The sequence below is a fragment of the Streptomyces sp. NBC_00663 genome (assembly GCF_036226885.1).
Classification (GTDB): Bacteria; Actinomycetota; Actinomycetes; order Streptomycetales; family Streptomycetaceae; genus Streptomyces.
On the sequence record NZ_CP109027.1, the window covers coordinates 5,931,646 to 6,843,449 of the forward strand.

Genomic DNA, 911,804 nt, shown 5'->3' on the forward strand with positions numbered 1-911,804 from the left:
AGCACCGTGCGCCGCACCCGCTCCGACGGCGACGGCGAGACCGCCGAGCGCCGCACCCGCCCAGTCACCCGGGCCGAGCAGTTCGCCCTCGTCCCCGTCCTCGCCGCCAAGGTGATGCGGCGCCCCCAGTTCGTCCTGTACTGCGCGCTCGCCTGGGCCGTCGCCACCAGTGCCCCGGTCACCGCGGCCGAGCTCGCGGGCCTGCTCGGCGTCACGGAGCGTTCCGCGCGCCGCCTGGTCGACGAGCTGGAGGCCCTCGGCTGGGTCACCGTCCACCGCCGCGCCGGCGCCCACGGCCGGCACCTCTACGACGTCCACGACCTCCCCCTGCGCCTGGTCGACGAGCCCGAGCCGGGACCGGACACAGATGGCGGATCGGGTGCGTGCACAGATGGCGGATCCCTCGCGATCAAGGAAGACCCAAGACTGACTGACGAGAGAAGCACCGGGGCCGGTGGTTCTTCCGCCGTAGGCGAGGTGACCGTAAGTGGGTCCGCGCCTGTGGACAACTCGCCCTCACGCTCGGTCACTTCGGTCCCTGACACGTTCCTCGTCGCCGCCCGAACGGCTGTGCGCCCCGCTGAGCGTCCCCCGTACGACGGACCCGGTCTGAGCCTGAGCCCGCGCGTCTGGGCCGTCCTGGAGCCCGTCCACGATCTCCTGCACCGCATCAGACCGTTCGTGCTGCGCCGCATCGGACGCGAGATCGGCCGCCAGCTCGACGACGGGATCTGGGCCGAGGACATCCGCGACCAGCTCACCCGACTGCGCGTCTGGACCCCCGCCGAGGACCTCCGCGATCCCGGCCGCTGGCTCCTCGGCGCCGCCCTCCCCGCCCGCTCCCTGTGCGGACTGCCCGGCTGCTACTGGGGCTTCCAGCACCACACCGGCTTCCCCTGCAAGGCATGCGCCGAGGCCGCCGCCGCCCGGGCCCGGGACGCCCACCCACCGCATACCGCCTGGCACGAGTGCCGCGCCTGCCGCGCGCCCTCCCGCCAGCCACTCCCCGCAGACCTCTGCCGCACCTGCAGACCCGCCTGACCCGACCCGAAAGGAACCGATGCGATGCCAGCCCCCTACACCCCGTACGCGCGCCCCGCCCCACCCAACGGCCCCGGCACCTGCGACAGATGCGGCGCCCCCGTCATCTGGTGCCTGAACGCCAACCGCCGCACCCAGGCCGTCAACGCGGACAGACGCGACTACGGCAACCAGGCCGTGAGGCAGGACGCGGCGGGCCGCTGGCACACCCGCCAACTCACCAAGGACCGCCCCACGTTGGAGGGCGCCGAGGCCCTGCACTACCCCCACGCACCCACCTGCACCAACCCCGCCCCCCGCCCGTCCTCGACACCCGGCACTTCCCGCGGCCGCCGCGGCGTACCGCCCGTCAGGTGGCAGCGATGACACAGCCCGCCTCCCGCCCTCGCCCAGCAACAGGCGTGCCCCCGCACCGCGAGGTCATCGAGGCCGCCCTCGACCACTGGTGGATCACCACCGACCCCGTCCAGCCGTTCCACATCCCCGCCGTCGCCGAGCACGTCGAGACCTACCTCGCCGCCTCCGGCTACCGCATCACCCCCGACACCGGAAGGCCTCCCGTGCCCACCCTCCGCGCCATAGCCGTCGCCCTCGTCCTGGCCGTCATCTGCGCCGCGTCCGTCGTCTTCGCCGCCCTGCGCGGCGACTGGGAATGGGCCGGCATCGGCGCCCTCGGCACCGCCCTGCTCACCTACGAGGGCATCCGCGACATCAACGACCGCCGCCGAGGACGAGGCGCCCGATAGACAGCACCTCGCGCATGCGCGCCTGCGAACGCGCGCGCGGTAACCGCAGGCGCGCCCGCGCACGAAACGCCCTCGCCCGCCCGTACCCATGACCGGCCCCCACCGGCCCGAGAGGAAGCACCCTCCATGACCGCTTGCGCCGTCTGCCCGCGCACCGCACCCGACGGCGAGCGCCTGTGCCTGGTCCACGCGGCCGAGCTGCACGCCTGGCTTGCCGAGATCCCCCGCCAGGCCCTGCTCCTCGCGGACGAGTTCCTCGTTCCCGCGCGGTCCGGGCACCGGCCTGGGGGTGCTGGCCGTGCCGACGCCCCCGTTCCCGTCGACCTCCGGGTCCTGGCCCTCCTCGGTCCCGGTCGCTACGACTCCACCGGCCCCGACGACGACGGGCAGGCCCCCATCGCCGCCACCCTCGGCGCCTGGGCCGGACACATCGCCTACACCCACCCCGCCGCCCACCGCGACCCCCACGGCACCGCCTACACCGTCCCGTGCGAGCAGGCCTGGCCCGCGCGCGGCGAGACCATCACCGGCTGGTGCGCCTGGCTCACCGCCTACCTCCCGTACGCCCTCGGCCTCCCGCTCGCCGCCGAGCTGCACCGCGCCCTCGGCGACCTCGTCCACCACCTGAGGTGCCTCACCCACAGCACCCCCGCCCAGCACCACCGCGCCGCCCCCTGCCCCGCCTGTGACGTGTTCGCCCTGGTCCGTACCGACGGCCGCTGGCACATCCACTGCCTCGCCTGCGGCCACCAGCTCGACCCCGACGCCTACGACGAGCACGCCGCCCGGTACCTGGCCGCCCGCCAGTCCGAGCAGACCGGCACCACCCACCCACGAGAGGATCGACCCATGACCACCGACCGCATCCGCGTGCACGTCCTGCTCACTGTCGGCACCGAGGCCGAGATCGTTGCCACCGACGTCCCGCCCGCCGAGCGCGCTGACCCCGAGCGCTACCCCGTCGCCGAGATCAGCCACGCCACCGGCATCCCCGCCGCCCGCCTGGCCGGTGCCCGTCTGACGGCTGTGGTCGGCGACGACGCCCGCCTCACCGGCTGGCAGCGCGCCTAGCAGCCCCGCACGCCCCCGGGCCCCGTACCGGCCCGGGGGCATTCCTCCACCCAGAGTGTTGCAAAAGTAGATGTGAGTGTTGTAAAGTTAGACGTGTCGGAACGGGGGGTGAGAGCCCCGACCGGCACCAGTTGAAAACTCAAGAGAGGAAGTCACATGGCTGACCGTGACGACGAGATGATGCATGCACTCGTGCATGGGATCTCGCTGGTCTACTCGCTGCTCGTCGAGGCATGCCGGGCCCTGCCTGTGCCGGTGAACATGCCCGCCGACCCGTGGGTCTCCGTGGCGGAGGTCAGGCCCGCCGTCAAGCGACTGGCGGCACTGGCCGCCGACCAGCCGATGGGCGAGGATCAGGAGTGGCAGTTGCGCAGCGGCTGCATCCACCTCCTCGCGGCGATCGACCTGTACGCGCTCTGTGAGACCAGGTACGAGGAGACCCGCGCCGACGGAGTAGGGGCCAACCTCGCGACAGCAGAGATCGACCTCAAGGATCTGCTGATCTGGCTCTACGCCAACAAGTGATCCACCCCGCCCCCCGGCATCCAGCCGGGGGGCGCTTCCGTCTGCCCGGATGTTGCAATCATAGACGTGAGTGCTGTAAAGTTAGACATGTCGGGACGGGGGGTGAGAGCCCCGGAACCGACGCCAGTTGAAAATTCCAGAGAGGAGAAGTCGTGGCAGATCACGACGCAAGGGAGCGATTCCTCGCACTCGCCGAGGGCGTCGTCGGAGCGTACGCGTACATCGCATCGCTCCTGTCGGAGCTCCCCGTCCCCGTCATCATCCCGGACCTGGTCCTGATGGCCGACGAGGGCAGGGACCCGACAGACGCCCTGCTCGCACTCCACCGGGTGCGGGCGGTCGTCGAGGACGAGCCGATCTCGGAGAAGGACCGCCGATGCTTCGAGCACCTGATGCTCGACTGGATCACGGCCTACGAGATGCTCGCCCTCGCCAAGAGCGCGGGACTCGCCCCCTGGCGACTCGACGCAGTCGAGTTCGCACTCAACCGGGTCGTGACCTGGATTGAAGTGATCGAGAACGACGACGAGCAGGACGACGACGAGTCGTAACGCTCACCGCCCGCCCCGAGCAGCCAGCCCGGGGCGGGCTCTCCTCCCGGAACGCCCCGCCCTCTCACGCACAGCAGAAGGGGCCGACGCGATCCCCGGTCACCCGGGGGTGAGAGACGTCGGCCCCACCAGTTGAAGACTCCACAGAGGAGGCTCACCGCCATGGTAGACCCGCAGCGCCTCATCGCCCCCGAGATCGCCACCGCCTACGACGTGAGCCCGCACACCGTCCGCGCCAGCTGGTCCCAGCACCCCGACTGGCCCGCCCCCACCGGCAAGCGCGGCCGCTACAAGGAGTACGACGCCCAGGCCATCGCCGACTTCGTCCGCACGCACATCGAGCGCCAGGCCGTCACCCTCGAACCCCGCCGCCTCTACACCGCCCAGCAGCTCCAGGACGCCGGTGTCGGCATCACCGCCGGCACCATCCGCGCCGACCTCGCACGCGGCCGCTGGCCCGCCCCCGACGACACCAGCGACGGCGTCAACCGCTGGCACGGCTCCACTGTCACCAAGGCACTCCAGGGGCGGCGCGGCTACCGGCGCAGCCGCACCGACTGACAGGCCACGGCCCGCGTGCGCACCGCGCGGCCCGAGGCGATCCTGAAGGCATGCCGCACCGGCCCGTGACCGTACAGCCGCCCTCACCAACGGGCGGCCGCCGGGTACGCGTGGACGGCGAGATCCTCGGCCTCGCCCACAACGTCGCCGACGTCGCCGAGTTCCTGCGCCGCGCAGGGCTCGATATCGAGCCCGAGGACGTCACGGCATCGCCCTTGATCGACTGGCGCGGCGTCGGCCCGGAGCACTGGGGCCCGGAGACCGTGAGCTGAGCTGTGGCGGCCTCTCGGCGTTCCTGCTGGACAAAGATCCGTTTGTAGCGTGAACATGGTGCCAGCAGCACACGTGTGCCCATCGAACGCTCATCCGCAGCCCCGGACCACCTCCACCTGGCCCGGGGCTGCGGCACGTCCAGGAGGAGGTGCACGTGACCCCGGAGCTCTACACCGGCACCCAGGCCGCCGCCCTCGCTACCACCTGGCGGCGCATGCTCAGTGCCGACGCCGCCCGCGTCACCCGCCCCGCGATCTGCAACTGGGTCCGACGCGGCCACCTCAAGGTGGCAGGCCTCGACGAACACGAGCGCCCCCTCTACGCCCTCGCCGACATCGCCCAAGCCGAGAAGGCCACCCGCCCCCGCGCCCTGCGCCTCGTCGGCATCGGCGCCCAGTAACTCCCGCTGCCTGGTGAGGCGGACGGAGCCCCCGCAGGCGCCCCAACGCCCGCGGTGCGGGCCCGGCACCGGGCAGCGGGACTAGATCACAGAACAGCCACACGGCCATCACATCGAGCGCGCGCAACGCATCATGCCCCCACAGCCCACACCGTCCTTGGGGGGACACATGAGCCGGTACCGTGACGTCCAGACCGCCGTAAGAGTCGAGAAGCTCCGCATCTGGTTCGCCTGGCTCGCTGGCACCATCATCATCCTGATTGCCGTCCGAGCCGTCCGGAACATCGACGTCGTCAACACGGTCGTCGAGATCCTCGGGGTCATCGCCTTCGCCCTGCTCAGCATTACCGCCGTACGCATGATCAACGCCCTCAACCGCAGGGCGGCCGCAGAGCGCCGTGCGGTCCTCGGCGACGACATGTGACGCGGGAGGGCGCCCGTGGCTGGCAACCCCCGCACCGGGCGCCCCTACATCAGACTCACCCGCCAACAGCGCGCCCTCGGCCTGCCCTGCTGGATCTGTGGCCGGGAGATCGACTACACCCATACCGGCTACGCCGCCCAGCGGTCGAAGTGGGCGTTCACCCTTGACCACGCCATCCCCATCACGCGCGGCGGCGACCTCCTCGACCCCGCCAACGCCCGCTCAGCACACCGCAAGTGCAACAGCGCGCGCGGCAACCGCACCCACCAGCCGCAGCCCCGAGCGTCGAGGAGGTGGTGACCATGGCCGACCCCCGCGTTCGGCTGCACCTTCGCACCAAGCCGCGGCCGCCCCGCTGGTACGAGTACAGCCCAGCCGCCACCGGCCCGGAGTACTGGTTGCGCTATCTCCTCGGCGAGCCAAGGGACTTCGCGTACGCCGTCCCCCGCCGCATCGCCTGCCGCCTCCTCGGCCGCCACAACGCCACCTGCCGAGGGCGCGCCGACCACCCGAGGAGATGGTGACCATGAGCGGAGAGCAGAGCTTCGGCGACTGGCGGGCCGAGCAGCAACGCCGCGCCCAGGCCTACGCGTTCGGCTGGGCCGAGCGCGCGACCGCCGAGTACGAGACCGCCACCCGGCACGAGGACGACGCCCGCAGGCACAGTGACAGCGCCTACCTGCGGGACGCCGTCATCGAGGACCGCCGCCGTGCCCTGGCCCACGGTGTCCGGTCCACCGAGGCGCTCAAGCTCGCAGAGATGTGGGCCCGCGTCGCCCAGGCCCTCGCCGTGGGCGAGCCGCCCGTCACCGCCGAGCTGGAGGTCCGCGGATACCCGGAGCCGACCCGGAGGTGACACCGTGGTGCTGTACGTCATCACCGGCCCGCCAGCTGCAGGCAAGACCACGTGGATCAACGCGCACGCCAAGGCCGCTGACGTCGTCATCGACCTGGACCGCATCACCCTGGCCCTCACCGGCCCGGGCGCACCGCAGTGGTCGCAGGACCCCGTCCACGTACGCGTCGCCCAGCGCGCCCGGTTCGCCGCCATCGACGAGGCGCTCAAGCTACTCGACGAGGTCGACGTGTACCTGATCCACACCATGCCCGGTCCCAAGGCCCGGGCCAGGTACCGGCGCCTGGGTGCCAAGGTCGTCACCGTCGACCCGGGCGAAGACGTCGTGCGCGAGCGCGTCGCAGCGATGCGCTCACCGGCCATGGATGCCGTGGTCACCCGCTGGTACAGGGACCACCGCAAGGGCGGCTCGCGCCCCATCACCACCCAGTCGTCCCGTGCCTGGTGACAGCGGCTCGGCCGGCGCGCGCGGTCAGGCGCTCGCGCGGGCATCGATCGTGTCCGATTCGCCCTCTTGGCGGGCCCTGTTGGGGTGAGGGGGAGGGGGGCCGTGCCATCACGTGGATTGAGCGGCCGGGCGACCCAAAAGCCCTTGTCGGTCGGATCTCTCCCCGCGGCGCGGGCTAATCGGCCGGGCCTGGCTCCAGTGAATTAGCGATCCGAAATGGCCCGCTAGAGCATGCATCTGACGTCTTGTCAAGTTGTGTGGCATATGTCTATCTGGCGGGGGGTGGCTCTTGAGCGACGCCCCGAAGCGGCGGCTGCGCCGCGGCGCGATCGCCAACGCGACGACCGCTCAGCTCGCCGAGCTCGGCGTCGACCCCGCCTCGCACGCCCTCGCCGCCACCGCGTTGCGCCTGGCCGCCGAGGTCGACTCGGCCCCGGACCCCAAGGCCGCCGCGACCGCCGCGCGCGAGCTGCGGCAGGCCATGGCCGTGGTCGTCGCGGCCGCTCCCCCGAAGGAGCGCGGCGACCGGGTCGACGAGATCGCCGCGCGGCGTGAGGAGCGGCTCTCTCCTCCGGCCGCCAAGGGCACGCGATGATCGGCTGCCAGACGCCGCGCATCCTGTCCGTCCCGTGGCGGCGTCGTGTCGACACCCGGCGGTGGGACGGCGTCGAGGACCAGGAGGCGCTGGACTTCACCTCGCCCGCCGGGCAGGAGTGCATCGACCTCGCCGACGACTCCGGCCTGTACCTGGATCGGTGGCAGCAACTCGCCCTGCACCACTCCCTCGTGGAGGACGACGAGGGCCGGTGGGCGTCCCTGGACGTCGTCCTCAACGTCGCCAGGCAGAACGGCAAGGGCGGATTCCTCGAGGCCCGCCAGCTGGGCGAGGTCATCCTGTTCGGCGGGCAGCTGGTCATCCACACCGCCCACCAGTTCAACACCGCCCAAGAGTCGTTCCTTCGCCTGGACCGGGTGATCGAGGGCTCCTACGCCCTGTCCCGCCGCGTGAAGCGCGTACGCCGCAGCCACGGCGAGGAGGGCTTCGAGTTCTTCAACGGCGCCCGGATCCGCTTCCTGGCCCGCGGCGGGGACAGCGGCCGCGGGTTCTCCGGCGACCTGGTCCTGATGGACGAGGCCATGAAGCTGCGGGCGGCCCCGATCGGTGCCCTCATGCCGGTGCTCTCCGCGCGCCCCAACCCGCAACTGGTGTTCACCGGCTCGGCCGGCCTGGGAGACGAGAGCGAGCAGCTGGCACTGCTGCGGGCCCGGGCCATGGCCGAGGGGGCACCGGACCCGTCGCTGACGTACCTGGAGTACTCGATCGCGCCGCACGTGAAGGAGTGCCCGAAGGATCACGAGGACCGGATCGTGTGCGACGCCCACGACAACCGGGGCGACGAGGCGTCGTTCGCCCGGGCCAACCCGGCGCTCGGCATCCGCATCAGGACCGCGTACGTGCTGCGGGAGATGCGCGGCATGCGCGCGGACCTGTTCGACCGCGAGCGGCTCGGTGTGGGCGACTACCCCGAGGTCAGCGACGAGACCTGGCAGGTCATCCCCAAGGACAAGTGGGAGGCGCTCACGGACGCCTCCTCGAAGCCGGGGGACCCGGTGGCGTTCGCCATCGACACCAACCCCGAGCGCACCTGGACGGCCATCAGCGTGGCCGGCGCCTCTGGTGAGTCGGTGCACGTCGAGGTCGTCGAGCACCGGCCCGGTACGGACTGGGTCGTGGACTGGGTCGTCGAGCGGGACGAGCGGTGGAAGCCGTGCGCCTGGGTCATCGACGAGGGCGGCCCGGCCGGAACCCTCGTCGAGGCCCTGCGTAAGGCGCTGAAGCACGAGGACGACGACGACAAGGACGACCGCTCCGACCGAGTGGTGTGCCCGAAGGTGCGGCAACTGGCCCAGGCCTGCGGCCAGTTCTACGACCGGGTCACCGATACCGGGTCGATCGCGCACCTGGGACAGGCGCCGCTGGCGGCCGCCCTCGCGGGCGCGCAGAAGCGGGAGCTCGGCGATGCGTGGGCGTGGACCAGGAAGAGCGACGGCGTCGACGTGAGTCCGCTGGTGGCCGCGACCTACGCGGTGTGGGGGTGGGAGATGTTCCACGACGTCGAGCCCGAGGAGGTGGAGGCGTGGGGCTTCTACGGGTGAACGGCTGGTCGCGGCTGGCCCGGGTGCGGTTCGGCTACTGGGCGGGCTGTACGGGCCTGTCCGTGGGCGCAGCAGTGCAGTTCGGGGTGGGGCTGGGGCTCATGGTCGGCGGGGCGGTCACGGCGGGCAGCTTCCTGCTCCTGGTCGACGTCGAGGACGACGGCGAGAAGGAGGACGACGGTGGACGGTGAGCTGACCCTGCAGAAGGTCCCCGGCGGCATCAAGGTGATGCACGCGCCCCGGCTGACATGCATCTCGCTGGAGGCCCTCGCCGACGCCTGCAGCCACGCCCTGCGGGTGAACGGCGACCGGATCACGGTTGCGGACCAGGTCGTCTACCAGGTGACCGCGTGGCAGGCCTCGCCGCCCGGGCTGACGGTCGCACTGATCGAGGACCTGCGGCCCGAGGGGGAGCGTTGACGAGCCTGTGGCAGCACGAGCGGCGTACGGCCGCACGGGACGACGCGTCATGGATGGTCGACGGGAACGTCTACTACGGCACCGGGCGCCCCGTGGACGGCCGGGAACGGCCGCTCCCGATGGAGTTCGAGGCCAAGGTCCGCCACGCCTACAAGTCCAACGGCCCGGTGTTCGCCCTGATGATGGTGCGCCAACTCCTGTTCAGCGAAGCGCGGTTCCAGTTCCGGCAGATCCGCAACGGGCGCCCGGGCGAGCTGTTCGGCACCGGCGACCTGGCCCTGCTGGAGAGGCCGTGGCCCGGCGGCACGACCGGCAATCTCCTGTCGCGGATGATCCAGAACGGCGACCTGGAGGGCAACGGGTACGTCACGAACTACAACCCGGGCCGGTTGAAGATCCTGCGGCCGGACTGGGTCACGATCGTCACCGGCTCGGACGAGGAACCGGGCCTGCCCAGTGAGGCGATCGACTCGCAGCTGGTCGGCTACATGTACGACCCGCCCACTGGATCGGAGCCCTGGTTCCTGACGCCGGACCAGGTGGCGCACTTCGCGCCGATCCCGGACCCGGAGTTCCAGTTCCGCGGCATGTCCTGGGTGACCCCGGTGATCCGCGAGATCGTCGGGGACACCGCGGCGACCCGGCACAAGCTGAAGTTCTTCGAGAACGGGGCTACCCCGCAGGTGATCGTGTCGTTCGACTCGTCCGTGTCGATGGACAAGGTCAAGCGGTTCCAGACGCTGATGGACGCCGGGCACCGCGGCGTGGACACCGCCTACCGGACCCTGTACCTCGGCGGCGGCGCGGACGCCACGGTCGTTGGCAAGGACCTGCAGCAGATCGACTTCAAAGCCACGCAGGGCGCCGGCGAAACCCGCCTCGCGGCCGCGGCCGGTGTGCCCTCGGTCGTCGTCGGGTTCTCCGAGGGCCTGGCCGGTTCGTCGCTGAACGCGGGCAACTACTCCTCGTCCAGGCGCCGGTTGGCGGACGGCACGATGCGGCCGCTGTGGCGCGAGGCCGCCGGATCGCTCGCGCAGATCATCAACGTCCCTGCGGGCGCCGAGCTTTGGTACGACGACCGCGACATCGCCTGGCTGCGCGAGGATCGCCGCGACGCGGCCGAGATCCAGGGCCTGCAGTCCCGCACGATCCGCCAGCTTGTTGACGCCGGCTACGAGCCCAAGTCCGTTGTCCGCGCGGTGGAGGCCGAGGATTACAGCCTGCTCGAGCACACCGGCCTGTACTCCGTGCAGCTGCAGAAACCCGGCAGCGCCCAGGGCGCCCCGTCGACGACCCCGGAGGAGGAATGACCATGAACGAGGCGTTCCTGCGGTACTTCCCGCTGGAAGACATCCGCGTCCGCGCCGGCGGGGACGGCCGCACCGTCGAGGCGTACGCCGCGGTGTTCGACACCCCCGTCGAGATCCACGACCAGGACGGCGACTACGTCGAGCAGATCGACCGCCGCGCGTTCGACCGCACCCTGCAGAACCTCGCCCCCGCCGGGTCCCGGTCGACCTGGCGCGTCGGCGTCTTCTACAACCACGGCCGCACCCTGTGGGGCACGCCGTCCGAGCGCGGCAGCATGCCGATCGGCACCCCCGTGGAACTCAAAGCCGACACCCGGGGCCTGCTCACGGTCACCCGGTACAACAAGACCGAGCTGGCCGACGAGGTCCTGGAGAACATCCGCGAGGGCGCCATCACCGGCCAGTCCTTCACCGGCCGGTTCACACGCTCCGACCCGGGCCGCACGCCGCGCGGAGGCTACCGCGCCGACCGCGACGGCCGTCTGAAGACCGTGCGGCGCCAGGAGATCGCACTGAAGGAGTACGGGCCCACCCCGTTCCCCGCCTACCCGGACGCCGCGGTGATCGGCGTCCGCGCCGAGCAGGTCATGCCCCTGCTCGCCGAGCTGTCGCCCGACGAGCGCGACAAGCTCGCCCACATGCTTCGGACCGGCACTCCGCTGGACCCGCCCATCCCGGGCACTCCAGCCGACCCGTCGGCCGCCGGTGACCCCGACCCCGGGGCCACCGCCGAGGACCCGCCCGCACCAGGGCACTCCGCTCGGCAGAAGATCGCGTGGGCCACGGTCCGCGCCGAGATCAAGTCCAAGGCCAGGAGGGTCCCGTGACCACGACCAAGCGGAAGAAGAAGAGCGACAAGCTCAAGGAGTCCCTCGAAGCGATCCGCTCCGAGCTCCTGGAGCTCGAGGAAGTCGAGGAGCCGACCGAGGAGCAGGCCAGCCGCGCGGGTGAACTCCTCACCGAATTCGACACCGCGCAGGAGGCCTACAACGAGCAGATCGCGCACGAGCAGCGGGTAGAGGCCGTCCGCTCGGCAGCGCTCGTCCCCGGCGCCCAGGAGCGCCCCCCGGGCGAGGCCCCGCAGTTCATGCGCAGCCGCGGCAACCCCTATGAGGACCTCGACCGGGTGCGCGGCGCCAACCTGATGGACCGTGCCACCGTCGGTGATCTGCGGACCCGCGCCCTGTACGCGGTGGAGCTCGCCGCCGAACTGCTGACCGAGGACCAGCAGGAGCGCACCGAGAAGCTGGTGCGCGCCGACCGGCGCGGCCGGATCGCTCAGCACATCCTGCTGACCGGCTCGGACGACTACATGCGCGCGTTCGAGGCGCTGCTGGAGAACGCCGGCAACCCCGCGCTGCTGGAGGACGAGGAGGCGTACGCCTACAAACTCGCCGAGGCGCACCGCCGGGCGATGTCCCTGACTGATGCGGCCGGCGGTTTCCTGGTGCCGTTCACCCTCGACCCGACGATCATCCTGACCAACGCCGGGTCGGCGAACCCGTTCCGGCAGGTGGCCACCGTCAAGACGATCACCACGGACACGTGGAATGGCGTCTCGTCGGCTGGTGTGACCGCCGGGTGGCTCGCCGAGGCCAACCAGGTCGGCGACAACTCGCCCGCCTTCGCGCAGCCGTCGATCAAGCCGGAGAAGGCCGCGGCCTGGGTGCAGGGCTCTTTCGAGGTCCTGGCCGACTCCGGGTTCGGCGCTGAGGTCGGCCCGCTCCTGGCGGACGCCAAGGACCGGCTGGAGGCGGCCTCGTTCGCCACCGGGACCGGCGTCGGCCAGGCCAAGGGCGTCATCACCGCCGTCTCCGCGGTGGCTGGCTCGGTCGTGGCGTCGGCGACAGCCGACACCTACGCCGTGGCGGACGTCTACGCCGTCGAGCAGGCCCTGCCGCCGCGCTACCGGCTGACCGGCTCGCCGGTCTGGATGGCCAACAAGACGATCATCAACAAGACGCGGCAGTTCGACACCGCCGGCGGCTCCAGCTTCTGGGCCAACCTCGGCATGGGCCAGCCCGAGCAGCTGCTCGGCGCGCCGATCTACGAGGCGTCCGCGATGGACGGCGTCATCGACGCGGCGCAGAACAACTACATCCTGCTGCTCGGCGACTTCCGCAACTTCTACATCGTCGACCGGGTCGGAATGACCATGGTCTACGAGCCGCTCGTCAAGGGCGCCAACGGGCGTCCCACCGGCGAGGCCGGCTGGTTCGCCTACTGGCGCACCGGCTCCGACGTCGTCAACGCGGACGCCTTCCGTCTGCTCAACGCCTGATCGCAGGTGACACCGGCGCCCGCCCTCTTTGGGCGGGCGTCCGCTCCCGCGCACCCACGACCTTGGAGGAGAGCAGCATGTACCGCGCGAAGGAAACGTTCTGGGCGCCGGACAACCGGCGCATCGTCAAGGGCGACCTGGTCGCCCCGCATGACCCCGTTGTCGAGGGCCGAGAGGAACTGTTCGAGGCTGTCGTCATTCCGCAGGCCCTCACGCCCGCCCAGGCCGCCGCAGCCCAGCAGGAGACCGAGCAGACGACCGGCACTCCGGCGGCCGCCGACCCGGGCGACAGCGTCACCCAGGGGGTCACCAGCGACAGCAGCGACGGCGACGGGACCACGGCCCCGGCCGCCCCCGCCGACGGCGACAGCAGCGCGCAGCCGTCCACGCCCGCGGCGAAGAAGACGGCCGCGAAGAAGACGGCCGCGCCGCGGACGTCGGCGGGAGGGGATGCGAAGTGAAGCGCACCGTCTACAACCACGTCCGCGCCAAGGCCACCCTGGCGATCACCACCAGGACCGCGTCCGCCAACGGCAGCGCCGTCGACCGGACCCTGTCCGGCGCCTCGGGCACCAACGAGTGGTTCCAGTCGGCGACCCTCCTGGTGCACACCGGCACGATCACCGATGGCACGCACGCCATCACCCTGGAAGTGTCCAACGACAACGCCGCCTGGGCCGCCGCCGCGGCCGTAGATCTGCAGGGCTCCCTGCCCTCGATCGGCGCGGCCAACGACGACACCGTCTACGAGGTCGGCTACACCGGCACTGCCCGCTACCTGAGGGCGGTCACCACCGTCTCCGGCACCACTACGGGCGGCGTGTACGGCGCCACGATCCTGCTCGGCTTCCCCAACGTCACCCCCCTCTCGCGGACGTAAGGGGATGTTGTGGCGCTGCTGACCCTGGCCGATGCGAAGAAGCAGCTCAACCTCAAGACCGACGCGGACGACGACGAGCTGCAGGTGTATGTCGACGCGGTCACCGCGCCGATCGAGGAGTACATCGGCCCCGTCGAGCCGCGCGCGGTCGTCGAACGTCACGACGCGGAGGGCGGCCGCCGGGTCCTGGTGCTGCGCACCATGCCCGTGCTGTCGCTCACCTCGGTGCTGCCGGTCCTGTCCGGTGACGCGGCTTACCCGGTCGACGGTCTGACCCTGGACCCGGAGACAGGGGAGCTGCGGCGCCTGGACCGGGGGGTGTTCCGCGGCCTGCTCGACGTCACTGTGCAGGCCGGACGGGCCGAGATCTCCTCGACCATCAACCTCGCGGCGCGCATGTTCGTCCAGCACCTGTGGCGCACCCAACGCCCCAGTCGCAGCGGCGGATTGGCGGGCGGCGGTGACGACTACAGCGTCAGCGAGCCGATCGTCGGCTACGGCTACGCCGTCCCGAACCGCGTCCTCGAACTCCTCGCCCCGTACCGACTCCCCCCTGGAGTGGCATAGATGCCGTCCCGAGTCCCCGAAGTAATCGACGCCCTCGTGCAGTTGGCCCGAACCGAGCCAGCGTACGAGGCAGGTGAGGACGGCACCGGCGGTGTCGTCGTGGCCGACGGTCCGCAGGTCACCGAAGACGCCGCCCCGGACTGGCTGGTCATCGGGTTCGACGGCGACCCGAACGGTGACTTCGAGTCCGCCCAGACCATCGGCGGCTGGTCCGACCTCGGCGGCGGCCGCGAGGAAGAGTTCACGGTCACCGTCGCCGCGATCTCCAACCGCGGAGACGCCGACACCGTCGCCGCACGCGGGCGCGTGTACGAGATCGCCGCCCGGGTCGAGGCCTGGCTGATGGCCGATCCGAGCCTCGGACTGCCGGGGCTTGAGGCATTCGTGGGCGGGACGCGGCTGGTGCAGGACCAGACCGAAGACGGCGCGTCTGTCCGGCTGCTGCTGTCCGTGGCAGGCCGCGGATTCACAAGGAGGTAGATCATGGCCGCACTTCCGACGCAGGTCCCGCCGCTGGCCGGACTCGCCGTCGACTACGACCCGGCCACCGGAGGCGGGGACACCTGCCAGACCGGGGCCGGTGTCCTGCTGCTGGTGAAGAACGGCGACGCCGCATCGCACACGGTGACGCTCGTGACACCGGGCACCGTCAACGGGCTGGCCATCGCCGACCGGGCCGTGCCCGTCGCGGCCGGTACGACCCAGGCGATCCCCGTCACCAACGACTACCGCAACCCGTCCACCGGGCGGGCGAACATCACCTACGACGCCGTCACCTCGCTCGAGGTCGCCGTTCTGCGTGTGGGGGTGTGATGAGCGAGGTCACGATGACGCACCCCGAACTGCCCGACCAGCCGATCACCGTTGCCGAGGAATCGGTCCCCCATTACCAGGCCTCCGGGTGGGAGCTCGCCGAGCAGGCCCCGCCCACCACCACCCAGCCCAAGGCGCGGCGCCGGCGGCAGACAGGAGATGAGAGCTGATGCCAGCCACACCGATCAACGCCTCGGTGCGCTACTACCGGCGCGGCACGACCAAGGTCGTCTGGTGCCCGACGATCGCCAACAAGTCGGCGCCCACCCGAGCCGAGATCAACGCGGGCACCGAACTGTCCGGCGAGACGGGCGCGATGTCCGGCTGGCAGACCACCTCTGCCACGGTGCCCACCGCGGCCCTCGGCTCGCGGTTCACACCGACCGTCCCGGGTGAGATCACGGCAGCCGATTCGTCGCTGACGTTCTGGGCGTCCAAGAACGGCGACGACGTCCGCACCCTGCTGCAGCGCGAGGCGATCGGGTTCGTCATCTGGATGGACGAGGGCGACGTCAGCGGGCAGACCTGCGACGTCTACCCGGTCCAGGTCACCTCGCAGGCCAAGGTCCGCGAACTGGACCAAGCCGCGCAGATCATGGCCCAGTTCGCCATCACCAGCGAGCCGGCCGAGAACGTCACCATCCCGGCCTGACCATGAGGTCGGCACAGATCCTCGGCACCGGGCAGCTGATCGAACTGTCCCGCCGTCTGCGGGCGGCGGGCGGTCCGAAGCTCCGGGCCAACACCGCCCGCCGGGTGCGACGCGCGGCCGAGCCGCTGCACCGCGACCTGCAGCAGGCCATCCGGTCTCAGCCGCTGGTCTCGGAGGGCCGCAAGCCGGGCAAGCGCGGCGGCCCGTCGCCGACCACCAGGCCGTTCCGGGCGATGCTCGCGGGCGGCATCCGGATCAGCGTGCGATCCGGTGGTACCCCAGGCGCACGCGTGTGGATGGACTTCTCCCGGCTGGAGCCCGGCGCGCGCGGTGTGCCGAAGCAGATCGACGACGGCAGGCTCAGGCACCCCGTGTTCGGCAACAAGAGGCGGTGGGCGAACCAGTGGGCCCGCCCGTCGGGCTGGTGGACCAAGACCGTCCGCGACGGCACCCCGCGCATGCGGGCCGAGATCGAACGGGTCCTCGGCGACGTGCGCCGGGACCTCCAGTGAGAAGAGACAGCGCATGATCATCGAGTACGTGCACGACGACGACACCGTGGAACGGGTGTCGACCGGCGACCTGTCGGCGATCGAGGCCGCCACCGTCGAGGAGGCCATCGGCAACGTGCCGTGGCGGGTCATCGAGGACCGGCTACGCGTGGGGGACCCCACCTCGATGCGCGCTGTGCTGTGGGCATTTCGCCGACGCACCGAGCCGGAACTGAAGTTCGCCGACTTCGACGTGCCCGGCTGGCGGCACCGGCTCAGGGCGGGCATCGAGCGGGCCGAGATCGACGAGGCCCTGACCAACATCATGGCCGAGGCCCTCGCCAAGAGCGAGGACAGCACGATCGACCGACTGACGCCGCACCTGCGCAAGCTCGCCGACAACCGCGACGACGTCGACGCGGCGCTCGAAGACCTGGGAAAAGGCCACTTGGTGCGCCGCCGCCAGGCCTCCGCGGACTGATCGTCGAGTACCGGTGGCTGCTCGCGCACCACCTGCACATCCGTCCTTGGGAGATCGGCCTCCTGTCCGCCGACGAGCTTGAGGACGCGGTCGCCTGGATCAACCGGCACATCGCCTGAAGGGGGTGACGTGACCGGTGGCAGAGCGCTTGATGTTCACCCTGGCCGGCCGCGACGAGCTGTCCCGCGTCATGAACGGCACCGCCGACTCAGCCGACCGGCTGCGGCTGCGGCTGGCCGGCATCACCGCCGACGCGGACGGCAACCTCCGCGACTTGCAGGGCCGGTTCCTGACGCTGACCGATGCCCAGCGTCAGGTCGATGACCGGGCGGCCCAGGTACACAGCCGGTTCACCGCGCTGTCGGATGCGTCCGACAAGCTCGGCGAGGCGATCAAGGGCAGCCTGATCAGCCTGGCGCCGGCGGCGATTCCCGCGGCCGCCGGACTGGCCGCGTCCGCCGCCGCGGTGGCGGCCCAGTTCGGGTCGGTCGCCCTGGCGGCGGCCGCGTACAAGCTGGCGCTGGGCCCGCAGATCACCGCCATCGGTGACGCCATCTCGGCGCAGGACGCCTACGAGGAGGCCGTCCGCACCAGCGGCGCCACCTCCCAGCAGGCCATCGCCGCGCAGGCCAAGTACCAGCAGCAGCTGGACAAGATGCCGCAGGCGACGCGGGAAGCGGCGGTCGCGGTCGGCCTGCTCAAGGACAACTACCAGGAGTGGAGCGACAGTCTCTCCGGTGACGTGATGGCCCCCTTCACCAAGGGGATCGCCGTCGCCAACGCGCTGCTGCCCAAGACGACCGGCCTCGTCCAGGGCGCCTCGGGCCAGTTCGACCGGCTGATCACCCTGGTCGGCGGGGCGATCTCCACACCCGGGTTCGACGCCCTGACCGACAGGGTCACCGACTTCTCCGAACAGACCCTGCGCGAGGGCGTCGACAGCCTGACCGTCTTCCTGTCCAAGCTGCAGTCCGGGGAGTACGACAACAGCGAGCTGTCCAAGTGGATGAGCTGGGCCCAGGAACAAGGGCCGGTGGTGTGGGACACGCTGGAGAACGTCGGCGACGCGCTGCTGCATGTCCTCGAAGCGGGGGCGGACGTCGGCGTCGGCATGCTCGACGTCGTCAACACCCTGTCCGACATCGTGTCCGCGGTGCCGCCCGAGGGGATCGCGCTGCTGCTGCAGCTGGCCATCGCCATCAAGGCCGTGCGCCTGGCCTCGGCCGGGATGGACGCCGCCCGCGCCGCGATGGCCGCTATCGGCGTGCAGATCACCGCCACCGCCACCGCGGCCGCTGGTGCGACCACCGCCACCGGCGGGTTCACCGCAGCGCTCGGCGCTATGTCCAAGGGCGCCAAGCTCGCCCTGGCTGGCACCGGCCTGGGCCTGTTGCTCATCACCCTCGACTCGCTGTCGACGAGCAGCCAGAAACCCAAGCCGGACATCGACAAGCTGTCGACGTCGCTGATCGAGCTGGGCCGCTCGGGCAAGGTGTCCGGCGAGGCGCTGCGCGTGTACGGCTCGGACCTCGGCAGTCTGTCGGACGCGCTGGACACGATCTACAACCCGTCCGGGTTCGAGTCGTTCCTGCAGGGCTGGGCCGAATTCCTGGGCACGGACTCCACCGGCGTGAAGAACGCCAAGGAGGACATCGACGGCATCGACGAGGCGCTCGCTTCCCTGGTGTCGCAGGGCAAGGCGGACGAGGCCGCGGCCGCCCTGGACATGACCATCAAGAAGCTGGGGTTGTCCGGCGATGCCGCCGAGGAATTCAAGAGTCAGCTCGACGGCTACAAGGACTCGCTCGCAGGGCAGGCCCTCGAACAGCAGCTGGCGGCCGAGTCGATGGGGCTGTTCGGCGCTCAGGCCGCCGATGTACAGGCCGAGCTCGAGGCAGCGAAGGCCAGCACGGACGGGATGCGGCAGAGCATCCAGGCGCTCAACGAGGTCAACCGCGCTGGCATCGACGGCATGATCGGCTTCGAGGCCAGCATTGACGCCGCATCCAAGGCCGCGCAGGAGAACGCCGGCGTCCTGGACATGCAGAACGGCCAGCTCACCCTCAACACGGACAAGCAGCGGGCGGCGGCGCAGGCCCTGACCGACCTCGCTTCCAAGACGGACGGGGCGACGGCGGCCGCCCGCGACTCGGGCTCGTCGTGGGAAGAGGTCTCCGGCATCTACGAGCGCGGCCGCCAGCAGCTCATCAAGAACGCCCAGCAGATGGGCCTCAACGAGGAGCAGGCCAGGCAGCTGGCGGACGAGATCCTCAAGGCACCCGACAAGACGGCGTTCCTCAAGGGCGACATCGAGGACCTGAAGAAGAAGCTGGCCGACGCCAAGGAGCGGCTGAAGAACGCACCCTCGTCCAAGACGGCCGCGATCCGCGGGGACATCGCCGACCTGCAGCGGAAGATCGCCCTCGCCAAGGACGCCCTGAACAACCTCGACGGCTACTCGGCGACGACGTGGATCTATACCAACTACTCGACGCCGCACCACATGTCGAACGGTGGCCTGCTGCACCGGGCGTCCGGCGGCCCGATCATCCCGGGGTTCCCGGGCGGCGGGCAGATCATCGGCCCGGGTACGAGCAAGTCCGACTCGGTCCTGCTGTGGGGCAGCAACGGCGAGTTCGTGATGCAGGAAGAGGCCGTGCGCACGTACGGCCTGGGGTTCATGGAGGCCGTGAACCAAGGGAAGTTGCCCGTCGGCCGTGAGGCCAGGCCGGGCAAGGCGGCTGCATCGACCGCGTCGGCGTCCGCGCTGGCGGGCGGGGATCCCCGGGCGGTGACCTACAACGTGTACCCCCGGCAGTCAGTGATCAGCGTCGAGGACCTGCAGCTGCTTCAGCGGCAGGAGGAGGCGCGGCAGCGCGTAGGGAGGCCCCGCTAGATGCCCCTGATCACAGCACCGGTCACCACCCCGGAAGAGCCGACCCCGCCAATCGATGTACCGGAGATCGGCTTTGCGGTCATCACGTACATCGACCCGGCTGGTACCCGGTGGCCAATGACGGACCTGGCCGCCGACTGGTACACCCTGGCCGAGGGCGTCTCCGGACTGGGCGCGGCCTCGTACTCGCTGACAGCGGACGATCACCCGCGGGGCGGTGCGCGGCTGCGGCACGTCCAGCCGCAGCCGCGCACGATCGTGTGGCCGCTCCTGGTCAAGGGCGCCGACCACACCGCATTCACCTCGAACTGGCGGCAGTTGGCGACGGCGTTCACGCGGACGCTGCGCCGCAAGGCGGACGGCTCGTTCAGCCCGGGCACGCTGGAGGTGGCGCGGCCGGACGGCGGCGTACGCACGATCGCCGTCTACTACTCCGACGGCTACGACGGGCGCGGCCAGACCGCGACCGGTATCACGTGGGACTCGGCCGTCCTCACCCTGTGGTGCGAAGACCCGTACTGGGTGGACGCGGAACCGGTGGTGGTGCACCGGGAGACCGGGGCGGACGTCGACTTCCTCATCCCTTTCCCTTCGGTGTCCTCCTCCCAAGTGCTCGGCGCAACCACGGTCGCCAACCCCGGCGACGTCGACGTGTGGCCGGTGTGGACGATCACCGGACCGGCCACGCTCATCACGTTCACCCGGGACGACACCGGCGAATCGTTCGCCCTCGACATGACGGCGACCGCGCACGGGGCGCTGCTGGCGGGCGAGACCGTGACGGTGTCCACCGATCCTCCGCGTGTGCGCTCCGGCACCGGCGAGAACCTCGTCGCAGGGCTCAACTGGCCCGAGGCCGTTCTGTGGTCGCTGCCCCCGGGCCCCACCCCGGTCACCTTCCAACTCGACGGCGCCGCCCCCGGGAGCGCCGTCGACCTCGTCTTTCACCCGAGGTACGAGACCGCATGACCATCCAACTGCTGGTCACCGACCGCAACCTGAACGTCCTCGGCGACCCGCTCACCGGATGGACCAAGCTCAGCTGCGACCTGAACTTCAACGTCCCCGCTTCCGGCACGGTGACGCTGCCGGCGCGGCCGGAGACGATGCAGCTGCTGCAGTCCGGCAACCGGCTGATCGTGGTGAGGGACGGCGCCATCTGGTGCGCGGGCCCGTTCGAGGAACCGCAGAACTACAAGTGGGACCTGAGTGCGGACTCCGGCTACGGCACGGTCACCGCCGCCTACAGCGACGACCTCGCCCGGGTGGCCGGCTACCTCACCTACCCGGCCACCAACCTGGCGTTCGAGGACCAGCTCACCGCCGTCGACCAGGTCTACGGGATCGTCGACTTCAACGCCGAGGTGATCATCCGGCAACTGGTCAACGAGAACTGCGGGCCCGGCGCACTGGCCAACCGGCGCATCGAGCACCTGGTCCTCGACGCCGTCGCCGGCGTCGGCATCAACACCTCGATCCGCACCCGGTTCGAACCGCTGCTGGACGTCTGCCGCACCGTCGCCGCCACCGACGGCCTGGGCTTCAGAACCCGGCAGGTCGGCGACGAGATCCGCTTCGGGGTGTACGCGCCCGTCGACCGCACCGGCACGGCCCGATTCTCCGCAGGCCTCGGCAACCTCCGGTCGGTGGCCTTCACGCTGGGCGCGCCGCTAGCGACGAGCGAACTGGTCCAGGGCGGCAACGACCCGCACCAGGCAGCGACCCCGCCCAACACCCGCACCTACCGTGAGGTCACCTCGTCGGCAGCGGTGGCCGACTGGTACCGGGTCGAGAAGCTGATCGACGAGACCGGCACTGACAGGTGGGACGAGCTCGCCCAGGCCGGCATCGCCGCCCTGATCGAGGACCGCCCGCAGGCCTCCCTGGCAACGGTCACTGTCGACACCGCCGACCTCAAGGCGGGCCGCGACTACGGCTTGGGCGACCGCGTCACCGTCGTGCTGCCCACCGGTCTGCAGGTCGCCGACATCGTGCAGACCATCCGCCTGGAAGCCACCCCCGACAGCGGCGAACTGGTGACCTCTGTCATCGGCAACAGCGACAAGACCACCACCTCGGCCACAGTGCGCCTGATCCGCGCCCTGGCCCGCAGGCTCGGACGACTGGAAGCGAGGTAGGCGCCGTGGCCCAAGACAGCTGGCCGTCACCGGCACACAACGACAGGGCGGTCACGGACGCCGAGTTCGAGTGGATGGCACAGCGCTACTCCGACAGCGGCGTGTACGGAGACCCCCTCTACAACGAGGCCGTGGTATCCGCCGGGACAGGCCTGTCGGTCAACGTCCGCGGATTCGTCCACGCCAGTGTGCGCGGGCACGCCTGGTACTCCGGCAGCTCCACCTCTGCCCTCGAAGTCGCCGGCAACGTCAGCGGCTCGACGCGCATCGACCGGGTCGTGCTGAGGCTGGACCGCTCGACGTGGAACGTGCGCGCCGTGGTCAAGCCGGGCACCCCGGGGGCCGGGGCGCCCGCACTCACCCAGGACGCCGGCGACACCGGTGTGTATGAGATCCCCCTGGCCAGCGTGACGGTGCGCAACCTCGCCGTGTCGGTGACCGTGACCCGTAACGAGCTCTACGTCGGCTCCCGCATCCGGGCCTGCACCTCGACGACCCGCAACCCCAACCCCACACCGGGCGAGATGGCGTTCGAGCGGGACACCGGGCGCGTCCGCCTCTACACCGGCAGCGGCTGGACCAGCGTGTTCGACGACTCGGGCGTCATCGGGATCAACGCCGCCACGAGCGCCTGGACCAACGAGACCGAATGCGTGGTGGAGCGGCGCAACGGCTCCGTCCACCTGCGCCTGGGGAGTTTCACCCGGGCGGCCGGCACCCTCGCTGGCGACATCGATTCCCGCCTGCCAGCGATCATCCCGGCCGACTACCGGCACCCGACCCGGGACCAGTACGTGCCCGTCTACATCAGCGGCGCGCAGCCCGGCCGCATCACCGTCTACTCCAAGGCCAACGAGGACAAGGCCGGCCAGGTCTGGCTGACGAACAAACCCACGATCAGCAACGGCCAGAGCGTCCTCACCGCGGCCTCGATCAGTTGGGTGGTGGACTGACGATGGCACGCTACGAGTTCGGCGCGGGCATGGCGGACTATGTGGTGCAGCCGTCCGACGGACTGTGGGGCATCGCCCCCGGCGCAGTCGTGTCGTTCTATAGCGCGTCGACCGGCGGCACCCAGTACACCGACCTCCTCGACTCCGGCAGCAACCCGATCACTCAGGTGGTGGCCGACGAGCAGGGGTTCATCCCCAGGTTCCAAGGGCCGGATGGCGTGGTGGGCATGTGGGCCTCGGCGGGCGGCACGTCCCGCGCGTGGATCGAGGCCCACAACACCGGCACCACCTCGGCCGCCGCTGGCAGTGTGCGGGACTGGTTGAACGTCAAAGACTTCGGGGCGGTTGGCGACAACGTCACCGACTCCTGGGACGCGATCCAGGACGCGCTCAACACCGCGCCGATGGGCGGCATCGTCTATCTCCCCGCAGGCGCGTACCGGACCAGCCAGCCGCTGACGATCCCGCCCGCGGTCACCCTGATGGGAACGCACAGCAACCTGATGTCTGTGGTCGGCCTGGTCGACCCGCCCTGCTACATCAAGCCCCTCGCCAGCTTCGCGGGCGACGCGGTCATCAAGTTCCTGGACCAGGACCTCGGCGGCTACAGCACCATCAGCGCCGAGCACCGCATCATCAGCGTGATGATCGACGGCGACGATCTCGCGGTCACGGCCGACGGAATTCAGGCGAAGGGAAACATCCAGAACGTCCGCCTGGAGGACGTCACGATCCGGAAGGTGACCGGCAACGGCATCTACACCGGGCTCAACGCCGGGTTCTTCCCCTACTCGTGGCGCTGCCACCGCGTGATGATCGACAACTGCGGTGCGCACGGTGTCTCGGTGCAGGTGATGACGGACATCACCCTCGTCGACTGCCAGGCCATCGGCAACGCGGCCAACGGGTTCGAGATCAACAACGCGGCCAACTCGCAGATGATCGGATGCCGCGCCGAGTGGAACGGCAACAACGGGTACCACATCAGCGGCAACTGGGCCACGGGCACCGGCTCCGGCGGCATGCTGATCGGCGACTGCAGCACGGACCGCAACGGCTTCAACGGCATGCTGATCGACGCGACCGGCAACCCACCGATCCAGATCGACAACCTCCACACCCGGCGAGACGGCCGCAACGGGGGCGCGGGCGGCGGCGGGTACGCAGGCCTCAAGGTCGACGGCGCCACGCTGCCCGTCCTGGTCGGCATGGTCACCTGCTACCCGGGCGTCGACGACAACGGCACCCAGGCCAACAGCCCGCAGTACGGCGCCCGGTTCGAGGACTCGGCGTACGTCTCCGTCGCATCCGGGTTCCTCCACGCGAACTCTGCCGGATGGTCGGACGGCGGCGGCAACGCCGTCCTGCGCCGGGGCTTGAACATCGCCGAGCGCACGGGCAGTACGAACGCCCCCGTCAATCAGTTCGCCGCACCGTCCGGCTCGGGCGGCTACTTCGCCGCAGCGTCCGGCCAGTCCGACGGCGTATGGAACCTGTGGGCCGGTGCCGCCAACGCCCTGAATATCGGCACCCCGGGCGGCGGCATCGCCATCAAGGAGGGCGCCAACTCACGCATGGGGCTGGCCACCCTCGCAGCCGGAACGGTCACCGTGACCAACACCTCGGTCACCGCCAACACCCGCATCGTGGTGATCCGCCAGACCCTGGCCGGTACTCCCGGACATTTCTCCGTCACGAAGAGCCCCGGGGTCAGTTTCACGATCAACTCCAGCACCACGGAGACATCCACCGTCCTGTGGATTCTGTTCGAACCAGCGGCTTAGCCCGCGCTCCCCTGTCCACCCCGTGCCGAACGGCCCGGGGTTCTTTCATGCCCTGGAGGCCTCATGGACGCCACCAACGGACGGCACCCCGCCACTGTGCAGGCCTGCCGCGGCTTCTCCTACAAGCACCTGCCCGCCGAACTGCAGCCGGTGAGTCAGCCGTTCCACGACCTGGTCGTCACGCTCCTGCAGAAGCTGCCCGACGACCCCGAACTGACCGCCTGCCTGCGCAAGCTGCGCGAGGCCAAGGACTGCGCCGTTCTCCTGGCGGCCACCGAGGGGGTGCGCACCGATGGCTGACCCGATGAGCGGCGACGCGTTCCTGGACGCCCTCAAGGATGAGGGCCTGGTCGTGGTCGAGGTCGGCGACTGGCGCGACCACAACCGCAACCACAAGGGCCCCTGGGGGCCCGTGCACGGGGTGATGATCCACCACACCGTGACGTCCGGGTCGGCCCGTACGGTGGCCATCTGCCGCGACGGACGATCGGACCTGCCCGGGCCGCTGTGCCACGGCGTCATCACGAAGGACGGCCGCGTCCACCTCGTCGGCCACGGCCGCGCCAACCACGCCGGCCTGGGGGACCCCGACGTCCTGCGCGCGGTCATCGCCGAAACGTCCCTGCCCGTTGACAACGAGGCCACCACCGACGGCAACCGCCACTTCTACGGGTTCGAGTGCGAGAACCTCGGCGACGGCCAGGACCCGTGGCCCGAGGCTCAGCTGCTCGCCATCGAGAAGGTCGGGGCAGCGATCTGCCGTCACCACGGCTGGACGCCCGCCTCCGTGATCCGGCACCTCGACTGGCAGCCCGGCAAGGTCGACCCGCGCGGGATCGACTGGAAGGCCATGCACACCCGGATCGCCAAGCGGCTGGGTACGACCGCGCCGACGACGTCGACGCCGGCACCGTCGACCCCGAGCGTCAGCCTGGCGCGGCTGCGGAAGGCGGCGAAGAGCGACCCGGCCCGGTCGGACCAGAAGGTCTCGTACACGGGAGTGAAGACCGTCGAGGCCGCGCTCGTCGACCTCGGCTACCTCGCCAAGACATACGCGGACGGCCACTACGGCACGACCACGGTGGCCGCGTACGCGAGATGGCAGAAGTCGAAGGCTGGCGGCGGCTACCGCGACGATGATGCAGACGGCATCCCCGGCTCCGATTCCCTGCGCAGGCTCGGCCTGAGGGCCGGATTCAAGGTGGTGGACTGATGCCGAAGAACCTGTTCGTCTCCCTGCTGCGGACGGGCGTCCCGATCGTGGCGGGCCTGCTGCTGAGCTGGGCCGCGCGCATCGGCCTGCAGCTCGACGACACGACCGTCATCACGTACGTCACGGCCGCCATGACCTTCGGGTACTACGCCGCGTTCCGCGGCCTGGAGCTCCTCGCCGAGCGGCTCGCCTGGCGGCCCCTGCAGCTGGCCGCCGGGATCCTGCTGGGCTGGGCGCGGCCGCCGGCGTACGAGCGACCGCCGGTTCTTCCGCTGAAGTTCAAGCTCGACCTGGCCGCGATGAACCAGGACATCGCCGCGCTCAAGCGTGTGGTCCTCGGCGACGAGGACCGCAGATGACGCCGCCCGAGTCCCGCGATGTCGCACTCGAACTGTCCGAACTCAGGCGCACGATGGAGGTCGGGTTCGCCCAGCAGGCCGGGCAACTCGCTCTCCTGGTTCAACGCGGGGACCAGACCGATAAGAAGCTCGACGAGCACGAGACCCGCATCGACGCACTGGAGCGCGCGCGGTGGCCTCTTCCATCCGTGGCCGCTGTGACAGCACTGGCCGCGTTGGGACTGACCCTGTACGAAATCGCCGGACGCTGAACGACCAAGCCCCCTGCACCGCCCGTACGTGGGCGGTGCAGGGGGCTCTTTGCCGTACGCAGGATCAGCGACGGTCAGCCCCTCGCTGCTCCCTCGGGCCAAACGACGGATACAGCGAGCCCGGATTCACGGGCCTCGAGCACGGTGTCGGCGGTACCGCCACCCTTACCGCTGGGCGGCGTGCCATCCCACACAGCGACCAGCCGATCAGCCTGCCCGAGCAGCGTGCTGTTGGCGTCTGTGTACGCCGCGCGGTTCGCCGTTTCGTGATCGAGCACGATGACTTCGGTTGCCGCGTTCATGAGCCGGTCGAAGGTCTCCTCATGATCCGGCTTGACCATCTTCTGCCGGTAGTCCTTCGAGGGGAGCACCACTACCAGGCGCCCGCCCAACTCGAGGACTACCTCCGCAAACAGGGAGTCGGAGCCCTTGGCGATGCATGAGATCCCTGTCAGGCCATCGGCAAGGAACGGCTTGAGCGTCTCCCTCAGGGCGTCACGCACGAGGGGCACAGTGGCATTGGCCAGGTCCATGTGCCCAGTCACGGCAACGGCGGTCACGGCACTCCTTCAGCTCGACAGCAGCTCGCGGATTCTTGCCCGCGCCTCACTGACCGTACGGGATGCCGACCGTCCCACTGTGTACGGGTACAGCTGGCCGAGCTGCGTACGGACACGGCTGGACTGGGTGAGAGCCGCGGCGTCGACCGCTTTATGCGTCTGGTCAACCGCCCCTGTGAGATCTCCCATCAGGAAGTGGCACTCTGCCAAGCCGATCAAGTCGAGGGCGTGGCTGCGGCTGGCCTCGGAACCGCGGGTGACCAGTGCTTCCTGGATGCTGGCCGCAGCAGCCTCCGCATGTTTCTGTGGGTCGCCCCGGGCCATGTCGAGCAAGCGCCCACCGGTGACACCCGACAGCTCGGCGTCGTCGAAGTAGGTGATCCAGTACGGCTCTTCGTCTGTCCGTGCTTCAGCGAGGGATTCTCTGGCTTCCCCGGTCGCACGCGTGAAGGCCGCTGTGCGGCCCATGGCCGCGTACGCCCAGGCTTCGCGGGTGTGGAGCATGGCAGCCAGGCGAGGGCTGGCCGCCTTCAGTGCACCTTTCTGCGCAAGGTGCACGAGTTCCAGCGCGTCCTGAGGACGGTCTCGGTAGAGCATCTGCCGCGCCATGCCCGCCAGGACGTTGGCTCCGAACGCTGGGTCGCCGCCAGCGTGAGCCGCACGCAGCGCCAACAGGTAATAGTTCTGGGCCTGTTTGTGGAGGCCTGAGTCCCAGGCGATCGTTGCGGCCGTACCACCCAGGTAAGCCATGACGCGGAAGAGGCCTTGCTCGATGGCGGGTGCCTGGTGCTCTTCGAGGTGGCCGGCCACCTCGTTGAGCTGTCCCACGACGGCCTTTCGACGCAGCCCTCCGCCGAATCGGTGGTCCCAGGCTCGGAAGGCGCGCGCCGTCCCTTCGAGTTCACGGACCTCTCGCTGACCGATGCGGCCCCGATGACGCACGGGTTCCACGTCCGGCAGGGGCTGGAGCCAGCCTTCGAGGGAGTCGAGTAGGGCAGCGCCGGACACGGCGGCCCCGGCGAGGGCGCGCGTCGCCGTACGGCGGTCCATCACGAGGTCGCTCCTGGTCAGGTCCGCGGCCAGGTGCACGGTCGTTGAGGGGCGCCATGGGGCGTCGTCGGAAGACCGTGGGGGCGGCGGCGCGGGTGGGTCGGGTGCGGTGGGCTGTCTCTCCCAGGGTCGGTCGGCGAGGCCCACCATCTGGCCGGGGATGCGGAACCCATCGGCAATGCGGCAGATCACTTCGAAGCTGGTGACCTGCTGCTGCCCGCTGATGATCGTGGAGACCTTGCCGGGGGTGAGGTGGCAGGCCGACGCAATGCGGTTCTGCGACATGCCGCCCCACTTCTTGATGAGCGAGAAGGCCGCAGCGAAGTCGTGTTCTGCCAGTGCCCGTTTCACGTCCTCGCGTTCAAGGACCTCCGGGGCGAGCGGGCCGGGGGTGGTGGCGTCCATAGGGCCAACTTCCGGGGTGATCGTATGCGCTGCGTCGCGCCGTACCGAACCAAGAACGAGTGTATTACCGCCTCGGTAACCCCTGCTGGTCATCGTGTAGTTGCGCGCATCCGACGAGTCTTGATGCATGAACATCACAGACCCCGGCGACCGTGCGACCGGTCCCGGGGTTGGCCGACTACACAGGAAGCCGACGCGATGAAGCGTACGCACACCGAGGTCTCCGCCGGAACCCGCCTACTTCCCGACGGCGCAGGCCTCGTGCCGAGCCCCACGGTGGTTGTGGCCACCTCCGACCGGCAGCAGGCGACCGAGCAGTGGCTGCTGTCCACGCACCCGACGCCCGACGTGCCCCGTCAGGAGTGGACCGACCATGGCGTGGCGCTGCTGCCTCTGGGCACGCTCTTCTCGGCCGTACGGATTCCCGCCCACCTGGTGCTCGCCCTGACCGGCGGTGAGGAGATGCCCTCGCCGCGTCTCGACGTCTTCCTCGACGAGGCCCTCGGCGGAGGCCCGGTCATCTGTGACCCACAGGGCCGCCGCTTCTACGCGCTCGTGCCCGCCAGCATGCCGGCGAAATGGCATCGGGCCCTACAGGTCCTGAGCGCCATGGGCGTCGATCTCCTGGGACGCAACTCGTACCTCGGCGTGCCCAAGGTGGATGCGGTCGAGCTCAACCCCGTGGCCTGGAAGTCCTACTGGTCGGTGCCCATGCCCTCGATGGCCATGCTGTGCGAGCCGTACGCAGTCGTCCAACTGATCGCCGCTGGACAGGACCGTATTGAGGGCGACCCGCAGGCCTGAGTGGCTGCGCCGCGCCGGGCCGCAACCAGAACTCCCGTCCCGTCGAAGGTTGCAAAGTCCTTCGACGGGACGGGTTCCAAGACGTCGCCTTCCCCGACGGGACGGTGGCGAGCACGATGAAGTCACGACACAGGGAGAACACCTTGAGGGCAGATCTGATCTACCGAGTGGCCGTGGGCGGGGAAGGCGGCGGGGACGGCGGCGACGGGCTGCCGGGTGAGCCGTGGCCCGGCCCGACCGATCCTCCCTCCCCCGACGGTGGGCCGAAGGTCTTCGGCTGACATGACGTTCACCGGACTACAGGAGGGGCGGTCCGACCTGGGCCGCCACCTCCTCGAGCGCAAGGCCATGACCTCCGACTGGATCCCCGTGTTCGCGGCTGTGCCGCGCGCCGAGTTCCTGCCCGACGTGATGTGGCCGTACGACATGGACACCGGCACACACGTCACCGTGGACCGGCGCCGAGACCCGGACCTGTGGGCCAAGTACGCCGACGCCGACGTACCGATCGTGACCCAATGGGACGACGGCAAGAGCGATGGGCCTGGAGAGGTGCCGACGTCCTCGGCGTCCATGCCGTCGGTCGTGTTCCGCATGCTCCGGGACCTGGATGTGCAGAGCGGCGACCGCGTCCTGGAGGTCGGCACCGGCACCGGATGGAACGCGGCGCTGCTCGCCGAACGGCTCGGCCACGGCAACGTGACCAGCATGGAGATCGATCCCGTCGTAGCCGCGGCCGCGCGCGAACGGCTCATGCGATCCGGCCGGCCCGTCCTCGTGCTGGCCCGGGACGGGGCGGAAGGCGACGCGTCGGGAGCACCGTACGACCGGCTGATCGTCACTGCCGGGATCCGCAGCGTGCCGCCGGCCTGGCTCGCGCAGACCCGGCCCGGCGGCCGCATCGTGGCCCCGTGGGGCACCCACTACGGCAACGAGGACGCCATCGTGCGCCTGGACGTCGACGAGGACGGCGCGAGCGCTTCGGGCCGGTTCACCGGGCCGGTGGAGTTCATGAAGTTGCGCTCGCAGCGGCTGCCGTTCGTCGGACACACGGTCTACGTGCCGGACGGAGTGAGCGGGGCCGACCGTTCCACGACGGGCGTCACCGAGGAGCAGCTGCTCGGCGACGGGCGGTTCGCCGCCGCCTCCTTCGCTGTCGGCCTGCGCGTGCGGGACTGCCACCACCAGGCCGCCGCCGCGCGTGACGGTGCGCGGCCGGTGTGGTTCTACGGCCTGGCCGACAAGTCGTGGGCGTGTGTCATGTTCCGCGACGGCCAGGACGAGGCCTCGGTCTGGCAGTCCGGACCCCGCAGGCTGTGGGACGAGGTGGCCGCCGCCCTGGCCTGGTGGCGGGCAGCTGGTGAACCGGGTATCGAGCGGTTCGGCCTGACCGTGACCGCTGACAGTCAGCACGCATGGCTCGACCGTCCCTCGGAGGCCTGGCAGGTCTGAGAGGCAGAGCCCCAAGATCCCCGTTGCCGGCCTGCGGCCAGTGCGCCGTCAGCGGGACAAGCGCGGCCGCTCCCGGGGAGTTCCCCCTTCGGGGGCGGCCGCTCGCATTTTGTGGCTCAAACCGACTATGGGGACGGCGATGCCCGTGGCGGCGCGGGAGCTGGACGGGCTGTCGCTGTACGCCTTCGCGTTCTCGGGGTACTTCACGACCTCCCTCTTCGGGATGGTGCTGTCCGGGCAGTGGTCCGACCGGCGTGGTCCGCTCGGCCCGCTGACCACCGGCATCGCCTCCTTCGCGGCCGGGCTGATGCTCTCCGGGACCGCGGGGGCGATGTGGCTGTTCATCCTCGGGCGGGCGGTGCAGGGGTTCGGCGGCGGGCTGGTCATCGTCGCGCTGTACGTCGTCGTGGGACGGGCCTACCCGGAGCGGCTGCGGCCCGCGATCATGGCCGCCTTCGCCGCGGGCTGGGTCGTACCGTCGATCGTCGGGCCGCTCGCCGCGGGCGCGGTGACCGAGCATCTGGGATGGCGGTGGGTGTTCGTCGGGATCCCGGTGCTGGTCGTCTTCCCGCTGGCGCTCGCGCTGCCGCAGATACGACGGCGGGCCGGGGGACCGGTCGACGACTCCGCCCGTACCGTCTCCGTCGACCGGCGCCGTATCCGTCTCGCCCTCGGCATCTCGCTGGGCGCGGGCCTTCTTCAGTACGCCGCCCAGGATCTGCGGTGGCTCTCACTGGTCCCGGCCGTCGCGGGCGCCGCGCTGCTCGTGCCGGCCGTGCTCGGGCTGCTGCCCCGCGGCACCTACCGTGCCGCCCGCGGGCTGCCCTCCGTCGTGCTGCTGCGCGGTGTCGCGGCGGGCTCCTTCATCGCAGCGGAGTCCTTCGTGCCGCTGATGCTGGTCACCCAGCGGGGACTGTCGCCGACGCTCGCCGGGTTCTCGCTCGCGGCGGGCGGGGTGACGTGGGCGCTGGGGTCGTGGGTGCAGTCGCGGGCGCGGGTGGAGCGGTACCGGGAGCGGCTGATGACGGCCGGGATGGTGCTGGTGGCCGCGGCGATCGCCGCCGCGCCGAGCGTGCTGATCGACTCGGTGCCGGCCTGGACGGTCGCCGTCGCGTGGGCGTTCGGGTGCTTCGGCATGGGCCTGGTGATCTCCTCGACCAGCGTGCTCCTGCTGCACCTCTCCGCCCCCGAGGAGGCCGGCACCAACTCCGCGTCCCTCCAGATCTCCGACGCCCTGGCCAATGTCGTCCTGCTGGCGGCGGGCGGCGCCGCGTTCGCTGCGCTGGGCGGCGGCACGGTGAGCCACGCGGCGACGCAGGCGTCCGGCACCGGCTCCCATCCGGCCGCGTTCGCGGCGGTGTTCCTGCCGATGGCGGGGGTGGCGTTGGTGGGGGCGTGGGTGACGAGGCGGTTGCGGGAGCGGTGAAAGGTAATCCGGTCGAGGCGGGCTGATCAGGGGCGCTAGTTTTCCGGCATGGACGAGCTGACCCTTCACCTCCCGGCCGGCCTGCGGCAGGAGCTCGACGACCTCGCCGACGCCACCGGCCGCCGCCCGGAGGACATCGCGCTGGACGCCGTACTGCATCGGGTGGCCGAGGAGGCGTCACCGGTGCGGATGCGGGCCGGGGTGCTGGCCCTCGCCCACGCCGACCTGCTGCGAAGGCTCGGCGAATGACCAGGCACCTCACCGTCGCGGAAGTCGAGCAGATCGCCCGGATCGCCTTCGGCGGCCGGGCTCCGGAGGCCCGGGACCCCGGGCTGTTCGCCTCCGCCGTGCGTCGGCCGCGTGCCCGTATGTTCGGCACGCAGGCCTACGACGACCTGTACGAGCAGGCCGCCGCCCTCCTGCACGCCCTCGCCGCGAACCACCCGCTCGTCGACGGCAACAAGCGGACGGCCTGGCTCGCCGCCGCGGTCTTCCTCGGCGTCAACGGGGTCGATCTGACGGCCTGCGACCAGGACACCGTGTATGACCTGGTCATCGATGTGGCCTCCGGGGCGGAGAGCGACATCCCGGTGATCGCGGGACGGCTGCGGCAGCTGTGACCTCGGTCCCACCCACGGGCGACCCGGCCCCGTCCGGACGTTGACGGTGTCGGGGCGCCGGTAAGGTGACCCGGTCGTCATACGCACCGGACCCCCTACGGAGACCGTGACTACCACCGCCGCCTCCACCACGTCCCACCATCTGTCTCCCGCCTTCCCCGGCCGCGCCCCCTGGGGCACCGCCAGCAAGCTGCGTGCCTGGCAGCAGGGGGCGATGGAGAAGTACGTCCAGGAGCAGCCGCGCGACTTTCTCGCCGTCGCCACCCCCGGCGCCGGCAAGACCACCTTCGCGCTGACGCTCGCCTCCTGGCTGCTGCACCACCATGTCGTGCAGCAGGTGACCGTGGTCGCGCCGACCGAGCATCTGAAGAAGCAGTGGGCGGAAGCGGCCGCGCGGATAGGGATCAAGCTCGATCCCGAGTACAGCGCGGGCCCGCTCGGCAAGGACTACCACGGCGTCGCCGTGACGTACGCCGGTGTCGGTGTACGGCCGATGCTGCACCGCAACCGCGTCGAGCAGCGCAAGACCCTCGTGATCCTGGACGAGATCCATCACGCGGGTGACTCCAAGTCCTGGGGCGAGGCCTGCCTCGAGGCGTTCGAGCCCGCCACGCGCCGCCTCGCCCTCACCGGCACGCCCTTCCGCTCCGACACCAACCCGATCCCCTTCGTGACCTACGAGGAGGACAACGCGGGCATCCGGCGGTCGGCCGCCGACTACACCTACGGGTACGGCAACGCGCTCGCCGACCATGTCGTCCGCCCGGTGATCTTCCTGTCCTACAGCGGCAACATGCGCTGGCGCACCAAGGCGGGGGACGAGATCGCGGCCCGTCTGGGCGAGCCCATGACCAAGGACGCGATCAGCCAGGCCTGGCGTACGGCGCTCGATCCGCGCGGTGAGTGGATGCCGAGCGTGCTGCGCGCCGCCGACCAGCGGCTCACCGAGGTCAGGAAGGCCATCCCGGACGCGGGCGCGCTCGTCATCGCCTCCGACCAGGACTCCGCCCGCGCCTACGCCAAGCTGATCCGCGAGATCACGGGGAACAAGGCGACCCTCGTACTCTCCGACGAAGCCGCCGCGTCCAAGCGCATCGACGACTTCAGCGAGAGCAACGACCGCTGGATGGTCGCCGTACGCATGGTGTCGGAAGGCGTCGACGTCCCGCGGCTCGCCGTCGGCGTGTACGCCACCACCATCTCCACGCCCCTCTTCTTCGCCCAGGCCGTGGGCCGCTTCGTGCGTTCGCGGCGCCGCGGCGAGACCGCCTCCGTCTTCCTCCCGACCGTGCCCGACCTCCTCACCTTCGCCAACGAGATGGAGGTGGAACGGGACCACGCCCTCGACAAGCCGAAGAAGGAGGGCGAGGAGGACCCGTACGCCGAGTCCGAGAAGGAGATGGAGGAGGCGAACAAGGAGCAGGACGAGGACACCGGCGAGCAGGAGCAGTTCTCCTTCGAGGCGCTGGAGTCCGAGGCCGTCTTCGACCGGGTGCTGTACGACGGCGCCGAGTTCGGTATGCAGGCCCATCCGGGCAGCGAGGAGGAGCAGGACTACCTCGGGATCCCCGGGCTCCTCGAACCCGACCAGGTGCAGCTGCTGCTCCAGAAGCGGCAGGCCCGGCAGATCGCGCACAGCCGCAAGAAGCCGGACAGCGAGGCGGACCTCCTCGAACTGCCCGCCGAGCGGCGGCCCGTCGTCTCGCACAAGGAGATGATGGAGCTGCGCAAGCAGCTCAACACCATGGTCAGCGCGTACGTCCACCAGAGCGGCAAGCCGCACGGGGTCATCCACACCGAGCTGCGCCGGCTGTGCGGCGGCCCGCCGAGCGCGGAGGCCACCGCCGGGCAGCTGCGGCAGCGCATCGCCAAGGTGCAGGAGTGGGCCACCCGGATGCGCTGAGGCCGGGGGCGCGGGGCGTGTCAGTTGCTGTGCTCGCAGGATGTTGTGCGCCGTACGTATCAGGACAAACGGAGTAGTCCGTACCGGCCACTGCCCGGATTCTGGACGGAGCCTTCCGCTCAGCGAACCGGCTTCGCTAATGTCCCGCTACGCACACGCCCCGTGGCAGCGCCGCCGCGGAGCGCAGCCGTGAAGCGACGCGGCCCGGTACGCATGCCGGGCCGCCGGCCGATCGGCGGCCTCTGACGCGCGTCACCGACGGGACTCGATGACGCATCTTCGCGGCAGGGTCGCCGACCTCACCACTTGGAGGAGTGGGCGTCGTGACCGCGGAGACCTCTCAGACGCTCGACCGAGGACTACGGGTCCTCAAGCTGCTGGCCGATACGGACCACGGGCTGACCGTCACCGAGCTATCCAACAAACTGGGTGTAAACCGGACCGTCGTGTACCGGTTGCTCGCCACCCTCGAACAGCATGCTCTCGTACGGCGTGACCTGGGCGGACGTGCCCGGGTCGGCCTCGGGGTGCTGCGCCTCGGCCGCCAGGTGCATCCGCTGGTGCGCGAGGCCGCGTTGCCGGCCCTGCGTTCCCTCGCCGAGGACATAGGGGCCACGGCCCATCTCACGCTGGTGGACGGAGCGGAGGCGCTCGCCGTCGCCGTGGTCGAACCGACGTGGACCGACTATCACGTGGCCTATCGCGCCGGGTTCCGGCATCCCCTGGACCGGGGTGCCGCGGGCCGGGCGATCCTGTCCGCACGCACCCAGCCACCCGCTGAGCCCGGGTACACCCTCACCCACGGCGAACTGGAGGCGGGGGCCAGCGGCGCCGCCGCGCCCCTGCTCGGGGTCACGGGCGTGGAAGGCAGCGTGGGTGTGGTGATGCTGGCGGACGCGGTCCCCGAGCGGGTCGGGCCACGCGTGATGGACGCGGCACGGGAGGTGGCGGAGGCGTTGCGCTGAGCGGCCGGCCGGGGTGACCGGGGCGCGTATGAGGCGGCCGGGGCGATCGGGCCGCGTCCGCGATGAGCGGGATGGCCCTCGGCCACCCCGCTCACGGGATGGCGGTCGGTCAGCCTGTTCACGGGATGGCGGTCGGTCAGCCTGTTCAGGGGATGGCGGTCGGTCAGCCTGTTCAGGGGATGGCGGTCGGTCAGCCTGTTCAGGGGATGGCGGTCGGTCAGCCTGTTCAGGGGATGGCGGTCGGTCAGCCTGTTCAGGGGATGGCGGTCGGTCAGCCTGTTCAGGGGATGGCGGTCGGTCAGCCTGTTCACGGGATGGTCGTCGGTCAGCCTGCTCACAGGATGGCCCTCGGCCACCCCGCTCACCGGACGGCCGTCGGTCTGCCTGCTCACCGGATCGTCGTCGGTCACCTCGTGCCGCCACCGGCTCCTGGCCGGAAGTGGTCGTCACGTTAGATTGATCCCGTGCTCTCTCGCCTCACGCGCCCCCAGGCCGTCGCCGTCTGCGCCCTGCCCGTCGTGGCCCTGCTCGCCACGGCGGCCCTCGCGCCGCTGCCGCTCTCGCTGACGCAGCCGGGTATGACGGCGAACGTCCTCGGCGAGAACCAGGACACCCCGGTGATCACGATCGCGGGTGCCCAGACGCGTACGACGACCGGGCAGCTGCGGATGACGACCATCGAGGCGACCAACCCCGACGCGCGCGTCTCCCTCTCGGACGTGATCGACGCGTGGTTCGCCACGGACCGGGCGGTCATGCCGCGCGACTCGGTGTATCCGAGCGGGCAGTCCACGAAGGAGATCGAGCGGCACAACACCGAGCAGATGAAGGAGTCCCAGGACGCGGCGACCGAGGCCGCGCTGAACTACCTGGACCTCTCCGACAAGAACATCAAGGTCACGCTGAAACTGGCGGACGTCGGCGGCCCCAGCGCCGGGCTCCTCTTCTCCCTCGGCATCGTCGACAAGCTCAACGGCGACGGCAACGGCGGCGACCTCACCGGCGGCCGGGTGATCGCCGGTACCGGCACGATCGACGCCGACGGGACAGTGGGCGCGGTGGGCGGCGTCTCCCTGAAGACCCAGGCCGCGAAGCGCGACGGCGCCACGGTGTTCCTCGTCCCCAAGGACGAGTGCACCGACGCCAAGGCCGAACTCCCGAAGGGCCTACGCCTGATCCCGGTGACCACACTGAAGGGCGCGGTCACCTCGCTGGCGGCCTTGGAGTCGGGGAAGGGATCCGTCCCGAGCTGTTAGGCGAGGGTCCCTCCGAGGCTCCTCCGGCAGGGTCACCCCTCCTTCACGAAGCCCTCTGTCTTCATCCAGTCCAGGGCCACCTGGTGGGGGTCCTCTCCGTCCACGTCCACCTTGGCGTTCAGTTCCTGGGCCACCGTGTTGTTCAGCTTCTTCGTGACCGGGTCGAGGATCTTCTCGATCGCCGGCCACTTCTTCAGGGACTTGGAGTTGATCTCGGGGGCGGCGTTGTAGTTGGGGAAGAACTTCTTGTCGTCCTGCATGACCGTGAGGTTCATGGACCTGATGCGGCCGTCGGTCGTGAAGACCTCGCCGTAGGTGCAACTGCCCTTCTTCACCTGGGTGTAGATGATCCCGGTGTCCATCTGCGTGATGTTCTTCGCGGGGACGCTCATGCCGTACGCCTTCTCCATGCCCGGCAGTCCGTCCGCGCGGTTGGCGAACTCGCTCTCCACGCACAGCGTCACCGCACCGGGGTCGGACTTCGAGAGGGCGGCCACGTCCGACAGCGTCTTCGTGCCGTACTTCTTGAAGTTGGCCGCGTTCATCGCCAGCGCGTAGGTGTTGTTCAGCGCCGCGGGGGCCAGCCATGTCAGGCCGTTCTTCAGGTCGGCCTTGCGGACCGCCTCCCACTGCGCCCGCGGGTCGGCGATCGGTTCGCTGTTGCCCAGGTACGTGATCCAGGCGGTGCCCGTGTACTCGTACATCCCGTCCGCGTCACCGGACTTGACCGCCTCCCGGGCCCCGATGGACCCCTGGATCCCGGTGCGGTCCAGCACGTCCGCGCCCGCCGCCTCGAACGCGATCCCCATGATCGCGCCCAGGATCAGCTGTTCCGTGAACTCCTTCGAGGTGACCGTCAGGCTCGCGCCCTTCAGCGGCTGACCACCGCCGATCGAGCCCGGCTTCACGTCGTCGACCATGGGGGAGCCGCTGGTCAGGCCGCAGGCCGAGGCCAGCAGCAGCACCACCCCGGTGAAAGCAGCCGCGCGCTTCATCGCTCCACCTCCAACCCCCGTGGCCGCAGCACCAGTTCCGCCAGCGAAGCCAGCCAGTCCACCAGCAGCGCCAGCACCACCGTGAGGATCGAGCCCAGCATCAGCACCGGCATGCGCTGGTTGGTGATGCCGGTCGTGATCAGGACGCCGAGGCCGCCGCCCCCGCCGAACGTCGCCAGTGTCGCCGTACCGACGTTCAGGACCAGGGCGGTGCGCACGCCGGCCAGGATCAGCGGGACCGCGAGCGGCAACTCCACCCGCCTCAGCACGCCCAGGGAGGACATCCCGATTCCCCGCGCCGCCTCCAGCAGCGTCGGGTCGTTCGCCTTCAGGCCCGCGATGGTGTTCGACAGGACCGGGAGGACGGCGTAGATGATGATGCCGATCAGCGCCGCCTTCGTGCCCGTGCCCAGCCAGATGACCAGCAGGGCGAGAAGACCGATAGCCGGGGTCGCCTGGCCCATGTTGGCGATCGCCATCGCTACCGGGGCGGCCGGGCGGAACATCCGGCGGGTGAGCAGGATGCCCAGCGGGATCGCGATGATCAGCACGAAGAAGGTGGAGATCACCGTCAGCTTCACATGCTGCCAAAGGGCCTTGGACACCTGCCCGTTCGACAGCGCGTTCTCGGAGATCGAGTCCAGGTCCGCCTGCTGGAACCACAGCCAGGTCGCCAGCAGGACCGCCACCAGGACAGCGGGCAGGAAGGTCAGTTTCTGCCAGGTGATACGGCGGGGGGCCGTCGCCGCCGGCGGCGGTGCCTCCTGCTCCGCCTCGCCCTCGTCGCGGAAGGCGAGGCCCTTGACGTCGTGCTCACCGTCGGGCCGCTGCTGCACAGGGGAGCCGCTCACGCCTTCTTCTCCCCTCCGTCGCCTTCCTGTTCGGCGTGGGTCTGGGCGGCCCTGGCCTCCTCCAGCGCGTGCTGGTGCTCCATGGCCTCCAGCCGGTCCGCCTCCAGCAGTTCGTGCACGGAGTTCATCAGCGTCTCCATGTCGACCACACCCGTGTACTCACCGCGCCGCCCGGTCACCGCCACCCGCCCCGCGTTGTCCGTCAGCACGGCCTCCAGCGCGTCCCGCAGGGTCGCGTCGCGCGTCACCGTGTCGTGGACGAGCGTCCCGGCCCGCGCCAGCGAACCCTTCGCCCGCATCAGGTCGCCGCGGCGCAGCCACTTGTAGGGGCGGCCGCGTTTGTCGAGGAGCAGGATCTCGTTCGTACCGCTGCCGCGGAGCAGGTTGAAGATCTCCTGGAGCGGATCGTCCACGGTCACCGTCGGGTAGTCGGTGATCTCCACATCCCGTACCCGGGTCAGGTTCAGTCGTTTGAGTGCCGCCCCCGCGCCGACGAACCCGGAGACGAAGTCGTCCGCCGGGTTGGTGAGGATCGCCTCCGGGGTGTCGAACTGGGCGATGTGCGAGCGTTCGCGCAGCACGGCGATACGGTCGCCCAGTTTGATCGCCTCGTCGAAGTCGTGGGTGACGAACACGATCGTCTTGTGCAGCTCGTGCTGGAGCCTGATCAGCTCGTCCTGGAGATGGTCCCGGGTGATCGGGTCGACCGCGCCGAACGGCTCGTCCATCAGGAGGACCGGTGGATCGGCCGCCAACGCCCTGGCCACGCCCACTCGTTGTTGCTGGCCGCCGGAGAGCTGGCGTGGATAGCGGCCGTGGAACTCGCCGGGGTCCAGGCCGACCAGGTCGAGCAGCTCCTCCACCCGGTTCTTGATCCGGCCCTTGCCCCAGCCGATCATCTTCGGCACCAGCGCGATGTTCTGCGCGACCGTCATGTGCGGGAACAGTCCGGCCGACTGGATCGCGTAGCCGACCTTGCGGCGGAGCTTGACCGGGTCGATGTCGGTGACGTCCTCGCCGCCGATGCGGATCCGGCCGCCGGTCGGCTCGATCAGCCGGTTGATCATCTTGAGCGTCGTCGACTTACCGCAGCCGGACGGGCCGACGAAGATGACGATCTCGCCCGCCTTGATCTCCATGTTGACGTTGTCGACGGAGGGCTGCGGATTGCCGGGGTATCTCTTGGTCAGGTTCTCCAGCTCGATGGCGGCGCCGGAGGCGGTCGGCGTGGACGTGGACGACGTGGAGATGGTCGCCGTGGAGGCGGTCGACGTGGATGCGGACGTCTCAGACACGGATCCCCCTGGGAATGGTCAGCCGTCCGATCAGGACGTACGCGGCGTCGAACAACAGGGCCAGGACGATGATCCCGAGCGTGCCCGCGAGCACCTGGTTGAGCGCGTTCTTGCTGCCCAGGGAGGCGATCCCGCGGAAGATCTCGTTGCCGAGGCCGGGACCGGAGGCGTAGGCGGCGATGGCCGCGATGCCCATCAGCATCTGCGTGGAGACCCGGATGCCGGTCAGGATCGGCGGCCAGGCCAGCGGCAGCTCGACCCGCGCCAGCCGCATCAGCCGGGACATCCCGATGCCGGTCGCCGCGTCCACCAGCGCGGGGTCGACCCCGCGCAGCCCGACGATCGCGTTGCGCACGATCGGCAGCAGCCCGTACAGGGTCAGCGCGATCACCGTGGGCGGCACACCCAGACCGACGATCGGGATGAGCAGACCGATCATGGCGAGCGACGGGATGGTCAGAATGCTGGAGGTGGTGAGGGTCGCGAGGTTCCCGGCCCATTCGCTGCGATAGGTGACGACCCCGATCAGCACCCCGATCAGCGTCGCCACGACCATGCACTGGAAGACGGCGCTGGCGTGCTGGTAGGCGTCGGTGAGCAGCTGCTGATGGCGATTGCCGAGGTACTCCCAGAAGCTCACACGCCCTCACCCCATGGCCGCTAGTCCCTTTCCTGGTCCTCGGCCGCCTGTTCCACCAGCGGGATGATCCGCAGCGGAACCGGGTTCTCCATCACGATCGCCGTGGCGGCCCGGACGATCCCATCGAAACCGACAACCCGGTCGATCACCCGTTGAAGATCCGCGTTGGACCGGGCCACAAGGCGGCACAGCATGTCCCCGGACCCCGTGGTCGTGTGCAGCTCCAGCACCTCCGGTACGGTCGCCAAGTGGGCCCGTACGTCCGGGCCTTGGCCCTGCCGGATCTGTAGCGTGGCGAACGCGGTCACCGGGTAGCCGAGGGCCGCCGGGTCCACCTCGGGGCCGAATCCGCGGATGACGCCATTCGACTGAAGCCGGTCGAGCCGCGCCTGCACCGTGCCCCGGGCCACCCCCAGCCGCCGGGACATCTCCAGCACCCCGATCCGCGGCTCCCGTGCCAGCAGCACGATGATCCGTCCGTCCAGCCCGTCGATCCCCACGAGCGTCACCCTTCCCGGTGGCCATCCTGTACAGAGAACCCGCGCAAACGGGCCGAGTGCTGAGCATATTGCCCGCCCAAAACCAGAACTGTTGCGCATCTTGCCGAGCCGGAGAAGGCTGCGAGTATGACGCAGACCACACGCCGGACCCCCGACACCGCCCGGCAGGCAGACCCCTTCCCGGTCAAGGGAATGGACGCGGTCGTCTTCGCCGTGGGCAACGCCAAGCAGGCGGCGCACTACTACTCGACCGCCTTCGGCATGCGGCTCGTGGCCTACTCCGGACCGGAGAACGGCAGCCGTGAGACCGCGAGCTACGTCCTGGAGAACGGCTCCGCCCGCTTCGTGTTCACCTCCGTCATCAAGCCCGCCACCACCTGGGGCCACTTCCTCGCCCGGCATGTGGCCGAGCACGGCGACGGCGTCGTCGACCTCGCCATCGAGGTCCCGGACGCCCGCCGCGCGTACGCCTACGCGATCGAGCACGGCGCGACGAGCGTCACCGAGCCGTACGAGCTGAAGGACGAGCACGGCACCGTCGTCCTGGCCGCGATCGCCACGTACGGCGAGACCCGCCACACCCTCGTCGAGCGCACGGACTACGAAGGCCCCTATCTCCCCGGCTTCGTCCCCGCGTCCCCGATCGTCGAGCCGCCCGCCCACCGCACCTTCCAGGCCATCGACCACTGCGTCGGCAACGTCGAGCTCGGCCGGATGAACGAATGGGTCGGCTTCTACAACAAGGTCATGGGCTTCACGAACATGAAGGAGTTCGTCGGCGACGACATCGCCACCGAGTACAGCGCGCTGATGTCCAAGGTCGTCGCCGACGGCACCCTCAAGGTCAAGTTCCCGATCAACGAGCCCGCCGTCGCCAAGAAGAAGTCCCAGATCGACGAGTACCTGGAGTTCTACGGCGGCGCCGGCGTCCAGCACATCGCGCTCAACACGGGCGACATCGTCGAGACCGTACGGACCATGCGGGCGGCCGGAGTCCAGTTCCTCGACACCCCGGACTCCTACTACGACACCCTCGGCGAGTGGGTCGGCGACACCCGCGTCCCCCTCGGGACCCTGCGCGAACTGAAGATCCTCGCCGACCGCGACGAGGACGGCTATCTGCTGCAAATCTTCACCAAGCCGGTCCAGGACCGGCCGACCGTCTTCTTCGAGATCATCGAGCGGCACGGCTCGATGGGCTTCGGCAAGGGCAACTTCAAGGCCCTCTTCGAGGCGATCGAGCGCGAGCAGGCCCGTCGCGGCAACCTGTGAATGTGGCGTGAATCGACAAGCGCTTTCGCGGAACCTTGAAACCGGTGAACGGAAGTTGACACTCTCTGGTCCTGTGGGCGCCATCAGGGCGTCCGTGGGAGCCCGGGAGCACCACCGTGACCGACCGCATCGACCTCGACGTACCGGCGAAGCGCCGGCTGAAGGAGAAGGCCCTGCACGAGGGCACGGTCCTCCAGTCCTTCGCCTTCGACGAGGTGCACCAGCACCTGTACGTCCTCCAGGTCCGCCGCGGCGGCATCGGCGCCGGCAACCTCTGCCTCAACAAGCTCGACCACGAAGGCACGTTGCTCGGCCACATGAACCTCCAGGGCTTCGGGCACGGCGTCAGCATGGGCGTGCAGAACGCCGCCGACGGCAAGGTGTGGATATGGACCGAGGCCGAGGCGAAGGGCGGTTACGGCCAGGCCGTCACCCGCTTCCAGTTCGCCGCCGGAGCCACCCGGACCGTCGCGGACGTCAAGACCCGTAAGCCGATACCGGGTTCCACCAACAACCAGCCCACGGTCTGCATGGCCGGCGAGCGCATAGCCGTCCGCTACCGCCGCAAGGGCAAGCCGCGGTACCGCGTCTGGGACCTCGACGCCTTCGTGAACCGCAACTACGACGACCCCGTCGCGGACATCGCCCAGCCCGCCCCGCACCCCGACCCCAAGATCCCCTTCCAGGGGTACGCCCTGCACGGCGACCACCTCTACCAACTCGCCGGCACCGCCTACGACCCCGAGACCAACCCGCCCGCCAAGTCAGGCAACGTCTACCTCTCCTGCGTCGACCTCACCACCGGCGAACTGGTCCAGCGCATGCGCACCCAGGCCGGCCGCTCCCTCACCTTCCGGGAGCCGGAGGGCCTCGCCGTCCGCCACCGGACCGAGAAGGGCCTCTACCTGGGCCTCGCCTCGGGCGCGGCCGGTGCCCGCAGGTTCTCCCTGTACGCCAAGCCGCTGTCGTAGCCGGGCAACAGCCGCAGGGCGGCCGTAGGCTGGGCCCATGGCGAGGATCAACGACGTGGGCGGCACCCAGGGCTTCGGCGCGATCGACACCGCCGACGACAGCGAACCCTTCCACGCGGACTGGGAGGCCCGGGTCGTCGGCCTCTTCAACACCCTGCGCGCCCAAGGGGTCTTCAACACCAACGAGTTCCGGGACGCCATCGAGTCGATGCCGCCCGCCGCGTACCTGGCGGCCTCGTATTACGAACGCTGGTTCACCGCGATCGTCGCCCTGCTGGAGGCCAAGGGCGTCCTGGAACCGGGTGAGCTGGATGACTGACAGCGACCGCTTCCCGCCCGGCACCCACGTCCGCACCTTCCCCCACGACCCGCCGCACCACACCCGCCTGCCCCGCTACGCCCGCGGCAAGCACGGTGTGGTCGTCGAGGCAGAGGGGCCCGCGGAACTGGCCGACATCAGCGCACAGGGCGGCGGGGACGCGCCGGTCGAGCAGATCTACGCGGTCCGCTTCGCGGCCCGGGACCTGTGGGGCGAGGGCGACCATCACGTCGTACTGGACCTGTGGGAAAGCTACTTGGAGGCGTACGAAGTGGAGACAGCCCGTGACAGGTGAGCACGCCGACGCGACGACCGCCCGGCGGGTACGGCGGCTGGAGACCCTGCTGGAGGAGAAGGGCCTGATCACCGGCGAGCGGGTGGACGAGGCCATCGACGCCTTCCTCGCCTCCTCGTCCCCCGCCAACGGCGCCCGGGTGGTCGCCCGCGCCTGGACCGACGACGCCTTCAGGTCCCGGCTGCTGGCGGACGGCACGGCCGCGGTGCGGGAACTCGGGTACATGGACGGCTCGTACCAGCGCCTGCGCGTCGTGGCGAACACCGCGACGACCCACAACGTCGTCGTCTGCACCCTCTGCTCCTGCTATCCGCTCCGCCTCCTCGGCCCGTCCCCCAGCTGGTACAAGTCGGAGGCGTACCGCTCCCGCGTGGTGCGTGAACCCCGTGCCGTGCTACGGGAGTTCGGCCTGGAACTGCCCGACACCGTCGACATCACGGTGTGGGACTCCAGCGCCGAGACCCGCTACCTGGTCCTGCCACGCAGGCCGGAGGGGACCGAGGGGCTCGGGGAGGAGGAGCTGACGGCACTCGTCACCCGCAACGCGCTCATCGGCACGGCCGCGGTCTGAGCCCGCTCACTCCTTCTCCGCCTTCGCGTCCATCACCGGCACGTCCTCGGCCGGCGGCTCCGACCCGAGCGCCGTCAACGCCTCCCGGGCGACGGGCACATGGAGCGGGGAGAAGTACGGGTTGATGCGCAGCGCCTCCTGGAGATGCCGCCGCGCGGGAGCGAACTTCTCCAACTCCCGCTCGATCATGCCCCGGTGATAGGCGTACAGCGCACTGCGTACGCCACCCCCGTGCACCTTGTCCGTCGCCCGCACCGCGTATCGCAGGCCCTCCTCGTCCTGACCGGCCCGGTGCAGCGCCCACCCCAGCGCGTCGGCCACCGCGATGCCGGGCTGGCGCCGCCACTCCGTCCGCAACCGCCGTACCGCCGAGGCGGGATCACCGTGGTCGGCCTCGAACACGCCGAGCACCAACTCCTGGTCCGCCCCGCCCGCGGCGGCGCCACGCACCCGCGCCCGCAACAGGTCGTACTGCACCTGCGCCGCCTGCCGCAGCCCCAGCGACTCGTACAACTCGCCCAGCTCCAGGGCGTATTGCGGATCCGGCTGATGGGTGAGCGCCACCTGGTACGCGCTCAGCGCCTCCGAGGTCCGTCCCAGCGCGGCCAGCGCCCGCGCCTGCCCTGCCTGCGCGGTCCGCTGGTCCGGGTCGGTCCGCACCGCCTCCTGGAAGTTCCGCAGCGCGACCTCCCGGTCCCCGCGCTCCCAGGCCAGCTGCCCCAACCGCTCCAGATACGCCGCCCGCTCGGCCGGCGCCTGAGCGCCCGCCGCCGCGTCGGAGAGCTGCGCCATCGCGTCCTCGCGCCAGCCCCGGTCCCGGTAGACGCCCCCGGCCCACGCCAGCACGGCCGGCCCCGACCGCAGCTTCTGAAGCCGCTCCAGGGCCCGCCCGGCGGCCTTCCAGTCACCGAGGCCGGTACAGGCGTCGATCAGCAGCGGATACGTCGTCCAGCGCTTCGCGTCCATCTTCAGCGCGGCCTCGCCCCACGTCCGCGCCGCCCGGAAGTCCCGCCGCGCGTTCGCCAGCGCGGCCATCCCGTCGAGGGCGGCGGCGTTCTTCCCGACCCTCAGCGAGGTCCGCAGTGCCCGGTCGGCCTTCGGGTAGTACGCGGCCTCCGCCGTCCGCCGCCCCTGCTCCACGTACGCCGCCCCGAGCACCGCCCACGACGCGGCGTCCCGCGGGTTCTTCCGCAGATACGTCTCCCGCTCACCGATCAGCGCCGCGAGATCCGGCAACGCGGCCGGCACCCCCGCCGACACCGCCGTCAACGCCTGCGCACCCGGCGCCGGCGGTGCGGGCGCCCGGGTGGCGGGCGGCTGCCAGGGCAGCACCATCAGCGTCCCGCCGAGCACCAGACATCCGGTGAGGGCGGCGATCAGGGCCCGCCGGCCGGCGCGACCTTCGTGAGCGGCCTCGTCTTGGTTCTCCATGGCGATCACTGTGCGTCAATACGACGACCACACCCTCGTATGCGAAGGCCTGTGCGGACGGGGTTCACACCGATGGCCCCGGGTGCGACGCTGTGATCATGAGCCGTATCGAAGCGCCACGAGACGAAGTGACCGGGAACCTCGTCGACCGGCTCCTGGCCGGTCTGCCCGCCGAGGCCGTCCTGACCGACCCCGACGTCACGGCCTCCTACGCCAACGACATGGCCAGCTTCTGCCCGGCCGGCGCCCCCGCCGTCGTCGTCCTGCCGCGCACGGTGGAGCAGGTCCAGCACGTTCTGCGCACCGCCACGGAACTGCGCGTCCCGGTCGTCCCGCAGGGCGCCCGCACCGGCCTGTCCGGCGGCGCCAACGCCACCGACGACTGCATCGTGCTGTCCCTGACGAAGATGGACCGCATCCTGGAGATCAACCCGGTCGACCGCATCGCCGTCGTCGAACCGGGCGTCATCAACGCCACCCTCTCCCGAGCGGTCAACGAACACGGCCTCTACTACCCGCCGGACCCCTCCAGCTGGGAGATGTGCACCATCGGCGGCAACATCGGCACCGCCTCGGGCGGCCTGTGCTGCGTGAAGTACGGGGTGACCGCCGAGTACGTCCTCGGACTCGACGTCGTCCTCGCCGACGGCCGCCTGCTGTCCACCGGCAGGCGCACCGCCAAGGGCGTCGCCGGATACGACCTCACCCGCCTCTTCGTCGGCTCCGAGGGCTCGCTCGGCATCGTCGTCAAGGCGACCCTCGCGCTGCGGCCGCAGCCGCCCCAGCAGCTGGTCCTGGCCGCCGAGTTCGCGTCGGCCGCCGCGGCCTGCGACGCCGTGTGCCGGATCATGGAGGGCGGCCACGTCCCCTCCCTCCTCGAACTGATGGACCGCACGACCGTCAAGGCCGTCAACGCCATCGCCGATATGGGCCTGCCGGAGACCACCGAGGCCCTCCTCCTCGCCGCCTTCGACACCCCGGACCCCGCCGCCGACCTCGCCGCCGTCGGCGCCCTGTGCGAGGCCGCCGGCGCCACCCAGGTCGTCCCGGCCGACGACGCCGCCGAGTCCGAGCTGCTCCTGCACGCCCGGCGGCTCTCGCTGACCGCGCTGGAGGCGGTGCGGGGCGTGACGATGATCGACGACGTGTGCGTGCCCCGGTCGAGGCTCGGCGACCTGATCGAGGGCGTCGAGCGGATCGCCGACAAGCACCAGCTCACCATCGGCGTCGTCGCCCACGCCGGCGACGGCAACACCCACCCCACCGTCTGCTTCGACGCCGCCGACCCCGACGAGTCCCGGCGCGCCCGCGAGTCCTTCGACGAGATCATGGCCCTCGGCCTGGAACTCGGCGGCACGATCACCGGCGAGCACGGAGTCGGGGTGCTGAAGAAGGAGTGGCTGGCCCGCGAGATCGGCCCCGTCGGGGTGGAGCTCCAGCGGCAGATCAAGCAGGTCTTCGATCCGTTGGGCCTGCTGAACCCGGGCAAGCTGTTCTGACCGCGGATTCCCGGTCCTCACTGGGCGAGCAACTGGTCGAGCGCGTCATCGATCCCCAGCTGCTCGCCCTCGGTCCCCGGGGGCACCACCCGCAGCGTCCGCTCCAGCCAGGCCGACACCTGCGCGCTCGGCGCCTCAAGCAGCGCGTCTCCATCAGGTGAACTCAGCGCCATCAGAACGACGCTGCGCCCCTCCGACTTCGTCGGCCACACCCGCACGTCCCCGTGCCCGCACGGCCGGAACACCCCCTCCACCAGCAGGTCCCGGGAGAACGTCCAGTTCACCGGGTGCTCGGAGTTGATGTGGAAGGTGACGTGGACGGCGTAGGGGTCGTCGGTGCGGTAGCTCAGCCGGGCCGGGACCGGGATGCTGCGCTCCGGCGACAGGATGAGCTTGAGCTCCAGTTCGCGTTCCACCACGGTGTAGTGCATGTCGTTCGGTTCCTCTCCGCTCGTGCGCGCCCCTGTGGTGGGCCCGCAGGAGTGGAGAGCGGGGTGGGCCCGCGAGCATTACGCGGGTTCGGGAAACTTTTTTTCCGGACGTCTCGAACGTGTGGGTCCGGTGGGACTGGCGGTGGGGGGTTGCGCCGGTCTGATAGATGTGGAGCCCCCCATATTCACCCCCGAGCAGATACGGGACGACGGACATGAGTGCCCCAACCCCGGCCCCCGGTGACGACAGGCCCCGCGAGGGCTACTACCCGGACCCGTCCATCCCCGGCTACGTCCGCTTCTGGAACGGCGCCGCCTGGGTACCGGGCACGAGTCGCCCGGCCCCGTCGGACGGCGCACCGCCGGCGCCCCCGGGTACGTCCGCCGCGCTGCCGCCGGACCCGGGCACGGGTATGGGTACGGCCGCCGCGGTGCCGCCGGTGGAGGAGACGGGCCCGCACTTCTTCGACGAGGACCCGTCCCCGGCGGACGCCCAGCACGGCAGCCGTCCCGAGCCCGCGTCCGCGTGGGGCGCGGACCGGGGTCACCAGTCCGGGTTCGGCGGCGACCAGGACCGCCGCGTCTCCTGGGGAGCGGCGGCGGGCACCGACCCCCGCGTCCCCTCCGAGACCGCCGCCACCGACGGCACGGCCACGATCCCGCCCACCCAGGACGCCGCTGACGTCCCGTCGGGCAACACGTTCGTCTTCCGCAGGCCTACGACGGGGCAGCAGGGCGACGCGGGGGCGGGCGCGGGTGCGTCCGGTGGCCCGGCCTTCGGCCCGCCCGGCGCCGCCGGTTCCGGCTCGTCCGGCCTGGCTGTCGCCGGTGGCCCGGCCGGCTCCGCTCCTGGCCGCCCCGGCGCCGCAACTCCCGGCGTCCCCGCCCCCGGTGGCCCCGTGGGTGACGAGGGGACCATGACCTTCCGGGCCGTCGCCCCGCGCACGGCCCAGCAGGGCGGGGCGCAGGGAGGGGGCACGGGCGGCGCACACCCGGCCGGAGCGGCGCAGGGCGGCTTCGGCGCACCGGCCTCCGCGGGCACGGGCCCCTCCGGCACCGGCGGCCCCGCCTTCACCGGCCCCGGCACCCCCGCCTCCGGCGCCCCGGGCTCAGGTGGCCCCGGTTCAGCCGCCGCGGGCACCGGCGCCCCCGGTTTCGGTGCGGGCAAGGCCGCCGCCGAGCGAGCCGCAGCCGCGCAGGCGCAGGGGCAAGGACAGGCGCAGGCAGGAGCCCCCGGCCCTGCTTCCGCCGCCGCTCCCACCGCCGCCCCGACCGCCCTCTCCGGCCCCCAGCAGGCCACCCCGGCCGTCGCCCCCGCCACGCCCTCCGTCCCGCAGCAGCCCACCCCGGCCTCCGCCTCTGGCAGCTCCACCCCCCTGACGAGCGGTCCCGGTGGCGGGCAGCCCTCCTGGGCGCAGCAGGTGCACCGGCTCGCGGGCGCGTCCGGTGAGGACCAGCCCGTCGCGCCCTGGAAGCCGCCGGTCGACGACATCTTCCAGGCCGCCGCCCGGCGGCACGCCTCCGCCCGCCCCGCGGCCCTCGGCAAGCGGCTGGCGGCACGGCTGCTGGACACGGTCGTGGTGCTCGGCGTCACCGCCGCGGCGGCGGTACCGCTCGGCACCAAGGCGCTCGACCACGTCGACGAGAAGATCGACGCGGCCAAGCTCAGCGGCGAGACCGTCACCGTCTGGCTGCTGGACGGCACGACGTCCACCTGTCTCGGCGTCATCCTCGCCGTCCTCCTCCTCTTCGGTGTCCTCTACGAGGCGCTGCCCACCGCCAAGTGGGGCCGCACCCTCGGCAAGAAGCTGCTCGGTCTGGAGGTGCGGGACATCGAGGGCGGCGAGCCCCCGTCCTTCGGCGCGGCCCTGCGCCGCTGGCTGGTCTACAGCGTGCCCGGCCTGCTCGCGATCGGTGTCGTGGGCGTCGTATGGGGCCTGTTCGACAAGCCGTGGCGCCAGTGCTGGCACGACAAGGCCGCACACACGTTCGTAGCGGGGTAGCGGGACAGCCGGACACGGCGGAACGGAACGGTCGGCCGACTCCGTACTCCGGACGGCCGCTCGCCGGATGCGGAGCCGGGGGGTTCGCGGTCGACTCGGGCCATGAGCAGCGAACCGCCCCCCGGCTCCGGCCAGCAGCCGCCGGAAGACGACCCGTTCAGGAAGCAGCCCCCGCCGTCGGGCGACTCCGGTTCGCCGTACGGCAGTCAGCCCCCGCCGGACGCGGGAGGCCCGTACGGCGGCGGTGACCCCTATGGCGGCGGCTCCCCGTACGGCGGCGGTGACCCCTACGGCGGTGGCGGCTACGGCGCCGGCGGTTACCCCTCCGACCCACTGGCCGGCATGCCCCCGCTCGCCGACAGCGGCCGGCGCACGCTCGCCCGCATCATCGACCTCATCCTCGTCGGGATCGTCGTCGCCCTGCTCACCTGGGGTTTCGGGGTCAACGAGTACGACGTGGACGCCGACAAGGTCGAGTACGGCAAGTCCTTCGCGCAGTCGCTGGTCGCCGCCCTGCTCTACATCGGCTACGACACCTTCATGATCACCAAGTCGGGGCAGACGCTCGGCAAGAAGTGGCTGAAGATGCGGGTGGCGAACCTCGACAACGGCTCCACGCCCTCCGTGCAGACCGCGCTGGTGCGCTCCCTGGTGCTCTGGATCCCGTTCGCGTTCTGCTGCGCCTGCGTCTGGACCGCGATCTCGGGCGGCTGGAGCTTCTTCGACAAGCCCTACAAGCAGGGCCTGCACGACAAGGCGGCGAAGACGGTGGTGGTCAGCACCGGCTGACCAGCCACCGAACGCCGGTTCAGGTTCAGGCGGCCTTCTGGGAGCTCGTGGCCACGGCGGCCACGGGCTCCTCGGTCGTCACCGCGGGAGCGGCGGCGACCTCGGCGGGCCGCTGCAACGCGACCACCCGCGACTTGGGGATCGGCACCGTCATGGCGACGAGGAGCCCGAGCGCGAGTGCCGAGAAGGCGATCACGGCGATCCCGACCCCTGAACTCGTCTGTGACAGCAGCAGCATGGCGAGCGTCGAGAAGATCACGGTGAACGAGCCGTAGGCGAGCTGTGCGGCAGTCGGACGAGGCATGGCAATCGTGTCCTCGGAAGTGGGGGTCCACGGGGGTGTCGGCCTGGCTTTCCGCCGAATTTCGAACGTTCCGCCGGTCGACTCTATTCGCGTGCATGCCCGAGCGGAACGAACAGTAAGCGTGACCTAACCAACAGTACCGGTGCATGGGGGGCGCACGGATTCATACCGTCCACGAAGTGGACGCGGTCGAGCGCCGGTCGACCACCGTCCGAGGTGTTCGTAAAGCGGACGCCAACTCCGCATAGCGCACTTGTCTTGTTCAGGTCAAGGTCTGTCTTTTCTTCTGAACCTCTAGTCAAATGACGTCACTTGACTACACGCGTTGATCACGCGCGCGCGGACCATCCACGACCAGGACCCCTCCTGCCTCCGCGCGCCCGAACGCGGGGGAGGACCTCAAGTGACCAGTAGATCCTGGACGTTCAGAGCGGCGGCGACCACCGTCGCGCTGGCCGCCGCGACCGCGACGTTCTCCACGTTCGCCGTCGCCGAGGCCGGCACCGCCGCCCCTCAGTCGGCCGCCTCGAACCGGACCGACCCTCAGCCGGCGAAGACCACACAGGAGCACGACTTCGACGGCCCGCTCTCCAAGACCCAGGAGGCGCAGCGGGAAGAGGCGCTGAAGCAGGTCATATCCGGCGACGCCAAGGTGACGGAGCGCAACGGCTCGAAGGTCGTCGCGCTCAAGAGCCGCAAGGGCGACAGCAAGTACGTCGAGCTGGGCCGGGAGCGGACCGACAAGATCTTCACGATCCTCGTGGAGTTCGGCGACCAGGTCGACAGCCGCTACGGCGGCACGGCCGGCCCCGCCCACAACGAGATAGCCCAGCCCGACCGCGCCCAGGACAACTCCACGGCGTGGCAGGCGGACTACAACAAGGCCCACTTCGAGGACCTCTACTTCGGCGACGGCACCGCGTCGATGAAGACCTTCTACGAGAAGCAGTCCTCGGGCCGCTACTCGGTCGAGGGCGAGGTCACCGACTGGGTCAAGGTCCCCTACAACGAGGCCCGTTACGGCTCCAACTCCTGTGACACCTGTGCCTGGAACGCGGTCCAGGACGGCGTCACGGCCTGGGTCGCCCAGCAGCAGGCGGCGGGGCGCACCGACGCCGAGATCAAGGCGGACATCGCCGAGTTCGACCAGTGGGACCGCTACGACTTCGACGGCGACGGCGACTTCAACGAGTCCGACGGCTACATCGACCACTTCCAGATCGTGCACGCCGGTGAGGACGAGTCCGCGGGCGGCGGCGCCCAGGGCGAGGACGCCATCTGGGCGCACCGCTGGTACGCGTTCGGCACCGACGCGGGCGCCAGCGGCCCGTCCGGCAACCTGCTCGGCGGCACGCAGATCGGCGACACCGGCATCTGGGTCGGCGACTACACCATCCAGCCGGAGAACGGCGGACTCGGCGTCTTCGCCCACGAGTACGGCCACGACCTCGGTCTGCCGGACCACTACGACACCTCCGGCGGCGGTGAGAACTCCACCGGCTTCTGGACGCTGATGTCGTCCGGTTCCTGGCTCGGCACCGGCAAGGACACCATCGGTGACCTGCCCGGCGACATGACCGCCTGGGACAAGCTCCAACTGGGCTGGCTCGACTACGACGTGGCCAAGGCCGCGACGAAGTCCAAGCACAAGCTGGGCGTCGCCGAGTACAACACCAAGAACAAGCAGGGTCTGGTCGTCGAACTGCCCAAGAAGGCGGTCACCACCGAGCTCGTGACCCCGGCCCAGGGCGCCACGCAGTGGTGGAGCGGCAGCGGCAACAACCTCAACAACACGCTGTCCCGCTCCGTCGACCTCACCGGCAGGTCGGCGGCGACGCTGACCCTGGACGGCTGGTGGGACACCGAGGCCGACTACGACAACGTCTACGCCGAGGTCTCCACCGACGGCGGCACCAAGTGGACCCCGATCGACGGCACCGCGGACGGCGTGGCCCTGCCGCGTGACGCCAGCGGCCAGCCCGTGCTGACGGGTTCGTCGGAGACGTACAAGAAGCTGTCGTTCCCGCTGGACGCCTACGCCGGCCAGAAGATCGACGTGCGCTTCCGCTACTCGTCGGACGGCGGTGTGGCCGGCAAGGGCTTCGCGGCCGACCTGATCTCCGTGACCGCCGACGGCACCGCCCTGTTCGCGGACGACGCCGAGAGCGCGGACGCGGCCTGGACGGCGAAGGGCTTCTCCCGGGTGGGCGCGTCCTTCAGCAAGGACTACGCGCAGTACTACATCGCGGAGAACCGCCAGTACGTGTCGTACGACAGGACGTTGAAGGTCGGACCGTACAACTTCGGCTTCGCCACGACCCGTCCGAGCTGGGTCGAGCACTACCCGTACCAGAACGGCCTGTTGATCTGGAAGTGGGACACCTCCCAGGCGGACAACAACACCAGCGCCCACCCCGGCGCCGGTCTCGTCCTGCCGATCGACGCGCACCCGAAGGCCCTGAAGTGGTCCGACGGCACGGCGATGCGCAGCCGCATCCAGGCCTACGACTCGCCGTTCAGCCTGTACCGCACGGACGGCATCACGCTGCACAACGCGGACGTCGCGACGCGGATCCCGTCGTCGAAGGGCGTGCCGGTCTTCAACGACCACACCAGCACGTACTACGACGCGGCGACCCCGTTCGCGGGTGTCCAGGTCACTGACACCAATACCAAGATCAAGATCGTCAAGGAGGCCAAGAACGGCTCCACGATCTCCATCGAGGTCGGCCCCGCGGTGAAGTAGTTCGCATAACCGCAGGTCAGAAGGCTATCGGCGGCGACCCCCTGGCGGGTCGCCGCCGATCGTGTTTAGGTGCCACCTGATGGATTTCTTATTGACACCGGTGCACACGGGGGTGTGACTGCATGGCCGCAGGAGGTTTCTGCAAGCTGCCGACCGGCAGCGTGGTGGTGGCGCTGAACCTGCCCAGACCCGCCGCCGACGGCACGGACTGCGTCCGTGTCCTCGTCCACGCCCGCAACCGGGCGCGCGCCCTGACCAGGCTGCGCAACCTCGGGCTGCGGGCCGTCTACCTGCGCGGCAACGCGGCCCCGCCGTCCCCGGACGAGATCACCGCCGTACTCCACCACCCGGACGGGCTGATATGGCGTACGGCCCCTGACAACGCTGTCGTGGCGGCGGGCCCGGAGCTGGCTCAGGAGCTGTGGCACCCGATCAGGGCGCTGCTGAGGCGGCCGACGGCACCCGCCTGACGCGGGCCCTGAATCAGGCGCTGGGTCAGGCCCCGGCTCAGGCGACGACGGGCTTGCCGGAGAGCTCCACGCCCGCCGCGCGCAGCTCCTCCAGCGCGCGGTCGGTGGTCTCCGCCGCGACGCCCGCCGTCAGGTCGAGGAGCACCTGCGTACGGAAACCCTCACGCGCCGCGTCCAGCGCGGTGGCGCGCACGCAGTGGTCGGTGGCGATGCCGACCACGTCCACCTCGGTGACCTCCCGGGCGCGCAGCCAGTCGGCCAGCGGGACGCCGTTCTCGTCGGCGCCCTCGAAGCCGCTGTAGGCCGCCGCGTACGCCCCCTTGTCGAAGACGGCGTCGATGGCGCCGGAGGCGACGGCGGGGGCGAAGTTCGGGTGGAAGCCCACGCCCTCGGTGCCCGCGACGCAGTGCGCGGGCCAGGAGTGCCGGAAGTCGGGGTTGTCGGCGAAGTGGCCGCCGGGCGCGATGTGGTGGTCGCGGGTGGCCACCACATGCTGGTAGCCGGTGCCGCCCGCCTGTCCGATCAGCTCGGTGACGGCGGCGGCCACGTCGGCACCCCCGGCCACGGCGAGGCTGCCCCCCTCGCAGAAGTCGTTCTGTACGTCGACGACGATCAAGGCGCGGCGCATGGTGGGTGTCCTTCGATGGGGGTCCCCCAGCTGTTCGAGCCCGGGGGAGAGTGAACTTACGAGCCTAGAGACTTCGGCGGTCCGGCGATACGGCTTGTGACACGGCGGGCGGGCACACCGTTACTGGCTACCCGACCGCCCGTGCACGTACTCCGTCGGAAGGACGGGTTCTCCGCGCGAGAGCTGGGTCGCCGACAGCGGCAGCCCGTCCCGCGCCGCCGCGTGCCGGTCCCGTACGACGTCCAGCGGCTCCCGCGCCACCACGTCCCCGCCCTTGACCAGCTCCACCAGCAGCTGCCGGTCGGCGAGCTCCGCCGGGACGGCCCCGGTGCCGACGACCTCGGCCTCCGCGATCCCGTCCTCGTCGAGCCGCCGCGCGGCCCACTTGCGCCCGCCGATCGAGGTCTTCCCGCCGGACGACTTCTTCGCGACCGGCACCAGCGGCGCCTTGGGGTCGGCGGACTCGGCCCGCGCGACCAGCTTGTAGACCATCGAGCAGGTCGGGTGCCCGGACCCGGTGACCAGCTGGGTGCCGACGCCGTACGCGTCCACGGGCGCCGCCGCCAGCGAGGCGATGGCGTACTCGTCGAGGTCCGAGGTCACGATGATCTTCGTGTCCCGCGCGCCCAGCTCGTCCAGCTGCTGGCGCACCCGGTGCGCGACGAGCAGCAGGTCACCCGAGTCGATCCGCACGGCACCCAGCTCGGGCCCGGCCACCTCCACCGCCGCACGCACCGCGGTCGCCACGTCGTAGGTGTCGACCAGCAGCGTGGTGCCCCGGCCCAGCGAGTTCACCTGGGCCTGGAAGGCGTCCCGCTCGTGGTCGTGCAGCAGGGTGAAGGCGTGGGCGGAGGTGCCGACGGTCGGGATGTTGTAGCGGAAGCCGGCCGCGAGGTCCGAGGTGGAGGCGAAACCGCCGAGGTAGGCGGCGCGGGAGGCGGCGACGGCCGCGAGCTCATGGGTGCGGCGGGCGCCCATCTCGATCAGCGGGCGCTCCCCGGCGGCGGACGACATGCGCGAGGCCGCCGCCGCGATCGCGGAGTCGTGGTTGAGGATCGAGAGGATCACGGTCTCCAGGAGCACGCACTCGGCGAAGGACCCCTCCACCCGCATGATCGGCGAGCCCGGGAAGTAGACCTCGCCCTCCGGGTAGCCCCAGATGTCGCCCGAGAAGCGGTACGAGGCCAGCCATTCCAGGGTCGGCTCGTCGACGATGTCCCGCTCCCGCAGGAAGGCGAGGACGCCCGCGTCGAAGCGGAAGTTCTCGACGGCGTCCAGGACCCGCCCGGTGCCCGCGACGACGCCGTACCGGCGCCCGTCGGGCAGTCGCCGGGTGAAGACCTCGAAGACGCTCCGCCGCTCGGCGGTACCGGCCTTCAGGGCGGCCTGCAACATCGTGAGCTCGTACTGGTCCGTGAAGAGCGCCGTCGAGGGAACGTCCACCGGCAGCCCAAGGTCCGCTGTGTTCATGGCAAGGGATGCTACACCCCTTTACGTCAGTGTGACGATTTATGGAGTGCGTGGCAGCATGGGGCCTGTGACGTCACCCGCTCCCGTAGAGATCGAACGCACCGAGTCGGCGGAAGAGGTCTTCGCCGTCCCCGAGCCGGACGTCCCCTGGGTCACGATCGTCCACAACGACCCGGTCAACCTCATGAGCTACGTGACCTATGTCTTCCAGACGTACTTCGGGTACTCGAAGGACAAGGCCACCAAACTGATGCTCGACGTCCACCACAAGGGCCGGGCGGTCGTCTCCAGCGGAACCCGCGAGGAGATGGAGCGCGACGTGCAGGCCATGCACGGCTACGGACTGTGGGCCACCCTCCAGCAGGACCGGAAGTAGCGATCCCTCTGATGCCAGGCACCTTCGAACCGCTCCCCGGCGGCGGCGCGGCCGTCGCGCTCGACGACGTCGAGATCTCCATCATCCGGTCGCTGGCCGTCCAGCTCCTGGAGCTCATCGGCCCCGGGCCCGCCGAGGACGCCCCCGACGACCCGCTCGCCGAGCTCTTCGCGGACGGCCCGAGCGAGCCGCCCGCCGACCCGGTGCTCCGGCGGCTCTTCCCGGACGCCTACAGCGACCCCGAGGGCACGCCCGAGGCCAAGGAGGCGGAGGAGCAGCGCGCGTACTCCTCCGAGTTCCGCCGCTACACGGAGAACGACCTCAGGGCCGGCAAGCGCGACAACGCCCTCGCGGTGATCCGCACCCTGGACGCGCTGAGTCCGGTGGACGACGGCGGGGCGGTGCTGAAGCTGTCGGTCGAGGAGTCCCGGCAGTGGCTCAGCTCCCTCAACGACCTGCGCCTCGCGATCGGGTCCCGGCTGGAGATCACCGACGAGGAGGACACGGACCTCCTCTACCGGCTGCCGGACGAGGATCCGCGCAAGCCGATGGTGATGGCGTATCTGTGGCTGGGCGGGTTGCAGGAGACGCTCGTGTCGACGCTTCTGCCGTAGTTTGTGACGGTTTTGTGTTCGCTCAGCGGACGCTCAAATCCGGATAACGATCGCGTCACCCCGGCGGCCTTGTATGCCCGCCGGGGTGTTTTTTGTCCACTTCTCCCTGTGCTCTGCGCCACATCTCGCACGGGTGATCAATATGGCGGCCGTGATAAATCTTCACGACCGCCCGACGAACACCACCCGTATGTTCGGTCGGGTGCGCCACAGCGCCGACAACCGTCGGCCTGGCAGAAAGCTCCATTTCATCCGGGGGGATCGAGAACCGATCCGAGGCCGACGAGAGGCCCGGTTCGGCATGGAGAAAGGCGCACCACACTGATGACCTCCGCTCAGGTCGACAAGGGTCCGGAGAACACCTCCGGCACCCCCGAAGAGGGTTACGAGCGTGGCCTCGGCAGTCGCCAGGTCCAGATGATCGCCATCGGCGGCGCCATCGGCGTCGGACTGTTCCTCAACGCCGGGGCGAACATCGCCAAGGCGGGTCCGAGCCTCATCCTGATGTACGCCCTCGCCGGCGTGATCATCTTCTTCATCATGCGGGCCCTCGGCGAGCTGCTTCTCTACCGCCCGGTCTCCGGCTCCTTCGCCGAGTACTCCCGCGAGTTCCTGGGCCCGTTCTTCGGCTACTTCACCGGCTGGACCTACTGGCTGATGTGGGTCGTCACCGGCATGGCCGAGCTGACGGCCGCCGCGATCTACATCCACTACTGGTTCCCGGACATCCCGCAGTGGGTCACGGCCCTGGTCTTCCTGGTCGTGCTCTTCACGGCCAACCTGATCTCGGTGAAGCTCTTCGGCGAGATCGAGTTCTGGGCCTCCATGATCAAGGTCACCGCGCTCATCGGCATGATCGTGATCGGCCTCGGCGTCCTCACCTTCGGCTTCAGCAACGCCGGTGACACCGCGGCCGTCTCCAACCTGTGGGAGTTCGACGGCTTCTTCCCGCACGGCATCGGCTCGTCCCTGATGACCCTCCAGGGCGTCATGTTCGCCTACCTCGCCGTCGAGCTGGTCGGCGTCACGGCCGGTGAGTCGGAGAACCCCGAGAAGACGCTGCCCAAGGCGATCAACACCCTGCCCTGGCGCATCGCGCTCTTCTACGTCGGTGCCCTCACCGTCATCCTCTGCGTCGTGAAGTGGACCGAGTTCGCGCCGGGCGTCAGCCCGTTCGTCAAGGCCTTCGCGATGATCGGCATCCCCGCCGGCGCCGGCATCGTCAACTTCGTCGTCCTCACCGCGGCCCTGTCGTCCTGCAACTCCGGCATGTACTCCACCGGCCGCATGCTGCGGAACCTGGCCGACAGCGGCGAGGCCCCCGCGGTCTTCAGCAAGCTGTCCTCCACCAAGACCCCGGCACTCGGCATCACCGTCTCCGTGCTCTTCATGGGCATCGGCGTGGTCCTGAACTACGTCGTCCCCGAGAAGGCCTTCGGATACGTCACCTCGGTGGCGGTCGGCGCCGGCATCTGGACCTGGCTCATGATCCTCGTCAGCCACGTCCGCTATCGCCGCGCGGTCGAGGCGGGCCGGCTTCCCGCCTCCTCCTTCCCGGCGCCGGGCGGCTCAGTGGGCTCCTGGATCGCCATCGTGTTCCTGCTCTTCGTGACCGGCCTGATCGCCAAGGACTCCGAGTCCCGGATCAGCCTGTACGTGCTGGGCGTCTGGGCCGTCGCCCTCGGCATCGGCTGGGTGGTGCTCAAGAGCCGCAACCCGCAGATCGCGGAGCGGCGTGAGCCGGAGTTCGAGAAGGTCGGCTGACCACTCCCCAGGACGTCCAGCCCAGGGAGCTCTCGTGGAACCCCCTGTCGCTGCCGCTCAAGGCGTCCGGCATATGGGCCGTCCCGTACCACCTGTCGGTACGGGGCGGCCCCTCTGCTTATCCTGGCGACCATGCTGACCATCACCCAGGCCCTCGTCGACCAGATCGTCGCGCACGCGCGCAAGGACCACCCCGACGAGGCGTGCGGCGTCGTCGCGGGGCCCGCCGGGTCCGACCGGCCCGAGCGGTTCATCCCAATGCTCAACGCCGCCATGTCGCCCACGTTCTACGAGTTCGACTCCGGCGACCTGCTCAAGCTCTACCGCGAGATGGACGACCGCGACGAGGAGCCGGTGGTCATCTACCACTCCCACACCGCGACCGAGGCCTACCCCTCCCGCACCGACATCTCCTACGCCAACGAGCCCGGCGCCCACTACGTCCTCGTCTCGACGGCCGACACCGACGGACTCGGCGACTTCCAGTTCCGCTCCTACCGCATCGTCGACGGCGAGGTCACCGAGGAGGACGTGGAGATCGTCGAGGCATACTGATCACCGTACGCCCGACCAACTCGGCGGATCGGAGACGGTGTTGACGCGACGGCCGCATGGACAGCGCCCCACGATCGAGGACGTCGCACGCCGGTCGGGGGTGTCCCGGTCCACGGTCTCGCGGGTGATCAACGGCGAGCCCAAGGTGCGCGCCGAGGTCATCGAGGAGGTCCGCCGGGTCATCGCCGAACTCGGCTACGTCCCCAACCAGGCCGCCCGCCAGCTGGTCACCCACCGCACCGGCGCCGTCGCGGTCGTCGCGGACCAGCCGGACGGCCGGCTCTTCCTCGACCCGTTCTTCGACTGCCTGCTGCGCGGCATCCGCCGTGAACTCGCCCGGCACGGCGCCCAGGCCGTCCTGCTGTTCCTGGACGAACCCGACGACCTCGCCCGCGTGGCCGACTATCTCGGCGGCGGGCATGTCGACGGCGCCATCCTCTTCTCCCTGCACCCCGGGGGCCGCCTCCACGGCATGACCGACAGCCTCGACATCCCCGCCGTCTTCGGCGGCCGCCCCCTCCTGCACGACGGCGACACCGTGCGCGCCCACCCCTACGTCGACGGCGACAACCGCGGCGGCGCCCGCCAGGCCGTCCGGCACCTCGTCTCGCTCGGCCGCCGTCGCATCGCCACCGTCACCGGCCCCCACGACCAGGAACACTCCGCCGCCGAACGCCTCACCGGTTACCGCGACGTCCTCCCCGACGCCCCGCCCGAGCTGGTCGAACGCGCCGACTACACCCGGCAGGGCGGCGCCCGCGCCATGGCCGCGCTGCTCGACCGGTGCCCCGACCTGGACGCCGTGTTCGCCGCCTCCGACCTCATGGCCGCCGGCGCCCTGGACGCGCTGCGGGAGCACGGCCGCCGGGTGCCGGACGACGTGGCCGTCGTCGGCTTCGACGACCTGACCGAGATCGCCGAGGCCACCGAACCGCCCCTGACCACCGTCCACCAGGACGTCGCCGAGATGGGCCGCCTGCTGGCCCGGCTGCTGTTCGACCGGGCGACGGAGCCGGCCGCGGTCGTCGTACCCACCCAACTGACGGTGCGCGCGTCCGCCTGAACTGTGGCGTCTCACCCTCCGGCCGGATTCCGTCCACCATGTGGGATCACACTCCGGGACCCGGACCGGGAATCGATACGATGACCGCATGGTTTCCCACGACGTGAGCGAGAAGACGCCGGGCATGCTGCTCGTGGCGCGGCTGCACGTCGACCTGTGCAGGCTCGCCAGCGCCATCTGTTGACGCTGCTCCCTGCCGCCGTACGGCCGTGAGCCGCGGCGCCACTCACCTCCGCTGTACTGCGCTGCCGCGCGCCGCCCCACTCCAGACCGCATCCGACAGGAGCCCGCAACCATGGCCATCGAGGTCCGCATCCCGACCATCCTCCGCACGTACACCGACGGCCAGAAGGCCGTGGAGGGCGCCGGGGACACTCTCGCCGAGCTCTTCACCGACCTCGAGACCCGGCACACGGGCATCCACGCCCGCATCGTGGACGGCGGCGAGCTGCGCCGCTTCGTCAACGTCTACCTCAACGACGAGGACGTCCGCTTTCTCGACGGCATCAACACCAAGCTCACCGACGGCGACAACGTCACGATCCTGCCGGCCGTGGCCGGCGGCATGGCCTGATCCTCGATGCGTTACGACTCCCCGCTCGCCGCGGTCGGCAACACCCCCCTGGTGCGCCTGCCGCGGCTGTCGCCGTCCGCGGACGTCCGCATCTGGGCCAAGCTGGAGGACCGCAACCCCACCGGCTCGGTCAAGGACCGGCCCGCCCTGCACATGATCGAGCAGGCGGAGAAGGACGGCCGCCTCACGCCGGGCTGCACCATCCTGGAGCCGACGAGCGGCAACACCGGCATCTCGCTGGCCATGGCGGCGAAGCTCAAGGGCTACCGCATCGTCTGCGTCATGCCCGAGAACACCTCGCAGGAACGCCGTGACCTGCTCGGCATGTGGGGCGCCGAGATCATCTCCTCGCCGGCCGCGGGCGGCTCCAACACCGCCGTGCGCGTCGCCAAGGAGCTGTCCGCCGAGCACCCCGACTGGGTGATGCTCTACCAGTACGGCAACCCGGACAACGCGGGCGCCCACTACGCCACGACCGGCCCGGAGATCCTCACCGACCTCCCCTCGATCACCCACTTCGTGGCGGGTCTCGGCACCACCGGCACCCTGATGGGCGTCGGCCGCTACCTGCGTGAGCACAGGCCGGACGTGAAGATCGTCGCCGCCGAGCCGCGCTACGACGACCTGGTGTACGGCCTGCGCAACCTCGACGAGGGCTTCGTACCCGAGCTCTACGACGCCTCGGTCCTCACGACCCGCTTCTCGGTCGGCTCGGCCGACGCGGTCACCCGCACCCGCGAACTCCTCCAGCAGGAGGGCATCTTCGCGGGCGTCTCCACGGGCGCCGCGCTGCACGCCGCGATCGGCGTCGGCAACAAGGCGGTGAAGGCGGGGGAGTCCGCGGACATCGTCTTCGTGGTCGCCGACGGCGGCTGGAAGTACCTGTCGACGGGCGTGTACACGGCCGCGACCACGGAGGAAGCGATCGAGACGCTCCAGGGCCAGCTCTGGGCGTGAACCCTCGTCACGCTTCTTGAAGCCTTACGTCGCCAGGTGACGGACCTGGTCCCACAGGACCGGGTCCACCACCCCCACCCGACGCCGGAAGTCCCACACCGGCACCTCGCGCAGCTCGTCCGTCTCCAGGAAGCTCGCGCGACCGTGGGAGTCGCCCACCGAACCCGGCGGCAGCGGAATGACTCCGGCCCGCTCGTCGTGGTACTTGCTGGTGATCTTCGCGACGACCGCGCGCCGCCCGTGCACCGCCAGCACCAGACACGGCCGGTCCTTCGCCCCCGGCCCGTCCTCGTAGGGCACGATCGCCCACCAGATCTCCGCGGGCCGCGGCCGTGCGGCAGCCCCCCGCGTCCCGGGCCGCCCGGGCGGCCGCGTACGCCGCCCCGCCGGCCGGCGCCCCCGCCCCCACCCGTCGACGAGCGTGGCGACCAACGCGAGCAACACCACCGCCGCGAGCGCCAGCCACCAGGACGTGTCCATACGGACGACGTTACCGGCGCACGATCCCACCGCGCGCCTTCTTGTGAGCCTTACGCGCCCCTGGTCCAGCCGAACCGGTGACACCACAGGTGAGTTCGCCCACAACAGTCCTTGGCGGAGGAGCGACAGGGGGTTTTGCGCCTTACGCTCGACGGACCGCACGACCCCCGACGCACCCACTCTCTTCATCCCGCCAGCGGAGGTTTCTGCTTCATGAAGCTCACCGTCGTCGGCTGCTCGGGGTCGTTCCCGTCCGCGGAATCGGCCTGCTCGAGCTACCTCGTAGAGGCCGACGGCTTCCGGCTGCTTCTCGACATGGGCAACGGTGCCCTTGGCGAGTTGCAGCGCCACTGCGGTCTCTACGACCTCGACGCGATCTTCCTCAGCCATCTGCACGCCGACCACTGCATCGACATGTGCGCGTACTTCGTCGCGCGCTACTACCGCCACGACGGCGGCCGCTGTGCCCCCCTCCCGGTCTACGGCCCCGAGGGCACCGAACACCGCCTCACCACGGCCTACGCCGACACCCCCACTGCCTCCTCGATGAGCGAGGTCTTCGACTTCCACACGGTCAAGCCGTCCACCTTCGACGTCGGCCCCTTCACGGTCCACACCGAACGCGTGGCCCACCCGGTCGAGGCGTACGGCATCCGCGTGGAGCACGGCGGCAAGTCCCTCACCTACTCCGGTGACACGGGTGTCACTCCCGCCCTGGACGAACTCGCCCGCGACACGGACCTGTTCCTCTGCGAGGCCGCCTTCACCCACGGCAAGGAGGACATCCCCGACCTGCACCTCAACGGCCGCGAGGCGGGCGAGACCGCGACCCGGGCCGGGGCCCGGCGCCTGGTCCTCACCCACATCCCCCCGTGGACCGACCCGCAGGCCAACCTCGCCGACGCCCGCGCGGCGTTCGACGGTCCGGTGGAACTGGCGGCGCCGAGGGTGTCGTACGAGATCTGAGACGTACGTACGCGAAGGCCCCGGTACCTGTTCGGTACCGGGGCCTTGGTCATGCTGTACGGCGGTCGGGCCTCACGCCTTCGTGAGGTCCTCGACCTCCTCCTCGGGCTCGCGGCCCGGGGTGGGGAGGTTCCACCTGACGATGGCGAACCGGAAGACGACGTAGTAGATCGCCGCGAAGACCAGGCCGATCGGGATGATCAGCCAGGGCTTGGTCGCCAGGTTCCAGTTCAGGGCGTAGTCGATGAAGCCCGCGGAGAACGTGAAGCCGGCGTGGACGCCGAGGGCCCAGGTGATCGCCAGGGACAGAGCCGTGAGCACCGCGTGGATCACGTACAGGATCGGGGCGATGAACATGAACGAGAACTCGATCGGCTCGGTCACACCGGTCACGAAGGAGGTCAGCGCGAGCGAGATCATCATGCCCATCACGGCCTTGCGGCGCTCGGGGCGGGCGGTGTGCGCGATGGCGATCGCGGCGGCCGGCAGACCGAACATCATGATCGGGAAGAAGCCGGACATGAACTGACCGGCGGTGGGGTCACCGGCGAAGAAGCGGGTGAGGTCACCGTGCACGATCTCGCCGGCCGAGTCCTTGAAGTCGCCGATCTGGAACCAGGACACGGAGTTCACGAACTGGTGCATGCCGACCGGGATCAGCGCGCGGTTGATCAGACCGAACAGACCGGCACCCAGGGCGCCCAGACCGGTGATCCACTCACCGGCGTCGGAGATGACGTCACCGATCGGCTCCCAGACCAGACCGAAGAAGACACCCATGGCGGTGCCGACGAAGGCCATGATGATCGGGACGAGTCGGCGGCCGTTGAAGAAGCCGAGCCAGTCCACCAGCTTCTTGCGGTGGTAGCGCTGCCACAGCACCGCGGACAGCAGACCCATGACGATGCCGCCGAGGACACCCGGGTTGTTGTAGGTCGCGGCTATGTCCGCGCCCGCCTGCACCTTGGCCTCCGTCACCGGGAAGGCCTTCAGGACGTTGCTGTAGACCAGGAAGCCGACCAGGGCGGCCAGCGCGGTGGAGCCGTCGGCCTTCTTGGCGAAGCCGATCGCGACACCGATGCAGAACAGCATCGGCAGGTTGTCGAAGATCGCGCCACCGGCCGTGGCGAAGACCGCCGTCACCTTGTCGGGCAGGTTCAGCTTGTCCTGGACGTCGGTCTGGCCGAGCCGCAGCAGAATGCCCGCCGCCGGCAACACGGCGATCGGAAGCTGAAGGCTGCGGCCGACCTTCTGAAGGCCCTGGATCAGACCGGATCCCCGCCTCTTCGCGGGGGCCGCCGTATCGGTGGCGGTGCTCATACGTCCTCCATCGGGTGGTGGTCTACACCACTCAGTGGTGTAGACCTGTTGTAGCACGATGAAGGCGACGTAAGGAACCCACGATTCCGTGACGGGAACCGTGGGTTCTGTAACCGCGTTGAGAAGGGCCGTTCGGCCTCAGACCTTCGTCACGTCCTCGACCTCCTCCTCGGGTTCGCGCCCCGGAGTCTTCAAGTCGAACTTTGTGATCGCGAACCGGAAAATCGCGTAATAGACGGCCGCGAAACACAGGCCGATCGGGATGATCGCCCACGGCTTCGTCGCCAGATTCCAGTTGATGATGTAGTCGATCAGACCGGCGGAGAAGCTGAACCCGTCATGCACCCCGAGCCCCCACGTCACCGCCATCGACACACCCGTCAGCACCGCGTGCACCGCGTACAGCAACGGCGCGATGAACAGGAACGAGTACTCGATCGGCTCGGTGATACCGGTGACGAACGACGTCAACGCGACGGACAGCATCAGACCGCCGACCTCTTTGCGACGGTGCGGCTTCGCGCAGTGCGTGATGGCGAGCGCCGCGGCCGGCAGCGCGAACATCATGATCGGGAAGAACCCGGACGTGAACTGACCCGCGTTCGGGTCGCCCGCCAGGAACATGTTGATGTCACCGTGCACCTCGGTGCCGTCCGGCTTGGTGTACGTCCCGAACTGGAACCAGATGGGCACGTTCAGGAACTGGTGCAGCCCGATCACCAGCAACGCCCGGTTCGCCAGACCGAAGATGCCCGCACCCCACGCACCCGCGTCGCTCAGCCAGTCACTGAAGTTCTCCAGCCCGTCACCGATCGGCGGCCAGATCCACAGACACAGCGCCGCGAACGCGATCGCCACGAACGCCATGATGATCGGCACCAGCCGGCGCCCGTTGAAGAAGCCCAGCCAGTCCACGAGCTTCGTACGGTGATAGCGCGCCCAGAAGAACGCCGCCATCAGGCCCATGATGATGCCGCCGAACACTCCCGGGTTCTGGTAAGTGAAGGCGCTGACCGTCCCGTCCGCCGCCTGACACCCGGTGACGACCACCTTCGCGCCCGCCGCACAGTCCTCCGGGAACTGCCGCAGCACGTTGTAGTAGACAAGGAACCCGGCCACCGCCGCCAGCGCCGTCGACCCGTCCGACTTCTTCGCCATACCGATGGCCACGCCCACGCAGAACAGCATCGGCAGCCCCAGCGAACCGTCGAGCAGCGCGCCACCCGCACCCGCCATCACCTTGGAGACGTTCGTCCACCCCAGCCCGTCGTCCCCGAACACATCCGGCTGGCCGAGCCGGTTGAGGATGCCCGCGGCCGGCAGGACGGCGATGGGCAGCTGAAGACTGCGCCCCATCTTCTGCAACCCCTGGAACGCCGAGTGCCACCGTCGGCGCGTGGGAGGGGTCTCAGTGGTCTCGGAACTCATGAGTTGGCGACCGCCTGTCAGGTGGTGTAGACCAGTTACGGACGATTGGGTAGCTGTGACGTCATCTTTCGGTACGTTCGGCGCAATCGCTCGCGAAGTTGGGCCAACAGTGCGTGAGGAGACCGACATGGCCAGCAAGGCAGAGAAGATCGTCGCCGGGCTCGGGGGCATCGACAACATCGAAGAGGTCGAGGGCTGCATCACCCGCCTGCGCACCGAGGTCAAGGACCCCGCGCTCGTGGACGACGCCGCCCTGAAGGCCGCCGGCGCCCACGGCGTCGTCAAGATGGGCACCGCCGTCCAGGTCGTCATCGGCACGGACGCCGACCCGATCGCGGCGGACATCGAAGACATGATGTAAACACCGTCAAAGCGCTGCGGGGGCTCTTTCCCACCGGGGGAGGAGCCCCTTCCGTTCGTACGGCTAGGCTCATCGCCATGTCTCGAATCGACGGCCGCACCCCCGAACAGCTCCGCCCCGTCACCATCGAACGCGGCTGGAGCAAGCACGCCGAGGGCTCCGTCCTCGTCTCCTTCGGCGACACGAAGGTCTTCTGCACCGCCTCCGTGACCGAAGGCGTCCCCCGCTGGCGCAAAGGCAGCGGCGAGGGCTGGGTCACGGCCGAGTACTCCATGCTGCCCCGCGCCACCAACACCCGCGGCGACCGCGAATCCGTCCGCGGCAAGATCGGCGGCCGCACCCACGAGATCAGCCGCCTCATCGGCCGCTCGCTGCGCGCCGTCATCGACTACAAGGCACTCGGCGAGAACACGATCGTCCTCGACTGCGATGTGTTGCAGGCGGACGGTGGCACGCGTACGGCCGCGATCACGGGCGCGTACGTGGCCCTCGCCGACGCCATCTCCTGGGCCCAGGGCAAGAAGCTCATCAAGGCCGGCCGCCAGCCCCTGACCGGCACGGTCTCCGCGGTCTCGGTAGGCATCGTGGGCGGCGTGCCTTTGCTGGACCTCTGCTACGAGGAGGACGTCCGCGCCGAGACCGACATGAACGTCGTCTGCACCGGCGACGGCCGCTTCGTGGAGGTCCAGGGCACCGCGGAGGCCGAGCCCTTCGCGCGCGACGAGCTCAACTCCCTCCTGGACCTCGCGGTTTCGGGCTGCACGGAACTCGCTGTCCTCCAGCGCAAGGCCCTTGATACCGTCCTCGAAAAGTAAAGGACGCACCAAGGAAAGGCGGCCGACAGGGGCAACCCGGCCGCCCGAACTCGCGTCACTACCAGTACGGGCGTACGGCACACCGCTGTACGCCCGGCCAGTGCACGGGGGCCCTTGGGGCTGAGCAAGGGAGGGACCATCACCATGGCCGAGAGCCGACGCGGCCGTCGTCGACCACGTCTTGTCGTCATCGCCGCCGCAGTGGCGGCCGTAGGACTGACGGCAGGCCTGACCACCGGCTGCGACGCCGTCAACAAGGCACTGGACTGCGTCCAGACCGCCGACGCCATCGCCGACAGCGTCACCGACCTCCAGCAGGCCGTGGAGAACGCGTCCAACGACCCGACGCAGCTCGAGGAGTCCCTCGACTCCATCGACAAGAACCTCGACGAGATCGGCGACAAGACCGACAACACCGACGTCAACCAGGCGGTCGAGGACCTCGGCAAGGCCGTGGACAACGTCCGTACGTCGGTCGACAACGGCGACGCGACCCCCGACCTCAGCCCGATCACGGACGCGGCGGGCGAGTTGACGAAGGTCTGCACGCCGTAACGGGGTCGTCGGCCGACCGGGATACTGGGGGTCATGACCCGCCTGATCCTCGCCACCCGCAACGCCGGCAAAATCACCGAACTCCGCGCCATCCTCGCCGACGCAGGTCTGAGCCATGACCTGGTCGGCGCTGAGGCGTACCCGGAGGTACCGGACGTCAAAGAAACAGGAGTGACGTTCGCCGAGAACGCCCTGTTGAAGGCCCACGCCCTCGCCCAGGCCACCGGCCTCCCCGCGGTCGCCGACGACTCCGGCCTCTGCGTCGACGTCCTCAACGGCGCCCCCGGCATCTTCTCGGCCCGCTGGGCCGGCCGCCACGGCGACGACCAGGCCAACCTGGCCCTGCTCCTGGCCCAGCTGTCAGACATCGCCGACGAACACCGAGGCGCCCACTTCGCCTGCGCGGCGGCCCTGGCCCTGCCGGACGGCACGGAGCGCGTGGTCGAGGGCCAGCTGAGGGGCGTGCTCAGGCATTCTCCGGTGGGCACGAACGGCTTCGGCTACGACCCGATCCTCCAGCCGGACGGCGAGACGCGAACGTGCGCCGAACTGACCGCAGAGGAAAAGAACGCGATCAGCCACCGGGGGAAGGCGTTCAGGGGGCTGGTGCCGGTGGTGCGGGAGCTGTTGGGCTGAGACATGAGAGAGGGGCCGCCCGCTTCGGGCAGCCCCTCTGTGCACGTGCGGCCGGTGGGACTCGAACCCACACGGGTGTGAACCCACTGGGACCTAAACCCAGCATGACTGCCAAATTCCATCACGGCCGCTCAAAAACGGTCATCGTGCTCGACCGGCAGCGTTCAGTGTACGGGTAGAGCACGTTACGCGACGAGGGGAGCCCTTGCCTTCCGACGGCACCACGTCTCCGTCAACGCGTGACAGTTGGGGCAGAGATACCGCAGATTTTCACGGCGATTGTCGCGCCAGTCGCCGTTGATGTGACCGATCTGTAGCGTGATCGGCTGCCCGAGCCACTCGCCTTTGGTGTCGTTCACGTCCAATCTCAGGCCGCGCATCACGTCGGCGTAGCTCGTGGAGCGCGGTACCAGGTCGCGGAGCCTGTCATCAGGGATTCGTACACGTCGAGTGCTACTTCGCGCAGCGAGGACGATGAGGCGGCGGCGTCGGAGATGGCGGCGTCCGGGTACTTGCGCCAGGGGCTGCGTTTGACGAAGTGACTGGTGTCGAGTCCGCGCTTCGCCACCTTCTCCTGGATCACGCGCCGTTGAGCCGTTCCTCGCTGTACGCGTCGATCCGACAGTCACGCTTGAAACGTAAACCGCGAACCCGATAATCTGCCCGTCACCTGCGAAGCCTCCCGGCCACGGACCCCTTGTCCGCTCGGGAGGCTTTTTTCATGACCACAGCAGCAGACGAAACAGCCGACGCGGGCGGCATCTCCATCCGCCCCGTCACCCCCGCCGACCGCCCCACCCTCGACCGCCTCTGGCTTCTCTTCCGGCATGACCTGTCGGAGTTCGGGGGGCAACTGCCCAACCCTGACGGCACGTTCAGGACCGAACGGCTGGAGGCGGCCTTCTCGGGGGACGAGGACTGGGCCGCGTATTTGATCAGCCGCGCCGAGCATCCCGTCGGGTTCGCGTTCGTGCGGGGGCTCGATGGGCCCACCCGCGTGCTCAACAGCTTCTTCGTAGTGCGGGGCGTGAGGCGCAGTGGCGTCGGGATGCGGGCCGTGCGCGATGTCGTGGCGCGGCATCCGGGGGAGTGGACTGTCGCGTTTCAGGACGCCAATCCGGGGGCTGTGCGGTTCTGGCGCCGGGTCGGGGAGACCATCGCCCCCGGCGCCTGGGAAGAAGAGCGCAGGCCGGTGCCGGACCGGCCCGGCCTGGCTCCCGATGTCTGGGTCAGCTTCCGATACCCAGGTCCTTGATGATCTTCGCCACGTGGCCCGTCGCCCGGACGTTGTACAGCGCCCGTTCGACCTTGCCCTCCTCGTCCACCACGATCGTGGAGCGGATGACGCCCATGTAGGTCTTGCCGTAGTTCTTCTTCTCGCCGTACGCCGCGTACGCCTCGGTGACCGTCTTCTCCGGGTCCGCGAGGAGGGTGATCCTGAGGTTCTCCTTCTCGCGGAACTTGGCCAGCTTCTCCGGCTTGTCCGGGCTGATGCCGATGACGTCGTACCCGGCGCCGGCCAGCACCTCCAGGTTGTCGGTGAAGTCGCAGGCCTGCTTCGTGCAGCCGGGGGTGAGGGCCGCGGGGTAGAAGTAGACGATGACCTTGCGGCCCTTGTGGTCCGCCAGGGACACGTCGGTGCCGTCTGCGTCGGGGAGGGTGAAGGCGGGGGCTACGTCCCCGGGCTGGAGTCGCTCGCTCATCCGGCAAGCCTAACCGGGGGTCCTGACAGTGCGGTGGCCCGGCGAACTGACAGACTGTCCAGGACAGCCAGACGCAGAGGCACAGAACACAGCGGACTCCGGAGGACCCACCGTGGCGGACACGTCGGACACGAGAACCCCGGCGCAGATCGAGGCGGACATCAAGCGCCGCCGCGAGACGCTGGCCGAGACGCTCGACGAGATCGGGGTGCGGGTGCACCCGAAGACGATCGTCGGCGATGCCAAGGCCAAGGTGGTTTCGAACATCGATCACACGCTTGGGCGGGCCTACGTCGGCGTCAATCAGGCGCTGACCAACGCCAAGGCCCAGTTCGTCGACGAGGAGGGGGCTCCGCGGCTTGAGCGCATCGTTCCCGTCGCGCTCGTCGCCGTAGGGCTCGTGGGGCTTCTCGCCCTCGGCAGCACCCGGCGTCGTAAGGGCTGACCCGGGCACGTACGGATTCCCGTCAGGCAGGTAGGTTCTCAGCCGTGAGCGCCAAGAGAAACGAGCAGAGCGACCAGCACGACAAGCTGCCCATCCGGATGCTGCACGACCGGGTACTCGTGCGGCAGGACGCCGGTGAGGGTGAGCGGCGTTCCGGGGGCGGCATCCTGATCCCCGCCACGGCGGCCGTCGGGAGGCGGCTGGCCTGGGCCGATGTCGTCGCCGTCGGGCAGAACGTACGGACCGTCGAACCGGGGGACCGGGTTCTCTACGACCCCGAGGACCGCGCCGAGGTGGAGGTGCGCGGCATCGCCTATGTGCTGATGCGCGAGCGCGATCTGCATGCCGTGGCCGCGGACCGCTTCGAGGGCTCCGAGGACTCGACCGGGCTGTACCTCTGAATCAACGGTAGAAGGGGCTGGTGACCATCGTCACCAGCCCTTTTTGTCGTCCCTTTGCTAGCTTTGAAGAGTCAACCCGACGAGACGCGCCGTACCGGGTCCTACGACAAGACGACGCACCCCGTGCAAGAAGTCCGCGTCTCGGAGGTGCCTGTCATGGCCTGGGTTCTGCTGCTCGTCGCCGGTCTGCTCGAAGTCGGCTGGTCGATCGGGATGAAGTACACCGACGGTTTCACCCGGCTCGTGCCGAGTCTGTTCACCGGCGCCGGGATCGTCGCCAGCATGGTGCTGCTGTCGTACGCCGCCAAGACCCTTCCCATCGGTACCGCCTATGGGGTGTGGGTCGGGATCGGTGCGGCCGGGGCGGCGGTGCTCGGCATGGTGGTGCTGGGGGAGCCCGTCACCGCCGCCCGGATCTTCTTCGTGTGCTTGCTGCTGGTCGCCGTGGTGGGGCTGAAGGCAACCGGCGGTCACTAGCCCGTCTTGCCCGGTGGGCCCGCGGTGGTGCCGGTCGTCGCGCCCCCGTCCGTGGTCCCCCCGTCCGTCGTGTCTCCCGTCGTACCGCCGGTCGTGGTGGTGCCCCCGGTCGTGCCGCCGGTCGTCGTGTCACCGCCGGTGGTGGTCGTGCCCCCGTCCGTGCCCCCGTCCGTGGTGCCGCCGGTGGTCGTCGTCCCCCCGTCGGTCGTGCCGCCGGTGGTGGTGTCGCCGGTCGTGCCGCCGTCCGTCTGGCCCCGGGTGTCCTGGCCGCCGTCGGTCGTGCCGCCGTTGTCCTGGCCCGCCGTGTCGTCCGGGGTGTCGAGGGTCGGCTGCTCGGTCGGGGTCTGGACGACGTCGGCGCCCTCCTGGAGCTCCAGGTCGAAGTCGGTGGCGGGCTTGCCCTTGAGGGCGCGCTCGGTGAAGTCGGCCCAGATCTCCGCGGGCGCCCCGCCGCCGTTGACGCGCGGGAGGCCCATCGCGCCGTAGAGCGACTTGTGCGCGGCCGTGGTCGGGTCCTGGCCCATCACCGCGACGACCGTGGCGAGGTCGGGGGTGTAGCCGGCGAACCAGGCGGCCTGGTCCTCCTCGGCGGTGCCGGTCTTGCCGGCCGCCGGACGGCCCGCGGCCTGGGCGGCGGTGGCGGTGCCGTTCTCGACGACGCTCTGGAGGACGGAGGTGGTGGTGTCGGCGGCCTCGCGGGTCACGACCTGGGAGGTCTTGCGCTCCGGCAGGTCCACGACGTCCTTGCCGTCCCGGGTGATCGACTTGATCATCGTGTACGTGCCGTGCTTGCCGTGGTTGGCGAGGGTCGCGTACGCCTGCGCCATGTCGAGGACGCTGGCCCGGGCGACACCGAGGGCGATCGACGGGTAGGCGTTCAGCTCGGGGGTGCTGCCGGGCAGGCCCAGGTCGACCGCGGTCTGCTTGACCTTGTCGGGGCCGACGTCGACGGCCATCTGCGCGTACACCGAGTTCACCGACTTGTCGGTGGCGGTGCCCACGGTGATGTTGCCGTACGACACATCGTCCTCGTTGGCCGGGTCGTAGGCGCCACCGGTCCAGCCCTGCACGGGGCGCTTGTTGGTGCCGTCGTAGTAGGTGTTGGGCGTGATGGTCCGGCCGTCCTGGGTGGTCGACTCGTTCTCGACGGCCGAGGTGAACACGAACGGCTTGAAGGTGGAGCCGACCTGGAAGTCCTGGCGGGTGGCGTTGTTCGTGTACTGCTTGACGTAGTCGATGCCGCCGTACATCGCCACGACCTGTCCGGTCTTCGGGTCGACGGCCGCGCCGCCCGCCCGGACGTATGTGTCGACCTTGCGGTTCTTCTTGTCGAGCTTGTCCATCAGCTGCTTGTTGACGGCCTTGACGAAGTCGTCCTGCCTGCTCTTCTGGAGGGTCGTGGTGATGCGGTAGCCGCCGGCGTCGAGCTCGTCGGCGGTGAGGATCTTGTTCTCGGCCAGGTAGTCGTTGACGGCGTTGACGAGGTAGCCGCGCTGCCCGGACATGCCGGTGGAGACGGTGGCCTCCTTCGGCATCGGGAACTTCAGCCCGGTCCGTTCGGCCTGGTCGAGCCAGCCCTCCTTGACCATGCCGTCCAGGACGTAGTTCCAACGGGCCACGGCGGCCGACTTGTTCTCCGGGTGGGCGACGACGTCGTACTCGCTCGGCGCGTTGAGCAGGGCAGCGAGGTAGGCGCCCTCGGCGGCGGAGAGGTCGGTGGCGTCCTTGCCGTAGTAGGCCTGGGCGGCGGCCTGGATGCCGTACGAATTGCGGCCGAAGTAGCTGGTGTTGAGGTAGCCCTCGAGGATCTCGGCCTTGGACTTCTCGCGGTCCAGCTTGATCGAGATGAAGAACTCCTTCACCTTGCGGGTGACGGTCTGCTCCTGCGCCAGGTAGTAGTTCTTCACGTACTGCTGGGTGATCGTGGACCCGGACTGGGCGCCCTTGCCGGTGGCGGTGTTCCAGCCCGCGCGCACCATCGCCTTGGGGTCGATCGCCGACTCGGAGTAGAAGTCCCGGTCCTCGGCGGCCAGTACGGCGTGCTGGGCGGCCTTGGAGACCTGGGCGAGGCCGACGTTCTCGCGGTTGACCTCGCCGTCGCGGGCGAGCTGGCTGCCGTCGGCGTAGAGGTAGACGTTGGACTGCTTGGTGGCGAGGGCGTTGGCGGGCGGGATCTTGACCAGCGAGTAGCCGAGGAAGAACAGGCCGATGAGCAGCAGTATCCCGATGACGAAGGTGCCGAGGACCATGCGCCAGGTGGGGATCAGCCGCCGCCAGCCGGTGCGCTTGGGCCGCTTGGGCTTGCCCTTGCCGGTGTCCTTGCCCCCTTCGGGGTCTCGGGGCGCCCAGCCCTCGGTCGGCTGCTGCGGCTGCGGCTCGTCGCTCATGTCGTGCACGGACTCCTGTTGCGTGTCTCTTATGCGCTGGTTGTGCGTCCTACGCCGTCGTACGCACTTGTGCGCCCGTACGCCCTCGTACGCCTTCTGCGTCCCCAGATGAAGACTGTCGCACCACGCGTTCCGTTGCGGTTCGCGGCACGCTTCCGGGCCGAAAAAGGCGTGGCGTACGTCACCACCTGCGGACTAGGCTCCTGCGCTTCGGTGTCTGGCGCGGGCGAGGAGGGCTGTGGATGTGGATTCGGGGCGGTTGTACCTCGCCGTAGGTATGGGCGGATTCCGACGGTACGCGACGTATCGGGCGGCGACGGCGGCCGGGATCTTCACCAACACGGTCTTCGGGCTGATCCTCGTCTACACGTACACCGCCCTGTGGGACCAGCGTCCGCATCTGGGCGGGTACGACCTCGCGCAGGCCGTCACCTATGTGTGGGTCGGCCAGTCGCTGTTCAAGACGCTCGCCAACGGGGGTGGGGGTGTCGAGGGCGAGCTCATGGAGCGTATCCGTACCGGCGACATCGCGGTCGACCTGTACCGGCCGGCGGACCTCCAACTGTGGTGGCTGGCGGCCGACTTGGGCCGGGCGTCCTTCGAACTGCTGGCGCGCGGGGTGCCCCCCTTCGTGCTGGGCGCGCTGATGTTCGACCTGGCGCTGCCCACGGACGCGACGACCTGGCTGGCGTTCCTGGTCGCGGTCGTGCTGGCGATGCTGGTCAGCTTCGGCATCCGGTACCTGATAGCGCTGAGCGCGTTCTGGCTCCTCGACGGCACCGGGGTGGCGCAGATGGTGATGTTCGTCGGCTGGTTCTGCTCGGGGATGATCCTGCCGCTGAACGTGTTCCCGGGGCTGCTCGGCGAGGTCGTACGCGCTCTGCCGTGGTCGGCGCTGCTCCAGGCGCCCGCGGACGTGCTGCTGGGCCGGGCCGACCCGCTCGGGACGTATGCCTTCCAGGCGCTGTGGGCGGTGCTGCTGCTGGCGGCCGGGCGGCTGGTGCAGGGGATGGCGACGCAGCGGGTGGTGGTCCAGGGTGGCTGACCTCGTTCGTGGTCCTGCCGGGACCAACCGGGTGCTGGACGGGCTGCGCACCTACCGCATGATCTCGGCCATGTGGATCCGCTCCACGATGACCTACCGTGCCTCCTTCGCCATGACCACGCTCGGCAACTTCACGGCGACCGCGTTCGACTTCGTGGCGATCCTGCTGATGTTCTCCCGCGTCGACGCGCTCGGCGGCTACTCCCTGCCCGAGATCGCCTTCCTGTACGGCCTGTCCAGCGTGGCGTTCGGGCTGGCCGATCTCGGCCTCGGCTCGATGGAGCGGCTGGGGCGGCGGGTGCGCGACGGCACCCTGGACACGCTGCTGGTGCGGCCCGCGCCGGTGCTGGCGCAGATGGCCGCGGACCAGTTCGGGCTGCGCCGCCTGGGCCGGGTCACCCAGGGCACGATGGTGCTGGTCTACGCGCTGGCCACGGTCGACATCGACTGGACGCCGCTCAAGCTGCTGCTGATGCCGGTGATGCTCCTCAGCGGCGCCGGGATCTTCGCCGCGGTGTTCATCGCGGGCGCGGCCTTCCAGTTCGTGGCGAAGGACGCCTCCGAGGTGCAGAACGCCTTCACATACGGCGGTACGACGCTGCTCCAGTACCCGCCGACGGTGTTCGCGACGGACCTGGTGCGCGGGGTGACGTTCGTGCTGCCGCTGTCCTTCGTCAACTGGCTGCCGGCGACGTATGTGCTGGGGCGGCCGATCCCGCTCGGGCTGCCGCAGTGGGTGGCGTTCCTGTCGCCGCTGGTGGCGGCGGGATGCTGTGCGCTGGCCGGGCTGGCGTGGCGGGCGGGGCTCAGGTCGTATCAGAGTACGGGGAGTTGAGGGCGCATGACTGACGGTGTGGGTGCGGGTTTCATCGAGCTCGACGGGGTCGAGAAGGTCTTCGAGGTGCGCAAGAAGACCGGGTTCATGAAACGGGAGCGCAAGGAGGTGCGGGCCGTCGACTCGATCTCCTTCCGCGTGGCGCGCGGCGAGATGGTCGGCTACATCGGCCCGAACGGCGCCGGCAAGTCCACCACGATCAAGATGCTCACCGGCATCCTCGCCCCGAGCGGTGGCCGGCTGCGCGTGGCCGGTATCGACCCGTCCCGCGAACGTCAGCGCCTGGCCCACCGCATCGGCGTGGTCTTCGGACAGCGCACCACCCTGTGGTGGGACCTGCCGCTGATCGACTCCTACAAGCTGATGCACCGCATGTACCGCATCCCCGACGCCCGTTACCGCGAGAACCTCGACCGCCTCGTCGAACTCCTCGACCTGGCCGACCTGTTGGACGTGCCGGTACGCCAGCTCTCCCTGGGCCAGCGGATGCGCGGCGACATCGCGGCGGCCCTGCTGCACGACCCGGACGTCCTCTACCTCGACGAGCCGACCATCGGGCTCGACGTCATCTCCAAGGCCCGGGTACGGGAGTTCCTGCGCGAGGTGAACGCCGAGCGCGGCACCACGGTCCTGCTCACCACGCACGACCTCCAGGACATCGAGCAGCTCTGCTCCCGGGTGATGGTCATCGACCACGGCCGGCTGATGTACGACGGCCCGCTCGCCGGTCTGCACGAGGCCGGGGACAGCGAGCGGACGCTGGTGGTGGACCTGGAGCGGGAGCTGCCGCCGATCGAGGTCGCCGAGGCGCGCGTGGTGAAGGTGGAGGGGCCCCGGCAGTGGCTGGCGTTCCCGGCCGGGACGTCGGCGGCGCCGCTGGTGGCGCGGATCGCCGCGGAGTACCCGATGGTGGACCTGTCGGTACGGGAGCCGGACATCGAGGCGGTCATCGCGAAGATGTACGCGGAGAAAGCGGTCTCGTAGCCGTGGGGCGGGGTAGCTCGTAGGCTGATTCCATGACGGACGCCGTGCCATCCGAGGGGACGCCCTCCACACCTTCTGTCCCGGAACTCCGTGCCGGCGACGCCGACCGTGAGCGCGTCGCCGAGATCCTGCGGGACGCGCTCGCCGAAGGGCGCCTGGACATGGAGGAGTTCGAGGAGCGGCTGGAGGCGACGTACAAGGCGCGGACGTACGGCGAGCTGACGCCGATCACCCGTGACCTGCCGACCGCCCCCGGAGCTCCGGCCGTCAACATGGTGAAGGAGCCTCTGGCGACAGGGAGTTGGGCCGGGCGCGTCACCGGTGGCGAGGGTTCGTCGAGCTGGGCCGTCGCGATCATGTCCGGGTTCCAGCGCAAGGGCCGCTGGACCGTGCCGAAGCGCTTCAACTGCTTCGCCTTCTGGGGCGGCGGCGAGATCGATCTGCGCGAGGCGAGCTTCGCGGACCGCGAGGTCGAGATCAACTGCGTGGCGATCATGGGCGGGGTGAATGTGATCGTGCCGCCCGGTGTCGAGGTCGTCGTCCGCGGGATCGGCGTCATGGGCGGCTTCGACCACCGCGAGGAGGGCGTGCCGGGCGACCCGGGCGGCCCGCGGGTGATCGTGACCGGGTTCGCCTTCTGGGGCGGGGTCGGCGTCGAGCGGAAGCTGACCCGGGCGGAGCGGCAGGCGCTGAAGGAGGAGCGGCGCCGGCAGCGGCTGGACCGCAAGGAGTCGATGCGCGAGCTGGACGAATCGCTTCGCGACGACGTGCAGGGTGCGCACCACCGCCATCTGGACATGCACCACGACCGGATGCGCGACCGCCGCGACCGCCACCGTGACCGGCGAGAGCGCCATCGTGACCGGCACGACAGGCGTGACGGCCGGGACCGCGGCGACAGGTACGACGACTAGGGCACCAAGGGCACCAAGAGAGCCCCCGGCACCCAAGGCGCCGGGGGCTCCTACAGCCCCGCCAGAGCTGCCTACAGCTCCGCCGGAGCCGCCCCCTTCAGGTCCTCCAGGTCGAAGACCTCCGCCATCCGCGCGTACCCCTTGTCGCTCGGGTGGAGACGGTCCCCGGAGTCGTAGTCCGAGCGCAGCCGGCGCGGGTTGTACGGGTCGCGCAGCGCCTCGTCGAAGTCCACGACGGCGTCGTACACCTTGCCGTCCCGGATCGCGGCGTTGATCTGCTGCCGCACGCCCTCCCGGGCGTCGGTGTACCCGTGGTGGCCCTGGAAGGGCATGAGCGTGGCGCCGACGACCCTGATCCCGCGCGCGTGGGCCTGCCGGACCAGGGTGCGCAGCCCCTCCAGGACCTTCTCCGGGTCGGCGAGCCGGGGGTTGCGCAGGATGTCGTTGATGCCGAGGTCGATGACGACGACCTTGACGTTCGTCCGGGAGAGCACGTCACGGCCGAAGCGGCCGAGCCCGCTCTGGTTGTCGGCGGGGCGGCCGAGGCCGTTGGCGAGGACCTGGTTGCCGCTGATGCCCTCGTTGACGACGCTGTAGCGGGGCAGGTCGCGGCCGGCCTCGATCGCGGTGCGCAGCCGCTGCGAAAGGACGTCCGTCCAGCGGTGGTTGGCGCCCTCGGTGGACGTGATGCCGTCGGTGAGGGAGTCGCCGAGGACGACGACGGTGCCGTCGGACTCGTTGCTGAGCACGTCCAGCGCGGTGAGGTAGCGCCAGTACGGCGTCTCCTCCGCGTACCCCGTGCCGGTGGTGTCCTCGGTGAGGTCGCCGTCGGCGATGTACGAGATCTGCTGGGCGTGCGGGTGGTAGGTGACCGGCCCGGACGGTGTGGGCGAGTACGTGGTGACCAGGACGTCGCTGTCGTGCGTGAGGGTGATGCCGACCGCGTCGCTCATCACCTGGCCGCCTGCCGGGACGATCACGCTCGTGTTGCCGCCGAAGGTGAGCCGGCGCATGGTGCCGACGGCCGCGGCGGCGGTGTCGTCGGCCGCCGCGAGGGCGATCGACGCGTGGGTGATGGTCAGCGGCGACTGGCCGTAGAGATTGGACAGCGTGATACGGGCACTCGTACCGCCGACCGACGCGTGCACCACGTTGCGCACCGAGCGGCCCGCCATGCCCTCCGTCTCGGTGCCGGGTTCGGCACCGGCCGGGGAGGTGGACCAAGCGCCGACCCAGGTGCCGGTGGAGGCCGGGGCGGCGTTGCGCGGGGCGGGGGCCGCGGCGGCGCGGTGCCGCGGGCTCGTGGCGCTGCCGTCGTCGGCGGCGACGCCGACGTAGATGGCGCCGGACAGGGCTGCGATCAGGGCGATGATCGCCGAAAGCAGGGCATAACCACGTCTTCTGGTCATGCGGTGCGGGTCTCCTCGGGCGGATGGGAGCCCGAGGCTCCGATGTGATCACCACATGATGCGTCATGAGGTGAGGGGTGAAGGTACTGGACCCCCCATTGGGCCACCGGAGTTCGAGAGTGAGCTCCCCCCATCCGACAGACGCCGGGAACTCCTGTTCCGTTCCAGGAGTCGGTCAGGAAGGGACAATGTGTGCAGGGGATCACAACGGGCGGAGTGGACGGGACGTGATGGAACGCGCTAATCCGGATGAAACGGATGCCGCTGACGTGAAGCAGCATGCCCACCCGGCTGCTGCCGGTAACCGCGCCATGGGCACGTTCAGCGCGGCCGACGAGGAGAAGCAGCGCGGCGTACGCCGGATGAAGCTGACGGCGACCGGGCTGCTGCTGTTCGTCGCGCTCGTGTATGTCCTCGCCAAGTGGGCTTCGAACGCGGGCGCGGGCGCCTGGGCGGGCTATGTCGCCGCCGCCGCGGAGGCCGGCATGGTTGGTGCGATGGCGGACTGGTTCGCGGTGACGGCCCTGTTCCGCCACCCGCTCGGCCTGCCGATCCCGCACACCGCGATCATCCCCACCAAGAAGGACCAGCTCGGGGTGTCGCTGGGCGAGTTCGTCGGCGAAAACTTCCTCTCCGAGGACGTCGTACGCGGGCGACTGCGCGCCGTCGGCATCGGCAGCCGGCTCGGCGCCTGGCTCGCCGACCCCGAGCACGCCGACCGGGTCACGGCCGAGCTGTCGGCCGCGCTGCGCGGCGCCCTGACGGTCCTTCGGGACTCCGACGTCCAGGCGGTCGTCGGCGAGGCGATCACCCGGCGGGCCGACGCGCAGGAGATCGCGCCCGGCATCGGCAAGATGCTGGAGAAGATCGTCGCCGACGGCGGCCACCGCAGGGTCGTCGACCTGGTGGTGGCGCGGGCGCACGACTGGCTGGTTCTGCACGACGAACAGGTCATGGACGCCGTACAGGGCGGAGCGCCCGGCTGGACTCCGCGGTTCGTGGACAAGAAGGTCGGCGAACGCGTGTACAAGGAGCTGCTGCGCTTCGTGACGGAGATGCGGGACATGCCCTCGCATCCGGCGCGCGGCGCCCTGGACCGCTTCCTGAGCGACTTCGCCGCCGACCTCCAGTCCGACACGGACACCCGCGCGCGCGTGGAGCGGCTCAAGGGCGAGGTCCTCGGCCGGGGCGAGGTCCAGGACCTCATCGCCTCCGCCTGGACCGCCGTACGCTCCATGATCGTGTCGGCCGCCGAGGACGAGCGCAGTGAGCTACGGCTGCGGGTGCGGGCGTCGCTGCTGTCGCTCGGGGCGCGGATGGCGGTCGAGCCGCGGCTCCAGGCGAAGGTGGACGGCTGGGTCGAGGGCGCGGCGGTGTACGTCGTCACCACCTATCGGCACGAGATCACCTCCCTGATCACCGACACGGTCGCCGGCTGGGACGCCGAGCACACGACACGGAAGATCGAGGCGAACATCGGCCGGGACCTTCAGTTCATCCGGATCAACGGCACGGTGGTGGGTTCGTTGGTGGGGTTGCTGATCTACACGGTGTCGCGGGTGCTGGGGGCGTAATCCCTCCCTGTGCGGAATCCGTCGCGGGGCGTAAGCCGCCCTTGCGGGGGAACCCGTCGCCGGGTCTCGCTCGATGAGGAGCTCGATGGCGAGCTCGACGAGGAGGGAGCCCATGACCACCGCCGACCAGGCCGCGACCGGCCGCACCGTGACGACGAACATCCCCGCCCGCCTGGACCGTCTCCCCTGGTCCCGCTGGCACTGGACGATCGTCATCGGACTGGGCACCGTATGGATCCTCGACGGCCTGGAGGTGACGGTCGTCGGCAACATCGCCGGCCGCCTGTCCGAACCGGGCAGCGGCCTGCCGATCACCTCCGGCGAGGTGACGGGCCTGGCGGCGGCGCTGTACGTGGCGGGCGCGTGCACGGGAGCGCTGTTCTGGGGCCGCCTGACGGACAAATGGGGCCGCAAGAAGCTCTTCATGATCACGCTGGCGGTGTACCTGGCGGCCACCGCCCTGACGGCGGTCTCCTTCTCCACCTGGTGGTTCTTCGCGTTCCGCTTCCTGACCGGGTTCGGCATCGGCGGCGAGTACGCGGCGATCAACTCGGCGATCGACGAGCTGATCCCGGCGCAGTACCGGGGCCGCGTGGACCTGATGATCAACGGCAGCTTCTGGCTGGGAGCGGTCGGGGGGTCCCTGCTGTCGATCGTCGCGCTGGACACCTCGGTCCTGCCGAAGGACGTGGGCTGGCGGCTGACGTTCGCCCTGGGCGCGGTCCTGGCCCTGGTGATCCTGCTCGTACGACGACACGTCCCGGAGAGCCCACGGTGGCTGCTGATCCACGGCAGGGACGAGGAGGCGGAACGGATCGTCACGTCCATCGAGGAACGGGTGGCGGCGGAGAAGGGGACGAAGGGGGAGCGGCTGCCGGAGCCGGAGGGTGAGATCACCATCCACCAGCGGCGGAGCGTGAGCTTCCTGGAGATCGCCCGGACCGTGTTCTCCGACTACCGCAGGCGCGCGGTCCTCGGGTTCTCGCTCTTCATCGGCCAGGCGTTCCTCTACAACGCGATCACCTTCGGCTTCGGCGCGATCCTGACCAAGTTCTACGACGTCCCGACCGGCAGCACCGGCTACTACTTCGCGGTCATCGCGATCGGCAACTTCATGGGCCCCCTGCTGCTGGGGAAGCTGTTCGACACGGTGGGGCGACGGGTCATGATCTCGTCGACGTACCTGCTGTCGGGCCTGCTGCTCTTCGGCACGGCATGGCTCTTCGACCAGGGCTCCCTGAACGCCGCGACGCTGACGGCATGTTGGTGCGCCGTGCTCTTCTTCGCGTCGGCGGGCGCGTCCAGCGCCTATCTGACGGTCTCCGAGATCTTCCCGATGGAGACCCGGGCGATGTCCATCGCCTTCTTCTACGCCCTGGGCACGGCCGCGGGCGGCATCAGCGGCCCGATGCTGTTCGCCGACCTCACCGGCACGGGCAAGGTCGGCGACACGGTCCTGGCCTTCCAGATCGGGGCGACGCTGATGTGCCTGGCGGGACTGGTGGCGGCGGCACTGGCGGTACGGGCGGAACGAAGGTCCCTGGAGGACGTGGCCCGACCGCTCACGGCGGCGGGCCCAGGCACTTCTGCGCAGGCTGCGGGCGTTCGTGCCGCTTAGGGCGGCGGGTTCGCGTACTTCTCCGCAACCTGCGGGCAGTCGTGCCGCTGGGGCGGCACGGGTGGGCGCAGGCGGTGCCCCGTTGGCGCCGGGCCGCGTGACCTGCCCCCGGCCACCCTGACGCCGGGCGTCTACTCAGCGGCTTCGCGGCGACCCCGGTCCCGTCGGCGCAGCAGCAGCAACCCACCCGCGACGGCGGTCACCCCGGCGGCCGCACTCCAGCCGACCAGGTCATTGGACCCCGTGGCGGCGAGGTCACCGTCCGCGGAGGGTGAGGCGGAGGCGGCGGTCTGCGGGCGCGGGTCCGAGGCGGCACCTGATGCCGACGGAGAGGGCTCCGGCGAGGACTCAGTCGCTTTCTCCCGCGTGAACGCCAACGTCCCGAACCCCAACTGGTCGTACCCCCCACTGTTGGGCCCGTAGTCCCCGCCCCCACCCTCAGGCGCGGCCTTCGCGGCGATCCGCGTCAGATACGTCGCCGACACCCCCCGCCGCCTGGTGTAGTGGTTGGCGATCATCGCCCAGATGGGCCGCATCATGGCGGGGTCCACCCCGGCGGCCTCGCTGACGGTCTCCGCCCCCGACCACCCCGCCACGGCCCCCTTCCGCCGCGTGTTCGCGGTGAACGGCACCTCGCCACCCATGCTCCACTTCGCCACGTACTGCGCCCCCTTGAGGAACCGGCTGTCGTCATAGCCGTACAGATCGATCCCCTGGTTCCACGCCATCTCGCAGAACGTGCCCATCAGCCCCACCCCGAGCAGCGCGTGCCCCTGATCCCGCCCGGCCTCCAGCCACTCGGCGAGCCCGTCGTCGTACACCACGGGTATGGCGTTCTTGACCGCCCCGAGCCCGACCCCACCCTTGAAGTACTCGACCGCACGCCCGACTTGAGCCTTGTCGTCGCAGAAGATGCCGGTGGCCAGGACACAGGCCATGTTGGCGAGGTCCCAGTTGGTCCAGTAGTTGGAGTCGACGGCACCGTTGTGCCGGACGAGGAAGTCGTCGGCGAGCGTGCCGAAGACCTTGCTGAGCATCTCCTGGAAGCGACCGAGGTCGAAGTCCCCGTGCCCGCGGACGAGTTCGGCGGCGTTCGCGAACTGGTAGCCGTACAGCCCCGACGCGAGGAACCGGTCCGCGCTCCCGGCGAGCTGCGTGAGCTTCCCCGACCAGGCGTTGAGGATCGCGACGGCGGTGTCGGCGTGGGCGGTCTCGCCGCTGACGTGGTAGCGAAGGGCGTTCTGGTAGGCGGCGTGGATGTCGTTGTAGAGGACCGTGTAGTTCTGCGGGCTGCCCGCACCCCGGTAGATCGTCGCCTGCGGATTCGGCGTCCAGCCGGCCTGCGCATGCCGGTTGGCGGTCAGCTTGGCGTACCCGGCGGTGTAGGGCGCGGCGCCCGCCTTCACCTTCGCCCGCATCCGGGCCAGGTCGGCGGAGGTGTGCAGCAGACCGGGGTGGGCGTAGCCGGAGCCGGCGGCACGCGCGGCCGGGGGAGCGAGAAGGGCCGTACCCGTCACGACACCGGCGGCTCCGGTTGCCTTGAGCAGGGTGCGGCGGCTGAACGGCGAAATCGAAGTCACGGGTGTCATTCCTCGCGTGCCGGTGGCTGGGGACGGAGGGGAGACGCGAGGGTGGGAGCACGGATAACAGAAAGTCCCGGACGACAGTGAGGAGCTACTGCCATGACCGTCCGCCGGATCATGCCCGACTTTCAGGTCGAGTCGGAGGACGCGATGAAGGCGAGTTGCCGTTTCTACGGCCTCCTGGGCTTCCAGCAGGCCATGGACATGGGCTGGATCGTCACCCTCGCCTCCCCCGCCAACCCCACCGCCCAGATCAGCTTCTTCACCGAGGAGCGCACGGCACCCGTCGTCCCCGACCTGAGCGTCGAGGTCGAGGACGTGGACGCGGTGTACGCGCAGGTGGTGGCGTCGGGTGCGGAGGTCGTACGGGAGCTGCGGGACGAGGAGTGGGGCGTACGACGGTTCTTCGTACGGGACCCGAACGGCCGGGTGGTGAATGTGCTGACGCACCGAAGCTAGCTGTGCCGGGGCGTGGGCTCCCAGTCCGCGCGGTACTCGACATGCATCAGCGGCATCGACCGCTCCAACAGCCCCGACCCCGGATGCAGTTCGGCACACACGTGCCCGTCCCGGCCGGGCCCGGTGTCGGCGAGGTCGAAGAAGTCCGCGGCGGCGTCGGCGAAGGGCAGCGCACTGCCGCTGAGTACGAGGGTGTCGGCGGCGGTGGCGAGACGGATCCGGTCGCGGAACCCGGCGTGGTGGGCGCCGGGGACGGCCTGGTCGAGGGCCTGGTTGTTGGCCTGGTCGCGGGGGAGGGAGAAATCGGCCCGCCGGAACTCGACGGTGTGCGTCCTGCCGTTGTGCCGCCCCACCCGCCCCCGCACGTCCTTCCACCGGGACGCCGGGAACTGGAGGGAGTGGTGCAGCAGAAGCAGGTCACGGGCGCGATACGGCTCGGGAAGGGGAGTGTCGGCAGGGCGCTCATCGCGCTGCCGCAGCGGCAGATGGACGAGTGAGCGCGGCGATCGCGCGGCCAGCAGCCAGGCCGCGGCCAGCTCGGCGGCGGCACTCCGGTCCACCCACAGACTCAGCCAGTGCTCACTGTCGTAGCAGAGCGCGCGCCGCAGCCCGTCGACGCGCAGCACCCGGTACTCCTGCGCCCCGAGCCGCACCCGATGCTCGGTGACCCCGAGTCGCACCCCCGTTTCCCTCTCAGCTTCTTCTCAGCCCTGCCGGTCCGCCACCGCCCAGGACGCGAGTGCGACGGCCCCCGCCATCCCGAACACGGCGGGCCAGGCGCCCACCTTCTTGGCCAGCGGATGCGACCCGGCGAACGCGGCGACGTACGCGGCCGTCAGCGCCCCGGCCGCCTTCCCGCCGGCCTGCTGCCGCCACTGTGTCGCCGCGGCTGCCCCGGCCACGGCCAGCACGGCCCCGCCGAGCTGCCGCTTCCTGGTCCAACGGGCCACGCCGTACCCACCGACGAGCCCACTCGCCGCGACGACCGCGCTGGGGACCTTGGCCATGCCTGCCTCCTGGTGATTGTTTCCGCCCCCGAGGCTAACTCCGGCACCGTGAGGCGACCCGAACCTGAGTCGAGGCTTGTCAGGTTTCCTCCTTCGAGCTATATAAGAAGACGTAAGGGCATCGCACCCAGTTCCTGAGGAGAGGAGTGACCCGTGATGCTCATGCGTACCGACCCCTTCCGCGAATTCGACCGCCTCGCGCAGCAGGTCTTCGGCGCCACCCGTCCGGCCGCGATGCCGATGGACGCCTACCGTTCCGGGGACGACTTCGTCGTCCACTTCGACCTGCCCGGCATCGACCCCGAGACGATCGATCTGGACGTCGAACGCAACGTCCTGAACGTCCGCGCCGAGCGCCGTTCCCCCGCCCCCGAGGGCGCGGAGCCCATCGTCGCCGAACGCCCCACCGGCACCTTCACCCGCCAGCTCTTCCTCGGCGACACCCTCGACACGGAACGCATCGACGCCTCGTACGAGGCCGGCGTCCTGACCCTGCGCATCCCCGTGGCGGAGCAGGCCAAGCCGCGCCGCATCCAGATCACGGGCGGCAACGGCGGACGCAGGCAGCTGAGCAGTTGAGCGCGCCCGCCCGCACGGGCGCACGACCAGGACCAGGAGGAAACATCCGGTGGTGAAGAGAAGCTGGGCCGAACTGGTGGACGCGGTGCGGGAGTCGGGCCAGTACCCGACCCGCACCGAGGCGGAACGCGTCACCCGCGTCGTCCTGTCCGCCCTCGGCGGCCACGTCACCGGCGACGAACGCGTGGCCCTCGCCAGGGCGCTGCCCGAGCAGGCGGCACGCGTCGTCGCCGCCCAGATCCCGGCGACCCGCCCCCTGACGGCGGCGGAGTTCGTGGAATCGGTGGCGGCCCGTATCGAGGGCGCGACGACGGCGACGGCCCGCTGGGACGTCAGCTCGGTCCTGAGCACACTCCCGCGCTGGGCGGGCGACGCGCTGGTGGACCGCATCCTGTCCCAACTCCCGCAGGGATACGCGCTGTTGTTCGGCAGGGCGGAGCTGATGCCGACAGCGTGAGCGCCCCTACCGGGCTTCGCCCGCACGGTTTTCGTGCCGGGTGCGGGCACGCATCTCCGAGACGTACCCCGCGCCGATGACGCACCCGGCGCCGGCGAGGGCGAAGCCCACGAGGGCCGGGTTCAGATACCCCGGCACGTCCCCGTTGTCGTACCTCCCGCCGTCGCTCGTCTCGCACACGAACCCCAGCGGGAGGTACGACACCGAGTAGTCGACGATCTCGACGCCGCGCTGGTGCCGCTCCCACCAGCCCGCCGTACGACAGGACTGCGGCGGCGCCGAATCCGTACCGCCGTCCTCAGCAGTCATGAGGGCCCCGACGACGATCAACAGCCCCCACGCACAGAGCGCCGCGGCCACGGCACCGGCCAAGGCGCCGAGCCCCCGGAGAAGGGTCGGCAGCTCGGCCCGCCGTACCCCCCGCTCGGCGATCCGCCCGCCCCCGTACCCGGCGAGCGCGAAGGCGACGACCGCCGCGACGACGACGAACAGCAGATTCAGCAGTGCCATCACGCGCCCCTTGTTGTGATCGACTGACAGACAGCCGAGTCCAGCAGCGCCGTCCGTGTACGGCAGTGGCGGAGCCCACAGTTCCGGCAACAGGACGGCTACAGGGGGCGCCACATGAACCACGCGACGATGCAGGACGGCACGAGCATCACGTACCGGGACGAGCCGCCACCCTTGTCTCATTCTCCTGATCAACCCCGCACGATCCTGCTCCTGCACGGCCTCGCGGGACACCTGGGCGAGTGGGACGCCCTGACACCGGGCCTGCTGACCGCCGGCTTCCGTGTGGTGTCGTACGACGCACGCGGCCACGGCGCGAGCACCCGCCGCCCGCCTACGGTGAGCAGGGCGGCGCATGTCGCGGACGCGCGGACGTTGATCCAGGAGCTCGGGCTGAGCCGCGTGACAGTGCTCGGCCAGTCCATGGGCGGCAACACGGCGATGCTGCTGGCGTCGGCGCACCCGGAGCTGGTGGCGTCCCTGATCCTGGTGGAGGCGGGCCCGGGAGGCCCGAACCCGGCCGTCCCGACGCAGATAGCCGACTGGCTGGACAGCTGGCCGACGCCCTTCACATCCGTGGCGCAGGCGGAGACCTTCCTGGGCCACGAGGCATGGGCGAGGGGCCTGGAGGAGCGGCCGGACGGCTGGCACCCCCGCTTCGACCGGGACACGATGATCGCCACGATCACGGAGCTGACAGCGCGGGCGTACTGGCCGGAATGGGAGCGGCTGGCCTGCCCGACGCTGGTGGTGAGAGGCGGAAAGGGAGCGCTGTCGGCGGAGGAGGCGGCGGAGATGCTGAGACGCCGCGCGAGGGGGACCCGGGTGGTGGTGATCCGGGATGCGGGTCATGACGTCCACCTGGACCGCCCGGATGATCTGCTGGCGACCATCACGGGGCCGGACGCGCGACGGCCGACGCGATGACGCACGCGCCGGCCGTTCACGACTGGGGTACCGCGGTGGGGCAGCTGTCAGAGCTGGCCGGACTCGGCGATGGTGATCTTCGCCGAGGTCCTGCCGTTGCCCGAGCCGAGCGCCTCGATCTTCTTGACGAGCTTCATGCTGTCCTCGTCGGCGACCTCGCCGAACACCACGTGCTTGCCGTCCAGCCAGCCCGTCACGATCGTCGTGATGAAGAACTGCGAGCCGTTCGTGTTCGGCCCGGCGTTGGCCATCGAGAGCAGGCCCGGACGATCGTGCTTGAGCTTGAAGTTCTCGTCGGCGAACTTCTCCCCGTAGATGCTCTTGCCGCCGGTGCCGTTACCCGCGGTGAAGTCACCGCCCTGCAGCATGAACTCCGGGATGACCCGGTGGAAGGACGAACCGGCGTAGCCGAAGCCCTTCTCGCCGGTGGCGAGGGCACGGAAGTTCTCGGCCGTCTTCGGGACGACGTCGTCGAAGAGGTTGAAGTTGATACGGCCGGCGGGCTCGTCGTTGATGGTGATGTCGAAGTAGACCTTGGTTGTCATGGTTCTATCCTGCACCCTCGGCCTTGAGCTGCCGCAATCGTGGGGGTCGGGTGTAGCGGTTCCGTGTCGGGTGCCGCAGCTCACCCAAGTTGTTCCGCTCGTCACTCAGCGGGGACGCCGTCGTCAGGAGTGACCGCGACGATGGCCACGGTGGGAGGCGGCGGAGCTGGTGTGTACACGTACGCCACCGCGAGCCCTGGAACTCCGTCCCGGGGCTCGATCCGCGTCTTGCGGACTTCTGTGCCACCCGGGCGGGGCGGTCCGAGCAGGACTCCGAGCCTGGGTAGCTGTTCCAGCTCCTGTCGGAGTTGCTCCAGCGCTTGCTCGGCTCCGAGCGCTTTCGCTCGATCTGCCGCCCGCACTGTCACGGCCGCGATCACCCCGCTCACCGGTCTTGCTCTTCCTGCTTCAGGCGAGCCGCGAGGTCGATGCCCTCCTGCACGGCGATGTCGAAGTGGGGATCCTGGTAGAGGCGGATCCTGCCTCTGTAGTCGACAATCACCGCGGCGACAGCGTTGAGGTCGGTCTCGGATGACGCCTCCAGCGCACGCTGAAGATCCGCTTCGAACGACTCCCGGTCGCCCGGAAAGCCATGCCCGGATCGGAGAGCAGCCCGAATGTCACCGATGGTCTTCAACGGCAGTGCCGCGGGCCCGGGTGTCTCCTCGTACTGTGCGCTCACGATCGTCAGCTCCTTGCTGTCTGCGGTCCTAGGAGGAGTCTGCTACAGCGGAATGGAGGCCGCCGAGGAAACTCCCGGGCCATGCGCCAAAGATCAAGGCCTCGGGACATTGCGCAAGAAGGCGTGCCAGGCCGTACCACCGAGCGCGATGACGGGCCCGGCCGCGCACTTGGAGTCCCGCACGAGTACTTCGTCGACGGCCAACGCGCATTCGATGCACTCGCCTCCGGCGCCGTTGCTGTACGTCGACCTGAACCACACGGGGTGGTGTTTGCCCGCGTCACCTGCAATGCTCACGTTGCGTAGTCCTTCAACACGGTTTTGATCAGTTGGATGGAACGTTGAGGGCTCAGGGCCGCGGCTCGCAGGCCGTCGAAGGCCCTGGTGTACTCACGAACATGATGCTCGCCCTCCAAGTACACGGCATCGGTGATTCCGTCGCGGTACACCAGGTCCGGGTCTTCCTGGTCGGGAAAGCCGAGCATCGTGAAGGTCCCTGTAGCCGGATAGGTGCCGGCGTCGAACGGCAGAACCTGCAAGGTCACACTGGACAACTCGGCTGAATCCAGGATGCGTTCAAGCTGCTCCCGCATCAGAGCCCGATCGCCGATGACATTGCGCAGAGCGCCCTCGTTCACGATGAACCAGGCATCGGGGGCATCGGGCCCCGTCAGCATGGCCTGACGCTCCATGCGTACGCGTACGGCCTTGTCGATGTCCTCGGCCGACATGTGAGCACCCGTCGTGTGGAGCTCGCCGGTGTACGCCTCGGTCTGCATGAGGCCGGGGATCAACTCGCACTGGTACTGGCGGAGTGTGGAGGCTTCCTGCTCCAGACCGATGTAGATGTTGAACCACTCGGGGACACCGGAGCCGTGCACCTGCCACCAGCCGCGCGTCTTGGCCTCCCGGGCCAATGACTTGAGGAACTCGCGCAGTTCGTCGGTGGTGCCGTAGAAGCGGCACAGGGCATCGATGTCCGATGGTTGGACCCGGCCGCTACCCGTCTCCATGCGGTTGACCTTGGAGCCGCTCCAATCCAGGGCCTCGCCGACGTGTGCGCAGGTCAGCGCACTCTTCTCACGGAGCTTCTTGAGCTCGATCGAGAGACGGCGACGGCGTGCCGTGGGTGATCCGGCCATCTCAACCACCTTTCGAATAACGGGTGTTCAGTCTCGCGCCAAGGCGTCAGCCTGCCAATCACTCGGAAGTGGGAATCTCGTCCTGCACATTGCACGCCGGGATGGGCTCACGTCACTCTGGTCAACAGCGCGACTCAACGTGAGGATGCGTAACGCTCCGCTGATCAAAGGGGTCTTCGTGGCACAGGAAGCCTGCATGTCCCGGAAACCGTGGGACCTGGCCTTCACGGCCGAGCCCGAGGAGGTGGGTGCCTTGCGCCGCATCATGCGGCTCCATCTGGGGATCTGGGGACTGCACCACATCATCGACGAAGCCCAGCTCTGCATGAGCGAGTTGGTGTCCAACGTCATCACTCACGTCGGCGTCGGCACTCCGACCACACTCGCCGTCTCCATGAACGGCACCCACCTCCGCATCGAGATTCATGACCCCGACACGCGGGCCCTCCCCACCCTCGTGGGCGCAGACGCGGGCTCGGAAACCGGCCGTGGCATGGCCCTCGTCGACGCCGTCGCCGATCGCTGGGGCGTGGTGCTTCGCGCCGACCGAAAGGTGACCTGGTGCGAGTTGGCTACGCGGCTCACCTCGCCGAGCGGACACGTCGACGGAGCAGGCGTCACACGGGACGAGGAACTGCTGAGCCTGTACGCGGCGGTAAAGCAGCCTCGCGTTGCGAGTTCGAGCAGGTTTGGCAGGGCGGCGGCCGAAGAAGTGGTGATCGACGCCATCACGGACTTCCTTCATTGGCTCAAGGAGCACAGGTGAGATGTGGACGAAGTCCTGGACCGTGCGCAGGCACCCTTCGAGAGGGGGGCCTATGAGGCGAGCGGCGAAAGGAGCGGGGACTGAAAGCGGAGCCGCAGCCCCTGCCTTCAGTCCCGACCTCGGAAAAGGGCTCCTATCGACCCAATACGTCTATGAAAAAGCCCACATGGGGATCCTCGGGTGTGCCGACGAGCAGGGCGCGGTCCAGGAGGATGTTGTTGTGCTCGCAGCTCGTCTCCGGGAGCATCACACAGGCGTGGCAGGCCGCCAGGTTCGTCCCGCCGGTGCCGGAGGCCTCGGATTCGACGCAGAGCGGGTCCGAGGAACACCACTCGGCACGGCGAACGGCCGAACGGATCGTCCGGTCGAGAAGGTCCGGTTCCCCCTGGGCGACGAGCCCGCCGAGACTGCCCGCCGAGTCGCTCGTCGCGGTGTAGACGAGCACGCCTGCCATGTCGTCGGCCGCGTACAGACGCTCGCGCAGTGCGGCGGCCGGGTAGCCGGCCTCCAGACTCCATTCGTTGATCAGGACATGGGCCAACGTGTGCAGCAGCACCATGCGGGGGGTGGCGGGCGAAGGGGGAACCCGACCTGGATCCGTCGCGCGCTGCTCCAGGACCCGCTGGTGCGCCGACCGCATGCGCTCGACCCGGGCCGCCACGGACACCGCCTTCTCCCAGGCATCGAGGCGCTCCTCGTCCAGGCGGAGGAACACCCCTTCGCCGCGCACCTCCATCGCCGGGAGCCACAGTGGCGGCGTGTCCGAGAGCAGAACCTCGTGGAGTTCCGTTGCCGAGTCCGGGTCGGCGAGCCGCGTGAACGCCTTGAGGGCACGCACCTCGCGGAGCTTCTTCACCAGCATCGGTCCCGATACGCCGAGAGGACGGAGCACGCTCGGGTCGCCCAAGGGTGTCTCGCAGATGAACTGCTCCTCGCGGGAGCGCTCGCGCTCGTCGTTGCCCGCGCGGAGTCGCTCGTACTCCTTGTTGCGCAGCGCCCGGTATCGGTGGTCGAAGGTGGGCTCGTCCTCACCGCTCGGGTCCTCTTCCCGTTCCGCGTCCAAAAGTGCCATCACCTCGTCGGCCGGGACCGGACTCTCGTCGCCGAAGAGGAACTTGAGGGCGCCCGGGACGTCCTCGCTTTTGAGTTCACGAAGTCTGGGCCAGTGCTCGGCGAGCGGATCGGCCCGTCCGTCGCTCCACGGCGGGATGGAGAGCGCCGACTTCAGCACTGGCTGCCACACGGCCGAGGAACCGCGCTGGAGCGTGCGCGGCGTCATGGCGCAGACCTGGGCGGGGGCGGTTGTACCGAGCCACGGGCGGGTGCCGCGGCAACGCAGGCCCAGATCCTTGAGTGCGCTCTTGCGGAACGAACCTTCCATGGAGACCTCGGGCACCCCACAGGTGCAGGACACGAGGATCGAGCGGAGCGAGGAACTGCGGCCGGAGGTGCGCATCTTGAGCGTCCCCCCGCACTGCGCAGCCGTCGTGGCGCCGCCACCCGAGGTGCGATGGACCCAGTGCCAGTACGGGAAATCGTCCAAGTGCCCGGCTTCGCAGGCGACCACGAAACGGGAGGGGACGAGGTCGGCCTCGCACGTTCCACAGACGCTCCGGCCTGCTGGCGGATTGAAGTCGCGGTGCCGACGCAGGTCGTTGCATTCGGGGCAGGAATGCATGAGAGGAAAACGCCGCACCCGGATGCCGTCCCTGCTGGTGTCCTCGGACGCGGGAGGCAGCCGGAAGTGCTGGACACCGAGGAGGCGCGCGAGTCGCTGCTCGTGGATACGGGGCGACTCGTCGCAGCTCCAGTGTTCGTCGGCTCCGTCCAGGCCGGAGACGATGAAGGATTCCTGGTCGACGGCGACCAGCGAACCGACGCCGTATGTGGTGATCGCCTGAGCTCGACGAACCGCACCGCGCCGCGGCAGGTTACGGGCGGGTGCGGCGCTGTCCGTGCCGGTCCGGCGGCGTCGTGCGGGGGGCGGGGTCATCGGGTTGCCTCCATGAACAGAGCGGACTCGGCGTCGACGTCGCGCAGGCTCCAGAGGGTCGGCCATGCCTCGGCGTCCTCGGATTCATCGTCGTACGACTTCAGGAGCGAGGGGGTGCGACTACGCCTGACGGGTTCGAAGAGCAGGCCGCCGTGTGTGTCGGCCTCGTCGCGCCACCAGTCGACGAACTCGTCGAAGGCCCGGCCCACCGCGTCGACCTCCTCACGGGTGACGGCTTGGACGCGGTTCAGAAGGATGGGCCGCACCTCCTCGCTGAGGAGGTGCGCGTAGGACTCGATCCGACCCGCGGAGTCGTTGGCGCGAGCGGCCGGGACGAGGATGCGGGCCAGCGCGACGATCACCGCGTGGAGGCCACGCTCCCGGGCGCGGGCGGAGAAGGGAGTGACTGAGGTGGATTCGACCTCGCGATAGAGGGCGGAATGGAAGTGCAGGAAGTTCTCGTAGTGGGAGCGGTCGCGGGATCGGGTCGCGTTGAGCATGACGGCGACCAGCCCCGGGTGGGCGCGGCCGACGCGGCTGGTGGCCTGGATGTACTCGGCGGTGGTCTGCGGTTGGCCCATGACGGCCATCAGGCCGAGCCGGTCCACGTCGACACCGACGGCGATCATGTTGGTGGCGAGGAGGACGTCCACGGCGTCCTCGTCGGGCAGCTTCTTCTCGATGCCCTTGAGACGGGTGGGGATCTCGCTGGCGTCGATCCGGCTGGTCAGCTCCGAGGGGTTAGCCACCTTGCGGACGGGTACGCCTTCGCGTTCGGCGAGCACTTCCAGGTACGCCACCACGTCGTCGTGGACCTGGAGTTCGGCCGCGGACAGCAGCCGGAGGCTGTTGAAATAGCCGACGAGGCTCCAGTACGCGTCGCGCACCTCGTCCTCGGTCCGGGCCTGCTTGGCCCGGTGCAGCAGGGTGGCGTACGTACGGATCAGGAGGGTGGACTGACTGGTGCCGGGGGCCAGGAGCCCGACGTAGCGGCGGCTCGCCTTCTCCTCGCGCGGGGTCTCCACGGCGAACCAGGAGTCCCGGGAGTCCAGGCCGGCGGGCGGGAACTGGCGGACTTCACGGGCGAAGAGGCGCAGGCCCTGGTGGGCGGCGCGCCGGATGGTCGCCGTGGAGGCGATCACCTTGGGGCGGTCGGCGAGAGCGTCCACCGCCGTCTCGTACAGGCCGGTGAGGGTGCCCAAGGGGCCCGAGATCAGATGGAGTTCGTCCTGCACGATCAGCTCTGGGGGCGGGGTGGGGTCGCTCGGGTCGTCGCGGTTGAAGAGCGCGGCGGTGGCCGGACGCCAGGGCATCGAGGCGAACTTGTCGACGGTGGCGATCACCAGCGTGGGCCGGGCGTCGTACACGGCCTCGTCGATCAGATGGACCGGCAGGCCGTCGGCGAAGGCGCAATCGGTGCCGGGGCAGCGGACGTGCATGCGCTTGGCGTCCTCGTCCACCTCGTAGGCGCGGGCGTCGAGGCGGGTGCCGCACCAGGGGCAGGCATGGAGCTGGACGGGGTTCTCGGTGGCGAGGCGCTTGTCCAGATCGCCGCGGAGCTCGGCGAGCCTCCTCGCGGCCTCCACAAGGGTGTTGGGGGTCGCCGAGCGGCCCACCCACATGCCGATGGAGAACCCCTCGTGCCCCAATTCGGGCCTGGCACGTCGCATGTGCTCCATGGCGCAGATCAGGATCGCGGCCCGCTCGAACTGCTGGAGCGTGAGCAGCCGGAGCGTGTAGCGCATGAGCACGGTGACACCGCCACCGCTCTCCTTCCTGCGGATGCGGCGCAGGAACGAGGTGAGGGCGATCAGACCGAGGTACGCCTCCGTCTTGCCACCACCGGTGGGGAACCAGAGCAGGTCGGAGATGCCCCGGTCTTCGTGCTCGGGGTCGTCGATGCCGGCCAGGCAGAGCAGCACGAACGCGATCTGGAAGGGACGCCAGCGACCCGCGGTCGGGTCCGGACAGCCGATTCGACCACCCTTCACCCACGCGCTACGGGCGCGCTGGTCGGCCATCGCGTGGTTGGCCAGCCGGAACGCCCGCATCAGGTCGGGCTTTGCCGCGAGGAGTTCGATGCCCTCGCGGACACGGCCGAGCGCCTCGCGGCACGCCTCCACCTGGTTCCGTGCCGGCGTCTCGTGCGGGCCGCCGGTCAGCGCCTCGGCCTCGATCTCCTTGCGGTCGATCCAGCGTTCGTATCCCAGGGCGAGTTCCCGCAGAGCGGCCAGGACCTCGGCGTCGCCCCGCTCCGCCAGGCCGAGCATGGACAGCGCCGAGCTGTCGATCTCCGGGTTGGAGTCGGTGAGCAACACCTCCACCGTGGGCACGAACTCACTGCGCACCTCGGGGACGGCGGGGACGACGGTGTCGGTCACGCCGATCGGCGGCGGCGTCCAGTCCCACTCGGCGGCGCAGCCGTGGCCGACGGCGAAGGTGGGGGCATGGCGGTGCAGCAGACGGCTGGTCGCGACCTCGTCGTCATGGGAGGCAGCCGGGGCGGGACGTTCGACGAACGCGGTGGAGCCGTTGGCGGCGCGGACTGTGAGGCCACACTGGAACAGGGAGAAGGCGTCCTGGAGCTCCCGCTCGCCGACGCGATGGGTGTTCACCAGGGTGACCGTGACCGTGACCGTCCCGGTTGTCGGGTTGTGGCGCCTGACGTTGACACGCAGGGCGGCACCGCCCCCGAGCTCGACCCTCTTGTCGGGATCGGGAGTCGTCACGTCGACCGTGACGTCCGGAAGGGCCAACTGCTCGCGCCGCCAATGCTCCCGCTGGTCGGAGACGGTGCGGGCCTCGGCGCGGCGGGCCGGGATCGGCCTGCCGTCGGCGTCGGTGGGCCTGTAGACGGCGGCACATGCCGAGATCACGACCGCCTCGCTCTCGGCCGGGGCGACCGCGAAGGTGAGGCCCATCGACGAGGGTCGGCGGGATCCCGCGGCACCCAGCTCCTGAGCGGTGCCGGACTCCTCGATGTTGTCACGGGTCCGCTGCGGGGCGATGTCCAGACCGTCCTGCTCGTCGTCATCCGCGCGGAGCTGCTCCGCCGCCGCCGCGTTCGCCGCACGCGGATAGAGGACGCCGGTCAGGTAGCGGTCGATCGGCGCGTCCTGCGTCAGGACCTCCTCCCGGTCTTCCGGCGTGGCGTCCGGAGCGGGGCCGAGGAGCTCGCGGCGGAGTCCCACCAGGAGCTCCTCGTCCCGGACCCGGTAGTGCTCGGCGTGCCGGCCTGCTCCCTGCGTCATGCGCTCTGCTCCTCGTCGTTGTCAGCCCGTCGATACTTTCCGATGCCGCCGATGCGGGGGACGATCCATACACCTCGGTCGCCGAGGCCGGCGTTGACGCCGGAGGCGGCGCTGCCCGACGCGGTCTCGAGGACGTCGACGCGCAGCCCGTGCACCTCGTCGGGCCACCACGGGTCCCATGCCTGGTTCACCTGCTGCACCTGGAACAGCCCCTCACGGAAGTGCTCCGAGGCCTCGCCGATCTCCCGCCCGTCGTGCGTCAGGGCGTACGGCGGGCTCTGGGACTCACCCTTCGGCAGATCGTGGCGTTTGCGCAGCACGACTTCGTCGCCCGGGCGGACGTGTTCCAGGAGATACGCCTGGGTCGCCATCGCATCGGTCTCGTGCCCTGGCGGGTTGTCCCGGCAGACGTCCCCCGCTTCGGCGACGATCCCGAAACGGTCCCACCCCCGCCAACCACCGATGTACCGGCGGCCGTTCCTCCTGTGGCCCACCCTCTTGACGATCGGCAGCTCGGGGGGACTCGCGTGGTAGAGGTCCTGGCGGACGCGGGTCATCGCCACGTACAGGGCGCGAACCTCGGCGGGGAGGTCCAACTTCTCCTTGTACTGCTTGCGGAGCTCGGCGATGGTCGGCGGGGTCAGGACGATCACCCGGTCGAACTCAAGGCCCTTGGCCCGGTGCACGGTGGAGACGACGATCCGCCCGGTCTCGGGATCGGCCGCCTCGTCGGGGAACCTGCCGTCGGCGACCAGGCGGCGCAGCCGCTCCAGATCGAGCACACCGCGTCCGGTCGAACGGGTCGCCCGCCGCAGCACCGTCCACAGGGCGCTTGCGTTCGGCTCGAACGGCAGAGGGATCTTCGAGAGCAAGGAGCGGAACCGGTCCTCGGTGAGGCCGGTCGCCTCGGTGCGGCGCAACAGCTCGGCCACCCAGTACGGCACGGGCCGCTCTTCGAGGGGGCGCCGCAACTGGTGCTCGACACCTTGCTCGTGGAGCAGCCCGGAGACCACCAGTGCCTGCCGGTTGTCGCGGGAGAGGATCGCGCAGGTGTCGGTGAGGTTCCGCAAGCCGTCCAGAGCGAACGGGTCGGTGAGATCGCCCGCCCCGTTCGCCGGATCCAGGAGGAGGTCGCGAAGCTCCGTGTAGAGGGTGGCCGCCTCGCCCGCGTCGCCGACCCGCTGGAGCCGGGGACCGTGTGTGAGCGCGATCCGAGCCTCGGCGGTGGTGGCCCGGAAGTTCTCGGTGAGGTGCAGCTCCACCAGGTCGTCGGGATACGAGCAGCGCAGCCAGTCGAAGAACCGGCCGGTCTCGTCGGCGCGCTCCGCGGGGTCGTCGATCTGGAAGCCGTAGACGGACTGTGCCGCGTCGCCGACGACGGTGAAGCCGCAGCTGTCCTGGTACCGGTCAAGCAGGGCCTCGACCAGTTCCCGTCGCCTGCCCAGCAGGTCCTGGACCTCGTCGATCACGACGTGAGCGGGCGGCACGGCGTCGCCCGCCTCCAGGGCCCCCTTCTCGACTGCTCCGGCGGCCGCGGTGATCCGCTCGTCGAAGCCGGCCGCATCCCACTGGCCGTCCGGGTACGCCTGGATGAGCACCCCGTACGCCCAGGCGTCGAACGTCTGGGCCCGCACACGGCGGGCCCGCTCCCCGTGCCGCGCGATGCGCTCACGCAGCTCCCGGGCGGCGGCCCGGGAGAAGGTGAGCACGAGGATCTCTGCGGCCTCCAGCGCCTCGTCGGGGTCCTCGTGCCCGCACAGCGCGTCGAGTCGGCGCACCAACGTGTGCGTCTTTCCCGCCCCCGCCCCGGCGGTGACCAGGACACGCGCGTCCCAGGGCTGCTCGACCACCGCCCGCTGTTCCTCGGTGAGCGGAGGACTGTCGAGGTAGGCGTCGGTCACGTACGGCTCCAGAGGTGCTCGAACTGGGTGAAGGCGAGCTGGGTGTCGAAGTTGGCGATGTTGTCGCTGACGTTGAGGATCAGGCAGGTGTCCTTGCCGCCGTTTCGTGGCCCGCGCAACCCTCGACCGATCATCTGCTGGTACACGTTGGTGCTGTAGACCGGCCTGGCCACGACCACGGCACGAGTGGCCGGCGCGTCGAATCCCTGGGTGAGCACACCGTAGTTGGTGAGCACGCGAATGCGTCCGTTTCGGAACTTCTCGATGCGTGTACGGCGATCCTGTGGACTCGTCGTGGAGTCCACCGCGGCGGACGGGACACCGCTGTCGTTCAGCATGGCCGCCAGGTACTTGGCGTGGTCGACGGAGGTGGCGAACAACAACGTCGGCCAGTCACGCGGCAGTTCGGCCACCGAATCCACGATGCGGCGGCTGCGCGTGTGGTCGTCTGCGAGCCGCTGCTCGGCGGCGCGGGAGAGCATCGCCATACGGTCGGCGTGGGTCTTCTCCTCCTGTGTCAGCTCGATCCGGCCCCCCTCCAGGGTGCGGTGCTCGACCTGGGCGAGCATGCCCCAGTCCTGGAGGTCGCGGTACGGGTCGCCCGACGGGAAGACGCCCTGGTCGAGCCGCCTGTTGCCGAACCGGTTGACCAGACGGCGGGTCTCGTCCTCGTTGGTGTTGCGGAACGGGGTGGCGGTGAGGCCCAGCAGATGCCGACCGGTCTCGTACTGGGTGAGTCCCAACTGGCTCAGGATCTCGGTGTACCGCTTGGAGATCGCGGTGTGCGCCTCGTCCACGATCACCAGCGCGGCCCGCCGCAGCCAGGCGTACTGGTCGATGCCCAGGCACCGTTCCAGCTTGGCGTCGGTGGCGACCACCAGGTGGGGATGCTCGACGACGTCTCCGACCTCGTTGCTGCTCCAGAGCCTGCTGATGGCGAGGGGGCGCTCAGCGCCGACCTTGTTCCAGACGAACTTCCAGCTCTGCACCGCCTGTTCGCACAGTTCCTCGGTCTGCGCGATCCACAGCACCGGGCCCTTGAGATCACCGATCCGCTTGACCCAGCGGATCACGGCCTCGGCGGTGACCCGGGTCTTGCCCGCGCCGGTGGGCAGGGACAGCATGCCGCGTTGGGGAGCGAGCCGATCGAGCATGGTGGAGATGTTCCGGACCAGGTCCTCCTGGTAGCCATGGAGGCTCGGGAAGTCCCGCGGGCCCTCTACGGTCTCGACCGGCGGCGGGGACGGAGTCCTCGAACCGGCGAACGCAACGGGCAGCCTCAGGTCCGAGACGAAGGCGATCGCGGCCGAAGACCCCGTGTACGAGACAGGCGCGTTGGGGAAGCGGGCCTGGATGTCCCGGGCGTGCTGCTGGAGTACGCCGTCGCCGTGCGCGTTGAACGCCATCTGCGCGATCCGACGCCCCGACGGCTCCACACCGTCGGCCGTCTGCAACTCGGCTTCCATCAGTCCTTCGGGGAGCCCGGCCCGGAGAGCGTCGGCACCGATAAGCAACTCGACCTTGGCCACCACGTCCTCGGCCTCGCGCACCGCCTGCTGGGCCGCCCTCAGCGCGCTGTCGCGGGCCATGCGGTCCTGGTGCTCCAGCACGGCGCGGCAGCCGGCCGCGCCGAGCCCGAGGCCGAGCTCACGGTCGATCAGCCGCAGCATCGGCTCGGGCTCCAGAGGCACCCGGACCTTCACCGTGCCGTCCTGGCGCACAGCCTCCAGGGGGGAGGCGTGCGTGCCGTTGGGCGTGCGTGTGACCTCCTCCAGCTCGGTGCACCGCTGCACCGTGCTGTTCCGGTTGCCGCTGTTCAGACGCTGACGCAGGGCGGGGAACAGCTCGACCAGAGGTACGGGGTCGCCCTCCGGCACCTCACGGGTCTCCCGGCTGATCACGTCGGTGTAGCGGAGCATGCCCCACTTCTCGACCATCAGCTCGGCGTCGCCGGCGGTCGGCACGAGCAGCGCCGGGAGCTGTTCGGTGCGGAGCGCTCGGTACTCGGCGGCGCCGACGGCCAGGGTGATCTGGTCGTCGGGACGGGTGCCCCACGTGTCGCCGATCCGACAGCGGGTCAGGGAGTCCTCGGGGAAGTCTGCGCCGAAGCGCGTCAGCATCACGTAGGTGGCACCGACGAAGGAGTCGTCCTCGCTGCGGGAGACCTCGTCGAGGAGCGCGTCCCAGCGGCCGGCGGGAACCTCGTCGACGGTGGTCGGGAGCCGCAGCTTGCGGGCCTTCTCGGGCGAGAGGTCCGCGACGGGCAACACGTCGCGGTAGGAGGCGAGTTGGGGGCCGACTGCTTCCCGGAGCGGCTTGATCCCCTGGGACGTGGCGACCGTGCCGTACTTCCGCAGCATCCAGCGGATCGGCGACTCGACCGCCTGCCGGGTACTGGTCTGGGCCCCGACCTGGCGGGTCCAGTTGTCCACCACGGCCTCGTCCGGAAGTGCCTTCAGGAAGGCGGCGCGGGACTTCTCGGAGAGGGCGCGGAAGAGGTGCAGCGGGCCACCGATCGCGGCACCCTCGATCTTCATCCGGCTCAGCGAGGGACGGGGGGCACGACTGTCCAGAGTGCGGAGGTAGGAGGCGTGGACGGCTTCTCGGTACTCCTCGAACCAGGGTTCGTCAGAGCTGGGCCGCACGCCGGAGGCTGGCTGTTCCCGCAGACCGACCTGGGCGAAGAAGGGCGTGTCGTCGGAGTGGAACCGCATGTCGACGGCGACGCTCGGGTCGCGCTCAGCATCGACGACGGCACCCGGCAGCATGCAGTCCTCGACCGGCCGGAACCTGCCGTCGGCGGTCCGCACCCGCAGTGTGCAGCGCGGCGCAGGCACCCGTTCCAGGACCCTGTGCGCCAGCCTGCGGACACCGGCCTGACGGAACAGCTCCCAGAACCGCTCCCAGTCCGATTGGCTGTAGTGGTCGAAGCCCTGATCGAGAACGCTGTCGAACCGGCCCTCGACGTCGGCCTCCCGGATGCCCAGGACGTCGAGCGCGTGCGCCAGGGAGGGGTCGTGGGCGAGCGCGTCGACCACGTACACCAGGGACTCGCGCAGTCCGCCCTGGTCGGTGCGGCGGTACACCTTGCCGTGTACGGGGGCCACGAGGCCGTGTTCCTCGGTGAGGACGATGTGGGCCTTGCGAGCCTCCGCGACGAACGGGGAACGGATCTCGACCATGTCGGCGAGGATGCGGATCGCCGTCGCTGAGGCGTCGGCGGTGCCGCTTGCGACGAGGGCCTCCAACCAGTCGCGGACGTCCGCTCGTTCGTGCTTGGCCGCGCCGAGGATGTGCACGACCTTGCCGGAGCGCAGCGAATCCGCTTCGGCGCTCGGGTGTAGCCAGTCGGACGGGCGGTCCGGGCACTCGTGCCACCAACGGAGCCAACGAATCAGGGACTTCGACTCGGCCTTCGGGTCCTTGGGGCGCGGGTGCACCCGCAGCTCGGTCGGCGTGCGCAGCACGCCGTTCTGGTCGGGGAGTGAGGGATGGACAGCGGCGCGCTTCCAGATCTCGTCCGTCAGGAACTCGTCCGCCCAACTGATCGCCTCCTTGACGCGGCCGGGCAGCAGCGGGAGGTGGGCGGCCGGGTCCTCGACGGGTGCCAAGGCCGGGAGCGAGTCGACGACCAACTGCGCGGCGGCCCGGATCATCTCCTGGTTGAACGGGGAGGAGTCCAGGAGGTTCTGCCGGTCCTCGTTCGTCTTCCAGGCACCGTTGAGGATGCCGCTCAGCGACATCTCGTACTTGGTCGGGAAGAAGGACCAGAACTTGCCGCGACCGCGGGACCGGGAGCTGACATGGAGACCGCTCTCCGAGTCCTTCTCCAGGGCGGGGACGGCCCAGGCGAGGTCGAGGGAGAGCCGGTCGTGGAGTTCACCTGCGTCCGCTCGTGCGGCCGGGCCGGGCTCGTGGCTGGCCCTGAAGACCCGCCACCGTTCCGTGGCGACGGCCTTCCCGGTCCGTTCCTCGACCACGGTACGCACATCGCCGGCCTGTTTGGTGGTCAGAGTCCGACGGGCCACGGGCCGGGGCCGGCGGTCCTCCAGTACGACCTTGGCGACGTGCGGCGAGAAGAGCTGGAAGCCGACCGGGAACTCCTCGCGGGGCTCGCCGTGATCCTTGCCCCGACCACCGTGCATGTCCCGGCCCAGCCGGACGTCGGCCTTCGGGAGCAGAGGCAGACGGACCACGGTCGTCGCCCAGGCCAGCAACTCGTCGAGGACGGGGTCGGCCGCACACTCGGTCTCCACGTCGAGAGGGCGGGCCATCCGCAGGACGGGCGCGTCGAAGTCCGGGCCGTAGCGTGCCGTCACCCCGGGCACGGCCTTGATCTGCGCATACGACCAGGCACGGTCGAATCCGAAACTCCCGGTGCGGCTGAAGAATTCCGGGGCGTCGGTCACGACGAGGACGGATTTCACGCCCACCCCGAATCGCCCTATCTGGCCTCCGCGCTTCTTGGACATGCTCATCCGGAGAATTGTCTCGGCGCCTTCCGGGGTCACCGGAGTTCCTTCGTTCGCGCAGTACAGATGCGTTTCGGTGAGGACGGCGTGCACCCGGCCTCCTGGTTCGTCGGCGATCTCGTCGGCGGCGTTCTGGACGAGTTCGAAAAGCTGGCGGTCTCCGTATCCGCCCTGAGTGATGCGGCGCTCGCCATTTGCGTGCTCGGCCACGAGGCCGGGGTCCACGGCATATGTCTGCAGGACGCGGGAGGACTGTTCGAGAACGGTTTGGATCACCGGAGAGGACGAAGACGACACAGCTTCTGTGCTCCTGGGTATCAAAGGTCCGGACGAAAGCGTGATGGGGCGGGCCGACTGCCGGCTTCGCGCAAGCCGGCCCGTGTCGCGGGAGCGCCGATGCTCGGGCGTGCCCGGTCTTCGGTCAGGTCGTGGTCCTGGAGAACCCGAGAACCCCCTCCATCTCGACCTTGCTCCGTGCCGCCTGAACGGCCAACTCAAATGCGATCAAATCCCGTGATGAATGCAAGAAGTCGCAGTCCTGCCCATCCATGAATTGGTTCACCCCTGTCACTTCGTGTTTTTGGAATCGCGCAGGGGTGTATTCGGATATGGATACACGGCCCCCGTGGAGCAAATGACAAGGAGCGAATGATCGGTCGAAACCGGAAAGAGATTCTTTTCCCGATGGTCACGCTACCGGGTGATTTTCTGATGGCGCCAGTCGTGTCGCGGAAATATTTCTTTAGCGGCGCCCAGGGCTGATTTTGGACACACTTCCTCCTCGGCCGCCCGGTCCTCCCTTTCGGGTTTCACGAGCGAGACGGATTCGCCATCCTCAAGCTATCGGCGATAGCCCCGATGCTCAACCCTGAACTTCCGTTCGGGTGTGGGGAGTTGACCGCTCCACCCTTCGGGAAGATGGGTGAAGCGGGCCACATTAGGACCTTTTGGGCAAGTTGGGCATGAGCCTGTAGAGGTGCAGGGCTGCCGGTCCGATCAACTTTTGGTTGACGTGCGCGAGTGTGTCAAATTAGCCTCCTGGCAGCATGCGACGCGCATGCGACTCCTAGGGAAGAACGGGTGGCGCGTGGAGACAGGCGAGGAGTTCGGGCCTTGGTTGGCTCGACAGCTCAAGCTGTCAGGAAAGAACCAGGCCGAACTGGCCGAGGAGCTAGGACTCACGCGTGCCGCCGTCTCCGCGTGGATCACCGGAAGGTCGACCCCTCGCCCGACCGTCATGATCGACATCGCCAAGGCGCTCGGCACGGACCTCGGCACGGTGCACACCCGCACCACCGACACCCAGGCCGGCCTCCCGCTCACCTGGTACCACCGCGCCGGTTATCCCGACGGTGGCCGTGACCTGGGCAATGCCGCAGCCTTCGCCTTCGACGCGGACGTCCAGGTGCTCGCTCGCGAGACGTGCCAGAACAGCCTCGACGAACGGCTGACGGACAACGGGCGCCCGGTCCGCGTTCGCTACACGCTGCACGAGCTGACCGGCAAGGCCCTGGACGACTTCCGCGACGCGATCCTCTGGAACGAGCTCTTCCCGCACTACTCCGCCGTCTCCGAGACAGCCGCCAACCAGAAGGTCGGCCGGGTCGTGGACGCCGGGGTACGCGACATGTACGAGAAGGGTCGCCTGGTCCTGCTGCGGGTCGACGACTACAACGCCTCCGGGCTCACCGGTGACGACTACGCGGACGGAAAGTTCGCCGCCGTGGTCAGGCGCCAGCTGGAGAGTCTCAAGTCCGGGCGCGACGCGGGCGGTTCCTACGGCCTGGGCAAGGCGACACTGTGGGCCACCAGTGCCCTCGGGCTCGTACTCATCAACTCCACTTTGTCCCAGCCGCACGAGGGGCGCACAGAGCGCCGACTCATCGGCCGTCTCGAACTGCCGTGGCGAGAGGTCGACGGCAAGCCGTGGGCAGGGCCCGCCTGGTTCGGGCGCCCCGACCCCGACTCGCCCGGCGCGGACGTCGCCCGCTCCTGGTGGGCGGATGAGGAGACGGTGGCCCGTCTGCACCTGACACGGGAGAACGACGAACCCGGTACCTCCTTCCTCATCGTGGGCGCGCACGACGTGGCAAGCCTCGACGAGAAGTCGTCCGACATCGACGACGAGGCCCTCGACGCGGAGGAGGAGGGCACCCGGGACACGCGTGACATCCGCAGGATGCACCGGCGTCTGGTCAGGGCGCTGGGCCGGGACTTCTGGGCCGCGATGACCGGTGGAGGGGGCCAACTGCCCCGCCTGGAGGTCTTCGTGCGTGCCGTGCGCAACGACGGCGAGGTGGTCGTGGCCGAGGAGCAGGTGGATCCGTCCGTCGAGCAACCCTCTCGGAGCCGCGCCCTGCGGGCGTACTACGAGGGTGCCACCGTGGATCGGCTCACCGAGGCCGGACAGGTGGTGGCACGGAACGTTCCGTTGAAGCTGCCACTGCGCGGCGGCGCTGCGGGGACCCACGGAACGCACCAAGCGGTACTGCTGGTCACCGAAGCGGACAGCGACGCGGACACACCGAAGAACCAGGTGCACTCACTGCGCGGCAACCGCATGACCGTCAAGAAGGCCACGGTTCCGAACTTGCCGCCCGGGACCAACCCCTTCCAAGCTGTTCTCCTGGTGGGGGAGGCGGCCGGTCAGTCCGCCCCCTTCGCGGACGAGGCCGAGGAGTTCCTGCGGGCCGCGGAACCACCCGAGCACGACCGCTGGGGGCAGACCGAGGAGTTGACCCTGCGCTGGTCGCCCTCCGCGTACCGGCGGATCAACATGCTGACCACCGAGGTCAACGCCGCCGTCAAGGAACTCGTCGCACGGCGGAAGCCCGGCGCCCGCGAAGGAAGCGAGGCACTGCGCAAGGCTTTGACCGTGAAGCCACGGCCCAAGGCCAAGGCGCCCGCCGGACCGGTCGTCCCGGTGCTGGACGGCCTCGACGCGACGATCGGCGACAAGGGGGAGTGGCGGATCAGCGCCGAGGTGAGCATCCCGAAGGGCGACGAGATCGTCCCGATGGTTCCGGTCGCCCAGCTGGACGTCCGCTCCGGAGGCCGCCCGAAACTGGACTGGGCGGAACTCGTGGCCGTCGAGGGCTGCGAGGTGGAGAACGGGGTCCTGCGCTTCACCCCCGGTGCTCGGCGAGCGCGCTTCCAGGGATCCACCGACGTCACGAGCCACCCGGTCAGGACCGCCCTCACGCGTCTCGTCGTCGAACTCCGTGCCGGAAAAGGGGAGTGACGCGTGAAGATCTACCCGTACAAGCGACTCAACCGGCCGATCACGCTCCGGGTGACCTCGGTCTCCCTCCACCTTCCAGACGGCACCCGCGACCATCTGGAGACCACTGCGTACTCGACCCAACAGCAGGCCGTGGCGCTCGGCATCGCGGGTCACAGCGACTGGGTGAGTGCCACGATCGGCCTGTCCGCGACGCTGCCGCCCGGGGCGAACGCGTCGGACGCGGCCTGGTCCGACCTCTGCGTCCTCGCCGTACTGACGGACGGTGAAACCAACGTTCGTACCTCCGTGGCCCTCACGCGCGACGCGGACGGCGGTCTGGACTGGTCGGGCTCGCTGAGGGTGCTCCGCGACGACCACTTGGGGCGGGCCTCCCTCGCCGTGCATGCCGTCGGGACCGTCGACGGCGTGGCAGGACGGTCGATCGCCGAGACCGATCGGAGCTGGATCATCGACACGATGTCCGACGAGCCGGTACGTGGCCTGCAACTGGACGTCCAGAAAGCCTCGTTCAAGCAGAGCTCCCGGGAGCTGTTGCGTGCCTGCGCCGACGCTCCCTGGATCGTGGACGCCTCGGCCCGCGTCCCCACGGTGTTCGTGAATACGGACGTCGAAGGGGTCGTCGGCCTGCTGGACAGCAACGGCTCCGGTGTTGACAGCAGGGTGCGTGACCTCCTGGTCGCCCAGATGGCCACCGACGTCTGGACCGCGGTGTTCCACAGCGCCATCGGCGACCTGGAGGTGGAACCCGGCGGCGGCCCGGTCTTCCCGACCGACTGGCAGGGCGAGGTGTTGCGGGAGATGCTTCCGGACGTCGTCCCCGGCGTGCACGTCGAGGAGGCGCTGAGGCGGGTGCATCGCCGACGCACGGGGGAATCGGGCTGGGTGGAGCTCCAGACCCGCATCCACTACGCGGCCGTCCGCCGTACCGATGCCGGCAGGGCCCTCGCCTATGTCATCCGCGGTCTGGAAAAGACGAACCCGGGAGAGTGAGACGTGATCACCGCACCGAACCATGTGCCAGAGCGCCTAGCGCTGCTCCCCGCCTCAGCCGTCGATCCGTTTCTCACGGAGTCGCTGCTCAAAGGTGAGGAGGTGCACGGCGGCATCGATCTCGCCAAGGTCGTCGAGGCCCTTCCCGAGGACGACGCCAGGTGGTGGGTCGAACCGATCCGAAGCCTGGTGGAGGACGCGATGTTCGAGTTCCGCGCGGACCGGACCCGGGCGGACGCGTGGCTCGCGCCGAGGCTCCACGCCACTCTGCGTCTGACGCGACGAGAGGCGGCGGACAAGCGGTTGTGGAACCACCTGGCCATGGCGGTGGCGCCGGATTACGTCGCATGGCGTCATCTGTCGGAGCCGACCACGAGCAGGCCGGAACGGCGCATCGCGGCGGAGCGCTTCCGGGGCCCCGCGGACCGGCAGTGCTTCTCGCGCCTGTGGTGGGCGGCTGAGCTGTTCCGGAACGGTCAGGACTACGAGCCGGTCGAGGCCGCGTGCGGAAACCAAGACCTCATTCACACCGTTCTGCGGATGGAGCTGATCGACCACCGCCCCACCGCCCAGGCACTCGTCCGCCTCCTGAAGAGCGGGCAGGTCACTACGGGGCGGGAGATCTTCGGCCTCAGCGTCGCGATCAACGCGGCCGGTGCGACGCTCGTCTACGACGTCCTCGCACCGGACGAGCACAAGGACCCCACCCGTCTGCGGGACTGGATCGCCGAGGCCGGATCGGCACAGCCGGTCGGCCGCCACGAACTCCCGCAGGGCCCCGACGAGGAGCCGGTCCCCGAGGAGTCCGTGGCCAGGCTGACCGAGTACTTCACGGACCTCTTCGAGACCGCGCCGGTCCGGGGAAGGAAGAGCGTGGACTGACCGACGCCTACTTCGTCTTCTTCGTCTCCGAGGAACGGACCGGCGCCTGATCCTGGGGACGCGGGCACCTGGCGGTGCACTCGTACGCGTCCCCACAGCCATGGTTGCGCAGCTTGGCCCGCTGCTCCTCCGTGGTCGGCCGCCAGGGCTCGCCCATCACATCCGGGTCCGGCGCGGGCAGGCCGAGCGCCGCACTCAACAGGTGCGCGCCGAACAGGGGCGGTACGGCATTGCCCACCTGCTGGGCTCGGGCCGTACCCGACCAGGGATAGCCCGGCGGGAAGCTCTGCAGCATCCCCGCCTCATCCATGCTGAACCGCGGCCCCTCGTAGACGACGGTGCTCTCGTGGAAGTGCTCGAAGACCACGAAGCGGGAGATACGGCCGGTGACGGTGGTGGCAGGTTGCCGGTCAGTCCGCACCCCGCGCCGCCCGGGGATCCCGGAGCTGCCGTAGTTCGAGCGGACCAGGAAGGGAGTTCTCCGCCCGTGAGGGGCGAGTGTCTCACCCATCGACCTCCAGGGGAGGAGACCGTCCTCAGTCCGGGCCTCGGATTCCGGTACGGCCGCGTCGTAGAGCGTCGGTTGACGAGCCTCGGCCTGCCGGCGGTTCCATTCCTTCGGGTCGTAGGCACGGTGGGTGGCTTCAGGGAGCGAGGGTTGGCCGAGCCCTGCGCGCCGAGCGATCAGCACTGCGCGGGAACGCGTCTGCGGCACCCCGTAGGTCTCGGTGTTGAGGACATCCACGACGACCTCGTACTTGGTGCCGTCGGGAAGACCCGTCTCCTTCAGCACCTCGGCGTAATGCTCCCAGAGCGCCGCCACGGCAGGGACCTGTTCCAGGACGATGACGTCGTACGGCCGGTTCTCCCGGTTCGGACTCCTGGTGGCCTGGATCGCGTAGCGAAGTGGTTCGAGAACCATCGCTGTGCGTGGATCGCTGAGCTTCTCCAGATCCTTGTCGATCTGCTCTTCCGCCATCAGGCGCTTGATGTAGTCCTTGACCTCGCTAAGGGCCTTGCGGCCCGCGCCCTTGCCGGCCACGGAGTACGTCTGGCACGGAGGGCCGCCGGCCAGCACGTTGATCTCCGGCGGCAGCGACTCGAAGGCATCCCTGCGCACGGCGCTCACATCGGCGTGAAGGGTGTCCAGTCCGGCCGCGTAGCGCGTCAGACATGCGCTTTTGTCCCACTCGATGCCGAGGCTCGGGATGCCGAGCGCCCGTCCGGCGACGTCCAGCCCTCCGGGGCCCGCGAAAAGATCTAGAACGAAGGGCTCGTCTAGGACGGACTGGTGGGGCGCCGTGCTGGTCATGTGGCGGAAGTGTAGCCGGCTTCGAAGATCGTCGGAGCCGCGACCAGCGCCTCGGCGATCGCCCGCCCCAGCGCCTCCCCGACGGGCGGCGGCGTAGCGTGGCCGACCTGGCGGTACCGGGCGGTCTTGCGTCCGGAGATGTCCCACGATCCGGGGAATCCCTGTAACAGCGCCGCCTGCTCGATCGTGATCTTCACCATGTTGTCTCTGCCTAGTTCGGGATCCCACACGAAGTCGGGGCCGGGAATCCGGTCGCCCACCGTGTGCGCGTTCACGCCCATGGTCGCCCACTTCCGCTTTGCCCCGGTAGGTCCGAGATCGGCGCCGCCCCGGTTCTTCGACCCGCCGACCAGGGTCGGAGCCGGCTGATCGGCCTGGGCTGCCCAGCGGGCGGCGTCCCGCCAACCCCGAGAGGCCATGGACGGCCCCAGAACGGCACCCACTGTGCTCGGGTTCGACACCGTGGGCGCCGGCGGTCGGAACGACGTGGCCCACCGCCGCTCGATCGCCACCAGGACGCCCTGCTTGCGGTTCTGGGCCACCCCGAAATCGGCGGCGTTCACGACGAACCAGCTGAACTCGTAACCCAGGTGCGCCAGTTCGGCCCGCGCAAGATCACGGAACCCCTGGTACTCGTCCGCGTGAGCGAGCCCGGGAACGTTCTCGATGAGCACCGCCCGAGGCCTGATCGCATGGGCGAGATAGACCGTGGCCTCCAGCAGCCGCTCCTCCGCACCGGAGTCGGTGCGCTTGACGGTCGCACTCGACTTCACCCGCGGCGGACTGGCCGCCAGGAGATCCACGTCGTGGCTCACGGGGTGCTCGGCCGGGTCGAAGTCCATCAGGTCGGTGCGCAGGACGTTCCACCGCGGCCGGTTGGCCCGCAACGTGTCGACGGCGTCCGCGTCGTCGTCCAGCAGCAGACGCGGCTCGAACCCCGCCCGCTCCAGCCCCAGGGCCAGCCCACCCGCCCCGGAGCACACGTCCACGAAGGTCAGCGCACTCATTTCCTTCTCCCCCCGGCCTGTTTCGCCCGACGCTGCTCCACCGCCGCCGCCACGCGCACGGCCACGTCCTCGGGAGCCTCGTGCTCCCAGAATCGCAGCACCGTCCAGCCCTCCGCGGTCAGATGCTCGGTAGTCTCCCTGTCGCGTGCCATGTTCCGGTCCAGCTTCTCGCGCCACCACTCTGCGTTGGCCTTCGGATGCGTCGCGTGCTGCGGACATCCGTGCCAGAAGCACCCGTCGATCAGGACCGCCACCTTCACCCCAGGGAACGCCACATCGATCCGGCGCCGAGCCATGCCCGGCACCCGGTACTCCACGCGGTAGCGGAGGCCGGCCGCGTGGAGCAGGCGGCGTACCGCCAGCTCCGCCGCGGTGTTCTTGCTGAGCTGCCGGGACATGCGTGCGGAGACGCCGGGTGAAGAAGGTCTCAGATCGCTCAATTGCTGCGCCGCCTCAGGGACGTACGTCGTCTCGGTCGATGACGATCGCATCCTGCCGGCCCGAGTCGATCGCGCGGAAACGGACCAGCGGACTGCCCGGCCCCACCGCCGACTTCGGCGCCACGAAGGAGAAGGCCATGACGAGATCCCGCGGATCCACCGACCCGTCGGCGGTGAGTCGGAGCTCGGACTCCACCACCGGGTAGAGCACCAGCGCGCCCCGGCGGGGACGGACGTACTCCTCGACGGCCGCGCTGCCCGCCGTCGAGACGGCGCCCGCGATCCGCAGGGCCGCGGCGCGATGCTTCGGCTCGCTGATCGCGCCGAACAGCGGGGCCCGACGACGTGTCCGTCGGGCCGGGGTGAACGGCCCCTGCCCCAGGATGCGGGCCTCGCGTCGACCGGCGGCGGACTGGAGAGGCATGATCACGAACCAGTCGTCGATCGTCGCCGGCTGCTGTCCCGCCCGCAACAAGAACTCCAGGTGCGGGGAGAACTGACTCGGGACGGACCACCGCAGGTCGCACAGCACCTGTATCAGCGTCTCGTGGGAGATCGTCCCCACTCTTGCCTCGTACCCGGCCTCGCTCCCGACCGCCAGCCTGGCCGGGGCGGCTCCCAGCGCGGCAAGCACCGGCTCCCAGGCCTCCGTATTGTGGGCCAGCTCTGTCGGGAGCTCGGGGTAGGCCGTGGGCTCCACCCATGTTCCGGGTGACCGGACCTCCACCAGCTCCGCGTTGAACATCTTGTTCCGCGCCGACGGCTTCACCCACGACAGATGCTGCGCCACCAGCGGCGGGATCTGCGCGGGCGTCACCTGGGGCCGACCGCCCACCAGCGGCGCGTACCGAGCCAGCTCCTCGCGGAAGAGTTCCTCGTCGCGGCAGATGGCCCCGAAGGCCTCGTACAGGTCGACCGACCTGGCGTTGCGGCTGCGGCCAAGCGTCTCCTCGCGTCCTATGTACAGCCGTACGAGATCCCGGTATCCGGGCCGGAAGCCGAACCAACGGCCCATCTGCATCAGGGTGTCGGCCTGCCGGGTCGTGCGGCGGTAGTACGAGATCGTCAGGCCCTCGACCGTGAAGCCCCGGGAGAGCTTGGTGCCGCCGACGAGGATCTTCCACACGTGCGGGGTGCGATCGAAGTCGAGGCCGGGCTGGTCGTAGTCGCGCTCGTTGTCACCGTTGACGACGATGACCGGCGTGCCGCCCTTGGAGATGAGCTGGTGGGCGCGGGAGACGTACGGCTTGAGATCCGCGTACGTCTGCGGGGTGGGCAGGGCGTCGTCCGCGTAGGTGTGGAAGTCCTTCTCGAAGAGGGAGGCCAGGCGCGTGTGGCCCTCCGTCCCCTTGTAGGCCGCGTTGTGCCACATCGAGCTGATGCGGAGGGCCAGAGCGGCGTGCTCGGCCATCCTGACCGACTCGTGAACCAGCATGGTGTGGTGGCGGAACGGCCCCTCGGCGAGGCCGCGGTCGACTCGGTAGAGCTTCAGGGCGCCGGTGAGTACGAAGGCGTCCAGAGCCTCCTGGAGCCGGTCCCCGGTGGAGTCGTAGATGCCGCGGACATGGGTCGCCTCGGCCTGTCCCTGCCCGTTGTCGTCCAGGTCGTGGAAGTCCTGGACACCCATGTAACCGGCCGGCCGGGGGAGAGAGATGAGGAAGTCGCGGGGGAAGATGTCCTCTTCGTCACCAGGGTCGATGAAGACGTTGGCGAACGGTGTCGCCGTGTACCCCACGTACTGCGCCCGCGGCAGCAACCCCAGGAGCTGGGAGATCAGCCCATTGATCGCAGTGCGGTCGGTCTTGCCCGCCTCCCACTTTTTCGGATCCAGGGTGTTCACGGAAGCCTGGTCGGACTCGTCGTCGATGATCAGGGCGGGGAGTTCGCCGAGCAGGCCGTGGATCTGCTTGAGGTCCTTGACGAGCTTGGTGAGGACGGACTTGTTCTTCTTCACCACCAGGACGCGGGCCGCGGTGTGGTGGAGGTTTGCCGGGTCGTACAGCGGGCGCGTGGGCTCGCGCTTCTCGAACTCCAGCGCCCGGATGCCTTGGGCCAGGCTCTTGTAGTCCTTGTCCCGGGTGGTCAGGCGCTCGATGTCGAAGGCGCCCAGGGCGGAGGGACGGCCGCCGTGCCGCACGAAGTCGGGCCAGTCGGTGTCCTCGTCGCCGACATAGTCGATGCCCACGAGGGAGTCCAGGTCGGTGAGGTCGGCGCCGCGCAGGATGTTCTCCTGGCCGATCAGCTCCATGTCGAGGCGGCGCTGAGTCTGTGCGCGAAGGAGGTTCAGGGTGCCGCCGAGGACGATGACCAGGCGGTATCCGGCGTCGATGGCCTTGGCGGTGACTCCGGTGAAGTTCGCTGTCTTGCCCGACTGGACGTATCCCACGACCAGGCCCTTCGCCTGTCGGGCCGCGGACTGTTCGGGGTCGGTGAGGCGCTCGACGACCGCTCGGCTGGCCTCGTCGAGGCTGGCAATCGCGGCGTCGGGCCAACCCTTGGCGCGGAGCTTCCCCTCGTACGACGCCCAGTAGAAGGACCGGGCGGCCGTGCGCTCAGACGTGTACCAGGGGGCGAACTCACGGGTGATCACGGTGGGGCCGGGGAGCTTGGCCACGGGAACGGCGTTGTCCAGTGCCTTCCTCAGATCGCCGCCGAACCGCAGGCGGTCGTAGACGACCGATCGTCGTTCGTCGGTCCGGGCAGGGGTGCCGAGAGCCCACTGAGGGTCTTCCGCGAAGTCCCACGCGGTGAGATGGCGGCTCCAGAGGGCCGTCAGTGCGTCGTCCGCGCTGACCAGGCTCTCGTGGAAGCGCTCTTCACTGAGATCGGCGTCCGGATGGTCCTCGTCGGCGGCCAGCGCGGCCCAGCGTTCGAAATGCTTGGGGCCGTTGACCATGCCTGCGAGAGCGGAGGCATGGATGTCCAGGAGGACGTCGGCGGGTGTGTGGCTCATGCGCGGGCCTCAATCAGCGGTCAGTGGGGAGTCGGGGCGAGTGCCGTACGGTGTCAGGAGAACGTCTGCTTGCGCCGTGTGCGATGTGCTTCCGCGGAAGCAAGGAGGATGGTGTTCCAGTAGTCCACGCGGTCCTGGCGGCTTCGCTCCCAGCGTCCGAGCCCGAAACAGTCCTCAAGTAGCAGATAGAGCAGGGTCTTTGTGACCGGAGCGTCGTTCGCGCCGCCGCGTCTGCCGTCGTTGAAGTCCTCGCGGTAGTCCTTGTTGAGGACGACGGCGTTGCTCTCGCGGTCCAGGTCGAAGAACCGGTCGGCAGGCAGCGTTCCCCAGGTGAACGTAATGGGTTCCTCGCCCGGTTTCTCCGGCAGTTCTTCCTTGATGACCCGCTTGACCCTCGGGTCCACGCCCTTGCCCGGAGGGGTGACGGCTTTCCGGACGATCTCCGTGCGTCTGGAACCGTCCCGATAGGCAGCCTCGGCGTCACCGAGGTACTGGTGGAAGGTGTGTCCGGCGGCGTCCACGGCCTTGTCCACGCCGAGTGTGAAGGCTGGGGTGACCGTGACCTTCTCCTTCTTCACGTCGAGGCGGAGGACGCTGTTCTCGTCCGCGGGGAGATCCACGGCCACGCGGGCCAGTACGAGATGCCCCTCCGGGTTGCGCAGACCGTTCCAGCCGCCCGCCTGGACCAGGCGGTCGTTGCGGTAGAAGTAGAAGCCCTGACGCTCAGCGAGCGCACCGATCTGCCGGAAACCCGCCTGCTTCGACTTGGCGGGCCAGATGTGGGCGGTCAGGCGCATGTCCCCGATGCCCTCCACAGGCGCGGTGAACCGCCGCGGATACCCCTTCCTTCCGGGCACCTTGTACCCGAACGGATCCAGCGCCTCTACGGCGATGTGGTCCACCTCTTCGCCCAGCTCGTTCGCGCTGCTGCTCACGTCCCACACCGCGATGTCCAGTTGGAGACCGCGTTGCAGAAAGCGGTGGAGGTAGAGGCCGAGATGGGTTTCCAGGCGGGCGATCGCCTGCGACAGGTACTGGTCGCTCTGGCCGGGTGCCACGGTCTCGAAGGCACGCACCTGGTCCCACCGGACGACCGTGCCGTGCCACTCGATGACGCCGTCGTACCGGTCGACGAGATCCTGCGCGTAGCGCGGGTCGACGGTGTCACAGCGGAAACTGTCCTCGATTCCCTCCGCGGTGAGGCGGCGGCCCGCGGCGCGGCTGCGCTTCGTGCGGCTGACCACGGTCAGGGACGAGGCGTGGGAGAGCGATGCGGCCTTCAGACCGGTGCCGTACATGCCGAGGGCGTCGTCACCGTAGGTGCGGCGCCTTCCGACCGTCATCGCGTCGTCCAGGCCGGCCTCGTCCATTCCCTTGCCGTTGTCGATGACCAGCAGGGTGAGGATCCGCTCGGCGTCGCGGAGGAAATGCACGACGATCTTGTCTGCGCCCGCGTCGATCGAGTTGTCGATCAGGTCCGCCACGGCGACCTCGAAGCCGTAGCCCTGGTTGGTGAGTGCCCTGCCGTAGCCGGCGTCTGGCGGCAGATGCGTGCTGCCAGTGGTGGGGACGTCGTACTGCCAGACGGTGCCGGGCTCGTAGGGCATCGGTTCCTCAAACTGCACAGGTCAGGGCCACTCCGGAGACGTCGACCCTTCAGCTCGGACGGTAAATGTGACCGTACTGCAAAGGTGGGACATTGAAGGAGGTAGAACTTTGAAGTGGGTCGATAAGTCGTTTATGGGAACTGGACTTGCGTTCCGGTACTGCAGTTCCATCGGCCCATGGACATGTCCTCCCGCGAGATCCACCTGCCCCTCGATGAAGTCGTGGCAGTCCTCCAGGACCTGAACGAGTTCGTGGTTTCCCTAGATCGAATCGGTTCTCGTCAGGCATCCGGGACTGCCGACGAGCGCACCGTCGGGGAGTTTGTCGCCGACTGGGACGTCGCTCGGCGGCTGGCTCGTGCGCGGCGTGTCATCAGCGTTGCGCTGGACGAGCAGTTGAGTGAGGAGGACAACGCGGAGATCGATGCGCTGTGTGATCGGGGGCGGTTCTACGGGGAGGGTGGCGCCGGCGGTGTGGGCGTCGACCGTGTTGAACCGTGACGAGATGGGTGTTGGTGGCTTCGGCTGCTGTGTAGTTGCCGTTGGGGCCGCCCGCTTCTTTGTCAGTGTCGTGCTTCCGCGGCCCGCCTCAAGGGCGCTTCGCGTCGGCTGCGCCGATGGCCCTGCGGGCCACCCTTGACCCGGGCCGCTCCAGCACGGGGGAGAAGCGAGCGGGCGGCCCGGAAGGACGGGTGGCCGAGGTCTGTTGACGTCTGTCCTCGGCCTCAAGGTTCCCGGCGTAGGCGGGCGCGGGGGCGTCTCGCCTGCACGCCGGGTGGTTTGGCGGCTTGTGGGTTGTGGGTGGGCACGCCGGGTCAGGCTCAGTGGCTGCGGCTGCGGGTGGTGGACGTGGAAATTGCCTCGCTCTGGGGCCGGGGCGGGCTGAGACTCGTCTCATGTCTGACATGGGGGTGTTCCGGGATGCGGTCACTGCGTGGGTGGGGGGCCGCGGCGGCGGTGGTCCTGTGGCTGAGCTTGCTGAGCTGTTGCCCGTCCGGGTGGTCGTGCTGCTTGAGGGGCTGAGCGATGTCGCGGCCGTCAATGCGTTGGCGGAGCGGCGCGGCCGGGATCTGGAGGGTGAGGGGGTCTGTGTGATGTCCATGGGCGGGGCCATGAATGTCGGGCGCTTCGCTCGGCTTCTCGGGCCGTCCGGGCTGGGGGTTCGGCTTGTGGGGCTGTGTGATGAGCGGGAGCGGCCGTATTACGTTCGCGGCTTTGCGCAGGTCGGTGCGGCCGAGCGGGGCATCTTTGTCTGTGCGGCGGATCTTGAGGATGAGCTCATCCGGGCGCTCGGCGTGACGCGGGTGGGGGAGCTTGTGCGGGGCGAGGGGGAGTTGCGGGCATTGGAGATTTTTCTGCGGCAGCCGGCGCAGCAGGGGCGGGCTCCGGAGCAGCAGTTCCGGCGGTTTCTCGGGACGAAGAAGGGGCGCAAGATCCGGTACGGGCGGGTGCTCGTCGAGGCGCTCGACGATGATCGGGTTCCGGCTCCGCTCGACGGGCTGCTCGCCAGTCTCTGAGGGAGGATGACGGCCTGCCATGACCCACCAAGGCCTTCACCGTCGCCGAGGGTGACGGCCCCTGTCACGACCAAAGGCCGTCACCCTCGGCTGTATCCGGCTGCGCCGGGTCAGGCGTCCGCTACGCCGCCCCCGCCCCGTGGCAGGCGCCGTAGATCCGCTCCGACCCGCACCAGCACTCCGCCCCCCGCTGCGGTGGCCAAGCCACTGCCCGGCCCCGCGCCGCCAGTGTCGTCGCGTACTGGGGGAGCAGGGACCCGTCTGCCGGTGACGCTCCCTCCGACGCCGCGAACGCCTCGTACGACGGGACCGTGCCCGTGACGATGCCCAGGTTCGGGGTGCCGGAGGCGGCCAGTTCGCGCAGCGAGGCCTCTATCGTCGCGAGGTGTTCGTCGTGGGACGGGTACTCCTCCGACAGGGTCGGGTACGCGGTCAGCAGCTCCGTCAGTTCTGCCGTCGGCCAGTGCAGGACCGCCACCGGGAAGGGGCGGGACAGGGCCTCGCGGTAGGTGCCGAGTTCCGCGCGCAGGCGGGAGATCTCCGCCGCCAGTTCCGCCGGGTTGTCCGAGCCGAGGGACCAGACGCGCTTGGGGTCGTGGAGTTCGTCCAGGGGGACGGGGGACGTGTGGAGGGTGTCCGCCAGGACGTCCCAGTCGTCGTGGGGCGCGCCCAGCATCCTGCGGACCCGGTGGCGGCCGAAGAGCAAGGGGTGCGTGGAGTACGGGGGCTCCGGTACGTCTGTCAGGAGGAGGCTCGCTCCCTCCGTGAACGTCTCCTGGGCCTGCTCCAGCTCGTCGTGGGCTTCCAGGGACTCCGCGACGATCACCCAAGGGGCCGGGTCGCGCGGGGCTTCCGCGCGGACGCCGTCGATGATCGCCCTCGCCTCCGCCTCGTGGCCGTACTCCCAGAGGTTCGACGCCTTGAGGGCGCGTACCAGATGCGGGTTCTCCAGCTCGGCGGACGACGACAGCAGACTGTCGTAGAGCGTGGTTGCCGCGGGGCGGTCGCCGGACAGTTCGAGGTGGGCGGCGGCCTGCAGGAGCAGGGGCTCGGCGTCCTCGGGATACAGGCCGGCGGTTCGCTCCAGGCGTGCCGCTTCGGCGGTGTGGTCGACGTTCTCGGCAGGCGTGTCGGGGCGCATGAGGGACACCGTACTGCCGAGCGGTGAATGTGGAGAGATACGTGCAGGCCAGGGCCCATCCGGGAACCCTGGCCCACCCGGGACGGCCGCGGTTACAGCGTCACGCCGTCGATCTGGATCGTCTGCACCGCCTTCGCGGCGAAGGGGACGGCCACCGTCTTTCCGCTCAGGTACGTGTTGGAGTACGACGCGTACTTGTCGCCGCCCGTCGTCACCGTGTTCCAGCGGGGGACGAGGCCGTTGGTGCCGCCCGTCACCGTGGTGAAGTTGGAGAGGTTGAAGGTCAGGGTCTGGGCCGAGGTTGAGGTGTTGAGGGCCACGATCACCAGGCGCTTCGCCGTCGCGTCGTAGGCCGCCGTCGCGTAGCTCACCCCCGTGTCGAGGATCTTCATCCCCGGGCGGATGTGACGGCTGAAGTGGGCAAGGACGTAGTACTTCGTCTCGATCGCGCCGGCCTGGAGGGTGCTCGCGTCGTACTTGATCACACCCCAGCCCGCCGACGGGTCCATGACCTGCCAGTAGACCCACGCCGTCGGGTGCAGCCAGCGGAAGTCGTAGAGGAGGTTGAAGGCCATGGTGTAGCCGGTGCCGTCGCTGTCGCCGGTCTCCGAGTTCCACAGCTTTTTGCCGGCCGTCGTGACGACGTCGGTGTAGAGCAGGTCGCGGCGGCCGCTCGAGCCCTGGTAGCCGTGGACGTTGACCCGGTCGACGTACCCCTTGGTCGTGGAGCTGAAGGAGTTCCAGGTGGTGCGGGCCAGGTCGTAGCTCGTCTCGTCCGAGGACGAGATCTTCACGCCGGTCAGCCCGCGGCTGTTCAACTCGCTGCGCATGTACGGCAGTACGGCTGACTGGACCGTCGCGTCCATGTGGCAGCCCTCCTGCGTGCCGGTCGCCGTCCACCAGGACGACGAGGGCTCGTTGAAGGGGTCCACGGTCGCGAAGTTCACGCCCCAGTTGTTCTTGGCGTACAGGGCGACGGCGGCCAGGTGGGAGGCGTGCTGGCGGTAGTTCCAGGACTGGAGGTTGTTGCCGCCGTTCGAGGCGCCCGAGGGGTTGTGGTTCAGACACATCCACCACATCGGGGAGTTGGCGAAGAGCTCCGTGGTCGCGCCGCGGGCCACCGCCTTCGTCAGCATCGCGCGCTGGGTCGCGTCCGCGGTCCAGTCCCAGGCGGAGGACGTGGGGTCCTCGTTGTTCCAGTCCTGCCAGTAGCCCTCGATCTGCTTGAACGCGGGGATGTTGGCGGACGCCGTCATCGACGTTCCGCCCACCGTGTTCCAGCTGCACGCGCCCAGGTTGTAGCGGGCGATGTTCAGGCCGAGACCGGGGAGTGAGGTGCCGTTGTAGGTCGTCGACTTGGTGGTGAAGAACAGGTCGGCGAAGTCGTCCCTCGCGCCGAACACGTTCGCCCACCAGGCCAGTGAGGTGCCCCAGCCCTCCCAAGTGCCGTAGGAGGTGCCGGGGTTGACGGCGATCGTGGCGTCCGCCCGTGCGGTGCCGGTCGCCAGGGCGCTGCCGAGGAGGGTGCCTCCTGCGGCTGTCAGCAGCGTTCTGCGTCGGATCATGGCTGTCCTTCTCCGCCTCTCCGTGGGGCCGGCTCCTGCCCCTGAGCAGGGGTCGGCCTGAAGACGTAGTGGCTCGCTCGTCTCGCCCCCCGCGCGCCATCACGAAGCATCGGGGGTGACGCGCGGGGTTGTCGAGAGGTGGGACAGCGCTTTCTTTCTATCGGGCTTTCTATTTTTCCAATGGTTATGAGAAGGGGTAGAGGTACTCGGCCCCGCCCCTGGCCTCCGGCCTCAGTACCCGTACCGGTACTCCGGCAGCAGCGTCGCGATCCGTATCAGCACCGCCGTCAGCGCGCCCGCCCACAGCAGCACGCCCAGCCACAGTCCGAACATCGCCGTCTTGTAGCGTTCCGGCGTGTCCAGGGCCACCGTGTCGGGGGCGCCGGGGTTGTGGATGACGGCGACGACGTTGCCCTCGGCGAAGCGGCGGGAGCCGGCCGACACGGCGTGCTCGCGCTCCTCGCCCTTCTCGTCGGTCCAGCGGACGATCGGGTGCCGGTACGGGTCTGTCCCCGACCGCGTGGTCAGGTGCCCCTTCACCACTGCCTCGGTACGGCGGCCCATGCGGCGCAGCACGATCTCGGTGATCGCGATTTCGGCCTGGTACACCATGAGGGCGAGCCCGCCGAGGAACGGGATCGCGGCCAGGAACCAGAGTTTGCTCATGGCCAAGGAGCTTATGGGGCTGGTGACTTGTGCAAGCAGGGCTTATCGTGCGGGCCCGGTGCAGGTCAGGTGGGCGATCAGTCAGGTGGACGTATGCGGGTTCCCCTCGTACGGCACGACACCCGGCGTCGGCGTGCGCGGCGGCGGAGGGTGGTGTGGGTGGGGGGTGAACTCCTCGTCACCGTAGGGGTCGTGCTGCTGCTCCTCGTCGTCCATCAGCTGTGGTGGACCAACCGGGAGGCCCGGCGCGGTGCCGAGCGGAAGGTGGAGGCGCTGGAGCGGGAGTGGGCGGCCGAGCCGTCAACCGACCTTCCCAGCACTGCGCCGGAGCCCGAGACCTCGGATGAGCCGACGGCCCGCACCACCCGCCGACAGCCCACCACCCGCTCCACCCAACCCAGTTGGTCCCAGGCCTACGCCATCCTCACCATCCCCCGTCTCCACCTCCGTGTCCCCGTCGCCGAGGGCGTCGGTAAGCAGGAGGTGCTCAACAAGGGGTACGTCGGCCACTATCCCGGCACCCAACAGCCGGGCCAGGCCGGGAACTTCGCGCTCGCGGGGCACCGGAACACGCACGGGGAGCCGTTCCGGTACGTCAACCGGCTGGCCAAGGGGGACACCGTCCAGGTGGAGACCAGGTCGGCGCTCTACACGTACACCGTCGACAAGACCCTCGCCCAGACCTCCGCCCGCGACTCGGGCGTGCTGAACCGCGTCCCGCGCTCCACCGTCCGTCCCGCCTACGGCTATTCGACGCCCGGCTACTACCTCACCCTCACCACCTGCACCCCGGAGTACACGTCCCGGTACCGCCTGGTGGTGTGGGCCGAGCTGACCTCGACGCACCCCCGCTGACCAGGCCCCGCGCCTACGCCCGCTGCTCCCGCAGCACCCCCAGCAGCACCGCCGCCACCACCGCCAGCCCCGCCGACACCGCCATCGCGATGTCCGCGCCGTGCGCCAGGCCGCCGCCCGTCGACGTGGACACCGCGATCGTCAGCGCGACCCCGGCACACGACCCGACGTACCGGAACGTCTGCTGGGCGCCCGATCCCATCGCGGCCCGCGCCGCCGGTACCGATTCGACGGCCACCAGAGGCAGCGCCGCGTTCAGGAGGCCGCTGCCGACGCCGCCGAGGAGCAGGCCGGGCAGGAGGCGGGTCCAGGAGTGCGCGGACAGGGCGCCGAGCATGGTCAGCGCGCCGGCCGCGTGCAGGGCGAAGCCGAGGGCGAGTTGGAGGCGGGGCGGGACGCGGCCGGCGAGGCGGCGGGCCTGGAGGGCCACCGCGAAGGAGAGGCCGGACCAGAGCAGGAACAGCCAGGCCGTGTCCATCGCGGACAGGCCGAGGGTCTGCTGGAGCAGCGCCGGCAGGAAGCTGAAGAGGCCGATCACGGCCAGGCCGGTGAACAGGCCGGCCGTGGAGGAGGCGAGGAAGGCGGGGCGGCGCAGCAGGCCGAGGTCGATCATCGGGGTCGCCGTACGGCGTTCCACCAGGGCGAAGACGGCCACCAGTACGACCGCCGCGAGGAGCAGCAGGCCCACCGGGGCCCGTAGCCAGCCGTCCCGGCCCAGGGTCAGGGCCGCGATCAGGGCGATCAGGGCCAGCCCGAAGGCCAGGGCGCCGAGCACGTCAGGACGGCCGGGGCGCGGGGCCCGCGACTCGGTGAGCGTACGGCTGCCCAGGGCCGCCAGGAGCACGGTCGCGGCGCCCAACACCCCGTATGCCACCCGCCAGTCGGGCAGCGCACCCGCGACCAGCGGGCCGAGGGCTATGCCGCCGCTGACGAAGGCGCCCCAGACGCCGGTCGCGCGCAGCCGGCCGTGCGGGGTGGGGAAGGCCTGCACGAGCAGGCCCAGGCTGCTGGCGAGCAGACCCGCGCTGGCCGCGCCCTGGGCGATCCGGGCCAGCGTGAACTGCCAGGTCGTGGACGCGAACGCGCCGAGGATCGTGGTGAGGCCCAGGGCGAGGGTGCCGGCGGTGAAGATCCGGCGGCGGCCGTGGTCGTCGGCGAGGCTGCCGGCCACCAGGAGGAGGGCGGCGAGACCGAGCGGGGTGCCGTTGATGAGCCAGGCCTGTGCGGAGAGCGGGGTGTGCAGGGCGGCGGCGGTCTCGGGGAGCGTGACCATCGGCGCGGTGTACGTCATCAGCGCCACGGCGGTGGCGGCGCTGGTCAGGGCGAGGGTGCGGCCGGGGTGGGGGACTGTCACCGGGCCTGCGGAAGCGGTCTTCGCGGGGGACGTCGCGGGGGATGTCGCGGGGGAACCGGTTACGGTTCGTTCATTGAACCTAGCCATGTCCCGTACCCTAGCAGGGTCGGTTCGGTCACTGAACCAACCGCTCGCAAAGTGGCTAAGGTGGACGGCATGGCACTGGGCAAGGACTACGCGACGCAGGAATGCTCGATCGCCCGCGCGCTGGAGATCGTCGGCGAGCGCTGGACGCTGCTCGTCGTCCGCGACGCGCTCTACGGCGTACGGCGCTACAACGACTTCCTCGTCCACCTCGGCATCCCACGCGCCGTCCTGGCCGCCCGCCTCCACACGCTCACCGAGGAGGGCATCCTGGAGAAGCGCCGCTACCAGGAGTCGCCGCCACGAGACGAGTACGTCATCACCGACCGCGGCATCGGACTGTGGCCCACCCTCCGCTCGCTGGGCCGCTGGGGCCGCGAGCACCACGGCGACGTCCAGTTGCGCTGGTTCCGGCACGTGGACTGCGGCACCGAACTCGGGCCGTACGGCGAATGCGCCGCCTGCGGAACCGTCGTACCGGTCGAAGACGTTCTGATGGAGCCGGGACCCGGACTCGATCGGGACCCGGCGGATCCGGTCAGCCGCGCGCTGCTGAAGCCGAAGAGGCTCCTGCAACCGCTGGAGACCGGTCAGGTATAACCGAGGCAGTACATACACGCAGGCATTGGAGGGGGGCAGGGGTGAACCGCAGTCCGCGACCCGCGCCCGCCGTCGCGCTCCTCCTCCTGCTCCTCCAGCTCGCCGTCCTCGACGCGGGCAGCCTCTCCGCCACCGTCGCGCTCGCCGCGACCGCCGCGGCCGGCTCCGCCTTCGCCCTCTGCTCGCTCGCCGCCGCCCGCTGCGCTCCCGCCGTGCCGCCCACCCGGGTGCGTACGGCGATCAGGGACCGCGCCCGCCGTACGGCGTTCCTGCCCCAACGCGACCCCGACGCCAGGGGCCGCACCAGGCCCCGAGCCCCCGGACACGCCCTCCCGGCGACCACCGCGTAGGGCCCCGCACACCTGCCTGCCCTCGCGCGGGTCGTCATGCCGTTTCCGATCACTCCCGGAACGTTCCGGCATCGACGAGACCCCCGGAGGGCTCACCCATGTCCGTCTTCGCCACCCTGGTCGAGCAGCTCGCCGACCTCCTCCACCCGCTGCTCGGCGCATCCGCCGCGGCCGGCGCGATCGTCCTGTTCACCGCACTCGTACGACTCCTCGTCCACCCCCTGTCCCGGGCGGCGGCCCGCGGCCAGAAGGCCCGTACCGCACTCCAGCCGAAGCTCGCCGAGCTGCGGAAGAAGCACGCCAAGAACCCCGAGAAGCTCCAGAAGGCGGTGCTGGAGCTGCACGCCGAGGAAAAGGTCTCACCGCTGTCCGGCTGTCTGCCGAGCCTGCTCCAGATGCCGGCCTTCTTCCTCCTGTACCACCTGTTCTCCAACACCACGAACCCGCTGCTGACCCATGAACTGTTCGCCGCTCCCCTCGGGGGCCGCTGGGCCGACGCGCTCGGTGACGGCGGGATGTTCGGGGGAGCGGGGCTGGTGTACGCCGCCCTCTTCGCGCTCGTCGCGGTCGTCGCTGCGTTCAACTACCGGCGCACCAAGCGCACCATGCCGGTCCCGGTCACTGACGGGGAGACCGTGCCCGGCATGGGGGCGATGACCAAGGTCATGCCGTTCATGTCCTTCTTCACGCTGTTCACCGTGGCGGTGGTGCCGCTGGCGGCGGCGCTGTACGTCGTGACCAGCACGACCTGGAGCGCGGTGGAGCGGGCCTTCCTGTACCGCTGAGCTCCTCGGGGCCCCGGTCCAGTCCGTGAACCGGGTATTGCGGACTGGACGCCGACCTTGGAGGATCGACCAGTCCTCCGATGGCTGCACCCGTCGGAGGGCGCCCCGCGATCGAGGGAGATTGTGATCATGAAGCTGCTGCGAGTCGGTACGGCGGGAGCGGAGACGCCCGCGCTGCTCGACGGCGAGGGTGTCCTGCGGGACCTCTCCGGAGTCGTCCCCGACCTCGACGGAGCACTGCTCGCCGACGCCGACGCGCTGGGCCGGATCCGGGCCGCGGCCGAGGCGGGCACGCTGCCCGCGCTGGACCCGACCGGGCTGCGGATCGGACCCCCGCTCGCCCGCATCGGCAAGATCGTCTGCATCGGCCTGAACTACCACGACCACGCCCGAGAGACCGGCGCCCAGCCGCCCACCGAGCCGGTGATCTTCTTCAAGGCGGCCGACACCGTTGTGGGCCCGAACGACACGGTGCTCGTCCCCCGCGGATCGGTGCAGACCGACTGGGAGGTCGAGCTGGCCGTCGTCATCGGACGTACGGCCCGCTATGTCGAGTCGGCGGAGGCCGCGCTCGGGCATGTCGCCGGGTACGCGGTCGCGCACGACGTGTCCGAGCGGGAGTTCCAGCTGGAGCGCGGCGGGACGTGGGACAAGGGCAAGAACTGCGAGACGTTCAACCCGCTCGGGCCGTGGCTGGTGACGGCGGACGAGGTTCCTGACCCGCAGAACCTGTCGCTGAGGCTGTGGGTCAACGGGGAGCTGAAGCAGGACGGCACGACAGCCGAGCAGATCTTCCCGGTGGCGGAAGTGGTGCGGTACGTCAGCCAGTTCATGACGCTGTACCCCGGGGATGTCATCAACACGGGTACGCCCGCGGGGGTTGCGTTGGGGGCGCCTGACCCCAAGCCGTTCCTGCGGGCGGGGGATGTGGTGGAGCTGGAGATCGAGGGGCTCGGTCGGCAGCGGCAGGAGTTGAAGGACGCGTAGCGCTCCGCGAGGGAGCAGGGGAACTGCGGGCCGGATATGGCTGGTCGCGCAGTTCCCCACGCCCCTGGGGCGGCTACTTCTCCTTGCTCAGGAACTCCTCCAGCGCCTCCACCACGAACTTGTGGTCCTGGAGCTGCGGAAGACCGCTCACCGTCACCGATCCGATGACCCCTACGTCCTCCACCGTGATCGGGAACGAACCCCCGTGGGCCGCGTACTCGTCCGGGTCCAGGCGGGAGCTGTCCTCGAACGTCGTGCCCTTCGCACGGAAGCGGGCGCCGACCAGGTAGGAGGCGGAGCCGTAGCGTTCGACCACTCGGCGTTTGCGGTTGATCCAGGCGTCGTTGTCCGGGGACGAGCCCGGCAGGGCGGCGTGGAAGAGCTGTTGGCCGGCGCGGTGGATGTCGATCGCGACCGGCGCCTGGCGCTCACGGGCCAGGCCGACCAGCAGGGAGCCCAGCGCCCAGGCGTCGTCATGGGTGAACCGGCGGAAGACCAGACGGCGTTCCTGGGCCTCCAACTCCTCGATCGGCGGGGTCAGTTCCGGATGGAACTTCGGGGTCAGCTCGGTGTTGTGCGTCACAGCTTCACCACCACTCCGTCGTGGGCCGAACGGCGGGCCGCCTCCAGTACGTCGAGGGCGGCGGCCGCCTCAAGCGCGGTCACCGGGTGGGGACCGCCGTCGAGCAGGGCTTTCGCCACGGCGGCATAGTAAGCGGGGTAGTCCCCGGGGAGGGTCGGTTCGGCGCGTCCGCCGCCGGTCAGCGGGGATTCCCCGGAGCCGACGCGACCCCACAGCGACTCGGGCTCAAGGCCCCAGTCCTTCTCCGTCCCCGGCCGCCTGCCCTCCCGCAGGGCCGCCTCCTGGGGGTCGAGGCCGTACTTCACGTAACCCGCCTCGGAGCCCAGCACCCGGAAGCGCGGGCCGAGTTGGGCGGTGGTCGAGGAGACGTGGAGGTGGGAGCGGACGCCGTTCGCGTGCGTGAGGGCGATGAACGTGTCGTCGTCGACGGAGGCGCCGGCCCGCCGGATGACCGACTCGGCGTACACGGAGGTCACGGGGCCGAAGAGGACGAGCGCCTGGTCGACGACATGGCTGCCGAGGTCGTACAGCAGACCTCCGATCTCTGCCGGGTCGCCGGACTCCCGCCAGCCGCCCTTCGGCTGAGGCCGCCACCGCTCGAAGCGCGACTCGAAACGCCATACGTCGCCCAGGGCGCCCTCGGCGAGGAGCTTGCGGAGCGTCAGGAAGTCGTTGTCCCAACGGCGGTTCTGGAAGACGGAGAGCAGCAGGCCGCGCTCCTCGGCGAGGGCCGCCAGCTCGCGCGCCTCGGCCGCGGTGCCGGCGACGGGCTTGTCGACGACGACCGGGAGGCCGGCCTTCAGGGCGGTCGTGGCGAGCGCGACGTGCGTCTTGTTGGGGGACGCGATGACGATCAGGTCGAGGTCGGCGGCGCGGTCGAACAGCTCGTCGGGGGTCGCGGCGACGCGTACGTCCGGGAACTCGGCGCGGGCCTGCTCCTGGCGCTCGGGGTTCGAGGTGACCACCGTGTCGAGGGCGAGGCCCTCGGTGGCCGCGATCAGCGGGGCGTGGAAGACGGAGCCGGCGAGGCCGTATCCGATGAGGCCCACGCGGAGAGGAGTGCCGGGGTTGCCAGGAGTACCGGGGGTGCCAGGAGTCGTACGTGTCATGACTCCCACTTTCGCAACGCTGTTGCCAAAGTGCAAGCACAGGGGAGAATGGCGGTGTGAACAGGACGAACGTCGGCGCCAACCTTCCGGCTCTGCGCAGCCACAACACCGCACTGGTGCTGGACCTGCTGCGCACCGCCGGTGGCGACGGCATCAGCCGGCTCGAACTCGCCGAGCGCACCGGGTTGACCCCGCAGGCCGTCAGCAAGATCACCGGACGGTTGCGGGAGGAGGGCCTCGCGGCGGAGGCGGGGCGCCGCGCGTCGACCGGGGGCAAGCCGCGCACGGTGCTGCGGCTGGTGCCGGAGGCCGGGCATGCGATCGGCGTCCATCTGGACCGGGACGAGCTGCGGGTGGTGCTGGTCGATCTCGACGGGGCCGTGGTGGGGGAGCGCTGCGTGCCGATGAACCTGGGCGCGGGCGCGGAAGCGGTCGTGGAGGGGGTGGCCCGGGTGGTGGAGGGGCTGGTGGCGGAGGTGCCGACGGCCGGTCGGACGGTGACGGAAGTCCCGGCGGAGGGGTTGGTGGCGTCGTCGGTCGGGCGTGGGGTGGCTGGAGGGGCGGCGGCGGAGACATCGGGGGGCGGTCGTGGGGTGGCCGAGGGGGCGGCGGGAGAGCTGGTGGCGGGGGCGTCGGTAGTCGGTCGTGGGGCGATTGCAAGGGCGGCGGAGGGGCTGCCGGTGGGGGCGTCGGGAGGCGGGCGTGAGGTGGCCGAGGGGCTGGTGGCGGGGGTGCCGGCGGTCGGTCGTGGGGTGGTCGGAAGGGCGGCGGAGGGCGGGCGTGGGGCGGCCGCTGAGGCTGAGGCTGAGGCGTCCGTGAGTGAGGGGGGCGTGGCACGGGGGGCGAGGGCCGGGGTGCGGGTGCGGCCCGTGCTCGGGCTTGGTGTGGCGCTGCCCGGGCCTCTCGATCATGTGCGGGGTGTGCTGCACCGGGTCACGGGGTTTCCGGAGTGGGACGGGTTTCCGTTGCGGGACGCGCTCGCCGAGCGGCTCGGGCTGCCGGTCGTCGTGGACAAGGACACCAACGCCGCCGCGCTGGGGCTGGCGGTCGCGGACGTGGGTACCTCCTTCGCCTACCTGCACCTCGGGACCGGCCTCGGTGCCGGGCTGGTGATCGGCGGGGTGGTGCACCGGGGTGCCCGTACCGGTGCGGGTGAGTTCGGCCATCAGGTGGTCCAGCTGGACGGGCCGGTGTGCGGGTGCGGCGACCGGGGCTGTATCGAGGCGCTGTGTCTGGGCGCGGTAGGGCGCGGGGACCTGGCCGGGGCGGCACGGGTGCTCGGTGTCGGCGCCGCGAACCTGGTCGGGCTGCTGGACATCGACCTGGTGCTGCTGGGCGGCCGTACGGTCGCCTCGGCGCCGGAGGCGTTCGTGAGCGGGGTGCGGGCGGTGCTGGAGGAGCGGGCCCGGGGTGCGGAGGCAGTGCCGGTGAGGGTCGCCCCCGGCGGGGTGCGGGGGGTCGCGGAGGGCGCGGCCCAACTGCTGCTGGCGCCACTGTTCGGCCGAGCCGACGGCTGATCCGGCTGGCCTCGCTCTGCGGTCGAGCTGATGGCTGATCGGGTTGGCCTTGCTTGTAGGCGGGGCCGATTGGTTGACGCGGCTGGCCTCGCTCGTAGGCCGGGCGGATCGGTTGACCCGACCGGCCCCGCTCTTCGGCCGAGCCGACGGCTGACCGGGTTGGCCTCGCTCGTAGGCCGGGCCGATTGGTTGACCCGGCTGGCCCTGACACTTAGGCCGGGCCGATCCGTTGACCCGACCGGCCCCGACCCTTGGGCCAGGCCGACGGCTGACCCGGACGGCCTCGCTCTTCGGCCAGGCCGGCGGCTGACTCCGGCCTCCCCGGCGCCCGCCGATCGGGCGGGATTCTCCTCGTGCGCGGAGCGGCACCCCTCGTAAGCCACCCTCACCCGTCATGGTCATGTGTTTATGCGACTGTTCCCGCCCCTCGCCCTCCCGCTCGCCGCGACAGCCGCCCTTCTCACGCCCCCCGCCGTAGCACATGCCGCCCCGGTTCATGTTGCCCCGGCCCACGCCATCCCCGCTCAAGCCACCCTCGCTCAAGCCACCCCCGCGAAACCCACCCCCACCCACCCCACCCCCACCTGCGACGCCCCCGCCCCCCGTGCCTTCCCCCTCGCCACCCGGATCCACGGCGGTCCCGCCGCCTACGTGCCCGGGGGCGGGTACCGCACCTGGTATCTGGCCCTCACCAACACCACCACCCGCACCTGCACGGACATCCACCCGGTCGTCGTCCTCGTGGACCAGGAACATGCCCTCAAGGCCGCGCAGCCCCGGCTGGAGTTCTATGAGCGCGGCCGTCCGCGTCCCGTCCGTTTTGAGACCACCGACGAGGACGAACTCGTCGGCGCGTTCGGCGGGGCCGGCCTCACCGTGGGGCCCGGCAGGACCGTCACCGTCAAGGTGCGTCTCGCCCTCACCTCGGACGCCGTACCGAACCAGGTGACCGTCAACGCGGCCGTCGTCCAACGCCACAACGACGACGGCGACTGGGTCGGCCAGTCCAACGACTACCGGTTCGCCGTCGCCGACGACACCGAGACCGACACCGACAGCGACGCTGACACCGGCGTCGACACTGACACTGACGCCGGCAGCGGCACGGAGGCTGGGGTCGGCACCGGGACCGATGCCGAGGGCCGACCGGCGACCGGGGACGACCGGCTTCCGTACGTCGAGGAACTCGCCCGCACCGGGTTCGGCCCGGCCGGCCCCGCCGTCGCCGCGGCCGTCGCGCTCCTGTTCACCGGCGCCGCGCTGCTGGTGGCCCGCAGAAGACGCTGAGTGACGGGGCGGGTCAGACGAGGTCGACGAGGTCCGCGATCGAGTCGACCATCTTCGTCGGCCGGAACGGGAACCGGTCCATGTCCGCCTCGGTCGTCAGGCCCGTCAGCACGAGGAACGTCGTCATGCCCGCCTCCAGACCGGCCAGCACATCGGTGTCCATCCGGTCGCCGATCATGGCACTGGACTCGGAGTGCGCACCGATGGCGTTCAGCCCGGTGCGCATCATCAGCGGGTTCGGCTTGCCGACGAAGTAGGGCTCCTTGCCCGTCGCCTTGGTGATCAGCGCCGCCACCGAGCCCGTCGCGGGCAGCACGCCCTCGTGCGAGGGACCGGTGTTGTCCGGGTTGGTGGCGATGAAGCGCGCACCTGCGTTGATGAGCCGGATCGCCTTGGTGAGGGCCTCGAAGGAATACGTGCGCGTCTCGCCCAGGATCACGAAGTCGGGGTCGGAGTCGGTGAGGATGTAGCCCGCCTCGTGCAGGGCCGTGGTGAGACCGGCCTCGCCGATCACATAGGCCGTGCCGTTGGGCCGCTGGCTGTCGACGAACTTCGCGGTGGCCAGGGCCGAGGTCCAGATGTTCTCGATCGGCACCTCAAGGCCTATGCGGTTGAGGCGGGCGTGCAGATCGCGGGCCGTGTAGATGGAGTTGTTCGTCAGCACGAGGAACGGCTTGCCGGAGTCGCGCAGCTTCTTGATGAAGGCGTCCGCGCCGGGGATCGGCACGCCCTCGTGCATCAGGACGCCGTCCATGTCGGTCAGCCACGACTCGATGGGCTTGAGCTCTGTCATGGGCGCGGACTCCTACGCTCTCGATCTACTGGACGGCCATGGTATGCAACAGCCCCGCGAAACCCCTCCCCGACCGAATCCACCCCATTCGGAGCAGCGACAGCCCCCCTGAGGATGCGGGACCGCCGTGACGGGGGGAGTCTCCAGGTATCTGGAGGTTCACGATGGGCTCACTACGCCTCACTCTCTGTGCCGGACTCCTCGGCGTCGCCTTCCTCACCCCGGCGGCCTACGCGGCGGACGGGGGCGGTGTCGCGGTCACCCCGTCATCCCCCGCCCCCGGTACCGACGTGGCCCTGCGGGTGAGCGGCTGCGCGAGCAGCAGAACCGGTACGGCGGTCTCCGCGGCGTTCGTCGCCGAGGTGCGCCTCGCGGGCGCCGACGGCACCCTCGTCGGCGAGACCCGGGTCCGTACCGAGCTCAAGGCGGGCAGCTACGACGTCAAGATCAGCTGCGGGGACGTGTCCCGTAAGGGCGCCCTGACCGTCGTAGAGGAAGGCGCGCCGCCCTCGCCCATGGAGGAAGGCCTGCGGCCCTCGCCGTACGCGTCTCCCGTCGCCCCCGTCCACGCGGGCGGCGGCGGTACCGCGCAGCATCTCGCCTCCGCCACCGGACCCGGCACCGCGCACGCCGTGACCGGCCTGGTGCTGGCCGGGGTCGCGGCGGCGGCGGTGGCGCTGCGCAGGTCCCGGCGGGGCCGCGGAAGCGACTGACCGTCATGTCCGAGCAGACCGACTCCGCCGAGCACACCCGCACCTCCGGCCGGCTGCTGACCGGTGTCGCCTGGGCGCTGCTGCTCCTCGGGCTGTGGCTGTGGGGGCGCGAGGTCACCGACGTACGGCACGGGATATCCGCGCCGACCACCGGCGACGTGGCCGCGGTCGGCCGGCCGCCCGACGTGGAGCTGCCGCCCGCCGCGCACCCGCTCGCCGCCGCCAGGCCGCAGCGCGTCGACATCCCCGGGCTCGGGGTGCAGGCGCCCGTGGTAGCCCGCGGCCTCGACCAGGCCGGGGCGATCGATCCACCGCCCTACGACCAGGCGGGTGTCGTCGGCTGGTACGAGGGCGGGACGCGGCCCGGGGCGGCCGGGACCGCCCTGCTGGTGGGACACGTGGACACCGAGACCCGGCCCGCCGTCTTCTACAAGATCAGCACGATGAAGCCGGGCCAGACGGTCCGGGTGATCCGGGACGACGGCAGGGTCGCCGAGTTCACCGTGGACGATGTCCAGGTCTTCGCCCGTGACCACTTCGATGCCCGGCAGGCGTACGGCTCACGGCAGACGGGGCGCGCCGAACTCCGGCTGATCACCTGCGGCGGCACCTTCGACCGGGCCAGCCGCAGCTACACGGCGAACGTGATCGTCTCGGCCTACCTCACGGGCACCGGTCTGTAGGGCACCTGGCCCGGTCGACGGCCCGCTCCCCCCGAAGCCGCCGACCGGGCTGGTCCTCAACCGCGCGCGCACGGGCTGCGGGAGTAACCCGGCGTCCTACGCGGGAGGCTGCGTCAGCCATGGGTGGGTGGACGACAGGCCGGGGGCTGGGGCCTTCTGGGGAAGACTCTAGAACGGATGAGCGCCCCGGCCTAGAGGGAGATTGACGCCAAGTCAGATCCTGGCGGCGCTCTGTCATACGGCCAGGTCGTACGGGGTGCTACGCGCGCCCGTCGGGGGGCGGGCCGTCCGCCGCACGCAACGCGGCGTCGTCCACGGCCCGGTCGATGACGGCGCTTGCCACCTGGTCGAGGGGGAGACGGTGCCGGCGCGCGAACCGGCGCAGGGCCACGAAGGCGTCGTCGGCCCGCACACCCCAGCGCTCGGCGAGCATGCCCTTGGCCTGCTCGATCCGCACCCGGCTGGAGAGCGCCTCCTGCAACTGTGCGGACAGCGTGCGGTACCGCATGTACGCGCGGTGGTTCTGGAGTCCGACGGCGGCGGCGTCGGCGAGCGCCTGGGCCACCAGCACCTCCGACGCGAAGCCGGGCGTCCCGCCGGCGGCCGACGGGGCGGGCGGGGGCGGCCGGTCCGGCAGCGTCGGCACGAACACGTTGAGCGCGCCGAACAGCGTCTCGCGGCGGCGTAAGGGGACCGCGAAGGTCGCGACGATGTCATGGCGCAGCGCCCGCTCGGTGAACTCGGGCCAGCGGGCGGCCGCGTGGGCCACCCGGATGGAGACGGGCGGCACCGGCTCGCCGGACTCGTAGCTGTCCAGGCAGGGCCCGCCGGTGTGCTGCGACCGCAGCAGTTCCAGCGCCACCTCCCGCCGGCGGCTGCTCGCGGTGAAGGACACCGCCCGCCCGGCGTCGACCAGCATGATCCCGGCGGTCCGCGCGGCCAGCAGCTCCACACAGCGGTCGGACACACGTTGCAGATGGTCTCCGGCGTCGAAGCCGTCGGCGAGGGTGTCGGCCGCCTCCACCAGTGCCGCCGCCAGCCGCAGTTCCCGGGTGGTGTGGTGCATGTGCGCGCACTCCCTTCCCCTCCCGGCCCGCCCCCGTGTCAGCGCGCGCCTACCCCGACCATGGCGCTGTAACAGCTCCCCGACAAGCTCGGGCGATCTCGTGTGCCCCACGACACCTATGTCAGGATTGAGTCTTGGACCAGTGCACCCGAGGGGGAGCTGCATGTACGGCATGAGGGGGGCCGGAGCGAGGACGTCCGCGATGGTGCTGGGGGCGGCGCTGCTGATCGCGGGATGCTCCTCGTCCGGGGACAAGGACGATCCGGAGGACAGCTCCGGCGCCCGGATCACTCAACAGCCCAAGGGCACCGACCCGTTCTGGGTGAACCCGGCCGGCAACGCGGCCCAGCAGGTCGCCGCGTACGAGAAGGCGGGCAAGAAGACCGACGCCGAACAGATCCGCAAGATCGCCGAGCAGCCGACCGGCGAGTGGATCGGCCCGGAGAACCCCGAGCAGGAGGCCCGCGGCTTCACCGAGGCCGCCGAGAAGGCGGACCGCACGGCCCTGCTGGTCCTCTACAACATCCCGCACCGCGACTGCGGCCAGTACTCCCAGGGCGGCGCCGCCGACGGCAACGCCTACCGGAGCTGGATCGACGGCGTGGCGGCAGGCATCGGGGACCGCCCGGCGACGGTGATCCTGGAGCCGGACGCGGTCCTGCACCTGGTCGACGGCTGCACCCAGGACGAGTTCCACGAGGAGCGCTACGACCTGCTCGGCGGCGCCATCGACAAGCTCAAGTCCCTGAAGAACACCAAGGTCTACCTGGACGCGGGCAACGCGGGCTGGGGCCACCCGGACCAGATCTTCGAGCCGCTGAAGTGGGCGGGCGTGGAGCGCGCCGACGGCTTCTCGGTCAACGTCTCCAACTTCTACTCGACCTCCGACTCCATCGCCTACGGCAAGCAGCTCTCGGAGAAGGTCGGCGGCAAGCACTTCGTCATCGACACCAGCCGCAACGGCAAGGGCCCCTACACCGAGGGCAAGGCCGACGAACGCTGGTGCAACCCACCCGGCCGCGCCCTCGGCGAGACGCCGACCACCAAGACGGCGGACGCGCTCGTGGACGCGTACGTCTGGGTCAAGCGGCCGGGTGAGTCGGACGGCGAGTGCAAGGGCGGCCCGAAGGCGGGCGAGTGGTGGCCCGCCTACGCTCTCAAACTGGCGCAGGCGTCAGGAACCTAGGGGCGCGGGGAACTGCGCGACAAGCCACAGCGCTCCCGCACCCATAGGTCAACCTGCGGGAGCGCTACGGCACCTTGACCCACTGCGCCTTGCTCGGCGTCCCCTGATCGTCATCGACGAACAGCATGTACCACCCCGACTGCACCAGGTTCTTGTTCTTCGGCACCGTCACCGTGATCTTGTCCCCGGACACCTTGTAGTCCAGCGCGATGGAGCGCTGGTCGACGTCGGTGACATGGGTGGAGGCGCTCGGCCGGATCAGCCGCACCTTCTTTATCGTCGACGCGTGCTGGGACGTGAACGTCCCCGACCCGCCCCGCTCGATGGTCTGCGGACCGCCCGAGAGGGAGGGCCGCGAGTCCCGGTAGAGATACGGCGGCGTGTAGATCTCGATGCGCTGCTCGAACTCGCCCGGCTTGGTGTTGGCCTTGTCGCTGTAGAGCGAGTCCGAGCCGAAGAACATCACCCGGCCGTCGGGCAGCAGCAGCGACCCGGAGTGGTAGTTCCGGCCCACCAGCGGGTCCGCCACCTGCTCGAAGGTGTTGGTGTCCGAGTGGTAGAGCCGCGCCTGGAGGATGTTGGAGTCGCCGCGCCCGCGGTAGTCCTCCGAGCCGCCCGACACCAGCACGGTGTCGTCGGGCAGGATCGAGGAGCTCGGGTAGCGGGTGCCCTTCTCCAGCGTCGGACCGTCCACGAACTTCGGGTCGTCGGCCTTCAGGTCGATGATCCGGGTCTTGTTGCTGGACTGGTCGGACTCGCCGACCCCGCCACCGCCGACCACCATGAACTTCTCGTCCTGCGCGGGCGGCAGCAGTACCGTGCCGGAGGTCTCCATCAGCTTGGCGTCGCTGAGCCCGGTCAGCTTGCTGAACTTGTTGGTGTCGACGTCCCAGATGCCCGGGTCACGGCCGACGTTGTCCGGTCCGTAGCCCGCGTTGGACCCCGAGTAGAAGACCTTGCCGTTCTGCATGAGGAACAGCGCGGGGTAGGTCGGGAACTGCCGGTTCTTGTCGAGGTAGGTCCACTTCTTGGTCTTCGGGTCGAAGACCTCGTTCTTGCCCGGCACCAGCTGGCCGATGTCGTCGAGGCCGGAGACGCTGAGGATCTTGCCGTCGCTCAGGGTGGTGAGCGTCGGGTACCAGCGGGCCTCGTTCATCGGGTCGACCTTGATGTACCGCTCGGCGACCGGGTCGAACTCATAGGCGTCCCGGATGCCCTGGAAGTCCTTCTTGTCCAGGGCGAGCTTCTGGGCGATGCCGTAGGTGTTGCGCGCGTCGGTGCCGGACAGCCCCTGGATGCGGTAGTTGTCCTGGGTGCCGGTCGCGTACTTCTCGCCCTGCTTCTGCGCCTCCACGTACACCCGGTAGATACCGGGGGTGTTGCCGAGGAACTTGCCGGTCGCCTTGTCGAAGTTCTTCTTGGCGCGCGGCACGATCACCGAGTCCTTGGAGACGAACGTCATGCCGTTCTCCTTGCCGGTGAACTTCGTGCCGGCGGGCAGGGTGATCGGCTCGTCCGGATTCTCGTTGTGGACGATCATCAGGCCGCCGGCCTTGGTGACGTCACCCTTCAGCTTCTCGTACCGCTTGGTGCCGCCCGCGATCAGCAGATTGCCGTTGGCCAGCTGGGTGTGGCCGGTGCAGAACAGGTCGCTGGGGGTGGGCACCTTCTTGATGGTGCCCTTGACCGGGTCCCAGATGCGGGTGTCGAACTTCTTGGCGTCGAAGTTGTCCTGGTTGTTGCCGGAGCCCGCGACGAGCAGCACCTTGCCGGTGCGCAGCAGCGCCGCGTGGATGGTGTTCTGCCGGTACTCCTCGGGGAACTCGACGACTTCCCACTTGCCGTTCTCGGCTTTGTACTCCGGCTTGTTGATCTGGTACTGGTGGTATTTCTCGGTGCCGAAGCGGTAGAGCCACGGCCCGTTCATCCCGGCCAGTGCGAGTACCACCACCGTGCCGATCGCGAGGCGACGGGCACGGCGGCGTCCAGCCTGGTCGTTCATTCCTTACGTCCCCCAAGTCCACCCAGGGCAATTTGCATGGTCTGGTCGTTGCCTCCGCTGTCCGGCTGAGAGGCGGCCCAGGTGGGCTTCTGCGCCGGGGCGTGCGGAGTGGTCGGCAACGGCTGCGGCTGGTACTGCTGCTGGCCCGCCGGGACCGCCGGGTCCTGCGGCTGTGTCGCGGGCCGCTTCCTCTCCTGGCGCAGCATGTGCCGCCAGACGAAGATCGGGGTCGCGGTGATCAGCATGGCGAAGATGGCCCAGGTGATCATCGCGGGGTGCGAGTGGCCGTAGACGAAGCCGGCGGCGATCGAGGCGCCGAAGATGGCGATGAAGTACCAGTGGTAGCGGAAGGTCGCGAACCAGCGGTCGGGGCTGGCCGAGTCGCCCTTGGGGGTGACGACGAACTTGCTCTTGCGGCGCAGCGCGGAGTCGATCAGGGCCTTGGCGTACAGCGGCGCGGACAGCGCGGACATCACCATGCCGGCCACACCGCCGGAGCCCTCCGGCTCGTGCGGCGAGACGTTGTGGCGGCGGTTCCAGACGTAGAGGCCGATCTGGAGCGCGGAGGCGTTGCCGTAGAGCATCAGCCACACGGTCGGGTCGATGTTCACACCCGATGCGCCCAGGCCCAGGAAGAGCGCGCAACTGATGGCCGCGAGGATCCAGTTGAGGGCGGACATCGGGTAGAAGATGATCATCATCGTGTAGTTGAAGAGCTTGCCGGGCGGCAGCGAGTACCAGCCCTTCCAGTACTGCTTCAGGATCGTCTCGTACGTCCCGCGCGACCAGCGCATCTGCTGGGTGAAGAAGTCCGTCCAGGCGCTGGGGCCCTCACCGACGGCGAGCACGTCCGGCGTGTAGACCGAGCGCCACTTCCTCCCCGTCTGCGGGTTCTTGTGGCGGTGGATCTCGAAGCCGGTGGCCATGTCCTCGGTGATCGAGTCGTACAGGCCGCCGATCTGCTTGAGCGCCCTGATCCGTACGGCGTTCGACGTACCCACGAACATCGGGGCGCCGTAGTAGTTTCCGGCCCGCTGGATGAGGGCGTGGAAGAGGAACTGCTGGGACTCGGCGGCCTTGGTGACGAAGTTGTCGTAGTTGCCGTAGACCTGCGGGCCGATGACGAAGCCGACGTCCGGGTCGCGGAAGAAGCCGAGCATCCGCTCCAGGTAGTTGGGCAGCGGGACGTGGTCGGTGTCGACGGAGGCGAAGTAGTCGTAGTCGTCGCCGTGCGCGTCGAGCCAGGCGTTGTAATTGCCGTGCTTGGTCTTGGCGCGGTGCGGGCCCTTGGCCTGGTTCCACTGCGCGACGCCCTTGCGGGAGAAGTGGCGGACGCCGAGCCGGGCGCACACCTCCTTGACCTCGGGGTCGTCGCCCTCGTCGAGCAGCCAGACATGCATCAGACCCCGGTGGCGCAGCTTGACGGCCGCCTCCAGGGTCCTGGTCACCATCTCCAGCGGCTCCTTGCCGGGCACGAAGGAGGTCAGGAAGGCGACTCTGGTGCCGGTCTCGGGCACCACCGGGACCGGGTCGCGGGCGACCAGGGTGGCGTGCGCGTTCGACAGCACGTTCATGCAGCGGAAGAACTCGATCAGGCCGATCGAGACGAGCATGACGATGTCGAGGGCCGGCAGGAAGTCGAAGGCGGGGTAGTCGCGTTCGGTCCAGTGCTCGGGCTGGAGCAGCCAGAACAGCAGGACCAGCGAGAGCACCGGCGCGGCGGCCAGCATCAGGGCGACCCGTATGCGGTGCGGCTCCTGCGAGATCAGCGAGCGGTACTGCACCTTGTACGGCTTGGTCGGGTCCGGCTGGGTGAGGGGTCCGGCCAGCCGGCTGTAGTGCTCGTAGTCGTACTTCGGCAGGGTCTTCTTGATCCGGCGGAACGTGCCCGTCCGGGTCTGTGAAGCCACCCTGAGCTGGGTGGTCTGAGACGGGTCGAAGTTCTGCCGGGCGCCCGTCGGCGTCGACGTCATGAGTCATCCCCCCACACGCGAGTGTCGTCGCGTGCTGTGTCGGTTCCTTACGTCTGCTCGAGTCCCCCTCGACCTTCACAGACGTATCAGTGGTGGGCCGCAGTCACCACATTCTCCATACCGATAGACATGGAACTGCGACCTTCCGGTTGCATGATGCCCCCCTCGGCATCTCGTGATGGGCGGGACCCCTCATCCCGTCCGTATCGGCAACCGGCTCCTTGCCCCCCAACTGCCGCGTATCCGCAGCTTCTTGAAATCCAGGTTTCTACGGTGTCAGGCATGATCGCAAGATGCGAAACGCGGTGTTTACCGGTCATACGCGTTCATTGTGGCACCGGTGGGGAGAGTGTGGAGCTGTTGTGGGCAGTCCGATCGGGCGGGGGGAGGTCCCCGTACAAGCAGGAAGCCCCCCGTTCGCACGGGGGGCTTCCTGCTTGTCTGTGCGCCGCCAGGGACTCGAACCCCGGACCCGCTGATTAAGAGTCAGCTGCTCTAACCAACTGAGCTAGCGGCGCCTGCTGACCCCGAGAACTCTACCGGACGCCAAAGGGTGCTCCTGACCATCGCCGGGTGCTCCCACCTGGGGCGGAGCCGGGGCTGTACATCATTCGGACCGTCAACATGCGCGTCCGGACGACAGTTGAGAAACTGACGAATGTGCACAGTCGCGGACATTTCCAGCTGGAGTGTGAGGGGAATCGCATGGAGACTCCGGGATCCAAGGAACCGGTTTTCGAGGAGTTCGATCCCGCGAGCGACTGCGACTGCCCCGGATGCGTTCACTGGAGGCGCGTACTGCCCCATTCCCGTACCGGCCGCCACCCCGCGGCCCACCGAGCCGTCGTCCTCGCCGCGACGGCCGGCGCGGCCCTCGGCGTGACCCAGGCGGCCCCCGCCTTCGCCGCCCCGCACGCCCCCGACCGCCCGAACCTCCCCGGGGCAGACGAGCCCGACACCCCCCAGGGCGGCCAGGCCCCCCTGCACGGCCCGGGCGGCAAACCCGCCGGGATCAAGGCCCCGGCCACCACCCGCGCCGCGATCATCAAGCGGGCCAAGTCCTGGGTCGCCGCGCAGGTGCCGTACAGCATGTCGGAGTACTGGAGCGACGGTTACCGCCAGGACTGCTCCGGCTTCGTCTCCATGGCCTGGAGCCTGCCGGGCAACGAGTGGACCGGCAGCCTCGACCAGTACGGCGTACGGATCGCCAAGGACGATCTTCAGCCCGGCGACATCCTGCTCTTCCACAATCCGGCCGACCCCGAGAAGGGCTCGCACGTCGTCATCTTCGGCGGCTGGACCGACTACACGCACACCTACTACATCGCCTACGAGGAGACCCCGCCGCGCGCCCGCAAGCAGGCCACCCCGTACGCGTACTGGAGCAACTCCGCCCGCTACACCGCCTACCGCTACAAGGGCCTCGTGGCCGGCACCGCGGGCAGCGACAAGCCGGCCGAACCGCTCGCCACCCCGTTCCCCGGCGCCGCCTACTTCGGTCCCGGCGCCAACAACAAGTACGTCACCCAGCTCGGCCGCCTGCTCGTCGAGCGCGGCGCCGGGCGCTTCTACTCCTCGGGCCCGGGGCCGCGCTGGACGGACACCGACCGGCGCGCCACCCAGGCCTTCCAGCAGGCACAGGGCTGGACGGGCCGGGACGCCGACGGGCTGCCGGGGCCGCAGACCTGGACGCTGCTGGTGACCGGCAAGGGCAACGACATCCGGGCCGGGGCGGCCGGGCCGCCGGCGCCCTCCTCGTCCCACGGCGTTCCCGGTTACCCCGGGCGGGCCGTGTTCCGGCCCGGCGCCTCCAGCGAGTACGTCACCCAGCTCGGCAGGCAGCTGGTGAAGAAAGGGTTCGGCAAGTACTACACGACAGGTCCAGGACCCCGGTGGGGCGAGTCGGACCGCAGGGCCGTGGAGGCCTTCCAGCGCGCCCAGGGCTGGCGGGGCGGCGCGGCGGACGGCTATCCGGGGCCGGAGACCTGGCGGCGGCTGTTCAAGTGACCGAGTGACCATTCCCGCGACACCCATCCACTGTCATGACGTTTCTGGCGCGGAGGCTGGAGGCACGCATGAGCACCATCACCCCATCCACGGAAGAGCCCGAGGGACCCACCGAGACCACGACGGTCTCCCGGCCCGCCCGGCTGATCCAGAACGAGGCGACCACCGAGATCCCCGTTCATCTGCTGTTCCGCGACGACCCCGAGACCGGGGCCGTACCCCTCAGTCCCGCGGTCGTCGGGCGCCGCCAGGGCACGGGCGAGCAGCCCCGCTTCCGGCGCCCGGGCGGGCCCGCGCCGCGTCCCTCCCCGCAGGTCGACCCCGAGCTGGCCGAACGGCCCGCGCGGGTGCTGCCGGGCTCGGCGGGCGTGCTCGCCGGCGCCTGCGGGGCGGCGGGCTGCGTGGCGACCTCCTGGTGGGCGGGCGCGCTGCCGACCCTCGCGGTGGAGGCGCTCAGGCTGCCCGAGTACGCGGGCGCGGGACTCGGTCCGGTCCAGTGGGCGGCGTACGCGGGAGCGGGCGCCCTTGGCCTCTTCGGGTTCGGCGGGCTGGCCCGCGGGCGGACCGGGCGGGCCTGGGTGCTCGGGCTGTTCGGCCGCTACCGGGGCACCGTCCGGCGCACCGGCCTGATGTGGGTCAACCCGCTGCTGCTGCGCCGCCGGGTCGACGTACGGCTGCGGCACTGGCGCGGTGAGCCGTTGCCGGCCGCGGACGGCAACGGGGTCGCGCTGCGGGTGGTCGTGCTCGTGGTGTGGCGGGTGCGGGACACCGCGCGGGCCACGCTGGGCGTCGAGGACCACGAGGGCTATCTGCGCGAGTGCGTGGAGGCGGCGCTGGTCCGGGTCCCGGTGGAGCCGCCGGGCTCGGCACGGACGTCGGTGGACTCGGCGGCGGACGCGCTGACCCGGCTGGTCGCGGCGGACGCGGCGCCGGTCGGCCTGGAGGTGTTCTCGGTGCAGCCGGTACGGGTGGAGTACGCCCCGGAGGTCGCCGCCGCGATGCACCGCCGCCGGATCGCCGCGCTGGACGCCCAGCAACGGGCGACCGTGCTGACCTCGGTCGTGGACTCGGTGGAGGACACGGTGACCCGGCTGACCATGCGCGGCCTGGTGGAGCTGGACGACTACGAACGCAAGGCGCTGGTCAAGGACCTCACGGTGGCGTTCTGCGCGGGGCGCGGGGAGACGGGTCAGTGATTGGTCTGGACATGCTCAAGTAGCGGCAATAATCTGGGACTTGGTCTAGACCTGCACGGCTCACTGAACCTCCTCACTGAACTTCCCCCACGTTCTCCAGGGAGCGGCAGCATGCGCAAAAAGACCAAGTGGTACGCCGCCGTGCTCGGCCTGAGCACGGCGGGAGCCCTCGTGCTCTCCTCCGGCGGGGCCAGCGGCCACGGCTACACCGACCTTCCCGTCAGCCGGCAGAAGCTCTGCCAGAACGGCACCGTGCCGAACTGCGGCGACATCCAGTGGGAGCCGCAGAGCGTCGAGGGTCCCAAGGGCTTCCCCGGCTCCGGACCGGCCGACGGCACGATATGCAACGGCGGCGTCAGCCGCTTCAGCCAGCTCAGCTCGCCCACCACCCCGTCGGGCGGCGCCTGGCCGACGACCAGGGTGACGGGCGGTCAGAGCTACACGTTCCGCTGGCAGTTCACGGCCATGCACGCCACCACCGACTTCAAGTACTACGTCACCAAGGCGGGCTGGAACCAGAACCACAACCTGACCCGCTCCGACCTCAACCTCACCCCGTTCCTGACCGTCCCCTACAACGGCCAGCGCCCGCCGTCCACCCTCTCCCACAGCGGCACCCTGCCGTCCGGGCTGAGCGGCCACCACGTGATCCTCGCGGTGTGGACGGTCGCCGACACGGGCAACGCGTTCTACGCCTGCTCGGACGTCACGTTCTGATCCATCGCGTCGATCTTCGCTCGGGTAGGGTCCGCTGTCCGTGGACTCCTTCTTCAACATAGTGATGCCCTTGCTGATCGCCTTCCTGATCTGGGGCGGGTACGCGCTCGTACGCCGGACCAGGGAGCGGCGGGCCGCCTGGGAGAGCGGGCTGACCGCCACGGCGAGGGTGGTGCGCGCCTGGGCCACGACCCAGATGGTCAACAACGTGGCCCGGCGCGTGCAGTGGCACGAGTACGACTACACCACGGGCGACGGCGTCGCGGTCCGCTTCAAGGAGAGCGGCGGCCCCCGGGACCGGGAGGCCGGCGAGGAGGTCCTCGTCCACTACGCCCCCGCCGACCCCGAGAAGGCCACGGCGTCCGAACCCCAGCCCGGCAAGGACATGGCCGGCACCGTCTTCGGGCTGTTCTTCATCGGGGCGTCCGTCATCGTGCTCCTGTACGTATGGGCGACCCTCCCCGCAGTCTGAGCACGGGCCCGAACTCTGACGGGCCCGAACTCTGAGCATCGCTTGAGCTACTCCGCCCCTACCGGCGGGTACGTTCCCCACGCGACCAGCACTCAGACCTCGGGGGAACACCATGGACGTCTTCTTCTACCTCGTACCCGGCCTCATCCTGGCCCTGGTCCTGTTCGCCGCCTACCGCGTGCTGCGCCGCGCGGTGCAGATCCGGCGGGCCTGGAACAGCGGGCTGACGGCCGAGGCCCGCTGTCTGCGGATGTACACGACGACCCACGGCGGCAGCGGCGACACCTCGGTGCACAGCACGCTGCACCACGTCTTCGAGTTCACGTCCCGCGACGGCCGTACCGTCCGCTTCGAGGAGGAGGACGGTCCGGGGACGATCCTGGAGGGCGACTTCGTCACCGTGTACTACGCCGAGGGCGCCACCGTCGTCGCCACGGCCAAGGCCCCGCGCCGGACCGTGCTCGCGGCGTCCACGATCGGTGTCCTGGCCTTCCTCGGGGTGGTCGCGGGCTTCTGCGTCGCCTTCATGATCACGTTCACTCAGATGTCGGACGGGTTCGGCCTCGGCGACGACGTGGACGACACGACCAACGTCGTGGTCGTGGACGGCGTCACGATGACCCCGTGATGCCTCTCCACATCTGACGGACCATCAACTACCGTGCGCGGCCATGGAGTCCAAGGTGCGCACGGTCGCCGAGCTCGTCGCCGAAGGATGGGGGGACCACCGGCCCGGGCTGTGGTGCGAGGAGCGGACCCTCACGCACCACGACCTGGCGTCCGGCGCCGCGGCGCGCGCCGCACTGCTGGCCGACCTGCTCCCGCCCGGCGGCGGCAACATCGGCGTCCTCCTCGACAACACCCCTGAATACCCCCTGTGGTTGAGCGCTGCGGCCCTGGCCCGTACCGCCGTCGCGGGCGTCAACCCCACCCGCCGCGGCCCCGAACTGGCCCGGGACATCCTGCACACCGAGTGCCGCCTCCTGATCACCGAGCGGGCCTACGAACCGCTCCTCAAGGACCTCGAACTCCCCGGCGTGAGCTGGCTGTCGACCGACTCCGAGGAGTACGAGGCCCTGCTGGCCCCGTACGCGGACGCCCGCCCCGACCCCTCCCGGGCCACTCCGAGCGACCGCCTCCTCCTCTACTTCACCTCCGGTTCGACCGGCGCCCCGAAGGCGGCGATCTGCTCCCAGGGCCGGCTGGCCGCCGCGGGGCGTTCGCTCGCCGACCAGTTCGGGGTCCGCGCCGACGACGTGCACTACGTCTGCATGCCGATGTTCCACGGGAACGCGGTGATCGCCGACTGGGCGCCCGCGCTCGCGGCCGGGGCGGGGGTCGCGCTGCGGCGGCGGTTCTCGGCGTCCGGGTTCCTGGGGGACGTACGCCGGTACGGGGCGACGTACTTCACCTACGTGGGCCGGGCCATCCAGTACGTCCTGGCGACCGAGGAGCGCGAGGACGACCGGGACAACCCGCTCCGCACGGGCTTCGGTACGGAGGCGGGGGCGGTGGACGCGGCGGCCTTCGAGCGGCGGTTCGGGGTGCGGCTGGTGGAGGGGTACGGATCCTCGGAGGGCGGGGCGGCGGTGCAGTGGTCGCCGGGGACACCGGCCGGGGCGGTGGGGCGGGCGGGGCCCGGTCTGGTCGTACTCGATCCGGAGACGCGGTCCGAGTGCCCGGCGGCCGTGTTCGACACGGCGGGGCGGCTGCTCAACGGGGACGAGGCGATAGGGGAGCTGGTCAACCGGGCCCCGAACCCCTTCGAGGGGTACTGGCGCAATCCGGAGGCGGAGCGGGAGCGGCGCCGCGACGGCTGGTACTGGACGGGTGACCTGTTCTGCCGGGACACCGACGGTTTCCTCTACTTCGCCGGCCGCGCCGACGACCGCATCCGCGTCGACAGGGAGAACCTGGCCGCCGCGATGATCGAGAACATCCTCGCCCGGTACGAGGGGGCCGGCGCCGTCGCCGTGTACGCGGTGCCGGACCCGGTGACCGGGGACCAGGTGATGGCGGCGCTGGCGGGGAGCTTCGACCCGCTGTCCTTCGCCGAGTTCCTGCTCGCCCAGCCGGACCTCGGCACGAAGATGGCACCCCGGTTCGTACGGGTCATGGAGCGGATGCCGGTGACGGCCACGAACAAGATCCACCGAGCGCTGCTGCGACGGGAGGGCCTCCACTGTCCGGACCCGCTCTGGTGGCGCCCACCGGGCGAGACGACGTACCGCCCCATGACCCGAACCGACAGGGAAAACATCGAAGGGCCCCTCGCTCCCACGAGAGGCCCTTCTGAGGTGCGCCGCGAGGGACTCGAACCCCGGACCCGCTGATGCTGCGTCTTCCGGGGGGTGACCCCCGGACCCCCAGCCGACTGCGCGGCACTCGGCCGCCCTGGGTGTACGTCGAAGGGCCTCTCGCTCCCACGAGAGGCCCTTCTGAGGTGCGCCGCCAGGGACTCGAACCCCGGACCCGCTGATTAAGAGTCAGCTGCTCTAACCAACTGAGCTAGCGGCGCATGACCCTCGCCGACCTCGGGTTTTGCTTCCCGTGGCGGGCGACTGAGAAAATACTACCCGGTCCCGAGGGGTGCTTTTGACCACCCGTGGGTAGGGGAGTCAGATGGCCAGGCTGAGCAGGACGGGGGCCGCGTTGCGGTTGAGGGCGTCGGCCGCCTGACGGAGTCGGTGGGCGTGCTCGACCGGGAGCGAGAGGGCCAGGCAGCCCACCGAGGAGCCCGCGGTGATGGGGACGGCCGCGCAGACCGTGCCCACCGCGTACTCCTGGAGGTCGAGGTGGGGAACGGTGGGTGGCTGGGACTCCAAGCGGGACAGCAGGAGCTTGTCGCTGGTGATGGTCCGGGAGGTGAGGCGGGCCATCTTGTGGCGGGACAGGTGGTCACGCCGGCTGTTGTGGTCGAGCTGGCCCAGCAGGCTCTTGCCGATCGCCGTGGCGTGCGCCGAGTAGCGGAAGTCCACCCACTCGTTGACCACCGGCATCGACGGCCCGTCGGCGTACTGGGCGATCCTCACCTCGCCGTCGACGTACCGGCTCAGATAGACGGCGGCGCCCACCGAGTCGCGCAGTCGGTCCAGCGTGCGCTGGAGCGTCTCGCGCAGCGCCTGGTCACGGTCATGGGCGGAGCCGAGGCGGGTCAGGGCGTCGCCCGTGACATACGCGCCGTCGGCGACCTGCTCGACGTACCCCTCGCGGCGCAGCATACGAAGGAGGGTGGTCAGCCGCTCCGGTTCGATGCTGGTGTGCTTGGCGAGCTGGGCGTCGGTGATTCCGGTGGTGTGCCGCGCCACTGTCTCCAGGACGCGCAGCGCGTCCTGGGCCGAGTGGTACGGCGCGGTCGGCTCGTGCTTCAGCGCCACGGTGGTTCCCCCTGCGCTCGCTAAGTCGCTCTACAGTTGGGCCGTATTCCGGACAGCGATCCCTACCACGATAACGGGCAAGAGGCTTGAAGTGAGGGCCTGTTGACGAGATTCCATCCCTCTCAGCAGGGGCGCTGACCCGCTGGCATATGCCAACGTCATGACCCAGTGCCCCTACCTCCCGGATCCGTGCCGTCAGAGCACCGCGCTCAGGAATTCCCGTGTACGGTCCTGCTCCGGCTCGCTGAAGATCTTCTCCGGCGACCCGGCCTCGATGATCCGCCCCGAGTCGAACATCAGGACCTGGTCCGAGATGTCCCGGGCGAAATTCATCTCGTGGGTCACACAGAGCATCGTGATGTCGGTGCTGCGGGCGATGTCCCGGAGCACGTCCAGGACGCCCGCGACCAGCTCCGGGTCCAGCGCGGAGGTCACCTCGTCGAGCAGCAGCACCTTCGGCCGCATGGCCAGCGCCCGCGCGATCGCCACCCGCTGCTGCTGGCCGCCGGAGAGCTGGGAGGGACGGGCGTCGCACTTGTCCGCCAGACCCACCAGGTCGAGCAGCTCGCGGGCGCGGGCCTCCGCCTCGTCCTTCGACATGCCGAGCACGGTGACGGGCGCCTCGGTGATGTTCCTGAGCGCCGACATGTTCGGGAACAGGTTGAACTGCTGGAACACCATCCCGATCTGCTTGCGGACCTCACGGACCTGCTTCTCCGGCGCCGGGAACAGCCGCTGCCCGTCGACGGTGATGATCCCGTCGTCGGGCTTGGTCAGCGTCATCAGCAGCCGCAGGATCGTGGTCTTGCCCGACCCGGAAGGACCGATGAGGGTGACGTGCTTGCCGGCCTCGACGGAGAAGTCCAGGTGGTCCAGGACGGTGTTGTCCCCGAACCGCTTGGTGACCTGTTCCAGCCGGATCAGCTCACCGGTACTGCGCCGGTCGGTGGGGTTGTTCTCGGGCTGTATGTCAGTGGACAAGACGTCGCTCCAGGGCTCGCATGAGGAGGGAGGCCAGATAGGAGATGAGGATGAAGGCCACGCCGATCACGGTCAGGGGCTCGGTGAACTGGAAGTGCTCCTGGGAGAAGAGCCGCGCCTGGCCGAGCATGTCGAGGACGGTGATCGCCATCAGCAGCGGCGTGTCCTTGAGCATCGAGATGACGTAGTTGCCGAGCGCCGGCACGACCCGGCGGATCGCCTGCGGCAGGATCACCACCCGCCACGTCCTGGTCACCGGCAGGTTCAGCGCCGTCGCGGCCTCCCACTGGCCGACGGGCACCGCCTCGATACCGGCCCGGTAGACCTGCATGGTGTACGTCGAGTAGTGCAGGCCGATCGCGAAGACGCCGGTGGTCAGCGCCGAGAACGTCAGGCCCCACTCGGGCAGTACGTAGAAGAGGAAGAACAGCTGCACCAGCAGCGGGGTGTTGCGCACGAACTCGGTGACCGCGCCCACCGGCCAGGTCACCCAGCGGGTCGGCGCCCGCATCAGCAGCGCCCACACCAGGCCGAGCGCGAAGGAGATCACCGAGCCGAGGGCCAGCGCCTGCAAGGTGACCAGCAGGCCGTCCCAGAACTGCGGCATGAAGTCGCCGACCGCTCCCCAGTCCCACTTCATCCGAGAACACCTCCCGAGGACGAGGCACCGACGCCGGTCGTCTCGGCCCGCTTGAGCTCCTGCTGCGGGGAGATCCCGCGCGTCGGGGTCTTGCCGACCCCCGCCTTCAGCTTCTTCTCAAGACCGCGCATCACCCGGGTGAGGGCGAAGGCGATCACGAAGTAGATGACCAGCAGATACGTGTAGATCTCCGCGCTCTCCTGAAGCGCGAGCCGCACCAGGTTCCCGCTGAACGCCAGGTCGCCCATGCCGATGACCGACACCAGCGCGGTGCCCTTCAGCAGCTCGATGAGCAGGTTGGAGAACGGCGGGATCATCTCCGGCACCGCCTGCGGCAGCAGGATCAGCTTCAGTCGCTGCCAGGGCGTGAAGCTGAGCGCGATCCCGCCCTCCTTCTGCGCCGGGTCGACCGCGTTCAGTGCCCCGCGCACGATCTCCGAGCCGTAGGCGCCGTACGTCAGCCCCAGCGCCAGCGAGCCCGCCCACAGCGGCACCAGCTGCCAGCCGAAGGCGAGCGGCAGCACGAAGTACACCCAGAAGATCATGATGAGCGCGGAGGTCCCGCGGAACACCTCGGTGTAGAAGCCGGCGAGGAAGCGCACGACCCACAGCCGGTGGGTGCGCGCGATGCCGACCACGAAGGAGACGGCACCCGCCAGCAGCGCGCTGAGGAAGAGGAGCTGGACGGTGACCCACACGCCCTTGAGTACGAGTTCCCAGAGTCCTGAAGTCATCCGCCGCAGAGCTCCTTCGCCGTGAGGTCGGTCATCTCCGCCTCGGTGAAGCCGAAGGGCTTGAGGATCCGGAACAGCTCCCCGCTCTTCTTCAGCTTCCGCAGCTCCACGTTGAAGGCGTCCCGCAGCTTGGTCTCGGTCTGCCGGAAGGCGAACGCGCCGCCGTCCACATGCGGCTTGCCGTCCACGAGGGGCGCGAAGGCCTTGGTGGCCTCGGCCTTGGCGGACTTCTTCACCACCTCACGGGTGGTGAGCGCGGTACCGGCGAACACGTCGGCCCGGCCTGCCTCGACGGCATTCAGTCCGGCGACCTGGTCCGGGACGATCAGGATGTCGCTCTCCTTGTACCCCGCGTCCACGGCGTACTGGATCTCCGCGTACCCGGTCCCGGTGGCGAACTTGGCCTTCTTCTCGACGACGTCCTTGTAGTCGTGCAGCCCCTTGGGGTTGCCCTTGCGGACGATGAAGGAATCCAGCATCTGGTAGTCCGGGTCGGCGAAGATGACCTGCTCGCACCGCTCGGGGTTCACGTACATCCCCGCGGCGACGACATCGAACTGCTGGGAGTTCAGCCCGGGTATGAGCGAGCCGAACTCCGTCGGCACCGGCTGGACCCGGTCCACCCCGAGCCGCTTGAAGATCGCCTTGGCCAGCTCGGGCGCCTCGCCGGTCAGCTCGCCGTTCGTGTCGATGTAGCCGAACGGGATCTCACCGGCGATACCGAGCCGTACGACCCCCGCCGCCTTCATCCGTTCCAGCAGATCACCGCCGTCCGTCGTCGAGGCCGTGGCCACCCGTGAGCAGCCGGCGGCCCCCAGCGCACCGAGCGCCGCCACCCCCGCGAGCAGCGATCGGCGCGTGGTTCCGGTCTGTGATGTGTTTCTGTCGTTCCGAATCGGTGGAGCCATGGCGGCGCGGCTACCCGAGACCATGCGATGTATGCACCATGGATTGCATGGCCGACCGATACATAGAAGTCTCGCTGGTCAAGCGCGGTGTCACCTGCACCGCAAAGCTGCTGGACGACCGCGCGCCCCTCACCTGCGCGGCCGTCTGGGACGCCCTCCCGCTGGCCGGCGACGTCTACCACGCCAAATACGCCCGCAACGAGATCTACGCCCTCTTCCCGCCCTTCGCCGCCCACGAGCCACCCCTGGAGAACCCGACCGTCACCCCCATCCCCGGCGACCTCTGCTACTTCTCCTTCGCCGGGACCGAGCTGGGCACCAAGTCCTACGGCTACGACCGCGAGGTCCGCGCCGGCACGACCGTGGTCGACCTGGCCCTCTTCTACGAGCGCAACAACCTGCTCCTCAACGGTGACGTGGGCTGGGTGCCCGGCATCGTCTGGGGAGCGGTGGTCGAGGGGCTCGCGGAGATGGCCGAGGGATGCAACGACCTCTGGCGGTCGGGAGCGGCGGGGGAGACGCTCAGCTTCCGGAGGGCGTGACCCCGTCCAGTGCGTGCGCCGCCCGCAGCACCAGATCGTCCCGGTGCCGGGCGGCCACGAGCTGGAGCCCCACCGGCAGTCCGTCGCCGTCCACCCCCACCGGGACGGACGCGGCCGGCTGCTGGGTCATGTTGAAGGGGTAGGTGAACGGCGTCCACCCCGTCCACCGCCGGTACCCCGAGCCCTTCGGCACCTCGGCGCCCGCCTCGAACGCCGTGACCGGCAGAGTGGGCGTCACCAGCAGGTCGTACGACTCGTGGAAGCGGCCCATCCGGCGGCCGAGGTCCATACGGACATCGACGGCGGCGAGATAGTCCAGCGCGCTGTAGCGCGCCCCGAGCCCGCAGATCTCCCGCAGCCCGGGATCGAGCAACTCCCGCTGATGCGGCCCGAGATGCTGGGTCACCCGGGCCGCCCCGCTGAACCACAGGGTGTGGAAGGCGTCCACCGGGTCGGTGAAGTCGGGGTCGGCCTCCTCGACGTACGCCCCGAGCCCGGCCAGCCGCTCCACCGCCCGCCGCACCGCCGCCGCGACCCCCGGCTGGACCCGGACCTGTCCGCCGAGGGAGGGCGAGTAGGCGATCCGCAACCCGCGCACGCCCTCGGCCAGTACACCCGTGTACGACACGCCCGTCGGACCCAGTCCCGACCAGTCCCGGGCGTCCGGCGCCCCGATGACGTCCAGCATCAGCGCCGCGTCCGCCGCGTTCCGGGTCATCGGACCGACGTGCGCGAGGGTGCCGAACGCGCTCGCCGGATACAGCGGCACTCGCCCGTACGTCGGCTTCAGCGCGAAGATCCCGCAGAACGCAGCCGGGATACGAACGCTGCCGCCGCCGTCCGTGCCGAGCGCCAGGGGCCCCGCGCCGAGGGCCACGGCAGCCGCGGCGCCGCCGCTGGAGCCGCCCGCGGTGCGGGTGGGGTCGTGCGGATTGCGGGTCACCCCCGACAGCGGCGAGTCCGTGACGCCCTTCCAGCCGAACTCCGGGGTCGTGGTCTTGCCGAGGAACACGGCACCGTGCTCGCGCAGACGGGCGACGGACGGCGCGTCCTCGTCCCAACGGCCCTTCTCCGACAGGACCTTGGACCCCTTCAGTGTCGGCGACCCGCGCATCAGCAGGATGTCCTTCACCGTGACCGGCACCCCGTCCAGCAGACCGGCCGGCTCACCGCGCCGCCAGCGGTCCGCCGACTCCCGCGCCTGCGCGAGCGCCTCCTCGCCGGTCAGCCGCACGAACGCGTTGACCTCCGGCTGGATCTCCTCGGCCCGCTCCAGCGCCGCCCGGGTCACCTCGACGGGGCCGAACTCGCCCTTGCGATACCCCTCGACGAGCTCTACGGCGCCGAGTGCGGTGAGGTCCCTCATGCACACCCCCAGGTCAGTGTCCGGGTACGTACCCACGCTTCTTGTCGACCACGTTCAGCAGCGGCTTGCCCGCCTCCCACCGTTCGTACAACTCCAGGAACTGCGCCCCGAGTTCGTCCCGCCAGCCGACCGTGTCACCGCTCATGTGCGGGGACACGATCAGATCGGGCACCTGCCACAACGGGCTCTCGGGGCCCAGGGGTTCGTGCTCGAAGACATCCAGGGCCGCGCCCGCGATCCACCGCCGCCGCAGCGCCTCGGCGAGCGCGTCCTCGACGACCAGGCCGCCCCGCCCGATGTTGATGAACCGCGCCGAGGGCTGCATCACCCCGAACCGCCGGGCGTCGAACATGCCGTTCGTCTGCTCGGTCAGCGGTGCCGCCGCGATGATCCAGTCGGCACGGGCGAGCAGCCGGTCCAGGTCGTCGGGGCCGTGGACGCCGGTGCGCGGGGTGCGGCCGACGAGCGCGGTCGTCACCTCAAGTGCCTTGAGCGTGCGGGCGATCGTCCGCCCGATGGGCCCCGAGCCGACGATCACGGCCCGCGTCCCCGAGACCCGACGGGACTCCCGGTGCCGCCAGGTGCGTTCCCGCTGGAGGTCCAGTGTGCGCGGCAGATCCTTCGCCATCGCGAGGACGAGCGCGGCCACGTACTCGGCGATGGGCCGGTCGAAGATGCCGCGCGCGTTGGTCACCACCGTGTCGGAGGCGGCGAGTTCGGGGCACAGCAGATGATCCACGCCCGCGCTCGCCGTGTGCACCCAGCGCGGCCGTGGCCCCTCGCCGGGCCAGGCGTGCCGTACGGCGTGCGAGGTGAAGTCCCACACCAGCAGCACATCGGCGGACGGCAGCCGCTCGGCCAGTGTCGACGCGTCCGCGTGCTCGATGCGGACGCGGCCGGTGAGGCGGCCGAGGCGGGGGAGGGGATCGGCGTCCAGGACGAGGAGGGTGGGGGAGGTCATCCGAAGCCGTTCCTCCACAGGCGTCTGACATGCGCGGATTGACCACGCTCGCACCCGAACCTACCTTCGTCAACACGGGGGTGCGCACGGTCCGTTGTCCCCCTGTCTCTGACCGTGAGGCCGGTGCCTGCCATGGACGTCTCTTTTCTCGGTGGACCGCGCCCCCAGCGCGGTGTCGGGGTTGTCGCCCCCTTCGACTTCGCGCTGGACCGCGAGCTGTGGCGCTGGGTACCGGACGAGGTCTCGCTCCACCTCACCCGGACCCCGTACGTGCCCGTCGAGGTCAGCCTCGACCTGGCCCGCCTCGTCAGCGAGCACGAGACGCTGCACGACGCGGTGCGCACCCTGCACGCCGTCGCCCCCGAGGTCGTCGCCTACGCCTGCACCTCCGGCAGCTTCGTCGGCGGCGTCGCGGGCGAGCGCGCGATGTGCGAGGCGATGACGCGGGCGGGCGCGGTCCCGTCCGTCACCACGTCCGGGGCGCTCCTGGAGGCCCTGACCGAGCTGGGCGTACGCCGGGTGGCGCTGGTGACGCCGTACACCGTGTCGGTCACCCGCGCCCTGGAGGAGTACGTCGCGGAGGCGGGCGTCACCGTCACCGGCCGTGCCTTCATGGGCCTGACCAGGCACATCTGGAAGGTGCCGTACCGCCAGGTGGTCGCCATGGCGCACAAGGCGGCCCGGCGGGACACCGACGCCCTGTTCATCAGCTGCACGAACCTGCCGACGTACGACGTCATCCCGCAGCTGGAGGCGGAACTGCGTCTGCCGGTGCTGTCGGCCAACCAGGTGACGATGTGGGCGGCACTGCGCCGACTGGGTACCCGGGCCTTGGGGCCCTATCAGGCGCTGATCGATCCGGCGGCGCGCCAGAGCCCTCTGCGTCCCGTACTGCCCGACGAAGAACAGCAGCAGGAAGGCTGGACATGACCGCACTCGGACTCCTCTACCCGGGCCACTCCGGCGAGGACGACTTTCCACGCATCGAGCAGCTCCTGGGCAGCGACATCCGGGTCGACGTGGTGCACACCGACATCGGCGAGGACGCCCACCGCGAGGACGCCCTGCTGGAGATGGGCTCGCCCGAACGCCTCGCGGCCGGCGTCGAGGAACTGCGCATGGGCGGCGCCGAGTCCGTGGTGTGGGCCTGCACCAGCGGCAGCTTCGTCTACGGCTGGGAGGGCGCCCAGGACCAGGTGCGTGCCCTTGCTCGGGCGGCGGGCCTGCCGGCCTCCTCGACGTCCTTCGCCTTCGTGCACGCGGCCCAGGAGATCAAGGCCGGCCGGGTCGCGATCGGGGCGACCTACCCGGACGACGTGGCGGGCCTGTTCGCGGAGTTCCTGCGGGCCGGCGGTCTGGAGGTGACCGGGGTCAAGGGCGCCGGCATCATCACGGCCGCCGAGGTCGGCACCTGGGGCGAGGCGGAGGTCTTCGCCCTGGCGAGGCAGGCCGACACCCCGGACGCGGAAGCCCTGCTCCTCCCCGACACCGCCCTGCACACGGTCGCCCACATCCCCGCCCTGGAGAAGGAACTCGGCAAACCGGTCCTCACCGCCAACCAGGTCACCGTCTGGCAGGGCCTGCGCCTCACGGACCGCCGGGTGAACGCGCCACGGCTGGGGGCGCTGTTCACGAAGGAGCCGATTGTGCAGGTGTGACAGGCAGAAATGCCCTTCACCCACGGATGTGTGCATTCCGCCGCCGCGGTGACTGTGACAGCGCGACAATTGCCGCCTGCGCCGTCATCGGGGGATGCACATGTCGTCATTCACGCCGCCGCCCCATCCGTCACGCCCGCCGCGCCCGCCGCGGCCGCCCGGGGTGTCCCACAAATGGCAGACCTTCGCGGCACTGATCAGCGCGGGGGTCGGCGCCCTCACCTTCGCGGTCGGATTCATCGGCCTTCCGGCGGCGGGCGTCACGTCACCGGCAGCGGCCCGGGAAACGGCGACGGTGACGGCGACCGCGACGGCGACCGTCACCACCTCCGCCGGGCCCGCCGTGCAGACCGAGGGGCCGGACGGCGGTGGTGGCGGGGATGCGACACCGCCGGAGGTGCAGTGGGCGGGCCCGCTGCTTTCCCAACAGGTCGGCTTCGATCTCGACCTCGTGCCGCCCGCGCGGGGGGAATCCGATATCGACACCTACGGTTTCGACGGCCCGAAAGCAAAGCTGTACGGCAACAACTACGCACTCGTCCCCGAGGGTGAGGAACCGGATTTCGGTGAGTGCAAGTTGCTCGCCACGACCAAGCCCCAGTCGGCACCCGCGGTCGCCGACGGCCGGAGTGTCTGTCTGATCACCGACGGCGGGCGGGTGGCCCTGGCCACGGTGGATTCCGCAGATCCCGGCACCGGCATCGTGAACCTCACGGTCAAGGTGTGGGAAGAGGAGACCACCCCTTAGCCCCAGCCCCGGGAATAAAGCGGAGACTCCCTCCTGTTAGCACCGGACGGACACCGCACGGCCGGAAACAGGAGGCACACACCGTGACGTCAGACGAGACCCGGGGCACGGCACACGGCGCCGCCCCCGTCCCCCTCTCCGTACTGGACCTGGTCACGGTAGGCGCCGGGCACACCGCCACCGAGGCCCTGCGCACCAGCGTCGACCTCGCCAAGCTGGCGGAGTCGCGCGGGTTCCACCGGTACTGGGTCGCCGAGCACCACTCCATGCCCGGCGTGGCCTCCTCGTCCCCCGCCGTGATCCTGGCCCACCTCGCCGCCCACACCGACCGCATCCGCCTCGGCTCCGGCGGCGTCATGCTGCCCAACCACGCGCCGCTGGTCATCGCGGAGCAGTTCGGCACCCTGGAGGCCCTCGCCCCGAACCGCGTCGACCTTGGCCTCGGCCGCGCCCCCGGCACCGACGGCGCCACCGCGGCCGCCCTGCGCCGCAGCGAGCGGCTCAACGAGGGCGCCGACGACTTCCCCGAGCAACTCGCCGAGCTGACCCGGTTCCTGGACGACGACTTCCCCGACGGCCACCCCTACCGCCGTATCCACGCGGTCCCCGGCCCGATCCAGTCGACGTCCCCCGGCGGCGTCCAGTCCCCGCACCGCCCGCCGGTCTGGCTGCTGGGCTCCTCCGGCTTCAGCGCCCGCCTCGCCGCGACCCTCGGCCTGCCCTTCGCCTTCGCCCACCACTTCTCGGCGCAGAACACGATCCCGGCCCTGGACCTCTACCGCGAGTCCTTCCGCCCGAGCGAGATCCTCGCCGAGCCCTACGCCCTCATCGGCGTCTCCGCCCTCGCCACCGACGACGAGAAGGAGGCCCGCCGCCAGGTCCTGGCCGCGGCCCTCAACATGGTCCGGCTGCGCACCGGCCGCCCCGGTCTCGTCCCGAGCCCCGAGGAGGCCGAGGCGTACGACTTCAGCCCGATGGAGCGCGAGTTCATCACGTCCTGGAACGCCAACGTCGTCCACGGCACCGCCGACGAGGTCCGCGCCGGCCTCGACGACCTCCAGAAGCGCACCGGCGCCGACGAGTTGATGATCACGTCCCACGCCCACAGCGGAGCGCTGCGGCTGCGCAGTTACGAACTGATCGCCGACGCCTACGGGTTGCCGACCGCCTGACGGGCCATCAACTCGGAGATACGATCCGGCGACACCGGCCGTGAGTACAGCCACCCCTGGCCGGTGTCGCACCCGATCCGCCGCAGCCGGGAGGCCTGCGCGGAGGTCTCCACGCACTCCGCGGTCACCGTCAGCCCCAGCCGGTGGGCCAGCTGGATCATCGCCTCGACGACGACCTCGTCGGCCGGGTTGGGCGGGGCGCCCGTCCCCTCGTACTGGAAGCCCCGGACGAAGGACCCGTCCAGCTTCAGCACCGCGACCGGCAGTCGGCTGAGGTAGGCGAGGTTGGAGTAGCCGGTGCCGAAGTCGTCGATGGCGATGTGCACGCCCATGTCGCTGAGCGCCTGGAGCGCCTGGAGCGGACGGCCCGCCGAACCCATCACCGCGGACTCGGTGAGCTCCAGTTGCAGCAGCCCCGGGGCCAGGCCCGTCTCCGCGAGGATGTCCGCCACGTCCGCGACCAGGTCGGAGTCCCACACCTGACGGACCGCGACATTGACGCTGACGAAGATCGGCGGCTCTCCGGGATGGTCGAGCTGCCACTGCCGCGCCTGCCGGCAGGCGGTCGCCAGCACCCAGCGCCCCAGCGGCACGATCGAGCCGTCCTCCTCGGCCAGTGCGATGAACCGATTCGGCGTCAGCATGCCGAACTGCGGGTGGTTCCAGCGCACCAGCGCCTCCACGCCCCGCAGCCGCCCGTCCTCCATGCAGACCAGTGGCTGGTACTCGAGGGTGAACTCGCCGCGCTCGATGGCCGGCCGGAGGGTGGAGGCGAGGGCCTGCCGGGTCATCCGGTGGGCGTTGCGCTCCGGATCGAAGAGCGTCCAGCGGGACTTGCCGTCGGCCTTCGCCCAGTACAGCGTCGTGTCCGCCGCCTGCACGAGCGCGGTGGGCGTGGTGCCGGCCGCGTGCCGCTCGACGACGCCGATCGACGCGGAGACGGACAACCGGTGCCCGGCGATGTCGAAGGGGCTCTGCACCGCCTTCAGCACGGCCTCGGCGAGATCGGCGAGTTGGTCGGTGCCGGTGGAGTCTTCGACGAGCAGCGCGAACTCGTCGCCGCCCAGTCTGGCCACCAGCGGGGCGCTGCCCCGTGCGAAGCCCGCCTCGTCCGCGCAGCGCGTCAGCCGCTCCGCGACGGCGGCCAGCAGCCGGTCGCCGACCCGGTGGCCGAGGGTGTCGTTGACGGCCTTGAAGCCGTCGAGGTCCAGATAGCACAGCCCGATCCGGCCGGTACCGCCCTGCTCGTACGCCTCCGGCTCCAGCGCGGCCGACAGTCGCTCGAAGAACAGCGTGCGGTTGGGCAGCCGGGTCACCGGGTCGTGCATCTGCAAGTGCCGCAGCCGGGCCTGGAGTTCACGCTGGGAGCTGACGTCGGCGATCGACAGCAGCACGCCGGGCTCGCCGCTGCCGAGCGGCGCGACCATGACCTGCACCCACAGGGACTGGCCGTCGGGGTTCTTCATCCGCCGGGTGCAGCGCAGCCGGGCCTGCCGACCGCGCAGCACCTCCTGATAGGCGTGCCAGGTACGGGCGTCGGAGGCCAGGTCCACCAGATCGGCGGCGGTCCGTCCGACGAGCGCGTCGGGCGCGCAGCCGAGGAGGTCGCCGCAGGTGCCGTTGGCGCTGACGACCAGCCCCTCGCGGTCGACGACGGCCATGGCGAGCGGCGCGGCCACGAAGGCCGACCGGTACGCCTGGGAATCGGTACGAGAAGACGTGTTGTAGTCACTGTCTGTGACGGCCGCCCGGTCGAGGTCTGTCGCGGGCGCCGGCCCTTCGGAGGTTCCGCTCACCGTTCGCTCCCGCAGTGCACTCGATCTCTGTCCGTGCAGGAAAGTGTGCCGATCATAGAGGCTGGCCCCCACCCCTTCCAGCCACTGCCCAGTGTCCCGGAAACACGGGCTCTTCTGACAGATCGTTTCTGCCCGCACCTGGGCGGCTTGTTGGGCCGCCCGACCAGGTGTGACGTTCCGTGAGCGATTCGGGGTGTCGATTCTGACGCTTCTTCGGCTGACTCACTCTTCTGGTGCAGACAAACAGGGCGTAGTACGACAATCTCACACAGGCTGGGTGCGGTGTCCCGTGAACCGCATCCGGAGGTCCCCGTGCCGCGCCCCTTCCCGCGCCCCCGACTGCGCAGCACCGCGGCGGTGTTCACCACGATGTCGGCGCTGGTCGCGACCTCCCTCATCACCGGCCCCTCGGTCGCCGAGCCGTTCTCCGCGGAACCCTGCGCCCTCATCCGTACCCAGGCCCACCACTCCGAGGGCCTCGACACCTGGAACGCCGCCTACCCGCGGCCCACCCGCGCCCTCGACGCGGTGATGGTCTTCCTGTCCTTCCCGGACGCGACCCCGCGCACCACGCCCGACCAGCTCGTCGCCGACCACTTCCCCGCCACCAGCCGCTTCTTCGAGCAGGCCTCCTACGGCAGGTTCACGCTGCGCCCGCATCCGCTGCGGCACTGGATCCGGATGCCGCGGCCCTCCACGTCGTACGTCATAGAGCGTGACTGGAACGAGTCGTACCGCGCGGCCTATCTGCGCGACGCGCTGGCCGCCGCGGACGGGCAGGTGGACTTCTCGCGCTACGACGTCGTCTACTTCGTCGCCGACCCGGACGCGCCCGGCGTGGACTCGGACGCCACGAAGGTGGTCAACCTGGACACTCCGCTGCGGGCCGACGGCACGGACATCCGCCGGGTCGTCACCGTCTTCGAGCAGCATCCGCCGGACCGGCTGGTCCTCGCCCACGAGACCGGCCATGTCTTCGACCTCCCGGACCTCTATCACCGCCCCGCCGACGGCAAGGGCGACTGGGACACATACGTCGGCGACTGGGACCTGATGGGCAGCCAGTTCGGTCTGGCCCCTGATCTGTTCGGCTGGCACAAGTGGAAGCTGGGGTGGCTTGAGCCGCGGCAGGTGGCGTGCGTGCAGCGGCCGACGCGGCTGACACTGGAGCCGCTGGGCGCGGGACCGGGGACGCCGGTCGGGGGCCGCGCGGCCTTCGGCCTGGGACGCGGCACCAAACTGGCGGTGGTCCGCACCGGCCCCGACAGCGCCCTCGCCTTCGAGGCCCGCGGCCCGGCCGGCAACGACGCGGGGACCTGCAAGGAAGGGGTCCTGGTCTACCGGGTACGCGCCGGCGCCGCGTCCGGCGGCGGCCCGATCCAGGTCATCGACGCCCACCCCCACACGGAGGCCTGCTGGGAGGGCTCGGTCTACCCGCCTCTCGCAGACGCCCCGGTCGCCCTGGGCGAGAGCTTCACGGTGCCGGGAGACGACGTACGGGTGAAGGTGGAGGGCCGGACAGCCTCCGGGGCATGGACAGTGAAGATCACGCCGTAACAGGCGGTGGCACGCAAGAAGCCCCTCGCTTCCGCGAGGGGCTTCTTGTTTGTCTGTGCGCCGCCAGGGACTCGAACCCCGGACCCGCTGATGCTGTGTCCATCTGGGGGATAACCCCCAGACCCCCAGCCGCCCCTGTGGTGACGGGAAATGCGAAGGCCCCCCGCATCTGCGAGAGGCCTTCGTTGTCTGTGCGCCGCCAGGGACTCGAACCCCGGACCCGCTGATTAAGAGTCAGCTGCTCTAACCAACTGAGCTAGCGGCGCCTGCTGACGTCGTAGACCTTAGCATCCTGATCGGCGGGAGGAAAAATCGATATGCGCACCGCCGCGCGGGCCGCCCGTACGGCCGCCCAGAGCAGGATCTCGGGGCCCGGCAGCCAGGGGTGACGGGTGTCCGGGGCGACCAGCCAGCGGCTGTCGAACGGGGTCGGTGTCGCGCGTGTCGGCAGGGGTGCCGGGAGGGTCACCGCGTCGCCGTTGCCGTGGCACAGCAGCGGCGGGATCGCGCCCGTGCGCCCGCACTCCTCCCACTGCACCAGCGAGGGCAGCCGATGCGCGGTGCCCGGCGCGGCGAACAGGAGCATCCGGCCCCGGAACACCGCGACCGGCCCCGAGCCGGGCCCGTCGTCCCATAAGCGGTCGAGCATCCGGCGGCCGAAGATGCCGGGCGCGTTCACGACGTCGAACGCGGTGCCGCACGGCAGGACCACCGGGGCGTCCGGACGGTCCTCCCAGAGGGCGAGCGTGCTCCGCGGATACGTTCCTGCGGAGGCGAGCCAGGCGGCACCGTCCGCAGTGACCCCGCAGACGTCGGAACGGTCGGAGAACGGCTCGGTGCGTGTGTCGCTCATGCATCCAGATGTACTCGGCGTGAGCGTTCCGTTTCCGAGAGTTGCCGAAAACCGGGACGGGAGGGGGTGAGGAGGGGTATCTTGCCCGCCTGGCATATGCCAGGGGTGAATTGATGAGCCCCGGTGACTACGCCGGGTCGGCGAGCCCCTTCTCCGCCGCGCCCTCGGCCGTCCCACGCATCAGGTCCCGCCCGAACTCGACCATCTTCTTGGCATAGTCCTCGGTCCACTCGGCCCGCTCCGCGATGTCCGCCGGCGTCAGCCGGTCGAACCGCCGGGGGTCGGCCAGCTGGGCCGCCGCCATCGCCTGGAACTCCACGGCACGGTCCGTCGCGGCACGGAAGGCCTGCGTCAGCTCCGTCGCCCGGGCCAGCAGTGCCCTGGGGTCGTCGATGGACTCCAGGTCGAAGAAGTGCTCCGGGTCGGCGGCCGCCTGCGCGGGCTCGAAGAGCAGGGGCGCGGGGCGTAGCCGCGGTTCGTTCCGACGCGGCGTGGGCTCCGCCATGTCTTCTCCTCCTCGTACGTCGCTGATGCCACCTCCGTCGGGGAAGCGGACCACCGTCCATTGTCGCGCGACCGCGCAAGGGCCCCGTAAGGACGGGTGAATCCCCCAGGTCAGGGCTGCCAGACCACCCGGTGTTCGGCCAGATGTGCCAGCACCGCGTGGTTGGCCTCCCAGCCGTCCGGGAACTTCACCACCGTGCCCAGCTGCACCGGCTCTGTCGACGGGTAGTCGTCCAGGAGCTCGCCCACGCCCGCCCGGCAGACCACGATGCACGCGTGCCGGTGGCGGGAGGCGAGGACGCAGAGGCGGCCCGTCTCCAGGTGGAACGCCGTGGCGTCCGGGCGGCCCGACAGCGGGTGCAGGACGACCGTGACGTCGTACTCCCGGCCCTGGAGACGGTTCGCCGTGTCGACGGTGACGTCCGTGACGCCCAGGTCGGTGAGGGCCGCGCGGACCGCTGCCGCCTGGTCGCGGTGGGCCGTGCCGACGGCGATGCGGTCGGCGGTGAGGGGGGCGGGGTCGGGGGAGCGTTCTGAGGTGGCCGCGCCTCCCCGGTCCAGCAGGCGGCGGACCAGCGTCGCCACCGCCCGGACCGCCTCCGTGTCCGTGCGCGGGGTGTGCCGGGCGGGCAGCTCCAGCAGGCCCCAGCCGGACTCCGCCGCCTCGTCGATGACCCGGTCGGGGCCCGAGCCGTCCGAGGGGACCGCGAAGGACAGGGCGCGGTCGCCGTGGTCGGTGCCGCTGCGGAACTGGGTGTACGGGTAGAACGCCGCCGAGACCAGCGGGGCCGCGGACGCCGGGAGCCGCCAGGACACCGGGAGGCGGTGCTGGGGGAGGGTCGGGTTGTGGGCGAGGAGGGTCGTGACGGCTGATGCCGAGGGGTCGTACGACAGGCCCGCCCACTGCTCGCTGCCCACGATCGCGAACGGGTCCAGCTGGCCCGGGTCGCCCACGAACAGCGCCCGCTGGAACAGGCCCGCGACGGCGAGCAGGGAGTCCGAGCGCATTTGGTAGGCCTCGTCGACGATCGCGTGCTCCCACGGCTCGTCCACCTTGACGTGGGCCCACTTGGCGGCCGTGGAGATCGTGACCGGGAGACCGGCGAGGTCCGTCGCCTTCGCCGACTTCCGTACGTTCGCCAGCTCGTCCAGCGCCTTGTCGTACGCGTCGGCGTCACTGCTGTGCAGCCGGCCCACCGGCAGCTCTGGGTTCTTCTCGGCGAGCCGCAGGACCAGGTCGTCCACCTGCGCGTTGGTCTGCGCGACGACCATCAGCGGGCGCCCGGCGTCGGCCAGTTCGAGGGCCGCGCGGACGACCAGCGTGGACTTGCCGGCGCCGGGCGGGGAGTCGACGACCACACCGCGCGCGTCGCCGTGCAGGGTGTCGCGGAGGATCGCGTCGGTGGCCCGGCCGGCAGCCGCACCGGGGTCGAAGCGGCCGGAGAGGTCGGAGACGGTGGTCACAGGACGTCCTCCGTGGTCAGGGGATCGGCGGCCTCCTGGACGGCCTCACCGGGCGGCCCGCCGTGCGTCCAGGGCGTGTTCTCCGGGTCGGGGAGCTTCGCGCCGCCCCGCTGCTCGTGCTCGAAGAGGGTGAAGCAGAGCCGGTCGCCCTTCTCGGGGACCGACCCCGCCTCGGGCTCCTTGCCGCGGCCCATCTTGTCGAGGACGCGGAGCACGACCAGGGCGCCCTCGTCCTCGTAGCCCACGAACTCGGCCGACTGCGGCTTGCCGCCCAGCGAGCGGTAGACCTTCACGCGCTCCCCGAGATGCGGCCGGTCGTCCGTGCGCAGCGTCACGAGCGGGCGCGGGCTGGGACGCTTGCCCTCGCTGTACGTCATGACGACATCCGTGACCTCACCCGCGAACGCCTCCCCGGACAGCCGCCGTCCCGCCATCACCAGCGGGTCGTCGAGGGCCTCCTGCGCCTCCAGGCGGGCCTGCTCGCGCTCGCGCGTGGCGAGCTTGTTGGCGGCGGTCACCGCGTCGTCGCGGCGCGGCTGCGGGGGCTCGCCCGCGGTGATCCGGTCGCGGTGGGACGTGAACGACCAGCGGTCGCGGGTCCAGCGCTCCTCCACGCGCGCGCCCTCGGGCAGTTCCCGCAGGAGGTCCAGGCCGCGCCACACCGCGTCCCAGGTGGGACGGGTCCGGCTCTCGACGAGATCCCTGATCGCGCGCTCGGCGGCGGTCAGCTCACCGAGCCGGTCGTCCGCCTCCAGGCCGTCCTCGGCGGCGGCGAGCGCCGTACGCGCGCGGTTGTAGCGCTCGATGGCGGGGGCGAGCAGCTTGTTGTCGAACGCCGGGTCGGTGGCCGGGCCGGCCGGCGGATGCAGCAGCTGGCCCTTGGCGTCCCGGGCGAGCTCGGCGGCGAGGGCCGCCTCGGCGCCGGTCGCGCCCTCCGGGGGGTCGATCCAGGCCAGCAGTGCGCCCAGATGCTGGTCCTCCAGGGTGGACTGGCCGGTCGCCCAGTGCCGCGACAGCAGCTCCGTCGCGGCCAGCAGCAGGGAGGCGCCGGGGACGCGGGCCCGCTCCCCGAAGTGGGTCAGCCACCGGCCCAGCAACGGCACGCGCGGGGGCGCCGGGTGCGGGGCCTCCGGGTCCTGCTCGGCCGTACGGCGAAAGCGCATGGAGCGCCCGAGCAGCCGCACGAAGTCGACGCCCGCGCGGCTCGGCACGATCAGCTGCGGGGCGTCCGCGCACAGCTCGACCTCGACCTTGACCCGCTTGCCGGTCTCCGGGTCGGTCTCGCTGCGCTCGGCGGCCTCCACGGCCTCGGCGTACCCGTCGACGTACGGCAGGACCACGTCCGCCAGCTCCGCCAGGAACTGGAACCTGAGGTCACGGTCGCGCGGCTGCGGTACGACGAGCAGGCGCGGCGTGTCCCGGTCGGTGCCGACGAGCGCGCCGAGCGGGGCACCGGCCTCACCGGCGGTGGTGAGCGGGACGAGGACCAGGGGGCGGTCGGCCAGATGCCGGTGGCGGACGGTCGCGGCGGGCTGCGCGCGGCCGGTGCTGACGGCTTCCAGGCGGGCGAGGGTGGCGATCAGCGACATGCGGCGGCTCCCAGTGCCTCCGCGCGGAGGGCGGCAGCCTTGCGCAGGGCGGCGACGGTCGGATCGTCCGGGTCGCCGGCCTCCCCGCGGGCCGCCGCCAGAACGTCCGGGACGGTGGTCAGAGCGCCCAGCTCGGCCCGGACGGACCGGCCCAGGGACGTCACCGCGCCCGCCGCGCGGGAGCGGTCGCGGCAGTGGAAGGCCAGCTCGCACGCGGCCAGGCACTCCGGCGCATACGTCGCCGGGACCGACTCCACGGCGGCCGTCAGCTCCTCGGCGGGCCGGCCGGGGTCGAAGCAGGTGCCCTCCGGGAGCGTGTCGGCGATGTCCTGGACGCGGGTGAGGCGCGCCAGTTGGCGGCCGGTGACCGCGCGCTGCTTGCGGACGTCGACCGCGGAGGCGGTGGGCAGGTTGGAGAAGTCCTTGGGGCAGACGAGGAGGATGGTGTGGCGCACCTCGGGGGCGGCGGCGTCCTCGGTCGTGAGGCGGGCCGCGACCTCCTCCAGCGCCAGTACGTACACCGCCGCCTGCCGGGCCGCCGCGCCGACCTTCGCCGGGTCCGCCGAGCCGTCCAGCAGCGGGAAGGACTTGATCTCGACGACCGTCCAGCTGCCGTCCGGGTGCACCACCACCGCGTCCGGCTCCAGGAAGGCGGGGGAGCCCGCGACGTCCAGGGCGAGCATCGGGTGGTCGAGCAGGGTCCACTCGCCGCGCGCCTCGCCGGCCTCGCGCAGGGCCAGCGCGGTGCGGGCGGTACGGCCCTCGGGGCCGATCGCGGTGAGCTCGGGCACCCGCGCGTGGGCGGGAGGTTCGGCGGCGGGGTCCAGCTTCTCGTGCGCCAGCCGCAGCAGTTCGGCGCCGCCGTCGGCCTTGACCTTCGCCTCGAAGGCATTGCCCCGGGTCAGCGCGAACTGCGACTGGCCGAACGCCGAGGGGGAGCCCAGCGCGCTCGCCAGCGTCGCCTTGTTCACCCCGGCGCCGTCGAGGATCGCCCGCCGTCTGCAACCGGGGTTGGCGGCGAGGGCGGCCAGGGCGCGGGCATCCAGCGCCTTGGCCGGTACGTCGGGACCGCGCAGCTCAGCGAGCTGCTGCCGGAGCGCCGTCCCCCGCGTCCGTGGGAGAGGCACTCGGCTCGGTTCCCGCTCCGACCCGTGACTCGCGCTGCCGTGGAAATCGCTCACCCGCGGAAGTCTGGCATCCGCCACTGACAATTGAGGCCTGTGCGGCACCGGTGCCCGCCGTGACGGGCGTGAGGGCCGTCGCCACACGCCCCCTGACCCCCTCCGCGGTCCGCAGCACGAGCGGCGCCAGCAGCAGCCCGACGCCCATGACGGCGGCGCCCGCGACGGCGTCGAGGAAGTAGTGGTTGGCGGTGCCCATGACCACGATCGTGGTGATCAGCGGGTAGGCGACACCGGCGGCCTTGGTGATACGCGTCCCGCCGTAGCGCCACAGCATGACCCCGCACCACAGCGCCCAGCCCACATGCAGACTGGGCATGGCCGCGTACTGGTTCGTCATTCCGCCCATGCCACGCGGCGCGCTCGCCTCGCCGCCCCACCAGCCGTACGAGCTGTACTGGGCCATCGTGTCGACGAAGCCGTGGCCCTCGGAGAGGAGGCGGGGCGGACAGGTGGGCAGCAGGGTGAAGCCGATCAGCCCGATGAACGTGGACGTCATCAGCCAGGTGCGGGCGGCGCGGTAGCGCACGGCGTGCGAACGGAACAGCCAGATCAGGATCACCGGGGTGATCAGGTAGTGCAGCGACGCGTACCAGAAGTCGGCCGGTACGCCGAGCCAGGCCTCGCGGGTGAACAGCCGGTTGAGCGGGTGCTCCGCGTTGATACGGAGGAACTTCTCCACGCGCAGGATCGTCAGGCCGTGGTCGACGGCGCTGGTGACATCACCCCGGGCCAGGAGCCGCCCCGCCGAGTAGCAGGCGTACACCAGGAGGATCAGCGGAAGCTCGGTCCACCAGCGCAGCCGGGTACGCGGGGCCGTCTCGCTGCCCGGTGTCTCGGCGTGCGGCATCCGATCGCCTCCCCCTTCTCGTTGCGGCGTCCGGTTGCCCGGTCTTACCACTTTACGGTGTATGTGCTCGCCCCCGCGCAGGGGGCCCCGGCCCTCTAGGACGCAGAGATCGACCGACGGGTTGCCCTCGGACAGGGTGCGCGATGATGGGTGGGGCCCGCCCGGTTTTTTCTCGAAAGGTTCGTCACCTCATGGCACCGCGCATCCTGCTCGCCCGGCACGGACAGACCGAATGGTCACTGGTGGGCAAACATACGGGCCGGACGGACGTGCCGCTCCTGGAGGAGGGTCGGCGCGGCGCGAAACTCCTCGGCGAGCGCCTGCACCGGCCGCCGCTGGACGGCCTCCCCGGCGTCGAGGTGCGCACCAGCCCGCTGGCACGCGCGCGTGAGACCTGCGAACTCGCCGGGTTCGGCGAGCGCGCGACCGAGTGGGACGCGCTGATGGAATGGCACTACGGCGCGTACGAGGGCATGACCCCGAACGAGATCCAGGCCGTGAACCCCGGCTGGCTCATCTGGCGCGACGGCGTCCCCGAGGGTGAGACCCCCGCCGAGGTCACCGCCCGCGCGGACGAGGTGGTGACGTGGGCCCGCGAGGCGGACCGCGACGTCCTGATCTTCGCCCACGGCCACATGCTCCGCTCCATAGGCGCCCGCTGGCTCGGCCTCCCCCTCGACTTCGCGGCCCGCATCAGACTGAACCCGACGTCCCTGTCGGTCCTGGGCTGGGCGTACGGAGAACCGGCGATCGAGAGCTGGAACGACACGGGCCACCTGGCGGGGTAGCCCGCTCCCTACGCCGTACGCGGCAGAGAAGCGTGCCGCTCCAGGAACGTACCCACCCCGGCGGCCCGCCGATGAGGCAGCAGCACACGCGTGGTCCCCGCCAGCATCGACTGGATCCGCGACGACTGCACCTGCCCCAGCAGGTCCAGCACCCGCATCCCGGCGGCCGCGGCCTCGTCGGGGCGGCCCCCGCGCGCGAGGTCGTCCGCCAGCTCGGCCGTGTACAGCGCGATGTTCCGCGTGAAATGCGGGTCCTGGAGCTGCGCCGCCCGGTGCGCGTGCCGTGCCGCGCGCGGCCAGTCGCCCAGCGTCGACCAGCACTGCGCCTCAAGGCCCTCCAGCTCGGCCTCTCCGTAGAAGCTCATCCACTCGGGGTCGGCGTCCGAGGGGCCGCGGTCGAAGAGGGCCTGCGCCCGGGCCAGCGCCTGTTCGCAGCCGGTGCGGTCGGCGAGCCCCGCCCAGCCGCCCGCCTCCCGCAGCGCGAGCAGCGACATCAGCCGGGCGGACCCCAGCGGACGCCCGACCCGCTGCGCGGCCTGCGCGGCACGCACCGCCTCCCGCGGGCGCCCCGCGTCGCGCGCGAGGAACGCCGTGTTGCAGAAGGCGTGCGACTCCAGACCGGCGTCACCGGTCATACGGGCGGTCGCCAGCGCCTCCGCGTAGTGCGAGCGCGCGTCGTCGAACCGCCCCGAGTCGTGCGCCAGCCAGCCCACCGAGATGGCGAGTTCACCGGCGCCCGAGTGCAGCCGGTCGGCGGTGGTCTGCCGGGTCGCACCCGCGTCCAGCAGCGCGTAGGCGGCGCGCAGCGGGGTTGCCGCGCGCCGGTACAGGCCGTCCGCGCCGTGCCGGTCGTCCAGCAGCCGGATCCGTCGTACGGCTTCTTCCAGGGCGTCCGCGTCGGGGGCGCCCGCGCGCCGGACGCGGTGTTCCGCCGCCGCGGCGGCAGTGGGGGCGGCGAGCCCGATGGTGCCCAGTGAGGCGACGGCCACGGTGGCGCCCCCGCCGGTCATGAATGCGCGACGTAGCACGTCGCTCTCCTCGTAGTTGTCGTGCGTCTCGTACGGGTTCTGCGTGTCATACGGCTCGTGCGTCCCCCACGTCTCACCCGTCGCGCCACCCGCGGTGTACGCGGGTGTGGTGACGTGCGCCGGGGGCGCGTCCTCGGTGGGGCGCGCCCCGCGTCCGCGTACGGACGCCCGGGGCGCGAAGCCCAGGTCGGTGAGCGTGCGGCCGGGGAACAAGTGCAGGAACACCCGTTCGTACGCGTAGTTGGGGCAGCGGATCTCGCCCGCCTCGACCCGGCCCACATAGCGCGCGTCGCAGCTGACCCGCTCGCCGATCTCGCGCGCGGCCCGTCGGACCGCCGCGGCGAACTCGGCCGGGGAGCGCTGACCGCGCAACTCCCGGAACGCGAGGTTCGGCCGTGGTGGCCTGGGGGGCTGGGACGAGGTCACCTTTGACGTCGCCATGGCCGGGTCCTCTCGTGCGAACCGTCGAACCATGCCGGATCCATGATGAGTTGAGTGGTATGTCACTGTCGTCACCCTGGTTCCGGCGGGCAAGAACGTACCTGCTGTGTCGGACCCGCCACGCAGTGTTTGGCTACAAACCGGATATCTCATCCACGATCTGCCATGAACTGCCATCCTTTGCGGCTGACTTCCGCCGTAGCCGTTGACGCCGCCGTGCGTTGGACTCCATGGACCGGGAGCCGCCCGACTCCCGAGCCGCTCGTCCAAGGAGGGGTGCCGTGGTGGAGAGCGGGATGGAGACCAGCCGGAGCATCGAGATGTGTGCGCCGCTGACGGAGTTCAGCGAGCCGCCGGTCGCGGAGGTGGGCTGCGACCTCGTCACGGTGCCGACCCGGCAGGGACTGGAGGCGGTCGACATCCTGCGGCGGGGGGCCGGGGAGGCGGTGGGGCCCGTACTGCACGACGACGGGGGCGACACCCTCGGCTTCCTGGTCCCGCCGGGGACGGCCGCCGCGTGGGACGTCCCCGGCAGCACCTGTACGGAGACCGACGGACGGGGACTGCGGCTCAATCCCGAGCCGCCGGTGGCGGGCTCGGACTGGCTGCTGCCGCCCGGCGAGGCCGACCTGGCCACCGACCCGGCGGTGCTGCGGGCGGCACTGGGGGAGGCGGCCCGGCTGATCGAGGCGGCGGACGGCTGCCAGTGACGCCGGTGACGTCCGCCGGCCGGTGATCTACGGTGGCCGGGCTGGGCGAGCCTGACGGAGCGCGGCTTGCGACAATGGCCGAATGGCAAGGTCCCGTAGCTCCCGGCGTGCAGCCGCTTCCGTCGAAGCCGTCGTGGAACCCGTCGACGGCGGGCTCGCCGAGCTGATCCCCGACCGGGAACGCGCGCGGGCCTGGACGCTCCTCATCGACGGGGCACCGCAGTCGCATGTCGACCTCGACGACCCCGCCCACCTCTCCTTCGAGTACCAGCGCCGCCTCGGCCATGTCATCGACCTGGTCGCCCCGCCCGGCAAACCGGTGCACGCCGTGCATCTCGGTGGCGGCGCCCTCACCCTCGCCCGGTACACCGCCGCGACCCGGCCCCGCTCCACCCAGCAGGTCGTCGAGCGTGACGCGGCCCTCGTCCAACTGGTCCGCCGGGAGCTGCCGTTGGACCCGAACGCCCGCATCCGGGTGCGCTCCACCGACGCCCGTGAGGGGCTCGGCAAAGTGCTCGACGGCTGGGCGGACCTGGTCATCGCCGATGTGTTCAGCGGGGCGCGCACCCCGGCCCACCTGACCTCGACCGAGTTCCTGGACGAGGTCCGCAGGGCCCTCAAGCCGGGCGGCCTGTACGCCGCCAACCTCGCCGACGGCCCCCCGCTCGCCCATCTGCGCGGCCAGATCGCCACCGCCGCCGCCCGGTTCGAGCACCTCGCCCTGATCGCCGACCCGACGGTCCTGCGCTCCAAACGCTTCGGCAACGCCGTCCTCGTCGCCTCCGACACCCCGCTCCCGATCGCCGAACTGACCCGCAAGGCCGCCGGCGATCCCCACCCGGGACGGGTCGAACACGGCCGCGCGCTCCTGGACTTCACCGGCGGAGCGACCCCCGTCACGGACGCGTCGGCGGTCGCGTCGCCCGCGCCACCGCCGTCCGTGTTCCGCTAGCCGCCGCTGTTCAGACGCCGTTGTTCAGGCGCCGCTGTTCAGAAGTCCAACCCCCGTGACAGCAGCGGCAGATGGCGCTCGTACAGCTCCGCCAGGTCTTCCTCGCCGTCGGCCTCCACCCAGTGCCGCACGAGCGCCGTGAACACCGCGATGACGGCCGCCGCCGCACACTTGACCTCCAGATCGTCCGCGTCCCGGCCGGCGCGGTCCGCGATGACCCGGGCCATGGCGCGCTCGCTGCGCTCCTGTTCGGCGACGTTGCTGGCGCGGATCGCGGGGTCGTTGAAGGTGAGGCGGGCGCGGAGGAGGAGGGCTTCGCGGTCCTGGTGGAACACGGTGCCGAGCGGGCCCTTCAGGGAGGCGAGGATCGCGTCCACGATCGGCTCGTCGGCCGGGCGGGAGGCGACCGCGTCGGCGAGCGCGGGGTCGTACTCGTCCTGGAGGACCACGTCCTCCTTGGTCGGGAAGTACCGGAAGAACGTGCTGGACGAGATCTCCGCCGCCTCCGCGATCTGGTCGACCGTGGTCGCCTCGTACCCGTGTTCGGCGAAGAGGCGGTAGGCCTCGCGCCGGATGCGTTCCCGGGTCTGGCGCTTCTTGCGCTCGCGCAGGCCGAGGGGAGCGGCGGAGCTCTCGTGCGTCGTCATGCGACCGATTCTGCGTGCTCGGGGACGGAGCGGGCCACCGTGCGGGAGCACGTGCGCCGGCCCGGCAGGAAACGGGCGGCCAGGACGGCGGCCAGCAGGGCGATCACGCCGCAGGCCATGAGGACCAGGTCCACGCCGTGCACGAACGCCTGGTGAGCCTGGGCGGCGAGCTCCGGGTCGCCCAGCTGTGCCGCCACCGCGTCGGCGCCGGAGACCGAGTCGCGGGCCGCGTCCGCCGCCGCATCGGGCAGTCCGTCGGTGCCGAGCCGGGCCAGGTAGCCGTAGCCGAGCAGGCTCCCGAGGCCGGCGACGCCGAGGACCGAACCGAGCTGCTGCACGGTCTCCAGCAGGCTGGTGCCCGATCCGGTGTTGTTCTCGGGCAGCGCGCCCATCACCAGGCTGGTCGCGGGCACGACCGCGAGGCCGAAGCCGAGGCCGGTGAGGGAGAGCCACAGGGCGGTGAAGCCGTAGCCGTCGGCGGTGTCCGTGGTGGCGCCGAGCAGGGCGCCGGCGGAGAGCAGGGCCAGACCGAAGGGGATGACCCGGTGGGCGCCGAGCCGCGGGACGACCGACTCGCTCAGCGTGGCCGCGGCCATGAGTCCGCCGATCAGGGGCAGGACGCGGATGCCGGTGCCGAAGGAGTCGTTGCCGAGGACGGCCTCCAGGTACTGCGGTACGACGAACAGGATGCCCATCACCGCGAAGTTGACGAACACCGCGATGAGCGTGCCCCACAGGAAGCGGCGGTCGCCGAACAGCTTCAGGTCGACGATCGGCTGTGCGCTGCGGCGCTCGTGCCGGACGAACGCGGTCAGCAGGGCGGCCGCGGCGATGAGCGAGGCGAGGACGGAGGGGCTGGTCCAGCCGTCGCGGGGGATCAGGATCGTGCCGTAGACGAGCGCGATGATGGCGAGGCCGCCGAGGACGGTGCCGCGCATGTCGAACGGGGCGCCGTTGGTGCGCTTCTCGTCGCGCGGCAGCAGCCACAGCCCCGTGAGCAGGGCGAGGGCGGCGACGGGCAGGTTGAACAGGAACACCGAGCCCCACCAGAAGTGGTCCAGCAGCCAGCCGCCCACGACCGGGCCGACGGGCATGCCCAGCGCGGTGGCGGCGGTCCAGACGGCGACGGCCTTGGGCAGTTCCTCCTTGGCGAAGACGCGGGGCAGGATCGCCATGGACAGCGGCAGGATCGCCGCGGCGCCGAGGCCGAGGACGGACCGGGCGGCGATGACCTGGCCGGGGGAGTGCGCGAGTGCGCCGCCGAGCGAGGCGAACCCGAAGAGGGTGATGCCGGACAGCAGCAGACGCTTGTGGCCGTAGCGGTCGCCCAGCAGGCCGACCGGGAGCATCGCGACGGACAGGGCCAGCAGATAGCCGCCGCCGATCCACTGCAACTGTGAACTGTCGGCGTGGAGTTGGCCGGCCATGGTCGGCAGGGCGACGTTGATGACGGTCCCGTCGAGGCCGACGATCAGCACGCTCAGGGTGAGCGCGGCGAGGGTGAGCCAGCGGCGGGGGGACGGGCGCGGAGCGAGCGTGGTCATGGGGACCTCCCACTAGGAAGCAGCCTTAGTGAGAGGCTACCCCCAAATGGGAGTCGACTGTCAATATTTAGTTGGCCCTCAATTGCCATCGGCCTGTCACTTCGTGCCTGTCGCTCCTGGCGTGCCTGTCACTTCTAGTAGGTGTTCACCTCCACCCGCGGCGCGCTGTCGTGCCACGTGCAGAACACCGACACCCGGTCCGCCCCGGAGGCGAACTCCACCCGGATCCACGTCTCCGTCTTCCACACCTGCATCGACCAGCCCGCGGCCGGCGTCGCCGACACCAGCGTCGCGGTGGACGTGCCGAGCGAGAACACCGCCCGGCCGCCCTCGGTGTCGTAACTCTTGACCTCGCCGGAGACGGTGGGGGAGGGACTCGGGGACTTGGTCGGGGTCTTCGAAGGGGTCGGCGTGGCGGACGGCTTCCGTGACGCCGTGCTCCTCGACGGGGACGCGGACGGCCGGGCCGTCGACGACGCCAGCGGCTTCGACTGCTGGGCGGTCTGCTCCGCCACCGTGATGGGCAGGGCGCGCGGCGGGTCGTAGGCCGTGCCCGCCATGACCGTGTGCACACCCCACCACGACAGCGTGACCGCCGCGCCCGTGGCGAGCGACCAAGCCAGTACGTGTACGAGTCCTCTGCGCATCGCCGGTCATACTGCCTCACGAGCACCAGCAGCCGCACGCGTGGGGAGTTGTCCACAGGCCGGGATGCGGCTCGCCCGCATGGCGTACGGTGCGGCGCATGGCAAGTGTGCTCGTGGTCGAGGACGACCAGTTCGTACGCTCGGCGCTGATCCGGCAGCTGACCGACGCCGCCCACACGGTGCGGAGTGTCGGTACGGCGCTGGAGGCGCTGCGCGAGGTCGCCCATTTCCGTTTCGACGTCGTCATCCTCGACCTCGGTCTGCCCGACCTGGACGGGTCCGAGGCGCTGAAGATGCTGCGCGGGATCACCGACGTACCGGTGATCATCGCCACGGCGCGGGACGACGAGGCGGAGATCGTGCGACTGCTGAACGCGGGCGCGGACGACTATCTGACCAAGCCCTTCTCGGTGGAGCACCTCTCCGCCCGGATGGCCGCCGTCCTGCGGCGCTCCCGGGCCGTCGTCGGAGAGGCCGCCCCGGAGTCCGTGCTGCGCGTCGGCGGCCTGACCGTCGACCCGCTGCGCCGCCAGGCCGAGCTGGACGGCGTCCGTCTGGACCTCACCCGCCGCGAGTTCGACCTGCTCGCCTTCCTCGCCGGCCGCCCCGGCGTGGTCGTCCCCCGCAAGGAACTGCTCGCCGAGGTGTGGCAGCAGTCCTACGGCGACGACCAGACCATCGACGTCCATCTGTCGTGGCTGCGCCGGAAGTTGGGGGAGACCGCGGCCAGGCCCCGCTATCTGCACACCCTGCGGGGCGTCGGGGTGAAGCTGGAGCCACCCGGCGGGGGGCTGCCGCTGTGAGGTGGGCACTCGTCAAGGTCTGTCTGGCCGTCACCACCATGGTCGTGGTCGCCTTCGCGATCCCGCTCGGCCTCGTCATCAAGGAGATGGCCCGGGACCGCGCCTTCTCCAACGCCGAACGGGAAGCCGCCGCCGTCGCTCCCGCCCTGTCCATCACCACCGACCGGGACCAGCTGGAGCGGGTCGTCGCCTCCGCGGGCTCGGAGGACGGGATGGCCGTGCACATACCGGCGAGCGGTCAGGACAAGGCCGTCGACATCGGACGGCGGCGCGCCGCCGCCGACGACGTGGCGACCGTACGCAGGCTCGGCCGCGCCTCCACCACCGAGGTGCCGGGCGGCTTCACGCTGCTCCAGCCCGTCGCGCTGAGCTCCGGCGAGATCGCGGTCGTCGAGGTGTACGTCCCCGAGGCCGAGGTCAGCAATGGAGTGGCCACCGCGTGGGCGGTGCTCGCCGGGGTCGGCGTCGCGCTGATCGTCGGCTCGGTCGCGGTCGCCGACCGGCTGGGCGTACGGATGGTGCAGCCCGCGCAGAAACTGGTCGAGGGCGCGCACGAGCTGGGGGAGGGGAAGCTGGGCGCGCGGGTGCCCGAGGAAGGGCCCGACGAACTGCGGCTGGCCGCGGTCGCGTTCAACTCCATGGCCGACCAGGTCGTCCAGCTGCTGGCGAACGAAAGGGAGTTGGCGGCCGACCTGTCGCATCGGCTGCGCACACCGCTGACCGTGCTGCGGCTCAACGCCGCCTCGCTCGGGGACGGGCCCGCCGCCGAGCAGACCCGGGCCGCGGTCGCCCAGCTGGAGCGGGAGGTCGACACGATCATCCGGACCGCGCGGGAGGCCAAGCCGCAGACCGCGGCGGCCGGTCCGGGTGCCGGGTGCGACGCCGCCGAAGTGGTGCGGGAGCGGATGGCGTTCTGGTCGGCGCTCGCCGAGGACGAGGGGCGCAAGGTACGGGTGGCCGGGGTGGAGCGGCCGGTGCGCATACCCGTGGCCCGCGCCGATCTGGCCGCCGCGCTGGACGCCCTGCTCGGCAACGTGTTCCGGCACACCCCCGAGGGCACCGCCTTCGCGGTCGACGTGCACAACGGCGAGGACGCGGTGATCGTGCTGGTCTCCGACGCGGGGCCCGGCATCCGTGACCCCGAGGCCGCGATGGCCCGCGGGCGGGGCTCGGGCAGCGCGGGGTCGACCGGGCTCGGCCTGGACATCGTGCGCCGGCTCGCGGAGGAGACCGGCGGGGACGTACGGATCGGCTCGTCGGTGCTCGGCGGCACCGAGGTGCGGATCTGGATCCAGCTGGACGGGCGGGTTCCCGAGCGCCGGGGACACCGGGTGCGCAGACGTCGTACCCGCCGATTGGTCTCGACCTTTAACCGTCCCCGATCCCTTCCTTAAGCGCACCCTAAGATCGCCAACAGCCGTCCGGATCAGGCGCTTTGCCCGTTTCCGGCTCGCTAGCGTGCTGCCGCACCCCACCCCCGAACAACGAAGGCAGGCACGCCATGAGCACGCACCGGCGCAAGGTGAGCGGCAGAAACAAGGTGATCGCCGGGGCCGTCGCCGCGGCCGTGGTCGGCGGCGGCGCGATCCTGCTCACCGGCACCGCCCAGGCCGCCGGGATCGGCGCCGCGTACACGAAGACCAGTGACTGGTCGACGGGTTACACCGCCCAGTACGTCGTGACGAACAACAGCGGGGCGGCGGAGACGGACTGGAAGCTGGAGTTCGACCTGCCCTCGGGCACGAAGCTGAGCTCGCTGTGGAACGCCGAGTCGAGTGTGAGCGGACAGCACGTCAGCGTGACCTCGGCCAAGTGGGACACCGACGGCCTGGCCGCCGGCGAGTCCGTCACCGTCGGCTTCGTCGTCAACGGCACCGGCACCCCGACCGGCTGTCGCATCGACGGCACCACCTGCTCCACGGACGCCACCGCGACGCCGGAACCGACCGGTCGTCCGACGGAGACGGCGACGGCGACGCCCACGTCCACGCCGACCGCCACGGCGACCCCCACCGCCACTGCCAGCCCCTCGCAGAGCACCGGCACCGGCACGGGAACCACCACCAGCGCCGGCTTCGCCCCCTACGTCGACACCTCCCTCTACCCCGCCTTCGACCTGGTCGCGAGCGCCACCGCCACCGGCGTGAAGGACTACAACCTCGCCTTCGTCACCGACGGCGGCGGCTGCACCCCGAAGTGGGGCGGCGTCACCGACCTCGCGAGCGACGCGGTCGCCGCACAGATCGGCGCCCTGCGCGCCAAGGGCGGCGACGTCCGGGTCTCCTTCGGCGGCGCGGCGGGCAGCGAGCTGGCGACGACCTGCTCCTCGGCGGACGCGCTGGCGACGGCGTACGGCAAGGTCGTGGACGCCTACGACCTCACCAAGGTCGACTTCGACGTCGAGGGCGGCGCGCTGCCCAACACCACGGCGAACACCAACCGCGCCAAGGCGATAGCCAAGCTCCAGGCCCAGCACCCGGACCTGGACGTCTCCTTCACCCTGCCCGTCATGCCCGAGGGCCTGACCCAGGACGGCGTGAACCTCCTCGCCAACGCCAAGAGCAACGGCGTCGCCATCGACACCGTCAACATCATGGCCATGGACTACGGCGCCTCCTACAGCGGCGACATGGGCACCTACGCCGAGCAGGCCGCCACGGCCACGCAGGCCCAGGTCAAGAGCGTGCTCGGGCTGAGCGACAGCGCCGCCTGGAAGGCCGTGGCCGTGACTCCCATGATCGGCGTCAACGACGTCACCAGCGAGATCTTCAAGGTCGAGGACGCCACCCAGCTGGTGAACTTCGCCAAGTCCAAGGGCCTCGGCTGGATCTCCATGTGGTCCGCCACCCGCGACAAGCAGTGCTCCGGCGGCGCCAAGACCTACGCCGACGCCACATGCAGCTCGATCGTCCAGGACGAGCACGCCTTCTCGAAGGCGTTCGCGGCCTACAACTGACCATCCCCCCACGAGAAAAACGGGGCGCGGCATCCCCCTCGGATGCCGCGCCCCTCTCCCCGTTCCCCCATCTCCGGTGGTGGCTGGAGGGCCTCGCGGCGGCTAGATCTCCGCGACCGGCGGAAGCGTCCCCGTCCGTGCCGCCTGCCCGTACCACAGGGCGCTCGACTTCGGCGTACGGGCGAGGGTCGTGTAGTCGACGTACACCGCGCCGAACCGCTTCTCGTAGCCGTACGCCCACTCGAAGTTGTCCATCAGGGACCACAGGAAGTAACCGCGGACGTCCGCGCCCTCCGCTATGGCCCGGCGGACCGCGCGCAGATGGCCGTGGAGGTAGGCGATCCGCTCCGGGTCGTGGACCCGGCCGTCGGGGTCGGGCTTGTCGTCGTAGGCCGCGCCGTTCTCCGTCACGTACAACGGCAGACCCGGGGCCTCGCGCGTGTAGCGCATGATCAGGTCGTGCAGGCCGGTCGGGTCGATCGTCCAGCCCATCTCCGTGCGCTCGCCCGGCGTCTGGTGGAAGGCGACGTCGTCCGCGGCCGGCCACGGGGAGTGGTCGCTGGAGCCGTGGCCGTCCGCGCGCGGCGCGGCCAGGTCGGTGTCGGCGGCCGAGACCAGCGTCGGCGTGTAGTAGTTGAGGCCCAGCGCGTCCAACGGCTGGTTGATCAGCGCGAGGTCGCCGTCCTCGACGTAGGACCAGTCGGTGAGCAGCTCCGTCGCCGCGAACAGCGACTCCGGGTACGCCCCGTGCAGGATCGGACCGTGGAAGATCCCGTTGGCCAGATCGTCGATCTTGCGTACGGCGGCCAGGTCGGCGGGGTCCGGCGAAAGCGGCCTGACCACGGACGAGTTGAGGCTCACCGCGACCGAGTTACGGGCCGGCATCGCCGCCCGCAGGGCCGAGGCGCCGAGCCCGTGCGCCAGGTTGAGATGGTGCGCGGCCTTCAGGGAGGCCGCCGGGTCGGTGCGGCCGGGTGCGTGGACACCGGACGAGTAGCCCAGGAAGGCGCTGCACCACGGCTCGTTGAGGGTGATCCACTGCTCCACCCGGTCGCCGAGCGCCTCGCCGACGATCTGCGCGTACTCCGCGAACCGGTACGCCGTGTCCCGCTCCGGCCAGCCGCCCGCGTCCTCCAACTCCTGCGGCAGATCCCAGTGGTAGAGGGTGACGGCGGGCTTGATGCCCTTCGACAGGAGTTCGTCGACCAGCTTGCGGTAGAAGTCCAGGCCGCGCTGGACCGCCGGGCCGCGTCCGGTCGGCTGGACCCGGGACCAGGAGATCGAGAAGCGGTACGCGTTCAGCCCGATGTCCGCCATCATCGCCACGTCGTCGCGGTAGCGGTGGTAGTGGTCGACAGCGATGTCACCGTGCTCGCCGCCCGCGGTCTTACCGGGCGTATGGCTGAAGGTGTCCCAGATCGAGGGCGTACGGCCGTCCTCCCGCGCCGCCCCCTCGATCTGGTAGGCGGAGGTCGCGGCGCCCCACAGGAAGGCGGGAGGAAAGGTCACCGGGGTCGCCGGCGTGGCGGGTTCAGGCATGGAAGCGCTCCCATTGGAGGTCATGGAGACCGACGGGTAGATGGGGGGAAGGGGAGGGGCCGAGGCGGCGGTGACCCGGCCCCCGGGAAAGCGGGAGGTCAGCCCTTGACGGCGCCCTGCATGATGCCGCCGACGATCTGCTTGCCGAAGATCGCGAAGACCACCAGCAGCGGCAGCGTGCCGAGCAGCGCGCCCGCCATGATCAGGGACTGGTCGGGCGTGTAGCCGCGGCCGAGGCCCGCGACCGCGACCTGCACGGTCGGGCTGCCGTTCTGGGTGAGCACCAGGAACGGCCACAGGAAGTCGTTCCAGGTCTGCACGAACATCAGCATGCCGAGCACGGCCATCGCGGGGCGGGCGGCCGGGAACACCACGTGCCAGATGACCCGCCAGCTGTTCGCGCCGTCCACCCGGGCCGCCTCGATGATCTCGTCGGGTAGCGCCTGCAACAGGTACTGCCGCATGAAGAACACGCCGAAGGCGCTGACCAGCGAGGGCAGGATCACCGCTTGCAGTTGGTCGGACCAGTCGAGCTTGGCGACCATCATGTACAGCGGGATCACGCTCAGCTGCGGCGGCACCATCATCGTGCCGATCACGATCAGCATCAGGGCACCGCGGCCCTTGAACCGCAGCTTGGCGAAGGCGAACCCGGCGATCGTCGACAGGAAGACGATGGTCACGGCCGAAATGCCCGCCACGAACGTGGTGTTGATGAACGCCTCGCCCAGGTTGGCGTCGTTCCAGGCGATCTCCAGCTTGTCGAACAGGCCCCCGCCGAACCACATCGGCGGCGGGTTCTCGGCGAGCCGCTGGTTGTCGCGGGAGGCGGCGATCGCCGTCCACACCAGCGGGAACAGCGAACCGAGGGTGAACAGGATCAGGATCAGATACGCGATCGGACCGGCGTGCAGCGTGCCGCCCGCACGGGCCGACTTGGGGCGCCGGGGACGCTTCGCCTCGTCGGCCGGCGGTTTGGTGAGTGTCGTCGTCACGGCCGGTTCTCCTAACTACTGGCGCGCAGCCGGCGCGAGATGACGTAGTTGATGATTCCGACCACGATGAGGATCAGGAACATGGTCCAGGCGATCGCGGAGGCACGGCCCAGGTGCTGGTTGACCCAGCCCTGCTCGTACAGATACAGGCCGAGCGTCTGGAACTGGTGGGTGGAGCCGCCGGACGCACCCTTGTTCGCGTCGAACAGCAGCGGCTCACCGAAGAGCTGGGAGGCGCCGATGGTCGAGACGACCACGGTGAACAGGATCGTCGGCCGCAGCGACGGCAGCGTGACATGGAAGAACTGCTGCCAGCGGTTGGCCCCGTCGAGCGCCGCGGACTCGTACAGGTCCTGCGGGATCGCCTGCATCGCGGCCAGGTAGATCAGCGCGTTGTACCCCGTCCACCGCCAGACGACGATCGAGGAGACCGCGATCTGCGACGGCCACTTGTCGTTCTGCCAGTCGACCTTGCCGATGCCGACCTGGTCGAGAGCCCAGTTGATCATGCCGTAGTCACGGCCGAACAGCAGGACGAAGACGAGCGAGGCGGCGGCGATCGACGTCGCGTACGGGGCGAGCATCGCGACCCGGTAGAAGGTCGAGCCACGCAGCTTGTAGTTGAGGATGTGCGCGAGGCCCATCGCCATCAGCAGCTGCGGGATCGTCGAGATGATCCCGATGGTCAGCGTGTTCTTCGCCGCGTTCCAGAAGAAGTCGTCGTCGAAGATCCGCGTGTAGTTCCTGAAGCCCACCCAGTGCATGTCAGTGGGAGCGGTCAGCTCCACCTGGTGCAGCGAGGCCCACCCGGTGTAGATCAGCGGGAACAGGCCGAAGGCCAGGAACAGCAGGAAGAACGGCGAGACGAAGGCGTACGGGCTCCAGCGCATGTCCCGCTGCCAGCGGCGGGAAAGCCGGGCCCGGCGGCGCTCGTCGTCCGGAGGCCCTGCCGTCGGGCGGGCCGGGGCCGCGCCCCCCTTGACGGGGGACGCGGCGGCGGTGTCGTGCCCAGTGGTCATACGGGTCACTGGTCCAGGTTGTTGTCGATGGTCTTGGTGGCCGTCTCCCAGGCTTCCTTGGCGGACTTGCCCTGGGTCACGAGGATCACGCCGTTGTCGGTGAGACCCTGCTGGATGATCTGGTCCTTCGGACCGATCGACTGCACGGGGATGTTCTTGGCGGCCTCGGCGAAGATCGTGCCGATCGGCGCGTCACCGGTCATGTCGTTCTTGGCGTTCTTCACCGCGTCCGAGTCGTACGCGGCCGGGGTGCTCGGGAAGCTGCCCTGGACGGCGAAGAGCTTGGCCTGCTGCTCCGGGGCGGTCAGCCAGGCGGCGAGCTTGGCGGCCTCCTCGGTGTTCTTGCCGGACTTGGGCACGCTCAGGAAGGAACCGCCCCAGTTGCCGGACTTCGGCGCCTGGGCGACGTCCCACTTGCCCTTGGCGTCGGCCTTCGACTTGCCCTTGATGTAGCCGAGCATCCACGGCGGGCAGGACATCGCGGCGAACTTGCTGTTGGCGATCGTCGTGTCCCAGGCGGGCTGGAACTGCGTCTGGTTGCCGATCAGTCCGGCCTCGGCGGCCTTGGCGGTGAGGTCGAAGGCGGACTTCACGGCCGGGTTGGTCTTGTAGATGACCTTGCCGGAGGCGTCGTAGAAGCGCTCCTCCTCACTGCTGACGATGGCCTGCAACAGACCGCCGGGCGAGTCCAGGAAGGTCGTGCCCTTGGCCTTCTTCTGGTACTGCTTGCCGACGTCGACGAACTTGTCCCAGCTGCCCGCCCACAGCTTGCCGACCTCTTCGCGATCGGTCGGCAGACCGGCCGCCTTGAACAGGTCGGTGCGGTAGCAGATGGCCATCGGGCCGACGTCCGTGCCGAGCGCGACGGTCTGGCCGCCGGAGGTGGTGGCCTGCTTCCACTTCCAGCCCAGGTAGTCGCTCTCCTTGCCGTACTTCGACAGGTCGAGCAGCTTGGCGGACTGCGTCTGGACGATCTCGGCGATGTTGCCGACCTCGACCATCTGGATGTCCTGGAGACCACTGTTGGTCGTCAGGTGGTTCAGCAGCGCCGGGTAGTAGTTCTCGTTGCGCTCGACGACGGTCTGCTCGATGTGGATGTTCGGGTGGAGCTTCTCGTACTCCTTGTACAGGCCCGACTCCTTGAAGCCGGCGGTGCCGAAGAGGCCGAGGGTGATCGTGGTCTTGCCGCCGCCACCGCCCGACGACTCGTTGCTGTCGTCGTTGCCGTCGTCGGCACAGCCGGCCAGCAGCCCGGCGCCCAGCGACGCTACGGCCGCGAGGACGACCACCCTGCGACGGGCGGTTCGGGTACGTGCTCGCATTGAGTCCTCCTGTTGCCCTGACGTGCCGACCCCCCGGCCAACTGCATTGTTGGGCCCGTTAGTTTCTCGCGGCGGCTCGGGCGGGGAACGTGCGGGATGTGTATGTGTCAGGTACTGTGGGAGCGCTCCCACCAGTGATGAGTTGAAGAGTCGTCGGTCTCGGCGGGGGTGTCAAGGGCACGGACAGTGCGATATCGCTTCGAGATGTTTCCTCAGCTGAATCCATGCCTGGTCGATCGGTCGCACGAGGGAGGCTGGTCTGTTCGTATGCGATGTGTCCGGCACACGGTCGGCATCCTTGGTGTGAAGCGGGTCGAGGCGGCCGCGGGGGTGTCCGAGGTTGCCGTCGCGAACTGCGCGCACCGGACGCCGTCCGATGCACAAACAGTGCCGCGTGCAAGTCTGAACGCACAGGGCTCCGGCAAGCGGAATTCGAAGCGGAAGCGGAGGGCGAGTCCCGTCGTGCCGGGTGCGAGGCGTTCGCCGCGGGATCCCGGTCCGATCACGACTGTTAGATTCCAGGCCAACGTAGGTGAGAACGGCGGGAGGCGGAGCCACATGGCAAGCCACGGGGCGCGAGCTCGAAGCGGTGGCCGGCCCACCCTCGAAGAGGTGGCCGCACGCGCCGGCGTGGGGCGTGGCACGGTCTCCCGGGTCATCAACGGCTCGCCGCGGGTCAGTGACGCGACCAGGGCCGTGGTGGAAGCGGCGGTCGCGGAACTGGGGTACGTCCCGAACACGGCGGCCCGCGCCCTCGCGGCGAACCGTACGGACGCGATCGCGCTCGTCGTCCCCGAGCCGGAGACCCGGTTCTTCGCGGAGCCGTACTTCTCGGACATGCTGAAGGGTGTCGCGGCGGAACTGTCCGACACCGAGATGCAGTTGCTGCTGATCTTCGCGGGCAACGACAGGGAGCGCCGCCGGCTGGCCCAGTACCTGGCCGCCCACCGGGTCGACGGCGTACTGCTGGTCTCGGTCCACGCCGACGACCCGCTGCCCGACCTGCTGTCCCAGCTGGAGATCCCGGCGGTGATCAGCGGCCCGCGCTCGGCGCTGGAGACGCTGCCTTCGGTCGACTCGGACAACTACGGCGGCGCCCGCCAGGCCGTCGAGCACCTGCTGTCCCGTGGCCGCCGCGGCATCGCCCACATCACCGGCCGCCTGGACGTGTACGGTGCCCAGCGCCGCGTCGACGGCTACCGCGACGCCCTGCGGGACGCGGGCCTCGGCGCGGACGAGGCGCTGATCGAGGCGGGCGACTTCACGGAGGAGGGCGGCAGCCGGGCGATGACGGCGCTGCTGTCCCGCCGGCCCGACCTGGACGCGGTCTTCGCCGCCTCCGACGTCACCGCGGCCGGCGCCCGCCAGGCCCTCCGGGAGGCGGGCCGCCGTATCCCCGACGACGTGGCGCTGGTCGGCTACGACGACTCCGCCATAGCCCGTCACATGGAGCCGCCCCTCACCAGCGTCCGCCAGCCCATCGCCGAGATGGGCCGCCACATGATCAACCTCCTGCTGACCGAGATCGCGGACCGCAGACCGGCCGCGTCGAGGGAGCTGGAGCGACGCCAGGTGGAACTGGTGACGGAACTGGTGCCGCGGGCCTCGTCGTAGCGTGCGGGCGAGCGCGGCGAGTTCGACGCGGTGGCCGCGGCCCACGACGACGCCAAGCGCGTGCGTCGGGCAGTCTTCGAGTGATCACGTGTCCGGAGTCGCGCCCTCCTCAGCCGCCCAGCGACAACCGCCACACCGTCTCGCCCTCGTCGTCCGTCTCCTCCGTCGGGGACAGGCCCGCCGCTCGCGCCACCGCTGCCGAGGCGAGGTGGGTGGGGTGGATGTGGGCGGTGACCGTGCGGATGTAGTGGCGGACCAGCCAGGTGGTCAGGGCGCGGGCCGCTTCTGTGGCCAGGCCCTGGCCCTGCCAGGGGGTGCCGGTGATCCAGGCGATCTCCGCCGCGCGGCGGGCCGGGGTGACCGTCGCCTGGACCGTGCCGATCAGACAGTCGGCCGTGCGCAGGCGCAGCACCCAGTTGTGCCAGGAGACGGCCGGGTCGGGCGAGCCGGCCGTCAGACGTTCGTAGCGGGCGCGAAGGGCCTCCGGGGAGAGCGGTTCGCCGCCGATGTACGTGTGCAGGGCCGGGTCGGCCAGGACGCCCGACATCTCCGCCGCGTGCTCCACCGCCAGCGGGACGAGGTCCAGGCGGGCCGTGCGGATGGGCTCGGTCAGCACGGGGGCTCCTCTCTCAAGTGGGCGGATCCGTCAGGGCCTTGAGCGCGGGACGGAGCAGGGCGGCCACCCGGTCCGCGGGGACCTCGCGGAGGGCGGGGAGGCCCAGCAGCTGGTGGCCGATCGTGATGCCGACCAGGGTGGTGACGGCCAGTGCGGCGCGCAGTTCGGCGTCGTCCTCGGCGGCGGTCGGGAGGGTGGCGGCCAGGCCGTCGATCTGCCGCGTCATCGCCGTACGGGCGTGCTCCGCCGCCTCCGGGTCGGTGAGCATCGAGCGCAGGGTGGCCAGGGTGCCGTCGGGAAGCCCGCCGAGTTTGCCGCCGAGGGTGGTGAGCAGCTGGTCGACGATGCCGTCCGGGTCCCCGGCCGCCCCGATGTCCGGGGGTGCCGTGACCGCTTCCGTGAACAGGTCCCGCTTGCTGCCGAAGTGCTGCATCACCAGTGCCGGGTCCACCCCGGCCCCCGCCGCCACCGCACGGATCGTCGTCCGCTCGAAGCCCCGCTCGGCGAACAGCGCGCGGGCGCTCTCCAGGATCCGGGCCCGGCTGGCGAGGCGGCGCTCGGCGCGGGTCATGGCAGGTTCGCTCGCCCGTTCACTCACTCGTTCACTCTACAAGCGTTGACCGGTGCGGCGGACGATCGTAGAGTCAGTCACTCAACAGCTGTTGAGTGAAAGGGGTGGTCGGCATGAGCGGCCCTCGGGACGTGCTCGCTCGCTACTACCAGGCCATGCGCGACAAGTCGGCCGACGATCTCGCGGACCTCTACGCCGAGGACGCCGTGCACGAGTTTCCGTTCGCGAGCCCCGGCTTCCCGCCGCGGTTCCAGGGGAGGGAAGCGGTGCGGGCGGGGTATCGGGGGGCGTGGGGGCGCAGTCCCGTGCGAGTGGAGCGGATCGAGGTGGCGGCGGTCCATGACACCGGCGACCCGGAGGTGGTCGTCGCCGAGCACACCGTCGTGGCGTCCCTGCCCGGGCGGACGGGGACCGTCGACGTACCGGGGTTGCTGGTGCTGCGCGTCCGCGACGGCGAGCTGGTTCAAGTCCGCGACTACATGGACGGGTTCGGGGTGCGCAACGCAGTCGGCCGGTGACCTTGTTGCCAAGGTCACCGGCCGACTGTTCAGGGTGAGTGACGGGACTCGAACCCGCGGCATCCTGGACCACAACCAGGTGCTCTACCAGCTGAGCTACACCCACCATGACCGGCGAGGGATTTTGTGGTGTTCCCTACCGGCCGAGAAAAAGTGTACAGGGTCCGAAGGGGTGCTCGCGCACGGCTTTTACGGCGCCCCTCCAGAGGACCCTCACCCGCCTACTGAGCAGGCAGTACGTGCTTCGCCGCGATCGTGCGCGCGGTGTCCGAGTCGGGGCCGGGCTGCGGCACGAAGATGGCCTCCCGGTAGTAGCGCAGCTCCGCGATGGACTCGCGGATGTCGGCGAGGGCGCGGTGGTTGCCGTTCTTCTCGGGGCTGTTGAAGTAGGCCCGCGGGTACCAGCGGCGGGCCAGCTCCTTCACCGAGGAGACATCGACGATGCGGTAGTGGAGGTAGCCCTCCAGCGCCGTCATGTCCCGGGCCAGGAAACCGCGGTCGGTGCCCACCGAGTTGCCGCACAGGGGAGCCTTGCCGGCTTCCTTGACGTGCTCCCGGATATAGGCGAGGACCTGCTCCTCGGCCTCGGCGAGCGTGGTCCCGTCGGCCAGCTCGTCCAGCAGTCCGGACGCGGTGTGCATCTGACGCACCACCTCCGGCATCGTCTCCAGCGCCCGGGCCGGCGGGCGGATGACGATGTCCACTCCTTCGCCGAGTACGTTCAGCTCGGAGTCGGTGACGAGGGCGGCTACCTCGATGAGAGCGTCGTCGGACAGCGAGAGGCCGGTCATCTCGCAGTCGATCCACACCATGCGATCGTTCATGCGAACACCCTAAAGCTGGCGTCGCGGTTTGGGAGGACCGGTGGTGCAGCCAGTCTCCCGGCCGTGGCCATGGTCATGGGCACGGAACGGCTGAACGCCGGACGGGATGAGTGGATCATCCCGTCCGGCGTCATCGCCTCAGCGCCTCACGAGCCGCTGCGCTGCCCCGGCAGGCTCGCGGACAGCTGTGCCGCCGGACCCATCGCGCTCGCCGCCGCCGTACGGCGGGTCTGGAGCGGGACCGGACCGGCCTCCGGGTGGAGGAGCGGCGGCCCCGAGGGGCCCGTGGTGCCGTCGGTGTCGGCCGGCGGCCTGTCGCCCTGCGGACGCCGGGCCCGGTACGCGGCCCGGTACGCGGCGGGCGACGAGCCCAGCTGGCGGCGGAAGTGCCCGCGCAGCGCCACCGGCGACCGGAAGCCGCAGCGGCCCGCGACCTCGTCCACCGAGTAGTCCGATGTCTCCAGCAGACGCTGGGCCTGTAGCACCCGCTGGGTGATCAGCCACTGAAGCGGGGCCGATCCGGTCAGCGAGCGGAAGCGGCGGTCGAAGGTGCGTCGCGACATGTACGCCCTCGCCGCCAGCGTCTCCACGTCGAACTGTTCGTGGAGGTGCTCCAGCGCCCAGGCGACGACCTCGGCGAGCGGGTCGGCGCCGATCTCCTCGGGTAAAGACCTGTCGAGGTAGCGCTCCTGACCGCCCGAGCGGCGCGGGGGCACGACCAGACGCCGGGCCAGTGCGCCCGCCGCCTCGTTGCCGTGGTCCGTGCGCACGATGTGGAGGCAGAGGTCGATGCCGGCCGCCGTGCCGGCGGAGGTCAGCACGTCGCCGTCGTCCACGAAGAGTTCTCGCGGATCGACGTGCACCGACGGGTAGCGCTTGGCCAGCGTCGGCGCGTACATCCAGTGTGTGGTCGCGGGGCGGCCGTCCAGCAGGCCCGCCGCGGCGAGGACGAAGGCACCCGTGCACAGCCCGACGATGCGGGCGCCTTCCTCGTGCGCCCGGCGCAGTGCGTCGAGCGCTTCCTCGGGCGGTGGCGAGGTGATCGAACGCCAGGCCGGCACGACGACCGTGCCCGCCCGCGAGATCGCCTCCAGGCCATGTGGCGCGGTGAGTTCCAGGCCCCCTGTGGTCCGCAGCGGGCCTTCCTCGCCGCCGCACACCAGCAAGCGGTAGCGCGGTACGCCGGCGTCCTGGCGGTCGATTCCGAACACCGACAGCGGTATGGAACTCTCGAAGATGGGGCCGCCGCTGAACAGCAGCACCGCGACGATCTCCTTGCGGCGTCGCCCGGATAGCTTCCGGGCCGCGGCTTCCGGCGCGGCAGTGGAGTCGTGGCTCATACTGCTAAGCCCCCCTCGGTGGTCGCGGCTCCTCGGTTGTGTCGCTCCTGCACGTTTCCCCTCGGTCCTGCACGAGTCCCCCGCCGTAAGACGTCAAGATCGAATCTACTGTGTCCCGTGGTGCCGGGGTGACCGAGTTCGGCAACCGGCACATTGTCGACATGGCAACTTGGCGTGAAGCATTCGATCACGAAGCGTTGCACTCACGGGCCGTGCAGGGAAGTGCGCCTCGTCGTAGTGGCCAATCCACGAGGGGTGCGAAGGGGCCCCGGGACCCTTTCCGTGCAGGTCGAACGGGGGGTGGGGGGTGCTACGGGTAACGGATGTGCGGGGCCGAGAAGTTGGCTGAAAAGATACGGGTCCGTGCATGGAAACCGGTCACGCGACCGGTGAGTTTCCCCCAGTGTGGCGACCGCCCCGATGGGACCCGGATCCGGTCCTGTGACGACGGCCACGATGGGGTGCGTGTTCCTCGGCGAGCAAGCGCGCCGCGCCGCGCTCCGACTGCCGCAGCAGCACCCGGCAGACCGCCGTGACGGCGGCGAGGCCCAGCGCGGTGCCCGCGGCGCCGGCGAGCGAGGAGCCGTACCAGACAAGGACCACCGGCACGAGGACGCAACTGAAGGCCGCCCAGCGGACCACGTCCGTGGCGGAGTCGTCGGAGGGCGGTCGGTGTCCGGACATGGCGTGCTCCCTGGGGGTGGGTCGCGGGGTTCAACGCCTGTTCGGCGGGTCGGTCACTGCCCACAGGGCCCTTCGGGGGGCCAGGGGAAACCGAACCCTGTGCAAACCGCCTGTACAGCGCAGCAACCATTGCGTTACGGGCGCACCCTCGTGCATGCTCCCTGGAACCCCTCACCGACTGGGGGTACCTCCCGCTCGAGCGTCGAGAGTGGGGGAGAGCGGGATATGGGCGAAGGAGGCGTGCCGCCGTACCCTTGGGGGTATGGGGTTGGGAAGATGATTCCCGGACACAGCTCCGCCGCACACTGTCGTCCCTCCCAATAAGGATCACAACGCCGAGACAGCCATGGCCGGTCACGAATTCTTCGAACCCGCGGACCGCAAGCGGCCCGTCGCCGATCCCACGGCGGCCGAGCCCCTGGCGGCGGAAGAGCTACGCCATTCCTGCGACCCCGCCTTCAAGCACGGCGTCGTCGTGGGCTTCGACGGCTCCACCTCCAGCGAGCGCGCCCTCGCGTACGCCATCGGCATGGCCCACCGCTCCGGCTCGGCCCTGATCATCGTCCATGTCGCCAACCGGCTGCCCACCACCGTGTGGGCGGGCTGCGAGCCGCCGGTGTTCGTGGATGTGCCGGATCACCGCACCGAGGTCCTCGGTCTTGAGCTGGCCTGCGCGGACTATCTCGCCGAGGTGCCCTGGATCCTCGTCGAGCGCGGCGGCGACATCTGCCATGAACTCGAAGAGGTCGGGCGGGAGTACGAGGCGGACGCGATCGTCGTCGGCTCCACGCACGGCATCGTGGGCCGTATCTTCGGCTCCGTCGCGGGGCGGCTCGCCAAGCGCGCCAAGCGCCCCGTCGTTGTCATTCCGTAACTCGCCGTTCTCCCAGGTGAGATGCGAACCGGGAACGCCCCGTCCCCTTTGTGCAGCGCCCGAATCTACTGGCGCGTAGAGGTGTTTGTGCCCTTGTGAAGGGCATATATCGCACACACCGCACAACTGCACAGCATGAAGGGAGCCCGCCGTGGACAACGACGTCTCCGCGGGAGCAACCACCACCATCGTCGGCCGACTCGCCCTCGGGATCACCCTCCTGGCGTTCGGACTCGGCCACACCGACGTGATCGACGGCGTGACAGCCGCTGACGCCGTGTCAATCGCCCATTACGTGGGCGGCATTGCCCTCTTCGTCGCCGGGCTCATGGCCTTCCGTGACCGCGACACCGTCAACGGGACCGCGTTCGTGGCGCTGGGTGCGCTGTGGTTCACGTGGGCCGTCTCGGACGCCGGATCCGCCAACGCGGCCGGGCTGTTCTTCCTGCTCTTCGCCCTCGTGGCGCTGTCCCTCACGCTCGCCGGCGGGGACCAACTCGGGCAGGGCACCTACGGGTTGCTCTTCGTGTCCCTCGTGCTGATGGCCATCGCGGCCTTCGCCGACAACGACGGGCTCGCCAAGGTGGGCGGCTGGTTCGCCGTCGCGGCGGGGGCGGTGGCTTGGTATGCCGCGACTGCCGCGTTGGCTCACTGGCCGACGTCGCTGCGTGGACGTGCTGCCGGACGGGGCGTGACGGCCACCGGCTAACTGGCAGCCGATGTCGGGGTATTGGGCGGCCCCGGCGATATGAGAGCGGACCCCCCCGTGATGGGTGGCATCACGTGGGGGTCCGTTCCGTTTCGTTGGCCGCTGCGGGTGTGGGGGGTTGCTCGCGCAGTTCCCCGCGCCCCTAAAAGCCAAAAGCCAAAAGCCAAAAAGCCTTTACTCCACCGTCACCGACTTCGCGAGGTTCCTCGGCTTGTCGATGTCTCGGCCCAGGCTCAATGCCGTGTGGTAGGCGAGGAGTTGGAGGGGGATGCCCAGCAGGATGGGGTCGAGTTCGTCCTCGTTCTTCGGGACGACGATGGTGTGGTCGGCCTTCTCCTGGTGCTGGTGGGCGACCGCGAGGATCTTGCCGCTGCGGGCCTTGATCTCCTCCATCGCGGCGCGGTTCTTCTCCAGCAGGTCGTCGTCGGGAACGATCGCGACCGTGGGGAGGGCGGGCTCGATCAGGGCCAGCGGGCCGTGCTTGAGCTCCGAGGCCGGGTAGGCCTCGGCGTGGATGTAGGAGACCTCCTTGAGCTTCAGGGAGGCCTCACGGGCCACCGGGTAGCCCCGGACGCGGCCGATGAAGAGCATCGAGCGGGCGTCGGTGTACTGCTCGGCCAGCTTCTTGATCTCCTCCTCCTGGGCGAGGATCTCGGAGATCTGGGCGGGCAGCTTGCGCAGGCCCTCGATGATGCGCTTGCCGTCCCGGACCGAGAGGTCGCGGGTGCGGCCCAGATGCAGGGCGAGCAGCGCGAAGGCGACCGTGGTGTTGGTGAAGCACTTCGTGGAGACCACGCAGACCTCAGGGCCCGCGTGGACGTAGATGCCGCCGTCCGCCTCCCGGGCGATCGCGGAGCCCACCACGTTGACCACGCCCAGGACGCGGGCGCCCTTGCGCTTCAGCTCCTGGACGGCCGCGAGGACGTCGTAGGTCTCGCCGGACTGGGAGACCGCGATGTAGAGGGTGTCGGGGTCCACGACCGCGTTGCGGTAGCGGAACTCGGAGGCCGGCTCGGCGTCCGCGGGGATGCGGGCCAGCTCCTCGATCATCTGCGCGCCGATCATGCCGGCGTGGTACGAGGTGCCGCAGCCGAGGATCTTCACGCGGCGGATCTGGCGGGCCTCGCGGGCGTCCAGGTTCAGGCCGCCGAGGTGGACCGTGGAGAAGCGGTCGTCGATACGGCCGCGCAGGACGCGGTCGACGGCGTCCGCCTGCTCGTGGACCTCCTTGTGCATGTACGTGTCGTGGCCGCCCATGTCGTAGGAGGCGGCCTCCCACTCGACCGTGGTCGGCTCGGACGTCGTACGGGTGCCCTCGGTCGTGTACGTGCGGAAGTCGTCGGCCTTGAGGGTGGCCATCTCGCCGTCGTCCAACGTCACTATCTGCCGCGTGTGGGCGACCAGCGCCGCGATGTCCGAGGCGACGAACATCTCCTTCTCGCCGATGCCGAGGACGACCGGGGAGCCGTTTCGGGCGACCACGATGCGGTCCGGGAAGTCGGCGTGCAGGACGGCGATGCCGTAGGTGCCCTCGATGAGGCGGAGGGTCTCGCGGACCTTGTCCTCCAGCTTCTCCGCGGTGGAGCGGGAGATCAGGTGGACGAGGACCTCGGTGTCGGTCTCGGAGAGGAATTCGACGCCGTCGGCCTCCAGCTTGCGGCGCAGGTCGGAGGCGTTGTCGATGATGCCGTTGTGGACGACGGCGACCCTGCCCTCGGCGTCGAGATGCGGGTGGGCGTTCGCGTCGGAGGGGGCGCCGTGGGTGGCCCAGCGGGTGTGGGCGATGCCGGTCGTGCCCTTGAAGCGGGCCGGGACCTTGGCCTCCAGGTCACGGACGCGGCCCTTGGCCTTGACGGTCCTCAGCCCGGCCGTCTTCGGCGCGGTGATGGCGATGCCCGCCGAGTCGTAGCCCCGGTACTCCAGGCGCTGGAGGCCCTCCAGGAGGAGAGGGGCCACATCACGCTTGCCGATGTATCCGACGATTCCGCACATATATATACGTATTCCTAGCCGTAGACGATCCGGCGCAGCTGGCGGAGCGTGAGCTCCGGTGGGGCCACCGCCCGGTATTTCAGGTCCGCCTCGATCCGGTCGAAGATCTCCGCGTTCACCAGGCCCTGGGCCTGGAGCTCGCGGTGGCGGCGACGGACGTACACCTCGGTCGTCTCGTCGAAGTAGGCGAGCACGTCCTGGATCACCCGCAGCGCCTCGCCCCGCTGGAGGGGCGTGGTGCGGGTCAGGTGATCAACAAGGTCGTCGTGCACTCGGTAGATCCTGGGGTATCGGAGGCGGCCTCGCAAGAATCCTGCCCGATATCGGGCAGGGCTCGGTAGAAACTCTTAGAACAACATTGAATCTCTTATGAGGCCGTGTTCGTGACTTGGTCATCCTGCGTCTTGCGTCTCGTTGCCTGAGGGGACGAGTTTCGGTCGTCATGGACATTCCTCGCATGGGAGTACCGGAGCAGCTCGCCGAGCGCATGAGCATGGCCGAGCAGCACGAGTACCTGCGCGCCAGATTCTCCCGGCGCACGATGATCAGGGGCGGCGCGGTCACGCTGGGCGCCGTCACGGGCGGCGCGTTCGTGCCCGGCGCCACGGCCCAGGCCACGCCCATGGCCGCCCCGCGCACCGAGACCGTCGACGGGGCACTCGTCGCCCCCTTCGGCCGCCACCTCGCCTACGGCAACGACCCGCGCACCGAGATGACCGTCTCGTGGCAGGTTCCGGTCGCCGTGAAGAAGCCCTTCATCCGCATCGGCGCCCACCCCTGGGACCTCTCCCGCAAGATCGAGGCCGAGGTACGCACCCTCTACACCCCGGCGGGCGTCGGGACGAGCGCCGACCACAACCAGTACTACGTCCACGCCAAGCTGACCCACCTCAAGCCCGGCAGGACGTACTACTACGGCGTCGGCCACCAGGGCTTCGACCCCGCCGCCGCCCACCTGGTCGGCACCCTCGGCACCTTCACCACCGCCCCCGCCCACAAGAAGCCGTTCACCTTCACCGCCTTCGGCGACCAGGGCGTCAGCTACCACGGCCTCGCCAACGACAGCCTGATCCTCGGCCAGAACCCGGTCTTCCACCTGCACGCCGGCGACATCGCCTACGCCGACCCGGCCGGGCAGGGCAAGTCCGCCGACACCGGCTTCGACTCACGGGTGTGGGACCAGTTCCTCGCGCAGACCGAGTCGGTCGCCAAGTCTGTGCCGTGGATGGTGAGTTACGGCAACCACGACATGGAAGCCTGGTACTCGCCCAACGGCTACGGCGGCGAGGAGGCCCGCTTCACGCTCCCCGACAACGGGCCGGACAGGAAGAACCTCCCGGGCGTCTACTCCTTCGTCTACGGCAACACCGCGATCATCTCCCTCGACCCGAACGACGTGTCGTACGAGATCCCCGCCAACCTCGGCATCTCCGGCGGGACGCAGACCACGTGGTTCGAGGGGCAGTTGAGGAAGTTCCGGGCCCGGCCCGACATCGACTTCGTCATCGTCTTCTTCCACCACTGCGCCTACTGCACCTCCACCGCGCACGCCTCCGAGGGCGGGGTACGGCAGGAGTGGGTGCCGCTGTTCGAGAAGTACACGGTGGACCTGGTCATCAACGGCCACAACCACCAGTACGAGCGGACGGACGTCATCAAGGGCGACAAGGTCGTCAAGAAGCTGCCGATCGGGGAGACCGCGTACTCCGAGACCGAGGGCGTCGTCTACGTGACCGCCGGTGCGGCCGGACGCAGCCTGTACGCGTTCAGCGCGCCCGACTCCTACGAGGGGCACCTCAACGAGGTCGACTCCGTCGCCTCCTTCATCAACACCAAGGACGGGAAGGTGAACGAGACCGTCGCCTGGTCCCGGGTGCGGTACCTCAACTACTCGTTCCTGCGGGTGGACGTGGAACCGGCGCCGCGCGGGCACTACGCCAAGCTGAAGGTCTCCGGCATCGCCGAGACCGGCGACCGGATCGACCACTTCACGGTGGCGCGCAAGGCCAAGTAGGCGCCGTTTCCCGGGACTACATCCGTTTGAGGATCGCCTGCTTGGCCATTGTGAACTCCTCGTCCGTCAGCACACCCGTGCGGCGCAGCTCGCCGAGCTCGCGCAGCCGGCGCAGGAGGGCGTCGTGGCCGTCCTCGACGGGGGCGACCGGGAGGGAAGGCGCTTCCGGTCGTGTGTCCAGGGTCCTGTGTACGTCGACGACGGCCGTCCGGGCCGGGTGGGGGAGCCTGGCCTGGACGGCCGCCGCGATCAGGGCCATCAACGGGTCCTTCTTGAAGCCCCACAGCTCCACCGAGTTGGGGTCGTACTTCGGCGGCGCCTTGGTCGGCGCGTGCTTCACCGTGAAGCGCAGATGGCCGTTGTCCAGGCCCGCCGCCGGGTGCCACTCCACGGCGGCGAGATCGGTGAGGGGGAGGGTGCGGACGCCGGCGGCGGCCTTGGCGTCCTCCGTCTTCCAGTTCCACTCCAGGCGGACCCGGTCGCCGTCGAAGGACGCGGTGCCGTCGCCCGCGGAGAACGACAGCGGGACGGCGGGGCCGGGGAGCAGGTACTCGGTCACCGGGGTCACCGGCACCTGGTCGAGGAGGAGGGCCTCGCGGACCTCGTCCACGAAGTACTCGGCGACGCCGTAGCGGTCGGCCTCGACGATCAGCTGGTAGGGGTCGTTGGGTTCGGTGAGGCGGCCGCCGGTCGCGTGCAGCAGCGGGTCGGCGCCGTCGCGCAGCCGCAGCCTGAGCCGCCCGGCCCTGCGGCCTTGTTCGAAGGAGACCCCCGCCAACGCGCCCAGCGGGACGACGAGTTCACCCAGGGCCTTGCGGAACAGACTGACGTTCTTGTCGCGTCCCGGGGTCAGGCGCAGGGCGTCGCCGTCGAAGGCCCAGGTGCCGTCGCGCTGGATGATTTCCGCCATGGGGCAAGTCTGGCATTCGGGTCGCGGGTGCCGGTCAGTCGCCGAGTGCCTTCGTCAGGTTCGCGGTGGCCTTGAAGCTGATCGCCTCGCCGCTCCCGGCGGTCGCCAGCATGCGGACCTCGCCGGCGCGGATGCCGACGGCGATGTGCTGGTTGTCCTGGCACACGAGAGTGAAGGTGCCGTCCGCACGGGTCTTGAGGAGGAACGCCTGGTCCTCGGGGTAGGGGGCGTCGGCGCCCTGCTGGTAGGCGCAGGGGCGCAGTTGCATGGGGTCGCCGGTGACGCGGTCGCCCGCGATGTCGAGGCAGAACGTCGAGGAGACGTGCTCCAGGGCGTACGTGTTCTTGCCGGAGGGGACGACCTTCCACTGTTGGGTCGGGCCCTCCGTGCAGGCCGCCGCCTTCGGGGCGTTGTCGAAGGAGGTGCCGGCGTCGGCGGCGACGCAGCGTCCGGTGGCGGTGTTCTCCAGGGCGAGGGTGGCGATCGACGCGCCGGTGCTCGGGGAGGGAGCGGCGGACGTCGGCGCCGGGCCGGTGGCGGCAGGGGCGGTGGCGGCGTTCGCGGCCTGGGCGGTGGAGTCCTCGCCGCCGAGCAGCTTCAGGGCGGCCGTGGTGGCCACGGCGGTGACGACGACCGCGACGGCCACGGCGAGGACGGGGCGGCGTCCGCGGGGGGCCTCGGGTGCGGGAGGCACGGTCCGGGGCTCCGGGGCGGGTTCCCGGGGCGCCGGGGCCGCCGTCTCCGGCCGGGGCTGCTGTGCCGCCCGGTAGGCCGGGCCGCCCCACACCAGCACCTGGTCGACCAGCAGGGCGCGCAGTTCCTCAGCGGGGCCGGAGGTGAGCGTGTGCAGGACGGTGACGTCGTGGGTGCAGAACCGGCAGCCGTCCAGATGCTGGAGGAGGTCGTCGGGGGTCTCGCGGTGGGTGCCGCGGGCGATCGCGCCGAGCATGGTGCCGTAGTGCACACAGCGGGCGTCCGCCGTGCGTTCGGCGCGCAGCCGCAGGAACCCGTCGGCCAGCCGGGCGCGGGCCGTCTCCGCCATGGACTCGGCGAACTCCTCCGAGGAGCCGAGGACCTGGGCGGCGAACGCCGTCTCGCCCTGCTCGGCCCGGCACAGCCACAGCGCGGCGCGCTGCTGGTCGGCCAGGGTGGCGAAGGCGGCCAGGAGCAGCGAGGTGTGCTCCACCCGGCGCAGGGTGTCGACCGGCCCGAACGTGTCGGCCGCGCGCTGCGACCAGGACCGGAACCCCGGGCGCAGCAGCGCCGCCCGTTCGTCGCGGACCCAGGTGGCCGCGGTGCGGCGGACGGCGGTCAGCAGTTCCAGGCGGCCGGTGGGGCCTTGGCGGTGCGCGGCGTGACTGAGGACCTCGGCGGCGAGTTCGGCGGCGGTGTGCTGCTTGCCGCAGAACGCGCCCGCGTAGGCGCGTACCGCCGACACGTCCTCCCACGGCACACCCGGCGCCGGGGCGTGGGCGGTACCGGCTTGCTGTGCGGTGTGCTCGGACATCTTCGTCTCCCCCAAGGAGCCGTCACGGCAAGGTGTGGACCGTAGTGGTACGGCCTGTGAACGCGCTGTGCACTTCCGTACCGGGCCGGTTACCCGGCAGAGTGGTCTGCACCAATCCTGGGTGGACCATGAAGGGGGCGCAGGTGAGACGGAAGCGCAGAACGACTCCCCGTACGACCCGAGTTCTGGGTGCGTTGCTGCTCGTGGCGGTGGGCTCGCTCACTGTGGGTGCGGCGCCGGCGCCCGCCGGGGCCACACCGCTCGACCAGGTGATTCCGGCGCCCACGAAGGTGACGCCGGGCGGATCGCCGTACCGCATCACGACGAAGACCCGTATCGGTGTGGACGGCTCGCGGGAGGTGCGCCGGGTCGGCGAGTACCTCGCGGGGGTGCTCCGACCGTCCACCGGCTATCGGCTGCCGGTGCGTGCGGGGCACGGCGGGGACATTCAACTGCGGCTCGCCAAAGGCCCGTTCGGTGCCGAGGGGTACCGGCTCGACAGCGGGGCCAAGGGGGTCACCATCACCGCCGCGCGGCCCGCCGGACTCTTCCACGGGGTGCAGACCCTGCGGCAGCTGCTGCCGGCGAAGGTCGAGAAGGACACCGTGCAGTCCGGCCCGTGGCTGGTCGCGGGCGGCGCCGTCACCGACAGCCCGCGGTACGGCTGGCGCGGTGCCATGCTCGACGTGTCCCGGCACTTCTTCACCGTGGACCAAGTGAAGCGGTACATCGACCAGTTGGCGCTCTACAAGGTCAACAAGCTGCATCTGCATCTCAGCGACGACCAGGGCTGGCGCCTCGCGATCGACTCCTGGCCGCGCCTCACCACCCACGGCGGCTCCACACAGGTCGGCGGCGGCCCCGGCGGCTTCTACACCAAGGACGACTACCGGGAGATCGTCCGCTACGCCACCTCCCGCTATCTGGAGGTCGTCCCCGAGATCGACATGCCGGGGCACACCAACGCGGCGCTCGCCTCGTACGCCGACCTGAACTGTGACGGCGTGGCGCCACCGCTCTACACGGGCACCGACGTCGGCTTCAGCTCGCTGTGCGTCGGCAAGGACCGCACCTACGACTTCGTCGACGACGTGATCCGGGAGCTGGCCGCGCTCACGCCGGGGCGGTATCTCCACATCGGCGGGGACGAGGCGCACTCGACCAGCCATGAGGACTACGTCACGTTCATGGACCGGGTGCAGCCGATCGTCGCCAAGTACGGGAAGACCGTGATGGGTTGGCATCAGCTCACCGGGGCGACTCCGGCGAAGGGGGCCGTGGCGCAGTACTGGGGACTGGACGACACCAGCGCCGAGGAGAAGGCGCAGGTGGCCAAGGCCGCGCAGAACGGTACGGGGGTTGTTCTGTCGCCCGCCGACCGCGTCTACCTCGACATGAAGTACACCGCGGACACGCCGTTGGGGCAGGACTGGGCCGGGCTGGTGGAGGTGCGGCGGTCGTACGACTGGGATCCGGGCGACTATCTGCCGGGGGTGCCTGGTTCAGCTGTGCGGGGGGTCGAGGCGCCGTTGTGGACCGAGACGATCGTGACGTCCGCGGACCTCGAGTACATGGCGTTTCCGAGGCTGGCGGGGGTGGCCGAGCTGGGGTGGTCGTCGGCTGCGACGCATGACTGGGAGCGGTACAAGGTGCGGCTTGCTGCGCAGGCTGAGCGGTGGGAGGCGTTGGGGATCAGCTATTACCAGTCGCCTCAAGTGCCCTGGTGATTCGGTGCGGGCCGGTGGGGGGCTGGTCGCGCAGTTCCCCGCGCCCCTTTAGGGCGTTGCCGCCAAGATCACCTGAATAGCTGACGGATGCCCCGGGGGACCGTACCCCGGGGCACCCGCCTGTCCGTGGGTCAGAACCCGGCGATCGGGTTCTTCAGGTTGCCGACCAGTTGGAGTGCGCCCGCCGGGTCTGCCAGGTCCACCATCTGCTTGTTGTCGCGCAGTTGGAGGCGGTTGAGGCAGGACAGGGCGAACTCCGGGGCGAACATGTCGTACCGCTGGAACTTCTCGGCGAGTTCGGGGACCGAGGCCTGGTACTCGCGGGTGATGTCCGCGACCGTCCGCCAGAAGTCGTCCTCCTCCAGGATTCCCTCGGTGGCGAGGTTCGCGGCGAGGAAGCGGAAGAAGCAGTCGAAGACGTCCGTGAAGACGGAGAGGAGCTTCTTGTCCTCCGGCACGTCCACGCGGAGGCGTTCGACGGTCGGCGGGAGGACCGCGTCGACGTCCATGACGGCGATCTCCTCGGCGATGTCCTTGTAGATCGCGCGGGTCACCGCGCCATCCTTCAGGGCCAGGATCACGTTCTCGCCGTGCGGCATGTAGACCAGGTCGTAGGCGTAGAAGCTGTGGAGGAGCGGGGTGAAGTACGCCGTGAGGTAGCGGCGCAGCCACTCCACCGGTGTCAGGCCCGACTGCTCGATCAGGGCGCCCGCGAAGGAGTTGCCCTCGTGGTCGACGTGGACCAGGGACGCCATCGTCGCCAACGACTCCCCGTCCTGGAGGGAGGCGACCGGGCTCTCGCGCCACAGCGCGGCCAGCATCTTGCGGTACGGCGAGTAGCGGTCCGTCGCCGCCTCGTACTCCAGGTGGCGGTAGCCGACGGCCGCGCGCTCGCGGATGATCGACAGCCCGGTGGCCTTCAACACCGGGTCGTTGTCGATGAGTTGGGCCAGCCAGTCGTTGATGGCCGGGGTGGCCTCCATGTACGCCGCCGAAAGGCCGCGCATGAAGCCCATGTTGATGACGGACAGGGCCGTCTTCACATAGTGCTTCTCGGGGTGGGAGGAGTTGAAGAAGGTCCGGATCGACTGCTGGGCCAGATACTCGTCGTCGCCCTCGCCCAGGCAGACGAGGTGGCGGCGGGCGACCTCGGCGGCGAAGGTGACGCTGAGCTTGTTCCACCATTGCCAGGGGTGGACCGGGATGAGGAGGTAGTCGGCGGGGTCGAGGCCCTGGGCGGTGAGCGTGGCGTGGAAGCGGTCGACCGTCGCCTCGCCCAGCTCGTCGCGCACGAAGGTCTCGTACTCGATCCCGACACCCGCGGTGAAGGCCGCCCGCGAGCGGTGCGCGGCCAGCCAGACCAGGCGGACCGGGCTTGCCGTCTCGGGGGCGTACGACAGGTACTCGTGGATGCCGAAGCCGAGCCGGCCGTTGTTGGCGACGAAACAGGGGTGGCCCTCGGTCATGCCGGTCTCGATGGCCTGGAAGCCGCTGCCGACGAGCTCCGCCACCGGGATCTGCGGCTTGGTGAGCTTGTAGCAGGTGCCGGAGAGGGTGGAGGAGATCTCCTCCAGGTACACCGGCAGGATCTCGTCGCTCAGGCCCAGCGACTTCCTCAGCTCGATGAAGAAGTCCAGAGCGGCGAGGGGGCGGTCGACGCCGTCTCGGTGACGGGAGATCGAGTCGGCGTCGACCTGCCAGTGGTCGAGGGCGCGGCGGGTGGCGGTGAACCCGTAGCGGGTCAGACCGTCGTCGCTGCGGACCTCGAAGCGGCCGTCGGCGGTGGCCTCCGGCGTGATGAGCCGCTCGTGCGCGAACTCGGCGAGAGCCTTGCGGATGAGGAGGCGGTTGGCCTTCTCCCAGCGCTCGGGGGAGAGGTGGGCCACGGAGTCGGCGAGGGTCATGCGGGCACCTCCGTCGCTGCGAAGAACCGCTCGCGGGTGCAGAAGCTGAGCAGAGCCCTCTTCTCCGGCTTCTGGATCTCCCGCTCGGGCACGAATCCGACTGCCTCGTTGAGGGCGTGGACGGCCTTGTTGGAGACGTCCGGTTCGACGACGACCCGCTCGACGGCCGGGTCCTCGAAGAGTTGGGCCATGACGGCGGTGATGACGGACCGGGTGAAGCCGTGGACCGGGGTGTCGGTCGCGGGGGTGAGGAAATGCATGCCGACGTCACCCGGCAACGGCTCGTACAGGCCCACCAGTTCACGGTGGGCGGGGTCGTACTTCTCCATCAGGAAGACGGGGACGCCGTACTCGTCGAGACCCAGCAGCGCGTGGTGGTGCTCGTCGGCGGCTATCTCCATGTACGCCCGCTCGACGTCCTCCAGTTTCGCGTCCTGCATCATCCAGAACGCGGCCTTGGGGTGGGTGACCCAGCCGTGCAGCAGCTCGGCGTCCTTGAGCGGGTCGAGGGGGCGGAAGGCGAAGGTGCGGGGGGTGGTCATACGGAGAACTCCTGGAACGCGATCGTCTTCTCGACCGGGTAGTACTCGGTGCCGAGCAGCTCACGGATGATGTAGCTGTTGCGGTACGCACCCATGCCCAGGTCGGGCGAGGTGATGCTGTGGGTGTGCACGCCGGCGTTCTGGAGGAAGACGCCGCGGCCGGTGGTGTCGATCGAGTAGTTGCGGGCGACGTCGAAGTTGCCCTGCGAGTCGTAGCGCAGCCGGTCCTTGACGGGGGTCAGGAACTGGGGCTCGGCGTACTTGTATCCGGTGGCGAGGACCAGGCCCTGCGTCTGGAGGTCGTACTCCTTCTCCTGCTCCTCCTGGCGGAAGGAGAGGGTGTACGTGCCGTTCTCGTAACGCGCGCTGTTCAGCGCGGAGTTGGTGAGCAGCCGGGTGGGGACGGGCCCGCCGAGGTTCTTCTGGTAGAGCAGGTCGAAGATCTCGTTGATGAGATCGCCGTCGATGCCCTTGAACAGGCCCTTCTGCTGGGCCGTGAGCCGGTAGCGGGTGGCCTCGGGCAGCTCGCGGTAGTAGTCGATGTACTCCGGGGAGGTCATCTCCAGCGTGAGCTTGGTGTATTCGAGGGGGAAGAAGCGGGGGGAGCGAGTCACCCAGTTGAGGCGGTAGCCGTACACGTCGATCTCGGCGAGGAGGTCGTAGTAGATCTCGGCGGCGGACTGCCCGGAGCCGACGATCGTGATCGACTCCTTCTTCTGGAGCTCCGCCTTGTTCTGCATGTAGCGGGAGTTGTGGAAGAAGTCACCGCCGAGGCCGCGTACGGCCTCCGGGTAGTGGGGGGAGGTGCCGGTGCCGAGGACGAGATGACGGGCGCGGAAGACGTCACCCGCGGTCGTCGTGACGACGTACACGCCGTCCTCGTACGTCACTTCGGCGACCGTCGTGCTGAAGCGGACGCTGCTCAGCTTGTTCGCGGCCCAGCGGCAGTAGTCGTCGTACTCGACGCGCAGCGGGTAGAAGTTCTCCCGGATGTAGAACGAGTACAGTCGGCCCTTCTCCTTCAGGTAGTTCAGGAAGGAGTACGGCGAGGTCGGGTCGGCCAGCGTGACCAGGTCCGACATGAACGGCGTCTGGAGGTGGGCGCCTTCGAGGAACATGCCCGCGTGCCATTCGAAGTCGGGCTTCGACTCCAGGAAGACACCGTCGAGTTCGTCGATGGGCTCGGTGAGACAGGCGAGGCCGAGGTTGAACGGGCCGAGCCCGATGCCCACGAAGTCGTGGGTTTTGGTCGGGGTTTCAGGACGCGCGGTCAAGGGACTCTCCCAGGTACTGCTCGGCGTGGCCGGCGATCAGGTCGAGGACGGCGGCGATGTCTTCGGTCGTCGTCTCGGGGTTGAGCAGGGTGAACTTCAGGTAGTGGCGGCCCTGGACCTTGGTGCCCGCGACCACCGCGTCGCCGGAGGCGAACAGGGCCTTGCGGGCGTAGAGGTTGGCGCGGTCGATCTCGGCGGGATCGGTCACGGCTGCCGGGATGTAGCGGAAGACGAGGGTGGAGAGCGTCGGCTCGACCACGACGTCGTAGCGCGGGTCGGCGGCGAGGATCTGCCAGCCCTCGGCGGCCAGGTCGCAGACCTCGTCGAAGAGCTGCCCGATGCCGTCGGCGCCCATCGTCCGCAGCGTCACCCACAGCTTCAGGGCATCGAACCGGCGGGTGGTCTGAAGGGACTTGTCGACCTGGTTGGGGATGCGCTCCTGCACCATGCGCTTCGGGTTGAGGTACTCGGCGTGGTAGGTCGCGTGGCGGAGCGTGGCCGCGTCGCGGACCAGGACGGCGGACGAACTCACCGGCTGGAAGAAGGACTTGTGATAGTCGACGGTGACCGAGTCGGCGCGCTCGATGCCGTCGATCCGGCCGCGGTACTTCACCGAGGCGAGCAGTCCGCAGCCGTACGCGGCGTCGACATGCATCCAGGTGCCGTACTGCGAGCACAGCTCGGCGATCTCGGGCAGCGGGTCGATGGAGCCGAAGTCGGTGGTGCCGGCGGTGGCGACGACGGCCATCGGCACGAGACCGGCGGCCTTGCAGCGCTCCAGCTCATGGGCGAGCGCGACGGTCTGCATCCGCTTGTTCTGGTCGACGGGGATGGTGACCACGGAGTCGGGGGAGAGGCCGAGGAGTTTGGCGGACTTCTTGACGCTGAAGTGGCTGACCTCGGAGGCGAAGATGCGCAGTTTGGCCGTGGTGTCCGTCTTCGCTTCCTCGCGGGCGAGCAGCAGCGCCTGGAGGTTGGACTGGGTGCCGCCGGAGGTGAACACGCCGTCGGCGGCCGGGCCGAGGCCGATCCGGGCGGTCGTCCAGTCGATGAGCTTGCGCTCGATGAGGGTGCCGCCGGCCGACTGGTCCCAGGTGTCCAGGGAGGAGTTGACCGCGGACAGGATCGCCTCGCCGAGCACGGCCGGGATGACGACCGGGCAGTTGAGGTGGGCGAGATAGCGGGGGTGGTGGAAGTAGACCGCGTCGCGGAGGTAGACGTCCTCCAGCTCGTCGAGCACCGCGCCGGTGTCCAGCAGCGGCTTGTCGAGGTCGATCGCGTCGATGGTCGGGGCGAGGGCGTCGACGGTGACACCGGTGAACGGACGGTCGGTGGCGGCGAGTTTGGCTGCCACCCGCTCGATACCTTCGGTCACGGAGCGGCGGTACTGCTCCGCGGTCGTGTCATTGAGCAGGTGCGAGCGCATGGTGGGGGTCCTCCGGTGGGGAGCAGTCCGTGCGGGTCGGACGGGGGTGGGGACGCGATCTTCGCTTCACGTTCCCGTGGTCTTGAGCGTCGGTCTCGCTTACTTAGGTTAGCCTAACCTAAGTAACTTGGATCAAGCGCGGCATCAACCGTGACTACGGTCACTTCGACCGCAGTTGGCACTCCCGTTGGTTGCGTCGGGGACTACTCGGCGGCGCGGAGCTGTTCCTCGGTCATCCCTTGCCGCCAGTACCCGACGAAGGTGACGCTCCGGCGGTCGATACCGCGCTCGCCGACGAAGTGCCGGCGCAACTGCTTCACACAGCTCGACTCGCCCGCGATCCACACGTACGGGCGCTCGGCGGCCGGGAGTTGGGCCTCGCGGAGGGTGCCGAGGGCCATGGGGGACCCCTCGGCACCCTCCTGATCCCTGACGAACCAGGTGATCTCGGCGTCCGCCTCGGTCACCAGGTCCTGGATGTCGGCGGCGTGCTGCACCTCCAGCCACACCCGGGCACGGGTGCCGGCCGGCAGGGACTCGACGATCGAGGAGACGGCGGGTACGGCGGTCTCGTCGCCCCAGATGAGGGTGAGGTCGGTGCCCTGCGGCGGCCGGAACCGGATGGCACGGTTGTCGGCGATGGCGGGGCCGAGGAGGAGGACTCGGTCCCCGGCGGCGGCCCGCGCGGCCCAGCGGGAGGCGGGTCCGGCCGGCGTGGTGGCGCCGGGCTCCACGCCGTGCAGCACGAAGTCGATGTCGATCTCGGTGGTACGCCCAAGGGCGTCGCGCCGCAGCGCGCGGAGCGTGTACGACCGCATCACGGCCCGTACGTCATCAGGGAGTTCACGCCACGCCTGCCACCAGCCGTCGCCGAGCTCGATCGGAACACGGGGCTCGGTCCGCCCCTCGGCGGGGATGAAGAGCGACAGCGACTGGTCGCACCCGTCGGAGCAGAACTCCCGCAGCTCGTCCCCACCGAAGGTGACCCGGACGAGAGACGGCCCGAGCCGCAGCGTTCTTACGACCTGGAGAGAGAAGAAGCGGAACGGTGCGGCGACGGCGGTGGTCATGAGGGGTGCGCTCCTGAGTTGGCAGGGGGGCAAGGTTTTTTGCTTTTCAGGGGCGCGGGGAACTGCGCGACCAGCCACAACGGGCCCGCAGTCGCCCCGCAACATCAGCCCCGTTTTTTCAGCTGACCTTCTTCGCGTTCTCAAGCGCCTCGGCGAGCGTCTCAAGAAGCGGCGTGCACTTGTCGTACGACAGAATCGGCTCCGGCGAACGGGAGATGACCTGCCCCGCCTTCACCGCGGGCAGCTTCTTCCAGGTCGCCTCGGTGATGTCGGCCGGCTGAATGGTCGACGACCGGTCGTCCATCATGATGATGTCGGCCTTGTACTTGTCGACGTTCTCCCAGCTCAGCGACTCGTACCAGCCGCCACCCTCGGCCTTGGACTTCTCGGAGGGCTCGACGAAGTTCACGCCGAGGGCCTTGAAGTACTCCAGGTCGATGGAGAGGTTGGTGCCGGAGACGTAGAAGATGTCCTGGCTGGCGGAACCGGCCATCACCTTGATGTTCGGCTTCGCCTTCGCGGCGGCGCGCAGCCGGGTCGCGGCGGCCTCGAACTTCTTCTTGGCGTCGGTGACGGTGGCGGCGCTCATGTCGGCGCCGAGGGACTCGGCAAGCTCCCACATGCGCTGCAACGGCTCGGTGATCTGGCGGTCGTAGACGGAGATGCCGACGCTCGGGGCGAGCTTGGCGATCTTGTCCTTGGAGGCGGCGGGGACGTACCAGAGGGTGCCGGCGTCGTCGAACATCGTGGTGATGAGGACGTCCGGGGCGAGGGCGGCGTACTTCTCGACGTTGAACTGGTCCCAGACGTTGCCGAGGATCTCGACCTTGGAGATGTCCATGTCGCCGGCCTGGACGTCGGCCTTGCCGTCGGTGGTCTTGGTCGGGCCGAAGACGCCCTTCACGGAGATGCCGTAGTCGAAAAGCGCGGCGGCGACGCCGGTGAAGGCGACGATGTTCGCGGGGATCTTGTCGAGCTTGACCTCGGTGCCGCGGTCGTCCTTGAACGTCCAGGGACCGGACTTCTCCGCGGCGGCGGTCTCCTCGCCAGAGCCACCGCTTTTCGCGTCGTCGTCACCGCAGGCCGCGAGCACGGCACCGAGGCCGAGGGCGCCGCCCGCGGCGAGGATGCCGCGGCGGGTGAGGTGAGTGACTCTGGCGTTGGGCATGGTGAGGCTGCTTTCGAACGGGGCGAAGCGCCCGCCGGACAAGTTCGAACGTAGGTTAGCCTAACCTCAGATCTTGTCCAGGGGGCGGGGGCTACGACCGAACCTCGGCGACCACCGGTGAGCGAACCGGAGCCCCCGGGCCCGGTTATGGGCTCCGGGGGCTCCTGTGGCGTATCGGCCCGGGACTCAGCCGACCAACCCCAACTCCCGAGCGATCAGCATCCGCTGTACCTCACTCGTGCCCTCGCCGATCTCCAGGATCTTGGAGTCGCGCCACATGCGGGCCACCGGGTACTCGTTCATGAAGCCGTAGCCGCCGTGGACCTGTGTGGCGTCTCGGGCGTTGTCCACCGCGATCGTCGAGGAGTAGAGCTTGGCGAGGGCCGCCTCCTTCTTGAAGGGCTCGCCCGAGACCAGCCTCGATGCGGCGTCGCGCCAGGCGAGGCGGGCCGTGTGGGCCTTCATCTCCATGTCGGCGATCTTGAACTGGATGGCCTGGTTGGCGCCGATGGGCTTGCCGAAGGCGTGGCGTTCCTTGGCGTACTTGACCGACTCGTCCACACAGCCTTGCGCCAGGCCCGTGGCCAGGGCCGCGATCGCGATGCGGCCCTCGTCGAGAATCCTCAAGAACTGGGCGTAGCCTCGGCCCTCCTCGCCCAGGAGGTTCGCCGCCGGGACGCGGACGTCGACGAACGACAACTCCCGGGTGTCCGACGCGTTCCAGCCGACCTTCGAGTACGGCGCCGCCACCGTGAAGCCCGGCGTGCCCGACGGGACGATGATCGACGAGATCAGCGGCTTGCCGTCGGGCTTGCGGCCCGTCACCGCCGTCACCGTCACCAGGCCCGTGATGTCCGTGCCCGAGTTGGTGATGAAGCACTTCGTGCCGTTGATCACCCATTCGTTCGTGGCCGGGTCCAGCTTCGCCGTCGTGCGCGTCGCGCCCGCGTCGCTGCCGCCGTCCGGTTCCGTCAGGCCGAACGCGCCCAGGGTCTCGCCCGCGCAGAGGCGGGGCAGCCACTCCCGCTTCTGGGCCTCCGTGCCGTAGAGATGGAGGGGCATCGCGCCCAGGGAGACCCCGGCCTCCAGCGTGATCGCCACCGATGAGTCGACCCGCGCCAGTTCCTCCAGGGCGATGCCGAGCGCCAGGTAGTCGCCGCCCATGCCGCCGTACTCCTCGGGGAACGGCAGTCCGAACAGGCCCATGCGGCCCATCTCGCGGACGATGTCGTACGGGAACTCGTGGTGTTCGTAATAGTCGGCGATCTTGGGAGCGACTACGTCATGCGCGAACTCCTCCACCGTGCGGCGGAGTTCTTCGAGTTCGGGGGAGAGTCGGTGGTCCATCGCGGGTCACTGCTCCTTGTGGGACAGGGCTCGAACGGTGCGGGACGGGCTGGGTCGGCCCAGGTGGTCGGCCATCCAGGCGCTGGTGGCGACTAGACGGCCGAGGTCGACTCCGGTGTCGATGCCGAGGCCTTGCAGCATCCACACGAGGTCTTCGGTGGCGAGATTGCCGGTGGCGGACTTGGCGTACGGGCAGCCGCCGAGGCCGCCGGCGGAGGCGTCCACCGTGGTGACGCCGTGCACGAGGGCCGCGTAGGTGTTGGCGAGCGCCTGCCCGTACGTGTCGTGGAAGTGCACGCCGAGCACGGACGTGGAGACGCCCTCCTCGTTCAACGCCCGCAGCAGCGCCCGCACATGGCCCGGGGTCGCCACGCCGATCGTGTCGCCCAGGCTCAACTCGTCGCAGCCCATGTCGAGCAGCGCCCGGCAGACCCGGACGACCTGCGGGACCGGCACCGCGCCCTCCCACGGGTCGCCGAAGCACATGGAGAGGTAGCCGCGGACATGGAGGCCCGCCTCCTTCCCGCGCGCCACCGTCGGCTCGAACATGGCCAGCGCCTCGTCCATCGTGCGGTTGAGGTTGGCCTTCGCGAACGACTCGCTGGCGCTGGCGAAGACGGCGATCCGGGTCGCCCCCAGCGCCAGGGCGCGCTCCAGGCCGCGTTCGTTCGGGACCAGGACCGGGAGATCCGCCTCCACCTCGGCCAGCCGCGGGAACAGCTCCTCGGCGTCCGCCAGTTGGGGCACCCACTTGGGGTGGACGAAACTCGTCGCCTCGATCGTCGTCAGGCCCGCGCCGGCCAGGCGGTGGATGAACTCCGCCTTGACGTCCGTCGGGACGCTCGACTTCTCGTTCTGTAGACCGTCGCGCGCGCCGACCTCGTGGATACGGACGCGGGTCGGCAGGCCCGCCTCCGGTACGACCATGGGGAGTGTCATGTCTCGTCCTCCACGGGGGTGATGACGGCCAGCACCTGGTCCATCGCGACCGTCGCGCCCGGCTTGACGTCCAGTTCGGCGACCGTGCCCGCGTGCGGCGCGGAGATGACGTGCTCCATCTTCATCGCCTCCACCACCAACAGGCTCTGGCCCGCCGCCACTTCGTCCCCCACGGCGACCTTCACCACCGTCACCGTCCCCGGCATGGGCGCGGTCAGCGAGTCGGCGCCCGCGTGGGCCGCGCCGGACAGGGACGCGGCCACCGGGTCGTGGTCGCGTACGTGCCAGGCGTCGCCGTCGCGACCGAGCCAGTCGGCGGCCCGGTGGAAGGTGTGCCGGACACCGTCCAGCAGCACGCTCACCCGGTCGTCCGTGACGGTCGCCGCGCCGCGCGGGGTGTACTCCACCGGGTCCTGGACGCGCAGATGGAAGGCGACCGGCTTGGGGGTGCCGCCCAGGCGCCAGCCGCTCGGCACGGAGAACGGGTCCGTCCAGCCGTCGCCGTCTTTGCCGCGGGGCTTCAGGGTCTCCAGGCGTACGGCCGCCGCGGCCTCGTAGACCTCCTCCGGTACGTCCGTGGCGACCAGACCGTCCACCTCGCGCTCCACCAGCCCCGTGTCCAACTCGCCGGCCACCACCGCCGGATGGGCCAGGAGGCGGCGCAGGAAGCCCGCGTTGGTCTGCACGCCCAGCGTGACGGTGTCCGCGAGAGCCGCGCGGAGCTTGCGGATCGCCGTCGCGCGGTCGGGGCCGTACGCGATCACCTTGGACAGCATCGGGTCGTAGAGGCTGCCGACCTCCACGCCCTCGCTGAGCCCGGAGTCCGTGCGGACACCGTCGCCCTGCGGCTCGTGCAGCCTCACCACCGTGCCTCCGGAGGGGAGGAAGCCGCGCGCGGGGTCCTCGGCGCAGATGCGCGCCTCGACGGCGTGCCCGGTGAGCCGTACGTCGTCCTGCCCGAACGGCAGCGGTTCACCCGCCGCCACCCGCAGCTGCCACTCCACCAGGTCCAGGCCGGTGATGAGCTCGGTGACGGGGTGTTCCACCTGGAGACGGGTGTTCATCTCCATGAAGTAGTAGGAGGAGGGGTCGTTGCCGGGGACGATGAACTCCACCGTGCCCGCGCCCCGGTAGCCGCAGGAGCGGGCCGCCTGGACCGCCGCCTCGCCCATCGCCGCGCGCGTGGCCTCGTCCAGGAGGACCGACGGGGCCTCCTCGATGATCTTCTGGTGGCGGCGCTGGAGCGAGCACTCGCGCTCGCCCAGGTGGATGACGTTGCCGTGCCCGTCGGCCAGGACCTGGATCTCGATGTGCCGGGGGCGGTCGATCCACCGCTCGACCAGGAGCGTGTCGTCGCCGAAGGAGGCGCGGGCCTCGCGGCGGGCGGCGGCGATCTCGTCGTCCAGCAGCTCCAGATCCCGCACGAGCCGCATGCCCTTGCCGCCACCGCCGGCCGAGGGCTTCAGCAGGACCGGAGCGCCCAATTCCTGAGCGGCGGAGGCCAGTTCGGGGTCACGGCCGCCGGGCACCACCGGCACCCCCGCCGCGTCCACCGTCTCCTTGGCGCGGATCTTGTCGCCCATGAGGGAGATGGCCTCGGCGGGCGGGCCGATGAAGACCAGCCCGGCATCGGCGCACGCGCGGGCGAAGGCGGCGTTCTCGGCGAGGAAGCCGTAGCCGGGGTGGACGGCCTGGGCGCCCGTCGACAAAGCGGCCTCCAGCAGCCGCTCGACCGACAGATAGCTCTCGGCGGCCGGTGCCGGACCGAGCCGTACCGCCGTGTCGGCCTCCCGGACGTGCCGGGCGTCCGCGTCGGCGTCGGAGAAGACGGCGACGCTCCGGACGCCCAGCGCGCGCAGGGTCCGGATGACGCGGACGGCGATCTCGCCCCGGTTGGCCACGAGTACGGTGTCGAACATGGGTCCCCTCATCACATCCGGAAGACGCCGAACTGGGGGTCACCCAGGGGCGCGTTGGCGCAGGCGGTCAGGGCCAGGCCCAGGACCTGACGGGTCTCCAGGGGGTCGATGACCCCGTCGTCCCACAGGCGGGCCGTCGCGTAGTAGGCATTCCCCTGACGGTCGTACTGCGCACGGATCGGATCCTTGAAGGCATCCTCGTCCTCCGCGGCCCAGTTCTCGCCGCGGGCCTCCAACTGGTCCCGCTTGACGGTCGCGAGGACCGACGCGGCCTGTTCGCCGCCCATCACCGAGATCTTGGCGTTGGGCCACATCCACAGGAAGCGGGGGGAGTAGGCCCGGCCGCACATGGAGTAGTTGCCCGCGCCGTACGAGCCGCCGACCACCACCGTCAGTTTCGGCACGCGCGTGCAGGCGACGGCCGTGACCATCTTCGCGCCGTGCTTGGCGATGCCGCCCGCCTCGTACGAACGCCCCACCATGAACCCGGAGATGTTCTGTAGGAACACCAGCGGGATGCCGCGCTGGTCGCACAGCTCGATGAAGTGGGCGCCCTTCTGGGCGGACTCGGAGAAGAGGATGCCGTTGTTGGCGACGATGCCGACCGGGTGGCCGTGGATCCGGGCGAAGCCGGTGACCAGGGTCTGCCCGAACTCGGACTTGAACTCCGAGAAGCGCGAGCCGTCGACCACGCGCGCGATGACCTCGCGTACGTCATAGGGGGTGCGGGAGTCGACGGGGACGGCGCCGTAGAGCCCGTACGGGTCGATCTTGGGCTCGACGGCCGGCTCGACGGACCACGGCAGGGACCCGCGCGCGGGGAGCGTGGCGACGATGTTCCGCACGATCCTGAGGGCGTGGGCGTCGTCCTCGGCGAGATGGTCGGTGACGCCGGAGACCCGGGAGTGCACCTCGCCGCCGCCCAGCTCCTCGGCGGTGACGACCTCTCCGGTGGCGGCCTTCACCAGGGGCGGGCCGCCGAGGAAGATCGTGCCCTGGTTGCGGACGATCACGGCCTCGTCGCTCATCGCCGGCACATAGGCGCCGCCGGCCGTGCAGGAGCCGAGGACGGCGGCGATCTGGGGGATGCCGGCACCCGACATCCGGGCCTGGTTGTAGAAGATCCGCCCGAAGTGGTCGCGGTCGGGGAAGACCTCGTCCTGCATGGGCAGGAAGGCTCCGCCGGAGTCGACCAGATACAGACAGGGCAGACGGTTCTCCAGGGCGACTTCCTGGGCGCGCAGATGCTTCTTCACCGTCATCGGGTAGTACGTGCCGCCCTTGACGGTCGCGTCGTTGGCGACGATCACGCACTCACGCCCGCTGACCCGCCCGATCCCGGCGATCACACCGGCGGCCGGGGCCTGGCCTTCGTACAGCCCGTCGGCGGCGAGCGGGGCCAGCTCAAGGAAGGGCGAGCCCGGGTCGAGGAGGGTGTCCACGCGGTCGCGCGGCAGCAGCTTGCCGCGCGCGGTGTGCCGGGCACGCGCCTTCTCACCTCCGCCCAGGCGGGCGGCGGCCAGCTTGCCGCGCAGCTCCCCGACGAGTGCGAGGTGCGCCTCCTCGTTGGCCCGCCAGGCCTCCGACGCGGGTTCTGCCGCGCTCGTCAGCTCCGGTGCCTCGTGCATCCTGCGGTCCCCTCACCCAGTGGTCGACTGTTAATGAGCGTTAACCATTTCCTCCAGGTTAACGACCGCTAACCTCCCTGTCTAGAATTGCTTCCATGGCCACCAGAACCGACGCCCCCACCCGGCGCGAGCAGATCCTCAAGGAGGCCGCGCGCCTCTTCGCCGAGCGCGGCTTCCACGGCGTGGGCGTGGACGAGATAGGGGCCGCCGTCGGCATCAGCGGCCCCGGCCTCTACCGGCACTTCGCGGGCAAGGACGCGATGCTGGCGGAGCTGCTGGTGGGGATCAGTGAGCAACTGCTGCGGGGTGCGAGGCGGCGGCTGGCGGACGCGGACGGCTCCGCGGCGGCGGACGTCCTCGACTCCCTGATCGAGGGCCACATCGACTTCGCCCTGGACGATCGCCCCCTCATCACCCTCCACGACCGCGAGCTGGACCGCCTGCGCGACAGCGACCGCAAGCTGGTCCGCCAGCTCCAGCGGCAGTACGTCGAGCTGTGGGTGGAGGTCGTCCGCGAGGTCTACCCGGCGCTGACGGAGCCGACCGCGCGGTCCGCCGTGCACTCGGTCTTCGGCCTGCTGAACTCGACCCCGCATCTGGGACGGCCGGGCGCGCTCCCGGGGCGGGGTGTCACGGCGGAGCTGCTGCACCGGATGGCCCGGGGGGCGTTCGGGGCGGCGGGCGCGTGAGGCCCGTCGCGTGACGAGCGTTACGGGGGTGCGCCTCTGGCGCGTCTTCCTACCGGCCGGTACCTTTGTCTTCTGAGCAAGCGCTTAGACAAGCGATCCTGAGCCAGGTGGAGGTGGCGGCGGTGCGCCGTACGGTGTTCAACGAGGACCACGAGGCGTTCCGGGAGACCCTCCGGGCCTTCATCGAGGCCGAGGTCGTCCCCGTTTACGACGAGTGGTTCGCGGCCGGCCAGGCGCCGCGCGAGTTCTACTACAAGCTCGCCGAGCTGGGCCTCTTCGGCATCAACGTGCCGGAGGAGTTCGGCGGCGCCGGCATCGACTCGTACAAGTTCGAGGCCGTGATGTACGAGGAGACGGCCCGCGCGGGCGTCCACTTCGGCGGCTCCGGTGTGCATGTGCTGCTCGCCCTGCCGTACATCAAGATGCTCGCCACCGACGAGCAGAAGAAGCGCTACCTGCCGAAGTTCGTCTCCGCCGAGGAGATGTGGGCGCTGGCGATGACCGAGCCGGGCACCGGCTCCGACCTCGCGGGCATGAAGACCACCGCCAAGCTGAGCGAGGACGGCACGCACTACGTCCTCAACGGTGCCAAGACCTTCATCACCGGTGGCGTGCACGCCGACCGTGTGATCGTGGCCGCCCGTACCGCCGCCTCCACCGCCGAGGACCGCCGGCACGGCATCTCCCTCTTCGCCGTGGACACCAAGGCCGAGGGCTACTCGATCGGCCGCAAGCTCGACAAGCTGGGCCTGCGCACCTCCGACACCGCCGAGCTGGCGTTCGTCGACGTGAAGGTGCCCGTCGAGGACCTGCTCGGCGAGGAGAACAAGGGCTTCTACTACCTCGGCCACAACCTGGCGTCCGAGCGCTGGGGCATCGCCTTCGGCGCCTACGCCCAGGCCAAGGCCGCCGTCCGGTTCGCCCAGCAGTACGTCACGGACCGCACGGTCTTCGGCAAGCCCGTCGCCACCTTCCAGAACACCAAGTTCGAGCTGGCCGCGTGCAAGGCCGAGGTCGACGCCGCCGAGGCGGTCGCCGACCGCGCCACCGAGGCGCTGGACGCGGGCGAGCTGACCCCGGCCGAGGCGGCCTCCGCGAAGCTGTTCTGCACCGAGGTCGCGCACCGCGTGATCGACCGCTGCCTCCAGCTGCACGGCGGCTACGGCTTCATGAACGAGTACCCGATCGCCCGCCTGTACGCGGACAACCGCGTCAACCGGATCTACGGCGGCACGAACGAGATCATGAAGACGATCATCGCCAAGGACATGGGTCTGTAAGGACATGGGTCTGTAAGGTCCCCGCAATTACTGACCAGTAGAAATGACTGCATGAGTCAGGCACTTCAGGATCTCCTCGATCTGCTCGACCTGGAGCAGATCGAGGAGAACATCTTCCGCGGCCAGTCCCGGCCCGCCATCGTCCCGCGTGTCTTCGGCGGTCAGGTCGCGGCCCAGGCGCTCGTCGCCGCCGGGCGGACGGTCCCCGAGGACCGCCTCGCCCACTCCCTCCACGCGTACTTCCTGCGCCCCGGGGACCCGGGCGCGCCGATCGTCTACACGGTCGAGCGCATGAACGACGGCCGCTCCTTCACCGCCCGCCGGGTCGTCGCCGTCCAGCACGGCCAGCCGATCTTCGCGCTGTCGGCGTCCTTCCAGACGTACGAGGAAGGCTTCGACCACCAGGCCCCGATGCCGGCCGCCCCCGACCCCGCCACGCTCCCCACCTCGCACGAGCGGCTGCGCGGCTACGACCACATCGCCCCCGAGGTCATCGGGAAGTTCCTGGAGGCCCGCGAGGCGATCGACCTGCGCTACGTCGACGAGCCGCCGTACGGGAAGTTCGGCGAGCCGCGCGAGCCGCACTCGCAGGTCTGGTTCCGCACCAACGGCAAGCTCGCCGACGACCCCCTGCTGCATGTCGTCCTCGCCACCTACGTCTCCGACATGACCCTCCTCGACTCCATCCTGCTCGCGCACGGGCGCGGCGGCTGGGCGACCGGGGACGTCGTCGGCGCCTCCCTCGACCACGCCATGTGGTTCCACCGGCCCTTCCGCGCCGACGAATGGCTGCTGTACGACCAGGAGTCGCCGTCCGCGCACGGCGGCCGCGGGCTCGGCCAGGCGCGCATCTACACCCAGGACGGACAGCTCGCCATCTCGGTGATCCAGGAAGGCGTGGTCCGGGCTCCTCGCGCACGCTGAGATCACGTCGACTCCATCCTGCTTGCGCACGGGCGCGGCGGCTGGGCGACCGGGGACGTCGTCGGCGCCTCCCTCGACCACGCCATGTGGTTCCACCGGCCCTTCCGCGCCGACGAATGGCTGCTGTACGACCAGGAGTCGCCGTCCGCGCACGGCGGCCGCGGGCTCGGCCAGGCGCGCATCTACACCCAGGACGGACAGCTTGCCATCTCGGTGATCCAGGAAGGCGTGGTCCGGGCTCCTCGCGCACGCTGAGATCACGTCGGCAACACTGGGGGGCATGACGGCAGCGGAAGCGAAGGCGAAAGCGGCGGAAGCCGAACAGGGCGGCGGCGAGAGCACCTTCACGGTGCTCGTGGCCGCCGTCGCCAACCTCGGGATCGCCCTCGCCAAGGCGGTCGCCGGTGTGATCAGCGGCTCCAGCGCGATGCTCTCCGAGGCCGCGCACTCGGTCGCCGACACCGTCACCGAGGTCCTGCTGCTCACCGCCCTGAAGCGCAGCGAGAAACCCGCCGACGAGGAGCATCCCCTCGGCCACGGCCCCGAGCGCTACATCTGGGCCATGCTGGCCGCCGTCGCCACCTTCGTCGGCGGCGCGGTCTTCTCCCTGTACGACGGCATCCACACCCTCGTCGAGGGCGAGGACCTCGGCGACCCGCTCATCTCGTACATCGTCCTCGGCGTCGCCTTCCTCCTGGAGGGCTACTCGCTGCGGACGGGACTGAAGCAGGCCCGCGGGGAGGCGGCCCGCTTCCGGGCGCCGTTCAAGCTCTACCTCCGCCACACCCCGGACACCGCCGTGAAGGCCGTCGTCCTGGAGGACTCCGCCGCGCTGATCGGCCTCGCGCTCGCCGCGGGCGGACTGCTCGGCGGCCAGCTCACCGGTTCCGGTGTCTGGGACGGGGTCGCCTCGCTGCTCATCGGGCTGTTGCTGCTGTGCGTGGCGTGGGTGCTCGGGCGGTCCAACGCCGAGCTGCTGATCGGCCGTCCGCTGCCGCGGCCGATGCGGGAGCGGATCAGGGCCGAGCTGCTGGCGGTGGAGCACATCGAGGCCGTGCTGGAGCTGACGACCCTGGTCCAGGGGCCGCGCGAGGCGCTGGTCGCCGCCAAGGTCGACTTCCGGGACGTGTCGACGGCGGCCCAGATCGAGTGGGCCTGCGAACAGGCCGAGCTACGGCTGCGGGCCGCGTTCCCCGGCGTGAGCAGGGTCTACCTGGACCCGACGCCGGGGCATGCGCAGCAGCGCACGGAGGGGCTGAACCCCTGGCCGTAGCCGCCTACGGGACGAGGCCGGCCTCCGCCAGCAGATACGCCGTCATCGGGTCGTAGTGGCGCGGGCTGACGACATGGTCGTCGAGGGGGACCGTCACCTGGACGGTGCCCTCCGCCTCGCCGACGAAGAGGGCGGGGTCGTTGCAGTCGGCGTACCCGACGGAGTCCACGCCGTGCTGGGCGGCGTACCCCGCCCAGCCGTGGTCGGCGACGACGAGGTCGGGCAGCGGACGCCCCTCGCGCTCCATGCCCGTCAGGATGGCCTTCATCGGCTCGCCCGAGTGGGTGTGCCACAGCGAGGCGCCGTGCTCCAGCATCGCCACGTCCGCGAACTGCATGACGTACCCCTCCTCCGTCTGGAGCCCCTCCGGGATGACGACGATCTCGCAGCCGGCCGCCCGCAGCGCGGCGGCGGTGGAGTGGTGCACCTCCAGCAGACCGCCCGGGTGACCGGTGGCGAACAGCACCCGCTGCGCTCCCTCGGCGGCCTTCCGCAGCCGCGCCGCCATCCGCTCCAACCCGTCCACCGTCAGCTCGGGGTCGATGGTGTCCTGGCCGTACCGGTACTCGGGATCGTCGTTGACACCCACCCGCTCCGCCATCACCGCGAGCACGTCCTGCTCGTCGCTCCAGCGGTCGCCGAGCTCCAGGCCGAGCCAGTAGTGGCGGTTGCCGTTCGCGAGCTGACGGTAGTGGGAGAGGTTGTTCTCTCGGGGCGTCGCGACGTCGCCCGCGATGCGGGTTCGTACGAGGTGGTCGACGAGCTCGGCGCGGCTGGGAGTCCCGGGTATCGGCATGGGGTCCATTGTGAGGCAGCCCCCTGTGCGCGTGCGGGGTGTCCCGGACGCTGGGACGCGGGTCACTCACGCAGTGCGAACCACAACTCCATGCGTACGTCGGGGTCGTCGAGGTCGGTGTCGAGCAACCCCGCGCACTTGGCGACCCGCTGCCGCACGGTGTTGCGGTGCACGGCGAGTGCCACCGCCGTCCGGTCCCAACTGCCGTGCAGGGACAGCCAGGTGCGCAGGGTGTCCAGCAGGGCGGGGGAGCCGGCGAGGGGCGCGAGGAGGGCACGGGCGTGTGCCTCGGCCTCGTCGGCCGGGACGAGAGCGGCGAGGCCCGGCCGCCCGCCGTGCCGGACCAGGGCGGTACGGGTGGCGTGCGCGCGGGCCAGAGCGCGGGCGGCCTGGGTGTCGGCGAGGGCCCAGTCACGCGGCTCGACGGCGCCACTGACGCCGAGGGTCCAGCCGGCCTGAGGGGCGACCGGCTCCCGCCCGGCGGGCACGAGCACCCGTACGACGTCCTCGGCGAGGTCGACCAGCGGCGAGCCGAGCGCGGCGCCGAGCGCGGAGGCGGACACGGTGTCGGGAGCGGCCGTCTCCCGGGCCCGCGCCTCCGGGGCCGCGTGCACCACCACCCACCGCCCCGCGCCCAGCAGCACCGCCACCTCCTCCGGCCGGCCGCCCAGCAGCAGCCGTACCAGCGCCGAGGACCGGGCCGCTCCCGAGCCGCTCTGGTGCTCGCCGGTGAGGAGGGAGAGCAGGACGGCGGCGACGGAGGCGATGGTGTGGTCGCCGGGTTCGCGGGCGGGGGCGGCCACCCCGAGGACGAAGCCCCGACCGGCGCCGAGGGCGTAGGCGGCGAGATGAACGCCGGCGGCGGTGTGGGTGGCGGAGGTGGGGGTGCCGGGGCCGGAGGGGCGTACGACCTGGGCGAGCTCGGCCAGCGCGTCCCGGGCGGCGTCCGCCACGACGCGCCCCGCCGCCGCGATCTCCGTCCCCTCCGGCCCGTACAGCACCGCCCGCCCGGAGAGCCGCTGCGCCAGTTGCCGCAGCACCGACGGCACCGGATCCGGGCGGGACGCGGCGGCGGCGAGGCTCTGCTGGGCCTCGGTCACGCGCCGGAGTTCGGCGAGGCGGGCCTGGGCCATGAGCTGCCAGACCGCGCGGGCCACACCGGAGAAGGTGGTCTGGGGCGGGACCTCGATCAGGGGGAGTTCATAGGCGTCGCAGGCCGCCACCAGGGCGCGCGGCACGGTGTCGTGCACCGGCGCGAGACCGAAGCCCAGGGCCGCTCCGCCCGCCGCCACGATCCGGGAGACGTAGTCGTCGAAGTACGCCCCCGACCCGGCCGCCTCCGGCACATGCACGCCCGCGGTCAGCAGCAGCTCGCCGCCCAGCAGATACGGGTACGGGTCGGCCATCTCCGAGGTGTGCGCCCAGTGGATGACGGCGGCCGGGTCCACGGGGCCCGCGATCTGCCGCAGCGCGAGGTCCTCGCGGGCCAGCAGTGCGGCCAGCGGGACGGGTGGGGTGGGTGGGACGGCCGGGTCCGGCATGGTGTGCGTTTCCTTCAGTCGGAACGGCCTCGGTGGATGAAACGTACACTTCGCAGCCGCTTTCCGGCCACCTAATGTCGGTGCTCGTCACCCGCCGGCGAGACCCGAGCGAAGGAGGCCCCCATGGCCATCGACTACACAGTCATCGTCGTCTATCTGCTCGGCATGCTGGCCGTGGGCTGGTGGGGCATGCGCCGCGCCAAGTCCAAGAGCGAGTTCCTGGTCGCGGGCCGTCGCCTCGGCCCCGCGATGTACTCCGGCACGATGGCCGCCATCGTCCTCGGCGGCGCCTCCACCATCGGCGGCGTCGGCCTCGGCTACCAGTACGGCCTCTCCGGCGCCTGGATGGTCTTCACCATCGGCCTCGGGCTCCTCGCCCTCTCCGTCTTCTTCTCCGCCCGCATCGCCCGCCTGAAGGTCTACACCGTCTCCGAGATGCTGGATCTCCGGTACGGCGGCCGGGCCGGGGTCATCTCCGGCCTCGTCATGTGGGCGTACACCCTCATGCTCGCGGTGACGTCCACCATCGCCTACGCCACGATCTTCGACGTCCTCTTCGACATGAACCGGACCGTCGCGATCGTCCTCGGCGGCTCGATCGTCGTCGCGTACTCGACGCTCGGCGGCATGTGGTCCATCACCCTGACCGACATGGTGCAGTTCGTCGTCAAGACGATCGGCGTACTGCTCCTGCTCCTGCCCATCGCGGTCGTCAAGGCGGGCGGCTTCGGCGAGATGAAGGCGAAGCTGCCGACCTCGTACTTCGACCCGCTGGGCATCGGCGGCGAGACGATCTTCACGTACGTCCTGATCTATACGTTCGGCATGCTCATCGGACAGGACATCTGGCAGCGCGTCTTCACCGCCCGCAGCGACACGACGGCCAAGTGGGGCGGCACGGTCGCGGGCACCTACTGCCTCGTGTACGCCCTCGCCGGCGCCGTCATCGGCACGGCGGCCAAAGTCCTCTACCCGAACCTGGCCAACGCGGACGACGCCTTCGCGACGATCGTCAAGGACGAACTGCCGGTCGGCGTACGGGGCCTGGTGCTGGCCGCCGCGCTCGCCGCCGTGATGTCGACGTCCTCCGGTGCGCTGATTGCCTGCGCGACCGTGGCCAACAACGACATCTGGTCGCGGCTGCGCGGAAAGGTCACGGGCGGCGAGCGGGACGAGGTGGCGGGCAACCGCGCCTTCATCCTCATCATGGGCGTCGGCGTCATCGGCACGGCCATCGCCCTCAACAACGTCGTCGAGGCGCTGACGGTGGCGTACAACCTGCTCGTCGGCGGCCTCCTCGTGCCGATCCTCGGCGGCCTGCTGTGGAAGCGCGGCACGGTGTACGGCGCGCTCGCCTCCGTGATCGTCGGCGGCCTCGCGGTCGTCGGCCTGATGGCGGGCTACGGCATCCTCGCCAACGAGCCCGTCTACTACGGCCTGCTCTCGTCCCTCGCCGCCTATGTCGTCGTGTCCCTGGCGACCCCCGCGACCGACGAGGCCGTCCTCACCGCGTGGCGCGAGCGGCTGGCCGGCCGCGCCGCCCCCGAACTCGTGTCCGAACCGGTCCCGGCTCCCCAGTAGAGTCGGACAAGAAGTAGTACATATCACTCCATGCGCGATGAAGCGTAGGAAAGAAGGCATTACCTCATGAGCAGCAACGAGACGCCCCGCGGCCCCGTCGACTCCTCCCGCATCCCGCGGTACGCCGGCCCCGCGACCTTCGCCCGGCTGCCCCGCCTCGACGAGGTCGGCCGCGCCGACGTCGCCGTGGTGGGCGTGCCGTTCGACTCGGGCGTCTCGTACCGGCCGGGCGCCCGCTTCGGCGGCAACGCGATCCGCGAGGCGTCCCGGCTGCTGCGCCCGTACAACCCCGCGCAGGACGCGTCCCCCTTCGCCCTCGCCCAGGTCGCGGACGGAGGGGACATCGCGGTCAACCCGTTCAACATCAACGAGGCCGTGGAGACGATCGAGGCGGCGGCCGACGACCTACTGGGGACGGGGGCGCGGCTGATGACGCTCGGCGGCGACCACACCATCGCGCTGCCCCTGTTGCGGTCCGTCGCCAAGAAGCACGGCCCGGTGGCCCTGCTCCACTTCGACGCCCACCTCGACACCTGGGACACCTACTTCGGTGCCGAGTACACGCACGGCACCCCGTTCCGCCGCGCGGTCGAGGAGGGCATCCTCGACACCTCCGCCCTCTCCCACGTCGGCACGCGCGGCCCGCTGTACGGCAAGCAGGACCTCACCGACGACGAGAAGCTGGGCTTCGGCATCGTGACGTCGGCGGACGTCATGCGGCGAGGCGTGGACGAGATCGCCGACCAGCTGCGCGGGCGCATCGGCGACCGTCCCCTCTACATCTCCATCGACATCGACTGCCTCGACCCGGCCCACGCGCCCGGCACGGGCACGCCGGAGGCGGGCGGCATGACGTCGAGGGAGCTCCTGGAGATCCTCCGGGGGTTGGCTGGGTGTCACCTGGTCTCGGCGGACGTCGTCGAGGTGGCCCCCGCGTACGATCACGCGGAGATCACGTCGGTGGCCGCGTCCCACACGGCGTACGAACTGACCACGATCATGTCCCGCCAGATCGCCCAGGAGAAGGCAGCGAAGTGACCCACGACCACGACCTGGTGCTCCGCCCGACGGAGGCGCAGACCGCCGCCGCCCTGAACCCGCCCGCCGGCCGGAACGGCGGAGACCTGGTCGTGGAGACACTGGCCGCGCTCGGCACGACGACGGTCTTCGGGCTGCCGGGCCAGCACGCGCTCGGCATGTTCGACGCGCTGCGGCGCAGCGATCTGCGGTACGTGGGCCTGCGCGTGGAGAACAACGCCGGGTTCGCGGCGGACGCGTACGGCCGTATCACGGGCGAGGCGGCCCCGCTGCTGCTGTCGACGGGCCCGGGTGCGCTGACGTCGCTGGCCGCGCTCCAGGAGGCGGCGGCGGCCTCGGCCCCGGTGCTGGCGATCAGCAGCCAGATCCCGACGGCGGGCCTGGGGGGCGGCCGGCACGGCTACCTCCATGAACTCCCCGACCAGTCCGCTTCCTTCCGAGGCGTGGTGAAGTCGGTCCACACCGTGCGCACCCAGTCCCAGATCCCGTCCGCGATCGAGGCGGCCTGGAAGTCGGCGCTGACCGCCCCGCACGGCCCGGTGTGGGTGGAGATCCCGCAGGACGTGCTGCTGGCTCCGACCCTGATCCCCGTGGTGACGGGCGGCGACGCGTTCCCGGAAGAACTGCCCCCGCGCGTCGAACTGACGGCGGCGGCAGCGGACTTGCTGTCGAAGGCGGCCCGTCCGGCGATCATCGCGGGCGGGGGAGTCGTACGCTCGGACGCCTCGCGCAAGCTGCGTCAGCTGGCGGAGCTGCTCCAGGCCCCGGTCGTGACGACGCCGGGCGGCAAGGGGGCGTTCCCCTGGCGCCACCCCCTGTCCCTCCAGTCCTGGATCGAGGACCGGTACGTCACGGACTTCCTGGAGGACGCGGACGTACTGCTGGTGGTGGGTTCGGGACTGGGTGAACTGTCGTCGAACTACCACACGTTCAAGCCCCGCGGCCGGGTCATCCAGATCGAGGCCGACCTCGGCAAGCTGGAGTCGAACCACCCGGCGCTGGGCATTCACGCGGACGCGCGGTTGGCGTTGCAGGCGCTGCTGGAGACGGTGGAGGAGCGCGAGGACGTCCACGCGGCGGAACGGGTGGGAGAGGTGCTGGGCCGGGTGGCCGCCCGTATCGCCGCCCAGGAACTCACCCTGGAGCAGGACGTGTTGGCGTCGGTGCGCAAGGCACTCCCCGCCGACTCCCCGTCCTTCTGGGACATGACGATCCTCGCGTATTGGGCCTGGTCCGCCTTCGACGCCAAGGGCCCCAACCTCCTCCACTCCGCCCAGGGCGCCGGCGGCCTCGGCTACGGATTCCCGGCGGCGCTGGGCGCGGCGGTGGCCGACGGTTCGCGTCCGGTGCTGGCGGTGTCGGGGGACGGCGGTGCGCTGTATTCGATTGCCGAGCTCGCGACCGCTCGCCAGTACGACCTGAACGTGACGTGGCTGATCGTCGACGACGGCGGCTACGGCATCCTGCGCGAGTACATGACGGACGCGTTCGGCGAGGCCACGGCGACCGAACTGACCCGCCCGGACTATGTGGCGCTGGCGGAGTCCTTCGGGGTGCCGGGGGTGCGGACGACGCCGGAGGAGCTGGAGGCGGACCTGGCGAAGGCGTTGGGGGAGCCTGGGCCTTCGGTGGTGGTGCTTCCGGCGGTGCTGCGGATGTTCGCGCCTACGCATCTGGGCTGAGCGGGAAGCGGGATCTCCGCCCAGGTCGCTTTCCCGATGCCGTGCAGGCGGGGGCAGCAGCCCCAACGCGCGGCAAGGGCACTGATGATGGCCAGGCCGCGCCCCTGTTCGTCGTCGGCCTTGGCCCGCCGCCGCTCCGGGCGAGCGTTGTTGGCGTCAGCGACTTCCACGCGCAGGCGGCCGTCGTACTGGGCGACGCGTACGCCGATCTGGCGGCCGGTGGGGGTGCGGGCGTGCCGAATGGCGTTGCTCATGAGCTCGGACAGCAGGAGTTCCGCGGTGTCGGCGATGTCGTCGTCGATGTTCCAGTCGGTGAGCTGTGCACGCAGGAGTGCTCGCGCGCGACCTGCGCTGCGGGGGCCGTGGGATAACCGCCATTGCGTTTCCGGCATGGCGGGGGTTGCGGGCGGTGAGGGTGCGGTGTGGGCTGGCATGAAGACCTCCGAAGCGCTGGGTAACACTTCACATCTCTAGAGATGAAGTGAAGCGCTCGATTTCGACTCAGGCAATACATCTCTAGAGATGTGCCCGAAATTGCCCGGAGGGGGCGTCCTTCTGCTGCGGGCGAGTGACCTCTGGTGCCTAGGATGTCTAGAGATGATCGAAGGAGGGCTTGGATGAACAGCCGGGAGGCGGGGCGGCAGCCCAAGTACCAGCGCATCGCCGCGGAGTTGCGGGCGGCTGTCGAGGCCGGCGAGTACGGGCCGGGGGCGCGGCTCCCTGGCGAGAACGACCTCATGGCGAAGTACGAGGTGGCTCGTATGACGGCCCGGCAGGCGCTCGGCGTCCTCCAGGCCGAGGGCATCGTGGAGGCGCGCAAAGGTGCCGGGGTGTTCGTCCGGGACTTCAGGCCCATCCGGCGACGGGGCATCGAGCGCCTGGCGTCTGCCGGTTGGGGTGAGGGCCGTTCCATCTGGACGGCGGACTCCGAAGGGCGTGAGCTCGCGGTCGACTGCGTCGAGGTGGCCGAGGAAGATGTTCCGTCGGTGATCGCCGGAGTCCTGGAGCTGGAGGAAGGGTCCCGGGTCTGCGTCCGGCGCCGTCGCTACACCCTCGACGACAAGCCCGTACTGCTCGCCACCTCCTACCTCCCCGCCGACCTCGCCTCCGACACTCCGATCGCACAGCCTGACACCGGCCCCGGCGGCATCTACGCCCGGCTCGCCGAACTGGGCCGTGGTCCGGTCCGCTTCCGCGAGGAGATCCGTTCCCGTATGCCGAACACGGACGAGGCGGACCGACTGTCACTGCCGTCAGGGGTGCCGGTGATGCTCGTCGCGCGCACGGCTTACGACGCCGAGGGCGTCGCCGTCGAGGTGAACGAGATGGTGTTGGACTCTTCCGCGTACGTGCTGGAGTACGGCTTCGAGGCCTGAGGCCTCAGCGGATGTCCCATTCGTCGGTCGGCACGCAGTCATGCAGCGTGTAGGCCCAGTCCTGGAACGGCCCGACGAAGAACGCCCGGGTCAGGAGGATGTCGTCGGCGCGCTGCGCACGCGCCATGACTCCGAGTTCGTCCGAAACCGCGTCACCCTCTACGGAGAAGGTGCGCGTCAGGCCGAGGGATTCCGCGTAGTCGTGCAATTGATCCGCCAGAGTGGAGGGCGCTCGGCCGATCAATTGCACCTCGCCGATCGAGACCTGCGGACCGCAGAGGGCGTCCACGGCGACGCAGGCCAACTCGCCCGACTTTCTGTAGTACGCCGTTACAGCGGTGACGTACTGCGGTGCGTCGTCGGGCCGGAAGTGGGTCCGACGGGCCAGAGCGCCATGCGACCGGGACATCGGGCGGTCGGCGCCTGAGAAGCCCTGTGCCTTCATTGCACTGGCCGCTTCATCGTGACTCATGCCGTAGTGCAGCGGGCCCACGTGCTCGAAGGGGACGTATCCCCACTGCAACCGATCGGTTTCGTCTGTGACGGACCACATGCGCAAATTCCTCCTTCAGGGCAAGGAGAGGCTAAGCGATGTGTCCGAACGAGGTGACGGTGACCAGCGCCAGCAAGTCCCGGGCCTCGGCGCTAAGTTGTGCCCATGGCGACCCGAGGCCCCGGCAGAACCGCCCGATGGGCGAAGGCCCTTGCGGTGTTCGTGTTTCTTGTGCCGCTGCCCCTGGTGATCTGGTTCATGGCGTCGTACCCGGGGTCCTGACGCTCAGCGAGTAGAACCGCGTCGTCTGCACCGCGTTCTGGTTGTCGTCGCTGACGAGGAGGACCTTCCAGGCGCCCTTCGCGTGGCCCGTGACCGTCATGCCCTCGATGTTGTCGAGGAGCGGGTTCGGCTGGGGCTGCTTGGCGGTGGCGCCGAGGGTGGGGCAGGAGGCGATGTCCGCGAGGAGGGTCTTGCCGATCAGGCGTACGCCGTCCTGGCCGGTGAGGTTGTCCACCCCGCTGGTGTCCGTGGCGTGCCGCGGGTCGGCCAGGTAGAGGCGGACCGCGTTGCCGACGCCGGACGTGAAGCCGCGCTCCAGGACGAGGAGGCGGCCGTCGGGGAGGGACTGGACCTCGGGGACGCCGAGGCCGGGGTCGGGCTGGTAGGCGTACTGGTGGGAGAGGGTGAAGTTCGCGCCGGCGCGCCGCCAGGTCTGGAAGCGGACCGCGCCCGAGGTGTCACCGGACAGGGCGTACTCCATCGACGCCAGCAGGGACCGGCCCCCGCGGAACCAAGTCAGCCCCTCGAACGTGCCGTTGGAGACCGCCCGCCCCGCCGGTGCCACCCGCAGCGCGTCCGGCACCGGCAGGCGGTCGAGGATGTGGCCGTCCGCGCTGTACCGGCGTACGGACGGCTCCGTCTCCGACGTCACCAGCCGCGTGCCGTCCCCGTCGATGACCAGGCCCTCGGAGTCGAGGGCGGCGCCGCTCTCGTCGGCCAGTGCCACCGCACCCCGCGGGGCGAGGGTCCTCGGGTCCAGGGAGAACAGCGACGACCGGTCGGAGAGCGCCGCGAGCGAGCCGTCCCGGTCCACCGCCAGCGCGGAGAAGTTGCCGACGAAGGTCCCGTCGTACGACGTCTTGTCGAGCGCGTCCGAGAAGCGGTCGATGGACACGGACGGTGAACAGGCGTGGGCTGTCCGGGCGTTGGCCGGACCGGCGGCGGACAGACAGGTGGCCGCCGTCAGGGCCGCGGTCGTGGTCGCGAGTACGGTTCTCATGCGCATGGCCGTCACCGTAGGAGCAGTTGGTGACGGGCGGGAGACCCACAGGGGTCAACTGGCCGCCAGATCCTTGTGGATCACCTTCGCCACGCCCTGGATGGTCGTGATGCCGTAGTTCATGGTGCTGTTGCCGTGCGTGAGCACCGTGATCATGTAGTCGTGGCCGCCGCCCTTGAAGGTGCCGACGCTGTGGACGCGCCAGCCGTGCGTGGAGCGTTGCAGCCAGCCGTTCTTGACGTGCACGAGGACGCCGGACGGCGCGCCGTACGGAGTGCCCCAGCGCTGCGAGGAGATGACCTGGCCCATCAACTTCCGGATGTACGTACGGGAGTTGTCGCTCAGGACGGTGTTCGACGCGGTGATCAGCTTGAGCAGCTTCTGCTCGTCGGTGACGGTGATCTGGGTCAGGCCCCAGTAGCCGTCGGCGCCGGGCTTGGTCTGGGTCATGCCGGCCGCGGTGAGGAAGCCCTTGATCTTCGTCAGGCCCAACTGCTTCCACAGGGTGCTGGTGGCGGCGTTGTCCGACTTGGTGATCATGGCCTTGGCGAGGGTCGTCTCGCGGTCGGTGAGGTACCGGTCGTGCTTCTTCGCGTCCCACAGCAGCGTGGCGAGGACGGTGACCTTGACGACGCTCGCGGAGTCGTAGGCCGTCGAAGGGCGCAGTGTGCAGGTCGTCTTGGTGCTGCGGTCGTAGAGGCCGACGGCGATCGTGCCCTTACGGTTGGCGAGCGCCGAGGTGATGTCCCGCTTCAGCTTGTCGGCGAGGCCGGCCTTCGCGGACGTACAGCTGACGGTCGGTGTCGTGGCGGCGGTGGCGGGTGTGGCGGCGGCCACGCACGCGACGAGCGCGCCCCCTGCCACCCATCTGGCGCGTCTGGATATGCCGTGAGTCATGCCCTCTTGACTCACGGACGGGAGTGAAAGGTTGCATGCGTGTTCGAAGATGATGTGGCGCACTGGGACGGCACCACCCGCCCCGACTCGCTCAAGGACCACTACGTGACCGAGCGGCACCGCCTCGCCGACGCCGCCCGGGACGGTGACTGGGCCACCGTCTTCCGCGTCCTGGACGAGGTCCGCGCCAAGGTCAACGCCCACTGGGTCAACTGCACACGCCTCGGCGGCCCCAGCGGCTACACCCCCCTCCACCAGGCCGCCTGGCACGGCGCCCCCGCCGATGTCGTCCAGCGCCTCCTCGCCCTCGGCGCCTGGCGCACCCTGCGCACGAGCGACGGCAGCCGCGCGACCGACCTCGCCGACCGGCGCGGCCACCGCGACCTCGCCGTACTCCTGCGTCCGGAGATCAGGCATCCGCTGCCGTACGACGAACTCGGCGCCCTGCGCCGGAACCTGCACCGGCTGATCCGGCACCGGGCGCCGGAGAAGGACGGCACCGACCTGGCCACCGGGCAGGGGCTGCGGCTGCCGGAGGTCGAGGTGCTGACCGAACTCGTCCGTCCCGCCTGCTGGTTCCCCGTGCCGGGCATGTACGGGGGTTTCCTCGTCGAGCTGAGCGGGCGCGAGCTGAAGGTGGACAGCTGGATACGGGTCGTCGGCGGCTCGGAACGGACGGACCGGGTGACGGCGGACGGGGTGCACCTTCAGGAGGGCGGGCAGCTTTGAGGTGCGTCTGGCTGCTCTGAGGTGCGTCGGCTGCTTTGAGGCGCGTATTGGGGAGCCGTTACCTGCCCCTTGGTGAATTCACAGGCAGGGGCCAGGTACGGCACAGCGCACGCTCACCCCGGGCTCGCACCATGCTCGGGTGACATCTGCCACCGATCCACACCCCCACACCGAGTCCGAGGCCACGGCCGTCTCTCCCGACTGGCCGCCGCCGGCCCCACCCACGGAGATCCCGGACAAGGCCCCGCGCTGGTCGCTGCCCGTGCTGCTCGCGATCCTGGTCCTGGCGGGCGTCCTGTACGCCTGGAACCTGTCCGGGAGCGGCCTGAACAGCTTCTACAGTTCGGCGATCTACAGCGGCACGCAGAGCTGGAAGGCGTGGTTCTTCGGCTCGCTCGACGCGGGCAACTTCATCACCGTCGACAAGCCGCCGTTCGCGCTGATGATCATGGGCCTGTCGTGCCGGATCTTCGGCTTCGGCACCTGGCAGATGATGGCGCCCGAGGTCGCCGCCGCGCTCGGCACGATCTGGATCCTGCACGGCTCCGTGAAGCGGGTCTTCGGGCACGCGGCGGCCGCGATCGCCGCGCTGGTCCTCGCGCTCACCCCGATCACGGTCGCGATCAACCGCGACAACAACCCCGACACCATCCTGGTCCTGCTCATGGTCGGCGGCGCGGCCCTCGCGCTGCGCGCGGTGCGCACCGACAGACTCCTGCCGCTCATCGGCTCCGCGGTCCTGTTCGGGCTCGCCTTCAACACCAAGATGCTCCAGGGCTACATCGCCCTGCCCGCCGTCTTCGCCGTGTACGTGTACGCATCGAAGCTCGGCTGGAAGAAGAAGGCCGTCAACCTGGCCCTGGCCGCGGTCGCGCTGGCCGTCGCCAGCTTCTGGTGGGCCGCCGCCGTCTCCCTGGTCCCGGCCGACGACCGGCCGTACATCGGCGGTTCGACCGACGGCTCCGCCTGGGACCTGATCATGGGCTACAACGGCCTGGGCCGGGTCCTCGGCGGCGAGGGCAACGGCGGGGGCGGCGGAGGCGGCGGAGGCGGCACCTTCGCCGGCACCGCGGGCATCGGCCGGATGTTCAACGACGTCCTCGGCGGCCAGATCTCCTGGCTGATCCCCTTCGCCTTCCTCGCGCTCGTCGCCGGCCTGGTGCTCCGCGGGCGGGCCCCGCGCACCGACATGACGCGGGCCGCGCTCGTCCTGTGGGGCGGCTGGCTGGTGCTGCACTACCTGACCTTCGCGATGGCCGAGGGCACCATGCACCCGTACTACACGACCGCGCTCGCCCCCGGCATCGCGGCGCTGTGCGGTGGCGGCGGTGTGCTGCTGTGGCGCGCCTTCCGCGGCGGGGACGCCCGCTGGTCGTGGGTGCTGCCCGCGGGCCTGGTGGTCACCGGGGTCTGGGCGATCGTGCTGCTGCGCCGGGCCACCGGCTGGAACACCTGGCTGTGGCCGGCCGTCGGCGTGGTCATGGCGCTCGCCGTCATCGGCCTGTTCGTCTTCCGTACGGCGGGTTCCGGGACCAGGGCACGGCTGCTGGCCGTGTCCGTGGCCGCCGCGGTCGTGGCGGGCCTCGCCGGTCCCACGGCGTACGCCGCCTCGCCGGCCTTCGCCTCCGCCACCGGCGGCATGGGCGGCACCAACCCCACCGCGGGCCCCTCGACCGGCAACGGCATGGGCGGTCCCGGCGGCCGGGGCGGCTTCGGCGGCGACGGAGGTGGCCCCGGCGGTCAGCAGAACGGCACCCAGCAGGGCGGCCAGGCGGGCGGGGAGTTGCCCGGCGGCGGCAACGGCCAGATGCAGCCGGGCGGCGGCGACGGTGAGCTTCCGCAGGGCGGGGGCGCGCCGAGCGGCGGCACGAACGGGGAGTTCCCGGGCGGCGGTACGGCTCCCGGCGGCAACGGCGGTACGGGCGGCGCCCCCAGCGGCGGCTTCGGCGGCGGTGGCGGCATGGGCGGCAGCGTCGACAGCGAGCTGATCGCGTACCTGGAGAAGCACCAGGACGGCGCGAAGTGGCTGCTCGCGGTCTCCAACTCGCAGAGCGCCGGCCAGCTGATCCTGAGCACCCACCAGCCCGTCATCTCCATGTGGGGCTTCACCGGCTCCGACCAGGCGATGACCCTGGCCAAGCTCAAGGAGCTGGTGAAGAAGGGCGAGTTGCACTACATCCAGCTCGGCGGTGGTGGCATGGGTGGCAACAGCAGCCTCAACCAGGAGATCACCAGCTGGGTGCAGAAGAACGGCACGGCGGTGAAGGCGAGCGAGTACAGCTCCAGTTCGACGTCGGACTCCGGTTCATCGAGTTCTTCCGACTCATCGAGTTCCTCCGGTTCGTCCAGCTCCTCGATCTACCGCCTGGACGCTTCGGACGTCAGCTGACGATCCCGTCGATCCCGTAGGTTTCATCGATCCCGGCCCAACGGCCCCCGACCATCCGGTCGGGGGCCGTTTTGTCATGTCAACTCGCGTAGACAACGCCCGAATTGCCGTTTCAGGTCACCCAATGGACACGCGGATTCCATTTACACGGCTGCATGTCCATGCCACTCTCTCGCTTGCCGCCTCCATTCAACCCGCGTAGATGGGACCCCCGCTTATGCTGGCGACACGCATACGCCGCTGGAAGACGGTGGCTCTGACCACCGCCGCAGTCATGGCCGGCCTCACCGCTCCGGTGGTGACCGCGAGCCCGGCCGCCGCCACGACGACCGCGTACGACTCGACGTACTACAAGAACGCGATCGGCAAGACCGGCACGAGCCTGAAGTCGTCCCTGCACACGATCATCAGCAGCCAGTCGAAGATCTCGTACTCCGCGGTGTGGGACGCGCTCAAGGTCACCGACCAGGACCCGAACAACACCAGCAACGTGCTGCTGCTGTACAGCGGTGTCTCGCGCAGCAAGTCCCTCAACGGCGGTGACGTCGGCGACTGGAACCGCGAGCACACCTGGGCCAAGTCGCACGGCGACTTCGGCGAGGTCACCGGTCCGGGCACCGACCTGCACCATCTGCGCGCGTGCGACGTCCAGGTCAACAGCACCCGGGGCAACCTGGACTTCGACAACGGCGGCAGCGCGGTCACCAACGGCGGCGGCAGCACCGTCGACTCCGACTCCTTCGCGCCGCGCGCCGCGGACAGGGGCGACGTGGCCCGCATGATCCTCTACATGGCCGTGCGCTACGAGGGTGACGACGGCTTCGCCGACCTGGAGCCGAACGAGAAGGTCGGCAACGGCTCCAACCCGTACATGGGCAAGCTCGCCGTGCTCAAGGCCTGGAACGAGGCGGACCCGCCGAGCGCCTTCGAGGAGCGCCGCAACCAGGTCATCTACGACACCTACCAGCACAACCGCAACCCGTTCATCGACCACCCGGAGTGGGTCGAGGCGATCTGGTAGTCCACAGCCGCCGACAGGCAGCAGTACCGAACCCCCTGTGCCACGGCGCCGGGGGGTTCGGTCGCTCACGCACAGTGACCGCTCACGCACAGTGACCGGGCTCTCCGAAATATTGCGGCGGGATGAAATCCCGTCCCCTCCGTGTTGTGCCCTTCCGGCACACCAGCAGAGTGGAGGACGGGCACGTGAGACAGCGGGGATGGGCACGGCGGCTGGCCGGATACGCCTGGCGGTATCCGAAGGACGTCGTCCTGGCCCTGGGGTCCAGCCTCGCCGGCATGGCCGTCATGGCTCTCGTCCCGCTGATCACGAAGGTGATCATCGACGATGTCATCGGTGATCACAGCCGGGACATGGCCCCTTGGGCGGGACTTCTCATCGGCTCCGCCGTATTCGTCTACGTCCTCACCTACATCCGCCGCTACTACGGCGGCCGTCTCGCCCTCGACGTCCAGCACGACCTGCGGACCGAGATGTACGGGACGATCACGCGGCTGGACGGGCGGCGGCAGGACGAGCTGTCGACCGGGCAGGTGGTGGGGCGGGCCACCAGCGACCTCCAGCTGATCCAGGGTCTGCTCTTCATGCTGCCGATGACCATCGGCAACTTCGCCCTGTTCCTGATCTCGCTGGTCGTCATGGCCTGGCTGTCCATCCCGCTGACCCTCGTCGCCCTCGCGGTCGCGCCCGCCCTCGCCTGGATCGCGAAGCGTTCCCGCAGCAAGCTGCACCCGGCCACCTGGTACGCCCAGGCCCAGGCCGCCGCCGTCGCCGGTGTGGTCGACGGCGCGGTGGGCGGCGTACGCGTGGTCAAGGGGTTCGGGCAGGAGGAGCAGGAGACCGGGAAGCTCCGGGAGGTCGGGCGGCGGCTCTTCGCGGGGCGGCTGCGGACCATCCGGTTCAACTCCAAGTACACCCCGGCGCTACAGGCCGTACCGGCGCTCGGGCAGGTCGCCATGCTGGCGCTGGGCGGCTGGCTCGCCGTGCGCGGGCACATCACCCTCGGTACGTTCGTCGCCTTCTCCACCTACCTCGCCCAGCTCGTCGGGCCGGTGCGCATGCTCGCCATGGTCCTCACCGTGGCCCAGCAGGCACGGGCGGGTACGGAGAGGGTCCTGGAGCTGATCGACACCGAGCCGTCGATGAAGGACGGGCCCAAGGAGCTGCCCGCCGACGCCCCGGCCACCGTCGAGTTCGACGACGTGTCCTTCGGCTACGAGGACGGCCGCCCGGTTCTCGACGGCCTCTCCTTCGAGATCCGGCCCGGTGAGACCCTCGCCGTCGTCGGCTCCTCCGGCTCCGGCAAGTCCACCGTCTCCCTGCTCCTCCCGCGCTTCTACGACGTCACCCACGGCGCCGTCCTCGTCGGCGGCCACGACGTCCGTGAGCTGACCCTCGACTCGCTGCGGGCCGCCATCGGGCTCGTCCCCGAGGACTCCTTCCTCTTCTCGGACACCGTGCGCAACAACATCGCGTACGGCCGTCCCGAGGCGACCCAGGAGCAGATAGAGACCGCCGCGCGCGCCGCCCAGGCGGACCGTTTCATCAGTGAGCTGCCCGAGGGCTACGACACCAAGGTCGGCGAACACGGCCTCACCCTGTCCGGCGGCCAGCGCCAGCGCGTCGCGCTCGCCCGCGCCATCCTCACCGACCCCCGCCTCCTTGTCCTCGACGACGCCACCTCCGCCGTGGACGCCCGGGTCGAGCACGAGATCCACGAGGCGCTGAAGCAGGTCATGGAGGGCCGGACGACGCTGCTCATCGCGCACCGGCGCTCCACCCTCAACCTCGCCGACCGCATCGCCGTCCTCGACCAGGGCCGGCTCGCCGACATCGGCACCCACGCCGAGCTGGAGAAGCGGTCCGCCCTCTACCGGCGCCTGCTCACCGACCCCGACGAGCTCGGCGGCGTCTCACCCGGCCACGCCCAGCCCCTCGTCCCGGCCGAGGACACCTCCGTACGCGACGAACTGGACGCCGAGTTCGACGCCGAGCGCGGAGTCACCCCGCGGCTGTGGACCGGCGACCGGGAGCGGAAGGACGCCGCGCTCTCCGGCACCCCGGCCACGCCCGAGCTGCTCGCCCAGGTGGAGGCGCTGCCCCCGGCGACCGACACCCCGGACATCGACGAGGCGCGGGCGGTCACGCCCGAGGAGTCGTACGGCCTGCGCAGGCTGCTCGGCGGGTTCGGTGCCCCGCTGCTCATCAGCCTCGGGCTCGTCGCCGTGGACGCCGGCATGGGGCTGCTGCTGCCGATCCTGATCCGGCACGGCATCGACAGCGGTGTCGGCGAGATGGCCGTCGGGGCGGTCTGGGCGGCCTCGCTGCTCGGGCTGCTCACCGTCGCCGTGCAGTGGGCGGCGCAGGTCGGTGAGACGCGGATGACCGGGCGGACCGGTGAGCGGGTGCTGTACTCGCTGCGGCTCAAGATCTTCGCGCAGCTCCAGCGGCTCGGACTCGACTACTACGAGCGCGAGTTGACCGGCCGGATCATGACGCGCATGACCACGGACGTCGACGCGCTCTCGACCTTCCTCCAGACCGGGCTGGTCACCGCGTTCGTCTCCGTCGTCACCTTCTTCGGCATCATGGTCGCTCTGCTGGTGCTCGACGTACAGCTGGCCCTGGTCGTCTTCGTGACGCTGCCGCCGCTGATCGTCGCCACGTACTTCTTCCGCCGGGCGAGCGTGAAGGCGTACGAACTCGCCCGTGAGCGCGTGTCGGTGGTCAACGCCGACCTTCAGGAGTCCGTCGCCGGGCTCAGGATCGTGCAGGCCTTCCGGCGCGAGCGGGACGGCGGGGCGCGGTTCGCGGAGCGCAGCGACAGCTACCGGCAGGCCCGTATCCGGGGGCAGTGGCTGATCTCGGTCTACTTCCCGTTCGTGCAGCTGCTGTCGTCGGTCGCCGCCGCGGCCGTCCTCATCGCGGGCGCCGGGCGGATCGACGAAGCGACCCTCACCACCGGTGCGCTGGTGGCGTATCTGCTCTACATCGACCTGTTCTTCGCGCCCGTGCAGCAGCTCTCCCAGGTCTTCGACGGCTACCAGCAGGCCACCGTCTCCCTCGGCCGCATCCAGGAACTGCTCCAGGAGCCGACCTCGACGAAGGCGGCGAAGGAGCCGCTGGAGGTGCTGTCCCTGCGGGGCGAAGTCGCCTTCGAGGGCGTCCACTTCGCATACGGAGACGACGAGGAGGCCATCGGCGGGATCGACCTGCGCATCCCCGCCGGGCAGACCGTCGCGTTCGTCGGCGAGACCGGCGCCGGAAAGTCGACCGTGGTGAAGCTGGTGGCGCGGTTCTACGACCCGACCGGCGGCCGGGTCACGGTCGACGGCACGGATCTGCGGGCCCTCGACCTCACCTCGTACCGGCACCGGCTCGGTGTCGTCCCGCAGGAGGCGTACCTCTTCCAGGGCACCGTCCGCGACGCCATCGCCTACGGCCGCCCCGAGGCCACCGACGCCGAGGTGGAGGCGGCGGCCCGCGCGGTCGGCGCGCACGAGATGATCGCCACGCTCGACGGCGGCTACCTCCACGAGGTCGCCGAACGAGGCCGCAACCTCTCGGCCGGCCAGCGCCAGCTGATCGCGCTGGCCCGCGCGGAACTCGTCGACCCCGACATCCTGCTCCTCGACGAGGCGACGGCCGCCCTCGACCTGGCCACCGAGGCCCAGGTCAACCAGGCCACCGACCGCCTCGCGGGCCGCCGCACCACCCTCGTGGTCGCCCACCGTCTGACCACGGCGGCACGGGCGGACCGGGTGGTGGTCATGGACCACGGACGGGTCGCCGAGGACGGGACGCATGACGAGCTACTCGCCCGCGACGGCCTCTACGCCGCGTTGTGGCGCACGTTCGTGGGGGAGGACGCCCCGGTGGTCGCGTGATGGCCTGATCCCGTGACGGTCGTGCAACCATCCGACATACGTCGTGCGTCCGTACACCAGTACGCTCATCGCTGGGTACGGGAGGGACGACAGTGGACCGAGGGACTGGTGCGATACGGCGGCGGGCCGCGCTCGTGCTCGCCGCGCTGACCGCTTCCGGGCTGCTCGCGATCGCGGTGCCGGGCCAGGCGCAGGCCGCCTCGGCGGACTCCTGCGAGGGCCGGAAGATCCGCACGTTCACCTTCTCCACCGGCTCCGTCAAGCTCTACAAGGACGGCGGCTGGCTCTGCGCCATGACCTTCCCGAAGAGCGGCGGCGGCGCCAAGCGCACGATGATGGTCAGCATCCAGGCGCGCGGCTTCGGGGCCGTCGTCGACAAGGGGAAGTACACGCATCACGCCGGGCCGGTGAAGACGTACGCCGGTACCCGCAAGGTGTGGATCAAGGGCCAGGTGGGCCGGGGGGCCTACGAGTCCAGCAGCTGGAAGCGGTACTGACCGGCCGACTCCGGCGCGCGGCGCGCACCGGAGTCGGCCGCGGTGTCACGGACGCAGTGTGGGCTCGCGCTCCACGTCCCGTACGTCCAGCTTCTTGTCGAACGTCGCGAGCGGCTTCGCCTCGGCGACCGTGGTGGCCGACAGGCCGGCCCAGTCGAGGATGCGGGCCGTCGCGAAGGCCTTCTGGTCGGCGACCAGTCCGGCCACGTTCGCGCCGTGGTTCATGCCGGGGGCGGTGAGGACGTAGGAGTCCTTCGCGCCCTTGTCGACGCGGAACCGCTCGCCGCCCCACGGGTCGTTCTGGCCGTAGACGTAGAGCATGTGCCGGGCGTTGTGACGGATCCAGGTGTCGACGTCCCGCATCGCGTACGGCTGGAACTTCGTCGGGATCTCGCGCGGGACGAAGTTGCGCGGCGGCTGGTAGCCGTAGCGGATGTACTTCTTCTCGATGTACGGGAAGTGGATGGTGGGGGCGCCGAGTTGGGTGGCCGCCTGGTAGTAGTACGGCGTGTACGGCGTCAGGCCCTGGTCGGTGTAGAAGGAGAACCCGGAGACCGTGTCGATGGAGTTCCAGATCTGGTCGTCGGTCGCGGTCTTCGCGTCCGGCGGGATCAGCTCGTCGTCACCGCAGTTGGCCAGCAGGTTGTACTGCCAGAAGCCCCACACGTAGTCGAGGACGACCGCCTCGTACGCCCGGTCGAGGCCGCCGATGGTGTCGAAGGTGAAGCCCTCCGACTCGGCGTAGGCGGCGTACTTCCGCTCCAGCGGCTCCCGGCGCACCAGCGCCTCGCGCTGCACGGCGTTCAGCCGGTCGCGGCACTCCTTGGTGCCGACGGACGCGAAGAAGCGGTCGTAGGCCGAGTCCTCGTCGTTGACGACGTCGTTCGGGGCCACGTAGGCCACCACGCCGTCCATGTCCTTGGGGTAGAAGCGCTCGTAGTAGGTGGCGGTCATGCCGCCCTTCGAACCGCCGGTGGCGATCCAGTTCTTGGTGTAGACCGTCTTCAGCGCCTTGAAGATACGGTGCTGGTCGCTGGCCGCCTGCCAGATGTCCAGCTTGCTCCAGTCGGCCGGGTCGGGGCGGGACGGCGTGAAGAAGCGGTACTCCATGGAGACCTGGTTGCCGTCGACGATCTGGGTCGGTTCACGGCGGCTCGGTGTCGTCGAGACGTTGTAGCCGCCGGTGTAGAACACCGTCGGGCGGCTGACGTCCTTGTGCAGCACGGTGATCCGCTGCTGGAACGTGCCCTTGGACGGGTGCCGGTGGTCCACCGGCTGGGTGTAGTTGAGGACGAAGTAGCGGTAACCGGTGTAGGGCTTCTCCTCGATCAGGCTCATGCCGGGTATGGAAAGAAGCTGGTCCTTGATGTCGGTGCCGGCAGCCGGGGTCGCCGGCTCGGCGGCGGTGGCCGCCCCTGCCGTGCTCAACGTGCCTATGAGCACTGTGAGCGCCAGCAGCCATCTGAGCGCCTTGCGCATGCACCCTCCCCTGTGAGACAGATGTGCGAGCGGAAGCTATCGGAGCAACTCCCTTGCGCACCAGGGGAGATCGCGAAAAGTTAGAGCGGCCGGGCGCAGCCGACCGGTTCCCGGCCGCCGAGCTGGACGTAAAGAGCCGTGGACAGCGGGCACCCGCTCCGCTTGCCGACGGCCTTGGTCACCTTGAACTCCGGCTGCTTCGCGCCCTTCCCGTCACAGGCGGTCTCGCGGACCTGGCCGTCGCCGGAGCTGTAGACGCAGTCCCCGACGATGGTCCGCGGTCCGCCCCCGCCGCCCGGGTCGCCGGGGTGCGGGGCGGTGAGGTTGCGCATACAGGCGTAGCCCTGCGGGACCTCGCCGTCACCGTCCTCGTCGGCGGACCGGGCCTGTTCGCTGATGTGCAGCACGAAGTCGGTGGTCCCCGGGCACAGCGGACCGTCCTCGGTCGTGCCGTCGAAGCGCGCCACGACCCGCGCCGCCGCCCGTTCACCGGTGCAGGGCACCTCGGTGAAGCTGGTGGTGCCGAAGGAGCTGCACTCGTCGACGCCGAGGAACACCGTCCCGTACCCCGAAGGCCGGGTCGGCGTCACCTCGTCGCTGATGCGGCCGTCGCTCTCGGTGCCGTTGTCCGGCGTGCTCTGGCACCCGGTGAGCAGGGCCGCGAGCAGCGCAGCCAGCACTGCGCACACCGCCCCCACCGACCGTCTCTCGCGCATCGCATCCCCCCGGACACCCCGGACCAGCGTGACCCGCCGTGGCGGGCACACGCCAGACGTGCGGGGTGCTTTGCGCCCTTTGGCGGGCGTGCGCCGGGGGCGTGGCGTACGCGCACTACGCCGGATACGAGAGTCCGTACCCGATCGGATAGAGCACCTGCGCCGGATCGTCCGCCTTCTGCACCGGCACCGGCAGCTTCCCGCGCGGCGCCACCGCGCCCGCGATCACCCGCGCGGCGGCCCGCAGTTCGACGTCGGTCCAGGAGTACGACGCCACATAGGCCGGGACGCCGGGCAGTTGGGCCACGTCGTACGGATTGCGGATCGCGATCGCGACCACCGGCTTCCCGGTCGCCAGCAACTGCTCGACCAGCGTCTTCTGCGCGGCGCTCAGGTTGTACGTCCCCACGACGACCGCGTCCGCGTCCTGCGCCGCCGCGACCGCCTTGGCGAGGGTGGCGGCGGAGGGTGCCGTACCCGTCGACAGGGCCGTGGCGGTGAAGCCGAGCTCGGTGAACGCGGTCGCGAGGACCCCGGTGGGCGGCCCGGTGGTGCCGGACGGTGAGGCCGGATCGGCGCCGCACACCAGGAGCCTGCGGGGCGACAGCGGCAGCAGGCCGCCCTTGTTGACCAGCAGGGTCGTCGTCCGCTCGGCGATCCGGTCGGCCTCGGCGAGATGCGCCGGGACGCCCACGGTACGGGTGACACCCGCCTGGCTGACGTACGGCTCCTTGAACAGCCCCAGCTTCGCCTTCAGTCGCAGCACCCGCAGGATCGACTCGTCGAGCCGCGCCTCGGTCAGCTCCCCGCCCTGGACGGCCTTGAGCACGGCGTTCCAGGCGACGTCGAGGTTCGGCGGGTTGAGGAGCTGGTCCACCCCGGCCTTCAGCGCGAGCACGGGGACGCGGTCGTCGCCGTATTTCGTGCGTACGCCCTCCATGCCGAGGGAGTCGGTGACGATCACGCCGTCGTAGCCCAGCTCCTCGCGCAGGATCCCGTTGAGGATCGGGCGGGACAGGGTGGCGGGGTCGCCGGAGTCGTCGAGGGCCGGGACCATGAGGTGCGCGGTCATGATCGAGTCGATGCCGGCGGCGATCGCGGCCCGGAACGACGGTGCGTCCAGCCGCTCCCACTGCTCGCGGGTGTGGGTGATGACCGGGAAGCCGTAGTGGCTGTCGACGGCGGTGTCGCCGTGTCCGGGGAAGTGCTTGGCGGTGGCGGCGACCTGCCGGGAGTGCTGGTACCCGGCGACCTCGGCGGCGACGAGCCCGGCCACGGCGTGCGGGTCGGCGCCGAAGGAGCGGACGCCGATGACCGGGTTGGCGGGGTTGACGTTGACGTCGGCGACGGGGGAGTAGTTCTGCCGGATGCCGAGAGCCCTCAGCTCCCGTCCCGCGATACGGCCGAGGGACCGGGCGTCCTTCCGTGAGCCGCCCGCGCCGATCGCCATCGCGCCCGGGAAGAGCGTGGCGGGCTCGCCGACCCGGCAGACGATGCCGTGCTCCTGGTCGGTGGAGATGAGGACGGGCAGACCGCGCGGCTGGGTGAGGGACGCCTTCTGGATGCCGTTGGAGAGGTCGGCGATCTGGTGCGGGTCGCGGGTGTTGTGCGCCCAGGTGAAGTAAATGACGCCGCCCACACGGTACTTGGCGATCAGCTCGGCGGCCGTGCGGACGCCGATCTCCTTGAGGTTGGCGTCGATGTCGGCCTGGTCGGGGGCGGTGGCGGAGTGGCCGTAGACCCGCATCACGAAGAGCTGGCCGACCTTCTCCGGCAGTGTCATACGGGAGATGAGGGAGCGGAGCTTCTTGTCGTCCGCGTGGGCGGGGCCGGCCATGGCGAGGGTGGCGGCGACTCCCGCGGTGGCGGCCAGGACGGTACGTCTGGAGGGCACGTGCGCTCCTTCCGGAGGTGATCCGCTGAAGGAAACTTCCGAGGAGTCACCAATATCCGGGAAGTTTCTGCCAGTCAAGGGAGTGCACAGTAACCCGCGATGGGCTCGGGGCCCGGCAATGAGGGCCGTCATCGGCGCTGTTGGAGGGGGGCGCGCCGATGACGGCAGGCTGCCGGCCGCGGTACGGCGGAGAGGGTAGGTCAGCGTTCGCAGCCAGCAGCGAGGCCGACACCGCACCACGGTGACTCTCCGACAGCTCGCGGGTTGGACGAGCGGGGGTGGGGCGGGGTTCCCGGGTCGGGCCCGAATCCCGGAAGTTGGGGAGGCGGGGTTCAGCGGGGCGGGTGGGACGCCGTTGTGGTCCAGTGGCTTTGCAGGGTGCGTACGGTCTCCGTGATCGACGGGCGGCCCGCCGCGCCCGTGCGCCACAGGGCGTACAGCCGCCGTACCGGCGTCGGGTCGAGCTCCACCTCGACGACCCCGGCCGGCAGGGGGCCGCGGCCGAGGCGGGGGATGAGGCAGATGCCGAGCCCGGCGGCGACGAGCGCGACGAGGGTGGGGTTCTCGTCGGCCTGGTGGATGATCTCCGGCTCGTGCCCGGCGCCCCGCAGGGTGCGCACCAGCCAGTCGTGGCAGACCCGGCCCGGCGGCTGGCACACCCACCGCTCCCCGCCGAGGTCCTCGCGCCGCACCCGCTTCCGCTCGGCGAAGGAGTGCCCTTCCGGCACGAGCAGCGTGCACCGGTCCTCGCCGATCACCGCCTGCTCCACGCCGGGCGGCACCGGCAGCGGCGAGATGTCCCAGTCGTGCACGACGGCCAGGTCCAGCGCGCCCCGCGCGACCAGCCCGACCGACAGATGCGGGTCGATCTCTGAGAGCCGGACGTCGAGGGCGGGATGCCGGTGGGCGAGGTCGGCCAGCACGCCCGGCAGCAGCCCGCGGGCCGCCGACGCGAACGCGGCCACCGTCAGCCGTCCCGCGGGGGTGTGGCGGCGCTGCTCGATCCCGGTCTCGGCCCGCTCGACGATCGCCAGCAACTGCTCGGCGGTGTCGACGAGTTGCCGCGCCTCCGCGGTGAGCCGGACCCCGCGCCCCTCCCGTTCAAGGAGCACGGTCCTGGTCTCCCGCTCCAGCTTGGCGATCTGCTGGGACACGGCGGAGGGCGTGTAGCCGAGGGCGGCGGCGGCCGCGCCGACGGTGCCGTGCACGGAGACGGCGTGCAGGGCGCGGAGGCGCTGGAGATCGAGCATCCCGGGCTCCCTTTCGGAGGGGATTCATTAGCCGTGCTTCATCCAACCATGCAGCAATCATCGCTGGTGCTACATGGTCGATGCGGGTGATCCTCGACGCATGCGTCCCGCACACCTCGCCCTCGCCGTCCTCGTCGCCGCCGTCTGGGGCGTGAACTTCACCGTCATCGAGATCGGCCTCGACCACTTCCCGCCCCTCCTCTTCTCCGCCCTGCGCTTCCTGGCGGCGGCCCTGCCCGCGGTGTTCTTCGTGGGCCGGCCGAAGGTGGCGTGGAAGTGGATCGTGGCGGTGGGCCTGGTACTGGGGGTCGCGAAGTTCGGCCTGCTGTTCGTCGCGATGGACGCCGGGATGCCGGCCGGGCTGTCCTCCCTGGTGCTCCAGATCCAGGCGGTGTTCACGGCGGTGATCGCGTTCGCGGTACTGGGTGAACGCCCCTCGGGCATCAGGGCGTCGGGCATGGCGGTGGCCCTGGCCGGAATCGGCGTCGCCGCCCTCGACGAGGGCACCTCGGGCCCCCTCGGCGCCTTCGCCCTGTGCGTCGCGGCGGCGGCGTGCTGGGGCGCCTCCAACGTCCTCACCCGCAAGGCGGCACCCCCGGACGCGCTCAACTTCATGGTGTGGGTGAGCACGGTCCCGGTCCTCCCCCTCCTCGCCCTGTCCCTCCTGACAGAGGGCCCGACCCGGGACTACGACGCGCTCCGCGCCCTCGACTGGCAGGGCGCCGGCACGGTCGTCTACGTCGCCTGGGTCACCACCGTCTTCGGTTTCGGCGCCTGGGGCTGGCTGCTGCGCCGCCACCCGGCCTCCACGGTCGCCCCCTTCTCTCTGCTGGTCCCGGTCTTCGGAATGTCCTCGGCGGCCCTGTTCCTGGACGAGGGCGTGAGCGGCCTGCGCTGGTGCGCGGCGGCGCTGCTGGTGGGAGGGGTGGCGCTGGCGTCGGTGAACGTGCGGCGCCGTCCAGAGGTCCATCCGGTGGACGTCGTGGCGCCGCGGACGACCGGCGTCGGATCATGAGGGCATGCCCACGGTCGACATTCCCGGTTCCAAGTCCATCACCGCCCGCGCCCTGTTCCTGGCGGCGGCGGCCGACGGCGTCACGACGCTCACGCGACCGCTCCGCTCCGACGACACGGAGGGCTTCGCCGAGGGGCTGACCCGGCTCGGCTACCGCGTCGGCCGCACCCCGGACAGCTGGCAGGTGGACGGCCGCCCCGAGGGCCCCGCGATGGCGGAGGCCGACGTCTACTGCCGGGACGGCGCCACGACCGCCCGCTTCCTGCCGACGCTGGCCGCCGCGGGCCACGGCACCTACCGGTTCGACGCCTCCGAGCAGATGCGCCGCCGCCCCCTCCTGCCGCTCTCCCGCGCCCTGCGCGACCTGGGCGTGGACCTGCGGCACGAGGAGGCCGAGGGCCACCATCCGCTCACCGTGCGGGCGTCCGGTGTCGAGGGCGGCGAGGTGGTGCTGGACGCGGGCCAGTCGTCCCAGTACCTGACCGCGCTGCTCCTGCTGGGCCCGCTGACGCGGAAGGGCCTGCGGATCCGGGTGACGGACCTGGTCTCGGTCCCGTACGTGGAGATCACGATCGCGATGATGCGGGCGTTCGGGGTGGAGGTCGGCAGGGAGGGGAACGTCTTCGTGGTCCCGCCGGGCGGCTACCGGGCGACGACGTACGCCATCGAGCCCGACGCCTCCACGTCCAGCTACTTCTTCGCCGCGGCGGCGATCACGCCGGGCGCCGAGGTCACCGTCCCCGGCCTGGGGACGGGCGCGCTTCAGGGGGACCTGGGCTTCGTGGACGTATTGCGGCGCATGGGCGCCGACGTGTCGGTCACGCCCGGGGGCACGACGGTCCGCGGCACCGGCCGACTCCATGGCCTGACCGTCAACATGCGGGACATCTCGGACACCATGCCGACGCTCGCGGCCATCGCGCCGTTCGCCGACGGCCCGGTCCGGATCGAGGACGTGGCCAACACACGGGTGAAGGAGTGCGACCGCCTGGAGGCCTGCGCGCAGAACCTGCGGCGGCTGGGCGCGGAGGTGACGGTGGGCCCGGACCGGATCGAGATCCAGCCCGGATTCGGGATGCCGTCGAGCACGGAGATCACGTCGTACGCCGACCATCGCATCGTCATGTCCTTCGCCGTCACCGGCCTGCGGCTGCCCGGTATTTCGTTCGACGATCCCGGATGCGTCCGGAAGACTTTCCCCGGTTTCCACGAGGCGTTCGCCGCACTGCGAAGGGACATCGGGCAGTGAGTTTCAAGCTGGAGGGGCCGCTTCTGGAGGGCGAGCTGGTGCGCCTGGAGCCGCTGGGGCACCGGCACGCGGCCGGTCTCGCGGAGGCGGCCGAGGAGGACCGGGACACCTACGCGTTCACCTGGGTGCCGAGGGCCGACGAGGTCCCGGGGTACATCGACGCCCAGCTCGGCCGGGCGGCGGACGGCAAGCTCGCACCGTACGCGCAGATCTCGACGGCGACCGGACGCGTGGTCGGCACCACCTCCTACTGGGAGCCGCGCAGTTGGCTCTCGCCGGACCGCCTCGACGCCATCGAGATCGGCTTCAGCTGGCTGGCCCGCTCCGCGCAGGGCACGGGCGTGAACGCCGAGTCCAAGTACCTCCTCTTCCGGCACGCCTTCGAGGAGTGGGACGTCTCCCGCGTGGATCTGAAGACGGACGCCCGCAACAAGCGTTCCCGTGCGGCGATCGAGAGCGTCGGGGCCCGCTTCGAGGGCGTCCTGCGCAACTGGTCGCGCTCCTGGGCGCCGGGGGAGGACGGACGGCTGCGCGACTCGGCGATCTTCTCCGTCACGGCGGAGGAATGGCCGGAGGTCCGGCCGCGGCTGGCGGCGCGGGTGGGGCGGGCCGTGGCACGCCGGGCGGGCTGATCCCGGCCAACTCGTCGGCCGCGCACCGCAGTTCCTCGCGCACGGCGGCCAGCACCGGATCGTCCTCCGAGCCCGTCCGTACGGCCGCGAAGACGTTGCGGGACGGCGGCTCGCCCTCGGTCGGCACCACCGCCAGGCGGCGGCCGTCGTACAACGGCCGTACCAGGCGCGGGATCAGCGCCACCCCCGCCCCCGCCTCGACGAGCGCCGCCACCGCCGCCCAGTCGTTGACCGGGTGCCGGATGTCGGGGGTGAAACCGGCCGCCGCGCACACCGAACGCGCCACCGCCCCCACACAACTGCGCGGATGGCCCACGATCCAGGGGTCGGTGGCCAGCTCCCGCAGCGGCACCCGGCCGGAGCGCTCCGCCAGCCGGTGCCCGGACGGCACCACCAGGTCCATGACGTCGGTGAGCAGGTCGACCCGGCTGTAACGGCGGTCCGTGTGCGGGGGACCCGCCGCGAAGTCCACGGCCACCGCGATGTCCACCTGGCCGCCGTCCAGTGCGGTGAACAGGTCCGGCGGCTCGGCCTCGACGACGTCGACGCGTACGTCCGGCAACCGCGCGCCCAGCGCCCGCAGAGCCGCCGGAAGAAGGCCCAGGATGCCGCTGGAGAAGCAGCCGACCGTCACCGAGCCGCGCCCGCCCTCCCCGTACGCCGCCAAGTCGGCGCGAGCACGCTCCAGTTGGGCGGCGATCAGGTCGGCGTGCGCCAGCAGGACCCGGGCCTGGCCGGAGAGCCGTACGCCCCGGCCGTCCCGTTCGGTGAGCGGCGCGCCCACCTCCCGGGCCAGTGCGGCGATCTGCTGGGAGACCGCGGACGGGGTGAGATGGAGAGCTTCGGCGGTACGGGCGAGGCTGCCCCGGCGCTGGAGTTCACGCAGGACGGTCAGGCGGCGCAGGTCGACGGTGAAGGTCTCGCTTACCGGTTCCATCGAGAAAGATTAACTGGACCGAAGGGGAGGGGATCGGAAACGATCGGTGCCATGACCGCCTACCTCATCCTCCACGGCTGGCAGAACCACCGTCCCGCGGACCACTGGCAGCATCACCTCGCCGACCGCCTCACCGGCCTCGGCCACCAGGTGACCTACCCGCAGCTGCCCGACCCCGACGACCCCTCGCTGGAGGTGTGGCTGACCGAGCTGACCCGGTATCTGTCGGAGGGGCCGGACGTCGTGGTCGCGCACAGCGCCTCCGTCCTGCTGTGGCTGCACGCGGTGGCGCGGGGGACGGCCGGGGTGGGGGACGTGGAGCGGGTGCTGCTGGTGGCCCCGCCGGCTCGCCCGGTCCTCGCGGGCCTGCCCGAGGTCGCCGAATTCGTCGCCCCGCCCCTGGACTTCACGCTGCCGGGTCCGACGCTGCTGGTGGCGGGCGACGACGACCCGTACTGCCCGGGCGGCGCCCGGGCCGCCTACGGCGACCCTCTGGGCATTCCCACCCAACTCCTCCCCGGCGCCGCCCACTTGGACCTGGACGCCGGTTACGGTTCCTGGCCGGCCGTACTGGACTGGTGCCTGGATCCGGAGGCCGGGTTCACGGTCCGGTAGGCGCGGCGGACGCGGCAGCTCGGGGATCGTCGTCGGCGTCCGGGGCGCCGGTGCCGCGCAGTTCAGGCGTGCTGACGCCGACCGCGGTCACCGCCGCCACGCACATCAGCCCTCCGGCGATCAGCGCGGTCGCGCCCGAGGTCCAGCCCGCGACCAGGCCGCCCCGCAGGTTGCCCAGGTGGGGACCCGCCTGGCCGACGATCGTCTCGGCCGCCGTGACACGGCCGAGCAGGGCGTCGGGGGTGAGGGTCTGGACGATGGTCGTACGGGAGAGGACGGCGAGGGCGTCCGCCGCTCCGGCCAGGGCGAGCAGAACGAGGCCCACCCAGGCGCTGGTCGTCAGGCCGAAGAGGAAGAGGCCCGCACCCCAGCCGGCGGACGCGCACAGCATCACCGGGCCGGGGCGGGCCAGCCGGGTCACCGGGCCGGAGAAGGCGGTCGCGGTGACTCCGCCGACGGCCAGCGCGGACAGGAACAGGCCGAGGGTGCGGGGGTCGCCACCGAAGCGTTCCTCGTTGACCAGGGGGAACAGCGAGGTGGGCATCGCGAGCACACAGGCCGCGAGATCCGTGAGCAGGGCGCCGCGCACCACGCGGTGGCCGACCAGGAAGCCGAGTCCGTCCAGGACCCCGTGGACACCGGGGCGGGACTTGTCGCCCTCGGGCGGCAGCGCGGGCAGGCCGTAGGCGCCGTAGAAGGACATCGCGAAGCTCAGGGCGTCCAGGAGGTAGCAGACGCCGATGCCCCACCAGCCCAGTACGACACCGGCGACGGCCGGACCGACCAGCATCATCGCCTGGCCGGTGGCCTGCTGGAGGGCGAGACCGGCGGCCACCTGGTCCTTGGGCAGCAGCCGCGGTACGAACACCCCCGCGGCCGGGGCACCGAGCGCGCTGAAGGACGTCTGGAGCGCCACCAGGACGAGGACCACGGCCACCGGCGCGTGCCCGGCGAGGCCCTGCACGGCCAGCAGCAGCGAGCACACCGCGGAGCCGACGGTGCCCGTGAGGTACAGCCGGCGGCGGTCGACGCGGTCGGCCCAGGCGCCCGCGAACAGGCTGACGGCGACCATCGGCACCGCCTGCGCGATACCGACCGCGCCGCTCCAGAACGCGCTGTGGGTCATGTCCCAGACCTGGTACATGACGGTGACCATGGTCATGAAGCTGCCGAGCGTGGACACCGTGCGCCCGAACAGCAGCCGCCGGAAGGTGGGGGAGGTGCGCAGCGGCCGTACGTCGAGCAGCGCGTCGGACAGGCTCATGAGAGCGGGGGCGAGGTGGGCTGATGCACCCCGGGACGTTATCCGGCCGCCGCTGCCCCGGCCAGCGAATTACTCAGGCGCTGTCGTTCATGAGGCGGGCCAGATGCTCGCGCCCCCGGCCGAGCAGCCCCGGAAGCGGCGCGGCCCCCTCGTACCACCGCTTCTCGTACTCCCAGCACAGCCAGCCGTCCCAGCCGTGCCGGGAGAGGATCTCGACGCACTCGGCGAGCGGCAGGACGCCGGCGCCGAGCCGCAGCGGGGTGGTGTCCTCGGCCGAGGCGATGTCCTTTACCTGGACGTATCCGAGGTAAGGGGAGAGCGCCGCGTAGGTCTCGCCGGGCTGTTCGCCGCCGAGCCAGGTGTGCATGACGTCCCAGAGCGAGCCGACGTTGCGGTGGCCGACCAGGCCGAGGATGCGGATCGCGTCGGCGCCGGTGCGGTGCGAGTCGTGTGTCTCCAGCAGAATCCGTACGTCGACGTCGGCGGCGTACTCCGCGGCCGTGCCGAGCCGCCGGGCGGCGGTGGCGTCGGCCTCCGCGCGGGACTGCTCCGGGCTCGCGCCGGGGAAGACACGGACGTAGGGGGCGCCGAGGTCGCGGGCGAGGTCGAGGAGGGTGCGCATCTCGTCGATCACGGGCTCGTCGGCGCCGGGGGCGGCGACCCGCGCGTATCCGGCCAGCCCCAGGATCTGCACCCCGGCGGCCTTGAACTCGCTCACGACGTCGGCCCGTTGGCCGGCGTCGATGCCGGGATGCACCGCCTCCTCGGGATGCGCGCGCAGCTCGACCCCGTGATACCCGTGCGCGGTGGCCAGCCGCAGCACCTCGGGGACGGGGAGACCGGGGACACCGAGGGTGGAGAACGCGAGTTTCATGGTTCCGGACTCTACGCGTCACTCCTGCGTGCCGTGGAGGTCCAGTCGCCAGTCCTGGCCGACCAGATCCTTGCCGAAGGAGCGGTGCGGTTTCTCGGCGAGCAGCACGAAGCCGTGGCGCTGGTAGAGGTGGCGGGCGGAGCTGAGGATGTCGTTGGTCCACAGCACGAGGTCCCGGTAGCCGACCTCGCGGGCGAAGTCGACGACGGCCGTGACCAGCCGGTCCCCGATGCCGAGGCCGCGGGCGTCCGGCTCGACGAGCAGCAGCCGCAGCCGCGCCGTGCCGGGGGCCTCGTCGCGTACGCACATCACGCAGCCCACCGGCCGCCCGTCCAGGTCGGCGATCCACACCCGCTCCAGGTGCGGGTCGTGATCCTCCGCGAAGTCGGCGACGATCCGGGCCACCAGCCCTTCGTAGTCCGCGTTCCACCCGTACTCCGCGGTGTACAGCGCGGCGTTGCGCTGCACGATCCAGCCCAGGTCACCGGGTCCGGGCTCGCGCAGCAGCACGTCTTCCCGGCGGGGCGGCCGCCCTTCGGACAGCAGCGTGCGCACGGTCCGCAGGGCCTCCGCGAGCCGCGGCCGTTCGGCGGCGGGCACGGTGGCGAGCAGCGCGCCGACCGATTCGTCCGCCCGCTCGGCGAGCAGCGCGGCGGTCTCCCGGCCACGGGTGGTGAGCGTGACGCGCCGCCGCCGCGGGTCGCGGTGCGAGGCCGACCGCTCGATCAGGCCGTCGTCCTCGAACTTGTTGAGGATCCGGCTCAGATAGCCGGCGTCCAGCGAGAGCTCTCCCCGCAGATCGGCCGCGTCCGTGCGCGGCGAGTGCGCGAGTTCGTACAGCACACGGGACTCGGTGAGGGTGAACGGTGCGTAGAGGTGCCGGCTGTAGTCGAGGGCGCCGATGACGTTCGTGTAGAAGCGGTTGAAGGCACGGATGTCCTGGACGGTCATGGCGGTCGACCTCCGGGTGGCGGGCACGGATAGTTGACTCAGTCAGAGATACGGTACGGCCGCCACGACCTCCCGTCCAGATGCCGCCTCTCCGTGCGTGTGCCGTGAGCGAACCGGGGTTTGTGGGGGAGGCGGTGTTCCCAGGTTCGTAGGTATGACGACGACTGCGGCGTACGACGCCCACGCGGACTGGTACAACGACTACATGTCGCCCGACGCGGGCGGCGACTACATCCACCGGGTGCACGGCACGCTCGGTGAGCTTCTCGGCCCCGGCGCCGGCGTCTGTCTGGACGTCTGCTGCGGCACCGGCGCCCACGCCGCCGTGACGGCGGAGCTGGGCTGGACCCCGGTCGGTGTCGACCTCTCGCGCGGCCAGCTCCGGCATGCCGCCGCCCGGCTGCCCGTGGCGGTCGCCGACGCGACGGCGCTCCCGCTGGCCGACGCCTCCGTGCCGGCCGCGGTGTGCGTGCTGGCCAGCACGGACGTTCCCGACTACGCCGCCGTGGTCGGGGAGATCGCCCGGGTCCTCGCCCCCGGCGGACGGTTCGTGCACCTGGGTGTCCATCCCTGCTTTGTCGGCGCGTTCGCGGACCACGGCGAGCCGGGGCGGCTGGTCCTGGGGGCGGGGTACGCCGACCGTTCCCGCAAGGGTGGCGGCTGGAACCCCGCGGGCGTACGGGCCCGGGTCGGCGCCTGGCACATACCGCTGGCGGACCTGCTCAACGCCGCGCTCGCGGCCGGTCTGCGACTGGAGCGCACGGTCGAGGCGGGGCGCGAGGAGGTGCCGGAACTGTTCGGGTTCGTGGCGGTGAGGGCATCCCGGTGAGGGCATCCCACTGAAAGAAACGCTTGCGTTTCGCTAAGAGCCTCCGTAGCCTATCTGTACGAAACCGTTTCGTATTGATGTGTGGGTGACAGGGAGGTGGGCCGGATGACGGCGTCCCCGGTGCTGCTGGCAGTGGCTCTCTCCCTCGTCTCCGCGGTCTGCTACGCCACGGCCGCCGTCGTCCAGGAACGGACGGCCGCCGCCACCCCCGGCATGCGCGGTGCGCTGGCCCGGGGCGCCTGGTGGGGATCCGTGGCCCTCAACGCGGGCGGCGCGCTGCTCCACGTGGTCGCCCTGCGGTACGGCCCGCTGACCCTGGTCCAGCCGCTCGGCGCGCTCAGCCTGGTGCTGGCGGTGCCGCTCGGCTCGCTGGCCACCGGCCGCCGCACCTCCGGCACCCAGTGGCGAGGCGTCGCCTACACCCTCGTAGGCCTCGGCACTCTGCTCCTGGTCACGGCGACGGGCCGCGGGCCGCACGAGACGCTCGGTACGACCGAGGTCCTGGTCGTCGCGCCGGCCGCGGCCGGCCTCGTGGCGGCGCTCACCCGCCTGGCCGGGACCGGCCTCGCGTTCGCCGCGGCCTCCGGTATCGCCTCCGGCGTCGGCTCCACGCTGTCGCAGAAGCTGGCCGTGGGGCCGACGCTCTCCTGGGACACGGCACTGGTCGCGCTCCTGACGGTGGGCTTCGCCGTCGGCGGACTGCTGCTCTCCCAGCAGGCCTACCGCAGCGGCCTCGGCGGCCCGCTCGCCCTCCTCACCCTCGTCAACCCCCTCACCGCGTCCGCCATCGGCATCACGCTGCTGGGAGAGGGCTTCCGGTACGGCAGCACGGGCACGCTGCTCGCGCTCGCCGCCGGAACGGCGGCGGTCTACGGGGTGACCCTGCTGAGCCGCACCCAGGACGCGCCGATCACCCCCACCGCACCGGCCACACCGAGCCAGCCGCCGAGGGTCGTGGTAGCCGCCCCTCGCCCGGCCCTCCGCCGCCCCGCGACCGTCGAACTGACCGGCACCGCCCGGTCACTGTGAACGTGTGAAAGGCAGAACCCCACCATGACGATCCTTCAGCTGCGCCCCCGAACCGCCGTCGTCCGCCAGGCGGGCCTGGTCGACGTACCGGCGGTGGTCCGCCTGATCGCCCCACCGTCCGCGCCCGCGCTCCGGCCGGCGGAGTGCCTGGCCGCCGACTGGGACCAGGCGCAGCGTGCCATGCGGCTGCTGCTGGCCCATCACGCCCTGGAGGAGGGGCAGGTGTGGGTGGCGGAAGGCACGGACGGCGGACTGCTCGCGGCCGCGGTCTGGATGCCGCCGGACACGGGTACGGAGCCGCCCCACGCCCGCCTCGGCACCCTCCTCGCCCGCGAACTCACCGTCCGCCCGCCCCAGCACCCGATCCTCCCGGCGGCCCTGAAGCGGGCCGGCCCCGCCGAGCCGCACTGGACCGTGGTCACCGTCTGCGCGCCGGGCGACACGGAGGCCTGGGACCCCACCCTGGTCACCGACCTGCTGGCGCCCGGCCTGACGGAGGTGGACGCGGAGACCGCCACGGCGGTCGCCCTCACCCTCTCCGCCCGCCACACCGACCAACTCCGCCCCCTGGGCTTCCGCCACCCCCACCACGTCCCCCTGACCCCGGGCCTCGGCGTGTGGCTGACGACCCGCTACCCGGAACAACGCCTGGCAGCCTGAGCCGAGACGACGACGTCGACCCCGACAGCCCGCAACCGGCGTGCGAGCAGCTCCATCTCGGGCGGGGTTCCCGAGTACTCCCCGGCGAGTACCCGCTCCAGCGCTTCCTTGGCCTCCGCGATCCCGACCCCCGCCGACTCCCGCAACACCCGCAGAACGGCGAGGCGCCGGGGCGGCGTCGTGAAGTGCAGTACGGCGGCTCCGTGCTCGGCGAGCAGCGACTCCCGTACGCCGTCCGACAGCTCCCCACCGCACTCGGCGACCGCGAACCCACAGGAGCCGCAGGCGACTTCCACGTCCCACCGCAAGGCGTCACCGACGAGCACCTGAACACCAACCCAATCGGCGGGGGTGCGGCAGTCGGGGCAGGGGGTGGGACGGGTGAGGGACAGGAACATGGGGGCCTCGGTCCTGGTGGCGGAGGGGGGCGTCTTGACTCCGGTCGCCGAATGCGGGGCGGACGGCCACGGCTCGGCGCCGGGCCCCACTTCCGGCCCGTCCGGCGTTCGAGGACGACGCCCCTCCAGGGCCGAAGCGGGGGCCTGGGGACGGCAGCCCCCGGAGTCTCGGCCGGCATCTTGGCGTCGGCTCCCCGGAGTCTCGGCCGGCATCTTGGCGTCGGCTCCTCGGAGTCAGGCCGGCATCTTGGCGTCGGCTCCTCGGAGTCAGGCCGGCATCTTGGCGTCGGCTCCTCGGAGTCAGGCCGGCATCTTGGCGTCGGCTCCCCGGAGTCTCGGCTGGCATCTTGGCGTCGGCTCCCCGGAGTCTCGGCTGGCATCTTGGCGTCGGCTCCCCGGAGTCTCGGCTGGCATCTTGGCGTCGGCTCCCCGGAGTCTCGGCCGGCACTCTGGCGTCGGCTCCCCGGAGTCTCGGCCGGCATCTTGGCGTCGGCCCCCCTCGGAGTCAGGCCGGCACCTTGGCGTCGGCTCCCCGGAGTCTCGGCCGGCATCTTGGCGTCGGCCCCCCTCGGAGTCAGGCCGGCACCTTGGCGTCGGCTCCCCGGAGTCTCGGCCGGCATCTTGGCGTCGGCCCCCCTCGGAGTCAGGCCGGCACCTTGGCGTCGGCTCCCCGGAGTCTCGGCCGGCACCTTGACGCCGGCCCCCCTCGGAGTCAGGCCGGCCCCCTGACGCCGGTCACCCGATCACCGGCGGCACGATCAGTCCCGCGGTCCCCCGGAGGACCCCCGCACCATCAACTCCCCCCGGATCACCGCGATCCCCCCAGGCGGCGGTTCCTCCCGGCCCATCGCGATCCGGCCCGCACGAGCGCCCGCCTCGGCCAACGGCAACCGCACCGTCGTCAGCGCGGGCACCGCGTCGATGCTGAACGGCAGGTCGTCGAAGCCGGCGACGGAGACGTCGTCCGGGATGCGCAGCCCCGAGTCCCGCAGGGCCGCGCACGCGCCGAGCGCGACGGAGTCGTTCGCCGCCACCACCGCCGTGAGGGACGGATCCCGCCGCAGCAGTTCCAGCGTCGCCTCGTACCCGGACCGCCGGTCGTACCGCCCGTGCACGGTCCAGCGCGGATCCTCCTCGATCCCGGCCTCGGCGAGCGCGACCCGATGCCCCTCCAGCCGGTGCCGGGTGGTCGTCCGCTCCTCGGGGCCGGCGATGTATCCCAGTCGCCGATGACCGAGCCCGATCAGGTGCTCGGTCAGCTCCCGCCCGCCGCCACGGTTGTCGAAGGTCAGCGCGATCGCCGAGGTGTCCGGCACCGCGGGCCGCCCGCAGAGCACCACCCGCGTCCCGGCCTCGCCCAGCTTCCGCAGCTTCGCCGCGACGGCCGCCGCGTGCGGCGCGTCCTCGACGGCGCCACCCGTCAGCACGACCGCCGCCGCCCGCTGTCTCTGCAACAGGGTCAGATACGTCAGTTCACGCTCCGGCGAGCCACCCGTGTTGCAGGTCACCGCCAGCCGCTCACCGCCCGCGCGCCCGCCCGGCCCGCCGATCTCCGACTGGATCGCACTCGCCATGATCCCGAAGAAAGGGTCGGCGATGTCGTTGACCAGGATGCCGACGAGGTCGGACGTGGCCGCGGCCAGCGAGCTCGCCGGACCGTTCAGTACGTAGTCCAGCTCGTCCACGGCCCGCAGCACCCGCTCACGGGTCGACGCGGCCACCGGGTAGTTCCCGTTCAGCACGCGCGACACCGTCGCGGGCGAGACCTGTGCGCGCGCCGCCACGTCCGCCAGGGTCACCGTCATCTCGTCGTCCTCCGGTCGCGCATCTCAGTCGTACCTCGTTGTACACGCACAGGCGCGGGGCATTGGTTTCGTGCGGGCCACGCGGACCCGCAGGCCACCCACCCCGGCAGGCCGCGCAGACCCGCAGGCCACGCAGCCATCCAGACCTTAAGGCCCCCGCCCCTCGTTGTTCGCCCCCTCGAACAACTCAACCCCGTCACGGTCTTGTCCAGACCGCTGGTCAGAGGCTAGCTTCTTCATAGATAGAAAGCGCTTGCTGTATCGCTCACCAGTCGAGGCGTACGCGGCGCGCACAACCGCGTACGGAATGCGCAGCGAACGCTGCGTACGACGCCTACGAAGGGATCGATGTGACACGCAAGACGGTGCGTATCGCCATGAACGGTGTGACCGGGCGCATGGGCTACCGCCAGCACCTGGTCCGCTCCATCCTGGCCCTCCGTGAGCAGGGCGGCCTCGACCTCGGCGACGGCACCGTGCTGTGGCCGGAGCCGATCCTGGTCGGCCGCCGCGAGCACGCGCTGAAGGCGCTCGCCGAGAAGCACGGCCTGGAGCACTGGGCGACGGACGTGGACGAGGTCCTCGCCGACCCGACCGTGGACATCTACTTCGACGCCCAGGTCACCTCGGCCCGCGAGGAGGCGATCACCAAGGCGATCGCGGCGGGCAAGCACATCTACACCGAGAAGCCCACCGCCACCGGCCTCGACGGCGCCCTGGAACTCGCCCGCCTCGCGAACGCCGCCGGCATCAAGCACGGCGTCGTCCAGGACAAGCTCTTCCTCCCCGGCCTGCTCAAGCTCAAGCGCCTCATCGACGGCGGCTTCTTCGGCCGGATCCTCTCCATCCGCGGCGAGTTCGGCTACTGGGTCTTCGAGGGCGACTGGCAGCAGGCCCAGCGCCCGAGCTGGAACTACCGCTCCGAGGACGGCGGCGGCATCGTTGTCGACATGTTCCCGCACTGGGAGTACGTCCTGCACGAGCTCTTCGGCCGGGTGAAGTCCGTCCAGGCCCTCACCGCCACCCACATCCCGCAGCGCTGGGACGAGAACGACAAGCCCTACGACGCCACCGCCGACGACGCCGCGTACGGCATCTTCGAGCTCGACGGCGGCGCCATCGCCCAGATCAACTCCTCCTGGGCCGTCCGCGTCAACCGCGACGAGCTCGTCGAGTTCCAGGTCGACGGCACCGAGGGCTCCGCGGTCGCGGGCCTGCGCAACTGCCGCGCCCAGCACCGCAGCGCCACCCCCAAGCCGGTCTGGAACCCGGACATCCCCGCCACCGAGGTCTTCCGCGACCAGTGGCAGGAGGTCCCGGACAACGCCGAGTTCGACAACGGCTTCAAGGCTCAGTGGGAGCTGTTCCTCAAGCACGTCTACGCCGACGCCCCCTACCACTGGGACCTCCTCGCCGGCGCCCGCGGTGTCCAGCTGGCCGAGCTGGGCCTGAAGTCCTCGGCGGAGGGCCGCCGTCTCGACGTACCGGAGATCGCGCTGTGACGATCCAACTCCCTGACTTCAAAGGCGGTTTGAGGGCGTACGAGCCCCGCACCGAGCCGTTCGCGGTGAAGACGGGCACCCCCTTCACCTCCCGTACCGTCTTCTCGGCGGCGCATGTCGTCGCCGACCCGTTCGCGGACGTCTCGCCCGACTCACCGGCCGCCGTCGACTGGGACGCCACCCTCGCCTTCCGCCGCCACCTGTGGTCCCACGGGCTCGGCGTCGCCGAGGCGATGGACACCGCCCAGCGCGGCATGGGCCTGGACTGGGCGGGCGCGGCGGAGCTGATCCGCCGCAGCGCCGCCGAGGCCAAGGCGGTCGGCGGCCTCATCGCCTGTGGCGTCGGCACCGACCAGCTCACCGGCCCGGCGACCCTGGCCGAGGTCCGCGCGGCCTACGAGGAGCAGCTCGCCCTCGTGGAGGAGTCCGGCGCGCAGGCCATCCTGATGGCCTCCCGCGCCCTCGCCGCGGCGGCTTCCGGCCCCGAGGACTACCTGGAGATCTACGGCCACCTGCTCCGCCAGGCCACCGAGCCGGTCGTCCTGCACTGGCTCGGCCCGATGTTCGACCCGGCGCTGGAGGGCTACTGGGGCTCGTCCGACCTCGACGCGGCGACCGACACCTTCCTGGAGGTCATCGCGGCCCACCCGGACAAGGTCGACGGCATCAAGGTCTCGCTCCTGGAGGCCCAGCGCGAGATCGACATCCGCCGCCGTCTCCCTCAGGGCGTCCGCTGCTACACCGGCGACGACTTCAACTACCCCGAGCTGATCGCGGGCGACGAGCAGGGTTTCAGCCACGCCCTGCTCGGCATCTTCGACCCGCTCGGCCCGCTGGCGGCGGAGGCGGTCCGCGTCCTCGACACAGGTGACGTACTGGGCTTCCGGAGCCTGCTGGACCCCACGGTCGACCTGTCCCGCCACCTCTTCCAGACCCCGACCCGCTTCTACAAGACGGGCGTGGTGTTCCTGGCGTGGCTGGCCGGCCACCAGAGTCACTTCAGCATGGTCGGCGGCCTCCAGTCGGCCCGCTCCCTGCCGCACTTCGCCCGCGCCTACGAACTCGCCGACGGCCTGGGCCTGTTCCCGGACCCGAAGCTGGCGGAGGAGCGCATGAAGAACCTGCTCGCGATGTACGGAGTGACCCAGTGACCGGCGACCTCTCCCGCTTCTCCATCAACCAGATGACGGTCAAGCAGCTGTCACTGCCGGAACTGGCCGACGCCTGCGCCGAGTTGGGCATCACCAACCTCGGCCTGTGGCGGGAGCCGGTCCAGTCGTACGGTGTCGAGGCGACCGCCAAACTGGTCCGCGACGCGGGCCTGATGGTCACCACGCTCTGCCGCGGCGGCTTCTTCACGGCGATCGACCCGGACGAGCGGGCGGCGGCCCTGGCCGACAACCGCCGGGCGATCGACGAGGCGGCGACGCTCGGCACGGACACCCTGGTCCTGGTCTCCGGCGGGCTGCCCGCCGGCTCGAAGGACCTGCACGGTGCCCGGGAGCGGATCGCCGACGCGCTGGCCGAGCTGGGCCCGTACGCGGAGCAGCACGGCGTACGCCTCGCCATCGAGCCGCTGCACCCCATGTACGCGTCCGACCGCTGCGTGGTGTCGACCCTGGCCCAGGCCCTGGACATCGCCGAACGCTTCCCGGCCCACCAGGTCGGCGTCACGGTGGACACGTACCACATCTGGTGGGACGACAACGCGCCCGCGCAGATCGCCCGGGCGGGCGCGGCCGGCCGTATCCACACCTTCCAACTCGCCGACTGGACCACCCCGTTGCCAGAGGGCGTCCTCAACGGCCGCGGCCAGGTCGGCGACGGCGCGATCGACATGCGCGAGTGGCAGGGCTACGTCGAGGCGGCCGGCTACACCGGCGCCATCGAGGTGGAGCTGTTCAACGACGCACTGTGGGCACGGGACGGCCGGGAGGTGCTGGCGGAGACGGCGGCGCGGTTCGTGGAGCACACGGACTGACGGTCGCGGCTCGCCGGTGGCGTTCGCTCAGGAGGCCCTGGGCGTGGGTGGTTCCTTGCCCGCGCCCAGGGCCTCCGGTGTACCCGGGTCCGAGGTCCGCCCACCGGTGCCCGCCACGCTCGCCGTGCGGCCCGCGGGCGGGCTCGCGCGCCGCGTCACCACGAAGAACGACCCGAACTCCTCCCGTGCGAACCGGATCCGGTCCCGCAGCGCGTTGGACCCCAGATGCAGCAGGTTCACGACGAGGATGGCCGGGGCGATGACGGCGACGGCCTGGGGGAGGGAGGGTTCCAGGAGCAGGGCGAGGATGATCGCCGTGATGCCGTTCTGCTGGCTGAGGGACAGCGAGACCCGGTCGCGAGCCGGGAAGCCGAGCGTCACCACGGCCCCGACCAGCACCTGCGCCACGAACGTGGCGACCCCGAGGAGGGCACCCACCCGGAAGTCGGCGCCCTCGGCCAGCAGCATCCCCAGCAGGAACGTGGCCACCCACAACGCCACGTTCGTCGCCCGCCCCAGCCACCGTCCCAGCCAGGGACGGAAGAACAGCGCCGACACCGCCAGCCCCAGCATCAGGAACTTCCAGGTGGCCACGGTCAGCAGCGCCAACAGGGCGACGATCTGCACCGTCGCCCGCCACGGCCCGACCGGCTCGCCCCGCCGCGTCTTCGGCGGACGTACCGCGAGCCACACCAGCGCCGCCGCCACCAGCAGCACCGCGTTCCCGACCAGCGTCTCCGCGTACGTCGTCGCCCCCGAGGAGATGCTCCCGGCATCGCTGAGCACCATCGAGCCCAGGATCACCACGAGCACCGTCGTCACCGGATCGTCGAACGACGCCCACGCCGCCAGCAGTGACTTCGCCCGCGGCGACATGTCCCGGGACTCCAGCATCGCCGACACCGACAACGGATCGATCTGCGCCATCGCCACGGCAAGCACCAGATACTCCGGCTGCCCCCGGAACGCCAGCCACAACACCCCGGCGATGAACGCCGCCTTGACGACCACCCCGAAGGTGATGGCGACGACGATCCGGTACACATCACCCCGACTCTCGGGACGACCCACGCCACCGGCACTGCCGTAGAGACCGACGGCGAGCAGTCCGGCGGTGAGGTGGCCGTAGAACCCGTCCCCGGCCCGGGAATCCAAGGGCCAGAAGTGGCCGGCCAACAGGCCGGCGCCCGCGACGAGAAGAGGCAGTACAAGGGCGAGCAGGAGGGCGTGGGAGCCACCGGCCCGGCGCACTCCGGCGCCCCCGTCGGGTGACGGGGGTCCCTCCTCCTCAGCCATCCGTCAGCTCTCGCCCCAGCTGCCCGACCCGCTGGTCCGCCTCGGCCACCCGTGACTGATCGAGGGTGACTCCCACGAGGTACCGCTGGTCCGGCAAGGCGTGGTAGTACACGGCGCCCTGTTCGACATCGAGCACGATCTGAAGGACCTCTCCCTCCAGGATCGCGCTCAGCGACGCGTTCATCCGCCGGGCCACCCCGGGCAGCAGCAGGCCCATGCGGCCGTACTTGTCGCGGCGGCGCTGCGGGGTCGTGGCCAGGAAGTACCGCCTGAGCGCCGGGTGGCGGAACATGTCCGCGCTGTACACGTCTCCCGCGTAGTAGGTCACGTAGTGCAGCCCGTCCACGTCCAGAGCCGCCCGCAGCGGAGCGACGACCGCCCCGGGGGCGGTGTGGCTGACGCTGACGACGTCGCCGTCCTCCGGGGCCGGTTCGGCGGGCCGGGACCAGGAGGCGGGCCGCGCGGGGGTCTCCGACTTCTTGCTCAGATACGAACCGAAATCCAGCGGACTGTAATTGACCACCATCCGGAGGTCGTTGACACAGTCGGCGAAAAGTGCGTCGAGTTCGTCGAGCCGGTCCACCGCCGACGTGGCGCCATAAAGATGGAGGCCGGGTTCCACGAGGTAATAGAAAATCGCCCCAGAAGGGACCCGGAGCACCGTTCGAATGAGCGCGCCCGTGCGTAACTCGGCGAAATCCGGTTCGAGTTCTTCGAGAATGTAATAGAGGTGGCGCCCCGCCTGTTCATGGGAGCGGGACACCAGCGGTACGCCCTCGGCGTCCTCGCCCCCCGACACATCGGCGTCAAGGACGACCTTCGCCATGTCACCGTCGTAGAGGACCAGATGGGCCAGGCCCTCGATGCTGAGCAACTGGCGTAGACGGGTGGCCAGTTCGGTCATCTGAGGATTCTCACCGTCGGGATAACGCCCAGCGGCCTCGGCCGTGGCGCCCGAGGGTTCAGACACTCTGCACCTCCAGATCGGCTCCGGCCCTGCGGTACGGCTGGGCCAGCAGGGCCCTGGCGAGCGGGTGGCCCTCCGGGAAGTATTCGTCGACACGCCGGGCGAGGACTGGTACGAGTTCCTGGTGCGCCTCCGGCCGGGACGACAGGAGGTTGGCCATGGCCGTCAGGGTGACGGGGTGCCGGGCGCCCCAGGCGGACGGCTGCTGACATCCCTCGTAGATGTCCTCGTCCTCCGTGGCCCACTCGACATTGTTCCCTTCCCCCAACATCGTCAGACAGTTGTTCTGGTTCATTCGTGCGACCAGCGTGAAGCGATGGGCGCGGCCGAAGGTCTCCTTGAGCTGGCGCACCGCTTTGCGGGCGTGCTCGGCGGCTTCCGCGGCGGTCTCCTCACGGCCGAGCAGGTACAGGGCCAGGTTGTTGCGGCAGATGCCGGTGAAGGGGTGGTTGTCGCCGAACGTCCGCACGTACCGGTCGAGTTCCTCCCGGATGTACTCCGCCGCCTCGGCCGTCCGGCCCTTCGCCGTCAGGCCCTCGGCGTGCAGACCGGCGGCGACGGCCAGGTGGCAGGACATGGTGCTCGGGTGGTCGTCGCCCCACAGGCCGCGGAAGCCGACGTGGGCGTTCTGCAACAGGGGCTGTCCGTGCTGTACCCGGCCCATCCGGATCAGCGTCAGACCCAGGCTCGCCACCACGTTCAGGGTGTGCGGGGAGCGCTCGCCCTCGATGGCGTGGAGCTGGTTGCGCGCCTCCGTCAGATACTGCTCCGAGGCCTCCAGCTGGCCGGCCTCCCGGTAGAAGGTGCCCAGGTCGCCGTAGGCGATCCAGGTCCAGGGGTCGTCCTGGGGCATGACCTGACAGCGCTGGTCGTACGTCGACTGCTGCTGACGTACGGCCGCCTCCGCCGACTCCATGAAGTACTTGGACCAGGCGAGGTTGTGCGAGGCGGACAGCGTCGCGTTGTGCGCACCGCCGATGAGCCGGTTCAGACCGGAGAACGTCCGGCTGTCCTCCTCGAAGGCATCCCGGAACTCGCCGTCGGCCCGCAGATCGGCCGCGTAACCGCGGCTCGCCAGCAGCGTGTACAGATCGGGTCCCTGGCGGGGGCGCTGCTGCCGGCGTTGGGTGTGGACCGCGTGCCTGCTCAGCCGGAGCGAGTCACGGTACTGGCCGAGCATCCGGCAGGCCGCGGCGACCTGCGACTCCATGCGCAGCACCATCGTGTCGTCGGCGCCCCGGGCGGTCCGCCACCGGTCGAGGACAAGCTCGCCCAGTTCCCGGGCGTCCTGCCAACGGCCCGTCGTCCAGCGGTGGTAGACCTGGCTGACGAGCCAGCCGTGCACCTTCGGATCGTCGCTCTCCGGCGCCTTGGAGGGCAGGACGTGCCGGTCGAGCTCGGCGAAGACCACGCGGTACTCCGGTTCGTGCCGGTCCATGTCCTCGGGCACCATGTCGGCCAGCACCGCTAGGGCCTGGGTGCGTGCCTGTTCCCGCTCCTCGTCGGTCATCCAGCCCTGGACCAGGTCCTGCACGATCCGGTGCACCTTCAGCGTGCGGGACCGGTAGTCCAGCACACCGAGCACATGATCGTTGATGCGCTTGACCCGGCTCTGCAACACAAAGGTGTCGGTCAGCCCCGGTTCCAGGCCGTCGAGCACCGCAAGCATTCCCTTGGACAGGATGACGTTCAGTCCGACGCCGTCGGGCGAAAGGAAGGAGCACAGTTGCAGGATCCGCGCCGCGGCCGGTGAGCTCGCCGACAGGGCGTCGTAGGCCTGCCGGTGGATCCGGGTGAAGTCGCGGTACTCGGAGTCCGGCTCGTCCTCGGACCGTGGCAGTCCCCCCTCGTCGAGCCGGGCGATGTACGCGTCGATGGACTGCGGGAAGCGCTGTAGATCGGCCGCCGCGGTCTGCTCGACAAGGGCCAGGTGCCCGGTCCGTTCGGCCAGCCGGGCCAGTTCCTCGTCGCTTTCGCTCGGCAGCTTGCGGCAGAGCAGGGCCAGGCTCTCCTCGGGTGTGAAGACGTCCACCCGATGGGAGGTGAACCGGTCCGACCACCGGGAGTTGGTGGAGGTGATCAGCACATGTCCCATGCCGCCGCTCGGGATGAAGGGCTCGACGGCCGCTTCGTCCTCCGCGCCGTCGAGGACGAGCAGCCAGCGGGAGGCATGGCGGTGCTGCCGCAGATCGTCCAGCAAGGCCTCTAGATCCTCGCCCGAGCGGGTGCCGGGGTGGGCGCGGTTCAGGGCCCGGGCGAGGGCGGTGAAGGACTGCCGGACCAGCTCCGGGGTCGAGGCGGGGAGCCACCAGACCAGGTCGTACTGGGAGGCGAAGCGGTGCGCGTACGCCAGGGCGATCTGTCGTTTGCCGACGCCCTTCATGCCGTACAGCACCTGGGGGGCGGAGTAGGCGGCCGCGCCGAACTCGAACTTGGCGCGCAGCGCGTTCAGTTGCTCGTCGCGCCCGATGAACTCCGCGTTGGGCATGGGCAGGTTCCACACCGCCGGGGTCAGGCCGGGGAAGCGCGGCCCCGCCACGGGGGCGGGCTGCGGATCCTCTCCGGCGCGTCGGCCGAACTGGGCCAGCAGGGTACGCCGGGCCGTCTCCTCCGTCGGGGTCGCCAGGTCGGCCGTGCCCGGCCAGTCGAGGTACGTCGCGAGCCGGGCGGTACCCAGTCGCAGTCGGACGACCTGCTGCTCCCGGGGCTGGTTGCCGAGCAGCGCGTCGCTGTTGAGGCGCCTGACCGTCTCCTCGGCCGCCGTCCCCGCCAGATGCGGTGAGAGCAGGGCCAGCACATAGTCCGGGGTCGGCAGGGGCTGTGCGGGATCGACGTGGTTCTCCTGCCCCACGACCTTGATGCCCACCGGCCGCAGCTGCTCGGTGATCCAGTCGGCCCACAACCGGTCGTTCGGCGCGTGGACGATGGTGAGGGACTGCGGTTCAGTGGCCTGCGCGGTGGTGTGCCGCAGGGAGTCGAGCAGGCGGTGGTAGCGGAGCACGTCGGCGGGCGGGACGGGGCTGAATTCGCTCACGTCGCCGCCCGTGATGCGTGCGACGGCCTTGACGTATTCGGCGAGGACGGTGTGGGCCTGGCGGGGATCCTCCTCCATCACGGCGAGCTCTTCCCCGTAGGCGTAGAACGCCCGGTACGGCACCTGCACATGGCCCCAGTAGGTGGCGAGTTCGCTCTCGTCAGCGAGGTCCAGCTGAGGGTCGAGGGCCTGGCGGGCCTCCGCCAGGCAGCGCTCTAGTCTGATCTTCTCGGAGGTGTCGATGCGCATCGGCAGGACGTGGAGCCGGATGGGCCGGGGCGAGCGTCTGATGCGCTGGGCGATCTGGTGGGCCCCCTGAATGGCCTGCCGGTTCATGGCGAGAGTGATGACGACCGTGTCCGGCAGCATGAGGGTGCAGATGCCCGCCCCGTCGGAGAATCCGGTGCGGCTGTCAATGAGGATGTAGTCGTAGGAACTCTCGTGCATCCGGGCCCGCAGCGCCTCCAGGAACTCCTTGCCGTCGTCGCTGGCCTGGAACTTGCCCCAGTCGAACTCGTGCAGTCGGTTGGCGTAGTTGTCGTCCATGCGGCCGGGGCCGATGTAGTGGAGCTCGCCGCCTTTGGGAAACCGGTGGTCGAGCCTGACCCGGTAACGGTCGAAATTGGTGTGCTCGGCGTGCAGGGCCCGTAGGTCCTCCGGGATCTCCGCGCCGGTGGTGGCGGCGTCGGCGAACGCGGAGAACATGTCCAGCACTCCCGAGCCGTGGCTTAGGTCGGCCACGGGGAGATAGGCCCCGTAGTACAGGTGGAGGCCGGGCGCTTCCAGGTCCCAGTCCACGACCAGGACCGATTTCCCCTGACTCGCCATGATCCAGGCGGCGTTCGCCAGGGCCATGGTGCGCCCCGCCCCGCCTTTGAACGAATAGAACGAAATGATCTTTGCTGGCCGACCGGTCGTACCCATCCCCCGCCCCACGTGTTCATCCCCCGCCCAGCGACTCGCCAGGGGTTCTGCCCAGTAATGGGGGCCACGGCCCCGCTCCTCGCTTCAACCAGCCGACGCGCTCCCGCTGCCTGCGGATGCGGCGTTCGGCGGAGCTCTCCACGGACACGGCACCCGCGGGTACCGGCGGCGGCCCCGGGTCTTCCGGACCCGTGCCGGAGTCGGCCATCACGGCCGCCACGGCGAGCGTGAGCGACTCGGGCGAGCCCACCTCGTGGTGGGAGGCACCGAGCAGCCGAGCCGGGGTCATCGCCAGCGACTCCCGCAGCCGGGTGGCGCTCTGTCGGCTCTCCTCGTCCAGCCGGGGCAGCACCACGACGACCGCGGCGATGTTCGCCCGGGCACGGGCCAGGCGGTTCCACAGCGTCGAGAACTCCGCGTCCCGCGACAGCCAGGGATCGACCAGGACCAGTACGACCGCCGACTCGTCGACACCGGCGAGTACGTCCGGATCATCCAACTCCGGCGTACGGACCGTCAGTTGGTCTGCCCCACAGGTTCGCACCGCACGTCCGGCCACGGACAGGGCGGGTTCGTCACTGTGCGGGCGAAAGGGACGCCATTCCTCTGGGGTGTCGCCGTACGCCACGACCGATGTCCGCAGTCCCGCCATCCGATCCCGGGTGCCGGTCAACAGGACAAGCACCACGCGCCGTTCACGGTCGTGCGGCCGGGACACGGGGGTGTCATCGGGCTGGTGCGACGCTGCCCGGCTCGGTCCGAAGCGGGACGGCACCAGGCGGCTCTCCGCCTCGGTCATGACCGGCAGCGGGGTTCTGGCGGCCCGGAGCAGGCGTTCGGCGACGCGCCGGACGAGGCTTCGATAGCGGCCCCGGCGGTCCGGGGCCTGGAGCAGGCCCATGAGACCGGGGCCCTCGTACTCCTCGTCGACGATGTGCCCCGTGTTCGCCACCAGTCGCGGAAGCACCAGCCCGTCGGTCCGCCAGACCACGCCGACGAGACAGTCCGGCTGCTCCCCTGTCTGCCGCATGCGACGGTCCAGGCGCTCGCGGAAGACCGACCACTCGCGAGCGCATTGGGGGTCCTCGAGATACTCGGACGAGTACAGCACCAGCAGGGAACGGCAGGACAGGACCGCGGGATCGGGTCCCGGAGAGGGTTCCGCGTGCTTCAGCCGGCCGTCGTGCGTGGGGCCGCGACCCAACACGCTGTAGATCTCGTTCTGGACATCGATGTGAAACCGTTCGACCGGTCCTCTGTCACCGGTCGAACTGGCATAGCTTGTGTAGAACAAAGGCCCCACTGCAACCCCCCAAGGGCCTGCCTCCCGAACAACCACGGCTTGGTCTTTGCCCCATAGCCCCACATCGACATCGGCCTGCGCAGCGACTTCGACATGCTTGTGCGGCCACGCTAATTGAGGTCTAGCATAGGAGTTTTTTCCCTCACTGAGCCCCGGAAAACTCGACATCAGGTCTTCTCTCGCTCAATGGAGAGTGAAGCGTTCGTCATTCGCGCTGGTCGGCGCCCCTGCGCACGCCCGGATTCCGCAAAGCCTGTCAGCATCCTTTCAATCTCCCCTGGATGTGCCGAATGAGCAGGGAGAGGTCCCTGCAGTACACCGAGGGATTGGCGAAGCCGCGGCCGCGGCCATGGCGGTGAGCACGAAGTCCTGCGCCGCAGACGGTCACCAGGGGGCACTTCCGGCACGTGCGGCACAGTGCCGCCACGCCGTGCTCCGGTGCCCCGGGAAGGGACAGCACGGCATCGAAGGAGTGGCTGAATACCGTGCCTCCGGTCTGTGCGGCGCCGTCCGCGACGGCGTTCAGCGCCCCCGCCCAGGTGATCGCCCCGTCCGACTCGACCACCACGGCGGCAGCGGGCAGGGTCCCGATGACTTCGCTGCTGCTGCCGGCACCGTACCGGCACTGGACCATGATCGATTCGAAGAGCCGGGCCCGCATCGGCCGTCCGGTCAGCCACCATCGGTCGAAGGCGCCGCACAACCACTGCCCGTGGGCGCCGGTGCCGGCTCCCGGTGCCGGATGGTCCCAAGTCCCGTAGGGCAGAAGGAAGTCGATGGACGGCGGGGCGTGGGCCGCCAGGGCGTCGAAGACATCGGCCGCGTCACCCGCCTCCGGGTCCACCACACACAGAAGCCCGGCGAACAGGCTCCGGTAGCGCGGGCTGTTCAGCCGGGCGAGACCTGCGGTCACCCGTGCGTGGCTGCCCGGGTGCCGGCTGCCCGCCGGCCCGCGCCGGTGGCGGTCATGGGCGCGTTCGTCGCCGTCCAGACTGACGCCGACCCGGATGTCGTGGTGCAGCAGCGTCTCCAGGGTCGGCTCGTCGAGCAGGACGCCGTTGGTCTGCAGAATGATCTCGGCCTCGGCGCCGGCGGAGGTGACGGCCCGCCGGGCGGCCGTACTGAACCGGGCGATCACGTCCCGTCCGGCGAGCAGTGGCTCACCGCCGTGCAGCGCCACCTGAACGTGGGACGGCCGATGTTGACGCACATGCTCCGAGATCCGTTCCAGGAGGCGTTCGCGCACCGACTCGGGCATGGTCCGCGGGCGTCCGCGCCACCCCGTGTCCTGTAATTCGTACACGTAGCAGTAATCGCACGCCAGATTGCAGCGACTGTGTAGTTTGACGACGAATTGGTCGAAGGCCTTCAGTCGGGTACGCCCCTCGGGCGTCACTGAAACAATAGGCTTTGGCCAAGGTGTTACGGGTGGGGAAGTGTCGTTCCAAGTAGGTCCTCGGCGCCTGTTCCACATCTCGCCGAATGCCGTACTGTCGGCCCATGGCTGAACGGGTGGGCATACGACGCCCCCGACAGAATTCCGATACTCCGACAGGTCTTCCACCCTGAACCCCCCGATCAACTCCAGGGGGCCGGTGCATCTCCAGGCCGCAATCGTCGGCGGCATGGCTCTCGTAGACGTCCCCCACCCACCGTACGCAGAACCGCTGATCACCGGCGAGGTCTCAACTGGCCAACATCAGAGGGCCTTTGGGGTGGCCCGGGGTGGCACGGGGCACAGGGGAGTTGAGGGGGCAGGCCATGTCGAACTACTTCATCACCAGTTTCGCGCAGGCGGAGAACGAGAACTATGTGTGGCGATTCCACGGCGATCTGACGCGAGCGGTCCGCGAACTGAGCGGGCATGAGATCGACACGGAGATATGCCGCGGCGGACAGGGGGCCGCGAACAGTGACCTGGTCGCCGAGACCGGTGTCCTGGTCGCGCTCTGCTCGCCGGACTACTACACGGACCCCGGCTGCGGACGGGACTGGGCGCTCTTCCAGCACCGGCTCCACCTGATCCCACCCCAGCGGGGCACCGCCCATCCCGCGAGCCCGGTGCTGGTGCGCTGGCTCCCGGCCGAACCACCGGCCGATCTGCCCTGGGCCCCGGTGCTCGCCGACCCCCACGACGCCTACGCCCGCAAAGGTCTGTTCGACATCATCGACAACCTGGGCTGGAACTCCGAGGAATACGCCACGGCCCTCCAGGAGCTGGCGGCACGTGTGTGTGCCGGGCACAAGAATCGCCCACCGGACCTGGCCCCGGCGAGCCGCCCCGTCCTGCCGGCGGCCTTCCCCCGCCCCCGCGCAGGGCAGCCCCCGACGCCGGTTCCCGCCCCCAGAGCACCGGCGTCCGTCCTCGCACCCAGGACACCGGCACCGGCCGAGGGCACGGGCGCACCGCGCGTCTTCTTCTCGTACGCCCACGAGGAGAACGACGGCGGTGTCCACGCCCGCCGCGTACGCGCCCTGAACGACCGGCTGAGTGAAGAGGGCGTCGACGTGATCCTCGACCAGACCAGGGCCCGCGGGCCGCAGTTCTGGCCGCGGTGGATGGGGGAGCAGTACCGGCAGGCGAACTTCATCCTGGTGATCGCCTCACCCACGTACAAGCGCCGCGCCCACCACAAGGAGGACCCCGGCGTGGGGGACGGTGTCGCGTTCGAGGCGGACTACATCCTTCAGCAGCGGTACCACGACCGGAACTGGTACCGGCGCATCCTGCTGGTGATCTTCCCCGGCTACAGCTACGCCGACCTGCCCGACTTCCTCGGCGAGGGCTCGGTCAGCTACTACGAGATAGACCCCGACACCGGGGAGGGACTGCCCGATCTGCTGGACCACATCCTGGGCGGCCCGACGGCCTGAAAAAATTCTTCAGACATCGTGCAACCCTTCCCCCACCTCGCGGGTCGTACATGGCATCAGGACTTCTGGGGAGGGGATCTGGGGGGATCGCGGGGGTTCTGACTGGAGGGGAAAGCCGAGGGGGCCTGGTCGACGGACCAGGCCCCCTCGAAGCTTCTCCGGGCGTTTCCGGAGGGCGTGTCTAGAAGAACACCCCGCACCGCAGCAGCACATTCGCGTACGGCCGCGCCTCGCCCGTCCGTACGACCAACCGTGCCCCCGCCGACAGCTCCTTGAGCCGTTCATGGGAGACGAACTCCAAGTCGGTGAAGGACCCGCCCAGCAGCTCCGCCGCCGCCGGATTCGCCTCCCGCACCTCCGAGGCCGCCGTCGCCCCTTCCACGACCAGCTCCGCCAGCAGCCCCTCCAGTACCTCCGCGAACGACGGCACCCCGGCCCGGAAGGCGAGGTCGACGACGCGGGGGCCGTCCGGTATCGGCATGCCGGCGTCGCAGACCAGCACCCCGTCGCCGTGCCCCAACTCGGCCAGCGCACCGGACAGATGACGGTTGAGGATGCCCGCCTTCTTCACAGCGCGTCGACCTCCTCGGCCGTGGGGAAGGACACCTGCGCCCCTTCCCTCGTCACCGCCGCCGCCCCGACCCGGGCCGCGTACGCCGCCGCCTCCGTCAACGAGGCCCCCGTGCCCAGCCGGTACGCCAGCGCCGCCGTGAACGCGTCGCCCGCACCCGTCGTGTCCACCGCGTCGACCTTGACCGACGCCACCCGGCTCACCCCGTCCCTGGACGCCACCAGCGCGCCCTGCGCGCCCAGGGTGACGACCACCGACCGCGGGCCCTTCGCCAGCAGGATCCGCGCCCAGTCCTCCGGGTTGTCGCCGATCGCCGAGTCGCCGAGGATGACCTTCGCCTCGTGCTCGTTGACGATCAGCGGGTCGCAGGCCGCCAGCAGCACGGTGGGCAGCGGGCGCGGCGGGGACGGGTTCAGCACGAAACGGCTGTCCGGCCCGAGGCTCGACGCCACCGCCACGACCGTCTCCAGCGGGATCTCCAACTGCGCCGACACCACCCGCGAGGCATGGAAGAGGCTTCCCGCCGCGCGCACATCCTCCGGCGTGAGCCGGCCGTTCGCGCCCGGTGAGACGACGATGCTGTTGTCGCCCGACGGGTCCACGGTGATCAGCGCGACCCCCGTCGGCGCCCCGCCGACCATCACGCCCACCGTGTCGACCCCGGCCGAACGCAGCGAGTCCAGCAGCAGCCGGCCGTGGCCGTCGTCGCCGACCCGGGCCAGCAGGGCCGTACTCGCGCCCAGCCGGGCGGCCGCGACCGCCTGGTTCGCGCCCTTGCCGCCCGGGTGGACGGCCAGGTCGGAGCCGAGCACGGTCTCCCCGGCCGCCGGCCGGCGCTCGACACCGATCACCAGGTCGGCGTTGGCCGACCCTACGACCAGGAGGTCGTAGTCGTACATGAAGTTGCTCCCCTATGAGATGACGTGAGCCGGCGGGCGCCCGTGACGAGCGCCCGCCGGCCTTGGTCTCAGCCCGCGAAGTCGGCCACGTTCTCCTTCGTGACCACCTTCACCGGCACCATCACCGACTTCTCGACCTTGTCGCCCTCGGCCACCTTCACCGCGTTCTGCACGGCGATCCTGCCCAGTTCGGCCGGCTGCTGCGCCACCGACGCGTACAGCGTGCCAGCCTTGACGGCCTTCAGGCCGTCCTCGGTTCCGTCGAAGCCGATGACCTGGACGGACTTTCCGGCCTTGGAACCGAGCGCCTTGATCGCGCCGAGCGCCATCTCGTCGTTCTCGGCGAAGACACCGTCGATGTCCGGGTTGGCCTGGAGCAGGTTGGTCATGACGTCCAGGCCCTTGGTGCGGTCCCAGTCGGCGGGCTGCTTGGCGACGACCTCGATGCCCGGGTAGGCCTTGAGCCCCGCGGCGAAACCGGCGCCGCGCTCCCGGCTGGCGGAGGTGCCGGCCTGGCCCTGGAGGACGACGATCCTGCCCTTGCCGCCCAGCTTCTCGGCGAGGTCCTTGGCGGCGAGCTTGCCGCCGGCCACGTTGTCGGAGGCGACGAGGGCGGCGGTGTCCGCGTTGTTGACGGCGCGGTCGACGGCGACCAGCGGGATGCCCGCCTTGTTGACGGCCTTCGCCGCCGGGGTCACCGCGTCGGAGTCCACCGCGTTGACGATGATCGTGCCGAGGCCCGAACTGGTGAAGTTCTCCAGCTGGTTGGCCTGCTGCGAGGCGTCGTTCTGCGCGTCGGTGACCGTCAGGTCCACGCCCAGCTTCTTCGCCTCGGCCTGCGCACCGGCGCGGATCTGCACGAAGAACGGGTTGTTGAGGGTGGACAGCGACAGACCGATCTTCTGGCTCTTCGCCTCCGAGGTGCCGCTGTGCAGGAGGGAGGTGGCGCCCACGATCGCCGCGGCGACCACGGCCGCGAGCACATAGGTCATCGCCTGCTTGCCCTTGTTGCCGCCCGTGCCCGCCGCCACCGGCGTCGCACCCGCCTTGCGGCGGACGGTGTCCAGGAGCACCGCCAGCGCGATGACGACACCGATGACGACCTGCTGCCAGAACGCGGAGACGGACAGCAGGTTGAGGCCGTTGCGCAGCACCGCCAGGATCAGCGCGCCGATCAGCGTCCCGGACGCCTTGCCCGTACCACCGGCCAGCGACGCGCCGCCGATGACGACCGCGGCGATCGCGTCGAGCTCATAGCCCTGCGCGGCCTGCGGCTGCGCGGAGGAGAGACGGGCGGCCAGCACGATGCCGGCGGCCGCCGCGAACAGACCGGAGAAGGCGTAGATCGCGAGCTTCTGCTTCTTCACCCGCAGACCGGAGAGGCGGGCCGCTTCCTCGTTGCCGCCGATCGCGTACATCGAACGGCCGATGTACGTCCGCCCGAGCACGAACGCCGTGATCAGACCCATGCCGATCATCACCAGGACGGGCACCGGCAGCCAGCCGCCGAGGGTGTCACCGAGGTGCGAGACGGAGGAGGGGAAGGCGATCGGGGAGCCCTGCGAGATCACCAGCGACAGACCGCGCGCCACGGACAGCATGGCGAGCGTCGCGATGAACGGCGGCAGTTTGCCGTACGAGATCAGGAAACCGCTGACCAGGCCGCACGCTATGCCGGTCGCGATGGCGAGCAGTACCGCGAGGACCACCGGCAGGCCCTGCGAAGTGGCGCTCCAGGCGAGGACGGTGGCCGACAGGGCGGCGACCGAGCCGACCGACAGGTCGATGCCCGCCGAGACGATCACGAAGGTCACACCGAAGGCGAGGATGGCGGTCACGGCCGCCTGGACGCCGACGTTCAGGAGGTTGTCCGTCGTCAGGAAGTCACCGGACAGCGCCGACATCGCGATGACGAGGACGATCAGCGCGGTCAGCGCGCCGTTGTCGAGGAGCAGCCGGCGCAGCCCTGAGGCGCCCGTCGTGCTCTTGAGCGTGTCAGTGGCCACGAGGGGCCTCCTTCTCAAGGGTGTTGGGGTTGCTGACGGCGAGCGCCATCACGGCGTCCTGCGTGGCCTCGTCGGCGGGGAGTTCACCGGCGATCCGGCCCTGGGCCATGACCAGGACCCGGTCGCTCATGCCGAGCACCTCGGGAAGGTCGCTGGAGATCATCAGGACGGCGGCGCCGGCCGCGGTCAGTTCATTGATCAGCTGGTAGATCTCGACCTTCGCGCCGACGTCGATGCCACGCGTCGGCTCGTCGAGGATCAGCACCTTGGTGTCGGCGAGCAGCCACTTGCCGATGACGACCTTCTGCTGGTTGCCGCCGGACAACGTCCGTACGTGCTGGCCCAGTCCGGCCATCCGCACGCCCAGCTGCCCGGCGATCCGGGCGGCGGCCTCGCGCTGCCCCTTGAGATCGACGAGCCCCGCGCGCGTGGCCGAGCGCAGCGTCACCAGGCCGAGGTTCTCCTCGACGGACGCGTCCAGGACCAGCCCCTGGCCCTTGCGGTCCTCGGGGATCAGCCCGATGCCCGCCGCCATGGCCGCGTTGACGTCATGCCGCTTCAGCGCCGCGCCGGCGACCTTCACCGCGCCCTGGTCGTACGGGTCGGCGCCGAACACCGCGCGCACGACCTCCGTCCGCCCGGCGCCGACCAGCCCCGCGATGCCGACGACCTCACCGGCGCGCACCTCGAAGGACACGTCGTGGAAGACACCGTCCCGGGTGAGCCCCTCGACGGTCAGCAACGCGGCGCCCTTCTCGGGCTGTTCGCGCGGGTACTGCTGCTCGATGGAGCGGCCGACCATCAGGCGTACGAGCTCGTCCTCCGGGGTGGAGGCGGGGACCTGGCCGACGGACCTGCCGTCGCGGATGACCGTGACCCGGTCGCCCAGGGCGGCGATCTCCTCCAGGTGGTGCGTGATGAAGACGATCCCGACGCCGTCCTCGCGCAGTGTGCGTACGATCGCGAAGAGCTTCTCCACCTCCTCGGAGGTGAGCACCGCGGTCGGCTCGTCCATGATCAGCACGCGCGCGTTCAGGCTCAGCGCCTTGGCGATCTCGACCATCTGTAGGCGCGCGATGCCGAGTTCACGCACCCGCGCGCGGGGCGACACGTCGACACCCACGCGCGCGAGCAGGACCTCGGCGTCGGCCTCCATCTTCTTCCGGTCGATCATCCCGAGCCGGCGCGGCTGGCGGCCCAGGAAGATGTTCTCGGCGACCGTCAGATCGGGGACGAGGTTGAACTCCTGGTAGATGGTGGCGATCCCGAGGCGTTCGGAATCCTGCGCACCATGGATGCGCACCTCCGCGCCGGCGGCCAGGATGCGGCCCTCGTCGGGTGTGTAGGCGCCGGAGAGCATCTTGATGAGGGTGCTCTTGCCCGCGCCGTTCTCACCGAGGAGGACGTGCACCTCGCCGCGGCGCAGGTCGAAGTCGACGCCGTCCAGCGCGACCACGCCCGGGAAGGTCTTCCGAATGCCTTCGATGCGCAGCAACTCGTCCGGGTTGCTCACGACGTGCTCCTGTTCTGTACGGGGGCCGGCTCGGGGGAAGCCGGCTGCTCGCCGCACGAGCGGCGTACGACGAGACGGGCGGGGAGAGTGACGGACCGCGGGTCCCGTCCCTCGATGCGGTCGACGAGCGCGCGCACGGCGGCGCGCCCCAGCTCGCCCGTGGGCTGGGCGATCGCGGTGATCGGCGGATCGGTGTGCACGAACCAGCGGATGTCGTCGAACGCGGCGAGCGCGAGGTCCTCGGGGACCCGCAGCCCACGCGCGCGTACGGCGTCCAGCGCGCCGAGCGCCATCAGGTTGTCGGCGGCGAACACGACCTCGGGCGGCTCGGGCAGGTCGAGGAAGCCCTCGGTGACCCGCCGTCCGCTCTCGGCCTGGAAGTCGCCCTGCCCTGTGTAGGCGTCCGGGAGGGGGATGCCGTACTCGGCGAGGGCCTCGCGGAAGGCCTCGACGCGCTCGCTGCCGGTCGTGGTGGCGGCGGGGCCCGCGATGATCGCGAGCCGCCGGTGCCCGAGCGCGTGCAGATGCGCCACGAGGTCCCGGACGGCGGCCCGTCCGTCGGCCCTGACCACCGGCACGTCCACGCCCGGGATCCACCGGTCCACGAAGACCATCGGCGTCCCCGCGCGCGCGGCGTCCAGCATCAGCGGGGAGCCGCCGTCGGTGGGGGAGACCAGGAGGCCGTCGATACGGCGGTCGAGCAGCGTCCGTACGTGGTGGTCCTGGAGGTCGGGTCGCTCGTCGGCGTTGCCGATGATGACGCTGTAGCCGAGCGCGCGGGCCTCCTCCTCGACGGAGCGGGCCAGTTCGGTGAAGTACGGGTTGAGCACGTCGCTGATGACCAGGCCGAGGGTGTGGGTCTGGTCGGTGCGCAGCGAACGGGCGACAGCGTTCGGGCGGTAGCCCAGCTCCGCCACGGCGGCCAGCACGCGCGTGCGTGCGTCGGCGCTGACCGACGGATGGTCGTTCAGGACGCGCGACACCGTGGCGACGGACACTCCCGCCTCGGCTGCGACGTCCTTGATGCTCGCCATCGCTGCTCCACCTCCTCGTGGATCGATCGTTTCCAGCCGTGCGATCGGTTCATGGAATCGATTACATCGGCGTGTACGGAGGATTGGAATCGATTACACGGAAGTTAATCAAGCCCCCGACCGGCCTCTGAGATCAGATCGTGATGAAGGGCTGCTCAGCTCAGCGGCAGCCGCATGATCGTCAGGTCCAGCCAGCGCCCGAACTTGATGCCGACCTCCCGGACGGTCCCCGCGTGCTCGAACCCGAACCGCTCGTGCAGCCGGATCGACGCGCTGTTCTCGGCCTCGATCCCGGCGACCATCACGTGGTGACCGGCCGCGCGGGCGGAGTCGATGACGGCGGCCAGCAGCGCGGAGCCGATACCCAGGCCGTGGCGCCCCTCGCGGACGTAGACCGAGTTCTCCACGGTGTGCCGGTAGCCCTCCTTCTCCCGCCAGGGCCCGTACGTCGCGAGGCCCACGACCTCCCCGTCGGCCTCGGCGACGAACGCGGAGCCGCGTTCCAGGTGGGCGGCCAGCCAGGCCGCGCCCTCGGCGACGGACAGGGTCCGGTCCGTCCACAGGGCCGTGGAGTGCTCGATCGCGTGATTGCGGATCTCACGGACCGCCTCGGCGTCCGCGGGCCGCGCCGGACGTACCGTCACACCGACCTTGTTCTCGTATATTGGATTCATGTCCAACATAGTAGATCCACTGGTGCGCCAGATCGCCGCACGCGTGCGTGCCGAACGGGAACGCCGTCGCTGGACCCTGGCGCAGCTCGCCGAGGCCTCCGGTGTCTCCCAGGCGATGATCAGCCGGATCGAACGGGAGGAGAGCAGCCCCACGGCGGTCGTCCTCGGCAAGCTGTCGGCCGCGTTCCAGCTCAGCGTGTCCTCGCTGCTGGCGTCGGCGGAGGGCGAGGCCGCGGCCGAGGCCGAGGGGGAGCGGGTGCGCCGGGAGGCCGACGCGGCCGTGTGGCGCGACCCGGAGACGGGCTACCGGCGCCGCCAGATCACCAGCCCCCGCTTCCCCACGGAGATCGCCGAGATCCGCCTGCCCGCCGGGGCGCAAGTCCCCTACCCCGCCGCGGCGTTCGCGTTCATCCGGCAGCTGGTGTGGGTGCTGGACGGACAACTCACCTTCCACGAGGGCGAGTTGGTCCACGATCTCCACGCGGGAGACACCATCGAGCTCGGTGAACCGGCCGCGCGCGTCTTCGTCAACAACACCGACACCGAGTGCCGTTACGTCGTCGTCCTGGCCCGGCACCCGAAGCCATGAGGCGACCGATACGACCCGCGCGGCGCCGCGCGTCGACGGACCCCCGCGTCACCGCCGACCCGGTGGGGTCACCCGCCCCGGCCCCCGCGCGCCACTCGGTACCGGTGCCCGGCCGTCCCGGCCGTCGGGGCCGGACCTTCCTGCTCGCGGTCGTCGCCGGCACGGCGATCGCCAACAACTACGCGATCCAGCCCGCGCTCACCGACGTCGCGGCCCAGCTCCACGTCCCGCTGTCGGTGATCGGCCTGATCCCCACCGCCGCGCTCCTCGGCTGCATGACCGGCTTCGTGCTGCTGCTCCCGCTGGCCGACCGCGTGGCCCCCGACCGTCTGCTGGCCGCCCAGCTCACCGCCCTCGCCGCCGCCCTCGTCCTGGCCGCGGCGGCCCCCGGCGCGGGCGTGCTCCTCGCCGCCTACCTCCTCATCGGCGCCACGGCCGGCGCCGCCGCGCAGGCCGGCACCATCGCGGGCCGCCTCGCTCCCCACGGACGCCGCGCGCGTGCCGTGGCCACGGTCGCCGCCGGGATGTCGGCCGGCATCCTGCTCAGCCGCCTCGTCGGCGGGGCCCTCGCGGACGCCCTCGGCTGGCGGGCGATGCTGCTGGTCTTCGCCGCCGCCGCGGTGCTGTGCGCGTCGGCCGTCGCGAGGCTGCTGCCGGGGGAACGGCCGCCCGCGCGCGGCACGTACCTGGCCGCGGTCCAGACACTGCCCCGCCTCCTGCGCCGACACCCCGGCCTGCGCCGGGCGGTGGCCGCCGGCGGCCTGTGGTACCTCGCCTTCAACCTGATCTGGGTCAGCCTGGCCCTGGCCCTCGGCCGCCCTCCGTACTCCCTCGACCCCACCGCCATCGGCATCTACAGCCTGGCGGGCCTCCTCGGCTTCGTCGCCCTGCCGCTGACCGGCCGCCTCACCGACCGCCACAGCCCCCGTACGGTGATCACGGCCGCGCTGGTGACCGCCGCGACCGGCACCGCCCTGCTCGCCACCGGCCTCGGCGCCCCCCTGATCGCCGCCCTCGGCCTGGCCCTCTTCGACGCCGGCGCGTTCGCCGCCCAGGCGGCCAACCAGAGCCGGGTCATGGCTCTCGACCCCGACCGGAGCGGCAGCCTCAGCAGCGTCTACCTGGTGCTGTACTTCACGGTGGGAGCCGTCGGTACGACGATCGCGGCGCCACTGCTCGAAGCCGTCGGCTGGACCGGCACCACCCTCACGGCACTCGCCGCGCTGCTGGCCGCCGTCGGCGTCGTACGCACCGGGGACAGCGAAGGGTGAGGCGCGTTCAAGAAGAATCCGCCCGGCCGGCCGGCGCGCCCCAGGCACGGGCGACCCGCTCGGCCACGGCGTACGCGTGGCGCTCCTCGCCGAGGAACCGGTACAGGTCCCCGAGGACCCGGGCGAGGGGCCGCAAGACGCAACCGCGTCCGCCGGCACCTGGAGCACCCGGCCCCGGGCCGGCCCGTCCAAGCGGGGTCACGGACGAGCCGCTCCAGATGGGCCAGGTCGGGCCGGTCCAGGGAGCCAACCGGCTGCGGCAGGGGGACGGTTCGGTCCAGCCGGGGTGGACGGCCGTGGCGAGGTCCCCGCCTGTGGACAACCCCGGCCGTTGTCCTACCGCACCGGTACCGTCGGATCATGGCTCAACAGGCGGGGAACGCGACGGGCGAGCGGCGGCTCGCCGTCCTCGAAGGCGTGCTGGAGCGGATCACCTACTCCAACGAGGACAACGGATACACGGTCGCGCGCGTGGACACCGGCCGGGGCGGCGGCGACCTGCTCACCGTCGTCGGCGCGCTGCTCGGCGCCCAGGTGGGGGAGTCCCTGCGGATGGAGGGGCGTTGGGGCTCCCACCCGCAGTACGGCAAGCAGTTCACCGTCGAGAACTACACGACCGTCCTGCCCGCCACCGTCCAGGGCATCCGCCGCTATCTGGGCTCCGGCCTGGTCAAGGGCATCGGCCCGGTCTTCGCCGACCGCATCACCCAGCATTTCGGCCTGGACACCCTGCGGATCATCGAGGAGGAGCCCAAGCGGCTCATCGAGGTGCCCGGCCTCGGTCCGAAGCGGACCAAGAAGATCGCCGACGCCTGGGAGGAGCAGAAGGCGATCAAGGAGGTCATGCTCTTCCTCCAGACCGTCGAGGTGTCGACGTCGATCGCGGTGCGCATCTACAAGAAGTACGGCGACGCCTCCATCTCCGTCGTGAAGAACCAGCCCTACCGGCTCGCCTCCGACGTCTGGGGCATCGGCTTCCTCACCGCCGACAAGATCGCCCAGTCCGTGGGGATACCGCACGACAGCCCGGAGCGCGTGAAGGCCGGCCTCCAGTACGCGCTGTCGCAGGCCACCGACCAGGGCAACTGCTACCTCCCCGAGGAGCGGCTGATCGCCGACGCGGTGAAGCTGCTCCAGGTCGACACCGGCCTGGTCATCGAGTGCCTCGCCGAACTGGCCGCGCCCGCCGAGGAGGGCGAGGACCCGGGCGTCGTACGGGAGAAGGTCCCCGGTGAGCACGGCGAACCCGTCACCGCCGTCTACCTCGTCCCCTTCCACCGCGCCGAACTCTCCCTGGCCGCCCAGCTGCTGCGCCTGCTGCGCACGGCCGAGGACCGTATGCCCGGCTTCCGGGACGTGACCTGGGACAAGGCGCTGACCTGGCTGAAGGGCCGTACCGGGGCCGACCTCGCGCCCGAGCAGGAGGCCGCCGTCAAGCTGGCGCTCACCGAGAAGGTCGCCGTCCTGACCGGCGGCCCGGGCTGCGGCAAGTCCTTCACGGTCCGCTCGATCGTGGAGCTGGCCCGCGCCAAGAAGGCCAGGGTCGTGCTCGCCGCCCCCACCGGCCGCGCCGCCAAACGCCTCGCCGAGCTCACCGGCGCCGAGGCCTCCACCGTCCACCGTCTGCTGGAGCTGAAGCCGGGCGGGGACGCGGCCTATGACAAGGACCGCCCGCTCCAGGCCGATCTGGTGGTCGTGGACGAGGCCTCCATGCTGGACCTGCTGCTCGCCAACAAGCTGGTGAAGGCGGTGCCGCCGGGGGCGCATCTGCTCTTCGTGGGAGACGTCGACCAGCTGCCGTCCGTCGGCGCGGGCGAGGTGCTGCGGGATCTGCTCGCCGACGACAGCCCCCTCCCCGCGGTCCGTCTCACGCGCGTGTTCCGGCAGGCGCAACAGTCCGGGGTGGTGACCAACGCGCACCGGATCAACTCCGGGCAGCATCCCGTCACGGACGGCATGAAGGACTTCTTCCTCTTCGTCGAGGACGACACGGAGGAGGCCGGGCGGCTCACGGTGGATGTGGCGGCCCGTCGGATTCCGGCCAAGTTCGGGCTCGACCCGCGCCGGGACGTCCAGGTGCTCGCGCCGATGCACCGAGGCCCTGCGGGCGCCGGCAATCTCAACGGTCTGTTGCAGCAGGCGATCACGCCCGGCCGTCCCGATGTGCCGGAGAAGCGGTTCGGCGGCCGGGTCTTCCGGGTCGGCGACAAGGTCACCCAGATTCGCAACAATTACGAGAAGGGCAAGAACGGCGTCTTCAACGGCACCGTGGGAGTGGTCACCTCGCTCGACCCGGTCGACCAGCGCCTGACGGTGCTGACGGACGAGGACGAGGAGGTGCCGTACGAGTTCGACGAACTGGACGAGCTGGCCCACGCGTACGCGGTGACCATTCACCGCTCCCAGGGCAGTGAATATCCGGCGGTGGTGATCCCGGTCACCACCGGGGCCTGGATGATGCTTCAGCGCAACCTGCTGTACACGGCGGTCACCCGGGCCAAGAAGCTGGTCGTGCTGGTCGGTTCACGCAAGGCGATCGGCCAGGCGGTGCGCACGGTGTCGGCGGGGCGGCGCTGCACGGCACTGGACTTCAGGCTCTCACCAAAAAATGATCGATCAAATGAGTCACCTAGGTCACAGAGCTCTTCCGGAACCGGGTAGGGGAGGGGCAGGATGGGCAAGTTGGCGGCACTGAGTGCCGCCAATAGGCCCAATGGTCGACCCCCAGTGCACTCTCCTGCGCCGAATGGGGGATGGTAGAGACAGTCAGGGCAACCTCGAAGAAGAGGCACAACGTCGGTGAGGGATGACGTGAGCGACAACTCTGTAGTAGTGCGGTACGGCGATGGCGAGTACACCTACCCGGTGATCGACAGCACCGTCGGCGACAAGGGCTTCGACATCGGCAAGCTCCGCGCCCAGACCGGTCTGGTGACCCTGGACAGCGGCTACGGCAACACCGCCGCCTATAAATCCGCCATCACCTACCTCGACGGCGAGGCGGGCATCCTCCGCTACCGCGGCTACCCGATCGAGCAGCTGGCCGAGCGCTCCACCTTCCTTGAGGTGGCCTACCTGCTGATCAACGGCGAGCTGCCGACCGTCGACGAGCTCTCCGTCTTCAAGAACGACATCACGCAGCACACCCTGCTGCACGAGGACGTCAAGAACTTCTACCGCGGCTTCCCGCGCGACGCCCACCCGATGGCCATGCTGTCGTCGGTCGTCTCCGCGCTGTCGACGTTCTACCAGGACAGCCACAACCCGTTCGACGAGAAGCAGCGCAACCTCTCGACGATCCGGCTGCTCGCCAAGCTTCCGACGATCGCGGCGTACGCGTACAAGAAGTCGATCGGTCACCCGTTCGTCTACCCGCGCAACGACCTCGGTTACGTCGAGAACTTCCTGCGCATGACCTTCTCGGTCCCGGCGCAGGAGTACGAGCCCGACCCGGTCGTGGTCTCCGCCCTCGACAAGCTGCTCATCCTGCACGCCGACCACGAGCAGAACTGTTCGACCTCCACGGTCCGCCTCGTCGGCTCGTCGCAGGCGAACATGTTCGCGTCGATCTCGGCCGGCATCAACGCGCTGTGGGGTCCGCTGCACGGCGGTGCCAACCAGTCCGTGCTGGAGATGCTGGAGGGCATCCAGGCCTCCGGCGGTGACGTCGACACCTTCATCCGCAAGGTGAAGAACAAGGAGGACGGCGTCCGGCTGATGGGCTTCGGCCACCGGGTCTACAAGAACTTCGACCCGCGCGCGAAGATCATCAAGGCGGCGGCGCACGACGTCCTCTCGGCCCTCGGCAAGTCCGACGAGCTGCTGGACATCGCGCTCAAGCTGGAGGAGCACGCGCTCTCCGACGACTACTTCGTCTCGCGCAGCCTCTACCCGAACGTCGACTTCTACACGGGCCTCATCTACCGCGCGATGGGCTTCCCGACCGAGATGTTCACGGTCCTCTTCGCCCTCGGCCGCCTCCCGGGCTGGATCGCCCAGTGGCACGAGATGATCAAGGAGCCCGGCTCCCGCATCGGCCGCCCGCGCCAGATCTACACGGGCGTTGTGGAGCGCGACTTCATCCCGGTCGAAGAGCGCTGACCTTTGCGCTGAGCCGTAAGGCCACACAGGGCCCCGTATGCCGATGCCGGCTGCGGGGCCTCGTCGTGGGCCGGGAAGTGAGTGGGAAGTGAGCGTGGAAAACAGAAGGCGCCCTGGCGGCGGTCCCCCCACGGGCCGACGTCCAGGGCGCCTTCCCATGTCCCGGTGCGGATTCCCCCCACGGGATCCGGCCGGGCGTCTGTGAGAAAACAGCGCCTGAATCGCTGTGTTGAGCAGAACGAGCAAAACTCGTCGTACTCCTACTTGTGTGTACTGCGGTGTGCGGTCTGCCGGGACAGCGCACGGTCGGGAGGGCCGCTCAAAGCTTCCCGACGTACGTGTCCCGGCAACGCATCTCTGAGGAAGTCCCCCAAGACATCCCCAGATGCCAGGTTGCGCCCCCCAAGACGCGGCCTGACATCGCCAATTTAGACCTTCGAACCCCTTCGATGGTTACGTTCACATCACTGTGATCTGCGTCTCTTGCATTTGTCCGTTTGATACGCAAGGGGACCGATACGCCGATCGGGCCCAAGCGTAAGGATGATGCGCGAGCCTTGTGAAGAGCTTATGTGAGCCGCGCGCCGGACTCCAGAGGGTCCCCCCTAACGGAATGAGCGCAATCGCAGGCTGTTCGTCACGACGAAGACCGAGGAGAACGCCATGGCGGCGCCCGCGATCATCGGGTTCAACAGCCCCGCGGCGGCCAGCGGCAGCGCGGCCACGTTGTAGCCGAACGCCCACACCAGGTTCCCCTTGATCGTGGTCAGTGTCCGCCGCGACAGCCGGATCGCGTCAGCGGCCACCCGCAGATCCCCGCGCACCAGCGTCAGATCCCCCGCCTCGATCGCCGCGTCCGTCCCCGTCCCCATCGCCAGCCCCAGGTCGGCCGTGGCGAGCGCGGCGGCGTCGTTGACCCCGTCGCCGACCATGGCGACGACCCGCCCCTCGCCCTGAAGCCGCCGTACGGCCTCCACCTTGTCCTCGGGCAGCACCTCGGCCACGACCCGCGAGATCCCGACCTGCTCGGCCACCGCCTCGGCGACCGTCCGGTTGTCCCCGGTCAGCAGCACCGGCGTGAGCCCGAGCGCCCGCAGCTCCCGTACCGCCTCGGCGCTGGTCTCCTTCACCGCGTCCGCGACGGCCACGACGCCGCGTGCCGCCCTGTCCCAGCCGACCACGACGGCCGTACGCCCGCCCCTCTCGGCCTCGTCCTTCGCGCGGGCCAAGTCCTCCGGCAGCTCGTCGAAGAGGCGCCCCACGGCCACGTCATGGCCCTCCACGCGCCCGCGCACGCCCCGCCCGGGGACGTTCTCGAACGCCTCGACCGCCGGCAGCGGCCCGACCCGCTCCTCCGCACCCGCGGCGACGGCCCGGGCGACGGGATGCTCGGAGGCGTGCTCCACGGCGCCCGCGAGCCGCAGCACCTGCTTCTCGTCGGCGCCCTGGACGGCGTAGACCTCGTGCAGAGACATCCGCCCGGTGGTCACCGTTCCCGTCTTGTCGAGTACGACGGTGTCGACGCGGCGGGTGGATTCGAGGACCTCGGGGCCCTTGATGAGGATGCCGAGCTGGGCGCCGCGGCCCGTGCCGACCATCAGGGCGGTCGGGGTGGCGAGGCCCAGCGCGCACGGGCAGGCGATGATCAGGACGGCGACGGCCGCGGTGAACGCGGCGGCCAGGTCGTCGGTCGCGCCGAGCCAGCCGCCGAAGGTGGCCACGGCGATCGCGATGACGACGGGGACGAAGACGGCCGAGATCCGGTCGGCGAGCCGCTGCACCTCGGCCTTGCCGTTCTGCGCCTCCTCGACCAGCCTCGCCATCCGCGCGAGCTGGGTGTCGGCGCCCACGCGCGTGGCCTCGACGACCAGCCGCCCGCCCGCGTTCACGGTCGCGCCCGCCACCGCGTCCCCGACGGTGACGTCCACCGGCACCGACTCGCCCGTCAGCATCGACGCGTCCACGGCGGAGACGCCCTCGACGACCGTGCCGTCGGTGGCGAACTTCTCCCCGGGGCGGACGACGAAACGGTCGCCGACCGTCAGGCGGGAGACCGGGACGCGGACCTCACGGCCGTCTCGCAGCACCGCCACGTCCTTGGCGCCCAGTTCCATCAGGGCCCGGAGAGCCGCCCCCGCCCGGCGCTTGGAGCGGGCCTCCAGATAGCGGCCGAGCAGGATGAACGCCGTGACGCCCGTGGCCACTTCGAGATAGATGGTGGAGGCGCTGTCCATGCGCGAGACGGTGAACGTGAACTCGTCCTTCATGCCCGCCCTGCCCGCGTCCCCGAAGAACAGGGCCCACAGCGACCAGCCGTACGCGGCCAGCGTGCCCAGCGAGACAAGGGTGTCCATGGTGGCGGCGCCGTGCCGGAGGTTGGTCCAGGCGGCGCGGTGGAAGGACAGCCCGCCCCAGACGACCACCGGGGAGGCGAGGGTGAGGGCCAGCCACTGCCAGTCGTCGAACTGGAGGGCCGGGATCATCGACAGGAGGACGACGGGGACGGCGAGGAGGGCGGAGACGACGAGCCGCTGACGCAGGGACGTCGACTCCGGGTCCTCTTCCTCTCCCGGGGCGGGCTCTTTTGCCGCAGGCGCGGGCTCCTCGGCCGTGTACCCCGTCTTCACCACCGTCGCGATCAGATCCGCGACCTCGACGCCCTCGGCGTAGGTGACCTTCGCCTTCTCCGTCGCGTAGTTGACGGTGGCGGTCACGCCGTCCATCCGGTTGAGCTTCTTCTCCACGCGGGCGGCGCAGGAGGCGCAGGTCATGCCGCCGATGACGAGTTCGACCTCGGCGGGCGGGCCTATCGGGGCGGTGGTGCCGGACATGTTCCGTACTCCAGGAGGTGCTGGTTACGCCTTGCCGACGAGCTCGAAGCCGGCCTCGTCGACCGCCGCGCGCACGGCTTCCTCGTCGAGTGCGGCGGCGGAGACGACGGTGACCTCGCCGGTGGAGGCGACGGCCTTCACGGAGCTGACGCCGGGGAGCTCGGAGATCTCGCCGGAGACGGAGCCCTCGCAGTGGCCGCAGCTCATGCCGCTCACCTTGTAGACGGTGGTGACCTGGGTGTCGCTCTGGGCGGTCATCTCGTTCTCCTCTTCGAGGCGTGTGGGTTCTGCGGGACCCGCGGTGGCGTCCACTTCTCTCACACTATACCCCTAGGGGGTATTTCTCCAAGAGGGGCCTCGACGGTCCGACCGCTCGTACCGGTATAGAACGGATTTACCGGCACTTCATGGTAGATACCGATCATGTCGCAGTCCGGGACGCTCGTTCTGATCATGTCCATCGCCGTACTGGCGCCTCTGCTGGCGTACGGGGTCAGCCGCTGGCTGCCGGTGCCGCTCGTCATCTTCGAGATCCTGCTGGGCATCCTGGCCGGCCCGGACGTACTGGGCTGGGCGGGCGACGGGCAGGTCATCGACACCCTCTCCGACCTCGGCCTGGCGATGCTGATCTTTCTCGCCGGGTACGAGATCGAGTTCGACAGGGTCCGCGGCGACACCCTCAAGCGCGCGCTCTGGGCGTGGCTCACCGCGCTCGTGGTGGGCCTGGTGCTGGCCTCCGCCCTCACCGGGCTGTCGAAGGGCGTCTACATCGGTACGGCCCTCACCAGCACCGCCCTCGGCACGGTCCTGCCGGTGCTGCGGGACGCGGGGGACCTGCACTCGCGGTTCGGCTCGGTGCTGACGGCGTTCGGCGCGGTCGGCGAGTTCGGGCCGATCATCGCCATCGCGCTGCTGCTGAGCGGGCGTTCACCGGGCCGGTCGACGGCGGTCCTGGCGGCGTTCGCCCTGCTGACGGCCGCCGCCGTGTGGTGGGCGATGCGCCCGCGCCCGCCGTGGTTCCCCCGGGTGATCGCCAAGACCCTGCACAGCAGCGGCCAGTTCGCCGTACGGCTGGTCGTGCTGCTCCTCGCGGTGATGCTCGGCATCTCCCAGGCCCTCGGCCTCGACACCCTGCTCGGCGCGTTCGCCGCCGGGATGCTCACCCGGCTGCTGCTGCACGGGGCGGCGCCGGAGAGCGCGGGGCCCGTCCTGGAGAAGGTCGAGGCGATGGGGTTCGGCTTCCTGGTGCCGGTGTTCTACGTCGTCACCGGCATCGAGTTCGACCTCGACGCCCTGCTCTCCGGCGGCCGTGCGCTGCTCCTTGTGCCGGTCTTCCTGCTGCTGTTCGTCCTGGTCCGCGGCCTGCCCGTGTACGCGCTGGCCCCGCCGGACCTCGTACGACGGGACCGGCGGGCCCTCACGCTCTTCGCGTCCACCGCGCTTCCCCTGGTCGTCGCCATCACCACGATCGGCGTCGACGACGGCGTCCTGAAGACGGAGGACGCGGCGGCGCTGGTCGGCGCCGCGATGCTGTCGGTGCTGGTGTTCCCGCTGACCGGGCTGCGGCTGCGCGGCGAGCGGAGGGTGGTCGAGGAGCCGCTCGGGGGTTCGGAGTCGTGGTGAGGTCGGGCCGGGATGGAGGCGGCCGGGATGAAGGCGGTCAGGATGGAGGCGGCCAGGATGGAGGGGCCAGACGGTCACGGCGATGGGAGCGCACATGCGGGCAGTGGTGTTCGAGCGGTACGGCGAGCCGGCCGAGGTGCGGGAGGTGCCCGACCCCGGACCGGCCCCGCACGGGGTCGTCGTCCGGGTGGCGGCCACCGGTCTGTGCCGCAGCGACTGGCACGGCTGGCAGGGCCACGACCCCGACATCACGCTCCCGCACGTGCCCGGCCATGAACTCGCCGGTGTCGTCGAGGCGGTCGGCGACCGGGTCACCGCCTGGCGCCCCGGCGACCGCGTCACCGTCCCCTTCGTGTGCGCCTGCGGAACGTGTGCCGCCTGCGCGGCCGGCGACCACCAGATCTGCGAGCGGCAGACCCAGCCCGGCTTCACCCACTGGGGCTCCTTCGCGCAGTACGTGGCCCTCGACCACGCCGACGTGAACCTGGTCGCCGTCCCCGAGGAACTGTCCTTCGCCACCGCTGCCGCACTGGGCTGCCGGTTCGCCACCGCGTTCCGTGCGGTCGTGCAGCAGGGCCGGGTCGCGGCGGGGGAGTGGGTCGCGGTGCACGGCTGCGGCGGGGTGGGCCTGTCGGCGGTGATGATCGCGGCGGCGGCCGGGGCGCGGGTGGTGGCGGTGGACGTGTCGCCCCAAGCCCTGGAGCTGGCACGGAAGTTCGGCGCGGTGGAGGGCGTCGACGCCTTCGCGGCCGGTGACACGGCCGCCGCGGTACGCGAACTCACCGGCGGCGGCGCCCACTTGTCGCTGGACGCCCTGGGCTCCCCGGTCACCTGCGCGGCCTCCGTCAACTCCCTGCGCCGCCGCGGCCGGCACCTCCAGGTCGGGCTGCTGCCCTCGGCGGACGGCACGACCCCCGTCCCGATGGCCCGAGTGATCGCCCTGGAACTGGAGATCCTGGGCAGCCACGGCATGGCCGCGCACACCTACCCGGGGATGCTGGAGCTGGTGCGGGCCGGGGTGCTGCGGCCGGATCTGCTGGTGACGTCCACGATCGACCTGGACGCGACCCCGGCCGCGCTGGCGGCGATGGGGACGGCGGCGGGGGCGGGGGTCACGGTCATCGAGCCGTGGAGTTGAAAGGCGGGCGGGCCGCGGAGTCGAGGGCGGCCGACTCCTGTTCGCGTGCGGCCCACTCCTGTTCCAGCACGGCCATGAGCACCCAGTCCACCCACCGCCCGTCCCGCAGGTCCGCCTCCCGCCGGACGCCCTCCCGTACGAACCCGGCCTTCTCGTAGGCGCGCAGGGCCCGGGCGTTGTGGCCGTACACCTCCAACTGGACGCGATGCAGACCGAGTTCCTCGAAGCCGTAGCCGACGATCAGCCGGGTCGCCTCGGTGCCGAGGCCGCGGTCACGGCCCCGGGGTCCGAGGAGCGTGCGGAACGTACAGCCGCGCGCCTGCGCGTCCCACTCGTACAGCACCACCTCGCCCACGAGTTCGCTGGTCGCGCGGTCGGTGACGGCGAGGTCGAGGCGGTCGGGCTGGGCGGACCGGGAGCCGTACCAGGACCGCAGCCGCTCCAGGGTGAACTCGCTGTCGGGTCCACCGGTGAAGCGGAGGACCTCGGGGTCGCGGATGATCTCCGCCATGGTCTCGGCGTCCCCCTCCGTGAAGGGCCGCAGCACCGCTTTCTCGCCGGTCAGAACGGGTTTGACGGAGAAGCTCATCCGCGGATCCTCACCGGCCGGACCGCTGGTCGGCAACCGGGTTTCCGCTCGGACGGGCCCGCGCCGGGATGGCGGCGCGCACCAGATAGCCGGCTTCCGAGGTGGGCCGGGCGGTCAGTTCACCGCCGAGCGCGGCGAGGCGGGCCCGTAGGCCGTCGAGGCCGGCGCTGCCCGGCCGGGGCGGGGCGGGCGGCTGCGCCGAGGGGCCGTTGTGGACCTCGATGACCAGGTGGCTGTCCTGGTCCACGGAGGCGACGGTGACCTTGACCCGGGCGCCGGGCGCGTATCGGGCACAGTTCGTCAGCGCCTCCTGGACGACGCGGTACGCGGCCGACTGGGCCTCGGCCGGCCAACGGGCCGCCGCCGCGAGGTCGATCCGGCTCTCGCCGTCGTGCCCGGCGCGCTCGATGAGCTGCGGCAACTCCTGGATGCCGAGCGGGGCCGCCGGGCGGGCGTCGGCGCGAAGGGAGCCGGTGAGGGTGCGCATCTCGTCCAGCGCCTGGCGGCTGAGCGCGTGGATGGCGGCCGCGTCCCGGGCCGTGTTCGCCTCGTCGGTGCGGGCGCGCAGGGCGGCGGCGCGCAGGGCGATCAGGCTCGCCGCATGTCCCACGGAGTCGTGCAACTCGCGGGCCAGCACGGTCCGTTCCTGGGACACCGCGAGGCGCTGTGCCGTGCGGAGCTCCTCGGCGCGGCGCTGCCGCAGCGTGCGCAGGTCGGCCGCGAGCGCTCTGCGGGTCCGCTGCTGGGCGCCGAGCGCGGCCGGGGCCGCGGCCAGGGCGCAGGTGTACACGAGGAGGGACAGCCAGGCGCCGGGGTGGTCCGGCAACGCGTCGGAGGTGAGCAGGGTGTCGGCGAGGCCCACCGTGGAGGCAGCCGCCACACACCCGGCCACGATCTGCCACCGGCGCCGCAGCGCCACATGGAACAGGGAGATCATCGTGGCGAACACCATGCCGCTCAGCGCCATGCCCGGCAGGGTGAGGAACAGCACGAGGACCGGCCGGTGGCCGCGCAGCAGCAGGGCGAGCACCGCGCCCACGGCGGCGGCCAGTTGATGCAGCTCCTCCAGATGCACACGCTCGGGTGTCGCCATGTACCGGACGAGATCGACACCTGCCAGCAGGAACACCCCGACGCCGAGGGCCTGTCGGGGCAGTTCCGGGCGGGGGAGGCGGTCGCCGGGGAGGGCGGGGGAGACGGTCATGACGCCCTCCGGGACCGGCGGGGCGTCACATCAACTCCCGCAGCAGGCCCGTGCGTTCGGCGATCAGGGCCGCTCTGACCCGGCTGTTCGTACCCAGTTTGGCGAAGCAGCTCGCCAGATGGCTCTTGACCGTCTCGGGGCTCACCAGCAGTCGGACGGCGATCTCCGGGTTGGACAGGCCGTCCGCCACCAGCTGGAGCACCTCATGCTCCCGCGCGGTGAGCGCCTCGGCGATCTGCCGCGCCTCGGCGCCGTCATCGGCACGCGCGTCGGCCTGCTGGGCGAGGACGCGGTAGTCGGCGATGACCGACGGCGCCACCGTCTCGGCCACCACCCCGATACCGGCACCGGCCTTGCGCACCGCGTCGCTCAGTTCCTCGGCGGTGGTGTCCTTGAGGAGGTATCCGCTCGCGCCGGACGCGAACGCGCGCCGCACGTCCTCGTCCGTGGCGAAGCGCGTCATCATCAGGACGGCGGGCGGCTCGGGGAGCGCACGCAGGCCTCTCAGCACGGTGAAGCCGTCGGCCCCGGGCATCCGCAGGTCCAGCAGGGTCACATCCGGCCGGTGCGACCGCGCCGCCTCGACGGCGTCAGGGCCGGAACACTCGGCCACGACACGGAGTTCGTCGTCCGTCTCGATCAGTGTCCGCAGTGCGACGCGTGTCAGGACCTCGTCGTCGACGATCATGACGCCTATCACGTTGTCTCCCCGTGGTGCCCGGCGCGGCGGTGCGGCCTCCCTGGTCAGCGGGTTTCGCGGCGCCGCGGCGGTCTGATTTCGGTTCCGGTCAGGACCAATCGCAGGCTCTCACCATACGGGAGGATCGCGTTCCTCCCCCGGATGGGGGAGGCGCGGCCCGGGTCGGCCTCCCCGGCCGGGGGATTGTGATCGGCCGCACCCCCGTCGACGATGAGCGGCGGAGAGTGTTCGTGTCTCACGAACTCACGGGGACCAACGGGGAATACAGAGTGCCGATACGAGAACAGCCGCAGGCCGGCCACATACAACTCGGAGACAGCAGACCCGATTTCAGCCTTCTGACCGGACGCGAGGCGGAAGTGCTGCTCCTTCTTTCGACGGGCTCGACGGGCGACACGAATCGCGCCCTCGCCCGTGATCTGGGAATTTCGGAGCGGACCGTGCGCGCCCATCTCACCAGTATCAGACGGAAACTGGGGCTCGGTTCGCGCGTGGAGATCGCTCTGGTCTCCCATCAGCACCGCGCATTCCTGCGTTCCGTACAGGGGTTGCCCGGGGCGGCTATGCCGCAAGAGACAATAGCGGGATCCCGCCGGTGAATTGTTTGCTCTAGGGGCTCGGAAAATTCGGGAAAACCCCAGAGGAGGAGCGTATGAGCGCTCTGCTGAACAAGGTGAACGCCAGCGCGGAGCTGAGCGCCGTCGCCGCGGACCTGACGGACGCGAAGGACCTGTCCGTCACCCTTCCGGTGCTCGCGACGATCACCACCGTGTGCCCCGCCACCGGCTACATCGTCGGTGGCGGTCTGTTCACGGCCGGTATCGGCATCACCTACGCCGTCAACGACTGAGGAGGAGCACGACATGTCCGCCGTTCTCGAAAAGGTCAACTCCAGCGTCGAATTCTCCGCGATTCCCAGCGGAATCTCGGAGGCGGCCTGGGACAGTGCCCAGGTTCCGGTGCTCGCCACGCCGGCCACCGTCACCCCCACCCTGGGCAATGTGACGCTCGGCGTCGCCGCCTTCACCGGTGGCATAGCCGTCGGTGACGCCCTGTTCGGCTGATTCCGACCAGGCCGCCCGGTACCGACCCAGTGGACCGGGCGGCCACTTACGGATCGAGGAAGAGCAGCGAAACGTGAAGCCATCCATTCTCCCGCGCCCAAGTCGCCTGAGGCCCCCGCGCCTGAGCCGTGAAAAGGCGCTCACCCTCGCGGAACAGATCAGCGCCTCCACCCATTTGGTCAGCAGCCTCGAACTGCTGGTGCGGGACCGGGACCGCCGGGAAGGCGGCCTCAACGACTGGAACATCGCCCGGGACAACTACGCGCCCCGCATTCCGGGCCTCAAGAAGTTCCTGGACATCATCGCGGACCGTCGTAACACCCAACTTCTGCACGGTGCACGGGCGTTGGCCGCCGCCTCGCTGCTGGTGCCCGGCACTCCCCGCGCCCACCGGGCCGCCGCGAACGGCTTCCTCGCCGTGACGTCGATGGCGGCCTACCCGCGCCACAGCTATGGCACGGACGGCTCCGACCAGGTGTCCTTCATCGTGCAGATCGCCGCCCTGACCGCTCGGCTGCGCCAGCACGACCACCGTACGGTCGACGCGGCCCTGTGGTACGTGGCCCTTCAGTCCACGATGTCGTACGCGGTCTCCGGCTACGTGAAACTGGTCAGCCCCGTCTGGCGCTCCGGCGCCGCGCTGCCGGGCATCATGCGCACCGAGACCTATGGCGACGAGCGCTTCTACCAGCTCATCTCCGACCACCCCGAACTGTCGAAGCTGGTGGCGCACGCGGTGCTCTTCATGGAGTGCGCGTTCCCCGCGCTGTTCCTCGCCAAGGGACGCCTCGCCCCGGCGATGCTCGCGGCCACCGGCTCCTTCCACCTGGTCAACGCCCGTGCCATGGGCCTGGGCCGGTTCCTCACCGCGTTCGTGGCGACGTACCCGGCCGTGCTCTACGCGGCGCAGCCCCGCGAGCGGGGAGCGGCCCGATGAGCGGGCCCGAGCGCAGCGACGTACTGCCGCGGGCCGCGGCGGCCGTGCTGAGCGCGACGTTCGCCGCCGGGCTGGTCTCCGGGCTGCTGCGCCGACGCCGGGTGCTGCGCGGCCGGGGCGACGAGCAGCTGTTCGAGACGGCGGCCGGGAACCTCGTCTCCTACCAGCTGACCGAGCCCGCCACCGCCGTACCCGGCCCCGTCGTGGTGTGCGAGGCCGGTCTGCTCTCCACCGCCGAGCACTGGTCCTGGCTGAGCCGCCTGCTGGCCGCCGGGCACCCGGTGCTGACGTACAACAGGGCGGGGTACGGGCGCGGCGAGTACCGCAGGACCGAGCCGTTCACCGTGGCGGGCGCCGCCGCGGACCTGCACGATCTCGTGCGGCATGCCTGTGGGAGCCGCCAGGTGGTGCTGGCCGGGCACTCGCTGGGCGGATACATCGTGCTGCGTGCCCTGGAGTCGCTGCGCGACCTGACCACCGGGGTCGTCCTCATCGACCCCAGCCATCCGGCCGAGCTGCTGCGCTCCAAGTCGCAGGCCATGGGCGCGGAGGCGTTCACCTTCGCGCTCAAGCTGATGCCGGGCTCGATGGCCCTCGGCCTGGGCGGGCTGCTGCGCCGCCCCTCCTGGGTGGACCTGTTGCCCGAGGGCGACCGGCGACTCGCCCTCGACCACTACCGCGACGCGAAGCTGTGGCGGGCCGGGGTGCGTGAATGGCACGGCGTGTACGGGGAGTTCCTGAACCACGACGGTTCGACACCCAAGGTCGGCGTGTCCCTGTGCCTGGTGGCGGCGGCCGTGACCCATGACCGCGACCCCGTCCAGGCCGAACTGCACGGCGAGTTCGTCGCCGCGTCCCCGGACGGGCGGCAGTTCCTGATCGAGGACGCGAGCCACGACGAGCTGCTCCTCAACGAGAAACCGGCGCGCGAGATCGCCGCGCTGATCGAGGACTTCGTCGCCGGACCGGCGGCCGGCGGCACGGGGGAGGACGGCTGATGGACCGGCAGAAGGCGGCGGCGAGGAGCGTGGAGGCGGCCTTCGTCGCCTGGCTGACGGTGACGCTGCTGAGCCAGCATCCGCACCAGGTCTTCGACCGTTTCCGCTCCTACGACCGGCTCGGGCTGCTCATCCCCAACTGGCGCTTCTTCGCCCCGCAGCCCGCCCGGCACGACTTCCACCTGCTCTACCGCACGGTCTCCCGCACCGGCGAGGAGTCCGAGTGGCAGGCGGCCTCGCAGATCATCAAGCGGGCCTGGGCACACGTGGCGTGGTTTCCCGGGCGCCGCCAGGAGAAGGCGGTGTTCGACATCTGTAGCGAGATCGTGGCCCTCGTCGGAGCCCGCTCCCCGAAGGTCGTCGAGGCCCCCGGCTACCGGCTGCTGCGCAACTTCGTCCGCCGCCGGCTCGACGAGGAGGGCGTGCGCGACATCTCGGGCTTCCAGTTCCTCGTCGTGCGCTACAGCGGACACGACCACTCCGAGGAGCCGCAGTACTCCTTCGTCTCGCCCTTCGTCCCGTACGACGGCCAGGGCGCCACCCTGGAAGGGGAGCGCGTATGACCGGCACCGTGTCGGAGCAGGCCGCCGACTACGGACGGCAGTTCGCCGACTTCTACGACCGGCTCTTCCCGCCGGGCCCGGCGGCCGATCAGATCGCCGACGCGCTGACCACCCTGCTGCCCACCGGCCGCGGCCCGGCGCTCGAACTCGGCGTCGGCACCGGCAGGATCGCCCTGCCGCTGGCCCGCAGGACCGGCACCGTCGTGGGCGTGGACGCGTCCGCGGAGATGCTGGACCGCCTGCGGGAGGCCGTGAAGGAAGAGGCCGTAAAGGGAGTAGAGACAGTCGACGTCGAGGCGGTGGAAGCCGACATCAGCGACTTCCGCGACGACCGGCGCTTCCCGCTCGTGTACTGCGTGTGCAGCACCCTGCTGCTGATCACGGACCCCGAGCGGCAGCGCGCCGCCGTCCGCCAGGCCGCCGAACACCTCCTCCCCGGCGGCCACTTGGTGATCGAGACGCACAACGTCCCCCGCGTCCTCGCCATGGCGGCGGGCCGGCCGGTCGTCACCTTCTTCGTGCCCTACCCGCAGCCCGACACCGGAGTGCTCAGCTCCTGGTTCATCGACGAGGCGACGGCCCAGTGGCGCACCTCCCAAGTCCTTTTCGACCAAGGCACGTTCCGCATCGGCAACGAGTCGCTGCGGCTGACCACCGCCGACGAGATCGAGGCGTACGCCGCCGACGCGGGCCTCGCGGCGACCCACCGTTTCTCGGACTGGTCCGGGACCCCCTACAGCGAGGACGGGCACATGTTCATCGGCGTCTACCGCAGGCCGGCGGAGCGCTGATGGGGACGGGACTGGAGATCGACGGCATCGGCAAGACCTTCGGCGACACGAGGGTGCTCAGCGAGGTGGGCTTCCGGGTGCCCGCGGGCCGGATCGTGGGGTTCGTCGGCAACAACGGCGCCGGCAAGAGCACCACGATGCGGATCGTCCTCGGGCTCACCGCGCTCGACGAGGGCGAGGTCCGCTACGACGGCCGGGCCATCGACGTGCCCGTCCGCAAGCGCATCGGCTACATGCCGGAGGAGCGCGGCCTCTACCCCCGTATGCGGGTCCTGGAGCAGCTGTCCTACCTGGGGCGGCTGAGCGGACACGGCAAGACGGAGGCCACCGCGGCGGCGCGGCGCTGGGTGGAGCGGCTCGGTCTGGAGAAGCTGGCCGGGGCGAGGCTGTCCGAGCTGAGCCTGGGCAACCAGCAGCGGGTGCAGCTGGCCGCCGCCCTGCTGCACGATCCGCGGCTGCTCATCCTCGACGAACCGTTCTCCGGGCTCGACCCCTCCGCGGTCGGCGTCATGAGCGACGTACTGCGGGAGCAGGCCGCGCAGGGCCGGCCCGTCCTCTTCTCCAGCCATCAACTCGACCTGGTGGAGCGGCTCTGCGACCAGGTGGTGATCATCTCGGACGGCCGGATCGTCGCCGACGGCACGGTCGCCGCGCTGCGCGACGGTGCCCCGGTACGCCATCGGGTCGTCGCCGACGGACTGGCCCCGGGCTGGACCCACGGCCTGCCGGGTGTGCGCGAACTGGCCTGGCAGGACGGCGGTTGCCTGGTCGCCTCCGAGGGCGGACAGGAGCAACAGATCCTCGCCTCGGCCCAAAGCATGGGCCCGGTGAGGGAGTTCACGCCCATCCGGCCCGACCTCACCGAACTGTACCGAGACGTGGTGAATTCCGATGACGCCGACCGGGACTGACCGGCACACCGGGCCGCAGGCACCGGCCGAAACCCCCGCCGCACCGCGGCCGGAGCCCGCGAGCTCCGCCGAACCGGGGCATCTGCCCGCCGCCACCGCCGTCCGACTGGTCGCCGGACGCGAGCTGCGCACCCGGGTCGCCTCCGCGGGATTCGTCGTCGCCACCCTCGTCACCGCCGCGATCGTCGCCGTACTCGCCCTGCTGCCCGGGTTCATCGGGGGCGACGACGACAAGACGGTCGCCGCGGTCGGACTGACCCGCAGCCAGCAGCAGGCGCTCGCCGAACAGGCCGGGCCCGGCGTCGAGTTCACGCTCCGGGCCGTCGACGACAGGCGTGAGGCGCGGCGGCTGCTCGACGACGGGAAGGTGGCCGCCGTGGCCGACGGCGGCGGCGACCGGGTCCGGGTGACGGTGGGGCAGAAGTCCGACCAGTCACTCGGCGACACCGTCTCCGCGCGGCTCGAACAACAGGCCCTCGCCGACGAGTTGAGGCGCCAGGGCGCCGACACGGCCGCCGTCGCCGAGGCGGTGCGCCCGGTCGCGGTCAGCTTCCTGGAGGACGACACCGGGGACACCCAGCGGGTCGTGCTCGCCTACGTCGTCTCGATGATGCTGTTCACCCAGATCATCGGCTCCGGCGGCTCCGTCGCCCAGGGCGTGGTCGAGGAGAAGAGCACCCGGGTCGTGGAGATCCTGCTGGCCAAGGTGCGGCCCACGCCCCTGCTCGTCGGCAAGGTCATCGGCATCGGCGCGATCGGTCTGCTCCAACTGCTCCTGGTGGCCGCGGTCGGTGTCGGCGTGGCGACGGCCGCCGGTACCCTCGCCATCGAGTCGACCCTCGTGGAGGTCGCCGTGGCGAGCGTCGCCTGGTACCTGCTCGGGTTCGTCTTCTACGGCTTCCTGTACGGCGCTGTCGGCTCGATGGTCTCCCGCCAGGAGGACCTGGGCGGCCTCACCGTGCCCCTCCAGCTCGTCAACTCCGCGGCCCTCGTCGTCGCGGTCGTCGGCCTCCAGGACATCGGCGCGGGCTGGCTGGCCGCGATCGGCTACGTCCCGCCGTTCTCGGCGATCGTCGTACCGATGCGCATGGCGGGCGGGGTGGCCACCACGGCCGAAGTCGTCGTCCCCGCACTGCTGTTGCTGCTCGCCTCGGCGGCCGTGGCCTGGCTCGGCGGCATCGTCTACAACCGGTCGATCCTCAACACCGGCAGGCGGGTCCGGCTGCGGCAGGTGCTGCGCCGTGCCTGACGCGGTGATCGTGGGCACCGGGCCGGGCGGCCTGGCCGCGGGGGTGACCCTGGCCAGGGCCGGGCTGCGGGTCGACCTGTACGAGGGGGCCGCGGAGATCGGCGGCGGTCTGCGCACCACCTCGCTCTTCGACGACGAGATCGTCCACGACATCTGCTCCGCCGTGCACCCGACGGCGTCTGCGTCGCCCTTCTTCCGGGAGTTCGACCTGGCCGCCCGGGGCGTGGACCTCCTCACCCCCGAGATCAGTTACGCGCACCCCCTGGACGACGGCCCGGCCGCCCTGGCCCACCGCGACCTCGACACCACCTGCGACCGGCTCGGCCCGGACGGACGCCGCTGGCGTGCCCTGATGCGCCCGCTGCTCGACCACAGCCGGGGCCTGACCGAGTTCGTCCTCTCCGGTCAGCGGGCCCTGCCACGCGACCCGAAGGCCCTGCTCCTGCTGGCCCGCGGCATGCTCGCGCACGGCGTCCCGCCCGCCCGGGCCTTCACCGGCGAACCGGCCCGCGCCCTGCTGACCGGCGTGGCCGCGCACGGCGTCGGCCGGCTGCCCAGCCCCGCCACCGCCGCGGTGGCGCTGCTCCTCGGCCACCTCGCGCACAGCGCGGCCGGCTGGCCCCTGCCCCGCGGCGGCAGCGCCCGCATCGCCGACGCGCTGGCCGCCGACATCACCGCCCACGGCGGCCGCTTCCACACCGGCCGGACCATCACCGATCTGCGCGAACTGGGCCGGGCGAGGGCGGTGTTGCTCGACATCGCCCCCAAGGGCCTCCTCCAACTGGCGGCCGGCCGACTGCCCGCCCGTTACGTCCGCGCCCTCGACTCCTTCCGCTACGGCCCCGGCGCCGCCAAGGTCGACTTCCTGGTCTCCGAACCGGTGCCCTGGACCGATCCCGCGGTCGGCCGGGCGGGAACCGTCCATCTCGGCGGCACCCAGGCCGAGATGTTCCGCCAGGAGACCCGCACCGCACGCGGCCTGACCTCCGAGGAACCGTTCGTCCTCCTCGTCGACCCCGCCGTCACCGACCCCTCCCGGGCCCGCCCCGGACGCCGCCCCCTGTGGGCGTACGCGCATGTGCCGAACGGCGACGACCGCGACCCTGCGGCAGCCGTACGAGCCCGCATCGAACGCTGGGCACCGGGCTTCGGCGACACGGTGCTCGCCCAACGCAGCGTGTCGGCAAGCGAGTTGGAGGCGTACAACCCCAACTACGTGGGCGGTGACATCGCCGCCGGCGCCATGACCCTGGCCCAGAGCGTGCTGCGCCCCACCCCCCGACTCGACCCCTACCGCACCCCGTTGCCCGGCGTGTACCTCTGCTCGGCGGCGACCCCGCCGGGACCGGGTGTGCACGGCATGACCGGGTATCTCGCCGCGCTGTCCGCACTGCGCCGTGAGTTCGGGATCCGCACCGCGCCGCCGCTGGGCCCGGCGGAGGCGGTGGCGTTTTTGCCCCGAGGCCCGAGGAAAGGTTCCGATCATGGACATCACGCTGGGTGAGCAGCTCCTGCTTCTGTCGCTGGACGACGAGTCGGGTGCGGAGCGGGAGTCGGCGAAGGTCGCCTGGGCCATCGCCGCCGCCACACTCGTGGAACTCGCGCTGGCGGGACGGGTGGAGGTGGGCGACGACCAGCGGGTCGTGGTCATCGACCCCACCCCGCCCGGCACGCCCGGCCTCGACGCGGCCCTCGCCGAGATCGTCGCCTGGGACAAGCCGGGCCGGGTCAAGGACTGGCTGACCCACCTCAAGAAGGACGCCGTCGCCGCGGCGAGCCGGGGCCTGCTGGACCGTGGCCTGGTGCGGGAGGAGGTCAAGAAGGTCCTCGGCCTGTTCCCCGTACGCCGCTACCCCGAGGCCGACCCCACCGCCGAGACGGCCCTGCGCGAACGCCTGGAGGACGCGGTCCTGCGCGGCGCCACCCCCGACCCCCGGACGGCAAGCCTGGTCGCCCTCCTGCACGGCGCCCGACTCCACCGCCTGGCCTTCCCCACCGTCAAGCCCGCCGAGGTGGACGCGCCCATGGCAGCCCTCGCAACGGGCGACTGGGCCGCCCCCGCGGTGCGCCGGGCGATCGACTCGGCCCAGGCGACCCTGACAACGATCGTCACGACGACGGTCATCGGCGCTACGGTGGCGGGCAACTGACGGCAGGATCACGGACGCTCCTCTCGGCACTGGCTCAGTCCTCCCGTCTGCCGCGATTACCGGGCCGTGCGGCGACCCACGCCCGCACGGTGTCCGCGTACCAGAAGGGCTTGCCGCCCTCCACATGGTCGGGTGGCGGCAGCAGTCCGTGCTTGCGGTACGACCGCACGGTGTCCGGCTGCACCTTGATGTGCGCGGCGATCTCCTTGTACGACCAGAGCCTTCGGTCGGTCATGAGGTGCACCTCCCTGCGCGCGCCGCGGCGGCGGCCGGGAACGGCCGTCGGGGGTACCGGGCGCTGCGCTGGCGTCACAAAGCCTGTGTCCCGTGAACGACGGAGAGTGAGCGCAGGTCAGGCCCTGTGCACCGCGTGTGACGCAAGACCCGCGTAAACGCGACATGTGTGACACGCGGGGTGCGTTCGTGACACGAGTGCAGCAAAGGCGCACGCGGGCGCGTGGGCGCGGCGCGTTGACAGCCGCTCCGCCGGGAGCTCACACAGGTGGAGCCGACTGCATTCGGCCAACCCCACGGGTCTTGGAAAAATCCGCACTCGGCGTCGATCAGGTCGCCGCGAGCACCAGACGCATGGCCTCACCGCTGATCCGGCCACCCGCGACCGGACCCCGCGTGCCGCCCCGCGCGAGCGTGAACTCCCGGGGCGTACACCCGGTCATCGCCTTGAACTCGCCACTCAGATGGGCCTGGTCGATCGCGGCGGTCTCCGCCTGCCCGCGCCCCGCGTCCAACAGCCGCCGCGCCCGCTGCAACCGCAGCACCCGCGCCGCCGCCTTGGGCCCAGTCCGACCTGCTCCCGGAACCGGCTCTCCGGCTGCCGCACACTCCAGCCGACGTCCTCGGCCAGCCGCGCCACAGGCATCGCCCCACCCGTCCGCACCAACAGGATCGACGGTCCGGTTGACGAGCTCGTACTGCGGCGTCCCGAACAGCGAGAAGGCGGCCCAGGGAGCGAGCAACACCTCGAAGCCGCACCCCGCGATACGAGATGACAGCGGGACGAAGCCGCAGGTTCCCCAGGGCCCGCGTCCCGACCGAACACCTGTCACAGGGCTGTCGTGCAACGCCCTCAGGGGCGCGGTGAACTGCGCGACAAGCCACAACGAACCCGCACTCGCCGACCCACAGCCCCGGCACCCCACCAGGCGCCCGTCAAGCCCCGCAGCTCCGCAAGAACGCCCGAGTCCGCTGAGCAATAGGCAACGGCTTGTCCGGCTCGCACGGATACATGTCCTGCTCCACGATCGCGAACAGATCCACGTCCAACTTCTGCGCGGCCTCCAGCACCGGCCCCAACGCCGGCACACCGGACGGCGGTTCACACATCACACCCTGCGCCACCGCGGGCCCGAACGGCGTCCCCTTGGCCCGCACGTCGGCGAGGATCTCGGGATCGACCTGCTTCAGGTGCAGGTACCCGATCCGAGAGCCGTACGTCTCGATCAGCTTCACGCTGTCGCCGCCGCAGTACGCGTAGTGCCCCGTGTCCAGGCACAGCGACACCAGCGACGAGTCCGTCCCGTCCAGGAACCGGACGACGTTGTCCTCGCTGTCGATGTGCGTGTCGGCGTGCGGGTGGACGACGATCCGCAGCCCGTACTCCTCCCGCACCCGCTCCCCGAGCCGCTCGGTGAGCGACGTGAGGTTGCGCCACTGCTCCGGCGTCAGCGTGTCCGACTCCAGCACCTCACCGGTCTTGTCGTCCCGCCAGAAGGACGGGATGACGACGAGGTGCTTCGCGCCCATGGCCTGCGCCAGCACCGCGTTGTCGGCGACGTGCGCCCAGGTCTTCTCCCAGACGGACTCACCGTGGTGCAGCCCGGTGAAGACGGTGCCGGCGGACACCTTCAGCCCGCGCCGGCCCACCTCCTCGGTGAGCACTGTGGGATCGGTCGGCAGATACCCGTAAGGGCCAAGCTCGATCCACTCGTAACCGGAGTCGGCGACCTCGTCGAGGAAGCGCTGCCAGGGGACCTGCTGAGGGTCGTCGGGGAACCACACACCCCAGGAGTCGGGAGCCGACCCGATACGGATGCGGGACAGTGAGGAAGAGGGTGACAACGACGTCATGCCGGTCAGCTTCCGTTCGCGCAGCAAGCGCTGTCAAGAGCTAGTCCGAATGTCTGGACAAAACATTGACAGGGCTCCGCATGGGGGACTAGAAAGCCGTGGAGAGCCGATACGAAGCCCGGGGCGGGACGCGATGGTCCGACCGGCATGAAGGGAACTCGATGGCGTACGACCTGATCACCATGGGGCGGATCGGAGTGGACCTCTATCCGTTGCAGACGGGCGTCCCGCTGCCGCAGGTGTCGTCCTTCGGCAAGTTCCTCGGCGGCTCGGCCACGAACGTCGCGGTCGCCGCGGCCCGCCTGGGACGGCGGACCGCGGTGATCACCCGCACCGGCGACGACCCCTTCGGCACCTACCTCCACGAGGCCCTGAAGGACTTCGGGGTGGACGACCGCTGGGTCACCCCGGTGCCCGGCCTGCCCACCCCGGTCGTCTTCTGCGAGATCTTCCCGCCGGACGACTTCCCGCTGTACTTCTACCGGCAGCCCAAGGCCCCCGACCTGGAGATCGACGCCCACGAGCTGGACCTCGACGCCATCCGCGAGGCCCGCGTCTTCTGGGTCACCGGTACCGGCCTGAGCGAGGAGCCCAGCCGTACGGCGACCCTCGCGGCCCTCGCCCACCGGGCCAAGGCCGGCCTCACGGTCTTCGACCTCGACTGGCGCCCCATGTTCTGGAGCGACCCGGACGCGGCCCGCCCCTTCTACGCCGAGGCCCTCAAGCACACCACCGTCGCCGTCGGGAACCTCGACGAGGTCGAGGTCGCCACCGGTGTCCGCGAGCCCCGCGCGGCCGCCGAGGCGCTGCTGGACGCCGGGGTCGAGATCGCCGTCGTCAAGCAGGGCCCCAAGGGCGTCCTGGCCGTCGACCGGAACGGGAACTCCGCCGAGGTCCCGCCCCTGCCCGTCGACGTCCTCAACGGGCTCGGCGCCGGAGACGCCTTCGGCGGCTCCCTCTGCCACGGCCTCCTCGAAGGCTGGGACCTGGAGAAGATCATGCGGCACGCCAACGCGGCCGGCGCCATCGTCGCCTCCCGTCTGGAGTGCAGCTCGGCGATGCCGACACCGGACGAGATCGAAGCCGCGATCGCCGAGGGAGCCGTGCGGCCGACCGCCGCCGGAACCGCCGAAACCGCGAACCCGAGCACCGCCGGAGCCGCGAACCCCACCGCCGCGGAGGCCGCCAAGTGAGCGTCGACATCGCGGAACTCGTCCGCATCCGCAGCCGTCACCCCGAGGCGATCGCGGAGGCCGCCGCCCGGCGCGCCCGGCGCCCGCTGCTCGGCGACAGCGACCGCCTCATGATCGTCGCCGCCGACCACCCCGCCCGGGGCGCGCTCGGCGTCGGCGGCAATCCGAAGGCCATGGCCAACCGCGCCGACCTGCTCGAACGCCTCTGCCTCGCACTCTCCCGCCCCGGTGTCGACGGTGTCCTCGCGACCGCCGACATCCTCGACGACCTGCTGCTGCTCGGCGCGCTCGACGGCAAGGTCGTCATGGGCTCGATGAACCGCGGCGGCCTCCAGGGCGCCCGCTTCGAACTCGACGACCGCTTCACCGGCCACCGCGCCGAGGACATCGAGCGGCTCGGCTTCGACGCGGGCAAGCTGCTCCTGCGGATCGACTACGACGACCCGGGCTCCCTCACCACCATGGAGTCCACCGCCCGCGCCATCGACGACATGGCCGCGCGCCGACTCCCGGTCTTCGTCGAGCCGTTCATCAGCGGCCGCACGGACGAGGGCAAGGTGAAGAACGACCTCTCCGCCGAGGCCGTCACCCGCTCCATCGCCATCGCCTCGGGCCTGGGCGGCAGTTCGGCCTACACCTGGCTGAAGGTGCCGGTCACCGAGAACCCCGACGACATGGCCGAGGTCATGGCCACCTCCACGCTCCCCGCCGTCCTGCTGGGCGGCGAGGTCGGTGACGACCAGGACGGGGCGTACGAGAAGTGGCGGGGCGCACTCCAACTCCCCACCGTGCGCGGACTCGTGGTCGGACGCTCGCTGCTCTACCCGGCGGACGGGGACGTGGCCGCCGCCGTGGACACCGCCGTAGGACTGCTGTGAGGGCCGCATGAGTAACGATCTCCACATCCCCAAGGGTTCCTCCACCAACGCCCTGTACACAGTGGACATCGACCCGAAGCGGGCCGGTTGGACGCACTCCAGTCTGCGGATCGTCGCGCTGGAACCCGGTGGCACGCACACCTTCGCCACCGGTGGCAGTGAGTGGATCGTGCTTCCGCTGGAAGGCGGATGTACCGTACAAACAGAAGAAAACGAGTTCCAACTCCTGGGCAGGGAAAGCGTGTTCGCGTCGGTCTCCGACTTCGCGTACGTGCCCCGCGACGCCCGGGCAACGATCGCCTCCGGCGCGGGAGGCCGCTTCGCCCTGGCAGGAGCGAAGTGCGAGCGACGACTCCCCGCCCGCTACGGCCCCGCGCCGGAGGTCCCCACCGAGGAACGCGGCAGCGGCAACCGGCTGCGCCACGTCCGCAACTTCGCCTCCGCCGACGCCTTCGACTGCGACAAGCTGATCGCCGTCGAGGTCATCACCCCCGGCGGCAACTGGTCCTCGTACCCGCCCCACAAGCACGACGAGCACCGGCCGGGCGTGGAAGCGGAGTTGGAGGAGATCTACTACTTCGAGATCGACGGCCCGAACGGTTTCGGCTATCAGCGCGTATCCCCTTCCCGTGAGGGCGGATCGGACGTCCTCGCGGAGGTCCGCTCCGGTGACGCCGTCCTCGTCCCCGACGGATGGCACGGCCCGTCGATCGCCCAGCCCGACCACGACATGTACTACCTGAACGTCATGGCGGGACCGGGGGAGACGCGGGAGTGGCGGATCTGCTTCCACCCGGACCACACGGAGGGTTACCGATGACTCCGACCACGACCCGGCTGACCGTCGCCCAGGCGCTCGTCCGCTTCCTCGCCGCCCAGTACACCGAACGCGACGGCGTACGGCAGCGGTTGATCTCCGCGACCTGGGGCATCTTCGGCCACGGCAACGTGGCCGGGCTCGGCCAGGCGCTCGTCGAGTACGCCGACGACATGCCGTACCACCAGGGCCGCAACGAGCAGTCGATGGTGCACGCGGCCGTCGGCTACGCGAGGCAGTCCAACCGCCTCTCCACCCACGCCGTCACGACCTCCATCGGCCCCGGCGCGACCAACCTGGTCACCGGCGCCGCGCTCGCCACGATCAACCACCTCCCGGTCCTGCTCCTCCCCGGCGACACCTTCGCCACCCGCCCCGCCGACCCGGTCCTCCAGCAGCTGGAGGTCCCCTACGCGGGCGACCTCAGCGTCAACGACTGTCTGCGCCCGGTGTCGAGGTACTTCGACCGGGTGACGCGCCCGGAGGCCCTGATCCCGGCCGCCCTCCAGGCCATGCGGGTCCTCACCGACCCGGTGGAGACGGGCGCCGTGACGCTCGCGCTTCCGCAGGACGTCCAGGCCGAGGCGTACGACTGGCCTCAGGAGTTCTTCGCCGAGCGCACCTGGGTCGTACGACGTCCTGGCGCCGACCCCACCGAACTCGCCGAAGCGGTCCGGGCGATCAGGTCGGCCCGCCGCCCGATGGTCGTCGCGGGCGGCGGAGTGCACCACAGCCGTGCCGAGGAGGCCCTCGCCGAGTTCGCCGGGGCGACCGGCGTCCCCGTCGCCTCCACCCAGGCCGGCAAGGGCTCGCTGCGCCACGACCACCCCCAGGACGTCGGCGGCGTCGGCCACACCGGCACCGCCACCGCCAACGAACTCGCCCGCCAGGCCGACCTGGTGATCGGTGTCGGCACCCGCTACACCGACTTCACCACCGCCTCCGGGACCCTGTTCGAGGCGCCCGGAGTCCGCTTCCTCAACCTCAACATCGCGCCCTTCGACGGCCACAAGCTCGGCGGCCTGCCGCTCGTCGCGGACGCCCGCAGCGGCCTCGCGGAGCTGACCGAGGCCCTCCAGCTGCACGGGCACAGGGTCGCCGACGCGTACGTCACCGAGTACACCGAGGACAAGCAGCGCTGGGAGCACCGCGTCGACGCCTGCTACGAGTCCGACGAGATAGACGTGCGCCCCACCCAGCCGCAGGTCCTCGGGGCCCTGGACGCGCTGGTGGACGAGAGCGACATCATCATCAACGCGGCCGGCTCCCTCCCCGGCGACCTCCACAAGCTGTGGCGGGCCCGGTCCCGGGACCAGTACCACCTGGAGTACGGCTACTCCTGCATGGGGTACGAGATCCCGGCCGCGATCGGCGTGAAGATGGCCGCCCCCGAGCGCAACGTCTGGGCGCTCGTCGGCGACGGGACCTACCTCATGATGCCGACCGAGATCGTGACCGCCGTCCAGGAGGGCGTCGCGATCAAGATGCTGCTCATCCAGAACCACGGGTACGCCTCGATCGGCGGCCTGTCGGAGTCGGTGGGCGGCGAACGGTTTGGCACCGCGTACCGGTACCAGTCGGACGACGGTACCTACACCGGGGCCCCGCTCCCGGTGGACCTGGCCGCCAACGCGGCCAGCCTGGGGATGCGCGTCCTGCGCGCGAAGACCGTGGGTGACCTGCGCGAGGCCCTCGCTCAGGCACGCGCGGCGGACACTCCCACATGTGTCTACGTCGAGACCGAAACGGCAGACACAGTGTCGGGCGCGCCTCCGGCGCAAGCCTGGTGGGATGTACCTGTGGCCGAGACCGCGACCCGACCGTCGGCGGTCAAGGCACGAGAGCTGTACGACCGGCACGTCTCTACCCGACGCCGCCATCTGTGAAGGAGCAACTGGGCATGACGAAGATCGTCAACCACTGGATCGGCGGCAAGACCGTCGAAGGCGCGTCGGGCAACTACGGGCCGGTCACCGACCCTGCGACCGGCGCGGTCACCACCAAGGTCGCGTTCGCCTCGGTCGACGAGGTCGACTCCGCCGTCGCCGCCGCCAAGGACGCGTTCCAGACCTGGGGCACCTCGTCCCTGGCCAAGCGGACGACCATCCTGTTCAAGTTCCGGGCGCTGCTGGAGGCGAACCGGGACGCCATCGCCGAGCTGATCACCGCCGAGCACGGCAAGGTGCACAGCGACGCGCTGGGCGAGGTCGCGCGCGGCCTGGAGATCGTCGACCTGGCGTGCGGGATCACCGTGCAGCTGAAGGGCGAGCTGTCGACCGAGGTCGCCAGCCGTGTGGACGTCGCCTCGATCCGCCAGCCGCTCGGTGTCGTCGCCGGCATCACGCCGTTCAACTTCCCGGCGATGGTCCCGATGTGGATGTTCCCGATCGCCATCGCGACCGGCAACACCTTCGTGCTGAAGCCGTCCGAGAAGGACCCGTCGGCCTCCCTGAAGATCGCCGAGCTGCTGGCCGAGGCCGGTCTGCCCGACGGCGTCTTCAACGTCGTCCACGGCGACAAGGTGGCCGTCGACCGCCTCCTGGAGCACCCGGACGTCAAGGCCGTCTCCTTCGTCGGCTCGACCCCGATCGCCCGCTACATCCACACCACGGCCTCGGCGAACGGCAAGCGCGTCCAGGCCCTCGGCGGCGCCAAGAACCACATGCTGGTCCTCCCGGACGCCGACCTCGACGCGGCGGCGGACGCGGCCGTCTCGGCGGCGTACGGCTCCGCGGGCGAGCGCTGTATGGCCATCTCGGCCGTCGTCGCCGTCGGCTCCATCGGTGACGAGCTGGTGGACAAGATCCGTGAGCGCGCCGAGAAGATCAAGATCGGCCCCGGCAACGACCCGACCTCGGAGATGGGCCCGCTCATCACCAAGGTCCACCGCGACAAGGTGGCGTCCTACGTCACGGGTGCGGCAGCCGAGGGCTGCGAGGTCGTCCTGGACGGCTCCGGCTACACGGTCGAGGGCTTCGAGGACGGCCACTGGATCGGCATCTCGCTCCTCGACAAGGTGCCGACCACCGCGAAGGCGTACCAGGACGAGATCTTCGGCCCCGTCCTGACCGTCCTGCGCGTGGACACGTACGAGGAGGGTCTGGCGCTGATCAACGCCTCGCCCTTCGGCAACGGCACCGCGATCTTCACCCGGGACGGCGGCGCCGCCCGCCGCTTCCAGCTGGAGGTCGAGGCCGGCATGGTCGGCGTGAACGTCCCGATCCCGGTCCCCGTCGGCTACCACAGCTTCGGTGGCTGGAAGGACTCGCTCTTCGGCGACCACCACATCTACGGCAACGACGGCACCCACTTCTACACCCGCGGCAAGGTCGTCACGACCCGCTGGCCGGACCCGGCCGACGCCCCGGCGGGCGTGGACCTGGGCTTCCCGCGCAACCACTGAGTGGGCACTGAGCCCGGGCACCCTTTTCGGGGTGCCCGGGCTCAGTCATGCCTATGACTGCTGACTGTCCTTGAGCATCTGGGTCATGTCGGCGGTCTGCGCGGCCGGCGGGGCCTTGATCGTGGCCGTGGCTCCGAACTCGTTGAAGTCCATGGTGACCTTGACCTTGCCCATGTCCTGTTTCAGCCGGACGGGCAGATCCTTCTCGCCCAGCCAGACGTCCATGGTGATGGAGCTGATGCTGCCGGTCATGTCGTTCAGCAGCGAGCCCTCTTCGTTCGCGTTCTGGAGCACGCCTACGCGCGAGGCGTCGATCACGGCCCGGTAGTGGGTCGCCTTCTGGCCGTTCACGCTCTCCGTGCCGAGATCGTCGACATCCTTCGCGTACCTGAGGCTCTTCAGGGACTCGGCCGGGTTGGAGCCCCCGCCGTTGCTCAACGACGCCATACCGCTCTCCCCGACCAGGGCGGAGGCGTTGACGGACATCCACTCCTTGCCCTTGAGCGGCCCCGAAACCTGCGGGTCGACGTCGTAGTAGTAGACGCCGCCGACGAACAGGGCGCGGATCGTCGGGTCGTCCTGCACCGACTGCATCTGCGAGGCGGCGGTGTCCATCTCGACGTCGTACGCCAGGCCGTCGCCCCACGAGTACGTCCCGTCCATGGCGATCGGCGTGCCGGTGCCCAGGTCGGTCGTCATCTTCACCTCGGCCGACCCGAGCTTCTCGGTCCGGTCGGTGGCACGGCTGAGCGCCGCCATGATCGCGTCGGTCTTGTCGACCGCCTCGGCCGCCTGCTTGACGGAGTCCGCGCCGCACGCCGACGTCGCCACCAATGCCGCCGCCGTGAACCCCACCCAGGCAGCGGTGTGCTTCAGCTTCATCTGGCCCCACCCATAGCTGTGTCTTACGTCTGTGTGTTCTGTGAACGAAAACTCTAGCGGGACACACTGACACGTCCGTATGCCGGACGTCGGCAGTTTTTTCGCCCCCTTCGCTGCGGTTCCCGCACCCGGCAAGGAAACGGAATCCCCGGCCTTAATTCGCTGAATGCGTGATCAGACACCGTCCTGATCTACGGATTCCGCACAAAGGAACCCATTGACGTAATGGTTTCCGTCGGGATTCCATGCAGCGCAATCTGCTGCACGAGTCGATCGGAACCGCCGCATGACCGACACGCTCCGCCCGCCCGCGACCATCGCTCCGGAGGCCTCGGACAGCCCCCGGAAGCTCAAGCGTTCCATCGGCGTCGTCGGCGGCACCCTCCTCACCCTCTCGTGCGTCACCCCCGCCTCCACGCTCTTCGTGGTCGTCCCCGACCTCTTCGGCTCCCTCGGCACCGCGACCGCCCTCACCATCGCGATCGGCTCCCTGCTCTGTATCGCCGTGGCGTTCTGCTATTCCGAGCTCGGCACCCTCATCCCGAGCGCGGGCGGCGAGTACGCGATGGTCTCGACGATGGCGGGCCGCCTCGCGGGCTGGCTCGTCTTCGTCCTGTCGCTGCTGGTCGTGATGATCGTGCCGCCGGTGATCGCGATGGGCACGGCCGACTACCTGGCCCCCGTGATCCACCTGGACCCGTCCCTCGCGGGCGCCGGCGTGATGCTCCTGGCCACCCTCGCCGGCCTCCTCGACCTGCGCGCCAACGCCTGGATCACCGGCGTCTTCCTGGTCCTGGAGGTCATCGCGGCGGCGGTCGTCGCGGTGCTGGGCTTCGCCCACGCCGAGCGCGGCGCCGACAGCCTGGTGTCGATGCAGGTGGCGGGGCCGAACGGCGGCACGGACACGGTGACGGGCATGCTGGTGGTCTCCGGCCTGGCGATCGCCCTGTTCGTCACCCAGGGTTTCTCCACGGCCGTCTACCTCTCCGAGGAACTGGAGAACCCGCGCCGCAACGTCGCCCGCACGGTCCTGGCCACCCTCGCGATCTCCTCGGTGATCATCCTGGTCCCGGTGGTGGCGATCACGATGGGCGCGAGCGACCTGTCGGAACTGACCGGCGGTGACATCAGCGCGATGGTCACGGCCTGGTCCAACTCGGCGGTCGGCACCTTCGTCAGCCTCTGCGTCGCCCTCGCGATCATCAACGCGGGCATCGTCATGGTCATCCAGAACTCCCGTGTCCTGTTCGCCTCGGCCCGCGACAAGGCCTGGCCCCAGCCGGTCAACAACGTCTTCTCCAAGCTCGGCCGCTTCGGCTCCCCGTGGGTCGCCACCCTCGCCGTCGGCATCCCCGGCGCGGCCCTGTGCTTCGTCAACCTGGACACCCTGTACGGCGTCACCGGCGTCTCGGTGACCGGCATGTACCTGCTGGTGGCGGTGGCGGCCCTCCTGGCCCGCAGGGGCACCCACCGGCACACGCCGGCCTGGCGGATGCCCCTGTGGCCCGCGATGCCGGTCCTGCTGATCGGAGTCCTGGCGTACATCCTGAGCCGGCAGGAGACGCAGTACCTCCTGTGGACGGGCGGCATCACGGCGGCGGCGACGCTCTACTGGGCCTTCTACCTGCGCCCGCGCAGGGATACCCGCTGGCTGGTGGAGATCCCCGAGGACGAACTCGCCTAGGAGTCGTCACCGGCCGACCGACACCATCAACGCCCGCAGCCTCTCCACGTACAGCCGCATGTTCTTGTAGGCGACGTCCGTGTCCGGGTACCGGCAGGCGAACCACACCCCGTCGTGCAGCCGGTTCAGCCACACGCACACCTGGTCCCCGTACGACACCCGGATCAGCCCGTACGCCGACAGCGCGTCCCACCGCTCGGCCCCCGGCAGGGCGCGCGCGTCGGTGAACGACACGATGGAGTACAGGTCGGGCGAGGTGGGCCGGAAGTCCGCGCCCAGCAGACGCAGCATCCGGGCGAGCGGCATCCGGGACAGCGGCCGGGCGGCGTGCAGATGCGCGCGTACGGCCGGCAGGGCGCTCCGGAAGTCGGCGGGCACCGGCACCTCGATCGGTGCCCCGCCGACGTACCACCCCAAGGAGTCGGACCAGGTGGACTTCACCCGGGTGTGGAAGGGCACCACCGTCCGGTAGACGGAGGCGCCCCCGATCTCCCCCGCGATCAGCGCGGTGGCCGCGAGCACCCCGACCAGGCTCCCGCCGTACGGCCGGCAGTACGCCTCGAAGGCGGCCGCCTCCTCGGGACCCACGAGCATCTCGCACATCATCTTCTGCTCGGGCAGCGGACCACCCGGCTCCACCCCCAGGTCCAGGGGAAACGTCGGCAGCGTCCCGTCGCACCGCCGGATGAACTCCCGCCAGCGCCCCACGGCCTCGTGGTCCGCGTCGATCCGGTCCGCGTCGGCCCGCTCGATCCGGCAGAAGTCGATGTAACTGCTCACCGGCGCCCCGTCGGCCACGCCCCCGCCCGCGTACAGCTCATGGATCTCCGAGGGGATCCGGTAGATCGAGTACGCGTCGACGTTGCTGTGGTCGAACGCCATGTACACACTCGTCGAGTCGTCCCGTACGACCGCCGCGTACATCAGGTTCGGCCAGCGCAGCGCGTCCGCGGTGACGTCGAAGCGGTCCTGGAGATGCCGGACCAGCGCGGTCGCGTCCGTGAACTCCCCGGCGTCCTCCCGGCGCAGCGACACGTCCCGCGCGTCCAGCGTGAACCGCCGCAGCGCGTCCCCGTCGGTCCGGAACCCGCTGCGCAGCGTCTCGTGCCGCAGGGTCCACGCGCGCAGGGCGCCCTCCAGGGCGTCGAGGTCGACCGGTCCCGGGAGGTCGAAGGCGGCACCGAGCCAGGTCGGGACGAAGAGACCGTCCTCGCGCACCGTCCGGGCGGTCCTGATGTGCGACTCCTGGATGTACGCCGGTGGCCGGGTGTCCTCCGGCAGCCCCCGCGCCGCCGCCACGGTCGCCGGACTGAGCGTCCACTCGACGAGCCGTCCGGGCCGGATCTCACAGCGCTGGATGTCGGTGATACGCACGAGGGCGTCTCCATTCGCAAAGGGGCGGACCCTCAAGCGAAGACGGCGCTTGCCGCGGACACGCTCACTTTCCCGGCTTTTCAATGCATCGGGTGGTCCCTCGAACACTGTTCCTCGTACTTCGAGCGCGGTACACGCGAGGACAGGCGTACACCCGTAGGAGGTCGGCCGGTTCGGTCTGAGGTCGATAACTCCCCGACAGCTTCAGCCCGTACCGTTGAAGCATGGATCTTCAACTGCGAGGGCTGCTGCGGCGGCCCCGGCGACTGCTGGCCGCCGGGGCCGCCGTCGTCGTACTCGCGGGAGCCGGTACCTGGACGGCGGTCGCCGACGACGACCCCTCCCCGGTACGCGCGACCGACCAGGTCATGGCGGTGAACGGCGTCCGCATAGACACCTCGTACTTCACGTCGGGCTCGGGACGCCGCCCCGCCGTCCTCCTCGGCCATGGCTTCGGCGGCTCCAAGGACGACGTACGCCAACAGGCCGAGGACCTCGCCCGGGACGGCTACGCGGTCCTCACCTGGTCGGCGAGAGGCTTCGGCAAGTCGACGGGCAAGGTGGGCCTCAACGACCCCGACGCCGAGGTCGCCGACGTCTCGAAGCTGATCGACTGGCTGGCGAAGCAGCCCCAGGTCCAGCTCGACAAGACGGGCGACCCGCGCGTGGGCATGGCCGGCGGCTCCTACGGCGGAGCCATCGCCCTCCTCACCGCGGGCCACGACGACCGCGTCGACGCCATCGCCCCCGCGATCACCTACTGGAACCTCTCGGACGCCCTCTTCCCGAACGGCGTCTTCAAGAAGCTCTGGGCCGGCATCTTCGTGAACACCGGCGGCGGCTGCGACAAGTTCGAACCGCAGCTCTGCGCGATGTACGACCGCGTCGCGGAGTCCGGCGTCCCGGACGCCCAGGCCGAGCGGATCCTGGAAGAACGCTCCCCCTCCGCGGTCGGCGACCAGATCAAGGTCCCCACCCTCCTCCTCCAGGGCCAGACCGACTCCCTCTTCACCCTGGACCAGTCCGACGCCGCCGCGAAGGCGATCAAGGCCAACGGCGCGCCCGTGGACGTCGACTGGATCGCCGGCGGCCACGACGGCGGCGACATGGAGACGAGCCGCGTCCAGGCCCGCGTCGAGTCCTGGTTCGACCGCTACCTAAAGAAGGACACCGGCGTCGACACCGGTCCCGCCTTCCGCGTCACCCGCACCGGCGGCGTCGACTCCACCGACGGCGCCGCCCAGCTGCGCGGCGCCAGCGCCGAGACCTACCCCGGCCTGCACAGCGGCGACCGCGAGATCGCCCTGACCGGCCGCGAGGAACAGCAGGTCACCAACCCGGCCGGCGCCAACCCGCCCGGCGTCTCCGCCCTCCCCGGCCTCGGCGGCGCGGGCGGCCTCTCCCAGCTCTCCTCCCTCGGCGTCGGCGTCTCCCTCGACTTCCCGGGCCAGTACGCCCGGTTCGACTCCGCGCCCGTCACCGACGACCTCCGCATCACCGGCGCCCCGACGGCCACGGTCCACGTCACGTCCACGTCCGAGGACGCCGTCCTGTTCGCCAAGCTGTACGACGTCGGCGCCGACGGCACCCAGCAGGTGCTGCCGTCCCAGCTGGTGACCCCCCTGCGCGTCACGGACGCCAAGTCCGGCAAGGACGTCACGGTCACCCTCCCGGCGATCGACCACCACATCGAGAAGGGCCACCGCCTGCGCCTGGTCCTCGCCTCCACGGACCTCGGCTACGCCTCACCGGCGGCTCCGGCGACGTACACCGTCTCCCTGAAGGGCGACCTGATGGTCCCGACCGCCCCCGGCGTACGGACCGCCGCCGCCCCGCTGCCCTCCTGGGTGTGGTGGCTGCCGCTCGCGGGCGCGATCGTCGCCCTCGTCCTCCTCCTGACCGCCCGCCGCCGCACCGCGACGCCCGCCCCGGACCCGGAGCTGGCCGAAGTCCCGCTCCAGATCACGGACCTGAGCAAGAAGTACCCGGGCAGCGACCGCTACAGCGTCCGCGACCTCTCCATCCGCGTCGAAAAGGGCCAGGTCCTGGGCCTCCTCGGCCCGAACGGCGCCGGCAAGACCACGTCTCTGCGCATGCTGATGGGCCTGATCAAGCCGGACGGCGGCGAGATCCGCGTCTTCGGCCACGCCATCCGCCCGGGCGCCCCCGTCCTCTCCCGGGTCGGCGCCTTCGTCGAGGGCGCGGGCTTCCTGCCGCACCTCTCCGGCCGGGAGAACCTGGAGCTGTACTGGGCGGCGACCGGCCGCCCGTCCGAGGACGCCCATCTGGACGAGGCGCTGGAGATCGCCGGCCTCGGCGACGCGCTCGCCCGCGCGGTCCGCACCTACTCCCAGGGCATGCGCCAGCGCCTGGCCATCGCCCAGGCCATGCTCGGCCTCCCTGACCTCCTCATCCTCGACGAACCGACCAACGGCCTCGACCCGCCCCAGATCCGTGAGATGCGCGAGGTGATGATCCGCTACGCCGCCGCCGGCCGCACGGTCATCGTCTCCAGCCACCTCCTGGCAGAGGTCGAACAGACCTGCACCCACCTGGTGGTGATGGACCGAGGCCGCTTGGTCCAGGCGGGCCCGGTGAGCGAGATCATCGGCGCGGGCGACACGCTCCTGGTGGGCCTGGCGGCCGACATCGACGAACCACTGGTGGAGAAGGTGGCGGCCCTACCGCAAGTCGAGTCGGCAACCCGGACGGACGGCGCCCTCTTGGTGCGGCTGGCATCGACGCCGCTCAGGGGCGCGGGGAACTGCGCGACCAGCCCCAACGAACCCGCAGCCGAACGCTCGAACGCCGCATCCCTACTCGTAGACCTGGTCCGCCTGGAGGTACCGGTCGTCTCCCTAACCCCCCACCGCCGCCTGGAGGACGCCTTCCTCACCCTGATCGGAGGCTCCGCATGAGCACACGCACACGCACACGCACGCACACGCTCACCGAAACAGCCTCCGGCTACCAACCACGCCACACCCTCCCCCTCCGCGTAGAACTGGTCCGCCAGCTCAAACGCCGCCGCACGATGGTGATGTTCGGCATCCTCGCCGCACTCCCGTTCGTGCTGCTGATCGCGTTCGCGATCGGCGGCGAGCCCGGCGGCCGCAACAACACCGTGTCCCTGATGGACACGGCGACCGCGTCCGGCGCCAACTTCGCCGCCGTCAACCTGTTCGTCTCGGCGGGCTTCCTGCTGGTCATCCCGGTGGCCCTGTTCTGCGGCGACACGGTCGCCTCGGAGGCCGGCTGGTCCTCCCTGCGCTACCTGCTCGCGGCCCCCGTACCCCGGGCCCGCCTCCTCTGGTCGAAGCTCGTCGTCGGCCTGGGCCTCAGCCTGGCCGCGATGATCCTGCTGCCACTCGTCGCGGTGGCCGTCGGCACGGCCGCCTACGGCTGGGGCCCGCTGGAGATCCCGACCGGCGGTTCCCTCTCAGCGGGCACCGCGGCCGGACGCCTCGTGATCGTCGTGGCGTTCATCTTCGTGTCCCAACTGGTCACCGCGGGACTGGCGTTCTGGCTGTCGACCCGCACCGACGCCCCGCTCGGTGCGGTCGGCGGCGCGGTGGGCCTGACCATCGTCGGCAATGTCCTGGACGCCGTCACCGCCCTCGGCGACTGGCGCGACTTCCTGCCCGCGCACTGGCAGTTCGCGTGGGCGGACGCCGTACAGCCCAGCATGGAGTGGTCCGGCATGATCCAGGGCACCGCGGTCTCGGTAACGTACGCCCTCGTGCTGTTCGCCCTGGCCTTCAGGGGTTTCGCCCGCAAGGACGTGGTCTCCTAGGTCAACGGAAGATCACCTACCGGTCTCGACGCCTCGTCTCCGTGCCCTCTTCGAGACGCTTCCGCAACGCTCCGTAGCGCACGTTCCGGCCCCCTGGCCCGTCACAGTCACAGAAGTCGACGTCAACGGACCAAGGGGGCACGGAAGATGGAGCACTACCGAATACGACGCCTGCGCACGGCGTTGCTCGCGGTGACCGCGGCGAGCGGCCTGCTGCTGACCGGGTGCAGCGGATCGGACGACAGCGGCGGCAAGGCATCGGACGACTCCCGCAACGGCGGATACGCCCCCGCACCCGAGGGCGAACAGAAGGGCACCCCGGACGGCTCCGAGGAGGACTCCCGCGAGGCCGCCCCCTCGCCCGACTACCTCTCGACGTTCGCCCTCGACGTGGACACCGCCTCCTACGGCTACGCCCGCCGCACCCTCGCCGACGGCCGGCTGCCCGACCCCTCGACGGTCCGGCCCGAGGAGTTCGTCAACAGCTTCCGCCAGGACTACGACCGCCCCGACGGCAACGGCTTCACGGTCACCGTCGACGGCGCCCGCACCACCGAGGACGACTGGTCCCTGGTCCGTGTCGGCCTCGCCACCCGCACCGCCGGGGACTCCGACGAACGCCCGCCCGCCGCCCTCACCTTCGTCATCGACGTCTCCGGATCCATGGACGAGCCCGGCCGTCTCGACCTGGCCAAGGAATCCCTGGACACGATGACGGACCAGCTCCGCGACGACGACTCGGTCGCCCTGGTCACCTTCAGCGACGAGGCCGAGAAGGTTCTGCCGATGACCCGGCTCGACGGCAACCGCGGTGAGGTCCACGACGCCATCGACAGCCTGGAGCCCCAGGACTCCACCAACCTCGGCGCGGGCGTCGAGACCGGCTACGAGACCGCCGAGGACGGCCTGCGCGACGGCGCCACCAACCGCGTCGTCCTCATCTCCGACGCCCTCGCCAACACCGGCGACACCGACGCGGACGCCATCCTCGAACGCATCTCCGGCGAGCGCCGCGAGCACGGCATCACCCTCTTCGGCGTCGGCGTCGGCAGCGACTACGGCGACGATCTGATGGAACAGCTCGCCGACCGGGGCGACGGCCACACCGCCTACGTCTCCGACGAGGAGGACGCCCGCAAGGTCTTCGTCGAGCAGCTCCCGCAGAACGTCGACCTGACCGCTCGCGACGCCAAGGCCCAGGTCGCCTTCGACCCCGAGACGGTCAAGGAGTTCCGTCTGGTCGGCTACGACGACCGCCAGGTCGCCGACGACGACTTCCGTGACGACAGCGTCGACGGCGGCGAGGTGGGCCCCGGCCACACCGTGACCGCCCTCTACGCCGTCCGCACCAGGGAGGGCGCCGACGGCCACCTCGCGACGGCGAGCGTCCGCTGGCTCGACCCCAAGACCCGCGATCCCCACGAGGAATCGGGCCAGTTGGAGACCGACGCCCTGAACTCCTCCGTGCACCGGGCGAGTTCCCGCTTCCAGGTCACCACCCTGGCCGCCTACTTCGCCGACACCCTCCGCGCCGGCGACGGCGACCGCACCTCCCTGCCCGGCTGCCCCTCACTGTCCGAACTGAGCGAACAGGCCCGGGACTTGGCGCACAGCACCGAGGACGAGGACGTGGCACAACTGGCCGACACGATCGAGGACGCCCACCGCCTGCGCTCGTAACACGTCCAGCACCTGCCCGCCCCATTGACCTTTCCTTACGCGCGAGTAAGTTGACGTCCCAGTCAGCGCCGACCGGGGAGCCGTCATGGGCGTACGCAAGGATCTGAAGCGGGCGAGACAACGCACCGACCTGGCGATCCGCACCAAGGTCGAGACCGTCAGGGACGAGCACGGAGCGGTCCGCGAGGCCCGCACCGCGCCCCTCGCGCCGCCCGCCCCGACCGGCAGCACCGCCGACATCCCGTACACCAACGCGGCCGAGGCCCCCGACGCGGTGGTCCTGCGCCGCAGGCAGGGAAGTACCTGGCAGCCCGTCACGGCCGCCGCGTTCGCCTCCGAAGTCACCGCCGTGGCCAAGGGGTTGATCGCGGCGGGCCTCGAACCGGGCGGCCGGGTCGCGGTGATGTCCCGCACCCGCTACGAGTGGACGGTCCTGGACTTCGCGATCTGGGCGGCCGGCGGCCAGAGCGTCCCGATCTACGCCACCTCCTCGGCGGAGCAGGTGGAGTGGATCGTCCGCGACTCGGGCGCCCGCCACGTCGTCACCGAGACCGCGGAGAACGCCGACACGGTGACGACCGCCACCGCCCGCCACCAGGACCCGCCGCGCATCTGGCAGTTGGAGGCCCAGGCTCTGGCCGAACTCGAAGAACTCGGCCGTGACCTCCCCGACGAGGAGGTCACCAAACGCCGCACGAGCCTGACCCCCGCCACCGTCGCGACGATCTGCTACACCTCCGGCACCACCGGCAGACCCAAGGGCTGCGTCCTCACCCACGCCAACCTGTACGCCGAGGCCGCCAACACCGTCGAGCTGCTCCACCCCATCTTCAAGGAGGTCACCCGCCAGGTCGCCTCGACGCTCCTCTTCCTCCCGCTCGCCCACATCCTCGGCCGCACCCTCCAGATCGCCTGTCTGACGGCCCGCATCGAGATCGGCCACTGCCCGAGCATCAAGCCCGACGAACTCAGGCCCGCGCTCAAGGAGTTCCGCCCGACCTTCCTCGTCGGCGTCCCGTACCTCTTCGAGAAGATCCACGACACCGGCCGCGCCACCGCCGAGAAGCTCGGCCGCGCCGCCTCCTTCGACCGCGCCGACCGCATCGGCGTCCGCTTCGCCGAGCGGCACCTGGAGAAGTTCCTCGGCCGCGGCAAGGGCCCGGGACCCGGCCTCTACGCCGCCTGGGCCCTGTACGACCTCCTGGTCTACCGCCGGGTCCGCAAGGAACTCGGCGGCCGTATGCGCTACGCCATCAGCGGCGGCTCCCCGCTCGACCGCGACCTCAACCTGTTCTTCTACGCGGCCGGGATCATCGTCTACGAGGGCTACGGCCTGACCGAGACCAGCGCCGCCGCCACCATCGTCCCGCCGCTCGCACCCCGCCCCGGCACGGTCGGCGTCCCGGTCCCCGGCACCGCCGTGCGCATCGCCGACGACGGCGAGGTGCTCGTCAAGGGCGGCATCGTCTTCGGCGCGTACTGGAACAACCCGGCCGCCACCGCCGCCGCTCTCACCGACGACTGGTTCGCCACCGGCGACCTCGGCTCCCTCGACGAGGACGGCTATCTCACCATCACCGGCCGCAAGAAGGACATCCTCGTCACCTCCGGCGGCAAGAACGTCTCCCCGGCCGTCCTGGAGGACCGGCTGCGCAGCCGCTCACCGGTCGGCCAGTGCCTCGTCGTCGGCGACAACCGCCCCTTCGTCGCCGCCCTGATCACCCTCGACCCGGAGGCCGTCGCCCACTGGCTGGCGGTCCGCAAACGCCCCGCCGGCACCCCGCTGTCCGAGCTGGTGGCCGACCCCGCGCTGCGCGCCGCCGTCCAGAAGGCGGTGGACCACGCCAACGCGGCCGTCTCCCGCGCCGAGTCCATCCGCGCCTTCACCCTGGTCGAGGGCGAGTTCACCGAGGACAACGGCCTGCTCACACCGTCCCTGAAGGTCAAGCGGCACGCGGTCCTCGCGGCGTACGCCGAGGAGATCGAGGCGATCTACCGCAAGGCGAAGTAGCCGCACACGCCGAACGGCGGGCCACCGGAGGAACCGGTGACCCGCCGTGGCGGAAGATCCGAGGATCAGCCGTTGCCCTGGCCGTTGCCGGAGAGGGCCGAGATGTCGTCCAGGATGTGCGACAGCGGCTCGTCACCCTTGGCCTGGGTGGAGTTCTCGACACACTGCTGGTTCTGCGGCGCCGACAGGATCGGAACGTCCTGGAGCACACCGACGGCGACGAGGCCGGCGATGCCCTGGAGGTTGAGCTTGGCCGGCAGGCCGACACAGGGCTTGTTCAGCGAACCCTGGACCAGCGAGAGCTGCGGGCTCATGTCGCCGAAGGTCGCCGAGTTGCCGAACTCCTGCGAGGCGCCGTTGCCACTGGCGGACGTGGTGCCGTCGTCACCGATGGCCATGGCGGGCGAGCCGGCACCGACGACGGTGGCGGCGATAGCCGCGGTTGCCCACAGCTTCTTCATGTTCATTCCCTTCGAAAAGCGGACTCCGGTGAGGAGCTGCGTGATCATCAACGGCCCGACCCCGGCCGGGGTTGCGCTCTTTGCCCCGATTGGCCCAGCGCGCATGCGGGCCGCCCGGGCGCCCCCGCCGCGCGCTCACCCGCAGGTGAAGCGGCTGCCCCGCACCGGGGAGTACCCCATCAGGCTGGGCGGGTCCTTGGGCTTGGGATCGGCATCGGCCTTCAGCAGTGGCCGGTCGGCGCGCAGCTTCGCGAACATCGCGTCCGCCCGCTCGCGGTCCCAGGCCAGCGTCGAGCCGATGTCGGGCCTGGTCTCGTTGAACCCGGCGATCGGCACGGTCGTGAACTCCATGGCCCGCGCCGGCACCTTGTCCAGCGCCGCCGCCAGCTGCACCAGCTCGCCCGCGTCGAAGCCCTGCTCGACCTGCCCGGACCCGAGCAGCGTGTCCACCACGCGCGCCATGCCCACCGGGTCGGTCAGCGCCTTCTTCGCCTTGAGCCCGCTCAGGGCGTTCACCAGGAACCGCTGCTGACGCTGGATCCGTCCGAGGTCGGCACTGCCGTCGACGTGCCGGGAGCGCACGTACTGCAACGCCCGCCCCCCGGTCAGCCGGTGCTTGCCCGGCTTGAGATGCAGCTTGGTGGCCGAGTCCTTCAGCGTCCGCGGCGTGCACACCCGCACCCCGCCGACGTCGTTCACGGTGTCGATGAAGCGCCGGAAGTCCACCTGGAGATACCGGTCGACCCGCACCCCGGTCATCGACTCGACCGTGGCGATGGTGAGCGCGGGTCCGCCCTCGGCGTACGCGCCGTTGATCTTCGAGGGATGCGTCCCGCGTTCCTCGCCGCTGGACTGGTCGCGGTACGGCGGGATGTCCGCGTAGGAGTCGCGGGGCATGCTCACCACGCTGACCCGGTCCCGGCGTGCGGAGACGTGGATCAGCATCAGGACGTCGGTGCAGTTGCAGGCGATGCCGCCGGCGTGGAACTTGGGCTTCTCGGCGGCGGTGATGGTGTCCCGGCTGTCGGTGCCCATCAGCACGATGTTCAGGGCGCGGGGAGCCTGCCGCTCGGGGAAGGGGGAGGTGCCGAGCAGGGTCGAGGCGGCAGCGAGGACGAGTGCGGGGATGGCCAGGGAAGAAAGGGTTCTCTTCGTCGTCACGCGACGCACGCTAAAACAGCGGGCCGCCGGGAGACCGGCGGCCCGCTGATGGGGGCTCAGATTGCAGCCCCAGGGCTCAGCGAGCGGAGCCCCTGAGGACGGCTCAGTGGTTGCCCTTGCCGTTGCCCGCCAGGACGGAGATGTCGTCCAGGATGTGCGACAGCGGCTCGTCGCCCTTGGCCTGGGTGGAGTTCTCGACACACTGCTGGTTCTGCGGGGCCGACAGGATCGGCACGTCCTGGAGAACGCCGACGGCGGCGAGGCCGACGATGCCCTGGAGGTTCGCCTTGGCCGGCAGACCGATGCAGGGCTTGTTGAGCGAGCCCTGGATGAGGGCCATCTGCGGGCTCATGTTGCCGTACGTGGCCGAGTTGCCGAACGCCTGGTGCGCACCGTTGCCACTGGCGGAGGTGGTGCCGTCGTTCCCGATGGCCATGGCGGGGGAGGCGACACCGACGACGGAAGCGGCGACCGCGGCGGAAGCCAGAACCTTCTTGATCACTTGCTAGTCCCTTCTGAGGAAACCCCGTCCACCGGAGCGCACTGGTCAACTCCCCTGGCCCCGCTTGGTTCCTGACATTCACTCCGATGGCCCACAAAAGAGGTCGGCGGAGCGGTTTCGGGGGCCATCGGGCCATTCCGTGAATTCGCCGTGCCTACGCGGCCCGATCGAGTGAAGCCTCGAAACCAATCCCCGTGCAGCGGGTTGATGCGGAAGCAGAGCATGCGTCGTGGTGATGCACGCCAGGAAAGGAAACCCAAATGCTGAAGAAGGCAATGGCCGCCGCGGCGGTCGCCGCCTCCGTCGTCGGTGCGGCCTCCCCGGCCATGGCCATCGGGAACGACGGCACCACCTCGGCCAGCGGCAACGAGGCCCACTCGAAGTTCGGGAACTCGATCACCAAGGGCGACATGAGCCCCCAGGCCACGCTGGTGCAGAGCACCGCCAACAAGCTCTGTGTCGGTCTGCCCGCCAAGGCGAACGCCCAGGCCATCCTCGGTATCATCGCCGCCGTCGGTGTGGCCCAGGACATCCCGGTCCTGTCGGCCGCGCAGAACCAGCAGTGCGCCGACAACTCCACCCAGGCCAAGGGTGACGAGCCGGTCTCGCACATCCTGGACGACATCTCCCTCCTGGCGGGCAACGGGACGGGCAACCACTGATCCGTCGGCTCGACGGAGCTCGGATCTGAATGGCTCGGGCCGCCTGTTTCCCCGCGGGCTGCCCGAGCCTTTTCCGCCACTCAGACGAAGCGTTTCTCCTCATATGGGTGGCTGGTGTCAATTTTGTGAAGGCGTTCGAGTGAATTACCAGACGCCACACGTTCCGTAGTTTCTTCGGCTGTGTATCCCTCGTTTACAGCCTGTAGGTCACGTCATTGGGGCATGACCGCAGAGAAGGGATAGCTCATGAAGAAGACCGCTGCTGTCGTCGCGGGCGCGATCATGGCTCTGGGTATGGCCGCTCCCGCATTCGCCGACGCGGGTGCCGAGGGCGCCGCCTTCGGTTCGCCGGGCGTTCTCTCGGGCAACGTGGTCCAGGTCCCGATCCACGTGCCGATCAACGTGTGCGGCAACTCGATCGACGTCATCGGCCTGCTGAACCCCGCGTTCGGCAACACCTGCATCAACAAGTGACGTCGTAACGCATCGGCCGCTCCGGCCGTGTGACAGCCGGCCTTGGACTGCTTCCTTGCCGTCCAAGGCCGGCTTTTCCCACTTCTTCAAGCAGGAAGACAACGAGATTGCGACAGACCCTGAGTAGGGGAATGGTCGCGGCTGCCGCCGCGACAAGCATTCTGTCCCTGTGCGGCACCAGTCCCGCCCTCGCCGACTCGGACGCGAGCGGGACGGCCAAGGACTCTCCCGGCGTCCTGTCCGGCAACAACGTCCAGGTCCCCGTCGACGCGCCGGTCAACGCGTGCGGCAACTCGATCGACGCCGTGGCACTGCTGAACCCCGCGTTCGGCAACTCCTGCGCCAACGACTCGGGTTCACCCCGGGGCGGGTCGTACGACGAACCGTACGGCGGCGGCGACTCCGGTCCCGGCTCCGGGCACGGCTCCGGGCACGGCAAGTCCGACTCCGGCTCCTCGGCACACGGTCGCACCGAGGGCTCGCCCGGTGTGGGCTCCGGCAACAACACCGGTGTGCCGGTCGACGTGCCGGTGAACGCGTGCGGGAACACCGCGGACGTGATCAGCGGGCTCAACCCCGTGTTCGGCAACGACTGCGACAGCGGTGGCTACGGCGACGACCACACCGCGCCGCCGTACGGCGGGGAGGACACGCCCACGCCCACCCCGCCGAACGGTGGCGGCCACCCGACGCCCACGCCGACGCCGTCGCCGCCCTCGACGCCGACGCCGACCCCGCCGAACGGTGGCGACCACCCGTGGACGCCGACGCCGACGCCCACGCCGCCCACCCACGGGGACCAGCCCACGCCCCCCGGGCCGCACGGTCCGCCGCCCCACCTCCCCGACACCGGCAGCAGCAGCGAGGCCCTGCTCGCTGCGTCCGGTGCCAGCGCCGCGCTCATCGCGGCCGGGTCCGTCCTGTACCGCCGAGGCCGAGCCGCGTCCCGCCGGTAACCCACCGGGTGCCGGACCCCCCGTCCGGCACCCGCACGCCCGAGCGCCGCGCCCTTCAGCCCCGGGCATCCGAGGCGGCGCCCCCACAGCCGCTCAGCCGCTCCCTCATCCTCGCCCTCCCCTCACCGTCGTGCCGTCTCCGGTGTCCTGCGGTGGGGCGGGGTCAGGGTGGGGGTTGTTTGCAGGTGGCGTTGGACGCCTCGTACCAGGGCGTTTGCCGTGTAGGTCGCGCCGTGGACGAAACGCATCGCCGGGCCGAAGCCGGAGGCGGTCGCGAGGCCGGCCAGGAACAGGCCGGGGTGGGAGGGGGACGCGAAGTCCCGGCCGACCTCCGGGGTGCCGTCGGCGCCCGTCGCCAGGGCCGTGCGCAGGTCGGCGGAGAGGAGGGCGAGACGGTCGGCCGTCGGCTTGAAACCCGTCGCGGCGACGACGTGTTCGGTCTCCAGCGTGCCCAGGGATCCGGTGCCGTCGGTGACGTCCAGCCGCAGCCCGCCGGGCACCGCACGCGCCGCCGCCACCTCGTGGCCCAGCAGCACCTCCACGGCCGGCTCCACCCGGTCCCGCACCCACCAGGCGCCGGCGGGGCCCAGCGCCGTCGCCGCGATCCGCGCCCGCGTCGGCTCCGGGAGCCGGCGGAAGAGACCGGGGCGCTCGGCGTAGAACCAGTTGCGCCAGCCGCAGCCCAGGCCGCTGTGCGGGGAGCGGGCCGACCGCCACCACGGGCGCTCCCACGGCGGCGGCACGTCGTTCCAGCGCAGCTCACCGGCGCGGACCAGCACCCGTACCCGCGTGCCCTGTTCGGCGAGCAGCGCGGCGGTCTCCAGCGCCGCCTGGCCACCGCCGACGACCGTGACGTCCCGGTCCCGGAAGCGGTCGAGGTCGCCGTGGTGGCTGCTGTGCGTCACGAGGGACGTGTCCAGGCCGGTGAGGGCCGTCGGGATCTCCACGAACGGCATGACGCCGACGGCGAGCGCGACCGAGCGGGCGGACAGCACCGCCCCGTCGTCGGTGACCGCCTCGAAGCCGCCCGCGCACCGGACCACCCGGGTGACCAGCCGTTCGTCCACCGCGGGCCCGGCGTTGCGGGCGAACCACAGGCCGTACTCGGCGAACACCTCCACCGGGATCGGCTCCCCGTGCCGGGCCGTCATGCCCTGCTCGGCGCAGTACGCGTCCAGGCGCCAGCGGCGCTCGGGGTCGGAGAGGTTGGACGCCCACGGTTCTGACTTCAGGAACATCCCGCGGGGCATGTGGTCGCGCCAGGACGCCATGGGCCGCCCGAAGACGCCCACCCGCAGCCCGGCGGCCACGGCGTGGGACGCGATGGACAGGCCGTACGGGCCCGCGCCCACCACCAGCAGGTCGTACATCAGCGGCTGCTCGCTTTCTCGTCGTCCGACAGGCCGGTCAGCTCCGGTGCGGATCCCTGACGCACCACACGCGCGCGTGACGGGTCGACGGGCGAGGCGCACAGCCCGCGCAACCGTTCCAGGACGCGCCGGGACACATGCCGGGCCCACAGTCCCCACATCGTCCGGCCGGGCCGCCGGTCGTCCGGGGCACACCAGGCCAGCTCCCGGCCGTGGGCCGTCGGGCGCAGCGCGCTCAGCGGGGCGTAGTTCTCCACCACGAACTCCCGCCCGCCCCGCGGCACCCCGTCCGGCAGCGGACGGTGCGTCAGGTCCAGGTGCAGCGCGCGTACGACGTCCAGGCCCGCGGTGTCGCAGAACAGCCGGAACTGGGCGCCGGGGCGCGGGTTGAAGTCCAGGAGGTGCGGAGCGCCCCCGGCGCCGTGGCGGAAGTCGAGGTCGAAGATGCCGCGGTAGCCCAGCTCATCAGTGATCCGCTCGGCGAGCGCCTGCACCGTCGCGTCCGGCGTCCACCGGCCCACCGCCGTCAGCCCCGCGCCGCGCGGCCAGGACGTGAGCTTCACCCCGGCACCGCCGCCGCGGACGGCGCCCGCGCGGTCGGCGTATCCGTGGCAGAAGCGGTCGCCGTCGGGGCTGGGCGGCAGGAACGCCTGGAGCAGCAGTCGGCTGCCCGCCTCCGCGGAACGCAGGTACAGCTCCCGCGCCTCGTGCGCGGAGCGCAGCAGGACCGTGCTGCGCAGCCCGCTCCCGGCCGGCAGCAGCCAGGGCCGGCTCCACTTCGCCACCACCGGCAGCCCGAGGTGCCAGGCGGCGCTCGCGGCGTCGGCGGGGCTGTCCGGGATCAGTGTGAGCGGGTGCGGCACGTCCATGGATGCGCACAGTGCGGCCAGTTCCGCCTTGTCGGCGACCCGTTCGGCCAGCGGACCCGGCGTCGCCGGCAGCAGATAGCAGGGCGCCAGCTCCGCGCGCAGCCCGCTCACCGCGACCGCGCTCGCGTCGTCCATCGGGATCAGCACCGCGGGGCGGGAGATCCGGGCGGCGACGCGGCGCAGGGCCACGGCGATGTCGGCCGCGGGCGCGCCCGGTGGCGGCGGGGGATGGATCTGTCGTACAAAACGCGATCGGGCCACCGGACTTCCGGCGGAATCCGCGATCACATGCACTTCCACTCCGGCCCGGCCGAGCGAGCGCACGGCTCCCAGCGTTCCGTGGTGAAAGGGATTCCGGTCGATCCGCAGCAGAACGGCGGGGACGCGGATGTCGAACAGTGACACGGAATCAATTCCTTCGGTTGTTTCACCCGTGCGGGCGATCGGGCCACCCGAAAGCCGCAAGCACGGTGGCGTACTTCATATTCGTATGACTGAGTGTCAGGTATCGCGTTTCACCCGTCCGCACAGCGCGAGTGTGAGAAAGGAGCAGGCATGGACTCACAGCAGCGAAAGGCCCGGACCGGTCGGCTGGCGTTCGTCGCGGTGGCAGTCGCCGCGTCCGCCGCCCTGGCCGCGGGGCCCGGATTCGCCGCGGGGGTGGTACGGGCCACCGATCCGCCCGCTCCCACACCCGCGTCGCCCACGGAGCCCACGGAACCCACGGAGCCCGCGGTCCCGGCGGTGCCCTCGGTGCCGGAGACCCCGGCGCCGGCGATCGATCCCGAGCCCAAGCCGGCCGCGCAGGCGCCGGCGTTCGGCGCCTACCTCGACTACGGTCCGCGCGGCGTGGCCCGCATGGCCGAGCTCAGCCGCTGGCTGGGCGGGGCGCAACTGCGCGTCGGCCACACCTATCTGCCCGGCGACCGCTGGAGCAACATCGAGGGCGCCCCCGGCTTCCTCAACGTGTGGGCGGACTGGCGCAACCAGCGGACCGACCGGATGCTGGTCCTCAACGTCCCCATGCTGGAGCGCAACGAGGACCACGTCTCCGACGCCGAGGTGCGGCTGCTGCTGCGCCGGGGCGCGGCGGGGCAGTTCGACGGTCACTTCCGCCGCCTCGCCGAGCGTCTGGTCGAGCTCGACGTCCCGGACACGGTGATCGTGCTCGGCTGGGAGATGAACGGCATCACGTACACCCATCGCTGCGGGCCGGACCCGGAGGCCTGGAAGAAGTACTGGAACAGGATCGTCACCACCATGCGTTCGGTGCCGGGCCAGAAATTCCGCTTCGATTTCACGCCCAGCCGCGGCCGGGACTCCATCGCCTGGACGAAGTGTTATCCGGGCGACGACACGGTCGACGTCATCGGCATGGACTCGTACGACCAGCCGGAAGGACTCTCGTTCGACGAGCAGGTGAAAGAGCCCTACGGACTTCAGGAGCACGTGGATTTCGCCAAAGCCCACGGCAAGGCAATTTCCTATCCTGAATGGGGACTCTTCCGCAACGGAGACAACGCCGAGTACATGCGGCGCATGCTCGCGTGGATGGACGAGCACAAACCGCTGTACAACACGCTGACGGACTACTGTCCGCACGGCGTCTGGCAGTGCGAGGACAACCCGAAGGCGTCCGACGTCTACCGGTCGATCCTCTTCGGCCGCACCCCGGACGAGCCGACGCCGGAACCGACGCCGGTCGACCCCACGCCCGAGCCGACCCCCGACCCCACCCCGACCACCCCGCCCAACTGTTCGCCGATGGATCTGGGCGAGTGGGTCGAGTACTGGATCGGCGGGAAGCTGTGCATGCGCTTCGACTGGTGGTCGCGCAGCCGGTGACGGACGCGGGCCCCGGTGGCGGCGGGTCGGTCACGATCCGCCGCCACCGCCGCGCGCCCGCCATCTGCGCAGCGCCTCCTTGCCGTGCCGCCGGGCCGCGACGTCGCACAGTGCCGCCGCCAGCAGCGGGGCGGTGTGCCGCCGGGCCAGCAGCAGCCGCTGGTTGGCGACCGGTTCGGGCTTCCAGTGGTGCTTGTACGGCTCGTTGCCGCGCAGCAGGCTCAGCGTGCCGCGCGCGTGCCCGGTGCACGCGTCCAGCAGCATCACCGCCACGTCCGCCTTGCGTTCCCGCAGGCACGGATGGGCGCCGTACAGATAGCCGCCCGCCAGGCGCCGCGACAGCAGCGTCAGATCGACGGCCACCACGTCGTCGTCGAGACGGAACTCGGTGACCACCGCGTCCCCGGAGCGCACCATCGGCGCGACCGAGCGCACCAGGTGGTCGCGGAACCGGGGCCGCAGATGCTCGCTGGTCACCTTGCGGCCCTGCCACTGGAGTTGATGCAGTTCCAGCAGCCGGCGCAGCGCCTTGTCGACCTCGTCCGGCTCGACCACGTGCCGTTCGACGCCGAGCGAGGTCAGCTTGCGCAGCTTGGCGCGCACCCGCTGCTGGGCCTTGGCGGACGGCAGCCGGCCCACCAGCTCCGCCATGGGGACGGCGGGCAGTTCCAGGCACAGTGAGTCGCCGACCCGGCGCCGGGGGCCCGGCCAGTGGTCGTACAGCCGCTCGGCGGCGCCGCCCGGGCGCACCTCGCGCAGGTCGACCAGCGCGGTGCGGGCCGCCCGGGCGAGCCCGTCGGTCAGCGCGGCCACCGCCTCCTCGCCCCGCTCGTCGTCCAGCAGGACGTCCCCGTAGTCGGAGATCGCCCCGCCGAGCGGCACGAGCGAGGGCACGGGACGGCCCACCCGCATCAGGGGTGCGGCGGCCACCAGGTCGTCGTGGTCGCGGACGACGAGGACCCGCAGCCGGCCGCGACGTCCGTAGGAGAGCCACCAGGAGTGCAGCCACGCGTGGCTCTGGAACGGGGTCGCGGCGGAGCAACGGCGGTACAGACGGGCCCAGTCGGGGGCGAGGGCGGCGAAGACGGTGTCGTCGGTGACGAGTTCCGTCGTGTACGTCACAGCTGGCCGTGGGCGTCGGCGGCGACGGCCGGACCGGGTACGGCGGCCGAACGGCCGGTCTGCTCCTGCGCGGTCCGGCGCGGCCGCACCAGCAGTACCAGGCCGCCAAGGAGTCCACCCGCGCTCGCGCCGACCAGGCCGGTCAGGGCGGGGGAGGCCGAGGAGGGCTCGGTGGGCTTGGTGGCGCGGGCGAACTGCTGGAGTTCGACGTTGGTGGTCGACTCGGTGTTGTCGGCGTGCCGGGTCAGGGCGCGGGCGACCGCGTTGGCCATGTCGGCGGCGAGGTCCGGGCGGGCGGAGGTCGCCGTGATCGCCACCATCGGGGCGTCCGGCGAAGTCGCCGTCTGCACACTGGACTTGAGCGTCCGCACGGGCACGCCCGCCCACACCTGGGCGTCCCCGAGCACCGCGAGCTGGGTGGCGACCCGCCCGTAGGCCTGCGCGAATCCGAGCGCGGAGGCCGGGTCGGACTTCTCGGTGGGGACGACGACGACATAGCTGGTGGCCGTGTACGACGGGGCCTTGGCCAGCCCGTACCCGCCGCCGAGCAGACCGCCGGCGACGGCGCCGGCCGCGAGCAGCGACCAGGCCGGGAGCGCCTTGGCGCGGGTGAGGGCCGCCGGGCGGCGCGGTCCGGTGGGGTTCTCGGTCATGAGGAACTGACTCCCTGGGGTGACGGTGACGACGAGGACGCGCCCGCGTAGACGTCCATCAACTGGGCGGCGCTGCGGGTGATGCAGTAGTGGAGGGCGGCGTCGGGGGCGGTGCGCGGACGCGGCCCCTCGGCGCGGGCCGCGGCGAGGGCGCGGGCGAACTCGTCGGCACCGCCGCGCACTTGGCGGGCGAGGGTGGCCGCCTCGGGGGGCAGGTCCTCGATCGCGGGGCAGGAGGCGTAGCGCACCGGCAGCCCGGAGGCCAGCGCCTCGACGACCGCGAGGCCGAACGCCTCCTCCGGTGAGGGCGAGGCGAGCACGTCCATCGCCCAGGTGAGGGAGGGCAGGTCGGGGCCGGGGGAGCCGTCGGGCACACAGGGCCGTTCGCCGGTGAACAGGACCCGGTCGGCGACCCCCGCCTCCTGGGCGGTGCGCCGCAGGACGCTCTCGTCCGGGCCGCCGCCGACCAGCAACAGCCAGCAGTGCGCCGGGAGTTGGGCGAGCGCGTGAATGAGGGTGCCGAACTGCTTGCCCGCCGTGAGGCGTCCGATGCCGCCGATGACGTACGCGTCCTCGGGCAGGCCGAGGCGGCGGCGGGTGTGGAGGCGCTGGAGGGGGTCGAAACGGAAGCGGGCCAGGTCGATGCCGTTGGGGACGACCTCGATGCGGGGGGCGGGCACACCCCAGTTCCTCAGGCGCTGGGCGACCGTGGGGGAGACGGCGACCGTGGCGCGGCCGAGGCGCTCGCTGGCCAGGTAGAGGCCGCGGACCCCGGCGGTGAGGCGGCGGCCCTCCATCTGGGAGTCGCCGAGGGAGTGTTCGGTGGCGACGACCGCGCGGACCCCGGCGAGCCGGGCGGCGAGGCGGCCGTAGACGCAGGCCCGGTACAGATGGGTGTGGACGAGGTCGTAGCCGCCGGAGCGGATCAGCCGCACCAGCCGGGGCAGCGCGGCCAGGTCGCGGTTGCCGGCCATCCCGAGGTGCGTCACCCGCACCCCGTCGGCGATCAGACCGTCGGCCACCGCGCCCGGGTTGGTGAGCGTGACGACCTCGCACTCGACCGGCAAGTGCCGCAGCAGCAGCCTCAGTTGCTGCTCGGCACCGCCGACGCCGAGGCCGGTGATGACATGGAGGACCTTCACCTCAGATCCCCTCCACGGGGCGGCGCCGCAGCCGGTGCAGCCGGTGTTTGAGGAAGAGGCGTAGGGCGGTGTCGTTCTGCCCGACGTGGACGCGGGGCAGGGCGAGGGGGCCGTCGAAGGGGCCGGGGTCGATGGCGCAGGCGTACCGGTAACCGGCCTCCCGTACGACGTCGACGGCGCGCTCGTCGAGGGCGCCGTACGGGTAGCAGAAGCCGCCGGCCTCCGTGCCGGTGATGCCCTCCAGCGCGGCCCGGCTCTCGACGACCTCGGACTTCAGCCGGAGGTCGTCGGTCCCGGTGAGGTCGACGTGGGTGAGGCCGTGAGAGCCGATCTCGATGCCGGCCCGCGCCGCCTCCCGGATGCCGTCGGCGGTGAGCAGCGGCTTGCGCGGGCCCAGCGGATCCCAGGCGTTGTCGCCGCCGAGCCGGCCGGGCAGCACGAACAGGGTGGCGCCGAAGCCGTGCCGCCGCAGCACGGGCAGGGCATCGGTGAGGAAGTCGGCGTACCCGTCGTCGAAGGTCAGCCCGACCAGGCCCGCGCGGTGAGGGGCGGCCAGCAGCTCGGTCACGGAGACACCCCGCAGACCACGACGGCCGAGCCAGGCCAGCTGCCGGTCGAGGCGGTCCGGGGTGACCGTGATGCGGTACGGGTCGTCGGAGCAGTCGCCGACCGAGTGGTACATCGCGATCCACGGAACAGTGCGCGGTCTGACGGGAGCGGCGGAATCAACGGGTGCGGCCATGCCTGAGCCTCCGCGTGAGGGTGCGTACGGATCGGAGTGCGGGTACGACGCCCTGGGCGTCCAGCGCCCAGGCGAGCAGGACGAACACGGCGACCACGGTCGTGCCGCCCGCGGCGAGCCCCGGCACGGCCGAGGGCACCTGTTCGGCGACGAACGTCCCGGCGATGGTCGCGACCACCGCGGCCCGCGCCGGCTTGCTCAGCTCGCCCAGCACGCCCCGGACGCGGACCGGCACACTGCGCGGACCCATCCCGGCGAGCAGCACCACGGCCGTCACGGTGATGCCGGAGGCGTTGGCGGCGGCGATGCCGAGCACACCCAAGGGGCCCACGGTCCAGGCGCCGATCCAGGACGTGACGACGATGCCGGTGGCCATCGCGGCGACCGGGTACCAGCTGGGCCGGCCGGCCGAGAAGTACGACCGCACGAGCACGCCGGTCAGGGTCTGGCCGAGCAGCCCGAGGGCGTACACCCGCATGACGTCGGCGGTCGCGGCGGTGTCCCGGACGGTGAACGCGCCCCGCTGGAAGAGGAGTTCGACGATCTGCGGGGCGCAGGAGATCACCACGGCCGCACCGAGCAGCAGCATGCAGCAGGCCAGCGCCAGGTCCCGCTCCACCCGGTCGCGGGCCCGCTCGACGTCCCCGTCGGCCAGCGCCCGCGCGACCACCGGGAAGGTGACCGTGCACAGCATCATGGACAGGGTCATCGGGATCTGGGCGACCTTCTGCGCGTAGTTCAGGTGCGAGATGGCCCCGGCGTCGAGCGTGGAGGCGAGGAAGCGCTCGATGAGGGTCTGCGACTGCCGGCCCAGGGCGAAGAGGAGCACGGTGGCGACGAGAGCGCCGGTGACGGCCCGCTCGGAGGTCCCGGCGGCCGGCTCCTCGATGGCGGGGGCGGTGGTCCTGCGTCGCAACTGACGGATGAACGACGGCAGTTGGACCAGCACCATCAGCCCGCCGCCGACGGCCACCCCGATCGCCGCCGACCGCACGCCCCAGTGCCCGCCCAGCACGAACATCGCCGTGATGATGCCGGTGTTGTACGCCACGTAGATCGCGGCCGGCGCGAGGAACCTGCGGTGGGCCCGCAGGGCCGCGCTGCAATACCCGGCGAGACCGAAGCCGAGCACGCAGACCGCGGTGAGGCGGGTGCAGTCGACGGCGAGGCCCGGGTCGGGCAGGCCGGGCGCGAGGGCCTCGACGAGGTAGGGGGCGGTGCCGGCGATGAGCGCGGACGCGGCGACGAAGGCGAGCGAGAGGCGCGGCAGCGTGCTGCCGACCAGCGCCCGCACGGGGTCGCCGGGAGCGCCCTGGGCCCGCCGGGCCAGCGCCAGGCTGAACGCCGGGACCAGCGCGAAGGCCAGACCGTCCTCGATGAGCAGAGTCGAGGCGAACTCCGGGATCGTCCACGCGACCAGGAAGGCGTCCGTCTCGCTCCCCGCCCCGAACAGCCGCGCCAGCGCCTGGTCCCGGACAAGCCCGAGCAGGGCACCGGCCGCGGTGAGAACGGCGGTGATCAGGGCGGCCCTGGCGAGGAATCCACGGGAGGCGGGGGCGACATCGGGGCTGTCGGCGGCTGGTACGGCGGTGCGGGCGGCCGGGAGAGCCACGGCGACGTCGGCACAGGCGTCGGCGTCGGCCTTCGTGTCTTCCTTGCCCCGGGGCGACCGGGAAGGCGTCACCCTCATCGCGCCGCCGCCTCCTCGGTGCGGGTGGGCACCGGAGGCGGCGCCGTTGTCACGGTCTCGCGCGGGCCGCTCCCGGCCAGCCCCCACCACGCCGCCAACCCGAAGCACACCGCCGTCAGCACCGTCGACGGCCCGCCGATGTCGGCGTACATGAAGTCGGTCAACTGCCACACCAGCAGCCCGCAGGCGACGAGTCCGCAGTCGAGCCCCCGGCCGGAGGCGACCCCGGTGCCGGAGCGCCGCACCCGCGCCAGCCCCCGCAGCCCGCACACCAGCAGCGCCAGCCAGCCCCCCGCCAGTGCGAGCAGCCCGATCAGGCCCTGTTCGGCGAGGATCAGGAGGTACATGTTGTGCGGGGACAGCAGCGGCTGCTTGCGGAATGCCGCGCCCGCGCCCTCCGTGTCGCTGCCGGCGGACAGCGCGAGCGAGGCGTGGGCGTCCCGGTGTTCGGGGAAACCCTTCAACCCGACGCCGGCCAGCGGCTGTTCGCGCCACATGTCCACCGCCGCCGCCCACATGGTGTACCGGTCGGTGACGGACTGGTCGGGTGCGTCGGTGACCTGCGTGATGCTGTCGACGCGTTCCTGGAGCATCGCCGAGCCGACGCCGAAGCCCCCGACGAGGACCACCCCGAGCGCGGCCACCACGGCGCCCACCTTCAGCGCCCGCCGCAGCCCGGCCAGCACCAGCTGCACCGAGCAGGTCACCGCGGTCGCGATCCATGCCCCGCGGCTGAAGGACAGGGCCAGCGGGACGAGCAGCGCCAGCGCACAGCACGCGGCAACCGCCCGCTGGCGTACGGCGGTTGTGCCCAGCGCCAGCCCCACCGCGCAGATCAGCCCGAAGCAGACGACGGTCGCCATCCCCATCACGTCCTGCGCCCCGAAGGTGCCGACGGCGCGGATCTCCTGGCCCTGGTACGAGGCACCGGTCCCGGTCAGGAACTGGTGCACGCCGATCGCCCCCTGCCACAGGGCGAGCCCGACGAAGGACCAGGCGAGGACACGGAAGTCACCGCGGTGCCGGATGAGGAGCAGGACCGCGGCGGGGACGAGGACGAAGATCTGGAGGTAGCGGCCCATGCCGGTGATCCCCGCGCCCGCGGTCGCGGCGCCCGTGGCGGCGATCGCCAGCCCGAGCACCGGCAGGCCCAGGATCACGGCGGCGGTACGGGACAGGGGGCGCCGCCGGTCCCGTACGAGACGGATCCCGCAGTACAGCACCATCAGCGCGGAGACCGCGTCGGCCGGACCCGCGCCCCCCTCGCCGCCCGGTCCGATCGGCAGCCCCAGCAGGGCGATCACCACGACGGCGGGGAGCACCGGCAGTACCCGAGGCGGCCTCATCGTCAGCTCCCCGTCGGACGGACGAGCGCGGCGGCGGTGCGGGCGAGGATGCAGATGTCCTGCCACAGCGACCAGTTGTCGATGTACGCGTTGTCGAAGCGGGCCCGGTCCTCGATCGAGGTGTCGCCGCGCAGGCCGTGGATCTGGGCGAGCCCGGTGATGCCGGTCTGCATGCGGTGACGGGCCGCGTAGCCGGGGTACATCTGGCTGAACTGGCCGACGAAGTAAGGCCGTTCGGGTCTCGGGCCGACCAGGCTCATATCGCCCCAGAAGACGTTCCACAGCTGGAGCAGCTCGTCCAGGGAGGTGCGCCGCAGGAAGCGGCAGAACCAGGACATCCGGCGTTCGTCAGCCACGCTCCAGCGGGTCGCCGACTCGTGTTCGTCGACCGGGCGGTGGGTGCGGAACTTCAGCAGCGTGAAGGGGCGCCCGTCCTTGCCGATGCGTTCCTGGCGGAAGACGACACCGGGTCCGTCGGTCAGCCGCAGCACCACCGCGCACACCAGCAGCAAGGGGCTGACCAGCAGCAGCAGCGTCCCGGCGACCAGCACGTCAAGGAGCCGCTTGCCGAGGCTGCCGGGCCGCCGGCCGCCCATGTCGAGCCGCCGGCAGGCGTACCCGGCGAGCTGGTCGCGGGAGGCGTACGAGGGGGCGTCCGCGTCGACCTCCCACACCGCGCAGCCAGACTCGGCGAGCGCCCGCAGCAGCGGCCCCTGCCCGGTCCGTACGGAGGGATGGACGACGAGGACGTCCCGGACGCCGTTCTGGATGAGCGCCCGTTCGACCTCCTCGCCGGTGGTCAGCACGGGCAGGCCGTCGCTGCCGTCGGGCTGCTCGGCCACCACGCCCACCGGCCGCACTCCGCAGCGCGGGTGGCGCAGCAGGCCGGCGGCCACGCGCTGCGCGGTGGCCGCCGGGCCGATGACGAGGGCCGCGCGGGGCCGGCCGCGCAGGACCGTGCGGCGCCGCCAGTGCACGGTGCCGCGGGTCGCGCAGGCCGCGGCCGTCTGGAGCAGGAAGCCGGCGGCGAGGGTGCGGGCGTCCAGGGCGTGCTGGGGGGCGTACGCGGCGACGAGCGCGCCGAGGGCCAGCCAGGCGACCGCGATCCGGCCGCAGACGGTGGGCAGTTCGTCGAGGACGCCCGGCACCGCTCGCGGCAGCTGCGGGCGCAGCAGCATCGACGCGGCGACCAGCAGGGCCGCGTGCAGCGGCTGGTGCGCGGTGCCGGTGAGGGCGAGGGCGCCCAGCAGGGCGGCCGCCAGGTCCGCGGCGAGCAGCGGCACGGGGGAGACGGGCCGGGGCTGGGGGCGGCGGTGCGGGAACCGGAAACCGCCGGTGACACCGCGCGACGCGAGGACCGAGACGGGCGAGAAGCCGGGGTCCCGTGGCTGCCCGCCGGGCGAGGGGAGGGTGCTTTCCGCGGTCACGAGTGGATCGACTCCCTGTACTCGGAGGGCATGACGCGGCCTGTCGTACCGAGCAGTTCGCGGTACAGGTCCGCCACCGCCTCGGTGGTGTGCCGCACGTCGTGCGTGGCCAGCACGTGCCGGCGCCCCTGGTGGCCGAGCGACTCGCACAGCAGGGGATCGAGCAGCAGCTCGGCGACGGCCGCGGCGAGCGGCGCGGGACGCTCCGGCGGGACGAGGCAGTGCGCCGCGAGCTGCGGCGGCAGGCTCTCCCGGGCGCCGTCCACGTCGCTCAGCACCACCGTCCGCCCGCACGCCATCGCCTCCAGCGGGGCGAGCGCCATGCCCTCCCAGCGCGAGGGCAGGACGACCAGATCGGCGGCCTGGTACCAGCGGGCGGTGTCGGGGACGTCCCCCGCGAACAGCACCGACTCCGGTGCCAGGGACCGCAGTTCGTCCCGGTCGGGCCCGTCACCGACCAGCGCGAGCCGGGCCCGCGGCACCTGCTCCAGCACCGCCTCCCACGCCCGCAGCAGCACGTCCTGCCCCTTCTGCCGGCACAGCCGCCCCACGCACACGACGAGCGGGGCGGCGGGATCGACATCGGGCAGGAGAGAGGCCCGTACGGTGCCCACCGCGGCGGGGTGGAAGCGGGCGGGGTCGATGCCGTTGGGAACGACGCCGAACCGCCCGGCGATCCCGGCGCGTACGCCGGTCGTGCGCTCCGCCTCGCTCACGCACACCACCCGGGAGGCCCAGCGCGCTCCCCACCGCTCCCACTTCAGGGCGAGTGCCGCGGTGGTCCCGCCGACCGCCTCGAACGACCAGGCGTGCGGCTGGAACACGGTCGGGATCCGTCCGCGCACCGCGAGCCGTCCGGCGAGACCGGCCTTCGCACTGTGTGCGTGCACCAGTTCGGGCCGTACCTCTTCGATCACCCGTGCGAGCCGCCGCACCTCGCCCGGGAGCGAGGGCCCCGGGGACCGTGTCGCGGACCAGTGCCGTACCTCGGCGCCCAGCGCCCGCAGCCCGTCGGCGAAGGGCCCGCCCGGACAGGCCACCGTGACCCGCGTCCCGGCCGTGAGCTGGGCCCGGACCAGGTCCGTCACGACCCGGGCGACCCCGCCGTCCACAGGCTGCGTCACATGCAGGACCCGTGGCCGAGGGTCGGTTGCTGACTGGTGCATTGCGCGGTTTCCTCGCTCACGGATGGCACTCGGGACGGGCGGGAACGCGCCTCAGCTCTGGGCGTCGACGGCGACGAAGAGCGCGCCGGCCCACGCCGCGTCCCGCTGGGAAACGAGCCGGAAGGCCAGCTGGTCACCACCGCGCCGCAGAGCCGTGCCGAGATCGAACACATCGGAGTCGTAGCCGAGCGTGTTCACATACGACGGGACACGCGACGCCGGCCGCTCGCCGGGCTCGCTGATCGTCGAATTCAGCACGTCGGAACGGGGGTTGGCGGCGTTGGTCAGCACGACGGGGGCCCGGCGATCGGCCGAGAGGGTGAGACTGTCGCCCGTACGGCCGCGGTCGCCGTCGTAGGCGACGAGACCCACCCGGCCGGAGGCACCCTTGGGGAAGCGCAGTCCGCGCGGGCCGAGATCCCGACCCGTCCCGAGCGTGTCGAAGCCGTCCCACAGGGCGAGATGCCGCAGCGGCTCCGCCGCCTTCTCGTACGCCACCACGAGCGTCCAGCCGCCCCACGCGCCGGCCGTCGACCTCCCCATCGCCACATTGACCTGAGCGACGGTGTACAGCCCCGAACCGCTCTCCCGCACCAGCTTCGTGACGTCCGCCGAGGCCTGGAAGGCGTCCGCGCCCTGGGCCACCCGATGGCCGACCAGGGTGTCGGCGAGGACCTCCTTGTACTGGCCGCCGGGCTCGGCGATCAGCACCCGCCCGTTGTCCTTCGGCGGCTTCTGCTCGCCGACACGGAGGTTGCCGCCCCAGTACAGGCGCGCGTACGTGGCCCGGGCGCCCTCGGGCAGCCGGACCTCGGCGCGGGAGGAGTTGTAGGTGTTGGGATCGGTGTCGACGTCGACGTAGAACATGTCGAAGTCGCCGTTGACCGCCGCGCCGCCCTCGCGGACGCCCGGGCAGGAGGGCTCGGCCGCGGTCGCCCGGCAGCTGATCGAGGCGTTCGCCGCGCGGACGATGCCGCCGTGCTGGAGGGCCCGGTACCGCTGCGCGAACGGGAGCCGCTCGGCCTCGGGGGAGGGCGGCGCGGTGGCCAGGGCGCCGCCGGGTACCCAGAGCGTGGCGAGGGCTAGGGCTCCCACCGTCGCTCGGCGCAGCAGCGGACGCAGGGATTGGCGCATGACCGGGGTTGCCCTTCCGGGAGGTTGCGGGGCAGGGGTGGGACACCCGGGTCGTGATGCCAGGGCGTCAATGAGTGCGATTTGCTGGCTATAGGGGTGCGTCGGGAGGTCCGCAACTCTAGTGGCTATGCGTATTAATCCGTTGAAAGCGGACAAGTGTGTCGGAATGGTGAAGTCGGGGCCTCTCGCGAGATCACCCCATTGGCGGCACAACTCCCGCGCGCGCCGCGCGTTGACACAGCGCCGGGCATCCGCCCGGGTGTTTGTGTCAACCCAAGGAGCACCTCTCCATGTCGCGTATCGCGAAGGGCCTGGTCCTTACCTCCGCTGCTGTCGCGGCCGTCGCCGGCGGTGCCGGCATCGCCGCCGCCGACGCCGGCGCGCAGGGCGCGGCCGCCCACTCCCCGGGCGTCCTGTCGGGCAACGTCGTCCAGGTCCCGGTCCACATCCCGGTCAACGTCTGCGGCAACACCGTGAACGTCATCGGTCTGCTGAACCCCGCCTTCGGCAACACCTGCGTCAACGACTGACGTCGGCTCGCAGCCCTTGACCGGCCGTCCTCCTGTGGTTCCCCCGCAGGAGGGCGGCCGGTTCGCGTTGCCCCGAATGGGGGGATCGGGCGCCGACACGGTCGGCGGGGCTTGACAGGCCGTCTCACCAGGGAGGACGCCCGGGCCGGGTGGTCACTCCACGCAGTTCATCGGTTGCAGGCGGTGGCGGGCGCTTTCACGGTGGGCACAGGTTCCGTCCCCACCGAAAAGGAAATCTCCATGCCCGCACGTCGTATCGCGTCCACGGCCCTCAGCGCCACGCTCCTCATCGGCATCGCAGCTCCAGCCGCCGTGGCGGTCGACAACCAGTCGAAGGCCGAGCGCATCGAGGCGGCGGCCAAGGCACCCCTGCCCGGCGTCGACGGTCTGCTCGCCCAGCTCAAGGCCCTGGGCGACCTCGGGGGCCTGCTCACCCCGGTCACCGACGTCCTGAACACCGTGCTCAAGGCCGACGACGGCCAGATCTCGCCCGAACAGGCGACCCAGCTCCTCGACAGTGTGAAGGCGGCCATCGCCAAGATCACCGCCGCGGCCCCGGTCCCGGTGCCGGAGACCCCGCTGACGCCGACCACCCCGTCGACCGCGACCGTCCCGACCACTCCGCCGGCCGCCACCGCCCCGGCCACCGAGCTGCTGCCGCTGCCCACGGCCAAGAGCGGCGACGACTCCAAGGCGCCGTCCGCGGACGCCGTCGGCGACGCGCTCGCCGCCCTCCAGCAGGCGGTCAGCGACCTGCTCGCGGCGGCCACCGGCGGCGACCCCACCAAGGTGGTCCCGGCCGCGACCGCGGTGGTCGGCAAGCTCCTCAACGCCATCCTCGCGCTGCTGCTCAGCGGCGGACTGCCGCTGCCGCTCCCGGTGCCGCTGCCGGTGGACACCGGCGCCGCGACCGGCGCGACCGACACCGTGGGCGGCCTGCTGCCCACCTCCTGACCGCCGTTCCAGCCGTGGTGCGGGCCGAGGGGCCCGCACCACGGCTGTTCTGTTTTCCTATTGTTTTTTCTTGGGTCTTTCGGGTTGCAGAAAATTTCTGCGTACGGGGTTTCCGGGCCGTAGAAGAATCGTTAGGCAAGGCGTCAGAATTCTCTCTGAAAGGAACACGATGAAGTCCCTGAAGGCTGCCGCTGTTGTTGCCGGTTCCGTGGCCCTCGCGAGCGCCGCCGCGCCCGCGTTCGCCTACAGCACCGCCGACGTCACGCCCACCAGCCTCACCGGCGCCGTGAACACGCTCACCAGCGGTCAACTCGCCCCGGCCGACGTGATGCCGCTCCAGCACCAGTCGAACGCGCTCGACACCGAGAACAAGGACTCCGTGCTCAACACCGTGAAGGGCGCGACCGCCACGCTGAACTCCAGCGGGCTGCTCGGCGGTCTGCCGGTCGGCGGCTGAGGTATTGCGCGCCTGTCGCACAAGGGTCGATTCCGCGTCGTACGGAATCGACCCTTTGTTTTTCCCGGGGTTTTCTCGGTGTGTTCTTCCACGGCGTGTTCGAGGAAAAGTCCCTCGATCGTGTGGACCGTGTGCGGTGCGTCGCCCGGTCGAGTGAGAACGGACCGGAACCCGTTCGGACCCGTCGATATGGTCGCGCGGTGACCTCAACCTCAAGCCAGACCCGCCCCTTCAACGCCGCCGACCTCGGCACGCTCGTCGTCATGGCCTGGAGCGGCGAGGCCCCCGACGGCGACATGCCCTATCTCCTCGCCTACACCCTCGGGGACGCCGCGGCCGGACCGGAGGCCTCCACTGCCGCCGTGGAAGCGCTGCTGGAGAACAACGGCCTGCCCGTCGGCGGCGACCTCGTCGACGGCAACGCCCGCCCGAGCCTGCCGGTCAGCCTGCTCGTCGAGTCCGGCACGGCCGTCGTCAACATGCCCGGCTTCAACGCCCAGTGCACCCCGCCGCCGGAGTGGCTGGAGGCGGTCGCCGAACGCGGCTTCGCCTACTTCGTGTTCACCACCCGCCCCTGGCCCGAGGCCCAGCCGGGCAAGCCCGTGGAGCCGGAGGCCCTCGCCGCCTTCGCCGGCGCCGACGAGACGCTGAACGCCGCCGCGCACGTCGTCCTCCCCGCCCGCAGCCTGCGCGGCTGACCGTGCGCACCGCAGGGGGCAGCCGCGGGTTCGCCGTACTGCTGGTGCTCACCGGGGCGGCCGGGCTGCTGGCCTCCTGGGTCATCACCCTCGACAAGTTCAAGCTGCTGGAGGACCCGGACTTCACGCCCGGTTGCAGTCTGAACCCCGTGGTGTCCTGCGGCAGCGTCATGCAGAGCGACCAGGCCTCCGCCTTCGGGTTCCCCAACCCGATGCTGGGCCTGGTCGCCTACGCCGTCGTGATCTGCGTCGGCGTCAGCCTGTGGGCCGGGGCGCGCTTCCCCGGCTGGTACTGGCTCGGCTTCCTCGCGGGCTGCCTCTTCGGCATCGGGTTCGTGTCGTGGCTTCAGTTCCAGTCGCTGTACCGGATCAACGCCCTGTGTCTGTGGTGCTGCCTGGCGTGGGCCGCCACGATCCTGCTGTTCTGGTACGTGGTCGCGTTCGTCGTACAGCACCGGTTCCTGCCCGCGCCAGGCTGGTTGCGGGCCTTCCTCGACGAATTCACGTGGGTACCGCCGGTGTTGCACCTCGGGATCGTCGGAATGCTGATCCTGACCCGATGGTGGGACTTCTGGACGAGCTGACCAAAGTGCCGTCCTACTAATGCGGCAGTCGGGGGAATCTTGCGCTGGTGGCTGTCCCAGGATCGTTACGCGGTACGGACGTTGAGCCCGCCGAATCCTGAAAGGGACCGTACCTGACATGAAGTCGACCACCCGAGGAACCCTTGCCGCCGTCATCACGGGCGTCGCTGCCGCGGTGGGCGCCACCGCGACCCCCGCCGCGGCGGTGGACACGGTCCCCGTTCCGGTGCCGCTGGACGGCGTCGAGCAGTCCCTCAACGTGGAGCTGCCCAAGATCGGTGGCGAGATCCCGCTGCCGATGCCCGGCGCCCCCGAAGGCCCGCGCTATGTCGAGGGGCGACTCATCCCCGAGCGGGTGATCCCGCAGCTCCCGGTCACCGGCGGGCTGCCCGGCGCGGGTCTGCGCGCGCCCCTGCCGCACATCCTCGGCGACGAATTCGACCACGTCGGCGTCGGCGCCCCGGCCTCCGACCTGCGCACCCTCGCCCCGGGCCTGACCCTCGACGCCCCGCTGACCGCGCCGAACGCCGACAACTTCGGCCTGCCCGCGCCGAAGCTGCCGCAGGTGGGCGTGCTCACGCCGGTCCTCCAGACGGTGCCGGGCGCGGACCTGGTGGCGGGGCCCGGCCTGTAGCGGCGTCCCGGCACCCGTAGCCGCGGCCTGGAGCGCAGAGCAACCCTTCCCGGGAGCCCGTACGGCTCCGTCCGGACCACCGGACGGTGACCGTGCGGGCTCCTTCGCGGTTACCGCTACGGATCAACCCAACCGGGAGGAGCACAGGATGGTCGTCAGTGTCGGCGGAGTGGCCGGGGGCGCGGCGGGTGCGGTGGCGAGTGGCGTGGCGGTCGGGGCCGATCCCGTGGCGGGCGGGCAGGCCAGACCCGGCCCCGTACCGGGCGTCGTACGGGGCGGTGGCCGACGGGACGTCCTGCGCGGGCTGTTCGCCGCGGCCGGGGCGCTGGCGCTCGCGCCGCTCGTCGCCGCCTCGCGTCCGCCGCACAGCGCGGACAACCCCGGCGAGATCGCCTTCGACGAGACCTACCGCGGCCGCCACATCCGCGGCATCAAGACCTCCGCGGGCCGCACCTTCGGCGCCGACTCGTGGCATGTCACCGTCGACGGCCGCCAGCTCGAACTCATGCGCCGCGCCGACGGCACCTGGCTGAGCATGGTCGACCACTACCGGTCGTACGACACCCCTCTGGAAGCCGCTCGCGCCGCCGTCGACGAACTGGGGCCGGGGCAGCAGCTGCGCGAGACGCACCTGGGGCACACGGGGAGCATGGATGACATGGGGGGTATCGGTGGTATGAGCGATATGGGGGGACGTCATGGTGTACGTCCGTAAGGACGCGAGCACGCTCACGAGCGCGGAGAAGCGACGCTTCGTGAAGGCGATGCTGGAGCTCAAACGGCGTGGTGAGTACGACGAGTTCGTCCGGATGCACATCGACTACTACGTCACCGACGGCGAGGGCGGACTCCGTACGGCCCACATGGCGCCGTCGTTCCTGCCCTGGCACCGCCGGTTCCTGCTGGACCTGGAGCGGGCGCTGCGCCGGATCGACGCCTCGGTGACCGTGCCGTACTGGGACTGGACCAAGGACCGCAAGGCGGGCGCGACGCCCTGGACCAAGGACCTGCTCGGCGGCAGCGGACGGCGTTCGGACCGGCAGGTGACGACCGGGCCGTTCGCCTACGCGTCGGGCAACTGGACCCTCAAGGAGGGCGTCACCGACGGGGAGTTCCTGACCCGGGACCTCGGACGCGCCCGCGACCCGATCGAACTGCCCACCAGGGCCGAGCTGGAGTCGGCGCTCGCCGACCCGGTCTACGACGTCTCGCCCTGGGACTCGACGTCGGCGAAGGGGTTCCGCAACCGGCTGGAGGGGTGGGGGAGCGGGCGCGGCTCCGTCGCCTGGCGCAATCACAACCGGGTGCACCGCTGGGTCGGCGGTGCCATGGTCGGTGGCGCCTCCGTCAACGACCCGGTCTTCTGGATGCACCACGCCTTCGTCGACTTGCAGTGGTACCGCTGGCAGCACCGGCACCGCGGCGCCCGCTATCTGCCCGCGAAGCCGGCCGCGCCGGGCAGCGCGCAGTACCGGCGGATCGTGGCGCGGCACGAGAAGCTGCCGCCGTGGGGCGTGACGCCGGACTCGCTGGAGGACGTCAGCGGGATCTACCGCTACGCGTGACGTCTCCTCACGGCGGCACGGGAAGAGCCCCGGCGCTCGGAGTGCCGGGGCTCTTCGGGACTGACGGGAGGTCAGTCGCCGTAGCCGTAGCCGCCCTTGTCGTCGATACCGTCGCTGACGTTGGCGCACGTGTTGCCGAACGCCGGGTTCAGCAGACCGATCAGGTTGGCGGTGTTGCCGCACACGTTGACCGGAACGTGGACCGGGACCTGGACGAGGTTGCCGGACAGGACGCCGGGCGAGCCGACGGCCTCACCCTGGGCGCCCGCGTCCGCCATGGCCAGACCGGCGCCGCCGAGCGCCATGGCACCGGCGCCGAGGGCGACTCCGGCAGCCTTCGCGATGCGAGACATCACGTTCTCCTTTTGGATCGATGACCGCGCGGCGGCAGGACGCGCCACCGCACTTCCCCTTCAACGCCGCCGCTCACGGCTGGTAACGGCGATCATGTGCGGATCACCCTTTTTGAACAGGGGGAGCGGGGCTGGGCCGGCCGGCGGGGGCGAACGGCGGGGCCGGAAAATCGCTTAGCCGGGGTGTGGGCACTCCACTAGCCTCCGGGCATGACTACCGACCCGCTCATCCGTTTGTTCACCGACGAGAACCGGGTGCGCGTCTTCGCCGCGGTCGCCCTGGGGGCCGGAACCCCGGAGGAGGTCGTCCGGGCGGCGGGGGTGCCCGTGAAGGAGACCGCGCTGGCACTGCTGAAGCTGCGGGAGCAGGGGGTGGTGGCGGCCGGCGACGAGGGTCGACTCGCCGTCGCCTACGAGCAGTTCCGGCAGGCCGCGCGTGAGGGGCGGGAGACGGCGGCGCAGGGCGCCGGGAACCCCGGGTCGGGAGACGCGGACACCGACCTGGTCCTGCGGACCTTCGTCCGGGACGGGCGGCGGCTCGTGCGGCTGCCCGCGCAGTGGACCCGTAAGAAGCTGGTGCTGAAGTACATCGCCGAGCAGACCTTCGAACCGGGCGTCGAGTATCCGGAACGGACGGTCGACGAGAAGCTGCGCGGCTGGTGCGAGGACGGCGACATCGACCATGTGACGCTCCGGCGCTATCTGGTGGACCTGGAGCATCTGCGGCGGAGCGCGGGGATCTACCGGCGGGTGGCCTGAACACCTCGGTGCGACGAGGCCTCGTACGAGGAGGAAGGGCGCCCCCGGCAGGACTCGAACCTGCGGCCAAGCGCTTAGAAGGCGCCTGCTCTATCCACTGAGCTACGGGGGCCGGGTGTGGTGGCCTCGTGTCTGGTGCCCGGGTGTGGGCTGATCCGTGACGTTGCCGGGGACAAGGATAGAGCTCCCGGGTCCTTGTCCCTGTTGCTTCGCCTCCGTGGCTCAATGTGGAGGTTCGGTGAAGCGGTCCTGATAATCGCAGGCAGGTACGAATCGTGCATCGCTTTTGGCGTCTCGCGCACCGGGTGTTGTGCACTCGTTATGCCTGGACTGTGCCGTTGTCCCAGTCGCCCCTTCCGTCCCTTGTGTTCTGTCGGCGCGCAGACATGCTCATATGCTTCAGAAATCACCTAAAATTGGGCATTCTTCACATGTGGTGACCTTGGACGTACGGCCTCAGCTGCTCGACGCACTCTCCGCCCTGCGCGACCGTGTCGCCGCCGCACGCTTCCCGCTGCCCCTGCCAGGGGCTCCACGCGCGCGTGCCAACCGCGACGAACTGCTCGCCCAGCTCGACGACTACTTGGTGCCCCGCCTGCGGCAACCCGAAGCACCCCTGCTGGCTGTGGTCGGGGGTTCGACCGGCGCCGGCAAGTCGACCCTCGTCAACTCCCTTGTGGGACGCCGGGTCAGCGAGGCGGGCGTACTGCGACCGACCACCCGCACCCCGGTGCTGGTCTGCCATCCGGAGGACCATCACTGGTTCAGCGGCATGCGGGTGCTGCCCGACCTCACGCGCGTGTGGGTGCCCCAGCAGGACGGCGGCGACGACCTGTTGCTCCCCGGCGAGGATCCCGCGCGCGTGCTGCGCGTCGAGACCGCCGACACCCTCCCGCCCGGCCTGGCCCTCCTCGACGCGCCCGACGTCGACTCCCTCGTCGCCGACAACCGCACCCTGGCCGCCGAACTCATCTGCGCGGCCGACATCTGGATCATGGTGACCACCGCCGCGCGGTACGCCGACGCCGTCCCCTGGCATCTGCTGCGCACCGCCAAGGAGTACGACGCCACCCTCGTCACCGTCCTCGACCGAGTGCCCCACCAGGTCGTCTCCGAGGTGTCGCGACAGTACGCGGCCCTGCTCACCAAGGCGGGCCTCGGCGACGTACCGCGCTTCACCGTGCCCGAACTGCCCGAGTCGGCCTGGGGCGGTGGGCTGCTTCCGACCACCGCGGTGGCGTCCCTCAGGACCTGGCTCATCCACCGGACCCAGGACCCCGCCGCCCGCCGGCAGGCCCTCGCCCGCACCGCGCACGGCGTCCTCGACTCCCTCAAGGCCCGCATGCCCGAACTGGCCGGTGCCGCCGCCGCCCAGTACGCCGCCGCGCTGCGGCTCACCGCCGCCGTCGACGGGGCGTACGACAGCGAGCACACGCGCGTGCGGGGCCGGTTGCAGGCGGGCGCCGTGCTCGCCGGGGACGCGCTGAAGCGGTGGCGCGCCTTCCCGCTGGACTGCACCGCCGGGGAACTCCTCGACGCACTCGTGGAGAGCCTCGCCGCGCTTCTGCTGTGCTCCGTCGCCGCCGCCGACGAGCGCGTCGACGAGGCCTGGCGGCGCGAACCCGCGGCGGGCGCCCCGGAACTCACCGACCGCGATCCGGCACTGGAGAGCCCCGAGCACCGGATCGGGCTCGCCGTACGACGGTGGCGGCGCGAACTCGAGGAGTGCGCCGAGGACGAGGTCCGCAACCTCGACCGCAGCGTCGCGCCCGACCCCGAGGTGATCGCCGCCCTCGTCGCCACCGCCCTGCTCGGCGGCCGACGCGCGCGGTCCGCCGGGGAAGGCCTCGCCGAACGCCTCGGCGCCCATGGCGCACTGCGGCTGCGCGACCGGGGCGGGCGACTGCTCACCGAGCACCTGGACCGGGTCGTGCACGTCGAGCGCGAGCGCCGGCTCGCGCCGCTCGACGCCCTCGACGTCCATCCCGAACCCCAGGCCGAACTCATTGCCGCGCTGTCCGTACTTCAGAAGGAGAGGTGACCGGTGACCGCCGTCACTGACCAGGACCACACCGATCACACCGATCACGCGGAGGAGACCGTTTCCGGGGAGGAGGGCGGGAGCGGAGGCGGGGGAGGTGCGCCGGTGGAGGGCGGTGCTCCGGACGCCGTAGAGGCCGAAGAGGCCCTAGAGGTCGCGGAGCCCGCAGAGGTCGTGGAGGCGGAGGAAGAAGTGGACGTTGTGGAAGCTGCGGAGGCCGACGAAGGTGCGGGGGGCCAGGATTCCTCCGTCGCTGACCCGGCCGGTCGTGCGGAATCCGCCGGGGCCTGGGACGACGGGCTGATCGCGCGGCGGGTGAACGAGAACGCCGGTGGTGAGCCGGTCGCCGTCGTGGAGGCGCGGGGGGCCGGGGCTCCGGTCGCCGCTCCCTTGGCGTACGACGGGTCGCTGCGGTCGCGTCTCGACGCGCTGCGTGAGCTCGTGGGGCTCTCCCGGACCCGGCTCGACAGCCGGACGCTCGCGGAGGCGGGGCGGGTGCTCGACGAGGCGGCCGCGCGGCGCAGGCTGTCCGGGCAGCACACCGTCGTCGCCATCGCGGGCGCGACCGGCAGCGGCAAGTCGCAGCTGTTCAACGCGCTCGCCGGAGTGACGATCTCGGAGACGGGCGTACGACGGCCCACCACCGCCGCGCCCATCGCGTGCAGTTGGAGCGACGGGTCGGCCTCGCTCATCGAGCGGCTCGGCATCCCGCCGCGGCTGCGGCGGCGGCCCCTCCAGAGCGCCGAGGCGGAGGCGCAGTTGCGCGGGCTGGTGCTCGTCGACCTGCCCGACCACGACTCCGCGGCCGTACAGCACCGCGAGCAGGTCGACCGCGTGCTCGCGCTCGTCGACGCCGTCATCTGGGTCGTCGACCCCGAGAAGTACGCGGACGCGATGCTGCACGAGCGCTATCTGCGGCCGATGGCCGGACACGCGGAGGTCATGTTCGTCGTCCTCAACCAGATCGACCGGCTGCCCGGCGAGGCCACCGAGCAGGTCCTCGACGATCTGCGGCGGCTGCTCGACGAGGACGGGATCGCGCTGGGGGAGTACGGCGAGCCGGGGGCGACCGTGCTCGCGCTGTCCGCGCTCACCGGCGACGGCATGGGGGAACTGCGGGAGGCGCTCGGACAGTTCGTGGCCGAGCGCGGGGCGCCGGCCCGGCGGATCTCGGCCGATGTCGACGCCGCCGCGTGGGGGCTGCGGCCGGTGTACGCGACCGGGCGGCGGACCGGGCTGAGCGAGGAGGCGCGGGACGAGTTCGCGGTACGGCTGGCCGACGCGGTCGGCGCCACGGCGGCCGGCGAGGCGGCCGAGCGGGCGTGGCTGCGCAACGCCAACCGTGCGTGCGGGACGCCGTGGCTGCGGCTGTGGCGGTGGTACCAGGACCGGCTCGAACCGACCACCGGGCGGTTCCCGTTGCGGGCCCAGGCCGAGGAGGAGGCCACCGCCCGGCAGCGCGTCGAGCAGGCGGTGCGGACGGTCGCCGACCGGGCCTCGGCGGGGCTGCCGGCGCCGTGGGCGCAGGCGGTACGGGAAGCGGCCGTACGGGGTTCGCAGGGGCTGCCCGAGGCGCTGGACGAGCTGGCGGCACGGGCCGGACTGCCGCCGGGGCGGCCACCGCGGCCGGGGTGGTGGCCGGCGGCCGTGTTCGCGCAGGCGTCCATGACGCTGCTTCAGGTCGTCGGCGGGCTGTGGCTGGTCGGGCAGATCGTCGGCTTCATGGCGCCCAACCTCGGGGTGCCGGTGCTGTTGATGGTGGCCGGGATCATCGGCGGCCCGTTGGTGGAGTGGAGCTGCCGGATGGCGGCGCGGGGGCCTGCGCGGCGGTACGGCATGGAGGCGGAGCGGCGGCTCAGGGAGGCGGCGGCCGGGTGCGGGCGGGCTCGGGTGCTCGATCCGGTGGCGTCGGAGTTGCTGCGGTACCGGGAGGTTCGGGAGCAGTACGGGAGGGTGTTGGGGGTGGAGGCGGGGGTGCGGTGAGGCTGTTCCCTGGGGGTGGGTGATGGCCTCTGGGGGTGTGGTGAGCCTGTTCGCCGGGGGTGGGTGGTGGCCCCGGGGGTGCGGTGAGCCTGTTCCCTGGGGGTGGGTGATGGCCTCCGGGGGTGCGGTGAGCCTGTTCGCCGGGGGTGGGTGGTGGCCCCGGGGGTGCGGTGAGCCTGTTCCCTGGGGGTGGGTGATGGCCTCCGGGGGTGCGGTGAGCCTGTTCGCCGGGGTGGGTGGTGGCCCCGGGGGTGCGGTGAGCCTGTTCCCTGGGGGTGGGTGATGGCCTCCGGGGGTGCGGTGAGCCTGTTCGCCGGGGGTGGGTGGTGGCCCCGGGGGTGCGGTGAGCCTGTTCCCTGGGGGTGGGTGATGGCCCCCGGGGGTGCGGTGACCCCGTTCGCCGGGGGTGGGTGGTGGCCCCGGGGGTGCGGTGAGCCTGTTCCCTGGGGGTGGGTGATGGCCCCGGGGGTGCGGTGACCCCGTTCGCCGGGGGTGGGTGGTGGCCCCGGGGGTGCGGTGAGCCTGTTCCCTGGGGGTGGGTGATGGCCCCCGGGGGTGCGGTGACCCCGTTCCCCGGGGGTGGGTGATGGCCCCGACCCCCGGGGGGTGTCGCTCGTTGGGGTGGTGGGGTTTTCCACAGGTGGGGTGGGGGTCCACAGGGCTCGGCGGGATCTGCTCGGCGGAGGCAGTCTGGCTCCGCGGCGATCGCGGCGTACGCGGTCGGTGCGGCAAGGACGGACGCAGTCGTACGGGACGGGCCCGTGCGCGTGTCCGCTGTCCGTCCGGCATGGATGGCCGGACGAGGGAGGGGTTCGCGATGAACGAGACGATCGTGTGCGTGGTGGGGAACGTGGCGACGCAGCCGGTGTACCGGGAGCTGGCGGCCGGGCCGTCGGCGCGGTTCCGGCTGGCGGTGACCCAGCGCTACTGGGACCGGGAGAAGAGCACGTGGACGGACGGGCACACCAACTTCTTCACGGTGTGGGCCAATCGACAGCTGGCCACGAACGCGGCGGCGTCGCTGAACGTGGGCGACCCGGTGGTGGTCCAGGGCAGGCTGAAGGTGCGGTCGGACGTGCGCGAGGGGCAGAACTGGACCTCGGCCGACATCGACGCGGTGGCGATCGGGCACGACCTGGCGCGCGGGACGGCGATGTTCCGACGGGCGCAGAAACCGGACTCGGGGGCGGTGGGGGCGACGGATGCGCCAGGCGGGGCCGGACAGGCCGAGCCGGACTGGGAGACGCCCGTCGGTGACGGTGCCGTCCAACAGGAGGCTCAGCCCGTCGCGGTGACGTGACGTCAGCCGAGCTGAGCGCACCGTACCGAACTGCGGCTTATCGGCGAATGCGCCCCGATCGACCCTGGTGGATTTGTCGATAAGCCCTGCTCGCGAGTGATCTTGGCGATAACGATTCCGAGTCGGATCGGCCGTGCGACGGCATCACCGGGAACCGTGGTGCGGCGCTTCCTTAGGATGCCGAACGTGGCTCTCGGGGCTTCTGATTCTGCTGGTGGGACCGTTCCCCCCACGTCAACGGGTCCTGCCTGAAGGGGAATTCTGTGTTTTCTTCGCTCACTGCGCCCAGGACGCGACGGCCGGCTCGCGGCCGAGGGGTGGCCCGGCTCGTCGCCGGGACGCTGATGTCCGGGCTGGTCGCGGCCGGGGTGCTGGCCGGTGCCGGCACGGCCGCGGCCGGTGACGGGACGGCAGAGATCCAGGGCGGGGCGACCGCCACCATAGGTGGCCTGAAGACGTACGGCACGGCCGTCATACACGACGACTCCGGGGACCTGGAGGTCTCGGCCGGTCTGTTCGAGATGGCCGTCGAGGGCGGCGGCATGCTCCAGACCTACTGCGTCGACCTCTACAACCCGACCCAGCGGGACGCCAAGTACCACGAGACGCCCTGGGGCGGCACCTCGCTGGGCGCCAACAAGGACGCCGGCAAGATCCGCTGGATCTTGCAGAACTCCTACCCGCAGGTGAACGACCTCGCGGCGCTCGCCGAGAAGGCGGGCGTCGCCGGCGGCCTCACCGAGCAGGACGCGGCGGCGGGCACGCAGGTCGCCATCTGGCGCTACTCGGACGGTGCCGACGTCGACGCCGCCGACCCGCAGGCCGAGAAGCTCGCCGACTACCTCCACGACAGTGCCCGGTCCCTGGCGGAGCCCCAGGCCTCGCTGACGCTCTCGCCGGCCGCGGTCTCCGGCCGCTCCGGCGGGCTGCTGGGGCCGGTGACGGTGCGCACCGACGCGGGCAGCGTGACGGTGACGCCACCGGCGGACGCCGCCACCAGCGGGGTGCGGATCGTCGGCAAGAACGGGATGGACCTCACCTCGGCGAAGAACGGCAGCCAGATCTTCTTCGAGGTCCCCGAGGACGCGGCGGCGGGCACGGCGGAGCTGACCGTGCAGGCCTCCACGACCGTGCCGGTGGGCCGTGCCTTCACCTCCGAGAGCAGGAGCCAGACGCAGATCCTGGCCGGTTCCAGTGAGTCGACGGTGTCGGCGACGGCGAGTGCGACCTGGGCCGACAAGGGGGCGATACCGGCCCTCTCCGCGGCGAAGAACTGCGCCGAGGGCGGCATCGACGTCACCGCGGCCAACGAGGGCGACCAGCCGTTCGCCTTCGAGCTGCTCGGGGTCGAGCACAGCATCCCGGCGGGGGCGTCGCAGACGGTGACCGTTCCGCTCCAGGAGGACCAGGCGTACGACTTCACGATCACCGGCCCCGGCGGCCTCGAGAAGCGCTTCACCGGCGTCCTCGACTGCCAGACCCAGGGCAACGAGACCAGCGGCGACACCACCCAGACCCTCAGCGAACCGAGCCCGGCGACCGTCGGCGGCACCGCCACCGGCACCAACCTCGCCGAGACCGGCGCGTCCAGCGTCACCCCGGTGATCACAGGCGTCGCGGTGGCCCTGGTGGTGATCGGCGGGGCGGCACTGGTGCTGGTACAGCGCCGCAAGCAGCAGGGCTGAGCGAGGCCGGGGCCGCGTTGCGGTGACAGCCGGGGAAACCCCAGGTCACAGCCCCCCAGTCAAACGGGTTACCACCCGAGGCTGGACCTCAGGCAAGATGGGGTGTATCTGCCCACTGCCAGATTTCAAGTTGCCGGACGGTTTCTCTTGGCTGAGTACATCTACACCATGCGCAAGACGCGCAAGGCAATCGGCGACAAGGTCATCCTTGACGACGTATCGCTGAACTTCCTGCCCGGCGCGAAGATCGGTGTGGTCGGCCCGAACGGTGCCGGTAAGTCGACCATTCTGAAGATCATGGCGGGGCTGGAGCAGCCCTCGAACGGTGACGCGTTCCTGTCGCCCGGGTACACCGTCGGCATCCTCTTGCAGGAGCCGCCGCTCACCGAGGACAAGACCGTCCTGGAGAACGTCCAGGAGGGCGTCGGCGAGGTCAAGGGCAAGCTCGACCGGTTCAACGAGATCGCCGAGCTCATGGCGACCGACTACAGCGATGCCCTGCTCGAAGAGATGGGCAAGCTCCAGGAGGAGCTCGACCACGCCAACGCGTGGGACCTCGACGCTCAGCTGGAGCAGGCCATGGACGCGCTCGGGTGCCCGCCCGGCGACTGGCCGGTCACCAACCTCTCCGGTGGTGAGCGGCGGCGCGTGGCGCTCTGCAAGCTGCTGCTGGAGGCCCCCGACCTGCTGCTGCTCGACGAGCCCACCAACCACCTCGACGCCGAGTCGGTGAACTGGCTGGAGCAGCACCTCGCCAAGTACGACGGCACCATCGTCGCCGTGACCCACGACCGGTACTTCCTGGACAACGTGGCCGGCTGGATCTGCGAGGTCGACCGCGGCCGGCTGCACGGCTACGAGGGCAACTACTCCAAGTACCTGGAGACCAAGCAGACCCGTCTCAAGGTCGAGGGGCAGAAGGACGCCAAGCGCGCCAAGCGGCTCAAGGAAGAGCTGGAGTGGGTGCGGTCGAACGCCAAGGGGCGGCAGGCCAAGTCCAAGGCGCGACTGGCTCGCTACGAGGAGATGGCGGCCGAGGCCGACAAGATGCGGAAGCTGGACTTCGAGGAGATCCAGATCCCGCCGGGCCCCCGCCTGGGCAGCATCGTCGTCGAGGTCAACAACCTCAGCAAGGGCTTCGGCGACAAGCTCCTCATCGATGATCTGAGCTTCACGCTGCCGCGTAACGGGATCGTCGGTGTCATCGGCCCCAACGGCGCCGGCAAGACCACGCTCTTCAAGATGATCCAGGGTCTGGAGACCCCGGACTCCGGTTCCATCAAGGTCGGCGAGACCGTCAAGATCTCGTACGTCGACCAGAGCCGCGAGAACATCGACCCGAAGAAGAGCCTCTGGGCCGTCGTCAGCGATGAGCTGGACTACATCAACGTCGGTCAGGTCGAGATGCCGTCGCGGGCGTATGTGTCCGCCTTCGGCTTCAAGGGCCCGGACCAGCAGAAGCCGGCCGGTGTGCTCTCCGGTGGTGAGCGCAACCGCCTCAACCTCGCGCTCACCCTCAAGCAGGGCGGCAACCTGCTGCTCCTCGACGAGCCGACCAACGACCTCGACGTCGAGACCCTCGGCTCGCTGGAGAACGCACTCCTCGAGTTCCCCGGTGCGGCCGTGGTCGTCTCCCACGACCGGTGGTTCCTGGACCGGGTGGCCACGCACATCCTCGCCTACGAGGGTGAGTCCAAGTGGTTCTGGTTCGAGGGCAACTTCGAGTCGTACGAGAAGAACAAGATCGAGCGGCTCGGCCCGGACGCCGCGCGTCCGCACCGCGCCACCTACAAGAAGCTGACCCGGGGCTGATCGATCTTGCGGCACATCTACCACTGCCCACTGCGCTGGGCGGACATGGACGCGTACGGCCACGTCAACAACGTGGTCTTCCTCCGCTACCTGGAGGAAGCCCGTATCGACTTCCTGTTCCGCCCGGAGAAGGACTTCAAGCAGGGGTCCGTGGTGGCGCGCCATGAGATCGACTACAAGCGGCAGCTCGTCCACCGGCACACGCCCGTGGACATCGAGCTGTGGGTCACGGAGATAAGGGCCGCGTCCTTCACCATCACGTACGAGGTGAAGGACGGCGACCTCGTGTATGTGCGGGCCTCGACGGTCATCGTGCCGTTCGACTTCGAGGCCCAGCGGCCACGCCGGATCACCTCCGAGGAACGTGAGTTCCTGGAGGTGTACCGGGACGACGACGAGGAGGAGGCCGTCGCCGCATGACGGTGCTCCATCTTGCCGACGAGGGGGAGGCGGCGGATCTCGCGGCCTTCCTCTCCCGTCTGCTCCACTACGACCGCGGGGCCGCCGTGCGGCTCCAGGCCGCCGGGACCGCGCTCGCCGTGTTCGGCCGGCCGCCGTCCTTCGAGGTGCTGGCGATCCGCGCGGTGCGGCTCGCCAAGCCCTATGAGCACGGGCTCGACGTCACGCTGGACGTGACGGTGTCGGCCGGGGAACTGCTGGAGTCCGTCGACGAGGACGCCGCCACGGCCGGGGTACCGGCGGCGGTGACCGGGCCGCCGTGGGCGGGGGTGCTGCCGCCGCGTGGGGGATGGCAGGCGGTTGCGGGGCTGCCCGCGCCGGATGCCCTGCGGGCCATGGTGGGCGCAGGGGTCGCCGAATTCCGGTCCCGTACCGGGGAGTTGGCGGCCGAGAGCCGTACGCGCGCGGAACTCGACCGGATCGGGCGGGAGATCTGGTCCCGGACGGTCGGGGACACGCGGCTGCCGGTGCGGGCCGTGCATGCCGCGCAGTCGCTCGGATTCCTGCGTGCCGGTGGGGAGTTGGCGCTGTTCTCGTCCGGCGCGTGGCTGCGGCTGCGTACGCCGTACGGGTCGATCGCCGTACGGCGGGCGGGACTTGGGGCGTTGGACGTCAGCGTGCGCTGAGCGGACCCTCTGCGTCGAGCGCCCCCTGCGTCGAGCGCTCCCTGCGTCGAGCGACCCTCTGCGTCGAGCGCTCCCTGCGTTGAGCGACCCTCTGCGTCGAGCGCTCCCTGCGTTGAGCGACCCTCTGCGTCGAGCGCTCCCTGCGTTGAGCGACCCTCTGCGTTGAGCGACCCTCTGCGTTGAGCGACCCTCTGCGTCGAGCGCTCCCTGCGTTGAGCGACCCTCTGCGTCGAGCGCTCCCTGCGTTGAGCGACCCCCTGCGTCGAGCGCTCCCTGCGTCGAGCGACCCCCTGCGTCGAGCGCTCCCTGCGTCGAGCGACCCCCTGCGCCGAGCGCTCCCTGCGTCGAGCGACCCCCTGCGCCGAGCGCCCCTGCGTCGAGCGACCCCCTGCGTCGAGCGCTCCCTGCGCCGAGCGACCCCCTGAGCCGAGCGCCCCCCGTGCATGGTCAGTTGGGGTCGCTGTCGTCCGGCCATACGCCGATGTGGTCGGGCTCCAGTTCCAGGGCCACGCGGTCGCGCATGCCGAGAGCCTCGGTGTACTCGGCGGGGAGCTGGAGGCGGCCGGCGCGGTCGAGCATGGCGTATTCGCGGGCCACGACCGTCTCGTGGCCGGTCGTGGCGTCGACCTCGCTGCGGCGCAGGACCTCGGTGGAGGTGCGGCCGTCCCGGATGGCGACCGTGCGGCGGACCTCGCCGGCCACCGCCTGGTCGTGGGTGACGATCACGATGGTGGTGCCGAGCTGTTCGTTCGCGGTGCGGAAGGCGGCGAAGATCTGTTCCGCGGTCTGGGAGTCGAGTTCGCCGGTGGGCTCGTCGGCGAGGAGGACCGCGGGGGCGTTGGCGAGGGCCACGGCGATCGCCACGCGCTGTTGCTGACCGCCCGACATCTGGTGGGGGTGGCGGTCCCGGCAGTCCGCGATGTCCAGCAACTCCAGGAGTTCCAGGGCGCGTTCTGATTTCGCCCGGCGTGCGGTGCGGGTGGCGGCGAGCTGCATCGGGAGCGTGATGTTCTGGGCCGCGGTGAGGTAGGGGAGCAGGTTGCGGGAGGTCTGCTGCCAGACGAAGCCGACGGTTTTGCGGCGGTAGGCGAGGCGGTCCTTGGCGGTCATGGTGAGGAGGTCGTGACCGGCGACGCGGGCCGCGCCCGCGGTGGGGGTGTCCAGGCCGGCGAGGATGTTCATGAGGGTGGACTTGCCGCTGCCGGACGCGCCGACCAGGGCCATGAGCTCGCCCTCACGCACGAGGAGGTCGAGGCCCTGGAGGGCCTGGACCTCGATGCCGTCCGTGGTGAAGATACGGACGAGCCGGTCGCAGGTGATGAGGGCGTCGTGGCCGTAGCCGGGGGTGTTGCGGGCGGCGGTGGCCTTGGTGGTCAGGTCGGCGAGGGTGGGATTGGTGGTCACCTTGGGCCTCCTTGGCCGCTGGCCTGGGTGGGGGTTGCTGTCAGAGGGGTGTCGCTCACCCGCGCTTGCGGGGTGTCGCTCACCCGCGCCTGCGGGGTGCCGCCGCGCCCACCCGTGCCGCCCCAGCGGCACGACTGCCCGCGGCTACGACGACTGGGCAGGTGGTGTGGCGTCATCGCGTGTCCCCCGCCCGCAGCTCCGCCACCGACCCCCGTCTCCCCGACCACCACGCCTGCACTCCCGCCACCCCCACCGTCACCAGCACCACCGCGAGGGCCGGGAGCGCCAGGGAGAGGGGGGACGTGCGCAGCTCTGCGGTGTCCCCGGTGGAGGGGGCCGTCGCCAGGGCGATGGTGGTCAGGTCGATGCCGGGGGAGAGGAGGTGGACCGTTGCCCAGCCCGTGAGGATGCCGCCGGCCGCCGCCAGCACCGCCTGCGGCAGGGACTCCAGGATCAGCAGACGGCGGCCCTGGGTCCGGGTGAGGCCCATGGTGCGCAGGCGGGCCAGGAGGGCCGTGCGTTCGGGGGCGGCGCGGAGCAGGGAGAGGAGGAGGGCGAGGACGGCGTAACCGGCGCCCGCCGCCACCGCTGCCGTGTAGATGTCCTCGGCGCCCGACTGGAGCGGGGAGTTCACATAGCGGGCCCGTTCCTCGGACCGCGTCTGGACGTGGCCCGCGTTGCCCACCGCCTTGCGCAGGTCCGCGCCGGACATGCCCGCGCCGGTCAGCAGCAGCGCTGTGGGGCGGGCCGTCGGGCCGCTGAGGCCCGACCTGTCCACCACCAGGAAGTCCGTGCCGTTCACCGCCGGGGTCCGGTCCCGTACGAGGGTGATACGGACGGTGATGGTCGTCGTGCCGTCCTCCAGGAGGACGGGGAAGGGGCGGGTGCCGTACGCCTTCGCGACGGAGGGGGAGGCCAGGGCCGGGAGCACATCGGTGTCACGGGCTCGCGTCAACTCACCCTCGGCGTAAGGGCCCAGGGACGTTCTCTTCGCCAACTCGGCGTAGCCGTCCGGCTCCACGCCCACCAGCGGCACCGACACTCTGCCGTCCGTGGGCTTCGCCTGGTAGGCGATGCTCACCTCCGTGAGGGAGTCGACGCCCGTCTCGCGGCGGAGCCGGTCGGGCAACGCCGACGGCAGTGGTCCGTCGGCGTCGACGCGGGCGTCCGCGCCCACCGCGAGCAGGGCCGCCTCGTCACGGGCCGCGGAGACGCCCGTGAGGACCGAGCCGCCGAAGGCCGCCGTCGTCAGGGCCGTGAGCAGGGCGAGCAGGGGCAGGACCGCCGAGGCCGAGGTACGGCCCGCGCGGGCCAGGGACAGATGGGCGACCGCGCCGCGCAGCCGGCCGACCGGGCGGGCCAGGCCGCGCAGCGGGAACGGGTAGAGCCGGACCAGCACCAGGGCCGCGATCACGCCCGTCAACGCGGGGGCCACATAGGCCAGTTCGTCACCGGACGAGCCGCGCCGACGCAGGGTCTCCACCGCCGCCAGGGCCAGCACGAGCAGCGTCAGCTCCGCCACCGTGCGGCGCCGAGTGGGTCGTAGCGTCGCCACGTCCTCGCGGCCGGTGTGCACCCGGACGGCCCGGTGTGCCACCGCCGCGCGCAGCGGGAGCGCGGCGCAGGCGGCGGCCGTGACGATGGCGGCGGCGACGACGGCGTACTTCGCGCGGCCCTCGGGGAGCGCCAGCACGGCCGCCGTCAGACCGAGGGCGCCGGCCGGGACGGCGACCGTGGCCGTCTCGGCGAGGAGGCGTCCGGCCAGGCCACGCAGGGACGCGCCGCGGGCGCGCAGCAGGGCGAGCTCGGTGCGGCGGCGGTCGGCGGCGAGGCCGCCCGACATCAGGAGGACGACCGCGGCGACCGTACCGGCGCCGACCGCGGCCACCGCGACGAGCGGGGAGACGCCCTCGCGGAGCCGGGAGTAGGCGGTCAGGACCTCGCTCAGGTCGGTGTCCGTGTCCGTGAGGCCGCCGGTGATCGTGCGGGCCTGCTGGAGGGCCGGGCCGGACTCCAGGGAGGCGACGGCGGTCTTGAGGCGGTCCACGTCATAGGCGTGGAGCGACTTCATGGCGGGCGCCAACTGCCAGTAGCGCCAGGGGTTTCCGGGGGTGCCCAGGATCGCGGGCGCCGACTCGGGGGCGAGCAGCAGGGCGCCGAGCCAGTACTTGTCGGCGTCCGAGCTCGGACCCGGCATCCGGATCAGGGCGGGCTCGTGCAGGAGCGGCTGGGCCGACCAGAAGGCGCCGGACGGCTCGCGCGGGGTGACGATGCCGGTGACGCGGACGGCGAGCGGGGCGCGGGATTCGCCGGGTACGTGGATGACCGAACCGACCTTGATGTGCAGGGACTTGGCGGTCGCGGCGCTGACCGCGGCCTCCACCTCGGGTGTCATCGCGTCGGCCGGTGCGGCGGGCCCGCGCGGCAGCCGGCCCTCGACCGAGCGGACGTGGCCGGCGAGGCCCTGCTGGGCGACCAGGGCGACCTGCGCGGGAGTCCCGGTCGGCCGCGGGATCCAGGGGTCGGGCACCTCCATGTTGGTGGAGGTGCGCACGCCGTACGTCGACTGCCGGCGGTCGGCGACGAGCGGCTTCTCGACCGTGGCCAGGATCTTCTCGTACTGGGCGCCCAGGGTGGCGGGGCGCAGGTCCTGCTCGGAGATGATGCCGTACTCGGGCTGGGCGTACAGCTGGATCGAGGTGCGGTCGGCGCCGGCCTGCTCGACGGCCCGGTGCAGGCCCGCGTCCGCGTACCGGTCCAGGGCCCGGGGGAGGGCCGCGGCGAGGCACGCGGTCAGCGCCACCAGCAGGGCGAGGGCGAGGGCCGCGCCGGGGGCGGTGCGCAGCCGGGTGCGGATCCAGGGGGCGACCACCGAGGTCCCGGGGGCGGCAGCCGAGGTCCGAGGAGCGGCCGCAGGGGTCGGGCCGGTGGCGGAGGAGGGGGCCATGTCACTCCCCTCCCTGTTGACGTAGGGACACCAGAGGATTCGCGCGCCGCAGCGCGAGGACGGCGGTGACGGCCAGCGGTGTCACCGCGACCGCCGCCAGCAGCAGGGCCACCTGTCCCACCGGCAGTTCCACCAGCACCTCCGGTACGGGACGGGTCGCGTCGGCGGTCAGGAGGACCAGCGGGATCACCGCACGGGCCAGCACCGTCCCCAGCGCCGCCCCCACGAGCAGCCCCAGGGTCACCAGGACGCCCTGCTCGACGGCGATCGTGCGGGCCAGCCGGCGGCGGGGGGCGCCCAGGGCGCGCAGCACCGCGAACTCGGAGTCCCGCTCCCGCAGCGAGCCCGTCGCGCTGACCGCGAAGCCGAGCGCGGCCAGCGCCGCCGCCACCCCGGCCGCCGCGGTGAACGCCGCTTCCGGGCCCGCCCCGAACGGGTCGTCACGCAGCTCCTCGGCGATCTCGTCCCGGACGACGACCTGCGCGGGGTCCAGGTCCGGGCGGGCCCGCAGCGCCGCGGCGACCGAGGCCGGCCGGTCAGTCTCCAGCCACCACTCCGTCGGCGTGACGCTCTCGCCGTACTTCGCCTCCAACACCCGGTTCACGGACCGCAGATCGACCAGCAGTGCCCCGCCGCTGTCGCTCCCCGTCGTCGGCAGCGCCCGGACCGCGGCGACGATCCGCACCGGCAGCGACCGGCCGCCGAACGTCACGTCCACGCGCTGCCCGGTGCGGGCGCCCGCGGAGTCGAGGAAGCGGTCGGTGGCGACGGCGGTGATCTGCGGTGTCCTGGGCTGGGTGGCCTGGAGGCGGACCGTCAGCGAGGCCAGGGTCCAGGTGTCCTCGCGCGGGACGTAACCGGTGTCGTACGCCACGGCCGACCCGCTCACCCGAGGCGGGGAGGGGGCGTTGCTGCGGTCGGGGAACTCCGAGGTGTTGTCGCTGACGGTGTCGGCCGTCCAGGCGGTGGGCAACGTCAGCCGCCGCTCGGTTCCTTGGGGTGTCACGGCCGCCAACTCATCGAGGGAGAAGCGCTGTTGCTCCGCCCGCCCGCGCGGAACCGGCAGCACCAGCTGTACGTCGGTCAGCGTCAACTTCCCGGGCGGTACCGCCAGTTCCAGCGCGTGCGGGCGGCCGTCGGCTTCGAGGGACCCGGCCGGGAGCCGGTAGGGGGTGCCGTAGCGGTCCTCCAGGGTGACCGTCACATCGGCACTCGTGCCCGGCGCCGCGCCGCGCAGGGTCGCCGTCAGCTTCAACAGGGAGCTGCCCGCCGGGACCGCCGCGCCCGCCGACGCCCCCTTCGGGCCGAGGCCGGCCAGCAGCGGCCGTACCGGCTCCGACGCCAGGTCCCGGCGCAGCAGCATCGTGTCCGCCGCGTGCGCGGTGTCCAGGGCCAGCACGGTCGCCGAACGGTCGCCGGACAGAGGCAGTTCCGCGCGGATGGCCGGAGCGGCCTCGCCGACGTGAGGGACGGCCGCGTACGCGTCGGTGCGGCCGAGGTCGTCCTCGCCGTTGGCCAGCACCCGCACCGCGACACCCGCGCGGAAGTCGGCCTGGTCGTCCTGCGAGCGGTCGAAGGAGGCGCCGTGCCCGATCGCCAGCATGCCCAGCGCCACGGCGAGCACCAGCAGCAGCACCGGACCCGCGCCCCGCATCGGACGCCGCCCGATCTGCCAGCCCGCGAGCGCGACGGCGATGCCCCGCCCGGCGGCGGCCCGGCGTTCGGCGAGCCGGGCCAGCGGCGGCAGCAGCCGCAGCGTGAGGACCGTACCGGCGAGGAGCGCCAGGGCCGGGGCGGCGACCAGCAGCGGGTCGACGCCGAGCGTGCCCGAGCTGTCGTCGGTGACAGCGCCCGTCGTCTGCCGGCCCAGCTGCCAGTACGCCACCCCGGCCACCACCAGCAGCCCCACGTCGGCGCCCGAGCGCACCGCCCCGGGCAGCGCGCGGGCCCGGCCGCTCGCGAAGGACGAGGTCAGCGCGGGCAGTGTCACCGCCAGCGCGCAGCCCAGCGCCACGCCCGCCGCGATCAGCCACACCCCGAACGACCCGGCCGCCGGCACCTCAAGGCGCAGCCCGATCCGGGACAGCGCGCCCTGCCCGGCCAGCAGCCGGGTCAGCGGCCCCGCCAGCAGCGGCGCGCACACCAGCGCGGGCACGGCCAGCAGCAGCGCCTCCACCGCGGCCAGCCCCGCGACCCGCGGCCGGGAGGCGCCACGGGCCCTGAGCAGCCGGGTCTCGCCCCTGCGTTGGGCGCTCAGCAGCCGCGCCACCAGCAGCAACGCACAGCCCGCGAGGAGCGCGAGCTGAAGCGCCACGATCAGCAGGGTGGAGCGGGAGACGAGCAGGGAGCGGTCGACGCGGTCGAGGACGGCGGGCAGATCGGTGTGCGCGGCCGTGGTGCCGCTGAGCGCGGCCTCGCCGCGCAGCGCGGCACCGCCGTCCCGGGCCGCCTCGCCGAGGGGGCCGATCCGGCCGGTCGTCACCGACGAGAAGTCGGCCGTCGCGAGCCACGCCGAGGGCCCGGCGCTGACCTTGCCGCCGGTCAGGGTGTCGGGGGCGGTCAGGAGGGGGCCGTACGTCGTGAAGTCGAGCTTGTTGACGCCGCGGCCGTGCAGATCGTCGAGCAGCTGCCAGTACGGGGCGTCCGCGCGGGCGGGCCGGTAGAGGCCGACCACCTCCACCCGCACCTTCGGGCCGCCGAGGCGGTCGACGAGGGTGAGACGGGCGCCGGGCTTTAGTTCCAGCAGCCGGGCGGCGCTCTGCGGCAGCGCCACCTCGCTCGTGCCGGCGGCCGGGGCCCTGCCGTCCGTGATCCGCGCCTGGGACGGGTCCAGCGCCGCGAAGTGGGTGAGATCCGGGTCCCCGGACCGCTCGGCGGGCGGCTGGAGTGAGCGGGGCAGCGCGTACGGGCCCGACTTCAGCAGCGTCCGCACGGTGACCGGCAGCCCGTCGAAGGTCTTCCGGGCGCCCGCGCGCACGGCGGTGTCGGCGGCCTTGAGGGACTCGGCCGGGACGTCGGCCTTGACGACCAGCGCGGTGTCGGCGGCGTTGCGTGGATCGGCGAGCGAGTGGCGCAGGGCCGCGTCACCGATCGCGCCCGAGTACGCGGTCAGCGCCGCCAGGACCGCCGTCGTCAGCAGGACGGTCAGCAGGGCGGCGGTGAGCAGCGGGCGGTGCGCCCGTGCCCGCTGAAGGACGAACCTCGCGAACCCCCCGTACCCCGTCACCCCGTCACCCGACCCCCGTCGTGCCCCGTTTCCCGTCCGGCCCCGCCCTGTTGTCCAGACCTCCTGGGGATGCTGTCAGAGGGGAGCGGGGGCGGGTAAGCGGTTGTGTGCCGGACTTGACCGGATCGTGATCGGAAATCGGCGTCGTACGACCGGAATTCGGGACTCAGCGGCGCTCGGAGGGGATCAGCCCTCCGTGTTCACCATCGACGCCGCCGCGTACGTCAGGTAGTTCCACAGCGTGTGCTCGTGCTCCTCGGACAGGCCGAGCTCGTCGACGGCGACCCGCATGTGCTTCAGCCAGGCGTCGTGCGCCGCCCGGTCCACCTGGAACGGGGCGTGCCGCATCCGCAGCCGGGGGTGGCCGCGGTTGTCGCTGTACGTCGTCGGACCGCCCCAGTACTGGATGAGGAACAGCGTCAGCCGCTCCTCGGCCGGGCCCAGGTCCTCCTCCGGATACATGGGCTTCAGGAGCGGGTCCCCGGCCACACCCTCGTAGAAACGGTGGACGAGGCGGCGGAAGGTCTCCTCCCCACCGACCTGCTCGTAGAAGGTCTCCGTCTGAAGCGTGCCGCGCCGAATCTCTTTCACCGCTCCATCGTCTCAGACGGAGGGAACCAGGACTTGGGGCTTAGGACCCTTCCGCAGGACAGTGGAGGTATGGGTGCGCACGCTCTCCACAAGGACCTGGAAGAACTGGCCGCCGAGGCTCGGGCCGAGCTGGTGGACCGGATCGACGTGAGCGGGGCCTGGGCGGACGACCCGGTGTGGCGGGAGGCCTTCGCGGCCGTACCCCGGCATCTGTTCGTGCCGTACTACTACGTCGGCGTCATGGGCGGCTACGAGCGCAGGTGGGGCGAGAGCCCCGACGCGCACGCCCGGGAACGGTGGGTGCGCGGTGCCTACGCCGACGCCCCGCTGGCCACCCGGCTGCGCGACGGCGAACTGGTCTCCTCCAGCAGCCAGCCCTCCCTCATGGCGATGATGCTGACCGCGCTGGAGGTCGAGGACGGCGACCGGGTCCTGGAGATCGGCGCCGGTACGGGATACAACGCGGCGCTGCTCGCCCACCGCCTCGGCGACGACTCCCTCGTCACCACCATCGACCTGGAGCCGGACATCACCGAGGCGGCCCGGCAGCACCTGGCCGCCGCCGGGTACCACCCGGTCGTCGTCACCGGCGATGGTGCCCGCGGGGTGCCCGAGCGCGCCCCCTTCGACCGGATCATCGCGACCTGCGCGCTCACCTCGATCCCAGGGGCCTGGATCGCCCAGTGCAGCCCGGGTGCCCGCGTCCTGGCCCCGCTGGCCACCGGCCTGGTCGCGCTGACCGTACGGGACACGGGGCACGCCGACGGACGCTTCCTGCACACCCCCGCCTACTTCGTGCCGCTGCGCGGCGAAGGGCGGTCGGAGCCGGAGCCCGCCTCGCCGGCCGGGGTGCCGCGGGCGGCGCGGGAGCACGAGCTGTACCAGTTCCTGCTGCTGCTCAGCCGGGGCAGCCTCGATCCGCAGGAGGCGTATCAGCTCTGGGAGCGGGAGGGCAGGCCGCCGCGGCAGCGGTACGGCATCACGGTGAGCGGCGGGGACGAGTGGGCGTGGCTGGACGATCCGGAGGGGCCGTACGCCTGGCCCCTCCGGCTGCCGTGACGGGGTCTAGCCGCGGCGGACCGTGATCGTCGTCCAGGCGCCCACGTGGACCCGGTCGCCGTCCTGGAGCGGCACCGGGACGAAGGGCTGGATGGGCTCCTCCGCGCCGTTGACCGTCGTACCGTTCGTCGAGTTCTGGTCGACGACCGCCCACGAGCCGTCGGGCTGCTGGACCAGCACCGCGTGCTGGTGCGAGACGCCCGGGTCCTCCGGGGGCACCGACAGATCGACGTCGGGGGTGTCGCCGGTGGAGTGCCGGCGGCGGCCGATGGTGATCTGGTTGCCGGTGAGGGTGCGCTGCTGCTCGGGCGAGTACGCGGGCAGGTTGAGGCCCGCGGCCTCGGGGCCGGAGCGCTGCATCATCGCCATGAAGTACTCGCGGTCCGGGCCGATGGTCGCGATCCAGGTCGCCGGTCCGGCGGGCTGCTGCTGGTAGCCGGGGCCGGGCGGGGCCTGGGTGGAGCCGGGCTGCGGGTAGCCGTAGCCACCGGGGCCGCCGGGGCCGCCGCCGGGTCCGCCGGGGCCGCCGCCGGGTCCGCCGGGGGCGGTGGAGGACGGCGGGGAGATCACCCAGTCGTCCTCGCCGCCGCCGAAGGACGGACCGCCGGGCTGCGGCCGGTTCGTCTCCTGCGGGAAGGCGGGCGGGGCGGCCGGGCCGGACGGCGAGAACGCCGACGGGGCGCCGGGGCCACCAGGTCCGCCGGGACCCGCGGGGGGCGTGGGGCCGGGCGGGGGCGGAACCGGACGGGAGGGGTCGCCGAAGGGCGAGGGGTCGCCGCCGAAAGGCGAGGGGGCACCCGGGCCTCCGTGGCCGCCGGGGCCGTTCGGGCCGTTGGGTCCACCAGGGCCACCAGGGCCACCAGGGCCACCAGGGCCACCAGGGCCACCAGGCCCACTGGGTCCGCGCTGGCCGTCGAAGCCACCGGGCGCACCGGGGCCGCCGAAGCCGCCAGGGCCGTTGGGGCCACCGGGGCCGTTGGGGCCACCAGGTCCGCCCTGGGTACCGAAAGCACCGGGGCCGTTCGGTCCACCAGGTCCACCGGGTCCGCCCGGGCCGCCGGGCCCGCCCTGCGTACCGTAGCCGCCGGGGCCGTTCGGCCCGCCGGGGCCGCCCTGCGTGCCGTAGCCGCCGGGACCGTTGGGCCCCCCGGGACCACCGGGTCCGCCGAACGGACCGGGGCCGCCTGGGCCGCCACCGGGTCCGCCGAAGCCGCCGGGTCCACCGGGGCCACCCTGGCCGGGCGGCGGGGGCGGGCCCGAGGGGTCGCCGCCGAAGGGCGGGATCGGCTCGGCGGGACGGTTCATCTGGGACGGACGCGAGCCCTGGTACTCGTACGAGTCACCGCCACCGCCGTACGACTGGCCCGGCGGCGGACCCTGGAAGCGGACGCCCGGGCCGGGGGCCGGCGGGCGCGGGGCGGCCGGGGTGTACGAGGTCGCCGTGTTCGTCAGGAAGTTCCACCGGCACTCCTCGCAGAACGGCGCACCGCCCTCACGGGGCGTGCGGCACTGCGGGCAGAGCTCCGGCTCGGGGTCCGGTACGGCGGACAGGTGGTTGCGTCCGGGCTGGCCGCCGGCGCCCGGCGGGGGCGGCGGGAAGCCGTAGCCGCCACCGGGGGGCGGCGGCGGGGGAGGGGGCGGAGGCACGGCACCGGCCATGCGGTGACCGCAGACCTCGCACCAGTCGTCGGAACCCGACTGGTGTCCGTTCGGGCAGGTCGGCATGTCGGCGCTTCCCCCTCTCACGTAAGGGAACTTCTGCTTCTGGTCGTCACTTCTTTACACGAACAGTCTTTGTGGACCGGGTCTCGAGGGTCATCTCGTCGGCCTCCGCGACCTTCGCCTTCAACCGCACAGTACCTGTCGCGGCATCGACCACGTCCACCACCTTCGCAAGCAGTTTCGCAGTATCGGCGTTGCCGGAAGCGCTTGCGAGCTGAACGGCCCGGCCCAGTTTGGACGTTGCTCCATCCATATCGCCCGCTTTGCGTAGATCGAGACCTTGTTGGATGACTTGGGCCAGTTCGGCCTGGCCGGTGTAGTGGGCGACCTGGGGGTTGATCGACGTCGAGGCGACCATGTCGTCGGTCCACACCGCCCGCACCAGCCCCTGGGCGCCCAAGTTCTGTGCGGTGCCGTCGGGTTGGGGGATGACGAGGGAGACCCGGGCGGCCAGCATCTCCTGGCCGAGATGGGCGGCCGGCACCTCCACGCAGACGTGGTAGTCACGGGACTCGTCTCCCCAGGAGCCGGTGGGGTAGTCCCCGGCGCGCGGGCCCGCCTCGGTGCGGCGTTCGGTCAACTCCTCGACGGTGGGCGCGACCTGCTTGACGAACCGGATCGTGGTGCCGACCGGCGTCCACACCCGCAGGGAGACGTCCGCGACCTCCTTGCCCATCGCCGTCTCCATCATCTGCGTGAAGTCGGCGGCGAGACCGGCCGGGTCGGCGACGATGTCCGCCGTGCCGAGCAACGCGGAGGCGATGCCTGTGACTTCTTTCACTTCCCAGTCGGTGCCCACGCCCCGGGCGTCACAGGTGAAACGCCCGGCGCAGGAGTCGAGGGACGCCTTGAGGTCCTCGGGTGACTCGTGTTCATTGCGGCCGTCGGTGAGCAGGATGCCGTGCCGGATGGTGACGTCCGCCGAGGACAGCAGTCGGTCGGCGAGCCGCAGCCAGGTGCCGATGGCGGTGCCGCCGCCCGCGCTGAGCTTGCGCAGGGCCTGCTTGGCCTGGTCCCGGGTGGTGGCGTCGGCGACCGCGAGCCGCCCGCCGCCCGGATACACCTCCTTGGCGACATGGGTGCCGCCGATCACCGCGAAGTGCACCCCGTCGCGCAGGGTGTCGACGGCCGCGGCAGTGGCGTCACGGGCGTTGCGCATCTTGGTCGGCGGGTAGTCCATCGACCCGGAACAGTCGACCATGATCGCCACGGCCGCGTCCGGGCCCTGGCCCGCCGGGTAGAGATGGGGCGCGGCGACCGCGCTGCCGATGGTGCCGCCGCCGGTCGCGCTCACCGTGACGATCGCGTTGACCTCGCGGCCGTCCTCCGGCAGGTACTCGTTCTGGTACACGTCCACCGAGAACTGCGGCACGTTGGACTTCGAGAAATTGGCCATGCCTGATCGAATCCCCCTTGGAAACCCCACGGCTGCGGGGCGTACGACGGTGTGCGGACCGGTCCCCTCCGGTCCTGCGAGGCGTCCCCGTACGAATCGGCCTCAGGCCGATCCTGCCCCCTGAGGCGGGGCGGGGAACGGCACGAGGGCCACTGTTACGTTGTCGTGGCCCCCGCCGTCCAGGGCGTGACCGACCAGGACCTGCGCGGCGTGCAGAGGGCGCACGGCGGCATCGAGCGGTACGGCCTCGGCCATGTCCTGCGCGGCCTCCGCGTAGTTCCACAGTCCGTCGGTGCACACCACCACTACACCCGGCCGGTCCGGCTTGAAGGAAGCGGTGTGCGGCTCCAGTTCGTAGGCGTCCGCGCCGAGCCAGCCGGTGATCGCGTGGGCGCGCTCGTCCGCGTACGCCTCCGCCTCGTTCATCAGGCCCGCCGCGACCATCTGCGCGGCCCATGAGTCGTCCTCGGTGAGCCGGGCCGGCAGCGAGGTGCGGTCCACCGGCACCCAGTAGGCGCGGCTGTCGCCGACCCAGCCGACGACCAGCAGCCCCGACGTCACCACGGTGCCGACGATCGTGCAGGCCGGGGCGTTCTGGTGCGGAGCGTGCTCACGGGCCGTCTGCGGTTCGGCGGCCAGGGCGTTGACCGCGCGGGAGGCGGCGACGATCGCGTCGTGCATCGCCTGCTGCGGATGGGTGCCGCGGGCGAGGGCGGCCAGCAGGGACTCGCTCGCCGCCCGGGACGCGGCGAGGGAGGCGTCGTCGGGGCGGGTCGCCGAGGAGACGCCGTCGCAGACGATCGCCACGGACGCGGGGGAGCCGTCGGGCAGGGCGGCGGTGCCGATGCCGAAGGCGTCCTCGTTGCGGTGGTGGCGCAGACCGCGGTCGCTGACGGCCGCCATCGGGCCGCACTCCTGCTCCATGTGGTCGCGCTCGCGGGGCTGGGCGTGCCCGCAGTTCTCGCAGTAGCCGTCGTGGTCGACCCGGCCCGCGCGGCAGGCCACGCACAGCTTGACGCCCTCCGCCGGGGTCGGCGCCTCGGCGGTCACCCGCGGGTCCGGCGCCTGGAGCGGGTACTCCTCCGGCTCCGACGGCCGGTCGAAGCGCACCCCGGAGGCCGGGGAGACGGGGGAGCCGCTCGGCGGCTGTGCGGCCAGGTCGTGGCCGCCGGAGTCGATGCCCGTCAGATCCGTCGGCAGATGGGTCGCCGGCGGGGTGTCGGAGCCGGCGGGCTCCTGCGCGGCCGGCCAGGGGCCGCCCTCGTCCGGAGCCGACACCGGTGCCCGCGGGGACGCCGGTGCGGCCACCGGACCGGCCACCGGCGCCGAGCCGTTCACGGCGAGCGTCGGGTGGTCGTCCGGGCGGGCCGGTACGGCGGACAGGTCGTATCCGCACGCACCGCAGAAGCGGTCACCCGACTCGAGCGGCTCCTCGCAGCTCGGGCAGTTCGTCAGGGCGGCCTGCTGGGGCATCTGCGACATCAACTACACCCACGTCCGGGGGCGGTAACGGTTGGCACGTTCCACCAGGTCGATCCTCTCCTCGCCGCCCCGCGCGAGCCGCGCCAGCGTGCGGTACGAACGCTCCAGGCCGAAGCGGAGTCCCCGCTCGTCCAGCTCGCTGCCGAGCAGCACCCGACGGGCGGCCGGGTCCGCGCCCTGGCCACCGGAGAGTACCCAGTCCAGGGCACAGCCGAGGACTTCGGCGGACAACTGCTCCCGGCGCGCCGGATCCAGCCCGTACGCGTCCAGCGCCTCGACCTGCCCCGCGGCGGCGGTGAGGTCGTCAAGGAACGGTACGTCACCGGCGCCGGGCGTGCGTTGACGCAGCCGCGCCCGTACGGCGGCCACGCGGGCGCCGGTGTAGTGGATGGAACTCTCCGGCACCGACTCCAGTGTCCGTACGGCGCTCCGACGGTCCCCGGCCGCGAGCTGGACCCGCGCGAGCCCGAACGCGGCGCTCACATAGCTGGGGTCGGTGGCCCAGACCAGGCGGTAGTACTCGGCGGCGTTGTCGAGCTGCCCCAGCACCTCCGCGCACAGCCCGAGCGCCAGCTTCGGCGCGGGCTCGCCGGGGAAGGCGTCGTAGATGGCGTCGAAGGCGAGCGCGGCGGCCTCGTGATCCCCGGTGACCAGGGCGGCGACCCCGCGGTACCAGACCACCCGCCAGTCGTCGGGCCGCTCGTCCTCCACGCGCGCCAGCGCCTCCAGCGCGGTGTGCGCGTCGCCGTTCTCCAGCCACGCCCGGATCTGCCGCAACCGTGTCTCGACGGACGGCGCCGGCGCGGCGGCCAGCGCCCCCAGCAGCTCCGCGGTGGCGGTCGCCATGAGCCCGGCGAGGAAGCCGGCGTTGGGATCGGAGGGGTCGACCCGCGGAACGGGAAGCGCCAGCGCCGCGGCGGGCGTTCCGACCGGCTTGACCAGTGCCACCACACTCCCGAGCGTCGGGACGGCCCCGCCGCCAAGAGCGACAGCGGCGGAGGAGACGGTGGCGGAGGAGACGATGGCGCCCGGCCGCCGGGTGCGCACCACCCGCGCCCCCAGCCGAGAAACCTCCCCGTCCAGCTTCGGGAACAACTCCGTGTCCGGCACCCGCAGTTCGGGACCGAACAGCGTCGACAGCGCGGGCCGCGGCCGGCCCGTCTGGAGCGAGACGACCTCGCGCAGGACGCCGGTCAGCTGCTCGGCCATCTCCTGGGCGGAGGCGAAGCGGCGGGCCGGGTCGGGGTCGGTGGCGCGGACCAGGAAGCGGTAGAAGGACTCGTACTGGCGGAAGACCTCGATGTTGTCGGGGTCGGGCAGGGAGTCCACGAAGACGTTCGTGTAGCCCTGGAAGTCGAAGGCGAGGACCGCCAGGGTGCGGGCGACCGTGTAGAGGTCGGACGCCACCGACGGGCCGACCTCGGCGACCTCGGGCGCCTGGTAGCCGACCGTGCCGTAGATGGCCGACTCGTCGTCGTCCATCCTGCGGACCGCGCCCATGTCGATGAGCTTGAGCTGGTCCTCGGTCTGGATGGCGTTGTCGACCTTGAAGTCGCAGTAGAGCAGGTTGCGGCTGTGGAGGTGACCGAGCGCCTCCAGGGCCTCGATGCCGTACGCGCAGGCCTGTTCCACCGGGAGCGGGTCGCGCTTGCCTGCCGGGTTGCGGCGGCCGTTGGCGATCTCCTTGAGGGACTTGCCGCCCACGTACTCCATGACGATGTACCCGTCCAGCGAACCCGTGCGCTGGTCGAGGTGCTCCACGAAGTTGTAGATCCGCACGATGTTCGCGTGCTCGATCTCGGCGAGGAAGCGCCGCTCGGAGATCGCCGCCGCCATCGCGTCCTGGTCGCCGGTGTCGAGCAGGCCCTTGAGGACCACCCAGCGGTCCGAGACCGCGCGGTCGACGGCGAGATAGACCCAGCCCAGACCGCCGTGCGCCAGACAGCCCACGACCTCGTACTGGCCGTGCACGATGTCGCCGGACGTCAGCTTCGGGACGAACGAGTACGGGTTGCCGCACTTGGTGCAGAAGCCCTCCGTACGCCCCGGCCGCTCACCGCGCGCCCGGCCCACCGGCGCCCCGCAGTCCGAGCGGGAGCAGAACCGCTTGCGCTCGGGGACCTCGGGGTTCTCCAGCACCATCGCGCGCGGGTCGGGACGCGGTACGCCCGGCACCTCGACCAGGCCGGCGCCCAGCCGGCCCCGGGCGCTCGCCCCGGTGCCGGAACCCGAGCTGCGCACCGACACCGAGCGGCTCGTCGACCGGCCCGACAGGGCACGCGAGAGGCGGCCCGACACCGAGCGCCGGGACTTCGACGACTGCGAGGTGCTGCGGGACGTGCTGCGGCTGCTGCCGGAGCGTGAACTGGCGCTGCCCGAACCGCGCGAGCCCTTGCCGCCGCCCGTGATCCCGGTCGGCGGGGAACCCACCATGCCGGTCGCCGACACCACCGGCGCGAGTCCGCAGGTGTCGCAGTACAGCTCACCGCCGCCGACGTCCTCGTACGACCCGCCGCAACCGGGCCGCTGACAGGTCTGCTGTGCTGCCTGACTCATGACTGGGCCTCCCCCCTACGGTCCTCCGGACCGCTCTGCTCCGGCACCCGCGGGGCGCGCAGCAGCTCGGCGGCCGCGTGCTGGTAGCGCAGCACGGCCTGTTCCGCGACGCGCAGATCACAGGGCGCGCTCCACAGCATGCGGCGCGCCGCGTCGTACCGCTCGATCAGGAACGGGTCCTCGGCGAGCCCGTGCCGGGCGACCTTCGCCTTGTACGCGTCGAGGCGGCCGCGCAGCTCCGCGCGGACCGCCAGCGGCTGGGTGACCGCGGTCAACGACTCGCGGGCGCGCAGCAGTTCGTCCTCCGCCTTCTGCTCCAGGGACTCCAGGAGCGGGGACAGGCGGTGCCACTGGGCGTGTCTGCGGTACTCGGCGGCCGTCGCCAGCTGCTCCTGAAGCACGGTCGGCGGACCGCTGACGACCGGCACCTCGGTGGCCGCGATCTTCGCCAGCACCTCGCCGCGCGCGGTACGGGCCTCGGCGAGCGTGCGGTCCGCGCGGGAGAGCACGTCCCGGAGCCGGACCAGCCGCTGCTCCGCGTCCTGACGCACCGTCAGCACCGCGTCGATCTCCCGGCGTACGTCCTCCAGGGCGCGCGCCTCCCGGTCGTACACCGTGGTGTCGGGACGCCCGCCGCCCGGTGCCGAGCTGCCCGGGGTCGGGTTCCAGTAGGCCAGCGGGTCGGACACCACCTGCTCGCGCAGGGTCGTCAGTGTGCGGGTGATGCGCTCCAGGTCGTCGCCCGCCGGGTGCTCGCCCGGGCGGACGCCCACCGAGTGCGCGAGCTTACGGGTGCGCTGGAGCTCCGCGGCCAGTAAATCTATCCGCGCGGGCAGCGCCGACCAGACGGCATCGGCGGCGACGACCATGTCGAGCGAGGTCGCGTACAGCTCGTTCATCCGGTCGACGAGCGCGGCGAGGCTGAACTGCTCGCTGAGCTTGCCCGAATTCCCGTGCAGCGTCGGCGCGTTGGCCGTCGCCGTAGCGCTGCCCGCCACCGTCACCGACGAGCCGCGCAGCAGCTCCGTCAGCTCCACCAGGTCCTCACGGCTGGACCAGCGGCGCCGCGACCTGATCTCCCGGGCGCTGCGCAACGCGTCCGTGTACGCGTCGAAGTACGCCCACAGCAGCGTGATCGACGCCTCCGCGGCCGTCCAGCGCTCCCTGGTGACGCCCGTGAGCGCGGCGCCCTCCAGGAGCCTGCGGCCGGAGTGGTCCTGCAAGGCGAGGAGCGAGGTCTCGATCGCCTCGTACTCCGCGCCGAGCCGCGCCAGCGCACGGTCCACCTCGTCCCGGTCCATCACCGGCCCGGGGGGTCCCGTGACGCCCATCGATCACCTCTCGCTGCTGGTCTGGTTGTTGGGGGTGGTTGCTCGCCGTTCAGGGTGCCTGGTGGTGTCCCGCTCAGCTCTTGCGGAGGTACTCCGGTGCCGGCGGCTCCGACTTCGTGGCGTCCTTGTCCAGTGTCGCCGACAGCCACTTGTCGTACGACGTCTGCCAGCCGTCCGCGGTGTCCTTGCGGTAGTCCGCCAGGATCTGGTTGACCCGGCGTACCAGATCGTCCGCCTTCAGGTTCATCGCCACGCCGTAGTACTCGGTCGTGAACGGGTCGCCCTTCAGCTGGACCGTCGGGTCCTGGGCCGCCTGGCTCGCGGCGAGCGCGCCGTCCGTCACCACGGCGTCCACCTCACCGAGTTGGAGCCGTACCAGGCAGTCCAGCTGGTTGGGCACCGGCTTGACGATCTTCGCCTTCGCGGTGAGCGTGCCCGCCTTCTGGTCGTCCGTCAGCTTGGTGTTGGCCGTCGAACCCTCCGCCGTGCAGATCCTCTTGCCAGCGAGCGTGTCGTCGTACCCCTTGATCGTCGAGGACTTGGGGGCGAGGACCTGCTGGCCGGTCTTGAAGTACGGGGCGGAGAACGCGACCTGGCCCAGCCGCGCGCAGTTGATGGTCATCGTGCGCACCACCATGTCGACCCGGCCCTCCTGGAGCGCGGGGATGCGCTGGTTGGTGGGGATCGCCTTGAACAGCACCGCGTTCGGGTCACCGAGTATCTCGGCGGCGATCCGGTGCACCAGGTCGATGTCGAAGCCCTCCAGCGTTCCGCTGGTGCCCGCGTTCGGGTTGCGGTAGCCCCAGCGGTAGCTGTTCTGGTCCACGCCGACGATCAGCTTGCGCGCGTCGCCCTCGCGGGCCTTGATCTTCTTGATGGTGTCGCCGTCCGCGCCCGACGGGGACAGCGTCTGCTTCTCCGGGGCCTTCGCGATCTGCGGATCCTGACACGGGTCGTCCTCGGCCCGCGCCTGGCTGCCGTGGGCCACGCCGGGACCGCCGGTCGCGCTGCCGTCGGCGCCCTTCGACTGCGTCAGCGGCAGCAGCAGCACGAACGCGAGCGCGAGGACGCAGACCACCGCCATCGCGGCCACACCGCCCCAGCCCCGCAGACCGGCCCGCAGACGTCGTACGTTCATCGTCACGCCCCCTCTCACCGGTACTCCGACAGCCTGCGGCCGATGCCAAGCACCGCGCCGGCCGCGCCCAGGACGGCGAGCACCGCCGCGCCCACGGTCAGGCCCGTCATCGCGTCCAGGCCGTCGCCGGCCGCCTGCTCGAACTCGGACTCCTCGTGCGCGATCGCCTTGGCGAGATTGTCGTCGACGCTGTCGAAGCACTCGCCCGTCGCGTTCTCGGGGCCGATGACCCGGTTCAGCGCCGCCTCGTAGTTGCCGTGGTCGTCCTCGTCACGGGCCGCGGTGTGGCGCTTCTGCCACTCCGCCATATTGCCCTCCGCCGCGGTGACCGGCTTCTCGCCGGAGCTGTCGTCGGCCAGCTTCGCCGCCTCGGCGAGGCCCGCGCCGAGCGTCTTCATGTTCTGCTGGAACGTGTTGTCGTACGCGTCCTTGACTTCTTTCTCGCCCTTCGCGTTCGTCACCGTCACCGTCTCCGCGCCGCGCGCGACCAACGTGAGGTTCTCGTTGCCCCGGGCCTTGAGGGACGCGATGCGGGCGTCGTGCAGGACGTTGAGGGAGCGGACGCCGTGGTCGTAGGAGTCGTTCAGGCCCGCGCGCGCGACGGTATGGCCCACGACCAGCCACAGCAGCACGACCGTCGCCGTCGCGGTCGCCGCCACCAGGCCGTGGTTCAGGAGCCGGTTCGTACGGCGGTAGTTGCGGTGCTGGGCCCAGGCGAGGGCGGCGAGCGCCAGGACGCCCAGCGCTATCGCCGCCCACGGGTACGGCGTCGCGTCGTCGTAGTCGGCGCGCAGGCGTTCGTTCTCGCTCGTGTAGAGGTCCTCCGCCGCCGGGAGCATGTCGTGCTGCATCTTGTCGTTGGCGTAGCGCAGGTACGCGCCGCCGACCGGGAAGCCCTGGCGGTTGTAGGTGCGGGCGCGCTCCACCAGGCCCTTGTACTCCGGGAGCAGACGGTTGAGCTTCGCGACCGTCGCCGCGGCCGGGGAGTCGGGGTCCGAGTTCGCCGCGGCCTTGACGAGACCGGAGGCCGCCTTGTCGATGTCCTCCTCGTAGACCTCGCGGGAGGTCGCCGTCTCCTGGCCGCCGGCGAGGAAGCCGCTGGAGGCGGCGGTGTTGGCGTCGGCGAGGCTGCGGTAGATGTCGGCGGCGGCGCTGCTGAGCGGCTGGCTCTTGTGCAGGACGTCGTCGGCCGCGGCGGCGCGGTCCGCTGTCTGCCAGGCCGTGACGGCGCCGAACGCGATGACGAGAGCGGCGAGGAACGCGCCGATGATGCGGAGCCGGCCGGGTTCGGTGGTGGCCGCGTGGCGCAGGCGGTCGACGCCCTCCGCGAACGCGGTGCGGCGGGGTTCCTCGGGGACGGGCGTGGTGGGCGGGGCGGCGGCAGGGGTGGGGGTGCCGTTCGCCCGCGGGGCCGGTTGCGGTGGTACGGCCGGCATGGTGGGCATGCCGGTGCTCGGTGGTGCCGCGCTGCTTTTCGGCGGGTGTGTCACTGGTTGACCTCCCCCATGGTCATCTGTCGCCGCAAGTATCGCTGCCGGGACCGACAATGCGCACCGGCCTTCACTGGATCTTGATCGGATCGCAGCGTGGGTGCCGGAAATCCGGCATAACGTAGCGCCCCGCACACCCCCTGCCCAATCACACGCGGCGGGAATCTGTTCGGTTCCCGGTTCGAGAGCTGCGGGGCGGCGGGGGCGTGCGTTTCGCGGGCGGCCGGGTGGGGGTCGGGGACGCGCCGGGGGGTGTACGTCCTCGGAACGGCGCGGAATCGGTCACCTATAGAGGGCGCCCGTGTTGACGCGCCAACCGCCGGTTCAGGGTTCGTAGTGCTGTCTTGTTCTTGCCTGGGCCGCTGTGGGGGCCTTTACGTCGTCCAGGCCCAGGAGTGCCGCGCCCAGTACCGGGCTTGCCGTGACCACTTGGGGTACGGCTTTTGGTGCGCGGGCGGACAGCAAGTTGCGTATCCCGGTGTCCAGTTGGGGATGGCCGGCTGCCAGGACTCCGCCTCCCAGGAGGACCGGTGTCTCCTCGTTCAGCAGGTCCAGGCGGGTCAGGGCCACCGTCGCCATGGACACCACCTCGTCGGCCAGGCGGTCGATGAGGGAGCGGGACACGGGGTCGCCGGCGGCGGCCGTGGTGAAGAGCACCGGGGTGAGTTCGTGGCGGCGGGACGGTGCGATGCGCTCCAGGTGCAGGGCCTCTATGAGGGCGTACATGGAGGGGAGCCCGAAGTGAGCGGGGAGCACGCGCGCGAGGTCGGTGTCGACGCCCCGGCCGTCCTCCGCGCGTGCCGCGTGCCACAGGGCCTCCTCGGCGAGGCCCCAGCCGCCGCCCCAGTCGCCGGAGATCCGGCCGAGCGCGGGAAAACGGGCGGTACGCCCGTCGGGGCGCATGCCGACGCAGTTGATGCCCGCGCCGCACACCACGGCGACCCCGCGCGGTTCGGTGACCCCGGCCCGCAGGATCGCGAAGGTGTCGTTGCGGACCTTGACGCTCGCGCCCCACGCGCGCGCGTGCAGCGCCGCCGCCAGCTGTTCCTCCTCCACCGGGAGGTCGGCGTTGGCGAAGCAGGCCGAGATGTGGTCCGCCGTGGTGACTCCGGCCGCCGTGAAGGCCTCGGTCACCGATGCGGCCACGGTGTCCAGTGCCGGCTCGACGCCCCTGGTGTGGGGGCGGAAGCCGCCGCCTCTGGCGGTGGACAGGACCGTTCCGTCGGGGGCCAGGACGGCTACGTCCGTCTTGCTGTTGCCCGCGTCTATCGCGAGGACACGTGCCGTCATGCCCACGCGAGGTGCTCCCGGTTGTGTGCGATCAGCCGGTCGGTGAGGGCCTCGGCGTGCTCGTACTGGGCGATCAGGGGGTGGGCGAGGAGGGCCTTGAAGACGCGGTCCCGGCCGCCGTGCAGGGCCGCCTCCAGGGCGAGGCCCTCATAAGTGGTGACGTGCGCCGTCAGCCCCGAGAACAGCGGGTCCATGGGGGCCGTAGGGAGGGGGCGGGGGCCGTTCCGGTCCACCGCCGCCTGGATCTCGATCACGGCGTCGTCGGGCAGGAAGGGCAGTGTGCCTTGGTTGAGCGTGTTCACCACCTGGTACGGGCTTCCCCCTCCGCTCAGCAGTGCCGCCGCCAGGTCCACGGCCGCCTCCGAGTAGTAGGCGCCGCCGCGTCGGGCGAGCAGGGCCGGCTTCTCGTCCAGGGTGGGATCGCCGTACAGGTTCAGCAGTTCCTGTTCCATCGCCGCTACTTCGGCGGCCCTGGACGGTTTGGTGCGCAGTTCCCGTACGACCTCGTCGTGCGCGTAGAAGTAGCGCAGGTAGTAGGAGGGGACCACGCCGAGCCGGTTGAGCAGGGTGGGGGGCAGGTGCAGGTCGGTGGCGATCGACTCGCCGTGCTCCGCGAGGAGTTCGGGCAGGACGTCCTTGCCGTCGGGGCCGCCGAGCCGTACCCCGGTCTCCCAGGTGAGGTGGTTGAGGCCCACGTGATCCAGGTGGATTTCGGACGGTGCGACGTCCAGGAGGGCTGCGAACCTGCGCTGGAAGCCGATCGCCACGTTGCACAGGCCCACCGCCTTGTGGCCCGCCTGGAGGAGGGCCCGGGTGACGATGCCCACCGGGTTGGTGAAGTCGATCAGCCAGGCGTCGGGGTTGGTGCGGCGGACCCGTTCCGCTATGTCCAGGACCACGGGGACCGTGCGGAGGGCTTTGGCGAGACCGCCCGCTCCTGTGGTCTCCTGGCCCACGCAGCCGCACTCCAGGGGCCAGGTCTCGTCCTGTTGCCGGGCCGCCTGGCCGCCCACACGGAGTTGGAGCAGCACCGCGTCGGCGCCCTCCACGGCCGCGTCGAGGTCGGAGGTGGTCGTGATGCGGCCCGGGTGGCCCTGGCGCGCGAAGATGCGGCGGGCCAGGGGGCCCATGAGGTCCAGGCGTTCGGTGGACGGGTCCATCAGGACCAGGTCCTGGAGGGGCAGGGTGTCCCGCAGACGGGCGAAGCCGTCGATGAGTTCGGGGGTGTAGGTCGAGCCTCCGCCGACCACGGTGAGTTTCATTCGGTGTTCAACCCTTTACTCCGGTGAGCGTGACACCCTCCACGAACGCCTTCTGTGCGAAGAAGAACACGAGGATCACGGGGGCCATGACCAGCACGGTCGCGGCCATGGTCAGGTTCCAGTCGGTGTGGTGGGCGCCCTTGAAGGACTCCAGGCCGTAGCTGAGGGTCCAGGCACCGGGGTTCTCGGAGGTGTAGATCTGGGGGCCGAAGTAGTCGTTCCAGGCGTTGAAGAACTGGAAGAGGGCCACCGCGGCGATACCGGGCTTCGCCATGGGGAGGACGACCTTCAGCAGGGTGCGCAGATCTCCGCAGCCGTCCACCTTCGCCGCGTCGAGGTACTCGTTGGGGATCGTCATCAGGAACTGGCGGAGCAGGAAGATGGAGAACGCGTCGCCGAACGCCAGCGGGATGATCAGCGGCCACAGGGTGCCCGAGAGGTCCAACTGCTTGGCCCAGAACAGGTACATCGGGATGACGACCACCTGGGGCGGCAGCATCATCATCGAGATCACCAGCATCAGGGAGAGGTTGCGGCCCCGGAAGCGGAACTTGGCGAGCGCGTACGCCACGGGGATCGACGACACGACGACGAGGACGGTGCCGGCGCCGGCGTAGAGCAGCGTGTTCTTCCACCAGGTCAGGAAGCCCGGGGTGTCGAAGACCTTCTGGTAGTTGGACCACTCCCAGGTGTGCGGGATCAGGTCGCGGCTCAGGGCCTGGTCGTCGCTCATGAGCGAGGTCAGGAAGACGAACACGAAGGGGAGCGTGAAGAACAGGGCCGCGGCGATGCCGAGGGAGTGGATCGCTATCCATTCCAGGAGCGCTTTGCGGCGGGCCGTGCGTGCGGCGGGGGAGGCCGGCTCCTTCAACTCCACCGGCCGGTCCATTACTTGGGTCATCTGTCAGTCACCTGCCTGGATGAGACCGCCGCGGCGCCGCATCAGGAACGCGGTGAAGGCCATGGAGAGGGCGAAGAGGACGAGGGCGACCACACAGGCCGAGCCGTAGTCGAAGCGCTGGAAGCCCAGGTTGTAGATGAGTTGGGGGAGCGTCAGGGTCGACTTCTCCGGGTAGCCGGGCTCGAACAAGGTGCCCGCGCCCTGGATCACCCCCGAGGCGACCTTCCCGGCGACCAGCGGCTGGGTGTAGCACTGCATCGCCGCGATCACCCCGGTGACCACCGCGAACATGATGATCGGCGAGATGTTGGGGATGGTGACGTAGCGGAAGCGCTGCCACGCCGACGCCCCGTCCAGCTCGGCCGCCTCGTACTGCTCCTTCGGTACGTCGAGCAGCGCGGCCATGAAGATGACCATCAGGTCGCCCACGCCCCACAGGAAGAGGAGGGTGAGGGCCGGCTTGGACCAGCTGGGGTCGTTGAACCAGCCCGGGGCCGGGATGCCGACCTTCTCCAGGATCGAGTTGACCGGGCCGGTCCCGGGGTTGAAGAGGAAGGCGAAGGCCATCGTGGCCGCGACCGGCGGGGCGAGGTAGGGCAGGTAGAAGAGGGTGCGGAAGACACCTGCGCCGGTCTTGATCTTGGTGATGAGGAGACCGATGCCGAGTCCGAACAGGACCCGCAGGGTCACCGTGATCACCACCAGCCACAGGGTGTTGCGCAGCGCGGGCCAGAAGTAGGGGTAGCTCTCGAAGACGTAGGTCCAGTTCTTCGTCCCGCTCCAGGTCGGCGGCTTGAAGCCGTCGTAGTGCATGAAGGAGAAGTAGAGCGTCGAGATCATCGGGTACGCGAAGAAGACCGTGAAACCGATCAGCCAGGGGGACATGAAGGCGGCCGTACGGAGGGCCGCTCGGCGGCGTTTCGACGCCAACGTGACGGTGCTCATGGCTACTTCGCCTGCGCGATGTCCGTGTCGATCTGCTGGGCCGCGGCGGTGAGACCGGCCTTGAGGTCCTTGGTCCGGCCGCTCTCGTAGTCGTAGCCCAGGTTCTGGATCGTGGAGAGGTACACGCCGCCGTTGAGGGAGGCGGGGCTCGTCGTGGAGTCCGGGTTCGCCGCGATGTCCAGGAAGGTCTTGAAGCGCGGGTCGTACTTCAGCTTCGGGGACTTCAGGGCGTCCAGCGTGGAGGGCACGTTGTGGATGGCGTTGGAGAAGCCCACCACCGCGTCCGTGTCCGTGGTGATGTACTTGACCAGCTCCCAGGCCGCGTTCTGCTTCTTGCTGGTGGCGGCGATGCCGGTGATCGTGCCGGTGATGTAGCCCTTGCCGTACTGGTCCGCCTGGTCGTCGGGGACGGGCAGCGGGGCCACCCCGATCTCGAAGCCGGGCTTGGCCTCCAGGGCCATGCCGAGGCGCCATTCACCGTCGAGCTGCATGGCCACCTGGCCGGTGTGGAAGGGGTGCTTGGGGCCCCACTCGTCGCCCAGCTTGGAGCGGTACTTCTCCAGCTTCTGGTAGCCGCCGAGTTCGTCGACCAGCTTCTTCTGCGTGGTGAACGCGGCGGCGACCGCCGGATCCGTGGCGACCGTCGACTTGCCTGCCTTGTCGAAGTACGTCGGGGAGAACTGGCCCATGTAGTGCTCTGTCGTGGTCTCCCAGCCGTGATAGTTCGGCATGAAGCCGAGCTGCTTGAAGCTGTCGCCCTGAGGGATCGTCAACTTCTTGGCATCGGCCTCGAATTCGGACCAGGTCTTCGGCGGAGCGGTGATGCCGGCCTTCTCGAACGCGGTCTTGTTGTAGTAGAGGCCGTACGCGTCACCGAGCAGGGGCGCCGTGCAGCGGTCGCCCTCGAACTGGGTGTACTCGTTCATCGCCGTCGGGAAGGTCTTGGCCGGGTCGATGTCCGCCTTCTCGAAGAACGGGTTGAGGTCGACCAGGGCGCCGGAGGAGCAGAACTTGCCGACGGCGTTGGTGGTGAAGGACGACATCACGTCGGGTGCCTTGGAACCGCCCGCGCGCAGCGCCTGGTTGATCTTGTCGTCCGTCATGTTGCCGACGACGTTCACGTGGATGTTGGGATGCGCCTTCTCGAAGCCGGCGATCAGGGACTTGACCGCCTTCACCTCGTTCGGCGCGCTCCACGCGTGCCAGAAGTTGATCGTCGTCTCGGCGGAGGCGTCGTCGTCGGCACCGGAGGTGGACTGGCCGGTACAGGCTGCCGTGGTCAGGAGGGCGATGGAGGAAAGCAGGGCAAATGCCGTTGTTCGGGCACGCTTGGGCATGGCGAAGTCTCCCTGGGGCGGGGAAGGGGATGGGAGGAGGGTTCAGCGCGAGGTGTCGAAGACCTCATCGCGGGTGGCCGCCAGCGCGCTCTCCAACGCGCCGCGCAGCACGGGCTGTTCGGATACGTCGCCGACGACGAGGTGGGGGCGGGCCGCGGCCAGCTCCTCCAGTTCGGACTGGACGAGTGAGCGCAGCGGCTCGCCGCCGGCGGTGAGGGAAGCGCCGCTCAGGACGACGAGTTCCGGGTCGAGGACGGAGACGAGCGAGGCCAGACCGGTGGCGAGGCGGGTCGCGTACGTCTCCAACAGCTGTTGGTGGGCGGGGTCTTCGGAGGTTGCGGCGCGGGCGACGAGGGCGGCGGCGACCTCGGCGTACGGGCCGTTCGGGATGTCGTCGACGCCGAGTTCGCGGGCGAGCCGGGGGATGGCCTGGGAACCGGCCAGCTCCTGGTAGCCGCCGCTGTTGGCCTTGGTGACCTGCCGTACCAGCGGGGTGCCCGGCACCGGCAGGAAGCCGACCTCGCCCGCGCCGCCGGTCCAGCCGCGGTGCAGCCGGCCGCCGAGGACGAGCGCGGCGCCGAGACCGCCCTCGTTCCACAGCAGGACGAAGTCGTCGTGGCCGCGGGCCGCGCCGAGCCGCTGCTCGGCCACGGCGACGAGGTTGACGTCGTTCTCGTACTCCACCGGCATCGGCAGCGCGGCGGCGATCTCGTCGAGGAGGGCCGGGGTGTGCCAGCCGGGGAGGTGGGAGGCGTAGCGCAGTCGGCCGGTGTTGGGGTCGAAGGCGCCGGGGGTGCCGATGACGAGGCGATGCACGTCGGCACGGGCCAGGCCCGCTGCCTTGGCGGCGCCGTCGAGGGCGTCGGTGACCTGCTGCACGACCGGGGTGCCGGTCCGCCTGCCGGGGGTGGGCAGTTCGTACGAACCCACGGTGCGGCCGGTGATGTCGGCGACGGCGGCGAGGACACGTTCGGGGGTGACGTCGAGGCCGGCCGCGTGGGCGGCGGCCGGATTCACCTCGTACAGCTGGGCGTTGGGGCCGGGCCTGCCCTCGGTGGTGCCGCCGGCCAGTACCAGTCCGGCGGCTTCCAGCCGGGCCAGCAGCTGGGACGCGGTCGGCTTGGACAGGCCGGTGAGCTTGCCGATCCGGGTGCGGGACAGCTGCCCGTGCTCCAGCAGGAGGTCGAGGGCGGCACGGTCGTTCATCGCGCGGAGTGTGCGCGGGGTGCCGGCCATGTGTACCCCTCTCCCGGGACTGTTCCGCAGTGGACTCTACGGACAGCAGACTTTACGGACCATGACTGTTAGGAAGGTTTCCTATCGGATGCGAGGAACATAGGTCTGGACCGTGGGGGAGTCAAGAGGCGCAGAACAAACCGCCCCCGCAGGAAACGGAGTCGTTACCTGCGGGGGCGGTGGGCGGGGAGGGAGGGGTTGTGAAGGGGGCTGTGACGCCTACTGCACGTCTATGTAGTCGCCGGTCGCCTTCGCCGACGCCGTCGTGGTCGTGCCCGCGAAGGTGTAGCGGTAGTAGCCGTCCTTGGTGGCCGTCACCGTCGTCTTGAGGGCGCCGGTGGTCGAGGACGTCACCGTCTTGACGGTGCTGTAGGTGTCCGAGCCCTTGGCGCGGAACTGGAGCGTGGCCTTCTGCGAGGTGTAGGCGGAGTAGGAGCCGGTCCACCAGTTGGCCCGGGTCAGCTTGCCGCTGACCGTGATGGTCCTGCCCTTCTTCACCGGCTCCGGCGAGGCGTTGACGGTGACCTTGGCGGCGCGCTTGAGCTGGACGCTGCCCTTGTTGCCCCAGGCCGCGTAGCCGTACTCGAGGCTGATGTGGTCGTCCGAGTCGTCGTCGTCCGCGTTCATCTGGCCGTAGAAGCCGCCGACCGTCCAGGTGGTGGCGTCCGCGGCCTCGAAGAGGTCGTACTCCGGGTCGATGCTGAAGGTGTCGGAGCAGGACTCCGTGACCGTGGTGTCCGTCGTCGACGTGGTGGTGCAGGTCGGCGAGAAGGAGCCCTCGATCACGTTGTCGGAGTTCGCGAGGCCGCCGCGGTAGATCATGATGCCGGCGGCGTTGTTCTCGTAGTCGATCGTCAGGTCGGAGGGGCGGGTCAGGGTGTACGTCACCGGGACCTGCACCTCCTTCGTGGTGCCGACGGTGATCGCCTTGCCGTTGTTGACGGTCACGTCCGCGAAGACGAGGTCCGGCGTGGCGGCCTGTGCGGCGGGCACGGCCAGCGCGGACAGAGCCAGGGCGCCGGTCACGGCGGCGCCGATGGCGAGCTTTCTCATGTGTTTCCCCACATTCGGAAGCGGGCCCCTGGGCGTTGCGCTCCAGAACAAGGGCCCGCTGACGGCTCGAACCTAGACGGGAGGTGGCGTGGAGGGAATGCGGGCGGGGTGTGAACATCATTAATTCCGGCGCGGGGTGCGGGCCCGGTCCCGGAGCCGTCACGAGTTCATCACGATCACGCCTTTTCGCAGGTAGGGGGTGTTGCTTCACAGGTTCCTGCTCTTTCATCCGGCTGCGGAACACGAAGGGGAGGGGAACCCTGTGAACAACTCGGCTCGACGTGCCGTGCCCGCGGTGCTGTGGTGCGCGGCCGTCGCTCTCGGCGTGAGCGGATGCCGGGTGGGCGGCGACGACTCGACGGCCGTGGCACGTACGACGGTCAAGGCTTCGCCGGCGGGGTGTGCGGGTGGGGAGATCCGATGGGGGCGGGTCACCAGGGAACCGACGCTCATCGCGGTGTCCCGGCCGGTCGAGGTCGGGCAGGACGACGGGTGGGTGACCATCACGCCCGCGCGGCTGCGGGAGTTGGAGCCGCGGATCGAGGTGAGCGGCGAGGGTCCGTCCACCCGGCGGCTCTACGCCTCGCTCGCGAAGCAGCTGAAGCACTGGTCCGCGTCGGAGCTGGCGAAGCCGGGCACCACGTCCGCCGACGCGGAGGAGGCCGACCGCATCGACTTCCACGGCGCCGGCGTCTTCGCGACAGCGCAGGCGGTCCGGGCCGTGGACGCCAGCTTCACGGCGGACTGCCCCGACGGCACCCGTACACGCGTCTACGGCAGTGTCTCCACCTATCTCCCCGGCACCCTCAGCACCTCACTGGCGTGCGGCTACGACCCCACCGAGCACGGCTCGGACGAGCCGTGGGTCGCGGAGGCCTATGAACTCGCCTGCGGAGACGGACCGTGAAGCTGCTCATGGCGTGCTGGCGGGCGGCCGTGGCCGTCCAGTCGCCGCTGATGGTGGTCCAGCTGCTCGCCGGGCTCGTGGACGACGGGTTCACCTGGGGCAACCTGGGCCAGGAGGCGGCGACCGCGGTCCTGGCGTGGGGCACCGTCGGCCTCGTCTGGGCGGCGCTGGCGTGGTGGTGGCTCAGACGCCGGTCGCGGACGGCCGGACTCACGTTCTCCGCGGCGGTCCTGGACGACCGGCAGCGGCATCTGCTGCGCGCGGCGGACGTCTCGGACGGCTGGCCGGAGCGGACGCGGGAGCGGCTGGCCTCCGCCGAGCGCGCCTTCCTGGCCACCGAGAAGGGACAGGAGGAGGGGCAGGAGAAGGGTCAGGAGAAGGGGCAGGAGACGGGACAGGAGCAGGTCTGCTTCCGGTGGCGCCCGGGACGGTCGGACCACTCGGTGTACGGCTCCCTGGCCTTCGACCCGGCCACCGGCACGGTCCTCGTCGACCTCCGCGACGGCGAGGGACACCTCGGGGTGGCCGGCCTGCGCAGGGGCACGGCGTTCGTCGCGGTGTGCCAGGTCGCGGGGGAGCTGGAGCTGACGGGGGCGGGCGGGTGATCGGCGAGGTGTACGACGGGACCGTGATCGCCGTGGGGTGCGCGCTGGTAGCGCTGGGAGCCTTCACCGTGGTGACGGGCCGATGGCCGCGCCGGTCCTCGGCGGTGCCCCGGCCTCGGTGGAAGGGGGTGTGGGCGGTGTGTCTCGGGCTGGTGGGGCTGGCGCCGCCGGCGGGGCCGGTCCTCGGCGGCCCGGAGTATGCGGTGACGCTGCTGTTGGCGGCGAGTGTCGTGGCGCTCGTTCTCAGCCGGGCGCCCCCGTCGTGGAATGGCCTCCGCCGATGTCCCCCGTCGTGGAATGGGCTCCGCTGGCGCCCCCGTCGTGGAATGGCCTCCCCCGACGTCCCCCGTCGTGGAATGGGCTCCGCTGGCGCCCCCGTCGTGGAATGACCTCCGCCGATGTCCCCGTCGTGGAATGGCCTCCCCCGACGTCCCCCTCGCGCGATGACCTCCGCCGGCGCCCCCTCACAGAATGACCTCCGCCGGCGCTTCCCTCGCGGAACGCCAGAAGGTGGCGCCGGGATCAGCCCACGGCGCCGCCCTTCTCGTACCCGCTACTTCTGGGTGAGCGGTGTTGCTGCCTGGGCCTGGGGGGAGGCGGTGTTGGAGTAGGCCGATGGGGCCGCCATGCCGGCGGTGGGGTCGGATACGGGCTCGGGGTCGGCTGCGACGGCCGGGCCGCCGACGATGTCGATGTCCGCGGCGTCGAAGGCCCGCTTGACGCGCCAGCGGAGTTCGCGCTCCACGGTGAGGGCCTTGCCCGGCATCGTCTTGGCCGAGACGCGCACGATCATCGAGTCCAGGAGGACGCTGTCCAGGCCCAGGACCTCGATCGGGCCCCACAGGAGCTCGTTCCAGGGCTCTTCCTTGCTCATGCGCTCGGCGACCTCGTCGATCGTCGCCTTGACCTTGTCCAGGTCCTCGTCCGAGCGGACCGTCACGTCGACGCCGGCCGTGGCCCAGCCCTGGGAGAGGTTGCCGATGCGCTTGACCTCGCCGTTGCGGACGTACCAGATCTCGCCGTTGTCGCCGCGCAGCTTCGTGACGCGCAGGCCCACCTCGATCACTTCGCCCGACGCCACTCCCGCGTCGATCGTGTCGCCCACGCCGTACTGGTCCTCCAGGATCATGAAGACGCCGGAGAGGAAGTCCGTGACCAGGTTGCGGGCGCCGAAGCCGATCGCCACGCCCGCCACACCGGCCGAGGCCAGCAGCGGGGCGAGGTTGATCTCGAAGGTGCCGAGGATCATCAGGGCCGCGGTGCCCATGATGATGAAGCTGGCCACCGAGCGCAGCACCGAACCGATCGCCTGGGACCGCTGACGGCGCCGCTCGACATTGACCAGCAGGCCGCCGAGCGCGGTGCCGTCGACCGCCTGGACCGTGCGGTTCATGCGGTCTATCAGCTTGGTGATCGCCCGCCGTACGGCGACTCTCAGCACCGCCGCTATCACCAGGATCAGCAGCACGCGCAGACCGATCGCCAGCCAGGTCGACCAGTTCTGCTCGACCCAGCTCGCGGCGTTCGTCGCGCTCTCCTGGGCGTCCTGGAGCGAGGGGACGGTCGCGGTCTGGCTCTCCGAGGGAGAGGGCGACGGGGTCGCGGTCGCGGCCAGTAGGACGGCGGGCAAGGACACGGCAGGTACCTCCAGGTGCAGCGTCCGCCGCCCGGCGTACGGGCAAGGTCACGGAAAGGTCACCGGGCGGCAGGCCCACCACACTAACGGTGCATCGTGTGTGGATCGTCGCCATGTTCGAGGGAGAGACCGTGCTCACCTGGGGATGCTGAAAGCAGTGGTCGCAGGTGTGGTCGAAAACACTCCCAGCCCGTTACCGGGAGATGGTGGCGCTTCCACCAGGCATGAGGGGAGACTGACTACAGATCGTCCCGGCGCAAGCCACGCGCCGCCGACGCCCAAGGAGGCATCCGTGCCGCATGTCCTGGTCCTCAACGCGTCGTACGAGCCACTGGGCGTCGTACCGCTCCGCCGCGCGCTCATCCTCGTGCTCGAAAACAAGGCCGTCTGCCTTGAGGAGTCCGGCGCCTTCATGCACAGCGCAACCGTCACAGTCCCCGCACCAAGCGTGGTCCGGCTCAAGCGATTCGTCCGGGTTCCCTATCGGGGGCCCGTTCCTCTTACCCGGCGCGCGCTCTTCGCCCGCGACGGGGGCCGGTGCATGTACTGCGGTGGCGTCGCAACCAGCGTCGACCACGTCATCCCGCGCAGCCGCGGGGGCAAGCACGTGTGGGACAACGTGGTGGCCTCGTGCCGCCGCTGCAACCACGTGAAGGCCGACCGACACCTGTTCGAGATCGGCTGGCGGCTGCGCCACAAACCCGCTCCACCCACCGGCCTGGCCTGGCGCATCATCGGGACCGGCCACAGGGACCCGCGCTGGCTGCCGTACTTGCAGCCGTACGGCGCGGAAGACGCGATGGCCCGGATCGACGGCATCTCTGCCTGACCACGATCCGGGCCTTTGTGTTGGCCCGGCCCGCCGCCGCGTGTCGCCCCGGGGGTCCCCCGTGCCCCCGGGGCAGCTCAGTGCCTACGCGTACCGCAGCTCCGCCGGGCGCAGTCCGCGTCTCAGCAGCGGCAGCGAGGTGGCCGCGGCCAGCAGGCTCGCCGCGTACACGGCCACCGGGACCAGCAGCGCCAGGTACGGCACCTCCGGCGACCCGTGCTCGGAGGCGGCCGAGGTGTACCAGGCCGCGATCGTCATCCCGCCGAGCCCGGCCAGCACGGTCGCGGGGGCCAGCGGGATCGCCGTCTCCAGCAGGGTGGCCTTCGCCAGCACCGAGTACGGCACTCCGCTGGCGGTCTGCGCGGCCAGGCCCCGGCGCCGGGTGGCGACGGACTCGGCGGTGCCGACGGCGAGCGCGGTGAGCACCAGGGCGAGGGCGACGAGGACCGCGAGGCCCGTGAGGTTCAGGCCGTTCTCGTAGTAGCCGATCCCCTCCGCGTAGTGGTTCTCCCGCTCGCGCAGCAGCGACAGCATCACCTGCCGTACCCCCATGAAGCCCGAGCCGACGACCGTCACCAGCAGCACCGCGGCATGGGTACGGGCCGCCGCCCACGGGTCGTCGCGCAGCCGTTCCGCCGCGATCAGCACCGCCGGGCTCTTGGCGCGGTCCGCCAGACCCTCGCCGAGCTGCCGGGCCGAGGCGCCGGTCAGCCACACCGCCACCGCGCCCACCAGCAGACACACCGCGAACACCGTGAGCGGCGTGAGCGCGAACTCGAACGGCGCCTCGTGGAAGGGCGTCGTCAGGACGTACACCACCATCAGTGCCAGGACCGTGGTAGCCACCCGGAACAGCCGCCCGGGCCCCTCGGCGGGCCGCGCCCGCCGGATCCGCCCCAGCGGCGAGGCGACCAGCCCGCGCAGCACCAGCGCGCTCACCGCCGCGCCCAGCACCGGCACACCGGCGGCCACCACGGCGATGCCCGCCCAGGTCAGCGGATCGGGGTGCGGCCAGACGCGGAGCAGCATCGGGACGGAGACCGCCGTCGCCACCGCCGAACCCGCCAGACAGGCCAGGCCCGTCTCCAGCGCCGCGATCCGCCGCGTCTGGGCGGGCGTGGCCCCCGCGAGCCGCAGCGCGGCAAGGCGTCGGTCGCGGTGCACGGCACCGACCCGGGCGCACTGGCCGAGGAAGCCGACCACCGGGATGAACAGCAGCAGGAGCGCGGCGACCACACCGACCCGGGTGCCGGGCTCGTCGAGCAGCCCGCCGCCCACCGGCACGGTGCGCTGCCCCTCCAGCGGCAGCAGCGCGGCGATCACCAGCCCGAGCCCGGTCGCCAGCGCCGCCCCGACGGCGGTGAGCAGGACCCGCCACCACTCCCGGCGGTCCGAACCCCGGGTGAGCAGCCAGGCGAGACGCAGATCGGTGCCCAGTCCGGCATGAGCGGCGGTGCGGTTCGCGTACGTCGTCATGCCGGCACCTCCTGCGGGACCACGGTCCCGTCGTTGAGCCCGACCTCGCGGTCCGCGTACGCCGCCACCTGAGCGTCGTGCGTGATCAGCAGAACGGCCGTGCCCTGCTCGCGGGCCGTGTGGACCAGCGCCGTCATGACCTGCTCGCTCGCCAGGGAGTCCAGGGCGCCCGTCGGCTCGTCCGCGAAGACGATGCGCGGGCCGGTCACCAGGGCCCGGGCCAGCGAGGTCCGCTGGGCCTGGCCGCCGCTCATCTCGCCGGGGCGCAGCGCCTCCTGCCCCCGTACGCCGAACCGCTCCAGCCACTCCCCGGCGCGGGACCACGCCTCCTTGCGGGTGGTGCCGGCCAGCATCAGGGGCAGGGCCACGTTGTCGAGGGCGGTCAGCTCGGGGATCAGCTGCCCGAACTGGAAGACGACCCCGAACTCCGTGCGCCGCAGCTCGCTCAGCCGCTTCTCCGGGAGGGTGTCGAGGCGGTCCCCGGCGTAGCTCACCGAGCCCTCGTCGGGGCGGACGATGCCCGCGAGGCAGTGCAGCAGCGTCGACTTCCCGCTGCCGCTGGCACCGGTGACGGCCAGGATCTCGCCGGCCCGCAGCTCGACGGAGGCGCCGCGCAGGGCCTCGGTCCTGCCGTGCGTCTTCACGAGATCGCGCGCCGCCAGAAGCGGCACTGTGGTGCTCATGGTGTCTCGACCTCCGCGGTCAGAGTGGTCAGCCGGCCCGCCGTGGTGGTCATCCAACGGAGGTCGGCGTCAAGGTGGTTGAGGGCGTAGTCCGCCGAGAGGACGGTCGCGAGATCGGCGCCCTTGGCTGTCTTCAGCTGCGTCAGCTCCCGCATCCGGCCCATGTGGGCGGCTCGTTGGGCGCGCAGATAGGCCTCCGGGTCGCCGCCGGCCAGGATCGAGACGACGACCTTGGCGAAGATCTCGTTGGTCACGAAGGGCGCGGGCGGGGCGATCTCCCCGGCCCAGCGGCCGAGTTCACGTTGCCCCTCGGCCGTCGAGCGGTACGTCGTACGCTCCGGGCCGCCGTCCGACTCGGTGGCGTCGAGCTCGGCGAGACCGTCGCGGACCAGGCGCTGAAGGGTCGTGTAGACCTGCCCGTAGGCCAGGGGGCGGGCTTGCGGGAAACGTTCGTCGTGGCGTCGCTTGAGGTCGTAGCCATGGCTCGGCCCCGAGGCGAGCAGCCCCAGCAGGATGTGGCGGGTGCTCATGGCGATCATTATGCACTCGATACATGTACTGAGTGAATAGTGATCGGGTGGAGAGTGGCCGCAACCGTGATCGGTGGACGGATGAGGAAGCGGGCCGGAACATGACGAACAGCACGTTCTTCCCCTCCGCACGTCTGCCGCCGCGACCGCTGGGTAGGGCTGCGATGACCCGTCACGCCGCCGTACCCCCAAGGAGGCCCCCGTGGCCGCACCGATCAGCCCCCTGTTCCCGGCCGCCCTGTCCAAACCCGACGAGGCGCATTTCTGCGTCTTCAGCGCCGAGGGCGCCTGCGCCGAGACCCCGCTGACCAGCGAACCGCCGCTGCCCGACGCCGAGCCCCTGACCAGCGAGCCGCCGCTGGCCGACGCCGCCCCGCTGACCAGCGAGTCAGATGCCGATGCGGAGCTGTAGATGACCGCTGCCGAGCCCCCGTCCGATTCCGGGCCCTCGTTCGACTCCGAGCCTCCGCCCGATCCCGGGTCCTCGCCTGATTCCGGATCCGCGCCCGATCCGGCGTCCGCGCCCGATTCCGGGCCGCCTTCCGAGGAGCTCTCCCGGCTTGCCGGGCTGCACGGCGTCGCCACCTCCTACAGCCCCGCCCCCGACCGCACGGTGGCCGCCTCCGCAGCTGCTGTCACCCGGGCCCTCACCGCCCTTGGTGTCGACACCACCGACCCCGCCGCGGCGCTCGCCGCACGGGAGAGCGAGCTGGCCGCGCGACTGCTGCCGCCCACGGTCGTGCGCTGGGCCGGTGGCCCGTGCGCGGCGCTCGACGCCCTCCCCGACGGCACCCGGCTGCACATCGAGACCGAGCAGGGCGAGACACGGTCCTCGGCCGGGCAACTCCCGCCCGGAGTCCACCGGCTGACCGCCACGGCGCCGGACGGACGGGTCGCCCAGACCCACCTCGTCGTCGCCCCCGAACGGCTCCCCACCCCCACCGGACGCTCGTACGGACTGCTCGTCCAGCTCTACTCCCTCCTGTCCCGGCGCTCCTGGGGCATGGGCGACCTCGGTGACCTCGGCGAACTCACCGCCTGGGCGGGCCGCGCGCTCGGTGCCGGATTCATCCAGGTCAACCCGCTGCACGCGGCTGTGCCCGGTGCCCCCACCGATCCCTCGCCCTACCGCCCCTCCTCCCGCCGCTTCCCCGACCCCGTGCACCTGCGCGTCGAGGACGTCGACGAGTACCCGTACGTCACCGACCGCGACCGCGTCCGCGCGCTGACGGAACGGGCCGCGCTGCTGCGCGAAGCGGTGCTGGAGAAAGGGGCGTTGATCGACCGGGACGCCGTGTGGGAACTCAAGCGCGAGGCGCTGGAACTCGTCCACGAGGTGCCCCTCGGCCCCGGTCGGCGGGCCGCCTACGCCGACTTCCTCGCCGAGGAGGGCGAGGCGCTGGAGGACCACGCCACCTGGTGCGCGCTGGCGGAGGTGCACGGCTCGGACTGGAGCGCCTGGCCGGCCGCGCTGCGCGACCCCCGCTCCGGCGAAACCGCCCGCGCCCGCGCCGAGTTGATGGACCGCGTCGACTTCTGGTCGAGACTCGCCTGGCTCACCGACGCCCAGCTCGCCGCCACCCAGCGCGCGGCCCGCGACGCCGGGATGGCCGTCGGCGTCGTCCACGACCTCGCGGTCGGCGTGCACCCCCTGGGCGCCGACGCCTGGGCGCAGCAGGAGTACTTCGCCGCCGGGATGTCGGTGGGCGCCCCGCCGGACGCCTTCAACGCGCGCGGCCAGGACTGGGGGCTGCCGCCCTGGCGCCCCGACCGTCTCGCCGAGTCCGGCTACGCGCCGTACCGCCGCCTGCTGCGCGCCCTGTTCCGCTATGCCGGCGCGCTGCGCATCGACCATGTGATGGGCCTGTTCCGGCTGTGGTGGGTGCCCCAGGGGCTGCCGCCCACCGAAGGCACCTACGTCCGCTACGACGCCGAGGCCATGCTCGCGATCCTGGTGCTGGAGGCCTCGCGCGCCGGGGCGATGGTCATCGGCGAGGACCTCGGGACCGTGGAGCCCGGGGTGCGCGAGACGCTGCGCGAGCGCGGAGTGCTCGGGACGTCGGTGCTGTGGTTCGAACGGGACTGGGAGGGCGACGGCCGCCCGCTGCCGCCCGAACGCTGGCGTGCCGACTGCCTCGCCACCGCCACCACCCACGACCTGCCGTCCACCGCCGCCCGGCTCAGCGGCGACCACGTCGAACTCCGGCACCGGCTGGGGCTGTTGACGCGCGGACTGGCCGAGGAACGGGCCGAGGCCGCCGCCGACACCGGGGAGTGGCTGGAGGTGCTGGCCCGGCTGGGACTGCTGCACGGCACGGGCGGCGGGCACGGCACGTCGACGGAGGAGGCCGAGGTGCAGGCCGTCCACCGGTTCCTGCTGCGGACACCGGCACGGCTGGTGGGGGTGTGGCTGCCGGACACGGTCGGCGACCGGCGACCCCAGAATCTGCCCGGGACCTGGGACCAGTACCCGAACTGGCGGCTGCCGATCGCGGACGCGGACGGCAGGGCGGTGACCCTGGAGGAACTGGCGGGCGAGCCTCGGTTGTACGCGTTGGTGGAGGTGCTGCGGGAGAGGGGCTGAGGGGGGCGCCCGGGAGAGGGGCCGAGGGGGCGGCGGAGAGACCCCGGCCGCCTCATACGCACCCCCGGGCGCGCGGGCTCAACCCGCGTTGGATACTTTGGCACCGTGGACAAGAAGAACGCCCTGCGCGCCGGTGCTCTGGCTGCCGGTACGACGCTGATGATGCTGCTCATGACGTCTCCCGCGCTCGCGCTCACCCGCGACGACGGTGACGACCCCGGCTCTGGCCTGAGCGTCATCGAGACGCTGGGTCTCTACGTCCTGGCCCCGCTCGCGATCTTCGCGGTCATCGCGGGTCTGGTGATGGTCCTGGACAAGTCGCACGCGGACCACCGGGTGAGCGTGCCCAAGAGCAAGGCGAAGGCCAAGGCCAACGCCTGAGGCCTGACCGGCCAGGGGGCTGAGGGTACGGCTCCCCAGGCCACCGCACGTTTCACGAGGGCGCCGGCCCCGTCCCCCGTACGCGCATCCGCCGTACGGGGGCGAGGCCGGCGCCCTCGGCGTGTGCTCAGGGGCTCGGCGCCGTGAGGTACCGCTGCACCGTCGGCCCCAGCCACGCCACGATCTCCTCGGGGTGCAGTGCCACCGCCGGCGGAATCCGCAGCACATACCGGGTCAGCGCGAGGCCGAGCAGCTGCGACGCCGTGAGTGCGGCCCGCGCCGGGATCTGTTCGGGATCGGGGCACACCTGCCGGGCCACCGGCAACAACTGGTCCCGGAAGATGCCCTGCATGCGCTCGGCCCCGGCCTGGTTGGTCGCGCCGACCCGGAGCAGAGCGGTGAGGACCTCGTCGTCCTCCCACATGTCGAGGAAGTGCCGCACCAGGACCGCGCCCACGTCCCGCGACGCCGGCCCGCCGATGTCCGGCAGTCGCAGGTCGACGGTGACGGCCGCCGCGAACAGGCCCTCCTTGTTGCCGTAGTAGCGCATCACCATCGACGGGTCGATGTTCGCGTCCTTGGCGATGGCACGGATGGTGGCCCGCTCGTACCCGTCGGCGGCGAACCGCTCGCGGGCCGCGACGAGGATCGCGTCGCGCGTCGCATCGGAGCGGCGGGCGCGGGGCGTGCCGGGTGTGCGGGCAGGGGAAGGGCTGTTCATGCCTACGAGCGTAGGCCAACACCAGTTGGCCAACAAGTGTTGACTCGCGCGGCGACGGGTCCTAGTCTCGTCAACAAGCGTTGGCAAACGCACGTTGGCAATAGGAGGCCCTCATGAACGGCACCGGCACCAACAGCACGAACGGCACCACCCACCCCGTGATCGTCGTCGGCTCCGGTCCCACCGGCCTCCTCCTCGCCGGAGACCTCGCCACCGCCGGTGTCCCCGTCACCCTCGTCGAGAAGCGCCCGCACAAGACCAGCAACCTCTCCCGCGCCTTCGTCCTGCACGCCCGCACCCTGGAGCAGCTCGACGCCCGCGCCCTCGCCGACGACCTGGAGGCGGTCGGTCAGCCGCTGGACCGCCTGCGCCTGTTCGGCGACCTCACCGTCGACCTGGGCACCCTCCCCTCCCGCTTCAACCACCTCCTCGTCCTCGCGCAGTACGAGGTCGAGAAGGTCCTGGAGCGGCGGGCCGTGGCGGCGGGCGTCGACTTCCGCCACGAGACCGAGGTGACCGGCCTCTCCCAGGACGCCGACGGTGTGACGGTCGAGGTGCGGGGGCCCCAGGGCGCCGAGACCCTGCGTGCCGCGTACGTCGTCGGCGCCGACGGGATGCGCAGTGCCGTGCGGGACGCGATCGGGCTGCCGTTCCCGGGGAAGTCCGTCATCCGCTCCGTCGTCCTCGCCGACGTACGGCTCGCCGAGGAGCCCGAGACGCTGCTCACCGTCAACACGGTCGGGGACGCCTTCGCCTTCCTCGCGCCCTTCGGTGACGGTTACTACCGGGTGATCGGCTGGAACCGCGCCCGTGACGTCGCCGACAGCGAGCCCCTCGACCTGGCCGAGGTCAAGGAGGTCACCCGGGCGGCGCTCGGCCGGGACTTCGGGATGTACGACGCCCGCTGGATGTCCCGCTTCCACAGCGACGAGCGTCAGGCCCCCGCCTACCGCGTCGGCCGGGTCTTCCTCGCCGGGGACGCCGCCCATGTCCACACCCCGGCCGGCGGGCAGGGCATGAACACCGGCCTCCAGGACGCCGCCAACCTGAGCTGGAAGCTGGCCCAGGTGGTCCACGGCCACGCGTCCGCCGACCTCCTCGACACCTACCAGGCCGAGCGTCACCCCGTCGGCAAGGCGGTCCTGCGCAGCAGCGGCGGCCTGGTCCGCCTCGCCATGGCCAAGCGTCCCTGGGAGCTGGCCCTGCGCTCGACGCTCACCACGGTCCTCGGCCATGTCACCCCGGCCCGCCGCCGGATGGTCGGCCGGCTCACCGGCATCGGCTACCGGTACCCCGCCCCCCGCGGCGCCCACCGCCTCACCGGCACCCGCGTCCCCGACGTGGCCCTGACCGGCGGCCGTCTCTACGAGGCACTGCGCGGCGGCCGGTTCGTCCTGATCACCCCGCGGGCCTACGACGACCAGGGCGCCCGCAAGGACCGGCTGACCGTGGAACGCTGGGCGAGCGACCGCCGTACGACCGTGCTGGTGCGGCCCGACGGGTACGTGGCCTGGGCGGCGGACGCGGCGGACGACGCGCAGATCGAGGCGGCGCTCACCGCCAACGTCGGCTGAACCAGGGCCGGTCCGCCGGACGGTACCTAGCGGGACTCGGGCGTCCCCGCGAGCAACTCCCGCAACAGGTCGGCCAACTGGCCGGCCTGTTCCGCGTTCAGGGCGGACAGCGCCTCGGTCTCGGCGTCCAGTCCGGCGCCGACCGCCGCGTCGACGACGGTCAGCCCCTTGTCCGTCAGGGTCACTTGGAGGCCGCGGCGGTCGTGCGGGTCGGGGGAGCGGCGGATCAGGCCCGCGCGTTCCAGCTTGTCGAGGCGGCCGGTCATGCCGCCGGTGGTGAGCATCAGCGTGCCCGAGAGCTGGCGGGGGGAGAGGGTGTAGGGCTCGCCGGAGCGGCGCAGGGTGGCCAGGACGTCGAACTCGCCGCGCGCGATGCCGTAGGGGGCGTACGCCTTCTCCATGCGGTCGCCCATGGCGCGGGAGAGGCGGAAGATCCGCCCGAAGACCTCCATCGCCTTGGTGTCGAGGTCCGGCCGTACGGCCGCCCACTGGTCGACGATCGCGTCGACGGGGTCCTTGCGCTGGGCACTCATGGGTCGAGTATCGGCGGCACACAGGGTCACCCGCAAGAAAGTGGCTTGACTAAAAGTTGCTTAGCGCTAAGCTACTTTCCATCAAGCTACATTCGCCGAAGTCACCCGACGCCACTAGGGGGAGTCGTGAACCGCACCGCGACCGTCCTGCTCACCGCCCTCGCCCCCGTCTCCTGGGGCACCACCTACGCCGTCACCACCGAGTTCCTCCCGGCCGACCGCCCCCTGTTCACCGGTCTGATGCGGGCCCTGCCGGCCGGTCTGGTCCTGCTGGCCCTCGCCCGGGTGCTGCCGCGCGGCATCTGGTGGGGGAAGGCCACGGTGCTCGGCGCGCTGAACATCGGCGCCTTCTTCCCGCTGCTGTTCCTGTCGGCGTACCGGTTGCCGGGCGGGATGGCGGCGGTCGTCGGGTCGGTCGGGCCGCTGTTCGTGGTGGGTCTGTCGGCGGTGCTGCTGGGGCAGCGGCCCACGACCCGGAGCGTGCTCACCGGAGTGGTGGCCGCGTTCGGCGTGAGTCTCGTCGTACTGAAGGCGGCCGGGGCCCTCGACCCGGTCGGCGTCCTGGCGGCGCTCGCCTCCGCCGCCTCCATGTCCACCGGCACCGTCCTCACCAAGCGCTGGGGCCGTCCGGAAGGGGTGGGCCCGCTGGCGCTCACCGCCTGGCAGCTGACCGCGGGCGGGCTGCTCATCGCGCCCCTCGCCTTCCTCGTCGAGGGCGCCCCGCCCGCGCTGGACGGGCGGGCGATCGGCGGCTACCTCTACCTCGCGCTCGCCAACACGGCCGTCGCGTACTGGCTCTGGTTCCGCGGCATCGGCCGGCTCACCGCCACCCAGGTCACCTTCCTCGGCCCGCTCTCCCCGCTGACCGCCGCGGTCGTCGGCTGGGCGGCGCTCGGCCAGGCGCTGACGCCGCTCCAACTGGCGGGCATGGCGCTGGCGTTCGGCGCGACGGTGGCCGGCCAGCTCCGGCAGCGGCCCCCCGCCACCCCGGCCCGATCGTTCAGTTTTACTGAAAAGAACGCTCGGAAAGATTCGATGGACGTGACAGGTGTGGCGCTGCGACGGTAGGTCCACCGAGATCACGATCACCGATCAGTGGAAGGACCCCCGTGCCCGACGTCCTCGAAAGGACCCCCACCCGTACGACCCCGAGGGCCGCGCAGACCGCCGCCCTCGGGGTCGCCTGCGCCGCCCTCGCGACCGTCGTCTGGTCCGGCAGCTTCGTCACCTCCCGTGCCCTGCACGACAGCGTCCCGCCGGTCCAGCAGGCGTTCTGGCGCTGGATCGTCGCGCTCGTGGCGGTCGCCCCGTTCGGGGCGCGGCAGGCCTGGCGGCAGCGGGCGCTGATCCGGCGCCGGCTCGGTTTCGTCGTCCTCGCCTCGCTCCTCGGCGTCACCGTCTACAACACCCTGGTGAACCAGGCCGGGTTGACCACCCCCGCCGCCACCATGGGCCTGATCATGGCCGCGTCGCCGGTGCTGATGGCGGTCCTGGAGCGGGCGTCCGGGGTACGGCTGGGGCGGCGCCGGGTCACCGGGCTGCTCGTCGCCTGCTCCGGGGTGCTGTTGCTGATGGGCGGCGGCGCCGGGTTCGCGGCCGGGGACCTGTGGATGATCGGCGCGGCCTGCTGCTTCGCCGGGTACAGCGCGCTGTTGCGGCGCAGGCCCGCCGAACTCGGGGGCGCCGCTTTCCTGTTCACCACGTTTCTCGTCGGTGCCGGGCTGCTGCTCCCGGCGCAGGGGGTGAGTCTGGCGGTCCAGGGGGGCTTCACCCCGACGACCGCGACCGTGCTGCCGCTGCTCTACGTGGGGGTCGCCTCCTCCGCCGTCGCCTTCTTCGCCTGGAACAAGGCGATCGCCCTGGTCGGCGCGGCCCGGGCCGGAGTCGTCTACTACCTCCAGCCGGTGTGTGTGGCCCTGCTGTCCTGGGCGGTGCTCGGCGAGACGTTCGGGCCGGTGCAGGTGCTGTGCCTGGCGCTGATCCTCGGCGGGGTGATGTGGGGCGCCGCCGCCCGGCATGCGTAGGTTGCCCTCATGGCTGAGTGGGACATCCGGAAACTGCACATCCTGCGGACCCTGCGGGAGCAGGGCACCGTGACCGCGACGGCCGAGGCGTTGCGGATGACGCCGTCCGCGGTGTCGCAGCAGCTGACGAATCTGGCGAAGCAGGTGGGGGTGCCGCTCCTGGAGGCGCAGGGGCGGCGGGTACGGCTCACCGACGCGGCCCGCCTGGTGCTGCGGCACGCCGAGGCGGTGTTCGAGCAACTGGAGCGGGCGGACGCGGAGTTGGCGGCGCATGTGCGGGGTGAGGTGGGCGAGGTGCGGGTCGGTGCGTTCTCGACCGCGGTGCCCGCGCTGGTCGTACCCGCCGTACGGGCGCTGCGGGTTTCGTCTCCCGGGGTGAGCGTGCGGGTGCGGGAGACGGAGGCGGGGGAGGCGTACGAGCTGCTGGCCGCCGGGGAGGTCGACCTCGCGCTGTCGCTGGCCGCGCAGGCGCCGGTGGTGGGGGACGGGCGGTTCACGCGGGTGGAGCTGCTGGCGGACCCGTTGGATGTCGCGCTGCCGCCGGGGCACGAGTGGGCGGACGTCGAGGGGCTGCGGCTGGCCGATCTCGCCGGGGAATCGTGGATCTTCGGGGGCAGCGGGCCGTGGTCGGACATCACGCGGGGGGCGTGCGAGGCGGCCGGGTTCACGCCGCGGCAGGGGCATTCCGCGGCCGGGTGGACGGCGATCCTGGCGATGGTGGAGGCCGGGATGGGGGTGGCGCTGGTCCCGCGGACGGCCGCGGTGGGGAGGGGCGGGGTGGTGCTGCGGGAACTGACGGTGGACCGCCCGGTCCGGCACGTGGTCGCGGCGGTACGGAGGGGGAGCGAGGCGGATGTTGTGGTGAGGCGGGTGATGGCGGCGTTGGAGGGGGTTGCCGCGGGGGTGCGCTGAGGCCGCGGCGTCACTCACCCGCGCTGGCGGGGTGCCGCCTTTCTTCGGGCCGGGGCCGCCCCAGCGGCACGACTGCCCGCGGCTAAGCGGCTGAACAGTTGAAGGGGCGCCCGCTGCATGTCCCTTAGGGGCGCGGGGAACTGCGCGATCAGCCCCCACCGGCCTGCACGCGCTCCACGGGCCCAGGCACCCAAGGCATGACAAGGGGCGCCCCGCATTGCGCCGGGCGCCCCTCATTGCCGTACCGGCTACTCCGCCGCCGCGTCCGCCGCCTGGGCCTTCAGGGCGCGTTCGATGCCCGACCGGGACTCCGAGACCAGGCGGCGCAGGGCCGCGTTGGGCTCGGCCGACGTCAGCCACTCATCCGTCTTGTCCAGGGTTTCCTGGGAGACCTGGATCGACGGGTAGAGGCCGACCGCGACCTGCTGGGCGATCTCGTGGGAGCGGGTGTCCCAGATGCCCTTGACCACCTCGAAGTACTTGTCCGTGTACGGGGCGAGGAGTTCGCGCTGGTCCGTCTGGACGAAGCCGCCGATGACAGCCTCCTGCACCGCGTTCGGGAGCTTGTCGGACTCGATGACCTGGGACCAGGCCTCCGACTTGGCCTCCTCGGTCGGACGCGCCGCGCGAGCCGTCGCCGCGTGACGCTCGCCCGCCGCCGTCTTGTCCCGCTCGTACTCGCCCGCGATCTCCGCCTCGTCGTAGCGGCCGACCGAGGCGAGGCGCTCCACGAACGCCCAGCGCAGCTCGGTGTCCACCGCCAGGCCCTCGATCGTCTGCGAGCCGTCCAGCAGGGCCTCCAGGAGGTCCAGCTGCTCCGGCGTACGGGCCGTCGCCGCGAACGCGCGCGCCCACGCCAGCTGGTGGTCGCTGCCCGCCGCGGCGGACCGCAGATGCGCCAGCGTGGCGTCGGTCCAGCGGGTCAGCAGCGCCTCACGGGCGGTCGGGTCGGCGTACAGCTCGATCGCCAGCTTCACCTGGCGGTGCAGGGACTGCACGACACCGATGTCCGACTCCTTGCCGATGCCGGAGAGGACCAGGGACAGGTAGTCGCGGGTCGCCAGTTCGGCGTCGCGCGTCATGTCCCACGCCGACGCCCAGCACAGGGCGCGGGGGAGGGAGGACTCGAAGTCGCCCAGGTGTTCCGTGACGAACGCCAGGGACTGCTCGTCCAGACGGACCTTCGCGTACGACAGGTCGTCGTCGTTGAGCAGGACGACCGCCGGGCGGCGCTTGCCCACCAGCTGCGGTACGGCGGTCAGTTCGCCGTCCACGTCCAGCTCGACGCGCTCGTCGCGGACCAGCTTGCCGCTGTCCTCGTCGAGTTCGTACAGGCCGACCGCGATGCGGTGCGGGCGGAGCGTGGGCTCACCCTGCGCGCCCGCGGGCAGCGCCGGGGCCTCCTGGCGGATCGCGAAGGACGTGATGACACCGGCCGCGTCCGTCTCGATCTCCGGGCGCAGGATGTTGATACCGGCCGTCTGGAGCCACTTCTGCGACCAGGTCCCCAGGTCACGCCCGGAGGTCTCCTCCAGCGCGCCCAGCAGGTCGGACAGCCGGGTGTTGCCGAACGCGTGGCGCTTGAAGTACGCCTGCACGCCCGCGAAGAACTCGTCCATGCCGACGTACGCCACGAGCTGCTTGAGGACGGAGGCGCCCTTGGCGTAGGTGATGCCGTCGAAGTTGACCAGGACGTCGTCCAGGTCGCGGATCTCGGCCATGATCGGGTGCGTCGACGGGAGCTGGTCCTGCCGGTACGCCCATGTCTTCATGGAGTTGGCGAAGGTGGTCCAGGAGTGCGGCCAGCGGCTGTCGGGCGCGTACGCCTGGCAGGCGATCGAGGTGTACGTGGCGAACGACTCGTTCAGCCACAGGTCGTTCCACCACTCCATGGTGACCAGGTCGCCGAACCACATGTGGGCCAGCTCATGGAGGATCGTCTCCGCGCGCAGCTCGTACGCGGCGTCGGTGACCTTGGAGCGGAACACGTACTGGTCCCGGATGGTCACGGCACCGGCGTTCTCCATCGCGCCCGCGTTGAACTCCGGCACGAACAGCTGGTCGTACTTCTTGAACGGGTACGCGTAGTCGAATTTCTCCTGGAACCAGTCGAAGCCCTGCCGCGTGACCTCGAAGATCGCGTCCGAGTCGAGGAACTCGGCGAGTGAGGGACGGCAGTAGATGCCGAGCGGGACGGACTGGCCGTCCTTCTCGTAGACGCTGTGCACCGAGTGGTACGGGCCGACGATCAGGGCCGTGATGTACGACGAGATCCGCGGGGTCGGCTCGAACTCCCAGACGTCGTCCTTGGGCTCCGGGGTCGGGGAGTTGGAGATGACGGTCCAGCCGGTCGGCGCCTTCACGGTGAACTGGAAGGTGGCCTTCAGGTCCGGCTGCTCGAAGGAGGCGAAGACGCGGCGGGCGTCCGGCACCTCGAACTGGGTGTACAGGTACGCCTGCTGGTCGACCGGGTCGACGAAACGGTGCAGGCCCTCGCCCGTGTTGGTGTACGCGCAGTCGGCCACCACGCGCAGGACGTTGCGGCCCTCCAGCAGGGCGGGGAGCGCGATGCGGGAGTCCGCGAAGACCTCCGCCGGGTCGAGCGCGTCACCGTTCAGGGTGACCTCGTGGACCTCCGGGGCCACCAGGTCGATGAACGACTCGGCACCACTCTCGGCCACGTCGAAGCGCACCGTGGTCACGGACCTGTAGGTACCGCCCTCTTGCGCGCCGGAGAGGTCGAGATCGATCTCGTACGACTCGACGGTGAGCAGCTTTGCTCGCTGCTGAGCCTCTTCGCGAGTCAGGTTTGTGCCAGGCACGCGGTCATCTCCTCGGTATGGGTAGGTTCGGCGGTTCCGCCATCCTTCCATGGGAGCCGCGCGAAACGCGATGTCCGGAACCCGCCGGTGACCGGGGAGGACACCGAGGAGGGTGGAACACATGACCACCCACACGGCACGCCCCGTCCCCCCGTCCGCTCTGAAGGAACTCCGCGCCACCGACGACGCGGGTCGGCGGACGGTTCCCCTGACCGACGACGAGGGCGGGGCGCCCCTCAGGTGCTGTCTGCGGCGCAGTGTGCCCGGCGAGGTGATCGCCCTGGTCTCGTACGCCCCGCTGCGCCGCTGGGCCGCGGAGACGGGCGCCGAGCCGGGGGCGTACGACGAGCAGGGGCCCGTGTTCATCCACGCCGGGGAGTGTGCGGGGCCGGACCCCGACGGGTATCCCTTCGCGAACGCGCACCGGACCGTCCGCCGCTACTCCGCCGATGGGCACATCCTCGGCGGCGAGCTGGTCTCCACCCTCGACGACGACGCCTTCCGAAACGCGTTCGACGACCCGGCCGTGGCGCTCGTCCACGTCCGGGCCGTCGAATACGGCTGCTTCCTCTACGAGGTCAGGAGGCCCTGAACCCCGAACCCCTGGGGCCTAGCCCTTCAGCTCCGCCGCCACCAGCTCCGCGATCTGCACCGCGTTCAGGGCCGCGCCCTTGCGGAGGTTGTCGCCCGAGACGAACAGGGAGAGGCCGTTGTCGACGGTCTCGTCACGGCGGATGCGGCCGACGTACGAGACGTCCTTGCCGGCCGCCTGGAGGGGCGTCGGGATCTCGGAGAGGGCCACGCCCGGGGCGCCGGCCAGCAGCTCCGTCGCGCGCTCCGGGCTGATCGGACGCGCGAAGCGGGCGTTGATCTGGAGGGAGTGGCCGGAGAAGACCGGGACGCGCACACAGGTGCCGGAGACCTTCAGCTCGGGGATCTCCAGGATCTTGCGGGACTCGTTGCGGAGCTTCTGCTCCTCGTCGGTCTCGTTCAGCCCGTCCTCGACGATCGAACCCGCCAGCGGCACGACGTTGAAGGCGATGGGGCGCTTGTAGACCTGCGGCTCGGGGAAGTCGACCGCCTCGCCGTCGTGGGTCAGCTTGTCGGCGTCGGCGGCGACCTTCTGGACCTGGCCGTGCAGCTCCGCCACGCCCGCGAGGCCGGAGCCGGAGACCGCCTGGTAGGTGGTGGCGATGAGCGCTTCGAGGCCCGCCTCGGCGTCCAGCACCTTCAGGACCGGCATCGCGGCCATCGTGGTGCAGTTCGGGTTGGCGATGATGCCCTTGGGGCGGTCCGCGATCGCGTGCGGGTTCACCTCGGAGACCACCAGGGGCACCTCGGGGTCCTTGCGCCAGGCCGAGGAGTTGTCGATCACGACCGCGCCCTGCGAGGCGACCTTCTCGGCCAGCGCCTTGGAGGTCGAGCCACCCGCGGAGAACAGCACGATGTCCAGGCCCGTGTAGTCCGCCGTCGCCGCGTCCTCGATCGTCACGCCGTCCAGGACCGTCCCCGCCGAGCGGGCCGAGGCGAACAGACGCAGCTCGGTGACCGGGAACTCCCGCTCCACGAGGATCCTGCGCATGACCGTGCCGACCTGGCCGGTGGCTCCGACGATTCCTACCTTCACGACGACTCCTTCTACATGGCGGGTGCGTGGCCTGGACGTTTCCATGATGCGTCTCTTACCGGCCGGTGTGTCCAATCGTTTGCCCGAGGGATGGGACGCCATGCGGGTCAGGGGCGCAGTTCGAGGGTCCACTCGCCGAGGCACCGGACGTGGAGGATCGAGTCCGATATGCGGTACGGACCGGAAGAAGCGGTGAGTTTCCGGTGCGGGAAGAGGTTTTCGTCCAGCTCGAAGACATGGATCAGGGCCGTCCCGACGACCACCAGCTCGGCCTCGGGCCCGGTGTGACGTACGACTCCATACCAGCCACCGGGCGTCCGCGCCCCCAGCACGGGGGCCGCGTCGATCGGGGCCGGCTCCAGACGCCACTTCGTGTCCTCGCCGGCACGGACCGTGAGGAAGCAGCTGCCGCCGGGGTCGACCCACACCGGCCCGAGGGTGGGGCGGCGCCGGCCCAGCGTGTCGGCGACGGTCGTCGACTTGCCGTAGGGATGGTTCAGGGACCACGCGCTCAGGTGCTCGTCGTCGCCGCGTGAGGTCCGCGTCACCGTCATCAGGGTCGGCGGGCCCTGGTAGCGCAGAACGGTGCTGCCCCGGCCCTCGGTCGGGCCGGTGAACAGCGGCGCCTGCTCCTCGGGCAGCAGCCGCAGCGCCCAGTCGCCGGCGCACTTGACCCGTACGGCCTGCTCGGCCCTGCCGTCGGCGAACAGCACGGCCGTGCCCCGGGTGCCGTGCTGGCGGCCGGTGAGCCACTCGTCCTCGTCGCCGTACTCGTCGACGCGCTTCACTTCGAGGCTGTAGTCGGCCTTGGCGCCGGGGAAGTCGTACTGGACCAGCGCCGGGCGCCCGGGACGGGGGTTGAGGAGGGTGATCGTCCGGTCGCCGCGGCCCTCGTAGGCGCCGGTCTTCAGGCCCGCCGAGGGATCACGGACGGGGAGCGGCTTGGCGGTCAGTTCCCAGTTGCCGTCGCCGTGCTCGACGACGAGCAGCAGCGGGCCGTCGGGGACGGGGACGGTCTGCTTGAGCTTGCCGGTCTCGTTGCACAGCATTTCGTTCTCGTCGAGGTCGTCGAAGTGCTCGGCCTCGTGACAGTTCACTACGAACCACTCGCCGCGGTCGGCGCCACCGTCGAAACGGACCTTCACATCGGCCATGGTGCCCAGGTAGGCCACGACGTCGGGGCCGCGCCCCTTGAGCGTCTGGGTGCCCAGCGGACGGGCCGCCGACAGCGGCAGCACCCTGATCGTCCAGTCGCCCTCGTAGCTGACCTTCATCCGCAGCGGACGGTCGCGCGGGGGCTGCACCAGGGCGCGGCCGTGGAAGTCGCGCAGGGTGGTGTTGAAGACGGTGTCCTCGTCCTTGTTGCGCCGGTTCAGCGTCTCGACGAGGAGCCATTCGTCGCCCCGGACCTGCGCCTCCACGATCACCGGCCCGGGCGGCAGCGGTACGTCCACGGAGACGACGCCGTTGCCGCGGCCGCTCTGGGTGTGGGGCGGGAAGTCGGTGCCGAGGGGGGCGGGGGTGGGTGCGGGGACGGGCGCCGGCGTGTACGTGGGTATCGGGGCGGGCGTCGGTACGGCATCGGCGATCGGCGCCCCGGCCGTCTTCGCCACCCCGGCCTGCATCACCGGCGTCACCGGCGGCGCCACCGGCTCCGCCTCCACCACGATCCCGAAGTCCGTCGCCAGCCCCGCGAGCCCCGAGTCCCAGCCCTGTCCGACCGCCCGGAACTTCCACTCCCCGTTGCGCCGGTAGAACTCCCCGAGCACGAAGGCCGTCTCCCCGGCGGCGTCCGTCACGTCGTAGTGCACGACGATCGTGCCGTCGCCCGCGACGGTCTGGAGCGCGAGCCCCGGCACCGCCCCGAAGGTGCCGTCGTCGCAGGACGCGGCGACCAGCACCCGCTGCACCGCCGGCTCCACCCGGGGCAGGTCCAGCTCCAGCCACTCGGCGAGCTGGTCCACGCCGTCCCCGGAGCCGAGGTGCCGTACCGCGCCCGAGGGATGCGCGGGCTGGTTGTGGAAGACGAGGTCGGCGTCGCCGCGCACCTTGCCCGCCGCGTCGAGCAGCAGCGCCGAGACGTCCACGACCGGCGTCCCCGGCACCTTCCGGCGGCAGACGGCAACCCTCAGGAGACCGGCGGGGACAGGGGTGTTGGCCCCCTTCACGATGTGCGTCATGGGGCTCATGGTGACAGTGAAGATCACGTGAAGAAAGAATTCCGGAGATCGGACCGAACGTTTCCGCCCGAGCCGGCGTCATAGAGGAAACGCGGCGAGGAGAGGGGTGGCTGTGCTGCGCAGAAAGGCCCGCCGCGGCCAGGGGGACGGTGTCCATGACGGGCCGGACGACCCCCTCGACGCGGCTCAGGAACGTCGGGTGCGAGCCGTGCTCGCGCTCGGCGGCGTACCGCAGGCGGACCTGCCGGACGGGGTGCAGCAGGTCCGCCTGCGGTTGCTGGAGCGGGCGGCGAAGGGGTACGAGGCGCCGCGCGACGTCTCCGCGTGGGCGGCCGTCGTCGCCTCCAACCTCGCCATGGACTGGCACCGCGCCAAGCGCCGGCAGGAGCGGATCGGCGAACGCCTCGCCTCGCTGCGCCAGTTGGAGCACCCTTCCGGCGAGGACACCAGCGTGCTCTCGCTCGCCGTCGCCCAGGGGCTGGACGAACTGCCCGACAACCAGCGCCAGGTCCTCGTCCTGCGTTTCTACGCCGATCTGCCGGTACGGGACATCGCCCAGGAACTCGGTGTCCCGGAGGGCACGGTCAAGAGCAGGCTGCACACGGCGGTCCGCGCGCTGCGCGCCCGTCTGCACGAGGACGAGGTGGTGTGACATGACCGCCGAACACCGGGACGTCGACGCGCTGATGGCCGCGCTCACCGGCGAACCCCTGCCCGACGACGCGGACGCCACCCTGCGCGGCGAACACCGCGAGGCCACCGCCGACATCGCCCTCCTGCGCGAGCAACTCGGCCTGATCGGCGAAACGTTGGCGCGGGAGCCGCGCCCCGCGCCGAGGCCCGCTCCGGTACGTCCCTCACGGGCCCGGCGCTGGGCCCCGAAGCTCGCCTTCGGCACCCTCGCGGTCGCCGCCGTGGCCTCCGTGGTCACGGGGCTCGGCTGGCTGGTCGCGACGGGCGGCAACGACGCCGCGGACGCCGGAAGCAGCGCCGACTCCGAGAAGTCCCAGTCCGACGCCACCGCCCGCTTCGGCAGCCCCCACTACCTCGCCTGCACCCGCCTGGTCGTCGAGGGGACGGTCGCCTCGGTCGAACGCCTCTCGGACCAGGTGCAGTTGCGGATCACCGTGGACGTGGTCCGCTACTACAAGCAGGACATGAAGGGCCCGGAGCAGCTGACGTACGTCGTGGACGACACCTTCGTCGACGGTCTGCACAAGGGCGACCGCGTCCTGTTCGGGGTGCTCCAGGGTGACGCCGTGCCCGACCACTGGGTGGTCGGCGAGAAGGAGGTCGCCCGCGAACGGGCCTGGATCCAGGCCTCGTTGCCGCAGTCGCGCGACCTGCCGTGCGCATGAGAAAGGGCGGGCGCCCCGAAGGACGCCCGCCCTGGTCACCGTAGGAGGAACTACGGAGTGACCTTCTCGATCTTCACGCTGCCGATGCCCGCGACCGTGCCGCGCGCGTTCACCAGCTGGACCTGGCCGAAGAACTCACGGCCCTCCGGGGCGGGCGCCGCGGCGGTGACGCTCGCGGCGACGTCCGTGGAGGCACCCGTGCCCAGCTTCACCGCGGCCGAGTCGTCGACCGTGACGGCGCCGAGCGCGGAGGAGAAGAACACGTCCTGGTAGTCGTACGCGGTGGACCCGGCCGGGACCGAGTAGCCGACGACCTCGATGGTGTACGTACCGGCGGCCGGGGAGGCGATGGAGACGGCCTCCTCCGAGTCACCGTCGGCGGACTGGCCGACCTGGGTGCCCGCCGCGTTGTAGACCGTGAGGTCCAGGTCGGCGGCGGCGTCGGAGACGTTGCCGATGACCACGTCGAGCGACTTGGCGCCCTCGGGCACCTCGACCGTGGTGGTCTGGGTGGCACCCTCGGCGATGGTCGGACGGGCCGACTTGGCCGAGCCGAGCGGACCGCCGACGAGCTTGCCGTCGAGGGCGGCGAAGTTGTTCGTCACCTTCCAGGAGGCGGCGACCGGGGTGCCGACCTTGGCCTCGGGAACCGTCACGACCGCGGGGTCGAAGGCGGCGCCGAGGACGGCGACGTCCAGCTTGTACGGGTTGTCGAGCAGCGGCGACGTACGGCGCGACTCGACCTCGATCTCCCAGACACCGGCCTGCGGGTCCGCGTACGAACGCACGTCGGGCTTGCAGCCGTTGCCGTCGAGGTAGTTGTTGTAGCAGTACGGGGTGCCGGTGTTGTCGACCGGAGTGCCGTACGGGTGGATCGCGATGAACCGGGTCTGGCTCTTGTCCTTCAGCCCGCCGATCGCGACCTCGAGGGACTTGGCGCCCTCGGGGACGGTCACGAAGTACGACTGCGTGCTGTTGCGCTGGACGGTGTTCGACGCCGAGTAGGTGTACTTCACCGGCGACGAGACGACGACCGTGTTCAGGATCTGCTTGTCGACGCCCTCGGTGAACGGGTCGTCCACGTTCAGGATCGCGCTCTTGACGCCGGCGGACGGCGACTTGGCGACGATCTTCACGGTGACCGGCTTGTTCAGCTCCAGCTTGACCAGGGAGGAGCCGGCGATGGAGAAGGTGCCGGAGGCGTTGTTCTCCAGGCTCAGCAGGTGCCAGATCGGCTTGTCGGCGCCGGTCGTACGGGTGATGGTGACCTCGTACGACTTCTTCACGCCGGCCTTCAGGCCGCCCTCACGGTCGTAGATGCCGGTGCCGAAGCCCGGCGTCTTCAGGAGCTGGTCGATCGCGGTGTCGACCGGCGCCTTGACCGTGTAGTCGTGGGCGGTGGCGCCGTCCTTGATGGCGTCCCAGGCGTCCACGATGTTGATGAGGCCCGCGCCCTCCTCGTACGCCTGCACACCCTTGATGTGGTCGGCGGTCGAGGTCAGGGCGGTGCGCAGGTTCGCCGGGCTGAGGGCGATGCCCTTCTGCTTGGCGGCGCTCAGCAGCAGCGCCGAGGCGCCCGCGGCCTGCGGGGAGGCCATCGAGGTGCCCTGGAGCATCGAGTAGCCGGCCGGCAGCGTGTAGCCCGACTCGGCGACCGGGGAGCCCGGCAGCCAGGTCTGCGTGGTGTTGATGGAGGCACCCGGCGCGGACAGCGTCGGGGTGAACCCGCCGTCCTCACGCGGACCGCGCGAGGAGAACGGCATCATCGCGTACGACTTCGTCACCGCGGAGCCGTAGTTGGAGGCCCACGTCGCCTTGGAGATGGCCGCGCCGACGGAGATCACCTTGTCGGCCAGACCGGGGTCGCCGATGGTGTTGGCACCCGGGCCGGAGTTGCCGGCCGAGATGACCAGCTGGACGCCGTAGGTGTCGATGAGGCGCGTGTAGAGCTCGGAGCGCGCGTTGTTGCCGTCGTTCAGCGCCGGGAGGCCGCCGATGGACATGTTGACGATGTCGACACCGCGCTTGGTGACGAGGTCGATCATGCCCTCGGTGAGCGCGACGTTGGTGCAGCCGCCGGTCCAGGTGCAGGCACGGGACGAGACGATCTTCGCGCCCGGGGCCGCGCCGTTCATCTTCCCGCCGAACAGGCCGTTGGCGGAGGTGATGCCGGCGACGTGCGTGCCGTGTTCGGACTCGATGACGCCGATGTTGACGAAGTCCCGCTTCTGGCCGACCCAGTCGCCGCCGTACGGGTCCATCGGGACGTCCTTGCGGATCTCCACGACGAACGGCTGGCGCTCGACCACGTCGGTGGCCGGGTTGTCGGTACCGAAGTAGCCGATCTGGAACCCGTCCTTGTACGGCTTCATCGGCGCGTCGTCGCTGAAGTCGTTGTTGTTGTTCAGGTCGACCCGGACGGTCCCGGCGGCGGCGTCGTAGAGCACGCCCCAGGAGTCGGTGGTGTCGCCGTCACGGTTGGCGTCACCGGCCGCGTCGCCGCCGGTGGTGTACGACTCAAGGAAGGTGCTGACCGAGTACGAACCCGCGGGCGCCGTCCAGGTCTTGCCGCCGTACGTGAACGTCGGGCCGGAGACGTTGGTGACCTGCGGGCGCCAGGTGCGGTCGCTGTCCAGGATCGGGTCGGTCGCCGTGACCCAGTCGACGATCTTGCGCTCGCCGGTGGTGGTCTTCTGAAGCGCCGGGTGGCCGAGGTCGACGCCCGAGTCCAGGATGCCGATGGTGATGCCGCGGCCGTCCGCCTTCGGGTGGTCCTTCACGAAGTCGACGGCGCCCGTCTCGAAGGACGGGTTGTACGGGTTCTCGGCGGGGGTGTTCTTGCCCGGGGCCGGGTAGGCCGTCGCCGTCGCGGAGGACGACGCGCCCTTCGCGGTGTCGGCGGCCGGCGTCGGGTCGTCGAGCGCGATCTCCTGCCGCAGGTCGATGCCGTGCACGGAGGAGAGCTTGGCGGCGGCGGCGATGGCCGCGTCCGCCTTGCCGGTCGGGACGGTGGCGCGGACGTAGCCGAGCTTGTCGTAGGTCTTGCCCACGGAGCCGCCCTTGACCGCGTCCAGCTCCTCGGCGACCTGCTCGGTCTTGCCGGGGGCGGTGGCGACCATCAGCGTGACGTTCTTGTCGCCGTCGGCCTTGGCCTCGGCGAGGAGGTCCGCGTCGTCCGAACCGAGCTTCGCGTCGGCCGACTTGACGCCGGGGTCGGCCGCGGCCGGTGTGGCGTCGTCGGCGGAGAAGGCCATGGGTATCGGGCCTGCCGCGGAGAGCGCGGCCACGAGACCGGCGGCCACGGCTATGCGCGCCACGCGTCTCGCGCCGCCCGATATCGGATCGCGCTGGGGGGTGTGGGTCATCGGCATCCCTTGTAGGTAAAGGAACGTACGGATGCGGCCCGGGCCGATCGGTCCTGACCGCGAAGGTCCGGAAATGCGACCCGGACGATCGCACAGCTTTACGCATGGGAAGGATGTTTAGGGAGAGTTGACCGAATCGATATAGGCGGATGGGGAAAACCCGCGATCCCCTTTAGGGACATGGGTGAGGAAACGGGCGAACTGCCCCGTCGATTCTCAGACTTCTCTGGTACGCGCGTAGTGCCGCGACGCCTTCGCCCGGTTCCCGCACGCCGCCATCGAGCACCAGCGGCGGGTGCCGTTGCGCGAGGTGTCGAAGAAGTGCAGGATGCACGCCTCGTGGGCGCAGCCGCGGATGCGGTCGGGCGCGGTGGTGAGCAGTTCCAGATAGCCCCGGGCGGCGAGCCAGGCCGGCCCCCAGGCGGGATCGCGGAACTCGGGGATCTCGCCCGGCCCTTCGGCGGTGAGGGTGGCCCGGATACGGCCATGATCGAGCACGGCGTCCAGCGGAGCCGTCTCACCCCCGTCCACGGCCTTGCGCAGCGCGTCCCGCGCCTGGAGGGTGTGCCGCAGCGTCGCCGCGTCCGCCTCGAACCGCGCGTCGAGCGCGTTGGCCGCGAGCCAGACGTCGAGCCCGTCGGTGTCCTGGAGCAGATCCTGGACGGCTCCTTCCCGCATCCACCGCGTGTTGAGCAGATCGAGTGCGAGGGGCTCGCCGGTGAGGGGGCGCGGGTCGGCTGACATGCGGGTCTCCTTCGATGCTAACCGCTCAAGGGTACGTGAGGGGTTGCGTCCGCCGCATCTAACCCTTAACTTTATTGAGAGAGGTTAGCCACCCGAAGGGATGAATCATGACCCTGCGCACCGGCCACATCGGCCTGAACGTCACCGATCTCGACCGCTCACTCGCCTTCTACCGGGACGTCCTGGGCTTCACGCTGATCGCCGAGGGCAAGGAGGAAGGCCGTCGGTACGCGTTCCTGGGCGACGGCTCGGCCCTGGTCCTCACCCTCTGGCAGCAGGCGGAGGAGGCGTACGCGGGCGACCGCGCGGGCCTGCACCACCTCGCCTTCGAGGCGGACTCGATCGCGAGGGTGCGGGAGTACGAGGAGGCGCTGCGGACGTACGGCGTGGACTTCGCCTATGAGGGAGTCGTCGCCCACCGCGAGGGCGCGGCCTCGGGCGGCATCTTCTTCCACGACCCCGACGGGACCCGGCTGGAGATCTCGGTGCCGAGCGGGGTGGAGGGGGCACCGGCACCGGTGGAATCGGCCCCGACCTGCGGGTTCTTCTAGCCATGGGCGTCTATCACGCGGGCTCACGGACCGTGCAGGAACGGGTGGGGGTGCGGGAGCGGGCGGATCACGTGGGCGCCTCGATCGGAGAGGGCATCAAGCCGGTCGCCGCCGCGTTCCTGGAGTCGCAGCCCCTGCTGATCGTGGGCGCCGCCGACCCGTCGACGGGCGCGGTCTGGGCGTCCCCGCTCGCCGGACCGCCGGGCTTCGTACGGGCGACGGGCCCACGGCAGATGTCGGTGACGGGAGGGGTCCCGGCGGCGGACCCGCTCGCCACGGCGCTGGCCACCCCGGGTGCGGTGGTCGGCACCATCGCCCTCGACCCGCGCACCCGCCGCCGTATGCGCCTCAACGGCCGACTCCGGCCCACGGAACGCGGGTTCGCGGTAGCGGCGGACCGGGTCTTCGCCAACTGCCCGAAGTACCTCCAGCGGAGGGAGTCGTACGAGGTGGTGGCCGGCCGGGGTGAAGGGGTGCCGCGGCGAGGGCGTGAACTCTCCTCGGATCAGGCGGAGTTCATCACCGCGTCCGACACCTTCTTCCTGACGACCGTGCATCCGGACGGCGCCGACACCAGCCACCGGGGCGGCAACCCGGGCTTCGTGAGGGTGGATTCGCCGGGCGAGCTCAGTTGGCGGGACTACCCGGGCAACTCGATGTTCCTCACCCTGGGGAACCTCGCGGCGGACCCGCGGGCGGGCATGCTCTTCCTGGACTGGACGACCGGCACGACCCTCCAACTGACGGGTGAGGCCCGCACGGAGTTCGACGCGGCGGGTGGTCGCAGGGTGCGGCTGACGATCCGAGAGGTCGTCGAGACGCGGGAGGCGGTGCCGCTGCGCTGGTCGCCCCCTGAATACTCACCGGCCAATCCGGATCCGGCGGACTAACGTCCCCCTATGCGCAAGAAGTTGAGGGTGGCGGCCTACGCCATGTGCGTCCGTGACGAGCGCCTCCTGCTCGCCCGCTGGATCGGCGACGACGGCCGGCCGGAGTGGACCCTGCCGGGCGGCGGCATGGAGCACGGCGAGGATCCCTACGACACGGTCCTGCGGGAGGTGGCGGAGGAGACCGGGTACACGGTCGAGATCACGGGACTGCTCGGCGTGGACTCCATCCGCCTCACACAGGCGCGGCGTTGGGGCCGGAGCATCGACCGCCAGGGCCTGCGCCTCGTCTATGAGGCCAGGGTCACCGGCGGTGAGCTCCGCCCCGAGGTCGGCGGCTCCACGGACATGGCGGCCTGGCACCCGCTGGCGGAGGTGCCCGCGCTGAACCGGGTCGCACTGGTGGACGTGGGGCTGGCGTTGTGGCGGGAACGGCCGGTGACGGGGCGGGCGACGGGCGTCCGGGAGTAACCGGATGGGCCGCCGCGATTCCCTCCCGGGCGGGCCCCTCGTCTGGGATGCTGAACGGTATCGCCATTGCCGAGGGGGACGGCCATGGAATGGTCGATGTCCATCACATACGGGGCCCTGGGCGGCCTGGTCGTGGAGATCGTGGTCTTCTACGGCCGGATCGCGACGTGGCAGGCGGCCAGGCACCGGGCGCTGTCGCGGAACCGGCGGCGCGACAAGCTGCCGCGCTTCGACAAGTACATCGACCCGCCCTCCGACGCGCTGGCCGCCCTCACCCGGATCTGCCTCGGCGCCGGTGCCGGCTGGCTCTTCGCCCCCCAACTGACGGGCTCCCTCGCGACGGTGGCGGTGGGGGCGTCGGCGCCGGCGCTGCTGCGGCAGTTCGGGAGCGCGCGCACGCTCCAGGCGGTGATCGCGGGGGCGCACCCCGAACCGGCGGCGCCCGCGGCATCCTCGGCGTCCGCCGCCTCGGCCGGTGAGGAAGTCCTGGAGTCATGACCCGCCGCCTCGCGGAACGCTACTGGGCCTCCCTGACGGACTCCCACCCCGAGGCCCTGGACCACCTCGTCGAGCACGGCCGCCGCCGGTATCTGCCGCTGTGGCGGAGGTACGTGGCGTCGCTGCTGGACGTCGAGCCGCTCGCCCTTGAGGGCGGTGCGGGCGCGCCTCGGGAAGAGGGGGGCGAGGAGTCGGAACCCCCGACGTCCACCCTCTACTACACCCTCGACACGGACATCGACCTCGGACAGGCCGCACCCGCGCGCGGGATCGGCCGGGTCATGGCCGGCTGGGCGCTCGCGGCGGTCTTCGTCGCCGTGGCCGTGCTTGGTTTCTCGCTCCACTTCGGTGCCCGCCAGCAGGTCGTCCCGGTCATCGAGATCGGCGACGCCCCTCGTACGAGCCCGCCGCCCACGGCACGTGAGGAGCCCGGCGGGTTCGCCTGGGTCCCGCCCCAGGGCTGGCGCCGGGACGTGAAGACCGGTGCCGAGGTGCACTACACCTCCCCGGCGGGGGACCAGGAGGTCGCCGTGAAGTCCTCCCTGTCCCGGGGCGACCTCATGAAGACCTGGAAGGCGTCGGAGAAGAACGCCCGGCAGGGTCAGGACTACCGGAAGATCCGGCTCGACCCGGCCCGCTTCGAGGGCTGGCCCGCGGTGCTGTGGGAGTACACCTTCACGCTCCAGGGCGAGCCCTGGCGCGCGGTGCTCCTCGGCTTCACGGTGGAGGGGCGGACGTACCAGATCAACACCTGGTACCAGCCGACCGCGACCCAGCCGATCAAGACCTACGAGAAGGTCCGGGCGAGCTTCACCGTCCTGCCGTCGGAACCCTCCACTACCCCGCCAGATGAACAGGGCGTGACCACCGTCCGCCCACCCGACGAGCCCTCGTAGACACCCAGGGTCCCCCAAGATCCACGTACGGTGATCGGCGTTGCGCGTTGCCGTCTCGTTCACGCGCAGGCCATTCCCGCTGCCAACGATCCAGAGTGAGCGGGTCGTTCGCCACGGCGAGCCCCGCGACCACTGCCGACGCGTTCGCACTCGGGGAGACCGCGCCATGTCGCGCATACGCTCTGTCGCCACCTCCGCCCTCGCGGTCAACCGCCGCACCGTCCTCGCCGCCACCGGCGCCGCAGCCGTCTCCGCCGGCGTCGGCTACGCCCTGCGGCCCACCGACAGCCAGGCCGCCACCGCCACCTCGACCTCCGCCGCCGCCGGTTCCGGCATCGCGGCCGAGGCGCCCGTCGCCCAGTCCCGGCAGGCTCCGGCCGCCACCCCCCTCGCGCCCTACACCCGCGGCACCACCATCGCCACCGTCGCCGCCGCGCGCACCTCGTCCGGCTTCCGCCGCCTCGGCAACGGCCCCGGCTGGGGGCGTGTCGTCCGCGGCGACCTCGCCGCACCGAAGACCGGCCGCGCCGGGCGCCGTACCGCGCTCGCCGCGTTCGTGCAGCTCACCGACATGCACCTCATCGACGCCCAGCATCCGATGCGGCTCGAATACCTGCGCTCGACGGACGTGCACGCCTGGCGTCCGCAGGAGGCGCTGACCGTGCACGGCGCGGTCGCCCTCGTCGAGCGGATCAACGCGCTGCGCGGCGGCCCCGTCACCGGAGCCCCGCTGCACTTCGCGATGACCACCGGCGACAACACGGACAACAACGCCAAGTCCGAGCTGGAGTGGTTCCTGAAGGTGATGAGCGGCGGCCGGATCAGCCCCAACTCCGGTGACCCGCGGCAGTACGAGGGCGTCCTGAACAGCGGCATCAAGCAGTACTGGCAGCCCGACACCACGGTCCGCGACGCCGACAAGCAGCGCGGCTTCCCGCACCTCGACGGCTTCCTCGCCGCCGCGATCCGCGAGCTCAACAGCCCCGGCCTGAACCTGCCCTGGTACTCCACGGTCGGCAACCACGACGCCATGCCGCTCGGCTGCTACGGCTCCCACGCCGACCCCTGGCTCACCGAGTACGCGGTCGGCGGCAAGAAGCTCATGAACCTGCCGGCCGCCGAGGCGAAGAAGCTCCAGGACGCCATCAAGACGGCCAAGGACCCCAAGGGCGCCGGCTTCCGCGACCTGCTCAAGGCCCACGCCCGCGACATGCGCTCGGTGACGCCGGACGAGAACCGGGCACCGTACACGCCGGTCGAGTACGTCCAGGCGCACCTCGACCCGACCTACCGCGGTGTCGGCCCGGTCGGCCACGGCTACTCCACCGCCAACCTCGACGCGGGCACCCAGTACTACACCTTCCGCATCGCCGACGACGTCATCGGCATCAGCCTCGACACCACCGACGCCGGCGGCCACTACGAAGGGTCCGTTGGTACGGCCCAGTTGAAGTGGCTGGAGAAGACGCTGACGGACAACAAGGACTCGTACGCCATCGTCTTCAGCCACCACACCAGCCAGTCCATGGACAACACCCGCCCCGACCCGGCCCGCCCCGGCGAGCGCCGGCACAGCGGTGCGGAGGTCGTCGCCCTGCTGGGCCGCCACCGCAACGTCCTGGCCTGGGTCAACGGTCACATCCACCGCAACGACATCACCGCCCACGCGGGCTCCGGCGGCGGCCCCGGCTTCTGGGAGATCTCCACCGCCTCCCACGTCGACTACCCCCAGCTCGCCCGGGTCGTCGAGCTGGTGGACAACAAGGACGGCACGCTCTCCCTCTTCACCACCTGCGTCGAGTCCTCCGCCCCGCACCGCACGGATTTCGCCGACCTCTCCCAGACCGGCCTCGCGGCGCTGTACCGCGAGCTGTCGTTCAACGCCCCGGGCGCGAGCACCACGCTGGGTGGCGCGGCCCGGGACCGCAACACGGAGCTGGTGCTGAAGAAGGGCTGAAACCCGCTCAACGGGAGTACAGGGCTCAACCTCGGCGACACCACCCGTGTCTCCCTCCCCGACCAGCAGGAAAGCCGGAAGGGAACACGGGGATGACCGGGATGAACCTGAGGACGAGGACCGTACGGACGACTCTCGTGGCGGCGACGGCGGTGGTGCTGTCGACGGCACTGGCGGGCCCCGCCCTGGCCGCCCCGAGAGGCGGCGGCGAGCACACCGCGACCCGGGAGGCGATCGAGGCCGCGGTGAAGGACGGCGTGCCCGGCGTCACGCTCACGGCGGACGGCTGGTCGGCGACCGCGGGCGTCGGCGACCTGCGGACCGGCGCCCCGCGTTCGCCGTACGACCGCTACCGCATCGGCAGCATCACCAAGACCTTCGTGTCGACGGTGCTGCTGCAACTGGAGGCGGAGGGGCGGCTGTCGCTGGACGACAAGGTGGAGCGGTGGCTGCCGGGCGTGGTGCGGGGCCACGGCCACGACGGCCGCGCCATCACCCTCCGCCAGCTGCTGAACCACACCAGCGGCATCTACGACTACACGTCCGACGAGGACTTCGAGCGGACGTACTTCCTGGCGGACGGGTTCTTCCGGCATCGCTACGACACCAGGTCGCCGCGGGATCTCGTGGCCATCGCGATGGGGCACGAGCCGCAGTTCACGCCGGGTGCGTCGTGGAGCTACTCCAACACCAACTACATCCTGGCGGGGATGGTGATCGAGAAGGTGACGGGACGCCCGTACGCCGCCGAGATCCGCGGCCGGATCATCGAGCCGCTGGGCCTGCGCGCCACGTCCGTCCCGGGCACCCGCGTCACCGTCCCGCAGCCCTCCGGCCGCGCCTACTCCAAGCTCGCCGAGACGACGACGGGCCCGACGTACGACGTCACGAAGCTCAACCCGTCCCTGGCGGGCTCGGCGGGCGAGATGATCTCCGACTCGAAGGACCTGAACCGTTTCTACGCGGCCCTGCTGAAGGGCAGGCTGCTCCCGGCCGAGCAGTTGAAGGAGATGAAGACCACGGTGGCGACCGGCGGGCCCGCCGGGTACGGCCTGGGTATCTCGGGCGTCGACCTCAGCTGCGGCGTCCGGGTGTGGGGCCACGACGGCGGCATCCACGGCTCCCAGACGGTGGCGCTGGCCACGGCCGACGCCCGGCACTCCCTCGCCTTCAACTTCAACGGCGACTGGTCGGGAGACGCGGTCTCGGTGGTCGAGGCGGAGTTCTGCGGAAAGTAGTCGTCCGTACCGCTCATGACCCCGCCCCGGTCCGCCCCGGTCCGTCACTACCGGGGGAGGACGACCACATACGCGGCCGGGTCGCGGTCGCCGGACGCCATGAGCGCCGTGCGGACCACGGCCGCCTGCTGTTCCATCGACTCGCGGAGCTTCCTCGGGGTGATGTGGACGACCGTGATGCCGAGACGCTCCAGGTGTTCGCGCTTGCGGGCGTACTCGGACCACAGCGCGTCCTCGTCCTGACGGGGGGCGCGGGTGTCCAGTTCCACGGCCACCGCCTGTTCCGGCCAGTACGCGTCCAGACCGCCCAGGTGCGGGCCGCCCGGCAGACGCAGGTCGACGTTCCACACCGGGTCCGGCAGACCGTGTTCGCGGACCATGCGGTACAGGCGGTCCTCCGCGATCGCCCGGCCCTCCGCCAGCAACGAGTCCACCGCGTCCACCACATGGGGGCGGGACAGAAGCTTCGCCTGGTTCAACTCGCGGACCACCGCGGCCGGTTCGCAGTGGCCGCCGCGGACGGCCTCGGTGAGCAGACGGCGTACGGCGCCCGCGTCCGCCAGTTCCGAGACCGCGTCCGCCAGCGCGCGCGGCACCGGCGCCACGGGGACGCCCGTCACCTGCTGCGGGGTCGGGAGGGACGCCGTACGGACGATCCGCGCGCTGCCCGTCGAGCGCAGCCGGCGCAGCCGGGGGACCAGGACGTCGATCTTGTCGACCGACATCAGCGGCGGGGAGGAGGTGAAGCCGTGCAGGGTCAGGGCCGCGAGGCCGGTCAGCATCGCCTCCGTGTACGCCGGGGCGTGCGCGTCCTCCGCGCCGGGCTGGGCCGGGACCCCGGCCGGACGCTCCTTCGCCGCGTACATCAGGACCGCGTGCAGTCGCTCCTCGCTGGTCGGCGGGCCGGGGTGGAGCAGGATCACGCCCGGGAGGATCTGCTGCCAGGGGCCGCCGGGACGGCACTGGTCGTTCACGTCGGCGGGCGAGACACCGTGCGTACGCAGCTGCGCCGTCGTCATCACCCGGCGGTGCACCTCGGAGAGGTGACGGACCGGGCGGGGGGAGAGCGGGGGGACCGGGGTGTTGTGGTTCATGCAGCGGGGATTCCCGCCCGCTGCCGCCCCTCTAACCGCTGTTACGCGCCTGTCGATAAATGCGGACAACACGGTACTAAAGGACGGGTGTTCGGATGCCGAGTAGGCGGCGAAAACCCCTGGTCCGAATGGGGTGGACCAGGGGTTACGGCCGTTATTGACTGAACTTCGTAACGGCTACCTACCGCCCAAGCTCAGGGCAAAGCTTGGGGCTCGCTCACGGGCGCTCAGCCCGTCTTCGCGTCGCACTCCTGCCCCCGCAGCGCCCTCGCCAGATCGTCCCGCGCCTCCAGCACCAGCCGCCGCAGCGCCGGGGGCGCGTCCTCGTGCGCCGACAGCCACGCGTCCGTCGCGTCCAGGGTGTCCGGGGAGTCCTGCAAGGACGGGAACAGACCGCGCACCACATCCATGCCGATCTGGATCGACCGGTCCGCCCACACCCGCTCGATCGCCGCGAAGTACTTCTGCGCGTACGGCGCCAGCAACTCCCGCTGCGAGGACTGGTTCCACCCCCCGATCGTCGCCTCCACCAGCGCGTTCGACAGCGCGTCCGACTCCACGACCTGCGCCCACGCCTGCGCCTTCACCGCCGCCGAAGGGCGGGCGGCCAGACAGCGGACCTGGTGGCGCTTGCCGGACGCCGTGTCGTCGCGGGCCAGTTCGGCCGCCAGCACCTCCTCGTCCGCGAGCCCGTGCGAGGCCAGCGGACCGAGGAACGCCCAGCGCAGCTCCTGGTCCACCGTCAGACCGTCGATCTTCGCCGTGCCCTCCAACAGGCCCTGGAGCAGCTGGAGATCGGCCGGGGAAGAGGCCACCGACGCGAAGAACCGCGCCCACGCCAGCTGGGTCTCGCTGCCCGGCTCCGCCAGCCGCAGCTCCTTGAGCGCACCCTCCGCGAGCAGCCGCTCACCCGTGGGACGCCACCCCGGCGCCGCATAGTTGACCAGCGCCGAGTTCGCCCACGCGTGCAGCATCTGGAGCACGCCGATGTCGGACTCGCGGCCCGCGAAGCGCAGCACCAGGTCCATGAAGTCCCGGGCCGGCAGCAGCGCGTCCCGCGTCATGTTCCACAGCGCCGACCAGCACAGGGCACGGGCCAGGGGGTCGGTCAGATCGCCCAGCTGCCGCTTCAGCGTGTCCAGCGACTCCGCGTCGAAACGGGTCTTGCAGAACGTCAGGTCGTCGTCGTTGACCAGCACCAGCTCCGGCGCCTCCGCGCCCGCGAGCTCCGCCACGACCGTGCGCGGACCGTCGACGTCGACCTCCACGCGCGCGTACCGCTCCACGCTGCCCTCGGGAGTACGCCGGTACAGGCCCACCGCGACGCGGTGCGGCCGCAGTTCGGGGTGCGACTCCGCGGCCTCCTGCAACACCGCCAGCTCGGTGATCCGGCCCTCGGCGCTCAACAGCACCTGCGGAGTGAGGGAGTTGACGCCGGCCGTCTGGAGCCATGACCTCGACCACGCCGCCATGTCCCGGCCGCTGGTCTCCTCAAGCACCGACAGCAGATCACCGAGGCGCGTGTTGCCGTACGCGTGCCGCTTGAAGTAGCGCCGCGCGCCCTCCAGGAACGCGTCCTGGCCGACGTACGCCACCAGCTGCTTGAGCACCGAGGCGCCCTTGGCGTACGTGATGCCGTCGAAGTTGAGCTTCGCGTCCTGGAGGTCGCGGATGTCGGCGGTGATGGGGTGTGTGGAGGGCAGCTGGTCCGCGCGGTAGGCCCAGGCCTTGCGGCGGTTGGCGAAGGTGATCCAGGCGTCCTTGAAGCGGGTCGCGCCGACGCCTGCGAACGTGCCCATGAAGTCCGCGAAGGACTCCTTCAGCCACAGGTCGTCCCACCACACCATGGTGACCAGGTCGCCGAACCACATGTGCGCCATCTCGTGCAGGATGACGTTGGCCCGGCCCTCGTAGGACGCCTGCGTCACCTTGCCCCGGAAGATGAACTCCTCGCGGAAGGTCACCAGGCCCGGGTTCTCCATGGCGCCGAGGTTGTACTCGGGGACGAACGCCTGGTCGTACTTCCCGAAGGGGTACGGGTAGTCGAAGTGGTCGTGGAAGAAGTCCAGGCCCTGCTTGGTGACGAGGAAGACGTCGTCGGAGTCGAAGTGCGGGGCCAGACCCTTGCGGCACATCGCGCCCAAGGGGATCTCCAGGCGGGTCCCGTCCTCCAGCACCCGCTCGTAGGAGTCCGTCACGTAGTGGTACGGACCCGCCACGACACAGGTGATGTACGTCGAGATCGGCTTCGTCTCCGCGAAGCGCCAGACGCCGTCCGTGTGCGTGGCGGCCCCGTTGCTCCACACCGTCCACCCCTCGGGCGCCCGGACCTCGAACCGGAACGGGGCCTTGAGGTCCGGCTGCTCGAAGCACGCGAAGACACGGCGGGAGTCGGCCGGCTCGTACTGCGTGTAGAGATAGACCTCGCCGTCCTCGGGGTCGACGAAGCGGTGCAGGCCCTCACCCGTGCGGGAGTAGGCGCACTGGGCGTCGACGATCAGTTCGTTCTCGGCGGCCAGGTCCTCAAGGCTGATCCGGGAGCCGTCGAAGACCTCGCTCGGGTCGAGATCACGGCCGTTGAGGGAGACGGACGTCACACTCGGCGCGATCAGGTCGGCGAAGCCGGCGGCGCCGGGCTCGGCGCAGCGGAAGCGGATCGTGGTGACGGACCGGAAGGTGCCCGGAGACTCGTCGCCGTCCCCGACGGCCGAGCGGACGTCGAGGGACACCTCGTACCCGTCGACGGACAGCAGGGCGGCCCGCTCCCGGGCCTCGTCGCGGGACAGATTCTCACCGGGCACGGGCGGCACTCCCTCAAGCGGTGTTCGGTATGTGGACAGCACCGATCCTGCCATGTGCCCCTGACCGGCGGCAGCAGGCAAGAGGCCGGGAAGAGAAGCCGCGGCGGGGAATGGGGCGGGGTACGGACGGCGTTGTGCGGAGCAGTCGAACACTTTCCTTAGGAGACGCATGTCCGAGACCAGCTCCACGAAGACGCCTGTCGACTTCTGGTTCGACCCGCTGTGCCCCTGGGCCTGGATGACCTCCCGGTGGGTCCTTGAGGTGGAGAAGGTCCGGGACATCGAGGTGCGCTGGCACATCATGAGCCTGGCCGTGCTGAACGAGCCGAAGATCGACGAGCTGCCCGAGGAGTACCGCGAGCTGCTGGAGACCAAGGCCTGGCAGCCGATCCGGGTGGTCACCGCGGCCTGGCAGAAGCACGGCTCCGACATCCTCGGCCCGCTGTACACCGCGCTCGGTACCCGTATCCACAACGAGGGCCAGGGCCCGACCCGCGGGGCCGTCGAGGGCGCCCTGGCGGACGTCGGCCTGCCCGCCGACCTGATCGAGTACTTCGACCAGAAGGACTTCGAGTTCGACGCCGAGCTGCGCGCCTCCCACAAGGAGGGCATCGAGAAGGTCGGCCAGGAGGTCGGCACCCCGGTCATCGCCGTCCCCGGCCCCGACGGCGAGCAGATCGCCTTCTTCGGCCCGGTCGTCACCCCCGCCCCCAAGGGCGACGACGCGGCCAGGCTCTGGGACGGCACCCTCGCCGTCGCCTCGGTCCCCGGCTTCTACGAGATCAAGCGCACCCGGACCAAGGGCCCGGACTTCAGCAACCTGTAGGTCATCGTCATTCCGCGTCGGCGGCGGGCTCCTTCCTGAACTTCTCGGGGAGGAGCCCGTGGTCGTTGATCCGGCCGATGCGGAAATAGGTCAGACAGCCGGCGGCCGTACAGCGCCAGAGGTCGTGCACATAGGTACGGCCCCCTTCCGCGCGGGCCCAGGCCTTCTCGTCCTGGTCGAGCTTCTCGAAGTCCTGCATGCCACGGCAGGTCCGGCAATACCGGCTGATCGTCACAGACTCCTCCTCGCCATCACCGCCAGATCCGGGAAGTCGGTCACCACCGCGTCGACTCCCAGCCCGTAGTAGAGCGCGTATTCGGCGAAGGCGTCCCCGAAATCGTCGGCTCCGGTCCCGCGCCGGAACTGCGCCGGCAGGAACTGGTTCTCCGCCCGGAAGGTGTACGGCCCCACGCGCAGCCCCGCCGCACGGGCGTCCGTGAGGAGGCTCGTGCCGATGAGGGAGGACTTGTCCGGGCCGATCCAGTCCGCGTAGGACGCGATCTCCGCCAGGCCCGCCGGGGTCATCATGTCCCGGTAGGTGACCGAGGGTTGGTCGTACGGTCCGCCGGTCGTCCCCAGCGCCTGCCACAGCGGTACGCCCAGTCCCGTCATCCGCTTCAGGCTCGTCGGCTCGAAGGACTGGACGACGCACTCGCGGGCCGTCAGGCGGTTACGGCGAATCGCGGACGCCAGCTGCGGCTCCAACTCCAGGCCCAGCGCACGGAAGTACGTCGGGTGCTTCGTCTCCGGGAAGACGGCGACCGTCCGGCCGTACGCCTTCGACAGCCCATGGGCCAGGTCCACCACCTCCTGGAAGGTGAGGATCTCGTCCCGGCCGTCGAAGACCGTGTTGCGGTTGCGGACCAGGGGGAGACGCTCGACCGCCCGCAGTGTCTTCAGCTCCGCGAGCGTGAAGTCCTCCGTGAACCAGCCGGACACGGAACGGCCGTCCACCGTCTTCGTCGTACGGCGGTCCGCGAACTCCGGGTGCGCGGTCACGTCGGTCGTCTGGGAGATCTCGTTCTCGTGCCGGACGACCAGGACGTGGTCCTTGGTCGGGACCAGATCCGGTTCGATCCAGTCGGCGCCCGTCTGGACGCCGTACGTGTAGGCCGACGCCGTGTGCTCGGGACGCCAGCCGGCCGCTCCTCGGTGTCCGATGACCAACGGGCCCCGGTGGGAGGCGGCTTGTGCGGGTACGGCCGCGGCCACCGGGGTGGCGGCGGCCGCGAGCAGCAGGGAGCGACGTCTCGGATGCATACGGTTCCCCTTCGTCGGAGTCGGGAGGTGGTGCGGTCGTCGAGTCCGTCAGTCGCGCGCCCGGCCACGAGCCACGGCCAGCCGCGCCAGATGGTCGGTGTATCCCTTCGCGTAGTACGCCGCCCGCCCCGCGTCCGGCTCCACGACCGTCGTCGGCCGGGTCCATGTGTCGGTGTCCAGGGCGATGCCGTACCGCTCGGCCGCCGCCAACACCGCGCCCCGCGCGCCCACTTCACCCTCGACCACCCGTAGCGGCCGGCCCAGTACGTCCGCCAGCAGCCGCATCCAGGCGGGGCTGCGGGTGCCCCCGCCGCACACGGCCAGCGTGCCGGTCAGGCCCGCCGCGTCCAGGCAGTGCCGGGCCGCGTAGCCGATGCCCTCGCAGGTCGCCCGGACCAGGTCGGCCGGGGTCGACTCCAGGGAGACGCCGGTGAGTTCGGCGCGGAGCCGGGGTTCGACGAAGGGAGCGCGTTCGCCGGAGGGCGCGAAGTAGGGGAGGACACGGACGCCGTGCGCGCCGGGCGGGGTGTCCGCCAGGAGGGCGTCGACCTCGTCATGGGCGACGCGGGTCGTCGACAGCACCCAGTCCAGGGCCGCCGTGCCGACCATCGCCGGCATCGCACGCAGCCAGTGGCCGGGGCGGTCGGTGGAGATGTGAAGGCCGGCCGGTTCGCCGGTCAGGTCGAGGTCGGTCGTGGCGACGAGGCTGGCCAGGCAGGTGCCGACGATGAGCAGGCCGTCGCCGGGGCGTGTGACACCGGCGCCGAGAGCGCAGGCCGCCAGGTCGTAGGGGCCGTTGGCGAGGGGGGTGCCGGCGGGCAGGCCCTCGCCCTTCGCCCCGCCCTTGGCCACCGGGTCGCTGACCGGCGCGAGCAGACCGCGGCGGTGGGTCAGACCGAGGAGTTCCACGACCCGGTTGTCGTAGGCGCGGGTTCTCGGGTCCAGGAACGGCATCGACGCGTCCGAGACGTCGGTGGTCGCGCGGGGCGCCCCGGTCAGACGCTGGAACACCATGTCCTTGCAGTAGACGGCCGCCGTCGCCGTGTCGAGGGACTTCGGGTCGTGGCTGTCCAGCCAGGCCAGCAGGGGGCCGGGACAGCCGGGGAACATCGCGCTGCCGGTGCGGCGGAAGACGGTCTCGAAGGTGCCGTCCGCCAGCCAGCGGTCGACGAGCTCGGCCGCCCGCCCGTCCATCCAGGAGGCCGCCGGACGGACGGGGCGTCCGGCACGGTCCAGCAGCCACACGCCGTCGCCCTGCCCGGTCAGCCCGGCCAGCTCCACCGGCTCGGCCGCGTCGCCGGTCACCTCCGCCAGGACGGCGACCACGGCCGCGTACACCTCCTCCTGGTCCTGCTCCACCCACCCGCCGCGCATGCTGAGGCCCACCGGCCGGGCGGCCACCTTCAGCTCGTGGCCCTCCGCGTCGAACGCGGCGGCCTTCACCGTGGACGTACCGACGTCGATCCCGATGTACACAGCGCCCTCCCTGGGGCTCGGTCCGTCAGCTCAGTGAGTGGGCCAATGGTTCCCCCCTGGCCCAGCGCCCTACCTCCGCCGCCGCCGTCGCCGCCGCCTTTTCGGCCACCGCGCGGCTCGCGCCGCCCAGATGCGGGGTGAGGACGACCCGGTCGCCGAGGCCGAGCAGCCGGGAACCGGGGGGCAGGGGCTCCTGTGCGTAGGTGTCCAGGGCCGCCGCCGACACCCGGCCGCTCTCCAGCGCGTCGCAGAGGGCCGACTCGTCCAGGAGGGGACCGCGGGCCGCGTTCACCACCACCGCGCCGGGCGGGAGGAGGGACAGCTCGCGGGCACCGATCAGGCCCCGGGTCTCCGGGGTGAGGCGGGCGTGCAGGGTGATCGCCCGTGACCGGGTGAGGAGTTCGTCCAGGGACGTCATGCGCAGCCCGTGGATCTCACCCCGGACGTACGGGTCGTGGACCATCACCTGCGCGCCGAAGGCACACAGCGCGCGGGCCACCCGGCTGCCGACCGCGCCGTAGCCGACCAGGCCGACGGGGAGGTCCTCCAGTTCCAGGCCGCTGTGTTCGTAGGTGTAGTACGCCGAGCCCTTCCAACTTCCCTGCCGGGCGAGGAGGTCGTGGGCCTGCGGGATGCGGCGGAGGGCGGCGAGGAGCAGGCCCACGGTGAACTCGGCGGTGGCGGCGGCGTTGCGGCCGGGGGTGAAACAGACGCGGACGTCACGCGTCTTGGCGGCGTCCAGGTTGACGTTGACCGGTCCGCCCCGGCAGACCACGACCAGCCGCAGCCGCCCGGCGGAGTCCAGGACCCGTTCGGTGACCGGCGCCATCTGGGTGACCAGCACCTCCGCGCCGTCCTCCAGGGCCGCGATGACCTCGTCCTCCGTACCGCACGCCTCCTGGACCTCGGCCACCGGACCGAACGGCTCCAGGGGCCAGCCCAGGGTCAGTTCCCTTACGTCGATGGCCTGTTCGGGCAGCTCATGGGCCAGGGCTCGGGCGATCAGCCGGGGCTGTACGAAGTGGTCACCGGCCGCGACGATCCGCAGGGGGTCACTCATCGCAGGCTGTCTCCCGTCTCGGCGTCGAAGACTTGCGTCAGATCCCGGTCCGCCACGACCCGGACCCGGTCGTCGTGGGCCAGTCGTACGTCCGGGTCGGTCACGACCACCAGGGGAGCGTCCACACCGTCGAGCGCCAGGGTGGCGATCCCCGACTCCAGCAGGGGCTCATGGGCCACGACCCGGGCGGGCAGGGCGTTCTCGGCGTCCGACAGCGTCAGGTCCTCCGGTCGGATGCCGAGGACCAGCTCCCGGCCCTCGGCCACCGGGACGGGGAGCGCGAGGCGGACGCCGTCCGACAGACGGGCGTACGCCTCGGCGGTCGCCGTGCCGGGCAGGAGGTTGATCGCCGGTTCACCGACGAAGTCGGCCACGAAGACATTGGCCGGGCTGTCGTAGATCTCGTACGGCGTGCCCAGTTGCTGGATGACGCCGTCCTTCATCACGGCGATCCGGTCGGCGAGGGAGAGGGCCTCCTCCTGGTCGTGCGTGACGAGGATGGTGGTGTGGCCCAAGTCCCGCTGGATGCGCTTGAGTTCGCGACGGGTGGTGTCGCGCTGGCCGGCGTCCAGATGGGAGAGGGGCTCGTCCAGCAGCAGCACGTCCGGTTCACGGATCAACGCCCGGGCCAGGGAGACCCGTTGCTTCTGGCCGCTGGACAGGGTCGCGGGGCGGGCGTCGAGAAGCTCCGTCAGGCCCACCCGGCCGGCGATGTCGGCGACCTTGCGGGAGACGTCCCCGCGGCTCGACCCGCGACGCGCCCGCAGCCCGAACGCCAGGTTCTCCGCCACGGTCAGCGGCGGGTACAGCGCGTAGTTCTCGAACGCCACCCCCATGTTCCTGGCCTGCGCCGGGGCCGCGATCACCGAGGCGCCGTTCACCAGGATGTCCCCGCCGGTCACCGTCTCCAGGCCCGCGATCATCCGCAGGGTGGTCGACTTGCCGCAGCCCGAGGGGCCGAGCAGACCCAGCAACTCGCCGGAGCGCAGGGTGAGATCGACACCGCGCACGGCCTCCACCGACGGGCGGCCCCGAGCGCGGTACGTCTTGCGCAGATCACGTAACTCCAGCGCGGTCATCGCCGCCCCCTGTCCGATGGGTCGTCGCGCAGACTCGGTAGTCGACCTTGTGCTCGTCCAGGTCGCGCAGCGCGTCCGCCGGTGCCCCGTCGTCGACCAGGAGCAGGTCGAAGCGGGAGAGCGGGGCGACGCGGTGCAGGGCGGCCCGGGCGAGCTTGGTGTGGTCGATCAGCAGGACGTTGCGGGCGGCGGAGTCGAGCATCGCCCGCTTCACCGACACGATGTGCTGCTCCTGGTGGTAGGCGTACCCCCCGTGCACGGCCGACGTGGACGCGAAGCAGACGTCCACCCGCAGGGCCTGGATCGCCTCGACGCAGGAGACGCCGAGGAAGGAGGAGTGCAGGGGGTCGTAGTCGCCGCCGAGGGCCATGAGGTGGATGCCGCGCTGGTCGGAGAGGAGGTTGATGGCCTCCAGGAAGTTGGTGACGACGGTGAGGGGCGTGATCTCGCCGAGCCGCAGCGCCCGCGCTATCTCCAGGGTGGAGGTCGAGTCGTCCAGCATGACCGCCATGCCGGGCTCGATGAGGGTGAGCGCGTGTGCGGCGACGGCGGCCTTCTCGGCGCGCATGGTCTTCAGCCGGTACTGCACGTTCGACTCGAAGACCCCGGACGGCTGGGCCGTCACGCCGCCCCTGAACTTCCTGACGATGCCCTGCCGTTCGAGCTCGTCGAGGTCGCGGTGGATGGTCATCAGGCTCACCCCGAAGCGCTCGGCGAGCTCGGCCGCGGTCGCCGAGCCGTCGGCCAGGACCTGCTCGGCCATGGCCGACTGGCGGGCCGCGGGGCCCTGTGGGGCGTTGCTCACGGAGTTCAGGGGGTTCGTGGAGTTCGTGGACGTGGAGTTCGTGGGGTTCGTGGAGCTCATGGAGTGATCCTTCGCCCTGGACACTGCGGCCGGTCGGCCTCGAACAGCAGCAGGCTCTCAGGTCGGACCGTGACCCGTACGGGATCGTCGGGACGCAGCCCGGCGACGTCCGCGCGCGGCGCCACCAGGGACACGTGCTGTTCGCCGAGCCGGACGGTGACCTCGACGGAACGGCCCAGCACCTCGGTGACATAGACGGTGCCGGTGAGTTCATGGCCGGGGCCGTGCAGGGCGAGGTCTCGGGGGCGGATGCCGACGACGACGTCGGCGCCCTCCTTCGCCTGGGTGCGCACGGGCAGTTCGACCTTGCCGTCCGTCGACCGGAAGGCGCCCGCGGTGACCGTCCCGGGCAGCAGATTGATCCGCGGCCGTCCGAAGGCGCGGGCCACCTCGGTGTCGTAGGGCCGGTACCAGATCTCGTCCCGTGTCCCCGTCTGGACGATCCGGCCGTCCCGGATGACACCGATCCGGTCGCCGAGCGCCAGGGCCTCGACCGAGTCATGGGTGACGTAGAGGGTGGTCGTGCACCGCACGGCCCCGATGGCCTTCAGCTCGGCCCGCATCTGCTGGCGCAGTTTGGCGTCCAGGTGGCTGAGCGGCTCGTCGAGGAGAAAGGCGCGGGCCGGGCGGACCAGGACCCGGCCGAGGGCCGTGCGCTGGCGCTGGCCGTTGGAGAGCTGACCGACAGGCCGGTCCAACAGGCCGCCGATGCCGAGGAGTTCGGCGACCGTACTGATCGTCTTCCGGGCCTCGGCGGGCGGCACCCGGTACCGGGGCGAGCGGAGCGGCGAGGCGAGGTTGTCGTACACCGTGCGATGCGGATAGAGGGCGTAGCTCTCGAAGCACATCGCCACACCCCGGTCGTAGGGCTCCACGCCCCGCATGTCCTTCCCGTCGATCTCCACCGTTCCCGAGTCGGGGAGTTCGAGCCCGGCGACCGTCTTGAGGGTGGTGGTCTTGCCGGCTCCCGAGGGACCCAGCAGACAGAAGAACTCGCCCTCCCGCACGTCCAGTTCGAGCCCGTCCAGTGCGGTGACCCTGCCGTACGTCTTCCGGACCGCCCGCAGCCCGATCATCAGGACTTCACCGCCCCGAAGGACAGGCCCCGCACCAGATACCGCTGGATCAGCAGCGCGAGCAGCAGGGGAGGCACGACCGAGACCAGCGCCGCCGCTGCCGTGAGGTTGTACTTGGGCCGGTCGCCGCCCAGGAAGGACAGGGCGCCCACGGTCACCGTCTGGGCCTCGTTGGAGGTCAGGATCAGCGGGAAGACGAAGTTGTTCCAGGCGAAGATGAAGGCGAGCAGCGACACCGCCGCGATCCCCGGCCTGACCAGCGGCAGGGCCACCTTGAAGAAGGCCTGCTTGCGCGAGTAGCCGTCCAGCAGGGCCGCCTGCTCCAACTCCGGTGTCAGATCGGCGAAGTACGACCTCATGATCCACACGATGAGCGGCAGGGTGACCAGTTGCAGGACCCAGATCATGCCGACGTACGTGTCGAAGAGGCCGAGCTTCTCGTAGAGGACGAACAGCGGGATGATCACCGTCAGTTCGGGGGCGAAACGGAAGGAGAGGAGGGTGAACATCAGGTTCTCGGAGCCTTTGAAGCGCCAGCGCGCGGAGGCGTACGCGGCCGGCAGTCCGACCAGCAGCGACAGCAGCACCGCCCCCAGCGACACCACCAGGCTGTTGACGAAGAACCGCACGAACGGGATGCCCTCGCTGTCGCCGAGCACCGTGCGGTAGCCGTCGAGGGTGGGGGAGAAGGAGAAGTAGGTGCTGAAGAGCTGGTTCGCGGGCTTCAGGGAGAGGATCAGCATCCAGGCGACGGGGAAGAGCGCGAAGACGAAGTAGAGGATGAGGGCGGCATCCGCCAGCCATCCCAACAGGCGTTTCCTGAGCGTCACTTGGCCTCGGCCGCCTTCCGCTGGATCTTCCCGAGATGGCGTACGAGGATCATCGCGGCCAGGTACACCACGGCCCACAGCACGATCGTGTAGCTGATCCCGAAGGAGTACCGCTGGAAGCGGATCGCCTCCAGGTACGCCCGGATCTGGAGGACCATGGTCGAGTCGCCGGGCCCGCCCTCGGTCAGGGCGTAGATGATGTCGAAGACCTTCAGCGAGTCCATGAACCGGAAGATCACCGCGACCAGGACGTACGGCCAGAGCATGGGCAGGGTCAGCCGACGGAAGGTGTACCACCACCGGGCGCCGTCCACGGCCGCCGCCTCGAAGGGGGAGGTGGGCAGCGACCGCAGACCCGCCAGCGCCAGGATCGCCACGAACGGTGTGTAGACCCACACGTCCACGGCGATCGACGACAGCAGTGCGCCGGTCGGGGTGTCCGTCCACTGCACACCGCCCAGCCCGACCGGTCTCAGGAGGTGGTTGACGACTCCCACCGACGGCTGGAGCATCAGCTTCCAGATGATCGCCGCGATGACCGGGGCGATCATCAGGGGCAGGATCAGGATCTTCTCCAGCACCCGGCCCACGCGGGACGACCGGTGCAGCAGCAGCGCCACGGCGACGCCGAGGACCGTCTCGACCGCGGCGGCCCCCACGGCGTACAGCACGGTCACCCAGGCCGAGTTCCAGAAGGAGTCCTGGGTGAAGACGGTCCGGTAGTTCTCGAACCGCACCATGTCCGGCTGGGGTTTGCTCGCCGAGAAGTCGAAGAGCGTGTAGTAGAGGCCGAGCCCGAACGGATAGAGGATCCCGCAGGTCAGCAACAGCGCGGGAACGATCAGGAAGTACGGGCGCAGGGCGAGCCGCATGACAGCTCAGCCCACCTTGCCGGCGAGATCGCCCGCCAGCCCGTTCAGCACCGACTTCGCGCCCTTCCCGCCGTAGATCTCCTGGAGGGCCGCCGCCCAGCTGGTCGTCGCGTCGAAGAACTGGGCCTGCGGGGTGAACTGGATCTTCGTCTGGTCGACGACGGTCTCGAAGGTCTCGATGAACCCGGGCAGGTGCCGCATCTTGTCCTTGTAGGCGGCGTCGGCGGCGACCGACTTGCGTACCGGGTCGATGTGATTGTGGGTGATGGCGCTCCTGCGCAGATGCTCCTTGCCGGTGGCCCACTGGAGGAACAGCCAACTGGCGCTCTTCTTCCTGCTCTTGGCGTTCATGCCGAGCGACCAGATCCACATGTTGGTGGCGAGCGACCCGCCCGGCCCCTTCGGCCCCGGGTGGAAGGCGATCTTCCCGGAGGCGGGACTGGCCCCCTCGACGGCCTGGAAGTAGGCGGCCGTGTCGGCGTCGAACAGCATCCCGGCCTTCTTCGCGCCGAGGTCGCTGGAGCACTGGTACCAGGTGTACGACGTCCAGGACGGCGGCCCGCCCCGCTTGACCATGCCCGCCCAGTCCTCCGTGAACGCGATGGCCTCCGGGGTGTTCATGGCGGGTGTGAGCTTCTCACCGGAGACCGTGAAGTCGTGCAGGCCGTTCCGGGCGTACATGGTCATGAAGCCCGGGTGGATGGTCGCCCAGCTCCTCGACCCGCGCACGGCGATGCCGTACATGCCGTCGAAGCCGGCGCCGGGCGCCTTGTCCTTGATGACCCCGGCGAGCTCCCGTAACTCCTCGAAGGTCTCCGCCGGTTGGAGCCCGAGCTTCTTGAACACCTCGGTGTTGTAGGCGACGACGTTCGTCTCCCAGCCCCACGGCAGCGCGTACTGCCCGCCCTGGCCGAGCGGCGCGCCCGCCTTCAGCGACCACTGGTCGGCCTGGAGGAGGTTGGGGAAGAAGTCGGCCTGGTCCCATTCGGCGCCGGTGGCCGAGGAGTTGCGCATCCACGGGCCGAGATCCTCCAGCCACCCCGGCGGCCCGTACTGCCACACCATGTACGCGCCCAGCATGAAGACGTCGTAGGAGGCACGCCCGCTGGACAGGTCCACGGTGAGCTTGTCGAAGTAGTTGTCCTCGGGGAAGACGTCGTACTCGACCTTGATGCCGGTCTGCTCGGTGAACGCCTTCAGGTCGGCGATCAGCGCGTCCGTGTACGGATGCTTGTTGAGCAGCGCCTTGACGGTCGCGCCCTTCTCCCGCTTCCAGTCGAAGGAGCCGGTGACGTCGTCCGCGGCCGAGCCGTCGCTCCTGTCGTCGTCCCCGCCGAACCCGGCACCGCAGGCCGACAGGACGGGGGCCGCGGCCAGGGCGGCGCCGAGCGCGAGGAAACGTCGTCGGTCGTGCGCGTGCGTGTCCATCCGTGACCTCCAGGTGGGGCTGGGTCCGGTGTGCCATGGGGTTAACACGTCGAGTCGACTCGATAACAGAGGGTGTAACGGCGGAAGAAGGCCGTCAATCCCTCGCGCACGCCCAAATCTCAGGGCAGAGTGAGAAGTTCACGGATCAGTGTGTGCGGGAGGCCGGGATGGAGCAGGAGACATGGCTCGGGATCGACCTCGGGACCCAGAGCGTCCGCGCCCTGCTCGTCACGGCCGACGGCACGGTCCTGGGCAGCGGCTCGGCCCCCCTGCGGGGGCGGCGCGACGGGGTACGGCACGAACAGGACCCGGGGGAGTGGTGGACGGCGGTGTGCGCGGCCTCCCGCGAGGCCCTGCGCCAGGGCGGCCCGGCCCGGGTCGGCGGCCTCGCGGTGTGCGGCACGTCCGGCACCGTGCTGCTCACGGACGACGCCGGGCGGCCGGTGAGCCCGGCCCTGATGTACGACGACGGGCGGGCCTGGGCGGAGGGGGAGCGGCTGCGCGGGGCGGGCCTCGCGGTGCAGAACACCTGGGGGCTGCCGAAGGCGCTGTGGCTCCGCCGCATCCACGGCCCGGGCCGGATCGCCCACCAGCCCGACGTGATCACCGCCCACCTCACGGGCGGCCCCGTCCCCACCGACTCCAGTCACGCCCTGAAGACGGGGTACGACGCGCAGGCCGACGCCTGGCCCGACGTCCCGGGCCCGCCGCTGCCGCTGCCCGTTGTCGTACGCCCCGGCACCCGTCTCGGCGAGGTCTGCCAGGCCGCCGCCGAGGCCACCGGCATCCCCGCCGGCACCCCCGTCGTCGCCGGCATGACGGACGGCTGCGCGGCCCAGATCGCGTCCGGCGCCCTGCGCGCGGGCTCCTGGAACTCGGTGCTCGGCACCACTCTGGTCCTCAAGGGCGCCTCCCCGACGCCGGTCCACGACCCGACCGGCGTGGTCTACAACCACCGCGCCCCCGACGGGAGCTGGCTGCCCGGCGGTGCCTCCAGCGTGGGCGCGGGCGTGCTGACGGCGGCCTTCGGCGGGGCGGACCCGGCGGTGATGGACCAACAGGCGGCGCGGCACGAACCGGCCGGGGCGATCGCCTACCCCCTGGTCTCCCCGGGGGAACGCTTCCCCTTCCTGGCCCCCGAGGCGACGGCCCTGCTCCTCGGTGAGCCCGTGGGCGAGGCCGACCTGTGGGCCGCGCTCCTCCAGGGCGTCGCCTTCACCGAACGCCTCTGCCTGGACTACCTGCACCACCTCGGTGCCCCCCTCGACGGCCCGCTCGCCTTCACCGGCGGCGCGGCCCGCAGTCCGTACTGGAACCAGCTGCGCGCCGACGTCCTGGGCCGCGAGGCACGGGTACCGGAGCAGACCGAACCGGCCCTGGGCATGGCCGCGTTGGCGGCCCACGGCGTGACCGGGGAGACCCTCCCGGGCATCGCCGACCGCATGGTCCGCGTCCGCACGGTCGTCACCCCCCGCCCCGACCGCACGGCCCGCTTCGCCGAGCCGTACGCCCGCCTGGTCGACGAGCTGACCACCCGAGGCTGGCTGCCACCCCCGGTCGCGGCACATGCGCACGCCCGTCTGGGCCGGGATACTGCGGACTCATGAGCAGCGCGACCCTCCTCCTCGCCCGTCACGGCCAGACCGTCTGGCACGCCGAGAACCGCTACGCAGGTGTCAGCGACATCGCCCTCACCGACGAGGGCCGCGCCCAGGCCGAGGCGCTCGGACGCTGGGCCGCCGCGCACCCCGTGCACGCGATCTGGACGTCCACGGTCTCCCGGGCCATCGCCACCGCCGCCCCCGCCTGCCGCGCCCTCGGCCTCACCTCCCACCCCGAACCCGCCCTGCGCGAATGCGACTTCGGGGTCGTGGAGGGCCGCACGCTCGCCGAGTTCGCCACGGAGAACCCGGCCGCCGCGCAGGCGTTCCGCACCGACCCCGTGGCCCACCCGTTCCCCGGCGCCGAGGACCCGAAGGAGGCGGCGGAGCGCGGCACCGAGGCCCTCCGCCGCATCGCACGGGCCCACCCCGGCGAACGGGTCCTCGTCGTCGCCCACAACACCCTGCTGCGCCTGGTCCTGTGCGAGCTGCTGTCCGTCCCGCTCGGCGAGTACCGGCGGGTCTTCCCGCGGTTGCGCAACGCGGCGGTCAGCGAACTCCGCGTGACCGCAGAGGGTTCCGCCGCACTTCTCTCCCTCAATGTGCCGTGCGACCTGCACCTTCCGTAGCACCATGGGCACATGACGGAGATCGACACCTCGGTACCCCATTCGGCCCGCATCTGGAACTACTGGCTCGGCGGCAAGGACAACTACCCGGTCGACGAGGCGGCGGGTGACGCGTACACCGCCGTCTTCCCCGGCATCGTCACCATCGCCCGCAGCAGCCGCGCCTTTCTCGGCCGCAGCATCCGGTACCTGGTGCAGGAGGCGGGCGTACGTCAGTTCCTGGACGTCGGCACCGGCCTGCCGACCGTCGACAACACCCATGAGGTCGCCCAGCGGATCGCCCCCGAGTCGAGGATCGTCTACGTCGACAACGACCCGCTCGTCCTGACCCACGCCCGCGCCCTGCTCACCTCCACCGCGGAGGGTGTGACGGCGTACGAGGACCTGAGTCTGTACGAGCCGGAGCGCATCCTGGACCAGGCGGGCAAGACCCTCGACCTCTCCCGGCCCACCGCCCTGATCCTCAGCGGCATCCTCGGCCATGTGGCCGACTACGACCTGGGCCGGGACCTCGTCGCCCGCCTCCTCGCGGGCCTGCCCTCGGGCAGTTACCTCTGTGTCAACGACGGCTCCCGCGGCACCGACCCGGACTACGAGCAGGCCCAGGACGGCTACAACGAGACCGGTGCCGTCCCGTACTTCCTGCGCCCGGTCGAGCAGATCACCGCGTACTTCGAGGGACTGGAACTGGTGGACCCGGGTGTCGTCTCGGTGCCGCTGTGGCGCCCGGACGCCGGCACCCGCCCGGAGCCGATCGGCCAGCACGGCGGCGTGGGCCGCAAGCCGTAGCAGCCGACCCGCACGAGGAAGCCCCCGCGAGTCATGTCCTCGCGGGGGCTTCCGTCACTGCGCCTGCCACGTGAAGGGTGAGAAGACGATCACGAGCAGGACGTATTCATACACCCCTCACGGCGCGAGCAGCAGCACATCCGCCCGGGACCTGGCCGCCTCGTAACGCCGGGCCACGTCCTGCCAGTTGACGACGGCCCACATGGCGTCGATGAAGTCGACCTTCTGGTTCCTGTACTGGAGGTAGAAGGCGTGCTCCCAGGCGTCGAAGACCAGGATCGGCACGGAGCCCTGGCCGACGTTGCCCTGGTGGTCGTAGACCTGCTCGACGACGAGCCGCCCGCTGAGCGGCTCGTGGGCCAGCACGCCCCAGCCGGATCCCTGGGTGGTCGCGGCGGCCTTGGTGAGCTGCGCCTTGAACCCGGCGAACGAACCGAACGACTCGGCGATCGCCTCGGCGAGGTCGCCCACGCCGTCGGCCGCGAGCGGCTCACCGCCTCCGCCGTCCTTCGGGCCGGTCATGTTCCGCCAGTAGATCGAGTGCAGGATGTGCCCGGACAGATGGAAGGCCAGGCTCTTCTCCAGCCCGTTGACCGAACCCCAGGCCTCCTTGTCCCGCGCCTCCGCGAGCTGCTCCAGCGTGTCGTTGGCGCCCTTCACATACGCAGCATGGTGCTTGTCGTGGTGCAGCTCGATGATCTCGGGGCTGATCACGGGGGCGAGCGCGGCGTAGTCGTACGGCAGTTCAGGGAGCGTGTAGACGGGCATGGAGGGTCCCCTCAAGAGCTTGTTGCAAGTAGCTTGCAATAACAAGCTAACAGCAAAAAGCCCCCGTGTGGATCACGCGGGGGCTTTCGGGGGCCGGGGTCGTGTCAGTGCGTGGCCCGCCGGCGCTGCCACGTGTAGCCCACGGCCGCCAGCGCCACCGTCATGACCCCGGTCGAGTACAACTGCACCCGCGTGTCCGCCTCCCGCGCCATCAGCACGAAGATCCCGGCCATCCCGGCCAGCGCCACCCACGTCAGCACCGGGAACGCCCACATCCGTACCGTCAGCTTCTCCGGCGCCTCCCGCTCCAACTGCCGGCGCAGCCGCAGTTGCGAGACGGCGATGAAGATCCAGACGACCAGGATGACCGCGCCGATCATGTTGAGCAGCCAGGAGAAGACGTCGTTCGGGCGCCAGTAGCTCAGCACCACGCACACGAACCCGAACACCGAGGACACCAGCACGGCCACCCGCGGCACCCCGCCGGAGACCCGGCCCAGCGCCTTCGGCCCCTGTCCGCGCTGCACCAGCGAGTAGGCGATGCGCGAGGAGCCGTAGATGTTGGCGTTCATCGCGGACAGCAGGGCGACCAGCACGACCACGTTCATCAGCTGACCCGCGCCCGGGATGCCGAGGGAGTCGAGGGCGGCGACGTAGGGGCCCTTGGCCGTCACGGCCGCGGAGTCCCACGGGACCAAGGTCACGATGACCGCCATCGAGCCGATGTAGAACAGCGCGATGCGCCACATGGCCGTGCGGACCGCGGTGGCCACGCCCCTCACCGGGTTCTCCGACTCCGCCGCCGCGATGGTGACCGTCTCCAGGCCGCCGTACGCGAACACGGACGCGAGGATGCCGATGACCAGGCCCTCGCTGCCGTTCGGGAGGAGTTCGCCCAGATGCGAGGCGCCCGGCGAGTCCGTGCCCGGGAGGACACCCGCGATCGCCAGCACCCCCAGCACCAGGAACAGGCTGATCGCCCCGACCTTCAGCGCCGCGAACCAGAACTCGAACTCGCCGAAGTTCTTCACGGCGGCGAGGTTCGTGGCGCAGAACACCACCATGAACAGCGCCACCCACGCCCACTCCGGTGTCCCCGGCAGCCACCCGGTCACGATCTTCGCCGCGCCGATGCCCTCCAGACCGACGGCCGTGCAGAGCAGCACCCAGAACGACCAGCCGGCGGTGAAGCCGGCCCAAGGGCCGATCGCGCGCTCGGCGTGGGCGGAGAAGGAGCCGGAAGACGGATACGCGGCCGACATCTCGCCCAGCATCCGCATCACCAGCATCACGAGGAGCCCGGAGAGGGTGTAGGCGAGGACGATCGACGGCCCGGCCGCGGCGATGCCGGCGCCGGAGCCCACGAATAGACCGGCGCCGATGACCCCGCCGAGGGCGATCATCGACAGATGGCGCTGCTTCAGGCCGTGGGAGAGGGAGGCGCCGGGCTCGGGTGGGGCCTGGGCGGGGGTGGTGCTGGGCATGAGAGCGATGGGTCCAGTACATGAGACGGCAAAAACGCCCACAGTCTGGGCAGCCTCTCCGCTCAGAAGGAGAGACTGCCCACTATGCGGACACCGTCCGCACGGGCCGTGACTACGCCGCCACGCTCGTGTAGTGCGAGGCGTCGCCCTCCACCGAGTAGCTCTCCTTGCCCTCGATGCCGACCGGGATGTCCCCGGCGACGGTCACCCGGTGCAGGCGGCGGGCCTGGCGGTCGTAGTTGTCGACGGCGTAGTGCTGGGTGATGCGGTTGTCGAAGAGGACCAGCTGGTTCGGCGACCAGCGGTGGCGCAGGATGTGCTCCGGCTTGACGACGTACGACTGGAGCAGGTCGAGCAGCGTGCGCGACTCGGTCACCGACAGGCCCACGATGCGCTGCGCGAACCCGCCGATGAACAGGCCGCGTTCACCGGTGAGCGGATGGACGCGGACCACCGGGTGGGCGGTGCGGTACTTGATCGAGGTGAACCGGGCACGCTGGGCGGCCTTCTTCTCGTCGATGTCCTCCGCCGGTACGGCGTAGTCGTAGTCGTTGGTGTGCTCGGCCCACAGCGTGTCCGCCAGTTGCCTGAGCGGGTCCGGCAGACTCCGGTACGCCGCCGCCGAGTTGGTGATCAGCGTCTCGCCGCCGTACGGCGGGAGCGTGATGCTGCGCAGGGTGCTGGCCTGCGGCGGGTTGAGGACGAAGGTGACGTCCGTGTGCCAGTGGCTGGCGCTGCCCTGCTCGCTGTCGACGGGCAGCACGTTCGCGGCGCCCTCGACGGCGGGGACGGTCGGGTGGGCGGTGGTGAGGTCGCCGAAGTGGCGGGCGAAGGCCTGCTGGCCCTCGTCGTCGAGATCGACGTCGTCGAAGACGAGCGCCTTGTGGAGGTTGAGGGCCTCACGGAGGGCGGCGACGGTCTCGCCGTCCAGCGGCTTGGAGATGTCCACGCCGGAGACCTGGGCGCCGATGTGGGCGGTGACCTTGCGGATGTCGAGCGTCATGAGGGTCAGTCCTTTCAGACCAGGGTGGCGGTGTACTGGTTGGCGGGGCGGGGGAGGCCGTAGCGCTCCCGCAGGGTGCGGCGCGGGCCGTACTCCTCGCGGAGCAGCCCGCGGGCGCGCAGGATCGGGACGACGTGGTCCACGAAGAGGTCGAGGCCGGACGGCAGCACGGCCGGCATGATGTTGAAGCCGTCGGCGGCGCCGAGCGTGAACCACCGCTCGATCGCGTCGGCGACCTGCTCGGGCGTCCCGGCGAAGGTGAGATGCCCGCGCCCGCCACCGAGCCGCCCGATCAGCTGCCGTACGGTGAGCCGCTCACGCCGGGCGAGCCCGACGACCAGCGTGTACCGGCTCTTGGCGCCCTCGACGGCGTCCTCGGAGGGCAGCCCGGCGGGAAGTTCGGCATCCAACTCCAGGCTTCCCACGGGCAGTTGGAGCAGCCGCTCCAGATTGGCCACCCCGTGCTCGTGCACGATGTGGTCCTCCAGCTCCTGCTCCGCGGCCCGTGCCTCGGCCTCCGTCGAGCCGATGACCGGGACGATGCCGGGCAGCACCTTGAGATGCTCGGGGTCCCGGCCCGCCCGCACGACCCGGGACTTGAGGTCGGCGTAGAAGTCCTGCGCGTCCTTCAGGGTCTGCTGGGCGGTGAACACCGCCTCCGCGTACCGGGCCGCGAACGCCTTCCCGTCCTCGCTCGACCCCGCCTGCACCAGCAGCGGGTAACCCTGCGGGGAACGCGGCACGTTGAGAGCGCCGTCCACACGGAAGTACGGCCCCTCGTGCCGGGGCGGGTGGATCTTGGTGTCGTCGCCCCAGACGCCGCTCGCCTTGTCGGCGACGATCGCGTCGTCCTCCCAGCTGTCCCAGAGCTTCAGCGCCACGTCCAGGAACTCGGAGGCCCGCGCGTACCGTTCGGCGTGCGCCGGTTCCGCGTCGAGACCGAAGTTGCGGGCGGCCTCGGCACCGGCGGTGGTGACGATGTTCCAGCCCGCCCGGCCACCGCTGATGATGTCGAGCGAGGCGAACTTGCGGGCCAGGTTGTAGGGCGAGTTGTAGGACGTCGACGCGGTGGCGATCAGGCCGATGTGCTCGGTGGCCGTCGCCAGCGCGGTGAGCAGCGTCAGCGGCTCCAGCGCGCCCGCGGGCCGCTGGCCCACGCTGCCCCACAGCTGGGGGCTGTCGGCGAGGAAGAGCGAGTCGAAGGTGCCGCGCTCGGCGATCCGGGCCAGCCGGACGTAGTGCTCCAGCTCGACATGCGCGTACGGATCGCTCTCCGGGAGCCGCCAGGAGGCCTCGTGGTGCCCGGTGGTCATCAGGAACGCGTTCAGGTGCAGCTGTCTGGTGGTCATGCGTGGTTCTCCTCCGTGGCGCCGGGGCCGATGGTCATGCGTGGTCCTCCGTCACTCCGAGCGCCTTCAGCAGCCGCTCCCGGTACTCGCCCAGCAGCGGATCGCGGTACGAGCGCGGATGCGGCGGCTCGATGGCCAGGTCGAGGCCGATCCGCCCGTCCTCCAGCACCAGCACCCGGTCCGCCAGCACGATCGCCTCGTCCACGTCGTGTGTGACCAGCAGCACCGAGGGGCGGTGCCGCTCCCACAGCTCCCGCAGCAGGACGTGCATCTTGATCCGGGTCAGCGCGTCCAGCGCCCCGAACGGCTCGTCGGCGAGCAGCAGTTCGGGCTCCCGGACCAGCGACCGGGCCAGCGCCGCCCGCTGCGCCTCCCCGCCCGACAGCTCGCTAGGCCAGGCCCGCTCCCGCCCCCCGAGCCCCACCTCTTCGAGCGCGGCCCGCCCCTTGTCCTCAGAGCCCGCGTCCGAGCCCAGCAGTACGTTGTCCAGGACCCGGCGCCAGGGCAGCAGTCGCGAGTCCTGGAAGACCACGGATATCTGCTCCGGGGCGGTGAGTCGGCCGCTGCCGGTCACCTGGTGGTCGAGGCCCGCGACGGCCCGCAGCAGCGTGCTCTTGCCGGAGCCGCTGTGCCCGAGGAGGGCGACGAACTGTCCGGCCGGGATGTCGAGGTCGACGTCGTCGAGGACGGTGCGGCCGTCGAACGACCGGGTAAGACCCCGGAGTTGTACCGCGGGGCGGGTCAGCTGCTCAGTGTGCGTCGCCATGACAGCACCCTCCTTTCGATGAGGCGGACCGCGCTGTCGGAGACGAGGCCGAAGACGCCGTAGACGACGAGGCCGACGAGGATGACGTCCGACTGGCCGTAGTTCTGGGCCTGGAACATCAGATAGCCGAGGCCGCTGGTGGCGTTGATCTGTTCCAGCACGACCAGGCCGAGCCAGGAGCCGGTGACGCCGAGCCGGAGTCCCACGAAGAATCCGGGCAGCGCGCCGGGGATGACGATCTGCCGGACGAACTGGAACCGGTTCAGCCCCTGCACCTCGGCGAGTTCGACGAACCGGCTGTCGATGCCGGACAGCGCGGCATGGGTGTTGAGATAGATCGGGATGTAGACGACGATCGCGATGATGGCGATCTTGAAGGTCTCACCGATGCCCAGCCAGAGGATGAACAGCGGGATCAGACCGAGGGTGGGGATCGCCCGGTTGAGGCTCACCGTCCCGTCGATCAGCGCCTCCCCGACCCGGCTGAGCCCGGACGCCAGCGCCAGCGCGACCCCGGCGACCAGCCCGATCGCGAAGCCGGAGGCGGCCCGCTGGAGCGAGGTCAGGATGTCGCCCCGCAGGGTGCCGTCGGTCCACAGATGGGCGCCGGTCTCCACGACCGTCCAGGGCGCCGGGATCGCCGCCGGGTCCAGCCGGCCCGCGGCCGAGGCGGCGGCCCACAGGGCGAGCACCAGGGCGGGGCCGACAAGGCGGGCGGCGGGCAGCCGCCTGCCGGGGGAGAGACTCCGACGCCTGCGCGGTACGGTCTCCGGGGCTTCCGCGACGACCGGAGCCGTCGCCGTCGTGGTCGCGGCGCTCACTTGCGATACTCCTCTGCTACGGACTTCGCGGCGATGCCCTCGAAGCGGTGGTCGAACAGCGAGGCCACGTCGAACTTCTTCACGAAGCCGCCCTCCGCGAGCAGGTCGGCGGTCTCCTGCTCCCACTTGATGGCCTCGGCCCAACTCGGCGGGAACAGCGGCTTGTTGGCGAGCGCCGTGATCCCCTGGGCCTGCGCGAGGGTCAGGTTCTGCGTCTTGACGTAGAACTCCTCGTTCCAGACGTCGGGGTGCTCGTACGCCCAGACCTGGCCCTTCGCCCAGTACGGGATGTACGCGGCGACCGCGGCGGCCTTCGCCTCGTCGTTCAGCACGGAGACCGGCGCCCACAGCAGGTTGAGCAGGTCGACCACGTCCGTGGTGATGCCCCGGGCGCCCTTCGCCTCGTACTGCGCGAGGTAGGCGGGCGACTGGGTATTGGCGAGCGGGGCGATGTCCACCTGGCCCGACTGGAGGGCGGTGAGGAACTGGTTGCTGGTCAGCGGGACCAGCTTCACGTCGTCGTAGGCGAGTCCCGCCTTCTTCAACGCCCGCAGCAGCACGACCCCTTGGGCCTGCCCCTGGGAGAAGGCGAGCTTCTTGCCCCGGAAGTCCTCGACCGTCCGGATGTCGCTGCCGGGCTTGGTGGCGAAGATGTAGTTGGGCTTGCGGGTGATGTTGATCGCGACGATCTTCGCGTCGAAGCCCTGGTAGTGCGCCTGGATCGGCGGAATACCCGCGTTGTTGGCGAGGTCCAGGGACTTGGCACGGAAGGCGTTGATCACATCGGGGCCGGCCCCGATGTTCACCCAGCTGGACACCTTGAACGGCAGCTCACCCAACTTGGCGAGTCTGAACTGGAGTTGCTGGGCGCCCAAGTAGGTGGCGACCTTCAGGGCCGTCCCGGCCGGAACCTTGTCGGCGAGCGGCGCCCTCGACGCGCCCTCGCCGCCGGTGGCGGCACTGGACTCGGCGCAGCCGCTCAGCCCCGCGACACCGGCCGCGGCACCGAGGACGGAGGTGAGGAAGAGTCGCCGGTCTATGCCGGACGTACGCGAAAAGGGCATGGGAGGACTCCCTGAATTGGTGCATGGGAAACACGAAAAACACGGCGGGAAAGGAATTCACGCGGCAGAAACGAGCGCGTCACACGGGGCAGCGTGTCAGCAACAGAAGGCGCGACAGTGCAGGTGAGGGCTCATGAACACGATGCTCGCGGCCATACGGAACCCCTGTCAACATTCGGAGTTTCTGAATTAAATAGCCTCAGGTGAAGCGGTCAGCGGATCCCGGTAGAGCACGTCCAGCGCCACCGCACCGCCCGCCACCGCGAGCACCGAATCCGGGAAACTCGTCGGGATCACCGACCCCGCCCGCCCGTCCCCGACCTCCGCCCGCAGCGCCGCCAGGCAGTCCTGCCGATGGACCGCGCCGACCTCGGTGACGACGACGGTCTCCGGGTTGAGGATGTCCAGCAGCAGCCCCGCCGCCCGCCCCGTCATCCGCGACCGCTCCACCAACAGCCGTACGGCCACCGGATCACCGTCCGCCGCCGCCCGCACCAGATGCATCGGGTTCACCCCGGCGATCACCCCGGCCGCCCGCGCCCTGCGGCACAACGTCCGCTCGCTCAGCTCGGCCTGGAGGCAGCCGGTCCGCCCGCACTCGCAGGGCTCGGTACCGCCCGGCACCGGCAGATGGGCGATGGCGCCCGCCTGGGAGCGCGGCCCGTGATGCACCTCGTCATGGGTGGCGAACGCCGCGTCGACCACATTGCCGACGAACAGATGCAGCACGCTGAGGCTGCCGCGCGCCCGCCCGAAGAGCCGCTCCGCGTTCACCAACGCCCGCGCGTGCCCGTCCACATGGACCGGCAGCCCGGTGCGCGCGCCGATCAGCTCCCGCACCGCCACGTCCCGCCAGCCGAGCAGCTGATGCTCGACGACGGTGCCGGTGTCCCGGTCCACCCAGCCCCCGGCCGCGAAGCCGACGCCGAGCGGCCGGCACCCCGGGGACGCCGCCAGCAGCGCGCCCAGCCCGTCGGCGGCCCGCGCCAGCACCGGCCCGGGGTCGGTGCCGTCCGTGTGCCGCAGCTCCCGCGAGGCGACCACGCGCCCGCGCAGATCGAGCAGCGCGACCGTCGTATGGGGCACCGCCACATGGACGCCGCCCACGACGAACCGCGAGGAGTCCAGGTCGACCGGCACATGGGGTCGGCCCACACCGTTCGACCGCCGGGGCGCGGCGGCCTCCTGGATCAGTCCGAGCCGGGTGAACCGGGCGCAGTAGTCCGTCACCGACGCCGGGGACAGCCCGGTCAGCCGGGCGATGGTGGAGCGCGCCACCGGCCCGTGCTCCAGCACGGACCGCAGCACGACACTCGCGCTGGTCCGCCGCCGGTCACTGTCGGCGACGCGGGCCAGGGGGGACGTAAGGGTGGGCATGGTGATCACCTCGGGGGCCGGTCCGACACTGCGCCGTACGCGAGGGGCGAGACCGGAACGGGGCCTCACCCAGGACGGCGACAGGCGGCCGCGCCCACGCGTCGCAGGTCGACATGGCGACGCGACGTGAGGAAGAGGGCCTGGGCAACCATGGCTGGAAGGGTAGGGGGCGCCGACCGTATCCAGCCAGAGGGCATCTCGGCATTTGGTGGGACCCTACAGACGCCGTTCACACTCGACACGTGAGTGAAACGTCCCGGCCTCAGTGACCGGCATCACGCCGTACCCGGTGTAACCGACACCCTTTGTATGGAGACCACCAAGTCGCCGCTCCAGCCTTTGTCGACCGCTGACGGTGATCGACGCGAGGCGCCCGGGATAGCGTCGCGATGTCCCGTCCCCGTCACCCACTCGCGGAGTCCCCATGAGCACCGCCGTCGCCCCCGTCCGCCCCGGTCAGGTCCTCGCCGACCTGCTCCCGGCCTCCCGAGTGCGCGACATCGCGCTCGTCGTGGGCGGCGCCGCGCTCACCGGCCTCGCCGCCCAGATCTCCGTGCCCGTGCCCGGCTCCCCGGTGCCGGTGACCGGCCAGACCTTCGCCGCGCTGCTTGTCGGCACCACGCTCGGCGCGGGGCGCGGCTTCCTCTCCCTCGCGCTGTACGCCCTCGCGGGCGTCGCGGGCATGCCGTGGTTCGCGGGCGCCACCTCCGGCTCGGCCGCCCCCTCCTTCGGCTACATCCTCGGCATGATCCTCGCCTCCACCGTCGTCGGCGCCCTGGCCCGCCGCGGCGCCGACCGCTCCGTGCTGCGCACGGCGGGCGCGATGCTGCTCGGCGAGGCGATCATCTACGCGGTCGGCGTCCCGTACCTCGCCCTCGACCTCGACATGTCCGCCTCCGCCGCCATCGCGGCCGGCCTCACCCCGTTCCTGCTCGGCGACGCCCTCAAGGCGGCCCTGGCGATGGGCCTGCTGCCGAGCGCATGGAAACTGATCAAGCGCTGACGACGTAGCCGTCACCGAAGAGGTTCGCCGGGTCGTGAGTCGACTTCACTTCGGCGAGCCTCTTCCGCGTCCCGGCGTCGTACAGCCCCTCGCTCCGATCCCCGGCCCCGAAGGCGAAGTTGACCGTCCGCCCGAGCGTGTGCGGTGCGAGCACCGCGAACGCCGGATCGAGCAGGGCCCGCGCCTTCTCCCGTTCCTCCGTGGTCAACAGCCGCACCAGGAACCGCCCGTCACGCCACGGCACCGAGTTCTGGGCGGGCCGCGCGAGCGCCCCGCCCAGATGATTGACCTGTACGACGACCATGGCGACGGAGTCGGGCCCGGTGAGCCGCAGCAGCTCCCCGCCCCCGCCGTCCACGTCCAGCTCACTCAGCACCGCGCTGTCCCCGTAGTAGGCGTGCGGGAAGTCCGGGTCGCTGTGGATGGTGTGGCTCTCGGCGTACGGCATCTCCCGCAGCGAGTCGCCGAGCACCGGCCCGATCTCCCGCAGCGGAGCGACCAGCCGCTCCCCGTCCCCACCCGTGTGGGCGACGCGCACGGACAGGACGTACCGCCCGCGCAACCGCGGCGGCAGAGCGGGCACATCCGGATACGGTACGGCGGCGAAGGACGAGGTCAGCCCGTCCGGCACGGTCCGCGTCCAGGCCTCGTACGCCCGCAGCGCACCCGCCGGATCGACCTCGCGTCCGTCGAACGCGAGCGAACCGCCGTACAGCGTCCGCACGGGGACGAGCCCGATCTCCAACTCGGTGACCACACCTAGCCGGTGACCACCGCCCAGCAGCGCCCAGTACAGCTCGGAACCGGGCACGGCGTGGTGCAGCCGCCCGTCGGCGGTCACCACGTCCAGCGACCGCACATGATCGGCCGCGTACCCGAACTCCCGGGCCAGAAGGGAGAGTCCACCGCCCAGTGTGTAGGAGACGGCGCCGACGCCCGGCGCGGACCCGTTGAGCGGCGCGAGCCCGTACGGCGTGGCCGCCTCGACCACCTGCCCCCAGCGGACGCCCGCCTGCACCCGGACGGTACGGGCCGCGGGGTCGACGGTGACACCGTCCATCCGCCGGGTGGAGAGAAGCACGCCGCCGGTGACCGGCCCCTGCCGCCCGTGCCCGGTCGCCTCGACGGTGACACGCAGCCCGGCGTCGGCCGCGTGGCGCACGGCGGCGATGACGTCGTCGGTGGTGGCGGGGGTGGAGACGGTGGCGGGGCGCAGCGCGAACGCGGTCTGGAACCCGGTCAGTTCACGGATGCCGTTCTGGTGATCCATGCACCCCATGGTGGGGGAACAACCCGACAGGCTCCGTCAGGTTGTGCCCCCACCGGTTCAGATACTGGTTCAGATTTCCTGCCGCGGTCGCCGCGTGGACCACCAGAACCCGGCCACACCGGCCGCCATCAGGGCTGCGCCCGCCGCGCCCGCCGGGAGCAGATCACGCGCGACACCGGTCTTCGGCAGCTCGTCGCCGCCGGGGGCCACCGGCTTGTTGTCGGTACCGAGGAGCAGCGGGGTGGCCGGGGCGTTCGGCGACGGATTCGTCGTACCGAACGGAACCGGGCCCTGCTGCCAGTACGTCTTCTTCCCGTCGCCGGTCTGCACCGGCAGACAGATCTTTCCGGTCTTGTCGAGATCGAACGACGCGTCCACGGCGTACGACTTCGACTTACCGGCCGCGAGATTGTCGATCGGGCAGGCGAAACCGCTGTTCGAACCCTCCGGCAGATCGCTTTCGGCAATCGAGGAGCACCCTTGAACGCTATTGACCGTGAGGCCGTCGAAACCGACGACCAAAAGCTGGATCTTTCCGCTGTCCTTGGTCCCTTCGTTCTTCACCGTGGCGGTGAGGTCGGTCTTCTCGGACTTGTTGTCGACCGAGATCTGTTCGGGCAGCAGCGTGGTCAGCTTCACGCCGTCCGGCGCCTCGTCGACAACCTTTCCCCCCTTGCTGCTTCCGGGCCCCTGGTCATCCGCGCCGGCGGTGCCGGAAAGGATCAGTACGGCCGAGAAAGATGCCGTGACCAGCGATCCCGCGATGGTCGTCATACGACGAGAACTCATGTTCGTCCCCCTTGGCTGCGCCTGAATTCGCAGTACTTGAAGAGCTACCACAAGATTTCTCCGCACTATGCTGGTACGGCTCGAAGTGTGACCATTGTGTTGAAGTAGGCGTTGGCCGGTGCGTGGTGGAGGGGGTGCAACGGATTGCCGGGGAATACGGGAAACGCGGGAAGTACGGGTAACACGGGAAACACGGGAAACGCGAGGAGCGGCGGAGTGCCAGGGATCCTGGTGGCGAGCCGTTATCGCCTGGTCGAGAGCATCGGCCAGGGGGGAATGGGGCGGGTGTGGCGAGCCGCCGACGAAATACTCGACCGGCTGGTCGCGGTCAAGGAAATGCGCATAGACGGCCTCGACGCCGAGGACGCCCGCACGCGCCGTGAACGCACCCTGCGCGAGGCGCGTGCCACGGCCCGCATCGACCATCCCAACGTCGTACGGGTCTACGACGTCGTGGACGAGGGCGAACGCCTGTGGATCGTCATGGAGTTGGTGGTGGGCCGCTCCCTGGAACGCATGATGGTGGAGGACGGTCCGCTCGGCCCCCTGGAGGCGGCCCGGATCGGCATCGGCCTGGTGACGGCTCTGCGCCAGGTGCACGCGCGCGGTGTCCTGCACCGCGACATCAAGCCGGGCAACGTCCTCGTCGAGACCACCGGACACCGCGTGGTCCTCACCGACTTCGGCATCGCGGCCATCCAGGACGCCAAGGCGCTCACCATGGTCGGCATGCTGGTCGGCTCCCCCGACTACATGGCCCCCGAACGCATCGCGGGCCGCCCACAGGGCCCTCCGTCCGACATCTGGTCCCTGGGCGCGACACTCTGCGCGGCCCTGGCCGGCCACTCCCCGTTCTCCCGGGACACCACGCTGGCGACCCTCCACGCGGTCCTCTACGAGGAGCCCCAACTCCCCACCACGGCAGGCGCTCTACGAGGCATCCTCGCCGCCCTCCTGGAGAAGGAACCGGAACTGCGCCCGGGCCTGGACGAGGTGGAGGAGGCACTCCGCCTGGTGGCCTTCCCGGCCCCAACCCCCACGGTGCAGGTAGGACCAGACCCCGAACCACCGAACCACCCCGAGGACGCCCCACCTCCCACCCCCCACCCGGACCCACCCACCCCAGCCTTCCCCTGGCCCAACCGAGAACCCCCCACACCCCCCTTCACCCCCACCCCCACACCCGCCGACGCCGCTCAGCCCCCACAGGGACCGCCCGCCCCCGCACTCGCCGACGCCGCTCAGCCCCCACAGGGACCGCCCGCCCCCGCACTCGCCGACGGCGCGCAGCCCCCACAGGGACCGCCCGCCCGCGCCTCCGCACTCGCCGATGGCGCGCAGCCCCCACAGGGACCGCCCGCCCCTGCCCCCGCACTCGCCGACGGCGCACAGCCCCCACAGGGACCGCCCGCCCCCGCACTCGCCGACGGCGCGCAGCCCCCACAGAGGCCACCCGCACCCACCCCCACCACCGCCGACGGCGCGCAGCCCCCACAGGGTCCACCCGCCCCTGCCCCCGCACTCGCCGACGGCGCGCAGCCCCCACAGGGGCCACCCGCACCCGACTACGAAAGTCGCACGGGTGGTGCGGGTGGGAATCCGATCCGGGCCGAAGGCCCGGTGCCCACCCACAACGCCTCCTCAGAGGCACACGGCGGCATCTCCCTCATCCGCTCAGAAGCCGTCACCGAACAACGCCCCCTCCCCCCACCAACCCCCCACCGCACCCGCACCCGCACCCGCACCCGCCTCATCACCGTCGCGGCCCTCACCACAGCCGCCGCGGTGACCACCACCCTGCTCCTCCTGAACGCCAACTCACCCGACACCAAAGACGAGTCACAAGGCACCCCCACCTCGTCCACCCCCACCTCGACCGCCCCCACCTCCCCACCCCCCACGGTCGAAGGCACCTCAAGGCCCCAGTCCCTCCCACCTGGCGCCCACCGGGAAGCCGGCGGCTTCGCCTGGGCAACTCCCAAGGACTGGCGCAGAGATGTGAAGACGGGCGCGGAGGTGCACTACACGTCACCCGACGGCACCCAGGAGCTCGCCGCGAAGTCCTCCCTCGCCCGCGGCGACCTGATGGACACCTGGAAGACCTCGGAACAGAACGCCCACCAGGGCCAGGGCTACCGGAAGATCCGCTTGGAGGACACGGAGTTCAAGGGCCACCCGGCGGTGGTCTGGGAGTACACCTTCACGCTCAAGGGCGTCCCCTGGCACGCCCGCCTGCTCGGCTTCAACGCGGACGGCAAGTCGTACCAGGTGAACACGTGGTACCAGCCGCAGACGGAGACGCAGGCGCTCAAGACGTACGAGAAGGTCAAAAACAGCTTCACGGTGCTGTAGACAAACCACAGCACCGTGAAACCCGCAGCACCCTGAGGTGCCTCAGCCTCAGCCTCAACCCACCTTGATCTTGTCCTGCACCTCGGACCCACCGACGACGTCCGAACGCCGGCCCCGCACCCGCTCCTTGACCACGGCGACACCCAGCACGAACGCCGCGACGAGCAAGGACAGCAGCACGGTCGTACGCCCGCTGCTCGCCCCCTCGGTGTCGGTCAGCATGTAACCGAGCACGAAGACGATCAACCCGGCCGTGGCCCAGGTCAGATACGGGTACAGCCACATCTTCACGACCAGCTTCTCCGGCTCCTCGGCCTGGATGATCTTCCGCATCCGCAGCTGCGAGAAGCAGATGACCAGCCACACGAACAGCGCGACCGCACCGGAGGAGTTGACGAGGAAGAGGAAGATCGTGTCGGGGGAGAGGTAGTTGAAGAACACGGCGACGAAACCGAAGAGCACGGACGCGAGAATCGCGGCCATGGGCACGCCCCGCGCGTTCGTGCGCGCGAACACCTTCGGCGCGTCTCCCCGCTCGCCGAGCGAGAAGGCCATGCGCGAGGCCGTGTAGAGCCCGGAGTTGAGACAGGACAGCACCGAGGTCAGCACGATGAAGTTCATGATCTGACCGGCGTGCGCGATCCCGAGCGAGTCGAGGGCGGCGACGTACGAGCCGGACTCCTTGATGGACGGGTCGTCCCACGGCAGCAGCGTCACGACGACGAAGATCGAGCCGAGGTAGAAGACGCCGATCCGCCAGATGATGCTGTTGGTCGACTTGGTGACAGCCCGCTGCGGGTTCTCGGACTCGCCGGCGGCCAGCGTGGCGATCTCACTGCCCATGAAGGAGAAGACGACGAGCAGCACGCCGGTGAGGATGGCGCCGGGCCCGTGGGGCAGGAAGCCGCCGTGGTCGCTGAGGTTGCCGAGCCCCGCCTTGTCGGCGTCGACCCCCGGCAGCACACCGAAGACCGCGAGCCCGCCGATGATGATGAAGGCGCCGATGGCGACGACCTTGATCCCGGCGAACCAGAACTCGAACTCGCCGTAGGAGCCCACGGAGACCAGGTTGGTGGCGGTCAGCACCACCATCACGATGAGCGCCCACCCCCACTGCGGGACGGCGGGTATCCACCCTTCGAGGATCTTGGCACCGGCGGTGGCCTCCACCGCGAGCACGACGACCCAGAAGAACCAGTAGAGCCAGCCGATGGAGAAGCCGGCCCAGCGCCCGAGCGCCCGGTCGGCGTGCGCGGAGAAGGAGCCGGACGTGGGGTTCGCGGCGGACATCTCGCCGAGCATCCGCATCACCAGCACCACGAGCGTGCCGACGAGCGCGTACGACAGGAGGATGCCGGGTCCCGCGGTGGCGATACCGGAGCTGGAGCCGACGAACAGTCCGGCGCCGATGACACCACCGATGGCGATCATGGACAGATGGCGGTTCTTGAGTCCGGCCTGGAGACCAGTCATACGGGGAGTTCCTTCGTGCCAGGTGTGGGGACGACTCAATGAATCAGAGGCAAATAAATAAATGAACCTTCGAATCCGGATTGTTACTTGAGGTTTTCTTGAGCATCTGTGGCCAGGGGTGTTGTTTTCCTGGCTGACACCCGAGGCTGCTGCCCCGAAACAGCCATGTCACACTCATCCCATGCGCGTGTATCTCGGCTCCGACCATGCGGGCTTCGAACTCAAGAACCACCTCGTCGAGTGGCTGAAGGCGGCCGGCCACGAGGCGGTCGACTGCGGCCCCCACATCTACGACGCCCAGGACGACTACCCGCCGTTCTGCCTCCGCGCCGCGGAGCGCACGGCGGCCGACCCCGACGCCCTCGGCATCGTGATCGGCGGCTCCGGCAACGGCGAGCAGATCGCGGCCAACAAGGTCAAGGGCGTACGCGCGGCTCTCGCCTGGAGCGAGGAGACGGCGTCGCTCGGCCGCCAGCACAACAACGCCAACGTCGTCGCGGTCGGCGCCCGGATGCACACCCAGGACGAGGCGACCAAGTTCGTCGAGACCTTCCTCGCCACGCCGTTCTCCGGTGACGAGCGCCACATCCGCCGCATCGACATGCTGGCCGACTACGAGACCACCGGCGACCTCCCGCCGATCCCGGCCCACCACCCGCAGCAGTAGCAGGTCGTTCGTCGAGTCCCGCCCGTCGAGTGATCGAGACGGGCGGGTGGGTGGGAAAGGATGGCGGCACGTGCCGGAAGGGCACACCATTCACCGGCTCGCGCTGGACTACGCCGAGCGGTTCTCCGGCGGAGCCGCACGCGTCACCAGCCCCCAGGGCAAGTTCTCCGACGCCGCCGCCCTCCTGGACGGCGCCGGACTCACCCGTACCGAAGCCCACGGCAAGCACCTCTTCCTGGGCTTCCGCGACACGGACTGGGTCCATATCCACCTTGGCCTCTTCGGCAAGGTGAACTTCGGCGACGCCCCCGCGCCGCCGCCCACGGACACCGTCCGCCTCAGGCTCGCGAACGCCACGTCGTACGTCGATCTGCGCGGCCCGACCACCTGCGCCCTCATCACGGACGCCGAGAAGCGCGCGATACACGACCGCCTCGGCCCCGACCCGCTCCGCGAGGACGCCGACCCGCAGGCGGCGTACCGGCGCATCTCCCGCAGCCGTACGACGATCGCCGCGCTCCTGATGGACCAGAAGGTCATCGCCGGCGTCGGCAACGTCTACCGCGCCGAGGTCCTCTTCCGGCACGGCATCGACCCGTACCGCGCGGGGAAGGATGTCACCGCGCGGGAGTGGGACGCGATCTGGCGGGATCTCGTCGACCTCATGCGCGAGGGCGTGCGCCACAACCGCATCGACACCGTCCGACCCGAGCACACCCCGGAGGCGATGGGCCGCCCGCCCCGCGTCGACGACCACGGCGGCGAGGTGTACGTCTACCGCAGGGCGAACCTGCCCTGCCACATCTGTGGCGGCGAGATCCGCACCGCCGACCTCGCCGCCCGCAACCTCTTCTGGTGCCCGGGCTGCCAGACCCGTTAGCGGGCGGGCTTCAGAACCCGTGCGGCAGCCAGGGCGCGACGACCGAGCCGAACCCGACCGCCGCCTCCGCCAGCGCCCCCTGCCGCAGCTCGCGCACCCGCCCCGCGGCCCCCAGTGCGGCGAGGCTCACGCCACCGAGATACGCCGCCCCCAACTCCCGTACGGACAGCGCCAGATCGGCCGCGTCCTCGGTCCGCTCGCAGGACGCCCCCTTCGCGTCCCCGCTCAGCCGCCAACGCCCCGTGTTCCAGGGGCAGAAGTCGTCCTCGACCTCCAACACCACGTCCACCGGCGCCTGGTAGGTCCGCGCCGCCAGCGCGGCCCCGACATCCACCAGCCGGACATGCAGCGAGTCCCGCAGCCGCGGCTCACAGCGACGGATGTCGGAGACCAACTGCTGCCAGACCTCGTCGGCCGGCCGCCCGCGCGCATGCACCTTCGACGTCAGATCGATCCCGAACAGGAACCGCCAGAGCGCGCCATGCGTGGCCGGATCCAGCGCCTGTACGTCCCGCAGCGCCACCGTCCCCTTCGGCCCGGCGGAGTCCCACTCGGGCTTCACATGGAAGCGCGCGTACCCGACGACCTCGCCGTCCCGCTCCGCGACCACGCACTGAAGCGGCGACGCCCCGTCCCTGCCGCCCTCGGGATCGAGCAGCCCGAGCCGCTCCCACCCGGGAAGCCGCGCCACCATGCCCGGCCGCAGCGGTACCAGCCGCGCGTACACCGCCTCACAGGCGTCGAGCACCTCGGCCGGCTGCGCGTACCGCACCCGTACGTCATCGGTACCGGGCGGCAGGGACAGCCGTACCCGCTCCGTGTCGATCTCGGCGCTGACATGGAAGGTCGCCGGCGCGTACCCGAACCGCCCGTAGATCGCCGGTTCGCTCGCGGTCAGCACGGCGAGCGGCCAGCCCCATTCCCGTACGTCGTCCAGCTGGCGCCGCATCATCGAGCGCAGCACCCCACGCCGCCGATGCGTCGCCGCCACACTGACCATGGTCACGCCCGCGGCCGGCACCGAGGCGCCGCCCGGCACGGTCAGCCGGAAGCTGAACGCGCCCGCCGTGCCGACGCATTCGTCCCCGTCCCAGGCGCCGATGGAGCGGTCGAGCTCGGTGAGCCCGTTCCACAGCTCCCGTTCCTCGGCCGACTCCGCGACCCCGCCGAAGGCCCGGATCAGGTTGTCGTACCACTCGTCCCATTCGTCCTGCCGCAGCACCCGCAGGCCGGTCGCGTAGTCAGAAGCCATGGACCATGCCTACCAGGGCATTGCGGGACGAGCCAGGGGATTTCTCCTTGGTGGCCGCAGGGTGGCTTTCCGTGAAGTTCACTGTGAAGTTGAACCTCGGACGGGGGACAAGTGGGACCTCCCGTGCCAAGCAGCTGGTCCGATGGATAGGGTCCCGAACTAATGGCAGCAGGACGAGGGCGGCGCGCGGAAGCCGATACGTTCACGGCCCGGTTGAAGATGCAGTGGCACCGGGCCCGCGTCGGCCTGCGCAGAAGCGCCGTCGACTACTTCCGCGGGGACGGCTCGGACTGGATCGCACTGGCCGGTCTCCTCCTCACGATCCCGCTGATCGCGGCCACCACGCTGATGAACTCGGTGTGGTGCTCACCGGCCGCGCTGGTCCTCCCGATCGTCGCGGGCGGGCTGCTGCTGCGCCCGGCGAGCCTGCTGGGCCTGTACGCGGCGGCGGCGACGGCACTGATCGTGGAGTCGGTACAGCTGGGCCCGTACACCGAGGGCCCCTCCCGCGTCACCCCGGGCATCGTCCTCGTCGTCGCCGCATGCGGCTTCTTCGGCCTCCTCATCGCCCAGTTCCGCAGCCGGGTCGGCGTGCCCTGGCGGCGCGGCGGCACGATGCTCTTCGACCTGCGCGAACGCATCCGCGTGCAGAGCAAGCTCCCCAAACTCCCGCCCGGCTGGCACCGTGAGATGGCCCTGCGCCCGGCGGGCGGCCAGTCGTTCTCCGGCGACTTCGTGGTGGCGGCCCGCACCAACGGCGGCCGCACGATGGAGGTCGTCCTCACCGACGTCTCCGGCAAGGGCATGGACGCGGGCAGCCGCGCCCTGCTCCTCTCCGGCGCCTTCGGCGGCCTCCTCGGCTCCCTGCCCCCGCACGCGTTCCTGCCCGCCGCCAACGGCTACCTCCTCCGCCAGGACTGGGACGAGGGCTTCGCCACCTCCATCCACCTGGTCCTGGACCTGGACTCCGGCGACTACGAGCTCTACTCCGCGGGCCACCCCCCGGGCCTCCAACTGAGCGCGGGCAGTGGCCGCTGGGAGGAAAAGGCGGCGGAAGGCCCCCTCCTCGGTGTCTACGACGGCGCCCAGTTCGACCCCGTGAAGGGCTCGCTCCGCCCCGGCGACGTCCTCATGCTCTTCACCGACGGCCTGGTGGAAACCTCCGACCGGGACATCGTGGAAGGCATAGACCGCCTCACCGGCGAAGCCGACCGCTACGTGGCCGGCGGCTTCCACGGCGCCGCCTGGCACCTGATCGAGGCGGTGGCAAAGGACGTGAACGACGACCGGGCACTCCTGCTGATCTGCCGAGAAGGCCCAACAGCCCAGGCAGCACCCACCACCTGACCCACCCACCCGCCCCGCTCAGCTGCGGCACTTGCCCATCTGCTGTGGCTGTGGGTGGTGGTGTCGTTGGGGTGGCGTCGCCCCGGCTGCGGTACTTGGCCATCTGTCGTGGCTGTGGGTGGTGGTGTCGTTGGGGTGGCGTCGCCCCGGCTGCGGTACTTGGCCATCTGTCGTGGCTGTGGGTGGTGGTGTCGTTGGGGTGGCGTCGCCCCGGCTGCGGTACTTGGCCATCTGTCGTGGCTGTGGGCGGTGGTGTCGTTGGGGTGGCGTCCCCTCAGTTGCGGTACTTGCCCATCTGCCGTAGCTGCGGGCAGTCGTGCCGCAGGGCGGCACGGGTGGGCGCAGCGGCACCCCGCCGGCGCGGGCGAGCGAAACCCACCCGACCTCAGCCCCCACCCAGCCGCACCCGCCCCGCACCCAAGCCCCCACCCCGGCCCGCACCCCCACCACCCCACCCACGCCAAGGTGGGGTTTTCCCCAGTCCGGATCCGCCAGCGCCCCTCATCGCCCCCACCCCCTCCGCTCCGTAGCGTCAAGTGCATGACCTCGGACCGGAAGAAACCCCCTACATCCCCCACCTCAGCCGAATGGGCCGTAGAACTCCACGGAGTGACCCGTCGCTACGGCCGTGGCCGCGCCTCCGTCCACGCCCTGCGCGGCATCGACCTCACCCTTCCCCCGGGCACCTTCACCGCGGTCATGGGCCCCTCGGGCTCCGGCAAGTCCACGTTCCTCCAGTGCGCGGCCGGCCTCGACCGCCCCACCGCCGGCACGGTCCGCCTCGGCGGCACGGAGATCACCGGCATGAAGGAGAACAAGCTCACCGCCCTGCGCCGCACCCGCCTCGGCTTCGTCTTCCAGGCCTTCAACCTGCTCCCGTCCCTCACGGTCGAGCAGAACGTCGCCCTCCCGCTGCGCCTCGCAGGCCACCGCCCCGACCGCCGCCGCACCGCCGAGGTGCTCGCCCAGGTCGGCCTCGCCGACAAGGCCCGCCGCCGCCCCGGCCAGCTCTCCGGCGGCCAGCAGCAGCGCGTCGCCATCGCCCGCGCCCTGGTCACCCGCCCCGACGTGGTCTTCGCGGACGAACCGACCGGCGCCCTGGACACCACCACCGCAGCCGAGATCCTGACCCTCCTCCGCCGGGCCGTCGACACCGAGCGCGCCACGGTCGTCATGGTCACCCACGACCCCACGGCGGCGTCCTGGGCCGACCGGGTCCTGTTCCTGGCGGACGGCGAACTCACCGCCCACCTGGACCGCCCGACCCCCGACCAGATCGCCACCCGCATGAAGACCCTGACGGCCCGCCGGGACGACGTGAAGGCGGCTGCCTGATGCGTCCCAACGGCCTGGCCCGCGCAGCCGTCCGCTTCCGCCCCTCCGCGTTCGTCGGCACCTTCGTGGCCCTCGTCATGGCCGCCGCGATCGTCTCGGCCTGCGGCATCCTCCTGGAGACCGGCGTCCGCGCCGAGGTCCCGCCCGGCCGCTACGCGGACGCCCCCGTCGTGGCCGCCGCCGACCAACGGGCCCACTACGGCGAGGGAGACAGCGCCGACAGCGAGCCCGTCCCCGACCGCGCCCGCCTGGACGCCTCCCTGGTCGCCAAGGCGGCCACCGCCCCCGGCGCCCGCACCGCCGTACCCGACGTGACCTTCCCGGTCACCGGCCCGCACGGCCCCCTCACCGCCCACAACTGGTCCGCCACCGCCTTCACCGGCGAACACCTCACCACGGGCCACGCCCCGAACCCAGGCGAAGTCGTCCTGAACAACGACCGTTCGAAGGCCGGCGACCGGGTCACCCTCACCACCCCCGACGGCACCCACACCTACCGCGTCTCCGGCACGACCACCGCACCCGGCGTCTGGTTCGCCGACCCGGAAGCCGTACGCGTCTCAGGGCACCCGGGCCGCATCGACGCCATCGCCGTCCTCCCGAAGCCCGGCGTCGCCACCGACACCCTGGCGGCCCAGGTGGCCCACGCCCTGGGCGGCCACGCCGAGGTCCACACCGGGGACGGCCGCGGCACCGTCGCGGACCCCACCCTCGACGAGGCCAAAGAGGTCCTCATCGGCATCGGCGGCTCCTTCGGCGGCATCGCCACGATCGTCGCCATGTTCACCGCGGCCGGCACCATCGCCCTGGCCGTCGGCCAGCGCGCCCGCGAGTTCGCCCTGCTGCGCGCCATCGGCACCACCCCGCGCCAGATCCGCCGCACCATCGCCACCGAGACCCTCCTCGTCGCCCCCGTCGCGGGCGCCCTCGGCTGTCTGCCCGGCACTGCCCTGGCGGCCTGGTGGCTGGACCAGCTCCGTGACCGGGGCGCGGTCCCGGCCCCGGTCGAACTGGCCGTCTCCTGGATCCCCCTGGTCTCCGCGACCGGCGCCGTCCTCCTCACCGCGCTGATCGCCGGCTACACCGCCGCCCACCGCAGTTCCCGTATCAAGCCGGGCCAGGCGCTGAGCGAGGCGAGCGTGGAGCGGCTGCGCATCGGCTGGATCCGCACCCCGCTCGGCCTCGCCGCGGCGGCGGGCGGCGTCGTCTGCGCGGCCCTGTCCGCCTCCCTGACCGGCGAGGACGCCGCCAACGCGGCACTGGGCATCGTCGTGCTGTTCATGCTCGCCGTGGGTCTGCTCGGTCCGCTGGTCGCCCGTGTCTGCGCGGCCCTGTTCGGCCTCCCGCTGCGCGGCGCGAGCGCCTCCGCCGTACTGGCCGCCGCCAACTCCCGTACCAACGCCCGCCGTCTGGCCTCCGCGATCACCCCGATCGTGCTCGCGATGGCGTTCTCCTCGGTCCTGGTCTTCCTGCACACCAGCGAGGACCACGTCACCGCCCAGCAGCAGCGCGACGGCATCACCGCCGACCACATCATCACGGCCCCGGACGGCCCCGGCCTCGCTCCCGACGCCGTACGACGGGCCGAGGGCACCCCCGAAGTCACCGCGGCCGTGGGCCTGTTGAAGACCTCCGTACTGGTACCCGCCACGGGAGGCGCCCTGGAGGCGGCCACCGCACAGGGCGTCACCGGCTCCGCCCGCGACCTGGCCGCCGTACAGGATCTGGAGGTCAGGACCGGCCGAATGTCCCTGAAACAGGGCGAGATCGCGATCGACTCCTCCCTCGCCGACAACGCCGACGTCGAGGTCGGCGACCGCCTCCACCTCCGCCTCCCCGACGGCACCAAGGCCGCGCCGCGGGTCGTGGCGACGTACGGCCGCGGCCTGGGCCTCGCCCAGGTCACCCTGAGCCGTGCCGATCTGGCCACCCACGTCACCTCCGCCTACGACACCGAACTGTGGACCAAGGGCGGCACGACGGCCGGTCTGAAGGCGCTCGGCACGGTCCAGGGCCGTGACGGCTACACCACCGCCCAGTCCGTGGACCGCGAGCTCAACGCCTGGGCGAACAACCTCATGGCGGCCCTCCTCGGCGGCTTCGCGGCCGTCGCCGCCGTCAACACCCTGGTGATGACGGTCCTCGACCGCCGCGGCGAGCTGGGCACGCTCCGCCTCATCGGCTCAACCCGCCGCCAGGTGCTGCGCATGGTCCGCTGGGAGGCCCTGCTGGTCGCCCTCGCGGGCATCGCCCTCGGCACCGCGATCGCCCTCGCCACGCTCGTGCCGATGATGAACGGCCTGACGGGCCAAGGCCCTTACATCCCGCCTCTCACCTACGGCGCGTTCGCCGGCACGATCGTCGCCCTCGGCCTGGCCGCGGCGACCCTCCCCGCCAAGGCGGCCCTCCGCGGGGACACACTGGAGGAGTGACCGAACCACTGACACCCGCCGAGATCGAGACCCTCGCCCGCGCCGCCCACGAGGGCCAGACGGACAAGGCCGGGCGCCCCTACGCCGAGCACCTCCAGGCCGTCGCGGAGGGCGTCCGCGCCCGGGGCGGCGACGCCGAGCAGATCGCGGCGGCCTGGCTGCACGACGCCGTCGAGGACGACGCGCTCTCCGAGCGGTGGCTGGCCGAGGCCGCGCTGAGCCGTCGTACGAAGGACATCGTGCTCGCCGTCACCAAACGCGCCGGCGAGCCGTCCGAGACCTACGCCGCCCGGATCCTCGCCACCCCCGGCGCCCTGCTGGTGAAGGAGGCGGACCTGGCCCACAACGCAGACCCGACGCGACTGGCAATGCTGGACGCCCCCACCCGCAAGCGTCTGACCGAGAAGTACGCGAACATGCGCAGACTTCTAGGTCTCAACTCCGGTCCGACAACACCCCAAGGGGCGCGGGGAACTGCGCGACCAACCACAACGGCGCCGCACCCGAACGAAGCCCTTACGCCGGCACCTTCTCGCGAAGCTCCCGCCGCTGCCGCTCCCGAGCGGCCTCGGCCGCATCCCTCCTGAACGCCCACTCCATCTTCGGCTCCATTGCGAACCGGAACACCCGCTGCACCGGCTTGGTGCACAGCGCGGTGACGACGGCGGCGGCGACCACGCTCACGAAGATCTCGCCGAGAGGCCCGTGCAGCCAGGCGTGGTCGAACCAGCCCTCGTAATCACCGGCCTTCACCAGGAAGCCGTGCAGCAGATAGCCGTAGAGCGTGCCGGCGCCGAGCGCCGTGAACCACATCTTCCGGCGCGGCACCCACGCGAAGAAGCAGGCGGTCAGCAGCAGCGAGCAGCCGAACATCGCGAGCACCATCACCGGGCCGACCCACCACGGCGCGGCCAGGTCCTGGGCGGCGTCCCGGTGGTAGAACCACGCGGTGTTCATCCGCGGCACCGCCCACCAGCCCACGACGAGCGCGGTGGCGAACACGGGCACGGCCAGGATCCGCATCGGCCAGGTGCGCACCCGGTGGAAGTGCTCGGCCTTCATGCACAGACCGAGGACGAAGTAAGGCAGGAACTGAAGCACCCGCTGAAGGTCCAGGTCGTTGCCGATCGACGGCGCGACGGACGCCAGCATGGCGACGCCGAGGGCGAAGGGCAGCGGCCAGCGGATCAGCTTCAGGATCGGCGTGCACAGCCGCCAGACGAACAACGCGCACAGGAACCAGGTCAGATACCAGGGGTCGAGCAGGCTGATGTCCTTGCCGTGGTCGCCGCCCACCGTGCGGTCGAAGAGGACGTACGCCGTCTCGAAGAGGACGTACGGCACCGCGACACCCGTGATCAGCCGCTTGAGCCGGTCGGGGCGCATGTCGAAACTGCGCGAGAAGAAGCCGGAGATGATGATGAACGCCGGCATGTGGAAGGAGTACACGACCGTGTACACGCCCTCCAGGATGCGGCTGTCGCCCTTGAGGGGCTCCCAGGCGTGACCGACGGCGACGAGCACGATCGCCAGGTACTTGGCGTTGTCGAAGAACGCGTCGCGCTGCTTGCTCTGTGGCTGGTGCTGAGGCTTCTGCTGAGCGAGCGGTGAGCGCGGGCTCGGCACTCCGGGTGCCGACGACTGTGCCGGCGGGAGCGGCACTCGGGGCGAGGCAGCGTGGAACATCTGAGGCACCCTAGCGTTGTCTGTGCGATTTCGTAAAACCGGCCACGTCATTCCTGGTTATCGGCTTCGGGTACCCGGTATTTCGGCAAGCCCTCGCCATTTCGCGCGTGACGGTGAACACAGCGAACGGGCCGTCGCAGTCGTCACCGCAAGGGTCGTATTGGTGTGATTCATACCGACTAAATAGGGCATAAGACCAGCAGGCGACTCTGGCGGAATGTCCGCTTCCTGTGGGCTGGTTGAGGCCACCGTAAATTTTCGAATTACCTGCGAACGGGATGTGTGGAGACCGAAACGATCCCGTCGAATTTCCTGTGCGTCCCGCTCTCGAATTGCTGTGCGGAACATGACGAGCCGATGACCGGACCCTTACGGCGCCGCACAGTTCGGGCACAGGTGTGGTCAACGATGCATCACCGGCCGCATACAGCGGCTTGGTTGGTGGCACGATGGTTCTGGCGGGGGTGCGCGGGGCTGGCATCTCCGGGCCGGGAGAGCGGACCGACCTAGGGTGTGATCAGTTGTGGCCATTTCGCTGTCAGTGGTGCTGCTGTTGGCGATCATCATGGTGGTGTTGATCCGTGGCGGGTCCCTCAAGGCCGGACCCGCAGTCGTGGCCGTGCTGTTCGGCTTCTTCCTCGCCTCGACAGGTATGGCCGACGACATCCAGCGCTTCCTCAACTCGATAGCGGAGACCATCAACTCGATCCAGTTCTGACCCCGTTGCCTCGACCGCCGGAGACGGACGGGGGACGTACGGGGGCGGCGCCGCGCGACTCGGACCCGGCGGGCTGGGGAGCGGGGACGGGGGAGGGCGTGGCCATCTCGCCCGCTCCGCCTCGGGTCGTCGGCTCGCGGTCAAGGTCGTACGCGGCCAGTACGCGGACGCCGACGAGTTCCGCGCCCGGTCCCGCCGCGAGGTGGCCGCCGCCCGCCAGGCCGGCGGCGCCTTCACCGCGCCCATCGTGGCCGCGGACGCCGACGCTCCGCGCCCCTGGACGGCCCCGCTCCACACACCGGGCGGCACGCCCACCCGCGACCACGGCCCTCTGCCGCCGTCCCGCGCAGGGGAGTTGGCCGCGGGCCTCGCCGAGGCCATCCACCACATCCATCACGCCGGCGTCGTCCACCGGCACCTGAATCCGGCCAACGTGAAGCCCGCCGACGACGGCCCCCGCGCCACCGGGTTCGCCCCCTTCGACGCCCTCACCCGGACCGGCCGCGCTGGGCGACGGCACCCCGCCGTTCATGTCCCTGGAACAGCTCTCCGCCCCGCAGGAGGTGGACCCGGCGGCGGACATCTTCTCCCGCGGCGCGAGGGTCGCCGTCGCCGCTTCGGGCAAGGGCCCCTTCGGCAGCCCGAGCCCCTACGAGACTTCGCTCCGCGTGGTCGAGGCAGCCCGGAACTCGCCGCCATACCCCCGGAGTTGCTCCCCTTCGTCCATCCATCTCTGCCTGGAGAAGAAGCCCAAGCCCCGCGCCACGGCGCACGAGTTGCTCCACCTCCTCCGCGACGCCACCCTGCCCACCACCGCCCCCCGACCCTCGTGGACCCCCCCGCGCCTCCGCCAACGCCGTACCCACCTCAGGCCGGCCACCACGGCCTGCACCGCCGCCCTCGCGGCCCTGGCCACCACCGCACTCGCCCTCACCAGCGACGAGATCATGGACACCCGCTTCGCCCCCGCCGACGGCGCCAACACCTGTGGGCGGCCCATCGAGTCGACCGCCGAGAACACCGACTTCGGCGGAAGCAGCTCTGGCGCGGGCACGATCATCGGCGCCGCGACGGCCGCGTGTACGTCTACGGCGCCGACGACCGGCCCACCGGCGACCGGACGGCGTACCCGGCCCGCCACTCGGTCCAGGCCGTGGGCGCTGCGTCGTCACCGTCTACGGCGGATCCGGAAACCAGTACGTCCTGCTCGACGCGGGGACCGGCCAGGTCCGCTGGAAGCGCCCCCTGCCACGGTGAAGGTCAACGGCCAGGCCGACATCGTCGGCCGCCTGTGGGGAGGCGACTCCGGCGTCGAACCCTCGGGCCCGCCCACCGCCTCCCGCACCCACCTGCACCTGGCGTCCCCGTGGACGGCTCCCCGTCCGGCGCCCCCTCACTCTTATGGGCGACGCGCTCTACGTCCCGGACGGCCTGCGCTCCGTCTGCACGGTCGTCGTACGAACCCACTGACCTGGTACGACGACTGGTACGACGAAAGGGCCCGGTTCCTGAGGAACCGGGCCCTTCGCGACACAGAGCGGGCGACGGGAATCGAACCCGCGTAGCTAGTTTGGAAGACTAGGGCTCTACCATTGAGCTACGCCCGCACACGACGCGCCGCAGGTCAGGTGACCGCGGCACTGAAGGCATCGTAGCGGGTCGGCCCCCCTTGCCGCACACCCCGGGCTCCCTTGCCGCGCACCCCGTAAATGCGGCGGTCCCATGGCCTGCGGGCATGTACCCTACGTGTCGCACCAGACGGGGTGTGGCGCAGCTTGGTAGCGCGTCCGCTTTGGGAGCGGAAGGCCGTGGGTTCAAATCCCGCCACCCCGACCACCTTCCTTGATCGCCTTTTGGGGCGTGTCGTGGCTGCGGTTACTATGCAAGCTGCATGCCCGTGTGTCTCTCGTCGGACCTGACGACGTCCTCCGGGCGGCGAATCCGCCGGAGCCGTTCTGGCCCCGGCAGAATCCAAGAAGTCAGCCACAAGGAGACCGAACCGTGAAGAGCGCCGTTGAGAACCTGAACCCGACGCGGGTTCGGCTCACAGTCGAGGTGCCCTTCGAGGAGCTCAAGGACAGCCTCGACGCGGCGTACAAGAAGATCAACCAGCAGGTCACGGTGAAGGGCTTCCGTAAGGGCAAGATCCCGGCCCGCGTCATCGACCAGCGGTTCGGCCGCGGTGCGGTCCTGGAGGAGGCGGTCAACGACGCGCTTCCGAAGTTCTACACCGAGGCGGTCAACGAGGCCGACCTGGACGTCCTCGGCCAGCCCGAGGTCGACATCACGGAGCTGAAGGACGGCGACACGCTGAACTTCACCGCCGAGGTCGACATCCGCCCCGCCCTGGAGATCCCGGACTACTCCGGTATCGAGGTCGAGGTCGACGCCGTCGAGGTCACCGAAGAGGACGTCGACAAGTCCGTCGAGCAGCTCCGCGAGCGCTTCGCCTCGACCTCCCCGGTCGAGCGCGCCGCCGAGGAGGGCGACGTCGTCACGATCGACCTGGAGGCCAAGGTCGACGGAGAGGTGCTGGAGGACGGCATCGCCAGCGGTGTCTCCTACACCATCGGCTCCGGCGAGCTCCTCGAGGGCATCGACGACGCCGTGAAGGGCCTGGAGGCCGGTGGCGAGGCCACCTTCACCTCCGAGCTGAAGGGCGGCTCCGCGGCCGGCAAGGAGTCCGAGGTCACCGTCAAGGTCTCCCAGGTCGCCGCTCGCGAACTGCCCGAGCTGGACGACGAGTTCGCGCAGCTCGCCTCGGAGTTCGACACCCTGGAGGAGCTGAGGGCGGACAGCCGCAAGCGCCTCGAGAACATGAAGCAGTACGACCAGGCCACCCAGGCCCAGGAGCGTGTCCTGGAGAAGCTCCTGGAGCTCGTCGAGGTGCCCGTCCCCGAGAAGCTGCTCGAGGACGAGATCAACACCCGCAAGCACAACCTGGAGCACCACCAGCTCGGCCAGATGGGCCTGGACCTCGAGAAGTACCTGGAGATCCAGGGCAAGACGGTCGAGGAGTTCGACACCGAGACCAAGGACGCCGCGGTCAAGGGCATCAAGACCCAGTTCGTCCTGGACGCCCTGGTCAAGCGCGAGAAGCTGAACGTCAACCAGGAGGAGCTCACCGAGCACCTCATGCGCCGTGCCGCTTCCTCCGGTATGTCCCCCGACCAGTTCGCCCAGGCGGTCGTCGAGGGCGGCCAGGTTCCGCTCCTCGTCGGTGAGGTCGCCCGCGGCAAGGCCCTGGCCGTCGTGGTCGAGGCCGCCACGGTGAAGGACACCAACGGCGAGGTCATCGACCTGGACGACGAGGACGAGGTCGAGGAGGCCGCCGAGGTCGCCGCCGAGGCCACCGAGGCCGACGCCACCGAGGCCGCCGCCGAGGAGAAGACCGAGGGCTGAGACGCCCACGGCGCCATGTAGGCCGTAGGACGGGCCCCGGGTCACCCATGACCCGGGGCCCGTCCGGCTACCCGGTGGTGTTCCCGCCGGGGCCCGCGCGCTACGCCCCCGGCGAACAGCCCGTTATCCGGGATTCCCCGAAGGGACCAGCGCGTTAGGGTCCATGAATACGAGGGCAGTGGAGTCCCCGAAACAGCTCCAGCCCGCAGGGAAACGTGAAGACGGCCCGGCGCCGTCGTAAGACGAGCAGGTGGATACGTGACGAATCTGATGCCCTCCGCCGCCGGCGAGCCTTCCATCGGTGGTGGCCTCGGCGACCAGGTCTACAACCGGCTGCTCAACGAGCGGATCATCTTCCTCGGCCAGCCGGTCGACGACGACATCGCGAACAAGATCACCGCACAGCTGCTGCTCCTTGCCGCCGCGGACCCCGACAAGGACATCAACCTCTACATCAACAGCCCCGGCGGCTCGATCACGGCCGGCATGGCGATCTACGACACCATGCAGTTCATCAAGAACGACGTGGTGACCATCGCCATGGGCCTCGCCGCTTCCATGGGCCAGTTCCTGCTCAGCGCGGGTACCCCGGGCAAGCGTTTCGCGCTGCCGAACGCCGAGATCCTGATCCACCAGCCCTCCGCGGGCCTGGCGGGTTCGGCTTCCGACATCAAGATCCACGCCGAGCGGCTGCTGCACACCAAGAGGCGCATGGCGGAGCTCACCGCCCAGCACACCGGTCAGACGTTCGAACAGGTCACCCGTGACTCCGACCGCGACCGCTGGTTCGACCCCGAGGAGGCCAAGGAGTACGGCCTCATCGACGACGTCATCACCGCGGCCGTCAACATGCCGGGCGGCGGCGGCACCGGGGCCTGAACCCCGCCGCGAGGCCCGTGAAGGCCCCGCAGAGCCCCCAGCCGACCGCCTCAGCTCCTAGGAGACAGACAGTGAACGACTACCCCGGCAGCGGCCTGTACGACCGCACCAGCGCCGAGTACACGGGCCCCTCGGCGGAGTCCCGGTACGTGATCCCGCGCTTCGTCGAGCGCACCTCGCAAGGCATCCGCGAGTACGACCCGTACGCGAAGCTCTTCGAGGAGCGCGTGATCTTCCTCGGCGTCCAGATCGACGACGCCTCCGCCAACGACGTCATGGCGCAGCTGCTGTGCCTGGAGTCGATGGACCCCGACCGGGACATCTCGGTCTACATCAACAGCCCGGGCGGCTCCTTCACCGCCCTCACGGCGATCTACGACACGATGCAGTTCGTGAAGCCCGACATCCAGACGGTCTGCATGGGCCAGGCGGCCTCCGCCGCCGCGATCCTGCTGGCCGCCGGTACGCCGGGCAAGCGCATGGCGCTCCCGAACGCTCGCGTGCTGATCCACCAGCCCTACAGCGAGACGGGCCGCGGTCAGGTCTCCGACCTGGAGATCGCCGCCAACGAGATCCTGCGGATGCGCGGGCAGCTGGAGGAGATGCTGGCCAAGCACTCCACCACGCCGATCGAGAAGATCCGCGAGGACATCGAGCGCGACAAGATCCTCACGGCCGAGGAGGCGCTTTCGTACGGTCTGGTGGACCAGATCATCTCCACCCGGAAGATGAACAACGCCGCAGTCCGCTGACGCGACTGCTGTATCGTCTGCCGCCCCTTGGCACGGTTCGTGTGCTTTGACACGCTGCACGTCAAAGTGAACCGGGCCAAGGGGGGCCCGAACGGGGGGCCAGGCAAGGTACCGTCGGATTAAGGCAGCACCAGGAGCCGCTGGATTCGAAAGCGTCCAGGCGTCTCCCAGGCGAAGGGGAAGCACACCGTGGCACGCATCGGTGACGGCGGCGATCTGCTCAAGTGCTCGTTCTGCGGCAAGAGCCAGAAGCAGGTCAAGAAGCTCATCGCAGGGCCCGGTGTCTACATCTGCGACGAGTGCATCGATCTCTGCAACGAGATCATCGAGGAAGAACTCGCGGAGACGAGCGAGGTGCGCTGGGAGGAACTCCCCAAGCCCCGCGAGATCTACGAGTTCCTCGAGGGCTATGTGGTCGGCCAGGAGGCGGCGAAGAAAGCCCTCTCCGTAGCGGTCTACAACCACTACAAGCGCGTCCAGGCCGGCGAGAACGGCGGCGGCAACGGCCGTGACGACGCGATCGAGTTGGCGAAGTCCAACATCCTCCTGCTGGGCCCCACAGGCTCCGGCAAGACGCTCCTCGCGCAGACGCTCGCCCGCATGCTCAACGTCCCGTTCGCGATCGCGGACGCAACCGCGCTCACCGAGGCGGGTTATGTGGGCGAGGACGTCGAGAACATCCTGCTCAAGCTCATCCAGGCGGCGGACTACGACGTCAAGAAGGCCGAGACCGGGATCATCTACATCGATGAGATCGACAAGGTCGCGCGGAAGAGTGAAAACCCGTCGATCACGCGGGACGTGAGCGGCGAGGGCGTGCAGCAGGCGTTGCTGAAGATCCTGGAGGGCACGACGGCTTCCGTCCCGCCCCAGGGCGGCCGCAAGCACCCCCACCAGGAGTTCATCCAGATCGACACGACGAACGTCCTGTTCATCGTGGGCGGTGCCTTCGCGGGCCTGGAGAAGCTCATCGAGTCCCGCGCGGGAGCGAAGGGCATCGGCTTCGGCGCGACGATCCGCTCGAAGCGCGAGCTTGAGGCCAAGGACCAGTTCGAGGACGTCATGCCCGAGGACCTGGTGAAGTTCGGGATGATCCCGGAGTTCATCGGCCGTCTCCCGGTCATCACCTCGGTCCACAACCTCGACCGCGAGGCCCTCCTCCAGATCCTGGTGGAACCCCGCAACGCCCTGGTCAAGCAGTACCAGCGCCTCTTCGAACTCGACGGCGTGGAACTGGACTTCGAGCGCGAGGCCCTGGAAGCCATCGCCGACCAGGCCATCCTCCGCCAGACCGGCGCGCGAGGCCTGCGCGCCATCATGGAGGAAGTCCTCCAGGGCGTGATGTACGAAATCCCGTCCCGCAAGGACGTGGCGAGGGTCGTCATCACGGCAGACGTGGTCCACTCCAACGTCAACCCGACGCTGATCCCGCGGGACGCGCGCAATGGCCGTGGCCCGGGGGAGCAGAAGACGGCGTAACGGCCGTACAGAAACGAACGAAGGGGCCCCGGTCAACCGACCGGGGCCCCTTCGCAGTTGACGAACGTCAGACCTTCACGCGTACGTCGTTGCGGAGCTTGGCGGCCAGCGCGGCCGCTTCGTCGATCGACCCGCTCTTGCCCGCCACCAGCGTGGCCATGTCGTACGAGACCACGTACGCGAGCGTGCTGTGGTCACCCCAGACGCAGATCGGCATGGTGACGCTCTGGCCGGACTCGGTGGACTTCATCTCCTGGCACTTCATGATGCCGTTCTCGAAGCCGGCCGGCTTGAACTCCTTGGGAGAGCCCTCAAGCGTGACGCCGGAGTCCTTGTCCTTCTGGGACTCCTTCTTCAGCTGGGCGAACATCGCGTCGACGACCTTCTCCGGGTCGTCGATGCTGCCGTAGACACCCTGGAACATCAGGTTCTTCGCGGTCAGCTCCGACCCCGCGGTGTAGCCGGCGCTGACGTCCTTGGCGTCCTTGACGCCCCACGCCTCCGCGTCCTTCACATCGCTCTCGGTGAGCGTGTCGGCCTCGGAGTCGTCGCTCTTCTTGTACTCGCTGTCGATGACCGTCGCCGGCGTCGTCAGCTTGTACGTGCCGTCGTCCGCGATGTCGGAACCGCCATCACTGCCCCCCTTGAGCAGCAGCGTCGCCCCCACCGCGATCGCCGCGACCACAGCCACCGCGCCGATGATGATGCCGAGCTTCTTCTTGCCGCCGCCCGGGGCCGGGGGCTGCGGGACGCCGTACGGGGCCTGGCCGTAAGGGGGCTGCTGGCCGTACGGGGGCTGGCCCTGGGGCGGGACGCCCTGCGGGGGCTGCTGCGGGTAGCCGTAGCCCGGCTGCTGCGGCTGAGCGGGCTGCTGGGGGTAGCCATAGCCGGGCTGGGGGGCCTGCGGCGGCTGCTGGCCGTACGGACCCGGCTGGCCGTACGGTCCGGGCTGCTGGGGCTGCCCGCCGTACGGGCCCGGCTGGTTGTAGCTCATTTCCTGGGTTCCCCTCCAGATACTTATGTGTTCCTGACATCCTTGCGCAGGCAGGGCAGAGCCACCGCATCGGGGGGCCCACCGTTACAGAACAAACGCGTTTCGGGACACGCCCGGGACACCCCTAAACTGACCCCGTGACCGAGAACGCTCAGCAGCAGCCTCCAGCGCCCAACACCGAACTGCCGACCCAGTACGCGCCGGCCGACGTAGAGGGGCCGCTGTACGAGCGCTGGGTAGAGCGTGGTTACTTCGAGGCCGACGAGAAGAGCGACAAGCCGCCCTACACCATCGTCATTCCGCCTCCCAACGTCACCGGCAGCCTCCACCTCGGGCATGCCTTCGAGCACACCCTCATCGACGCGCTGACCCGCCGTAAGCGCATGCAGGGCTTCGAGACGCTCTGGCAGCCCGGCATGGACCACGCCGGTATCGCCACCCAGAACGTCGTCGAGAGGGAGCTCGGCAAGGAGGGCAAGTCCCGGCACGACCTCGGGCGCGAGGCCTTCGTCGAGCGCGTCTGGCAGTGGAAGGGCGAGTCCGGCGGGCAGATCTCCGGACAGATGCGCCGCCTCGGTGACGGTGTCGCCTGGTCGCGTGAGCGCTTCACCATGGACGAGGGGCTGTCCCAGGCCGTTCAGACCATCTTCAAGCGGCTCTACGACGACGAGCTGATCTACCGCGCCGAGCGCATCATCAACTGGTGCCCGCGGTGTCTGACCGCGATCTCCGACATCGAGGTCGAGTACCAGGACGACGACGGCGAACTCGTCTCCATGAAGTACGGGGAGGGCGACGAGACCATCGTCGTCGCCACCACCCGTGCCGAGACCATGCTCGGTGACACCGCCGTCGCCGTTCACCCCGACGACGAGCGCTACAAGCACCTGGTCGGCAAGCTCATCAAGCTCCCGCTGACCGACCGCTCCATCCCGGTCGTCGCCGACACCCACGTCGACCCCGAGTTCGGCACCGGCGCCGTCAAGGTCACCCCGGCCCACGACCCGAACGACTTCGAGATCGGCCAGCGGCACGACCTGCCGGCCATCACGATCATGGACGAGCACGCCGTCATCACGGCCCACGGTCCCTTCCAGGGCCTGGACCGCCTGGAGGCCCGTTCCGCGATCGTCGCCGCCCTGCGCGCCGAGGGCCGGATCGTCGCCGAGAAGCGGCCGTACGTCCACTCCGTCGGCCACTGCTCGCGCTGCAAGACCACCATCGAGCCGCGTCTGTCCATGCAATGGTGGGTCAAGGTCGGCCCGCTGGCGAAGGCCGCCGGTGACGCGGTCCGCGAGGGCAAGGTCAAGATCCACCCGCAGGAGATGGAGAAGCGGTACTTCGACTGGGTCGACAACCTCCACGACTGGTGCATCTCACGGCAGTTGTGGTGGGGCCACCGGATCCCCGTCTGGTACGGCCCGGAGGGCGAAGTCGTCTGCGTCGGTCCCGACGAGGAGCCCCCGACCGGCGAGGGCTGGCGTCAGGACACCGACGTCCTCGACACCTGGTTCTCCTCCGGCCTGTGGCCCTTCTCCACCCTCGGCTGGCCCGAACAGACCGAGTCGCTCGCGAAGTTCTACCCGAACTCCGTCCTGGTCACCGGCTACGACATCCTCTTCTTCTGGGTCGCCCGGATGATGATGTTCGGCCTGTACGCGATGGACGGCACCCCGCCGTTCCACACCATCGCCCTGCACGGCATGGTCCGCGACCAGTTCGGCAAGAAGATGTCGAAGTCCTTCGGCAACGCGGTCAACCCGCTGGACTGGATGGACAAGTACGGCTCCGACGCGCTCCGTTTCACCCTCGCGCGCGGCGCCAACCCCGGCGTCGACGTCCCGATCGGCGAGGACTGGGTCCAGGGCTCCCGCAACTTCGCCAACAAGATCTGGAACGCCACCCGCTTCGCGCTGATGAACGGCGCGACGGTGGACGGGCCCCTGCCGGAGCCGTCGGCGATGTCGGCGACGGACCGCTGGATCCTCTCCCGCCTCAACTCCGTCGTCGCCGAAGTGGACGCCCTCTACGAGGACTACCAGTTCGCCAAACTCTCCGACGCCCTCTTCCACTTCGCGTGGGACGAGGTCTTCGACTGGTACGTCGAGCTGTCCAAGACGACGTTCCAGGCGGGCGGCGAGCCGGCCGAGGTCAGCAAGCGCGTCCTCGGCGAGGTCCTCGACGTCACCCTCAAGCTGCTGCACCCGGTGGTCCCGTTCGTCACGGAGACCCTGTGGACCACCCTCACGGGCGGAGAGTCGGTCGTCATCGCGGAGTGGCCCAAGGACAGCGGCTTCCGTGACACGGCCGCCGAGCGCGAGATCGAGTCCCTCCAGTCCGTCATCACCGAGGTCCGCCGCTTCCGCGCCGACCAGGGCCTCCAGCCCGGCCAGCGCGTCCCGGCCCGCCTGACCCTCGACGGCACGGCGCTGGCGCCCCACGAGGCCGCCATCCGCCAGCTCCTGCGCCTCCAGCCCGAGGGCGACGCGTTCACGGCCACGGCGACCCTCCCGGTCGCCGGCGCCGAGGTCGCCCTCGACCTCTCCGGCACCATCGACGTCGCGGCGGAGCGCAAGCGCCTCGCCAAGGACCTCGCGTCGGCGGAGAAGGAGAAGGCCCAGGCGACGGCGAAGCTCGGCAACGAGGCCTTCCTGGCCAAGGCCCCGGACAACGTCGTGGACAAAATCCGAGGCCGCCTGGCAAAGGCGGACGAGGACATCGCGAGGATCCAGTCCCAGCTGGACAAGCTGCCGCCCGCGTAAGTCGTTCTGCGTGGCTGAGGGCCCCGGCGCTGTGAAGCGCCGGGGCCCTTGCCGTCCCTCAGGGGCGCGGGGAACTGCGCGACCAGCCACGGACAGCCCGCATCCGCCGTACAAAGATCAGGCACCCCACTCCATAGGCGAGCTGTCAGCCCCCCTCCGTAGACTGACCCCGTGAGCGACACCGACGACCCCTTCGACGAGATCATCTCGGCAGAAACAGACCGCGACCCCGACCTCGCGGTCATCGAGGCCGGCAGCCGCACCCTGCGCACCCAAGGCACCCCGCCGGAGGCACAGGTACCGGCCCGCCCCGAGGACCCCGAGCTCGACAAGGCCCTCAGGGACGTCGAGGCGGAGCTCGCCACACGCTGGGGCGAGACCAAGCTGGAGCCCTCCGTCAGCCGCATCGCCGCGCTGATGGACGTCCTGGGCGAGCCGCAGCGGTCGTACCCCTCGATCCACATCACGGGGACGAACGGCAAGACCTCCACGGCCCGCATGATCGAGGCCCTGCTCGGCGCCTTCGAGCTGCGTACGGGGCGCTACACCAGCCCCCACGTGCAGTCCGTCACCGAGCGCATCAGCCTCGACGGGGCGCCGATCTCCGCCGAGCGGTTCATCGAGACGTACGAGGACATCAAGCCGTACATCGAGATGGTGGACGCGCAGCAGCAGTACCGGCTGTCCTTCTTCGAGGTGCTGACCGGCATGGCGTACGCCGCCTTCGCGGACGCGCCCGTGGACGTGGCCGTCGTCGAGGTCGGCATGGGCGGCACCTGGGACGCGACCAATGTGATCGACGGGGACGTCGCCGTCGTCACGCCCATCGATCTCGACCACACCGACCGGCTCGGCGAGACGCCCGGCGAGATCGCCAAGGAGAAGGCGGGCATCGTCAAGCAGGACGCGACGGTCATCCTGGCCCAGCAGCCGGTCGACGCCGCTCAGGTGCTGCTCAAGAAGGCGGTCGAGGTCGACGCCACGGTGGCTCGGGAAGGGCTCGAGTTCGGCGTCGTCGCGCGGCAGGTCGCCGTCGGCGGGCAGCTGCTGACGCTGCGCGGGCTCGGCGGGGAGTACGAGGAGGTCTACCTCCCGCTCCACGGCCCCTACCAGGCGCACAACGCGGCCGTCGCGCTCGCCGCCGTCGAGGCGTTCTTCGGCGTCGGCTCGCAGCGGCCCGAGCCGCTCGACATCGACACCGTCCGCAAGGCCTTCGCGGCCGTGTCCTCGCCGGGCCGGCTGGAGGTCGTACGGCGCTCTCCCACCGTCGTCCTGGACGCCGCCCACAACCCGGCGGGCGCCCGCGCCACCGCCGAGGCGGTCGGTGAGGCCTTCGACTTCAGCCGGCTGATCGGCGTGGTCGGGGCGAGCGGCGACAAGAACGTGAGGGGGCTGCTGGAGGCCTTCGAGCCGATCTTCGCGGAGATCGTGATCACACAGAACTCCAGCCACCGCGCCATGGACGCCGACGAGCTGGCCGCGATCGCCGTCGAGGTGTTCGGCGAGGAGCGGGTCCAGGTCGAGCCGCGGCTGCCCGACGCCCTGGAGGCCGCGATCACGCTGGCCGAGGAGGAGGGCGAGTTCGCGGGCGGCGGTGTCCTCGTGACCGGTTCCGTCATCACTGTCGGCGAGGCCCGACTGCTTCTGGGGAGGGGCTGACCACCCGTGCGTACGCTCTGTTCTTCGACCCTGATCGGCGAGTTCTTCGTCATCGGTTTCGCCGCGCTGGTCGCGATGAAGGACGACGATCTGTCCTCGTCCACGGTGTGGACGGTCAGCGGCATCGCGATGTTCCTGTGCCTGGCGCTGTGCGGCGTGCTGACCCGGCGGGGCGGCGTCGCCCTCGGCTGGGCCCTGCAGATCGCCCTGATCGCCTCCGGGTTCGTGGTGCCGACGATGTTCTTCCTGGGCGCGGTCTTCGCCGCGCTGTGGTGGGCCTCGGTGCACTACGGCCGGAAGGTCGACGAGGCGAAGGCCAGGTTCGCGGCACAAGCGGCACAGGCCGAGGCCCCTACACCTGACGCTGCGTAACAGGCGGCCGGACACGCCCTGTAACCTCGGTCTTCCCGCACCCGCTTGACACGCTTGACTAAGGAGTCTCCTCGTGACGCAGCGCACCCTCGTCCTCCTCAAGCCCGACGCCGTCCGTCGTGGCCTGACCGGCGAGATCATCAGCCGTATCGAGCGCAAGGCCGGCTGGCAGATCACCGCGCTGGAGCTGCGCACGCTGGACCAGGAGACGCTGGAGCAGCACTACGGCGAGCACAAGGGCAAGCCGTTCTACGAGCCGCTGGTGGAGTTCATGGCCTCCGGCCCGGTCGTGGCGCTGATCGTCGAGGGCGAGCGGGTCATCGAGGGAGTGCGGTCGCTGGCCGGTCCGACCGACCCGATCGCCGCCGCGCCCGGTTCGATCCGCGGTGACTTCGGCGTGATCGTCCGTGAGAACCTCATCCACGCCTCCGACTCCGAGGAGTCCGCGGAGCGCGAGGTGAAGATCTTCTTCCCGGGACGCGCGTAACGCGTGCGGCAGTCGTGAAAGTCCGGGGGGCCGCCTCCGGACTTTCTTGGCATATGCGTGGCGATCGAGGGAACGCGCACCCCCGAACGCTCCTCTCCAGAAGCGAACACCGTCGGCATCTGCTGACAATGGCGGAGACCCTTACGCAGTGTTCGTGCGGGCGCCATTACGATGGAAGCCTTCACGTCACAGCACCCACTTCGCCGACCTGAAAAGCCCTCAAAAGCTCCCAGGAAGGCCAGACGAATCCTGATGGGGAACTCAATGTCGTTCATCGGCCGTGACATGGCTGTCGACCTCGGGACCGCCAACACGCTGGTGTACGTCAGGGGTCGCGGGATCGTACTCAACGAGCCGTCCGTCGTCGCGATCAACACCAACACCGGTGGCATCCTGGCGGTCGGCGCCGAAGCGAAGAAGATGATCGGGCGCACGCCCGGCAACATCGTTGCCGTCCGTCCGCTGAAGGACGGCGTCATCGCCGACTTCGAGATCACCGAGCGGATGCTCCGCTACTTCATCCTGAAGATCCACAAGCGGCGGTATCTGGCTCGTCCGCGGGTCGTCGTCTGTGTGCCCTCGGGCATCACCGGCGTCGAGCGCCGTGCCGTCATCGAGGCGTCGTCCCAGGCCGGCGCCCGTCAGGTGCACATCATCGAGGAACCCATGGCCGCGGCCATCGGCTCCGGCCTGCCGGTCCACGAGGCCACGGGCAACATGGTGGTCGACATCGGCGGCGGCACGACGGAGGTCGCGGTCATCTCGCTCGGCGGGATCGTCACCGCCCAGTCCATCCGCGTCGCGGGCGACGAACTGGACAACGCGATCATCCAGCACATCAAGAAGGAGTACTCCCTCCTCCTCGGTGAGCGCACGGCCGAGCAGATCAAGATCACGATCGGTTCGGCGTACGACCTCGACGCTGACGAGCACACCGAAATCCGCGGCCGGGACCTCGTCTCCGGACTGCCCAAGACCGTCGTCATCTCGGCCGCCGAAGTCCGCAAGGCGATCGAGGAACCCGTCAACGCGATCGTGGACGCGGTGAAGACGACCCTCGACAAGTGCCCGCCCGAGCTGTCCGGCGACATCATGGACCGCGGAATCGTTCTGACCGGCGGCGGCGCCCTGCTGCGCGGTCTCGACGAGCGGCTGCGCCGGGAGACCGGCATGCCGATCCACATCGCCGAGGACCCCCTCGACAGCGTGGCGCTCGGATCCGGCAAGTGCGTGGAGGAGTTCGAGGCGCTCCAGCAGGTCCTGGACGCCCAGCCGCGCAGATGACGTAACTCTTCGATTCCGCCGTACGAGATGATCTCCTCTCGTACGGCGGATCGTTGATATAGAGGCATAAGCTCGCCCCTACACATCCGCGCATACACACCCGCACATTCCTGAACACTGCACATTCCTATTGAGGAAGGCACGGCCGCCGCACGTGAGGGACACACGAGAGAGCCGGCTGCTCCTGGTGCTGCTGATCGCCATCGCTTTCGCACTGATCACGGTGGACATCCGTGGCGGGGAGGACTCACCGGTCGACGGTGCCCGTCAGGGCGCGGCCACGGTCTTCGGCCCGATCGAGGACGGCGTCTCCGCCGCGGTGAACCCGGTCGGCAACGCGATCTCCTCGATCCGCGACTCCGGTGAGCGGCACGACCGGCTCGCCGCCCTGGAGAAGGAGAACGCGGCTCTCAAGGCGAGGCTCGGCAGCGACGACCGCAACGCCAGCCGCCTCAAGCAGCTCAACAAGATGATGGGCATCGCGGCCGAGGGCCAGTACGGCATCAAGGGCGCCGAGGTCATCGCCATAGGAGCGGCCCAGGGCTTCTCCTGGACCATCACCATCGACGTCGGCTCCAACGACGGCATCAAGCGCGACATGACCGTCCTCAACGGCGACGGACTGGTCGGCCGCGTGACGACGGTCGGCCCGAACACCGCCACCGTCCTGCTCGCCAACGACCCCGACTTCACCGTCGGCACCCGCATGGAGGCCGGCGACGAGCTCGGCTTCGCCTCCGGGCAGGGCGACCGCCCGCTGCGCGTCGAACTCCTCAACGGCAAGGCCGAGGTGAAGAAGGGCGACCGCCTGGTCACCTTCGGCTCGCAGGCCGACAAGCCCTTCGTGCCCGGCGTCCCGGTCGGTGTCGTCGCCCGTGTCGACCCCTCCGGCGGCGGCCTGACCCGCACCCTCTACGTCACGCCGTTCGTCAGCTTCACCAAGCTCGACGTCGTCGGGGTGGTCGTCGAGGCCCCGAAGAAGGACCCGCGGGACACGGTGCTGCCGGACAAGCCGAAGCCGACCCCCACCCCGACCGTCACCGTCACGGTCACCCCATCGGCGAACGCCAATGCCGACGGCCAGTTCGAGCAAGAGCAGTAGGAGCTGATTCCCCTTGCGTGTCAACCGGATCCTGCTCTCCACCTCCCTCGTCGTCGTCGCCCTGGTCCTCCAGGTCAGCGTCCTGTCCAGACTCCATCTCCCAGGCGCCGTCCCCGACATCCTCCTGCTGACCGTCCTCGGCCTCGCCATGGTCTACGGCCATGTCGGCGGCGCCCTCGTCGGGTTCGGCGCGGGACTCCTCGCCGACCTCGCGCCACCCGCGGACCACGCCGCCGGCCGCTACGCGCTGGTGCTGTGCGTCATCGGCTACCTCGCAGGCCTCGCCAAGCCGGAGAACGGCCGACTGAAGTCGGCCACCGGCCCGATGGTCGTCGTGGTCGTCGCCGCCCTCGGCACGACGCTGCTGTACGCCGGTGTCGGCGCCCTCGTCGGTGACACCGCCGCCCGTCATGTCGGCCTCGGCAGCCTGCTGTTCACGGCCGCGCTGTACGACCTGCTGCTCGCGCCCTTCGTCGTCCCCGGCATCATGGCGCTCGCCCGCCGCGCCGAGAACGACCCGCTCGCGGAGACCAACTCCTCCGCCAAGAAGGCCACCGACATCTCGTCGGGGTGGCTGTCGTCCGGCACCGGTCTGAAGATCGGCGGGCAGCGCGGCGGCCTCGGGTCATTGAAGACCAAGGCACGGACGCGGACCGCGCGCGTCGGTCGCATCAAGGGGGTCAAGCGGCTGTGAGGGCGGGTGTGTTGAGGCCGGACCAGTCGGCTGCGGGTTCAGGTGCCCGCGCGCGGAGCGCGCTGGTGGACGGATCACTCGAACGGGTTTGCCGGGGCGGAACGAGCGCTCACAGGTCAGCCGTTCATCATGCGTACGCGCACACAACTCGGCGCACTGAGAGGGGGCGGCAGCCGCAGTGACCAACATCCCCGAGACCGGTCGGACTCCACGGGTCCAGATCAGGCTCATCGTGATCCAGATCCTCGTCCTGTCCCTCCTCGGCACCCTCGGCGGGCGCCTGTGGTACCTCCAGATCCGCGAGGGCGACGAATACGCCAAGGAGGCGTCGGGCAACCACGTCCAGCAGGTCGTCGAGCCCGCCGTCCGCGGCTCGATCCTGGACGCCCGCGGAGTGCCCATCGCGGACAACGAGACCCGGCTGGTGGTCTCCGCCTCCCGCACGGACCTGCTGAAGATGAAGGACGACGGCAAGGCCGTCCTCACCAAACTGGCCAAGGTCCTCGGCATGAAGCCCGAGGAGGTCATGCTGAAGGTCCGCCTCTGCGACGCCAAGACCCCGCAACCCTGCTGGAACGGCTCGCCGTACCAGCCGATCCCCATCACCGACGAGGCCACCGCCAAGCAGGCCCTCCAGATCCGCGAGCGCGCCGAGGACTTCCCCGGCATCACCGCCGAGCCCGAGGCCGTGCGCCGCTACCCGAGCCCCGGCAAGGCCAACACCGCCCAGGTCCTCGGCTATCTCTCCCCGGTCACCGACGAGGAGATCACCAAGGCCCAGGACACCGACTCGCCCTATCTGCGCTCCGACCAGGTCGGCCGCTCGGGGCTTGAGCGGGAGTACGACAAGGAACTGCGCGGCAAGGCCGGCGTCACCCGCTACGAGGTCGACAACCTCGGCCGCGTCATCGGCCAGGCCGAGGCCGACGAGGCCCAGCCTGGCGCCAACCTCGTCACCAGCATCGACTCCCGCGTCCAGCGCGTCGCCGAGTACGAGCTGAACGAGGCGATGAAGGAGGCCCGCAAGCAGTTCGACGACAACACCGGCGAGAACTACAAGGCGGACTCCGGTGCCGTCGTCGTCATGGAGGCCAAGACCGGCCGGATCGTCGCCATGGCCTCCAACCCGACCTACGACCCCAACGCCTGGGTCGGCGGCATCTCCGCCAAGGACTACAAGAAGCTGACGGGCAAGAGCTCCAACTACCCGCTGCTCAACCGGGCCATCCAGGGCCAGTCGGCGCCCGGCTCCACCTTCAAGGTGATCTCCACGGCCGCCGCCGTCGAGGCCGGCTACGACTTCGACGGCCGCTACCCGTGCACGAGTTCCTACTCGGTCGGCGGCCAGGTCTTCAAGAACTTCGAGTCGGAGAACTTCGGCCCCATCAACCTCGGCCGTGCCCTTGAGGTCTCCTGCGACACCGTCTTCTACGGCCTCGCCCACAAGGAGTGGCAGCGGGACGGCGGCATCAACCCGAAGAAGGGCGAGCCGAACGACTACTTCTTCAAGGCCGCCCACCAGTTCGGCCTCGGCAAGACCACCGGCATCGACCTGCCCAACGAGGTCACCGGCCGCGTCCCCGACCGCCAGTGGAAGCAGGCGTACTGGGAGGCCAACAAGGACGCCTGGTGCAAGACCGGCAAGAAGGACGGCACGTACGTCGAGAAGATCTCCTACGAGAACTGCCTCGAAGGCAACAAGATGCGTGCCGGTGACGAGATCAACTACTCCATCGGCCAGGGCGACACCATGGTCACCCCGATCCAGATGGCCACGATCTACTCGGCGATCTCCAACGGCGGCACCCTCTACAACCCGACGGTCGGCAAGGCGATCGTCAGCGCCGACGGCAGGTCGGTCGACGAGATCGCGCCCAAGTCCCACGGCAAGCTGCCCATAAGCAAGACCACGCTGGCCAAGATGAACGACGCCCTCGCGGGCGTGGCCACCCGCGGTACGGCCGCCTGGCGCTTCGCCCAGGTCGGCTGGCCGCAGGAGAAGATCCCGATGCACGCCAAGACCGGTACGGCCGAGGTCTACGGCAAGCAGACGACGTCCTGGTTCGCCACGTACACCAAGGACTACTCGGTCGTGATGACGATCTCCCAGGGTGGTACGGGCTCCGGCGCCTCCGGTCCGGCCGTCCGCAACATCTACGACGCGCTGTACGGCGTCGCCGACGACGGCACCATCACCAAGAAGAACGCGCTGCTGCCCACCCCGCAGAAGAGCCTGCCGAAGGTCCGCACGGACGGCACCATCAAGTCGCCCAAGGTCGCCAAGGACCCGGCCAAGGAGCAGCGGGTGAACCAGGAGGGCGCCCCCGAGCCCGACGAGACCACGCTGGCGGCGACCGTCGAGAAACCGGCGACGGGCAACCGCAACACCCGCAGGCGGCGCCGGAAGCGCGGAAGCCGGAGGATGTGCACATGACCGGCAACAGCTTCTCCGTCTCCGGGTACGGCCCCGAACGCGCGGGCTGGACGCGGCTGTTCGCCCGTGACTCGCTGGCCCGCCGACTGGACTGGCCGATACTGTTCGCGGCGCTCGCCCTCTCGGGGATGGGTTCGCTGCTGGTCTTCTCGGCCACCCGCAACCGCACCGAGATCAACCAGGGCGACCAGTACTACTTCCTGATCCGACACATCATGAACACCGGCATCGGGTTCGCCCTGATGATCGGCACGGTCTGGCTCGGCCACCGCGCCCTGAGAACCGCCGTGCCGATCCTCTACGGCGCCTCGGTGTTCCTGATCCTGATGGTGCTCACCCCCCTGGGCTCCACCGTCAACGGCGCCCACTCCTGGATCGTGCTCGGCGGCGGCTTCTCCCTCCAGCCCTCGGAGTTCGTGAAGATCACGATCATCCTGGGCATGGCGATGCTGCTGGCGGCGCGGGTCGACGCGGGCGACAAGCCCTACCCGGACCACCGGACCGTGTTGCAGGCCCTGGGCCTGGCCGCCGTACCGATGCTCGTCGTCATGCTGATGCCCGACCTCGGGTCGGTCATGGTCATGGTCATCATCGTGCTGGGCGTGCTGCTCGCCTCCGGCGCCTCCAACCGGTGGGTCTTCGGACTGCTCGGCACCGGGGCGACGGGCGCGATCGCGGTCTGGCAGCTCGGCATCCTGGACGACTACCAGATCGCCCGCTTCGCCGCCTTCGCCAACCCCAGCCTCGACCCGGCCGGCGTCGGCTACAACACCAACCAGGCGCGGATCGCGATCGGTTCGGGCGGTCTGACCGGCTCGGGCCTGTTCCACGGCTCGCAGACCACCGGCCAGTTCGTCCCCGAGCAGCAGACCGACTTCGTCTTCACGGTCGCGGGCGAGGAACTCGGCTTCGTCGGCGCGGGCCTGATCATCATCCTGCTCGGCGTCGTCCTGTGGCGGGCCTGCCGGATCGCCCGCGAGACGACGGAGCTGTACGGCACGATCGTGGCCGCGGGGATCGTGGCCTGGTTCGCCTTCCAGTCCTTCGAGAACATCGGGATGACGCTGGGCATCATGCCGGTCACCGGACTGCCGCTGCCGTTCGTGTCCTATGGCGGAACCTCGATGTTCGCGGTGTGGGTCGCGGTGGGACTGTTGCAGTCGATCAAGGTGCAGCGGCCGATGTCGGCGTAGCGCCGCGCAAGCAGACCTTTACGGGGGAGTGGAATGTCCGAGGAGTACGTGTCGGTGTGCCCGGTCGACGAGGAACTGGTCGACCGGCTCCTGGCCCTGGCGGAGCTGGACCTGACCGACGCCGACACCGTCGGTGCCCGGCTCGGTGAAGCCGGGTGGCCCGACTGGTCGGAGGCGGTCAGCGGTCCGGCGTACGAGGAGACACCCGACGTCCCCGAGGCCACCCATGTCACCCCGCACGGCCACTTCGTCACCGCCGACGGCGACGGCACCCTCTATCTGCCCTTCGCCTACCTCTACACCGTCGACGGCGGCCTGCTCGACGAGGACATCTGGGACGCCGTCCCCGGCTGGACCAGCCAGGAGGGCGCCTGGCGGCCGGAGTTCGACGCCCACCACGCCACCGTCGTCCAGCGCTTCACCGACCGGCTCGGCCTCCCGCACCACGACATACGCCAGCCCAGATACAACACCCGGTACGTCAGCTGGCGCCTGGAGCACAACGTACTGATCGTCGGACAGGGCCCCGAGCCGCTGTCGTACGACCAGTTCGAGGACGCCCATGTCCTCCTGCTCTCCCGCACGGCGAAGGACGCGCCGTTCTCGGACAGCGAGGCGATGCGGGCGCTGCTCACCTCCTGACTCCCCGTGGTTTCCCGGGGATTCGACGTCGGCGCCCTCTGCCGCCTCGCCCTGACGCCGTCTAGATTCGGGTCATGGCGGACACAAAGCGCGAGATCGAGCGGAAGTACGAGTCCGACGACAGCGGACTGCCCGACCTCACCGGCGTCGCCGGGGTCGCGGCCGTCATCGACAAGGGTGTCGCACACCTGGACGCCACCTACTACGACACCCACGACGAACGCCTCGCCGCGTCCTCGATCACCCTGCGCCGCCGCACCGGTGGCGTCGACGCCGGCTGGCACCTGAAGTTCCCCGTCGCACCCGGCGTACGGGACGAGATCCAGGCGCCCCTGTCCGACACCGTGCCCCGCGTCCTCGCCGGTCTGGTCCGCTCGCGTGTCCGGGACATCGAGCTGCTGCCCGTCGTCCGGCTCCGCTCCGACCGGGACGTCCGTCATCTCGTCGACGCCGAGGGCGTACTCCTGGCGGAGGCCAGCGTGGACGCCGTCCGCGCCGAACGGCTCACCGAGGGCGGCGGCACCGTCCAGTGGACCGAGATCGAGATCGAGCTCGCCGACGGCGGCGACCCCGGCTTCCTCGACAAGGTGGAGAAACGGCTGCGGAAGGCGGGCGTGAGGCCCTCGGGGTCGGCGTCCAAGCTGGCGCGGGCACTGGCCGAGACCGACGGAAAGAGGAAGCGGAGGAGGAAGACCGGCCCCTCGGCCGCCCCGGAGACCGCCGGGGACCATGTCCTCGCCTATCTCCGCGCCCAGCGGGACACGATCGTCGCACTCGACCCGGCCGTACGGCGGGACGTGTACGACTCCGTGCACCGCATGCGCGTAGCCACCCGCCGGATGCGCAGCGCCTTCAGGTCGTACGGAAAAGTCCTCGACCGGACCGTCACCGACCCGATCGGCGCGGAGCTGAAGTGGCTCGCCGGCGAACTGGGCGTGGACCGCGACCAGGAGGTGCTGACAGAACGGCTGACCGCCCGCCTCGACGAGCTGCCGCGCACCCTGCTCACGGGCCCCGTGCGCACCCGGCTGCGCACCTGGTCGCACGCCCGCAGCAGCGGATCACGCCGCCGTCTGATCGCCGTACTGGACGGAAAGCGGTACCTGGACCTGCTCGCCGCCCTGGACGCCCTGATGGCCGAGCCGCCGGTGCTGAAGGCGGCCGACGGGAGGCCGTCCAAGGTGCTCCCCAAGGCCGTACGGAAGGACTTCGGGAAGCTGACGGAGCTGGTCGAGTCGGCGCTGGAGCTGCCGTCCGGCACCGACCGGGACCTCGCGATCCACGAGGCGCGCAAGAAGTGCAAGCGCACGCGGTACTCGGCCGAGGCGGCGGCCAAGGCGCTCGGGGAGCCGGCCGTCGATCTCGTCCGGTCGATGAAGTCCCTCCAGGGCCTGCTCGGCGACCACCAGGACAGCGTGATGGCCCGCCTGGCTCTGCGTGATCTCGCAGGTCAGGCGTATGGGGCGGGGGAGAGCACCTTCACGTACGGGGTGCTGTACGGGCACGAGGAGCGGCGGGCGGAGCTGGTCGAGCTGGATCTCCCTGTCACCTGGCCATCGCTCAAGGGCGACATGGAGGTCTGACGGCCTCGGAGGTCCGAGCCGAAGTCCGGCGGGACAGGGGTGGTCTCCGCTCGCGTTACGCTAGATGGTCACCCCTGTCCGTCCACGGAAGTGCGAGATGTCAGCCGAAACCGCCGAGTCGGTGTTCCCGCAGCTCGAAGCTCTGCTGCCGCATGTGCAGAAGCCGATTCAGTATGTCGGCGGCGAGCTCAACTCCACGGTCAAGCCCTGGGAGTCCTGTGACGTCCACTGGGCGCTCATGTACCCGGACGCCTACGAGGTCGGGCTGCCCAACCAGGGCGTCATGATCCTCTACGAGGTGCTGAACGAGCAGGAGGGCGTCCTCGCCGAGCGCACGTACAGCGTGTGGCCGGACCTTGAGGCGCTGATGCGGGAGCACGCCGTCCCGCAGTTCACGGTGGACAGCCACCGCCCGGTGAAGGCCTTCGACGTGTTCGGCCTGTCCTTCTCCACGGAGCTGGGCTACACCAACATGCTGACCGCGCTGGACCTGGCGGGCATTCCGCTGGAGTCGCGCGACCGCGGCCTGGACGACCCGATCGTGCTGGCCGGCGGACACGCCGCCTTCAACCCGGAGCCGATCGCCGACTTCATCGACGCCGCGATCATCGGCGACGGCGAGCAGGCCGTGCTCGACATGACGCGGATCATCCGCGAGTGGAAGGCGCAGGGGCGGCCCGGCGGCCGCGAGGAGGTCCTCTTCCGCCTGGCGAAGACGGGCTCGGTCTACATCCCGGCGTTCTACGACGTCGAGTACCTCCCCGACGGCCGCATCGCGCGCGTGGTCCCCAACAAGTCGGGCGTCCCGTGGCGTGTGTCGAAGCACACGGTCATGGACCTGGACGAGTGGCCCTACCCCAAGCAGCCCCTGGTGCCGCTCGCCGAGACGGTCCACGAGCGCATGTCGGTGGAGATCTTCCGCGGCTGTACCCGCGGCTGCCGCTTCTGCCAGGCGGGCATGATCACCCGCCCGGTGCGGGAGCGTTCCATCACGGGCATCGGCGAGATGGTCGAGAAGGGCCTGAAGGCGACGGGCTTCGAGGAGGTCGGCCTCCTCTCCCTGTCCTCGGCGGACCACACGGAGATCGGCGACATCGCCAAGGGCCTGGCGGACCGGTACGAGGAAGACAAGGTCGGCCTCTCGCTCCCCTCCACCCGGGTCGACGCCTTCAACGTGGACCTGGCGAACGAGCTGACGCGCAACGGCCGCCGCTCGGGCCTGACCTTCGCCCCCGAGGGCGGCAGCGAGCGCATGCGCAAGGTCATCAACAAGATGGTGTCGGAGGAAGACCTCATCCGCACCGTTGCCACGGCCTACGGCAACGGCTGGCGCCAGGTGAAGCTGTACTTCATGTGCGGCCTGCCGACGGAGACCGACGACGACGTCCTCCAGATCGCGGACATGGCGATGAACGTGATCGCCAAGGGCCGTGAGGTCTCCCGCTCCAACGACATCCGCTGCACGGTCTCGATCGGCGGCTTCGTCCCCAAGCCCCACACCCCCTTCCAGTGGGCGCCCCAGCTCTCCGCCGAGGAGACGGACGCCCGCCTGGAGAAGCTCCGCGACAAGATCCGCGGCGACAAGAAGTACGGCCGCTCCATCGGCTTCCGCTACCACGACGGCAAGCCCGGCATCGTCGAGGGCCTGCTGTCCCGCGGCGACCGCCGTATCGGCGCGGTCATCCGCGCGGTCTACGAGGACGGCGGCCGCTTCGACGGCTGGCGCGAGCATTTCTCCTACGACCGCTGGATGCAGTCCGCCGACAAGGCCCTCGCCCCCTTCGGCGTGGACGTCGACTGGTACACCACCCGCGAGCGCACGTACGAGGAGGTCCTCCCCTGGGACCACCTCGACTCCGGCCTCGACAAGGACTGGCTCTGGGAGGACTGGCAGGACGCCCTCGACGAGACCGAGGTCGACGACTGCCGCTGGACACCGTGCTTCGACTGCGGGGTGTGCCCGCAGATGGACACGTCCATCCAGATCGGCCCGACCGGGAAGAAGCTGCTGCCCCTCACAGTCAAGAACGCAGCACCGACACCGGCTGCGAGTGGTCACTCGCACTGAGGTGAGTGAGGCGTTGCGGCGCGTGGTGGACTCCCTGGAGGGCGGCAGCGAGGAAGAGACGGCTGCTGCCCTCAGGGCGCTCGGCGTCGAGGCCGGTCGGCGGTTGCCCGCGCGGGAGAACCTCGCATTCAGCGGGCGTCGCCTGAGTGGCTGCTCTCGGTTCGCGAGGTGCCTCATGGCTTCCTAGCGTGGTGGTATCCGCTACCGAGGAGGCCACATGCCGGTGAGCGAGCCGCCTGGGGGCAGTCCTGGTTGGGGGAGTCGGGGGCAAGCCTCGCCGCCTCCCGGGCCGCCTCAGAAGAAGCCGCGGGGCCGTGGCTGTCTCTGGGGATGCGCGGGCGCCGTGGCTGCGGTGGTCGTCATCGTCGTCGTGGTGTTGGTGATCGCGCTCGCGGGTGGCAGCGATGAGAGCACCACCTCTGCGCCCAGCGCGAGCACAACGGCCTCAGCGACGCGGCAGGCGGAGACGCAGGAGCCTGAGGCGGAGCGGGCCGACCTCGTCAGCTTCCAGCTCGACGACCGCTCACAGGCAGGTATCACGAACATCTGGCTCGTCTGGACGATCAAGAACAGCAGCAGCGAGAAGTCCGACTACTCCTGGGACTGGGAGGCGGTCGACGCCGGGGGCACGCGCGTGGAGAACGGTTCGGAGTTCGAGACGGATGTGCAGCCTGGTCAGACGGCCAAGGGTGAGTACCCCACGACGCTCAAGAGCGTGAAGGGCATCAAGCTCAACATCACCGGCTTCGACCGTACTGCCAGCTACTGAACTGAGCAGGTTGGTTGAGGCTGGCGTGGCGGCGCCGGTGCCCGCTGCCAGTGGGTGCTCGGGCTGAGCTGGGTCAGGGGCCGTTGTAGGTGTCGTGCCAGTGCCACCAGGTGTACGGGGCCGACTGGGGGTAGGTCTCCGGGGAGTCCTCCCAGGTTTCCTGGCGGCCCAGGGCTGTCATGTCCAGGTAGGTCCAGGTGCTGCCGAGGGCCTCGTCGCCGCGGGCGTTGATGAAGTAGGTGCGGTAGACGGTGTCGGCGTCGTGGATGAAGGCGTTGGTGCCGTGCCAGTCGTTGACGCCGAAGTCGGTGTCGAAGTCGTCGGTGAGTGTGTACCAGGGGATCGTCCAGCCCATCCTCGTCTTCACCCGCTCGATGTCCGGCTGCGGGGCGCGCGAGGCGAAGACGAGGGTGGTGTCGCGAGCGTTGAGGTGGGCGAGGTTGCCCACGTGGTCGGCGACCATGGAGCAGCCGACGCAGGCGTGGTCCGGCCATCCGTTGACGCCCGGTTCGAAGAAGGCGCGGTAGACGATCAGCTGGCGGCGGCCCTGGAAGAGGTCACGAAGGGTCGCGGGGCCGCCCGGGCCCTCGAACTCGTACGCCTTGTCCACCTTCAGCCAGGGCATGCGGCGGCGCCTGGCCGCCAGGGCGTCGCGGGCCCGGGTCAGCCGCTTCTCCTCCACGAGGAGTTCCTGGCGTGCCGCCTCCCACTCCTGCGCCGAAACGATCGGGGGTGTCTTCATGGCGGGGTTCACCGTCCTTTCGCTACCTGTCCAGGGTCCGCCGTCACGGCCAGTTTGGTGCGGGCGAAGTCGTGATTGGCGGCCACTCGCTCGCGGTGCTGGGCGGGCAGCTTCCCGCCGTCCAGGAGCTTCTCGCAGGCCTCCAGCGACTCGCGGTAGGCGCCCATCCAGTACGCCGCGACCGCCAGCTCGTCCAGGGCGCGCCAGTCGTACCAGGCGTGCTCGACGAAGAGGATGTCGTCGGGCGGCGGGAGCTCCGCCGCGCGCCGCGCGAACAGGTAGGCGAGCGGCCAGCGTTCTCCCCGTGTCCGGCACAGATGGGCGAGTTCGCCCAGCGGTTCGGCACGGGTGGGTCGGTGTTCATGGGCGTCCAGGAAGCGGGACATGACCTCGGGCGTACGGCGCTTCAGCGTCAGGGCGAGGCGGGCCGCGTAGAGCCGGGAGCAGAAAGCCTCCTCGGCGAAGCCGTCCATGGCCGCGCGGCGGTCGTAGGCGGCCAGTGCCTTCGCCGGCTCGTCGGCGTCCCGCCAGCTCTGGGCGAGGTAGAAGGCGTAGCGGGTGTTGCCGGGGTCCTTGGCGAGGCCGTCCTTGAGGAGCGCCGCGTCCCGCAGGTACTTGGTGCGCGGGCTGCCCTGCGACCGGCCGCCGCCGCCCATGATCACCATGCGGACGCCGGTGAGCGACGCCCGGCTGAACTCCGTGTCGCATTCCAGGTATTCGTGGAGTACGCCGACGTACCGCCACGGGAGTCGGGTCGACACCAGCGTCGGGCGCCAGTGGACGACGGGGCCGTGGCGGACCGCCATGTCGTAGCAGTCGTGGGTGAGCGTCGGCCGGGTGAAGCCGGGGTCGGTCTCCAGTACGTCGTCGGCGTCGATGAAGAGCAGGTGGCTCGCGCGCTCCCGGGCCCGTTCGATCGCCTCCGTGCGGCTCGCGCCGAAGCCGCGGAAGGGGCTCTCGTACAGCGTTCCCGGCAGGTCGGCGAGGGTCTCGCGGACGATGTCCTGGGTGCCGTCGGTCGAGCCGGTGTCCAGGATCACCCAGCTGTCGACGAGGGGCCGTACGGAGTCGAGGCAGCGTCGGATCACATGCGCCTCGTCCTTGACAATCATATTGAGGCAGACCGCGTTTGTGTTATTCATGGCATTTTCTTTTCTCTGCAGAAAAGGACCGCCCGGTGAAATTATCCGGCTCCAGGGGTGCGTGCAAGGAGCCACCGGCGAAAGGGTAGGTATAGGTATTCCTATGGTCATCGCCGCACAGCTTCCTCCGCCCCGCGAAGAATTCCGGCCCGATGTCGCGGACGCTTCCGCGCGGGGCCGGATGCTGCTCTGGCTGGGGCCACTCGCCCTCGCCCTGGGGCTGGGCGGCCTCGGGCTGACCGGCTCGCTGCTCGGCCGCGACGAGCTGGTCACCTGGGACATGGCCGGCCGGGACACCGACGGGATCCTCGCCACGGTGCGGAACGTCGACGCCGTGCACGGCACCTATTACCTGCTGATGCACGGATGGGTGGAGCTCTTCGGGGATTCCGCCCTTTCGCTGCGGCTGCCTTCCCTGTTCGCGGCGGCCGGCGCGGCGGCGGTCGTGGCGCTCCTCGGGAACCGGCTCTTCGGATATCGGGCCGGAATTCTGGCCGGGTTCCTCTTCGCGCTCGTCCCGGCGGTGAGCCGCTATGGCCAGGAAGCCCGCTCGTACGCGCTGGTGATGCTGGCCGTCGCGCTCGCCACGCTCCTGCTCCTGAGGGCCCTGGACCGGCCGCGCGGCCTCTGGCGCTGGGCCGCCTACGCGCTCGCGCTGACCCTCACCGGACTGCTGCATCTGATCGCGCTGTCCGTCGTGATCGCTCACGTCTGTCTGCTCGCCGCCCACGCGCGCCGTGACCGCTCCCTGTGGTGGCGGGCCGGTCTCGCCCTCGCTGCGGTCGCCGTGGTGGTCGCCCCGTTCGCCCTGCTCGGCCGCTCCCAGGCCGGACGCCAGCTGTACTGGGTCCCGGCGCCCGACGGCTGGGCGCTGCTCTCCCTCCCCGGCGAGGTCTTCGCCTCCGCGGTGTGCGCCGGAGCCCTCATCGCCCTGGCCCTGGCGGCCCGCGCCAAGCGCAGGGCCCCGCTGCTGCTGTGCGGCACCTGGGCGCTGCTGCCCCCGGCCCTGGTCTGGGCCGCCTCCCACGGCGAGGTCTCCTACTTCCGCGGCGTCTACGTCCTGTGCACCCTCCCGGCCTGGGCACTGCTCGCCGGCTCAGGCCCGGCCTCCGCCCGGCGTTCCTGGAAGGCGGCGGCCTCGGTTCTCGTGGCGCTGGCCCTGATCACCCTGCCGGACCAGCGGCAGGTGCGGCAGCCCTTCGAGCACAACGCCCCGGTGCCCCTCGACTACGCGGCCGCGGCGGAGGTGATCGAGCGGCTCCACCAGCCCGGGGACGCCGTGGTCTACGACCGCTTCGACAGCTGGCAGCTCGACGGTGGCGTGCGGTACTACCTGCCGCGTGACATGGAGCTGCGGGATGTCTTCCTGACGCGGACCCCGGCCGAGATCGACGATCTCTACGCGGTCCAGTGCTCCGTCCCGGAGCTGTGCCTCAGGGGCGAGCGCCGCATCTGGCTGCTGACGCAGGGGACCGACTTCCCCTTCAACGCGATCGACCCGGCGCAGGCGGGGGCCCTGCGGAGCCGGTACACGATCTCGACGAGCACGCAGGTGACGGGGATGACGGTGAGTCTGCTGGAGCGCATCGGTGCGGCAGGTGCGGCAGGCGCGGCAGGGGGTGTCCGGCAGTCCTGACATGCTGCCGGACGCCCCCTTGCGGCGGTCCTACGGCACGACGGTCCCGCCGTTCACAGCGCCGGGCGCCGGCTGCCTGTTCACCAGGGTCCAGGCGTCTTCGCAGGTCAGCGTCGGTGAGCTGTCGGTGTCCACATCACACGTGGTCTCCCAGATCGCACCGGTCGTGGTGATGACGTCGATGTTGACGTCCCCTTCCGTGCCCCCGCCCAGGGCCTGCTGGGCGATGGAGATGCCACAGGCGTCCGAGGGATAGTCGTCGAGGCCGCTGAGGTCGGTCCACAGGTACGGTCCCGGAGCCGGCTGGAGGTCGCGAATGCCGGCGTAGGCCCTGGTGATCGGGTCGCTCTCGGTCGCCGGGGACAGCACGGCCCGCAGCTCGAAGTTGTTCTCGTCCCGGGTGGCGTCGATGTCGACGCACGGGCCCGCCGCGCCGGTGGCTCCGGTCGCACCCGTGGCGCCGGTGGCACCCGTCGCGCCCGTGGCACCTGGGGTACCGCCCTCGCCAGGAGTACCCGTGGCGCCGGTCGCCCCGGTGGCACCCGTCGCACCCGTCGCGCCCTTAGGACCCGTGGCGCCCTTCGGCCCCGTCGCCCCGGTGGCGCCCTTGCACTTGTCCTTGCCGGTGTACGCCTCCGCGCCCGCTCTCGAGTGGTGGGGCTTGTGCGGCTTGCAGTTGTCGCCCGTCTGCGGTGCCGCGGCCGGTTTCTCGGACACCGCCTGCGCGGCCGCCGCGGCCGGCGTGATCACTCCGGCGGCGATGACCAGAGCGAGGGAGGTCAGCACCCCGGCCTTCTGGAACCTCACCCGGGCCAGTGGCCCCAGCAGCGAGGGAGTGGGTCGAGGACTCATTGGCATGCTCCTTGGCGCGAAAGCGGGCCCGGGGGAGTTCCCGGACCTCGGTGCGAGGGTGACCTGATCGCCCACGACAACCGCCGCGCGCGCGGCGGACGCGCCGTCAAATAGGTAAAACGGTCTAGCGGACAAGGGTTGTGACGGCATCGCAACCCACGACGCGCATCCGGGCCGCGGGCCGTCGCGTCTTGTCCGGTATGGAACCGCAGAAGCCGCTGCCCGAGACCCGACAGCCGGAGGGGTGCCTCGTGACGGCCATCCGCATCCCGGTGCGGATCGTCGTACTGGTGCTGGTCGTGCCGGTACGGATCGTGTGGGACGCGCTCGTCGTGGCCGGGCGGTTCCTCCGCGACACGGTGCTCAGGCCGTTCGGGCGGGCGCTGCTGTGGGTGGGACGGGCGGTGTTCGTCTGGCCGTTCGTCGGGTTGTGGCGGTACGTCGCCGTGCCGCTCGGCAAGGGGCTCGCCCGGCTCGGCGACATCCTCGTCGTCGTACCCGTGGTGTGGCTGTACCGGTACGTCCTCACTCCGGTGGGGCACGGCCTCGCCTGGGTGTACGCGCGCGTGCTCACGCCGGTCGGGCACGGGATCATGTGGTTCCTGCGAGGGATCGGCGCCGGGCTCGCCGCGGTCGGGGTCGGGGTGTACGCCGCCGTGGCCTGGCTCGCGCGGTACCTCGTCCTCGTACCCGCCGCCTGGGTGTACGCCTGGATCCTCACGCCGGTCGGACACGGCATCGGCTGGATCCTCCGCGGGATCGGGCTCGCGCTGTACTGGATCGCGCGCGTGGCGCTCGTGCTGCCCGCGCTCGCCCTGTGGCGCTGGGTGCTCGTGCCCGTCGGGCGGTTCCTCGCCGTCGTGGCGCGGGAGGTGGGGGACGCGCTCGGACACGCCTGGCGGATCGCCGGGCACCTCTCGCTCGCCGTCGGTCGGTTCCTCGGGAGCCTCTTCCGGTGGATCTTCGTGGAACCGGTGCGATGGGTGTACCGGACCCTGCTCACGCCGGTCGGACATGTCGTACGAGATGTGGTGCTGCGGCCCGTCGCCGGGGCGGCCCGCAGTGTGGGACGGGCCACGCGGGAGGTGCTCGCCTCCGTGCGGGAGTCCGCGCGGCAGGCGCGGGCCGACTTCCGGCGGATGCTCCTCGGCGAGCCCCGGGAGCCGGTCGCGGTGGACCGGCGGGAACCGACGGCGCACGAGACACGTACTCTTGGTAGGAGTACGACCGTTCTCACTAAGGACTGACGACACTGGGCAAGCGACAGCCCGAAGGCCCGCCGCCCGCACCCGCGGTGCAGCGCATCCGACTGCGCTACACCAAGCGCGGCCGCCTCCGGTTCACCAGCCATCGTGACTTCCAGCGCGCCTTCGAGCGTGCGCTGCGCCGCGCCGAGGTGCCGATGGCGTACTCGGCGGGGTTCACGCCGCATCCGAAGGTGTCGTACGCCAATGCCGCACCCACCGGCACGGGCAGTGAGGCGGAATATCTGGAGATCGCCCTCACCGAGGCGCGGGACCCCGAGAAGCTCAGGGTTCTGCTCGACGAGTCGATGCCCGCCGGGCTCGACATCGTCGACGCGGTCGAGGCCCGGACGTCCGGGCTCGCCGACCGGCTGACCGCCTCTGTGTGGGAGCTGCGGCTCGACGGGGTCGAGCCGGCGGAGGCCGAGCGGGCCGTCGCCGTGTTCAACGCCGCCGAGGCCGTCGAGGTCCAGCGCATGACCAAGAACGGCGTTCGCACCTTCGACGCCCGTTCGGCGGTCGTAGATCTTGAAACGCACAGTTCGGCTGCTGATAGGCCGAGCGACCAGCCCTGTGCGATACTGCGGCTGGTTGTTCGGCACGTGACGCCTGCCGTACGACCCGACGACGTCCTGTCCGGTCTCCGCGCCGTGGCCGACCTGGCGCCGCCGGTCCCCGCTGCGGTGACCAGGCTGGCGCAGGGGCTGTTCGATGAAGAGACCGGCGAGGTGACCGACCCGCTCGCGCCCGACCGCGAGGCAGCTGAGGCCCCCACAACGGCCGCTGCCGCCGCGAAGGCGCCGGCGTAGGTCCCGCGAAAGGACGGACGTCGTAGCGCCGCCCTCGTATCCGGGAGCCACCTGGGTCGGGCAGCGCACCGACCAGAAGACTTTCGCCAGGCCGTACCCAACAAGGGTGTACGGAACCGGCGAGACAGGACACAGAGAGCTCCCGTGCGGCGCCCGCGCCCCGGACGGCGGCACCGCGCATCGCGCGAGCCGCGGACGTCACCGGCATCGCCGGACCAGGCGCGGCGCCCGGGAGCCTGACGGGAGAAACGCCCGCATGCTCGAGCCGACCGAACCCACTGAGCCCGCCATGGGCTCCGAACTCAACACCCCCAGCGACACCCTGCCGCCGCGCCGCCGGCGCCGTGCCGCGTCCCGACCGGCGGGTCCGCCGGTCGGGGGCCCCGCCGAGGCATCGGACGAGGCGACGCCGGCCATACCGGCCGCCGAGGACGCCTCCGAGGAGCCGACGGTGACCGCCGAGGCCGTGGAGGCCGCAGGGAGCGGGGAGACCGAAGAGGCCCCCGCGCCCGCCGCGCGTACGCGTCGCCGTGCCACCCGCCGGGCATCCGCGCCCGCCGGTACCCCCGCCGCTGACACCACGGTCGCGGAGACCGTTGTGCCGGTGGCCGAGGAGACCGCGCCCGTCGCGGAGCCGACGGTGACCGCGGAGGCCGAAGCGGAGGCCGAGGAGGCCGCCGCGCCCGCGCCCCGTACGCGTCGCCGTGCCACCCGTAGGGCGTCCGCGCCCGCCGGTGCCCCCGCCGCCGAGGCCGCCGAAACCGTCGTAGCCCCCGCCGAGCCCGAGGCCGCCGCACCGGCCGTAGAGGAGCCGGAGGCCGAGGAGGCCGCCGCGCCCGCGCCCCGTACGCGTCGTCGCGCCACCCGTAGGGCGTCCGCGCCCGCCGGTGGCCCCGCCGCCGACGCCGTTCCCGAGGCCGAGGCTCCGGTGAGCGTCGAGCCGGAGACGAGCGTCGCCGAGGAAGCCGCACCGGCCGAGGAAGAGGCCCCCCGTCGGGGCCGTCGGCGTGCCACGCGTCGAGTGACCGCGCCCACCGAGGCGCCCGAGACCGTGGAGGCGCCCGTGAGCGCTGACAACGAGACCAAGCCCGCCGAGACCGAGTCGGCTGAGACCAAGCCGGTCGAGGCCGCTGCCGAGGCTCCGGCCGAGGAGGCCGCCGCCGCGGAAGAGGCCCCGCGCCGCGCCCGCCGGCGTTCCGTGCGCCGGGCCGCCACCGGGTTCTCCGAGCCCGCGCGGGCCGCGGGCGACGACGCCGAGGAGGACGCTCCGCGTCGGCCCGCGCGGCCCGCCGTGGCCGTCTTCCAGGCGCCCGTGTTCGCCGAGCCGCAGTTCCAGACGCCCGAGCGCGCCGCCGCCGCGGCCGCCGCCGAGGCGGAGGTCGAGGAGCCCGAGGAGCCCGTGGCCGAGGAGCCCCAGGAGGAGCCGGTCGCCGCGCGCCGCCGTCGCCGCCGCCGGGGCGAGCCCGCGGAGGCCGAGGCGCCGCAGGTCGTCGAGACCGCCGCCGAGGACGAGCCGGAGGAGGCCGAGGAGTCGGCCGAGGACGCCGTCGACAGCGAGTCGGACGAGTCGGAGGAGGGCGGCTCCCGCCGTCGCCGTCGCCGTGGTGGCCGTCGCCGTCGTCGCGGTGAGTCCGCCGAGTCGGAGGCCGAGGAGGGCGACGAGTTCGCTGCCGAGCAGGCCGACCAGGATGCCGAGGACACCGCCGAGCAGGTCGAGGAGGACGCCGAGGACGACGACGAGGGCGGTTCCTCGTCCTCCAGCAGCCGTCGCCGCCGGCGCCGTCGCCGCCGCGCCGGTGACTCCTCCTCCGACGCCGAGCCCGGTGACGGCGACCCCGAGCGCACCGTCGTGAAGGTCCGCGAGCCGCGCCCGAAGGCGGAGCCGTCCGACGAGGTGCAGTCCATCAAGGGCTCCACGCGTCTGGAGGCCAAGAAGCAGCGCCGCCGTGAAGGCCGTGAGCAGGGCCGCCGTCGCGTCCCGATCATCACCGAGGCCGAGTTCCTGGCCCGCCGTGAGGCCGTCGAGCGTGTGATGGTCGTCCGGCAGAGCGGTGAGCGCACGCAGATCGGCGTCCTGGAGGACGGCGTACTCGTCGAGCACTACGTCAACAAGGAGCAGGCCACCTCGTACGTCGGCAACGTCTACCTGGGCAAGGTCCAGAACGTGCTGCCGTCCATGGAGGCCGCGTTCATCGACATCGGCAAGGGGCGCAACGCGGTCCTGTACGCCGGTGAGGTCAACTTCGAGGCGCTGGGCATGGCCAACGGGCCGCGGCGCATCGAGTCCGCGCTGAAGTCCGGCCAGTCGGTGCTCGTCCAGGTGACGAAGGACCCGATCGGCCACAAGGGCGCCCGTCTGACCAGCCAGGTCTCCCTCCCGGGCCGTTACCTCGTGTACGTCCCCGAGGGCTCGATGACCGGCATCAGCCGCAAGCTGCCCGACACCGAGCGCGCCCGGCTGAAGACGATCCTCAAGAAGATCGTTCCCGAGGACGCGGGCGTCATCGTGCGCACCGCCGCCGAGGGCGCCAGCGAGGACGAGCTGCGCCGCGATGTCGAGCGGCTCCAGGCGCAGTGGGAGGACATCCAGAAGAAGTCGAAGAACGGCAACGCCCCGACGCTGCTGTACGGCGAGCCGGACATGACGGTCCGGGTCGTCCGCGACATCTTCAACGAGGACTTCACCAAGGTCGTCGTCAGCGGTGACGAGGCGTGGGAGACCATCCACGGCTACGTCTCGCACGTCGCGCCCGACCTGGCCGACCGGCTGTCGAAGTGGACCTCCGAGGTCGACGTCTTCGCCACCTACCGGATCGACGAGCAGCTGTCCAAGGCGCTGGACCGCAAGGTCTGGCTGCCGAGCGGCGGTTCGCTGGTGATCGACCGGACCGAGGCGATGGTCGTCGTCGACGTCAACACCGGCAAGTTCACCGGCCAGGGCGGCAACCTGGAGGAGACGGTCACCAGGAACAACCTGGAGGCGGCCGAGGAGATCGTGCGCCAGCTGCGGCTGCGCGACCTCGGCGGCATCATCGTCATCGACTTCATCGACATGGTCCTGGAGCAGAACCGGGACCTGGTGCTACGGCGCCTCCTGGAGTGCCTGGGCCGGGACCGGACCAAGCACCAGGTCGCCGAGGTCACCTCGCTGGGCCTGGTCCAGATGACCCGTAAGCGGGTCGGCCAGGGTCTGCTGGAGTCGTTCTCCGAGACCTGCGTCCACTGCAACGGCCGCGGTGTCATCGTCCACATGGAGCAGCCGACCTCCCTCGGGGGCGGCGGCAAGCGCAAGAAGCGCGGGCGTGGCGGCATCGAGCACGTGCATGAGGCCGCGGTGGCGGCCGAGGCCGTCGACCACGACCACGAGGCCGACGAGGAGACCGAGGCCGACCTCGTCGCCGAGGTCGCCGAGCCGGTCGCGCTGCCCGCGCCCGTCTTCGAGCCGGACGAGGAGCTGTACAGCAGCGCCGCCGAGGCGGAGGCCGCGGCCGGCCGGGGCCGTTCGCGGCGCCGGACGAGCCGGCGCGCGTCGGCGCCGGCCGGTGCGCCGCGTCGCGAGAAGGCGGACAGGTCCGAGCGGAACGAGCGGGCTGAGCGGAACGAGCGGGCGGAGCAGGTCGAGGAGACCGTCCAGGCCGTTCCGACCGCGCAGGACGTCACCGTCGAGCAGGAGGTCGAGCGTCCGGTGCAGCCGGAGCCGGCCACCGAGGCGCACACCGAGCCGGTCGCCGTCGAGGACCCGGTCGTCGAGGAGGCCGCGCCCAAGGGCCGCACCCGTCGCCGCGCCACCCGCAAGGTGTCCGCGCCGGCCGGGTCGCCCGCGGGAGCCGAGGCCGCCGTGGTGACGGTCGCCGAGACCGTCCCCGTGGCGGAGGAGGCGCCGGCCGCGCAGCCCGAGACGCCGGCCGAGCCGGTCGCCGAGAGCGCCGCACCGGCCCGCCCGCGGCGCCGCGCCGTGCGCAAGGCCACCGCGCCGACCGCGTCCGAGGAAGCGGCCGTCGTGGTCGTGCCGGCGGTGACGGAGACCGTGGCCGCGGAGGAGCCGGAGGCGCCCGCCAAGAAGACGGCCCGTAAGACGGCCAAGAAGGCGACGGCGAAGAAGGCCGCCACCAAGAAGACGGTGGCCAAGAAGACGGTGGCGAAGAAGACCGCCGCCAAGAAGACGACCGCCAAGAAGGCGGCGTCGAAGAAGACGGCGGCGGCCGAGCAGCAGTCCGCCCCGTCCGTCTCCACGGCGGCCGACGAGGGCTGACGCCCCGCCACCCGCGCACACATGAAGCCGCCCTCCGGTCTTTGGACCGGGGGGCGGCTCATGTTTTTCCCTCCAAATGGGCAACCCCTATGGAGTGCGAGCCGTCCTACAAGTGGCATGGTTACGATGTAAACCGAGATCGACGACAAATCCTGACAGTTGGGGTTTCATCCCCTCTCGGCACAGTCATTGGGGCTCAATACGTGAAGGCACTCGTGCTCTCCGGGGGAGCGGGCACTCGCCTCCGCCCGATCACCCACACCTCGGCCAAACAGCTCGTGCCGGTCGCCAACAAGCCCGTGCTCTTCTACGGCCTGGAAGCGATCGCCGACGCCGGGATCACCGAAGTCGGCATCGTGGTCGGCGACACCGCGGACGAGATCCGCGAAGCGGTCGGCGACGGCTCGCGGTTCGGCATCGAGGTCACCTACATCCCGCAGGACGCGCCGCTGGGCCTCGCCCACGCGGTGCTGATCGCACGGGAGTTCCTCGGCGACGACGACTTCGTCATGTATCTCGGCGACAACTTCATCGTCGGCGGTATCACCGGTCTGGTGGAGGAGTTCCGGGCCGAGCGGCCCGAGGCACAGATCCTGCTGACCCAGGTGCCCAACCCGACCTCCTTCGGTGTCGCCGAACTCGACGCCCAGGGACGGGTGGTGGGCCTGGAGGAGAAGCCGAAGCAGCCCAAGAGCGACCTCGCGCTCGTCGGCGTCTACCTCTTCACCCCGGCCATACACGAGGCCGTGCGCTCCATCGAGCCTTCCTGGCGAGGCGAGTTGGAGATCACGCACGCCATCCAGTGGCTGATCGACGAGAAGCGTGACGTCCGTTCCACCACGATCTCCGGCTACTGGAAGGACACCGGTAACGTCGCCGACATGCTGGAGGTCAACCGCTCGGTCCTGGAGACCGTCCCCGCGCTGAACGAGGGCACGGTCGACGCGGACAGCGAGATCATCGGCCGGGTCCGCATCGAGGCGGGCGCCCGGATCAGCGGCAGCCGGATCGTCGGGCCCGTGATCATCGGGGCCGGGACGGTGGTCAGCGACGCGTACATCGGCCCGTTCACCTCGGTCTCCGAGGACTGCCGGATCGAGGACAGCGAAATCGAGTACTCCATCGTGCTGCGCGGCTCGTCCGTCACCGGTGTGCGCCGGGTGGAGGCCTCGCTCATCGGGCGGGACGTCGAGGTCACGCCCGCTCCCCGTAACCCGTCGGCCCACCGGCTCGTGCTCGGTGATCACAGCAAGGTGCAGATCTCCTCATGACAACCACCAGAATCCTGGTGACCGGCGGCGCCGGTTTCATCGGCTCGCACTACGTCCGTACCGTGCTCGGCCCCGAGGGCCCCGGTGACGTCGAGATCACCGTCCTCGACAAGCTGACGTACGCGGGCAACCCGGCCAACCTCGACGAGGTGCGCGCGCACCCCGGGTTCTCCTTCGTGCAGGGCGACATCTGCGACCCCGAGCTGGTCGGCAAGCTGATGGCCGAGCACGACCAGGTGGTGCACTTCGCCGCCGAGTCGCACGTCGACCGGTCCATCGACGGCGGCGCCGAGTTCGTCCGTACGAACGTCGTCGGCACCCACACGCTCATCGACGCCGCCCACCGCGCGGGCGTCAGGACCTTCGTGCACATCTCCACCGACGAGGTCTACGGCTCCATCGACGAGGGCTCCTGGCCGGAGACGCACCCGCTCCAGCCCAACTCGCCGTACTCCTCGGCGAAGGCCTCCAGCGACCTGATCGCGCTGTCGTACCACCGCACCCACGGCCTGGACGTGCGCGTGACCCGCTGCTCCAACAACTACGGGCACCACCACTTCCCCGAGAAGGTCATCCCGCTCTTCGTGACCAACCTCCTCGACGGCAGGAAGGTCCCGCTGTACGGCGACGGCGGCAACGTCCGCGACTGGCTGCACATCGACGACCACGTGCAGGGCATCGAGCTGGTGCGCACCAAGGGCCGGGCCGGTGAGGTCTACAACATCGGCGGCGGCACCGAGCTGTCCAACAAGGAGCTCACCGGGCTGCTCCTGGAGGCCTGTGGCGCCGACTGGGAGACCAGCGTCGAGTACGTCGAGGACCGCAAGGGCCACGACCGCCGCTACTCGGTGGACTGCACGAAGATCCGCGAGGAGCTCGGGTACGAACCCCGCAAGAGCTTCCGGCAGGGCCTCGCGGAGACGGTCCAGTGGTACAGAGACAACCGTGCCTGGTGGGAGCCGCTGAAGGAGCGGGCCGCGCTGTGACCGACAACCGCATCTGGCTGGTCACCGGCGCGGGCGGCATGCTCGGCCAGGACGTCCTGGCCCGGCTCGCGGAGGCGGGGGAGCGGACCGTCGCCCTCGACCGGGCCGCCCTCGACCTCACCGACGCCGACGCAGTGCGCGACACGCTTGAGGCACACCGGCCCGCCGTCGTCGTCAACTGCGCGGCCTGGACGGCCGTCGACGACGCCGAGAGCCAGGAGGAAGAGGCGCTGCGGATCAACGGCGACGGCCCCGCCCATCTCGCCGCAGCCTGCGCCGCCACCGGCGCCGTCCTCCTGCACATCTCCACCGACTACGTCTTCCCGGGCGACGCGACCACCCCGTACGCCGAGGACGCCCCCACCGCCCCGCGCAGCGCCTACGGCCGCACCAAGCTCGCCGGGGAGCGGGCCGTGCTCGGCATCGAGCGCGGTTACGTGGTGCGCACCGCCTGGCTGTACGGCACGGGCGGCCCCAACTTCGTCCGTACGATGATCAAGCTGGAGGGTGTCAAGGACACCCTGGACGTCGTCGACGACCAGCGCGGCCAGCCCACCTGGAGCGCCGACCTCGCGGGGCTGCTGTACGACCTGGGCCGCGGCGCCCTGGCCGGCACCGCCCCGGCCGGCGTCTACCACGGCACCAGCTCCGGCGAGACGACCTGGTACGGCCTCACCCGGGAGATCTTCCGGCTGCTCGGCGCCGACCCCGACCGGGTCCGCCCCACCACCAGCGAGGCCTTCGTCCGCCCCGCGCCCCGCCCGGCCTACAGCGTCCTCGGCCACGACCGCTTCGCGGCGGCCGGCCTCACGCCCCTGCGTGACTGGCGTACGGCACTGACCGAGGCCTTCCCGGAGATCCACCGGGTCCAGACGAAGGAGAACCCCGCGTGACCGTCAAGGTCAGCGTCGTCATCGCGGTGCACAACCCCGGCAAGTACTTCGACGACTGCCTCGGCGGTCTGCTCCGGCAGAGCCTGCCCCCGGAGGAGTTCGAGGTCTTCTTCGTCGACGACGGCTCCACCGACGAGACCCCGGCCCGCCTCGATCTGCTGGCCGCCGAGCATCCGCACTTCCATGTCGTCCACCAGGAGTCCTCCGGCTGGTCGGGCAAGCCCCGCAACACCGGCATCGACGCGGCTCGCGGCGAGTACGTCATGTTCGTCGACCACGACGACTGGCTCGGCGACGAGGCCCTGGAGCGGATGTACGCGTACGGCACGGCGAACGACGCCGACGTCGTCGTAGGAAAGATGGCGGGCATCGGGCGCCCGGTGCCGCAGGAGCTGTTCCGGGTCAACCGGCCGCGGGCGACGGTCGAGAACGCGCCGCTGATCGACAGCCTCACCCCGCACAAGATGTTCCGGCGGGAGTTCCTGGCCGAGCACGGCATCCGCTTCAAGGAGGGGCGCCGGCGGCTGGAGGACCATGTCTTCGTCGTCGAGGCCTATCTGCGGGCCAAGAGCGTCGCCGTCCTCGGCGACTACCTCTGCTACTACCACATCGCCCGCGACGACGGTTCCAACGCCGGCTTCCAGCGCTTCGACCCGGCCGGCTACTTCGGCAACCTCCGCGAGGCCCTCGACATCGTCGAGGAGCTCACCGAGCCCGGCCCTCTGCGCGACCGCCTCTTCAGCCGCTGGCTGCGCAACGAGATGGTCGAGCGGCTGCGCGGCAAGCGGCTCCTGAAGCTCCCCGAGGACTACGCCGAGCAGCTCTACCGCGAGATCCGCGGCGTCGTCAACGAACGCTTCGGACCCGGTGTCCTCACCCATGTCGCCCCGATGCAGCGGGTCGTCGCGGGCCTTGTCGCCGCCGACCTCTACGACGACGTCCGCGAGCTCGCCCACTGGGAGGCCGCGATCCGGCCCACCGGCGAACTGACCTCCCTGACCTGGGAGAACGGCCGGCTGACCATCGGTTTCGGGGCGGAGTACGAGTCCGGTGACAGCCCCCTGGTCTTCCGCCGCGGCGACGGCGGGCGTGACGTGCTCGACCTGCCGCTCACCGAGAAGGCGCGCGAGGCGCTGGCCGGGCAGGGCATCACGCTGGACGCGCGGACCGGCGACAGCGACGTGGACCTGGTGGTCCGGAACCGGGACGACGCCACCCAGTTCTATCTGCCGCTGAAGAGCGAGCGGCACGAGGTCGATGTCGAGGAGGAAGGCGCCTTCCGGCAGCGGATCACGGCCACGGCCGTACTCGACCCGGAGACCGCCGCCGCGGGTGCGCCCCTGGCCAAGGGCATCTGGGACTTCTATCTGCGCATCAAGGCCGGCGGCTGGAGCAGGGAGTGCCGGATCGGCGCCGTGCACGGCGAGGCGGTGGAGCCCGGGCGGCTGGCCGCGCTCACCGGTGAGCCGCGCCGGCTGGTGCTGCCGTACTGGACGGACGGGCCGGGGAATCTGTCCCTGGACGTCGATCAGCACACCAGCAAACTGGAGCGCGAGGCCGTGGTGCTGGTGGACCCGGCCGGGGCTGTCGTGGAGGGCACGGCCGTCACGCTTGCGCTGCCGCTCGCGGTGACCGGTCAGGAACCGGTGCGGCTGCGCTTCGAGCGCAAGGACGTCGGCAAGGTCGCCGCCGACGCGGTGGTGGACGGCCGTGCCGTGACCGCCGTGCTGCCGGTGGAGCGGCTCATGGGGGCGCGCTGGGCGCTCCTGATCGGGCTGCCGTCCGCCGACCGGGGCGAGCCGAAGTGGACCCGGCTCCCCGTCGACGTGGTCGTGGCCGACGACGGCACCGCCAAGGTCATCGACCGGCACATCCCGGCGGCGAAGCCCGCCCCGCGGCCGGCGCCGAAGAAGAAACAGCCCGCACCGCCGCGCCCGCTGTGGCGCCGGGTCGCCGGACGCGTCAAGCGGGCCCTGACGAAACCGCAGAAGAAGAGCTGAGGGCGTTGTGATGCGACCTCCGCAGAAGAAGAGCTGAGGACCTGTGATGCGACCTCTTTCGATTTCCGGCTCCTGGGTGCACGAGCCGAAGGTCTTCCCCGACGGCCGGGGCAGCTTCCACGAGTGGTTCAAGGCCCCCCTCTTCACCGAGGCGGCCGGCCACCCGCTCACCCTCGCCCAGGCCAACATGTCCGTCTCCAGCCGGGGCACCCTGCGCGGCATCCACTTCGCGGACGTGCCGCCCGGCCAGGCCAAGTACGTCAAGTGTGTGCGCGGCGCGGTCCTCGACGTGATCGTGGACATCCGGGTCGGCTCGCCCACCTTCGGCCAGTGGGAGATCGTCCGCCTCGACGACCAGGACCACCACGCCGTCTACCTCTCCGAGGGGCTCGGCCACGGCTTCATGGCGCTGACCGACGACGCCACCGTGGTCTACCTGTGCTCCGAGGGATACGCCCCCGAGCGCGAGCACGGCATCCACCCGTTCGACCCGGACCTCGGCATCGAGTGGCCGGCCGACCTCGCCCCGCTGCTGTCCGCCAAGGACGAGCGGGCGCCGAGCCTGGCTCAGGCCCGTGAGCAGGGGATGCTGCCGTCGTACGAGGAGTGCGTGGCGTACCGGGCCGGCCTCGGCGGGTGACCTGGAGGGGGCCGGTTTGACCCGTTCGGCAGCGGCCCCGTAACCTTGACCGTCGGCGTGTCCTTGGATATGGGCGCGCCACATCCCCGTAAACCTCATCCTCTCGGGCCTCACGGCCGGGAGAGGCCGCTCGTTCTGCCGGGCGGCTGGACTGCGGGGGTGCCGTTCCCGAGCGAGAGAGTGAGATCCGCGTGTACGCCATCGTGCGCAGCGGTGGTCGCCAGCACAAGGTTGCTGTCGGCGACATCGTTGAGGTTGACAAGATTTCCACTGCCAAGGTTGGCGACACGGTCGAGCTCTCGACCCTGCTCGTTGTCGACGGCGACGCTGTGACCAGCGACCCGTGGGTGCTGGCCGGCATCAAGGTCCAGGCCGAGGTCGTGGACCACCACAAGGGCGTCAAGATCGACATCCTTCGCTACAAGAACAAGACCGGCTACCGCCGTCGTCAGGGCCACCGCCAGCAGTACACGGCGATCAAGGTCACTGAGATTCCCGCGGCTGCGAAGTAAGGGACTGAGGAGAGATGGCACACAAGAAGGGCGCATCGTCCACCCGGAACGGTCGCGACTCCAACGCCCAGCGGCTCGGCGTGAAGCGCTACGGCGGTCAGGTCGTTTCCGCCGGTGAGATCCTGGTCCGCCAGCGCGGCACCCACTTCCACCCCGGTGCGGGCGTCGGCCGTGGCGGCGACGACACGCTGTTCGCGCTGAACGCCGGTGCGGTGCAGTTCGGTACGCACCGTGGCCGCAAGGTCGTGAACATCGTTCCGGTCGCCTGAATCAGGCCCTGATCGGAAGCTTTGCGCGAGGCGGACCTCACTTCCCTGGTGGGAAGGCGGGTCCGCCTTTCGCGTGTTAGTACAAGAGACAGTCCCGTACGTATCTGGAGGCACACCCCATGACCACCTTCGTGGACCGCGTCGAACTGCATGTCGCCGCGGGTAACGGAGGTCACGGCTGTGCCTCCGTTCACCGGGAGAAGTTCAAGCCGCTCGGCGGCCCCGACGGCGGCAACGGCGGGCGGGGCGGCGACGTCATCCTGACCGTCGACCAGTCGGTGACGACACTCCTGGAGTACCACCACTCCCCGCACCGCAAGGCCACCAACGGCAAGCCCGGTGAGGGCGGCAACCGTTCCGGCAAGGACGGCCAGGACCTGGTCCTGTTCGTGCCGGACGGCACCGTCGTCCAGGACAAGGCGGGCAACGTCCTCGCCGACCTGGTCGGCCACGGCACCTCCTACGTCGCCGCCCAGGGCGGCCGCGGCGGCCTCGGCAACGCGGCGCTGGCGTCGGCCCGCCGCAAGGCGCCCGGCTTCGCGCTGCTCGGTGTGCCCGGGGACATGCAGGACATCGTCCTGGAGCTGAAGACCGTCGCCGACGTGGCGCTGGTCGGCTACCCGAGCGCGGGCAAGTCCTCGCTGATCTCGGTACTGAGCGCGGCCAAGCCGAAGATCGCCGACTACCCCTTCACGACCCTGGTCCCGAACCTGGGCGTCGTCACCGCCGGCTCGACCGTCTACACCATCGCCGACGTGCCGGGTCTGATCCCGGGCGCCAGCCAGGGCAAGGGCCTCGGTCTGGAGTTCCTGCGGCACGTGGAGCGGTGCAGCGTGCTGGTGCACGTCCTGGACACGGCGACCCTGGAGTCCGACCGCGACCCCGTCTCCGACCTCGACATCATCGAGGAGGAGCTGCGGCAGTACGGCGCCGGGCTCGACAGGCGGCCCCGCATGGTCGTCCTGAACAAGATCGACGTCCCGGACGGCAAGGACCTCGCCGAGATGGTCCGCCCGGAGCTGGAGGCACGCGGCTACCGCGTCTTCGAGGTGTCCGCCGTCGCGCACATGGGGCTGAAGGAACTGTCCTTCGCGCTGGCCGAGGTGGTCGCCACGGCGCGCGCGGCGAAGCCGAAGGAGGAGGCGACGCGGATCGTCATCCGGCCCAAGGCCGTCGACGACGCGGGCTTCACCGTCACCCGCGAGGAGGACGGGCTGTTCCGGGTGCGGGGCGAGAAGCCCGAACGCTGGGTGCGGCAGACCGACTTCAGCAACGACGAGGCCGTCGGCTACCTCGCCGACCGGCTCAACCGCCTCGGTGTCGAGGAGAAGCTGATGAAGGCGGGCGCCCGCTCCGGCGACGGCGTCGCCATCGGCCCCGAGGACAACGCGGTCGTCTTCGACTGGGAGCCGACCGTCATGGCCGGTGCCGAGATGCTGGGCCGCCGCGGTGAGGACCACCGCTTCGAGGCTCCGCGCCCGGCCGCCCAGCGCCGTCGCGACAAGCAGGCCGAACGGGACGATTCGGAGCGGGAGTACGACGACTTCGACCCGTTCGAGAAGTAGTTGACGCAAAGCGGCCGTTCGGTGGTCGGCGAGAACGGTTGACGGCAGGAAAAGTCCTGGCACATGGCAGGGCAACCCACCGCGGCTCCGGTGTGTCGTACTGGGCAGCACGAAGAGGATCTTGGCTCCCTCCGTGGTCAACTGCCCTTTCGACGACCGGAGTTCGCATGTCCAGACGTCTCGCCCTCGCCACCGGCATCGCCCTGCTCGCCGGTGCGGTGGCGGCGGTGGCCGGCGGTGCCACCCCGGCCACCGCCGCCACCCCGAGCAGCAAGCGGCTGCACGACGACTTCAACGGCGACGGCTACGCCGACCTCGCGGTGGCCGCGCCCGCGGCGACCGTGGGCGGCAAGGCCAAGGCCGGGTACGTGGCCGTGCTGTACGGGTCGAAGAACGGGCTGACCACCACGGGACGGAAGGTGTTCACACAGAACACCGCCGGGGTCCCGGGGAGCGTCGAGGCCGGTGACGGCTTCGGTTCCGCGCTCGACACCGCCGATCTGGACGGCGACGGTTACGCGGACCTGGTGGTCGGCGTCGGCGGCGAGGACACCTCGGCCGGTGTGGACGCCGGGCTCGTCGAAGTGGTGTGGGGCGGGGCGAACGGGCTCGCGGGCGGTGCCTCCGTGGCGAGCGGGAAGGCGTACGACAAGCTCGGCGCCAAGGGCCGGCTGACCGTGGGCGACATCGGCGACGACGGCTTCCCGGACGTGGTGACCGTGGCGAACCAGCACGACCTGCGGGTCGTCAAGGGCCCCTTCACCCGCGGCGGTTCGCACGGCGGCGAGGTCCTGGTGCCGGACCGGTACGACAGCCGCGTCCTGGACCTGGCCACCGGTGACGTCAACGGCGACGGCCGCACCGATGTCGTCGGCGCCGAGAACAACGCCGACACCTTCGACTCCCGCCGGGTCGTGTACTGGCTGGGCAACGGCGACGGGCTCAACCCCTTCACGCTGGTCCACGACATCGACGGCGCTGGTCTCCAGGGCGGCGAGAGCCTCGACGTCGGGGACGTGAACCGGGACGGCTACGACGACATCGTGGTGGGCCGGGCGATCGACGGCTACGACAGTGATCACGACGCCTATCTCGCCAAGGGCGGCCGTGTCGCCTGGATCCCGGGCACGGCCGAGGGGCCGGACGGGGTGGAGAAGGCGCAGTTCCTCAACCAGGACAGCCCCGGGGTGCCCGGCACCGCGGAGAAGGGCGACCGGTTCGGCACCGACGTGCGGCTCGGGGACGTCGACGGGGACGGCTGTCTGGACGTCCTCACCGGGGTGCCCGGCGAGGACATCGGGTCCGTCGCCGACGCCGGTGCCGTGGTCGTGCTGAGCGGACGGGCCGACGGGCTGACCGGCGCCGGCTCCCACCAGGTGGTCACGCAGGAGACCGGCAACGTGCCCGGCACCGCCGAGCCGGGCGACGCGTTCGGCACGGCCGTCCACCTCGGGGACGCGAACGGCGACGGACTGGCGGACGCGGCCGTCGGGGCGCCGGGGGAGAACACGGACACCGGGTTCGTGTGGACCTTCCGCTCCCGCGCGTCGTACCTCGTCGAGCCGGGCGGCGTACCGCTGCCGGCGACGATCGTGGCGCCGAACGGCACGACGGCCTTCGGCAACACGCTGCTGGGCACCACGGCGACGGGCGCGCGGCTGGGGTCGGGCTTCGCCTACTGAAAAAGTCCTATTGATTGAACGTCAGACCCGTTGTGGCCACGAGGAGTTCGTGTGCCGCGGCGGGTCTCCTGTTGTCTGCCCAGTTGTCATGTGCGTGCACCCCGGCGTTCAGCGGGTGGACCGCCCCGGAGCATGAGCTTCCCCTGTCCATGAGGCCAGTGAGGCAAGGGAGTTCGTCGATGACCGGAGCAGTGTCGCCCGACCGCCGCCGCTTTCTGACCGCCGGGGCCGCCGTGCTCGGCGCCGCCGCCTCCGCCCAGCTGTGGCTGCCGACGGCCGCCCGGGCCGCCGAAACCCCGCTGCCGGACGGGGTGTTCAGCCTCGGCGTGACCTCCGGCGACCCGCTGCCCGACGGCATCGTGCTGTGGACGCGACTCGCCCCGGACCCGCTGAACGGCGGCGGGATGCCCGACCGGGTGGTCCCCGTGGAGTGGGAGATCGCCGAGGACGAGCGCTTCAGAAAGCCCGTCCGCCGCGGTGTCGCCCAGGCACGGCCCGAGTACGGGCACAGCGTTCACGTGGATGTACGGGGCCTGCGCCCGGGCCGCGCGTACTGGTACCGCTTCCGCACCAGCGGCCAGCTCTCGCCCACCGGCCGTACCCGCACCGCCCCGCACCCGCACAGCAAGGCCGGCAGCCTGCGCGTCGCGCTCGCGTCCTGCCAGAACTACCAGCACGGCTACTTCACCCCGTACGCCGACATGCTCGCCCAGGACCCCGACTTCGTGCTCTTCGTCGGCGACTACATCTACGAGTCGTCGCCCGCCTCGACGGGGGTCCGCAGGCACGAGGGCACCGGTGAGCCGTACAGCCTGGTCCAGTACCGCAACCGCTACGCCCAGTACCGCAGCGACCCCGACCTCGCCGCGATGCACGCGAACGCGCCCTGGGTCGTCACCTTCGACGACCACGAGGTCGACAACGACTTCGCCGGCGAGATCCCGCAGGACCCCGACAAGCAGACGCACGACGCCTTCGTGGCCCGCCTGACCGCGGCCTACCAGGCGTACTACGAGCACATGCCGGTCCGTGCGACCTCGGTGCCCGACGGGCCGCACATCCAGATGTACCGGCGCCTGGAGTTCGGCCGGCTGGCCCGGCTCAACGTGCTGGACACCCGGCAGTTCCGCAGCGACCAGGCGACCACCCAGGAAGGCGCCCAGGACCCCTCGCTCACCATGCTCGGCGCCCGGCAGAAGGAGTGGCTCCTCGACGGGCTGCACGACTCACCGGCCCGCTGGAACCTCATCGCCTCGCAGATCATGATGGCCGAGACCGACCTCAAGATCGGCGAGGGCAAGCTCTGGTACTACGACGCCTGGGACGGCTACCAGGCCGAACGCAACGCCCTCATGCAGGAGTTCGCCGACGTCCGCAACCCGGTCGTGTTCACCGGCGACCGCCATCTGACGATGATCAGCGACCTCAAGGAGGACTTCGCCGACCCGGACTCGTCCGTCGTCGGCGCCGAGTTCGTCGGCACCTCCATCTCCAGCAACGGCGACCAGGACCAGGCCGCCTTCCATGCCCAGTGGGACCCGCTGATGGCGGACAACCCGCACTGGAAGCTGCTTGACGCCCACCGCGGCTACCACCTCTTCGACATCGACAAGCACGGCATCGACGCGCAGGTCAGGGTCGTGGACACGGTCCGGCAGCCGACGGCGACCGCGAGCACGCTGGCCGCGCTGCGGGTGGAGGCGGGACGGCCCGGCGTCGAGCTCGCGTGAGCGCTGAGCCTCGTACGAAGTCTGTGTGACGGGAGCCTGGGACTCATCTGTGTCCCAGGTCTCTCTCAGCGCAGTCTCAGGAACCCCTCTTACCGTCCCTTAACCATGGAGACGGACTGTACGAGAGATGAAGGCCGGGCGAACGACGGCGTGATCGCCCCGCTGCCAGCCGGCACCCGCCTGCTGCACATCGGCCCCCACAAGACCGGCACGACATCGATCCAGGGCGCGCTGTTCGCGGCCAAGGACCGGCTCGGCGAGCACGGCGTCCTGTGGCCGGCGACCACCCGGCATCCGATGGAGGCCGTCCTCGCGGCCTGCGCCCGGCCCGGGATGATGGGCGACGCCGGTCCCAGCGAGAAGCAGTGGACGCAGCTCGTGGACCGGGTCGACGGCGCCGGGCCGCACACCACCTCGGTCATCAGCAGCGAGTTCTTCGCCGACGCCCCCGACGACGCGACGATCGCCCGGATCGTCGAGCAGCTCGGCGGCGACCCCGTGCACGTCCTGGTCACCCTGCGCCCGCTGGCGAGGATCATGCCCTCGCAGTGGCAGCAGTACGTGCAGAACGGGCTGCGCATGGGGTACGAGGAGTGGCTGGAGCACATGCTCCGCAAGGCCCCCTACGAGAAGCCCAACCCCAGCTTCTGGCACCGTCACCGGCACGACCGGCTGATCGAGCGCTGGGTCCGGGCGGTCGGCGCCGAGCGGGTCACCGTCGTCGTGGTCGACGACCGTGCCCGCGACGGGCTGATGCGCACCTTCGAGCGGCTCCTCGGTCTCCCGAAAGGTCTGCTCCAGGAGGTCCCCGACACGGCGAACCGTTCCCTGACTCTCGCCGAGACCGAAATGCTGCGGAATCTTAATAAGGAATTCCGCGGCAATGGACTCCCCGACGAGCTGTATTCCAGGCTGGTGCGGCACGGCGCGGTCATGCATATGAAGAACGCGTGCAGCCCGACACCGCACGACGTGAGGATCTCCACCCCGCAGTGGGCCGTGGAGGCCGCGGCGGAGATCGGCGCCGAGATGGCGCAGCGCATCGGCGCGACGGGCGTGCGCGTCCTCGGTGACCCGGCGCTGCTGTCCGCCGTGCCGAAGCCGGGGACCGAGACGCTCGCGGAACCGCGGATCGCTCCCGAGGTGGCCGCTCAGGCGCTGTACGGCGCGCTGGCCGCGGCCGCCGACGCGCCGATCCGGAACACCGCGCCGGTCAAGTCGCGGACGGTGCACCAGACCTCGTCCAGGGAACTCGTGAAGGTGCTCGGCCACCGGTGTCTGAAGCGGCTGCGACGCGGCTGAGCCCGAAGCGGCCCGGGGCGGCGCTGAGGGGTACGGTCGTCACACACAGCAATACACAACTCCCTGTGGAGTTACTCACAGCAATTCCAGGGTGCTCACCACAACGGTCTCCTCAATCACCAGGAGTACAAGGTGAATGACAGATGGCGCGCACATATGCGGCGGACGGCGCTCACCTTGCACTGCGGTAACCCCAAGTGGGACCATTTCGAAGTTCCCTGTCGCCCCGAGGTAGGTCACCTGTGTCCCAGCACATCGCCAAGCCCCGTACCACCGCAGTGATCCTGGCCGGCGGTACCGGTCAGCGCGTGGGTCTCTCGATCCCCAAGCAGCTGCTGAAGATCGCCGGCAAGGCAGTCATCGAGCACACCCTGACCACCTTCGAGAACGCCGACTCGATCGACGACATCATCGTCCTGATGGCGCCGGGCTATGTGCCGGACATAGAGAAGATCGTGGCCAAGGCCGGGTTCACGAAGGTCAAGAAGATCATCGAGGGCGGCTCCACGCGCAACGAGACCACCGAGCGCGCCATCGAGGCGCTCGGCGAGGGCCTGGCCGCCGGCGAGGACCTCAACGTCCTGTTCCACGACGCCGTTCGCCCCCTTCTCTCGCAGCGCGTCATCGACGACTGCGTGGTCGCCCTGGAGCGCTTCCAGGCCGTCGACGTCGCCATCCCGTCCGCGGACACCATCATCGTGACCCGCACGCACGGCGAGGACGGCGAGTTCATCACCGAGATCCCGGACCGCTCCCGACTGCGCCGCGGCCAGACGCCGCAGGCCTTCAAGCTGTCCACGATCAAGCGGGCCTACGAGGTCGCCGCCGGTGACCCCAACTTCCAGGCCACGGACGACTGCTCGGTCGTGCTCAAGTACCTGCCCGACGTGCCGATCCACGTCGTCGCGGGCGACGAGTACAACATGAAGGTCACCCAGCCCGTCGACGTCTTCATCGCCGACAAGCTCTTCCAGCTGGCCTCCACCTCCGCGCCCGAGCAGGTCTCCGAGGAGGCCTACCGGGAGCTGCTGACCGGGAAGACCATGGTCGTCTTCGGCGGTTCGTACGGCATCGGCAAGGACATCGCCGAACTCGCCGAGTCCTACGGCGCGAAGGTGTACGCGCTGGGCCGCTCCACCACCGGCACACACGTCGAGAACCCCGAGGAGGTCGACGACGCGCTGTCCAAGGCGTACGGCGAGACCGGGCGCATCGACTACGTCGTCAACACCGCCGGCGTGCTGCGCATCGGCAAGCTGGCCGAGACCGACAACGCGACCATCGAGGAAGCGCTCAAGGTCAACTACCTGGCCCCGGTGCAGATCGCCCGTTCGTCGTACAAGTACCTGTCCGAGACCAAGGGCCAGCTGCTCCTCTACACCTCCAGCAGCTACACCCGCGGTCGCGCCGAGTACAGCCTCTACTCCTCCACCAAGGCCGCGATGGTGAACCTCACCCAGGCCCTGTCCGACGAGTGGGCCGGCGACGGCATCCGGGTCAACTGCGTGAACCCCGAGCGCACCGCAACCCCCATGCGCACCAAGGCCTTCGGCCAGGAGCCGGCCGGTTCGCTGCTGTCCTCCGAGGTCGTGGCCCGTACCTCGCTCGACGTGCTGCTGTCCGAGCTGACCGGTCATGTCATCGACGTGCGCCAGCAGGACCCGACGGCCCCCGCGGGCAAGGCCTCCGGCTTCGAGCAGGCGCTGGCCTCCGTTCTGGACCGTCAGGACGGCGTGGCATAATCAACCGCAATTAGACATCTGTTATTCAGGCCTCTGTGTCTGCCCGTTATCGGAGCATTCGCAGGGGCCTGAATCAGTACCTCTCGCGAATTCCTCACATTTTCGCTGCACGTCAGAACAAAACCGGCACTCCCCCTCCAAGAGCAGGTTCCTCCGTGATAACCAGAGCCATTCGCGTCGCCCGGGTGGGCAGTGCGGCCGAGCTGGCCGCGGCGGCCCTCATGATCCTGGGCTTCCCTGTGCTCATGCTGGCCGCGCTCGTCCCGAGCGTTCCCGCCTTCGCGGCGGCAGCCGCCGTGACGTACCTGGCGGACCACTATCTGCATCGCAAGGGCAGCTATCTGATCAACCGCCTGAGCAAGGTGCGCGCGGGTCTGTCGATCCGCTTCCTGATCCGGCAGCTGCTGCTGATCCTGCTGCTGGCTCGTCTGGACCTCGCGGACGGCCTGGTCTTCTACGGGGCGGTCGCCTGCTTCATCGCCTTCTACGGTCTCCAGGCCCCGCACGGCGCGCTGGTCACCCTGATCCGCAACCGCCGCCGGATGCCGGTCGCCACCCGCAACGTGGACCTGGCCGCCCGGATCCGCATCCCGGACGCTCCGCCGCGCCGCCTGCTCAACCGCTCCGCCGAGAAGATGCTCCACCTGGACCTGTTCGCCGTCGTCGGCGTGCTGGTCTCGGCGTTCATGGACGGGAGCCTCGCGGCCTTCGTCGGCATCGGCGCGACGATAGCGCTGGGCACCCTGTACGTCCTCGCGCTCATGCCGTACGTCCGCGGCAGCAAGGTCCCGCCGAACGCGGACACTGTCCTCGCCGCGGTCGACGACTGGCTGGCCGGCTACCGGCCCGAGACGGTGCTCTACTTCTCCGGCTCCAAGGACTCGGCGTACCAGGTCAACATGTGGCTGGAGACCATGGAGCAGCTGGACTCCAAGCCGCTGATCATCCTGCGTGAGCGGGCGATACTGAACAACCTGGCGCCGACCACGGTCCCCGTCATCTGCGTGCCCGGAGGGGTGCACCTGATGAACATGGACCTGTCGAACGTACGCGTCGCGCTGTACGCGGCGAACGTCGGCAAGAACATCCACCTGCTGCGCGTGCCGACCATGAAGCACGTCTTCATCGGCCACGGCGACAGCGACAAGCTGGCCAGCGTCAACCCGTTCAGCAAGGTGTACGACGAAGTGTGGACCGCCGGCCGGGCCGGCCGCGACCGCTACGCCATCGCCGACGTCGGTGTCCGCGACGACGACATCGTGGAGGTCGGCCGCCCGCAGCTGGCGCCGATCCAGACCTGGCAGGGCGTGCCGGAGGGTCGTGTCCCGACCGTCCTGTACGCGCCCACCTGGGAGGGCTGGGACGGCAACCCCGGCAACACCTCCCTCGTGCTCGCCGGCGAGAACATCGTCAAGAAGCTGATCAAGGCCGACCCGCCGGTCCGCGTCCTGTACAAGCCGCACCCCTTCACGGGCACGGTCAGCAAGGAGGCGGGCGCCGCCCACGCGCGCATCACCGCACTGGTCGAGAAGGCCGCCGCCGAGCGCGCCACGGACGCCCGCTTCACCGCGGACGCGGCCGCCCAGGCGCAGGCCAAGGCCGACCTGGCCCGCATCGAGGCGCGGATCGCCCAGCTGGCCGGCAACGGCGGCGACAAGGGCGACGAGGCCGAGGCCACCCGTGACGGGCTGGTCGACGTGGTCAAGCACGAGGAGATCGCCCGGCTGCGCGCCGAGTGGAACGACGCCTACTGGCGTTCCTTCGGCTTCCACGAGCACCGGGTCATCACCGGCGCCGAGCCGCGGCTGTACGACTGCTTCAACGTCTCCGACGCGATGGTCTCCGACATCTCCTCCGTGGTCTCCGACTTCATCGCGAGCGGCAAGCCGTACGCGGTGACGGACTCCGCGGAGCTGGGCGTGGAGGAGTTCAAGCGGCAGAACACGGCGGTGCGCGCTGCCACGATCCTGTCCAACAGCGCCGCCGAGCTGGGCGAGCTGCTGAGCGCGGTCCGCGACCTCGCGGGCGATCCGCTGGCCGAGGACCGCAAGGAGCTCAAGCAGTACCTGCTGGGCCCGGACGAGCCCACGTCCATCGAGCAGTTCAACACCGCGGTGGCGGACCTGGCCCGCAAGGCCGACACCCGCAACGTCGGCCAGGAGTCACGGGCGGCGACCGAAGCCGCGGAGGCCACGACCACGGCCTGATCCATTCGGCCCAGGGGCCCGGTTTTCGAGGAGTGATTCTCGAAAACCGGGCCCTTTTGCGTATCTGAGGGGGAACGGTCGTTGTAGTAGGTGACCTGCGTCACAAAGGTCGTGCACAAAGACAACCGCTTGTGACTTTCAACCGTCTGACTGATTGTGAATATGAGGATACGGGGGAAATGTGACCCAGCCTGATGTGACCGTGGTCATCGGTGCGTTCGAAGCCATGCCCTATCTGGTCGAGTGCCTCGCCTCCGTCGAGGCCCAGACCCTCGACCACGCCCGCATCGAGGTCATCGCGGTCGACGACGGCTCGACGGACGGCACGGGGGAGTGCCTGGAGCAGTTCGCGGCCCGCGCGGACCTGCCCGTCACCGTCATCCGGCAGGACAACTCCGGCGGCCCCAGCGGCCCGCGCAACGTCGGCCTGGGCAAGGCCGCCGGACGGTACGTGTTCTTCCTCGACGCCGACGACCGACTGGGCCCCGAGGCCCTTGAGCGGATGGTCGCGATGGCCGACCGCAACGGCACGGACGTGGTGCTGGGCCGTGTCGAGGGCATCAACCGCAAGCCACCGCAGTCCATGTGGGGGCGGACGCTGGAGCGCACCGACCTCTGGTCGTCCAACATCAAGTTCACGCTCAGCGCGCAGAAGCTGTTCCGCCGCGAGCTGCTGGAGCGGCACGGCATGCGCTTCGACGAGTCGCTGTGGACCGGCGAGGACGCCCTGTTCACCATGGAGGCCTATCTGCGGGCCGACGGCGTCTCCCTCATCGACGACTACACCTGCTACTACCTGGTGGGCCGCGAGGACGGCAAGCATGTGACGCGGAGCGGCAGTTACACCCTGCGCTTCGACTCCGCGCGCGCCCTGATGGGTCTGATCGCCGACATGGTCCCGGCGGGCCCGCGCCGCGACATGCTCATGGTCCGCCCGTTCGTCGTCACCCTGCTTCCGCAGTTCGGCCCCAAGTACCTCAAGGACAGCGAGCAGGTACGGCAGCACAAGTTCGAGCTGGCGAAGCCGTTGCTGGAGGCGTACTGGACCGACGAGGTCGCCCACCGACTGCGGGTCGAGGAGCGGCTGCGGATGCACGCGGTGGCCGAGGGGCGCCCCGAACTCCTGCTGGACCTCCTGGAGTTCCGGCGGGCCAGGAAGGAGCCCGAGGCGCTGCTGGAGAAGCGTGGCCGCCGGGTGTACTTCGCCTACCCGCACTTCCGGGACACCGCCGTCGGCATCCCCGACGCCCTCTATCTCGCCGAGCCCCGCGAGGCCCGCGCCGTCCCGGGATACCGGGAGGGCGGGCTCGACTCGTTCGTACGACGGGCGGTGCGCAAGGCGCGCCGGACACTGCCGTCCCGGTCCAGGGACGTCAGGCCGGCTGCGGCGGCGTGACGTCGGCGGGGTCCTCCGCCTGCCGGGGCGTGGGGATCTCCGACGCCATCCGCTCGGCCATCCGGACCCGATGGTCCCGCGCCGCCGCACACAGCGTCTGCACGGCGTCGTTGAAGCGCACCTGCGAGGACGGCTCGTCCGGGCCCAGCAGATGCCGCTTCAACTCGGCCCGGGCCTCGGCGAGTTCGTCCTTCTCCGGATGCCGTACGGCGTCCAGCATGCCCGGCACGCCCCGCGCGTCGGGCGTCAGCACGGTCGCCGCGCGCACGGTCGGGAACGCCTCCCGGAACGTCTCCTCGGGCAGCCCGCTGGTGTTGGCCACCGCGTAGGGCTTGCCGCTCGCCAGGAAGTCGCTGACCACGCTCGACACATCGCTGACGAGCAGATCGGCCTGGTTGAAGCAGGCGTACAGCGCGGGCCGGGCGTCTGTGACGACCTGGTGCTCCCACTCCGGCAGCGAGGCCCAGTACGCCGCCTCCCAGGCCGCCGTGGCCCGCTCCACCGCCCTGGCCCGCCCCCGGGACGGCACGGACTGGAGCAGCATCCGCTCCGCCGAGTCGGCACTCGTGCGGAAGTCCGAGGTGGTGAGCCGGTCCAGCTCCTCGGTGCAGCGGGCCAGCTCCCCGCCGACGGCGGGCCGTGCCCCCGACCGCTCCCGGTTCGCGGCCCGCACCAGCTCCCGGATGCGCTGATCGGCCGCCCCCGCCCGCGGATCCACCGAGCCGGTCAGCGGATGCGGCTTGTAGAGCAGCCGTACGCCCGGATCGGCGAGCAGCGCCCGTACGAGGTTCTCGCCGGCCTCGATGACGGAGGTGTTGCCCGGATTGCCGTCCCAGCCCTCCCAGGTGGGCGCGTACAGGACAGTGACGTACGTCCCCTTCGGCGGGCCCGCGTACGGCCGTACGGCCTCCAGCTGCGGCCGTCCGATCTCCCGCACCTCACGGTCGTCCACGCCCACCTCGGCCAGCGCGTACCGCTCACGCGCCGCCGGTCCCGCCACCCACACCTCGTCGTACGCCTTCGCGTACGGGTTGCACGAGGACAGCTTGTCGCTCTCGCCGTGGTTGACGAACGTGTGCTTGAGGGTGGGGATGCGCAGCACCTGGGAGGTCTTGCCGGAGTTCGACGGGTGGATGAGGACCTGGAGCGTGGAGTGCTCAAGCCGCATCAGGGTGGTGACCTTGGGCAGACAGATGATCGGCACGTCGGTGGCGGCGATCTTCTGCACCATGAAGCGCTCGCGCAGCACGATGACCGGCCGTCCGTCGAGCTTGGCGAGGGGCTCCAGCCACATGTTCGCCTGGTACGCGGAGGACGCGCCGCCGGAGAAGTACAGGCCGACCGTGGGCCGGTAGTCGGCCAGCCAGGCGTCGAACCAGTCGAGGACCTGCTGCTCGCCCGCCGGGCGGCGGCTCGGCAGCAGCCGCAGCAGCAGCTCGCCCAGGCCGAGCAGTCCGAGGACGAGGGAGACGGCGAGCCCGCCGACCGCGGCGGCCGGGTGGTCGGTCGCCGCGGTGGCCGCCAGGCCGAAGGTCGCGGGCAGCCCGAAGACCAGCAGCCGGTGCCCGGGGCGGCGCAGCAGCAGCGCGGGCGGGGCGGTCGAGAGCCGGAGCGCGGAGGCGTCGATGTTCCGGGTCACCACCGGCAGGGTGCGGGTGCGGCGGACCAGGACGGAGACGGCCTGGATCGCGCAGTGCAGGGCGTAGAAGAGCAGCAGGGCGGCGACGATCGGCCCGTACACCGCCTCCCGGTCCTGCTCGCCCACCCGCAGCAGGCCCGCCACCAGCAACAGGTCCCGCAGGACGTGCCGGACGGTGATGTCGGCGTGCGACTTCGCGAACACCGTCGCCATGCCCCGCTGCCACCGGTGCAGCACCCCCTCGCCGGCGACCGAGGCGGCCGTCGCGGCGAGCAGCAGCGGGACGTCGGGGAGGAACGCGGCGAAGGCCTGGGCGGCGAGGGCGGCGGCCAGGAGGGCCGTGACGAGGACGCGGGGCGCGGCGCGACGCAGCGGGAGGCGCCTGCGGCGCGGGTGGCTCCCCGGGCCGTCGGTGGCGGAACGCTTCAGCGGGCGTCTGCGGCGGAGCAGGAGGGGGCGGCGGACTCTCTTCGTGGGCACGGCGTCACTCCAAGGTCGTCAAGGACGTGCGCCCGGGTTAACGCCTGCCGACCTCTGGACGACACGCGCGTGTCCGGGCGCCTTGGGGCGACCGTGGAGTGATAGTGACGCCGCGTCACCGGCGGCCGGACTACCGGCCCGACTGGAGGGCCCGGCGGATCGGGCCGCCCACGACCCGGCGGGCGCGGCGGTAGACCGACGGCGCCGGGACGGCCCCGGACGCCTTCGTGGACCGGGAACCGGCCTTGGCGCGGGCGAGGTCGCGCTTCAACCGTTCGTTGTCCAGCGTCAGTTCGTTGATGTTGCGCTGCATGAACGCCATCCGGGTGGCGAGCGAGCCGAGGTCGGCCTCCAGCCAGGGGCGGACGGCCGCCGGGAAGGACAGCTTCCGCAGCCGCTCCTCGAAGGCGGCGCCGCCGTCGCCGTGGGTGAAGGTGTTCTGGAGGCCGTTGCGGTCGAGGAACCCCATGAACCGTTCGTAGCGCTCGTGGTGACCGCTCATCAGCTTGCCGAAGTCCGCTTCCTCGTACAGCCGCGCCGGGTCCAGGTCCTCGGGCAGCTTGTCGATGCGGACGTGCGGGATGTCGAAGTAGCGGCACAGCTCCAGCGTGCGGGAGTCGCCGGAGAGCACGGTCGCGGGCGTGCCCGCGAGCAGGGCCGCGATGTTGCCGTGGATGCGGGAGCCGAAGGAGAAGTCGAAGTCGCGCAGCTCGTCGATCCAGGTCACCGGGTCGATGTAGACGCGGACCTTGTCCTGCGCGTACATCGGGTGGTCGGGGTGCGTCGGTATCGCCTTGACCTTGGCGTTCGGGTCCGACAGGTCCCGCCAGTGCAGCTGCCGCGCGTCGGAGAGGTTCTGGCCGATGAAGCGCAGGTTCGGGTAGCGGGCGTGGGTGCGGTCGATGACCTTGCCCAGGCCCTGCGTCTTGACGGCGTTGTGCGAGCCGTTGATCGCGATACGGGAGTCGGCGGTGAGCTCCGGCGTCCGCTTGTGGACGGCGAGCTCCTTGCCGTACATGAACAGGGAGGGGCAGCCGATGACCTCGACGTCCCGGAAGCCCATGTCCTTGAGGTACTGCTCGGTGAACTCGCCGCGCACGCCGATCGAGGCGCTGCGGTCGAGGACCGCCGAGACGAACTCGCGCACCGCGGACTCGATGGGCTTGAGCCGCGTCGGGTCGTAGTTCAGCCCGGTCTGCGCGCCGACGCCGGCCACCACGACCGGGATCTTCAGCCGCTGGATGAGCCGCGTCAGCCGTCGCAGCTGGGGTTCGAACGACGGACGGAACGCGTTCGCCAACGGCACGACGAAGGCGTCGTACTCCTTGTTGATCCTGGCAGCTGCCGCCACGTCCGTCCTGATGCCGTTCGAGACCACTTCGGTACCCGTGGCCTCAAGGATCTTGTGGGTGGCATCGCTGAAGATCAGGTTGCCGGAGTTGGTGGCGATGACATCGCGCTGGAGGGCTTCCTCCAAGGGCACGACGTCGTACGGGCTTTTGCCGGATCTGAGGAGAACGCGCTTCACGCGTTCAAAATAAGTTTGTCTGGTCTTTGATTTCTAGAAGGAACCGCTACAACCTTTTTGCCGTGTGCGACGCGTGAGCAAGCAGTTACATGGTGATGTGTCCGGGGGCTGAAACGTCGGGGCGGGCGAAGGGGTACTTCGCGTAGATTGCTGCCACGCGCAAGGAAGTGGGGACAGTGCAGGTGGCAAGCGTGAGGCAGGCCGTGAGCGAGGCCCGCAGGATCGTCGTCAAGGTGGGTTCCTCGTCACTGACCACCGCGTCGGGAGGCCTGGACGCCGACCGGGTCGACGCGCTCGTCGACGTCCTCGCCAAGAGCCGCAGCGGGGGAGAGAAAGAGGTCGTCCTCGTCTCCTCCGGTGCCATCGCCGCCGGCCTCGCCCCGCTGGGACTGCGCCGCCGCCCCAAGGACCTGGCCCGCCAGCAGGCCGCCGCCAGCGTCGGCCAGGGCCTCCTCGTCGCCCGCTACACCGCCTCCTTCGCCCGCTACGGCGTCCGCGTCGGCCAGGTCCTGCTGACCAGCGACGACATGAGCCGCAGGTCCCACCACCGCAACGCCTCCACCACCCTCGACAAGCTCCTCGCGATGGGCGCCTTCCCGGTCGTCAACGAGAACGACACCGTCGCCACCGACGAGATCCGCTTCGGCGACAACGACCGCCTCGCGGCTCTCGTCGCCCATCTGGTCCGCGCCGACCTGCTGGTGCTCCTCTCCGACGTGGACGGCGTCTACGACGGCGACCCCAGCAAGCCGGGCACCTCGCGGATAGCGGAGGTACGGGGGCCGGCCGACCTCGCGGGTGTCGACATCGGCAGCACCGGCAAGGCCGGCGTCGGCACCGGCGGCATGGTCACCAAGGTCGAGGCCGCCCGGATCGCCGCCGCCGCGGGCATCCCCGTGGTGCTGACCAGCGCCGTCCACGCGGCCGAAGCGCTGGGCGGCGGCGACACCGGCACCTACTTCCACCCCACCGGCAAGCGCTCCGCCGACCGGCTGCTGTGGCTCCAGCACGCGTCCACCCCACAGGGCTCGCTGACCCTGGACGACGGCGCGGTTCGGGCGGTCGTGCAGCGCCGCAAGTCGCTGCTGCCGGCCGGGATCGCCGCCGTGGACGGCGAGTTCAACGCCGGGGACCCGGTCGAGCTGCGGGACGGCGAGGGGCGGGCGGTGGCCCGCGGGCTGGTGAACTTCGACGCCAAGGAGATCCCCCAGCTGCTCGGCCGCTCCACCCGCGAGCTGGCCCGTGAACTGGGACCCGCCTATGAGCGCGAGGTCGTCCACCGGGACGATCTGGTGGTGCTCCAGCCCTGAGAGCCCCCCCCAGGGAGAGCGCCGCTCACCCGAAAACGGGGGGAACGCCCCGCGAAGGCTGTCGCCCTCAGGTGGACGTTCCGCAAAAGTGCCACACAAGCCCTTGCGGCCTGCTCAACTTTGTTTCGGGGACACGTTCCGCACGACCACCGTGTCGGTCACTGGGATCACTGGGTAAAGGAGGCCGTCGTGAGACGAGTGCGCCCTGGGGCCGCGCCCCGTGGTGGTGCCGAGGAGGCCTCGTCCCGTGCGGCCGGTGAGGAGCGCGTCTTGACGAGCGTCGCGGCCGGCGACCGCTACGAGGAGCCGGCCGAGCTGCCCCGGCTGTGGCACGTCACCCTCAGTGTCTCCGGCAAGGAGGCCCCGCTGAAGGAGGTGCGGCGCGGCCTCGAACAGCTGGCCCACGACCACCCCTTTCTGCTGACCAGCCGCTATGCCCACGACCACGCCGAGATCCGCTACTGGGAGGAGGCACGCGACCTCCACGACGCCGCCGCCGTCGCCCTGCGCCTGTGGGGCGAGCACCGCCAGACCGCCCAGCTGCCGCCCTGGGAGATCGTCGGTCTGGAGGTCATCGACCGTGAGACCTACCACCAGCGCCTCGCCGAGGGATACGGCCCGGCGCCCGCGACACCGGTAGGGGTTCACCCCTTTTGACCTGCCTTGCTTCCATAAGGTGACATTGCGGGCGGTATCGATCCCGTCTCGCGGTGCAAGACGGCCGGGTCCCCACCCCCGTACGGCGCACTACCCTTCCCCCATGACCACGCTCTCGCCGTACGACTCGATGTCCCCGGTCACCCAGGCCGCCTACCGCGCCAAGGCCGCCGCCGCCGACCTCGCCCCGCTGCCGCGGGCCGAGAAGGACGACGCGTTGCTCGCCATCGCGGACGCCCTGGAGGTCCGTACGAGCGAGATCGTCGAGGCCAACGCCAAGGACATCGCCAAGGCCCGCGAGGCCGGCACCAGCGAGACCGTCATCGACCGGCTCACCCTCACGCCCGAGCGGGTCCGCGCCATCGCCTCGGACGTGAGGGACGTCGTCGCGCTGCCCGACCCGGTCGGCGAGGTCGTCCGCGGCTCCACCCTCCCGAACGGCATCGACCTGCGCCAGGTCCGCGTCCCGCTCGGCGTCGTCGGCATCATCTACGAGGCCCGCCCGAACGTGACGGTGGACGCCGCCGCGCTCTGCCTGAAGTCCGGCAACGCCGTCCTGCTGCGCGGCTCGGCCTCCGCGTACGAGTCCAACACCGCCCTCGTCCGGGTGCTGCGCGACGCCGTGGGCGGGGCGGGGCTGCCCGCCGACGCCGTCCAGCTGGTGCCCGGCGAGAGCCGCGAGAGCGTGCGCGAGCTGATGCGGGCCCGCGGCCTGGTCGACGTGCTCATCCCGCGCGGCGGCGCCTCCCTCATCCGGACCGTGGTGAACGAGTCGGTCGTCCCCGTCATCGAGACCGGCACCGGCAACTGCCACGTCTACGTCGACGCCCACGCCGACCTCGACATGGCGATCGACATCCTGATCAACTCCAAGGCGCAGCGCCCCAGCGTCTGCAACTCCGCCGAGACCCTCCTGGTCCACCAGGACATCGCCCCCGAGTTCCTGCCGCGCGCCCTGGACGCCCTCGCCGAGGCCGGCGTCACGGTGCACGCCGACGACCGGGTCATGGCGTACGCCAAGGACTCCGAGGCGACCGTCGTGGAGGCTACCGCGGAGGACTGGGAGACCGAGTACCTCTCCTACGACATCGCCGCGGCCGTCGTCGACTCCCTGGACAAGGCCGTCGAGCACATCCGGCTGTGGACCTCCGGCCACACCGAGGCCATCGTGACGACCTCGCAGCAGGCCGCGCGCCGCTTCACCCAGCTGGTCGACTCCACCACCGTCGCCGTGAACGCCTCCACCCGCTTCACCGACGGCGGCCAGTTCGGCTTCGGCGCCGAGATCGGCATCTCCACGCAGAAGCTGCACGCCCGCGGCCCGATGGGCCTGCCGGAACTGACCAGCACCAAGTACATCGTCACCGGCGACGGGCACGTACGCCGCTGAGGTGTGGAGGGCGCCGAGGGCGCGCGCCTGCGCATATGCGTACGGCACACGCCCCCGGCGTACGCCCGTGCGTACGGCAGGCGTCTCATACAGCGGATGAATTTCCGTACCGTCTGCCCAAATTGACCCCCCAGGTCTACTCTGGATTCGTGCCGGAGGACGTGGGGGGTACGCCGTTCCCTGACGGCTGGGAGCCCGACGACGACCACGACCGCGGGGTGTCGGACGAAGAGTTCGCCTCCGTGGTCTTCGACGAGGCCTTCATACGGGCGGCCGTGGTGCACGAGCCGACCGCCGTCGAACGCCTCCTGGCCGCCGCCCAGGCGAGAGCGGAGGCCTCCGAGGCCGAGGCCCGCCGGGCCCACCGCCGCGGCGAGCGCTACGAGGACACGTACGGCGCCGAGGCCCGCGCCGGGTTCGACCACGACCCCGAGCTCGACGACCTGGACGACACCGACATCCTCGAAGGCCGCTTCGGCGCCCCGGGGACGTACGGCAAACAGGTCCGCTGGCACCGCCCCGTCGCCTGGATGCTGGCGCTCGTGATGGGCATCGGCATGGTCACGCTCGCCTTCACCGCGGTCTACCGGGGCGCGTCCTCGAACAGCCGGGACCAGGTCCCGCCGCCGCCTGCCACCACCGGTCTGGAGCAGGGCAGCGCGGCGGCCCCCTCCGCCTCCGCCGAATACTCCCAGCCGGCCTTCTCGGCGGTCCCCAAGTCGCCCTGAACGCCCGCCGGGCATGCGCTGACGGTCCTGGTGAGAACCTGTCAGAACTTGTCGTGCGGCGGGGCGTTTACCCGAGCTTCCGGAGACCTACTCTGAAGATATGGGAGGGCCTGGAGAACCACCTGAGGGTGCACCCGAGGGCGTCCCCGGGGGTGGTGAGGACGAGTACCGGTCCGTCGTCTTCGACGAGTCGTTCGTCCGTGCTGCCCGGCTCCAGGAGTACTCCGCGCAGGAGCGCATCGCCGACCACGCCCCGGCCGTCCGGCGCCGCCCGCCGATGCGCCGGGGACTGTCCCGGCAGGCCCTCGTCCTGGTCCTGCTGATCGCCCTCGCCTTCGGCACGGCGATCTACATGGGCGTACGGCACCCCTACCAGACCCCCGCCCCCGTACGGGACGTCTCCCTGCCCCTCCAGACGACCGTCGTCCCGCTCGCCCCGGTGGGCCGGGTGCCGGGCGCGGCCGACCCCGAGTACCTGTACGACCACAGCCCCGCCGCGCAGTTCCGGATCGGCGCCGCCGGGATCACACTGCCCGCCGCGCGGGACACCTCGCACTTCTCCGAGACCCAGGTGATGAGCGCGCTGGACACGGTCAAGGAGTACCTGGTCCGGTCCGCCCTCTACCCGGAGGTCCTCACCGGCGGCGAGACCCGCCCCGTCCGCGTCCTGCTCCCCGCCGACCAGCACCTCCAGTTCGACGAGAGCCTGAGCCATCCCGCCGCGGACGGCCGGCACGCGGTGACCGGATGGCTGGTCCGCCTCGACGCCAGGACCGTGCAGCTGGCCGACCCGCAGATCCGGGTGAGCGGGACGCTGGCGGTCAGCGAGACCGAGTCCACGATGCTCGAGGTGACCGCGGACCACACATACGTGTACGCGCTGCGGGCCGCCGGTGCGGACGCCAAGGCGCAGACCTCGCTGTTCACCGTCCGGCGCGAGCTGCACTTCCGGTTCGACCGGGAGGACGTACGACTGCACCAGGCGCAGCTGTCCACGTCGTACGTGCAGGCCGGGCCGCTGTCCTGTGGGGACAACGCGGCGGATGTGCTGAGTCCGTTGCTGGCGGGGCAGACGGCGAAGGCGGGTGGGCCGGTGGGGACCGATCCGTTCGCCACGGATCGGGCCACGGCGGTGTGTGGGACGTTGGCTTCGGGGGCCTTGCCCAAGGGGTGAGGGGTTGTTCGCGCAGTTCCCCGCGCCCCTGGGTGCGTTGACCGCGCCCGGCGTTCGTCAGTTCTCGTCTGTTTCCGTCGGGGGCTGGTCCTTCGGGTTTGTGGTCGTGAAGCCGCCGAAGCCTCGGCGGACCCTGCCGCCCAGGTCGCCGGCGCCGCCCGCGATGTCCGTGACCAGCTTCATCAGGGGGTCCTTGGAGGACTTGACGTTGCTCGCGTAGCTCGCCGCCGACTCGCGGAAGGAGTCGGTGACCGAGGTGTCCTTGTCCTCGGTGCGGCGCGGGTAGTGGCCGTCCATCAGGCGCTGGAAGTCGCGGGACTCGGACCACTTCTTCAGCTCGGCCGCCCGGACCGTGGTGAAGGGGTGGCTGCGCGGCAGGACGTTCAGGATCTTCAGGACCGAGTCGCGCAGGTCGCCGCCGGCCTCGTACTCCTCGGCCTGCTTGAGGAACGCGTCCACGTTCATCTCGTGCAGGTGGTGGCCGCCGGCCAGCTTCATCAGGCCGCGCATCGAGGCTTTGAGGTCCTGGCCGACCAGCAGACCCGCGCGGTCCGCGGACAGCTCCGACTTGCGGAACCACTCGCGCAGCGCCGTCACGATCGCCATGATCGCGATGTTGCCCAGCGGGATCCACGCCACCCTGAGGGCGAGGCTCGTCAGGAAGAGCAGGATCGTGCGGTAGACGGCGTGCCCGGACAGGGCGTGGCCCACCTCGTGGCCGACGACGGCCCGCATCTCCTCCTCGTCGAGCAGATCGACGAGGCCGGTCGTCACGACGATGATCGGCTCGTCCAGGCCGATGCACATCGCGTTCGGCTTCGGGTCCTGGCTCACGTACATCGGCGGGACCTTCTCCAGGTCCAGGATGTAACAGGCGTCCCGCAGCATGTCGTTGAGGTACGCGAACTGCTGGTCCGACACCCGCACCGAGTCGGAGAGGAAAAGGAGCCTGAGGCTCCGCTCGGGCAGCAGACCGCTGAGCGCCTTGAAGACCGTGTCGAAACCGCTCAGCTTGCGCAGCGCCACCAGGGCGGAGCGGTCGGCCGGGTGTTCGTACGCCCGCGAGGAGATCCCGGGGAAGCGCCTGCGCTGCCTGCTCGGCACGTTCTCGTGGGCGTCGCCCTGGCCGTTCTCGTGCGCGTTCTGCTCGTGGCCGTCGTCGGACATGTCTTCCCCCATGTGCGTGAGTGTGGTCCTTTGCGGACCCTTGTGCGGCCCTTTGCGCCCCCGAAGCAGAGCCCAGCCTAGGCGGAGATACGGTGGACGGGCAGTACAGCGAAGGAGTCCCGTCATGGAGCACAGCCCCGCGTCCGCCTGGCTGACCGAAGCCGCGAGCGCAGCCCAGCAGCAAGGGTCGGGGTATCTGCTCCGGGTCGTGCTGGTCGTGATGGTGGTGGGCTGTGTGCTGACCGCGTGGTTCCTGCTGCGGGGCTACAAGCAGAAGGACGACTGAGCCGGACCGGAAGTTCCACCGGGGTCCCAACGGCGGAGTCGGCGTGATCGCCGCCGAGCCGCCCCCTTACGATGGGCCGACATCTTTGTCCCGCCCACACCGGATAGGTCCAGATGAGCTTCCACAGCACCGCTGCCCAGTTGGTCACCCTTGCCGCCGAGGGCGAGGAGCACGGCGGCAACCACGAGAGCCTCAGCCCGCTGCTCACCGGCGGCGGCGCGTTCGTCATCCTGCTGCTCCTGCTGTGGATCACGACCCGTTTCAACCGCGACCGCTGAGCCGGAGAGACCCCAGGGGAGACCGGACCCCGCGGAACGGGCCGGTAGGGTCTGCACGCATGGGAGAGCAGGACATGCCTACCGGCCCGGGCAACGCCCCGTCGAACCCCGGCAAGCGCCGTCTCGGCGTCATGGGCGGGACGTTCGACCCGATCCACCACGGACACCTCGTGGCGGCCAGTGAGGTCGCCGCGCAGTTCCACCTGGACGAGGTGGTGTTCGTGCCGACCGGGCAGCCGTGGCAGAAGAGTCACCGCAGTGTCTCGCCGGCCGAGGACCGCTATCTGATGACGGTGATCGCCACCGCCGAGAACCCGCAGTTCTCGGTGAGCCGCATCGACATCGACCGCGGCGGGCCCACGTACACCGTGGACACCCTGCGCGACCTGCGCATGATCAACCCCGACACGGACCTCTTCTTCATCACCGGCGCCGACGCCCTCGCCCAGCTCCTCACCTGGCGGGACATGGAGGAGCTCTTCTCCCTGGCGCACTTCATCGGGGTCACCCGGCCGGGCCACCACCTGACCGACGCCGGACTCCCGGAGGGCGGTGTCTCTCTCGTGGAGGTTCCCGCGCTCGCCATCTCCTCCACAGACTGCCGTGCGAGAGTCGCCAAGGGCGACCCCATCTGGTACATGGTGCCGGACGGAGTCGTGCGCTACATCGACAAGCGCGAGCTGTACCGCGGCGAGTGAGCCGAGAGGGGCACCGGTGAACGACCGATACGACGCGGGACACGGCGGCGACCACGACGACCAGTACCAGCTCGTCGGCTACGACGAGTACGGCCGTCCCGTCTACCAGCAGATCCCCCAGCAGCAGCCCCAGCAGCAGCCGTACGACCCGTACGCGCAGCAGACACAGCAGGGCTACGGCTACGACCCCTACGCCGCCGGCGGGCAGCAGACGGGGCAGTACCCCGCGCAGCCGTACGACACGGGCAACCAGCGGCCCGTACCGCCGTACGACCCGTACGACACCGGTCAGCAGACCCCTGTGCCGTCCTACGACCCCTACGGGGGCGGGCAGGGCGCGGCGCCCGGCGGTCCCGGCGCCCCGTACGACCCCTACGGGCGGGCCGCGACCAGCGCGCAGCAGCCCCGGGTCGCCGAGCAGACCGCGTACATCCCGCAGCAGGCCGGCCCGCCCGAGGCCGCGGAGCCCGACGGCCACGGCCGTCCCGAGGGCGCCGAACGCGACTACCACACCGAGCAGTTCTCCTTCGTGGAGGAGCCCGACGGTGACTCCGAGGACGTCATCGACTGGCTGAACTTCACCGAGAACCGCACCGAGCGCCGTGAGGAGGCCAAGCGCCGCGCCCGCAGCCGGCTCGTCGCCCTGGTCGTCGTCCTGGCCCTCACCGCGGTCGGTGGCGTCGGCTACCTCTGGTACGCCGGGAAGCTGCCCGGACTGTCCTCGAAGTCCGACCCCGGGACCGGCACCGGCACGTCCGTCGCCGCCCAGAACCGCGACGTGATCGTCGTCCACCTCCACAACACCAAGAGCGGCGGCACCTCCACGGCGCTGCTCGTCGACAACACCACCACCCAACAGGGCACCACCGTCCTGCTGCCCAACTCCCTCGCCCTGACCGACGACGACGGCACCACGACCACCCTCGCCAAGTCGGTCGACGACGACGGCTCCTCGGGCACCCGTGAGGCGATCGACACGGTCCTCGGGACCCAGATCCAGGGCACCTGGCGCCTCGACACCCCCTACCTGCAAAACCTCGTCGACCTCGTCGGCAACATCGACGTCGACACCGACACCGACGTGCCCGACCCGGCCGCCAAGAAGAAGGGCACCGCGCCCCTGGTGAACAAGGGCGAGGACCAGACCCTCAGCGGCAAGACGGCCGTCGCCTACGCCACCTACCGCGCCTCCGGCGAGGCCCAGAACGCCCAGCTGGAGCGGTTCGGGCAGGTCATGCAGGCCGTGCTGCGCAAGCTGTCCTCCGACGCGGGGGCCGCCACGACCACCGTCCAGACGCTGGCGCAGATCCTCGACCCGTCGCTCACCGACAAGGACCTCGGCACCTTCCTCGCCAAGCTCGCCGACCTCGCCAAGGGCGGCGACTACAAGACCGCGCTGCTGCCCGTCCAGACCGACGGCACCCTCAGCGCCCAGGCCAGCGACAGCGTGGTCAAGGACGTCCTCGGCGGCACCGCCAAGAGCCCCGACAAGGACGCCGCGGTCCGCGTCTCCGTCCAGAACGCCAGCGGCGTCAAGGACAACACCGAGAAGGCCCGCGTGGTCCTCCTCAACGGCGGCTTCACCTTCCTGGAGGGCGGCACGGCCTCCGGCACCCAGGCCGCCTCCAAGGTCGTCTACGCGGACGCCGCCGACAAGGAGAACGCCACCGAGGTCGCCAAGACCCTGGGCCTGCCCACCAGCGCCGTCAGCAAGGGCGGGACCACCTCGAACGCGAACGTCTCCGTGGTCCTCGGCCAGAACTACGACCCGTCCTCGTAGCGGCCCCCGACAGGCCGGGTCGCGGACGCCCGTGACCCGGCCCCGCCACGGGCCCCGGTCATCACCGGGGTGCCCTCGGCGGTCGTGAGACCCTTGAGGTCAAGTGACCGCCGACCGAAAGCCGTGTAGTGACCGCCACTGACCGCTCCATCGAGCTCATCCACACCGCCGCACAGGCGGCCGCCGACAAGCTCGCGCACGACATCATCGCCTACGACGTCAGCGACGTACTGTCGATCACGGACGCCTTCCTGCTGGCCTCCGCGCCCAACGACCGCCAGGTCAAGTCGATCGTCGACGAGATCGAGGAGCGCCTGCAAAAGGAGCTCGGCGCCAAGCCCGTACGCCGCGAGGGCGACCGGGACGCCCGCTGGATCCTGCTCGACTACGTCGACATCGTCGTCCACGTCCAGCACAGCGAGGAGCGCGTCTTCTACGCCCTGGAGCGGCTGTGGAAGGACTGCCCCGAGCTGGACCTGCCCGAGGACGCCAAGGCCACCCGCGGCAAGGCCGAGGAGCACGCCAAGTTGCAGGCCGCCGAGGAGTCCGAGGACCTCGGTGGTGACTGGCGATGAGCAGCACCGGTGAGGTGACGGACGCCAAGCGCGGCGGCCGGGGCCGGCGCGTCATCCTGTGGCGGCACGGCCAGACCTCCTGGAACGTGGAGCGCCGCTTCCAGGGCACCACGGACGTCGCCCTCACCGAGACCGGCGTCGCCCAGGCCCGGCGCGCCGCCCGGCTGCTCGCCTCCCTGAAGCCCGACGCGGTCGTCTCCTCGGACCTCCAGCGGGCCGCGAACACCGCCGCCGAGCTCGCCGTGCTCACCGGTCTCGACGTCAGTCACGACGACGGCCTGCGGGAGACCTACGCGGGCGCCTGGCAGGGGCTGACGCACGAGGAGATCATCGCCTCGTACGGCGAGGAGTACGCCGCGTGGAAGCGTGGCGAGCCGGTCCGTCGCGGTGGCGGCGAACTGGAGACCGAGGTCGCCGACCGCGCCGCCCCCGTGGTGCTGCGGCACGCCGACAAGCTCCCCGACGACGGCACGCTCGTCGTCGTCAGCCACGGCGGCACGATCCGCACCACCATCGGCCGTCTCCTCGGCCTGGAGGCCGGGAACTGGGAGAGCCTCGGCGGCCTCTCCAACTGCTGTTGGTCCGTCCTCGGGGAGGGTGCTCGCGGCTGGCGCCTCCTTGAGCACAACGCCGGCACCCTGCCGGAGCCGGTGCTCGGCGACGACGACTGAGCGGATTTCACTTTCTGCCAGGTCGCAGGCTAAAGTTCTTCTTGTTCGCCCCGCCGAGCGGGAAGAACAAAGCTCGGGGCTATAGCTCAGTTGGTAGAGCGCCTGCATGGCATGCAGGAGGTCAGGAGTTCAATTCTCCTTAGCTCCACAGATGAAGATCCCGTCCTCACAGGGCGGGATCTTTCATTTCCCACAACAGGGCCGTGCGCCGCGCCGTCTCCTCGTCGTCCGGTGTGTAGACCACGATCCGGCACTCCGGCATCCCATGGATCGAAAGCGACACCGACGTCAGCCGCAGCTCACCGACCGCGGGGTGACGGAAGCACTTCACCCGCCGTCCGGGCTCCGCCACGTCGCCGCTCTCCCACAGCCGGGCGAACAGCGGGCTCGCCGCGGACAGCTTGCGTATGAAGCCGTCCCAGGCCGGCTCCCCGGCATGCGGTCCGTAGGCCGCCCGCAGGGTCGCCACCATCACCGGCAGCTCGGTCTCCCGGAACAGCAGCGGGCAGTGCTCGTCCCGTGCCGTGAACAACCCCCACAGCGCGTTGGGCGGACGGCCGCTGGGCTGGACCAGCGGCACGGCGAACAGGGTGCGATAGACCTCGTTGGCGGCCAGGATGTCGAACCGCGAGTTGTAGACCACCGCCGGGCGTGGTGCCAGGGCGTCGATGATGCCCTGGACCTCCGGGCCCACGGACCGCGCGACGGCCTCCGGCGTTGCCGTGTACGGCACTTCGGCCAGGCGGTACAGATGCTCACGCTCCGGCGGATCGAGCCGCAGCGTGCGCGCCACGGCGTCCAGGACCTGCGCCGAGGCGTTGATGGGGCGGCCCTGCTCCAGCCATGTGTACCAGGTCACACCGACCCCCGAGAGCTGGGCGACCTCCTCGCGGCGCAGGCCCGGGGTGCGGCGGCGCAGGCCCGGGGGCATCCCCACGTCCGCGGGGGTCACCCGGGCGCGCCTGGTGCGCAGAAACGCGGCCAGCTCCGGCCGGCGGCGCTGTGTCGTCCCCATCGTCACGTCCCCCATCGCCACGCCCCCATCGTCGACGCCCGGCCCGTCTCCTGCCAGGTGCTGTCAGTACCAGCATCAGCGGGCTCTCGGCACCCGTACCGGGGCGCCGTCACGCTCGACGGCATGACGACAACCACCCCTGCCGGAACGGGTTCCGAGCCCGCTCCGAGCCCCGCGATCAGTGAAACACCCGGCACTGACAATGGCCCCCGCCCGCTCCTCGCCGTCGTCCTCGCCGCGATGTTCATGGCCATGCTCGACGTCTTCATCGTGAACGTCGCGGCCCCCACCATAGGTTCCGAACTCCACGCCTCGGGCGCCGAGTTGCAGCTGGTGGTCGCGGGATACACCATCACCTACGCGGTGCTGCTGATCACCGGTGCCCGCCTCGGCGACCGGTTCGGTCCCGGCCGGGCCCACCTCGCCGGGATGGCCCTGTTCACCGCCGCCTCGCTCGCCTGCGGACTGGCGCAGGGGGCCACCGAACTGATCGTGTTCCGGCTGGTCCAGGGCGCCGGCTCGGCGCTGATGATCCCGCAGGTGCTCAGCCTGATCCAGCGGAACTTCGTCGGTGAGGCCCGGGTGAAGGCGCTCGGCGCGTACTCGGCGGTGCTGGCCGTCGGCGCGGCCGCCGGGCAGGTGTTCGGCGGGGTCCTGGTCAGCGCGGATCTGTTCGGCACCGGCTGGCGGCCGGTGTTCCTGGTGAACGTGCCCGTGGGCGTCGTACTCCTGGTCGTCGGCGGGCGCGTGCTGCCGCGGGGCGGCGGGAGCGGGCGTCGGCGCGGGCTCGATCTGCCGGGGCTCGTCCTGCTCGGCACGGCCGTCTCGCTGTTCACGGTGCCGCTGGTGCTGGGGCAGGAGCAGGACTGGCCGCTGTGGTCGTGGCTGTCGCTGGCCGCGGCCGTGGTCCTGTTCGCCGTGTTCTGCCGGTTCGAGTCGCGGCTGGCCCGGCGGGGCGGCGACCCGCTCATCGCGCCGAGGGTGCTGCGCCACCCCGGTATGGGACTGGCGGTCCTGCGCATCATGGCCGTCATGGCGGTCAACGGCGGCTTCCTGTTCCTGCTGACCCTGCATCTCCAGGGCGGCCTCGGCTACAGCGCCCTGCGCTCCGGCCTCACCTTCGTGCCGACCGCGGTCGCCTTCGGCGTGGTCGGACTGACCTGGCGCAACTGGCCCGCCGTGTGGCAGCGGGCCTTGGCGCCCGCCGGGTTCGCGCTCACCGCGCTGGCCGTGGCCGGGACCGGCCTCGCGCTCAAGGGCGGCGGCGAGGGCGGAGCCCTGGCCCATGCGTCGTACGTCGGTGTGGGCGTCGGTCTCGCGCTCGCCTTCAGCCCCACGCTCACCCGGGCCCTGGCGACCGTGCGGCCCGAGGACGCGGCGGACGCCAGCGGTCTGCTCGCCACCGTCACCCAGCTCGGCCAGCTGACCGGCGTCGCGGTGTTCGGCACACTGTTCTTCAACCGGCTTGAGTCACTTGGGGCCCCGGAGGCGTATACCTCTGCGGAGGCGCTTTTGGCGTGCATGTTCGCGCTGGCCGGGACCGCTGCGGTGGGTGCCGTGTCCGGACTGGTACTGAGGCGTCGCTGACCGTATTGGTCCGGCCGTGGCAGAATCAAACGGCCGGAAGGGGGCGCGGCCCGACGGGAGGGAGTAGCGATGCCTGCGAGCATCCTCGAGGAGGTCGACGGCCTCCTCGGAGCAGTGCTGGCCCGGGACACCGTCACCCGCCTCATCTGCCCTTCCTGCGGTTCCCTCCATGTCGCGCAAGTGCTCGGTGACAACGGCGGAATCTCCTACGTGTGCACGGCCTGCGGCCACAGCTGGAGCTGATCGATGGGTGCACACAGGCGAAAGTGCGACTGGTGCGGCAGCGGGACGCCGATCGTGCGGGACATGGAGCCCCTCAATCCCGATTACCAGTACTGGTGCGAGGAATGCGCGCGGGCGCTGATCATAAAAGGCGACCCGATCGAGACGTACCGGGAGCTCGAGGGCGAGCCGATCTATGGCCGGCTGCTCGAAGAGCACTGCACGCTCAAGAGGTTCTACTCGTTCGTCACGGCCTGAGGTCCGCCGGTGGTGGGCCTCAGGGAAACGATTTGGTGTTCCACCCGGGGGAGCGTGTAATGTTGGCGTCGCCGCCGGGGGAAACCGCGGAGGACACCGCAAGGGGCTATAGCTCAGTTGGTAGAGCGCCTGCATGGCATGCAGGAGGTCAGGAGTTCAATTCTCCTTAGCTCCACAGAAAGATCCCGCCGGATCATCTTGATCCGGCGGGATTCTTGCGTTTCCGGGGGCAGTTGACATGCCGAAGGGGGCCGCCCGGATCGGGCGGCCCCCTTCGTGCTGTCGGCTCAGCGACCCAGAGCGCGGCGGCCGCGGCCCTGGGAGAGGACCGGCAGGTTGCGGGACGCGCCGTTGTCGCGGGGGGCCGCTTCCTCGAGGCGCAGGGCGAGGGCGGGGCAGCGGCGGACCGCGCGGAGGGCCTTCGCCTCGGCGTAGCGGGGGACCTGGGCCTGGGCGACCGTGGGGAAGCCGTCGGCGCCGAGTTCGAAGACCTCCGGGAGGATGTCGGCGCACAGACCGTGGCCGCGGCACAGCGTCCAGTCGACGTAGATCTTCTGGCGGCTGGGGCCGTTCTCCTCGGACGTGGCACCGCCCGGGAGGCCCGCGGGCGCCATGCCGCCCTCGAAGAGCGGCAGAACGCCCTCCACGGGCCGTCCGCAGCCGTTGCCGAGGACGTGGGCGGCGAGGTCGTCGGTGAACGCCTTGATGGTCGACTCCAGGAACATCGCGGAGCCGTCCGGGTGCGAGCACGCGCCGCGCCGCTTCACGTTCTTGGCGACCTGCTTGAGCGCCTCCAGGGCGGCCGGGCCGCCGCCGTTGAGGATGTCCTCCATGCCGCGCGCGGCGGCCGGCAGACCGAGGTAGCAGGGACCGCACTGGCCCGCGCTCTCCTCGGCCAGCCACTTCGCCACCATCAGCGACTCGCCCAGCGGGCAGGTCTCCTGACTGATCGGCAGGATCGCGCCCGCGCCGAGCGCACCGCCCACCGCGTCCAGGGAGTTGCGGGAGACGACCGCCTCGTTGACGGTCGCGGCGTCGATCCACTTGCCGTGGTAGCCGCCGGTGAGCACACCCTGCGGAACGGGCGGGGCGCCGGCGAGCTGGAGGATGTAGCGCAGCGGTACGCCGGTGGGGGCCTCGATCACCATGGGGCGGGCGACCGCGCCGGAGACCGTGAGCATGACGGTGCCCGGCTCGTCGTACAGCCCGGTGTTGCCGTAGCGCTCCGGGCCGATGCGGGCGGCGATCGCCAGCTGGGCGAACGTCTCCGCGTTCGACAGGAGGGTCGGTGCGCCGCCCACGCCGTTCTGGGAGGCGCTGACCTTGCGGCCGGGCGGGATCGCCGGGCCGCCGTCGATGGAGCGGATCAGTGACGCCGCCGCTCCGGTGACCATACGGACGGGGTTGCGCTGCACGCGCGCGCGAAGGGCCGATCTACGGCCGTTGCTGAGGCCGCGTTCGGCGAGCGCGGCCTCCATGGAGCGCTGGGTGGACTCCCGGGTGACCCCGATCACGAGCGTGCGGGCGCCCAGGGCTTCGGCGGCCAGCAGGGCGCCGTCCAGGATGAGGTGCGGGGCACGGTTGATGAGCACCGTGTCCTTGCGGCAGGCCGGTTCGTCCTCGCTGCCGTTGACGACGACGACCGGTCGTACCCCGCGCTTGATGGCCGCCTCGGCGACCGAGCGCAGCTTCTTGTGGAAGGGGAAGCCCGCGCCGCCGCGGCCCTTCAGGTTGATGTTCTCGGCGAGCTTCGCGAGCTGCTCGCCGCCCATGGGTTCGAGCGGCCCGTGCACCTTCAGGTGCATGGGCAGATCGAGTCTTTCGACAAGGTCGAAGCCTGACGTGAGCTGGGGAAGACCGACCACGCGGACTTCTGGGACGTCGGGCAGGGCCTCGTTCACCTATAGCCTCCGGAAGGCATGTTCCAAGGTTCGCCCGAACCCGGTGCGCCGAAGTCGTAGGAGTCACCGGGCGTTGGATCAGTGGCGGGACCGCTGTTGTACGTGTCGTTCGGGTAGTACGCGCCGGAGGCGGCGTTCGACTCACCGGTGTCGTACACGTCACTCGTGCCGTATCCGGACGTGTCCGTATTGCGGTAGGTCGGGATATTGTATCCGGTGTCCTGGAGCGGGTCGTAGGCCGACGGAGGTGCCTCGCCGACCGGCGGCGGGGACGGGATCGGCCAGCTGCCCGAGGTGCTGCCGCCGGTGTCGTAGCGGGGCACGGCCTGCGTGGGCTGCATGTCCATGGGCAAGTCCATGCGGGCGGTCTGGTCGGCGCCGTAGGACGGCTGCTGCGGGATGCGCGGGGTGGGCTGGACGGCGCGGTAGGCGGCGGCGAAGCCGTTCGCGGGCTCCGGGGCGGGGGCGGGCGCGGGTGCCTCGTACGAGGGCTCCGGGCGGGACCGCGCGGCTCGCGTGTTCTCGTAGCCCGGCAGGGCGGAGGCGGCCTCGGCGACCTTGGCCCGGCTCGCGTCCAGTTCCTCGCGGCCCGGCCGGTCCTCGGTGCCCAGGATCGCCTGGATCCGGTCGGCGACCTTGCGCTTGACCGGGCGCGGCGCCGCGCGCAGGGCGAGCGCGGCCATCACGCCGGCCAGGGAGAGGCTGTAGAGGATCACGAAGACCGGCTTCGCCTCGCGGCCCGAGTACAGGCCGTGGATCAGCGCGAAGCACCAGGCCGGGTACGCCAGCATGTGCATGGCCCGCCAGCGGGCGGCGACCGGCGCGGGGGAGGCGAACTGGTTGCGCAGGGCGCCGGTGATGCCCACGAAGATCATCAGCAGCCCGGCCAGCGAGCCGAGGCCGATCAGGCCGGCGCTGCCGGTGACGCCGAGCGAGAACGGGACGATCGCGCCGATCAGCTGGGTGTGATCGAGGGCGACCTTGGTGGTGATGTGCAGCAGCAGGAACGCGATCGAGCCGACGGCGGTCGTCCGGTGAACGGCCTGGCCGATGATCCGCTGTTTGGGGTTGAGGAAGATCCGGTCCTGGGCGACCAGGCCCCAGATCACCGAGCAGCTGAGGGAGACGAGGGACAGCACGCCCGCGCCGAAGTTCAGGAAGTCACGGACCGTGTCACCTCCTACCAGCACGAACACGGGTATGAAGAGCAGAACGACAGCCGACGCCATGCCGTAGGCCGAGCGGCCGGGCCTGGGGAGCGAGCTGTTACTTCGACGAGGGTTCATGGGGGCAACTCCGAGCAGTTCGGGAAGGCGGTCCCGCTGCCGCACTCTAAGTGGAGCCATACCGATCGGTACGGGGTTTGAGTTATTGCGTTGTTATCAAAAGGCCGTGGGCTTGTTGCGTTGTCCCTTAGTGGGTGTTACGCGAAGTAACTTTTGACGTTTGTTCAGTTCGGTACCCGATGTCCGGGGCCTACAGGAGGCATACGTAAGCGCGTCGCGGCTTGCTCAACGGCTGCGGTACCCTGACGCCATGCGTGCCGTACGCCTTCTGCTTAGCGAGCCGCGCTGACCAGTCCCGACCGCCGGTGAACCGGACGGGTCGGAATCAGCGCGGCGTCCCCTCCTGTGCGAGGGGATTTTTCATTTGCTGATGTCACAGCCTGGACGACGCAGCCGCTGGCAGAGACGATCGATGGAGCTTAAGGATCATGAGCGAGACGAACCCCGCTGCCCCCGCCGAGGTGGCCGCGCCGCACCGCTACACGGCTGCCATGGCGGCCGAGATCGAGGCACGCTGGCAGGACTTCTGGGACGCCGAGGGGACGTACGCCGCACCGAACCCCAAGGGTGACCTGGCGGGCGACCCGGAGCTGGTCGCCAAGCCCAAGAAGTTCATCATGGACATGTTCCCGTACCCCTCCGGTGCGGGCCTCCACGTCGGCCACCCGCTGGGCTACATCGCCACCGACGTCTTCGCCCGCTTCCAGCGCATGACCGGCCACAACGTCCTGCACACCCTGGGCTTCGACGCCTTCGGCCTGCCCGCCGAGCAGTACGCCGTGCAGACCGGCACGCACCCGCGCGTGTCCACCGAGGCCAACATCGAGAACATGAAGGCCCAGCTGCGCCGGCTGGGCCTGGGCCACGACAAGCGCCGGTCGTTCGCCACGATCGACCCGGACTACTACAAGTGGACCCAGTGGATCTTCCTCCAGATCTTCAACTCCTGGTACGACGACGAGGCGCGGAAGGCCCGCCCGATCGCCGAGCTGATCGCCCAGTTCGAGTCCGGTGAGCGCGCGGTACGCGGTGGCCGTTCCTGGGACGCGCTGACCGCCGCCGAGCGCGCCGACGTCCTGAGCGAGTACCGGCTGGCCTACGCCTCCGACGCGCCCGTCAACTGGTGTCCCGGGCTGGGCACCGTGCTGGCCAACGAGGAGGTCACCGCCGACGGCCGCTCCGAGCGCGGCAACTTCCCCGTCTTCAAGGCCAAGCTGCGCCAGTGGAACATGCGCATCACCGCCTATGCCGACCGGCTGATCGACGACCTGGACGCGCTGGACTGGCCCGAGGCCATCAAGTTGCAGCAGCGCAACTGGATCGGCCGCTCCGAGGGCGCCCGCGTCGACTTCCCGATCGACGGCGAGAACATCACCGTCTTCACCACCCGCCCCGACACCCTGTTCGGCGCGACCTACATGGTGCTGGCGCCCGAGCACCCGCTGGTCGAGAAGTTCACCCCGGCCGCCTGGCCCGAGGGCACCCACGACGTCTGGACCGGCGGGCACGCCACCCCGGCCGAGGCCGTCGCCGCCTACCGCGCGCAGGCCGCCGCCAAGTCCGACGTGGAGCGCCAGGCCGAGGCCAAGGACAAGACCGGCGTCTTCATCGGCGCCTACGCCACCAACCCGGTCAACGGCGAGCAGGTCCCCGTCTTCATCGCCGACTACGTCCTGATGGGCTACGGCACCGGCGCGATCATGGCCGTCCCCGCGGGCGACCAGCGCGACTTCGAGTTCGCGCGCGCCTTCGAACTGCCGATCACCTGCATCGTGGAGCCGACCGACGGCCGCGGCACGGACACCTCCACATGGGAGGACGCCTTCGCCTCCTACGACGCGAAGATCATCAACTCCTCGGGTGAGGGCATCTCCCTGGACGGCCTGCCCGTCGCCGAGGCCAAGGCGCGCATCACCGAGTGGCTGGAGCGGTCCGGCGTCGGCGAGGGCACCATCAACTTCCGGCTGCGCGACTGGCTGTTCAGCCGTCAGCGCTACTGGGGCGAGCCCTTCCCGATCGTCTACGACGAGGACGGCGTCGCGCACTCCCTGCCCGAGTCGATGCTGCCGCTGGAGCTGCCCGAGGTCGAGGACTACTCGCCGCGCACCTTCGACCCGGACGACGCGGACACCTCCCCGGAGACCCCGCTGTCCCGCAACGAGGACTGGGTCAACGTCACCCTGGACCTGGGCGACGGGCGCGGTCCGCGGAAGTACCGGCGTGAGACCAACACCATGCCCAACTGGGCCGGTTCCTGCTGGTACGAACTGCGCTACCTGGACCCGCACAACAGCGAGGCCCTGGTCGACCCCGAGATCGAGCAGTACTGGATGGGTCCGCGCGAGGGCCGGCCGCACGGCGGCGTCGACCTGTACGTCGGCGGTGCCGAGCACGCCGTGCTGCACCTGCTGTACGCGCGCTTCTGGTCCAAGGTCCTGTTCGACCTGGGCCACGTCTCCTCCGCGGAGCCGTTCCACAAGCTGTTCAACCAGGGCATGATCCAGGCCTACGTCTACCGGGACGCGCGCGGGATCGCCGTACCGGCCGCCGAGGTGGAGGAGCGCGACGGCGCCTACTACTACCAGGGCGAGAAGGTCTCCCGACTGCTGGGCAAGATGGGCAAGTCCCTGAAGAACGCGGTCACTCCGGACGAGATCGCCGCCGAGTACGGCGCCGACACCCTGCGCCTGTACGAGATGGCGATGGGCCCGCTGGACGTCTCCCGGCCGTGGGACACGCGCGCGGTGGTCGGCCAGTTCCGGCTGCTTCAGCGGCTGTGGCGCAACATCGTCGACGAGGCGAGCGGTGAGGTCACCGTCTCCGACGCCGAGCCCGACGAGGACACGCTGCGTGCCCTGCACAAGGCCATCGACGGTGTGCGCGGCGACCTGGAGGGCATGCGGTTCAACACCGCCATCGCCAAGGTCACCGAGCTGAACAACCACCTGACCAAGGCGGGCGGCGCGCTGCCCAGGTCCGTCGCCGAGGCGCTGGTGCTGCTGATCGCCCCGCTGGCCCCGCACATCGCCGAGGAGCTGTGGCGCAAGCTGGGCCACACCGACTCGGTCGTCCACCAGGACCTGCCGGTCGCCGACCCCGCGTACGTGGTGGACGAGAGCGTGACCTGCGTCGTGCAGATCAAGGGCAAGGTCAAGGCCCGCCTGGAGGTCTCGCCGACCATCTCCGAGGAGGAGCTGGAGAAGGTGGCGCTGGCCGACGACAAGGTCGTGGCGGCGCTGGACGGGGCGGGCATCCGCAAGGTGATCGTGCGGGCGCCGAAGCTGGTGAACATCGTTCCGGCGTAGGCGTAGGCGTAGGCGTAGGCGTCCGGTCGTCCGGGAGGCGGTCGGCCCCTAGGGCTTCGGTACGGGCAGGTTCGGGGTTCTTCTGGAACTCCGGGCCTGCCTGTTGCGTTTACCGTTGAGAGAGGGGCGTGGAACCTCGCGCCCGGTGGAGGAGGAGCGTTGTGGAGGCACTGTTGGCGATCGTCGCTCTGCTTTTCGTGCTCTTCCTGGTGCTCGGCGCCTACGCCACCGTGAAGGCGGTCGGCGCCGCCAAGCGCGGGGTGGACCGCACCATCACCCAGGCCCGGCGCACGGTCGAGGACCACACCCTGCGGGCCAAGTCCATGGTGCAGCCCGGCCCCGCGGGCGAGGTCGCCCAACTGCGGCTGCGCCTGCGGACCTCCATGCGCGCCACCCAGGACGCGCTGCACGCGGGCGTGGCCGAGGACGAGTCCCTCAAGGAGTCCCTCGCCCTCTTCGACCGGCTCAGCGCGCACGGCCACGAACTCGACGCCGAACTGCGCCGACTGGAGTCCGAGCCGGACCGCGCGACCCTCGCCGAGCGGCTGCCCGCCCTGCGCGAGCGCACCGAGACCATCACCCGCTCCGCCGACTCCCTGCGCTGGGCCGCCCGCGACCGGGCCCGCCGCTTCGCGGACGACGACCTGGACTCCCTGAGCACCCAGATCGACATGGAGGCCGGCGCCCTGCGCCACTGGACCACGGCCGAGCCGACGGATCCGGCCGCCGCGCAGTCCCCGCCGTCCTGGCCCGACGCCCCGGCCGCCGACGGCGCGGACTCCCGGCAGACCTGGCCGCAGACCCCGCGGTCCCGCACGGCCGAGGAACCGACGCAGACCTCCATCACGCCACCGGTCACCCGCCCCACCTACCCCTGGCAGAAGAAGCCCCGCCCCGAGAGCACGACTTGATCCGGCCACGGCCCCTCCGGCCCGGAGGGGTCGGGCTGCCGCACGGGCGCTACGGCAGGTAACCTCCAGCTCATGTCCCGCCATGTCGCGATCGTCACCGATTCAACGGCCTACCTGCCGCCGCGGACGATGGAGCGCCACGGCATCACCGCGGTACCGCTGACCGTGGTCCTCGGCGACCAGGCACTCGAAGAGGGCACCGAGATCTCGACCCGGTCGCTGGCCCAGGCGCTCCAGAAACGGCGCCCGGTCACCACCTCCCGCCCCAGCCCGCAGCTCTTCGCCGAGACCTACCGCAAGGTCGCCGAGACCGGCGCCACCGGCATCGTCTCCCTCCATCTGTCCGCCGAACTCTCCGGCACCTACGACGCCGCCGTCCTGGCCGCCCGCGAGGCACCGGTGCCGGTACGGGTCGTGGACACCGGGATGATCGCGATGGCCCTCGGCTTCTGCGCGCTCGCGGCGGCCGAGGCCGCCGAGAGCGGCGGCACCATCGACGAGGCCGTCACGGCCGCCGAGAAGCGGGCCTCCGGCACCTCCGCCTACTTCTACGTCGACACCCTCGACTATCTGCGTCGCGGCGGCCGGATCGGCGCCGCGCAGGCCCTCCTCGGCTCCGCCCTCGCGGTCAAGCCGCTGCTCCAGCTGGAAGGCGGGCGCATCGAACCGCTGGAGAAGGTGCGGACGGCGTCGAAGGCGATCGCCCGCCTGGAGGAGATCGTGGCCGACCGGGCCGGCAGCGCGCAGGTCGACATCGCGGTCCACCATCTCGCCGCCCCCGACCGGGCGTCGGCCCTGGCGGACCGGCTGCGGGCGCGGGTGCCCGGGCTGGCGGACCTGCATGTGAGCGAGGTCGGGGCGGTGATCGGGGCGCATACGGGGCCTGGGTTGCTGGGGGCTGTGGTTTCGCCTCGGTGACGGGGGTGGCTTCGCCTCGGTGGCGGGCGCGGGCGGACATCGGGGCGGCTCGGGGGCGTGTGTCTGTCACTCGTGTGGGTGGTGGAGTTATCCACAACTGGGTGGTCGTCCCCGGGAATTGAGCAAGATCATCGTGGAAGGGCGAAGTGCCGGATCCTCGGCGCATGGCACTTCGATCACGTTCACGCACAGCTGTCCCGACCAGTGGGCCGGGCCGTGGCCCTGCCTCGGATGTCCGCAGCCGCCATCGTCGACGCCCCTCGCCCGCCGGCCGTCGGGGCCGGCATCGGTATGCGTCGGGCGAGGAGCTTCGGCGGCGCGCGGAGGTCATCTTCGCCGAACGGGCGGGAGAGTGGCGGGAGTTGGGGGCGGGGGCGGATGTTCCGGCGGAGGACGGTCCGACGACTGCGGTCCTGACGCCGACGCCGACGCCGATTCCGAGTCCGTCTCCGTCTCCGTCTCCGACGCCGATTCCGGCTCCGTCTGTGGCGGGTTCGTCTTCGGCTTCGGCTTCGGCTTCGGGGGACTGGCGGGTGCGGGTGGGGCTTGCCGTGCGGGAGCGGATGCCGGTGTGGCTTCAGACCAGGTGCGGTCTGGAGCGGCGGAGCGTGGTGGCGCTCGCGGTGCTGCTCGTGGTCGCGGCCGGTTTCGCCGTGCAGCACTTCTGGACCGGCCGTACGCAGTCGGTGCGGGCGCCGGAGGTGGTGCGCGCGGCGGTGCCTTTCGAGGGGCAGCGGACGTCCGACGAGCAGCGTACGGAGGGCGGGGCCGGTGCCTCGGGTGGGGTGCCGGGCGCGGTCGGTACGGCGATGTCCGAGATTGTGGTGGACGTCAGCGGCAAGGTCCGGAAACCCGGGATCCATCGCCTTCCGGCGGGGGCACGGGTCGCCGACGCCCTCCGCGCGGCCGGCGGGGTCAAGCCCGGTGCGGACACCACCGGTCTCAACCGGGCCCGCTTCCTGATCGACGGTGAGCAGGTCGTCGTCGGTGCTCCGGCCGGGGCGGCGTCCGGTCCTGCCGGTCCTGCCGGGGGTGCGGGAGGTGCGGCGGGCTCAGTGGGCTCGGGCGGTTCAGGCGGTTCAGGCGGTTCGGTGGCGGGGGCTGGGCCCGCCGCGCCGGTCTCCCTCAACACGGCGACCGTGGACCAGCTCGACACTCTGCCCGGCGTCGGTCCGGTGCTGGCCCAGCACATCGTCGACTACCGCACACAGCACGCCGGTTTCCGCTCGGTGGACGAACTGCGCGAGGTCAACGGCATCGGTGAGCGTCGCTTCGCCGACCTGCGGAATCTCGTACGGCCATGAGTCGCGTCCCTGGCCCTGCGGAGCCCCCGTCGACGGCACCTCACCCGCGCCCGGCCGTGCATGCCTCCTCCGGCGCGCGGTTGGGCGCGGCCAACCCCCGGCAGGAGGGGCCGACCGACCTACGACTCGTACCGCCCGCGCTGGCCGCCTGGCTGACGGCGGCGACGATGGTGGACGCCGCGTCGGGACGGGTCATCGGCCTCGCCCTCGGGTGCCTGGTCGCAGGGGTGGGGCTCCTGGTGATGCCGAGGCGTGCCGGGCGTCGGGTGGCGGTCGCCGCCGTGCTGCTGTGCGTCGCCGCGGCAGCCGCCTCCGCGGGGTTGCACGGCGCCGATCTGCGCCGGGGACCCGTTCCCGCGCTGGTGCGGGAGTACGCCACGGTGACCGCTGAGCTGGAGATCACCTCGGATCCCCGGCTCACCCGGCCTCGGGTCAAGGGGGATCACATGGCCCCGGCCTCCGTGCTGATCGGCGCGGAGGTGCGGCGGGTCGAGGAACCGGGCGGGGCAGCGGTGGAGACGCGGACGCCGGTGCTGGTGATCGTTGACGTGGGGGCGGGGAGAGGGGCCGCCGGGACGGAGATGGCGGCAGGTGTCGGTTCCGGCGGTCAGCTGCGTGCGGGTGCGGGTGCGGGTGCGGGTGCGGATGGCGGGGCCGGTGTCGGGCAGGTGGGTGTCGGTGCTGGGGCACCGACTTCGGGCTGGCTTCGGCTGCTGCCCTCCACGCGGGTGCGGGTGAGTGCGCGGCTGGCGCCGACGGTGCGGGACGGGGACCGGGTCGCGGGGGTGGCGCGGGTCTCGGGCCGGGTGGCGCCGGACGTCGTGGCGGGGCCGTCGGGGGTGCAGCGGTTCGCGGGGCGGCTCCGGGCGGGGCTGCGGGCGGCCACCGATCCGTTGCCGGGGGATGCCCGGGCGCTGCTGCCGGGGCTGGTCGTCGGCGACACCTCGCGGATCACACCGGAGCTGGACGAGGCGTTCAAGGCGACCGACCTCGCCCACACGCTCGCCGTCTCCGGGAGCAACCTCACGATCATCCTCGCCCTGCTCATCGGACCGCCCGGGCTGGCCCAGCGGGTCGAACGGCGCGGACTCGCACCCCGGCTCGGTATCCCGCTGCGGACGACAGCGGTGCTCGGCGGCGTGCTCACCCTGGCCTTCGTCGTCGTGTGCCGACCGGACCCGAGCGTGCTGCGGGCCGCGGCCTGCGGTGCCGTCGTCCTGCTCGCCCTGGCGACCGGACGCCGCAGATCGCTGATCCCGGCGCTGGCGACGGCCGTACTGCTGCTGGTGCTGTACGACCCTTGGCTGGGCCGCAGTTACGGATTCCTGCTGTCCGTGCTGGCCACCGGAGCCCTGCTGACGATCGGGCCCCGCTGGAGCGCGGCCCTGCAACGGCGGCGGGTGCCACCGCGGCTGGCGGAGGCGCTGGCCGCCGCCGGTGCCGCGCAGGCCCTGTGCGCGCCGGTCGTGGCGGTGCTGTCGGCACGGGTGAGTCTGGTGGCGGTGCCGTGCAATCTGCTCGCGGAGTTCGCGGTGGCGCCGGCCACGGTGCTGGGCTTCGCGGCGCTGGCGGCGGCACCGGTGGCGATGCCGGTGGCCAAGGCGCTGGCGTGGTGCGCGAGTTGGCCCGCCGGTTGGATCGCGGACGTCGCCCGTACCGGGGCGGCGCTGCCCGGCGCGGGGGTGGACTGGCCGGGCAGCTGGGGCGGGGCGGCTCTGCTCGCCGTGGTCACGGGGGTCGTGGTCCTGGCCGGTCGACGGTTGCTGCGGCATCCGTGGTGGTGCGGGGCCTGCGGGACGCTGCTCGTGCTGGTGGTGGTGCAGCCGCCGCCGTTGACCAGGGTCGTCACCGGGTGGCCGCCGCCCGGCTGGCGGTTCGCGGTCTGCGACGTGGGACAGGGCGACGCGACGGTGCTCGCGGCGGGCGACGGCACGGGCGTGGTGGTCGACGCGGGGCCCGACCCGGCGTTGGTCGACCGGTGTCTGCGCACGCTCGGGATCACCAAGGTGCCCTTGGTCGTCCTGACCCACTTCCACGCCGACCATGTGGCGGGCCTGCCCGGGGTGCTGCGCGGGCGGGCGGTGGGCGCGATCGAGACGACCGGGTTCGAAGAGCCCGTGGACCAGGTGGAGTTCGTACGGAGACAGGCGGCGCGGCGGCACATTCCGCTCACCCGCGCGGTCGCCGGGGAGGAGCGGCGCACGGGGTCACTGTCCTGGCAGGTCGTGTGGCCGCCGCCGAGTCCACCACCGAATGTGCCACCGGGGGCACCGGTCGGGCTCGTCGCACCGGAACCGGACGGGCCGAACGACGCCAGTGTCACGCTGCTCGTGCGGTCGGCGGAGCTGCGGTTGCTGTTGCTCGGTGATCTCGAACCCCCGGCCCAGCAGGCGCTTTTGAGGTCGCCGGCGGGTGCGTCGCTGGGCGGCGTGGACGTCCTCAAGGTGGCCCACCACGGTTCCGCCTACCAGGATCCGGAACTCATACGAAAGGTGGCTCCGCGGCTGGCGCTGATCTCCTGCGGAAGGGACAACCCGTACGGGCATCCGGCACCCGGCACGGTCGCGGCGCTGCGGGCCCTGGGCGCGGTGGTGCTGCGGACGGACGAGGACGGGGCGTTGGCGGTCTCGGGGACGGGGGGCGGGTTGCGAGTCTCGGGTGGCTGAGGTCGGTTGAGGCCAAGGGAGGGGCTGCGGGTCTCGGGTGGCTGAAGCCGGTCGAGGTCCAGGGTGGTGGAGGCGGTGGTGACGGAGACTGAAGGCATGGATTCTGTACAGGTCGACGCCTATCTCCGCCGCCTGGGAGCCGGTCGCCCGGCGCGGCCCACCACGGACGCGCTGTGCGAGCTGCACCTGCGCCATCTGCGGACCGTGCCCTTCGAGAACCTCTCGGTCCATCTCGGGGAGGAGATCGTGCTGGAGGAGAAGCGGCTGCTGGACAAGGTGGTGGGGGCGCGCCGGGGCGGGTTCTGCTACGAACTCAACGGCGCCTTCGGGGCGTTGCTCGGCGCGCTGGGCTTCGACGTGACGCTGCTCGCGGGCCGGGTGTACGGGGAGGAGGGGCGGCTTGGCATTCCGTACGACCATCTCGCGCTGCGGGTGCGGACGGTGGACGGGGGCGACTGGCTGGCCGACGTGGGCTTCGGGGCGCTCAGTCACCGGCCGCTGGCGGTCGGGGCGCGGGAGGAGCAGGACGATCCCGCGGGCGTCTTCCGGGTCGTGGTGGCGGGGCCGGACGCGGCCGGGGTACGGGGCGGCGGGCTCGCGGCGGCCGAGGCCGTGGACCTGGACGTCGTCATGAACGGCAAGCCCCAGTACCGGTTGGAGGCGCGGCCCCGGGTGCTCCATGACTTCGTGGCGGGCGCGTGGTGGCACAGCACCTCGCCGGGGTCGCACTTCACGAAGTCGCTGGTGTGCTCGCGGGTCACGGACGATGGCGGGAGGATCACGCTCAGCGGCCGGAGTCTCACGGTGACGGCGGCGGACGGGGCGCGCGAGGTGCGGGAACTGGCGACGGACGAGGAGGTGCTCGCGGTGTACCGGGAGCGGTTCGGGATCGCGCTGGAGCGGGTGCCGGAGGTGCGGGACTTCGGCGGGGCGGCCGGGCGGACGGGGCGGCCGGTCGAGGGGGACCGGTAGGGATCGATGCGGATCGGCAGGGATCGGTAGAGATCGATGGGGATCGAATCGATAGGGATCGATAGGGATCGATAGGGAGAGGGTGGGGTCGGTCGTCGGGTGAGGCGCGTCGGGGCGGTGCCGGAGAATGGGGGCGTGAGTGATGTGAGACATGTGCTGGTGCTGCCCGACCGGGACGCCGCGGAGGAAGCGGCGCGGGAGCTCGGGGAGCGGTTCGGGGTGACCGAGGAGCCGCAGCTGGTGCGGGACGCGTTGGCCGGGGAGGACGACGCGGAGGACGCGCAGTGGCTGGTCGTCCTGCGGGACGAGGAGGGACGGCTCGATCCCGGAACGTTGGACGAGTTCGCGGGGGAGTGGGACGGGTGGCGGGAGGAGCCGTAGAGCCGTAGAGCCGTAAAGCGGTAGGGCGCCGGGGCGGGGCTTGGGGGCGGTCGTTGTCAGTGGCGCGTGCCATGCTTGTCGCGATGGCCAGGAAGACTGCGAATGACGACCCTCTCGCCCCCGTGACGCTTGCCGTGGGCCAGGAGGACCTTCTGCTCGACCGTGCCGTGCAGGAGGTGGTGGCCGCCGCTCGGGCCGCCGACGCCGACACGGACGTACGGGACCTGACCCCGGACCAGTTGCAGCCCGGCACCCTTGCCGAGCTGACCAGTCCCTCGCTCTTCGCGGAGCGCAAGGTCGTGGTCGTACGCAACGCGCAGGACCTGTCGGCCGACACGGTCAAGGACGTGAAGGGGTATCTCGGGGCGCCCGCCGAGGAGATCACCCTCGTGCTGCTGCACGCGGGGGGTGCGAAGGGCAAGGGGCTGCTGGACGCCGCGCGCAAGGCGGGGGCGCGGGAGGTGGCCTGCCCGAAGATGACCAAGCCGGCGGACCGGCTGGCGTTCGTGCGGGGGGAGTTCCGGGCGACGGGGCGGTCGGCGACACCGGAGGCCTGTCAGGCGCTGGTCGACGCGATCGGCAGTGATCTGCGGGAGCTGGCGTCCGCCGTGTCGCAGCTGGTGGCCGATGTCGAGGGGACCATCGACGAGGCGGTGGTCGGGCGGTACTACACGGGGCGGGCCGAGGCGTCGAGCTTCACCGTGGCCGACCGGGCGGTCGAGGGGCGGGCCGCGGAGGCGTTGGAGGCGCTGCGGTGGTCGTTGGCGACCGGGGTGGCGCCGGTGATGATCACCAGTGCGTTGGCGCAGGGGGTGCGGGCGATCGGGAAGCTGTCGTCGGCCCGGGGCGGACGGCCGGCGGATCTCGCGCGGGAGCTGGGGATGCCGCCGTGGAAGATCGATCGGGTGCGGCAGCAGATGCGGGGGTGGACGCCCGACGGGGTGGCCTTCGCGTTGCGGGCGGTGGCCGAGGCGGACGCGGGGGTGAAGGGCGGCGGGGACGATCCCGGGTACGCCCTGGAGAAGGCGGTCGTCGCGGTCGCTCGTGCGGCGCGGTCGCGGGGGCGCGGGTAGGGAGCAGGGGACGGCGTCCCCGCCCCGGCTCCGAAAGGGCCTCGTCCTCGAAGGGCGGACGGGCTGAAAGGCCCGGTCGTGACGATTGTCGGTGGCGGGAGGACAATCGGAGGCATCAGCCGCATATCGCCGAGACCACGGAGAGGTGGCGGTTGTCATGGCTGAACACCCGCACGCAACGCTCGTCCGCAAGGGCTTCGAGGCATTCACCCGGGGGGACATGGACACCCTGCGGGAACTGATCGCCAAGGACGCCACGCATCATGTGCCCGGCACTCACCCGCTCTCGGGCGACTTCAAGGGGCAGGACGCGATCCTCGACATGTACCGGCGTCTCGGTGAGGAGACCGGGGGGTCGATGCGCCTGGAGATGCTCGGGATCGCCGTCGACGGCCGTGGTCACGCGGTCGGCATGTGTCGGGTCACGGCCGATCGCCAGGGCAGGCACCTGGACGACACCGGCTGCATCGTCTTCCGGATCGTCGGGGACAAGGTCACCGATCTCGACGAGTGCCTTGAGGACATCGAGAAGAGCGACGCGTTCTGGGCCTGAGGCCCGGCGCCGCCACGAGCCGGGCTGATCCGGAAGAGACGCCCCCGGCCATGCCGAAGGCCCCGGCTTCCACCCTTGGGAAGGGCAGGTGCCGGGGCCTTCGGTTCACGATGGTGGATCCGCGCCCGCGTGGCGAACGCAGGCCGCGCGCAGATCCGGGGAGCCGGTCGGGAGCGGATGAGAGAGGGCCCGCTCGGGTCCTTCCGGCGTCAATATCAAGTGTCAGCCGTTGAGGCCGGTGACCTTCGAAGCAAGCGCCGACTTCTTGTTGGCGGCCTGGTTCTTGTGGATGACGCCCTTCGAGACGGCCTTGTCGAGCTGGCGCGCGGCAGCGCGCTGGTACTCGGTGGCCTTCTCGACGTCACCCGCGGCAGCAGCCTCACGGGCCTTGCGGATCGCGGTCTTCAGGGAGGACTTGACGGCCTTGTTGCGCAGCCGGGCCTTCTCGTTGGTCTTGATCCGCTTGATCTGGGACTTGATGTTCGCCACTGATTGAGCCTTTTCAGGTTCAGGCGCGGATCCGCGAGGGATCCGGGCCAGGTGATTTCTTGGGGTGTGCCTCGCGCTGAGAGGGCATGAGACACAGCCACCCAGGCTACCAGGGTGGCGGGTGCTGGCCCAAAACGGTCCCCGGTCGCCCGCCGTGGGACCATGGAGCCTACGTATCGATCCGACCCGAGGCATAAGGCGCCTCAAGAGACAGGACCCTGCGTGCCCGCGACCCCTAACAATGTGCCCGAGCCGAGCCGTACCGACCCGGCTCTGATCCGCAATTTCTGCATCATCGCGCACATCGACCACGGCAAGTCCACCCTCGCCGACCGGATGCTCCAGCTGACCGGTGTGGTCGAGCAGCGGCAGATGCGTGCTCAGTACCTCGACCGTATGGACATCGAGCGTGAGCGGGGCATCACGATCAAGTCCCAGGCGGTGCGTTTGCCGTGGGCTCCGTCCCATGACAAGACCAACACGCACATCCTGAACATGATCGACACCCCCGGGCACGTCGACTTCACCTACGAGGTCTCGCGGTCGCTCGCCGCCTGCGAGGGGACCGTCCTCCTCGTCGACGCCGCCCAGGGCATCGAGGCCCAGACCCTCGCCAACCTGTACCTGGCGATGGAGAACGACCTCAAGATCATCCCCGTACTGAACAAGATCGACCTGCCGGCCGCCCAGCCGGAGAAGTTCTCCGAGGAGCTCGCCAACCTCATCGGCTGCGACCCCGAGGACGTCCTCAAGGTCTCCGCCAAGACGGGCGTGGGCGTCGACGCGCTGCTCGACAAGGTCGTGCGCGAGGTCCCGGCCCCCATCGGCGTCGCCGACGCGCCCGCCCGCGCCATGATCTTCGACTCCGTCTACGACTCCTACCGCGGTGTCGTGACGTACGTCCGAGTCATCGACGGGCAGCTCAACAAGCGTGAGCGCATCAAGATGATGTCGACCGGCGCCACCCACGAGCTGCTGGAGATCGGGACGAACTCGCCCGAGATGCTCGGCGCCGACGGCCTCGGCGTCGGTGAGGTGGGCTACCTCATCACCGGCGTGAAGGACGTCCGCCAGTCCAAGGTCGGTGACACCGTCACCAGCCAGCAGAAGGGGGCCACCGAGGCGCTCGGGGGATACAAGGACCCCAAGCCCATGGTCTTCTCCGGGCTCTATCCGCTGGACGGCTCCGACTACCCCGAGCTGCGCGAGGCCCTCGACAAGCTCCAGCTCAACGACGCCGCGCTCGTCTACGAGCCGGAGACCTCCGCCGCGCTCGGCTTCGGCTTCCGTGTCGGCTTCCTGGGCCTGCTGCACCTCGACGTGATCCGTGAGCGGCTGGAGCGCGAGTTCGGGCTCGACCTGATCGCCACCGCGCCGAACGTGGTCTACCGCGTGGACATGGAGGACGGCAGCGAGCACGTCGTCACCAACCCGAGCGAGTTCCCCGAGGGGAAGATCGACAAGGTCTACGAGCCCGTCGTACGGGCCACGATCCTCGCGCCCTCGGAGTTCATCGGCTCGATCATGGAGCTGTGCCAGACCCGGCGCGGGACCCTGCTCGGCATGGACTACCTGTCCGAGGACCGCGTCGAGATCCGGTACACGCTGCCGCTCGCCGAGATCGTCTTCGACTTCTTCGACCAGCTGAAGTCCAAGACCCGCGGCTACGCCTCCCTGGACTATGAGCCCACCGGCGAGCAGACCTCCAGCCTCGTCAAGGTCGACATCCTGCTGCACGGCGACAAGGTCGACGCCTTCTCGGCGATCACGCACAAGGACGCGGCGTACGCGTACGGCGTGCGGCTCGTCGCCAAGCTGCGCGAGCTCATCCCGCGGCAGGCCTTCGAGGTGCCCATCCAGGCCGCCATCGGCTCCCGGGTCATCGCCCGCGAGACCATCCGCGCCATCCGCAAGGACGTCCTCGCCAAGTGCTACGGCGGTGACATCTCCCGGAAGCGGAAGCTCCTGGAGAAGCAGAAGGAGGGCAAGAAGCGGATGAAGATGGTGGGCTCTGTGGAGGTTCCGCAGGAAGCCTTCATCGCCGTGCTGAGCAGCGACGAGAGCGCGGGTTCCGGCAAGGGCAAGAAGTAGCGCCGTTTTCCCGTGAAAATAGGGGCCTGTCGCGCGTCAGAGCGACGGGCCCCTACGCGTGCGTAGCGTCGCGCTCTGTACGAAGTGACAGGCCGCCGCCCCTTACATAGGCGCCGGTCCCGCTCTACTCTGATCTCCACTCGATAGTTACTCGTGAGTTAAACAACGCGCGAGAGCACACCAGCCGCACTGAGCAGCCGCCGCACTGTCGCGGGCCCCGGAGGATGTCGTGAGCGACACACAGACCCTGATCGAGAACCGTCCGCCGAGCGTGGCGACCCTCTTCCTGGAGCGCGTTTCGGCCACTCCGGACGCCGAGGCGTACCGCTACCCCGTGCCCTCGGCCTCCGGCGAGGGTCCCGACGACTGGAAATCGCTGAGCTGGGGGCAGACCGCCGAGCGGGTCTACGCGATCGCCGCCGGCCTGATCGAGCTCGGGGTGCAGCCCGAGCAGCGGGTCGCGCTGTCCTCCTCGACCCGCGTCGAGTGGATCCTCGCCGACCTGGGCATCCTGTGCGCCGGCGCCGCCACGACGACGGTGTATCCGCAGACCAACGCCGAGGAGTCGGCGTTCATCGTCTCCGACTCCGAGAGCCGCGTCCTCTTCGCGGAGAACGCCGAGCAACTGGCCAAGGCGGTCGGGAAGCGCGCCGAGCTGCCCGAGCTGACCCATGTCGTGGTCATCGACGCCGAGGGCGTGGAGACCGGCGACTGGGTGCTCACCCTCGCCGAGCTGGAGGCCCGGGGCGCGGCCCGCCTGGAGAAGGACCCCGACCTGATCAAGGAGAGGGTCGGCGCGATCACCAAGGACCAGCTGGCCACCCTCATCTACACCTCGGGCACCACGGGCCGCCCCAAGGGTGTCCGCCTCCCGCACGACAACTGGGCCTACATGGCCAAGGCCATCGCCGCGACCGGCCTGATCAGCGCCGAGGACGTGCAGTACCTGTGGCTGCCCCTCGCGCATGTCTTCGGCAAGGTCCTCACCTCCGGGCAGATCGAGGTCGGGCACGTCACCGCCGTCGACGGCCGCGTCGACAAGATCATCGAGAACCTGCCGGTCGTGCAGCCGACGTACATGGCCGCCGTTCCGCGCATCTTCGAGAAGGTCTACAACGGGGTCGCCGCGAAGGCCCGGGCGGGCGGCGGCGCCAAGTACAAGATCTTCCAGTGGGCCTCCCAGGTGGCCCGCGAGTACGCCAAGGCCAGCCAGGACAACTTCCGCCGCACCGGCACGGCGAGCGCCCCCTTCGGCCTCTCCGCCAAGCACAAGGTCGCCGACGCGCTGGTCTTCGCCAAGATCCGCGAGGCGTTCGGCGGGAACCTGAGGGCGTGTGTCTCCGGTTCGGCGGCGCTCTCGCCCGAGATCGGGTACTTCTTCGCCGGCGCCGGCATCCACATCCTGGAGGGCTACGGCCTCACGGAGTCGTCGGCGGCCTCCTTCGTGAACCCCGGCGAGGCCTACCGCACCGGCACGGTCGGCAAGCCGCTGCCCGGCACGGAGGTGCGCATCGCGGACGACGGCGAGATCCTGCTGCGCGGCCCCGGCATCATGGAGGGCTACCACGGGCTGCCCGAGAAGACCGCCGAGGTGCTGGAGAGCGACGGCTGGTTCCACACCGGGGACATCGGTGAGCTGTCGCCCGACGGGTATCTGCGCATCACCGACCGCAAGAAGGACCTCATCAAGACGTCCGGCGGCAAGTACATCGCGCCGGCCGAGGTCGAGGGTCAGTTCAAGGCGGTGTGCCCTTACGTCTCCAACATCCTCGTGCACGGTGCCGACCGGAACTTCTGCACCGCGCTGATCGCTCTCGACGAGGTCGCGATTCTCGGCTGGGCCGAGGAGAACGGGCTGGGCGGGAAGTCGTACGCGGACGTGGTGGCGGCGCCGGAGACCGTTGCCCTGGTCGAGGGGTACGTCAAGGAACTCAACGAGGGGCTTCAGCGGTGGCAGACCATCAAGAAGTTCCGGTTGCTGCCTCGGGATCTCGATGTGGAGCATGGGGAGATCACGCCGAGTCTGAAGTTGAAGAGGCCGGTTGTGGAGCGGGAGTACAAGCACCTCATTGATGAGATGTACGCCGGGGCTCGCGAGGCGTAGGCGGCTGCGGGTGCGTGGGGGCTGGTCGCGCAGTTCCCCGCGCCCCTAAAAGCCTTGGCCCCGGCCCCTGTTCAGCAGCTGCCGTAGCTCCTGGACCCGGGTGCGCAACGCCGCCCGGTCCGGGAGGCCCTCCCCATCCAGATCCGCCTCCAGTTCCGCCAGCCTCGTGCTCACCTCCCCGTAGTCCGCCTGGTCCTGGGCCAGTAGCCGTTCCAGCTGCTGGTTCTTGCGGTGCAGGTCCAGGAAGACGCTGACCTTGGCCCTGAGGACCCAGGGGTCGAACGGCTTGGTCAGGTAGTCGGCCGCGCCGGTCGCGTAGCCGCGGAAGGCGTAGCCGGAGTCGTCCTCCGCGCCGGTCAGGAAGATGATCGGGACGTCCTTGGTCTGGTCGAGCCGTTTGATGTTCGCGGCGGTCTCGAAGCCGTCCATGCCCGGCATGCGGACGTCGAGCAGTACGAGGGCGAACTGCCGGCGCAGCAGCGCCTTCATCGCTTCCTCGCCCGAACGTGCCCGGACGAGCGGCTCGTTGAGGGACCCCAGGACGGCCTCCAGCGCGATCAGGTTGTCCTCCATGTCGTCGACCAGGAGGATGCCGGCGCGCTCGTCGGTCGTTGCCTCAGCGCTCATGGTGACTGTGCCTCATTCAGTCGTCGGCGGAACCGCCACATCTCCTGTCGTGTCCGGTTCCTCTACGGAGGTTTCCGCGGTGGGCTCGGCCTCGTCCTCGCCCTCGGGGTCCAGGAGTGCGCAGACCACGGTCAGCAGCTGGTCGACGTCGACCGGTTTGGGTACGTAGTCGTTGGCGCCCCGCGCGATCGACTTCTCGCGGTCTCCCGGCATCGCCTTCGCGGTCAGCGCGACGATGGGCAGCCCCGTCCAGCGGGGGGTGCGGCGGATGGCGGCGATGGTCTCGTAGCCGTCCATCTCCGGCATCATGATGTCCATCAGGACGAGTTCGACGTCGGGATTGCGCTCCAGCGTCTCGATGCCCTCGCGGCCGTTCTCGGCGTAGAGGACGGGCATGCCGACCCGGCCCAGGACATGGGTGAGGGCGAAGACGTTGCGGATGTCGTCGTCGACGATCAGCACCCGGCGTCCGGGGAGCACCTGGCCCGCCCGGCCCGATTTCCACGCCTCCAGCTTTGTCGGTGCGGGCCAGGCGTCGTCCACGTCGTGGGTGGCCGTGTAGGGCTCCGAGGAGAGCTGTTCCGGCACCGTCGGCAGGGAGCGGTCCTCGGGGACCGGGCCGGTCGCCGAGTGGCCGGGGCTGACGACGGGGACGTAGAGCGTGAAGGTGGAGCCCTTGCCGGGTTCGCTCTCGGCGACGATACGGCCGCCCAGCAGGCCGGCGATCTCCCGGCTGATGGACAGCCCGAGGCCGGTGCCGCCGTACTTGCGGTTGGTGGTGCCGTCGGCCTGCTGGAACGCCTCGAAGATCACCGGGAGTTTCTCGGCGGCGATGCCGATCCCGGTGTCGGTGACGGCGAACGCGATCACCTCGTCGCTCTCGCTCACGTACCGGCGCTCGGGGTCCTTGACCCGGTTGACCCGGAGTTCGACCCGGCCGCCCGCGGTGAACTTGATCGCGTTGGACAGCAGGTTGCGCAGGATCTGCTGGAGGCGCTGTTCGTCGGAGTACATCTCGCGCGGCACGTCCTCGCCGACGGCCACCTCGAAGGCGAGTCCCCGGTCCAGGGTGAGCGGGCGGAAGGTGGCGTGGACGTAGTCGAGGAGCTTGATCAGCGGGAGCTTCTTCGGACGGACGTCCATCCGGCCGGCCTCGATCTTCGACAAGTCCAGGATGTCGTTGATGAGCTGGAGGAGGTCCGAGCCCGAGCGGTGGATCGTCGTCGCGAACTGGACCTCCTGGTCGGAGAGATGGCCGTCCGGGTTGTCGGAGAGGAGCCTCGCCAGGATGAGCAGGGAGTTCAGGGGGGTGCGGAGTTCGTGGGACATGTTGGCCAGGAACTCCGACTTGTACTGGGAGGAGGTGGCCAACAGGGCCGCCTTCTCCTCCAGTTCGGCGTTCGAGCGTTGCAACTCGGCTTGTTGTTTCTGGAGTTCGTCCGAGCGTTCCTGGAGCTGCATCGCGAGGCGCTGGGACTCGCCGAGCAGGGACTCCGTGCGGGAGTTGGCGATGATGGTGTTGATCGCGACGCCGATGGTGTTCACGAACTGGTCGAAGAACGCCAGGTGGACGTCGGAGAAGCGGGAGAACGACGCCAGCTCGATGACGCCGAGGAGCTTGTCCTCGAAGAGGATCGGGATGATCACGACGCTCGTGGGGGCGGCCTCGCCCAGACCGCTGTTGATCTTGATGTAGTCCGGCGGGGCCTCCTCGACGAGGATGCGCTTCTTCTCGCGGGCGGCCTGGCGGACCAGACCGTGGACGGGGAGGCCGCCGGTCTCCACCGTCGCGCCCTGCGCCGAGCCGTAGCCCGCGATGAACGCCAGTCCCTTTGCAGGAACGGTTGTGCGGATGGCCGCGCCGTCCTCGTCCGGGTCGGCCAGGAAGAACGCCCCGTACTGGGCGTTCACCAGCGGCGTCAGCTCGCGCAGGATCAGGTCGGCGACCTCCATCAGGTCGCGGTGGCCCTGCATCAGCGCGGCGAGACGGGCCAGGTTCGACTCCAGCCAGTCCTTCGCGCGGGTCGTCTCGCGGAGGTTGGCCACCATCAGGTTGATGTTGTCCTTGAGCTCGGCGACCTCGCCCTGCGTCTCCACGGTGATGGAGCGGGACATGTCGCCCTGGGCCACCGCGGAGGCGACCTCGGCGATCGCGCGGACCTGCGTGGTCAGGTTGGAGGCGAGCTCGTTCACGTTGGTCGTCAGACGCTTCCAGGTGCCGTACACGCCCTCGACCCGTGCCTGGCCGCCGAGTTGGCCCTCGGAGCCGACCTCACGGGCCACGCGGGTGACCTCGGAGGAGAAGGAGGACAGCGTGTCCACCATGGTGTTGATGGCGGTCTTCAGCTCCAGGATCTCGCCGCGGGCGTCCACGTCGATCTTCTTGGAGAGGTCGCCGTTGGCGACGGCGGTCGTCACCTGGGCGATGTTGCGCACCTGCGAGGTCAGGTTGTCCGCCATGTAGTTGACGTTGTCGGTCAAATCCCGCCAAACGCCGGACACCCCGAGCACCTGGGCGCGGCCACCGAGCCGGCCGTCGGTGCCGACCTCGCGGGCGACCCTCGTCACCTCGTCGGCGAAGGCCCGTAGCTGCTCCACCATCGTGTTGACGGTGTCCTTCAGTTCGAGGATCTCTCCCCGGGCGTCGACCGTGATCTTCTTCGACAGGTCGCCGTTGGCCACCGCGGTCGTCACCTGGGCGATGTTCCTGACCTGCGAAGTCAGGTTCAGGGCCATGAAGTTGACGTTGTCGGTGAGGTCCTTCCAGACGCCGCTCACGCCGCGCACCTGCGCCTGGCCGCCGAGGTTTCCTTCGGTGCCGACCTCGCGGGCGACGCGGGTGACCTCGTCGGCGAAGGCGGAGAGCTGGTCCACCATCGTGTTGATCGTGGACTTCAGCTCCAGGATCTCGCCCTTGGCCTCGACCGTGATCTTCTTGCCGAGGTCGCCCTGGGCCACCGCGGTGGAGACCAGGGCGATGTTGCGGACCTGCGAGGTCAGGTTGTCCGCCATGAAGTTGACGTTGTCGGTGAGGTCCTTCCAGACGCCGCTCACGCCGCGCACCTGGGCCCGGCCGCCGAGGTTTCCTTCGGTGCCGACCTCGCGGGCGACGCGGGTGACCTCGTCGGCGAAGGCGGAGAGCTGGTCCACCATCGTGTTGATGGTCGACTTCAGTTCGAGGATCTCACCCTGCGCGTCGACCGTGATCTTCTGCGACAGGTCGCCATTGGCCACCGCCGTCGTCACCTGGGCGATGTTGCGGACCTGTGAAGTCAGGTTCGACGCCATGAAGTTGACGTTGTCGGTGAGGTCCTTCCAGACGCCGCTCACGCCCCGCACCTGGGCGCGTCCGCCCAGCTGCCCCTCGGTGCCGACCTCGCGGGCCACCCGCGTGACCTCGTCGGCGAAGGCGGAGAGCTGGTCCACCATCGTGTTCACGGTCAGCTTCAGTTCCAGCAGCTCACCGGTGGCCTCCACGGTGACCGTGCGGGTCAGGTCGCCGCGGGCCACGGCCGTGGTCACCAGGGCGATGTCACGAACCTGCGCGGTCAGCCGGGAGGCCATGGTGTTGACCGCCTCGGTCACATCCCGCCAACTGCCCGACAGACCGGTCACTTTGGCCCGCCCGCCGAGCCGCCCCTCGGTGCCGACTTCACGGGCGACCCGGGTCACCTCGCCCGTGAACAACGACAACTGGTCGACCATCTTGTTCACGGCCCGGCCGAGCCGCCGCAGGTCACCCCGCAACTGGCGGTTGCCGTCGTGCAGATCGACCCGCTGGGTCAGATCGCCGCCCGCCACCGCGTCCAGCACCCGGGTCGCGTTGGCGGCCGGGGCGACCAGGGCGTCCAGCAGCTGGTTCACATCGCTGACCCGGGAGGCCCAGGCGCCGGCACCGGGGCTCGGGGAGAGCCGCTCGTCCAGCCGGCCGTGCCGCACCAGCTCCCGCTTGACCCGCTGGACCTCCGTGGTGAAGTGGACATTGCGGTCCACCAACTGGTTGAAGATCGCGGACAGTTCGGCCACAACGGGGCCGTGCCCCGCCTCCGGCAGCTTCGAGAAGTGCCCGTCCCGCGCGGCCGTCATCGCGGCGAGCAGCGGACGCAGATCCGATGCTCGAATCTGGTCCTGATTCTGTCCGTCTTCGAGCACACGCATAGCACTGTTCTCACTCATGGCGGCCCACTTCGGTAACTCGGTGCTTATGGGCGCGGCCAGTCTGTCACTCTGTCCGCATCGACTGAGGCGTATTCGTCCGAACTGCTCGGGGAGCTGGACATGGGGGCCATTCCGACGCAACGGGAGAGCGATCCCCGTGCTTCTGATGCGCCCGTGCCCGACGGAGTGCTCCCATGCGCCCGAGCGCACGCCACCCTTTCCGGGAGCTCGCACGCGCCGGGCGCCGCCCGCGCACTGCTGCGCGCCGCGCTCGCCGAATGGGCCCAACTCGGCCTGCCCGGCGCCCAACAGCTCACCGAGCGCGTCACCGACGACCTCACGATCGTGACCAGCGAACTCGTCACCAACGCGGTCGTCCACGCGGGCACCGACATCGAACTGGACTGCCGTATGGAGGCGACCGGCGCGCTCGTCGTGGAGGTCACCGACCACCACCCCTCGCGCGCCCCCCGCGCCGGTGCGCCCGAACCGCCGTCCGAACGTGGCGAGTTCGCCACCGGCGGGTCGGAGTACCACCCCGGCACACCGGAGTACGGCCGCGGCCTTCGCCTGGTCGCCGCCCTCGCCGAGTCCTGGGGGATCACGTACCGCACCGGCTCCAAGACCGTGTGGGCCCGGCTCACCCACGAGGGCGGCACGGCCGCCGGCGACCTCGACCCGTACCCGGGGGAGCGCGGTCTGCGGGTCGCCGAGATCCTCGCCCCCGAACCCCAGCGCGCCGAGCGCGACCGGGAGTGGCTCAACCGCGGTGCCCTGTCCTTCCTCGCCGAGGCCTCCGACCTGCTCGCCGGACAGCTCGACGAGGACCTGGTGGCCGCGCTCGCCGGACAGCTGATCGTGCCGCGGCTGGCCGACTGGTGCGCGGTGTGGCTGGAGGACGAGCTCATGGGGCGCTGGGGCTCCCCGCGCGCGACCGAGGCCGACGGCGCGGGCGGCGTCGGAGGCTGGGGCGCCGACGCGATCGCCGGGCCGGGGCCACGGCTGGCCCGCGTCTGGCACGGCAGCGAGAACCTCATCGAGGACCTGCGCCGGGCCCTGGACAAGGAGGCGCCGCGACCTCCCGATCCGCCGCGCTCGGGACCCGTCTCCTTCCCCTGGCCCGGCGAGGCGCTCGGCCCGCACGGCACCCACGGCACGGCCCTCGCGTACCGCCTGATCGCCGGTGGCCGCCCGCTGGGCACCCTGGTCATCGGGCGGGCGGGCCTGCTGCGCTTCCCGGACGAGATCACCGGACTCGTCGAGGACCTCGGCCGCCGGGTCGCCCTCGCCATCAGCGCCGCCCGCCAGTACGCCCGCCAGGCCACCATCAGCGCCGTCCTCCAGCGCGGACTGCTGCCCGGCGCGGTCGCCGAGATCCCCGGGGTGAGCAGCGCGCTCGTCTACGAGCCCTGCGACAAGGCGGGCCCCAGCGGCGACTTCTACGACCTGTTCCCGTCCGGGGACGGCCGCTGGTGCTTCGCCATCGGCGACGTCCAGGGCAAGGGGCCGGAGGCGGCCGTGGTGATCGGGCTGGCCCGGCCCTGGCTGCGGCTGCTGGCCCGGGAGGGGTACGCCGTCGCCGACGTCCTGGACCGCCTCAACCAGCTCCTCCTCGACGACGCCACCGAGGCCGCCGACGCCGCCGCCCGCGCCTTCGCCGGACCGGCGGGCCTCGCCGCGGCCGCCGACGGCCCGCAGACCCGCTTCCTGTCCCTCCTCTTCGGCCAGCTCGTGCCCTTCGACGGCGGCGTCCAGGTCACCCTCGCCTCCGCCGGCCACCCCCTGCCCCTGCTGCTGGGACCCGACGGCGGGGTCTGTGCGGTCGCCCAGCCGCAGACCCTCCTCGGGGTCGTCGAGGACGCCGTCTACACCAGCGAGATCGTCGAGCTGCGCCACGGCGACACCCTCCTGTGCGTCACCGACGGGGTGACCGAGCGGCGCAGCGGCTCCCGCCAGTTCGACGACGGCGACGGCCTCGCCGCGGCCCTCGCCGGCTGCGCGGGCCTGACCGCCCCGCTCATCGCCGAGCGCATCAAACGGCTGGTGCACGAGTTCGGCGTACGACCGCCCGACGACGACCTGGCCCTGCTGGTGCTGCAAGCGGAGTGAGCGCGGAGGCAAGGGCGCGGGTGCTGGACAATGGAAGGCATGCCTTCCGCACTCCCCGACGGCGAGCCCGTCCCCGACGACGGCGCACTCCCCGCGCACGCGCTCTCCGGAGCCGCCGAGCGACCCCTCGGGTTCTATCTGCACGTCCCCTACTGCGCGACCCGCTGCGGGTACTGCGACTTCAACACCTACACCGCCACCGAGCTGCGCGGCAGCGGCGGTGTCCTCGCCTCCCGCGACAACTACGCGGACACCCTGATCGACGAGATCAGGCTGGCGCGCAAGGTGCTGGGGGACGATCCGCGCGAGGTCCGCACGGTGTTCGTGGGCGGCGGTACGCCGACCCTGCTGGGCGCCTCCGATCTCGTACGGATGCTCGCGGCGATCCGTGACGAGTTCGGACTGGCGGCGGACGCCGAGGTCACGACTGAGGCGAACCCGGAGTCGGTGGATCCGGCGTATCTGGCGACCCTGCGCGCGGGCGGCTTCAACCGGATCTCCTTCGGCATGCAGAGCGCGAAGCAGCATGTGCTGCGCGTGCTGGACCGGACCCACACGCCCGGGCGCCCCGAGGCGTGCGTGGCGGAGGCGCGGGCGGCGGGCTTCGAGCACGTCAACCTGGATCTGATCTACGGCACCCCGGGCGAGTCGGACGACGACTGGAGGGCGTCCCTGGACGCGGCGATCGGCGCCGGACCCGACCACGTCTCGGCGTACGCGCTGATCGTGGAGGAGGGCACGCAGCTGGCCCGGCGGATCCGCCGGGGCGAGGTGCCGATGACCGACGACGACGTGCACGCGGACCGGTATCTGATCGCGGAGGACGCGTTCGCGGCGGCCGGCTTCGACTGGTACGAGGTGTCGAACTGGGCGACCTCCGAGGCGGGGCGCTGTCTGCACAACGAGTTGTACTGGCGCGGCGCCGACTGGTGGGGCGCGGGGCCGGGAGCGCACTCGCACGTGGGCGGGGTGCGCTGGTGGAACGTGAAGCATCCCGGCGCGTACGCGGCGGCGCTGGCGGCGGGGAAGTCGCCGGGGGCGGGGCGCGAGGTGCTGTCGGAGGAGGACCGCAGGGTCGAGCGGATTCTGCTGGAGCTGCGCTTGAGGGAGGGTGTACCGCTTGACCTGCTCCGTGAGGAGGGCCGGCGTGCTGCTCGCCGGGCGCTGTCGGACGGGCTTCTTCGGCAGGAGTCGTACGACGAGGGGCGCGCGGTGCTGACGCTTCGGGGGCGGCTGCTGGCGGATGCGGTGGTGCGGGACCTGGTGGACTGAAGGTGCAGGTTTCGTCGTGGCTGGTCGCGCAGTTCCCCGCGCCCCTTTAGGTGGGTTCAGTCAAGCTGTGACGAAATCGATCAGTTCCTCTACTCGGCCCAGGAGCTCTGGCTCCAGGTCCCTGTAAGAGGTCACGCGCTTCAGGATTGCCTGCCATACCGCGCCCGTGTTCTCGGACGGCCAGCCCAGTGCCCTGCACACGCCCGTTTTCCAGTCCTGGCCGTGGGGGACTCTGGGCCACGCCTCGATGCCCAGGGACGACGGCTTCACCGCCTCCCAGATGTCGATGTAGGGGTGGCCGACGACCAGGGCGTGTTCGCTGGTGACCGATGCCGCGATACGGGACTCCTTGCTGCCCGGCACCAGGTGGTCCACCAGGACGCCGAGGCGGGCGTCCGGACCCGGGGCGAACTCCTCCACGATCCTCGGCAGGTCGTCCACGCCCTCCAGGTACTCCACGACCACGCCCTCGATGCGCAGGTCGTCGCCCCAGACCTTCTCGACCAGCTCGGCGTCGTGCCGGCCCTCGACGTAGATGCGTCCGGCGCGGGCCACGCGTGCGCGGGCGCCGGGGACGGCGACCGAACCGGAGGCGGTGCGGGAGGGACGTACAGGCGCGCTTGAAGGCCGTACGAGCGTCACCACCCGGCCCTCCAGCAGGAAACCCCGAGGCTCCAGCGGGAAGACCCGGAGCTTGCCGAAGCGGTCCTCCAGGGTCACCGTGCCCGCCTCGCAGCGGATCACCGCGCCGCAGAAGCCGGTGCCGGGCTCCTCGACCACCAGGCCGGGCTCGGCCGGGACCTCCGGGACGGGCTTCGGCTTCTTCCACGGCGGGGTCAGATCGGCGGAGTACTGGCGCATTCGGATGACGATAGGAGAAGCCGGGGTGCGGTCAGGGCGACACGCCGAAACGCCGGGCCAGGGCGTCCCGCTGCGCCCGCACGAACGCGGCGTCCACCACCGCTCCGTGACCGGGCACGTACAGCGCGTCCTCGCCGCCCAGGTCCAGGAGCCGGTCCAGGGCCGCGGGCCAATGCGACGGTACGGCGTCCGGGCCCGCCTGCGCTTCGCCGGACTCCTCGACCAGGTCACCGCAGAACACCACCTCGGGCGAGCCCGGCACCAGCACCGCGAGGTCGTGGGCCGTGTGCCCGGGGCCGACGTTGGCCAGCAGGACCTGCCGGCCGCCGCCGAGGTCGAGGGTCCACTCGCCGGAGACCAGATGGCGGGGCCGGGCGAGGGCGTCGACCGCCTCCTCGGCCGCCCCCGCCTCCAGGCCGTTGCCGATCGCGTCCGCGCGCAGCTCCTCGCGAGCCTGCTGCTGGTCGAGCAGCGTGTCCATGCCGACCGGCCCGAACACCTCCGCACCCGCGAACGCCGCCGCACCGAAGACATGGTCGAAGTGGGGGTGGGTCAGCGCGAGATGGGTCACACGGTGCCCGGCGAGCGACTCCGCCTGCGCCCGCAGCCGGGCCCCCTCCGCGAGGCTCGACCCGGCATCGATCAACAGGGCCGTGTCCGCCCCGACGACCAGCCCTGCCGTGCAGTCCCAGACCGGGAGCCGGCACCGGCCCACCCCGGCCGCCACCCGCTGCCACCCCAGCTCTTCCCAAGTCACCGTCATACCGCGACGCTAGCCGTACGAGCGGTTCACGAGCTGTCACACCCCGACCGACCTTGCCCGGGTGGCACCCCACCGCCGTACACTGGGCCGCGGGGAACGCTGGCACTCGGGCGGACAGAGTGCCAGGCAGGGGCCTGGGGACCGACTTCTGGAGGTGTGCGCGATGCTGAGTGAACGCAGGCTTCAGGTGCTGCGCGCCATCGTCCAGGACTATGTGGGGACGGAGGAGCCCGTCGGCTCCAAGGCCCTCACCGAGCGCCACAGCCTTGGCGTCTCCCCGGCGACCGTGCGCAACGACATGGCCGCCCTGGAGGACGAGGGGTACATCGCCCAGCCGCACACCAGCGCCGGGCGCATCCCCACCGACAAGGGCTACCGCCTGTTCGTGGACAAGCTCGCGGGCGTCAAGCCCATGACCGCGCCCGAGCGGCGCGCGATCCAGAACTTCCTCGACGGCGCCGTCGACCTCGATGACGTGGTGGCCCGGACCGTGCGGCTGCTCGCGCAGCTCACCCGGCAGGTGGCGGTGGTGCAGTATCCGTCGCTGACCCGGTCCACCGTGCGGCATGTGGAACTGCTCTCGCTCGCCCCGGCGCGCGTGATGCTCGTCCTGATCACCGACACGGGCCGGGTCGAGCAGCGCATGATCGACTGCCCGGCCCCCTTCGGGGAGGCCTCGCTGGCCGATCTGCGGGCGCGCCTCAACAGCCGGGTCGCGGGGCGTCGGTTCGCCGATGTGCCGCGACTGGTCGAGGACCTGCCCGAGGGCTTCGACGTCGAGGATCGGGGTACGGTCGCGACGGTGCTCTCCACGCTGCTGGAGACACTGGTCGAGGAGAACGAGGAACGGTTGATGATCGGCGGAACCGCCAATCTCACCCGCTTCGGACATGACTTCCCCCTCACCATCCGGCCGGTCCTGGAAGCACTGGAGGAGCAGGTCGTGCTCCTCAAGTTGCTTGGCGAGGCCGGGGATTCGGGCATGACCGTACGCATCGGTCACGAGAACGCCTATGAGGGACTCAACTCAACTTCGGTGGTGTCGGTCGGCTACGGTTCGGGCGGCGAGGCAGTAGCCAAGCTCGGCGTGGTCGGACCGACCCGCATGGATTACCCGGGAACGATGGGAGCGGTACGCGCAGTGGCACGGTACGTCGGACAGATCCTGGCGGAGTCGTAAGTGGCCACGGACTACTACGCCGTTCTCGGCGTGCGCCGCGACGCGTCGCAGGATGAGATCAAGAAGGCGTTCCGTCGGCTCGCACGCGAGCTGCACCCGGACGTCAACCCCGATCCGAAGACCCAGGAGCGGTTCAAGGAGATCAACGCCGCTTACGAGGTGCTGTCGGACCCGCAGAAGAAGCAGGTCTACGACCTCGGCGGCGACCCGCTGTCCCAGGCGGGCGGCGCGGGCGCCGGCGGCTTCGGCGCGGGTGGCTTCGGGAACTTCTCGGACATCATGGACGCGTTCTTCGGTACGGCGTCCCAGCGCGGTCCGCGCTCGCGCACCCGGCGCGGCCAGGACGCGATGATCCGGCTGGAGATCGAGCTCGACGAGGCGGCCTTCGGCACCACGAAGGACATCCAGGTCGACACGGCGATCGTCTGCAACACCTGCAACGGTGAGGGCGCGGCGCCGGGAACCTCGGCCCAGACGTGTGACATGTGCCGCGGGCGCGGTGAGGTGTCGCAGGTCACCCGGTCCTTCCTGGGCCAGGTCATGACCTCGCGTCCCTGCCCGCAGTGCCAGGGCTTCGGCACGGTCGTCCCGACGCCGTGTCCCGAGTGCGCCGGTGACGGCCGGATCCGCTCCCGTCGCACACTGACCGTGAAGATCCCGGCCGGTGTGGACAACGGCACGCGGATCCAGCTCGCGGGTGAGGGCGAGGTCGGGCCCGGTGGCGGTCCCGCCGGTGACCTGTACGTCGAGATCCACGAGCTGCCGCACGCGATGTTCCAGCGGCGCGGTGACGATCTGCACTGCACGGTGACGATTCCGATGACGGCGGCGGCGCTCGGTACGAAGGTGCCGCTGGAGACGCTGGACGGGCTGGAGGAGGTCGACATCCGGCCGGGCACGCAGTCCGGGCAGTCGATCCCGCTGCACGGACGCGGTGTCACGCATCTGCGGGGCGGCGGCCGGGGCGATCTCATCGTGCACGTCGAGGTACAGACCCCGAACAAGCTGGACCCGGAGCAGGAGCGTCTGCTGCGCGAACTGGCGAAGCTGCGCGGCGAGGAACGGCCGACAGGACAGTTCCAGCCGGGCCAGCAAGGACTGTTCTCCCGGCTGAAGGACGCGTTCAACGGGCGGTGACACGGGTCGGGCGCCGGCGCCGCAAGGTGGCCGGCGCCTCCTCGTGCCAATGGACTATGCCGGGCGGAAGGCTGGATTCGGACTTGTTCGGGGGACGTGACAACATGCGGGCATGTCCTCCGCGCTGACCGATCTCTTCCCCTATCCGATCGTGCAGGCCCCCATGGCGGGCGGGGTCTCCGTGCCGCGGTTGGCCGCGGCCGTGTCCGACGCCGGGGGGCTCGGGTTCCTTGCCGCCGGGTACAAGACGGCCGACGGCATGTACCAGGAGATCAAGCAGCTGCGCGGGCTGACCGGACGGCCCTTCGGCGTCAATCTGTTCCTGCCGCAGCCCGAGTACGCGGATGCGGCCGCCGTCGACGTCTACTCGCACCAGCTGGCCGGGGAAGCCGCCTGGTACGAGACCGAGCTCGGCGACCCCGAGAGCGGGCGGGACGACGGGTACGACGCCAAGCTCGCCGTACTCCTCGACAACCCCGTACCCGTCGTCTCCTTCCACTTCGGGGTGCCGGGCGGTGAGGTGCTGGAGGCGCTGCGGAGGGCCGGGACCGTCACCCTCGTCACCGCGACCACCCCGGACGAGGCGCTCGCCGTGCAGCGGGCCGGGGCCGACGCGGTGATCGCGCAGGGCGTCGAGGCCGGCGGCCACCAGGGCACCCATCGGGACGTCCCCGAGACCGACGGCGCCGGGCTCGGGCTGCTCTCGCTCGTCGGGCAGATCAGGGAAACCGTGGGGATCCCCGTCGTCGCCGCCGGCGGCATCATGCGCGGCAGTCAGATCGCCGCCGTCCTCGCCGCGGGCGCCAGTGCCGCCCAGCTCGGCACCGCCTTCCTCGCCACCCCCGAGTCCGGCGCCGCCGACCTCCACAAGCAGGCCCTGACCAACCCTCTCTTCGTACGGACCGAACTGACCCGCGCCTTCTCCGGCCGGCCGGCCCGCGGGCTCGTCAACCGGTTCCTGCGCGAGCACGGCCCGTACGCCCCCGCCGCCTACCCCGAGGTCCATCACCTCACCTCGCCGTTGCGCAAGGCCGCCGCCAAGGCCAAGGACGCCCAGGGCATGGCCCTGTGGGCGGGACAGGGGCACCGGATGGCCCGCGAGCTGCCCGCCGGGCAGCTCGTCGAGGTGCTGGCCGCCGAACTCGCCGACGCCACGACAGCGTTGTCCGGCTTCCGGAACGCCGGAGGTGACCCGCGATGACCGCTCCCGTGTTCGTCGTCGAGCACTTCGACGCCGGTGGCGGCGGCCACTACGTCCTCGACGGACCCGAGGGACGGCACGCCGTCTCCGTGAAGCGCCTCCAGCCCGGCGAGGACGTCATCCTCACCGACGGCGCCGGCCGCTGGGCCGACTGTGTCGTGCTCGGCACCGAGGGCAAGGACCGGCTGATCGTCCAGCTGGACGGCGTCAGCGAGGAACCGGTGGCGCAGCCGCGCATCACGGTCGTCCAGGCGCTTCCCAAGGGTGACCGCGGTGAACTCGCCGTCGAGACCATGACCGAGGTCGGCGTCGACGCCGTCGTGCCCTGGCAGGCGGCCCGTTGCATCACCCAGTGGAAGGGCGAGCGAGGGCTCAAGGCACTCGGCAAGTGGCGGGGCACCGCCCGCGAGGCCGGCAAGCAGTCCCGCCGCGTCCGCTTCCCCGAGGTCGCGGACCTGGCCACGACCAAGCAGGTCGCCGCGCTGCTCGCCCGCGCCGACTTCGCCGCCGTACTCCACTCCGACTTCGAACGCGGCAGCCAGGCCCTCGCCACCGCCGAACTCCCCGGCGAGGGTGAGATCGTTCTCGTCGTCGGTCCCGAAGGGGGCGTCGCCAAGGACGAGTTGGCGCTCTTCGAGGAGGCCGGTGCGAAGGCGTACGTGCTGGGCCCTACCGTGTTGCGTACGTCGACCGCCGGGACGGCGGCCGCGGCCCTGCTCCTCGGCCGCACCGGCCGCTGGTCCTGACCGATCCTCCGGGGGAAACACCGTGGAACTCGCCCAAGTACGGCTCCTCGTCACCGACTTTGCCGCCTGTTACCGCTTCTACGCCGAAGTCCTCGGTCTGAAGCCGCAGTCGGGGGCGACCGAGGGACCGTACGAGAAGTTCAGCCCCAGCACAGGGGCGGCCGGTATCGCCCTCCAGGACCGGGCCATGATGGCCGGGATACTTGGCGAACTGGGCGACGCGGCCAGCGGGCACCGGTCGTTGGTGGTGCTGCGCGTCGACGCCCTGGACTCCTACTGCGAGCAGATCACCGCCCGGGGCGCGGAACTGCTGCACGGGCCCGCCCCGATGACGGACCGTATGCGGGTCGCCCACCTCAAGGACCCGGAGGGGAACCTGGTGGAACTCCAGGAGTGGCTGCTGCTGCGCGCTTGAGATCGACGGCCTCGGCGACGGCGTGGAAGAACTCCCAGCCGTCCAACTCGCCCTCACCGGGCGGCAGCAGACCACGCCGGGTCGCCTCGTCGAGCAGGGCACGTACGACACCGGGCTCGCGGAGATTGATGCCCGCGCCCTGGCCGTCCATCGCCCAGCCCTGGAACCAGATGTCGCCCTCGGAGACGTACCGGCCCGAGCCCGCGCCGCCCGGCCGGAACACGAACCGGGTGCGCCGGCCACCGCGGTGCAGGGTGACGATGTCCCGCCAGACGCCGTCGGCGCCCTTCTTCTGACGGAAGTTCCACAGATACGTCGTCTGCTCGTCGATGACGAGACGTCGGAGCCGGCGGTCTTTGCGCATGGCGTCACGTTAAGCGGACGGGCGGTGCCGGGTCGCCGGGTTTTCGGTGAGGGCTTCAGACGAGGGCGTCAGGCGAGGGCTTCACTCGATTGTGGGACGAGTGTCCGTATGCGCCCTACCGCGTCGGGCGGGACAGTGGGAAGCTGCCCTCCATGGGGGTATTGAGGAGGATTTGGCGGCACCGGGGCCGACGCGTCGCCGCCGTGGCCGCGCTCGCCGTCGTGACCGTCGGTGGCGCCGTCGCCTGTGATCCCGCGGGGCTGAGCTCCGCGTCCGTGGCGTACACCACCGACCAGACCGTCACCAAGGAGCTGGAGCGGCAGCACGCCAAGGTGCAGTGGCTCACCTGCCAGGCGTCCTACGGCAACCGCCCCACCCCGACCGCGACCGAGAACGCCGTCGCCGAGGTGCACTGCACCGGCGAGACCAGCGACGGCAAGGACATCAAGGCCGACGGGAAGATCACCCGGGTCGTCAACGGGCAGTGCGTGCGGGGTGAGTTGACCGCCAAGATCGACGGCAAGCAGTGGTTCCAGGTCAACGGTCTCGGCAACTGCAACGCCACCCCCGAGCCCACGCACGGCAACGGACAGCCCGGTGCCACGGTCACGGTCACCGTCACGGAGACGGTGTGGTGCGACAAGTACCCGGACTGCCGCCCGGTGCAGGGCAAATGACCTTAGGGTGATCGGGTGACCCAGCCCGCGACGCCCGCGTATCTCCGATACCCGCACCTGACCGGCGACCTGGTGGCCTTCACCGCCGAGGACGACGTGTGGATCGCGCCCCTCGACGGCGGCCGGGCCTGGCGGGTCAGCACCGACAACGTGCCGGTCTCCACCCCCCGAGTCTCACCCGACGGCACGACCGTCGCCTGGACCTCGACGCGCGACGGGGCACCCGAGGTGCACATCGCGCCGGTCGACGGCGGGCCCGCGAAACGGCTCACCCACTGGGGGAGTTGGCGTACCCAGGTGCGCGGCTGGACCCCGGACGGGCAGGTCCTCGCCCTCACCACCCACGGCCAGGCCAGCCCGCGCCGCTCCTGGGCGCACGCCGTCCCGCTCGACGGCGGACCGTCCACCGTCCTGCCGTACGGCCCGGTCGGCGCCGTCGCCCAAGGGCCGTCCACCGTGCTGCTGTCGGCGCCCATGGGGCGGGAGGCGGCCTGGTGGAAGCGGTACCGGGGCGGTACCGCGGGCAAGTTGTGGATCGACGACGGGGGCGACGGGGAGTTCGTACGGCTGCATGAGGAGCTCGACGGGAACATCGAGTTCCCGGTGTGGGCGGGGGAGCGCATCGCGTTTCTCTCCGACCACGAAGGCGTCGGGGCGCTCTACTCCTCCCTCGCCGACGGGGCCGATCTGCGCCGGCACACCCCGATCGACGGGTTCTACGCCCGCCACGCGGCCGGGGACGGCGGCCGGGTCGTCTACGCCTGCGCCGGTGAGCTGTGGATCCTCGACGACCTGGACGGGGCGGAGCCGCGCCGTCTGGACATCCGGCTCGGCGGCTCGCGGGCCGACCTCCAGCCGTACACCCTGAACGCCTCCCGCTGGGTCGAGTCGGCCTCTCCCGACCACACCGCGCGCGGCAGTGCCGTCTGTGTGCGCGGTGCCGTGCACTGGGTCACCCATCGCTCCGGCCCGGCCCGCGCGCTCGCCGCGCGGCCCGGCGTACGGTCCCGGCTGCCGCAGGCCTTCCGGGCCGACGGCGAGGAGTGGGTGGTGTGGGTGACGGACGCCGAGGGCGACGACGCCCTGGAGTTCGCGCCCGCCACCGGCCTCGCCCCCGGCGCCACCCCGCGCCGGCTCGCCGCCGGACAGCTCGGCCGGGTCCTCGACCTGACGATGGCGCCCGACGGCAGCCGGGCCGCCGTCGCCTCGCACGACGGGCGCGTCCTCCTCGTCGAGCGCGAGACCGGCGAGGTCCGCGAGGTCGACCGCAGCGAGGACGGCGACGCCTCCGGGCTGGTCTTCTCCCCCGACTCCGCCTGGCTCGCCTGGTCCCACCCCGGCCCGCGGCCGCTGTGCCAGCTGCGCCTCGCCAACACCACCGACCTGTCGGTCACCGAGGCCACCCCGCTGCGCTTCCAGGACTACGCCCCCGCCTTCACCCTCGACGGCAAGCACCTGGCGTTCCTCTCCACCCGCTCCTTCGACCCGGTCTACGACGAGCACGTCTTCGACCTGGCCTTCGTGGAGGGCGCCCGACCGCACCTCATCACCCTCGCCGCCACCACCCCCTCGCCCTTCGGCCCGCAGCGCCACGGCCGCCCCTTCGACGCGCCCGACAAGGACGAGACCCCCGACAGCGAGGGCGCCCCGGCCACCCGTATCGACCTCGACGGGCTCGCCGACCGGATCGTGCCGTTCCCGGTGGAGGCCGCCCGCTACTCCGACCTGCGCACCGCCAAGGACGGCGTCCTGTGGCTGCGCCACCCGGTGCGCGGGGTGCTGGGCGCCTCCCGGGCCACGCCCGACGCCCCGGACCCCAAGACCGAGCTGGAGCGCTTCGACCTCGTCCAGCAGCGCATCGAGCATCTGGCCGCCGACGCCGACCACTTCGCCGTCAGCGGCGACGGCAAGCGGGTCCTGCTGTGGACCGACGGCCGGATCAAGGTCGTACCGAGCGACCGCCGCGCCTCGAACGACGACGACAGCGACAGCAACATCACCGTCGACCTCACCCGGGTCCGCCAGACCATCGACCCGGCGGCCGAGTGGCGGCAGATGTACGACGAGACCGGCCGCCTCCTGCGCGACCACTTCTGGCTCCCCGACCTCGGCGGCGCCGACTGGGACGGCGTCCTCGACCGCTACCGCCCCGTCCTCGACCGCGTCGCCACCCACGACGACCTCGTCGACCTCCTCTGGGAGGTCCAGGGCGAACTGGGCACCTCGCACGCCTACGTCGTCCCGCGCGGCGGCTACGGCAACGGCGCCCGGCAGGGCCTGCTCGGCGCCGACATCTCCCGTCACGAGGACGGCAGTTGGCGCATCGACCGCATCCTCCCCTCGGAGACCTCCGACCCCGACGCCCGCTCCCCGCTCGCCGCCCCCGGCGTCGCGGTCCGCGCCGGGGACGCGATCGTCGCGGTCGCGGGGCGGACCGTGGACCCCGTGACGGGCCCGGGGCCGCTGCTCGTCGGCACGGCGGGCAAGCCGATCGAGCTGACGATCTCGCCCTCGGGCGGCGGGGACGTACGGCACGCGGTCGTCGTCCCCGTCGCCAACGAGGAACCCCTGCGCTACCACGCCTGGGTGACCGACCGCCGGGCCTACGTCCACGAACGCTCCGCCGGCCGCCTCGGCTACCTCCACGTCCCCGACATGCAGGCCCCCGGCTGGGCCCAGATCCACCGCGACCTGCGCGTCGAGGTGGCCCGCGAGGGGCTCGTCGTCGACGTCCGGGAGAACCGCGGCGGCCACACCTCCCAGCTGGTGGTGGAGAAGCTGGCCCGCCGGATCGTCGGCTGGGCCCGCCCCCGTGGCATGCGCGCCTACAGCTACCCCCAGGACGCCCCGCGCGGCCCGGTGGTGGCCGTGGCCAACGAGTTCTCCGGCTCCGACGGCGACATCGTCAACGCGGCCATCAAGGCCCTCGGTATCGGCCCGGTCGTCGGCACCCGCACCTGGGGCGGGGTGATCGGCATCGACAGCCGCTACCACCTCGTCGACGACACGCTCGTCACCCAGCCCAAGTACGCGTTCTGGCTGGAGGGTTACGAGTGGGGCGTGGAGAACCACGGCGTGGACCCGGACGTGGAGGTCGTCCAGCGCCCGCAGGACCACGCGGCGGGCCTGGACCCCCAACTGGACGAGGCGATCAGGCTGGCGCTGGAGGCGTTGGAGGGGACTCCGGCGAAGGTGCCTCCGTCGCTTCCCTGACCTGCTCGATACGATGCCCCGAGACATCGGGCGAAAGGGCGAGAGGACGAACATGCCAGGGGAGCCGCAGGCGGACTGCCTGTTCTGCAAGATCGTCGAGGGCCACATCCCGGCGACCATCGTGCGCGAGTCGGACACCACCGTCGCCTTCCGGGACATCAACCCCCAGGCACCCACGCACGTCCTGATCATCCCCAAGGTCCACTACGAGAACGCCGCCGTCCTCGCCGCCGCGGAACCCGCGATCGCCGCCGACGTGCTGCGCGAGGCGCAGACCGTCGCCGACGAGGAGAAGCTGGAGAGCTACCGCATCGTCTTCAACACGGGCGCCGGCGCCGGCCAGACCGTCTGGCACGCCCACGCGCACGTCCTCGGTGGCCGCGGCCTCGCCTGGCCCCCCGGATAAGTCACCGTGTCCGTACGTGAATTGGTGGTCCTCGGCACCGCCAGCCAGGTCCCGACCCGGCACCGCAACCACAACGGCTACCTCCTGCGCTGGGACGCCGAGGGCATCCTCTTCGACCCCGGCGAGGGCACCCAGCGCCAGATGCTGCGCGCCGGGGTCGCCGCGCACGACCTGAACCGGATCTGCGTCACCCACTTCCACGGCGACCACTCCCTCGGTCTCGCGGGCGTCATCCAGCGCATCAACCTCGACCGCGTCCCGCACGAGATCACCGCCCACTACCCGAAGTCCGGCCAGCGCTTCTACGACCGGCTGCGCCACGCGACGGCGTACCGGGAGACCGTCGAGATCACCCAGGCGCCGGTGAGCGCGGACGGGGTGCTCGGCACCTCCGCCTCCTACGCGCTGGAGGCCCGCAAGCTCTCCCACCCCGTCGAGTCGTACGGCTACCGCCTCGTCGAACCCGACGGCCGCCGCATGCTGCCCGACCGCCTCGCCGCGCACGGCATCAAGGGCCCGGACGTCGGACGCATGCAGCGCGAGGGCGCGGTGGGCGATGTGACCCTGGCGGACGTCAGCGAGGTCCGGCGCGGGCAGCGGTTCGCGTTCGTCATGGACACCCGGCTCTGCGACGGCGTGTACGCGCTCGCCGACGGCTGCGACATGCTCGTCATCGAGTCGACGTTCCTCGACGAGGACACGAACCTCGCGGTCGAGCACGGTCACCTCACCGCCGGGCAGGCCGCGACGGTCGCCCGGGACGCCGGCGTACGGCATCTCGTGCTCACCCACTTCAGCCAGCGCTACACCGACCCCGACGAGTTCGAACGGCAGGCACGGGCGGCCGGGTTCGAGGGGGAGCTGACGGTGGCGCACGACCTGCTGCGGGTGCCGGTTCCGAAACGTCGGTAAAGCGGCCGTACGATGCTTTGATGCCCCTCCCCAAAGCTGAACTGCACCTGCACATCGAAGGCACGCTGGAGCCCGAGCTGGCGTTTGAGCTGGCCGCGCGCAACGGCGTCGAGCTGCCGTACACGGACACCGAAGAGCTGCGCAAGGCGTACGACTTCGACGACCTCCAGTCCTTCCTGAACCTGTACTACGAGCTCATGGCCGTGCTCCGCACCGAGCGCGACTTCGAGGACCTGGCGAACGCCTATCTCGCCCGTGCCGCCGTGCAGGGTGTGCGGCACGCGGAGATCTTCTTCGATCCGCAGGCCCACCTCGCGCGCGGTGTGGGCATGGGCACGGTCGTGGACGGGCTGTGGCGGGCGCTGGGCGGCAGTGAGGCGCGCCATGGTGTTTCCACGCAGCTGATCATGTGCTTCCTGCGGGACGAGTCCGCCGAGTCGGCCCTGGAGACGCTGGAGGCCGCCAAGCCGTACCTCGACCGGATCGTCGGCGTCGGGCTCGACTCCGCCGAGGTCGGGCATCCGCCGGTGAAGTTCCGTGAGGTGTACGAGGCCGCTGCCGCGCTGGGGCTGCGACGGGTCGCCCACGCGGGGGAGGAGGGGCCGCCGGAGTACATCACCGAGGCGTTGGACGTGCTCGGGGTGGAGCGGATCGACCACGGGCTGCGGTGCGTGGAGGATGCGGAGCTGGTGGCTCGGCTGGTGCGTGACCGTGTTCCGCTGACCTTGTGCCCGTTGTCCAATGTGCGGCTGCGGACGGTTGATGTTCTCGCCGACCATCCGCTGCCGGCGATGTTGGACGCGGGGCTGTTGTGCACCGTCAACTCCGATGACCCCGCCTATTTCGGGGGGTATGCCGGGGACAACTTCGATGCGGTGCGCTCCGCGTTGGGGCTGGGGGAGGAGCGGTTGCGGGAGTTGGCTCGGAACTCGTTCGTGGCGAGTTTTCTGGAGCATGACGAGGAGCGGCGGGCTCGGTATCTCGCGGAGGTTGAGGCGTATCGGTTCTGACCTTTGACTTCTGGCTGCGGGGCGGTGGGGGCTTGTCGCGCAGTTCCCCGCGCCCCTGAAAGCCAGAAGCCTCTACGCAGCCGTTGCCTTGTCGTAGACCGGCGTCTCCACCGGGACCTGCACCACCGGCAGGTGGCGCCTGCCCGCGCCCAGCGCCACTGCGGTCATCGGGGCGGCGATCAGGAGCAGGCCTGCCGCCAGTACCAGGCCCATCGCTGCGAAGCCCGCCTGCGCCGACAGGAGGCTTCCTGCCAGGGGGCCTGCCGCTGTGCCCAGGGAGGATGCCGAGCCGACCAGCACCGCCCAGCGGCCTCTCGGGTCGAGGGAGGCGGCGAGGCCGATGACGTACGACAGGACGATCGGGTAGAGCGTGTTCCACGCGATCTCGCCGGTCGCGAACGTGGTGAGGTCGGTCGCGGAGGCGCTCAGCGCGATGCAGGCGGCGATCAGGGCCGTGCCCGCGCCGATGGGGACGGCACGGCCGAGGCGGGGGCCGAGGGCGCCCGCGCCGATGACGCCGAGCAGTCCGGCGCCGAGGGCGATCGCGAAGACCGCGCCGACGGTGGCCTCGGTGAGGTGCGCCTGGTCGAGGCCGATGCGGCCGCTGACGCCCCAGAGGGAGTTCTGGGCGAGCGACCAGCACGGGAGGGTGAGGGCGAGGAGCAGTCCGGCGCGCAGGTGCGGGAGGGGGCTCTTGGCCTGGTGCCGGGTGCGGCGGGGGGCCGTGGAGGCGGAGAGGCGCCCGGTCAGGGGCCAGACCGCCAGTGCGGTGAGGGCGATCGCCGCTAGGGGCTGGCCGTGGCCCGGGCCGAGGTGCGGGACCGTCAGATAGACCGCGCCGGCGAGCGCGGAGACGCCCAGCAGGCCGAACGTGGTGGTGCGGTGCGGGTCGGGCTGGGCGGCGATCCCGGTGGCGGCCACCGCGGTCGCCGTACCGGAGCCGAAGCCGCCGACGAGGACGCCCGCGATGACGGCGGGGACGGTGTGGGTGAGGGCGGCGCCGCCGTAGCCGAGGACGGCGAGGACGAGGCCGGTGCGGGCCAGGAAGCGGGGGCCGACGCGGTCGACGCGGGAGGCGAGCAGGAAGCCCGCCGCGGCCGAACTCAGCAGCAGCGCGCTGCCGACGGCGCCCGCCTGTGTGGCGGAGAGGGGAAGCCCCGAGTCGAGCCTGCCGACGGTGGTCGGGAGGAGGTACGGGGCGAGGTACCCGGCCGTGAAAAGGGCGATCAGGGGCCAGGGCGTGGTGGTGCGGGCGGACACGGGCGTTCCCAGGGCATGCGAAAGGAGCGGCTCAGACAGGGGGGTTGGGCGACGACCGTCGACGGACAGGAACGCGCGGGCAATTTGTATCAAGCACGCGGTTCGAGAAGAAGAGTGGGGGGTGTGATGTGGGGCACTTCGTGTTTCGGGTGGGGGAGGGCGGGTAGAAGAGCGCCCGTTTCCGTGGCTCAGCGCCAGTGGACCGCCGCGCCGCCCGCCGCCGGTACCGTCGCCTCGATCTTGGCCCTGATCTCCCGCATCACCGCGACGATCCGCTTCTCGTGCGCAGGCGTCAGGCGGGCCACCGGCACCGAACAGCTGACGGCGTCCTGGGCGGGGGAGTCGTAGCGCAGGGCGAAGCCGAAGCCGATGATGCCGAGGACGCCCTCCTCGCGGTCGATCGAGTAACCGCGGGCCCGGGTTCCGGCCAGGTCCGTCGCCAGCTCCTCGCGGGTCGTGCGGGTGTTGGGCGTGAGCTCCTCGTAGGGGCCCTCGGGCAGCTCCGCGTCGTCGCGCTCGGCCAGCAGGGCCTTGCCGAGGGCGCCCGCGTGGGCGGGCAGGCGGCGGCCGACGCGGCTGATGGTGCGCAGGTACTCGTGCGACTCGCGGGTCGCCAGATACGCGACGTCACGTCCGTCGAGCCGGCCCATGTGGATCGTCTCGCCCAGCGCCTGGGACGCCTCGTCGAGATACGGCCGTACGACCTGGACGCGCGGGTCGGTGTCGAGGTAGCTGGTGCCGGTCAGCAGGGCGTGGATGCCGATGCCGTAGAGGGAGCCGGTGATGTCGGTGCGGACCCAGCCGCGCGAGATCAGGGTCTGGAGGAGGGCGTACATGGAGCTGCGGGGGACCTGGAGCTCGTCCGCCAGCTCTTGCAGCCGCGCCGGGCGGTCCCCGCGCGCGGCCAGCACTTCCAGCAGCTCGACCGTGCGCGCGGCCGACTTCACCTCGCGGACGCCCCCTGTCTCTGACATGTGCTGATCGTAATCCGGCGGGACGGCGCCATTGACGAGTGTCGTTCGCCTGTCTAACCTTCATCTCCATACGTGGATATCGTCTACATGGGGAGATGGGCGTGGGGATCGACACCGGCAGCGGTACGGGCGTCGTCCGACGGCTGCGGGAGGGGATGGCGGCCGGGGTGCTGTCCTTCCCGCTGACCAGCTTCGCGGCGGACGGCAGTCTCGATCCGCACGCCTTCCGGGCCTATCTGGCCGGGCAGTTGGCCGCAGCCCCCGGCGCCCTCTTCCCCGCCTGCGGCACCGGCGAGTTCTTCTCGCTGGACGAGGACGAGTACCGGACGGTCGTGACCGTCGCCGTCGAGGAGGCGGCGGGCCGGGTGCCGGTCGTCGCCGGGGTCGGATACGGGTGGGCGCAGGCCGTGCGGTTCGCGCGGATCGCCGAGTAGGCGGGCGCCGACGCGCTGCTCGTGCTCCCGCACTACCTGGTCGCCGCCCCGCAGGACGGGCTCGTCCGCCAACTGGAGGAGATCGCCGCCCGTACACCGCTGCCGCTCATCGCCTACCAGCGCGGCCAAGTCGCCTTCACGGCCGATACGTTGAGGCGTATCGCGGAGATCCCCGGCGTCATCGGCCTGAAGGACGGGCACAGTGACCTGGACCGGCTTCAGCGCCTGACCCTCGCCGCGCCCGAGGGCTTCCTCTTCTTCAACGGGGCCGCGACCGCCGAGATCCAGGCCCGTGCGTACGCCGCGGTCGGTGTGCCCGCGTACTCGTCGGCCGTGCATGCCTTCGCCCCGGAGATCGCCGACGCCTTCTTCCGCGCGTTGCGGGACGGCGACGGCAAGACGGTCGACCTGCTGCTGCGCGCGTTCTACGTACCGCTCGTCGAACTCCGCGACCGCGTCCCCGGATACGCCGTGTCGCTCGTCAAAGCCGCGGCACGCCTGCGCGGGCGACCCGTGGGACCCGTCCGCGCCCCGCTCACCGACCCGTCGGACCGCGACCTCGCCGAGCTCAGGACCCTGCTCGCCACCGGACTCGACCTCGTAGGAGCCGCTCTGTGAACCTCACGATCGCTGACGTACGGCTGACTCCGATCCTCGTCGCCGACCCGCCGCTGCTCAACACGCAGGGGGTGCACCAGCCGTACACGCCCCGGCTGATCGTCGAGGTGGAGACCGCGGACGGGGTCGTCGGGTTCGGGGAGACGTACGGCGACACCAAGTACCTGGAGCTGGCACGGCCGTTCGCGGCGAAGCTGGTCGGGCGTCAAGTCTCCGATCTGAACGGTCTGTTCACGGTCGCCGACGAGGTCGCCGTCGACGACGCGCGGGTGTCCGGGCAGGTCGACGTGGGCGGGCTGCGCGGGGTGCAGACCGCCGACAAGCTGCGGCTGTCCGTCGTCTCCGGGTTCGAGGTCGCCTGTCTCGACGCCCTCGGCAAGGCACTCGGGCTGCCCGTGCACACGCTGCTCGGCGGCAAGGTGCGCGATGCCGTCGAGTACAGCGCGTACCTGTTCTACAAGTGGGCCGACCATCCGGCCGGGGTCGCCGCGGAGAAGGACGACTGGGGTGCCGCCGTCGATCCGGCGGGGGTGGTGGCGCAGGCCCGGCTGTTCAAGGAGCGGTACGGGTTCACGTCGTTCAAGCTCAAGGGCGGGGTGTTTCCGCCGGACGAGGAGATCGCCGCGGTGCGGGCGCTCGCCGAGGCGTTTCCCGGTCATCCGCTGCGGCTCGATCCCAACGGGGCCTGGTCCGTGGCGACTTCGCTGACGGTGGCGCAGGAGCTGGCGGACGTACTGGAGTACCTGGAGGACCCCGCGCTCGGTACGGCGGCCATGGCCGAGGTGGCCGCCGGGACCGGGGTGCCGCTCGCCACCAACATGTGCGTGACGACGTTCGCGGAGATCGAGGAGGCGTTTCGCAAGGGGGCGGTGCAGGTGGTGCTGTCCGATCACCACTACTGGGGCGGGCTGCGGAACACCCAGCAACTCGCCGCGATCTGCCGGACGTTCGGGGTGGGGGTGTCGATGCACTCCAACACGCATCTGGGGATCTCGCTGGCGGCGATGACCCATGTGGCGGCCACGGTGCCCGATCTTCACCATGCGTGTGACTCGCACTATCCGTGGCAGTCGGAGGACGTGCTGAGGGAGCGGCTGGTGTTCGAGGGCGGGAAGGTCACGGTGTCGGACGCGCCGGGACTGGGAGTCGAGGTCGACCTGGAGAAGGTGCGGGTGCTGCATCAGCGGTGGCTCGATGACGACGGGGGGCTGCGGGAGCGGGACGACGCGGCGGCGATGCGGGTCGCCGAGCCGGGGTGGGTGACGCCGGACGTGCCGCGCTGGTAGTGCGGGTGGGCCGAAAGACGCGGGCCGGTGATTGAGGGGTGCCGGACGGGCCGAGAGATGCGGGGCGGTGTCTCAGCGGCTGTTGTCAGTGGTGTGGTGCAGACTGGCTGGATCCGTACCACTCGCAGGGAGCGCCCCGTGATCGCGTCCAGCGCATCCAACGCGTCCACCGGAAAGGGACCGTCGCACCTCGGAGCGGCCGGGCCGGGTCAGGCCCAGGTCGATCCGCTCGCCGCGGTGCGCGCACCGGACGACCCTCCGTGGGACGTCTATCTCACCGGCACCGTGTTCCTGGACATCATCTTCACCGGCCTCGACTCCGCCCCCGTGCGCGGGACCGAGTCCTGGGCGCGGGGGATGGGGTCGAGCCCCGGTGGTGTCGCCAACATGGCCACCGCGCTGGCCCGGCTGGGACTGAAGACGTCCCTCGCCGCCGCCTTCGGCTCCGACCACTACGGCGAGTACTGCTGGGACGCCCTGGCGCAGGGCGAGGGCATTGATCTGTCACCCTCGCGTACGGTCGCGGGCTGGCACTCGCCCGTCACCGTCTCGATGGCCTACGAGGGCGAACGGACGATGGTCTCGCACGGCCACGAGCCGCCCCCGGAGGCCGCGATGATCCAAGAGGGCGCCCCCGACTGCCCCCCGCGCGCGCGTGCCGCCGTCGCCTCGCTGGAGCCGGGCAAGCGCGCCCCCTGGATCGCCCAGGCCGCGAGCAAGGGCACCCGCGTCTTCGCCGACGTCGGCTGGGACGACACCGGTGCCTGGGACCTCGCGGGCCTCGCCGACCTCGCACACTGCGAGGCCTTCCTGCCGAACGCGGAAGAGGCCATGCGCTACACCCGCACCTCCTGCCCGCGCGAGGCCGCCCACGCCCTCCTGGAGCATGTGCCGCTCGCAGTGGTCACCCTCGGTGCGGAGGGCGCGTACGCGGTGGACCGGCGGACCGGGGAGTCCGCCGAGGTGCCCGCCATCGCCGTGGAGGCCCTCGATCCCACCGGCGCGGGTGACGTCTTCGTCGCCGGGTTCGTCACCGGCACGCTGGCCGGCTGGCCGCTCGCCGACCGGCTGGCCTTCGCCGGGCTCACGGCCGCGCTCTCCGTCCAGGAGTTCGGCGGCTCCCTCTCGGCGCCGGGCTGGTCGGAGATCGGCGCCTGGTGGCGCAAGGTCCAGTCGGTGGCCGGCCAGGACCCCGCGGCGCTGGAGCGGTACGGCTTCCTGGCGGACCTGGTGCCGGCGGAACAGGCCCGCCCCTGGCCGTTGAGACGGGCGGTGCCGACGATCGGGTTCCGCCGGTCGGCATAGGTGGCCTGAGGGGCCTCACGCGGCCGTGCGGGCCAGCAGCTCCGTCACCTGTTCCCGGACCACCTCGCGGGCCTCGGCCGGCAGCGCGCCGATCGCCGTACCGGCCAGGGCGTCGAGCACCGACGCCACGCCGGTGTCGCATTCCACGCTCTCGGCGAGCACCTCGTAGCCGTCCCGGACGGCGATCCGCAGCCGGGGGCGAGCGCCCTCGGGAGCGTGTACGGCGGTGGCCACGACCAGCGGCGGCGGGCCGCCCGGGGCCTCCGCCAGCTTGCGGTAGCCGCTCGCCTGCGGGGTGCGCCAGCGCAGGCTCAGCAGCAGCGGACGCTTCGCCGTGAGTTCGGCGAGGTCGGTCTCGAAGGGGCCCTCGACGTCCAGCACCACCGCACGCGCGTCCAGGACGACGGCCGCCGGCAGCAGACAGCGCAGGGTGCTGCCGACGATGTTCCCGCCGACCGTGGCGCTCCGGCGCACGGCACCGGTGCCGATCCCGCCCGCCGCCCGGCGCAGCACCTCCGGCACCCGGTCGTCGACCCGGTGCAGCGGCACCGCCGCCCCGAGCGCCTCGGCGCTCAGGACATTGGCCTCGGGCACCTCGCGCAGGCTCATCGCCTGCTCCGGGAAGCCGTCCCGTTGCCAGACGGCCCACTGGAGGGTGGCACCGCCGACGGGTATCGCTCCCTCGGACAGGCACTGCTGTGCCTCGGACACGGACGTGGGCAGACGCAAGAGCACGGCCGACCTGCTTTCCCCGGGCTTACGGCGACGGGAACGCGCCGTCGGCGCGCATTCTCCCCACGCACGCCGGGGGCGTATGCAGGGCTCACCGCTGCACTCAGGGCGCTCTCCCCCTCGGCCGTGGTGAGCGGAAAAGGCCTTCGGTGTTGTCAGTGCCCCGGCGTACCCTGGAAATCGCCAGGCCGCCCATGTGGCGGGCGAGTCGTATCGAGGAGGACGAGCAAGGCCTACAGAGCCGGCCCATGACTCAGACACCCACAGATCGCACACCCGCGCAGGGACAGGCGAGAGCACAGTTCACCGTCCCCGCCCAGCACCCCATGGTGACCGTGCTGGGGTCCGGCGACTCCCTGCTGCGCGTGATCGAGAAGGCCTTCCCGGCGGCCGACATCCATGTCCGGGGCAATGAGATCAGCGCGGTCGGCGACGCCGTTGAAGTCGCCCTCATCCAGCGCCTGTTCGACGAGATGATGCTGGTGCTCCGCACCGGACAGCCGATGACGGAGGACGCAGTGGAACGCTCGATCGCGATGCTCAGAGCCAGTCAGAACGGCGAGGGGGACGGCCAGGAGACCCCGGCCGAGGTCCTCACCCAGAACATCCTCTCCTCGCGTGGCCGCACGATCCGGCCCAAGACCCTGAACCAGAAGCGGTACGTCGACGCGATCGACAAGCACACGATCGTGTTCGGCATCGGCCCCGCCGGCACCGGCAAGACCTATCTCGCCATGGCCAAGGCGGTGCAGGCCCTGCAGTCCAAGCAGGTCAACCGCATCATCCTGACCCGGCCCGCGGTCGAGGCGGGGGAGCGGCTCGGGTTCCTGCCGGGCACGCTCTACGAGAAGATCGACCCCTACCTGCGCCCGCTCTACGACGCGCTGCACGACATGCTCGACCCCGACTCCATCCCGAGGCTGATGGCCGCGGGCACGATCGAGGTGGCGCCCCTGGCGTACATGCGCGGCCGTACGCTCAACGACGCCTTCATCATCCTCGACGAGGCCCAGAACACCTCGCCCGAGCAGATGAAGATGTTCCTCACCCGCCTCGGCTTCGAGTCGAAGATCGTGATCACGGGTGACGTGACCCAGGTCGACCTGCCCAACGGCACCAAATCGGGTCTGCGTCAGGTCCAGGACATCCTGGAGGGCCTCGACGACGTCCACTTCTCCCGCCTGTCGTCGCAGGACGTCGTACGGCACAAGCTCGTCGGCCGTATCGTCGACGCGTACGAGAAGTACGACAGCTCGCACGGCACCGAGAACGGCACCCACAAGGGCGGCCGGGGCAGGCAGTCCGGGCCCAAGGGGCTGTGACATTCCGAAGCAGGAGACCCCGCACCACCATGTCGATCGACGTCAACAACGAGTCCGGAACCGAGGTCGACGAGCAGGCGATCCTCGACATCGCCCGCTACGCACTCGCGCGGATGCGCATCCACCCGCTCTCCGAGCTCTCGGTGATCGTCGTGGACACCGACGCCATGGAGCAGCTCCACATCCAGTGGATGGACCTGCCGGGTCCGACCGATGTCATGTCGTTCCCCATGGACGAGCTCAGGCCGCCCAGCAAGGACGACGAGGAGCCCCCGCAGGGGCTGCTCGGTGACATCGTGCTCTGTCCCGAGGTGGCCAAGAAGCAGGGTGAGGACGCCGAGACGCAGCACTCCATGGACGAGGAGCTCCAGCTCCTGACCGTCCATGGCGTGCTGCACCTGCTCGGCTACGACCACGAGGAGCCGGACGAGAAGGCCGAGATGTTCGGCCTCCAGGCCGCCATCGTGGACGGGTGGAGGGCGGAGAAGGGCCTGACGGGTCCGTCGCCGGCCCCGACCGTGTCATGAGCCTTCCCCTCGTCTCCGGCGCGATCGCCCTGGTCGTCGTCGCCTGGCTCGCCGCCTGCGCGGAGGCGGGCCTCGCGCGTGTCTCCAGCTTCCGCGCCGAGGAGGCCGTCCGTGGCGGCCGGCGCGGCAGCGCCAAACTCGCGCAGATCGCCGCCGACCCGACCCGCTATCTCAACGTGGCGCTGCTGGTCCGTGTCGCCTGCGAGATGGCGGCGGCCGCGATGGTCACGTACGCCTGCCTCCAGGAGTTCGACGGCACGACCCAGGCCCTGCTCGTCGCGATCGGCGTCATGGTCCTGGTGTCGTACGTCGCCGTCGGGGTCTCCCCGCGGACCATCGGCCGCCAGCACCCGCTGAACACCGCGACGGCGGCGGCGTACGTCCTGCTGCCGCTCGCGAGGATCATGGGCCCGATCCCCAACCTGCTGATCCTCATCGGCAACGCGCTCACCCCCGGCAAGGGCTTCCGCCGCGGCCCCTTCGCCTCCGAGGCGGAGCTGCGCGCGCTGGTCGACCTCGCCGAGAAGGAGTCGCTGATCGAGGACGACGAGCGCCGCATGGTGCACTCCGTCTTCGAGCTCGGCGACACCCTCGTGCGGGAGGTCATGGTGCCGCGCACCGATCTCGTCGTCATCGAGCGCTACAAGACGATCCGTCAGGCCCTCACCCTCGCCCTGCGGTCCGGCTTCTCGCGCATACCGGTGACCGGGGAGAGCGAGGACGACATCGTCGGGATCGTGTATCTGAAGGACCTGGTCCGCAAGACGCACATCAGCCGGGACGCGGAGAGCGAGCTGATCTCCACGGCCATGCGGCCCGCCGTGTTCGTGCCCGACACCAAGAACGCCGGCGACCTGCTGCGTGAGATGCAGCGGGACCGCAACCACGTCGCCGTCGTCATCGACGAGTACGGCGGCACGGCCGGCATCGTCACCATCGAGGACATCCTCGAGGAGATCGTCGGCGAGATCACCGACGAGTACGACCGTGAACTGCCGCCGGTGAAGGAGCTGGGCGACGACCGCTTCCGGGTCACCGCCCGCCTCGACATCACCGACCTGGGTGAGCTGTACGGCCTCGACGAGTACGACGACGAGGACGTGGAGACCGTGGGCGGGCTCCTCGCGAAGGCGCTCGGGCGCGTGCCCATCGCCGGCGCCTCCGCCGTCGTGGAACTGCCCGACGAGCGGTCGCTGCGGCTGACCGCGGAGGCCGCGGCCGGACGGCGGAACAAGATCGTGACCGTGCTGGTGGAGCCCGTCGAGGTCCCGAAGGAGGACGAGTGACCCCGAAGCAGCTGCGCACCCTCTGCCTGTCCTTCAACGAGGCCGTCGAGGACTTCCCCTTCGCGCCGGACATCTCCGTCTTCAAGGTGCTGGGCAAGATGTTCGCGCTGTCCTGGCTGGACAACCGCCCGCTGACGGTGAACCTCAAGTGCGACCCGGAGGACGCGGTCCGGCTCCGGGGCGAGTACGAGGGCCTGATCATCCCCGGCTACCACATGAACAAGCGCCACTGGAACACCGTCACGGTCGACGGCGAGCTCCCGGACCGGCTGGTCCGGGAGCTCGTGGAGGACTCGTACGACCTGGTCGTGGCCGGCCTACCGCGCGCCGAGCGCCTCCGCCTCGACCGCCCCTGAACCGCGGGTTCGCAGGCCTACGGCGATCAGCGCTGCGGTGAGCAGGACGACCGTTGCGTCGATCGCGACGACCGTGCGGACCCCGGAGAGCAGGTCACCGGTGGTCGTCGCCAGGACGCCCAGCAGCGGGATGCCGATCGTGATGCCGACCTGCTGGGTGGAGGTGACCAGGCCGGTCGCCAGGCCCTGCTCCTCGTCCGGCACGCCCGAGGTGACGGTCAGGCCGTACGAGATGATCGCGCCGAGGTGGAACATGCTGGCCAGCGAGACCGCCGCGACGGCCAGCCAGACCGAGGCGTTGCCCGCCCCGAGGCCGAGCAGCGCGGCGACCAGGACGCCCTGGCCGGTGAGGGAGACGACCAGCGTGCGGCGGGCGCCGCCGAGCAGGCCGATGACCCTCGGGGTGTACACGCCCGCCACCACCGACAGCACACCCTGCGCACCGAAGACGAGGCCCGTCTCGAAGGCCGACAGGTGCAGGACCTCCTGGAGGTACAGGGTCAGCACGAAGACGATCGTCGACATCATCGAGAAGGTGACCAGACCGCCCACGTTGCCCCAGGCCACCGTGCGGCGGCGCAGCATCGGCAGGGACACCAGCGGGGCCGCGGCGCGGGACTCGACGAGCACGAACGCCGTGAGCAGGACGAGACCGGCGGCCAGGGTGACGAGGACGTCCGTGCGGGCGAAGCCGTGGTCGGCGGCCGTCGACAGGGCGTAGATCAGCGACAGCAGACCGCCGGTGACGGTGATCGCGCCGGGGATGTCCAGACGGGGGCGGTCCGGGGTGCGCGACTCCGGCAGCAGACCGGGGGCGAGCGGCAGGACGAGCAGCGCGAACAGGGTCAGCAGGCCCATCGTGGAGCGCCAGCCGAAGGCGTCGGTGAGGCCGCCGCCCGCCACCATGCCGACGGTGTAGCCGAGGGACAGCAGCGTGCCCGAGATGCCGAGCGCACGGTCGCGGGCCGGGCCCTCGGGGAACGTCGTGGTGAGCAGGGACATGCCGGTCGGCACGATGGCCGCCGCGCCCACGCCTTGCAGCGCGCGTCCGGCGAGGAACGACGCCGGGTCCCAGGCGAACGTCGCCAGCAGTGAGGCCGCGCCGAACAGGGCGAGGCCGGTGAGGAACAGCTTGCGGCGGCCGTACAGGTCGCCGATCCGGCCGAAGAGGAGCAGGAAGCCGCCGGAGGGCAGCGCGAACGCGGTGACCGCCCATTGCAGTGCGGACTGGCTCATGCCGAGGTCCGCGCCGAGGACGGGCAGGGCGACGTTCAGGACGGAGAAGTCGAGGGCGACCATGAACTGGGCCGCGCACAGGACGAAGAGAACGAGCTTGTCGCGGTGCGAGAGCCGTGGCGCGGGAACGGTGCCGGTCTTGGTGGGGGTGGTCGTGGGTGCGGTGTCGATCGCCATGGGCAAGAGCCTCGTGGCTGCGGAATAGCCTTGGGGAGACGGAAGTTGTCCTGGTGGTGGCACCACCAGGCATCGGCGGCGGTACGAGGGGGACGAGTTCGTGGTGGCGGAGGCTGTCGAGCGGCGGCAGGAGCTGCGCGAGTTTCTGATGAGCCGGCGGGCCCGGGTCTCGCCGGCCGAGGCGGGACTGCCCGACGGCGGGGCGCGGCGCCGGACGCCGGGGCTGCGGCGCGAGGAGGTCGCGGTGCTGGCCGGGGTGGGCGCGTCCTGGTACCAGTGGCTGGAGCAGGGCCGGGACATCTCGGTCTCGCCGCAGGTCGTGGACTCCGTGGCGCGCGTGCTGCGGCTGAGCGGCGCCGAGCGACGCCACCTCTACGTCCTCGCCGGGCTCAACCCGCCGGTGCCCGAGGTGGAGCCGGACCGGCGGGACATGTGCGACGGGCTGCGGCGGATGATCGACGCGTGGATGCCGTATCCGGCGCACATCATGGACCTCTACTACAACTGCGTGCTCTACAACGACGCCGCCGCGATGGTCCTCGGGATGCGGCCCGGCATCACGCAGAACTGTCTCGTCGACTTCTTCACCGACTCGATGTACCGGTCCCGTTCCAAGAGCTGGGAGCAGAACGCGCGCACGGTGGTGGCCCAGTTCCGGGCGGCCTCGGCCGCGCGCCCCGGCGACGAGGGGTTCCAGCAGGTGCTGGCGGAGGTGTCGGAGGCGAGCGAGGAGTTCGTCGCGCTCTGGAAGGAGCGGGACATCGAGGACGCCGGGCAGATCCGCAAGGAACTGGAGCATCCGGTGGTGGGGCTGCTTCAGGTCGAGTCGAGCGTGCTGAAGATGCCGGTGCGGCCGGATCTGTCGATCGTGCTGCACACGCCGATGGACGAGGTGACGGCGCAGAAGCTGGAGTGGCTGGCGTCGCCGGAGGGGCGGCGGGGCGCGATGTACCCGGTGGCCGGGTGAGCTCCGGCGGGATGCGGGTACGTATCCTCGGCTCATGACCGACAGCACGCTTGATCCCGAGGACCGCAAGATCGTGACCCTGGCCCGTTCCGCGCGGGCGCGCAACGGGGTGCCCGAGGGGGCGGCGGTACGGGACGACACCGGCCGTACGTATGTGGCGGGGACCGTGGCGCTGGACTCGTTGCAGTTGAGCGCGTTGCAGACGGCTGTGGCGATGGCGGTGGCTTCCGGGGCGAAGTCGTTGGAGGCGGCGGCGGTGGTGACGGCGGCGGAGACGGTTTCGGTCGCGGACCGGGCCGCGGTGCGGGATCTTGGCGGGGCGTCGACGCCGGTGCTGCTGGCGGGGCCGGACGGGGTGGTCCGGGGGACTGTGACGGCGGGCTGAGCGAGGCGGGCCGGCGCTGCCTCTGCGGGTCGGCCGGAATTGAACCTTGCCGTGTTCAGTCTCTCGCGCATCAATGGAACCGATAGTTCCGACGGTCCGTCAGGTTTTCACCCCGCCACCCCCCACGCGGCGCGTCCCGCACCACGCCCCGCAGGCGGGCCGTTCGGGCATCTCCCGTCCATCCCCACATGGCAGTTTCCCGATATGGGAAGGGAGTCGGAACCCCATGAGAGGCAAACGAACAGCGACAGGTGCGGCACTGGTGACCGGGGCGTTCGCGGTCGCCGGGCTGGTGTTCGCGCCCGCCGCCCTGGCCGTCAGCCCCGGCAGCGCGACCATCAACGCCGACTGCGGCAGCTTCGGCAGTGGTGAAGCCACCATCAGCGCCACGCAGGACGGCACCGCCGCGACCATGACCGTCAACTCCTCGGCCATCACCGCACCGATCGGCCTGTCCGAGGACTCGATCACCTCGACCCTCACTCTGGTGAACGCCTCCGGCGGCACCAGGTCCTTCACCGCCACCGAGAACCCGGCGATGGCCGCCGGCGACCCCGTGCAGGTCGGCCCGCTCCCCGGTGTCGTGGCCTCCGGCGACAGCCTTGAGGCCTACGGCGGCTCGCTCACGATGACGGTCTTCGGGATCACCATCACCTGCACGGCGACCGCGGCACAGTCGCCCGGACCGTTCGTGTTCGACTGAGAATCGCGCAAACATCGCTGATGGGCCGTCAGTTCCATTGCGCTGTACAGGAACTGACGGTTCATCAGTTCATGGCTCAATCTCCATTGACTTCTCACGCGATCCCCACATCAATGCCCCCAACTGAGTCACCAGAGAGGGGGCACTCCCCAATGGATCCGACATCACGAAGACGCCGCTGGGCCGCACTGCTCGGAGCGGGCGCGCTGGCGGTCGCCGCGTCGAGCGGTCTGGCCGGTCCGGCCGCCGCGGCGAGCAACGTCGACTTCGCCACCCACTGCATCCCGCCCGCCGTCGCCGGCATCCCGCCCATCGACGGCACCACGACCGCGCTCATCACGGTCGACAACGCCGCCCCGAAGGTCGGCGACACCGTCACCGTGACCTACACCGTGGTCAAGCCCGCGGCCAGCAACCCCACCGCGATCAGCCTGCCGGCCGACATCATGACGCCGTCCGGGAAGGTCACCCTCGGCGGGGCGCAGACCGGCGACGTGACCGTCGTCGGGCCGAAGAAGAACGATCCGGTCGCGGGCAACGCCCCGTTCCCGTCGTTCAGCATGACCGGCACCTTCACCGTCACCACCGCCGGGGCCATCACCCTCTCGCCCGGCGACTACAACATCCACACCAGCTACATCCTGGAGCTGGACACCCCCTGCACCGTCACCAACCCGCCCGCCCCGGTCTCCGAGACCGTCACGGCGAGTCCGGCCACCCAGCCCAACACCCGTGCCATCACGCTCGGTTCGGCCTCCGGCGACCCCGGTGACAGCGTCACCGTCAGCGGCAGCAACTTCACCCCGGGCGCGACCGTCACCCTTGCCGGACGCTCCGGTTCCAGCCAGACCGCGGACACCGCGACCGTGACGGCGGACGGCAACGGTGCATTCAGTGGTTCGCTCGTCGTCAGCGACAAGACCACCACCGGTGTCGTCGCCTACGAAGGGGCGAGCTGGACCGATGCCTCCGGTGCCGGGCCCGCCGCCTACACCGTCATCGACAACACCCCCGTTCCCGACAACGCCCAGAAGATCAGCACCACGGTGAAGGCGGGCACCCTGTCCATGACCCAGGCCGGGGACACCGTCTCCCTGGGCGCGGTCGACTACGGCAAGGGCGGCGCCTCGGGCGGCGACCTGAACACCGTGAGCGTCAAGGACTTCCGTGGCGGTGTCGCGGGCTGGTCCCTGACCGGCAAGGTCACCGACTTCACCGGTCCCGGCGCCAAGATCGATGCCGGGGCGCTCAGCTGGACCCCCGCCTGCACCACCAAGGCGGGCAGCCCCAGCACCTGCCAGGCCGGTTCCGCGGGCGCCGTGGGCTCGGCCGGGGCGACCCTCGCGTCCGCTCCCAACGGCACGCTCACCGGCGGTGAGTTCACCGTGGACGCGAAACTCTCCCTGAACGTACCGGCGTTCACGCCTCCGGGCACCTACTCCGGCGTCCTCACCCTCACGCTCAGCTGACCGTACGGGCGTCCGCACCCGCCCGAACGCTCCGCTGGTGGTGCCGTCTTTCGTCTGCGGCTCCGTCGTGGCTGGTCGCGCAGTTCCCCGCGCCCCTCAGGGGCGCTGCCGGACCGCGTCAGGCTTCGCCGGGCCCGCTCAGTCCCCGTGGGGGTCCGCACCCATGCGCCGAATGCTTCACGCCCTTGTCCTCGGGTTCTTTCTCGCCGCCCTCGCCCCGTCCGCACACGCCGCCGACAACGGCAGCTGGTCCGTGTACCCGCTTTCGTCGAAGGTCGCCGTACGCCCCTACTTCTATCTCTCCGCCGACCCCGGGCAGACGATCACCGACAAGGTCGTCGTCGCCAACAAGACGGGGAAGCCGCTGACGTTCCGGCTGTATGCCGCCGACGCCTACAACACCGCCCGTGACGGGGGGTTCGCCGTGCGGACGGTGCGGGAGACGATGCGGGGCGTGGGGGTGTGGGCCAGGCCCGCGCGGTCCCGGGTCACCGTCCCCGCGCACCGCAAGGTCACCGTGCCCTTCACGATGCGGGTGCCCGAGGGCGCCGAACCCGGCGATCACGCCGGTGCGATCGTGGCGCTGGACGAGCGGATCGACCGGGGCGACGGTTCCGTGGCGCTCGGCGTCCAGCGGGCCGTCGCCGCCCGCGTCTATCTGCGGGTCGGCGGCCCGACGCTCCCGGCGATCTCCGTCGAGGACGTCCGGGTCGGCCACCACCAGCCGCTGGTGCCGGGACTGGGCGACAGCGGCGCGACGATCTCGTACACCCTGCACAACACCGGCAACGTCACCCTGAACCCGAAGGTGGAACTGCGCGCGACGGGCCTTTTCGGCCGTACGCTCCTCGCCCGCGACCTGACCAGGATCCCCTCCGAACTGCTCCCCGGGCAGAGCGTCCGGCTGACCGAGCCGTGGCGCGGCGCGCCCCAGCTGGACTGGGGCGAGGTGACGCTCACGGCGAGCGCGAAGGACACCCGCGAGTCGGCGGGCGCCTCCTTCTTCGCGCTGCCGTGGCTGCTGGCGGCGGTGTTGCTGGTGGTCGTGGTGGTGGGGGTCGTACTCGTGATCAGAGCGCGTCGGGGCCGCGTTCGCCCGTCCGCACGCGTACGACCGTCTCGACCGGCAGGGCCCAGACCTTTCCGTCCCCGATCTTCCCCGTCTGCGCGGCCTTGACGATCGCGTCGATGACGGCGTCGGAGTCGGCGTCCCCGACGACGACCTCGATGCGGACCTTCGGGACCAGGTCGACCTGGTACTCGGCGCCGCGGTACACCTCGGTGTGGCCGCGCTGGCGGCCGTAGCCGCTGGCCTCGCTCACGGTCAGGCCGTGGATGCCCAGCTCCTGGAGGGCGGTCTTCACCTCGTCGAGGCGGTAGGGCTTGACGATCGCGGTGATGAGCTTCATGCCTGGGTCTTGGCCTTCTGGGCGGAGTGGACGGAGGACGCGCTGACCGGGGCGCCATGGCCCAGGACGCCGTGATCGTATGCGGTCTCGGCGTGCACCGTAAGGTCCAGGCCGGTGTGCTCCTGCTCCTCGCTCGCACGGAAGCCGATCGTACGGTCGAGCAGCTTGCCGATGCCGTACGTCATGAGGAAGGCGTACGCCCCCACGGCGACCACGGCCACCAGCTGCTTGCCGAGCTGGGTGAGGCCGCCGCCGTACAGCAGACCCTCGGTGCCGCCGGTCATCTCCTCGACCGCGAAGACGCCGATGAGGAGGGTGCCGACGACGCCGCCGACCAGGTGGACGCCCACGACGTCCAGCGAGTCGTCGTAGTTGAACCTGAACTTCCAGCTCACGGCGTAGGAGCAGATCACGCCCGCGGCGAGGCCGACGACGAGGGCGCCGAGGAGGGAGACCGAGCCGCAGGACGGGGTGATCGCGACCAGGCCCGCGACCGCGCCGGACGCGGCGCCCAGTGTGGTGGGGTGGCCGTCGCGCTTCTGCTCCACGAACAGCCAGCCCAGCAGGCCGGTGCAGCCGGCCGCGAGGGTGTTGAGGAAGGCCGCCGCGGCGAGGCCGTTCGCGCCGAGCGCCGAGCCCGCGTTGAAGCCGAACCAGCCGAACCAGAGGAGTCCGGCGCCCAGCACGACCATCGGGAGGTTGTGCGGACGCATCGCGTCCTTCTTGAAGCCGAGCCGCGGGCCGAGCACCAGACAGAGGGCGAGGCCCGAGGCGCCGGAGGTGATCTCGACCGGCAGACCGCCCGCGAAGTCCAGCGCGCCCAGCTTGTCGAGGATCCAGCCGCCGGGGCCCCAGACCCAGTGGGTGACGGGAACGTATACGAGGAGCGCCCAGACCGGGACGAAGACCAGCCACGCCCCGAACTTCGCGCGGTCCGCGATCGCGCCGCTGACCAGGGCCGCCGTGATGATCGCGAAGGTGAGCTGGAAGGTGGCGAAGAGCAGGGTGGGGACCGTGCCCTGGACGCTGTCGGGGCCGAGGCCCGCCATGCCGATGTGGTCGAGGTCGCCGATGAGGCCGCCGCCCACGTCGTCGCCGAAGGCGAGCGAGTATCCGGCGGCCAGCCACACCACCGTCACCAGCGCGATCGACACGAAGCTCATCATCAGCATGTTGAGGACGCTCTTCGTGCGGACCATGCCGCCGTAGAACAGGGCCAGGCCCGGGGTCATCAGCAGGACGAGGGCGGTGGCGGCGAGCAGCCAGGCGGTGTCGCCGGTGTCGATGTGCGCGGCGGCGAGGGTCACGGTGGTCTCCAACGAGGTGGGGGCTCGTCAGAGGGTCACCGGCGTGCGTTTCCGGATGTGTACGGGGGTGTTTCGGCGAGGTTTCGTTGCGTGAGGGTTTCCGAAAGCTCACGTGCGGGGTGGTGATCGGTCTGTTGTACGGCAGGGCTCTGTGGATCAGGGAGAATGGGCGCCATGAGCGTTCGTAGTCAGTCATCCGAGCCGTCCGGGGCTCCCCACCGCGCCGGCTTCGCCTGCTTCGTTGGCCGCCCCAACGCGGGCAAGTCCACCCTCACGAACGCTCTGGTCGGGCAGAAGGTGGCGATCACCGCCGACCAGCCGCAGACGACCCGGCACACGGTGCGCGGGATCGTGCACCGGCCGGACGCCCAGCTGATCCTGGTGGACACCCCGGGGCTGCACAAGCCGCGCACGCTGCTGGGCGAGCGGCTGAACGACGTGGTCCGTACGACCTGGGCCGAGGTCGACGTGATCGGCTTCTGCCTCCCCGCGAACGAGAAGCTCGGCCCCGGTGACCGCTTCATCGCCAAGGAACTGGCCGGGATCAAGAAGTCCCCGAAGGTCGCCATCGTCACCAAGACGGACCTCGTCGACTCGAAGACCCTCGCCGAGCAGCTCATCGCGATCGACCAGCTCGGCAAGGAGCTCGGCATCGAGTGGGCGGAGATCGTCCCGGTGTCGGCGACCGCGAACAAGCAGGTCGACCTGCTGGCGGACCTGCTGATCCCGATGCTGCCGGAGGGGCCGGCGCTCTACCCCGAGGGTGACCTCACCGACGAGCCCGAGCAGGTGATGATCGCGGAGCTGATCCGCGAGGCGGCGCTGGAGGGTGTGCGCGACGAGCTGCCGCACTCCATCGCGGTCGTCGTCGAGGAGATGCTCCCCCGCGAGGACCGCCCCGCCGACAAGCCCCTCCTCGACATCCATGCCTTCGTCTACATCGAGCGGCCCAGCCAGAAGGGCATCATCATCGGCCCGAAGGGCCAGCGGCTGAAGCAGGTCGGCATCAAGTCCCGCAAGCAGATCGAGGCCCTGCTGGGCACCCCTGTGTTCCTGGACCTTCACGTGAAGGTGGCGAAGGACTGGCAGCGGGATCCTCGGCAGCTGCGGAAGCTGGGCTTCTGACCGCTTCCGATTGCTTCCGATTGCTTCTGAGCGACCCGCGGCGGCTACGGCGTCCGGGCTGCTGACGGTGACAGGTCCTGGAGGCCCACCACCCTCAGCAGCCGCAGGCGTTCGTAGGCCTCGGTGCCCGGGCGGGCCGAGTGGACGATCAGGAGGTGGTGGTGTTCGTGGCTGAGCATCACCTCGCAGTCGAGGTCCAGGAGGCCCACCAGGGGGTGCAGGAAGCGTTTTGTCGCTCGCTTGCGCAGCGACACCTCGTGTTCTTGCCAGAGGGCGGCGAACTCGTCGCTCGCGGCGCGTAGTTCGGCGACCAGGGCCGCCGGTCCCGGGTCGTCGGGGCGGGACGCCGTCACCGCTCGGAGCGTCGAGACGTGGGTCCGGGCGTGGGCCGGCAGGTCCTCCGCCGGGAACAGGTCACGTGCCGTCGGGTCCAGGAAGAAGCGGCGGGTGAGGTTGCGGTCCCGGTGGGGGCGGGACATCACGTCGCCCACCAGGGCCTTCGCCATCGCGTTCTGGGCCAGGACATCGCCGTAGTCGTTCAGCACCTGCGCCGGTGTGTCGTGGAGGCGGTCGAGGATCAGCAGGAGGCCGGGGCGGACGTGGGCCGAAGCCGTCTCCCGGCGTGGGGGTTCCTCGCCCACCAGATGGAACAGGTGGTCCTGCTCGGCATCCGTCAGACGCAGCGCGCGGGACAGCGCCGTCAGCATCTGGCGGGACGGGCGCGGGCCCCGGGACTGTTCCAGACGCGTGTAGTAGTCCACCGACATGCCCGCCAGCGACGCCACCTCCTCCCTCCGCAGGCCCGGCGTACGCCGTCTCGCCCCCGGTGTCAGGCCCACGTCCGACGGGGTGAGGCGGGCGCGGCCACGGCGGAGGAAGTCCGCCAGTTCGGATCGGTTCACCCCTCAAGCGTGCGTCAGCCCGCCCGGCTTATCCAGGGACTGCCGATCCCCCGATCGACGGGTCTCTCCCGGCGCCACCGGCCCTGCCCAAGGCTGGTCGGGACGAGAGGAACACATCCCCATGGGAGACAGGGCAGACATGACAGGCACGGCAGGCACGACAGACATGGCGTTGACCTTGGTCACCGGTACGACCGGACAGGTCGGGCGGCGGTTCGTGCCCCGGCTGCTGGCGCAGGCCAGGGGCGGGGAGCGGATCCGGGTCCTGGTGCGGGACGCCGCCCGCGGTGAGCGTTTCGCCGATCTCGGCGCCGACGTCGTCGTCGGCGACCTCCGCGACACCGACACCCTCGGCAAGGCCGTCGCCGGTGTCGACGCCGTGGTCAACGTCGCGGCCTCCTTCCGCGGCGTCCCGGACGACGAGGCGTGGGCGGTCAACCGGGATGCGGCCGTCGAGCTGGGCCGCGCCGCGCAGGCGGCCGGGGTGCGGAGGTTCGTGCAGGTCAGCACCGGGATCGTGTACGGCCTCGGGCGTGGGCGGCCGTTGACCGAGGACGACGAGACGCTGCCCGGCGGCCCCATGTGGGGCGCCTACGGCGAGTCCAAGGCCGCGGCGGAGCGGGAACTGCTCGCGATGGACGGGCTGGACGTACGGGTCGCCCGGCTGCCCTTCGTCTACGGCGAAGGCGATCCGCATCTCGCCCAGTCCCTGATGTGGGCCGGGAACTGGGCCGCGGCCCAGCGGCTCCAGATGGGCCATCACGCGGACGTCGCCCAGGGCCTGCTGCGCATCCTGCGTGCCCGCGGCATCGCCGGCCGCGTCTACAACATCGCCGACGACGCCCCCGTCACCGCCGTCGAACTGCACCAGCTCAACGGCGTCGAGATCCCCGCCGAGCTGTACACCCGCACCGATCCCGACCCCTGGTACATCATCACGTCCACCGACCGCATCCGCCGCGAGCTGGGCTACCGCCCCCTCTTCCCGTCGGTGTACGCCGCCCGCGACGCCGGAGCCCTCTAGGCGCCCCCTAGTCCACGCTCCTGATCCGCCCCACCAGCACCGACCCCGCCAGCCCGATCACCGCCGCCACCAGATACAGCACCCGGTAGCCGCCGAGGTGCGTCACGATCGGGGCGGCGACGGCGGGGGCGGCGACCTGGGGGAGGGCGTTGGCGACGTTGATGACGCCGAGGTCCTTGCCCCGGTCCAGGGCCTTCGGCAGGACGTCCGTCATCAGGGCGAAGTCGACCGACATGAACACCCCGAGGGCCAGGCCCAGCAGGGCCGCCACGACGATCGCGCCCGGCCAGGTCTGCCAGGCGGCGAGCAGTGCCGTGGCCGCCGCCATCAGCGCCCCTGACCACCGTACGAACGGTTTGCGGCGGCCCAGCCGGTCCGACCAGACGCCGCCCACCACCACCGTGGCCAGCAGCGTCACGCTGTTCACCGCGGTGAGGATCAGGACGCCCCGCTCCGGGTCGTCGTAGTGGAGCCGGTCCCGGAGGTAGTAGAGGAGGTAGAGGATCACCAGCGCGTTGCTGAGGTTGATCAGGAAGCGGGTCAGCCAGGCCCAGCCGAAGTCCGGGTAGCGGCGCGGGCTCAGCCAGAAGCCGCGGACGAAGGAACGCCCGTGCCACGGCGGGCGGTCCGCCGGCGCCAGCCGCAGGTCGGGGTGGCGGAGGACGTACGGCAGCACCCCCGCCATCGTGAACACCGCGCAGGCCGCATATCCCGCCGCGATCCCGCCCGCCGCCGTCGCCAGTCCCGTACCCGCGACCGCGCCCAGGATCTGCGCCGCCCCCAACCAGCCGCCCACCACGCCCCGTTGCGGACGCGGCACCCGGTCCGGCACCGCCGCCGTCACCGCCGCGAACGAGGCGTTCAGGGTGAGCTGGACCAGGCACCAGCCCAGCGTCATCAGCCACAGCCCGCCCGCCCCCGCTAGCAGCAGCAGGGACAGGGCACCGCCCGCCGTTCCCGCCACGATCCACGGCGTACGGCGGCCCCGGCGGGCCGTGGTCCGGTCCGACAGGGCGCCGAAGAACGGGTTCGCCGCCAGGGACACCACCGCGCCCGCGCCGGTCACCCACGCCAGCAGCGTCTCCTTCGACATCCCGGTGCCGGGTGCGAAGTCCTCCGCCTGCCGGGCCAGCAGGATCTGTAGCGGGCCGTACCAGCCCACCCAGATCGCCACGTTGGCCAGCGACAGCGCGGCCGTCCAGCCCCGGCCGACCCGTTCGACGGGCTCGTCCAGGGCCGCCGACGTCATCCCTGGGCCCGCAACAGGGACTGGAACCAGGTGTACGAGTCCTTCCTCGTCCTCTCCTGCGTCGTGAAGTCCACGTGCACCAGGCCGAACTGCTGGGCGTACCCCTCGGCCCACTCGAAGTTGTCCATCAACGACCACACGAAGTACCCACGGACGTCGACCCCGGCCTCCAACGCCCGGTGCAGGGCCCGCACATGGCCGTCCAGGTAGTCGATCCTGGCGCGGTCGTGGACACCCTCGTACGAGCAGCCGTTCTCGGTGATGACCACGGGCGGCAGCCGGTCGCCGTAGCGCTCGCGGAAGGTGGTGAGGAGCTCCGTCAGGCCCTCCGGGACCACCGGCCAGCCGAAGTCCGTGACCGGGACATCCTCGATCTCCTGCACGGAGAAGGGGAGTTCGGCCGGGATCGTCAGCCCGCCGAACGCGATGTCGGCGCCCTGCGGGGCACCCACCCGGGTCGGGGCGTAGTAGTTGACGCCGTAGAAGTCCAGGGACTCCGAGATGACCTTCAGGTCGGCCGCGACATCGCCCGGCATCAACTCGCCCAGCCCGTCCGGGTATTCGCCCAACAGGATCGGCTCGGCGAACAGACGGTTCAGCAGCAGGTCGTAGAACGCCGCCGCCTCCAGGTCCGGCTGCTCCCGCGAGGCCGGCCAGGTCGGGCCGTGCGAGTTGGCGATGCCGATGTCCGTGGCGCCGGACGCGCGCAGGGCCTGGACGCCCAGACCGTGCGCGAGGAGCAGATGGTGGGCGACCGGGAGCGCGTCGAACATCAGCCGCTTGCCCGGGGCGTGCGCGCCCAGCGCATGGCCGAACAGGGTGTGTTCGGCGGGCTCGTTGATCGTGATCCACTTCTTCACCCGGTCACCGAGCCGCTCGGCGACGACCTGGACGTACTCGGCGTACCGCGCCGCGGTGTCCCGCTCCAGCCAGTCAAGGGCGACCGGCAGGTCCCAGTGGAAGAGGGTCGGCACCGGGCGGATGCCCGCCGCGCAGAGCTCGTCGACCAGGCGGTCGTAGAAGTCCAGCCCGCCGGGGGAGTTCACCCGCGGCCAGGAGACCGAGAAGCGGTACGCGTCCACGCCCAGGTCGGCCAGGAGCGCCACGTCCTCGCGGTAGCGGTGGTAGTGGTCGCAGGCCGTCTCCGCCGTCGAGCCGTCCTTCACCCGGCCCGGCTCGGCCGTGAACGCGTCCCACACGGAGGGCTCGCGCAGGTCCGCCGCGCCCTCGATCTGATGGGCCGAGGTCGAGACGCCCCACAGGAAGTCGGAGGGGAACGTGGGTATCGCGTTGGTCGCCATGGGCGGGATCATCCTTACCGCCGGTAAGGGAAGTCAACGCCCAAGCCTGAACTGCCGGTCACGCTCCCTCCTTGAGCACCCGCGAGATCAGCCCGCGCTGCTCCTCGGTGAGCCGGGGGTCGGCCGCGTAGACCGTCCTCCCGTCGACCGTGATCTCGTAGCTGAACCCGTCGGGGACCCCGACGGGCGGGGTGTGCCGCCCGTCGGTGATCGCCTTCTCGGCCAGGGCCCGCCATTCGTGAGCGTCGGGCCGCCCCGAGGTGTCCACCTCGGCGCTGCGCTCGATGCCCGCGAATCCGCCCGTACGCCTCACTCGAATACGCATGGATCTCTTCTAGTACGGAACGCCGGCGTACGGAACTACGCCGTGCGCACCCCGACCTGCTCCCATGCCTTCAGCACGGCCTGAAGCTCCTCGCCCTCCTGGTAGCGGGCCTTGGCCGCCGCCACCGTCAGGGTCGCGAAGTCCGTGAACAGGGCGTCCTTCTTCAGCTCGCCGCCGGTCAGGACGTCGTACCAGATCTGTCCCGCCCGCTCCCAGGCATGGCCGCCGAGGGTGGTGGCGGCGAGGTAGAAGGCGTGGTTGGGGATGCCGGAGTTGATGTGGACGCCGCCGTTGTCGCGGCCGGTGCGGACGAAGTCGTCCATGGTCGCGGGCTGCGGGTCCTTGCCGAGGACGTCGTCGTCGTACGCCGTGCCCGGCTCCTTCATGGAGCGCAGGGCCTTGCCCGTGACGCGCGGGGCGAGGAGACCGGCGCCGATCAGCCAGTCGGCCTCGGCGGCGGTCTGGCCGAGCGTGTACTGCTTGATGAGGGAGCCGAAGACATCGGACATCGACTCGTTGAGCGCGCCGGGCTGGCCGAAGTAGGACAGGTTGGCGGTGTGCTGTGTGACGCCGTGGGTGAGCTCGTGGCCGATGACGTCGATCGGGATGGTGAAGTCGAGGAAGATCTCGCCGTCCCCGTCGCCGAACACCATCTGCTCGCCGTTCCAGAAGGCGTTGTTGTAGTCCCTGTCGTAGTGGACCGTCGCGTCGAGCGGGAGGCCGTTCGCGTCGATGGAGTCGCGCTCGTACGCCTTCAGGTAGAGCTCGAAGGTGGCGCCGAGGCCCGCGTAGGCGCGGTTGACCGTGGCGTCCTTGCCGGGTTCCGAGCCCTCGGCGCGGACCTTCTTGCCGGGCAGCTCGGTGCGGTGCCGGGCGTCGTAGAGGGTGCGGTGCGGCTTCCCGGCCTCCGCGCCGGGCGGCGCGGCGACGGAGGGGGCGCCGACGACCGTGGTCAGCCGGCGGTGGGTGCGCTCGAAGGCGTCGCGCTCCAGGGTCCTGCGGGCGGGATCGGCGAGCGCGGGATCCTCGGCCCGGGCGAGCCTGTCGAGGACGTGAGGCGGTACGACGGTGCAGAAGACGGGCTCGAAGCCCCCGTTGGTCTTCGTCATGCCCGGCACCCTTGCACTGTGTTATGCCGGTGTCACTACCCGCAACCATGATTGGTGAAATATGCGGACAGCGGGGCGCACGCTCCGTGACGAAGTGGTATGACGAAGTGGCGTGGCGCACTTTTTGTCCGGTTCTCTGTTATTCGTCCCCCGGGTCCCGCATGCTGATACAGCGCCCCGCATCCGAACCGGCTCGGCTAGCATGCTTCGCATCATGCGTTTCGGGCTGCTTCTTCTTAGCTGCCGCGGCGAGGGCCTGTAGTCCAGGTCGACTCCCTCCCCGCGGAGCTTCGCGTTGCGTCGTCGGCCGTCCTTCCGGACATCCTGAGGAGCCCCCGCATCATGGCGAACCGCCAGCAGCCCAGCACCATGCCGATCCACAAGTACGGCCAGTACGAGCAGGTCGACATCGCGGACCGCACCTGGCCGAACAACCGGATCACCGCCGCCCCCCGCTGGCTCTCCACCGACCTGCGTGACGGCAACCAGGCCCTGATCGACCCCATGTCGCCCGAGCGCAAGCGCCGGATGTTCGACCAGCTGGTCAAGATGGGCTACAAGGAGATCGAGGTCGGCTTCCCGGCCTCCGGCCAGACGGACTTCGACTTCGTACGCTCGATCATCGAGGAGCCGGGCGCGATCCCGGACGACGTCACCATCTCCGTACTGACCCAGGCCCGCGAGGACCTGATCGAGCGGACCGTCGAGTCGCTGAAGGGCGCCAAGCGGGCGACCGTCCACCTGTACAACGCCACCGCTCCCGTCTTCCGTCGCGTGGTCTTCCGCGGCTCCAAGGACGACATCAAGCAGATCGCCGTCGACGGCACCCGCCTGGTGATGGAGTACGCCGAGAAGCTGCTGGGCCCCGAGACCGAGTTCGGCTACCAGTACAGCCCGGAGATCTTCACCGACACCGAGCTGGACTTCGCCCTGGAGGTCTGCGAGGCGGTCATGGACGTCTACCAGCCGGGTCCGGGCCGCGAGATCATCCTCAACCTGCCCGCCACGGTGGAGCGTTCGACGCCGTCCACGCACGCGGACCGCTTCGAGTGGATGAGCCGCAACCTCTCCCGCCGCGAGCACGTGGTCATCTCCGTCCACCCGCACAACGACCGCGGTACGGCGGTGGCGGCGGCCGAGCTGGCGCTGATGGCCGGCGCCGACCGCGTCGAGGGCTGTCTGTTCGGGCAGGGCGAGCGCACCGGCAACGTCGACCTGGTCACCCTGGGCATGAACCTGTTCTCCCAGGGCGTCGACCCGCAGATCGACTTCTCCGACATCGACGAGATCCGTCGTACGTGGGAGTACTGCAACCAGATGGAGGTCCACCCGCGCCACCCGTACGTGGGCGACCTGGTCTACACGTCCTTCTCCGGCTCCCACCAGGACGCCATCAAGAAGGGCTTCGACGCGATGGAGGCCGACGCGGCCGCCAAGGGCGTCACCGTCGACGACATCGAGTGGGCGGTGCCGTACCTGCCGATCGACCCGAAGGACGTCGGCCGCTCCTACGAGGCGGTCATCCGGGTCAACTCGCAGTCCGGCAAGGGCGGTATCGCGTACGTCCTGAAGAACGACCACAAGCTGGACCTGCCGCGTCGGATGCAGATCGAGTTCTCCAAGCTCATCCAGGCCAAGACGGACGCCGAGGGCGGCGAGGTCACCGGCGGTGACATCTGGAACGTCTTCCAGGACGAGTACCTGCCGAACCCCGAGAACCCGTGGGGCCGTATCCAGGTCAAGAACGGGCAGTCGACCACCGACACGGACGGCGTGGACACGCTGAAGGTGGAGGCGACGGTCGATGGTGTCGACACCGTTCTGACCGGTACCGGCAACGGTCCGATCTCGGCCTTCTTCGACGCGCTGGCCAAGGTCGACATCGATGCGCGGCTGCTGGACTATCAGGAGCACACGATGAGCGAGGGTGCGTCCGCGCAGGCCGCGTCGTACATCGAATGCGCGATCGACGGCCAGGTTCTGTGGGGAATCGGCATCGATGCGAACACGACACGTGCGTCGCTGAAGGCGGTTGTGTCCGCTGTCAACAGGGCTGCGCGCTAAGAGGGTGCCGCGCGGGGTTGTGTTTCGGCTGCGGGTTCGTCGTGGCTGGTCGCGCAGTTCCCCGCGCCCCTGAAAAGCCTCCATCGCACCCCGTGCTCTCAGGCCCCGTCCGCTGTGTCTCGCGGGCGGGGCCCGTGTGTTTCCGGCCATCTCGCTGTGCAGGTCACGGAAAGGTCTCGTCCAGGGTGCTGACTGGGCCTGCCTGATGTGGCTAACATCACGCCAGCGCGGCGATGTTGCCGCGCGGTTACGCGGAGGTGTGACGTGCTGCCAGGACGGGGACGAAACGACCGTGCCGCCAGGCCTGCGCGCATGCTGGGCACGCGTACCGCGTGGACGCCCGTGGGCGACGGGGAGTTCTTCTGCCCCGGCTGCGGCGGGGACCGCAACTACCAGCGGCTGACCGGCCGGCGCCGCTTCACCCTCCTCGGTGTCCCGGTCCTGCCGCGCGGCGAGACCGGGCCGGTCGTCGAATGCGCCGCCTGTCGCCGCCACTTCGGCACCGACATCCTCGACCATCCGACCACCACCCGCTTCTCCGCGATGCTCCGCGACGCCGTCCACACCGTCGCCCTCGCGGTCCTCGCCGCGGGCGGCACCTGTTCGCGTACGGCCCTGGAGGCGGCCGCGTCCACGGTCCGTGCCGCCGGGTTCGACGACTGCACAGAGGACCAGCTCGGCGCGCTGGTGGAGGCGCTGGCCGCCGACACCGGGCGGGTCTTCGGCGAACCCTGCGGCGCGGGGCTGGCCATAGAGCTGCATGAGGCGCTCGATCCGCTGGCCCCGCATCTCGCACCGGCCGGGCGGGAATCGATCCTGCTCCAGGGGGCGCGCATAGCGCTCGCCGACGGCCCCTACACCCCGGCCGAGCGGGACGCGCTGGCCACGGTGGGGGCCGCCCTCACCATCTGCGCGGACGACGTGACGCGGCTGCTGGCGGCGGCGCGTACACCGTCGTAGGACCTTGATCACCGCGATTACTCCCCAGGGAGTAGTCGCAGGTGTGTGCCGCCCTCCGGAGTAACCCCCAACTCGCCCTCCCGCCCGACGAATCCGCCCCCGCCCGCCGGGAGTCTGGACACGACCCAGACACCCGACCGGAGGGAGGCCCGTCGATGAGGGCCGCAAGGACATCTTCATCGCGACGGCGTGCCGTGCCCTGGGTGCTGCTCGGGCTCTGGATCGCCGTGCTGGCGTTCGCCTCGCCGTTCGCCGCCAAGCTCGCCGACGTCCAGCGGGACCGGGCCGTCGACTATCTGCCCGGCAGCGCCGACTCCACGCAGGTCGCGAAGATCCAGGACCGGCTGCCCGGCGGCGAGGCCACCGAGATGGTCGTCGTCTACCACCGCGACAGCGGACTGACCGCCGCCGACAAGGCGACCGCCGCCGAACAGATCGAGCGGATCGCCGGCGCCCACCAGCTCACCGGCCGGCCGCAGGGCGTCCCGTCCAAGGACGGCACCACCCTGATGTACCCGGTGGCGAGCACCGAGCCGGGCACCGACGAGAAGGCGCGCGACGCCCTCGTCAACGACGTACGGGACATCGCGCACGACGACGGCGGGATGAGCGTCGACGTGGGCGGCGCGGGAGCCCTCCAGACCGACGCGGCCGAGGTGTACAACGCGCTCGGCGGACCGCTGCTCTACACCACGGCCGGGGTCGTCGCGCTGCTGCTGATCCTGATCTACCGCAGCCCGGTCCTGTGGCTGGTGCCGCTCGCCGTCGCGGGCCTCGCCGACTATCTGTCGATGGCCGTGGCGTACGGCCTCCACCAGTGGTTCGGCACCGCCGTGACCGGCGCCGGCTCCGGCATCATGACGATCCTCGTGTTCGGCGCGGGCACCGACTACGCGCTGCTGCTCGTCTCCCGCTACCGCGAGGAGCTGCGGCGCTTCGAGCGGCCGTACGACGCGATGGCCGCCGCGCTCAAGGGCTGCGGCCCGGCCGTGCTGGCCTCGTCCGGCACGGTCGCCGCGGGCCTGCTCTGCCTGCTCGCCGCCGACCTCAACTCCAGCCGCGGCATGGGCCCGCTCGGCACGGTCGGCATCCTGTGCGCACTGGCCGCGATGCTGACCCTGCTGCCCGCCCTCCTCGTGCTGCTCGGCCGCCGGGTCTTCTGGCCGCTCGTGCCGCGCTACGGCAGCACCCCCAAGGCCCGCCGGTCCCTGTTCGCCGCGATGGGCAGTTCGGCCGGGCGCCGCCCCCTGACCGTCCTCGCGGCCGGCGCGGTCCTGCTCGGCGCGCTGGCGCTCGGGGCGCTGAACCTGCCCGGCGCCCTCAAGCAGGAGGACTCCTTCACCACCAGGCCCGACGCGGTCGCCGCCATGGAGACGCTGGCCAGGGCCTACCCTGAGCAGGGCACCCAGCCGCTCACCGTCCTCGCCCCCACCGACCGGACCGACACCGTGCTCGGCGAGGTCCGGGACACCCCCGGCGTCGCCACGGCGGAGCGCGGACGCAGCGGCGACGGCTGGACGGAGATCTCGGTCGTCGCCACCTCCGCACCCCAGTCGGCGGGCGAGACGGCGACCATCGAGGCCCTGCGCGACCGACTCGACGACGCGCTGGTCGGCGGAGCCAGCGCCCAGCAGCTCGACCTCGCGGACACCAACGCCCGCGACCGCATGATCGTCGTACCGCTCGTCCTCGTCTCGGTCCTGCTGATCCTGATCGTGCTGCTGCGGTCGGTGGTCGCGCCGCTGCTCCTGGTCGGCGCCGTGGTCGCGGTCTGGGGCGCGGCGCTCGGCATCGGCGGACTCGTCTTCGGCCCGGTGTTCGGCTTCGAGGGCACCGACCCGGGGCTCGGCCTGCTCTCCTTCGTCTTCCTGGTGGCCCTCGGCGTCGACTACGGCATCTTCCTGATGCACCGGATGCGGGAGGAGTCCCTCCAGGGCACGGAGCCGGTGGCGGCGGCCCTGACCGCGCTGCGCACGACGGGCGGGGTCATCGCCTCGGCGGGCCTGGTCCTCGCGGCGACCTTCGCGGTGCTCACCAACATGCCGCTGGTCAGCCTCGTCGAGCTGGGCTTCGTCATCGCCGTCGGTGTCCTGCTCGACACCTTCCTGGTCCGCACCTATCTGGTCACCAGCGCCGCCGTCGCGCTGCGCCGCAGGGTGTGGTGGCCGGGCGCCCTGTCCCGCGAGCCCGCGGCGCCGACCCCGCCGAGGGAACCGGAGCCCGTGGCGGTGGTGACGCACTGAACGGCACCGACCGGCGCCCCTCCTCTCCCGGAGGGGCGCCGTTCCGGCGGAGGATGGGCCCCATGCATCTCACCACGGTCCCGGTGCGGCCACGCCTGGGCGAACGCGTCGTGGCGGCGCTCACCCGCGACCCCAGGACCGCGCCGCACGCCACCCGCAACGACGCGGTGCTGGCGGCCGTACTCGCCGTACTCGCCGCGATCCTCGCGGCCTTCACCGACACCCTCCGCCACCCCGACGCCCTGGGCTGGACGCTGCTGATCGCCGCCCATGTGCCGCTGGTGTGGCGCAGGCGGCGACCGCTGCTCGTGCTCGCCGCGGTGGTGGTGCTCGTCATCCCGTACCACGCTCTCGACAACAACCACGGCGCGCCCGTCCCCGCCTCGCTCGTCGCGCTGTACACGGTCACCGTCACCCAGCGCCCCCTCCGCTCGATCCTGGTCGGCGCCGCGGGCCTCGCCGTCTCCCTGACCGTGATGCTCACCTTCGGCGAGCACAAACAGGCGGCCGACCTGGTGCGCACCTACGGCTGGGTGCTCGCCGTCCTCTTCATCGGCATCGACGTCCGCTACTACCGCCAGTACGTCGCTTCCCTCGTCGAACGCGCCGAACGCGCCGAACGCACCCGCGAGGAGGAGGCGCGCCGCCGGGTCGCCGAGGAACGCCTGCGCATCGCCCGCGACCTGCACGACCTCCTCGCCCACACCATCACCCTGATCGGCGTCCAGACCTCGGTGGCCGCGCACGTCCTGTCCGCCGACCCCGAACGCCTGGACCGCGAGACGATCGCCAAGGCCCTCAACGACATCGCCGACACCTGCCGCACCGCCCGCGGCGAGTTGCGTACGACGCTGGAGGTGCTGCGCGAACAGGGCGCCGCCGCCGCGGAGACACGCGGCCCGCTGCCCGGCCTCGACGGCGTCCCCGACCTGGTGGAGGCGGCCCGGCTGGCAGGCGCACGGGTCACCCAGACCGTACGGACCGGCGAGACCCCGCCCGCCGTGGGCGCCGCGGCCTACCGCATCGTGCAGGAGGCCCTGACGAACGCGGTGCGGCACGCGGGGGCGGAGCCGGCGGTGCGGGTGGAGGTGTACGAGGAGCAGGGCGCTCTCCGGCTGGCCGTCACGGACGACGGGGCGGGCGCCACCGGCTCCGGGAGTTCCTCGGCCGGCGGCTTCGGGCTGGTCGGGATGCGGGAGAGGGCCCGCAGCGTGGGTGGCACACTCGACGCGGGGCCACGGGCCGGAGGCGGCTTCGAGGTGACGGCGGTGCTGCCGCTCAGGGGTGCTCTGGAGGGGGCCGGATGACGATCCGCGTACTGCTGGCGGACGACCAGAGGCTCGTACGGGCCGCGTTCGCGATGCTCGTCGAGTCGGCGGGGGACATGGAGGTCGTGGGCGAGGCGGGCACCGGCCGGGAGGCGGTGGAACTGGCCCGGGGCTCGCGTGCGGACCTGATCGTGATGGACATCCGGATGCCGGACCTGGACGGCATCGAGGCGACCCGGCTGATCGCGGCGGATCCCGACCTGGCCGGGGTGAAGGTGCTGGTCCTCACGACCTACGACACCGACGAGAACATCGTGGAGGCGCTCCGGGCGGGGGCGTCGGGATTCCTGGTGAAGGACACCAGACCGGCGGAGATGCTGGAGGCGATCCGGACGGTGGCGGCGGGGGAGTCACTGCTGTCGCCGGGGCCGACGGCGCGGTTGATCGCACGGCTGCTGAGCAGCCCGACAGCCACGGCCCCCACGTCGGGCGGGCCGGAGTGCCTGTCCGAGCGGGAGCGGGAAGTGCTGATGCTGGTGGGCCGGGGACTCAACAACACCGAGATCGGCGACGCGCTGGGCTTGAGCCCGCTGACCGCGAAGACCCATGTCAGCCGGATCATGGGCAAGTTGGGGGCCAGGGACCGGGCACAGCTGGTGATCGTGGCGTACGAGTCCGGGATGGTTACACCCGGGACACTCCCGACGAGGCCCGCCCAGTAGCCACCCCCGCTACAACAGCCCCGCCCCCGCCAGGAACCTTCCCACCTCCGCGACCTCCCCCTCCGACAAACCCACCTGAGGCTCAGCGGTCACCGGGCATGTGATGACCCCTCGCAGGTACAGCGCCGCCTTGAACGCCCCCAGTGCCGCCGATGACGCCCCCATCCGCCCGGGGGCGCCGACCTTCACCATGCCGAACAGCCCGCACAACCGGTCCTGTTCGGCCCGGGCCGTGACCCAGTCGCCCGCCTTGCAGAGTTGGTACAGGCGGACGTAGCCCTCCGGGTCCACGTTCGCCAGGCCGGGCACCGCCCCGTGCGCGCCCGCCGCCAGTGCCGAGTCGACGAACAGTTCGGAACCGGTCAACGCCGAGAAGCCGGTGAGGTCGGAGTGGGCCCGTAGGCCCCGCAGCACGTCACGGAATGACGCCAGGTCGCCGCTGGAGTCCTTCAGGCCCGCCAGCACCCCCTCCGCCGCCAGTTCCAGCACCACCTCGCCGGGGAGTTTGGTGTGGACGCCGCTCGGGAGGTCGTAGGCGATGACCGGGAGCTCGCTCGCCGCCGCGAGGAGGCGGTAGTGGCGGGCGATCTCGGCGGGGTGGGTGCGGGTGTAGAAGGGCGCCGTCGCCACCACCGCGTCCGCGCCCGCCGCCGTCACCGCCCGGACATGCTCCAGGACCCTCGGCGTGGTCATGTCGATCACCCCGGCCAGCACCGGCAGCCGCCCGCCCACCTGGTCCGTCACCGCCCGCACCACCAACTCCCGCTGCCCGTCCGTGAGATACGCCGCCTCCGACGACGTACCGAGCACGAACAGCCCGTGCACCCCGGCTCCCAGCAGGTGGTCGACGAGGCTGAGCAGCGAGGGGACGTCCACCTCGCCGTCCGGCGTCAGCGGGGTGCACACAGGTGGTACGACGCCGGTCAGCGGGGCGGGGACGGTCATGAGGGCTCCCTGTCGTCGGTCTGCACGGGTGCGGTGAGCCGGGCCGCGATCGCCACGCCGGCCGGCCGGCCGCACGTTCTCGCGGGAGATCTTCCCCGTTCCGCGAACTCGACCCCGCCGAGGCGAGGGACGTGATGCGCTGGGCGGCGGAGGCGGTGCTGCGAGAGGCGGAGGGGCATGACAGGGGCTGAGTGGGAGGCGGGTGCGGGCGGCGTCCTGCGGCTGCCGTCGGGGAGGCTGGTGCGCGGCCGGGGCCTGCGGCACCCCCTTCCGCCGGGGGCACCGAACCCCTCGTACGGCCTCTATCTCCTCGGGAACCGGCCCCCGCCCGTCCCCTGGGAGTCGCGCTGGCTGCGCTGGCCCGACTTCCGGCTGCCCGCCGATCGCGCGGACGCCCGCGACGCGCTCGCCGAGGTGTGGGAGCGGGCCGCGGGCGAGCGCGTCGAGGTCGCGTGCGGAGGCGGACGCGGGCGTACGGGGACGGCGCTGGCGTGTCTGGCCGTGCTGGACGGCGTACCGCCCGCCGAGGCCGTCGCGTACGTCCGTGCGCACTACCACCGGGGTGCGGTGGAGACGCCCTGGCAGCGGCGTTATGTGCGGCGGTTCAGGGTCGTCCGGTGAGCGTTTCCGCCAGCAGGGCCGCCGTGTCGCGCACCAGTACGTCGTCCCGGGCGGCGTCCCGCGCGGGCAGGATCGTCAGGACGGCCAGCAGGAGCGGGGTGCCGTCCTCGGTCCAGGCGATGCCCACGTTGTTGTTGGTGCCGTAGGAACCGCCGCCCGTCTTGTCGGCGACCGTCCACGTCGGCGGCAGGCCGGCGCGCAGCCGGGTGCCGCTCGTGGTGTTGTTGCGGAGCCAGTGCGTGAGGAGGGCGCGGTCCGGGCGGTCCAGGGCGTCGCCGAGGACCAGTCGGCCGTACGTCCGGCCGATCGCGTACGGGCTCGTCGTGTCCGTGATCCGCCATGGCTCGGCCGAGTTGAGTTCCGTCTCCCAGCGGTCCAGGCGGGTCACCCGGTCGCCGAGGGAGCGGGCGAAGCGGGTGACGGCGGTGGGGCCGCCGAGCTCACGCAGGAGGAGGTTGCCGGCACCGTTGTCGCTGAACGTGATGGCCACCTCGGCGAGTTCGGCGATCGTCATGCCGTCGGCGAGGTGCTCCCGCGTCTTGTCGGAGCCCTGCTTCGGCAGGTCGGCGTCCGTGTAGTGGAGGCGGCGTGACAGGAACTCGCCGCCCTGGTCCAGGTCTCGCAGGACGGCGGCGGACGCGAGCGTCTTGAACAGCGAGCACATCGGGAAGAGTTCGTCGGCACGGTGGCGGACGGTCCTGCCGGTGGCGATGTCGCGGGCGAACACGCCCAGGCGGGCGCCGTGTCGAGCCTCCAGCTCGCGCAGGCCCGGGTGCGTGGAGGCGTGCGCGGGCACGCTCGTCATGAGGGCGGCGGTGGTGGCAGCGGCGGCGGTGAGAAGGGTTCGGCGGGCTGGGCCTGTCCGGCGGGTCAGGTCGCAGGGAAGCAAGGGTGACCTTTCGACGTGGGTGAGCGGGGTCTGGTGCGTGCAGCTGCAAGGCGGAGGAGGGCGGCGACGCGGAGCGTCGGCAACCGGCGACAACGCGGCTGGGGGTCCCCCCACGCCTTCAGGGCAGTGGGGGAGTGCGTGCCGGCCCCCGCGTCTGCGGCATGATCCGCCGGGCAGGCCCTGGATCGCGCTCTCCTTCGGTCGGCGGGTGGGTGACGATCTCCGTAGTGATCGACGCCGTACGTCATTCCTTGGTTGCGGGGGCGTAGACCTTCGGGGGACGGCGGTGCGGGCGGGGGCTCGGCACAGTGGCCGTATGGAGAAGACCTGGAAGGCCAAGGGGATCAGCCGGGCGCGGTTCCTCACAGGGGTGGCGGGGGCGGCGGTGCTGCCTGCGGGGGTGGCGTCGGCGACCGGACGGGCGGCGCCCCACAAGGGACTGGCCCGCCGCGGTGTCGTCTACACCGTCGGCGCGGGGGAGACGCCGGCCACCGCCTGGAGCACAGCCCGGATGTGCGCGGACCTCCGCGTGATCCGCGACGGCCTGCACGCGAACACCGTCGATGTCACCGGCGACGGCGTCGAACGCCTCACCGCCACCGCCGCCGAGGCCGCCGAACTCGGTCTGCGCGTCTGGCTCCAGCCCACCCTCGGTGACGTCCCGGAGCGGGACATCCTCGAACACCTCGCGGAGACGGGCCGGTTCGCGGAGCGGCTGCGGCGCCAGGGCGCGCGTGTCGAGTTCAGCGTGGGCTGTGAGTTCTGGCTGTTCGTGCCCGGGATCATCCCCGGGGACACGGTCTTCGAGCGCATCGAGAACCTCCAGGGCGGGAACGTCGACCGGGCCGCGATGCAGCGCCGCCTCGCCCGCTTCACCGCGAAGGCGGCGACGCTCGGCCGCAGGGTCTTCCACGGCCGCCTCAGCTACGCCTCCGCCCCCGAGATCGACCAGGTCGACTGGAACCTCTTCGACATCGTCGGCGTCGACTACTACTCCTACTTCCCCCGACGCTCCGACCACGTAAGGGAGTTGAGGCAGCATCTGCGCCACGGCAAGCCCCTCGTCATCACCGAGTTCGGCACCTGCGCCTATGCCGGCGCCCCCGAGGCGGGCGGCATGGCCTGGGACATCGTCGACCACGGCAAGAACCCCGAGGAGATCAGGGATCCGGTCCCGGTCCGCAGCGAACGCGTCCAAGCCGCCTATGTCGCCGACCTGTTGGACGTCTTCGCGTCGATGAACCTCTACGGCGCGATGGTCTTCGAGTTCCTCACCGCCGACGCCCCGCACCGCCCCGGCGACCCGCGCCACGACCTCGACCTGGCGAGCTACGGCATCACCAAGGCGGTCCAGGACCGCCCCGGCGACCCGGACCCGGACTGGCACCGGGAGCCGAAGGAGGCGTTCCACGCGGTGGCCCGGGCCTATGGCGGGGCGCGTCAGCGGCAGTAGAGGTCGGTGGCGGGACGCTCGCCGGTGGCCAGGAAGCGGGACACCGTCGCGTCACCGCACGCGTTGCCGTTGTCGAGATAGGCGTCATGGCCCGTCGAGTTCACGGTCACCATGACGGCTCGCCGGCCGAGGGCCTCGCGGAGCTTCAGGGCGCCGCTCACGGGGGTGGCGACGTCCCGTTCGTTCTGCACGAGGAGGATGTTCGAGGGCCCTCGGTCGGTGATCCTCACCGGCGGTTCCTGGGGCGCGTAGGGCCAGGCGGCGCAGACCATGGCGTTGCGGGGCATGCCGGCGGTGAGCGGGTACTTGGCCCGGCTCTCGGCAACGCCCTTCTGATAGACGGCCGTCGAGGTCGGCCAGGCCACGTCGTTGCACAGCGTCCCGGCACCGACGGCGGCCACGTTCTGGAGCACGGCGTCGGGCGGCGAGGCCGGCGCCGGCGGCAGCGTGCCGCTCTCGGCGGCCAGCATCAGCTGGGCGAGGGCGGGGAAGTCGTCGGGGTCGTAGAGGGTGTCCAGCATGGTCTGCCGCAGCACGTTGCCGTTCAGCTCCGCGGGGTTGGCGCCCGGCCACGGGATCGGCTCCCGGTCGAGCCGCTCGGCCAGCCTCAGGAACAGCGGCCGTACCTCGGATGCGGTCTCCGCGAGCCGGTACGGATTTCCGTCCTCCGACGCCCACTTGGCGAACTCCGGGAAGGTGTCCTCGACCCCCTGCTCGTGCCCGGCGAGCCAGGCGCGCGACACCCTGGCCGGATCGGGGTTGTCATTGCTGTCCAGCACGAACCGGTCCGTGCGCGCCGGGAACAACTGGGCGTAGACCGAGCCGACATACGTCCCGTACGACACTCCCCACGCGGAGATCCGCCGCTCGCCCAGCGCGGCCCGCAGCCGGTCCAGATCGCGGGCCTCGTTACGGGTGCTGAGGTGCTTGAGCAGCTCACCCCCGTGGGCCGCGCAGGCGTCCGCCATCCGCCGGGCGGTGACCATGGCGTCGTCGACGGAACCGTCGGCGGCGGGCCAGGGCCGCAGTCGGGAGAGCGCGAGGTCCTCGTGGGCCAGCCCGCAGTCGACGGAGGCGGAGGGCGCGAGACCCCGGGGGGCGAAGCCGATGAGGTCGTAGGCGTCCCGGACGTCCTGCGGCAGCTTCTGCCCTTTCCGGGACGGGTCGTTGAGGCTCGAACCGCCGGGCCCGCCCGGGATGAGGAAGAGCGCCCCGCGCCGGGCGGCGGGGTTCTCGCTCACGATCCGGGAAACGGCGATCCCGATGGTCCGGCCGCCGGGGTCGGCGTAGTCCATGGGCACGTCGAGGGTGGCGCACTGCTGGCGCGGGTCGAGTCCGGCGCCCGTGCACGGTCCCCAGTCGAGGGCGGCGGCGGGCGCGGCCGACGCGGTGAGGGGGGTCAGCACACCGAACACGATCCCGGAGGCGGCGGCGATCAGGGCGAGGCTCTTGGTCATCTGCTGCATGCCCATGAGCCTCGCGGATCTTCACGACCCGCCCCATCCGGCCAACTGCCTTGTCGGTGCGGGGGTTTACCCCACCGGCCGGCATGACGTGGGGGACAGGGGCCGACGAGGGAGGCAGGGAAGGGGGGAGCGCCGTGATGTCGCCGCCGAATCGTCATGTATCCGTGGCGCACGGATGCGCTCATACGGGTATATGCCTGCGGGGGACGGGGGCGGCGGATGCGGAAGTGGCTGTTGCCCGCTCTGCTGGGCGGGCTGAGCTGTCTGTTGGTGCTGTGCGGTGCCGGAAGCGCGGGGGCGGAACCGAAGACCGCGTGTGACCCGGCGGCGCTCAAGGACGCCGAGATCACCAGCGCGGTGTGGATCACCTACGACGGCAAGGACTATGCCCGGGCCGAGAACGACATGGTCGTGAAGGTGCCCAAGTCCTGGCCGCTGGCAAGGGATCTGCTGCTCAACGGGGACGCCGAACGGTATCGGACCGCCATGCGCTGTCTGCTGCGCCAGCCCACCGACACCCACCCGTTCCGGTTCTCCGAGTGGCGGCCCCAGCCGCCCGAGGTGACGGTCGGGGAGCAGACGATCAGCGTGCGGTACCGCACTATCACCCAGCTGGACAACTCGGACGTCCACTACTTCGGCATCTGGTGGATACTGCCCGGCAACCGGATGTGGACCCTGAGCCTGGAACCCCCGGAGGCCCTACGGCAGTCCTGGTGGCACCGGATCACGGTCGACCTCGGCGGTCGCGGGAGCCGTGACATACGGCCGGTGCCCACCCAGGGCACGCCGACCCGGCTGACCTGGATCTGGGCCAAGTCCGACATGCCGGTTCCGGCGGTGGACATCCTGATGCAGCCGCCGGCCGCCAAGTCGATTCTCATGAGATGGCGGAGCGACCCCTGGGAACGGCTGTCGGTGCTCTGCTGGTTGTCCTGGGACCTGATTCTCGTCGTCGCCCTGCACGTCCTGCGGCATCGGCTGGCCCGCTCCCCCGGACCGGCCACGGAGACCCCCGCGCAGGCGGCGACCCAGCACAACCTGGAGGTGTGGTCGTGGCTGATGCTCTGGGGGGTGCTGCTTTACGAGGTCACGTGGACGGCTGAGAACAACGTCGTCTGGGCGGAGTGCCTCGGCGCCTTCGGTGGTGTGGCCCTGACCTGGTTCGGCAGGCCGCGGGCGGCCGTCAGGGCGACGGTCGTCGTGGCCGCCGCCTACCCCCTCCTGGTAGCGGTACGGCCCGGCTGGTTCGGCTTCCCCCATGACTTCTGGCTCGACGAGAGCGACCCCACCGGTGCCGCCCCCGTCCGCCAGTCGGCGGCCTTCTGGTGGATCGCGCTCGTCGCCGCCTGCCTGGTCTTCATCTGGCTGGTGGGCACGGTGTCGGTCGTCCAGCGGTTCCGGGCCGGAACACGTGTCCAGACCCCCGGGACCCGGCCGCGAGGCGAGCTCCCGTGGTGGGTTCTCCTGGTGAGCGCGTTCGCGGCGCTGACCGTGGTGGCCCTCGAGCTGTGGACCACGCACAACGGCTGGACACAGTGGACCTGGCTGGCCGCCCACGACACCTATTGGGACCAATGGCACTTCGTCTACGACTACAACCAACTCGTCTGGTTCGCCTACGATTGGACCGGCTGGTTCTTCTACGTCCTCGTGTGGTACTGCGTCGTCGCTGTGCTCCTCGCCGCCCTCGCCGCACGTGCGGCCGCGCACCCGCGGTCCTTCAGCCCCCGGGGACCGTCCCTGCTGCTCCTCGTGGTGCTCTCCTTCGTGGTGGCCTGGCCCGAACCCGAGTGGTACGCCGGTCTGCGGGTGCCGTTGCTCACCGTTCCGGTCACCCTGCTGGCCGGACTTCTCCTGCTGGCCGTCGGCCGACGCCGCGCCGTGCTCTGCCAGGACCTGCTGCCGGGCATCCCGCTGCGGGCCCCGATCCGGGAGACCGACCGCAAGTGGCTGATCGAGTCCGCGCGCGGCTACCGCGACCTCCACTCCCAGCTGCGCAGGCTGGAGCAGGGCGACCAGAGCGGTGAACGGGCGGACCTGGAGCGGGAACTCGACGACCTGCACCACTGGAACCCGCCCGGCGCCACCGCTCCGTTCGCCGGTGCCCCGCTGCCGGACTCCGTCGACGCCGTGGAACTCGCCCTCGCCTGGGGGCCCCGCGCGAGCTGGTGGCAGAACGCCTGCCGCGCCGCGCTGTTCTCCGCGCTGTTCGCGCTGCCCGCCACCGGCATCCTGTTCTGGGCGAACAAGCTGCGCGGGCCGCTGTGGGAGGCCGCGACCAAGGACGAGTTCGGAGTGCCGGATCTCGTCAACCACCTGGTCGTCCAGGAGACCCGGGCCGCGGGCATCGGCTTCGTCCTCGGCGCGCTGTGGCGGGTCCTGCCCGGACGCCGGGGCCCGGCGAAGGCGGTGGGCCTGTTCCTCGTGTACGCCGCCCCGCTCGCCGCCCACTGGATCACCACCCGGGCGATCGGCCAGACCTTCGGCACATGGGCGCTGGACGGGGCCCTGACGCTGCTGGTGCTCACCTCGACGGGCGTGGCCATGGATATCGACACGTTCCGCCAGGAGGGCATCTACTGGCCCACCAAGGCGTCACTGTTGCTGTCCATTTACCAGTTGCGCACCGCGTCGGTGCAACTGGCGTTCTTCGTGGCCCAGGTGGTGGCGCTCGTCGGCGTCTGGCAGCAGCTGAAGGGCAACGACCCCATGGTCCTCATCCAGCCGAGCTCGGGAGGCACCGACGAGAGCCACTCGGCGGGCAACTGAGCGAACTCGCGACCGCTCGAAAATGCCGTTGGTTTGCGGCGCCCCAGCAATCCATCGGGCGATATCCGGCCGAGCCTTTCGAACCGCCTGCTCGAACTGTCCGACATAAACTCCCGACGCGAGACGAGTGCCGTTCCGAAGAACTCGCACACTGCCTGCCACGAACTGTTGGCCATGGCCAACCCTCCTGCGCTGTCCGGCGCTTGTGGCGCACAGACTCCTGCCGAGTGTAGGGAAACCGGCTCCCCCCGGAGAAGCGAAGCGTGAAATCCGAAAGAGCGGGGAGTGAGGTGGAAGAGCGCCACGCGGCGTCCTGTGGCAAAGAGGTGGAGGAGACGGTGGAGGAATTGCGGGCGGCGTCGGAAAGCGTGGTGCCGCGATGAGGCTCCCCGTCGGCAGCTACGTCGTGGACACCCGCACCGGAAGGCTGGGCATCGTCATGGGACACGAAGGCCCCTACCTCCAGCTCAGACCGTACGGCGGCGGCAAGGAATGGGACGTCGCCCCCGACGCCGTACGCCACGCGACCCCCGCCGAGCGGCTCAGCGCGGCGACCGCGTACGCCAATGCCCGCAGCCGGGGCGAGGTGCCTTGACGCCGTTGTCGTAAGGTGCGGGTCCCATGGGCCTGTGGAGCATATGGAGAGGGAAGAAGCCGAGGGCGGCGGGCCGCCACCGCGTTCCGCTCACCGCGCACCAGCTGTGGATGGTGTCGCTGAGCGCGCCGGTCAGCCGGGACCGGGATGCCTCGCGGAGCACCCTCTACCCGTTCACCCGGATCGACGACGAGCGGGCCCGCGACTGGCTCGCCGGGCAATGGGGCATCACCACCCGCGACCAGCTGGCCGGCCGCCTCGACGAGCTGCACCGCAGCGGCTACCGGGCGCGTGCCGCGCAGCGCTACGGCGTCTCGCCGCTCGCCTGGGACGCCGCCCTGTACGTCGACATCTCCCGGCGCGGCTTCGGCTGCGGGCTGATCACCGAGGCCGAGGCGTGGACCGCCCTGAAGAACATCGTGCCCTCGGTGGTGTCGGCGTACGGCTCCTGGCGGGAGTACGCCGACCACTATCTGCTGGGCCGGCAGGTGTGGCGCGACGACCTCAGGGCCGACGGGGACACCGACCTCCCCGCCCCGCAGGCCACCGCCGACGCCCATCTGCGCGCCCTCCTCGACCCCGCCAACCGCTCCAGCCCGTGGAACCAGGCCCCCTGGACCACCATCAGCCACCCCGACCGGGCCCGCTGACCCCCCGGCGTACGGGACAATGAACCCATGACCCTGTTCCGCGACGACGGCATCGCGCCGCGCCCTCCCGACATCGGCGGAGGCGTGCGATGAGTCTGTTCCGGGATGACGGCGTCGTCCTGCGCACCCAGAAGCTCGGCGAAGCCGACCGCATCATGCTGTGCTCGCCCGGGGGACAACCCCCGTACCCCCGGCCGGACACTCGTGGAGGCGTGCGATGAGTCTGTTCCGGGATGACGGCGTCGTCCTGCGCACCCAGAAGCTCGGCGAAGCCGACCGCATCATCACCCTCCTCACCCGTGGCCACGGGCGCGTGCGGGCCGTCGCGCGGGGAGTGCGGCGGACCAAGTCCAAGTTCGGGGCCCGGCTCGAACCCTTCTCCCATGTCGACGTGCAGTTCTTCGCGCGCGGGAGTGAGCTGATCGGGCGAGGGCTGCCGCTGTGCACGCAGAGCGAGACCATCGCCGCCTACGGCAGCGGGATCGTCTCCGACTACGCCCGCTACACCGCCGGGACCGCGATGCTGGAGACCGCCGAGCGGTTCACCGATCACGAGGGCGAGCCCGCCGTACAGCAGTATCTGCTGCTCGTCGGCGCCCTGCGGACGCTGGCCAACGGGGAGCACGCCCCGCACCTCGTCCTCGACGCCTTCCTGCTGCGCTCCCTCGCCGTCAACGGCTACGCCCCCAGCTTCGGCGACTGCGCCAAGTGCGGCCTTCCCGGGCCGAACCGGTTCTTCTCGGTCGGCGCCGGCGGCTCCGTCTGCGTGGACTGCCGGGTGCCCGGCAGCGTCGTACCCTCTCCACAGACCCTGGAACTCCTCGGCGCGCTGCTTACGGGAGACTGGGGCACCGCCGACGCGTGCGAACCGCGGTACGTGCGGGAGGGCAGCGGACTGGTCTCCGCTTATCTGCACTGGCATCTGGAACGCGGGCTGCGCTCGCTGCGTTACGTAGAGAAGTAAGCCGGAGAGGAACGAGAAGCAACATGGTCGTACGTGGGATCCTGGGGCGCCAGCGCCGCGACTACAAGACGCCGGAGCCGCACCCCTCCGGCGCCCGCGCGCCGAAGCTCCCCGGCGAACTCGTCCCGAACCATGTGGCGATCGTCATGGACGGCAACGGCCGCTGGGCCAAGGAGCGCGGCCTGCCGCGCACCGAGGGCCACAAGGTCGGCGCCGAGCGCGTGCTCGACGTCCTCCAGGGCGCCATCGAGATGGGCGTCGGCGCCATCTCGCTGTACGCCTTCTCCACCGAGAACTGGAAGCGCTCGCCCGACGAGGTCCGCTTCCTCATGAACTTCAACCGCGACTTCATCCGCAAGACCCGCGACCAGCTCGACGCGCTCGGCATCCGGGTCCGCTGGGTGGGCCGGATGCCCAAGCTGTGGAAGTCGGTCGCCAAGGAGCTCCAGGTCGCCCAGGAGCAGACCAAGGGCAACGACAAGCTGACCCTGTACTTCTGCATGAACTACGGCGGCCGTGCGGAGATTGCGGACGCCGCCCAGGCCCTCGCCGAGGACGTGAAGGCGGGCCGCCTCGACCCGTCGAAGGTCAACGAGAAGACCCTCGCCAAGTACCTGTACTACCCGGACATGCCGGACGTGGACCTGTTCCTGCGGCCCAGCGGCGAGCAGCGCACCTCCAATTACCTGCTGTGGCAGAGCGCCTACGCGGAGATGGTGTTCCAGGACGTCCTGTGGCCCGACTTCGACCGCCGCGACCTGTGGCGGGCCTGCGTCGAGTACGCCTCCCGCGACCGCCGCTTCGGCGGCGCCCTGCCCAACGAGGAACTGCTGGCGATGGAGGGCAGGCAGACCCCGTAGGCGGCACCATGGCCACTTCGCGGCTACCCGTTGTTCACGGGGGTCGCGCACGATCCGGCCATGAAGGTCACGCACCGCGCCATACCCGCCGCCCTCGCCCTGGGGACCCTGCTGGTCGCGGCCCTGCCCGCGCAGGCCGCGCACCACCCCGCCCACGCCACGAGCTACGGCACCAAGGCCACGTACAGCCCGCGGCAGAGCGCGCACTCCTACCAGCGCCCGCCCGCCGGCTTCACCCCGGTCTTCACGGAGAACGTCTCCCGGCACGGCTCCCGCGCCGCCTCCGACAGCGAGGACGGCGACCTGATCCTCACCCTGTGGGACAAGGCCCGGACCGCCGGACAACTCACCGGCAAGGGCGAGGAGTTCGGCCCCCGGGTGCGCGCCCTCCAGGCCGCCATGGCGAAGGTCGGCTACGGCAACCTCAGCGGGCGCGGCGAGCAGGAGATGCGGGACACCGCCGCGCGGATGCGGCAGCGGCTGCCCTCGCTCTTCGCGAAGATCGCCGCCGACGGCCAAAAGATCGACGTCGTCAGCTCCGGGCAGGGCCGCGCCATCGACAGCGCCGACGCGTACGCCGGTGAGCTGGCCGCCGCCGACCCGGCCCTGAAGCCGCTGATCGGCGAGACCCGCACCGACAAGGACCTGCTCTACTTCCACAAGGCCGCCGGGGGCGCCGCCTACCGCGACTACATCGACAATGACCAGCGCCTCGCCGCGACCCTGAAGTCGATCACCGACCAGCCCCGCACCCAGGAGGCCGCCCGCAGCGTCCTGCGCCGCCTCTTCGCGGACGCCTTCGTGGAGCAGCTGAGCAGCGCCGACCAGGTCGCCGCCGCCGAGGCCGTCTACAACCTCTACGCCATCGCCCCCGCGATGAGCGAGGAGAGTCCGGACGGCAGGGGCTGGGGGATGCAGCGGTACATCTCCACCACCGACGCCGCCTGGTTCGGCTACCTCTCCGACGCCGAGGACTTCTACGAGAAGGGCCCCGGCTTCGCGGACAGCGACATCACGTACAAGATGGCCGACGTGCTCCTCGACGACTTCTTCCAGCAGGTGGAGGCCAAGAAGGCGGGTACCAGCACGCTGGGCGCCGAACTGCGTTTCAGCCACGCCGAGGAGATCATCCCGCTGGCCGCCCTGATGGGCCTGCCGGGCAGCACTGAGCCGGTCACCGAGCAGCAGCCGTACACCTACGCCACCAACCCCTGGCGCGGTGCGGCCGTCTCCCCGCTCGGCGCGAACATCCAGTGGGACGTCTTCCGGAAGGGCGACCGCTGGCTGGTGCGCATGCTCTACAACGAGAAGGAGACCGCGTTCAAGGCGAACTGCACGCCGATCGCGAAGGGCAGCACGTTCTACGACCTGGACGACCTGGAGAGGTGCTTCGGACGTTCGTAGTCAGCGGGCGTACGATCCCGCCTCATGGTCATGAACATGGGGCGGGACGCCGAACAGGGCGTGGTCGAGCTGGTCTACCAGCCGGTCGTCGGGGACTACACGGCGGCGCTGCGCGAGCGCAGGCGGTTCAACCGGGCGGGGCGGCTCCAGAAGGTGGCGCTGGTGCTCATCGCGCTCGCCTGGGTGCTGAACCTCGCGACCGCGGTGAGCGGCGGGGACTCCCACACGTTTCTGCTGATCTGGATGCCCCTGATGGTGGCGCTGGTGCTGTGCCAGCCCTGGTTGACGGCCCGCCAGGTCTTCAAGGCCGCCGCCCGCAACGGTGTCTACCGGGCAATGGTGTCGGACGCGGGGCTGACGGTGGTCACCGAGCACAGCTCGACCTCGGTGGGCTTCGCGGCCCAGCCGCGCTACCGGGAGACCAAGGAGCTGTTCGTCCTGTACAGCGACGACAAGAACGCCACCTGCTTCACGGTGCTGCCCAAGCGGGGCGCCGCGAATCCCGCCGACGTGGACCGGCTGCGGGGGATCCTCGACCTCAACCTGACCCGCGTCTGAGCGTCGGCCGTCAGCCGGCCGCCGCGGCGCAGTCCGCGCATGTGCCGAAGATCTCCACCGTGTGCGCCACGTTCACATAGCCGTGCTCCGCCGCGATGGCCTCGGCCCACTTCTCCACCGCGGGTCCCTCGACCTCCACGGCCTTGCCGCAGACGCGGCAGACCAGGTGGTGGTGATGGTCGCCGGTGGAGCAGCGGCGGTAGACGGACTCGCCCTCGGAGGTGCGCAGGACGTCGACCTCACCGGCGTCGGCGAGGTTCTGGAGCGTGCGGTAGACCGTGGTCAGGCCGACCGAGTCGCCCTTGTGCTTGAGCATGTCGTGGAGTTCCTGCGCGCTGCGGAACTCGTCGACCTCGTCCAGGGCCGCCGCGACGGCAGCCCGCTGCCGGGTCGAACGGCCCTTCACGGGCGGTCCAGCGGTGGTCACCGGTTGCCTCCTCCAACACCTACTGCGTCTGCCGGGCCATTGTGCCAGCCCCGACTGTGCGCAGTCAGACGCCGACCCTAGAACCTGGCCGGCACATTCCCGTCTGCCGCGCGACGCCTGGCACGCACGCTCGCCGCGTTGCCGGAGCACACACGTGACTCCGCCACGCGCGTGCTCCGGCGCCTGGCGATCGCACGCACCAGACGCCGCGCGGCCCGCCCTACCGGGCGGACGACGGGAATGTGCCGGCCAGGTTCTCGCCCTCGCCTGCCCGGCTGGCCGGAATCACACACTCCGCGGGGTCTCCCGCGGCTCGCGCGGCGGCTGCCGCCCGGGCCCGGCGGCGGGCCAGCGGGGTGGCCGCGGCCGTCGTCAGGATGAACGCGGCGATGGTCAGCAGGACGATCGTCGCGCCGGGCGGGACGTCCTGGTAGTACGAAGTGACCGTGCCGCTGATGGTGACCGTGACGCCGATGGCCACGGCGATCGCGAAGGTCGCCGCGAAACTGCGGCTGAGCTGCTGTGCCGCCGCCACGGGCACGACCATGAGGGCCGAGACCAGGAGCAGGCCCACCACGCGCATGGCGACCGTGACGGTCACGGCCGCCGTGATCGCGGTGAGCAGGTTCAGGGCGCGCACCGGCAGCCCGGTGACGCGCGCGAACTCCTCGTCCTGGCTGACCGCGAAGAGCTGGCGGCGCAGGCCCAGGGTGACCAACACCACGAAGGCCGCGAGCAGACAGATCGCCGTCACGTCCGACTGCGACACCGTCGACAGGGAGCCGAAGAGGTACGAGGTGAGGTTGGCGTTGGAGCCGGTGGGCGCGAGGTTGATGAACATCACGCCGCCGGCCATGCCGCCGTAGAAGAGCATCGCGAGGGCGATGTCGCCGCGGGTCTTGCCGTACCAGCGGATCAGCTCCATGAGCACCGCGCCGAGGACGGAGACGAGGGTCGCCATCCACACCGGGGAGGTGTTGAGCAGGAAGCCGAGGCCGACTCCGGTCATGGCCACGTGGCCGATGCCGTCGCCCATGAGGGCCTGGCGGCGCTGGACGAGGTAGATGCCCACGGCCGGGGCGGTGATGCCGACCAGGACGGCGGCGAGCAGGGCTCGCTGCATGAAGGCGTAGTCGAGGATCTCCATCAGCTCAGCAGTCCCGCGTGGATCGGCTCGTGGGGGTGGACGTGGTCGTGGCCGGGCAGCGCGTGCTGGCCGACCGCCTTCGGGGGCGGTCCGTCGTGCAGGACGCAGCCGTCGCGCAGGACGACCGCGCGGTCGATCAGGGGCTCCAGGGGGCCCAGTTCGTGCAGCACCAGCAGGACCGTCGTACCGGCCGCGACCTGCTCCTCCAGGGTGTGCGCGAGCACCTCCTGGCTGGCCAGGTCGACGCCCGCCATCGGCTCGTCCATGATCAGCAGTTCGGGTTCGGCGGCGAGGGCGCGGGCGATCAGCACGCGCTGGTGCTGGCCGCCGGACAGGGCGTCCACCGAGTCCTTCGCGCGGTCCGCCATGCCGACCAGCTCCAGGGCCCGGCGCACGGCCTCGCGGTCGGCCTTGCGGAGCACGCCGAAGCGGGCGCGGGACAGGCGGCCCGAGGAGACGACCTCGGTGACCGTCGCCGGGACGCCGCCCGCGGCTGTGGTGCGCTGCGGGACGTAGCCGACGCGCGCCCAGTCCCGGAACGTCTTGCGCGGGGTGCCGAACAGCCGTATCTCGCCCTCGGCGAGCGGTACTTGGCCGATGATGCTGCGGATGGCCGTCGACTTGCCGGAGCCGTTGGCGCCGAGCAGCGCGACGACCTCACCGCGGTTCACGGTGAGGTCGATGCCGCGCAGGACGGGCCGCGAACCCAGGTCGGCGCGGACACCGCGCAGGGAGATGACGGGCTCGGACACGGGCTCCTCCGGGTGGATCACTTGGCGCCTAGCGCGCTCTGCAGCGCCTTGAGGTTGGACTCCATGACCTGGAAGTAGTCCTCGCCCTTGGACTTGGCGGTGATGCCCTCGATCGGGTCGAGGACGTCCGTCTTCAGGTTCGCGTCGGAGGCGATGGTCTTCGCGGTCTTGTCGCTGACGAGCGTCTCGTAGAACACGGTGGTGACGCCGTCGGCCTCGGCCATCTTCTCAAGGTCCTTGACGCGGTTGGCGCTGGGCTCCGACTCGGGGTCGAGGCCGTTGATGGCCTCCTCGGTCAGGCCGTAGCGCTCGGCGAGGTAGCCGAAGGCGGCGTGGGTGGTGATGAAGACCTTGGTCCTGGTGTTCTTCAGCCCGTTCTCGAACTGGGTGTTGAGGCCGTCGAGCTTCTTGACCAGGGCCGTGGTGTTCTTCTTGTAGTCGGCCGCGTGGTCCGGGTCGGCCTTCTCGAAGGCCTTGCCGACGCCCTCGGCGACCTGGGCGTAGCGCACCGGGTCGAGCCAGATGTGCGGGTCGAGGCCGGCCAGCTCCTCGTTCGCGTGGTCGTCGTGCTCGGCCGCGTGGCCGCCGACCTCGTTGCCGTGCTTCTCCAGCGTGGTGAGGGAGGCGGCGTCGATCTTGGTCTTGACCTCGGACTGGGCCACCGCGTCGTCGACGGAGGGCTGGAGGTTCTTGAGGTAGAGCACCGCGTCGGACTCCTGGAGCTGCGCGGTCTGCTTGGCGCTGATCTCCAGGTCGTGCGGCTCCTGGCCGGGCTCGGTGAGGCTGGAGACGTTGACGTGGTCGCCGCCGATCTGCTCGGCGAGGAAGGCCATCGGATAGAACGAGGCGACGACGTCGAACTTGTCGGTGTTGCCTGCGGCGCTCGCGCCGGAGCACGCGGAGAGGGTCCCGAGACCGAGGGCGGTGACGGCCGTGAGGGCGATCCCGGATATGTGCTGTCGTCGTACGTTCATGACAGTCATTTTCAACAAATATGGAAACCGTTGTCAACAAGCCTGGGTAAGGGGCCGGTGAGAGCGGTTGAGACCCGAACCGATTTGATACGGGGGGTGGCCCCGCCGGTAACCTGAGGCATTCGCTGCCGTACACCCGTCATGAAGAGAGCACCGTGGCCGCCGACAAGATCGACACCATCGTCAGCCTGAGCAAGCGCCGTGGCTTCGTTTTCCCTTGTAGTGAGATCTACGGCGGTCAGCGCGCCGCCTGGGACTACGGGCCGCTGGGTGTCGAGCTCAAGGAGAACCTCAAGCGCCAGTGGTGGCGCTACATGGTGACGTCGCGCGAGGACGTCGTCGGTATCGACTCGTCCGTGATCCTCGCCTCCGAGGTCTGGGTCGCCTCCGGTCACGTCGCCACCTTCACGGACCCGCTGACCGAGTGCACCTCCTGCCACAAGCGGTTCCGCGCGGACCACCTTGAGGAGGCCTACGAGGCCAAGCACAAGCGCCTCCCGGAGAACGGCCTGGCGGACGTCAACTGCCCCAACTGCGGTAACAAGGGCCAGTTCACCGAGCCCAAGCAGTTCTCGGGTCTGCTCTCCACGCACCTCGGCCCGACCCAGGACTCCGGCTCGGTCGCGTACCTGCGCCCCGAGACCGCGCAGGGCATCTTCACCAACTTCGGCCAGGTGCTGACCACTTCGCGCAAGAAGCCGCCGTTCGGCATCGCCCAGATGGGCAAGTCCTTCCGCAACGAGATCACGCCCGGCAACTTCATCTTCCGCACCCGCGAGTTCGAGCAGATGGAGATGGAGTTCTTCGTCAAGCCGGGCGAGGACGAGAAGTGGCAGGAGTACTGGATGGAGCAGCGCTGGAACTGGTACACCGGCCTGGGTCTGCGCGAGGAGAACATGCGGTGGTTCGAGCACCCGAAGGAGAAGCTCTCCCACTACTCCAAGCGCACCGCTGACATCGAGTACCGCTTCCAGTTCGGCGGCAACGAGTGGGGCGAGCTGGAGGGTGTGGCCAACCGCACCGACTACGACCTGAACGCCCACTCCAAGGCCTCCGGCCACGACCTCCTCTACTTCGACCAGGAGGCCGGCGAGCGCTGGACGCCGTACGTCATCGAGCCCGCGGCCGGTGTCGGCCGCGCGATGCTGGCGTTCCTGCTCGACGCCTACGTCGAGGACGAGGCGCCCAACGCCAAGGGCAAGATGGAGAAGCGGACCGTGCTGCGCCTGGACCCGCGTCTGGCGCCGGTCAAGGTCGCGGTCCTGCCGCTGTCCCGCAACCCCGAGCTGTCGCCGAAGGCCAAGGGCCTCGCCCAGGCGCTGCGCCAGCACTGGAACATCGACTTCGACGACGCCGGCGCCATCGGCCGCCGCTACCGCCGGCAGGACGAGATCGGTACGCCGTACTGCGTGACGGTCGACTTCGACACGCTGGACGACAACGCCGTGACCGTCCGCGAACGTGACTCGATGAAGCAGGAGCGCGTGTCCCTCGACCAGATCGAGGGCTACCTGGCCGGCCGCCTGATCGGCTGCTAGACGCAAGTTGCCGCATTGGCCCTCGATGCGGGTCCCTTGGTGGACCTGTATCGAGGGCCGTTGTGCTTTCAGGGTGGAGGCATGAGCCTCGCCTTTCTCCTCACCACCCTCGTCGTGGTCGCCACCCCCGGCACCGGAGTCGTCTACACCCTCGCCGCCGGGCTGTCCCGGGGCCGCCGCGCGAGTGTCGTCGCGGCCCTCGCCTGCACGCTCGGGATCGTGCCGCACGTCCTGGCCACCGTCACCGGGCTCGCCGCGCTGCTCAACGCCAGCGCCGCCGCCTTCCAGCTCCTCAAGTACGCGGGTGTCGCCTATCTGCTGTGGATGGCGTGGGCGAGCCTGCGGGACCGGGACGCGATCACGGTCGAGCGGGATGCCGGTGAGCCCGTTTCCGTGAGCCGCGTCCTCGTGCGGGGCGTGCTGATCAATCTCCTCAACCCGAAGCTGACGATCTTCTTCTTCGCGTTCCTGCCGCAGTTCGTGAGTACGGACGAGCCGCACGCGCTGCCGCGCATGCTGGCGCTGAGTTCCGTTTTCATGGTCATGACGTTCGTGGTCTTCGCCGCGTACGGGGTGCTCGCGGCGTCGGTCCGCCGCCATGTGATCTCTCGGCCGCGGGTGATGGCGTGGCTGCGGCGGAGCTTCGCCGGGTCCTTCGTGCTGCTCGGGGCGAAGCTGGCAACGACTGACAGATGACAAATATTGAAATCTGTCAGCTGTCATGTCACGCTGGAGCGCATGACGACACAGACCCCCCGCACCCTCGGCACCACCGGCCCCCAGGTCGCCCCCCTCGGTCTCGGCTGCATGGGCATGTCCGCGTTGTACGGCGACGCCGACCGCGCCGAGTCGATCGCCACCATCCACGCCGCCCTGGAGGCCGGCGTCACCCTCCTCGACACCGGCGACTTCTACGGCATGGGCCACAACGAACTGCTGATCGGCGAGGCCCTGCGCAGCGCCCCCGCCGCCCGCCGCGAACAGGCGCTCACCAGCGTGAAGTTCGGCGCGTTGCGCGGCCCCGACGGCTCCTGGACCGGCTACGACGGCCGCCCCGCCGCCGTGAAGAACTTCGCCGCCTACTCGCTCCAGCGCCTCGGCGTCGACCACATCGACGTCTACCGGATCGCCCGCCTCGACCCGGACGTCCCGATCGAGGAGACGGTCGGCGCGATCTCCGAACTGATCGAGCAGGGCTACGTCCGCCATGTCGGCCTCAGCGAGGTCGGCGCCGAGACGATCCGCCGGGCCGCCGCCACCGCCCCGATCGCCGACCTCCAGATCGAGTACGCGCTGATCACCCGCGGCATCGAGGAGTCGATCCTGCCGACCACCCGTGAGCTGGGCATCGGCATCACCGCGTACGGCGTGCTGTCCCGCGGGCTGATCTCCGGCCACTTCGGGCGGGACAAGCAGTTCACCGCCGATGACTTCCGCGGGTCCTCGCCGCGCTTCCAGGGCGACAACTACCAGCGCAACCTCGACCTCGTCGACGCCCTGCGCAAGCTCGCCGAGCAGAAGGGCGTCAGCGTCGCCCAGCTCGCCATCGCCTGGGTGCTGTCCCGTGGCGACGACATCGTGCCGCTGATCGGCGCCCGCACCCGGGAGCGGCTCACGGAGTCGCTGGGCGCCCTGGACGTCGTACTGGACGCGGCCGACCTCGCGCTGATCGAGGACGCCGTGCCGGCGGACGCGGCGGCGGGCGAGCGGTACGCCGCCGCGGCGATGGCCCACCTCGACAGCGAACGCTGATCGCCGCGCCGGGTACGGTCTGGGTATGCCGACGACCAGCGAGCCCCTGACCGCCGAGCGCATCCTCGAGGCGACCGAGGACGTGCTGCGCCGCTACGGCCCGGCCAAGGCCACCGTGGTCGACGTGGCGCGGGCGCTCGGCGTCAGCCATGGCAGCGTCTACCGGCACTTCCGCACGAAGGCCGCCCTGCGGGAGGCGGTCACCAAGCGCTGGCTGGACCGGGGCTCGGTGTCGCTGGCCGACATCGCCGCCGCCGACCGGGACCCGGAGGCGCGGCTGCGCGACTGGCTCGCCGCGCTGCTGGACTTCAAGCGCCGCAAGGCGGGCGGCGACCCGGAGCTGTTCGCCACCTACATGGTGCTGGCCGAGGAGAACGGCCTGGTGGTCGGCACCCATATGTCCGACCTGACCGTCCAGTTGGAGCGGATCCTCCGGGACGGCGTGGCCGCGGGCGTCTTCGCCGTGTCGGACCCGGCGGCGTCGGCCCGCGCGGTCTTCCAGGCGACCGCCCGCTTCCACGACCCGCGGTACGCCCGGGAGTGGGAACACCCGGGCACCCAGGCCGACTTCGAGGCGGTCGTCCACCTCGTGGTGCGGGGCCTGCGCGCCTGACGGCCTTACGCCTCGCTCGGGTTCACCGTCGCCTGGTGGGCCTGCGTCAGGTGTTCCTCCGCCTTCAGCCAGGGCAGGAACTGTGCGGCCTGCTTCCAGCCGCAGGTGTCGCATCTGATCGTGCGCTGCGGGCCTTTGCGCAGGACCTGGACGACATGCTCCCGCCCGTGCTGGTCCCAGCGGCTCACCTTGCTCGTGTTGATCTGCTGCACCATGACACCTCGCCTCCGGTGAGGCAGTGTGCAGCAAGAACAACATCAACAGGGGTTTCTTCACGGTGAGTTCGCTGAAGCGTGAACAGTCCTCACCCGACGGTCCGCGGCAGGCGCAGGCTCAGCAGGCCCGTCAGGGCCACGGTCGCCAGCTGGACGAGGAGCGTGACGATCAGGGCGTCCCGCATGCCCAGGCCGGGCGTCAGGGAGAGGAACAGGCTGCCCAGGGTGGCCACACCGAGCGCCAGGGCCGCCTGCTGGGTGGTGACCATCACGCCGCTGCCCACGCCGGCCCGCGCGGGCGGCACCTCGGACAGCACGATCCGGAAGATCACCGGCAGCTGGAGCGCCTGGCCCACCCCGGCGATCGCCCCGCCCGGCAGCAGCGTCACCAGACCGAGGTCCGGCCACTCGCGCCACGCGGCCAGCGCCATCAGCGTCAGCCCGACGCCCTGGATCAGGGCGCCCGCGGTCACCACCCGGGTGCCGAACCGGTTGATCAGCCGCGGCCCGGCGATGGACGTGAACAGGAACGTCACCGCCAGCGGGAACAGCGCGAGCCCCGCCTGCACCGGGCCGAGGCCCGCGCCCTTCTGGAGGGCGACCGCGATGACGAACATGAAGCCGCTGAACCCGATCGAGAACGGCAGGATCAGCACCAGGCCCCGGCGCAGCGACACCAGCGCGAACAGGCTCGGCGGGACCAGCGGCGTACGGCCCGCCCGGTCCGCCCGGCGCTCCACCGCGTAGAACGCCGCCGCCAGTACCGGGAAAGCGGCCAGCGACAGCCACGTCCACAGCGGCCAGCCCGCCGCACGGCCCTCGGTCAGCGGGGCCAGCAGAGCCAGCAGCGACGCCGCCAGCAGGACCGTGCCGGGACCGTCCACCGGCTCCGGGCGCCGCGCCCTGGTCTCCGGGACGGCGCGGGCCGCCAGCACCAGGCCGACCACGACGACCGGCACGTTCACCAGGAACGCCGAACGCCAGCCGGTGCCCCACAGATCCGCGGAGACGAGCACCCCGCCGAGGATCTGGCCCGCCACCATGGACAGGCCGGCCGTCGCGCCGTACAGGCTCATCGCCTTGGCGCGCCGGGAGCCGGTGGTCGTCGACTGGATCGTGGCGAGCACCTGCGGCAGCATCGCGGCCGACGCCGCGCCCTGCGCGATCCGCGCCGCGACCAGCGTCCACGCGGTCGGCGCGAGCCCGCACGCCAGCGATGTCAGGCCGAAGGCCGCCATACCGCCGAGGAAGAGGCGGCGCCGGCCGAAAAGGTCGCCGAGCCGGCCGCCGAGGACGAGCAGCACGGCGTACGCCAGTCCATAGCCCGCCACGACGAGTTCGAGCACCGACTCGCTCGCGGACAGGTCCGCGGCGATGCTCGGCAAGGCGACGTTGACGATGAAGAAGTCGATCAGGGGGAGGGCCGCGGCGAGCAGCACGGTGAAGAGGCCGAGGCCGCCGAGCTCGGGTGACGCCTCCGCGGTGCGGACGTGACGTGGGGTGATGGTTTCGGTAGTCACGTGCTCCAGCGTCCGCCTCCCTTCAGACGGGTACCAGAGTGTCTTTATCCTGGTACAAGGAGTACCTGGAAACAGGGTCCGGGCGGCGGCACGCTGGAGGTATGACGACGATGACCACCATGGCTCAGGGTGCCACGGACATCCGGCGGCACGAGCTGGCCGCGTTTCTGCGCCACCGCCGTGAGCACATCGCCCCGGAGCAGGTCGGCCTGCCCCGCGGTCGCCGGCGCCGCACCCCCGGGCTGCGCCGCGAGGAGGTCGCGCACCTCTCGGCGGTCGGCGTCACCTGGTACACGTGGCTGGAGCAGGCGCGGGACATCCAGGTCTCCGTCCAGGTCCTGGACGCGCTGGCCCGCACCCTGCTCCTCGACCCCAGCGAGCGCGCCCATCTCTTCCAGCTGGCGGGCGCCGTGGATCCCACCCCGGCGACGACCTGCCGGACGGTCACCCCGGCCCTGCGCCACGTCCTCGAACAGCTGGAGCCGATCCCCGCCTGCGTCCAGAACAGCCGGTACGACATCCTCGCCTACAACCGCACCTACGGCCTGCTCCTCTGCGACCTCGACGCCCTGCCGCCCGAGGACCGCAACTGCATGGTCCTGTCCTTCACCCATGAGCAGTGGCGCTCCTCGCTCGTCCACCTGGAGGAGACCCAGCGCCTCATGGCGGCCCGCTTCCGCGCGACCATGGCCGGCCATCTCGCCGAGCCCGCCTGGAAGATGCTGCTCAAGCGGCTGCGCACGGAGTCCCCGGAGTTCCGTGAGATCTGGGAACGGCACGAGGTCGTCGCCCACCGCACCAAGCGCAAGGAGTTCCTCAACCGGTACGTCGGCTGCATCACCGTGGAACACACCGACATGTGGCTGGGGCCGGAGGCGGGGCCGCGGATGGTGACGTACGTACCGGCGGACGAGGAGTCGAAGGAGCGGTTGGAGCGCTTGCAGGAGCTTGCTTCGACGAAGGTGGGCTGAGCGGGGGAGCCGCTGCTCTCAGGCGGACACCTTCGCGGCTTCCCGCACCTCGGTGGTCGACAGTCGCTCGGCGACCCGTTCGGCGCTGCGCCGGGCCCGCACCCCGCTGCTCAGGGCGCCCAGCACCAGCACCGCGAAGCCGCACCCGGCCAGGATCCACCAGCCGGGGCCCGCGGCCGACACGAAGGCCTGGGCGTACGACGACGAGCCCACGCCCGCCGCCAGCACCGCGCCGATCACCGCGACGCCGAGTGTCTGCCCCAGCTGCCGGCTGGTCGAGGCGACCGCGGCCGCCACCCCCGCCTGCGCCCTCGGCATCCCGGACACCGCGGTGTTGGTGATCGGGGCGTTCACGAACCCGAAGCCGATGCCGAACAGGACGTACCCGGCGAAGAGCGTGACGTTCGAGGTCTCCGCGTCGAACGCCGCGAACATCACGCCGCTCGCCGTCATCGCGAACCCGGCGATCAACAGCGGAACGCGGGGGCCCCGGTTGCCGACCAGCCGCCCGGACAGCGGCGCGCACAGGAACGTCGGCACCGCCATCGGCAGCATCCACAGACCGGCGTGCAGGGCGTCCAGACCCCGGACGTTCTGGAGATACAGCGTCGACAGGAACAGGAAGCCGCCCAGCGCCGCGAACGCGCTGATCGCGATCACCGTGGCCCCGCTGAACGGCACCGACCGGAAGAACCGCAGATCGATGAGGGGCTCCTCGCGCCGGGGCTCGTACCAGAGGATGCCCAGCAGCGCGGCCAGGGCGAGTACGGCGTACGGCAGCGTCGAGGTGAACGCGGCGTTCGGGGCCTCGATGATCGCGTACGTCAGCGCACCGAACAGCACGATCACCAGGACCTGGCCGAGCGGGTCGGGGCGCTTGCCCTGGGGGGCGCGGGACTCGGGGACGTAGCGGAGGGTGAGGAGGAGGGCGGCGAGGCCGACCGGGAGGTTGATCCAGAAGATCGAGCGCCAGCCGACGGAGTCGACGAGGACGCCGCCCACGATCGGTCCGGCCGCCATCGAGATACCGACCACCGCGCCCCACACACCGATCGCACGGGCGCGCTCGCGCGGGTCCGTGAAGGTGTTCGTGATGATCGACATCGCGACCGGGTTGAGCATCGAGCCGCCGACCGCCTGCACCATGCGGAAGGCGATGAGCGCGTCCAGGTTCGGGGCGAGGGAGCAGAGCACCGAGCCGATCGTGAAGACGACCAGGCCCGCCATGAAGACGCGCTTGCGTCCGATGCGGTCGGCGGTGGAGCCGGCCAGCATCAGCAGTGAGGCGAGGACGAGGGTGTAGGCGTCGATCGTCCACTGGAGGCCGGACGTGATGGCGTCGAGGTCGTGCTGCATGGACGGCAGGGCGACGTTGAGGACCGTGTTGTCGAGGCTCACGATCAGCAGGCTCATGCAGCAGATCGCGAGGACGAGGAGGCGTCGGCGATGGCTGAGCTCGGGCATGGCGTCCAGCGTACGCCCATTTCGATAGTGCGTCTAACTAATGGTCGGTACATGATCGAGTGGGATTCGAGTGGGATTCGAGTCGGGGTCGAGGGGAGGTGGGCGGGAAGTGAGCGGAGGGCACTGTTCGGCGTACGCGACAATGGGGGAATGTCCACGACCGCCGCGCCCCTTCAGATCGGGCCGCACACCGTTCAGCCGCCTGTCGTCCTGGCCCCCATGGCCGGGATCACCAACGCGCCCTTCCGCACTCTGTGCCGGGAGTTCAGTGGAGGCAAGGGGCTGTTCGTCAGCGAGATGATCACTACGCGGGCGTTGGTCGAGCGCAATGAGAAGACCATGCAGCTGATCCACTTCGACGAGAGCGAGAAGCCTCGGTCCGTTCAGCTGTACGGCGTCGATCCCGCGACCGTCGGCAAAGCCGTCCGCATGATCGCGGAGGAGGGTCTCGCCGATCACATCGACCTGAACTTCGGGTGCCCGGTGCCGAAGGTGACGCGGAAGGGCGGCGGGTCCGCGCTGCCCTACAAGCGGCCTCTGCTGCGGGCGATCCTGCGGGAGGCGGTGTCGGGGGCGGGTGATCTGCCGGTCACGATGAAGATGCGCAAGGGCATCGACGACGACCACATCACGTACCTCGACGCCGGGCGGATCGCGGTCGAGGAGGGCGTGACGGCGATCGCGCTGCACGGGCGTACGGCGGCGCAGCACTACGGGGGGACCGCCGACTGGGACGCCATCGCGCGGTTGAAGGAGCATGTGCCGGAGATTCCGGTGCTGGGGAACGGGGACATCTGGTCGGCGGAGGACGCGCTGCGGATGGTGCGCGAGACCGGGTGCGACGGTGTGGTCGTGGGCCGGGGCTGCCTGGGGCGGCCGTGGCTCTTCGCCGATCTGGTCGCCGCGTTCGAGGGGCGTACGGAGGACATCGCGCGTCCGTCGTTGCGGGAGGTCGCGGACATCATGGTCCGCCATGCCGCGCTGCTCGGCGAGTGGATCGGCAGTGAGACCAAGGGTGTTGTCGACTTCCGTAAGCATGTCGCCTGGTATCTGAAGGGCTTTGCCGTCGGCAGCGAGATGCGCAAGCGGCTGGCGATCACGTCGTCGCTGGAGGAACTGCGGTCGGGGCTGGACGAGTTGGACCTGGACCAGGCGTGGCCGGTGGGGGCGGACGGTCCTCGGGGGCGTACGTCGGGGAACAACCGGGTCGTCCTGCCGGACGGTTGGCTCAAGGACCCGTACGACTGCGCGGGCGTGAGCGAGGACGCGGAGCTGGACACGTCCGGCGGCTGAGTGCGGGTTCGCGGTCGGGCGCGGTTCGGTGCGTTGTGGGTCGGGGCCGCGCCGGGGGGTGTCCGTCCTCGGAACGGCGCGGAATCGGTCAGCTATAGAGGGCGCCCGTGTTGACGCGCCAACCGCTGCGGGCGGACACCCCCCCGACACGTCCCCTTGCCGCCGTACGCGGGTGCCGCGCCGCGGGGGTGCGCGTCCCGCCGTCGCGCGCTGTGGCTCCGGTGGGGGTGCGGGGGCGCCAGCGCCGACACGTTTCCTTCCGCCGTGGGCGGGTGCGGGTGCCTGGGGGGCGTGCGTGTCCCCTCCATACGCCCGTGCGGGTCACGTCCCTAGGGGCGCGGGGAACTGCGCGACCAGCCACGGCGTACCCGCAGCCGGTCGACTTGCTCAGCCTGTGGAGGGGTGCGGTGTTGAGCCGTAGGCCTTCAGGAAACGGTCCCGGAAGGAGCTCATCTTCCAGACCGGGGCGTTGTGGGCCGGCTTCAGGCCCGCTGTCCAGTTCCAGTCGGTGATCTTGCCGAGGACCTTGGGGTCCTTGGCGACGATGGAGATCGGGACGTCGCGGCTGGCGTGGTCGCCGCTGACGCGGGCTATGGGCTGGTGGTCGCCGAGGAAGACCAGGACGGTGTCGTCGGTGCCGTAGCGCTCCAGCCACTGGGTGAGGGCTGTCACCGAGTACTGGATCGACTTGCCGTACTCCGCACGGGACTTGGTGGGGTCGGTGATGATGTCCGAGGGGTTCTTGCCGGCCTGGTGGATGGGGTTGAAGACCTTGCCGTCGCCCAGGTCGTCCCAGTCGACCATCTTGGGGATGGGGGCCCAGGGCTGGTGGCTGGAGGTCAGGATGATCTCCGACATCAGGGGCTTGTCCCGCTTCTTGCCGTGGACCTGGCGCTGGAAGGCCTCCAGGGCGTACTGGTCGGGCATGGTCGACCAGCTGAACTTCGGCCCCTGGTAGCCCAGTTGGAAGGCGTTGTAGACCTTGTCCAGGCCGTAGTAGCGCTGCTCGGGCCAGCCCTTCTGGATGCCCGGCATGACGCCCACCGTGTCCCAGGCGCCGGTCTTCTGGAAGGCCTTGGTGAGGCTGAGGTGGTCGCTGGCCATGACCGTGCGGTAGCGCTGCTGGTTGTCGATCCACAGGCCGGACATGGTGGTGGAGTGGCCCAGCCAGCTGCTGCCGCCGTACGTCGCCGACGTCAGCCAGCCGCTGCGGGCGCTGTAGCCCGCCTTCTTGAGGGCCGCCGTGCTGGTGGTGAGGGTCTGGTCCACGCCCGGCGCCATGACCGGGTCCTCGATCGCGCTGCGGCCGTAGCTCTCGATGAACGTGAAGATCACGTCCTTGCCCCGGAGGTCGGGCAGGAGCTGGCTGCCGGGGGTCGCCCCGAAGGTGTCCGACCTGGCCTCGCGGGCGAACGCCGCCTCGTCGCGGATCGTGTCCGTCACCCGCGTCGCCTGGATCTTCAGCGCCGCCGCGGCCCGGTCCGAGGCTATGGGCATCCCGGCGAGTTGGAGCCCGAGCGCGTAACAGGTGATCCACGCCATCGCCGCGATCAGGGTGCCCCGGGTGGCCGTCCCCCGGTTCGCCGCCAGCACGTTGCTCAGCCGGACCATCGAGAGTGCGGTGAGTGAGAGCAGGAGCAGTACGAGGAGGACGGCGCCGATGGTGGCGAACACCGTCACCGTTGTGCCCATCGAGTCCTTCATGTACGACTGCGCGTCGTCCAGCAGCTCCCAGTCGAGGATCATGTTGAAGCCCCGGCCCAGATAGTCCCGGAAGCCCATGTCCAGCAGGTTCAGGACCGTCAGGACGCCCAGGCCCACTCCGGACACCGCCGCCACGATGGTCCTGGGGCGCCTCGGCAGCCACAGTGCCACCGCCGCCCCGATGATCGCCTCGACCGGGATACGCGTGAACCGGTTGGGCTTGAGGGCGGGCAGTGTGTTGGGGAGAAGCAGTGCGGACAGGACGAGCAGGGCGGCGAGGGTGGTGATCGTCCAGCGGAGGATCGGGGGGCGGGGGCGTTCGGGGGCGTCGAGGACGACGTCCTCGGTCGGCGGGGGCGTGCTTGTGGAGACAGACACCCGGAGGACCTTCCGTGCGGGACCCGGTGGCGTGGTGGCGGGTCCGACATGGGGTCTCGGACCCGCCACCATCGGGTACGGGGTGCCGTGGGTGGCTGTTCAGAGGTTCCGGGCAAACACAAAGCAAACGGCTGTTCAACGCCCTGTCTTCAGGGGCGAGGGGCTGTGTCAAGGTGCGGCTCCGCCGCTTGGGCGCGACAAGCCACAACCCACCCGCACCCGCCGTACAAACCCTCTACGCACCCCCTACCGCGGTCAGCAACGCCAACGGAGCCGCAGCCGAACGAGCCTCCCGCACACACGCGTGCGGATAAGGCACCGGCTCCCGATGCGTGTCCCTGCCGTACCCGGCGATGACCTCCGGGAGTCGATGGCCGGCGGCCGTCGCCGCGTCCACCAGGCCGTGGGCCACTGAACGCGCCTCGTCATGGAGTCCGTAGCGAGCCAGGCCCAGTGTGATGAGCGCGTTGTCGTGCGGCCACACCGAACCCCGGTGGTACGACAACGGGTGGTACGCCGGCTGCCCGGCCGCGAGGGTTCGGACGCCCCACCCCGAGAAGAAGTCCGGTTCCAGCAGACGCCGGCCCACCATCTCGCCGTACTCCTTGTCCAGCAGCCCCGACCACAGCAGATGCCCGGCGTCCGAGGCCAGCGCGTCGAGCGGGCGGCCCTCGCCGTCCAGGGCCAGGGCGGGGAAGGAGCGGTCCCGCATCCAGAAGTCCTGCTGGAAGCGGTCGCGGAGGTCGGCGGCGGCCTGTTCGAGGAGGGCGGCGTAGGTTTCGTCGCTCCATACCGTCCGCGCCAGCCATGCCGTGCGCCGCAGCGCGTCGTAGGCGTAGCCCTGGGCGCCCGCCGCCATCACCGCGCCCGTGGCCCTCGTGCCGTCGGAGGAGCAGATCGAGCCGGGGGAGTCCTTCCAGTTCTGGTTGGCGAGGCCGCCCTGGTCGGCGCGGTAGACGAGGTAGCCGCGGGAGGTCAGGCCGCCGTGGTCCAGCATCCAGCCGATCGCCGCGCGGGCGTGGGCTTCGAGGCGGCGGGCGAGGGCCAGGTCGCCGGTCTGTTCGACGTATGCGCCGAGGAGGACGAGGAAGAGCGGGGTCGCGTCCACCGAGCCGTAGTAGCGGCCGTAGGGGACCTGGCCGAAGTGGGCCAGCTCGCCGTGCCGTACCTCGTGCACGATCTTGCCCGGCTGGGTCACCGGGTCCGTGCCGGTCTCCGTCGCCTGGGCCGCGGCCAGGGCGGGGAGGGTGGCGGCCGCCAGCTGGGGGCGGTAGGGGAGGGCGAAGAGGGAGGTGAGCAGGGCGTCCCGGCCCAGCAGGGTCAGGAACCAGGGGGCGCCCGCCGCCGGGACGCGCAGGGTCTCGCCGTCCGGGCCCGTCGCCGGGACCTGGAGCGAGGCCAGGTCGGCGAGGCCGCGGGCGCAGGCGGCGGCCAGTTCGGGCCAGCCGGTCGGGAAGGCCACACCCTCCACGAACTCGCCTTCCAGAGCGAGGAGTTCGGTGGTGAGAGAGGTGGGGGACTGCGGGACGCGGCGGGCGCGTTTGTCGCCGTGCGGGCGGGCCATGACCCGGAGGGTCAACTCGGCCGTGCCGTGCGGGGCCAGGTCCAGGGTCCAGGTCAGGCGACGGGCTCCGGTGCCGGTCTCCTCCACCGCGTCGGGGGCGGGCTCCGCCGTCACCGTCGTACAGGAGCGCCATTCGCCGCGCTGGTAGATGAACTCCACGCCGTCGTCGAGGACTTCGCGGGAGCGGGTGGCGCCCGGCTTGGTGTAGGTGCGGTGGTCGGAGCGGAGTTCGAACTGGTCGGTGAAGTCGGCGTCCGCCGTGATCGCGAGGCGCAGGGTGGTGGGGACCGGGCGGTTGCTGGTCAGGCGGACCGATTCGACCAAGGAGCCGTCGCCCACCGCCTGTTCGCGGAAGATCGTGTACGCGGGCGGCTCGTTGCGGCCGCCTCGGGGGACCAGGACACAGCGGGCCGTGTCGCCGTCGGCCACCGGGGTCAGCGCTTCGGGTACCGCGCCGTCCACGGTGAGCTGCCAGCGGCTCAAGTGGCGGGCGTCGCGTACGAACAAGCCGTCAGGGGTGCTGCCGCCCCGGACTCCGGTGATGTCCCCGCTGTCGCCCACGGCCGCGAACGTCCCGCCGCGTACGAGCAGATGATGCCGGTCCGTCATTCCCGGTCCCCTCCCTTGGATCCCGTGAGTGTGGTGGCGCTGTGGAGCAGGTCGAGCGAGAGCGCGGCCGTCCAGCCGAAGCCGGTCGCCCCGCAGGCCTCGCCGGTGTACGGGTCGACGTACTCCGCGAAGTCCGTGGTGTCGGCGAGGTGCAGGACCGCTCTGCGCAGGGCGGCGGCCCGGCCCCGTTCGCCGTGGGTGCGCAGGCCCCGCTCCAGCAGCCAGTTGGTGTTGAACCAGGCCGGGCCGCGCCAGTAGCGGTGCGGGTCGAAGGCCTCGCCGAGCAGGTCGTAGCTGGGGACCAGGCGGGTGGCGCCGCCGAGTCCGAAGTGTTTGGAGGCCGTGGTGCGGACCAGGGCCGTCACGATAGGGCGGGGGAGCGTGGGCAGGAGGAGGGGGATCAGACCGGAGACGCCGCGTTCGGGGATCAGGGCCGCGGTGCGGACGTCCCGGGAGAAGAACATGCCCTCCGCCGGGTCCCACAGGCGGTCGATCAGGGCGGTGGTGAGGCGTTCGGCCCTGGTGCGGCGGGCCGTGCCCGGTACTCCCAACTCCTCGGCGATCCGGGCCAGCGCGTGCTCGGAGGCGATGAGGAGGGCGTTGAAGGACGGGTCCTCGACGGCGAACTCGCTGGAGCCGTCCGCGTATTCACCGTCCCGGTAGTCCGTCGCCAGGCGCACGTAACGGCCGTAGTCCAGGTCGGTGGGGCGGTCCTCCGGGGCGCCGTGGTCCAGGTCGGCGCGGCGGAAGGAGCGGGCCGGGGCGGGCGTCACCCGGCTCAACGGGGCATCCCAGCAAGGGCTGTTGTCCATGCCCTGCTCCCACGGGTGGACCACCGACGCGAGGCCGGCGCCGCCCAGGTCGCGGCGGTGCAGGAGATAGCGGTGCCAGGCCGCCAGCCGGGGATGGACCCGGGCGAGGAAGCCGCGGGACCGGGACAGGCCCGGGTCGGCGCGGTGCACCAGCCAGGCGGCCAGCGCGTGCACCGGTGGCTGCACGATGCCGGACGTCTGTACGGTGCGCGGGGCGCCCGCAGCGCGCCCCGCGGTCGAGGAGCGCCAGAAGTCGGGGCTCGGGAAGTACGCGTCGAGCGGTACGGAGGGGTTGAAGACGATGTGCGGGATCCGCCCGTCACCCCATTGGGCGTCGAGCAGCGTCTCCAGTTCCGTCTGCGCCCGTAGCGGCGAGATGTGCCGCAGTCCGATGGCGATGAACGCCGAGTCCCAGGACCACTGGTGCGGGTACAGGCTGCGGGAGGGGACGGTGGAGGTGCCCGTCCAGTTGGCCTCCAGTACCCGCGCAGCCCTGACGTGCAGAGAATGTGTCGTGACGTCCGGTTCGTATACGAAGGGACGGGCCAGGCCGTACGAGGTCAGCTGGGCGGTGCGATCCACTCGGGGCTCCCCGAAGACGTTCGGCCCGACCGGTTCGGTCGTGGCCACCGTAGAGTTACGTCTATTTAACACGCAAAACTCAATATGTAATGCAAGCTTGAGAAACACAAGGGGGTGCGCATGAGTGGTCGTGCTCAAGCGAGCGCCGGCGAACTGCTCGAACTGGTGCGAAGCGGACGAGCGACGACTCGTGGTGCCCTCCAGCAGGTGACCGGACTGTCCCGGGCCACCGTCGGCCAGCGCCTCGACCGGCTGTTCCGGGCCGGCTGGCTGCGCGAAGGGGCCGGCGGTCCGGTCGACTCCCCGCTCGGTGGACGGCCCTCCATCACCCTGGAGTTCGACGACTCCCATGCCGTCGTCCTCGCCGCCGACCTGGACACCCGGCACGCCCGCGCCGCCGTCCTCTCCCTGACCGGCGAACTCCTCGCCGAGCACAGCGGCACCCTGGCCATCGAGGATGGCCCCGACATGGTGCTGGGCGAGCTGGGCCGCTGGTTCGCCGAGCTGCTGGAGAAGGCGGGGCACCGGGCCGACGAGGTGTGCGGCATCGGGCTCGCCGTGCCGGGGCCGGTCGACAGCGAGACCGGCCGGGTCGTCCAGCCGCCGATCATGCCGGGCTGGGACGGCTACGACATAAGAGAGCGCCTGGCGAGAGCCTTCGCCGAGCACACGGGCGCCGGGCGGGTCCCGGTCCTCGTCGACAACGACGCCAACCTCATGGCGTACGGCGAGCAGCGCACGGGGTACGGGGAGTGTTCCGCCTTTGTGCTGGTCAAGGTGTCCACCGGGATCGGCGCGGGCGTGGTGGTCGGCGGCTCGATCTACCGGGGCATCGACGGAGGTGCGGGGGACCTCGGGCACATCCGGGTGGGCGCCGACGCGCTGTGCCGGTGCGGGTCCTACGGCTGTCTCGCCGCCGTCGCCAGTGGCGGTGCCGTGGCGCGGCGGCTGGCGGAGAGCGGGGTGCCCGCCGCTTCCGGCTCGGATGTGCGGGACCTGCTGACCGCCGGGCATCCGGCGGCCGCCGCGTTCGCCCGGGAGGCCGGGCGGCAGGTGGGGGACGTGCTGGCGACCGTCGTGACGCTGCTGAACCCCGGGGTGCTGATGATCGCCGGGGATCTGGCCGGAACTCCCTTCCTCACCGGGGTGCGTGAGCTGCTGTACCAGCGGGCGCTGCCGCGCTCCACCGCTCATCTGGACGTCGTCACCTCACGGCTCGGGGAGCGGGCCGGGCTGGTGGGGGCGGGTGCCCTGGTCGTGGAGCATCTGTATGCGCCCGGGCGGGTGGAGGAACGCCTGCTGGCGCTCGGTGTGTGACGTCCGCATCGTGGTACCCGGCTCTCCGGGACGGCGTGATTCTCGCCACCTCTGATAAGGGTTACGCTCAGATGAGCGGATCTTGGTCGACTGCACTTCTCCAAGGGGTGGCACCCAGTGCCACCCCTTGATCGTTCATCGATCGAAATCAGACGTGATGAAAGCTGCTCAGATGAGCGTCTGGGGAGGGCTTTCCGGGGGTGCGCGTTCAAGAAGTGAACACATGATCACCCGATTGCTTGCCAAGCTTTGACTTTCGATCTGCTGGCAGAGGGCTGGTTACGAGCACATGACGCGCAAGTGGACGTACCCATGAGCCTTCGATCTGGGTATGTTCCTGGCCGTCAGGGCAGCCACCGCGTCCTCGAGGGAGTCGAGAACCGTGTCGGAAAACGTAGAAACCCACGCAGTGAAGTTCGTTTACGACTTCACCGAGGGAAACAAGGACCTCAAGGACCTCCTGGGTGGCAAGGGCGCCAACCTCGCCGAGATGACCAACCTGGGGCTCCCCGTTCCCCCCGGCTTCACCATCACGACCGAAGCCTGCAAGGTCTACCTGGAGAGCGGCGCGGAGCCGGTGGCACTGCGTGACGAGGTGAGCGCCCACCTCGACGCCCTGGAGAAGCGGATGGGCAAGAAGCTCGGCCAGGCCGACGACCCGCTCCTCGTCTCGGTCCGCTCCGGCGCCAAGTTCTCCATGCCCGGCATGATGGACACGGTCCTGAACATCGGCCTCTCCGACAAGTCGGTGAAGGGCCTCGCCGAGCAGGCGGGCGACGAGCGGTTCGCCTGGGACTCGTACCGCCGTCTCATCCAGATGTTCGGCAAGACGGTCCTCGGCGTCGACGGCGAGCTCTTCGAGGAGGCCCTTGAGGCGGCCAAGGCGGCCAAGAAGGTCGTGGTCGACACCGACCTGGAGGCGGCCGACCTCAAGAAGCTCGTCACCAAGTTCAAGAAGATCGTCAAGACCGAGGCCGGCCGGGACTTCCCGCAGGACCCGCGCGAGCAGATGGACCTCGCCATCCACGCGGTCTTCGACTCCTGGAACACCGACCGAGCCAAGCTCTACCGCCGCCAGGAGCGCATCCCCGGCGACCTGGGCACGGCCGTCAACGTCTGTTCCATGGTCTTCGGCAACCTCGGCCCCGACTCCGGCACCGGCGTCGCCTTCACCCGCGACCCGGCCAGCGGCCACCAGGGCGTCTACGGCGACTACCTCCAGAACGCCCAGGGCGAGGACGTCGTCGCCGGCATCCGCAACACCGTGCCGCTCGCGGAGCTGGAGCAGATCGACAAGAAGTCGTACGACCAGCTGATGCAGATCATGGAGACGCTGGAGAACCACTACAAGGACCTCTGCGACATCGAGTTCACCATCGAGCGCGGTCAGCTGTGGATGCTCCAGACCCGCGTCGGCAAGCGGACGGCCGGTGCCGCCTTCCGTATCGCCACCCAGCTGGTGGACCAGGGGCTCATCGACGAGGCCGAGGCGCTCCAGCGCGTCACCGGCGCCCAGCTGGCCCAGCTGATGTTCCCCAAGTTCGACGAAGAGGCGAAGGTCGAGCAGATCGGCCGGGGCATCGCGGCCTCGCCGGGCGCCGCGGTCGGCAAGGCGGTCTTCGACTCGTACACCGCGGTGAAGTGGTCGCGCTCCGGCGAGAAGGTCATCCTCGTCCGCCGCGAGACCAACCCCGACGACCTCGACGGCATGATCGCGGCCGAGGGCATCCTGACCAGCCGTGGCGGCAAGACCTCCCACGCGGCCGTCGTCGCGCGCGGCATGGGCAAGACCTGTGTCTGCGGTGCCGAGGAGCTGGAGGTCGACACCAAGCGGCGGCGGATGACGGTGCCGGGCGGACATGTGGTGGAGGAGGGCGACCTCATCTCCATCGACGGGTCCAGCGGCAAGGTGTACCTCGGTGAGGTCCCGGTCGTCCCGTCCCCGGTCGTGGAGTACTTCGAGGGCCGGATGCACGCCGGTGCCCAGGACGCCGACGAGCTGGTCGAGGCCGTGCACCGGATCATGGCGTTCGCCGACCGCAAGCGCCGGCTGCGGGTGCGGGCCAACGCGGACAACGCCGAGGACGCGCTGCGCGCCCGTCGCTTCGGCGCCCAGGGCATCGGCCTGTGCCGTACCGAGCACATGTTCCTCGGCGACCGGCGTGAGCTGGTCGAGCGGCTGATCCTGGCCGACACCGAGGCCGAGCGCGAGGAGAGCCTGAAGGAGCTGCTGCCGCTCCAGAAGCAGGACTTCGTCGAGCTGTTCTCGGCGATGGACGGCCTCCCGGTGACGATCCGTCTCCTGGACCCGCCGCTGCACGAGTTCCTCCCCGACATCACCGAGCTGTCGGTCCGGGTGGCGCTGGCGGAGTCCCGTCAGGAGCCGCACGAGAACGAGCTGCGGCTGCTCCAGGCCGTCCACCGGCTGCACGAGCAGAACCCGATGCTGGGTCTGCGCGGCGTACGCCTCGGTCTGGTCATCCCCGGTCTGTTCACCATGCAGGTACGGGCCATCGCCGAGGCCGCCGCCGAGCGCAAGAACGCCAAGGCCGACCCGCGCGCCGAGATCATGATCCCGCTCGTCGGCACGGTCCAGGAGCTGGAGATCGTCCGCGAGGAGGCCGACCAGGTCATCGCGGAGGTCGAGGCGGCGACGGGCACCAAGCTCAAGCTGGCGATCGGCACGATGATCGAGCTCCCGCGCGCCGCGCTGACCGCCGGTCAGATCGCGGAGGCGGCGGAGTTCTTCTCCTTCGGCACGAACGACCTCACCCAGACGGTGTGGGGCTTCAGCCGGGACGACGTGGAGGCCTCGTTCTTCACGGCCTACCTGGAGAAGGGCATCTTCGGGGTGTCGCCGTTCGAGACGATCGACAGGGACGGCGTCGGCTCCCTGGTGAAGCTGGCCGCCGAGGCGGGCCGCAAGACCCGCCCCGACCTCAAGCTCGGCGTCTGCGGCGAGCACGGCGGCGACCCGGAGTCGGTCCACTTCTTCCACGAGGTCGGCCTGGACTACGTCTCCTGCTCCCCGTTCCGCATCCCGGTCGCCCGTCTTGAGGCGGGCCGCGCGGCCTCGGAGTCGGCGGGCAGCGACCACCGCTGACCCACCGCTGGTCCACCAGGACGCCGGAGTCGTCGTCCGTCCCCGACCCTCACCACCGATGGGCGGCGACTCCGGATCACCAAGAAGGGGCGGGACCCTGTGCGGGGGTCCCGCCCCTTCGGCATGTCTTACGGGCGTCCCGCCGGTGCGCGGCGCCTGCGGGTCAGCAGGAGGACTCCGCTGCCGGCGAGCAGGGCGACCACACTCCCGGCCGCGAGATACGGGGTGGTGTCGCCGCCGCCGGTCTCGGCGAGGTCGTCGGAGGCGGCCTGCTTCTCTCCGGTCTTGACCTGTGTGTCCGTCCCGGCCGCCTTGTCGTCGCCGGCCGGGATGAAGCCCGCGGGCGGCCGGTCGCAGCCGACGCCGTCGCCGTCGCGGTCCAGATGGGTGCCGTAATGCTCGTCGCCCTTTGCGATGTTCGCGTATCCGGCGGCGTAGGCCTCGGTGCAGTTGTCGAACGGGTGGTCGCCGTCGTGGGCCGAGGCGGCCGCCGGGAGTACGGCCAGGGCCAGCGCGGCGACGACGATGGCGCCGGGCTTACGGAGCAGCTTCACTGCGGGTCCCTCCGGGGTGGTGCGGGTCTCCGGACGCGTGATCAAGAAGTGACGGCCGGTCAGCTATGAGGTGACGAACCTATTGAGGGACCCCACTTGTGGAGGCAGTATGAAGGACCTGTGACACGAACGTGACGTGACCGGACGGTAGCTCTCCGCAAGCCTGACGCCGGGTCAACTGTCGCAGCCGACGCCGTCGTTGTCCCGGTCCAGGTGAGAGGCGTAGCCGGGCTCGCCCCGGTGGATGGGGGCGGCGCCGGCGGCACGGGCTTCGGCGCAGTTGGCGTAGTAGACGCTGTCGGAGTCGGAACCGGAGCCGGAGTCGGTGTCCGCCTCGGCCTGCGCCGTGACCGTTCTGGTGACCTTGACGGTCTCCGTGGCGGTCACGGTCGCCGCGGGTTCCGGCTCGGCGGTCTCGGTCGCCGTGGCTGTGGCCGTGGCTGTCACGGTGGCTGTCGGCCGCGGCTGGGTCGCGGCGGGCTTCGCGTCGTTCTTGGTGTCCTCGCCGCCCGCGCCTATACCGGCGCCAATGAAGAGGGCGAGCGCGAGGGCGGGCAGTACGTACCGCTTCCGGGCCCACTTGGGTGCGGGGCCGGAAGCGGACGGTGCGGTGTACGGGTTGGTCATGGTGTCCCCCCAGAGGTGTTACGTGAGGGGATGACCGTATGGGCGCACCTTCGTATGTGAAGGTGAAGTGTTCAATCTGTGACCGATATGCGGCTAGGACCGGAATGGGCCCGTCACTTCGTACGTGATCCCGCCCGACGAACTCCCCGTCGTCCCCCGCTGGCTGGAGAAGTACAGGCGGGTCCCGTCGGGGGAGAAGGCCGGGCCCGTGATCTCCGAGGACGACTGGCCGTCGATGCGCAGGAACGGGGCGACCACGTCGTCCGGGGTGATCAGGCAGATCTCCATGTTGCCGCCGTCCTCGGCGACATAGAGGTCACCGGAGGAGGATCCGGTGACGTTGTCGACGCCGGTGAGCGGGGCCGTGCCGGAGGTGACCAGGGAGTCGTCGTAGGCCAACTCGTAGGTGCTGGAGGTGAGGTTGAGCTGCCAGACGCGGTTGTCGCCCTTGGTGGTGAACCAGACCTTGTCGTCGGCGTAGTAGCAGCCCTCGCCGCCGTTGAAGGACTTGGAGCCCGAGACCTGGGTGCGGGTGGTCGTGGGGGAGCCGTCGGGGTCGGGGATCGTCGTCCAGGTGTAGGAACCGGAGGCGGCGGTGCCCGCCACCAGCACCTGGAGCGTGCCGGACGACAGGTTGCCCCAGGTCGTGGGCACGAAGCGGTAGAAGCGGCCGTTGGTCTCGTCCTCGGTCAGATAGATCACCTTGCGTACCGGGTCCGCGGCCGCCGCCTCGTGCTTGAAACGGCCCATCGCCGGCCGCTGCACCGCCGCGTTCACACCCCACGGGTCGGTCTCGTAGACGAAGCCGCGGTCCACCTCCTCGCAGGACAGCCAGGTGTTCCACGGCGTCCTGCCGCCCGCGCAGTTCTGCCGGGTGCCGGAGAGGATGCGGTACGCGCCCGTGATCGCGCCGGACGACGAGAACCTCACCGCGCTCGCGCCACCGCTCGGGTTGACCTCCGAGTTGGAGACATAGATCCAGCCGGTGCCGTCCGTGTAGCAGGCGCCGCCGTCCGGGGCGCTGTGCCAGCTGTACGACGTCCCGCTCACCGTCTGTCCCGAGCGGGCGACGACCCGGCTCGTGAAGCCGCTCGGCAGCCGGATCCCGTTGGCGTCCGGCGAGCCCAGTGCCCCGTACGGGCCGGTGCCCGGCTGGGCGGGGGCGGCGTATGCGGCACCGTGCCACAGGGAGCCGCCGAAGGCGGCGGAGGCCCCGCCGACGACGGTCGCACGGAGGAAGGTACGACGTTCCACGCTCACTCCACAGGGGTGTCGTGACAGCCCCGCCACCGGTCGGCGTCGGGGTCGCGCGCTGTCGGACCCTAGGGTCCTGGGATTGACGTGTCATGGACAAGGCGTGAATCGGGCGTACGGCTCGCATGACCAGGAGTGCCCCCGCTCGTAGGCTGGGCTTCCGTCACCGGTGGAGGGAGGCCGGTCATGTCCGGCTGGAGCGAGAAGGACATCCCCGACCAGAGCGGGCGCACGGCCGTGGTCACCGGCGCCAACAGCGGCCTCGGCTACGTCACCGCACGGGAGTTGGCCCGCCGGGGCGCCCGGGTGGTGCTCGCCTGCCGAAGCGAGGCACGCGGTACCGAGGCCGGGGACCGGCTCGTCACCGAAGTGCCGGGCGCCAAGGTGGAGTTCGCCCGCCTCGACCTCGGCGACCTCGCCTCCGTACGGGACTTCGCGCACACCTTCCCGCAGGACCGCCTCGATCTGCTCGTCAACAACGCGGGCGTGATGGCGCTGCCGTACGGCACCACGGCGGACGGGTTCGAGACGCAGTTCGGCGTCAACCACCTCGGGCACTTCGCGCTCACCGGACTGCTGCTGCCGAGGCTCCTCGACACCCCCGCCGCACGGGTGGTGACGGTCTCCAGCGGGGCGCACGCGCTGGCCAACATCGACCTCCGCGACCTCAACAGCGAGCGCCGCTACCGGCGTTGGGTCGCCTACGCCCGCTCCAAGACCGCCAACCTGCTCTTCACCCATGAGCTGGCGCGCGGACTCGCCGGGCACGGGGCCGATGTGGTGGCCGCCGCAGCTCATCCCGGATACGCCGCCACCAACCTCCAGGAGACCGGGCCACGGATGGCCGGGCGGCGGGTCGTCGAGCGGCTCATGGCGGTCGGCAACAGGTTCTTCGCCCAGTCCGCGGAGGGCGGCGCGCTCCCCATTCTGTACGCGGCCACCGCCCCCGACGTCCCGCCCGACTCCTTCACCGGCCCCTCCCGCACGGGCCGGCGCGGCTCACCCCGGCCGTTCTGGCGGGCGCCCTGGACGAGCAACGACCGGGCGGGCGAGCTGCTGTGGGCCGCCTCCGAGGACCTCACCGGGGTGGCGTACGAGGTGTTGAAGGTCTGAGTGCCCTCAGGCCGTCGCCCCGCTGTCCACCACCAGGTCCGTGCCCACCACCGACGACGCGTCGTCCGACGCCAGATAGAGCACGGCCGCCGCGATCTCGTCCGTGGTGGAGATACGGCCCAACGGCAGGGTGGCGTACGCCCGTTCGGTGCGCTGCGCCTCCGTCTCGCCCGGACGCAGGGACATCGGCGTCTCGACCGCGCCGGGGCTGACCGCGTTGATCCGGACGCCGTCACGGATGTGGTCCAGGGCCGCGCCCCGCGTCAGCACCGATACGGCGGCCTTGGTGGCGGAGTACGCGGCGGCGCCGGGACGGCGGGCGTGCACGCCGAAGATCGAGGCGATGTTGACGATCGCGCCGCCGGAGGGCTGGGTGCGCATCTGGCGGACCTCCGCCTGGAGGGCGAGGAAGACACCCGTCACGTTGATGTTCAGCTGCTCCTGCCAGTCGGCCTCCGCGAGTTCGGCGAGCGGCTGCCCGCCCCGGAAGACGCCCGCGTTGTTGACGGCCACGTCGAGCGACCCGAAGCGGTCGACGGCGGCGGCGACAAGGGCGTGTACGTCGGTGGCGTCGGTGACGTCCGCCGTGACCGCCAGGGCCTTGCCGCCCGCCTCCTCGATCAGCCGGACGGTCTCCTCCAGCGGCTCCTGACGGCGTCCGGCCGCGACGACCTGTGCCCCCTCCGCGGCGAGCGCCAAGGCGATCGCGCGGCCGATGCCGGAGCCGGCGCCGGTGACGAGGGCGGTTTTGTCGGTGAAGCGTGTCCTGGCGGTCATGATCTCCCCTTATTCTTGACCGATCGGTTCAGTATGGCGCCAAATAAAAAGCGGCGCCTCTCAGTCGAGCAGCGCCAGCGCCTGCTGCGCCGCGTCCCGCACCCGGGCGGGGTCGGGCGAGGCCTTGCCCACGACCTTGAGGCCCTGGAGCAGGACCAGCAGCATGCGGGCGAGCGTCAGCGGATCGCGGTCGGCGGGCAGTTCGCCCTGCGCCCGCGCGCGGACCAGGCCCGAGTGCAGCACCGTCTCCAAGTGGTCCCAGTTCCGCTCGACCTGGCGGGCCGCGGCCGGGTCGTGCGGGGCCAGCTCGGCCGCCGTGTTGGTGATGAAGCAGCCGCTCAGGCGCAGGTTCTCGGCGGTGGCCTCATCGGCGTAACGCCGTACGAGCGCCCGGACGGCCGGCAGGACCGGGCCCGGCTGGGACAGCTCCCCGAGCAGGTCGGGGAGTCGCTCCTGATAGCGCTCCAGTGCCTTCAGATACAGCTCGTGCTTGCTGCCGAAGGTCGCGTAGAGGCTCGCGCGGCCGATGCCGAGGTGCTCGACCAGGTCGGACATCGACGTCGCCTCGTAGCCGCGCCGCCAGAACAGCTCCAGAGCTGCCTGTAGCGCGGCTTCGGGGTCGAACTCCTTGGTCCTGGCCATGGGGAGCAGCCTAGAACCGGCTGGAACGATCAGTCAAGAAATCATGGGCTGTGCCTCAGGCGGCGCGGACCTCGTACGTCGTGATCCGTACCGCCTCGTCGTCCAGGCACTCCCCGGTCTCCAGGTCGAAGCGCTGCTTCAGCAGGGGCGAGGCCACGAACGGCCGTCCCTGGACGGAGCCGGTCAGACCGCGGGAGAGGACCGCCGCGCCGCCGAACGGGTCGCGGTTGTCGATGGCGTACAGCTTGCCCGCGCGGTCGCGGAACAGGGCCACCTGCCGGCCGTCGGGCAGCAGGGCGGCGACCCCGCGGCCCGGCAGCAGGACGTTCAGGTCGCAGACCGTGAACCAGCTGTCGTCGAGCTGTAGCTGGACCTTCAGGTCGGTGGTCTCGGGTGCCAGGGTCATCGCTGGGCGCTTCCTTCCAGGACGTCTTCAGCAGGGCGGATGCCGATGGACAGCAGCGGCAGGTCGGGCTTGATCTGGTCGCGCTCGGGGACGAAGCCGACGACCGGGTCGGGGGTGTCGGGGGCGTTCACGAAGGACACGAACCGGGCGAGCTTCTCGGGGTCGTTGATGGTGTCGGCCCACTCGTCGCGGTAGTGCGAGACGTGGTTGGCCATCAGGCTCTCCAGCTCCTCGCAGATGCCGAGCGAGTCCTCCACGACCACGTCACGGACGTGGTCCAGGCCGCCCGGGATCCGCTCCAGCCAGGTCGAGGTGCGCTCCAGGCGGTCGGCGGTGCGGATGTAGAACATCAGGAACCGGTCGATCAGCTTGATCAGTTCGGTGTCGCTCAGGTCCTGGGCCAGCAGGTCCGCGTGGCGCGGGGTGGCGCCGCCGTTGCCGCCGACGTACAGGTTCCAGCCGCCGGAGGTGGCGATGATGCCGAAGTCCTTCGACTGGGCCTCGGCGCACTCGCGGGCGCAGCCCGAGACCGCCGACTTCAGCTTGTGGGGCGACCTGAGTCCCCGGTAGCGCAGCTCCAGGTCGATCGCCATGCGGACCGAGTCCTGGACGCCGTAGCGGCACCAGGTCTGGCCGACACAGGACTTCACCGTGCGCAGGGACTTGCCGTAGGCGTGGCCCGACTCGAAGCCGGCGTCGACCAAGCGGGTCCAGATCAGGGGGAGTTGTTCGACGCGGGCGCCGAACATGTCGATCCGCTGACCGCCGGTGATCTTCGTGTAGAGACCGAAGTCACGGGCGATCTCGCCGATGACGATCAGGCCCTCCGGGGTGATCTCACCGCCGGGGATGCGCGGGACGACCGAGTAGGAGCCGTTCTTCTGGAGGTTGGCCAGGAAATGGTCGTTGCTGTCCTGGAGGGCGGCCTGCTCGGCGTCGAGGACGTAGACGTCGGCGCCGATCGTCGGGGCGAGGGAGGCGATGATCGAGGCGACCGCCGGCTTGCAGACCTCGCAGCCGTCACCGCCCTTGGCCTCGTCGCGGCCGTACCGGTCGAGCAGGTCCTGGTAGGTGTTGATGCGCAGGGCGAGGACGATCTCGTACAGCTCCTCGCGGGTCTGCCCGAAGCAGCCGCACAGGCCCTTGTCGACCTCGACGCCGGACGCCTCCAGCTCGGCGTTGACCAGCTGGCCGAGGACCTTGACGCAACTGCCGCAGGTGGTACCGGCCTTGGTGCACTTCTTCACCTCGGGCACGGTGGTGCACTGGTGGTCGGTGACCGCGGCGCGGATGGTGCCCTTGCGGACGTTGTTGCAGGAGCAGATGATCGCGTCGTCCGGCAGCGCGCTCGGGCCGAGCTGCACCGACTCCCCGGCACCGGCGGGCAGCACCAGCGACTCGGGGGAGACCGGCGGGATCGAGCCGGTGAACGCCTTCAGCGTGCCGTAGGCGTCCGCGTCGCCGACCAGGATGCCGCCGAGCAGCGTGCCGTCGCGGCCGATGACCAGCTTCTTGTAGAGGCCCGCGCGGGAGTCGGAGTAGACGACGTCCAGGCAGTCCTCGGTCGTGCCGTGCGCGTCACCGAAGGAGGCGACGTCCACGCCGAGCAGCTTCAGCTTGGTGGAGAGGTCGGCGCCGGTGAAGGCGGCCTCGTCGGCGGCGATGGTCGCGGCGGCCGTCTCGGCCTGCTCGTAACCGGGGGCGACCAGGCCGTACACCCGGCCGTCGGCGGCCAGCGCGCACTCGCCGATCGCGAAGACGCTCGGGTCGTTCACCGTGCGGCACTGCTCGTCGACGGCGATGCCGCCGCGCTCGCCGACCGTGAGGCCCGAGTCGCGGGCCAGCTGGTCGCGGGGCCGTACACCGGCGCTGAACACCACGAGGTCGGTGGCGAGTTCGGAGCCGTCGGAGAGCTTCATGCCGGTGACGGCACCCGCCTCGTCGACGACGATCTCCTGGGTGCCGACGCCCGTGTGGACGCTCAGGCCCATCTCCTCGATGGTCCGCAGCAGGGCCGCGCCACCGCCGTCGTCGACCTGCACCGGCATCAGCCGCGGCGCGAACTCCACGATGTGGGAGGTGAGTCCGAGACCCTTCAGCGCGCCCGCGGCCTCAAGTCCCAGCAGACCACCGCCGACCACGGCACCCGTCGTCGAGGTCTTCGCGTACTCCTCGATCGCGAGGAGGTCCTCGATCGTGCGGTAGACGAAGCAGCCGGCGGCGTCCTTGTTGGGGACCGGCGGGACGAACGGGAAGGAGCCGGTGGCGAGGACGAGGACGTCGTACTCGAAGACCTGGCCGGACTTCGCGGTGACCTTCTTCGCCTCACGGTCGACCGTCTCGGCCGGGTCGCCGACGTACAGCTCGATGCCGTGCGTCTCGATGAACTCCAGGTCCGTCATGGACAGGTCCTCGGGCGTCTTGCCCGAGAAGTACGAGGTGAGGGCGACGCGGTCATAGGCCGGGCGCGGCTCCTCGCACAGCACGACCACGCGGTGCGTGGCGGTCAGGCCGCGGTCGGCGAGCGCCTCCAGGAAACGCTGGCCGACCATGCCGTGGCCGACGAGGACGATCGTGGGGGTGGCCTCCGTGGCCTCCGGGCTGGCGGTCATCAGGAGCCTCCATCGTTGGTGAGCAGGTGGAGCAGCGGGCCGTCGTCGGGGAGCGGCTCTGCTCCCTCCCAGGCGCGGGCGAGCGCGCCGACGGTGCCGAGTTCGCCGACGAGAACCCCGCCGACCAGGCGGTCGTCGCGGACGACGACCTTGCGGTAGGTGCCGCGGGTGGCGTCCGTGAGCTGGACGACGTCGTCCCCCGGCCGCGGCTCGGTCTCGCCGAACGCGGCGAGATCGAAGGGGGAGTCCGGACCGGCCAGGGTGAGCCGGGTCAGCGAACGGGTGCCGGTGTAGCGGGCGTTCGCCCGACCGGCCAGCAACTCCGCGAGCACGTCGGCCTGTTCGAGGGCCGGAGTGGCCAGCCCGTACAGGACACCGTCGTGCTGGACGCAGTCGCCGATGGCGTGGATGTGCGGGTCGGAGGTGCGCAGTTCGTCGTCGACGACGATGCCCTTGCGGACCTCCAGGCCCGCGCTCTGCGCGAGGCCCGCCCGCGGGTGGACGCCGCAGGCCAGGACCACGAGGTCGGCGTCGAGGGCGTATCCGTCGGCCATCTCGACCGAGCGGACGGCACCGCCGACGACGCGGACGTCACGCACCCGGCACTCGGTGTGGATCTCCACCCCGAGGTCCTTGAGGTGCCGCTGGACCAGCTTCGAGGCGCTCGGGTCGAGCTGGCGCTCCATGACCCGCTCGCCCTGCTGGGCGAGGACGACCTGGGCGCCGCGCCGGGCGAGGGCCCGGGCCGCGGAGACCCCGAGGAGCCCGCCGCCGATCACGACCGCCTTCACACCCGGCCGGACCTGCTTGGACAGGCCCAGGCAGTCGTCCATGGTGCGGAAGGCGTGGACGCCCTCCGGCAGGACGTGGTCGGCGTTGAACAGTCCGCGCAGCGGCGGCAGCACCGGGTTGGAGCCGGTCGCGAGAACCAGCGTTCCGTATGCGATCTCCGAACCGTCCGCGCACTCGACGGTCCGGGCCTCGCGGTCGATGCCGGTGACCCGGGCGCGGGTGAGCTCCGCCGGCGCGGGCAGCGCTATCACGTCGGGGCTGTAGCGCCCGGCCAGCACCTCGGCGAGGAGCACCCGGTTGTACGGGCGGTGCTCCTCCTCGCCGATCAGTGTCACGGGCGTGCCGAGCTCGCCGAGCCGCCGGGCGAGACGGACGCCCGCGAGGCCGGCGCCGATCACCACCACACGCGTATTCGAGGTCATGTCTAGGAGCGTGCGGTGCGGGTGTTTCCCGACCGCATCGCATCTGTTTCCCACGAGGAACGCTGCCCTCCCCACCGCCGGGGGTCGGGTGTGAGGGTTCGGAGCAGGCGGCCGGGGTGCGCTGTGAGGAGGGTGTCGTGGGCCACAGCGGGGTGACCGGAGCCCGGATACGACCCAGGTGATTGGGCGCTGCACGTATCCCATTCATAAGGTCGCGCTCATGCCGACATACCCCTGACCACCGTCGTCGTCCTGTGCCTCGGCCCTGGCGGCCGGCTGGATCGACGCGGTGGTGGGCGGCGGGGGCCTGCTCCTCCTCCCCGCCCTCCTCCTCGGCCTCCCGCCCGGCACCCCGGCCGCGCACGCCCTCGGCACCAACAAGGCGGTGGCCATCGTGGGCACGTCGGGCGCGGCGGTGACATACGCCCGCAAGGCGCCGGTGGACGTCCGCCTGGCCGTCCGTATCGGCGTGGCCGCCCTCGCGGGCTCGTCCGCGGGCGCGTTCTTCGCGGCCGGGACGAGTACGGAGGTGCTGAAGCCGGTGATCATGGTGGTGCTGATCGCGGTGGCGGCCTTCGTGATCCTGCGCCCGGCGTTCGGTACGGCACCCGCGACGGGCCCGGTGTCCCGGGAGCGCGTTGTCGCGGCGATCGGCCTGGCGGGTCTCGGCATCGGCTTCTACGACGGTCTGATCGGCCCCGGCACCGGCACCTTCCTGGTCCTGGCCCTCACCGCGGTCCTCCACCTCGACCTGGTCACCGCCTCGGCGACGGCCAAGATCGTCAACTGCTGCTCCCCCACTCTCGGCTTCGCTCGACCGGGGGACCCCCATCGCGGGCGCGCTGGCGATGTTCGCCCGGCAGGGCGCGGTGCTGTGGCGGCCGGCCGCGCTCATGGCCGTGTTCAACCTGGCGGGCGGCATGCTGGGCGCGCACACCGCGTTGAAGAAGGGGAGCGGCTTCGTCCGGGTCGTGCTGCTGACGGTGGTGTTCGCGCTGGTGGCGAAAATGGCGTGGGAGCAGTGGGTGGCCTGACGCTACGGTGACCCGATGGCTACCCAGGTGATCGTGCTCAACGGCGGCTCCAGCTCCGGCAAGTCCGGCATCGCGCGGTGTCTTCAGGAGGTCCTGCCGGACCCGTGGCTGACCTTCGGCGTCGACTCGCTGATCGAGGCGATGCCGGGCCGGGGGGTCGGCATCGACTTCGCCGCCGACGGCGGGGTGGACGTCGGCCCCGCCTTCATGGCCCTGGAAGCGGCGTGGGCCCGCGGGATCGCCACGATGGCGCACTCCGGCGCCCGGCTGATCATCGACGACGTCTTCCTCGGCGGCGCGGCCACCCAGGAGCGCTGGCGCCGCGTCCTGGACGGCCTCGACGTCCTCTGGGTCGGCGTCCACTGCGATCCGGCGGTGGCCGCGGGCCGCGAGATCGCCCGCGGCGACCGGGTACGGGGGATGGCGGAACAGCAGGCGGAACCGGTCCACCGTGGCGTGGCCTACGACATCGAGGTCGACACCGCCCGCACCGAGTCACTGGAGTGCGCGCGGGCCATCGCCAAGGCGGTGGTCAACGGCTCCCCGTGAGGTGGGCGAAGACGACCACGTTGCCCTGGTAGCCCGTTGACTTCGAGTAGCCGCCTCCGCAGGTGATGACCCGGAGTTCGGGGCGGTGGGCCGCGCCGTAGACCTTCCTGTCGGGGAAGTGGCGGGCGTCGTGGACCTCCACGGAGTCGACGGTGAAGACCGCTGTCGTGCCGTCGCGGCGTTCCGTTTCGATCCGGCTGCCCTTCTTCAGGGCGCCGAGGTCGTAGAAGACGGCGGGGCCGTCGGCGTTGTCGACATGGCCGGCGACGATCGCGGTGCCGGTCTCACCGGGGGTGGTGCCGGCCTCGTACCAGCCGGCGAGGTTCTTCTTCTCGGCCGGCGGGACGTCGAGACTGCCCGTAGGGGTGAGCCCGAGGCCCATCAGGGGCGCGGACACCCCGATCGACGGGATGCGGATGCGGTCGGGCGGGGAGGGCGGCAGGGCGGGTGCCGAGCGCGGGTCGGTGTGACCGGCGCGGGCCTCGGACGGCGCCGGCTGCGGCGGGGCGTGCGTCTCGGCGCCACTGCGCAGCAGCCACGCGCCCGTGCACAGGGCGACCAGGGTGACGGCCGCTATGACGACGTTGCTGACTCTGCCGGCCCCGATGAATCTGCGCACACGAGCCTCCTACGCGGTGGACCCGCCCCCCTCCGGGCCGCGAGGGGCGTCGGACCCGGAGGGGGAGGGACATGCGGTACCGGCGGACGGACAGCGGAGGGTGTCCGTCAGATCCCGTCGCCTCTCGCCCGGCGATGCAGGAGCCAGGTACCGCCCGCGGCGGCGACGGCGAGAGCCGCCACGCCGGCCGCGGTCTGCACGGGGTCGGGGCCCAGAGCGCCACCGACCCCCGTCTTCACACTTCCTCGGGGATACACCTGCTGCCGAGTCGACGTCATCGTGACCATGAGGTCACCGGTGACCCGCTGTCCGCTCTCCGCGCAGGTCGCGACGATCTCGTACGTCCCCGGCTGCGCGCTCTCCGGCACCTTGAACTGCCCGATCGCGTCCTGCTCGTGGGTGCTCGGCGCGAGCGTGAACCGCCCGGCACCGACCGCGCTCGCGTCGCCCTCCGCCGTGGCGCCGTCGCCGCACGCCGCCGTGTTCACCGTGACCTGCTCGCCCGGCACGACCGAGGAGGGGTACACCTCCAGGCTGCCCGAGTCCGCGGCGTACACCGGCGCGGTTGCCAGCCCGGCGGTCGCGACGGCGAGCGCGGTGCCGGTGAGCAGACGGGCGGTACGGCGCATCGGTGCTCCTTCGAGCGATTCGGTGTCCCCTGCCCTTCCGAGGTAAGTCGCAGCGGGCCGAGCGCGCTTCCTGAGGGTGCGTCAGAAATGTGCTGAATGGGTGTCAGGTCGGGGTAAAAGGGGCCTGGAAGTTCGGAGTTTCGGCAGGTCACCGGCGTACGGCAGGTGTGTCGCGGAAGAGAACCCGAAGGGCGCAGAGCGCGCGTGCGACCGGGTGACCTGCCGGTCGTGGCCACGGCTTGACCTCGACCAAGCTTGAGGTATCAGGCTGTGCCGCATGCCCAACCCAGACGCGCTCGGCGCAGACGCCCCGCTCCATGTCACCCTCGTCGTCGGCAGCAACCGGCACGGCCGTTTCGGCCCCGTCGTCGCCGACTGGCTCCTCGACCACCTCCGCGGCCGGGACGACCTGATCCCCGAGGTCGTCGACGTGGCCGACGTCCATCTCCCCACGAGCCTGACCCCGACCCCCGAGGCGACCGCCACCCTCGCCGACGTCACCCCGAAGCTGGAGGGCGCCGAGGCCTTCGTCGTCCTCACCCCCGAGTACAACCACTCCTTCCCGGCGGCCCTGAAGAACCTCATCGACTGGCACTTCACCGAGTGGCAGGCCAAGCCGGTCGCCCTCGTCTCGTACGGCGGCCTGGCCGGTGGCCTGCGGGCGACCGAGCATCTGAAGCAGGTCTTCGCGGAACTGCACGCGGTGACGGTGCGGGACACGGTGTCCTTCCACAACGCGGGCGCGTCGTTCGACGACACCGGCCGCCTGAAGGACCCGTCGGGCCCGGAGGCGGCGGCCAAGACGATGCTGGACCAACTGGTGTGGTGGGGCAGGGCCCTGCGAGAGGCGAGGGCGCGGCACCCCTACGGGGCGTAGCCCGTCGCTCTCACCGCGGCAGGCGCAGGGCGAGTCCGTCGAGGACGACCTCCAGGCCGTAGTGGAACTTCTCGTCGCGCAGGGCGGCCGGATCGGTCACCGCGGGGGCGTCGGTGTAGGACTCGGCGAGGTGTTCGTGACCGGCCGCGGCCTGCTGGGCGGCGGGCATCAGACGGGCGATGAAGGCGGCCTCGCTCTCGCCGGCGCGGCGACCCTGGGCGACGCGAGCCTGCTCCGCACGGCTCGGGAGGCTTTCGCCGACGCGATGTCGACCACCTTCACGGTCAGCGCGATCGGCGTCCTGGCGGCAGCTCTGCTGGCGGTGCTGGTGATGCGCGACGCAAAGCCCCGGGCGGCGGACCGGCCCGTCGAGAAGGAGGCGGAACTCGCCGCCTGAGCCGAAGCGAAGGGCAAGACCGAGAAGGCCGGTTCCCGTGAGGAGCCGGCCGCGGTGTCACCCGTCGGCGGTCTCGCGCCGTGACTCGTGGTTGGCCAGCAGGTTGAGGAGTTCCGCCACCGTCAGGCTGGACTCCGCCGGGTGGCGCAGGATGGTTCCCGGCTGGATCCGGTACGTGTTCGATCTGCCCTGGCGTCGATGGGTCAGATACCCGTCGGCCTCCAGATCGGAAATGATCTTCTGGACGGCGCGCTCGGTCAGCCTGCACCGGGCGGCGATGTCGCGGATGCGGGTGGTGTGGTCTTCGGCGATCGCTGCCAGTACGCGGGCGTGACTGGTGAGAAACGTCCACCCCGAGTGTGGTTCCGGCACTTCTCCCATGCGCTCAGAATAGGACCTCTGGTTCGCGTAACCAAAAGAGTGAAATAAATTTCCGGTATCCCTTGACGTGTGAAGGTGCGGTGCGGAAGCTGGAACCGGAGCGAGCGGACTCGACAAGGACAGCGAACATGCACGCACCTATCGTGGTCGACGACAGCGCGCCGCACCTGACCATGGACGCGCCGTCCCCGGACGGACGTGTCCGGGTCACGGTCCGCGGCGAGCTCGACATCAGTGCCGCCCCGGCGCTGGAGCGAACCCTGCGGCGGGCCCTCCGGTGCGCCGCGCGGGGCGTGGACCTGGACCTGGGCGGGACGACGTTCTGCGACTGCTCGGGTCTCAACGTCCTGCTGGCCGCCCGGCGGCGCGCGCTGGAGCACGGCAGGACGCTGACCATCCGAACCGCCGGTCCCGCGGTACGGCACCTGCTGACCGTGACCGGCACCTGGCCACTGTTCACACCGGGGGAGCACGCCCTGAACCACGACGAGCAGGCACTGCGCAACGAGGTCGTCCAGCTGCGCCGCGCCATGCAGACGCGGCCCGCCATCGACCAGGCGCGGGGCATCCTGATGGCGACGTTCGCGCTCAGCCCCGAGGACGCCTGGGACGTACTGGTGAGGGTCTCCCAGAACACCAACACCAAGCTGCACGTGCTCGCCGGCGAACTGGTGGGCACGGCTGAGGACGGAGGGCTCCCCGACGGCATGAGGCAACAGGTGACGGCGGTACTGGCGACCCTGCCCGCGTCCGGTGCCGAGGAGTCCGCGCCGGACGCGGCACCCTGAGGTGAGCCGGGCGCGCCGCTCCCCGGAACGTCGGCGGTGCGGTGGCGGAGCCCCGTTGAGGCCCGCCACCGCACCGCCGTCGTGTCCCACCCGCCCGCAGGTCAGGCCATGTTCACCGGGTCAGGCCACGTTCACCGCGCTCCAGGCCGCGGCCACCGCGTTGTACTCCGCGCTGCCCGCCCCGTACAGGTCCTTCGCCGCGTTCAGCGTCGCCGTGCGGGCGCCCGCGTAGTTCGTCGAGGACGTCATGTAGACGGTCAGCGCCCGGTACCAGATGGCGCCCACCTTGTCCCGGCCGATTCCCGACACCGAACTGCTGTTGCAGGTGGGGGAGTTGTAGCTGACGCCGTTGACCGTCTTCGCGCCGCTGCCCTCGGACAGCAGATAGAAGAAGTGGTTGGCGACGCCCGACGAGTAGTGCACGTCGAGGTTCCCGACCGAGGAGCTCCAGCAGTCGGCCGAGTTGCCGTCCTTCGACGGCTTGTCCATGTAGCGCAGCGCGTCCCGCCCGAAGCCCGACCGGACGATCTTCTCGCCGATCAGATAGTCCCCGGCGTCGGAGGAGTTGCCCGCGTAGAACTCCACCAGCGTGCCGAAGATGTCGGAGGTCGCCTCGTTGAGCCCGCCGGACTCACCCGAGTACGTCAACGCCGCCGTCTTCGACGTCACCCCGTGCGACATCTCGTGCCCCGCCACGTCCAGCGACACCAGCGGGCCGAGCTGCGTCCCGTCACCGTCGCCGTAGGTCATGCAGAAGCAACTGTCGTCCCAGAAGGCGTTGTTGTAGCTGTTGCCGTAGTGGACGCGGTTGTACGAGCCCTTGCCGTCACCGGCGATGCCGTTCCTGCCGTGGACGTTCTTGTAGTAGTCCCAGGTGACGTTCGTGCCGTACTGCGCGTCGACCGCGGCCGTCGCCCGGTCCGAAGTCGCCCCCGTTCCCCAGTGGTTGTCGGCGTCGGTGAACAGCGTCGCCGGGGCACGGCTGAAGCAGATGCCGAGGATGCACAGGTCGGTCTTGTTGGCCGCGTCGCCGGTGTACGTGTTTCCGCGCGTCGCGTCCTTCAGCTGGTACGTCGACCCCGACAGCGTCGTCTCCAGCGGCACCGTCCCGCCGTACAGCGACTTGCCGTCACCCGCCGCCGACTCGAGCGAGTCCCAGGCGTCGATCTGGGCGCCCGAGCCCGCGTCGGTCAGCACCACGCGCGCGACCGGGTTGCCCAGTGAGTCCTGGGCCACCGCCTCGGTGCGCCAGGCCAGCTTCGGCGTGCCGTGCAGGGCGTCGACCACCAGCTGCGGCTTGGCGGTCAGCTTCTTCAGCGTCTCGCCGAGGTTGGCGGCGCGCAGCGCGTTCGCGGCGAGGTCGGCGGCCTTGGGCGCGGACAGGGTGGGCGTCACGCCGGCCAGCGAGATCGCCTTCTTCGTCGCGCGGTCGGCGCCCTTGTACGACCCGTCCGACGCCAGGTGGACGACGAAGTCGCCGCCCAGCACGGGCAGGTTGCGGTAGGTGCGGTCGTAACGGACGTGCTGTGCGCCGTTCTTGTCGACGACGACGTCCCGGACCTTGGTGTCCTGCGCGGACGTCAGACCCAGCGCGGCGGCCTGGTCGACCAGCGCCGAGGCCGCGTTGTCGATCGCGGTGGCCCTGGTCGGTCTGTCGGCCGCGTCGGCGGCGGGGACGAGAGCGGCCGCCAACAGGGCGGTGCTGGTGACGGCGACACCGGCGGCGGCGAGCCGGGAACCCCGGAGGGAGCGGATGGAGCGGACAGGACGAATTGAGCGTATTCGGCTCATCTGTCTCCTCAGGAAGGCGCCTTGGGCGCGTGGGGGAGGCGCTCGTGCTGGAGGAGATTCAAAGGGCATGGGCCTGTCATGTCCATACCGCGTCTGTGCCGGTGTGTGTGGAGAGAGAATCGTTTCTGTGAGCCTCCCGTTTTTCGTCTACGGCACCCTTCGCCCAGGTGAGCCCAACCACGACCACTTCCTGCGCGGCCGCACCCGGTCCGAGGACCCGGCGCTGCTGCACGGCGCGGCGCTGTACGACGGCCCCGGATACCCGTACGCGGTCGAGGAACCAGGCACCCTCCACAGCGAACCCGGCACCGTCCGCGGCGAGCTCGTCACCGCCCGCCCCGAGGAGTACGCCGATCTCCTGGTCGCCCTCGACCGCCTCGAGGAGTACGCCCCGGGCGACCCCCGCAACCTCTACGAGCGGGTCGAGCGCGAGGTGGTCCGGGACGCCGACGGGACGCGGGTGCGGGCCTGGGTGTACGTCGCCGCCCCCGCCGTGGCCCATCGACTGCGCCTGCGGGGCAGCCGTATCGAGACGGGCGACTGGCTCACTCTGCGCTGACTACAAGTCCCCCGCCACTCTCAGGACTTGACCGTCTCCAGCCGCACCGCACACGTCTTGAACTCCGGCATCCGTGAGGTCGGGTCGAGTGCCGGGTTGGTGAGGGTGTTGGCGCGGCCCTCGCCGGGCCAGTGGAAGGGCATGAAGACCGTGTCGGGGCGGATGCCCGTGGTGATCCGGGCCGGCGCCACCGCCCGGCCGCGCCGGGACACGACCGCCACCGGGTCGCCCTCGGCCGCGCCGAGCCGCGCCGCGAGCCGCGGATGCAGCTCCACGAACGGACCGGGCGCGGCGGCGTTCAGCTCGTCGACCCGGCGGGTCTGCGCGCCGGACTGGTACTGGGCGACGACCCGGCCGGTCGTCAGCAGCACCGGGTACTCGTCGTCCGGCTCCTCCGCCGACGCCCGGTGCGAGACCGGCACGAAGCGGGCGCGGCCGTCGTCGGTGGCGAAGCGGTCGAGGAAGAGGCGGGGAGTGCCGGCGTGTGCCGCCTCACCGGCGTCCTGTGTCGGGCACGGCCAGAACACCCCGTTCTCCTCCGCCAGCCGGCGGTAGGTGATCCCGGAGTAGTCCGCCGCCCCGCCCGCGCTGGCCCGGCGCAGCTCCTCGAAGACCTCCTCGGGGTCGGTCGGGAAGCCCTTCTCCACGCCGAGCCGGTCGGCGAGTTCGTGCATGACGTCGAGGTCGCTGCGGACCCCCTCGGGCGCGGTGATCGCCTGCCGCCGCAGCAGCACCCGGCCTTCCAGGTTGGTCGTGGTCCCCGTCTCCTCGGCCCACTGGGTGACCGGCAGGACGACGTCCGCGAGGGCAGCCGTCTCGGAGAGGACGACGTCACAGACGGCAAGGAAATCAAGGGACTTGATGCGCTCCTCGATGTGCGCGGCGGCCGGCGCCGACACCACCGGGTTGGAGCCCATCAGCAGCAGCGACTTGATGTCCGTACCCAGGGCGTCCAGCAACTCGTAGGCACTGCGCCCCGGTCCGGGAAGCGAGTCGGGGTCCACGCCCCACACCTCGGCGACATGGCGTCGCGCCGCCGGGTCGTCGAGCTTGCGGTAGCCGGGCAACTGGTCGGCCTTCTGGCCGTGTTCACGCCCGCCCTGCCCGTTCCCCTGCCCGGTCAGACAGCCGTACCCGGACAGCGGCCTGCCCGCCCGCCCGGTCGCCAGGCACAGGTTGATCCACGCGCCCACGGTGTCGGTGCCCTTGGACTGCTGCTCGGGTCCGCGTGCGGTCAGCACCATCGCGGCTTCCGGCTCGCAGAACATCCGCACGGCTTCCCGGAGTTGGGGCACCGGCACGCCGGTGATCCGCTCCACGTACTCCGGCCAGTGCGCCATCGCCGCGGCCCGCGCGTCCTCCCAGCCGGCGGTGCGCTCGGCGACGTACGCCTCGTCGACCCGTCCCTCGGCGACGACAAGGTGCAACAGGCCGAGCGCCAGGGCGAGATCGGTGCCGGGGCGGGGCATCAGATGCAGGTCGGCCTGGTCGGCGGTCTTGGTACGCCGTGGGTCGACGACGATCAGGGTGCCGCCGTTCTCCTTCAGCTCGGTGAAGAAGCGCAGCGACGGCGGCATGGTCTCGGCGAGATTGGAGCCGACGAGGATGACGCACCCGGTCTTCGGAATGTCCTCCAGCGGGAACGGCAGCCCGCGGTCCAGGCCGAACGCCTTGATGCCGCCGGCCGCGGCCGAGGACATGCAGAAACGTCCGTTGTAGTCGATCTGCGAGGTGCCGAGGACGACCCGGGCGAACTTGCCCAGCGTGTACGCCTTCTCGTTCGTCAGGCCGCCCCCGCCGAACACCCCGCACGCGTCCGGACCATGTTCCGTCCGCGTACGCAGCAGCTCCTCGGCGATCCGGTCCAGTGCCTCGTCCCAGGTGGCGGGCACCAGGGTGCCCGCTGCGGAGCGCACCAACGGGGAGGTCAGACGGACGCTCGACGAGAGCACCGCGGGCGCTGTCCGGCCCTTGCCGCACAGCGCCCCCCGGTTCACCGGGAAGTCCGCGCGCTCGGTGACCTCCACGCCCCCGTCCGGGACGGGCGTGAGATTCATCCCGCACTGCAAGGCGCAGTAGGGGCAGTGGGTGGGCGTCGCGGAGTTCTGCATGCCTTTCAGCGTGCTTCCGCCGTGTTACGTACGCGGCGGCTCCCTGTTACACGGCCGGGACGGCGACCTCCCCGCCGCCTCCCGGTCTCGGTGAGGCCACCGGCCCCGACCCTGGTCAGACACACAGGTGGCCACCCATGAGTCGCCACCGGGCGGGGCGGAAGTTGCCCCTGTTGTGAAAGACGCCACATGTGGCGCGTTCCGTTCCGTGGTTGGCCGGTCACGCCTTGTTGAGTGTTGAAAAACCGGAGCTACAGTCGAGCGCGGATCCAGCTTGGCGCCAGGCAAATCCCTCACGCGAAGAAGCCAGCCAGGAGGTTCCCCCAGCATGCCTCTGCGCCATCTGAGCCCACGCGACCAGCATCTCTTCTTCGAGTACGGCGTCGGCCCGGCCGTCCCCGTCCCGGACCCGTTCCTGCACAGAGCCGTCGAACGCCAGGCCGCGGCTACTCCCCGAGCCGTCGCCGCGGAACACCTCGGCGCCCGGATCACGTACGGCGAACTCGACCGCCACGCCGACGCCGTCGCCGCCCGTCTGACCCGCGAGGGCGTGCGCCCCGGCGACCATGTCGGCCTCTTCGTCCGCCGCTCCCTGCCGATGGTCGTCGGCCTCCTCGGCATCCTGAAGGCGGGCGCCGCCTATGTCCCGCAGGACGTCGGCCTCGCCCCCGCACCCCAGCTCGCCCATGTGATCCGCGCCGCCCGCACCCGGGTCGTGATCACCGTCGCGGAGCACGCCCACCGCGTCCCGCTCCCTGCCGGCCACCGGCTGATCGGCCTCGACGAGCCACTGCCGTACATCCCGGGGCCCCGCGCCCCGGAGCCCCGCCGGAACGTCCCCGTCGCCCCCGACGACGGCTGCTACGTCCTCTTCACCTCCGGCACCACCGGCCGCCCCAACGGTGTGAAGGTCACCCACCGCAACGTCGCCAACATCTTGCTCACCGCCCCCGGCGACCTCGGCATCCGCCCCGGCGACCGGGTCGCCCAGCTGCTCAACATCGCCTTCGACATGGCCGCGTGGGAGATCCTCGGCTGTCTCGCCCACGGCGGCACCCTGATCATCCGCGGCAAGGACATCGCGGCGGCGGCCCGCACCGCCGACGTCGTCATCGCCACCCCGACTGTCCTGTCCGGCCTCGACCCGGCCGCCTGCCCGCGCGTCCGCACGGTCGCCGTGGCGGGGGAGCCCTGCCCGCGCCCGCTCGCCGACCGTTGGGCGAGCCGGGCCACCTTCTTCAACTGCTGCGGCCCGACCGAGACGACCATCGTCAACACGATGAGCCGCCACGACCCGGCCTCCCCGCTCCTCACCATCGGCCGCCCCACCCCCAACAACACGGTCTACGTCCTCGACGCCGACCGCCGCCCCCTCCCCGTCGGAGAGGTCGGCGAGATGTGGGCGGGCGGCGACTGCGTCTCGGCCGGCTATCTGGGCAACGCCGCCCTGAACGCCGAGCGTTACGCCCCCGACCCCGTCCTGGGCGGCGGCCGCAGGATGTTCCGCACCCGTGACCTCGGCCGCTGGACCCCCGACGGTGAGCTGGAACACCTCGGCCGCACCGACGACCAGGTCAAGGTGCGCGGCTTCCGTGTCGAACTCGACTCCGTCTCCTCGGTGCTGGAGTCGGTCGACGGCTGCGTCCGCGCGGTCACCCTGAAACGGGACGCCCGCACCCTGGTCGCTTTCGTGACCCCGGCGGACGTCGACCCCGACCGGGCCCGGCGCGCGGTGGCGGACGCGCTGCCGTACTACTGCGTTCCCGAGCGCGTCATGCCCCTGGCGCACTTACCGGAGACCGACCGCGGCAAGATCGACAAGCCGGCGCTGCTGAGGCTGGCGGAGCAGCGCACGGCGGTGGCCCGATGACGACGTCCCTGGAACGCCGCTCGGTCGGCCTGCCCCCGCTCACCTCACGTCTGCGCCGCCTGCTCAAGCATCCGTGCCTGATGCACTACAACCGCCTGTGGGCGTTGGTACTCACCGCCAACGGGATCTTTCTGTGGGTGAGTTGGACCCCGTCCACCCGCACGATGGGCCACGCGGCGCTCGCCGACCTGGCCCTCGCGGTCCTCGTCCGCCAGCAGTACGTCGTCAACCTCCTCTTCAGGCTGGCTACTCGGGCCCCGACGAGCTGGCCGCTGAAGGTCCGCTGGACGCTGGGCAAGGTGTACCACTTCGGCGGCCTGCACGTGGGCGGCGCACTGGCGGGCACGGCGTGGTTCCTGGCGGCGACGGTCACCACGCACAACGCCCTTCAGGCGACGGTGGGGTGGACCCTGCTGACCCTCTTGGCCGTGATCATCGCCACCGCGCTGCCTCCCTTCCGCTCCCGCCGGCACGACCACTTCGAGAAGATCCACCGCTTCGGCGGCTGGACCGCCCTCGCCCTCTTCTGGACGCACACCCTCCTGTCGTCCCCCGGCCCCGTCGAGGTGTCCGTCCTGGCGGTCGTCACCTTCAGCGTCGCCCTGCCCTGGCTGCGGTTGCGCAAGGTCGCCGTACGCCTCGAACGCCCGTCCCCGCACGTAGTGCTGGCCCGCTTCGACCACGGCGAGACCCCTTTCGCGGGCTCCTCCACGACGATCAGCCGGAGCCCCCTCAAGGAGTGGCACTCCTTCGCGAACGTCCCGGCACCCGGGGAGCCCGGCTTCCGCCTGACGATCTCCCGGGCGGGCGACTGGACGGGCGCCTTCATCGACGACCTGCCGGAACGGGTCTGGGTCAAGGGCATCACCACGGCCGGAGTCGCCAACATCGAGACCCTGTTCACCAAGGTCGTCTATGTCGCGACCGGCAGCGGCATCGGCCCCTGTCTGCCCCATCTGCTGGCCGCCCAGGTCCCCTCCCGCCTGGTCTGGGCGACCCGCGACCCCCGCACCACCTACGGCGACGCCCTCGTCGACGAGATCCTCGCCGTCCAGCCCCACGCCCTCGTCTGGGACACCTCCCGCCACGGCAAACCCGACATGGTCCGCCTCGCCTACGAGGCCTACCGCGACTTCGGGGCCGAGGCGGTGATCTGCATCTCCAACAAGAAGCTGACCTGGCAGGTCGTGCACGGCCTGGAAGAGCGGGGGATCCCGGCGTACGGCGCGATCTGGGACTCGTAGAAGCCTCGTAGAAGCCTCGTAGAAGGGAATCCGCATGAACAACCTGAAGGTCGAGCGCGACGGCGCCGTGGTGACCGTACGCCTGCACCGCCCGCACGTCCGCAACGCGCTGAGCGGCGAGCTGCTCGCCGAACTCCTCTCCGTCCTCCGCCCGTTGGACGCGGACCCCGAGGTCGGCTGTGTGGTCGTCACCGGCTCGGAGCGGTACTTCGCGGCCGGCGCCGACATCAGGGAGATGGCCCCGATGACGGCCGTCGACATGGCGGCGGAGGACTACTTCGCGGCCTGGGAGGACTTCGCCGACCTGCGCACTCCGAAGGTCGCCGCCGTCAACGGCCATGCCCTGGGCGGTGGTTGCGAGCTGGTGATGATGTGCGACCTGGTGATCGCGGGGGAGTCGGCCGTGTTCGGCCAGCCGGAGATCAAGCTCGGCGTGATCCCGGGTATCGGCGGCACCCAGCGCCTCACCCGTCTGATCGGCCGCGCCAAGGCGATGGACCTGGTCCTCACCGGCCGCACGATGGACGCGAGGGAGGCGGAGAGCGCGGGGCTGGTCTCCCGGGTCGTCCCGGACGACCAGACCCTCCCCGAGGCGCTGGCGGTGGCGGAGACGATCGCCTCCTACGGCCGCACCGCGGTCAGGGCCGCCCGCGAATGCGTCGACCGGTCCCTCGAAACGGGCCTGCGCGACGGCATCCGCTTCGAACGCCGGGTGTTCCACGCCCTGTTCGCGACGCACGACCAGAAGGAGGGCATGACGGCGTTCCTGGAGAAGCGCACGCCCCGCTTCACCGGCCGCTAGCGAGCGCCCTGCTCACCCCCGGTTCCTTAGGTCCGAGGAACCGGGGATCGGGCTCGAAGACCGCGTCCAGGGCGGCCTTGCCGGCGGCGAAGATCTCGCGGGTGCCCCCGTAGTACCAGGTGACGTCGTGCTTGGCGTCCACGCCGACGCCGTACGACGTCACGCCCGCCGCCTCGCACAGCGCGACCGCCCGCCGGATGTGGAAGCCCTGGCTGATCAGCACGGCCTTGTCCACCCCGAAGATCTTCTTGGCCCGGACACACGAGTCCCAGGTGTCGAACCCGGCGTAGTCACTGACGATGCGGGCGTCGGGAACCCCGCGCTTCGTCAGATACGCCCGCATCGCGTCGGGCTCGTCGTAGTCCTCCCGGCTGTTGTCGCCGGTGACGAGGACGACCTCGATACGGTCCTCCCGGTACAGCTTCGCCGCCGCGTCCAGCCGGTGCGCGAGGTACGGCGACGGCTCCCCGTCCCACAGCCCGGCGCCGAACACGACGGCGACCTCGGTGCGCGGCACGTCCGCGGTCGTCCGCAGCCGGTCGCCCGTGACGACGTACATCCAGGTCGCCGGAAGCAGCGCCAGCACGCACCCGGCCATCACGGCCTGCACCAGCCGCCGCTGCCCGGTACGGGTGCGCGGCAGACGGGGTCTGCGCAGTCTCACGGGGTCCCTCCCAGGTCGTCCTTCGACAGTCAGGGACGTTCCGTAAGCCCCCACGGTTCGCCGCCGCCCACGTGACCAGCCTCACGCACGCCGACGAAACCGCAGGTCAGGCCACCTCACACAGCCCTCCCACCCCACCGTGAACCCGCGGAAAATCCCCGTTATCTTCATGCAACGGGACGGCAACCTCCCCCCGCCACCATCGGTCCATGACGGCGTCGAGTAATTCGTTAGCTCCGCGCGACGAGTCCAGAGCAGTCCACTTCGACAGTACGGCGCACCTCATGAACCGGATCAGCAGCCAGCTCGCCAGCCAGCTCAGCCTCGTCTCGCTCGACGGCAGGCGCCGCCCCGAACCGCCCGCGCTCGTCGTCGTGGCCCACGGCAGCCGTGACCCGCGCGCCCTGAGCACCGTGAGCAGCCTCCTCGACAAGGTCCGCGAACAGCGCCCCGGCCTGCCGGTGCACCTGGGCCACATCGAGCTCAACGCCCCGCTGCTGACCGACACCCTCACCGCCCTCGGCGACCGCGAGGCGATCCTCGTCCCCCTCCTGCTGAGCCGCGGCTACCACGTGAAGCGGGACATCCCGGAGATGGCCGCCGAGACGCAGGTACGCGCACGCGTGGCCCCCGCCCTGGGCCCCCACCCCCTCCTGGTGGACGCCCTGCACGCCCGCCTGGTCGAGGCCGGCTGGGAGGAGACCCCGCGCCCCGGCAGCGCGGTGGTCCTGGCGGCGGCGGGCTCACGCGACCCGGAGTCGAAGGTCGACATGGCCCGTATGGCGTCCCTGCTGTCGACCCGCCTCGGTGTCCCCGTGGTCCCGGCCTACGCCACGACAGCGGCCCCCACGGTCCCGGCGGCCATCGAGGCCCTGACGGCCCGGGGCTACGACCGTGTGGCGATCGCCTCGTACTTCACGGCTCCCGGCCGCTTCGCAACGGAGTGCGCAGAGGCGGCACCGTGGATAGCGTCGGCCCCGCTGGGAACACACGAGGCGATGGCCGGCCTGCTGCTGCACAGGTACGACCAGATGATGTCCCTGAGGGGCGCGGGGAACTGCGCGACCAGCCACGAACAACCCGCACTCGCCGTCTGAGCAGAACAAGGAAGACGAACCGGCGAATTGTCAGTCCCTGCCCGTACTGTCGAGTCATGTCGTACGACCTGCCCTCAACAGACCGCTGGGCCCCAGAGCCGGACAAGCGCCCCGGCCGCACCGCCTTCCAACGAGACCGCGCCCGAATCCTCCATTCCGCCGCGCTCCGAAGGCTGGCCGGCAAAACCCAGGTCGTCACCCCAGGCACCCGCAACCAGGCATGGGACGCCAGCCCCAGGACCCGCCTCACGCACTCCCTGGAGTGCGCCCAGGTAGGCCGAGAGCTCGGCGCGGCCCTCGGCTGCGACCCCGACCTGGTCGAAGCCGCCTGCCTCGCCCACGACCTCGGCCACCCCCCGTTCGGTCACAACGGCGAACAGGCGCTCAACGAGTTCGCGGAGGACTGCGGCGGCTTCGAGGGCAACGCGCAATCCCTGCGCCTCCTCACCCGCATCGAGCCCAAGCGCTTCACCGAGGAGGGTTCGGTGGGGCTGAACCTCACCCGCGCCACCCTCGACGCGGCCACCAAATACCCCTGGCCCCGCGGAGCGGGAGCGCACGCGTCGCCCAAGTTCGGCGTCTACGAGGACGACCGCCCCGTCTTCGACTGGGTCCGCAAGGACACCCCCGGCACCCGCACCTGCTTCGAGGCGCAGGTCATGGACTGGTCGGACGACGTGGCGTACTCGGTCCACGACGTGGAGGACGGCCTGCACGCGGGCCACATCGACCCCAACTACCTGCACGCGGAACCCGAGCGGCAGGCCGTCTTCGAGGTGGCCCTCGGCCGGTACGTCCCCGAGGACACCGACCCCGCCGAACTCGCCGCGGCCCTCGACCGGCTCCAGGACCAGCCCTGGTGGCCGCACGGCTACGACGGCACGGCCGTCGCCCAGGCCCGCCTGAAGGACGCCACCAGCCAGCTCATCGGCCGCTTCTGTCTCGCCGCCGAGGGCGCCACGCGCGCGGCGTTCGGCGCCGGCCCGCTCACCCGGTACGCCGCCGAACTCGTCGTACCGCACGAGACACGGCTGGAGTGCGCGGTCCTCAAGGCCGTCGCCGACCGGTACGTCATGCAGCGTGCCGAGCAGGAGCGGCTGCGGGCCGACCAGCGGATCGTGGTCGCGGAACTCGCCGAGGCGCTCACGGTCCGGGCGCCCGACGGGCTCGACCCGCAGTTCCGCGCGCTGTTCGACCAGGCGATCGACGACCGCGTCCGCAAGCGGGTGATCGTCGACCAGATCGCGTCCCTCACGGACGCGTCGGCGCGTTCGCTTCATGCGCGCCTGACAGGGCATATGTGAGACAGATGTGCCATGGGTGAAGCGAAACGCGCCCGAATGTGACCCTCCGTGGCCTGATCGGGCCACTCCCTCTTCCCCCATCACGCTGCGTGCGGGACGCTCCCATGTGGCGGCACCTTACGAGGAGGCATCAAGTGGTCGACGCGGACCAGACATTCGTGATCGTCGGAGGCGGTCTCGCCGGCGCCAAGGCGGCCGAGACGCTCCGAGCGGAGGGCTTCACCGGTCGCGTGATACTGATCTGCGACGAACGCGACCACCCCTATGAGCGCCCGCCCCTCTCCAAGGGCTATCTGCTCGGCAAGGAGGAACGCGACAGCGTCTTCGTGCACGAACCGGCCTGGTACGCGCGCAACGACATCGAGCTGCACCTCGGCCAGACGGTCGACGCGATCGACCGCGCGGCGAAGACGGTCCGTTTCGGCGACGACGGCACGCTCGTCCACTACGACAAGCTGCTTCTGGCCACCGGCGCCGAACCCCGCCGCCTGGACATCCCCGGCACCGACCTCGCGGGCGTCCACCATCTGCGCCGCCTCGCCCACGCGGAACGTCTCAAGGGCGTGCTGGCCGCGCTCGGCCGGGACAACGGCCATCTGGTGATCGCCGGCGCCGGCTGGATCGGCCTGGAGGTCGCGGCGGCGGCCCGTGAGTACGGCGCCGAGGTCACGATCATCGAGCCCTCCGCGACCCCGCTGCACAACGTCCTCGGCCCCGAGCTCGGCGGCCTCTTCGCCGACCTGCACCGGGAGCACGGCGTCCGCTTCCACTTCGGTGCCCAGCTCACCGAGATCGTCGGCCAGGACGGCATGGTGCTGGCCGCCCGCACCGACGACGGCGAGGAACACCCGGCCCACGACGTCCTCGCGGCGATCGGCGCGGCCCCCCGCACCGCCCTCGCGGAGGCGGCGGGACTGGAACTCGCCGACCGGGCGCACGGCGGCGGCGTCGCGGTCGACGAACGGCTGCGCACCTCCGACCCCGACATCCACGCGGCCGGTGACGTCGCCTCCTTCCACCACGCCCTCTTCGACAGCAGGCTGCGCGTGGAGCACTGGGCCAACGCCCTCAACGGCGGCCCCGCCGCGGCCCGCGCGATGCTCGGCCATGACCTCGTCTACGACCGCGTGCCCTACTTCTTCTCCGACCAGTACGACCTGGGGATGGAGTACAGCGGCTGGGCGCCCCCGGGGTCGTACGACGAAGTGGTGATTCGCGGGGACGCCGGAAAGCGTGAGTTCATCGCGTTCTGGGTGAAGGAGGGCCGGGTGCTGGCCGGGATGAACGTGAACGTGTGGGACGTCACGGACCCGATCCAGCAGCTGATCCGCACGAAGACCCAGGTGGACACGGAGGCGCTGGCGGACCCACACGTTCCGCTCGAAAGCCTCGTCTCTTGAGTGTCAGTCCACCCCCGTAGAATCACCGTGTGGCAGGACGGATCAACGACGAGGACGTGAAGGCGGTACGGGACGCGGTCCCGATCGACGCCGTGGTGTCCGAGTACCTCCAGCTGCGCAACGCGGGCGGTGGCAACCTCAAGGGCCTCTGTCCGTTCCATGACGAGAAGTCGCCGTCCTTCCAGGTCAGCCCGAGCAAGGGACTCTTCCACTGCTTCGGCTGCCAGGAGGGCGGCGACACCATCACGTTCGTGATGAAGGTCGACCACCTCACCTTCTCCGAGGCGGTCGAGCGCCTGGCCGGCCAGGCCGGCATCACGCTGCGCTACGAGGAGGGCGGGTACAACCCCTCCCACCAGCGCGGCGAGCGCATCCGCCTGGTCGAGGCCCACAAGATCGCCGCCGACTGGTACATGGAACAGCTCGCCGTCAGCCCGGAGGCCGACACCGGCCGCAAGTTCCTGGCCGAGCGCGGGTTCGACCAGTCCGCCGCCGAGCACTTCTCCGTCGGCTACAGCCCCCAGGGCTGGGACCACCTCACCCGCTTCCTGCGCGGCAAGGGCTTCACCGACAAGGAACTCCTGCTCTCCGGCCTCTCCCAGGAGGGCCGCCGCGGCCCCATCGACCGCTTCCGCGGCCGTCTGATGTGGCCGATCCGCGACATCGGCGGCGAGGTCGTCGGCTTCGGCGCGCGCAAGCTGTACGAGGCGGACAACGGGCCCAAGTACCTCAACACGCCCGACACCGCGATCTACCGGAAGTCCCAGGTCCTCTACGGCATCGACCTCGCCAAGAAGGACATCGCCAAGGCGTCCCGCGCGGTCGTCGTCGAGGGCTACACCGACGTCATGGCCTGCCATCTCGCCGGGGTGACGACCGCCATCGCGACCTGCGGCACCGCCTTCGGCGGCGACCACATCAAGATCCTCCGCCGACTGCTGATGGACAACGGCAGCGCACGGGTCATCTTCACCTTCGACGGCGACGCGGCCGGCCAGAAGGCTGCCCTGCGCGCCTTCGAGGACGACCAGAAGTTCGCCGCCGAGACCTACATCGCCATCGCCCCCGACGGCATGGACCCCTGCGAACTGCGCCTGGCGAAGGGCGACGAGGCGGTCTCGGACCTGGTCGAACCCCGCACCCCGCTCTTCGAGTTCGCGCTCCGCCAGATCGTCGTCCGCTACGACCTCGACACCCCGGCGGGCCGTGCTTCGGCGCTGGACGAGGCCGCCCCGATCGTCGCCCGCATCAAGAACAGCGGCGCCCAGCACGAGGTCGCCGTCCAGCTCGCCGGCATGCTCGGCATCCTCGACACCCAGTTCGTCGTCAAGCGCGTCGCCCAGCTGGCCCGCTGGGCCCGCGACCGCGGTGGCAAGGGCGCCCCCGCCCCGGCCCGCGGCCCGCAGCAGCCGTACGAGGCCACCCAGCGACCGACCGCAGGCGGCCCGGCGCTCCAGCTCCGCAACCCCGTCTACGCCACCGAGCGCGAGCTCCTCAAACTCGCCCTCCAGCGCCCCGAGTTGGTCTCCCCGGCGTTCGACGCCTACGGCATGGACGAGTTCACCGCCGCCCCCTACGCCGCCGTACGCCAGGCGATCATGGAGGCGGGTGGAGTCGAGTACGGCACTCAGGACGCGCAGGACTATCTCGTCCGGGTCCGTGAGGCCGCGCCCGACGACGTGGTCCGCGCGATGGTCACGGAGCTGGCCGTCGAGGCGATCATGCGCAAGACCGTCGACGAGATCTACGCGGGCATCCAGCTGGTGGCGGTCCGCCGCCGGGCCGTGGAGCGCCGCGTCCGCGACATCCAGAGCACCCTCACCCGCCTCGGCACGCACGGAGACCCGGCGGAACTGGCCGCGGTACAGAACGAATTGTGGGTACTCCAGCAGTACGACCAGGCGCTGCGCGAGCACGGAGCCGCAGCTCTCTGAGCGTGTCGGGTCCGCCAGGGTAACCACCCGGTCACGGACCGGACTCAAAAAGTCACCGCACGCCCCTCGTGGCGGCGATGTGTCGTACTCCACACTGGGTTCCGGTGCCTGAGTCCTCGGAGCGTGGCCGATCCGTCCCCAGCGGGTCCCAGACCCCCGCGGTTCCGCTCATCGCGTGCGGGACGGACAGCGGCGAGGCCGCCGACTCCGCCCCCGAAACAGCGCTGCCGCACTCCTATGCAGCGATCATCCTGGAGGTCGCCCCCGTGCAGACCCAGACCCTGACCCAGACCGACAGTACGGACGCCACGGAGCCGGACGCCGAGCCCGACGTTCTTGTCGCGGTCCCCCCGCAGAACCGTGTCGTGCACCACCCCGAGACCGAGCCGGAAGCGCCGCCCGCCGACGCCCTGGAGGCCCCGGAAGCCCCGGAGGCTCCTGAGGTCGCAGAGGCGCCCGAGCCGGTCGAGGCGCCGGAACCGGCCGCCCGCACCCGCGCCGACACCAGCGGCCCGTCCTCCGACCTGTTCCGCCAGTACCTCCGCGAGATCGGCCGCATCCCGCTCCTCACCGCGGCCGAGGAGGTCGAACTCGCCCGGCGCGTCGAGGCGGGCCTGTTCGCCGAGGAGAAGCTCGGCACCCCCGGCCTGGACAGCGGGCTCGCCCTCGACCTGGACCGGCTGGTCGTGATGGGCCGCATGGCCAAGCGCCGCCTCATCGAGGCGAACCTGCGGCTGGTCGTCTCGGTGGCCAAGCGGTACGTCGGCCGCGGTCTGACCATGCTCGACCTGGTCCAGGAGGGAAACCTGGGCCTGATCCGCGCGGTCGAGAAGTTCGACTACGCCCGCGGCTACAAGTTCTCGACGTACGCCACCTGGTGGATCCGCCAGGCCATGTCCCGCGCCCTCGCCGACCAGGCCCGCACCATCCGGGTGCCGGTCCATGTCGTCGAGCTGATCAACCGGGTCGTCCGCGTCCAGCGCCGCATGCTCCAGGAACGCGGCTACGAACCGACGCCGGAGGAGGTGGCCGGCCACCTCGACCTCCCGCCGGAGCGGGTCAGCGAGGTGCTGCGGCTGGCCCAGGAACCGGTGTCCCTGCACGCGCCGGTGGGCGAGGAGGACGACGTCGCGCTGGGCGACCTGATCGAGGACGGCGACGCGACGTCACCGGTGGAGTCGGCCGCGTTCCTGCTGCTGCGGGAGCACCTGGAGGCGGTGCTGTCGACGCTGGGGGAGCGGGAGCGGAAGGTCGTACAGCTGAGGTACGGGCTGGCGGACGGCCGCCCGCGCACGCTGGAGGAGATAGGGCGCATCTTCGGTGTGACGCGGGAGCGGATTCGGCAGATCGAGTCGAAGACCCTCAACAAGCTGCGGGATCACGCTTTTGCGGATCAGCTCAGGGGTTATCTGGACTGATGCCGGGTGCGGGTGGGTGGGGGCTGGTCGCGCCCGCGCGGCGGAGCCGCATATTGACACAGCCCCGCGCCCCTGAGGTGGGACCAGCCCCCGTCCGCTTGTCAGTCGACCTCCGCCACCGCCTGCGCGAACTGGGCCTTGTACAGGCGGGAGTAGGCGCCGTCCGCCTCCAACAGGTCCTCGTGTGCGCCCTGTTCCACGATCGCGCCGTTCTCCATCACCAGGATCGTGTCCGCGTCCCGGATGGTGGAGAGGCGGTGGGCGATCACGAACGAGGTGCGGCCGTGGGCGAGTTTGGCCATCGCCTTCTGGATCAGCACCTCGGTGCGGGTGTCGACGGACGACGTGGCCTCGTCGAGGACCAGGATCACCGGGTCGGACAGGAACGCCCGCGCGATGGTGATGAGCTGCTTCTCACCGGCGCTGACGCCCGTGCCCTCGTCGTCGATCACGGTGTCGTACCCGTCGGGCAGCGTCCGGACGAACCGGTCGGCGTGCGCGGCGCGCGCGGCCTCCTCGATCTCGCCGCGGGTGACCTCGCGGGACGCCCCGTAGGCGATGTTCTCCGCGATGGTGCCGCCGAACAGCCAGGTGTCCTGGAGCACCATGCCGATGCCGGACCGCAGTTCGTCCCGGGACATCTTGGCGATGTCCACCCCGTCGAGGGTGATGCGCCCGCCGGAGACGTCGTAGAAGCGCATCAGCAGATTGACCAGCGTGGTCTTTCCGGCGCCCGTCGGGCCGACGATGGCGACCGTGTGACCCGGCTCCACCTTCAGCGACAGCCCGTCGATCAGCGGCTTCTCGGGGTCGTACCGGAAGGACACGTTCTCCAGCGCGACCCGTCCGCGCAGCTCCTCGGGCCGCTCGGCCTGCTCCGGGTCCGCCGACTGCTCCTCGGCGTCGAGCAGCTCGAAGACCCGCTCGGCGGAGGCGACACCGGACTGCACGAGGTTCGCCATGGAGGCGACCTGCGTCAGCGGCATCGAGAACTGGCGCGAGTACTGGATGAAGGCCTGGACGTCACCGATGGACAGGGAGCCCGAGGCGACCCGCAGACCACCCACGACCGCCACCAGCACATAGTTGATGTTCGACACGAACATCATCAGCGGCTGCATGACCCCGCTGTTGAACTGCGCCTTGAACCCGGCCTCGTACAGCGCCTCGTTCTGCTCGGCGAACTGCTGCGCCGACTCCTCCTGCCGCCCGAACACCTTCACCAGGGCGTGCCCGGTGTACATCTCCTCGACGTGCGCGTTGAGCTTGCCGGTGGTGCGCCACTGCTGCACGAAGTGCGGCTGCGAGCGCTTGCCGACGCGGGTGGCGACGACGAACGACAGCGGCACGGTCACCAGCGCGACCAGCGCCAGCAGCCAGGAGACGTAAAACATCATCACGAGCACACCGATGATCGTCAGCAGCGAGTTGATGAGCTGGCCCATCGACTGCTGGAGGGTCTGCCCGATGTTGTCGATGTCGTTCGTGGCCCGGGACAGGACCTCGCCGCGCTGGCGCTTGTCGAAGTACGACAGCGGCAGCCGCGACATCTTCGTCTGCACGTCCTCGCGCAGCCGGAACATCGTGCGGTTGACGGCCCGGTTCACCAGCCGGGTCGCCACCGCCATCAGCAGCCCCGCGACGAGGAACGCGCCGGTGGCCAGGAGCAGGACATGTCCTACGGCGGTGAAGTCGATGCCCTCACCAGGGGTGAAGTCGGTGCTGCCCAGCATGTCGGCGATCGCCGAGTCGCCGCGCTCGCGCATCCCGGCGAGGACCTCCTCCTTCGAGGCCCCGGCCGGCATCTGCCGTCCGATGATGCCGGCGAAGACCAGGTCGGTGGCCTTGCCGAGGATCCACGGCCCGATCGAGTTCAGGCCGACGCTGACGACCACACAGGCCAGCAGCCCGTAGATGGTGAACCGCTCCGGCCGGAACTGTCCGATCAGCCTCCGGCCCGACACCTTGAAGTCCAGCGAACGGCTGTCCGGGCCGCCCCCGGCCATCATCCGCCCCATGGGCCCGGCCATCAGGCAGCCTCCGCTTCCGTCAGCTGGGAGAGCACGATCTCCCGGTAGGTCTCGTTGTCCGCCATCAGTTCACGGTGTGTGCCCGTGCCGACGACCCGGCCCTCGTCGAGGACGACGATCCGGTCGGCGTCGCGGATGGTCGCCACCCGCTGGGCGACGATCACCACGGTCGCCTCCGAGGTCTCCGCGCCGAGCGCCGCGCGCAGTGCCGCGTCGGTGGCGTAGTCGAGCGCGGAGAAGGAGTCGTCGAAGAGATAGATCTCGGGCCGCTGGACCAGCGTCCGGGCGATCGCGAGCCGCTGCCGCTGACCACCGGAGACATTCGTCCCGCCCTGGGCGATGGGGGAGTCGAGGCCGTTCTCCAGCCCCTCCACGAAGCCCTTGGCCTGCGCCACCTCCAGCGCGTGCCACAGCTCCTCGTCCGTGGCGTCCGGGTTGCCGTAGCGCAGGTTGGTCGCCACGGTCCCCGCGAAGAGGTACGGCTTCTGCGGCACGAGCCCCACGGTCTTGGCCAGCAGCGTCGGCTCGACGTCCGCGACCGGGACCCCGTCGACCAGCACCTCGCCCTCGGTCGCGTCGAACAGCCGGGGCACCAGCCCCAGCAGCGTCGACTTGCCGCTGCCGGTCGAGCCGATCACGGCCGTCACCTCACCGGGCCGGGCCACCAGCTCGACCGCCTTCAGCACCGGCTCCTCGGCACCCGGGTAACGGAAGCCCGCGCCCCGGATCTCCAGGTGCCCGTGCCGGCGCAGCTCCACGACCGGCGCCACCGGCGGCACCACGCTCGACGAGGTGTCGAGGACCTCCTGGATGCGCTCGGCGCACACCTCCGCGCGCGGCACCATCATGAACATGAAGGTGGCCATCATCACGGACATCACGATCTGCATCAGATAGGCGAGGAACGCGGTCAGATCACCGATCTGCATCCCGCCGCTGTCGATGCGATGGGCGCCGAACCACACCACCGCGATCGACGACAGGTTCACCGTCGTCATCACCATGGGGAACATGAGCGCCAGCATGTTGCCGGTGGCCAGCGACATCGCGGTGAGGTCGCCATTGGATTTCCGGAAGCGCTCCTCCTCGTACCCGTCCCGCACGAAGGCGCGGATCACCCGGTTGCCGGTGATCTGCTCGCGCAGCACCCGGTTCACGGTGTCCAGGCGCACCTGCATGGTCCGGAACAGCGGTCGCAGCCGCCGTACGATCAGCGTCACGCAGATGCCCAGCGTCGGTACGACGGCGACCAGCACCGCGGACAGCGGCACGTCCAGACCGAGGGCGAGGACGATGCCGCCCACGCACATGATGGGCGCCGACACCATCAGGGTGAACGTCATCAGGGCCAGCATCTGCACCTGCTGGACGTCGTTCGTGGTCCGGGTGATCAGCGAGGGCGCGCCGAAGTGGCCCACCTCGCGGGCCGAGAACGACTGCACCCGGTCGAAGACCGCGGCCCGCACGTCCCGCCCGAGCGCCGCGGCCGTACGGGCGCCGTAGTAGACGGCCCCGATGTTGCACACCACCTGCGCCAGCGAGATCCCGATCATCAGGGCGCCGAAGGACAGGATGTAGCCCGTGTCCCCGTTCACCACGCCCTTGTCGATGATGTCGGCGTTGAGCGTGGGCAGGTAGAGGGTGGCGCAGGTCTGGAGGAACTGGAACAGCACCAGGACCGCGATGGGTTTCTTGTAGGGCCTGAGATAGGTCCGCAGAAGTCGTATGAGCACGCTACGTCTCTCGGAGTCGGCGACAGGGGCCGGAGGTGGTTGCCCCTGGCCCCTATCGTCGGACACTCCCCCCGCGTTACCTCAACCGATTAAGCCGACAGCAGTGCTCTTTACCGTCTTATGGGCGGAAGGTGTGCCGTCAGGGTCAGCCGCGGAAGGCGTTCGGGTGGGTCTGCTCGCGGACCGACACGAACTGCTGCCGCACCGCCTGCCCCACCGCCAGCTCCTCGCCGGGCTCCAGGACCTGCGCCGCGGCACCCTGCCAGGCCGGCGGGGTACGCGGGTCGAGGGAGCCCTGCGAGACCCCGAGCGCCCAGGCCGCCTGCCGGGCGGCACCGATCGCCGCGTAGTCCGCGGGCTGCGGTACGACGACCTGCGCGCCGAAGATCGCCGGTGCCGCGGCCTGCACGGCCGACAACTCGGCGGCGGCCCCCAGCAGAAAGACCCGCCGCACCTCCACGCCCCGGCCGCGCAGCACGTCGAGCGCGTCGGCGAGCCCGCACAGCATGCCCTCGAACGAGGCCCGCGCCAGATGCTCGGCCTTCATCGACTCCCGCCGCAGCCCGGCGAGGGTCCCCGCGGTGTGCGGCAGGCTCGGCGTCCGCTCGCCCTCCAGATAGGGCAGCAGCACCAGCCCGTGCGAGCCCGGCGTCGACTTCATCGCCAGCTCGGACAGGGCCTCCAGATCCGGCAGCCCGAGCAGCTCGGCGGTGCCGCGCAGGGTCCGTACGGCGTTCAGGGTGGTGACGACGGGCAGGTGCATGCCGGTCGCGTCGGCGAGGGAGGTGATCATCCCGGAGTTGTCGACGAGCGCCTCGGGGTGCACGGCCATGACGGAGCCGGAGGCCCCGAGCGACACGACGGCGTCGCCGAGCCCGATGCCAAGGCCGAAGGCGGCGGCCATGGTCTCGCCGGTCCCGGCGGAGATCAGCAGCCCCTCCGGGGTCGTACCGGCCGCGTCCGAGGGGCCGATCACCTCGGGCAGCATGGCCTGGTGACCGAGGGCCAGCTCGACGAGGTCGGTGCGGTAGGCGCCGGTGGCGGCGGACCAGTAGCCGGTGCCGGAGGCGCCGCCGCGGTCGGTGGTCCGGCGCACGGGCCGTCCGAGGAGCTGCCAGACCAGCCAGTCGTGGGCCTGGAGGAGGACGGCGGTGCGCAGCGCGGCGTCCGGCTCGTTCTTCACCAGCCAGCGCAGCTTGGTCACCGGCTGCGGCGCCTGCGGCACACAGCCCACGGCCTGCGCCCACGCCTCGCGCCCGCCGAGCGCGTCGATGAGATCGGCCGCCGCGACCTGGGCGCGCTTGTCGCTGCCGACGAGGGCGGGGCGGACGGTGTTGCCCTGGGCGTCCAGCGGCACGACGGCGTTCTGCTGCGCGGACACGCCGATGGCCTGCACGCCTTCGAGCAGCCCGCCGCCCGCCGCCTCACCGAGGGACAGCAGCCATGCCTGGGGGTCGACGTCGGAAGGGCGGCCCTCCACCGGGTGCGGGGCATAGCCCTGCCGGAGCACGGCGCCCGTGTCCGCGTCGCAGACGACGATACGAGTGAAATCGGGCGCACTGTCCAACCCGGCGACTATCCCCATGGCGAAAATTCTATGGGCCGGACGACGTCACCCCGCCCGGCACTCAAGTGTTGCTGGTTCCCCAGTCGTCCTCGGCGGCGCCGTTGGTGTTGCGGTCCCGCAGGGAGCGCACCCGCTGGGCCACCGAGTCGGGCACCCGGTCGCCCACCTTGTCGCTCACCACGTGGTACGCCTTGCCCGCGAACTGGCGGCCCTGCTGGGCTGCCGACTCGGCGGTGTTGCGGACCGCGGGGTTCTGCGAGACCTGCCGCGCGGACTTCTTCAGCTGTTCGTAGCGCTCGCGCCCGGCACGCGTGCCCAGCACGTAACCCAGAGTCAGCCCGGCGACGAAAGTGAGCTTGTAGCGCATGGCTGCCACCCTTCCCTTGCGTAGGTATGCGGTGCGGCGTCGGTGCCGGGGGGAACCGATTGGCGGAGCACCCCCCTGCTTGCGCTAATGTATGTGTCGCAGCGGACGCCCGCCCCCTGGCGAATACCCAGGGAGTTACGTTCGATGCAACGAGGCATTCCTCCGTAGCTCAATTGGCAGAGCAGCCGGCTGTTAACCGGCAGGTTACTGGTTCGAGTCCAGTCGGGGGAGCTTCGATCTTCCGTAGCTCAATTGGCAGAGCAGCCGGCTGTTAACCGGCAGGTTACTGGTTCGAGTCCAGTCGGGAGAGCGTCTTGGACAAGGACCCCCGAAGGGGTCCTTTTTCATGTGATCACCCCTGAACCGGGAACCGCGCAGGTCACGGCGGAGTCCTTCAGGGCATGCGAAGTCGACCATACGAAGCAGGAGATCGTATGAGCGGCTATGCTGCGGCAGACGGCGCGCACACCTGTACGCGACACGCCGCTATGGGGCGGTAGCTCAGCCGGTTAGAGCAGCGGACTCATAATCCGTCGGCCGTGGGTTCGAGTCCCACCCGCCCCACCACTCGATGTGGTCGAAGAAACGATCCATCGGTGGCGTCATGGCCTCCGCCCAGCCGGTTCACAGGAAACTCCCAGCCGCACCCGGCACGCTCACGGCATGTCTGCCGTCCGCGAAGTCCGCGCAGCCCGTCAGGGTGCGGTCCGGGTCCTGATCGTCGATGACGAACCCGAGCTCACCGAACTGCTGTCGTGGGCCGTCGCCGAGGCCGGCTGGCAGCCGTTCCTCGCCGCGGACGGCCACAGCGCGCTCGACCTCGCCCGCGGCTGCGCCCCGCACGCCGTCGTCCTCGACGGCATGCTGCCCGACCTCGACGGCGTCCAGGTGCTGCGCCGGCTGCGCTACGAGAACGCCGGGCTGCCCGTGCTGATGCTCACCGCCCGCGACACGCTGGAGCACCGTATCGACGGACTGTCCGCCGGCGCCGACGACTACGTCACCAAGCCCTTCTCGCTGGAAGAGGTCATGCTGCGGCTGCGCGCACTGCTGCGCCGCTCCGGCGCCGAGGAGGCCGCCGACGACGAGTCCGTGCGCGTGCTCGGCGATCTCGTCCTCGCCGAGAAGACCCGTCAGGTGCGGCGCGGTGGGGAGACCGTCGCGCTCACCGCCAAGGAGTTCGACCTGCTGCACTTCCTGATGAGCCACCCCCGCCAGGTGCTCAGCAAGGCGCAGATCCTCGACCACGTCTGGAACAGCTCGTTCGAGAGCGAGGGGAACCTGGTCGAGGTGTACGTGTACAGCCTGCGCGGGAAGCTCGACAAGGGGCGCCAACCGATGATCCACACGGTGCGCGGCGCGGGATACGTCATCAGGGCGGCGGGCGAAGGGAGATGAAGACCCTGCGGGCCCGGCTGGTGCTGTGCGTGTCCCTGGCCCTGGTCGTGGTCTGTACGACGATGGCGGTGGCCACCGTCCTGGTCCAGGGCGCGCACCTCCAGGCGGACCTGGACCAGCGGGTGCGGGACGCGGCCGACCGCAGCCAGGGCGGCCTCCAGCGGCGTCCCGGTGACGCCACGGACCTCGGGTTCCTCAACGAGCGCGGCCAGCCCACCGGGACCGTCGCCGCCCGGCTCACCGACGGGAAGGTGGTCGCTGCCGAGGTGGTCACCGAGGAGGGCGGCCAAAGGGTCCTCAGCGCCGCCCAACGCGCGGCCCTCGCCGGGCTCACCGAGGCGGGCACGCTGTACACCCGGACCATCCCCGGCCTCGGCACCTACCGTCTCACCGTCGCGAGCGGCGACGGCCCCGCGGTCCTCGCCGGGCTGCCCGCCGCCGAACTCAAGGACACCGTGGACGACCTCGTCGTGGCCGAGGCCGTGATCGCCGTCGTCGGCCTGGCCGGCGTGGGCACGGTCTGCGCCTGGGTCATACGGCGGCAACTGCGGCCCCTCGCGCAGGTCGCCGCCATCGCCGTCGAGGTGGCGAACGGACCGCTCGGCACCGGCGAACTCACCCGCGTCCCCGACCCCGACACCGACACCGAGGTCGGGCAGGTGGGCGCCGCCCTCAACGTCCTGATCGACAGCGTCGAGTCCTCCCTCGCCGAACGGCGGCGCAGCGAGGACCGGATGCGCCGCTTCCTCGCCGACGCCAGCCATGAACTGCGCACCCCGCTCGCCTCCATCGCCGGCTACGCCGAGCTGATGGACCAGGGCGCCGCCCCGGTCCCGCCCGCCGTGGTCTGGCAGCGGGTCTCCGCGCAGTCCGCCCGGATGACCGGGCTCGTCGAGGACCTGCTGCTGCTGGCCCGCCTCGACGAGGGACGGCCGCTGGAGGAGACCGACGTCAACCTCGCGACGCTGGTCGCCGAGGCGGTGTGGGACGCGCGGGCCGCCGGGGCCGGCCACGACTGGCAGCTCGCACTGCGCCTCGACGAACCGGCCGTCGTGACCGGCGACGCCGCCCGGCTGACCCAGGTGGTCGCCAACCTCCTCGCCAACGCCCGCGCCCACACCCCGTCCGGCACCCGGATCGAGGTGGAGGTGGCGACGGACCGTACCGCGTGCGTGGTCGTCGTCCGGGACGACGGGCCGGGCATCCCGCCCGACCTCCTCCCGGCCGTCTTCGAACGCTTCACCCGCGCCGACGCCTCCCGCACCCGCGCCCCCGGCCAGGGCGGCGGCTCGGGGCTCGGTCTCGCCATCGCCGCGGCGCTCACGGAGGCGCACGGCGGGCGGATCGAGGTGGCGAGCGAGACGGGGCGCACGGAGTTCAGGGTGACGTTGCCCAGGGCAGGCGCACGATCCACGGCGTCCTCATAGAAAGCCTGGTCAGCGACGTCGTAGCGGCTGTGCACGGCCCTGTCGGCGAACTCGCTTCAGCGGAGCCTCAGTTACGGCCACCAGGGTGGTTGTCCGGTGGCCGGTCCGCAGGGGACGTGGCCAGGACGAAGGGAGCGGACCACGATGGCCGAGCTCGACACCGGTGGGCAGCCGCAGCAAGGGGCCGAGGTCGCGCGTCGCGCCCACGCGAGCCGCCGCAACTTCATGCGCAAGGTCTTCTTCGCGTCCGGCGCCACGGCCGTCGCCACGATGGGCGGCGCCGGTGCCTGGGCGGCGCTGGCCGACGACAGCACGGGGACGGCCGACGCGAGCGCCACGCCCAGCGGTGCGCCCAGCGGCGGCCCGGGCGGGGGCACCGGAGGCCCCGGCAACCAGTCGATCACCGAGGAGTTCTTCGGTCTGACCACCGACGGCAACCGGATCGACGACCTGTTCACGATCCACTCGACGGGCGTGGCGACCGCCCCCGTCATCACCGCCGCGAACGCCTTCCTCGCCGGGCTGACCGACGACCAGAAGACCTCGACCGTCTTCACCGTGCACTCCACCGAGTGGCGGCTGTGGAGCAACGTCGACTCCTACGAGCGCCAGGGCGTCTCGCTCGCCGATCTGAGCGACGACCAGAAGGCCCTCGGCACCGCCCTGCTGAAGGCCGCGCTCAGCGCCGACGGCCTGGAGACCACGGAGAAGATCCGCAAGATCAACCAGGCGGCGGGCGAGGCGATCGGCAACACCACCGCCTTCAACGAGGACGCCTACTACTGGACCGTCATGGGCACCCCGTCCGCGACCGAGCCCTGGGGCTTCCAGTTCGACGGGCACCACCTCGTCATCAACTACTTCGTCCTCGGCGACCAGGTCGTGATGAGCCCCTGCTTCTGGGGTTCGGAGCCGACCACCATGGAGATCGACGGCGAGACCGTGACCGTGTGCCACGAGGAGGTCGTCGCCTCCCTCGCCTTCATCAACTCCCTCACCTCGGCGCAGCAGGCGGTCGCCATCGAGTCGACCACCAAGTCGAACGAGTCGATGAAGGCCGGCGCCTTCTCCGACAACGCCGTCCAGGAGTACACCGGTCTGCGCGGCAACAAGCTCAACGCCGCCCAGAAGAAGAAGCTGCTCGCGATCGTCGAGGCCTTCGTGGGCCGCGCCAAGGCGGACGCCGCGAAGGTGCGGATGTCCGAGGTCGCCCAGCACCTGACCGACACCTATGTCACCTGGGCCGGCGGCACCGGCGACGACGACGCCTTCTATGTGCGGGTGCACAGCCCCGTCGTATGGGTGGAGGTCGACTGCCAGGGACCGGGCCCGCTGGCGGGCGCGTACGGCGCCACGCAGGGCGGCGGCGCGACCCAGCTGCACGTCCACTCGATCATCCGGACACCCAACGGCAACGACTACGGAAGGGAGCTCCTCAGGCAGCACTACCTGACGTCACCGCACCACCGGTGACACACCGTTCCCGTCAGCCCGTGGGCCCCTTCACGTCGTCGTGGAGGGGCCCTCGGGCGTGCGGAGGCGGGTGTACACGTCGTCCGGAGTGAGGTCGAGGCGGTCCTTGTCCGGCTCCCAGCGGCGCAGCACCGCCGCCGACGCCCGCGCCATCTCCGGCGGCAGTCCTACGGAGTCCAGGGCGGCCGCGATCTCCTCCATCTCCGGCGCCCAGCGCCACGCACGGGCGGCCACGCTGGGGAAGTGGTCGACCTCGGCGAGGATGCGCGCCGTCAGCTCCCGCCCCTCCCGGGTGAGTTCGTCACCGACGCCATGGCTCGCGGCGAGGGCGTGGGAGACGGCGGCCAGGACACGCGCCGACTTCTGGAAGGAGGCGTAGGCCATCTTCAGCGCCGACGCGGCGCCGATTCCGGCGTCGAGCGGGCGGGCCGGGACGTCCGTGCCCTCGAAGAGCGCGGCGACCCGGGCCACCGCCGCCGCGTCGCCGCTCAGATAGAGGCGGGGGCCGCTGCCTCCGGCCGGCGGGCCGCCGATGAGCGAGCCGTCGACCATGAGCGCGCCGCGTTCGGAGCAGGCCTTGGCGATGCGGGTCGCCCGGTCGGGGCTGATGGCGTTGGCCTCGACGTAAACGCCCCGGAAGCCGTGCTCCAGGACCTCGTGGGCGACGTCCTCCGCGGCGTGCGGCGGGCAGATGGAGAGGACCAACTCACTGACGGACAGGGCGGATTCGAGAGACTCGGCCGCCTCCAGGCCCGCCTGACGTGCCCGTTCCACGGAAGCCGGGCCGCGGCCTGTCGGGACGTACAGCACGCGGGCTCCCGTGTGGGTCGCCTGGCCGCCCACCGGGGCGCCCATGGCCCCCGGATGCAGGAGCGTCACCGTTGTCGTCATTCGCGCCTCCCGCCCGGCAACCTTCTGGGATCCTGCGGCGACTGTACGTCGAAGGCTTCCGTCCCCGAAGCCCCACCCGACACACAAGGACCTCAGCCGTGGCGCCTCCCTCCTCGCACCGCCGTCCCCCCAAGTCGCGCGCCCTTCTCATCGCCGTCGCGGTGGGGGCCGTCGCGCTCCTCGCGTCCGTGATCGTGGCGTTCCGGCCCGGCGGCCACTCCGACGCCGGCTCAGGGACGGCCGTGTCCGTGGCCGACAGCAGCAGTTCGGCGGCGGTCACCTCGTCGTCCCCGGCGGCGACGCGGAAGCCGTCCGCGAGCGCTTCGCCGACTCCCAGCGCCTCGAAGAAGAAGTCCGCCACCCCGAAGGCCACCGCGTCCAAGCGCCCCAAGGCCACCAGCACCCCCAAAGCCCCTTCCGGCACCGGCTCGTTGGCGGGGCGGATCAAGCCCGGGGTCACCTACAGCGGAGTCGCCACCTTCTACGACGCCGGGAACGGCGACGGCGCCTGCACCTTCGGCCCGGCCGGCGACGTCATGACCGCCGCCATGAACACCGCCGACTACGAGTCGTCCAAGGCGTGCGGGGCGTACGTCCAGGTCCGGGCCGCGAGCGGAGCGTCGATCACCGTGCGGATCACGAACGAGTGCCCCGCGCCCTGCAGGGTCGGTCAACTCGACCTCAGCGCCCAGGCCTTCGCGAAGCTGGCCGCGCCGGTCAAGGGCGAGATACCCATCACCTGGAGCCTGGTGAGCCCCGGCACCACCGACACGCTCTCGGTCCGGTACAAGACCGGGTCCAGCCGCTACTGGTGCGGTATCCAGGTGCTCGGCCACCGGAATCCGGTGGCGAGGCTGGAGGTGCGTACCAGCGGCGGCTGGACCGTGTTGCCCCGCGCCGAGTACAACTACTTCCTCTCCGAGGCGGGTGCCGGCTGTGGTGGGGCGATCCGCGTCACCGACATCTACGGGGAGCAGCTGACGGTGGACGGGATCGCCCTCAGGCCGAACGTCGTGCAGGGGACGAGCCTGCAGTTCGCCCGGCACTGAACTCAGCTGGTCGTCACCGCCGTGTCGTCGACGACGAAGCTCGTCTGGAGCGAGGAGTCCTCGACGCCGGAGAACTTCAGCGTCACCGTCGTGCCCGCGAAGGCCGACAGGCTGAACGACTTCTGGACGTAGCCGGAGGCCGCGTTGAGGTTGGAGTAGGTGGCCAGGGTCGTCGAACCCGCGGTGACCGTCAGCTTGTCGTACTGGGTGCTGGTGGTGGTCTCGGCCGTGTCGATGTGCAGATAGAAGGTGAACGTGGTGCCCGTGCAGCCGCTCGGGACGGTCACCGACTGGGAGAGCGTGTCGGTGTGGGTGGCGCCGTAGCCGTCCAGCCAGGCCTTGTACGAGCCGGTGCGGGCGGCCTCGTCACTGTCGTTGGTGATGACACCGCTGGTCGCGGTCCAGGTGGTGTTCCCGGACTCGAAGCCCGCATTGCCCAGCAGCTGCGTGGAGGTGCAACTGCCTCCACCGCCGCTGGAGTTGACCGTCCAGGTGAAGGAGGCGGTGCCGGTCGCGCCGGTGCTGTCCGTGACCGTGACGGTCGAGCTGTACGTCCCCGCCGTGGTCGGCGTGCCGGTGACGGCGCCCGTGGAGCTGCTGATCGACAGGCCGGTCGGCAGGCCGGTCGCCGCGTAGGTCAGCGTGCCGCCGTTGGTGGAGGCGGCGCTGATCTGGAGGCTCACCGCGGTGCCGACGGTCGAGGTCTGGCTGCCCGGGTTGGTGACCGTGACGCCGGTGGTCGGGACCGTGATGTGGCTGCCGACGTTGATGCCCGCGAAGGCGTTGCCGACCCCGGCGTACTGCGTGGAGCTGGTGCCGTAGAGGGCCGCGGCGGCGTTGAGGGCGGCGGTGCGGGCGCCCGCGTAGTTGGTGCTGGACGTCATGTACGTCGTCAGCGCCTTGTACCAGATCTGTAGGGCGGCGGCCCGGCCGATGCCGGCGACGGCGACCCCGTCGGAGGTCGGGCTGTTGTAGGTGACGCCGTTGATGGTCTTGCTGCCGCTGCCCTCGCTCAGCAGGTAGAACATGTGGTTCGCGGGGCCGGACGAGTAGTGCACGTCCAGGTTGCCGACGCCCGAGTACCAACTGTCCGCCGACGAACCGTCCTTGTCGGGCTCGTCCATGTAACGCAGCGGTGTGCCGTCGCCGTTGATGTTGATCTTCTCGCCGATGAGGTAGTCGCCCACGTCGGTCGAGTTGTTGGCGTAGAACTCCACACCGGTGCCGAAGATGTCGGAAGTGGCCTCGTTGAGACCCCCCGACTCACCGGTGTAGTTGAGCCCCGCCGTGTTGGAGGTGACGCCGTGGCTCATCTCGTGGCCGGCCACGTCCAGCGAGGTCAGCGCGTGGGTGCTGCTGGTGCCGTCGCCGTAGGTCATGCAGAAGCAGTCGTCGTCCCAGAAGGCGTTGACGTACGCCGTGCTGTAGTGGACGCGGCTGTAGGCGGCGACGCCGTCGTTCTTGATGCCGCTCCGGCCGAAGGTGTTCTTGTAGAAGTCCCATGTGACCTGCGCCCCGTAGTGCGCGTCGACCCCGGCGGTCTGGGTGTTGGACCCCGACCCGGTGCCCCAGGTGTCGTCGGTGTCGGTCATCAGCGTGCCGGTGCCGGACGTGCCGTTGTTGAGGCTGTACGTCTTGTGGCCGCCGCGCGTGGTGTCGTACAGCTGGTACGTCGAGCCGGACAGCGTGGTCCCGATGGTGACCGTGCCGCTGTACTGGCTGTTGCCGGTGCCGGTCTCGATGCCCTCGAAGCGGGAGAGTTCGGCGCCCGTGCCGGCGTCGGTGATGACATGCAGTTTGCTGGGTGTGCCGTCGTCCTGGAAGCCGGTGACGACCGTCTCCCAGGCCAGCTTCGGGGTGCCCTCGCCGGCCCAGATCACCTTGCGGGCGCTCTCGGCGGCCGGGCTGGTGGCGTCGAGCGCCTTGGCGGTCTTCAACGCCTTCGACCGGGCGGAGGACTTGCCGAACGTCGCCGTCGTCGACTTGACCGAGACGGTACGGCGGTTGTTGTTGAAGCTGGTGCTCACGGTGCCGGCGGCCTGCGAGGCCGGGGGCGTGTGGACGACCAGGTCGCCGCCGAGGACGGGGAGGCCGGCGTAGGTGCGCTCGTAACGGGTGTGCAGCGTGCCGTCGTTGTCCTTGACGACGTCCTTGACGAGCAGCTTCTCCTTGGTGCCGAGGCCGATCGCCCGGGCGGTCGTGCCCGTCTTCGCGGAGGCGCTCTTGATGAGCGCGGTGCGCTGGGCCGGAGAGAGCTTGGTCTCCAGGCCGCCGGTGCGCAGCGGGCTCGGGTGGGGGGACGCGGGCGCCGCGGTCGCGGGGACCGCCTGCAAGCCGAGGGCCAGCAGCGCGGCCGTGGCCGCCAGGGCTCCGGCGGTGGCCGCCGGACGGGGGGTTCGTCTCACTCTTGCTCCTACTGCGACGGCCGCACGCCGGCGGCCGGTGACAGACCGGGCAGACGGATGTGCTGTCCGGGTCGGGCTGAGCGGTGCAGTGCAGGGCCGAGCAGGTGGAGGGAGAATGACAGGATTGACGTAGGCATGTCATGCGTGCGGCGGTCAATCGAGGGCTGTGCGGCGGCCGTAGAGGGTTAACCCTCTACCCGCCTGTGTGTCCTCTGTGTCGGGCCTGTGTCCCGTGGCGGGACGGCCTCAGTGGAGGCGGCGCGTGACCGCCGTGCGCAGGGCCGTGCGCACCGCCTCGGGCGGCGGCGGGCCGTCGGTCCCGGCGCCGGCGGTGAGCGCCGCGGCGACCGTGTGCAGCTTGGTGTTGGACAGCTGCGACGTCTCGCGCAGGATGTGCCAGGCGTCGTCCGGCGTACAGGCGTGGGCGGCCATGAGGATGCCGCGGGCCTGGTCGATCACCGGCCGGGAGACGATCGCCTGCCGCAGCTGCCGGACCTCCGTGCGCAGCATGTGCAGCTGTTCCGCGCGCTCCAGGGCCACCACGGAGCAGGCCGGCGGATCGGCCTCGGGAGCGGGGGCGGACGCCGTCGCGGGCGGCGGTGTCGCGTGCAGCGGGTCGGTGGTGTCGAGGCCGGCGAGTTCCAGGATGCGGCGCGGCTGGCCGCTCCAGTGCGTGGCGGCCACGGGGATGTGCCGGAGGCGGCGGTAGTGGTCGAGCCGTTCCAGGAACTGGAGCCCCGCCGTGTCCATGAACACCACGTCGGCCATGTCCAGTTCGACCCGGCGGACATCGGACGGCAGGGCCGTCAGCGTCTCGTCCAGGACGTCCGCGCAGCCGTGCACGAGCTCGCCGCGCGGCCTCAGCTCGGCGCGGCCCTCGTAGGTACGTCCGTTGATGACCAGGGGCTTGAGCCGCCCCGCGAGAGTGGTGTGCGCCGCTGAGTCCATGTCCCCGCCTCGTCGGTCCCCGTCCGTCGTCACCGTGCCGTACGCCCTGTTCGGGTCCGTTCGTACGGCTGACTAGCGCCTGCCCTGCGCGCGGCGGGCTACACCCGCCCGGCGGGAATGATCGGCCCCGCGGTGGGTACGCGCGGTTTCGTCGAGGATCAGCGGGGAGCTGTATGAGCGGCACGGCATGAGTGACACGGCATGAGCGGCGCGAGCGGGCTGGGCGGGCCCGGCCGGTCGGACGGTGCGGCCGAGGCCGGGGCGTTCGTCCATCTCGCGCTGTTCTACCGGGACACCCGGGACTACCTCGACGGCACGCTCCGCTTCGTCCGGGAAGGGCTCGCCGCGGGGGAGCCCGTCGCCGTGGCGGTGCCCGGGGAGAATCTCCGGCTCGTGCGGGAGGGGCTCGGGGCCGACGCCGAATCCGTACGTCTGCTCGACATGCGTGAGGCCGGCCGCAACCCCGGGCGGATCATCCCCGGGGTGCTGCGGGCCTTCGCCGACGCGCAGCCGGCGGGGCGCCGGGTACGGATCGTCGGCGAACCGATCTGGGCGGGCCGCAGCTCCGTCGAGTACCCCGCCTGCGTCCAGCACGAGGCCCTGATCAACGCCGCCTTCGCGGGCCGTACGGCGACCATCCTGTGCCCGTACGACGTCCGGCGCCTCGACAGCCGGGTGCTCGCCGACGCCCACGCCACCCATCCCACGGTCATCCACGACGGCAGGCCCGCGGACAGCGAGGCGTACGCGCCGGAGACGGTGGTCGCCCGCTACAACGAGCCGCTGGCCGCCGCGCCGGAGGTGTCGGCCGTGTGCTTCCCCTTCGACGGCGGCTCGCTGGCCGAGGTCCGCCACCGTGCCGCCGACGAGGCGGGCCGGCTGGGGCTGGCCGCGGCCCGGGTGCGCGACCTGGTGCTGGTCGCGGCCGAGCTGACCACCAACAGCGTGGTGCACGGGGGCGGTCGTGGGGTGCTGCGGGTGTGGGGGGAGGGCGGGACGGACGGGGCGGTGGTGTGCGAGGTGCGGGACTCGGGCGTGCTGACCGACCCTCTCGCGGGGCGCCGCCCGGCTCCGCCGGCCCGGCCCGGCGGGCGGGGGCTGCTGCTGGTCAACCTGGTGGCGGACCTGGTCCGGACCCACACCGACGGGGCGGGGACGGCCGTACGGTGCTGGTTCGGGCGCTGACCGTCGGGTGCGCGGCGTCAGGCGCGGAAGACGGCGGCCATGGCCGCGCCGCGCCGGCGCAGGGCGGCCAGGTCCTGTTGGCGCCAGGTGCAGCTGAAGCGGGTGTCGGACGCGACGGCGTGGTGGAGGGCGGCGTCGCAGGCGCGCTCGAAGGCCGCCAGGCGGGGGAGGACCTCGGCGGGCAGGCGGGCGGTCGCCGGATCGGGGAGGGGTCCCGGGGCGGCGTGGAAGCGGTCGTCGACAGGAGGCAGGCCCGCGGCGTGGCGGACGCCGGCCAGCTCCAGACAGGCCAGGGCGCGATGCCAGTCGTAGCGGGACCAGAACGGCAGGCGTTCGGGGAGCGGCTGATGGGCGAGCCGCAGCCGGATCAGGTGGGCGGGGTCCGCGGGGTCGCCCTCGTCGGCGGACAGGAGCAGTGAGTAGACCGACTCCTCGGCCGCGACCAGGGCATCGCCCGGCATCTCCGGATTGGACAGGGCGTCGAGCTGTCGGGAGGCCGACCGGGCGGCCGGGCCGTCGTTGCCGAACTGCGCCAGATTGCACCGGCACTTGGCCAGCTGCCAGGGCGCGACCGGCTCCTCCCGCGTCGACCCGACCAGTTCCGCCCACCGCGCGGCCTCCTCGCGCCGGCCGAGCTGTAGACAGAAGTAGCAGGCGGCGGAGGCGGCATGGGACGAGTAGGTCTGCGGTCCCGGACCCTCCCGGCCGGCCCAGGACCGCTCCGCGGCGTCCAGCGCGGCGGCCCAGTTCCCCCGGTTGGCGAGCAGCGCGCTCCTGAAGTAGTGGGTCCTGGGGCCCTCGTCGCCCCAGGCGCGGACCGCGAACTCCGCCAGGACGTCCATCTCGTGGTCCAGGTCGCCGACGGTCAGGTCCTCGTCGATGGCGTGCATCAGGAACACGGTGTGCAGCCAGTACTGGCCCTCGGCGTCGTGCAGGTACTCCAGTTGCTGCCGTGCCTCCAGGAGCAGCCGGATGCCGCGGTCCGGGTCGGCCGAGTAGGACCAGGCGTCGGCCGCCTCCCGGAGCGCGTCGAACGCCGCCTGCTTGTCGCCGAACTCCGCGGCCAGCTGGTACGCCCGCTCGTACAGCAGGCCCGCGGTCCACATGTCACCGCCGCGGTACGCCTCCCTCGCCTTTTCCATCAGGTCGGCGTACTCGTCCGGACTCATTCCTCGCCCGCCTGCCGCACCCGGCCGATGATGATCGGAGCCAGGTCCTGGTTCTCCCGCCCGAGCAGCCTGCCCACCTCCTCGGGCTGCGCGCTGAGCCAGTCCTGGGCGGTGCGGTAGCGCGCGGCGAGCTGGTCGAGGGAGGTCGCGGGCAGTACGACCGGGGCGATGAGGTCGGCGAGCCGCCGGGGCGAGATGTAGCGGGGGTGGCCGGCCCTGCCGAGCAGTTCGCGGATGTCGCCCGACCGCCACATCGCGGCCCGCAGCGTCTCCGCGAGGGACATGTCGGCGAGCGAGTACTCGATGTACAGCATCGCCCGCAGGTCGGCCGGGAGTTCGGTGCCGTCGGTGGCGGCGGCGTTCTCGCGCAGCAGGACGACCGGGCGGTCCCGGCGGTCGGTGAAGGCGGCGCCGAGTTCGAACATCACATTGGGGTTGCTGTCGGTGATCTCGGCGATGAAGCCGTCGGCCGCGTCCATGAGGATCTGGACGTTGTCGAGGAGCCGGTCGGACTCCAGCCGGTCGTTGGCCAGGACGAGCTCGAAACCCCAGTGGTGCTCGACCACTTCACGGCAGGCCTCGACCACGGGGCGGTAGCGGTCGGCGAACGGGGTGATCATGAAGAAGCTGCGGTGGTCGGACCGCTTCCCGTCGCTCGCCCGGCTGCGGTTCTGCACCGCCCGCAGCCGGTCGTCCAGCGCCTTGCAGCGGGCCTCCAGTTCCAGCGCCTCCAGGCTGCGGCCCATCAGCTGCTGCAACTGGTCGTGGAAGGCGGTGGCCGCCTGGGCGCTGATCAACTGCCCGTTGGCCAGCACCGCGCTGTGGTACAGCGCCCGCATCAGCTTCCTGACCTCGACGTCGGCGGTGCCCTGGTGCGCGGCGAGGCGCTGCACCAGGTCGTTGCGGGCGTTGATGGTCAGCCGCTGGCCGGTGCCGCGCATCATGCGCTGGACCGCCTCGGCCATCTCCCGTGTCCCGGGGGAGGCGTTGGGGTCGAGAAGCACCTCCTCGGCCTTGATCTGGGCCTCCGTCCGCGCGTCCGTCCGCAGCACCGCCGCGATGTCCGGGGGCTCGAACTCCCGGGCCTCGGTACGGATGGCGTGGCCCTGGGGGGTGCGCAGCACCGCGCTCATCCGGTCCGCGAGCTTCTGCACCGCCACGCTGTCCTCCCCGCCGGCCGGCCGGAAGATGGCGTCGCCGGACGGGGCGTCCTCCCGGTCGATGTGGACCAGCCGCAGATTGACGCCGGGCAGACCGGTGTAGGCGTCGAGGAGTTCGGGCTCGAACAGGTAACTGGCGTCCACCACCGTGGTCTTGGCCGCGTTGGCGATCTTGAAGAACTGGCGGGCGGCGTCGGCGCCGGTCACACACTGGAGCGTCTTGGTCTGGCCGGGCGCGCCGGGCAGCCGGTCCAGGATCTCGGGGAGCGTGCGCAGGGCGACACCGGTGCCGGTGCTCTCCAGCGGGTCGCTCACGCTGTCGTCGCCGGGCTCGTCCGGGAGCCGGTTGGTCCGCCACAGCAGCAGGTCGGCGAACTTTGCGAAGAACTCCTCGTAGTAGTAGCTGGCCGCGGCGAAGCTCATCCGGTGGTAGCGGGCGATCCCCGCGAACCGCTCCCGCTGGGAGTCGCGGAGGCGTTCGAGGTGCTCGATGACGAGGTTGCCGAGCGCGTCGCGCAGGGCCGCCCACTGGTCGTCCCGCAGATAGTTGTCGCGGGCCGCCGTGGGCGTCAGGTCCGGGGTGTTGATCACGCCGTTCACGAACCGGGCCCACTGGGGCAGGATGTCCGGCTGGTCCTCGCACAGGAACATCCGGCGCTGGAACACCCGGATCATGCGGGGCTGGTCGACGGTGTAGAAGCGGTCGCGGGTGATGTAGAGGACGCCCTCCGCCCTCACCTCCCCGCGCAACTGGACCGGGATGACCTCCAGCACCCGGTCGTTGAGCGTGCGCTCCACGTAGTACCGCAGGTCGTAGCTGAGCTCCTCCGGGGTGAGGCCGCCCTTCTCCCACGGCATGTGCATGGTGTTCTCGGGCTCGCGCGAGCCGTTGAGGTGGATCGGCGTGGTGAGCATGTCGGCGTAGCGCCGGATCAGCGCGCGGACCTCGGACTCCTGGATGATGCCGCGGTCCTCGACGCCGGCCAGGGAGACGGTGACGGTGGTGCCCGGCGTCGCGACCTCGTGCTCGGTGAGCCGGTACTCCTTGCTGCCCTCGTTCTCCCACAGCCAGCCGGTGTCCTCGCCCACCTTCCGGGTCGTCACCCGCACCTTGGAGGCCACCACGAACGCGGCCAGGAACCCGATGCCGAACTGGCCGATCAGGGTGTCGTCCTGCTCGCGTTCCTGCTTGGTGAGGCTCTTGCCGACGTTCGACAGGTACTTGACGAGGTCCGTCTCGTTCATGCCGATGCCGGTGTCCCGGACGGTGATCTCCAGGTCCTGCGGCCGGGTCTCCACGTCGATCCGGCCCGCCACCCCGTCCGCCCAGGCCCGCCTGCGGATCCCGTCGTGCGCGTTCTGGATCAGCTCGCGAATGAACACCTTCTTCTCGCTGTAGAGGTTGTTCGCGATCATCTGGATGAGACCCTCGAAGTCGAACGACATCTCAGGCATGGGCGACCTCCCCCGTAGACCCCAACTCGGCGCGCCAAAAGGGGTATTCGGAAGGGTATCGCCGGATCTTCAGCCGGGGGAGGGGTTCACGACGGCGCCTGCCAGGTGACCGTGGTCCCCGCGTCCCCGTCCCCGGCCGCCCTGTCGTCGCGCACCGTCAGCCGCACCCCGTCCCGCCCGTCCGGCAGCACCGCCGTGGCGTCCACGGCGACCTCGATACGCCCCACCCCCGACCGGCGCGACGCCTCGGCCAGCGCCCGCCGCAGGGCGGTCAGCAGCTGCCCGGCGACCTGCTCGGGAACCCGGCTCTCCACGGCCCCCGTGAACCGGACCGACGGCGCGAACCCCAGCACGGCCGCCGCCCCCGCCGTCTCCCGCAACACCCTGCCCCGGAAGGTGGTCGGGGCGTCGGCGGGCGGCTGCTGGAGCGCGAAGATCGTCGTCCGCACCTCCTGGATGGTCGACTGGAGCTCGTCGACCGCCCTGCCCAGCGTCTCCCGGACGTCCTCCGCCCCGCTCCGCCGCTGGGTCGACTCCAGCATCATCCCGGTGGCGAACAGCCGCTGGACGACCAGGTCGTGCAGATCGCGGGCGATACGGTCGCGGTCCTCGAAGACGGCGAGGAGCTCACGGCGGTGCTGGGCGTCCGCGAGGACGAGGGCGAGGGCGGCCTGGGAGGCGAACTGGACGGCCAGCAGGCGTTCGACGGAGGTGTACGGGCGGTCGCCGCGCCGGCGCGGGAGGGCCAGGGTGCCGATCAGCCGGCCGTCGGCCTGGAGCGGCAGCATCATGCTGGGCCCGAAGCGGTGCCGTACGTGGGTCGTCATCCGGGGGTCGGTCGCCGAGTCGTCGACGAACACCGGTTCCCCGCCCAGGAGTTGCTTCAGGACCGGGCTCCCGGGGGCGATGGTGGTGCCGACGATGTCACCGGGATCGCCGTACGTCGAAGCGGTCACGATCTCCATGCCGCCCGCCTCGGTGGGCTGGAGGATGACGCCGGCGGAGGCGTCGGCGAGGATGCGGGCGCGTTCGGCGACGGTCGTCAGGGCGTCGGCCGCCGACCCGTCGCTCAGCAGCGCCGTCGTGACGGCCGCGGCCCCCTCGATCCACCGCTCCCGCTGCCGGGCCGCCTCGTACAGCCGGGCGTTGCCGATCGCGATGCCGGCCTGGGCGGCGAGGACGTGCAGGAGCTGCTCGTCCTCGGGGGTGAACGTCTCCTTCCCCGCGAGATGCAGGGTGCCGAACTCCTCGTCCCGCACCCGGATCGGCACGGTGACCGCGGCGGTCGCCGGCATCGCGCCGCCCGGGGTGCGCATCTCCAGGAGCCCGTCCTGGCCCGGGTCGGCCGTCCCGAGCGCGGCGTACCGGGCGCCGGTGAGCTCGGCGGCGGCGTCCACGATGTGCTGGAGAGTGGTGCGCAGTTCGAGGTCGGTGCCGACGCTGAGGACGGCCTCCAGGAGGGGCGGGAGCGGGTCCGCGCCGGTCACGGGGCTCGCCTAGTCGGTGATCGGGTCCAGCGCCAGCGGCTCGATACGGCCCTCCAGCATCGCGCCCAGGCCCTCCACCGCGCACACCTCGGGGCGTTCCGCGATGTGCACCGGCATGCCCGTCGCCTGGCGCAGCATCTGGTCGAAGCCGGGGAGCAGGGCGCTGCCGCCGACCATCATGATGCCGCGGTCGGCGAGGTCGGCCACCAGGTCGGGCGGGCAGTCCCGCAGCACCTTGCCGATGCCGTCCAGGACGGCCGTGAGCGGGGTCTGGATCGCGTCGCGGACGGCGGCGGTGTCGACCTGGACGGAACGGGCGAGACCGGTGGCGACGTCACGGCCGTGGATCTCGGTGGAGGCGGGCCCCGAGGCGGTCAGACCGTTCCCGGACAGGGCGAGCTGGAGCGGTCGTACGGACTGGCTCGGCAGCATCAGCTCGTGCTGGTGGCGCAGGTGCTGCACGATCGCGTGGTCGACGGCCTCGCCGCCGACGGGGATGCGGACGGCGTTCACGATCGAGCCGAGGGAGAGGACGGCGACCTGGGTGGCCGCCGCGCCGCAGACCAGCACCATGGTGGCCTCGGGCCGCTCCACGGGCAGTCCGCAGCCCACCGCGGCGGCGATGAGGGTGTCCACCAGCTCCACGCGGCGGGCGCCCAGACCGACCAGGGTCTCGATGGCGGCACGCTGGGCCAGCGGGTCCGCGTCGTGCGGGGTGCAGGCGGCGGCGCGCAGGATCGGCTTGCGGCGCAGCGAGCGGCGGATCTTGTCGCCGAGCAGGTGCCGCAGCATGCGCTGCGCCATCTCGATGTCGACGACGGTGCCGCCGGAGACGGGGCGGACGACACGGATGTAGTCGGGGGTGCGGCCCGTCATCTTCTCCGCGAAGTCGCCGACCGCGATCAGCGCGCCGGTGCGGGTGTTCACGGCGGCGACGGACGGCTGGTCGACGACGAGCCCGGCGCCCTTCACGTACACCCGCGTCCTCGCCGCGCCCAGGTCGACGGCGAAGTGGCAGCGGCGCAGCTGCTCCAGACTGGCGGTCATGGCAGGTCCTCCCGAGAGCACAGACCGGGGGGCGCGCCGGGTGGCGGGCCTCACTGGCATCGTGTGGGGGCCGGGGGTGGGGCGCCTTTTGGAGGGGGCTGTGTGGGGCGCGGCTGAATGGGGGGTTTTGCGGCTTATGTCCCATGTAAATATTGGATAAGGGTTGTCCGGAGCCCGGGGCGGCGCCTATCCGTCAGCCCCGGTCGGCACCTGTCCGTCGTCGCGGATCACGCCCAGCTCCCTCAGGTCCTGGGGTCGGATGCGGAGTTGGTTCGCTGTCGGTTCGACCTCGGTGGCCGGGCGTTTCAGGATGGCCGTCGCCAGTTCCGGGGCGATCACCGAGAAGTAGCTGTCGGGCGTGGCCCAGGTGCTGCCCGGTGCCGCCAGTGCCAGTGCGCCGCCCGAGCCGCCCTCGCCGATCAGGAGCGTGGTGACGGGGGTGCGGGCGGCGGCGACCGTCAGGAACAGGTCCGCGATCGCCGCGCCCGCACCCTGCCGCTCGGCCTCCGCGTCATTGGCGGCGCCGGGCGTGTCCACCAGCGTCAGCACCGGGATGCCGAGCCGGTCCGCCAGCCGGATCAGCCGGGTGGCCGTGCGGTAGCCCGCCGGGCGGGTCGCCGTCCCGGTCTGCGCCGCGTAGGCGACCGTACGGCCGTCCCGCTCGCCGAAGCCGCAGAGCATCCCGGGATCGGTGCCGCCGCACCGGTCACCGGAGAGGGACAGGCGGTGCGTGAAGTAGGCGTCCAGGTAGGCCGTCGCCCGGGGGCGCTGCGGGGAACGGGCGCGGCGGACCGCCTCCCAGCCGGTCGCGGGCAGGTCCGTCGTGCCGAGCGGGGCGGGCACCGGCGCCGGACCGTCGCTCGGCCGCGTCAGCAGCCGCAGCCAGCGGCCCAGCGTCTCCCGGAGCTTTTCCGGCTCCACCACGGCGTCGGCGGCGCCCGCCGCGACCTGTGCCCGCGCCGTGTACGCCGCCGGGTCCGCGTCCGCCGGGCGGACCCGGGAGCCCGCGAAGCCGACCTGGGCGCCGGGCAGCGCGAGGGTCACGTCGGCACCCGCGCCGAGGGTGGCCCAGCCGCCGCCCGTGGTGGGGTCGCGCAGGACGGCGATCTGCGGCAGGCCCGCCTCGCGCGTGAGCGCCGACTGGCGTGCCACCCGCTGGAGTTGGGTCAGCGCGAGCATGCCCTCCTGCATCCGGCTGCCGCCCGTCGCGACCAACGGGACCACGGGGAGCCGGTGTGCGCGGGCATGGCGGTACGCCGCCTCCAGCCGGTCGCCGGTCCGCACGCCCAGCGACCCGCCGAGGAAGCCGAACTCGAACGCGATCAGCACGGCCCGGGCGCCCTCGACGTGTCCCGTTCCGCACACGACCGATTCCTCCTCGCCGGTGCGCTCGGCGGCGCGGGCACGCGAGTCGCCGTAGCCCGCCCAGGCGAGCGGGCCGTCCGGTGGGCCCGATTCCCGCTCCGGGTGCGGGAGTTCGGTGAAGTCGTCGGTCACCAGGGCCAGGGCCTCGCGGGCGGACAGGCGCTCAGGCATGCAGGGCCCGCTTCATGATCTTCCCCATGTCGTTGCGGGGCAGGGCGTCCAGGTGGTGGACGACACGCGGTCGCTTGTGCGGGGCGAGTCGGAGGGCGACGTGGTCGGCCAACTCGTCGAGGAGCGGAGGCGATTGGGGATCCGTCGGCACGATCCAGGCGACGATCCGCTCACCCAGGTCCGCGTCCGGCTCGCCGGTCACCGCCGCCTCCCGTACCCCCGGATGCTCCAGGAGCGCGTTCTCGATCTCACCCGCCCCGATCTTGTAACCCCCGCTCTTGATCAGGTCGGTGGCCTTGCGGCCGACGATCCTGACGTACCCGTCGGGATCGCGCACCGCCATGTCGCCGGTGCGGAACCAGCCGTCGGCCGTGAACGCCGCCGCCGTCGCGTCCGGCCGGTTGAGGTACTCGGTGAACAGGTTCGTCCCGCGCACCTGGATCTCACCCACCGTCTCACCGTCGTACGACGTGATCGGCGCCCCGTCCTCCTCCACGAGCCGCAGCTCCACGCCCGGCAGCGGCACGCCGACGGTGCCCGCGCGCGCCTCCCCGTCCGCGCGCACGCTCGTGTTCATCAGGGTCTCCGTCATGCCGTACCGCTCGATCACCCGGCGGCCGGTCGCGGCCGTGATGCGCTCGTGGTCGTGCACGGGCAGGGCGGCCGAGCCCGAGACCAGGAGGCGGGCTCCGGCCAGGGCCTTCGCCAACTCGGGGTCCTCGGGGAGGGCCTGGGCGATCCGGTGGTACATCGTCGGCACCCCGAACAGCATCGTCGCACCGGCGTTCAGCTCGCGTGCCACGCCCTCCGTGGAGAAACGGCCCAGGTGGCGCACCGAACCCCCGCGCCGCAGCGGGCCCAGGGTGCCCAGCACCAGACCGTGCACATGGAACAGCGGCAGCCCGTGCACCAGCACGTCCTCGCCGGTCCAACGCCAGGCGTCCGCGAGCGCGTCCAGGGTCGCGGCGACCGCCCGGCGCGGGATGACCGCGCCCTTGGGCGGGCCGGTGGTACCGGAGGTGTAGACGACGAGGGCGGGAGTCTCGGCGGAGACGTCCGGGTGGGGGAAGGCGCCGCCCGTGGTGGGCTGCGCCGAGACGTCCAGGCGTTCCAGGTTCCCCAGTGCGGACGGGAGTTCGTCGCCGGGTGCGGCCAGGACCAGCGTCGGCGCGCTGTCGGACAGGATGTGCCCGAGCTCCTTCTCCCCGGACCTGGGGTTGAGCGGTACGGCGGCGACACCGGCCTCCAGCGCCGCCACCACCGCCACCGCGGTCTCCAGCGCCGGAGTCGCCCAGACGGCCACTCTGCCCGCCCCGGCGATCCGCCGCGCGAGGGCACCGGTGACGGCGGCGAGCTCGCCGTACGTCAGGGAACGCTCGCCGAACCGCAGCGCTGCCCGTTCGGGCGGGCCGTCGGTGAGGGCCGGGAAAAGTACCGGGAAAAGGGAGGACACGCGTCGTACTCCTTCACTGTCGCCGTCTGTCGGCATCTGTCGCCACGATCCCTCCGTACACCATCGGCCGCCGGAAGAAACGCCCGCCTCAGACCTTCCGTGCTCCCACCACGTCCGCCACCACACAGCTCACGTTGTCCGGGCCGCCGGCCTCGTTCGCCGCGTCGACCAGCGTGTGGACGGCCGTCTCGGGCGAGTCGGCGGCGGTGAGGGCGGTGCGGATGCGGGCGTCGGGGAGAACGGTCGACAGGCCGTCGGAGCAGAGGAGGTAGCGGTCGCCGGTGGCCGCGTCCTGGAGGCGCAGGTCCGGGGGCGTGGTGCCAAGGGCCCGCAGGAGCAGCGTGCGTCGGGGGTGGGACGTGGCCTCCTCCGGGGTCAGCCGGCCCTCGTCGATCAGGGACTGGACGAGGGTGTGGTCGTGCGTGATGCGGAACAGGGCGCCGTCGCGCAGGAGATACGCGCGGGAGTCGCCGATGTGGACCAGGGTGAGGCGGGAGCCGGTCCACAGGAGGGCGGTGAGGGTGGTGCCCGAGTCGTGCCCGACCGCTTCCGTCGCCGCCTCCACCGTCTCCTGGAGGAGGTTGAGGACGTCACCCGCGGGGACCTCCCGTGTCTCCAGCGACTTCAGCGCCTCCACGGCCGCCCTGCTCATCGGCGTGCCCCCGGGCCCGAAGCCGTCCGCGACCGCGAGCAGGCGGGTGCCCGCGTAGGCCGTGTCCTGGTTGTGGCGGCGGACCCGGCCCGGGTCCGAGTGGGCGGCGTAGCGCAGCTCCAGCACCGGGTCTGCTTCCTGTCGGTCGGCCGTCGTGAGGTGGTCGACCAGGAAGGCGGCCAGGTCGCGGCGCTGGGCCGTCTCCGCCTCCACCTGGTCCCAGTAGGCCCGGATCTCCCCGGCGGCGGCGTCCGGCGTGAGGGCGCACACCTCGCGGACCCGGGCCAGCGGCATCCCGATCCGCCGCAGCCAGGCCACCAGCCGGGCCTGCTCCAGCTGGGCCGGCGCGTAGTAGCGGTACCCGGTGTCCGGGTCGACGCGCGCGGGGCGCAGCAGGTCCAGCTCGTCGTACAGGCGCAGGGCCTTCGGTGAGAGCCGGCATGCCCGCGCGAAGGCACCGATCGTCAGCATGGTCGTCCTCCCTGGCTCGATGCTGGAGCTTCACCGAGGGGGAAGGTCAAACGGGTTGCCGCGGTTGCGGTCCCTCCGGTTAGCCTGCGAAGGATCTGTCTGCTGTACGAGAAGGGACCCCACCCCGTGCCCCGTGTCGCCCTCGCCACCTACGACCCCGGGCCCGAGCCCTCCCGTGACCGTGATCTGCCCGTGCTGGTGGACGCGCTGCGGGCGGCCGGGGCCGACGCGGAGGCCGTGTTCTGGGACGACGCCGAGGTCGACTGGGGCGGGTACGACCTCGTCCTCATCCGGTCCACCTGGGACTACAGCTGGCGGGCCGCCGAGTTCACGGCGTGGACCGAGCGGGTCGGCAAGGTGACCCGGCTCGCCAATCCCGCCGACGTGGTGCGCTGGAGCAGCGACAAGCGGTACCTCGGGGAGCTGGCCGCGGCCGGGGTGCCGACCGTGCCCACCGCGTATCTCGCGCCGGGCGACGCGATCGATCTGCCGAGCGGTCATGAGTACGTCGTCAAGCCGACCTCCGGGGCCGGGGCCCGCTACGCCGCCCGGTACACGGCTGACCAGCACGACACCGCCGTACGGCATCTTGAGCGGATGCACGCGGAGGGGTTCACCGCGATGATCCAGCCGTACATGCGGGGCATCGACGCCGGCGGGGAGCGGGCGTTGCAGTTCTTCGGCGGGCGGCTGCTGCACGCCAGCCGGAAGCGGGCCGTGCTCGCGCCCGGTACCGCCTTCGACGCGGCCAAGGTCGCCCACCCGGGCCTGGAGCGGTGGACGGCGACCCCGGCCGAGCTGGACGTCGCCGAGCGGGCCCTGGCCGCCGTACCGCATGCCACCGAGCACGCTCCCGCCGCCGTGGCGGACGCTCCCGGGCTGCTGTACGCGCGCGTGGACCTGGTCGACGGGGACGACGGGGCGCCGGTGGTGATGGAGCTGGAGCTCGTCGAGCCGAATCTCTTCCTGTTCCTGCACCCTGAGTCGCTGCCGACGGTGGTGGAGGCCGTGCTGAGGGCGGCCGGGGCGGCGCACGCGACCCCCGGTCACCCGTAGAGGCGGCAGTTCAGCGCACCGTCAGCCGTTGCAGCAGTCCCCAGGTGAACTCCGCCGCGCACTCCCGGCGTACGCCCTCCGCGTCCGGCGCCGTGAACGCCAGCCCCCATCGCGTGGGAGCCGTCCCCTCCAGGGGGCGGGCCGGGGCGAAGGCGCGGGCCGCCTCGTCGACCGTGCACGACCAGGGGGTGAGATCCTCCAGGGTGCGCAGGTCCGGGCCCGGCGCCCCCGATGCCCGGACCAGCCACTCGTTCCACACCGCCGTCCCCGTCGGCGCCAGCAGCACCTCGAACCGCAGGCCCGGCCAGAGCGGCAGCGGCCACAGCCACGCCTCGCACTCCATGTCGCCGACCTTGCGGGTGAGCACCGACTCCGGCGTACCGAGGACCGAGCGGTAGCGGGAGGCCGCGGCGCGTGCGCGCGGGGAGTGCAGCATGGCCTGCCAGCGCTTGTTGGCCTCGCGCATGTCGGCCGGCGAGGCGCCCAGTTCACGGCGGGCGTCCTCGACGAGGTCCGGGTTGTGGTCGGCCATGCGGCGCAGCAGGACCAGCTGGAAGTCGAGCGGGCCGAAGGGGCTAGTGGGGGGCTTCGCGGAGGGCATGCGTCCCATGGTCGCCGACGCCGGCGGCGGGACGGCGGCCGTCCGGGAGGAAGAGCACCGAGTTGACGTACCGCGGGCCCCGGAACGGCAGCACGCGCCGCAGCAGACCGTGGGAGACCACGTAGGAGGCGCCCTCCTGGTGGGCCTCCAGGGGGAAGGTGCGGAGCGGCACCCAGGTGTCGCCCGGCAGTACCCAGCCCGCGTAGCCGAGCAGCGCCAGATACGTCACCACCGGGCCGATCGGCTGGATCCGCGACTCCAGTTCGACGAAGAGGGCGGGGCGGTCGCGGGCCAGGATGCCGGTCGCGCCGCGCAGCACCGCCAGCTCGCTGCCGTCCACGTCGACCTTCATGAACCCGACGTCCTTCAGGCCGAGTTCGTCGAGGGTGACGCAGCCGACGGACAGCGCCCGCTGATGGATGTCCCGGCGGACCAGCGAGGACACCCCGCGTTCGCCCGCGTCGTCCGGGGGCAGCCAGAGCCGGGCGGTGCCGGGGCGTTCGGCCGCCGCGGCCTGGACGACCCGGACATTGGGCGGGGTGGTGGCGGCGAGCAGCCGGGCCAGCCGCGGCACCGGCTCCACGGTCACCACCCGGTCGGCCCGCCCCGCGAGCCGGCGCGTCCACGGGCCGTACCAGCCGCCGACGTCCACCGCCGTGCCGCAGCCGTCCGGGCACAGCTCGGGCAGCCGGGCCAGTTCCGGCTCGAAGCGCGGATAGACGGCCCGGGCGACGGCGGCCACCAGCCGGTCGGGCAGCAGCGGGGCGATCCTCGCGGCCAGCGTCATGGCGTCGTCCCTGTCATCCGCTTGAGCAATTGCTCGTGTTCGTCGTCCGACACCTGCTCCCCGGAGGAGGGCAGCAGCTGCGGGATGCCGTCCACGATCGGGTAACGGCGGCGCAGCCGCGGGTTGTAGAGGGCCTCGTCCGGCACGACGAGGTGCAGCGGGCCCTTGTCGAGCGGGCACGCCAGGATCCGCAGCAGCGGGTCGTCGGGGTTCATGGGGGTGTCAACTCCTTGGCACCGATGGGGGGTTGAAGGTCAGCTTGCTGGTCGTGCCTGGGCATGGACAGCAGGACGGAGACGGCGAGGAGGGTGCCCGCGAGGCGCAGCGCGAGCCGCAGCGGGTCGTGCGGCAGCGTCTCGCCGAACGACAGCGTGCCGAGCACCGCCGTGAACAGACAGGTCACCGTCGTGCACACCGGCACGATCAGCGACGCACGGCACCGCTGGAGCGCGGCCTGCGACATGACGAGCCCGAACGCGCCGGTGAAGAGCAGGAGATACGGGTACGGGGAGCGGAGCACGTCAACCACCGCCGTCCCCAGCCCACTTGAGGTCAGCCGGGTCGACACCCCCTTGATGGCCAGCGAGCTCACCCCGTAGAGCAGGCCCACCGCCACGCCGTACTCGACACCGGTCGTCGGCAGCCGGTGCCGGTGCCGGGACCGGCGCTCCGCCGACCCGTACAGCCACACCCCGGCGGCCAGCGACGGCACGCACACCAGCAGGATCAGCGGATACGGCGCCGCCTGGCTCACCGCGTCCGCGCTCTCGTCCAGCGACAGCACCACCATCAGCAGCGCCCCGAGGATCGCGCCGAGCGCGTACCGCTCCCGCCCGGTCGTCTCCTCGCCCAGCAGCCGCGCCGACAGCAGCACCAGCAGCACCAGCCCCGAGACGAAGATGCCCTGCGCGGCGGCGATGGGCAGCGTCCGGTAGACCACGAGCTGCGCCCCGAACCCGGCGGCCAGCGCGAGCGAACCGCCGATCCACAGGGGGCTGCCGAGCACGAGGCGGAGCAGCCGTGCCGGTTGCCGGATCGACACCTCGGGCAACGAGGTGAGCGCCCGTTTCTCCAGGACGAAACCGATGCTGTACAGGGTGTTCGCCAACAGGGCCGCCGCCACTCCCCACCACATCGTCCACGCCCCCTAGGTCTTCCGCGCGTGCAACAACAGGATCGAGGCGAGCGACGGTCTGCGACACGCCAGCCGGTCCAGCGGCCGCAACGGACGCGGTACGCCGTGGAAGGGGGCCCCTTCCAGTCGTACGACGGTGAAGCCGGCCGCGGCGACGAACTCCCGCAGCGCACGGGCGGTGTACAGCCGCAGATGCCCCACGACCTCACGCCCCGGACGCCCGTGAATGGCCCGCAGACTGACCTCGGAGAACACCGGCTGCACCCCGGCCAGCAGCAGGGCACGGTTGTACCAGGCGGCCAGGTTCGGGGTGGACAGCATGAGATGACCTCCCGGGCGCAGCACCCGCCTGATCTCGTCCAGCGCCGCGTCCGGATCGACGAGATGCTCGATCACCTCGCTGAACAGCACGGCGTCGACGCACTCGGCGCCGAACGGCAGGCCCCCGTCGGTGAGTTCACCGCGCACGGCGTACGGCAGCCGGGTGCGGGCGCGGCGCAGGGCGTCCTGGGACCAGTCGACGCCGACGAGGTGGTGGCCGGGGAGGAGGGGGGCGGCCGTGGCGGCTGCGGTGCCGTCGCCGCAGCCGATGTCGAGGACCGTCTGTGCGGGGCGTTCCTGTAGCGCCGCGGCCAGCATGCGGGCCTGGCGGAGACTGCGCGGGGTGCCGGAGGCGACAGGGACGGCGGGGTTCTCGTAGAAGTCGCGCAGTTCGGGGGGCTTGGCGGCGGCACGGTCGGTCTGGGCGGTGGTCATGACTGCTCCACGTCCGTGGTGTGCAAGTAGTGCTCGAACAGGTCGCGCAGATGGGCGCCGTCGCCATGGCTGAGCAGGGACCGGGACCAGCGCAGGGCGAGATGCAGCCGGCCGGCCGTGGACGCGGTCGTCACCGTCAGGCCGCGCGGCATCCTGGCCGGCGCCGAGAACCACACCGCGTGCGCGCGGCCCGCGTCCTCGCCGAAGTCCAGGGGGTAGGGGATACGGCCGATGTTGCTGAGGAGGGTCGTCGACGTCCAGGGGGCGGCTGCTCGGCGAAGGCCACGGGTGAGCGCCGCCCGCCAGGCCACGGGGGTGACGGGGGCGGTGAGGAGGGCGGCGCCGTGGCCGAGCTGGGGGCGGGGGAGGGACTTGAGGGCGCGGGTGCGGGTCGCCGTGCGGGTGAGGAGGTCCTGGAGGTCGGGGGTCGTCAACTCGTCCGGGGCGAAGGGCACTTCGACCAGGCGGGTGCCGTTGCCGATGGGCATCGTGAGGTCCCGGGGGCGGTCGTCGACCGGCATCGTGATGCGCAGGGGGCGGGGGCGGCTGCCGTGCTCCCTGTTCCAGTGGGCGATCGTCAGGGCTGTGCTCACCATGAGCTGGTCGTTCACGGTGTAGGGGGCGCCCTTGGGGCGGTGCGGGAGGGGGAGTTCGGTGACGAGCATGCCGTTGCCGGGGGACGGTTCGGGGGTGCCGGGGGCCACTCGGGCGGGGGGTGACCAATTGGAGGGGGCCGGTGTCCCGTCCCGGGGGGCTTCGGTGGTGCGGGTGGGAGGTGCGGCGGGGGAGTTGTCCTTGCCGCCGTAGATCTCGGCCGCGGTGGCGAGGACGCGGAGGCAGGCGGGGCCGTCCAGGGCGGTGTGGTTGATGGTGAGGAACAGAACAGTTCCGTAGCCTGCGGGCAGTCGTGCCGCTGGGGCGGCACCCGGCCCGAAGACGGGCGGCACCCCGCCGGCGCGGGCGGGCGAACCCACCGCGTCAGAGGCCTCGCTGCCCTCCATCGGGCCGATTCGCTCCACCACCTCCAACCGCACCGGCGGCGAATCCGTCAGCGGCGGTGCTGTCGTCAGCGCGCGCGTCCTCGCGTCCCGCAGCGCGTCCCGTCCCGGTGCCGGGAACGTCACCACCTCCACGTCCGGCCGCTCGGTCAGTTCCCACTCGTAGCGGCGTCGGTACCAGCGCCCCTGCGCCTCCCGCATCAGGATGCGGGGGTGGCGCAGGAGGGCCTCGTGGAACGCCTTGCGCAGGCCCGCCGGGTCCAGGCGGCCGGGCAGATGGACCTCGATGTGGACGGTCTCCGGCTCCTCCTCCTGGAGGCAGTGCCGGGCGACCTCGTCCACCACGGGGAACGGAACGGTCCGCACGCTCACGCCTTCTCTCCCCCCTCGAACCTGGGCAGCACCTGCGTCGGCGCCTCCGACTCGCCCGCGTCCCCGTCGTCGTCCGGATCGCGCACGCTCACCACCGCCGCGAACAGGCCGATCAACGCCAGCAGTTGGGCCGCCCGCCCGAACGCCCCCTCGCCCGCCGCCACCGGCTCACCGGCCCCCGTCGCCGCCGCGATCCCCGCTCCCGCGAGGGCCACGAACGCGATCGGGACCAGCCAGGCATGGCGCCGGTACGCGAGCAGCGCCAGCGCCGGGACCAGCAGGGCGAACCAGCCGGCGATCACCACGCCCACCACGGTGAGCGCGACCGTGCCCAGCCACAGTCCCGGCGGCGGCGCCACCGGCTGCGGCTCGTCGGGGTTGGGGGAGCGGCGCCGCCACAGGGCGAGGGCCAGCAGGAGCAGCAGCGCGATGCCGCTGCCGATGAGTGCGCCGTCGTAGGTCACCGCCGGTTCGTACGACAGCTTGACCGTGCCGCCCGCGCCGTCCGGGATCCGCCAGCCCTGCTGCCAGCCGTCGAGCCGTACCGGCGACAGTTCCTTGCCGTTGAGTGTGGCCTTCCAGCCGTCGTTGTAGTTCTCGTACGTCGTCAGATACATGGCCGCGCCCGAGCCGACCGTCACCTCGCGGCGGTCGCCGAGCCAGTCCCGTATCTTCAGGTCGCGGCTCGCGGCGGTGGGCTCGGTGACCGTGCCGCGGGTCAGGGTCAGGTCGGTGAGGGTCAGGGGCCCGGCGTCGCCGCCCTCGACCCGGTGGGCACCGGCCGACAGCTCCAACTCGGCGCCGGGCTTTCCCTCCTGGCAGAGCGTCACCGACACCGGTCGGCGCTCGCGCAGGTCCGCCACCGTGCCCTTCACGCTCGTCCGGTACAGCTCGCCGTCCACCGACACCACCGGCCCCTCGCCGCACGGCAGGGAGAACGTGCGGGTGTCGCGGGGCTGGGGGGTGCGGTACTGGTCGAGGGAGGGGATGTAGGCCTCGGTCAGGCCGACCGGGAGGCGCAGGTTCTCGTCGACGACCGGGTTGTAGAGGGTGACCGGCGCCGTCTCGGTGACGGTGATGTCGAGGCGGTCGGTGGTGATGGCCGGGAAGCGGACCCAGCCGTTCTCGTCGACGTCGGCGGTCGTGGAGCCGTCCGGGGAGCTGATGTCGACCTGGGTGGGACGGGTGGCGAGGCCCCCGGCGGGAGCCAGGACCAGTTCACTCACCGGCTGTTTGCCGTCCCAGCTGAGGTGGATGGTGGGGCGATCGCCCGCGATCCATGCCGTGGTCAGGTCGCCGTCGGTGAGGTTGCGGGCCGACAGTCCGGTGCCGAGGGCGGCCGTGGAGTCGGCGGTGGCGACGATGCGGTTGTCCTGGTCGGGGGCGACCTCGTACAGCAGCCGGTCGAGTTCCGGGCCCGGCACGGTGGTCGCGCTCGCCTTCACCTCGTACGTCCCCGCCGTGGCCGTCGAGAAGCGGCGGTGCAGGCCGGCCTCCGTGCCGTCGGCCGCCCGGTGCAGGGAGATCAGCTCGGCGTCGGATCCGGTGTCCTCGGCGTCGGTGGGGAGCCGGAGGAGGCGGGTCACCTGGACGTCGGGGAGGCCGATCTCGGAGAAGCCCGCGCCCAGCAGCCCGGAGCGGCGTTCGATCGAGTCGAGGATGGTCAGCTTCATCCAACTCGTCGGCCCGGGCGGCGCCTTGACCGACTGCGTCATGCCGTCGGGGCGCAGGAAACTGGTCCGTGAACCGTTCTCCGTCTCCACCCGCACCTTGGTCGGCGCCGCCCGCACGCTCTCCTGCGGCAGCGGGGTCACCTTGAACGACGACGGCATGTCGTACGCGTCGTCCGTGAACCCGATCCGCAGCCACTGCCCGTCCGCCGAGCCCAGGGAGCCCTCCACCCACGCGGTGTCGGGGTTGCCGTCGAAGGCGTTGACCGGGTCGAACTGCGGCAGATGGAACAGCCAGTTGCCGTACGAGGACGCCGTCACCGAGCTCGCGCCGCGCAGTTGGGCGACCGTCTGGTGGTCGAGGCCCTTGGCCGGCAGGATCTGGTGCGGTTGCTCCCCGGCGTCCTCGGAGGCGTCGGGCGCGTTGCGCTCACCACTGGTGTACGTGTACGACGTGTTGGCGTTGACCAGGCCGAACCGGGTGTCGGCGCGGCGCAGTCCGTCGCCGGTGATCTGGAGCTGCGGGGTGCCGAGCCCGGGGTGGTTGTCGCCGGTCAGGACGGTGGCCCGGCCGCGCAGTTCGGACGCCAACGGCAGCAGCGTCTCGGGGCCGCCGGAGACGGCGGCGGTGTCGGCGACGGGCAGCAGCGCGGCGTGTCCCGGGTTCTGGGTGCCGTCGGGCGGCATGTAGATCTCCACCGCCCGCTGCCTCGGGTACAGCCCCTCGACCGCGAGCGGCGCGTCGTGCACGATCCGGCCGCCGGTCATGACCGGCCCGTAGCCGATGACCCGCTTGTACCCGGACTGCTCCAGCGTCCGCTTGACGACGGTCGTCGGCACATAGCCGATCTGGTCGGGGTCGAGGTCGTTGCGGACGACGACGTAACGGATGCCGGAGCGGGCCAGGAAGTCGGCGAGCCCGGGGACCTCGCCGCCGCTCGTCAGGGCGTTCTCCACGGCGTCCATGGCCCGCCGGTTGCCGGCCGTGCCGAAGGGCACGTAATCGCGTTGCGCCCAGCGGGACTTGGCGACCACGTCCAGCGGCTGGTCGATGGTCGAGCCCCAGGTGTAGACGCCGTGCGCGGTCGCCGGGACGACCAGGGCACGGGAGTCGGGGGAGAACTTCTCCAGCCAGGTGGCCGTCGACTTCCAGTACGTGGGGATCTCCTGGAAGGAACCCGGGTTCAGGATCGACCCGTTGAGGTACGGCCACATCAGCCCCGGCAGGATCAGCACGGCGGCGACCAGCGGCGCCGACCGCCGCCCCCGCACCGGCCGCGCCCCGCGCGTCTCGGCGGCGACCCCGACGAGATGGGCGAGCCCCAGCACCAGGGCGAGGGCGAGCCCCGTCTGGAACTTGTAGATGTTCCGGAACGGCGCGAGCCCCCCGTTCAGCCAGTCCTGCACGACCCCGTGGAAGGGCGCCCCGAACCCGCCGCCGTATCCGGCGAGCAGGATCAGCGCGGCCACGATCACCGTCAGCGTCAGCCAGCGCCGCTCCGGCAGATCCCGCCGCGCGAGGCCCGCGAGCCCCAGCCCGGCGGCCAGCGCCGAGCACACGATCACGATCACCGAGGACGCGACCGTCCACCCGGCCGGCAGCCACGCCTCACCGAAGTGCAGATAGGCGACCCAGTTCCCGCCGCCGCGCAGCGCCTCCGTCGCCGACATGGTCTCCGTGGTGGTCTGCGCGCTCTCGACGTACGGCAGGAAGTTCTCCCCGTAGACGCCGAGCAGCAGCAGCGGGATCCACCACCAGGCGGTCGCGAGGAGCACGCCCGGCACCCACCAGGCGAGCAGCTTTCTCTGCCGTGGCCCGGACGGCCGGGTGAGCAGATACAGCCCCACGGGCAGCAGGGAGGCGAGGGTGGCGGCCGCGTTCACACCGCCCATGAACGGGATGACCAGCGCCGACCGCACGGCGGCGACCCGCGCGCTGTACCGCTCGTCGATCAGCGGCAGCAGCACCCAGGGCAGAAAGGCGCCGGGCAGAGCGGCGGCCGAAGTCGACCCGATGACGATGGTGAAGACCGGCCAGAGCGCGTACGCGAGAGCGGCCAGCAGCCGTGACGCCCCGCTCCCGATCCGCAGCCGCTCCGCGAGCCGCAGGGCGCCCCAGAAGGCGACCGACACGATCAGCGACAGCCACAGCCGCTCCGCCAGCCACACCGGCAGCCGTACGGCGTCGGCCAGCCAGTAGAACGGCAGCATCGGCCACAGATAGCCGGCGTACTGGTCGGATATCCCGCCGAAGGACCCCTGGTCCTGCCACAGCTGCCCGAGATCGGAGAAGAACCGCCCCGGGTCGACCGTTACACCCAGCTTGGTGTCGAAGGTCTGCCGCCCCGGATGCACCACCAGCAACAGCACGAACACCACGGCCCAGAACCCCACCAGCCACCGGCGCGACCGCGGGCCCTCCGGCGGGCCCGACATGCGCGCGGTGGAGGGGACGGCGGCCGGAGGAGGGGCCTGGACCGTGGACGTCGTCATGGTGGACACCGCCGGAGGATGAGGAGGAGGTTCCAGGTGGCCACCTCACGGATCCCGGGCGCCTTCACCACGGTCTCGGCGAGGAACGGCCAGTAGCGGGAGCGCGCCGAGACGACCCTGACGTCGTCACGGGCGCGCACCTGCCGCAGGGTCGGGCCGATGTGCACGGCGAACAGGTTCTCGCCGAGGGTGTGCTTCGCGGCCCTTCCGGTACGGCGCCGATAGCGGGCCCGCGCCCGATCGGCGCCCAGATAGTGCCAGGGCGCCCATTCATGACCGCCCCACGGAGACAGCCAGTTGGTGAACGACAGATAGATCAGCCCACCGGGCCGCGTCACCCGCACCAGCTCACTGACGAAGGTCTGCGGATCGGCGACATGCTCAAGGACGTTGGAGGAGAAGGTGACGTCCGCGACCCCGTCGTACAGCGGCAGCAGATACCCGTCGGCGATCACCGCCCCGTCGGGCGGCTTGGCGCCGAGTTCCCGTACGTCGGGTTCGAAGAGGTAGGCGTGGGCGCCGCGCCGCCGGAACTCCTCGGTGAAGCATCCGCTGCCACCACCGACGTCGACGACGGTCCGGCCGGTGACGGGTCCGTCGTAGGCCTCGACCTGGTCGACGGAGTCGCGGGCGAGGAGGGAGTAGCAGGCCTCGGGATCGTCCTGCTCATGGCGGAAGGCGCGGAACAGGGCGAGAGATCTGCGGAACGAAGGGTCCTTGAGAGCGGTGCCGGTCATGGCGCCCAGCTCCTCACCGCCTCGGCGGCCACCGCGCGGAACTGTCTGACGGTGCGGTCCCAGCGATAGCGTGCCGCGTGTTCCCGGGCGCTCTTGCCCATCAGCTCCCGCCGCTCGCCGGAGAGCGCGAGCGTGCACCAGGCGGCGGCGAAGGTCGACTCACCCCGCGCCAGCACACCCGTCTCCCCGTCCACGACGGAGTCCCGGAGCCCGGGCACGTCGAAGGCGATGGTCGGCGTCTCGCGCGTGGCGGCCTCGGTGACGACCAGGCCCCACCCCTCCACCGCCGAGGGATGCATCAACAGCCACGCCTCGCACAGCAGCCGGTGCTTCTCGGCCTCGGAGACATGGCCGGTGAACTCGACGCCGGCCCCCGCGAGTTGCTGGAGTCTCTCCCGTTCGGGCCCGTCACCGACGATGACAAGCCGCCCGCCGGTCACGGGACGTACCCGCTCCCACAGCCGCAGCAGCAGATCGATGCGCTTGTACTCGACCAGCCGTCCGACGGCCACGAACATCGGGTCGGGCGACCGGTCGGCCCGCGGCCCCGGCTCCTCGACCCCGTTGTGGACGACGCGAATACGCTCACGCTCCACCCCGATCGCCCGCAGGGCGTGCGCGGTGGACGGTGACACGGCGACCAGCAGACTCCGGTGCTGCGCACCGGTCAGCGCCCAGTGTTCGAGTCTTCGGCCGAGCCGTGCCGCGGGGGCCATCGGGCCGCCGAACCGCATCTTCCACAGGTCGGTGTGGACGTGGTTGACCAGGCACAGCGTGGGACCGCGGTGCCACAGGGGCGCGAAGTACGGCATTCCGTTGCAGACCTCGACCAGCAGGTCGCAGTCGCCGACCTGGCGGGAGAAGGCCGAGCGGGCGCGCAGAAAGTGACCGAGCTCGCCGCCCGCGGAGACGACCCGGTAGTCGCGGTACGACGCGGGACCGCCGCACAGCAGGGTGACCTGGTGACCGAGGCGGGTGAGGCCGTCGGCGAGCCGGTCGACCAGGAGCTCGGAGCCCCCGGCGGCCGGGTTGCCCAGATCACGATGGGCGAGGAAAACGATTCGGCGCGGAGGTGGGGGGAGCGCCGAGGGGTGCTGCGATGCCGGGGTGTGCGTGGCGCGCAGCGACGAAGGCACGTGCTGGGGCATGCGTGCTCCAACTCGTCTCAGGGTGCGGAACTCGAAGCGTGGGGAGGTGCTTTACGTTCCTGTGGGGGATTTGAGTGCTTCCTACGAGGTGAGTGTGGGCGGACTGTGCTCGGGTGGGGGTGGACAGTTTTCGCCCACCCGTTCCTCATTGCTACTCACCGGGATGACAATTTCCGGGCTTATTAGAGCTGACGTCACGTCACATCGTGAGCGTGGGGTCGGGCGAATCGGAAGAACCGGGATGCCGCCTCCCCCGTACCAACAAAACGGAACCGGCCACCACCAGGACGAACCCGCCCACAGCCGCCCCGATCGGCAGGGTCACGCCGATCGCCTTCAGCTGTCCGCTGTCCCGCTCGGCCTGCCGTACGGCGTCCTTCTGCGTCGCCGTGGTGAACGCGATCTTCTCGCTGTCCAGCAGCACCACCGCGTCCTTCTTCGCGCCCGGCGCCCGCAGCGTGCGCTTCGGGCCGACCTGCGCGTAGATCACCCGGCCGGTGCGCTGGTCGACGACCAGCTCGATGCCGTGGTTGGAGTACCACTCCTCGGCCAGCACCTGCGGCTGGTTCTTCAGACCGACGATGCTGCCCGGCACCAGCCGGGTGCCGACCTTCGCCGGGGCGACCGTGCCGGTGAACCGGTAACCCGTATACCCCTGGACCTTCTTCGTATCCCGGTAGGTCAACACCACGGTCGACCCGAGGGAGTTGTCCCACCACTGGTACGAGCGTTTCTGCACGTCGAAGGGGAACTTCAGATAGGCCTCGCCCTCGATGTACGGCTTCTCGCCGCAGCAGTGGACCGGCTTGGTCGTCTTGCGGTTCATCACCCAGCGGTGCGGGACGAACTCCAGCGCGTCGTGCGGATCGGAGGCCGGCAGCGACTTGTCGGTGTCGACCGTGGTCGTCACGTCCCAGACCGCGTCGCCGCTGCGCTCGCTGTCCTCGACGTTGCCGCGCACCCGCTGAGTGACGGTGATCTCCTGGTCGGGCACGGTCTCGACCTTGTCGGTGTCGAAGACGCTGCCGGTGCCCTTGTAGACGGCGGTCTGATCGATGTCGATCGGATTCACGGCGGCCCGCGGGGTCACGTACCACGCCAGCAGGGGCGCCAGGACCAGCAAAAACGTGCCGAGTCCCAGCAGAATCAGGGAAAGAGGTGAGGCTGTACGGCGCATCCGGGCACTCCAGGGGCGTGAGGGTACGGAGTTCGGGCCGCTCTGGGCCCTGTCGTCACACTCCCGTCGTCCGCCCGGAGGGCGTCGCGGGGCAGGCGGGAGTGTGACGACAGGGCCCTTGGGCCGGGAACCGTAGAGCCGTCTTGACTAGGTGTCAATCTCATGTCGACACTGGGGCGGACCGTCAGGGTGGAGCGCGCCGGGGTGGGGACCGCCGGAAGAGAGCCACTGAGAGGCTGACCCTGCGATGTCCAGACTGCTTGCCGCCGCGTTGACCGTCGTGGCCGCCGCCGTGCTCGCCGTCGGTGCCGCGCTCGGCATCGTCGCCCTGCTCGACGCCACGCCCGACCAGCCCAACACCCCCTTGATCACATACGAGCAAGCGGGCCAGGGGAGTTGAGCCGTGACGGCCCGACCGGCAACCGTCAGCTCCCGCTCGGCCTGGCTCGACGTACCCCGCCTCCAGGTGCGCCGGTTCGCCGCGATCGCCATGGCCGAGGCGCCCGAGCTCGCCGACGAGATCCTGCGTGAGATCCGCCGCGAGTACCCCCATCTGCCCGTCGTCCTCGACGAGTCCGGTGAGCCGATGGCGCTCGTCGGCATCCGCCGCGCCATCGAGGTCTTCGTCCAGCACCTGGAGACCGCCGAGGGCCGTCCCACCGTCCCGCCCGGCGTCTTCCAGGAGTTCGGCCGCGGCGAGGGGCTCGGCGGGCGCAGCCTGGACTCGCTCCAGGCGATCTATCGCATGGGCGTACGGCTCGCCTGGCGCCGCTTCGCCGAGATCGGCCAGCGCGTCGAGATCCCGCCGCCCGCGATGTACGAACTCGTCGACGCGGGCTACGAGTACCTGGACGGCCTCGTCGACCAGTCGGTCCGCGGCTACGCGGAGGCGGCGGCCCGCCAGGCGGGCGAGCGCTTACGCCTCCAACGCGGCCTGATGGAACTGCTGTTGGCGGAACGTCCGCGCGGCGGCAACCCCGACGACCTGCTCACCGAGCGTGCCGCCCGGATTGGCTGGGCGCTCCCCGAGAAGGTGGCGGTGGGCGTCCTGCTCCGCCCCGCCCGGGAGGCCGTGGCACCCGCGGTCGGCCAGGGCGTCCTCCTCGACATGGAGTACGAGCAGCCCCGCATGGTCGTCCCCGAGCCGGACTGCGCGGGGCGCCCCGAACTCCTCCACCGCGCCCTGACCGGCTGGGCCGGCGCCATCGGCCCGCCCGTCCCGCTCGCCGACGCGGCGAAGTCGCTGCGCTGGGCGGAGGCGGCGGTGAGCCTCATGGGACGCGGGCTGCTGCCGGCCGGCGAGGTCCTGTACTGCACCGAGCACACGGAGGCCCTGGTCCTCCTCCAGCCGGAGGAACTCATCGACGACCTGGCCCTGCGCTGCCTGGCCCCCCTCGCCCACTGCGGCCCCACCCACGGCCGCCGCCTCGCCGAGACCCTCCTGGCCTGGCTGGAAACCCGCGGCGGCGCCCCCGAGGTGGCCACCCGCCTGGGCGTCCACCCTCAGACCGTCCGCTACCGCCTCCGCCAGATCCGCGAACTCTGGGGCGCCGAGATAGACGATCCGGACCGCCGCTTCGAACTCGAACTGGTGCTGCGGGCCCAGCGGTTGAGGGGAGCCCTCGGGACGACGAGCCGCTCCTAGTCGCGGCCCTTGAACTCCACCGGCCCCGCGTTCATCTCGATCGTGCCGTCCGGGTGCAGGACCGGGCGGCGCTCGGTCATACGGCCGCTGTACGCCTCGATGTGGTGGATCGCCGCGCCGTCCGTCGCGGTGAAGTCGACGAGGGCGATGGCCACCCAGTAGCGGGTCTTGGTGTTCTCGAAGAGCGGGACGGTGACATGGGAGCCGCGGCCGTCGTCCACGACCACCTGCGCGCCGAAGCTCTTGAAGGAGCCGAAGCCGTTGCTGAGGGCGGAGTAGGCGCACAGCAGGACATAGCCCTGCTGGTCCGGGCGGACGATCCGGACGGTCTCGCGGCCGGGGACCTGGGAGTCGCCGTCGAGCTGGATGTAGGGGGCCTGCTGGAGCGAGCCGAGGTTCTTGTAGTAGACGACGTCCGCCTTCGGGCCCTTGTCGCCCTTCTGCGGCATCTGCTTCGCCAGGCCGGTCTTCACGATCGTGCCGGGCGCCTGCGACCCACCCCGCTGCGCCTTCGACGCCGGCACGAACAGCGCGTACAGATCGAGGTCGGCACCGCGCCGACGCCGCTGGTCGCTGCCGCCGTCCCACTCCAGGGCCACGGTGACCACCAGCTCGCGGTCCTTCTTGTCCAGGCTGATCGAGACCTGGCCGCCCTTGTCGAGGCTGACCCTGCCGAGCGGGGGTTTGACGAGACTGGGGGGAGCGGCGGCAGGTACCGGAGCCGGCGTCGGCTCCGCGGGCGCCTCGGGCTCTGACACATCGATCCCGAAGTCCGTCGCGAGCCCCGCCAGCCCCTCCGCGTACCCCTGCCCGATGGCCCGCAGCTTCCAGCCCCCGGCCCGCCGGTACAGCTCCATCAGCAGGACGGCCCGCTCCCCGTCGACCAGCGGTGGCTGCCGGAAGACGATGGGCTCGGCACCGTCCTGCGCGGCCTGGACGGTGACACCCCCGACCTCCCGGAACGTGCGACTCGTGTCGTCCGGATCGCAGCTCGCGACCAGCACCACCCGGTCCACGTCCGCGGGCAGCGCGCCTGGATCCACGGCGATCCGCTCGGGGGCGCCGGCCTCCGCGGCGAGGTGGCGGACCGCGCCGGACTCGACGGTGGGCTGGTTGTAGAAGACGAGGTCGGCGTCGGACCGGACCCTGCCGTCCGCGCCGACCAGCAGGGCACTGAGGTCCACCGGGTCGCCCGCGGAGCGCAGCTCGGCGGTCAGCGGCCCCGCCCCGACCGTGGTGTTCCCGCCCTTGAGAAGCTCAGGCACAGCTACTGCCCCCACCCGTCGATGTGACGCCCCGTCGATGTGACGTCACCTTGCCACATCGGACTTGGAAGGCAAGGGGGTGCGCCGGGCGACCGGCCCGTCCAGGTGGACCACCACGGACGTGTAGAAGCGGTGCACGGCGTCGTCCACGCTGCGGATGAAGCCGGACTCGGTGTTGCCGCGGGTGCTGCCCATGCCTTTGAGGAGGGACAGCCGGAAGCCGGTGATCTGCGTGCCGTTCTTGGGGAGCAGGTCCGCGGGTTCCGGGCGGAGCCTTTCCAGGGTGCCGCGCGGGCCCAGGGCGTCACCCTCGACCAGGGTCTCCACATGCAGGTCGGCCGGTGCCTCGGCGAGGCGACGGACCAGCCGCTTGGCCCAGCTCAGCGGATAGCCCTGCTCGGGTGCGGGGATCTCCACGGACGTGCGCAGTCTGCCGGTCCGCAGATCGGCGCCGACGGTGAGCAGACCGGGCGCCTCCTCGACGCGCAGCTGTGCCTGCAACCGCCCTTCCAGGCACAGCTGGTCGGCCAGCTGGATCCGGCGGGTGCCGTGATCGGTGCCGCGTCTGACGCGCTGCGCGGGCAGCACTTTCTGGCCGAGTTCGCCACCGAGCCTGAGGCACACCTGACGGATGAGCCGCTCCCAGCTCTCGACGACCTCAAGGGCCCGTGGGTCGCCCTGGCAGAGGGTCTCGTCGTTGATGCCGTTGCGTACCGGCACCCAGGAGGAGCCCATGTTCTGGAAGCCGTGGCAGCCGGAGTTCTCGTGCTGGAGATAGTGCAGCAGTTCCTGGAGCAGCCAGGTGCGCGCCGCGTTGCCGACCCCTTCGTGCCGGATCAGCAGCTGTGCCTGATGGGCCACCTCGGCCCAGGAGAGATGCCAGAGCGCCACCTGGTGCTTGCGCCGCCGGTCGATCCGGACGTCGACCAGGGGGGTGCCCTCCAGCGCGACGTCGTTCGACAAGGTGATCACGGCTTCGTAGCCGCGGCGGGCGGCGATGTCCATGTAGGCCTGGACCTGGTCGGCCTTGAGAGCGTTGCCGTTCGTCTTGGTCTCGACGAGCGCCGTCCACAACTTGCCGGCCCGCTCGATACGGATCACTCCGTCGGGCCGCCGGGGCGTGTCACCGTGCGGCAGGGACACCTCGGTGAAGGTCTCCATACGGCCCGAGGGCGCGCCGAACGCGGCGGTGAGCCGTCGTCCGAACCGCGGTACCTGGGTCATCACCGACAGCAGCACCGAGGTGGCGCGCATCTCCCGGTCCCGGTCGCTCTTGAGCGCGGAGAGCGGAAAGAGCCTGGCGGGACGCCAGGAGTCGTTCTCCCCGAGGGACTTCTGCGGAGCGCTGGGCGGGGCCGCCCGCTTCTTGGCGGTGCGCGGCCGGGCGGCCGGTCTGCGCGGCCTGGTCTCGTCGGCGGTTCGGCGGGGAGCCGGTACGGCGTTCAGGGTCTCGGCCGGATCCGGCTCGGGGACCGAGTGCGAGGGCGGGCCGGCCGGCTCGCCGTTCCCGGCCGGTTCCGGCGTCGCCGCGGGCGCCGTACCGGCCGCGTCCTCGTCGGCGGCCTCCGCCTCGTCGTCGATGTCGACCCCGAAGTCCGTCGCCAGGCCGGCCAGCCCCGCCGCGTAGCCCTGTCCGACGGCTCGGAACTTCCACTGGCCTTCGCGGCGGTACAGCTCGCCGAAGATGATCGCGCTCACCTTGCCGGGGTCGTCGACGGCGAAGCGGAGGAGGTTCTCGCCCACCGCGTCGGACAGGGTCACCCGCAGGTCGTCCAGTTCCCCGAAGTGCGCGTCGCCGTAGCGGCTCGCGGCCACGACGACACGGTCGACCTCGGGCGGCACCACGGTCAGGTCGAAGCTGATCCGGTCCTCGTTGCCGTCCTCGGTGGGCGTCTTGTCCAGCAGGTGCACGCTGCCGTCGGCGGCCACCGGGTTGTTGTAGAAGTAGAAGTCCGCGTCGCTGCGGACCTTGCCGTTCGGGCCCAGAAGTAAGACGGACACATCGGCGTCGCCGTCCCCCGCCGGACTGCTCCAGCCCAGGCTGACGATCACCGAACCGGTGTTCTCACTCAGCGCCGACAGGGCAGCATTGGACCCCTTGGTCATTTCGCGCACGAGATTCCCCCCAGGAACCGCATCCCCCAAGACCGCCACGCAATGTGACGTGTCACACACGGACACAGTAGTACCGGCAGCTCGCACGCGTTACCGTTCCCGTCGAAACGGGCCGGTCGCGGAACGCCCGTCCCGCAGGACCATTGCCGCGGCAAACCCACGTTGAGTAACCTGTGTTCGTTATTCCGATCGCCTGTTGAAATCTCGAACAACGTCTACGATGCTCGACAGGCTCCGCACTCCGACAGACACCTCATAGGGAGGGGGCCGAACGTGGGACGTCTCGTACCCGCAGTGACCCGGGCTCTCGACATCCTCGAGCTCTTCCTCGACGGCGACGGCACGCTCTCCGCCCCGGACATCGTGCGCAAGCTCCAGCTGCCGCGCACCACCGTGCACGAACTGGTGACCACGCTCGCCGCGCGCTCGTACATCGTCCCGGTCCAGGGTCAGCCGGGACGCTACCGGCTCGGCGTACGCCCGTACCAGCTCGGCAGCCGTTACGCCGAGCAACTCGACCTCGCCGCCGAGGGCCAGCAGGTCGCCCGCTCGGTCGCCGAGACCTGCGACGAGACCGTCCACGTGGCCATCCTCGAGGGCACCGACGTCATCTACATCGCGAAGGTCGACTCCACGCACGCGGTGCGCATGGTGTCCGCCGCCGGCCGCCGGCTGCCCGCCCACTGCACCTCCGTCGGCAAGATGCTGCTGGCCTCGCTGCCCGAGCCGGAGCTGAGCTCCCGTATCCCGGACGACGCCGGCCTGGCCGCGATGACTCCGAACAGCATCACCGACCCGGGCGCCTTGCGCGAGGCCCTCGCCGAGATCCGTGAGCGGGGTCTCGCGGTGGAGCGCCGCGAGTCCAACCCGGACGTCTCCTGCGTGGCCGCCCCGGTCCGCGACCGCACCGGCCGGGTCGTCGCCGCGCTGTCGATCTCGGTGCCGATGATCCGCTGGAGCGAGGACCGCCGCGAGGAGCTGGAGCAGCTCGCCGCCAAGGGCGCCGTCGAGCTGTCCGAGCGCCTGGGCCACCGGAGCGTGGGATGACCGCGAAGACCTACGCCTACGAGGTCGCCGTCCGCGCCGAGGCGACCCTCGGCGAGGGCCCGACCTGGGACGCGGCGGCCGGCCGGCTGCTCTGGCTGGACATCCTGGGCGCCCGCCTGCACAGCTACGACCCGGCGACCGGGAACCGCACGGTCCGCGTCACCGACCAGCACGGCGGCGCCGCGAAGCCGCGCGCGAACGGCGGCCTGGTGCTCAACCTGCGCGACGGCGTGGCCCTCCTCGACCCGGACGACACCTTCCACTGGCTCCACCACGAGCCGGTGCCGGGCCGCCGCGCCAACGACGCGGCGATCGCCCCCGACGGCTCCCTCTGGGCCGGCACCATGCGCTACGACGAGGCCCCCGGCGGCGGCACCCTGTCCCGCTTCACGGCCGACGGCACGGCGGAAACGGTCCTCGACGACGTCGCGGTCAGCAACGGCACCGGCTGGAGCCCCGACGGCCGCCTGATGTACTACATCGACTCCCCGACCCGCCGGGTCGACGTCTTCGACCACGAGGCGGGGCAGGTCTCCAACCGCCGCCCCTTCGCCGAGATCGAGGACGGCGCCGGCTTCCCCGACGGCCTCACGATCGACGCGGACGGCTGCGTGTGGGTGGCCCTGTGGGACGGTGGAGCGGTCCGCCGCTACACCCCGGAGGGCACCCTGGACCGCGTGATCACCCTGCCGACCCCAAGGGTCACGGCGTGCGCGTTCGGCGGCACGGATTTGACGGACCTGTACATCACGACGGCGAGGGTGGGGCTGGCGGCCCCGCATCCGGTGGCAGGCTCACTGCTGGTGGTACCGGGCGCAGGAAAGGGATTGCGGCACCCTGCATTCGCCGGATGACCGCATGTCCCCAAGGGGCGCGGGGAACTGCGCGACCAGCCCCCACCCACCCGCCCCCGACGCACTACTGAATCCCCGCCACCTTCAACTCCTCAGCAGTCAAAGGCGGCTCAGTAAGCGTCGGCTTCAACGGCCCCACCAACGCCCCCAGCAACACAGAAGGCGCCAACAACACCTCCGCCCGCCGCTCCAACGACGTCACATCAGTGACCCGGCGAGCGATCCGCCCGTTCCCCGTGGCCGCGTACATCAGCCGATCCACGTACGCGGCCACGAGCCGGTCCCGCCCCGTGGGCCCGTCCTCCGTCGCCCCGGGACAGAACACGTCCTGCCCGGTCGCCAGATCCCACGCCGCCCCCACCGGCCGGGCCACCGCCTTCTGTACCCGACGGGACACCCCCGGCGCCCCCCACCCGTATCGCCGTACGACATCCCGAAGGATCACCGCGCTCTGCGCCCCCACGGCCAGCCCATGCCCGTAGACGGGGTTGTACGCGGCCAGCGCGTCCCCGAGGACGGTGAAGTTGTCCGGCCACGCCCGCATCCGCTCGTAGAAGTACCGTCGGTTGACGGTCGTGCGGGTGAACGCCACGTCCGACAACGGCTCGGCGCGCGCGAGGAGTTGGCCGATCAGCGGGTGCCGCAGCTCCTCGCGGGCGAAGCGGACGAAGTCGTCGCCGGAGGCGTTCGCGGAGGTCGGTTCGCCGCCGCGGGTGCCGTTGAGGGTGACGATCCAGCGGCCGTTCTCGATGGGCAGCAGGAAGCCCGCGCGGCCGGGACCTTCGGCGCGGGCGTCGGACTGGACGTTGACGACCGGGAAGCCGTCACGGGCCTGTTCGGGGGCCAGGTACAGCCGGCTCGCGTAGGCGAGGCCGGAGTCGACCTCGCGCTGTTCCGGCGCCGGAAGGCCGAGGTCGGCGAGCCAGCGCGGCGCCCTTGAGCCGCGTCCGCTCGCGTCGACGACCAGCCCGGCGTCGAGGACCCGCTCCTGCCCGTCGCGCCCGCGCACCCGGACGCCGGTGACCGCCTCGGACGTGCCGGCCAGCCCCAACGCCTCGGTCCCGTCGAGGAGTTCGACGCGTTCGTCGGCGAGGACCCGGGCGCGGAGCGTCGCGTCGAGGAGATCGCGTCCGGCGAGGATGACGTGGTGCGACTCCGGCCAGCGGCGGAACCAGCCGTGTGCCGACAGGACGACCATGTCCGTGGTGACCGGCGCCCGGCGGGCCCCGGCGGCGCGGAGTTCCCCGGTGGCGCCGGGCAGCAGCTCCTCCAGGGCGTGCACACCGCCCGACCACAGCATGTGGGCGTGCCGGGCCTGGGGCAGCCCCTTGCGGGGCGCGGGTGCCACGGGCAGTTCGTCGCGTTCCACGACGACGACCCGCTCGGCGAGCCCGGCCAGGGCGGCGGCCACGAGCATGCCCGTGTGCGACCCCCCGAGCACCACAGCGACTCCGAGCGCCTCTGGGGAAGATCTATCACTCATGCGTGGACATGCTCTCTGCCGGGACGGCCGCGCGGGCGCGCACCGCCTTGATCTCCTCGGGCTTGCGCAGGGCCTGGGACACGGCCTGGATCTCCTGCAACAGGTAGGTGGTGTCGGGGGCGCTGGTGCCGCCGCCGTCGGGGGAGCGCCGCTCGGCCTCCACCGCGTCCAGGATCGTCACGGCGGCGGCCAGGGCCTGAGCGCGGCCGGGCGTGAGGCCGAGGGCGCGGGCGGCGTCGTAGGACCGGGTGCGCAGGTCCTCGTCGAGGCGGCGGGCGAGTTGGAGGAGCGTGTCGCGGATGAACGTCTCGCGGCGGATGAGGCGCATCTCGGGGGTCGCCCGCAGACCGAGGGGTTCGCGGCCGCCGGCGACGGTCCGCATGAGGCGGGCCAGCGGGGCCAGGCCGCGGTGGCGGCGGCGGACCAGCCAGCGCTCCTGGAGGTACTGGCCGGCGTGCGGCACGATGAAGCCGACCGCGACGAAGGTGGCGGCGATGCAGGCGGCCGACGGCGCGACGTTGGTGTTCAGCCAGTCCAGGTCGTGGCCGGTCCAACGGGCCACCACGGCCGTGAGTTTGGCCGCGCTGAAGAGCAGGTTCGTCCCGAAGCCGACGCCGAGGAAGCGCAGTCCCCAGCGCAGCCAGGCGTCGAGGCCGTCGGTGCGGATCCAGTTCCACACCAGCCGGGACGTGATGAGGCTGGCCACGGCGTGCGCGGTCAGGTAGAGGAGGATCAGCTCCCGCATGAACGGCGTGGAGGCGTAGTAGGTGTCCAGGTCCCGGATCTGTTCCACGGGCACGTCGGCGAGCGCGAACAGGATCCACAGCGCGGCGACGACGGCCGCGTAGGCGGCGACCACCCAGCGGGTCGCGCGGCGCGTCTGGGCATGGCGTTCGGTACGGCCGTTGCGCCAGTGCACGACCAGCAGCAGCCAGGACGCGCACAGCGCGGTGAGCAGCGAGTAGACCCAGGGCGCGGCGATGTTGGGGACGCCGGTGACCCGGTTGGTCCAGGCGATGGTGGAGGGGGCCGCGAAGACGAACACCGCGCAGGCGAACAGCAGCAGCCCGCCGACGGCCCGCAGCAGCGGGTCCCGCCACAGCTTGAGGATGCTGGGCAGTTTGATCGCCAGGGCCGCGGTCAGCACGGCGGTGGGCAGCCAGAAGGAGACGTACATCCCGCTGAGGAGGTTTCCCGCGGCGAGCGTGCCGAAGGCGTCGCTCACCTGTCGGTGCCCCGGCGTCCGCGGTAGCCCAGGGACCGCTCCAGCGGTTCGAGGTGCCGCCGGCCGCCGTGGCCCGACAGACAGGGCCGGAAGACGGCCGCGAGGCGGTGTCCGAAGTCGTCGGCCTCGGCCTCGTCCGTCTGCCGGGAGCCGTCACGGGCGGCGACGGTCAGGGCGTCCTTCCAGTCGGGTTCGCCGGCCAGCGCGCGGGCGGCGGCGGACCCCACGCCGTGCCGGTGCCCGGCGTGCAGATGCCACAACTCATGCCCGAGGATGACCAGTTGCTGCACCGCCTCGGCGCGCTCCTCGACGATGATCAGGTCGAAGTCCTGGAACTCGACACACAGGCCGGTCACTTCGATCTCGTCGGGAAACCGTTCGAACCGCAGCTCCACGGGCCGTCCGCCGCGGCGCACGCTCATCGCCTCGCACAGCGCCCGGCACACCTCGTGCACCCCGGTCGGGGGCCGCGGTGCGGCCCGTACGGCGGCGGCGAGTTCGCCCGCCAGATCGCGCATGGCAGAACCGCTTCTCGCCCGCCGCAGCGCCGCGGCGATCCGCCCCGAACTCCTGCGCGCGCCCGCGATGTCCATCGATCCCCCTTCTCACCACCGCACGGCAGTCCGTCCGAGAGTACGCGGCGGGAAGTGCCCGCGTCATGCGATCCGGCGAGCGATCGTTCAAGCGGGAACGACATGGCCTGAACCGTCCCGGACAGCGTTGTCAGCAGGTGGGAACGATCTCCGGGGTTCTGAAAATCCTGTCCGGACCATTGACGTGCAAGCGCTTCCTATCTACGGTCCCGTTCGAAGTTACGGGCGCCTTTCGATATACCGAACAACTGACACGTTTCTCTGAACTCGGAAAGTAAGGGCAGGCAATGGGACGACCTGACCTGAATCGCAGGCAACTGCTGACCGCGGCGGGCGGACTCGCCGTCGCGGGCAGCTTCGGTTTCGCGGCGCTCGGGACGGGTGCCGACGCACTGGCCTCCGGCGCGGACACCCGCGTGCGGTACTGGAACCTCTTCAGCGGCGGCGACGGCGCCAACATGATCACGATGCTGGACGCCTTCCGCAAGGAACACCCCGACATCGCGGTCAAGGACTCCACCCTCCAGTGGGGCAACCCCTTCTACACCAAGCTCGCCATGGCCGCCGCGGGCAACCGCGCCCCCGAACTGGGCGTGATGCACATGGGCCGGGTCACCGGCTTCTCACCGGGGCGCCTCCTGGACCCCTGGGACGTGGACCTGCTCGCCAAGTACGGCGTACGGGAGCAGGACTTCAACCCCGCGCTGTGGAAGCGCGGCGTCATCGACGGCAAGCTCTACGCCCTGCCGCTCGACATCCACGTCCAGCTCTGCTTCTACCGCAAGGACGTGCTGAAGAAGGCCGGCCTGCTCGGCGACGACGGCCGCATGATCCCGGTGGGCTCCACCACCGAGTGGTTCGACGTGCTGAAGAAGGCCAAGGCGGTCCAGAAGAAGGGCCTCCAGACCATCGGCCTGTGGACCAACGACCAGAACTTCCAGTGGTGGTTCTTCGTCGCCTTCTACACCCAGCTCGGCGGCGAGTGGTTCAACGCCGAGAACACCGAGGTGCTCTTCGACCCCGACAAGGCCACCCAGGTCCTGGAGTTCCTCCGGCAGCACGTCACCGACGGCTATGTCATCCCCGGCGCCCCCACCGGCGAACAGTTCATCAACGGCGCCCCCTTCACCTGGGAGGGCAACTGGTCCGTCCCGGTCTTCTCCGGGGCCAAGCTCGACTACGGCGCCACCCCGCTGCCGCCCGTCTTCGGCAAGCAGGCCACCCACGCCGAGTCGCACGCCTTCGTCCTGCCCCACCAGGCCGGCCGCGGCGGCGCCACCAACGACGGCGCCCACCAGCTCGCCGCCTACGTCGTCCAGCACGCCCAGCAGTGGGCGGCCGGCGGCCACATCCCCGCGTACACGCCGACGCTCTCCACGGCCGCGTACAAGAAGCTCACCCCGCAGAACGAGTACGTCAGCGCCATGGACCACCAGGCCACCGAGCCCAAGGTGTGGTTCGCGGGCTCCACCGGCGTCCTCGCCCAGGACCTCGGCCCGGTCGTCGTCTCCTCGACGATGGGCTCCGCCAAGCCCGACAAGGTCGCCCAGACCATGAAGAGCCATCTCACCAAGCTCCTCGCGTCCAAGAACCCGATGGACGGCAGGACCGCCGCGCAGGGAGGTGCGGTCGCATGACGACCAGTGCTCAGACCGTCGCCGTACCGGCCCGCGCGAAGACCGCGACCGCCGCCGCGACCGTCCGCCGCAAGCAGGGCTTCCAGCACGGCGGCTGGTTCATCGCCCCGTTCCTGGCGCTCTTCGCCGTGTTCGTGGTCTGGCCGCTGCTGCGCGGCGTCTGGCTCAGCTTCACGGACGCCAACATCTCCGGCGAGGGCGCGAGCTTCGTCGGCCTCGACAACTACCGCGAGGCCCTGAACGACCAGGCGATGTGGGACGCGCTCGGCCACAGCGCCTACTTCACGCTCCTCGTCGTCCCCTGCATCACGCTCCTGGCCTTCCTGCTCGCGATGCTGGCCCACCACATCGAGCGCGGCAAATGGCTGTGGCGCCTGTGCTTCTTCGCGCCCTTCCTCCTCCCGTCCACCGTCGCCGCCAACATGTGGCAGTGGCTGTTCACCCAGGGCATCGGCCTGTTCAACGAGACCTTCGGCCTCGACACCCCCTGGCTGACCGACAAGTCCTACGCCATGCTCGCCATCGTCATCACCACCCTGTGGTGGACGGTCGGCTTCAGCTTCCTGCTCTACCTCGCCGCCCTCCAGGGCATCCCCGGCCACCTCTACGAGGCGGCCAAGCTGGACGGCGCCAACGCCTGGCACCGCATGGTCCACATCACCCTGCCGATGCTGCGCAACATCACCGGCCTGGTGATCGCGCTCCAGATCCTCGCCTCGCTCCAGCTCTTCGACCAGGCCGTCGTGATGATGGACTTCGGCCCCGGACCGGAGCTCTCCACCCGCTCCTTCGTCCAGTACACCCTCGAACAGGGCTTCACCGCCTACCGCGTGGGCTACGCCTCCGCGATGTCCATCATCTTCTTCGTGATCATCGCCGCCGTCGCCCTGGGCCGGATGGCGCTGCTGCGCACCCGTGAGGAGGGCACCCGATGAGTGCCACCCAGGTACGGCTCAAGACCCGCAAGCCCTGGACGCCGAGCCAGATCGTCCTCACCCTGATCGGCGCGGCCGTCTCCGTCGTCTTCATGGCCCCGATCGCCGCCGCCCTGTTCACCTCCCTCAAGTCCGAGGCGGAGGCCGCCGAGATCCCGCCGCACTGGCTGCCGAAGGTGTGGACGACCCAGGCCTGGAAGTCCCTGTGGGAGACCGGCAACGTCGGCAACTGGTTCGTCAACTCGCTCGTCGTCTCGGTATGCGTGACCACCATCGTGCTGATCGTGAGCGCGCTGGCCGGATACGGCTTCGCCCGCACCGAGTTCAGGGGCAAGTCCCTGCTCATGGGCGTGGTGATGTCGGGCCTGATGGTCTCCCCGGCCGTCCTCGGTGTCCCCCTGTTCACCACCGTCCAGCAGATGGGGATGGTCGACACCTACTGGGGCATGATCCTGCCGCAGTGCGCGCCCGCCGCGATGGTCTACATCCTCTACAAGTTCTTCCAGGGCATCCCGCGCGAACTGGAGGAGGCCGCCTTCATCGACGGCGCGGGCCGCTGGCGCGTCTTCTTCACCATCGTCGTCCCGCTGGCCCGCCCCTCCCTCGCGGCGGTCGGCATCTTCACCTTCATCGCCTCCTGGAACAACTTCCTGTGGCCGTACATGGTGACCAACAACCCCGACCTGATGACCATGCCGAACGGCATCGCGACCGTCATGAACTCCTACGGCATCCAGTGGGCCCAGCTCATGGCCGGCGGCCTGATGGCGGGCCTGCCCCTGATCGTCGTCTTCGTCTTCTTCCAGCGGCAGATCGTGGCGGGCGTCGCCCACACGGGATTGGCGGGACAGTGACCCTGCGCAGAGCCCTCACCGCCGTGGCCACGGCGACGGTCCTCGCCCTGCTCCCGAACGCGGCGCAGTCCGCCGAGAGTTACCCCGACCCCCGCCCCATCACCGGCCAGCAGATCATCCACGACCCGACCGTCATCAAGCTCAAGTCCGGCGGCTACGTGGCCTACTCGACCGGCGGCGTCATCGGCGCCCGCCTGTCGAAGGACGGCAAGCAGTGGGACGACGCGGGCAACGCCTTCGCCGAACCGCCGAGCTGGTGGTACGAGTACAACAACACCGGCGACCCGTGGGCCCCCGACATCTCCTACCGGGCGGGCACGTACTGGCTGTACTACGCCGTCTCGTCCTGGGGCACCAACCACTCCGCGATCGGCGTCGCCACCTCCGACTCCGGCCTCCCCGGCACCTGGACCGACCACGGCAAGGTCTTCTCCTCGGAGACCACCGACTCCTGGAACGCCATCGACCCGGGCGTCATCAAGGCCGGCGGCAAGCTGTGGATGGCGTTCGGCTCGTACTGGAGCGGCATCCGCATGGTCGAACTGAACCCGGTGACCGGCAAGGCAGTCGAGGGCGCGACGGTCGACCATTTGGCGACCCGCCCCGACCTGCCCTACGCCGTCGAGGGCCCGTACATCGTCAAACACGGCCGCTACTACTACCTCTTCGCCTCCTACGACGCCTGCTGCGCCGGAGTGAACTCCACCTACAAGATCAAGGTGGGCCGCGCGACGGACGTGGAGGGCCCGTACGTGGACAGCACGGGCAAGCCCATGCTGGAGGGCGGCGGCGACCTGCTCCTGGAGGGCCACGGCCGCTACATCGGCACGGGCGGCCAGTCGGTCTTCCAGGACAAGGGCCAGGATTGGCTGGCGTACCACTACTACGACGCAGAGGACGCAGGCACACCAAAGCTAGGGATCAACCGGCTCAGCTGGACGAAGGACGGCTGGCCTGGGGTCTTTTAGGGGCGCGGGGAACTGCGCGACCAGCCCCCACTCACCCGCAGACACAACGCAACCTCGAAAGGCAAGCATGAGCACCGCCCGCTTCACCCTCGACCCCGCCTTCACCGTCGGCGAGGTCAACCCCCGTATCTTCGGCTCCTTCGTGGAACACCTCGGCCGCTGCGTCTACACCGGCATCTTCGAACCGGGCCACCCCACCGCCGACGAAGCCGGCCTCCGCCAGGACGTCCTGGACCTGGTCAGGGAACTCGGCGTCACCGCCATCCGCTACCCCGGCGGCAACTTCGTCTCGGGCTACAAGTGGGAGGACAGCGTCGGCCCGGTGGAGGACCGCCCGCGCCGCCTCGACCTCGCCTGGCACTCCACGGAGACCAACCGCTTCGGCCTCGCCGAGTACATCGACTTCCTGCGCAAGGTCGGCCCCCAGGCCGAGCCCATGATGGCCGTCAACCTCGGCACCAGGGGCGTCGCCGAGGCGCTGGAGCTCCAGGAGTACGCCAACCACGGCGAGGGCACCGCCCTCTCCGAACTCCGCGCGGCCCACGGGGACAAGGACCCGTACGGCATCCGCCTGTGGTGCCTGGGCAACGAGATGGACGGCCCCTGGCAGACCGGCCACAAGACGGCCGAGGAGTACGGCCGGATCGCCGCCGAGACGGCCCGCGCCATGCGCCAGCAGGACCCGAAGGTCGAGCTCGTCGCCTGCGGCTCCTCCAGCCAGTCCATGCCGACCTTCGCCGAGTGGGAGGCGACGGTCCTGAAGGAGACGTACGACCTCGTCGACTACATCTCCCTCCACGCCTACTACTGGCCGGAGGACGGGGACGTCGACTCCTTCCTCGCCTCCGCCGTCGACATGGAGTCCTTCATCGAGAACGTGGTCGCGACCGCCGACCACGTGGGCGCCCGGCTCAAGTCGAAGAAGAAGATCAACCTCTCCTTCGACGAGTGGAACGTCTGGTACCTGCCCGAGTGGGAGGCGCGCGCCAAGGAGTTCGCGCAGGACGACTGGCCCGAGGCCCCGCGCCTCCTTGAGGACAGCTACAGCGTCACCGACGCCGTCGTCTTCGGCTCCCTCCTCATCGCCCTGCTCCGGCACGCCGACCGTGTCACCGTCGCCTGCCTCGCGCAGCTGGTCAACGTGATCGCCCCGATCATGACCGAGCCGGGCGGCAAGGCATGGCGGCAGACGACGTTCTTCCCGTTCGCGCAGGCCGCCCAGTACGGCCGTGGCGAGGTCCTCGACGTGCGGGTCGACTCGCCGACGTACGAGACGAAGAAGTACGGCGAGACCGACCTGCTGCACGCCACCGCCGTGCGCGCGCAGGACGGCGCGGTCACCGTCTTCGCCGTCAACCGCAGCCGGACGCAGGCGCTGCCCCTCGAAGTCGCCCTGAGCGGCCTGAACCTGACGACCGTCGTCGAGCACAGCGCCCTCGCCGACGCCGACCCGGACGCCCGCAACACCCTCGCCGAGCCGGAGCGGGTCGCCCCGCACCCGGTCGAGGGCACCGCCCTCACGGACGGCACCCTGACCGCCGTACTCGAACCGCTGTCGTGGAACGTGATCCGGATCGCCTAGCGGCTCACCGCTCGATGTACACCTGCGCGGGCGGGTACGGGGACGAAGGCGTCATGCCGACGGCCCAGTACCCGCCCGCGCCGGGTACCGGGGCAAGTGCGTTCACCAGCACGGAGGTTGAGGACGTGGGCCCGCGCTCGCTCACCCAGCTCCCCGCCTCCCAGCGGAGGTGGTGGGAGCGGGTCTGGTCCCAGAAGTCCCAGCCCGCGATGCGGTCCGGGCCGCCGAGCCCGTCGTCGACGATCCCGGTCAGTATGCCGACCGTGAACGGGGTCGTGACGTAGCTCCACGCACTGCCGTCCCAGTGCCGGAGGGTGACGCCCGGGGGCTTGCCGGGCGGGCCGCCCACGCCGTAGTCGCAGCCGGTGAGCCAGATGTCGTCGTCGGCGACCGGGAGCAGCCCGGTGACATAGGGGCGCAGGCCCGCCGGTGCGGGCAGTTCGGTCCACTCCTCGTGGTCCCAGCGGGCGATGAGCGCGCTGTCGTACACCCAGACATTGCCGTCGCGCGTCACCCGTAGCCCGGCTGGGGTGGCCGTGGCGCCGCTCGGTGGCCGGGGCAGCCACAGCCAGCCGTCCGTGTCACCGCGCAGCAGCACACTGCCGTCGCTGTTGCGGCCCGACAGCCATACGCGGTCGTCGGCGTCGAGTGTGACGGAGGTGAGGGTCGTCCCGGAGGCCGACCGTCCGGCGAAGTCGGCCTCCTGCCAGGTCGTGCCGTCCCAGCCAAGGAGGCGGGCGACGCCGCCGCTGTCGGTGCCGACGGCCCACGCGGCGCCGTACGACCCGGCGACGGAGCGCAGATAGCCGCCGGAGAAGCCGAGGTGGGCGAGGTCGAGGCGGGTCCAGGCCTGGCCGTCCCACACCAGGGCGAGCGGCTTGCCGCGCGTGGAGCCGTTGCGGCCCTCCTCGCCGACGGCCCAGGCGAGATCGGGACCGGCCGCCGCGACCGCGAGGAGTTGAGCGGCGGTTGCGCACTGGGGGGCGGGGACCGGCTGCCAGTCGTGCGGGCCGGTGGCGGCCCGCACGGTGACCGCCCCGGCAGCCGTTCCGCCGCTGGACGAGACGAGCCCGGCTCCGGCCCCCGCCCCGAGTAACCCGCTGATGAATCGCCGTCTTCGCACGAGGTTCTCCCTCCTCAGACGTTCACAGACGTTCTCAGACGTTCTCCACCGGCACCCCGCCCGCCGACGCGCCCAGCAGGGTCAGCCGTACGTCCTTCGGGCCCGCCTCGGTCGTGCCGTCCGAAAGGACGGCCAGGGCAAGGGAGTTGCTGCCCCGGGTGCGCAGGATGCCGTTCGGCAGGGTGAAGGTGTGCTGGGGGCCGGTGTCGTTGACGTACTGGCCCATGTTCCAGCCGTTGAGGAAGATTTGCACCCGGTAGGCACGCTTCGGATCGTCTTCGAGGGTGAGTCCGACCGAGGCGTCGACGCCGGCGGGGACGGCGAGCCGGAAGCCGGTGCGGTACCAGGTGACTCCCTGGCGGCGGTCGCCCCGCGGCAGCTTCACGGCCTCCCACGCCCTGTCGTCGAAGGCGGGCAGATGCCAGCCCTCCCGCTCGCCGTGCAGTCCGCCGTTGTTGAGCGGCCCCCGCACGGGGTCGGTGGCCCCGGCGCCCTGGAGTCGCCAACTGACCTCCGGGGAAGCCCCCTTGAAGCGGACCGACGTGAGCCCGCGAGCCGCCTTGTGGGTGTCGCGGGACGTCTCGTCGGTGTCGTGCGCCATCCGCCGGACGAGCACGGACAGCACATGTTCTTCCCGCTCCCGCAGCTTCTTCGGCACCTCGAAGACGGCCGTGTCCGTCCAGGTGCCCTGCCGGGCCGTCCCGGTGTCCGGCGCCGGCATCCGGTGGGTGCCGAGCGGCTTCCCGTCCAGCCAGGCCATCAACAGCCCCTGAGTGCCGGTGCTGTAGGCGAGCGAGACGGAGTCGAGGTCCTCGGCGTCGGTGATCCGGCCCCGGTACCAGACGTCGCCGTAGTGGAAGCCGTAGTCGTCGGCGAAGAGGACGGGCTGTCCGTCGAGGACGGGGGTGGTGCTGAAGGAGGTCTTCTTGTCGGCCTTCACCCATGCCGAGTCGTCGAAGTCCGGTGCGGACTCCGGGTTTTCGGTCTTCCGCCGCCAGCCCTCCAGCGCGGGCAGCGCCACCGGCCCCTGCCCCTGGAGCGGTTGCAGGGCGAGGAGGCTGGCGGTGGCGCTGATCCGGGAGGGCACCGGCCGCTCGTTCCAGGTCACCCGCTCGACACCGCGCGGCCCCCACACCTCAAGGCCGGTCAACTTGGTGGTGTCGCCGGTGAGATGGACGGTGGTGTCCTGGAGCCGGGCGTGCCGCACCAGCGAGGGCCCGTACACCAGCACCGATCCGGAGGGCGTCTCGTACGGCCACAGCCGCAGCGCGGTCGCGTCGTCGGCGAACAGCAGCAGCAACGGCCGGTCGGAGCCGCCGTTCTCCACCTTCACGCGGGCCAGTTCACCGACGCCGAGCGGGCAGGTCACCCGCAGCAGCCCACGGTCGTAGATCCACGCCGGTTCCGCGTCCAGCCGGGTCGCCGTGGGCTCCTCCGGGCACTCCAGGACGACCTGTGCCATGTCGCCGTACCGCCCCGCGAACACGGCGATGTCCTGCCGCCCGGCGGAGAGGAAGAACATCAGCTGGGCGGTGGCGTACCGCAAGGTCCGCCCACCGAGCCTGAGCCCGGTGCTGAGCACCTTGGTGTCATGGGGTGCGACATTGACCGGCACCTCGATCCCGGCGCCCGGCAGCGGGGTGGACACGGCCTTGGCGGAGTCGTTGCGCACCACGTACACCTGGGAGTCGGTGTCGCGGTTGGCCAGGTGCCGCACCTCCAGCCGTCCGCCCGGCGACTTCACGGCCTTCGCCCGGTCCAGCTTGGCGAAGTCCGGGACGGTCCGCAGCAGTTGGCCGAGCCGGTGGGCCGGCCCGAGCGCGGCGGTGGGCCGCCGCCCCGCGCCGAGGGCCGCTCCGTCGTCGTACGACGTGGTGGAGAGCTGCGGCGCGGGCAGCCAGCCCCAGGACGTCCCGCCGTACGCCATCGACGGGCTCGGGAGGCCGGTGAGGGTAGACCGCGGTACGGACAGGGGTACGTCGATGCCGTCGGCCCGCACCTTCTTGTGGAGGTGGGAGAGGTAGGCGGTGTCCTCGGCCTGCTCCAGTTGGTACAGCAGGACCGTGCCCTTGCCCTTGGTGTAGAGATGCCGGGCGGCGATCGCGTTCACCCGCGTCAGCCACTCGTCGGCGTACGCCAGATACGTCGGGTCGGTGGTCCTGGCCCGCCCCTCGGTCGCCGTCAGCCAGCCCGGGAAGCCGCCCGCGTCGATGTCGGCGCCGAGGTGAGGGCCGGGGCGCAGGACGACGTACAGCCCGGTCTCGGCGGCCGTGCGCAGGAAGCGGTCGAGGTCCCGGACGCCGGTGAAGTCGTAGGTGCCGGGGGCGGGGGAGTGGTAGTTCCAGGCGACGGAGAGGCTGACGGCGTTGTAGCCGTGCGCCCGCGCCTTCTCCAGCACGTCCCGCCACAGCGAGGGGCTGGGCAGCCGGAACAGATGCAGCTCGCCCGGCCACAGCGTCAGCCGCCGCCCGTCGACCACCAGGGAGTAGCGGTCGTGGCCGACCGTGTGCGCGACCCCGTCGACGACGGGCGGAGCCGGCGGCGGCCCCGTGGGCACGACGCGGGGACCCGTCCGCGCGGGCAGCGCACCGCCGCTGCCGGCCAGCGCGAAGCCGAGCGCGGCCGTACCGGCGAGGGTGCTGAAAGTTCGTCTGCTGAGCTCCACGCGAGCGTCGCCTCCTGTTGTGCCTGCGTTTCCCGGGACGCGAGTGAGGGACCATTCTCCATGCCCGGGGCGGCACACCTCACAATGGTCCGTATGAGGATCTCGGCACGGGCGGACTACGCGGTACGAGCGGTACTGGAGCTCGCCGTACGACAGGGCGGCGGACCTGTGAAGACTCCCGTGAAGGCGGAGACCATCGCCGTCGCGCAGGACATTCCGCACAAGTTCCTCGAAGGCATCCTCGGCGACCTGCGCCGCGGCGGGGTCGTCGACAGCAGGCGCGGCGGCAACGGCGGGTACACGCTGGCCCGGGACGCGGCGAAGATCACGGTGGCCGACGTGATCCGGACGGTCGACGGCCCGATCGTGTCGGTACGGGGCGAACGGCCGACGGGCCTCGCGTACACGGGCTCCGCCCAGCCCCTCCTGCCCCTGTGGATCGCCCTGCGCGCGAACGTGCGCCGCATCCTGGAGGGCGTGACGATCGCGGACATCGCGGCGGACGCGCTGCCGGAGCCGGTGCAGCGGCTGGCCGCGGAGCCGGCCGCCTGGGAGAACCCGTAAGGGCGGTGGAGGGATTTTTCGGCCGGTCCCTGTGAACGTCCTCATCCGGGTCTAAGGCTGTACTCAGTTTGACGCCCTACCGTCGCGTCCCGTTCATCCCTACCTCACCGGTGGGAAAACCCGGAAACGCAGGAACGACGGACGGGACCTCCCTCTATGCGCACGCTGATACTGCTCGCCCTCGCGGGCCTGGGCGCCCAGCTCGTGGACGGCAGCCTCGGCATGGCCTACGGCGTGACCTCCACGACCCTGCTGCTGGCCATGGGGACGAATCCGGCCGCGGCCTCGGCCACGGTCCACCTCGCCGAGATCGGTACGACGCTGATGTCCGGCGCCAGCCACTGGCGCTTCGGCAACGTCGACTGGAAGGTCGTGACGAGGATCGGCGTTCCCGGCGCGATCGGCTCGTTCCTCGGCGCGACGGTCCTGTCGAAGCTGTCCACGGAGGTGGCGGAGCCGGTGATGTCGCTGATCCTGCTCGGCCTCGGCCTGTACGTCATGTCCCGTTTCACCTTCCGCGGCCTCCCCAAGGACCGTCTGGGCCAGCCACTGCGGAAACGGTTCCTGACGCCGCTCGGCCTGGTCGCCGGGTTCCTGGACGCTACCGGCGGGGGCGGCTGGGGCCCGGTGGGTACACCGGCGTTGTTGGCGAGCGGCCGGATGGAGCCCCGCAAGGTGATCGGCTCGATCGACACCAGCGAGTTCCTGGTGGCGCTGGCGGCGAGCCTCGGCTTCCTCTTCTCCCTCGGCTCCCAGGGCCTCGACTGGACCTGGGTCCTCGCCTTCCTCCTCGGCGGCCTGATCGCCGCGCCGGTCGCCGCCTGGCTGGTCCGCCTGGTCCCGCCGCGGGTGCTGGGCTCGGCGGTCGGCGGAGTCATCATCGTCACCAACGTCCGTACGCTGCTGAGGAGCGACTGGATCGGGGCGGGCGGCGGCGTGAGCGCGGTGGTGTACGTGCTGCTGTACGCGGTGTGGGCCGCCGCCCTCACGTACTCGATCCGTGCCTACCGTCGGGAGCGGGCGGCGGAGACCGGGCACGCGGGGGAGCGGCAGCCCGTCAGCGCATGACCGCGAGGGTCGGTCGCTGTTGACGCCCACGGTGAGGGTGGCGGCGTAACCGTCGGACACGCCGGCGTCTGGACCTCGGTGTGCACGAGGTTCTCGTCGGGCAGCTGACCGCCGGGTGCCTGCTGCTCTTCGGGTTCTTTGGGCCAACGGCCGCTTATGTCGGCAGAGTTCGGACACTGTGAAGATGCTGTGAAAACCGCGTCTGTGAATGGCTTGAGTTCACCCTGCCTCTGTCGTCGGTCTGTCCCTACGGTTCCGGGTTGCAAGACACCACCCCCCAACCCCCCATGGAGAGACCATGACTCGTGGGCTCCTGCTGAGCGGTGCGGTAGCCGCTCTGCTCACCACGGCACTACCGGCGCAGGCCGCCACGTCGTCCGGCGGATTCGAGGACCCGCCGCCGGACAAGATCGTCATCAAGGTCGCGACGGTGAACGGCTCGGGCTGCCCGGCCGGTACGACGGCGGTCGCCGTCTCCGAGGACAACACGGCCTTCACGGTGACCTACAGCGAGTACCTCGCCCAGGCGGGCGGCGGCTCCGACCCCACGGCGTTCCGCAAGAACTGCCAGCTGAACCTGATCGTCCACGTCCCGCAAGGCTTCACGTACGCCATCGCCAGCGCGGACTACCGAGGCTTCGCCGCACTCCAGTCCGGCGCGACCGGCACCCAGAGAGCCTCGTACTACTTCCAGGGCTCCCCGAACACGGCGTCCCGCAACCACCCCTTCAACGGCCCCTACAACGACAACTGGCAGGCGACCGACACAACCGACTGGGCCCAACTGGTCTGGGCGCCCTGCGGAGTCCAGCGCAACTTCAACATCAACACGGAGCTGAGGGTCGCGGCGGGCTCGACGTCCGCGAACAAGGTCAGCTTCATGACGATGGACTCGACGGACGGGGACATCAGCACGGTGTACCACTTGGCGTGGAAGGAGTGTCCGGAGGCGTGACGCAGGCGTCGGCGTAGGCCGTCAGCGTCGAGAGAGGGCCATGGTCAGCAGCATGACCATGCCCACCACCGCCCAGCAGACGGTCGCCCCCGCCAGCCGGAGACCGGTCATACGTGGCCGGTCTCCCGCGGCGTGGCGGGACCACAGCGGACGGGGTTCCGACCAGAAGTACGCCGGGAAGCCGAACCCGAAGACCAGCGAGGTGAGCAGCCAATATCCCGCGCTGGGAGTGCGTAGGTCGCTCCTGCACACCATGCAGGCGAGGGCGGCGATGCAGCACACCGCGACCGGCCAGGCGAAGTGGGGCATGACGAACCAGTACATGACGGGGATGAGGACATCGAGCAAGCCCAGAGCGTCGAACGGGTCGCTCTCCTCGAAGGTCACACTTGCGGCCTGCTCGCCCAACTGTCTCTTGATGTCCGCCGCGAACTGCTCGGCCGCCGGCTCCAGGGAGCTGACGTCGTAGTGATACGTGAACGCGTGGTCCCCCAGATAGCCGGTGGACCAGAAGACCCGCACCTCGCCGATGTCCGGGCTGACGACCTGCACGACGGATACGTCCCCGCTCCGCAGGTCCCGCAACAGCTCGGGCACCCCGGCGCGGGCGGGGAACAGGGTGGAACACAGGCCCAGGAACCCGGCCGCCAGCACGACCAGGGCCAGCCCCCGGAAGCTCAGGTCAGCCAGAGCGCGTACTCGGCGCCCGGCCCTGTCACGCTGGCGAGTCGGCCTGCGGGAGACGCCACTCACGAGCATCGGCTCTCCGCATCAAGGTCTCGGCTGTGGTGGGGTCGGTGAGGAACGGGTGGACGCGACGAATGCAGTCGACCTGTCCTTGGACTGACTTGCGGAGCTGGTTCTGGTTCCGGGCGCTGTAGGAGATGCCGCCGCGCTTCTCCACGACACCGGCGGCGATGGCGAGCGGTTCGAGGTCGACGGTCAGATTGGCATGTCGCCCTTGCTGCCGCTGCCGCTGCTGTAGCTGTGGTCCGGTTGCCGTGGCGGCATGATCGGACGGGCGTCAGAAGGAAGGACGGCTAACCATGATCCTCCCGAAGGTCAGAGACCCTCGCTTCGTGACGATCCGCCGCGGTGGGACCCTCACTGATTCGGATCACCATCTCCTCGCCCTTTGGGCGGCATCTTGCGCGGAGCACGTCCTTGACCTCTTCGAGTCGGCCCAGCCTGAGGACCCACGCCCGCGCCAGGCGATCGAGCATGCCCGCGCCTGGGTCCGTGGCGAGGTCAAGATGATGCAGGCCCGCGCGGCGGGCGGCCATGCAATGGGCGCCGCTCGCGACCTGCGCGGCGCAGCACGGCATGCCGCTTACGCCGCAGGTCAAGCCGCAGTCGTCGCACACGTCGCCGCGCACGAGCTTGGCGCGGCTGCCTATGCGATCAAGGCCGCACGCGCAGCCGCGCCAAAAGATGAGAGTGAGGCCGCAGGGCGACTCGAATGCCAGTGGCAGCGCGACCAGCTCCCGGAAGCGATTCGCGAGCTGGTACTCGACGACCAGCGATTGCGCAACGACATCTGCTGGTCGGTGTTTGACTGCTGAGGCTGCCGAGACGGCCGCTCCGATGACGACGCCCGGTCGGAGCTGAACGTTTCGGCGCCGCTCGAAAGGGTGAACGGGTTCTGGTTCCCCGGGTGGCTTGTCCGGGGTCCGATCTACGTTGCGCGCATGGTCACTTCAGCTCATGAGGGTATGCACCGGATCTTTCAGGAGCGGCCCGAGATCCTGGCACCCGTGTTCGGAGCGCTGGGCGTCCCGTTGTCCGCGAAGGCGACCGTGGACGCCGTCACCACGGACGTGACGGAGACCCGGCCGCTGGAGCGCCGCGTGGATACCGTACTGCGCATCGGCCCGTCCGACGGTGATGACTTTCTGCTCGCCATCGAGGCGCAGTCGGCCAAGGTCATGGGCAAGGAGGCGAGTTGGGCGTACTACGTCGCATATCTCCAGGCGAAGTACCGTCTGCCCGTGCTGCTTCTCGTGGTCTGTCAGGACCGGGCCACGGCCAAATGGGCAGCGGGGCCTTTCGACTGCGGTGCGCGTGGCTGGACGGCGCTCCGGGTGTATCCGCTCGTCGCCGGGCCGGACAACCTGCCGGTGATCACCAACGCCAGGACCGTGGCGAAGAACCTCGCGCTCGCTGTGCTCTCGGCCTTGGCGCACGCCCGCAGCCCGGAGTGTGACGCCATACTGGAAGCCATCGGCAGCGCCCTTCAGGAACTCAGGGAGACCGATTCCGGCACCGCCGAGTACTTCTTCGAGTTCCTGGAAATCAACCTGGGTGACACCCCAGCCGCAGAGAAATGGAAGGGAATCATGTCGTTCGTCAGCTACTTCCCCGGCCGGGGGACGGTTCGTGAGACGGCCTACCTGGAGGGCAAGGCCGACGGCGAAGCCACAGGTGAGGCCCGAGGCGAGGCCAAGGGGGTTCTGTTCGTACTGGAGGTGCGCGGCATCTCCGTGTCGGACAGCGTGCGTGAGCGCATCACCAGCTGCACCGACCTTGACCGCGTGGACGCCTGGTTGGAGCGGTCCCGCACGGTCGAGCGGGCCGAGGATCTGTTCGTCGAGGATCCTGAGGATGCGGATGTTCCGGGGACCGGTCCGCGACAGGACTGACTGTCCGGCAGTCATCGGCGGCACGCGGTCTCCCTGGGGCCCGCCGCCGGCAGCGGGACCCAGGGAGGTGTGGCATCGCGGGAGGGGCTGGGTCAGACCTCCACGCCGAGGGTCAGCGTGCCGGTGTACCCGGATGACGGTGAGCTGCCGATCGCCGTCAGGGTCAGGAGGCCGGAGGATGCGCCGGCGTCGTCGTAGATCGAGTCCTGGGCCAGTGTCGTGCGGGTGACCGTGTTCGCCGAGTACGGGGACAGCGCGCCCACTCTCGCCGTGATCGTCTCGTCGAAGAACAGCTGGCCGGTGTGGACCTCGGTGCCGCCGGTGAAGGAGCCGTCCGAGGTGAGGGTCACGCCGGTGTGGACCTTGACGTGGATGTGGACGCAGCGTCCCCGGTACCAACCCGGGTACACCGTGGTGATGTTGGCGACGCCGCTGGAGTTGGTGAGGACACCGCCCCGCAGGAACGTGCCGTTGTCGGACTCGTTGTGGCCGTTGTTGCCGACGTAGCCGGAGTACTCGCCGAGCGCGTCGGCGTGCCAGATCTCCACGAGGGCGTTGGGGATCGCCGCGCAGGTGTCGTCGTTGACGACGGTGAGCGCGAGCTTGAGGACGAAGCCGGTCTTCGTCTCGCGGATGTCGGAGCGGACGAGCGCGCCGTCCAGGTAGTAGGGGCCTTCGGTCATCTCCTTCGTGAGGGTGCAGACGGCCGCGGCGGCGACAGGGGCGGTGTGGTCGGCCGCGTCGGCTGTGGGGGCTTCGGGCGCGGCGGCGCCTACGGCAACTGCCGCTGCCGTGGCGCCGGTTGCGATCAGAACGGTGCGGCGCCCGACCGGGGTGGGGGTTGCTTCCGAAGTGTCTGTCATGGACACGGCACCGTAGAAACGCATGCTGTCGGAGGGCTGTCAGTTAGGCAAAGTGACGGAGCGTCAAGAGCTGTGCAGGACACGGTGATCGGCGGACGTCAAAAGGCTCTGACCAGGGCCATTCCGGGGCGCCTCGATGCACCGGCTGTCGATGATCCGGTCGGCGATCCCGTTTGCCGAGTCTGCGCGCCGCTGCCCGCTCCCGCCTTACGTCAGCCGCGCGCAACGCAATGTCCGAATGCCGCCCGACGAAACGCGCGCCGCGACCCTCTCAGGCCGCGAAGTCGTCGATCAACCCCGCGATGTCGTCCCCTGTGAGGGGCTGCTGCATGGCGCTCAGCAGGCTCGCCGCAGCGGGCAGGGTGTTCTGCTCGTCGACGAGGGTCACGCTCACGTAGTCGTGGTCCGGGATCAGGACCATCGCGGCCCGATAGCCGGGCAGGCGTCCGTTGAGGTACAGCTGGCCCGAGGGGCCCAGTGCCCATCCGAGGCCGTATGTCATCGGGTCGTCGGGGCGGGTGCGCGGGCGGCGGATCTCCTCCAGGAGGGGGCGGTCCGTGGTCAGCAGGGCCTCGCCCACCGCCAGCAGCTCCGGCACCGACGACCACAGGCCGCCGCTGGGGCGCCGGGTGCGGGGGTAGGGAAGTGGCGGGAGTTCGGCCGTACCGTCCCAGCCGGGGACGGCGGTCGTCGGAGGGGTGGTGAAGCCCGTCTGGCTCAGGTGCCAGGGGGTGAGGGTGGACTCCCGCAGCGCGTTCTCGTACGTCGTACCGCTCAGGGTCGCGAGGATCGCGCCTGCCAGGAAGTAGTTGCCGTTGTAGTACGACCAACGCGTCCCGGGCGCCCGCTCGTTCCCGACGCGGACGACCAGCCGCGCCGCCTCCAGGTGCGCGTCGTCCCCCTCGCCCAGCGCCTTCACCGTCGCCGCGTCCACCGACTCGCGCAGGCCGGACACCTGGCCCAGCAGTTGGGCGACGGTGAGGCGCGTGTCCGCCCGCCAGTCCGGCGCGAGGGCGGGCAGCAGGTCGACGGCGGGGGTGTCCAGCGGTACGCCCTTGTCCCGCAGCGTGCGGACCAGGGCCGCGGAGGTGAAGACCTTCGTCAGCGACGCGATACGGAAGCACGACTCCGGCGCCACGTCCCCGGCTGTCCCGCGCGTCGCCGTCGTACGTATCCCCGCCCGCGACGCCCCCGCCACCACCGCCGGGACAGCACTCAGACCGGCCTGCTCGTTCATCAGCTCCTGAAGATCCACAGCGGCCATGCTAGTGACCGCACCGCAGCCCCCTCGTCCACAGACTTCGCCCAGGAACGCTTCAGGTAGGCCCCCGATCCTCCTCCGTATGCACGGAAACGGACACGGGCACGGACATGGACACCGCCCCCGCACCCCAGAAGCCGAACGCAGCCGCCGCTGGTTCATGAACAAGGCGCTGCTCGCCGGTGGCGTCGCCGCCGTGGCGACCATGACCGGCTGCTCATCGGGCTCCTCCGCCGACTCGGCAGCCGACTCCGCGAGCTCCTCCGCGGCCCCGAACGGCGCCCCCAGCGGTATGCCCTCCGGCGGACCGGGTGGCGGTGGGGGCGGCGGCATGGGCCCCGGCGCCTCCCAGGTCAAGTACGCGGACGTCGTGGGCGTCACCACCGACGGCAAGGTCGTCGACGACCTGTACACGATCCACTCCACCGACGTCTCCACGGACGGACTCGTCAAGGCGGCCCAGGCGTTCCTCGACGGGCTGTCCGCCAAGGAGCGCAAGTCCTGCGTTTTCGACATCGACGCCGACGAATTGGACGGCGTGGAGCAATGTCGACGGCTACGACCGCAAGGGCGTCCGCATGGGCGACCTGACCGAGAAGCAGCGGAACCTCGGCTATGCCCTGCTGGGCGAGGCCCTGTCCGCCGACGGGCTCACCCAGACGCGCGGGATCATGAAGCTCAACGCGTTTCTCGGGGACTCCAACGGCGGGAACCAGAAGACCCTGACCGAGGGGCACTACTTCTTCACCTTCATGGGCACCCCGTCGACCACGAAGCCGTGGGGCTTCCAGTACGAGGGCCATCACGTCGCGATCAACTACTTCGTCCTGGGCGACCAGATCGTGATGACGCCGACCTTCATGGGCTCCGAGCCCACGACGGGCACCTACAAGGGCGAGAAGATCACCCTCTTCCGGCCGGAGACCAAGGCCGGCCTCGCCATGATCCGCTCCCTCACCTCCGCCCAGCGTGCCAAGGCGGTCTCCGCGCAGTCGAACGGCAACGAGGACATGAAGGCCGGCGCGGGCCAGGACAACCTCAAGCTCGCCTACGAGGGGCTCAAGGGCTCCGAACTCACCTCCGCACAGCGGAAGAAGCTGCTGGCGCTGGCGCGGGTGTACATCGGCTACGTCAACGAGGGCCACGCCGAGGTCAGGATGACCGAGGTGGAGGACCACCTGGACGACACGTACTTCTTCTGGATGGGCGAGACGAAGGACGACTCCGCCTTCTACTACCGCATCCACAGTCCGGTCGTCCTCATCGAGTACGACGCCCAGGCCCCCCTCTTCTACAAGGGGGCCTCCTCGGCCGGCGGGGCTCCGTCCCAGGAGCACATCCACACCATCGTCCGTACGCCCAACGGCGGCGACTACGGCATTGACCTGCTCAAGCTCCATCTGGAGAACGATCACTGACGGTACGTCAGCGGACAGCAGCAGGCGCGCCCCCGTTCCGGCACTTGGAACGGGGGCGCGCCTTACGTCAGTTGGCCGCGCAGGCCAGGTTCCAGCCGCCGTACGAGCCGCTCACGTACGAGCCGTTGTCGACGTGGCCGACGCGGAAGTAGAAGCAGGCCGCCTCGTTCATGTCGGTGTCGTAGATGTAGGCGTTGGAGATGCTCCACCCGGTGTAGCCGCCCGTGTAGTCCACGTTGATCTTCGTGTTGCTCGTGGAGGGGCTGCCCGTGGTGGGGTTGGTGTACTGGAGGCGCACGCCCTTGCCGTCCGAGCACACGTCGAGAATCTTGAAGGTGTCGCCGTCGTCGTAGAAGTACGCGGCTCCACAGGAGTTGCTGGAGCTGGCGGTGTAGATGTCGGCGGCGTAGGACGAGCCTGCCGTCCCGACCACGAGGGCCGCGGCGACGAGGCCGGGTACGGCCAGGTGTCTGAGTTTGGGCATGACTGAACTCCTTGCAGGGCTAGGGGGGTTGGCGTGGGGGGAGTTCACGTCGTCGACACGGTGTGAACGGACTATGCCCAATATTTGATCTCTGTACAAGAGGTCTTCGGCTGTCGGCCGGCTGTGAATGTCAGGGCTGTTGGCGCACGAGTGACGTCAGGGCTGTTGACGCGGAAGTGATTCGATTCTACGGTCCGTCCGAATTGACGATCGGCGTTCGAAATTCCGGACGTCGACTCCCCCTTCCGTCAAGGAGGCCCGTGTGAGCCGCACCTCGCGCGTCCGAACCACCCTCCTCGCCCTTCCCGCCGCCGCTCTCCTTGCCCTGATCCCCTCCACTGCCTCGGCGTACCCCAACCCCGGCACGGTCACCGGCGCCACGGTCATCCATGACCCCACGATGATCCGCACCTCCGCCGGCCGCTACCTCCTCTACGGCACCGGAGGCGGCCTCGGCTACCGGACCTCGACCGACCGGATCGCCTTCACGGCGGGCAGCGACGCCTTCACCACCAAGCCCGGCTGGTGGTCCTCGTACGCCACCGAGGCCTGGGCGCCCGACATCTCGTACCACGGCGGCAAGTACCTGATGTACTACGCCCTCTCGTCGACCTTCGGCTCCAACAAGTCGGCGATCGGGCTCGCCGCTTCGACGACCGGTCTTCCCGGCTCCTGGACCGACTACGGCACCGTCTACACCTCCACCACCTCCAGCGACTACAACGCCATCGACCCGAACCTCTTCGTGGACGACGACGGCACGTGGTGGCTGTCCTTCGGCAGTTGGTGGACCGGCCTGAAGATGATCCAGATCGACCCCGCCACCGGGAAGCAGCTCTCCTCCAACACCACCCGGTACTCGATCGCGTCCCGCCCCACCGGGACCAAGGCCGTCGAGGCGCCGTACATCGTCAAGCGCAACGGCTACTACTACCTCTTCGCCTCGTACGACACCTGCTGCGCCGGCACGAGTTCGACCTACAAGGTCAAGGTCGGCCGGGCCACCAGCGTCACCGGCCCGTACTACGACAAGAGCGGCGTGGCGATGACGAACAACGGCGGCACCGCCGTCCTGGAGTCGCACGGCAGCATCATCGGCCCCGGCGGCCAGTCGATCATGAACGACTCCGACGGCGACCTGATCGTCTACCACTACTACGACGGCAACGACAACGGCACGCCCAAGCTGGGCATCAACCTTCTGAACTGGAGCAGCGGATGGCCCGTCGCCTACTGACCCTGCTGGCAGCGCTGCTGCTCGCCCTGTCGCTCGGACAGTCCTCCGCGAGCGCGGCCTCTTTCGCCAACCCCATCAAGGCGCAGAAGGGCGCCGACCCCTGGATCTCGTACTACAACGGCAACTACTACATGGTGACGACGAGTTGGACCAACGTCATCACCATGCGCAAGTCGACCACGCTGGCCGGGCTCGCCACCGCGCCCAACTACCAGGTGTGGACCGGCGACGCGTCCTCGCGCTGCTGCAACATCTGGGCGCCGGAGATCCACTTCCTCAACGGCAAGTGGTACCTGTACTACGTCGCCGGACAGAACATCACCGACTACAACGCCACCCAGCGCACCCATGTCCTCGAAAGCGCCGGGACGGACCCCACCGGGCCCTACACCTACAAGAACCAGCTCAACTCCGCCTGGATGCTGGACCCGACGGTCGGCACCATCAACGGCCAGCTCTACCTCTTCGGCAGCGCGAGCGGCGGCACGCAGAACCTGGTGGCCGCCAGGATGTCCAACCCGTACACCCTCGCCACCGGCTTCTCGACCATCTCCACGCCGACGTACTCCTGGGAGAAGTCCGGCGGCACGGTCAACGAGGGCCCGGAGATCCTCCAGCGCAACGGCCAGACCTACCTCATCTACTCGGCGAGCGGCTGCTGGACCCCCGACTACAAACTCGGCCAGCTGACTCTGACGGGCTCCGACCCCCTCTCGGCCTCCTCCTGGACGAAGAAGACCACCCCCGTCTTCCAGCGCAACGACTCGGCAGGCGTCTACGGCCCCGGCCACAACGGCTTCTTCACCTCGCCGGACGGCACCGAGAACTGGATCGTCTACCACGCCAACGACTCGTCCTCCGACGGCTGTGACAACGGCCGTACGACCCGCGCCCAGAAGTTCACCTGGAACTCCGACGGCACCCCGAACCTCGGCACCCCGGTGGCCCTCGGCGCGAGCATGACGGGCCCGTCCGGCGAGCCGTCGTCCACCTCCACGACGTACACCATCACCAACCGCAACAGCGGCAAGTGCCTCGATGTGGCCGGGAGTTCGACGGCCGACGGCGCCAACGTCCAGCAGTACACCTGCAACGGCGGCAACAACCAGAAGTGGCGTACAGAGGACCAGGGTGACGACACCAGTCGCCTGGTGAACGTGGCAACGGGCAAGGTCCTGGACACGGCGGACTGTTCCAGCGCGGACGGCGCCGACCTACGCCAGTGGAGCTGGCTGAACAACACCTGCCAACGCTTCCGCTTCGTGGTGACGGACAGCAGCTACGTGAGGATCGTCAACGAGGCGACAGGCAAGGTGGCCGATGTAGCCGACTGCTCCACGGCGGACGCGGCAGACGTCAGGCAATGGACCTGGCTGAACAACAATTGCCAACAGTGGAAACTGAACCCGGCCTAGCTGCAACGCCCTGAAGGGGCGCGGGGAACCGCGCGACCAGCCACAACGGACCCGCACCCGCCCGCGCCCCTCAGGCCCCCGCAGCATTAGGCCAAGCCCCACTGTTCGGCCACCCCTGAGCCGGCGCCGGCGTCAACCCATTGGTCCCCCGAACCTGCGCAGCGGTCAGCCCACCCCGCGCAGGCACCCCAGGCGGCGTAGGCCCATCAGGCACCCCGTACGGCGACTGAACGGCCGCAGCAGGAGCAACCGGCATAGGCGTAGGCATCGGCATCGGCTGAGGCGCCGCAGGCATGGGCATGGGCATGGGCTGAGGCTGCGGAGCAACCGGCTGAGGCGCCGCAGGCATAGGCGCCGCCATAGCCTGCGCAGCCAGCGGCATGCCCACCCCGTTGCTCATCAGCCGGTCCACGGCCGCCGTACCCGAGCTGTAGCTGGTCCCGGTAGCCAGCTCGGGCACGGCGGCTCCCCTCCTGGTCCCGTAGAGCACCTGTTCCAGCGCGGACACCAGGCGACGCACGTCCGTCTGGGGGCGCACCACGAGACGCAGGAAGCGGCTGGACGAGCCGATCTTGTTGCCGCACTCGCGGACCAGGATCCGGTGCTCGGAGAGCAGGCGGTCCCGGACCACGGTGCCTTCGGCGCCCACGGGGAGGCGCACGAAGAGAAAGTTGCCCTGGGAGGGGTAGACGGTCAGACCGGGGAGGGCGGAGAGCTGGCTCGACATGTCGAGGCGGTCCCGGTAGACCTGCTGGAGGCTCTGCGCGTACTCGGCGCCGTGCTCCTTGAGCATGAACACCACGTACTCGGCGAAGGCGTTGAGGTTCCACTTCGGCAGCATCGAGCGGACGCGGCCGGCGAGGGCCGGGTTGGCGACCATGTAGCCGAAGCGTATGCCGTGCAGCCCGAAGTTCTTGCCGAGCGACCGGAGCACGATCACGTTCGGCCGCAGCATCGCCTCCTGCACCACCGAAGGCTCCGCCTCCGCGTCGGCGAACTCCAGGAAGCTCTCGTCGATGACGACCAGGTCGAGGTCGGCCATCGCGTCCATGAACTGCACGACGGCGTGCTTGTGGAGGAAGCCGCCGTCGGGGTTGTTGGGGTTGCAGATCACGGCCGCCCGGGTCCCCCTGGCCCGGATGAACTCGGCGTACTGGGCGAGGTCGAGGGCGAAGCCGCTGGACTCCTGGAGCGGGAACATGTCGACCCGCTTGCCGGTCTCCATGGGCTGGTCGGTCCAGCGGCCGAAGGTGGGGACGGGGATGGCGAGGGACTCACGGACCAGCAGGTGGTCGATCCAGGTGATCAGTTCGGTCGAGCCGTTGCCCATCGCCACGGCCTGCGGCGGGAGTTGGAGGAGGTTGCACAGCTCGGCGGTGATGGTGTCGGCGCTGGACGGGTAGTACGTGATGATGTCGCGGAGGCGGCCGGACATCTCGTCCCACATCCCCGGGGTGGGGAAGTAGGGGTTCACCGGAATACAGAAGTCGATCGGGCCTGCCCCGTCGCCGACCGCCCGCGTCAGCGCCGCCATGGACGGGCTGTGCGCCGCTGTGCTGCGGAACAGCGAGGTGACGTTCTCGGCCATGGAACCTCCGTATGGGGCGGACCCGTCGGGGACGGCCGGGTCCGTCGTCTTTGGGTGGCCCGCGCGGGGGAGCACGGGCCGCTCATACATACGGGGGCTGCGGGGGCACTGTTCAACCGCTGAGAAATCGGTAAGAAATTGTGTGCCACCTGTGAAGGAGGGTCACGTGTGGAAGGAGTGCACGGTCGTCGACCGGTAGGTCTGCCCAGGTCGCAGCACGGTCGAGGGGAAGTTCTCGTGGTTCGGGGAGTCAGGATAGTGCTGGGTCTCCAGGCACAGCGCGTCGCCCTGACGGTAGGTGCGGCCGGCCGGGCCGACCAGCGTTCCGTCGAGGAAGTTGCCCGAGTAGAACTGCACGCCGGGCTCGGTGGAGGCGATCCGCAGGGTGCGGCCCGAGGCGGGGTCGAGCAGGGTCGCCACGGTCTCCGGTTCCGCCGTGACCCCCTTGTCCAGGACCCAGTTGTGGTCGTACCCCTTGGCCGCGAGCAGCTGCGGATGCCCGGTGCGCAGATCCCGGCCGATCGGCTTCGACTCGCGGAAGTCGAAGGGCGTGCCCGCCACCGGCGCCAGCTCACCGGTCGGGATCAGGCCCGGGTCGGTGGGCGTGAAGTGGGCCGCGGGGATGGCCAGTTCGTGGTTCTCGATCGTGCCGCTGCCCTCACCCGTGAGGTTCCAGTAGACGTGGTTGGTGAGGTTGACGATCGTGGCCTGGTCGGTGGTGGCCTCGTAGTCGATGCGCCAGTCGCCCTCGGCGGTGAGGGTGTACGTCACCTTCACCGTGAGCGTGCCCGGGTAGCCCATCTCGCCGTCGGGGGAGATGTACGACAGGCGCAGGCCGATGTCGGTGCCGCGCTCGAAGGGCTCGACGTCCCAGACCACCGTGTCGAAGCCCGCCTCGCCGCCGTGCAGGCTGTTCTCGCCGTCGTCGACGGAGAGTTGGTGCACCGAACCGTCCAGCGTGAACGCGCCCTTGCCGATGCGGTTGCCGTACCGGCCGATCAGCGCCCCGAAGTACGGGCTGGAGGTCACGTAGTCCTCGACGCGGGTGAAGCCCAGGGAGACGTTCGCGTACCGGCCGTGCCGGTCGGGGACCTCCAGGGACTGCACGATCCCGCCGTAGGACAGGACCTTGATACGGGTGCCGCCGTTCTCCAGCGACCAGCGGTGGATCTCGGTGCCGTCGGCGAGCTTGCCGAAGAGTTCCTTCACCGGGGTTACTCCCTTCCTCAGGAAAGGTCCATGGGAAAGGGCCCCGCCGTGTGGCGGGGCCCGATGCGGTCGAACCGGTCTGCTAGGAACCGGACTTGCGCTTGTTCCACACGTCGAACCCGACCGCGGCCAGCAGGGCGAGGCCCTTGATGACCTGCTGCCAGTCGGAGCCGACGCTGAGGAGGTTCATGCCGTTGTTCAGGACACCGAGGACCAGACCGCCGATGATCGCGCCGAGGACGGTGCCGACACCGCCGCTCATGGACGCGCCGCCGATGAACGCCGAGGCGATGGCCTCCAGTTCGTAGTTGAGGCCCGCCTTCGGGGACGCCGCGTTCAGTCGCGCGGCGATCGCCAGACCCGCCAGGGCCGCGAGCGCGCCCATGTTCAGGAAGACGAGGAAGGTGACCTTCTTGTCCTTCACACCGGACAGCTTCGCGGCCGGCAGGTTGCCGCCGATCGCGTAGATGTGCCGGCCGAAGATCGAGTTGCGCATCAGGTAGCCGTAGCCGACGACCAGCGCGCCCAGGATGAGCAGGACGATCGGCGCACCCTTGTAGCTGGCGAGCAGCATGGTGACGACGAGGATCGCGGCGACGATCGAGACGAGCTTCAGCAGGAAGATGTTCCTGGGCAGCACGTCGAGGGAGAACTCCTGCTGGCGCCCCCGGTCGCGGACCTCCTGGAGGACCACGAAGACGATCAGGGCGAAGCCCAGCAGCAGCGTGATGTTGTGGTAGTTGGTGTCCGGGCCGGTCTCCGGCAGGAAGCCGTTGCCGATCTTCTGGAGTCCGCTCGGGAACGGGCCGAGGGTCTGGCCCTCCAGCAGAATCTCGGTGAAGCCGCGGAAGACCAGCATGCCCGCGAGGGTGACGATGAACGACGGTATGCCGAGATACGCGATGAGGAAGCCCTGGGCCGCCCCCGCGCCCGCGCCGACCGCCAGGCTCAGCACCACGGCTATCGGCCAGGACACATCGTGCTGGACCGTCAGTACCGCCGCGAACGCACCCACGAACGCCGTGACCGAGCCGACCGACAGGTCGATGTGGCCCGCGATGATGACCAGCATCATGCCGATCGCGAGGATCAGCACATAGCTGTTCTGCAACACCAGGTTGGAGACGTTGCGCGGCAGCAGCAGGTCACCGTCGGTCCACACCGCGAACAGCGCGACGATCAGGCCGAGGGCGATCAGCATGCCGTACTGGCGCATGTTGCGGCGCAGGCCGTCCAGCATCAGCTGCAACAGGTTGTCGCCGGAGGCGGAGCCGCTCTTGCCCGGCGGCGCCGGGGCCGGCGTCTTGGCGGTCACGTCCGTGCTCATCGGGTTACCTCTTTGTCCTTGGTCATCTGGCGCATCAGCGATTCCTGCGAGGCCTCGGCACGGGAGAACTCGCCGGTCAGCCGCCCGGCGGCCATCGTGTAGATGCGGTCACACATGCCGAGCAGCTCGGGCAGCTCGGACGAGATGAAGACCACCGCCTTGCCCTGTGCGGCCAGCTGGTCGATGACGGTGTAGATCTCGTACTTGGCACCGACGTCGATGCCTCGGGTGGGTTCGTCCAGGATCAGCACCTCGGGACCGGCGAAGATCCACTTGCTGAGGACGACCTTCTGCTGGTTGCCGCCGGACAGCTTGCCCACCGGCTCGAAGACGGTCGGCGCCTTGATGTTCATGGACTTGCGGAAGCCCTCGGCGACCTTCCGCTCCTCGTGCTCGTCGACCACACCTCGCTTGGCGACCTTGTTCAGGGCGCTCAGCGAGATGTTGCGGTTGATGGTGTCGATGAGGTTGAGGCCGTAGTGCTTGCGGTCCTCGGTGACATAGGCGATGCCGTGGTCGACCGCCTCGGCGACCGACTTGGTACGGATCTCCTTGCCGTCCTTGAGGACCGTGCCGGCCGCGTGCCGCCCGTAGGAGCGGCCGAACACGCTCATCGCGAGCTCGGTGCGGCCCGCGCCCATCAGCCCGGCGATGCCGACGATCTCCCCGCGCCGGACATGGATCGACACGTCGTCGACGACCTTGCGCTGCTGGTCGATCGGGTGGTGCACGGTCCAGTCGCGGATCTCCAGGGCCGGAGCCGCGTCCAGCTCACCGTCGTACGCGGTGCGTTCGGGGAAGCGGTGGTCGAGGTCGCGGCCGACCATGCCGGAGATGATCCGGTCCTCGGAGGTCTCCTCGGACTTCACGTCGAGGGTCTCGATGGTCTTGCCGTCGCGGATGATCGTGACGGAGTCGGCGACCTTGCGGATCTCGTTGAGCTTGTGCGAGATGATGATCGAGGTGATGCCTTGCTTCTTCAACTCCAGGATCAGATCCAGGAGTTTGCCGCTGTCCTCGTCGTTCAGGGCGGCGGTGGGCTCGTCCAGGATCAGCAGCTTCACCTTCTTGGAGAGCGCCTTGGCGATCTCCACCAGCTGCTGCTTGCCGACACCGATGTCGGCGACCCGGGTCTCGGGGTGCTCGCTGAGCCCCACCCGGCGCAGCAGCTCGCTCGCGTGCCGCAGGGTCTCGCGCCAGTCGATGAAGCCGCGCGAGGCGTGCTCGTTGCCGAGGAAGATGTTCTCCGCGAGGGAGAGGTAGGGCACCAGCGCCAGCTCCTGGTGGATGATGACGATGCCGTGCGCCTCGCTCGCCCGGATGTCCTTGAACTCGCAGACGTCCCCTTCGAAGAGGATCTCGCCCTCGTACGTGCCGTGCGGATGGACTCCGGAGAGCACCTTCATCAAGGTGGACTTCCCGGCGCCGTTCTCACCGCAGATGGCGTGGACCTCGCCCTGGCGGACGGTCAGCGTGACGTCCGACAGCGCTTTCACACCGGGAAAGGTCTTGACGATCGAGCGCATTTCCAGGACGGGTCCCGCCATGGTCGTGCCTTCCAATCTGGGTTTCTTACAAGCGACTACAGAGGACGGGGAACTACTTGAGCTCGCCCTCGGTGTAGTAGCCGCCGTCGACCAGGACCTGCTTGTAGTTGCTCTTGTCGACGCTCACCGGCTTGAGCAGGTAGGCGGGGATGACCTTGGAGCCGTTGTCGTAGGTCTTGGTGTCGTTGGTCTCGGGCTTCTTGTCGTTGAGCACCGCGTCGACCATGTTGGCCGCGACCTTGGCCAGCTCACGGGTGTCCTTGTAGACGGTCTGCGTCTGCTCGCCCGCGATGATCGACTTCACGGAGGCCAGCTCGGCGTCCTGACCGGTCAGGACCGGGAGCGGCTTGGCCTTGGTGCCGTAGCCGTCGGACTTCAGCGCCGACAGGATGCCGATGGAGATGCCGTCGTACGGCGACAGGACCGCGTCGACCCGGCCGGACTTGTAGGAGCCGGTCAGGATGTCGTCCATGCGGCGCTGGGCGGTGGCGCCGTCCCAGCGCAGGGTGGTGACCTTGTTGAGGTCGACCTGGCCGGACTTGACGACGAGCTTCTTGGAGTCGATGTACGGCTTCAGGACGCTCATCGCGCCGTTGAAGAAGTACTTGGTGTTGTTGTCGTCGTTGGAGCCGGCGAACAGCTCGATGTTGAAGGGGCCCTTGCCGGAGGCGAGGCCGAGCTTGTCGACGATGTAGCTGGCCTGGAGCTCGCCGACCTTGCTGTTGTCGAAGGAGGCGTAGTAGTCGACGTTCGGCGTGCCGAGGATCAGGCGGTCGTAGGCGATGACGGGGATGCCCGCGTCCTTCGCCTCCTGGAGCACGTTGTTGAGCGACTTGTTGTCGATCGCGGCGACGATCAGCGCCTTGACGCCCTGGGTGATCAGGTTCTCGATCTGCGAGACCTGCTGGTCGGGCTCGTCCTCGCCGTAGACCAGCTTGGTCTTGTAGCCCAGCTTCTGAAGGTTGGTCTCGACGTTCTTGCCGTCGGCGATCCAGCGCTCGGAGGACTTGGTCGGCATCGCGATGCCGATGGTGCCGCCCTTGGAGTCGCCCTTGCTCTCCGCGCTGCCACCCTCGCTGTCCTGGCCACAGGCGGTCAGGGAGAGGGCGAGGACGGCCGAGGTGGCTATGGCGGAGAGTGCAGCTCTGCGGTTAAGCATGATCATCATCCTTGATGTTCTAGAGACCGGGGGCGGTCCGGCGATGCGGGCGCCGGTCGGTGGTGCTGGATCGACCGAGAGAAGTTGTGTCGGAGTCTGTTCGACTCCGTCGGCTTCTGTGAAGGGGCGTTGTCCGGAACGTTATGCAGGCGTTTCGAATCGCGTCAGCGCGCCGGGCAGTCTTGAGCCGAGCGGCGCCATGTCGCCGTCCGCTCCGTGCCGTGCGAGCAGGTCCAGGGCGAGCCGTCCGCGCCGCACTCTTTCCTTGGCGGTGGACAGCGTGAGATCGCGCATGTGATGGCCGTACGGGTAGATCCCGGGAGCCTTCGACAGGCCGAACTTCAGATAGAGCGGGGCGCCGCGCCGGATCAGCTCGGCGACCTCGTACATCCGCACATAGCCGCCGAGATCGTCCGGGGCCTCGATGTACATGTCCATCGGGGCGCCCGACACCCGGCGGATCTCGGTGAGTTGATCCAGCGTCAGATCGCTGGGCACGTTGATCGAGTCGCCGCCGAGGTTCTCGTAGACGGCGTACGCGGCCGGGTTCACCGGCCCGATCAGCGCCGACACCTTGAGCGTGGTGTCGGCCGGGATGATCCCGGCGACGCGCGCCCGGTGCAGCGTCCACAGCACGCCCTCGTCGGCGACGAGCAGGCACTTCACGCCCAGCCCGGTGGCGCGGACGGCGTCCTCGACACACCCGGCGACCGCGTCGTGGCCACGGGCGCGCAGACCCGCGCCCTTGGAGTCGGTCCGGGTGGAGCCGCCGATGTCCCAGGTGCCGCGGGGGCCGGTGAACAGGCAGAGCTCGATGTCCCGCTCGGCGGTCGCCTCCACCATCTCGGTGATCTCGGCGTCGGTGAGCATCCACACGCCGCTGCCCTGGCTGATCCGGTGGATCGGCACATCGAGCCGCGAGGACTCCTTGAGGACCACGGCGAGGGCCTCGGGCCCCTCCACGGAGGGCACTTCGGTGCGCCAGCGGCCGCCGCCGGGGAAGGCGTGCTCAGAAGCGTCGGCCGGGTCGAGGGCGGGAGCGCCCAGACCGAGCGCTGCGAGCGCCTGCTCACCGGGTCGTCGGGCCGCGCTGGCGGTGGTGTCGGTCACAAGCTGTCCTTCGTGTTCGATATTTCGGACGTGGGTCGCGGCTCTGCGTGCAACATGGCTTAAAAAAGGCCCAGGGATTTGGATGTACGCCGGTACGGAGTCGTCAGGTACTCCGTACCGGCGTACGGCTCAGGGGGACGTCATGGCCTCAGAAGGACCTTGCCGACCGTCGGGTCACCGGACCCGACCAGCTCGATGGCGCGCGGGAACTCCTCCAGCGGCAGCTCGTGCGTGACGAGCGGCAGCGGATCGAGCAGCCCGGCCCCGAAGACCCGCACCGTGTGCGCCCAGGCGTCCGGCGGCGCCCCGAACACGGTGTGCACCTCCAGCTGCCGTACGACGAGATCGGTGGGGTCGAGTCCGTCGGCGCCCGCGGCCGGGATGCCCGTCAGGACGAGCCGGCCGCCGCGTCTGAGCAGCGAGGCCGCGGTGTTCGCGGCGGTCGCCGACCCGGCGGTCTCGATGACGACGTCGAAGTCGTCGGGGAGCTCCTGGTCGCGGGTGCGGAAGTCGGTGGCGCCGAAGGTCTTCGAGAGTTCCGCGCGGTCCGGGCGGGTGCCCACCACCAGCAGCTCCGAGGGCGAGCCCGCCCGCAGGAACTGCACCGCGAACATCCCGAGTGTCCCCGTGCCCACCACCGCGACCCGCTCGCCGGGCCGCGCGTTCGCCTTGATCGCGGCGGCCGCGATGCACGCGGCGGGCTCCAGGAGCGCCGCCGCCGTCAGGTCGGCGTCGTCCGGCAGGGCGTGCAGCAGCCGGGCCGGCAGGGTGAGGGTCGCGGCCATGGCGCCGGGCTGGGTGAACCCGGTCTCCTCGTAGCCGTCCGTGCACAGCGTGGTCTCGCCCGCGTGGCAGCGGTCGCAGACCTGGCAGTTGCGGAAGCCCTCACCGACCACCTTGCGGCCGACCAGCGCCTCGGGCACACCGGAGCCGACGGCCTCGACCGTGCCGGACCACTCGTGGCCCGGGGTCAGCGGGTAGCGGACGTACCCCTCGGGCCGGTTGCCCTGGTACACCTCGCGGTCGCTGCCGCAGATGCCGACCGCGTGGACGCGGACCAGGGCCTCGCCGGCGCCGGGCGCACGCGGGGTGTGCTCGACGAGCTCGTGCTCGCCGGGCGCCCCGATGACGACCGCGCTGCTCACTGCTCGGTGCCCTTCGGCTTGCGCTGCTCCCAGCCGTCGGCCCACAGGTCGAAGCGGGCCTGCTGCTGCGGGAACTCGGCGGCGGCGTCGACGTCCAGCTCCACACCGAGGCCCGGCTCGTGCGACAGCTCGAAGTAGCCGTCCACGACCTGCGGGGCGCCCTTGACGACCTTCTTGATGTCGGCGTCGGCGAAGTCGTTGAAGTGCTCAAGGATCTTGAAGTTCGGCGCGGTGAAGCCGACCTGGAGCGAGGCCGCCGTCAGCACCGGACCACCCACGTTGTGGGGTGCGACCAGCATGTAGTGGGTCTCGGCGGTCGCGGCCAGCTTCCGGGTCTCCCAGATGCCGCCGATGTGGCCGACGTCGGGCTGGATGATGTCCACGGCCTGGCTCTCGAAGAGCTCGCGGAACTCGATCCGGTCGTGGATGCGCTCACCGGTGGCGACCGGCATGTCGACCTTGGCGGCGACCTTCTCCAGCGCCTTCAGGTTCTCCGGCGGCACCGGCTCCTCCAGCCACGCGGGCTTGAAGGGCGCGAGGTCCTTGGCGAGGCGTACGGCGGTGGCGGGGGAGAAGCGGCCGTGCATCTCCAGCATCAGCTCGGCGTCCGGGCCGATGGCATCCCGGACGGCCTCGATCAGCGAGACGGCGTACATGCTCTGCTCGTGGTCGAGCTCGAAGTGCCCGGTGCCGAAGGGGTCGATCTTGAGCGCCTTGTAGCCGCGCTCCATGACGCCCTGGGCGGCCTTGTGGTAGGCCTCCGGGGTGCGCTCGGTGGTGTACCAGCCGTTGGCGTACGCCTTGACCTTGTCGGTGACCTTGCCGCCGAGCAGCTGCCAGACCGGGACGCCGAGCGCCTTGCCCTTGATGTCCCAGCAGGCCATCTCGATCACGGCGATGCCGGACATCACGATCTCGCCCGCACGGCCGTAGTCGCCGTACTTCATGCGCTTGACCAGATCCTCGACAGCGAAGGGGTCCGACCCGAGAATGTGGTTGGTCTTCGCCTCGTGCAGATAGCCGATCAGGGCGTCGGTGTGGCCCAACATGCGGGTCTCGCCGACTCCGGTGAGTCCCTCGTCGGTGTGCACCTGGACGTAGGTCAGGTTGCGCCATGGCGTCCCGACCACGTGCGTGCTGATTCCCGTGATGCGCACGTCAACTACTCCCTAGGCTCTCAAGCTTGTTGTTCGAAATTTCGGCTCACGTTCGAAATGCTGGCCCGACCGTAAGGACGTCTCGGTCGGGGTGTCAATGGGTCGGAGGGTCGAACGGCGTAACGGTCTTGATGACGTGCACAACCGTCCGGTATCTCAACTCCCGCAGCCTGCTGCGTTATTCAACCGTGACGACTTCCCTGACGCAGCCCTCTTGACCGGCATGAATTGTTAGCGCTCACAATGTGCACCGCATTCATTCGATCGCTGACCCCAGGAGGTGCGGCCGTGAACCACTTGGAGCTCCGGCCGCCCACCATGGCCGATGTGGCACGCCTCGCCGGGGTGTCCCACCAGACGGTGTCCCGGGTGCTGGGTGATCATCCCAACGTCCGGGACGAGACGCGGGCCAAGGTCCTGCGGGCGATCGAGGAGATGGGCTACCGCCGTAACTCCTCCGCCCGCGCCCTGGCTACCCGCCGCACCCGCACCCTGGGTGTGGTCGCCTCCAACACCACGCTCTACGGCCCGGCCAGCACGCTGTTCGCGCTGGAGGACGCGGCCCGGGCCGCGGGCTACACCGTCTCGACGGTCAGCCTGCGCAAGCTGGCGAAGGAGACCCTGTCCGAGGCCCTGGACCACCTCAGCGACGGCGGGGTGGAGGGAGTGATCGCCCTCGCCCCGCAGCGCTCGGCGGTCGAGGCCCTCGCCGAACTCCGCCACCCCTTCCCGGTGGTGGTCGTCGGCACCGGATCCGGCGCGAAGATCCCCAGCGTCAACGTGGACCAGCAGCTCGGTGCCCGCCTCGCCACCGGGCATCTGCTGGCCGCGGGGCACCGCACGGTCTGGCATCTCGCCGGACCCGGGGACTGGCAGGAGGCCGCCGACCGGGTCACCGGCTGGCGGGACACTCTCGAAGCGGCGGGCATCGAGCCGCCGACGCCGCTGCGGGGGGACTGGAGTCCGCTCTCGGGCTACCGGGCGGGCCAGGAACTGGCCGGCTGGGTGGGCCGTGGACTGACCGCAGTCTTCGTCGCCAACGACCAGATGGCGCTGGGGGTGTTGCGGGCGCTGCGGGAAGCGGGGGTGCGTACGCCCCAGGACGTCGCGATCGTCGGCTTCGACGACATCCCGGAGTCCGAGTTCTTCGCGCCGCCGCTCACCACCGTCCGGCAGGACTTCGCGACGGTGGGCAAGCACAGCATCGCCCTGCTGCTGGACCTCATCGAGGGCCGGGCTCCCTCCGGTACGCCCGGAGTGGCCATCGAACCCCAACTCGTCGTCAGGGCCAGTACGGCTCCCGACTGACCCGAACCCCGTCAAGCGTCGCAATTCGCACACCAGTGTGACCGATATTTCGAATAATGATCGACAGGCTGGACGCGGTGCGATCTGTCCTGGCTCTTCAAAGGAGAAGAACATGCTCAACAGAAGGAACTTCCTGACCGCGGCGATCGGCGTCGCGGCGGCGGGCACCCTGGCGGCCTGCGCCAAGGAGGACGACAACTCCAGCGACTCCGCGGGCAGCGGCGGCGGCGGCAAGGCGATCACCCTCGGCTTCTCCCAGGTCGGCTCCGAGAGCGGCTGGCGCACCGCCAACAGCGACTCGGTCAAGTCGGCGGCCAAGGAGGCGGGTTACACCCTGAAGTTCTCCGACGCCCAGCAGAAGCAGGAGAACCAGATCTCGGCCATCCGCAGCTACATCGCGCAGAAGGTCGACGTCATCGCCTTCTCCCCGGTGGTCGTCACCGGCTGGGACGCGGTGCTCAAGGAGGCCAAGGCCGCGAAGATCCCGGTCGTCCTCACCGACCGCTCCGTGGAGACCTCCGACGAGTCCCTGTACGTCACCCTCGTCGGCTCCGACTTCACCGACGAGGGCCGCCGCGCCGCGAAGATCCTCGAGAAGGTCATCGCCAAGGCCGGCCTCAAGGGCGACGTGAAGATCGCCCAGCTGGAGGGCACCACCGGTGCCGCCCCGGCGATCGAGCGCGCCAAGGGCTTCAAGGAGGTCATGGACGCCGAGCACAAGGACGACTGGAAGATCGTCGTCAGCCAGACCGGTGACTTCACCCGCGCCGGCGGCAAGCAGGTCATGGCGGCCTTCCTCCAGTCCAACCCGGACATCAACGTCCTGTTCGCGCACAACGACGACATGGCCATCGGCGCCATCCAGTCCATCGAGGCGGCCGGCAAGAAGCCCGGCAAGGACATCCTGATCGTCTCGATCGACGGCGTGAAGGACGGCTTCGTCGCGATGTCCGAGGGCAAGATCAACGCCATCGTCGAGTGCAACCCGCTCCTCGGCCCCCAGCTGATGGAGGTCGTCAAGACGGTCCACGACGGCGGCACGGTCGAGCGCTGGATCAAGACCAAGGAGGGCGACTTCATGCAGGACCAGGCCAAGGCCGCGCTCCCGAGCCGCAAGTACTGACCGACGCGGTACTGACCGACGCGGTACTGACCGACCGCACCCACTGTCGGGGAGCCTCCGGCCGGCCGAGCACGCCTCGGCCGCGGGGGGCTCCCCGCGGGCCTGAACCGATCACATAGGTTTCGGCCCGAATCGACGATTCCACGAGGAGCGCTGCCATGGCAGAGCCGCAGCCCGTCCTGGAGATGACGGGCATAGTCAAAGAGTTTCCGGGGGTAAGGGCTCTGTCGGGCGTCGACTTCCGGCTCTTCCCCGGCGAGATCCACGCCCTGATGGGCGAGAACGGGGCCGGGAAATCCACCCTGATCAAGGTGCTGACCGGGGTGTACACCCTGGACGGCGGCACCGTCACCCTCGACGGCAAGGCCGTGCGGATCGGCAGCCCGCTCCAGGCGCAGCACGCCGGCATCAGCACCGTCTACCAGGAGGTCAACCTCTGCCCCAACCTGTCGGTGGCGGAGAACATCTTCATCGGCCGTGAACCCACCCGCGCCGGCCGCATCCAGTGGAAGCGCATGCGCAAGGAAGCCGCGGAGATGGTCGACCGGCTCGGCCTCGACATCGACGTCACCGCCCCCCTCGCCTCGTACCCCCTCGCGGTGCAGCAACTGGTCGCGATCGTCCGGTCGGTGGGCCACGGCGACAGCGACGGCTCGGGCTCCGGCACCAAGGTCCTCGTCCTGGACGAGCCGACCTCCAGCCTCGACCGCGACGAGGTCCTCGAACTCTTCCGTCTGATGCGGCAGTTGAGGGACGAGGGCGTGGCGATCCTCTTCGTCTCCCACTTCCTCGACCAGATCTACGAGATCTGCGACCGCATGACGGTCCTGCGCAACGGCACCCTCGTCGGCGAGCACCTGGTCCGCGACCTCGACCAGGTCGGCCTCATCGAGCTGATGATCGGCAAGGCCCTGGACCAGCTGGAGGAGCTGCACGACCACCAACTCCACGCGGACGTCGGCGAGTCGCTGCTCACCGCGGAGGGGCTCGGCCGCACCGGCGGCATCGCCCCCTTCGACCTCGACATCAAGAAGGGTGAAGTCGTCGGCCTCGCGGGCCTGTTGGGCTCCGGCCGCACCGAACTGGCCAGGCTCCTCTTCGGCGCCGACCAGCCCGACGCCGGCAAGGTCACCATCGGCGGCAAGCAGGTCAGCATGAGCGCGCCCAACGACGCCATCGGCGCCGGAGTCGCGTTCTGCTCCGAGAACCGCAAGGCCGAGGGCCTGGTCCCCGACCTGACGGTCCGCGAGAACATCATCCTCGCCCTCCAGGCGGCCCGCGGCTGGACCCGCCCCATCCCGACGGCCCAGCGCGACGAACTCGTCGCCAAGTACATCAAGGCCCTCGACATCCGCCCCGCCAACCCCGAGGCCCGGGTGGGCCAGTTGAGCGGCGGCAACCAGCAGAAGGTGCTCCTCGCCCGCTGGCTGATCACCCAGCCCAAGCTGCTGATCCTCGACGAGCCGACCCGCGGCATCGACATCGGCGCCAAGACGGAGATCCAGAAGCTGGTGGTCTCCCTCTCCGAGGACGGCATGTCGGTCCTCTACATCGCGGCCGAGCTGGAAGAGGTGCTCCGCCTCAGCCACACCATCGGCGTGCTGCGCGACCGCAAGCTCGTGGCGCGGCTCACCAACGGGCCCGAGATCACCCCCAGCAAGATCCTAGAGACCATCGCCAGCGGAGAGCAGAGCGGAGAACAGCAGTGATCACCAACCCCCGCTGGCGAGCATTGACGCGCCACAACCTCTTCTGGCCGGTCGCGGTCCTGGTGGCCCTGCTGCTCGTCAACATCCCCTTCACACCCGACTTCTTCGCGATCCACATGACGGACGGCCACCTCTACGGCAGCCTCGTCTCGATCGTGCTGTTCGGCTCGCCCCTGATCCTGGTCGCGGTCGGCATGACCCTGGTCATCGCCACCGGCGGCATCGACCTCTCCGTCGGCGCGGTCGTCGCCATCACCGGCGCGCTGACCTGTTCGTACATCAGCGACCAGAAGGACCAGGACGCCCTGTCCGGAGTCCTGCTGGCGATGGGCCTCGGCCTGATCGCCGCGGTCGTCTGCGGTCTGTGGAACGGCTTCCTCGTCGCCCGCATGGGCATCCAGCCCATCATCGCGACCCTCATCATCATGGTCGCGGGCCGGGGCGTCGCCCAGCTGATCACCGACGGCCAGATCATCACCATCAACAGCGAGCCGTACAAGCTGATCGGCGGCGGCTACTGGCTGACCCTGCCGTTCTCCATCTTCGTGGTCGCCGCGGTCGTCGCCGTCACCGTCGCCCTGACCCGGCGCACCGCCCTCGGCCTGCTCGTCGAGTCGGTCGGCGGCAACGCCGAGGCCAGCCGGCTGGTGGGCATCAGGTCGATGCGCATCAAGATCATGGTGTACGTCTTCTGCGCCCTGTGCGCGGGCATCGCCGGCCTGATGGTCAGCTCCAACACCTCGGCCGCGGACGGCAACAACGCCGGCCTGTGGATCGAGCTGGACGCCATCCTCGCCGTGGTCATCGGCGGCACCTCGCTGCTCGGCGGCCGCTTCTCCATCGGCGGCACGGTGGTCGGTGCCCTGGTCATCCAGACCCTCACCACCACCATCTACACCATCGGCGTACCGACCCAGACGAACCTGGTCTTCAAGGCCGCCGTCGTCATCGTCGTCTGCCTGCTCCAGTCCCCGAAGTTCCGGGCGAAGGTCTTCGGCGCCCGCGCGAAGAAGACGCCCCCGGCGGCACCGGCCGCGGTCACCACCGAGCCCGCCACTCCCAAGATGGAGGTGTCGTGATGAGTACGACGACCAAGACCCCCACGACAGCGGCCAAGCCCGAAGCCCGTACGCCGTCCAAGGCGGCGCGCGTACTGGGTGACCGCCGGCTCCCCGTACTGGTCACGGCCGCCCTGTTCCTCGCGATGTACATCGCCGGCCTCAGCCGCTACCAGAACTACGGCTTCGGCGACTCGCAGGTGTTCCTCAACCTGTTCATCGACAACGGCTATCTGCTGGTCGCCGCCGTCGGCGCCACCTTCGTCATCCTGTCCGGCGGCATCGACCTGTCCGTCGGTTCGGTGATCGGCTTCACGACGATGCTCACGGCGTGGCTGGTCCAGGACGTGGGCCTGCCGCTCCTCGTGGTCATCCCCATATCCCTGGGCGTGGGCGCGTTCGGCGGCTTCCTCATGGGTTATGTGATCCACAACTTCGAGATCCAGCCGTTCATCGTGACCCTCGCGGGCCTCTTCCTCTTCCGGGGCCTGTGCCTGGTCATCAGCAAGGAGTCGATCGCGATCAACGACTCCGCGGTGAGCAGCCTGGCCGAGACACGCGTGTCACTGGGCCTGGGCGAGCTGTCGATCGGCGCGGTGGTGGCCCTCGTGGTCCTGGCGGCGGCCTTCTACCTCCTGCACTACACCCGCTTCGGCCGCCGGATCTACGCCATCGGCGGCAACGAGCAGTCGGCCCTCCTCATGGGCCTCCCGCTGGGCGGCACGAAGATCGCGGTCTACACGATGAGCGGCTTCTGCTCCGCGCTCGCCGGTCTGCTCTTCATGCTCTACATCCAGTCCGGCGACCCGCTGCACGCGGTCGGCATGGAACTCGACGCGATCGCCGCGGTGGTCATCGGCGGCACCCTGCTGACGGGCGGCTCCGGCTATGTGCTCGGCACGCTGTTCGGCGTCCTCGTGCTCGGTCTGATCAAGAGCATCATCCAGTTCGAGGGCACGCTCAGCTCCTGGTGGACGAAGATCGCCACCGGTGTGCTGCTCTGCGCCTTCATCCTGATCCAGCGTGTGATGACGACGCGTAAGAAGGCCTGAGCGGAGCGCTGCGGCCGGTTTCGGCGAGTTGAGGGTGGATGGGTGGATCATCCTCAACTCGCCGCGCCGGAAGGGCCAGTTCCGCACACAACATTCACAGCTGCCTCTAGGAACGCTACGGATCGGGAACTTAATCTTCCCGCGTCATGGACTACTGCCTCCCGTGCCGACGGCACCTCAACGGCGCCCTCGCCTGCCCGGGGTGCGGCACCTCCGTAGAACAGCTCCGCGCCTACGCGACCCAGCCCGCCCAGCAGCACGCACAGCGGTACGCCCAGCCGCAGCCGGCGGACGACGGCGGGTACCCGGCCTACGGCGGCGGCTACCAGGACGCGTACGGCGGCCACGACCCGGCCGCGACCTACGGGCCCGGGCACGAGACGGCGGCGTACGGCGACACGTCCACGGACGGCACCGGTCACGCCGAGAGCGCGACCGAGACCGCGGAGAGCCCCGAGGCGGCCCCCGAGCAGCCGGAGCCGGTCACCGGCGGCCGGGCGGCGCGACGCCGCGCCCAGGGCCGCCGCGGCCGGGCCCCCGTCGCGGAGACGCCGGAGGACTCGGACGAGTACGACGACACGGACGACCTGGAGTACGACGACGAGGACGGCGACGGCCCCTCGGGCGCCGGAAGCCGCCGTGACCGTAAAGCCGCGGCCCATCGCCGCAGACGCCGCCGGGCCCTCCTCGTCGCCGCGGGCTTCGTGCTCGCCGCCGGCGGCCTGAGCCTCGCCGAGCTCGGCATGGATGCGCCCGGTTCCCACTCCACGCCCGCCGCGGCCGGCGACGAGTCAGCGGAGGGCGCCGCCTCGGCGGAGGCCGGCAAGACCGCCGAGCCACTGGACGACGCGAACGCGCTCCCCTCGGCCTCCGCGTCCGCGAACGCCTCGAAGTCCCCCTCGGCCTCGGCCTCCGCGTCCGCCTCCGAGAAGGAGAAGGACGACAAGGACAAGGACAAGGACGCCCAGTCGGCGGGGGCCACGGCCGTTCCGGGCGCCTCCACCCCGACTCCGACCGCCACCAGCCCGGCCGCGCCGGCCACCCCCACGGCTGACCCGACCACGGCCGACCCGACGCCGGCTCCGTCCGAGACGCAGTGCGAGCGGTTCCTGTGGTGGTGCACCTGAGGCGGTGACCCCAGGTCACCGCCGGCCGGTCGACCGCCCGGCCGCGGCTACGAGTTCAGCATCCGCCGCAGCAGGTCCCGCAGCGACTCCCGCTCCTCGTCCGACAGCCCGGCCAGCGGCTCACGGGCGAAACGCAGTCCCTCGCGCAGGCTCCGGGCCACGTCCCGGCCCTCGTCCGTCACCGCCGCCACCTTCACCCGCCGGTCCGCGGGGTCGGGCCGCCGCTCCACCAGGCCGCGTGTCTCCAGGCGGTCCACGATCCCGGTCACGTTCGACGGCTCGCACTTCAGCTTCTGCGCCAGCTTCCGCATGGGCAGCGGCTCCAGCGACAGCAGGCTGAGCAGCCGTGCCTGGGCGCCGGTGAGCGCGTGGTCGCCGGCGGCCTCCTCGTAGTCCTCGTAGAAGCGCGCCACGACGTCACCGATCAGCTCGACGACTTCCATGGTCAGCGCGTCGGGGCGGCGGGTCTTGGGTGGAGTGGCCATGGCTCAAGACTACCCCCATTACTTGACAACATGAAATATTCAGGAGCATGGTTGTTTCAGGTACTGAAGTAAATCTGCTGAAGTGAACGCGAAAGGTTCTGTCATGATCAACCGCGAGTGGCACCTGCTCAGCCGTCCCGTCGGCTGGCCGAAGCCCGAGGACTTCGCCCTGGTCGAGGCCGAGGTGAAGCAGCCGGGTGAGGGTCAGGTGCTGGTGCGGAACAAGTACCTGTCGGTGGATCCCTACATGCGGGGCCGCATGTCGGCCGCCAAGTCCTACGTCGCCCCCTTCGAGCTCGGCAAGGCCATGCAGGGCGGCGCGGTCGGCGAGGTCATCGCCTCCGGTGCCGAGGGCATCGCCGTCGGCGACCACGTCCTGCACTTCGGCGGCTGGCGCGAGTACGCCACGTTCGACGCCACGCAGGCCGTCAAGGTCGACCCGGACGCCGCGCCCCTGTCCACCTACCTCGGCGTCCTCGGCATGACCGGCCTCACCGCCTACGCGGGTCTGCTGCGCACCGCGTCCTTCAAGGAGGGCGACTCGGTCTTCGTCTCCGGCGCCGCCGGTGCCGTCGGCGGCCAGGTCGGCCAGATCGCCAGGCTCAAGGGTGCCTCGCGGGTCATCGGCTCGGCCGGCTCCGACGAGAAGGTCAAGCTCCTGGTGGAGGAGTACGGCTTCGACGCGGCCTTCAACTACAAGAACGGCCCGGTGAGCCAGCAGCTGCGCGAGGCCGCGCCCGACGGCGTCGACGTCTACTTCGACAACGTCGGCGGTGACCACCTGGAGGCGGCCATCGGCTCGCTGAACCAGGGCGGCCGGATCGCGATCTGCGGCATGATCTCGGTCTACAACAACACCGAGCCCGCCCCCGGCCCGCGCAACCTCGCCCGTCTCATCCAGACCCGCGGCCGGATCGAGGGTCTGCTGGTCGGCGACCACTACGACCTTCAGCCGCAGTTCGTCTCCGAGGTCGGCCCGTGGGTGGCGTCCGGTGCGCTCAAGTACCGCGAGACGGTCGTCGAGGGCATCGAGAACAACCTGGAGGCGTTCCTCGGGGTACTGCGGGGCGACAACACCGGAAAGATGATCGTCAAGCTCTGACGTCTTCTGTCGTTTTCCGGCATGCGGTAACTTCTTTCCGAAACCGTCGTCGATCGTGGGCGCGAGTCGCACGGCGGACCTAGGAGGAAGTACCGCATGTCCATCCAGCAGACCGACGTCCTGTACACCGCCGTCGCCACCGCCGAGAACGGCCGCGACGGCCGTGTCGCCACCGAGGACGGCCGCCTCGACGTCGTCGTGAACCCGCCGAAGGAAATGGGCGGCAGCGGCGAGGGCACCAACCCCGAGCAGCTCTTCGCCGCCGGGTACAGCGCCTGCTTCCAGGGTGCGCTGGGAGTCGTGGCCCGCCAGACCAAGGCCGACATCACCGGCTCGACCGTCACCGCGAAGGTCGGCATCGGCAAGAACGACGACGGCTTCGGCCTCATCGTCGAGATCTCGGCCCACATCCCCCACGTGGACGAGGCCACGGGACGGGCGCTGTTGGAGCAGGCCCACCAGGTCTGCCCCTACTCGAAGGCGACCCGCGGCAACATCACGGTGACGCTGGTCTGAGGTCGCTCGTTGCGTACGTGAGAGGGCCGTACCCGTGGACGTCGGGTACGGCCCTCTTGCGCGGGGTGGGCTCCGTAGGCGCCTCCCGCACTCGGGGGCGTTGAGCAGGTGCCTCCCGCGGTTGGCGTGCTGAATTTCTGGCTGACAGTGGACCTTGGTGGGCCTGTGCCGTCGGCCGTGGTGGCTTCAGTGGGCCAGTGCTGCTGTGTGTACCGCCCTGACGAACTGGTTGTTCTCCGGGGCTGCCCCGCCCGGGAAGGCCAGGCGGCGACGGGTGTAGCCGTAGGCCAGGCCGCTGCGGGGGTCGGCGAAGCCCTGGGAGCCCGCCGCGCCGCTGTGACCGAAGGCGCCGGCGCCGAGGAACGGGTGCCAGGTGTCGGCCGTGGCCTGGAAGCCGAGGCCGTAGGAGCGGTGGGCGCGGGCGATCAGGTCGTAGCCGATGGAGTGGATCTGGCCGACCTCGGCGATCGTGTCCGGCTTGAGGAGGGGCGGGCGGTCGTTCAGTTCGCTGATGGCCGCCGCGTACATTCCGGCGATCCCGCGGGCCGCCGCCACGCCGCCCGCCGACGCCGGGCCCTTGGCGCGTACGGTGCGGGAGTTGGCGTAGTCCACGAGGTCGCCCGCGTCCGGGACATGCGCGTTGAACGCGATCGAGGTCAGCGAGTGCGGGCCCTGCGGTGAGGCGTCGATCAGGGCCTGCTGCTCGGGGGTGGGGAGCATGCGCTGGATCGGGCGGTAGCGGGGTTCCTGGGACTCGGGCAGACCGAGATGGAAGTCCAAGGCGTAGGGAGCGCGGACGCGCTCCTCCCACAGGTCCTGGATCGTGCGGCCCGTGGCCCGGCGGACCACCTCGCCGGTGAGGGCGCCGATGACCAGCGCGTGATAGCCGAAGGCCGTGCCGGGGCGCCAGAACGGGCGCTGGTCGGCGAGGCGTTCGGCGATCGCCCGGTCGTCCGCCATCTCGGCCCGGGTGAGGCCGGTGTCCAGGCCCACCAGTCCGGCCCGGTGCGCGAGCAGCTCGCGGAGGGTGAGCCCGCCCTTGCCCTCGGCCGCGAACTCCGGCCAGTAGTAGGTCACCTTGCGGTCGAGTTCGAGCGTGCCCTCCTGGACCAGCAGCGCCACCACCAGATGCGCGGCGCCCTTCGTCGAGGAGAAGACGGCGTGGAGGGAGTCCGCCTCGTTGCCGTCGCCGGTCCACAGGTCGACGACCCTGCGACCGTGCACATAGGCGCACAACTGGCCCTCGTAGTCGGGGCGTTCACCGGCCACGAAGGCGGCGAACTCCTCGCGCACCGCTTCGAAGCCGTCGGCGACGATGCCGTGGATCTCCTGCGTCATCCGCTCTCCTTGACTGCTGCCATGTTGAACAATGCCCTTGCCACCTGCGGGAATTCTCCCTTCGGGTGGTCCCGGAAGAGAGGCTCGGTGCCGAACAGGACCGCGTGCGGACCGCTGATCACCGAGGGCTGTCCGGCCGCGGCGGACGGTCCGCCGGTGCCGTCCTCCAGGGGGCGCCAGTGCCCGGACACCAACGGGTCGCCCGTCGCGTACGACTGCTCCACGCGGACCCCCGGCCCGAGGTCGGCGAACCAGACGGGCGCGTACACGAAACCGTAACCCGGGGCGCCCGTGGTGATCGGTCCCGCGTTCACCATGCGGACCACCCCGTTCGCGTCCCCGTTGCCCTCGACGGGCTTCGCGGCCAGGAGGCCGGTGGCGGCGCTCAGTTCGGCTCCGCCGATGCCGCGTCCGACCAGGCCGTGACCCGCGTCCTTCGAGAGGAACGCGTCGAGGGCGGTGCGGGCGGTCGCGGTCAGCTCGCCGTACTCCAGCCCCGTCGACACCATCAGCACATCCGTCGCCGACCAGTCGAACCCCGCGTTGAGGACGTCCGTCGAGACCGGCGTGACCTCGAAGTCCATCTCACGCAGCGCGAACAGCTCGCCCGGGGTGACCGCGGCGGCCACCCGGGTGCGGTGCAGGGGCGCGATGCCCGTGCGGCGGGTGGCGTCGAAGATGACGTCGTGGGTGCGGGCGAGGGCGGTGGCCTCGGAGCGGGCCGACGCCGGGACGATCGCCGTGGTTCCGTCCGCTGTGCGTCGTACCGGAACACCCTGCCTGAGCAGGGAGTTGAGGGCCGCGAACGCCGCCGGGTCGTCCAGGCGCAGGCTCAGGTCGCCGTGCGGGGCGACCCGGCCGACGGCCGTGGCCTCCCGCACGGAGCGCAGCGGGAGACCCGTGAGCCGCCCCGCCGTCACCGCCGTCACCTCGGCGCCCCACAGCCGGCCCAGGCTCCAGCCCGAGATGTCGTACATCACCGACACCTTGTCGCTGATGTCCCGGCCGTCCGCGAGCAGCACATTGGCGAGGCCGCGCTTGGGCTGGTGCAGGTCGACGACGTACGAGCCCTTCGCGTACGTCCGACCGGCCGGCCGGAAGGACTTGGTGGCGCGGGCGACCCGGACGTCGTTGGCGAGGAGGTGGTCCACCAGGCGGGCGGCGGCGGTCGTGCCCGCCGGGATCACGTACGCGCGGGGGAAGGTGGTGGTGTAGACGTCCTCCGGGCCGATGCCCGGAACACCCGGCACCGTCTTCTCGGACACCGGCACCTGCGCCGCCCCGGCCGCCCCGCGCCGGAAGACCTCGATCTGGTCGGCGACGAGCGAGGTCCGGCGCGCCCGCACGAAGTCGAGCGTGGCCCGGATCGCGGCGCCCGCCACGGCCGTGTTGACGGCCGAGCGGCGGCGGAGCTCCTCGACCGGGAGGTTGGTGTACGCCGAGTTGTTCACCTGGAGCGGGATCTCCACCGTGTGCGCGGCGACCGTGCCGTGGAAGGCCGCGTACTGCGGGGTGAAGATCGGCGGCCAGTCGTCCCAGCCCTCCTGCTGGTCCCGGAAGGGGATCTGGGCCGGTTCCACCCCGTCCTTCGCGAGCGTGTAGCCGAGGCCGTTGACGGCGGCCTCCATGCCGAGGGCGTTGGCGTAGGTGTTCTTGAGGAAGAGGTCGTACTCGTAGTTCTCGCCGTGCGGGGGAGTGGTGGGCTCGATGAGGGTGCCGTTGACGTACCCGTGCAGATCGAGCATGACGGCCGGCTGCTTGTCGATCTCGATCTGCCGCATCGCCCGGGTCTCGGGCTGGGAGGCGGTCACGAAGTCCCGGTTCAGATCGAAGCCGTTGGCGTTCGCGCGGGTCCCGGCGATACGGCCGTCAGGGTTGGCGGTGATGTTGAAGTACAGGCGGGAGTGGGCGAGCAGGTCCGCTGTGCGCGCGTCCTCGGCGGTGGCCAGCTGCTCGATGAGCCGGAGGGAGGCGTCGGTGCCCTCCCACTCGTTGCCGTGGATGTTGTTGTTGAAGAAGACGGGCGCCTTGTAACTCGCCTTGATCTCGGCAGACTTGGCGGCCGTGGCCGGGGCGTTCTCGATGAGTTCGCGCATCCGCTCCTGGGCGCGGGCCTGGCGGTCGGTCTCCGGGGCGGTGACGGTGACGAGATAGAGGCGATGCCCGCCGGCCGACTTCCCGGTCACCTCGACACTCACCCGGTCACCGAGGGCCTGGAGCGCGTTCAGCTTCGGGGCGATCGCGTGGTACGGGGTGAGGCCGAGCTTCAGGGACTTGTCGGCGGGGTTCTCGGGGTCGGGGGAAAGGACCTGCTCGCGCGGATAGCCGGTGACCACCGGGTCGCCGGTGGGGGCTTCGGTGCCGAGGGCCCGCCGGGCGGCGCTCGCCGGGGCCTGGGCGGCGCGCCGGTCGAGGGCGGGCTCGTGCCGGGTGGGGGCGGGTTCGGGGTCCGCGCCCGCCGGGTGCGGGGTGAGGAGCAGGGACCCCGCCGTGGTCAGGGCGAGGGCGGCGATCAGTACGGGTCTCGCAGGGGCGGTTCTCGTGGTGCGCACGGGTCGTACCTCCTCCGGGAGCTTCCTGAGATCGGTACGGCGACATGTACCTGTTCGACTCAACCGGAACAAGAGGGAGTTGGTGTCACGGATGCCCCGGATGGCGCATCCCGCCGCCCCCGGACGGGGCATGCTGAGGGCGAACGAGCCGAGGACGAGGAGCGCCACCCATGGCAACCATCCCTTCGCTCCCCAGCAGGGACGACGTACTGCGCATGGCCCGCAGCACGACGGACATCACCGGCCAACTCCTGGACACCGCCGGGAACATCACCAGGATCGCGATCAACACCTTCGATCCCAGGGACGGTTCGGGCCAGGAGGTGCTCAAGGTCCTGCGGCGGACCACGGCCGAACTGGCGGAGGCGAGCGCGTCCCCCCAGGCGCAGGAGGCGTTCTACCGCATCGTCGACACCCTGACCCGCCTCGGCACCAGCGGTGCCCCGCTGGCCGCCCACCCGGTCAGCGCACCGGCCCAGGCCCTGCTCACCGCGCTGGGCGACAGCCTGCTGCCGGTGCTGGACGCGGTGGAACCGGCGGTGGAGGAGTTCGCGACGGCGCTGGGAGAGCTGGTGGAGGCCATGTCCCCGCTGCTGCCCGCGACGGCGGGCCTCACGGCCGGCGCCCTGCTCGCCCTCACCCCGCTGATCCGCGCGGCGGCGGACGTCCTGCGCGACTCGTCCCCCGAACTCCGCCGCGTCGCCGACGCGTTGACCGCCGCCCTGGCCCCGCTGATGCCGCTCCAGGTGGCCCTCGCCGAACGCGCGGCAGCGGCGGGAGCGGGCGTGGTCCGCGCCTCCCTCCAGCCCCTCGCCGACCTCACGGAGGCGGCCGCGGCGACGACGAAGGCGGCCGGACCGGTGCTGGTCGCGGGGGAGGAACTGCTGGTGGCCGGCCTGGAACAGCTCCAGCCGGTCCTGCTGGCCGGCGCCTCCCGGGCGGGGCGGGTGGCGCGGGCGGCGGCGGTACGGGTGTCGGCGGCGGTGAGTCCGGCGGCGGAGCCGGGGGTGGTGGTGTCGGTGGCGGCCGGGTGAGCGCAGGGGCGGCGCCCGCGACCGCGAACCCTGACCGGGCCGCCCGATAGAGTGCGGCCATGCGCGATCTTGGGGTGGGGTTCAGGTACCTCCTGAAGGGCCAGCGGTGGGTGGCCCGGCACGGCAAGCAGTACGAGTTCGGGCTGATCCCGGGGCTCATCACCCTCGTTCTCTACGGGGCGGCCCTGGTGTCGCTCGCGATCTGGGGCGATGACTTCACCGGCTGGGCGACGCCGTTCGCCGACGACTGGTCGAGCCCCTGGCTGGGGCTCTTCCGCGGTCTCCTCACCGTCTTGCTGTGGGCGCTCGCCCTGCTCCTCGCGGTTCTCACCTTCACGGCGGTCACGCTCCTGATAGGCCAGCCCTTCTACGAGAGCCTCTCGGAGAAGGTCGACCGTGACGTGTCCCCGGACGGCACCGCTCCCGAGTCCCACCTCCCGCTCTGGCGTGAGCTGTGGATCTCGGCGCGGGACAGTCTGCGGATCCTCTTCCGCGCCCTGCTGTGGGGCGTCCTGCTCTTCGGCCTCGGCTTCGTCCCGTTCGTCGGGCAGACGGTCGTCCCCGTCCTCGGCTTCTTCGTCACCGGCTTCTTCCTCACCGAGGAACTCGTCGCCGTCGCGATGCAGCGCCGTGGCGTCGAACTCCGCGACCGGCTCGCCCTGTTGCGCTCCCGCAAGACCCTGGTCTGGGGCTTCGGCACGCCCCTGGGCCTGGCCTTCCTGGTCCCGTTCGTCGCGGTGTTCCTGATGCCGGGCGCGGTCGCGGGCGCCACCCTCATGGCCCGCGAGCTGCTGGGTGAAGAGACACGGGACGACTCCAACGACGCAGAGGAAGTCACCTCTTGACCGAGATACTCGCCGTCGCCGTCATCACCGTCCTGGCCGTCATCGCCCCCGGCGCCGACTTCGCCATGGTCGTCCGCAACAGCTACCTCCACGGCCGCCGCACCGGAGTGCTGGCCGCGACCGGCGTCGCCGCCGGCGTCCTGGTGCACGTCACCTACACGATGCTCGGCGTGGGCCTGTTGATCGCCTCCTCCACCTTCCTGTTCACGATCATCAAGCTGGTCGGCGCGGCCTACCTCGTCTACATCGGCGTCCGCACCTTCCGCGCCCGCGGCGAGGTGGAGGTGGACCTGGAGACCCGGTCGGACCTCACCCCGCTCCAGGCCCTGCGCTCCGGCTTCCTCACCAACGTCCTCAACCCCAAGACGACCCTCTTCGTCGTCTCGACCTTCGCCCAGGTCGTCAGCCCCGGCACCCCGGTCTACCGGCAGGTGGGCTACGGCCTGTTCATGTCGCTGGCCCACCTGCTGTGGTTCGGCGTCGTCGCGGTCTTCTTCTCGCACGACCGGATGCGCACCCTCATGCTGCGCGGCCAGAAGATCCTCAACAAGGTGATCGGTTCGGTCCTGGCCGGCCTCGGCATCAGCCTCGCGTTCGCTCCGTCGCACTGACGGCGACCGTCAGGATCGCCCTCACCTGCGCGATGATGTCGAGCCGGTTCGCCACGAACTCCGGGTCGGTCACCTCGGTGGTGTTCCCGGCCCCGAACTCCAGCACGGGCGTGTGCACATGCCCGCCCGGCAGCCGGTCCCGCAGTCCGAGCCGGTCCCGCAACAGCGTGGCCCGGTAGGCGATCTCGTTGGAGAGGTAGTTCCCGCCGCCTCCCGCCCGGGCCGTCGACCCCTCGGTCGGCCCGTCCGGACGGACGACCGGATCGGTCCCTCCGGCCGGTATCTCGGTCACGCCCGTGTTGTCGTAGACGGGGAACCGGCCGGTGGTCGCGGCCACGATGTCCTTGTACGGCAGGGTCGTCGTCGTCCACTGCGGCTGCGAGGACGGATCGGCGACCGGCACGGTCTCCGTCCGGCTCACGTTCTCGTTGTCCGGGAACCCGCCCCGCCAGGCCCCGTTGGTCCGCTCGACGTCGAACCGGCCGACCCGCCCCTGGCTGACGGTCGTGAAGAGATCGACCTTCTTCAGATACGGCCGCAGCGTCCGCTCCACCGTGCCGTCGGCGAAGTCCTGCCAGCGCACCGGGAACAGGGCGGTCTCCACCCGCGCGGGCCCGTCCGCCGTCTGGATCACCGTCCCGTCGAGCGCGAGCGCGGTCGCCCCGGACGGGTTGGAGATCCGGATGTCCCGGTCGAGCGTGAACGGATCGAAGCCGGTGACGAGAACCCGCTTGCCGCCCTTGTCCGGATAGCGGATGTCGGTCTGCCCTCGCGAGGTCCGCTCCAACTGGTCCAGCAGCGCGACCCGTCGGCGGTCACTCAGCCCGAACCCCGGCTCCCAGCCCCGCACTTCCCTGGTCATCCCCAACCGCGCCCAGTACAACGGCCGATCGTCGTCCCGGCTCAGATCCCCACGGGCAGGCCCGCGCCCCTGCGCCCGGTCCACCGCCCGCTCCCACAGCGCCGACCCCTCGCGTACGACGATCCGGCGGGCCTGCGCGTAGGAGCGCGCCGACCCGAGCGCCTCGGCGAACTCCGGTGCCACGTCGTCGAATCCGGACCGTACGAGGATCTCCTGCGGCACCGCCTGGTCGAGCCGCTGCTCCTCGACGTCCTCGGCGGTGGCGGTGGCCGCCTGTGCCGGGTGCGGGGCGGCCGTGAGTCCGGCCAGCAGGGCGAATCCGAGGACGCCGATCCGAACACGTAGGGAAGTCACGGGAGTTCAGCCTCCGGTTGGTGGGGGGAGTGGGCCGAGTATCGCGTGACGGAAGTGGTCTACGCCATGGGGCGTGACTGGGGAGAGGCGGCACCGTGCCCCAGCCAGGGGCGCGGGGAACTGCGCGACCGGCCCCCACCGGCCCGCAGATCAGTCACGGCGCGCGCCCCCCTCAACGATCCGCCCCGCCCCCTCCCTCAACGCCCCCACGAACGCCTCCACCACCGGCGCCACCACCCGCCCCCGTACCGTCGCCGCATACACCGCCCGAGCCGGCCCCCCTTCATCCAACACCGGCACCAGAAAGACATCCGACCGCACCGACCCCGCCGCCAGCGCCGGCACCAACGTCACCCCCAGCCCCGCCGCCACATACCCCTGCTTGGCCGTCCACTCGGCGACGACATGCGCGACCCGAGGCCGGAACCCCTCCCGCAGAGCCGCGTCCAGCAGCGTCCCCTCCGGACGCGCGCTCCCCGAGATCCACTCCGCGTCGGCGAACCGACCGAGCCGCACCGGGCCGCCTCCCGCCAGCGGATGGTCGGCAGGGACGGCGACATACAGGGACTCGTCGAGGAGGTGGTGGAGGTCGTACGACTCCAACGGCGGACGCCCCGTCGTCGAGACGACCGCCAGGTCCAGATGGCCGGCGCTCAGCCGCTCCAGGAGCCCGGGCGTGAGGCCCTCCTCCCGGGCGACCCGCACCTTCGGATGCCGGACCCGGAACGCGGCCAGCGCCTGCGGCACCAGCGCCGCGTCGGCCGTCGCGAACGCCCCGAACCGCAGCCGCCCGCCCGCGAGGTGACGCAGGGCCGCCAGCTCCCGCCCGGCTCCGTGCAGCGTCTGGACGACGGTCTCCGCGTACGGCACGAGCACCCGTCCGGCCTCGGTGAGCCGGACGCCCCGCGGGAGCCGGTCGAAGAGCGGGGCACCGCCCAGCGCCGCCTCCAGGGAGGAGATCTGCCGGGAGACGGCGGACTGGGTCCAGCCGAGGTTCCGCGCGGCGACCGTGAAGGACCCCTGCCCGGCCACCTCCAGGAACGCCCGCAGCCAGACGGTCGAGAGGTCGGGCGTCCCCGGTTCATGCGGTTTCGGCATGGCAGCCATGCTAGACATTCGCTTGTCGCATCGGTTCCCCGCCGCATAGCGTCGTCGCCATGGAGCACATCGCATTCCTGGGCCTCGGACACATGGGCGCCCCCATGGCCCGCCGACTCCTCGCCGCGGGCCACCCGTTGACCGTCTGGAACCGCACCGCCGAGAAGACCGCGCCCCTCGTCGCCGAGGGCGCCGGCGCGGCCGCTTCGCCCGCCGACGCCGTACGGGACGCCGACGTCGTGATCACGATGCTGGCCGGTCCGGAGGCGCTCGACGAGGTCACGGACGCCGTCGCGCCGGCCCTGCGTCCCGGCATCCACTGGATCGAGATGTCCACGGTCGGCCCGGACGCCGTACGCCAACTCGCCGACCGCGTCGGCGAGTTCGTCACCCTCGTCGACGCCCCCGTCATGGGCAGCACCGACAAGGCCGCCGCGGGCACCCTCGGCATCCTCGCCGGCGGCGACCCGACCGGTGTCGCCCACGTCCTCGCCCGTCTCGGCAGCGTCACCCGCACCGGGCCGCTCGGTACCGGCGCCGCCCTCAAGCTGGTCCTCAACGCGTCCGTCATCACCGGCATCGCCGTCGTCGCCGAGGCCCTGCGGCTCGCCGACACCCTCGGCGTGGACGGCGACACGGCCCGCGCCGCCCTCGCGAACGGCCCCCTCGCCGGAGCCGTCGCCCGCGCCTTCGCCGAGGACGTCCACTTCGACACCGCCCTCGCGGTCAAGGACCTCGCCCTGGCCACGCGGGCCGCCGAACTGCCCGCGACCGAGGTCGCGTTGGCGCAACTCCGGCGGGTCGCCGAACCCGGCACCGACCTCTCCGTGGCCGCCGCCCGCATCCGAGCCACCGCCAAGTGAAGTCCGCACCACCGCTCAAAGAAGGAACCCCGTGAAGATCACCGTCGGCAACCCGGCCTCCGCACCCCAGCCGCTGAGCCCCTACTACTCCCAGGTCGCCCGCGTCGAACAGGCCGACGGCAGCGCCCTGTTGTTCCTCTCCGGCCAGATCGCGGACGGCGACACCCTCGCCGAGCAGAGCCGGGGCGTCTTCGAGACCATCGAGGCGCTGCTGACGGCGCACGGCGCCACGCTCGCCGACGTCATCAACATCCGGACCTATCTGACGGACATCGGCCGCCTCGACGAATACGGCGCCGTGCGACGGGAGTTCCTCACCGGCGCCCCGCCCACCAGCATGACCTTCGAGGTGCCGCGGCTGTTCCGGGAGGAGGCCCAGGTCGAGGTGGAGGTCGTCGCCGCGATCGGCGCGGGTTCTCGCCCACCAGCGTGAGGAAGTCCCGCTGGATTGATGGTTGCGGTCTCGACTGCGTCGCGGCCCGCCGAGGCAGGATGAAGGCGTGCATGGACTTCGACGAGGAGGCACTGCGATGCAGGGAACCGCCGATTTCGAGCGCGAGGCGGCCGTGGAAGCCGCCCTCGGCAAGCTCGACCTGGACGCCAAGGCCCGGCTGCTCTCCGGCCAGGACATGTGGACCCTGCCCGCCCTGCCCGAGATCGGCCTCAAGTCCCTCGTCATGTCCGACGGCCCGATCGGCGTCCGGGGCGTGCGCTGGACCGCCGACGACCCGTCGATCGCGCTGCCCTCCCCGACCGCCCTCGGCGCCACCTGGGACCCCGAACTCGCCCGCCGCGCAGGCGTCCTGCTCGCCCAGGAAGCCCGCCGCAAGGGCGTCCACGTGCTGCTCGCCCCGACCGTCAACCTGCACCGCTCCCCGCTCGGCGGCCGCCACTTCGAGGCCTACAGCGAGGACCCGTACCTGACCGGTCTCATCGGCGCGGGATACGTGACCGGCGTCCAGTCCGGCGGCGTCGGCACCACCGTCAAGCACTTCGTCGCCAACGACGCCGAGACCGACCGCTTCACCGTCGACAACCTCGTCTCCGAACGCGCCCTGCGCGAGCTGTACCTCAGGCCCTTCGAGCTCATCGTCGAGAACGCCCACCCCTGGGGCATCATGACCGCCTACAACCAGGTCAACGGCGTCACCATGACCGAGCACCACCACCTGGTCAACGAGATCGCGCGCGGCGAGTGGGGCTTCGACGGCTACAACGTCTCCGACTGGATGGCCGCCCGCTCCACCAAGGGCGCCATCGACGGCGGCCTCGACGTCGCCATGCCCGGCCCGCAGACCGTCTACGGCCCCGCGCTCGCCCAGGCCGTGCGGGACGGCGAGGTCGACGAGGCCAAGGTCGACGCGGCCGTCCGCAACGTCCTGCGGCTCGCCGCCCGCGTCGGCATCCTGGCGGACGCCGAACCCGTCGTCACCGAACTCCCCGCCCCCGTCGACGGCCAGGCGCTGGCCCGCGAGATCGCCCGCCGCGCCTTCGTGCTGGTCCGCAATCAAGGCGCCCTTCCGCTGAAGCCCGGGAGGGTCGCCCTCCTCGGCGCCGCCGCCCGCGACGCCCGCGTCCTCGGCGGCGGCTCCGCCACCGTCTTCCCGTCCCGGATCGTCTCCCCGCTGGACGGCCTCACCGCGGCCGTCCCCGACCTCACGTACGCCGTCGGCGCCGACCCGAACACCGAACTCGCCGTCGCCGACAAGGGCTTCACCCTGCGCGCCGTCTGCCGTGACGCCGACGGCCACGTCATCGGCACCGGCTCCGCGCCCAACGGCCAGATCCAGTGGATGGGCGACGACCTGCCCGAGGGCGTCACCCACGAGGCCCTCCACACCATCGAACTGACCGGCACCTTCACCCCGCGCGACACCGGCACCCACACCTTCGGCATCAAGGGCGTCGGCGCCTTCACCCTCACCGTCGACGGCACCACGTCCTTCGACGACCTCCAGCTCCCCGCCGACACCAGCGACCCCTTCGAGGCCTTCTTCGGCTCCCCGGTGCCCCGCGGCGAGGCCGAACTGACCGCGGGCGAACCCGTCGAGGTCTCCCTCACCCATGTCTTCCGGCTCCCCGAGGACTTCCCCTTCAAGGTCATCGCGTTCGCCCTCGCCCACCAGGAGCCGCGGCGCGACCCCGACGAGCTGATCGCCGAGGCCGTCGAAGCCGCCCGGAACGCCGACACCGCCGTCGTCGTGGTCGCCACCACCGACCGCGTCGAGTCCGAGGGCTTCGACCGCAAGGACATGAACCTCCCCGGCCGCCAGGACGACCTGGTCCGTGCCGTCGCCGCCGCCAACCCCAACACGGTCGTGGTCGTCAACGCGGGCTCCCCGGTGGAACTCCCGTGGCGCGACGAGGTCGCCGCCGTACTGCTCAGCTGGTTCCCCGGCCAGGAAGGCGGCGCCGCCCTCGCCGACGTCCTCACCGGCGCCCACGAGCCCGGCGGCCGGCTCCCCACCACCTGGGGCTCCCTGGACGCCGCCCCGGTCACCCAGGTCACCCCGCGGGAAGGCCGGCTCCCCTACACCGAGGACGTCTTCATCGGCTACCGCGCCTGGACGAAGGAGGGCCGCACCCCCTCGTACCCCTTCGGTCACGGCCTCGGCTACACCGACTGGGCCTACGAATCCGTCGAGATCACCGGTACGACGGTCAGGGTCCGTGTCCGCAACACCGGCGAGCGTGCCGGTCGTGAGGTCGTCCAGGTCTATCTCGCGCCCGTCGAGGCGGGCGACCGCCCGGAGCGCGTCCTCGCCGGCTTCGCCGGAGTCGAGGCGGCTCCCGGCGAGACCGTCGAAGCCACCGTCGAGATCCCGCGCCGCGCCTTCGAGACCTGGAAAGAGGAGGAGGGCGCGTGGTCGTTTGTGAAGGGTTCGTACGAGATCCAGATCGGACGGTCGATCACGGACCGCCGCCTCACCGACACGATTAACGTCTGATCCGGGACAAGTCTCCCCATGAGCAGCCCCGGCCCGGGACCTGACACCCGGGCCGGGGCAAATGCTTTCCCGGGGACCTCAGCGCGTGCCGAACGCGTACACCGTCTCCGAGCGGAAGACCTCGCCCGGCCGCAGGACCGTGGTCGGGAACGCGGGCTGGTTGGGGGAGTCGGGGAAGTGCTGGGTCTCCAGCGCGACGCCGTCACAGGGGGCGAAGGGCTCGGGCAGATGGTCGGCGGTGTAGAGCTGGATGCCCGGCTCGGTGGTCGAGACCTTCAGGACGCGCCCGGAGGAGGGATCGTGCAGCTCGGCGACCTCGACGGGGGTGTCCGTCAGCCCCTTGTCGAGCACGAAGTTGTGGTCGTAGCCCGACCCGGTCTTGCGCCCCTCCCGGAAGTCGAACCGCCCGCCCGTCACGTCCTCCAGCACCCCCGTCGGGATCAGGTCCGCGTCCACCGGCGTGTACCGGGAGGCGGCCAGCCGCAGCTCATGACCGCCGGCGTTCCCGGACCCGGCCAGGTTGAAGTAGCTGTGGTTGGTGAGGTTGAGGACGGTCGGCGCGTCCGTCGTCGCCTCGTAGGAGATCCGCAGCGCCCCCTCGGCGTCCAGCGCGTAGGTCGCCGACACCTCCAGCCGCCCGGGGAACCCCTCCTCCCCGTGCGGACTGACCCGCGACAGCCGCAGCCCGTGCTCACCGACCGGCGCGACGTCCCACACCCGCTTGTCGAAGCCGCGCTCACCGCCGTGCAGGGAGTTCGGCGCGGGGTTGAGTGCGAGCGCGTACGTCACCCCGTCCAGCGGGAAGCGCCCCCCGGCGATCCGGTTCGCGAACCGGCCGATCAGGGCGCCGAAGTAGGGCCCGGTGTGGGTGAGATAGCCGTCCAGGTCCGCGAACCCCAGCACCACGTCCGCCGTACGCCCGTCCCGGTCGGGCACCTCCACCGACTGCACGATCCCGCCGTACGACAACACCCGCACCCGCACACCGGAACGCTCCAGAGTCCACCGGTGAACCGGTGTGCCGTCGGAGAGTGTGCCGAAGAGTTCGTTCATGTGCGGAACTTTAAGTCACGTGCCTGTGGCGGTGATTTTGCGGTAGGCGATCTCGGCAAGTCGCGCCTGGCCGTTCACACTCGGGTGGAACCAGTCCCAGTGGCTCAACTGGTCGGTTCCGAACCGGTACGCGTAGACCGCGCCGCCGTCGAAACGGCACCGCTCGTCCTTCGCGCACACTCCCTCCAGCACCTCGTTGTACGCCTCCACCCGCTGCTGCACGGTGTCCCGCCGCTCGGTCGCCGCCGCGTCCAGCGCGTCGGCGTCGCCCAGCATCGACGGGCAGATGCCCAGCTTCCACACCTGCTTGCCCACCGGATTCGTCCGCCCCTGCGACCACAGCCGCTTCAGGTCCGGCACGCTCGCCACATACACCTGCGCCTTCGGCGCCGCGGCCCGCAGCGTGTCCATCGCCTCCTCGAACTGCGCCCGGAAGTCGGCCACCGACGTCATCGCCGCGGCGGTGTCCCGGCACGCGTCGTTGGCCCCCGCCATCACCGTCACCAACTCCGGCTTCCGCGTCCCCGCCTGCGCCATCTGCCCGGCGAGATCGGCCATCCGCGCCCCGGTCACCGCGTAGTTCCAACTGGCCGAGGCCGCCTTCGCCCGCCCCAGCAGCCGTACGGCGAGACTGTCGACCTCGGCACTGCTGCCGGTCGCCCAGGACGCCTCCGCGCAGTCCTTGAACAGCGCACACGCGTCGAAACCCCGGGTGATGGAGTCGCCGACCGCGGCGAGGGACGCCGGACTGCGGTCCCACAGGGACGTCGGCGACGGGGACGGCTTCGCTCTGTGCGCCGCGGCGCCGGACGGCTCCGACGCGTTGCCACCGACGGCGTCGCACCCCGCGACGCCCAGGACGGTCGCCGTCACGACGGCGAGTACGGCACGCGAACGACGGCTTCGCATTCCCTGGTGACCCCCTCGGTCGACATGCGCTCTCCCGCGAACTTCGTCCCCCTCCATGACAACGCGCGCGAGTTCCCGACCCGTGCCCACGCAACGCCACGGCCCGCTTCTAGCGTCCTGCCGGGTGAATGGCGGGCGTTTCACGGCATCGGGACCGACGGTACGTCACACTCCTTGCGCCGCCGCACGGTAGCCTCGCCATCAACGTGGCTGCCGCCACCGCCACTCATCTCGTCCGCACAATGGTCCCGCTCTGCCCGGAGGTCCCGGTGACGACACGTGGAGTTCTGTACGTGCACTCCGCTCCGCGCGCGCTGTGCCCGCACGTCGAGTGGGCCGTCGCCGGAGTGCTCGGCACGCGCGTCAACCTCGACTGGATCCGGCAGCCCGCGGCCCCCGGCACCTGGCGCTCGGAGTTCTCCTGGCAGGGCCAGGTGGGCACCGCCTCCAAGCTCGCGTCGGCCCTCAGAGGCTGGCACCTGCTCCGCTTCGAGGTGACGGCCGAGCCCTGCCCCACCGCGGAGGGCGAGCGCTACAGCTGCACCCCCGACCTCGGCATCTTCCACGCCGTCACCGGCATCCACGGCGACATCCTCATCCCCGAGGACCGTCTGCGTGCCGCCCTGACCCGCTCCCAACAGGGCGAGACGGACCTGGAGGCCGAGATCGCCAAACTCCTGGGCAAGCCCTGGGACGACGAGCTGGAGCCGTTCAGATACGCGGGCGAGGGAGCACCGGTGCGCTGGCTGCACCAGGTGGTCTAGGAATCGTGACCATGCTGAAGGGCCCCCACCGGCCGGTGGGGGCCCTTCAGCCACGTACGAACGTTTCTCACACGGTCCGGAACGCCAGCACCACGTTGTGCCCGCCGAAGCCGAACGAGTCGTTCAGCGCGGCGATACGGCCCTCGACGGGCAGCTTGCGGGCCTCGCCGCGGACGACATCCGCGTTGGCCTCCGCCTCCGGGTCGAGGTTCTCGACGTTGATGGTCGGCGGGGCGACACGGTGGTACAGGGCGAGAATCGCCGCCACGGACTCCACACCGCCGGCGCCACCCAGCAGATGGCCCGTCATGGACTTCGTGGCGGACACCGCGAAGTGGTCGGCGTCGTCGCCGAACACCTTGCGCAGCGCCTTCAGTTCGGCCACGTCACCGGCCGGCGTCGAGGTCGCGTGCGCGTTGACGTGCACGATCTCCGCCGGGTTCAGGTCGGTGTTGTCGAGCAGGTTCTGGAGGGCGTGGGCGATGCCCCGGCCCTCCGGCTCGGGCTGCACGATGTCGTGGCCGTCGGCGGAGATGCCCTGGCCCACGGCCTCGGCGTACACGCGGGCACCACGCTTGGCGGCGTGCTCCGCGGACTCCAGGACGATGACGCCGGCGCCCTCGCCGAGGACGAAGCCGTCGCGCGCGGTGTCGTAGGGACGCGAGGCGCCCTGCGGGTCGTCGTTGTTCTTGGACATCGCCATCATGTTGCCGAACGCGGCGATGGGCAGCGGGTGGATCGCCGCCTCCGTGCCACCCGCGACGACGACGTCGGCGCGGCCGGTGCGGATCATCTCGATGGCGTAGCCGATGGCCTCGGCGCCCGAAGCGCACGCGGACACCGGGGTGTGCACACCGGCACGCGCGCCCACGAGGAGACCCACGTTGGCGGACGGGCCGTTCGGCATCAGCATGGGAACGGTGTGCGGGGAGACGCGGCGGACGCCCTTCTCCTTCAGCACGTCGTACTGGTCGAGCAGCGTCGTGACGCCACCGATGCCGGAGGCGATGACCGCGCCCAGGCGGTCGGGGTCGACGCTCCGGTCCTCACCGGCCTTGGCCTCGAACCCCGCGTCCGCCCATGCCTCCTTGGCCGCGATCAGCGCGAACTGCGCCGAGCGGTCGAGACGGCGGGCCTGCGGCCGGGGGATGACCTCGGTCGGTTCCACGGCGACGGGCGCCGCGATACGGACGGCCTGGTCGGCCGCCCACTCCTGCTCCAGGGGCTTCACACCGGACTTGCCGGCGATCAGGCCCTCCCAGGTAGAGGCTGCGTCGCCACCCAGCGGTGTGGTTGCGCCGATACCGGTGACGACCACGGTGCGATTGGTCGGGCTCACGGGAAATCTTTCTCCAAGTATCACGAGGATTCAGCGGCGCCACCGCCGGGTGGCGGGGCCTTGGCAGCCGGGCCTAAAGGGTGGCTCAGGCCTGGTGCTTGAGGATGTAGTCGGTCGCGTCGCCGACCGTCTTGAGGTTCTTGACGTCCTCGTCCGGGATCTTGACGTCGAAGCGCTCTTCGGCGGCGACGACGACCTCGACCATGGACAGCGAGTCGACGTCCAGGTCGTCGGTGAAGGACTTGTCCAGCTGGACGTCCTCGACCGGGATGCCGGCGATCTCGTTCACGATGTCGGCGAGACCGGCGACGATCTCTTCCTGAGTGGCGGCCATGTGAGGCGCTCCTTCTTCTTGATCCAGAGGGTGTGGCAGGTGGTGCTTCCCGCACCGGACCAGGTGATCCGGCACGGAGTGCCTAGGGGAGGGTAACGACAGTGGCGGCGTAGACGAGACCCGCCCCGAAGCCGATGACGAGCGCGGTGTCGCCGCTCTTCGCCTCGCCGGTCGCCAGGAGCCGCTCCATCGCGAGCGGGATCGAGGCGGCCGAGGTGTTGCCGGTGGTGCGCACGTCGCGGGCGACCGTGACGTGCTCCGGCAGCTTGAGAGTCTTCACCATCGAGTCGATGATCCGCTCGTTGGCCTGGTGCGGAATGAAGACGTCCAGGTCGTCCGGGCTGATTCCGGCCGCGTCCAGCGCCTGCTGAGCGACCTTCGCCATCTCGAACACGGCCCAGCGGAACACCGCCTGGCCCTCCTGCGTGATCGCAGGGAACTTGACGTTGCCCTCGCTGTCGAGCGGGAGCTGGGTGACGTCGCCGAGCCGGAACTCGTTCCACGCCACCGTCTGCTTGATCGTCTCGGACTTGTCGCCCTCGGAACCCCACACCGTCGGGCCGATGTGCGGCACGTCGGAGGGGCCGACCACGACCGCGCCCGCCCCGTCACCGAACAGGAAGGCCGTCGCGCGGTCCTCCAGGTCGGTCAGGTCGGACAGCCGCTCGACGCCGATGACCAGGACGTACTCCGCCGAGCCTTCGACGATCATGCCCTTGGCGAGCGTGAGGCCGTAGCCGAAACCGGCGCAGCCCGCGGAGATGTCGAACGCGGCGGCCTTCCGCGTGCCCAGCTTGTCGGCGATCTCCGTCGCCACGGCCGGGGTCTGCTTGAAGTGCGAGACGGTCGAGACGATCACGCCGCCGATCTGCTCGGCGGAGATCCCGGCGTCGGCGATGGCCTTGCCGGACGCCTCGATCGACATGGCGGCGACGGTCTCCTCGTCGTTCGCCCAGTGCCGGGTCTCGATGCCGGAGCGCGAGCGGATCCACTCGTCGGAGGAGTCGATCTTCTCGAGGATCACCTCGTTGGGCACGACCCGGGTCGGGCGGTAGCCGCCGACGCCGAGGATGCGCGCGTAAGGGGCGCCCTTGCTGGGCTTGATCTTCGACATTGCTCGTTGGCTCCTTTTCAGGCGCTCTGCTCGGCGATGAGCTCGCGAGCGGCGTCGAGGTCGTCGGGGGTCTTGAGGGCCAGCGTCTTGACGCCGGGCAGAGCGCGCTTGGCGAGGCCGACCAGCGTGCCACCGGGGGAGACCTCGATGATCGCGGTCGCGCCGAGTTCCTTGAACGTCTCCATGCACAGGTCCCAGCGGACCGGGTTGGCGACCTGGCCGACCAGCCGCGCCAGCACCTCGGTGCCGGTGGCGACGGTCCGCCCGTCCTTGTTGGAGACGTAGGGGAGCGTCGGGTCGGCGGGCGTGACGGTCTCGGCGGCCTTCGCCAGCGCGTCGACCGCGGGTGCCATGTGGTGCGTGTGGAAGGCGCCGGCCACCTTCAGGGCGATGACCTTGCGGACGCCCTCGGGCTTGTCCTCGTTCAGCGCGGCGAGCTGCTCCAGGGTGCCGGCGGCCACGATCTGGCCCGCGCCGTTCACGTTCGCCGGGGTCAGACCGAGCTTCTCCAGGTGCGCGACGGAGGTCTCCGGGTCGCCGCCGAGCAGCGCCGACATACCGGTCTCGGTGACCGCGGCGGCCTCGGCCATGGCGAGACCGCGCTTGCGTACGAGGGTCAGCGCGGCGGTGTCGTCGAGGACACCGGCGAAGGCGGCGGCGGTGAACTCACCGACGGAGTGGCCCGCGACCGCGCCCGGCGCGACGGCACCGAGTGCCGAGGCGGACAGGATCCCGGCCGCGACCAGGAGCGGCTGGGCGACAGCCGTGTCCCGGATGGCGTCCGCGTCGGCCTGTGTGCCGTAGTGGGCGAGGTCCAGGCCGATGGCGTCCGACCACGCGGCGACGCGGTCGGCGGCACCGGGGAGTTCGAGCCAGGGGGTCAGGAAGCCGGGCGTCTGGGCGCCCTGGCCGGGAGCGACGAGTACGAGCACTCTCACACTCTCTCTTGTGGACGGCCACGACCGCCCGTGGGGACAGGGACGAAGAACACGAGGGGGTTTTGTGGACCCCCGACAAAAGGCTAGAGCGGGGGATCCCCGTCGGCCAGACGCCCCAGGATCAGCGCGATCCGCAGCGTGAACGCGGAGCGTACATCCGACGGCGACCAGCCGGTGACGTCAGTCACACGTCGAAGCCGGTAGCGCACGGTGTTGGGATGGACGAAGAGCATCCGGGCCGCGCCCTCGAGACTGCTCGCCTGTTCGAGATAGACGGAGAGTGTCTCCAGAAGCGCCGATCCGGCCTCCTCCAGCGGTCTGTAGATCTCCTCCACCAGCTGCTCGCGAGCGGCGGGGTCCCCGGCCATCGCGCGCTCCGGGAGGAGATCGTCCGCGAGAACCGGGCGCGGGGCGTCCTGCCAGGCGGAACAGGCCTTCAGCCCGGCCGCGGCGGCCTGCGCGGACCGGGTCGCGGCCAGCAGATCGGGTACGACGGGCCCGGCGACCACCGGTCCCGCCGCATAGGGCCCGATCAGCGACTTGGCGACGGCGATCGGGTTGTCGCTGCCACCGGCGATGACGACGAGCCGGTCCCCGAGGACGCCCGTGAGCACCTGGAGCTTGGCGTGCCGGGCGGCCCGCCGGATCGCCTCGACGGTCAGCTCGGAGTCCCCGTCGGGCGCGGTGCCGAGGACGACACACACATGTTCGGGAGCGTTCCACCCGAGAGCGGCGGCCCGGCTGACGGCACCCTCGTCGGCCTCGCCGCTGAGCACGGCGTTGACGACCAGCGACTCCAGCCGCGCGTCCCAGGCACCCCGTGCCTCCGCGGCCTGGGCGTACACCTGGGCCGTGGCGAAGGCGATCTCCCGGGCGTAGACGAGGAGGGCCTCCCGCAGAGTGCCCTCATCACCGGGAGCGGCCACCTCGTCGATGGCGGACTCCATGACCTCGATGGTGGTGCGCACCATCTCGACGGTCTGCCGCAGGGTGATCGCCCGGGTCAGCTCGCGCGGAGCGGTCCCGAACACATCCGTGGAGATGGCCTGCGGGGCGTCGGGATGCCGGAACCACTCCGTGAACGCCGCGATCCCGGCCTGGGCGACAAGGCCGATCCAGGAACGGTTCTCCGGGGGCATGGCCCGGTACCACGGCAGCGTCTCGTCCATCCGCGCGATGGCCTGCGCGGCGAGCGACCCGGACGACCTCTCCAGCCTCTTCAGGGTCGCGGAGTGCGAGTGGACGGCTGCTGCGGCGGCTGGGATGTTGCCGGTTTCGGGTTCGGGCACGGGACAAGACTGCCTTATCCGGACGGGAGCATGCGCTGGCGGGGTCCTGGACGGGGTCTACGGTGGGCTCCGTGATGGACGTGCGACGCGCCGACGAGCGCTACCCAGGGGGCGACCAGGCGGCCGGAATCGACTCCCGTCACGCCTTCTCCTTCGGCTCGCACTACGACCCCGACAACCTCCGCTTCGGCGCGGTGATCGCCTGCAACGAGGAGCGCCTCGCCCCCGGCGCCGGCTTCGACGAGCACCCGCACAGCCACACCGAGATCGTGACCTGGGTGGTGGAGGGCGAGCTGACGCACCGCGACACGGCGGGCCATGAGACGAAGGTCCGCCCCGGCGACGTCCAGCGCCTGAGCTCCGCGGGCGGCGTCCGGCACGTCGAGCGCAACGACGGCGTGGAGCCGCTGACCTTCCTCCAGATGTGGCTGGCCCCCGCCGACCCCGGCGGCGACCCCTCGTACGAGATCGTCCGCGGCATCGCCGACTCCACCCCGTACGCCGTCCCGGAGGCGGCCGCGATGCTCCACGTCAGGCGGCTGGGGCCGGGCGAGCGAACGGCGGTGCCCGACGCCCCGTACGTCTACGTCCATGTCGTACGCGGTGAAGTGCGGCTGGACGGCGCGGAGTTGGGCCCCGGCGACGCGGCCCGGATCACCGACGCCGAGGGCGTGGCCGCGGTGGCGGCGACGCGGGCCGAACTGCTGCTGTGGGAGATGGCCTAGCGGCCGCTGAGCTCGGCGAGGACGGCGTCGGTGAACACCGGCCACGCCTCGACCGCCCACGGCCCGAACGCCCGGTCCGTCAGCGCCACGCAGGCGGCCCCCGCGGCCGGGTCGAGCCAGAGGAACGTACCGGACTGCCCGAAGTGGCCGAAGGTGCGTGGCGAGGACGAAGAGCCCGTCCAGTGCGGGGACTTGGAGTCGCGGATCTCGAAGCCGAGGCCCCAGTCGTTGGGGTTCTGGTGGCCGTAGCCCGGCAGGACCCCCTTGGTGCCCGGGTACTGGACGGTCATGGCGTCGGCGACCGTACGCGGGTCGAGCAGCCGGGGCGCCTGCACCTCGGCCGCGAAGCGGAGAAGGTCCTCGACCGTCGAGACGCCGTCCTTGGCGGGAGAGCCCTCGAGACTCGTCGCCGTCATGCCCAGCGGCTCCAGGACCGCCTGCCGCAGATACTCGGCGAAGGGGATGTCCGTCGCCTTGGCGATGTGGTCGCCGAGCTGCTCGAACCCGGCGTTGGAGTACAGCCGCCGCTCGCCGGGCGCCGCCGTCACCCTGTGCTCGTCGAAGGCCAGCCCCGAGGTGTGGGCGAGCAGATGCCGGACCGTCGACCCGGCGGGTCCCGCCGCCTCGTCGAGCTCGACCGCCCCCTCCTCGTACGCGACGAGCGCCGCGTACGCCGCGAGCGGCTTGGTGACCGAGGCCAGCGGAAAACGACGGTCGGCCGCACCATGGGTGCCGAGCACCGTACCGTCGGCCCGCACCACCCCTGCCGCAGCGGTGGAAACCGGCCAGTTCTCGATCAACGCGAGGCTCTTCAGCGACATGCCGTCGAGCCTAAGCGCTCACAGCTTCAGCTCCAGCAAGGGGTCGGGCTTGGGCAGGAAGCCGAGGGAGTCGTACAGCGCCCTGGCCTCGGCGGACGCGGTGAGCTGGACGCGGCGGACCCCGCGCTCGCCGAACCACTGGAGCAAGGCCTCCATACCCGCACGCGCGTACCCGCGCCGCCGGGCCTGCGGGTCGGTGGCGACGCTGAAGACGAAGCCGGCGACACCGCGCGGGTTGCCCGCCTTGCCGATCCGGTAGTCGACCGTCCCGCACACCAGCGCGGCCAACGCCCCCGCCCGCTCCGGATGATCGACCACGAACGCCGCGAAGTCCCCGTCCGCCTCCGCCAGCCGTTCCTTCAGGACCGGGAGCGACTCGATGTGCCACTCTGTGGACGGATCGGCGTCCGCCATCGAGTCGATCATCACCTGGCGAAGCCGCAGCACTTCCCCGGCGTCCTCGGGCACGGCACGTCGTACGAGAGTCATGGTCCGCACGCTAGTGACAGGGCCCCCGTCGCGTCCTGCGGATTTCTTACCTGTTCCGCTTGCTTGGAGTGCACTCCAAGGTTTTAGCGTTGGGGTCATGACGGTGATGGAGACCACCCCGGGTACCAGGACCGACAGCTGTGCCGCCCCGCCGCACCCACACCGGCGCCCCGAGGGCCAGGACAGCTACACGATCAGCGAGGTCGTCGCCTTTACCGGCCTGTCCGCGCACACCCTGCGCTGGTACGAGCGGATCGGCCTGATGCCGCACATCGACCGCTCGCACACCGGCCAGCGCCGGTACAGCAACCGCGACCTGGACTGGCTCGACCTCGTCGGCAAGCTCAGGCTCACCGGCATGCCCGTCGCCGCCATGGTGCGGTACGCGGAACTGGTGCGCGAGGGCGACCACACGTTCACCGAACGGTTCGAGCTCCTGGAGACGACCCGGCAGGACGTCCTGTCCCGGATCGCGGAACTCCAGGACACCCTCGCCGTTCTCGACCGGAAGATCAGCTTCTATGCCGATGCCGGTCACGCCTACGAAACGGAGAAAGCCGGATGACCGACAGCACGATCCCCACCGCACGACTGGGTGCCGACGGCCCCGAGGTGGGAGTGCAGGGCCTCGGCTGCATGGGCATGAGCTTCGCCTACGGCCCCGCCGACGCGGGCGAGTCGCGGGCCACCCTGGAACGCGCCCTGGAACTGGGCGTCACGCTCTACGACACCGCGGACGCGTACGGCGCCGGGGAGAACGAGAAGTTCCTCTCCCCGTTCTTCAAGGCCCACCGCGACGAGGTCGTGATCGCCACCAAGTTCGCCCTGACCGTCCCGCCGGACGACCCGACCCGGCGCATCATCCGCAACGACCCGCCCTACATCCGCCAGGCCGTCGAGGCCAGCCTCAAGCGCCTCGACGTCGACGTCATCGACCTCTACTACATGCACCGGCGCGATGTGAACGTCCCCATCGAGGAGACCGTCGGCGTCATGGCCGAACTGGTCCGCGAGGGCAAGGTCAAGCACCTGGGCCTCAGCGAGGTCACCGGCACCGAACTGCGGGCGGCCCAGGGCGTCCACCCGATCGCCGCCGTCCAGTCGGAGTGGTCCCTGTTCAGCCGCGACATCGAGTCCGGCGTGGTCCCGACCGCCCGCGACCTGGGCATCACCCTGGTCCCCTACTCCCCGCTCGGCCGCGGCTTCCTCACCGGTTCCTTCGCCAACGCCGACAAGGACCTTACCGCCGACGACTTCCGCCGCCAGCAGCCCCGCTTCACCGGCGAGAACGCGGCGGCCAACGTCACCCTCCTCGACCCGGTCCGCACGGTGGCCGAGGCACACGGGGCGTCCCTCGGGCAGGTCGCCCTGGCCTGGGTCCAGCAGCAGTCCAAGGTCCACGGCCTGCCGGTGATCCCGATCCCGGGCACGAGGAAGGCGAGCCGGGTGGAGGAGAACGCGGCGGCGACGAGGATCGAACTGACAGAAGCGGAACTGGCCTTGCTGGAGCCGATCGCAGAGAAGGTGGCAGGCGACCGCTACGCAGACATGACGTTCACTTCGGCCGGACGTGAGTAAAGAGGCTTTTTTCAGGGGCGCGGGGAACTGCGCGACCAGCCCCCACCGGCCCGCAGCGACCCACGACCTCACAACTCAGCCAACAACTCCGCCTTCTTCACAGAGAACTCCTCATCAGTGACCAACCCGGCCTGATGCAGCTCTCCCAGATGGCGAATCCGCTCAGCAATGTCCGCAGGGTCCCGGCGCGCCGCCGCCGGGACCACCGCGGCCGGCCCTCTTTCCCGTACCGCCGCCAACACCGCCGCGGCGAACGGCAACGACTCATGGACGGGCCCATACCCCAGCCCGAACACCACCGCAGCCGGATCCTGATCAGCCTGCGCGGGCGAGGCCACGTCCCCGCGGCGCAGCCGCAGATGCCCCTCGAACACCTCCGGTGACCGCCACTCCACCCCGCTCAGCTCGGAGACGGCGAAACTCTGGTCGCCCGCCTTCCACTTCGCCGACGACGCCCCCGTCCAGAACCACCGGAAGAACACGTTCTTCCCGTCGAAGGACGCCTTCCCGTCGTACGCCTTGAAGGACAACGGCACCTCGGGCGCCGGCACCAGAAACCGTTCCGCCGGTCCGTCGTCCGCCGGCAGCGACGCCCGCAGCTCGTCGGCGTAGTACTCGGCGAGAACGGCACGCTCGGCCGGCAGCACCAGCCGGTACGGATCGCAGCCTTCCTTCAGCTGTCCGGCCGCCGCCTCCATCAAGGGGTCGGCGCCCGGCCTGGGTTCGGCGCGCAGCACGACCGTGCCGCGTTTGCCGGGGGTCAGGGTCACCCCGGACAGGGCCCGCAGCGGAATCCGGCGCTCGCCCAGGGACTGGAACAGCTTGGGTGTTCGAATACCGCGTTCGTAGCGGATGAGCACAGAGTCGGACTCGAACTCCCAGGCGGCATGAAATCCGGCCAGTACGTCACCCATGCGGCTCATCGTATGCGGCACGAGCTCCTCCGTCGCCTCCCTGCGCAGACCGCAATTCCTGCGCCTCTACGCGCGTCCGTCCGTCGTCGTGCCGGACAAACCGGCCCGGCACGCCTTGTCATCGTCGGAGCAGTGGACCGAGCGGTATGCGCCGACGCCGATGTCGGCGAAGTTCAGCAGACTCTCGGTACCCGGCTCGAAATAGCCGCTGTGCCCCTTCGCGTCCGCCGCCGACAGCACCCGGGCCCCGAACGCGGAGGACACCGGGTCGGCACCGTGGCCGAGGCCGCCGAGTTCCAGGTACGGCACGTCCTGGATCCAGTCGTCCGCGTCCCGCATCGCCCACACCTGCGCCGAGGTGTGCAGATGGGAGGCCTTCTCGACGCGCATCCCGGGACTGCCGGCCACCGCTATGTCGGCGACCCGGCCGGGTAGCGCGCGTGCGGCGACCCCGCAGACCACCGAGCCGTAGCTGTGGCAGAACAGGGAGACGGGCGCGCCGCCGGGCAGCGCCCGTACCAGCGCGTTCAGCCGGACGGCACCCTCCGCCGCGCGGACTCCGGTCGCCGAGTCGAGGCCGAGTCCGCCGGGCGCGGTGTAGTCGGCCCAGGCGATCACGGCCGTACGCGTCGAGGGGCTCGCCGCCTTCTCGGCCGCGTACAGGGACTTGGCCATGCCGACCGGGGCCGAGTACTTGCGGTAGGTCCGCTGGAAGGTGAGCAGGTCGGTGTCGACGCCGGGGACGACGACCGAGATCCGCTCCGCCTTGGTCAGACTGCCGAAGACCTCGGCGACCCGGCCCGAACCCTCCGGGTCGAAGGCGAGGATGTGCCGCTTGTCGCTCATCAGCGCCTCGTAGCGGTGCATACGACGGCCCGCTTCCTGCTGCCCGTTGGGCGACAGGCGCGGGTCGTGCATGCGTTTCAGCTCGGTCTTGCGGGCCTTGCCCAGCGCGATCCGGTTGGCGCGGTAGCGCAGCTCGACGGGGGCGCCGTTCATGTTGCCGACCGCGAGCGGGTAGCGGTGGGCGAGCCTGGCGCGCTGCGGAGCGGTGAGCGTGGCGAAGAACGCGGCGAGCCGGGCGGGGGAGGCGTCCGGGTCGGGGAGGTCGTGTCCCGCTATGCGGCCGTGCTCCCAGGCGCTGAGCGAGGCCTGGAGCGGGGTGGTGGCCGGGTGGGCCTTGAGCGCGGTCCATCCGGTGGTCGCCAGCATGACGAACACCACGGCCAGCGCGAGCAGTGCGCGCCAGGCGTTGAGTTGGGGAGAGGTGTCGAAGGAAGTCACTGAAAGGACACACTAGGAGAACGAGAGGGTCTCGCGTTAACCGAGTGACGGGGATCACGTTTCGGTGGCAGTGATGATGCCCTCACTGTGTTCGCCAGTCGCCCGTGAGTGCCGGGCCCACCTGTTCGAGATACGACACCGTCAGGGCCCGCATCGCGTCCAGGCCGAGGTCGGCGCCCGTGCTCCACCGGCGCTCCGTCACCCGCATCACCCCGCTGAAGACGGCCACCACGAGCCGTGGCCTGAGGTCCGCGTCCACATCGAGCCCCTCGCGCTCGGCGATCACCCGCGCGAGCGTCTCCTCGATCTCCATGGAGCGCCGCAGATGGGCCGCGAGCAGCACCGGCGTCGACTCGATGACCTGGTACATCCGCAGGTACAGCTCGACCGGTACGACGGACTCGATGGTGTCGTTGAGCGAGTCCCAGCCCGCCACGACGGCCTGTCGCAGGGCCTCCATCGGCGCCTCGTGCGGCGGCCGGTCGCGCACCACCTCGACGAAGTGGGCCACCGCCAGCTCCACCACGGCGAGGGCGGCCTCCTCCTTGTTGGCGAAGTAGCGGAAGAAGGTGCGCTGGGAGACGTCGACGGCGCCGACGACGTCGTCCACGGTCGTCTGCTCGTACCCGCGCGTGGTGAAGAGTTCGAGGGCGGCCCGCAGCAAGGCCTCGCGGGTGCGCTGCTTCTTGCGTTCGCGCAGGTTTTCCATGTTGTGTCAGTTACCGACTTGTGAATTGCTTTGTCAATTGTCAGTGGCTGTCACTAGCCTCGGAGCATGACTAGTCAGACCACGCTCGACAAGACGGGGCCGGGGGATGACGCGACATCCGCCCCGTCCGCGTCACGGGCCTCGGGGCTCCGCGGCCACCCCTGGTTCACGCTCATAACCGTGGCGGTCGGCGTCATGATGGTCGCCCTCGACGGCACCATCGTCGCCATCGCCAACCCGGCCATCCAGAAGGACCTCGGCGCCACCTTCGCGCAGGTCCAGTGGATCACCAACGGGTACTTCCTGGCCCTCGCGGTCTCCCTGATCACCGCGGGCAAGCTCGGTGACCGCTTCGGCCACCGGCAGACCTTCCTGATCGGGGTCGTCGGCTTCGCCGCCGCGTCCGGCGCGATCGGGCTCTCCAGCAGCATCGCCGCGGTCGTCACCTTCCGCGTCTTCCAGGGCCTGTTCGGCGCACTGCTGATGCCGGCCGCGCTCGGTCTGCTGCGCGCCACCTTCCCGGCCGAGAAGCTCAACATGGCCATCGGTATCTGGGGCATGGTCATCGGCGCCTCCACCGCGGGCGGCCCGATCCTCGGCGGTGTGCTCGTCGAGCACGTCAACTGGCAGTCGGTGTTCTTCATCAACGTCCCGGTCGGCATCCTCGCCCTCGTGCTCGGCGTGCTGATCCTGCTCGACCACCGGGCCGAGAACGCCCCGCGCTCCTTCGACCTGCTCGGCATCGGCCTGCTGTCGGGCGCCATGTTCTGCCTGGTCTGGGCCCTCATCAAGGCCCCGGAGTGGGGCTGGGGCGACGCCAAGACGTGGGCGTTCATCGCCGCGTCGGTGCTGGGCTTCGTGCTCTTCGCCTTCTGGGAGACGAAGGTCGGCGAGCCGCTGATCCCGCTGGGCCTCTTTCGGTCCGTGGCGCTGTCCGCGGGTGTGGTGCTGATGGTCCTGATGGCCATCGCCTTCATGGGCGGCCTGTTCTTCGTGACGTTCTACCTCCAGAACGTCCACGGCATGAGCCCGATCGACGCGGGCCTGCACCTCCTCCCGCTCACCGGCATGATGATCGTCGGCTCCCCGCTCGCGGGCGTGCTGATCACCAAGCTCGGCCCGCGCGTCCCGCTGGCCGGCGGCATGGCGGCCACCGCGATCGCGATGTACGGCATGTCGACCCTGGAGACCGACACCGGCAGCGCCGTGATGTCCCTCTGGTTCGGCCTGCTCGGCCTCGGCCTCGCCCCGGTCATGGTCGGCGCGACGGAGGTCATCGTCGGCAACGCGCCCATGGAGCTGTCCGGTGTGGCCGGTGGTCTCCAGCAGGCGGCGATGCAGATCGGCGGCAGCCTCGGCACCGCCGTGCTCGGTGCGGTGATGGCGTCCAAGGTCGACAGCGACCTGGCCGGCAACTGGAAGGCCGCGGGGCTGCCCGACCTCACCCCGGCCCAGCAGGCCCAGGCCTCCGAGGCCGTCCAGGTCGGCGTGCCGCCGATCGCCAAGGGCACGCCGGAGGCGATCGCCGCGAAGATCACCGACGTCGCGCACGACACCTTCATCTCCGGCATGAGCCTGGCGTCGCTGGTCGCCGCCGGGGTGGCCGCCGCCGCGATCTTCGTCGCGCTGCTCACCAAGCGGGGCGCGAACGCGGAGGCGGGCGCGGGAGTGGGCCACATCTGAGGCACCGGCACCCGCCATCACCTCATCTGACCGGAATCCAGGGCAACTTCCCTCATCAGAGTGAAGAGGCTAAAGATTCCTCGCCCCCGGCACGCACCGCGCGTCACAGTAGGTGAAGCCCTCCGGTACGGCATGTTCCTCAGGCAAGTGCGGGACGGGTGACCGGCGTTGCGGCGCGCTGCCGGAGGGGGGCGGCGCGCCGCAAGTCCGGAGGATTGGAATCTCCCGCGTGGGTACTCGCCTCCTCGAACCCAACTTGCCTAGGGGTTCTGGGAGTTGTTGATGATGGCGGGCTTCGGACAAGGAACGCGCAGGCACCCCCGCTCACGTGGCCGGACGTGGTCACGGACCGGGCCGGACCGCGCGACGCTCGGAATCATCGGAGTCATCTGCGCGGTCGCGGGATTCTTCGTGCTGGGGATCATCCTCGGCCCGGTCGCGATCGTCTGCGGATGGCTCGCCATGGGCCGCACCTGGTCGCGCTCGCGTCCGGTCACGGCCCTGGTCGCCTTCGTACTGGGCGCCATAGACACGCTCCTGGCAGTCGTCTGGCTGGCGGGAGCGGCATCCCCGGGGAACGGCATGTTCTAGCCGGGGGGGAGTGAGGGAGGGCCCCTGGCGTGGTGAGCCGGGGGCCCGCCTCAATGTCTGACCGACTGCCGCTGCAACTCCGCCACCTGTGCCCGCAGCGCCCGTACCTCTTCCGTCAGCGCCACGATCGCCTCCGTCTGGCGGCGTTCCTCCACGTCGTCCTTCTCGAAACGGGCGATGAACCACGCGGCGATGTTCGCGGTGACGACACCGAGCAGGGCGATGCCGGACAGCATCAATCCGACCGCGATCACGCGGCCGAGGCCGGTGGTCGGGGCGTGGTCGCCGTACCCCACGGTCGTCATCGTCGTGAACGACCACCACACCGCGTCACCCAGCGTCCGGATGTTCCCGTTCGGCGAGTTCCGCTCCACCGAGAGCACCGCGAGGGACCCGAACATCAGCAGCCCCACCACCGCCCCCGCGACATACGTCGTCAGCCGGATCTGCGAGGCCATCCGCGCCCTGCGCTGCACCAGCAGCAGCGTGGCGACGAGCCGCAGCAACCGCAGCGGCTGGAGGAGAGGCAGTACCACCGCCCCCAGGTCGAGCCAGTGTCGCCGTACGAACTCCCGCCGGTCCCGCGCGACCGACAGCCGTACGACGTAGTCGACGGCGAACGCCGCCCACACCACCCACTCGACGCCCGTGCACAGGGCCGCCACCTCATGGCCGGCCGAGTCGTCGACGATCGGCACGGCATAGGCGACGGCGAACAGGACCGCGAGCGCCATCAGAGGCCGCTGGGTCAGGTGCTCCCAACGGTCCTGCGCCGAATCTTCCTTCATGACCGCATCGTAAAGAAACAGTAAGGGCGGTGGAGCCGTGAGGCCCCACCGCCCTTCAGCGCATCACCGTGCTAGGCGTCGCCGCCCGCCGCGCCCGGGTCCGCCGCCGCGACGTCGAGGAGCTGGTAGCGGTCGATCGCCTGCTTCAGCACCGACCGGTCGACCTTGCCCTCCCGCGCCAGCTCGGTCAGCACGCCCACCACGATCGACTGCGCGTCGATGTGGAAGAACCGCCGGGCCGCGCCCCGCGTGTCCGCGAAGCCGAACCCGTCCGCGCCCAGCGACTGGTACGTGCCCGGCACCCAGCGCGCGATCTGGTCCGGCACCGCCCGCATCCAGTCGGACACGGCCACGAACGGCCCCTGCGCACCCGACAGCTTCTGCGTCACATACGGCACCCGCTGCTCCTCCTCGGGGTGCAGCAGGTTGTGCCGCTCGACGTCGACCGCCTCGCGCCGCAGCTCGTTCCAGGAGGTCGCCGACCAGACGTCCGCCTTGACGTTCCACTCCTCGGCGAGGATCTGCTGCGCCTCGACGGCCCACGGCACCGCGACACCGGACGCGAGGATCTGTGCCGGGATGGAGCCCGAAGTGCCCTCGCTGAAGCGGTGGATGCCCTTGAGGATGCCCTCGACGTCCACGTTCTCCGGCTCGGCCGGGTGCTGGATCGGCTCGTTGTAGACGGTGAGGTAGTAGAAGACGTCCTCGGCGTCCGGCCCGTACATCCGGCGCAGACCGTCCTGCACGATGTGCGCGATCTCGAACCCGTACGCCGGGTCGTACGCGACACAGCCCGGATTGGTGGAAGCCAGAAGCTGCGAGTGGCCGTCCGCGTGCTGAAGACCCTCACCGGTCAGCGTCGTACGTCCCGCGGTCGCGCCCAGGACGAAACCGCGCGCCAACTGGTCCGACATCTGCCAGAACTGGTCGCCGGTGCGCTGGAAACCGAACATCGAGTAGAAGACGTAGACCGGGATCAGCGGCTCGCCGTGCGTGGCGTACGCCGAACCCGCCGCGATCAGCGAGGCCGTGCAGCCCGCCTCCGAGATGCCGTCGTGCAGCATCTGCCCGGTCGGCGACTCCTTGTAGGCCAGGAGCAGATCACGGTCCACCGACTCGTACTGCTGGCCCAGCGGGTTGTAGATCTTCGCACTCGGGAAGAACGAGTCCATGCCGAAGGTGCGGTACTCGTCCGGTGCGATCAGCACGAACCGCTTACCAAGCTCCTTGTCCCGCATGAGGTCCTTGAGCAGTCGTACAAACGCCATGGTGGTGGCGATGGACTGCTGTCCGGAACCCTTCTTCACGGTCGCGTACGTCTTGTCGTCCGGCAGCGCGAGCGGCTCGGCGCGCACCACGCGCGTGGGGACGTAACCGCCGAGGCCCTTGCGACGGTCGTGCATGTACTGGATCTCTTCCGAGTTCCGGCCCGGGTGGTAGTAGGGCGGGGCGCCGGACTCCAGCTCCTGGTCGGTGATCGGGATGTGCAGCCGGTCGCGGAAGCCCTTGAGGTCGTCGACCGTCAGCTTCTTCATCTGGTGCGTCGCGTTGCGGCCCTCGAAGTTCGGGCCCAGCGTCCAGCCCTTGACCGTCTTGGCGAGGATCACCGTCGGCTGGCCCTTGTGCGCCTTGGCCGCAGAGAACGCCGCGAAGATCTTCTTGTGGTCGTGACCGCCACGCCCCAGGTGCAGGATCTGGTCGTCGCTCATGTTCTCGACCATCGCCCGCAGCCGGTGGTCGTCACCGAAGAAGTGCTCGCGGATGTACGCGCCGGACTCGGTGGCGTACGTCTGGTACTGGCCGTCCGGCGTGGTGTTCATCCGGTTGACCAGCACCCCGTCACGGTCCTGGGCCAGCAGCGGGTCCCAGGAGCGGTCCCAGACCAGCTTGACGACGTTCCAGCCGGCGCCGCGGAAGACCGACTCCAGCTCCTGGATGACCTTGCCGTTGCCGCGCACCGGGCCGTCCAGGCGCTGAAGGTTGCAGTTGACGACGAAGGTCAGGTTGTCGAGGCCCTCACGGGCGGCGATGGTCAGCTGGCCGAGCGACTCCGGCTCGTCCATCTCGCCGTCGCCGAGGAACGCCCACACATGCGACTTCGAGGTGTCGGCGATCCCGCGCGCGTGCATGTAGCGGTTCATCCGCGCCTGATAGATCGCGCCGATCGGGCCGAGACCCATCGACACGGTCGGGAACTCCCAGAAGTCCGGCATCAGCCGCGGGTGCGGGTACGAGGACAGGCCGTACGGCGCCTTCGACTTCTCCTGCCGGAACCCGTCGAGGTTCTGCTCGCTGAGCCGGTCGAGGAGGAACGCGCGGGCGTAGATGCCCGGGGAGGCGTGGCCCTGGAAGAAGACCTGGTCACCGCCGTCGCCCTCGTCCTTGCCGCGGAAGAAGTGGTTGAAGCCCACGTCGTACAGCGAGGCCGAGGAGGCGAAGGTGGCGATGTGGCCGCCGACCCCGATGCCGGGGCGCTGGGCGCGGGAGACCATGACCGCGGCGTTCCAGCGGGTGGCGTTGAGGGCCTTCCGCTCGATCTCCTCGTTGCCCGGGAAGAACGGCTCGTCCTTGGTGGCGATCGTGTTGACATAGTCCGTGCTGCGCATCTCGGGCACGGCCACGCGCTTCTCGCGGGCACGCTCGATCAGCCGCAGCATCAGATAGCGGGCCCGCTCCCGGCCGCGCTCGTCCACGGCGGCGTCGAGGGAGTCGAGCCACTCCTGGGTTTCCTCGGGATCGAAGTCAGGAACCTGACTCGGAAGGCCGCCAATGATGATCGGGTTGCGATCGGATCCGGAAGCCACGCTGTTCCTTACCTGTCAGAGGGCCGTATTTCTGTATGTCTGCACCGCTCCCCATCGTGTACCTCGGGGCGTCAAACGTCATCTCTACCGAGAGGTAACGAAACTGCTGCGGCGCAATCTCGAGTTTCCTCCTGGTTCACAACCACACAAAGGGGGCAGAAAGGTGTGGTGTAGGTCACTTAAGGGCGGAATAGCGTGCCTGGAGTTGCGGTGACACGGCCAGGAACGTCACCGTTTCGGCGGTCTGAACGGCCGGGTACTTGCGCGATCCGTCCCGCCCGTGTGGACTACGGCCAATGCTTCGCGCACGCGCGTGGCTGAGTCATTCCCGAAGACATGATCAGGAGGCAACCCGTGAGCGCGACCGCGGACCACGCGGAGGAGCGGACGAACCCTGCCGCAAGGCTGGGGTTCCAGCCCGAGCAGGTGGTCCAGGAGATCGGCTACGACGACGACGTCGACCAGGAGCTCCGCGAGGCCATTGAGGAAGTCATCGGCAGTGAGCTGATGGACGAGGAGTACGACGACGTCGCCGACGCCGTGGTGCTGTGGTTCCGCGATGACGACGGCGACCTCACCGACGTACTGGTGGACGCCACCACGTACATCGAGGAGGGCGGCTCGATCCTGCTGCTGACGCCGAAGACCGGCCGTGACGGCTACGTCGAGCCCAGCGACATCTCCGAAGCCGCGACGACGGCGGGGCTCTCGGCCTCCAAGAGCGTCAGCGTCGGCAAGGACTGGAGCGGCAGCCGTCTGGTGACGCCGAAGGGCGCCAAGTCGAAGCGGTGACCTCCATCCGCTAGTACCGGTAGTACCGGACGGGCTGAGCCGCGCGTCGTGCTCAGCCCGTCCGTCAGTCTGTCGTGATCACTGCGTAGGGTGGGTGTCACCCGAACAGTCCCCTCCGAAAGGGATTCACGACGATGGCCATCCAGGTCGGCGAAAAGGCCCCCGACTTCGAGCTCAAGGACAACCACGGCAAGACCGTGAAGCTGTCGGACTTCCGCGGCAGCAAGAACGTCGTCCTGCTCTTCTATCCCTTCGCCTTCACCGGGGTGTGCACCGGCGAGCTCTGCGAGCTGCGCGACAACCTGCCGCAGTTCTCCGACCGCGACACCCAGCTCCTCGCCGTCTCCAACGACTCCATCCACACCCTGCGCGTCTTCGCCGAGCAGGAGGGCCTGGAGTACCCGCTGCTGAGCGACTTCTGGCCGCACGGCGAGGTCTCCCGCGCCTACGGCGTCTTCGCCGAGGACAAGGGCTGCGCGGTGCGCGGCACCTTCGTCATCGACAAGGAGGGCGTGGTCCGCTGGACCGTCGTCAACGCGCTGCCCGACGCCCGTGACCTGAACGAGTATGTGAAGGCCCTCGACGCCATCTGAGTCGGACACCCTGTGATTGTTGGGTTCCAAGCCCTGCGTAGGGCGGGAACCCGTCACTAGGATCGACTCGTTGATCCGGTACCAAACGCATGGCGGGGCTCCCCGCCCCTGGACACCAATGGAGGACTCGTGGGAGTCAGCCTCAGCAAGGGCGGCAACGTATCGCTGACCAAGGAGGCCCCGGGCCTGACCGCGGTCATCATCGGACTGGGGTGGGACGTCCGCACCACGACCGGCACGGACTTCGACCTCGACGCCAGCGCCCTCCTGCTGAACAACTCGGGCAAGGTCAGCAGCGACGCCAACTTCGTCTTCTTCAACAACCTCAAGAGCCCCGACGGCTCGGTCGAGCACACCGGCGACAACATCACCGGTGAGGGCGAGGGCGACGACGAGCAGATCAAGGTCAACCTCGCGGCCGTCCCGGCCGACATCGAGAAGATCGTGTTCCCGGTCTCGATCTACGACGCCGAGAACCGCCAGCAGTCCTTCGGCCAGGTCCGCAACGCGTTCATCCGCGTCGTGAACCAGGCGGGCGAGGCGGAGATCGCCCGCTACGACCTCTCCGAGGACGCCTCCACCGAGACCGCCATGGTCTTCGGCGAGCTGTACCGGCACGGCGCGGAGTGGAAGTTCCGCGCCATCGGCCAGGGCTACGCCTCGGGCCTGCGCGGCATCGCGCAGGACTTCGGCGTCAACGTCTGAGCCGTTCGTCAGACGTGAGCCAGACATGAGCCAGGCATGAGCAGGGCTTGAGTCACCCGTCCGGCGCCGCACGGTTTACGTGCGGCGCCGGACGCGCAGGACCACCAGAGACACAGCAGCACACGGGGAGGGACCAGATGGGCGTCACGCTCGCCAAGGGGGGCAATGTCTCCCTGTCCAAGGCCGCACCCAACCTCACGCAGGTGATGGTCGGGCTCGGCTGGGACGCACGCTCCACCACCGGAGCCGACTTCGACCTCGACGCCAGCGCGCTGATGTGCGCCGGGGGACGGGTCATGGGCGACGAGTGGTTCATCTTCTACAACCAGCTCAAGAGCCCGGACGGCTCGGTGGAGCACACCGGTGACAACCTCACCGGCGAGGGCGACGGCGACGACGAGTCGATCCTGATCGACCTCTCCAAGGTGCCGGCCCAGTGCGACAAGATCGTCTTCCCGGTCTCGATCCACATGGCCGACGAGCGCGGTCAGACCTTCGGCCAGGTCAGCAACGCGTTCATCCGCGTGGTGAACCAGGCCGACGGCCAGGAACTCGCCCGCTACGACCTCTCCGAGGACGCCTCCACGGAGACCGCGATGATCTTCGGCGAGGTGTACCGCTACGGCGCCGAGTGGAAGTTCCGCGCGGTCGGACAGGGGTACGCGTCCGGCCTCAGGGGCATCGCACTGGACTTCGGGGTCAACGTCTCATGACGCGCCGGGACAAGGTCTCATAACGCGTTATGAGCAAAAGCCGGTCCCGGGTGGGCGGCGAAGGGGTCGGGACTAGACTTCGGCTTCAAAGTCTTCGTAAAGCCGAGTACGGCGCGGGGGAGACCCGTACACAAGGATTGGGTAGCCAGTGGTTCTGAAAACCTTCGGCTGGTCGTTCGCGATCACCGCGCTCGGCCTCGTCGCAGCGGTCTTCTACGGGGGGTGGGAGGCCTTTGGCATCGTCGCGATCCTCTCCGTCCTGGAGATCTCGCTGTCCTTCGACAACGCGGTGGTCAACGCCGGAATCCTGAAGAAGATGAGTGCCTTCTGGCAGAAGATCTTCCTCACCGTCGGTGTGCTCATCGCCGTGTTCGGCATGCGACTGGTGTTCCCGGTCGTCATCGTCGCGGTCAGCGCCAAGATGGGACCGATCGAGGCCGTCGACCTCGCCCTCAACAACAAGGACCACTACCAGGAACTCGTCACCGACGCCCACCCGGCGATCGCCGCGTTCGGTGGCATGTTCCTGCTGATGATCTTCCTCGACTTCATCTTCGAGGACCGGGACATCCAGTGGCTGCGCTGGATCGAGCGCCCGCTCGCCAAGCTCGGCAAGGTCGACATGCTGTCGGTCTGCATCGCGCTGATCGTCCTGCTGATCACCGCCTTCACCTTCGCCACCCACGCCCACCAGCACGGCGGCGCCCATGTCGACAAGGCACAGACCGTCCTGATCTCCGGCATCGCCGGCCTGATCACCTACATGGTCGTCGGCGGACTCTCCGGCTACTTCGAGGACAAACTCGAAGAAGAGGAGGAGCGCGAGCACGAGGAGGAGGAAGAGGCCGCACGCACGGGCAAGAAGAAGCCCGCCGTCGTCCTGGCCGGCCAGGCCGCGTTCTTCATGTTCCTCTACCTCGAGGTCCTCGACGCGTCCTTCTCCTTCGACGGCGTCATCGGCGCCTTCGCCATCACCAACGACATCGTCCTGATGGCGCTCGGCCTCGGCATCGGCGCCATGTACGTCCGGTCGCTGACGGTCTACCTGGTCCGCCAGGGCACCCTCGACGACTACGTCTACCTGGAGCACGGCGCGCACTACGCGATCGGCGCGCTGGCCGTGATCCTCATGGTCACCATCCAGTACGAGATCAACGAGGTCATCACCGGCCTCGTCGGCGTCGTCCTCATCGCCTGGTCCTTCTGGTCCTCCGTACGCCGCAACAAGGCACTCGCCGCGGCCGAGGGCGGAACCGGCTCGGACGAGAAGACTGAGGTCTCGTCCGGGGTGTGACACCCCTCGGGCTGAGGGAACGCTCTGAGCGGGGCGGCATCGAGGCGACTCCTCGACGCCGCCCCGCCGGTCTTTGTCAGTGAATACGGACGCGGTCAGTGAGGTGGGGGCGGGAATGGGCTTCTTGGACGGACTCTGGCCCGGACGGGCGGCCGAGTTCGACTCGGGCAGCGCGGCGAGCAACGCGATAGAGCTGACCAAACGGCACGACCGGGTCTCCCTGACCAAGCAGGGCGCGGAGCACGGGCATCTGCGCATCAACCTCGCCTGGCGGATGCGGACGTCCGACTTCGGCGGCTCCCAGCGGGAGTCGCTGCTGCGGCACCCCTTCAAGGCGCTCAAGCCGCCGGAGGTCATGGGCCACAGCCAGAGCATGGTCAACGTCGACCTCGACCTGGGGTGCCTGTACGAGCTGACGGACGGCTCCAAGGGCGTCGTACAACCCCTCGGCGGACTCTTCGGGGACGTCAACTCACCGCCGTACGTCAAACTCAGCGGTGACGACCGGTTCGGGTCGGCGTCCGGCGAGACGATCTACGTCAACCTCGACCACCGGGAGTCCATCAAGCGGATCCTGGTGTTCGTCTACATCTACGACCAGACGCCGGCGTTCGACCGGACCCACGCGAGCGTGACGCTGTATCCGAGCAACGGGCCGCGGATCGAGATAGGCCTCGACGAACGCCATCCCCAGGCCCGGTCGTGTGCGGTGGTGATGATCGAGAACGTGAAGGGGGAGATCATCGTGCGGCGTGAGGTGAAGTTCGTGTACGGGTTCCAGGCGGAGCTGGATCGGTTGTACGGGTGGGGACTTCAGTGGGGGCGGGGTTACAAGACCAAGGCGGAGCGGTGAGGGTCGCCCAGGAACTCGGGGGGCTTGTGGTTTGGCGGGTGCGGGCCGTGTGTGGCTGGTCGCGCAGTTCCCCGCGCCCCTAGGGCGTTGCCCCTAGCGGCCGATGAATTGCGGGCCCTGCGGCGGCAGGCGGAAGTCCGGGTCCAAGGCCGCCGCCACCGGCACCGGAGGCTGCGGATAGCCGTAGGCCGGCTGGCTTGTCTGCTGGGGGTAGCCGTAGGCCGGTTGCGTCGCCGGGGGCGTCTGCGGATAGCCGTAGGCCGGCTGCTGCGGTACCGCGGTCGGCTGTTCCGGGGGCAGGGGCTGGGAGGTCTCCGGGATCGGAGCCGGCTCCTCCGCGACCTCCGAGTCGTCGACCGAGATACCGAAATCGCTGGCCAGGCCCTTCAGACCGTCCGAGTAGCCCTCGCCCAGGGCGCGGAACTTCCAGCCGTCACCGCGGCGGTACAGCTCCCCGCAGATCATCGCCGTCTCGCGGCCGGTCTCCGGCTTGATGTCGAAGTACGCCAGCGGTTCGCCCTCGGCGACCGCGCCGTCGTACAGCAGGATGCGCAGCGCGCGTACTCGGTCGAACGTGACGCCGTCCGCCGATGCGACCAGCAGAATCTGACCGACGCCGGACTCGACACCGGAGAGATCTGTCTGGATCGTGTCGGTGAGACCCTCGGCGACCCGCTTCTTGCCGAGCCGCCACACCTTCCCGGAAGGGTGCCGGGGCTGGTTGTAGAAGACAAAGTCCTCGTCGGAACGGACGCGACCGTCGGAGCCGAGGAGCAGCGCCGAGGCGTCGACGTCCGGGACCCCCTGCCCAGGCGTCCAGCGCACCACGGCGCGCACCGTGGTGACGTCCAGCGGGACGTTCGACCCCTTCAGCATGGCGTGCGTCATGCGGTCATCCTGCCTTCTCGGTCCTGCTCACGACAACGCGGGGTGGGTGCTCGACATGGGTACTCGGCACGCGTGCCCGACAATGGTGTCCGTGCCGATGTCCCCGTGGGCGTTACCTGAAATTCATGCCCGACGGGAACCTCTGACATGGCTCGGTACGTACTATTACCGGCCACCTGTTCTCAAAATCCACAGGCTTACCTTGCGCCACGGGGGAGTTTTATGCGTCATTTCGGGCACATTGCCCCTGAGGTGCGACAGCGCCTCTTCCATCGCGAGCCCTGCATGTTCGACGCGGACTCGCCGGCCCGGGTGCTCTCCGCGGCCCTGGGCGCCACGCTCTACAGTCCGGCCACCCGGCCCCAGCTGGCCGACGACATCGTCAAGCAGACCGGACGCGGCGTGGTCTCGATGGTGCTGTGCCTGGAGGACTCCATCGGTGACGAGGACGTCGCCGCCGGTGAGGAGAACCTGGTCCGGCAGTTCGCCGACCTCGCCGCCCGCGAGGACCTCGAGCCGCCCCTGCTCTTCATCCGCGTGCGCACGCCCGAGCAGATCCCCGACCTCGTCCAACGCCTCGGCGAGACGGTGCGGCTGCTGTCCGGCTTCGTCTTCCCCAAGTTCACCGAGGAACGCGGCATCCCCTTCCTGGAGGCCCTCGCCGTCGCCGAGCACGCGAGCGGCCGCCGCCTCTTCGGCATGCCCGTCCTCGAGACGCCCGAGCTCATGTACCGCGAGTCCCGGGTCGACGCCCTGGAGGGCATCGCCCGCGCCGTCGACAAGTACCGCGACCGCGTCCTCGCCCTGCGCCTCGGCGTCACCGACTTCTGCTCCTCGTACGGCCTGCGCAGAGCCCCCGACATGACGGCCTACGACGTCCAGATCGTCGCCTCCGTCATCGCCGACGTCGTCAACATGCTGGGCCGCGCCGACGGCACCGGCTTCACCGTGACCGGCCCGGTGTGGGAGTACTTCCGCGTACCCGAACGCATGTTCAAGCCGCAGCTGAGGAACAGCCCCTTCCTGGAGGGGCAGGCGGTGGACCTGCGCGAGAAACTGATAGAGCACGCCATGGACGGGCTGCTGCGGGAGATCTCCCTCGACCACGCCAACGGCCTGCTGGGCAAGACCTGCATCCACCCCTCCCACGTGCCGGCGGTCCACGCGCTGTCCGTCGTCAGCCACGAGGAGTACAGCGACGCGGCCGACATCCTGCGGCCCGAGCGAGGCGGCGGAGGCGTCCTGCGCTCGCAGTACACGAACAAGATGAACGAGGTGAAGCCGCACCGCGCCTGGGCCGAGCGGACCATGCTGCGCGCGGAGGTCTTCGGCGTCGCGAACGAGGACGTCAGCTTCGTCGACCTGCTCGCCGCCGGCATACCCGGCTGAACCCACCTCCACCCAAGGGACGCATGAACAACGCAGTGAACAGCAAGGTGCCGGACACCATCTGGTCCGGCACCTGGGTCGCCGAGCGCCTCGGGGTCGGACTCGTCGGCGACGAGAGCCTGACCGACCTCCTCGGTCTGGCCCTGCGCCGCAACCCCAAGCGGGCCCACCTCCTCGTCTCCAACGTGCTCGGCAAGCACGTACCGCAGTCACCGACGGTGGTGTACGGCCATGGCTTCGCCCTCGGCCGCCGGGTCCGCGACCTGCTCGGCGAAGAGGCGGCCACCGCGGTCGTCCTCGGCTACGCGGAGACGGCGACAGGCCTCGGCCACTCGGTCGCCGACGGCCTCGGCACGGCCCCCTACCTCCACTCCACCCGCCGCCCGGTCCCCGGAGTCGCCCAGGCGGGCGGCTTCGAGGAGTCCCACTCCCACGCGACCTCGCATCTGCTGCTGCCGGAGGACACGGGCCTGCTGGCGGGGGACGGTCCCCTGGTGCTGGTCGACGACGAGTTCTCGACGGGCAACACGGTCCTGAACACGATCAGGGACCTGCATGAGCGCTATCCGCGGGGACGGTACGTCGTGGTGGCCCTGGTGGACATGCGCTCGGAGGCGGACGCGGGCCGGCTGGAGGAGTTCGCGCGCGAGATCGACGCGAGGGTGGACCTGGTAGCGGCGGCTTCGGGCAACGTACGCCTGCCGGAGGGGGTGCTGGAGAAGGGGCAGGATCTTGTAGCGCGGTTCGAGGCCGCCAACCCAGGGGCGCGGGGAACCGCGCGACCAGCCCCCACCGACCCGCACCCGAAAGCGGACCGAATAGACCTCCACTGGCCCCACGGCCTCCCAGACGGCGGACGCCACGGCTTCACCCCCTCCCACCGAGCCCGCCTCGAAGCCGCCCTCCCCGAGATGACCGCCCGCCTCGCGGAGGCCATCCCGGCGGACGCCCACCGCATACACATCCTCGGCTTCGAAGAGCTGATGTACGCGCCACTGAGACTCGCCCGCGAGCTGGAGCAGGTCGCGCAAGGCGCCGAGATCACCTACTCCACCACCACCCGCTCACCCGTCCTCGCCGTCGACGACCCCGGCTACGCGATACGCAGCCGCATAGTCTTCCCGGCCCACGACACCCCCGCGGACGGCCCCGGCGACCGCTACGCGTACAACATCGCCGGCGCCGGTTTCGACGTGGTCGTCGCCGTGGTCGACTCCACCGCCGACACCCCCGAACTGCACGCCGCCGACGGCCTGTTGGCGCAGCTGGCCGAAACCGCCCCGCACATACTGCTCGCGGTCGTCCCGTCGTACGTCCCCGAAAGGCCCCCCATGCTCCCCGAGCCCCTCCGCGGCCCAGCCTTCTCCTCGTACGCCCCCGACGAGGTCGGCTGGCTGCTCCAGGACCTCTCGGACGTGACGCTGGAGGCGCCGACCGAGGAGCGCGAGGAGGCCATCCAGAGCGGCGGCGCACACTACGCGGAGTCGCTGCCGGTGGAGTACCAGCCCAGCGAGCAGTACCAACAGCTGTTCCACACGGCCCTGGACGAGTCCGCCACCCGCCTCGCGCAGGCCGTGGGCGCCGTGACCGAGATCGTCCTCGAAGAGCGCTCCCCCCGGCCCGTGCTCGTCTCGCTCGCCCGCGCCGGCACCCCCGTCGGCGTGCTGATGCGCCGCTGGGCCCAGTTCCGGCACGGCCTCGACCTTCCCCACTACGCCGTCTCGATCGTCCGCGGCCGCGGCATCGACGCCAACGCGCTGCGCTGGCTCGCCGCCCACCACGACCCGGCCGACGTCGTCTTCGTCGACGGCTGGACCGGCAAGGGCGCCATCACCCGCGAACTGGCCCAGGCCGTCAAGGAGTTCGAGGCAGCGGGCGGCGCCACCGGCTTCGACCCGGAGATCGCCGTCCTCGCCGACCCGGGCTCGTGCGTGAAGACGTACGGCACCCGCGAGGACTTCCTCATCCCCTCCGCCTGCCTCAACTCCACCGTCTCCGGCCTGATCTCCCGCACCGTCCTGCGCGCCGACCTCGTCGGCCCGCACGACTTCCACGGCGCGAAGTTCTACCGCGAACTCGCCGGCGCCGACGTCTCCGTGGACTTCCTGGACGCCGTCTCCGCCACCTTCCCCGAGGTCGTGGACGCCGTGGAGCAGCAGGTCAAGGAGCTGCTCTCCGGTGACCGCGAGCCCACCTGGGAAGGCTGGGCCGCCGTCGAACGCATCAGTGAGGAGTACGGCATCCACGACGTCAACCTCGTCAAGCCCGGCGTCGGCGAGACCACCCGGGTACTGCTGCGCCGCGTGCCCTGGAAGATCCTCGCGAAGGCCGGTGCGGGCGCCGACCTGGACCACGTACGGCTGTTGGCCGAGCAGAGAGGCGTACCCGTGGAAGAGGTCGCCGAACTCCCGTACACCTGCGTGGGGTTGATCCACCCCAAGTACACGCGGGGCGCGACCGGTGCCGACGGCAAGGCGGTGGCGGTCTGATGCCGGTGCTGGTGGCGAGCGACCTCGACCGTACCCTCATCTACTCCGCGGCGGCCCTCGCGCTGACCATGCCGGACGCGCGGGCGCCGCGGCTGCTCTGCGTCGAGGTCCACGAGAGCAGACCGCTGTCCTACATGACGGAGACGGCCGCCGGACTGCTCGCCGACCTCGGTGACGCGGCGGTGTTCGTGCCGACGACGACCCGGACCCGTAAGCAGTACCAGCGCATCAACCTGCCGGGCCCGCCCCCGAAGTACGCGATCTGCGCCAACGGCGGCCATCTACTGGTGGACGGCGTCACCGACGCCGACTGGCACGCGCGCGTGCAGGCACGGCTGGCCGACGAGTGCGCGCCGCTGGACGAGGTGCGCGAGCATCTGCTGCGCACCGCCGACCCCGTGTGGGTGCGCAAGCACCGGGTCGCCGAGGACCTCTTCGCCTACCTCGTCGTCGAGCGCGAGCTGCTGCCCGAGGACTGGGTCAAGGAACTCGCGGTCTGGGCGGAGAACCGCGGCTGGACGGTCTCCCTCCAGGGCCGCAAGATCTACGCCGTCCCGAAGCCGCTCACCAAGAGCGCCGCGATGAGGGAGGTGGCCCGCCGCACGGGCACCGAGCTGACACTGGCGGCGGGCGACTCGCTGCTGGACGCCGACCTGCTCCTGGCGGCGGACCGGGGCTGGAGACCGGGCCACGGCGAGCTGGCGGACGAGGGCTTCGCAGCACCGATGATCACGGCACTGCCCGAGCGGGGAGTACTGGCGGGCGAGCGAATCCTCAGGGAGTTCTTGAAAGCAACGCGGCAGTAGACGCCCTTCCTCAGGGGCGCGGGGAACTGCCCGACCAGCCACATCGGACCCGCACTCGACAACGCGCCCCTCTACCTAGCTACAACACCCACCGCCGCAGCAGCCGCCGCCCCCCTGAGGCGCCGGCGCTGCGGCACCACGCGCCGTACCCCCCACCGCGACCGCCGACAACAACTTCACCGTGTCCTCATGCCCCACAGGGCACGTGGCCGGCGCCGAGGACTCAGCCATCGGCCGGCTCAACTCAAACGTGTCGCCGCAGCTCCGGCAGCGGTACTCATAACGAGGCATGCGCACAGGCTAACCGTCAGTGCGGCCCAGCCCCCCGCTCGTCCCGGATCTGCGCGACCACCCGAGTCACCGACTGCCGCACCTCCTCCGTCTCCGTGAGGAAATGCCAGTAGTCCGGATGCCGCCCCTCCAGCGTGCCGATCGCCCGCTCCAGACGGGCCACCGCCTCGTCCAGCGGACGCGCGTGCCGGGGATCGGGTGTGTTCCGCCCCGACATGGCCAGCCGCTGCGCGTCCCGGATCGCGAACCGCGTCCGGTCGATCTCCTGCTGCGGATCCTTCTGCACGGCGTTCAGCCGACGCAGCCGGTCACCGGCGGCGGACACCGACTCGTCGGTGGAGTTCAGCAGCGCCCGCACGGTGGACAGCAACGCCGTCGCGTCCGGCCATCGCTGCGCGTCCCGCGCGGCCCGCGCCTCGGTGAGCTTCAGCTCGGCCTGCCGTACGTTCTCCGTGGCCTGGTCGGGAACCTGCTGGAGGTCTTGCCAGCAGGCCGCCGCGAAACGCCGCCGCAGCTCGCTGAGGACCGGCTCGACCTGACCGGCACGGGTGGTCAGCGCCTGCGCGCGCGTGCGCAGCGAGACCAGCCGGTGGTCGATCTCCGCGGCCTTCTCCGGCAGCCGCTCGGCCTCCACCCGGACCGTCTCGGCCGCACGGGCGACGCGCTCGGCACGCTCCAGGGTCTGCGGGATTCCATGCGCCCCGGCGCCCTGGTTCAGCTTGGTCAGCTCGGGGCCGAGGGCGGCCAGCCGGGCGGCGAGATCGTCGGCCCGCAGCCCCGACTGCCGTACCGCGTCCAGCGCGTTGGACGCCGCCAGCAGCCCCTGCCGGGCCCGCTCCACCGCCGGGGCGAGCCGGGCCAGCTGCGTCTCGGCCTTGCCGAGCAGCGGCCCGAGGCCGTCCGCGAACCGGTCGAGGTCCTGCTTGACCCGACCCAGCTCGTCCTTGGCGGCGGTCAGCTCGGTGCGCGCGCGGGCCGCGACCGACGCCTCCAGGTCATCCCGGTCGAGGTCGTGCGCGTCGACCGCGTTGATGTACTGGTGGCTGGCCTCGTCGATGCGCCGGCCCAACGCCTCGAAGTCGGAGACGGCCCGCCGGGCGGCGGGGGAGTCGTCGACGGCCGTGATGGTCTCTATCGAGATCCGCAGGTCGCGCTGGGCGGTGTCGAGCTCGTAGAACGCCGCCGCGGCGGCGTCCTTCGCGGCCTGCGCCTCGGCCCGCTGACTCTCGGCCCGGCCGCCGAACCAACGCCGGGTGCCGCCGCCGGCGAACGCGGCGGGCAGGGCGAGGGCGGCGACCAGCGGCAGGGCGAGAAGGGTGAGGGTGTCGCGCAGCGCGTGCTGCGCGCGTGGCACCGACGGCGAGTGCGGCTGTGCCGGCGAGTGCGGCTGCGCTGGTGTCGCCGTCACATCCCTCTCCCGTGCTGTCATCCGTCCGGCCCGGTGTCATTCTCCCACCGGTTAAGGACGAACACACGGGCCCGTTAGTTCGCGGTCCTGACGGTGACTTTGCCGTCACCGGTGTGCACGGATATGACGTGCGAGCTGGACTCGTCCCGCGGGACGGAGACATCCACCCCGCCGTCGCCGGTCTCGGTCGTGACCCGGTACGTCGACTCGGGCAGCTCGACGGTGACGGAGCCGTCCCCGCTCCGGGACTCCACCAGGTCCGGTACGGCGCCCAGTTCGAGGTGCACGGACCCGTCGCCGGTCTGGGTGCGCACCGTGCGCGAGGTGACCTCCGCGCGCACGGAGCCGTCCCCGGTCCTCAGGTCGAGCGGCCCGCTGGAGTCGGTGACCTGGACGGACCCGTCGCCCGTCCTGATGCTCAGCGCGGCCTCGAACCCCCGCGCCCGCACACTCCCGTCCCCGTCCTCCACCTTCACGGCGACTCCGCGCGGCACCTCGATCCGGTGCTTGGCCGCGCAGTCGGCGACCACGCCGGAGCAGTGCATCCGCAGCTTCAGCCGGTCGTCCTTCATGGACCAGGTCACCTCGGGGTCCCTGCCCAGCGCGACGGTCCCCTGGAACCACCGCGTGACCTCGACCGTCCCCGCCTTGGCGTCGTCGACGACGACTATCTCCAGCGCGGAGTCGTCCGAATCGACGGTGAGCGTGTCCCCGCGCAGCGCGAAGGCCCGCTGGTCAGGATCCTTGTCGTCCCCGGCGGAAGCCCCGCACGCACTGACGACCCCGACGAGCGCGACGGCCCCGACGGCGAGAACCACGCGGGCGGTGACGGAACGGGCCATGAGAATCTCCCCCTGAACGGACCGATGAGACCCCGCGCTGAACAGAACGCCGAGCCTCTTCGACCGTACGGACCAGACACCCACCCAGGGATCCGGGAACCTCCCGGATACGACCGGGGGAAAACCCCCGGAAGAACCCTGAGACACGAGACATCGGCCCGCCTCCCGACATGAGTTCCCGCGTCGTGTGCGTGTCCCTTTCCCGCGATGGTCGTTGAATGCGATGAAAGGATCTTCTGGAGGGTCGGGGGCGGCGGTGAGCGGGCTACGGGCGCTGAAGGACCCGTTCGTGGTGCCCGGCCCCACGGGGGTGGCGATCCGGACACGGCTGCGCGTGTCTGCGGTGGACGTGGCGGTCTTGACCGAAGTGGGCACGCTCCTCGGTTCGCTGGCCGCCGAAGATCTCGCGGAGCGATGCCGGCGAGGAGACACCCACGATGCCGCGTCCTGGGCCGCGCGGAAACGGAGGCTGACCAGGGCCTCGTCCGCTCGATGGGCGGGCAGCATCACCAAGGCCACGGACGAACAGTGGGCGCTGGCGAGGCGTGGCCAAGCCGGGGAAACCGCCTGGCTGAGGCGGGAGATCACCTCGATCGGAGCCAGGCTGGCCCGGCCACTGGGCGCGAAGGGCGACAAACGGGCCGGGCTGATGCGTGGGTACGCCACCCGGGCGGAATGGCAGGCCAAGTCCCGCCGCCGGTCCGCGCTCCAGGACCGGCTGACCGCCCTGGAGGCGGACTGGGCAGTGGGCCGGGTCCATGTGGTCCGAGGCGGCAAGAAGCTCGCGCAGCTCCGTCATCACCTGGGGGAAGCCGGGCTGAGCGGGGCGGAGTGGCGGGAGCGGTGGCGGGCCGCCCGGATGTTCCTTGCGGCGGACGGGGAATCGGGCAAGCGCTGTGGCAACGAGACGATCAGGGTCACGGACACCGGACAGCTCTCGATCAGGCTGCCCGCCGCTCTGGCCCACCTGGCGAACGCCCCGCACGGGCGGTACGTGCCGGACCTCTCCGTCGCGTTCACCCACCGGGCCGAGGAGTGGCGGGAGCGGATCGCCGCGGACCGGGCCGTGGCGTACCGCATCCACTTCGACGCCCCGCGCGGTCGCTGGTACCTGACCGCCTCCTGGAAGCGCGCAGCCGGCCCGCCGCTCCCACTCCGGACGGCCCTGGCTCGCGGTGTGCTCGCGGTGGACATGAACGACGACCACCTCGCGGCCTGGCGCCTCGACGCACACGGCAACCCCGTGGGTGCGCCTCGCCGTTTCTCCTACGACCTGACGGGTGATGCGCAGCACCGGGACGCCCAGATCCGGCACGCGCTGACCCGGCTGCTGCACCTCGCCCGCCGCAGTGGTGTGTCGGCGATCGCGGTGGAGGACCTTGACTTCGGCGTCGGCACGAGCAGGGAGCTGCACGGCCGGAACAAGCGTTTCCGCCGCTTGATCTCCCGCTTCCCGACAGCCGCGTTGAAGGCCCGCCTGGTGTCGATGGCCGCGGCCCAGGACATCGCGATCGTCGCGGTGGATCCGGCGTACACCTCCCGGTGGGGCACCCAGCACTGGCAGCGGCCACTGACCACCACCACCCGACAGCCCACGCGCCACGACACCGCGGCCGTGGCGATCGGACGGCGCACCCTCGGGCATCCGATCCGGCGACGGGCGGTACCGCCCCCGCACGACCAGCGAGATCGTGTGGGGCATCGGACCGCCCAGGCCGTTCCGGAGACTCGAAGGCGTGAGGAAACCCGCCCCCGCATCCCCGGACCACGGACCGGATCCGTGCCGCCCGAATGCGGAGCGAAAGCGGGCGACCAGCGTGCCCCACACCACTCGGGGTACGCGGCTGAGCGGGACGCACTTCCCGCCCGGTCCTCAGGAACGGCTGCTCCTGTCCGGCCCCGGGATACCGGTTTGCAGGGCAGCGCCCGGGACAATGTAGGCTGTCGGCCTGTCCCGGGTGCGTAGCTCAGTGGTAGAGCGCCTGCCTTACAAGCAGGATGTCGGCGGTTCGAAACCGTCCGCGCCCACCGGATTTGATGAGACCCCGGCCATGTGTGGCCGGGGTCTTCTTCGTTTTGTCAGTCCGGTCGGTTCTGTGTGTGCTTCAGGTTCATCCGTGCGTCGACCCGGTCTCCGGTCGCGACCTCCGCCCAGAAGCGGTGGCCGCTGACGAAGACGGCGAGTTCGTGTTCGCGTTGGCGGAGCTTTTCCACCTCGGCCTGTTCGTCGGGTGTCCAGCCGGGGGAGGCGGGGCGTTCCACCTTGCGCCAGCCCGCGGTGTCGCTGAAGCCGTCCAGGGGCTCGACCGACCAGGGCAGCCGTTTGAGCAGGGCCGACAGCTCGGCCCTGACCTGATGCAGCTCCTCCTGACCGGCGAGGAGGTCACTCGGAAAGTCATAGGTCGTAGGCACGGCACAATGCTACGCCTGTTCGATTTAGGGGTGCGAGTTTCTTGGGGTGGTTCATGCGAACGGGTGGGGCGTCCCGGGCGTCCCCTCGCGTCAGGCCCCTCGGGCGTGTGGAAGGCTGGTGCGGGTGATACGCCCCGCCCGTCTGACCCACCTGGACAGTCCCCTCGTCAACTTCCGGGACTTCGTCTTCTCCGAGCCTGGCGGACATGGGTATCGCTGGGTGCAGATCAAGCGTTTCCGGCTGCCGGCCGAGCCGCCAGGGGACCGTGAGCTGCTCGCCGGGCTGATCGCGCACCCCGAGTTCCGGGATCTCTACGACGGCTCCGGTGTCTGGCAGGAGCTGCGGCACGGGCGGTGGTGGGCGGACCGGATCAGTCCGGAGGCGTATGTGCCGGTTGACGCGGATGCCGCCGTCGGTGTCGTCCGGGGGTGGGCCGGTGGGCTCGGGCCGGTGCCTGACGCCCTCGACAGGCGGCTGGACGAGGTGGTCTACGGGCCCGTCCGCCGGGCCGCCGGCCGGTACGTCCTCGGTGAGCTTCCCGAGGACGCCCGGCACGACTACGTACCCGTCCACATCGAGTTCCACGAACTCGTCCTCGTCGACCGGACCCTCGGCGTCCTCTCCCTCGTGGTCGCGGCCGACGACTGACCGCCGTCCGCCAAGCCCTGCCTAGCGACCGGCGGCCCGTACCTCCCGCACCAGGCGTGCCGTCACCGGCGCCGGTACCCCGGAGCGTTCCGCCGCGCGGAGCAACGCCCCGCCGATCGCGTCGAGTTCGAGCGGGCGGCCCGCCTCGGCGTCGCGCTGCATGGAGGACTTGGTCTGCGGGGGGAACGCGTCGTAGCGGGCGAGGGAGGCGGCCGGGTCCGCCGGGCCGCCCGCCGCGCGGCTGATCGCGGCGGTCTCCTCGACCAGGGCCGTCAACTCGTCGCGGTGGGCCGTGCGCACTTCGCCCAGCGGCACCCCGTACCGCGTGGTCAGCAGGGCCAGCGGGGCCAGGAACGACATCTTCGCCCACAGCGCCGCCGTCTCGTCCGGCAGGACGCGGGTCGTCGGACCCGCGGCGCCGAGCGCATCGGCCAGCGACGACAGGCGTTCCTTGGCCACCCCGTCCCCCGTCAGGTCGATCTCGGCGAACGGGCTGCCGTGCTCGATCTCGCCCGGCGCCACCCGTGTCGACTCCGCCCGGATCACCGCCGGGGCCACCAGATCGGCGCGGTAGCGGGCGCGCAGCGCCTGCGGGTGCTCCACGCCGTTGAGGAACGGGACGAGGAGCGCGTCGCCCAGTGCCTCCGGCGGGACGCGGTTCAGGGCCGCGTCCAGTGTCGTGTGCTTGACGGCGACCAGGCAGACGTCCACCGGTGTGCGCAGCTCGGTGTCCGCCTCGACCTCGGCGGTGAAGTCGCCGAACACTGCGCTGCGGACCCGGATTCCGGTCGTCCGCAGGGCCTGGGCCGTCTCCTGACCGGCCAGGCAGATCACCCGGTGTCCGGCTCGGGCCAGCAGCCCGGCGAGCAGGCCGCCGATGCCGCCGGGGCCGAGTACGGCCACGGTGAGCCGGTCGCTGTCGTGGCTCTGATCGTCGTACGTCATGAGATGAAGTCCCTTCTCCGGTCGGCCCCTTGGACGGTGGCCGCCTCGGAAGGATCATCGCAGAGGGGGTGGAGGTTACGGCAGGCGCACGCTCGCCCCCGGTTCCAGCAGGTGGAGCCGGTCCGTCAGGCCCGCCTCCGCGAAGGCCTTGGTCAGGGTCGGTCCGTCCTGGGTGAAGTGGCCCCAGTGCTCGAAGTGCAGGGGTACGACGTGCCGGGCGCCCAGCAGCGTCGCCGCCTCCGCCGCCTGTGCGCTGGTCAGGGTGAGGGGCGCGTCCGGTACGAGGGGGGTGCGGGCGGCTCCCGCGAAGAGGATCGCCACGTCGACGGGGCCCTCGCGGTCGGCGATCTCCCGGACCAGGTCCAGGTCGGCGTTGTCGCCGCTGACGTACACCTTCGGCAGGCCCGGGCCGGACAGGACGAAGCCGGTGACCTCGCCGACGAGGGGTTCGGAGCCCTTGGGGCCGTGCAGGGCGGGAACGGCGGTGACGCGGACGTCGCCGACCTCGGTGTGCTCCCACGCGGTCAGGGCGTGGACGGGGGCGCCGAGTCGGCCGTGCGCGGAGGGCGTGGAGAGGACCACGGGGGCTGACATCGCCAACGTGCGGCCCGCTGTGTCCAGGTTGTCGGGGTGGTGGTCGTGGGAGAGCAGGACGGCGTCCACCGGGGGGAGGTCGGACGCCCGCACCGCGGGGCCGGTCGTCTTCACCAGGGTGCGGGTGCCGACGGGGTACTCGCCGGGCGCGTCGAAGGTGGGGTCGGTCAGCAGACGGACCCCGCCGAGCGTGATCAGGGAGGTCGGGCCGCCGACGTATTGGATCTCCACAGTGGTCATGTTCTGCACAATCCGGTGGAGGGCCCGCGCTATTCCTCGTGCCGGGCGACACTTGAGGCATGTGCCGCAGCATCAAGACCCTTCGCCCGCCCGTGTTGCCCGAGGAGGCGACCGAGGAGGAGATCCGGGCCGCCGCTCTCCAGTACGTGCGGAAGGTGTCCGGGTTCCGGGCGCCCGCCGCGCACAATCAGGAGGTGTTCGAGCGTGCGGTCGACGTGATCGCCGAGGCCACGGCCGAGTTGCTGGCCGGACTGGAAGTGCGCGGGGCCGCGCGGAAGGCCGGGTAGTTACGCGGGCTGGCGGCGCATCACGTACGCAGCTCCGGCGCCCGCGCCGAACAGGGCCAGTACCGACACGCCGGTCGCCAGCCAGGTCGTACCGAGCCACTGGGCGCCGTAGTAGCCGAGGGCGACGCTGTACGCCGCCCAGGCCAGGCCCGCCAGGGCGGACCAGGGCAGGAACTCGCGGATGCGGCGGTGTGCGGTGCCCGCGACGAAGGAGACGACCGAGCGGCCGGCGGGGGCGAAGCGGGCTACGACGACCAGGGCGCCGCCGCCGCGTGCGAGGGCGCCGCCGAGACGTTCCTGCGCGGTGGTCAGCCGGCGGGAGCGGGCGATGGCGCGGTCGAGGCGGTCGCCGCCGCGCCAGGCCAGGCGGTACGCCACCAGGTCGCCGAGGACGGAGGCGGTGGCGGCGCACAGGGTGAGGAGCAGGATGTCGGGGACGTCGGCCGGGACCTTGCCCGCCGCCGTGCCCGCGGCCGCCGCGGTGGCGGCCGTGATGACGAGGACGCCGCTGGGCAGGACCGGCAGGAACACGTCGAGCAGGACCGACGCGGCCACCAGCGCGTAGATCCATGGGCTGCCGGTCAGCGCGCCCATACTCCCGAAATTCTCGAACACCGTCACTCCCCGTTTTCCCCCGTAACAGCCATACAGCGTACGCGTGGGGTGTGACAGGAGGTTCATGGGGGCCTCGTGTGTCCGTCACGGCTTCTTCACCCGGGTGCCGTGTTCCGGCGTGTTCCGGCGGGCGGTGGGTTCGGGTGTGGCGTAGCACGGGAGGGGGTCGTCATCGCTGACATATGTGAGGAACGGGGCAGATCATGGTGGCAGGAATGTGCGTGGGTGCCGTCGCCGCGGCCGTGTTCGCGGCCGGTGCCGCCGGCACGCACGGCTACGAGATGCGGACGGACGCGCAGTTCGCGCCGCCCACCGCGTTCGTCCCGTCGGCCGCGGTGACGTACGACATGGGGCTTGTCCCGGCGGCCTCGTGGATCGAGGTGAGCCAGCGGGATGAGGAACTCGGGCCGACGACCGTGGGGTTGAAGGTGACGGGCTTCGTGCCCGGTCACGCGTACGGCGTCCAGGTGCACGAGAAGCCGTGCGGCGCCGATCCGGCCGCCGCGGGCGGGCCGTACCGGCACGAGCCCGCCACGGAGGCGGACCCCGGCGACGCCGGTAACGAGGTGTGGCTCGACTTCACCGCCGACGCGCGGGGCGCCGGTGAGGCCATGGCCCGGCACGACTGGGGGTTCCGGCGGGGTGAGGCGTCCTCGGTGGTCGTTCAGGACGCGCCGGGCGCGAAGGGCGCGCGCGTGGCCTGCTTCACCGTGCCGTTCGGGTGGACGACGGTCTGAGACGGGAACGGCGCCCCTCCCGGGTGGGGAGGGGCGCCGTCGTGGTGCGGGGCGGGGTGGATCAGGCCGCCACGGGGGTCTTCTCCGCGGCGGGGCGCTCGGTGGCGGCCGGCGTGCCTTTCCGGCTGAACAGCCGGTCGAGGCCGAAGGCGCCGGAGCCGGTGAAGACCAGCAGCAGAAGGGCCCAGCAGAACATCGCCGAGGCCTCGCCGCCGTTCTCCATCGGCCACAGGGCGGCGGGCTGGTGGACCTTGAAGTACGCGTAGGCCATCGAGCCCGAGGCGATGAACGCGGCGGCACGGGTGCCGAGGCCGAGCAGGACGAGGGAGCCGCCGACGAGCTGGATCACGGCCGCGTACCAGCCGGGCCAGGTGCCGGCCGGGATCGGGTCGCCGCCGAGGAGGCCGAAGAGCGAGGCGGCGCCGTGGCAGGCGAAGAGCAGTCCGACGACGATGCGGAACAGGCCGAGGGCGTACGGCTGGGCGCTGTCGAGGCGTCCGGTCATGGGGGGTACTCCTACGGTCGGGCCGGTCCGTGGGGAGGGCCGGTCTGGGGGACGGAACCGTTCGAGCACTCCACGGTAGGCGCGCCTAATCAATGCTTGCAAGTTCAACATTTGGCCATGAGTTTGCTTCCGCTTGAGATTCCGTTTCGCTCGAAGCCGCACGTAGAGCGGTCCGTAGCGCCTCCCTCGCCACCGCGTCCGCGTCCGAAAGCATGACCGAATCCACACCCGGCCGGGCGCCCGCCGCGGTCACCCAGTGCACCCCTTCCGTCGGCACCCCGAACGCGAACCTCCTTGTGTGGACGGCACCTTGACGGTCGATCAGGCGGTACGGCCGCGCGGTGACGTCGAGTCCGCCGGTCTCGTACCCGTCGACCGTGTGCGGCCGGCACTGCCCGGTCTCCAGGAGCCGGGCGAGAAGGGGATCGGCGGTGCGTCGAAGGTCCGGTTCCGGTAGCCGTGCCTCTATGAGAGTTGTCACGGAGACGGCGGACCCGGGGACATCGGGGGAGTGCGCCACCCAAGTCCCCTCCCGCTCCATGACCTCCAGCCGTGGCCCCACCACCTCCACCACGCCCGCCTCCATCAGCGCCACCAGCTCCTCGATGCGGCGGCGGGGCGGGCCGATGGAGAGGAAGGCGTTGAGCGGGGTGTACCAGCGGTCCAGATGGTCGCGGCGCGAGACGCCGGTGAGACCGCCGTGGTCGACGATCAGACGGAGCTCGTTGCGCAGGTCGCGCAGCACGTCCAGGGCCGCCTTGAGGGGGCCGTCCACATTGCCGAGGGCGGCCTGCGCGGCGTCCTCGCGCAGCTGCGCCAGCAGCCAGTCGCGCCACTGGCCGGGGTGTGCGAAGCCGCTTCCCGCGTACGGCCGGGAGACGCGTTCCCAGCTCCAGCGCTCGGCGTGCGGTACACCGAACTCGTCGAGGATGAGGGCCTCTTGGGGGTGACCGTGCGGGACGGCGAGGAAGCGGTCGGTGAAGCCGGGGTGCCGGGTCAGGGCCGCGTAGTAGACCGTCTCGACCTCCTTGGCCGCGAGCGGCCATATCTCCGCGAGGAAGTCGGGTGCCTCGCCCGAGTCGGCGCGTTTGCGGAAGCCCGCTATGACCTCCGGAGTGAGGACGAGCGGCGTGTGCCGGCCGTACGGGCCCTTCGCGTTGTCGCCGCGCGCCTGGTACGGGATGCCGCGCCGGGAGCCCGCGTGCAGACGGGGTTCGCGGCCGGAGGGGAGATAGCGCAGTCCTCGGGGGCCGGTTTCGAAGCGGCCGCCGCGACCGGTCGTCAACAGGGCGGTGTGGTCGAAGAAGTTGAGACCGAGGCCGCGCAACAGCACCGGTTCGCCGGGGGAGATGGCGGAGAGGTCGACGTCGGCCGGGTTGGCGGGCGGGACGTGGCGCAGGCCGTGGCGTGCGGCGTACGCCGATATGCGCCGTTCCTCGGGGCCGGCGAGCGTGGGCAGATGGCCCTGGGTGAGGACGACGGCGGTGAGGCCGTTCAGGGTGCGGCCGTTGTCCAGGGTGAGGGTCTGCCCGCCGTCGGCGGTGTCGTCGAGGCGGGTCGCGCGGGCCGTGTGGGTTCGGACGCGCACGGTGGGCGGGGCCTCGCGGACGGTGCGGGCGAACACCCACTCCAGGTAGCGGCCGTAGTGGGCGCGGGTCGGGTACGCGTCCGGGCCGAGCTCGCCGGCCGCCCACTCGTACAGGCTGGGGCCGGGCCGGATCGGCCCCGAGCAGTCCACGCTGTCGTCGGTGAACAGCGTCACCTGGCAGGCGACGGTGTTCATCAGCAGCTCGGGTGACTGCGAGGTGCGCCAGACGCTTCCGGCGCCGGGTGGCGCGGGGTCGACGAGGTGCACGGTCAACTCGGCCCCGGGTGGGAGGAGTTCGGGGGCCGAGGCGCACAGCCGCTCAAGGACGCTGGTGCCTCGTGGTCCGGCGCCGACCACGGCGAGGGAGAAGGACGACGATTCCGTGGCCGGTGCAGACAAAAGGGTGACTCCCGGGCGTGTGGGGCGCTTGGCGGGTGGTCGGCCGCTGGAAGCGGACGGTCCGCCTCATCATGCCGTGCCCTCACTCGGACGTGAGTACCGCGTCCGTCACCGTCCTCAGGACGCCCTTCCCTCGTGCCTGTTCCAGCCGCAGCCGCGCCGAACGCCCGCGCAGCGTCAGTGTCATGAGCTGGTTGCCGAACCAGGGGCCGCCGGTCCGCCGCCACTTCACCGACGGGCGCGCACAGCCGCCGTGCGCGGCGAAACGGCGGCCCAGGACACGGGCCACCGCACTCCAGCCGAAGCGGAAGCCCAGGCGTATGTGGAGCGGGATGGAGTTGTGGACCGGCGAGCAGGTCAGCTGGAGCACCCGGGCGTCCGGACCCCCGCCGGAGCGCCAGGCCGGCTCGGCCACGTACGCGTGGTGCACGTCCCCGGAGAGCACCAGCACCGTCGCCGGCGCCCCCGGCCCGGAGCCCGCCTCGGCGATCAGGTCGGCCAGCGCGTCGAAGGACGCCGGGAACGCCGCCCAGTGCTCCAGATCCGCCCGGCGCCGCAGATCCTCCCCGAACCGAGCCCAGCGGGCCCCGCGGTCCCCCCGGCACAGGGCCGCGTTCCATGCCTCGGCGTCGTGCACGAGGTGCGGCAGCAGCCAGGGCAGGGAGGTGCCGAGGAGGAGATGGTCGTACGACTCCTTGTCGGTGAGGACCTGTTCCCGCAGCCAGGCCGCCGCCCCGGGGTCGAGCATCGCCCGGTGCTCCTCGTCCAGGACGCGGGCCGCGCGGGTGTCCACCATCAGCAGCCGCACCCGTCCGAAGTCGCGCCGGTAACTCCAGCGCACCGAGGCGGGATCGGTGTCGGCCTTGCCGGCGAAGGCGCGCAACTCATCGGTTCCGTCGGGGGTCCGGCGGACGGCGGCGTAGAGCGGGTCGGCGGCGAGTTCGGCCGGGGACAGGTTCCCGAGGTGCTGGTGCACCCAGTACGACATCAGGCCGCTCAGCAGCCGTTCCCGCCACCACGGGGTGGCCCGCATGTCCTCCACCCAGGCGGCCGAGGTGTTCCAGTCATCTATCACGTCGTGGTCGTCGAAGATCTGGCAACTGGGCACGGTGGACAGCAGCCAGCGGATCTCCGGGTCCAGCCAGGACTCGTCGTAGAGGCGCGTGTACTCCTCGTAGTCCGCGACCTGGCTGCCCGGCGGATCGCTCAGATCGCGGCGGGCGGCGAGCCAGCGGCGGGTGGCGGGGGAGGTCTCGTCGGCGTAGACCTGGTCGCCCAACAGCACGAGCACATCCGGGCGTTCACCGTCCGGGTCGGCCGCGATCCGGGCCGCGAGGGTGTCCAGCGCGTCCGGGCCCACGGGGTCCTTCTCGCCGTCCGGCGGGGCGGCCCAGCGGCAGGAGCCGAAGGTGACGCGGACGGTGTCGCCGTCGGCCGGGGTGCGGATCACCGAGTCGGGGAACGGGGAGCGGGGCAGCGGCCACACCCGGGTGCCGTCCAGGAACACCTCGTACGCCGTCGAGGTCCCGGGGGTCAGGCCGGTCACCGGGATCAGCGCGTAGTAGTGGCCCGCGATCTGGAAGGTGTGCTCCTGCCCGCGGGTGCCGTCCGCGCAGCGCACCTCGGCGGTGCACGGACGGCTCGCCTCGACCCACACGGTCGCGGACGAGCCGTCGGCGTACCTCAGCAGTGGTCCCAGCCGCAGTTCGGCCACGGTCCAGCGCCCTCCCTCATGGTCGGGTTCGCCTCCGGGGCGCCTCAGCGCCCCTTCGGCTCGCCCTTCGACGTCGCCCCGTACGGTACGGAACGACGGGGGAGGTTGGGGAGGGTCCGGATCAGCAGGCGCTCAGGTAGCTGGTGAGCGCGCTCTTCTCGGCGGAGTCGATCGAGAGGTCGTAGTAGTACTTCACCTGGACCCAGGCGCGGACGTAGGTGCAGCGGTACGAGGTGACCGACGGCATCCACTCGGCCGGGTCCTGGTCGCTCTTGGACTGGTTGACGTTGTCGGTGACCGCGATGAGCTGGGGGCGGGTGACGTCGTTGGCGAAGGCCTGGCGCTGCGCGGTGGTCCAGGCGCTCGCGCCCGAGTCCCAGGCCTCGGCGAGCGGGACCAGGTGGTCGATGTCGAGGTCGGAGGCGGCGGTCCAGGTGGCGCCGTCGTACGGGGAGTACCAGCTGCCGCTGGTGGCGGTGCAGGCGGAGTTGGTGACGACGTTGGAGCCGTCCCGCTTGAGGATGTACTCCCGGGTATTGCAGGTGCCGCTGATGGTGATCCACGTCGGGAACAGGTCCCGGTTGTAACCGGTGCGGTTCTCGGTGGCCACGGTGAGCGAGGCGAGGTAGGTGCGGGCGGTGGCGGCGCTGACCGGCGTCGGGAGGGCGGCGGAGGCGGTCGGACCGTTGAAAAGTCCGACCGAGGCTATGAGACCGGTGAACGCCGCGAGTATGCTCAGCCGTCGACGCGCGTAGAACTTCGGCATGCGAACTCCCTGGGGGTGTGGGGGTGTTGAGGCGTGCGGGCGAAGGAATGCTCGCCGCGCCGTGTTGCGGGGAGATGTGCGTTGGGTGAGAAGTTAGTGACGCGTACATGACATGACAAGCTTTACGGCGAAACGATCTCGTATGATGGTCGGAGTTGAAGGGGAGTAGCTCTTCGCCGGACCGTCGACATACTGCTCAGCTCGTCTGAGCCGGCGCCCGGAGGCGGGTCCCTTGCGGACCTCGCCAGCGAGACCTTCGGCAAGCAGTGCACTGACCGTGTGCTGCCATGCCGAGGTGTCGTTCTGCGGTATCACTCTCGGTGGGGCAGCCCGACCGATTGAGGAACCTTGATCAGCTTCACCGTCACGGCCGTCGTCTTCGGCGTCGTCTTCCTTGCCGAGCTCCCGGACAAGACCGCCCTCGCCGGGCTGGTGCTCGGCACCCGGTACCGCGCGTCCTACGTCTTCGCCGGGGTCGCCGCCGCCTTCGCCCTGCATGTCGCGCTCGCCGTGGCTGCCGGCAGTGTGCTCACGCTGCTGCCGCAGCAGATCGTGCACGCGATCACCGGTGTGCTGTTCCTGGGTGGCGCGGCCGTCCTGCTGAGGAACAAGGACGAGGGCGACGAGGAGATCCGACGCCCCGAGAACCAGTCCTTCTGGAAGGTCGCCGGGGCCGGGTTCATGCTCATCCTCGTCGCCGAGTTCGGTGATCTGACGCAGATCATGACCGCGAATCTCGCCGCCCGCTACGACGACCCGCTCTCCGTCGGCCTGGGAGCCGTGCTCGCGCTCTGGGCCGTGGCCGGACTCGGCATCGTCGGCGGAAAGGCCCTGATGAAGCGGGTGCCGCTGACGCTCATCACCAAGATCGCGGCCGTGCTGATGCTGGCACTCGGGGTGTGGAGCCTGTGGGAGGCCGTGAGCGCGTGAGCTGAGCGTGGGAGCTGAACGCTGAGTGAACTGTTCCGGGAGACGGTGGCGGGATCATGGTCGCGTTTTGTACCGTGGAGAAACAAAGTGGCTCCCGCCCGTTTTCCCTGACCGGCGGGCGGGGCCGCCTTGTCCCGCCGGGCGACCCCCGGTTCTCCCCGCGCCTTGGAGCTGCCGATGACGGCCACCGCCGTGCCCACCGTGCTCACCGCCCGTGCCCTGCTGCTGGACATGGACGGCACCCTCGTGAACTCCGACGTCGTCGTCGAACGCTGCTGGCGGCGCTGGGCCGAGCGGCACGGGCTGGACGGCGACGAGGTCATGAAGGTCGTCCACGGGCGGCAGGGGTACGCCTCCATGGCGCTGCTGCTGCCCGACCGGCCCATGGCGCAGAACCACGCCGACAACGCGCGCATGCTCGCCGAGGAGACCGCCGACATGGACGGCGTGGTCGCCATCCCCGGCGCGGAGGCCTTCCTGGCCTCACTGGCCGGGGTGCCGCACGCCCTGGTGACCTCCGCCGACGTTGCCCTGTCCACCGCCCGGATGGCCGCGGCGGGGCTCGCGCTGCCCGAGGTGCGGATCACCGCGGAGAGCGTCGGCGCGAGCAAGCCCGACCCCGAGGGGTTCCTCAAGGGCGCCGCCGAACTCGGTGTGGCGCCCTCGGGGTGCGTCGTCTTCGAGGACTCCGGGGCGGGGATCGCGGCGGGGCGTGCCGCGGGGATGCAGGTGGTGGGGGTCGGGCCGCGGGCCGACTTCCATGAGCCGGACGTGGTGGTGCGGGATCTCGCGCAGGTGCGGGTGGAGGCTTTGGGGGATGGGCGGGTTCGGCTTTATATCGGGTGACGGTGTGTTTTGAGGTGGGGGGTGGCTCGGCTTTGGGGTGGGGGCTCGGCTTTGGGGCGGGTGGCTCGGCTTTGGGTTGAGCGGCTTGGCTGTGAGGTGGGGTGTTACGGCTCTGTCGTTTCTGATTCGAGCTGTTGCCTCGTCGCCAGGTCGTAGACCCCGTACTCCGTCACCTGGACGCCCCGCGCCCACTGGTAGCGGGTGACCGCGTCCTCCACGCCCTCGTTGTAGTGGCCGCTCGCCTTCCTCGGGTAGAGGCCCAGCTGGGTCAGGCGCAGTTCCAGTTCCACCACCTCGTCGCCCTGAGCGCCTCGGCGCAGCACGGGTGGGGTGCTCTCCCGGGACGTGCTGGAGTTGTCCGCCGTGTCGGTGGGGGTGCTCGTCGTCGCGGTCGCCGTGGGCTTCTCGGAGGGCGACGACGGGGTCGGGGAGGCGCTGGAGCGGGACGGTGACGGGGACGCGGACTTCGACGGGCTCGCGCTCGCGGACGGGGACGCCGAGGTCGGCCCGGCCGATGCCGTGCTCGTCGACGGGGGCGCCTGTGCCGAACTGGTCGACGCGTCCGGAACGCTCGCCCTGACCCCCTCGGGCAGTGCGGTGTCGCGCTGCGGGGTGTCGTACGAGAGCAGGCCGCTCGCCAGACCGGCCGCCGCGATCACCGCCACGAGGGCGGCGGCCGAGGCCACGATCAGGGTGCGGCGGTTGGGCGTGCGGGTGGGCGTGGGGGTGTCTTCGCCGGGGGTGTCTTCGCCCGGGGTGCCTTCGCCCCGGGTGCCTTCGCCCCGGGTGCTTTCGCCGGGGTGCGGAGCGTTCTCGAAAAGGCTCAGGTCCGTGGTGCTGGGCGGGGGCGGTGCGGATATCGGGCGCAACTGCATCGTCGCGTCGGGGGGCGGGGTGAGGGTGGGGGTGGCGGCCTCGGGGGCTTCGCCGTCCAGGTCCACGTACGGACGTATGCGCAGCGGATCAAAGTCCTCCGCCGCCGCCTGTGCCGCCTCGCGCGCGTCGCGCAGGGCGTCGGACGCCCGCCGGGTGCACCCGCAGGACGGGGTGTTGTCGGCCCCCCTGGGTGCCCCGCACTCCGGGCAGAGGTGGCCCTTCGACTCCGTCATGTGTTCGTCCCTCCCCTCGCGAACTCCAGAGATTATGCAGACCTTCTTCACACCCGTCTCCCGCCAACCCCCGGAATAACGGCTTCCAACAGGACTCGACAGGCCATAAGTGGTCACACCGACCACGATGGAGTCGTAACGAATCTCACGGGAGGTCTTTCATGGCCGCGGATGCGCACGCTATGACGGGAAATGTGCGGGACGCGCGAGACGAGCACGTGCCCGGGAACGTCCTCGTGTCTATCGGGGCGTTGCTTCTCGGGATGCTGCTCGCCGCGCTGGACCAGACGATCGTGTCGACCGCGCTGCCGACCATCGTCAGTGACCTGGGCGGCCTTGAGCATCTGTCGTGGGTCGTCACCGCGTATCTGCTCGCCTCCACGGCCGCGACCCCGCTGTGGGGCAAACTCGGCGACCAGTACGGGCGCAAGAGGCTGTTCCAGACCGCGATCGTGATCTTTCTGATCGGGTCGGCGCTGTGCGGGATGGCGCAGAACATGCCCCAACTCATCGCGTTCCGGGCGCTTCAGGGGCTCGGGGGCGGTGGGCTCATGGTGCTGTCCATGGCCATCGTCGGCGACCTCGTGCCGCCGCGGGAACGTGGACGCTACCAAGGGCTGTTCGGCGCGGTGTTCGGGGCGACGAGTGTGCTCGGGCCGCTGCTGGGCGGGGTGTTCACCGAGCATCTGAGCTGGCGGTGGGTCTTCTACGTCAATCTGCCCGTCGGCGTGGTGGCGCTTGCCGTCATCGCCGCCGTGCTGCGGATTCCGCGCAAGGCGACCCGCCATGTCATCGACTATCTGGGGACGTTCCTGATCGCGTCCGTCGCCACGTGTCTCGTGCTCGTCGCGTCCCTCGGTGGCACCACGTGGGGGTGGGGGTCGCCGCAGATCATCGGGCTGGCCGTGCTCGGGGTCGTGCTGGGTGTCGCCTTCGTGGCGGTGGAGCGGCGGGCGGTGGAGCCCGTGCTGCCGTTGAAGCTGTTCCGCATTCGGACGTTCGCGTTGTCCGCCGTGATCAGCTTTGTCGTGGGGTTCGCCATGTTCGGCGCCATGACTTATCTGCCCACCTTCCTTCAGGTCGTGCAGGGCGTCTCGCCGACCATGTCCGGTGTGCACATGCTGCCGATGGTGTTCGGGCTGCTGCTGTCGTCGACCGCGTCCGGGCAGATTGTCAGCCGCACCGGGCGGTGGAAGGTGTTCCCGATCGCGGGCACCGCGGTCACCACGATCGGGCTGCTGCTGCTCCACCAGCTCGACGAGGGCAGTTCCACCTGGGTCATGAGCAGCTACTTCTTCGTGTTCGGGCTGGGGCTCGGGCTCGTCATGCAGGTGCTGGTGCTCATCGTGCAGAACGCCGTGTCGTACGAGGACCTCGGCGTCGCCACGTCCGGGGCGACCTTCTTCCGGTCGATCGGGGCGTCGTTCGGGGTCGCCATCTTCGGCACGGTGTTCACGAACCGGCTCGGGGACAAGCTGGCGGACGCGTTCGCAGGGGGGCGGTTGCCGGGTGGGGTGACCGTCGAGGGGCTGGAGGCCGATCCTCGTGACATCGCGAATCTGCCGGCTGCGTTGCGGCCGGCCGCGCTGCACGCGTACGCCTCGTCGATCACGGATGTCTTCCTGTACGCCGCGCCTGTGGCCTTGTTGGGGTTCGTGCTGGCCTGGTTCCTCAAGGAGGATCGACTGCGGGCGTCGGTCACCGCGCCGGACGTGACGGAGACGCTGGCCAGCAATCCGGTGGAACGGTCTTCTTACGACGAGGTGTGCCGGGCGTTGTCGGTGCTCGGTACGCGCGAGGGGCGGCGGGAGATCTATCGGACGATCACTGATCGGGCGGGGTACGACCTGTTGCCCGGGGCGAGTTGGCTGCTGCTGCGGATCAACAAGTACGGGTCGGTGGAGCCGGGGGCGCTCGCCGCGGGGAGTTCTGTGCCGTTGCAGGTCGTCATCGCCGCGGCTCGGCAGGTGGAGGAGCGGAGGCTGGCGGTGCGGTCGGGGGTGGATCTGGTGCTGACCGCGGAGGGGGTGCTGGTCGCGGAGCGGCTTGCGGCGGCGCGGGAGGAGTCGTTGGCGGAGCTGCTGGGGGACTGGTGGGGGGCTGATCGGCCTACCGATCTGGTCCAGTTGGTGGGCGAGTTGAACGCGGAACTGTGCGGGTCGGACCGGGAGCAGCCGCAGAACGGGGCGGTCGTGGCAGGGGGCGAGTGACCTGGTGACCCGGTGACCTGGTGACCGGTGGGCGCGGTTCGGTTTCGTCGTGGGTCGGGGCCGCGCCGGGGGGTGTCCGTCCTCGGAACGGCGCGAAATCGGTCACCTACAAAGGGCCCCCGCGCTGACGCGCCAACCGCTGCGGGCGGACACCCCCCGACACGTCCCCTCACCGCCGTACGCGCCTGCGGCTCGTGCCGCCCAGGGACGCGGGCAACTGCGCCACCAGCCACGACGCACCCGCAGTCGGGCGACGGATACGGGTGCCCCCTAGCCTTCACGCGCCGGTCCGGGCCACGCCGCCAGGGGCCCGGGGAACTGCGCGACCAGCCACGACGCATCCGCAGTCGGGCGACGGGGGTGCGGATGCTCCCTAGCCTTCACGCGCCGGTCCGGGCCACGCCGCCAGGGGCGCGGGGAACTGCGCGACCAGCCACGGCGCATCCGCAGCGGGGCGATGGGGGTTGGGTGCTCCCTCGGCTTCATACGCCGGTGTGGGCCACGTCCCCAGGGGCGCGGGGAACTGCGCGATCGGCCACGACGCATCCGCAGTCGGGCGACGGGTGTGGGTGCGTCGTGGCCTTCACTCGCCGGTGTGGGCTACGTCCTCAGGGGGGCGGGGAACTGCGCGACCAGCCACGGCGCATCCGCAGCGGGGCGATGGGGGTTGGGTGCTCCCTCGGCTTCATACGCCGGTGTGGGCCACGTCCCCAGGGGCGCGGGGAACTGCGCGACTGGCCACGACGCACCCGCAGTCGCCCGGCGGGCTCTCGTGGGCGTTGCTGTTTGAGGGGCTCGGTCGGGGCTACTCGTAGCGCATGACAACTGGCGTGATCATCGCTCTGATCGTGATCGTGGCGGCCGTCGTCGTGGTGGCGGTCGTCCTGGCCCGGCGCAAGCCCGGTGGGCGGGACCTGAAGCGGCGCTTCGGGCCCGAGTACGACCGGGTCGTCGCCCGGCATGACGGGGACTCGCAGGCTGCCGAGCGCGAGCTCGCCGAGCGCGTGGACAAGCACGGGTCGCTGCGTGAGCGGGACCTGGAGCCCGCGCAGCGGCAGGAGTACGAGGCTCGGTGGGCGGCCGCCCAGGAGCGGTTCGTCGAGTCGCCCCGAGAGGCGGTGGACGAGGCGGACCGGCTCCTCGGTGAGGTGGCCGGAGCCCGCGGGTTCCCCGACGGGAAGCAGTACGAGGAGCAGCTCGCCGCCCTGTCCGTGCATCACGCGGACCATGTGCACGGCTACCGGCGTGTGCACCGCGCGGCTCATACGCGCGGCGGCACGGAGGACGGTGCGCAGGGCGGCACCGAGGAGATGCGCGAGGCCATGGTCGAGGCCCGGGCCCTGTTCGAGGAGTTGGTGGGTGCCGGTGGGCGGCGTGAGGCGGCTGGTCACCGGACCGTGCGCAATGACGGTCACGGCCATCAGCCGTGGACGTTCACCCGGCGTCAGGCGAAGGGGAGTTGAGAGGCATGACGGATGCCATGAGCGGTCGGGGTGCCGAGAGCGTCCCGCAGCGGGGCCAGGGGGACGGTTCGCCCCTCGTGGCCGGGCACGAGGGCGAGGGACGCGGCCTGGACAACGGGCCCGGCCTGGGCAAGGGACGTGAGAAGGCTCCCCTGGTCGCCGACCATGAGGGCGCGGGGCGTGAGGCCCATGAGGGCAAGCTGCTCGCCGATGAGCAGTGCGACAAGCTCTCCGGGCAGTTGCAGCACGCCATGACCGGGTTCGTGGACGGGCCCCGGGCCGCCGTAGAGGAAGCCGACCATGTGCTCGAAGAGGTCGCCTCGCGGTTCACGGACGCCATGGACCAGCGGCGGCGCACGCTGCGGCAGTCCTGGCAGGGGGCCCGGCACACGGACGGCCCCACGGCCGGCGACGGCGGCTCCGGTGACACCGAGCAGCTTCGGCTCGCCCTGCGTGACTACCGCGAGCTCACGGAGCGGCTACTGCGACTCTGAGCGGCCCGACTCCGCCCGGCGCTCCCGCCACTGGCGTACGACCTCTTCGATGTCGTACGGCTTCATACCCAGCGGGGGGCCGGGCGGTGGCCTGTGCATCATGGCGCGGATCTTGACGTTGACGTCGGTGATCAGTTTGCGGACCGTGTGTTCCGAAGCGGCCGTGCGGGCGGCGGCCAGGGTGTCCTCGGCCTCTTTGCGCAGGGCCAGGGACGGGGGGAGTGCGGACAGGCCCTCGCGGGCCATCTTGCGTTTGATCCACCAGAGTTCGTCGTAGGGCGTGTACAGCTCCGGTGGCAACGGCTCGCCTGTGCCGGGGAGTCGGTCGAAGTCGCCGCGGCCCTGCGCGTCTCGGATCTGTTTGTCGACCCAGGACTCGAACGGGACGCCGGGTGGCTTTCGCTCGGTCATGCGTCCATTGTGCCGGACGCGATGGGGCCGGGCGATTTATCATGCGGCCGCTGTGCAAGGACACTTGCTCAGGAACGGTTCAGGAACTGCAAAGGGAGCGCACGTGCTCGAACTCACCATGGCCGCCGTCTCCGCGGCGGAGGAGGGTGCCACGGCCGGCATGCTCATGGCCGACGCGCCCAGCGAGCCGGGCGCACTGCTGCGGGTGGGCCGCGACAAGACCGTGTGCCGGCTGGCGACGCCCGACGACTGGCTGTTCGTCTCCCGGGTCCATCTGGAGTTCCTGTGCGGGCCGGAGGGCACGTGGCAGGTGACGTGGCTGCGCGGGTCGCAGGCCGAGCCGTCGAGCGAGGTGCGGCTGACCATCGGTGAGTACGCCCAGCCGCTGGCCTACGGGGGGAGCGTGCCGCTGCCCCGGGGCGGCAGCGGCGAGATCGTCGTCGTGGACCGCACCGCCCCGCGCAGCGTCAACGTCGGCTTCTATCACGAGGTCTGAGCGCCGGGCGGGCTCCGCCGGGGGCTACGACTCCACTCGCGCCAGCGCGAAGCCGTCGTAGCCCTTCGCCCCCACCGTCTGGATCGCCGTGGCGGTCACGCGGGGGTGTGAGCCGAGGAGTTCGAGGGCGGCGCGGGTTCCGGTGACGTCGGGGGTGGTGTCGTCCGGGTCGGCCACCCGGCCGCCTCGTACGACGTTGTCCACGATGATCAGGCTGCCCGCGCGGGTCAGCTTCAGGGCCCACTCCACGTAGTGCGGGTTGTTCGCCTTGTCCGCGTCGATGAAGACCAGGTCGAAGGGGGGCGGGTGCTCGTCGGCCAGGAGGGGGAGGGTGTCGAGGGCCGCGCCCACCCGGATCTCCACGAGCTTGTCCAGGCCGGCCCGGGCGATGTTCCCCGCGGCGACCTCGGCGTGCCGCGGGCTGTACTCCAGGGAGACCAGTCGGCCGTCGGCGGGCAGGGCGCGGGCCAGCCAGATGGTGCTGTAGCCGGCCAGGGTGCCGATCTCCAGGATCCGCCGGGCGCCCTGGATCCGGGCCAGGAGCTGGAGCAGCTTGCCCTGCGGGGCGGAGACGGCGATCGGCGGGAGCCGGGCCGCGTCGCTGTCGCGGAGGGTGGCTGTCAGTGCTTCGTCGTCGGGTGCGAGATGGGTGGCGAAGTAGGCGTCCACGGCTTCCCAGCGCTGCGACTCGCTCATGCGACCTCATTCGTACGGGTGGTCAGTGCCGCTCAGTAGGTGCCCTGACCGAGGTTACGGGTCGGCCGGTTCACCGGCGAGTGATCCTGCCGGGCGCCGGGAGCGCCGTACGACGAACAGGGCCACCGTCGTGGTGAGCGCGGCCAGGGTGCCCGCGAGGGTCAGCAGCCAGGCCGGGATCCCGGCGAGCGTGCGGAGCCGGTCCTCGTAGATCACCTGCTGGAACGTGGTGTCCGCGGCGGTTCGGCGCAGGGTGTGGTCGGCGTCGATCAGGTTCGGGGACGGGAACTCCTGGCCGATCGCCGTCAGGAACGGGGTGCCCGCGGTCAGCTCGGCCAGGGCGCTGCCCCGCCGGGGCGTGATCCGGCCGGCGAAGGTCACCCGGGGGCGGGAGCCGCCGATGCGGGACGCCGGTTCCATGCGGTGGGCGGCCAGGACGTACAGGCCCAGCGACTGGGGTGTCCGCGCCAGACGGGACAGACGCATCGGGTAGACCGGCTCATCGGCCGCGAAGGACAGGCTCAGCGGGTCCAGGGTGCCCTGGAGGGGGGTGCCGGCGGTGTCCGGGGCCAGCCGGATCGCCACGTACTCCCAGCGGCGCGCCACATAGGGCTGGAGGGCGTCGCTCAGGCGGGGCGGGAGGCTGAAGCCGTTGGCGGTCAGCCAGCCGCCGAGGGCGTCCGGGTCCGTGGCGGTCAGGCGGGCCACGTCGAAGGGGCCCAGCTTCTGGCGGCCCACCACGCCCACACCGGGCGCCCTGCCGACGCCGGGCGGGGGCGCGCCCGCGTCCCGGCCGCCGCCGGAGACCAGCGGCCAGTCGCCGTCCTGCGGCCAGAAGTGGTACCGGGTGCGGTGCACGGGCGCGGTGGCGGCGTCCAGCTGGTCGAAGAGGGCCGGATCGCCCAGCTCCACCTCCGCGCGGTGCGGGACCGGCATGATCCAGGCGGCGCGGTCGCTGTCGCCGTCGACCGTCAGCCGCATCACGATCCGCTCCCGGCCGCCGTCCCAGCGCACCACCGACACCTCACGTGCCACGCCGACCCGCCGGGCGGTGTCCGGGATCATGGCGCCGCAGCCGCAGGCGTACGCCGGGGCGACCAGGGAACCCACCTGGGTGGCGAGTAACGCCAGGACGACCGCGAGCAGGCGGCGGCGCGCCCGGCCTCTCAGGAAATCGACCATTCCCCCCAAACCCTCCGCTGCACGGTCGCCGGGCCTCTCAGACGGTTACGCGGAGCATACGGGTCCGCGGCTTGTAGCTACGTAAGTGATCCACCGCGCGCTCAGCGAGGCGGTGCGAGACGGTGCGGACTATCGTCATTCGGACAAATGCGGGACGGGCGTCAGGTGAAGCGGAACCGCCTGCGTCTCTTCTCCGGGGGGCGGTGCGTGCCTCATAGGGTGCGCACGACAGACTTCGCGTATCGGACGTGAGGGACGAACTGGGCGGGAGGTCTGGGCGCGTGGTGAACACCAACCCCAGTGGAGGACCGGCGGAAGCGTTCGGAGCGACGGCCGTCGACACGGTCAGAGCCCGGCTGCGCGTGGCCAGATTCCTGCTGTGGGTGGTCGCCGCGATACTCGCCGTCCGCCAGGTCGCCGTCGTCCTCAGTACCCCCAGCGGGGAGCGGCTGACGGATCTGGAGACCTGGGTCGGTCCCGACGGGGTCCTCCATGTGAAGGGTTCGCTGTACGACTCGACGGAGTTCACGGGCACGCCCTTCGGCGGACTCGTCCTCAAACCGCTCACCAAGGCGGCCGAGCAGGCCCTCGGCTGGGGCTGGACCTTCGGGACGCTGCTTCTGGTGGTCGCGCTCGGTCTTGTCGTCGCGCGGGCGCTGCCTCATCCGGTGAACAGACGTACGTCCTTCTTCGCCGCGCCGGTCGCGATCAGCCTGCTGATGCTGTCGCTGCCGGTCCGCAACACGCTGTATCTCGGGCAGACCAGCATCATGCCGGTGCTGCTGGTGCTGGTCGGCTGCTTCGCCGTGCGCGGACAGCGGACCAGCGGCCTGCTCATCGGCCTGGCCGCGGCGCTCCAGCCGACCGTGCTGCTCTTCGCCGGGCTGCTGTGGTTCACCGGGCGACGGCGGGCCGCGCTGGCCACCGGAGTCACGTTCGCGGCGAGCACGGCACTGGCGTGGGCGGCGCTGCCGCACGACTCGTACACCTACTGGGTCCATCACATGGCGGGCACCGGGCTGGGCGGTGACGCCGACGATCTCGCCAACCAGTCGCTGCACGGGGCGCTGCTGCGGGCCGGATTCGCCGGGCCGGTCGAGGTCGGGCTGTTCCTCGCGCTGGGCGTCGCGGTGGCGGCGCTCGCCCTGCGGCGGGCCGTGCGGTACGCCCGTGACGGGCAGCTGCTGCTGGCGGTGGCGGTCACCGGCTGCGCGGCGATCCTCGTGGCCCCGATGGCCTGGCAGCACCAGCTGCTGTGGGTGCTGCTCGCGGTCGTGGGCAGGGTCGGCAAGCGGGCCTCGGACCGGTATGTGTGGCCGGTCGCGGTGGTGCTGGTGATGACGCTGCCCGCGAAGATGATCCTGCCGAACATGGCCTCGCTCTACCCGCTGCGCGACAACGTCGTCCTGCTGGCGGCGCTGGCCGCGGCGACGGTCGTGCCGTTCCTGTCCCGGACCTCGCCGTACTACCAGACGCCGATCCCCACCGAGTACGCCGAGCCGGTCCCGGCCCGCTTCCGGCGGGTGCCGCTGCTGCCGTTCCTGAAGCGGGTGCTGACGCGGCCCAACCTGCTGCTGGAGTTGCTGCTTATCCGTGTCACCTACGCCGCCTACCAGAAGGTGCGGCTCGCGGCGACGGGCGGCACCAACTCCGAGGGGCGGGCGCGGGCCGAGGAGCACGGGCAGCAGGTCCTGGACCTCGAACGCTGGCTGCACATCGACATCGAGCACTGGGCGAACCACGCGGTCGTCAAGGTCGACTGGCTGCGGAACTTCTTCGACTTCTATTACGAGTCCTTCCACTTCGTGGTCCCGCTGACGGTCCTCGGCGTCCTCTACTGGCGCCGCCCCGTCGACTACCGCTGGGCCCGCGCCTCCCTCGGCTTCGCCACCCTCCTCGCCCTGGTCGGCTTCTGGCTCTACCCGCTCGCCCCGCCCCGTCTGATGCCGTCCCTCGGCGTCATCGACACGGTCCACGGCGTCCAGGACTTCTCCAAGCCCGACTACGGCACCCTGACCGCCCTCACCAACCAGTACGCGGCGATGCCCTCGCTGCACTTCGGCTGGTCGCTGTGGTGCGGGGTCGTCATCGCGATCGTCGCGCCGAAGTGGTGGATGAAGGCGCTGGGACTGCTGCACCCGTTCTTCACGGTCACGGCGATCGTGGCCACCGGCAACCACTGGGTGCTGGACGCGGTCGGCGGTGCGGTGGTGGTGAGCGCGGGCTTCGGGCTGTCGTATCTCTTCCAGGGGCCGCGGGCGCGCAGGGTGAAGGACGCGGCGGTGAGTGAGAAGCCGGCGTTGGTGCGCGCCTCCGGGAGCGGGTGACAGATGAACCAGTTGGGCACATCAGCGCCCGGCGGACGGCCGCGCCCACAACCGCCGCGCCCATGGCTGTCGCGCCGGACGGCGTAGGGCTCGGGGGAGGCAGGAGCGGGGCGTGAGGGACGGGATGCTCCTGCCTCCCCCGGGTCTGGACGGGCCGGCGGCGCCGGGAAGCCGCCGGCCCGGGAATGGGGGGAGGGTCAGGCCACGCTGACCTGGAGTTCCTTCACGCCGTTGATCCACGCCGAGCGCAGGCGGCGGGGGTCCCCGGTCAGGACCAGGTTCGGCATCGCGTCGGCTATCGCGTTGAAGATCAGGTCGATCTCCAGGACCGCCAGGGACTTGCCCAGGCAGTAGTGGGGGCCGCCGCCTCCGAAGCCGAGGTGGGGGTTGGGGTCGCGGGTGATGTCGAAGGTGTCGGGGTCGGTGAAGACCTCGGGGTCGTGGTTGGCGGAGGCGTAGAAGATGCCGACCCGGTCGCCCTTCCTGATCAGCTTGCCGCCCAGTTCGGTGTCCTGAGTGGCGGTGCGCTGGAAGGAGTTGACCGGGGTGGCCCAGCGGACGATCTCCTCCGCCGCGGTCGCCGGGCGCTCGGCCTTGTACCGCTCCCACTGGTCGGGGTGGGTGAGGAAGGCGTGCATGCCGTGGGTGATGGCGTTGCGGGTGGTCTCGTTGCCGGCCACCGCCAGCATCAGCACGAAGAAGCCGAACTCGTCGGAGTTCAGGTTGCCTTCGTCCTCCGCCGCGACCAGGGCCGTCACGATGTCCTTCGCCGGACACTGCTTGCGGTCGGCCGCCATGTTCATCGCGAACGCGATGAGCTCCATCGCCGACTGCTGGCCGACTTCCTCGGTGATCGCGTACTCGGGATCGTCGTACGAGATCATCTTGTTGGACCAGTCGAAGATCTTGGCCCGGTCGTCCTGCGGGATGCCGATGAGCTCGGCGATGGCCTGGAGGGGCAGTTCGCAGGCCACCTCGGTGACGAAGTCGAAGGATCCGGGGTGTTGGCGGGCGTTCGCCGCGATCGCGGTGGCGCGGGCGCGGAGGTTGTCCTCCAGGGCGCGGATGGCGCGCGGGGTGAACACGCGCTGGACGATGCTGCGGACCCGGGTGTGCTCCGGCGGGTCCATGTTGAGCAGGATCAGGCGCTGGGCGTCGATGGCGTCGCGTTCGATGTGCTCGTTGAAGCGGATGATCGCCGTGTTGAGGGTGGAGGAGAAGAGCTCGGGGTGGGTGGAGACGTACTTGACGTCCGCGTGCCGTGTCACCGCCCAGTAGCCCTCGTCCTGGAAGCCGGCGATGTTGCCCGCCTGGGGGATCCAGCGGACCGGTTCCACCCGGCGCAGTTCGGCGAACTCCGGCAGCGGAACGCGCTGTTGCAGCAGATCGGGATCGGTGAGGTCGAACCCGTCGGGGAGCTCTGGACAGGTCATGGGGCAGCTCCAGCCGTGTTCCAGCCTTGTTCGGCGGTCTTCTGACGGTCCATCAGGTCGTCCGGTGAACGTAGTAACGGGTTCTAGAAGTAGCAAGAGGCGTGCACGACTCTTGCGGCGACGGACCCCCTGTCAGCAGACTGCCTGTGGAACTAGAACACGTACTAGTTCCGCGTGGCGGGCCGGGCCGGGACGCCCCCGCGCCGCGCGGGTACGCAGGAGAGGAACTCCTTTTCATGGCCGCGGAACCCGTGATCGTCGAAGCCGTACGCACCCCCATCGGCAGGCGCGGTGGCGCGCTCGCCAACCTCCACCCCGCCTATCTGCTGGGCGAGACCTACCGTGAACTCCTCGGCCGCACCGGCATCCCCGCCGACTGCGTCGAGCAGATCGTCGGCGGCACCGTGACCCACGCCGGCGAGCAGTCCATGAACCCCGCGCGCACGGCCTGGCTGACCATGGGCCTGCCGTACGAGACGGCGGCGACGACGGTCGACTGTCAGTGCGGCTCCTCGCAGCAGGCCTCGCACATGACGGCCAACCTCATCGCGGCGGGCGTCATCGACGTCGGGATCTCGTGCGGCGTCGAAGCGATGTCGCGGGTGCCGCTGGGGTCGGGGTCGAAGCACGGTCCGGGGAAGCCGTTCCCGGACGAGTGGAACGTGGATCTGCCGAATCAGTTCGAGGCGGCGGAGCGAATCGCCCGGCATCGTGGGCTGACCCGCGAGAACGTCGACTCGCTGGGGCTGATCTCGCAGGAGCGGGCCTCTGTCGCCTGGAGCGAGGAGCGGTTCAAGCGGGAGACGTTCGCCGTGCAGGTGCCGACCACCGAGGACGAGCAGCGCGCCGGGCAGGGCATGTGGCGGTTGGTGGATCGTGACGAGGGTCTGCGCGACACGTCGATGGAGGCGCTGGCCGGACTGAAGCCGGTCATGCCGACGGCCATCCATACGGCGGGCAACTCGTCCCAGATCAGCGACGGGGCGGCGGCCATCATGTGGGCCTCGAAGCGGATGGCGCGGGCGCTGAAGCTCCGGCCCAGGGCCCGGATCGTCGCCCAGGCACTGGTCGGCGCCGATCCGCACTTCCACCTCGACGGGCCCATCGACGCGACCAAGGCGGTGCTGGGCAAGGCCGGGATGTCGTTGAAGGACATCGACCTCGTCGAGATCAACGAGGCGTTCGCGTCAGTGGTGTTGAGCTGGGCGCAGGTCTTCGAGCAGGACCTGGAGAAGGTCAACGTCAACGGCGGTGCGATCGCCCTCGGGCACCCGGTGGGCGCGACCGGGGCGCGGCTCATCACCACGGCCCTCCATGAACTGGAGCGCCTGGACAAGGAGTTCGCGCTGATCACGATGTGCGCGGGTGGCGGACTGGCCACCGGCACGATCATCCAGCGGATTTAGGCTCGACAGAAGTTGACGCGGACTGGTCAACTTGCCCGACGTTTCCGAATCTCATCCTCCGCGTCCTGCCCTTCTACCTCCGCCAGGTAGGGGGTTTGGGCAGGGGCGGCTTCGGGCTGCGGCGAGGGCGGGGGGTGTCAGACCGCAGGTGTGACGCTGCCGCTCCAGGAGGCGAAGTGGCGGAACGCGGCGGGGGCGACGGTGAGGATCGGGCCCGCCGGGTTCTTGGAGTCGCGGATGGCGATGACGGTGGCGGCTTCGGCGATCTCTATGCAGTCGCCGCCCTGGTCACTGCTGTGCGTGGACTTGCGCCAGGCGAGCTGGCCGAGCGGTGCGCACTCGACGCATGAGCCGCCTTGGTCGCCGCTGTAGCTCGACTTACGCCACTTGCTCTCCATAGCGGTCCTCCATCACGCTCCGGATCAACTCCGCCGAGTCCTTGAGGGATAGAGCGGCGGCTCGCAGGTGATCGTAACGGAGTGAGCAGTCCTTGACCGTGTCCGGGTTGGCGGACGGATGTCCGCTGCCATACCCCTCGGTGTAGACGATGGTCGGGTCGCTCGCGAAGCGGTAGAGGTTGAATGAGCCTGTCAGTCCCGTGTGTGCTCCGGCTGAGAACGGCAACACTTGGACGTTGATCCGGAGGTTGGCCTCGAAGTCCAACAGATGGGCCAGTTGGCCGCGCATGGTTTCCGCGCCGCCAATCTCCTGGTAGAGCGCGGCCTCGGTGATCACCGTCCAGAAGACGGGCGGTTCCGGCTTGTCGAAGATGCGTTGCCGGGCCAGTCGCACGGCGGTGCGGTCGTCGAGGTCGGCCTGATCCAGCGTGCCGAGTGTGGCGCGTGCATAGGCGTGGGTCTGGAGAAGGCCGTGGATCATCGTGGCCTGGAAGGTGCAGATCTCCGCCGCCCGCGCCTCAAGCTCTGCCACCTGCCTGAACCAAGCCGGAAGTTGACTCCGCAGCACCAGCTCCACGAGCCGTGACAACAGCCCGTCCGACCCCAGCGCCGCGTCCGCCCGTTCGCTGAACTCCGGGGTCGGGACCTTCCTCGCGGTCTCGATCTGGCCGATCAGGGAGCCGGTGTAGTTGAGGATGTCCCCGAGCTGCTTCTGGCTCAGTCCCGCCGCTTCCCGCAGCCGCCGAAGCTCGAAGCCGTAGTAGTCGAGCGGCGAGGCTCCCGGGTCAAGGACGTTGATGTGCGTCACGAACAGCCCCCACTCCAGAACGGGTTGTATCTGACCTGTAGCCCAGCGTAGTTGCGGCAGTTCAGGCTCGTCCCGTGAACACATACTTTCCCCCCACCACGCACTACCGCATGCGCATCACCGTCGGCGAGCACTCCGTCCGCCACATCCGCTCCATCGTCCGCTCGCTGCTCACCGAGTGGGAGCTGGCGGAGCTGGTCGACGCTGTGGAGCTGGGTGTGACGGAGCTGGTCACCAATGTCGTACGGCATGTTCCGGACCGGCGGTGCGAGGTGGTCGTACTGAGAACAGCGGGGGTCCGGGTGGAGGTGACGGACGGGTCTCCCCAACGGCCCTTCTTGTGTGGGGCGTTGGTGTCCGACGCGGAGGGCGGGCGGGGGCTGGTGCTGCTGGGGGCGGTCGCGGACAAGTGGGGTGTGGCGGGGGTGGCCGGGGGTGGGAAGACCGTGTGGTTCGAGTGCGGGGTGCCGGACTCGACTGCCTGAGGTGGCCGGTGGGTGGCCTCTTCCTCGCTTCCTTCGCGGCCGCCGATGAGTTTCTTCCGGGCTCACGGTCAGCACTGTCGTCAGACACGAGGAGGAGGTGTCCGCAGTGGGTGGAGCGGCATGGCGGGAAGCGTTGGACCGGCTCGGGGTTCTTGTCGGGGAGTGGGTGGTGGAGGCGGACTTCACGGACCCGGACCGCGTGGATCCGGACGTTCCTGCCGGGCGCAGTGTGTTCGCCTGGGATCTGGACGGGCGATTTCTGGTGCAGCGCACCCGGATCCCCGTCGCCGGGGCGCCCGACAGCATGGCGGTGATCGCCGTCGACCCGGGGTCGGGGGCGTACACGTACCACTACTTCGACTCGCGCGGTGTTGTGCGGACGTATGCGATGAGCTTCGACGGAGAGGAGTGGACGCTGCTGCGGGAGACGGCGGACTTCTCGCCGCTGTCCTTCCGGCAGCGGTTTGTCGGGCGGGTCGGGGACGGGGCCATCCGGGGGGTATGGGAGCAGGCGAAGGCCGAATCGGCGCCGTGGGAGCGGGACTTCGGGCTGGTCTATCGCAGGAGCGGGCGATGAGGGAGGCCGGGCGGGGCATCGTCGACGGCGTTCGTTATCTGGTGCTGGCCACGGCCGACGCTGACGGGCGTCCGTGGAGTACGCCGGTGTACTTCGCGCATGAGGGGTATCGGGAGTTCTTCTGGGTGTCCTCGCCGGAGGTCACCCACTCGCGCAATATCGCGGTGCGGCCCGAGGTGGGGATCGTCGTCTTCGACTCGTCGGCGGCGATCGGGACCGGGCAGGGGGTGTACCTGTCCGCCGTCGCCGGGGTCGTGGAGGAGGGGGATACGGCGAGGGGGCTCGACGTGTTCTCGCGGCGGTCCGTCGGGCACGGGGGGCGGGTCTGGACCGTCGACGACGTGCGGGGCGACTCCGGTATGCGGCTGTACCGGGCGGTGGCGGACACGCACTGGATGCTGGCCAAGGACGGCACGCCGGACCACCGGGTGCCGGTGCGGCTCGCTTGAGTGCCGGTGCGTGCGGCGGCTACTCCCGCCCCGACGCTGTCACTGCCAGCACCCCCACCAGCACGGTCGACACCAGCAGCGGCGCGCCCAGGTCGTGGTCGTCCACCAGCCACGCCCCCAGTGCCGCGCCCGCGATCATCGCGGCGACCGCGGCGGTACGGCGTACCCGGCGCGTTCCCGGCCCGTCGGCGGCCAGGCCGGTCAGGGTCATCGTCAGGACGGTGGTCGTGAGGTCGGCGACGCCCAGCTTGCGGACGGTCGCGTTGCGCAGGCCCATCGCGAAGGCCGTGACGGCGATGAGGGTGTAGACGGTGGCGGTGTCGTCGGGGGCGGCGAAGGCGACGACGGTGGAGGCGGCCAGCAGCAGGGCCTCGGCGGCGAGAGTGCGGCGGACCCAGGTGCGGCGCGCGCCCCGGCCGAGGCGCAGGGCGATACGGCCGCCCGTCGCGGCGCCGATCGCGAACGCGACCAGCGAGGTCAGGGTGTGGGGGACGGAGAAGCCCGGCGCACCGGCCGCAGCGAAGCCGAGGACCACCACGTTGCCGGTCATGTTCGCGGTGAAGACATGGCCGAGGCCGAGATAGCTGACGGCGTCGATGAGCCCGCTGACCAGGGTCAGCGCGAGCAGCACCGGCACCAGGCGCAGGCCGCGGTCCGGCCGGGTTTCCGTGGTCATCGGGTCAGTGGACCACGTACGGCGCCGGGATCGTCGTACGACGAAGGCGGCGACCCCCGTGGAACGGGAGTCGCCGCCTTCGTACGTCAGTCGTCTGTCGGCTCAGTACCAGCCGTTGGCCTGCCAGAACGCCCAGGCGCCGGACGGGCTGCCGTAGCGGGAGTTCATGTAGTCGAGGCCCCACTTGATCTGGGTCTCGGCGCTGGTCTTCCAGTCCGAGCCGGCGGTGGCCATCTTGGAGCCCGGCAGGGCCTGGACCAGGCCGTAGGCGCCGGAGGAGGAGTTGGTGGCGTCGACGTCCCAGCCGCTCTCGTGCTCGACGATGTGGCTGAACGCGGAGTACTGGGCGGCGTTCGGGATCATCTTGTGAGCGATGGACTTGGCCTGGGCGGCCGAGTCGCTGGTGGCCGCCTGAGCGGGCGCCGCGGTCAGCACCAGACCGGCGGTGGCGGCGGCCATCGCGGCGGTGGTGATGGCCTTCTTCGGGGAAGCGATGCGGCGAACGATGCGGGAGACGGACACGGAGAACCTTTTCTTCGGGGACGTGGTCTGTCGCGGGCGGTGCCGGTTGCGCTGAGCATCCGGTACATGCGTCGGCGCCGAGGCCCGTGGGCTTGTCGGCGCCGTGCGACGTTGTCCAGAGAAACAGGCTTGGAGCGCGTCCGCAATGACCCCTTTTACTAGTTGTGGTCGCATCTGGGGTGCGCGGGGTCCGTGTGAGCTGGCTCTCAATGCGCAGGTCAGAGGCTGTTATGGCATGGGCATGGCGTCCGATATGTACTACTAGGGCGGTTAGTTCGTGATGTGGGTCATGTGGGGTGGTTCACCGGTCAACGGGGTTCGAATGTGACCGCGCTCTCGAAGGCGGCCCGGCGGGTGGCTCTGCGTAGCGCCCTGAGCACGGCCGGACCGAGCGTGAAGGTGAGGACGACCGTGCACAGGGCCCGGCCCAGGTCCCAGCCCAGTGAGGTGGCCAGACAGTAGAGGAGGAAGCGGGCCAGATTGCCGGGGACCGAGCCGTCCGGCTGGAAGGCGATGTTCGAGGCGGTTCCGGCGAGGAACGGCCAACCCGCGAGGTTGGTGATCGTGCCGTAGGCGAACGCGGCGAGGAAGCCGTACACCGCGAGCAGTGCGAGTTCCGTACGTCCGCGCAGGCGCCCCGCGCCGGGCAGGAGCCCCGCGCCCATCGCGAACCAGCCCATCGCGAGCATCTGGAACGGCATCCACGGCCCCACCCCGCCCGTGAGCAGCGCCGACGCGAACATCGACACGCCACCGAGCGTGAAGCCGAAGCCGGGGCCGAGGACCCGGCCGCTGAGCACCATGAGGAAGAACATGGGCTCGATGCCGGCGGTTCCGGCGCCCAGGGGGCGGAGCGCGGCGCCGGTCGCCGCGAGCACGCCGAGCATCGCGACCGCCTTCGGGCCGAGGCCCGACTCCGAGATCGTCGCCGCCACCACGACCACGAGCAGGATGAGCAGGCCCGCGAAGAGCCAGGGCGCGTCGGTCGCGTGGGCGTTGACCTGGGAGTGGGGCGGGGCGAGGAAGGGCCAGCCGAGGGCGACGACGCCTACGGCGCTGACGAGGACGAGGGCGGCGATGGAGCGGGGGCCGAGGCGGATGACGTTCATGGGCGTCCGAGAGCCTCTCTCACCTGGGCCACGGTGAGCCACTTCTGCGGGGCGAGGATCTTGCTGACCTGCGGGGCGAAGGAAGGGGACGCCACGACCACGTCCGCCGCCGGGCCGTCCGCGATGATCTCGCCGTCCGCGAGCAGGACGACACGGTGGGCGATCTCGGCGGCGAGCTCCACGTCGTGGGTGGCCAGGACGATCGCGTGGCCTTCGGCGGCCAGTGTCCTGAGTACGGCTGCCAGGCGGGCCTTCGCCGCGTAGTCGAGGCCTCGGGTCGGCTCGTCGAGGAGGAGGAGTGGGGGGCGGGCGGTGAGGACGACGGCGAGGGCGAGGGCGAGGCGCTGGCCTTCGGAGAGGTCGCGGGGGTGGGTGTCGTCGGCAACGTCTGGGAGGAGGTCGGTGACCAGGGTGCGGCAGGTGCCGGGGGTGGCGCCGGCGTCGGTGTCGGCCGCCTCGCATTCGGCGGCGACCGTGTCGGCGTAGAGGAGGTCGCGGGGTTCCTGGGGGACCAGGCCGACGCGGCGGATCAGGTCGCGGGGTGGGGTGCGGTGGGGGATGGCTCCGCCGGTGCGGACTGTGCCGGAGGTGGGTGGGATGAGGCCTACGAGGGTGTTGAGGAGGGTGGATTTTCCGGCGCCGTTGCGGCCCATGAGGGCGAGGGTTTCGCCGGGGGTGAGGGTAAGGGTGATGTCGGTGAGGGCTTGGATGTGGGCTCGGCGTACTGAGAGGGATTGGGTTTCGGCGGCGTAGAGGGATGGTGGAGCGGGGCTGGGGGTTCGTGAGAACCAGCGGCGGCGGGTGGGGGCGCCCAACAGCTCGGCGGGTACGGGTTGTTGGCGAGTGCGGGTCTGTTGTGGCTGGTCGCGCAGTTCCCCGCGCCCCTTAGGGGCGTCTGTCGTGCCGGAGTTCAGTTGCTCCCGCAGATCTCCCGCCCTTCGCCTCGCGTCTCTCACCGTCAAGGGCAGCGGTGACCAGCCCGCCATCCGGCCCAGATCCACCACCGGGGGGCACACCGGGGATACGGCCATGATCTCGGCCGGGGTGCCCAGGGTCAGGGGTTCGCCCTGACCTGGTAGGAGGGCTATCTGGTCGGCGTACTGGATTACTCGCTCCAGGCGATGCTCGGCCATGAGGACTGTGGTGCCCAGGTCGTGGACCAGGCGTTGGAGGACCGCGAGGACTTCCTCCGCGGCGGCGGGGTCGAGGGCGGAGGTGGGTTCGTCGAGGATCAGGGCCTGGGGGTGGGGGGTGAGGACCGAGCCGATCGCGACGCGTTGCTGCTGGCCGCCGGAGAGGGTGGAGATGGGGCGGGCGCGGAGGTCGGTGAGGCCGAGGAGGTCGAGGGTCTCCTCGACGCGGCGGCGCATCACGTGCGGGGGCAGGCCCAACGACTCCATGCCGTAGGCCAGTTCGTCCTCGACCGTGTCCGTCACGAAGTGGGAGAGCGGGTCCTGGCCCACCGTGCCCACGACGTCGGCCAGTTCGCGGGGCTTGTGGGTACGGGTGTCGCGGCCGGCGACGGTGACCCGGCCGCGCAGGGTGCCGCCGGTGAAGTGCGGGACGAGACCGCTGACGGAGTTGAGGATCGTGGACTTGCCGGTGCCGGAGGGGCCCACGAGGAGGACGAGTTCGCCCTCGGGGACCTCGAAGTCGATGCCCTGGACGGTGGGCCGGGCCGCGCCGTCGTAGGTGACGGAGACATCCTCGAAACGGATCACGACGGCTCCTCGGGGGGCGGGGTGACGAAGGCGGGCAGCAGGCCGAGGAGGATCGCGGCCGCGGGATAGAGGGGGAGGGTCGGGGCGGTGAGGGGGATGACGCCCGGGTGGAGGGCGGCCGGATCCCGTACGGAGGCCAGGGCGAGCGCTGCCGCCACCGCGGCGCCGGAGGCGGTCACCAGCCAGGCGCTGGGGCCCCAGGGGTCGGGGCGGTAGCGGGTGCGGGGCGTGCGGCGGCCGCCCAGGCGCAGGCCGGCGAGGGCCGCGGTCACTCCGGCGAGGAGGACGGGGATGCCGTACGTGCCGCCTTCGGCGGTCAGCAGGCCGTACGTTCCCGCGCAGACGCCGAGCAGGCCGCCGAGGGTGAGGGTGTTCGTCGTACGGCGGACCCTGGGCGGGACGTCGGCGGTACGGCCGTAGCCGCGGGCGTCCATCGCGGCGGCGAGGGCGACGGAGCGTTCGAGGGCGCCTTCGAGGACGGGCAGGCCCACCTGGAGGAGGCCGCGCAGGCCGGAGTCGGGGCGGCCCCGGAGGCGGCGGGCGGCGCGCAGGCGCTGGACGTCGGCGATGAGGTTCGGGGCGAAGGTGAGGGCGACGACCACGGCGACGCCCATCTCGTACAGGGCGCCGGGGAGGGACTTGAGGAGGCGGGTGGGGCTGGCGAGGGCGTTCGCGGCGCCCACGCAGATGAGGAGGGTGGCCAGTTTCAGGCCGTCGTAGAAGGCGAAGGTGAGGGTCTCCGCGGTGACCTTGCCGCCGAGGCGGATGCCCTGGGCCCAGTCCGGGAGGGGGACTTCGGGGAGGGTGACGATCACGTGGGTGCCGGGGAGGGGGGAGCCGAGGGTGACGGCGAAGGCGAGGCGGATGAGGAGGACGGCGAGGGCGAGTTTGAGGAAGGCGGAGTAGGAGCGGGCCCAGGGGGTGTTCGGGCGGCGGGCGGCCACCACGTAGGCGGACGTGGCTATGAGGAGGGTGAGGAGGAGGGGGTTGGTGGTGCGGGTGGCCGCGATGCCGAGGGAGAGGGACCAGAGCCACCAGGCGCCGGGGTGGAGGGGGGCGCGGTGGCGGGTGCGGCGGGTGGGGGTTGCCGTGGAGGGCGTTTCGCTTGCCCGCGCCTGCGGGGTGCCGCCTGTCTTTGGGCCGGGTGCCGCCCCAGCGGCACGACCGCCCGCGGCTGGGGCGGGTGGCTGCGCGCCGCTACGGCTGTTACGGCTGTGCATTTCTGCGCCGTCGCGTCTGCCATATCGCTGCCGCGGCCAGGGCTGCCACTGCCGCGGCGCCTGCCAGCAGGCCCACTGATGGACCCTCGTGTGACGTCTTCTTCGTTGCCGTCTTCTTCTCTCCCGTCGCCACCTGCTCCCCGCACCCCGCCTCCGGGTACCCGGCGATCGCGCACAGCAGGGCGTTGGTGTCATAGCGCAGGGGTTTCGCCACCGTTGCCAGGGCTTCGGCCGTGGTCGCGTCGTCCGGGACCACCGCGCACTTCGTGCGGAGCGCGGGGGGTGTTTCTCCTGACGGGGCGTCCGTCGGCGTGCCGAAGTCGATGACCAGGGCGACGCGCTTCTTGCCGGGACCGGCGGGGGTGTTCGCGCAGATCTCGGCGAACGACGCCGTGCCGCGGGGCTTCGTCGCGTCCGTCGAGTCCTCGCTCACCGCGAAGCGGAAGCCCTGGACGTCGCCGTCGGCGGGGACGGCGGTGGCGGGGCCCTGGGTGGCGTAGGTCCAGGCCGTGCCGGTGCGGTCCCAGAACGACCAGTAGCGGTAACCGGTGGCGTGGGCCGCCTGGCCGGTGAGGGCCAGGAGGCAGAACGCCGTCAGGAGCAGGGCGGTGGCGCGGCGCATCACGCGCGGCGCTTCCGGCCGCGGAGCATGAGGGCGAAGCCGATGAGGGAGCCGAGGACGAGACCGCCACCGACGGTCCAGGCTATGGACAGCCCGTCCTTGCTGTCGTCGGACTCGGCCGTCCCGGTCGCCCGGCCCTCCTTCGGGCCGGGCACGTGCTCGGGCTTCGGGCCGGTCGCGTTCAGCAGGACGATCAGGTCCTTGCCGCCGAACTCGCGCGGGCTCACGCCACCGGCCTGAGCGGCGAAGGCGAGCTGGGCGTAGGCGGCGGGGCCGGTCTGCGCGGCCCACTTCAGGGCGTTGGCCTCCAGCCAATGGACGGACGCGGTGGCCTCGGCATGGAAGTCGGCGGCGGACAGGGCGACGACCGCGTCGGCGGTGTTGCCGTAGTCGGGCTGGTCCTCGGAGCCGGGCAGGACCGACTTCAGGTACTTGTCCTTGGCCATCGTCTTCGCGAGGTAGGAGGCGCCGTTGTGGGCGGCCTGCTCGGAGTCGCCGGGCTTCTCGCAGGACTGGCTCGCCCGGTCGTCGTCGCTGTGGACGTTCGTCTGCTGCTCGCCGAGCGCACCGAGCACCGCCGCCGCCGTGGCGTCCGCGTTGGCGGAGAGCCCGCCCTTCTTGTCGGGCTGGTAGGCGAAGGCGCCCGCGCCGTCGCCGGCGCAGGGAAGAGCGAGCCGCAACAGGGCGTCGTAGGGGGTCCTGCCGTTCTTCTTCACCTTCGTGGCCTGCTCGCCGACGGCGGTGAGCGCCCCGATGACCACGGACGTGGAGTTCGCGTCGCTCGCCCCGCCGGCGGTGTAGCCCCAGCCGCCGTCCTTGTTCTGTACGGACTTCAGCCAGGCGACCGCCTTGCGCGGGACGTCCTCGTGACCGCCGGTCGCGGCGAGCGCCTGCACCGCGGCGGCCGTGCTGTTGGTGTCGACCATGACCTTGGCATCGCAGGTCTTGGTGGTGTCGGCGCGGAAGGCCGGGAAGGCACCGTTGGCGCACTGCTGGCCGGCCAGCCAGTCGACGGCCTTGTCGGCGGGTTCGACGGACGCTTCCATCTGCGCCATCAGCGTCAGCGACTGCCGCCACACCCCGTCATACGTAGGGTCACCCGTCCCGTACAACCCGTCCGGTATCGCCACCGACGGAGAAGGCGAGGCGGACGGATCGGCGGCCATGGCCGGGGTGGCCGTGCCGATCACGGCGGTGGCGGCCAGGACCGCGGCGCTGCGGCGGACGTTCATGATCGGCGGATGCCTCTCCCTGCAAGGGAGCCGGGCAGCGCGGGGAGACCCCGGGCGGCTCGGCCCCGTAGACCTCGACGGTGCCGTGCACCGGCCGGATGCCGGTGCGCGTGAGCCGGTCAACTGCTCCGCGCGGGGCGATCCGGCTTGCCCGGGAGGCGGGGCCTCGGAGGCTTACGGTTGCGGGTCAGCGCCGGAATTGCACCGGCTTTCCCCCGTACGGGTGTGATGACGACGCGGCCACTCTACCCGCCCGTAAACAAGCGGCTGAGGGGCTCCTGTGAGGCGCTCCCGCGCGGGGGATAGGTTCGGCCGCATGGAGATCACGGGGAGGCTCATCGGCTCGGGGCGGGCGTGCGACGTCTACGAGATCGACGACGCGTGGGTGCTGCGGCGCGACCGGGAGGGGTACGCGGACGCGCTGGCCGAGGCCGCCGTCATGGAGCGTGTGCGGGCCCATGGGTATCCGGTGCCCCGGGTGCGGACAGCGGACTGCTCCAGGTCCGACCTCGTCATGCAGCGGCTGCACGGGCCGACGATGCTGGCGGCGTTCGCGGCCGGGCGGATCGACGCCCGGGAGGCGGGGGAGACGATGGCGCGGCTGCTGCGGCGGCTGCACGCCGTTCCGGGGCGGGTGGTTCACCTGGATCTGCATCCGGACAACGTGATGCTCACCGACGACGGGCCCTACGTCATCGACTGGGCCAATGCCGAGGAGGGCGACCCCGGCCTCGACTGGGGCATGTCCGCGGTGATCCTCGCCCAGGTCGCCGTCGGCGACGAGCCGATCGCCGGGCCGGCCCGCGCGATGCTGGCCGCCCTGCTGGCCGATCCTTCCGCACTCACGGAGAAGGGGCTCACCGAGGCGCGCGGGCGGCGGGCGCTCAATCCGACGATGACCCGAGGTGAGACCGAACTGCTGGGCGCGGCCGAGGAGTTGATCAGGACGTACCTGCCCTGACCGGAGTCGGGCCGCCGAACGGCAGCCGCAGCCGACGCGACGCCAGCAGCCAACTCCCGTCCGCCATACGGCGGAAGCCGTCCTCGTACTGCCCGACCTGGACCGGCGGACCCGGCGGGACCGGTCCCTGGCCGCCCTCGTACCCGTCGACGCGGTACGTCGTGAAGTACGAGGTCGCGGTCGCTGTGTCCGGGGAGGTCACCGTGACGAGGATGTTGGACATCACCCGGCGCGAGAGGCGGTCCAAGGGGCGGGAGTTGAAGTACGTGCGCAGCGCGTCCCGGCCCACGGACCGCCGTCCGTCCCCCTCCGGGAGCGGCCACTCCCAGGTGCCGTCCTCGGTGAACAGCTCGGCGACCGAGCCCGGTTCGCCGAGGTCGAGACGGTGGACGAAGTCGATGATCAGGCGTTCGCAGGCGCGCTCGGCGAGGAGCCGCTCCAGAGGGTCTTCGAGAGGGTCCATGCCCGCCATGGGATCACACCGCCACGTACGTGAGGGGATCGCTCCCCGTCACCGCCTCCGCCCGGCCCAGCTTCACCAGGCGCCGCAGATGTGCCTCCGCCTCCGAGACGGCGATGTTCCGTGAGCCGTGGGGGATTTCGGACCAGGGGCGGTTCCACTCCATGCGCTCGGCCACCTGCCACGGGGTGAGCGGCTCCACGAGCAGCGCTTGCAGACCGGTCAGCCGGTCCTCGTGGTGGGCCAGCAACTCCCGTACGCGGGCGGGCGCGTCGGTGAAGACGTACTGGTGGGCCGGGAGGACCTCCGCGGGGGCCAGGCGGCCGACGCGTTCGAGGGAGTCGAGGTAGTCGCCGAGAGGGTCGGTGACGGTGGCGTCGTCGGGGTCCTCGTACAGGCCGATGTGCGGGGTGATCTCGGGCAGCAGGTGATCGCCGGAGAACAGGCGGCCATGGCCCGGGAGTTGGGCGGGATGCTGTTCCTCCAGGTGGAGGCAGACATGGCCCGGGGTGTGGCCCGGCGTCCAGATCGCGCGCAGGCGGCGGCCGGGGAGAGGGAGGAGGTCGCCGGGGACGATCTCGCGGTCCGGCACGGCGGGGGAGAAGCCGGGGAGGCGACGGGGGCGGGCGGTGCGGAAGGGCGCCACATGCTCCTCGGGCGCGCCCGCGGCCACCAACTTGGCCGTCATGTAGGCGAACCAGCGCTCGGGACGGGTCTCGCCGGTGCGGCGGACGATGGCGGCGTCCGCCGCGTGCATCGCGATCCAGGCGCCGGACGCCTCGCGCACCTGGCCCGACAGACCATGGTGGTCGGGATGGTGATGGGTGATCACCACCCCGTGGATCGCGTCCGGCGAGGTGCCGCAGGCCGAGAGCCCGGCGGCGAGGGTGTCCCAGGAGGCCGGGTCGTCCCAGCCGGTGTCGACCAGCACCGGACCGCGGTCGGTGTCGACGACGTACACGAGTGTGTAGCCCAGCGGATTGTCCGGGATGGGGACGCGGACCGAGCGGACGCCGCCGCCGTGGTCGGTGACCTGTGGGCTGACCTGTGTCATGGGCTCCCCCGTCTCCGCGTTCCCGCCACTATAACTAGAACGGGTTTCGATGGGAGCCCAAGTCATCTTTCGGCTGCCGCCGTGCCGGTCTGTGGACTCATCCGAGTAGAACTGGTATCAGTTCCGTTATCTGATGAACCGTCAGAGTCAGCTCCCGGGGAGGCAGTCGCCATGACCGAGCTCGTGGAACACGGACAGCTGTTCATCGGCGGGGAGTTGACGGACCCCCTGGGCAAGGACGTCATCGAGGTGATCTCCCCGCACACCGAGGAGGTCATCGGACGCGTCCCGCACGCCGCGCGGGCGGACGTGGACGCCGCCGTCGCCGCCGCCCGGCGCGCCTTCGACGAGGGGCCCTGGCCGCGGATGTCCCTCGACGAGCGCATCGAGGTCGTCACCCGCATCAAGGACGGCATCCTCACCCGGCACGAGGAGATCGCCCGCGTCATCTCGTCCGAGAACGGTTCGCCGTACTCCTGGAGCGTCCTCGCGCAGGCGCTCGGCGCGATGATGGTGTGGGACGCGGCGATCACCGTCGCGCGGAACTTCACCTACGAGGAGCAGCGCGACGGCGTCCTCGGGAAGATCCTCGTGCGCCGCGAGCCGGTCGGTGTCGTCGCGGCCGTAGTCCCCTGGAACGTCCCGCAGTTCGTCGCCGCCGCCAAGCTCGCGCCCGCGCTGCTCACCGGGTGCACGGTGATCCTCAAGCCGTCGCCGGAGTCGCCGCTGGACGCGTATCTGCTGGCCGAGATCACGCGTGAGGCGGGGCTGCCGGAGGGTGTGCTGTCCATCCTTCCCGCCGACCGCGAGGTCAGCGAGTACCTGGTCGGGCACCCCGGTGTGGACAAGGTCTCCTTCACCGGCTCGGTGGCGGCGGGCAAGCGCGTGATGGAGGTCGCGTCCCGGAACCTCACCCGGGTCACCCTCGAACTGGGCGGCAAATCGGCAGCGGTCGTGCTGCCGGACGCGGACGTGGAGTCGACGGTCGCCGGGGTCGTGCCGGCCGCCTGGATGAACAACGGCCAGGCGTGCGTCGCCCAGACCCGCATCCTCCTCCCGCGCTCCCGCTACGACGAGTTCGCGGACGCCTTCGCCGCGGCGGCGAGCGCCCTCGTGGTCGGCGACCCGCTGGACCCGGCGACCCAGGTCGGCCCGCTGGTGGCCCAGCGCCAGCAGCGCCGGAACCTCGACTACATACGCATCGGCCAGGAGGAGGGCGCGAAGATCCTCACCGGCGGCGGCCGTCCGCCGGGCCTGGACAAGGGCTGGTACGTGGAGCCCACCCTCTTCGGCGACGTCGACAACTCCATGCGGATCGCCCGCGAGGAGATCTTCGGCCCCGTCATCTGCCTTCTCCCGTACGGCGACGAGTCCGAGGCCGCGAAGATCGCGAACGACTCCGACTACGGGCTCAGCGGCAGCGTGTGGACGGCCGACGTGGCCCACGGCATCGAGTTCGCGCGCGGGGTGCGGACGGGCACGTACAACGTCAACACCTTCAGCCTCGACATGCTCGGCCCGTTCGGTGGCTACAAGAACTCAGGACTGGGGCGGGAGTTCGGGCCCGAGGGCTTCGGCGAGTACCTCGAACACAAGATGATCCATCTGCCGGCCGGCTGGGAGGCGTGAGCGCGGCCATGGGTGACCGCTGGCAGATCGAGGTCGACCGGTCGCTGTGCATCGGCTCGGCCCAGTGCGTCCACCGCGCAGAGGGCGCCTTCCGGCTCGACTCCGGCATGCAGTCCCACCCCGCGGAGCCGGAGACCGACGCCAACGAGAAGGTCCTTGAGGCCGCCGAGAACTGCCCGGTCGAGGCCATCATGATCACGCTGCTGGGCAGCGGGGAGCCGGTGTTCCCGCCCGAGGAGTGACCGCTTAGGCTCCTGCGGTCGTCATCAGGGGATCGTTGGGGTGGGTGTGGAGAAGTCCGAGGCCAAGCGGCTGATCGAGCAGGCGTACGAGGCATGGGACGCCGAGGAGTGGCTCAGCGCGGCCGGGCTCTTCGAGCGGGTCCTCGCCCACTTCCCGGACGAGGAGCCGAGCGCGGTGTGGTGGTACGACGCCGCGCTCGCCCACAAGTTCCTGCGCGACTGGCGGAAGGCGTACGAACTCGGCCGGGAGGCCGCCGCCCGAGCCCCGCGCGGGGAGGGGGACCCGGCGTACTGGAACCTCGGCATCGCGGCGACGATCCAGCGTGACTGGGCGACGGCCCGGGACGCCTGGGCCGGGTTCGGCATCGAACTCCCGGACGGGGAGGGCGAGATCACCGGTGGTTTCGGACATGCCTGCGTGCGTCTCGACACGGGCGGCGAGCAGGAGGTCGTATGGGTCGAGCGGCTCTGTCCGACCCGCGGCCGGGTGGTCAATGTGCCGATCACCGGCGGACGGCGCTACGGCGAGATCGTCGTCCACGACGGCGCACCGAACGGGGAGCGGATCGTCGACGGCACGACGTTCCCCGTCTTCGACGAGCTGCTGCTGTTCGCGGCCTCCGAACTGCCCACCCTGGAGGTGACCGTCGCCGCGGGCGAGCGGGCCGACCTGGAGGCGCTGGTCGGGCTGTTCACCGAGCACGGCTACGGGGCCGAGCCCGCGAGCAGCGTCCGGATGCTGTGCGCCTGCTGTAGCGAGGGCACCCACGAGCAGCAGCGGAGCGTCGAGGCGGGCGCCCAGCGGCTCTCGCTCGCGGCTCCGCCCCAGGAGGCGCGGCGGCTGCTGGAGGAGTGGGCGGCGGGGACGGCGATCGGGCGGGGCTGGAGCGGGCTGGAGGCCGTGGGGTAGGGGGGGGCCGCGGCGGCGAAAAAATATCCGGATTGGGGGGTTCTGTTCCCGCTCGGGCGTTCTATTCTAGAAGTGGCCTACGGGACGAGTGAGGGAGTCCGAGCGGCGTAGCCGACTCTGGCGTGACGTGGAAGTAGCGCATCCGCCGGTGCCGACGTCGACGGTCGGGCTGAGAGGCCGGAAGGCAGCAGCCGAGCCGGACGGCGACCCCCAGAACCTGATCCGGACCATACCGGCGAAGGGAACCCGTCTCGTAGGTTCTCCGTGTCTCCCGAGAGCCCTACTTCCCTTCGGGCGCCGTCAGGTCGATCAAGCGGCAGACCGTCTCGATGTCGATCTTGACCTGGGCGATGGAGGCGCGGCCCGAAAGCCAGGTGATCAGGGCCGAGTGCCAGGTGTGCTCGATGACGCGGACCGCGGAGAGCTGGGCCGGGGTGGGGTCCGCCAGACCCATCGCGTCCAGGATGATCACCGTGGTCTGCCGGGAGACCTGGTCGACCTCGGGGGAGACGCTCCGGTCGGCGAAGGTCAGGGCGCGGACCATCGCGTCGGCCAGATGCGGCTCACGTTGCAGGGCCCGGAAGGCCCGCATCAGGGTCTCCGCGACCCGCTCGGCCGCCGTGTCCCCCTGCGGGGGCTTCTTCCGCAGCGTGCCGTGCATGTGCTCCAGCTGGTCCTGCATGGTCGCGACCAGCAGATGCACCTTGGACGGGAAGTAGCGGTACAGCGTGCCGAGCGCCACCTGGGAGGACTCCGCGACCTCCCGCATCTGCACGGCGTCGAAGCCGCCCCGGCTCGCCAGCTGGGCGCTCGCGTGCAGGATGCGGCGCCGCCGGGCCTCCTGCCGCTCGGTGAGCGGCGGCGAGTCGGTCCGCGCGGCACTGGCCTCCACCTTGACCGGCTTGGCCGGTTTGACCGGCGGCTTGGCTTGCGCAGACATGGGTCGGGTCCCGTTCCGTGACAGTCGGTGAGGGCGAATGATCGCACAGCATGACAGGGGCCTCGGCCGTGGCGCGAATCACCTGATCCACTGCTCACACCGCCCCTACCTGCCGGTAGATTCAGAGCCTCTTGAACGATCAAGTCTGAAACTTGTTCTAGATTAGCGTCCCGGCGTAACCTCGCGGGAAATAGCAGGGAGAAGGGGGCCCGGAGTGACCGCTGAGGCCAGTCAGGCGGGGTCCCAGGCGGACCCGGCCGCGGACGGCGAGCGACCGCTCAACATCGCACTCCTCACCTATAAGGGGAACCCGTTCTGCGGCGGCCAGGGCGTCTACGTCCGCCACCTCTCCCGCGAACTGGCCCGCCTCGGCCACCGCGTCGAGGTCATCGGCTCACAGCCGTACCCGGTCCTCGACGAGGGCGTCGAGGACATCGGCGACCGGCTCTCCCTGACGGAGCTCGCGAGCCTCGATCTCTACCGCTCCCCGGACCCCTTCCGCACCCCCAAGCGCGACGAGTTCCGCGACTGGATCGACGCCCTGGAGGTCGGGGCGATGTGGACCGGCGGCTTCCCCGAGCCCCTCACCTTCTCGCTCCGCGCCCGTCGCCATCTGCGCGCCCGGCGTGGCGAGTTCGACGTCGTCCACGACAACCAGACGCTCGGATACGGCTTGTTGGGCGACGTCGGCGCCCCCCTGGTCACCACCATCCACCACCCCATCACCGTGGACCGCCAGTTGGAGCTGGACGCGGCCCAGGGCTGGCAGCGCCGCTACTCGGTGCGCCGCTGGTACGCCTTCACCCGTATGCAGAAGCGGGTCGCCCGCCGGCTGCCCTCCGTCCTGACCGTCTCCGGCACCTCCCGCCAGGAGATCGTCGACCACCTCGGCGTCCGGGACGACCGCATCCACGTCGTCCACATCGGCGCCGACACCGACCTGTTCAAGCCGGATGCGTCCGTGCGCCGCATCCCCGGCCGGATCGTCACCACCTCCAGCGCCGACGTCCCGCTCAAGGGCCTCATCTACCTCATCGAGGCCCTCGCCAAGGTCCGCGTCGAGCATCCCGACGCCCACCTCGTCGTCGTCGGCAAGCGCGCCGAGGACGGACCCGTCGCCCAGGCCATCGAGCGGTACGGCCTCGAAGGCGCCGTCGACTTCGTCAAGGGCATCTCCGACGCCGAACTCGTCGACCTGGTCCGCTCGGCCGAGATCGCCTGCGTCCCCTCCCTCTACGAGGGCTTCTCCCTCCCGGCGGCGGAGGCCATGGCCACGGGCACGCCGCTGCTGGCCACCACCGGCGGAGCGATCCCCGAGGTCGCCGGCCCCGACGGGGAGACGTGCCTCGCCGTCCCGCCCGGCGACGCGGGGGCGCTGGCCGCCGGTCTGGGCCGGCTGCTGAGCGACCCGGAGCTGAGGGCCCGCCTCGGCCGGGCGGGCCGTGAGCGAGTGCTGGCCCGCTTCACCTGGGCCAGAGCCGCAGAGGGCACGGTGGCCAGGTACCGCGAGGCCCTCGCCCGCTCCGCGGTCACGAATCCCGGCCGCTCCGCGGCCCTCCAGGGTGTCGAGTCCGCGACCCCCACCAGTGACACCGGTGTCTATTCCGAAAGCAGGGCCACGTGCTGACCGTCGACTTCTCCCGGTTCCCGCTCGCCCCGGGCGACCGTGTCCTGGACCTCGGCTGCGGGGCCGGCCGGCACGCGTTCGAGTGCTACCGGCGCGGCGCCCAGGTCGTGGCCCTGGACCAGAACGCCGAGGAGATCCGCGAGGTCGCGAAGTGGTTCGCGGCGATGAAGGAGGCGGGCGAGGCCCCCGAGGGCGCCACCGCCACGGCCATGGAGGGCGACGCGCTGGCGCTCCCCTTCCCGGACGAGTCCTTCGACGTCGTGATCATCTCCGAGGTCATGGAGCACATCCCCGACGACAAGGGCGTACTCGCCGAGATGGTCCGGGTGCTCAAGCCCGGCGGCCGGATCGCCATCACCGTCCCGCGCTACGGCCCCGAGAAGGTCTGCTGGACGCTCTCCGACGCCTACCACGAGGTCGAGGGCGGCCACATCCGCATCTACAAGGCGGACGAACTGCTCGCGAAGATCCGCGAGGCCGGCCTGAAGCCGTACGGCACCCACCACGCGCACGCGCTTCACAGCCCCTACTGGTGGCTGAAGTGCGCGTTCGGCGTCGACAACGACAAGGCGCTGCCGGTGAAGGCGTACCACAAGCTCCTGGTCTGGGACATCATGAAGAAGCCGCTCGCGACCCGGGTCGCCGAACAGGCCCTCAACCCCCTGATCGGCAAGAGCTTCGTGGCGTACGCGACCAAGCCGCACCTGCCGCGGGTGGACGCCAAGTGACCACTCCCCGGACAGAACACCTCGTCCTGCCCGGGGTGCTGACCGCCGAGCAGGCCGCCGAGACCGTCGCCGGCATCCTCGCCGTACAGCGGGAGGACGGCGCGATCCCGTGGTTCCGCGGCCACCACCTCGACCCCTGGGACCACACCGAGGCCGCGATGGCCCTCGACGCGGCGGGCGAACACGCGGCGGCGGCGCGGGCGTACGACTGGCTGGCCCGGCACCAGAACGAGGACGGCTCCTGGTACGCCGCCTACCAGGACGGCGCCTACGACGAGGTCACCGACCGGGGCCGCGAGACGAACTTCGTCGCCTACATAGCGGTCGGCGTCTGGCACCACTACCTCTCCACCGGCGACGACACCTTCCTGGACCGCATGTGGCCCGCGGTCCACGCGGCGATGGAGTACGTCCTGCGGCTCCAGCAGCCCGGCGGGCAGATCGGCTGGAAGGGCGAGGAGGACGGCAGCTTCACGAACGACGCGCTGCTGACCGGCTCCTCCTCCGTCCACCACGCCCTGCGGTGCGCCCTGGCGATCGCCGAACAGCGCGAAGAGCCGCAGCCGGACTGGGAGTTGGCGGTGGGGATGCTGAGGCACGCCATCCGTCGCCACCCCGAGCGGTTCCTGGACAAGGACCGCTACTCGATGGACTGGTACTACCCCGTCCTGGGCGGCGCGTTGACGGACGCGGAGGCCAAGTCCCGTATGGAGAAGGACTGGGACCGCTTCGTCGTCCCCGGCCTCGGCGTGCGCTGCGTCGACCCCAACCCGTGGGTGACGGGCGGCGAGTCGGCCGAACTCGCCCTGGCCCTGTGGGCGATGGGCGAGTCCGACCGGGCGCTGGAGATCCTCCAGTCCATCCAGCACCTGCGCGACGCGGAGTCGGGCCTGTACTGGACGGGCTATGTCTTCGAGGACGACGCGATCTGGCCGAGGGAACTCACGACGTGGACAGCCGGGTCGCTGCTGCTCGCCGTCGCCGCGCTGGGCGGCGACGAGGCCACCTGCCAGGTGTTCGGCGGCGGACAGCTGCCGAGAGGTCTGGACCCGGACTGCTGCGACTGAGAACCCGCCTCAGTGGCGGTGGACCCGGTTGGCGATGGCGTGTCCGACGAACAGGTAGACCACGGCGGCGAGACCATAGCCCGCCACCACCCGTGCCCACGCCTCGTCGAACGTGAACAGGTCGTGGCTCCAGCCCGCCAGCCACAAGGCCGCGTCATGGATGAACTGCACGAAGTCGTTCGCGCGGTTCGCGTCCAGCAGGTACATCAGAATCCAGAGGCCCAGGATGAGGGCCATGATGTCGGCGACGATCGCTATGACCGTGCCGGCCGAGTTGGCACCGCGATATCGAGAGGACATAACCATCGGGTTGCCGCTCAATCCCGTATGAAACCCGAACGGGGTCGCCCCGGTGGCGGGTTGCCAGGGGCCGGGTGAAGCTGCCGGAAGACGTGCACCCACCCTCCCGGAGGCCTCTGTGCCCGCACCGCTACGCCGCCTGCTCGTGGCGCCGACGCTCTGCTGCGCCCTGCTCGCCGGGGCCACCGCCTGCGGCGGGGACGACGCCGACGACGCCGCGGCCACCACCACTGCGACCGGCACCAGTTCCGCCGAACGGCAGAAGTTCGCCAAGACCCGCTTCGTGGCGAACGCGGGGCTGGCCGCCGGGGCGACGTACCAGTGGATCGTGAAGCCGTGGCGGGCCGGGAAGTTCCAGAGCGGCGCGGACGGCCGCAAGGTGGCGCTGGTGAAGGCCGGTCTCGCCGGCACCTTCGCCTACAACCGCCTCAAGGCCGCGTCCCGCAACGCCGAGGGCGACCCGACCCTCGCGAAGGCCGTCGCCCCGCTCACGGCGGGCATCGACGCCCTGAAGGACCTCCCGTCGAAGCTCCGCAAGGGAGACACGTCCGTCGCGGGCACCTTCGACGACGTCACCAACCAGGTGAAGGACGCCGGGAAGAGCGCGGGCGCGACGGTGACGGAGAAGGTGCCGTCGGCCGCACAGCTCACCTCGGATTGAGCTCGGCCAGCACCCGCAGAGTGTCACGGTCCGGCGCCAGGGCGATCAGATCGGTCACCGGACCCTTCCGCCACAACTCCAGCCGCTCGGCGATGCGTTCACGCGGGCCGACGAGGGAGATCTCGTCGGCGAAGGCGTCGGGGACGGCCAGTACGGCTTCCTGACGGCGGCCTTCGAGGAAGAGCCGCTGGATCCTGCGTGCCTCTTCCTCGTACCCCATGCGTGCCATCAGGTCGGCGTGGAAGTTGCGGGCCGCGTGGCCCATGCCGCCGATGTAGAAGCCGAGCATGGTCTTCACGGGGAGGAGACCCTGGCGCACGTCGTCACAGACGCGGACCTGGGCCATGGGGGCGACGAGGAAGCCGTCCGGGGCGCCGGCGAGGGACGCCTCGTAGACCTCGGGGCGGGTCGGGGACCAGTACAGGGGGAGCCAGCCGTCGGCGATGCGGGTCGTCTGGGCGACGTTCTTGGGGCCCTCGGCGCCGAGGAGGATCGGGAGGTCGGGGCGGAGGGGGTGGGTGATGGGCTTGAGGGGCTTGCCGAGGCCGGTGGCGTCGGGACCGGTGTAGGGGTGGGAGTGGAAACGGCCGGCCACCTCGACGGGGCCCTCGCGGCGCAGGACTTGGCGTACGACGTCGACGTACTCGCGGGTCGCGGTGAGCGGCGACTTCGGGAACGGGCGGCCGTACCAGCCCTCGACGACCTGCGGTCCGGACAGCCCAAGGCCGAGCATCACGCGACCGCCGGAGAGATGGTCGAGGGTGAGGGCGTGCATGGCGGTGGTGGTGGGGGAGCGCGCCGCCATCTGGGCAACGGCGGTGCCCAGCTTGATCGTTGTCGTCTGCGCGGCGATCCAGGTGAGCGGCGTGAAGACGTCCGACCCCCAGGACTCGGCCGTCCACACGGAGTCGTAACCGAGCCGCTCCGCCTCCTGGGCGAGGGACACGTGGTCGGGGTTGGGGCCACGCCCCCAGTAACCGAGCGCGAGACCGAGCCGCATGCCTGCCTCCTGACGGTGCGTCAGACCGGAAACGGTAGGCGACTGTACGACAACGGCCCCTCACCCGGAAGGGAGAGGGGCCGCTGGAGAGGCTCGCGCTGTCGGCCTCAGCCGCGCTGGATGCCCGAGGTGTCCTGGAGGACACCGCGACGGCCGTCCTGCGTCTGGGCGACGAGGGACGGGCCACGCTGCTCGACGGCCAGGTACCAGGTGCCCGGCGCCAGTTCGGCGATCGGCGTCTGCGAGCCGTCCTCCGCGAAGAGGGGGCGGGCGACGGGGACCGCGAACCAGAACGGGGAGAAGTCCCCGGCCGGCGGCGTCGGCTGACCCGGCTGCGGCTGCCCCGGCTGGGGCTGACCGGCGTTGAACGGGGCGGTCGGCTGCGGCTGACCACCGTAGGGCTGACCCGGCTGCGGGGCACCGGCACCGGGGTAGCCGTAGCCACCGGGGGGCTGGGCGCCGTAGGGCTGGGGGGCCTGGGGGCCGGGGGCCGGGAGGAGGGCGCCCTTGAGGGCCGGGACGAGCGGGGAGGCGATCGCGCCGCCGGCGAGAACCAGCGCGGCGATGAAACCGAGGATGAGACCGGCACCCGCCTCGACGCCGTCCGGGACGTCCACCAGCGCCCAGAACATGATCCATGCGACGAGCACGGTGAACGCCGCACCGACCACGCCGAGATCCAGACCGGCGACCTTGCGCGGCTGCGGCAGGATGCGGTTGACGACGATCAGGGCGGCACCGATGACTCCACCCATGTAGATACCCATGCCGGTGTCGAGGGTGTCCCACGCGCTCGGGGCGCCGCTGTAACCATCGAGGGAGTAGATGTCGAGGAACGACGCGATGAAGAGCAACACCGCTGCTCCGATCACCACGCCGTCGCCTCGAGTGAGGGAGCGGATATTCACTTCAGGTCCTTCGTAGGTCGTCTCATCGTCGGAAGAGGCGTCGCTGTCACCATGTCGCCGTCAGGCCCCGGTGTGAAGCGCGGGGGTGGCCCCTCATCGTAAAGACGACCTTATCGTCCGTCCGACGAAGCTGTCCCCGGGGATCAGCCCGGGAGCCACTAGCCGCGCAGGAAACTCACGATTCCTTCAGAGATTCCCTGCGCCGCCTTCTGCCGCCACGCACCGCTGGTCAGCAGTGCCGCGTCCTTGGTATCGCGCATGTTGCCGCACTCGATGAACACCTTGGGAACCGTTGACAGATTGAGACCGCCCAGGTCCTTACGCGTGACGAGTCCGGTGCCGTCGCCGACGTAGTTGGAGGGGGCGCTGCCCGTGACGCGGACGAAGTTGCCCGCGATGCGCTCGCCGAGGTCCGCGGAGGAGGCGACGATCGGGCGGGTGTCGGCGGCGCCCGCGTGGACGCTGCCCGGGAGGATGACGTGGAAGCCGCGTTGGCCCGCGCCCGCGCCGTCGGCGTGGATGGAGACGACCGCGTCGGCGCCTGCCTTGTTGCCGATGCGGGCCCGCTCGTCGACGCAGGGGCCGTACGTACGGTCGCCGTCCTGCGTCAACTTCACCGTGGCGCCCTGCTGTTCGAGGAGCGTGCGCAGCCGGTGGGCCACGTCCAGGGTGAACTTGGCCTCCGTGTAACCGGAGTTGGTGGACGTGCCCGTCGTATCGCATTCCTTCCAGTTGGTGCCGATGTTCACCTTCTTGTTGATCTCGGCCGTGTGCTGGAAGTTGCTCGGGTTGTGCCCCGGGTCGATGACGACGACCTTGCCCTTGAGGGGGCCGGACGCGGCGGGCGCGGAAGTGGACGGGGTCGGAGTCGGGGCCGGGCTCGGCTTGTCGTCGTCCGTCGACTTGGGGGCGGAGGTGGAGGCCGCGGTGGGGGAGGCGGGCGCGCTCGACGAGAGCGAGGACGTGGGTGTCCCGACCGCGTCGCTCTCGGAACCCCCGCCCGATCCGCCCACCGCCTCGTACACCAGCCAGCCGAGCAACGCGCCCGGCACGAGGGCGGCCACCGCGACGGTGAGGGGGCGGCGCCTGGGGCGGCGGGGCTGGGGAGGATCGAAGTCCGGGCCTACGTACGACACGACAGCCACCCTAGCGGCGGGCCCGCGGCGAGGCAGAGTGGCTACGGCCGAGCGGGTCGTTTCATCCGAACGGCACACCGGCGTCGCTCAGGGCCCGCCGGTATGCCGAGAATCGCCCATGAGATCACCTATGCGAGTCATAGCCGGCGCCCTCACCACCGTCACCGTCGCCGCGGTGGTCGTACTGGGCGCGCCCGCGGCCCAGGCATCCCCGTTCCCCTGCACCCCGCCGGAAGACGCCTGTGCCGTCGACTACGTCTACAACCAGCCGGGCGTCGGGACGGGCAACGTCATCCAGACCCCGGTCGACATCGACATCAACGTGCAGCCCTGAGGCCGCCGGCGCCTCAGATCCCCGCGCCCGTGCGCCGCAGCACCCGCAGCGTCCCCGTGACGGAGATCTCCTCGAACGCCCCCGACTCCAGCGCCCGCAGATAGATCCGGTACGGCGCCTGGCCGGTGAACTCGTCCTTCGGGTCCGGGTGCACGTCGTGGATGAGGAGCAGTCCGCCGTCCGCGACATGGGGCGCCCAGCCCTCGTAGTCGGCACTCGCGTGCTCGTCCGTGTGCCCGCCGTCGATGAAGACGAGGCCGAGAGGGGAGTTCCAGATCTTCGCGACCTGCGGCGAGCGGCCGACGAGGGCGACGATGTGGTCCTCCAGGCCCGCCCGGTGCAGCGTCCTGCGGAACGTCGGCAGCGTGTCCATCAGCCCGATCTCCGGGTCGACCGTCTCAGGATCGTGGTACTCCCACCCCGGCTGCTGCTCCTCGCTGCCCCGGTGATGATCGACGGTGAGCGCCGTCACCCCCGCCGCGCGGGCAGCATCGGCGAGCAGAACCGCGGAACGCCCGCAGTACGTCCCGACTTCGAGGAGGGGCAGCCCGAGCCGGCCGGCTTCGAGGGCCGCCGCGTACAGGGCAAGCCCTTCGTGCGTGGGCATGAACCCCTTGGCACCCTCGAACGCTGCGAGGATCTCGGGCTTGGGGGCCGAGCTCATAGGGTTCTCTTTCGGTCGTACGGTTCGTGGCCGCCCCATGGTGCACCACGCCCCCGTCACGCCGGGTGACGGGGGCGTTTTCAGGGGCGCGGGGAACTGCGCGACCAGCCCCCACGCACCCGCACTTCGACAGCGAACCCCTACGCGGTCACAGCCTCACCGGGCAACGAAAGATCCACGTCCACGGCACTGTCATCCCCCGCGTGAGTAGCAGCAGAAGCCAACGGCCCATGCCCGGACGCCTTCGCGGCCAACACATACGCCCCCTCCGCCGGAACGGCGAGCGAGTAGCTCCCGTCCTCCTCGGAGAGCGTCGCCCCCGCCTGCCGGCCACGCCGGTCGATGAGCGTCACCTTCGCACGGGCTACCGGCACACCGTCGGCGCCCAGAACCCGCCCCCGGAACCCCCGAAGGACAGCCTCCGCACGCTCCAGGTTCGCCTCCTCCTCGCTACTCGCGCGCAGCCGCGGCGCCCGGTCGGGCTTCGGCAGGAACAGGGCCATCAGCAGGCCGACCGCCACCGCGCCGGTCGCGATGAGGAAGGAGACACGGAAGCCGTGCATCGTGGGGATCGCGGCGCCGTTCACGGTGTTCGCGGTGTTGGCGAGCACCATGCCGATGACGGCGCTGGACACCGACGTACCGATGGAGCGCATCAGCGTGTTGAGGCCGTTCGCCGCGCCCGTTTCCGACGCCGGGACCGCGCCGACGATCAGGGCGGGGAGGGACGAGTACGCGAGGCCGATGCCAGCACCCAGGACGACCGCGATGACCAGGCTCTGCCAGGCGGCGCTCATCAGGCCGAGGCCCGCCCCGTAGCCGATCGCGATGATCAGCATGCCGAGGATGAGGGTGAACTTGGGGCCGTACTTGGCGGAGAGACGGGCGTAGACGGGCGCCGTGATCATCATCGTCAGGCCCAGCGGCGCGACCAGCAGACCGGCGACGACCATCGACTGGCCGAGACCGTAGCCGGTGGCCTTCGGCAGCTGGAGGAGCTGGGGAAGAACGAGCGAGACGACGTAGAAGGAGACACCGACCATGATCGAGGCCAGGTTGGTGAAGAGGACCGCGGGGCGGGCCGTGGTGCGCAGGTCGACGAGGGGCGCGGCGGTGCGGAGCTCGTAGACGCCCCACAGGAGCAGTACGAGGGCCGACGCGGCGAACAGGCCGAGCGTGGTGCCGGACGTCCAGCCCCAGTCGCTGCCCTTGGTGATGGGCAGGAGGAAGAGGACCAGGCCGGTGGAGAGACCGAGGGCGCCGAGGAGGTCGAAGGTGCCTTCCGCGCGCATCGTCGATTCCGGTACGACGAGGAGGGTGAGGACGATGGCGAGGACGCCGAGGCCGGCCGCGCCGTAGAAGAGGGCGTGCCAGTCGGCGTGCTGGGCGATCAGGGCGGCGAGGGGGAGGGCCAGGCCGCCGCCGACGCCGATGGAGGAGCTCATCAGGGCCATCGCCGAGCCGAGCTTCTCGCGGGGGAGCATGTCGCGCATCAGGCCGATGCCGAGGGGGATCGCGCCCATGGCGAAGCCCTGGAGGGTACGGCCGGCGATCATCAGGATGAGGTCGCTGGTGAGCGCGCTGACCAGTGCGCCGACCACCATCACCGCGAGGCTGGCGATGAGCATGCGGCGCTTGCCGTACAGGTCGCCGAGGCGGCCCATGATCGGCGTGGCCACGGCACCCGACAGGAGGGTCGAGGTCAGGACCCAGGTGGCGTTGCTGGGGGCGGTGTCCAGCAGCTGCGGCAGGTCCTTGATGACGGGGACGAGCAGGGTCTGCATCACCGCGACGACGATGCCCGCGAAGGCGAGCACCGGTACGACGGCGCCGCTTGCTGCGCGGGTGAGCTGGTCGGTCGGCGTAGGTCTCATGTGGGTAAGGAACTAGGTACGCCGGGGCAACTATTCCGATGCTTTGGCCAGCTAACGATTTCTTTATCTTCTCTTGACGTTATGAGTCTGTGGGCCTGGACCTAAATCCCGATGCAAGGGGCGCACGGCGGTTGAGAGCATGACATCCATGTCCCGAGCCGCCGAAGTCCCCCTCGCCGCCGCGCCCCCTCGCCGTACCGTTCCGCCCGCCTGGGTGGTGGTGGCGCTCGCGTGTGCCGGACAGTTCCTCGTCGTACTGGACGTGTCCGTCGTGAACGTGGCCCTGCCGTCGATGCGGGCGGACCTCGGCATGAGCGCGTCCGGGTTGCAGTGGGTGGTGAACGCGTACGCGATCGCCTTCGCCGGGTTCATGCTGCTCGGCGGGCGGGCCGGCGACCTGTACGGGCGCAAGCGGATGTTCCTGGTCGGGCTCGGCCTGTTCACGCTCGCCTCGCTGGCCGGCGGGCTGGCCCAGGACGGCTGGCAGCTGCTGCTGGCCCGGGCCGTGCAGGGACTCGGCGCGGCGGTGCTCGCGCCCTCGACGCTGACGATCGTGACGTCCGCCGTCCCCGAGGGACCCGCACGCGCGCGTGCCATAGCCACCTGGACGGCGGTCGGCGGAGGCGGCGGCGCGGCGGGCGGACTGGTCGGCGGAGCGCTCGTCGACGTGTGGTCGTGGCGTTGGACCTTGCTGATCAACGTGCCCGTCGGGGCCCTCGTGCTGCTGGGCGCGCTGGGGTGGCTGAGCGAGAGCCGGGCCGGGGACGGACGCCGGCTCGACCTGCCCGGCGCGGTACTGGTGACGGCTGGGCTGGCGACACTGGCGTACGGCATCTCCCAGACCGAGGCCGAGGGATGGGCGTCGGCGGCGACGGTGGTGCCGCTGCTCGCCGGGGCCGCGCTGATCGGGCTCTTCCTCGCCGTCGAGGCCCGGACCACCGCCCCGCTGATGCCGCTCGGACTGCTCCGGCTCCGGTCCGTGGCCTCGGCGAACGCCGCCATGTTCCTGTCCGGCTCGGCGATGTTCTGCATGTGGTTCTTCATGACGCTGTACGCGCAGAACGTCCTCGGCTACTCGCCGCTGGAGGCCGGGCTCGCCCTCGTGCCCAGTTCCCTGGCCGTGATCCTCGGCTCGAAGACGGCACCGCGGCTGATGCGGGCGCTGGACGCGCGGAAGGTGGCGGTCCTGGGGACGTGCGTGGCGGCGGCCGGGTTCGCCTGGCAGTCGACGCTGAGCGTTGACGGGGGGTACGTGGTGGCGATCATGTGCCCCGGGATCCTGATGATGCTGGGCGCGGGCCTGGCGACGACACCCCTGGCCGCGCTGGCCACGTCGGGGGCGGCGCCGGGGGAGGCCGGGCTGGTGTCGGGGCTGGTCAACACCTCGCGGACGATGGGCGGCTCGCTGGGGCTCGCGGTGATGTCGACGATCGCGGCGTCCCGGACGGGCGGCGACCTGAGCCCCGAGGGGCTGACCGAGGGGTACGCGCTGGTGTTCCGCACCGGGGCGGGGGTGCTGGCCGGCGGTGTGCTGCTGATGCTGCTGTGGCTGCCGCGAAGGGGTGCGGGGGTCTCGTCGAAGACGTCCTCGGGCTGAGGCAACGGTTTGGGCGGCTCATGGACTCCTTTGAATATCTAGGAGGTGCCCATGGGGGATCGCAAGGAGGCTCGGGACGCGGAGTTCCAGAGCTTTGTCATCGGCCGCTGGCCGCGGCTGATGAGAACGGCATTTCTCCTCACGGGGGAGCAGCACGCCGCGGAGGACCTGGTCCAGTCGACCCTGGAGCAGGTGTACGTGGCCTGGCGCAGGGTCGGCTCGGCCGACGACCCGGAGGCGTATGTGCGGCGCGTGATGATCAACGCGCACGCCCGCCGACACCGCAGGAAACTCAGGGAGTTCCTGGCGCCCAAGGACGACTCGGGCCTGGCACGCGAGATCGCCGACACCGGTGACCGCATCGCGCAGGCCGAGGACCGCAGCGCCCTGCTGAAGGCGCTGGCCCAACTGCCGCCGCGGCAGCGCGAGGCCGTGGTCCTGCGCTACTGGGAGGACCTGACCGAGACCCAGACCGCCGAGGCGATGGGCTGTTCCGTCGGCTCGGTGAAGAGCAACGCGGCCAAGGGGATCGCGAAACTCCGGGCCATACCGGGGCTGGTCGACATGGCGACGCAGGGAGGGCGGAAGTGATGAGCGCGGACCGGGAGACGAACCACGACATGACGAACAGCGACATCACCCTCCTGCTGGCCGAGGCCACGGACGAGGTCGAGATCGGTATAGCCCCCTACCAGGCGGTCGTCCGGGGCGGCCGCCGCCGCAAGGCCCGCCGCTGGGCCGTGGCCACGGCCACCGCCCTGGTGATCGCCGGCTCCTCGGCGACCCTCGCGGTGGCGGGGCTGCCGGGCGGGAACGGGACAGTGGCGCCGCCGGCGACCCAGGCTCCGACGACGACCCCGGCCGACCTCTTCACCCCGCAGCGCACGACGCTCGCGACCGGCGTCGAGGACGGCAAGCCCTGGAAGGTCGTCATCGACGTCTGGGCGACACCGCACAACCGCGCGCAGGCCGAGGGACAGCTCCAGGCGATGGCCGAGTCCGGGCAGGTGCCCACGGGCGTGACCAAGGCCGCCGAACTGATGGGCAAGAGCTCGTACGTGACGTACCTCAGCGACGACGACACCAGCAAGGGGGTCTACGAGGACGCGTTCGACGAGACCGACACCCCCATGAAGGGCACGGACGTCGAGTCCGCCGCGATCCCCTTCAGGACCACCGAAGACCATGTGGAGCGCCTTGTCATCGGCATGGTCGGCAGGGACGCCGAGCAGGTCACCTGCACCTGGAAGAACGGCACGGCGACCAAGGTCGACCGCCCGGCCAAGAACACGGAGACCAACACCGACCAGCCGGCCATCCGCACGGCCACGGGCTCGGCCGTGGACTGGTTCGTGTGCCTGGCGCCGAAGGGAACGGAGTACAAGTCGGCGGACGTGACGGCGACGCGGGAGTAGGTGACGCCGCGGTGCTCGGCGGCGTTACAGCCACCCCTGCTGCCGGGCCTCCCGCAGCGCCTCGGTCCGATTGCGGGTGCCCGTCTTGCCGATGGCGGCGGAGAGGTAGTTGCGGACCGTGGACTCGGAGAGGTGGAGGGCGTCCGCGATGTCGGCGACCGTCGCGCCATCCGCCGACGCGCCGAGGACCTCACCCTCACGGGCCGTCAGAGGATTGGGGCCGGCGCTGAGGGCGGCCGCGGCGAGGGCGGGGTCGATGACGGTCTCACCGGTCAGTACGCGGCGGATCGACGCGGCCAGTTCCTCCACGGGGCCGTCCTTCACCAGGAAACCGGCGGCCCCGGCCTCCATGGCCCGGCGCAGATAGCCGGGGCGGCCGAAGGTGGTCAGGATCAGCACCCGGCAGTCGGGGGCCTGGTCACGGAGCTCGGCGGCGGCGTCCAGGCCGCTCTTGCCCGGCAGTTCGATGTCGAGGAGCGCCACGTCCGGGCGGTGGATCAGGGCCGCGTCCACAATCGCGTCGCCGGCCGCGACCTGGGCGACCACCTCGATGTCCGCCTCCATTCCGAGCAACAGCGCGAGCGCGCCCCGCATCATGCCCTGATCCTCCGCGAGGAGGACCCGGATGGACTTGGCGGGCCGATGATCCCGCGGCATCTCGTTCACGGCCCAAGGGTAGGGGGAGGGGGGCTGGGGCGCTGGGTGTGCGGGGTCATGGTGCGGTGGGGGCGGCTGCCATCTCGCTGCTCGGACCGGCTGACCTCACCGAGTCCCCGGGGGCCACTACGGCGGCTTCACCGTCCCCCGCATCCACCCCCACCGGCAGCTCCGCCGTCACCACGAACCCGCCTCGGGCCCCTGCCGTCCCGGCCGTCAACCGGCCCCCTGCCACGGCAAGCCGCTCCGCCAAGCCACGCAGACCGGTGCCCTCGAACGTCGCTCCCTCCGGCGTCCCGCACCCGTCTCCGTCCGCGTCCCCGGTCCCGTCGTCGAGGACCCGCACCCGAACCCGTTCCACCTCTGCCTCCACCGAGATCTCGCACCGCGTGACCTCCCGCCCATGCCGCACCACGTTGGTCACCGCCTCCCGGACCACCCACCCCAGCAACGCCTCCGTCCGGGCGGCCGGCGGCGGGCCGGAGTGGCGCACGACAGGGACGACGCCCGCGGCCTCCAGGACCGACCTCGCACGGTCGAGCTCCGTGCCGAGGCTGCCCTCGCGGTAGCCGCTCACCGCCTCACGGATCTCCGTGAGGGCCTGGCGGCCGACGGACTCGATGTCGGTGATCTGGGCGAGGGCGGCGTCGAGGTCGCGGCGGGCCAGGCGGCGGGCGGCCTCCGACTTGACCACGATCACGGACATGGTGTGGCCGAGGAGATCGTGCAGGTCGCGGGAGAAGCGCAGGCGTTCCTCCTCGACCGCGCGCCGGGCCAGCTCCTCGCGGGCGGCGCGCAGTTCCCGTACCGCCTCGGACAGCGACAGGATCGCCGCCGTCACCATCGTCGACAGGAACGTGGCGTAGGCGACGTTCACCGCGTCCCAGCCGTCCCGGTACGAGGCGACGGCCGCCGCCAGGGCGGTCAGGGCCAGGCCGGTCCGGCCGAGCCACGGGCCCCGGGTGACCGCCCCGGTGGCCAGGCCCAGCAGGGGGAAGAAGTACAGCCAGTTGCCGCCGTAGCCGAGGGCCAGGGCGCAGGTGATCAGGCCCATGAGGACCAGGGCCACCCGGGTCGAGCGGGCCTGCCGGGTCTGCTTCACGAAGGCGCGGAAGACCACGTAGATGTAGAGGGAGTTGAAGGCGAACAGGCCGATGCCGCCGAGTACCGGCTGTTGCGTGCCCGCCTGGAAGAGGTTGGAGAACGCGCCCATTCCCAGCAGCAGCCAGGGGAGGAGGGTGAAGCCGGTGGGCGGTGGCCCCGGCGTCTCCAGCGATTTCCGGGCCTCGCGAGCCTCGAGGCGGCAGGACGCCGTCCTCCACCAGTACCGCTTGTCCCCTGTTCCTTGCATCCCCTGTGTCATGGCTCCCACGCTACGAAGACCACGCACCCGCACGGCAGAGCCAGTCGTACGGAATCCCGCGGGACAAATGTCATACGGCCATGAACCCGACCCAGCCACCAACCGAACTGACACTCCGTCAGGAGTCTTCACAACTCCCGTGGGCTCGGCTATACAGGGGGCGCCGGACTGGAACGCGTTCTAGATCGGCCCGTGACGACCTCGGTGCGGCCGACGGTGCGGACGTCCGCACCGAGGTCTCTGAGCCCGACTCCGAACCCGAGGGAGCCGCCTTGCCCATCGACGCCGCCAAGGCCCTTGCCGCCGAACCCCGTTCCGGCGAGATCTCCTGGAACTCCAAGGACGTGCAGCTCTACCACCTCGGCATCGGCGCGGGCGCCAACCCCGACAAGAGCAGTCCCGCCACCGACCCCGACGAACTGCGCTACACCCTGGAGTCCCGGCTCCACGTCCTGCCGAGCTTCGCCACGGTCGCCGGCTCCGGATCACCCGGCGTGATCAGCGGCCTGTCCATGCCCGGCATCGAGGTCGACCTGGCCCGGGTGCTGCACGGCGGACAGTCGCTGACGATCTACCGCCCCCTCCCCGTCGACGGCACCGCGACCGCCACCGGCCGGATCGCCGCGATCTACGACAAGGGCAAGGCGGCCGTCCTGGTCATGCGCACCGAAGTCGCGGACACCGAGGGCCCGTTGTGGACCAACGACGCCCAGATCTTCGTACGGGGAGAAGGCGGCTGGGGTGGCGACCGCGGCCCGTCCGCCCGCCTCGAACCCCCCGCCGGCGAACCCGACCGAGTCGTCGAGCGGCCCGTCCGCCCCGACCAGGCGCTGCTCTACCGGCTCTCCGGCGACTGGAACCCGCTGCACGCCGACCCCGAGTTCGCCAAGGTCGCCGGATTCGAACGGCCCATCCTGCACGGACTGTGCACCTACGGCATCGCACTCAAGGCCGTCGTCGACACCCTGCTCGGCGGGGACGTGGCACGGGTGCGGTCGTACGACACCCGGTTCGCCGGGGTCGTCTACCCGGGCGAGACCCTGCGCATCCGTATGTGGCACGCGCCCACGTCCACCCGCGTCGCCGTCAGCGCCGTCGAGCGGGACGACGCGCCCGTCCTCGCCGACACCGTCGTCGCACACTCCTGAACTCCGCATGATCTGAGGGGAGCCGCACCATGCGCGCAGCCGTACTGCACGAGATCGGCCAGGACAAGCTGGAGGTCCTCGACGACGTCGAGGCGGTGGGCTTCGGCCCGGGCAAGGTGCGGATCCGGGTACGGGCCACCGGGCTGTGCCACTCGGACCTGTCCGCGATGGGCGGCGTACTGCCGCAGCCCGCACCCTTCGTGCCGGGGCACGAGGGCGCCGGCGAGATCATCGAAGTCGGGGAGGGGGTACGGAACGTGAAGGCCGGAGACCGGGTCGTGGTCTGCTGGCTGCCCGCCTGTGGGGCGTGCCCCGCCTGCAAGCGCGGCCAGACCGAGCTGTGTCTGGCCGGGTTCATGAACGCCGGTACGCCCAACTTCAAGCGGCCCGGCGGCGATCTGTTCGGCTTCGCCGGCACCGGCACCTTCGCCGAGGAGGTCGTCGTCGACGCCGGATGCGCGGTGCCGATCCCGGACGACGTGCCCTTCGACATCGCCGCGCTCATCGGCTGCGGGGTGACCACGGGACTCGGCGCCGCCCTCAACACCGCTGAGGTGGAGGTCGGTTCGTCCGTCGCCGTCATCGGCTGCGGCGGCGTCGGGATCTCCGCGATCCAGGGGGCCAGGCTCAAGGGCGCCGCCGAGATAGTCGCCGTCGACCCCGTCGCCTCCCGGCGCGAGTCCGCCCTCAAGTTCGGTGCCACCAAGGCCGTTTCGCCCGACGAGCTGGCCGACGCCAAGCAACAGGTCACCGGCGGCGAGGGCTTCGACTACGTCTTCGAGGTCGTCGGCAAGTCCGCCACCGCCCGCACGGCCTACGAGAACACCCGGCGCGGCGGCACCCTGGTCGTCGTCGGCGCGGGCGCCATGGACGACTTCCTCCAGCTCAACATGTTCGAGCTGTTCTTCGACGAGAAGCGCATCCTGCCGTCCATGTACGGCGGCGGCGACGTCCTGACCTCCTACGAGCGGACCATCGCACTGTGGCGGGCCGGCCGGATCGACCTGGAGGGGCTCATCACCCACCGGGTGCCGCTCGCCGACATCAACGAGGCCCTCGACCAGATGCGCACGGGCACCGCGCTCCGTACGTGCATCGAGATCTGACGGGAGTGTCCGTGTCGCTGCCACTCGAAGGGCTGTCCGCGATCGTCACCGGCGCCGGACGCGGACTGGGCCGGGCCGAGGCGCTCGAACTCGCCCGGCTCGGCGCCGCCGTCGTCGTCAACGACTTCGGGCAACCGGGGCGCGACGGCTCCGGAGCGGCCTCCACGGGCCCCGCCGAGGAGGTCGCCGCCGAGATCCGTACGGCGGGCGGCAGGGCGCTCGCCCACACCGGGGATGTCGCCGACTTCCAACAGGCGCAGGAACTGGTGGAGTTGGCCGTCTCCGAGTTCGGCAAGCTCGACATCCTCGTCAACAACGCCGGCATCCTGCGCGACCGCATGGTCTTCTCGATGAGCGAGGGGGAGTGGGACGCCGTCATCCGCGTCCACCTCAAGGGCCACTTCAACACGACCCACTTCGCGGCCGCGCACTGGCGCGCCCGGGCCAAGGACGCCGGGGGGCGGGTGTACGGGCGGATCGTGAACACCTCCTCGGAGGCGTTCCTCGCGGGCTCGGCCGGACAGCCCAACTACGCCGCCGCGAAAGGCGGCATCGTCGGGCTCACCACCTCCACGGCGCTCGCCCTCGCCAAGTACGGCGTCACCGCCAACGCCATCTGCCCGCGCGCCCGCACCCGGATGACCGAGGACGTCTTCGCGGGCTTCGAACTCCCCGAGGACCGGCTCGACCCGCTCGCCCCCGAGCATGTCGCCCCGCTCGTCGGATACTTGGCCGCACCGGCCGCCGCCCGCCTCAACGGACAGCTGCTCGTCGTCCACGGCGGGATGGTCGCCGTAGTCGAACGGCCCCGGGTGCAGGCCAAGTTCGACAGCAAGCAGGAGACGTTCACGTACGACGAACTCGACGCCTTGCTCACCCCGCACTTCGCGGAACGGCCGGAGGGGGAGACCTTCGGGGCGGTGGAAGTGCTGGGGCTGAAACGCGAGTAGCGCGAACAGAGAACGGCCCCGCTCACCGCGACGGTGAACGGGGCCGTACGTCCTGCGTCCTCAGCCCCTGCGGGCCACCGACTCGGTCTCGTCGGCCGGCTTGCGGTGCCGGCCGCGAGGGGCCGAATCGCCGTCCTGAGCCGAGACCTGACCGCGGTGCCTGCCGTGACCGGAGGCATCCTGGGAATCGGTGTGCGGCGGCTGGATCGTGCGTGCGTCGCTCATCGGAAAAACTCACCCCGTCAACATGATCTTTCAAACAGCCGGGCGAGTTTAACCGGCACCCCACGGGCCGAATCCAGGCGGCCACGCCAACCGGCACTACTTCGTTACAAGACGTCCCAGAGGCGCTTTCCCGAGCGGCACCGGGCGCGCCGCGACAGGCTCCGAGGGCCCGGCATCCACCACGGACTCCGGGGGATCCGGCTCCGACGGCCCGCCGGTACCCGAGTCCGACGCCGCACCCGGCGTCTCCCCGGCGGCCGTCCCGCCCCTGTCCGGATCCCCCGGGCCCGCGTCCCCCGCGGTTCCCCCGTTCCCGATGGCTCTTCGTGTCTCCGCCGGTGCCGTCAACTCCGCCACCCCGCACGGCACTTCGTCCGTGGCGTACGGCAGTCGCAGCACCCCGTCCCGCGTCCACAGCCCGCTGCCCGCCAACCACCCCACGGGCGCCGCGAGATGGTGCACCTGCCGTCCGTCCGGCCGCCACACCCCGACCCAGCTGCCCAGCGGCCCGTCGATGCACAGCGCCACCGCGCAGCTCTCCGGCATCAGCACCTGCCCCGGCTGGATGGCGAACGGCGTCACCGTGCACTCCGGCAGCCGCAGGCTCTCCGGGAAGCGCACCGGAAGTGTGCTGCCCATGACCCCCCAGCCCAGCCGCGGCCGACCGGGCGAGGGCGCGTCGGAGGCGATGAGCAGCAGCCCGCTGTCCGGGTCGGCCAGCAGCAGCCGGTCGTCGCTGCCGGCCGCGATCTGGAGCAGCGGTGACACCTCGCCGCCCCGCTCCAGGTCCACCACGATCGCCTTGGTGCAGCCGCCGACCTCCCGGTCCAGGGCCAGCATCCGCCCGGTCCGGTCCAGCCACACCCCGCCCGAGCAGCGCCCGGGGATCTCCGCGAGGTGCTCCGGGCCGAAGGCGCCGCCCGCCACGAGCCACACGGCGCTGGTCCGCCGGCCCACGGCGAGGGCGTACGCCTTCTCCCCGCCCGGTGCCGGCGGCAGCAGCCACAGCCGGGTCCCCTCGTCCGGGCACTCGACCGCGCCGAGGAGCAGCTCGCCGGTGCCCGGGCCGGTCGGGTAGAGCAGCGAGAAGTTGTGCCGCCCGTCCGCGAACCGCCGGATCAGGACCCGGCCGTCGGCCATCGGCTGTACCTCGGTGCCGGGCTCCTCCGGCTGGTTGCCGGGCAGCGGCACCGCGTAGGGCTCCGGGCCGTCCATCGTCCAGCGCTCCGGGAACCAGGAGTCGCCGTCCAGGGTGAGGCGGGCGGCGTAGGCGCCGTCCGCGGTGATCGTGCAGCCAGCCTGCGGCGTACCGTCCTCGTCCGCCGCCGTGGGCTCGATCGCACAGGCCGTCATCGTTCGGTCACCTCCGGCCACGAAGTTAGTTTTCGCACGCACAGACGGGGGACGAGGCGCCCACCGCTTCACACAAAGGGGTGGCCCAGGAACGATTCGCCTGAGGAAACCGGGGCGATTGTGCTGTACGGGACGAGGATGGCCCGCTCCGGTACAAGGGCACAGAACAGCCAGGTAGCCTTTTCCCGTGCCCCGTCTGTCTGAAGTCTCCCCGCCCCGTCTCTCGGAGATCGTCGCCGCGCTGGAGAACCTCTGGCCCGCCGAGCGGGCCGAGTCCTGGGACGCGGTCGGCACCGTCGTGGGCGACCCCGACCAGGAGGTCACGCGCGTTCTGTTCGCCGTCGACCCGGTCCAGGAGATCGTCGACGAGGCGGTGAAGCTGGGCGCCGACCTGCTGGTCACCCACCACCCGCTCTATCTGCGCGGTACGACGACGGTCGCGGCCACCCACTTCAAGGGCCGGGCCGTCCACACCCTCATCAAGAACGACATCGCGCTGCACGTGGCCCACACCAACGCGGACACCGCGGATCCGGGTGTCTCCGACGCCCTCGCCGGCGCGCTGGACCTCAGGGTCGTACGACCCCTCGTGCCGGACCCGACCGACCCGAGCGGCCGGCGGGGCCTGGGCCGGATCTGCGAACTGGACCATCCACTGCCGCTGAAGGAGTTCGCGGCGCGGGCCGCCGAGCGCCTCCCCGCCACCGCGCAGGGCATCCGCGTAGCCGGAGACCCCGAAGCGACGATCCGCACGGTCGCCGTCAGCGGCGGCTCCGGCGACAGCCTCTTCGACGTCGTACGAGCTGCCGGCGTCGACGCCTTCCTCACCGCGGACCTCCGCCACCACCCGGCCTCCGAAGCCCGCGCCCACAGTCCTCTCGCGCTGCTCGACGCGGCGCACTGGGCCACCGAATGGCCCTGGTGCGAGCTGGCCGCCGCCCAGCTCGACGAGATCTCCGACCGGGAGGGATGGGACCTCAGGGTCCATGTGTCCCGCACGGTCACCGACCCCTGGACGGCCCACGCGGCGTCCACCACCCCTACTGACCTGGGAGCCCCCAACTGAACGCCGCGCCCGCCGACCAGATCCGTCTTCTCGACGTCCAGGCCCTCGACGTCCGCCTTCAGCAGCTCGCGCACAAGCGCCGGTCGCTGCCCGAGCACGCCGAGATCGAGGCGCTGACCAAGGACGCCACGCAGTTGCGTGACCTCCTTGTCGCCGCGCAGACCGAGGAGAGCGACACCGCCCGCGAGCAGATCAAGGCCGAGCAGGACGTGGACCAGGTGCGCCAGCGCGCCGTCCGCGACCAGCAGCGCCTGGACTCAGGCGCCGTGACGTCCCCGAAGGACCTGGAGAACCTCCAGCGCGAGATCGCCTCCCTCGCCAAGCGCCAGGGGGACCTGGAGGACATCGTCCTGGAGGTCATGGAGCGCCGTGAGTCCGCGCAGGAGCGGGTCGCCGAACTGACCGAGCGGGTCGGTGCCGTGCAGGGCAAGATCGACGACGCGACGTCCCGCCGGGAGGCGGCGTTCGAGGGCATCGACGGCGAGGTCGCGACGGTCACCAAGGAGCGCGGGGTCATCGCGGGCACGATCCCCGCGGACCTGCTCAAGCTCTACGAGAAGCTGCGCGAGCAGCAGGGCGGCATCGGCGCGGCGAAGCTGTACCAGCGGACCTGCCAGGGCTGCCGCCAGGAGCTGGCGATCACGGACATCAACGAGATCCGGTCGGCCGCGCCCGACACGGTCGTCCGCTGCGAGAACTGCCGCCGCATCCTGGTGCGCACGGCCGAGTCGGGTCTGTAAGGAGCCTTGCGCGTGCGGGAGTTCATCGTCGAGGCGGACGGCGGGTCCCGGGGCAACCCGGGTCCGGCGGGCTACGGCTCGGTCGTCATCGACGTGGCGACCGGCGAGACGCTGGCGGAGCGGGCCGAGTCCATCGGGGTCGCCACGAACAACGTGGCGGAGTACCGGGGGCTGGTGGCGGGCCTGCGCGCCGCCGCCGAACTCGACCCCGCCGCGTCCGTGCACGTCCGCATGGACTCCAAGCTCGTCGTCGAGCAGATGTCGGGCCGCTGGAAGATCAAGCACCCGGACATGAAGCCGCTCGCGATGGAGGCGGCCCGGGTGTTCCCGGCGGAGCAGGTCACCTACGAGTGGATCCCGCGTGAGCGCAACAAGCACGCGGACCGCTTGGCGAACGAGGCGATGGACGCGGGGGCGCGGGGGGAGCGGTGGTCGGCTTCGGAGTCGGTGGCGGAACTCGTCGCGAAGGCCGGCGCGGCTGAGGTGTCGGGCCCGCCCGGCGACGCGGCCGCGGGCGCGGCACGGGCACGTGCGGCGCTGGCCGCGGCCTCCGTTTCAGCGGTTCGAGCCACTTCCACTCCGGCGACTCCGGGTCCCTCGGCGGCTGCTCCTGCGACTCCGGGTCCCCCAGCGGCTGTTTTTGCGGCCCCGGGTCCCTCTGCTTCGGCGCCGCCCTCCTCCGCTTCCGCCCTCCCGCTGGCGGATCCCGTCGCCTCGCCCTCTTCTTCTTCCTCGCCTTCTTCCTCGCCCTCTTCCTCTGCTCGGTCTTCCCGCCGCGGAGCGGCGGAGTCTCTGGGCGGCGGAGCTGCCAAGGCTGACGCTGATGTGCGTGCCGCTCGGAGTGTCGCCGGCTCTGGTTGGGCGCCGGCCGACATGGGGGCGCCGGCCACCTTCGTGCTGTTGCGGCACGGGGAGACGCCGTTGACTCCGCAGAAGCGGTTCTCGGGGAGTGGCGGTACCGATCCGTCGCTGTCCGAGGCGGGGCGGGAGCAGGCGCGGCTGGTCGGTGAGGCGCTGGCCCGGCGCGGCACCGTACAGGAGATCCTGGCGTCACCCCTCGCCCGTACCCGGCAGACCGCGGCGGCCGTGGCGGAGCGCCTCGGCCTTGACGTGACCGTCGAGGACGGGCTGCGGGAGACCGACTTCGGGGCGTGGGAGGGACTGACCTTCGGCGAGGTGCGGGAGCGTTACCCCGACGACCTCAACCGCTGGCTCGCCGACCCCGACGCCGAACCCACCGGCGGCGGCGAGAGCTTCGCCGCGACGGCCACCCGTATCGCCGCGACCCGCGACAAGCTGATCGCGGCGTACGCGGGCCGTACGGTCCTGCTCGTCACGCACGTCACGCCGATCAAGACGTTCGTACGCCTCGCCCTCGGAGCCCCGCCGGAGTCCCTGTTCCGCATGGAACTGAGCGCCGCCTCGCTCTCCGCGGTGGCGTACTACGCCGACGGCAACGCCAGCGTCCGCCTCTTCAACGACACGTCCCACCTGCGTCCCTGAGGTTCTTGAGTGCGGCCGCGGCGCGGGCGAGTTCCTCGACCCGCGCCCAGTCCCGGGCGGCGATCGCCTCCGCGGGCAGCATCCAGGTCCCGCCCACACAGCCGACGTTGGGCAGGGCCAGATACTCGGGAGCGTTCGCCGCCCCGATCCCGCCCGTCGGGCAGAACCGCGCCTGCGGCAACGGCCCGGCGAGCGACTTCAGATACGCCGTCCCGCCCGCGGCCTGCGCCGGGAAGAACTTCATCTCCCGCACCCCGCGCTCAAGCAGCGCCACGACCTCCGACGCCGTCGACACCCCCGGCAGGAACGGCACCCCGGACGCCCGCATCGCTTCGAGGAGTACGTCCGTCCAGCCCGGGCTGACCAGAAACCGCGCCCCGGCCGCCACCGACTCCGTCACCTGCTCCGGCGTCACGACGGTGCCCGTCCCGACCACGGCCTCCGGCACTTCGCGCGCAATAGCCCGTACGGCATCCAGCGCGACCGGCGTCCGCAGAGTCACCTCGATCGCCGGCAGCCCTCCGGCTACCAGCGCCCGCGCCAACGGCACGGCATCGGAGGCGTCCTCGATGACGACGACGGGCACGACGGGGGCGAGATCCAGCACGCTCATGGGCTCATCGTGCCCAGAGCGAGCGATGCACGCAACGAGCGTTGCAGAGAATGCAACCGCGGGAGTGGCTGCTCAGTGGATCTCGTCCACCAGCACATCCAGCGTCCAGGCCTTCCCGGCCCCCTTCGGCGGCTCGACCTCCACGACGTACCCGAGGTCCCGGAGCGCCTCCACCAGCTCGGCGGGCCCCGTCGGCGCGATGCCCGCCGACAGCAGACTCCGTACGATCCGCCCCTTGGTCGCCTTGTTGAAGTGGCTGACCACCTTCCGCGTCGGCGCGTGCAGCACCCGCACGCTCGCCGTCCGCCCGGCCACCTCACCCTTCGGCTTCCAGGCGGCGGCGTACGCGGAGGACCGCAGATCGAGCACCAGCCCCGCCCCCGCGGCCTCCGGCATGACCTCGGCCATCGGCGCCCGCCAGTGCGCCCCCAGCGCCCCGAGCCCCGGCAGCTTCACGCCCATGGAGCACCGGTACGAGGGGATCTTGTCGGCGATCCCGACGGCCCCCCACAGTCCGGAGAACACGAGCAGTTGCCGCCCCGCCCGCCTCTTCGCGGCGGTGTCGAGAGAGGCGAGGCCGAGCGAGTCGTAGAGGACGCCGGTGTAGATCTCCCCGGCGGGCCGCGCTCCGGCGCTCAGCAGTTCCGCGTTCTTCCCGACTTCACCCCGCAGCCCCTCGCTCAGCCCGAGCACCTCGCGCGCCTTCTCCTCGTCGCCGGCGCACAGCTCGACGAGCTCACCGAGCACAGCGCCCCGGGCCTCGGTCAGCCCCGGCAGCGACAACGACTCCAGCTTCAGCGGGGCGCCACGACCGGAGGCGGCCTTGCCTTCGGACGGCGGCAGCAGGACAAGCACGGGCGGATCTCCTTCTGTAGAGCTTCGGACAGCGTACGGGGACCCGATGTGCTTACCCTCGCTGTATGCCTCGCCGCCACATCAGCGTGACCGGCGCCCCCGAAGCCCCTCTCCGGGCCGCCCTCACCGCACTGCGCACCAAACTCGGAGTGTCGGACGCCTATCCGCCCGAGGCGCTGGCCGACGCCGCGCGTCCCCCCGTACTCCCGGCGTACGACGCCACCGACATCCCCCTGTTCACCATCGACCCGCCCACGTCCGTCGACCTCGACCAGGCGATGCACCTCGCCCGCCGGGGCACCGGCTACCGCGTCCGGTACGCCATCGCCGACGTCGCCGCGTTCGTCGTACCCGGATCGGCCCTGGACGAGGAGACCCACCGCCGGGTGATGACCCTCTACTTCCCCGACGAGAAGGTCCCCCTGCACCCGCCCCAGCTGAGCGAGGGCGCGGCCAGCCTGCTCCCGGACCAGGTGCGCCCCGCGGCCCTGTGGACGATCGACCTCGACGCGGAGGGCCGGACGGAGGCCGTCGACGTCCGCCGGGCCCTGGTCCGCAGCCGGGCCAAGCTGGACTACGAGGGCGTACAGAAGGAGATCGACGGGGGCACCGCGGAGGAGCCACTGGCCCTGCTGAAGGTGATCGGCCGGCTGCGGGAGGAGCTGGAGGTGGCCCGGGGCGGCATCTCCCTGAACGTCCCCGAGCAGGAGATCGTCGAGCGGGACGGGGGCTATGAGCTGACGTACCGCGCCCCGCTCCCCGCGGACGGCTGGAACGCCCAGATCTCCCTGCTGACGGGTATGGCCGCGGCCGACCTGATGCTCGCGCACGGCACCGGCGTACTCCGCACGCTCCCCGCCGCTCCCGACGGCGCGGTCGGCCGCCTGCGCCGCACGGCCCACGCCCTGCACATCGACTGGCCGCACCATGTGTCGTACGCGGCGCTGGTGCGGTCGTTGGACCCGGCCGTCCCGCATCACGCGGCGTTTTTGCAGGAGTGCACGACGTTGCTGCGCGGGGCGGGTTACACGGTCTTCCGGGACGGAAACGTGCCGACTCTTGCCACCCACTCGGCGGTGGCAGCCCCGTACGCCCACTGCACGGCCCCGCTCCGCCGCCTCGCCGACCGGTACGCGTCGGAGATCTGTCTGGCGGCGGTGGCGGGGGAGGCGGTGCCGGACTGGGTGCTGGCCGCTTTTGACGAGTTGCCGCACGAGATGGCCGAGGGGGGCAGGCGGGCGGGCACGGTCGAGCGGGAGTGCGTCGACATCGTGGAGGCGGCGCTGCTGAAGGACCGGGTGGGGGAGGTCTTCGACGGGTGCGTGGTGGAGGTGGAGGAGCGCCGGCCGACGGTGGGGGTGGTGCAGTTGGAGTCCCCGGCGGTGATCGGCAAGGTCGAGAGCCCGGAGCCGTTGCCCCTGGGGGAACGGCTGCGGGTCCGCCTCACACAGGCAGATCTCGCTCGCTCGGCGAAGGTGCGTTTCGTGCCCGCGTGATCGCGCTGACGAGATCGCCGGGTTCGTCGGCGTGGAGGCGGACGAGGTGGACGGGCCTGCGCCGCCCGAGGACGGTGAAGTGATCGACGGGCCGGGCCAGTTCGAGGGTGACGGTGGTCCGCGCCCCCATGGCGAGGTCGAGTTCGCCGTCGGCACGCTGGTGGGTGGTGCGCAACTCACGTCGTACGGCGGCGATGTGGTGGAGCGGTATCCGCAGGTCGACGTGTGCGGCACGGCGGACGCGCAGTTCGTCGTCGGCCAGCACGTGCGGCCGTACGACGTTCGCCGCGTGCACCCCGACGACGAGGACGACCGTGTAGACGTCGAGCGCCAACACGGCCCGGTGCACGACCGGGTGGTCCCGCAGCAGCACGGCCATCGTCAGCGACTCGATGACGCAGACGAACGCGAGCCCGAACATCATGGGTCCTTCCCCGCGGGCGTAGGGGAAGTCCTGGCCGCGGCCGGTCCGATGTGTTCGCCGGGCGACCCAGAGGGCGAGGCTGACGAACAGCCGCACCTCGTGCCGGACGAGGGCGAAGGCCGTTCTCATGTGTCCCCCGTGTGGAGGCGCAGAGCGCGGCGGATGGCCTCCGCCTGGGCCGGGGCGAAGTCGGCGTAGAAGGCGCGCAGGAAGCCGTGTTCCTGGTGTTCGAGGTCGTTGGCGGATTCCGTGGCGGGGAGCAGTTCGGGCGGGATGAGGGCGGCGAGCGTACGGGCCGCCTCCTCGACCCGGGGGTCGTCCGGTTCGGCGTCGGCGAGGGCGTCGAGCAGCGCGTACGCCTCGTTCGCCCGGGCCACGTCCTGCGGGGAAGCCAGCGCGGAGGCGACGGCGGTGATCATCCGCTCCCGCTGCTCGGGTGCGGCGGCGGTCTCGATCAGCGCGAGCACCTCACGGTCCTTGACCGCCATGGGGGAGTCGGCGAGCGGCGCCATGTCCCGGAACAGCGAGGCCAGTTCGGGGGAGACGGGCCCCTCGGCGGGCAGTTCGCCCGCGTCGAGCAGCGCCCGCAGCCGCATGCGCCGCACATGGATGGCCGCCTCCTGCCGGGCGAGATCGGCGTCCAGCTCCTGAAGGATCTCGGCGAGGTCCTTCTTCGTGTCATCGGCCAGCGCGTCCCGCACCTCGGCCAGCCCGAGGCCCAGTTCGGTGAGCCGCCGGATCCGCGCGAGCACGACGGCGTGCCGCAGCGTGTAGTCCCGGTACCCGTTGCTCAGCCGCTCCGGCTCCGGCAGCAGCCCCTGATGGTGGTAGTGCCGCACGGTCCGCGTGGTGACGCCGACGGCGGCGGCGAGTTCTCCGATCCGCATGGGATCAGTAGAGACGTTGACGTCGCGTGAGGGTCAAGGGCCGGGCTCGGTGCCTGTCTCGAACGGGTGATCCCTGGCGGTTCCGCCCTGTCCGCCCTGGCGCCGGTCGAAGGGTTGTCGCCTGGTGGCCGTGGCAGAATTCGTGGTGACGCCGTTGGAGCGGGTCGCCATGGTGCTGGAAGTGACCGCCCGCAAGCCGCAGACGGACCGCGAGATCAAACGCCGCTGTTACGCACGTGCCGGTATCCCCCTCTACGCGCTACCCGCCCCCTTCTCCTTCGACCTGGAGACAACGGACTTTCCCTGGCCGCCCCGACGTTGCACCCTGAGGACGACTGACAGGGGGCGGGGCGTGGAGCAGGCACTGTGGACTCGGGCGAGGCTGGGGCGCTGCGGCCCCCGCCTGGATCTCCTCACGGCCCGCTTCGACAAGCACGTCTACGCCCCCCACGCCCACGACGAGTTCACGGTCGGCGTCTGCATGGGCGGCTCGGAGATCATCGACTACAGGGGCGGGCACATTCGTACGGGCCCGGGCAGCATCGTCGTACTGGCACCGGGGGAGGTGCACACGGGAGGCCCGGGAAACGCGACGGACGGTTACGCGTACCGGGCCCTGTACGCGGAGACGCCCCTGCTGGCCGACGGCTCGCTAGGCTTCCCACACTTCCGCGAGCCCCTGATAGACGACCCCGAGCTGGCCACGGCCCTCCGCCTGACCCACACGGAGCTCAGTGCCTGCCCCGACCCGCTGGAGGCGGAGTCCCGGCTGCCGTGGCTGCTGACGGCGCTGGCCAGGCGCCACTCGACGGCGCGGGCAGCGGAGGATGTGGTGCCGGGCGGCGACGGTGTCGCGTTGCTCGTGCGGGACCGGCTGGCGGACGAGATGGTGACCCCTCCCTCCCTGGCGGCCCTGGCCACGGACCTGGGCCTGTCCCGCTACCAGCTCCTACGGGCCTTCCGTACGACGATGGGTCTGCCGCCGTACGCCTGGCTGGCCCAGTACCGGGTCCACCGGGCCCGGACCTGCTGGAGTCGGGCCTGCGCCCGGCGGAGGCGGCGGCCGCGGTGGGCTTCGCGGACCAGGCACACCTCACGCGGTGGTTCCGGCGGGTGCTGGGGGTGACGCCGGGGGCGTACCGCAACAGCGTTCAAGACGGGGGTCGGGGGCCCGTCTGAGACTGTCCGCATGACTGCACGCGGCTGGTTCCTGTTCTCCCTGATGGGAGTGGTGTGGGGCATCCCCTACCTGATGATCAAGGTGGCGGTGGAGGCTCCGCTGTCCCCGTCGTTCGTGGTGTTCACGCGGTGTGCGCTGGGGGCGGCGCTGCTGCTGCCGTTCGCGGTGAGGCAAGGGGACCTGGCCGGGACGGTCCGGCGCCACTGGAAGCCGCTGCTCGCCTTCGCGTGCATAGAGATCATCGGCCCGTGGTTCACACTGACGGACGCGGAGCGGACTCTGTCGAGCTCGACGGCGGGTCTGCTGATAGCCGGCGTGCCGATCGTGGGCGTGGTGCTGGCGCGCTTCTTCGGCGCCACGGAGAACTTGGGGGCGCGGCGGGCGACGGGGCTGGGCCTGGGGCTGATAGGCGTAGGAGTCCTGACGGTCCCGCACCTGACAGGCGGAGACGCGCGCTCGCTGGCCGAGGTACTGCTGACGGTGCTCGGCTACGCGACGGCCCCCTTGATCGCGGCCCGCTGGCTGAAGGACGTCCCGACCCTCCAGCTGACGGCGCCCTGCCTGGCGCTGGCGGCGGTGGTGTACGCACCGGCGGCGGGCATGAGCCGGCCGTCCGAGATGCCGTCGGCGTCGGTACTGACGGCGCTGATCGCCCTGGGGGCCATCTGCACGGCGCTGGCGTTCGTGGCGTTCCTGGAGCTGATCAAGGAGGTGGGCCCGACGCGGGCGACGGTCTTCACGTACGTCAACCCGGCGGTGGCGGTGGCGGCGGGCGCGTTGTTCCTGGGGGAGGAGCTGACGCTGGGTATCGGGGCGGCGTTCACGCTGATCCTGGCGGGCTCGGTACTGGCGACGACATCGGGCTCTCGGCGCTCGCCCCGCCCGGTAACATGGTCGACACGGCAGACGAGCCGGGCGGACGGCCGCGTGGAGTCCCCTTGACGGGGGCTTCCCGAGGAACGTCCGGGCTCCACAGGGCAAGGTGGTGGCTAACGGCCACCCGGGGTGACCCGCGGGACAGTGCCACAGAAAACAGACCGCCCGGCGCTTTGGCGCTGGGTAAGGGTGAAACGGTGGTGTAAGAGACCACCAGTGCCCAGGGTGACCTGGGCAGCTAGGTAAACCCCACTTGGAGCAAGGTCAAAAGGGGCCGCCTCTTCGGAGGCGACCCTGCGGGGACGTTCGAGGGCTGCCCGCCCGAGTCCCTGGGTAGACCGCACGAGGCCGGTGGCAACGCCGGTCCTAGATGGATGGCCGTCTCCCCGGCCGCCGCGAGGCGACCGGGCGACAGAACCCGGCGTACAGCCCGACTCGTCTGCTGTTCCCCTCCGACCATCGGTGGAGCCAAGAGGCTCCACCGGGCGATCACAAGCGTTCCGACCTCTTCCGTGCTGTTTTCGTCATCCACGACTGACAAGCCCACCGAGCCAGCCCACCCACGGCAAGAGCCACGAGAATGGCGCCCCAGTCGATGACATGCGGAAGTCCGGGCCAGAAGGCGAAGAACGCGAGCGTGCCGACCGTGCCTACGAGGAAGGCGGCGATCCCCGCTCGCTGCGGTCGGGGTTCCCGCTCCTGTTGAGGGTTCTCCGCTGGGTGCTGCTCGACCATGCAGGACTCACTTCGTGATGTGGTGGCACTGGCTTACACGGCGCACTCCGTTGACATGGAGATGGGCGCACGCCTTGTGCCGCGACGAAGCCGCGGTCGACGCCGGCAACAACGTGGACCCTTCTGGTGATGTCCTGATGAGCACCTCGGACAACCGGGTCCTGTGAGGCGGGACCCCATGGGGGCCTTCACGGATGGCCCACCAGAGAAGACTCCATGGGCGACCTCCACAGACGGCCCCCACAGACGGCCCCCACACACAGCTCCCTCCAGCCTGCTGCCCGGCCGGCGGGAACGGCGAGGCGGGTGGACCGTACGGGCGACTGGAGTGCGGGAGAGGGGAGGGGCGCCCCCCCTCCTCGCCTCACTCCAACGGCCCAAGCCACCATGCGAGCCCCCCGAAAACCCCCGAGTCTGGCACCGACCCCAACTGCCCAGCCCCGGGAGGGCTTCATGGCATCGATGGACGTCCCCGCCGACGTGCCGAAGCGGGCGTCGGCGACGCAGGCGGCGCCCGTGGCGCGAGCCATGCCTGCCCCCGTCCTCAGCTGGGTGACCCTGGCCCTGATGACCACCGCGTCCGTGGCCAGTCTGCGGGCCGCGCCGACGATGGCCGTGTACGGGCTCGCCTGCGTGTTTCTCTACCTCGTCCCGGCGGTCGTGTTCCTGCTGCCCACCGCGCTGGTGTCGGCGGAGCTCGCGTCCGGGTGGAGCGGTGGCGTCTATCGGTGGGTGAGTGAAGGGCTGAGCAAGCCGCTCGGGTTCCTCGCCGTGTGGTGTCAGTTCGCGATGACGATCTTCTACTACCCGAGCCTGCTGGCGTTCGTCGCCAGCACCATCGCGTACGTCATCGACCCCTCCCTCGCCTCCAACGGCCTCTACACCGCCATCGTCATCATGGTCCTGTACTGGACGGGCGTGTGGGTGTCCTCCCGGGGGACCAAGGCCCTTGCCGGGCTGTCCAGTTGGGGGCTGATCATCGGGACGCTCGTGCCCGGCACGATCCTCGTCGTGCTCGGCATCATCTTCCTCGGGCAGGGCAATCCCTCCGCCGCGCCGATGACCTCCAGCCATCTGCTGCCGGCGTGGACCGGGCTCGCCAGCCTCGTGCTGATCGTCAACAACTTCCTCTCCTACTCCGGCATGGAGATGAACGCCGTCCATGTGTCGTCGCTGAAGGACCCGGCGAAGGAATACCCCAAGTCGATGTTTCTGGCTGTGGGGTTGGTGCTGCTCATCTTCATCCTCCCGGCGCTGGCGATCAGTTGGGTCGTGCCCGCCGACCAGACCAGTCTCACCGCCGGCGTGATGCAGGCGTTCAACGCCTTCTTCTCCTACTTCCACATCGGCTGGATGACCCCGATCGCCGCCGTGATGCTGGTGGCCGCCTCGCTCGGCGGCATGCTCACCTGGCTCGCCGGACCGTCCAAGGGTCTGCTGGAGATCTCCCGCAGCGAGGGCTATCTGCCGCCCTACCTGCAGAAGCTCAACAAGTTCGGCATCCAGCAGAACATCCTGGTCACCCAGGGTGTCGTCACCACTGTCATCGCCCTGATGTACGCGCTGATCCCGAACGTCTCCAGCGTCTACTGGATCTTCTCGACGATCACTACGCAGGTGTACCTCATCGTGTATCTGCTGATGTTCGCCGCCGCTGTCCGACTGCGGAAGACCCAGCCCGATCATCCCCGCGGCTACCGCGTACCCGCCCTGCACCTGATGTGCGCGGTCGGCCTTCTGTCCTCCCTCGCGGCGCTCGCGATCGGCTTCGTGCCGCCCTCGCAGTTCGGTGGCAGCAGCGTCTGGTCGTACGTCCTGTTCATCGGCGGCGGCCTGGTCGTCCTCGGCCTGCTCATCCCGTACGCCTTCCTCAAGTTCCGCAAGCCCAGCTGGCGTACGGAGGCGGCGGCGACCGAAGGGGGCGCGTCATGAGCCCCACCCGGTTCGCCTCCGAGCACAAGTGGATCTACCTCGGCGCGATCCTCGTCCTCGTCGCCCTCGCGATCATCGGCGTGGTCCAGTACGAGAGCGTGAAGTCGACCAACGAGTCGGCGGAGAAGGCCAACAAGCTCGCCGACGCCGCCGTGGACGCCGGTTATCCCCGCCCCGACACCGAGGTGATCGAACGGGCGCTGGGCACCGACGGCGGGATCGTCTGCGAGGACCCCGCCACCGCCCTGCGCTCCGCCCTGTGGAAGATCAACGTCTCCAACGGGGCCGCGTTCGTGGGCCAGCGGCCGGTCATCGGCGACACCAAGGCGCTGCGGGCGGAGGCCAAGATCCTGGAGATCTACTGCCCGGAGAAGCTCGACCGGTTCAAGGACCGGCTCGACGACCTGAAGACCGACGACACGGTGAGGCGGGACGCATGACCATGAGTGAACTGGCCTCGCGCATCGCCGCGTTGATGCCCCGCGCCCACCAGGACCTCACCGACCTCGTCGCCATCCCCTCCGTCGCCGACCCCCGTCAGTACCCGCCCGAGGAGTGCCACAAGGCCGCCCAGTGGGTCGCCGACGCCTTCGCCGGGGTCGGGCTGCGCGACGTCCATCTCGCCGAGACCCCCGACGGCAGCCACGCCGTCATCGGCCACCGCCCGCCCCCGCCCGGTGCCCCCACCGTGCTCCTCTACTGCCACTACGACGTCCAGCCCCCGCTCGACGACGCCGCCTGGACCACCCCGCCGTTCACGCTCACCGAACGAGACGGCCGCTGGTACGGGCGTGGCACCGCCGACTGCAAGGGCAACATCGTCATGCACCTCACCGCGCTCAGGGCGCTCGGCGAGGACATCCCGGTGGGGCTGAAGTTCGTCGCGGAGGGCTCGGAGGAGCAGGGCACCGGTGGTCTGGAGGCGTACGTCGTCCAGCACCCGGAACAGTTCCTCGCCGACGCCCTGCTGGTGTGCGACACCGGCAACGCCGAGGTCGGCACCGGCACCGCCACCATCACCCTGCGTGGCCTCGCCAGCCTCGTCGTCACCGTCGACACGCTGGGCGGCGAAGTCCACTCGGGCATGTTCGGCGGTCCCGCCCCCGACGCGCTGGCCGCCCTCATCCAGATGCTGGCCACCCTCCGCGACCCGAAGACCGGGGCCACCCGTATCAACGGGCTGGACTGCCACGGGACTTGGGCCGGCGTCGGCTACGACGAGGCACAGTTCCGCGCCGACGCCGGCGTCCTGGACGGCGTACAGCTCACCGGCACCGGCACGGTCGCCGACCGACTGTGGGCCCGCCCGGCCGTCACCGTGCTCGGCGTCGACTGCCCGCCGGTCGTCGGCTCCGCCGCCGCCGTGCCGCCCACCGCCCGCGCCCGTGTCAGCCTGCGCGTGCCGCCCGGCACCGACGCCCAGGCCGCGCTCAAGGCCCTCACCCGGCATCTCACGGACGCGGCCCCCTGGGGCGCCCGGGTGACGGTCGAGACCGAGGGCACCGGCTCCCCCTTCCGGGCCGCCACCGACGGTCCCGCCTACACGGCCCTCGGCAAGGCCATGCGGCAGGTCTACGGCAAGCCCCTCGCCTTCCTCGGCCAGGGTGGATCGATTCCGCTGTGCAACGTCCTCGCCACCACCTACCCCCGCGCCGAGATCGTCCTCATGGGCGTAGAGGAGCCCCGTTGTCTCATCCACGCGCCCAACGAGAGCGTCGACCCGTCCGAGATCGAGCGCATGGCGCACGTGGAGGCACTGTTCCTGCACGAGTACGCCGCAGGGCAGAGGCGATGACATGACCGATCCGCAAGAGAGTGAGCTGGCGCAACTGCGCGCCCGTGTCGTCCAGTTGGAGGCCGAGCGGCGGCCCCGCAAGCACCGGGCCCGCTCGTTCCTCGCCGTGCTGCTCGTGCTTCTCGGCTGTGTGCTCGCCCCGTTGTCCGTCGTCGCCTCATGGACCGCCGACGTCATCGGTGACACCGACCGTTACGTCAAGACCGTCGAACCGCTCGCCTCCGACGCCGACGTCCAGGAGGCGGCGGCCGGGCGCGTCACCGACGCAGTGATGACCCATCTCGACCTGCCCGTCCTGCTCTCCGGTGTCGTACCCGCCGAACGGCCGCGCCTGGAGCAGGCGTTGGGCAAGTTCGGTGACTCGCTGGAGAGCGCCGTGCGCAGCTTCGTGCACGACAAGGCGCAGGCCGTCATCGCGTCGGACGCCTTCCAGAACATCTGGACCGAGGCCAACCGCCGCGTCCACAGCGCCGTGGACAAGGCGCTCACCGGCAACGGCGGCGGCGCCGTACACCTCGACGACGACACCGTCACCCTCGACCTCGCCCCGGTCGTCGAACAGGTCAAACAGCGGCTGGTCGACTCGGGAATGACCGTCGCCGCCAAGATCCCCGAGGTGCACACCAATTTCACCCTGGTCAAGTCCGAGGACCTGGGCCAAGTCCGCAGGTACTTCCGCCTGTTGCAGCTGGCGGGCAGCTGGCTGCCGGTCCTCGCCGTCGTCCTGGCCGCGGCCGGAATCCTGCTCGCCGGCCGCCGCCGCAGGGCCCTGATCACCGCGGCCCTGGGCTTCGCCGTCGCCACCGCCCTGCTCGGCATCGGCCTCACCGTAGGCCGCGTGATCTACCTCGACGCCCTTCCCGCCGGTGTCTCGCAGCCCGCCGCCGGGTCCGTGTACGACACGCTGGTCCGCTTCCTGCGCCGCGGGGTCCGGGTCGTGGTCGCCCTGGGCGTGGTGCTCGCGCTGGCGGCGTGGCTGACCGGGCCGGGCCGCAGGGCGACGTTCCTGCGCCGGCTGTGGACCTCGTGCATCAGGGCGGTACGCGGCGTCGCCGACCGTGCGGGCCTGCGGACCGGTCCGGTCGGTCCCTTCGTACGCCGGTACCGCACCTGGATCGTGTGGGTGCTGGTCGGTGCGGTCGTCGTCGCGTATCTGCTGTGGTCGTACCCGACGGGCTGGGTGGTGGTCGGGCTGGCGCTCGCGCTGCTCTTCGCGCTCGCGGTGGTGGAGTTCCTCGCCACCGCCTCTAGCGAGGACCGGGACCCAGCGACCGTTCCCTGACCCGCGCCAGATGCCGGCCGAAGACCTCACGGGTGTCCGGCGTCAGCGTGCGCAGGGCGACCAAGGCGGTGATCACGACGTCGCACAGCTCGCTCTCGACGTCCTCCCAGGTGTGGGAGGCGCCCTTGCGCGGGTTGCGGTTCATCGCGCCGATCACCGCCTCGGCCACCTCGCCGACCTCCTCCGACAGCTTCAACATCCGCAGGAGGAGGCTCTGTTGCCCGTCATCCGGGCTGTGCGAGTCGAGCCACGCCCACAAGTCGTCGATGCCCGACCAGATATCGGGGTCATGATCACTCATGGACGCAGCTTGGCACGGTGCGGTCAGCTCTTGTCGAGGAGCTTGTTCATCTCGGTGATCTCGGCTGTCTGGCCGGTGACGATGTCGTCGGCCATGGACGTGGCGGGCTCATAGGCGCCCTTCGCCTTCTCCGTCCTCGCCATGTCGACCGCGCCCTGGTGGTGTTCGGCCATCTGGGTCAGGAACAGCGTGTCGAAGGCCTTGCCGGAAGCCTTCTCCAGCTTCGCCATGTCGGCGTCGTCCATCATGCCCGGCATACCGGAGTGATCCATGCCGGACATCGACCCCGTCGACTCCATGGCCTGCGGGACGTCCTCACCCCACGCCTTCAGCCACCCGGACATGGTCTTGATCTCCGGGTCCTGCGCCTTCTCGATCCGCGCGGCGAGGTCCTTCACGTCCGCGGACGAGGCCCGGTCGGCGGCGAGTTCGGCCATCTCCAGGGCCTGACGGTGGTGCGGGATCATGCCCTGCGCGAAGGAGACGTCCTGGGCGTTGTGGGAGGCGGTGGAGGCGGACGCGGACGTGCCGTGGCCGCCCTCGCGGGCGCTGTCGTCGTCGCCCCCGCACGCGGTGAGGACGAGGGCGGCGGTGACGGTCGCCACGGCCAGAACGGCGGCGCGGCGCGTACGGATGGTGCTCATGCTGGAACTCCTGCTGGGGGGAAGGGATCTGGACCGCGGGTATGCCGAGGCGCACGACGTGCGCGCGGCAGCCGTCTCTAGATCCGCAGGAGTTGGAGTTCCGCCAGGGTCGGGGGAGCGCGGGCCCCGTCCGGGTCCGCGACCGCCCACGCACGCGGTACGTCGTCCCGTACGACGCCGGCCACCGGGTCGGCCACGAGCGCGGGGAGCACCGGCCCCCCGTTCACCGCGGGCGCCGAACAGGTCGCGTCGGCATGCGTCACATGGCCGGAGCCGCAGTGGCCCTCGCCACCGCAGTCGTCAAGGGTCGCCGCCACCGAGACGGCACCGCTCATCGGGGACGTGTGCGGGTGATCGCCCGGAAGGGCCGCGCCGGGTGCCAGGGCGTGCATCCCCAGGACCCCGGCCAGCACCGCAAGCACGAGCAGCGCCCGCCACCGCCGCGAGGGCGGTCGTACGGGGAACTGCTCGGGGTGGTTCACGGGCCACAGCCTAGGGGCAGTCGTGGCGATGGCCGTGCGCGGCCCGCGAAGAACGCGGGCCGGGCCCGGGAATCACCCGCCGAACAGTGCCTCAGGTCACTCCCCGAACAGTGCTTCCTGCTCGTCGAACATCTCCGCGGCCTCGTCCTTCTTCCCGTCCCGCACCCGCCGGTTCCGCGCGCCCACGACGACCGCGGTCATCGCGGCGGTCGCCGCCAGTGCCGTGGGAACCATCCAACCGCGGTCGAACACATGCCCGATCGCATGGTCGAGGGAGAGACGCCCGGGGCCCGCGACGGCCAGGCCCGTCGCCGCCAGGCCGAGCGTCGCCGCGTACTCGAACCCGCCCTCGGCGTTGAAGAAGCCGTTGGGGGTGTGCACGGCGGACGCGCCCGCCATCGCCCCGGCCGCCGCCGCACCCGCGGCCGGCGTCGCCAGGCCCAGCGCCAGCAGCGTTCCGCCACCGGCCTCCGCGAGGCCCGCCGCGGTCGCGCTGGCCTTGCCCGGCGCATAGCCCACGGACTCCATGAACTGGCCGGTCCCTTCGATGCCGTGGCCGCCGAACCAGCCGAACAGCTTCTGCGCGCCGTGCGCGGCCAGTACACCCCCGGTTCCCAACCGGAGCAGCAGCAGGCCCAGATCACGTCGGTCGTACGTCGTCACGATGGCTCCCGGAGCAGACGGCAACAACAACCCCTCCCGCGTTTCCACCGTCGCACCCCTGACACCTGCCTGGGTCGCCCAGGCCCGCCGTTCGGGTGGCGGGGCCCGGACGGCGGTGTGAGTCTGGCTGGCATGACGATTCAGACGTCCAAACTCAGCGACCCGGCCGTCCGCGCCTTCGTCGATGCCGTCAACGCCCACGACCGCGACGGCTTCATGGCGCTCCTCACACCCGGCGCGACCATGGCGGACGACGGTTCCGACCGTGACCTCAACGACTGGGTCGACCGGGAGATCTTCACCTCCCACGGTCACATGGAGGTCGACAACGAGTCCCGCGGCGGCCGCGACCTCATCGCCCGCTACAGCAACGACACCTGGGGCGAGATGCGCACCAAGTGGCACTTCGAGGTCGAGGACGACGGCCGGATCTCCCGCTTCGAAACGGGTCAGGCGTAGCTGCTCGCCACGAGCAGCTACGCCTGTTCTCAGGGGCGCGGAACTGTCTGCTACTGCGCGTACGACTGTTGCTGCCGCTGCTCGGTCAGCTCGATCTGGCCCGCCTTGATCGTCGCCAGCCGCGGCGCCCGCCGGGCGATCGACGAGTCATGGGTGACCATGATGAACGTCAGCCCGTACTCGTGCCACAGGCCCTCCAGCAGGCCCATGATGTCGTCGCGCGTGCCCTCGTCGAGGTTTCCGGTCGGCTCGTCGGCGAGCAGGACCTTCGGCTTCTTCACCAGCGCACGGGCGATGGCGACACGCTGCTGCTGGCCACCCGACAGCTCGGACGGCGCATGGCTGAGACGCTCGCCGAGGCCCACCGACCGCAGCGCCTGCGCCGCCCGCTCACGCCGCTCGGACGGCTTGACGCCCAGCGGGACGAGGGCCGTCTCGACGTTCTCCTGGGCGGTCAGCGTCGGGATGAGGTTGAAGGACTGGAAGATGATGCCGATCTTCTCGGCCCGCAGCCGCGTCAGCTTCGCCTCGCTGATCCGCGCGAGGTCGACACCGTCCAGCTCCACGCTGCCCTCGGTCGGCCGGTCCAGGCCGCCGATCATCTGAAGCAGCGTCGACTTGCCGCCACCCGTGGGGCCCTGGATGACGAGCTGGTCGCCGTCCTCGATGGTGAGGTCGACGCCGCGCAGCGCCTCCACCGTCTCCTTGCCGCGCGTGTAGCGCTTGGTGACGCCGGTCAGTCTGTACATGGGGTGCTCCAAAAGTAAGGGGGTGGGGCGCCGCGACCCGGGGGGAACGGACACGGCGCCCCGGCTCGGGAGGGGTCAGGACACGCTGCGCAGCGCGTCGGCCGGCCGCATCCGGGAGGCGCGCCAGCCGCCCATCGCACCGGCGATCAGACCGCCGGTCACCGCGAGGCCGACCGCGAGGGCGATGGTGGTCAGCGAGACGGGCGCGGAGAGCGCGATCTCCATGGTGTTCTGCGTGGACTGCTGACCCGGGCCGCCACCGCCGGGGCCGCCGCCCATGCCGCCACCGCCGCCGGTGCTGCCGAGCTGAGCGGTCAGCTTCGGGCTGATCGCGGTCACCGCGTAGGCCGCCGCGAGACCCAGGCCGATACCGAGGGCGCCGCCGAGGAGGCCGTTGACCATCGACTCGCCGACGACCTGCCGGGTCACCCGGCGGCTCGGCCAGCCGAGGGCCTTCAGGGTGCCGAACTCACGCACCCGACGGGACACGGCGGAGGAGGTCAGCAGCGCGGCGACCAGGAAGGCCGCGACGAGCACCGCGATCGACAGCCACTTGCCCACGCTGGTGGCGAGGTTGGAGGCGGTGGACAGGGAGCCGGAGACGGTGTCGGCGAGGTCGGCGGAGGTCGTCACCGTCGTACCCGAGATGTTCTTCTGGATGGTCGCCTTGACCGTGTCGATCTGCTTCGAGTCGGTCGCCTTGACGTAGATCGTGGTGACCTGGTTCTTGGCGTCGGCGAGCGTCTGGGCCTGCTTCAGCGGCAGGTAGACATCGGTGGTGGACTCGCTGCTGGAGGCCGTGGCGATACCGATGATCGTGTACTTTGTGCCGGAGATCTTGAGGGTCTTGCCGACCTTGTACTTGTTCTCCTTGGCGTACGACTTGCTGAGCACCACGACCTTCGCGTTGGTCTGCGAGGCGGTGAAGGTCTTGCCGGAGGTGATCTCCATGCCGGCCAGCGGGCCGAGGGTCTGGTCGGTGACGTCGACGCCGGCGACCGAGTAGGAGTTCACGTCGAACGAGGCGCCGCCGCCCTGCACCTGGGGCGCCGCCGTGCTGTTGCCGCCGCTGCCGCCACCGGGGCCGCCCTGGCCCTGGGACTGGCTGCTGCTGCCGGTCGTGGACTTCGCCTTGCCCTGGGTGAAGGAGCCGTCGACCTTGGTGACGTTCAGGGTGATCGCGCCGACGGCGTTCGCGACGCCGTCCTGCCCCGCGACCTTCGCGACCAGCGCGGCCTTGAGGGCCTGGCCGCCCTGGGTCATGACCCGGTCCGAACTCTGCGTCTCGTCACTGTCGTTGGACTTGGCGTCGAACTCGAAGTTCGGTCTGCCGGAGCTGTTGTCGGTGGGCGCCGACCGCGCCTTGGTGACGGTCATGTCGGTGCCGAGGCCGTACAGCGACTTCAGGACCTTGTCCTGAGCCTGAGTCATACCGGCCGACACCGAGTTGACGGTGATGACCAGCGCGATACCGAGCGCCAGACCCAGTGCGATGACCAGAGCCGCCTTCTTGCGCCGGCCCAGCTCGCGCTTGAGATAGATGCCAAACATCCCGTTCCTCGAGGTTCGTGGCGCCCGCATGTGGGCGCGGCCTCAAGCTAGGGAGGAAATGTTGAGCAGCCGTGAGTAAGGGATGTGTGGGACCTGAGAGGCGATGTGCGTGAGCTGAGAATCCGCGGACCGTCCCGAACTGAACGGCAGCCGTTCCACCCGCCGGTGTGCACTCCGCGGTCCCACGCGGAGCCCACCCCCAACCGGCGTGGTGGAACGACTGCCGTCTCCCCCCTCGGTTTTGGCCGGAAGCTCTCCACTCCAACTGTGAAGCTCTTGTGGAGGCGAGTTGAGCATAAGTCCGCTACCGGCCGAAATGGTGCGGAGTGAACTATTCCGGTTGTGCAAGTTGTGAAGCCGGGAGTCGGGCCCGCCGGGCTCAGCCGCGCCCCACGTACGGCATCGCCGTCGCCAGCACCGTCGCGAACTGCACGTTCGCCGCGAGCGGCAGCTCCGCCATGTGCCGCACGGTGCGCGCCACGTCGGCGACATCCATCACCGGCTCGGGTGCGACCTCCCCGCTGGCCTGCAACGCACCCGTCCGCATCCGCGCCGTCATGTCGGTGGCGGCGTTGCCGATGTCGATCTGCCCGACCGCGATGTTGTACGGCCGCCCGTCCAGGGACAGCGACTTGGTGAGGCCGGTCAGGGCGTGCTTGGTCGCCGTGTAGGCGACGGAGTGCGGGCGGGGTGTATGGGCGGAAACGGAACCGTTGTTGATGATCCGGCCGCCCTGCGGGTCCTGCTCCTTCATCTGCCGGTACGCCGCCTGCGCGCACAGGAACGCCCCGTTGAGGTTGGTGTCCACCACGTGCCGCCAGGCGTCGTACGGCAGTTCCTCCACCGGCACCCCGCCGGGCCCGAACGTCCCCGCGTTGTTGAACAGCAGGTCCACCCGCCCGAACTGGTCCACGGTCGCCGCGAACAGCGCGGCCACGTCCTCCGGCCGCGCCACGTCGGTGCGTACGGCGAGGGCGGTGCCCTCAGGTGCGAGCGCCGCCGTCTCCTCCAGCGTCCCGGGACGGCGCCCCGCCAGCGCCACGGACCAGCCGGCCCGCAGCAGCTCCACGGCGACGGCCCGCCCGATCCCGGAGCCGGCGCCGGTCACGACGGCGATCTTCGATGCGTGTTCGGTCATGACAGGGGAGCGTACGAGGAAGCTCCATGATGCGGAATCCACTATCCGGTGGGCGGACCCCTGGGGCGGGGGTCACTCGCCGGGGTAGCGCACCCCGATCCGCTCCCGCACCGCGTCCATCGTCCGCATCACGGCCAGCGTGCCGTCGAGCGGGACCAGCGGGGACTCGGTCTCGCCGGCCCGCAGGGCCCGCATGACCTCGGCGGCCTCGTGCTTGAGGCTGTTGCGCGGACCGGCCGCCGCGTCCGCCTTGAACTCCTCGGGGTCACGGCCGTCCCGGTGCAGCACGAACCGGTCCGGGAAGAAGAAGCCGTACGGCACGTCGATACGGCCCTCGCTGCCGGTGACCGATGCCGAGGTCGCCGTACCGCCGATGATGGAGCAGTGCACCGAAGCGAGAGCGCCGCTCTCGTACGAGAGCAGTGCACCCGTCTGGAGATCGACGCCCTCGTCGGAGAGCACCGCTCTCGCTGTCACGTCCGAGGGCTCCCCGAGCAGCAGCTGGGCGAACGACACCGGGTACACCCCCAGGTCGAGGAGCGAACCCCCGCCCTGTGCGGGGTCGCGCAGCCGGTGCGAGGGCGGGAAGGGGCCCGCGAGGCCGAAGTCAGCCTGCACACTGCGCACCTCACCGATCGCGCCGTCGTCCACCAGCGCCTTCAACTGCCGGACCAGCGGATTGCAGTACATCCACATGGCCTCCATCAGGAAGCTCCCGCGGTCCCTGGCCAGCGCGACGAGCTCCTCCGCCTCGCGCGCGTTCAGCGTGAACGCCTTCTCGCACAGCACGTTCCGCCCGGCCTCCAGACACAGACCGGCGGCGGCCCGGTGCGCCGAGTGCGGAGTGGCGACGTACACGACATCGATGTCCGTGTCCTCGGCCAGCGCACCCCACTCCCCGTACGCCCGCTCGATCCCGAACCGGTCCGCGAACGCCTTCGCCGACTCCTCGCTGCGCGAGGCCACCGCCACGACCTCCGCGTCCGGCAGGTCCACCAGGTCCGCCGTGAAGGCCGCCGCGATCCCGCCCGTCGCCAGAATGCCCCAGCGCACGTTTCTCTCCGCCATTCCGCTGCCCGCCCCTGCTCGCACTCGGCCGCGCTCGCGCGCGTGACCCTCGCCACTGTGTACGAACTGAGAGCATAGGTGGCGGCCCACGCGGGCCACCGGGAGAGGGAGGGGCGCATGCCCGAGCGCGGGGCATCGACATCGGATCTGAACGAGGCGGCCGTACCGGAGACGGAGACGGCCGCCCCTGCTGTGCGCCGCACCAGCCTGCTCGTCACCTTCGTCCTCGGCGGTCTGACCGCCACGCCTCCGCTGGCGATGGACATGTACCTGCCCTCGCTGCCCGAGGTCACGAAGTCCCTGCACGCCCCCGCGGCGACCGTCCAGCTCACCCTCACCGCCTGCCTCGCCGGCATGGCCCTCGGGCAGCTCGTGGTCGGCCCGATGAGCGACCGCTGGGGCCGCCGCCGCCCGCTCCTCGCCGGCCTGGTCGTGTACGTCCTCGCCACCGCCCTGTGCGCCCTCGCCCCGAACGTCGAGACGCTGGTCGCCTTCCGGCTGACACAGGGCCTCGCGGGCGCGGCCGGGATCGTCATCGCGCGGGCCGTCGTACGCGATCTCTACGACGGTGACGCCATGGCCCGCTTCTTCTCCACCCTCATGCTGATCGGCGGGGTCGCCCCGATCGTGGCGCCGCTCATCGGCGGCCAGATCCTGCGCGTGACGGACTGGCGGGGCGTGTTCGCCGTCCTGACGGTCATCGGACTGCTGCTCGCCGGACTGGTGTGGGCGCGGCTTCCGGAGACGCTCCCCGTGGAGGCGCGGCACGTCGGCGGCGTCGGCGAGGCCCTGCGCTCGATGCGGGCGCTCCTCGCCGACCTGCCCTTCACCGGCTACATGCTCACCGGCGGCTTCGCCTTCGCCGCGCTGTTCGCCTACATATCGGCCTCGCCGTTCGTGATCCAGGAGATCTACGGCGCCTCCCCGCAGACCTTCAGCCTGCTCTTCGGCGTCAACTCGGTCGGCCTGGTGGCCGTGGGCCAGATCAACGGCAAGCTGCTGGTCGGGCGGGTCAGCCTGGAGAAGGTGCTCGGCGTCGGCCTCGCGATCGTGACGGTCGCGGCGGCGGCCCTTCTGCTGATGTCCCTCGGCACCTTCGGCGAGGCGGGCCTGGTCCCGGTGGCGGCAGCCCTCTTCGTCCTCATGTCGGCCATGGGCCTGGCCCTGCCCAACGCCCAGTCCCTCGCCCTGCTGCGCACCAAGCGCGCCGCGGGCTCCGCGTCCGCCCTGCTCGGCACGTCCTCCTTCCTCGTCGGGGCGGTCGCCTCCCCGCTGGTCGGGATCGCCGGTGAGGGAACCGCCGTCCCGATGGCCGTCGTCCAGTTGTCGGCTTCACTGGTAGCGCTTACCTGTTTCATGGGAATGTGCCGTCCTTGGAACAGACGTGCGAGTGTGGAGGGAGTGGAGAGCTGAGCGCGCCGAAACTGCGCAACGACACACCGGAGCGGGCCGGCCTGGACCCCGAGGAACTGAAGCTCCTCGTCCAGGACGTCGACGCGCTCACCACAGGCGAACGCCCCTGGGCGGCGGGCGCGGTCGTGGTGGCCGGCCGGGGTCCGGTCGTCGCCGTGGAGGAGGCGACGGGCTGGGCGGTCCGGTACGCGTCCTACGACCCGAAGAGGGACGCGGGCGTGGAGCTGCCGCGCAGGACCCGCGTCGCGATGACGACGGACACCCCCTTCGATCTCGCCTCCCTCACCAAGCTGTTCACGGCGGTCGCCGCGATCCAGCAGATCGAGCGCGGCACGCTCGGCATCGACGCCAGGGTGGGCGCGTACCTCCCCGACTTCCGGGCGGCGGCCGAACATCGCATCACCGTCCGCCAACTGCTCACCCACACCTCGGGCCTGCGCCCCGAACTCCCTCTGTACGACCTCGCGGACGACACGGCCCGCCTGCGGGCGCTCCAGCGGGAACGCCCGATCGGCGTGCCGGGCACCTACTGCTACTCCGACCTCAACCTCCTGCTGCTCCAGCACGTCCTGGAACGCATCACCGGCCGCGCCCTCGACGTCCTGATCCACGACGGCATCACCCGCCCCCTCGGCATGACGTCCACCGCCTTCGGTCCCTGCCCCGGAGCGGCGGCCACGGAGGACCAGCGCCGGCCGTGGGCCAAGGCGGACCGGGGGATGCTGCGGGGTGTCGTCCACGACGAGAACGCCTGGGCCCTGGGGGGTGTGGCCGGCCACGCGGGCCTCTTCTCCACGGCCCACGACCTCGCGGTGTTCTGCCGCACGATCCTGGCCGGCGGCTCCTACGGCCCGGCCCGCATCCTGGGCCCCGACTTCGTGGAGCTGCTGCTGACCCCGCCGGGCCTGGGCTTCGCCCTGGACCAGCCGTGGTTCATGGGCGAACTGTCGGGCCGGGGCGCCGCGGGCCACACCGGCTTCACGGGAACGTCCCTGGTCCTGGACCGGGCCACGGACACGTTCCTGGTCCTCCTGGCCAACACGGTCCACCCGAGACGCCGCCCGGCGGTGAACGGACCGAGGGCGCGAGCGGCGACGCGGGTGGCACGGGCGGTCAGAGAGAAGCGAACGCGCTGACGGGCAGGTGGTCCGAACCAGTGGCCCGCCCGCGCTGACGGGCAGGTCCGCACCAGTGGCCCGCGCCCATAGAATCGCCGGGTGAACGCCCCCGTACCCCCGGCCGAGAGCCTCCGTACCGCACTGGCCGGCCTCCTCGACGGTCTCCCGCCCAGGCAGGCCGCACAGGCCGTGGAGCGGCTGATCGCCAACTATCGCGGGGCCACGCCGACCGACGCCCCCATCCTCCGGGACCGCGCGGACGTCGCCGCGTACGCCGCCTACCGGATGCCCGCGACCTTCGAGGCGGTGCGGTCGGCCCTGGCGGAGTTCGCGCAGGCCGCCCCCGACTGGTCGCCGCGGAGCCACGTGGACGTGGGCGGCGGCACCGGCGCCGCGACCTGGGCCGTCACCGCGACCTGGGACGGTGCCCGCCCGGTGACCGTGCTGGACTGGGCCGAGCCCGCGCTGGCCCTGGGCCGCGAGATCGCCGCCGCCAACCCGGCGCTCGGCGCGGCGCAATGGCAGCGCTCTCGCATTGGAGCAGCGCTCACCATCGAGAGCACTGATCTCGTCACCGTCTCCTACGTCCTCAACGAACTCACCCCCGCCGACCGCACCACCCTGGTCGACGCCGCCGCGACCGCAGCGCAGGCCGTGCTGATCGTCGAGGCCGGCACCCCGGCCGGCTACGCGCGCGTGATCGAGGCCAGGGACCGGCTCATCGCCGCCGGTTTCCACATCGCCGCCCCCTGCCCGCACAGCGCGCGCTGCCCCATCGTCACCGGCCAGGACTGGTGCCACTTCTCGGCCCGGGTCAGCCGCTCCTCCCTCCACCGCAAGGTCAAGGGCGGCTCCCTCGCCTACGAGGACGAGAAGTTCAGCTACGTCGCCGCCACCCGCTTCCCCGTCACCCCGGCCGCCGCCCGCATCGTCCGACGTCCGCAGATCCGCAAGGGCCAGGTCCTGCTCGACCTCTGCGAGACGGACGAGCGACTGACCCGGACGACGGTCACCAAACGCCACGGCGACCTCTACAAGGCCGCCCGCGACGCCGAGTGGGGAGACGCCTGGCCCCCGGAGCCGGAGCCGGAGCCGGAGAGCGGCTGAGGCGGTCGCACCATGCCGCGCGGGCGCACGCCTCCCCGAACACGGCGAGACGTTCCGTCTCACCTCCCTGGTACGGTCGCCCCATGCCCAACCAGCCCGCCTCCGCCCCCCAGCAGCCCGACTCCAGCCGCCGCAGCGCGAGGTCCCGCCGGGCCATCTACGACGCCGCCCTCGCGCTCGTCGGCGAGGTCGGCTACCCCAGGACCACCATCGAGGGGATCGCGGCCCGCGCCGGCGTCGGCAAGCAGACCATCTACCGGTGGTGGACGTCGAAGGCGGACGTCCTGCTGGAGGCCTTCCTCGATCTCAGCGGTCAGGCGGCCGAGGCGGCGGGACAGAAGCCGTACGCCATCCCCGACACCGGCGATGTCGCCGCCGACCTCAAGGCGGTACTGCGGGCCACCGTCGACGAGCTCAAGGACCCCCGCTTCGAGACGCCGTCCCGCGCGCTGGCCGCCGAGGGCCTCGTCAACGAACAGCTCGGCCGGGAGTTCGTCGCCAAGCTCCTCGAACCGTCCCTCCAGCTCTATGTCGAGCGGCTGCGGGCCGCGCAGGCGGCGGGCCAGGTCCGCCCCGAGGTCGACCCCCGTATCGCCCTCGAACTCTTCGTCTCCCCCCTCGCCCAGCGCTGGCTCCAGCACACCGCGCCCATCTCGTACGAGTACACCGACACCCTCGTCGACTACGCCCTCCACGGCCTCGCACCCCGCTGAGCTGCGGAGCCGCTGAGCCGCGGCAGCGGGTCCACCGCCGGCATGACCCTTGTGACCATGCCGACAATCACCGGCGCGACAGGGCGCTAAATCCCGGCAAAGCGGGCCATGGCGCGCGATCCATACTCCCGGTACGCCCTGTCCCACCTACCCCGGTTGTCGGCTCCGGCCCCCCGGGGCGCAGGATGGTGGGACCATAGGGCATGCTGTCCGCACCACAGCGAGGCGAGGGGATAGATGAGCCAGGAGTTCGGCGGCCGGACCGGCCTTCAGGGCAAACTCACCCAGTGGCTGCGCGGACGCCGCCCCAAGGAGGCCGCTGAGGACAGCGGCCGTGAGGCCCTGCTGGTGGCCGCCGCCGAGGCGGGACTGCCCCTCGCGCCCGCCGCGTACCCGGCTCCCGGCTACCGCTGTTCCTGCGACCGGGTCGGCTGTCCGACCCCCGCCCGGCACCCCGTCTCCTTCGCGTGGCAGACCCAGTCCACCACCGACCGCGGCCAGATCGAGCGCTGGGTCCGGCATCAGCCGCAGGCCAACTTCATCACCGCCACCGGCATGGTCCACGACGTCCTGGACGTCCCCCTGGACGCCGGTCTGGAGGCCATGGAGCGGCTGCTCGCCTCCGATATCGAGGTCGGCCCGGTCGCCGAGAGCAGCGACGGCCGCCTCCTCTTCTTCACCCTCACCCGCGGCACCCCCGAGGACGAGGACGAGTGGTGGCCCTGCGAGCTGGACTGCCACCCCGAGACGGCGGACGAGCACCCCGGACTGCGCTGGCACTGCCGGGGTTCCTACGTCCTCGTACCGCCCGCGCGGCTGCCCGGTGACGGGCAGGACGTGCACTGGGTCCGCGGCCTCGAACACCCGCTGCCCGACCCGCTGAGCCTGCTCGAGGTCCTCACCGACGCCTGCGCCCGCTACGCCGGCGCGGAGCCCGACCACGCCTCCACGGCCTGGCCCCTGCGCGGCTGAGACACCTCAGGGGCTATTCGCCCTTGCCGGCCGTCAGACCCTGGATGCGGCCGAGCACCGCCACCTGTCCGCCGTCCGCGTTCTTCGGCGGGTCCAGGGCGAGTTCGTTGGAGATGGTCTCCAGCGTCAGTGACTGCTTGACCTCACCGGTCGTCAGCGCCTGCACGGCCGCGGTCTGCGTGGGCACCGAGGTGCCGGGCGCGGCGGTCTGCTTCTCGTAGTGCCGCGTGGTGAAGAACACCGCGGCGCCGCCGTCCTTGGTGCGCAGCGCCAGCGGGGCGTACGCGCCGCTCGTCAGCGACTCGTCGATGTACTGCCTGACCAGGCCGGGCTTCTTGGCCTGCTTCTGGCGCTCGGTGCGCCATCCGCTGGTGTGCGCGCCGTCCGCGAAGACCTTGCCCTTGCCGTCCTTCAGATACGTGGCGTAGTCCTGGCTCAAGTCCTTGGGCGCGACGGCCAGTTCGGCGGAGTTCACGGGGACCGCCTCGGCCCAGCCGTCCTCGTCCGTCTTGAACTCCGGTACGTCGTCCGGGGCGACCAGCGTCAGATACGCGGCCTGGAACGGCTTGTCCAGGCCGTCGCGGGTGAACACGAACAGCCAGCGCGCGGTGCCGCCCTTGTTGGCGGCGGCGTCGGCGACGAACCAGCGCGGCCAGCCCGCCTTCTCGGTGATCGTGTACTTCACGTCCGACAGCTTCAGCGGCGTGTGGGACGGGTTGCCGTCCGGGCTGGTCACCGAACCGGCCTTCAGCCGGGCCGCGTCGATGTCACCGAGGGGCCCGGTGACACGGTCCGCGTCCAGTGAACTGTCGAACGCCTTGTCCGCGGCGTTGTACGCGGTCGTGAACTCCTGAAGTGCCTTTGCGGCCTCGGCCTTGGTGGTCGCGGGGAGTACTTCGCGTTCCCCGTGCACCACCACGCACCCGCTCGCCGTCAGCGACAAAGCGGTCACCGAGGCCGCTATCAGCGCCCTGCGGTCAAGACTGCGGAGCCTTCGAGGGCTGCGATCCCTGCTCATCGGGTATCTTCACCTTCCCCTTCCCGGAGGCGAACCCTACCGGGGCGAGGAACAGGGCGAGCGTCGGGATCAGGTACAGCAGCCACACCGTGACCTGGAGGACGGTCGGGTTGGGCTGGAAGTTGAAGACGCCCTTCAGCAGGGTGCCGTACCAACTGTCCGGCGGAATGGTGTCGCTGATGTCGAAGGCGAGGGTCTGCTCACCGGGCAGGAAGCGGGCCTCCTGGAGGTCGTGGAAGCCGTACGCCAGCACGCCCGCCGCCACGACGACCAGCATGCCGCCGGTCCAGGTGAAGAACTTGGCGAGGTTGATCTTCAGCGCGCCCCGGTAGAACAGCCAGCCCAGCACGACCGCCGTGGCGATGCCGAGCCCGGCGCCGATCACCGGGCGCGGGGTGCCGTCACCGGCCGCGCGCACCGACGTCCACACGAACAGGGACGTCTCCAGGCCCTCCCGGCCGACGGCGAGGAACGCGGTGGCGACCAGCGCGCCGGTGCCCATCTGAAGGGCCGCGTCCAGCTTGCCGTGCAGCTCGGACCTCAGATGCCGGGCGGTGCGCCGCATCCAGAAGACCATCCAGGTCACCAGGCCGACCGCGATGATCGACAGGGAGCCGCCGAGCGCCTCCTGCGCCTCGAACGTCAGCTCCTGGGAGCCGAATTCGAGCGCGCAGCCGAAGCCGAGCGCGAGGGCGACCGCGACGCCGATGCCGATCCAGATGGGCTTCAGCGCGTCCTTGCGTCCGGTCTTCACCAGGTAGGCGATGAGGATGCAGACGACGAGAGAGGCCTCCAGGCCCTCGCGCAGACCGATCAGGTAGTTGGAGAACATGTCTCACGCCTCCTTGGCGAACAGCGTGCTGCCCCACCAGTCGTCCGCGTCCCGGACGCCGGGCGGGACGGCGAAGACCGCCGAACCCACGTGCTGGATGTACTCGTTGAGGGCGTCCGTGGCCAGGTTGCGCTGGATGCGGATGAACCCTTCCCTGACGTCCCGCATGTACGCCAGGAAGAACAGTCCGGCCTCCAGGCGGCCGAGGCCGTCCGTGCCGTCGGTGAAGGAGTAGCCGCGGCGCAGGATCGTCGCCCCGTGGTTGGACGTCGGGTGCGCGAGCCGGACGTGCGCGTCGGGCTTCATCGCCTTCAGGAACGGCTCGTCGCGCTCCTTGGCCTTGCCGACCGGGGCACCCTCGCCCTTGTCCCGGCCGAAGATGTCCTCCTGCTCCTGAAGGGGGGTGCGGTCCCAGGTCTCGATGTGCATCCGGATGCGGCGGGCGACGAGATAGGACCCGCCGGCCATCCAGTCGGGGCCCGCCTTCTCGTCGACCCACACGAACTTCTTCAGCCGGTCCGTCTCGGTCCCCGCGATGTTGCGGGTGCCGTCCTTGAACCCCATGAGGTTGCGCGGGGTCTGCTCCTCGGGCGTCGTGGAGGACGTCTTCCCGAAGCCGAGCTGCGACCACTTGATGACGACCTTGCCGAAGCCGATCCGCGCGAGGTTGCGGATCGCGTGCACGGCGACCTGCGGATCGTCCGCGCAGGCCTGCACGCACAGATCGCCGCCGCTGCGGTTCTTGTCGAGCGCGTCCCCGGCGAAGTGCGGCAACTCGACCAGCCCTTCGGGCTGTTGGTCGGCCAGCCCGAACTTCTGGAAGAGGGAGGGCCCGAAGCCGATGGTGAGGGTCAGCCGTGAGGGCTTGAGCCCGACGGCCTCCCCGGTGTCGTCCGGCGGCGCCTCGGCCAGCCCGCCGAAGGCCCCTTCCCCGACGGCCTGTCCGCCGGTCATCCGGCGGGCCGCGGCCGTCCAGTCCTTCAGCATCTGCACGAACTCGGCGCGGTCCTCGGTCTTCACGTCGAACGCGGCGAAGTGCAGCCGGTCCTGCACCGGCGTGGAGATCCCGGCCTGATGCGCACCGTGGAAGTCGACCGCGGCGCCCGCCTCGGCGGCGACGGTGTCGACGTCGTCGCCACGGGTCATCGCGACCGCGCCACCGGCGGCGACGGCCCCGAGCGCGAGCCCGGCACCGCCCCAGCCGATGAGCGAACGCCGGGACGGGGCCTGCGAGTTGTCGGTCACCCGGGAGTCGTCGGTCACCTGCGAGTTCTCTGTCACTTGCGAGTTCTCGGTCATCGGGGTGCCCCCACTCACTTCACGACGACGGCGGCGGCGAGCTTGGACAGCGGCTCCGCGAGCGCGTTGACCGCGTCCGACAGCTCCTTGCGGTCGGCGTCGCCGACCTTGTCGTACGAGGTGAAGTCGTACGACGTCTTGTCCGCCCGGTACTTGTCCAGCAGCGTGTTCAGCGCGGCGAACTGCTTGTCGAGCTCGGTCACCAGGGCCGGGTCGTTCTCCTTGGCGACCGACTTCAGCAGCTCGTACGACGTCTCGGCGCCCTCGACGTTGGCCTTGAAGTCGACGAGGTCGGTGTGCGAGTAGCGCTCCTCCTCGCCGGTGACCTTGCCGGTGGCGACCTCGTCGAGGAGTTCCTTGGCGCCGTTGGCCATGGAGGTCGGGGTGATGTCCGCCTTGCCGACCCGCTTCTGCCAGTCGGTGAGGTCGGTGATCAGCTGGTCGGCGAGCTGCGCGTCGCGGTCGGTGAGCTTCTTGTCCTTCCAGAGGGACTTCTCGAGCCGGTGCCAGCCCGTCCAGTCCTTCGCCGGGTCCTGACCCTCCTCCAGGCCGTCCTCACGGACGTCGACCTTGGGGTCGATGTCACCGAAGGACTCGGCGACGGGCTCGGTGCGCTCCCAGCCGATACGGGAGGGGGCGTAAGCCTTCTGGGCCGCCTTGAGGTCCCCGTCCTTGACCGCCTTGGCGAAGGTCTCGGCGAGCGGCAGGGTCGCGTCGGCCTGCTCCTGCACATAGGTGCGGTAGGCGGCGACGGCCTTGTCGAGGCGCGGGTCGCGCTTGGCGGCGGTGCCGCCGGTGGCCTTGACGTCCTGGCGGATGCCGTCGCCCTTCATGCCGGGCTTGCAGGCGATGGTGTAGTCGCCGGCCTTCACCTCGGCGGTGACCCGCTGCTTGGTGCCGGCGCCGATGTTCTCCCGCTCGGTGACGATCCGGTCGTCGGGGAAGAGGAGGTAGACCTCGGTGACCTTGGAGCCCTTGTTCTCGATGGCGAGCTCCACGTGCCCGGCCGGGAACTCCTTGGTCGACACGTCGCACTTGCTGTCGGTGGCGGTCACGTTGATCACCCGGTCGCCGCTCGCGTCGCCGCCCTTCTCGGTGCATCCGGTGAGGGCGGTCAGAGCCGCCACGGTGGCGGTGGCGGTGACGGCGGACAGACGGACGGCTCGCATGCAGGCTCCCGTGGGTGGCTGTGGGTGGCCGAAAAATCACGTGACAGCGCTCACACGGATTGGTGAGGCTGCCCTAACTTAACCGAGGCTTACCTGCGTGATACCCGGTCGTGCCGTGATTCACCTCTCATAGACGGTGTAAGGGCACGAGGCGATCACGGTGACTTAAAACGAACCCCAAGAGAGTCCCAAGAACCCTCAAAGGTGACTCACAGATTCCGGGGCGGTGCGCAGGCGGCGTACGCAGGCGTAGAACTGGACCCGTGAACAGGGGGCACCGGGAACTGCTGGGGCCGGGGCGGCTGGTGCTGAACGTGCGCCACCGTCCCGGCCCGGCCGCGTTGCGCTTCGAGCGGGCGGACGGCCGCCGGCTGTTGCTGCGGCAGGACGAACAACCCCTGCTGCTGGGCAGGACCGTGGGCGGCGGCTGCTGCCCGGAGTTCCACCTCCACCGTCTGGACGGCTACCGCTCCCCGCTGCCGCCCCTGCGCTCGGCGGACCAGCGCTCACCCCTCAACTGGACACATCAGTACACGCGTTGGCTGGAGGAGACGGACGGAACCCCGTTGCAGGACGGCCGCTGGGAGATGGCCCTGCGGACCGGCTTCCCGTCGGGCATCTGGACCGAGGACTTCGTACGGGACTGGCCGGCCGGGCGGTTGGAGCTGTCCTGCGGAGGCGGCTGGCACGGGGTGCTGCCACTGCGCCAGCTCTCGGCACCGGGCGCGGCCCGGGTGAAGGCGTACCGCAAACACGCCCGCGAGGGCACCCTCGCGCCCGTCCTGCTGTGGTGGGTGACCTTCCTCGACGGCTTTGTGATCCTCGACGGACACGATCGGGCCGTGGCGGCGCTCGCGGAGGGCCGGATCCCGGAGTCCGTGGTGCTGAGCCAGGTGCCGGACGACAAGACCTGGCGCCGGGCGGCCGAGCGGTTCACGCACGACCACGAGCACCGCATGCGCCACCTCGCGTCCCGCCCCGCCCTCCAGCGGGCCGCCCTGGAGCGCGGGTACGCCGAGATGATCGCCTCACTCCCGTACGCCGTGGAGCCCACGACCGTACGGCCGCTCCCCGGCGGAGCCCCCACCTGGGACGACCTCGCCGCCCGCGCAATGTTTCAATGCCCCCGTGACTGACTACGACGTCCTCCGCGTCTTCTGCGCGCCCAACGGCGGATACGGCAACGAACTCGGCGTCGTCCGTGAGGGCTCCGTGATGCCCGACAGGGACGAACGGCAGGCGTTCGCGGGCAAGCTCGGCTTCAGTGAGACGGTGTTCGTCGACGACCCGGAGCGCGGTGTCATCGACATCTACACGCCCACCCTGCGGCTGCCCTTCGCCGGACATCCCTGTGTCGGCACGGCCTGGCTGCTGGACGTGCCCGAGCTCGTCACGCCCGCCGGGCTCGTGGGCGCCCGGCTGGACGGGGAGTTCAGCTGGATCGAGGCGCGGGCGGAGTGGGCCCCGCCGAGGACGCTGCGCCAGTACGCGTCGGCCGCCGAGGTCGACGATCTCCCCGTACCGCCCAAGGGGGAGTGGATCTACGCCTGGGCCTGGGAGGACGAGCCCGCCGGACGGGTCAGGGCCCGTGCCTTCCCCGGCCGCGACGACGGCATCGACGAGGACGAGGCGACGGGCGCGGCGGCGATCCTGCTGACGGACCTGCTGGGCCGCGCCCTGAACATCACCCAGGGCGCGGGCTCCCAGATCCTCACCGCCCCGCAGCCTTACGGCTGGGTGGAGATCGGCGGCCGGGTGGTACTGGAACGCGAGCCCGAGCGCTGACTGCGCCGCTTCACGCGCTCAGCGGGAACTCGTCGCCCAGGGCGCGGAAGACGGCCGTGTTGAGGGCGAACGCCCGCTTGCACTCCGTCACGATCCGCTGCTTCTCCAGGTCGTCCGCCCGGATCCCGTCCAGCAGTTCCCGGTAACCCCGCTTGAACGCGGCCGGGTTGGCGATCCCCTCGAAGACGTAGAAGCGCACGCCGTCGCCCTTGCGCGCGAAGCCCCAGGTCTTCTCCGCCTTGTCGCGGATGATCTGGCCGCCGGACAGGTCGCCCAGGTAGCGCGTGTAGTGGTGGGCGACGTATCCGGCGGGCCAGCGCTCGGCGCACTCGCGCACCCGGTTCGCGTAGGCCCGGGTGGCGGGCAGCGCGGAGACTCCCGTACGCCATCCGGGGCCCCGCAGATGCTCCAGGTCCCGCTCCAGAGCGCCGAGCCGGTACAGCTCGGGCTGGATGAAGGGGCCGGTCACCGGGTCCGACGCCAGCCGGTCCGCCCCGGCCTCCAGTGCCTCGTACACGAACCACAGCTGCTCGGTGTAGCGGGCGTACGCGTCGACCCCCAGCCTGCCGCCGAGCAGATCGCTCATGAAGGACGAGGTCTCCGCCTCGACGTGCTGTTCGTGGGACGCGGTGCGGATGACTGTCGAGAAGGAGTCCATGCGCCAAATCCTCTAAGGTTAGGCTTACCTAAGTCAATAGGTTTGCCGACAGCCTGTCGGTAAAAGCGTACAAGAAAAGACCCGCCCCCATCAGGGACGGGTCCACGGCGTGGGCAACTGCGCGCTACGGCAGCGTCAGGATCTCCGTGCCGCTCTCCGTCACCACCAGCGTGTGCTCGAACTGCGCCGTCCGCTTGCGGTCCTTCGTGACGACCGTCCAGCCGTCGTCCCACATGTCGTAGTCATGCGTGCCCAGCGTCAGCATCGGCTCGATCGTGAAGGTCATCCCGGGCTGGATCACCGTCGTCGCGTGCGGGCTGTCGTAGTGCGGGATGATCAGGCCGCTGTGGAAGGACGAGTTGATGCCGTGACCGGTGAAGTCACGGACGACGCCGTAGCCGAAGCGCTTGGCGTACGACTCGATGACCCGGCCGATGATGTTGATCTGGCGGCCCGGCTTGACCGCCTTGATCGCACGGTCGAGGGATTCGCGGGTGCGCTCCACCAGCAGGCGGCTCTCGTCGTCGACCTCCCCGACCAGATACGTGGCGTTGTTGTCGCCGTGCACCCCGCCGATGTACGCCGTCACATCGAGGTTGACGATGTCGCCGTCGTTGAGGACCGTCGAGTCCGGGATCCCGTGGCAGATCACCTCGTTGACGCTGGTGCACAGCGACTTGGGGAAGCCGCGGTAGCCGAGCGTGGAGGGATAGGCACCGTGGTCGCACATGAACTCGTGCGCCACCTTGTCCAGTTCGTCGGTCGTGACACCGGGCGCGATCTTCTTGGCCGCCTCGGCCATCGCACGGGCCGCGATCCGACCGGCGACGCGCATCGCCTCGATCGTCTCGGGCGTCTGCACCTCCGGACCGGTGTACGGCGTCGGCGCGGGCTTGCCGACGTACTCGGGACGACGGATGTTTCCGGGGACGGAACGGGTGGGGGACAGTTCCCCTGGGACGAGCAGCGACTGGCCAGACATGTCAGTGAGTCTAACGAGCGGACGTGGGGGAACATGTTCGTGGCGAGAGGAGCAGGTCATGGCCTTGTTCAAGAAGCGCACGGTCGGCAAGCCGGGCGAGTGGTACTACTGCCTGGAGCACAAGAAGGTCGAGGAGGGGCCGGAATGCCCCGCCAAGGACCGCTTCGGTCCGTACGCCTCCCGGAAGGAGGCCGAACACGCGATGGAGACCGCCCGCGAGCGCAACCTCGAGTGGGAGAACGACCCGAAGTGGCACGACGCCGCCAAGAGCGCCGAGGACGACTGACCAGGGTCGAGGGGCGGGGCGTCGGACCCTAGGCGGGGGACGCCTGCGCCGCCTCGCGCTGGGCCCGTACGCGTGCCGCGTGCTCGTCCGTGCGGGCGTCGTACGTCATCAGCTTCGGCAGGCACAGGGCCAGCAGTCCCACCGCACCCGCGCACAGCAGTCCGCCCGACCACACCGACGTCCGCACGCCCCACCAGGCGGCGAAACCGCCCGACCTGACCTGACCGAGGGTCGGGCCCACCGAGTAGGACAGCAGCTCGATCCCGGCGAGCCGGCCCCGCAGCTCGTCCGGGATCGTCTGGTTCCACATCACCCCGCGGAAGATCCCGCTGACCATGTCGCAGCCGCCGGCCACGGTCAGGAACAGCAGCACCAGCCACACGTTGCCGACGACCCCGGCCGCCGCGACGGCCACGCCCCACAGCGCGGCCGACAGGACCACCATCCGGCCGTGGCGGTGGACGCGTGCCGTCCAGCCGCTCGTCATGCTCACGAGCATCGCGCCCAGCGGCACCGTCGCGTACATCAGGCCCAGCGCCCACTCCGCGTCCAGCTCGTCCGCGAGGAACGGCAGCAGCGCCAGTGGCATCGCCAGGAACATGGCCGCGAGGTCGACGGCGTAGGTGCCGAGGAGTTCCTTGCGGCTCCAGGCGTACCTGGCCCCCTCGGCGATCGCCCTCAGCGACGGTTTCGCCGCCTCGTGCGCGGCGGGGGAGGAGGCGAGCGGGATGATCAGGGCGACCGAGATGACGAAGGTGACCAGGTCGGCGGCGTAGGCCCAGCCGAGCCCCGCGTACGCCACCACCACACCCGCCAGCGCCGGGCCCGCGACCCCGCCGACCGTCCAGCGGAAGGTGTTGAGGGAGGCCGCGGCAGGGAGATGGTCATGGGCCACGATCCGCGGCCACAGCGAGTCGAGCGCGGGGCGCTGGACCGACATCAGCGCCGAGGAGAGGGCGGCGACCACATACAGCGGCCATACGGCCGGGTGCGGCGTCAGCGCGTTGAGCAGCAGCATCGCGCTCAGCAGCCCCTGCCCGGCCTCCGTCCAGATGATCAGGCCGCGCTTGTCGAGCGCGTCGGCGAGCGCACCGCCGTACAGCCCGAAAACGATCAGCGGTACGAGTTCCACCGCGCCGATGGCCCCCACGGCCGCCGCCGATCCGGTCAGGTCCTTGATCTGCACCGGCAGCGCGACGAACGTCAGGAAGCTGCCGAAATTCGAGATCAGCCCCGACACCCACAGCCGCCGGAAGTCGGCCGAGGCCCGCCAGGGAGCGAGGTCGGGGAGGACGGAGCGGAGGCGGGAAGAGGCCGCGTCGGCGTCGGTGTCGGTCACGAGCGGTCATGCTCGGGCGGGGCGGCCGTCCCGGCAACCCATTTTCCGTCCGCTACCAGCGGGGCGGCGGCGGTGCCGTGAGCTGCTCGGTCAGCCGGGAGAGCCGGTCCCGGAAGCGGCGCGGGCCGCGCGGCGCGGGCACGGCGTTCTCGCCGGCCGCCGCGCTCACCAGATGCTGCACGGTGTCCAGATCGAGGTCCGTGCCCCGCGGCACGGCCAGCGACTCGTGCGCCATCGCCACCAGGCCCCCCTCGTCGGGGCCGAGCGCGAGGACGGTCGCCCCGGCCCGGCGGGCGTCGTGCACCCGCTCAAGGAGCGGGGCGTCCGGCCCCTCCGGCGACACCACCAGCAGCGTCTCGCCGCGCCGGGCCGCCGCCAACCGCCCGAGCCCTACGGCCAGATGGGCCGGATCGGAGGGCTGCGCGTCATGCCGTACGAGGGTGGGGGCCAGCTCCGGCGTCCCGGACCAGGCCGCCTCGTCCACCAGATGAGCCGCGAGATGCCAGGGCTCGTACTCCGGGGTGCCCACCAGCAGCAGCCCGCCGCCGTGCGACACCACCGACCCGCGCAGCACCCCCGCGAACCTCCTGGTCGCCCCCAACCACTCGGTCCCGGCGAGCACTTCACGCAGCAACGCGACACGTACGGCGTCCATGCGACCGCATCCTGCCGCAACCGGCCGCCCGTGGCTGCGGGTTCCGCCCGAATTCGCCCGAACCGGTCCGGGGGGAGCGCGCCCCGCGCTCACCTCATCGGCCGGGGTGCGCGAGGCGCACGTAAAGTCAGCCCATGACCTCTACCGACAGTGCTGCACAGACCCCCGCGAAGGCGCCCGCCAAGGACCCGTGGGACCTCCCCGACGTCTCCGGCCTTGTCGTCGGTGTGCTCGGCGGGACCGGCCCCCAGGGCAAGGGCCTCGCCTACCGGCTCGCCAAGGCCGGCCAGAAGGTGATCATCGGCTCGCGGGCCGCCGACCGCGCCCAGGCAGCCGCCGACGAGCTCGGACACGGGGTCGAGGGCGCCGACAACGCCGAGACCGCGCGCCGCAGCGACATCGTGATCGTCGCCGTGCCGTGGGACGGCCACGGCAAGACCCTGGAGTCGCTGCGCGAGGAACTCGCCGGGAAGCTGGTCGTCGACTGCGTCAACCCGCTCGGCTTCGACAAGAAGGGCGCCTACGCCCTGAAGCCGGAGGAGGGCAGCGCCGCCGAGCAGGCCGCCGCCCTGCTCCCCGACTCCCGGGTCGCCGCCGCCTTCCACCATCTGTCGGCCGTGCTGCTCCAGGACCCGGAGATCGACGAGATCGACACCGATGTGATGGTCCTCGGCGAGGAGCGCGCCGACGTCGAGATCGTCCAGGCCCTCGCCGGGCGCATCCCCGGCATGCGCGGTGTCTTCGCCGGCCGGCTGCGCAACGCCCACCAGGTCGAGTCGCTGGTCGCCAACCTGATCTCCGTGAACCGCCGCTACAAGGCGCACGCGGGGCTGCGCGTGACGGACGTGTGAGGGGATGGGGGACACTGGACGTCGTCGTACACCGGTGTCCCCCGACAGGAGAATCGCCCCCATGCCCCGCCTCGCCGTCTACGCCCTGATCGTCTGCCTGCTCGCCGTCGCCGCGGCGGTCGTGTCCTTCTCGCGGGGCAGCTGGCTGGGGATCGTATGGGTGCTGATCGCGGGTCTGTCCAGCAACATGTGCTGGTACTACGTCAAGCGCGGCAAGGCCGGTCGCGAGACCTCGGTCACGAACTGACCGAGCAGTAGTCGCCGGTCTGCCAGAACCGGTAAAGGTCCTGGCCGCAGTAAGTCTCCAGGTCGCTGATGCCGAGCGAGGCCAGGATCGAGTCGATCAGGTCGAAGAAGGCGTGGTTGACCGACGGCACCCACAGCAGCGCGAAGACGAACAGCAGACCGAACGGGGCGAAGGGCTCCACCTGGCGCTTGATCCTGTACGACAGCCAGGGCTCGATGACCCCGTAGCCGTCCAGGCCCGGGACCGGCAGGAAGTTCAGGATCGCCGCCGTCACCTGGAGCAGGGCGAGGAAGGCCAGCGCGAACCGGAAGTCGGTCGGCACGCCGTCCAGGGCGTCCAGCCAGAACGGGGCGGTGCACACGACCGCGAACAGCACGTTGGTCAGCGGTCCGGCCGCCGAGATCAGACTGTGCTTCCAGCGCCCCCGGATCCGCCCGCGCTCGATGAACACCGCACCGCCGGGCAGACCGATCCCGCCCATGATCACGAAGAGGACGGGCAGGACGATGCTCAGCAGGGCGTGGGTGTACTTGAGCGGGTTCAGGGTCAGATAGCCCTTCGAGCCGACCGAGATGTCACCGCTGTGCAGGGCGGTACGCGCGTGCGCGTACTCATGCAGACACAGGGAGACGATCCACGCGGCCGTCACGAACAGGAACACCGCCACCCCGGGCTGCTCCGCGAACCCGGACCAGGTGGCCCACCCGGTCACCGCCGTCACGGCGAGGATCCCGACGAAGACGGGGCTGATCCGCCGGTCGCTGCGGCGGGCGGCAGTGGCTGTCATGGGGTTCCCCCGACTCTCGTACACGCTCTGGGACTGCCCGACCGTACCGGGCGTACGACGAAAACGTCTCGCGGTGGGTCATCGGTTCCGTAGAAGGTGGGGGACATGGGGTGGTGGCACCCGACACCGCCGCGCCGACGCCCGCATCCCCGTGACCGCGCCCTGAACGACCGGAGACAATGGACCCCGTGCGCTATCGCATCCTCGGCACCACCCAGGCACTCCGTTTCGACGGCACCCCGCTTCCGGTCGGCGGGGCGCGGCTGCGTGCTCTGCTGACCGTGCTCGCCCTGCGGCCCGGCCGCACCGTGGCCGTGGGGCTGCTGGTCGCCGAGGTGTGGGACGGCGACCCGCCCGCCGACGCGCCCGCCGCGCTCCAGGCGCTGGTCGGGCGGCTGCGCAGGGCCCTCGGCGCGGACGCCGTCGCCTCCGTGGACGGCGGTTACCGGCTCGTCGCGGCCCCCGACGACATCGACCTGCATCGCTTCGACCGGCTCACCGGCGAGGGCACGCGGGCGCTGGCCGACGACGATCCGGCGAAGGCGGCCGGTGTCCTCGACGACGCGCTCGCCCTGTGGCGCGGCCCCGCCCTCGCCGATCTGCCCGACCGCACCGCCGAGTCGGCGCGCTGGGAGGCCCGACGCCTGGACGCGCTGCGCGCCCGCCACACCGCGGCCCTCGCCCTCGGCCACGCCGAGCAGTCCCTGCCCGAGCTGACCGCCCTCTGCGACACCCACCCCCTCGACGAACCCCTCCAGGCCCTCCGCCTGCGCGCCCTGCGCGACGCGGGCCGCACGGCGGAGGCGCTGGCCGCCTACGAGGACGTACGCCAGCTGCTGGCAGACCGCCTCGGAGCGGACCCGGGCCCGGAACTACGGGCGCTGCACGGGGAGTTGCTGGACCAGCTGCCGTCGGCGCCCGCGGTGCCCGTCCCGGTTCCGGCCGCCGGCGCCGGCACCCCCACCCCCGGCAACCTCCGCGCCCGCCTCACCTCCTTCGTCGGGCGGGAAGCCGATATCGAGGCCATCCGGGGGGATCTCGCGGCGGCGCGGCTCGTCACGCTGCTCGGGCCCGGCGGGGCGGGGAAGACGCGGCTGTCGCAGGAGGCGGCCGAGACCGTGGGGGACGCGGCGCGGGACGGGGTGTGGCTGGCCGAGCTCGCGCCGGTCGATGATCCGGCCGGTGTGCCGGAGGCCGTGCTGACCGCCGTCGGCGCCCGCGAGACCGTGCTGTACGGGGCCGGCGCCGAGGCGATGCGGGCCGGGAACGAGCGGCACGACGACCCCGTCGAGCGGCTCGTCGAGCACTGCGGCAGACGCCGGATGCTGCTGATCCTCGACAACTGCGAGCATGTCGTCGAGGCCGCCGCCCGCCTGGTCGCGGCCCTCCTGGAACGGTGCCCGCACCTGACAGTCCTGGCCACCAGCCGTGAATCCCTGGGCGTACCGGGGGAGTTGCTGCGGCCGGTGGACCCGCTGCCCGAACCCGTCGCGCTGCGGCTGCTCGCCGACCGCGGGGCCGCGGCCCGGCCCGGTTTCCGGGTCGAGGCCGACGAGGAGACCGCCGCGGCCTGCGCCGAGATCTGCCGGCGCCTCGACGGGCTCCCGCTCGGCATCGAGCTGGCGGCCGCCCGGCTACGGATGTTGACGCCACGTCAGATCGCCGACCGGCTCGACGACCGCTTCCGGCTGCTGACCTCCGGCAGCCGTACCGTCCTGCCCCGCCAGCAGACCCTGCGGGCCGTCGTCGACTGGTCGTGGGAGCTCCTGGACGAGGGGGAGCGGGAGGTGCTGCGGCGGCTCTCCGTGTTCGCGGGAGGGTGCGATCTCGCCGCCGCCGAGGCCGTGTGCGGTCCCGTGGCGCTGGACGCGCTCGGTTCTCTCGTCGACAAGTCCCTTGTGGTGGCCGAACCTTCGGACTGCGGAGGGATGCGCTACCGGCTCCTGGAGACCGTCGCCGAGTACGCGGGCGAGCGTCTCGACGAGAGCGGGCGGCGGGCCGAGGCCGGGCGCGCGCATCTGACGTACTACCGCGAACTCGCCCGTGCCACCGACCCGTTGCTGCGCGGACCCGGCCAACTCGCCGCCATCGGGCTGCTGGAGCGGGAGTACGAGAACCTGCGCACCGCCCTGCGGCTCGCCGTCGCCGAGCGGGACGAGCAGGAGGGCCTCTGTCTGATCCTGTCGCTGGCCTGGTACTGGCAGATGCGCGATCTGAAGATCGAGGCCCGCAACTGGTCCAAGGAGGTCATGGCCCTCGGCCCCGACCCGTTCACCGACCCCGTCCGCCCCGCCCGGCCGGTGTGGCAGCGCTGCACGGACCACCCGCTGCCGTGGACGGGGGAGGTCCTGGCGGAAGGCCGACGCGGTCTGCATCTGGTCCATCTCGCCTGCATGGACACCGAGTTGGACGCCTGGCAGACCCCCGAGGCGCAGGCCAAGCTGCGGTCCATCGCCCTCACCTACGAACCCGGTCAGCCGCAGACCTGCCGGGTCCCCGGCTCCCTGTGGTTCTTCGCCGTCATGCTCTCCGGCGACATGGAGCGGCTGCGGCGGGTCATCGACGCGACCGTGCGCACCTCCCGCGAGACGCCCGGCTACGACTGGGAGCTGGCCGCGAGTCTGCAATGGCGCGCCAACCTGTTCGCCAACCGCGTCGACTGGGCGGGCGACGCCATCCGGGACGCCGACGAGTCACTGGCCATCTACGAGCGCCTCGGTGACCTGTGGGGCACCGCCGAGGCGCTCTCCGCGCGGGCCGAGTCCCATGAGCGCAAGGGCCGTTGGGGCGACGCGGCGGCCGACTACGAGGCGGGGATCGACATCGCCGCCCGGCTCGGCGCCCGCGCCCAGCAGGCGGTGCTGAAGGCCCGGCTCGGCAGCGTGCTGATGGAGTCGGACCCCGAGCACGGGGAGCGGCTGCTGCGCGAGGTGATCGCCATGCAGGGCGGCGGCCACAACGACGCGATGCCCGCCGCCCGGCTCTTCCTCTCCGCCCGGCTCGCCCAGACCGGCCGCGTCACCGAGGCGCGCGAGCAACTCCGGCTGCTTCGCGAGGGTTTCGGCATCGCCCACTTCATCATCTTCGACGCCTTCATCCTCGGCGCGGAGGCCTTGGTGGAAGCGGCCGACGGCCGCTTCGCAGCCTGCCTCGACAAGGTCCGCCAGGCCCTCGGCAAGGCCGAGGACCCGCTGTCCCAGGCCATCGCCCCGCACATGCGCGCCCAGTACCTGCACATCGCCGCCCTCGGCCTGGCCGGTGTGGACGGCGGCGGGCGCGCCCCGGACGGGGCCCGCTGTCTCGCGGCCGGCGACGCGATGCTGCCGCCCTCCCATGTCCCGCAGAGCTACGAACGGGAGGCCCGCGACCGGGCCGAGCGCGAGCTGCGCGCCCGGCTCGGCGACGCGGCCTACGGCACGGCGTACGACGAGGGCGCCGGTCTCTCCCCCGGGGAGGCCGCCGCCCTCGTCTGAACCGTGCCGCCGCCCGGTGTCAGCTCTTCGTCCGGAACTTGTGGATCGCCACCGGCGCCATCACCGCGGTGATCGCCACCGACCAGGCGAGGGTCACCCACAGGTCGTGCGCGACGGGGCCGCCGATCATGAGTCCGCGCGCGGCGTCCGCCAGCGTGGACAGCGGGTTGTAGTCGGTGAAGGTCTGGAGCCAGCCCGGCATCGAGGTCGTCGGCGCGAAGATCGACGAGCCGAACTGGAGCGGGAACAGCACCAGGAAGCCCATCGCCTGCACCGACTGCGCGCTCTTCATGACCACGCCCAGGGTGAGGAACACCCACATGATCGACGAGGCGAACGCGGTGGCCAGCGCGACGGTCGCGAACAGGCCGGGCCAGTTGGTGATGTCGAAGCCGACGGCGACGGAGACGAGCATCAGCACGGTCGTCGCGAACAGCATCCGCATCAGCTCGACGGAGATCTTCGCGAACAGCACCGATCCGCGCCCGATCGGCAGCGACCGGAACCGGTCCATGACACCGGAGTTGAAGTCCTGGCTGAACCCGGTTCCGACCCCCTGGGACAGGGTCATGCTCATCATCGCGATCATGCCGGGGATGACGTACTGCACGTACTGGTCCTGGCCGCCGCCCAGCGCCTGCCCGATGGAGCCGCCGAAGACGAACACGAACAGCAGGGTGAAGATGACCGGCATCAGCAGCGCGTCGGCCATCGACTCGGGGTCCTGACGGATCCACAGCAGGTTGCGGCGGACGAGGGCGCCGGTGTGCCGCAGATGCCCGCGCAGCGGGATCCGGACGTCGTCGGCGGGCTTGGCAGCGCTGTCGGCGGGGGTGAGAGTGGCGGCGCTCATACGGCGACCTCCTCGCGGGTCTCGGTGGGCACGGTGTCCTGCGGGGCACTGGCGCGGTGGCCGGTGAGGGACAGGAACACCTCGTCCAGGCTGGGCAGTTCGGTGGTGATGGCGGAGACGGTGATGCCGCGCGCGGTGACCGCGCCGACCACCGCGGTCAGCTGCTCGTCGCTGAGGATCGGCACCAGCAGGGAGCCGGACTCGGGGTCGACGGTGGTGGTGGCGAGGCCCGTGATGCCGAGGCCGTCGAGGTGACCGGCGAGCGGGCGCAGGTGCAGCGGGTCGGCGGGCCGTACCCGCAGCGTCCGGCCGCCGACCTTCGCCTTCAGCTCCTCGATGCCACCGCCCGCGATGACCTTGCCGCGGTCGACCACGGTCAGCTCGGAGGCCAGTTGCTCGGCCTCCTCCATGTACTGGGTGGTGAGCAGGACGGTGACCCCGTCACCCACCATCCGCTTGACCTCGTCCCACACCTCGTTGCGGGTGCGCGGGTCGAGGCCGGTGGTCGGCTCGTCCAGGAAGAGCACGGCGGGGTGCCCGATCATGGAGGCGGCCAGGTCGAGGCGGCGGCGCATACCGCCGGAGTAGGTGCTCGCCGGGCGCTTGGCGGCCTCGGTGAGCGAGAACCGCTCCAGCAGCTCGTCGGCCCGGCGGCGGGCCTCCTTGCGGGGCAGGTCGAGCAGCCGGCCGATCATGTAGAGGTTCTCCCAGCCGGGGAGCTTCTCGTCGACGGAGGCGTACTGCCCGGTGAGCCCTATCACCCGGCGCAGCTGCCGCGGCTGCCGTACGACGTCGTACCCGGCGACCGTGGCACGGCCGGCGTCGGGGGAGAGGAGGGTGGACAGGATCCGCACGAGGGTGGTCTTGCCGGCGCCGTTCGGCCCGAGCACACCCATCACGGTGCCCTCACGCACATCCAGGTCGACGCCGTCCAGCGCCTTGGTCTCGCCGTAGTGCTTGACCAGTCCCCGCACGGAAACGGCGGTGTCGGCGCCGCTGCGGTTGTTGTCGATTCGCGTCATGCCGAGAACGGTGCCAGGGCCCACCGACAAACGACCTACAGGTCACCGACAGCGGCCCACGGCCACCTACAGAGCGCCGACAAAGGCAGCAGCCCGCCGATGGGGGAAGTCGGCGGGCTGCCTCTGTACCGCTGTGGCTCTAGTGGACGCTGTGCTCCTCCTGCGGGAACGTCCCGCCGACCACGTCCTCGGCGAACGCCTTCACCGCGTCGCCCATGACCGTGCGCAGATCGGCGTACTGCTTGACGAACTTCGGGACCCGGCCGCCGGTCAGACCGAGCATGTCGGTCCACACCAGCACCTGCGCGTCCGTCTCCGGACCCGCGCCGATGCCGACCGTCGGGATGTGCAGCGTGCGGGTGACCTCGGCCGCGAGCTCGGCCGGGACCAGCTCCAGGACGACCGCGAAGGCACCGGCGTCCTGCACGGCCTTCGCGTCGCGCAGCAGCTGCGCCGCCGCCTCCTCGCCGCGGCCCTGGACGCGGTAGCCCATGGCGTTGACGGACTGCGGGGTGAGGCCGATGTGGGCCATCACCGGGATGCCGGACTCCACGAGGAGCCGGATCTGGTCGTACGACCGCTCGCCGCCCTCCAGCTTGACCGCCCCGACCCCGGCGTCCTTGATCAGCCGGGTGGCCGAGCGCAGGGCCTGTACGGAGCCCTCCTGGTACGAGCCGAAGGGGAGGTCGGCGACGATCAGGGCGCGGGAGGTGCCCCGGACCACGGCCGCCGACAGCATGGTCATCTCGTCCATGGTGACGGGGACGGTCGACTCGTACCCGAGCGCGACGTTGCCCGCGGAGTCCCCGACGAGCAGGACCGGGATACCGGCCTCGTCGAACACCGCAGCGGTACCCGAGTCGTAGGCGGTGAGCATGGGCCACTTCTCGCCGCGCTCCTTGGCGAGGGCGAGGTCCCGGACGGTGAGGCGGCGAGTGCCCTTCCCCCCGTACAGCGCTTTGCTGCCGTCGGAGGGCTTGGTCTGGGCAGCCGAAAGCTGCGTCATGGCAACGGCTCCTTCAGTCATCTCGAGGCGCCCTGACGGCGTCCCCGGATCCCCTCCATGGTGGCACCTCGTGCCACGCGCGGCCAGAGCGGGTGGCAGGACATGGGTCACGCGTCGAGCGGCTCACGTCCGATGCCCTAGGTCCGGGGGGATCCGGGGGCAAGGACTCCGTAAAGTCCGTTAAGGGCTGCGTAAGGTCTCCGTAAAGGATTCCGATACGAGACGGTTCCGTATCGGAATTCACCTAGGCTCGACGGCATGACCTCTCCTGCCGACCGCGCCGCGCCGGGCCCGACCGTTTCCGAGGCCGTGCACCGGCGTCGCTGGGCGATCCTCGGTGTGCTGATGCTCAGCCTGCTGATCGTGGTGCTCGACAACTCGATCCTGAACGTCGCGATCAAGACGATCTCGACCCCCGCTCCGACCGGC

828 protein-coding genes, 14 tRNA genes, 1 other RNA gene, 9 pseudogenes and 1 riboswitch (2 of these 853 only partly in view) are annotated in these 911,804 nt (G+C 70.8%); of the genes and pseudogenes, 469 read left to right on the forward strand and 383 right to left on the reverse strand.

What is annotated here, in order from left to right; all coding sequences use genetic code 11:
* From OG866_RS27010 to OG866_RS27200, 39 genes are all read left to right on the forward strand, one after another.
* Positions 1-1,041 carry the 3' portion of a hypothetical protein gene (locus tag OG866_RS27010; RefSeq protein ID WP_329338551.1) on the forward strand. The gene continues 312 nt to the left of window position 1, outside the view, so the window shows 1,041 of its 1,353 coding nt (coding positions 313-1,353); the start codon falls outside the window, past its left edge; it ends in the stop codon at positions 1,039-1,041.
* A 24-nt stretch (positions 1,042-1,065) separates the two neighbouring features.
* Positions 1,066-1,407, forward strand: a complete 342-nt coding sequence (locus OG866_RS27015; protein WP_329338553.1) for a hypothetical protein — start codon at positions 1,066-1,068, stop codon at positions 1,405-1,407.
* Positions 1,404-1,787, forward strand: coding sequence for a hypothetical protein (locus tag OG866_RS27020; protein ID WP_329338554.1), 384 nt, complete (start codon positions 1,404-1,406; stop codon positions 1,785-1,787). The genes OG866_RS27015 and OG866_RS27020 overlap by 4 nt, the downstream gene beginning before the upstream one ends.
* 126 nt (positions 1,788-1,913) lie before the next feature.
* A complete protein-coding gene (locus tag OG866_RS27025; RefSeq protein ID WP_329338556.1) occupies positions 1,914-2,858 on the forward strand; it encodes a hypothetical protein in 945 nt (314 codons plus the stop codon).
* A gap of 156 nt (positions 2,859-3,014) precedes the next feature.
* A complete protein-coding gene (locus OG866_RS27030) occupies positions 3,015-3,383 on the forward strand; it encodes a hypothetical protein (protein ID WP_329338557.1) in 369 nt (122 codons plus the stop codon).
* Positions 3,384-3,535: 152 nt separating this feature from the next.
* A complete protein-coding gene (locus tag OG866_RS27035; protein ID WP_329338558.1) occupies positions 3,536-3,934 on the forward strand; it encodes a hypothetical protein in 399 nt (132 codons plus the stop codon).
* A 162-nt stretch (positions 3,935-4,096) separates the two neighbouring features.
* A complete protein-coding gene (locus tag OG866_RS27040; protein ID WP_329338560.1) occupies positions 4,097-4,495 on the forward strand; it encodes a hypothetical protein in 399 nt (132 codons plus the stop codon).
* Positions 4,496-4,545: 50 nt separating this feature from the next.
* Positions 4,546-4,767 (forward strand): hypothetical protein, encoded by a 222-nt coding sequence (locus tag OG866_RS27045; protein ID WP_329338562.1) that lies wholly within the window; start codon positions 4,546-4,548, stop codon positions 4,765-4,767.
* A gap of 155 nt (positions 4,768-4,922) precedes the next feature.
* Positions 4,923-5,168, forward strand: a complete 246-nt coding sequence (locus OG866_RS27050) for a MerR family transcriptional regulator (RefSeq protein WP_329338564.1) — start codon at positions 4,923-4,925, stop codon at positions 5,166-5,168.
* A gap of 169 nt (positions 5,169-5,337) precedes the next feature.
* Positions 5,338-5,592 (forward strand): hypothetical protein, encoded by a 255-nt coding sequence (locus OG866_RS27055; protein ID WP_329338566.1) that lies wholly within the window; start codon positions 5,338-5,340, stop codon positions 5,590-5,592.
* A gap of 15 nt (positions 5,593-5,607) precedes the next feature.
* The gene (locus OG866_RS27060) at positions 5,608-5,892 is read left to right on the forward strand and encodes an HNH endonuclease (protein ID WP_329338568.1); all 285 of its coding nucleotides are present in this window, start codon (positions 5,608-5,610) and stop codon (positions 5,890-5,892) included.
* Positions 5,893-5,894: 2 nt separating this feature from the next.
* Positions 5,895-6,116: a hypothetical protein gene (locus OG866_RS27065; protein ID WP_329338569.1), complete on the forward strand. Its 222-nt coding sequence runs from the start codon at positions 5,895-5,897 to the stop codon at positions 6,114-6,116.
* A gap of 2 nt (positions 6,117-6,118) precedes the next feature.
* A complete protein-coding gene (locus OG866_RS27070) occupies positions 6,119-6,448 on the forward strand; it encodes a hypothetical protein (protein ID WP_329338571.1) in 330 nt (109 codons plus the stop codon).
* A 4-nt stretch (positions 6,449-6,452) separates the two neighbouring features.
* The gene (locus OG866_RS27075; protein ID WP_329338573.1) at positions 6,453-6,896 is read left to right on the forward strand and encodes an AAA family ATPase; all 444 of its coding nucleotides are present in this window, start codon (positions 6,453-6,455) and stop codon (positions 6,894-6,896) included.
* Positions 6,897-7,185: 289 nt separating this feature from the next.
* Positions 7,186-7,491: a hypothetical protein gene (locus tag OG866_RS27080; RefSeq protein WP_329338575.1), complete on the forward strand. Its 306-nt coding sequence runs from the start codon at positions 7,186-7,188 to the stop codon at positions 7,489-7,491.
* Positions 7,488-9,053, forward strand: a complete 1,566-nt coding sequence (locus tag OG866_RS27085) for a terminase (RefSeq protein ID WP_329338577.1) — start codon at positions 7,488-7,490, stop codon at positions 9,051-9,053. The genes OG866_RS27080 and OG866_RS27085 overlap by 4 nt, the downstream gene beginning before the upstream one ends.
* A complete protein-coding gene (locus OG866_RS27090; RefSeq protein WP_329338579.1) occupies positions 9,035-9,244 on the forward strand; it encodes a hypothetical protein in 210 nt (69 codons plus the stop codon). The genes OG866_RS27085 and OG866_RS27090 overlap by 19 nt, the downstream gene beginning before the upstream one ends.
* A complete protein-coding gene (locus tag OG866_RS27095; RefSeq protein ID WP_329338581.1) occupies positions 9,234-9,473 on the forward strand; it encodes a hypothetical protein in 240 nt (79 codons plus the stop codon). Before OG866_RS27090 ends, OG866_RS27095 begins: the two co-directional genes overlap by 11 nt.
* A complete protein-coding gene (locus OG866_RS27100; protein WP_329338583.1) occupies positions 9,470-10,783 on the forward strand; it encodes a phage portal protein in 1,314 nt (437 codons plus the stop codon). Before OG866_RS27095 ends, OG866_RS27100 begins: the two co-directional genes overlap by 4 nt.
* Before the next feature lie 2 nt (positions 10,784-10,785).
* On the forward strand, positions 10,786-11,610 hold the full coding sequence (locus OG866_RS27105; RefSeq protein ID WP_329338584.1) for an HK97 family phage prohead protease: 825 nt from the start codon (positions 10,786-10,788) through the stop codon (positions 11,608-11,610).
* Positions 11,607-13,064, forward strand: coding sequence for a phage major capsid protein (locus OG866_RS27110; protein ID WP_329338586.1), 1,458 nt, complete (start codon positions 11,607-11,609; stop codon positions 13,062-13,064). The genes OG866_RS27105 and OG866_RS27110 overlap by 4 nt, the downstream gene beginning before the upstream one ends.
* Before the next feature lie 77 nt (positions 13,065-13,141).
* Positions 13,142-13,525, forward strand: a complete 384-nt coding sequence (locus tag OG866_RS27115) for a hypothetical protein (RefSeq protein ID WP_329338588.1) — start codon at positions 13,142-13,144, stop codon at positions 13,523-13,525.
* Positions 13,522-13,944, forward strand: a complete 423-nt coding sequence (locus tag OG866_RS27120) for a hypothetical protein (RefSeq protein ID WP_329338590.1) — start codon at positions 13,522-13,524, stop codon at positions 13,942-13,944. Before OG866_RS27115 ends, OG866_RS27120 begins: the two co-directional genes overlap by 4 nt.
* 9 nt (positions 13,945-13,953) lie before the next feature.
* Entirely contained in the window at positions 13,954-14,511 is a 558-nt protein-coding gene (locus OG866_RS27125) for a phage head-tail connector protein (RefSeq protein ID WP_329338591.1), read from the forward strand.
* The gene (locus OG866_RS27130; RefSeq protein WP_329338593.1) at positions 14,512-14,991 is read left to right on the forward strand and encodes a hypothetical protein; all 480 of its coding nucleotides are present in this window, start codon (positions 14,512-14,514) and stop codon (positions 14,989-14,991) included.
* Between the two features lie 3 nt (positions 14,992-14,994).
* Positions 14,995-15,324, forward strand: a complete 330-nt coding sequence (locus OG866_RS27135) for a hypothetical protein (protein ID WP_329338594.1) — start codon at positions 14,995-14,997, stop codon at positions 15,322-15,324.
* Positions 15,324-15,494 carry a hypothetical protein gene (locus tag OG866_RS27140; RefSeq protein WP_329338595.1) on the forward strand — a complete coding sequence of 57 codons (171 nt, stop codon included), beginning with the start codon at positions 15,324-15,326 and terminating at the stop codon, positions 15,492-15,494. Before OG866_RS27135 ends, OG866_RS27140 begins: the two co-directional genes overlap by 1 nt.
* On the forward strand, positions 15,494-15,976 hold the full coding sequence (locus OG866_RS27145) for a phage tail tube protein (protein ID WP_329338596.1): 483 nt from the start codon (positions 15,494-15,496) through the stop codon (positions 15,974-15,976). Before OG866_RS27140 ends, OG866_RS27145 begins: the two co-directional genes overlap by 1 nt.
* Before the next feature lie 2 nt (positions 15,977-15,978).
* On the forward strand, positions 15,979-16,488 hold the full coding sequence (locus OG866_RS27150; RefSeq protein WP_329338597.1) for a hypothetical protein: 510 nt from the start codon (positions 15,979-15,981) through the stop codon (positions 16,486-16,488).
* 13 nt (positions 16,489-16,501) lie between these two features.
* Positions 16,502-16,948 (forward strand): hypothetical protein, encoded by a 447-nt coding sequence (locus tag OG866_RS27155; RefSeq protein WP_329338598.1) that lies wholly within the window; start codon positions 16,502-16,504, stop codon positions 16,946-16,948.
* Between the two features lie 136 nt (positions 16,949-17,084).
* Positions 17,085-19,844 carry a hypothetical protein gene (locus tag OG866_RS27160; protein WP_329338600.1) on the forward strand — a complete coding sequence of 920 codons (2,760 nt, stop codon included), beginning with the start codon at positions 17,085-17,087 and terminating at the stop codon, positions 19,842-19,844.
* On the forward strand, positions 19,845-20,813 hold the full coding sequence (locus OG866_RS27165) for a phage tail protein (protein WP_329338602.1): 969 nt from the start codon (positions 19,845-19,847) through the stop codon (positions 20,811-20,813). It abuts the gene before it with no gap.
* Positions 20,810-21,982, forward strand: coding sequence for a siphovirus ReqiPepy6 Gp37-like family protein (locus OG866_RS27170; RefSeq protein ID WP_329338603.1), 1,173 nt, complete (start codon positions 20,810-20,812; stop codon positions 21,980-21,982). Before OG866_RS27165 ends, OG866_RS27170 begins: the two co-directional genes overlap by 4 nt.
* Before the next feature lie 5 nt (positions 21,983-21,987).
* The gene (locus tag OG866_RS27175) at positions 21,988-22,935 is read left to right on the forward strand and encodes a hypothetical protein (protein ID WP_329338605.1); all 948 of its coding nucleotides are present in this window, start codon (positions 21,988-21,990) and stop codon (positions 22,933-22,935) included.
* A 2-nt stretch (positions 22,936-22,937) separates the two neighbouring features.
* Positions 22,938-24,719, forward strand: coding sequence for a right-handed parallel beta-helix repeat-containing protein (locus OG866_RS27180; RefSeq protein WP_329338606.1), 1,782 nt, complete (start codon positions 22,938-22,940; stop codon positions 24,717-24,719).
* A 63-nt stretch (positions 24,720-24,782) separates the two neighbouring features.
* The gene (locus tag OG866_RS27185; RefSeq protein WP_329338608.1) at positions 24,783-25,019 is read left to right on the forward strand and encodes a hypothetical protein; all 237 of its coding nucleotides are present in this window, start codon (positions 24,783-24,785) and stop codon (positions 25,017-25,019) included.
* Positions 25,012-25,932 carry a peptidoglycan recognition protein family protein gene (locus OG866_RS27190; RefSeq protein WP_329338610.1) on the forward strand — a complete coding sequence of 307 codons (921 nt, stop codon included), beginning with the start codon at positions 25,012-25,014 and terminating at the stop codon, positions 25,930-25,932. Before OG866_RS27185 ends, OG866_RS27190 begins: the two co-directional genes overlap by 8 nt.
* Positions 25,932-26,291: a hypothetical protein gene (locus OG866_RS27195; protein ID WP_329338612.1), complete on the forward strand. Its 360-nt coding sequence runs from the start codon at positions 25,932-25,934 to the stop codon at positions 26,289-26,291. The genes OG866_RS27190 and OG866_RS27195 overlap by 1 nt, the downstream gene beginning before the upstream one ends.
* On the forward strand, positions 26,288-26,542 hold the full coding sequence (locus OG866_RS27200; protein ID WP_329338613.1) for a hypothetical protein: 255 nt from the start codon (positions 26,288-26,290) through the stop codon (positions 26,540-26,542). Before OG866_RS27195 ends, OG866_RS27200 begins: the two co-directional genes overlap by 4 nt.
* 74 nt (positions 26,543-26,616) lie before the next feature.
* Here OG866_RS27200 and OG866_RS27205 read toward each other — a convergent pair whose 3' ends face one another.
* The gene (locus OG866_RS27205; protein WP_329338615.1) at positions 26,617-27,102 is read right to left on the reverse strand and encodes a hypothetical protein; all 486 of its coding nucleotides are present in this window, start codon (positions 27,100-27,102) and stop codon (positions 26,617-26,619) included.
* A gap of 9 nt (positions 27,103-27,111) precedes the next feature.
* Positions 27,112-28,557: a hypothetical protein gene (locus tag OG866_RS27210; RefSeq protein ID WP_329338617.1), complete on the reverse strand. Its 1,446-nt coding sequence runs from the start codon at positions 28,555-28,557 to the stop codon at positions 27,112-27,114.
* 198 nt (positions 28,558-28,755) lie between these two features.
* On the opposite strand from OG866_RS27210, the gene OG866_RS27215 reads away from it, so the two are divergent.
* The 9 genes from OG866_RS27215 (at position 28,756) to OG866_RS27255 (ending at position 36,983) form a co-directional block, all read left to right on the forward strand.
* Complete coding sequence (locus OG866_RS27215; protein ID WP_329338619.1) at positions 28,756-29,361, forward strand: hypothetical protein; 606 nt, start codon at positions 28,756-28,758, stop codon at positions 29,359-29,361.
* 143 nt (positions 29,362-29,504) lie between these two features.
* Complete coding sequence (locus OG866_RS27220) at positions 29,505-29,642, forward strand: hypothetical protein (protein WP_329338621.1); 138 nt, start codon at positions 29,505-29,507, stop codon at positions 29,640-29,642.
* 1 nt (position 29,643) lies between these two features.
* Positions 29,644-30,813 carry a methyltransferase domain-containing protein gene (locus OG866_RS27225; RefSeq protein WP_329338623.1) on the forward strand — a complete coding sequence of 390 codons (1,170 nt, stop codon included), beginning with the start codon at positions 29,644-29,646 and terminating at the stop codon, positions 30,811-30,813.
* A 106-nt stretch (positions 30,814-30,919) separates the two neighbouring features.
* The gene (locus tag OG866_RS27230) at positions 30,920-32,239 is read left to right on the forward strand and encodes an MFS transporter (protein ID WP_443063661.1); all 1,320 of its coding nucleotides are present in this window, start codon (positions 30,920-30,922) and stop codon (positions 32,237-32,239) included.
* Positions 32,240-32,287: 48 nt separating this feature from the next.
* Positions 32,288-32,488 carry a hypothetical protein gene (locus tag OG866_RS27235; RefSeq protein ID WP_329338625.1) on the forward strand — a complete coding sequence of 67 codons (201 nt, stop codon included), beginning with the start codon at positions 32,288-32,290 and terminating at the stop codon, positions 32,486-32,488.
* Positions 32,485-32,859 carry a type II toxin-antitoxin system death-on-curing family toxin gene (locus OG866_RS27240; protein ID WP_329338626.1) on the forward strand — a complete coding sequence of 125 codons (375 nt, stop codon included), beginning with the start codon at positions 32,485-32,487 and terminating at the stop codon, positions 32,857-32,859. Before OG866_RS27235 ends, OG866_RS27240 begins: the two co-directional genes overlap by 4 nt.
* A 106-nt stretch (positions 32,860-32,965) precedes the next feature.
* Positions 32,966-34,762 carry a DEAD/DEAH box helicase gene (locus OG866_RS27245; RefSeq protein ID WP_329338627.1) on the forward strand — a complete coding sequence of 599 codons (1,797 nt, stop codon included), beginning with the start codon at positions 32,966-32,968 and terminating at the stop codon, positions 34,760-34,762.
* 323 nt (positions 34,763-35,085) lie between these two features.
* Positions 35,086-35,727 carry an IclR family transcriptional regulator gene (locus OG866_RS27250; protein ID WP_329338629.1) on the forward strand — a complete coding sequence of 214 codons (642 nt, stop codon included), beginning with the start codon at positions 35,086-35,088 and terminating at the stop codon, positions 35,725-35,727.
* A 464-nt stretch (positions 35,728-36,191) separates the two neighbouring features.
* Positions 36,192-36,983: a S16 family serine protease gene (locus OG866_RS27255; protein WP_329338631.1), complete on the forward strand. Its 792-nt coding sequence runs from the start codon at positions 36,192-36,194 to the stop codon at positions 36,981-36,983.
* 32 nt (positions 36,984-37,015) lie between these two features.
* Here OG866_RS27255 and OG866_RS27260 read toward each other — a convergent pair whose 3' ends face one another.
* Genes OG866_RS27260 through OG866_RS27280 form a run of 5 tightly spaced genes read right to left on the reverse strand, consistent with a single transcriptional unit; the run spans position 37,016 to position 41,264 of the window.
* The gene (locus OG866_RS27260) at positions 37,016-37,978 is read right to left on the reverse strand and encodes a glycine betaine ABC transporter substrate-binding protein (protein ID WP_329338632.1); all 963 of its coding nucleotides are present in this window, start codon (positions 37,976-37,978) and stop codon (positions 37,016-37,018) included.
* Positions 37,975-38,829: an ABC transporter permease gene (locus OG866_RS27265; protein WP_329338634.1), complete on the reverse strand. Its 855-nt coding sequence runs from the start codon at positions 38,827-38,829 to the stop codon at positions 37,975-37,977. The genes OG866_RS27260 and OG866_RS27265 overlap by 4 nt, the downstream gene beginning before the upstream one ends.
* Positions 38,826-40,079: a betaine/proline/choline family ABC transporter ATP-binding protein gene (locus OG866_RS27270; protein WP_329344324.1), complete on the reverse strand. Its 1,254-nt coding sequence runs from the start codon at positions 40,077-40,079 to the stop codon at positions 38,826-38,828. Before OG866_RS27270 ends, OG866_RS27265 begins: the two co-directional genes overlap by 4 nt.
* A gap of 37 nt (positions 40,080-40,116) precedes the next feature.
* The gene (locus OG866_RS27275) at positions 40,117-40,764 is read right to left on the reverse strand and encodes an ABC transporter permease (RefSeq protein WP_329338635.1); all 648 of its coding nucleotides are present in this window, start codon (positions 40,762-40,764) and stop codon (positions 40,117-40,119) included.
* Positions 40,765-40,784: 20 nt separating this feature from the next.
* Entirely contained in the window at positions 40,785-41,264 is a 480-nt protein-coding gene (locus OG866_RS27280; protein ID WP_329338638.1) for an Lrp/AsnC family transcriptional regulator, read from the reverse strand.
* Positions 41,265-41,390: 126 nt separating this feature from the next.
* Between OG866_RS27280 and hppD the strand changes: the two genes are divergently transcribed.
* From hppD to nthA, 5 genes are all read left to right on the forward strand, one after another.
* On the forward strand, positions 41,391-42,536 hold the full coding sequence (gene hppD, locus OG866_RS27285; RefSeq protein WP_329338639.1) for a 4-hydroxyphenylpyruvate dioxygenase: 1,146 nt from the start codon (positions 41,391-41,393) through the stop codon (positions 42,534-42,536).
* Between the two features lie 116 nt (positions 42,537-42,652).
* Positions 42,653-43,507: a phage baseplate protein gene (locus OG866_RS27290; protein WP_329338641.1), complete on the forward strand. Its 855-nt coding sequence runs from the start codon at positions 42,653-42,655 to the stop codon at positions 43,505-43,507.
* A 37-nt stretch (positions 43,508-43,544) separates the two neighbouring features.
* Entirely contained in the window at positions 43,545-43,826 is a 282-nt protein-coding gene (locus OG866_RS27295; protein ID WP_329338642.1) for a hypothetical protein, read from the forward strand.
* On the forward strand, positions 43,819-44,121 hold the full coding sequence (locus tag OG866_RS27300; protein ID WP_329338644.1) for an SH3-like domain-containing protein: 303 nt from the start codon (positions 43,819-43,821) through the stop codon (positions 44,119-44,121). Before OG866_RS27295 ends, OG866_RS27300 begins: the two co-directional genes overlap by 8 nt.
* Positions 44,111-44,692, forward strand: coding sequence for a nitrile hydratase subunit alpha (nthA, locus tag OG866_RS27305; protein ID WP_329338646.1), 582 nt, complete (start codon positions 44,111-44,113; stop codon positions 44,690-44,692). The genes OG866_RS27300 and nthA overlap by 11 nt, the downstream gene beginning before the upstream one ends.
* 6 nt (positions 44,693-44,698) lie before the next feature.
* Here nthA and OG866_RS27310 read toward each other — a convergent pair whose 3' ends face one another.
* Positions 44,699-46,123 carry a tetratricopeptide repeat protein gene (locus tag OG866_RS27310; RefSeq protein WP_329338648.1) on the reverse strand — a complete coding sequence of 475 codons (1,425 nt, stop codon included), beginning with the start codon at positions 46,121-46,123 and terminating at the stop codon, positions 44,699-44,701.
* Positions 46,124-46,215: 92 nt separating this feature from the next.
* Between OG866_RS27310 and OG866_RS27315 the strand changes: the two genes are divergently transcribed.
* Positions 46,216-47,622, forward strand: a complete 1,407-nt coding sequence (locus tag OG866_RS27315) for an FAD-binding oxidoreductase (protein WP_329338649.1) — start codon at positions 46,216-46,218, stop codon at positions 47,620-47,622.
* Positions 47,623-47,639: 17 nt separating this feature from the next.
* Here the strand turns inward: OG866_RS27315 and OG866_RS27320 are convergent, their stop codons facing one another.
* A complete protein-coding gene (locus OG866_RS27320; RefSeq protein ID WP_329338650.1) occupies positions 47,640-48,053 on the reverse strand; it encodes an SsgA family sporulation/cell division regulator in 414 nt (137 codons plus the stop codon).
* Between the two features lie 215 nt (positions 48,054-48,268).
* Between OG866_RS27320 and OG866_RS27325 the strand changes: the two genes are divergently transcribed.
* The gene (locus OG866_RS27325; protein WP_329338652.1) at positions 48,269-50,056 is read left to right on the forward strand and encodes an RDD family protein; all 1,788 of its coding nucleotides are present in this window, start codon (positions 48,269-48,271) and stop codon (positions 50,054-50,056) included.
* Between the two features lie 102 nt (positions 50,057-50,158).
* Positions 50,159-50,845, forward strand: a complete 687-nt coding sequence (locus tag OG866_RS27330) for an RDD family protein (protein ID WP_329338654.1) — start codon at positions 50,159-50,161, stop codon at positions 50,843-50,845.
* Between the two features lie 25 nt (positions 50,846-50,870).
* Here the strand turns inward: OG866_RS27330 and OG866_RS27335 are convergent, their stop codons facing one another.
* Entirely contained in the window at positions 50,871-51,149 is a 279-nt protein-coding gene (locus OG866_RS27335; protein ID WP_329338656.1) for a hypothetical protein, read from the reverse strand.
* Positions 51,150-51,552: 403 nt separating this feature from the next.
* On the opposite strand from OG866_RS27335, the gene OG866_RS27340 reads away from it, so the two are divergent.
* Positions 51,553-53,895, forward strand: a complete 2,343-nt coding sequence (locus OG866_RS27340; protein ID WP_329338658.1) for an immune inhibitor A domain-containing protein — start codon at positions 51,553-51,555, stop codon at positions 53,893-53,895.
* Positions 53,896-54,017: 122 nt separating this feature from the next.
* Complete coding sequence (locus tag OG866_RS27345) at positions 54,018-54,365, forward strand: hypothetical protein (protein ID WP_329338659.1); 348 nt, start codon at positions 54,018-54,020, stop codon at positions 54,363-54,365.
* A 37-nt stretch (positions 54,366-54,402) separates the two neighbouring features.
* Here the strand turns inward: OG866_RS27345 and OG866_RS27350 are convergent, their stop codons facing one another.
* Both OG866_RS27350 and OG866_RS27355 read right to left on the reverse strand, forming a co-directional pair.
* Positions 54,403-54,993 carry an isochorismatase family protein gene (locus OG866_RS27350; RefSeq protein ID WP_329338660.1) on the reverse strand — a complete coding sequence of 197 codons (591 nt, stop codon included), beginning with the start codon at positions 54,991-54,993 and terminating at the stop codon, positions 54,403-54,405.
* A 120-nt stretch (positions 54,994-55,113) separates the two neighbouring features.
* Entirely contained in the window at positions 55,114-56,463 is a 1,350-nt protein-coding gene (locus tag OG866_RS27355) for a nicotinate phosphoribosyltransferase (protein ID WP_329338662.1), read from the reverse strand.
* 58 nt (positions 56,464-56,521) lie between these two features.
* Here OG866_RS27355 and clpS point away from each other — a divergent pair, with 58 nt between their 5' ends.
* From clpS to OG866_RS27395, 8 genes are all read left to right on the forward strand, one after another.
* Entirely contained in the window at positions 56,522-56,839 is a 318-nt protein-coding gene (clpS, locus tag OG866_RS27360) for an ATP-dependent Clp protease adapter ClpS (protein ID WP_058925046.1), read from the forward strand.
* Between the two features lie 11 nt (positions 56,840-56,850).
* Complete coding sequence (locus tag OG866_RS27365; RefSeq protein WP_329338665.1) at positions 56,851-57,453, forward strand: DUF2017 domain-containing protein; 603 nt, start codon at positions 56,851-56,853, stop codon at positions 57,451-57,453.
* Between the two features lie 324 nt (positions 57,454-57,777).
* A complete protein-coding gene (locus OG866_RS27370) occupies positions 57,778-59,217 on the forward strand; it encodes an amino acid permease (protein WP_329338666.1) in 1,440 nt (479 codons plus the stop codon).
* Between the two features lie 132 nt (positions 59,218-59,349).
* On the forward strand, positions 59,350-59,772 hold the full coding sequence (locus OG866_RS27375; protein WP_079309854.1) for a Mov34/MPN/PAD-1 family protein: 423 nt from the start codon (positions 59,350-59,352) through the stop codon (positions 59,770-59,772).
* A gap of 40 nt (positions 59,773-59,812) precedes the next feature.
* Positions 59,813-60,835 carry a LacI family DNA-binding transcriptional regulator gene (locus OG866_RS27380; protein WP_329338668.1) on the forward strand — a complete coding sequence of 341 codons (1,023 nt, stop codon included), beginning with the start codon at positions 59,813-59,815 and terminating at the stop codon, positions 60,833-60,835.
* Positions 60,836-60,923: 88 nt separating this feature from the next.
* Positions 60,924-61,019: a putative leader peptide gene (locus tag OG866_RS27385; RefSeq protein ID WP_019759525.1), complete on the forward strand. Its 96-nt coding sequence runs from the start codon at positions 60,924-60,926 to the stop codon at positions 61,017-61,019.
* A gap of 111 nt (positions 61,020-61,130) precedes the next feature.
* A complete protein-coding gene (locus OG866_RS27390; RefSeq protein WP_329338674.1) occupies positions 61,131-61,409 on the forward strand; it encodes a MoaD/ThiS family protein in 279 nt (92 codons plus the stop codon).
* Between the two features lie 6 nt (positions 61,410-61,415).
* Positions 61,416-62,366 carry a PLP-dependent cysteine synthase family protein gene (locus OG866_RS27395; RefSeq protein ID WP_329338676.1) on the forward strand — a complete coding sequence of 317 codons (951 nt, stop codon included), beginning with the start codon at positions 61,416-61,418 and terminating at the stop codon, positions 62,364-62,366.
* Between the two features lie 24 nt (positions 62,367-62,390).
* Here the strand turns inward: OG866_RS27395 and OG866_RS27400 are convergent, their stop codons facing one another.
* Entirely contained in the window at positions 62,391-62,846 is a 456-nt protein-coding gene (locus tag OG866_RS27400) for a type II toxin-antitoxin system PemK/MazF family toxin (RefSeq protein WP_329338678.1), read from the reverse strand.
* Between the two features lie 213 nt (positions 62,847-63,059).
* Here OG866_RS27400 and OG866_RS27405 point away from each other — a divergent pair, with 213 nt between their 5' ends.
* A complete protein-coding gene (locus OG866_RS27405) occupies positions 63,060-63,812 on the forward strand; it encodes an MBL fold metallo-hydrolase (RefSeq protein ID WP_329338680.1) in 753 nt (250 codons plus the stop codon).
* Between the two features lie 72 nt (positions 63,813-63,884).
* Here OG866_RS27405 and OG866_RS27410 read toward each other — a convergent pair whose 3' ends face one another.
* A complete protein-coding gene (locus OG866_RS27410; RefSeq protein ID WP_329338681.1) occupies positions 63,885-65,132 on the reverse strand; it encodes a PTS transporter subunit EIIC in 1,248 nt (415 codons plus the stop codon).
* A gap of 138 nt (positions 65,133-65,270) precedes the next feature.
* Positions 65,271-66,560 (reverse strand): PTS transporter subunit EIIC, encoded by a 1,290-nt coding sequence (locus OG866_RS27415; protein ID WP_329338682.1) that lies wholly within the window; start codon positions 66,558-66,560, stop codon positions 65,271-65,273.
* Between the two features lie 127 nt (positions 66,561-66,687).
* Between OG866_RS27415 and OG866_RS27420 the strand changes: the two genes are divergently transcribed.
* The 4 genes from OG866_RS27420 (at position 66,688) to rdgB (ending at position 68,927) form a co-directional block, all read left to right on the forward strand.
* Positions 66,688-66,921: a glucose PTS transporter subunit EIIB gene (locus tag OG866_RS27420; protein ID WP_055553187.1), complete on the forward strand. Its 234-nt coding sequence runs from the start codon at positions 66,688-66,690 to the stop codon at positions 66,919-66,921.
* A gap of 77 nt (positions 66,922-66,998) precedes the next feature.
* Positions 66,999-67,736 carry a ribonuclease PH gene (gene rph, locus OG866_RS27425; protein ID WP_266826460.1) on the forward strand — a complete coding sequence of 246 codons (738 nt, stop codon included), beginning with the start codon at positions 66,999-67,001 and terminating at the stop codon, positions 67,734-67,736.
* 144 nt (positions 67,737-67,880) lie between these two features.
* The gene (locus OG866_RS27430; protein WP_329338688.1) at positions 67,881-68,291 is read left to right on the forward strand and encodes a hypothetical protein; all 411 of its coding nucleotides are present in this window, start codon (positions 67,881-67,883) and stop codon (positions 68,289-68,291) included.
* Positions 68,292-68,324: 33 nt separating this feature from the next.
* A complete protein-coding gene (gene rdgB / locus OG866_RS27435) occupies positions 68,325-68,927 on the forward strand; it encodes an RdgB/HAM1 family non-canonical purine NTP pyrophosphatase (protein ID WP_329338689.1) in 603 nt (200 codons plus the stop codon).
* 46 nt (positions 68,928-68,973) lie between these two features.
* Here rdgB and OG866_RS27440 read toward each other — a convergent pair.
* Both OG866_RS27440 and OG866_RS27450 read right to left on the reverse strand, forming a co-directional pair.
* Positions 68,974-69,058 (reverse strand) — tRNA-Leu (locus OG866_RS27440).
* 248 nt (positions 69,059-69,306) lie between these two features.
* Positions 69,307-69,510 carry a hypothetical protein gene (locus tag OG866_RS27450; protein ID WP_329338691.1) on the reverse strand — a complete coding sequence of 68 codons (204 nt, stop codon included), beginning with the start codon at positions 69,508-69,510 and terminating at the stop codon, positions 69,307-69,309.
* A 138-nt stretch (positions 69,511-69,648) separates the two neighbouring features.
* Here OG866_RS27450 and OG866_RS27455 point away from each other — a divergent pair, with 138 nt between their 5' ends.
* A complete protein-coding gene (locus OG866_RS27455; RefSeq protein WP_329338693.1) occupies positions 69,649-70,182 on the forward strand; it encodes a GNAT family N-acetyltransferase in 534 nt (177 codons plus the stop codon).
* Here the strand turns inward: OG866_RS27455 and bcp are convergent.
* Complete coding sequence (gene bcp / locus OG866_RS27460) at positions 70,157-70,630, reverse strand: thioredoxin-dependent thiol peroxidase (RefSeq protein WP_329338695.1); 474 nt, start codon at positions 70,628-70,630, stop codon at positions 70,157-70,159. The genes OG866_RS27455 and bcp overlap by 26 nt on opposite strands.
* A gap of 112 nt (positions 70,631-70,742) precedes the next feature.
* Between bcp and OG866_RS27465 the strand changes: the two genes are divergently transcribed.
* The 3 genes from OG866_RS27465 (at position 70,743) to OG866_RS27475 (ending at position 71,953) form a co-directional block, all read left to right on the forward strand.
* Positions 70,743-71,075: a DUF3618 domain-containing protein gene (locus OG866_RS27465; RefSeq protein WP_329338697.1), complete on the forward strand. Its 333-nt coding sequence runs from the start codon at positions 70,743-70,745 to the stop codon at positions 71,073-71,075.
* Positions 71,076-71,119: 44 nt separating this feature from the next.
* Entirely contained in the window at positions 71,120-71,476 is a 357-nt protein-coding gene (locus tag OG866_RS27470) for a GroES family chaperonin (RefSeq protein WP_329338699.1), read from the forward strand.
* Between the two features lie 55 nt (positions 71,477-71,531).
* Positions 71,532-71,597, forward strand: a riboswitch (guanidine-III (ykkC-III) riboswitch).
* Between the two features lie 35 nt (positions 71,598-71,632).
* Positions 71,633-71,953, forward strand: coding sequence for a DMT family transporter (locus OG866_RS27475; protein ID WP_329338701.1), 321 nt, complete (start codon positions 71,633-71,635; stop codon positions 71,951-71,953).
* On the opposite strand, the gene OG866_RS27480 is transcribed toward OG866_RS27475, so the two are convergent.
* Complete coding sequence (locus OG866_RS27480; protein ID WP_329338703.1) at positions 71,950-74,340, reverse strand: transglycosylase domain-containing protein; 2,391 nt, start codon at positions 74,338-74,340, stop codon at positions 71,950-71,952. The genes OG866_RS27475 and OG866_RS27480 overlap by 4 nt on opposite strands.
* A 244-nt stretch (positions 74,341-74,584) precedes the next feature.
* Between OG866_RS27480 and OG866_RS27485 the strand changes: the two genes are divergently transcribed.
* From OG866_RS27485 to OG866_RS27500, 4 genes are read left to right on the forward strand one after another with little or no spacing between them, the layout of a single operon-like run.
* Positions 74,585-75,385 carry an ABC transporter permease gene (locus tag OG866_RS27485; protein WP_329344326.1) on the forward strand — a complete coding sequence of 267 codons (801 nt, stop codon included), beginning with the start codon at positions 74,585-74,587 and terminating at the stop codon, positions 75,383-75,385.
* Positions 75,378-76,220: an ABC transporter permease gene (locus OG866_RS27490; protein ID WP_329338705.1), complete on the forward strand. Its 843-nt coding sequence runs from the start codon at positions 75,378-75,380 to the stop codon at positions 76,218-76,220. Before OG866_RS27485 ends, OG866_RS27490 begins: the two co-directional genes overlap by 8 nt.
* A gap of 6 nt (positions 76,221-76,226) precedes the next feature.
* Positions 76,227-77,204, forward strand: coding sequence for an ABC transporter ATP-binding protein (locus OG866_RS27495; protein WP_329338707.1), 978 nt, complete (start codon positions 76,227-76,229; stop codon positions 77,202-77,204).
* A gap of 32 nt (positions 77,205-77,236) precedes the next feature.
* A complete protein-coding gene (locus OG866_RS27500; protein WP_329338709.1) occupies positions 77,237-78,118 on the forward strand; it encodes a DUF1707 SHOCT-like domain-containing protein in 882 nt (293 codons plus the stop codon).
* Positions 78,119-78,189: 71 nt separating this feature from the next.
* Here OG866_RS27500 and OG866_RS27505 read toward each other — a convergent pair whose 3' ends face one another.
* Complete coding sequence (locus OG866_RS27505; protein ID WP_329338711.1) at positions 78,190-79,527, reverse strand: SGNH/GDSL hydrolase family protein; 1,338 nt, start codon at positions 79,525-79,527, stop codon at positions 78,190-78,192.
* A gap of 188 nt (positions 79,528-79,715) precedes the next feature.
* Here OG866_RS27505 and OG866_RS27510 point away from each other — a divergent pair, with 188 nt between their 5' ends.
* Positions 79,716-81,101, forward strand: a complete 1,386-nt coding sequence (locus OG866_RS27510; protein ID WP_443063570.1) for a DUF445 domain-containing protein — start codon at positions 79,716-79,718, stop codon at positions 81,099-81,101.
* Between the two features lie 112 nt (positions 81,102-81,213).
* Entirely contained in the window at positions 81,214-82,719 is a 1,506-nt protein-coding gene (locus OG866_RS27515; RefSeq protein WP_329338715.1) for an MFS transporter, read from the forward strand.
* A 131-nt stretch (positions 82,720-82,850) separates the two neighbouring features.
* On the opposite strand, the gene OG866_RS27520 is transcribed toward OG866_RS27515, so the two are convergent.
* Positions 82,851-84,308, reverse strand: coding sequence for an alginate lyase family protein (locus OG866_RS27520; RefSeq protein WP_443063571.1), 1,458 nt, complete (start codon positions 84,306-84,308; stop codon positions 82,851-82,853).
* 93 nt (positions 84,309-84,401) lie between these two features.
* On the opposite strand from OG866_RS27520, the gene OG866_RS27525 reads away from it, so the two are divergent.
* Complete coding sequence (locus OG866_RS27525; protein WP_329338719.1) at positions 84,402-84,761, forward strand: VOC family protein; 360 nt, start codon at positions 84,402-84,404, stop codon at positions 84,759-84,761.
* On the opposite strand, the gene OG866_RS27530 is transcribed toward OG866_RS27525, so the two are convergent.
* Together OG866_RS27530 and OG866_RS27535 are read right to left on the reverse strand one after the other, a co-directional pair.
* A complete protein-coding gene (locus tag OG866_RS27530; protein WP_329338721.1) occupies positions 84,758-85,441 on the reverse strand; it encodes a hypothetical protein in 684 nt (227 codons plus the stop codon). The genes OG866_RS27525 and OG866_RS27530 overlap by 4 nt on opposite strands.
* Positions 85,442-85,465: 24 nt before the next feature.
* Positions 85,466-85,768: a hypothetical protein gene (locus OG866_RS27535; protein WP_329338724.1), complete on the reverse strand. Its 303-nt coding sequence runs from the start codon at positions 85,766-85,768 to the stop codon at positions 85,466-85,468.
* Between the two features lie 156 nt (positions 85,769-85,924).
* Here OG866_RS27535 and OG866_RS27540 point away from each other — a divergent pair, with 156 nt between their 5' ends.
* Positions 85,925-86,347: an Hsp20/alpha crystallin family protein gene (locus tag OG866_RS27540; RefSeq protein ID WP_329344328.1), complete on the forward strand. Its 423-nt coding sequence runs from the start codon at positions 85,925-85,927 to the stop codon at positions 86,345-86,347.
* Between the two features lie 49 nt (positions 86,348-86,396).
* Entirely contained in the window at positions 86,397-86,804 is a 408-nt protein-coding gene (locus tag OG866_RS27545) for a DUF2267 domain-containing protein (protein WP_329338726.1), read from the forward strand.
* A gap of 6 nt (positions 86,805-86,810) precedes the next feature.
* Here OG866_RS27545 and OG866_RS27550 read toward each other — a convergent pair whose 3' ends face one another.
* Positions 86,811-87,314 carry a hypothetical protein gene (locus tag OG866_RS27550; protein ID WP_329338728.1) on the reverse strand — a complete coding sequence of 168 codons (504 nt, stop codon included), beginning with the start codon at positions 87,312-87,314 and terminating at the stop codon, positions 86,811-86,813.
* 114 nt (positions 87,315-87,428) lie between these two features.
* Here OG866_RS27550 and OG866_RS27555 point away from each other — a divergent pair, with 114 nt between their 5' ends.
* Positions 87,429-88,241: an alpha/beta fold hydrolase gene (locus OG866_RS27555; RefSeq protein ID WP_329338730.1), complete on the forward strand. Its 813-nt coding sequence runs from the start codon at positions 87,429-87,431 to the stop codon at positions 88,239-88,241.
* Positions 88,242-88,288: 47 nt separating this feature from the next.
* Here the strand turns inward: OG866_RS27555 and OG866_RS27560 are convergent, their stop codons facing one another.
* The 4 genes from OG866_RS27560 to OG866_RS27575 form a co-directional block, all read right to left on the reverse strand.
* The gene (locus tag OG866_RS27560; RefSeq protein ID WP_329338732.1) at positions 88,289-88,786 is read right to left on the reverse strand and encodes a peptidylprolyl isomerase; all 498 of its coding nucleotides are present in this window, start codon (positions 88,784-88,786) and stop codon (positions 88,289-88,291) included.
* Between the two features lie 385 nt (positions 88,787-89,171).
* Positions 89,172-89,468 carry a DUF6247 family protein gene (locus tag OG866_RS27565; RefSeq protein ID WP_329338734.1) on the reverse strand — a complete coding sequence of 99 codons (297 nt, stop codon included), beginning with the start codon at positions 89,466-89,468 and terminating at the stop codon, positions 89,172-89,174.
* Between the two features lie 93 nt (positions 89,469-89,561).
* Positions 89,562-89,765: a DUF397 domain-containing protein gene (locus tag OG866_RS27570; RefSeq protein WP_329338736.1), complete on the reverse strand. Its 204-nt coding sequence runs from the start codon at positions 89,763-89,765 to the stop codon at positions 89,562-89,564.
* Positions 89,762-90,610, reverse strand: a complete 849-nt coding sequence (locus OG866_RS27575; RefSeq protein ID WP_329338738.1) for a helix-turn-helix domain-containing protein — start codon at positions 90,608-90,610, stop codon at positions 89,762-89,764. The genes OG866_RS27570 and OG866_RS27575 overlap by 4 nt, the downstream gene beginning before the upstream one ends.
* 196 nt (positions 90,611-90,806) lie before the next feature.
* Here OG866_RS27575 and OG866_RS27580 point away from each other — a divergent pair.
* Positions 90,807-91,373: pseudogene (locus OG866_RS27580) on the forward strand (ATP-binding protein); the annotation flags it as partial.
* A 136-nt stretch (positions 91,374-91,509) separates the two neighbouring features.
* Here the strand turns inward: OG866_RS27580 and OG866_RS27585 are convergent.
* Genes OG866_RS27585 through OG866_RS27600 form a run of 4 tightly spaced genes read right to left on the reverse strand, consistent with a single transcriptional unit; the run spans position 91,510 to position 103,290 of the window.
* Complete coding sequence (locus tag OG866_RS27585; protein ID WP_329338740.1) at positions 91,510-93,369, reverse strand: DUF1998 domain-containing protein; 1,860 nt, start codon at positions 93,367-93,369, stop codon at positions 91,510-91,512.
* Positions 93,366-96,620 (reverse strand): helicase-related protein, encoded by a 3,255-nt coding sequence (locus tag OG866_RS27590; protein WP_329338742.1) that lies wholly within the window; start codon positions 96,618-96,620, stop codon positions 93,366-93,368. Before OG866_RS27590 ends, OG866_RS27585 begins: the two co-directional genes overlap by 4 nt.
* Positions 96,617-98,521, reverse strand: a complete 1,905-nt coding sequence (locus OG866_RS27595; protein WP_329338744.1) for a UvrD-helicase domain-containing protein — start codon at positions 98,519-98,521, stop codon at positions 96,617-96,619. Before OG866_RS27595 ends, OG866_RS27590 begins: the two co-directional genes overlap by 4 nt.
* Positions 98,518-103,290 carry a DEAD/DEAH box helicase gene (locus OG866_RS27600; RefSeq protein ID WP_329338747.1) on the reverse strand — a complete coding sequence of 1,591 codons (4,773 nt, stop codon included), beginning with the start codon at positions 103,288-103,290 and terminating at the stop codon, positions 98,518-98,520. Before OG866_RS27600 ends, OG866_RS27595 begins: the two co-directional genes overlap by 4 nt.
* Positions 103,291-104,050: 760 nt before the next feature.
* Between OG866_RS27600 and OG866_RS27605 the strand changes: the two genes are divergently transcribed.
* From OG866_RS27605 to OG866_RS27615, 3 genes are read left to right on the forward strand one after another with little or no spacing between them, the layout of a single operon-like run.
* Positions 104,051-106,234, forward strand: coding sequence for a helix-turn-helix domain-containing protein (locus OG866_RS27605; protein ID WP_329338749.1), 2,184 nt, complete (start codon positions 104,051-104,053; stop codon positions 106,232-106,234).
* A 3-nt stretch (positions 106,235-106,237) separates the two neighbouring features.
* Positions 106,238-107,227: a hypothetical protein gene (locus OG866_RS27610; RefSeq protein ID WP_329338751.1), complete on the forward strand. Its 990-nt coding sequence runs from the start codon at positions 106,238-106,240 to the stop codon at positions 107,225-107,227.
* A 3-nt stretch (positions 107,228-107,230) separates the two neighbouring features.
* Entirely contained in the window at positions 107,231-108,109 is an 879-nt protein-coding gene (locus OG866_RS27615) for a DUF6339 family protein (protein WP_329338753.1), read from the forward strand.
* A 7-nt stretch (positions 108,110-108,116) separates the two neighbouring features.
* Here OG866_RS27615 and OG866_RS27620 read toward each other — a convergent pair whose 3' ends face one another.
* From OG866_RS27620 to OG866_RS27640, 5 genes are read right to left on the reverse strand one after another with little or no spacing between them, the layout of a single operon-like run.
* Complete coding sequence (locus OG866_RS27620; RefSeq protein WP_329338755.1) at positions 108,117-109,421, reverse strand: DNA cytosine methyltransferase; 1,305 nt, start codon at positions 109,419-109,421, stop codon at positions 108,117-108,119.
* Positions 109,418-110,428, reverse strand: a complete 1,011-nt coding sequence (locus OG866_RS27625) for a DNA cytosine methyltransferase (protein ID WP_329338757.1) — start codon at positions 110,426-110,428, stop codon at positions 109,418-109,420. Before OG866_RS27625 ends, OG866_RS27620 begins: the two co-directional genes overlap by 4 nt.
* Positions 110,425-110,826 (reverse strand): very short patch repair endonuclease, encoded by a 402-nt coding sequence (locus OG866_RS27630; RefSeq protein WP_329338759.1) that lies wholly within the window; start codon positions 110,824-110,826, stop codon positions 110,425-110,427. Before OG866_RS27630 ends, OG866_RS27625 begins: the two co-directional genes overlap by 4 nt.
* Positions 110,827-110,881: 55 nt before the next feature.
* Positions 110,882-113,821 (reverse strand): Z1 domain-containing protein, encoded by a 2,940-nt coding sequence (locus OG866_RS27635; protein ID WP_329338761.1) that lies wholly within the window; start codon positions 113,819-113,821, stop codon positions 110,882-110,884.
* A 53-nt stretch (positions 113,822-113,874) separates the two neighbouring features.
* Positions 113,875-115,428, reverse strand: a complete 1,554-nt coding sequence (locus OG866_RS27640; protein ID WP_329338762.1) for an ATP-binding protein — start codon at positions 115,426-115,428, stop codon at positions 113,875-113,877.
* A 177-nt stretch (positions 115,429-115,605) separates the two neighbouring features.
* Between OG866_RS27640 and OG866_RS27645 the strand changes: the two genes are divergently transcribed.
* Together OG866_RS27645 and OG866_RS27650 are read left to right on the forward strand one after the other, a co-directional pair.
* Positions 115,606-115,929: a hypothetical protein gene (locus OG866_RS27645; protein WP_329338764.1), complete on the forward strand. Its 324-nt coding sequence runs from the start codon at positions 115,606-115,608 to the stop codon at positions 115,927-115,929.
* 395 nt (positions 115,930-116,324) lie between these two features.
* Positions 116,325-116,945, forward strand: a complete 621-nt coding sequence (locus OG866_RS27650; protein WP_329338766.1) for a TOPRIM nucleotidyl transferase/hydrolase domain-containing protein — start codon at positions 116,325-116,327, stop codon at positions 116,943-116,945.
* 121 nt (positions 116,946-117,066) lie between these two features.
* Here OG866_RS27650 and OG866_RS27655 read toward each other — a convergent pair whose 3' ends face one another.
* The 3 genes from OG866_RS27655 to OG866_RS27665 form a co-directional block, all read right to left on the reverse strand.
* On the reverse strand, positions 117,067-118,086 hold the full coding sequence (locus tag OG866_RS27655) for a hypothetical protein (protein WP_329338767.1): 1,020 nt from the start codon (positions 118,084-118,086) through the stop codon (positions 117,067-117,069).
* 92 nt (positions 118,087-118,178) lie between these two features.
* Positions 118,179-119,651 carry a glycoside hydrolase gene (locus tag OG866_RS27660; protein ID WP_329338769.1) on the reverse strand — a complete coding sequence of 491 codons (1,473 nt, stop codon included), beginning with the start codon at positions 119,649-119,651 and terminating at the stop codon, positions 118,179-118,181.
* Positions 119,652-119,882: 231 nt separating this feature from the next.
* Positions 119,883-120,317, reverse strand: a complete 435-nt coding sequence (locus OG866_RS27665) for a DUF3592 domain-containing protein (protein ID WP_329338772.1) — start codon at positions 120,315-120,317, stop codon at positions 119,883-119,885.
* 93 nt (positions 120,318-120,410) lie between these two features.
* Between OG866_RS27665 and OG866_RS27670 the strand changes: the two genes are divergently transcribed.
* Positions 120,411-121,172, forward strand: a complete 762-nt coding sequence (locus OG866_RS27670) for a class E sortase (protein ID WP_329338774.1) — start codon at positions 120,411-120,413, stop codon at positions 121,170-121,172.
* A 13-nt stretch (positions 121,173-121,185) separates the two neighbouring features.
* Here the strand turns inward: OG866_RS27670 and OG866_RS27675 are convergent, their stop codons facing one another.
* Positions 121,186-122,613 (reverse strand): MFS transporter, encoded by a 1,428-nt coding sequence (locus tag OG866_RS27675; RefSeq protein ID WP_329338776.1) that lies wholly within the window; start codon positions 122,611-122,613, stop codon positions 121,186-121,188.
* A gap of 69 nt (positions 122,614-122,682) precedes the next feature.
* Here OG866_RS27675 and OG866_RS27680 point away from each other — a divergent pair, with 69 nt between their 5' ends.
* From OG866_RS27680 to OG866_RS27695, 4 genes are all read left to right on the forward strand, one after another.
* Complete coding sequence (locus OG866_RS27680; RefSeq protein WP_329338778.1) at positions 122,683-123,210, forward strand: winged helix-turn-helix transcriptional regulator; 528 nt, start codon at positions 122,683-122,685, stop codon at positions 123,208-123,210.
* Positions 123,211-123,251: 41 nt separating this feature from the next.
* Complete coding sequence (locus tag OG866_RS27685; protein ID WP_329338780.1) at positions 123,252-123,560, forward strand: DUF6412 domain-containing protein; 309 nt, start codon at positions 123,252-123,254, stop codon at positions 123,558-123,560.
* A gap of 98 nt (positions 123,561-123,658) precedes the next feature.
* Positions 123,659-124,345: a YidC/Oxa1 family membrane protein insertase gene (locus OG866_RS27690; RefSeq protein ID WP_329338781.1), complete on the forward strand. Its 687-nt coding sequence runs from the start codon at positions 123,659-123,661 to the stop codon at positions 124,343-124,345.
* A gap of 129 nt (positions 124,346-124,474) precedes the next feature.
* A complete protein-coding gene (locus OG866_RS27695; protein WP_329338783.1) occupies positions 124,475-125,332 on the forward strand; it encodes a fumarylacetoacetate hydrolase family protein in 858 nt (285 codons plus the stop codon).
* A gap of 73 nt (positions 125,333-125,405) precedes the next feature.
* Here the strand turns inward: OG866_RS27695 and OG866_RS27700 are convergent, their stop codons facing one another.
* Both OG866_RS27700 and OG866_RS27705 read right to left on the reverse strand, forming a co-directional pair.
* Positions 125,406-125,915, reverse strand: coding sequence for a heme-degrading domain-containing protein (locus tag OG866_RS27700; protein ID WP_329338785.1), 510 nt, complete (start codon positions 125,913-125,915; stop codon positions 125,406-125,408).
* Positions 125,912-127,024, reverse strand: coding sequence for a Gfo/Idh/MocA family protein (locus tag OG866_RS27705; protein WP_329338787.1), 1,113 nt, complete (start codon positions 127,022-127,024; stop codon positions 125,912-125,914). Before OG866_RS27705 ends, OG866_RS27700 begins: the two co-directional genes overlap by 4 nt.
* A gap of 56 nt (positions 127,025-127,080) precedes the next feature.
* On the opposite strand from OG866_RS27705, the gene OG866_RS27710 reads away from it, so the two are divergent.
* On the forward strand, positions 127,081-128,541 hold the full coding sequence (locus tag OG866_RS27710) for an ROK family transcriptional regulator (RefSeq protein WP_329338790.1): 1,461 nt from the start codon (positions 127,081-127,083) through the stop codon (positions 128,539-128,541).
* A 402-nt stretch (positions 128,542-128,943) separates the two neighbouring features.
* Positions 128,944-129,828 (forward strand): hypothetical protein, encoded by an 885-nt coding sequence (locus OG866_RS27715; protein ID WP_443063572.1) that lies wholly within the window; start codon positions 128,944-128,946, stop codon positions 129,826-129,828.
* A 13-nt stretch (positions 129,829-129,841) separates the two neighbouring features.
* Here OG866_RS27715 and OG866_RS27720 read toward each other — a convergent pair whose 3' ends face one another.
* Complete coding sequence (locus OG866_RS27720; RefSeq protein WP_329338793.1) at positions 129,842-130,621, reverse strand: HAD-IIA family hydrolase; 780 nt, start codon at positions 130,619-130,621, stop codon at positions 129,842-129,844.
* 164 nt (positions 130,622-130,785) lie between these two features.
* On the opposite strand from OG866_RS27720, the gene OG866_RS27725 reads away from it, so the two are divergent.
* Positions 130,786-131,334 carry a hypothetical protein gene (locus OG866_RS27725; protein ID WP_329338795.1) on the forward strand — a complete coding sequence of 183 codons (549 nt, stop codon included), beginning with the start codon at positions 130,786-130,788 and terminating at the stop codon, positions 131,332-131,334.
* A gap of 5 nt (positions 131,335-131,339) precedes the next feature.
* Positions 131,340-132,017, forward strand: a complete 678-nt coding sequence (locus OG866_RS27730; protein WP_329338796.1) for a class F sortase — start codon at positions 131,340-131,342, stop codon at positions 132,015-132,017.
* A 259-nt stretch (positions 132,018-132,276) separates the two neighbouring features.
* Here the strand turns inward: OG866_RS27730 and OG866_RS27735 are convergent, their stop codons facing one another.
* A complete protein-coding gene (locus tag OG866_RS27735; RefSeq protein ID WP_329338798.1) occupies positions 132,277-133,083 on the reverse strand; it encodes a GAF and ANTAR domain-containing protein in 807 nt (268 codons plus the stop codon).
* 163 nt (positions 133,084-133,246) lie between these two features.
* Here OG866_RS27735 and OG866_RS27740 point away from each other — a divergent pair, with 163 nt between their 5' ends.
* Entirely contained in the window at positions 133,247-134,269 is a 1,023-nt protein-coding gene (locus OG866_RS27740) for a glycoside hydrolase family 6 protein (RefSeq protein ID WP_329338800.1), read from the forward strand.
* Positions 134,270-134,333: 64 nt separating this feature from the next.
* Here OG866_RS27740 and OG866_RS27745 read toward each other — a convergent pair whose 3' ends face one another.
* The 3 genes from OG866_RS27745 to OG866_RS27755 form a co-directional block, all read right to left on the reverse strand.
* On the reverse strand, positions 134,334-136,271 hold the full coding sequence (locus tag OG866_RS27745; RefSeq protein WP_329338802.1) for a kelch motif-containing protein: 1,938 nt from the start codon (positions 136,269-136,271) through the stop codon (positions 134,334-134,336).
* The gene (locus OG866_RS27750) at positions 136,268-138,244 is read right to left on the reverse strand and encodes a glycosyltransferase family 2 protein (RefSeq protein WP_329338804.1); all 1,977 of its coding nucleotides are present in this window, start codon (positions 138,242-138,244) and stop codon (positions 136,268-136,270) included. The genes OG866_RS27745 and OG866_RS27750 overlap by 4 nt, the downstream gene beginning before the upstream one ends.
* Before the next feature lie 444 nt (positions 138,245-138,688).
* Positions 138,689-138,762, reverse strand: a tRNA-Lys gene (locus OG866_RS27755).
* Positions 138,763-138,949: 187 nt separating this feature from the next.
* Here OG866_RS27755 and OG866_RS27760 point away from each other — a divergent pair.
* The 6 genes from OG866_RS27760 (at position 138,950) to OG866_RS27785 (ending at position 144,969) form a co-directional block, all read left to right on the forward strand.
* Positions 138,950-140,251 (forward strand): peptidoglycan-binding protein, encoded by a 1,302-nt coding sequence (locus tag OG866_RS27760; protein ID WP_329338805.1) that lies wholly within the window; start codon positions 138,950-138,952, stop codon positions 140,249-140,251.
* A 68-nt stretch (positions 140,252-140,319) separates the two neighbouring features.
* Positions 140,320-141,447 (forward strand): SPFH domain-containing protein, encoded by a 1,128-nt coding sequence (locus tag OG866_RS27765; protein ID WP_329338807.1) that lies wholly within the window; start codon positions 140,320-140,322, stop codon positions 141,445-141,447.
* Between the two features lie 111 nt (positions 141,448-141,558).
* Positions 141,559-142,164: a lytic polysaccharide monooxygenase auxiliary activity family 9 protein gene (locus OG866_RS27770; RefSeq protein ID WP_329338809.1), complete on the forward strand. Its 606-nt coding sequence runs from the start codon at positions 141,559-141,561 to the stop codon at positions 142,162-142,164.
* Positions 142,165-142,204: 40 nt separating this feature from the next.
* Positions 142,205-142,636, forward strand: coding sequence for a DUF3592 domain-containing protein (locus OG866_RS27775; protein ID WP_329338810.1), 432 nt, complete (start codon positions 142,205-142,207; stop codon positions 142,634-142,636).
* Positions 142,637-142,748: 112 nt separating this feature from the next.
* Positions 142,749-143,264, forward strand: coding sequence for a DUF3592 domain-containing protein (locus OG866_RS27780; RefSeq protein WP_329338812.1), 516 nt, complete (start codon positions 142,749-142,751; stop codon positions 143,262-143,264).
* 43 nt (positions 143,265-143,307) lie between these two features.
* The gene (locus tag OG866_RS27785) at positions 143,308-144,969 is read left to right on the forward strand and encodes an AMP-binding protein (RefSeq protein WP_329338813.1); all 1,662 of its coding nucleotides are present in this window, start codon (positions 143,308-143,310) and stop codon (positions 144,967-144,969) included.
* A gap of 111 nt (positions 144,970-145,080) precedes the next feature.
* On the opposite strand, the gene OG866_RS27790 is transcribed toward OG866_RS27785, so the two are convergent.
* From OG866_RS27790 to ehuB, 6 genes are all read right to left on the reverse strand, one after another.
* Positions 145,081-145,154 (reverse strand) — tRNA-Lys (locus OG866_RS27790).
* A gap of 100 nt (positions 145,155-145,254) precedes the next feature.
* The gene (locus tag OG866_RS27795; protein ID WP_329338815.1) at positions 145,255-146,013 is read right to left on the reverse strand and encodes an IclR family transcriptional regulator; all 759 of its coding nucleotides are present in this window, start codon (positions 146,011-146,013) and stop codon (positions 145,255-145,257) included.
* Between the two features lie 195 nt (positions 146,014-146,208).
* Complete coding sequence (gene ehuA, locus OG866_RS27800; protein WP_329338817.1) at positions 146,209-146,994, reverse strand: ectoine/hydroxyectoine ABC transporter ATP-binding protein EhuA; 786 nt, start codon at positions 146,992-146,994, stop codon at positions 146,209-146,211.
* Positions 146,984-147,634: an ectoine/hydroxyectoine ABC transporter permease subunit EhuD gene (ehuD, locus tag OG866_RS27805; protein WP_329338818.1), complete on the reverse strand. Its 651-nt coding sequence runs from the start codon at positions 147,632-147,634 to the stop codon at positions 146,984-146,986. The genes ehuA and ehuD overlap by 11 nt, the downstream gene beginning before the upstream one ends.
* Positions 147,631-148,368 (reverse strand): ectoine/hydroxyectoine ABC transporter permease subunit EhuC, encoded by a 738-nt coding sequence (ehuC, locus tag OG866_RS27810; protein ID WP_329338819.1) that lies wholly within the window; start codon positions 148,366-148,368, stop codon positions 147,631-147,633. Before ehuC ends, ehuD begins: the two co-directional genes overlap by 4 nt.
* Positions 148,365-149,276: an ectoine/hydroxyectoine ABC transporter substrate-binding protein EhuB gene (gene ehuB, locus OG866_RS27815; RefSeq protein ID WP_329338821.1), complete on the reverse strand. Its 912-nt coding sequence runs from the start codon at positions 149,274-149,276 to the stop codon at positions 148,365-148,367. Before ehuB ends, ehuC begins: the two co-directional genes overlap by 4 nt.
* Before the next feature lie 47 nt (positions 149,277-149,323).
* Between ehuB and OG866_RS27820 the strand changes: the two genes are divergently transcribed.
* Positions 149,324-149,818 (forward strand): DUF3830 family protein, encoded by a 495-nt coding sequence (locus tag OG866_RS27820; protein WP_329338823.1) that lies wholly within the window; start codon positions 149,324-149,326, stop codon positions 149,816-149,818.
* On the opposite strand, the gene OG866_RS27825 is transcribed toward OG866_RS27820, so the two are convergent.
* Both OG866_RS27825 and OG866_RS27830 read right to left on the reverse strand, forming a co-directional pair.
* Positions 149,799-151,184 (reverse strand): amidase, encoded by a 1,386-nt coding sequence (locus OG866_RS27825; RefSeq protein WP_329338825.1) that lies wholly within the window; start codon positions 151,182-151,184, stop codon positions 149,799-149,801. The two genes, OG866_RS27820 and OG866_RS27825, sit on opposite strands and share 20 nt — an antisense overlap.
* A gap of 13 nt (positions 151,185-151,197) precedes the next feature.
* A complete protein-coding gene (locus tag OG866_RS27830) occupies positions 151,198-152,145 on the reverse strand; it encodes a D-2-hydroxyacid dehydrogenase (RefSeq protein ID WP_329338827.1) in 948 nt (315 codons plus the stop codon).
* 132 nt (positions 152,146-152,277) lie between these two features.
* On the opposite strand from OG866_RS27830, the gene OG866_RS27835 reads away from it, so the two are divergent.
* From OG866_RS27835 to OG866_RS27850, 4 genes are all read left to right on the forward strand, one after another.
* Positions 152,278-153,075: a maleate cis-trans isomerase family protein gene (locus OG866_RS27835; RefSeq protein WP_329338829.1), complete on the forward strand. Its 798-nt coding sequence runs from the start codon at positions 152,278-152,280 to the stop codon at positions 153,073-153,075.
* Complete coding sequence (locus OG866_RS27840) at positions 153,072-153,803, forward strand: maleate cis-trans isomerase family protein (RefSeq protein ID WP_329338830.1); 732 nt, start codon at positions 153,072-153,074, stop codon at positions 153,801-153,803. The genes OG866_RS27835 and OG866_RS27840 overlap by 4 nt, the downstream gene beginning before the upstream one ends.
* 163 nt (positions 153,804-153,966) lie before the next feature.
* On the forward strand, positions 153,967-154,551 hold the full coding sequence (locus OG866_RS27845) for a hypothetical protein (protein WP_329338832.1): 585 nt from the start codon (positions 153,967-153,969) through the stop codon (positions 154,549-154,551).
* 83 nt (positions 154,552-154,634) lie between these two features.
* Complete coding sequence (locus tag OG866_RS27850; RefSeq protein ID WP_329338833.1) at positions 154,635-155,723, forward strand: LLM class flavin-dependent oxidoreductase; 1,089 nt, start codon at positions 154,635-154,637, stop codon at positions 155,721-155,723.
* On the opposite strand, the gene OG866_RS27855 is transcribed toward OG866_RS27850, so the two are convergent.
* Positions 155,702-157,519, reverse strand: coding sequence for a putative bifunctional diguanylate cyclase/phosphodiesterase (locus OG866_RS27855; RefSeq protein WP_329338835.1), 1,818 nt, complete (start codon positions 157,517-157,519; stop codon positions 155,702-155,704). The genes OG866_RS27850 and OG866_RS27855 overlap by 22 nt on opposite strands.
* A gap of 312 nt (positions 157,520-157,831) precedes the next feature.
* Between OG866_RS27855 and OG866_RS27860 the strand changes: the two genes are divergently transcribed.
* Positions 157,832-159,076, forward strand: coding sequence for a M6 family metalloprotease domain-containing protein (locus OG866_RS27860; protein ID WP_329344330.1), 1,245 nt, complete (start codon positions 157,832-157,834; stop codon positions 159,074-159,076).
* A gap of 192 nt (positions 159,077-159,268) precedes the next feature.
* On the opposite strand, the gene OG866_RS27865 is transcribed toward OG866_RS27860, so the two are convergent.
* The 7 genes from OG866_RS27865 to OG866_RS27895 all read right to left on the reverse strand — a co-directional run bounded on the left by OG866_RS27865 (position 159,269) and on the right by OG866_RS27895 (position 165,517).
* Positions 159,269-159,342: transfer RNA gene (locus OG866_RS27865), tRNA-Lys, on the reverse strand.
* A complete protein-coding gene (locus tag OG866_RS27870) occupies positions 159,333-159,929 on the reverse strand; it encodes a bifunctional DNA primase/polymerase (RefSeq protein WP_329338837.1) in 597 nt (198 codons plus the stop codon). Before OG866_RS27870 ends, OG866_RS27865 begins: the two co-directional genes overlap by 10 nt.
* A 127-nt stretch (positions 159,930-160,056) precedes the next feature.
* Positions 160,057-160,434, reverse strand: a complete 378-nt coding sequence (locus tag OG866_RS27875; protein WP_079306244.1) for a hypothetical protein — start codon at positions 160,432-160,434, stop codon at positions 160,057-160,059.
* Positions 160,435-160,544: 110 nt separating this feature from the next.
* Positions 160,545-161,897, reverse strand: coding sequence for an AAA domain-containing protein (locus OG866_RS27880; protein ID WP_329338840.1), 1,353 nt, complete (start codon positions 161,895-161,897; stop codon positions 160,545-160,547).
* Complete coding sequence (locus OG866_RS27885; RefSeq protein WP_329338841.1) at positions 161,894-163,486, reverse strand: hypothetical protein; 1,593 nt, start codon at positions 163,484-163,486, stop codon at positions 161,894-161,896. The genes OG866_RS27880 and OG866_RS27885 overlap by 4 nt, the downstream gene beginning before the upstream one ends.
* The gene (locus tag OG866_RS27890; RefSeq protein WP_329338843.1) at positions 163,477-164,613 is read right to left on the reverse strand and encodes a hypothetical protein; all 1,137 of its coding nucleotides are present in this window, start codon (positions 164,611-164,613) and stop codon (positions 163,477-163,479) included. Before OG866_RS27890 ends, OG866_RS27885 begins: the two co-directional genes overlap by 10 nt.
* A complete protein-coding gene (locus OG866_RS27895; protein ID WP_329338845.1) occupies positions 164,564-165,517 on the reverse strand; it encodes a phosphatase PAP2 family protein in 954 nt (317 codons plus the stop codon). Before OG866_RS27895 ends, OG866_RS27890 begins: the two co-directional genes overlap by 50 nt.
* Positions 165,518-165,708: 191 nt before the next feature.
* On the opposite strand from OG866_RS27895, the gene OG866_RS27900 reads away from it, so the two are divergent.
* A complete protein-coding gene (locus OG866_RS27900) occupies positions 165,709-166,305 on the forward strand; it encodes a histidine phosphatase family protein (RefSeq protein WP_329338847.1) in 597 nt (198 codons plus the stop codon).
* A gap of 8 nt (positions 166,306-166,313) precedes the next feature.
* On the opposite strand, the gene OG866_RS27905 is transcribed toward OG866_RS27900, so the two are convergent.
* Positions 166,314-167,774: a hypothetical protein gene (locus OG866_RS27905; protein WP_329338848.1), complete on the reverse strand. Its 1,461-nt coding sequence runs from the start codon at positions 167,772-167,774 to the stop codon at positions 166,314-166,316.
* 296 nt (positions 167,775-168,070) lie between these two features.
* Between OG866_RS27905 and OG866_RS27910 the strand changes: the two genes are divergently transcribed.
* Positions 168,071-168,484 (forward strand): hypothetical protein, encoded by a 414-nt coding sequence (locus OG866_RS27910; RefSeq protein ID WP_329344332.1) that lies wholly within the window; start codon positions 168,071-168,073, stop codon positions 168,482-168,484.
* Between the two features lie 82 nt (positions 168,485-168,566).
* A complete protein-coding gene (locus OG866_RS27915; protein ID WP_329338850.1) occupies positions 168,567-169,436 on the forward strand; it encodes a spermidine synthase in 870 nt (289 codons plus the stop codon).
* Between the two features lie 38 nt (positions 169,437-169,474).
* On the opposite strand, the gene OG866_RS27920 is transcribed toward OG866_RS27915, so the two are convergent.
* The 3 genes from OG866_RS27920 to OG866_RS27930 form a co-directional block, all read right to left on the reverse strand.
* A complete protein-coding gene (locus OG866_RS27920; protein WP_329338851.1) occupies positions 169,475-170,083 on the reverse strand; it encodes an acyl-CoA-like ligand-binding transcription factor in 609 nt (202 codons plus the stop codon).
* On the reverse strand, positions 170,080-171,627 hold the full coding sequence (locus tag OG866_RS27925) for an MFS transporter (protein WP_329338852.1): 1,548 nt from the start codon (positions 171,625-171,627) through the stop codon (positions 170,080-170,082). The genes OG866_RS27920 and OG866_RS27925 overlap by 4 nt, the downstream gene beginning before the upstream one ends.
* A gap of 134 nt (positions 171,628-171,761) precedes the next feature.
* Complete coding sequence (locus tag OG866_RS27930) at positions 171,762-172,274, reverse strand: hypothetical protein (RefSeq protein WP_329338854.1); 513 nt, start codon at positions 172,272-172,274, stop codon at positions 171,762-171,764.
* A 98-nt stretch (positions 172,275-172,372) separates the two neighbouring features.
* Between OG866_RS27930 and OG866_RS27935 the strand changes: the two genes are divergently transcribed.
* The 3 genes from OG866_RS27935 to OG866_RS27945 all read left to right on the forward strand — a co-directional run bounded on the left by OG866_RS27935 (position 172,373) and on the right by OG866_RS27945 (position 176,033).
* On the forward strand, positions 172,373-173,077 hold the full coding sequence (locus tag OG866_RS27935) for a response regulator transcription factor (protein ID WP_329338855.1): 705 nt from the start codon (positions 172,373-172,375) through the stop codon (positions 173,075-173,077).
* On the forward strand, positions 173,074-174,471 hold the full coding sequence (locus OG866_RS27940; RefSeq protein WP_329338857.1) for a HAMP domain-containing sensor histidine kinase: 1,398 nt from the start codon (positions 173,074-173,076) through the stop codon (positions 174,469-174,471). Before OG866_RS27935 ends, OG866_RS27940 begins: the two co-directional genes overlap by 4 nt.
* 107 nt (positions 174,472-174,578) lie before the next feature.
* The gene (locus OG866_RS27945) at positions 174,579-176,033 is read left to right on the forward strand and encodes a cellulose binding domain-containing protein (RefSeq protein ID WP_329338858.1); all 1,455 of its coding nucleotides are present in this window, start codon (positions 174,579-174,581) and stop codon (positions 176,031-176,033) included.
* A gap of 102 nt (positions 176,034-176,135) precedes the next feature.
* Here OG866_RS27945 and OG866_RS27950 read toward each other — a convergent pair whose 3' ends face one another.
* The 4 genes from OG866_RS27950 to OG866_RS27965 form a co-directional block, all read right to left on the reverse strand.
* A complete protein-coding gene (locus tag OG866_RS27950; RefSeq protein ID WP_329338860.1) occupies positions 176,136-177,572 on the reverse strand; it encodes a GH1 family beta-glucosidase in 1,437 nt (478 codons plus the stop codon).
* A gap of 98 nt (positions 177,573-177,670) precedes the next feature.
* Entirely contained in the window at positions 177,671-178,567 is an 897-nt protein-coding gene (locus OG866_RS27955) for a carbohydrate ABC transporter permease (RefSeq protein WP_329338862.1), read from the reverse strand.
* A gap of 11 nt (positions 178,568-178,578) precedes the next feature.
* Positions 178,579-179,586 carry a carbohydrate ABC transporter permease gene (locus OG866_RS27960; protein WP_329338863.1) on the reverse strand — a complete coding sequence of 336 codons (1,008 nt, stop codon included), beginning with the start codon at positions 179,584-179,586 and terminating at the stop codon, positions 178,579-178,581.
* Positions 179,587-179,591: 5 nt separating this feature from the next.
* Positions 179,592-180,908 (reverse strand): ABC transporter substrate-binding protein, encoded by a 1,317-nt coding sequence (locus OG866_RS27965; protein ID WP_329338864.1) that lies wholly within the window; start codon positions 180,906-180,908, stop codon positions 179,592-179,594.
* Positions 180,909-181,466: 558 nt separating this feature from the next.
* Here OG866_RS27965 and OG866_RS27970 point away from each other — a divergent pair.
* Positions 181,467-182,522, forward strand: a complete 1,056-nt coding sequence (locus tag OG866_RS27970) for a LacI family DNA-binding transcriptional regulator (RefSeq protein WP_329338866.1) — start codon at positions 181,467-181,469, stop codon at positions 182,520-182,522.
* Positions 182,523-182,631: 109 nt separating this feature from the next.
* Here the strand turns inward: OG866_RS27970 and OG866_RS27975 are convergent, their stop codons facing one another.
* Together OG866_RS27975 and OG866_RS27980 are read right to left on the reverse strand one after the other, a co-directional pair.
* Positions 182,632-183,138: a GNAT family N-acetyltransferase gene (locus OG866_RS27975; RefSeq protein ID WP_443063573.1), complete on the reverse strand. Its 507-nt coding sequence runs from the start codon at positions 183,136-183,138 to the stop codon at positions 182,632-182,634.
* 13 nt (positions 183,139-183,151) lie between these two features.
* A complete protein-coding gene (locus tag OG866_RS27980; protein WP_329338868.1) occupies positions 183,152-183,709 on the reverse strand; it encodes a TetR/AcrR family transcriptional regulator in 558 nt (185 codons plus the stop codon).
* Between the two features lie 113 nt (positions 183,710-183,822).
* On the opposite strand from OG866_RS27980, the gene OG866_RS27985 reads away from it, so the two are divergent.
* Positions 183,823-184,227: a nuclear transport factor 2 family protein gene (locus OG866_RS27985; RefSeq protein ID WP_329338870.1), complete on the forward strand. Its 405-nt coding sequence runs from the start codon at positions 183,823-183,825 to the stop codon at positions 184,225-184,227.
* A 33-nt stretch (positions 184,228-184,260) separates the two neighbouring features.
* On the opposite strand, the gene OG866_RS27990 is transcribed toward OG866_RS27985, so the two are convergent.
* The 4 genes from OG866_RS27990 to OG866_RS28005 all read right to left on the reverse strand — a co-directional run bounded on the left by OG866_RS27990 (position 184,261) and on the right by OG866_RS28005 (position 187,075).
* A tRNA-His gene (locus OG866_RS27990) sits at positions 184,261-184,333 on the reverse strand.
* A 115-nt stretch (positions 184,334-184,448) separates the two neighbouring features.
* The gene (gene orn, locus OG866_RS27995; RefSeq protein ID WP_329338871.1) at positions 184,449-185,051 is read right to left on the reverse strand and encodes an oligoribonuclease; all 603 of its coding nucleotides are present in this window, start codon (positions 185,049-185,051) and stop codon (positions 184,449-184,451) included.
* 146 nt (positions 185,052-185,197) lie between these two features.
* Positions 185,198-186,391, reverse strand: a complete 1,194-nt coding sequence (locus OG866_RS28000) for a helix-turn-helix domain-containing protein (RefSeq protein WP_329338874.1) — start codon at positions 186,389-186,391, stop codon at positions 185,198-185,200.
* Positions 186,392-186,769: 378 nt separating this feature from the next.
* Positions 186,770-187,075, reverse strand: coding sequence for a hypothetical protein (locus tag OG866_RS28005; RefSeq protein ID WP_329338876.1), 306 nt, complete (start codon positions 187,073-187,075; stop codon positions 186,770-186,772).
* A gap of 346 nt (positions 187,076-187,421) precedes the next feature.
* On the opposite strand from OG866_RS28005, the gene OG866_RS28010 reads away from it, so the two are divergent.
* Both OG866_RS28010 and OG866_RS28015 read left to right on the forward strand, forming a co-directional pair.
* Positions 187,422-187,949, forward strand: coding sequence for a universal stress protein (locus OG866_RS28010; protein ID WP_329338878.1), 528 nt, complete (start codon positions 187,422-187,424; stop codon positions 187,947-187,949).
* A 151-nt stretch (positions 187,950-188,100) separates the two neighbouring features.
* The gene (locus tag OG866_RS28015; RefSeq protein WP_329338880.1) at positions 188,101-188,658 is read left to right on the forward strand and encodes a GPR1/FUN34/YaaH family transporter; all 558 of its coding nucleotides are present in this window, start codon (positions 188,101-188,103) and stop codon (positions 188,656-188,658) included.
* Positions 188,659-188,832: 174 nt separating this feature from the next.
* Here OG866_RS28015 and glmS read toward each other — a convergent pair whose 3' ends face one another.
* Entirely contained in the window at positions 188,833-190,650 is a 1,818-nt protein-coding gene (glmS, locus tag OG866_RS28020; protein WP_329338882.1) for a glutamine--fructose-6-phosphate transaminase (isomerizing), read from the reverse strand.
* Between the two features lie 14 nt (positions 190,651-190,664).
* A complete protein-coding gene (locus OG866_RS28025; protein ID WP_079306286.1) occupies positions 190,665-190,922 on the reverse strand; it encodes a hypothetical protein in 258 nt (85 codons plus the stop codon).
* Between the two features lie 185 nt (positions 190,923-191,107).
* Between OG866_RS28025 and OG866_RS28030 the strand changes: the two genes are divergently transcribed.
* Positions 191,108-192,664, forward strand: coding sequence for a purple acid phosphatase family protein (locus OG866_RS28030; RefSeq protein WP_329338884.1), 1,557 nt, complete (start codon positions 191,108-191,110; stop codon positions 192,662-192,664).
* A 16-nt stretch (positions 192,665-192,680) separates the two neighbouring features.
* Here OG866_RS28030 and OG866_RS28035 read toward each other — a convergent pair whose 3' ends face one another.
* Positions 192,681-193,574: a DUF4429 domain-containing protein gene (locus OG866_RS28035; protein ID WP_329338885.1), complete on the reverse strand. Its 894-nt coding sequence runs from the start codon at positions 193,572-193,574 to the stop codon at positions 192,681-192,683.
* A gap of 34 nt (positions 193,575-193,608) precedes the next feature.
* Positions 193,609-195,081 carry an RICIN domain-containing protein gene (locus OG866_RS28040; protein ID WP_329338886.1) on the reverse strand — a complete coding sequence of 491 codons (1,473 nt, stop codon included), beginning with the start codon at positions 195,079-195,081 and terminating at the stop codon, positions 193,609-193,611.
* Between the two features lie 143 nt (positions 195,082-195,224).
* Between OG866_RS28040 and OG866_RS28045 the strand changes: the two genes are divergently transcribed.
* Positions 195,225-196,808, forward strand: coding sequence for a beta-N-acetylhexosaminidase (locus OG866_RS28045; protein WP_329338888.1), 1,584 nt, complete (start codon positions 195,225-195,227; stop codon positions 196,806-196,808).
* A 131-nt stretch (positions 196,809-196,939) separates the two neighbouring features.
* Here OG866_RS28045 and OG866_RS28050 read toward each other — a convergent pair whose 3' ends face one another.
* From OG866_RS28050 to OG866_RS28095, 10 genes are all read right to left on the reverse strand, one after another.
* Positions 196,940-198,712: an IucA/IucC family protein gene (locus OG866_RS28050; protein WP_329338890.1), complete on the reverse strand. Its 1,773-nt coding sequence runs from the start codon at positions 198,710-198,712 to the stop codon at positions 196,940-196,942.
* Positions 198,709-199,254, reverse strand: coding sequence for a GNAT family N-acetyltransferase (locus OG866_RS28055; RefSeq protein ID WP_329338892.1), 546 nt, complete (start codon positions 199,252-199,254; stop codon positions 198,709-198,711). The genes OG866_RS28050 and OG866_RS28055 overlap by 4 nt, the downstream gene beginning before the upstream one ends.
* Entirely contained in the window at positions 199,251-200,528 is a 1,278-nt protein-coding gene (locus OG866_RS28060; RefSeq protein WP_329338894.1) for a lysine N(6)-hydroxylase/L-ornithine N(5)-oxygenase family protein, read from the reverse strand. The genes OG866_RS28055 and OG866_RS28060 overlap by 4 nt, the downstream gene beginning before the upstream one ends.
* Positions 200,512-201,954 carry a lysine decarboxylase DesA gene (gene desA / locus OG866_RS28065; RefSeq protein ID WP_329338896.1) on the reverse strand — a complete coding sequence of 481 codons (1,443 nt, stop codon included), beginning with the start codon at positions 201,952-201,954 and terminating at the stop codon, positions 200,512-200,514. Before desA ends, OG866_RS28060 begins: the two co-directional genes overlap by 17 nt.
* A gap of 203 nt (positions 201,955-202,157) precedes the next feature.
* Entirely contained in the window at positions 202,158-203,024 is an 867-nt protein-coding gene (locus OG866_RS28070) for a siderophore-interacting protein (protein WP_329338897.1), read from the reverse strand.
* 118 nt (positions 203,025-203,142) lie between these two features.
* Positions 203,143-204,192, reverse strand: a complete 1,050-nt coding sequence (locus OG866_RS28075; RefSeq protein ID WP_329338898.1) for an ABC transporter substrate-binding protein — start codon at positions 204,190-204,192, stop codon at positions 203,143-203,145.
* Between the two features lie 186 nt (positions 204,193-204,378).
* Entirely contained in the window at positions 204,379-205,539 is a 1,161-nt protein-coding gene (locus OG866_RS28080) for an acyl-CoA dehydrogenase family protein (RefSeq protein WP_329338900.1), read from the reverse strand.
* A gap of 6 nt (positions 205,540-205,545) precedes the next feature.
* A complete protein-coding gene (locus OG866_RS28085; protein ID WP_329338902.1) occupies positions 205,546-206,478 on the reverse strand; it encodes a hydroxymethylglutaryl-CoA lyase in 933 nt (310 codons plus the stop codon).
* Positions 206,475-208,397, reverse strand: coding sequence for an acetyl/propionyl/methylcrotonyl-CoA carboxylase subunit alpha (locus tag OG866_RS28090; protein WP_329338904.1), 1,923 nt, complete (start codon positions 208,395-208,397; stop codon positions 206,475-206,477). Before OG866_RS28090 ends, OG866_RS28085 begins: the two co-directional genes overlap by 4 nt.
* A gap of 11 nt (positions 208,398-208,408) precedes the next feature.
* A complete protein-coding gene (locus OG866_RS28095) occupies positions 208,409-210,025 on the reverse strand; it encodes a carboxyl transferase domain-containing protein (protein WP_329338906.1) in 1,617 nt (538 codons plus the stop codon).
* A gap of 95 nt (positions 210,026-210,120) precedes the next feature.
* Here OG866_RS28095 and OG866_RS28100 point away from each other — a divergent pair, with 95 nt between their 5' ends.
* The 5 genes and pseudogenes from OG866_RS28100 (at position 210,121) to OG866_RS28120 (ending at position 214,191) form a co-directional block, all read left to right on the forward strand.
* Complete coding sequence (locus OG866_RS28100) at positions 210,121-210,714, forward strand: SACE_7040 family transcriptional regulator (RefSeq protein WP_329338908.1); 594 nt, start codon at positions 210,121-210,123, stop codon at positions 210,712-210,714.
* 122 nt (positions 210,715-210,836) lie between these two features.
* Entirely contained in the window at positions 210,837-211,994 is a 1,158-nt protein-coding gene (locus OG866_RS28105; RefSeq protein WP_194075874.1) for an acyl-CoA dehydrogenase family protein, read from the forward strand.
* A gap of 51 nt (positions 211,995-212,045) precedes the next feature.
* Positions 212,046-212,918: an acyl-CoA thioesterase gene (locus tag OG866_RS28110; RefSeq protein ID WP_329338911.1), complete on the forward strand. Its 873-nt coding sequence runs from the start codon at positions 212,046-212,048 to the stop codon at positions 212,916-212,918.
* A 6-nt stretch (positions 212,919-212,924) separates the two neighbouring features.
* Positions 212,925-213,173: pseudogene (locus OG866_RS28115) on the forward strand (acyl-CoA thioesterase II); the annotation flags it as partial.
* A gap of 25 nt (positions 213,174-213,198) precedes the next feature.
* On the forward strand, positions 213,199-214,191 hold the full coding sequence (locus OG866_RS28120) for a cation diffusion facilitator family transporter (RefSeq protein WP_329338912.1): 993 nt from the start codon (positions 213,199-213,201) through the stop codon (positions 214,189-214,191).
* 4 nt (positions 214,192-214,195) lie between these two features.
* Here the strand turns inward: OG866_RS28120 and OG866_RS28125 are convergent, their stop codons facing one another.
* Together OG866_RS28125 and OG866_RS28130 are read right to left on the reverse strand one after the other, a co-directional pair.
* Complete coding sequence (locus OG866_RS28125; protein WP_329338914.1) at positions 214,196-214,987, reverse strand: phosphatase; 792 nt, start codon at positions 214,985-214,987, stop codon at positions 214,196-214,198.
* Between the two features lie 62 nt (positions 214,988-215,049).
* Positions 215,050-216,528 (reverse strand): PucR family transcriptional regulator ligand-binding domain-containing protein, encoded by a 1,479-nt coding sequence (locus OG866_RS28130; protein WP_329338916.1) that lies wholly within the window; start codon positions 216,526-216,528, stop codon positions 215,050-215,052.
* 123 nt (positions 216,529-216,651) lie between these two features.
* Here OG866_RS28130 and OG866_RS28135 point away from each other — a divergent pair, with 123 nt between their 5' ends.
* The 3 genes from OG866_RS28135 (at position 216,652) to OG866_RS28145 (ending at position 220,829) form a co-directional block, all read left to right on the forward strand.
* Entirely contained in the window at positions 216,652-218,109 is a 1,458-nt protein-coding gene (locus tag OG866_RS28135; protein ID WP_329338918.1) for a sodium:solute symporter, read from the forward strand.
* Between the two features lie 66 nt (positions 218,110-218,175).
* Positions 218,176-219,147: an agmatinase gene (gene speB, locus OG866_RS28140; RefSeq protein WP_329338920.1), complete on the forward strand. Its 972-nt coding sequence runs from the start codon at positions 218,176-218,178 to the stop codon at positions 219,145-219,147.
* Positions 219,144-220,829, forward strand: coding sequence for a thiamine pyrophosphate-binding protein (locus OG866_RS28145; protein WP_329338921.1), 1,686 nt, complete (start codon positions 219,144-219,146; stop codon positions 220,827-220,829). Before speB ends, OG866_RS28145 begins: the two co-directional genes overlap by 4 nt.
* 68 nt (positions 220,830-220,897) lie before the next feature.
* On the opposite strand, the pseudogene OG866_RS28150 reads toward OG866_RS28145, so the two are convergent.
* Positions 220,898-221,263: pseudogene (locus tag OG866_RS28150) on the reverse strand (ATP-binding protein); the annotation flags it as partial.
* A 183-nt stretch (positions 221,264-221,446) separates the two neighbouring features.
* Here OG866_RS28150 and OG866_RS28155 point away from each other — a divergent pair.
* Positions 221,447-222,205: a GntR family transcriptional regulator gene (locus tag OG866_RS28155; protein WP_329338922.1), complete on the forward strand. Its 759-nt coding sequence runs from the start codon at positions 221,447-221,449 to the stop codon at positions 222,203-222,205.
* A gap of 4 nt (positions 222,206-222,209) precedes the next feature.
* On the opposite strand, the gene OG866_RS28160 is transcribed toward OG866_RS28155, so the two are convergent.
* The 3 genes from OG866_RS28160 to OG866_RS28170 all read right to left on the reverse strand — a co-directional run bounded on the left by OG866_RS28160 (position 222,210) and on the right by OG866_RS28170 (position 224,877).
* On the reverse strand, positions 222,210-222,758 hold the full coding sequence (locus OG866_RS28160) for a hypothetical protein (RefSeq protein ID WP_329338923.1): 549 nt from the start codon (positions 222,756-222,758) through the stop codon (positions 222,210-222,212).
* Positions 222,759-222,954: 196 nt separating this feature from the next.
* On the reverse strand, positions 222,955-223,986 hold the full coding sequence (locus tag OG866_RS28165; protein WP_329338924.1) for an esterase-like activity of phytase family protein: 1,032 nt from the start codon (positions 223,984-223,986) through the stop codon (positions 222,955-222,957).
* 48 nt (positions 223,987-224,034) lie between these two features.
* Complete coding sequence (locus tag OG866_RS28170) at positions 224,035-224,877, reverse strand: serine hydrolase (protein WP_329338926.1); 843 nt, start codon at positions 224,875-224,877, stop codon at positions 224,035-224,037.
* Positions 224,878-224,916: 39 nt separating this feature from the next.
* Here OG866_RS28170 and OG866_RS28175 point away from each other — a divergent pair, with 39 nt between their 5' ends.
* The 5 genes from OG866_RS28175 to OG866_RS28195 all read left to right on the forward strand — a co-directional run bounded on the left by OG866_RS28175 (position 224,917) and on the right by OG866_RS28195 (position 233,400).
* On the forward strand, positions 224,917-225,606 hold the full coding sequence (locus tag OG866_RS28175) for an ankyrin repeat domain-containing protein (RefSeq protein ID WP_329338927.1): 690 nt from the start codon (positions 224,917-224,919) through the stop codon (positions 225,604-225,606).
* Between the two features lie 139 nt (positions 225,607-225,745).
* Positions 225,746-227,995 carry a glycosyltransferase family 39 protein gene (locus tag OG866_RS28180; RefSeq protein WP_329338928.1) on the forward strand — a complete coding sequence of 750 codons (2,250 nt, stop codon included), beginning with the start codon at positions 225,746-225,748 and terminating at the stop codon, positions 227,993-227,995.
* 217 nt (positions 227,996-228,212) lie between these two features.
* Positions 228,213-229,016: an endonuclease I family protein gene (locus tag OG866_RS28185; RefSeq protein WP_329344336.1), complete on the forward strand. Its 804-nt coding sequence runs from the start codon at positions 228,213-228,215 to the stop codon at positions 229,014-229,016.
* A gap of 185 nt (positions 229,017-229,201) precedes the next feature.
* Positions 229,202-232,903, forward strand: a complete 3,702-nt coding sequence (locus tag OG866_RS28190; RefSeq protein ID WP_443063574.1) for an ABC transporter ATP-binding protein — start codon at positions 229,202-229,204, stop codon at positions 232,901-232,903.
* A 92-nt stretch (positions 232,904-232,995) separates the two neighbouring features.
* Positions 232,996-233,400 carry a hypothetical protein gene (locus tag OG866_RS28195; protein ID WP_329338931.1) on the forward strand — a complete coding sequence of 135 codons (405 nt, stop codon included), beginning with the start codon at positions 232,996-232,998 and terminating at the stop codon, positions 233,398-233,400.
* A 45-nt stretch (positions 233,401-233,445) separates the two neighbouring features.
* Here the strand turns inward: OG866_RS28195 and OG866_RS28200 are convergent, their stop codons facing one another.
* The 4 genes from OG866_RS28200 to OG866_RS28215 form a co-directional block, all read right to left on the reverse strand.
* Positions 233,446-234,879, reverse strand: a complete 1,434-nt coding sequence (locus OG866_RS28200) for a S28 family serine protease (RefSeq protein ID WP_329338932.1) — start codon at positions 234,877-234,879, stop codon at positions 233,446-233,448.
* Positions 234,880-234,959: 80 nt separating this feature from the next.
* Positions 234,960-235,595, reverse strand: a complete 636-nt coding sequence (locus OG866_RS28205; RefSeq protein ID WP_329338934.1) for a hypothetical protein — start codon at positions 235,593-235,595, stop codon at positions 234,960-234,962.
* 115 nt (positions 235,596-235,710) lie between these two features.
* Complete coding sequence (locus OG866_RS28210; protein WP_329338936.1) at positions 235,711-237,489, reverse strand: glycoside hydrolase family 3 protein; 1,779 nt, start codon at positions 237,487-237,489, stop codon at positions 235,711-235,713.
* Positions 237,490-237,821: 332 nt separating this feature from the next.
* Positions 237,822-238,739: a LysR family transcriptional regulator gene (locus tag OG866_RS28215; RefSeq protein WP_329338938.1), complete on the reverse strand. Its 918-nt coding sequence runs from the start codon at positions 238,737-238,739 to the stop codon at positions 237,822-237,824.
* Between the two features lie 100 nt (positions 238,740-238,839).
* Between OG866_RS28215 and OG866_RS28220 the strand changes: the two genes are divergently transcribed.
* Genes OG866_RS28220 through OG866_RS28230 form a run of 3 tightly spaced genes read left to right on the forward strand, consistent with a single transcriptional unit; the run spans position 238,840 to position 241,635 of the window.
* Positions 238,840-239,754: an EamA family transporter gene (locus OG866_RS28220; RefSeq protein ID WP_329338940.1), complete on the forward strand. Its 915-nt coding sequence runs from the start codon at positions 238,840-238,842 to the stop codon at positions 239,752-239,754.
* Between the two features lie 4 nt (positions 239,755-239,758).
* Entirely contained in the window at positions 239,759-241,003 is a 1,245-nt protein-coding gene (gene aroA, locus OG866_RS28225) for a 3-phosphoshikimate 1-carboxyvinyltransferase (RefSeq protein WP_329338941.1), read from the forward strand.
* Entirely contained in the window at positions 241,000-241,635 is a 636-nt protein-coding gene (locus OG866_RS28230; protein WP_329338943.1) for a GNAT family N-acetyltransferase, read from the forward strand. The genes aroA and OG866_RS28230 overlap by 4 nt, the downstream gene beginning before the upstream one ends.
* Here OG866_RS28230 and OG866_RS28235 read toward each other — a convergent pair.
* Positions 241,556-242,572 carry a LysR family transcriptional regulator gene (locus OG866_RS28235; RefSeq protein ID WP_329338945.1) on the reverse strand — a complete coding sequence of 339 codons (1,017 nt, stop codon included), beginning with the start codon at positions 242,570-242,572 and terminating at the stop codon, positions 241,556-241,558. The two genes, OG866_RS28230 and OG866_RS28235, sit on opposite strands and share 80 nt — an antisense overlap.
* 51 nt (positions 242,573-242,623) lie before the next feature.
* Here OG866_RS28235 and OG866_RS28240 point away from each other — a divergent pair, with 51 nt between their 5' ends.
* The gene (locus OG866_RS28240; RefSeq protein ID WP_329338946.1) at positions 242,624-243,187 is read left to right on the forward strand and encodes an RBBP9/YdeN family alpha/beta hydrolase; all 564 of its coding nucleotides are present in this window, start codon (positions 242,624-242,626) and stop codon (positions 243,185-243,187) included.
* On the opposite strand, the gene OG866_RS28245 is transcribed toward OG866_RS28240, so the two are convergent.
* From OG866_RS28245 to OG866_RS28255, 3 genes are all read right to left on the reverse strand, one after another.
* On the reverse strand, positions 243,174-244,451 hold the full coding sequence (locus OG866_RS28245; protein WP_329338948.1) for an MFS transporter: 1,278 nt from the start codon (positions 244,449-244,451) through the stop codon (positions 243,174-243,176). The two genes, OG866_RS28240 and OG866_RS28245, sit on opposite strands and share 14 nt — an antisense overlap.
* A 73-nt stretch (positions 244,452-244,524) precedes the next feature.
* The gene (locus OG866_RS28250) at positions 244,525-245,325 is read right to left on the reverse strand and encodes a sugar phosphate isomerase/epimerase family protein (RefSeq protein WP_329338950.1); all 801 of its coding nucleotides are present in this window, start codon (positions 245,323-245,325) and stop codon (positions 244,525-244,527) included.
* An 18-nt stretch (positions 245,326-245,343) separates the two neighbouring features.
* Positions 245,344-246,276: a bifunctional helix-turn-helix transcriptional regulator/GNAT family N-acetyltransferase gene (locus OG866_RS28255; RefSeq protein ID WP_329338952.1), complete on the reverse strand. Its 933-nt coding sequence runs from the start codon at positions 246,274-246,276 to the stop codon at positions 245,344-245,346.
* A 154-nt stretch (positions 246,277-246,430) separates the two neighbouring features.
* On the opposite strand from OG866_RS28255, the gene OG866_RS28260 reads away from it, so the two are divergent.
* The 3 genes from OG866_RS28260 to OG866_RS28270 all read left to right on the forward strand — a co-directional run bounded on the left by OG866_RS28260 (position 246,431) and on the right by OG866_RS28270 (position 248,794).
* Positions 246,431-247,105 (forward strand): class I SAM-dependent methyltransferase, encoded by a 675-nt coding sequence (locus OG866_RS28260; RefSeq protein ID WP_329338954.1) that lies wholly within the window; start codon positions 246,431-246,433, stop codon positions 247,103-247,105.
* Positions 247,106-247,210: 105 nt separating this feature from the next.
* Complete coding sequence (locus OG866_RS28265; protein WP_329338956.1) at positions 247,211-248,134, forward strand: hypothetical protein; 924 nt, start codon at positions 247,211-247,213, stop codon at positions 248,132-248,134.
* 24 nt (positions 248,135-248,158) lie between these two features.
* The gene (locus OG866_RS28270) at positions 248,159-248,794 is read left to right on the forward strand and encodes a hypothetical protein (RefSeq protein ID WP_329338958.1); all 636 of its coding nucleotides are present in this window, start codon (positions 248,159-248,161) and stop codon (positions 248,792-248,794) included.
* Here the strand turns inward: OG866_RS28270 and OG866_RS28275 are convergent.
* Positions 248,767-249,192: a hypothetical protein gene (locus OG866_RS28275; RefSeq protein WP_329338959.1), complete on the reverse strand. Its 426-nt coding sequence runs from the start codon at positions 249,190-249,192 to the stop codon at positions 248,767-248,769. The genes OG866_RS28270 and OG866_RS28275 overlap by 28 nt on opposite strands.
* A 758-nt stretch (positions 249,193-249,950) precedes the next feature.
* Complete coding sequence (locus tag OG866_RS28280; RefSeq protein ID WP_329338960.1) at positions 249,951-250,997, reverse strand: LacI family DNA-binding transcriptional regulator; 1,047 nt, start codon at positions 250,995-250,997, stop codon at positions 249,951-249,953.
* A 350-nt stretch (positions 250,998-251,347) separates the two neighbouring features.
* Here OG866_RS28280 and OG866_RS28285 point away from each other — a divergent pair, with 350 nt between their 5' ends.
* From OG866_RS28285 to OG866_RS28295, 3 genes are read left to right on the forward strand one after another with little or no spacing between them, the layout of a single operon-like run.
* The gene (locus OG866_RS28285) at positions 251,348-252,499 is read left to right on the forward strand and encodes a Gfo/Idh/MocA family protein (protein WP_329338961.1); all 1,152 of its coding nucleotides are present in this window, start codon (positions 251,348-251,350) and stop codon (positions 252,497-252,499) included.
* Positions 252,496-253,650, forward strand: a complete 1,155-nt coding sequence (locus OG866_RS28290; protein ID WP_329338962.1) for a dihydrodipicolinate synthase family protein — start codon at positions 252,496-252,498, stop codon at positions 253,648-253,650. The genes OG866_RS28285 and OG866_RS28290 overlap by 4 nt, the downstream gene beginning before the upstream one ends.
* 32 nt (positions 253,651-253,682) lie before the next feature.
* A complete protein-coding gene (locus OG866_RS28295) occupies positions 253,683-254,480 on the forward strand; it encodes a sugar phosphate isomerase/epimerase family protein (RefSeq protein ID WP_329344338.1) in 798 nt (265 codons plus the stop codon).
* Positions 254,481-254,507: 27 nt separating this feature from the next.
* Here the strand turns inward: OG866_RS28295 and OG866_RS28300 are convergent, their stop codons facing one another.
* The 5 genes from OG866_RS28300 to OG866_RS28320 form a co-directional block, all read right to left on the reverse strand.
* Positions 254,508-255,776, reverse strand: coding sequence for a hypothetical protein (locus tag OG866_RS28300; protein WP_329338963.1), 1,269 nt, complete (start codon positions 255,774-255,776; stop codon positions 254,508-254,510).
* Positions 255,769-256,680 carry a hypothetical protein gene (locus OG866_RS28305; RefSeq protein WP_329338965.1) on the reverse strand — a complete coding sequence of 304 codons (912 nt, stop codon included), beginning with the start codon at positions 256,678-256,680 and terminating at the stop codon, positions 255,769-255,771. The genes OG866_RS28300 and OG866_RS28305 overlap by 8 nt, the downstream gene beginning before the upstream one ends.
* A gap of 58 nt (positions 256,681-256,738) precedes the next feature.
* A complete protein-coding gene (gene fxsT / locus OG866_RS28310) occupies positions 256,739-260,701 on the reverse strand; it encodes an FxSxx-COOH system tetratricopeptide repeat protein (protein ID WP_443063575.1) in 3,963 nt (1,320 codons plus the stop codon).
* A 16-nt stretch (positions 260,702-260,717) separates the two neighbouring features.
* Entirely contained in the window at positions 260,718-261,731 is a 1,014-nt protein-coding gene (gene fsxC, locus OG866_RS28315; RefSeq protein ID WP_329338968.1) for an FxsC protein, read from the reverse strand.
* A gap of 529 nt (positions 261,732-262,260) precedes the next feature.
* Positions 262,261-263,631 (reverse strand): FxsB family cyclophane-forming radical SAM/SPASM peptide maturase, encoded by a 1,371-nt coding sequence (locus OG866_RS28320; RefSeq protein WP_329338970.1) that lies wholly within the window; start codon positions 263,629-263,631, stop codon positions 262,261-262,263.
* Between the two features lie 134 nt (positions 263,632-263,765).
* On the opposite strand from OG866_RS28320, the gene OG866_RS28325 reads away from it, so the two are divergent.
* On the forward strand, positions 263,766-264,878 hold the full coding sequence (locus OG866_RS28325) for a TIR domain-containing protein (RefSeq protein WP_329338972.1): 1,113 nt from the start codon (positions 263,766-263,768) through the stop codon (positions 264,876-264,878).
* A gap of 181 nt (positions 264,879-265,059) precedes the next feature.
* On the opposite strand, the gene rbsD is transcribed toward OG866_RS28325, so the two are convergent.
* The 6 genes from rbsD to OG866_RS28355 form a co-directional block, all read right to left on the reverse strand.
* On the reverse strand, positions 265,060-265,449 hold the full coding sequence (rbsD, locus tag OG866_RS28330; RefSeq protein WP_329338973.1) for a D-ribose pyranase: 390 nt from the start codon (positions 265,447-265,449) through the stop codon (positions 265,060-265,062).
* Positions 265,446-266,348 carry a ribokinase gene (locus OG866_RS28335; RefSeq protein WP_329338974.1) on the reverse strand — a complete coding sequence of 301 codons (903 nt, stop codon included), beginning with the start codon at positions 266,346-266,348 and terminating at the stop codon, positions 265,446-265,448. The genes rbsD and OG866_RS28335 overlap by 4 nt, the downstream gene beginning before the upstream one ends.
* A gap of 68 nt (positions 266,349-266,416) precedes the next feature.
* Positions 266,417-268,354, reverse strand: coding sequence for an ABC transporter permease/substrate-binding protein (locus OG866_RS28340; RefSeq protein WP_329338975.1), 1,938 nt, complete (start codon positions 268,352-268,354; stop codon positions 266,417-266,419).
* Complete coding sequence (locus OG866_RS28345) at positions 268,344-269,867, reverse strand: sugar ABC transporter ATP-binding protein (RefSeq protein ID WP_329338977.1); 1,524 nt, start codon at positions 269,865-269,867, stop codon at positions 268,344-268,346. The genes OG866_RS28340 and OG866_RS28345 overlap by 11 nt, the downstream gene beginning before the upstream one ends.
* Positions 269,864-270,901, reverse strand: a complete 1,038-nt coding sequence (locus OG866_RS28350) for a LacI family DNA-binding transcriptional regulator (RefSeq protein ID WP_329338979.1) — start codon at positions 270,899-270,901, stop codon at positions 269,864-269,866. Before OG866_RS28350 ends, OG866_RS28345 begins: the two co-directional genes overlap by 4 nt.
* A gap of 155 nt (positions 270,902-271,056) precedes the next feature.
* A complete protein-coding gene (locus OG866_RS28355) occupies positions 271,057-271,575 on the reverse strand; it encodes a GNAT family N-acetyltransferase (RefSeq protein WP_329338981.1) in 519 nt (172 codons plus the stop codon).
* On the opposite strand from OG866_RS28355, the gene OG866_RS28360 reads away from it, so the two are divergent.
* Both OG866_RS28360 and OG866_RS28365 read left to right on the forward strand, forming a co-directional pair.
* Positions 271,574-272,164, forward strand: coding sequence for a helix-turn-helix domain-containing protein (locus tag OG866_RS28360; protein WP_329338982.1), 591 nt, complete (start codon positions 271,574-271,576; stop codon positions 272,162-272,164). The two genes, OG866_RS28355 and OG866_RS28360, sit on opposite strands and share 2 nt — an antisense overlap.
* Positions 272,161-273,435 (forward strand): MFS transporter, encoded by a 1,275-nt coding sequence (locus OG866_RS28365; protein WP_329338983.1) that lies wholly within the window; start codon positions 272,161-272,163, stop codon positions 273,433-273,435. Before OG866_RS28360 ends, OG866_RS28365 begins: the two co-directional genes overlap by 4 nt.
* Before the next feature lie 7 nt (positions 273,436-273,442).
* Here OG866_RS28365 and OG866_RS28370 read toward each other — a convergent pair whose 3' ends face one another.
* The gene (locus OG866_RS28370; protein ID WP_329338985.1) at positions 273,443-273,571 is read right to left on the reverse strand and encodes a hypothetical protein; all 129 of its coding nucleotides are present in this window, start codon (positions 273,569-273,571) and stop codon (positions 273,443-273,445) included.
* A gap of 224 nt (positions 273,572-273,795) precedes the next feature.
* Between OG866_RS28370 and recD2 the strand changes: the two genes are divergently transcribed.
* The gene (gene recD2, locus OG866_RS28375; protein ID WP_329338987.1) at positions 273,796-276,096 is read left to right on the forward strand and encodes an SF1B family DNA helicase RecD2; all 2,301 of its coding nucleotides are present in this window, start codon (positions 273,796-273,798) and stop codon (positions 276,094-276,096) included.
* Between the two features lie 150 nt (positions 276,097-276,246).
* Positions 276,247-277,536: a citrate synthase gene (locus OG866_RS28380; RefSeq protein ID WP_329338988.1), complete on the forward strand. Its 1,290-nt coding sequence runs from the start codon at positions 276,247-276,249 to the stop codon at positions 277,534-277,536.
* A gap of 605 nt (positions 277,537-278,141) precedes the next feature.
* Here OG866_RS28380 and OG866_RS28385 read toward each other — a convergent pair.
* Together OG866_RS28385 and OG866_RS28390 are read right to left on the reverse strand one after the other, a co-directional pair.
* A complete protein-coding gene (locus OG866_RS28385; protein ID WP_329338990.1) occupies positions 278,142-280,367 on the reverse strand; it encodes a heavy metal translocating P-type ATPase in 2,226 nt (741 codons plus the stop codon).
* Between the two features lie 24 nt (positions 280,368-280,391).
* Entirely contained in the window at positions 280,392-280,625 is a 234-nt protein-coding gene (locus OG866_RS28390; RefSeq protein ID WP_329338992.1) for a heavy-metal-associated domain-containing protein, read from the reverse strand.
* Between the two features lie 165 nt (positions 280,626-280,790).
* Here OG866_RS28390 and OG866_RS28395 point away from each other — a divergent pair, with 165 nt between their 5' ends.
* Together OG866_RS28395 and OG866_RS28400 are read left to right on the forward strand one after the other, a co-directional pair.
* Positions 280,791-281,990, forward strand: coding sequence for a cation:proton antiporter (locus OG866_RS28395; RefSeq protein ID WP_329338994.1), 1,200 nt, complete (start codon positions 280,791-280,793; stop codon positions 281,988-281,990).
* Between the two features lie 94 nt (positions 281,991-282,084).
* Positions 282,085-283,128: a zinc-dependent alcohol dehydrogenase family protein gene (locus OG866_RS28400; protein ID WP_329338996.1), complete on the forward strand. Its 1,044-nt coding sequence runs from the start codon at positions 282,085-282,087 to the stop codon at positions 283,126-283,128.
* Here OG866_RS28400 and OG866_RS28405 read toward each other — a convergent pair.
* The 3 genes from OG866_RS28405 to OG866_RS28415 are packed head-to-tail and all read right to left on the reverse strand — an operon-like array spanning position 283,109 to position 285,621.
* Entirely contained in the window at positions 283,109-283,717 is a 609-nt protein-coding gene (locus OG866_RS28405) for a GNAT family N-acetyltransferase (protein ID WP_329338997.1), read from the reverse strand. The two genes, OG866_RS28400 and OG866_RS28405, sit on opposite strands and share 20 nt — an antisense overlap.
* Before the next feature lie 10 nt (positions 283,718-283,727).
* On the reverse strand, positions 283,728-284,921 hold the full coding sequence (locus OG866_RS28410; RefSeq protein WP_329338998.1) for a sensor histidine kinase: 1,194 nt from the start codon (positions 284,919-284,921) through the stop codon (positions 283,728-283,730).
* Between the two features lie 25 nt (positions 284,922-284,946).
* Positions 284,947-285,621 carry a response regulator transcription factor gene (locus tag OG866_RS28415; RefSeq protein ID WP_329338999.1) on the reverse strand — a complete coding sequence of 225 codons (675 nt, stop codon included), beginning with the start codon at positions 285,619-285,621 and terminating at the stop codon, positions 284,947-284,949.
* Positions 285,622-285,890: 269 nt separating this feature from the next.
* Here OG866_RS28415 and OG866_RS28420 point away from each other — a divergent pair, with 269 nt between their 5' ends.
* From OG866_RS28420 to OG866_RS28470, 11 genes are all read left to right on the forward strand, one after another.
* A complete protein-coding gene (locus OG866_RS28420; protein WP_329344340.1) occupies positions 285,891-286,220 on the forward strand; it encodes a response regulator transcription factor in 330 nt (109 codons plus the stop codon).
* A 53-nt stretch (positions 286,221-286,273) separates the two neighbouring features.
* Positions 286,274-286,471, forward strand: coding sequence for a hypothetical protein (locus tag OG866_RS28425; protein ID WP_329339000.1), 198 nt, complete (start codon positions 286,274-286,276; stop codon positions 286,469-286,471).
* A 13-nt stretch (positions 286,472-286,484) separates the two neighbouring features.
* Positions 286,485-286,685, forward strand: coding sequence for a hypothetical protein (locus OG866_RS28430; protein ID WP_329339002.1), 201 nt, complete (start codon positions 286,485-286,487; stop codon positions 286,683-286,685).
* Between the two features lie 73 nt (positions 286,686-286,758).
* A complete protein-coding gene (locus OG866_RS28435; RefSeq protein ID WP_329339003.1) occupies positions 286,759-287,622 on the forward strand; it encodes a hypothetical protein in 864 nt (287 codons plus the stop codon).
* Positions 287,619-288,620: an alpha/beta fold hydrolase gene (locus tag OG866_RS28440; RefSeq protein ID WP_329339004.1), complete on the forward strand. Its 1,002-nt coding sequence runs from the start codon at positions 287,619-287,621 to the stop codon at positions 288,618-288,620. Before OG866_RS28435 ends, OG866_RS28440 begins: the two co-directional genes overlap by 4 nt.
* Positions 288,620-289,183 carry a hypothetical protein gene (locus OG866_RS28445; RefSeq protein ID WP_329339006.1) on the forward strand — a complete coding sequence of 188 codons (564 nt, stop codon included), beginning with the start codon at positions 288,620-288,622 and terminating at the stop codon, positions 289,181-289,183. Before OG866_RS28440 ends, OG866_RS28445 begins: the two co-directional genes overlap by 1 nt.
* Positions 289,180-289,974 (forward strand): class I SAM-dependent DNA methyltransferase, encoded by a 795-nt coding sequence (locus OG866_RS28450; protein ID WP_329339007.1) that lies wholly within the window; start codon positions 289,180-289,182, stop codon positions 289,972-289,974. Before OG866_RS28445 ends, OG866_RS28450 begins: the two co-directional genes overlap by 4 nt.
* On the forward strand, positions 289,974-290,885 hold the full coding sequence (locus OG866_RS28455; protein ID WP_329339008.1) for an ABC transporter ATP-binding protein: 912 nt from the start codon (positions 289,974-289,976) through the stop codon (positions 290,883-290,885). The genes OG866_RS28450 and OG866_RS28455 overlap by 1 nt, the downstream gene beginning before the upstream one ends.
* The gene (locus tag OG866_RS28460; protein ID WP_329339009.1) at positions 290,866-292,134 is read left to right on the forward strand and encodes an ABC transporter permease; all 1,269 of its coding nucleotides are present in this window, start codon (positions 290,866-290,868) and stop codon (positions 292,132-292,134) included. The genes OG866_RS28455 and OG866_RS28460 overlap by 20 nt, the downstream gene beginning before the upstream one ends.
* The gene (locus OG866_RS28465; RefSeq protein WP_329339010.1) at positions 292,127-293,638 is read left to right on the forward strand and encodes a phytoene desaturase family protein; all 1,512 of its coding nucleotides are present in this window, start codon (positions 292,127-292,129) and stop codon (positions 293,636-293,638) included. Before OG866_RS28460 ends, OG866_RS28465 begins: the two co-directional genes overlap by 8 nt.
* Positions 293,619-294,284 (forward strand): GOLPH3/VPS74 family protein, encoded by a 666-nt coding sequence (locus OG866_RS28470; RefSeq protein ID WP_329339012.1) that lies wholly within the window; start codon positions 293,619-293,621, stop codon positions 294,282-294,284. The genes OG866_RS28465 and OG866_RS28470 overlap by 20 nt, the downstream gene beginning before the upstream one ends.
* A 34-nt stretch (positions 294,285-294,318) precedes the next feature.
* Here OG866_RS28470 and OG866_RS28475 read toward each other — a convergent pair whose 3' ends face one another.
* The 3 genes from OG866_RS28475 to OG866_RS28485 form a co-directional block, all read right to left on the reverse strand.
* Positions 294,319-294,519 carry a helix-turn-helix transcriptional regulator gene (locus OG866_RS28475; RefSeq protein ID WP_059191908.1) on the reverse strand — a complete coding sequence of 67 codons (201 nt, stop codon included), beginning with the start codon at positions 294,517-294,519 and terminating at the stop codon, positions 294,319-294,321.
* A gap of 328 nt (positions 294,520-294,847) precedes the next feature.
* Positions 294,848-295,063: a helix-turn-helix transcriptional regulator gene (locus OG866_RS28480; RefSeq protein WP_329339014.1), complete on the reverse strand. Its 216-nt coding sequence runs from the start codon at positions 295,061-295,063 to the stop codon at positions 294,848-294,850.
* Between the two features lie 391 nt (positions 295,064-295,454).
* Positions 295,455-296,372 (reverse strand): sugar phosphate isomerase/epimerase family protein, encoded by a 918-nt coding sequence (locus OG866_RS28485; RefSeq protein ID WP_329339016.1) that lies wholly within the window; start codon positions 296,370-296,372, stop codon positions 295,455-295,457.
* Positions 296,373-296,533: 161 nt separating this feature from the next.
* On the opposite strand from OG866_RS28485, the gene iolC reads away from it, so the two are divergent.
* The 5 genes from iolC to mmsA (OG866_RS28510) are packed head-to-tail and all read left to right on the forward strand — an operon-like array spanning position 296,534 to position 302,663.
* Positions 296,534-297,565: a 5-dehydro-2-deoxygluconokinase gene (iolC, locus tag OG866_RS28490; protein ID WP_329339018.1), complete on the forward strand. Its 1,032-nt coding sequence runs from the start codon at positions 296,534-296,536 to the stop codon at positions 297,563-297,565.
* Positions 297,562-298,443, forward strand: a complete 882-nt coding sequence (locus OG866_RS28495) for a Cgl0159 family (beta/alpha)8-fold protein (protein WP_329339019.1) — start codon at positions 297,562-297,564, stop codon at positions 298,441-298,443. The genes iolC and OG866_RS28495 overlap by 4 nt, the downstream gene beginning before the upstream one ends.
* A gap of 7 nt (positions 298,444-298,450) precedes the next feature.
* Positions 298,451-299,263: a 5-deoxy-glucuronate isomerase gene (gene iolB / locus OG866_RS28500; RefSeq protein ID WP_329339020.1), complete on the forward strand. Its 813-nt coding sequence runs from the start codon at positions 298,451-298,453 to the stop codon at positions 299,261-299,263.
* Positions 299,260-301,146 carry a 3D-(3,5/4)-trihydroxycyclohexane-1,2-dione acylhydrolase (decyclizing) gene (gene iolD / locus OG866_RS28505; protein ID WP_329339022.1) on the forward strand — a complete coding sequence of 629 codons (1,887 nt, stop codon included), beginning with the start codon at positions 299,260-299,262 and terminating at the stop codon, positions 301,144-301,146. Before iolB ends, iolD begins: the two co-directional genes overlap by 4 nt.
* Positions 301,147-301,160: 14 nt before the next feature.
* Complete coding sequence (gene mmsA / locus OG866_RS28510) at positions 301,161-302,663, forward strand: CoA-acylating methylmalonate-semialdehyde dehydrogenase (RefSeq protein WP_329339024.1); 1,503 nt, start codon at positions 301,161-301,163, stop codon at positions 302,661-302,663.
* Positions 302,664-302,714: 51 nt separating this feature from the next.
* Here the strand turns inward: mmsA (OG866_RS28510) and OG866_RS28515 are convergent, their stop codons facing one another.
* On the reverse strand, positions 302,715-303,545 hold the full coding sequence (locus OG866_RS28515) for a hypothetical protein (protein WP_329339026.1): 831 nt from the start codon (positions 303,543-303,545) through the stop codon (positions 302,715-302,717).
* A gap of 286 nt (positions 303,546-303,831) precedes the next feature.
* On the opposite strand from OG866_RS28515, the gene OG866_RS28520 reads away from it, so the two are divergent.
* Positions 303,832-305,229 (forward strand): APC family permease, encoded by a 1,398-nt coding sequence (locus tag OG866_RS28520; RefSeq protein ID WP_329339028.1) that lies wholly within the window; start codon positions 303,832-303,834, stop codon positions 305,227-305,229.
* A 6-nt stretch (positions 305,230-305,235) separates the two neighbouring features.
* Here OG866_RS28520 and OG866_RS28525 read toward each other — a convergent pair whose 3' ends face one another.
* A complete protein-coding gene (locus OG866_RS28525) occupies positions 305,236-306,603 on the reverse strand; it encodes a condensation domain-containing protein (protein WP_329339029.1) in 1,368 nt (455 codons plus the stop codon).
* A gap of 224 nt (positions 306,604-306,827) precedes the next feature.
* Here OG866_RS28525 and OG866_RS28530 point away from each other — a divergent pair, with 224 nt between their 5' ends.
* From OG866_RS28530 to OG866_RS28545, 4 genes are all read left to right on the forward strand, one after another.
* Positions 306,828-309,521, forward strand: a complete 2,694-nt coding sequence (locus OG866_RS28530; protein ID WP_329339030.1) for an alpha/beta fold hydrolase — start codon at positions 306,828-306,830, stop codon at positions 309,519-309,521.
* A complete protein-coding gene (locus tag OG866_RS28535; protein ID WP_329339031.1) occupies positions 309,518-310,396 on the forward strand; it encodes an ABC transporter permease in 879 nt (292 codons plus the stop codon). Before OG866_RS28530 ends, OG866_RS28535 begins: the two co-directional genes overlap by 4 nt.
* Positions 310,397-310,543: 147 nt before the next feature.
* Positions 310,544-312,076, forward strand: coding sequence for a vWA domain-containing protein (locus OG866_RS28540; protein ID WP_329339032.1), 1,533 nt, complete (start codon positions 310,544-310,546; stop codon positions 312,074-312,076).
* Between the two features lie 85 nt (positions 312,077-312,161).
* Complete coding sequence (locus tag OG866_RS28545; RefSeq protein WP_329339034.1) at positions 312,162-314,087, forward strand: AMP-dependent synthetase/ligase; 1,926 nt, start codon at positions 312,162-312,164, stop codon at positions 314,085-314,087.
* A 65-nt stretch (positions 314,088-314,152) separates the two neighbouring features.
* On the opposite strand, the gene OG866_RS28550 is transcribed toward OG866_RS28545, so the two are convergent.
* The 3 genes from OG866_RS28550 to OG866_RS28560 form a co-directional block, all read right to left on the reverse strand.
* Positions 314,153-314,548, reverse strand: a complete 396-nt coding sequence (locus tag OG866_RS28550) for a rodlin (RefSeq protein ID WP_059192228.1) — start codon at positions 314,546-314,548, stop codon at positions 314,153-314,155.
* Positions 314,549-314,683: 135 nt separating this feature from the next.
* The gene (locus OG866_RS28555; RefSeq protein WP_329339036.1) at positions 314,684-315,709 is read right to left on the reverse strand and encodes an LCP family protein; all 1,026 of its coding nucleotides are present in this window, start codon (positions 315,707-315,709) and stop codon (positions 314,684-314,686) included.
* A 103-nt stretch (positions 315,710-315,812) separates the two neighbouring features.
* Entirely contained in the window at positions 315,813-316,211 is a 399-nt protein-coding gene (locus OG866_RS28560) for a rodlin (protein ID WP_329339038.1), read from the reverse strand.
* 260 nt (positions 316,212-316,471) lie between these two features.
* On the opposite strand from OG866_RS28560, the gene OG866_RS28565 reads away from it, so the two are divergent.
* The 3 genes from OG866_RS28565 (at position 316,472) to OG866_RS28575 (ending at position 318,303) form a co-directional block, all read left to right on the forward strand.
* Positions 316,472-316,873, forward strand: a complete 402-nt coding sequence (locus OG866_RS28565) for a rodlin (RefSeq protein ID WP_329339039.1) — start codon at positions 316,472-316,474, stop codon at positions 316,871-316,873.
* 246 nt (positions 316,874-317,119) lie between these two features.
* Complete coding sequence (chpD, locus tag OG866_RS28570) at positions 317,120-317,347, forward strand: chaplin ChpD (RefSeq protein ID WP_329339041.1); 228 nt, start codon at positions 317,120-317,122, stop codon at positions 317,345-317,347.
* A gap of 131 nt (positions 317,348-317,478) precedes the next feature.
* Positions 317,479-318,303, forward strand: a complete 825-nt coding sequence (locus OG866_RS28575; RefSeq protein WP_329339042.1) for a chaplin — start codon at positions 317,479-317,481, stop codon at positions 318,301-318,303.
* 122 nt (positions 318,304-318,425) lie between these two features.
* Here OG866_RS28575 and OG866_RS28580 read toward each other — a convergent pair whose 3' ends face one another.
* Both OG866_RS28580 and OG866_RS28585 read right to left on the reverse strand, forming a co-directional pair.
* The gene (locus tag OG866_RS28580; RefSeq protein WP_329339044.1) at positions 318,426-319,673 is read right to left on the reverse strand and encodes an NAD(P)-binding domain-containing protein; all 1,248 of its coding nucleotides are present in this window, start codon (positions 319,671-319,673) and stop codon (positions 318,426-318,428) included.
* On the reverse strand, positions 319,673-320,947 hold the full coding sequence (locus OG866_RS28585) for a carboxylate--amine ligase (protein ID WP_329339045.1): 1,275 nt from the start codon (positions 320,945-320,947) through the stop codon (positions 319,673-319,675). Before OG866_RS28585 ends, OG866_RS28580 begins: the two co-directional genes overlap by 1 nt.
* 150 nt (positions 320,948-321,097) lie before the next feature.
* Between OG866_RS28585 and OG866_RS28590 the strand changes: the two genes are divergently transcribed.
* Positions 321,098-322,387, forward strand: a complete 1,290-nt coding sequence (locus OG866_RS28590) for a glycoside hydrolase family 26 protein (RefSeq protein ID WP_329339046.1) — start codon at positions 321,098-321,100, stop codon at positions 322,385-322,387.
* 30 nt (positions 322,388-322,417) lie between these two features.
* On the opposite strand, the gene OG866_RS28595 is transcribed toward OG866_RS28590, so the two are convergent.
* From OG866_RS28595 to OG866_RS28635, 9 genes are read right to left on the reverse strand one after another with little or no spacing between them, the layout of a single operon-like run.
* On the reverse strand, positions 322,418-323,509 hold the full coding sequence (locus tag OG866_RS28595) for a GNAT family N-acetyltransferase (RefSeq protein ID WP_329339047.1): 1,092 nt from the start codon (positions 323,507-323,509) through the stop codon (positions 322,418-322,420).
* Complete coding sequence (locus tag OG866_RS28600) at positions 323,506-324,162, reverse strand: lipopolysaccharide biosynthesis protein (protein ID WP_329339048.1); 657 nt, start codon at positions 324,160-324,162, stop codon at positions 323,506-323,508. The genes OG866_RS28595 and OG866_RS28600 overlap by 4 nt, the downstream gene beginning before the upstream one ends.
* On the reverse strand, positions 324,159-325,304 hold the full coding sequence (locus OG866_RS28605) for a glycosyltransferase (protein ID WP_329339050.1): 1,146 nt from the start codon (positions 325,302-325,304) through the stop codon (positions 324,159-324,161). The genes OG866_RS28600 and OG866_RS28605 overlap by 4 nt, the downstream gene beginning before the upstream one ends.
* 1 nt (position 325,305) lies before the next feature.
* Positions 325,306-326,046: a polysaccharide deacetylase family protein gene (locus tag OG866_RS28610; RefSeq protein ID WP_329339052.1), complete on the reverse strand. Its 741-nt coding sequence runs from the start codon at positions 326,044-326,046 to the stop codon at positions 325,306-325,308.
* Complete coding sequence (gene murJ / locus OG866_RS28615; protein WP_329339054.1) at positions 326,030-327,736, reverse strand: murein biosynthesis integral membrane protein MurJ; 1,707 nt, start codon at positions 327,734-327,736, stop codon at positions 326,030-326,032. The genes OG866_RS28610 and murJ overlap by 17 nt, the downstream gene beginning before the upstream one ends.
* Positions 327,733-329,082, reverse strand: a complete 1,350-nt coding sequence (locus OG866_RS28620; protein ID WP_329339056.1) for an O-antigen ligase family protein — start codon at positions 329,080-329,082, stop codon at positions 327,733-327,735. Before OG866_RS28620 ends, murJ begins: the two co-directional genes overlap by 4 nt.
* A gap of 2 nt (positions 329,083-329,084) precedes the next feature.
* Complete coding sequence (locus OG866_RS28625) at positions 329,085-330,509, reverse strand: exopolysaccharide biosynthesis polyprenyl glycosylphosphotransferase (protein ID WP_329339057.1); 1,425 nt, start codon at positions 330,507-330,509, stop codon at positions 329,085-329,087.
* Positions 330,506-331,675, reverse strand: a complete 1,170-nt coding sequence (locus tag OG866_RS28630; RefSeq protein ID WP_329339059.1) for a glycosyltransferase — start codon at positions 331,673-331,675, stop codon at positions 330,506-330,508. Before OG866_RS28630 ends, OG866_RS28625 begins: the two co-directional genes overlap by 4 nt.
* Positions 331,676-331,726: 51 nt before the next feature.
* Entirely contained in the window at positions 331,727-332,809 is a 1,083-nt protein-coding gene (locus tag OG866_RS28635) for a DUF3344 domain-containing protein (RefSeq protein WP_329339060.1), read from the reverse strand.
* A gap of 290 nt (positions 332,810-333,099) precedes the next feature.
* Between OG866_RS28635 and chpG the strand changes: the two genes are divergently transcribed.
* From chpG to OG866_RS28675, 8 genes are all read left to right on the forward strand, one after another.
* Positions 333,100-333,339: a chaplin ChpG gene (gene chpG, locus OG866_RS28640; protein WP_329339061.1), complete on the forward strand. Its 240-nt coding sequence runs from the start codon at positions 333,100-333,102 to the stop codon at positions 333,337-333,339.
* Between the two features lie 240 nt (positions 333,340-333,579).
* Positions 333,580-334,293: a hypothetical protein gene (locus tag OG866_RS28645; protein WP_329339064.1), complete on the forward strand. Its 714-nt coding sequence runs from the start codon at positions 333,580-333,582 to the stop codon at positions 334,291-334,293.
* Between the two features lie 169 nt (positions 334,294-334,462).
* Positions 334,463-334,750 (forward strand): hypothetical protein, encoded by a 288-nt coding sequence (locus tag OG866_RS28650; protein WP_329339066.1) that lies wholly within the window; start codon positions 334,463-334,465, stop codon positions 334,748-334,750.
* Between the two features lie 200 nt (positions 334,751-334,950).
* A complete protein-coding gene (locus tag OG866_RS28655) occupies positions 334,951-335,448 on the forward strand; it encodes a DUF5949 family protein (RefSeq protein ID WP_329339067.1) in 498 nt (165 codons plus the stop codon).
* 2 nt (positions 335,449-335,450) lie between these two features.
* On the forward strand, positions 335,451-336,032 hold the full coding sequence (locus tag OG866_RS28660; protein WP_329339069.1) for a vitamin K epoxide reductase family protein: 582 nt from the start codon (positions 335,451-335,453) through the stop codon (positions 336,030-336,032).
* A gap of 118 nt (positions 336,033-336,150) precedes the next feature.
* Positions 336,151-336,666: a hypothetical protein gene (locus OG866_RS28665; RefSeq protein ID WP_329339071.1), complete on the forward strand. Its 516-nt coding sequence runs from the start codon at positions 336,151-336,153 to the stop codon at positions 336,664-336,666.
* A 148-nt stretch (positions 336,667-336,814) separates the two neighbouring features.
* Entirely contained in the window at positions 336,815-337,381 is a 567-nt protein-coding gene (locus OG866_RS28670; RefSeq protein ID WP_329339073.1) for a tyrosinase family oxidase copper chaperone, read from the forward strand.
* Positions 337,365-338,231: a tyrosinase family protein gene (locus OG866_RS28675; RefSeq protein WP_329339075.1), complete on the forward strand. Its 867-nt coding sequence runs from the start codon at positions 337,365-337,367 to the stop codon at positions 338,229-338,231. Before OG866_RS28670 ends, OG866_RS28675 begins: the two co-directional genes overlap by 17 nt.
* A gap of 71 nt (positions 338,232-338,302) precedes the next feature.
* Here OG866_RS28675 and OG866_RS28680 read toward each other — a convergent pair whose 3' ends face one another.
* The gene (locus OG866_RS28680) at positions 338,303-338,584 is read right to left on the reverse strand and encodes a chaplin (RefSeq protein WP_329339076.1); all 282 of its coding nucleotides are present in this window, start codon (positions 338,582-338,584) and stop codon (positions 338,303-338,305) included.
* A gap of 210 nt (positions 338,585-338,794) precedes the next feature.
* On the opposite strand from OG866_RS28680, the gene OG866_RS28685 reads away from it, so the two are divergent.
* Entirely contained in the window at positions 338,795-339,343 is a 549-nt protein-coding gene (locus OG866_RS28685; RefSeq protein ID WP_329339077.1) for a DUF2087 domain-containing protein, read from the forward strand.
* A gap of 39 nt (positions 339,344-339,382) precedes the next feature.
* Here OG866_RS28685 and OG866_RS28690 read toward each other — a convergent pair.
* A tRNA-Arg gene (locus tag OG866_RS28690) sits at positions 339,383-339,455 on the reverse strand.
* Positions 339,456-339,776: 321 nt separating this feature from the next.
* On the opposite strand from OG866_RS28690, the gene OG866_RS28695 reads away from it, so the two are divergent.
* The 7 genes from OG866_RS28695 to OG866_RS28725 all read left to right on the forward strand — a co-directional run bounded on the left by OG866_RS28695 (position 339,777) and on the right by OG866_RS28725 (position 349,249).
* The gene (locus tag OG866_RS28695) at positions 339,777-341,384 is read left to right on the forward strand and encodes a dynamin family protein (protein ID WP_329339078.1); all 1,608 of its coding nucleotides are present in this window, start codon (positions 339,777-339,779) and stop codon (positions 341,382-341,384) included.
* Between the two features lie 3 nt (positions 341,385-341,387).
* Complete coding sequence (locus OG866_RS28700) at positions 341,388-343,367, forward strand: YfjP family GTPase (RefSeq protein ID WP_329339079.1); 1,980 nt, start codon at positions 341,388-341,390, stop codon at positions 343,365-343,367.
* An 817-nt stretch (positions 343,368-344,184) separates the two neighbouring features.
* The gene (locus tag OG866_RS28705) at positions 344,185-344,667 is read left to right on the forward strand and encodes a single-stranded DNA-binding protein (RefSeq protein WP_329339081.1); all 483 of its coding nucleotides are present in this window, start codon (positions 344,185-344,187) and stop codon (positions 344,665-344,667) included.
* A 263-nt stretch (positions 344,668-344,930) separates the two neighbouring features.
* A complete protein-coding gene (locus OG866_RS28710) occupies positions 344,931-346,352 on the forward strand; it encodes a Cys-Gln thioester bond-forming surface protein (RefSeq protein ID WP_443063576.1) in 1,422 nt (473 codons plus the stop codon).
* A 147-nt stretch (positions 346,353-346,499) separates the two neighbouring features.
* Positions 346,500-348,164, forward strand: a complete 1,665-nt coding sequence (gene ettA / locus OG866_RS28715; RefSeq protein ID WP_329339082.1) for an energy-dependent translational throttle protein EttA — start codon at positions 346,500-346,502, stop codon at positions 348,162-348,164.
* A gap of 6 nt (positions 348,165-348,170) precedes the next feature.
* Complete coding sequence (locus OG866_RS28720; protein WP_329339084.1) at positions 348,171-348,584, forward strand: acyl-CoA thioesterase; 414 nt, start codon at positions 348,171-348,173, stop codon at positions 348,582-348,584.
* Positions 348,581-349,249: a hypothetical protein gene (locus OG866_RS28725; protein WP_329339086.1), complete on the forward strand. Its 669-nt coding sequence runs from the start codon at positions 348,581-348,583 to the stop codon at positions 349,247-349,249. Before OG866_RS28720 ends, OG866_RS28725 begins: the two co-directional genes overlap by 4 nt.
* 447 nt (positions 349,250-349,696) lie before the next feature.
* Here the strand turns inward: OG866_RS28725 and OG866_RS28730 are convergent, their stop codons facing one another.
* The 4 genes from OG866_RS28730 to OG866_RS28745 all read right to left on the reverse strand — a co-directional run bounded on the left by OG866_RS28730 (position 349,697) and on the right by OG866_RS28745 (position 357,417).
* Positions 349,697-350,653: an ABC transporter ATP-binding protein gene (locus tag OG866_RS28730; protein WP_329339088.1), complete on the reverse strand. Its 957-nt coding sequence runs from the start codon at positions 350,651-350,653 to the stop codon at positions 349,697-349,699.
* A gap of 172 nt (positions 350,654-350,825) precedes the next feature.
* Complete coding sequence (locus OG866_RS28735; RefSeq protein ID WP_329339090.1) at positions 350,826-353,600, reverse strand: ABC transporter permease; 2,775 nt, start codon at positions 353,598-353,600, stop codon at positions 350,826-350,828.
* A 1-nt stretch (position 353,601) separates the two neighbouring features.
* On the reverse strand, positions 353,602-356,826 hold the full coding sequence (locus OG866_RS28740; protein WP_329339092.1) for an ABC transporter permease: 3,225 nt from the start codon (positions 356,824-356,826) through the stop codon (positions 353,602-353,604).
* Positions 356,827-357,012: 186 nt separating this feature from the next.
* Complete coding sequence (locus tag OG866_RS28745; protein WP_329339094.1) at positions 357,013-357,417, reverse strand: globin; 405 nt, start codon at positions 357,415-357,417, stop codon at positions 357,013-357,015.
* A gap of 69 nt (positions 357,418-357,486) precedes the next feature.
* Between OG866_RS28745 and OG866_RS28750 the strand changes: the two genes are divergently transcribed.
* Complete coding sequence (locus OG866_RS28750; protein WP_329339097.1) at positions 357,487-358,476, forward strand: methyltransferase domain-containing protein; 990 nt, start codon at positions 357,487-357,489, stop codon at positions 358,474-358,476.
* A gap of 6 nt (positions 358,477-358,482) precedes the next feature.
* On the opposite strand, the gene OG866_RS28755 is transcribed toward OG866_RS28750, so the two are convergent.
* The 4 genes from OG866_RS28755 to OG866_RS28770 form a co-directional block, all read right to left on the reverse strand.
* Positions 358,483-360,201, reverse strand: coding sequence for an FHA domain-containing protein (locus OG866_RS28755; RefSeq protein WP_329339098.1), 1,719 nt, complete (start codon positions 360,199-360,201; stop codon positions 358,483-358,485).
* Positions 360,202-360,247: 46 nt separating this feature from the next.
* Complete coding sequence (locus OG866_RS28760; protein WP_329339100.1) at positions 360,248-361,594, reverse strand: vWA domain-containing protein; 1,347 nt, start codon at positions 361,592-361,594, stop codon at positions 360,248-360,250.
* 102 nt (positions 361,595-361,696) lie between these two features.
* Entirely contained in the window at positions 361,697-363,079 is a 1,383-nt protein-coding gene (locus OG866_RS28765; protein WP_329339102.1) for a PP2C family protein-serine/threonine phosphatase, read from the reverse strand.
* A complete protein-coding gene (locus tag OG866_RS28770; protein WP_443063577.1) occupies positions 363,080-365,323 on the reverse strand; it encodes a tetratricopeptide repeat protein in 2,244 nt (747 codons plus the stop codon).
* On the opposite strand from OG866_RS28770, the gene OG866_RS45275 reads away from it, so the two are divergent.
* A complete protein-coding gene (locus tag OG866_RS45275) occupies positions 365,295-365,606 on the forward strand; it encodes a hypothetical protein (protein WP_443063578.1) in 312 nt (103 codons plus the stop codon). The two genes, OG866_RS28770 and OG866_RS45275, sit on opposite strands and share 29 nt — an antisense overlap.
* 22 nt (positions 365,607-365,628) lie before the next feature.
* Here the strand turns inward: OG866_RS45275 and OG866_RS28775 are convergent, their stop codons facing one another.
* The 10 genes from OG866_RS28775 to OG866_RS28820 form a co-directional block, all read right to left on the reverse strand.
* The gene (locus OG866_RS28775; protein WP_329339106.1) at positions 365,629-366,963 is read right to left on the reverse strand and encodes a hypothetical protein; all 1,335 of its coding nucleotides are present in this window, start codon (positions 366,961-366,963) and stop codon (positions 365,629-365,631) included.
* 73 nt (positions 366,964-367,036) lie between these two features.
* Positions 367,037-368,101 carry a glutamate ABC transporter substrate-binding protein gene (locus tag OG866_RS28780; RefSeq protein WP_329339108.1) on the reverse strand — a complete coding sequence of 355 codons (1,065 nt, stop codon included), beginning with the start codon at positions 368,099-368,101 and terminating at the stop codon, positions 367,037-367,039.
* Between the two features lie 14 nt (positions 368,102-368,115).
* A complete protein-coding gene (locus OG866_RS28785; protein ID WP_329344342.1) occupies positions 368,116-369,537 on the reverse strand; it encodes a hypothetical protein in 1,422 nt (473 codons plus the stop codon).
* A 378-nt stretch (positions 369,538-369,915) separates the two neighbouring features.
* Positions 369,916-370,887, reverse strand: a complete 972-nt coding sequence (locus OG866_RS28790; protein WP_329339110.1) for an N-acetylglucosamine kinase — start codon at positions 370,885-370,887, stop codon at positions 369,916-369,918.
* Positions 370,878-372,143, reverse strand: a complete 1,266-nt coding sequence (locus OG866_RS28795; protein ID WP_329339112.1) for a 6-phospho-beta-glucosidase — start codon at positions 372,141-372,143, stop codon at positions 370,878-370,880. The genes OG866_RS28790 and OG866_RS28795 overlap by 10 nt, the downstream gene beginning before the upstream one ends.
* Positions 372,144-372,150: 7 nt before the next feature.
* Entirely contained in the window at positions 372,151-373,044 is an 894-nt protein-coding gene (locus OG866_RS28800) for a carbohydrate ABC transporter permease (protein WP_329339114.1), read from the reverse strand.
* A 3-nt stretch (positions 373,045-373,047) separates the two neighbouring features.
* Entirely contained in the window at positions 373,048-373,989 is a 942-nt protein-coding gene (locus OG866_RS28805; protein WP_329339116.1) for a carbohydrate ABC transporter permease, read from the reverse strand.
* 2 nt (positions 373,990-373,991) lie between these two features.
* On the reverse strand, positions 373,992-375,326 hold the full coding sequence (locus tag OG866_RS28810) for an ABC transporter substrate-binding protein (protein ID WP_329339118.1): 1,335 nt from the start codon (positions 375,324-375,326) through the stop codon (positions 373,992-373,994).
* Positions 375,327-375,368: 42 nt separating this feature from the next.
* Positions 375,369-376,562 (reverse strand): ROK family transcriptional regulator, encoded by a 1,194-nt coding sequence (locus tag OG866_RS28815; protein ID WP_329339120.1) that lies wholly within the window; start codon positions 376,560-376,562, stop codon positions 375,369-375,371.
* A 219-nt stretch (positions 376,563-376,781) separates the two neighbouring features.
* Positions 376,782-377,615: a hypothetical protein gene (locus OG866_RS28820; RefSeq protein ID WP_329339122.1), complete on the reverse strand. Its 834-nt coding sequence runs from the start codon at positions 377,613-377,615 to the stop codon at positions 376,782-376,784.
* A 262-nt stretch (positions 377,616-377,877) separates the two neighbouring features.
* On the opposite strand from OG866_RS28820, the gene OG866_RS28825 reads away from it, so the two are divergent.
* Together OG866_RS28825 and OG866_RS28830 are read left to right on the forward strand one after the other, a co-directional pair.
* Positions 377,878-378,522 carry a hypothetical protein gene (locus tag OG866_RS28825; protein WP_329339123.1) on the forward strand — a complete coding sequence of 215 codons (645 nt, stop codon included), beginning with the start codon at positions 377,878-377,880 and terminating at the stop codon, positions 378,520-378,522.
* Complete coding sequence (locus OG866_RS28830) at positions 378,519-379,127, forward strand: hypothetical protein (protein WP_329339125.1); 609 nt, start codon at positions 378,519-378,521, stop codon at positions 379,125-379,127. Before OG866_RS28825 ends, OG866_RS28830 begins: the two co-directional genes overlap by 4 nt.
* Before the next feature lie 553 nt (positions 379,128-379,680).
* Here OG866_RS28830 and OG866_RS28835 read toward each other — a convergent pair.
* Entirely contained in the window at positions 379,681-380,763 is a 1,083-nt protein-coding gene (locus OG866_RS28835; RefSeq protein ID WP_329339127.1) for a mechanosensitive ion channel family protein, read from the reverse strand.
* Positions 380,764-381,055: 292 nt separating this feature from the next.
* Here OG866_RS28835 and OG866_RS28840 point away from each other — a divergent pair, with 292 nt between their 5' ends.
* Complete coding sequence (locus OG866_RS28840; protein WP_329339129.1) at positions 381,056-381,592, forward strand: HNH endonuclease; 537 nt, start codon at positions 381,056-381,058, stop codon at positions 381,590-381,592.
* An 84-nt stretch (positions 381,593-381,676) separates the two neighbouring features.
* Here OG866_RS28840 and OG866_RS28845 read toward each other — a convergent pair whose 3' ends face one another.
* The 3 genes from OG866_RS28845 to OG866_RS28855 are packed head-to-tail and all read right to left on the reverse strand — an operon-like array spanning position 381,677 to position 384,281.
* Complete coding sequence (locus OG866_RS28845; RefSeq protein ID WP_329339131.1) at positions 381,677-383,068, reverse strand: FtsX-like permease family protein; 1,392 nt, start codon at positions 383,066-383,068, stop codon at positions 381,677-381,679.
* Positions 383,065-383,751 carry an ABC transporter ATP-binding protein gene (locus OG866_RS28850; RefSeq protein WP_329339133.1) on the reverse strand — a complete coding sequence of 229 codons (687 nt, stop codon included), beginning with the start codon at positions 383,749-383,751 and terminating at the stop codon, positions 383,065-383,067. Before OG866_RS28850 ends, OG866_RS28845 begins: the two co-directional genes overlap by 4 nt.
* Complete coding sequence (locus OG866_RS28855) at positions 383,748-384,281, reverse strand: PadR family transcriptional regulator (protein ID WP_329339135.1); 534 nt, start codon at positions 384,279-384,281, stop codon at positions 383,748-383,750. Before OG866_RS28855 ends, OG866_RS28850 begins: the two co-directional genes overlap by 4 nt.
* A gap of 202 nt (positions 384,282-384,483) precedes the next feature.
* Here OG866_RS28855 and OG866_RS28860 point away from each other — a divergent pair, with 202 nt between their 5' ends.
* From OG866_RS28860 to OG866_RS28870, 3 genes are all read left to right on the forward strand, one after another.
* Positions 384,484-384,693: a hypothetical protein gene (locus OG866_RS28860; protein ID WP_329339137.1), complete on the forward strand. Its 210-nt coding sequence runs from the start codon at positions 384,484-384,486 to the stop codon at positions 384,691-384,693.
* Complete coding sequence (gene malQ / locus OG866_RS28865; protein WP_329339140.1) at positions 384,694-386,865, forward strand: 4-alpha-glucanotransferase; 2,172 nt, start codon at positions 384,694-384,696, stop codon at positions 386,863-386,865. It abuts the gene before it with no gap.
* Between the two features lie 105 nt (positions 386,866-386,970).
* On the forward strand, positions 386,971-387,246 hold the full coding sequence (locus OG866_RS28870) for a hypothetical protein (RefSeq protein ID WP_329339141.1): 276 nt from the start codon (positions 386,971-386,973) through the stop codon (positions 387,244-387,246).
* A 127-nt stretch (positions 387,247-387,373) separates the two neighbouring features.
* Here the strand turns inward: OG866_RS28870 and OG866_RS28875 are convergent, their stop codons facing one another.
* Positions 387,374-387,967 carry a TetR/AcrR family transcriptional regulator gene (locus OG866_RS28875; protein ID WP_329339143.1) on the reverse strand — a complete coding sequence of 198 codons (594 nt, stop codon included), beginning with the start codon at positions 387,965-387,967 and terminating at the stop codon, positions 387,374-387,376.
* A 113-nt stretch (positions 387,968-388,080) separates the two neighbouring features.
* Here OG866_RS28875 and OG866_RS28880 point away from each other — a divergent pair, with 113 nt between their 5' ends.
* On the forward strand, positions 388,081-389,541 hold the full coding sequence (locus tag OG866_RS28880; RefSeq protein ID WP_329339145.1) for an FAD-dependent monooxygenase: 1,461 nt from the start codon (positions 388,081-388,083) through the stop codon (positions 389,539-389,541).
* Between the two features lie 26 nt (positions 389,542-389,567).
* On the opposite strand, the gene OG866_RS28885 is transcribed toward OG866_RS28880, so the two are convergent.
* Positions 389,568-390,074 (reverse strand): MarR family winged helix-turn-helix transcriptional regulator, encoded by a 507-nt coding sequence (locus tag OG866_RS28885; RefSeq protein WP_329339147.1) that lies wholly within the window; start codon positions 390,072-390,074, stop codon positions 389,568-389,570.
* 126 nt (positions 390,075-390,200) lie between these two features.
* On the opposite strand from OG866_RS28885, the gene OG866_RS28890 reads away from it, so the two are divergent.
* The 3 genes from OG866_RS28890 to OG866_RS28900 are packed head-to-tail and all read left to right on the forward strand — an operon-like array spanning position 390,201 to position 393,010.
* Entirely contained in the window at positions 390,201-391,142 is a 942-nt protein-coding gene (locus tag OG866_RS28890; protein ID WP_329339148.1) for an EamA family transporter, read from the forward strand.
* A 41-nt stretch (positions 391,143-391,183) separates the two neighbouring features.
* Positions 391,184-392,098, forward strand: a complete 915-nt coding sequence (locus tag OG866_RS28895; RefSeq protein WP_329339150.1) for a DMT family transporter — start codon at positions 391,184-391,186, stop codon at positions 392,096-392,098.
* A gap of 9 nt (positions 392,099-392,107) precedes the next feature.
* Complete coding sequence (locus tag OG866_RS28900) at positions 392,108-393,010, forward strand: LysR family transcriptional regulator (RefSeq protein WP_329339152.1); 903 nt, start codon at positions 392,108-392,110, stop codon at positions 393,008-393,010.
* A gap of 248 nt (positions 393,011-393,258) precedes the next feature.
* On the opposite strand, the gene pepN (OG866_RS28905) is transcribed toward OG866_RS28900, so the two are convergent.
* Complete coding sequence (gene pepN, locus OG866_RS28905; RefSeq protein WP_329339154.1) at positions 393,259-395,832, reverse strand: aminopeptidase N; 2,574 nt, start codon at positions 395,830-395,832, stop codon at positions 393,259-393,261.
* A gap of 121 nt (positions 395,833-395,953) precedes the next feature.
* Here pepN (OG866_RS28905) and OG866_RS28910 point away from each other — a divergent pair, with 121 nt between their 5' ends.
* The gene (locus tag OG866_RS28910; RefSeq protein ID WP_329339156.1) at positions 395,954-396,424 is read left to right on the forward strand and encodes a DUF1203 domain-containing protein; all 471 of its coding nucleotides are present in this window, start codon (positions 395,954-395,956) and stop codon (positions 396,422-396,424) included.
* 18 nt (positions 396,425-396,442) lie between these two features.
* Here OG866_RS28910 and OG866_RS28915 read toward each other — a convergent pair whose 3' ends face one another.
* Together OG866_RS28915 and OG866_RS28920 are read right to left on the reverse strand one after the other, a co-directional pair.
* Positions 396,443-397,459, reverse strand: a complete 1,017-nt coding sequence (locus tag OG866_RS28915; protein ID WP_329339158.1) for an aspartate-semialdehyde dehydrogenase — start codon at positions 397,457-397,459, stop codon at positions 396,443-396,445.
* 107 nt (positions 397,460-397,566) lie between these two features.
* Positions 397,567-399,639 (reverse strand): TerD family protein, encoded by a 2,073-nt coding sequence (locus tag OG866_RS28920; protein WP_329339160.1) that lies wholly within the window; start codon positions 399,637-399,639, stop codon positions 397,567-397,569.
* 106 nt (positions 399,640-399,745) lie between these two features.
* Between OG866_RS28920 and OG866_RS28925 the strand changes: the two genes are divergently transcribed.
* Together OG866_RS28925 and OG866_RS28930 are read left to right on the forward strand one after the other, a co-directional pair.
* The gene (locus OG866_RS28925) at positions 399,746-400,291 is read left to right on the forward strand and encodes a sigma-70 family RNA polymerase sigma factor (protein ID WP_329339162.1); all 546 of its coding nucleotides are present in this window, start codon (positions 399,746-399,748) and stop codon (positions 400,289-400,291) included.
* A gap of 1 nt (position 400,292) precedes the next feature.
* Positions 400,293-400,997 (forward strand): hypothetical protein, encoded by a 705-nt coding sequence (locus OG866_RS28930; RefSeq protein WP_329339164.1) that lies wholly within the window; start codon positions 400,293-400,295, stop codon positions 400,995-400,997.
* A gap of 50 nt (positions 400,998-401,047) precedes the next feature.
* Here OG866_RS28930 and OG866_RS28935 read toward each other — a convergent pair whose 3' ends face one another.
* Complete coding sequence (locus OG866_RS28935) at positions 401,048-404,362, reverse strand: S8 family serine peptidase (RefSeq protein ID WP_329339165.1); 3,315 nt, start codon at positions 404,360-404,362, stop codon at positions 401,048-401,050.
* Between the two features lie 216 nt (positions 404,363-404,578).
* On the reverse strand, positions 404,579-405,106 hold the full coding sequence (locus OG866_RS28940) for a CGNR zinc finger domain-containing protein (protein ID WP_329339167.1): 528 nt from the start codon (positions 405,104-405,106) through the stop codon (positions 404,579-404,581).
* 107 nt (positions 405,107-405,213) lie between these two features.
* Between OG866_RS28940 and OG866_RS28945 the strand changes: the two genes are divergently transcribed.
* From OG866_RS28945 to OG866_RS28975, 7 genes are all read left to right on the forward strand, one after another.
* On the forward strand, positions 405,214-405,657 hold the full coding sequence (locus OG866_RS28945) for a VOC family protein (RefSeq protein WP_329339169.1): 444 nt from the start codon (positions 405,214-405,216) through the stop codon (positions 405,655-405,657).
* Between the two features lie 2 nt (positions 405,658-405,659).
* Entirely contained in the window at positions 405,660-406,547 is an 888-nt protein-coding gene (locus OG866_RS28950; protein WP_329339171.1) for a pyridoxamine 5'-phosphate oxidase family protein, read from the forward strand.
* A 9-nt stretch (positions 406,548-406,556) separates the two neighbouring features.
* The gene (locus tag OG866_RS28955) at positions 406,557-407,015 is read left to right on the forward strand and encodes an NUDIX hydrolase (RefSeq protein ID WP_329339172.1); all 459 of its coding nucleotides are present in this window, start codon (positions 406,557-406,559) and stop codon (positions 407,013-407,015) included.
* Between the two features lie 96 nt (positions 407,016-407,111).
* Entirely contained in the window at positions 407,112-407,513 is a 402-nt protein-coding gene (locus OG866_RS28960; RefSeq protein WP_329339174.1) for a hypothetical protein, read from the forward strand.
* The gene (locus tag OG866_RS28965; RefSeq protein ID WP_329339175.1) at positions 407,510-408,409 is read left to right on the forward strand and encodes a hypothetical protein; all 900 of its coding nucleotides are present in this window, start codon (positions 407,510-407,512) and stop codon (positions 408,407-408,409) included. The genes OG866_RS28960 and OG866_RS28965 overlap by 4 nt, the downstream gene beginning before the upstream one ends.
* Before the next feature lie 166 nt (positions 408,410-408,575).
* The gene (locus OG866_RS28970) at positions 408,576-410,366 is read left to right on the forward strand and encodes a TIGR03767 family metallophosphoesterase (protein ID WP_329339178.1); all 1,791 of its coding nucleotides are present in this window, start codon (positions 408,576-408,578) and stop codon (positions 410,364-410,366) included.
* A gap of 92 nt (positions 410,367-410,458) precedes the next feature.
* Positions 410,459-411,604 (forward strand): serine hydrolase domain-containing protein, encoded by a 1,146-nt coding sequence (locus OG866_RS28975; RefSeq protein WP_443063579.1) that lies wholly within the window; start codon positions 410,459-410,461, stop codon positions 411,602-411,604.
* Positions 411,605-411,651: 47 nt separating this feature from the next.
* Here the strand turns inward: OG866_RS28975 and OG866_RS28980 are convergent, their stop codons facing one another.
* Both OG866_RS28980 and pepN (OG866_RS28985) read right to left on the reverse strand, forming a co-directional pair.
* Positions 411,652-412,698 (reverse strand): hypothetical protein, encoded by a 1,047-nt coding sequence (locus OG866_RS28980; protein ID WP_329339179.1) that lies wholly within the window; start codon positions 412,696-412,698, stop codon positions 411,652-411,654.
* Between the two features lie 227 nt (positions 412,699-412,925).
* On the reverse strand, positions 412,926-415,499 hold the full coding sequence (gene pepN / locus OG866_RS28985) for an aminopeptidase N (RefSeq protein WP_329339181.1): 2,574 nt from the start codon (positions 415,497-415,499) through the stop codon (positions 412,926-412,928).
* A gap of 169 nt (positions 415,500-415,668) precedes the next feature.
* On the opposite strand from pepN (OG866_RS28985), the gene OG866_RS28990 reads away from it, so the two are divergent.
* The gene (locus OG866_RS28990; protein WP_329339182.1) at positions 415,669-416,325 is read left to right on the forward strand and encodes a mycothiol-dependent nitroreductase Rv2466c family protein; all 657 of its coding nucleotides are present in this window, start codon (positions 415,669-415,671) and stop codon (positions 416,323-416,325) included.
* 7 nt (positions 416,326-416,332) lie between these two features.
* Here OG866_RS28990 and OG866_RS28995 read toward each other — a convergent pair whose 3' ends face one another.
* From OG866_RS28995 to OG866_RS29040, 10 genes are all read right to left on the reverse strand, one after another.
* On the reverse strand, positions 416,333-416,560 hold the full coding sequence (locus tag OG866_RS28995; RefSeq protein ID WP_329339184.1) for a hypothetical protein: 228 nt from the start codon (positions 416,558-416,560) through the stop codon (positions 416,333-416,335).
* Positions 416,557-417,585, reverse strand: a complete 1,029-nt coding sequence (locus OG866_RS29000; RefSeq protein WP_329339186.1) for a glycerophosphodiester phosphodiesterase family protein — start codon at positions 417,583-417,585, stop codon at positions 416,557-416,559. Before OG866_RS29000 ends, OG866_RS28995 begins: the two co-directional genes overlap by 4 nt.
* Before the next feature lie 48 nt (positions 417,586-417,633).
* A complete protein-coding gene (locus OG866_RS29005) occupies positions 417,634-419,061 on the reverse strand; it encodes an FGGY-family carbohydrate kinase (protein WP_329339188.1) in 1,428 nt (475 codons plus the stop codon).
* 25 nt (positions 419,062-419,086) lie between these two features.
* Entirely contained in the window at positions 419,087-420,121 is a 1,035-nt protein-coding gene (locus OG866_RS29010) for a 2-hydroxyacid dehydrogenase (protein WP_329339189.1), read from the reverse strand.
* A complete protein-coding gene (locus OG866_RS29015; RefSeq protein WP_329339192.1) occupies positions 420,118-421,200 on the reverse strand; it encodes an ABC transporter ATP-binding protein in 1,083 nt (360 codons plus the stop codon). Before OG866_RS29015 ends, OG866_RS29010 begins: the two co-directional genes overlap by 4 nt.
* Positions 421,178-421,963 carry a DeoR/GlpR family DNA-binding transcription regulator gene (locus OG866_RS29020; RefSeq protein WP_329344346.1) on the reverse strand — a complete coding sequence of 262 codons (786 nt, stop codon included), beginning with the start codon at positions 421,961-421,963 and terminating at the stop codon, positions 421,178-421,180. Before OG866_RS29020 ends, OG866_RS29015 begins: the two co-directional genes overlap by 23 nt.
* A 98-nt stretch (positions 421,964-422,061) precedes the next feature.
* Complete coding sequence (locus tag OG866_RS29025; protein ID WP_329339195.1) at positions 422,062-423,141, reverse strand: ABC transporter ATP-binding protein; 1,080 nt, start codon at positions 423,139-423,141, stop codon at positions 422,062-422,064.
* Complete coding sequence (locus tag OG866_RS29030; RefSeq protein ID WP_329339197.1) at positions 423,141-423,971, reverse strand: carbohydrate ABC transporter permease; 831 nt, start codon at positions 423,969-423,971, stop codon at positions 423,141-423,143. Before OG866_RS29030 ends, OG866_RS29025 begins: the two co-directional genes overlap by 1 nt.
* Complete coding sequence (locus OG866_RS29035; RefSeq protein WP_329339199.1) at positions 423,968-424,843, reverse strand: carbohydrate ABC transporter permease; 876 nt, start codon at positions 424,841-424,843, stop codon at positions 423,968-423,970. The genes OG866_RS29030 and OG866_RS29035 overlap by 4 nt, the downstream gene beginning before the upstream one ends.
* A gap of 6 nt (positions 424,844-424,849) precedes the next feature.
* Positions 424,850-426,271: an ABC transporter substrate-binding protein gene (locus OG866_RS29040; protein ID WP_329339201.1), complete on the reverse strand. Its 1,422-nt coding sequence runs from the start codon at positions 426,269-426,271 to the stop codon at positions 424,850-424,852.
* A 167-nt stretch (positions 426,272-426,438) separates the two neighbouring features.
* Between OG866_RS29040 and OG866_RS29045 the strand changes: the two genes are divergently transcribed.
* Genes OG866_RS29045 through OG866_RS29055 form a run of 3 tightly spaced genes read left to right on the forward strand, consistent with a single transcriptional unit; the run spans position 426,439 to position 429,290 of the window.
* Positions 426,439-427,878 carry an FGGY-family carbohydrate kinase gene (locus OG866_RS29045; protein ID WP_329339203.1) on the forward strand — a complete coding sequence of 480 codons (1,440 nt, stop codon included), beginning with the start codon at positions 426,439-426,441 and terminating at the stop codon, positions 427,876-427,878.
* The gene (locus tag OG866_RS29050) at positions 427,875-428,501 is read left to right on the forward strand and encodes a histidine phosphatase family protein (protein ID WP_329339205.1); all 627 of its coding nucleotides are present in this window, start codon (positions 427,875-427,877) and stop codon (positions 428,499-428,501) included. Before OG866_RS29045 ends, OG866_RS29050 begins: the two co-directional genes overlap by 4 nt.
* Before the next feature lie 12 nt (positions 428,502-428,513).
* The gene (locus OG866_RS29055) at positions 428,514-429,290 is read left to right on the forward strand and encodes an SAM-dependent methyltransferase (RefSeq protein WP_329339206.1); all 777 of its coding nucleotides are present in this window, start codon (positions 428,514-428,516) and stop codon (positions 429,288-429,290) included.
* 117 nt (positions 429,291-429,407) lie between these two features.
* On the opposite strand, the gene OG866_RS29060 is transcribed toward OG866_RS29055, so the two are convergent.
* From OG866_RS29060 to OG866_RS45280, 9 genes are all read right to left on the reverse strand, one after another.
* Entirely contained in the window at positions 429,408-430,058 is a 651-nt protein-coding gene (locus OG866_RS29060) for a superoxide dismutase (protein ID WP_329339207.1), read from the reverse strand.
* A 104-nt stretch (positions 430,059-430,162) separates the two neighbouring features.
* Complete coding sequence (locus OG866_RS29065) at positions 430,163-431,542, reverse strand: amino acid permease (protein WP_329339209.1); 1,380 nt, start codon at positions 431,540-431,542, stop codon at positions 430,163-430,165.
* 112 nt (positions 431,543-431,654) lie between these two features.
* Complete coding sequence (locus tag OG866_RS29070; RefSeq protein ID WP_329339211.1) at positions 431,655-432,545, reverse strand: TauD/TfdA dioxygenase family protein; 891 nt, start codon at positions 432,543-432,545, stop codon at positions 431,655-431,657.
* A gap of 14 nt (positions 432,546-432,559) precedes the next feature.
* On the reverse strand, positions 432,560-433,894 hold the full coding sequence (locus OG866_RS29075) for an LLM class flavin-dependent oxidoreductase (protein WP_329339214.1): 1,335 nt from the start codon (positions 433,892-433,894) through the stop codon (positions 432,560-432,562).
* Between the two features lie 34 nt (positions 433,895-433,928).
* Complete coding sequence (locus tag OG866_RS29080) at positions 433,929-434,660, reverse strand: ABC transporter ATP-binding protein (RefSeq protein ID WP_329339216.1); 732 nt, start codon at positions 434,658-434,660, stop codon at positions 433,929-433,931.
* Positions 434,636-435,481, reverse strand: coding sequence for an ABC transporter permease (locus OG866_RS29085; protein WP_329339217.1), 846 nt, complete (start codon positions 435,479-435,481; stop codon positions 434,636-434,638). The genes OG866_RS29080 and OG866_RS29085 overlap by 25 nt, the downstream gene beginning before the upstream one ends.
* Entirely contained in the window at positions 435,478-436,545 is a 1,068-nt protein-coding gene (locus OG866_RS29090; RefSeq protein ID WP_329339219.1) for an ABC transporter substrate-binding protein, read from the reverse strand. Before OG866_RS29090 ends, OG866_RS29085 begins: the two co-directional genes overlap by 4 nt.
* Before the next feature lie 189 nt (positions 436,546-436,734).
* The gene (locus tag OG866_RS29095; RefSeq protein WP_329339220.1) at positions 436,735-437,922 is read right to left on the reverse strand and encodes an ROK family protein; all 1,188 of its coding nucleotides are present in this window, start codon (positions 437,920-437,922) and stop codon (positions 436,735-436,737) included.
* Between the two features lie 65 nt (positions 437,923-437,987).
* Positions 437,988-438,119: a putative leader peptide gene (locus OG866_RS45280; protein WP_443063580.1), complete on the reverse strand. Its 132-nt coding sequence runs from the start codon at positions 438,117-438,119 to the stop codon at positions 437,988-437,990.
* A gap of 227 nt (positions 438,120-438,346) precedes the next feature.
* On the opposite strand from OG866_RS45280, the gene OG866_RS29100 reads away from it, so the two are divergent.
* Positions 438,347-438,925 (forward strand): biotin transporter BioY, encoded by a 579-nt coding sequence (locus tag OG866_RS29100; protein WP_329339221.1) that lies wholly within the window; start codon positions 438,347-438,349, stop codon positions 438,923-438,925.
* Here the strand turns inward: OG866_RS29100 and OG866_RS29105 are convergent.
* The gene (locus OG866_RS29105; RefSeq protein WP_329339223.1) at positions 438,915-440,195 is read right to left on the reverse strand and encodes an FAD-binding oxidoreductase; all 1,281 of its coding nucleotides are present in this window, start codon (positions 440,193-440,195) and stop codon (positions 438,915-438,917) included. The genes OG866_RS29100 and OG866_RS29105 overlap by 11 nt on opposite strands.
* Before the next feature lie 69 nt (positions 440,196-440,264).
* Entirely contained in the window at positions 440,265-440,984 is a 720-nt protein-coding gene (locus OG866_RS29110; RefSeq protein WP_329339224.1) for a hypothetical protein, read from the reverse strand.
* Between the two features lie 276 nt (positions 440,985-441,260).
* Here OG866_RS29110 and OG866_RS29115 point away from each other — a divergent pair, with 276 nt between their 5' ends.
* Positions 441,261-443,336: a protein kinase domain-containing protein gene (locus OG866_RS29115; RefSeq protein ID WP_443063662.1), complete on the forward strand. Its 2,076-nt coding sequence runs from the start codon at positions 441,261-441,263 to the stop codon at positions 443,334-443,336.
* Between the two features lie 54 nt (positions 443,337-443,390).
* On the opposite strand, the gene OG866_RS29120 is transcribed toward OG866_RS29115, so the two are convergent.
* Complete coding sequence (locus OG866_RS29120) at positions 443,391-444,809, reverse strand: amino acid permease (RefSeq protein WP_329339226.1); 1,419 nt, start codon at positions 444,807-444,809, stop codon at positions 443,391-443,393.
* Positions 444,810-444,990: 181 nt separating this feature from the next.
* Here OG866_RS29120 and OG866_RS29125 point away from each other — a divergent pair, with 181 nt between their 5' ends.
* Entirely contained in the window at positions 444,991-445,476 is a 486-nt protein-coding gene (locus tag OG866_RS29125) for a ribose-5-phosphate isomerase (protein WP_059191789.1), read from the forward strand.
* Between the two features lie 70 nt (positions 445,477-445,546).
* The gene (locus OG866_RS29130; RefSeq protein WP_329339229.1) at positions 445,547-446,356 is read left to right on the forward strand and encodes an Fpg/Nei family DNA glycosylase; all 810 of its coding nucleotides are present in this window, start codon (positions 445,547-445,549) and stop codon (positions 446,354-446,356) included.
* A 10-nt stretch (positions 446,357-446,366) separates the two neighbouring features.
* On the opposite strand, the gene OG866_RS29135 is transcribed toward OG866_RS29130, so the two are convergent.
* Positions 446,367-447,608, reverse strand: coding sequence for a GNAT family N-acetyltransferase (locus OG866_RS29135; protein WP_329339231.1), 1,242 nt, complete (start codon positions 447,606-447,608; stop codon positions 446,367-446,369).
* Positions 447,609-447,770: 162 nt separating this feature from the next.
* Here OG866_RS29135 and OG866_RS29140 point away from each other — a divergent pair, with 162 nt between their 5' ends.
* The 4 genes and pseudogenes from OG866_RS29140 to OG866_RS29155 all read left to right on the forward strand — a co-directional run.
* Complete coding sequence (locus OG866_RS29140; protein ID WP_329339233.1) at positions 447,771-448,955, forward strand: PP2C family protein-serine/threonine phosphatase; 1,185 nt, start codon at positions 447,771-447,773, stop codon at positions 448,953-448,955.
* 540 nt (positions 448,956-449,495) lie between these two features.
* A complete protein-coding gene (locus OG866_RS29145) occupies positions 449,496-450,290 on the forward strand; it encodes an ABC transporter ATP-binding protein (RefSeq protein WP_329339235.1) in 795 nt (264 codons plus the stop codon).
* Complete coding sequence (locus tag OG866_RS29150; protein ID WP_329339237.1) at positions 450,290-452,722, forward strand: ABC transporter permease; 2,433 nt, start codon at positions 450,290-450,292, stop codon at positions 452,720-452,722. Before OG866_RS29145 ends, OG866_RS29150 begins: the two co-directional genes overlap by 1 nt.
* Positions 452,719-453,159, forward strand: a pseudogene (locus OG866_RS29155) (HD domain-containing protein); the annotation flags it as partial. The gene OG866_RS29150 and the pseudogene OG866_RS29155, both read left to right, overlap by 4 nt.
* A 79-nt stretch (positions 453,160-453,238) precedes the next feature.
* Here OG866_RS29155 and OG866_RS29160 read toward each other — a convergent pair.
* The gene (locus OG866_RS29160; protein WP_329339238.1) at positions 453,239-454,408 is read right to left on the reverse strand and encodes an acyltransferase family protein; all 1,170 of its coding nucleotides are present in this window, start codon (positions 454,406-454,408) and stop codon (positions 453,239-453,241) included.
* Positions 454,409-454,931: 523 nt separating this feature from the next.
* On the opposite strand from OG866_RS29160, the gene OG866_RS29165 reads away from it, so the two are divergent.
* On the forward strand, positions 454,932-455,126 hold the full coding sequence (locus OG866_RS29165; RefSeq protein WP_059191782.1) for a hypothetical protein: 195 nt from the start codon (positions 454,932-454,934) through the stop codon (positions 455,124-455,126).
* Here OG866_RS29165 and OG866_RS29170 read toward each other — a convergent pair.
* Positions 455,107-455,646 (reverse strand): hypothetical protein, encoded by a 540-nt coding sequence (locus OG866_RS29170; RefSeq protein WP_329339240.1) that lies wholly within the window; start codon positions 455,644-455,646, stop codon positions 455,107-455,109. The genes OG866_RS29165 and OG866_RS29170 overlap by 20 nt on opposite strands.
* A gap of 10 nt (positions 455,647-455,656) precedes the next feature.
* Between OG866_RS29170 and OG866_RS29175 the strand changes: the two genes are divergently transcribed.
* Positions 455,657-456,691: a hypothetical protein gene (locus OG866_RS29175; RefSeq protein ID WP_329339242.1), complete on the forward strand. Its 1,035-nt coding sequence runs from the start codon at positions 455,657-455,659 to the stop codon at positions 456,689-456,691.
* Here OG866_RS29175 and OG866_RS29180 read toward each other — a convergent pair.
* A tRNA-Gly gene (locus tag OG866_RS29180) sits at positions 456,663-456,733 on the reverse strand. The two genes, OG866_RS29175 and OG866_RS29180, sit on opposite strands and share 29 nt — an antisense overlap.
* A gap of 152 nt (positions 456,734-456,885) precedes the next feature.
* Here OG866_RS29180 and OG866_RS29185 point away from each other — a divergent pair.
* From OG866_RS29185 to clpX, 5 genes are all read left to right on the forward strand, one after another.
* A tRNA-Pro gene (locus OG866_RS29185) sits at positions 456,886-456,962 on the forward strand.
* Positions 456,963-457,127: 165 nt separating this feature from the next.
* A complete protein-coding gene (tig, locus tag OG866_RS29190; RefSeq protein ID WP_329339244.1) occupies positions 457,128-458,528 on the forward strand; it encodes a trigger factor in 1,401 nt (466 codons plus the stop codon).
* 258 nt (positions 458,529-458,786) lie between these two features.
* A complete protein-coding gene (locus OG866_RS29195) occupies positions 458,787-459,407 on the forward strand; it encodes an ATP-dependent Clp protease proteolytic subunit (RefSeq protein ID WP_329339246.1) in 621 nt (206 codons plus the stop codon).
* Positions 459,408-459,478: 71 nt separating this feature from the next.
* Positions 459,479-460,159 (forward strand): ATP-dependent Clp protease proteolytic subunit, encoded by a 681-nt coding sequence (locus OG866_RS29200; protein ID WP_329339247.1) that lies wholly within the window; start codon positions 459,479-459,481, stop codon positions 460,157-460,159.
* Positions 460,160-460,348: 189 nt separating this feature from the next.
* Positions 460,349-461,638: an ATP-dependent Clp protease ATP-binding subunit ClpX gene (gene clpX / locus OG866_RS29205; protein ID WP_329339248.1), complete on the forward strand. Its 1,290-nt coding sequence runs from the start codon at positions 460,349-460,351 to the stop codon at positions 461,636-461,638.
* A gap of 67 nt (positions 461,639-461,705) precedes the next feature.
* Here the strand turns inward: clpX and OG866_RS29210 are convergent, their stop codons facing one another.
* Positions 461,706-462,632: a hypothetical protein gene (locus tag OG866_RS29210; RefSeq protein ID WP_329339250.1), complete on the reverse strand. Its 927-nt coding sequence runs from the start codon at positions 462,630-462,632 to the stop codon at positions 461,706-461,708.
* Between the two features lie 137 nt (positions 462,633-462,769).
* Between OG866_RS29210 and OG866_RS29215 the strand changes: the two genes are divergently transcribed.
* From OG866_RS29215 to OG866_RS29275, 13 genes are all read left to right on the forward strand, one after another.
* Positions 462,770-465,394: a valine--tRNA ligase gene (locus tag OG866_RS29215; protein ID WP_329339252.1), complete on the forward strand. Its 2,625-nt coding sequence runs from the start codon at positions 462,770-462,772 to the stop codon at positions 465,392-465,394.
* 171 nt (positions 465,395-465,565) lie between these two features.
* Positions 465,566-467,053 (forward strand): bifunctional tetrahydrofolate synthase/dihydrofolate synthase, encoded by a 1,488-nt coding sequence (folC, locus tag OG866_RS29220; RefSeq protein ID WP_329339254.1) that lies wholly within the window; start codon positions 465,566-465,568, stop codon positions 467,051-467,053.
* A gap of 6 nt (positions 467,054-467,059) precedes the next feature.
* A complete protein-coding gene (locus OG866_RS29225) occupies positions 467,060-467,425 on the forward strand; it encodes a DUF4233 domain-containing protein (protein WP_329339256.1) in 366 nt (121 codons plus the stop codon).
* 73 nt (positions 467,426-467,498) lie between these two features.
* Complete coding sequence (ndk, locus tag OG866_RS29230) at positions 467,499-467,912, forward strand: nucleoside-diphosphate kinase (RefSeq protein WP_329339258.1); 414 nt, start codon at positions 467,499-467,501, stop codon at positions 467,910-467,912.
* Positions 467,913-468,176: 264 nt separating this feature from the next.
* On the forward strand, positions 468,177-469,196 hold the full coding sequence (locus tag OG866_RS29235; protein ID WP_004931372.1) for a rod shape-determining protein: 1,020 nt from the start codon (positions 468,177-468,179) through the stop codon (positions 469,194-469,196).
* Between the two features lie 154 nt (positions 469,197-469,350).
* Positions 469,351-470,298 (forward strand): rod shape-determining protein MreC, encoded by a 948-nt coding sequence (gene mreC, locus OG866_RS29240; RefSeq protein WP_329339260.1) that lies wholly within the window; start codon positions 469,351-469,353, stop codon positions 470,296-470,298.
* A gap of 13 nt (positions 470,299-470,311) precedes the next feature.
* Positions 470,312-470,992 (forward strand): rod shape-determining protein MreD, encoded by a 681-nt coding sequence (gene mreD, locus OG866_RS29245; protein WP_194076418.1) that lies wholly within the window; start codon positions 470,312-470,314, stop codon positions 470,990-470,992.
* Positions 470,993-471,170: 178 nt separating this feature from the next.
* A complete protein-coding gene (mrdA, locus tag OG866_RS29250; protein WP_329339264.1) occupies positions 471,171-473,426 on the forward strand; it encodes a penicillin-binding protein 2 in 2,256 nt (751 codons plus the stop codon).
* Positions 473,423-474,619, forward strand: a complete 1,197-nt coding sequence (gene rodA, locus OG866_RS29255) for a rod shape-determining protein RodA (protein ID WP_329339266.1) — start codon at positions 473,423-473,425, stop codon at positions 474,617-474,619. Before mrdA ends, rodA begins: the two co-directional genes overlap by 4 nt.
* 33 nt (positions 474,620-474,652) lie before the next feature.
* The gene (locus tag OG866_RS29260) at positions 474,653-475,261 is read left to right on the forward strand and encodes a hypothetical protein (protein ID WP_329339268.1); all 609 of its coding nucleotides are present in this window, start codon (positions 474,653-474,655) and stop codon (positions 475,259-475,261) included.
* Positions 475,262-475,335: 74 nt separating this feature from the next.
* A complete protein-coding gene (locus tag OG866_RS29265) occupies positions 475,336-476,844 on the forward strand; it encodes a CYTH and CHAD domain-containing protein (protein ID WP_329339270.1) in 1,509 nt (502 codons plus the stop codon).
* A 97-nt stretch (positions 476,845-476,941) separates the two neighbouring features.
* Complete coding sequence (locus OG866_RS29270) at positions 476,942-478,912, forward strand: TIGR03960 family B12-binding radical SAM protein (protein ID WP_329339272.1); 1,971 nt, start codon at positions 476,942-476,944, stop codon at positions 478,910-478,912.
* Between the two features lie 343 nt (positions 478,913-479,255).
* Positions 479,256-479,681, forward strand: a complete 426-nt coding sequence (locus tag OG866_RS29275) for a hypothetical protein (RefSeq protein WP_329339274.1) — start codon at positions 479,256-479,258, stop codon at positions 479,679-479,681.
* A gap of 73 nt (positions 479,682-479,754) precedes the next feature.
* Here OG866_RS29275 and OG866_RS29280 read toward each other — a convergent pair whose 3' ends face one another.
* Both OG866_RS29280 and OG866_RS29285 read right to left on the reverse strand, forming a co-directional pair.
* Positions 479,755-480,423, reverse strand: coding sequence for a DUF899 domain-containing protein (locus OG866_RS29280; protein WP_329339276.1), 669 nt, complete (start codon positions 480,421-480,423; stop codon positions 479,755-479,757).
* Between the two features lie 8 nt (positions 480,424-480,431).
* A complete protein-coding gene (locus tag OG866_RS29285; RefSeq protein ID WP_329339278.1) occupies positions 480,432-481,535 on the reverse strand; it encodes a tetratricopeptide repeat-containing glycosyltransferase in 1,104 nt (367 codons plus the stop codon).
* A 133-nt stretch (positions 481,536-481,668) separates the two neighbouring features.
* On the opposite strand from OG866_RS29285, the gene OG866_RS29290 reads away from it, so the two are divergent.
* Positions 481,669-483,201, forward strand: coding sequence for a glycosyltransferase family 39 protein (locus tag OG866_RS29290; protein ID WP_329339280.1), 1,533 nt, complete (start codon positions 481,669-481,671; stop codon positions 483,199-483,201).
* Positions 483,202-483,231: 30 nt separating this feature from the next.
* Here the strand turns inward: OG866_RS29290 and OG866_RS29295 are convergent, their stop codons facing one another.
* Positions 483,232-484,053 carry a hypothetical protein gene (locus OG866_RS29295; protein ID WP_329339282.1) on the reverse strand — a complete coding sequence of 274 codons (822 nt, stop codon included), beginning with the start codon at positions 484,051-484,053 and terminating at the stop codon, positions 483,232-483,234.
* Between the two features lie 200 nt (positions 484,054-484,253).
* On the opposite strand from OG866_RS29295, the gene OG866_RS29300 reads away from it, so the two are divergent.
* The 17 genes from OG866_RS29300 to OG866_RS29380 all read left to right on the forward strand — a co-directional run bounded on the left by OG866_RS29300 (position 484,254) and on the right by OG866_RS29380 (position 508,553).
* Positions 484,254-485,300, forward strand: a complete 1,047-nt coding sequence (locus tag OG866_RS29300; protein ID WP_329339284.1) for a hypothetical protein — start codon at positions 484,254-484,256, stop codon at positions 485,298-485,300.
* Positions 485,301-485,347: 47 nt separating this feature from the next.
* Positions 485,348-486,106, forward strand: a complete 759-nt coding sequence (locus OG866_RS29305) for a TIGR03936 family radical SAM-associated protein (RefSeq protein ID WP_329339286.1) — start codon at positions 485,348-485,350, stop codon at positions 486,104-486,106.
* 256 nt (positions 486,107-486,362) lie between these two features.
* A complete protein-coding gene (locus tag OG866_RS29310; RefSeq protein WP_329339288.1) occupies positions 486,363-490,358 on the forward strand; it encodes an Rne/Rng family ribonuclease in 3,996 nt (1,331 codons plus the stop codon).
* A 203-nt stretch (positions 490,359-490,561) separates the two neighbouring features.
* A complete protein-coding gene (locus tag OG866_RS29315; RefSeq protein WP_329339290.1) occupies positions 490,562-491,629 on the forward strand; it encodes a glucose-1-phosphate thymidylyltransferase in 1,068 nt (355 codons plus the stop codon).
* A complete protein-coding gene (gene rfbB / locus OG866_RS29320; protein ID WP_329339292.1) occupies positions 491,626-492,615 on the forward strand; it encodes a dTDP-glucose 4,6-dehydratase in 990 nt (329 codons plus the stop codon). The genes OG866_RS29315 and rfbB overlap by 4 nt, the downstream gene beginning before the upstream one ends.
* Entirely contained in the window at positions 492,612-493,508 is an 897-nt protein-coding gene (rfbD, locus tag OG866_RS29325; RefSeq protein ID WP_329339293.1) for a dTDP-4-dehydrorhamnose reductase, read from the forward strand. Before rfbB ends, rfbD begins: the two co-directional genes overlap by 4 nt.
* Positions 493,505-495,508, forward strand: a complete 2,004-nt coding sequence (locus OG866_RS29330) for a glycosyltransferase (protein ID WP_329339296.1) — start codon at positions 493,505-493,507, stop codon at positions 495,506-495,508. Before rfbD ends, OG866_RS29330 begins: the two co-directional genes overlap by 4 nt.
* Positions 495,509-495,554: 46 nt before the next feature.
* A complete protein-coding gene (gene rfbC / locus OG866_RS29335; protein ID WP_329339298.1) occupies positions 495,555-496,148 on the forward strand; it encodes a dTDP-4-dehydrorhamnose 3,5-epimerase in 594 nt (197 codons plus the stop codon).
* A 191-nt stretch (positions 496,149-496,339) separates the two neighbouring features.
* On the forward strand, positions 496,340-496,660 hold the full coding sequence (gene rplU / locus OG866_RS29340) for a 50S ribosomal protein L21 (RefSeq protein WP_007381993.1): 321 nt from the start codon (positions 496,340-496,342) through the stop codon (positions 496,658-496,660).
* A 14-nt stretch (positions 496,661-496,674) separates the two neighbouring features.
* The gene (gene rpmA / locus OG866_RS29345) at positions 496,675-496,929 is read left to right on the forward strand and encodes a 50S ribosomal protein L27 (RefSeq protein ID WP_164435564.1); all 255 of its coding nucleotides are present in this window, start codon (positions 496,675-496,677) and stop codon (positions 496,927-496,929) included.
* 119 nt (positions 496,930-497,048) lie between these two features.
* Positions 497,049-498,494, forward strand: coding sequence for a GTPase ObgE (gene obgE, locus OG866_RS29350; RefSeq protein ID WP_329339300.1), 1,446 nt, complete (start codon positions 497,049-497,051; stop codon positions 498,492-498,494).
* Positions 498,495-498,661: 167 nt separating this feature from the next.
* Positions 498,662-500,176, forward strand: a complete 1,515-nt coding sequence (locus OG866_RS29355; RefSeq protein ID WP_329339302.1) for an FG-GAP-like repeat-containing protein — start codon at positions 498,662-498,664, stop codon at positions 500,174-500,176.
* 179 nt (positions 500,177-500,355) lie between these two features.
* Entirely contained in the window at positions 500,356-501,906 is a 1,551-nt protein-coding gene (locus OG866_RS29360; RefSeq protein WP_329339303.1) for an alkaline phosphatase D family protein, read from the forward strand.
* A gap of 105 nt (positions 501,907-502,011) precedes the next feature.
* Entirely contained in the window at positions 502,012-503,208 is a 1,197-nt protein-coding gene (locus tag OG866_RS29365; protein ID WP_329339305.1) for a hypothetical protein, read from the forward strand.
* Positions 503,209-503,450: 242 nt separating this feature from the next.
* The gene (locus OG866_RS29370) at positions 503,451-504,950 is read left to right on the forward strand and encodes a bifunctional cytidylyltransferase/SDR family oxidoreductase (protein WP_329339307.1); all 1,500 of its coding nucleotides are present in this window, start codon (positions 503,451-503,453) and stop codon (positions 504,948-504,950) included.
* A 155-nt stretch (positions 504,951-505,105) separates the two neighbouring features.
* The gene (locus OG866_RS29375; RefSeq protein WP_329339309.1) at positions 505,106-507,157 is read left to right on the forward strand and encodes a hypothetical protein; all 2,052 of its coding nucleotides are present in this window, start codon (positions 505,106-505,108) and stop codon (positions 507,155-507,157) included.
* Between the two features lie 226 nt (positions 507,158-507,383).
* Positions 507,384-508,553, forward strand: coding sequence for a glycosyltransferase family 2 protein (locus OG866_RS29380; RefSeq protein ID WP_443063663.1), 1,170 nt, complete (start codon positions 507,384-507,386; stop codon positions 508,551-508,553).
* Here the strand turns inward: OG866_RS29380 and OG866_RS29385 are convergent.
* Together OG866_RS29385 and OG866_RS29390 are read right to left on the reverse strand one after the other, a co-directional pair.
* Entirely contained in the window at positions 508,531-510,564 is a 2,034-nt protein-coding gene (locus OG866_RS29385) for a hypothetical protein (RefSeq protein ID WP_329344350.1), read from the reverse strand. The two genes, OG866_RS29380 and OG866_RS29385, sit on opposite strands and share 23 nt — an antisense overlap.
* 238 nt (positions 510,565-510,802) lie before the next feature.
* On the reverse strand, positions 510,803-512,200 hold the full coding sequence (locus tag OG866_RS29390) for a polysaccharide pyruvyl transferase family protein (protein ID WP_329339313.1): 1,398 nt from the start codon (positions 512,198-512,200) through the stop codon (positions 510,803-510,805).
* A 203-nt stretch (positions 512,201-512,403) separates the two neighbouring features.
* On the opposite strand from OG866_RS29390, the gene proB reads away from it, so the two are divergent.
* From proB to OG866_RS29415, 5 genes are all read left to right on the forward strand, one after another.
* A complete protein-coding gene (gene proB, locus OG866_RS29395) occupies positions 512,404-513,510 on the forward strand; it encodes a glutamate 5-kinase (protein ID WP_329344352.1) in 1,107 nt (368 codons plus the stop codon).
* 198 nt (positions 513,511-513,708) lie between these two features.
* A complete protein-coding gene (locus OG866_RS29400; protein ID WP_329344353.1) occupies positions 513,709-514,167 on the forward strand; it encodes a hypothetical protein in 459 nt (152 codons plus the stop codon).
* A 103-nt stretch (positions 514,168-514,270) separates the two neighbouring features.
* The gene (locus OG866_RS29405) at positions 514,271-515,557 is read left to right on the forward strand and encodes a glutamate-5-semialdehyde dehydrogenase (protein ID WP_329339314.1); all 1,287 of its coding nucleotides are present in this window, start codon (positions 514,271-514,273) and stop codon (positions 515,555-515,557) included.
* Positions 515,558-515,706: 149 nt separating this feature from the next.
* Entirely contained in the window at positions 515,707-516,285 is a 579-nt protein-coding gene (locus OG866_RS29410; RefSeq protein ID WP_329339316.1) for an SCO2584 family spore wall biosynthesis protein, read from the forward strand.
* 100 nt (positions 516,286-516,385) lie between these two features.
* Complete coding sequence (locus OG866_RS29415) at positions 516,386-517,459, forward strand: SCO2583 family membrane protein (protein WP_329339317.1); 1,074 nt, start codon at positions 516,386-516,388, stop codon at positions 517,457-517,459.
* A gap of 57 nt (positions 517,460-517,516) precedes the next feature.
* Here the strand turns inward: OG866_RS29415 and OG866_RS29420 are convergent, their stop codons facing one another.
* Complete coding sequence (locus tag OG866_RS29420) at positions 517,517-518,626, reverse strand: M48 family metallopeptidase (RefSeq protein WP_329344355.1); 1,110 nt, start codon at positions 518,624-518,626, stop codon at positions 517,517-517,519.
* Positions 518,627-518,750: 124 nt separating this feature from the next.
* Between OG866_RS29420 and OG866_RS29425 the strand changes: the two genes are divergently transcribed.
* From OG866_RS29425 to OG866_RS29455, 7 genes are all read left to right on the forward strand, one after another.
* Complete coding sequence (locus OG866_RS29425) at positions 518,751-518,912, forward strand: hypothetical protein (RefSeq protein WP_329339319.1); 162 nt, start codon at positions 518,751-518,753, stop codon at positions 518,910-518,912.
* Positions 518,913-519,025: 113 nt separating this feature from the next.
* Entirely contained in the window at positions 519,026-519,190 is a 165-nt protein-coding gene (locus tag OG866_RS29430) for a hypothetical protein (RefSeq protein ID WP_329339321.1), read from the forward strand.
* Between the two features lie 59 nt (positions 519,191-519,249).
* Positions 519,250-519,888: a nicotinate-nucleotide adenylyltransferase gene (gene nadD / locus OG866_RS29435; RefSeq protein WP_329339323.1), complete on the forward strand. Its 639-nt coding sequence runs from the start codon at positions 519,250-519,252 to the stop codon at positions 519,886-519,888.
* Between the two features lie 16 nt (positions 519,889-519,904).
* The gene (locus OG866_RS29440) at positions 519,905-521,668 is read left to right on the forward strand and encodes an LCP family protein (RefSeq protein WP_329339325.1); all 1,764 of its coding nucleotides are present in this window, start codon (positions 519,905-519,907) and stop codon (positions 521,666-521,668) included.
* A gap of 128 nt (positions 521,669-521,796) precedes the next feature.
* A complete protein-coding gene (gene rsfS / locus OG866_RS29445; protein WP_329339327.1) occupies positions 521,797-522,243 on the forward strand; it encodes a ribosome silencing factor in 447 nt (148 codons plus the stop codon).
* Positions 522,240-522,914: a histidine phosphatase family protein gene (locus tag OG866_RS29450; protein WP_329339328.1), complete on the forward strand. Its 675-nt coding sequence runs from the start codon at positions 522,240-522,242 to the stop codon at positions 522,912-522,914. Before rsfS ends, OG866_RS29450 begins: the two co-directional genes overlap by 4 nt.
* Before the next feature lie 75 nt (positions 522,915-522,989).
* Positions 522,990-523,062, forward strand: a tRNA-Ala gene (locus OG866_RS29455).
* An 18-nt stretch (positions 523,063-523,080) separates the two neighbouring features.
* Here OG866_RS29455 and OG866_RS29460 read toward each other — a convergent pair.
* A complete protein-coding gene (locus tag OG866_RS29460; RefSeq protein ID WP_329344357.1) occupies positions 523,081-523,944 on the reverse strand; it encodes a helix-turn-helix transcriptional regulator in 864 nt (287 codons plus the stop codon).
* Positions 523,945-524,052: 108 nt separating this feature from the next.
* Here OG866_RS29460 and OG866_RS29465 point away from each other — a divergent pair, with 108 nt between their 5' ends.
* The 4 genes from OG866_RS29465 to OG866_RS29480 all read left to right on the forward strand — a co-directional run bounded on the left by OG866_RS29465 (position 524,053) and on the right by OG866_RS29480 (position 526,171).
* A complete protein-coding gene (locus OG866_RS29465; RefSeq protein ID WP_443063581.1) occupies positions 524,053-525,516 on the forward strand; it encodes an MFS transporter in 1,464 nt (487 codons plus the stop codon).
* A gap of 69 nt (positions 525,517-525,585) precedes the next feature.
* Positions 525,586-525,759 (forward strand): hypothetical protein, encoded by a 174-nt coding sequence (locus OG866_RS29470; RefSeq protein ID WP_329339329.1) that lies wholly within the window; start codon positions 525,586-525,588, stop codon positions 525,757-525,759.
* Positions 525,760-525,762: 3 nt separating this feature from the next.
* Positions 525,763-525,996 carry a hypothetical protein gene (locus tag OG866_RS29475; RefSeq protein ID WP_019523121.1) on the forward strand — a complete coding sequence of 78 codons (234 nt, stop codon included), beginning with the start codon at positions 525,763-525,765 and terminating at the stop codon, positions 525,994-525,996.
* A gap of 102 nt (positions 525,997-526,098) precedes the next feature.
* Positions 526,099-526,171: transfer RNA gene (locus OG866_RS29480), tRNA-Ala, on the forward strand.
* A gap of 112 nt (positions 526,172-526,283) precedes the next feature.
* Here the strand turns inward: OG866_RS29480 and OG866_RS29485 are convergent.
* A complete protein-coding gene (locus OG866_RS29485; protein ID WP_329339337.1) occupies positions 526,284-527,897 on the reverse strand; it encodes an NADH-ubiquinone oxidoreductase-F iron-sulfur binding region domain-containing protein in 1,614 nt (537 codons plus the stop codon).
* Complete coding sequence (locus OG866_RS29490; RefSeq protein WP_329339338.1) at positions 527,894-529,183, reverse strand: cytochrome b/b6 domain-containing protein; 1,290 nt, start codon at positions 529,181-529,183, stop codon at positions 527,894-527,896. Before OG866_RS29490 ends, OG866_RS29485 begins: the two co-directional genes overlap by 4 nt.
* Before the next feature lie 428 nt (positions 529,184-529,611).
* On the opposite strand from OG866_RS29490, the gene leuS reads away from it, so the two are divergent.
* The 9 genes from leuS to OG866_RS29535 all read left to right on the forward strand — a co-directional run bounded on the left by leuS (position 529,612) and on the right by OG866_RS29535 (position 541,266).
* Positions 529,612-532,488: a leucine--tRNA ligase gene (gene leuS / locus OG866_RS29495; RefSeq protein ID WP_329339340.1), complete on the forward strand. Its 2,877-nt coding sequence runs from the start codon at positions 529,612-529,614 to the stop codon at positions 532,486-532,488.
* A 161-nt stretch (positions 532,489-532,649) separates the two neighbouring features.
* Positions 532,650-533,399, forward strand: a complete 750-nt coding sequence (locus OG866_RS29500; RefSeq protein ID WP_329339342.1) for a hypothetical protein — start codon at positions 532,650-532,652, stop codon at positions 533,397-533,399.
* A gap of 72 nt (positions 533,400-533,471) precedes the next feature.
* Positions 533,472-534,317: a DegV family protein gene (locus OG866_RS29505; RefSeq protein WP_329339344.1), complete on the forward strand. Its 846-nt coding sequence runs from the start codon at positions 533,472-533,474 to the stop codon at positions 534,315-534,317.
* A gap of 164 nt (positions 534,318-534,481) precedes the next feature.
* Positions 534,482-535,621 carry a ComEA family DNA-binding protein gene (locus tag OG866_RS29510; RefSeq protein ID WP_329339346.1) on the forward strand — a complete coding sequence of 380 codons (1,140 nt, stop codon included), beginning with the start codon at positions 534,482-534,484 and terminating at the stop codon, positions 535,619-535,621.
* Positions 535,618-538,287 (forward strand): ComEC/Rec2 family competence protein, encoded by a 2,670-nt coding sequence (locus OG866_RS29515; protein WP_329339348.1) that lies wholly within the window; start codon positions 535,618-535,620, stop codon positions 538,285-538,287. Before OG866_RS29510 ends, OG866_RS29515 begins: the two co-directional genes overlap by 4 nt.
* Before the next feature lie 96 nt (positions 538,288-538,383).
* Positions 538,384-539,259, forward strand: coding sequence for an arylamine N-acetyltransferase family protein (locus OG866_RS29520; RefSeq protein ID WP_329339350.1), 876 nt, complete (start codon positions 538,384-538,386; stop codon positions 539,257-539,259).
* A gap of 135 nt (positions 539,260-539,394) precedes the next feature.
* Entirely contained in the window at positions 539,395-539,640 is a 246-nt protein-coding gene (locus OG866_RS29525; RefSeq protein WP_329339352.1) for a hypothetical protein, read from the forward strand.
* A gap of 83 nt (positions 539,641-539,723) precedes the next feature.
* Positions 539,724-540,713, forward strand: coding sequence for a DNA polymerase III subunit delta (holA, locus tag OG866_RS29530; protein WP_329339354.1), 990 nt, complete (start codon positions 539,724-539,726; stop codon positions 540,711-540,713).
* A 157-nt stretch (positions 540,714-540,870) separates the two neighbouring features.
* Positions 540,871-541,266, forward strand: coding sequence for a nuclear transport factor 2 family protein (locus tag OG866_RS29535; protein WP_329339356.1), 396 nt, complete (start codon positions 540,871-540,873; stop codon positions 541,264-541,266).
* A 222-nt stretch (positions 541,267-541,488) separates the two neighbouring features.
* Here the strand turns inward: OG866_RS29535 and rpsT are convergent, their stop codons facing one another.
* The gene (rpsT, locus tag OG866_RS29540; RefSeq protein WP_329339357.1) at positions 541,489-541,755 is read right to left on the reverse strand and encodes a 30S ribosomal protein S20; all 267 of its coding nucleotides are present in this window, start codon (positions 541,753-541,755) and stop codon (positions 541,489-541,491) included.
* A gap of 222 nt (positions 541,756-541,977) precedes the next feature.
* Here rpsT and lepA point away from each other — a divergent pair, with 222 nt between their 5' ends.
* On the forward strand, positions 541,978-543,846 hold the full coding sequence (gene lepA / locus OG866_RS29545; protein WP_329339359.1) for a translation elongation factor 4: 1,869 nt from the start codon (positions 541,978-541,980) through the stop codon (positions 543,844-543,846).
* 229 nt (positions 543,847-544,075) lie between these two features.
* On the forward strand, positions 544,076-545,950 hold the full coding sequence (locus OG866_RS29550) for an AMP-dependent synthetase/ligase (protein ID WP_329339360.1): 1,875 nt from the start codon (positions 544,076-544,078) through the stop codon (positions 545,948-545,950).
* 45 nt (positions 545,951-545,995) lie between these two features.
* Here OG866_RS29550 and OG866_RS29555 read toward each other — a convergent pair whose 3' ends face one another.
* Positions 545,996-546,577 carry a response regulator gene (locus OG866_RS29555; RefSeq protein ID WP_329339362.1) on the reverse strand — a complete coding sequence of 194 codons (582 nt, stop codon included), beginning with the start codon at positions 546,575-546,577 and terminating at the stop codon, positions 545,996-545,998.
* 12 nt (positions 546,578-546,589) lie between these two features.
* On the reverse strand, positions 546,590-550,753 hold the full coding sequence (locus OG866_RS29560) for a HAMP domain-containing protein (protein ID WP_329339364.1): 4,164 nt from the start codon (positions 550,751-550,753) through the stop codon (positions 546,590-546,592).
* Positions 550,754-550,855: 102 nt separating this feature from the next.
* Here OG866_RS29560 and OG866_RS29565 point away from each other — a divergent pair, with 102 nt between their 5' ends.
* Together OG866_RS29565 and hemW are read left to right on the forward strand one after the other, a co-directional pair.
* Complete coding sequence (locus tag OG866_RS29565) at positions 550,856-552,844, forward strand: SpoIIE family protein phosphatase (protein ID WP_329339366.1); 1,989 nt, start codon at positions 550,856-550,858, stop codon at positions 552,842-552,844.
* A 39-nt stretch (positions 552,845-552,883) separates the two neighbouring features.
* Positions 552,884-554,116 (forward strand): radical SAM family heme chaperone HemW, encoded by a 1,233-nt coding sequence (gene hemW / locus OG866_RS29570; RefSeq protein WP_329339367.1) that lies wholly within the window; start codon positions 552,884-552,886, stop codon positions 554,114-554,116.
* 60 nt (positions 554,117-554,176) lie between these two features.
* Here hemW and OG866_RS29575 read toward each other — a convergent pair whose 3' ends face one another.
* Both OG866_RS29575 and OG866_RS29580 read right to left on the reverse strand, forming a co-directional pair.
* Positions 554,177-554,977 carry a DUF3097 domain-containing protein gene (locus OG866_RS29575; RefSeq protein WP_329339368.1) on the reverse strand — a complete coding sequence of 267 codons (801 nt, stop codon included), beginning with the start codon at positions 554,975-554,977 and terminating at the stop codon, positions 554,177-554,179.
* Between the two features lie 31 nt (positions 554,978-555,008).
* Positions 555,009-555,740, reverse strand: coding sequence for an MBL fold metallo-hydrolase (locus tag OG866_RS29580; protein WP_329339369.1), 732 nt, complete (start codon positions 555,738-555,740; stop codon positions 555,009-555,011).
* A gap of 163 nt (positions 555,741-555,903) precedes the next feature.
* On the opposite strand from OG866_RS29580, the gene hrcA reads away from it, so the two are divergent.
* The 5 genes from hrcA (at position 555,904) to OG866_RS29605 (ending at position 560,419) form a co-directional block, all read left to right on the forward strand.
* Entirely contained in the window at positions 555,904-556,920 is a 1,017-nt protein-coding gene (gene hrcA, locus OG866_RS29585) for a heat-inducible transcriptional repressor HrcA (protein ID WP_329339371.1), read from the forward strand.
* Positions 556,921-558,057 carry a molecular chaperone DnaJ gene (dnaJ, locus tag OG866_RS29590; RefSeq protein WP_329339372.1) on the forward strand — a complete coding sequence of 379 codons (1,137 nt, stop codon included), beginning with the start codon at positions 556,921-556,923 and terminating at the stop codon, positions 558,055-558,057.
* Positions 558,058-558,169: 112 nt separating this feature from the next.
* Complete coding sequence (locus OG866_RS29595; RefSeq protein ID WP_329339373.1) at positions 558,170-559,258, forward strand: nitronate monooxygenase; 1,089 nt, start codon at positions 558,170-558,172, stop codon at positions 559,256-559,258.
* Positions 559,255-560,004 (forward strand): 16S rRNA (uracil(1498)-N(3))-methyltransferase, encoded by a 750-nt coding sequence (locus OG866_RS29600; protein ID WP_329339375.1) that lies wholly within the window; start codon positions 559,255-559,257, stop codon positions 560,002-560,004. The genes OG866_RS29595 and OG866_RS29600 overlap by 4 nt, the downstream gene beginning before the upstream one ends.
* 22 nt (positions 560,005-560,026) lie before the next feature.
* Entirely contained in the window at positions 560,027-560,419 is a 393-nt protein-coding gene (locus tag OG866_RS29605; RefSeq protein WP_329339376.1) for a VOC family protein, read from the forward strand.
* Here OG866_RS29605 and OG866_RS29610 read toward each other — a convergent pair.
* A complete protein-coding gene (locus OG866_RS29610) occupies positions 560,361-560,783 on the reverse strand; it encodes a hypothetical protein (RefSeq protein WP_329339378.1) in 423 nt (140 codons plus the stop codon). The two genes, OG866_RS29605 and OG866_RS29610, sit on opposite strands and share 59 nt — an antisense overlap.
* Positions 560,784-560,935: 152 nt before the next feature.
* Between OG866_RS29610 and OG866_RS29615 the strand changes: the two genes are divergently transcribed.
* Genes OG866_RS29615 through OG866_RS29635 form a run of 5 tightly spaced genes read left to right on the forward strand, consistent with a single transcriptional unit; the run spans position 560,936 to position 567,001 of the window.
* Positions 560,936-561,460 (forward strand): hypothetical protein, encoded by a 525-nt coding sequence (locus tag OG866_RS29615; RefSeq protein ID WP_329339380.1) that lies wholly within the window; start codon positions 560,936-560,938, stop codon positions 561,458-561,460.
* A 15-nt stretch (positions 561,461-561,475) separates the two neighbouring features.
* Positions 561,476-564,673: a S41 family peptidase gene (locus OG866_RS29620; RefSeq protein ID WP_329339382.1), complete on the forward strand. Its 3,198-nt coding sequence runs from the start codon at positions 561,476-561,478 to the stop codon at positions 564,671-564,673.
* A gap of 52 nt (positions 564,674-564,725) precedes the next feature.
* A complete protein-coding gene (locus OG866_RS29625; protein ID WP_329339383.1) occupies positions 564,726-565,079 on the forward strand; it encodes a histidine triad nucleotide-binding protein in 354 nt (117 codons plus the stop codon).
* A 6-nt stretch (positions 565,080-565,085) separates the two neighbouring features.
* Positions 565,086-565,991 (forward strand): ribonuclease Z, encoded by a 906-nt coding sequence (locus OG866_RS29630; protein ID WP_329339385.1) that lies wholly within the window; start codon positions 565,086-565,088, stop codon positions 565,989-565,991.
* A 20-nt stretch (positions 565,992-566,011) separates the two neighbouring features.
* Positions 566,012-567,001 carry an adenosine deaminase gene (locus OG866_RS29635; RefSeq protein WP_329339387.1) on the forward strand — a complete coding sequence of 330 codons (990 nt, stop codon included), beginning with the start codon at positions 566,012-566,014 and terminating at the stop codon, positions 566,999-567,001.
* A gap of 72 nt (positions 567,002-567,073) precedes the next feature.
* On the opposite strand, the gene OG866_RS29640 is transcribed toward OG866_RS29635, so the two are convergent.
* Both OG866_RS29640 and OG866_RS29645 read right to left on the reverse strand, forming a co-directional pair.
* Positions 567,074-568,261 carry an MFS transporter gene (locus OG866_RS29640; protein ID WP_329339389.1) on the reverse strand — a complete coding sequence of 396 codons (1,188 nt, stop codon included), beginning with the start codon at positions 568,259-568,261 and terminating at the stop codon, positions 567,074-567,076.
* 188 nt (positions 568,262-568,449) lie between these two features.
* A complete protein-coding gene (locus OG866_RS29645; protein WP_329339390.1) occupies positions 568,450-569,235 on the reverse strand; it encodes an IclR family transcriptional regulator in 786 nt (261 codons plus the stop codon).
* A 95-nt stretch (positions 569,236-569,330) separates the two neighbouring features.
* Here OG866_RS29645 and OG866_RS29650 point away from each other — a divergent pair.
* The 3 genes and pseudogenes from OG866_RS29650 to OG866_RS29660 all read left to right on the forward strand — a co-directional run bounded on the left by OG866_RS29650 (position 569,331) and on the right by OG866_RS29660 (position 572,878).
* Positions 569,331-570,287: pseudogene (locus OG866_RS29650) on the forward strand (5-dehydro-4-deoxyglucarate dehydratase).
* Entirely contained in the window at positions 570,284-571,573 is a 1,290-nt protein-coding gene (locus tag OG866_RS29655; RefSeq protein WP_329339391.1) for a glucarate dehydratase family protein, read from the forward strand. The pseudogene OG866_RS29650 and the gene OG866_RS29655 overlap by 4 nt, the downstream one beginning before the upstream one ends.
* A gap of 93 nt (positions 571,574-571,666) precedes the next feature.
* Positions 571,667-572,878, forward strand: a complete 1,212-nt coding sequence (locus tag OG866_RS29660) for a carbohydrate kinase family protein (RefSeq protein WP_329339393.1) — start codon at positions 571,667-571,669, stop codon at positions 572,876-572,878.
* A gap of 15 nt (positions 572,879-572,893) precedes the next feature.
* On the opposite strand, the gene OG866_RS29665 is transcribed toward OG866_RS29660, so the two are convergent.
* Complete coding sequence (locus OG866_RS29665; RefSeq protein ID WP_329339395.1) at positions 572,894-573,613, reverse strand: FAD binding domain-containing protein; 720 nt, start codon at positions 573,611-573,613, stop codon at positions 572,894-572,896.
* Between the two features lie 245 nt (positions 573,614-573,858).
* Between OG866_RS29665 and OG866_RS29670 the strand changes: the two genes are divergently transcribed.
* Genes OG866_RS29670 through OG866_RS29685 form a run of 4 tightly spaced genes read left to right on the forward strand, consistent with a single transcriptional unit; the run spans position 573,859 to position 577,101 of the window.
* Positions 573,859-574,932 (forward strand): PhoH family protein, encoded by a 1,074-nt coding sequence (locus OG866_RS29670; protein WP_329339396.1) that lies wholly within the window; start codon positions 573,859-573,861, stop codon positions 574,930-574,932.
* Positions 574,933-574,961: 29 nt separating this feature from the next.
* Positions 574,962-575,459 (forward strand): rRNA maturation RNase YbeY, encoded by a 498-nt coding sequence (ybeY, locus tag OG866_RS29675; RefSeq protein WP_329339398.1) that lies wholly within the window; start codon positions 574,962-574,964, stop codon positions 575,457-575,459.
* A complete protein-coding gene (locus OG866_RS29680) occupies positions 575,456-576,745 on the forward strand; it encodes a hemolysin family protein (RefSeq protein ID WP_329339400.1) in 1,290 nt (429 codons plus the stop codon). Before ybeY ends, OG866_RS29680 begins: the two co-directional genes overlap by 4 nt.
* Positions 576,742-577,101 carry an MmcQ/YjbR family DNA-binding protein gene (locus tag OG866_RS29685; protein WP_329339402.1) on the forward strand — a complete coding sequence of 120 codons (360 nt, stop codon included), beginning with the start codon at positions 576,742-576,744 and terminating at the stop codon, positions 577,099-577,101. Before OG866_RS29680 ends, OG866_RS29685 begins: the two co-directional genes overlap by 4 nt.
* Here OG866_RS29685 and OG866_RS29690 read toward each other — a convergent pair.
* On the reverse strand, positions 577,063-578,514 hold the full coding sequence (locus OG866_RS29690; protein ID WP_329339403.1) for an MFS transporter: 1,452 nt from the start codon (positions 578,512-578,514) through the stop codon (positions 577,063-577,065). The two genes, OG866_RS29685 and OG866_RS29690, sit on opposite strands and share 39 nt — an antisense overlap.
* Before the next feature lie 148 nt (positions 578,515-578,662).
* Between OG866_RS29690 and OG866_RS29695 the strand changes: the two genes are divergently transcribed.
* From OG866_RS29695 to OG866_RS29715, 5 genes are all read left to right on the forward strand, one after another.
* Positions 578,663-579,481: a helix-turn-helix transcriptional regulator gene (locus OG866_RS29695; protein WP_329344359.1), complete on the forward strand. Its 819-nt coding sequence runs from the start codon at positions 578,663-578,665 to the stop codon at positions 579,479-579,481.
* A 34-nt stretch (positions 579,482-579,515) separates the two neighbouring features.
* Positions 579,516-579,866 carry a cytidine deaminase gene (locus OG866_RS29700; protein ID WP_329339404.1) on the forward strand — a complete coding sequence of 117 codons (351 nt, stop codon included), beginning with the start codon at positions 579,516-579,518 and terminating at the stop codon, positions 579,864-579,866.
* A 226-nt stretch (positions 579,867-580,092) separates the two neighbouring features.
* Complete coding sequence (locus tag OG866_RS29705; RefSeq protein ID WP_329339406.1) at positions 580,093-580,569, forward strand: hypothetical protein; 477 nt, start codon at positions 580,093-580,095, stop codon at positions 580,567-580,569.
* Between the two features lie 152 nt (positions 580,570-580,721).
* Positions 580,722-582,038 carry a beta-xylosidase gene (locus tag OG866_RS29710; RefSeq protein ID WP_329339407.1) on the forward strand — a complete coding sequence of 439 codons (1,317 nt, stop codon included), beginning with the start codon at positions 580,722-580,724 and terminating at the stop codon, positions 582,036-582,038.
* 163 nt (positions 582,039-582,201) lie between these two features.
* Positions 582,202-583,215, forward strand: coding sequence for a WxL protein peptidoglycan domain-containing protein (locus OG866_RS29715; RefSeq protein WP_329339408.1), 1,014 nt, complete (start codon positions 582,202-582,204; stop codon positions 583,213-583,215).
* Here OG866_RS29715 and OG866_RS29720 read toward each other — a convergent pair.
* Both OG866_RS29720 and OG866_RS29725 read right to left on the reverse strand, forming a co-directional pair.
* Positions 583,109-583,447 carry a P-II family nitrogen regulator gene (locus OG866_RS29720; RefSeq protein WP_329339409.1) on the reverse strand — a complete coding sequence of 113 codons (339 nt, stop codon included), beginning with the start codon at positions 583,445-583,447 and terminating at the stop codon, positions 583,109-583,111. The genes OG866_RS29715 and OG866_RS29720 overlap by 107 nt on opposite strands.
* On the reverse strand, positions 583,444-584,754 hold the full coding sequence (locus OG866_RS29725) for an ammonium transporter (RefSeq protein WP_329344361.1): 1,311 nt from the start codon (positions 584,752-584,754) through the stop codon (positions 583,444-583,446). Before OG866_RS29725 ends, OG866_RS29720 begins: the two co-directional genes overlap by 4 nt.
* A 174-nt stretch (positions 584,755-584,928) precedes the next feature.
* On the opposite strand from OG866_RS29725, the gene era reads away from it, so the two are divergent.
* Positions 584,929-585,879 (forward strand): GTPase Era, encoded by a 951-nt coding sequence (era, locus tag OG866_RS29730; protein ID WP_329339410.1) that lies wholly within the window; start codon positions 584,929-584,931, stop codon positions 585,877-585,879.
* 44 nt (positions 585,880-585,923) lie between these two features.
* Here era and OG866_RS29735 read toward each other — a convergent pair whose 3' ends face one another.
* A complete protein-coding gene (locus OG866_RS29735) occupies positions 585,924-586,781 on the reverse strand; it encodes a helix-turn-helix transcriptional regulator (RefSeq protein ID WP_329339411.1) in 858 nt (285 codons plus the stop codon).
* Between the two features lie 166 nt (positions 586,782-586,947).
* On the opposite strand from OG866_RS29735, the gene OG866_RS29740 reads away from it, so the two are divergent.
* A complete protein-coding gene (locus OG866_RS29740; RefSeq protein WP_329344362.1) occupies positions 586,948-587,805 on the forward strand; it encodes an NAD-dependent epimerase/dehydratase family protein in 858 nt (285 codons plus the stop codon).
* 7 nt (positions 587,806-587,812) lie between these two features.
* On the opposite strand, the gene OG866_RS29745 is transcribed toward OG866_RS29740, so the two are convergent.
* Genes OG866_RS29745 through OG866_RS29760 form a run of 4 tightly spaced genes read right to left on the reverse strand, consistent with a single transcriptional unit; the run spans position 587,813 to position 591,789 of the window.
* Positions 587,813-589,054, reverse strand: coding sequence for an MFS transporter (locus OG866_RS29745; protein ID WP_329339412.1), 1,242 nt, complete (start codon positions 589,052-589,054; stop codon positions 587,813-587,815).
* Positions 589,051-590,367, reverse strand: a complete 1,317-nt coding sequence (locus OG866_RS29750; protein WP_443063582.1) for a GH1 family beta-glucosidase — start codon at positions 590,365-590,367, stop codon at positions 589,051-589,053. The genes OG866_RS29745 and OG866_RS29750 overlap by 4 nt, the downstream gene beginning before the upstream one ends.
* A gap of 46 nt (positions 590,368-590,413) precedes the next feature.
* Positions 590,414-590,680: a protealysin inhibitor emfourin gene (locus OG866_RS29755; protein WP_329339416.1), complete on the reverse strand. Its 267-nt coding sequence runs from the start codon at positions 590,678-590,680 to the stop codon at positions 590,414-590,416.
* Between the two features lie 35 nt (positions 590,681-590,715).
* Complete coding sequence (locus OG866_RS29760; RefSeq protein ID WP_329339418.1) at positions 590,716-591,789, reverse strand: M4 family metallopeptidase; 1,074 nt, start codon at positions 591,787-591,789, stop codon at positions 590,716-590,718.
* Positions 591,790-592,131: 342 nt separating this feature from the next.
* On the opposite strand from OG866_RS29760, the gene leuA reads away from it, so the two are divergent.
* From leuA to OG866_RS29785, 5 genes are all read left to right on the forward strand, one after another.
* Entirely contained in the window at positions 592,132-593,853 is a 1,722-nt protein-coding gene (gene leuA, locus OG866_RS29765) for a 2-isopropylmalate synthase (RefSeq protein WP_329339420.1), read from the forward strand.
* Between the two features lie 264 nt (positions 593,854-594,117).
* Entirely contained in the window at positions 594,118-594,813 is a 696-nt protein-coding gene (locus tag OG866_RS29770) for a tellurite resistance TerB family protein (RefSeq protein WP_329339421.1), read from the forward strand.
* A gap of 155 nt (positions 594,814-594,968) precedes the next feature.
* Positions 594,969-597,056, forward strand: a complete 2,088-nt coding sequence (locus OG866_RS29775; protein WP_329339423.1) for an MMPL family transporter — start codon at positions 594,969-594,971, stop codon at positions 597,054-597,056.
* Positions 597,057-597,109: 53 nt separating this feature from the next.
* A complete protein-coding gene (locus OG866_RS29780; RefSeq protein ID WP_443063583.1) occupies positions 597,110-598,363 on the forward strand; it encodes a sensor histidine kinase in 1,254 nt (417 codons plus the stop codon).
* On the forward strand, positions 598,360-599,046 hold the full coding sequence (locus tag OG866_RS29785; protein WP_329339426.1) for a response regulator transcription factor: 687 nt from the start codon (positions 598,360-598,362) through the stop codon (positions 599,044-599,046). Before OG866_RS29780 ends, OG866_RS29785 begins: the two co-directional genes overlap by 4 nt.
* Positions 599,047-599,055: 9 nt before the next feature.
* Here OG866_RS29785 and OG866_RS29790 read toward each other — a convergent pair whose 3' ends face one another.
* Positions 599,056-599,991 carry a dihydrodipicolinate synthase family protein gene (locus OG866_RS29790; protein WP_329339428.1) on the reverse strand — a complete coding sequence of 312 codons (936 nt, stop codon included), beginning with the start codon at positions 599,989-599,991 and terminating at the stop codon, positions 599,056-599,058.
* A gap of 177 nt (positions 599,992-600,168) precedes the next feature.
* On the opposite strand from OG866_RS29790, the gene OG866_RS29795 reads away from it, so the two are divergent.
* A complete protein-coding gene (locus OG866_RS29795; protein ID WP_329339430.1) occupies positions 600,169-600,612 on the forward strand; it encodes a protein-tyrosine phosphatase family protein in 444 nt (147 codons plus the stop codon).
* On the opposite strand, the gene bla is transcribed toward OG866_RS29795, so the two are convergent.
* On the reverse strand, positions 600,596-601,417 hold the full coding sequence (gene bla / locus OG866_RS29800) for a class A beta-lactamase (protein WP_329339432.1): 822 nt from the start codon (positions 601,415-601,417) through the stop codon (positions 600,596-600,598). The two genes, OG866_RS29795 and bla, sit on opposite strands and share 17 nt — an antisense overlap.
* Before the next feature lie 400 nt (positions 601,418-601,817).
* Between bla and OG866_RS29805 the strand changes: the two genes are divergently transcribed.
* Entirely contained in the window at positions 601,818-602,954 is a 1,137-nt protein-coding gene (locus OG866_RS29805; RefSeq protein WP_329339434.1) for an abortive phage infection protein, read from the forward strand.
* Here OG866_RS29805 and OG866_RS29810 read toward each other — a convergent pair.
* Positions 602,942-604,420 (reverse strand): alpha/beta hydrolase, encoded by a 1,479-nt coding sequence (locus OG866_RS29810; protein ID WP_329339436.1) that lies wholly within the window; start codon positions 604,418-604,420, stop codon positions 602,942-602,944. The two genes, OG866_RS29805 and OG866_RS29810, sit on opposite strands and share 13 nt — an antisense overlap.
* Before the next feature lie 219 nt (positions 604,421-604,639).
* Here OG866_RS29810 and OG866_RS29815 point away from each other — a divergent pair, with 219 nt between their 5' ends.
* From OG866_RS29815 to OG866_RS29850, 7 genes are all read left to right on the forward strand, one after another.
* Positions 604,640-607,192 carry a DUF6185 family protein gene (locus OG866_RS29815; protein ID WP_329339438.1) on the forward strand — a complete coding sequence of 851 codons (2,553 nt, stop codon included), beginning with the start codon at positions 604,640-604,642 and terminating at the stop codon, positions 607,190-607,192.
* A 379-nt stretch (positions 607,193-607,571) separates the two neighbouring features.
* On the forward strand, positions 607,572-607,787 hold the full coding sequence (locus OG866_RS29825) for a hypothetical protein (RefSeq protein ID WP_329339439.1): 216 nt from the start codon (positions 607,572-607,574) through the stop codon (positions 607,785-607,787).
* Between the two features lie 26 nt (positions 607,788-607,813).
* Positions 607,814-608,437 (forward strand): DUF1266 domain-containing protein, encoded by a 624-nt coding sequence (locus tag OG866_RS29830; protein ID WP_329339441.1) that lies wholly within the window; start codon positions 607,814-607,816, stop codon positions 608,435-608,437.
* A 217-nt stretch (positions 608,438-608,654) separates the two neighbouring features.
* Positions 608,655-609,401 (forward strand): DNA repair protein RecO, encoded by a 747-nt coding sequence (gene recO / locus OG866_RS29835; RefSeq protein WP_329339442.1) that lies wholly within the window; start codon positions 608,655-608,657, stop codon positions 609,399-609,401.
* 23 nt (positions 609,402-609,424) lie between these two features.
* Positions 609,425-610,261 (forward strand): isoprenyl transferase, encoded by an 837-nt coding sequence (locus tag OG866_RS29840; protein ID WP_329339443.1) that lies wholly within the window; start codon positions 609,425-609,427, stop codon positions 610,259-610,261.
* 60 nt (positions 610,262-610,321) lie between these two features.
* A complete protein-coding gene (locus OG866_RS29845; RefSeq protein ID WP_329339445.1) occupies positions 610,322-611,665 on the forward strand; it encodes a histidine-type phosphatase in 1,344 nt (447 codons plus the stop codon).
* 24 nt (positions 611,666-611,689) lie between these two features.
* Positions 611,690-612,223: a YcxB family protein gene (locus tag OG866_RS29850; protein ID WP_329339446.1), complete on the forward strand. Its 534-nt coding sequence runs from the start codon at positions 611,690-611,692 to the stop codon at positions 612,221-612,223.
* Between the two features lie 10 nt (positions 612,224-612,233).
* On the opposite strand, the gene OG866_RS29855 is transcribed toward OG866_RS29850, so the two are convergent.
* The 4 genes from OG866_RS29855 to OG866_RS29870 all read right to left on the reverse strand — a co-directional run bounded on the left by OG866_RS29855 (position 612,234) and on the right by OG866_RS29870 (position 615,523).
* On the reverse strand, positions 612,234-612,650 hold the full coding sequence (locus OG866_RS29855) for a Fur family transcriptional regulator (protein ID WP_329339447.1): 417 nt from the start codon (positions 612,648-612,650) through the stop codon (positions 612,234-612,236).
* 220 nt (positions 612,651-612,870) lie between these two features.
* Complete coding sequence (locus tag OG866_RS29860) at positions 612,871-613,797, reverse strand: metal ABC transporter permease (protein WP_329339449.1); 927 nt, start codon at positions 613,795-613,797, stop codon at positions 612,871-612,873.
* Positions 613,797-614,549, reverse strand: a complete 753-nt coding sequence (locus OG866_RS29865) for a metal ABC transporter ATP-binding protein (RefSeq protein WP_329339451.1) — start codon at positions 614,547-614,549, stop codon at positions 613,797-613,799. The genes OG866_RS29860 and OG866_RS29865 overlap by 1 nt, the downstream gene beginning before the upstream one ends.
* 17 nt (positions 614,550-614,566) lie before the next feature.
* Positions 614,567-615,523: a metal ABC transporter substrate-binding protein gene (locus OG866_RS29870; RefSeq protein WP_329339452.1), complete on the reverse strand. Its 957-nt coding sequence runs from the start codon at positions 615,521-615,523 to the stop codon at positions 614,567-614,569.
* Positions 615,524-615,678: 155 nt separating this feature from the next.
* Here OG866_RS29870 and OG866_RS29875 point away from each other — a divergent pair, with 155 nt between their 5' ends.
* The 4 genes from OG866_RS29875 to OG866_RS29890 all read left to right on the forward strand — a co-directional run bounded on the left by OG866_RS29875 (position 615,679) and on the right by OG866_RS29890 (position 619,426).
* Entirely contained in the window at positions 615,679-617,061 is a 1,383-nt protein-coding gene (locus tag OG866_RS29875; RefSeq protein ID WP_329339454.1) for a glycine--tRNA ligase, read from the forward strand.
* Positions 617,062-617,142: 81 nt separating this feature from the next.
* On the forward strand, positions 617,143-617,757 hold the full coding sequence (locus tag OG866_RS29880) for a LysE family translocator (protein WP_329339456.1): 615 nt from the start codon (positions 617,143-617,145) through the stop codon (positions 617,755-617,757).
* Positions 617,758-617,799: 42 nt separating this feature from the next.
* Positions 617,800-618,813: an aldo/keto reductase gene (locus tag OG866_RS29885; RefSeq protein WP_329339458.1), complete on the forward strand. Its 1,014-nt coding sequence runs from the start codon at positions 617,800-617,802 to the stop codon at positions 618,811-618,813.
* Positions 618,814-618,838: 25 nt separating this feature from the next.
* Positions 618,839-619,426 carry a TetR family transcriptional regulator gene (locus OG866_RS29890; RefSeq protein WP_329339459.1) on the forward strand — a complete coding sequence of 196 codons (588 nt, stop codon included), beginning with the start codon at positions 618,839-618,841 and terminating at the stop codon, positions 619,424-619,426.
* Positions 619,427-619,431: 5 nt separating this feature from the next.
* Here OG866_RS29890 and OG866_RS29895 read toward each other — a convergent pair whose 3' ends face one another.
* Together OG866_RS29895 and OG866_RS29900 are read right to left on the reverse strand one after the other, a co-directional pair.
* Entirely contained in the window at positions 619,432-619,638 is a 207-nt protein-coding gene (locus OG866_RS29895) for a hypothetical protein (RefSeq protein ID WP_329344364.1), read from the reverse strand.
* Between the two features lie 92 nt (positions 619,639-619,730).
* Complete coding sequence (locus OG866_RS29900; protein WP_329339460.1) at positions 619,731-621,161, reverse strand: MFS transporter; 1,431 nt, start codon at positions 621,159-621,161, stop codon at positions 619,731-619,733.
* A gap of 110 nt (positions 621,162-621,271) precedes the next feature.
* Here OG866_RS29900 and OG866_RS29905 point away from each other — a divergent pair, with 110 nt between their 5' ends.
* A complete protein-coding gene (locus OG866_RS29905; RefSeq protein WP_443063664.1) occupies positions 621,272-622,132 on the forward strand; it encodes a helix-turn-helix transcriptional regulator in 861 nt (286 codons plus the stop codon).
* Between the two features lie 18 nt (positions 622,133-622,150).
* On the opposite strand, the gene OG866_RS29910 is transcribed toward OG866_RS29905, so the two are convergent.
* On the reverse strand, positions 622,151-623,596 hold the full coding sequence (locus OG866_RS29910) for an MFS transporter (RefSeq protein ID WP_329339464.1): 1,446 nt from the start codon (positions 623,594-623,596) through the stop codon (positions 622,151-622,153).
* Between the two features lie 150 nt (positions 623,597-623,746).
* On the opposite strand from OG866_RS29910, the gene dusB reads away from it, so the two are divergent.
* Entirely contained in the window at positions 623,747-624,889 is a 1,143-nt protein-coding gene (gene dusB, locus OG866_RS29915) for a tRNA dihydrouridine synthase DusB (RefSeq protein ID WP_329339466.1), read from the forward strand.
* Positions 624,890-625,276: 387 nt separating this feature from the next.
* On the opposite strand, the gene OG866_RS29920 is transcribed toward dusB, so the two are convergent.
* The 3 genes from OG866_RS29920 to OG866_RS29930 form a co-directional block, all read right to left on the reverse strand.
* Complete coding sequence (locus tag OG866_RS29920) at positions 625,277-627,043, reverse strand: CDP-alcohol phosphatidyltransferase (RefSeq protein WP_329339468.1); 1,767 nt, start codon at positions 627,041-627,043, stop codon at positions 625,277-625,279.
* Positions 627,044-627,206: 163 nt separating this feature from the next.
* A complete protein-coding gene (locus OG866_RS29925) occupies positions 627,207-629,144 on the reverse strand; it encodes an amylo-alpha-1,6-glucosidase (protein WP_329339470.1) in 1,938 nt (645 codons plus the stop codon).
* Positions 629,141-630,538 carry an MGH1-like glycoside hydrolase domain-containing protein gene (locus OG866_RS29930; protein WP_329339471.1) on the reverse strand — a complete coding sequence of 466 codons (1,398 nt, stop codon included), beginning with the start codon at positions 630,536-630,538 and terminating at the stop codon, positions 629,141-629,143. The genes OG866_RS29925 and OG866_RS29930 overlap by 4 nt, the downstream gene beginning before the upstream one ends.
* 120 nt (positions 630,539-630,658) lie before the next feature.
* Between OG866_RS29930 and OG866_RS29935 the strand changes: the two genes are divergently transcribed.
* Positions 630,659-631,855 (forward strand): ROK family protein, encoded by a 1,197-nt coding sequence (locus tag OG866_RS29935; protein ID WP_329339473.1) that lies wholly within the window; start codon positions 630,659-630,661, stop codon positions 631,853-631,855.
* 409 nt (positions 631,856-632,264) lie between these two features.
* Positions 632,265-634,958: a pyruvate, phosphate dikinase gene (ppdK, locus tag OG866_RS29940; protein ID WP_329339474.1), complete on the forward strand. Its 2,694-nt coding sequence runs from the start codon at positions 632,265-632,267 to the stop codon at positions 634,956-634,958.
* A gap of 128 nt (positions 634,959-635,086) precedes the next feature.
* On the opposite strand, the gene OG866_RS29945 is transcribed toward ppdK, so the two are convergent.
* From OG866_RS29945 to OG866_RS29955, 3 genes are all read right to left on the reverse strand, one after another.
* Complete coding sequence (locus OG866_RS29945) at positions 635,087-635,512, reverse strand: excalibur calcium-binding domain-containing protein (protein WP_329339476.1); 426 nt, start codon at positions 635,510-635,512, stop codon at positions 635,087-635,089.
* A 174-nt stretch (positions 635,513-635,686) separates the two neighbouring features.
* A complete protein-coding gene (locus OG866_RS29950) occupies positions 635,687-636,139 on the reverse strand; it encodes an excalibur calcium-binding domain-containing protein (protein ID WP_329339478.1) in 453 nt (150 codons plus the stop codon).
* Positions 636,140-636,232: 93 nt separating this feature from the next.
* Positions 636,233-637,393, reverse strand: coding sequence for an alkaline phosphatase PhoX (locus OG866_RS29955; RefSeq protein WP_329339480.1), 1,161 nt, complete (start codon positions 637,391-637,393; stop codon positions 636,233-636,235).
* Between the two features lie 186 nt (positions 637,394-637,579).
* On the opposite strand from OG866_RS29955, the gene OG866_RS29960 reads away from it, so the two are divergent.
* The gene (locus OG866_RS29960; RefSeq protein WP_329339482.1) at positions 637,580-638,506 is read left to right on the forward strand and encodes an oxidoreductase; all 927 of its coding nucleotides are present in this window, start codon (positions 637,580-637,582) and stop codon (positions 638,504-638,506) included.
* A gap of 6 nt (positions 638,507-638,512) precedes the next feature.
* On the opposite strand, the gene OG866_RS29965 is transcribed toward OG866_RS29960, so the two are convergent.
* Genes OG866_RS29965 through OG866_RS29985 form a run of 5 tightly spaced genes read right to left on the reverse strand, consistent with a single transcriptional unit; the run spans position 638,513 to position 644,157 of the window.
* On the reverse strand, positions 638,513-639,283 hold the full coding sequence (locus OG866_RS29965; RefSeq protein WP_329339483.1) for an SDR family NAD(P)-dependent oxidoreductase: 771 nt from the start codon (positions 639,281-639,283) through the stop codon (positions 638,513-638,515).
* 60 nt (positions 639,284-639,343) lie between these two features.
* Positions 639,344-639,925, reverse strand: coding sequence for a TetR/AcrR family transcriptional regulator (locus OG866_RS29970; RefSeq protein ID WP_329339484.1), 582 nt, complete (start codon positions 639,923-639,925; stop codon positions 639,344-639,346).
* 55 nt (positions 639,926-639,980) lie between these two features.
* On the reverse strand, positions 639,981-640,331 hold the full coding sequence (gene nirD / locus OG866_RS29975; protein WP_329339486.1) for a nitrite reductase small subunit NirD: 351 nt from the start codon (positions 640,329-640,331) through the stop codon (positions 639,981-639,983).
* Positions 640,328-642,943 (reverse strand): nitrite reductase large subunit NirB, encoded by a 2,616-nt coding sequence (nirB, locus tag OG866_RS29980; protein ID WP_329339488.1) that lies wholly within the window; start codon positions 642,941-642,943, stop codon positions 640,328-640,330. The genes nirD and nirB overlap by 4 nt, the downstream gene beginning before the upstream one ends.
* Positions 642,943-644,157: an NAD(P)/FAD-dependent oxidoreductase gene (locus OG866_RS29985; protein WP_329339489.1), complete on the reverse strand. Its 1,215-nt coding sequence runs from the start codon at positions 644,155-644,157 to the stop codon at positions 642,943-642,945. Before OG866_RS29985 ends, nirB begins: the two co-directional genes overlap by 1 nt.
* Positions 644,158-644,385: 228 nt before the next feature.
* On the opposite strand from OG866_RS29985, the pseudogene OG866_RS29990 reads away from it, so the two are divergent.
* Positions 644,386-645,191 (forward strand): annotated as a pseudogene (locus OG866_RS29990) (sulfite exporter TauE/SafE family protein).
* Between the two features lie 15 nt (positions 645,192-645,206).
* On the forward strand, positions 645,207-645,740 hold the full coding sequence (cpt, locus tag OG866_RS29995) for a chloramphenicol phosphotransferase CPT (protein ID WP_329339490.1): 534 nt from the start codon (positions 645,207-645,209) through the stop codon (positions 645,738-645,740).
* Here the strand turns inward: cpt and OG866_RS30000 are convergent.
* Together OG866_RS30000 and OG866_RS30005 are read right to left on the reverse strand one after the other, a co-directional pair.
* On the reverse strand, positions 645,724-646,359 hold the full coding sequence (locus tag OG866_RS30000; RefSeq protein ID WP_329339491.1) for a class F sortase: 636 nt from the start codon (positions 646,357-646,359) through the stop codon (positions 645,724-645,726). The genes cpt and OG866_RS30000 overlap by 17 nt on opposite strands.
* Before the next feature lie 107 nt (positions 646,360-646,466).
* On the reverse strand, positions 646,467-646,988 hold the full coding sequence (locus OG866_RS30005) for a hypothetical protein (protein WP_329339492.1): 522 nt from the start codon (positions 646,986-646,988) through the stop codon (positions 646,467-646,469).
* A gap of 277 nt (positions 646,989-647,265) precedes the next feature.
* Between OG866_RS30005 and OG866_RS30010 the strand changes: the two genes are divergently transcribed.
* Entirely contained in the window at positions 647,266-647,865 is a 600-nt protein-coding gene (locus tag OG866_RS30010; RefSeq protein WP_329339494.1) for an NADPH-dependent FMN reductase, read from the forward strand.
* A 10-nt stretch (positions 647,866-647,875) separates the two neighbouring features.
* Here the strand turns inward: OG866_RS30010 and OG866_RS30015 are convergent, their stop codons facing one another.
* Entirely contained in the window at positions 647,876-648,034 is a 159-nt protein-coding gene (locus OG866_RS30015; protein ID WP_329339495.1) for a hypothetical protein, read from the reverse strand.
* Here OG866_RS30015 and OG866_RS30020 point away from each other — a divergent pair.
* A complete protein-coding gene (locus OG866_RS30020; RefSeq protein WP_329339496.1) occupies positions 648,002-648,262 on the forward strand; it encodes a hypothetical protein in 261 nt (86 codons plus the stop codon). The genes OG866_RS30015 and OG866_RS30020 overlap by 33 nt on opposite strands.
* A gap of 57 nt (positions 648,263-648,319) precedes the next feature.
* Here OG866_RS30020 and OG866_RS30025 read toward each other — a convergent pair whose 3' ends face one another.
* Positions 648,320-648,643: a helix-turn-helix transcriptional regulator gene (locus OG866_RS30025; RefSeq protein ID WP_329339497.1), complete on the reverse strand. Its 324-nt coding sequence runs from the start codon at positions 648,641-648,643 to the stop codon at positions 648,320-648,322.
* Positions 648,644-648,771: 128 nt separating this feature from the next.
* Between OG866_RS30025 and OG866_RS30030 the strand changes: the two genes are divergently transcribed.
* Positions 648,772-649,431 carry an STAS domain-containing protein gene (locus OG866_RS30030; RefSeq protein WP_329339499.1) on the forward strand — a complete coding sequence of 220 codons (660 nt, stop codon included), beginning with the start codon at positions 648,772-648,774 and terminating at the stop codon, positions 649,429-649,431.
* A 120-nt stretch (positions 649,432-649,551) separates the two neighbouring features.
* On the opposite strand, the gene OG866_RS30035 is transcribed toward OG866_RS30030, so the two are convergent.
* Positions 649,552-651,222, reverse strand: a complete 1,671-nt coding sequence (locus OG866_RS30035; protein WP_329339500.1) for a M4 family metallopeptidase — start codon at positions 651,220-651,222, stop codon at positions 649,552-649,554.
* Positions 651,223-651,349: 127 nt separating this feature from the next.
* On the opposite strand from OG866_RS30035, the gene OG866_RS30040 reads away from it, so the two are divergent.
* Positions 651,350-651,781 (forward strand): gamma-glutamylcyclotransferase family protein, encoded by a 432-nt coding sequence (locus tag OG866_RS30040; RefSeq protein ID WP_329339501.1) that lies wholly within the window; start codon positions 651,350-651,352, stop codon positions 651,779-651,781.
* Between the two features lie 20 nt (positions 651,782-651,801).
* Here the strand turns inward: OG866_RS30040 and OG866_RS30045 are convergent, their stop codons facing one another.
* Positions 651,802-653,892, reverse strand: coding sequence for a molybdopterin oxidoreductase family protein (locus OG866_RS30045; protein ID WP_329339502.1), 2,091 nt, complete (start codon positions 653,890-653,892; stop codon positions 651,802-651,804).
* A gap of 328 nt (positions 653,893-654,220) precedes the next feature.
* On the opposite strand from OG866_RS30045, the gene OG866_RS30050 reads away from it, so the two are divergent.
* From OG866_RS30050 to OG866_RS30060, 3 genes are read left to right on the forward strand one after another with little or no spacing between them, the layout of a single operon-like run.
* Positions 654,221-655,762 carry an amino acid adenylation domain-containing protein gene (locus tag OG866_RS30050; RefSeq protein ID WP_329339503.1) on the forward strand — a complete coding sequence of 514 codons (1,542 nt, stop codon included), beginning with the start codon at positions 654,221-654,223 and terminating at the stop codon, positions 655,760-655,762.
* Positions 655,759-657,006 carry a hypothetical protein gene (locus tag OG866_RS30055; protein WP_329339504.1) on the forward strand — a complete coding sequence of 416 codons (1,248 nt, stop codon included), beginning with the start codon at positions 655,759-655,761 and terminating at the stop codon, positions 657,004-657,006. The genes OG866_RS30050 and OG866_RS30055 overlap by 4 nt, the downstream gene beginning before the upstream one ends.
* A 34-nt stretch (positions 657,007-657,040) precedes the next feature.
* A complete protein-coding gene (locus tag OG866_RS30060; RefSeq protein ID WP_329339506.1) occupies positions 657,041-657,808 on the forward strand; it encodes an enoyl-CoA hydratase-related protein in 768 nt (255 codons plus the stop codon).
* On the opposite strand, the gene OG866_RS30065 is transcribed toward OG866_RS30060, so the two are convergent.
* A complete protein-coding gene (locus OG866_RS30065) occupies positions 657,795-658,472 on the reverse strand; it encodes a SanA/YdcF family protein (RefSeq protein ID WP_443063584.1) in 678 nt (225 codons plus the stop codon). The two genes, OG866_RS30060 and OG866_RS30065, sit on opposite strands and share 14 nt — an antisense overlap.
* Before the next feature lie 284 nt (positions 658,473-658,756).
* On the opposite strand from OG866_RS30065, the gene OG866_RS30070 reads away from it, so the two are divergent.
* The 5 genes from OG866_RS30070 to OG866_RS30090 all read left to right on the forward strand — a co-directional run bounded on the left by OG866_RS30070 (position 658,757) and on the right by OG866_RS30090 (position 665,625).
* The gene (locus OG866_RS30070; RefSeq protein ID WP_329339507.1) at positions 658,757-659,569 is read left to right on the forward strand and encodes a sirohydrochlorin chelatase; all 813 of its coding nucleotides are present in this window, start codon (positions 658,757-658,759) and stop codon (positions 659,567-659,569) included.
* Between the two features lie 56 nt (positions 659,570-659,625).
* On the forward strand, positions 659,626-660,873 hold the full coding sequence (locus tag OG866_RS30075) for a deoxyguanosinetriphosphate triphosphohydrolase (RefSeq protein ID WP_329339509.1): 1,248 nt from the start codon (positions 659,626-659,628) through the stop codon (positions 660,871-660,873).
* 134 nt (positions 660,874-661,007) lie between these two features.
* Positions 661,008-662,273, forward strand: coding sequence for an NAD(P)/FAD-dependent oxidoreductase (locus OG866_RS30080; RefSeq protein WP_329339511.1), 1,266 nt, complete (start codon positions 661,008-661,010; stop codon positions 662,271-662,273).
* Between the two features lie 29 nt (positions 662,274-662,302).
* Positions 662,303-664,207: a DNA primase gene (gene dnaG, locus OG866_RS30085; RefSeq protein ID WP_329339513.1), complete on the forward strand. Its 1,905-nt coding sequence runs from the start codon at positions 662,303-662,305 to the stop codon at positions 664,205-664,207.
* 104 nt (positions 664,208-664,311) lie between these two features.
* The gene (locus tag OG866_RS30090; protein ID WP_329339515.1) at positions 664,312-665,625 is read left to right on the forward strand and encodes an RNA polymerase sigma factor; all 1,314 of its coding nucleotides are present in this window, start codon (positions 664,312-664,314) and stop codon (positions 665,623-665,625) included.
* Between the two features lie 101 nt (positions 665,626-665,726).
* Here the strand turns inward: OG866_RS30090 and OG866_RS30095 are convergent, their stop codons facing one another.
* The 4 genes from OG866_RS30095 to OG866_RS30110 form a co-directional block, all read right to left on the reverse strand.
* A complete protein-coding gene (locus OG866_RS30095; protein WP_329339517.1) occupies positions 665,727-667,655 on the reverse strand; it encodes an ABC transporter ATP-binding protein in 1,929 nt (642 codons plus the stop codon).
* The gene (locus OG866_RS30100; protein WP_329339518.1) at positions 667,655-669,388 is read right to left on the reverse strand and encodes an ABC transporter ATP-binding protein; all 1,734 of its coding nucleotides are present in this window, start codon (positions 669,386-669,388) and stop codon (positions 667,655-667,657) included. The genes OG866_RS30095 and OG866_RS30100 overlap by 1 nt, the downstream gene beginning before the upstream one ends.
* A 145-nt stretch (positions 669,389-669,533) precedes the next feature.
* Entirely contained in the window at positions 669,534-670,973 is a 1,440-nt protein-coding gene (locus tag OG866_RS30105; protein ID WP_329339519.1) for a xylulokinase, read from the reverse strand.
* Positions 670,974-671,016: 43 nt separating this feature from the next.
* Positions 671,017-671,322: a YtxH domain-containing protein gene (locus OG866_RS30110; RefSeq protein WP_329339521.1), complete on the reverse strand. Its 306-nt coding sequence runs from the start codon at positions 671,320-671,322 to the stop codon at positions 671,017-671,019.
* 158 nt (positions 671,323-671,480) lie between these two features.
* Between OG866_RS30110 and OG866_RS30115 the strand changes: the two genes are divergently transcribed.
* The 6 genes from OG866_RS30115 to OG866_RS30140 all read left to right on the forward strand — a co-directional run bounded on the left by OG866_RS30115 (position 671,481) and on the right by OG866_RS30140 (position 675,620).
* Positions 671,481-671,553: transfer RNA gene (locus tag OG866_RS30115), tRNA-Asn, on the forward strand.
* Positions 671,554-671,559: 6 nt separating this feature from the next.
* Positions 671,560-671,632 (forward strand) — tRNA-Asn (locus tag OG866_RS30120).
* A 180-nt stretch (positions 671,633-671,812) separates the two neighbouring features.
* A tRNA-Ile gene (locus OG866_RS30125) sits at positions 671,813-671,889 on the forward strand.
* A 96-nt stretch (positions 671,890-671,985) separates the two neighbouring features.
* Positions 671,986-672,720 carry a response regulator transcription factor gene (locus OG866_RS30130; protein ID WP_329339523.1) on the forward strand — a complete coding sequence of 245 codons (735 nt, stop codon included), beginning with the start codon at positions 671,986-671,988 and terminating at the stop codon, positions 672,718-672,720.
* Entirely contained in the window at positions 672,717-674,147 is a 1,431-nt protein-coding gene (locus OG866_RS30135; RefSeq protein WP_329339525.1) for a HAMP domain-containing sensor histidine kinase, read from the forward strand. Before OG866_RS30130 ends, OG866_RS30135 begins: the two co-directional genes overlap by 4 nt.
* A 144-nt stretch (positions 674,148-674,291) precedes the next feature.
* The gene (locus tag OG866_RS30140; protein WP_329339526.1) at positions 674,292-675,620 is read left to right on the forward strand and encodes a DUF3500 domain-containing protein; all 1,329 of its coding nucleotides are present in this window, start codon (positions 674,292-674,294) and stop codon (positions 675,618-675,620) included.
* A 30-nt stretch (positions 675,621-675,650) separates the two neighbouring features.
* Here OG866_RS30140 and OG866_RS30145 read toward each other — a convergent pair whose 3' ends face one another.
* Positions 675,651-676,511 (reverse strand): NAD(P)-dependent oxidoreductase, encoded by an 861-nt coding sequence (locus tag OG866_RS30145; RefSeq protein WP_329339527.1) that lies wholly within the window; start codon positions 676,509-676,511, stop codon positions 675,651-675,653.
* Between the two features lie 98 nt (positions 676,512-676,609).
* Here OG866_RS30145 and OG866_RS30150 point away from each other — a divergent pair, with 98 nt between their 5' ends.
* A complete protein-coding gene (locus tag OG866_RS30150; RefSeq protein WP_329339528.1) occupies positions 676,610-677,560 on the forward strand; it encodes an expansin EXLX1 family cellulose-binding protein in 951 nt (316 codons plus the stop codon).
* A gap of 2 nt (positions 677,561-677,562) precedes the next feature.
* Here the strand turns inward: OG866_RS30150 and OG866_RS30155 are convergent, their stop codons facing one another.
* Positions 677,563-679,965 (reverse strand): M4 family metallopeptidase, encoded by a 2,403-nt coding sequence (locus OG866_RS30155; RefSeq protein WP_329339530.1) that lies wholly within the window; start codon positions 679,963-679,965, stop codon positions 677,563-677,565.
* 246 nt (positions 679,966-680,211) lie between these two features.
* Positions 680,212-680,913, reverse strand: coding sequence for an ANTAR domain-containing protein (locus tag OG866_RS30160; RefSeq protein ID WP_329339532.1), 702 nt, complete (start codon positions 680,911-680,913; stop codon positions 680,212-680,214).
* A gap of 201 nt (positions 680,914-681,114) precedes the next feature.
* Between OG866_RS30160 and OG866_RS30165 the strand changes: the two genes are divergently transcribed.
* Positions 681,115-682,098, forward strand: a complete 984-nt coding sequence (locus tag OG866_RS30165) for an anti-sigma factor RsbA family regulatory protein (RefSeq protein ID WP_329339534.1) — start codon at positions 681,115-681,117, stop codon at positions 682,096-682,098.
* 17 nt (positions 682,099-682,115) lie between these two features.
* Here OG866_RS30165 and OG866_RS30170 read toward each other — a convergent pair whose 3' ends face one another.
* The 7 genes from OG866_RS30170 to OG866_RS30200 form a co-directional block, all read right to left on the reverse strand.
* Positions 682,116-683,267 (reverse strand): hypothetical protein, encoded by a 1,152-nt coding sequence (locus OG866_RS30170; RefSeq protein WP_329339536.1) that lies wholly within the window; start codon positions 683,265-683,267, stop codon positions 682,116-682,118.
* Entirely contained in the window at positions 683,264-685,882 is a 2,619-nt protein-coding gene (locus OG866_RS30175) for an ATP-binding protein (RefSeq protein WP_329339538.1), read from the reverse strand. Before OG866_RS30175 ends, OG866_RS30170 begins: the two co-directional genes overlap by 4 nt.
* Positions 685,883-685,968: 86 nt before the next feature.
* Positions 685,969-687,369 (reverse strand): GAF domain-containing sensor histidine kinase, encoded by a 1,401-nt coding sequence (locus OG866_RS30180; protein ID WP_329339539.1) that lies wholly within the window; start codon positions 687,367-687,369, stop codon positions 685,969-685,971.
* 9 nt (positions 687,370-687,378) lie between these two features.
* Entirely contained in the window at positions 687,379-688,416 is a 1,038-nt protein-coding gene (locus OG866_RS30185) for a rod shape-determining protein (protein WP_059191590.1), read from the reverse strand.
* A 186-nt stretch (positions 688,417-688,602) separates the two neighbouring features.
* Complete coding sequence (locus OG866_RS30190; protein ID WP_329339542.1) at positions 688,603-689,952, reverse strand: carboxyl transferase domain-containing protein; 1,350 nt, start codon at positions 689,950-689,952, stop codon at positions 688,603-688,605.
* Complete coding sequence (locus tag OG866_RS30195; protein WP_329339544.1) at positions 689,945-691,405, reverse strand: acyl-CoA synthetase; 1,461 nt, start codon at positions 691,403-691,405, stop codon at positions 689,945-689,947. The genes OG866_RS30190 and OG866_RS30195 overlap by 8 nt, the downstream gene beginning before the upstream one ends.
* Before the next feature lie 88 nt (positions 691,406-691,493).
* Positions 691,494-692,528: a MerR family transcriptional regulator gene (locus tag OG866_RS30200; protein ID WP_329339545.1), complete on the reverse strand. Its 1,035-nt coding sequence runs from the start codon at positions 692,526-692,528 to the stop codon at positions 691,494-691,496.
* Positions 692,529-692,654: 126 nt separating this feature from the next.
* On the opposite strand from OG866_RS30200, the gene OG866_RS30205 reads away from it, so the two are divergent.
* The gene (locus OG866_RS30205) at positions 692,655-693,584 is read left to right on the forward strand and encodes an ATP-grasp domain-containing protein (protein WP_329339546.1); all 930 of its coding nucleotides are present in this window, start codon (positions 692,655-692,657) and stop codon (positions 693,582-693,584) included.
* A gap of 10 nt (positions 693,585-693,594) precedes the next feature.
* On the opposite strand, the gene OG866_RS30210 is transcribed toward OG866_RS30205, so the two are convergent.
* The 10 genes from OG866_RS30210 to OG866_RS30255 all read right to left on the reverse strand — a co-directional run bounded on the left by OG866_RS30210 (position 693,595) and on the right by OG866_RS30255 (position 705,458).
* On the reverse strand, positions 693,595-694,194 hold the full coding sequence (locus OG866_RS30210) for a hypothetical protein (protein WP_329339548.1): 600 nt from the start codon (positions 694,192-694,194) through the stop codon (positions 693,595-693,597).
* Positions 694,160-694,972, reverse strand: a complete 813-nt coding sequence (locus OG866_RS30215; RefSeq protein ID WP_329344367.1) for an FkbM family methyltransferase — start codon at positions 694,970-694,972, stop codon at positions 694,160-694,162. Before OG866_RS30215 ends, OG866_RS30210 begins: the two co-directional genes overlap by 35 nt.
* On the reverse strand, positions 694,969-695,187 hold the full coding sequence (locus OG866_RS30220; protein ID WP_443063585.1) for a Trm112 family protein: 219 nt from the start codon (positions 695,185-695,187) through the stop codon (positions 694,969-694,971). The genes OG866_RS30215 and OG866_RS30220 overlap by 4 nt, the downstream gene beginning before the upstream one ends.
* Positions 695,184-696,095, reverse strand: a complete 912-nt coding sequence (locus OG866_RS30225; RefSeq protein ID WP_329344371.1) for a DMT family transporter — start codon at positions 696,093-696,095, stop codon at positions 695,184-695,186. Before OG866_RS30225 ends, OG866_RS30220 begins: the two co-directional genes overlap by 4 nt.
* Positions 696,096-696,119: 24 nt before the next feature.
* Positions 696,120-696,863 carry a class I SAM-dependent methyltransferase gene (locus OG866_RS30230; protein WP_329339550.1) on the reverse strand — a complete coding sequence of 248 codons (744 nt, stop codon included), beginning with the start codon at positions 696,861-696,863 and terminating at the stop codon, positions 696,120-696,122.
* On the reverse strand, positions 696,860-698,233 hold the full coding sequence (locus OG866_RS30235; protein WP_329339552.1) for a condensation protein: 1,374 nt from the start codon (positions 698,231-698,233) through the stop codon (positions 696,860-696,862). Before OG866_RS30235 ends, OG866_RS30230 begins: the two co-directional genes overlap by 4 nt.
* Complete coding sequence (locus tag OG866_RS30240; protein WP_329344373.1) at positions 698,230-702,396, reverse strand: alpha-(1->3)-arabinofuranosyltransferase domain-containing protein; 4,167 nt, start codon at positions 702,394-702,396, stop codon at positions 698,230-698,232. Before OG866_RS30240 ends, OG866_RS30235 begins: the two co-directional genes overlap by 4 nt.
* Complete coding sequence (locus tag OG866_RS30245; RefSeq protein ID WP_329339553.1) at positions 702,393-703,133, reverse strand: class I SAM-dependent methyltransferase; 741 nt, start codon at positions 703,131-703,133, stop codon at positions 702,393-702,395. Before OG866_RS30245 ends, OG866_RS30240 begins: the two co-directional genes overlap by 4 nt.
* Entirely contained in the window at positions 703,130-704,281 is a 1,152-nt protein-coding gene (locus OG866_RS30250) for a glycosyltransferase family 4 protein (RefSeq protein WP_329339555.1), read from the reverse strand. Before OG866_RS30250 ends, OG866_RS30245 begins: the two co-directional genes overlap by 4 nt.
* A gap of 199 nt (positions 704,282-704,480) precedes the next feature.
* Positions 704,481-705,458: a DUF3068 domain-containing protein gene (locus OG866_RS30255; protein ID WP_329339557.1), complete on the reverse strand. Its 978-nt coding sequence runs from the start codon at positions 705,456-705,458 to the stop codon at positions 704,481-704,483.
* Positions 705,459-705,705: 247 nt separating this feature from the next.
* Between OG866_RS30255 and OG866_RS30260 the strand changes: the two genes are divergently transcribed.
* Positions 705,706-705,858 carry a hypothetical protein gene (locus OG866_RS30260; protein ID WP_165951142.1) on the forward strand — a complete coding sequence of 51 codons (153 nt, stop codon included), beginning with the start codon at positions 705,706-705,708 and terminating at the stop codon, positions 705,856-705,858.
* A gap of 3 nt (positions 705,859-705,861) precedes the next feature.
* Positions 705,862-707,103 (forward strand): helix-turn-helix domain-containing protein, encoded by a 1,242-nt coding sequence (locus tag OG866_RS30265; protein ID WP_329339559.1) that lies wholly within the window; start codon positions 705,862-705,864, stop codon positions 707,101-707,103.
* On the opposite strand, the gene OG866_RS30270 is transcribed toward OG866_RS30265, so the two are convergent.
* Positions 707,100-708,368: a TerD family protein gene (locus OG866_RS30270; protein WP_329339561.1), complete on the reverse strand. Its 1,269-nt coding sequence runs from the start codon at positions 708,366-708,368 to the stop codon at positions 707,100-707,102. The genes OG866_RS30265 and OG866_RS30270 overlap by 4 nt on opposite strands.
* 45 nt (positions 708,369-708,413) lie before the next feature.
* Positions 708,414-710,474, reverse strand: a complete 2,061-nt coding sequence (locus tag OG866_RS30275) for a TerD family protein (RefSeq protein WP_329339562.1) — start codon at positions 710,472-710,474, stop codon at positions 708,414-708,416.
* Between the two features lie 282 nt (positions 710,475-710,756).
* Here OG866_RS30275 and OG866_RS30280 point away from each other — a divergent pair, with 282 nt between their 5' ends.
* Both OG866_RS30280 and OG866_RS30285 read left to right on the forward strand, forming a co-directional pair.
* A complete protein-coding gene (locus OG866_RS30280) occupies positions 710,757-711,530 on the forward strand; it encodes an IclR family transcriptional regulator (protein WP_329339563.1) in 774 nt (257 codons plus the stop codon).
* Positions 711,527-712,384 carry an SMP-30/gluconolactonase/LRE family protein gene (locus tag OG866_RS30285; RefSeq protein ID WP_329339565.1) on the forward strand — a complete coding sequence of 286 codons (858 nt, stop codon included), beginning with the start codon at positions 711,527-711,529 and terminating at the stop codon, positions 712,382-712,384. Before OG866_RS30280 ends, OG866_RS30285 begins: the two co-directional genes overlap by 4 nt.
* Before the next feature lie 64 nt (positions 712,385-712,448).
* Here OG866_RS30285 and OG866_RS30290 read toward each other — a convergent pair whose 3' ends face one another.
* Genes OG866_RS30290 through OG866_RS30300 form a run of 3 tightly spaced genes read right to left on the reverse strand, consistent with a single transcriptional unit; the run spans position 712,449 to position 715,685 of the window.
* Positions 712,449-713,867, reverse strand: coding sequence for an NAD(P)/FAD-dependent oxidoreductase (locus OG866_RS30290; protein WP_329339567.1), 1,419 nt, complete (start codon positions 713,865-713,867; stop codon positions 712,449-712,451).
* Positions 713,860-715,044: an MAB_1171c family putative transporter gene (locus OG866_RS30295; RefSeq protein WP_329344375.1), complete on the reverse strand. Its 1,185-nt coding sequence runs from the start codon at positions 715,042-715,044 to the stop codon at positions 713,860-713,862. Before OG866_RS30295 ends, OG866_RS30290 begins: the two co-directional genes overlap by 8 nt.
* A 44-nt stretch (positions 715,045-715,088) precedes the next feature.
* A complete protein-coding gene (locus OG866_RS30300; protein WP_329339570.1) occupies positions 715,089-715,685 on the reverse strand; it encodes a toxin-antitoxin system, toxin component family protein in 597 nt (198 codons plus the stop codon).
* Positions 715,686-715,972: 287 nt separating this feature from the next.
* Here OG866_RS30300 and OG866_RS30305 point away from each other — a divergent pair, with 287 nt between their 5' ends.
* The 5 genes from OG866_RS30305 (at position 715,973) to arfA (ending at position 721,661) form a co-directional block, all read left to right on the forward strand.
* Entirely contained in the window at positions 715,973-717,322 is a 1,350-nt protein-coding gene (locus OG866_RS30305; protein WP_329339572.1) for an extracellular solute-binding protein, read from the forward strand.
* The gene (locus OG866_RS30310; RefSeq protein WP_329339574.1) at positions 717,319-718,257 is read left to right on the forward strand and encodes a carbohydrate ABC transporter permease; all 939 of its coding nucleotides are present in this window, start codon (positions 717,319-717,321) and stop codon (positions 718,255-718,257) included. Before OG866_RS30305 ends, OG866_RS30310 begins: the two co-directional genes overlap by 4 nt.
* The gene (locus tag OG866_RS30315; RefSeq protein WP_329339576.1) at positions 718,254-719,111 is read left to right on the forward strand and encodes a carbohydrate ABC transporter permease; all 858 of its coding nucleotides are present in this window, start codon (positions 718,254-718,256) and stop codon (positions 719,109-719,111) included. Before OG866_RS30310 ends, OG866_RS30315 begins: the two co-directional genes overlap by 4 nt.
* The gene (locus OG866_RS30320; RefSeq protein ID WP_329339577.1) at positions 719,108-720,079 is read left to right on the forward strand and encodes an arabinan endo-1,5-alpha-L-arabinosidase; all 972 of its coding nucleotides are present in this window, start codon (positions 719,108-719,110) and stop codon (positions 720,077-720,079) included. The genes OG866_RS30315 and OG866_RS30320 overlap by 4 nt, the downstream gene beginning before the upstream one ends.
* A gap of 67 nt (positions 720,080-720,146) precedes the next feature.
* Positions 720,147-721,661: an arabinosylfuranosidase ArfA gene (gene arfA / locus OG866_RS30325; RefSeq protein WP_329339579.1), complete on the forward strand. Its 1,515-nt coding sequence runs from the start codon at positions 720,147-720,149 to the stop codon at positions 721,659-721,661.
* Positions 721,662-721,665: 4 nt separating this feature from the next.
* Here the strand turns inward: arfA and OG866_RS30330 are convergent, their stop codons facing one another.
* Positions 721,666-722,784 carry a hypothetical protein gene (locus tag OG866_RS30330; protein WP_329339580.1) on the reverse strand — a complete coding sequence of 373 codons (1,119 nt, stop codon included), beginning with the start codon at positions 722,782-722,784 and terminating at the stop codon, positions 721,666-721,668.
* A 34-nt stretch (positions 722,785-722,818) separates the two neighbouring features.
* Positions 722,819-725,449 carry a beta-galactosidase gene (locus OG866_RS30335; RefSeq protein ID WP_329339581.1) on the reverse strand — a complete coding sequence of 877 codons (2,631 nt, stop codon included), beginning with the start codon at positions 725,447-725,449 and terminating at the stop codon, positions 722,819-722,821.
* 93 nt (positions 725,450-725,542) lie between these two features.
* On the opposite strand from OG866_RS30335, the gene OG866_RS30340 reads away from it, so the two are divergent.
* From OG866_RS30340 to OG866_RS30350, 3 genes are all read left to right on the forward strand, one after another.
* The gene (locus OG866_RS30340; protein WP_329339582.1) at positions 725,543-726,013 is read left to right on the forward strand and encodes an RrF2 family transcriptional regulator; all 471 of its coding nucleotides are present in this window, start codon (positions 725,543-725,545) and stop codon (positions 726,011-726,013) included.
* 156 nt (positions 726,014-726,169) lie between these two features.
* Complete coding sequence (locus OG866_RS30345; RefSeq protein WP_329339584.1) at positions 726,170-727,081, forward strand: sulfite exporter TauE/SafE family protein; 912 nt, start codon at positions 726,170-726,172, stop codon at positions 727,079-727,081.
* 298 nt (positions 727,082-727,379) lie between these two features.
* Positions 727,380-728,036, forward strand: coding sequence for a DUF4360 domain-containing protein (locus tag OG866_RS30350; RefSeq protein ID WP_329339585.1), 657 nt, complete (start codon positions 727,380-727,382; stop codon positions 728,034-728,036).
* A gap of 21 nt (positions 728,037-728,057) precedes the next feature.
* On the opposite strand, the gene OG866_RS30355 is transcribed toward OG866_RS30350, so the two are convergent.
* Positions 728,058-728,795 (reverse strand): hypothetical protein, encoded by a 738-nt coding sequence (locus OG866_RS30355; RefSeq protein WP_329339587.1) that lies wholly within the window; start codon positions 728,793-728,795, stop codon positions 728,058-728,060.
* A gap of 287 nt (positions 728,796-729,082) precedes the next feature.
* Here OG866_RS30355 and OG866_RS30360 point away from each other — a divergent pair, with 287 nt between their 5' ends.
* A complete protein-coding gene (locus tag OG866_RS30360; protein ID WP_329339589.1) occupies positions 729,083-729,598 on the forward strand; it encodes a putative immunity protein in 516 nt (171 codons plus the stop codon).
* A 150-nt stretch (positions 729,599-729,748) separates the two neighbouring features.
* Positions 729,749-730,675, forward strand: a complete 927-nt coding sequence (locus tag OG866_RS30365) for a hypothetical protein (protein WP_329344376.1) — start codon at positions 729,749-729,751, stop codon at positions 730,673-730,675.
* Between the two features lie 92 nt (positions 730,676-730,767).
* Here OG866_RS30365 and OG866_RS30370 read toward each other — a convergent pair whose 3' ends face one another.
* Together OG866_RS30370 and OG866_RS30375 are read right to left on the reverse strand one after the other, a co-directional pair.
* Positions 730,768-731,538: an intradiol ring-cleavage dioxygenase gene (locus OG866_RS30370; protein WP_329339590.1), complete on the reverse strand. Its 771-nt coding sequence runs from the start codon at positions 731,536-731,538 to the stop codon at positions 730,768-730,770.
* A 271-nt stretch (positions 731,539-731,809) separates the two neighbouring features.
* On the reverse strand, positions 731,810-732,802 hold the full coding sequence (locus OG866_RS30375) for a serine hydrolase domain-containing protein (RefSeq protein ID WP_329339591.1): 993 nt from the start codon (positions 732,800-732,802) through the stop codon (positions 731,810-731,812).
* Positions 732,803-733,377: 575 nt separating this feature from the next.
* Here OG866_RS30375 and OG866_RS30380 point away from each other — a divergent pair.
* Positions 733,378-734,217, forward strand: coding sequence for a DUF3500 domain-containing protein (locus OG866_RS30380; protein ID WP_329339593.1), 840 nt, complete (start codon positions 733,378-733,380; stop codon positions 734,215-734,217).
* 67 nt (positions 734,218-734,284) lie between these two features.
* Here OG866_RS30380 and OG866_RS30385 read toward each other — a convergent pair whose 3' ends face one another.
* The gene (locus OG866_RS30385; protein ID WP_329339595.1) at positions 734,285-734,701 is read right to left on the reverse strand and encodes a hypothetical protein; all 417 of its coding nucleotides are present in this window, start codon (positions 734,699-734,701) and stop codon (positions 734,285-734,287) included.
* Between the two features lie 262 nt (positions 734,702-734,963).
* Here OG866_RS30385 and OG866_RS30390 point away from each other — a divergent pair, with 262 nt between their 5' ends.
* Together OG866_RS30390 and OG866_RS30395 are read left to right on the forward strand one after the other, a co-directional pair.
* Positions 734,964-735,938 carry an arabinan endo-1,5-alpha-L-arabinosidase gene (locus tag OG866_RS30390; protein ID WP_329339597.1) on the forward strand — a complete coding sequence of 325 codons (975 nt, stop codon included), beginning with the start codon at positions 734,964-734,966 and terminating at the stop codon, positions 735,936-735,938.
* On the forward strand, positions 735,920-737,353 hold the full coding sequence (locus tag OG866_RS30395) for a family 43 glycosylhydrolase (RefSeq protein ID WP_329339599.1): 1,434 nt from the start codon (positions 735,920-735,922) through the stop codon (positions 737,351-737,353). Before OG866_RS30390 ends, OG866_RS30395 begins: the two co-directional genes overlap by 19 nt.
* A 70-nt stretch (positions 737,354-737,423) precedes the next feature.
* Here OG866_RS30395 and OG866_RS30400 read toward each other — a convergent pair whose 3' ends face one another.
* The 8 genes and pseudogenes from OG866_RS30400 to OG866_RS30435 form a co-directional block, all read right to left on the reverse strand.
* Positions 737,424-738,941 (reverse strand): pyridoxal phosphate-dependent aminotransferase, encoded by a 1,518-nt coding sequence (locus OG866_RS30400; protein ID WP_329339601.1) that lies wholly within the window; start codon positions 738,939-738,941, stop codon positions 737,424-737,426.
* Positions 738,942-739,103: 162 nt separating this feature from the next.
* Positions 739,104-740,162 (reverse strand): annotated as a pseudogene (locus tag OG866_RS30405) (aldose epimerase family protein); the annotation flags it as partial.
* 70 nt (positions 740,163-740,232) lie between these two features.
* The gene (gene mmsB, locus OG866_RS30410) at positions 740,233-741,477 is read right to left on the reverse strand and encodes a multiple monosaccharide ABC transporter permease (RefSeq protein ID WP_329339603.1); all 1,245 of its coding nucleotides are present in this window, start codon (positions 741,475-741,477) and stop codon (positions 740,233-740,235) included.
* Positions 741,474-743,024, reverse strand: a complete 1,551-nt coding sequence (gene mmsA / locus OG866_RS30415; RefSeq protein WP_329339605.1) for a multiple monosaccharide ABC transporter ATP-binding protein — start codon at positions 743,022-743,024, stop codon at positions 741,474-741,476. The genes mmsB and mmsA (OG866_RS30415) overlap by 4 nt, the downstream gene beginning before the upstream one ends.
* A gap of 52 nt (positions 743,025-743,076) precedes the next feature.
* Complete coding sequence (gene chvE / locus OG866_RS30420; RefSeq protein WP_329339607.1) at positions 743,077-744,183, reverse strand: multiple monosaccharide ABC transporter substrate-binding protein; 1,107 nt, start codon at positions 744,181-744,183, stop codon at positions 743,077-743,079.
* 141 nt (positions 744,184-744,324) lie between these two features.
* The gene (locus OG866_RS30425; RefSeq protein ID WP_329339609.1) at positions 744,325-745,293 is read right to left on the reverse strand and encodes a hypothetical protein; all 969 of its coding nucleotides are present in this window, start codon (positions 745,291-745,293) and stop codon (positions 744,325-744,327) included.
* A gap of 140 nt (positions 745,294-745,433) precedes the next feature.
* The gene (locus OG866_RS30430; protein WP_329339611.1) at positions 745,434-746,438 is read right to left on the reverse strand and encodes a zinc-dependent alcohol dehydrogenase; all 1,005 of its coding nucleotides are present in this window, start codon (positions 746,436-746,438) and stop codon (positions 745,434-745,436) included.
* Positions 746,435-747,595 carry a mandelate racemase/muconate lactonizing enzyme family protein gene (locus OG866_RS30435; RefSeq protein ID WP_329339612.1) on the reverse strand — a complete coding sequence of 387 codons (1,161 nt, stop codon included), beginning with the start codon at positions 747,593-747,595 and terminating at the stop codon, positions 746,435-746,437. Before OG866_RS30435 ends, OG866_RS30430 begins: the two co-directional genes overlap by 4 nt.
* 288 nt (positions 747,596-747,883) lie before the next feature.
* On the opposite strand from OG866_RS30435, the gene OG866_RS30440 reads away from it, so the two are divergent.
* The 6 genes from OG866_RS30440 to OG866_RS30465 all read left to right on the forward strand — a co-directional run bounded on the left by OG866_RS30440 (position 747,884) and on the right by OG866_RS30465 (position 754,972).
* Positions 747,884-748,903: a LacI family DNA-binding transcriptional regulator gene (locus tag OG866_RS30440; protein ID WP_329339614.1), complete on the forward strand. Its 1,020-nt coding sequence runs from the start codon at positions 747,884-747,886 to the stop codon at positions 748,901-748,903.
* A 112-nt stretch (positions 748,904-749,015) separates the two neighbouring features.
* The gene (locus OG866_RS30445) at positions 749,016-750,026 is read left to right on the forward strand and encodes an ABC transporter substrate-binding protein (RefSeq protein ID WP_329339615.1); all 1,011 of its coding nucleotides are present in this window, start codon (positions 749,016-749,018) and stop codon (positions 750,024-750,026) included.
* A gap of 158 nt (positions 750,027-750,184) precedes the next feature.
* A complete protein-coding gene (locus OG866_RS30450; protein WP_329339616.1) occupies positions 750,185-751,735 on the forward strand; it encodes a sugar ABC transporter ATP-binding protein in 1,551 nt (516 codons plus the stop codon).
* Positions 751,732-752,814, forward strand: a complete 1,083-nt coding sequence (locus tag OG866_RS30455; RefSeq protein WP_329339617.1) for an ABC transporter permease — start codon at positions 751,732-751,734, stop codon at positions 752,812-752,814. Before OG866_RS30450 ends, OG866_RS30455 begins: the two co-directional genes overlap by 4 nt.
* Complete coding sequence (gene yjfF, locus OG866_RS30460) at positions 752,814-753,845, forward strand: galactofuranose ABC transporter, permease protein YjfF (RefSeq protein ID WP_329339618.1); 1,032 nt, start codon at positions 752,814-752,816, stop codon at positions 753,843-753,845. Before OG866_RS30455 ends, yjfF begins: the two co-directional genes overlap by 1 nt.
* Positions 753,846-753,991: 146 nt before the next feature.
* A complete protein-coding gene (locus OG866_RS30465) occupies positions 753,992-754,972 on the forward strand; it encodes an SCO2400 family protein (protein ID WP_329339620.1) in 981 nt (326 codons plus the stop codon).
* Between the two features lie 47 nt (positions 754,973-755,019).
* On the opposite strand, the gene OG866_RS30470 is transcribed toward OG866_RS30465, so the two are convergent.
* Positions 755,020-755,457 (reverse strand): MarR family winged helix-turn-helix transcriptional regulator, encoded by a 438-nt coding sequence (locus tag OG866_RS30470; protein WP_329339622.1) that lies wholly within the window; start codon positions 755,455-755,457, stop codon positions 755,020-755,022.
* Between the two features lie 103 nt (positions 755,458-755,560).
* Here OG866_RS30470 and OG866_RS30475 point away from each other — a divergent pair, with 103 nt between their 5' ends.
* Positions 755,561-756,559, forward strand: a complete 999-nt coding sequence (locus OG866_RS30475) for an NADP-dependent oxidoreductase (protein ID WP_329339623.1) — start codon at positions 755,561-755,563, stop codon at positions 756,557-756,559.
* Positions 756,560-756,655: 96 nt separating this feature from the next.
* Positions 756,656-757,075 (forward strand): organic hydroperoxide resistance protein, encoded by a 420-nt coding sequence (locus OG866_RS30480; protein ID WP_329339624.1) that lies wholly within the window; start codon positions 756,656-756,658, stop codon positions 757,073-757,075.
* 186 nt (positions 757,076-757,261) lie between these two features.
* Here OG866_RS30480 and OG866_RS30485 read toward each other — a convergent pair whose 3' ends face one another.
* Both OG866_RS30485 and OG866_RS30490 read right to left on the reverse strand, forming a co-directional pair.
* Positions 757,262-758,413, reverse strand: coding sequence for a serine hydrolase domain-containing protein (locus OG866_RS30485; protein WP_329339626.1), 1,152 nt, complete (start codon positions 758,411-758,413; stop codon positions 757,262-757,264).
* Entirely contained in the window at positions 758,410-760,965 is a 2,556-nt protein-coding gene (locus OG866_RS30490) for a M14 family zinc carboxypeptidase (protein ID WP_329339627.1), read from the reverse strand. The genes OG866_RS30485 and OG866_RS30490 overlap by 4 nt, the downstream gene beginning before the upstream one ends.
* Before the next feature lie 170 nt (positions 760,966-761,135).
* Between OG866_RS30490 and OG866_RS30495 the strand changes: the two genes are divergently transcribed.
* The 3 genes from OG866_RS30495 to OG866_RS30505 are packed head-to-tail and all read left to right on the forward strand — an operon-like array spanning position 761,136 to position 763,455.
* Positions 761,136-761,999 carry a hypothetical protein gene (locus tag OG866_RS30495; protein WP_329339629.1) on the forward strand — a complete coding sequence of 288 codons (864 nt, stop codon included), beginning with the start codon at positions 761,136-761,138 and terminating at the stop codon, positions 761,997-761,999.
* A gap of 59 nt (positions 762,000-762,058) precedes the next feature.
* A complete protein-coding gene (locus OG866_RS30500) occupies positions 762,059-762,844 on the forward strand; it encodes an EI24 domain-containing protein (RefSeq protein ID WP_329339631.1) in 786 nt (261 codons plus the stop codon).
* The gene (locus OG866_RS30505) at positions 762,841-763,455 is read left to right on the forward strand and encodes a LysE family translocator (protein ID WP_329339633.1); all 615 of its coding nucleotides are present in this window, start codon (positions 762,841-762,843) and stop codon (positions 763,453-763,455) included. Before OG866_RS30500 ends, OG866_RS30505 begins: the two co-directional genes overlap by 4 nt.
* Here the strand turns inward: OG866_RS30505 and OG866_RS30510 are convergent.
* Both OG866_RS30510 and OG866_RS30515 read right to left on the reverse strand, forming a co-directional pair.
* The gene (locus OG866_RS30510) at positions 763,427-764,671 is read right to left on the reverse strand and encodes a pyroglutamyl peptidase (RefSeq protein WP_329339635.1); all 1,245 of its coding nucleotides are present in this window, start codon (positions 764,669-764,671) and stop codon (positions 763,427-763,429) included. The genes OG866_RS30505 and OG866_RS30510 overlap by 29 nt on opposite strands.
* 150 nt (positions 764,672-764,821) lie before the next feature.
* Complete coding sequence (locus tag OG866_RS30515; RefSeq protein ID WP_443063586.1) at positions 764,822-765,778, reverse strand: LysR family transcriptional regulator; 957 nt, start codon at positions 765,776-765,778, stop codon at positions 764,822-764,824.
* Positions 765,779-765,828: 50 nt separating this feature from the next.
* On the opposite strand from OG866_RS30515, the gene OG866_RS30520 reads away from it, so the two are divergent.
* From OG866_RS30520 to OG866_RS30530, 3 genes are all read left to right on the forward strand, one after another.
* On the forward strand, positions 765,829-766,632 hold the full coding sequence (locus tag OG866_RS30520; RefSeq protein WP_329339638.1) for an NAD(P)-dependent oxidoreductase: 804 nt from the start codon (positions 765,829-765,831) through the stop codon (positions 766,630-766,632).
* 31 nt (positions 766,633-766,663) lie between these two features.
* On the forward strand, positions 766,664-767,065 hold the full coding sequence (locus OG866_RS30525; RefSeq protein ID WP_329339639.1) for a RidA family protein: 402 nt from the start codon (positions 766,664-766,666) through the stop codon (positions 767,063-767,065).
* 97 nt (positions 767,066-767,162) lie between these two features.
* Positions 767,163-769,580: a glycoside hydrolase family 3 protein gene (locus OG866_RS30530; RefSeq protein WP_329339641.1), complete on the forward strand. Its 2,418-nt coding sequence runs from the start codon at positions 767,163-767,165 to the stop codon at positions 769,578-769,580.
* A 78-nt stretch (positions 769,581-769,658) separates the two neighbouring features.
* On the opposite strand, the gene OG866_RS30535 is transcribed toward OG866_RS30530, so the two are convergent.
* Entirely contained in the window at positions 769,659-770,633 is a 975-nt protein-coding gene (locus OG866_RS30535; RefSeq protein ID WP_329339643.1) for an aldose epimerase family protein, read from the reverse strand.
* Between the two features lie 15 nt (positions 770,634-770,648).
* The gene (locus tag OG866_RS30540; protein ID WP_329339645.1) at positions 770,649-771,542 is read right to left on the reverse strand and encodes an SGNH/GDSL hydrolase family protein; all 894 of its coding nucleotides are present in this window, start codon (positions 771,540-771,542) and stop codon (positions 770,649-770,651) included.
* 269 nt (positions 771,543-771,811) lie between these two features.
* Here OG866_RS30540 and OG866_RS30545 point away from each other — a divergent pair, with 269 nt between their 5' ends.
* Entirely contained in the window at positions 771,812-772,306 is a 495-nt protein-coding gene (locus OG866_RS30545) for a DUF3145 domain-containing protein (RefSeq protein WP_256784854.1), read from the forward strand.
* A 67-nt stretch (positions 772,307-772,373) separates the two neighbouring features.
* Here OG866_RS30545 and fabF read toward each other — a convergent pair whose 3' ends face one another.
* The 5 genes from fabF to OG866_RS30570 all read right to left on the reverse strand — a co-directional run bounded on the left by fabF (position 772,374) and on the right by OG866_RS30570 (position 777,320).
* Positions 772,374-773,645 (reverse strand): beta-ketoacyl-ACP synthase II, encoded by a 1,272-nt coding sequence (fabF, locus tag OG866_RS30550; protein ID WP_329339648.1) that lies wholly within the window; start codon positions 773,643-773,645, stop codon positions 772,374-772,376.
* An 85-nt stretch (positions 773,646-773,730) separates the two neighbouring features.
* Entirely contained in the window at positions 773,731-773,979 is a 249-nt protein-coding gene (locus OG866_RS30555) for an acyl carrier protein (RefSeq protein WP_015660680.1), read from the reverse strand.
* An 82-nt stretch (positions 773,980-774,061) separates the two neighbouring features.
* Positions 774,062-775,093, reverse strand: coding sequence for a ketoacyl-ACP synthase III (locus tag OG866_RS30560; RefSeq protein WP_329339650.1), 1,032 nt, complete (start codon positions 775,091-775,093; stop codon positions 774,062-774,064).
* Positions 775,094-775,110: 17 nt separating this feature from the next.
* Complete coding sequence (locus OG866_RS30565; RefSeq protein WP_329339652.1) at positions 775,111-776,025, reverse strand: ACP S-malonyltransferase; 915 nt, start codon at positions 776,023-776,025, stop codon at positions 775,111-775,113.
* Between the two features lie 89 nt (positions 776,026-776,114).
* On the reverse strand, positions 776,115-777,320 hold the full coding sequence (locus OG866_RS30570; protein ID WP_329339654.1) for a PucR family transcriptional regulator: 1,206 nt from the start codon (positions 777,318-777,320) through the stop codon (positions 776,115-776,117).
* A 74-nt stretch (positions 777,321-777,394) separates the two neighbouring features.
* Here OG866_RS30570 and OG866_RS30575 point away from each other — a divergent pair, with 74 nt between their 5' ends.
* A complete protein-coding gene (locus OG866_RS30575; RefSeq protein WP_329344377.1) occupies positions 777,395-778,045 on the forward strand; it encodes a pirin family protein in 651 nt (216 codons plus the stop codon).
* Here the strand turns inward: OG866_RS30575 and OG866_RS30580 are convergent.
* Positions 778,042-778,866, reverse strand: coding sequence for a serine hydrolase domain-containing protein (locus tag OG866_RS30580; RefSeq protein ID WP_329339656.1), 825 nt, complete (start codon positions 778,864-778,866; stop codon positions 778,042-778,044). The two genes, OG866_RS30575 and OG866_RS30580, sit on opposite strands and share 4 nt — an antisense overlap.
* 18 nt (positions 778,867-778,884) lie before the next feature.
* Positions 778,885-779,355 (reverse strand): GNAT family N-acetyltransferase, encoded by a 471-nt coding sequence (locus OG866_RS30585; RefSeq protein ID WP_329339658.1) that lies wholly within the window; start codon positions 779,353-779,355, stop codon positions 778,885-778,887.
* A gap of 97 nt (positions 779,356-779,452) precedes the next feature.
* Here OG866_RS30585 and OG866_RS30590 point away from each other — a divergent pair, with 97 nt between their 5' ends.
* Both OG866_RS30590 and OG866_RS30595 read left to right on the forward strand, forming a co-directional pair.
* Positions 779,453-779,920: a MerR family transcriptional regulator gene (locus OG866_RS30590; RefSeq protein ID WP_329339660.1), complete on the forward strand. Its 468-nt coding sequence runs from the start codon at positions 779,453-779,455 to the stop codon at positions 779,918-779,920.
* Positions 779,917-780,933 (forward strand): aldo/keto reductase, encoded by a 1,017-nt coding sequence (locus tag OG866_RS30595; protein ID WP_329339662.1) that lies wholly within the window; start codon positions 779,917-779,919, stop codon positions 780,931-780,933. The genes OG866_RS30590 and OG866_RS30595 overlap by 4 nt, the downstream gene beginning before the upstream one ends.
* A gap of 68 nt (positions 780,934-781,001) precedes the next feature.
* Here the strand turns inward: OG866_RS30595 and OG866_RS30600 are convergent, their stop codons facing one another.
* The 3 genes from OG866_RS30600 to OG866_RS30610 form a co-directional block, all read right to left on the reverse strand.
* Entirely contained in the window at positions 781,002-781,856 is an 855-nt protein-coding gene (locus OG866_RS30600; RefSeq protein ID WP_329344379.1) for a DUF4429 domain-containing protein, read from the reverse strand.
* A gap of 57 nt (positions 781,857-781,913) precedes the next feature.
* Entirely contained in the window at positions 781,914-783,131 is a 1,218-nt protein-coding gene (locus OG866_RS30605; RefSeq protein ID WP_329339663.1) for an alpha/beta hydrolase, read from the reverse strand.
* A gap of 82 nt (positions 783,132-783,213) precedes the next feature.
* The gene (locus tag OG866_RS30610) at positions 783,214-783,840 is read right to left on the reverse strand and encodes a TetR family transcriptional regulator (RefSeq protein WP_329339665.1); all 627 of its coding nucleotides are present in this window, start codon (positions 783,838-783,840) and stop codon (positions 783,214-783,216) included.
* Positions 783,841-783,906: 66 nt separating this feature from the next.
* On the opposite strand from OG866_RS30610, the gene OG866_RS30615 reads away from it, so the two are divergent.
* Together OG866_RS30615 and OG866_RS30620 are read left to right on the forward strand one after the other, a co-directional pair.
* Positions 783,907-785,523: an MFS transporter gene (locus tag OG866_RS30615; protein ID WP_329339666.1), complete on the forward strand. Its 1,617-nt coding sequence runs from the start codon at positions 783,907-783,909 to the stop codon at positions 785,521-785,523.
* Positions 785,524-785,805: 282 nt separating this feature from the next.
* Positions 785,806-786,114, forward strand: coding sequence for a small hydrophobic protein (locus tag OG866_RS30620; protein WP_329339668.1), 309 nt, complete (start codon positions 785,806-785,808; stop codon positions 786,112-786,114).
* A gap of 50 nt (positions 786,115-786,164) precedes the next feature.
* Here OG866_RS30620 and OG866_RS30625 read toward each other — a convergent pair whose 3' ends face one another.
* Together OG866_RS30625 and aceE are read right to left on the reverse strand one after the other, a co-directional pair.
* Entirely contained in the window at positions 786,165-786,902 is a 738-nt protein-coding gene (locus OG866_RS30625) for a potassium channel family protein (RefSeq protein WP_329339669.1), read from the reverse strand.
* A gap of 71 nt (positions 786,903-786,973) precedes the next feature.
* Entirely contained in the window at positions 786,974-789,706 is a 2,733-nt protein-coding gene (gene aceE / locus OG866_RS30630; protein WP_329339671.1) for a pyruvate dehydrogenase (acetyl-transferring), homodimeric type, read from the reverse strand.
* Between the two features lie 354 nt (positions 789,707-790,060).
* Between aceE and OG866_RS30635 the strand changes: the two genes are divergently transcribed.
* From OG866_RS30635 to OG866_RS30660, 6 genes are all read left to right on the forward strand, one after another.
* Positions 790,061-790,498, forward strand: a complete 438-nt coding sequence (locus OG866_RS30635) for a DUF3052 domain-containing protein (RefSeq protein ID WP_329339673.1) — start codon at positions 790,061-790,063, stop codon at positions 790,496-790,498.
* 134 nt (positions 790,499-790,632) lie between these two features.
* On the forward strand, positions 790,633-791,091 hold the full coding sequence (locus tag OG866_RS30640) for a peroxiredoxin (protein WP_329339674.1): 459 nt from the start codon (positions 790,633-790,635) through the stop codon (positions 791,089-791,091).
* 129 nt (positions 791,092-791,220) lie between these two features.
* A complete protein-coding gene (locus tag OG866_RS30645) occupies positions 791,221-791,796 on the forward strand; it encodes a calcium homeostasis/redox stress adaptation protein (protein ID WP_329339676.1) in 576 nt (191 codons plus the stop codon).
* A gap of 137 nt (positions 791,797-791,933) precedes the next feature.
* On the forward strand, positions 791,934-792,509 hold the full coding sequence (locus OG866_RS30650) for a TerD family protein (RefSeq protein WP_329339678.1): 576 nt from the start codon (positions 791,934-791,936) through the stop codon (positions 792,507-792,509).
* A gap of 148 nt (positions 792,510-792,657) precedes the next feature.
* On the forward strand, positions 792,658-793,803 hold the full coding sequence (locus OG866_RS30655) for a DUF475 domain-containing protein (RefSeq protein WP_329339680.1): 1,146 nt from the start codon (positions 792,658-792,660) through the stop codon (positions 793,801-793,803).
* A gap of 115 nt (positions 793,804-793,918) precedes the next feature.
* On the forward strand, positions 793,919-794,656 hold the full coding sequence (locus OG866_RS30660) for a TerD family protein (protein ID WP_329339682.1): 738 nt from the start codon (positions 793,919-793,921) through the stop codon (positions 794,654-794,656).
* A gap of 93 nt (positions 794,657-794,749) precedes the next feature.
* Here the strand turns inward: OG866_RS30660 and OG866_RS30665 are convergent, their stop codons facing one another.
* Positions 794,750-795,544, reverse strand: a complete 795-nt coding sequence (locus tag OG866_RS30665; RefSeq protein ID WP_329339684.1) for a TerD family protein — start codon at positions 795,542-795,544, stop codon at positions 794,750-794,752.
* Positions 795,545-795,766: 222 nt separating this feature from the next.
* On the opposite strand from OG866_RS30665, the gene OG866_RS30670 reads away from it, so the two are divergent.
* The 3 genes from OG866_RS30670 to OG866_RS30680 are packed head-to-tail and all read left to right on the forward strand — an operon-like array spanning position 795,767 to position 800,228.
* Positions 795,767-796,933 (forward strand): HpcH/HpaI aldolase/citrate lyase family protein, encoded by a 1,167-nt coding sequence (locus OG866_RS30670; RefSeq protein WP_329339685.1) that lies wholly within the window; start codon positions 795,767-795,769, stop codon positions 796,931-796,933.
* Between the two features lie 23 nt (positions 796,934-796,956).
* Positions 796,957-799,422, forward strand: a complete 2,466-nt coding sequence (locus OG866_RS30675) for a phosphoribosyltransferase (protein WP_329339687.1) — start codon at positions 796,957-796,959, stop codon at positions 799,420-799,422.
* On the forward strand, positions 799,422-800,228 hold the full coding sequence (locus tag OG866_RS30680) for an HAD family hydrolase (protein ID WP_329339689.1): 807 nt from the start codon (positions 799,422-799,424) through the stop codon (positions 800,226-800,228). The genes OG866_RS30675 and OG866_RS30680 overlap by 1 nt, the downstream gene beginning before the upstream one ends.
* A 75-nt stretch (positions 800,229-800,303) precedes the next feature.
* Here OG866_RS30680 and OG866_RS30685 read toward each other — a convergent pair whose 3' ends face one another.
* The 3 genes from OG866_RS30685 to OG866_RS30695 all read right to left on the reverse strand — a co-directional run bounded on the left by OG866_RS30685 (position 800,304) and on the right by OG866_RS30695 (position 802,769).
* Complete coding sequence (locus tag OG866_RS30685) at positions 800,304-800,519, reverse strand: FmdB family zinc ribbon protein (protein WP_329339690.1); 216 nt, start codon at positions 800,517-800,519, stop codon at positions 800,304-800,306.
* A 16-nt stretch (positions 800,520-800,535) separates the two neighbouring features.
* Complete coding sequence (locus OG866_RS30690) at positions 800,536-801,927, reverse strand: hypothetical protein (RefSeq protein ID WP_329339692.1); 1,392 nt, start codon at positions 801,925-801,927, stop codon at positions 800,536-800,538.
* A 74-nt stretch (positions 801,928-802,001) separates the two neighbouring features.
* Entirely contained in the window at positions 802,002-802,769 is a 768-nt protein-coding gene (locus OG866_RS30695) for a DUF4097 family beta strand repeat-containing protein (protein WP_329339694.1), read from the reverse strand.
* 223 nt (positions 802,770-802,992) lie between these two features.
* Between OG866_RS30695 and OG866_RS30700 the strand changes: the two genes are divergently transcribed.
* Positions 802,993-804,735 (forward strand): IS200/IS605 family accessory protein TnpB-related protein, encoded by a 1,743-nt coding sequence (locus OG866_RS30700; RefSeq protein WP_443063587.1) that lies wholly within the window; start codon positions 802,993-802,995, stop codon positions 804,733-804,735.
* Positions 804,726-804,797 (forward strand) — tRNA-Val (locus OG866_RS30705). The genes OG866_RS30700 and OG866_RS30705 overlap by 10 nt, the downstream gene beginning before the upstream one ends.
* A gap of 51 nt (positions 804,798-804,848) precedes the next feature.
* Here OG866_RS30705 and OG866_RS30710 read toward each other — a convergent pair.
* The gene (locus tag OG866_RS30710) at positions 804,849-805,181 is read right to left on the reverse strand and encodes a hypothetical protein (protein ID WP_329339696.1); all 333 of its coding nucleotides are present in this window, start codon (positions 805,179-805,181) and stop codon (positions 804,849-804,851) included.
* Positions 805,182-805,299: 118 nt separating this feature from the next.
* On the opposite strand from OG866_RS30710, the gene OG866_RS30715 reads away from it, so the two are divergent.
* Positions 805,300-805,830, forward strand: coding sequence for a hypothetical protein (locus tag OG866_RS30715; protein WP_329339697.1), 531 nt, complete (start codon positions 805,300-805,302; stop codon positions 805,828-805,830).
* Positions 805,831-805,851: 21 nt separating this feature from the next.
* Here the strand turns inward: OG866_RS30715 and OG866_RS30720 are convergent, their stop codons facing one another.
* Together OG866_RS30720 and OG866_RS30725 are read right to left on the reverse strand one after the other, a co-directional pair.
* A complete protein-coding gene (locus OG866_RS30720; RefSeq protein WP_329339699.1) occupies positions 805,852-806,775 on the reverse strand; it encodes a ketopantoate reductase family protein in 924 nt (307 codons plus the stop codon).
* Between the two features lie 75 nt (positions 806,776-806,850).
* Complete coding sequence (locus tag OG866_RS30725) at positions 806,851-807,609, reverse strand: MBL fold metallo-hydrolase (protein ID WP_329339701.1); 759 nt, start codon at positions 807,607-807,609, stop codon at positions 806,851-806,853.
* 59 nt (positions 807,610-807,668) lie between these two features.
* Between OG866_RS30725 and OG866_RS30730 the strand changes: the two genes are divergently transcribed.
* Entirely contained in the window at positions 807,669-807,896 is a 228-nt protein-coding gene (locus OG866_RS30730) for a DUF2277 domain-containing protein (RefSeq protein WP_329339703.1), read from the forward strand.
* Here OG866_RS30730 and OG866_RS30735 read toward each other — a convergent pair whose 3' ends face one another.
* A complete protein-coding gene (locus OG866_RS30735) occupies positions 807,897-808,490 on the reverse strand; it encodes a DedA family protein (RefSeq protein ID WP_329344380.1) in 594 nt (197 codons plus the stop codon).
* Between the two features lie 224 nt (positions 808,491-808,714).
* Here OG866_RS30735 and OG866_RS30740 point away from each other — a divergent pair, with 224 nt between their 5' ends.
* Positions 808,715-809,248 carry a superoxide dismutase family protein gene (locus tag OG866_RS30740; RefSeq protein WP_329339705.1) on the forward strand — a complete coding sequence of 178 codons (534 nt, stop codon included), beginning with the start codon at positions 808,715-808,717 and terminating at the stop codon, positions 809,246-809,248.
* 61 nt (positions 809,249-809,309) lie between these two features.
* On the opposite strand, the gene OG866_RS30745 is transcribed toward OG866_RS30740, so the two are convergent.
* The 4 genes from OG866_RS30745 to OG866_RS30760 form a co-directional block, all read right to left on the reverse strand.
* Entirely contained in the window at positions 809,310-809,753 is a 444-nt protein-coding gene (locus tag OG866_RS30745; RefSeq protein WP_329339707.1) for a DoxX family protein, read from the reverse strand.
* Between the two features lie 85 nt (positions 809,754-809,838).
* Entirely contained in the window at positions 809,839-811,740 is a 1,902-nt protein-coding gene (locus OG866_RS30750; protein ID WP_329339709.1) for an FAD/NAD(P)-binding protein, read from the reverse strand.
* Positions 811,741-811,822: 82 nt separating this feature from the next.
* Complete coding sequence (locus tag OG866_RS30755) at positions 811,823-813,454, reverse strand: alkaline phosphatase D family protein (protein ID WP_329339711.1); 1,632 nt, start codon at positions 813,452-813,454, stop codon at positions 811,823-811,825.
* Positions 813,455-813,575: 121 nt separating this feature from the next.
* Complete coding sequence (locus OG866_RS30760; protein WP_329339713.1) at positions 813,576-814,220, reverse strand: HNH endonuclease family protein; 645 nt, start codon at positions 814,218-814,220, stop codon at positions 813,576-813,578.
* A 348-nt stretch (positions 814,221-814,568) separates the two neighbouring features.
* Here OG866_RS30760 and OG866_RS30765 point away from each other — a divergent pair, with 348 nt between their 5' ends.
* Both OG866_RS30765 and OG866_RS30770 read left to right on the forward strand, forming a co-directional pair.
* The gene (locus OG866_RS30765) at positions 814,569-815,150 is read left to right on the forward strand and encodes a TMEM165/GDT1 family protein (protein WP_329339714.1); all 582 of its coding nucleotides are present in this window, start codon (positions 814,569-814,571) and stop codon (positions 815,148-815,150) included.
* Between the two features lie 177 nt (positions 815,151-815,327).
* Positions 815,328-815,996 (forward strand): HAD-IA family hydrolase, encoded by a 669-nt coding sequence (locus OG866_RS30770; RefSeq protein ID WP_329339716.1) that lies wholly within the window; start codon positions 815,328-815,330, stop codon positions 815,994-815,996.
* A 104-nt stretch (positions 815,997-816,100) separates the two neighbouring features.
* On the opposite strand, the gene OG866_RS30775 is transcribed toward OG866_RS30770, so the two are convergent.
* Positions 816,101-817,105, reverse strand: a complete 1,005-nt coding sequence (locus OG866_RS30775) for a peptidoglycan-binding domain-containing protein (protein WP_329339718.1) — start codon at positions 817,103-817,105, stop codon at positions 816,101-816,103.
* Between the two features lie 161 nt (positions 817,106-817,266).
* On the opposite strand from OG866_RS30775, the gene OG866_RS30780 reads away from it, so the two are divergent.
* The 3 genes from OG866_RS30780 to OG866_RS30790 all read left to right on the forward strand — a co-directional run bounded on the left by OG866_RS30780 (position 817,267) and on the right by OG866_RS30790 (position 821,272).
* The gene (locus tag OG866_RS30780) at positions 817,267-819,315 is read left to right on the forward strand and encodes an MDR family MFS transporter (protein ID WP_329339720.1); all 2,049 of its coding nucleotides are present in this window, start codon (positions 817,267-817,269) and stop codon (positions 819,313-819,315) included.
* An 818-nt stretch (positions 819,316-820,133) separates the two neighbouring features.
* Entirely contained in the window at positions 820,134-820,778 is a 645-nt protein-coding gene (locus OG866_RS30785; RefSeq protein WP_329339721.1) for a hypothetical protein, read from the forward strand.
* Between the two features lie 5 nt (positions 820,779-820,783).
* Positions 820,784-821,272 (forward strand): hypothetical protein, encoded by a 489-nt coding sequence (locus OG866_RS30790; RefSeq protein ID WP_329339722.1) that lies wholly within the window; start codon positions 820,784-820,786, stop codon positions 821,270-821,272.
* Here OG866_RS30790 and OG866_RS30795 read toward each other — a convergent pair.
* Positions 821,258-821,683, reverse strand: a complete 426-nt coding sequence (locus tag OG866_RS30795) for a J-domain-containing protein (RefSeq protein WP_329339724.1) — start codon at positions 821,681-821,683, stop codon at positions 821,258-821,260. The genes OG866_RS30790 and OG866_RS30795 overlap by 15 nt on opposite strands.
* A gap of 103 nt (positions 821,684-821,786) precedes the next feature.
* Here OG866_RS30795 and OG866_RS30800 point away from each other — a divergent pair, with 103 nt between their 5' ends.
* Positions 821,787-822,179 (forward strand): hypothetical protein, encoded by a 393-nt coding sequence (locus tag OG866_RS30800; protein WP_329339725.1) that lies wholly within the window; start codon positions 821,787-821,789, stop codon positions 822,177-822,179.
* 24 nt (positions 822,180-822,203) lie between these two features.
* On the opposite strand, the gene OG866_RS30805 is transcribed toward OG866_RS30800, so the two are convergent.
* On the reverse strand, positions 822,204-822,875 hold the full coding sequence (locus OG866_RS30805; protein ID WP_329339727.1) for an O-methyltransferase: 672 nt from the start codon (positions 822,873-822,875) through the stop codon (positions 822,204-822,206).
* 54 nt (positions 822,876-822,929) lie between these two features.
* Positions 822,930-824,057 carry a DUF2330 domain-containing protein gene (locus OG866_RS30810; RefSeq protein ID WP_329339728.1) on the reverse strand — a complete coding sequence of 376 codons (1,128 nt, stop codon included), beginning with the start codon at positions 824,055-824,057 and terminating at the stop codon, positions 822,930-822,932.
* A 284-nt stretch (positions 824,058-824,341) separates the two neighbouring features.
* Between OG866_RS30810 and OG866_RS30815 the strand changes: the two genes are divergently transcribed.
* Positions 824,342-826,384 (forward strand): bifunctional glycosyltransferase 87/phosphatase PAP2 family protein, encoded by a 2,043-nt coding sequence (locus OG866_RS30815; protein ID WP_329344382.1) that lies wholly within the window; start codon positions 824,342-824,344, stop codon positions 826,382-826,384.
* Between the two features lie 197 nt (positions 826,385-826,581).
* Here the strand turns inward: OG866_RS30815 and OG866_RS30820 are convergent, their stop codons facing one another.
* Positions 826,582-827,817, reverse strand: a complete 1,236-nt coding sequence (locus tag OG866_RS30820; RefSeq protein WP_329339730.1) for a cytochrome P450 — start codon at positions 827,815-827,817, stop codon at positions 826,582-826,584.
* Positions 827,818-828,053: 236 nt separating this feature from the next.
* Here OG866_RS30820 and OG866_RS30825 point away from each other — a divergent pair, with 236 nt between their 5' ends.
* On the forward strand, positions 828,054-829,223 hold the full coding sequence (locus tag OG866_RS30825; RefSeq protein WP_329339732.1) for a steroid 3-ketoacyl-CoA thiolase: 1,170 nt from the start codon (positions 828,054-828,056) through the stop codon (positions 829,221-829,223).
* A gap of 137 nt (positions 829,224-829,360) precedes the next feature.
* Here the strand turns inward: OG866_RS30825 and OG866_RS30830 are convergent, their stop codons facing one another.
* Both OG866_RS30830 and OG866_RS30835 read right to left on the reverse strand, forming a co-directional pair.
* Positions 829,361-829,621 (reverse strand): DUF397 domain-containing protein, encoded by a 261-nt coding sequence (locus OG866_RS30830; RefSeq protein WP_329339733.1) that lies wholly within the window; start codon positions 829,619-829,621, stop codon positions 829,361-829,363.
* Complete coding sequence (locus OG866_RS30835; protein WP_329339735.1) at positions 829,602-830,429, reverse strand: helix-turn-helix domain-containing protein; 828 nt, start codon at positions 830,427-830,429, stop codon at positions 829,602-829,604. The genes OG866_RS30830 and OG866_RS30835 overlap by 20 nt, the downstream gene beginning before the upstream one ends.
* 74 nt (positions 830,430-830,503) lie before the next feature.
* Between OG866_RS30835 and OG866_RS30840 the strand changes: the two genes are divergently transcribed.
* The 3 genes from OG866_RS30840 to OG866_RS30850 all read left to right on the forward strand — a co-directional run bounded on the left by OG866_RS30840 (position 830,504) and on the right by OG866_RS30850 (position 831,940).
* The gene (locus OG866_RS30840) at positions 830,504-830,914 is read left to right on the forward strand and encodes an ATP-binding protein (protein WP_443063588.1); all 411 of its coding nucleotides are present in this window, start codon (positions 830,504-830,506) and stop codon (positions 830,912-830,914) included.
* A 97-nt stretch (positions 830,915-831,011) separates the two neighbouring features.
* Positions 831,012-831,491 (forward strand): hypothetical protein, encoded by a 480-nt coding sequence (locus tag OG866_RS30845; RefSeq protein WP_329339737.1) that lies wholly within the window; start codon positions 831,012-831,014, stop codon positions 831,489-831,491.
* Positions 831,488-831,940 carry a pyridoxamine 5'-phosphate oxidase family protein gene (locus OG866_RS30850; protein WP_329339740.1) on the forward strand — a complete coding sequence of 151 codons (453 nt, stop codon included), beginning with the start codon at positions 831,488-831,490 and terminating at the stop codon, positions 831,938-831,940. The genes OG866_RS30845 and OG866_RS30850 overlap by 4 nt, the downstream gene beginning before the upstream one ends.
* A 19-nt stretch (positions 831,941-831,959) precedes the next feature.
* Here the strand turns inward: OG866_RS30850 and OG866_RS30855 are convergent, their stop codons facing one another.
* From OG866_RS30855 to OG866_RS30885, 7 genes are all read right to left on the reverse strand, one after another.
* On the reverse strand, positions 831,960-832,616 hold the full coding sequence (locus OG866_RS30855; RefSeq protein ID WP_329339742.1) for a YoaK family protein: 657 nt from the start codon (positions 832,614-832,616) through the stop codon (positions 831,960-831,962).
* A 102-nt stretch (positions 832,617-832,718) separates the two neighbouring features.
* The gene (locus tag OG866_RS30860) at positions 832,719-833,138 is read right to left on the reverse strand and encodes a transglycosylase SLT domain-containing protein (RefSeq protein WP_329339744.1); all 420 of its coding nucleotides are present in this window, start codon (positions 833,136-833,138) and stop codon (positions 832,719-832,721) included.
* A gap of 308 nt (positions 833,139-833,446) precedes the next feature.
* Positions 833,447-834,247, reverse strand: a complete 801-nt coding sequence (locus tag OG866_RS30865) for an ECF transporter S component (RefSeq protein WP_329339746.1) — start codon at positions 834,245-834,247, stop codon at positions 833,447-833,449.
* Positions 834,244-835,968, reverse strand: a complete 1,725-nt coding sequence (locus OG866_RS30870; protein ID WP_329339748.1) for an ABC transporter ATP-binding protein — start codon at positions 835,966-835,968, stop codon at positions 834,244-834,246. The genes OG866_RS30865 and OG866_RS30870 overlap by 4 nt, the downstream gene beginning before the upstream one ends.
* Entirely contained in the window at positions 835,965-837,188 is a 1,224-nt protein-coding gene (locus OG866_RS30875; RefSeq protein WP_329339750.1) for an energy-coupling factor transporter transmembrane component T, read from the reverse strand. Before OG866_RS30875 ends, OG866_RS30870 begins: the two co-directional genes overlap by 4 nt.
* Entirely contained in the window at positions 837,175-837,810 is a 636-nt protein-coding gene (locus OG866_RS30880; RefSeq protein ID WP_329339753.1) for an SCO2322 family protein, read from the reverse strand. The genes OG866_RS30875 and OG866_RS30880 overlap by 14 nt, the downstream gene beginning before the upstream one ends.
* Positions 837,810-839,042 carry a prenyltransferase/squalene oxidase repeat-containing protein gene (locus OG866_RS30885; protein ID WP_329339755.1) on the reverse strand — a complete coding sequence of 411 codons (1,233 nt, stop codon included), beginning with the start codon at positions 839,040-839,042 and terminating at the stop codon, positions 837,810-837,812. The genes OG866_RS30880 and OG866_RS30885 overlap by 1 nt, the downstream gene beginning before the upstream one ends.
* A 316-nt stretch (positions 839,043-839,358) precedes the next feature.
* On the opposite strand from OG866_RS30885, the gene OG866_RS30890 reads away from it, so the two are divergent.
* Positions 839,359-840,003 (forward strand): phosphotransferase, encoded by a 645-nt coding sequence (locus tag OG866_RS30890; protein WP_329339756.1) that lies wholly within the window; start codon positions 839,359-839,361, stop codon positions 840,001-840,003.
* Here OG866_RS30890 and OG866_RS30895 read toward each other — a convergent pair.
* Both OG866_RS30895 and OG866_RS30900 read right to left on the reverse strand, forming a co-directional pair.
* Positions 839,984-840,466 (reverse strand): nuclear transport factor 2 family protein, encoded by a 483-nt coding sequence (locus OG866_RS30895; protein WP_329339758.1) that lies wholly within the window; start codon positions 840,464-840,466, stop codon positions 839,984-839,986. The genes OG866_RS30890 and OG866_RS30895 overlap by 20 nt on opposite strands.
* Before the next feature lie 13 nt (positions 840,467-840,479).
* Entirely contained in the window at positions 840,480-841,517 is a 1,038-nt protein-coding gene (locus OG866_RS30900) for an MBL fold metallo-hydrolase (protein WP_329339759.1), read from the reverse strand.
* A 171-nt stretch (positions 841,518-841,688) separates the two neighbouring features.
* On the opposite strand from OG866_RS30900, the gene OG866_RS30905 reads away from it, so the two are divergent.
* Genes OG866_RS30905 through OG866_RS30915 form a run of 3 tightly spaced genes read left to right on the forward strand, consistent with a single transcriptional unit; the run spans position 841,689 to position 844,298 of the window.
* Positions 841,689-843,146 (forward strand): aldehyde dehydrogenase, encoded by a 1,458-nt coding sequence (locus tag OG866_RS30905; RefSeq protein WP_329339760.1) that lies wholly within the window; start codon positions 841,689-841,691, stop codon positions 843,144-843,146.
* 8 nt (positions 843,147-843,154) lie between these two features.
* Complete coding sequence (locus OG866_RS30910; protein ID WP_329344386.1) at positions 843,155-843,388, forward strand: ferredoxin; 234 nt, start codon at positions 843,155-843,157, stop codon at positions 843,386-843,388.
* Between the two features lie 46 nt (positions 843,389-843,434).
* Positions 843,435-844,298 (forward strand): tetratricopeptide repeat protein, encoded by an 864-nt coding sequence (locus tag OG866_RS30915; protein ID WP_329344387.1) that lies wholly within the window; start codon positions 843,435-843,437, stop codon positions 844,296-844,298.
* 280 nt (positions 844,299-844,578) lie between these two features.
* Here OG866_RS30915 and OG866_RS30920 read toward each other — a convergent pair whose 3' ends face one another.
* Complete coding sequence (locus tag OG866_RS30920; protein WP_329339762.1) at positions 844,579-845,238, reverse strand: TetR family transcriptional regulator; 660 nt, start codon at positions 845,236-845,238, stop codon at positions 844,579-844,581.
* A gap of 214 nt (positions 845,239-845,452) precedes the next feature.
* Here OG866_RS30920 and OG866_RS30925 point away from each other — a divergent pair, with 214 nt between their 5' ends.
* From OG866_RS30925 to OG866_RS30935, 3 genes are read left to right on the forward strand one after another with little or no spacing between them, the layout of a single operon-like run.
* Positions 845,453-846,865, forward strand: a complete 1,413-nt coding sequence (locus OG866_RS30925; protein ID WP_329339764.1) for a glycosyltransferase family 4 protein — start codon at positions 845,453-845,455, stop codon at positions 846,863-846,865.
* Positions 846,859-847,593: a class I SAM-dependent methyltransferase gene (locus OG866_RS30930; RefSeq protein ID WP_329339765.1), complete on the forward strand. Its 735-nt coding sequence runs from the start codon at positions 846,859-846,861 to the stop codon at positions 847,591-847,593. Before OG866_RS30925 ends, OG866_RS30930 begins: the two co-directional genes overlap by 7 nt.
* Positions 847,590-848,660 carry a prenyltransferase gene (locus tag OG866_RS30935; RefSeq protein WP_329339767.1) on the forward strand — a complete coding sequence of 357 codons (1,071 nt, stop codon included), beginning with the start codon at positions 847,590-847,592 and terminating at the stop codon, positions 848,658-848,660. The genes OG866_RS30930 and OG866_RS30935 overlap by 4 nt, the downstream gene beginning before the upstream one ends.
* Positions 848,661-848,669: 9 nt before the next feature.
* Here OG866_RS30935 and OG866_RS30940 read toward each other — a convergent pair whose 3' ends face one another.
* Positions 848,670-848,960, reverse strand: coding sequence for a hypothetical protein (locus OG866_RS30940; protein WP_329339769.1), 291 nt, complete (start codon positions 848,958-848,960; stop codon positions 848,670-848,672).
* A 118-nt stretch (positions 848,961-849,078) separates the two neighbouring features.
* Here OG866_RS30940 and OG866_RS30945 point away from each other — a divergent pair, with 118 nt between their 5' ends.
* The gene (locus OG866_RS30945) at positions 849,079-849,621 is read left to right on the forward strand and encodes a hypothetical protein (protein ID WP_329339770.1); all 543 of its coding nucleotides are present in this window, start codon (positions 849,079-849,081) and stop codon (positions 849,619-849,621) included.
* On the opposite strand, the gene OG866_RS30950 is transcribed toward OG866_RS30945, so the two are convergent.
* The 3 genes from OG866_RS30950 to OG866_RS30960 form a co-directional block, all read right to left on the reverse strand.
* Complete coding sequence (locus OG866_RS30950; RefSeq protein WP_329339772.1) at positions 849,608-850,621, reverse strand: LLM class F420-dependent oxidoreductase; 1,014 nt, start codon at positions 850,619-850,621, stop codon at positions 849,608-849,610. The two genes, OG866_RS30945 and OG866_RS30950, sit on opposite strands and share 14 nt — an antisense overlap.
* 107 nt (positions 850,622-850,728) lie before the next feature.
* Positions 850,729-851,529: a DUF5336 domain-containing protein gene (locus tag OG866_RS30955; protein ID WP_329339774.1), complete on the reverse strand. Its 801-nt coding sequence runs from the start codon at positions 851,527-851,529 to the stop codon at positions 850,729-850,731.
* 158 nt (positions 851,530-851,687) lie between these two features.
* Entirely contained in the window at positions 851,688-852,665 is a 978-nt protein-coding gene (locus OG866_RS30960; protein ID WP_329339775.1) for an N-acetylmuramoyl-L-alanine amidase, read from the reverse strand.
* Positions 852,666-852,795: 130 nt separating this feature from the next.
* Between OG866_RS30960 and OG866_RS30965 the strand changes: the two genes are divergently transcribed.
* Positions 852,796-852,999: a chaplin family protein gene (locus OG866_RS30965; protein ID WP_329339777.1), complete on the forward strand. Its 204-nt coding sequence runs from the start codon at positions 852,796-852,798 to the stop codon at positions 852,997-852,999.
* Positions 853,000-853,012: 13 nt separating this feature from the next.
* Here OG866_RS30965 and OG866_RS30970 read toward each other — a convergent pair whose 3' ends face one another.
* The gene (locus OG866_RS30970; RefSeq protein WP_329339779.1) at positions 853,013-853,663 is read right to left on the reverse strand and encodes a class I SAM-dependent methyltransferase; all 651 of its coding nucleotides are present in this window, start codon (positions 853,661-853,663) and stop codon (positions 853,013-853,015) included.
* Between the two features lie 140 nt (positions 853,664-853,803).
* Positions 853,804-855,537 (reverse strand): MFS transporter, encoded by a 1,734-nt coding sequence (locus OG866_RS30975; RefSeq protein ID WP_329339781.1) that lies wholly within the window; start codon positions 855,535-855,537, stop codon positions 853,804-853,806.
* A 139-nt stretch (positions 855,538-855,676) separates the two neighbouring features.
* On the opposite strand from OG866_RS30975, the gene OG866_RS30980 reads away from it, so the two are divergent.
* From OG866_RS30980 to OG866_RS30990, 3 genes are read left to right on the forward strand one after another with little or no spacing between them, the layout of a single operon-like run.
* A complete protein-coding gene (locus OG866_RS30980) occupies positions 855,677-857,134 on the forward strand; it encodes an MFS transporter (RefSeq protein WP_443063589.1) in 1,458 nt (485 codons plus the stop codon).
* 51 nt (positions 857,135-857,185) lie between these two features.
* Positions 857,186-857,725 carry a SigE family RNA polymerase sigma factor gene (locus OG866_RS30985; RefSeq protein ID WP_329339783.1) on the forward strand — a complete coding sequence of 180 codons (540 nt, stop codon included), beginning with the start codon at positions 857,186-857,188 and terminating at the stop codon, positions 857,723-857,725.
* The gene (locus OG866_RS30990) at positions 857,725-858,549 is read left to right on the forward strand and encodes a hypothetical protein (RefSeq protein ID WP_329339784.1); all 825 of its coding nucleotides are present in this window, start codon (positions 857,725-857,727) and stop codon (positions 858,547-858,549) included. Before OG866_RS30985 ends, OG866_RS30990 begins: the two co-directional genes overlap by 1 nt.
* Before the next feature lie 24 nt (positions 858,550-858,573).
* Here the strand turns inward: OG866_RS30990 and OG866_RS30995 are convergent, their stop codons facing one another.
* On the reverse strand, positions 858,574-859,206 hold the full coding sequence (locus OG866_RS30995; RefSeq protein ID WP_329344389.1) for a response regulator transcription factor: 633 nt from the start codon (positions 859,204-859,206) through the stop codon (positions 858,574-858,576).
* Between the two features lie 55 nt (positions 859,207-859,261).
* Positions 859,262-860,569, reverse strand: a complete 1,308-nt coding sequence (locus OG866_RS31000) for a sensor histidine kinase (protein ID WP_329339786.1) — start codon at positions 860,567-860,569, stop codon at positions 859,262-859,264.
* A gap of 272 nt (positions 860,570-860,841) precedes the next feature.
* Between OG866_RS31000 and OG866_RS31005 the strand changes: the two genes are divergently transcribed.
* Genes OG866_RS31005 through OG866_RS31015 form a run of 3 tightly spaced genes read left to right on the forward strand, consistent with a single transcriptional unit; the run spans position 860,842 to position 863,773 of the window.
* Positions 860,842-861,717, forward strand: a complete 876-nt coding sequence (locus tag OG866_RS31005) for a MaoC/PaaZ C-terminal domain-containing protein (protein WP_329339787.1) — start codon at positions 860,842-860,844, stop codon at positions 861,715-861,717.
* 29 nt (positions 861,718-861,746) lie between these two features.
* On the forward strand, positions 861,747-862,823 hold the full coding sequence (locus OG866_RS31010; RefSeq protein WP_329339788.1) for a Zn-dependent alcohol dehydrogenase: 1,077 nt from the start codon (positions 861,747-861,749) through the stop codon (positions 862,821-862,823).
* Positions 862,824-862,834: 11 nt separating this feature from the next.
* Positions 862,835-863,773: a 3-oxoacyl-ACP reductase gene (locus OG866_RS31015; protein WP_329339790.1), complete on the forward strand. Its 939-nt coding sequence runs from the start codon at positions 862,835-862,837 to the stop codon at positions 863,771-863,773.
* 60 nt (positions 863,774-863,833) lie between these two features.
* Here OG866_RS31015 and OG866_RS31020 read toward each other — a convergent pair whose 3' ends face one another.
* Positions 863,834-863,998 (reverse strand): hypothetical protein, encoded by a 165-nt coding sequence (locus tag OG866_RS31020; RefSeq protein WP_329339791.1) that lies wholly within the window; start codon positions 863,996-863,998, stop codon positions 863,834-863,836.
* Between the two features lie 96 nt (positions 863,999-864,094).
* The gene (locus OG866_RS31025) at positions 864,095-865,351 is read right to left on the reverse strand and encodes a hypothetical protein (protein WP_329339792.1); all 1,257 of its coding nucleotides are present in this window, start codon (positions 865,349-865,351) and stop codon (positions 864,095-864,097) included.
* Positions 865,352-865,538: 187 nt separating this feature from the next.
* Between OG866_RS31025 and OG866_RS31030 the strand changes: the two genes are divergently transcribed.
* The 3 genes from OG866_RS31030 to OG866_RS31040 are packed head-to-tail and all read left to right on the forward strand — an operon-like array spanning position 865,539 to position 868,660.
* Complete coding sequence (locus OG866_RS31030) at positions 865,539-866,417, forward strand: Nif3-like dinuclear metal center hexameric protein (protein WP_329339794.1); 879 nt, start codon at positions 865,539-865,541, stop codon at positions 866,415-866,417.
* The gene (locus OG866_RS31035; protein WP_329344391.1) at positions 866,414-867,157 is read left to right on the forward strand and encodes a zinc ribbon domain-containing protein; all 744 of its coding nucleotides are present in this window, start codon (positions 866,414-866,416) and stop codon (positions 867,155-867,157) included. The genes OG866_RS31030 and OG866_RS31035 overlap by 4 nt, the downstream gene beginning before the upstream one ends.
* A 12-nt stretch (positions 867,158-867,169) precedes the next feature.
* On the forward strand, positions 867,170-868,660 hold the full coding sequence (locus OG866_RS31040; protein ID WP_329339795.1) for a bifunctional RNase H/acid phosphatase: 1,491 nt from the start codon (positions 867,170-867,172) through the stop codon (positions 868,658-868,660).
* Here the strand turns inward: OG866_RS31040 and OG866_RS31045 are convergent.
* Both OG866_RS31045 and yaaA read right to left on the reverse strand, forming a co-directional pair.
* Entirely contained in the window at positions 868,632-869,273 is a 642-nt protein-coding gene (locus tag OG866_RS31045) for a bifunctional 4-hydroxy-2-oxoglutarate aldolase/2-dehydro-3-deoxy-phosphogluconate aldolase (protein WP_329339796.1), read from the reverse strand. The genes OG866_RS31040 and OG866_RS31045 overlap by 29 nt on opposite strands.
* A gap of 72 nt (positions 869,274-869,345) precedes the next feature.
* Positions 869,346-870,128: a peroxide stress protein YaaA gene (yaaA, locus tag OG866_RS31050; RefSeq protein ID WP_329339798.1), complete on the reverse strand. Its 783-nt coding sequence runs from the start codon at positions 870,126-870,128 to the stop codon at positions 869,346-869,348.
* Positions 870,129-870,193: 65 nt separating this feature from the next.
* Between yaaA and OG866_RS31055 the strand changes: the two genes are divergently transcribed.
* Complete coding sequence (locus OG866_RS31055; RefSeq protein WP_329339800.1) at positions 870,194-871,624, forward strand: RNB domain-containing ribonuclease; 1,431 nt, start codon at positions 870,194-870,196, stop codon at positions 871,622-871,624.
* Here OG866_RS31055 and OG866_RS31060 read toward each other — a convergent pair.
* Positions 871,572-872,177 carry a hypothetical protein gene (locus tag OG866_RS31060; RefSeq protein WP_329339801.1) on the reverse strand — a complete coding sequence of 202 codons (606 nt, stop codon included), beginning with the start codon at positions 872,175-872,177 and terminating at the stop codon, positions 871,572-871,574. The two genes, OG866_RS31055 and OG866_RS31060, sit on opposite strands and share 53 nt — an antisense overlap.
* Entirely contained in the window at positions 872,174-872,935 is a 762-nt protein-coding gene (locus OG866_RS31065) for a MerR family transcriptional regulator (RefSeq protein ID WP_329339803.1), read from the reverse strand. The genes OG866_RS31060 and OG866_RS31065 overlap by 4 nt, the downstream gene beginning before the upstream one ends.
* A 352-nt stretch (positions 872,936-873,287) precedes the next feature.
* On the opposite strand from OG866_RS31065, the pseudogene OG866_RS31070 reads away from it, so the two are divergent.
* From OG866_RS31070 to OG866_RS31105, 7 genes and pseudogenes are all read left to right on the forward strand, one after another.
* Positions 873,288-874,114, forward strand: a pseudogene (locus tag OG866_RS31070) (AraC family transcriptional regulator).
* 73 nt (positions 874,115-874,187) lie between these two features.
* Positions 874,188-874,910, forward strand: a pseudogene (locus tag OG866_RS45285) (DMT family transporter); the annotation flags it as partial.
* Between the two features lie 112 nt (positions 874,911-875,022).
* An RNA gene (gene rnpB / locus OG866_RS31085) (RNase P RNA component class A) lies at positions 875,023-875,433 on the forward strand.
* A 746-nt stretch (positions 875,434-876,179) separates the two neighbouring features.
* Positions 876,180-877,658, forward strand: coding sequence for an APC family permease (locus tag OG866_RS31090; RefSeq protein WP_329339809.1), 1,479 nt, complete (start codon positions 876,180-876,182; stop codon positions 877,656-877,658).
* On the forward strand, positions 877,655-878,098 hold the full coding sequence (locus tag OG866_RS31095) for a hypothetical protein (RefSeq protein WP_329339811.1): 444 nt from the start codon (positions 877,655-877,657) through the stop codon (positions 878,096-878,098). The genes OG866_RS31090 and OG866_RS31095 overlap by 4 nt, the downstream gene beginning before the upstream one ends.
* Positions 878,095-879,453, forward strand: coding sequence for a dipeptidase (locus OG866_RS31100; protein ID WP_329339813.1), 1,359 nt, complete (start codon positions 878,095-878,097; stop codon positions 879,451-879,453). Before OG866_RS31095 ends, OG866_RS31100 begins: the two co-directional genes overlap by 4 nt.
* A gap of 1 nt (position 879,454) precedes the next feature.
* Positions 879,455-880,735, forward strand: coding sequence for a hypothetical protein (locus OG866_RS31105; RefSeq protein ID WP_329339814.1), 1,281 nt, complete (start codon positions 879,455-879,457; stop codon positions 880,733-880,735).
* On the opposite strand, the gene OG866_RS31110 is transcribed toward OG866_RS31105, so the two are convergent.
* The 4 genes from OG866_RS31110 to OG866_RS31125 form a co-directional block, all read right to left on the reverse strand.
* On the reverse strand, positions 880,701-881,036 hold the full coding sequence (locus OG866_RS31110; protein WP_329339816.1) for a MazG-like family protein: 336 nt from the start codon (positions 881,034-881,036) through the stop codon (positions 880,701-880,703). The genes OG866_RS31105 and OG866_RS31110 overlap by 35 nt on opposite strands.
* Positions 881,037-881,059: 23 nt before the next feature.
* Positions 881,060-881,680: a DUF305 domain-containing protein gene (locus OG866_RS31115; protein ID WP_329339818.1), complete on the reverse strand. Its 621-nt coding sequence runs from the start codon at positions 881,678-881,680 to the stop codon at positions 881,060-881,062.
* Between the two features lie 77 nt (positions 881,681-881,757).
* Positions 881,758-882,162: a DUF6153 family protein gene (locus OG866_RS31120; RefSeq protein ID WP_329339819.1), complete on the reverse strand. Its 405-nt coding sequence runs from the start codon at positions 882,160-882,162 to the stop codon at positions 881,758-881,760.
* A 96-nt stretch (positions 882,163-882,258) separates the two neighbouring features.
* Positions 882,259-882,825: a DoxX family protein gene (locus OG866_RS31125; RefSeq protein WP_329339821.1), complete on the reverse strand. Its 567-nt coding sequence runs from the start codon at positions 882,823-882,825 to the stop codon at positions 882,259-882,261.
* A 132-nt stretch (positions 882,826-882,957) separates the two neighbouring features.
* On the opposite strand from OG866_RS31125, the gene OG866_RS31130 reads away from it, so the two are divergent.
* Entirely contained in the window at positions 882,958-883,284 is a 327-nt protein-coding gene (locus OG866_RS31130) for a nuclear transport factor 2 family protein (protein WP_329339822.1), read from the forward strand.
* A 50-nt stretch (positions 883,285-883,334) separates the two neighbouring features.
* Here OG866_RS31130 and OG866_RS31135 read toward each other — a convergent pair whose 3' ends face one another.
* From OG866_RS31135 to OG866_RS31150, 4 genes are all read right to left on the reverse strand, one after another.
* Entirely contained in the window at positions 883,335-884,033 is a 699-nt protein-coding gene (locus tag OG866_RS31135; protein WP_329339823.1) for an ABC transporter ATP-binding protein, read from the reverse strand.
* Positions 884,034-884,108: 75 nt separating this feature from the next.
* Entirely contained in the window at positions 884,109-885,584 is a 1,476-nt protein-coding gene (locus tag OG866_RS31140) for an ABC transporter permease (RefSeq protein ID WP_329339825.1), read from the reverse strand.
* Positions 885,585-885,963: 379 nt separating this feature from the next.
* The gene (locus tag OG866_RS31145) at positions 885,964-886,722 is read right to left on the reverse strand and encodes an SDR family oxidoreductase (protein ID WP_329339826.1); all 759 of its coding nucleotides are present in this window, start codon (positions 886,720-886,722) and stop codon (positions 885,964-885,966) included.
* A gap of 72 nt (positions 886,723-886,794) precedes the next feature.
* Positions 886,795-887,790: a Gfo/Idh/MocA family protein gene (locus OG866_RS31150; protein WP_329339828.1), complete on the reverse strand. Its 996-nt coding sequence runs from the start codon at positions 887,788-887,790 to the stop codon at positions 886,795-886,797.
* Between the two features lie 117 nt (positions 887,791-887,907).
* Between OG866_RS31150 and OG866_RS31155 the strand changes: the two genes are divergently transcribed.
* From OG866_RS31155 to OG866_RS31175, 5 genes are all read left to right on the forward strand, one after another.
* Positions 887,908-889,203: a multidrug effflux MFS transporter gene (locus OG866_RS31155; RefSeq protein WP_329339830.1), complete on the forward strand. Its 1,296-nt coding sequence runs from the start codon at positions 887,908-887,910 to the stop codon at positions 889,201-889,203.
* Positions 889,155-890,339, forward strand: a complete 1,185-nt coding sequence (locus OG866_RS31160) for a serine hydrolase domain-containing protein (RefSeq protein ID WP_329339831.1) — start codon at positions 889,155-889,157, stop codon at positions 890,337-890,339. The genes OG866_RS31155 and OG866_RS31160 overlap by 49 nt, the downstream gene beginning before the upstream one ends.
* An 81-nt stretch (positions 890,340-890,420) precedes the next feature.
* Positions 890,421-891,428, forward strand: coding sequence for a small ribosomal subunit Rsm22 family protein (locus tag OG866_RS31165; RefSeq protein WP_329339832.1), 1,008 nt, complete (start codon positions 890,421-890,423; stop codon positions 891,426-891,428).
* An 83-nt stretch (positions 891,429-891,511) separates the two neighbouring features.
* The gene (locus OG866_RS31170) at positions 891,512-892,141 is read left to right on the forward strand and encodes a TetR/AcrR family transcriptional regulator (protein WP_329339833.1); all 630 of its coding nucleotides are present in this window, start codon (positions 891,512-891,514) and stop codon (positions 892,139-892,141) included.
* Between the two features lie 237 nt (positions 892,142-892,378).
* On the forward strand, positions 892,379-893,113 hold the full coding sequence (locus OG866_RS31175; protein WP_329339835.1) for a bifunctional DNA primase/polymerase: 735 nt from the start codon (positions 892,379-892,381) through the stop codon (positions 893,111-893,113).
* Positions 893,114-893,126: 13 nt separating this feature from the next.
* Here the strand turns inward: OG866_RS31175 and OG866_RS31180 are convergent, their stop codons facing one another.
* The 4 genes from OG866_RS31180 to efeO all read right to left on the reverse strand — a co-directional run bounded on the left by OG866_RS31180 (position 893,127) and on the right by efeO (position 897,431).
* A complete protein-coding gene (locus OG866_RS31180) occupies positions 893,127-894,131 on the reverse strand; it encodes a hypothetical protein (protein WP_329339837.1) in 1,005 nt (334 codons plus the stop codon).
* On the reverse strand, positions 894,091-894,963 hold the full coding sequence (gene efeU / locus OG866_RS31185; protein WP_329339838.1) for an iron uptake transporter permease EfeU: 873 nt from the start codon (positions 894,961-894,963) through the stop codon (positions 894,091-894,093). The genes OG866_RS31180 and efeU overlap by 41 nt, the downstream gene beginning before the upstream one ends.
* Before the next feature lie 3 nt (positions 894,964-894,966).
* On the reverse strand, positions 894,967-896,208 hold the full coding sequence (gene efeB / locus OG866_RS31190; protein ID WP_443063665.1) for an iron uptake transporter deferrochelatase/peroxidase subunit: 1,242 nt from the start codon (positions 896,206-896,208) through the stop codon (positions 894,967-894,969).
* Between the two features lie 68 nt (positions 896,209-896,276).
* Complete coding sequence (efeO, locus tag OG866_RS31195) at positions 896,277-897,431, reverse strand: iron uptake system protein EfeO (RefSeq protein ID WP_329339842.1); 1,155 nt, start codon at positions 897,429-897,431, stop codon at positions 896,277-896,279.
* 263 nt (positions 897,432-897,694) lie between these two features.
* On the opposite strand from efeO, the gene OG866_RS31200 reads away from it, so the two are divergent.
* Both OG866_RS31200 and OG866_RS31205 read left to right on the forward strand, forming a co-directional pair.
* Positions 897,695-898,567, forward strand: coding sequence for a hypothetical protein (locus OG866_RS31200; protein ID WP_329339844.1), 873 nt, complete (start codon positions 897,695-897,697; stop codon positions 898,565-898,567).
* Positions 898,560-899,216, forward strand: a complete 657-nt coding sequence (locus tag OG866_RS31205; RefSeq protein ID WP_329339845.1) for a PhzF family phenazine biosynthesis protein — start codon at positions 898,560-898,562, stop codon at positions 899,214-899,216. Before OG866_RS31200 ends, OG866_RS31205 begins: the two co-directional genes overlap by 8 nt.
* Positions 899,217-899,226: 10 nt before the next feature.
* Here OG866_RS31205 and OG866_RS31210 read toward each other — a convergent pair whose 3' ends face one another.
* Both OG866_RS31210 and map read right to left on the reverse strand, forming a co-directional pair.
* Complete coding sequence (locus tag OG866_RS31210; RefSeq protein WP_329339847.1) at positions 899,227-899,874, reverse strand: biliverdin-producing heme oxygenase; 648 nt, start codon at positions 899,872-899,874, stop codon at positions 899,227-899,229.
* A gap of 124 nt (positions 899,875-899,998) precedes the next feature.
* Positions 899,999-900,856, reverse strand: coding sequence for a type I methionyl aminopeptidase (gene map / locus OG866_RS31215; RefSeq protein WP_329339848.1), 858 nt, complete (start codon positions 900,854-900,856; stop codon positions 899,999-900,001).
* 58 nt (positions 900,857-900,914) lie between these two features.
* Here map and OG866_RS31220 point away from each other — a divergent pair, with 58 nt between their 5' ends.
* Entirely contained in the window at positions 900,915-901,142 is a 228-nt protein-coding gene (locus tag OG866_RS31220; protein ID WP_329339849.1) for a hypothetical protein, read from the forward strand.
* A gap of 28 nt (positions 901,143-901,170) precedes the next feature.
* On the opposite strand, the gene OG866_RS31225 is transcribed toward OG866_RS31220, so the two are convergent.
* Positions 901,171-902,481, reverse strand: coding sequence for an MFS transporter (locus tag OG866_RS31225; RefSeq protein WP_329339850.1), 1,311 nt, complete (start codon positions 902,479-902,481; stop codon positions 901,171-901,173).
* Between the two features lie 52 nt (positions 902,482-902,533).
* Positions 902,534-903,136 carry a hypothetical protein gene (locus OG866_RS31230; protein WP_329339852.1) on the reverse strand — a complete coding sequence of 201 codons (603 nt, stop codon included), beginning with the start codon at positions 903,134-903,136 and terminating at the stop codon, positions 902,534-902,536.
* 134 nt (positions 903,137-903,270) lie between these two features.
* Here OG866_RS31230 and npdG point away from each other — a divergent pair, with 134 nt between their 5' ends.
* Together npdG and OG866_RS31240 are read left to right on the forward strand one after the other, a co-directional pair.
* Positions 903,271-903,987: an NADPH-dependent F420 reductase gene (gene npdG / locus OG866_RS31235; RefSeq protein WP_194082862.1), complete on the forward strand. Its 717-nt coding sequence runs from the start codon at positions 903,271-903,273 to the stop codon at positions 903,985-903,987.
* Between the two features lie 61 nt (positions 903,988-904,048).
* On the forward strand, positions 904,049-904,234 hold the full coding sequence (locus tag OG866_RS31240) for a hypothetical protein (RefSeq protein WP_443063590.1): 186 nt from the start codon (positions 904,049-904,051) through the stop codon (positions 904,232-904,234).
* Here the strand turns inward: OG866_RS31240 and OG866_RS31245 are convergent.
* A complete protein-coding gene (locus tag OG866_RS31245; RefSeq protein WP_329339858.1) occupies positions 904,224-905,021 on the reverse strand; it encodes a site-2 protease family protein in 798 nt (265 codons plus the stop codon). The genes OG866_RS31240 and OG866_RS31245 overlap by 11 nt on opposite strands.
* A 179-nt stretch (positions 905,022-905,200) precedes the next feature.
* On the opposite strand from OG866_RS31245, the gene OG866_RS31250 reads away from it, so the two are divergent.
* Positions 905,201-908,494 (forward strand): BTAD domain-containing putative transcriptional regulator, encoded by a 3,294-nt coding sequence (locus OG866_RS31250; protein WP_329339860.1) that lies wholly within the window; start codon positions 905,201-905,203, stop codon positions 908,492-908,494.
* A gap of 19 nt (positions 908,495-908,513) precedes the next feature.
* Here OG866_RS31250 and OG866_RS31255 read toward each other — a convergent pair whose 3' ends face one another.
* From OG866_RS31255 to panB, 3 genes are all read right to left on the reverse strand, one after another.
* Positions 908,514-909,347 (reverse strand): ABC transporter permease, encoded by an 834-nt coding sequence (locus OG866_RS31255; RefSeq protein ID WP_329339863.1) that lies wholly within the window; start codon positions 909,345-909,347, stop codon positions 908,514-908,516.
* The gene (locus tag OG866_RS31260) at positions 909,344-910,369 is read right to left on the reverse strand and encodes an ATP-binding cassette domain-containing protein (protein WP_329339865.1); all 1,026 of its coding nucleotides are present in this window, start codon (positions 910,367-910,369) and stop codon (positions 909,344-909,346) included. The genes OG866_RS31255 and OG866_RS31260 overlap by 4 nt, the downstream gene beginning before the upstream one ends.
* Positions 910,370-910,508: 139 nt before the next feature.
* Complete coding sequence (gene panB, locus OG866_RS31265) at positions 910,509-911,375, reverse strand: 3-methyl-2-oxobutanoate hydroxymethyltransferase (protein ID WP_329339866.1); 867 nt, start codon at positions 911,373-911,375, stop codon at positions 910,509-910,511.
* Positions 911,376-911,633: 258 nt separating this feature from the next.
* Here panB and OG866_RS31270 point away from each other — a divergent pair, with 258 nt between their 5' ends.
* Positions 911,634-911,804: the beginning of an MFS transporter gene (locus OG866_RS31270; protein ID WP_329339867.1), read on the forward strand. 1,428 nt of this gene lie beyond the right edge of the window; 171 of the gene's 1,599 nt are visible here — the first part of the coding sequence; its start codon is at positions 911,634-911,636; the stop codon falls past the right edge of the window.

What these genes read in the sequence shown, in the direction of transcription:
- OG866_RS27015 (WP_329338553.1), top strand. Translation starts at nt 1,066, where the DNA reads ATGCCAGCCCCCTACACCCCGTACGCGCGCCCCGCCCCACCCAACGGC.
- OG866_RS27020 (WP_329338554.1), top strand. Translation starts at nt 1,404, where the DNA reads ATGACACAGCCCGCCTCCCGCCCTCGCCCAGCAACAGGCGTGCCCCCG.
- OG866_RS27025 (WP_329338556.1), top strand. Translation starts at nt 1,914, where the DNA reads ATGACCGCTTGCGCCGTCTGCCCGCGCACCGCACCCGACGGCGAGCGC.
- OG866_RS27030 (WP_329338557.1), top strand. Translation starts at nt 3,015, where the DNA reads ATGGCTGACCGTGACGACGAGATGATGCATGCACTCGTGCATGGGATC.
- OG866_RS27040 (WP_329338560.1), top strand. Translation starts at nt 4,097, where the DNA reads ATGGTAGACCCGCAGCGCCTCATCGCCCCCGAGATCGCCACCGCCTAC.
- OG866_RS27045 (WP_329338562.1), top strand. Translation starts at nt 4,546, where the DNA reads ATGCCGCACCGGCCCGTGACCGTACAGCCGCCCTCACCAACGGGCGGC.
- OG866_RS27055 (WP_329338566.1), top strand. Translation starts at nt 5,338, where the DNA reads ATGAGCCGGTACCGTGACGTCCAGACCGCCGTAAGAGTCGAGAAGCTC.
- OG866_RS27065 (WP_329338569.1), top strand. Translation starts at nt 5,895, where the DNA reads ATGGCCGACCCCCGCGTTCGGCTGCACCTTCGCACCAAGCCGCGGCCG.
- OG866_RS27070 (WP_329338571.1), top strand. Translation starts at nt 6,119, where the DNA reads ATGAGCGGAGAGCAGAGCTTCGGCGACTGGCGGGCCGAGCAGCAACGC.
- OG866_RS27085 (WP_329338577.1), top strand. Translation starts at nt 7,488, where the DNA reads ATGATCGGCTGCCAGACGCCGCGCATCCTGTCCGTCCCGTGGCGGCGT.
- OG866_RS27105 (WP_329338584.1), top strand. Translation starts at nt 10,786, where the DNA reads ATGAACGAGGCGTTCCTGCGGTACTTCCCGCTGGAAGACATCCGCGTC.
- OG866_RS27115 (WP_329338588.1), top strand. Translation starts at nt 13,142, where the DNA reads ATGTACCGCGCGAAGGAAACGTTCTGGGCGCCGGACAACCGGCGCATC.
- OG866_RS27130 (WP_329338593.1), top strand. Translation starts at nt 14,512, where the DNA reads ATGCCGTCCCGAGTCCCCGAAGTAATCGACGCCCTCGTGCAGTTGGCC.
- OG866_RS27135 (WP_329338594.1), top strand. Translation starts at nt 14,995, where the DNA reads ATGGCCGCACTTCCGACGCAGGTCCCGCCGCTGGCCGGACTCGCCGTC.
- OG866_RS27140 (WP_329338595.1), top strand. Translation starts at nt 15,324, where the DNA reads ATGAGCGAGGTCACGATGACGCACCCCGAACTGCCCGACCAGCCGATC.
- OG866_RS27145 (WP_329338596.1), top strand. Translation starts at nt 15,494, where the DNA reads ATGCCAGCCACACCGATCAACGCCTCGGTGCGCTACTACCGGCGCGGC.
- OG866_RS27150 (WP_329338597.1), top strand. Translation starts at nt 15,979, where the DNA reads ATGAGGTCGGCACAGATCCTCGGCACCGGGCAGCTGATCGAACTGTCC.
- OG866_RS27155 (WP_329338598.1), top strand. Translation starts at nt 16,502, where the DNA reads ATGATCATCGAGTACGTGCACGACGACGACACCGTGGAACGGGTGTCG.
- OG866_RS27165 (WP_329338602.1), top strand. Translation starts at nt 19,845, where the DNA reads ATGCCCCTGATCACAGCACCGGTCACCACCCCGGAAGAGCCGACCCCG.
- OG866_RS27170 (WP_329338603.1), top strand. Translation starts at nt 20,810, where the DNA reads ATGACCATCCAACTGCTGGTCACCGACCGCAACCTGAACGTCCTCGGC.
- OG866_RS27180 (WP_329338606.1), top strand. Translation starts at nt 22,938, where the DNA reads ATGGCACGCTACGAGTTCGGCGCGGGCATGGCGGACTATGTGGTGCAG.
- OG866_RS27185 (WP_329338608.1), top strand. Translation starts at nt 24,783, where the DNA reads ATGGACGCCACCAACGGACGGCACCCCGCCACTGTGCAGGCCTGCCGC.
- OG866_RS27190 (WP_329338610.1), top strand. Translation starts at nt 25,012, where the DNA reads ATGGCTGACCCGATGAGCGGCGACGCGTTCCTGGACGCCCTCAAGGAT.
- OG866_RS27195 (WP_329338612.1), top strand. Translation starts at nt 25,932, where the DNA reads ATGCCGAAGAACCTGTTCGTCTCCCTGCTGCGGACGGGCGTCCCGATC.
- OG866_RS27200 (WP_329338613.1), top strand. Translation starts at nt 26,288, where the DNA reads ATGACGCCGCCCGAGTCCCGCGATGTCGCACTCGAACTGTCCGAACTC.
- OG866_RS27210 (WP_329338617.1), bottom strand. Translation starts at nt 28,557, where the DNA reads ATGGACGCCACCACCCCCGGCCCGCTCGCCCCGGAGGTCCTTGAACGC.
- OG866_RS27215 (WP_329338619.1), top strand. Translation starts at nt 28,756, where the DNA reads ATGAAGCGTACGCACACCGAGGTCTCCGCCGGAACCCGCCTACTTCCC.
- OG866_RS27225 (WP_329338623.1), top strand. Translation starts at nt 29,644, where the DNA reads ATGACGTTCACCGGACTACAGGAGGGGCGGTCCGACCTGGGCCGCCAC.
- OG866_RS27235 (WP_329338625.1), top strand. Translation starts at nt 32,288, where the DNA reads ATGGACGAGCTGACCCTTCACCTCCCGGCCGGCCTGCGGCAGGAGCTC.
- OG866_RS27240 (WP_329338626.1), top strand. Translation starts at nt 32,485, where the DNA reads ATGACCAGGCACCTCACCGTCGCGGAAGTCGAGCAGATCGCCCGGATC.
- OG866_RS27260 (WP_329338632.1), bottom strand. Translation starts at nt 37,978, where the DNA reads ATGAAGCGCGCGGCTGCTTTCACCGGGGTGGTGCTGCTGCTGGCCTCG.
- hppD (WP_329338639.1), top strand. Translation starts at nt 41,391, where the DNA reads ATGACGCAGACCACACGCCGGACCCCCGACACCGCCCGGCAGGCAGAC.
- OG866_RS27295 (WP_329338642.1), top strand. Translation starts at nt 43,545, where the DNA reads ATGGCGAGGATCAACGACGTGGGCGGCACCCAGGGCTTCGGCGCGATC.
- OG866_RS27300 (WP_329338644.1), top strand. Translation starts at nt 43,819, where the DNA reads ATGACTGACAGCGACCGCTTCCCGCCCGGCACCCACGTCCGCACCTTC.
- OG866_RS27310 (WP_329338648.1), bottom strand. Translation starts at nt 46,123, where the DNA reads ATGGAGAACCAAGACGAGGCCGCTCACGAAGGTCGCGCCGGCCGGCGG.
- OG866_RS27320 (WP_329338650.1), bottom strand. Translation starts at nt 48,053, where the DNA reads ATGCACTACACCGTGGTGGAACGCGAACTGGAGCTCAAGCTCATCCTG.
- OG866_RS27325 (WP_329338652.1), top strand. Translation starts at nt 48,269, where the DNA reads ATGAGTGCCCCAACCCCGGCCCCCGGTGACGACAGGCCCCGCGAGGGC.
- OG866_RS27330 (WP_329338654.1), top strand. Translation starts at nt 50,159, where the DNA reads ATGAGCAGCGAACCGCCCCCCGGCTCCGGCCAGCAGCCGCCGGAAGAC.
- OG866_RS27335 (WP_329338656.1), bottom strand. Translation starts at nt 51,149, where the DNA reads ATGCCTCGTCCGACTGCCGCACAGCTCGCCTACGGCTCGTTCACCGTG.
- OG866_RS27345 (WP_329338659.1), top strand. Translation starts at nt 54,018, where the DNA reads ATGGCCGCAGGAGGTTTCTGCAAGCTGCCGACCGGCAGCGTGGTGGTG.
- OG866_RS27350 (WP_329338660.1), bottom strand. Translation starts at nt 54,993, where the DNA reads ATGCGCCGCGCCTTGATCGTCGTCGACGTACAGAACGACTTCTGCGAG.
- OG866_RS27355 (WP_329338662.1), bottom strand. Translation starts at nt 56,463, where the DNA reads ATGAACACAGCGGACCTTGGGCTGCCGGTGGACGTTCCCTCGACGGCG.
- clpS (WP_058925046.1), top strand. Translation starts at nt 56,522, where the DNA reads ATGGGGCCTGTGACGTCACCCGCTCCCGTAGAGATCGAACGCACCGAG.
- OG866_RS27365 (WP_329338665.1), top strand. Translation starts at nt 56,851, where the DNA reads ATGCCAGGCACCTTCGAACCGCTCCCCGGCGGCGGCGCGGCCGTCGCG.
- OG866_RS27370 (WP_329338666.1), top strand. Translation starts at nt 57,778, where the DNA reads ATGACCTCCGCTCAGGTCGACAAGGGTCCGGAGAACACCTCCGGCACC.
- OG866_RS27375 (WP_079309854.1), top strand. Translation starts at nt 59,350, where the DNA reads ATGCTGACCATCACCCAGGCCCTCGTCGACCAGATCGTCGCGCACGCG.
- OG866_RS27385 (WP_019759525.1), top strand. Translation starts at nt 60,924, where the DNA reads ATGGTTTCCCACGACGTGAGCGAGAAGACGCCGGGCATGCTGCTCGTG.
- OG866_RS27390 (WP_329338674.1), top strand. Translation starts at nt 61,131, where the DNA reads ATGGCCATCGAGGTCCGCATCCCGACCATCCTCCGCACGTACACCGAC.
- OG866_RS27395 (WP_329338676.1), top strand. Translation starts at nt 61,416, where the DNA reads ATGCGTTACGACTCCCCGCTCGCCGCGGTCGGCAACACCCCCCTGGTG.
- OG866_RS27400 (WP_329338678.1), bottom strand. Translation starts at nt 62,846, where the DNA reads ATGGACACGTCCTGGTGGCTGGCGCTCGCGGCGGTGGTGTTGCTCGCG.
- OG866_RS27405 (WP_329338680.1), top strand. Translation starts at nt 63,060, where the DNA reads ATGAAGCTCACCGTCGTCGGCTGCTCGGGGTCGTTCCCGTCCGCGGAA.
- OG866_RS27410 (WP_329338681.1), bottom strand. Translation starts at nt 65,132, where the DNA reads ATGAGCACCGCCACCGATACGGCGGCCCCCGCGAAGAGGCGGGGATCC.
- OG866_RS27415 (WP_329338682.1), bottom strand. Translation starts at nt 66,560, where the DNA reads ATGAGTTCCGAGACCACTGAGACCCCTCCCACGCGCCGACGGTGGCAC.
- OG866_RS27420 (WP_055553187.1), top strand. Translation starts at nt 66,688, where the DNA reads ATGGCCAGCAAGGCAGAGAAGATCGTCGCCGGGCTCGGGGGCATCGAC.
- rph (WP_266826460.1), top strand. Translation starts at nt 66,999, where the DNA reads ATGTCTCGAATCGACGGCCGCACCCCCGAACAGCTCCGCCCCGTCACC.
- OG866_RS27430 (WP_329338688.1), top strand. Translation starts at nt 67,881, where the DNA reads ATGGCCGAGAGCCGACGCGGCCGTCGTCGACCACGTCTTGTCGTCATC.
- rdgB (WP_329338689.1), top strand. Translation starts at nt 68,325, where the DNA reads ATGACCCGCCTGATCCTCGCCACCCGCAACGCCGGCAAAATCACCGAA.
- OG866_RS27455 (WP_329338693.1), top strand. Translation starts at nt 69,649, where the DNA reads ATGACCACAGCAGCAGACGAAACAGCCGACGCGGGCGGCATCTCCATC.
- bcp (WP_329338695.1), bottom strand. Translation starts at nt 70,630, where the DNA reads ATGAGCGAGCGACTCCAGCCCGGGGACGTAGCCCCCGCCTTCACCCTC.
- OG866_RS27475 (WP_329338701.1), top strand. Translation starts at nt 71,633, where the DNA reads ATGGCCTGGGTTCTGCTGCTCGTCGCCGGTCTGCTCGAAGTCGGCTGG.
- OG866_RS27480 (WP_329338703.1), bottom strand. Translation starts at nt 74,340, where the DNA reads ATGAGCGACGAGCCGCAGCCGCAGCAGCCGACCGAGGGCTGGGCGCCC.
- OG866_RS27495 (WP_329338707.1), top strand. Translation starts at nt 76,227, where the DNA reads ATGACTGACGGTGTGGGTGCGGGTTTCATCGAGCTCGACGGGGTCGAG.
- OG866_RS27500 (WP_329338709.1), top strand. Translation starts at nt 77,237, where the DNA reads ATGACGGACGCCGTGCCATCCGAGGGGACGCCCTCCACACCTTCTGTC.
- OG866_RS27505 (WP_329338711.1), bottom strand. Translation starts at nt 79,527, where the DNA reads ATGACCAGAAGACGTGGTTATGCCCTGCTTTCGGCGATCATCGCCCTG.
- OG866_RS27510 (WP_443063570.1), top strand. Translation starts at nt 79,716, where the DNA reads ATGTGTGCAGGGGATCACAACGGGCGGAGTGGACGGGACGTGATGGAA.
- OG866_RS27515 (WP_329338715.1), top strand. Translation starts at nt 81,214, where the DNA reads ATGACCACCGCCGACCAGGCCGCGACCGGCCGCACCGTGACGACGAAC.
- OG866_RS27520 (WP_443063571.1), bottom strand. Translation starts at nt 84,308, where the DNA reads ATGACACCCGTGACTTCGATTTCGCCGTTCAGCCGCCGCACCCTGCTC.
- OG866_RS27525 (WP_329338719.1), top strand. Translation starts at nt 84,402, where the DNA reads ATGACCGTCCGCCGGATCATGCCCGACTTTCAGGTCGAGTCGGAGGAC.
- OG866_RS27535 (WP_329338724.1), bottom strand. Translation starts at nt 85,768, where the DNA reads ATGGCCAAGGTCCCCAGCGCGGTCGTCGCGGCGAGTGGGCTCGTCGGT.
- OG866_RS27540 (WP_329344328.1), top strand. Translation starts at nt 85,925, where the DNA reads ATGCTCATGCGTACCGACCCCTTCCGCGAATTCGACCGCCTCGCGCAG.
- OG866_RS27550 (WP_329338728.1), bottom strand. Translation starts at nt 87,314, where the DNA reads ATGGCACTGCTGAATCTGCTGTTCGTCGTCGTCGCGGCGGTCGTCGCC.
- OG866_RS27555 (WP_329338730.1), top strand. Translation starts at nt 87,429, where the DNA reads ATGAACCACGCGACGATGCAGGACGGCACGAGCATCACGTACCGGGAC.
- OG866_RS27560 (WP_329338732.1), bottom strand. Translation starts at nt 88,786, where the DNA reads ATGACAACCAAGGTCTACTTCGACATCACCATCAACGACGAGCCCGCC.
- OG866_RS27575 (WP_329338738.1), bottom strand. Translation starts at nt 90,610, where the DNA reads ATGGCCGGATCACCCACGGCACGCCGTCGCCGTCTCTCGATCGAGCTC.
- OG866_RS27585 (WP_329338740.1), bottom strand. Translation starts at nt 93,369, where the DNA reads ATGACCCCGCCCCCCGCACGACGCCGCCGGACCGGCACGGACAGCGCC.
- OG866_RS27590 (WP_329338742.1), bottom strand. Translation starts at nt 96,620, where the DNA reads ATGACGCAGGGAGCAGGCCGGCACGCCGAGCACTACCGGGTCCGGGAC.
- OG866_RS27605 (WP_329338749.1), top strand. Translation starts at nt 104,051, where the DNA reads ATGCGACTCCTAGGGAAGAACGGGTGGCGCGTGGAGACAGGCGAGGAG.
- OG866_RS27620 (WP_329338755.1), bottom strand. Translation starts at nt 109,421, where the DNA reads ATGACCAGCACGGCGCCCCACCAGTCCGTCCTAGACGAGCCCTTCGTT.
- OG866_RS27625 (WP_329338757.1), bottom strand. Translation starts at nt 110,428, where the DNA reads ATGAGTGCGCTGACCTTCGTGGACGTGTGCTCCGGGGCGGGTGGGCTG.
- OG866_RS27630 (WP_329338759.1), bottom strand. Translation starts at nt 110,826, where the DNA reads ATGTCCCGGCAGCTCAGCAAGAACACCGCGGCGGAGCTGGCGGTACGC.
- OG866_RS27635 (WP_329338761.1), bottom strand. Translation starts at nt 113,821, where the DNA reads ATGAGCCACACACCCGCCGACGTCCTCCTGGACATCCATGCCTCCGCT.
- OG866_RS27640 (WP_329338762.1), bottom strand. Translation starts at nt 115,428, where the DNA reads ATGCCCTACGAGCCCGGCACCGTCTGGCAGTACGACGTCCCCACCACT.
- OG866_RS27645 (WP_329338764.1), top strand. Translation starts at nt 115,606, where the DNA reads ATGGACATGTCCTCCCGCGAGATCCACCTGCCCCTCGATGAAGTCGTG.
- OG866_RS27650 (WP_329338766.1), top strand. Translation starts at nt 116,325, where the DNA reads ATGTCTGACATGGGGGTGTTCCGGGATGCGGTCACTGCGTGGGTGGGG.
- OG866_RS27655 (WP_329338767.1), bottom strand. Translation starts at nt 118,086, where the DNA reads ATGCGCCCCGACACGCCTGCCGAGAACGTCGACCACACCGCCGAAGCG.
- OG866_RS27660 (WP_329338769.1), bottom strand. Translation starts at nt 119,651, where the DNA reads ATGATCCGACGCAGAACGCTGCTGACAGCCGCAGGAGGCACCCTCCTC.
- OG866_RS27665 (WP_329338772.1), bottom strand. Translation starts at nt 120,317, where the DNA reads ATGAGCAAACTCTGGTTCCTGGCCGCGATCCCGTTCCTCGGCGGGCTC.
- OG866_RS27670 (WP_329338774.1), top strand. Translation starts at nt 120,411, where the DNA reads ATGCGGGTTCCCCTCGTACGGCACGACACCCGGCGTCGGCGTGCGCGG.
- OG866_RS27675 (WP_329338776.1), bottom strand. Translation starts at nt 122,613, where the DNA reads ATGGCTAGGTTCAATGAACGAACCGTAACCGGTTCCCCCGCGACATCC.
- OG866_RS27680 (WP_329338778.1), top strand. Translation starts at nt 122,683, where the DNA reads ATGGCACTGGGCAAGGACTACGCGACGCAGGAATGCTCGATCGCCCGC.
- OG866_RS27690 (WP_329338781.1), top strand. Translation starts at nt 123,659, where the DNA reads ATGTCCGTCTTCGCCACCCTGGTCGAGCAGCTCGCCGACCTCCTCCAC.
- OG866_RS27695 (WP_329338783.1), top strand. Translation starts at nt 124,475, where the DNA reads ATGAAGCTGCTGCGAGTCGGTACGGCGGGAGCGGAGACGCCCGCGCTG.
- OG866_RS27705 (WP_329338787.1), bottom strand. Translation starts at nt 127,024, where the DNA reads ATGACACGTACGACTCCTGGCACCCCCGGTACTCCTGGCAACCCCGGC.
- OG866_RS27720 (WP_329338793.1), bottom strand. Translation starts at nt 130,621, where the DNA reads ATGACAGAGCTCAAGCCCATCGAGTCGTGGCTGACCGACATGGACGGC.
- OG866_RS27725 (WP_329338795.1), top strand. Translation starts at nt 130,786, where the DNA reads ATGGGCTCACTACGCCTCACTCTCTGTGCCGGACTCCTCGGCGTCGCC.
- OG866_RS27730 (WP_329338796.1), top strand. Translation starts at nt 131,340, where the DNA reads ATGTCCGAGCAGACCGACTCCGCCGAGCACACCCGCACCTCCGGCCGG.
- OG866_RS27735 (WP_329338798.1), bottom strand. Translation starts at nt 133,083, where the DNA reads ATGCACCACACCACCCGGGAACTGCGGCTGGCGGCGGCACTGGTGGAG.
- OG866_RS27740 (WP_329338800.1), top strand. Translation starts at nt 133,247, where the DNA reads ATGTACGGCATGAGGGGGGCCGGAGCGAGGACGTCCGCGATGGTGCTG.
- OG866_RS27745 (WP_329338802.1), bottom strand. Translation starts at nt 136,271, where the DNA reads ATGAACGACCAGGCTGGACGCCGCCGTGCCCGTCGCCTCGCGATCGGC.
- OG866_RS27750 (WP_329338804.1), bottom strand. Translation starts at nt 138,244, where the DNA reads ATGACGTCGACGCCGACGGGCGCCCGGCAGAACTTCGACCCGTCTCAG.
- OG866_RS27760 (WP_329338805.1), top strand. Translation starts at nt 138,950, where the DNA reads ATGGAGACTCCGGGATCCAAGGAACCGGTTTTCGAGGAGTTCGATCCC.
- OG866_RS27765 (WP_329338807.1), top strand. Translation starts at nt 140,320, where the DNA reads ATGAGCACCATCACCCCATCCACGGAAGAGCCCGAGGGACCCACCGAG.
- OG866_RS27770 (WP_329338809.1), top strand. Translation starts at nt 141,559, where the DNA reads ATGCGCAAAAAGACCAAGTGGTACGCCGCCGTGCTCGGCCTGAGCACG.
- OG866_RS27780 (WP_329338812.1), top strand. Translation starts at nt 142,749, where the DNA reads ATGGACGTCTTCTTCTACCTCGTACCCGGCCTCATCCTGGCCCTGGTC.
- OG866_RS27785 (WP_329338813.1), top strand. Translation starts at nt 143,308, where the DNA reads ATGGAGTCCAAGGTGCGCACGGTCGCCGAGCTCGTCGCCGAAGGATGG.
- ehuD (WP_329338818.1), bottom strand. Translation starts at nt 147,634, where the DNA reads ATGAAGTGGGACTGGGGAGCGGTCGGCGACTTCATGCCGCAGTTCTGG.
- ehuC (WP_329338819.1), bottom strand. Translation starts at nt 148,368, where the DNA reads ATGACTTCAGGACTCTGGGAACTCGTACTCAAGGGCGTGTGGGTCACC.
- ehuB (WP_329338821.1), bottom strand. Translation starts at nt 149,276, where the DNA reads ATGGCTCCACCGATTCGGAACGACAGAAACACATCACAGACCGGAACC.
- OG866_RS27820 (WP_329338823.1), top strand. Translation starts at nt 149,324, where the DNA reads ATGGCCGACCGATACATAGAAGTCTCGCTGGTCAAGCGCGGTGTCACC.
- OG866_RS27825 (WP_329338825.1), bottom strand. Translation starts at nt 151,184, where the DNA reads ATGAGGGACCTCACCGCACTCGGCGCCGTAGAGCTCGTCGAGGGGTAT.
- OG866_RS27830 (WP_329338827.1), bottom strand. Translation starts at nt 152,145, where the DNA reads ATGACCTCCCCCACCCTCCTCGTCCTGGACGCCGATCCCCTCCCCCGC.
- OG866_RS27835 (WP_329338829.1), top strand. Translation starts at nt 152,278, where the DNA reads ATGGACGTCTCTTTTCTCGGTGGACCGCGCCCCCAGCGCGGTGTCGGG.
- OG866_RS27840 (WP_329338830.1), top strand. Translation starts at nt 153,072, where the DNA reads ATGACCGCACTCGGACTCCTCTACCCGGGCCACTCCGGCGAGGACGAC.
- OG866_RS27870 (WP_329338837.1), bottom strand. Translation starts at nt 159,929, where the DNA reads ATGAGCGACACACGCACCGAGCCGTTCTCCGACCGTTCCGACGTCTGC.
- OG866_RS27875 (WP_079306244.1), bottom strand. Translation starts at nt 160,434, where the DNA reads ATGGCGGAGCCCACGCCGCGTCGGAACGAACCGCGGCTACGCCCCGCG.
- OG866_RS27885 (WP_329338841.1), bottom strand. Translation starts at nt 163,486, where the DNA reads ATGTCGCTGATCGCCACCCTCGCCCGCCTGGAAGCCGTCAGCACCGGC.
- OG866_RS27895 (WP_329338845.1), bottom strand. Translation starts at nt 165,517, where the DNA reads ATGCCGCACGCCGAGACACCGGGCAGCGAGACGGCCCCGCGTACCCGG.
- OG866_RS27900 (WP_329338847.1), top strand. Translation starts at nt 165,709, where the DNA reads ATGGCACCGCGCATCCTGCTCGCCCGGCACGGACAGACCGAATGGTCA.
- OG866_RS27905 (WP_329338848.1), bottom strand. Translation starts at nt 167,774, where the DNA reads ATGGCGACGTCAAAGGTGACCTCGTCCCAGCCCCCCAGGCCACCACGG.
- OG866_RS27910 (WP_329344332.1), top strand. Translation starts at nt 168,071, where the DNA reads ATGGAGACCAGCCGGAGCATCGAGATGTGTGCGCCGCTGACGGAGTTC.
- OG866_RS27915 (WP_329338850.1), top strand. Translation starts at nt 168,567, where the DNA reads ATGGCAAGGTCCCGTAGCTCCCGGCGTGCAGCCGCTTCCGTCGAAGCC.
- OG866_RS27920 (WP_329338851.1), bottom strand. Translation starts at nt 170,083, where the DNA reads ATGACGACGCACGAGAGCTCCGCCGCTCCCCTCGGCCTGCGCGAGCGC.
- OG866_RS27925 (WP_329338852.1), bottom strand. Translation starts at nt 171,627, where the DNA reads ATGACCACGCTCGCTCCGCGCCCGTCCCCCCGCCGCTGGCTCACCCTC.
- OG866_RS27930 (WP_329338854.1), bottom strand. Translation starts at nt 172,274, where the DNA reads ATGCGCAGAGGACTCGTACACGTACTGGCTTGGTCGCTCGCCACGGGC.
- OG866_RS27935 (WP_329338855.1), top strand. Translation starts at nt 172,373, where the DNA reads ATGGCAAGTGTGCTCGTGGTCGAGGACGACCAGTTCGTACGCTCGGCG.
- OG866_RS27945 (WP_329338858.1), top strand. Translation starts at nt 174,579, where the DNA reads ATGAGCACGCACCGGCGCAAGGTGAGCGGCAGAAACAAGGTGATCGCC.
- OG866_RS27950 (WP_329338860.1), bottom strand. Translation starts at nt 177,572, where the DNA reads ATGCCTGAACCCGCCACGCCGGCGACCCCGGTGACCTTTCCTCCCGCC.
- OG866_RS27960 (WP_329338863.1), bottom strand. Translation starts at nt 179,586, where the DNA reads ATGACCACTGGGCACGACACCGCCGCCGCGTCCCCCGTCAAGGGGGGC.
- OG866_RS27965 (WP_329338864.1), bottom strand. Translation starts at nt 180,908, where the DNA reads ATGCGAGCACGTACCCGAACCGCCCGTCGCAGGGTGGTCGTCCTCGCG.
- OG866_RS27970 (WP_329338866.1), top strand. Translation starts at nt 181,467, where the DNA reads ATGGCAAGCCACGGGGCGCGAGCTCGAAGCGGTGGCCGGCCCACCCTC.
- OG866_RS27980 (WP_329338868.1), bottom strand. Translation starts at nt 183,709, where the DNA reads ATGACCCGCGCCGAGCGCCGCCTCGCCAGCCGGGCCCGGATCCTGGAG.
- OG866_RS27985 (WP_329338870.1), top strand. Translation starts at nt 183,823, where the DNA reads ATGAGCGGCCCTCGGGACGTGCTCGCTCGCTACTACCAGGCCATGCGC.
- orn (WP_329338871.1), bottom strand. Translation starts at nt 185,051, where the DNA reads ATGAACGATCGCATGGTGTGGATCGACTGCGAGATGACCGGCCTCTCG.
- OG866_RS28000 (WP_329338874.1), bottom strand. Translation starts at nt 186,391, where the DNA reads ATGAGCCACGACTCCACTGCCGCGCCGGAAGCCGCGGCCCGGAAGCTA.
- OG866_RS28005 (WP_329338876.1), bottom strand. Translation starts at nt 187,075, where the DNA reads ATGTCCGGACACCGACCGCCCTCCGACGACTCCGCCACGGACGTGGTC.
- OG866_RS28010 (WP_329338878.1), top strand. Translation starts at nt 187,422, where the DNA reads ATGGCCGGTCACGAATTCTTCGAACCCGCGGACCGCAAGCGGCCCGTC.
- glmS (WP_329338882.1), bottom strand. Translation starts at nt 190,650, where the DNA reads ATGTGCGGAATCGTCGGATACATCGGCAAGCGTGATGTGGCCCCTCTC.
- OG866_RS28030 (WP_329338884.1), top strand. Translation starts at nt 191,108, where the DNA reads ATGGGAGTACCGGAGCAGCTCGCCGAGCGCATGAGCATGGCCGAGCAG.
- OG866_RS28035 (WP_329338885.1), bottom strand. Translation starts at nt 193,574, where the DNA reads ATGGCGGAAATCATCCAGCGCGACGGCACCTGGGCCTTCGACGGCGAC.
- OG866_RS28040 (WP_329338886.1), bottom strand. Translation starts at nt 195,081, where the DNA reads ATGTCCGAGCACACCGCACAGCAAGCCGGTACCGCCCACGCCCCGGCG.
- OG866_RS28050 (WP_329338890.1), bottom strand. Translation starts at nt 198,712, where the DNA reads ATGACCCTCGCCGACTCCGTGGCCCACCTCTCCCCCGAGCGCTGGGAG.
- OG866_RS28055 (WP_329338892.1), bottom strand. Translation starts at nt 199,254, where the DNA reads ATGACCACCCCCCGCACCTTCGCCTTCCGCCCCCTCGACCCGCTCAAG.
- desA (WP_329338896.1), bottom strand. Translation starts at nt 201,954, where the DNA reads ATGCGCTCGCACCTGCTCAATGACACGACCGCGGAGCAGTACCGCCGC.
- OG866_RS28070 (WP_329338897.1), bottom strand. Translation starts at nt 203,024, where the DNA reads ATGACCACCGCCGTCGCCGCACCGTTCCGCTTCTTCTCTCTCCAGGTC.
- OG866_RS28075 (WP_329338898.1), bottom strand. Translation starts at nt 204,192, where the DNA reads ATGCCCAACGCCAGAGTCACTCACCTCACCCGCCGCGGCATCCTCGCC.
- OG866_RS28080 (WP_329338900.1), bottom strand. Translation starts at nt 205,539, where the DNA reads ATGGACCACCGACTCTCCCCCGAACTCGAAGAACTCCGCCGCACGGTG.
- OG866_RS28085 (WP_329338902.1), bottom strand. Translation starts at nt 206,478, where the DNA reads ATGACACTCCCCATGGTCGTACCGGAGGCGGGCCTGCCGACCCGCGTC.
- OG866_RS28090 (WP_329338904.1), bottom strand. Translation starts at nt 208,397, where the DNA reads ATGTTCGACACCGTACTCGTGGCCAACCGGGGCGAGATCGCCGTCCGC.
- OG866_RS28095 (WP_329338906.1), bottom strand. Translation starts at nt 210,025, where the DNA reads ATGCACGAGGCACCGGAGCTGACGAGCGCGGCAGAACCCGCGTCGGAG.
- OG866_RS28100 (WP_329338908.1), top strand. Translation starts at nt 210,121, where the DNA reads ATGGCCACCAGAACCGACGCCCCCACCCGGCGCGAGCAGATCCTCAAG.
- OG866_RS28110 (WP_329338911.1), top strand. Translation starts at nt 212,046, where the DNA reads ATGAGTCAGGCACTTCAGGATCTCCTCGATCTGCTCGACCTGGAGCAG.
- OG866_RS28120 (WP_329338912.1), top strand. Translation starts at nt 213,199, where the DNA reads ATGACGGCAGCGGAAGCGAAGGCGAAAGCGGCGGAAGCCGAACAGGGC.
- OG866_RS28125 (WP_329338914.1), bottom strand. Translation starts at nt 214,987, where the DNA reads ATGCCGATACCCGGGACTCCCAGCCGCGCCGAGCTCGTCGACCACCTC.
- OG866_RS28130 (WP_329338916.1), bottom strand. Translation starts at nt 216,528, where the DNA reads ATGCCGGACCCGGCCGTCCCACCCACCCCACCCGTCCCGCTGGCCGCA.
- OG866_RS28135 (WP_329338918.1), top strand. Translation starts at nt 216,652, where the DNA reads ATGGCCATCGACTACACAGTCATCGTCGTCTATCTGCTCGGCATGCTG.
- speB (WP_329338920.1), top strand. Translation starts at nt 218,176, where the DNA reads ATGAGCAGCAACGAGACGCCCCGCGGCCCCGTCGACTCCTCCCGCATC.
- OG866_RS28155 (WP_329338922.1), top strand. Translation starts at nt 221,447, where the DNA reads ATGAACAGCCGGGAGGCGGGGCGGCAGCCCAAGTACCAGCGCATCGCC.
- OG866_RS28160 (WP_329338923.1), bottom strand. Translation starts at nt 222,758, where the DNA reads ATGTGGTCCGTCACAGACGAAACCGATCGGTTGCAGTGGGGATACGTC.
- OG866_RS28165 (WP_329338924.1), bottom strand. Translation starts at nt 223,986, where the DNA reads ATGCGCATGAGAACCGTACTCGCGACCACGACCGCGGCCCTGACGGCG.
- OG866_RS28170 (WP_329338926.1), bottom strand. Translation starts at nt 224,877, where the DNA reads ATGACTCACGGCATATCCAGACGCGCCAGATGGGTGGCAGGGGGCGCG.
- OG866_RS28185 (WP_329344336.1), top strand. Translation starts at nt 228,213, where the DNA reads ATGCTGGCGACACGCATACGCCGCTGGAAGACGGTGGCTCTGACCACC.
- OG866_RS28200 (WP_329338932.1), bottom strand. Translation starts at nt 234,879, where the DNA reads ATGCGCAAGGCGCTCAGATGGCTGCTGGCGCTCACAGTGCTCATAGGC.
- OG866_RS28205 (WP_329338934.1), bottom strand. Translation starts at nt 235,595, where the DNA reads ATGCGCGAGAGACGGTCGGTGGGGGCGGTGTGCGCAGTGCTGGCTGCG.
- OG866_RS28215 (WP_329338938.1), bottom strand. Translation starts at nt 238,739, where the DNA reads ATGCTCGATCTCCAGCGCCTCCGCGCCCTGCACGCCGTCTCCGTGCAC.
- OG866_RS28220 (WP_329338940.1), top strand. Translation starts at nt 238,840, where the DNA reads ATGCGTCCCGCACACCTCGCCCTCGCCGTCCTCGTCGCCGCCGTCTGG.
- aroA (WP_329338941.1), top strand. Translation starts at nt 239,759, where the DNA reads ATGCCCACGGTCGACATTCCCGGTTCCAAGTCCATCACCGCCCGCGCC.
- OG866_RS28235 (WP_329338945.1), bottom strand. Translation starts at nt 242,572, where the DNA reads ATGGAACCGGTAAGCGAGACCTTCACCGTCGACCTGCGCCGCCTGACC.
- OG866_RS28240 (WP_329338946.1), top strand. Translation starts at nt 242,624, where the DNA reads ATGACCGCCTACCTCATCCTCCACGGCTGGCAGAACCACCGTCCCGCG.
- OG866_RS28245 (WP_329338948.1), bottom strand. Translation starts at nt 244,451, where the DNA reads ATGAGCCTGTCCGACGCGCTGCTCGACGTACGGCCGCTGCGCACCTCC.
- OG866_RS28250 (WP_329338950.1), bottom strand. Translation starts at nt 245,325, where the DNA reads ATGAAACTCGCGTTCTCCACCCTCGGTGTCCCCGGTCTCCCCGTCCCC.
- OG866_RS28255 (WP_329338952.1), bottom strand. Translation starts at nt 246,276, where the DNA reads ATGACCGTCCAGGACATCCGTGCCTTCAACCGCTTCTACACGAACGTC.
- OG866_RS28260 (WP_329338954.1), top strand. Translation starts at nt 246,431, where the DNA reads ATGACGACGACTGCGGCGTACGACGCCCACGCGGACTGGTACAACGAC.
- OG866_RS28265 (WP_329338956.1), top strand. Translation starts at nt 247,211, where the DNA reads ATGACGGCGTCCCCGGTGCTGCTGGCAGTGGCTCTCTCCCTCGTCTCC.
- OG866_RS28270 (WP_329338958.1), top strand. Translation starts at nt 248,159, where the DNA reads ATGACGATCCTTCAGCTGCGCCCCCGAACCGCCGTCGTCCGCCAGGCG.
- OG866_RS28275 (WP_329338959.1), bottom strand. Translation starts at nt 249,192, where the DNA reads ATGTTCCTGTCCCTCACCCGTCCCACCCCCTGCCCCGACTGCCGCACC.
- OG866_RS28280 (WP_329338960.1), bottom strand. Translation starts at nt 250,997, where the DNA reads ATGACGGTGACCCTGGCGGACGTGGCGGCGCGCGCACAGGTCTCGCCC.
- OG866_RS28295 (WP_329344338.1), top strand. Translation starts at nt 253,683, where the DNA reads ATGACGGTCAAGCAGCTGTCACTGCCGGAACTGGCCGACGCCTGCGCC.
- OG866_RS28300 (WP_329338963.1), bottom strand. Translation starts at nt 255,776, where the DNA reads ATGGCTGAGGAGGAGGGACCCCCGTCACCCGACGGGGGCGCCGGAGTG.
- OG866_RS28305 (WP_329338965.1), bottom strand. Translation starts at nt 256,680, where the DNA reads ATGACCGAACTGGCCACCCGTCTACGCCAGTTGCTCAGCATCGAGGGC.
- fxsT (WP_443063575.1), bottom strand. Translation starts at nt 260,701, where the DNA reads ATGGGTACGACCGGTCGGCCAGCAAAGATCATTTCGTTCTATTCGTTC.
- fsxC (WP_329338968.1), bottom strand. Translation starts at nt 261,731, where the DNA reads ATGCGGCAGACAGGGGAGCAGCCGGACTGTCTCGTCGGCGTGGTCTGG.
- OG866_RS28320 (WP_329338970.1), bottom strand. Translation starts at nt 263,631, where the DNA reads ATGCCGCCGACGATTGCGGCCTGGAGATGCACCGGCCCCCTGGAGTTG.
- OG866_RS28325 (WP_329338972.1), top strand. Translation starts at nt 263,766, where the DNA reads ATGTCGAACTACTTCATCACCAGTTTCGCGCAGGCGGAGAACGAGAAC.
- OG866_RS28335 (WP_329338974.1), bottom strand. Translation starts at nt 266,348, where the DNA reads ATGTACGACTACGACCTCCTGGTCGTAGGGTCGGCCAACGCCGACCTG.
- OG866_RS28350 (WP_329338979.1), bottom strand. Translation starts at nt 270,901, where the DNA reads ATGGCGAGCATCAAGGACGTCGCAGCCGAGGCGGGAGTGTCCGTCGCC.
- OG866_RS28360 (WP_329338982.1), top strand. Translation starts at nt 271,574, where the DNA reads ATGTCCAACATAGTAGATCCACTGGTGCGCCAGATCGCCGCACGCGTG.
- OG866_RS28355 (WP_329338981.1), bottom strand. Translation starts at nt 271,575, where the DNA reads ATGAATCCAATATACGAGAACAAGGTCGGTGTGACGGTACGTCCGGCG.
- OG866_RS28365 (WP_329338983.1), top strand. Translation starts at nt 272,161, where the DNA reads ATGAGGCGACCGATACGACCCGCGCGGCGCCGCGCGTCGACGGACCCC.
- recD2 (WP_329338987.1), top strand. Translation starts at nt 273,796, where the DNA reads ATGGCTCAACAGGCGGGGAACGCGACGGGCGAGCGGCGGCTCGCCGTC.
- OG866_RS28385 (WP_329338990.1), bottom strand. Translation starts at nt 280,367, where the DNA reads ATGTCCGGCACCACCGCCCCGATAGGCCCGCCCGCCGAGGTCGAACTC.
- OG866_RS28390 (WP_329338992.1), bottom strand. Translation starts at nt 280,625, where the DNA reads ATGACCGCCCAGAGCGACACCCAGGTCACCACCGTCTACAAGGTGAGC.
- OG866_RS28395 (WP_329338994.1), top strand. Translation starts at nt 280,791, where the DNA reads ATGTCGCAGTCCGGGACGCTCGTTCTGATCATGTCCATCGCCGTACTG.
- OG866_RS28400 (WP_329338996.1), top strand. Translation starts at nt 282,085, where the DNA reads ATGCGGGCAGTGGTGTTCGAGCGGTACGGCGAGCCGGCCGAGGTGCGG.
- OG866_RS28405 (WP_329338997.1), bottom strand. Translation starts at nt 283,717, where the DNA reads ATGAGCTTCTCCGTCAAACCCGTTCTGACCGGCGAGAAAGCGGTGCTG.
- OG866_RS28410 (WP_329338998.1), bottom strand. Translation starts at nt 284,921, where the DNA reads ATGACCGTCTCCCCCGCCCTCCCCGGCGACCGCCTCCCCCGCCCGGAA.
- OG866_RS28425 (WP_329339000.1), top strand. Translation starts at nt 286,274, where the DNA reads ATGAGCGCTCTGCTGAACAAGGTGAACGCCAGCGCGGAGCTGAGCGCC.
- OG866_RS28430 (WP_329339002.1), top strand. Translation starts at nt 286,485, where the DNA reads ATGTCCGCCGTTCTCGAAAAGGTCAACTCCAGCGTCGAATTCTCCGCG.
- OG866_RS28440 (WP_329339004.1), top strand. Translation starts at nt 287,619, where the DNA reads ATGAGCGGGCCCGAGCGCAGCGACGTACTGCCGCGGGCCGCGGCGGCC.
- OG866_RS28445 (WP_329339006.1), top strand. Translation starts at nt 288,620, where the DNA reads ATGGACCGGCAGAAGGCGGCGGCGAGGAGCGTGGAGGCGGCCTTCGTC.
- OG866_RS28450 (WP_329339007.1), top strand. Translation starts at nt 289,180, where the DNA reads ATGACCGGCACCGTGTCGGAGCAGGCCGCCGACTACGGACGGCAGTTC.
- OG866_RS28455 (WP_329339008.1), top strand. Translation starts at nt 289,974, where the DNA reads ATGGGGACGGGACTGGAGATCGACGGCATCGGCAAGACCTTCGGCGAC.
- OG866_RS28460 (WP_329339009.1), top strand. Translation starts at nt 290,866, where the DNA reads ATGACGCCGACCGGGACTGACCGGCACACCGGGCCGCAGGCACCGGCC.
- OG866_RS28470 (WP_329339012.1), top strand. Translation starts at nt 293,619, where the DNA reads ATGGACATCACGCTGGGTGAGCAGCTCCTGCTTCTGTCGCTGGACGAC.
- OG866_RS28475 (WP_059191908.1), bottom strand. Translation starts at nt 294,519, where the DNA reads ATGACCGACCGAAGGCTCTGGTCGTACAAGGAGATCGCCGCGCACATC.
- OG866_RS28485 (WP_329339016.1), bottom strand. Translation starts at nt 296,372, where the DNA reads ATGACGTCGTTGTCACCCTCTTCCTCACTGTCCCGCATCCGTATCGGG.
- iolC (WP_329339018.1), top strand. Translation starts at nt 296,534, where the DNA reads ATGGCGTACGACCTGATCACCATGGGGCGGATCGGAGTGGACCTCTAT.
- iolB (WP_329339020.1), top strand. Translation starts at nt 298,451, where the DNA reads ATGAGTAACGATCTCCACATCCCCAAGGGTTCCTCCACCAACGCCCTG.
- iolD (WP_329339022.1), top strand. Translation starts at nt 299,260, where the DNA reads ATGACTCCGACCACGACCCGGCTGACCGTCGCCCAGGCGCTCGTCCGC.
- mmsA (WP_329339024.1), top strand. Translation starts at nt 301,161, where the DNA reads ATGACGAAGATCGTCAACCACTGGATCGGCGGCAAGACCGTCGAAGGC.
- OG866_RS28515 (WP_329339026.1), bottom strand. Translation starts at nt 303,545, where the DNA reads ATGAAGCTGAAGCACACCGCTGCCTGGGTGGGGTTCACGGCGGCGGCA.
- OG866_RS28520 (WP_329339028.1), top strand. Translation starts at nt 303,832, where the DNA reads ATGACCGACACGCTCCGCCCGCCCGCGACCATCGCTCCGGAGGCCTCG.
- OG866_RS28530 (WP_329339030.1), top strand. Translation starts at nt 306,828, where the DNA reads ATGGATCTTCAACTGCGAGGGCTGCTGCGGCGGCCCCGGCGACTGCTG.
- OG866_RS28535 (WP_329339031.1), top strand. Translation starts at nt 309,518, where the DNA reads ATGAGCACACGCACACGCACACGCACGCACACGCTCACCGAAACAGCC.
- OG866_RS28540 (WP_329339032.1), top strand. Translation starts at nt 310,544, where the DNA reads ATGGAGCACTACCGAATACGACGCCTGCGCACGGCGTTGCTCGCGGTG.
- OG866_RS28545 (WP_329339034.1), top strand. Translation starts at nt 312,162, where the DNA reads ATGGGCGTACGCAAGGATCTGAAGCGGGCGAGACAACGCACCGACCTG.
- OG866_RS28550 (WP_059192228.1), bottom strand. Translation starts at nt 314,548, where the DNA reads ATGAAGAAGCTGTGGGCAACCGCGGCTATCGCCGCCACCGTCGTCGGT.
- OG866_RS28565 (WP_329339039.1), top strand. Translation starts at nt 316,472, where the DNA reads ATGCTGAAGAAGGCAATGGCCGCCGCGGCGGTCGCCGCCTCCGTCGTC.
- chpD (WP_329339041.1), top strand. Translation starts at nt 317,120, where the DNA reads ATGAAGAAGACCGCTGCTGTCGTCGCGGGCGCGATCATGGCTCTGGGT.
- OG866_RS28575 (WP_329339042.1), top strand. Translation starts at nt 317,479, where the DNA reads ATGGTCGCGGCTGCCGCCGCGACAAGCATTCTGTCCCTGTGCGGCACC.
- OG866_RS28580 (WP_329339044.1), bottom strand. Translation starts at nt 319,673, where the DNA reads ATGTACGACCTGCTGGTGGTGGGCGCGGGCCCGTACGGCCTGTCCATC.
- OG866_RS28590 (WP_329339046.1), top strand. Translation starts at nt 321,098, where the DNA reads ATGGACTCACAGCAGCGAAAGGCCCGGACCGGTCGGCTGGCGTTCGTC.
- OG866_RS28600 (WP_329339048.1), bottom strand. Translation starts at nt 324,162, where the DNA reads ATGACCGAGAACCCCACCGGACCGCGCCGCCCGGCGGCCCTCACCCGC.
- OG866_RS28610 (WP_329339052.1), bottom strand. Translation starts at nt 326,046, where the DNA reads ATGGCCGCACCCGTTGATTCCGCCGCTCCCGTCAGACCGCGCACTGTT.
- murJ (WP_329339054.1), bottom strand. Translation starts at nt 327,736, where the DNA reads ATGAGGGTGACGCCTTCCCGGTCGCCCCGGGGCAAGGAAGACACGAAG.
- OG866_RS28620 (WP_329339056.1), bottom strand. Translation starts at nt 329,082, where the DNA reads ATGAGGCCGCCTCGGGTACTGCCGGTGCTCCCCGCCGTCGTGGTGATC.
- OG866_RS28630 (WP_329339059.1), bottom strand. Translation starts at nt 331,675, where the DNA reads ATGCACCAGTCAGCAACCGACCCTCGGCCACGGGTCCTGCATGTGACG.
- OG866_RS28635 (WP_329339060.1), bottom strand. Translation starts at nt 332,809, where the DNA reads ATGCGCCAATCCCTGCGTCCGCTGCTGCGCCGAGCGACGGTGGGAGCC.
- chpG (WP_329339061.1), top strand. Translation starts at nt 333,100, where the DNA reads ATGTCGCGTATCGCGAAGGGCCTGGTCCTTACCTCCGCTGCTGTCGCG.
- OG866_RS28645 (WP_329339064.1), top strand. Translation starts at nt 333,580, where the DNA reads ATGCCCGCACGTCGTATCGCGTCCACGGCCCTCAGCGCCACGCTCCTC.
- OG866_RS28650 (WP_329339066.1), top strand. Translation starts at nt 334,463, where the DNA reads ATGAAGTCCCTGAAGGCTGCCGCTGTTGTTGCCGGTTCCGTGGCCCTC.
- OG866_RS28665 (WP_329339071.1), top strand. Translation starts at nt 336,151, where the DNA reads ATGAAGTCGACCACCCGAGGAACCCTTGCCGCCGTCATCACGGGCGTC.
- OG866_RS28670 (WP_329339073.1), top strand. Translation starts at nt 336,815, where the DNA reads ATGGTCGTCAGTGTCGGCGGAGTGGCCGGGGGCGCGGCGGGTGCGGTG.
- OG866_RS28675 (WP_329339075.1), top strand. Translation starts at nt 337,365, where the DNA reads ATGGTGTACGTCCGTAAGGACGCGAGCACGCTCACGAGCGCGGAGAAG.
- OG866_RS28680 (WP_329339076.1), bottom strand. Translation starts at nt 338,584, where the DNA reads ATGTCTCGCATCGCGAAGGCTGCCGGAGTCGCCCTCGGCGCCGGTGCC.
- OG866_RS28685 (WP_329339077.1), top strand. Translation starts at nt 338,795, where the DNA reads ATGACTACCGACCCGCTCATCCGTTTGTTCACCGACGAGAACCGGGTG.
- OG866_RS28705 (WP_329339081.1), top strand. Translation starts at nt 344,185, where the DNA reads ATGAACGAGACGATCGTGTGCGTGGTGGGGAACGTGGCGACGCAGCCG.
- OG866_RS28725 (WP_329339086.1), top strand. Translation starts at nt 348,581, where the DNA reads ATGACGGTGCTCCATCTTGCCGACGAGGGGGAGGCGGCGGATCTCGCG.
- OG866_RS28735 (WP_329339090.1), bottom strand. Translation starts at nt 353,600, where the DNA reads ATGGCCCCCTCCTCCGCCACCGGCCCGACCCCTGCGGCCGCTCCTCGG.
- OG866_RS28750 (WP_329339097.1), top strand. Translation starts at nt 357,487, where the DNA reads ATGGGTGCGCACGCTCTCCACAAGGACCTGGAAGAACTGGCCGCCGAG.
- OG866_RS28755 (WP_329339098.1), bottom strand. Translation starts at nt 360,201, where the DNA reads ATGCCGACCTGCCCGAACGGACACCAGTCGGGTTCCGACGACTGGTGC.
- OG866_RS28760 (WP_329339100.1), bottom strand. Translation starts at nt 361,594, where the DNA reads ATGGCCAATTTCTCGAAGTCCAACGTGCCGCAGTTCTCGGTGGACGTG.
- OG866_RS28775 (WP_329339106.1), bottom strand. Translation starts at nt 366,963, where the DNA reads ATGGGCGTCACGGGACCCCCCGGGCCGGTGATGGACCGGGACGAGGTG.
- OG866_RS28780 (WP_329339108.1), bottom strand. Translation starts at nt 368,101, where the DNA reads ATGAACGTACGACGTCTGCGGGCCGGTCTGCGGGGCTGGGGCGGTGTG.
- OG866_RS28785 (WP_329344342.1), bottom strand. Translation starts at nt 369,537, where the DNA reads ATGCCGGCCGTACCACCGCAACCGGCCCCGCGGGCGAACGGCACCCCC.
- OG866_RS28795 (WP_329339112.1), bottom strand. Translation starts at nt 372,143, where the DNA reads ATGAAACTCACCGTGGTCGGCGGAGGCTCGACCTACACCCCCGAACTC.
- OG866_RS28800 (WP_329339114.1), bottom strand. Translation starts at nt 373,044, where the DNA reads ATGACCCAAGTAATGGACCGGCCGGTGGAGTTGAAGGAGCCGGCCTCC.
- OG866_RS28805 (WP_329339116.1), bottom strand. Translation starts at nt 373,989, where the DNA reads ATGAGCACCGTCACGTTGGCGTCGAAACGCCGCCGAGCGGCCCTCCGT.
- OG866_RS28810 (WP_329339118.1), bottom strand. Translation starts at nt 375,326, where the DNA reads ATGCCCAAGCGTGCCCGAACAACGGCATTTGCCCTGCTTTCCTCCATC.
- OG866_RS28815 (WP_329339120.1), bottom strand. Translation starts at nt 376,562, where the DNA reads ATGGCCGGCACCCCGCGCACACTCCGCGCGATGAACGACCGTGCCGCC.
- OG866_RS28820 (WP_329339122.1), bottom strand. Translation starts at nt 377,615, where the DNA reads ATGAGAAAGCTCGCCATCGGCGCCGCCGTGACCGGCGCCCTGGCTCTG.
- OG866_RS28845 (WP_329339131.1), bottom strand. Translation starts at nt 383,068, where the DNA reads ATGACGACGTACGCGAACCGCACCGCCGCTCATGCCGGACTGGGCACC.
- OG866_RS28850 (WP_329339133.1), bottom strand. Translation starts at nt 383,751, where the DNA reads ATGAGCACCACAGTGCCGCTTCTGGCGGCGCGCGATCTCGTGAAGACG.
- OG866_RS28855 (WP_329339135.1), bottom strand. Translation starts at nt 384,281, where the DNA reads ATGAGCACCCGCCACATCCTGCTGGGGCTGCTCGCCTCGGGGCCGAGC.
- malQ (WP_329339140.1), top strand. Translation starts at nt 384,694, where the DNA reads ATGACCGCTGCCGAGCCCCCGTCCGATTCCGGGCCCTCGTTCGACTCC.
- OG866_RS28875 (WP_329339143.1), bottom strand. Translation starts at nt 387,967, where the DNA reads ATGAACAGCCCTTCCCCTGCCCGCACACCCGGCACGCCCCGCGCCCGC.
- OG866_RS28880 (WP_329339145.1), top strand. Translation starts at nt 388,081, where the DNA reads ATGAACGGCACCGGCACCAACAGCACGAACGGCACCACCCACCCCGTG.
- OG866_RS28885 (WP_329339147.1), bottom strand. Translation starts at nt 390,074, where the DNA reads ATGAGTGCCCAGCGCAAGGACCCCGTCGACGCGATCGTCGACCAGTGG.
- OG866_RS28900 (WP_329339152.1), top strand. Translation starts at nt 392,108, where the DNA reads ATGGCTGAGTGGGACATCCGGAAACTGCACATCCTGCGGACCCTGCGG.
- OG866_RS28910 (WP_329339156.1), top strand. Translation starts at nt 395,954, where the DNA reads ATGACCACCCACACGGCACGCCCCGTCCCCCCGTCCGCTCTGAAGGAA.
- OG866_RS28920 (WP_329339160.1), bottom strand. Translation starts at nt 399,639, where the DNA reads ATGACGCACATCGTGAAGGGGGCCAACACCCCTGTCCCCGCCGGTCTC.
- OG866_RS28930 (WP_329339164.1), top strand. Translation starts at nt 400,293, where the DNA reads ATGACCGCCGAACACCGGGACGTCGACGCGCTGATGGCCGCGCTCACC.
- OG866_RS28935 (WP_329339165.1), bottom strand. Translation starts at nt 404,362, where the DNA reads ATGACCCACACCCCCCAGCGCGATCCGATATCGGGCGGCGCGAGACGC.
- OG866_RS28940 (WP_329339167.1), bottom strand. Translation starts at nt 405,106, where the DNA reads ATGTCAGCCGACCCGCGCCCCCTCACCGGCGAGCCCCTCGCACTCGAT.
- OG866_RS28945 (WP_329339169.1), top strand. Translation starts at nt 405,214, where the DNA reads ATGACCCTGCGCACCGGCCACATCGGCCTGAACGTCACCGATCTCGAC.
- OG866_RS28950 (WP_329339171.1), top strand. Translation starts at nt 405,660, where the DNA reads ATGGGCGTCTATCACGCGGGCTCACGGACCGTGCAGGAACGGGTGGGG.
- OG866_RS28955 (WP_329339172.1), top strand. Translation starts at nt 406,557, where the DNA reads ATGCGCAAGAAGTTGAGGGTGGCGGCCTACGCCATGTGCGTCCGTGAC.
- OG866_RS28960 (WP_329339174.1), top strand. Translation starts at nt 407,112, where the DNA reads ATGTCCATCACATACGGGGCCCTGGGCGGCCTGGTCGTGGAGATCGTG.
- OG866_RS28965 (WP_329339175.1), top strand. Translation starts at nt 407,510, where the DNA reads ATGACCCGCCGCCTCGCGGAACGCTACTGGGCCTCCCTGACGGACTCC.
- OG866_RS28970 (WP_329339178.1), top strand. Translation starts at nt 408,576, where the DNA reads ATGTCGCGCATACGCTCTGTCGCCACCTCCGCCCTCGCGGTCAACCGC.
- OG866_RS28975 (WP_443063579.1), top strand. Translation starts at nt 410,459, where the DNA reads ATGACCGGGATGAACCTGAGGACGAGGACCGTACGGACGACTCTCGTG.
- OG866_RS28980 (WP_329339179.1), bottom strand. Translation starts at nt 412,698, where the DNA reads ATGAACCACAACACCCCGGTCCCCCCGCTCTCCCCCCGCCCGGTCCGT.
- OG866_RS28990 (WP_329339182.1), top strand. Translation starts at nt 415,669, where the DNA reads ATGTCCGAGACCAGCTCCACGAAGACGCCTGTCGACTTCTGGTTCGAC.
- OG866_RS29000 (WP_329339186.1), bottom strand. Translation starts at nt 417,585, where the DNA reads ATGCATCCGAGACGTCGCTCCCTGCTGCTCGCGGCCGCCGCCACCCCG.
- OG866_RS29010 (WP_329339189.1), bottom strand. Translation starts at nt 420,121, where the DNA reads ATGAGTGACCCCCTGCGGATCGTCGCGGCCGGTGACCACTTCGTACAG.
- OG866_RS29015 (WP_329339192.1), bottom strand. Translation starts at nt 421,200, where the DNA reads ATGACCGCGCTGGAGTTACGTGATCTGCGCAAGACGTACCGCGCTCGG.
- OG866_RS29020 (WP_329344346.1), bottom strand. Translation starts at nt 421,963, where the DNA reads ATGGCCGAGCAGGTCCTGGCCGACGGCTCGGCGACCGCGGCCGAGCTC.
- OG866_RS29025 (WP_329339195.1), bottom strand. Translation starts at nt 423,141, where the DNA reads ATGATCGGGCTGCGGGCGGTCCGGAAGACGTACGGCAGGGTCACCGCA.
- OG866_RS29035 (WP_329339199.1), bottom strand. Translation starts at nt 424,843, where the DNA reads ATGCGGCTCGCCCTGCGCCCGTACTTCCTGATCGTTCCCGCGCTGTTG.
- OG866_RS29040 (WP_329339201.1), bottom strand. Translation starts at nt 426,271, where the DNA reads ATGGACACGCACGCGCACGACCGACGACGTTTCCTCGCGCTCGGCGCC.
- OG866_RS29045 (WP_329339203.1), top strand. Translation starts at nt 426,439, where the DNA reads ATGGAGCAGGAGACATGGCTCGGGATCGACCTCGGGACCCAGAGCGTC.
- OG866_RS29050 (WP_329339205.1), top strand. Translation starts at nt 427,875, where the DNA reads ATGAGCAGCGCGACCCTCCTCCTCGCCCGTCACGGCCAGACCGTCTGG.
- OG866_RS29055 (WP_329339206.1), top strand. Translation starts at nt 428,514, where the DNA reads ATGACGGAGATCGACACCTCGGTACCCCATTCGGCCCGCATCTGGAAC.
- OG866_RS29060 (WP_329339207.1), bottom strand. Translation starts at nt 430,058, where the DNA reads ATGCCCGTCTACACGCTCCCTGAACTGCCGTACGACTACGCCGCGCTC.
- OG866_RS29065 (WP_329339209.1), bottom strand. Translation starts at nt 431,542, where the DNA reads ATGCCCAGCACCACCCCCGCCCAGGCCCCACCCGAGCCCGGCGCCTCC.
- OG866_RS29070 (WP_329339211.1), bottom strand. Translation starts at nt 432,545, where the DNA reads ATGACGCTCGACATCCGCAAGGTCACCGCCCACATCGGCGCCCAGGTC.
- OG866_RS29075 (WP_329339214.1), bottom strand. Translation starts at nt 433,894, where the DNA reads ATGACCACCAGACAGCTGCACCTGAACGCGTTCCTGATGACCACCGGG.
- OG866_RS29080 (WP_329339216.1), bottom strand. Translation starts at nt 434,660, where the DNA reads ATGGCGACGCACACTGAGCAGCTGACCCGCCCCGCGGTACAACTCCGG.
- OG866_RS29090 (WP_329339219.1), bottom strand. Translation starts at nt 436,545, where the DNA reads ATGCCCTTTTCGCGTACGTCCGGCATAGACCGGCGACTCTTCCTCACC.
- OG866_RS29095 (WP_329339220.1), bottom strand. Translation starts at nt 437,922, where the DNA reads ATGCCCACCCTTACGTCCCCCCTGGCCCGCGTCGCCGACAGTGACCGG.
- OG866_RS45280 (WP_443063580.1), bottom strand. Translation starts at nt 438,119, where the DNA reads ATGCCCTCTGGCTGGATACGGTCGGCGCCCCCTACCCTTCCAGCCATG.
- OG866_RS29100 (WP_329339221.1), top strand. Translation starts at nt 438,347, where the DNA reads ATGAGCACCGCCGTCGCCCCCGTCCGCCCCGGTCAGGTCCTCGCCGAC.
- OG866_RS29105 (WP_329339223.1), bottom strand. Translation starts at nt 440,195, where the DNA reads ATGGATCACCAGAACGGCATCCGTGAACTGACCGGGTTCCAGACCGCG.
- OG866_RS29110 (WP_329339224.1), bottom strand. Translation starts at nt 440,984, where the DNA reads ATGAGTTCTCGTCGTATGACGACCATCGCGGGATCGCTGGTCACGGCA.
- OG866_RS29115 (WP_443063662.1), top strand. Translation starts at nt 441,261, where the DNA reads ATGGGGCGGGTGTGGCGAGCCGCCGACGAAATACTCGACCGGCTGGTC.
- OG866_RS29120 (WP_329339226.1), bottom strand. Translation starts at nt 444,809, where the DNA reads ATGACTGGTCTCCAGGCCGGACTCAAGAACCGCCATCTGTCCATGATC.
- OG866_RS29125 (WP_059191789.1), top strand. Translation starts at nt 444,991, where the DNA reads ATGCGCGTGTATCTCGGCTCCGACCATGCGGGCTTCGAACTCAAGAAC.
- OG866_RS29135 (WP_329339231.1), bottom strand. Translation starts at nt 447,608, where the DNA reads ATGGCTTCTGACTACGCGACCGGCCTGCGGGTGCTGCGGCAGGACGAA.
- OG866_RS29140 (WP_329339233.1), top strand. Translation starts at nt 447,771, where the DNA reads ATGGCAGCAGGACGAGGGCGGCGCGCGGAAGCCGATACGTTCACGGCC.
- OG866_RS29145 (WP_329339235.1), top strand. Translation starts at nt 449,496, where the DNA reads ATGACCTCGGACCGGAAGAAACCCCCTACATCCCCCACCTCAGCCGAA.
- OG866_RS29150 (WP_329339237.1), top strand. Translation starts at nt 450,290, where the DNA reads ATGCGTCCCAACGGCCTGGCCCGCGCAGCCGTCCGCTTCCGCCCCTCC.
- OG866_RS29160 (WP_329339238.1), bottom strand. Translation starts at nt 454,408, where the DNA reads ATGTTCCACGCTGCCTCGCCCCGAGTGCCGCTCCCGCCGGCACAGTCG.
- OG866_RS29175 (WP_329339242.1), top strand. Translation starts at nt 455,657, where the DNA reads ATGTCCCTGGAACAGCTCTCCGCCCCGCAGGAGGTGGACCCGGCGGCG.
- OG866_RS29210 (WP_329339250.1), bottom strand. Translation starts at nt 462,632, where the DNA reads ATGAGCTACAACCAGCCGGGCCCGTACGGCGGGCAGCCCCAGCAGCCC.
- OG866_RS29235 (WP_004931372.1), top strand. Translation starts at nt 468,177, where the DNA reads ATGTCGTTCATCGGCCGTGACATGGCTGTCGACCTCGGGACCGCCAAC.
- rodA (WP_329339266.1), top strand. Translation starts at nt 473,423, where the DNA reads ATGACCGGCAACAGCTTCTCCGTCTCCGGGTACGGCCCCGAACGCGCG.
- OG866_RS29260 (WP_329339268.1), top strand. Translation starts at nt 474,653, where the DNA reads ATGTCCGAGGAGTACGTGTCGGTGTGCCCGGTCGACGAGGAACTGGTC.
- OG866_RS29265 (WP_329339270.1), top strand. Translation starts at nt 475,336, where the DNA reads ATGGCGGACACAAAGCGCGAGATCGAGCGGAAGTACGAGTCCGACGAC.
- OG866_RS29270 (WP_329339272.1), top strand. Translation starts at nt 476,942, where the DNA reads ATGTCAGCCGAAACCGCCGAGTCGGTGTTCCCGCAGCTCGAAGCTCTG.
- OG866_RS29280 (WP_329339276.1), bottom strand. Translation starts at nt 480,423, where the DNA reads ATGAAGACACCCCCGATCGTTTCGGCGCAGGAGTGGGAGGCGGCACGC.
- OG866_RS29285 (WP_329339278.1), bottom strand. Translation starts at nt 481,535, where the DNA reads ATGATTGTCAAGGACGAGGCGCATGTGATCCGACGCTGCCTCGACTCC.
- OG866_RS29290 (WP_329339280.1), top strand. Translation starts at nt 481,669, where the DNA reads ATGGTCATCGCCGCACAGCTTCCTCCGCCCCGCGAAGAATTCCGGCCC.
- OG866_RS29295 (WP_329339282.1), bottom strand. Translation starts at nt 484,053, where the DNA reads ATGAGTCCTCGACCCACTCCCTCGCTGCTGGGGCCACTGGCCCGGGTG.
- OG866_RS29300 (WP_329339284.1), top strand. Translation starts at nt 484,254, where the DNA reads ATGGAACCGCAGAAGCCGCTGCCCGAGACCCGACAGCCGGAGGGGTGC.
- OG866_RS29310 (WP_329339288.1), top strand. Translation starts at nt 486,363, where the DNA reads ATGCTCGAGCCGACCGAACCCACTGAGCCCGCCATGGGCTCCGAACTC.
- rfbB (WP_329339292.1), top strand. Translation starts at nt 491,626, where the DNA reads ATGACAACCACCAGAATCCTGGTGACCGGCGGCGCCGGTTTCATCGGC.
- rfbC (WP_329339298.1), top strand. Translation starts at nt 495,555, where the DNA reads ATGCGACCTCTTTCGATTTCCGGCTCCTGGGTGCACGAGCCGAAGGTC.
- rpmA (WP_164435564.1), top strand. Translation starts at nt 496,675, where the DNA reads ATGGCACACAAGAAGGGCGCATCGTCCACCCGGAACGGTCGCGACTCC.
- obgE (WP_329339300.1), top strand. Translation starts at nt 497,049, where the DNA reads ATGACCACCTTCGTGGACCGCGTCGAACTGCATGTCGCCGCGGGTAAC.
- OG866_RS29355 (WP_329339302.1), top strand. Translation starts at nt 498,662, where the DNA reads ATGTCCAGACGTCTCGCCCTCGCCACCGGCATCGCCCTGCTCGCCGGT.
- OG866_RS29360 (WP_329339303.1), top strand. Translation starts at nt 500,356, where the DNA reads ATGACCGGAGCAGTGTCGCCCGACCGCCGCCGCTTTCTGACCGCCGGG.
- OG866_RS29365 (WP_329339305.1), top strand. Translation starts at nt 502,012, where the DNA reads ATGGAGACGGACTGTACGAGAGATGAAGGCCGGGCGAACGACGGCGTG.
- OG866_RS29380 (WP_443063663.1), top strand. Translation starts at nt 507,384, where the DNA reads ATGCCCTATCTGGTCGAGTGCCTCGCCTCCGTCGAGGCCCAGACCCTC.
- OG866_RS29405 (WP_329339314.1), top strand. Translation starts at nt 514,271, where the DNA reads ATGACCACGCTCTCGCCGTACGACTCGATGTCCCCGGTCACCCAGGCC.
- OG866_RS29415 (WP_329339317.1), top strand. Translation starts at nt 516,386, where the DNA reads ATGGGAGGGCCTGGAGAACCACCTGAGGGTGCACCCGAGGGCGTCCCC.
- OG866_RS29420 (WP_329344355.1), bottom strand. Translation starts at nt 518,626, where the DNA reads ATGTCCGACGACGGCCACGAGCAGAACGCGCACGAGAACGGCCAGGGC.
- OG866_RS29425 (WP_329339319.1), top strand. Translation starts at nt 518,751, where the DNA reads ATGGAGCACAGCCCCGCGTCCGCCTGGCTGACCGAAGCCGCGAGCGCA.
- OG866_RS29430 (WP_329339321.1), top strand. Translation starts at nt 519,026, where the DNA reads ATGAGCTTCCACAGCACCGCTGCCCAGTTGGTCACCCTTGCCGCCGAG.
- nadD (WP_329339323.1), top strand. Translation starts at nt 519,250, where the DNA reads ATGGGAGAGCAGGACATGCCTACCGGCCCGGGCAACGCCCCGTCGAAC.
- OG866_RS29450 (WP_329339328.1), top strand. Translation starts at nt 522,240, where the DNA reads ATGAGCAGCACCGGTGAGGTGACGGACGCCAAGCGCGGCGGCCGGGGC.
- OG866_RS29460 (WP_329344357.1), bottom strand. Translation starts at nt 523,944, where the DNA reads ATGGGGGACGTGACGATGGGGACGACACAGCGCCGCCGGCCGGAGCTG.
- OG866_RS29465 (WP_443063581.1), top strand. Translation starts at nt 524,053, where the DNA reads ATGACGACAACCACCCCTGCCGGAACGGGTTCCGAGCCCGCTCCGAGC.
- OG866_RS29470 (WP_329339329.1), top strand. Translation starts at nt 525,586, where the DNA reads ATGCCTGCGAGCATCCTCGAGGAGGTCGACGGCCTCCTCGGAGCAGTG.
- OG866_RS29475 (WP_019523121.1), top strand. Translation starts at nt 525,763, where the DNA reads ATGGGTGCACACAGGCGAAAGTGCGACTGGTGCGGCAGCGGGACGCCG.
- OG866_RS29490 (WP_329339338.1), bottom strand. Translation starts at nt 529,183, where the DNA reads ATGAACCCTCGTCGAAGTAACAGCTCGCTCCCCAGGCCCGGCCGCTCG.
- leuS (WP_329339340.1), top strand. Translation starts at nt 529,612, where the DNA reads ATGAGCGAGACGAACCCCGCTGCCCCCGCCGAGGTGGCCGCGCCGCAC.
- OG866_RS29505 (WP_329339344.1), top strand. Translation starts at nt 533,472, where the DNA reads ATGTCCCGCCATGTCGCGATCGTCACCGATTCAACGGCCTACCTGCCG.
- OG866_RS29510 (WP_329339346.1), top strand. Translation starts at nt 534,482, where the DNA reads ATGGCACTTCGATCACGTTCACGCACAGCTGTCCCGACCAGTGGGCCG.
- OG866_RS29515 (WP_329339348.1), top strand. Translation starts at nt 535,618, where the DNA reads ATGAGTCGCGTCCCTGGCCCTGCGGAGCCCCCGTCGACGGCACCTCAC.
- OG866_RS29520 (WP_329339350.1), top strand. Translation starts at nt 538,384, where the DNA reads ATGGATTCTGTACAGGTCGACGCCTATCTCCGCCGCCTGGGAGCCGGT.
- holA (WP_329339354.1), top strand. Translation starts at nt 539,724, where the DNA reads ATGGCCAGGAAGACTGCGAATGACGACCCTCTCGCCCCCGTGACGCTT.
- OG866_RS29535 (WP_329339356.1), top strand. Translation starts at nt 540,871, where the DNA reads ATGGCTGAACACCCGCACGCAACGCTCGTCCGCAAGGGCTTCGAGGCA.
- OG866_RS29555 (WP_329339362.1), bottom strand. Translation starts at nt 546,577, where the DNA reads ATGAGCGCTGAGGCAACGACCGACGAGCGCGCCGGCATCCTCCTGGTC.
- OG866_RS29560 (WP_329339364.1), bottom strand. Translation starts at nt 550,753, where the DNA reads ATGAGTGAGAACAGTGCTATGCGTGTGCTCGAAGACGGACAGAATCAG.
- OG866_RS29565 (WP_329339366.1), top strand. Translation starts at nt 550,856, where the DNA reads ATGGGGGCCATTCCGACGCAACGGGAGAGCGATCCCCGTGCTTCTGAT.
- hemW (WP_329339367.1), top strand. Translation starts at nt 552,884, where the DNA reads ATGCCTTCCGCACTCCCCGACGGCGAGCCCGTCCCCGACGACGGCGCA.
- OG866_RS29575 (WP_329339368.1), bottom strand. Translation starts at nt 554,977, where the DNA reads ATGCGCCAGTACTCCGCCGATCTGACCCCGCCGTGGAAGAAGCCGAAG.
- OG866_RS29580 (WP_329339369.1), bottom strand. Translation starts at nt 555,740, where the DNA reads ATGACGGTGACTTGGGAAGAGCTGGGGTGGCAGCGGGTGGCGGCCGGG.
- hrcA (WP_329339371.1), top strand. Translation starts at nt 555,904, where the DNA reads ATGCTGAGTGAACGCAGGCTTCAGGTGCTGCGCGCCATCGTCCAGGAC.
- OG866_RS29595 (WP_329339373.1), top strand. Translation starts at nt 558,170, where the DNA reads ATGTCCTCCGCGCTGACCGATCTCTTCCCCTATCCGATCGTGCAGGCC.
- OG866_RS29600 (WP_329339375.1), top strand. Translation starts at nt 559,255, where the DNA reads ATGACCGCTCCCGTGTTCGTCGTCGAGCACTTCGACGCCGGTGGCGGC.
- OG866_RS29610 (WP_329339378.1), bottom strand. Translation starts at nt 560,783, where the DNA reads ATGCGCAAAGACCGCCGGCTCCGACGTCTCGTCATCGACGAGCAGACG.
- OG866_RS29615 (WP_329339380.1), top strand. Translation starts at nt 560,936, where the DNA reads ATGGGGGTATTGAGGAGGATTTGGCGGCACCGGGGCCGACGCGTCGCC.
- OG866_RS29625 (WP_329339383.1), top strand. Translation starts at nt 564,726, where the DNA reads ATGCCAGGGGAGCCGCAGGCGGACTGCCTGTTCTGCAAGATCGTCGAG.
- OG866_RS29635 (WP_329339387.1), top strand. Translation starts at nt 566,012, where the DNA reads ATGCCCCTCCCCAAAGCTGAACTGCACCTGCACATCGAAGGCACGCTG.
- OG866_RS29645 (WP_329339390.1), bottom strand. Translation starts at nt 569,235, where the DNA reads ATGTCAGAGACAGGGGGCGTCCGCGAGGTGAAGTCGGCCGCGCGCACG.
- OG866_RS29670 (WP_329339396.1), top strand. Translation starts at nt 573,859, where the DNA reads ATGACTCAGACACCCACAGATCGCACACCCGCGCAGGGACAGGCGAGA.
- ybeY (WP_329339398.1), top strand. Translation starts at nt 574,962, where the DNA reads ATGTCGATCGACGTCAACAACGAGTCCGGAACCGAGGTCGACGAGCAG.
- OG866_RS29680 (WP_329339400.1), top strand. Translation starts at nt 575,456, where the DNA reads ATGAGCCTTCCCCTCGTCTCCGGCGCGATCGCCCTGGTCGTCGTCGCC.
- OG866_RS29690 (WP_329339403.1), bottom strand. Translation starts at nt 578,514, where the DNA reads ATGGCGATCGACACCGCACCCACGACCACCCCCACCAAGACCGGCACC.
- OG866_RS29695 (WP_329344359.1), top strand. Translation starts at nt 578,663, where the DNA reads ATGAGCCGGCGGGCCCGGGTCTCGCCGGCCGAGGCGGGACTGCCCGAC.
- OG866_RS29700 (WP_329339404.1), top strand. Translation starts at nt 579,516, where the DNA reads ATGACCGACAGCACGCTTGATCCCGAGGACCGCAAGATCGTGACCCTG.
- OG866_RS29705 (WP_329339406.1), top strand. Translation starts at nt 580,093, where the DNA reads ATGAGAGGCAAACGAACAGCGACAGGTGCGGCACTGGTGACCGGGGCG.
- OG866_RS29710 (WP_329339407.1), top strand. Translation starts at nt 580,722, where the DNA reads ATGGATCCGACATCACGAAGACGCCGCTGGGCCGCACTGCTCGGAGCG.
- OG866_RS29715 (WP_329339408.1), top strand. Translation starts at nt 582,202, where the DNA reads ATGCGCCGAATGCTTCACGCCCTTGTCCTCGGGTTCTTTCTCGCCGCC.
- OG866_RS29720 (WP_329339409.1), bottom strand. Translation starts at nt 583,447, where the DNA reads ATGAAGCTCATCACCGCGATCGTCAAGCCCTACCGCCTCGACGAGGTG.
- era (WP_329339410.1), top strand. Translation starts at nt 584,929, where the DNA reads ATGAGCGTTCGTAGTCAGTCATCCGAGCCGTCCGGGGCTCCCCACCGC.
- OG866_RS29740 (WP_329344362.1), top strand. Translation starts at nt 586,948, where the DNA reads ATGGCGTTGACCTTGGTCACCGGTACGACCGGACAGGTCGGGCGGCGG.
- OG866_RS29745 (WP_329339412.1), bottom strand. Translation starts at nt 589,054, where the DNA reads ATGACGTCGGCGGCCCTGGACGAGCCCGTCGAACGGGTCGGCCGGGGC.
- OG866_RS29750 (WP_443063582.1), bottom strand. Translation starts at nt 590,367, where the DNA reads ATGATCCCGCCCATGGCGACCAACGCGATACCCACGTTCCCCTCCGAC.
- OG866_RS29755 (WP_329339416.1), bottom strand. Translation starts at nt 590,680, where the DNA reads ATGCGTATTCGAGTGAGGCGTACGGGCGGATTCGCGGGCATCGAGCGC.
- OG866_RS29760 (WP_329339418.1), bottom strand. Translation starts at nt 591,789, where the DNA reads ATGACGAAGACCAACGGGGGCTTCGAGCCCGTCTTCTGCACCGTCGTA.
- leuA (WP_329339420.1), top strand. Translation starts at nt 592,132, where the DNA reads ATGGCGAACCGCCAGCAGCCCAGCACCATGCCGATCCACAAGTACGGC.
- OG866_RS29775 (WP_329339423.1), top strand. Translation starts at nt 594,969, where the DNA reads ATGAGGGCCGCAAGGACATCTTCATCGCGACGGCGTGCCGTGCCCTGG.
- OG866_RS29780 (WP_443063583.1), top strand. Translation starts at nt 597,110, where the DNA reads ATGGGCCCCATGCATCTCACCACGGTCCCGGTGCGGCCACGCCTGGGC.
- OG866_RS29785 (WP_329339426.1), top strand. Translation starts at nt 598,360, where the DNA reads ATGACGATCCGCGTACTGCTGGCGGACGACCAGAGGCTCGTACGGGCC.
- OG866_RS29790 (WP_329339428.1), bottom strand. Translation starts at nt 599,991, where the DNA reads ATGACCGTCCCCGCCCCGCTGACCGGCGTCGTACCACCTGTGTGCACC.
- OG866_RS29795 (WP_329339430.1), top strand. Translation starts at nt 600,169, where the DNA reads ATGACAGGGGCTGAGTGGGAGGCGGGTGCGGGCGGCGTCCTGCGGCTG.
- bla (WP_329339432.1), bottom strand. Translation starts at nt 601,417, where the DNA reads ATGACGAGCGTGCCCGCGCACGCCTCCACGCACCCGGGCCTGCGCGAG.
- OG866_RS29805 (WP_329339434.1), top strand. Translation starts at nt 601,818, where the DNA reads ATGGAGAAGACCTGGAAGGCCAAGGGGATCAGCCGGGCGCGGTTCCTC.
- OG866_RS29810 (WP_329339436.1), bottom strand. Translation starts at nt 604,420, where the DNA reads ATGCAGCAGATGACCAAGAGCCTCGCCCTGATCGCCGCCGCCTCCGGG.
- OG866_RS29815 (WP_329339438.1), top strand. Translation starts at nt 604,640, where the DNA reads ATGCGGAAGTGGCTGTTGCCCGCTCTGCTGGGCGGGCTGAGCTGTCTG.
- OG866_RS29825 (WP_329339439.1), top strand. Translation starts at nt 607,572, where the DNA reads ATGAGGCTCCCCGTCGGCAGCTACGTCGTGGACACCCGCACCGGAAGG.
- OG866_RS29830 (WP_329339441.1), top strand. Translation starts at nt 607,814, where the DNA reads ATGGGCCTGTGGAGCATATGGAGAGGGAAGAAGCCGAGGGCGGCGGGC.
- recO (WP_329339442.1), top strand. Translation starts at nt 608,655, where the DNA reads ATGAGTCTGTTCCGGGATGACGGCGTCGTCCTGCGCACCCAGAAGCTC.
- OG866_RS29840 (WP_329339443.1), top strand. Translation starts at nt 609,425, where the DNA reads ATGGTCGTACGTGGGATCCTGGGGCGCCAGCGCCGCGACTACAAGACG.
- OG866_RS29845 (WP_329339445.1), top strand. Translation starts at nt 610,322, where the DNA reads ATGAAGGTCACGCACCGCGCCATACCCGCCGCCCTCGCCCTGGGGACC.
- OG866_RS29850 (WP_329339446.1), top strand. Translation starts at nt 611,690, where the DNA reads ATGGTCATGAACATGGGGCGGGACGCCGAACAGGGCGTGGTCGAGCTG.
- OG866_RS29860 (WP_329339449.1), bottom strand. Translation starts at nt 613,797, where the DNA reads ATGGAGATCCTCGACTACGCCTTCATGCAGCGAGCCCTGCTCGCCGCC.
- OG866_RS29870 (WP_329339452.1), bottom strand. Translation starts at nt 615,523, where the DNA reads ATGAACGTACGACGACAGCACATATCCGGGATCGCCCTCACGGCCGTC.
- OG866_RS29880 (WP_329339456.1), top strand. Translation starts at nt 617,143, where the DNA reads ATGAGCCTCGCCTTTCTCCTCACCACCCTCGTCGTGGTCGCCACCCCC.
- OG866_RS29885 (WP_329339458.1), top strand. Translation starts at nt 617,800, where the DNA reads ATGACGACACAGACCCCCCGCACCCTCGGCACCACCGGCCCCCAGGTC.
- OG866_RS29890 (WP_329339459.1), top strand. Translation starts at nt 618,839, where the DNA reads ATGCCGACGACCAGCGAGCCCCTGACCGCCGAGCGCATCCTCGAGGCG.
- OG866_RS29905 (WP_443063664.1), top strand. Translation starts at nt 621,272, where the DNA reads ATGACCACCATGGCTCAGGGTGCCACGGACATCCGGCGGCACGAGCTG.
- OG866_RS29910 (WP_329339464.1), bottom strand. Translation starts at nt 623,596, where the DNA reads ATGCCCGAGCTCAGCCATCGCCGACGCCTCCTCGTCCTCGCGATCTGC.
- dusB (WP_329339466.1), top strand. Translation starts at nt 623,747, where the DNA reads ATGTCCACGACCGCCGCGCCCCTTCAGATCGGGCCGCACACCGTTCAG.
- OG866_RS29920 (WP_329339468.1), bottom strand. Translation starts at nt 627,043, where the DNA reads ATGGTGGCGGGTCCGAGACCCCATGTCGGACCCGCCACCACGCCACCG.
- OG866_RS29925 (WP_329339470.1), bottom strand. Translation starts at nt 629,144, where the DNA reads ATGACGGACCGGCATCATCTGCTCGTACGCGGCGGGACGTTCGCGGCC.
- OG866_RS29935 (WP_329339473.1), top strand. Translation starts at nt 630,659, where the DNA reads ATGAGTGGTCGTGCTCAAGCGAGCGCCGGCGAACTGCTCGAACTGGTG.
- OG866_RS29950 (WP_329339478.1), bottom strand. Translation starts at nt 636,139, where the DNA reads ATGACCAACCCGTACACCGCACCGTCCGCTTCCGGCCCCGCACCCAAG.
- OG866_RS29960 (WP_329339482.1), top strand. Translation starts at nt 637,580, where the DNA reads ATGTCCGGCTGGAGCGAGAAGGACATCCCCGACCAGAGCGGGCGCACG.
- OG866_RS29965 (WP_329339483.1), bottom strand. Translation starts at nt 639,283, where the DNA reads ATGACCGCCAGGACACGCTTCACCGACAAAACCGCCCTCGTCACCGGC.
- OG866_RS29970 (WP_329339484.1), bottom strand. Translation starts at nt 639,925, where the DNA reads ATGGCCAGGACCAAGGAGTTCGACCCCGAAGCCGCGCTACAGGCAGCT.
- nirD (WP_329339486.1), bottom strand. Translation starts at nt 640,331, where the DNA reads ATGACCCTGGCACCCGAGACCACCGACCTGAAGGTCCAGCTACAGCTC.
- nirB (WP_329339488.1), bottom strand. Translation starts at nt 642,943, where the DNA reads ATGACCGCCAGCCCGGAGGCCACGGAGGCCACCCCCACGATCGTCCTC.
- OG866_RS29985 (WP_329339489.1), bottom strand. Translation starts at nt 644,157, where the DNA reads ATGACCTCGAATACGCGTGTGGTGGTGATCGGCGCCGGCCTCGCGGGC.
- cpt (WP_329339490.1), top strand. Translation starts at nt 645,207, where the DNA reads ATGGCTACCCAGGTGATCGTGCTCAACGGCGGCTCCAGCTCCGGCAAG.
- OG866_RS30005 (WP_329339492.1), bottom strand. Translation starts at nt 646,988, where the DNA reads ATGCGCCGTACCGCCCGTCTGCTCACCGGCACCGCGCTCGCCGTCGCG.
- OG866_RS30010 (WP_329339494.1), top strand. Translation starts at nt 647,266, where the DNA reads ATGCCCAACCCAGACGCGCTCGGCGCAGACGCCCCGCTCCATGTCACC.
- OG866_RS30015 (WP_329339495.1), bottom strand. Translation starts at nt 648,034, where the DNA reads ATGCCCGCCGCCCAGCAGGCCGCGGCCGGTCACGAACACCTCGCCGAG.
- OG866_RS30025 (WP_329339497.1), bottom strand. Translation starts at nt 648,643, where the DNA reads ATGGGAGAAGTGCCGGAACCACACTCGGGGTGGACGTTTCTCACCAGT.
- OG866_RS30030 (WP_329339499.1), top strand. Translation starts at nt 648,772, where the DNA reads ATGCACGCACCTATCGTGGTCGACGACAGCGCGCCGCACCTGACCATG.
- OG866_RS30035 (WP_329339500.1), bottom strand. Translation starts at nt 651,222, where the DNA reads ATGAGCCGAATACGCTCAATTCGTCCTGTCCGCTCCATCCGCTCCCTC.
- OG866_RS30045 (WP_329339502.1), bottom strand. Translation starts at nt 653,892, where the DNA reads ATGCAGAACTCCGCGACGCCCACCCACTGCCCCTACTGCGCCTTGCAG.
- OG866_RS30050 (WP_329339503.1), top strand. Translation starts at nt 654,221, where the DNA reads ATGCCTCTGCGCCATCTGAGCCCACGCGACCAGCATCTCTTCTTCGAG.
- OG866_RS30055 (WP_329339504.1), top strand. Translation starts at nt 655,759, where the DNA reads ATGACGACGTCCCTGGAACGCCGCTCGGTCGGCCTGCCCCCGCTCACC.
- OG866_RS30060 (WP_329339506.1), top strand. Translation starts at nt 657,041, where the DNA reads ATGAACAACCTGAAGGTCGAGCGCGACGGCGCCGTGGTGACCGTACGC.
- OG866_RS30070 (WP_329339507.1), top strand. Translation starts at nt 658,757, where the DNA reads ATGAACCGGATCAGCAGCCAGCTCGCCAGCCAGCTCAGCCTCGTCTCG.
- OG866_RS30075 (WP_329339509.1), top strand. Translation starts at nt 659,626, where the DNA reads ATGTCGTACGACCTGCCCTCAACAGACCGCTGGGCCCCAGAGCCGGAC.
- OG866_RS30095 (WP_329339517.1), bottom strand. Translation starts at nt 667,655, where the DNA reads ATGGCCGGGCCCATGGGGCGGATGATGGCCGGGGGCGGCCCGGACAGC.
- OG866_RS30105 (WP_329339519.1), bottom strand. Translation starts at nt 670,973, where the DNA reads ATGGGGATAGTCGCCGGGTTGGACAGTGCGCCCGATTTCACTCGTATC.
- OG866_RS30110 (WP_329339521.1), bottom strand. Translation starts at nt 671,322, where the DNA reads ATGCGCTACAAGCTCACTTTCGTCGCCGGGCTGACTCTGGGTTACGTG.
- OG866_RS30130 (WP_329339523.1), top strand. Translation starts at nt 671,986, where the DNA reads ATGTCTGCCGTCCGCGAAGTCCGCGCAGCCCGTCAGGGTGCGGTCCGG.
- OG866_RS30135 (WP_329339525.1), top strand. Translation starts at nt 672,717, where the DNA reads ATGAAGACCCTGCGGGCCCGGCTGGTGCTGTGCGTGTCCCTGGCCCTG.
- OG866_RS30140 (WP_329339526.1), top strand. Translation starts at nt 674,292, where the DNA reads ATGGCCGAGCTCGACACCGGTGGGCAGCCGCAGCAAGGGGCCGAGGTC.
- OG866_RS30145 (WP_329339527.1), bottom strand. Translation starts at nt 676,511, where the DNA reads ATGACGACAACGGTGACGCTCCTGCATCCGGGGGCCATGGGCGCCCCG.
- OG866_RS30160 (WP_329339532.1), bottom strand. Translation starts at nt 680,913, where the DNA reads ATGGACTCAGCGGCGCACACCACTCTCGCGGGGCGGCTCAAGCCCCTG.
- OG866_RS30165 (WP_329339534.1), top strand. Translation starts at nt 681,115, where the DNA reads ATGAGCGGCGCGAGCGGGCTGGGCGGGCCCGGCCGGTCGGACGGTGCG.
- OG866_RS30170 (WP_329339536.1), bottom strand. Translation starts at nt 683,267, where the DNA reads ATGAGTCCGGACGAGTACGCCGACCTGATGGAAAAGGCGAGGGAGGCG.
- OG866_RS30175 (WP_329339538.1), bottom strand. Translation starts at nt 685,882, where the DNA reads ATGCCTGAGATGTCGTTCGACTTCGAGGGTCTCATCCAGATGATCGCG.
- OG866_RS30185 (WP_059191590.1), bottom strand. Translation starts at nt 688,416, where the DNA reads ATGACCGCCAGTCTGGAGCAGCTGCGCCGCTGCCACTTCGCCGTCGAC.
- OG866_RS30190 (WP_329339542.1), bottom strand. Translation starts at nt 689,952, where the DNA reads ATGCCTGAGCGCCTGTCCGCCCGCGAGGCCCTGGCCCTGGTGACCGAC.
- OG866_RS30200 (WP_329339545.1), bottom strand. Translation starts at nt 692,528, where the DNA reads ATGCTGACGATCGGTGCCTTCGCGCGGGCATGCCGGCTCTCACCGAAG.
- OG866_RS30210 (WP_329339548.1), bottom strand. Translation starts at nt 694,194, where the DNA reads ATGGGACGCATGCCCTCCGCGAAGCCCCCCACTAGCCCCTTCGGCCCG.
- OG866_RS30215 (WP_329344367.1), bottom strand. Translation starts at nt 694,972, where the DNA reads ATGACGCTGGCCGCGAGGATCGCCCCGCTGCTGCCCGACCGGCTGGTG.
- OG866_RS30220 (WP_443063585.1), bottom strand. Translation starts at nt 695,187, where the DNA reads ATGAACCCCGACGACCCGCTGCTGCGGATCCTGGCGTGCCCGCTCGAC.
- OG866_RS30230 (WP_329339550.1), bottom strand. Translation starts at nt 696,863, where the DNA reads ATGACCACCGCCCAGACCGACCGTGCCGCCGCCAAGCCCCCCGAACTG.
- OG866_RS30240 (WP_329344373.1), bottom strand. Translation starts at nt 702,396, where the DNA reads ATGACGACGTCCACGGTCCAGGCCCCTCCTCCGGCCGCCGTCCCCTCC.
- OG866_RS30245 (WP_329339553.1), bottom strand. Translation starts at nt 703,133, where the DNA reads ATGACCGGCACCGCTCTCAAGGACCCTTCGTTCCGCAGATCTCTCGCC.
- OG866_RS30250 (WP_329339555.1), bottom strand. Translation starts at nt 704,281, where the DNA reads ATGCCCCAGCACGTGCCTTCGTCGCTGCGCGCCACGCACACCCCGGCA.
- OG866_RS30255 (WP_329339557.1), bottom strand. Translation starts at nt 705,458, where the DNA reads ATGCGCCGTACAGCCTCACCTCTTTCCCTGATTCTGCTGGGACTCGGC.
- OG866_RS30260 (WP_165951142.1), top strand. Translation starts at nt 705,706, where the DNA reads ATGTCCAGACTGCTTGCCGCCGCGTTGACCGTCGTGGCCGCCGCCGTG.
- OG866_RS30275 (WP_329339562.1), bottom strand. Translation starts at nt 710,474, where the DNA reads ATGACCAAGGGGTCCAATGCTGCCCTGTCGGCGCTGAGTGAGAACACC.
- OG866_RS30285 (WP_329339565.1), top strand. Translation starts at nt 711,527, where the DNA reads ATGACCGCGAAGACCTACGCCTACGAGGTCGCCGTCCGCGCCGAGGCG.
- OG866_RS30290 (WP_329339567.1), bottom strand. Translation starts at nt 713,867, where the DNA reads ATGAGTGATAGATCTTCCCCAGAGGCGCTCGGAGTCGCTGTGGTGCTC.
- OG866_RS30295 (WP_329344375.1), bottom strand. Translation starts at nt 715,044, where the DNA reads ATGTACGTCTCCTTCTGGCTGCCCACCGCCGTGCTGACCGCGGCCCTG.
- OG866_RS30300 (WP_329339570.1), bottom strand. Translation starts at nt 715,685, where the DNA reads ATGGACATCGCGGGCGCGCGCAGGAGTTCGGGGCGGATCGCCGCGGCG.
- OG866_RS30305 (WP_329339572.1), top strand. Translation starts at nt 715,973, where the DNA reads ATGGGACGACCTGACCTGAATCGCAGGCAACTGCTGACCGCGGCGGGC.
- OG866_RS30310 (WP_329339574.1), top strand. Translation starts at nt 717,319, where the DNA reads ATGACGACCAGTGCTCAGACCGTCGCCGTACCGGCCCGCGCGAAGACC.
- OG866_RS30315 (WP_329339576.1), top strand. Translation starts at nt 718,254, where the DNA reads ATGAGTGCCACCCAGGTACGGCTCAAGACCCGCAAGCCCTGGACGCCG.
- arfA (WP_329339579.1), top strand. Translation starts at nt 720,147, where the DNA reads ATGAGCACCGCCCGCTTCACCCTCGACCCCGCCTTCACCGTCGGCGAG.
- OG866_RS30340 (WP_329339582.1), top strand. Translation starts at nt 725,543, where the DNA reads ATGAGGATCTCGGCACGGGCGGACTACGCGGTACGAGCGGTACTGGAG.
- OG866_RS30345 (WP_329339584.1), top strand. Translation starts at nt 726,170, where the DNA reads ATGCGCACGCTGATACTGCTCGCCCTCGCGGGCCTGGGCGCCCAGCTC.
- OG866_RS30350 (WP_329339585.1), top strand. Translation starts at nt 727,380, where the DNA reads ATGACTCGTGGGCTCCTGCTGAGCGGTGCGGTAGCCGCTCTGCTCACC.
- OG866_RS30355 (WP_329339587.1), bottom strand. Translation starts at nt 728,795, where the DNA reads ATGCTCGTGAGTGGCGTCTCCCGCAGGCCGACTCGCCAGCGTGACAGG.
- OG866_RS30360 (WP_329339589.1), top strand. Translation starts at nt 729,083, where the DNA reads ATGATCCTCCCGAAGGTCAGAGACCCTCGCTTCGTGACGATCCGCCGC.
- OG866_RS30365 (WP_329344376.1), top strand. Translation starts at nt 729,749, where the DNA reads ATGCACCGGATCTTTCAGGAGCGGCCCGAGATCCTGGCACCCGTGTTC.
- OG866_RS30370 (WP_329339590.1), bottom strand. Translation starts at nt 731,538, where the DNA reads ATGACAGACACTTCGGAAGCAACCCCCACCCCGGTCGGGCGCCGCACC.
- OG866_RS30375 (WP_329339591.1), bottom strand. Translation starts at nt 732,802, where the DNA reads ATGGCCGCTGTGGATCTTCAGGAGCTGATGAACGAGCAGGCCGGTCTG.
- OG866_RS30380 (WP_329339593.1), top strand. Translation starts at nt 733,378, where the DNA reads ATGGGCGACCTGACCGAGAAGCAGCGGAACCTCGGCTATGCCCTGCTG.
- OG866_RS30385 (WP_329339595.1), bottom strand. Translation starts at nt 734,701, where the DNA reads ATGCCCAAACTCAGACACCTGGCCGTACCCGGCCTCGTCGCCGCGGCC.
- OG866_RS30395 (WP_329339599.1), top strand. Translation starts at nt 735,920, where the DNA reads ATGGCCCGTCGCCTACTGACCCTGCTGGCAGCGCTGCTGCTCGCCCTG.
- OG866_RS30400 (WP_329339601.1), bottom strand. Translation starts at nt 738,941, where the DNA reads ATGGCCGAGAACGTCACCTCGCTGTTCCGCAGCACAGCGGCGCACAGC.
- mmsB (WP_329339603.1), bottom strand. Translation starts at nt 741,477, where the DNA reads ATGAGCACGGACGTGACCGCCAAGACGCCGGCCCCGGCGCCGCCGGGC.
- mmsA (WP_329339605.1), bottom strand. Translation starts at nt 743,024, where the DNA reads ATGGCGGGACCCGTCCTGGAAATGCGCTCGATCGTCAAGACCTTTCCC.
- chvE (WP_329339607.1), bottom strand. Translation starts at nt 744,183, where the DNA reads ATGCTTAACCGCAGAGCTGCACTCTCCGCCATAGCCACCTCGGCCGTC.
- OG866_RS30445 (WP_329339615.1), top strand. Translation starts at nt 749,016, where the DNA reads ATGCTCAACAGAAGGAACTTCCTGACCGCGGCGATCGGCGTCGCGGCG.
- OG866_RS30450 (WP_329339616.1), top strand. Translation starts at nt 750,185, where the DNA reads ATGGCAGAGCCGCAGCCCGTCCTGGAGATGACGGGCATAGTCAAAGAG.
- yjfF (WP_329339618.1), top strand. Translation starts at nt 752,814, where the DNA reads ATGAGTACGACGACCAAGACCCCCACGACAGCGGCCAAGCCCGAAGCC.
- OG866_RS30465 (WP_329339620.1), top strand. Translation starts at nt 753,992, where the DNA reads ATGGACTACTGCCTCCCGTGCCGACGGCACCTCAACGGCGCCCTCGCC.
- OG866_RS30470 (WP_329339622.1), bottom strand. Translation starts at nt 755,457, where the DNA reads ATGGCCACTCCACCCAAGACCCGCCGCCCCGACGCGCTGACCATGGAA.
- OG866_RS30475 (WP_329339623.1), top strand. Translation starts at nt 755,561, where the DNA reads ATGATCAACCGCGAGTGGCACCTGCTCAGCCGTCCCGTCGGCTGGCCG.
- OG866_RS30480 (WP_329339624.1), top strand. Translation starts at nt 756,656, where the DNA reads ATGTCCATCCAGCAGACCGACGTCCTGTACACCGCCGTCGCCACCGCC.
- OG866_RS30485 (WP_329339626.1), bottom strand. Translation starts at nt 758,413, where the DNA reads ATGACGCAGGAGATCCACGGCATCGTCGCCGACGGCTTCGAAGCGGTG.
- OG866_RS30495 (WP_329339629.1), top strand. Translation starts at nt 761,136, where the DNA reads ATGGCAACCATCCCTTCGCTCCCCAGCAGGGACGACGTACTGCGCATG.
- OG866_RS30500 (WP_329339631.1), top strand. Translation starts at nt 762,059, where the DNA reads ATGCGCGATCTTGGGGTGGGGTTCAGGTACCTCCTGAAGGGCCAGCGG.
- OG866_RS30515 (WP_443063586.1), bottom strand. Translation starts at nt 765,778, where the DNA reads ATGGCTGCCATGCCGAAACCGCATGAACCGGGGACGCCCGACCTCTCG.
- OG866_RS30520 (WP_329339638.1), top strand. Translation starts at nt 765,829, where the DNA reads ATGGAGCACATCGCATTCCTGGGCCTCGGACACATGGGCGCCCCCATG.
- OG866_RS30530 (WP_329339641.1), top strand. Translation starts at nt 767,163, where the DNA reads ATGCAGGGAACCGCCGATTTCGAGCGCGAGGCGGCCGTGGAAGCCGCC.
- OG866_RS30535 (WP_329339643.1), bottom strand. Translation starts at nt 770,633, where the DNA reads ATGAACGAACTCTTCGGCACACTCTCCGACGGCACACCGGTTCACCGG.
- OG866_RS30540 (WP_329339645.1), bottom strand. Translation starts at nt 771,542, where the DNA reads ATGCGAAGCCGTCGTTCGCGTGCCGTACTCGCCGTCGTGACGGCGACC.
- OG866_RS30555 (WP_015660680.1), bottom strand. Translation starts at nt 773,979, where the DNA reads ATGGCCGCCACTCAGGAAGAGATCGTCGCCGGTCTCGCCGACATCGTG.
- OG866_RS30560 (WP_329339650.1), bottom strand. Translation starts at nt 775,093, where the DNA reads ATGTCGAAGATCAAGCCCAGCAAGGGCGCCCCTTACGCGCGCATCCTC.
- OG866_RS30575 (WP_329344377.1), top strand. Translation starts at nt 777,395, where the DNA reads ATGGACGTGCGACGCGCCGACGAGCGCTACCCAGGGGGCGACCAGGCG.
- OG866_RS30580 (WP_329339656.1), bottom strand. Translation starts at nt 778,866, where the DNA reads ATGTCGCTGAAGAGCCTCGCGTTGATCGAGAACTGGCCGGTTTCCACC.
- OG866_RS30585 (WP_329339658.1), bottom strand. Translation starts at nt 779,355, where the DNA reads ATGACTCTCGTACGACGTGCCGTGCCCGAGGACGCCGGGGAAGTGCTG.
- OG866_RS30590 (WP_329339660.1), top strand. Translation starts at nt 779,453, where the DNA reads ATGACGGTGATGGAGACCACCCCGGGTACCAGGACCGACAGCTGTGCC.
- OG866_RS30595 (WP_329339662.1), top strand. Translation starts at nt 779,917, where the DNA reads ATGACCGACAGCACGATCCCCACCGCACGACTGGGTGCCGACGGCCCC.
- OG866_RS30600 (WP_329344379.1), bottom strand. Translation starts at nt 781,856, where the DNA reads ATGAGCCGCATGGGTGACGTACTGGCCGGATTTCATGCCGCCTGGGAG.
- OG866_RS30610 (WP_329339665.1), bottom strand. Translation starts at nt 783,840, where the DNA reads ATGGAAAACCTGCGCGAACGCAAGAAGCAGCGCACCCGCGAGGCCTTG.
- OG866_RS30615 (WP_329339666.1), top strand. Translation starts at nt 783,907, where the DNA reads ATGACTAGTCAGACCACGCTCGACAAGACGGGGCCGGGGGATGACGCG.
- OG866_RS30620 (WP_329339668.1), top strand. Translation starts at nt 785,806, where the DNA reads ATGATGGCGGGCTTCGGACAAGGAACGCGCAGGCACCCCCGCTCACGT.
- OG866_RS30625 (WP_329339669.1), bottom strand. Translation starts at nt 786,902, where the DNA reads ATGAAGGAAGATTCGGCGCAGGACCGTTGGGAGCACCTGACCCAGCGG.
- OG866_RS30640 (WP_329339674.1), top strand. Translation starts at nt 790,633, where the DNA reads ATGGCCATCCAGGTCGGCGAAAAGGCCCCCGACTTCGAGCTCAAGGAC.
- OG866_RS30650 (WP_329339678.1), top strand. Translation starts at nt 791,934, where the DNA reads ATGGGCGTCACGCTCGCCAAGGGGGGCAATGTCTCCCTGTCCAAGGCC.
- OG866_RS30660 (WP_329339682.1), top strand. Translation starts at nt 793,919, where the DNA reads ATGGGCTTCTTGGACGGACTCTGGCCCGGACGGGCGGCCGAGTTCGAC.
- OG866_RS30665 (WP_329339684.1), bottom strand. Translation starts at nt 795,544, where the DNA reads ATGACGCACGCCATGCTGAAGGGGTCGAACGTCCCGCTGGACGTCACC.
- OG866_RS30670 (WP_329339685.1), top strand. Translation starts at nt 795,767, where the DNA reads ATGCGTCATTTCGGGCACATTGCCCCTGAGGTGCGACAGCGCCTCTTC.
- OG866_RS30675 (WP_329339687.1), top strand. Translation starts at nt 796,957, where the DNA reads ATGAACAACGCAGTGAACAGCAAGGTGCCGGACACCATCTGGTCCGGC.
- OG866_RS30680 (WP_329339689.1), top strand. Translation starts at nt 799,422, where the DNA reads ATGCCGGTGCTGGTGGCGAGCGACCTCGACCGTACCCTCATCTACTCC.
- OG866_RS30685 (WP_329339690.1), bottom strand. Translation starts at nt 800,519, where the DNA reads ATGCCTCGTTATGAGTACCGCTGCCGGAGCTGCGGCGACACGTTTGAG.
- OG866_RS30695 (WP_329339694.1), bottom strand. Translation starts at nt 802,769, where the DNA reads ATGGCCCGTTCCGTCACCGCCCGCGTGGTTCTCGCCGTCGGGGCCGTC.
- OG866_RS30700 (WP_443063587.1), top strand. Translation starts at nt 802,993, where the DNA reads ATGAAAGGATCTTCTGGAGGGTCGGGGGCGGCGGTGAGCGGGCTACGG.
- OG866_RS30720 (WP_329339699.1), bottom strand. Translation starts at nt 806,775, where the DNA reads ATGACGTACGACGATCAGAGCCACGACAGCGACCGGCTCACCGTGGCC.
- OG866_RS30725 (WP_329339701.1), bottom strand. Translation starts at nt 807,609, where the DNA reads ATGACCACTGTGGAGATCCAATACGTCGGCGGCCCGACCTCCCTGATC.
- OG866_RS30730 (WP_329339703.1), top strand. Translation starts at nt 807,669, where the DNA reads ATGTGCCGCAGCATCAAGACCCTTCGCCCGCCCGTGTTGCCCGAGGAG.
- OG866_RS30735 (WP_329344380.1), bottom strand. Translation starts at nt 808,490, where the DNA reads ATGGGCGCGCTGACCGGCAGCCCATGGATCTACGCGCTGGTGGCCGCG.
- OG866_RS30740 (WP_329339705.1), top strand. Translation starts at nt 808,715, where the DNA reads ATGGTGGCAGGAATGTGCGTGGGTGCCGTCGCCGCGGCCGTGTTCGCG.
- OG866_RS30745 (WP_329339707.1), bottom strand. Translation starts at nt 809,753, where the DNA reads ATGACCGGACGCCTCGACAGCGCCCAGCCGTACGCCCTCGGCCTGTTC.
- OG866_RS30760 (WP_329339713.1), bottom strand. Translation starts at nt 814,220, where the DNA reads ATGCCGAAGTTCTACGCGCGTCGACGGCTGAGCATACTCGCGGCGTTC.
- OG866_RS30770 (WP_329339716.1), top strand. Translation starts at nt 815,328, where the DNA reads ATGACGGCCACCGCCGTGCCCACCGTGCTCACCGCCCGTGCCCTGCTG.
- OG866_RS30775 (WP_329339718.1), bottom strand. Translation starts at nt 817,105, where the DNA reads ATGACGGAGTCGAAGGGCCACCTCTGCCCGGAGTGCGGGGCACCCAGG.
- OG866_RS30780 (WP_329339720.1), top strand. Translation starts at nt 817,267, where the DNA reads ATGGCCGCGGATGCGCACGCTATGACGGGAAATGTGCGGGACGCGCGA.
- OG866_RS30785 (WP_329339721.1), top strand. Translation starts at nt 820,134, where the DNA reads ATGACAACTGGCGTGATCATCGCTCTGATCGTGATCGTGGCGGCCGTC.
- OG866_RS30790 (WP_329339722.1), top strand. Translation starts at nt 820,784, where the DNA reads ATGACGGATGCCATGAGCGGTCGGGGTGCCGAGAGCGTCCCGCAGCGG.
- OG866_RS30795 (WP_329339724.1), bottom strand. Translation starts at nt 821,683, where the DNA reads ATGACCGAGCGAAAGCCACCCGGCGTCCCGTTCGAGTCCTGGGTCGAC.
- OG866_RS30805 (WP_329339727.1), bottom strand. Translation starts at nt 822,875, where the DNA reads ATGAGCGAGTCGCAGCGCTGGGAAGCCGTGGACGCCTACTTCGCCACC.
- OG866_RS30810 (WP_329339728.1), bottom strand. Translation starts at nt 824,057, where the DNA reads ATGGTCGATTTCCTGAGAGGCCGGGCGCGCCGCCGCCTGCTCGCGGTC.
- OG866_RS30820 (WP_329339730.1), bottom strand. Translation starts at nt 827,817, where the DNA reads ATGACCTGTCCAGAGCTCCCCGACGGGTTCGACCTCACCGATCCCGAT.
- OG866_RS30825 (WP_329339732.1), top strand. Translation starts at nt 828,054, where the DNA reads ATGGCCGCGGAACCCGTGATCGTCGAAGCCGTACGCACCCCCATCGGC.
- OG866_RS30830 (WP_329339733.1), bottom strand. Translation starts at nt 829,621, where the DNA reads ATGGAGAGCAAGTGGCGTAAGTCGAGCTACAGCGGCGACCAAGGCGGC.
- OG866_RS30850 (WP_329339740.1), top strand. Translation starts at nt 831,488, where the DNA reads ATGAGGGAGGCCGGGCGGGGCATCGTCGACGGCGTTCGTTATCTGGTG.
- OG866_RS30855 (WP_329339742.1), bottom strand. Translation starts at nt 832,616, where the DNA reads ATGACCACGGAAACCCGGCCGGACCGCGGCCTGCGCCTGGTGCCGGTG.
- OG866_RS30865 (WP_329339746.1), bottom strand. Translation starts at nt 834,247, where the DNA reads ATGAACGTCATCCGCCTCGGCCCCCGCTCCATCGCCGCCCTCGTCCTC.
- OG866_RS30875 (WP_329339750.1), bottom strand. Translation starts at nt 837,188, where the DNA reads ATGCACAGCCGTAACAGCCGTAGCGGCGCGCAGCCACCCGCCCCAGCC.
- OG866_RS30880 (WP_329339753.1), bottom strand. Translation starts at nt 837,810, where the DNA reads ATGCGCCGCGCCACCGCCCTGCTCCTGACGGCGTTCTGCCTCCTGGCC.
- OG866_RS30885 (WP_329339755.1), bottom strand. Translation starts at nt 839,042, where the DNA reads ATGAACGTCCGCCGCAGCGCCGCGGTCCTGGCCGCCACCGCCGTGATC.
- OG866_RS30890 (WP_329339756.1), top strand. Translation starts at nt 839,359, where the DNA reads ATGGAGATCACGGGGAGGCTCATCGGCTCGGGGCGGGCGTGCGACGTC.
- OG866_RS30895 (WP_329339758.1), bottom strand. Translation starts at nt 840,466, where the DNA reads ATGGACCCTCTCGAAGACCCTCTGGAGCGGCTCCTCGCCGAGCGCGCC.
- OG866_RS30900 (WP_329339759.1), bottom strand. Translation starts at nt 841,517, where the DNA reads ATGACACAGGTCAGCCCACAGGTCACCGACCACGGCGGCGGCGTCCGC.
- OG866_RS30905 (WP_329339760.1), top strand. Translation starts at nt 841,689, where the DNA reads ATGACCGAGCTCGTGGAACACGGACAGCTGTTCATCGGCGGGGAGTTG.
- OG866_RS30910 (WP_329344386.1), top strand. Translation starts at nt 843,155, where the DNA reads ATGGGTGACCGCTGGCAGATCGAGGTCGACCGGTCGCTGTGCATCGGC.
- OG866_RS30920 (WP_329339762.1), bottom strand. Translation starts at nt 845,238, where the DNA reads ATGTCTGCGCAAGCCAAGCCGCCGGTCAAACCGGCCAAGCCGGTCAAG.
- OG866_RS30940 (WP_329339769.1), bottom strand. Translation starts at nt 848,960, where the DNA reads ATGTCCTCTCGATATCGCGGTGCCAACTCGGCCGGCACGGTCATAGCG.
- OG866_RS30950 (WP_329339772.1), bottom strand. Translation starts at nt 850,621, where the DNA reads ATGCGGCTCGGTCTCGCGCTCGGTTACTGGGGGCGTGGCCCCAACCCC.
- OG866_RS30965 (WP_329339777.1), top strand. Translation starts at nt 852,796, where the DNA reads ATGCGAGTCATAGCCGGCGCCCTCACCACCGTCACCGTCGCCGCGGTG.
- OG866_RS30970 (WP_329339779.1), bottom strand. Translation starts at nt 853,663, where the DNA reads ATGAGCTCGGCCCCCAAGCCCGAGATCCTCGCAGCGTTCGAGGGTGCC.
- OG866_RS30975 (WP_329339781.1), bottom strand. Translation starts at nt 855,537, where the DNA reads ATGAGACCTACGCCGACCGACCAGCTCACCCGCGCAGCAAGCGGCGCC.
- OG866_RS30980 (WP_443063589.1), top strand. Translation starts at nt 855,677, where the DNA reads ATGACATCCATGTCCCGAGCCGCCGAAGTCCCCCTCGCCGCCGCGCCC.
- OG866_RS30985 (WP_329339783.1), top strand. Translation starts at nt 857,186, where the DNA reads ATGGGGGATCGCAAGGAGGCTCGGGACGCGGAGTTCCAGAGCTTTGTC.
- OG866_RS30990 (WP_329339784.1), top strand. Translation starts at nt 857,725, where the DNA reads ATGAGCGCGGACCGGGAGACGAACCACGACATGACGAACAGCGACATC.
- OG866_RS30995 (WP_329344389.1), bottom strand. Translation starts at nt 859,206, where the DNA reads ATGCCGCGGGATCATCGGCCCGCCAAGTCCATCCGGGTCCTCCTCGCG.
- OG866_RS31000 (WP_329339786.1), bottom strand. Translation starts at nt 860,569, where the DNA reads ATGACACAGGGGATGCAAGGAACAGGGGACAAGCGGTACTGGTGGAGG.
- OG866_RS31010 (WP_329339788.1), top strand. Translation starts at nt 861,747, where the DNA reads ATGCGCGCAGCCGTACTGCACGAGATCGGCCAGGACAAGCTGGAGGTC.
- OG866_RS31020 (WP_329339791.1), bottom strand. Translation starts at nt 863,998, where the DNA reads ATGAGCGACGCACGCACGATCCAGCCGCCGCACACCGATTCCCAGGAT.
- OG866_RS31025 (WP_329339792.1), bottom strand. Translation starts at nt 865,351, where the DNA reads ATGACGGCCTGTGCGATCGAGCCCACGGCGGCGGACGAGGACGGTACG.
- OG866_RS31045 (WP_329339796.1), bottom strand. Translation starts at nt 869,273, where the DNA reads ATGAGCGTGCTGGATCTCGCCCCCGTCGTGCCCGTCGTCGTCATCGAG.
- OG866_RS31055 (WP_329339800.1), top strand. Translation starts at nt 870,194, where the DNA reads ATGCCTCGCCGCCACATCAGCGTGACCGGCGCCCCCGAAGCCCCTCTC.
- OG866_RS31060 (WP_329339801.1), bottom strand. Translation starts at nt 872,177, where the DNA reads ATGAGAACGGCCTTCGCCCTCGTCCGGCACGAGGTGCGGCTGTTCGTC.
- OG866_RS31065 (WP_329339803.1), bottom strand. Translation starts at nt 872,935, where the DNA reads ATGCGGATCGGAGAACTCGCCGCCGCCGTCGGCGTCACCACGCGGACC.
- OG866_RS31090 (WP_329339809.1), top strand. Translation starts at nt 876,180, where the DNA reads ATGGCATCGATGGACGTCCCCGCCGACGTGCCGAAGCGGGCGTCGGCG.
- OG866_RS31095 (WP_329339811.1), top strand. Translation starts at nt 877,655, where the DNA reads ATGAGCCCCACCCGGTTCGCCTCCGAGCACAAGTGGATCTACCTCGGC.
- OG866_RS31100 (WP_329339813.1), top strand. Translation starts at nt 878,095, where the DNA reads ATGACCATGAGTGAACTGGCCTCGCGCATCGCCGCGTTGATGCCCCGC.
- OG866_RS31105 (WP_329339814.1), top strand. Translation starts at nt 879,455, where the DNA reads ATGACCGATCCGCAAGAGAGTGAGCTGGCGCAACTGCGCGCCCGTGTC.
- OG866_RS31110 (WP_329339816.1), bottom strand. Translation starts at nt 881,036, where the DNA reads ATGAGTGATCATGACCCCGATATCTGGTCGGGCATCGACGACTTGTGG.
- OG866_RS31115 (WP_329339818.1), bottom strand. Translation starts at nt 881,680, where the DNA reads ATGAGCACCATCCGTACGCGCCGCGCCGCCGTTCTGGCCGTGGCGACC.
- OG866_RS31130 (WP_329339822.1), top strand. Translation starts at nt 882,958, where the DNA reads ATGACGATTCAGACGTCCAAACTCAGCGACCCGGCCGTCCGCGCCTTC.
- OG866_RS31135 (WP_329339823.1), bottom strand. Translation starts at nt 884,033, where the DNA reads ATGTACAGACTGACCGGCGTCACCAAGCGCTACACGCGCGGCAAGGAG.
- OG866_RS31140 (WP_329339825.1), bottom strand. Translation starts at nt 885,584, where the DNA reads ATGTTTGGCATCTATCTCAAGCGCGAGCTGGGCCGGCGCAAGAAGGCG.
- OG866_RS31145 (WP_329339826.1), bottom strand. Translation starts at nt 886,722, where the DNA reads ATGACCGAACACGCATCGAAGATCGCCGTCGTGACCGGCGCCGGCTCC.
- OG866_RS31150 (WP_329339828.1), bottom strand. Translation starts at nt 887,790, where the DNA reads ATGGCGGAGAGAAACGTGCGCTGGGGCATTCTGGCGACGGGCGGGATC.
- OG866_RS31155 (WP_329339830.1), top strand. Translation starts at nt 887,908, where the DNA reads ATGCCCGAGCGCGGGGCATCGACATCGGATCTGAACGAGGCGGCCGTA.
- OG866_RS31170 (WP_329339833.1), top strand. Translation starts at nt 891,512, where the DNA reads ATGCCCAACCAGCCCGCCTCCGCCCCCCAGCAGCCCGACTCCAGCCGC.
- OG866_RS31175 (WP_329339835.1), top strand. Translation starts at nt 892,379, where the DNA reads ATGAGCCAGGAGTTCGGCGGCCGGACCGGCCTTCAGGGCAAACTCACC.
- OG866_RS31180 (WP_329339837.1), bottom strand. Translation starts at nt 894,131, where the DNA reads ATGAGCAGGGATCGCAGCCCTCGAAGGCTCCGCAGTCTTGACCGCAGG.
- efeU (WP_329339838.1), bottom strand. Translation starts at nt 894,963, where the DNA reads ATGTTCTCCAACTACCTGATCGGTCTGCGCGAGGGCCTGGAGGCCTCT.
- efeO (WP_329339842.1), bottom strand. Translation starts at nt 897,431, where the DNA reads ATGCGAGCCGTCCGTCTGTCCGCCGTCACCGCCACCGCCACCGTGGCG.
- OG866_RS31210 (WP_329339847.1), bottom strand. Translation starts at nt 899,874, where the DNA reads ATGGACTCCTTCTCGACAGTCATCCGCACCGCGTCCCACGAACAGCAC.
- map (WP_329339848.1), bottom strand. Translation starts at nt 900,856, where the DNA reads ATGTCTGGCCAGTCGCTGCTCGTCCCAGGGGAACTGTCCCCCACCCGT.
- OG866_RS31220 (WP_329339849.1), top strand. Translation starts at nt 900,915, where the DNA reads ATGGCCTTGTTCAAGAAGCGCACGGTCGGCAAGCCGGGCGAGTGGTAC.
- OG866_RS31230 (WP_329339852.1), bottom strand. Translation starts at nt 903,136, where the DNA reads ATGGACGCCGTACGTGTCGCGTTGCTGCGTGAAGTGCTCGCCGGGACC.
- npdG (WP_194082862.1), top strand. Translation starts at nt 903,271, where the DNA reads ATGACCTCTACCGACAGTGCTGCACAGACCCCCGCGAAGGCGCCCGCC.
- OG866_RS31240 (WP_443063590.1), top strand. Translation starts at nt 904,049, where the DNA reads ATGCCCCGCCTCGCCGTCTACGCCCTGATCGTCTGCCTGCTCGCCGTC.
- OG866_RS31245 (WP_329339858.1), bottom strand. Translation starts at nt 905,021, where the DNA reads ATGACAGCCACTGCCGCCCGCCGCAGCGACCGGCGGATCAGCCCCGTC.
- OG866_RS31250 (WP_329339860.1), top strand. Translation starts at nt 905,201, where the DNA reads ATGGACCCCGTGCGCTATCGCATCCTCGGCACCACCCAGGCACTCCGT.
- OG866_RS31255 (WP_329339863.1), bottom strand. Translation starts at nt 909,347, where the DNA reads ATGAGCGCCGCCACTCTCACCCCCGCCGACAGCGCTGCCAAGCCCGCC.
- OG866_RS31260 (WP_329339865.1), bottom strand. Translation starts at nt 910,369, where the DNA reads ATGACGCGAATCGACAACAACCGCAGCGGCGCCGACACCGCCGTTTCC.
- panB (WP_329339866.1), bottom strand. Translation starts at nt 911,375, where the DNA reads ATGACGCAGCTTTCGGCTGCCCAGACCAAGCCCTCCGACGGCAGCAAA.